This window comes from Nocardia sp. NBC_01730 (assembly GCF_035920445.1).
GTDB lineage: Bacteria > Actinomycetota > Actinomycetes > Mycobacteriales > Mycobacteriaceae > Nocardia.
The window spans coordinates 4,772,846-5,686,168 of sequence record NZ_CP109162.1 but is presented as its reverse complement, the minus strand read 5'-3'; the positions used below and the strand labels follow the sequence as shown (position 1 = coordinate 5,686,168).

General features: G+C 66.8%; 866 protein-coding genes, 8 tRNA genes, 19 pseudogenes and 2 riboswitches (1 of these 895 running past the window's edge). Of the genes and pseudogenes, 483 read left to right on the top strand and 410 right to left on the bottom strand.

What is annotated here, in order from left to right; translation table 11 throughout:
- Positions 1–57: 57 nt before the first annotated feature.
- The 3 genes from OHB12_RS23740 to OHB12_RS23730 all read right to left on the bottom strand — a co-directional run bounded on the left by OHB12_RS23740 (position 58) and on the right by OHB12_RS23730 (position 3,363).
- Positions 58–732: a class I SAM-dependent methyltransferase gene (locus OHB12_RS23740; RefSeq protein WP_327110788.1), complete on the bottom strand. Its 675-nt coding sequence runs from the start codon at positions 730–732 to the stop codon at positions 58–60.
- A gap of 213 nt (positions 733–945) precedes the next feature.
- Positions 946–2,157, bottom strand: coding sequence for an erythromycin esterase family protein (locus tag OHB12_RS23735; protein WP_327110787.1), 1,212 nt, complete (start codon positions 2,155–2,157; stop codon positions 946–948).
- A gap of 99 nt (positions 2,158–2,256) precedes the next feature.
- Positions 2,257–3,363, bottom strand: coding sequence for a DUF4185 domain-containing protein (locus tag OHB12_RS23730; protein WP_442799835.1), 1,107 nt, complete (start codon positions 3,361–3,363; stop codon positions 2,257–2,259).
- Positions 3,364–3,789: 426 nt separating this feature from the next.
- On the opposite strand from OHB12_RS23730, the gene OHB12_RS23725 reads away from it, so the two are divergent.
- From OHB12_RS23725 to OHB12_RS23715, 3 genes are read left to right on the top strand one after another with little or no spacing between them, the layout of a single operon-like run.
- A complete protein-coding gene (locus OHB12_RS23725; RefSeq protein ID WP_327110786.1) occupies positions 3,790–5,322 on the top strand; it encodes an acetyl-CoA acetyltransferase in 1,533 nt (510 codons plus the stop codon).
- On the top strand, positions 5,319–5,756 hold the full coding sequence (locus OHB12_RS23720; RefSeq protein WP_442799834.1) for an enoyl-CoA hydratase-related protein: 438 nt from the start codon (positions 5,319–5,321) through the stop codon (positions 5,754–5,756). The genes OHB12_RS23725 and OHB12_RS23720 overlap by 4 nt, the downstream gene beginning before the upstream one ends.
- Positions 5,757–5,761: 5 nt before the next feature.
- A complete protein-coding gene (locus OHB12_RS23715; protein WP_327110785.1) occupies positions 5,762–6,403 on the top strand; it encodes a TetR/AcrR family transcriptional regulator in 642 nt (213 codons plus the stop codon).
- A 7-nt stretch (positions 6,404–6,410) separates the two neighbouring features.
- On the opposite strand, the gene OHB12_RS23710 is transcribed toward OHB12_RS23715, so the two are convergent.
- Positions 6,411–7,208: an alpha/beta fold hydrolase gene (locus OHB12_RS23710; protein ID WP_327110784.1), complete on the bottom strand. Its 798-nt coding sequence runs from the start codon at positions 7,206–7,208 to the stop codon at positions 6,411–6,413.
- 142 nt (positions 7,209–7,350) lie between these two features.
- Here OHB12_RS23710 and OHB12_RS23705 point away from each other — a divergent pair, with 142 nt between their 5' ends.
- The 4 genes from OHB12_RS23705 (at position 7,351) to OHB12_RS23690 (ending at position 8,690) form a co-directional block, all read left to right on the top strand.
- Positions 7,351–7,575, top strand: a complete 225-nt coding sequence (locus OHB12_RS23705) for a hypothetical protein (RefSeq protein ID WP_327110783.1) — start codon at positions 7,351–7,353, stop codon at positions 7,573–7,575.
- Complete coding sequence (locus OHB12_RS23700; RefSeq protein WP_327110782.1) at positions 7,562–7,858, top strand: hypothetical protein; 297 nt, start codon at positions 7,562–7,564, stop codon at positions 7,856–7,858. Before OHB12_RS23705 ends, OHB12_RS23700 begins: the two co-directional genes overlap by 14 nt.
- Before the next feature lie 147 nt (positions 7,859–8,005).
- Positions 8,006–8,335, top strand: a complete 330-nt coding sequence (locus tag OHB12_RS23695) for a hypothetical protein (RefSeq protein ID WP_327110781.1) — start codon at positions 8,006–8,008, stop codon at positions 8,333–8,335.
- A 187-nt stretch (positions 8,336–8,522) separates the two neighbouring features.
- Entirely contained in the window at positions 8,523–8,690 is a 168-nt protein-coding gene (locus OHB12_RS23690) for a hypothetical protein (RefSeq protein ID WP_327110780.1), read from the top strand.
- A 117-nt stretch (positions 8,691–8,807) separates the two neighbouring features.
- Here OHB12_RS23690 and OHB12_RS23685 read toward each other — a convergent pair whose 3' ends face one another.
- Positions 8,808–9,110, bottom strand: a complete 303-nt coding sequence (locus OHB12_RS23685) for a DUF1905 domain-containing protein (protein WP_327110779.1) — start codon at positions 9,108–9,110, stop codon at positions 8,808–8,810.
- A 194-nt stretch (positions 9,111–9,304) separates the two neighbouring features.
- On the opposite strand from OHB12_RS23685, the pseudogene OHB12_RS23680 reads away from it, so the two are divergent.
- The 7 genes and pseudogenes from OHB12_RS23680 to OHB12_RS23650 all read left to right on the top strand — a co-directional run.
- Positions 9,305–9,667 (top strand): annotated as a pseudogene (locus OHB12_RS23680) (acyl-CoA dehydrogenase family protein); the annotation flags it as partial.
- Between the two features lie 35 nt (positions 9,668–9,702).
- Positions 9,703–10,217 (top strand): annotated as a pseudogene (locus OHB12_RS23675) (NADPH-dependent FMN reductase).
- Positions 10,210–10,725 carry a flavin reductase family protein gene (locus tag OHB12_RS23670; RefSeq protein ID WP_327110778.1) on the top strand — a complete coding sequence of 172 codons (516 nt, stop codon included), beginning with the start codon at positions 10,210–10,212 and terminating at the stop codon, positions 10,723–10,725. Before OHB12_RS23675 ends, OHB12_RS23670 begins: the two are co-directional and overlap by 8 nt.
- Before the next feature lie 266 nt (positions 10,726–10,991).
- Positions 10,992–12,101 carry a class I SAM-dependent methyltransferase gene (locus OHB12_RS23665; RefSeq protein ID WP_327110777.1) on the top strand — a complete coding sequence of 370 codons (1,110 nt, stop codon included), beginning with the start codon at positions 10,992–10,994 and terminating at the stop codon, positions 12,099–12,101.
- 710 nt (positions 12,102–12,811) lie between these two features.
- Positions 12,812–13,237: a hypothetical protein gene (locus OHB12_RS23660; RefSeq protein WP_327110776.1), complete on the top strand. Its 426-nt coding sequence runs from the start codon at positions 12,812–12,814 to the stop codon at positions 13,235–13,237.
- Between the two features lie 55 nt (positions 13,238–13,292).
- Positions 13,293–13,655, top strand: a complete 363-nt coding sequence (locus OHB12_RS23655; RefSeq protein ID WP_327110775.1) for a hypothetical protein — start codon at positions 13,293–13,295, stop codon at positions 13,653–13,655.
- A 497-nt stretch (positions 13,656–14,152) separates the two neighbouring features.
- Positions 14,153–14,794 (top strand): hypothetical protein, encoded by a 642-nt coding sequence (locus OHB12_RS23650; protein WP_327110774.1) that lies wholly within the window; start codon positions 14,153–14,155, stop codon positions 14,792–14,794.
- Positions 14,795–14,970: 176 nt separating this feature from the next.
- Here OHB12_RS23650 and OHB12_RS23645 read toward each other — a convergent pair whose 3' ends face one another.
- From OHB12_RS23645 to OHB12_RS23635, 3 genes are all read right to left on the bottom strand, one after another.
- Entirely contained in the window at positions 14,971–15,366 is a 396-nt protein-coding gene (locus tag OHB12_RS23645; protein ID WP_327110773.1) for a hypothetical protein, read from the bottom strand.
- Positions 15,367–16,122: 756 nt separating this feature from the next.
- Positions 16,123–16,407: a hypothetical protein gene (locus OHB12_RS23640; RefSeq protein WP_327110772.1), complete on the bottom strand. Its 285-nt coding sequence runs from the start codon at positions 16,405–16,407 to the stop codon at positions 16,123–16,125.
- 10 nt (positions 16,408–16,417) lie between these two features.
- Positions 16,418–16,672 (bottom strand): hypothetical protein, encoded by a 255-nt coding sequence (locus OHB12_RS23635; RefSeq protein WP_327110771.1) that lies wholly within the window; start codon positions 16,670–16,672, stop codon positions 16,418–16,420.
- A gap of 170 nt (positions 16,673–16,842) precedes the next feature.
- Between OHB12_RS23635 and OHB12_RS23630 the strand changes: the two genes are divergently transcribed.
- From OHB12_RS23630 to OHB12_RS23600, 7 genes are all read left to right on the top strand, one after another.
- Entirely contained in the window at positions 16,843–17,154 is a 312-nt protein-coding gene (locus OHB12_RS23630) for a hypothetical protein (RefSeq protein WP_327110770.1), read from the top strand.
- Entirely contained in the window at positions 17,151–17,462 is a 312-nt protein-coding gene (locus OHB12_RS23625) for a hypothetical protein (RefSeq protein WP_327110769.1), read from the top strand. The genes OHB12_RS23630 and OHB12_RS23625 overlap by 4 nt, the downstream gene beginning before the upstream one ends.
- A gap of 222 nt (positions 17,463–17,684) precedes the next feature.
- Complete coding sequence (locus OHB12_RS23620; protein WP_327110768.1) at positions 17,685–17,972, top strand: hypothetical protein; 288 nt, start codon at positions 17,685–17,687, stop codon at positions 17,970–17,972.
- Entirely contained in the window at positions 17,969–18,217 is a 249-nt protein-coding gene (locus OHB12_RS23615; RefSeq protein ID WP_327110767.1) for a hypothetical protein, read from the top strand. Before OHB12_RS23620 ends, OHB12_RS23615 begins: the two co-directional genes overlap by 4 nt.
- Positions 18,217–19,104 carry a hypothetical protein gene (locus OHB12_RS23610; RefSeq protein ID WP_327110766.1) on the top strand — a complete coding sequence of 296 codons (888 nt, stop codon included), beginning with the start codon at positions 18,217–18,219 and terminating at the stop codon, positions 19,102–19,104. Before OHB12_RS23615 ends, OHB12_RS23610 begins: the two co-directional genes overlap by 1 nt.
- Positions 19,101–19,568 (top strand): hypothetical protein, encoded by a 468-nt coding sequence (locus OHB12_RS23605; protein WP_327110765.1) that lies wholly within the window; start codon positions 19,101–19,103, stop codon positions 19,566–19,568. The genes OHB12_RS23610 and OHB12_RS23605 overlap by 4 nt, the downstream gene beginning before the upstream one ends.
- Before the next feature lie 139 nt (positions 19,569–19,707).
- Positions 19,708–20,496, top strand: coding sequence for an oxidoreductase (locus OHB12_RS23600; RefSeq protein WP_327110764.1), 789 nt, complete (start codon positions 19,708–19,710; stop codon positions 20,494–20,496).
- A 155-nt stretch (positions 20,497–20,651) separates the two neighbouring features.
- On the opposite strand, the gene OHB12_RS23595 is transcribed toward OHB12_RS23600, so the two are convergent.
- From OHB12_RS23595 to OHB12_RS23585, 3 genes are read right to left on the bottom strand one after another with little or no spacing between them, the layout of a single operon-like run.
- On the bottom strand, positions 20,652–21,641 hold the full coding sequence (locus OHB12_RS23595) for a terpene synthase family protein (protein WP_327110763.1): 990 nt from the start codon (positions 21,639–21,641) through the stop codon (positions 20,652–20,654).
- A gap of 49 nt (positions 21,642–21,690) precedes the next feature.
- Complete coding sequence (gene uppS, locus OHB12_RS23590) at positions 21,691–22,410, bottom strand: polyprenyl diphosphate synthase (RefSeq protein WP_327110762.1); 720 nt, start codon at positions 22,408–22,410, stop codon at positions 21,691–21,693.
- A 22-nt stretch (positions 22,411–22,432) separates the two neighbouring features.
- Positions 22,433–22,852, bottom strand: coding sequence for an ATP-binding cassette domain-containing protein (locus OHB12_RS23585; RefSeq protein ID WP_327110761.1), 420 nt, complete (start codon positions 22,850–22,852; stop codon positions 22,433–22,435).
- Between the two features lie 592 nt (positions 22,853–23,444).
- Here OHB12_RS23585 and OHB12_RS23580 point away from each other — a divergent pair.
- A complete protein-coding gene (locus tag OHB12_RS23580) occupies positions 23,445–23,621 on the top strand; it encodes a DUF6374 family protein (RefSeq protein ID WP_327110760.1) in 177 nt (58 codons plus the stop codon).
- Between the two features lie 295 nt (positions 23,622–23,916).
- Positions 23,917–24,918: a hypothetical protein gene (locus tag OHB12_RS23575; protein ID WP_327110759.1), complete on the top strand. Its 1,002-nt coding sequence runs from the start codon at positions 23,917–23,919 to the stop codon at positions 24,916–24,918.
- Between the two features lie 64 nt (positions 24,919–24,982).
- Here OHB12_RS23575 and OHB12_RS23570 read toward each other — a convergent pair whose 3' ends face one another.
- Complete coding sequence (locus OHB12_RS23570) at positions 24,983–25,624, bottom strand: DUF5753 domain-containing protein (RefSeq protein WP_327110758.1); 642 nt, start codon at positions 25,622–25,624, stop codon at positions 24,983–24,985.
- Between the two features lie 8 nt (positions 25,625–25,632).
- Here OHB12_RS23570 and OHB12_RS23565 point away from each other — a divergent pair.
- Positions 25,633–26,777 (top strand): IS3 family transposase gene (locus tag OHB12_RS23565; RefSeq protein WP_327109662.1). Its coding sequence is split into 2 segments (ribosomal slippage): positions 25,633–25,909 and positions 25,909–26,777, totalling 1,146 coding nucleotides; the frame shifts between segments, so codons are not numbered across the junction.
- Here the strand turns inward: OHB12_RS23565 and OHB12_RS23560 are convergent.
- The 3 genes from OHB12_RS23560 to OHB12_RS23550 are packed head-to-tail and all read right to left on the bottom strand — an operon-like array spanning position 26,770 to position 27,912.
- Entirely contained in the window at positions 26,770–27,120 is a 351-nt protein-coding gene (locus tag OHB12_RS23560) for a helix-turn-helix domain-containing protein (protein WP_327110757.1), read from the bottom strand. The two genes, OHB12_RS23565 and OHB12_RS23560, sit on opposite strands and share 8 nt — an antisense overlap.
- Positions 27,117–27,665, bottom strand: coding sequence for a DUF6879 family protein (locus OHB12_RS23555; RefSeq protein ID WP_327110756.1), 549 nt, complete (start codon positions 27,663–27,665; stop codon positions 27,117–27,119). The genes OHB12_RS23560 and OHB12_RS23555 overlap by 4 nt, the downstream gene beginning before the upstream one ends.
- 4 nt (positions 27,666–27,669) lie before the next feature.
- Complete coding sequence (locus OHB12_RS23550; protein WP_327110755.1) at positions 27,670–27,912, bottom strand: hypothetical protein; 243 nt, start codon at positions 27,910–27,912, stop codon at positions 27,670–27,672.
- A gap of 474 nt (positions 27,913–28,386) precedes the next feature.
- Here OHB12_RS23550 and OHB12_RS23545 point away from each other — a divergent pair, with 474 nt between their 5' ends.
- From OHB12_RS23545 to OHB12_RS23520, 6 genes are all read left to right on the top strand, one after another.
- Positions 28,387–28,668, top strand: coding sequence for a DUF6879 family protein (locus OHB12_RS23545; RefSeq protein ID WP_327110754.1), 282 nt, complete (start codon positions 28,387–28,389; stop codon positions 28,666–28,668).
- Positions 28,649–29,497 (top strand): helix-turn-helix domain-containing protein, encoded by an 849-nt coding sequence (locus OHB12_RS23540; RefSeq protein WP_327110753.1) that lies wholly within the window; start codon positions 28,649–28,651, stop codon positions 29,495–29,497. Before OHB12_RS23545 ends, OHB12_RS23540 begins: the two co-directional genes overlap by 20 nt.
- A gap of 134 nt (positions 29,498–29,631) precedes the next feature.
- Positions 29,632–30,009, top strand: coding sequence for an ArsR/SmtB family transcription factor (locus OHB12_RS23535; RefSeq protein ID WP_327110752.1), 378 nt, complete (start codon positions 29,632–29,634; stop codon positions 30,007–30,009).
- On the top strand, positions 30,006–31,112 hold the full coding sequence (gene arsB / locus OHB12_RS23530; RefSeq protein ID WP_327110751.1) for an ACR3 family arsenite efflux transporter: 1,107 nt from the start codon (positions 30,006–30,008) through the stop codon (positions 31,110–31,112). Before OHB12_RS23535 ends, arsB begins: the two co-directional genes overlap by 4 nt.
- On the top strand, positions 31,109–31,549 hold the full coding sequence (locus tag OHB12_RS23525) for an arsenate-mycothiol transferase ArsC (protein WP_327110750.1): 441 nt from the start codon (positions 31,109–31,111) through the stop codon (positions 31,547–31,549). Before arsB ends, OHB12_RS23525 begins: the two co-directional genes overlap by 4 nt.
- A complete protein-coding gene (locus tag OHB12_RS23520; RefSeq protein ID WP_327110749.1) occupies positions 31,539–31,949 on the top strand; it encodes an arsenate reductase ArsC in 411 nt (136 codons plus the stop codon). Before OHB12_RS23525 ends, OHB12_RS23520 begins: the two co-directional genes overlap by 11 nt.
- Positions 31,950–32,008: 59 nt before the next feature.
- Here the strand turns inward: OHB12_RS23520 and OHB12_RS23515 are convergent, their stop codons facing one another.
- The 4 genes from OHB12_RS23515 to OHB12_RS23500 are packed head-to-tail and all read right to left on the bottom strand — an operon-like array spanning position 32,009 to position 35,633.
- On the bottom strand, positions 32,009–32,824 hold the full coding sequence (locus tag OHB12_RS23515) for an alpha/beta fold hydrolase (RefSeq protein WP_327110748.1): 816 nt from the start codon (positions 32,822–32,824) through the stop codon (positions 32,009–32,011).
- The gene (locus tag OHB12_RS23510; RefSeq protein WP_327110747.1) at positions 32,821–33,897 is read right to left on the bottom strand and encodes a flavin-containing monooxygenase; all 1,077 of its coding nucleotides are present in this window, start codon (positions 33,895–33,897) and stop codon (positions 32,821–32,823) included. The genes OHB12_RS23515 and OHB12_RS23510 overlap by 4 nt, the downstream gene beginning before the upstream one ends.
- Positions 33,894–35,114 carry an MFS transporter gene (locus OHB12_RS23505; protein ID WP_327110746.1) on the bottom strand — a complete coding sequence of 407 codons (1,221 nt, stop codon included), beginning with the start codon at positions 35,112–35,114 and terminating at the stop codon, positions 33,894–33,896. Before OHB12_RS23505 ends, OHB12_RS23510 begins: the two co-directional genes overlap by 4 nt.
- A gap of 15 nt (positions 35,115–35,129) precedes the next feature.
- Positions 35,130–35,633: an ArsI/CadI family heavy metal resistance metalloenzyme gene (locus OHB12_RS23500; RefSeq protein WP_327121365.1), complete on the bottom strand. Its 504-nt coding sequence runs from the start codon at positions 35,631–35,633 to the stop codon at positions 35,130–35,132.
- 96 nt (positions 35,634–35,729) lie between these two features.
- Between OHB12_RS23500 and OHB12_RS23495 the strand changes: the two genes are divergently transcribed.
- Positions 35,730–36,089, top strand: a complete 360-nt coding sequence (locus OHB12_RS23495; protein WP_327110745.1) for an Rv2640c family ArsR-like transcriptional regulator — start codon at positions 35,730–35,732, stop codon at positions 36,087–36,089.
- Between the two features lie 437 nt (positions 36,090–36,526).
- On the opposite strand, the gene OHB12_RS23490 is transcribed toward OHB12_RS23495, so the two are convergent.
- Positions 36,527–36,600: transfer RNA gene (locus OHB12_RS23490), tRNA-Gly, on the bottom strand.
- Between the two features lie 371 nt (positions 36,601–36,971).
- Here OHB12_RS23490 and OHB12_RS23485 point away from each other — a divergent pair.
- From OHB12_RS23485 to OHB12_RS23470, 4 genes are all read left to right on the top strand, one after another.
- Positions 36,972–37,481, top strand: coding sequence for a hypothetical protein (locus tag OHB12_RS23485; RefSeq protein ID WP_327110744.1), 510 nt, complete (start codon positions 36,972–36,974; stop codon positions 37,479–37,481).
- 194 nt (positions 37,482–37,675) lie between these two features.
- Positions 37,676–38,353: a TetR/AcrR family transcriptional regulator gene (locus tag OHB12_RS23480; protein WP_327110743.1), complete on the top strand. Its 678-nt coding sequence runs from the start codon at positions 37,676–37,678 to the stop codon at positions 38,351–38,353.
- Complete coding sequence (locus OHB12_RS23475; RefSeq protein WP_327110742.1) at positions 38,350–39,261, top strand: ABC transporter ATP-binding protein; 912 nt, start codon at positions 38,350–38,352, stop codon at positions 39,259–39,261. The genes OHB12_RS23480 and OHB12_RS23475 overlap by 4 nt, the downstream gene beginning before the upstream one ends.
- On the top strand, positions 39,258–40,895 hold the full coding sequence (locus OHB12_RS23470) for an ABC transporter permease (protein ID WP_327110741.1): 1,638 nt from the start codon (positions 39,258–39,260) through the stop codon (positions 40,893–40,895). The genes OHB12_RS23475 and OHB12_RS23470 overlap by 4 nt, the downstream gene beginning before the upstream one ends.
- 247 nt (positions 40,896–41,142) lie before the next feature.
- Here OHB12_RS23470 and OHB12_RS23465 read toward each other — a convergent pair whose 3' ends face one another.
- The gene (locus OHB12_RS23465; protein ID WP_327110740.1) at positions 41,143–41,826 is read right to left on the bottom strand and encodes a phosphatase PAP2 family protein; all 684 of its coding nucleotides are present in this window, start codon (positions 41,824–41,826) and stop codon (positions 41,143–41,145) included.
- Between the two features lie 129 nt (positions 41,827–41,955).
- Here OHB12_RS23465 and dcd point away from each other — a divergent pair, with 129 nt between their 5' ends.
- On the top strand, positions 41,956–42,555 hold the full coding sequence (gene dcd / locus OHB12_RS23460; protein ID WP_327110739.1) for a dCTP deaminase: 600 nt from the start codon (positions 41,956–41,958) through the stop codon (positions 42,553–42,555).
- A gap of 116 nt (positions 42,556–42,671) precedes the next feature.
- Here dcd and OHB12_RS23455 read toward each other — a convergent pair whose 3' ends face one another.
- On the bottom strand, positions 42,672–43,121 hold the full coding sequence (locus tag OHB12_RS23455) for a hypothetical protein (RefSeq protein WP_327110738.1): 450 nt from the start codon (positions 43,119–43,121) through the stop codon (positions 42,672–42,674).
- Positions 43,122–43,354: 233 nt separating this feature from the next.
- On the opposite strand from OHB12_RS23455, the gene OHB12_RS23450 reads away from it, so the two are divergent.
- From OHB12_RS23450 to OHB12_RS23440, 3 genes are all read left to right on the top strand, one after another.
- Entirely contained in the window at positions 43,355–44,695 is a 1,341-nt protein-coding gene (locus OHB12_RS23450) for an XRE family transcriptional regulator (RefSeq protein ID WP_327110737.1), read from the top strand.
- A gap of 89 nt (positions 44,696–44,784) precedes the next feature.
- Positions 44,785–46,041: a pyridoxal phosphate-dependent aminotransferase gene (locus tag OHB12_RS23445; protein ID WP_327110736.1), complete on the top strand. Its 1,257-nt coding sequence runs from the start codon at positions 44,785–44,787 to the stop codon at positions 46,039–46,041.
- 372 nt (positions 46,042–46,413) lie between these two features.
- On the top strand, positions 46,414–47,685 hold the full coding sequence (locus OHB12_RS23440) for a YibE/F family protein (protein ID WP_327110735.1): 1,272 nt from the start codon (positions 46,414–46,416) through the stop codon (positions 47,683–47,685).
- A 79-nt stretch (positions 47,686–47,764) separates the two neighbouring features.
- On the opposite strand, the gene OHB12_RS23435 is transcribed toward OHB12_RS23440, so the two are convergent.
- Together OHB12_RS23435 and OHB12_RS23430 are read right to left on the bottom strand one after the other, a co-directional pair.
- Positions 47,765–49,075, bottom strand: a complete 1,311-nt coding sequence (locus OHB12_RS23435) for an Hsp70 family protein (RefSeq protein ID WP_327110734.1) — start codon at positions 49,073–49,075, stop codon at positions 47,765–47,767.
- Positions 49,076–49,225: 150 nt separating this feature from the next.
- Positions 49,226–49,797: pseudogene (locus OHB12_RS23430) on the bottom strand (UDP binding domain-containing protein); the annotation flags it as partial.
- A 188-nt stretch (positions 49,798–49,985) separates the two neighbouring features.
- On the opposite strand from OHB12_RS23430, the gene OHB12_RS23425 reads away from it, so the two are divergent.
- A complete protein-coding gene (locus OHB12_RS23425) occupies positions 49,986–50,525 on the top strand; it encodes a YdcF family protein (RefSeq protein ID WP_327110733.1) in 540 nt (179 codons plus the stop codon).
- Positions 50,526–50,611: 86 nt separating this feature from the next.
- Here OHB12_RS23425 and OHB12_RS23420 read toward each other — a convergent pair whose 3' ends face one another.
- Positions 50,612–53,707, bottom strand: coding sequence for a (Fe-S)-binding protein (locus OHB12_RS23420; RefSeq protein ID WP_327110732.1), 3,096 nt, complete (start codon positions 53,705–53,707; stop codon positions 50,612–50,614).
- 453 nt (positions 53,708–54,160) lie between these two features.
- Here OHB12_RS23420 and OHB12_RS23415 point away from each other — a divergent pair, with 453 nt between their 5' ends.
- Complete coding sequence (locus OHB12_RS23415) at positions 54,161–54,895, top strand: hypothetical protein (protein ID WP_327110731.1); 735 nt, start codon at positions 54,161–54,163, stop codon at positions 54,893–54,895.
- A gap of 67 nt (positions 54,896–54,962) precedes the next feature.
- On the opposite strand, the gene OHB12_RS23410 is transcribed toward OHB12_RS23415, so the two are convergent.
- The 6 genes from OHB12_RS23410 to OHB12_RS23385 form a co-directional block, all read right to left on the bottom strand.
- Positions 54,963–55,850 carry an NRDE family protein gene (locus tag OHB12_RS23410; protein ID WP_327110730.1) on the bottom strand — a complete coding sequence of 296 codons (888 nt, stop codon included), beginning with the start codon at positions 55,848–55,850 and terminating at the stop codon, positions 54,963–54,965.
- A gap of 139 nt (positions 55,851–55,989) precedes the next feature.
- A complete protein-coding gene (locus OHB12_RS23405; protein WP_327110729.1) occupies positions 55,990–57,255 on the bottom strand; it encodes a S1 family peptidase in 1,266 nt (421 codons plus the stop codon).
- A gap of 174 nt (positions 57,256–57,429) precedes the next feature.
- Positions 57,430–58,788, bottom strand: coding sequence for a S1 family peptidase (locus OHB12_RS23400; RefSeq protein WP_327110728.1), 1,359 nt, complete (start codon positions 58,786–58,788; stop codon positions 57,430–57,432).
- 163 nt (positions 58,789–58,951) lie between these two features.
- Positions 58,952–60,046 (bottom strand): hypothetical protein, encoded by a 1,095-nt coding sequence (locus OHB12_RS23395; RefSeq protein WP_327110727.1) that lies wholly within the window; start codon positions 60,044–60,046, stop codon positions 58,952–58,954.
- A gap of 47 nt (positions 60,047–60,093) precedes the next feature.
- Positions 60,094–62,688, bottom strand: coding sequence for a LuxR C-terminal-related transcriptional regulator (locus OHB12_RS23390; RefSeq protein WP_327110726.1), 2,595 nt, complete (start codon positions 62,686–62,688; stop codon positions 60,094–60,096).
- Positions 62,681–64,459: an Hsp70 family protein gene (locus tag OHB12_RS23385; RefSeq protein ID WP_327110725.1), complete on the bottom strand. Its 1,779-nt coding sequence runs from the start codon at positions 64,457–64,459 to the stop codon at positions 62,681–62,683. The genes OHB12_RS23390 and OHB12_RS23385 overlap by 8 nt, the downstream gene beginning before the upstream one ends.
- Before the next feature lie 295 nt (positions 64,460–64,754).
- On the opposite strand from OHB12_RS23385, the gene OHB12_RS23380 reads away from it, so the two are divergent.
- From OHB12_RS23380 to OHB12_RS23360, 5 genes are all read left to right on the top strand, one after another.
- The gene (locus tag OHB12_RS23380; RefSeq protein ID WP_327110724.1) at positions 64,755–67,001 is read left to right on the top strand and encodes an IniB N-terminal domain-containing protein; all 2,247 of its coding nucleotides are present in this window, start codon (positions 64,755–64,757) and stop codon (positions 66,999–67,001) included.
- Between the two features lie 37 nt (positions 67,002–67,038).
- Entirely contained in the window at positions 67,039–68,901 is a 1,863-nt protein-coding gene (locus OHB12_RS23375) for a dynamin family protein (protein WP_327110723.1), read from the top strand.
- Complete coding sequence (locus OHB12_RS23370) at positions 68,898–70,445, top strand: dynamin family protein (RefSeq protein ID WP_327110722.1); 1,548 nt, start codon at positions 68,898–68,900, stop codon at positions 70,443–70,445. Before OHB12_RS23375 ends, OHB12_RS23370 begins: the two co-directional genes overlap by 4 nt.
- Positions 70,446–71,330: 885 nt before the next feature.
- Positions 71,331–72,602: a DUF4135 domain-containing protein gene (locus OHB12_RS23365; protein ID WP_327110721.1), complete on the top strand. Its 1,272-nt coding sequence runs from the start codon at positions 71,331–71,333 to the stop codon at positions 72,600–72,602.
- 2 nt (positions 72,603–72,604) lie between these two features.
- On the top strand, positions 72,605–73,873 hold the full coding sequence (locus OHB12_RS23360; protein ID WP_327110720.1) for an MFS transporter: 1,269 nt from the start codon (positions 72,605–72,607) through the stop codon (positions 73,871–73,873).
- A gap of 352 nt (positions 73,874–74,225) precedes the next feature.
- Here the strand turns inward: OHB12_RS23360 and OHB12_RS23355 are convergent, their stop codons facing one another.
- Entirely contained in the window at positions 74,226–75,389 is a 1,164-nt protein-coding gene (locus tag OHB12_RS23355) for a zinc-binding dehydrogenase (protein ID WP_327110719.1), read from the bottom strand.
- 476 nt (positions 75,390–75,865) lie between these two features.
- Here OHB12_RS23355 and dnaK point away from each other — a divergent pair, with 476 nt between their 5' ends.
- The 5 genes from dnaK (at position 75,866) to OHB12_RS23330 (ending at position 81,659) form a co-directional block, all read left to right on the top strand.
- Entirely contained in the window at positions 75,866–77,713 is a 1,848-nt protein-coding gene (gene dnaK, locus OHB12_RS23350) for a molecular chaperone DnaK (RefSeq protein ID WP_327110718.1), read from the top strand.
- On the top strand, positions 77,710–78,363 hold the full coding sequence (grpE, locus tag OHB12_RS23345) for a nucleotide exchange factor GrpE (RefSeq protein WP_327110717.1): 654 nt from the start codon (positions 77,710–77,712) through the stop codon (positions 78,361–78,363). The genes dnaK and grpE overlap by 4 nt, the downstream gene beginning before the upstream one ends.
- A gap of 24 nt (positions 78,364–78,387) precedes the next feature.
- On the top strand, positions 78,388–79,545 hold the full coding sequence (gene dnaJ / locus OHB12_RS23340) for a molecular chaperone DnaJ (protein WP_327110716.1): 1,158 nt from the start codon (positions 78,388–78,390) through the stop codon (positions 79,543–79,545).
- Positions 79,545–79,943, top strand: a complete 399-nt coding sequence (locus OHB12_RS23335; protein ID WP_327110715.1) for a heat shock protein transcriptional repressor HspR — start codon at positions 79,545–79,547, stop codon at positions 79,941–79,943. Before dnaJ ends, OHB12_RS23335 begins: the two co-directional genes overlap by 1 nt.
- 546 nt (positions 79,944–80,489) lie before the next feature.
- Positions 80,490–81,659, top strand: coding sequence for an FAD-binding oxidoreductase (locus OHB12_RS23330; RefSeq protein WP_327110714.1), 1,170 nt, complete (start codon positions 80,490–80,492; stop codon positions 81,657–81,659).
- 241 nt (positions 81,660–81,900) lie between these two features.
- Here OHB12_RS23330 and OHB12_RS23325 read toward each other — a convergent pair whose 3' ends face one another.
- The 4 genes from OHB12_RS23325 to OHB12_RS23310 all read right to left on the bottom strand — a co-directional run bounded on the left by OHB12_RS23325 (position 81,901) and on the right by OHB12_RS23310 (position 85,961).
- Positions 81,901–82,671 carry an FAD-binding oxidoreductase gene (locus OHB12_RS23325; RefSeq protein ID WP_327121363.1) on the bottom strand — a complete coding sequence of 257 codons (771 nt, stop codon included), beginning with the start codon at positions 82,669–82,671 and terminating at the stop codon, positions 81,901–81,903.
- A gap of 30 nt (positions 82,672–82,701) precedes the next feature.
- The gene (locus tag OHB12_RS23320) at positions 82,702–83,859 is read right to left on the bottom strand and encodes an FAD-binding oxidoreductase (RefSeq protein ID WP_327110713.1); all 1,158 of its coding nucleotides are present in this window, start codon (positions 83,857–83,859) and stop codon (positions 82,702–82,704) included.
- Between the two features lie 219 nt (positions 83,860–84,078).
- On the bottom strand, positions 84,079–84,963 hold the full coding sequence (locus tag OHB12_RS23315; RefSeq protein ID WP_327110712.1) for an LLM class flavin-dependent oxidoreductase: 885 nt from the start codon (positions 84,961–84,963) through the stop codon (positions 84,079–84,081).
- A gap of 62 nt (positions 84,964–85,025) precedes the next feature.
- Complete coding sequence (locus tag OHB12_RS23310; protein WP_327110711.1) at positions 85,026–85,961, bottom strand: NADP-dependent oxidoreductase; 936 nt, start codon at positions 85,959–85,961, stop codon at positions 85,026–85,028.
- Between the two features lie 311 nt (positions 85,962–86,272).
- Here OHB12_RS23310 and clpB point away from each other — a divergent pair, with 311 nt between their 5' ends.
- The 7 genes from clpB to OHB12_RS23275 all read left to right on the top strand — a co-directional run bounded on the left by clpB (position 86,273) and on the right by OHB12_RS23275 (position 94,412).
- Positions 86,273–88,828 (top strand): ATP-dependent chaperone ClpB, encoded by a 2,556-nt coding sequence (clpB, locus tag OHB12_RS23305; protein ID WP_327110709.1) that lies wholly within the window; start codon positions 86,273–86,275, stop codon positions 88,826–88,828.
- Between the two features lie 344 nt (positions 88,829–89,172).
- Positions 89,173–89,964 (top strand): DUF5666 domain-containing protein, encoded by a 792-nt coding sequence (locus tag OHB12_RS23300; RefSeq protein WP_327110708.1) that lies wholly within the window; start codon positions 89,173–89,175, stop codon positions 89,962–89,964.
- A 110-nt stretch (positions 89,965–90,074) separates the two neighbouring features.
- Complete coding sequence (locus OHB12_RS23295; RefSeq protein WP_327110707.1) at positions 90,075–91,157, top strand: hypothetical protein; 1,083 nt, start codon at positions 90,075–90,077, stop codon at positions 91,155–91,157.
- 55 nt (positions 91,158–91,212) lie between these two features.
- The gene (locus OHB12_RS23290) at positions 91,213–92,022 is read left to right on the top strand and encodes an SDR family NAD(P)-dependent oxidoreductase (RefSeq protein ID WP_327110706.1); all 810 of its coding nucleotides are present in this window, start codon (positions 91,213–91,215) and stop codon (positions 92,020–92,022) included.
- Positions 92,023–92,025: 3 nt separating this feature from the next.
- Entirely contained in the window at positions 92,026–92,577 is a 552-nt protein-coding gene (pyrE, locus tag OHB12_RS23285) for an orotate phosphoribosyltransferase (RefSeq protein ID WP_327110705.1), read from the top strand.
- Between the two features lie 53 nt (positions 92,578–92,630).
- Positions 92,631–93,689, top strand: coding sequence for a beta-ketoacyl-ACP synthase 3 (locus OHB12_RS23280; RefSeq protein WP_327110704.1), 1,059 nt, complete (start codon positions 92,631–92,633; stop codon positions 93,687–93,689).
- Between the two features lie 3 nt (positions 93,690–93,692).
- On the top strand, positions 93,693–94,412 hold the full coding sequence (locus OHB12_RS23275) for a lysoplasmalogenase (protein ID WP_327110703.1): 720 nt from the start codon (positions 93,693–93,695) through the stop codon (positions 94,410–94,412).
- On the opposite strand, the gene OHB12_RS23270 is transcribed toward OHB12_RS23275, so the two are convergent.
- Both OHB12_RS23270 and OHB12_RS23265 read right to left on the bottom strand, forming a co-directional pair.
- Positions 94,396–94,842, bottom strand: a complete 447-nt coding sequence (locus OHB12_RS23270; RefSeq protein ID WP_327110702.1) for a hypothetical protein — start codon at positions 94,840–94,842, stop codon at positions 94,396–94,398. The genes OHB12_RS23275 and OHB12_RS23270 overlap by 17 nt on opposite strands.
- A 62-nt stretch (positions 94,843–94,904) precedes the next feature.
- Complete coding sequence (locus tag OHB12_RS23265; RefSeq protein WP_327110701.1) at positions 94,905–95,483, bottom strand: Uma2 family endonuclease; 579 nt, start codon at positions 95,481–95,483, stop codon at positions 94,905–94,907.
- A 153-nt stretch (positions 95,484–95,636) separates the two neighbouring features.
- Here OHB12_RS23265 and OHB12_RS23260 point away from each other — a divergent pair, with 153 nt between their 5' ends.
- Both OHB12_RS23260 and OHB12_RS23255 read left to right on the top strand, forming a co-directional pair.
- Positions 95,637–95,978, top strand: a complete 342-nt coding sequence (locus tag OHB12_RS23260) for a DUF4190 domain-containing protein (RefSeq protein ID WP_327110700.1) — start codon at positions 95,637–95,639, stop codon at positions 95,976–95,978.
- A 44-nt stretch (positions 95,979–96,022) separates the two neighbouring features.
- The gene (locus tag OHB12_RS23255; RefSeq protein WP_327110699.1) at positions 96,023–96,709 is read left to right on the top strand and encodes a TrmH family RNA methyltransferase; all 687 of its coding nucleotides are present in this window, start codon (positions 96,023–96,025) and stop codon (positions 96,707–96,709) included.
- A 53-nt stretch (positions 96,710–96,762) separates the two neighbouring features.
- Here the strand turns inward: OHB12_RS23255 and OHB12_RS23250 are convergent, their stop codons facing one another.
- The gene (locus OHB12_RS23250) at positions 96,763–97,080 is read right to left on the bottom strand and encodes a hypothetical protein (RefSeq protein WP_327110698.1); all 318 of its coding nucleotides are present in this window, start codon (positions 97,078–97,080) and stop codon (positions 96,763–96,765) included.
- Between the two features lie 94 nt (positions 97,081–97,174).
- On the opposite strand from OHB12_RS23250, the gene OHB12_RS23245 reads away from it, so the two are divergent.
- From OHB12_RS23245 to OHB12_RS23235, 3 genes and pseudogenes are all read left to right on the top strand, one after another.
- The gene (locus OHB12_RS23245) at positions 97,175–98,263 is read left to right on the top strand and encodes a GlxA family transcriptional regulator (RefSeq protein WP_327110697.1); all 1,089 of its coding nucleotides are present in this window, start codon (positions 97,175–97,177) and stop codon (positions 98,261–98,263) included.
- A gap of 9 nt (positions 98,264–98,272) precedes the next feature.
- A pseudogene (locus OHB12_RS23240) lies at positions 98,273–98,485 on the top strand (TrmH family RNA methyltransferase); the annotation flags it as partial.
- Positions 98,486–98,753: 268 nt separating this feature from the next.
- Positions 98,754–99,842 (top strand): glycoside hydrolase family 76 protein, encoded by a 1,089-nt coding sequence (locus OHB12_RS23235; RefSeq protein WP_327121361.1) that lies wholly within the window; start codon positions 98,754–98,756, stop codon positions 99,840–99,842.
- An 11-nt stretch (positions 99,843–99,853) separates the two neighbouring features.
- Here OHB12_RS23235 and OHB12_RS23230 read toward each other — a convergent pair whose 3' ends face one another.
- Entirely contained in the window at positions 99,854–100,546 is a 693-nt protein-coding gene (locus tag OHB12_RS23230; RefSeq protein WP_327110696.1) for a DedA family protein, read from the bottom strand.
- Between the two features lie 10 nt (positions 100,547–100,556).
- On the bottom strand, positions 100,557–101,213 hold the full coding sequence (locus tag OHB12_RS23225; RefSeq protein WP_327121359.1) for a DedA family protein: 657 nt from the start codon (positions 101,211–101,213) through the stop codon (positions 100,557–100,559).
- A 299-nt stretch (positions 101,214–101,512) separates the two neighbouring features.
- Here OHB12_RS23225 and fbaA point away from each other — a divergent pair, with 299 nt between their 5' ends.
- Together fbaA and OHB12_RS23215 are read left to right on the top strand one after the other, a co-directional pair.
- On the top strand, positions 101,513–102,547 hold the full coding sequence (fbaA, locus tag OHB12_RS23220; protein ID WP_327110695.1) for a class II fructose-bisphosphate aldolase: 1,035 nt from the start codon (positions 101,513–101,515) through the stop codon (positions 102,545–102,547).
- A 32-nt stretch (positions 102,548–102,579) separates the two neighbouring features.
- Positions 102,580–103,698 (top strand): BTAD domain-containing putative transcriptional regulator, encoded by a 1,119-nt coding sequence (locus OHB12_RS23215; protein WP_327110694.1) that lies wholly within the window; start codon positions 102,580–102,582, stop codon positions 103,696–103,698.
- A gap of 17 nt (positions 103,699–103,715) precedes the next feature.
- Here the strand turns inward: OHB12_RS23215 and OHB12_RS36440 are convergent.
- Positions 103,716–103,970: pseudogene (locus OHB12_RS36440) on the bottom strand (excalibur calcium-binding domain-containing protein); the annotation flags it as partial.
- Here OHB12_RS36440 and OHB12_RS23210 point away from each other — a divergent pair.
- Positions 103,963–105,444: a DUF4185 domain-containing protein gene (locus OHB12_RS23210; protein ID WP_327110693.1), complete on the top strand. Its 1,482-nt coding sequence runs from the start codon at positions 103,963–103,965 to the stop codon at positions 105,442–105,444. The pseudogene OHB12_RS36440 and the gene OHB12_RS23210 overlap by 8 nt on opposite strands.
- A gap of 2 nt (positions 105,445–105,446) precedes the next feature.
- Here OHB12_RS23210 and OHB12_RS23205 read toward each other — a convergent pair whose 3' ends face one another.
- Both OHB12_RS23205 and OHB12_RS23200 read right to left on the bottom strand, forming a co-directional pair.
- Entirely contained in the window at positions 105,447–106,499 is a 1,053-nt protein-coding gene (locus OHB12_RS23205) for a fused (3R)-hydroxyacyl-ACP dehydratase subunits HadA/HadB (RefSeq protein WP_327110692.1), read from the bottom strand.
- A 117-nt stretch (positions 106,500–106,616) separates the two neighbouring features.
- Entirely contained in the window at positions 106,617–107,585 is a 969-nt protein-coding gene (locus OHB12_RS23200) for an Rv0361 family membrane protein (protein WP_327110691.1), read from the bottom strand.
- A gap of 1,123 nt (positions 107,586–108,708) precedes the next feature.
- Here OHB12_RS23200 and OHB12_RS23195 point away from each other — a divergent pair.
- The 3 genes from OHB12_RS23195 to OHB12_RS23185 all read left to right on the top strand — a co-directional run bounded on the left by OHB12_RS23195 (position 108,709) and on the right by OHB12_RS23185 (position 111,427).
- Positions 108,709–109,245 (top strand): hypothetical protein, encoded by a 537-nt coding sequence (locus tag OHB12_RS23195; protein WP_327110690.1) that lies wholly within the window; start codon positions 108,709–108,711, stop codon positions 109,243–109,245.
- Positions 109,246–109,774: 529 nt separating this feature from the next.
- On the top strand, positions 109,775–110,218 hold the full coding sequence (locus OHB12_RS23190; protein WP_327110689.1) for a DUF3151 domain-containing protein: 444 nt from the start codon (positions 109,775–109,777) through the stop codon (positions 110,216–110,218).
- Between the two features lie 105 nt (positions 110,219–110,323).
- Positions 110,324–111,427 carry an FUSC family protein gene (locus tag OHB12_RS23185; protein ID WP_327121358.1) on the top strand — a complete coding sequence of 368 codons (1,104 nt, stop codon included), beginning with the start codon at positions 110,324–110,326 and terminating at the stop codon, positions 111,425–111,427.
- Between the two features lie 356 nt (positions 111,428–111,783).
- Here OHB12_RS23185 and OHB12_RS23180 read toward each other — a convergent pair whose 3' ends face one another.
- Positions 111,784–112,566 (bottom strand): site-2 protease family protein, encoded by a 783-nt coding sequence (locus OHB12_RS23180; protein WP_327110688.1) that lies wholly within the window; start codon positions 112,564–112,566, stop codon positions 111,784–111,786.
- Positions 112,563–113,225, bottom strand: a complete 663-nt coding sequence (locus OHB12_RS23175; RefSeq protein ID WP_327110687.1) for a hypothetical protein — start codon at positions 113,223–113,225, stop codon at positions 112,563–112,565. Before OHB12_RS23175 ends, OHB12_RS23180 begins: the two co-directional genes overlap by 4 nt.
- 277 nt (positions 113,226–113,502) lie before the next feature.
- Here OHB12_RS23175 and OHB12_RS23170 point away from each other — a divergent pair, with 277 nt between their 5' ends.
- The 4 genes from OHB12_RS23170 to OHB12_RS23155 all read left to right on the top strand — a co-directional run bounded on the left by OHB12_RS23170 (position 113,503) and on the right by OHB12_RS23155 (position 119,190).
- Complete coding sequence (locus tag OHB12_RS23170) at positions 113,503–114,792, top strand: adenylosuccinate synthase (RefSeq protein WP_327110686.1); 1,290 nt, start codon at positions 113,503–113,505, stop codon at positions 114,790–114,792.
- Positions 114,793–114,909: 117 nt separating this feature from the next.
- Complete coding sequence (locus OHB12_RS23165) at positions 114,910–117,513, top strand: helix-turn-helix transcriptional regulator (protein WP_327110685.1); 2,604 nt, start codon at positions 114,910–114,912, stop codon at positions 117,511–117,513.
- A 158-nt stretch (positions 117,514–117,671) separates the two neighbouring features.
- The gene (locus OHB12_RS23160; protein WP_327110684.1) at positions 117,672–117,959 is read left to right on the top strand and encodes a hypothetical protein; all 288 of its coding nucleotides are present in this window, start codon (positions 117,672–117,674) and stop codon (positions 117,957–117,959) included.
- A 118-nt stretch (positions 117,960–118,077) separates the two neighbouring features.
- Complete coding sequence (locus tag OHB12_RS23155; RefSeq protein WP_327110683.1) at positions 118,078–119,190, top strand: CaiB/BaiF CoA transferase family protein; 1,113 nt, start codon at positions 118,078–118,080, stop codon at positions 119,188–119,190.
- A gap of 279 nt (positions 119,191–119,469) precedes the next feature.
- Here the strand turns inward: OHB12_RS23155 and yczR are convergent, their stop codons facing one another.
- Positions 119,470–120,975 (bottom strand): MocR-like transcription factor YczR, encoded by a 1,506-nt coding sequence (yczR, locus tag OHB12_RS23150; RefSeq protein WP_327110682.1) that lies wholly within the window; start codon positions 120,973–120,975, stop codon positions 119,470–119,472.
- Between the two features lie 63 nt (positions 120,976–121,038).
- Here yczR and OHB12_RS23145 point away from each other — a divergent pair, with 63 nt between their 5' ends.
- Together OHB12_RS23145 and OHB12_RS23140 are read left to right on the top strand one after the other, a co-directional pair.
- Positions 121,039–121,473: a hypothetical protein gene (locus tag OHB12_RS23145; protein ID WP_327110681.1), complete on the top strand. Its 435-nt coding sequence runs from the start codon at positions 121,039–121,041 to the stop codon at positions 121,471–121,473.
- Between the two features lie 247 nt (positions 121,474–121,720).
- The gene (locus OHB12_RS23140) at positions 121,721–122,302 is read left to right on the top strand and encodes a methylated-DNA--[protein]-cysteine S-methyltransferase (RefSeq protein WP_327121356.1); all 582 of its coding nucleotides are present in this window, start codon (positions 121,721–121,723) and stop codon (positions 122,300–122,302) included.
- A gap of 221 nt (positions 122,303–122,523) precedes the next feature.
- On the opposite strand, the gene OHB12_RS23135 is transcribed toward OHB12_RS23140, so the two are convergent.
- A complete protein-coding gene (locus OHB12_RS23135) occupies positions 122,524–123,114 on the bottom strand; it encodes a TetR/AcrR family transcriptional regulator (RefSeq protein WP_327110680.1) in 591 nt (196 codons plus the stop codon).
- A complete protein-coding gene (locus OHB12_RS23130) occupies positions 123,015–123,464 on the bottom strand; it encodes a hypothetical protein (protein WP_327110679.1) in 450 nt (149 codons plus the stop codon). The genes OHB12_RS23135 and OHB12_RS23130 overlap by 100 nt, the downstream gene beginning before the upstream one ends.
- Positions 123,465–123,923: 459 nt before the next feature.
- On the opposite strand from OHB12_RS23130, the gene OHB12_RS23125 reads away from it, so the two are divergent.
- Together OHB12_RS23125 and OHB12_RS23120 are read left to right on the top strand one after the other, a co-directional pair.
- Positions 123,924–125,411 carry an aminotransferase class V-fold PLP-dependent enzyme gene (locus OHB12_RS23125; RefSeq protein ID WP_327110678.1) on the top strand — a complete coding sequence of 496 codons (1,488 nt, stop codon included), beginning with the start codon at positions 123,924–123,926 and terminating at the stop codon, positions 125,409–125,411.
- Positions 125,412–125,464: 53 nt separating this feature from the next.
- Positions 125,465–125,962 carry a DUF456 domain-containing protein gene (locus tag OHB12_RS23120; protein ID WP_327110677.1) on the top strand — a complete coding sequence of 166 codons (498 nt, stop codon included), beginning with the start codon at positions 125,465–125,467 and terminating at the stop codon, positions 125,960–125,962.
- Positions 125,963–126,215: 253 nt separating this feature from the next.
- Here OHB12_RS23120 and OHB12_RS23115 read toward each other — a convergent pair whose 3' ends face one another.
- Both OHB12_RS23115 and OHB12_RS23110 read right to left on the bottom strand, forming a co-directional pair.
- On the bottom strand, positions 126,216–127,091 hold the full coding sequence (locus OHB12_RS23115; RefSeq protein WP_327110676.1) for an amidohydrolase family protein: 876 nt from the start codon (positions 127,089–127,091) through the stop codon (positions 126,216–126,218).
- An 84-nt stretch (positions 127,092–127,175) separates the two neighbouring features.
- On the bottom strand, positions 127,176–128,588 hold the full coding sequence (locus OHB12_RS23110) for an FAD-dependent oxidoreductase (protein WP_327121354.1): 1,413 nt from the start codon (positions 128,586–128,588) through the stop codon (positions 127,176–127,178).
- A gap of 430 nt (positions 128,589–129,018) precedes the next feature.
- Between OHB12_RS23110 and OHB12_RS23105 the strand changes: the two genes are divergently transcribed.
- The 3 genes from OHB12_RS23105 to OHB12_RS23095 all read left to right on the top strand — a co-directional run bounded on the left by OHB12_RS23105 (position 129,019) and on the right by OHB12_RS23095 (position 131,290).
- The gene (locus OHB12_RS23105; RefSeq protein ID WP_327110675.1) at positions 129,019–129,468 is read left to right on the top strand and encodes an Rv0361 family membrane protein; all 450 of its coding nucleotides are present in this window, start codon (positions 129,019–129,021) and stop codon (positions 129,466–129,468) included.
- Between the two features lie 63 nt (positions 129,469–129,531).
- Positions 129,532–129,648, top strand: a riboswitch (SAM riboswitch).
- 14 nt (positions 129,649–129,662) lie between these two features.
- Positions 129,663–130,079 carry a rhodanese-like domain-containing protein gene (locus OHB12_RS23100; RefSeq protein WP_327110674.1) on the top strand — a complete coding sequence of 139 codons (417 nt, stop codon included), beginning with the start codon at positions 129,663–129,665 and terminating at the stop codon, positions 130,077–130,079.
- Positions 130,076–131,290, top strand: coding sequence for an O-succinylhomoserine sulfhydrylase (locus OHB12_RS23095; RefSeq protein ID WP_327110673.1), 1,215 nt, complete (start codon positions 130,076–130,078; stop codon positions 131,288–131,290). Before OHB12_RS23100 ends, OHB12_RS23095 begins: the two co-directional genes overlap by 4 nt.
- Positions 131,291–131,330: 40 nt before the next feature.
- Here OHB12_RS23095 and OHB12_RS23090 read toward each other — a convergent pair whose 3' ends face one another.
- Entirely contained in the window at positions 131,331–131,783 is a 453-nt protein-coding gene (locus OHB12_RS23090; RefSeq protein WP_327110672.1) for an RpiB/LacA/LacB family sugar-phosphate isomerase, read from the bottom strand.
- Positions 131,784–132,147: 364 nt separating this feature from the next.
- Here OHB12_RS23090 and OHB12_RS23085 point away from each other — a divergent pair, with 364 nt between their 5' ends.
- On the top strand, positions 132,148–132,789 hold the full coding sequence (locus OHB12_RS23085) for a type 1 glutamine amidotransferase family protein (protein ID WP_327110671.1): 642 nt from the start codon (positions 132,148–132,150) through the stop codon (positions 132,787–132,789).
- Positions 132,790–132,856: 67 nt separating this feature from the next.
- Positions 132,857–133,300 carry a MarR family winged helix-turn-helix transcriptional regulator gene (locus OHB12_RS23080; protein ID WP_327110670.1) on the top strand — a complete coding sequence of 148 codons (444 nt, stop codon included), beginning with the start codon at positions 132,857–132,859 and terminating at the stop codon, positions 133,298–133,300.
- A 31-nt stretch (positions 133,301–133,331) separates the two neighbouring features.
- Here the strand turns inward: OHB12_RS23080 and OHB12_RS23075 are convergent, their stop codons facing one another.
- A complete protein-coding gene (locus tag OHB12_RS23075; protein WP_327121352.1) occupies positions 133,332–134,090 on the bottom strand; it encodes an HAD-IIA family hydrolase in 759 nt (252 codons plus the stop codon).
- A gap of 346 nt (positions 134,091–134,436) precedes the next feature.
- On the opposite strand from OHB12_RS23075, the gene fgd reads away from it, so the two are divergent.
- The gene (gene fgd, locus OHB12_RS23070; RefSeq protein ID WP_327110669.1) at positions 134,437–135,447 is read left to right on the top strand and encodes a glucose-6-phosphate dehydrogenase (coenzyme-F420); all 1,011 of its coding nucleotides are present in this window, start codon (positions 134,437–134,439) and stop codon (positions 135,445–135,447) included.
- Positions 135,448–135,520: 73 nt separating this feature from the next.
- On the opposite strand, the gene OHB12_RS23065 is transcribed toward fgd, so the two are convergent.
- Positions 135,521–136,027, bottom strand: coding sequence for a nitroreductase/quinone reductase family protein (locus OHB12_RS23065; protein WP_327110668.1), 507 nt, complete (start codon positions 136,025–136,027; stop codon positions 135,521–135,523).
- Positions 136,028–136,214: 187 nt separating this feature from the next.
- On the opposite strand from OHB12_RS23065, the gene pta reads away from it, so the two are divergent.
- Positions 136,215–138,287, top strand: a complete 2,073-nt coding sequence (pta, locus tag OHB12_RS23060) for a phosphate acetyltransferase (protein WP_327110667.1) — start codon at positions 136,215–136,217, stop codon at positions 138,285–138,287.
- A gap of 108 nt (positions 138,288–138,395) precedes the next feature.
- A complete protein-coding gene (locus tag OHB12_RS23055; RefSeq protein WP_327110666.1) occupies positions 138,396–139,607 on the top strand; it encodes an acetate kinase in 1,212 nt (403 codons plus the stop codon).
- Positions 139,608–139,634: 27 nt separating this feature from the next.
- On the opposite strand, the gene OHB12_RS23050 is transcribed toward OHB12_RS23055, so the two are convergent.
- Entirely contained in the window at positions 139,635–141,959 is a 2,325-nt protein-coding gene (locus OHB12_RS23050; RefSeq protein ID WP_327110665.1) for a serine/threonine-protein kinase, read from the bottom strand.
- 619 nt (positions 141,960–142,578) lie between these two features.
- On the opposite strand from OHB12_RS23050, the gene OHB12_RS23045 reads away from it, so the two are divergent.
- Positions 142,579–142,899, top strand: coding sequence for a transposase (locus tag OHB12_RS23045; RefSeq protein ID WP_327121350.1), 321 nt, complete (start codon positions 142,579–142,581; stop codon positions 142,897–142,899).
- Positions 142,900–142,943: 44 nt separating this feature from the next.
- Here OHB12_RS23045 and OHB12_RS23040 read toward each other — a convergent pair whose 3' ends face one another.
- Both OHB12_RS23040 and OHB12_RS23035 read right to left on the bottom strand, forming a co-directional pair.
- Positions 142,944–143,927: a glutamate ABC transporter substrate-binding protein gene (locus OHB12_RS23040; protein ID WP_327110664.1), complete on the bottom strand. Its 984-nt coding sequence runs from the start codon at positions 143,925–143,927 to the stop codon at positions 142,944–142,946.
- Positions 143,924–145,306, bottom strand: coding sequence for a hypothetical protein (locus OHB12_RS23035; RefSeq protein ID WP_442800124.1), 1,383 nt, complete (start codon positions 145,304–145,306; stop codon positions 143,924–143,926). Before OHB12_RS23035 ends, OHB12_RS23040 begins: the two co-directional genes overlap by 4 nt.
- A 187-nt stretch (positions 145,307–145,493) precedes the next feature.
- Here OHB12_RS23035 and OHB12_RS23030 point away from each other — a divergent pair, with 187 nt between their 5' ends.
- Positions 145,494–146,189, top strand: a complete 696-nt coding sequence (locus OHB12_RS23030) for an NUDIX hydrolase (RefSeq protein ID WP_327110662.1) — start codon at positions 145,494–145,496, stop codon at positions 146,187–146,189.
- A 78-nt stretch (positions 146,190–146,267) separates the two neighbouring features.
- Here the strand turns inward: OHB12_RS23030 and thiE are convergent, their stop codons facing one another.
- Positions 146,268–146,966 carry a thiamine phosphate synthase gene (gene thiE / locus OHB12_RS23025; protein ID WP_327110661.1) on the bottom strand — a complete coding sequence of 233 codons (699 nt, stop codon included), beginning with the start codon at positions 146,964–146,966 and terminating at the stop codon, positions 146,268–146,270.
- Positions 146,967–147,022: 56 nt separating this feature from the next.
- Between thiE and thiO the strand changes: the two genes are divergently transcribed.
- The 3 genes from thiO to OHB12_RS23010 are packed head-to-tail and all read left to right on the top strand — an operon-like array spanning position 147,023 to position 149,080.
- Positions 147,023–148,096 carry a glycine oxidase ThiO gene (thiO, locus tag OHB12_RS23020; RefSeq protein WP_327110660.1) on the top strand — a complete coding sequence of 358 codons (1,074 nt, stop codon included), beginning with the start codon at positions 147,023–147,025 and terminating at the stop codon, positions 148,094–148,096.
- Entirely contained in the window at positions 148,093–148,311 is a 219-nt protein-coding gene (gene thiS / locus OHB12_RS23015) for a sulfur carrier protein ThiS (RefSeq protein ID WP_327110659.1), read from the top strand. Before thiO ends, thiS begins: the two co-directional genes overlap by 4 nt.
- Entirely contained in the window at positions 148,304–149,080 is a 777-nt protein-coding gene (locus tag OHB12_RS23010; protein WP_327110658.1) for a thiazole synthase, read from the top strand. The genes thiS and OHB12_RS23010 overlap by 8 nt, the downstream gene beginning before the upstream one ends.
- 189 nt (positions 149,081–149,269) lie before the next feature.
- On the opposite strand, the gene OHB12_RS23005 is transcribed toward OHB12_RS23010, so the two are convergent.
- On the bottom strand, positions 149,270–149,515 hold the full coding sequence (locus OHB12_RS23005; protein ID WP_327110657.1) for a Smr/MutS family protein: 246 nt from the start codon (positions 149,513–149,515) through the stop codon (positions 149,270–149,272).
- Between the two features lie 419 nt (positions 149,516–149,934).
- On the opposite strand from OHB12_RS23005, the gene OHB12_RS23000 reads away from it, so the two are divergent.
- A complete protein-coding gene (locus OHB12_RS23000; protein ID WP_327110656.1) occupies positions 149,935–151,218 on the top strand; it encodes a cytochrome P450 in 1,284 nt (427 codons plus the stop codon).
- Between the two features lie 271 nt (positions 151,219–151,489).
- A complete protein-coding gene (locus tag OHB12_RS22995; RefSeq protein WP_327110655.1) occupies positions 151,490–152,494 on the top strand; it encodes a hypothetical protein in 1,005 nt (334 codons plus the stop codon).
- Here OHB12_RS22995 and OHB12_RS22990 read toward each other — a convergent pair.
- Entirely contained in the window at positions 152,491–152,973 is a 483-nt protein-coding gene (locus tag OHB12_RS22990; protein WP_327110654.1) for a DUF6194 family protein, read from the bottom strand. The genes OHB12_RS22995 and OHB12_RS22990 overlap by 4 nt on opposite strands.
- A gap of 63 nt (positions 152,974–153,036) precedes the next feature.
- Here OHB12_RS22990 and OHB12_RS22985 point away from each other — a divergent pair, with 63 nt between their 5' ends.
- Entirely contained in the window at positions 153,037–153,762 is a 726-nt protein-coding gene (locus OHB12_RS22985) for a MerR family transcriptional regulator (RefSeq protein WP_327110653.1), read from the top strand.
- A 278-nt stretch (positions 153,763–154,040) separates the two neighbouring features.
- On the opposite strand, the gene OHB12_RS22980 is transcribed toward OHB12_RS22985, so the two are convergent.
- Positions 154,041–154,802: an alpha/beta fold hydrolase gene (locus OHB12_RS22980; protein ID WP_327110652.1), complete on the bottom strand. Its 762-nt coding sequence runs from the start codon at positions 154,800–154,802 to the stop codon at positions 154,041–154,043.
- A gap of 33 nt (positions 154,803–154,835) precedes the next feature.
- Between OHB12_RS22980 and OHB12_RS36435 the strand changes: the two genes are divergently transcribed.
- From OHB12_RS36435 to OHB12_RS22960, 5 genes are all read left to right on the top strand, one after another.
- On the top strand, positions 154,836–155,297 hold the full coding sequence (locus OHB12_RS36435) for an SRPBCC family protein (protein WP_442799833.1): 462 nt from the start codon (positions 154,836–154,838) through the stop codon (positions 155,295–155,297).
- A gap of 362 nt (positions 155,298–155,659) precedes the next feature.
- Positions 155,660–156,562: a hypothetical protein gene (locus OHB12_RS22975; protein WP_327110651.1), complete on the top strand. Its 903-nt coding sequence runs from the start codon at positions 155,660–155,662 to the stop codon at positions 156,560–156,562.
- A gap of 18 nt (positions 156,563–156,580) precedes the next feature.
- Complete coding sequence (locus tag OHB12_RS22970) at positions 156,581–157,870, top strand: glycosyltransferase (protein ID WP_327110650.1); 1,290 nt, start codon at positions 156,581–156,583, stop codon at positions 157,868–157,870.
- 73 nt (positions 157,871–157,943) lie between these two features.
- Positions 157,944–158,696: an HAD family hydrolase gene (locus OHB12_RS22965; protein ID WP_327110649.1), complete on the top strand. Its 753-nt coding sequence runs from the start codon at positions 157,944–157,946 to the stop codon at positions 158,694–158,696.
- A gap of 119 nt (positions 158,697–158,815) precedes the next feature.
- Positions 158,816–160,090, top strand: a complete 1,275-nt coding sequence (locus tag OHB12_RS22960) for a hypothetical protein (protein WP_327110648.1) — start codon at positions 158,816–158,818, stop codon at positions 160,088–160,090.
- 129 nt (positions 160,091–160,219) lie between these two features.
- Here the strand turns inward: OHB12_RS22960 and OHB12_RS22955 are convergent, their stop codons facing one another.
- The 3 genes from OHB12_RS22955 to OHB12_RS22945 all read right to left on the bottom strand — a co-directional run bounded on the left by OHB12_RS22955 (position 160,220) and on the right by OHB12_RS22945 (position 161,085).
- Complete coding sequence (locus OHB12_RS22955) at positions 160,220–160,486, bottom strand: hypothetical protein (protein ID WP_327110647.1); 267 nt, start codon at positions 160,484–160,486, stop codon at positions 160,220–160,222.
- A gap of 153 nt (positions 160,487–160,639) precedes the next feature.
- Positions 160,640–160,837, bottom strand: a complete 198-nt coding sequence (locus OHB12_RS22950; RefSeq protein WP_327110646.1) for a hypothetical protein — start codon at positions 160,835–160,837, stop codon at positions 160,640–160,642.
- Positions 160,834–161,085, bottom strand: coding sequence for a hypothetical protein (locus tag OHB12_RS22945; protein ID WP_327110645.1), 252 nt, complete (start codon positions 161,083–161,085; stop codon positions 160,834–160,836). Before OHB12_RS22945 ends, OHB12_RS22950 begins: the two co-directional genes overlap by 4 nt.
- Before the next feature lie 193 nt (positions 161,086–161,278).
- Between OHB12_RS22945 and OHB12_RS22940 the strand changes: the two genes are divergently transcribed.
- From OHB12_RS22940 to OHB12_RS22925, 4 genes are all read left to right on the top strand, one after another.
- The gene (locus OHB12_RS22940; protein ID WP_327110644.1) at positions 161,279–162,025 is read left to right on the top strand and encodes a helix-turn-helix transcriptional regulator; all 747 of its coding nucleotides are present in this window, start codon (positions 161,279–161,281) and stop codon (positions 162,023–162,025) included.
- A 352-nt stretch (positions 162,026–162,377) separates the two neighbouring features.
- Entirely contained in the window at positions 162,378–163,394 is a 1,017-nt protein-coding gene (locus OHB12_RS22935) for an ABC transporter ATP-binding protein (RefSeq protein ID WP_327110643.1), read from the top strand.
- A complete protein-coding gene (locus OHB12_RS22930) occupies positions 163,394–164,155 on the top strand; it encodes an ABC transporter permease (protein ID WP_327110642.1) in 762 nt (253 codons plus the stop codon). The genes OHB12_RS22935 and OHB12_RS22930 overlap by 1 nt, the downstream gene beginning before the upstream one ends.
- Positions 164,156–164,640: 485 nt before the next feature.
- On the top strand, positions 164,641–165,405 hold the full coding sequence (locus tag OHB12_RS22925) for an adenylate/guanylate cyclase domain-containing protein (RefSeq protein WP_327121348.1): 765 nt from the start codon (positions 164,641–164,643) through the stop codon (positions 165,403–165,405).
- Here OHB12_RS22925 and OHB12_RS22920 read toward each other — a convergent pair.
- A complete protein-coding gene (locus tag OHB12_RS22920) occupies positions 165,402–165,569 on the bottom strand; it encodes a hypothetical protein (RefSeq protein ID WP_327110641.1) in 168 nt (55 codons plus the stop codon). The genes OHB12_RS22925 and OHB12_RS22920 overlap by 4 nt on opposite strands.
- Positions 165,570–165,903: 334 nt before the next feature.
- Here OHB12_RS22920 and OHB12_RS22915 point away from each other — a divergent pair, with 334 nt between their 5' ends.
- The 7 genes from OHB12_RS22915 to OHB12_RS22885 all read left to right on the top strand — a co-directional run bounded on the left by OHB12_RS22915 (position 165,904) and on the right by OHB12_RS22885 (position 175,331).
- Entirely contained in the window at positions 165,904–167,619 is a 1,716-nt protein-coding gene (locus tag OHB12_RS22915; protein ID WP_327110640.1) for an acyclic terpene utilization AtuA family protein, read from the top strand.
- Positions 167,620–167,763: 144 nt separating this feature from the next.
- Positions 167,764–168,915, top strand: a complete 1,152-nt coding sequence (locus OHB12_RS22910) for an acyl-CoA dehydrogenase family protein (protein ID WP_327110639.1) — start codon at positions 167,764–167,766, stop codon at positions 168,913–168,915.
- Positions 168,916–169,059: 144 nt separating this feature from the next.
- Positions 169,060–170,658 carry an acyl-CoA carboxylase subunit beta gene (locus OHB12_RS22905; RefSeq protein WP_327110638.1) on the top strand — a complete coding sequence of 533 codons (1,599 nt, stop codon included), beginning with the start codon at positions 169,060–169,062 and terminating at the stop codon, positions 170,656–170,658.
- 8 nt (positions 170,659–170,666) lie between these two features.
- Positions 170,667–172,694, top strand: coding sequence for an ATP-binding protein (locus OHB12_RS22900; protein WP_327110637.1), 2,028 nt, complete (start codon positions 170,667–170,669; stop codon positions 172,692–172,694).
- Positions 172,695–172,761: 67 nt separating this feature from the next.
- A complete protein-coding gene (locus OHB12_RS22895) occupies positions 172,762–173,922 on the top strand; it encodes an acyl-CoA dehydrogenase family protein (RefSeq protein WP_327110636.1) in 1,161 nt (386 codons plus the stop codon).
- Between the two features lie 12 nt (positions 173,923–173,934).
- Entirely contained in the window at positions 173,935–174,711 is a 777-nt protein-coding gene (locus OHB12_RS22890) for an enoyl-CoA hydratase family protein (RefSeq protein ID WP_327110635.1), read from the top strand.
- A gap of 5 nt (positions 174,712–174,716) precedes the next feature.
- Positions 174,717–175,331 (top strand): TetR/AcrR family transcriptional regulator, encoded by a 615-nt coding sequence (locus tag OHB12_RS22885; protein ID WP_327110634.1) that lies wholly within the window; start codon positions 174,717–174,719, stop codon positions 175,329–175,331.
- A gap of 6 nt (positions 175,332–175,337) precedes the next feature.
- Here OHB12_RS22885 and OHB12_RS22880 read toward each other — a convergent pair whose 3' ends face one another.
- The 3 genes from OHB12_RS22880 to OHB12_RS22870 all read right to left on the bottom strand — a co-directional run bounded on the left by OHB12_RS22880 (position 175,338) and on the right by OHB12_RS22870 (position 177,357).
- A complete protein-coding gene (locus OHB12_RS22880) occupies positions 175,338–175,691 on the bottom strand; it encodes a hypothetical protein (RefSeq protein WP_327110633.1) in 354 nt (117 codons plus the stop codon).
- Positions 175,692–175,951: 260 nt separating this feature from the next.
- Positions 175,952–176,197: a hypothetical protein gene (locus tag OHB12_RS22875; protein ID WP_327110632.1), complete on the bottom strand. Its 246-nt coding sequence runs from the start codon at positions 176,195–176,197 to the stop codon at positions 175,952–175,954.
- Complete coding sequence (locus tag OHB12_RS22870) at positions 176,197–177,357, bottom strand: helix-turn-helix domain-containing protein (RefSeq protein WP_327110631.1); 1,161 nt, start codon at positions 177,355–177,357, stop codon at positions 176,197–176,199. Before OHB12_RS22870 ends, OHB12_RS22875 begins: the two co-directional genes overlap by 1 nt.
- A 384-nt stretch (positions 177,358–177,741) precedes the next feature.
- Between OHB12_RS22870 and OHB12_RS22865 the strand changes: the two genes are divergently transcribed.
- From OHB12_RS22865 to OHB12_RS22850, 4 genes are read left to right on the top strand one after another with little or no spacing between them, the layout of a single operon-like run.
- Complete coding sequence (locus tag OHB12_RS22865) at positions 177,742–177,993, top strand: hypothetical protein (RefSeq protein ID WP_327110630.1); 252 nt, start codon at positions 177,742–177,744, stop codon at positions 177,991–177,993.
- Positions 177,990–178,178 (top strand): hypothetical protein, encoded by a 189-nt coding sequence (locus tag OHB12_RS22860; protein WP_327110629.1) that lies wholly within the window; start codon positions 177,990–177,992, stop codon positions 178,176–178,178. The genes OHB12_RS22865 and OHB12_RS22860 overlap by 4 nt, the downstream gene beginning before the upstream one ends.
- Positions 178,168–178,314 carry a hypothetical protein gene (locus tag OHB12_RS22855; RefSeq protein ID WP_327110628.1) on the top strand — a complete coding sequence of 49 codons (147 nt, stop codon included), beginning with the start codon at positions 178,168–178,170 and terminating at the stop codon, positions 178,312–178,314. The genes OHB12_RS22860 and OHB12_RS22855 overlap by 11 nt, the downstream gene beginning before the upstream one ends.
- Positions 178,311–178,697, top strand: a complete 387-nt coding sequence (locus tag OHB12_RS22850; protein ID WP_327110627.1) for a hypothetical protein — start codon at positions 178,311–178,313, stop codon at positions 178,695–178,697. The genes OHB12_RS22855 and OHB12_RS22850 overlap by 4 nt, the downstream gene beginning before the upstream one ends.
- A gap of 221 nt (positions 178,698–178,918) precedes the next feature.
- Here the strand turns inward: OHB12_RS22850 and OHB12_RS22845 are convergent, their stop codons facing one another.
- Both OHB12_RS22845 and OHB12_RS22840 read right to left on the bottom strand, forming a co-directional pair.
- Complete coding sequence (locus OHB12_RS22845; RefSeq protein WP_327110626.1) at positions 178,919–181,093, bottom strand: glycosyltransferase family 39 protein; 2,175 nt, start codon at positions 181,091–181,093, stop codon at positions 178,919–178,921.
- A complete protein-coding gene (locus OHB12_RS22840; protein WP_327110625.1) occupies positions 181,093–182,430 on the bottom strand; it encodes a bifunctional glycosyltransferase family 2/GtrA family protein in 1,338 nt (445 codons plus the stop codon). The genes OHB12_RS22845 and OHB12_RS22840 overlap by 1 nt, the downstream gene beginning before the upstream one ends.
- A 157-nt stretch (positions 182,431–182,587) precedes the next feature.
- Between OHB12_RS22840 and OHB12_RS22835 the strand changes: the two genes are divergently transcribed.
- Positions 182,588–182,710: a hypothetical protein gene (locus tag OHB12_RS22835; RefSeq protein WP_327110624.1), complete on the top strand. Its 123-nt coding sequence runs from the start codon at positions 182,588–182,590 to the stop codon at positions 182,708–182,710.
- Between the two features lie 21 nt (positions 182,711–182,731).
- Here OHB12_RS22835 and fxsT read toward each other — a convergent pair whose 3' ends face one another.
- From fxsT to thiD, 3 genes are all read right to left on the bottom strand, one after another.
- On the bottom strand, positions 182,732–185,623 hold the full coding sequence (fxsT, locus tag OHB12_RS22830) for an FxSxx-COOH system tetratricopeptide repeat protein (RefSeq protein ID WP_327110623.1): 2,892 nt from the start codon (positions 185,621–185,623) through the stop codon (positions 182,732–182,734).
- A 137-nt stretch (positions 185,624–185,760) separates the two neighbouring features.
- The gene (locus OHB12_RS22825; RefSeq protein WP_327110622.1) at positions 185,761–186,501 is read right to left on the bottom strand and encodes a hypothetical protein; all 741 of its coding nucleotides are present in this window, start codon (positions 186,499–186,501) and stop codon (positions 185,761–185,763) included.
- Positions 186,480–187,325 (bottom strand): bifunctional hydroxymethylpyrimidine kinase/phosphomethylpyrimidine kinase, encoded by an 846-nt coding sequence (thiD, locus tag OHB12_RS22820; protein ID WP_327110621.1) that lies wholly within the window; start codon positions 187,323–187,325, stop codon positions 186,480–186,482. The genes OHB12_RS22825 and thiD overlap by 22 nt, the downstream gene beginning before the upstream one ends.
- A gap of 90 nt (positions 187,326–187,415) precedes the next feature.
- On the opposite strand from thiD, the gene OHB12_RS22815 reads away from it, so the two are divergent.
- Entirely contained in the window at positions 187,416–188,555 is a 1,140-nt protein-coding gene (locus OHB12_RS22815; RefSeq protein ID WP_327110620.1) for a GTP-binding protein, read from the top strand.
- Positions 188,556–188,637: 82 nt separating this feature from the next.
- On the opposite strand, the gene OHB12_RS22810 is transcribed toward OHB12_RS22815, so the two are convergent.
- Entirely contained in the window at positions 188,638–189,261 is a 624-nt protein-coding gene (locus OHB12_RS22810; protein ID WP_327110619.1) for an NAD(P)-dependent oxidoreductase, read from the bottom strand.
- 177 nt (positions 189,262–189,438) lie between these two features.
- Positions 189,439–190,596: an epoxide hydrolase family protein gene (locus tag OHB12_RS22805; RefSeq protein WP_327110618.1), complete on the bottom strand. Its 1,158-nt coding sequence runs from the start codon at positions 190,594–190,596 to the stop codon at positions 189,439–189,441.
- Positions 190,597–190,683: 87 nt separating this feature from the next.
- Between OHB12_RS22805 and OHB12_RS22800 the strand changes: the two genes are divergently transcribed.
- On the top strand, positions 190,684–191,331 hold the full coding sequence (locus OHB12_RS22800; RefSeq protein WP_327110617.1) for a TetR/AcrR family transcriptional regulator: 648 nt from the start codon (positions 190,684–190,686) through the stop codon (positions 191,329–191,331).
- Between the two features lie 20 nt (positions 191,332–191,351).
- On the opposite strand, the gene OHB12_RS22795 is transcribed toward OHB12_RS22800, so the two are convergent.
- Positions 191,352–192,143: a thioesterase family protein gene (locus OHB12_RS22795; protein WP_327110616.1), complete on the bottom strand. Its 792-nt coding sequence runs from the start codon at positions 192,141–192,143 to the stop codon at positions 191,352–191,354.
- A 95-nt stretch (positions 192,144–192,238) separates the two neighbouring features.
- Positions 192,239–193,483: a KasA/KasB family beta-ketoacyl-ACP synthase gene (locus OHB12_RS22790; RefSeq protein WP_327110615.1), complete on the bottom strand. Its 1,245-nt coding sequence runs from the start codon at positions 193,481–193,483 to the stop codon at positions 192,239–192,241.
- Between the two features lie 39 nt (positions 193,484–193,522).
- Between OHB12_RS22790 and OHB12_RS22785 the strand changes: the two genes are divergently transcribed.
- Complete coding sequence (locus OHB12_RS22785; RefSeq protein ID WP_327110614.1) at positions 193,523–194,080, top strand: TetR/AcrR family transcriptional regulator; 558 nt, start codon at positions 193,523–193,525, stop codon at positions 194,078–194,080.
- Positions 194,081–194,176: 96 nt separating this feature from the next.
- On the opposite strand, the gene OHB12_RS22780 is transcribed toward OHB12_RS22785, so the two are convergent.
- Positions 194,177–194,926, bottom strand: a complete 750-nt coding sequence (locus OHB12_RS22780; protein WP_327110613.1) for a polysaccharide lyase family 7 protein — start codon at positions 194,924–194,926, stop codon at positions 194,177–194,179.
- Between the two features lie 70 nt (positions 194,927–194,996).
- Positions 194,997–195,503 (bottom strand): MarR family winged helix-turn-helix transcriptional regulator, encoded by a 507-nt coding sequence (locus OHB12_RS22775; protein WP_327110612.1) that lies wholly within the window; start codon positions 195,501–195,503, stop codon positions 194,997–194,999.
- Between the two features lie 57 nt (positions 195,504–195,560).
- Between OHB12_RS22775 and OHB12_RS22770 the strand changes: the two genes are divergently transcribed.
- Positions 195,561–195,968, top strand: a complete 408-nt coding sequence (locus OHB12_RS22770) for a VOC family protein (protein WP_327110611.1) — start codon at positions 195,561–195,563, stop codon at positions 195,966–195,968.
- Here OHB12_RS22770 and OHB12_RS36430 read toward each other — a convergent pair.
- Both OHB12_RS36430 and OHB12_RS22765 read right to left on the bottom strand, forming a co-directional pair.
- Positions 195,962–196,027, bottom strand: a pseudogene (locus tag OHB12_RS36430) (phosphomethylpyrimidine synthase ThiC); the annotation flags it as partial. The gene OHB12_RS22770 and the pseudogene OHB12_RS36430 overlap by 7 nt on opposite strands.
- A gap of 6 nt (positions 196,028–196,033) precedes the next feature.
- Positions 196,034–197,020 (bottom strand): AraC family transcriptional regulator ligand-binding domain-containing protein, encoded by a 987-nt coding sequence (locus tag OHB12_RS22765; protein ID WP_327110610.1) that lies wholly within the window; start codon positions 197,018–197,020, stop codon positions 196,034–196,036.
- A gap of 734 nt (positions 197,021–197,754) precedes the next feature.
- On the opposite strand from OHB12_RS22765, the gene OHB12_RS22760 reads away from it, so the two are divergent.
- From OHB12_RS22760 to OHB12_RS22735, 6 genes are all read left to right on the top strand, one after another.
- Positions 197,755–198,000 carry a hypothetical protein gene (locus OHB12_RS22760; RefSeq protein WP_327121801.1) on the top strand — a complete coding sequence of 82 codons (246 nt, stop codon included), beginning with the start codon at positions 197,755–197,757 and terminating at the stop codon, positions 197,998–198,000.
- Positions 197,927–199,150 carry an FxsB family cyclophane-forming radical SAM/SPASM peptide maturase gene (locus tag OHB12_RS22755; protein ID WP_442799832.1) on the top strand — a complete coding sequence of 408 codons (1,224 nt, stop codon included), beginning with the start codon at positions 197,927–197,929 and terminating at the stop codon, positions 199,148–199,150. The genes OHB12_RS22760 and OHB12_RS22755 overlap by 74 nt, the downstream gene beginning before the upstream one ends.
- 14 nt (positions 199,151–199,164) lie before the next feature.
- Positions 199,165–200,955 (top strand): HEXXH motif domain-containing protein, encoded by a 1,791-nt coding sequence (locus OHB12_RS22750; RefSeq protein WP_327110609.1) that lies wholly within the window; start codon positions 199,165–199,167, stop codon positions 200,953–200,955.
- Positions 200,952–202,193, top strand: coding sequence for an MFS transporter (locus OHB12_RS22745; protein WP_327110608.1), 1,242 nt, complete (start codon positions 200,952–200,954; stop codon positions 202,191–202,193). Before OHB12_RS22750 ends, OHB12_RS22745 begins: the two co-directional genes overlap by 4 nt.
- A gap of 216 nt (positions 202,194–202,409) precedes the next feature.
- On the top strand, positions 202,410–202,565 hold the full coding sequence (locus OHB12_RS22740) for a hypothetical protein (RefSeq protein WP_327110607.1): 156 nt from the start codon (positions 202,410–202,412) through the stop codon (positions 202,563–202,565).
- Between the two features lie 75 nt (positions 202,566–202,640).
- Positions 202,641–203,879 (top strand): FxsB family cyclophane-forming radical SAM/SPASM peptide maturase, encoded by a 1,239-nt coding sequence (locus tag OHB12_RS22735; protein ID WP_327110606.1) that lies wholly within the window; start codon positions 202,641–202,643, stop codon positions 203,877–203,879.
- 72 nt (positions 203,880–203,951) lie between these two features.
- Here the strand turns inward: OHB12_RS22735 and thiC are convergent, their stop codons facing one another.
- From thiC to OHB12_RS22695, 8 genes are all read right to left on the bottom strand, one after another.
- Positions 203,952–205,667, bottom strand: a complete 1,716-nt coding sequence (thiC, locus tag OHB12_RS22730; RefSeq protein ID WP_327110605.1) for a phosphomethylpyrimidine synthase ThiC — start codon at positions 205,665–205,667, stop codon at positions 203,952–203,954.
- Positions 205,658–205,781, bottom strand: a riboswitch (TPP riboswitch). Its footprint overlaps the gene before it by 10 nt.
- A 98-nt stretch (positions 205,782–205,879) precedes the next feature.
- Entirely contained in the window at positions 205,880–206,461 is a 582-nt protein-coding gene (locus OHB12_RS22725; RefSeq protein WP_327110604.1) for a TerD family protein, read from the bottom strand.
- Positions 206,462–206,617: 156 nt separating this feature from the next.
- A complete protein-coding gene (fahA, locus tag OHB12_RS22720) occupies positions 206,618–207,796 on the bottom strand; it encodes a fumarylacetoacetase (RefSeq protein ID WP_327110603.1) in 1,179 nt (392 codons plus the stop codon).
- Complete coding sequence (locus OHB12_RS22715) at positions 207,793–208,989, bottom strand: homogentisate 1,2-dioxygenase (protein WP_327110602.1); 1,197 nt, start codon at positions 208,987–208,989, stop codon at positions 207,793–207,795. The genes fahA and OHB12_RS22715 overlap by 4 nt, the downstream gene beginning before the upstream one ends.
- A 171-nt stretch (positions 208,990–209,160) precedes the next feature.
- On the bottom strand, positions 209,161–209,787 hold the full coding sequence (locus OHB12_RS22710) for a TetR/AcrR family transcriptional regulator (protein WP_327110601.1): 627 nt from the start codon (positions 209,785–209,787) through the stop codon (positions 209,161–209,163).
- 153 nt (positions 209,788–209,940) lie between these two features.
- Positions 209,941–210,756: an exodeoxyribonuclease III gene (locus OHB12_RS22705; protein WP_327110600.1), complete on the bottom strand. Its 816-nt coding sequence runs from the start codon at positions 210,754–210,756 to the stop codon at positions 209,941–209,943.
- A gap of 35 nt (positions 210,757–210,791) precedes the next feature.
- A complete protein-coding gene (locus tag OHB12_RS22700) occupies positions 210,792–211,784 on the bottom strand; it encodes an N-acetylglutamate synthase, CG3035 family (RefSeq protein ID WP_327110599.1) in 993 nt (330 codons plus the stop codon).
- Positions 211,774–212,364 carry a peptide deformylase gene (locus tag OHB12_RS22695; RefSeq protein WP_327110598.1) on the bottom strand — a complete coding sequence of 197 codons (591 nt, stop codon included), beginning with the start codon at positions 212,362–212,364 and terminating at the stop codon, positions 211,774–211,776. Before OHB12_RS22695 ends, OHB12_RS22700 begins: the two co-directional genes overlap by 11 nt.
- A gap of 185 nt (positions 212,365–212,549) precedes the next feature.
- Between OHB12_RS22695 and OHB12_RS22690 the strand changes: the two genes are divergently transcribed.
- From OHB12_RS22690 to OHB12_RS22670, 5 genes are all read left to right on the top strand, one after another.
- Positions 212,550–212,885, top strand: a complete 336-nt coding sequence (locus OHB12_RS22690; protein WP_327110597.1) for a DUF3263 domain-containing protein — start codon at positions 212,550–212,552, stop codon at positions 212,883–212,885.
- 48 nt (positions 212,886–212,933) lie between these two features.
- On the top strand, positions 212,934–213,479 hold the full coding sequence (locus OHB12_RS22685; RefSeq protein ID WP_327110596.1) for a LytR C-terminal domain-containing protein: 546 nt from the start codon (positions 212,934–212,936) through the stop codon (positions 213,477–213,479).
- A gap of 160 nt (positions 213,480–213,639) precedes the next feature.
- Complete coding sequence (sodC, locus tag OHB12_RS22680) at positions 213,640–214,323, top strand: superoxide dismutase[Cu-Zn] (RefSeq protein WP_327110595.1); 684 nt, start codon at positions 213,640–213,642, stop codon at positions 214,321–214,323.
- Positions 214,324–214,334: 11 nt separating this feature from the next.
- Positions 214,335–215,480 carry a glutamate--cysteine ligase gene (locus tag OHB12_RS22675; protein ID WP_327110594.1) on the top strand — a complete coding sequence of 382 codons (1,146 nt, stop codon included), beginning with the start codon at positions 214,335–214,337 and terminating at the stop codon, positions 215,478–215,480.
- A gap of 76 nt (positions 215,481–215,556) precedes the next feature.
- Positions 215,557–216,915, top strand: coding sequence for a phosphatase PAP2 family protein (locus tag OHB12_RS22670; RefSeq protein WP_327110593.1), 1,359 nt, complete (start codon positions 215,557–215,559; stop codon positions 216,913–216,915).
- 6 nt (positions 216,916–216,921) lie between these two features.
- Here the strand turns inward: OHB12_RS22670 and mnhG are convergent, their stop codons facing one another.
- The 9 genes from mnhG to OHB12_RS36425 form a co-directional block, all read right to left on the bottom strand.
- Entirely contained in the window at positions 216,922–217,257 is a 336-nt protein-coding gene (gene mnhG / locus OHB12_RS22665) for a monovalent cation/H(+) antiporter subunit G (RefSeq protein ID WP_327110592.1), read from the bottom strand.
- Positions 217,254–217,514, bottom strand: a complete 261-nt coding sequence (locus OHB12_RS22660) for a monovalent cation/H+ antiporter complex subunit F (protein ID WP_327110591.1) — start codon at positions 217,512–217,514, stop codon at positions 217,254–217,256. The genes mnhG and OHB12_RS22660 overlap by 4 nt, the downstream gene beginning before the upstream one ends.
- A 3-nt stretch (positions 217,515–217,517) precedes the next feature.
- Entirely contained in the window at positions 217,518–218,054 is a 537-nt protein-coding gene (locus tag OHB12_RS22655; RefSeq protein WP_442800123.1) for a Na+/H+ antiporter subunit E, read from the bottom strand.
- Between the two features lie 20 nt (positions 218,055–218,074).
- Positions 218,075–219,688 (bottom strand): Na+/H+ antiporter subunit D, encoded by a 1,614-nt coding sequence (locus tag OHB12_RS22650; protein ID WP_327110589.1) that lies wholly within the window; start codon positions 219,686–219,688, stop codon positions 218,075–218,077.
- Positions 219,685–220,068 (bottom strand): Na(+)/H(+) antiporter subunit C, encoded by a 384-nt coding sequence (locus OHB12_RS22645; RefSeq protein WP_327110588.1) that lies wholly within the window; start codon positions 220,066–220,068, stop codon positions 219,685–219,687. Before OHB12_RS22645 ends, OHB12_RS22650 begins: the two co-directional genes overlap by 4 nt.
- Positions 220,065–222,968 (bottom strand): Na+/H+ antiporter subunit A, encoded by a 2,904-nt coding sequence (locus OHB12_RS22640; RefSeq protein WP_327110587.1) that lies wholly within the window; start codon positions 222,966–222,968, stop codon positions 220,065–220,067. The genes OHB12_RS22645 and OHB12_RS22640 overlap by 4 nt, the downstream gene beginning before the upstream one ends.
- 111 nt (positions 222,969–223,079) lie before the next feature.
- A complete protein-coding gene (locus OHB12_RS22635; RefSeq protein ID WP_327110586.1) occupies positions 223,080–224,372 on the bottom strand; it encodes a hypothetical protein in 1,293 nt (430 codons plus the stop codon).
- A 122-nt stretch (positions 224,373–224,494) separates the two neighbouring features.
- Positions 224,495–226,795 (bottom strand): AAA family ATPase, encoded by a 2,301-nt coding sequence (locus tag OHB12_RS22630; RefSeq protein WP_327110585.1) that lies wholly within the window; start codon positions 226,793–226,795, stop codon positions 224,495–224,497.
- A gap of 79 nt (positions 226,796–226,874) precedes the next feature.
- Complete coding sequence (locus OHB12_RS36425; RefSeq protein ID WP_442799831.1) at positions 226,875–227,156, bottom strand: Scr1 family TA system antitoxin-like transcriptional regulator; 282 nt, start codon at positions 227,154–227,156, stop codon at positions 226,875–226,877.
- 12 nt (positions 227,157–227,168) lie between these two features.
- Between OHB12_RS36425 and OHB12_RS22625 the strand changes: the two genes are divergently transcribed.
- Complete coding sequence (locus OHB12_RS22625; RefSeq protein ID WP_327110584.1) at positions 227,169–227,324, top strand: hypothetical protein; 156 nt, start codon at positions 227,169–227,171, stop codon at positions 227,322–227,324.
- 139 nt (positions 227,325–227,463) lie between these two features.
- On the opposite strand, the gene OHB12_RS22620 is transcribed toward OHB12_RS22625, so the two are convergent.
- From OHB12_RS22620 to OHB12_RS22600, 5 genes are all read right to left on the bottom strand, one after another.
- Positions 227,464–227,901 carry a hypothetical protein gene (locus OHB12_RS22620; protein WP_327110583.1) on the bottom strand — a complete coding sequence of 146 codons (438 nt, stop codon included), beginning with the start codon at positions 227,899–227,901 and terminating at the stop codon, positions 227,464–227,466.
- A gap of 74 nt (positions 227,902–227,975) precedes the next feature.
- The gene (locus tag OHB12_RS22615) at positions 227,976–228,329 is read right to left on the bottom strand and encodes a UBP-type zinc finger domain-containing protein (RefSeq protein ID WP_327110582.1); all 354 of its coding nucleotides are present in this window, start codon (positions 228,327–228,329) and stop codon (positions 227,976–227,978) included.
- Positions 228,329–229,822, bottom strand: coding sequence for an ATP-binding protein (locus OHB12_RS22610; RefSeq protein WP_327110581.1), 1,494 nt, complete (start codon positions 229,820–229,822; stop codon positions 228,329–228,331). The genes OHB12_RS22615 and OHB12_RS22610 overlap by 1 nt, the downstream gene beginning before the upstream one ends.
- 14 nt (positions 229,823–229,836) lie before the next feature.
- Positions 229,837–231,504: an FAD-dependent oxidoreductase gene (locus tag OHB12_RS22605; protein WP_327110580.1), complete on the bottom strand. Its 1,668-nt coding sequence runs from the start codon at positions 231,502–231,504 to the stop codon at positions 229,837–229,839.
- Between the two features lie 53 nt (positions 231,505–231,557).
- Complete coding sequence (locus OHB12_RS22600; protein WP_327110579.1) at positions 231,558–231,755, bottom strand: hypothetical protein; 198 nt, start codon at positions 231,753–231,755, stop codon at positions 231,558–231,560.
- 229 nt (positions 231,756–231,984) lie between these two features.
- Between OHB12_RS22600 and OHB12_RS22595 the strand changes: the two genes are divergently transcribed.
- Complete coding sequence (locus tag OHB12_RS22595) at positions 231,985–232,440, top strand: SRPBCC family protein (protein WP_327110578.1); 456 nt, start codon at positions 231,985–231,987, stop codon at positions 232,438–232,440.
- An 84-nt stretch (positions 232,441–232,524) separates the two neighbouring features.
- Here the strand turns inward: OHB12_RS22595 and OHB12_RS22590 are convergent, their stop codons facing one another.
- Positions 232,525–233,553 carry a beta-ketoacyl-ACP synthase III gene (locus tag OHB12_RS22590; RefSeq protein ID WP_327110577.1) on the bottom strand — a complete coding sequence of 343 codons (1,029 nt, stop codon included), beginning with the start codon at positions 233,551–233,553 and terminating at the stop codon, positions 232,525–232,527.
- A 221-nt stretch (positions 233,554–233,774) separates the two neighbouring features.
- On the opposite strand from OHB12_RS22590, the gene OHB12_RS22585 reads away from it, so the two are divergent.
- From OHB12_RS22585 to OHB12_RS22560, 6 genes are all read left to right on the top strand, one after another.
- On the top strand, positions 233,775–234,047 hold the full coding sequence (locus tag OHB12_RS22585; protein ID WP_327110576.1) for a GlsB/YeaQ/YmgE family stress response membrane protein: 273 nt from the start codon (positions 233,775–233,777) through the stop codon (positions 234,045–234,047).
- A 101-nt stretch (positions 234,048–234,148) separates the two neighbouring features.
- On the top strand, positions 234,149–234,874 hold the full coding sequence (locus tag OHB12_RS22580) for a phosphatidylserine decarboxylase (protein WP_327110575.1): 726 nt from the start codon (positions 234,149–234,151) through the stop codon (positions 234,872–234,874).
- A complete protein-coding gene (locus OHB12_RS22575; protein WP_327110574.1) occupies positions 234,874–235,755 on the top strand; it encodes a CDP-alcohol phosphatidyltransferase family protein in 882 nt (293 codons plus the stop codon). Before OHB12_RS22580 ends, OHB12_RS22575 begins: the two co-directional genes overlap by 1 nt.
- Before the next feature lie 347 nt (positions 235,756–236,102).
- Positions 236,103–237,032, top strand: coding sequence for an RNA polymerase sigma-70 factor (locus OHB12_RS22570; protein ID WP_327110573.1), 930 nt, complete (start codon positions 236,103–236,105; stop codon positions 237,030–237,032).
- 81 nt (positions 237,033–237,113) lie between these two features.
- Positions 237,114–238,202, top strand: a complete 1,089-nt coding sequence (locus OHB12_RS22565; RefSeq protein WP_327110572.1) for an NAD(P)/FAD-dependent oxidoreductase — start codon at positions 237,114–237,116, stop codon at positions 238,200–238,202.
- Between the two features lie 54 nt (positions 238,203–238,256).
- On the top strand, positions 238,257–238,982 hold the full coding sequence (locus OHB12_RS22560) for a Clp protease N-terminal domain-containing protein (RefSeq protein ID WP_327110571.1): 726 nt from the start codon (positions 238,257–238,259) through the stop codon (positions 238,980–238,982).
- A 53-nt stretch (positions 238,983–239,035) separates the two neighbouring features.
- Here the strand turns inward: OHB12_RS22560 and OHB12_RS22555 are convergent, their stop codons facing one another.
- Together OHB12_RS22555 and OHB12_RS22550 are read right to left on the bottom strand one after the other, a co-directional pair.
- Positions 239,036–239,710 carry a suppressor of fused domain protein gene (locus OHB12_RS22555; RefSeq protein WP_327110570.1) on the bottom strand — a complete coding sequence of 225 codons (675 nt, stop codon included), beginning with the start codon at positions 239,708–239,710 and terminating at the stop codon, positions 239,036–239,038.
- Positions 239,711–239,770: 60 nt separating this feature from the next.
- Entirely contained in the window at positions 239,771–241,828 is a 2,058-nt protein-coding gene (locus tag OHB12_RS22550) for an NAD(+) synthase (RefSeq protein WP_327110569.1), read from the bottom strand.
- Positions 241,829–242,034: 206 nt separating this feature from the next.
- On the opposite strand from OHB12_RS22550, the gene OHB12_RS22545 reads away from it, so the two are divergent.
- Together OHB12_RS22545 and groL are read left to right on the top strand one after the other, a co-directional pair.
- Positions 242,035–242,328: a hypothetical protein gene (locus OHB12_RS22545; RefSeq protein WP_327110568.1), complete on the top strand. Its 294-nt coding sequence runs from the start codon at positions 242,035–242,037 to the stop codon at positions 242,326–242,328.
- A gap of 226 nt (positions 242,329–242,554) precedes the next feature.
- Complete coding sequence (gene groL / locus OHB12_RS22540) at positions 242,555–244,180, top strand: chaperonin GroEL (RefSeq protein WP_327110567.1); 1,626 nt, start codon at positions 242,555–242,557, stop codon at positions 244,178–244,180.
- A gap of 88 nt (positions 244,181–244,268) precedes the next feature.
- On the opposite strand, the gene OHB12_RS22535 is transcribed toward groL, so the two are convergent.
- Positions 244,269–245,264 carry an SMP-30/gluconolactonase/LRE family protein gene (locus OHB12_RS22535; RefSeq protein WP_327110566.1) on the bottom strand — a complete coding sequence of 332 codons (996 nt, stop codon included), beginning with the start codon at positions 245,262–245,264 and terminating at the stop codon, positions 244,269–244,271.
- 123 nt (positions 245,265–245,387) lie between these two features.
- Here OHB12_RS22535 and OHB12_RS22530 point away from each other — a divergent pair, with 123 nt between their 5' ends.
- Positions 245,388–245,840, top strand: a complete 453-nt coding sequence (locus tag OHB12_RS22530; protein WP_327110565.1) for a MarR family winged helix-turn-helix transcriptional regulator — start codon at positions 245,388–245,390, stop codon at positions 245,838–245,840.
- A gap of 200 nt (positions 245,841–246,040) precedes the next feature.
- Here OHB12_RS22530 and OHB12_RS22525 read toward each other — a convergent pair.
- Positions 246,041–246,202: pseudogene (locus OHB12_RS22525) on the bottom strand (ZIP family metal transporter); the annotation flags it as partial.
- Positions 246,203–246,364: 162 nt separating this feature from the next.
- Here OHB12_RS22525 and OHB12_RS22520 point away from each other — a divergent pair.
- The 3 genes from OHB12_RS22520 to OHB12_RS22510 all read left to right on the top strand — a co-directional run bounded on the left by OHB12_RS22520 (position 246,365) and on the right by OHB12_RS22510 (position 249,008).
- Positions 246,365–247,162, top strand: a complete 798-nt coding sequence (locus tag OHB12_RS22520; protein ID WP_327110564.1) for an HAD-IIA family hydrolase — start codon at positions 246,365–246,367, stop codon at positions 247,160–247,162.
- A 334-nt stretch (positions 247,163–247,496) separates the two neighbouring features.
- On the top strand, positions 247,497–248,102 hold the full coding sequence (locus tag OHB12_RS22515; RefSeq protein ID WP_327110563.1) for a TetR/AcrR family transcriptional regulator: 606 nt from the start codon (positions 247,497–247,499) through the stop codon (positions 248,100–248,102).
- Positions 248,103–248,150: 48 nt separating this feature from the next.
- Entirely contained in the window at positions 248,151–249,008 is an 858-nt protein-coding gene (locus tag OHB12_RS22510) for an alpha/beta hydrolase family protein (RefSeq protein ID WP_327110562.1), read from the top strand.
- Between the two features lie 71 nt (positions 249,009–249,079).
- On the opposite strand, the gene OHB12_RS22505 is transcribed toward OHB12_RS22510, so the two are convergent.
- Together OHB12_RS22505 and OHB12_RS22500 are read right to left on the bottom strand one after the other, a co-directional pair.
- A complete protein-coding gene (locus OHB12_RS22505; protein WP_327110561.1) occupies positions 249,080–251,137 on the bottom strand; it encodes a prolyl oligopeptidase family serine peptidase in 2,058 nt (685 codons plus the stop codon).
- A 33-nt stretch (positions 251,138–251,170) separates the two neighbouring features.
- Entirely contained in the window at positions 251,171–251,713 is a 543-nt protein-coding gene (locus OHB12_RS22500; RefSeq protein ID WP_327110560.1) for an AMIN-like domain-containing (lipo)protein, read from the bottom strand.
- Positions 251,714–251,931: 218 nt separating this feature from the next.
- On the opposite strand from OHB12_RS22500, the gene OHB12_RS22495 reads away from it, so the two are divergent.
- Positions 251,932–252,903 carry a dipeptidase gene (locus OHB12_RS22495; RefSeq protein WP_327110559.1) on the top strand — a complete coding sequence of 324 codons (972 nt, stop codon included), beginning with the start codon at positions 251,932–251,934 and terminating at the stop codon, positions 252,901–252,903.
- A gap of 6 nt (positions 252,904–252,909) precedes the next feature.
- Here OHB12_RS22495 and OHB12_RS22490 read toward each other — a convergent pair whose 3' ends face one another.
- Positions 252,910–253,101, bottom strand: a complete 192-nt coding sequence (locus OHB12_RS22490) for a hypothetical protein (protein WP_327110558.1) — start codon at positions 253,099–253,101, stop codon at positions 252,910–252,912.
- 226 nt (positions 253,102–253,327) lie between these two features.
- Between OHB12_RS22490 and lpdA the strand changes: the two genes are divergently transcribed.
- The 3 genes from lpdA to OHB12_RS22475 all read left to right on the top strand — a co-directional run bounded on the left by lpdA (position 253,328) and on the right by OHB12_RS22475 (position 255,989).
- Positions 253,328–254,728 carry a dihydrolipoyl dehydrogenase gene (gene lpdA / locus OHB12_RS22485; protein ID WP_327110557.1) on the top strand — a complete coding sequence of 467 codons (1,401 nt, stop codon included), beginning with the start codon at positions 253,328–253,330 and terminating at the stop codon, positions 254,726–254,728.
- A 40-nt stretch (positions 254,729–254,768) separates the two neighbouring features.
- Positions 254,769–255,167: a hypothetical protein gene (locus tag OHB12_RS22480; RefSeq protein WP_327110556.1), complete on the top strand. Its 399-nt coding sequence runs from the start codon at positions 254,769–254,771 to the stop codon at positions 255,165–255,167.
- 120 nt (positions 255,168–255,287) lie between these two features.
- Positions 255,288–255,989 carry a polysaccharide deacetylase family protein gene (locus tag OHB12_RS22475; RefSeq protein WP_327110555.1) on the top strand — a complete coding sequence of 234 codons (702 nt, stop codon included), beginning with the start codon at positions 255,288–255,290 and terminating at the stop codon, positions 255,987–255,989.
- A gap of 54 nt (positions 255,990–256,043) precedes the next feature.
- On the opposite strand, the gene OHB12_RS22470 is transcribed toward OHB12_RS22475, so the two are convergent.
- Together OHB12_RS22470 and OHB12_RS22465 are read right to left on the bottom strand one after the other, a co-directional pair.
- Complete coding sequence (locus OHB12_RS22470) at positions 256,044–256,460, bottom strand: PPOX class F420-dependent oxidoreductase (RefSeq protein ID WP_327121344.1); 417 nt, start codon at positions 256,458–256,460, stop codon at positions 256,044–256,046.
- Between the two features lie 53 nt (positions 256,461–256,513).
- On the bottom strand, positions 256,514–256,912 hold the full coding sequence (locus OHB12_RS22465) for a winged helix-turn-helix transcriptional regulator (protein WP_327110554.1): 399 nt from the start codon (positions 256,910–256,912) through the stop codon (positions 256,514–256,516).
- 99 nt (positions 256,913–257,011) lie between these two features.
- Here OHB12_RS22465 and OHB12_RS22460 point away from each other — a divergent pair, with 99 nt between their 5' ends.
- The gene (locus tag OHB12_RS22460; protein ID WP_327110553.1) at positions 257,012–257,863 is read left to right on the top strand and encodes an SDR family oxidoreductase; all 852 of its coding nucleotides are present in this window, start codon (positions 257,012–257,014) and stop codon (positions 257,861–257,863) included.
- Positions 257,864–258,283: 420 nt separating this feature from the next.
- On the opposite strand, the gene OHB12_RS22455 is transcribed toward OHB12_RS22460, so the two are convergent.
- Positions 258,284–258,670, bottom strand: a complete 387-nt coding sequence (locus OHB12_RS22455) for a VOC family protein (RefSeq protein ID WP_327110552.1) — start codon at positions 258,668–258,670, stop codon at positions 258,284–258,286.
- A 130-nt stretch (positions 258,671–258,800) separates the two neighbouring features.
- Between OHB12_RS22455 and OHB12_RS22450 the strand changes: the two genes are divergently transcribed.
- Complete coding sequence (locus OHB12_RS22450; RefSeq protein ID WP_327110551.1) at positions 258,801–259,574, top strand: TetR/AcrR family transcriptional regulator C-terminal domain-containing protein; 774 nt, start codon at positions 258,801–258,803, stop codon at positions 259,572–259,574.
- Between the two features lie 8 nt (positions 259,575–259,582).
- Here the strand turns inward: OHB12_RS22450 and OHB12_RS22445 are convergent, their stop codons facing one another.
- A complete protein-coding gene (locus OHB12_RS22445) occupies positions 259,583–260,116 on the bottom strand; it encodes a carboxymuconolactone decarboxylase family protein (protein ID WP_327121342.1) in 534 nt (177 codons plus the stop codon).
- 228 nt (positions 260,117–260,344) lie between these two features.
- On the opposite strand from OHB12_RS22445, the gene OHB12_RS22440 reads away from it, so the two are divergent.
- The gene (locus OHB12_RS22440; RefSeq protein ID WP_327110550.1) at positions 260,345–261,223 is read left to right on the top strand and encodes an NERD domain-containing protein; all 879 of its coding nucleotides are present in this window, start codon (positions 260,345–260,347) and stop codon (positions 261,221–261,223) included.
- Positions 261,224–261,226: 3 nt separating this feature from the next.
- Here OHB12_RS22440 and OHB12_RS22435 read toward each other — a convergent pair whose 3' ends face one another.
- From OHB12_RS22435 to urtA, 6 genes are all read right to left on the bottom strand, one after another.
- Positions 261,227–261,934, bottom strand: a complete 708-nt coding sequence (locus OHB12_RS22435; protein ID WP_327110549.1) for a GntR family transcriptional regulator — start codon at positions 261,932–261,934, stop codon at positions 261,227–261,229.
- 8 nt (positions 261,935–261,942) lie between these two features.
- Positions 261,943–262,635: an urea ABC transporter ATP-binding subunit UrtE gene (urtE, locus tag OHB12_RS22430; RefSeq protein WP_327110548.1), complete on the bottom strand. Its 693-nt coding sequence runs from the start codon at positions 262,633–262,635 to the stop codon at positions 261,943–261,945.
- On the bottom strand, positions 262,623–263,465 hold the full coding sequence (urtD, locus tag OHB12_RS22425) for an urea ABC transporter ATP-binding protein UrtD (protein WP_327110547.1): 843 nt from the start codon (positions 263,463–263,465) through the stop codon (positions 262,623–262,625). The genes urtE and urtD overlap by 13 nt, the downstream gene beginning before the upstream one ends.
- Entirely contained in the window at positions 263,462–264,604 is a 1,143-nt protein-coding gene (gene urtC / locus OHB12_RS22420; RefSeq protein WP_327110546.1) for an urea ABC transporter permease subunit UrtC, read from the bottom strand. Before urtC ends, urtD begins: the two co-directional genes overlap by 4 nt.
- Positions 264,601–265,485: an urea ABC transporter permease subunit UrtB gene (gene urtB, locus OHB12_RS22415; protein WP_327110545.1), complete on the bottom strand. Its 885-nt coding sequence runs from the start codon at positions 265,483–265,485 to the stop codon at positions 264,601–264,603. Before urtB ends, urtC begins: the two co-directional genes overlap by 4 nt.
- Before the next feature lie 363 nt (positions 265,486–265,848).
- A complete protein-coding gene (urtA, locus tag OHB12_RS22410; RefSeq protein ID WP_442800122.1) occupies positions 265,849–267,087 on the bottom strand; it encodes an urea ABC transporter substrate-binding protein in 1,239 nt (412 codons plus the stop codon).
- A 420-nt stretch (positions 267,088–267,507) separates the two neighbouring features.
- On the opposite strand from urtA, the gene OHB12_RS22405 reads away from it, so the two are divergent.
- Positions 267,508–269,337 (top strand): acyl-CoA dehydrogenase, encoded by a 1,830-nt coding sequence (locus tag OHB12_RS22405; protein ID WP_327110543.1) that lies wholly within the window; start codon positions 267,508–267,510, stop codon positions 269,335–269,337.
- 46 nt (positions 269,338–269,383) lie between these two features.
- Here OHB12_RS22405 and OHB12_RS22400 read toward each other — a convergent pair whose 3' ends face one another.
- A complete protein-coding gene (locus tag OHB12_RS22400) occupies positions 269,384–270,226 on the bottom strand; it encodes a TetR/AcrR family transcriptional regulator (RefSeq protein WP_327110542.1) in 843 nt (280 codons plus the stop codon).
- 73 nt (positions 270,227–270,299) lie between these two features.
- On the opposite strand from OHB12_RS22400, the gene OHB12_RS22395 reads away from it, so the two are divergent.
- Positions 270,300–271,523, top strand: a complete 1,224-nt coding sequence (locus OHB12_RS22395) for an MFS transporter (protein WP_327110541.1) — start codon at positions 270,300–270,302, stop codon at positions 271,521–271,523.
- Positions 271,524–271,639: 116 nt separating this feature from the next.
- Here OHB12_RS22395 and OHB12_RS22390 read toward each other — a convergent pair whose 3' ends face one another.
- The 4 genes from OHB12_RS22390 to ramB all read right to left on the bottom strand — a co-directional run bounded on the left by OHB12_RS22390 (position 271,640) and on the right by ramB (position 276,527).
- A complete protein-coding gene (locus tag OHB12_RS22390; protein WP_327110540.1) occupies positions 271,640–273,904 on the bottom strand; it encodes an N-6 DNA methylase in 2,265 nt (754 codons plus the stop codon).
- On the bottom strand, positions 273,897–274,175 hold the full coding sequence (locus OHB12_RS22385) for a hypothetical protein (RefSeq protein WP_327110539.1): 279 nt from the start codon (positions 274,173–274,175) through the stop codon (positions 273,897–273,899). Before OHB12_RS22385 ends, OHB12_RS22390 begins: the two co-directional genes overlap by 8 nt.
- A 58-nt stretch (positions 274,176–274,233) precedes the next feature.
- The gene (locus OHB12_RS22380; RefSeq protein WP_327110538.1) at positions 274,234–274,560 is read right to left on the bottom strand and encodes a hypothetical protein; all 327 of its coding nucleotides are present in this window, start codon (positions 274,558–274,560) and stop codon (positions 274,234–274,236) included.
- A gap of 560 nt (positions 274,561–275,120) precedes the next feature.
- A complete protein-coding gene (ramB, locus tag OHB12_RS22375) occupies positions 275,121–276,527 on the bottom strand; it encodes an acetate metabolism transcriptional regulator RamB (RefSeq protein ID WP_327110537.1) in 1,407 nt (468 codons plus the stop codon).
- Positions 276,528–276,620: 93 nt separating this feature from the next.
- Between ramB and OHB12_RS22370 the strand changes: the two genes are divergently transcribed.
- The 6 genes from OHB12_RS22370 (at position 276,621) to OHB12_RS22345 (ending at position 281,819) form a co-directional block, all read left to right on the top strand.
- Entirely contained in the window at positions 276,621–278,132 is a 1,512-nt protein-coding gene (locus OHB12_RS22370; RefSeq protein ID WP_327110536.1) for an ATP-dependent DNA ligase, read from the top strand.
- 151 nt (positions 278,133–278,283) lie between these two features.
- Positions 278,284–279,543, top strand: a complete 1,260-nt coding sequence (locus tag OHB12_RS22365; protein WP_327110535.1) for a lipase family protein — start codon at positions 278,284–278,286, stop codon at positions 279,541–279,543.
- Between the two features lie 92 nt (positions 279,544–279,635).
- Positions 279,636–280,871, top strand: coding sequence for an inorganic phosphate transporter (locus OHB12_RS22360; RefSeq protein WP_327110534.1), 1,236 nt, complete (start codon positions 279,636–279,638; stop codon positions 280,869–280,871).
- An 11-nt stretch (positions 280,872–280,882) separates the two neighbouring features.
- Complete coding sequence (locus OHB12_RS22355) at positions 280,883–281,164, top strand: hypothetical protein (protein WP_327110533.1); 282 nt, start codon at positions 280,883–280,885, stop codon at positions 281,162–281,164.
- Between the two features lie 11 nt (positions 281,165–281,175).
- On the top strand, positions 281,176–281,511 hold the full coding sequence (locus OHB12_RS22350; protein WP_327110532.1) for a DUF3349 domain-containing protein: 336 nt from the start codon (positions 281,176–281,178) through the stop codon (positions 281,509–281,511).
- 17 nt (positions 281,512–281,528) lie between these two features.
- Positions 281,529–281,819, top strand: coding sequence for a DUF3349 domain-containing protein (locus OHB12_RS22345; RefSeq protein WP_327110531.1), 291 nt, complete (start codon positions 281,529–281,531; stop codon positions 281,817–281,819).
- Positions 281,820–281,880: 61 nt separating this feature from the next.
- Here OHB12_RS22345 and OHB12_RS22340 read toward each other — a convergent pair whose 3' ends face one another.
- Together OHB12_RS22340 and OHB12_RS22335 are read right to left on the bottom strand one after the other, a co-directional pair.
- Positions 281,881–282,273, bottom strand: a complete 393-nt coding sequence (locus OHB12_RS22340; protein ID WP_327110530.1) for a DUF4254 domain-containing protein — start codon at positions 282,271–282,273, stop codon at positions 281,881–281,883.
- Between the two features lie 98 nt (positions 282,274–282,371).
- Positions 282,372–282,674, bottom strand: a complete 303-nt coding sequence (locus OHB12_RS22335; RefSeq protein ID WP_327110529.1) for a hypothetical protein — start codon at positions 282,672–282,674, stop codon at positions 282,372–282,374.
- A 187-nt stretch (positions 282,675–282,861) separates the two neighbouring features.
- Here OHB12_RS22335 and OHB12_RS22330 point away from each other — a divergent pair, with 187 nt between their 5' ends.
- Positions 282,862–283,722: a DUF5753 domain-containing protein gene (locus OHB12_RS22330; protein WP_327110528.1), complete on the top strand. Its 861-nt coding sequence runs from the start codon at positions 282,862–282,864 to the stop codon at positions 283,720–283,722.
- Between the two features lie 10 nt (positions 283,723–283,732).
- The gene (locus OHB12_RS22325) at positions 283,733–283,933 is read left to right on the top strand and encodes a DUF397 domain-containing protein (RefSeq protein ID WP_327110527.1); all 201 of its coding nucleotides are present in this window, start codon (positions 283,733–283,735) and stop codon (positions 283,931–283,933) included.
- A 601-nt stretch (positions 283,934–284,534) separates the two neighbouring features.
- On the opposite strand, the gene OHB12_RS22320 is transcribed toward OHB12_RS22325, so the two are convergent.
- From OHB12_RS22320 to OHB12_RS22300, 5 genes are read right to left on the bottom strand one after another with little or no spacing between them, the layout of a single operon-like run.
- Entirely contained in the window at positions 284,535–285,359 is an 825-nt protein-coding gene (locus tag OHB12_RS22320; protein WP_327110526.1) for a class II fructose-bisphosphate aldolase, read from the bottom strand.
- Positions 285,360–285,372: 13 nt separating this feature from the next.
- Entirely contained in the window at positions 285,373–286,329 is a 957-nt protein-coding gene (locus OHB12_RS22315; RefSeq protein ID WP_327110525.1) for a 1-phosphofructokinase, read from the bottom strand.
- Complete coding sequence (locus tag OHB12_RS22310) at positions 286,317–287,468, bottom strand: N-acetylglucosamine-6-phosphate deacetylase (protein ID WP_327110524.1); 1,152 nt, start codon at positions 287,466–287,468, stop codon at positions 286,317–286,319. Before OHB12_RS22310 ends, OHB12_RS22315 begins: the two co-directional genes overlap by 13 nt.
- Positions 287,465–288,451, bottom strand: coding sequence for an ROK family protein (locus OHB12_RS22305; protein WP_327110523.1), 987 nt, complete (start codon positions 288,449–288,451; stop codon positions 287,465–287,467). Before OHB12_RS22305 ends, OHB12_RS22310 begins: the two co-directional genes overlap by 4 nt.
- Before the next feature lie 13 nt (positions 288,452–288,464).
- Complete coding sequence (locus OHB12_RS22300; protein ID WP_327110522.1) at positions 288,465–289,349, bottom strand: SIS domain-containing protein; 885 nt, start codon at positions 289,347–289,349, stop codon at positions 288,465–288,467.
- A gap of 187 nt (positions 289,350–289,536) precedes the next feature.
- Here OHB12_RS22300 and OHB12_RS22295 point away from each other — a divergent pair, with 187 nt between their 5' ends.
- The 4 genes from OHB12_RS22295 to OHB12_RS22280 all read left to right on the top strand — a co-directional run bounded on the left by OHB12_RS22295 (position 289,537) and on the right by OHB12_RS22280 (position 293,621).
- Entirely contained in the window at positions 289,537–290,787 is a 1,251-nt protein-coding gene (locus OHB12_RS22295) for an extracellular solute-binding protein (RefSeq protein ID WP_327110521.1), read from the top strand.
- A 28-nt stretch (positions 290,788–290,815) separates the two neighbouring features.
- Positions 290,816–291,670 (top strand): carbohydrate ABC transporter permease, encoded by an 855-nt coding sequence (locus tag OHB12_RS22290; protein WP_327110520.1) that lies wholly within the window; start codon positions 290,816–290,818, stop codon positions 291,668–291,670.
- Positions 291,667–292,560 (top strand): carbohydrate ABC transporter permease, encoded by an 894-nt coding sequence (locus tag OHB12_RS22285; protein ID WP_327110519.1) that lies wholly within the window; start codon positions 291,667–291,669, stop codon positions 292,558–292,560. Before OHB12_RS22290 ends, OHB12_RS22285 begins: the two co-directional genes overlap by 4 nt.
- Before the next feature lie 269 nt (positions 292,561–292,829).
- The gene (locus tag OHB12_RS22280) at positions 292,830–293,621 is read left to right on the top strand and encodes a DeoR/GlpR family DNA-binding transcription regulator (protein ID WP_327110518.1); all 792 of its coding nucleotides are present in this window, start codon (positions 292,830–292,832) and stop codon (positions 293,619–293,621) included.
- 60 nt (positions 293,622–293,681) lie between these two features.
- Here the strand turns inward: OHB12_RS22280 and pnuC are convergent, their stop codons facing one another.
- Complete coding sequence (gene pnuC / locus OHB12_RS22275) at positions 293,682–294,374, bottom strand: nicotinamide riboside transporter PnuC (RefSeq protein WP_327110517.1); 693 nt, start codon at positions 294,372–294,374, stop codon at positions 293,682–293,684.
- Between the two features lie 150 nt (positions 294,375–294,524).
- Between pnuC and OHB12_RS22270 the strand changes: the two genes are divergently transcribed.
- The 4 genes from OHB12_RS22270 (at position 294,525) to OHB12_RS22255 (ending at position 298,376) form a co-directional block, all read left to right on the top strand.
- Positions 294,525–295,328 carry an ABC transporter ATP-binding protein gene (locus OHB12_RS22270; RefSeq protein ID WP_327110516.1) on the top strand — a complete coding sequence of 268 codons (804 nt, stop codon included), beginning with the start codon at positions 294,525–294,527 and terminating at the stop codon, positions 295,326–295,328.
- Positions 295,329–295,440: 112 nt separating this feature from the next.
- Positions 295,441–296,187: an ABC transporter permease gene (locus tag OHB12_RS22265; RefSeq protein ID WP_327110515.1), complete on the top strand. Its 747-nt coding sequence runs from the start codon at positions 295,441–295,443 to the stop codon at positions 296,185–296,187.
- 209 nt (positions 296,188–296,396) lie between these two features.
- Positions 296,397–297,194: an ABC transporter permease gene (locus tag OHB12_RS22260; RefSeq protein ID WP_327110514.1), complete on the top strand. Its 798-nt coding sequence runs from the start codon at positions 296,397–296,399 to the stop codon at positions 297,192–297,194.
- Between the two features lie 90 nt (positions 297,195–297,284).
- Entirely contained in the window at positions 297,285–298,376 is a 1,092-nt protein-coding gene (locus OHB12_RS22255) for an ABC transporter substrate-binding protein (protein WP_327110513.1), read from the top strand.
- Between the two features lie 57 nt (positions 298,377–298,433).
- Here OHB12_RS22255 and OHB12_RS22250 read toward each other — a convergent pair whose 3' ends face one another.
- The 3 genes from OHB12_RS22250 to OHB12_RS22240 are packed head-to-tail and all read right to left on the bottom strand — an operon-like array spanning position 298,434 to position 300,505.
- Complete coding sequence (locus tag OHB12_RS22250) at positions 298,434–299,354, bottom strand: NAD-dependent epimerase (protein WP_327110512.1); 921 nt, start codon at positions 299,352–299,354, stop codon at positions 298,434–298,436.
- 47 nt (positions 299,355–299,401) lie between these two features.
- Positions 299,402–299,773, bottom strand: coding sequence for a DoxX family protein (locus OHB12_RS22245; RefSeq protein ID WP_327110511.1), 372 nt, complete (start codon positions 299,771–299,773; stop codon positions 299,402–299,404).
- Positions 299,774–299,824: 51 nt separating this feature from the next.
- On the bottom strand, positions 299,825–300,505 hold the full coding sequence (locus OHB12_RS22240; protein ID WP_327110510.1) for an SDR family NAD(P)-dependent oxidoreductase: 681 nt from the start codon (positions 300,503–300,505) through the stop codon (positions 299,825–299,827).
- Between the two features lie 173 nt (positions 300,506–300,678).
- On the opposite strand from OHB12_RS22240, the gene OHB12_RS22235 reads away from it, so the two are divergent.
- A complete protein-coding gene (locus OHB12_RS22235; protein WP_327110509.1) occupies positions 300,679–301,374 on the top strand; it encodes a TetR/AcrR family transcriptional regulator in 696 nt (231 codons plus the stop codon).
- Positions 301,375–301,541: 167 nt separating this feature from the next.
- Here the strand turns inward: OHB12_RS22235 and OHB12_RS22230 are convergent, their stop codons facing one another.
- Together OHB12_RS22230 and OHB12_RS22225 are read right to left on the bottom strand one after the other, a co-directional pair.
- Complete coding sequence (locus tag OHB12_RS22230; protein ID WP_327110508.1) at positions 301,542–302,579, bottom strand: XdhC family protein; 1,038 nt, start codon at positions 302,577–302,579, stop codon at positions 301,542–301,544.
- Between the two features lie 13 nt (positions 302,580–302,592).
- Positions 302,593–303,180, bottom strand: a complete 588-nt coding sequence (locus OHB12_RS22225) for a nucleotidyltransferase family protein (protein ID WP_327110507.1) — start codon at positions 303,178–303,180, stop codon at positions 302,593–302,595.
- A gap of 122 nt (positions 303,181–303,302) precedes the next feature.
- Here OHB12_RS22225 and argS point away from each other — a divergent pair, with 122 nt between their 5' ends.
- From argS to OHB12_RS22200, 5 genes are all read left to right on the top strand, one after another.
- Positions 303,303–305,027 carry an arginine--tRNA ligase gene (gene argS / locus OHB12_RS22220; RefSeq protein WP_327110506.1) on the top strand — a complete coding sequence of 575 codons (1,725 nt, stop codon included), beginning with the start codon at positions 303,303–303,305 and terminating at the stop codon, positions 305,025–305,027.
- 402 nt (positions 305,028–305,429) lie between these two features.
- Positions 305,430–305,933 carry a 2-oxo-4-hydroxy-4-carboxy-5-ureidoimidazoline decarboxylase gene (uraD, locus tag OHB12_RS22215; RefSeq protein ID WP_327110505.1) on the top strand — a complete coding sequence of 168 codons (504 nt, stop codon included), beginning with the start codon at positions 305,430–305,432 and terminating at the stop codon, positions 305,931–305,933.
- Positions 305,930–306,247, top strand: a complete 318-nt coding sequence (gene uraH, locus OHB12_RS22210) for a hydroxyisourate hydrolase (protein ID WP_327110504.1) — start codon at positions 305,930–305,932, stop codon at positions 306,245–306,247. The genes uraD and uraH overlap by 4 nt, the downstream gene beginning before the upstream one ends.
- Before the next feature lie 6 nt (positions 306,248–306,253).
- The gene (gene pucL, locus OHB12_RS22205; protein ID WP_327110503.1) at positions 306,254–307,159 is read left to right on the top strand and encodes a factor-independent urate hydroxylase; all 906 of its coding nucleotides are present in this window, start codon (positions 306,254–306,256) and stop codon (positions 307,157–307,159) included.
- Positions 307,147–308,508 (top strand): 8-oxoguanine deaminase, encoded by a 1,362-nt coding sequence (locus OHB12_RS22200; RefSeq protein WP_327110502.1) that lies wholly within the window; start codon positions 307,147–307,149, stop codon positions 308,506–308,508. Before pucL ends, OHB12_RS22200 begins: the two co-directional genes overlap by 13 nt.
- Positions 308,509–309,050: 542 nt before the next feature.
- Here the strand turns inward: OHB12_RS22200 and OHB12_RS22195 are convergent.
- The 7 genes and pseudogenes from OHB12_RS22195 to OHB12_RS22170 form a co-directional block, all read right to left on the bottom strand.
- A complete protein-coding gene (locus OHB12_RS22195; protein WP_327110501.1) occupies positions 309,051–310,217 on the bottom strand; it encodes a hypothetical protein in 1,167 nt (388 codons plus the stop codon).
- Positions 310,214–311,200, bottom strand: a complete 987-nt coding sequence (locus OHB12_RS22190) for a helix-turn-helix domain-containing protein (RefSeq protein WP_327110500.1) — start codon at positions 311,198–311,200, stop codon at positions 310,214–310,216. The genes OHB12_RS22195 and OHB12_RS22190 overlap by 4 nt, the downstream gene beginning before the upstream one ends.
- Positions 311,201–311,270: 70 nt before the next feature.
- Positions 311,271–312,692 carry a tyrosine--tRNA ligase gene (tyrS, locus tag OHB12_RS22185; protein WP_327110499.1) on the bottom strand — a complete coding sequence of 474 codons (1,422 nt, stop codon included), beginning with the start codon at positions 312,690–312,692 and terminating at the stop codon, positions 311,271–311,273.
- Between the two features lie 29 nt (positions 312,693–312,721).
- Entirely contained in the window at positions 312,722–313,321 is a 600-nt protein-coding gene (locus tag OHB12_RS22180) for a zinc-binding dehydrogenase (protein WP_327110498.1), read from the bottom strand.
- Between the two features lie 30 nt (positions 313,322–313,351).
- Positions 313,352–313,633: pseudogene (locus tag OHB12_RS36420) on the bottom strand (alcohol dehydrogenase catalytic domain-containing protein); the annotation flags it as partial.
- Complete coding sequence (locus OHB12_RS22175; protein WP_327110497.1) at positions 313,630–314,760, bottom strand: hypothetical protein; 1,131 nt, start codon at positions 314,758–314,760, stop codon at positions 313,630–313,632. The pseudogene OHB12_RS36420 and the gene OHB12_RS22175, both read right to left, overlap by 4 nt.
- An 11-nt stretch (positions 314,761–314,771) precedes the next feature.
- A complete protein-coding gene (locus OHB12_RS22170; RefSeq protein ID WP_327110496.1) occupies positions 314,772–315,848 on the bottom strand; it encodes a hypothetical protein in 1,077 nt (358 codons plus the stop codon).
- 232 nt (positions 315,849–316,080) lie between these two features.
- Here OHB12_RS22170 and OHB12_RS22165 point away from each other — a divergent pair, with 232 nt between their 5' ends.
- The 4 genes from OHB12_RS22165 (at position 316,081) to OHB12_RS22150 (ending at position 318,492) form a co-directional block, all read left to right on the top strand.
- Positions 316,081–316,503: a phosphatase domain-containing protein gene (locus OHB12_RS22165; RefSeq protein WP_327110495.1), complete on the top strand. Its 423-nt coding sequence runs from the start codon at positions 316,081–316,083 to the stop codon at positions 316,501–316,503.
- Positions 316,500–317,567 carry a hypothetical protein gene (locus tag OHB12_RS22160; RefSeq protein ID WP_327110494.1) on the top strand — a complete coding sequence of 356 codons (1,068 nt, stop codon included), beginning with the start codon at positions 316,500–316,502 and terminating at the stop codon, positions 317,565–317,567. Before OHB12_RS22165 ends, OHB12_RS22160 begins: the two co-directional genes overlap by 4 nt.
- Positions 317,568–317,938: 371 nt before the next feature.
- Complete coding sequence (locus OHB12_RS22155) at positions 317,939–318,190, top strand: hypothetical protein (protein WP_327110493.1); 252 nt, start codon at positions 317,939–317,941, stop codon at positions 318,188–318,190.
- On the top strand, positions 318,187–318,492 hold the full coding sequence (locus OHB12_RS22150; protein WP_327110492.1) for a hypothetical protein: 306 nt from the start codon (positions 318,187–318,189) through the stop codon (positions 318,490–318,492). The genes OHB12_RS22155 and OHB12_RS22150 overlap by 4 nt, the downstream gene beginning before the upstream one ends.
- A gap of 124 nt (positions 318,493–318,616) precedes the next feature.
- Here the strand turns inward: OHB12_RS22150 and OHB12_RS22145 are convergent, their stop codons facing one another.
- Both OHB12_RS22145 and OHB12_RS22140 read right to left on the bottom strand, forming a co-directional pair.
- Entirely contained in the window at positions 318,617–319,681 is a 1,065-nt protein-coding gene (locus OHB12_RS22145; RefSeq protein WP_327110491.1) for a DUF2332 domain-containing protein, read from the bottom strand.
- The gene (locus tag OHB12_RS22140; RefSeq protein ID WP_327110490.1) at positions 319,674–319,910 is read right to left on the bottom strand and encodes a hypothetical protein; all 237 of its coding nucleotides are present in this window, start codon (positions 319,908–319,910) and stop codon (positions 319,674–319,676) included. The genes OHB12_RS22145 and OHB12_RS22140 overlap by 8 nt, the downstream gene beginning before the upstream one ends.
- Before the next feature lie 473 nt (positions 319,911–320,383).
- Here OHB12_RS22140 and OHB12_RS22135 point away from each other — a divergent pair, with 473 nt between their 5' ends.
- The 5 genes from OHB12_RS22135 to puuE all read left to right on the top strand — a co-directional run bounded on the left by OHB12_RS22135 (position 320,384) and on the right by puuE (position 327,787).
- Positions 320,384–321,232 carry an FAD binding domain-containing protein gene (locus tag OHB12_RS22135; protein ID WP_327110489.1) on the top strand — a complete coding sequence of 283 codons (849 nt, stop codon included), beginning with the start codon at positions 320,384–320,386 and terminating at the stop codon, positions 321,230–321,232.
- On the top strand, positions 321,232–324,036 hold the full coding sequence (locus OHB12_RS22130) for a molybdopterin-dependent oxidoreductase (protein WP_327110488.1): 2,805 nt from the start codon (positions 321,232–321,234) through the stop codon (positions 324,034–324,036). The genes OHB12_RS22135 and OHB12_RS22130 overlap by 1 nt, the downstream gene beginning before the upstream one ends.
- On the top strand, positions 324,033–325,262 hold the full coding sequence (locus tag OHB12_RS22125; RefSeq protein WP_327110487.1) for a DUF6986 family protein: 1,230 nt from the start codon (positions 324,033–324,035) through the stop codon (positions 325,260–325,262). The genes OHB12_RS22130 and OHB12_RS22125 overlap by 4 nt, the downstream gene beginning before the upstream one ends.
- A gap of 257 nt (positions 325,263–325,519) precedes the next feature.
- Complete coding sequence (alc, locus tag OHB12_RS22120) at positions 325,520–326,497, top strand: allantoicase (RefSeq protein ID WP_327110486.1); 978 nt, start codon at positions 325,520–325,522, stop codon at positions 326,495–326,497.
- A gap of 381 nt (positions 326,498–326,878) precedes the next feature.
- Positions 326,879–327,787 (top strand): allantoinase PuuE, encoded by a 909-nt coding sequence (gene puuE / locus OHB12_RS22115; protein ID WP_327110485.1) that lies wholly within the window; start codon positions 326,879–326,881, stop codon positions 327,785–327,787.
- Positions 327,788–327,820: 33 nt separating this feature from the next.
- On the opposite strand, the gene OHB12_RS22110 is transcribed toward puuE, so the two are convergent.
- The 3 genes and pseudogenes from OHB12_RS22110 to OHB12_RS36415 all read right to left on the bottom strand — a co-directional run.
- Positions 327,821–328,198 (bottom strand): MarR family transcriptional regulator, encoded by a 378-nt coding sequence (locus tag OHB12_RS22110; RefSeq protein ID WP_327110484.1) that lies wholly within the window; start codon positions 328,196–328,198, stop codon positions 327,821–327,823.
- Between the two features lie 285 nt (positions 328,199–328,483).
- Positions 328,484–329,743, bottom strand: coding sequence for a cytochrome P450 (locus tag OHB12_RS22105; protein ID WP_327110483.1), 1,260 nt, complete (start codon positions 329,741–329,743; stop codon positions 328,484–328,486).
- Between the two features lie 134 nt (positions 329,744–329,877).
- A pseudogene (locus tag OHB12_RS36415) lies at positions 329,878–330,243 on the bottom strand (transposase); the annotation flags it as partial.
- Between the two features lie 283 nt (positions 330,244–330,526).
- Here OHB12_RS36415 and OHB12_RS22100 point away from each other — a divergent pair.
- The 6 genes from OHB12_RS22100 (at position 330,527) to OHB12_RS22075 (ending at position 338,371) form a co-directional block, all read left to right on the top strand.
- Complete coding sequence (locus OHB12_RS22100; RefSeq protein ID WP_327110482.1) at positions 330,527–331,366, top strand: hypothetical protein; 840 nt, start codon at positions 330,527–330,529, stop codon at positions 331,364–331,366.
- Positions 331,367–332,093: 727 nt separating this feature from the next.
- Positions 332,094–333,377, top strand: coding sequence for an isocitrate lyase (gene aceA, locus OHB12_RS22095; protein ID WP_327110481.1), 1,284 nt, complete (start codon positions 332,094–332,096; stop codon positions 333,375–333,377).
- Positions 333,378–333,759: 382 nt separating this feature from the next.
- Positions 333,760–334,629 carry a 3-hydroxybutyryl-CoA dehydrogenase gene (locus tag OHB12_RS22090; protein WP_327110480.1) on the top strand — a complete coding sequence of 290 codons (870 nt, stop codon included), beginning with the start codon at positions 333,760–333,762 and terminating at the stop codon, positions 334,627–334,629.
- A gap of 329 nt (positions 334,630–334,958) precedes the next feature.
- Positions 334,959–337,262: a 5-methyltetrahydropteroyltriglutamate--homocysteine S-methyltransferase gene (metE, locus tag OHB12_RS22085; RefSeq protein ID WP_327110479.1), complete on the top strand. Its 2,304-nt coding sequence runs from the start codon at positions 334,959–334,961 to the stop codon at positions 337,260–337,262.
- A 123-nt stretch (positions 337,263–337,385) separates the two neighbouring features.
- A complete protein-coding gene (locus OHB12_RS22080) occupies positions 337,386–337,805 on the top strand; it encodes a VOC family protein (RefSeq protein WP_327110478.1) in 420 nt (139 codons plus the stop codon).
- On the top strand, positions 337,805–338,371 hold the full coding sequence (locus tag OHB12_RS22075) for a TetR/AcrR family transcriptional regulator (RefSeq protein WP_327110477.1): 567 nt from the start codon (positions 337,805–337,807) through the stop codon (positions 338,369–338,371). The genes OHB12_RS22080 and OHB12_RS22075 overlap by 1 nt, the downstream gene beginning before the upstream one ends.
- Here OHB12_RS22075 and OHB12_RS22070 read toward each other — a convergent pair.
- The 3 genes from OHB12_RS22070 to OHB12_RS22060 form a co-directional block, all read right to left on the bottom strand.
- The gene (locus OHB12_RS22070) at positions 338,361–339,692 is read right to left on the bottom strand and encodes a tetratricopeptide repeat protein (RefSeq protein WP_327110476.1); all 1,332 of its coding nucleotides are present in this window, start codon (positions 339,690–339,692) and stop codon (positions 338,361–338,363) included. The genes OHB12_RS22075 and OHB12_RS22070 overlap by 11 nt on opposite strands.
- A 136-nt stretch (positions 339,693–339,828) precedes the next feature.
- The gene (locus tag OHB12_RS22065; protein WP_327110475.1) at positions 339,829–341,049 is read right to left on the bottom strand and encodes an AI-2E family transporter; all 1,221 of its coding nucleotides are present in this window, start codon (positions 341,047–341,049) and stop codon (positions 339,829–339,831) included.
- A gap of 72 nt (positions 341,050–341,121) precedes the next feature.
- The gene (locus tag OHB12_RS22060) at positions 341,122–342,174 is read right to left on the bottom strand and encodes an NAD(P)-dependent alcohol dehydrogenase (protein ID WP_327110474.1); all 1,053 of its coding nucleotides are present in this window, start codon (positions 342,172–342,174) and stop codon (positions 341,122–341,124) included.
- A gap of 265 nt (positions 342,175–342,439) precedes the next feature.
- On the opposite strand from OHB12_RS22060, the gene OHB12_RS22055 reads away from it, so the two are divergent.
- A complete protein-coding gene (locus tag OHB12_RS22055) occupies positions 342,440–343,558 on the top strand; it encodes a S1C family serine protease (protein WP_327110473.1) in 1,119 nt (372 codons plus the stop codon).
- A gap of 10 nt (positions 343,559–343,568) precedes the next feature.
- On the opposite strand, the gene OHB12_RS22050 is transcribed toward OHB12_RS22055, so the two are convergent.
- The 3 genes from OHB12_RS22050 to OHB12_RS22040 form a co-directional block, all read right to left on the bottom strand.
- Positions 343,569–344,135 (bottom strand): vitamin K epoxide reductase family protein, encoded by a 567-nt coding sequence (locus OHB12_RS22050; RefSeq protein ID WP_327110472.1) that lies wholly within the window; start codon positions 344,133–344,135, stop codon positions 343,569–343,571.
- On the bottom strand, positions 344,132–344,908 hold the full coding sequence (locus OHB12_RS22045) for a DsbA family protein (protein WP_327110471.1): 777 nt from the start codon (positions 344,906–344,908) through the stop codon (positions 344,132–344,134). The genes OHB12_RS22050 and OHB12_RS22045 overlap by 4 nt, the downstream gene beginning before the upstream one ends.
- Positions 344,909–345,140: 232 nt before the next feature.
- Entirely contained in the window at positions 345,141–345,716 is a 576-nt protein-coding gene (locus OHB12_RS22040; protein WP_327110470.1) for a TetR-like C-terminal domain-containing protein, read from the bottom strand.
- Positions 345,717–345,807: 91 nt separating this feature from the next.
- Here OHB12_RS22040 and OHB12_RS22035 point away from each other — a divergent pair, with 91 nt between their 5' ends.
- Positions 345,808–347,145: a carboxylesterase family protein gene (locus tag OHB12_RS22035; protein ID WP_327110469.1), complete on the top strand. Its 1,338-nt coding sequence runs from the start codon at positions 345,808–345,810 to the stop codon at positions 347,143–347,145.
- A 551-nt stretch (positions 347,146–347,696) separates the two neighbouring features.
- On the opposite strand, the gene OHB12_RS22030 is transcribed toward OHB12_RS22035, so the two are convergent.
- The 4 genes from OHB12_RS22030 to OHB12_RS22015 form a co-directional block, all read right to left on the bottom strand.
- Entirely contained in the window at positions 347,697–348,542 is an 846-nt protein-coding gene (locus OHB12_RS22030) for a polyphosphate kinase 2 family protein (protein WP_327110468.1), read from the bottom strand.
- Positions 348,543–348,701: 159 nt separating this feature from the next.
- Entirely contained in the window at positions 348,702–349,427 is a 726-nt protein-coding gene (locus OHB12_RS22025) for an ESX secretion-associated protein EspG (protein ID WP_327110467.1), read from the bottom strand.
- Positions 349,424–350,077 carry a hypothetical protein gene (locus OHB12_RS22020; protein ID WP_327110466.1) on the bottom strand — a complete coding sequence of 218 codons (654 nt, stop codon included), beginning with the start codon at positions 350,075–350,077 and terminating at the stop codon, positions 349,424–349,426. Before OHB12_RS22020 ends, OHB12_RS22025 begins: the two co-directional genes overlap by 4 nt.
- Before the next feature lie 39 nt (positions 350,078–350,116).
- Complete coding sequence (locus tag OHB12_RS22015; protein WP_327110465.1) at positions 350,117–350,509, bottom strand: hypothetical protein; 393 nt, start codon at positions 350,507–350,509, stop codon at positions 350,117–350,119.
- A 183-nt stretch (positions 350,510–350,692) separates the two neighbouring features.
- Between OHB12_RS22015 and OHB12_RS22010 the strand changes: the two genes are divergently transcribed.
- Together OHB12_RS22010 and OHB12_RS22005 are read left to right on the top strand one after the other, a co-directional pair.
- Entirely contained in the window at positions 350,693–351,421 is a 729-nt protein-coding gene (locus tag OHB12_RS22010) for a GntR family transcriptional regulator (protein WP_327110464.1), read from the top strand.
- Between the two features lie 80 nt (positions 351,422–351,501).
- Positions 351,502–351,693, top strand: a complete 192-nt coding sequence (locus OHB12_RS22005) for a hypothetical protein (protein ID WP_327110463.1) — start codon at positions 351,502–351,504, stop codon at positions 351,691–351,693.
- A 76-nt stretch (positions 351,694–351,769) separates the two neighbouring features.
- Here OHB12_RS22005 and deoC read toward each other — a convergent pair whose 3' ends face one another.
- Positions 351,770–352,438 carry a deoxyribose-phosphate aldolase gene (deoC, locus tag OHB12_RS22000; RefSeq protein ID WP_327110462.1) on the bottom strand — a complete coding sequence of 223 codons (669 nt, stop codon included), beginning with the start codon at positions 352,436–352,438 and terminating at the stop codon, positions 351,770–351,772.
- Positions 352,439–352,593: 155 nt separating this feature from the next.
- Here deoC and OHB12_RS21995 point away from each other — a divergent pair, with 155 nt between their 5' ends.
- On the top strand, positions 352,594–353,157 hold the full coding sequence (locus OHB12_RS21995; RefSeq protein WP_327110461.1) for a GNAT family N-acetyltransferase: 564 nt from the start codon (positions 352,594–352,596) through the stop codon (positions 353,155–353,157).
- Between the two features lie 474 nt (positions 353,158–353,631).
- Positions 353,632–354,522, top strand: coding sequence for a formyltetrahydrofolate deformylase (gene purU / locus OHB12_RS21990; protein ID WP_327110460.1), 891 nt, complete (start codon positions 353,632–353,634; stop codon positions 354,520–354,522).
- A gap of 33 nt (positions 354,523–354,555) precedes the next feature.
- Here the strand turns inward: purU and OHB12_RS21985 are convergent, their stop codons facing one another.
- From OHB12_RS21985 to OHB12_RS21965, 5 genes are all read right to left on the bottom strand, one after another.
- Complete coding sequence (locus OHB12_RS21985; protein ID WP_327110459.1) at positions 354,556–355,599, bottom strand: alpha/beta fold hydrolase; 1,044 nt, start codon at positions 355,597–355,599, stop codon at positions 354,556–354,558.
- 93 nt (positions 355,600–355,692) lie between these two features.
- Positions 355,693–355,983 (bottom strand): DUF2516 family protein, encoded by a 291-nt coding sequence (locus OHB12_RS21980; protein WP_327110458.1) that lies wholly within the window; start codon positions 355,981–355,983, stop codon positions 355,693–355,695.
- A gap of 81 nt (positions 355,984–356,064) precedes the next feature.
- Positions 356,065–356,724 (bottom strand): heparin-binding hemagglutinin, encoded by a 660-nt coding sequence (locus tag OHB12_RS21975; protein WP_327110457.1) that lies wholly within the window; start codon positions 356,722–356,724, stop codon positions 356,065–356,067.
- Positions 356,721–357,227: a helix-turn-helix domain-containing protein gene (locus OHB12_RS21970; protein WP_327110456.1), complete on the bottom strand. Its 507-nt coding sequence runs from the start codon at positions 357,225–357,227 to the stop codon at positions 356,721–356,723. The genes OHB12_RS21975 and OHB12_RS21970 overlap by 4 nt, the downstream gene beginning before the upstream one ends.
- A gap of 104 nt (positions 357,228–357,331) precedes the next feature.
- Complete coding sequence (locus tag OHB12_RS21965) at positions 357,332–358,666, bottom strand: DUF445 domain-containing protein (RefSeq protein WP_327110455.1); 1,335 nt, start codon at positions 358,664–358,666, stop codon at positions 357,332–357,334.
- A gap of 234 nt (positions 358,667–358,900) precedes the next feature.
- On the opposite strand from OHB12_RS21965, the gene OHB12_RS21960 reads away from it, so the two are divergent.
- The 3 genes from OHB12_RS21960 (at position 358,901) to OHB12_RS21950 (ending at position 362,572) form a co-directional block, all read left to right on the top strand.
- Positions 358,901–359,584: a TetR/AcrR family transcriptional regulator gene (locus OHB12_RS21960; protein WP_327110454.1), complete on the top strand. Its 684-nt coding sequence runs from the start codon at positions 358,901–358,903 to the stop codon at positions 359,582–359,584.
- Between the two features lie 282 nt (positions 359,585–359,866).
- Positions 359,867–361,285 carry an ABC1 kinase family protein gene (locus tag OHB12_RS21955; protein ID WP_327110453.1) on the top strand — a complete coding sequence of 473 codons (1,419 nt, stop codon included), beginning with the start codon at positions 359,867–359,869 and terminating at the stop codon, positions 361,283–361,285.
- Positions 361,286–361,321: 36 nt separating this feature from the next.
- On the top strand, positions 361,322–362,572 hold the full coding sequence (locus OHB12_RS21950; RefSeq protein ID WP_327110452.1) for a saccharopine dehydrogenase family protein: 1,251 nt from the start codon (positions 361,322–361,324) through the stop codon (positions 362,570–362,572).
- A 93-nt stretch (positions 362,573–362,665) separates the two neighbouring features.
- Here OHB12_RS21950 and OHB12_RS21945 read toward each other — a convergent pair whose 3' ends face one another.
- Positions 362,666–363,388: an LmeA family phospholipid-binding protein gene (locus OHB12_RS21945; RefSeq protein ID WP_327110451.1), complete on the bottom strand. Its 723-nt coding sequence runs from the start codon at positions 363,386–363,388 to the stop codon at positions 362,666–362,668.
- A gap of 99 nt (positions 363,389–363,487) precedes the next feature.
- Here OHB12_RS21945 and OHB12_RS21940 point away from each other — a divergent pair, with 99 nt between their 5' ends.
- On the top strand, positions 363,488–364,096 hold the full coding sequence (locus tag OHB12_RS21940; RefSeq protein ID WP_327110450.1) for a hypothetical protein: 609 nt from the start codon (positions 363,488–363,490) through the stop codon (positions 364,094–364,096).
- A 12-nt stretch (positions 364,097–364,108) separates the two neighbouring features.
- Here OHB12_RS21940 and OHB12_RS21935 read toward each other — a convergent pair whose 3' ends face one another.
- The 3 genes from OHB12_RS21935 to OHB12_RS21925 form a co-directional block, all read right to left on the bottom strand.
- Complete coding sequence (locus OHB12_RS21935; protein WP_327110449.1) at positions 364,109–364,915, bottom strand: class I SAM-dependent methyltransferase; 807 nt, start codon at positions 364,913–364,915, stop codon at positions 364,109–364,111.
- A complete protein-coding gene (locus OHB12_RS21930) occupies positions 364,885–365,406 on the bottom strand; it encodes a DUF2505 domain-containing protein (protein WP_327110448.1) in 522 nt (173 codons plus the stop codon). Before OHB12_RS21930 ends, OHB12_RS21935 begins: the two co-directional genes overlap by 31 nt.
- A gap of 142 nt (positions 365,407–365,548) precedes the next feature.
- The gene (locus tag OHB12_RS21925; RefSeq protein WP_327110447.1) at positions 365,549–366,034 is read right to left on the bottom strand and encodes a DUF2505 domain-containing protein; all 486 of its coding nucleotides are present in this window, start codon (positions 366,032–366,034) and stop codon (positions 365,549–365,551) included.
- 39 nt (positions 366,035–366,073) lie between these two features.
- Here OHB12_RS21925 and OHB12_RS21920 point away from each other — a divergent pair, with 39 nt between their 5' ends.
- Positions 366,074–367,153 (top strand): UDP-N-acetylmuramate dehydrogenase, encoded by a 1,080-nt coding sequence (locus tag OHB12_RS21920; protein WP_442800121.1) that lies wholly within the window; start codon positions 366,074–366,076, stop codon positions 367,151–367,153.
- 84 nt (positions 367,154–367,237) lie between these two features.
- Positions 367,238–368,458 (top strand): L,D-transpeptidase, encoded by a 1,221-nt coding sequence (locus OHB12_RS21915; RefSeq protein ID WP_327121340.1) that lies wholly within the window; start codon positions 367,238–367,240, stop codon positions 368,456–368,458.
- 68 nt (positions 368,459–368,526) lie between these two features.
- Here the strand turns inward: OHB12_RS21915 and mscL (OHB12_RS21910) are convergent, their stop codons facing one another.
- Complete coding sequence (gene mscL / locus OHB12_RS21910; RefSeq protein ID WP_327110445.1) at positions 368,527–368,970, bottom strand: large conductance mechanosensitive channel protein MscL; 444 nt, start codon at positions 368,968–368,970, stop codon at positions 368,527–368,529.
- 137 nt (positions 368,971–369,107) lie between these two features.
- Positions 369,108–369,842 (bottom strand): SDR family NAD(P)-dependent oxidoreductase, encoded by a 735-nt coding sequence (locus OHB12_RS21905; RefSeq protein WP_327110444.1) that lies wholly within the window; start codon positions 369,840–369,842, stop codon positions 369,108–369,110.
- Between the two features lie 72 nt (positions 369,843–369,914).
- On the opposite strand from OHB12_RS21905, the gene OHB12_RS21900 reads away from it, so the two are divergent.
- The 8 genes from OHB12_RS21900 (at position 369,915) to OHB12_RS21865 (ending at position 379,039) form a co-directional block, all read left to right on the top strand.
- Complete coding sequence (locus tag OHB12_RS21900; RefSeq protein ID WP_327110443.1) at positions 369,915–370,736, top strand: alpha/beta fold hydrolase; 822 nt, start codon at positions 369,915–369,917, stop codon at positions 370,734–370,736.
- A 76-nt stretch (positions 370,737–370,812) separates the two neighbouring features.
- On the top strand, positions 370,813–372,255 hold the full coding sequence (gene mshA / locus OHB12_RS21895; RefSeq protein ID WP_327110442.1) for a D-inositol-3-phosphate glycosyltransferase: 1,443 nt from the start codon (positions 370,813–370,815) through the stop codon (positions 372,253–372,255).
- Positions 372,256–372,260: 5 nt separating this feature from the next.
- Positions 372,261–372,755 (top strand): YbjN domain-containing protein, encoded by a 495-nt coding sequence (locus OHB12_RS21890; RefSeq protein WP_327121338.1) that lies wholly within the window; start codon positions 372,261–372,263, stop codon positions 372,753–372,755.
- Between the two features lie 80 nt (positions 372,756–372,835).
- Entirely contained in the window at positions 372,836–373,741 is a 906-nt protein-coding gene (locus OHB12_RS21885; protein WP_327110441.1) for an ROK family protein, read from the top strand.
- A 165-nt stretch (positions 373,742–373,906) separates the two neighbouring features.
- Positions 373,907–374,644 (top strand): phosphoglyceromutase, encoded by a 738-nt coding sequence (locus tag OHB12_RS21880; protein ID WP_327110440.1) that lies wholly within the window; start codon positions 373,907–373,909, stop codon positions 374,642–374,644.
- Positions 374,645–374,869: 225 nt separating this feature from the next.
- Positions 374,870–376,927: a CocE/NonD family hydrolase gene (locus OHB12_RS21875; RefSeq protein ID WP_327110439.1), complete on the top strand. Its 2,058-nt coding sequence runs from the start codon at positions 374,870–374,872 to the stop codon at positions 376,925–376,927.
- A 190-nt stretch (positions 376,928–377,117) separates the two neighbouring features.
- Positions 377,118–378,353, top strand: a complete 1,236-nt coding sequence (locus OHB12_RS21870) for a sensor histidine kinase (protein ID WP_327110438.1) — start codon at positions 377,118–377,120, stop codon at positions 378,351–378,353.
- On the top strand, positions 378,350–379,039 hold the full coding sequence (locus tag OHB12_RS21865; protein WP_327110437.1) for a response regulator transcription factor: 690 nt from the start codon (positions 378,350–378,352) through the stop codon (positions 379,037–379,039). The genes OHB12_RS21870 and OHB12_RS21865 overlap by 4 nt, the downstream gene beginning before the upstream one ends.
- Positions 379,040–379,237: 198 nt before the next feature.
- Here the strand turns inward: OHB12_RS21865 and OHB12_RS21860 are convergent, their stop codons facing one another.
- Together OHB12_RS21860 and OHB12_RS21855 are read right to left on the bottom strand one after the other, a co-directional pair.
- Positions 379,238–379,567: a hypothetical protein gene (locus OHB12_RS21860; protein WP_327110436.1), complete on the bottom strand. Its 330-nt coding sequence runs from the start codon at positions 379,565–379,567 to the stop codon at positions 379,238–379,240.
- Positions 379,568–379,676: 109 nt separating this feature from the next.
- Positions 379,677–380,549: a hypothetical protein gene (locus OHB12_RS21855; RefSeq protein ID WP_442799830.1), complete on the bottom strand. Its 873-nt coding sequence runs from the start codon at positions 380,547–380,549 to the stop codon at positions 379,677–379,679.
- Positions 380,550–380,614: 65 nt separating this feature from the next.
- On the opposite strand from OHB12_RS21855, the gene OHB12_RS21850 reads away from it, so the two are divergent.
- From OHB12_RS21850 to OHB12_RS21810, 9 genes are all read left to right on the top strand, one after another.
- A complete protein-coding gene (locus OHB12_RS21850) occupies positions 380,615–381,649 on the top strand; it encodes a Ppx/GppA phosphatase family protein (RefSeq protein ID WP_327110435.1) in 1,035 nt (344 codons plus the stop codon).
- Positions 381,650–381,728: 79 nt separating this feature from the next.
- Complete coding sequence (locus OHB12_RS21845; RefSeq protein ID WP_327110434.1) at positions 381,729–383,354, top strand: hypothetical protein; 1,626 nt, start codon at positions 381,729–381,731, stop codon at positions 383,352–383,354.
- Positions 383,355–383,478: 124 nt separating this feature from the next.
- Entirely contained in the window at positions 383,479–384,372 is an 894-nt protein-coding gene (locus OHB12_RS21840) for a sugar phosphate isomerase/epimerase family protein (RefSeq protein WP_327121334.1), read from the top strand.
- 146 nt (positions 384,373–384,518) lie between these two features.
- Entirely contained in the window at positions 384,519–385,406 is an 888-nt protein-coding gene (locus OHB12_RS21835) for a thioesterase family protein (protein WP_327110433.1), read from the top strand.
- Between the two features lie 213 nt (positions 385,407–385,619).
- Positions 385,620–386,438 carry a pyrroline-5-carboxylate reductase gene (gene proC, locus OHB12_RS21830; RefSeq protein WP_327110432.1) on the top strand — a complete coding sequence of 273 codons (819 nt, stop codon included), beginning with the start codon at positions 385,620–385,622 and terminating at the stop codon, positions 386,436–386,438.
- 147 nt (positions 386,439–386,585) lie between these two features.
- Entirely contained in the window at positions 386,586–386,888 is a 303-nt protein-coding gene (locus OHB12_RS36410; protein ID WP_406282343.1) for a helix-turn-helix domain-containing protein, read from the top strand.
- A 232-nt stretch (positions 386,889–387,120) separates the two neighbouring features.
- The gene (locus OHB12_RS21820; protein ID WP_003402602.1) at positions 387,121–387,222 is read left to right on the top strand and encodes a 30S ribosomal protein bS22; all 102 of its coding nucleotides are present in this window, start codon (positions 387,121–387,123) and stop codon (positions 387,220–387,222) included.
- Between the two features lie 212 nt (positions 387,223–387,434).
- On the top strand, positions 387,435–388,508 hold the full coding sequence (locus tag OHB12_RS21815; RefSeq protein ID WP_327121332.1) for an NAD-dependent epimerase/dehydratase family protein: 1,074 nt from the start codon (positions 387,435–387,437) through the stop codon (positions 388,506–388,508).
- Entirely contained in the window at positions 388,505–389,533 is a 1,029-nt protein-coding gene (locus OHB12_RS21810) for a lysophospholipid acyltransferase family protein (protein WP_327110431.1), read from the top strand. The genes OHB12_RS21815 and OHB12_RS21810 overlap by 4 nt, the downstream gene beginning before the upstream one ends.
- A gap of 32 nt (positions 389,534–389,565) precedes the next feature.
- On the opposite strand, the gene OHB12_RS21805 is transcribed toward OHB12_RS21810, so the two are convergent.
- Positions 389,566–390,579, bottom strand: a complete 1,014-nt coding sequence (locus tag OHB12_RS21805) for an HAD family hydrolase (RefSeq protein ID WP_442799829.1) — start codon at positions 390,577–390,579, stop codon at positions 389,566–389,568.
- Between the two features lie 370 nt (positions 390,580–390,949).
- On the opposite strand from OHB12_RS21805, the gene OHB12_RS21800 reads away from it, so the two are divergent.
- The 5 genes from OHB12_RS21800 to OHB12_RS21780 all read left to right on the top strand — a co-directional run bounded on the left by OHB12_RS21800 (position 390,950) and on the right by OHB12_RS21780 (position 396,542).
- Positions 390,950–391,210, top strand: a complete 261-nt coding sequence (locus OHB12_RS21800) for a glutaredoxin family protein (RefSeq protein WP_327110430.1) — start codon at positions 390,950–390,952, stop codon at positions 391,208–391,210.
- 237 nt (positions 391,211–391,447) lie between these two features.
- Positions 391,448–392,278, top strand: a complete 831-nt coding sequence (locus tag OHB12_RS21795) for a redox-sensing transcriptional repressor Rex (protein WP_327110429.1) — start codon at positions 391,448–391,450, stop codon at positions 392,276–392,278.
- Positions 392,279–392,423: 145 nt separating this feature from the next.
- Positions 392,424–393,866, top strand: a complete 1,443-nt coding sequence (locus OHB12_RS21790) for a glutamyl-tRNA reductase (protein WP_327110428.1) — start codon at positions 392,424–392,426, stop codon at positions 393,864–393,866.
- On the top strand, positions 393,863–394,915 hold the full coding sequence (hemC, locus tag OHB12_RS21785) for a hydroxymethylbilane synthase (RefSeq protein ID WP_327110427.1): 1,053 nt from the start codon (positions 393,863–393,865) through the stop codon (positions 394,913–394,915). The genes OHB12_RS21790 and hemC overlap by 4 nt, the downstream gene beginning before the upstream one ends.
- A gap of 64 nt (positions 394,916–394,979) precedes the next feature.
- Entirely contained in the window at positions 394,980–396,542 is a 1,563-nt protein-coding gene (locus tag OHB12_RS21780) for a bifunctional uroporphyrinogen-III C-methyltransferase/uroporphyrinogen-III synthase (RefSeq protein ID WP_327110426.1), read from the top strand.
- A 172-nt stretch (positions 396,543–396,714) separates the two neighbouring features.
- Here the strand turns inward: OHB12_RS21780 and OHB12_RS21775 are convergent, their stop codons facing one another.
- From OHB12_RS21775 to OHB12_RS21765, 3 genes are all read right to left on the bottom strand, one after another.
- Positions 396,715–397,032 carry a hypothetical protein gene (locus OHB12_RS21775; RefSeq protein ID WP_327110425.1) on the bottom strand — a complete coding sequence of 106 codons (318 nt, stop codon included), beginning with the start codon at positions 397,030–397,032 and terminating at the stop codon, positions 396,715–396,717.
- 74 nt (positions 397,033–397,106) lie between these two features.
- A complete protein-coding gene (locus OHB12_RS21770) occupies positions 397,107–397,925 on the bottom strand; it encodes a tetratricopeptide repeat protein (protein WP_327110424.1) in 819 nt (272 codons plus the stop codon).
- A gap of 44 nt (positions 397,926–397,969) precedes the next feature.
- Complete coding sequence (locus tag OHB12_RS21765) at positions 397,970–398,755, bottom strand: hypothetical protein (protein ID WP_327110423.1); 786 nt, start codon at positions 398,753–398,755, stop codon at positions 397,970–397,972.
- A 218-nt stretch (positions 398,756–398,973) separates the two neighbouring features.
- Between OHB12_RS21765 and hemB the strand changes: the two genes are divergently transcribed.
- The 5 genes from hemB (at position 398,974) to OHB12_RS21740 (ending at position 402,096) form a co-directional block, all read left to right on the top strand.
- Entirely contained in the window at positions 398,974–399,951 is a 978-nt protein-coding gene (hemB, locus tag OHB12_RS21760) for a porphobilinogen synthase (protein ID WP_327110422.1), read from the top strand.
- A gap of 44 nt (positions 399,952–399,995) precedes the next feature.
- Complete coding sequence (locus tag OHB12_RS21755) at positions 399,996–400,472, top strand: hypothetical protein (RefSeq protein WP_327110421.1); 477 nt, start codon at positions 399,996–399,998, stop codon at positions 400,470–400,472.
- Between the two features lie 322 nt (positions 400,473–400,794).
- Positions 400,795–401,286, top strand: coding sequence for a hypothetical protein (locus tag OHB12_RS21750; RefSeq protein WP_327110420.1), 492 nt, complete (start codon positions 400,795–400,797; stop codon positions 401,284–401,286).
- A gap of 17 nt (positions 401,287–401,303) precedes the next feature.
- Complete coding sequence (locus OHB12_RS21745; protein ID WP_327110419.1) at positions 401,304–401,546, top strand: hypothetical protein; 243 nt, start codon at positions 401,304–401,306, stop codon at positions 401,544–401,546.
- A gap of 328 nt (positions 401,547–401,874) precedes the next feature.
- Positions 401,875–402,096 (top strand): hypothetical protein, encoded by a 222-nt coding sequence (locus OHB12_RS21740; RefSeq protein WP_327110418.1) that lies wholly within the window; start codon positions 401,875–401,877, stop codon positions 402,094–402,096.
- Between the two features lie 23 nt (positions 402,097–402,119).
- On the opposite strand, the gene OHB12_RS21735 is transcribed toward OHB12_RS21740, so the two are convergent.
- Positions 402,120–402,518: a hypothetical protein gene (locus OHB12_RS21735; protein WP_327110417.1), complete on the bottom strand. Its 399-nt coding sequence runs from the start codon at positions 402,516–402,518 to the stop codon at positions 402,120–402,122.
- 173 nt (positions 402,519–402,691) lie between these two features.
- Between OHB12_RS21735 and hemL the strand changes: the two genes are divergently transcribed.
- The 8 genes from hemL to OHB12_RS21695 all read left to right on the top strand — a co-directional run bounded on the left by hemL (position 402,692) and on the right by OHB12_RS21695 (position 410,972).
- Positions 402,692–404,029: a glutamate-1-semialdehyde 2,1-aminomutase gene (gene hemL / locus OHB12_RS21730; RefSeq protein ID WP_327110416.1), complete on the top strand. Its 1,338-nt coding sequence runs from the start codon at positions 402,692–402,694 to the stop codon at positions 404,027–404,029.
- A 209-nt stretch (positions 404,030–404,238) separates the two neighbouring features.
- Entirely contained in the window at positions 404,239–404,889 is a 651-nt protein-coding gene (locus OHB12_RS21725; protein ID WP_327121328.1) for a histidine phosphatase family protein, read from the top strand.
- Positions 404,886–405,533 (top strand): TlpA disulfide reductase family protein, encoded by a 648-nt coding sequence (locus tag OHB12_RS21720; protein ID WP_327110415.1) that lies wholly within the window; start codon positions 404,886–404,888, stop codon positions 405,531–405,533. Before OHB12_RS21725 ends, OHB12_RS21720 begins: the two co-directional genes overlap by 4 nt.
- The gene (locus OHB12_RS21715) at positions 405,530–405,781 is read left to right on the top strand and encodes a hypothetical protein (RefSeq protein WP_327110414.1); all 252 of its coding nucleotides are present in this window, start codon (positions 405,530–405,532) and stop codon (positions 405,779–405,781) included. The genes OHB12_RS21720 and OHB12_RS21715 overlap by 4 nt, the downstream gene beginning before the upstream one ends.
- A 43-nt stretch (positions 405,782–405,824) precedes the next feature.
- Positions 405,825–406,664 (top strand): cytochrome c biogenesis CcdA family protein, encoded by an 840-nt coding sequence (locus OHB12_RS21710; RefSeq protein WP_327110413.1) that lies wholly within the window; start codon positions 405,825–405,827, stop codon positions 406,662–406,664.
- Complete coding sequence (gene resB / locus OHB12_RS21705; protein WP_327110412.1) at positions 406,661–408,343, top strand: cytochrome c biogenesis protein ResB; 1,683 nt, start codon at positions 406,661–406,663, stop codon at positions 408,341–408,343. Before OHB12_RS21710 ends, resB begins: the two co-directional genes overlap by 4 nt.
- A gap of 2 nt (positions 408,344–408,345) precedes the next feature.
- A complete protein-coding gene (ccsB, locus tag OHB12_RS21700; protein WP_327110411.1) occupies positions 408,346–409,305 on the top strand; it encodes a c-type cytochrome biogenesis protein CcsB in 960 nt (319 codons plus the stop codon).
- Positions 409,306–409,844: 539 nt separating this feature from the next.
- Positions 409,845–410,972 carry an alpha/beta hydrolase gene (locus OHB12_RS21695; protein WP_327110410.1) on the top strand — a complete coding sequence of 376 codons (1,128 nt, stop codon included), beginning with the start codon at positions 409,845–409,847 and terminating at the stop codon, positions 410,970–410,972.
- A 237-nt stretch (positions 410,973–411,209) separates the two neighbouring features.
- Here OHB12_RS21695 and lppU read toward each other — a convergent pair whose 3' ends face one another.
- Positions 411,210–411,866, bottom strand: a complete 657-nt coding sequence (gene lppU / locus OHB12_RS21690) for an LppU family putative lipoprotein (RefSeq protein WP_327110409.1) — start codon at positions 411,864–411,866, stop codon at positions 411,210–411,212.
- A 308-nt stretch (positions 411,867–412,174) separates the two neighbouring features.
- Between lppU and OHB12_RS21685 the strand changes: the two genes are divergently transcribed.
- Entirely contained in the window at positions 412,175–412,783 is a 609-nt protein-coding gene (locus OHB12_RS21685) for a hypothetical protein (protein ID WP_327110408.1), read from the top strand.
- A 327-nt stretch (positions 412,784–413,110) separates the two neighbouring features.
- Here OHB12_RS21685 and OHB12_RS21680 read toward each other — a convergent pair whose 3' ends face one another.
- Both OHB12_RS21680 and OHB12_RS21675 read right to left on the bottom strand, forming a co-directional pair.
- Positions 413,111–413,317, bottom strand: coding sequence for a hypothetical protein (locus OHB12_RS21680; protein ID WP_327110407.1), 207 nt, complete (start codon positions 413,315–413,317; stop codon positions 413,111–413,113).
- Between the two features lie 118 nt (positions 413,318–413,435).
- Positions 413,436–413,645 (bottom strand): BldC family transcriptional regulator, encoded by a 210-nt coding sequence (locus OHB12_RS21675; RefSeq protein ID WP_327110406.1) that lies wholly within the window; start codon positions 413,643–413,645, stop codon positions 413,436–413,438.
- Positions 413,646–413,829: 184 nt separating this feature from the next.
- Between OHB12_RS21675 and OHB12_RS21670 the strand changes: the two genes are divergently transcribed.
- The 5 genes from OHB12_RS21670 (at position 413,830) to OHB12_RS21650 (ending at position 416,707) form a co-directional block, all read left to right on the top strand.
- Positions 413,830–414,183, top strand: a complete 354-nt coding sequence (locus OHB12_RS21670) for a DUF4229 domain-containing protein (RefSeq protein ID WP_327110405.1) — start codon at positions 413,830–413,832, stop codon at positions 414,181–414,183.
- Positions 414,180–415,265 carry a PLP-dependent cysteine synthase family protein gene (locus tag OHB12_RS21665; RefSeq protein WP_327110404.1) on the top strand — a complete coding sequence of 362 codons (1,086 nt, stop codon included), beginning with the start codon at positions 414,180–414,182 and terminating at the stop codon, positions 415,263–415,265. The genes OHB12_RS21670 and OHB12_RS21665 overlap by 4 nt, the downstream gene beginning before the upstream one ends.
- Positions 415,266–415,437: 172 nt before the next feature.
- Positions 415,438–415,659, top strand: a complete 222-nt coding sequence (locus OHB12_RS21660; RefSeq protein WP_327110403.1) for a helix-turn-helix domain-containing protein — start codon at positions 415,438–415,440, stop codon at positions 415,657–415,659.
- The gene (locus OHB12_RS21655; protein WP_327110402.1) at positions 415,659–416,243 is read left to right on the top strand and encodes a Clp protease N-terminal domain-containing protein; all 585 of its coding nucleotides are present in this window, start codon (positions 415,659–415,661) and stop codon (positions 416,241–416,243) included. Before OHB12_RS21660 ends, OHB12_RS21655 begins: the two co-directional genes overlap by 1 nt.
- Before the next feature lie 74 nt (positions 416,244–416,317).
- Positions 416,318–416,707: a phage holin family protein gene (locus tag OHB12_RS21650; RefSeq protein ID WP_327110401.1), complete on the top strand. Its 390-nt coding sequence runs from the start codon at positions 416,318–416,320 to the stop codon at positions 416,705–416,707.
- 35 nt (positions 416,708–416,742) lie between these two features.
- Here the strand turns inward: OHB12_RS21650 and OHB12_RS21645 are convergent, their stop codons facing one another.
- On the bottom strand, positions 416,743–417,612 hold the full coding sequence (locus tag OHB12_RS21645) for a 1,4-dihydroxy-2-naphthoate polyprenyltransferase (RefSeq protein ID WP_327110400.1): 870 nt from the start codon (positions 417,610–417,612) through the stop codon (positions 416,743–416,745).
- 131 nt (positions 417,613–417,743) lie between these two features.
- Positions 417,744–417,878: a hypothetical protein gene (locus tag OHB12_RS21640; RefSeq protein ID WP_327110399.1), complete on the bottom strand. Its 135-nt coding sequence runs from the start codon at positions 417,876–417,878 to the stop codon at positions 417,744–417,746.
- Between the two features lie 89 nt (positions 417,879–417,967).
- Here OHB12_RS21640 and OHB12_RS21635 point away from each other — a divergent pair, with 89 nt between their 5' ends.
- Positions 417,968–421,348, top strand: coding sequence for an AfsR/SARP family transcriptional regulator (locus OHB12_RS21635; protein ID WP_327110398.1), 3,381 nt, complete (start codon positions 417,968–417,970; stop codon positions 421,346–421,348).
- A gap of 146 nt (positions 421,349–421,494) precedes the next feature.
- Here the strand turns inward: OHB12_RS21635 and OHB12_RS21630 are convergent, their stop codons facing one another.
- From OHB12_RS21630 to OHB12_RS21610, 5 genes are all read right to left on the bottom strand, one after another.
- Positions 421,495–422,334: an ABC transporter permease gene (locus OHB12_RS21630; protein ID WP_327110397.1), complete on the bottom strand. Its 840-nt coding sequence runs from the start codon at positions 422,332–422,334 to the stop codon at positions 421,495–421,497.
- Positions 422,331–423,326, bottom strand: coding sequence for an ATP-binding cassette domain-containing protein (locus OHB12_RS21625; RefSeq protein WP_327110396.1), 996 nt, complete (start codon positions 423,324–423,326; stop codon positions 422,331–422,333). Before OHB12_RS21625 ends, OHB12_RS21630 begins: the two co-directional genes overlap by 4 nt.
- A gap of 737 nt (positions 423,327–424,063) precedes the next feature.
- Positions 424,064–425,197 (bottom strand): o-succinylbenzoate--CoA ligase, encoded by a 1,134-nt coding sequence (gene menE / locus OHB12_RS21620; RefSeq protein ID WP_327121326.1) that lies wholly within the window; start codon positions 425,195–425,197, stop codon positions 424,064–424,066.
- A 686-nt stretch (positions 425,198–425,883) separates the two neighbouring features.
- Positions 425,884–426,276, bottom strand: a complete 393-nt coding sequence (locus OHB12_RS21615) for a VOC family protein (protein ID WP_327110395.1) — start codon at positions 426,274–426,276, stop codon at positions 425,884–425,886.
- A gap of 1 nt (position 426,277) precedes the next feature.
- Positions 426,278–427,171: a 1,4-dihydroxy-2-naphthoyl-CoA synthase gene (locus OHB12_RS21610; protein ID WP_327110394.1), complete on the bottom strand. Its 894-nt coding sequence runs from the start codon at positions 427,169–427,171 to the stop codon at positions 426,278–426,280.
- 364 nt (positions 427,172–427,535) lie between these two features.
- Here OHB12_RS21610 and OHB12_RS21605 point away from each other — a divergent pair, with 364 nt between their 5' ends.
- From OHB12_RS21605 to menD, 3 genes are all read left to right on the top strand, one after another.
- Positions 427,536–428,192, top strand: a complete 657-nt coding sequence (locus OHB12_RS21605; protein ID WP_327110393.1) for a PaaI family thioesterase — start codon at positions 427,536–427,538, stop codon at positions 428,190–428,192.
- Between the two features lie 74 nt (positions 428,193–428,266).
- On the top strand, positions 428,267–428,710 hold the full coding sequence (locus tag OHB12_RS21600) for a DUF6918 family protein (protein ID WP_327110392.1): 444 nt from the start codon (positions 428,267–428,269) through the stop codon (positions 428,708–428,710).
- A gap of 215 nt (positions 428,711–428,925) precedes the next feature.
- Entirely contained in the window at positions 428,926–430,569 is a 1,644-nt protein-coding gene (menD, locus tag OHB12_RS21595; protein WP_327110391.1) for a 2-succinyl-5-enolpyruvyl-6-hydroxy-3-cyclohexene-1-carboxylic-acid synthase, read from the top strand.
- Positions 430,570–430,574: 5 nt separating this feature from the next.
- Here the strand turns inward: menD and OHB12_RS21590 are convergent, their stop codons facing one another.
- A complete protein-coding gene (locus OHB12_RS21590; RefSeq protein ID WP_327110390.1) occupies positions 430,575–430,805 on the bottom strand; it encodes a hypothetical protein in 231 nt (76 codons plus the stop codon).
- 176 nt (positions 430,806–430,981) lie between these two features.
- Complete coding sequence (locus OHB12_RS21585) at positions 430,982–431,617, bottom strand: TetR/AcrR family transcriptional regulator (protein ID WP_327110389.1); 636 nt, start codon at positions 431,615–431,617, stop codon at positions 430,982–430,984.
- Positions 431,618–431,730: 113 nt separating this feature from the next.
- On the opposite strand from OHB12_RS21585, the gene OHB12_RS21580 reads away from it, so the two are divergent.
- Positions 431,731–432,765, top strand: a complete 1,035-nt coding sequence (locus OHB12_RS21580) for an aldo/keto reductase (protein ID WP_327121324.1) — start codon at positions 431,731–431,733, stop codon at positions 432,763–432,765.
- Positions 432,766–432,792: 27 nt separating this feature from the next.
- On the opposite strand, the gene OHB12_RS21575 is transcribed toward OHB12_RS21580, so the two are convergent.
- From OHB12_RS21575 to OHB12_RS21560, 4 genes are all read right to left on the bottom strand, one after another.
- Positions 432,793–436,962, bottom strand: a complete 4,170-nt coding sequence (locus OHB12_RS21575; RefSeq protein WP_327110388.1) for a bifunctional nitrate reductase/sulfite reductase flavoprotein subunit alpha — start codon at positions 436,960–436,962, stop codon at positions 432,793–432,795.
- A 114-nt stretch (positions 436,963–437,076) separates the two neighbouring features.
- Positions 437,077–437,787 carry a demethylmenaquinone methyltransferase gene (locus OHB12_RS21570; RefSeq protein WP_327110387.1) on the bottom strand — a complete coding sequence of 237 codons (711 nt, stop codon included), beginning with the start codon at positions 437,785–437,787 and terminating at the stop codon, positions 437,077–437,079.
- Positions 437,788–437,871: 84 nt separating this feature from the next.
- The gene (locus OHB12_RS21565) at positions 437,872–439,014 is read right to left on the bottom strand and encodes a glycosyltransferase family 4 protein (protein WP_327110386.1); all 1,143 of its coding nucleotides are present in this window, start codon (positions 439,012–439,014) and stop codon (positions 437,872–437,874) included.
- A gap of 83 nt (positions 439,015–439,097) precedes the next feature.
- On the bottom strand, positions 439,098–439,553 hold the full coding sequence (locus OHB12_RS21560) for a DUF3592 domain-containing protein (protein WP_327110385.1): 456 nt from the start codon (positions 439,551–439,553) through the stop codon (positions 439,098–439,100).
- Positions 439,554–439,592: 39 nt separating this feature from the next.
- On the opposite strand from OHB12_RS21560, the gene OHB12_RS21555 reads away from it, so the two are divergent.
- A complete protein-coding gene (locus OHB12_RS21555; protein ID WP_327110384.1) occupies positions 439,593–440,099 on the top strand; it encodes a DUF2505 domain-containing protein in 507 nt (168 codons plus the stop codon).
- A 114-nt stretch (positions 440,100–440,213) separates the two neighbouring features.
- Here OHB12_RS21555 and OHB12_RS21550 read toward each other — a convergent pair whose 3' ends face one another.
- Positions 440,214–441,485, bottom strand: a complete 1,272-nt coding sequence (locus tag OHB12_RS21550; protein ID WP_327110383.1) for a geranylgeranyl reductase family protein — start codon at positions 441,483–441,485, stop codon at positions 440,214–440,216.
- A gap of 183 nt (positions 441,486–441,668) precedes the next feature.
- Here OHB12_RS21550 and OHB12_RS21545 point away from each other — a divergent pair, with 183 nt between their 5' ends.
- Positions 441,669–442,769: a polyprenyl synthetase family protein gene (locus OHB12_RS21545; RefSeq protein WP_442799828.1), complete on the top strand. Its 1,101-nt coding sequence runs from the start codon at positions 441,669–441,671 to the stop codon at positions 442,767–442,769.
- Between the two features lie 525 nt (positions 442,770–443,294).
- The gene (gene htpX, locus OHB12_RS21540; RefSeq protein ID WP_327110382.1) at positions 443,295–444,176 is read left to right on the top strand and encodes a zinc metalloprotease HtpX; all 882 of its coding nucleotides are present in this window, start codon (positions 443,295–443,297) and stop codon (positions 444,174–444,176) included.
- 10 nt (positions 444,177–444,186) lie between these two features.
- Here the strand turns inward: htpX and OHB12_RS21535 are convergent, their stop codons facing one another.
- Positions 444,187–444,651, bottom strand: a complete 465-nt coding sequence (locus OHB12_RS21535) for a MarR family winged helix-turn-helix transcriptional regulator (protein ID WP_327110381.1) — start codon at positions 444,649–444,651, stop codon at positions 444,187–444,189.
- Positions 444,652–444,776: 125 nt separating this feature from the next.
- Here OHB12_RS21535 and OHB12_RS21530 point away from each other — a divergent pair, with 125 nt between their 5' ends.
- The gene (locus OHB12_RS21530) at positions 444,777–445,808 is read left to right on the top strand and encodes a nitroreductase/quinone reductase family protein (RefSeq protein ID WP_327110380.1); all 1,032 of its coding nucleotides are present in this window, start codon (positions 444,777–444,779) and stop codon (positions 445,806–445,808) included.
- On the opposite strand, the gene OHB12_RS21525 is transcribed toward OHB12_RS21530, so the two are convergent.
- Complete coding sequence (locus tag OHB12_RS21525) at positions 445,799–446,290, bottom strand: YajQ family cyclic di-GMP-binding protein (RefSeq protein ID WP_327110379.1); 492 nt, start codon at positions 446,288–446,290, stop codon at positions 445,799–445,801. The two genes, OHB12_RS21530 and OHB12_RS21525, sit on opposite strands and share 10 nt — an antisense overlap.
- Positions 446,291–446,462: 172 nt before the next feature.
- On the opposite strand from OHB12_RS21525, the gene OHB12_RS21520 reads away from it, so the two are divergent.
- The 27 genes from OHB12_RS21520 to OHB12_RS21390 all read left to right on the top strand — a co-directional run bounded on the left by OHB12_RS21520 (position 446,463) and on the right by OHB12_RS21390 (position 474,029).
- Positions 446,463–446,545, top strand: a tRNA-Tyr gene (locus tag OHB12_RS21520).
- Between the two features lie 745 nt (positions 446,546–447,290).
- Positions 447,291–447,363, top strand: a tRNA-Thr gene (locus OHB12_RS21515).
- An 84-nt stretch (positions 447,364–447,447) separates the two neighbouring features.
- Positions 447,448–447,523: transfer RNA gene (locus tag OHB12_RS21510), tRNA-Met, on the top strand.
- Between the two features lie 41 nt (positions 447,524–447,564).
- A complete protein-coding gene (gene rpmG / locus OHB12_RS21505; RefSeq protein WP_011211653.1) occupies positions 447,565–447,735 on the top strand; it encodes a 50S ribosomal protein L33 in 171 nt (56 codons plus the stop codon).
- 183 nt (positions 447,736–447,918) lie between these two features.
- Positions 447,919–448,977: a fused (3R)-hydroxyacyl-ACP dehydratase subunits HadA/HadB gene (locus OHB12_RS21500; RefSeq protein WP_327121319.1), complete on the top strand. Its 1,059-nt coding sequence runs from the start codon at positions 447,919–447,921 to the stop codon at positions 448,975–448,977.
- A gap of 222 nt (positions 448,978–449,199) precedes the next feature.
- Positions 449,200–449,272 (top strand) — tRNA-Trp (locus tag OHB12_RS21495).
- A 190-nt stretch (positions 449,273–449,462) separates the two neighbouring features.
- Entirely contained in the window at positions 449,463–449,864 is a 402-nt protein-coding gene (gene secE / locus OHB12_RS21490) for a preprotein translocase subunit SecE (protein ID WP_327110378.1), read from the top strand.
- 119 nt (positions 449,865–449,983) lie between these two features.
- Positions 449,984–450,769 (top strand): transcription termination/antitermination protein NusG, encoded by a 786-nt coding sequence (gene nusG / locus OHB12_RS21485; protein ID WP_327121317.1) that lies wholly within the window; start codon positions 449,984–449,986, stop codon positions 450,767–450,769.
- 96 nt (positions 450,770–450,865) lie between these two features.
- Positions 450,866–451,300 (top strand): 50S ribosomal protein L11, encoded by a 435-nt coding sequence (gene rplK / locus OHB12_RS21480; RefSeq protein WP_327110377.1) that lies wholly within the window; start codon positions 450,866–450,868, stop codon positions 451,298–451,300.
- Between the two features lie 121 nt (positions 451,301–451,421).
- Entirely contained in the window at positions 451,422–452,135 is a 714-nt protein-coding gene (gene rplA / locus OHB12_RS21475; protein WP_327110376.1) for a 50S ribosomal protein L1, read from the top strand.
- Positions 452,136–452,290: 155 nt separating this feature from the next.
- On the top strand, positions 452,291–452,497 hold the full coding sequence (locus OHB12_RS21470; RefSeq protein ID WP_327110375.1) for a hypothetical protein: 207 nt from the start codon (positions 452,291–452,293) through the stop codon (positions 452,495–452,497).
- Positions 452,488–452,907 (top strand): PIN domain nuclease, encoded by a 420-nt coding sequence (locus OHB12_RS21465; protein WP_327110374.1) that lies wholly within the window; start codon positions 452,488–452,490, stop codon positions 452,905–452,907. The genes OHB12_RS21470 and OHB12_RS21465 overlap by 10 nt, the downstream gene beginning before the upstream one ends.
- Positions 452,908–453,286: 379 nt before the next feature.
- Positions 453,287–453,820 (top strand): 50S ribosomal protein L10, encoded by a 534-nt coding sequence (gene rplJ / locus OHB12_RS21460; protein WP_327110373.1) that lies wholly within the window; start codon positions 453,287–453,289, stop codon positions 453,818–453,820.
- A 57-nt stretch (positions 453,821–453,877) separates the two neighbouring features.
- The gene (rplL, locus tag OHB12_RS21455) at positions 453,878–454,255 is read left to right on the top strand and encodes a 50S ribosomal protein L7/L12 (protein ID WP_327110372.1); all 378 of its coding nucleotides are present in this window, start codon (positions 453,878–453,880) and stop codon (positions 454,253–454,255) included.
- Positions 454,256–454,503: 248 nt separating this feature from the next.
- The gene (locus OHB12_RS21450) at positions 454,504–455,547 is read left to right on the top strand and encodes an ABC transporter ATP-binding protein (protein WP_327110371.1); all 1,044 of its coding nucleotides are present in this window, start codon (positions 454,504–454,506) and stop codon (positions 455,545–455,547) included.
- An 18-nt stretch (positions 455,548–455,565) separates the two neighbouring features.
- Positions 455,566–456,360, top strand: a complete 795-nt coding sequence (locus OHB12_RS21445) for an MlaE family ABC transporter permease (RefSeq protein WP_327110370.1) — start codon at positions 455,566–455,568, stop codon at positions 456,358–456,360.
- Positions 456,361–456,466: 106 nt separating this feature from the next.
- On the top strand, positions 456,467–457,231 hold the full coding sequence (locus OHB12_RS21440) for an ABC transporter permease (protein WP_327121315.1): 765 nt from the start codon (positions 456,467–456,469) through the stop codon (positions 457,229–457,231).
- Entirely contained in the window at positions 457,228–458,580 is a 1,353-nt protein-coding gene (locus tag OHB12_RS21435; RefSeq protein ID WP_327110369.1) for an MCE family protein, read from the top strand. The genes OHB12_RS21440 and OHB12_RS21435 overlap by 4 nt, the downstream gene beginning before the upstream one ends.
- Positions 458,577–459,653, top strand: a complete 1,077-nt coding sequence (locus OHB12_RS21430; protein WP_327110368.1) for an MCE family protein — start codon at positions 458,577–458,579, stop codon at positions 459,651–459,653. Before OHB12_RS21435 ends, OHB12_RS21430 begins: the two co-directional genes overlap by 4 nt.
- On the top strand, positions 459,653–460,663 hold the full coding sequence (locus OHB12_RS21425) for an MCE family protein (protein ID WP_327110367.1): 1,011 nt from the start codon (positions 459,653–459,655) through the stop codon (positions 460,661–460,663). Before OHB12_RS21430 ends, OHB12_RS21425 begins: the two co-directional genes overlap by 1 nt.
- A gap of 1 nt (position 460,664) precedes the next feature.
- Positions 460,665–461,933, top strand: coding sequence for an MCE family protein (locus OHB12_RS21420; protein WP_327110366.1), 1,269 nt, complete (start codon positions 460,665–460,667; stop codon positions 461,931–461,933).
- The gene (locus OHB12_RS21415) at positions 461,930–463,195 is read left to right on the top strand and encodes an MCE family protein (RefSeq protein ID WP_327110365.1); all 1,266 of its coding nucleotides are present in this window, start codon (positions 461,930–461,932) and stop codon (positions 463,193–463,195) included. The genes OHB12_RS21420 and OHB12_RS21415 overlap by 4 nt, the downstream gene beginning before the upstream one ends.
- On the top strand, positions 463,192–464,433 hold the full coding sequence (locus OHB12_RS21410) for an MCE family protein (protein ID WP_327110364.1): 1,242 nt from the start codon (positions 463,192–463,194) through the stop codon (positions 464,431–464,433). Before OHB12_RS21415 ends, OHB12_RS21410 begins: the two co-directional genes overlap by 4 nt.
- A gap of 29 nt (positions 464,434–464,462) precedes the next feature.
- The gene (locus OHB12_RS21405; protein ID WP_327110363.1) at positions 464,463–465,266 is read left to right on the top strand and encodes a hypothetical protein; all 804 of its coding nucleotides are present in this window, start codon (positions 464,463–464,465) and stop codon (positions 465,264–465,266) included.
- A gap of 11 nt (positions 465,267–465,277) precedes the next feature.
- On the top strand, positions 465,278–466,021 hold the full coding sequence (locus OHB12_RS21400) for a hypothetical protein (protein ID WP_327110362.1): 744 nt from the start codon (positions 465,278–465,280) through the stop codon (positions 466,019–466,021).
- Between the two features lie 409 nt (positions 466,022–466,430).
- The gene (gene rpoB / locus OHB12_RS21395) at positions 466,431–469,934 is read left to right on the top strand and encodes a DNA-directed RNA polymerase subunit beta (RefSeq protein WP_327110361.1); all 3,504 of its coding nucleotides are present in this window, start codon (positions 466,431–466,433) and stop codon (positions 469,932–469,934) included.
- Positions 469,935–470,075: 141 nt separating this feature from the next.
- Entirely contained in the window at positions 470,076–474,029 is a 3,954-nt protein-coding gene (locus OHB12_RS21390; RefSeq protein WP_327110360.1) for a DNA-directed RNA polymerase subunit beta', read from the top strand.
- Between the two features lie 675 nt (positions 474,030–474,704).
- On the opposite strand, the gene OHB12_RS21385 is transcribed toward OHB12_RS21390, so the two are convergent.
- A complete protein-coding gene (locus OHB12_RS21385) occupies positions 474,705–475,223 on the bottom strand; it encodes a GNAT family N-acetyltransferase (RefSeq protein WP_442800120.1) in 519 nt (172 codons plus the stop codon).
- Between the two features lie 307 nt (positions 475,224–475,530).
- Positions 475,531–476,541, bottom strand: a complete 1,011-nt coding sequence (locus OHB12_RS21380) for an aldo/keto reductase (protein WP_327110359.1) — start codon at positions 476,539–476,541, stop codon at positions 475,531–475,533.
- Positions 476,542–476,641: 100 nt separating this feature from the next.
- On the opposite strand from OHB12_RS21380, the gene OHB12_RS21375 reads away from it, so the two are divergent.
- Positions 476,642–477,511: a helix-turn-helix transcriptional regulator gene (locus tag OHB12_RS21375; RefSeq protein WP_327110358.1), complete on the top strand. Its 870-nt coding sequence runs from the start codon at positions 476,642–476,644 to the stop codon at positions 477,509–477,511.
- Here the strand turns inward: OHB12_RS21375 and OHB12_RS21370 are convergent.
- Positions 477,508–477,630, bottom strand: coding sequence for a hypothetical protein (locus OHB12_RS21370; protein WP_327110357.1), 123 nt, complete (start codon positions 477,628–477,630; stop codon positions 477,508–477,510). The two genes, OHB12_RS21375 and OHB12_RS21370, sit on opposite strands and share 4 nt — an antisense overlap.
- A 101-nt stretch (positions 477,631–477,731) precedes the next feature.
- Here OHB12_RS21370 and OHB12_RS21365 point away from each other — a divergent pair, with 101 nt between their 5' ends.
- Both OHB12_RS21365 and OHB12_RS21360 read left to right on the top strand, forming a co-directional pair.
- Positions 477,732–478,061, top strand: coding sequence for an ArsR/SmtB family transcription factor (locus OHB12_RS21365; protein WP_327110356.1), 330 nt, complete (start codon positions 477,732–477,734; stop codon positions 478,059–478,061).
- Positions 478,061–478,543 (top strand): SRPBCC family protein, encoded by a 483-nt coding sequence (locus OHB12_RS21360; RefSeq protein ID WP_327110355.1) that lies wholly within the window; start codon positions 478,061–478,063, stop codon positions 478,541–478,543. The genes OHB12_RS21365 and OHB12_RS21360 overlap by 1 nt, the downstream gene beginning before the upstream one ends.
- Before the next feature lie 51 nt (positions 478,544–478,594).
- Here OHB12_RS21360 and OHB12_RS21355 read toward each other — a convergent pair whose 3' ends face one another.
- The 7 genes from OHB12_RS21355 to OHB12_RS21325 all read right to left on the bottom strand — a co-directional run bounded on the left by OHB12_RS21355 (position 478,595) and on the right by OHB12_RS21325 (position 483,230).
- The gene (locus tag OHB12_RS21355) at positions 478,595–479,584 is read right to left on the bottom strand and encodes a pirin family protein (RefSeq protein ID WP_327110354.1); all 990 of its coding nucleotides are present in this window, start codon (positions 479,582–479,584) and stop codon (positions 478,595–478,597) included.
- On the bottom strand, positions 479,577–479,891 hold the full coding sequence (locus OHB12_RS21350) for a GNAT family N-acetyltransferase (protein ID WP_327110353.1): 315 nt from the start codon (positions 479,889–479,891) through the stop codon (positions 479,577–479,579). Before OHB12_RS21350 ends, OHB12_RS21355 begins: the two co-directional genes overlap by 8 nt.
- Positions 479,888–480,373 carry a carboxymuconolactone decarboxylase family protein gene (locus OHB12_RS21345; protein WP_327110352.1) on the bottom strand — a complete coding sequence of 162 codons (486 nt, stop codon included), beginning with the start codon at positions 480,371–480,373 and terminating at the stop codon, positions 479,888–479,890. Before OHB12_RS21345 ends, OHB12_RS21350 begins: the two co-directional genes overlap by 4 nt.
- 254 nt (positions 480,374–480,627) lie before the next feature.
- Entirely contained in the window at positions 480,628–480,921 is a 294-nt protein-coding gene (locus tag OHB12_RS21340) for a putative quinol monooxygenase (RefSeq protein ID WP_327110351.1), read from the bottom strand.
- Positions 480,922–480,950: 29 nt separating this feature from the next.
- Positions 480,951–482,018, bottom strand: a complete 1,068-nt coding sequence (locus tag OHB12_RS21335; protein WP_327110350.1) for an aldo/keto reductase — start codon at positions 482,016–482,018, stop codon at positions 480,951–480,953.
- Positions 482,015–482,470 carry a MerR family transcriptional regulator gene (locus tag OHB12_RS21330; RefSeq protein ID WP_327110349.1) on the bottom strand — a complete coding sequence of 152 codons (456 nt, stop codon included), beginning with the start codon at positions 482,468–482,470 and terminating at the stop codon, positions 482,015–482,017. Before OHB12_RS21330 ends, OHB12_RS21335 begins: the two co-directional genes overlap by 4 nt.
- Positions 482,471–482,858: 388 nt before the next feature.
- On the bottom strand, positions 482,859–483,230 hold the full coding sequence (locus tag OHB12_RS21325) for a VOC family protein (RefSeq protein WP_327110348.1): 372 nt from the start codon (positions 483,228–483,230) through the stop codon (positions 482,859–482,861).
- Positions 483,231–483,288: 58 nt separating this feature from the next.
- Between OHB12_RS21325 and OHB12_RS21320 the strand changes: the two genes are divergently transcribed.
- A complete protein-coding gene (locus OHB12_RS21320; RefSeq protein WP_327110347.1) occupies positions 483,289–483,492 on the top strand; it encodes a hypothetical protein in 204 nt (67 codons plus the stop codon).
- A gap of 22 nt (positions 483,493–483,514) precedes the next feature.
- Here the strand turns inward: OHB12_RS21320 and OHB12_RS21315 are convergent, their stop codons facing one another.
- Positions 483,515–484,006, bottom strand: a complete 492-nt coding sequence (locus OHB12_RS21315; protein ID WP_327110346.1) for a SixA phosphatase family protein — start codon at positions 484,004–484,006, stop codon at positions 483,515–483,517.
- 178 nt (positions 484,007–484,184) lie between these two features.
- Here OHB12_RS21315 and OHB12_RS21310 point away from each other — a divergent pair, with 178 nt between their 5' ends.
- Complete coding sequence (locus OHB12_RS21310) at positions 484,185–485,855, top strand: FAD-dependent oxidoreductase (RefSeq protein ID WP_327110345.1); 1,671 nt, start codon at positions 484,185–484,187, stop codon at positions 485,853–485,855.
- 174 nt (positions 485,856–486,029) lie between these two features.
- On the opposite strand, the gene OHB12_RS21305 is transcribed toward OHB12_RS21310, so the two are convergent.
- Positions 486,030–486,833: an acyl-[acyl-carrier-protein] thioesterase gene (locus tag OHB12_RS21305; protein ID WP_327110344.1), complete on the bottom strand. Its 804-nt coding sequence runs from the start codon at positions 486,831–486,833 to the stop codon at positions 486,030–486,032.
- A gap of 360 nt (positions 486,834–487,193) precedes the next feature.
- Between OHB12_RS21305 and OHB12_RS21300 the strand changes: the two genes are divergently transcribed.
- Together OHB12_RS21300 and OHB12_RS21295 are read left to right on the top strand one after the other, a co-directional pair.
- Positions 487,194–488,168: an NADPH:quinone oxidoreductase family protein gene (locus OHB12_RS21300; RefSeq protein ID WP_327110343.1), complete on the top strand. Its 975-nt coding sequence runs from the start codon at positions 487,194–487,196 to the stop codon at positions 488,166–488,168.
- A 34-nt stretch (positions 488,169–488,202) separates the two neighbouring features.
- Positions 488,203–489,315, top strand: coding sequence for a winged helix DNA-binding domain-containing protein (locus OHB12_RS21295; RefSeq protein WP_327110342.1), 1,113 nt, complete (start codon positions 488,203–488,205; stop codon positions 489,313–489,315).
- Positions 489,316–489,337: 22 nt separating this feature from the next.
- Here OHB12_RS21295 and OHB12_RS21290 read toward each other — a convergent pair whose 3' ends face one another.
- Positions 489,338–489,862, bottom strand: a complete 525-nt coding sequence (locus OHB12_RS21290) for an Lrp/AsnC family transcriptional regulator (RefSeq protein ID WP_327110341.1) — start codon at positions 489,860–489,862, stop codon at positions 489,338–489,340.
- A gap of 161 nt (positions 489,863–490,023) precedes the next feature.
- Here OHB12_RS21290 and hppD point away from each other — a divergent pair, with 161 nt between their 5' ends.
- The 10 genes from hppD (at position 490,024) to OHB12_RS21240 (ending at position 498,103) form a co-directional block, all read left to right on the top strand.
- Positions 490,024–491,226, top strand: a complete 1,203-nt coding sequence (gene hppD, locus OHB12_RS21285) for a 4-hydroxyphenylpyruvate dioxygenase (RefSeq protein ID WP_327110340.1) — start codon at positions 490,024–490,026, stop codon at positions 491,224–491,226.
- A gap of 73 nt (positions 491,227–491,299) precedes the next feature.
- A complete protein-coding gene (locus tag OHB12_RS21280) occupies positions 491,300–491,506 on the top strand; it encodes a hypothetical protein (RefSeq protein WP_327110339.1) in 207 nt (68 codons plus the stop codon).
- Positions 491,507–491,562: 56 nt separating this feature from the next.
- Positions 491,563–492,090, top strand: a complete 528-nt coding sequence (locus OHB12_RS21275) for a DUF3558 domain-containing protein (protein WP_327110338.1) — start codon at positions 491,563–491,565, stop codon at positions 492,088–492,090.
- 10 nt (positions 492,091–492,100) lie between these two features.
- The gene (locus OHB12_RS21270) at positions 492,101–492,664 is read left to right on the top strand and encodes a DUF3558 domain-containing protein (protein WP_327110337.1); all 564 of its coding nucleotides are present in this window, start codon (positions 492,101–492,103) and stop codon (positions 492,662–492,664) included.
- 342 nt (positions 492,665–493,006) lie between these two features.
- The gene (gene rpsL, locus OHB12_RS21265; RefSeq protein WP_019049359.1) at positions 493,007–493,381 is read left to right on the top strand and encodes a 30S ribosomal protein S12; all 375 of its coding nucleotides are present in this window, start codon (positions 493,007–493,009) and stop codon (positions 493,379–493,381) included.
- Between the two features lies 1 nt (position 493,382).
- Positions 493,383–493,853 carry a 30S ribosomal protein S7 gene (gene rpsG, locus OHB12_RS21260; RefSeq protein WP_040739280.1) on the top strand — a complete coding sequence of 157 codons (471 nt, stop codon included), beginning with the start codon at positions 493,383–493,385 and terminating at the stop codon, positions 493,851–493,853.
- Between the two features lie 137 nt (positions 493,854–493,990).
- Positions 493,991–496,093 (top strand): elongation factor G, encoded by a 2,103-nt coding sequence (gene fusA / locus OHB12_RS21255; protein WP_327110336.1) that lies wholly within the window; start codon positions 493,991–493,993, stop codon positions 496,091–496,093.
- Positions 496,094–496,206: 113 nt separating this feature from the next.
- Positions 496,207–497,397, top strand: coding sequence for an elongation factor Tu (tuf, locus tag OHB12_RS21250; RefSeq protein ID WP_327110335.1), 1,191 nt, complete (start codon positions 496,207–496,209; stop codon positions 497,395–497,397).
- Between the two features lie 92 nt (positions 497,398–497,489).
- Entirely contained in the window at positions 497,490–497,771 is a 282-nt protein-coding gene (locus OHB12_RS21245) for a DUF433 domain-containing protein (protein WP_327110334.1), read from the top strand.
- A complete protein-coding gene (locus OHB12_RS21240; protein ID WP_327110333.1) occupies positions 497,768–498,103 on the top strand; it encodes a DUF5615 family PIN-like protein in 336 nt (111 codons plus the stop codon). Before OHB12_RS21245 ends, OHB12_RS21240 begins: the two co-directional genes overlap by 4 nt.
- A gap of 35 nt (positions 498,104–498,138) precedes the next feature.
- Here OHB12_RS21240 and OHB12_RS21235 read toward each other — a convergent pair whose 3' ends face one another.
- The 5 genes from OHB12_RS21235 to OHB12_RS21215 all read right to left on the bottom strand — a co-directional run bounded on the left by OHB12_RS21235 (position 498,139) and on the right by OHB12_RS21215 (position 503,001).
- On the bottom strand, positions 498,139–498,888 hold the full coding sequence (locus OHB12_RS21235; RefSeq protein WP_327110332.1) for a hypothetical protein: 750 nt from the start codon (positions 498,886–498,888) through the stop codon (positions 498,139–498,141).
- Positions 498,889–499,177: 289 nt separating this feature from the next.
- Positions 499,178–500,458 (bottom strand): RNA-guided endonuclease InsQ/TnpB family protein, encoded by a 1,281-nt coding sequence (locus OHB12_RS21230; protein WP_327110331.1) that lies wholly within the window; start codon positions 500,456–500,458, stop codon positions 499,178–499,180.
- A gap of 225 nt (positions 500,459–500,683) precedes the next feature.
- Entirely contained in the window at positions 500,684–501,640 is a 957-nt protein-coding gene (locus OHB12_RS21225; RefSeq protein WP_327110330.1) for a type IV toxin-antitoxin system AbiEi family antitoxin domain-containing protein, read from the bottom strand.
- 375 nt (positions 501,641–502,015) lie between these two features.
- The gene (locus OHB12_RS21220; protein ID WP_327110329.1) at positions 502,016–502,639 is read right to left on the bottom strand and encodes a TetR/AcrR family transcriptional regulator; all 624 of its coding nucleotides are present in this window, start codon (positions 502,637–502,639) and stop codon (positions 502,016–502,018) included.
- Positions 502,640–502,644: 5 nt separating this feature from the next.
- A complete protein-coding gene (locus OHB12_RS21215) occupies positions 502,645–503,001 on the bottom strand; it encodes an SPW repeat domain-containing protein (RefSeq protein ID WP_327110328.1) in 357 nt (118 codons plus the stop codon).
- 210 nt (positions 503,002–503,211) lie between these two features.
- Here OHB12_RS21215 and OHB12_RS21210 point away from each other — a divergent pair, with 210 nt between their 5' ends.
- The 3 genes from OHB12_RS21210 to OHB12_RS21200 all read left to right on the top strand — a co-directional run bounded on the left by OHB12_RS21210 (position 503,212) and on the right by OHB12_RS21200 (position 506,082).
- A complete protein-coding gene (locus OHB12_RS21210) occupies positions 503,212–504,408 on the top strand; it encodes an NAD(P)/FAD-dependent oxidoreductase (protein WP_327110327.1) in 1,197 nt (398 codons plus the stop codon).
- 169 nt (positions 504,409–504,577) lie between these two features.
- Positions 504,578–505,339, top strand: coding sequence for a glutamate racemase (locus tag OHB12_RS21205; RefSeq protein ID WP_327110326.1), 762 nt, complete (start codon positions 504,578–504,580; stop codon positions 505,337–505,339).
- Positions 505,336–506,082, top strand: a complete 747-nt coding sequence (locus tag OHB12_RS21200) for a DNA alkylation repair protein (RefSeq protein WP_327110325.1) — start codon at positions 505,336–505,338, stop codon at positions 506,080–506,082. The genes OHB12_RS21205 and OHB12_RS21200 overlap by 4 nt, the downstream gene beginning before the upstream one ends.
- A gap of 156 nt (positions 506,083–506,238) precedes the next feature.
- On the opposite strand, the gene OHB12_RS21195 is transcribed toward OHB12_RS21200, so the two are convergent.
- Both OHB12_RS21195 and mftR2 read right to left on the bottom strand, forming a co-directional pair.
- A complete protein-coding gene (locus OHB12_RS21195; protein ID WP_327110324.1) occupies positions 506,239–507,294 on the bottom strand; it encodes a ferredoxin--NADP reductase in 1,056 nt (351 codons plus the stop codon).
- Positions 507,295–507,354: 60 nt separating this feature from the next.
- On the bottom strand, positions 507,355–507,978 hold the full coding sequence (gene mftR2 / locus OHB12_RS21190; RefSeq protein ID WP_327110323.1) for a mycofactocin system transcriptional regulator MftR2: 624 nt from the start codon (positions 507,976–507,978) through the stop codon (positions 507,355–507,357).
- Between the two features lie 343 nt (positions 507,979–508,321).
- On the opposite strand from mftR2, the gene mftA reads away from it, so the two are divergent.
- The 7 genes and pseudogenes from mftA (at position 508,322) to OHB12_RS21155 (ending at position 515,453) form a co-directional block, all read left to right on the top strand.
- A complete protein-coding gene (mftA, locus tag OHB12_RS21185) occupies positions 508,322–508,420 on the top strand; it encodes a mycofactocin precursor MftA (protein WP_327121311.1) in 99 nt (32 codons plus the stop codon).
- A gap of 17 nt (positions 508,421–508,437) precedes the next feature.
- Positions 508,438–508,680: pseudogene (gene mftB / locus OHB12_RS21180) on the top strand (mycofactocin biosynthesis chaperone MftB); the annotation flags it as partial.
- Between the two features lie 243 nt (positions 508,681–508,923).
- Entirely contained in the window at positions 508,924–510,153 is a 1,230-nt protein-coding gene (mftC, locus tag OHB12_RS21175; RefSeq protein ID WP_327121309.1) for a mycofactocin radical SAM maturase, read from the top strand.
- Between the two features lie 230 nt (positions 510,154–510,383).
- Positions 510,384–511,784, top strand: coding sequence for a mycofactocin biosynthesis glycosyltransferase MftF (gene mftF / locus OHB12_RS21170; protein WP_327110322.1), 1,401 nt, complete (start codon positions 510,384–510,386; stop codon positions 511,782–511,784).
- A gap of 103 nt (positions 511,785–511,887) precedes the next feature.
- On the top strand, positions 511,888–513,345 hold the full coding sequence (gene mftG / locus OHB12_RS21165; RefSeq protein WP_327110321.1) for a mycofactocin dehydrogenase MftG: 1,458 nt from the start codon (positions 511,888–511,890) through the stop codon (positions 513,343–513,345).
- A 502-nt stretch (positions 513,346–513,847) separates the two neighbouring features.
- A complete protein-coding gene (locus OHB12_RS21160; RefSeq protein WP_327110320.1) occupies positions 513,848–515,287 on the top strand; it encodes an AMP-binding protein in 1,440 nt (479 codons plus the stop codon).
- Positions 515,235–515,453 (top strand): MbtH family protein, encoded by a 219-nt coding sequence (locus tag OHB12_RS21155; protein WP_327110319.1) that lies wholly within the window; start codon positions 515,235–515,237, stop codon positions 515,451–515,453. Before OHB12_RS21160 ends, OHB12_RS21155 begins: the two co-directional genes overlap by 53 nt.
- Before the next feature lie 74 nt (positions 515,454–515,527).
- Here the strand turns inward: OHB12_RS21155 and OHB12_RS21150 are convergent, their stop codons facing one another.
- A complete protein-coding gene (locus OHB12_RS21150; protein ID WP_327110318.1) occupies positions 515,528–516,823 on the bottom strand; it encodes a helix-turn-helix domain-containing protein in 1,296 nt (431 codons plus the stop codon).
- Between the two features lie 306 nt (positions 516,824–517,129).
- Between OHB12_RS21150 and OHB12_RS21145 the strand changes: the two genes are divergently transcribed.
- A complete protein-coding gene (locus OHB12_RS21145) occupies positions 517,130–517,318 on the top strand; it encodes a hypothetical protein (protein WP_327110317.1) in 189 nt (62 codons plus the stop codon).
- 6 nt (positions 517,319–517,324) lie between these two features.
- The gene (locus tag OHB12_RS21140) at positions 517,325–517,591 is read left to right on the top strand and encodes a hypothetical protein (RefSeq protein ID WP_327110316.1); all 267 of its coding nucleotides are present in this window, start codon (positions 517,325–517,327) and stop codon (positions 517,589–517,591) included.
- Here the strand turns inward: OHB12_RS21140 and OHB12_RS21135 are convergent, their stop codons facing one another.
- The 6 genes and pseudogenes from OHB12_RS21135 to OHB12_RS21110 all read right to left on the bottom strand — a co-directional run.
- Positions 517,592–518,464: an aldo/keto reductase gene (locus OHB12_RS21135; protein WP_327110315.1), complete on the bottom strand. Its 873-nt coding sequence runs from the start codon at positions 518,462–518,464 to the stop codon at positions 517,592–517,594.
- 112 nt (positions 518,465–518,576) lie between these two features.
- Positions 518,577–518,819, bottom strand: a complete 243-nt coding sequence (locus tag OHB12_RS21130; RefSeq protein ID WP_327110314.1) for a hypothetical protein — start codon at positions 518,817–518,819, stop codon at positions 518,577–518,579.
- Positions 518,820–519,419: 600 nt separating this feature from the next.
- The gene (locus OHB12_RS21125; RefSeq protein WP_327110313.1) at positions 519,420–520,664 is read right to left on the bottom strand and encodes a TetR/AcrR family transcriptional regulator; all 1,245 of its coding nucleotides are present in this window, start codon (positions 520,662–520,664) and stop codon (positions 519,420–519,422) included.
- 182 nt (positions 520,665–520,846) lie between these two features.
- Entirely contained in the window at positions 520,847–521,287 is a 441-nt protein-coding gene (locus OHB12_RS21120; RefSeq protein WP_327110312.1) for a type II toxin-antitoxin system VapC family toxin, read from the bottom strand.
- Complete coding sequence (locus OHB12_RS21115; RefSeq protein ID WP_327110311.1) at positions 521,284–521,538, bottom strand: type II toxin-antitoxin system Phd/YefM family antitoxin; 255 nt, start codon at positions 521,536–521,538, stop codon at positions 521,284–521,286. The genes OHB12_RS21120 and OHB12_RS21115 overlap by 4 nt, the downstream gene beginning before the upstream one ends.
- Positions 521,539–521,592: 54 nt before the next feature.
- Positions 521,593–522,111 (bottom strand): annotated as a pseudogene (locus OHB12_RS21110) (AMP-binding enzyme); the annotation flags it as partial.
- A 149-nt stretch (positions 522,112–522,260) separates the two neighbouring features.
- On the opposite strand from OHB12_RS21110, the gene OHB12_RS21105 reads away from it, so the two are divergent.
- Positions 522,261–523,133 carry a glycosyltransferase family 2 protein gene (locus OHB12_RS21105; RefSeq protein ID WP_327110310.1) on the top strand — a complete coding sequence of 291 codons (873 nt, stop codon included), beginning with the start codon at positions 522,261–522,263 and terminating at the stop codon, positions 523,131–523,133.
- On the opposite strand, the gene OHB12_RS21100 is transcribed toward OHB12_RS21105, so the two are convergent.
- The 4 genes from OHB12_RS21100 to OHB12_RS21085 form a co-directional block, all read right to left on the bottom strand.
- Entirely contained in the window at positions 523,092–524,468 is a 1,377-nt protein-coding gene (locus tag OHB12_RS21100) for a radical SAM protein (protein ID WP_327110309.1), read from the bottom strand. The two genes, OHB12_RS21105 and OHB12_RS21100, sit on opposite strands and share 42 nt — an antisense overlap.
- A gap of 32 nt (positions 524,469–524,500) precedes the next feature.
- Positions 524,501–525,718 (bottom strand): radical SAM protein, encoded by a 1,218-nt coding sequence (locus OHB12_RS21095; protein WP_327110308.1) that lies wholly within the window; start codon positions 525,716–525,718, stop codon positions 524,501–524,503.
- A gap of 328 nt (positions 525,719–526,046) precedes the next feature.
- Positions 526,047–526,274 carry a hypothetical protein gene (locus OHB12_RS21090; RefSeq protein ID WP_327110307.1) on the bottom strand — a complete coding sequence of 76 codons (228 nt, stop codon included), beginning with the start codon at positions 526,272–526,274 and terminating at the stop codon, positions 526,047–526,049.
- 4 nt (positions 526,275–526,278) lie between these two features.
- Positions 526,279–526,647 (bottom strand): hypothetical protein, encoded by a 369-nt coding sequence (locus OHB12_RS21085; RefSeq protein WP_327110306.1) that lies wholly within the window; start codon positions 526,645–526,647, stop codon positions 526,279–526,281.
- A 529-nt stretch (positions 526,648–527,176) separates the two neighbouring features.
- On the opposite strand from OHB12_RS21085, the gene OHB12_RS21080 reads away from it, so the two are divergent.
- Together OHB12_RS21080 and OHB12_RS21075 are read left to right on the top strand one after the other, a co-directional pair.
- Positions 527,177–528,592 (top strand): helix-turn-helix domain-containing protein, encoded by a 1,416-nt coding sequence (locus OHB12_RS21080; protein WP_327110305.1) that lies wholly within the window; start codon positions 527,177–527,179, stop codon positions 528,590–528,592.
- The gene (locus tag OHB12_RS21075; RefSeq protein ID WP_327110304.1) at positions 528,589–529,485 is read left to right on the top strand and encodes a phosphotransferase; all 897 of its coding nucleotides are present in this window, start codon (positions 528,589–528,591) and stop codon (positions 529,483–529,485) included. The genes OHB12_RS21080 and OHB12_RS21075 overlap by 4 nt, the downstream gene beginning before the upstream one ends.
- A 206-nt stretch (positions 529,486–529,691) precedes the next feature.
- Here OHB12_RS21075 and OHB12_RS21070 read toward each other — a convergent pair whose 3' ends face one another.
- From OHB12_RS21070 to OHB12_RS21045, 6 genes and pseudogenes are all read right to left on the bottom strand, one after another.
- The gene (locus OHB12_RS21070) at positions 529,692–531,641 is read right to left on the bottom strand and encodes an acetoacetate--CoA ligase (RefSeq protein ID WP_327110303.1); all 1,950 of its coding nucleotides are present in this window, start codon (positions 531,639–531,641) and stop codon (positions 529,692–529,694) included.
- A gap of 31 nt (positions 531,642–531,672) precedes the next feature.
- A complete protein-coding gene (locus OHB12_RS21065) occupies positions 531,673–532,485 on the bottom strand; it encodes an HpcH/HpaI aldolase/citrate lyase family protein (protein ID WP_327110302.1) in 813 nt (270 codons plus the stop codon).
- On the bottom strand, positions 532,482–533,039 hold the full coding sequence (locus OHB12_RS21060) for a MaoC family dehydratase (protein WP_327110301.1): 558 nt from the start codon (positions 533,037–533,039) through the stop codon (positions 532,482–532,484). The genes OHB12_RS21065 and OHB12_RS21060 overlap by 4 nt, the downstream gene beginning before the upstream one ends.
- 74 nt (positions 533,040–533,113) lie before the next feature.
- Positions 533,114–534,271 (bottom strand): annotated as a pseudogene (locus OHB12_RS21055) (acyl-CoA dehydrogenase family protein); the annotation flags it as partial.
- Positions 534,268–536,319, bottom strand: coding sequence for an acetyl/propionyl/methylcrotonyl-CoA carboxylase subunit alpha (locus OHB12_RS21050; RefSeq protein ID WP_327110300.1), 2,052 nt, complete (start codon positions 536,317–536,319; stop codon positions 534,268–534,270). The pseudogene OHB12_RS21055 and the gene OHB12_RS21050, both read right to left, overlap by 4 nt.
- A gap of 5 nt (positions 536,320–536,324) precedes the next feature.
- Complete coding sequence (locus tag OHB12_RS21045) at positions 536,325–537,950, bottom strand: carboxyl transferase domain-containing protein (protein ID WP_327110299.1); 1,626 nt, start codon at positions 537,948–537,950, stop codon at positions 536,325–536,327.
- Between the two features lie 93 nt (positions 537,951–538,043).
- Here OHB12_RS21045 and OHB12_RS21040 point away from each other — a divergent pair, with 93 nt between their 5' ends.
- Positions 538,044–538,637 carry an SACE_7040 family transcriptional regulator gene (locus tag OHB12_RS21040; RefSeq protein WP_327110298.1) on the top strand — a complete coding sequence of 198 codons (594 nt, stop codon included), beginning with the start codon at positions 538,044–538,046 and terminating at the stop codon, positions 538,635–538,637.
- An 8-nt stretch (positions 538,638–538,645) separates the two neighbouring features.
- Here OHB12_RS21040 and OHB12_RS21035 read toward each other — a convergent pair whose 3' ends face one another.
- Both OHB12_RS21035 and OHB12_RS21030 read right to left on the bottom strand, forming a co-directional pair.
- Positions 538,646–539,392, bottom strand: coding sequence for a 3-hydroxybutyrate dehydrogenase (locus OHB12_RS21035; protein WP_327110297.1), 747 nt, complete (start codon positions 539,390–539,392; stop codon positions 538,646–538,648).
- Complete coding sequence (locus tag OHB12_RS21030; protein WP_327110296.1) at positions 539,389–540,792, bottom strand: MFS transporter; 1,404 nt, start codon at positions 540,790–540,792, stop codon at positions 539,389–539,391. Before OHB12_RS21030 ends, OHB12_RS21035 begins: the two co-directional genes overlap by 4 nt.
- Positions 540,793–540,893: 101 nt before the next feature.
- On the opposite strand from OHB12_RS21030, the gene OHB12_RS21025 reads away from it, so the two are divergent.
- The 6 genes from OHB12_RS21025 (at position 540,894) to OHB12_RS21000 (ending at position 546,942) form a co-directional block, all read left to right on the top strand.
- Positions 540,894–541,850, top strand: coding sequence for a LysR family transcriptional regulator (locus OHB12_RS21025; protein WP_442799827.1), 957 nt, complete (start codon positions 540,894–540,896; stop codon positions 541,848–541,850).
- Positions 541,851–542,325: 475 nt separating this feature from the next.
- On the top strand, positions 542,326–543,018 hold the full coding sequence (locus OHB12_RS21020; RefSeq protein WP_327110294.1) for a hypothetical protein: 693 nt from the start codon (positions 542,326–542,328) through the stop codon (positions 543,016–543,018).
- Positions 543,019–543,036: 18 nt separating this feature from the next.
- Positions 543,037–543,642 (top strand): hypothetical protein, encoded by a 606-nt coding sequence (locus OHB12_RS21015; protein ID WP_327110293.1) that lies wholly within the window; start codon positions 543,037–543,039, stop codon positions 543,640–543,642.
- On the top strand, positions 543,609–544,583 hold the full coding sequence (gene egtD / locus OHB12_RS21010) for an L-histidine N(alpha)-methyltransferase (RefSeq protein ID WP_327121307.1): 975 nt from the start codon (positions 543,609–543,611) through the stop codon (positions 544,581–544,583). The genes OHB12_RS21015 and egtD (OHB12_RS21010) overlap by 34 nt, the downstream gene beginning before the upstream one ends.
- A 67-nt stretch (positions 544,584–544,650) precedes the next feature.
- On the top strand, positions 544,651–546,099 hold the full coding sequence (locus OHB12_RS21005; RefSeq protein WP_327110292.1) for an MFS transporter: 1,449 nt from the start codon (positions 544,651–544,653) through the stop codon (positions 546,097–546,099).
- Between the two features lie 417 nt (positions 546,100–546,516).
- A complete protein-coding gene (locus tag OHB12_RS21000; protein ID WP_327110291.1) occupies positions 546,517–546,942 on the top strand; it encodes a PPOX class F420-dependent oxidoreductase in 426 nt (141 codons plus the stop codon).
- Between the two features lie 16 nt (positions 546,943–546,958).
- Here the strand turns inward: OHB12_RS21000 and OHB12_RS20995 are convergent, their stop codons facing one another.
- The 10 genes from OHB12_RS20995 to OHB12_RS20950 are packed head-to-tail and all read right to left on the bottom strand — an operon-like array spanning position 546,959 to position 552,283.
- Positions 546,959–547,252 (bottom strand): gas vesicle protein K, encoded by a 294-nt coding sequence (locus OHB12_RS20995; protein WP_327110290.1) that lies wholly within the window; start codon positions 547,250–547,252, stop codon positions 546,959–546,961.
- Entirely contained in the window at positions 547,245–547,469 is a 225-nt protein-coding gene (locus OHB12_RS20990; RefSeq protein WP_327110289.1) for a gas vesicle protein, read from the bottom strand. The genes OHB12_RS20995 and OHB12_RS20990 overlap by 8 nt, the downstream gene beginning before the upstream one ends.
- Entirely contained in the window at positions 547,466–548,254 is a 789-nt protein-coding gene (locus OHB12_RS20985) for a GvpL/GvpF family gas vesicle protein (protein WP_327110288.1), read from the bottom strand. The genes OHB12_RS20990 and OHB12_RS20985 overlap by 4 nt, the downstream gene beginning before the upstream one ends.
- Entirely contained in the window at positions 548,247–548,639 is a 393-nt protein-coding gene (locus OHB12_RS20980; RefSeq protein ID WP_327110287.1) for a gas vesicle protein, read from the bottom strand. The genes OHB12_RS20985 and OHB12_RS20980 overlap by 8 nt, the downstream gene beginning before the upstream one ends.
- Positions 548,636–548,944, bottom strand: a complete 309-nt coding sequence (locus OHB12_RS20975) for a gas vesicle protein GvpO (RefSeq protein WP_327110286.1) — start codon at positions 548,942–548,944, stop codon at positions 548,636–548,638. The genes OHB12_RS20980 and OHB12_RS20975 overlap by 4 nt, the downstream gene beginning before the upstream one ends.
- Positions 548,945–548,950: 6 nt before the next feature.
- The gene (locus tag OHB12_RS20970) at positions 548,951–549,208 is read right to left on the bottom strand and encodes a gas vesicle protein GvpG (protein WP_327110285.1); all 258 of its coding nucleotides are present in this window, start codon (positions 549,206–549,208) and stop codon (positions 548,951–548,953) included.
- 3 nt (positions 549,209–549,211) lie between these two features.
- Complete coding sequence (locus OHB12_RS20965) at positions 549,212–550,006, bottom strand: GvpL/GvpF family gas vesicle protein (protein ID WP_327121305.1); 795 nt, start codon at positions 550,004–550,006, stop codon at positions 549,212–549,214.
- Complete coding sequence (gene gvpJ / locus OHB12_RS20960) at positions 550,006–550,413, bottom strand: gas vesicle protein GvpJ (RefSeq protein ID WP_327110284.1); 408 nt, start codon at positions 550,411–550,413, stop codon at positions 550,006–550,008. The genes OHB12_RS20965 and gvpJ overlap by 1 nt, the downstream gene beginning before the upstream one ends.
- Entirely contained in the window at positions 550,410–551,555 is a 1,146-nt protein-coding gene (locus OHB12_RS20955) for an SRPBCC family protein (protein ID WP_327121303.1), read from the bottom strand. Before OHB12_RS20955 ends, gvpJ begins: the two co-directional genes overlap by 4 nt.
- A gap of 8 nt (positions 551,556–551,563) precedes the next feature.
- Positions 551,564–552,283, bottom strand: a complete 720-nt coding sequence (locus OHB12_RS20950; RefSeq protein ID WP_327110283.1) for a hypothetical protein — start codon at positions 552,281–552,283, stop codon at positions 551,564–551,566.
- Positions 552,284–552,625: 342 nt separating this feature from the next.
- Between OHB12_RS20950 and cobM the strand changes: the two genes are divergently transcribed.
- From cobM to OHB12_RS20935, 3 genes are all read left to right on the top strand, one after another.
- Positions 552,626–553,375 carry a precorrin-4 C(11)-methyltransferase gene (cobM, locus tag OHB12_RS20945; RefSeq protein WP_327110282.1) on the top strand — a complete coding sequence of 250 codons (750 nt, stop codon included), beginning with the start codon at positions 552,626–552,628 and terminating at the stop codon, positions 553,373–553,375.
- 374 nt (positions 553,376–553,749) lie between these two features.
- The gene (locus tag OHB12_RS20940; protein ID WP_327110281.1) at positions 553,750–591,669 is read left to right on the top strand and encodes a non-ribosomal peptide synthase/polyketide synthase; all 37,920 of its coding nucleotides are present in this window, start codon (positions 553,750–553,752) and stop codon (positions 591,667–591,669) included.
- Positions 591,670–591,685: 16 nt separating this feature from the next.
- Positions 591,686–593,302 carry an AAA family ATPase gene (locus OHB12_RS20935; protein WP_327110280.1) on the top strand — a complete coding sequence of 539 codons (1,617 nt, stop codon included), beginning with the start codon at positions 591,686–591,688 and terminating at the stop codon, positions 593,300–593,302.
- An 81-nt stretch (positions 593,303–593,383) separates the two neighbouring features.
- Here OHB12_RS20935 and OHB12_RS20930 read toward each other — a convergent pair whose 3' ends face one another.
- From OHB12_RS20930 to OHB12_RS20920, 3 genes are read right to left on the bottom strand one after another with little or no spacing between them, the layout of a single operon-like run.
- A complete protein-coding gene (locus OHB12_RS20930) occupies positions 593,384–593,986 on the bottom strand; it encodes an ATPase (RefSeq protein WP_327110279.1) in 603 nt (200 codons plus the stop codon).
- Positions 593,986–594,468 (bottom strand): DUF1772 domain-containing protein, encoded by a 483-nt coding sequence (locus OHB12_RS20925; protein WP_327110278.1) that lies wholly within the window; start codon positions 594,466–594,468, stop codon positions 593,986–593,988. The genes OHB12_RS20930 and OHB12_RS20925 overlap by 1 nt, the downstream gene beginning before the upstream one ends.
- Positions 594,465–595,022: a peroxiredoxin-like family protein gene (locus tag OHB12_RS20920; RefSeq protein WP_327110277.1), complete on the bottom strand. Its 558-nt coding sequence runs from the start codon at positions 595,020–595,022 to the stop codon at positions 594,465–594,467. Before OHB12_RS20920 ends, OHB12_RS20925 begins: the two co-directional genes overlap by 4 nt.
- Positions 595,023–595,093: 71 nt before the next feature.
- On the opposite strand from OHB12_RS20920, the gene OHB12_RS20915 reads away from it, so the two are divergent.
- Positions 595,094–595,705 carry a TetR/AcrR family transcriptional regulator gene (locus OHB12_RS20915; RefSeq protein WP_327110276.1) on the top strand — a complete coding sequence of 204 codons (612 nt, stop codon included), beginning with the start codon at positions 595,094–595,096 and terminating at the stop codon, positions 595,703–595,705.
- A 395-nt stretch (positions 595,706–596,100) separates the two neighbouring features.
- Here the strand turns inward: OHB12_RS20915 and OHB12_RS20910 are convergent, their stop codons facing one another.
- The 4 genes from OHB12_RS20910 to OHB12_RS20895 all read right to left on the bottom strand — a co-directional run bounded on the left by OHB12_RS20910 (position 596,101) and on the right by OHB12_RS20895 (position 598,910).
- Complete coding sequence (locus tag OHB12_RS20910) at positions 596,101–596,928, bottom strand: isopentenyl transferase family protein (RefSeq protein ID WP_327110275.1); 828 nt, start codon at positions 596,926–596,928, stop codon at positions 596,101–596,103.
- A gap of 304 nt (positions 596,929–597,232) precedes the next feature.
- The gene (locus tag OHB12_RS20905; protein ID WP_327110274.1) at positions 597,233–598,000 is read right to left on the bottom strand and encodes an SDR family oxidoreductase; all 768 of its coding nucleotides are present in this window, start codon (positions 597,998–598,000) and stop codon (positions 597,233–597,235) included.
- Positions 598,001–598,092: 92 nt separating this feature from the next.
- Positions 598,093–598,233, bottom strand: coding sequence for a CGNR zinc finger domain-containing protein (locus OHB12_RS20900; RefSeq protein ID WP_327121301.1), 141 nt, complete (start codon positions 598,231–598,233; stop codon positions 598,093–598,095).
- A 140-nt stretch (positions 598,234–598,373) separates the two neighbouring features.
- Positions 598,374–598,910 (bottom strand): helix-turn-helix transcriptional regulator, encoded by a 537-nt coding sequence (locus OHB12_RS20895; RefSeq protein WP_327110273.1) that lies wholly within the window; start codon positions 598,908–598,910, stop codon positions 598,374–598,376.
- 420 nt (positions 598,911–599,330) lie between these two features.
- Here OHB12_RS20895 and OHB12_RS20890 point away from each other — a divergent pair, with 420 nt between their 5' ends.
- On the top strand, positions 599,331–599,996 hold the full coding sequence (locus OHB12_RS20890; protein WP_327110272.1) for an alpha/beta fold hydrolase: 666 nt from the start codon (positions 599,331–599,333) through the stop codon (positions 599,994–599,996).
- A gap of 885 nt (positions 599,997–600,881) precedes the next feature.
- Here OHB12_RS20890 and OHB12_RS20885 read toward each other — a convergent pair.
- The 3 genes and pseudogenes from OHB12_RS20885 to OHB12_RS20875 form a co-directional block, all read right to left on the bottom strand.
- On the bottom strand, positions 600,882–601,583 hold the full coding sequence (locus tag OHB12_RS20885) for a hypothetical protein (RefSeq protein WP_327110271.1): 702 nt from the start codon (positions 601,581–601,583) through the stop codon (positions 600,882–600,884).
- 382 nt (positions 601,584–601,965) lie between these two features.
- Positions 601,966–602,172 (bottom strand): hypothetical protein, encoded by a 207-nt coding sequence (locus OHB12_RS20880; RefSeq protein ID WP_442799826.1) that lies wholly within the window; start codon positions 602,170–602,172, stop codon positions 601,966–601,968.
- A 110-nt stretch (positions 602,173–602,282) separates the two neighbouring features.
- Positions 602,283–602,516, bottom strand: a pseudogene (locus OHB12_RS20875) (helix-turn-helix transcriptional regulator); the annotation flags it as partial.
- A gap of 319 nt (positions 602,517–602,835) precedes the next feature.
- Between OHB12_RS20875 and OHB12_RS20870 the strand changes: the two are divergent.
- The 3 genes from OHB12_RS20870 to OHB12_RS20860 are packed head-to-tail and all read left to right on the top strand — an operon-like array spanning position 602,836 to position 604,759.
- Positions 602,836–604,221 carry an aspartate aminotransferase family protein gene (locus OHB12_RS20870; protein WP_442799825.1) on the top strand — a complete coding sequence of 462 codons (1,386 nt, stop codon included), beginning with the start codon at positions 602,836–602,838 and terminating at the stop codon, positions 604,219–604,221.
- Positions 604,218–604,352 (top strand): hypothetical protein, encoded by a 135-nt coding sequence (locus OHB12_RS20865; protein WP_327110269.1) that lies wholly within the window; start codon positions 604,218–604,220, stop codon positions 604,350–604,352. Before OHB12_RS20870 ends, OHB12_RS20865 begins: the two co-directional genes overlap by 4 nt.
- Entirely contained in the window at positions 604,349–604,759 is a 411-nt protein-coding gene (locus OHB12_RS20860) for a hypothetical protein (RefSeq protein WP_442799824.1), read from the top strand. Before OHB12_RS20865 ends, OHB12_RS20860 begins: the two co-directional genes overlap by 4 nt.
- 57 nt (positions 604,760–604,816) lie before the next feature.
- Here OHB12_RS20860 and OHB12_RS20855 read toward each other — a convergent pair whose 3' ends face one another.
- The 6 genes from OHB12_RS20855 to OHB12_RS20830 all read right to left on the bottom strand — a co-directional run bounded on the left by OHB12_RS20855 (position 604,817) and on the right by OHB12_RS20830 (position 609,221).
- Positions 604,817–605,347: a hypothetical protein gene (locus OHB12_RS20855; RefSeq protein ID WP_327110268.1), complete on the bottom strand. Its 531-nt coding sequence runs from the start codon at positions 605,345–605,347 to the stop codon at positions 604,817–604,819.
- Between the two features lie 120 nt (positions 605,348–605,467).
- Positions 605,468–606,268 carry a family 1 encapsulin nanocompartment shell protein gene (locus OHB12_RS20850; protein WP_327110267.1) on the bottom strand — a complete coding sequence of 267 codons (801 nt, stop codon included), beginning with the start codon at positions 606,266–606,268 and terminating at the stop codon, positions 605,468–605,470.
- Positions 606,265–607,314 (bottom strand): Dyp-type peroxidase, encoded by a 1,050-nt coding sequence (locus OHB12_RS20845; protein WP_327110266.1) that lies wholly within the window; start codon positions 607,312–607,314, stop codon positions 606,265–606,267. Before OHB12_RS20845 ends, OHB12_RS20850 begins: the two co-directional genes overlap by 4 nt.
- Before the next feature lie 59 nt (positions 607,315–607,373).
- Positions 607,374–607,700, bottom strand: coding sequence for a cupin domain-containing protein (locus OHB12_RS20840; protein ID WP_327110265.1), 327 nt, complete (start codon positions 607,698–607,700; stop codon positions 607,374–607,376).
- 205 nt (positions 607,701–607,905) lie between these two features.
- The gene (locus OHB12_RS20835; protein ID WP_327110264.1) at positions 607,906–608,397 is read right to left on the bottom strand and encodes a dihydrofolate reductase; all 492 of its coding nucleotides are present in this window, start codon (positions 608,395–608,397) and stop codon (positions 607,906–607,908) included.
- A complete protein-coding gene (locus OHB12_RS20830; RefSeq protein ID WP_327110263.1) occupies positions 608,394–609,221 on the bottom strand; it encodes a thymidylate synthase in 828 nt (275 codons plus the stop codon). The genes OHB12_RS20835 and OHB12_RS20830 overlap by 4 nt, the downstream gene beginning before the upstream one ends.
- A 44-nt stretch (positions 609,222–609,265) precedes the next feature.
- On the opposite strand from OHB12_RS20830, the gene cobF reads away from it, so the two are divergent.
- Both cobF and OHB12_RS20820 read left to right on the top strand, forming a co-directional pair.
- Positions 609,266–610,009: a precorrin-6A synthase (deacetylating) gene (cobF, locus tag OHB12_RS20825; RefSeq protein WP_327110262.1), complete on the top strand. Its 744-nt coding sequence runs from the start codon at positions 609,266–609,268 to the stop codon at positions 610,007–610,009.
- 66 nt (positions 610,010–610,075) lie between these two features.
- On the top strand, positions 610,076–610,945 hold the full coding sequence (locus OHB12_RS20820) for an Fpg/Nei family DNA glycosylase (RefSeq protein ID WP_327110261.1): 870 nt from the start codon (positions 610,076–610,078) through the stop codon (positions 610,943–610,945).
- Between the two features lie 13 nt (positions 610,946–610,958).
- Here OHB12_RS20820 and OHB12_RS20815 read toward each other — a convergent pair whose 3' ends face one another.
- Genes OHB12_RS20815 through pdxR form a run of 4 tightly spaced genes read right to left on the bottom strand, consistent with a single transcriptional unit; the run spans position 610,959 to position 615,562 of the window.
- Positions 610,959–612,461, bottom strand: coding sequence for a carboxylesterase/lipase family protein (locus tag OHB12_RS20815; RefSeq protein WP_327110260.1), 1,503 nt, complete (start codon positions 612,459–612,461; stop codon positions 610,959–610,961).
- Positions 612,462–612,474: 13 nt separating this feature from the next.
- Positions 612,475–613,911: a dihydrolipoyl dehydrogenase family protein gene (locus OHB12_RS20810; RefSeq protein WP_327110259.1), complete on the bottom strand. Its 1,437-nt coding sequence runs from the start codon at positions 613,909–613,911 to the stop codon at positions 612,475–612,477.
- 8 nt (positions 613,912–613,919) lie between these two features.
- Positions 613,920–614,165 (bottom strand): DUF2630 family protein, encoded by a 246-nt coding sequence (locus tag OHB12_RS20805; protein WP_327110258.1) that lies wholly within the window; start codon positions 614,163–614,165, stop codon positions 613,920–613,922.
- A complete protein-coding gene (pdxR, locus tag OHB12_RS20800) occupies positions 614,162–615,562 on the bottom strand; it encodes a MocR-like pyridoxine biosynthesis transcription factor PdxR (RefSeq protein ID WP_327110257.1) in 1,401 nt (466 codons plus the stop codon). The genes OHB12_RS20805 and pdxR overlap by 4 nt, the downstream gene beginning before the upstream one ends.
- Positions 615,563–615,629: 67 nt before the next feature.
- Between pdxR and OHB12_RS20795 the strand changes: the two genes are divergently transcribed.
- Positions 615,630–616,322 carry a pyridoxamine 5'-phosphate oxidase family protein gene (locus OHB12_RS20795; RefSeq protein WP_327110256.1) on the top strand — a complete coding sequence of 231 codons (693 nt, stop codon included), beginning with the start codon at positions 615,630–615,632 and terminating at the stop codon, positions 616,320–616,322.
- Between the two features lie 216 nt (positions 616,323–616,538).
- On the opposite strand, the gene OHB12_RS20790 is transcribed toward OHB12_RS20795, so the two are convergent.
- The 3 genes from OHB12_RS20790 to OHB12_RS20780 all read right to left on the bottom strand — a co-directional run bounded on the left by OHB12_RS20790 (position 616,539) and on the right by OHB12_RS20780 (position 619,500).
- Positions 616,539–617,243, bottom strand: a complete 705-nt coding sequence (locus OHB12_RS20790) for an MspA family porin (protein WP_327110255.1) — start codon at positions 617,241–617,243, stop codon at positions 616,539–616,541.
- Positions 617,244–617,488: 245 nt separating this feature from the next.
- Positions 617,489–618,733 carry a hypothetical protein gene (locus tag OHB12_RS20785; RefSeq protein WP_327110254.1) on the bottom strand — a complete coding sequence of 415 codons (1,245 nt, stop codon included), beginning with the start codon at positions 618,731–618,733 and terminating at the stop codon, positions 617,489–617,491.
- A gap of 5 nt (positions 618,734–618,738) precedes the next feature.
- Positions 618,739–619,500, bottom strand: coding sequence for a crotonase/enoyl-CoA hydratase family protein (locus OHB12_RS20780; protein WP_327110253.1), 762 nt, complete (start codon positions 619,498–619,500; stop codon positions 618,739–618,741).
- 65 nt (positions 619,501–619,565) lie between these two features.
- Here OHB12_RS20780 and OHB12_RS20775 point away from each other — a divergent pair, with 65 nt between their 5' ends.
- Positions 619,566–620,216 (top strand): TetR/AcrR family transcriptional regulator, encoded by a 651-nt coding sequence (locus tag OHB12_RS20775; protein ID WP_327110252.1) that lies wholly within the window; start codon positions 619,566–619,568, stop codon positions 620,214–620,216.
- A complete protein-coding gene (locus OHB12_RS20770; protein ID WP_327110251.1) occupies positions 620,203–621,822 on the top strand; it encodes an acyl-CoA dehydrogenase family protein in 1,620 nt (539 codons plus the stop codon). The genes OHB12_RS20775 and OHB12_RS20770 overlap by 14 nt, the downstream gene beginning before the upstream one ends.
- Before the next feature lie 184 nt (positions 621,823–622,006).
- Here OHB12_RS20770 and OHB12_RS20765 read toward each other — a convergent pair whose 3' ends face one another.
- The 6 genes from OHB12_RS20765 to OHB12_RS20740 all read right to left on the bottom strand — a co-directional run bounded on the left by OHB12_RS20765 (position 622,007) and on the right by OHB12_RS20740 (position 627,553).
- On the bottom strand, positions 622,007–622,411 hold the full coding sequence (locus OHB12_RS20765; RefSeq protein ID WP_327110250.1) for a nuclear transport factor 2 family protein: 405 nt from the start codon (positions 622,409–622,411) through the stop codon (positions 622,007–622,009).
- 137 nt (positions 622,412–622,548) lie between these two features.
- Positions 622,549–623,736: an aminoglycoside phosphotransferase family protein gene (locus OHB12_RS20760; protein WP_327110249.1), complete on the bottom strand. Its 1,188-nt coding sequence runs from the start codon at positions 623,734–623,736 to the stop codon at positions 622,549–622,551.
- Between the two features lie 8 nt (positions 623,737–623,744).
- Positions 623,745–624,353: a GTP-binding protein gene (locus OHB12_RS20755; RefSeq protein WP_442799823.1), complete on the bottom strand. Its 609-nt coding sequence runs from the start codon at positions 624,351–624,353 to the stop codon at positions 623,745–623,747.
- Positions 624,334–624,708, bottom strand: a complete 375-nt coding sequence (locus OHB12_RS20750) for a DUF742 domain-containing protein (protein WP_327110247.1) — start codon at positions 624,706–624,708, stop codon at positions 624,334–624,336. The genes OHB12_RS20755 and OHB12_RS20750 overlap by 20 nt, the downstream gene beginning before the upstream one ends.
- 6 nt (positions 624,709–624,714) lie before the next feature.
- Positions 624,715–625,146, bottom strand: a complete 432-nt coding sequence (locus tag OHB12_RS20745) for a roadblock/LC7 domain-containing protein (protein WP_327110246.1) — start codon at positions 625,144–625,146, stop codon at positions 624,715–624,717.
- Positions 625,139–627,553 carry a sensor histidine kinase gene (locus OHB12_RS20740; protein ID WP_327110245.1) on the bottom strand — a complete coding sequence of 805 codons (2,415 nt, stop codon included), beginning with the start codon at positions 627,551–627,553 and terminating at the stop codon, positions 625,139–625,141. The genes OHB12_RS20745 and OHB12_RS20740 overlap by 8 nt, the downstream gene beginning before the upstream one ends.
- 535 nt (positions 627,554–628,088) lie before the next feature.
- Here OHB12_RS20740 and OHB12_RS36405 point away from each other — a divergent pair.
- The 4 genes and pseudogenes from OHB12_RS36405 to OHB12_RS20725 form a co-directional block, all read left to right on the top strand.
- Positions 628,089–628,199, top strand: a pseudogene (locus OHB12_RS36405) (helix-turn-helix domain-containing protein); the annotation flags it as partial.
- Positions 628,200–628,307: 108 nt separating this feature from the next.
- Positions 628,308–628,523, top strand: a complete 216-nt coding sequence (locus OHB12_RS20735; protein ID WP_327110244.1) for a hypothetical protein — start codon at positions 628,308–628,310, stop codon at positions 628,521–628,523.
- Positions 628,524–628,636: 113 nt separating this feature from the next.
- The gene (locus OHB12_RS20730; protein WP_327110243.1) at positions 628,637–628,768 is read left to right on the top strand and encodes a hypothetical protein; all 132 of its coding nucleotides are present in this window, start codon (positions 628,637–628,639) and stop codon (positions 628,766–628,768) included.
- Positions 628,769–628,869: 101 nt separating this feature from the next.
- Positions 628,870–629,553 (top strand): nucleoside/nucleotide kinase family protein, encoded by a 684-nt coding sequence (locus OHB12_RS20725; RefSeq protein WP_442799822.1) that lies wholly within the window; start codon positions 628,870–628,872, stop codon positions 629,551–629,553.
- A gap of 60 nt (positions 629,554–629,613) precedes the next feature.
- Here OHB12_RS20725 and pgi read toward each other — a convergent pair whose 3' ends face one another.
- Complete coding sequence (gene pgi / locus OHB12_RS20720; RefSeq protein WP_327110241.1) at positions 629,614–631,251, bottom strand: glucose-6-phosphate isomerase; 1,638 nt, start codon at positions 631,249–631,251, stop codon at positions 629,614–629,616.
- Between the two features lie 208 nt (positions 631,252–631,459).
- Between pgi and OHB12_RS20715 the strand changes: the two genes are divergently transcribed.
- The gene (locus tag OHB12_RS20715; protein ID WP_327110240.1) at positions 631,460–632,914 is read left to right on the top strand and encodes an NAD-dependent succinate-semialdehyde dehydrogenase; all 1,455 of its coding nucleotides are present in this window, start codon (positions 631,460–631,462) and stop codon (positions 632,912–632,914) included.
- Positions 632,915–633,195: 281 nt separating this feature from the next.
- On the opposite strand, the gene OHB12_RS20710 is transcribed toward OHB12_RS20715, so the two are convergent.
- The gene (locus OHB12_RS20710; protein ID WP_327121297.1) at positions 633,196–633,489 is read right to left on the bottom strand and encodes a chorismate mutase; all 294 of its coding nucleotides are present in this window, start codon (positions 633,487–633,489) and stop codon (positions 633,196–633,198) included.
- Positions 633,490–633,867: 378 nt separating this feature from the next.
- Between OHB12_RS20710 and pcrA the strand changes: the two genes are divergently transcribed.
- Together pcrA and OHB12_RS20700 are read left to right on the top strand one after the other, a co-directional pair.
- A complete protein-coding gene (pcrA, locus tag OHB12_RS20705) occupies positions 633,868–636,456 on the top strand; it encodes a DNA helicase PcrA (RefSeq protein WP_327110239.1) in 2,589 nt (862 codons plus the stop codon).
- 103 nt (positions 636,457–636,559) lie between these two features.
- Positions 636,560–636,943, top strand: a complete 384-nt coding sequence (locus OHB12_RS20700; RefSeq protein WP_327110238.1) for a hypothetical protein — start codon at positions 636,560–636,562, stop codon at positions 636,941–636,943.
- A 41-nt stretch (positions 636,944–636,984) separates the two neighbouring features.
- On the opposite strand, the gene OHB12_RS20695 is transcribed toward OHB12_RS20700, so the two are convergent.
- Positions 636,985–637,509 carry a MarR family transcriptional regulator gene (locus tag OHB12_RS20695; RefSeq protein WP_327110237.1) on the bottom strand — a complete coding sequence of 175 codons (525 nt, stop codon included), beginning with the start codon at positions 637,507–637,509 and terminating at the stop codon, positions 636,985–636,987.
- Positions 637,510–637,590: 81 nt separating this feature from the next.
- Between OHB12_RS20695 and OHB12_RS20690 the strand changes: the two genes are divergently transcribed.
- Positions 637,591–638,004, top strand: a complete 414-nt coding sequence (locus OHB12_RS20690) for a MarR family winged helix-turn-helix transcriptional regulator (RefSeq protein WP_327110236.1) — start codon at positions 637,591–637,593, stop codon at positions 638,002–638,004.
- 174 nt (positions 638,005–638,178) lie between these two features.
- Here OHB12_RS20690 and OHB12_RS20685 read toward each other — a convergent pair whose 3' ends face one another.
- Entirely contained in the window at positions 638,179–639,312 is a 1,134-nt protein-coding gene (locus tag OHB12_RS20685; protein ID WP_327110235.1) for a M23 family metallopeptidase, read from the bottom strand.
- 645 nt (positions 639,313–639,957) lie between these two features.
- Here OHB12_RS20685 and sucC point away from each other — a divergent pair.
- The 7 genes from sucC (at position 639,958) to purH (ending at position 647,632) form a co-directional block, all read left to right on the top strand.
- Positions 639,958–641,124, top strand: coding sequence for an ADP-forming succinate--CoA ligase subunit beta (gene sucC, locus OHB12_RS20680; RefSeq protein ID WP_327110234.1), 1,167 nt, complete (start codon positions 639,958–639,960; stop codon positions 641,122–641,124).
- A gap of 25 nt (positions 641,125–641,149) precedes the next feature.
- Positions 641,150–642,064 (top strand): succinate--CoA ligase subunit alpha, encoded by a 915-nt coding sequence (gene sucD / locus OHB12_RS20675; RefSeq protein WP_327110233.1) that lies wholly within the window; start codon positions 641,150–641,152, stop codon positions 642,062–642,064.
- Between the two features lie 219 nt (positions 642,065–642,283).
- Positions 642,284–642,637 (top strand): hypothetical protein, encoded by a 354-nt coding sequence (locus tag OHB12_RS20670; RefSeq protein WP_327110232.1) that lies wholly within the window; start codon positions 642,284–642,286, stop codon positions 642,635–642,637.
- A gap of 78 nt (positions 642,638–642,715) precedes the next feature.
- Positions 642,716–643,753, top strand: a complete 1,038-nt coding sequence (locus tag OHB12_RS20665; protein WP_327110231.1) for a DUF5336 domain-containing protein — start codon at positions 642,716–642,718, stop codon at positions 643,751–643,753.
- A gap of 84 nt (positions 643,754–643,837) precedes the next feature.
- Positions 643,838–645,355 (top strand): cell division protein PerM, encoded by a 1,518-nt coding sequence (locus OHB12_RS20660; RefSeq protein WP_327110230.1) that lies wholly within the window; start codon positions 643,838–643,840, stop codon positions 645,353–645,355.
- Positions 645,356–645,437: 82 nt separating this feature from the next.
- On the top strand, positions 645,438–646,070 hold the full coding sequence (purN, locus tag OHB12_RS20655) for a phosphoribosylglycinamide formyltransferase (protein WP_327110229.1): 633 nt from the start codon (positions 645,438–645,440) through the stop codon (positions 646,068–646,070).
- Complete coding sequence (gene purH, locus OHB12_RS20650) at positions 646,067–647,632, top strand: bifunctional phosphoribosylaminoimidazolecarboxamide formyltransferase/IMP cyclohydrolase (protein WP_327110228.1); 1,566 nt, start codon at positions 646,067–646,069, stop codon at positions 647,630–647,632. The genes purN and purH overlap by 4 nt, the downstream gene beginning before the upstream one ends.
- A 214-nt stretch (positions 647,633–647,846) precedes the next feature.
- Here purH and OHB12_RS20645 read toward each other — a convergent pair whose 3' ends face one another.
- The 5 genes from OHB12_RS20645 to rpmB form a co-directional block, all read right to left on the bottom strand.
- On the bottom strand, positions 647,847–648,308 hold the full coding sequence (locus OHB12_RS20645; RefSeq protein ID WP_327110227.1) for a hypothetical protein: 462 nt from the start codon (positions 648,306–648,308) through the stop codon (positions 647,847–647,849).
- A gap of 144 nt (positions 648,309–648,452) precedes the next feature.
- Positions 648,453–648,707, bottom strand: coding sequence for a 30S ribosomal protein S18 (gene rpsR / locus OHB12_RS20640; protein ID WP_024802192.1), 255 nt, complete (start codon positions 648,705–648,707; stop codon positions 648,453–648,455).
- A gap of 35 nt (positions 648,708–648,742) precedes the next feature.
- Positions 648,743–649,048 (bottom strand): 30S ribosomal protein S14, encoded by a 306-nt coding sequence (rpsN, locus tag OHB12_RS20635; protein WP_327110226.1) that lies wholly within the window; start codon positions 649,046–649,048, stop codon positions 648,743–648,745.
- 1 nt (position 649,049) lies between these two features.
- Complete coding sequence (gene rpmG, locus OHB12_RS20630) at positions 649,050–649,220, bottom strand: 50S ribosomal protein L33 (RefSeq protein ID WP_327110225.1); 171 nt, start codon at positions 649,218–649,220, stop codon at positions 649,050–649,052.
- Positions 649,221–649,231: 11 nt separating this feature from the next.
- On the bottom strand, positions 649,232–649,468 hold the full coding sequence (gene rpmB, locus OHB12_RS20625; protein ID WP_067474136.1) for a 50S ribosomal protein L28: 237 nt from the start codon (positions 649,466–649,468) through the stop codon (positions 649,232–649,234).
- A gap of 101 nt (positions 649,469–649,569) precedes the next feature.
- Here rpmB and mrf point away from each other — a divergent pair, with 101 nt between their 5' ends.
- From mrf to rpmF, 3 genes are read left to right on the top strand one after another with little or no spacing between them, the layout of a single operon-like run.
- Positions 649,570–650,901, top strand: coding sequence for a ribosome hibernation factor-recruiting GTPase MRF (gene mrf, locus OHB12_RS20620; protein WP_327110224.1), 1,332 nt, complete (start codon positions 649,570–649,572; stop codon positions 650,899–650,901).
- Positions 650,898–651,164: a type B 50S ribosomal protein L31 gene (locus OHB12_RS20615; protein ID WP_327110223.1), complete on the top strand. Its 267-nt coding sequence runs from the start codon at positions 650,898–650,900 to the stop codon at positions 651,162–651,164. The genes mrf and OHB12_RS20615 overlap by 4 nt, the downstream gene beginning before the upstream one ends.
- Before the next feature lies 1 nt (position 651,165).
- Entirely contained in the window at positions 651,166–651,324 is a 159-nt protein-coding gene (gene rpmF / locus OHB12_RS20610) for a 50S ribosomal protein L32 (protein WP_327110222.1), read from the top strand.
- An 890-nt stretch (positions 651,325–652,214) separates the two neighbouring features.
- On the opposite strand, the gene OHB12_RS20605 is transcribed toward rpmF, so the two are convergent.
- From OHB12_RS20605 to OHB12_RS20580, 6 genes are all read right to left on the bottom strand, one after another.
- Complete coding sequence (locus OHB12_RS20605; RefSeq protein WP_327110221.1) at positions 652,215–652,775, bottom strand: hypothetical protein; 561 nt, start codon at positions 652,773–652,775, stop codon at positions 652,215–652,217.
- A 266-nt stretch (positions 652,776–653,041) separates the two neighbouring features.
- Positions 653,042–653,851, bottom strand: coding sequence for an MHYT domain-containing protein (locus OHB12_RS20600; protein ID WP_327110220.1), 810 nt, complete (start codon positions 653,849–653,851; stop codon positions 653,042–653,044).
- Complete coding sequence (locus tag OHB12_RS20595) at positions 653,844–654,401, bottom strand: GTP-binding protein (protein ID WP_327121295.1); 558 nt, start codon at positions 654,399–654,401, stop codon at positions 653,844–653,846. The genes OHB12_RS20600 and OHB12_RS20595 overlap by 8 nt, the downstream gene beginning before the upstream one ends.
- A 100-nt stretch (positions 654,402–654,501) precedes the next feature.
- Positions 654,502–654,873, bottom strand: a complete 372-nt coding sequence (locus OHB12_RS20590; protein ID WP_327110219.1) for a DUF742 domain-containing protein — start codon at positions 654,871–654,873, stop codon at positions 654,502–654,504.
- Between the two features lie 7 nt (positions 654,874–654,880).
- Positions 654,881–655,291 carry a roadblock/LC7 domain-containing protein gene (locus OHB12_RS20585; protein ID WP_327110218.1) on the bottom strand — a complete coding sequence of 137 codons (411 nt, stop codon included), beginning with the start codon at positions 655,289–655,291 and terminating at the stop codon, positions 654,881–654,883.
- Positions 655,288–658,044 (bottom strand): sensor histidine kinase, encoded by a 2,757-nt coding sequence (locus OHB12_RS20580; protein ID WP_327110217.1) that lies wholly within the window; start codon positions 658,042–658,044, stop codon positions 655,288–655,290. Before OHB12_RS20580 ends, OHB12_RS20585 begins: the two co-directional genes overlap by 4 nt.
- Before the next feature lie 358 nt (positions 658,045–658,402).
- On the opposite strand from OHB12_RS20580, the gene OHB12_RS20575 reads away from it, so the two are divergent.
- The 7 genes from OHB12_RS20575 to OHB12_RS20540 all read left to right on the top strand — a co-directional run bounded on the left by OHB12_RS20575 (position 658,403) and on the right by OHB12_RS20540 (position 666,347).
- Entirely contained in the window at positions 658,403–659,089 is a 687-nt protein-coding gene (locus OHB12_RS20575; RefSeq protein WP_327110216.1) for a response regulator transcription factor, read from the top strand.
- Between the two features lie 10 nt (positions 659,090–659,099).
- Positions 659,100–660,554, top strand: coding sequence for a HAMP domain-containing sensor histidine kinase (locus OHB12_RS20570; RefSeq protein ID WP_327110215.1), 1,455 nt, complete (start codon positions 659,100–659,102; stop codon positions 660,552–660,554).
- 378 nt (positions 660,555–660,932) lie between these two features.
- Positions 660,933–662,354, top strand: coding sequence for a S1C family serine protease (locus OHB12_RS20565; protein WP_327110214.1), 1,422 nt, complete (start codon positions 660,933–660,935; stop codon positions 662,352–662,354).
- A 101-nt stretch (positions 662,355–662,455) separates the two neighbouring features.
- Entirely contained in the window at positions 662,456–662,950 is a 495-nt protein-coding gene (locus tag OHB12_RS20560) for a MogA/MoaB family molybdenum cofactor biosynthesis protein (protein ID WP_195044576.1), read from the top strand.
- Between the two features lie 682 nt (positions 662,951–663,632).
- Positions 663,633–664,307 carry an MspA family porin gene (locus tag OHB12_RS20555; RefSeq protein ID WP_327110213.1) on the top strand — a complete coding sequence of 225 codons (675 nt, stop codon included), beginning with the start codon at positions 663,633–663,635 and terminating at the stop codon, positions 664,305–664,307.
- A gap of 66 nt (positions 664,308–664,373) precedes the next feature.
- Positions 664,374–665,045 carry an MspA family porin gene (locus tag OHB12_RS20550; RefSeq protein WP_327110212.1) on the top strand — a complete coding sequence of 224 codons (672 nt, stop codon included), beginning with the start codon at positions 664,374–664,376 and terminating at the stop codon, positions 665,043–665,045.
- Between the two features lie 630 nt (positions 665,046–665,675).
- Complete coding sequence (locus OHB12_RS20540; protein WP_327110211.1) at positions 665,676–666,347, top strand: MspA family porin; 672 nt, start codon at positions 665,676–665,678, stop codon at positions 666,345–666,347.
- Between the two features lie 71 nt (positions 666,348–666,418).
- Here OHB12_RS20540 and mscL (OHB12_RS20535) read toward each other — a convergent pair whose 3' ends face one another.
- The 4 genes from mscL (OHB12_RS20535) to OHB12_RS20520 form a co-directional block, all read right to left on the bottom strand.
- Entirely contained in the window at positions 666,419–666,823 is a 405-nt protein-coding gene (mscL, locus tag OHB12_RS20535) for a large conductance mechanosensitive channel protein MscL (RefSeq protein ID WP_327110210.1), read from the bottom strand.
- A 128-nt stretch (positions 666,824–666,951) separates the two neighbouring features.
- The gene (locus tag OHB12_RS20530) at positions 666,952–667,614 is read right to left on the bottom strand and encodes an SAF domain-containing protein (RefSeq protein ID WP_327110209.1); all 663 of its coding nucleotides are present in this window, start codon (positions 667,612–667,614) and stop codon (positions 666,952–666,954) included.
- Between the two features lie 87 nt (positions 667,615–667,701).
- Entirely contained in the window at positions 667,702–668,013 is a 312-nt protein-coding gene (locus OHB12_RS20525) for an FmdB family zinc ribbon protein (protein ID WP_327121291.1), read from the bottom strand.
- 69 nt (positions 668,014–668,082) lie between these two features.
- A complete protein-coding gene (locus OHB12_RS20520) occupies positions 668,083–668,691 on the bottom strand; it encodes a 5-formyltetrahydrofolate cyclo-ligase (protein ID WP_327110208.1) in 609 nt (202 codons plus the stop codon).
- A gap of 67 nt (positions 668,692–668,758) precedes the next feature.
- On the opposite strand from OHB12_RS20520, the gene OHB12_RS20515 reads away from it, so the two are divergent.
- From OHB12_RS20515 to OHB12_RS20495, 5 genes are all read left to right on the top strand, one after another.
- Positions 668,759–669,715 (top strand): UTP--glucose-1-phosphate uridylyltransferase, encoded by a 957-nt coding sequence (locus OHB12_RS20515; RefSeq protein ID WP_327110207.1) that lies wholly within the window; start codon positions 668,759–668,761, stop codon positions 669,713–669,715.
- Between the two features lie 142 nt (positions 669,716–669,857).
- On the top strand, positions 669,858–671,114 hold the full coding sequence (glp, locus tag OHB12_RS20510; RefSeq protein WP_327110206.1) for a molybdotransferase-like divisome protein Glp: 1,257 nt from the start codon (positions 669,858–669,860) through the stop codon (positions 671,112–671,114).
- A 12-nt stretch (positions 671,115–671,126) separates the two neighbouring features.
- Positions 671,127–671,777: a GNAT family N-acetyltransferase gene (locus tag OHB12_RS20505; protein ID WP_327110205.1), complete on the top strand. Its 651-nt coding sequence runs from the start codon at positions 671,127–671,129 to the stop codon at positions 671,775–671,777.
- Between the two features lie 273 nt (positions 671,778–672,050).
- Positions 672,051–673,175, top strand: a complete 1,125-nt coding sequence (gene sepX, locus OHB12_RS20500; RefSeq protein WP_327110204.1) for a divisome protein SepX/GlpR — start codon at positions 672,051–672,053, stop codon at positions 673,173–673,175.
- Between the two features lie 89 nt (positions 673,176–673,264).
- Positions 673,265–673,340, top strand: a tRNA-Ala gene (locus OHB12_RS20495).
- A gap of 667 nt (positions 673,341–674,007) precedes the next feature.
- Here the strand turns inward: OHB12_RS20495 and OHB12_RS20490 are convergent.
- Entirely contained in the window at positions 674,008–675,348 is a 1,341-nt protein-coding gene (locus OHB12_RS20490) for an ice-binding family protein (protein WP_327110203.1), read from the bottom strand.
- A 2,363-nt stretch (positions 675,349–677,711) separates the two neighbouring features.
- On the opposite strand from OHB12_RS20490, the gene OHB12_RS20485 reads away from it, so the two are divergent.
- Both OHB12_RS20485 and OHB12_RS20480 read left to right on the top strand, forming a co-directional pair.
- Entirely contained in the window at positions 677,712–679,076 is a 1,365-nt protein-coding gene (locus OHB12_RS20485) for an ice-binding family protein (RefSeq protein ID WP_327110202.1), read from the top strand.
- Positions 679,077–679,105: 29 nt separating this feature from the next.
- Entirely contained in the window at positions 679,106–679,726 is a 621-nt protein-coding gene (locus OHB12_RS20480; RefSeq protein ID WP_327110201.1) for a class F sortase, read from the top strand.
- Between the two features lie 414 nt (positions 679,727–680,140).
- On the opposite strand, the gene OHB12_RS20475 is transcribed toward OHB12_RS20480, so the two are convergent.
- Together OHB12_RS20475 and OHB12_RS20470 are read right to left on the bottom strand one after the other, a co-directional pair.
- Positions 680,141–680,335, bottom strand: a complete 195-nt coding sequence (locus tag OHB12_RS20475) for a hypothetical protein (protein WP_327110200.1) — start codon at positions 680,333–680,335, stop codon at positions 680,141–680,143.
- Between the two features lie 84 nt (positions 680,336–680,419).
- The gene (locus OHB12_RS20470; protein WP_327110199.1) at positions 680,420–681,667 is read right to left on the bottom strand and encodes a GAF domain-containing protein; all 1,248 of its coding nucleotides are present in this window, start codon (positions 681,665–681,667) and stop codon (positions 680,420–680,422) included.
- Between the two features lie 582 nt (positions 681,668–682,249).
- On the opposite strand from OHB12_RS20470, the gene OHB12_RS20465 reads away from it, so the two are divergent.
- Together OHB12_RS20465 and OHB12_RS20460 are read left to right on the top strand one after the other, a co-directional pair.
- Positions 682,250–683,053 carry an alpha/beta fold hydrolase gene (locus OHB12_RS20465; protein ID WP_327110198.1) on the top strand — a complete coding sequence of 268 codons (804 nt, stop codon included), beginning with the start codon at positions 682,250–682,252 and terminating at the stop codon, positions 683,051–683,053.
- Between the two features lie 224 nt (positions 683,054–683,277).
- On the top strand, positions 683,278–683,727 hold the full coding sequence (locus OHB12_RS20460; protein WP_327121289.1) for a DUF4254 domain-containing protein: 450 nt from the start codon (positions 683,278–683,280) through the stop codon (positions 683,725–683,727).
- A 55-nt stretch (positions 683,728–683,782) separates the two neighbouring features.
- Here OHB12_RS20460 and OHB12_RS20455 read toward each other — a convergent pair whose 3' ends face one another.
- The gene (locus OHB12_RS20455; RefSeq protein WP_327110197.1) at positions 683,783–684,979 is read right to left on the bottom strand and encodes a cytochrome P450; all 1,197 of its coding nucleotides are present in this window, start codon (positions 684,977–684,979) and stop codon (positions 683,783–683,785) included.
- A gap of 430 nt (positions 684,980–685,409) precedes the next feature.
- Between OHB12_RS20455 and OHB12_RS20450 the strand changes: the two genes are divergently transcribed.
- Positions 685,410–686,879, top strand: a complete 1,470-nt coding sequence (locus OHB12_RS20450) for a cytochrome P450 (RefSeq protein ID WP_327110196.1) — start codon at positions 685,410–685,412, stop codon at positions 686,877–686,879.
- Positions 686,876–687,064 (top strand): ferredoxin, encoded by a 189-nt coding sequence (locus OHB12_RS20445; protein ID WP_327110195.1) that lies wholly within the window; start codon positions 686,876–686,878, stop codon positions 687,062–687,064. Before OHB12_RS20450 ends, OHB12_RS20445 begins: the two co-directional genes overlap by 4 nt.
- A 56-nt stretch (positions 687,065–687,120) precedes the next feature.
- Here the strand turns inward: OHB12_RS20445 and OHB12_RS20440 are convergent, their stop codons facing one another.
- Complete coding sequence (locus OHB12_RS20440; RefSeq protein WP_327110194.1) at positions 687,121–687,297, bottom strand: hypothetical protein; 177 nt, start codon at positions 687,295–687,297, stop codon at positions 687,121–687,123.
- Between the two features lie 207 nt (positions 687,298–687,504).
- Here OHB12_RS20440 and OHB12_RS20435 point away from each other — a divergent pair, with 207 nt between their 5' ends.
- Complete coding sequence (locus OHB12_RS20435) at positions 687,505–687,738, top strand: hypothetical protein (protein ID WP_327110193.1); 234 nt, start codon at positions 687,505–687,507, stop codon at positions 687,736–687,738.
- A 31-nt stretch (positions 687,739–687,769) separates the two neighbouring features.
- Here OHB12_RS20435 and OHB12_RS20430 read toward each other — a convergent pair whose 3' ends face one another.
- On the bottom strand, positions 687,770–688,507 hold the full coding sequence (locus OHB12_RS20430) for a uracil-DNA glycosylase (RefSeq protein WP_327110192.1): 738 nt from the start codon (positions 688,505–688,507) through the stop codon (positions 687,770–687,772).
- 358 nt (positions 688,508–688,865) lie between these two features.
- Between OHB12_RS20430 and OHB12_RS20425 the strand changes: the two genes are divergently transcribed.
- From OHB12_RS20425 to OHB12_RS20395, 7 genes are all read left to right on the top strand, one after another.
- The gene (locus OHB12_RS20425; protein ID WP_327110191.1) at positions 688,866–689,309 is read left to right on the top strand and encodes a GyrI-like domain-containing protein; all 444 of its coding nucleotides are present in this window, start codon (positions 688,866–688,868) and stop codon (positions 689,307–689,309) included.
- A complete protein-coding gene (locus OHB12_RS20420; protein ID WP_327110190.1) occupies positions 689,306–689,740 on the top strand; it encodes an effector binding domain-containing protein in 435 nt (144 codons plus the stop codon). The genes OHB12_RS20425 and OHB12_RS20420 overlap by 4 nt, the downstream gene beginning before the upstream one ends.
- 250 nt (positions 689,741–689,990) lie before the next feature.
- Complete coding sequence (locus OHB12_RS20415; protein WP_327110189.1) at positions 689,991–690,764, top strand: hypothetical protein; 774 nt, start codon at positions 689,991–689,993, stop codon at positions 690,762–690,764.
- Positions 690,754–692,889 carry an Rv1355c family protein gene (locus tag OHB12_RS20410; RefSeq protein ID WP_327110188.1) on the top strand — a complete coding sequence of 712 codons (2,136 nt, stop codon included), beginning with the start codon at positions 690,754–690,756 and terminating at the stop codon, positions 692,887–692,889. The genes OHB12_RS20415 and OHB12_RS20410 overlap by 11 nt, the downstream gene beginning before the upstream one ends.
- A 67-nt stretch (positions 692,890–692,956) precedes the next feature.
- Positions 692,957–694,774: a putative bifunctional diguanylate cyclase/phosphodiesterase gene (locus tag OHB12_RS20405; protein WP_327121287.1), complete on the top strand. Its 1,818-nt coding sequence runs from the start codon at positions 692,957–692,959 to the stop codon at positions 694,772–694,774.
- Between the two features lie 200 nt (positions 694,775–694,974).
- Entirely contained in the window at positions 694,975–696,102 is a 1,128-nt protein-coding gene (locus OHB12_RS20400; protein WP_327110187.1) for a glycosyltransferase, read from the top strand.
- 64 nt (positions 696,103–696,166) lie between these two features.
- Complete coding sequence (locus OHB12_RS20395; RefSeq protein ID WP_327110186.1) at positions 696,167–697,057, top strand: SDR family oxidoreductase; 891 nt, start codon at positions 696,167–696,169, stop codon at positions 697,055–697,057.
- Here OHB12_RS20395 and soxR read toward each other — a convergent pair.
- Positions 697,026–697,511, bottom strand: a complete 486-nt coding sequence (gene soxR, locus OHB12_RS20390; protein WP_327110185.1) for a redox-sensitive transcriptional activator SoxR — start codon at positions 697,509–697,511, stop codon at positions 697,026–697,028. The two genes, OHB12_RS20395 and soxR, sit on opposite strands and share 32 nt — an antisense overlap.
- Before the next feature lie 135 nt (positions 697,512–697,646).
- Here soxR and arcA point away from each other — a divergent pair, with 135 nt between their 5' ends.
- The gene (gene arcA, locus OHB12_RS20385; RefSeq protein WP_327110184.1) at positions 697,647–698,945 is read left to right on the top strand and encodes an arginine deiminase; all 1,299 of its coding nucleotides are present in this window, start codon (positions 697,647–697,649) and stop codon (positions 698,943–698,945) included.
- A 6-nt stretch (positions 698,946–698,951) separates the two neighbouring features.
- The gene (locus tag OHB12_RS20380) at positions 698,952–699,311 is read left to right on the top strand and encodes a GntR family transcriptional regulator (protein WP_327110183.1); all 360 of its coding nucleotides are present in this window, start codon (positions 698,952–698,954) and stop codon (positions 699,309–699,311) included.
- Between the two features lie 238 nt (positions 699,312–699,549).
- Here OHB12_RS20380 and OHB12_RS20375 read toward each other — a convergent pair whose 3' ends face one another.
- On the bottom strand, positions 699,550–701,154 hold the full coding sequence (locus OHB12_RS20375; protein ID WP_327110182.1) for a dolichyl-phosphate-mannose--protein mannosyltransferase: 1,605 nt from the start codon (positions 701,152–701,154) through the stop codon (positions 699,550–699,552).
- Between the two features lie 309 nt (positions 701,155–701,463).
- Between OHB12_RS20375 and rsmI the strand changes: the two genes are divergently transcribed.
- From rsmI to OHB12_RS20360, 3 genes are all read left to right on the top strand, one after another.
- Entirely contained in the window at positions 701,464–702,318 is an 855-nt protein-coding gene (gene rsmI / locus OHB12_RS20370) for a 16S rRNA (cytidine(1402)-2'-O)-methyltransferase (protein WP_327110181.1), read from the top strand.
- Positions 702,319–702,432: 114 nt separating this feature from the next.
- The gene (locus OHB12_RS20365; RefSeq protein ID WP_327110180.1) at positions 702,433–703,185 is read left to right on the top strand and encodes an isocitrate lyase/PEP mutase family protein; all 753 of its coding nucleotides are present in this window, start codon (positions 702,433–702,435) and stop codon (positions 703,183–703,185) included.
- Between the two features lie 80 nt (positions 703,186–703,265).
- The gene (locus OHB12_RS20360) at positions 703,266–703,850 is read left to right on the top strand and encodes a short chain dehydrogenase (RefSeq protein ID WP_327110179.1); all 585 of its coding nucleotides are present in this window, start codon (positions 703,266–703,268) and stop codon (positions 703,848–703,850) included.
- Positions 703,851–703,873: 23 nt separating this feature from the next.
- Here OHB12_RS20360 and OHB12_RS20355 read toward each other — a convergent pair whose 3' ends face one another.
- A complete protein-coding gene (locus OHB12_RS20355) occupies positions 703,874–704,542 on the bottom strand; it encodes a TetR/AcrR family transcriptional regulator (RefSeq protein ID WP_327110178.1) in 669 nt (222 codons plus the stop codon).
- 213 nt (positions 704,543–704,755) lie between these two features.
- Here OHB12_RS20355 and OHB12_RS20350 point away from each other — a divergent pair, with 213 nt between their 5' ends.
- On the top strand, positions 704,756–704,968 hold the full coding sequence (locus OHB12_RS20350) for a hypothetical protein (RefSeq protein WP_327110177.1): 213 nt from the start codon (positions 704,756–704,758) through the stop codon (positions 704,966–704,968).
- 1 nt (position 704,969) lies between these two features.
- On the opposite strand, the gene metG is transcribed toward OHB12_RS20350, so the two are convergent.
- The gene (metG, locus tag OHB12_RS20345) at positions 704,970–706,589 is read right to left on the bottom strand and encodes a methionine--tRNA ligase (protein ID WP_327110176.1); all 1,620 of its coding nucleotides are present in this window, start codon (positions 706,587–706,589) and stop codon (positions 704,970–704,972) included.
- 59 nt (positions 706,590–706,648) lie between these two features.
- On the opposite strand from metG, the gene OHB12_RS20340 reads away from it, so the two are divergent.
- The 3 genes from OHB12_RS20340 (at position 706,649) to rsmA (ending at position 709,922) form a co-directional block, all read left to right on the top strand.
- A complete protein-coding gene (locus OHB12_RS20340) occupies positions 706,649–707,476 on the top strand; it encodes a TatD family hydrolase (protein ID WP_327110175.1) in 828 nt (275 codons plus the stop codon).
- A gap of 218 nt (positions 707,477–707,694) precedes the next feature.
- Positions 707,695–708,825 carry a transglycosylase family protein gene (locus OHB12_RS20335; protein ID WP_327110174.1) on the top strand — a complete coding sequence of 377 codons (1,131 nt, stop codon included), beginning with the start codon at positions 707,695–707,697 and terminating at the stop codon, positions 708,823–708,825.
- 215 nt (positions 708,826–709,040) lie between these two features.
- Complete coding sequence (gene rsmA, locus OHB12_RS20330) at positions 709,041–709,922, top strand: 16S rRNA (adenine(1518)-N(6)/adenine(1519)-N(6))-dimethyltransferase RsmA (protein ID WP_327110173.1); 882 nt, start codon at positions 709,041–709,043, stop codon at positions 709,920–709,922.
- A gap of 76 nt (positions 709,923–709,998) precedes the next feature.
- On the opposite strand, the gene OHB12_RS20325 is transcribed toward rsmA, so the two are convergent.
- Together OHB12_RS20325 and OHB12_RS20320 are read right to left on the bottom strand one after the other, a co-directional pair.
- Entirely contained in the window at positions 709,999–710,205 is a 207-nt protein-coding gene (locus OHB12_RS20325) for a heavy-metal-associated domain-containing protein (protein ID WP_327110172.1), read from the bottom strand.
- 120 nt (positions 710,206–710,325) lie between these two features.
- Positions 710,326–710,592 carry a hypothetical protein gene (locus OHB12_RS20320; RefSeq protein WP_327110171.1) on the bottom strand — a complete coding sequence of 89 codons (267 nt, stop codon included), beginning with the start codon at positions 710,590–710,592 and terminating at the stop codon, positions 710,326–710,328.
- 14 nt (positions 710,593–710,606) lie between these two features.
- On the opposite strand from OHB12_RS20320, the gene OHB12_RS20315 reads away from it, so the two are divergent.
- Positions 710,607–711,542, top strand: a complete 936-nt coding sequence (locus OHB12_RS20315; protein ID WP_327110170.1) for a 4-(cytidine 5'-diphospho)-2-C-methyl-D-erythritol kinase — start codon at positions 710,607–710,609, stop codon at positions 711,540–711,542.
- A 108-nt stretch (positions 711,543–711,650) separates the two neighbouring features.
- Here the strand turns inward: OHB12_RS20315 and OHB12_RS20310 are convergent, their stop codons facing one another.
- Positions 711,651–712,499 carry an LLM class flavin-dependent oxidoreductase gene (locus OHB12_RS20310; protein WP_327110169.1) on the bottom strand — a complete coding sequence of 283 codons (849 nt, stop codon included), beginning with the start codon at positions 712,497–712,499 and terminating at the stop codon, positions 711,651–711,653.
- 390 nt (positions 712,500–712,889) lie between these two features.
- Here OHB12_RS20310 and OHB12_RS20305 point away from each other — a divergent pair, with 390 nt between their 5' ends.
- Positions 712,890–714,701, top strand: coding sequence for an ABC-F family ATP-binding cassette domain-containing protein (locus tag OHB12_RS20305; RefSeq protein WP_327110168.1), 1,812 nt, complete (start codon positions 712,890–712,892; stop codon positions 714,699–714,701).
- Positions 714,702–714,710: 9 nt separating this feature from the next.
- On the opposite strand, the gene OHB12_RS20300 is transcribed toward OHB12_RS20305, so the two are convergent.
- Both OHB12_RS20300 and OHB12_RS20295 read right to left on the bottom strand, forming a co-directional pair.
- Positions 714,711–715,604 (bottom strand): Abi-alpha family protein, encoded by an 894-nt coding sequence (locus tag OHB12_RS20300; RefSeq protein ID WP_327110167.1) that lies wholly within the window; start codon positions 715,602–715,604, stop codon positions 714,711–714,713.
- Positions 715,595–716,917: a DUF445 domain-containing protein gene (locus OHB12_RS20295; protein WP_327110166.1), complete on the bottom strand. Its 1,323-nt coding sequence runs from the start codon at positions 716,915–716,917 to the stop codon at positions 715,595–715,597. The genes OHB12_RS20300 and OHB12_RS20295 overlap by 10 nt, the downstream gene beginning before the upstream one ends.
- A gap of 261 nt (positions 716,918–717,178) precedes the next feature.
- Between OHB12_RS20295 and OHB12_RS20290 the strand changes: the two genes are divergently transcribed.
- A complete protein-coding gene (locus OHB12_RS20290) occupies positions 717,179–718,057 on the top strand; it encodes an Abi-alpha family protein (RefSeq protein WP_327110165.1) in 879 nt (292 codons plus the stop codon).
- A gap of 454 nt (positions 718,058–718,511) precedes the next feature.
- The gene (locus tag OHB12_RS20285) at positions 718,512–719,039 is read left to right on the top strand and encodes a nuclear transport factor 2 family protein (RefSeq protein WP_327121285.1); all 528 of its coding nucleotides are present in this window, start codon (positions 718,512–718,514) and stop codon (positions 719,037–719,039) included.
- A 1-nt stretch (position 719,040) separates the two neighbouring features.
- On the opposite strand, the gene OHB12_RS20280 is transcribed toward OHB12_RS20285, so the two are convergent.
- A complete protein-coding gene (locus tag OHB12_RS20280) occupies positions 719,041–720,684 on the bottom strand; it encodes a peptide chain release factor 3 (RefSeq protein WP_327110164.1) in 1,644 nt (547 codons plus the stop codon).
- 304 nt (positions 720,685–720,988) lie between these two features.
- On the opposite strand from OHB12_RS20280, the gene OHB12_RS20275 reads away from it, so the two are divergent.
- Both OHB12_RS20275 and pth read left to right on the top strand, forming a co-directional pair.
- Positions 720,989–721,585 carry a 50S ribosomal protein L25/general stress protein Ctc gene (locus tag OHB12_RS20275; RefSeq protein WP_327110163.1) on the top strand — a complete coding sequence of 199 codons (597 nt, stop codon included), beginning with the start codon at positions 720,989–720,991 and terminating at the stop codon, positions 721,583–721,585.
- Positions 721,515–722,165, top strand: a complete 651-nt coding sequence (pth, locus tag OHB12_RS20270) for an aminoacyl-tRNA hydrolase (protein ID WP_327110162.1) — start codon at positions 721,515–721,517, stop codon at positions 722,163–722,165. The genes OHB12_RS20275 and pth overlap by 71 nt, the downstream gene beginning before the upstream one ends.
- Before the next feature lie 16 nt (positions 722,166–722,181).
- Here the strand turns inward: pth and OHB12_RS20265 are convergent, their stop codons facing one another.
- The 3 genes from OHB12_RS20265 to OHB12_RS20255 form a co-directional block, all read right to left on the bottom strand.
- Entirely contained in the window at positions 722,182–722,346 is a 165-nt protein-coding gene (locus OHB12_RS20265) for a DivIVA domain-containing protein (protein WP_327110161.1), read from the bottom strand.
- A gap of 36 nt (positions 722,347–722,382) precedes the next feature.
- On the bottom strand, positions 722,383–724,041 hold the full coding sequence (locus OHB12_RS20260; RefSeq protein WP_327110160.1) for a fatty acyl-AMP ligase: 1,659 nt from the start codon (positions 724,039–724,041) through the stop codon (positions 722,383–722,385).
- A 322-nt stretch (positions 724,042–724,363) separates the two neighbouring features.
- Positions 724,364–725,548 carry an aminotransferase class V-fold PLP-dependent enzyme gene (locus OHB12_RS20255; RefSeq protein ID WP_327110159.1) on the bottom strand — a complete coding sequence of 395 codons (1,185 nt, stop codon included), beginning with the start codon at positions 725,546–725,548 and terminating at the stop codon, positions 724,364–724,366.
- Positions 725,549–725,744: 196 nt separating this feature from the next.
- Between OHB12_RS20255 and egtA the strand changes: the two genes are divergently transcribed.
- The 4 genes from egtA (at position 725,745) to egtD (OHB12_RS20235) (ending at position 730,436) form a co-directional block, all read left to right on the top strand.
- Positions 725,745–727,082, top strand: a complete 1,338-nt coding sequence (gene egtA / locus OHB12_RS20250; RefSeq protein ID WP_327110158.1) for an ergothioneine biosynthesis glutamate--cysteine ligase EgtA — start codon at positions 725,745–725,747, stop codon at positions 727,080–727,082.
- 129 nt (positions 727,083–727,211) lie between these two features.
- Positions 727,212–728,558, top strand: coding sequence for an ergothioneine biosynthesis protein EgtB (gene egtB, locus OHB12_RS20245; protein WP_327110157.1), 1,347 nt, complete (start codon positions 727,212–727,214; stop codon positions 728,556–728,558).
- 78 nt (positions 728,559–728,636) lie between these two features.
- Positions 728,637–729,446: an ergothioneine biosynthesis protein EgtC gene (egtC, locus tag OHB12_RS20240; protein ID WP_327110156.1), complete on the top strand. Its 810-nt coding sequence runs from the start codon at positions 728,637–728,639 to the stop codon at positions 729,444–729,446.
- Positions 729,447–729,464: 18 nt separating this feature from the next.
- Positions 729,465–730,436 (top strand): L-histidine N(alpha)-methyltransferase, encoded by a 972-nt coding sequence (gene egtD / locus OHB12_RS20235; protein ID WP_327110155.1) that lies wholly within the window; start codon positions 729,465–729,467, stop codon positions 730,434–730,436.
- A gap of 36 nt (positions 730,437–730,472) precedes the next feature.
- On the opposite strand, the gene OHB12_RS20230 is transcribed toward egtD (OHB12_RS20235), so the two are convergent.
- From OHB12_RS20230 to OHB12_RS20205, 6 genes are all read right to left on the bottom strand, one after another.
- On the bottom strand, positions 730,473–731,120 hold the full coding sequence (locus OHB12_RS20230; RefSeq protein WP_327110154.1) for a DUF2461 domain-containing protein: 648 nt from the start codon (positions 731,118–731,120) through the stop codon (positions 730,473–730,475).
- A gap of 65 nt (positions 731,121–731,185) precedes the next feature.
- Entirely contained in the window at positions 731,186–732,067 is an 882-nt protein-coding gene (locus tag OHB12_RS20225; protein WP_327110153.1) for a hypothetical protein, read from the bottom strand.
- 96 nt (positions 732,068–732,163) lie between these two features.
- Positions 732,164–732,424 carry a hypothetical protein gene (locus OHB12_RS20220; protein ID WP_327110152.1) on the bottom strand — a complete coding sequence of 87 codons (261 nt, stop codon included), beginning with the start codon at positions 732,422–732,424 and terminating at the stop codon, positions 732,164–732,166.
- Between the two features lie 275 nt (positions 732,425–732,699).
- A complete protein-coding gene (locus OHB12_RS20215) occupies positions 732,700–733,680 on the bottom strand; it encodes a ribose-phosphate diphosphokinase (protein WP_327110151.1) in 981 nt (326 codons plus the stop codon).
- Positions 733,677–735,167, bottom strand: coding sequence for a bifunctional UDP-N-acetylglucosamine diphosphorylase/glucosamine-1-phosphate N-acetyltransferase GlmU (gene glmU, locus OHB12_RS20210; RefSeq protein ID WP_327110150.1), 1,491 nt, complete (start codon positions 735,165–735,167; stop codon positions 733,677–733,679). Before glmU ends, OHB12_RS20215 begins: the two co-directional genes overlap by 4 nt.
- An 89-nt stretch (positions 735,168–735,256) precedes the next feature.
- Positions 735,257–735,327, bottom strand: a tRNA-Gln gene (locus OHB12_RS20205).
- A 650-nt stretch (positions 735,328–735,977) separates the two neighbouring features.
- Here OHB12_RS20205 and OHB12_RS20200 point away from each other — a divergent pair.
- The 5 genes from OHB12_RS20200 to OHB12_RS20180 all read left to right on the top strand — a co-directional run bounded on the left by OHB12_RS20200 (position 735,978) and on the right by OHB12_RS20180 (position 743,255).
- The gene (locus tag OHB12_RS20200) at positions 735,978–736,592 is read left to right on the top strand and encodes a TetR/AcrR family transcriptional regulator (RefSeq protein WP_327121283.1); all 615 of its coding nucleotides are present in this window, start codon (positions 735,978–735,980) and stop codon (positions 736,590–736,592) included.
- 180 nt (positions 736,593–736,772) lie between these two features.
- The gene (locus OHB12_RS20195; protein WP_327110149.1) at positions 736,773–737,420 is read left to right on the top strand and encodes a TetR/AcrR family transcriptional regulator; all 648 of its coding nucleotides are present in this window, start codon (positions 736,773–736,775) and stop codon (positions 737,418–737,420) included.
- 478 nt (positions 737,421–737,898) lie between these two features.
- Positions 737,899–741,510 (top strand): transcription-repair coupling factor, encoded by a 3,612-nt coding sequence (gene mfd, locus OHB12_RS20190; RefSeq protein ID WP_327110148.1) that lies wholly within the window; start codon positions 737,899–737,901, stop codon positions 741,508–741,510.
- A gap of 134 nt (positions 741,511–741,644) precedes the next feature.
- Positions 741,645–742,328: a MazG family protein gene (locus OHB12_RS20185; protein WP_327121281.1), complete on the top strand. Its 684-nt coding sequence runs from the start codon at positions 741,645–741,647 to the stop codon at positions 742,326–742,328.
- A 42-nt stretch (positions 742,329–742,370) separates the two neighbouring features.
- Positions 742,371–743,255, top strand: a complete 885-nt coding sequence (locus OHB12_RS20180) for a serine hydrolase (RefSeq protein ID WP_327110147.1) — start codon at positions 742,371–742,373, stop codon at positions 743,253–743,255.
- 173 nt (positions 743,256–743,428) lie between these two features.
- Here OHB12_RS20180 and OHB12_RS20175 read toward each other — a convergent pair whose 3' ends face one another.
- From OHB12_RS20175 to OHB12_RS20165, 3 genes are all read right to left on the bottom strand, one after another.
- Positions 743,429–744,004, bottom strand: coding sequence for a TerD family protein (locus tag OHB12_RS20175; RefSeq protein WP_327110146.1), 576 nt, complete (start codon positions 744,002–744,004; stop codon positions 743,429–743,431).
- Between the two features lie 66 nt (positions 744,005–744,070).
- Complete coding sequence (locus OHB12_RS20170; protein WP_327110145.1) at positions 744,071–744,556, bottom strand: hypothetical protein; 486 nt, start codon at positions 744,554–744,556, stop codon at positions 744,071–744,073.
- Positions 744,557–744,821: 265 nt separating this feature from the next.
- Positions 744,822–747,632 (bottom strand): ATP-binding protein, encoded by a 2,811-nt coding sequence (locus OHB12_RS20165; RefSeq protein WP_327110144.1) that lies wholly within the window; start codon positions 747,630–747,632, stop codon positions 744,822–744,824.
- A gap of 195 nt (positions 747,633–747,827) precedes the next feature.
- Between OHB12_RS20165 and OHB12_RS20160 the strand changes: the two genes are divergently transcribed.
- On the top strand, positions 747,828–749,033 hold the full coding sequence (locus OHB12_RS20160) for a phosphotransferase (RefSeq protein ID WP_327110143.1): 1,206 nt from the start codon (positions 747,828–747,830) through the stop codon (positions 749,031–749,033).
- Positions 749,034–749,153: 120 nt separating this feature from the next.
- On the opposite strand, the gene OHB12_RS20155 is transcribed toward OHB12_RS20160, so the two are convergent.
- Positions 749,154–749,507, bottom strand: a complete 354-nt coding sequence (locus tag OHB12_RS20155; RefSeq protein WP_327110142.1) for a hypothetical protein — start codon at positions 749,505–749,507, stop codon at positions 749,154–749,156.
- Between the two features lie 146 nt (positions 749,508–749,653).
- On the opposite strand from OHB12_RS20155, the pseudogene OHB12_RS20150 reads away from it, so the two are divergent.
- Positions 749,654–750,097 (top strand): annotated as a pseudogene (locus tag OHB12_RS20150) (L-histidine N(alpha)-methyltransferase).
- 3 nt (positions 750,098–750,100) lie between these two features.
- On the opposite strand, the gene OHB12_RS20145 reads toward OHB12_RS20150, so the two are convergent.
- On the bottom strand, positions 750,101–750,556 hold the full coding sequence (locus tag OHB12_RS20145; RefSeq protein ID WP_327110141.1) for a flavodoxin domain-containing protein: 456 nt from the start codon (positions 750,554–750,556) through the stop codon (positions 750,101–750,103).
- A gap of 521 nt (positions 750,557–751,077) precedes the next feature.
- On the opposite strand from OHB12_RS20145, the gene OHB12_RS20140 reads away from it, so the two are divergent.
- Positions 751,078–752,541: a stealth family protein gene (locus tag OHB12_RS20140; RefSeq protein WP_442799821.1), complete on the top strand. Its 1,464-nt coding sequence runs from the start codon at positions 751,078–751,080 to the stop codon at positions 752,539–752,541.
- Here the strand turns inward: OHB12_RS20140 and OHB12_RS20135 are convergent.
- The 7 genes from OHB12_RS20135 to OHB12_RS20105 form a co-directional block, all read right to left on the bottom strand.
- Positions 752,489–753,442 (bottom strand): phosphodiesterase, encoded by a 954-nt coding sequence (locus OHB12_RS20135; RefSeq protein ID WP_327110140.1) that lies wholly within the window; start codon positions 753,440–753,442, stop codon positions 752,489–752,491. The genes OHB12_RS20140 and OHB12_RS20135 overlap by 53 nt on opposite strands.
- A 168-nt stretch (positions 753,443–753,610) precedes the next feature.
- A complete protein-coding gene (locus OHB12_RS20130; RefSeq protein WP_327110139.1) occupies positions 753,611–754,228 on the bottom strand; it encodes an iron-containing alcohol dehydrogenase in 618 nt (205 codons plus the stop codon).
- A 28-nt stretch (positions 754,229–754,256) separates the two neighbouring features.
- The gene (locus OHB12_RS20125; protein ID WP_327110138.1) at positions 754,257–755,660 is read right to left on the bottom strand and encodes an MATE family efflux transporter; all 1,404 of its coding nucleotides are present in this window, start codon (positions 755,658–755,660) and stop codon (positions 754,257–754,259) included.
- Between the two features lie 241 nt (positions 755,661–755,901).
- Positions 755,902–756,936 carry a PLP-dependent cysteine synthase family protein gene (locus OHB12_RS20120; protein ID WP_327110137.1) on the bottom strand — a complete coding sequence of 345 codons (1,035 nt, stop codon included), beginning with the start codon at positions 756,934–756,936 and terminating at the stop codon, positions 755,902–755,904.
- A gap of 33 nt (positions 756,937–756,969) precedes the next feature.
- Positions 756,970–758,310, bottom strand: a complete 1,341-nt coding sequence (locus OHB12_RS20115) for an alanine racemase (RefSeq protein ID WP_442800119.1) — start codon at positions 758,308–758,310, stop codon at positions 756,970–756,972.
- Between the two features lie 122 nt (positions 758,311–758,432).
- Positions 758,433–759,443 (bottom strand): ornithine cyclodeaminase family protein, encoded by a 1,011-nt coding sequence (locus tag OHB12_RS20110; RefSeq protein ID WP_327110135.1) that lies wholly within the window; start codon positions 759,441–759,443, stop codon positions 758,433–758,435.
- Positions 759,415–760,557, bottom strand: coding sequence for a TauD/TfdA family dioxygenase (locus OHB12_RS20105; protein WP_327110134.1), 1,143 nt, complete (start codon positions 760,555–760,557; stop codon positions 759,415–759,417). Before OHB12_RS20105 ends, OHB12_RS20110 begins: the two co-directional genes overlap by 29 nt.
- Positions 760,558–760,879: 322 nt before the next feature.
- Between OHB12_RS20105 and OHB12_RS20100 the strand changes: the two genes are divergently transcribed.
- The 9 genes from OHB12_RS20100 (at position 760,880) to OHB12_RS20060 (ending at position 770,533) form a co-directional block, all read left to right on the top strand.
- Entirely contained in the window at positions 760,880–762,397 is a 1,518-nt protein-coding gene (locus OHB12_RS20100; RefSeq protein ID WP_327110133.1) for an ABC transporter substrate-binding protein, read from the top strand.
- Positions 762,394–763,323: an ABC transporter permease gene (locus OHB12_RS20095; protein ID WP_327110132.1), complete on the top strand. Its 930-nt coding sequence runs from the start codon at positions 762,394–762,396 to the stop codon at positions 763,321–763,323. The genes OHB12_RS20100 and OHB12_RS20095 overlap by 4 nt, the downstream gene beginning before the upstream one ends.
- The gene (locus tag OHB12_RS20090) at positions 763,320–764,159 is read left to right on the top strand and encodes an ABC transporter permease (protein ID WP_327110131.1); all 840 of its coding nucleotides are present in this window, start codon (positions 763,320–763,322) and stop codon (positions 764,157–764,159) included. The genes OHB12_RS20095 and OHB12_RS20090 overlap by 4 nt, the downstream gene beginning before the upstream one ends.
- 78 nt (positions 764,160–764,237) lie before the next feature.
- Entirely contained in the window at positions 764,238–766,034 is a 1,797-nt protein-coding gene (locus OHB12_RS20085) for an ABC transporter ATP-binding protein (protein WP_327110130.1), read from the top strand.
- 131 nt (positions 766,035–766,165) lie between these two features.
- Positions 766,166–766,903, top strand: a complete 738-nt coding sequence (locus OHB12_RS20080) for a lytic transglycosylase domain-containing protein (protein ID WP_327110129.1) — start codon at positions 766,166–766,168, stop codon at positions 766,901–766,903.
- Positions 766,904–767,017: 114 nt separating this feature from the next.
- A complete protein-coding gene (gene eno / locus OHB12_RS20075; RefSeq protein ID WP_327110128.1) occupies positions 767,018–768,304 on the top strand; it encodes a phosphopyruvate hydratase in 1,287 nt (428 codons plus the stop codon).
- A 152-nt stretch (positions 768,305–768,456) separates the two neighbouring features.
- On the top strand, positions 768,457–769,056 hold the full coding sequence (locus OHB12_RS20070; RefSeq protein ID WP_327110127.1) for an FtsB family cell division protein: 600 nt from the start codon (positions 768,457–768,459) through the stop codon (positions 769,054–769,056).
- Complete coding sequence (locus OHB12_RS20065; RefSeq protein ID WP_327110126.1) at positions 769,053–769,589, top strand: DUF501 domain-containing protein; 537 nt, start codon at positions 769,053–769,055, stop codon at positions 769,587–769,589. Before OHB12_RS20070 ends, OHB12_RS20065 begins: the two co-directional genes overlap by 4 nt.
- Positions 769,586–770,533, top strand: a complete 948-nt coding sequence (locus OHB12_RS20060) for a Ppx/GppA phosphatase family protein (RefSeq protein WP_327110125.1) — start codon at positions 769,586–769,588, stop codon at positions 770,531–770,533. The genes OHB12_RS20065 and OHB12_RS20060 overlap by 4 nt, the downstream gene beginning before the upstream one ends.
- A gap of 27 nt (positions 770,534–770,560) precedes the next feature.
- On the opposite strand, the gene OHB12_RS20055 is transcribed toward OHB12_RS20060, so the two are convergent.
- Complete coding sequence (locus OHB12_RS20055; protein ID WP_327110124.1) at positions 770,561–771,037, bottom strand: SRPBCC family protein; 477 nt, start codon at positions 771,035–771,037, stop codon at positions 770,561–770,563.
- Between the two features lie 169 nt (positions 771,038–771,206).
- On the opposite strand from OHB12_RS20055, the gene OHB12_RS20050 reads away from it, so the two are divergent.
- The 4 genes from OHB12_RS20050 (at position 771,207) to OHB12_RS20035 (ending at position 775,488) form a co-directional block, all read left to right on the top strand.
- Entirely contained in the window at positions 771,207–772,643 is a 1,437-nt protein-coding gene (locus OHB12_RS20050; protein WP_327110123.1) for a peptide MFS transporter, read from the top strand.
- 50 nt (positions 772,644–772,693) lie between these two features.
- The gene (locus OHB12_RS20045) at positions 772,694–774,196 is read left to right on the top strand and encodes an amino acid permease (protein ID WP_327110122.1); all 1,503 of its coding nucleotides are present in this window, start codon (positions 772,694–772,696) and stop codon (positions 774,194–774,196) included.
- An 85-nt stretch (positions 774,197–774,281) separates the two neighbouring features.
- Positions 774,282–775,199, top strand: coding sequence for a ribonuclease Z (locus OHB12_RS20040; protein WP_327110121.1), 918 nt, complete (start codon positions 774,282–774,284; stop codon positions 775,197–775,199).
- 215 nt (positions 775,200–775,414) lie between these two features.
- Positions 775,415–775,488, top strand: a tRNA-Leu gene (locus OHB12_RS20035).
- Here the strand turns inward: OHB12_RS20035 and OHB12_RS20030 are convergent.
- A complete protein-coding gene (locus OHB12_RS20030) occupies positions 775,489–775,716 on the bottom strand; it encodes a hypothetical protein (RefSeq protein ID WP_327110120.1) in 228 nt (75 codons plus the stop codon).
- Between the two features lie 1,479 nt (positions 775,717–777,195).
- Between OHB12_RS20030 and OHB12_RS20020 the strand changes: the two genes are divergently transcribed.
- A complete protein-coding gene (locus OHB12_RS20020; RefSeq protein ID WP_327110119.1) occupies positions 777,196–777,447 on the top strand; it encodes a CopG family transcriptional regulator in 252 nt (83 codons plus the stop codon).
- Complete coding sequence (locus tag OHB12_RS20015; protein ID WP_327110118.1) at positions 777,444–777,878, top strand: PIN domain-containing protein; 435 nt, start codon at positions 777,444–777,446, stop codon at positions 777,876–777,878. The genes OHB12_RS20020 and OHB12_RS20015 overlap by 4 nt, the downstream gene beginning before the upstream one ends.
- A 619-nt stretch (positions 777,879–778,497) precedes the next feature.
- Here the strand turns inward: OHB12_RS20015 and OHB12_RS20010 are convergent.
- The 5 genes from OHB12_RS20010 to OHB12_RS19990 form a co-directional block, all read right to left on the bottom strand.
- The gene (locus OHB12_RS20010) at positions 778,498–778,851 is read right to left on the bottom strand and encodes a MerR family transcriptional regulator (protein WP_327110117.1); all 354 of its coding nucleotides are present in this window, start codon (positions 778,849–778,851) and stop codon (positions 778,498–778,500) included.
- Between the two features lie 759 nt (positions 778,852–779,610).
- Positions 779,611–780,000: a cold-shock protein gene (locus OHB12_RS36400; RefSeq protein WP_442799820.1), complete on the bottom strand. Its 390-nt coding sequence runs from the start codon at positions 779,998–780,000 to the stop codon at positions 779,611–779,613.
- Positions 779,966–780,175 carry a hypothetical protein gene (locus OHB12_RS20000; protein WP_327110116.1) on the bottom strand — a complete coding sequence of 70 codons (210 nt, stop codon included), beginning with the start codon at positions 780,173–780,175 and terminating at the stop codon, positions 779,966–779,968. Before OHB12_RS20000 ends, OHB12_RS36400 begins: the two co-directional genes overlap by 35 nt.
- A 176-nt stretch (positions 780,176–780,351) precedes the next feature.
- A complete protein-coding gene (locus OHB12_RS19995; RefSeq protein WP_327110115.1) occupies positions 780,352–780,612 on the bottom strand; it encodes a hypothetical protein in 261 nt (86 codons plus the stop codon).
- A gap of 20 nt (positions 780,613–780,632) precedes the next feature.
- Positions 780,633–781,058 carry an Hsp20/alpha crystallin family protein gene (locus OHB12_RS19990; protein ID WP_327110114.1) on the bottom strand — a complete coding sequence of 142 codons (426 nt, stop codon included), beginning with the start codon at positions 781,056–781,058 and terminating at the stop codon, positions 780,633–780,635.
- A 157-nt stretch (positions 781,059–781,215) separates the two neighbouring features.
- On the opposite strand from OHB12_RS19990, the gene OHB12_RS19985 reads away from it, so the two are divergent.
- Positions 781,216–781,524 carry a MerR family transcriptional regulator gene (locus OHB12_RS19985; protein ID WP_327110113.1) on the top strand — a complete coding sequence of 103 codons (309 nt, stop codon included), beginning with the start codon at positions 781,216–781,218 and terminating at the stop codon, positions 781,522–781,524.
- Positions 781,525–781,867: 343 nt separating this feature from the next.
- Here OHB12_RS19985 and OHB12_RS36395 read toward each other — a convergent pair whose 3' ends face one another.
- Entirely contained in the window at positions 781,868–782,632 is a 765-nt protein-coding gene (locus tag OHB12_RS36395; protein WP_442799819.1) for a TetR family transcriptional regulator, read from the bottom strand.
- Between the two features lie 138 nt (positions 782,633–782,770).
- On the opposite strand from OHB12_RS36395, the gene OHB12_RS19975 reads away from it, so the two are divergent.
- Together OHB12_RS19975 and OHB12_RS19970 are read left to right on the top strand one after the other, a co-directional pair.
- Positions 782,771–783,604, top strand: a complete 834-nt coding sequence (locus OHB12_RS19975) for an alpha/beta fold hydrolase (RefSeq protein ID WP_327121277.1) — start codon at positions 782,771–782,773, stop codon at positions 783,602–783,604.
- Between the two features lie 59 nt (positions 783,605–783,663).
- Positions 783,664–784,527 (top strand): alpha/beta fold hydrolase, encoded by an 864-nt coding sequence (locus tag OHB12_RS19970; RefSeq protein ID WP_327110112.1) that lies wholly within the window; start codon positions 783,664–783,666, stop codon positions 784,525–784,527.
- A 195-nt stretch (positions 784,528–784,722) separates the two neighbouring features.
- On the opposite strand, the gene OHB12_RS19965 is transcribed toward OHB12_RS19970, so the two are convergent.
- On the bottom strand, positions 784,723–785,859 hold the full coding sequence (locus OHB12_RS19965; RefSeq protein WP_327110111.1) for an alpha/beta hydrolase: 1,137 nt from the start codon (positions 785,857–785,859) through the stop codon (positions 784,723–784,725).
- Positions 785,860–785,930: 71 nt separating this feature from the next.
- A complete protein-coding gene (locus OHB12_RS19960) occupies positions 785,931–787,169 on the bottom strand; it encodes an MFS transporter (RefSeq protein WP_327110110.1) in 1,239 nt (412 codons plus the stop codon).
- Positions 787,170–787,317: 148 nt separating this feature from the next.
- Between OHB12_RS19960 and OHB12_RS19955 the strand changes: the two genes are divergently transcribed.
- From OHB12_RS19955 to OHB12_RS19945, 3 genes are all read left to right on the top strand, one after another.
- Positions 787,318–788,232: a helix-turn-helix transcriptional regulator gene (locus tag OHB12_RS19955; protein ID WP_327110109.1), complete on the top strand. Its 915-nt coding sequence runs from the start codon at positions 787,318–787,320 to the stop codon at positions 788,230–788,232.
- A 46-nt stretch (positions 788,233–788,278) separates the two neighbouring features.
- Positions 788,279–788,773, top strand: a complete 495-nt coding sequence (locus OHB12_RS19950) for a cyclophilin-like fold protein (RefSeq protein WP_327110108.1) — start codon at positions 788,279–788,281, stop codon at positions 788,771–788,773.
- Positions 788,774–788,857: 84 nt separating this feature from the next.
- A complete protein-coding gene (locus OHB12_RS19945) occupies positions 788,858–789,463 on the top strand; it encodes an SDR family NAD(P)-dependent oxidoreductase (RefSeq protein WP_442799818.1) in 606 nt (201 codons plus the stop codon).
- A 321-nt stretch (positions 789,464–789,784) separates the two neighbouring features.
- On the opposite strand, the gene OHB12_RS19940 is transcribed toward OHB12_RS19945, so the two are convergent.
- Positions 789,785–790,135: a MerR family transcriptional regulator gene (locus tag OHB12_RS19940; protein WP_327110107.1), complete on the bottom strand. Its 351-nt coding sequence runs from the start codon at positions 790,133–790,135 to the stop codon at positions 789,785–789,787.
- Positions 790,136–790,196: 61 nt separating this feature from the next.
- Here OHB12_RS19940 and OHB12_RS19935 point away from each other — a divergent pair, with 61 nt between their 5' ends.
- On the top strand, positions 790,197–790,763 hold the full coding sequence (locus OHB12_RS19935; protein WP_327110106.1) for an RBBP9/YdeN family alpha/beta hydrolase: 567 nt from the start codon (positions 790,197–790,199) through the stop codon (positions 790,761–790,763).
- A gap of 516 nt (positions 790,764–791,279) precedes the next feature.
- Here OHB12_RS19935 and OHB12_RS19930 read toward each other — a convergent pair.
- Genes OHB12_RS19930 through OHB12_RS19920 form a run of 3 tightly spaced genes read right to left on the bottom strand, consistent with a single transcriptional unit; the run spans position 791,280 to position 791,846 of the window.
- Complete coding sequence (locus OHB12_RS19930) at positions 791,280–791,486, bottom strand: hypothetical protein (protein ID WP_327110105.1); 207 nt, start codon at positions 791,484–791,486, stop codon at positions 791,280–791,282.
- A complete protein-coding gene (locus tag OHB12_RS19925; protein WP_327110104.1) occupies positions 791,476–791,688 on the bottom strand; it encodes a hypothetical protein in 213 nt (70 codons plus the stop codon). The genes OHB12_RS19930 and OHB12_RS19925 overlap by 11 nt, the downstream gene beginning before the upstream one ends.
- Positions 791,670–791,846, bottom strand: a complete 177-nt coding sequence (locus OHB12_RS19920) for a hypothetical protein (RefSeq protein ID WP_327110103.1) — start codon at positions 791,844–791,846, stop codon at positions 791,670–791,672. The genes OHB12_RS19925 and OHB12_RS19920 overlap by 19 nt, the downstream gene beginning before the upstream one ends.
- 77 nt (positions 791,847–791,923) lie before the next feature.
- Between OHB12_RS19920 and OHB12_RS19915 the strand changes: the two genes are divergently transcribed.
- Positions 791,924–792,145, top strand: coding sequence for a hypothetical protein (locus OHB12_RS19915; RefSeq protein WP_327110102.1), 222 nt, complete (start codon positions 791,924–791,926; stop codon positions 792,143–792,145).
- A gap of 466 nt (positions 792,146–792,611) precedes the next feature.
- Here OHB12_RS19915 and OHB12_RS19910 read toward each other — a convergent pair whose 3' ends face one another.
- The 5 genes from OHB12_RS19910 to OHB12_RS19895 are packed head-to-tail and all read right to left on the bottom strand — an operon-like array spanning position 792,612 to position 795,110.
- Positions 792,612–792,986, bottom strand: coding sequence for a YbaB/EbfC family nucleoid-associated protein (locus OHB12_RS19910; protein WP_327110101.1), 375 nt, complete (start codon positions 792,984–792,986; stop codon positions 792,612–792,614).
- 58 nt (positions 792,987–793,044) lie between these two features.
- Positions 793,045–793,302 (bottom strand): DUF7683 domain-containing protein, encoded by a 258-nt coding sequence (locus OHB12_RS36390; protein ID WP_442799817.1) that lies wholly within the window; start codon positions 793,300–793,302, stop codon positions 793,045–793,047.
- 1 nt (position 793,303) lies between these two features.
- Positions 793,304–794,515, bottom strand: a complete 1,212-nt coding sequence (locus OHB12_RS19905) for a colicin E3/pyocin S6 family cytotoxin (RefSeq protein WP_327110100.1) — start codon at positions 794,513–794,515, stop codon at positions 793,304–793,306.
- On the bottom strand, positions 794,515–794,802 hold the full coding sequence (locus OHB12_RS19900) for a WXG100 family type VII secretion target (protein WP_327110099.1): 288 nt from the start codon (positions 794,800–794,802) through the stop codon (positions 794,515–794,517). The genes OHB12_RS19905 and OHB12_RS19900 overlap by 1 nt, the downstream gene beginning before the upstream one ends.
- The gene (locus tag OHB12_RS19895) at positions 794,802–795,110 is read right to left on the bottom strand and encodes a WXG100 family type VII secretion target (RefSeq protein WP_327110098.1); all 309 of its coding nucleotides are present in this window, start codon (positions 795,108–795,110) and stop codon (positions 794,802–794,804) included. The genes OHB12_RS19900 and OHB12_RS19895 overlap by 1 nt, the downstream gene beginning before the upstream one ends.
- 293 nt (positions 795,111–795,403) lie before the next feature.
- Here OHB12_RS19895 and OHB12_RS19890 point away from each other — a divergent pair, with 293 nt between their 5' ends.
- The 4 genes from OHB12_RS19890 to OHB12_RS19875 all read left to right on the top strand — a co-directional run bounded on the left by OHB12_RS19890 (position 795,404) and on the right by OHB12_RS19875 (position 799,201).
- Positions 795,404–795,961: a hypothetical protein gene (locus tag OHB12_RS19890; RefSeq protein ID WP_327110097.1), complete on the top strand. Its 558-nt coding sequence runs from the start codon at positions 795,404–795,406 to the stop codon at positions 795,959–795,961.
- 69 nt (positions 795,962–796,030) lie between these two features.
- Positions 796,031–796,201 (top strand): hypothetical protein, encoded by a 171-nt coding sequence (locus OHB12_RS19885; protein ID WP_327110096.1) that lies wholly within the window; start codon positions 796,031–796,033, stop codon positions 796,199–796,201.
- 293 nt (positions 796,202–796,494) lie between these two features.
- The gene (locus tag OHB12_RS19880; protein WP_327110095.1) at positions 796,495–797,433 is read left to right on the top strand and encodes an LLM class F420-dependent oxidoreductase; all 939 of its coding nucleotides are present in this window, start codon (positions 796,495–796,497) and stop codon (positions 797,431–797,433) included.
- Positions 797,434–797,551: 118 nt separating this feature from the next.
- Positions 797,552–799,201, top strand: a complete 1,650-nt coding sequence (locus tag OHB12_RS19875; RefSeq protein ID WP_442800118.1) for an IS1182 family transposase — start codon at positions 797,552–797,554, stop codon at positions 799,199–799,201.
- A gap of 427 nt (positions 799,202–799,628) precedes the next feature.
- Here OHB12_RS19875 and OHB12_RS19870 read toward each other — a convergent pair whose 3' ends face one another.
- On the bottom strand, positions 799,629–800,828 hold the full coding sequence (locus OHB12_RS19870; protein ID WP_327110094.1) for a 2-deoxy-scyllo-inosose synthase: 1,200 nt from the start codon (positions 800,826–800,828) through the stop codon (positions 799,629–799,631).
- A 1,666-nt stretch (positions 800,829–802,494) separates the two neighbouring features.
- Here OHB12_RS19870 and OHB12_RS19865 point away from each other — a divergent pair.
- Positions 802,495–803,430, top strand: coding sequence for a helix-turn-helix domain-containing protein (locus tag OHB12_RS19865; RefSeq protein WP_327110093.1), 936 nt, complete (start codon positions 802,495–802,497; stop codon positions 803,428–803,430).
- 31 nt (positions 803,431–803,461) lie between these two features.
- Here the strand turns inward: OHB12_RS19865 and OHB12_RS19860 are convergent, their stop codons facing one another.
- Genes OHB12_RS19860 through OHB12_RS19840 form a run of 5 tightly spaced genes read right to left on the bottom strand, consistent with a single transcriptional unit; the run spans position 803,462 to position 808,682 of the window.
- The gene (locus OHB12_RS19860) at positions 803,462–804,370 is read right to left on the bottom strand and encodes an STM4011 family radical SAM protein (protein ID WP_327110092.1); all 909 of its coding nucleotides are present in this window, start codon (positions 804,368–804,370) and stop codon (positions 803,462–803,464) included.
- 6 nt (positions 804,371–804,376) lie between these two features.
- Positions 804,377–805,717, bottom strand: coding sequence for an STM4012 family radical SAM protein (locus OHB12_RS19855; protein ID WP_327110091.1), 1,341 nt, complete (start codon positions 805,715–805,717; stop codon positions 804,377–804,379).
- The gene (locus tag OHB12_RS19850) at positions 805,714–806,556 is read right to left on the bottom strand and encodes an STM4013/SEN3800 family hydrolase (protein ID WP_327110090.1); all 843 of its coding nucleotides are present in this window, start codon (positions 806,554–806,556) and stop codon (positions 805,714–805,716) included. The genes OHB12_RS19855 and OHB12_RS19850 overlap by 4 nt, the downstream gene beginning before the upstream one ends.
- The gene (locus tag OHB12_RS19845) at positions 806,553–807,707 is read right to left on the bottom strand and encodes an STM4014 family protein (RefSeq protein ID WP_327110089.1); all 1,155 of its coding nucleotides are present in this window, start codon (positions 807,705–807,707) and stop codon (positions 806,553–806,555) included. The genes OHB12_RS19850 and OHB12_RS19845 overlap by 4 nt, the downstream gene beginning before the upstream one ends.
- A gap of 3 nt (positions 807,708–807,710) precedes the next feature.
- The gene (locus OHB12_RS19840) at positions 807,711–808,682 is read right to left on the bottom strand and encodes an STM4015 family protein (protein WP_327110088.1); all 972 of its coding nucleotides are present in this window, start codon (positions 808,680–808,682) and stop codon (positions 807,711–807,713) included.
- 152 nt (positions 808,683–808,834) lie between these two features.
- On the opposite strand from OHB12_RS19840, the gene OHB12_RS19835 reads away from it, so the two are divergent.
- Both OHB12_RS19835 and OHB12_RS19830 read left to right on the top strand, forming a co-directional pair.
- Complete coding sequence (locus OHB12_RS19835; RefSeq protein ID WP_327110087.1) at positions 808,835–809,161, top strand: hypothetical protein; 327 nt, start codon at positions 808,835–808,837, stop codon at positions 809,159–809,161.
- A gap of 23 nt (positions 809,162–809,184) precedes the next feature.
- Positions 809,185–810,222, top strand: a complete 1,038-nt coding sequence (locus OHB12_RS19830; RefSeq protein WP_327110086.1) for a DUF6745 domain-containing protein — start codon at positions 809,185–809,187, stop codon at positions 810,220–810,222.
- 191 nt (positions 810,223–810,413) lie between these two features.
- Here OHB12_RS19830 and OHB12_RS19825 read toward each other — a convergent pair whose 3' ends face one another.
- From OHB12_RS19825 to OHB12_RS19805, 5 genes are all read right to left on the bottom strand, one after another.
- Positions 810,414–816,578 (bottom strand): non-ribosomal peptide synthetase, encoded by a 6,165-nt coding sequence (locus OHB12_RS19825; protein WP_327110085.1) that lies wholly within the window; start codon positions 816,576–816,578, stop codon positions 810,414–810,416.
- A 138-nt stretch (positions 816,579–816,716) separates the two neighbouring features.
- The gene (locus OHB12_RS19820) at positions 816,717–817,232 is read right to left on the bottom strand and encodes a hypothetical protein (protein WP_327110084.1); all 516 of its coding nucleotides are present in this window, start codon (positions 817,230–817,232) and stop codon (positions 816,717–816,719) included.
- 138 nt (positions 817,233–817,370) lie between these two features.
- Entirely contained in the window at positions 817,371–817,985 is a 615-nt protein-coding gene (locus tag OHB12_RS19815; RefSeq protein WP_327110083.1) for a DUF305 domain-containing protein, read from the bottom strand.
- 87 nt (positions 817,986–818,072) lie between these two features.
- Positions 818,073–818,801, bottom strand: a complete 729-nt coding sequence (locus OHB12_RS19810) for a hypothetical protein (RefSeq protein ID WP_327110082.1) — start codon at positions 818,799–818,801, stop codon at positions 818,073–818,075.
- Positions 818,802–818,861: 60 nt separating this feature from the next.
- Positions 818,862–819,434: an AMIN-like domain-containing (lipo)protein gene (locus OHB12_RS19805; protein ID WP_327110081.1), complete on the bottom strand. Its 573-nt coding sequence runs from the start codon at positions 819,432–819,434 to the stop codon at positions 818,862–818,864.
- 738 nt (positions 819,435–820,172) lie between these two features.
- Between OHB12_RS19805 and OHB12_RS19800 the strand changes: the two genes are divergently transcribed.
- Together OHB12_RS19800 and OHB12_RS19795 are read left to right on the top strand one after the other, a co-directional pair.
- Entirely contained in the window at positions 820,173–821,318 is a 1,146-nt protein-coding gene (locus OHB12_RS19800; RefSeq protein ID WP_327110080.1) for a class I SAM-dependent methyltransferase, read from the top strand.
- Between the two features lie 135 nt (positions 821,319–821,453).
- Positions 821,454–822,308 carry a Bax inhibitor-1/YccA family protein gene (locus OHB12_RS19795; protein WP_327110079.1) on the top strand — a complete coding sequence of 285 codons (855 nt, stop codon included), beginning with the start codon at positions 821,454–821,456 and terminating at the stop codon, positions 822,306–822,308.
- 54 nt (positions 822,309–822,362) lie between these two features.
- On the opposite strand, the gene OHB12_RS19790 is transcribed toward OHB12_RS19795, so the two are convergent.
- Together OHB12_RS19790 and OHB12_RS19785 are read right to left on the bottom strand one after the other, a co-directional pair.
- Positions 822,363–823,583: an acetyl-CoA C-acetyltransferase gene (locus tag OHB12_RS19790; protein WP_327110078.1), complete on the bottom strand. Its 1,221-nt coding sequence runs from the start codon at positions 823,581–823,583 to the stop codon at positions 822,363–822,365.
- A 334-nt stretch (positions 823,584–823,917) separates the two neighbouring features.
- Positions 823,918–824,379, bottom strand: a complete 462-nt coding sequence (locus tag OHB12_RS19785) for a hypothetical protein (protein WP_327110077.1) — start codon at positions 824,377–824,379, stop codon at positions 823,918–823,920.
- Between the two features lie 102 nt (positions 824,380–824,481).
- Here OHB12_RS19785 and OHB12_RS19780 point away from each other — a divergent pair, with 102 nt between their 5' ends.
- Entirely contained in the window at positions 824,482–825,870 is a 1,389-nt protein-coding gene (locus OHB12_RS19780; protein ID WP_327110076.1) for a cystathionine beta-synthase, read from the top strand.
- A gap of 514 nt (positions 825,871–826,384) precedes the next feature.
- Entirely contained in the window at positions 826,385–827,245 is an 861-nt protein-coding gene (locus OHB12_RS19775) for a mechanosensitive ion channel family protein (protein ID WP_327110075.1), read from the top strand.
- 101 nt (positions 827,246–827,346) lie between these two features.
- Here OHB12_RS19775 and OHB12_RS19770 read toward each other — a convergent pair whose 3' ends face one another.
- Both OHB12_RS19770 and OHB12_RS19765 read right to left on the bottom strand, forming a co-directional pair.
- Positions 827,347–827,745: a DUF6401 family natural product biosynthesis protein gene (locus OHB12_RS19770; RefSeq protein ID WP_327110074.1), complete on the bottom strand. Its 399-nt coding sequence runs from the start codon at positions 827,743–827,745 to the stop codon at positions 827,347–827,349.
- A 106-nt stretch (positions 827,746–827,851) separates the two neighbouring features.
- Positions 827,852–829,027, bottom strand: coding sequence for an acyl-CoA dehydrogenase family protein (locus OHB12_RS19765; protein ID WP_327110073.1), 1,176 nt, complete (start codon positions 829,025–829,027; stop codon positions 827,852–827,854).
- A gap of 296 nt (positions 829,028–829,323) precedes the next feature.
- Here OHB12_RS19765 and OHB12_RS19760 point away from each other — a divergent pair, with 296 nt between their 5' ends.
- Positions 829,324–830,466: a cystathionine gamma-synthase gene (locus tag OHB12_RS19760; RefSeq protein WP_327110072.1), complete on the top strand. Its 1,143-nt coding sequence runs from the start codon at positions 829,324–829,326 to the stop codon at positions 830,464–830,466.
- A gap of 96 nt (positions 830,467–830,562) precedes the next feature.
- Here OHB12_RS19760 and greA read toward each other — a convergent pair whose 3' ends face one another.
- Both greA and OHB12_RS19750 read right to left on the bottom strand, forming a co-directional pair.
- Positions 830,563–831,057, bottom strand: coding sequence for a transcription elongation factor GreA (greA, locus tag OHB12_RS19755; protein WP_327110071.1), 495 nt, complete (start codon positions 831,055–831,057; stop codon positions 830,563–830,565).
- A gap of 296 nt (positions 831,058–831,353) precedes the next feature.
- Positions 831,354–831,824, bottom strand: coding sequence for a DUF4307 domain-containing protein (locus tag OHB12_RS19750; RefSeq protein ID WP_327110070.1), 471 nt, complete (start codon positions 831,822–831,824; stop codon positions 831,354–831,356).
- A gap of 124 nt (positions 831,825–831,948) precedes the next feature.
- Between OHB12_RS19750 and mca the strand changes: the two genes are divergently transcribed.
- The 3 genes from mca to OHB12_RS19735 all read left to right on the top strand — a co-directional run bounded on the left by mca (position 831,949) and on the right by OHB12_RS19735 (position 833,842).
- Positions 831,949–832,815, top strand: coding sequence for a mycothiol conjugate amidase Mca (gene mca, locus OHB12_RS19745; RefSeq protein ID WP_327121273.1), 867 nt, complete (start codon positions 831,949–831,951; stop codon positions 832,813–832,815).
- Complete coding sequence (locus OHB12_RS19740) at positions 832,812–833,093, top strand: hypothetical protein (protein ID WP_327110069.1); 282 nt, start codon at positions 832,812–832,814, stop codon at positions 833,091–833,093. Before mca ends, OHB12_RS19740 begins: the two co-directional genes overlap by 4 nt.
- Before the next feature lie 185 nt (positions 833,094–833,278).
- Entirely contained in the window at positions 833,279–833,842 is a 564-nt protein-coding gene (locus tag OHB12_RS19735) for a TIGR03086 family metal-binding protein (protein WP_327110068.1), read from the top strand.
- 149 nt (positions 833,843–833,991) lie between these two features.
- On the opposite strand, the gene OHB12_RS19730 is transcribed toward OHB12_RS19735, so the two are convergent.
- Positions 833,992–834,555 (bottom strand): GyrI-like domain-containing protein, encoded by a 564-nt coding sequence (locus OHB12_RS19730; RefSeq protein WP_327110067.1) that lies wholly within the window; start codon positions 834,553–834,555, stop codon positions 833,992–833,994.
- Between the two features lie 102 nt (positions 834,556–834,657).
- Between OHB12_RS19730 and OHB12_RS19725 the strand changes: the two genes are divergently transcribed.
- Entirely contained in the window at positions 834,658–836,712 is a 2,055-nt protein-coding gene (locus tag OHB12_RS19725) for a thioredoxin domain-containing protein (protein ID WP_327110066.1), read from the top strand.
- 11 nt (positions 836,713–836,723) lie between these two features.
- Here the strand turns inward: OHB12_RS19725 and trhA are convergent, their stop codons facing one another.
- Positions 836,724–837,347 (bottom strand): PAQR family membrane homeostasis protein TrhA, encoded by a 624-nt coding sequence (gene trhA, locus OHB12_RS19720; protein ID WP_327121271.1) that lies wholly within the window; start codon positions 837,345–837,347, stop codon positions 836,724–836,726.
- 215 nt (positions 837,348–837,562) lie between these two features.
- On the opposite strand from trhA, the gene OHB12_RS19715 reads away from it, so the two are divergent.
- Positions 837,563–838,342 (top strand): isoprenyl transferase, encoded by a 780-nt coding sequence (locus OHB12_RS19715; RefSeq protein ID WP_327110065.1) that lies wholly within the window; start codon positions 837,563–837,565, stop codon positions 838,340–838,342.
- A 144-nt stretch (positions 838,343–838,486) separates the two neighbouring features.
- Entirely contained in the window at positions 838,487–839,098 is a 612-nt protein-coding gene (locus OHB12_RS19710) for a hypothetical protein (RefSeq protein ID WP_327110064.1), read from the top strand.
- 6 nt (positions 839,099–839,104) lie between these two features.
- On the opposite strand, the gene coaA is transcribed toward OHB12_RS19710, so the two are convergent.
- On the bottom strand, positions 839,105–840,037 hold the full coding sequence (gene coaA, locus OHB12_RS19705) for a type I pantothenate kinase (protein ID WP_327110063.1): 933 nt from the start codon (positions 840,035–840,037) through the stop codon (positions 839,105–839,107).
- A 181-nt stretch (positions 840,038–840,218) separates the two neighbouring features.
- Here coaA and OHB12_RS19700 point away from each other — a divergent pair, with 181 nt between their 5' ends.
- The gene (locus OHB12_RS19700) at positions 840,219–841,415 is read left to right on the top strand and encodes a DUF885 domain-containing protein (RefSeq protein WP_327110062.1); all 1,197 of its coding nucleotides are present in this window, start codon (positions 840,219–840,221) and stop codon (positions 841,413–841,415) included.
- Positions 841,416–841,855: 440 nt separating this feature from the next.
- Here the strand turns inward: OHB12_RS19700 and OHB12_RS19695 are convergent.
- Positions 841,856–841,984: pseudogene (locus tag OHB12_RS19695) on the bottom strand (thioesterase); the annotation flags it as partial.
- A 182-nt stretch (positions 841,985–842,166) separates the two neighbouring features.
- On the opposite strand from OHB12_RS19695, the gene glyA reads away from it, so the two are divergent.
- Positions 842,167–843,462, top strand: coding sequence for a serine hydroxymethyltransferase (gene glyA / locus OHB12_RS19690; protein WP_327110061.1), 1,296 nt, complete (start codon positions 842,167–842,169; stop codon positions 843,460–843,462).
- Positions 843,463–843,743: 281 nt separating this feature from the next.
- Here glyA and OHB12_RS19685 read toward each other — a convergent pair whose 3' ends face one another.
- On the bottom strand, positions 843,744–844,940 hold the full coding sequence (locus tag OHB12_RS19685) for an FAD-dependent monooxygenase (protein ID WP_327110060.1): 1,197 nt from the start codon (positions 844,938–844,940) through the stop codon (positions 843,744–843,746).
- Between the two features lie 114 nt (positions 844,941–845,054).
- Between OHB12_RS19685 and OHB12_RS19680 the strand changes: the two genes are divergently transcribed.
- Positions 845,055–845,801: a TetR/AcrR family transcriptional regulator gene (locus OHB12_RS19680; RefSeq protein WP_327110059.1), complete on the top strand. Its 747-nt coding sequence runs from the start codon at positions 845,055–845,057 to the stop codon at positions 845,799–845,801.
- Complete coding sequence (locus tag OHB12_RS19675) at positions 845,798–846,217, top strand: limonene-1,2-epoxide hydrolase family protein (protein ID WP_327110058.1); 420 nt, start codon at positions 845,798–845,800, stop codon at positions 846,215–846,217. The genes OHB12_RS19680 and OHB12_RS19675 overlap by 4 nt, the downstream gene beginning before the upstream one ends.
- A gap of 6 nt (positions 846,218–846,223) precedes the next feature.
- On the opposite strand, the gene OHB12_RS19670 is transcribed toward OHB12_RS19675, so the two are convergent.
- Positions 846,224–846,496, bottom strand: coding sequence for a hypothetical protein (locus OHB12_RS19670; protein ID WP_327110057.1), 273 nt, complete (start codon positions 846,494–846,496; stop codon positions 846,224–846,226).
- An 86-nt stretch (positions 846,497–846,582) separates the two neighbouring features.
- Here OHB12_RS19670 and OHB12_RS19665 point away from each other — a divergent pair.
- From OHB12_RS19665 to OHB12_RS19650, 4 genes and pseudogenes are all read left to right on the top strand, one after another.
- Positions 846,583–846,950 (top strand): annotated as a pseudogene (locus OHB12_RS19665) (DUF488 domain-containing protein).
- Between the two features lie 267 nt (positions 846,951–847,217).
- Positions 847,218–848,603: a PhoH family protein gene (locus OHB12_RS19660; RefSeq protein WP_327110056.1), complete on the top strand. Its 1,386-nt coding sequence runs from the start codon at positions 847,218–847,220 to the stop codon at positions 848,601–848,603.
- Between the two features lie 179 nt (positions 848,604–848,782).
- Complete coding sequence (locus tag OHB12_RS19655; RefSeq protein ID WP_327110055.1) at positions 848,783–849,340, top strand: LGFP repeat-containing protein; 558 nt, start codon at positions 848,783–848,785, stop codon at positions 849,338–849,340.
- A 99-nt stretch (positions 849,341–849,439) separates the two neighbouring features.
- Positions 849,440–850,297 (top strand): acyl-ACP desaturase, encoded by an 858-nt coding sequence (locus OHB12_RS19650; protein ID WP_327110054.1) that lies wholly within the window; start codon positions 849,440–849,442, stop codon positions 850,295–850,297.
- A 281-nt stretch (positions 850,298–850,578) separates the two neighbouring features.
- On the opposite strand, the gene OHB12_RS19645 is transcribed toward OHB12_RS19650, so the two are convergent.
- The gene (locus tag OHB12_RS19645) at positions 850,579–851,982 is read right to left on the bottom strand and encodes a class II fumarate hydratase (protein WP_327110053.1); all 1,404 of its coding nucleotides are present in this window, start codon (positions 851,980–851,982) and stop codon (positions 850,579–850,581) included.
- 524 nt (positions 851,983–852,506) lie between these two features.
- Positions 852,507–853,550, bottom strand: a complete 1,044-nt coding sequence (gene glpX / locus OHB12_RS19640; protein ID WP_327110052.1) for a class II fructose-bisphosphatase — start codon at positions 853,548–853,550, stop codon at positions 852,507–852,509.
- A gap of 127 nt (positions 853,551–853,677) precedes the next feature.
- Between glpX and OHB12_RS19635 the strand changes: the two genes are divergently transcribed.
- On the top strand, positions 853,678–854,244 hold the full coding sequence (locus tag OHB12_RS19635) for a DUF4245 domain-containing protein (RefSeq protein WP_327110051.1): 567 nt from the start codon (positions 853,678–853,680) through the stop codon (positions 854,242–854,244).
- Here OHB12_RS19635 and OHB12_RS19630 read toward each other — a convergent pair whose 3' ends face one another.
- Positions 854,245–854,634, bottom strand: coding sequence for a PIN domain-containing protein (locus OHB12_RS19630; protein ID WP_327110050.1), 390 nt, complete (start codon positions 854,632–854,634; stop codon positions 854,245–854,247).
- 137 nt (positions 854,635–854,771) lie between these two features.
- Between OHB12_RS19630 and OHB12_RS19625 the strand changes: the two genes are divergently transcribed.
- The gene (locus tag OHB12_RS19625; RefSeq protein ID WP_327110049.1) at positions 854,772–855,269 is read left to right on the top strand and encodes a GNAT family N-acetyltransferase; all 498 of its coding nucleotides are present in this window, start codon (positions 854,772–854,774) and stop codon (positions 855,267–855,269) included.
- A gap of 22 nt (positions 855,270–855,291) precedes the next feature.
- Here OHB12_RS19625 and OHB12_RS19620 read toward each other — a convergent pair whose 3' ends face one another.
- From OHB12_RS19620 to OHB12_RS19605, 4 genes are all read right to left on the bottom strand, one after another.
- Positions 855,292–855,636: a VOC family protein gene (locus tag OHB12_RS19620; protein WP_327110048.1), complete on the bottom strand. Its 345-nt coding sequence runs from the start codon at positions 855,634–855,636 to the stop codon at positions 855,292–855,294.
- Positions 855,633–855,839 (bottom strand): exodeoxyribonuclease VII small subunit, encoded by a 207-nt coding sequence (locus OHB12_RS19615; RefSeq protein WP_327121269.1) that lies wholly within the window; start codon positions 855,837–855,839, stop codon positions 855,633–855,635. Before OHB12_RS19615 ends, OHB12_RS19620 begins: the two co-directional genes overlap by 4 nt.
- Positions 855,840–855,910: 71 nt before the next feature.
- Positions 855,911–857,200 carry an exodeoxyribonuclease VII large subunit gene (gene xseA, locus OHB12_RS19610; protein ID WP_327121267.1) on the bottom strand — a complete coding sequence of 430 codons (1,290 nt, stop codon included), beginning with the start codon at positions 857,198–857,200 and terminating at the stop codon, positions 855,911–855,913.
- A 14-nt stretch (positions 857,201–857,214) separates the two neighbouring features.
- Positions 857,215–857,946, bottom strand: coding sequence for a lipid droplet-associated protein (locus OHB12_RS19605; protein WP_327110047.1), 732 nt, complete (start codon positions 857,944–857,946; stop codon positions 857,215–857,217).
- Positions 857,947–858,212: 266 nt separating this feature from the next.
- Between OHB12_RS19605 and OHB12_RS19600 the strand changes: the two genes are divergently transcribed.
- Complete coding sequence (locus OHB12_RS19600) at positions 858,213–859,223, top strand: 4-hydroxy-3-methylbut-2-enyl diphosphate reductase (RefSeq protein WP_327110046.1); 1,011 nt, start codon at positions 858,213–858,215, stop codon at positions 859,221–859,223.
- A 135-nt stretch (positions 859,224–859,358) separates the two neighbouring features.
- Here OHB12_RS19600 and OHB12_RS19595 read toward each other — a convergent pair whose 3' ends face one another.
- Together OHB12_RS19595 and rmuC are read right to left on the bottom strand one after the other, a co-directional pair.
- Positions 859,359–860,216, bottom strand: a complete 858-nt coding sequence (locus tag OHB12_RS19595) for a DUF6542 domain-containing protein (protein WP_327110045.1) — start codon at positions 860,214–860,216, stop codon at positions 859,359–859,361.
- 93 nt (positions 860,217–860,309) lie between these two features.
- Positions 860,310–860,578: pseudogene (gene rmuC / locus OHB12_RS19590) on the bottom strand (DNA recombination protein RmuC); the annotation flags it as partial.
- 134 nt (positions 860,579–860,712) lie between these two features.
- On the opposite strand from rmuC, the gene OHB12_RS19585 reads away from it, so the two are divergent.
- The gene (locus tag OHB12_RS19585) at positions 860,713–861,891 is read left to right on the top strand and encodes an exonuclease SbcCD subunit D (RefSeq protein ID WP_327110044.1); all 1,179 of its coding nucleotides are present in this window, start codon (positions 860,713–860,715) and stop codon (positions 861,889–861,891) included.
- Positions 861,892–861,928: 37 nt separating this feature from the next.
- Positions 861,929–865,351, top strand: coding sequence for an AAA family ATPase (locus OHB12_RS19580; RefSeq protein WP_327110043.1), 3,423 nt, complete (start codon positions 861,929–861,931; stop codon positions 865,349–865,351).
- 98 nt (positions 865,352–865,449) lie between these two features.
- On the opposite strand, the gene OHB12_RS19575 is transcribed toward OHB12_RS19580, so the two are convergent.
- From OHB12_RS19575 to OHB12_RS19560, 4 genes are all read right to left on the bottom strand, one after another.
- The gene (locus OHB12_RS19575) at positions 865,450–865,953 is read right to left on the bottom strand and encodes a methylated-DNA--[protein]-cysteine S-methyltransferase (RefSeq protein ID WP_327121265.1); all 504 of its coding nucleotides are present in this window, start codon (positions 865,951–865,953) and stop codon (positions 865,450–865,452) included.
- A 35-nt stretch (positions 865,954–865,988) separates the two neighbouring features.
- Positions 865,989–867,611 carry a DNA-3-methyladenine glycosylase 2 family protein gene (locus OHB12_RS19570; RefSeq protein WP_442800116.1) on the bottom strand — a complete coding sequence of 541 codons (1,623 nt, stop codon included), beginning with the start codon at positions 867,609–867,611 and terminating at the stop codon, positions 865,989–865,991.
- 183 nt (positions 867,612–867,794) lie between these two features.
- Positions 867,795–867,998, bottom strand: coding sequence for a YbdD/YjiX family protein (locus tag OHB12_RS19565; RefSeq protein WP_327121263.1), 204 nt, complete (start codon positions 867,996–867,998; stop codon positions 867,795–867,797).
- Positions 867,999–868,051: 53 nt separating this feature from the next.
- Positions 868,052–870,310, bottom strand: coding sequence for a carbon starvation CstA family protein (locus OHB12_RS19560; protein ID WP_327110041.1), 2,259 nt, complete (start codon positions 870,308–870,310; stop codon positions 868,052–868,054).
- A gap of 199 nt (positions 870,311–870,509) precedes the next feature.
- Between OHB12_RS19560 and OHB12_RS19555 the strand changes: the two genes are divergently transcribed.
- The 3 genes from OHB12_RS19555 (at position 870,510) to OHB12_RS19545 (ending at position 873,675) form a co-directional block, all read left to right on the top strand.
- The gene (locus OHB12_RS19555; RefSeq protein ID WP_327110040.1) at positions 870,510–871,826 is read left to right on the top strand and encodes an ABC transporter substrate-binding protein; all 1,317 of its coding nucleotides are present in this window, start codon (positions 870,510–870,512) and stop codon (positions 871,824–871,826) included.
- Positions 871,827–871,894: 68 nt separating this feature from the next.
- Complete coding sequence (locus tag OHB12_RS19550) at positions 871,895–872,770, top strand: carbohydrate ABC transporter permease (RefSeq protein WP_327121261.1); 876 nt, start codon at positions 871,895–871,897, stop codon at positions 872,768–872,770.
- A gap of 92 nt (positions 872,771–872,862) precedes the next feature.
- Positions 872,863–873,675: a carbohydrate ABC transporter permease gene (locus OHB12_RS19545; RefSeq protein WP_327121259.1), complete on the top strand. Its 813-nt coding sequence runs from the start codon at positions 872,863–872,865 to the stop codon at positions 873,673–873,675.
- Here OHB12_RS19545 and OHB12_RS19540 read toward each other — a convergent pair.
- The 3 genes from OHB12_RS19540 to OHB12_RS19530 form a co-directional block, all read right to left on the bottom strand.
- On the bottom strand, positions 873,672–874,082 hold the full coding sequence (locus OHB12_RS19540; protein WP_327110039.1) for a VOC family protein: 411 nt from the start codon (positions 874,080–874,082) through the stop codon (positions 873,672–873,674). The two genes, OHB12_RS19545 and OHB12_RS19540, sit on opposite strands and share 4 nt — an antisense overlap.
- A gap of 11 nt (positions 874,083–874,093) precedes the next feature.
- Entirely contained in the window at positions 874,094–874,930 is an 837-nt protein-coding gene (locus OHB12_RS19535; RefSeq protein WP_327110038.1) for a helix-turn-helix domain-containing protein, read from the bottom strand.
- 71 nt (positions 874,931–875,001) lie between these two features.
- Positions 875,002–875,634, bottom strand: coding sequence for an NAD(P)-dependent oxidoreductase (locus OHB12_RS19530; RefSeq protein ID WP_327110037.1), 633 nt, complete (start codon positions 875,632–875,634; stop codon positions 875,002–875,004).
- Positions 875,635–875,713: 79 nt separating this feature from the next.
- On the opposite strand from OHB12_RS19530, the gene OHB12_RS19525 reads away from it, so the two are divergent.
- The 3 genes from OHB12_RS19525 (at position 875,714) to ychF (ending at position 877,830) form a co-directional block, all read left to right on the top strand.
- On the top strand, positions 875,714–876,295 hold the full coding sequence (locus OHB12_RS19525) for a TetR/AcrR family transcriptional regulator (RefSeq protein WP_327110036.1): 582 nt from the start codon (positions 875,714–875,716) through the stop codon (positions 876,293–876,295).
- Positions 876,296–876,307: 12 nt separating this feature from the next.
- The gene (locus tag OHB12_RS19520) at positions 876,308–876,604 is read left to right on the top strand and encodes a zinc-binding dehydrogenase (RefSeq protein WP_327121257.1); all 297 of its coding nucleotides are present in this window, start codon (positions 876,308–876,310) and stop codon (positions 876,602–876,604) included.
- A 146-nt stretch (positions 876,605–876,750) separates the two neighbouring features.
- On the top strand, positions 876,751–877,830 hold the full coding sequence (gene ychF, locus OHB12_RS19515) for a redox-regulated ATPase YchF (protein WP_327110035.1): 1,080 nt from the start codon (positions 876,751–876,753) through the stop codon (positions 877,828–877,830).
- A gap of 57 nt (positions 877,831–877,887) precedes the next feature.
- Here the strand turns inward: ychF and OHB12_RS19510 are convergent, their stop codons facing one another.
- Entirely contained in the window at positions 877,888–878,439 is a 552-nt protein-coding gene (locus OHB12_RS19510; RefSeq protein ID WP_327110034.1) for a winged helix-turn-helix transcriptional regulator, read from the bottom strand.
- A gap of 86 nt (positions 878,440–878,525) precedes the next feature.
- Between OHB12_RS19510 and OHB12_RS19505 the strand changes: the two genes are divergently transcribed.
- From OHB12_RS19505 to OHB12_RS19495, 3 genes are all read left to right on the top strand, one after another.
- A complete protein-coding gene (locus tag OHB12_RS19505) occupies positions 878,526–879,170 on the top strand; it encodes a dihydrofolate reductase family protein (protein ID WP_327121255.1) in 645 nt (214 codons plus the stop codon).
- Between the two features lie 124 nt (positions 879,171–879,294).
- Positions 879,295–879,513, top strand: coding sequence for a type II toxin-antitoxin system VapB family antitoxin (locus OHB12_RS19500; RefSeq protein WP_327110033.1), 219 nt, complete (start codon positions 879,295–879,297; stop codon positions 879,511–879,513).
- A complete protein-coding gene (locus OHB12_RS19495; RefSeq protein ID WP_327110032.1) occupies positions 879,510–879,923 on the top strand; it encodes a PIN domain-containing protein in 414 nt (137 codons plus the stop codon). The genes OHB12_RS19500 and OHB12_RS19495 overlap by 4 nt, the downstream gene beginning before the upstream one ends.
- A 160-nt stretch (positions 879,924–880,083) precedes the next feature.
- Here OHB12_RS19495 and drt4 read toward each other — a convergent pair whose 3' ends face one another.
- The 4 genes from drt4 to OHB12_RS19475 all read right to left on the bottom strand — a co-directional run bounded on the left by drt4 (position 880,084) and on the right by OHB12_RS19475 (position 884,181).
- Positions 880,084–881,610 carry an antiviral reverse transcriptase Drt4 gene (gene drt4, locus OHB12_RS19490; protein ID WP_327110031.1) on the bottom strand — a complete coding sequence of 509 codons (1,527 nt, stop codon included), beginning with the start codon at positions 881,608–881,610 and terminating at the stop codon, positions 880,084–880,086.
- An 81-nt stretch (positions 881,611–881,691) separates the two neighbouring features.
- The gene (locus OHB12_RS19485) at positions 881,692–882,948 is read right to left on the bottom strand and encodes a helix-turn-helix domain-containing protein (RefSeq protein ID WP_327110030.1); all 1,257 of its coding nucleotides are present in this window, start codon (positions 882,946–882,948) and stop codon (positions 881,692–881,694) included.
- A gap of 289 nt (positions 882,949–883,237) precedes the next feature.
- Positions 883,238–883,567 (bottom strand): divalent-cation tolerance protein CutA, encoded by a 330-nt coding sequence (gene cutA, locus OHB12_RS19480; RefSeq protein WP_327110029.1) that lies wholly within the window; start codon positions 883,565–883,567, stop codon positions 883,238–883,240.
- Positions 883,543–884,181, bottom strand: a complete 639-nt coding sequence (locus OHB12_RS19475) for a helix-turn-helix transcriptional regulator (protein WP_327110028.1) — start codon at positions 884,179–884,181, stop codon at positions 883,543–883,545. Before OHB12_RS19475 ends, cutA begins: the two co-directional genes overlap by 25 nt.
- A 95-nt stretch (positions 884,182–884,276) precedes the next feature.
- Here OHB12_RS19475 and OHB12_RS19470 point away from each other — a divergent pair, with 95 nt between their 5' ends.
- Positions 884,277–884,474 carry a hypothetical protein gene (locus OHB12_RS19470; protein WP_327110027.1) on the top strand — a complete coding sequence of 66 codons (198 nt, stop codon included), beginning with the start codon at positions 884,277–884,279 and terminating at the stop codon, positions 884,472–884,474.
- 41 nt (positions 884,475–884,515) lie between these two features.
- Complete coding sequence (locus tag OHB12_RS19465; RefSeq protein WP_327110026.1) at positions 884,516–884,950, top strand: hypothetical protein; 435 nt, start codon at positions 884,516–884,518, stop codon at positions 884,948–884,950.
- 179 nt (positions 884,951–885,129) lie between these two features.
- On the opposite strand, the gene OHB12_RS19460 is transcribed toward OHB12_RS19465, so the two are convergent.
- Positions 885,130–885,621: a nuclear transport factor 2 family protein gene (locus tag OHB12_RS19460; protein WP_327110025.1), complete on the bottom strand. Its 492-nt coding sequence runs from the start codon at positions 885,619–885,621 to the stop codon at positions 885,130–885,132.
- Between the two features lie 10 nt (positions 885,622–885,631).
- Positions 885,632–886,219: an NADPH-dependent FMN reductase gene (locus tag OHB12_RS19455; protein WP_327110024.1), complete on the bottom strand. Its 588-nt coding sequence runs from the start codon at positions 886,217–886,219 to the stop codon at positions 885,632–885,634.
- 134 nt (positions 886,220–886,353) lie between these two features.
- Here OHB12_RS19455 and sigJ point away from each other — a divergent pair, with 134 nt between their 5' ends.
- Positions 886,354–887,244: an RNA polymerase sigma factor SigJ gene (gene sigJ, locus OHB12_RS19450; RefSeq protein ID WP_327110023.1), complete on the top strand. Its 891-nt coding sequence runs from the start codon at positions 886,354–886,356 to the stop codon at positions 887,242–887,244.
- A gap of 340 nt (positions 887,245–887,584) precedes the next feature.
- On the opposite strand, the gene OHB12_RS19445 is transcribed toward sigJ, so the two are convergent.
- Entirely contained in the window at positions 887,585–887,989 is a 405-nt protein-coding gene (locus tag OHB12_RS19445) for a hypothetical protein (protein ID WP_327110022.1), read from the bottom strand.
- A 384-nt stretch (positions 887,990–888,373) separates the two neighbouring features.
- Between OHB12_RS19445 and OHB12_RS19440 the strand changes: the two are divergent.
- The 6 genes and pseudogenes from OHB12_RS19440 to OHB12_RS19415 form a co-directional block, all read left to right on the top strand.
- Positions 888,374–888,499, top strand: a pseudogene (locus OHB12_RS19440) (redox-regulated ATPase YchF); the annotation flags it as partial.
- Positions 888,500–888,711: 212 nt separating this feature from the next.
- Positions 888,712–888,900 (top strand): hypothetical protein, encoded by a 189-nt coding sequence (locus OHB12_RS19435; protein WP_327110021.1) that lies wholly within the window; start codon positions 888,712–888,714, stop codon positions 888,898–888,900.
- A gap of 81 nt (positions 888,901–888,981) precedes the next feature.
- Positions 888,982–889,260 carry a hypothetical protein gene (locus OHB12_RS19430; RefSeq protein WP_327110020.1) on the top strand — a complete coding sequence of 93 codons (279 nt, stop codon included), beginning with the start codon at positions 888,982–888,984 and terminating at the stop codon, positions 889,258–889,260.
- A gap of 81 nt (positions 889,261–889,341) precedes the next feature.
- On the top strand, positions 889,342–890,298 hold the full coding sequence (locus tag OHB12_RS19425; RefSeq protein ID WP_327110019.1) for an alpha/beta fold hydrolase: 957 nt from the start codon (positions 889,342–889,344) through the stop codon (positions 890,296–890,298).
- A 274-nt stretch (positions 890,299–890,572) separates the two neighbouring features.
- Complete coding sequence (locus tag OHB12_RS19420; protein WP_327110018.1) at positions 890,573–892,390, top strand: hypothetical protein; 1,818 nt, start codon at positions 890,573–890,575, stop codon at positions 892,388–892,390.
- Positions 892,391–892,600: 210 nt separating this feature from the next.
- Complete coding sequence (locus OHB12_RS19415) at positions 892,601–893,743, top strand: N(5)-(carboxyethyl)ornithine synthase (RefSeq protein WP_327110017.1); 1,143 nt, start codon at positions 892,601–892,603, stop codon at positions 893,741–893,743.
- 115 nt (positions 893,744–893,858) lie between these two features.
- Here OHB12_RS19415 and OHB12_RS19410 read toward each other — a convergent pair whose 3' ends face one another.
- Positions 893,859–894,482 carry a TetR/AcrR family transcriptional regulator gene (locus OHB12_RS19410; protein WP_327110016.1) on the bottom strand — a complete coding sequence of 208 codons (624 nt, stop codon included), beginning with the start codon at positions 894,480–894,482 and terminating at the stop codon, positions 893,859–893,861.
- Between the two features lie 135 nt (positions 894,483–894,617).
- Here OHB12_RS19410 and OHB12_RS19405 point away from each other — a divergent pair, with 135 nt between their 5' ends.
- From OHB12_RS19405 to OHB12_RS19395, 3 genes are all read left to right on the top strand, one after another.
- Entirely contained in the window at positions 894,618–895,997 is a 1,380-nt protein-coding gene (locus OHB12_RS19405; protein WP_327110015.1) for a flavin-containing monooxygenase, read from the top strand.
- Positions 895,994–896,953, top strand: coding sequence for an alpha/beta hydrolase (locus OHB12_RS19400; RefSeq protein WP_327110014.1), 960 nt, complete (start codon positions 895,994–895,996; stop codon positions 896,951–896,953). Before OHB12_RS19405 ends, OHB12_RS19400 begins: the two co-directional genes overlap by 4 nt.
- A gap of 140 nt (positions 896,954–897,093) precedes the next feature.
- The gene (locus tag OHB12_RS19395) at positions 897,094–897,648 is read left to right on the top strand and encodes a hypothetical protein (protein ID WP_327110013.1); all 555 of its coding nucleotides are present in this window, start codon (positions 897,094–897,096) and stop codon (positions 897,646–897,648) included.
- Between the two features lie 155 nt (positions 897,649–897,803).
- Here OHB12_RS19395 and OHB12_RS19390 read toward each other — a convergent pair whose 3' ends face one another.
- A complete protein-coding gene (locus tag OHB12_RS19390; RefSeq protein ID WP_327110012.1) occupies positions 897,804–898,286 on the bottom strand; it encodes a MarR family winged helix-turn-helix transcriptional regulator in 483 nt (160 codons plus the stop codon).
- A 72-nt stretch (positions 898,287–898,358) separates the two neighbouring features.
- On the opposite strand from OHB12_RS19390, the gene OHB12_RS19385 reads away from it, so the two are divergent.
- The gene (locus OHB12_RS19385; protein WP_327110011.1) at positions 898,359–899,816 is read left to right on the top strand and encodes an MFS transporter; all 1,458 of its coding nucleotides are present in this window, start codon (positions 898,359–898,361) and stop codon (positions 899,814–899,816) included.
- Between the two features lie 139 nt (positions 899,817–899,955).
- Here OHB12_RS19385 and OHB12_RS19380 read toward each other — a convergent pair whose 3' ends face one another.
- Positions 899,956–900,933, bottom strand: a complete 978-nt coding sequence (locus tag OHB12_RS19380) for a helix-turn-helix transcriptional regulator (protein ID WP_327110010.1) — start codon at positions 900,931–900,933, stop codon at positions 899,956–899,958.
- A gap of 90 nt (positions 900,934–901,023) precedes the next feature.
- Here OHB12_RS19380 and OHB12_RS19375 point away from each other — a divergent pair, with 90 nt between their 5' ends.
- Entirely contained in the window at positions 901,024–901,668 is a 645-nt protein-coding gene (locus tag OHB12_RS19375) for a TIGR03086 family metal-binding protein (protein ID WP_327110009.1), read from the top strand.
- Positions 901,669–901,950: 282 nt separating this feature from the next.
- On the opposite strand, the gene OHB12_RS19370 is transcribed toward OHB12_RS19375, so the two are convergent.
- Genes OHB12_RS19370 through OHB12_RS19355 form a run of 4 tightly spaced genes read right to left on the bottom strand, consistent with a single transcriptional unit; the run spans position 901,951 to position 905,531 of the window.
- Positions 901,951–902,925 (bottom strand): glycine betaine ABC transporter substrate-binding protein, encoded by a 975-nt coding sequence (locus OHB12_RS19370; RefSeq protein ID WP_327110008.1) that lies wholly within the window; start codon positions 902,923–902,925, stop codon positions 901,951–901,953.
- On the bottom strand, positions 902,922–903,692 hold the full coding sequence (locus OHB12_RS19365; RefSeq protein ID WP_327110007.1) for an ABC transporter permease: 771 nt from the start codon (positions 903,690–903,692) through the stop codon (positions 902,922–902,924). The genes OHB12_RS19370 and OHB12_RS19365 overlap by 4 nt, the downstream gene beginning before the upstream one ends.
- The gene (locus OHB12_RS19360; RefSeq protein WP_327110006.1) at positions 903,689–904,888 is read right to left on the bottom strand and encodes an ABC transporter ATP-binding protein; all 1,200 of its coding nucleotides are present in this window, start codon (positions 904,886–904,888) and stop codon (positions 903,689–903,691) included. Before OHB12_RS19360 ends, OHB12_RS19365 begins: the two co-directional genes overlap by 4 nt.
- Positions 904,881–905,531: an ABC transporter permease gene (locus OHB12_RS19355; RefSeq protein WP_327121253.1), complete on the bottom strand. Its 651-nt coding sequence runs from the start codon at positions 905,529–905,531 to the stop codon at positions 904,881–904,883. Before OHB12_RS19355 ends, OHB12_RS19360 begins: the two co-directional genes overlap by 8 nt.
- A 198-nt stretch (positions 905,532–905,729) precedes the next feature.
- Between OHB12_RS19355 and OHB12_RS19350 the strand changes: the two genes are divergently transcribed.
- The 3 genes from OHB12_RS19350 to OHB12_RS19340 all read left to right on the top strand — a co-directional run bounded on the left by OHB12_RS19350 (position 905,730) and on the right by OHB12_RS19340 (position 908,775).
- The gene (locus OHB12_RS19350; RefSeq protein WP_327110005.1) at positions 905,730–906,335 is read left to right on the top strand and encodes a CHAP domain-containing protein; all 606 of its coding nucleotides are present in this window, start codon (positions 905,730–905,732) and stop codon (positions 906,333–906,335) included.
- Positions 906,336–906,771: 436 nt separating this feature from the next.
- Positions 906,772–907,899: a hypothetical protein gene (locus OHB12_RS19345; protein WP_327110004.1), complete on the top strand. Its 1,128-nt coding sequence runs from the start codon at positions 906,772–906,774 to the stop codon at positions 907,897–907,899.
- A 159-nt stretch (positions 907,900–908,058) separates the two neighbouring features.
- Positions 908,059–908,775: a DUF1906 domain-containing protein gene (locus OHB12_RS19340; protein ID WP_327110003.1), complete on the top strand. Its 717-nt coding sequence runs from the start codon at positions 908,059–908,061 to the stop codon at positions 908,773–908,775.
- Positions 908,776–908,817: 42 nt separating this feature from the next.
- On the opposite strand, the gene OHB12_RS19335 is transcribed toward OHB12_RS19340, so the two are convergent.
- Together OHB12_RS19335 and OHB12_RS19330 are read right to left on the bottom strand one after the other, a co-directional pair.
- A complete protein-coding gene (locus tag OHB12_RS19335; RefSeq protein WP_327110002.1) occupies positions 908,818–909,177 on the bottom strand; it encodes a hypothetical protein in 360 nt (119 codons plus the stop codon).
- A gap of 385 nt (positions 909,178–909,562) precedes the next feature.
- The gene (locus tag OHB12_RS19330; RefSeq protein WP_327110001.1) at positions 909,563–910,342 is read right to left on the bottom strand and encodes an Rv1157c family protein; all 780 of its coding nucleotides are present in this window, start codon (positions 910,340–910,342) and stop codon (positions 909,563–909,565) included.
- Positions 910,343–910,658: 316 nt separating this feature from the next.
- On the opposite strand from OHB12_RS19330, the gene OHB12_RS19325 reads away from it, so the two are divergent.
- Positions 910,659–911,882 carry a mannosyltransferase gene (locus OHB12_RS19325; protein WP_327110000.1) on the top strand — a complete coding sequence of 408 codons (1,224 nt, stop codon included), beginning with the start codon at positions 910,659–910,661 and terminating at the stop codon, positions 911,880–911,882.
- A gap of 266 nt (positions 911,883–912,148) precedes the next feature.
- On the opposite strand, the gene OHB12_RS19320 is transcribed toward OHB12_RS19325, so the two are convergent.
- The gene (locus tag OHB12_RS19320; protein ID WP_327109999.1) at positions 912,149–912,448 is read right to left on the bottom strand and encodes a 4a-hydroxytetrahydrobiopterin dehydratase; all 300 of its coding nucleotides are present in this window, start codon (positions 912,446–912,448) and stop codon (positions 912,149–912,151) included.
- 51 nt (positions 912,449–912,499) lie between these two features.
- A complete protein-coding gene (locus OHB12_RS19315) occupies positions 912,500–912,676 on the bottom strand; it encodes a hypothetical protein (RefSeq protein ID WP_169811008.1) in 177 nt (58 codons plus the stop codon).
- Between the two features lie 154 nt (positions 912,677–912,830).
- Here OHB12_RS19315 and typA point away from each other — a divergent pair, with 154 nt between their 5' ends.
- Positions 912,831–913,323, top strand: the 5' portion of a protein-coding gene (gene typA, locus OHB12_RS19310) for a translational GTPase TypA (RefSeq protein WP_327109998.1). It continues 1,406 nt past the right edge of the window; the window shows 493 of its 1,899 coding nt (coding positions 1–493); the start codon lies at positions 912,831–912,833; its stop codon lies off the right edge, out of view.

The window sequence follows — 913,323 nt, the reverse complement described above, 5'->3', positions numbered from 1 at the left end:
GGCGCATGGCCGCGGCATCGTGGAAGAAAGAGGTCTCCACAACCGCTCGTCGCAGGATCAGTCGGTGGGGCGCGTGGCGATGACGAGGGCGTCGATGGCGTCGCGTGTTTCGGTCGGGCGGAAGACTCGGTCGGCGATGCGGATTCGGATGCGGTGGGCGGCGGCCGCGGGGCCGAGGTCGGCGACGATATCGTCAGGGGTGAAGAGGATGGCCGGGTCCTGTGGGCCGCCGAAACCATCGGTCCGGTTCGTGGTGTCGTGGCCGAGGACGAGCAGAGTGCCTTCCGGAGCGAGCAGGTCGGCTGCCCGGCGAACCACCATGCGGCGCTGCTCGGCGGGTAGATGCAGGAAAACCATGAGGACCAGCTCGAACGGGCCCGTGATGTCCGCCGCGCCCAGGTTGGTGACATCGGTGCACTGCCAGGTGATGCGGCCGCGAACCGAGCGGGACAGCCGCGACGCCACAGTGCGGCCCTTGTCGATCCCGACCTGGGAATAGTCGACGGCGTGCACCTGCCAGCCGTGCGTCGCGAGCCACAGGGTGTTGCGGCCTTCGCCGCAGGCGAGGTCGAGTGCGCGCGGGAGTTCCGGTGGTTCGCTTTCGGGGTCGGCGGGTTGTAGCGGCGTCCGCCGCTCCAACCCGTAGACGTGCTCGACCACGGTGCTGTTCGGCGGTGCGCCCCAGATCAATTCCGCTTGCGCGTAACGCTCGTCCCAATCGGCCGCATCCATGATCCCGAGTCTATTGGCCCCTGACCCGCGTCCGGCCCGCTCAGAAGGATGGCCTGCGTATCCTCCCGCCGATGGCCGTGCGGCGGGCGGCGCAGGTGGATGCCTGCGGGGCCGCTGCGTCGCCCGCCTGATGACTTCGTTCGTGCGACGGTTCAGGTGGATGCTCGTAACACTCAGCGCATCGCCTGGCCGCGATCGCGTTCGTGTAGCTGTTCAGTCGGATGCAGGCAGCCAGTGCACCGGCGTGGTCTCCCGCACGTGGAGCAGCACATCGAACGCGGCGGCGAGCGATTCCACCCGGATGTTCGCGTCGGCATCCTTCGCCGGGTCGTACACGCCGCTGATGGTGCGCGCTTTCGCGGGTCGGTTCAGCCAGCCGCGCACCGATTCGGGCGCGTCGGCGTGCAGGTCCACGTAGTACGCGGGCAGGTCGAGCGCGCCGAGCATGGCGTCGACCAGGTCGGGCAGCGGATCGGGCGCTACGGCCATTCCCAGGTCCCCGTGGTGGAAGCCGATGGCCACCGAGATATATCCAGCACCGAAGTGTTCGCGCAAATGACTTCCCGCGCCGCGGAATTCGGCCGAACCCATGGCGAGGAGGGGGACGTTGGTCGTGTGGGCGAGCCCGTCCCAGTAGGCGATCTTGGCGCCCGTCGTGCGCTGCCACTCGATCAGCGTTTCGGCGGAGGGCCGCTCGTCGCGGGCGAAACCGCCCTGGCCCGCGACGCTCTGCTCATGGAAGTCATGGATCAGGCGCGCGTGGGTGAGCGCGGTGGCGCGTTCCTGCGTGTCCGGCAGTGCTTCGAGCAGCGCGATCGCGGCCCGCGCGTGTTCGACGAAGGGACGGCCCGGGTGGATGCCTTGGTGTTGCTGGACATGCTCGTCGACCTGGTGCGCGGTGCGGATCAGCGCGAGGTGTGCATCGATCGGGGCCAACTGCTCCGGTGCGGTTTCGCGCACGTAGGCGAGCACCGCGTCGTAGTCGCTCGGCTCGGCCAGTGGCGGTTCGACACCGAAGATCCGCACCGGATCGGCCGGATGGGCGAGGTTGTACGCACGAATCCACCGCAGTGCCGCGACTGTTTCCCCGGTTCGCCACGGCCGCCACGCGCCGGCGAGCACAGTTTCGGGATCGCTCGCTCCCGTGGTGACGAACCGATCCCAGCGTGCGCCGGAGCGCGCGGTGTCCTGGATCGCCAGTGCGCGGAACCCGTGCCGCTCGACCAGGGCGCGGAACACCCGCTCCCGCACCCCGAAGGTCTGCCGGGAGAACCGTGTCGACTCGCCTAGCCCGACGACCGTGGCGGGGCCGAGCAGTGCGAGCAGCGCGTCGAGGTCCGGTCCGGTGAAGGCGGGATCGGTGCTGTCGACCGCATGGGCGTTGGCACCGAGCCATGCGTGGACGTCGGTGGTGGTGGTGACCATTGTTCCTCCCGAAAACGAAAACGATGCAACGCGGCTCAGCCTCATACATGAACCATGATTGAGGTCAAGAACCGTGTTGAACCGGGAGGGCTCCGAGTACTACAGCGTCGTGCGCATCAAGACGACGTTGTATTGGCTGTGCACGGTGGTAAGGAAGTACAGATCGCGCCCGGTTTGGTACGGGAAAATCGATGGCGCGTACGCGGTCGGCAATTCCCTGGTATCGATCAGCACCTCGGGATCACTCCACGGACCCGCGGGCGAGGACGCTCGGCGCATGACCACGGAATTGAAGGGATCGGTGGTGAGCGAGATGAATTGTCCGAGATAGGAGTTGTATCTCACCGAAAGTTCACCGACGCCCCACATGATCGGCACTGCGGCATTCACATCGTTCTTGCGCCAGCCCCGGCCGTCCCAGTATTCGTATTCGCGGAGATTCTCGATGTCGGTCTCGCGGACGCGGGCGATGTAGGCAGCGTGGTTGCGCCCGGGGCTGGTGCCGTATTCGTAGACGTATCCGCCATCCTTCATGAAGGCGTTCATCTGGAAATTTGCGTCCGCGCCCTCGTTCGGTCGCCGCGTGGCCGACAGGTCGGCCCAGGTCTCGCCGTTGTCACCGGAGGCGGCCAGGCCGGAGAAGTTGGTGCTCCACTGGCCGACGTCGTCCCAGCTCTTCACCGACATCATGCTCATGTACTGCACGCCGTTGACCGAGATTCCCGCGGTGGGGATCCGGCTGATCTCCAGGAACGGAATCTTCGGGCTGGGAATCAGGTCGCGAGCCTGGCCGAACACATCCCGGACCACACTGTCGAAAAAGATGCCATTGGCCGGATCCTGGGTGTGGCTGCGGACGAGGATATTGCTGCGCCAGGCCCATGCGCTGCCCGCGAGCAGGTTCGGGAGACCGATGCCCGCGCTGTCACCGAAAGCGGTGAGCATTTCGCCATGCCCGTTGTCCCACATAATGCCGAGATCGGTGCCGAGCACATTGTAGTCCTGGGTGTTGTTCGGACTGGCCATGCCGGTCACCTGGAAGACCGCCCTGCTGCGGCCGACCAGATTCGGCAATCCATTGGTGCCGTTGAGCACCGGAATCGGATTGATCGCGTTCGGATTGGCGATGGCGGGGGTGCCTGCCGTGAAAAGCAAGGCCGAGACACCGGTCAGCGCCGAAATCAGTATGGATACGGTCTTGGTCAATGTCTGTGAGCCCTCCGGTTCTTGCCGAGAGCAGTGCGAAACGCAGACGTCCCGCGATACACAGACCCTTCGCAGTGTGCCACGCACCACTTTTCGACTGGCTGGCGAATCGTCAGAATGCTAACAGCGAAATTTGTCTCGGACCGGCGGATCGCCAGCTGACTTCGCTGAATATTTGCTGACAGCCTTCTGGGGATCCGGTGGCGGGTCGCGCACTCGAGGGCGCCGTGCGCGGTCGAGGTGTTCCGGCCGGTGCGGGTGACGTAGGCACGGTCGCTGTCGAGCCACAGCGCGATGTTGGTGTTCATTCTCAGAAATCGCTCGTGAGACGGTAGTCCTTCCGGACCTGTTGCCCCAGCCTCGGGCCCTCTGTTCTAATCGGACTCGAGTTACCGTCAATACTGACGGTTCTGGAGCGGAGGAATAATGCTGCCAGCCGGAATGGACCCGAGGACGCCGGTGCTTGTCGGTGCCGGGCAGGTCGTGCACCGGCCTGGCGAGCCGGGCTTGCCCGGGCCGGTCGAACTCGCCGCCGAATCCCTGCGCCGTGCGGCCGCCGACAGCGGCGTCGGCGCCCGGCTGCTGCGCTCCGCGGACCTGATCGCGGCCGTTGCTCCGGTCAGCCGTCCGTACGGCGACCTCGGCGCGCTGGTCGCCGCCGACCTCGGCGCCACTCCGAAACGGACGGTGCAATCGGTGCGCTTCGGCGGCGACGCACCGCAGCGGTTGCTCAATACCGTCGCGCAGGACATCGCCGACGGACGATCGGACGTCGCGCTGATCACCGGCGCAGAAGCGGTGGCCTCCTGGAATGCCGCCGCTCGCACCGGCGCGGTGCTGGACTGGCCCGAACAGCCGGAGGGCACGCGGCCCGGCGCGACCGTCGGCTCGAACCGCGCACCCAACTCGGACATGGAGACCGCCGCGGGCCTGTGGGGCCCGGTCTACTTCTACGCCCTGATGGAGACGGCGCTGCGCCACCGGCTCGGGCTGAGCGAAGCCGCGCACCGGGAGCGAATCGGCGGGCTGTGGTCGCGGCTGTCCGAGGTCGCCGCGCGCAATCCCTACGCGTGGCAGCCCGCCGTGCGCTCGGTCGCCGACCTCGTGACGCCGACGCACGCCAATCGGACGGTATCGACGCCGTACCCGAAGCTGCTGGTCGCGAACCTGTCGGTGGACTTGGGCGCCGGACTGATCCTGTGCAGCGCGGCCGCCGCCGACGCGGCAGGCGTGCCGAGGGACCGTTGGGTCTTCCCGCACGGTGGCGCGACCGCGACCGACGAGTGGTTCGTCTCCGAGCGTGCGGACATGGCTGCCTCACCCGCCATCGCGGTAGCGGGCGGCGCGGTGCTCGGCGCGGCGGGCATCGGCATCGACGAGATCGCGCATATCGATCTCTACTCGTGTTTCCCGGTGGCTGTGCAGGTCGGCGCGGAGGCGCTCGGCCTGTCGATCGATGACCCGGCGCGGCCGCTGTCGGTCACCGGCGGGCTCACCTTCGCGGGCGGCCCGGGCAACAACTACACCACCCACTCGATTGCGACGCTGTCCGGCTTGCTGCGCGACGACCCGCACGCCTACGGCCTGACGACCGCGCTGGGCTGGTACAGCACCAAGCACGGTGTCGGCGTGTATTCGGCCGAGCCGCCCGCCCGGCTGTTCCGTGCGGTCGAAGTGGACGTCCCCGCGGCGCGACGCGATCCGGAGCCCGGGTATACCGGTCCCGCGACGGTCGAGTCCTATACCGTCGCCTACCGCAAGGGCCCGGCGCCGGACCACGCCGACGAGCCGGAAGCCGTTGTGGTGAGCGCGCTGACGCCTGCGGGCACCCGCATACTGGTTCGGGCGTCCGATGCCGACACGATCGCGGCGTGCACCGACGGCGACCCGCTCGGCGCGGCCGTCGACATCGCCACCGCGGACACGTTCACCTTGCTCACCGAGACGAGCGTCCAATGAATTCAGCGTCGCAGCGCGACTCGATGAGGGGTGGTGGCCGGGAGGCGGGTGGGCTCGACCCGGTACTCGTAGAACGGCGTGACGCGATCACCGTGCTGACCGTCAACCGGCCCGAGGCGCGCAACGCCATCGATCTCGCTACCGCGCAGGCCATCGAGGCCGCCGTCGACGAGTTCGGGGCGGACGACGCCGCGCGCGTGCTCGTGCTCACCGGTGCGGGTGGAACCTTCAGCGCCGGAATGGATCTCGTCGCCGCCTCGAAGGGTGAGATGCCGATGAGCAAGCGGATCATCGACGAGTCGCCGGACTGGTCGGTCGAGGAGGGTTTCGCGAAGCAGGGCGAGATCGCCTTGCCCGCGCTGTTCTCCAAGGATGCCGCCGAGGGTGCGCTCGCGTTCGCGCAGAAGCGCGACCCGCAGTGGCAGGGACGCTGAGGGCCGTGTCGGATCGCGTCCGGGATACGCAGGCACAGCGCACGGCGCGTATGCGCACCCGACTCCTGGACGCGGTGGTGGAGAGCCTGGTCGAGGTCGGCTACGCGGGCACGACCACGCTCGCGGTGCAGAAGCGGGCCGGGGTGCCGCGCGGGACCCTGCAGCATCACTTCCCGACCAAGGCCGATCTGCTCGCCGGTGCTGTCGAGCACGTCGCTGCTCGCCGATTCGCCCAGCTGACCAGCGAATTCGGGGCGATCCCTCCGGATGCGGACCGGCTGGCGACGGCGGTCGAGCTGACCATCCGAATGCTCAGCGGCCCCTCGTTCTGGGCTGCGCTGGAGATGCGGGTCGGCGCGCGGACCGACCCGGAACTGCTCGCGGCGTTCCTGCCGCTGGAGTCCCGGTTGTTCGAGTTGATGCACAACAGCATTCGCGACATTTTCCGCCATGAGTTCCCCGACGATCCACGCGTGCCGACGATCACCGAGTTCACCATCGAGATCATGACCGGGCTCGCTCTGCGCGTGCTGCTCACCGGTGAACAGGACCGGAACCGAATTCTCCAGCATCGGTGGGGAAACGCGGTGCGCGTGTTGCTGGGCGCGGCTGACGCGGACACCCTGCTCGACCCGCCCGCTCGATGAACTGACGCTACCGCTCGCGCTCGATCGTCTCGCGCAGGACCTGCGCGCAGCTGGAGGGGTCGTCGGAAAACGGGGAGTGCCCGCTCCCGTGCAGCGTGACGTGCCTTGCGTTCGGCAGCACGCCGCGAGCCCTGCGGCTCTGCGTCGCATAGGTGAGCAGGATGTCGCGGGTGCCCCACGCGACGGTGACCGGAATGTCGGCCAGCGCACCGATTTCATGCAGTTCGGCGTCGGCGAACGAGGCGAGCGCCGCATCGAACCCGGTGGCGTCCGCGGCGCCGATCGCGGTGCCCACCGCCACCTGGGCGTCCAGTGCCCAAGGTTTACCGAAGATCAGCGCCAGGAAGGCGGTCCGGCCCACCGCCGTGCCGAGGACGGACGGCAGTGCGGGCCGCATCATGCGCGCGAGCGCCCGTGACTTGCCCAGTGACTGCTGGCACCAGACACGACCCGCGGTGTGCCAGAAGCCGATCGGCGAGTACGCGGTGACCGAGCGCGCCAGACCGCGCGCCCCCAGATTCAGCGTGATCAGCCCGCCCATCGAGTTGCCTGCCAGGTGCGGGTGATCGACACCTTGCGCGGCGAGGAATTCGGCGAGCGCGTCGGTGAGGGTGTCGACGGTGGTGTGCGCGAGCGCGGCCGACCCGCCGAACCCGGGCAGGTCGACCGCGATGACCTCGTGTGACGTGGCGAGGGTGTCGATGATCGGCTCCCATATCTGCCACCGGCTACCGACTCCGTGCACCAAGACGAGTGGGTCCCCCGCGCCGACCCGGTGATGGTGCAACGTCGTCATGGTGGTCATCCCCACTCGTCGTCGTCCGAATGGACCCACCCTAACAGCAGTCACCAGCCATCAGTTCGGATCCGCGGGGCTCCTCGGAACGCCTGCCACATCAGCAGAAACCGTGCGCTGAGATGCCCCGAGTAGCGGTACGATAATTGGTATGGCAACGCGTAAGGTCACCCTTTCGCTGGACGCGGCCGCCTGGTCCTACGCCGAGCAGGCCGCGGCCCGCGCGGGTATGTCGCCCTCGGCATGGATATCGAAGGCCGCGCGCCGCGAGGCGGTGCGCGCGGGCGTCGGTCCGGTGTCGGATGTGAGCTCCGAGGCCGCCGCGGACGCGGCCGAGCTGGCGGCCGCCGAGGAGGCGATGCGTGCGTCGGGGTGAACTGTGGATCTACAACCCGCATGGTTCGCCGCGTCGCCGTACGGTCGTGCTCATCAGCAGTGACGGAATCAACGAATCTCCCCGCCCGTGGTTGATCGCCGCCGAGGTGGTCGACGAGGACCCGCAGGACATTCTCGCAGTTCCGGTGCAGGAGCACGGCTGGGTGCACGCGGGAAACATCGGGCGCATCTTCCGCGGTTGGCTGGCCGAGCGGGTCGACGTGGTGGACAGCGACACTGTGGAGCGGCTCGACACCGCGCTGCGGGCTGCGATGGATCTGTGAGACCCGATAGGCCGGTGCAACGCGTTGTGCGAGAACGTAACCGGCATCGATCGCCGCGAACGGCTACCGTCTAGCACGGCACGGCATTATGGTGGCCACGCCCCCCGAGTGGGAATTCGACGGAAGAGGAGTCAGGTGCGGATCTGCATGATCGCCGCTGCGCTGATCGCGCTGCCGGTGCTCGCGGCATGCGGCAGCGACAAGGACACGGCAGCGCCTACGGTGACGCAGGCCGAGCTCGCCAAGTCACTGCACGACAAGGGCCTCAAGAACCAGCAGCTCGCCGACTGCGCCGCGAAGGTGTTCGTGGATCAAGGGATTTCGCAGGCCGGTTTGCGGGTCATGATCAGCGACAAGTACGACGCGAAGGCCGCCGACCAGGAGACGCTGGGAATGAGCAAGGAGGACGCGGACAAGGCGCGTGCCGCCAGCGGTCGGATCGCCAGCGAGTGCATGTCGGCGGCGCAGCCGCGCTGAGCGAACTGCCGGTACGGTATCGGTCGAGCGGCGTCGATCAGCTTCCGCGACGGCGCCGATCAGCCTTTCCGAGGGGTGCTCGGGCAACCTCTCCAAGGGCGCTGACCAGCGGACTCGATCCACCGGACCGACAATCCGCGATCCGCGTAGCGAACCGTACCGGGTGACCACGGCGGGCGCCTCAGAGGTGACCGCCGCGATCGGCCAAGGGTTCGTCGGCGTCCTGCTCGGCGCGCTCGGCCTCGGCTTCGGCGGCGTGATCATCGGTGTACTGGTGATCGTTGTGGTGGCGGTCAAGCGGCGCGGGAGCAAGCGCAGAGGCTGGTGCCCGCCATCAGGACGCCCGGTCGAATAGTGAGCATATGAGACATACGCAGGGCAGTCGCCGTCGTATGGATGGCGCGAGCGTGTGCCGAACTCGTCGGCAGGCTCGCAGGATGACTGCTCGGCCAGGGACCGCCGTGCCGGCGCCTCACAACGCGACGGTGAGTTCGATCCGCGCAGCCGAACCCGTCGCCAACCCCTCGGCGGCGCGCACCGCCTTCTTCACCGGCAGCACATAGGTCGCGCGTGACTTGTCGGGAAACAGCGATGTCGACCAGCGGCTCTTCCCGATGACCACGTGCACGCGCACCGCGCCGAAGCCACCCGCGCGATGCGCGTACCGTTCCTCGATCTCGTCGGCAATATCCTCGGGCAGCGATACGAAGTGCCACGCGGCGTCTCCTTGGTGTTCCCACACCTCCGCCGTGAACGAATACCGCGATCCAGCCACGCGGCAACTCTAACGAGGCGCACCGACACCAACCGCCGCACGGCATTTCGATCGCGCTGCGTGCAACCCGTGAGCGTGTCGCAGGGGTGCGCGATCGTGGGGTGATGACATCCATCGAGGCGAAATCCACCACAGACTCCGAACTGGATGCGATCTTCGGGCCGCTCTTCGACCGGATCGCCCAAGGCGCGGTCCCGCTGCTGATCCAACGCTTCGGTGAGCTGTCCGTCGCGGTGACCGCCGCTGAGGCGACGTTGTCCGCCGCGGGGTGGTCGGTCGGCGCGGCCACCCGCACCGAACCCGGCGCGGATCGCGCAGCACAGGCATCGCTGGCCGTCGCGACCGCCAAGGTGCTCGCCGACCGCGCGGCCAACGACGTGTCCGCCGCGCTGTTCGAGGTCGGCGGCACGCGCAGCGCCGCGGCGGATCTGAACTTGCACCACTTCTGGCGCAACGCGCGCGCACATACCCTGCACGACCCCGTGCGCTGGAAGTACCAGCACATCGGCCGTGCCCTGCTGAACGGCACGGCGCCGCCGTTGCACGGCGTGCTCTGACCGCCGAGCAGCATGTGAGCGAAAAGGATACGAAAGTGACAGTGACCGTTGTCGTCGGGAATCCGAAGCCCGCCTCTCGCACCCTGACCGCGGCCACACTGGTCGCGAAGGGGCTCCGCCCGGACGTGGACGCCACCGTCATCGATCTCGTCACGTTGGGTCCGGGTCTGCTCGCTGGGGTGACCCAGCGGTGGCCGAGGCGGTGCGCACCGTGGCGGACTCGGAACTCGTGGTGTTCGCCAGCCCCACCTTCAAGGCGACCTACACCGGGCTACTGAAGTTGTTCCTCGAGCAGTTCTACGGCGGCACCGGGCTCGCGGACGTGCTCGCGGTGCCTGTGATGCTCGGCGCGGGACCAGGCCACGCCCTGGCTCCCGACCTGCTGCTCAGACCCGTGCTGGTCGAGATCGGTGCCACGGCCGCCCTTCCTGGGCTCTACCTGTCCGACCGCACATTCCATGAGGACGGCGAAATCGACCGGTACAGTGATCGGTGGCGCCCCGTCGCCCAGGCACTGACCACCAGCTCGAAGGCTGCGAATCATGCATGACCAGTTCGAATTTCCTGCCAACGGAGCAGGTCTCCGTCGCGCGTTCGCCAATTTCCCCAGCGGTGTCGTCGCCGTATGCGCCGAAATCAACGGGACCCCATATGGTCTCGCTGTCAGCACCTTCGTCCCCGTTTCGCTCGACCCGCCGCTGGTCTCGTTCTGCGTGCAGAACTCCTCGGCGACCTGGCCCAAGCTCGCGGCCGCGAGCCACCTCGGTCTGAGCCTGCTCGGCATCGACCAGCAGGCCGCTGCCCGCTCGCTCGGCGCTTGCGACGGCGACCGCTTCCGCGACATCGATCTGCACCGCGGCTCCGGCGACGCCGTCTTCATCGATGGCGCCTCCGCCTGGATCGAGGGCGTCCCCGAAGCCAACGTTCCCGCGGGCGACCACGCCGTCGTCATCCTCCGCATCCACCGCATCGCCACCCGCACCGACGTAGACCCCCTCGTCTTCCACGGCAGCCGCTTCCGCCGCCTCCACGCGGAACCCGCGAACGGCGCAGCCTGATCACCCGCGAGCGGACCCGATCCGGCTCCCGTGCACCCGGGGCGGGTCGGCTGTGCCGCAGTGCTCACGCTGTGGGAGACTCACATGTCTCTCTGAAAGGCCCGATCATGACCCTCGGCATGGTTCTCGGCGACTCCCCGCGCACTTCGGCGTGGGTGTAGAACAGCTTTGAGCTGATTCCTGTGCGTACCGCACAGGTCTTTTTCGTGACTCCTCGTCGAAGTGCTTTTCGCACCTTTGCACGTTCGATCACGAGGAGTACACCAATGTCCACCGCTTCCTGGACCGAAGACAACACGTTCCGATCCGCTCGTTGGCATTCCGAAAGTGTCACGCCGCCACCGAATTCGGTGGTCGTCGCCGATGACCGGATGACCGCCGACGCCGCCTGTCGCCTGGCTCGTGCCGGGACCGGCCTGCTGTGGCGGGGTGACTTCCACAATGCCAAGCAGCTGTTGCAGGCGATGGGGAGGCGGGTCGATCGCAACATCGTGCTCGGTGCCGATCCGGCCGAAGCGTTCCGCCGGCATCGTGCGGCGCGCCACCGCCGTGCGCGGGTGCTCGGCAAGCTGCTCGTTCTACTCGAGGACGATCATTCGCTGGAGTTGCGCCGCGCTCCAGACGTGCGGCGGGCATGCCGGGAGGCGTACGGCGTGCCGCACGAGCGCACGGTAGTCGCGCTCACCGAGTTGCTCGGTGTCCTGGGTGCAGCGCAGTGGCGAGAAAAGGGCGTGCACGTGCCCGCCCTCGACGCCTGTATCCATCCGCACTACGGCGTGTTCTCCCCGGTCCGCGGCGAGTACGTCGATCTCGTCGCGCAGGCGCCACTGCCCGAAGAGGTCCACACCGCGTTCGATCTCGGAACCGGGACGGGCGTGCTCGCCGCCGTGCTGGCTCGTCGAGGATTCGCCCGAACCGTGGCCACCGACAGCAGTACCCGCGCCCTGTCCTGTGCCCGCGCCAATCTCGATCGGTTGGGCTTGACATCGGTCGACGTCGAGGGCCCGACACTGTTTCCCGAAGGCAAGGCCGATCTCATCGTCTGCAATCCGCCCTGGATCCCGGCCACGCCGACCTCAGCGCTGGAAAGCGGCGTCTACGACGAGAACTCGTCCATGCTCCACGACTTCCTTTCCTGCCTCCGTGCACACCTTCGCCCGGGTGGCGAAGGCTGGCTGATCCTCTCCGACCTCCCCGAACACCTCGGTCTCCGAACCCGCCGCGAACTGCTCGACCGCATCGCCACCGCAGGCCTACACCTAGCCGCCCAACTCGACACTCGCCCCACCCACCCCCGGGCCCACAACCCAACCTCCCCCCTCCACACCGCCCGCGCCGCCGAAAAAACCTCTCTCTACCGTCTGCTACCCCGTTGAGTGGCACATCAGGGAGGCGCCTCGCGCGATTCGCCTCGTCCATGTGCCGCTCGTCGGTCGGATCAACTATCGAACTGTTCGGATGAGGTCAAGCCCTCGACGAATGACGCGAAATCAGGGGCGAGGAAGAGGACATCGCCATCCTGGGATTCGATCTCCACGACCGATGGCTCACCCGTTCTGCCGCAGGCACGGTAGTCGAGCGCGATCCATCAGTGCCCGTCGCCGTTCAGGAGCACGACCGGGGCGGGAAGTTCCCACTCTTCCACCAGATCCGGCGTCTCCAGGATCGAGAGGCAGTGATCGCTGTCGCGGATCCCTCAGGCCCCCGCCGCCGCCCGTCTGCTTGATGCCGATAACCACCGCGCGCTCGTCACACCTACCCGAGGCTCCGCTCGCAGTGATCGCCGCTGGTCAGGGCCTGTTGTGAACGGCCAGCCGCTCGAGCGCGACTCGACGACCGCTGTCCAACGCCACCATGCGTGAGACCGGCGGCGCCTAGCCGCAGCGCTCGCTGGAGCGGCTGCGAGGCCGGCTCCAGCGCAGGTACGCGATGTCGGTGAGATCCATCGTCGGATGAGGCGGCCCGCTCATTGTGGTAGTGCGGTGAAGCACTCGTACATATGGCCGTTTTCGGAGGGACCCCTCCAGTTCGGCAGGTGAATCGACGGGCCCGTTCGGACAGGCATGCGGGTGGCATGATGCGCGGTATGACCTGCCTCACCCGAGCGGCGCTTCTCGCCGCCATCGTTGCCGCTGCGCTTGCCGGATGCTCGACCGACAAGGAGCCCGCCGCGGCGCCCGCGAGCAGCACACCCTCGGTGCGCGCGAGCAGCGTGGCGGTTTCGGAGCCGCCGCCCTACACGCACGAGATCGTCGGGAAGGAGATCCGCGTATCGACCGCGAGCGCGGACCCGAAGGACCTGCTCGACACGTATTACAAGGTCGCTCGCACGTTGCGAGGTACGTTGCCGGAGGGCGGTTACTGGGTGCGGATCTACTGCAACACCGGCGGTATCGAGGAGGCCGACCACCGGCTTGCGAACGGGAGCATCGGCGTCGGCGAGCTCGGTGTCGCGCAGGTGGGTGGTCTTGGTGGTTTCGACGGCGTTGTGCCGGGCGCGCACTGCCCGTGATGCGCCCGCTGCGCCCTTGTCCAGAGACGCGGGGTTGTCCATTGCCCCCGAATAGTTGGCGACTCCATCTCTGCAACCCGCTGAAACCAGCCATACCGTTGCCGCGTGCCCCGATACACCTTCACCCGGCCTCAGCGACGACGTCACCGCCGTCGACACCGCAGACGGCTTCGAGGTGCGGCACGAGGAGTTCGACGCCTACAACGGCGCGCGCTTCCACATCGTTTCCCTCTCCCAGGGAGAGCTGCGTGTCCGCCTCGAACTCGACGCCGACACCGGCTGCTGGAACACCGCCGTCGGCCCCACCAGCGAAGCACGCACTATGCCCGCCTGGCTGGTCAGCATCGGCCCCAGCGGCAGCGAATACTCCGCACAGCTCATCGTTCACGCGCCACGTGGGCGCAGCTCGTTGAGGTGAACGTCTGATGCCGATCCTTCGCGCGAAGCCCGTTGAGATCACAGGCATTCAGTACACCGGCGACAACGTCCACGAGATCAACCGAGCATTGATCTTTGAGGCGGTGAATCTGTACCGGCTCCGGCTCGTCGAACACTGAGCGGGAGATCAAGAACTGGGCCATAGAGTGGAGATTGATCCCCGAACCGGGAACGTGCTGGTTGCTGCCATTTTCTTGTGGAGCCGATGACGGGAATCGAACCCGCGCTGTCTGCTTGGGAAACAGCTATGGCACGGATTCAGGGGTACCCGGCCGGTCGATGGAGTCTCGTGTCTTGGTGGTTCAGTACATGTCTGTCCGACTGCGTACGGGGTACTTGTGACACGGTGGTGACACCGGAGATGCCCGGATCACCCTTTGCGTCCATGTCCGACCGCTGATGCTTCGGCAAGTAGCGGACCGCAGTCGCTGGCGATGGAAGCCATGATCGTCGATACTTCTGATTGTGGGTGCAGCGGTGATCAGTCTTGTGGTAGCGCTCGTCGGAGTCGCCGGAACACTCAGCGCCACATTCGTTTCGCAGCGTGCAGCATTGAAGTCCAAGCAGCTTGACAGTGCCGACCGAGGTCGTGAGCGCGCGGAGGAGAGAGCCGAGGCTGAACGACGCTTGACGTTGGAGGAGAAGCGAGTCGTCTACGTCGAACTCAACGCTTCTGCGCATCAGCTATGGATGGTGGCCCATGACTGTCTGGTCGATAGACATCGTGGTCTCGACGTCGACGTAGCCGAGTTGGATTCGGCGAGAACGAAATTTCTTGAGCTCCGTGCGCGAACGCAGATGATCTTGCCCAATCGTGCACTCGAAGTGGCTGATGAGGTCTACGACGGCTTCGGCCCGGCTTACCGTGTTGCTCAACGCCGTTGGGTCGAATTGAATGAAAACGCCGAAGCCTTCGAGAAGTTTCATAGCTGGTTCGATGGCCCGCTGAGGGAAGCGGTCACCTTGCTGCAGGACGTTCTTCGTGACGATCTCGGGGTGGTGCCGTACACGGGCGATGTAGACAACGAGTGTCAACGACTCGCCACGGAGCGGCTTGCAGCGTATTACCAATCGGGCTACGTAGTCGTGGGTGCACATCCCGGTGACAGCAGCAACTAGAACAAGCGGTCATGGCGACTTCTCTTCCCCTGCTTCCTACTACTGGCCATCCTGAACTGAGGGAGGTCGTGTCAAAGGCGCTCTTTCCCTTGACCCGGCCGAGTGAGGTCAGACAATCGGGCCATGAGGAGGCAGGGGTTTCCGCAACCACCACCGGATTCTCTGTTGGCGGTGGTTCAAAGCTGCGGGCGGCCTTCAGCGCCGTAGGTTCCGATGTCGTCGTCTTGGAGGTAGGCCGCGTGTTGTGTGTCGGCGCGGGCGGCGATCTCGGATGCGATCCTGCTATGTTCGAGCCACCGAATGACTGCCACCACAGCTACCACCACTACGGCCAGGATGACGCCACCCACGATGTTCTGGGGTTGACCGTTGATCGCGTTGCCGATCGCAACAGCGGCACCAGCCACGACACCAGCAGCCGCTATCCATTTCGGGTACCTGTAGATGCGGTCGGCCACCGATCGGTAGGCCTGCTTGGTCTCCTCGGGGTGCGCCAGACACCACCGGATACCCCAATACATGAGCGCGTACGGCCAGAACAAGATGAACAGAAGTATCTTGACGGTCTTCAATTGTTGTCTACTCCGGATTCTCGGCGTCGAAATAGGTGACGCTATTCAGGTCCGAGTCCGAGATGATCTCGTACACGACGGTTTTGCCTCGCCTGTGGGCGGTTTCGCTGTCAGTGGCGGGATCGGTGCGGCCGGCGAGTCCGCTGCGGACTGAATCGACGTCGCCGCCGCGTCAAGGGCCTGGGCCGCTTCCTTCCCTGCGGTGCCGACTATGGCCAGACATCCACCGGGCAGGAGCACGATGGTAGCGAGTAGGACCCACATACCTTCCGCTTCTTCGCCGGCTGCGGGTACGGCTGCCCGTGCGTCGGCTGCTGCGGGTAGGGCTGGTTCGGTCCAGTCATGTTGATTCCCCTTGGGTTCGGGCAGGGCATATTCCCCCCTGCGATGGACAGCCCCGTAGCGGGCTGTCGGCTGCACATCTGCGCGCAGCAAAACTCTGTTACTCGAGTCATAGCGTGTTTGAACCGGACACGCCGGGGTTATCGGTCCGGCCCAGTCGAGCGCGCCTCAATCACGCGTGGCCCACAGGGCGGGATCCACGGCGGGACAATGACGGTCACGGTGTGCGCGTGGATACCTGTGGACCAGGCTCATCGATGCCACCGTTCGACGAGGTGATACCGATGTTGGAAGGTGACCCGCGGGCGCAGGCGTCGACGCCGTGACCTGCGTCGGTCAGCCTGTCCGACGAATCCCGCCCCGCCTCCGTTGATTCGTAGGCGGGGCGGGATTCGCTGTATCCGGTCTACCGGTCTACATCTCCAGCTTCTCCAACATCCAAGTGCCGACGGCGTACGTGTCGTCAGCGGGGATGGCGCGCGTGTAGTGCAGGGGTGGGGTTATCCAGCGGATCCGACGCCACCCGCTGCAAGGTCGGATGACCCAGCCGCCGTATTCGCGGCGAGGAACCCACTGGTTCTCCCCGGTATAGCCGGGCTCGCGGGAGGCACGCCGAAATCGGTAGTAGAGGGTGAAGCGCAGCCGCCACCATCGGCTCGACCATGTGGTAGGGCCGCTACTGATAAAGACCACATCCATCGGAGTCAACTTAGCACTGGATGATGGCAGCCACAGTCTCCTTGCGGACCTCATCTGTCCCGGTGTCCCAAGTGGCCCGCATGACGATCTTGCCCTGCCACATGCCGGGTACGCAGTCCAGCGCCATCGTGGCGACGTGGACGCTCGGGTTGGGGATCTGCGTGACGATGGCGGTGTCACCCTTCGGCCTTGGGTTGCTGGTGCCCGATCGATGCCATAGCTGCAACTCGATGCGGAACTGAAGAGGGGCGGACGTGCATGTCACTGTTCCGCCTACGACGACGGCCTTGTGCAGCAGGTATGGCTCCTTGTTGAAGCCGAAGGTGCAACCCCGGATACCGGCGTCCCGGCAGAGACAAGCCGAAACCCGCACCGGACTTCACCCTGGCATGGCTGATCTTCGACGTGCTCAAGTGCGATCCGAAGACTGCGAAAGTGCGGGAACTGCGCACACTCGATACCGCGCCCGACGTCATGCCAGAGCCTGAGGAGCCGCAGACCTGGACGAACGGGCAGTCGGTCGCTGACCGTGCCTACGCGGCAGTCGGCAGCAAGCGCGCTCCGGCCAGGACACAGGCCGACATCGACTCCGCCGCCGAGAAGCTGCGCGCCGCAATCGCCTCGGCAGGCACCCGCGAGGAGCTGCAAGGCATCTGGAGGGAAGCGGCCGACCTGGGGGACGACTGGTGCGCCGTAATCCGCGCAGAGGCCGAAACCAAGGTCAGCATGTTAGGAGTCGCTGCGTGACCCGGATCGACCTACACGTCGGCTGCGGCAGCGACGCCGGATATCACCGCCACCGCCACCGCCACCGCCACCGCCGCCGTGGCGAGCAGCCATGCGAACACTGCCGAGCCGCGCACACCGTCGCGGCTCGGCGCCGCCGCAACCGCAACGGCCTGCACGGGCGGGGCCGCCATGTGGTCGTCGACGCCGCCCTATTCGCCGCTGTGTATCTCGAAACATCCGTGGCCCGACAGCTCGACGTAGAGAAGGCGATGGGTCGCACGGTGATCGACAAGCTCGTCGCACGGTTCGATCGGCGGGCATCGTGACGCGCGGCGAGTGGCAGGACTGGACGTTCTGCCATGAGTGCGGGAAGCGTCGATACCGGTCGAAACGGGCTGCACGGCAAGCGATCCGGATCACACCCGGCAACCGCATGTCCGCCTACCAGTGCAAAGTCATTCTCGACGGCTACCACGTCGGGCACCTGCCGCGCCGAATAGTCCGCGGTGAGTCACACGCGGCGAGCACTACGCCGACAAGTTCGCGGCGTGACCATACCGGCCATAGCCGTCGACCTCGCAGCATGGATCATCACCCGCTGCGAGGTCGGCCGCACCATGTGGCGACAGCGACCCGCCTGCGACCGTGCACCGGACTACGAGATCACACGGCACGACTGCGACGCACCACCGCCGTTCGGCGCCGACTCCTACATCTGCGCGCCACATCTCGCTGAGATGGCCGCATTGCCGTACCCGCTCGTCTGCTGCGGTGTGTGCGGCCAGACGTTCCAAACCTTCCGGCACGCCGTGCACGACGTCCGGCCCGCACGGTGAGCATCCCGACCGAATACCGGCCCGACCAACTCCGCACCTACAACCGAGCGCTGGCTGGGAAGCTCCCCGCCGAAGTGCTCACCCCCAAGGACCGTCGGCTACTTGTCCGCCAGCTGGTAGCCGACGGAATGACCAACCGCGAGATCGCCGAGCACACGCGATGGACCACCTACACCACTGTGCGCGTTCGCGAGTCGATCCCACTATCTCCCAACCAGCCCCGTACAGAGAGCAAGGCCGCCTGATGACCTGGTTCAAGATCGACGACAAGTTCTGGAGTTCCCCGCAACGACTCGGTGCCAGCTTCGCCGCTGTCGGCGCGTGGGCCACCGCCGGAAGCTACTGCTCCGATCAGCTCACCGACGGCATCGTGTCGAAAAACGCGCAGAAAATGCTCGGAATCCGCCCGAAACTCGCGAAAGAGCTGGTCGAAATCGGGCTCTGGATCGCGCACGAAAACGGCGATTTCGAGTTCAAAAACTACCTCGAATTCAACCCATCCAAGGCCGAAGTGGAAGAACGACGCGAACGCCTCCGCGAGGCAGGACGCGCAGGTGGGAAGCGGTCCGGACAGTCCAGGCGAGGCGAACCCGGCTGCCCGAACACCGAAGCGAACACGAAGCACCATGCTTCGCCATCGCTAAGCATCGTGCCAAGCGAAACCGAAGCATCGCCCGTTGAACTCCCGACCCGACCCGTACCAACTACTTCTAACGAAGTAGTTCAGAGAGAGCCGCGCAAAAGACGCGCGGTCACGCTCCCAGACGGCTGGATGCCGCCTCACGACGTCATCGACGCCATGCGCGCCGAATGCCCCACCGTCGACCTCCAGGCCGAACACCGAAAGTTTTGCGACTACTGGCTGTCCAAGGGCGAACGTCGCGTTGACTGGACAGCCACGTGGCGTAACTGGATTCGCCGGGCGGCCGAGAGCCCGCGCACTGTCGCCAGGCCCGCCAGTTGCCCGCCTAGCGCCACGCTGACCCCGGCAGAAATCAAGTTCGCGAAAGCCGAAGCGCTCAAGGAGAATCCGGACCCGCGCATCCTCGCCGCCGCGGGCATTTCCATGCCGGAACGCTCCGCGTCGCAGCTCGATGTGTGGAGCCAGACCGCCATCGAGGCCGCGGGATGACCCCCGATGAGATCCCGGTGCTGCTCCAGGTCGCCCAGTCCTACGACAGCCGCAACATCGAACGATTGATGCAATCCGCGTGGCTCGACGCCGCGCAACGCGCCAACTGGAACCGCGAGGAGGCATTGATCGCCGTCCGCGCCCACTACGCCGAATCGACCGAGCGGATCATGCCCGGCCACGTGACTGCGAGGATCCGCGCCGCGCGTCCGGCACCGGGCTACGCGCCTATGTACCAGCCCGCGATTGCAGCGGCGCCACCGGCGACGGAGGATCAGCGCGCCGCCGCGCGTGCGTTGTTCGAGTCGAATGACCGAACGCACGAACCCCGGAAGCCCGCAACTCGCCGCAGGCGTGGCGTGGAGCCGTCGACCATGCGGGAGACTGCGGCCGAGTCTGTTCGCGCGTTCACGGCCGACCTGGGCCGGATTCTGGACGGGCTACGGTCGAACGGGGACGCGTAGCTGTCAGTTGTGGGAGGATCGACGCCGTGATCGACTGGCTAGCAACGGATTTCACACTGTTGAAAGACTACTTCGTGCTCGCTCAGCGGCCCATTTTGCACCCCAATTATTGATCTGAAGGTCGAGAAAGGAAAACCTCATGGACCTCGGACTTGCCGGGAAAACCGCCGTTGTCACTGGAGCGAGCCGCGGAATCGGTCTAGCTGTCGCTGCAGCCCTGTCGGCGGAAGGGGCACGGGTGCTGGGCGCGGCCCGGAATATCTCTCCGGAGCTGGAAAAGGTCAGTGTGGCAGCCGTTTCCGCTGATCTGTCGACGCCCGAGGGTGCGACCGCAGTGGTGGACGCGGCGCTTTCGGAACTCGGTGGAATCGACATCCTCATCAACAACGTCGGTGGCGGCGACGCCCAGGAACTCGGCTTGGGTGGCTTCCTCGACATCGACGACCGGCAGTGGCGAAACCTCTTCGACCTCAACTTCTTCAGCGCCATCTGGGCCACGCGGGCCGCGTTGCCCAGCATTCTCGAGCGACGAGGCGCGATCGTCAACGTGTCCTCGATCTTCGCACAAGTACCAGCGATGGGACCGGTTGGTTACAGCGAAGCGAAGGCCGCGCTCACCAGCTTCGGCAAACGGCTCAGCGAGGAATTCGGCCCGCAGGGTGTGCGTGTGAACACCGTTTCCCCCGGCGTGGTCGGCACCCCACTGTGGCGTGGCGCCGACAGCTTCGGTGCGAGGGTCGCGGCGGCCAATGATGCAAAGCACGACGAGTTCCTCGCCGCCATTCCCGAGCTGTTCTCCATCGCATCGCTCCGGATCTCCGAGCCCGAAGAAGTTGCCGCGCTGATAACGTTTCTGGTGTCGGACAAGGCCGCCAACATCATCGGCGCCGACTATGTCATCGACGGCGGCACCCTGAAGAACGGGTAGACCCCGGCCGCGTGGGCGGCAGCTCGTGGCTGGTCTGCTCGGCCTTTCCGTTGTTGTTGAACCGAAACGGTGTCGTTGCCGCCGGTGCGAGGACGTTACTGCTGGTCATCGACTTTCGGGTAGGCAACTCGACCGTTTCGGGCCAATGGAATAATTTATACCTCGCTGTCCTGGCTGGCATATCTCGGCGATTCTCGGTGATGTCGCACGTACATTCCCATTGTGTTCCGGCATGTTTGTACCATGATGTCGACCGCGTCGCGCTCGCTGGCGGTGCTATTTATATATAAGGCACTGTCTTTCAATGAGCGTTCGGCTTCAATAAAATCGGTGGCGCGAGATTCGATCATATCAGCCACTTCATCGAATGCTGCTTCGACTGACAGATTTTTCTCTGCTCGAACGACGTGTATCAAGTTCACTTCACCGGCTGCGTCTTCCTTGTGATACGACGCCATGTCGTTCACCCAGGCTGCAATATCGCCCCAACTTTCGCGAAGATCACACATTTCGACGCTATCGTAAAGCGTATCTGATAATTCGATCCGGAGCATGAATTCGGCTAGATCCAAACATAGGTACATGGCGACCGAATTTCGACGCATCGAAATATACTCCCGGCGGCCCGGGACGTGCCCCTCTCGCCGGTTGTCGAGTTCGATCCCCATGGCCAGAATGCAGTCGAGAAAGTTTTGCCGTATTCGTCTCCGCCAGCTGTGTGATTGCCTGGGGTAAATCCGCTGCAGACATTTGGCCATAGTGTTTTCGAGTCCAGGGTCGATTGTTTCAGCCTGCCCTGTTTCGAGTATTCTATCGCAGCGAGAAATATCGCTTTGGAGGTCCTCCAGTGAGTCGTATTCATCGAATCCAATTCTATCGTCGAACAGGAAGCTCAATTCGCAAATTATCGTAAATACGACCAAGTCATCGGGATCGGAGTCCGGAAATGCCTGACACGCGACTCTTGCGCAATCTATTCCGCGCAACCGTTCCTTTTCGATAGCTGTGAGCGGCCCCAACCATTCCGTGCGCAATGACCGCGATTTCTCGTCGACCTGCTCCCAGAAGGGACTGATGCGAGCACCCTCGATATAGGTATCCTCGAACGGTAGGTTCGGGACTTTAGCTGCCCAATCCGTGTTCATAAATATCTCCAACTGATCATTTCAGGGTGGTGAGATGTCTATCCGGGGCCTATTGTAGCTGCGTATCCAATTTTTTATTGCCGTCGTCGACGGTTCCGAATCTTCGCACTCGTCGCTGATACTCGTGGATTGCATCCAACAGGTGATCAACGGTGAAATCCGGCCAGAGAGCAGGTGTGAACACCAGTTCGCTGTAAGCGAGCTGCCAGAGTAGGAAGTTCGAGATCCTGTTCTCTCCTGATGTCCGGATAACGAGATCTGGATCGGGCATATCCGGCGCGTACAGGTATCGACTCACCAGCTCGCTATTCAGATCCGCGGCATCCACGCCGTCCTCGATTATTTTGCGGATCGCATCGACGATTTCATCGCGGCCACCGTAATTATATGCGACGGTCAATGTCATTCCGGTATTGTTCTTCGTCGTCGATGTCGCATAGTCGATCGCCCTGCGTAGAGCGCGCGGTATGCGCATTTCCGCGCGCCCGATCCATCGGATCCGTATGTTATATCGACTGCAATCGTCGAGCCACCGGTAGATGGTTCGTTCGATCGTACTTGCAATGAATCTGACCTCGATTTCGGGACGCTGCCAGTTCTCCGCGGAAAACGCGTATACCGTGAACCATTCGATTCCCAGTTCGCATGCGCTTGTTATGAGATCATGAAATACTTGTGCGCCCTGGTTGTGCCCGGCGATCCGGGAGCCGTTGCGCAGCTGTGACCACCTTCCATTTCCATCCGGAATACAGGCGACATGCCGGGGCATATTAGCGGGGTCGAGAGGTGATCTACTCTGCATTGTGAACTCCGTGTCGAATCGGGGTGTCGATGCGAATGCGCCGCGACACGGGTACCGCCGCTGAGGACACCAGCTCGCTGGCGTACTTGCTGAACCCCAGGATCTCCATGATCTGTTCGGCGTAGCCCGTGTCGGTGGGACTGTAAGCGGTCTTGAAGAAGTCCAGGTGCTGGCGGACGGTGAGGGCGTCGTTGAGGACGACCTCCTGCGGGCAGTACCCGAAGCGGCCTCGATGCAGCACAGTGCCGTGATCCGGACGGAGTTCGCCGGAGAGGATCTTCAACGGGGTCGATCTGCCCGTGCTGTTTGCGCCCACGATTCCGGTCAGCATGCCGGGCTGCAGGTCGAGGTCCATGCCGCAGAGAACTTTTCGGCCACCGTAAGAGTGATGCAAGCCACGGATTTCCACTGTGCCTCCTTGGCGTGGGTTGCGTCGGGTTACGGAAGAATGCCCACGGCAGCGGGCGGGAGGTCGGCGTCCGAGCCGGTGGGCCATCCCAGGGGCTACCGGGCCGGGCGGGGAGAGCTGTTCCAGGCACTACGGGGAGATTGGTGCCGACTCACCACCGGTGGTCGCCGAGTGCGCGTCGCCCCGGTCGCGCTGACGCGTATCCCACACCTCGTCCCGGATTCGGGTTGGGCCGGGTGACGATCGCCCGGTATACCGGGCACATCCCGTATTCGACAGTGCCACAGCACGAGAATACGAGATGCAAGGGGGCTGCTGGTGCGCACGGCGGCTTGCCAGCGGTGCCAAGGGAATTGCCGGAGCCGTCGGGTAGGCGACGTGCTCGTCGACAGTCGTCGGCATGGCATCGCTCTCCGGGATGCCAGTCAGCGGCAGGATTTGTCGACTCGTCTGTGTCCGGAGAGCGCCGCGAGCCCGTACGGTCCGGCGGTTACCGTGGCGATCGCTGGCGCCTTCTACGACAAGGCGGGCGGGTCGGCGGAATCCGCCAGCTAATATAGAACGCATGTTCGAATAACGGTAGGGTCGGGTCATGCCCGAACTCACCCGACTCGACTTCGCCAAGATGCAGGTAGACGACGTGCGCCGCCAACTGCTCGATGCCGCCGCCTTCGGCAAGTTCCTCCCACCCGAACCACTTGAGATCATGGCGCGGAAGCTCGCCGAGGCGCTGCGTATCTACACCGAGGCCACTCAAGGTACGGAATGACGAACGCGGCCGACGACGCCCTGATAACCGCCGATCGGAAGGCCCTATGGCATTGCTGTCGTTGATGCGATCAACGTAGCAACCCGCGAAGTCATCACCACCGAGTTCGCCCGGTACCTGGCAGGCATCTGCCAGTGAGTTGGACTTTTGCCAGCGAAGTCGGCCCATCGTGAAGTCTCTGCCATGACAGCTTGCCCGTTCTGATCGAGTTCCATTGATGGGGGCGGGATTTGGCTGCCCCCAGCGAGGCCTCGGCCGGTCGATGGTGCCGGAGGGATAGTTATGATTGACCGCTGTGACCTCTGACCCTCAGCTCGCATCAGCCGGTGGGCAGTTCGGCGTCGTGTTGAACGATCTTGCGCATGAAGCCGACTTTCCGTTTGATCTCGGTGGATGGACTGTTGATCGGGCAACGACATCGGAGATCAACATATTCAGGCACCAGCTGGTGGCATTGAACGAGATCGCGTCCTATCATCATGGTTTGCCCCATGAGGCCACCATTGAGGTTGACCCGGGAGGGCGTGCAGCCTCCTATTCGTGGGACCTACCACCCGATAAGTGGCGTTATACGGTCGTTCGTCTGGACGGCGGGGACCCTGATGAACGTCACAAGTTGGACCAGGCGTTGCGCGTGTCACCCGCGGACCTCCGAATCACTGGGTGGGTTGAGTGGCAGAGCGCAGCGGCGGAGAAGAGCATCGGACTCAACGCCCCGGAGTGGGTTCACTGGCTCCGGCGGATGTTTGGTGAGCGTGCACCTCAATCACTGGATTTCGTTCGGGTGAAGGAGATTTTTGATGTCCGGCAGGCTCTGGACGAAGACCGTTATCCCAATATCGTGCGGGCACTGCAACTCTTCGTTCAGTACGACGAGCTCCGCGAGACGTCGGGCGCAAAGTTTCTCGGCCACTTCGCAGTCCTGGAGAGTCTGCTCAGCCACAACCCCGACAAGCATGATCCCGTGGACTCGATCACCCGCCAACTCAAACGGAATCTCGTTCTGCTAGATCACCGGATGCCGCCATCGGAAAATCTGGGTCTCACCGAGTTCGGCAAGAAGGGCCAGCAGGTGACGGCGGAGCAGGTGATAGGCAAGCTGTACTCAATACGCAGTTCCGTAGCCCATGGTGGCGATCCTTCGGGCGACCTGGCGTGGTTGAACGACCGTCGACCGAGCAGCTGGACGCCGCTGTCTGATCACGAGTACGGCTACCTGCGAAGAGTCACCCAACGGGTCCTGGTGGCCGCTCTCCGAGAGCCACAGCTGGTCACTGATCTCCGAGGTGTTGCCTAACCGAAGGACGCGACAGGATCCGCCCGGTTCGACGCACCTTAGGTGCGTGGTCACGGCGACCTCATCAGAGACGCGGAATGCCGCGTTGCTCCAGCGCGGCAGTGATCAGCGCACGCGCTTGGCCGCCGTAGCTGGCTTGCTGGTGTAACCGACTCCAGGTTTTCTCGTAGTAGGCGAGTTCCCGTGGCTGGGTGATGGTGAGACCGGCCGATATGGTCTCGACCTCGGCCATACGGGTATCGAGCAACACGAAACACGTTGTCGTGTAGATGAACGGAGCCGTTCTCGGGATGATGCCGAGACTCAGCCGCGGCAACGCCATCACATCAAGCAGGTGTTCAAGCTGGGTTCGCATTATCTCGTCGTCGCCGACAGTTGTATACAGGGCTTGCTCGCCGAGAAGGATAGCGACACGATGGATTCCATGGCGAAGGATCTGTTGCCGTTCGAGTCTGGCCTCGACAGCCCGGTCAACGTCATCGACGCCGCCGACGAAATCAATACACGTCTCCAAGATCGTGCGGGCATAGGGCTCGGTCTGCAGCAGGCCGGGAATCGCGGTGGGCTCGAAATTCCGGATCGTCTTCGCGCGTGCCTCAAGCTCGATACGGCGGCGTTGCTGGTGCGCGTGCCTGGCCCGTTCCCAATGAATGAGACCACTCGGTATTAGAGTCCCGTTGGCCCTGGTGAGGGCTGGAAGGGACACTGAGGGACATGGCAGGACGTAAGCGGCATTCCGCGGAGGACATCGTGCGGAAGCTGCGCCGTGCCGACGAGCTCGCTGCCGCTGGGCAGACGGGTGAGCAGATCGCTGCTGATCTGGGAGTGTCGGCGGCGACGTTGTATAACTGGCGCCGCCAGTACGGCGGGGTGGACACCGATGCCGCGAAGGAGCTCAAGGAACTGCGTGAGCAGAACGCGAGGTTGAAGCGGCTGCTGGCGGACGCGGAGCTGGAGAAGGACGCGCTGCGGGAGATCGCGAGGGGAAAATTTTAGGCCCGGCCAGCAAGCGGCGGGCTGTTGACATGCTCAAACAGGTGATGGGCATGTCGGAACGGTTCGCGTGCAAGGTGGTTGGGCTGCATCGGTCCACGTATCGGCAGCTGCCAGCTGCGCAGACCCCCGCCGATCCGGATGTCGGGTTGCGGGTCTGGCTGCGTTCCTATGCCACGAAACATCAAGGGCACGGGTTCCGGCGTGCGTGGGCGGCGCTGCGGTTCGATGAGGGCTCGCAGGTGAACAAGAAGAGGGTGCACCGGCTCTGGCGGGAGGAAGGCTTGCAGGTGCGGGCGCACTCGCCACGCAAGCGGGCGGGGTGCTCGACTACGCCGCTGGTTGATGCGGATGCACCGAAGGTGGTGTGGGCGTTGGACTTTCAGTTCGACTCCACCACGGATGGGCGCGCGGTGAAGATCGCTTCGATGATCGACGAGCACACCCGTGAATCGCTGCTTCACCTGGTGGAGCGCTCGATCACCGCCGAGCGGCTGGTGGCCGAGTTGCAGGAGGTGTTCACCGCGCGCGCTGGGCCACCGAAGGTGCTGCGTATGGACAACGGTCCTGAAATGATTTCCCATGCGCTGCAACAGTTCTGCGCCGACCGGGTAGGGATCGTCTATATCCCGCCCGGCACGCCGTGGAACAACGGCCATATCGAATCGTTCAACCGGCGGTTACGCAGCGAGTGCCTCAACCGCAACCACTGGACGAGCCTGCTCGAGGCCCGCGTCGTGATCGGCGACTTCAAGGACGAACACAACCGACGGCATCGGCATTCGGCGCTGGGCTATCTGACCCCTGCCGAGTACGCTGCCCGCTGCAGCCACACCCACCACCCCGTGGCCTGCAGCATCAACTGAATCCGGACGAAACAACCCGGACTCCAATGCCGGGTGGTCGCCTTATCGGGGACTGGTCATGCCCAGCAGCAGCGATTCGGCGCCATTCCTGCCAGAGTGCCTCGATGTTCGCAAGCGCGGCGCGCAGATCGGGCAGCAGGAGTTCGGCGTCGCATAGTTGGCACCAGGTCGCGATGTCACTTTCGGATGGGGTCTGTTTACCGTGCTCAATGCGTGAGACCTTCGCCGAATGCCAACCGGCCTCGGCGGCGAGCTGCACGCCGCTGAGGTGGGCAGCCTTGCGGACCTCGCGCAGGCGCGCGCCGAATGCGGCACGTGCCTGCTCGACACCGCTACTGCTCATCCACTCCACCCGCTGGGAGAGTAGACGGCGTGTGGAGTGGCCTTACTCCACAGTGCGTCCCGGACCCTGACGCAGCGGTCAACGATGGTCGGATCCTCGGTGAGCGCGGCGCCGACGAAGTCGCCGTCGGTGCCGAAGATGGTGAACGCGACCTCGGCGTTGTCGATCAACCACCATTCGTCGGTGGTGTAGTCGGCTTGGTCGACAAGGTGCCGCGGCAGCCACCGGATGTCTTCGCCGAGGCGCGCGTTGCGGTCGGTGAGCCCGTGCAGGAACCGCAGATAGTCGGTCAGGGGCTCCGACACAACCCGCACGCGGCGCATCGTCACGCCGCGGTTCGTGAGTTCGCTGACGAGTTCGTCCCACTCGCGCCAGCTGTCGGGGTAGGCGCCGGCCTCGAACGGCGGTAGCCCGGCGAGCACGCGGCGCATTGGCTCGGTTTCGTCGGCTACTGCTGAATGGTCGTCGGACACCTCCAGGTGGAACGCGTCGGTTCGCGCTTCCCGGATCAAGGTGTTGGTCTCGTCGATGGTCAGATACAGCACGCGATCACCACTCCCACGGGCTCTCGGCAACGGGAACTTCGACGGCGGTCTCGTGCTCGGGAATCGCCATCTGCGCAAGGATTTCGGGGTTCTGGATGGGCTGCCCTGCGACGGTGAACGAGCCTCGGCCGGAGTCATGGAGGTGTCCGCCTGTGTAGGTGCCTGGCTGCAGCCATCGCAGCAGCATGTGGGGGATCTCGACTTGGTTGGCATGGTCGGGCACTTCGTAGCCCTGCGCGAGGTACACCTCGCGGGCGTCGCCGAGCCAAAGCCGCGGCGATCCGGTGTTCGAGGTGGGTCCGCCGAGAAGTCGTAATGCTATGGGTTTGCCTGTCTCGCGTGAGGGTTTTGCGCTTTGACTCTTCTATCGTGGCTGGCCGAGTCGATCTTCGGCAATGGTTGACGCAAAGTGCCGCAAATTTATAGCGGATCTCCTTGCCTGGTTCGTAGCGTTCTTCGCAGCGCTCGTCGCGGACTCCGCTTGAGAGGGTCAAGCCGAAGAACCCGGCGGCGAGCGCCCAACAGCACCCGGCGCCGGGTGAAGCCCTTCCCTCATCAGGGCACACCATCAGCGTCTGTCACTCAACTCTGGTGATGTTTCTTCCCGATGCCGGGTGCCCTTTCAAGTCATGCGAGCAGGTGGGATCAGACGAGGAAGGACGGGGACGCCGGGACACCGCAGCAGGTGTGCGGAGGCGCAGGCCGCGGAGCAGCGGCACGGATGGACGCAACAATGGCCGATACCCCGGCGTCCCGATGCCAGTTCGACGCCGGCGAAGATATCCGATGGGTGCCACGTCGCCTGATGTCATCTGTCGCGATCCCTGGCAACGACTTCTATCTGCTCGATGATCGCCTCGTCGTGTTCCTTCACTACGCAGGCAGTGGGCTCGGGGTCGAAAAGGTGACTTCGACCGACGCGCACGATATCCAGCTGTGCCGCACGGCGTTCGAGGCGGTGTGGCAGGTGGCGATACCACACCGTGAGTACAAGCCCGTCTAGTTCCGCGCAGGAAGCGCGGCGTGCGCTAGGTGGTCGGCTCCGCGACCTCCGCAAGGACGCGGAGCTGACCATCCGTCAACTCGGCGACGCGACAGGGCAGCATTACACCCGGGTGTCAAAGATCGAGAACGGGGTTCAGCAACCCACCGATCACGACATCCGCGAATGGTGCCGCATCTGCAACGCCACCGGCGAAGTCCCCGATCTGATCGCCAGTCTCCGCGCGGTGGACTCGGCGTATCTGGAGTTCCGACGCCAGTCTCGCGCTGGCATGAAACGGGTTCTGGGGGCGCACACTCAGAAGCGGTACGAGCAGACGAAGGTGTTCCGGATCTACGAACACAACGTGATCCCTGGTCTTTTCCAGACCGCTGAGTACTGCGCGGCCATGCTGTCGTTTTGGATCGAGTTTTTCGGCACGCCGAACGATGTTGGCGATGCCGTCGCGGTGCGGATGGAACGGCAGCGGATTCTTCAGCGCGGCGGCAAACGGTTCGTCACGGTGATTGAAGGGCAGGCGCTACGAACCTGGTTCGGTACCGCGGAGACACAGGCCGGACAGTTGGGTCGCCTTCTGGAGCTGATGGCCTTGCCGAACATCTCGCTGGGCATCATTCCGCTGATGACGGAGCGTCAGGCCGTCGCGTCTGCCGGTTTCTGGATTTTCGATGATGATTTGGTCGCGTTGGAGACCCCGACAGCAAGCATTCAGGTGACACAACCAGCGGAATGTCACATGTATGCGCGCATGTTCGAAGTTCTGAAAGGCGCCGCGGTGTATGGGCGCGACGCACGAGGGTTGATCATCAAGGCACTCGACGAGTTGTGACCTGTCTCGAAACGTTTTACGCCAGCGCCTGGACGGCGGGGTGCCTGCGCTGCGCGGCGGCGCGGGCATGCGGTGTGGGGTTGTTCACCGGGTGTTTGTTTGCCTTATGTATAGATGATTGTCAATATTGATGTATGTCTAAGTCGCAGTTGCCGGTGACCCCGGTCGAGGCATGCAGCCCAGGACCATGGGTGCGTGAGCCCCTGTCGGGCGAAGCCGCAGTGGAGTTGGCGGCGGTATTCAAGGCTTTGTCGGACCCGGTGCGGTTGCGGTTGCTGAGCTCTATCGCATCCCGGGCCGGGCAGGAAGCATGCGTGTGTGACCTGTCCGAGGGCATCGACCTGACCCAGCCGACGATCTCCCACCACCTGAAGGTGCTACGTGAGGCCGGGCTGCTGACCAGCGAACGCCGCGCTTCCTGGGTGTACTACCGGGTCGTCCCGCAGGCACTGCAGCGCCTCTCTGACGCGCTACTGACGGAAAGCGGCGCGGGCGCCGGGGTGAACGCGTGAGCACCACCGAGACCGCTACCGCTGGTGGTGGCGAGCAGGGTGTGGTGGCGAAGCTGTCGACGCTGGACCGGTTCCTACCTGTGTGGATCGGTGTCGCCATGGCCGCTGGGCTGCTGCTGGGCCGGCTGGTCCCCGGGCTCGGGGACACCCTCGCCGCGATCGAGATCGACGGAATCTCGTTGCCGATCGCGATCGGGCTGCTGATCATGATGTACCCGGTTCTGGCGAAGGTCCGCTACGACCGACTCGACACCGTCACCGGCGACCGGCGACTACTGGTCGGGTCGCTGGTGCTGAACTGGCTGTTGGGTCCGGCGTTGATGTTCGCGCTGGCGTGGCTGCTGCTGGCGGACCTGCCTGAATATCGAACCGGGTTGATCATCGTCGGACTGGCCCGCTGTATCGCGATGGTGATCATCTGGAACGACCTGGCCTGTGGTGATCGTGAAGCCGCCGCGGTGTTGGTGGCGTTGAATTCGATCTTCCAGGTGATCATGTTCGCCGTCCTGGGCTGGTTCTACCTGTCGGTGCTGCCCGGCTGGTTGGGGCTGGAGCAGACCACGATCGACACCTCGCCCTGGCAGATCGCGAAATCCGTACTGATCTTCCTCGGCATCCCACTGCTGACCGGGTTCCTGACGCGCCGCTTCGGTGAACGCGCGAAGGGACGCGACTGGTACGAGTCGACCCTGCTGCCGCGGATCGGGCCGTGGGCGTTGTACGGGCTGCTGTTCACGATCGTGATCCTGTTCGCGTTGCAGGGCGACCGGATCACCTCCCAGCCGGTGGATGTGGTGCGCATTGCCGTGCCGTTGCTGGCCTACTTCGCGATCATGTGGGGCGGCGGCTATTTATTGGGCGCCGTCATGGGTCTGAGCTACGAGCGCACGACCACGCTGGCGTTCACCGCGGCGGGCAACAACTTCGAACTGGCCATCGCGGTCGCGATCGCCACCTATGGCGCGACCTCCGGACAGGCACTCGCCGGGGTCGTCGGGCCGCTGATCGAGGTCCCGGTCCTGGTGGCGCTGGTGTATGTCTCTCTCGCCCTGCGCAACCGGTTCCGTGACGAGGCTGCCTCGGGCGGGGCCTCGCTGCGATGAGCACGCCGACGGTGCTGCTCGTGTGCGTGCGCAACAGCGGCAAGTCGCAGATGGCGGCCGCGTTGATGCGCCAGGCCGCCGGCGAGCGCATCGAGGTGCATTCGGCCGGCACCGACCCGGGTGCGGCGCTGAATCCGCTGTCGCTGCAGGTGCTCGACGAAGTCGGCGCCCCCACCGCGGGTGAGGTGCCCAAGCCGATCGATGCTGCGCTGCTCGCACGCACCGATCTGGTTGTCGTGCTGGGGCGTGAAGCCCGACCCCACGTTCCCGGGGGAGTGCGGGTGCAGCACTGGGACACCGTGGAGCCTTCGGAGTGGGGTGTCGAGGGCATCGAGCGCATGCGCCTGATCCGCGACGACATCACCGCCCGTGTCCAAGCCCTGCTCGCCGAACTCGACATCCCTCTGCTTGAAAGGCTGTCCCCGTATGACCATTAAGCCCAGTGTGTTGTTCGTCTGCGTCCACAACGCCGGCCGCTCCCAGATGGCCGCGGCATTCCTGGCCCACCTCGCCCGAGGCGCGATCGAAGTTCGCTCCGCCGGCAGCGCTCCGGCCGAATCGATCAATCCGGCAGCGGTGGCGGCGATGGGTGAGGTCGGGATCGATATCGCCGACCAGTCGCCGAAGGTGCTGACGTTCGACGCCGTGGAGTCCTCGGATGTGGTCATCACCATGGGATGCGGCGACACCTGCCCGGTGTTCCCCGGTGTCAGCTACCGCGACTGGGACCTCCCGGACCCGGCCGGCAAGGGTGTCGAGGCCGTGCGCCCGATCCGTGACGAGATCCGGGCCCGGGTCGAGGCGCTTATCGCCGAGCTGCTGCCCGCCCACGCCTGAACCGGCTGGCCTCGACGCGGTGGCCGAGGCATCCCCGACAACCCTGCCGGCCACACCGCTCAGCCGGGAGGTAGTGAGGAGGTCAGCGCCTCGGCCAGCACGGCGGGGTCGACGTGATGGCCTTGCCCCGGCAACGCTTTACGCGTCAGTTCCGGTATCACGGCGGTGAGCAGGTCCGCGGCCTGCAGGATGTAGTCGGCGCTGGTGGTGCCGGTGATCACCGTGGTTGGTGCGGTGATCACGGCGTAGCGGTCTACGGCCGGGTCCAGACCGGCAAGCACCCGCAGCGTCGCAGCGAGGGTCGGGGCCTGAGTGACCTTGAACCACCACAATGGATCCGCTCGCAGTGCGGCCAGCTCTGCCGATGAAAACCCTCCAGCGGCGGCCGAGGCCTGCAGGATCAGGTGCTCGTACTCGCCTGCCGCCAAAGCCGCGTCGACCGCGGCGATGTCGGGTACCGGGTAGGTGATGGGCAGGGGTGGTTCGTAGACGGCGAGTGCTGGGATGCGCGCGGGGGCGGTGAGTGCGGTTTCCAGGGCCAGGACTGCGCCGTAGGAGTAGCCGAACAACACCTCGATTGGACCGACCGCGTCGATGACGGCGAGGATGTCGGCGACCTCGTGTGTGATGTCGGGTGCCGACTGTGGGGGCCCGGAGGTGCCGTGTCCGCGGCAGTTCATGGCCACGACCGTGTAGCTCTCTGCGAGGTGGCCGGCCAGCGGCAGCATGCCCACCGCGCTGCCCAAACCGCCATGCACAGTGAGGATCACCGGACCAGTGCCCCGGCTCAGGTAGGTGATCTGGGTGCCGTCATCGGAGACCACCCGCCCACCACGCACCAACGAATCCGAGCCCGCGCCCAGGAACGTCGTCATCGTGCTTGTTCCGGGAGGCGAGCCGCAGCGGGCTGGAGATGGCGGACGAGGTAGGCCGCGTCGCGGCCGACGCCGCGCAGCGAGTTCGACGACGGAGTGCGCTGCCACTCCAGACCCAGGTATCCCAGACCCGGGTGGGTGGTGGACACCCCGTGGCGGTGGCGGGGCGCACCGGCATCGGTGAGCGCGCCGATCCCGGCCAGATACGGCAGGTGCGGCCTGTAGCCCGTGGCGAGGATGATCGCGTCCACCCGGGTGCGGGTGCCGTCCAGCCACACCACACTGTCGTGATCGAGAAGGGTGAACATCGGTTTACGCGGGGGTTCTCCGGCAGCCATGCTGGTGCGGTAGCGGCCGCCGTCGAGCACCGGCTGGGTCGGCGCCTGCTTCACCAACCGGCCGAGTGGTGTGGCATCGAACCCGGTGATCGTGAACCAGAAGTGCACGTCACGCCCGAGTGGGCGCTGCGGCACGAACTTCACCGGCATCCGGCTGGCCAGGACCACCTCGCTGTGGGCTGCCAGCTCGGCGGCGATCTGCACCGCGGAGTTCCCCGCGCCGACCACGATCACCCGCCGCCCGGCGAACTCGGCTGGGTTGCGGTAGTCGCTGGCGTGCAGGATCTGCCCACCGAATTCGTTCTGGCCCGGCAGGACCGGCAGATACGGGGATCTGAAGGACCCGGTCGCGGCGATCACCCGCGGCGCGGTGAACACCGCACCGGTTCCGGCGGTGACCGCGAATCTACCGTTGTGGGTGACGGTCTCGACGAGGGTGTGGGTGTGGATATCGGTGTCCAGGCCGGCGGCGTAGGAGCGCAGGTAGTCGATGACCTCGTCGCGGTGCGGATACCGGTCTGGATCACCAGGGAACCGCCGCCCGGGCAGAGCGCTGTAGCGGGCGGGTGAGAACAGGGTGAGGCTGTCGTAGTAGCGCGGCCACGACCCGGCCGCCTCACCCGCGGCTTCCAGGATCGCGGTTCGGTGCCCGCGGCGGGTCAGGTGGTGGGCGGCGGCGAGGCCGGACTGCCCGCCGCCGATGACCACGGAGTCGTATTCGTATTCGTGTGTCACAGTGGGACTTTCTTCGATGAAATGACGGTTTGCGTGGCGAACACCGCCGCCACAGTGCCGAGGACGGCCAGGATGAGATAGGCGTGGGCGTAGCTGCCGGACCACGCCGACAACACGGTGCCCGCCCACGGAGCGAGCGCGGAGACGATGACCACCGGCGCGGACAGCAGCCCGTTGAGGCGCCCGTAATGGGTCGCGCCCCACCGATCGGTGATCGCGGTGGCCTGAATCAACGTGAAGATTCCCCGCACCAGCCCGGCACCGATCGACACCGCGATCAACACCACGACACCGGTGACAACGCCCAGCAGCGCGGTGGTGACCGCGAGCGCGACCAAAACCACGATCGTGCGGACGGTGAGGCCGGTATACCGCGCCAACGGCAGGTACCCGATGCGGCCCAGCACCTGACCGGCCCCACCCAACCCCAACGCGAGTGCGGCCAGACTCGGGGAAAAGCCGCGTTCCTGCATCAGCGCCACCAGGTTGAACACGCCCGCGAAACTGACGAACGCAGCCAGGCACAGCGTCACCACCAACGCGGCGAACCCGGGGCTGCGCGCGATACCTATGTGATCGGCATGGGCGGGCTCGGCCGGAGCCGGAGCAGGCGGCCACGGCCCACGCAACCCGGCACAGTGCGCCGGGACGGTCAGCACAGCCAGCGCCACCCCCAGCACCAGATATGTTCCGCGCCAACCGGTGCGTTCATCGAGCGCAGCAGTGACCGGGGCGAACACGGTGCTGGCCAGCCCACCGGCAAGGGTGAGGATCATCAGCGCGGTCACCCGGTCGGTACCCCACCAGCGGGTCAACGCCGCGAACGCCGGCGGATACAACACCGCCCCCATCCCGGCGCCGGCCGCCACCCAGCCGCCGTAGAACACCCACAGATTCGGTGCGACCGCGACCACCAGCAGCGCTACCACCGCGACGACCGAACCAGCGGTCATCACTAGCCGCGGCCCGATCCGGTCCAGTACCCGCCCGACCGGGATACCGGTGAGCGCGGTCGCGAGCTGGCCGAGCGAGAACGCCGCGGTGATCACCGGCGCCGACCATCCGGTGTCGCGGGTGATCGACACCGACAACACCGGAAACGCGTAATACAAGATCCCCCAACTAGAGATTTGCGTCAGGCACAGCACCGCCAGCACCCGGCGGCGCCCCGCCCGCGGCAATCCGATTGCCGCGGGCGCGGTATCGACATCACTCACTCCAGAGTCCGAGCCCTACCGGGCAGCCGGCGCGCAGCACGCGACCCCGGTCCCTGACTCGGGCTCGGTTTCGCCGCGACCGTCGGTGCCGCAGCAGGCCTGCACCGCCTCCCCGTCACTCATCCCGGTCAGTTCCGGGGCGGTGCCGAAGTGCTCGGTATCGCCCAGCACCGTGTAAACCTCCCACCGCTCCGCGTTCGGGCCGGTGACCCACACCTTGTCCTGGGTCGCGAAGCAACACGTCGTCGCGATCTGCTCCTCGGTGAACAAACCGGCCTGCGACAACCGCGCGATCTCGGCATGCACCTTCTCCGACGAATCCACCTCCACCCCCAGGTGATTCACGCTGCCGCCGTGGCCCGGGTTCTCGATGAGCACCAGCTTCAACGGCGGCTCGGCTACCGCGAAATTCGCATATCCCGGCTTGCGTTTGGCCGGCTCCACACCGAACAAGGTCGAGTAGAACCCGATCGCCTGCTCCAGATCATCCACATTGAGAGCGAGCTGAACACGAGACATCATGACCTCCACTTGTGTTACATATATCGAAGAGCTGACAGCGACGAGTCTGCCACCTTTTCGACATAAGTCAATTCCCTAGGTAGGATCGGGGCCATGCCCAAAGCGCTGCCCGTCATCGATATGTCCGCCCCCGTCTGCTGCGCGCCGGTAGCCGCCGGACCGATCGACGACGACGCGGCACTGCACGTCGCGCTGCGCCTGAAAGCGCTCGCCGACCCCGTCCGGGTGAAGCTGATGTCGCTGCTACTGGCCAGTCCCGGCAGCGGCGAAAACGGAGGTGATCTCGCCGCCGCGGTCGGACTGTCCGAATCCACGGTCAGCCACCACCTCACCCAACTGCGCAAAGCAGGCCTGGTCAGCTCCGAACGTCACGGCATGAACGTCATCCACCGTGCCCACCGCGACGCACTCGCGGCACTATGCGTCGTGCTCGACCCCAACTGCTGCCGCTGAACCCCTGCATCGCAACATCTTCCGTCTTGCCGCCGGGCGTGGTCCGCACCTCGACTCCCGCTTGCGCAGTGTCCCTCCTGCTGATGTCGCGCGGCCACGCTCTGTTGGGTGCCGGCGAGTTCTAGAGCGGAGGGCTGGAACATATGTGGAGTGCCGCGGCAGTCTTGACGGCCCGGCCAAGCTCGTATCGCAGCCGGGCGGCGAGGTAGTTCAGATCGCTGGCCTCCTCGGCTTGCGCGTGTGGAATCCGGCCGGTGTCTTGCGCTGCCATTGCCATCGGGGGAGTTCAGGCAACGGCTCCGCACCCTCTGAACTGGGGTGATTCGCCCCATTCGGCTGTGCGCCTTCGGAATGCGCATTGGGTACAGCTTTGGGTACAGTACTGTTCGTGCTGTGATTCTAAAAAAGAACCCGCCCTGGTCAGGGCGGGTTTCTGGTGGAGCCGATGACGGGAATCGAACCCGCGCTGTCTGCTTGGGAAGCAGAAGTTCTGCCATTGAACTACATCGGCGTGACGATGCGTCGTCAAACGAGACTGTAGCAGAGTCCGCGTGTAGCCGGGAAAAGTCCAGGTAGATGGTCCTGACCTGCGCCGATGTCACTACGCATCGCCGCTGGACCGGCTGGTCCTGCGATCGGCGGCGGAGCGATGTCGGCTGCGGTGGAGCGACTTCCGCGATTCCGGTTGTCCTGCGGTAGGTGTGCGGAGTCCATCAGGAGGTCGGCCAGGTCGATGCGGTCGCGGGCGTCGTGGCGCCAACGCCGACACCCCTCGAGCGGACTTTTATCGGAGTGGCCGCTGCCCGGCCGGACAGCGGGTCGGCGGTCTGACCATTCTCAGCCACGCGGAGCGTCCCTGAGAACCAGGTATGAAGGAGAACTGTGGCAACAGAGCTGACCGTGTTCTCCGACTACCAGCAAATCCACCTCCTCGATAGCGGCTCCTCGACCGAGCTGGCAGACCAATGGTCAGATTCCGCGCTGCTCGACTACTTGGCGATGGCGGATGACGCGATCGGCATCTGCACAGGGGTCAACGGCTATGTCGCTGTCACGATCGACGTGACCGACGCCCCGCCGGCCGATGACAAGGATGCCTTCGGCACGGTGACGGAGTGCAGCCTCCGAGCCGACTCCGGCACGTTGAGGCTTACTTGTCCGACCTACGGCGAGGACGACGGTGATCTGGTGACGGTTCCGAAGGGGTGGCTGCGGTTGCGCGTGTCTTTGGCGCGGTCGGTCGATAACGAGGAATACGACGAGGATTCGGATGACCCTGCCGGTCGGCAGCACATCCGGATTCAGTGCTGGCCTGCTGAACCTGCCGACGCCGTCGTGGTCAAGGGATGGAATCCCGACACAGGCTCATTCCACCCGGTACCGGCGAACTGAGCTTCGTCGCGTCGCTTCGAAATGGCCGGCCGACCGGTCTGAAGGTCACCGCCGGTAATGATGTACTTCTGGCGGGCGCACCTTTGTCTACCTGCGGGAATGCGTAACCCCCTGCGCGGCCTGTCTTTCCGGTACGGGGTCCGCATGGGCCAACTGCTTGCGGCGCGACTGAACGTCTGTTTAGTATATTGAACATGCGTTTAGCACCAGCATCTGATGCCGACCTGACCGCACGAGCCCGGATCCGGGACACGGCGATCGTGATATTCGGTGAGCAAGGGTTTTTCATCGGGGTTCGCGCTATCGCAGCTGCCGCCGGGGTGTCGCCTGCCCTGGTGAACCACCATTTCGGGTCCAAGAAGAGCTTGCGCGCGGAGTGCGACGCGTACGTGCTCGAAGTCGTCCGCAAAGCGAAGTCGGAGTACATGCGCGACCCCACTCCGGCGGGACTGCTCACCTCGCTCGCCGAGATCGAGGAGTTCGCACCGCTGATTGCCTACATTGCACGCAGTTATCAAACCGGGGGCGAGCTTGCCACATCGTTGTTCGAGCGTTCGGTCTCCGACGCCGAGCAGTATCTGGCCGAGGGCGTGACGGCAGGCACGATACGGCCCAGCCGGGATCCGAAAGCAAGGGCTCGCTACCTGGCGATGGTCGGCGGCGGCAGCATGATGCTGTTCTTGCAGCTGCGCCAGGATGCCGACGGCAAGATCGACTATCGCGAAGCATTGCGTGACTATGCCGATGAGATGCTGCTGCCCGCGGTGGAGCTCTACACCGAGAGTCTGTTGACCGACCGGATGGCCTTGGACACCTTGCTCGCCGAGCGCGAGCGAATCGCATCCCCCGATTCACCTGAGGAGAATCAATGAGCAACGTGATCGAAGTGCGCGACCTTCGCAAGCAGTTCGGCCAGGTACATGCGCTGGATGGGCTGAATCTCGAAGTCGCCCAAGGGGAAATTCACGGCTTCCTAGGTCCGAACGGCGCGGGCAAGTCCACAACCATCCGGGTGCTGCTCGGCATTCTACGGAAAACGTCGGGGACGGCTACGCTGCTGGGCCGTGACCCGTGGACCGATGCCGTCGAACTGCATCGCGACATCGCTTATGTGCCGGGAGATGTGACGTTGTGGCCTTCGCTGACCGGCGGGGAAACCATTGATCTGCTGGCGCGGATGCGCGGCGGTATCGACGAGACACGCCGCATCGAGCTGATCGAACGCTTCGATCTCGATCCGCGGAAGAAGGCGCGCACCTACTCCAAGGGAAATCGGCAGAAGGTGGCGTTGGTTTCCGCGTTCTCGTCCTATGCCGACCTGCTCCTGCTGGATGAGCCGACATCCGGACTGGATCCGCTGATGGAACAGGTATTCCGGGAATGCGTCGCCGAAGCACGCGACCGCGGCGCCACGGTGCTGCTGTCGAGTCACATCCTGGCGGAAGTGGAACAGCTGTGCGAGCGCGTCACGATCATTCGAGCGGGTAGGACCGTCGAGAGCGGCACCCTGGAGTCGATGCGCCATCTGAGCCGCACCTCGATCAAAGCGGAACTCACCCGCGATCCTGGCGATCTCGGCAAGATCCCCGGTGTGCAGGATGTCTCGATCGTGGGCAATGTGCTGCACGCTCAGGTGGAAAGTGAAAGCCTGGGCGAGTTGATCCAGGTGTTGGGTGCGGCCGGAGTGCGCAGCCTGGTGAGTCAGCCGCCCACGCTCGAAGAGCTCTTCCTGCGACACTACGAGGCCGATGGACGCGAGCCGCAGCGGGTGACGGCATGACGACCGCAGTGCTCGCGGGTCCTGGGCACTCTGCTGCGTTGGCGAGTTCATCCGAACTCTCCGGGACCGGACAGTTGCTGCGGCTGTATCTACGGCGCGACCGGATCATCCTGCCGCTGTGGGTGCTGTTGCTGTCTGTGCCACTGGCATCGGTCTATGTGGGCAGCATCGAAAGCGTCTACCCCACCGCGGCCGATCGCGCCTCGTTCCTCGACTCGATCATGGGCAGTCCCGCCCAGCGAGCGATGTACGGGGTCATCTACAACGACAGTCTCGGCGCGGTAAGCATCTGGAAAGCCGGGATGTTCCACACGCTGATCGCTGTCGCGGTGATACTCACCGTTATTCGGCATACCCGTGCGGAGGAGGAGACCGGCCGGGCCGAGTTGCTCGAATCCACCTCCGTCGGACGCTACGCAAGCCTGACGGCGACGTTGGTACTGGGCTTCGGCGCTTCCTTGGCCACCGGATTGATCGGCACGGCGGGGCTGCTCACCACCGACGTGCCCAAGGCCGGTTCGGTGGCATTCGGACTCGCATTGGCAGGCTCGGGCATCGTGTTCGCCGCGGTCGCCGCGGTCGCCGCACAACTCAGCGCTGGTGCGCGCATCGCCCGCATCATCGCCTTCGGCGCGCTGGGCGCCACGTTCGCGCTGCGTGCGGTCGGTGACGCCGGAAACGGAGTGCTGACCTGGCTCGCGCCGCAAGGATGGTCGCTGCAGGTGCGCCCATACGCCGGGGAACGCTGGTGGGTGCTGCTGCTGCACCTGGCGACGGCGGTCGCGTTCACGATTGTCGCCTACCTGCTGCTGCACCGCCGCGATGTAGGTGCGGGGCTCATCGCCGAACGTCCAGGAAAGCCGACGGCCGCAGCCACACTCCGCGGAGTATTCGGGCTGGGGTGGCGATTGCACCGCGGCGTGCTGATCGCGGCGACGATCGGGTTGTGCCTATACGCGCTGCTCATCGGCAGTGTCGTCAACGGCATCGGCGACGAGCTCGGCGACAGCGACGCCATCGAGGACATGCTCAACCGAATGGGCGGCGCACAGGCGCTGGAGGACTCGTTCATCACGATCGCGTTCACGATGCTCGCGGTCGGCACTGCCGCGCTGGCCATCTCGGCGGCACTGCGGCTCTACCACGAGGAGAGCGCGCTTCGTTGTGAGTCGGTGCTGACCGGTGCGGTCGGCCGGATCCGCTGGGCCGCAAGTCATATCGTGTTCGCTCTGGTCGGTCCCACGGTGGCGATCACTGCCGCCGGGCTTGTCGCCGGACTCGTCTACGGCCTCGCCGCCGACGACATCGGCGCGAAGCTGCCCGGCGTGCTCGGTGCCGCGCTGGTGCAACTGCCTGCCATCTGGATGCTTGCCGCGATCACGGTCCTGCTGTTCGGCCTCGTCCCGCGATTCACCCCGGTGGCCTGGGGCGTGCTGGTCGGGTTCATCGCGCTGTTCCTGCTCGGTTCGATCTCCGGGTTCCCCCAGTGGCTGCTCGACCTCGAACCGTTCACCCACACACCTCGGGTCCCCGGTCAGGAATTCCAGGCCGAACCGGTGGCCTGGCTACTGCTCATCGACGTGGCACTCCTCACGGTCGGTCTGTACGCCTTCCACCGCCGCGACCTGCGCTGAACATCGACCGGCCAGGTCCGCTCGCTCCGGAGGCTCACAGGCTCCCGGAGCGAGCGACCAGTCTTGGGTATTCGCCTCGCAGCGCTGGAGCGGAGTCCGCGCAGCATGTGGTCCAGGCGTACGCGCCCGATCGATCAGATGCCGCATCAACGCGTCGGTGACCCAGTGCGAGCCCGACGGCGTCTGCATCGGCTCCGCGTCACTGGTGCCGGGCTCAGATTTTGTGTGGCGAACCTGTCCGCCCAGGTCAGGTCAGTGGTGCGTTGTCGACGAGCCCGGTGGCGGGCGCGCGGGTTTTGCGGCGGATGAGGTAGCGGTAGACGGTCAGGCATGCGAGGAGCCAGAGCGCGCCGAGGCACCAGCCGCCGAGCACGTCGGTGATCCAGTGGACGCCCAGGTAGATCCGGGAGAGGCCCACCGCGGCAACGAATATCGCGGCGAAAGTCGCGGCGAGAGCGCGGAGGACCATGCGGCGCAGGTGCGGGATCAGGACCACGGCGACAATGCCGACCACGACGAACGAGCCGAGGCTGTGCCCGGATGGATAAGACGGGTTCGCCACGGTCATGAGGTGCTCCTCGACGGGCGGACGGGCCCGGCCGATCACGCTCTTGCCGCCGCGGACCAGAAGCCAGGCCCCGAGCCCGGCGATCGCGACCAGCGCTGCCTCGGACCAGCGGCGGCGCCAGGACAGTCCCAGGCACACCAGGGTGGCGAGCGCCGTCATGGCGAGGGCGCCGCCGAGCGCGCTGACCGTCACCGCAGTCGGCGTCAGCACACCGTCGCGGTGCGCGATGGCCCAGTCCGTGACACCGCGATCGAGCCAGGTGCGGCCGTTGTCGTCGAGCGCATGGCGGGTGAGACCGGCGGTGAGCACCACAAGAAGCGCGGCGAACACCGCGATCGCGGTCCGAATCCGATGCGGCGTCACCCCTCCACCGTTCCATCCCGGAATGTCGGCCGTGAGCCGAGGTGCCCAGAGCACGCGGCACCCGCTGTCGACGCGCAGGGTGTCTGTGCGCGTGTGGAGCCGCGGCGAGCAGGCGCTACGCTCGTCGGCGTGCTGCTTTCCGATCGTGACATCCGTGCGGAGATCGCCGCTGGGCGTCTCGGCGTCGAGCCGCTCCTGGAGAACCTGATCCAGCCATCGAGTATCGATGTGCGCCTGGATCGAATGTTCCGCGTGTTCAACAACACCCGCTACACCCACATCGACCCCGCACAGCGGCAGGACGAGCTGACCAGCCCGGTCGAGCCCGCGGAGGGTGAGCCGTTCGTGCTGCACCCCGGCGAGTTCGTGCTCGGCTCCACGCTCGAGGTGTGCACGCTGCCGGACGATCTGGCCGGGCGGCTGGAGGGCAAGTCGAGCCTCGGCAGGCTCGGCCTGCTGACCCACTCGACTGCGGGCTTCATCGATCCCGGCTTCAGCGGCCACATCACGTTGGAGCTGTCCAACGTGGCGAATCTGCCGATCACCCTGTGGCCCGGTATGAAGATCGGCCAGCTCTGTCTGATCAAGCTGACCAGTCCCGCCGAGCACCCGTACGGCAGTGCCGTCGCGGGTTCCAAGTACCAGGGCCAGCGCGGACCGACCCCGTCACGGTCCTATCTCAACTTCCCGCTCTCCACCGCGGCGATCGACGCCGCCGAATCGCGCTGAGCCGAGAATTCCCTATGCCGCATACGTATAGCGGCACCGGACCGAATCCGCCACGTCGACTGTGGGAAGGGGGCGGACCCGGCCCGGGCGGCAGCGGGAACCGATCGCGGAGGTGATCAGTCCCCGCCGCCCGCTCCCACCGCCAGTGCCGTAGTGAGGATGACGGACAATGGTGGGAGCGCGTCACCGCGGTTCGGCGGGTTGACCCAGAAGCACCCTTCCCGGGTCCAGCGGCCGAGACCGGTCGGCAACATCACGGCACTGCCGATGGTGGGAAGGCCGATATCCAAACGGTTGAGCACTTCCAGTACCTGCGTTCCCGGCCTGCTGTCCGGCTCGGCGAGGAAGCTCCACCGGATCTGTCTGGCCAACATGGGACCCCTCGACCCTTGTTGCTCCAGTGCGGTCCTTACCTTTTCGGCGCGTGCGGTCGGCAGGTGGACGACACAGACCCGGCCGGTGATCGGCAGCATGGCGAAACCGCCACGTTCGATGACCGGTAGCCCGAACTCGTGCTGGTAGAACGCGACCCAATCGTCCACGGTCCTGAGTTTCTCCACATTCACGGTGAACTCCTTGCCTTCCGTCTCAAGGGTCCTCGGTCCGCCCGGCGATTCGGTATTGCCCGCACGCCCGCTTTCCGCTGCCCTTCCGCTGCCTTTGATACAAGCCATGTTTCACATGTGGCTCTGCTCACAATCCACTCGTACTCTGGACAAGAAGTTCGTTCGGAAGGGGTGACATCTTGGTCAGGCAATGGTCAGGGAGAGAGGCTCGAGCCCTTCGCGATGCCAAGCGGATGAGCATCAGAGAGTTCGCGGCTCACCTGGGTGTGCACGAAAGGCTGGTGTCCAAGTGGGAGGCCGGGGGCGTCCGGGTCCATCCACGGCCGATCAACCAAGCCGCTCTGGATACCTCCCTGGCCAGGTCCGACGATGTGGTGCGGGCGCGGTTCGCGGCAATGGTCGACGAGCTGGTGGTCGATCGACCCGTCCCACCGGGATTCGATGCGCGTGCCGACTCCTCGGCGCGCACTCGGTATTCGAGCGACGCGGACCTTTTGGCTCTCATAGACGCCGGTGCGATGAGAGGCGATGCGTTAGTAGCGATTTCGGAGAGGGATCTGATCATGGCGGCTGCCCACGAGGCCAGCGAACACGCCGGCAAAGCCGAGAGCACCAATGTGGGTGCGACTACGCTGGAACAACTCGACGCCGATGTGGCGCGCATCGCGAACGACTACGTACACATTCCGCCGGTACCGATGATGGTGGAGATGCTGCGGGTGCGTCGGCGGGTTTACCGCCTGTTGGAGGGGCATCAGCGGCCCGCGGACACCAGCCACCTGTACCTGCTCGCCGGCACCCTCTCGGGTTTGCTCGCCAACGTGAGTACCGATCTGGGCTATTACGACGCGGCAGGCGAGCAGGCCAGAGCAGCCTGGGCCTACGCGGAACTGTGCGGGCACAACGGACTTCGCGCCTGGACCCGTGGCATGCACGCGCTGATCGAGTACTGGTCGAATCGACCACGCCGAGCCGTGCTGCTGGCGCGGAGCGGGCAGCAGTTCGCCGAGTCCGCAACGGCGCAGGTGCGACTGCTCAACATCGAAGCAAGGATCTGGTCCGCGCTGGGCAGCGCCGCCGACGCCGAACGGTGCATCCGGGCCGCCGACGCCGTCCGCGAACTCGCCGGAACCGACACCCTGCACGACGAGGTGGGCGGCGTCTTCGGGTTCAACGACGCCAAGGCGCAGTACTACGCGGGTGCCACCTACATCCACCTCGGACAGGCCGAGCCGGCGCTCAGCGCCACCCAGCGGGCCATCGAACTGTATTCGAAGGGTCCGTCCGAGCAGCGGTCCTACGGCGCCGAGGCACTGGCCCGGGTGGACTGCGCGGCCGCGCACCTGATCAACGGCAGCCTCGACGGCGCGGCCGAGGCGCTGCATCCGGTACTCGGGCTCGACGAGGACAAGCGCATCGCGCAACTCGAGGAGCGGCTCACCGGCGTGCGCAGGCGGATCGCCACCCCGGCCTTCCGCGATGCGGTCGAGGCGCGGTTCCTGGACGAGCGGATCGAGGAGTTCTGCGGCTCCACCGCGGCGCGGAGCATCCCGCCGGGAAGCCCGGCTTGCTGAGGGACTCGTCACACCGCCGGCGGTGCCTGCTCCGACGACGGCCGATCGAACCTCGGACCGGCATTTATCCGCTTGCGACGGATGGCACCATGGGACAGGTGAGTCCGAGTCAGCTACCGCACCGCCCGCCGCGCGTCCTCGAGCAGTCCACGAAGCTGCAGGATGTCGTCTACGAAATCCGTGGACCGGTATACGCGCATGCGGCACGGCTGGAGGCCGAGGGCCATCGGATTCTCAAGCTCAATATCGGCAACCCCGCTCCGTTCGGGTTCGAGGCGCCGGATGTGATCATGCGCGACATCATCGCCGCGCTCCCATACGCCCAGGGCTACTCCGAATCCAAGGGCATTCTGTCCGCGCGGCGCGCGATCGTGACCCGCTACGAGCTCGTGCCGGGCTTCCCCGAACTCGACGTGAACGACGTCTACTTGGGTAACGGCGTTTCCGAGCTGATCACCATCACGATGCAGGCGTTGTTGGACAACGGCGACGAGGTGCTGATCCCGGCGCCGGACTACCCGCTGTGGACCGCCATGACCAGCCTGGGTGGCGGCACCCCGGTGCACTACCTTTGCGACGAAGCCAACGGCTGGCAGCCCGACGTCGCCGATATCGAATCGAAGATCACCGACAAGACCAAGGCATTGCTGGTGATCAACCCGAATAACCCGACCGGTGCGGTGTACTCGGCCGAGGTCCTCCAGCAGTTGGTCGACGTCGCGCGCAAGCATCAGCTGTTGCTGCTCGCCGACGAGATCTACGACAAGATCCTCTACGACGACGCCAAGCACATCTCCCTTGCGACGATGGCGCCCGATCTGCTCTGTCTGACCTTCAACGGGCTGTCCAAGGCGTACCGGGTCGCGGGCTACCGGTCAGGCTGGCTGGCGATCACCGGTCCGAAGGAGCACGCGGCCGGTTTCCTGGAGGGCATCGACCTGCTTGCCTCGTCCAGGTTGTGTCCGAATGTGCCTGCGCAGCATGCGATTCAGGTGGCGCTCGGCGGACATCAGAGCATCGAGGATCTGATCCTGCCCGGCGGCCGACTACTCGAACAGCGCGATGTCGCCTGGGAGCGGTTGAACATGATTCCTGGTGTGACCTGTGTGAAGCCGAAGGGCGCGCTCTACACGTTCCCCAGGCTGGATCCGAACGTGCACGAGATCTACGACGACTCGAAGCTGATCCTCGATCTGCTGCTGCAGGAGAAGATCCTGATGGTGCAGGGCACCGGCTTCAACTGGCCCGATCACGATCATCTGCGGATCGTGACGCTGCCCTGGGCGAGGGATCTAGCGGTCGCGATCGAGCGCTTCGGCAACTTCTTGTCCAGCTATCGCCAGTAGCGGAAGAGTCGGCCCTCGGCCATAGTCGCCCCGCTTCCGGCCCTGAAACAAACTCGATGTTTGGATATTCGCCAGATTTGAATACCAGCTAGCGCAAAAGAAGTACTTTTGTGTACAGTAGTCCTCGGCACCTAGAGTGCCTGGTCGGATGGCCTACCCCCCTGGGCGCATCCGACCTCGGGTTCGGCCGCCTACCCCCCTGGGCGCCTACCCGCGGGCGGCGGAGACATCCCCCTGCTCTCCGCCGCCCCCTCAAAAACCCTCTTCTCCTCACCAACGGTGTATCCGCTGTGTCCTGCCGCGCCGCGCCAATCTTGAAAATGAAATCCTTTAAGCTCGCTCCGGGTAGACACTCTGACAAGTAGGAGCGCGGTGAGCGACCACCACCATCACCACGATCACTCGGAACCGATCGCGATCGGCGCGACGGCGGCTCGCGTGGTCGTCGGGTTACTCACCGCCGTCGGCATTCTCGTCGTGATCGGCGCGATCATGCTGTGGCCGAGCAAGCAGCACGTGGACATCCCCTTGCCGATGCAGAACGCGGGCGGCGGGGCGGTGCAGACCGAAGCGGGCACCGTGATGATGCAGGACATCGGGCCGTGCGGCAGTTCGTCGCTGGGCAAGGTCTTCGTCGACAAGCCGGAGGCGCCGCGCAGCAACGCCTACACCTGCCAGCGCAGCCTGATCGCGATCGAGTCCGGTCCGCACAAGGGCAACCACACGCTGTTCGAAATCGCACCCGGCCCAGGGCAACCCGATCTGCGCGCGGGTGACAGGATCCGGCTGGTCCGCCAGACCGATCCGAGCGGGACGCCGCTGTACTCGTTCGAGGACTACGCGCGCGGGCTGCCACTGACGCTGATCGTGCTGGTGTTCGTGGTAGTGATCATCGTGGTGGCGCGCTGGCGTGGTCTGCGCGCGCTGCTCGGCCTGGTGTTCGCGTTCGCGGTGCTCGTGCTGTTCCTGCTGCCCGCCCTGTTGGACGGCAAACCGGCGATCCCGGTCGCGTTGGTCGCGGGCTCGCTGATCCTGTACGCGGTGCTCTATCTGGCGCACGGGGTGAATCTGCGCACCAGTTCGGCGCTGCTCGGCACACTGACCTCGATGCTGGTCGCGGCGGCGCTGTCCTGGGGAACGATCGAGCTGACCCACCTGACCGGGCTGTCCGAAGAGCAGAACACCAACGTCGCCACCTACCTTCAGCACGTCAGCATTACCGGACTGCTGCTCGCCGGTTTCATCATCGGTTCGCTCGGCGTGCTCAACGACGTCACGATCACCCAGGCGTCGGCCGCGTTCGAGCTGGCGGCCATCGATCAGTCGGCCTCGCGGCGCGAGGTTTTCACCGCCGCCATGCGGGTAGGACGCGACCACATCGCCAGCACCGTGTACACCCTGGTGCTCGCCTACGCCGGTGGTGCGCTACCACTCTTGCTGCTGTTCAGTGTGGCGGGGCGGTCCATTCGCGACGTACTGACCGGTGACGCGGTCGCGATCGAGATCGCGCGCTCCGCGGTCGGCGGTATCGCGCTCGCGATGTCGGTTCCGCTGACCACCGGCATCGCGGTCCTGCTCGCCCGTCCGTTCGGCGGCAAGGAGACCACTCCACCGCCGCGCCACGCCAGGCACGCGCGGACCTGAGTCCAGGGGCGTTCGGAGCTGGGCCTCGGCACTTCCACGTGGTGGGGGTCCACCGCGAATCGCGGAGGCGCGCGGGCGATCAGCGCGGAGGCGGCGGCGGGAAGGGGAAGATCTCCGGTGGAATCGTGGGGACAACGATCGGCGGAAGACCGGGTACCACGATGGTGTTCGGGCCGGGCGTCGGTGGCGCTTCGGTGGTGGTCTGGCGCCGGTTCGGTGGGGGTGCGGCGACCGATTCGTGCGCTGGCTCCGCCGTCGTGCCGGGCGCGACCGCGATCTCTGGATCGAGCACGGTGGTGCGCGGCGCGGTGGTCGGTGACACCGAGGGCGACCCCTCGCTGCTGTGCGAATCACGTTCCAGCACCTGCGGACCGTAGCCGAGACCGAGACCGATCGCGGCGATCACGGCGAGTGCGCTCACCGTCAGCACGGCGCCGCTGATCTCGCGTTTGCCGGTCGCGGCAGGTGCGGACAACCAGGCGGGCGACAGTTCGTCGTCGCCGAGCGCCGGGTTCGCGGCCGGGGTCTCCGTGCGAACCGGCCGGGCCAGCAGCGCGGCGCCGCGGGCCATCACGGTCTCGGGGCTGTCCGGGACGACGACCGGCACGCCCATCCACCGTTCGAGAACCTTGGCGACCAGCGGGATTCGCGCGCAGCCGCCGATGGCGAGCACCCCGTGCACGGGGCGGTCCGAGCGCACGATCACATCCCGGGTCATCCGCGCCGATGATTCGATCGCCAGCATGATCAGCGACTCGAAGTTCTCCTGCGCCAGCAGCACCAAGCCCTGCTCACTGGGCAGCGCGACCGCGGTGTTGGAGGTCAGCTGCTCCTTGGCCTCCCGGCACAGCGCATCCAGCGCGGCGAGACCTGCGGCGTTCGGCGGGTGCGCGATCCGGCCCGATGCGATCTGCTGTTCCCTGATCAGCGAATCGAGGTAGTCGCCGCTGATGTCGCTGGTGCGTTCGCTGTGGCGGACCTCGCGGGTCTGGGTGTCGACCACGCTCACCGACAAGCCCGAGCTGCCGAGGTCGTAGACCACCAGCGACGAGATGCCGCGGATGTCGCCGGTGGACTGCGCGAACTCCAATGCCGCGACGATCTCCGGAACGAGCTCGTAGTTGGTCAGCTGCTGGCGCGCCATCGCCGCGCGGATCGCGCGGGCATGCTGCTCACTGCGATAGGCGATCGCGGTGGCGCCGATACTCGGGGTGGCTTCCAGCGTGACCCCGATGGCCTCGGCCGCCAGCCCTTCCACGCTCTGGTCGAGCACCGGAATGCTCTGCAGGTCGAACGAATGCGGTGTGACATGCCCGTGGGGGTTCCCAGCGTGTGGCCGCGCCATACGGACAGCGCCGGCCCCCACCGAAACTCCCAGTACCGAACTCATCCAGCTGCCCATCTCGTTCATGCGTCACGACATGCGAGCCTGCGCCGTCCGTTCGGCGGAGGTCCGCTGGACGGACCCTACCGTCGACGATCAGTTGTGCTTGAGGCAGGACTGGTCATCCGGCCAGTAGTCCCGCCTTGCCTCGCAACTCTACGGCGTGCCGAGTCCCGCGTACACCCATCGGCGGCTCTCCAGGTGGCACGATTGAGACAGTTCCGGCCGTCGATGATGCTGCGGGCTCGCACTACTCGGTCCAGGTCCTCCGGACGCAGCGCCGTGAACTCGTTCCATTCGGTGAGGACGAGCACCACGTCGGCGCGTTGGCACGCCTCGGTGATCGAGGTCGCGTAGTTCAGGGTCGGGAACACCCGGCGCGAATTCTCCAGTGCCTCAGGGTCATAGACGGTCACCACCGCGCCGTGCAGCTGGATCATGCCTGCCACGTTCAGCGCGGGCGAGTCGCGGACGTCGTCGGATTCCGGCTCGAGCGCCGCGCCGAGCACCGCGACGTTGGCGCCGAGCAGCGATCTGCCGCAGGCGCGGGCGGCCATGTCCACCGCCTTGGTGCGGCGGCGCATGTTGATGTTGTCCACCTCGCGCAGAAGGGCCACCGCGTGGTCGGCGCCCAGTTCGCGGGAGCGGGCCATGAACGCGCGAATGTCCTTCAGTAGGCAGCCGCCGCCGAATCCCAAGCCTGCGTTGAGGAATCGGCGGCCGAAGCGTGCGTGGCCCCGAGATACCCGGTTCCGAAGACTGTGCATCGCATGATCGATTGGTAAACCCTGCCGGTGGCCGCGCGACGTCACCGGGGCAAGGGTCCGGGCAACAGCAGATGTACATGCGGTGACTTCGGTCGGCGAAACGCCCTGACCTGCGGGATCCTTCCCGCCGCCCAGCTAGCATCGGCGTGGTGCGACGACATCATCGGTGGACCTGGACCCTGCTCGGCGTGGTCCTCGTGGTCGCCGTTGCCGTGGTGGCGCTGTGGCCGGTCTATGTGCGCCCGCGCACCGACATACCCGCCCCGGCGGACGCCATTCTCGTCCTGGGCGGCGCGCACGACGGGCGCGAACAACTCGGCCTCCGCCTGGCGCGCGAGGGGTACGCACCGCGGGTGCTGTTCTCCGATCCCTACGAGAACAGCGGGCTGGTGAACCGGATCTGTCACGGCGGCTACAGCTTCGAGGTCACCTGCTTCGACCCCTCCCCGCGCACCACCCGCGGCGAGGGACGCGAACTCGCCCGCCTCGCCCGTGCCGACAACTGGCGCCGCGTCATCGTCGTCACTTTCACCCCGCACATTTCCCGAGCTCGCTACATCCTCGAAAAGTGCTGGGACGGAGAACTTCTCTTCACCGACCCCGAACCAGACCTCTCGGTGCTCCGCTGGGGATACGACTACGTCTACCAGTCGGTGGGGTACATCAAAGCCTTCTTCGAGGACTGTTAGTGGCGGTAGAAGGAAGTGAGTTTCACAGTCCAACTTCTGGGGAGCACTTCAAGGACCCGGGCTCTTCCGTTCTTCGGAGGCTGGGCTCAGTTCTTCCGGCCGGGCGCCTTGGCGCCGGACTTGAAACCGAGGCCACCCGGCTTGGCGGCGGGCGGCGTGACCTCGGGTGCTCCGTTACCGCCGGTGCCGTTGGTGGTCTGCTCGGGCTCGGAGGCGGATTCGGCCGGGACCGCGGTGGTTTCCGTGGCGGGCGCTTCCTCCGTCGCGGCTGACGCGGCTGCCGGAGCTTTTGCGCCCGGTGCCTTGGCACCGGGGCGCTTGAAGCCGGACTTCATGGCCAGACCCTTGGCGGGCACCGTCGGCTTCGCTTCCGTCGGACTGGTTTCTGTCGGAGCCGAGTCGGCCGGAGCAGCCGCGTCGGTGGCTGTCTCGGCCGGAGCGGCGGCGGCAGGAGTCGCGGCCGCCTTCGCGCCGGGCGCCTTGGCCGCACCCTTGATGGCGAGTCCGGGCGCCTTGGCGCCGCCCTTGATCCCCAAGCCCTTGACCGGCGGGGCAGCGGGAGCCTCGGCCGCGGGCGTGGATTCGGCCGACTCGGCGGCAGGAGCAGGCGAAGCCTTGGTGCCGGGTGCCCTCGCTCCGCCTTTCATGCCCAGACCACCAGGGGCCTTCGCAGGGCCCTTCATGGCCAGGCCTTTGACTGGCGCGGCGGGCGCCGATGTGGCCTCGGCCGCCGCGGGTTCGGCAGCGGGTGCCTTGGTGCCGGGTGCCTTGGCCGGGCCTTTCATCGCGAGTCCGCCGCCACCGGGTGCTTTCGCCGGGCCCTTCATCGCCAGACCGCCACCGGTCGGCGCGGCCTTGGCAGGCTCGGGAGTTGCGGCGGCCGGGGCGGGCTCCGGCTCGGGCTCGGGTGCCTTCGGCTCTTGGATGACGGTGAGGTTCCCGGTCAGCTTTCCGGGCTCGACGCGCTCGATGGCGTCCAGCATCAGCTGGGCGACGTCGACGACCTCGACGCCTTCGCCCTCGCCCTTCTCCTGGCGCGCGGTGACGCCGTCGGTGAGCATTACGCGGCAGAACGGGCAGCCGGTCGCGATCTTCGACGCCGCGGAGCTTCCGGAGCGGCCATCAGACGCAGTGAGCGTGTCCAATGCCTCGTCCACTCGATCGATGTTGATGCGCTTGCCGAGTTGCTCTTCCATCCACATCCGCGCGCCACCGGCGCCACAGCACATGGACCGTTCGCCGTGCCGAGGCATCTCGACCAGGTTCGAGCCGGACGCGGCCATCAGTTCACGGGGCGCGTTATAGATCTTGTTGTGCCTGCCCAGGTAGCAGGGGTCGTGATAGGTGACGTTCTGCGACATCGACGCCACCGGGATCAGCTGCTTCTGGCGCACGAGGCGGTTGAGCAGCTGGGTGTGGTGCACGACCTCGTAGCTGCCGCCGACCTGCGGGTACTCGTTGTTGAGCGCGTTGAAGCAGTGTGCACAGGTGACGACGATCTTCTTCTTGCGATCCTCGACGCCCTCGAACACCGAGTCGAGCAGTTCGATATTCTGCTGCGCCAGCTGCTGGAACAGGAACTCGTTGCCCGCGCGGCGCGCCGAGTCGCCCGTGCAGGTCTCGTCGGCGCCGAGCACCATGAACTTCACACCGGCGGTGGCGAGCAGCTCGGCGACCGCTTTGGTGGTCTTCTTGGCGCGGTCTTCGTAGGCGCCCGCGCAGCCGACCCAGAACAGGTAGTCGTAGCCGTCGAAGCTGTCGGCATCCTGACCGAAGACCGGGATCTGGAAGTCCAGCTCGTTGATCCAGTTGAGCCGGTCCTTGGCGTTCTGACCCCAAGGGTTGCCTTTGTTCTCCAGGTTCTTGAACAGACCCGCGAGCTCGGACGGGAACTCCGACTCGATCAGCACCTGGTAGCGGCGCATGTCGATGATGTGGTCGACGTGCTCGATGTCCACCGGGCATTGCTCGACGCACGCGCCACAGGTGGTGCAGCTCCACAGCACCTCGGGATCGATGATGCCGTTCACGTCCTCGCCGCCGACCAGCGGACGCTCGGCCTCGGCCTTCGCGGCCTCGGGGATTCGGGCCAGTTTCGCCTCGTTCGGGTTGCCCTCGGCGTCGACCAGGCCGGCCTCGTCGCCAGACCCAGCCTTGCGGCCGCCGGCCAGCAGGTAGGGCGCCTTGGCGTAGCCGTGATCACGCAGCGACATGATCAACAGTTTGGGCGAGAGCGGCTTGCCGGTGTTCCAGGCCGGGCACTGCGACTGGCAGCGACCGCACTCGGTGCAAGTGGTGAAGTCCAGCCAGCCCTTCCAGGAGAAGTCCTCGATCCGGCCGGCACCGAAGGTGTCGGTGTCCGGATCGGCCGTCTCCATGTCGACCGGCTTGCCCTTCGACATCATCGGCTTGGCCGCACCCAAGGCGACGCCGCCGTCGTCCGCACGCTTGAAGTAGATGTTCGGGAACGCGGAGAACCGGTGCCAGGCCACCCCCCAGGTGACGTTGCGACCGACAAGCAGCAGGAACAGCATGCCGGACATCAGCTTGACGAACGCGAACAGCGCAACCAGGGTGGGGCTTGCGGGCAGCAGTTCGGCCACCCGAATGGTGAAGAAGTCGGTGGCCGCGTTGGAGTGGCCGTAGGCCGCGATCTTGCCCGCCTTCACGAAGATCATGCCGAGGCCCTCGATCAGCACGATCGCCTCGATCACGTAGGCGGGGCCGAACTTCGAGCCGCTGAACCGGGACAGCCGCTCGGGCAGTCGCGGGTGGTTCAGCTGACGCAGGATGATCAGGGTGGTGATGCCGAGCACCGTGCCGATGCCGAGGATCTCGTCCCACAGATGGTAGATCGCCCAGTTGCCGATGATCGGCCAGTGGAATTCGGGGTCGAACGTCTGCCCGTATGCCTCGAACCACAGGATGGCGCCGCCGATGAAGCCGATCATCACGAGCCAGTGCGCCCAGCCGACGGTGCGGAATTTATTCATGCGCGTATGCGCGAGGAACTCCACGATCATCTGCTTGAACCGCGGGAAGAACGGCCGCCAGCGATCCGGCGCGGGCTGTCCGACCATGATGGCCCGCGCGATGTTGCGGACGCCGCCGATGAACGACGCCCAACACAGGAGGCTGAGCGTCGCCCCAATCGTGCCCAGCGTCACTGTCAGGGCATTCATGTCGCGACCTTTCTTTAGAGGCAACACGAGCGAGGGCGGTTCTGGCACCACCCTGTTGGCTCGTATCCTAACTGGCGGTAAGTTACCCGCCAGTAATAACTGGTGTCCATCGTAGTATCGGCCTTTGGGCTGTAGCCCGCGGGGCGGGGCTCGACTCACCATTTATCTGTGATCAACATCACGGTTTGCCTATTTGGGCGGGCTTGCGGGTGATAACTACCGTAAACGCCGAGGGATTAGGGGCCAATCGGTGCGGATTGGCTTGGTCCCCATGCCTGATAAGGGATCTCGCTTAAAGCGTGACGTTCTATTAGGCTCACCACGTTCTGTTTGCTGTGCCTGTCTGCATGCTGCTCGGGGAGGATCCGGATTTGCCACCGGATTTGATGAGAAAGAGCTCGCGCGTGCAGATCCGCTGGTGGACGACGACCTGATGCATGGATTGGAAACTGAATGAAACTCCGCAGAACCACCGCGGCTGCCGCGATGGTCATCGGCGCGATGACCATCGGCCTGGGGACCGCACATGCCGACGAGCCGGCGGCTACACCTGACCAGCCGATCCGGTACTCGGTCAAGCTGGTGGACAAGACCGTCGTGACGACGCTCAAGGGAGGCACGTTCGAACTCGCGAAGTCCTCCGAGGACGTCAAGGAAGACGACGTCTACAAGATCAAGGACGGTCAGGGCAACGCGGTTCTGACGCTCCCGATCGCCTTCAAGGTCGCCGAGACCCTCGTCCCGGTGAAGCCGGTCGTCAAGGACGACGCCACGGTGCTCGAGCTGACCCCTGAACAGGGTGTCACCGTCCCCAAGGACAAGCCGGTCAATGCCGTCAACATCGTCGCGCAGCCGATCGCCTCGCCGCTGGAGAACTCGCGTGCGCAGAACGAGTTCGCCAGCCAGTTCGGCATCGCCACCGCCGTGGGCGGCTTCCTCGGCACCGCCGTCGGTGTCGTCTTGGGCGGCGTGATCGGTTGTATCCTCGGCCTGCCGCTCCTCGGTATCGGCTGCATCCCCGCCGCCATCGCGGGTGCGGGCATCGGTGGCATCCTCGGCACCGTGGCCGTCGGTGGACCCGCGCTGGCCATTGCGGGCATGGACTTGATCAACACGCTGCAGGCGCCGGACGGCACCACGAAGTGGGCGGAAGGGAACTATTCGGCGACGGCGGTCGCTCCGAAGTAATTCGCTCGAACGCCTCTCGCTCGATCAGCACGCGGCCCGCTCTCTTCGGAGGGCGGGCCGCGTGTCGTTATCCGGGTAGGGCAAGCGTGCCACGGAAGGACACCTCGCCGATCTCGCGGCCGAGCCTGCCGAAGGAGCGTTCGGCCATCGAGAACGTTCCATCCTCACGCACGAGCAGCACCGTGCTTGCCCTGGTGCCGTGCAAGGTGTGCCCGATGAACCTGGCCGACAGCGTCCGCTCCATCTCCTGGGGAACCCCGGTGTGCGGTAGGTGGTCGTCCGGGGCCTCGGTGCGGTCGGCGAGCACTGCGAAATAGCGCTCCACCGCGTCGGGATCGGACTGCGCGAGCTGTCGCAGTTCGATCAGGCCCGCGTGCACTTTGGGCCAGATGAGTTGGGGCGCGGTCGGATCCGGGGCATCCTCGGTCAGACCCGCGGAGCTGACGAACGTGCCGTTGGAGAGCCCGTGGAAGCCGGGAACGAGTTCCCTGGGCTGGGCGGGGCTGCGGTTGGAGTGCCACCACAGCGTCTCCAAGTCGGAGACCACCAGGTTGTAGCCGTTGTAGTCGTCAGGCGCGGCCGCGACGTCGAGCACATACTTCTCTGGGCCGGGGAAGGCTCCGGCCGAATGACGGTCGGACGCGCTGCGCAAGAAGTCCATCAGCAGCGCGCCACGGGAGCGGGCGTAGGCGCGTTCGTCGTTCGGATCGCGTACGTTCGTCACCGTGGCGAATCGGCTGCGGCCATGTGGTCGCGTGGTGAGCCCGAGCCAGGTGCCGGGAGGATCGCCCTCGACCCTGCTCTCGGCGCCGGTGTCGCGCCCGGCGAGCAGCCCGGGCACCTCCGGCCACCACCGCATGGACTCGGCAGGCCGGGTGTAGTACTCGTCCCGGTTAGCGGCCACGATCAACCGGTAGTCCGGATGCGCGCGCCAGCCGATCAACACCAAACACATGCAGTCAGAATGCCGGAACAGTGCGGGGGCACGCGACGGGTTCCCCGCCGTAGGCCGCGCAAGGGCAGAGGAAAAAGGGGCCGGATACGGCGAAAAGGCCGACAGCGCAATGCTGTCGGCCTTTTTCGGGTCCTGCTGGTCAGTTGGTGCGGACGCGAAGCCCCGGGTTGTCGGAGAGCACCACGTGCACCGGCTGCGCGAAAAGCTGCGGCACGTTGCCGGTGAGGGCGCCGATCAGGTTCGGGATCTCGCACACGGGGTAGTCGGCCACCGAGGAGGCGCTGGAGATGCCGAGCGCCAGCCGGCCGGTCACGATCGGGCCGCCACTGTCGCCGGGCAGCGCGCAGATGTTGGCCGAGAAGCTCTGGGTGAGCTCACGCTCGCCGACCTGCACGGTCTGGTCGACCGCGTTGACAACGCCGCAGCTGAAGCCGGTGCGCGCACCGGACTTGCAGACCGGAGCGCCGACGACCGGGGTCGCCACGCCGTCGACCGCGATCGGGGCCGCGCCGGGCGCCCGAACGCCGTTGTTGGCGAAGCGATCCTTGGCCTGGTCGTTGATCCGCACGATCGAGTAGTCCTGCTCGCCGAGCACCGACTTCTGGAACACACCGAGCTGCGCGCCGAGCCGGTCGCCGTTCAGCTCGTAGACACCCGCGGCGTTGCCGCTGCCCGCCGACGCGATGTCCGGGTTGCAGTGGCCTGCGGTGATGTTCACCGTGTTGCCGTTGCGGTCGATGCCGTTGAAGCCGAGCGAGCAGCGCAGCGAGCTGCGTCCTGCGACCGACGCGAAGGCGTCGCCGGCCGCGAGGGCGCCGCGCTGCGTCTCACCAGCGATGTCGCCTGCCTGCAGAGTGCTTTCCTCACCCGCCACCGGCGGGGCCATCACGATGATCCGCGCCGGATCGATGAAGTTCGGCATCGGCAAGCCCGCCTGGTCGACGCGCACCGCGATGGAGTTGTTGACGGTGTCGATCACCGCACCACGCACCAGCGACCGCACCACATCCGGTTGGCCCTCCAGCCACCGCTCGAACGCGCTCTTCTCGCCACGCAGCGAGGCCTCGCTCTTGGCGACGTTGCGCACCTCGAAACCGGCCGACTCCGCGGCCTTCTTGGCCTCGTCGGCGCCGGGCCCCTGGGCCAGCGCTACGACCGCTTTGCCTGCCTCGTCGAGCCAGGAGCCTGCGAAAACGGCCGGGTACTGCCGCTGCGCGTTGGTGGCGAACGCGGCAACCTGTTGCGCGACATCCGCACGGTGCAGGTACTCGTCGGGCGAGATCTTCAGATCGCGGGTCACCGCGGCCACCAGTTCGGCGGGCAGGTTCGGTGCCTGGTCGGGTTCAGCCGTCGCTACTGCCGCCGTGGGGCCGAACAGCAGGATTGCCGCCGAGGCGGCGATCACTGTTTTTCGGATTCCGGTCTGTCGCGCGGCTGATCTGAGAGGACCTATACGTGGCAGGAGCATGTGCAGACTATATGGGCTCGAGCGCGGTATGCCTACTCATCGAGGAAAGCCGGTCGGTTCGATAGCCGATAAACCGGTCGTATGTCGGTCGCCACAGTCTCTTCGGGCAGGTCACCCTGCGTTCGGGCGCGTGCGCACTGTGATGCCGCTGCCGAGCCCGCCGCCGGAAGAGGCGTCGATATCGGCCAGAATCGGCCGGATCGGAATGCCCAGCGTGGCCGTGCCGCCGTACTGCGCGAGCGCGGCGTTGGCCTCGTTGCAATTCGGCGCGTCCGCGGCGTTGGAACCACTGGTGATACCGAGCGCCAGCGTGCCGGACACGATCGCGCCCCCGCTGTCGCCGCCGAGCGTGCACGCCGAGTTGGCGAAGCCGCGCACGATCTTGCTCTCGCCCTCCGCGGTGTACAGCTGGGTCTCCACCCGGTCGGCCACGACGAAGCCACAGGTGAAGGTGGACGACTGGCCCGACTTGCAGACCGGGGCGCCGGTGATCGGTTCGGCGGTACCTGTGATGGACAGCGTGGTGCCGTTGGCGGCGCGTACCGAGGGCTGGTCCATGCCCGCTCGCACCGCGCGGTCATTCAGCTTGATCACCGAGTAGTCCAGCGCGGTCTGGCCACCGAGGGTTGCTCGCACGAAAGTGCCCAGTTCGGGGCTGGACGGTATGTCTCGGACATCCGGCAGGTAGACCGTGGCCTCCTGGTTGCCCTTACTCAGATTCGGATCACAGTGGCCCGCACTGATATTCAGCGCGTTGCCCGCCGCGTCGACGCTGTTGAAACCGAACGAGCAGACGTCGACGCCCTTCAGCGAGGTGTCCTTCAGTGAAATCGGAGCGCTGATGTAGGTGTCGCCGCCCATCGGACGCCGCTCGACCGGACCTCCGCCGTTCGGCGACAGGATGACCTTGATGTTGGCGAGCAGGGTCGGCAGGTTGAGCATGTGGCCTGCGGCTGTGTTGGCGACGCTGAGCACCAGCTGGCTGTTCAGGAAGTCGATGGCAACGGAGTTGATCCCCTGCGAAATCTCCCGCGGCAGGCCGGTGATCCACTGGTTCAGCTGGATCAGCGAGCCTTCCAGACTGTCCGCGGAAACCGGGGCCAGCCTGGTCTGGTAGCCATCGGCGGCGGCGACATGGGCGGCGTCCAGCGAGGTGACCGCGACGACGGGCTTGCCGTCGGCGCCGATCCAGGCGCCCGCGTAGACATCGGGTCGCTCCGAGCGGAAGTCGCGCGCGTAGTCGCGCAGCTGCTGGGCACGCGCCGCGCGGTCCAGGTACTCCGTCGGGGTCATCTTCAGATCGCGCGCGATGGCCTGCACCAGCTCCGGTGGCAGAGTGTCCGCTTCGAGCTGCGCGGGAGCCTCGGGCGCAGCCGAGGCGGTTACCGTGCCGAACAAGGGAGCCAGGAGAACGGTCGAGGCGATGGCGACAGCTTTGACCGCGGCGCGACGCGCCACCAACTTGCGCATGAAGTCCCTTCGTCGGCACGCACGTGCCAGCTAAATCCGTGGCCACAGGCGGAATCCGTTGGCACACAGCCGTCGTCCAGCAACAGACCGTTGTCCGCAATTCATCCGACAACACCGGTCAGCGGATCACTCTAGGGCACAAACCCGGGAAGGACGCTACTAATCACCGACTACCGGGTATCCAGCCGGGGAAGGTCGGAATCGGCTGTATCGGTCCGTAGAAGGGGTTTGTCGTGGTCGTCGGCGTCCGCGTGGGACGTGTAGTGGTAGTCGGCGCCGTGGTCGGCGGCTCGGTGGTCTCCGGCGGCGGCGTCGTGGTCTCCGGCGTCGTGGTCTCCGGCGTGATCACCGGAGGCTCCGGCGACGGAGTGGTGACGGGCACCGTGGGGAACTCGACCGGCGGCGCGGGCGGAGTGAGGCTCACCGACGACTGCTCGGACTTGGCGTCGGGTAGCGGCGGCACCGGCGTGTCGCCGTCGTTGCGGAACAGCGCGGTCACTGCGATACCGCCGAGTATCAGCCCGATCAGGGCGGCCACGGCGATCAGTACCGGTGCTCGTTCGCGGTCCTTCGCGGGAGTGGTTGCCGGTATGGGCTTTTCGGGTGCGGCCGGTTCGCTCGTCGCGACCGGCGTGGCGACCGGAATGGCGGCGGAGTATGCCTGCGGCTGGGCGGCGGGAACCGCAGGCATGACGATAGTGTCCAACAACGAGTTCTCGGCGGTGGACGGGTCCGGCGGGGTGGCGCCCGCCGGCGTCGCCAGCACCGCCGCCAGCGCCGCGCGCGCCGCGTCGTAGGCGAACACGCCGCCGTTCGCGCCGGTTCCGGCGCTGGGCAGGTCGCCCTCGCTGACCAGCAGCACCGAGCGGAGACCGAGGTAGTCCAGTGCCTCGCGCAGCGAGCGCACGTGCTCGGCGGGCCAGTCCCCAGGATGCGTCGCGTAGAACTCCGCCGGACCGTTGAGATGCTCGGCGGTCAGATTGATCAGGCAGAACAACGCGGTGGCCATCAGATCTTCGGCGCGATAGGCCTCACCGTCGTCGACCGAGATGCCCGCGGGATCGCCGACGGCAGGGACGAAGCCGGTGATCGAGTGGGAACGTCCCGCAGGTACCGGTCCGCCGAGCACGGCGTCACCGTCGTCGGACATATGCAAGGCCGACTCGCGGACGATGTACTGCGGCTCCTCGTCGCCGTCGGTGACGATTACCGCGGTGCACTCATCCTCGGCGATGCGCAGGCCCACCCCAGTGGCCATTCTCAGTACCTCGCTTCGGCATTCCCGCTGACACGGAACCGCAAAGGTTACACCAGCAGCGAGCCGTGTCCCATGGCGCGCAGCATCGACAACAATTCCGATCGCGAGCCGGCACCGATTCGGCGTCGGATGCGGGCGATGTGGTGCTCGACCGTCTTGGCCGAAATGTACAGCCGCGCCCCGATCTCCCGGTAGGTCAGCCCGAGCAGCACCAGTTCGGCCACTTCGCGTTCGCGTTCGCTGAGGATCGCGGCCGGTGCCTGCGCAGGAGTCGCCGGCGTTGCCTGACCCCCTTCGCGCGCGGCAGGTGCGTGCGGCCGGGCCTGCGGTTCCTGTGGACGGGCGTCGGCGCGGACCGTGCGTGCCAGTTTGAGCAGTGCGGTCGCTGTCGCGGAGTCCGGCGCGGCGAGTGCCGCCTCGCTGGCCAGCCGAGCACCGTCCCAGGTCATGCCGATCTCGGTCAGCGCGGCGACGGCGGCATGAACCGGTGCGGTGGCGACTTGACCGCGCAGCACCAGCACCCAGGTGCGGCCCGCGTCCGCGAGCACCGCGGCGTGCCGGTCGCCCGCCTCGGCCGCGGCCTTCAGCGCGTGTGCGTGCGGCAGCAGCTCCTCAGGGCTCTCATGGGCGATCGCGGCCTGCACGCCGTACCAGTGGAAGGCGTTGGACCAGGCCGGAGGCTCGTCCAGGCGACGAAGTAGTGCCAGCGTGGCGTCCACCAGCGGCGCGATGCGGCGCTCGTCGCGCAGGCGGATGCCTGCCAGCCACAGTTCGCCGATCGGCAGCACCGACAGGAGATCTGCCTGCACGTCGTCGAACAAGGGAGCGGCCGCCTGCCACGCGCGGGTCAGCGCGGTGTGGTCGCCGCTACGTCGGGCGAGGCCCACCGCGACGCCGTGTGCGAGCAGCCGGTCGCGGACGTCGAGCGAGTCGTGGTCCAGCGCGGCCACGATGGCCGCGGCGGCGCCCTCGTCGCCGCCGAGCATCGCGGTCCATGCCGAAAGTACGTCGAGCTGATGGCAGCGCAATCCGCTGGCCGCGGCACGCCGCAACGCGTCTCCGGCGCGGCGCGGCGCACCGGTGCCCAGCGAGAGCAGCGTGGCGATCGACACCGCCGTGCACGGCAGGAAGCGGTCGAGGCCCGCGTCGGCGTGCGCGGCCTGCACCAGTGCGGATACCGCCGCGGCCGTGCCGTTCGCACGCTCGGCGATGGAGTCCGCGAGCCCGGTCGCGATCAGCCTGGCGTGCGCGTCGGCCTCGGTGGGCGGCCACTGCGTCGACGACGCGGACAGCTCCGCGGCGCCCGCCACATCACCCGCCAGATACAGCACGGTGGCGCCGACCGCCCAGTCCCGGCCCACCCGGTGCGCGCCGAGCCAGGAGTACAACTGCGCCGCGCGGCCGACCATGCCGCGACGGGTCAGTACCGCCGCACAGATCCGCACGGCGGTGGCGAGTTCCGCGCCGGTGCTGCCCGGCCGTGCGAGCATCGGCTCCGCCAGGCGTATGGCCGTCGCACCGTCGCCGGTGCGCGCGGCCGCCTCGGCCCAGCGCAGCGCGATCGAATCGAGGTCGGCGCCGCCGGCCGCCGCGGCGGCGTAGTAGCGGACCGCCTCGCGACCGGCCTTCTCCGCCGCGGCGATCAGGAATTCGGCGAGGCGCGGGTCGCGGACGCCGGATTCGGCGAGCTGCAGGGCGGTGTGGTCGCGCAACAGGCCTGCGTCGAGCCGGGCGTCGAGCAGCCTGCGCTGGACCGCGACGAACCTGCGGTCGCCGAGCAGCGTGCGCAGCGGGCTGACAGCGGGTTCGAGCAGCAGGTCGGCATCGGTCACCAGCGCGCACGCTCTGGCCCGGTCGATGAGATCTTGGGCGGCCGCGGGCTCCACACCGAGTACTTCGGCGAGCTCGCTGGAGTCGAGTCCGGTCCCGGTGGTGGCGACAACGAGAGTCTCCAGCAGGTCGGGCTCGAGGTTGTCCAGCAGTGCACGCGCCCATGCGGTGACGGCGGTATCGACGACGCCGATCCCCGCGTCCAGCCGAGCCGAGCAGGCAGCGGTCAACGCGGCGACCACGCCGCCGCGGATACCCGCGGTCTGCAGGTGGATGTGCTTGGCGACCTGGCGCGGAACCATCATGCCGAGTTCCCTGGCGAACGGTGCCATGTCGGCGCCGCCGAGCGGGCGCAGATCGACGACGCGACCGCGTCGGGCGACCGTGTCGGCGAGCATCCGCAACCGCGGGTCGTGCGGGCGCGGCTGTGCCGCCACGACAACCGTGTAGCGGCCGGATTCGATGACGGCGCAGAGATATTCGAGGTCGAAGCGGCCAAGGGTATGTGCGTTGTCGATGATCAGGGCTGGTCGCGTGGCGGCGTCGGTCGCCGCGCCCGCTCCGGTCCCGCTGTGCGTCTGCGCCATCGCGGACGAACCGTTGCGCGCGTGCGTGTGCTGGAGTGTGGCGGCGTCGTCCCGCAGCGGGACGCCATCGGCGCGCAGGCGGGCCCGGATCTCTGTGAGCAGTGTGGACTTACCGGTTTGCGAGCGGCCGCGGATGAGATAGACCAGCGGCTGCTGGTCGGTGGAGTCCAGTTCCCGGAAGATCTCCCGCGCGCACGGCAGGGTGTCGAGGGCAGTATCAGCCACCTGAGCCTCCGAGAATCTGGCCGGGAGCGCGTAGCACGGTGCCGACGGTGTCGCCGACGCCGTCGATGGTGTCGTTCAGCACCCCGGTCGGCAGGCTCGGCGCCGGACGCTGCGGCTGCGGCGCGGGCTGGGTGGTGCCGGGTGCCGGAGCCGGGGACGGGGAGGGGGACGGCTGTGGTTGCGGAGCCGGTTGCGACGCACCAGGCTCCGCGGGCGCAGGCCGGCCAGGGGCCTGCTCGCTGTTCACTACGGCGACGGTGGTGCCCTGTGTCGCGGACGAGGGGGAGTCGGCCTCGCTCGCCTCGGCTTTCGGTCGACCCGCGGAGGTGGTCGAGTCCGGTGCCGCGACGCCCGCAACGGGTACGGACAGTTCGCCCGGCCGCACGACGGTTGTCGCGGCGATCTCCGCCGCACTACCGGCCGTGGGCTGATCGGTCGAGGCGGGATGGTTCGAGCTGGACTGGATGCCGGTGCCGACGGCGACCGTGCCGCTGGCCAGCAGGCCGATAGCGACCGCCGCGCCGGCGACGATGGCGGCGCGCTGCTTGACGGTGAGCGCACGGCGGCGGGACGGGCGTTCGTCGGGCAGGGGCGGAAGGCTCAGCGCGGGAAGCGCTGTGGTCGATGGCGCCGTCGCGGTCTCGGCGACCGGGGCGGCCACGGGTAGGTATTTCGCCTCGGCGGCAAGCAGGTCGGTGGCCAGCAACGCGGCGCCGCGGGCGCCGGTGTGCTCCGGCTCGGGGGCGGCCACCACGGGCAGACCGAACTCGGACGAGATCAGCTCAGCGACCAAGGGGATTGCGCCGCCGCCACCGGTGAGCAGGACGCGGCCGATGTCGCCGATGTCGAGCCCGGCCCGGTGCACCGCGTCGCGGATCAGGTCGATCGAGCTCAAGAGCGGCCCGCGCAGCAGGTCCTCCAGCTCACCGCGCACCAGCCGCACGTTGCCCCCGCGCGGTGCGGCCGGATCCAGCCGCACCGGAACGACCGTCGCCGTATTGATGGAAAGCTCTTCTTTCGCATTCCTGCAGCGCTCGCGCAAAGCCGATAACTCGCGTTCCACCAGAGGGTCGAACGGATCGAAATCATTCGCGAGCGCGGCGTTTGCCAGGACATAGCGCATGGTCAGCAGATCGAATTCCGCCCCGGCGATGTCGGTGCTTCGCAGCGGTGTACCGAGCAGGCTCGCGTGGTCCCCGGTGCGCACCACCGAGACGGTCAGCCCGGATCCACCGAGGTCATAGACCACCACCGCGCCGTCCGTGAGCGGACCGTGTGCGGCGTCGAGCCAGCGGACCGCGGCGGTCGGCTCGGGGACGAGCGTCACCTCACCAAGTCCGGCCTGGTCGAGGGCGGCGCGCTGGATGTCGACGGTGTGCCGCGACCATGAGGCCGGGTGGCAGGCGACCACCGTCTCGTCGACGTAGCGGCCTGCTTCCCAGGTGATCTCGTCGAGCAGGCATCCGATCGCGGTGGCGACCAGGTCGGCCGCCGAATGCGCCGAACCGTCCTCGGCGAGCATGGCCACCGGGTCGCCGACCCTGGCGAGGAACCCCTCCAGCAGCACGTCGCTGGAATGACGACCGGTGGCGCGTGCGCCCGCACCGAAAGTGGGCGCCGCGTCGGGGGACAGCCGCAACACGCTCGGGTGGGTGAGTACCGCACCGCCGCCCGAGAGAATGATGTTGTCGTCGCTGCCATCCTCCGCTGCCGCCATGGCGACCGAATTCGACGCGCCGACCGTGATGCCGAGCGCCAGGCGCTGTGTCATTCGAGAACCCCGTTCGAAAACTGTCTGGTCCGGTGTCACTGCTGTCCAGTCCGATAGTGCGCAGGTCAGTGTGGTCACGCCGACGCAACAGATCTGTCGGTTGCTGGCACTCCGCCGTTACCGGGCGGGGAAGGATTCGGGAAAAGCCCCTATTCGTGCGGCCGCCCCTATCGGTGCGGAGGGACCGGGTGCAGGGGTTTGCCCCGTTCCGGAGTAACGCGCCGTGTCCCTACCGTGAAATTCATTCCAACGACTGCGGATCATGAGGTCCGCCGGATCTCAGGAGATGTTTCTGATGACACCCAACGCGATTCTGGAGTTCATCCTCGATCTGCTGCGGAACCACGAGGCCGCAGTCGGCTACTGCGCGAACCCGACCCAGGCGCTGGCCGCGGCAGGCCTTTCCGCGGTGACCCCGGAGGACATCGCGGCCTGTGCCCCGATGGTCGCCGAGTCGGCACTGGTAGCGGGCGGCTCCCAGCTGCAGGCGATCGTGGCGGCAGGTGCGCAGACGGGTGCGGTTGCCGCGGTGAACGCAGCAGGCACCGTGGGCGCGGCCGCCGCGGCGGACGCCGGGCTCGACCTCGGCGTCGATCTCGGCGTCGATCTCGGCGTGGACGCGGGCACCGGTCTCGGGCTCGACCTCGGCGCCGGTCTGAACACAGCGATCGACACCGGCCTGCAGGTCGGCGCCGATCTGGGCGCCGGGCTGACAGCGGGTCTCGACACCGTCGTGAACGCCGGAGCGGATCTGTCCGCCGCGGTGGGGGGCCTGCTCGGAGCGGGCGCCCAGTTGATCACCGGCATCGGGGCTGATGTCGACCTCGGTGCCGAGCTGTCCACCGGCCTGCAGGGCGTGGCGAACGTCGGAACCGGACTCGAGACCGGCCTGTCCACCGGCATCGACGCGGTACTGGACGCGGGCGCGGATCTCGGTGCCGGATTGTCCACCGGCGTCGACGGGGCCGTGGGGTTGACGACGGGTCTCGGCGCGGGTCTGCAGGGTGCCGTGGACGCGGCGACAGGTTTGACCGCGGGTCTGGGCACAGTGCTCGGATCCGGTGCGCAGGCCGGAACTGACCTGGGCGCGGGTCTGCAGGGCGCTGTGGATGCGGCGGCTGGTTTGACGACGGGTCTCGACGGGGCTTTGGGCGCGCAGGCGGGTGCGGGTCTGGAAGGTGTTTTAGACGCGGCGACCGGTTTGACGACTGGTTTGGATGCCACGCTGGGTGCTGGTGCGCAGGTCGGCGCCGAGCTGGGTGCCGGTCTGGAGGGTGCTGTGGAGGCAACGGGCGGCTTGACCTCAGGTCTCGACGCAGCGCTCGGTGCGGGCGGTGGCCTCGGTGCCGGGCTGTCGACCGGATTGCAGGGATTGGGCGAAGCCGGAGCACAGGTGGGTACCGGACTCGAGACCGGCCTGTCGACCGGTCTCGGCAGTGCGCTCCACGCCACCGGCCAGGCCGCGACCGGGCTGACCGGCGGAATCGACGGTGCGGCACAGGGTGCGGGCGATCTGGCCACCGGACTCGGTGGCGGTATTTCCTCGGCCCTCGGTGGGGCCGCGAATATCGGAACACAGGCGACGGCGGGCCTGGAGACCGGTCTCGCGACGGGGCTCGGTGCGGCCCTCGGCACGGGCGCTGATCTCGGCGCCGGTCTGTCCACGGGCTTGGACGGCACACTGGGCACCGGAGCGCAGATCGGCTCGGGTCTGGAAACGGGAGTCGGTGCGGTGCTCAGCGGCGCCGCCGACGCAACGACCGGTCTGGAAACAGGGGTGTCCAGCGGGCTCGGGGTGGGACTGTCCACAGGTGTGGACGGCGCGGTGCAGGCCGGTGTCGGCCTCGGGACCGGTGCTGCCGGTGCGATCGACGCGGGCGCGCAGGCTGCGGCCGGACTCGGCTCGGGCCTGCCGACCGGAATCGAGGCAGGTGCCGGGCTCGGAACCAGCCTGACCACGGGGATCGACGGTGCGATCGGTGCGGGTGCGCACGCTGGCGCCGGTCTGGAGACCGGCTTGTCGTCGACCGTGGGTGGAGCCTTCGGTGCGGGCGCTGACGCGACGACCGGTTTGGAAACCGGTCTCGGTGCTGCGGGCAATGCCGGTGCGGGACTGTCGAGCGGTTTCGATGGCGCCGCAAGCGCGGGGGCACAGCTGGGATCGAGCCCGGACAGTGGCATCGGTGCGCATGGGACGACCGGCCTGGAGAGCGGCCTGTCCACGGGCCTGGGCGCCACGGCAGATCTCGGCGGTGGGCTGACTTCGACCGTTGGTGGCGCGGTGGACACCGCCGCCGGTCTCGGCGGATCGGTGGGCGGCACCACACCGGGCGCGGTGGATACCGGGGCGGGTCTCGGCGGCAGCGTCGGATCGACCGCGCACACTTGGTCCTCGCTGGACGTGTCGAGCGCCTTCGGTTCGGGTCTGGACAGCACGACAGGTGCGCAGACCGACACGGGTCTTTTCACGGACACGCATGCGGGTGCCGATCTCACCGGTTCGGCAGGCGCCGACTTGACCGGCGACGCCTTCCTGCACTGACAGTTGCCCTGCGCTACGGAAAGAGGTCGATGCCGCGATGGGGACGCCCGCGCCGAACACCACGCCACCGGCGGTACCGCTGCTTTCGGCACTCGATGAAACCATCGCGGCGGCGCGTGCCGCGGGCCGCAACGATCTGGTCGGCCGCCTGGAGGTGGCGGCCGACCGGGTCCGCGACCCACGCAGGCGCATCGTCGTCGCCGGGCTTCTGGACCAGGGCAAGAGTCGCTTCGTCAACGCGCTGCTGAACCTCGACATCTGCCCGGTCGGCGACGACGCGACCACCACGGTGCCGATGTCGCTGTCGCACGGCTCCGAGCCGATGGCGGCGTTGGTGCTCGCGGCACACGGCGACTCCAGCGGCGCGGAGACCAGGGTCGCGGTGCCGATCGAGGAGATCGGCAGGATCGATGCGCGCTCCCCGCACGCCCAAGGGCGGCGCATCGTGCGTATGGAGGTCCAGGTGCCCAATGCGCTGCTGGCCGACGGGATCGTGCTGATCGACACTCCGGGTGTCGGCGCGCACGGGAGTTCTTATGCCGCAAACGTGCTCGGCCTGGTGCCCGCGGCCGACGCGGTGCTGGTGCTCTCGGACGCGTCCACCGAACTCACCGAGCCGGAACTCGCCTTTCTCCGGCAGGTGCGGGAGCTGTGCCCGACGGTCGCGTTGCTGCTCACAAAGACCGACCTGTACCCGCACTGGCGTCAGGTGCGCGAGGCCGACCGGAGTCATCTCGAGCGGGCCGGTCTCGACGTGCTGATGATCGCCGTCTCGTCGCTGCTGCGCAGCCACGCGCTGCGTTTGCAGGACCCGCAGCTGGGTATGGAATCCGGTTTCGGCGTGCTCTATCAATTCCTGCGCGACCAGGTTGTTGCCCGCGATCAGCTCGCGACGCGTGCTGCCGTGGCTCGCGACATCCGTTCCGCGGCGGAACATCTGGCGCTTGCGCTGGGCAGCGAGCTGGTCGCGGTGCGTGATCCGGAGCAGGGCGCGGCGGCCGTTCGCGAATTGCAGTCCGCCCGAGCGGCGGCCGAGGAACTGCACCGCCGCACCGCGGCGTGGCAGCAGACCCTCGCCGACGGCATCACCGACCTGGCCGGCGACGTCGACCACGACCTGCGGGACCGGCTGCGCACCATCGCACGGACCACCGAGGAGTGGATCGACGAGCACGATCCCGGCCGGCACTGGGACCGCATCGCCGAACACCTCACCGGAACCATCGACACCGCGATCGGCGACAACCTGTTGTGGACCCATGCGCGGGCGTTCTACCTCGCCGAGCGGGTCGCGGAGCATTTCTCTGAGATCGGCGCCGTCGACCTGCCGGAGGTGCGGCCCGGACTGCAGGCCGATACCGGCCACACCAGTTCCGGCACACTCGCCGACCTGGAGCCCGACATCGGCTTCGGCAGCAAGCTGCTCGTCGGCATGCGCGGCTCCTACGGCGGTGTGCTCATGGTCGGGCTGGCCAGCACGTTCGCCGGGCTCGCGCTGCTCAACCCGATCTCGATTGGCGCGGGAGTCCTGGTGGGCGGCAAGGCATTCCGTGACGACAAGCAGGCCAGACTGGCCAAGCGCCGCAACGAGGCGAAGGCGGCGGTGCGCAGGTTCGTCGACGACGTGGCATTCCAGGCGGGCAAGGAGTCGAAGGACCGGTTGCACCGCATCCACCGCGCGCTGCGCGACCATTACGCTGGTGTCGCCCAGCGGAGCCTGCGCTCGCTGGACGACTCGCTGCGTGCGGCGCAGGAGGCGGCGACGATGGCCACCTCCCGGCGTGCCGAGCGTGGCGCGCTGCTCGAACAGCAACTGCGCGTGGTCGCCGAGCTGCGCCGATATGCCGATGCCATGCAGGCCGCACTACCGAGCGGACCCGCCGGTACGGTAGCCCCGTGACAGATGAAGGTGGCGCGGCGCCGGGGATCGTTGCCGAGGCGCGTCGACTGGTCGGCGAGGCGCGGGCGGTGCTGGCGAGCGAACCGCGACCTCGGGCGCTGCTGGCCGACTGCGCCCGCAGATTGGACCAGCCCCTGCGCGTCGCACTGGCCGGTTCGCTCAAGGCGGGCAAGTCGACCCTGCTGAATTCCCTTGTCGGGCAGGACATCGCCCCGACCGATGCGACCGAGTGCACCAGGGTGGTCACCTGGTACCGGTACGGTTCGACGCCGAGCGTGACGGCGCACGCCTACGACGGCGCTCGTGCGAACGTGGTGGTCCGGCGCGGCGGCGGAGCGCACGGTCTGACCTTCGACCTGGACCGGCTGCACTGGGACGCGCCGGCACCGCGCGACGTCGACCACCTGGAGGTCGAGTGGCCCGCGGCGGCGCTCGCGCACACGACGATCATCGACACACCGGGTACGTCGTCGCTGTCACGCGAGGTGTCGCGGCGCACCGCGCAGCTGTTGACGCCGGAGGAGGACGAGCAGCGGGTGCAGGAGAACCTCGCTGTTCCCGGCGCGGACGCGATCGTGTACCTGCTGCGCAGACTCGACGCCGCGGACGTGCGCTTCCTGGAGCGAGTCGGCGCCGGAAACGCCGAGGAGACATCGGGATTGCCGGGCCCGCTCGGCGTCGTCGGTGTGGTGTCACGGGCGGACGAAATCGGCGCAGGACGGATCGACGCGCTGCACTCCGCGCGCGATGTGGCGGTGCGTTTCGCCGGGGAACTCGAGCGAACCGGGCTGTGCCAGGCCGTGATTCCGGTTGCCGGGCTGCTCGCGTTCGCCGCCGCCACGCTGCGCCAGCAGGAATTCGCGGCATTCGAGGCGCTGGCGTGCATTCCCGTCGACGACCTGAGCGCGGCGCTGCTGTCGGCGGATCGGTTCGCACGCGCCGACATTCCGCTTCCGGTGCCGCCGGAGCTGCGCGCGCAGCTCGCCGAGCGATTCGGCATGTTCGGTATTCGCATGGCGATCACGTTGATCCGACTCGGCGTGCGTGATTCGGTCCGGCTCGCCGCCGAATTGACCATCCGCAGTGGTGTCGACGAGTTGCGCTCGGTACTCGACGTGCAGTTCGGCCAACGCGCCGACCAGCTCAAGGCGCATTCCGCGCTCACGGCGCTGGCCAGGGTGCTCACGGCCTACCCTGGCACCCGGGCCGATAGTCTGCTTCCTCAGGTGCGCACCCTGCTCGCCGACGTCCACGGCTTCGCCGAGCTGCGTCTGCTCGGCCGGTTGCGCACCGACGAATTGACGCTGCCCGCAACCGATCTCGCTGAACTGCACCGCATCATCGGCGGTTCCGGTATCGCCCCTCATCTACGCCTCGGCCTGCCGGTCGACGCGGCGCCCTCGGTGCAGCGCGCCCAGGCGGTCGCGGCGGTCCGGAAGTGGCGCGCCCGCGCCCGCCACCCCCTCGCCGACCAGTTCACCGCCACCGCCTGCCTCACCGCCGCCCGCAGCGCGGAGGGCACCCTGAGCCTGCTACCCGAGTAGGTATTTCGCGCGGGCATCGGGCTACGACGGGGCAATCGGATCCGCGCCGGTGTTCCCGATGCGCGATGTTCGTCAGGGGCTGCGTGGTATCGCCCGGTGACATGCTTCGAATCCGCATGGCCGCGCTGCGGCCGTTGCTCGAGGCACTCGCCGAGCGCGGGTTCGACGGCTTCTCCAGATGTCGCCGACCTACGCTGAGCAGGATGCGAGCGGCACTGCCCCCGTGTTCCGCATCAGCATCGGGATGCCGAGATCAGCGAACGAATCGGGAACTCGGCTCTCCGGACTCGGCCGGAAGCTGCCCCGCTCGGCGAGTCGTGCTTTCCCGATCCAGCTGTATGTGGTATTTCCCGATGATTGCCATCTATTAGCGAATGGTCTCCGCGTCCGAGTCCGGTTAACTGACGGAAGGTGAGAAGTCCATATCTGGTGACATGAATCACATCTGTGTGTATTTCTGATTGCCAAAGTTGCGGCTCCGCGTTTATGTTCTAGGTGGGGGAGCTCCTCTTCTTCCATTTATGTAAGACATGATGAAAGAGGCTGATGAAATGACTATCGAATTCGCGGACATCGCACGTGACACTAATCTGTCAAACGTTCTCGGCACAGTCGACGACGCCAGTGGAACGTGTGACTGATGGTCTGATCGAGTAGTGGTCTCGGGTAGGTCGGTTCGTTTCACTCTATCCGGGTCCCTACCCGCGATTCTGTGCAGAAAACTTCGAGCGAAGCGGCGGGACGACCATATATTCTGAGTTCGATAATACGGTTTTCGGAGTACTAGATGAATGGTTGAGTAAACACTACCCTACTCCGGGATATGTCGATCTTCGGAGATCCGCACGTGACTGGATGCGGTATCTTATTCCGCAGGTCGCGGTCATGTCGGCAGAACTCGGCGAGCGAATTACGAAGTTGAACAGTGATTCCCTTCTGCCGGACATCGCGTCCCGGGTGTTGTCCGGGAAGAGTGCTGTCTGGTCCCGGATCGTCGAGCCGCGGATCGGGGCTGTCATTCAGGGGGCAATAGACCTGCATGCTCAGGTTCGAGACGAGGGTATGCAGGTAGAATACGTAGTTCCGGGGGTTGGAGACCCGCACTGCGGTGGTCGCTCGGCGACGCAGGTCGTCCTGGCTGACGCTGTCTACTATTTCAAGCCGGGCAGAACTTCGAAGCGCCGGTTCATGCAATCCTGTTTACAGGCTGTCGGTATGGAGGATTGCATGTACCTTCCGCCGGAAATCCCTTTGCTCGACGGCTACCTCCAAGAATCTGTTGATCGCGCCGGGGTGGCGGTGTCGGATGTGGATTTCTGGCACAAAGCGGGGCAGTTCGCCGCGATTGCCGACTGCCTATCTGTTACAGACATTCACTATGAAAACGTCTCCACCGCTCGCGGTGCGGTCGCGCTGATCGATGACGAGACCATCTTGACGGCGAGTCCGGCACCGCGGATTCGAGGCATTCTCACGACGCTACTTCTACAAGATCCATCGAATGCTGCCCACGGTGTAGTCGCTGGGTTCATGGCCTCGCGAACCACGGGTAGGTCGAGGAATTTTCCGACCATTCAAGAGAGCCGATCGCGTGCGGAGTTGACCGTCCGATTCACCGCGTTCGGGCAGCGACAGCAAACCTCGATCAGCCGCGACTACGGATCGATCTACGATTCTCTGGACAGCTTTCTCAGGGGACTCAGGTCCGGATATAGGCGGATCCGGGCCAGCCGATCACTTCTCGAAGAGGTGATTGTTTCGCACGCACCCGAACTCAGATCGCGAGTGATCGTCGACGCCACCGCGAGCTATCGCCGATTGTCGGCGATGGTCTCGACGGCGCCACTCGACAGCTCGGTTCAAGACCTCGAAGACACACTGGTCGACGAGCTGGTAGCGGTTCAGCGCCCCTTCGTGCCAGCTGGGTTCATCCGATCCGAGGCCAACCAGCTTGCGCTCGGTGATGTCCCGTTCTTTGTGATCGACACCACGTCCCAAACTGTGTTCGACCAGTGGGGTCCGGTCGGCAAAGTAGTGCGAAGTCCCGCCGCGCGGTCGGCTGTGAGCATCGCCGGCGTCGATGAGGACTACATCGAGCAGCAATGCTCGGTCGTCAGCGAGCACGTCCATTCGCTCAGGTCGAACGAACAGGAGTAGCAGTGATCGATGTGCATGCGCAGGCGATCGGTGCGGTAGGCCGCTTGCGGGTCGCCGGCTTCACGTCGGCTTTCGGCAACGGCGCTACCGGGGTCGCGTTGCCGATTGTGCTGGCTTCCTCGTTCAGCGGATGGCAGGTCGGGGCGGTGCTCGCCGCGTTGGGGCTCGGTATGTCGTATTCGTTCGCCCGCGGTGGTGTCGAAGCCGACCGAGCCCACCGCATCCGCCAGATGATCTTTTTCGACTGCGTCCGCGCCACCGCGACGGCCGGAATCGCCGTAGCCACGCTGGTTCCCACGTCGAGCGGGTGGTTACTCGCCGCTGCATGTTCACTGGTGAACGGGATCAGCGTCGGTTTCTATCGTCCGGCGCTCGCCGCGTACTGGACCGACATCCTTGACCAGGACACCCGCCGATCCGGGTTGGCTTCCAATGCGCTGATCAACCGGACCGGATTGGCTGTCGGCGCGGCCACCGCGGGTGTCCTTGTCGCCGCTCAGGTTCCGATCTGGGTTCTGGTGGTCGACGCTGTCACCTTTGTCGTCGGCGCGGCTATCTGCGTCGGACTTCCCGAGATCGAGGGACGAGCGGACAAGAAGATCGTCTCTCCGGGGCAGCTGCGGATCCGGCGAGTGAAAGAGTTCGACCTCGTCGCGAACTGGAAACTCATCTACGCCACATTGGCCACATTGCCATGGCTTCGTTCGGTGATCTCGACCAGCATCGTATCGTCGCTGTTCCTGGCCATGTGCCAGGTCGCGGCCCCGCTCGCGCTCGTGAAGCTCTACAGCCCCGGCCAGATCGGACTGATCCAGTCGCTCCCGGTGCTGTTTCTGTTCGCCGGAAATCTCTTGGCTCGCTTCATCGATCCCCCCGTACCCGGCGCCTGGCTGACTACGAGCCTGGTCACCAAGCCACTGTCCTACGCTGCGATCGGATGCCATCTCCCTGCACTGGTTCCTTCAGCTCTGGCCTGCGGCTCCTCGTTCTCGGATTCCGTCAACGGTCCACGGTTGGCGAACACCATCGCAGAGGGCTTTCGCTCCGCGGATCGCGGCAAGGTCTTTGCCGCGCAGCAAGGTTCCGGGTCGCTGCTTTCGCCGGTCGGGCTGATCCTGGCTGGGTTGCTGACGACTGCTGTCACGCCGGAGATCATGCTGATGCTCTGCGCCGGGGCACTTGCCGCGCTGGCCATCATTCCGTGCATGAAATCCGGATTCTGGAACTTCCGCACCAGCGGAGCCGCGCAACCTGCGAACTCGTTTGCGTAGGGGGAGTGTCGTGTTTCTACAAGACGGCTTCCCGTGCGGGCGGACAGCATGGCCACATGATGTCGCTGTTGAGGAGCTCTGCGAGGCAACTCAGGGACAACAGCCAAGTAGGGTCCAGCCCCGAATCTCCATCAACCAGAGGGTGGAGTCTGAGCAGGGGCGGCGGACCTACCAGGTGCGAGTCCGCGACCTCCTGGGTACGCGGCCGGTACACGAGATCCCGATCGGCTGGCGGATCTCGCGCGCGACCACACCGCGGATCTCGCCGCGGCGCTGGTGCGGGTGACCCTGGACGAGAAGATCGCCGACGACGTACTCGCCACCGAGCAGTGACGGCGACCCCGGTAGCCGGTCAGACCGGCGTGACAGCGGAACTGCTCGGATCGACCAGGATCTTCGCGTGCTGCTCCGGATTGCCGAGGGCGGTGAAGGCGTTCTCCACACCGGACAGCCCGACGGTGCCGGTGATCAGCGGCATCGGATCGACCTTTCCCTCGGCGAGCATGTGTAGGGTGTCGCGGAACTCGCCGGGGTCGTAGCCGAGCACGAACCGCAGTTCGATTTCCTTGTTGATCGCCATCGCGGGCTGGAAACGGTCGATTTGCATGCACACGCCGACCACGACCACCCGCGACAGCGGCGGCGCCGCAGTGAGTATCTGGTCGATGATCCCTGGTACGCCCACGCATTCGAAGATCACCGGTCCGGCCGGTCCCGCGTTCAGCGTGTGCGCCAGCCGAAAGACATACCACCACGGCAGGTTCGGGACGCGCCGCAGCCGTTCCATGGTGTCGAAGCCGAGGCCGAGGATATCGGTGACACCGTTGATCCGGCTCTTCTTCGGTGCGGCCGTCCACGGTGACTCGGTGGCCGGGTCGACCACGACGTCGGCGCCGCACGCGGTCGCGAGTTCCCTTCGGCGCGGCGAGAAGTCGCTGGCCACCACGGTACGTACGCCCGCGGCCTTCAGCATGCTGATCACCGCGAGGCCGATGGGGCCGCAGCCGATGACGAACGCGGTCTGTCCCTTCCCGACCTTGCCTCTGCGCACGGCGTGCCAGGCGACCGCCATCGGCTCGGTGAGTGCGGCGTGTTCGGCGGATAGTCCGTTCGGCACCGGCATGGTCATCGATTCCTGAACCACCACCTGCTCGGCGTAGCCGCCGGGTGCAGCGGTCGACAGGCCGACCAGGTGCGGCTGCTTGCCGTGCCGCACGATCGGCAGGGCTACCACCGGGGTGCCCGCCTTCCATCGTCTGCGACAGCCCGGCCCGTAATCGACTACCGCTCCGCTGAACTCGTGTCCGAGCACCACACTCTGACCCGACCGCATGAAGTGGTCGTACCCGGTGGCAACGGCCAGATCCGCTATCTCGTCGGCATGTGTCCTTGCGTGCAGGTCGGAACCGCAGATGCCGCAGCGTGACACGCTGATCAACACCTGACCACGGCCGGGGCTCGGCGTCGGCAGGTCGGCGACCTCGAACTTCGTGTCGGTGACGACGGCGGCCCTCATGGCGACTCCTCGGATCGGCGGTGCACGGCGGGCGCCTGGTCCGGTCGCCCGGTCGCCACCCTACTGCGCGGTAATGGGCATGAAGGCGAAACAAAACGGGGGCGCCGACGGCTCCGCAGGCGCGTCCACGGTCCCGCTCCTGAAGCTCGCGACGGCCAGTGGGCTCGAGCCGGGCTTCCATCCCGGTCTCACTCGCTGAAGTCCCTCCCGTTCGCGTAGCCGTGATTTTCGGATCGCGGGAATCAATCGCGTCGGTCGCTCGTTGAGCTGATTAGCAACGTTGAGTGTGCACGGCTCAAGTTTAGGTTGACTCCGGTGTCCGAGAGGTGCAGGATTGAGCCGACCACGCTCAGTGTTGCTGGGGCCGTGCTCCGCGAGGTGCTCGGGGCGAGGTCTCGCGGCACCACCAGGCGCCGTTGGGCGGCTCTTCGCCCGGCACCGATTACAAATAAGTACGTCAACTAGGAGGAATCACCATGGCTCGTGCGGTCGGAATCGACCTCGGGACCACGAACTCGGTCGTCGCCGTTCTCGAAGGCGGCGAGCCGGTCGTCGTCGCCAACTCGGAAGGATCGCGGACCACCCCGTCGGTCGTCGCGTTCGCGAAGAACGGCGAGGTACTGGTCGGCCAGCCGGCCAAGAACCAGGCCGTCACCAACGTCGACCGCACCATCCGCTCGGTCAAGCGGCACATCGGCACCGACTGGTCCGTGGCCATCGACGATAAGAAGTACACCGCGCAGGAGATCAGCGCCCGCGTGCTGATGAAGCTGAAGCGCGACGCCGAGGCCTACCTCGGTGAGGAGATCACCGACGCAGTCATCACCGTCCCCGCGTACTTCGAGGACTCCCAGCGGCAGGCCACCAAGGAAGCCGGCCAGATCGCGGGCATGAACGTGCTGCGCATCGTCAACGAGCCCACCGCGGCCGCGCTCGCGTACGGCCTGGACAAGGGTGACAAGGAACAGACCATCCTGGTCTTCGACCTCGGTGGCGGCACCTTCGACGTCTCGCTGCTGGAAATCGGCGAGGGCGTGGTCGAGGTCCGCGCCACCTCCGGCGACAACCACCTCGGTGGTGACGACTGGGACGAGCGGGTCGTGCAGTGGCTGGTCGACAAGTTCAAGGGCAGCTCGGGCATCGACCTGACCAAGGACAAGATGGCGATGCAGCGGCTGCGTGAGGCCGCCGAGAAGGCCAAGATCGAGCTGAGCTCCTCGCAGAGCACCTCGATCAACCTGCCCTACATCACCGTCGACGCGGACAAGAACCCCCTGTTCCTCGACGAGCAGCTGACCCGCGCCGAGTTCCAGAAGATCACCTCGGACCTGCTCGACCGCACCCGTGCGCCGTTCCAGTCCGTGATCAAGGACGCGGGCATCAAGGTGTCCGACATCGACCACGTCGTGCTCGTCGGTGGTTCCACCCGGATGCCCGCCGTTTCCGATCTGGTCAAGGAACTGACCGGCGGCAAGGAGCCCAACAAGGGCGTGAACCCGGACGAGGTCGTCGCCGTCGGCGCCGTCCTGCAGGCCGGTGTGCTCAAGGGTGAGGTCAAGGACGTCCTGCTGCTCGATGTGACCCCGCTGTCGCTGGGTATCGAGACCAAGGGCGGCGTGATGACCAAGCTCATCGAGCGCAACACCACCATTCCAACCAAGCGTTCGGAGACCTTCACCACGGCCGACGACAACCAGCCGTCGGTGCAGATCCAGGTGTTCCAGGGTGAGCGCGAGATCGCCTCGCACAACAAGCTGCTCGGCTCCTTCGAGCTGACCGGCATCCCGCCGGCCCCGCGCGGCGTGCCGCAGATCGAGGTCACCTTCGACATCGACGCCAACGGCATCGTGCACGTGACCGCGAAGGACAAGGGCACCGGCAAGGAGAACAGGATCAAGATCCAGGACGGCTCCGGTCTGTCCAAGGAGGAGATCGACCGGATGGTCAAGGACGCCGAGGCGCACGCCGCCGAGGACAAGGCCCGCCGCGAGGAGGCCGAGACCCGCAACCAGGCCGAGTCGCTGGTACACCAGACCGAGAAGTTCATCAAGGACAACGAGGACAAGGTCCCCGCGGACGTCAAGTCCAAGGTCGAGGCGGCCATCGCGGAGGCGAGCGAGGCGCTGAAGGGCACCGACATCGCCGCGGTCAAGGCGGCCGTCGAGAAGCTGGCGACCGAGTCGCAGGCGCTCGGTCAGGCGATCTACGAGGCGTCCGCCGCGGACGCCGCCGCGTCCGGCAACGGTGCGTCGAGTTCCGCGGACGACGACCAGGTCGTGGACGCCGAGGTCGTGGACGAGCCGGTCGACACGGAGAAGAAGTGACACAGGGCAACTCCGAACAGGAGCCGATCACCTTCGTCGACAACCGGAAGATCGACCCGGAGACCGGTGAGATCAGGGAGCAGGCCGCGGACAACGGCGCCGCGGCCGAGCCCGCCCCGCCCGCGGGCAACGGTGCGCAGCAGACCGAGACGCTCGCCGACACCATCGGCGGCGAGCTCGCCGAGCGCACCGCCGATCTGCAGCGGCTGACCGCGGAGTATGCCAACTACCGGCGCCGCGTCGAGCGCGACCGCAAGGCTGCCGTCGACGCCGCCAAGGCGTCGGTGGTCACCGAACTGCTCGGCGTGCTCGACGATCTCGACCGGGCGCGGGCGCACGGGGACCTGGAGTCCGGGCCGCTGAGGTCGGTGGCCGACAAGCTGGTGGCCGCGCTGCAGAAGCAGGGCCTCGAGGAGTTCGGTTCGGAGGGTGAGCCTTTCGACCCGACCCTGCACGAGGCCGTGCAGCACGAGGGCTCCGGACACGACCCGGTGATCGGCATAGTTATGCGCAAGGGCTATCGGTTCGGCGATAGGGTGCTTCGGCATGCGCTCGTCGGGGTAACCGATGGCGTAGCCGATCTGGCGGAGACCGCCGATCGGCCGACGGAAGAGGCATCGGACGTTGATGCCGACACGAACGACCGATAAGAACGCGAGAGGAGGAGATGCTCGGTGAGCCAACGGGAGTGGATCGAAAAGGACTTCTACAAGGAGCTGGGTGTTTCCTCCGCCGCCTCGCAGGATGAGATCAAGAAGGCGTACCGCAAACTCGCGCGCGACTTGCACCCGGACGCCAATCCCGGCGACACCAAGGCCGAGGAGCGGTTCAAGACCGTCAGCGAGGCGCATGCCGTGCTGTCGGATCCGGCCAAGCGCAAGGAGTACGACGACACCCGCAAGCTCTTCGCGGGCGGTGGTTACGGTCGCGGTGGGTTCAATCCCGGTGCCGGCGGGGGCTTCTCGCAGGAATTCAACATCGGGGACATCTTCGGCGGCGCGAACGCGAGCGACGGAGGACTCGGCGACCTGTTCGGTGGTCTGTTCAACCGGGGCGGCACGCGGACCGCGAGCCGCCCGCGGCGCGGCGCCGACGTGGAGACCGAGACGACGCTCGGTTTCCGCGAAGCGGCACAGGGCGTCACGGTTCCGCTGCGGATGACGAGCCCGTCGCCGTGCACTACCTGCCACGGCAGCGGCGCCAAGCCGGGGACAAGTCCACGGGTCTGCCCCATCTGCAACGGAACCGGCGTTGTCAGCCGCAACCAGGGTGCGTTCGGCTTCAGCGAGCCGTGCGACGATTGCCGCGGGACCGGCTCGATCATCGACGACCCCTGCGCCGACTGCCGCGGCAACGGGATCCAGAACCGTACACGCACCATTACGGTGCGGATTCCCCCGGGAGTCAGCGACGGGCAGCGGATCCGGTTGGCCGGCCAAGGTGAGGCGGGACTACGCGGTGCGCCGTCGGGTGATCTGTATGTCACCGTGCACGTCAGCCAGGACAAGGTCTTCGGCCGCAACGGCGACGACCTGACCCTGGTTCTTCCGGTCAGTTACAGTGAATTGGTATTGGGGACAACAGTTTCCGTGCCCACACTGGAGGGCAGGGTCGGCGTGAAGGTGCCTCCGGGTACTGTCGACGGTCGCATCCTGCGGGTGCGTGGTCGTGGCGTGCCCAAGCGTGGCGGCGGCGCAGGTGACCTCTTGGTCACCGTCAAGGTCGCAGTGCCGCAGAAGCTGGACAGCGATGCCATCGACGCGCTGAAGCGCTACCAGGAGGCGGAGAAGGCCAGCGGATTCGATCCACGTGCGGGATGGGCAGGTGCGTGATGTCGTCAGATCCGAAGAAGGCGTCCGCTGGTTCGCGTGCCGAGTTCTTCATGATCTCGGTGGCGGCTCAGCTCGCGGGCATGCACGCGCAGACACTGCGCACGTATGACCGGCTGGGACTGGTGACGCCGCAACGCACTTCGGGCGGTGGACGCCGCTACTCGGCGCGGGACGTGGAGCTGCTGCGCGAGGTGCAGCGGCTGTCCCAGGACGAGGGCGTCAACCTGGCGGGCATCAAACGCATCATCGAACTGACCAATCAGGTGGAGGAACTGCGCCAGCACGTCGCTGAACTGTCGGCCGAGCTGGAGCGGCTGCGGGCAGGCTACCGCCCGGATCTCTCGCCGCCGCAACGCAGCACGGCGTTGGTCGTCTGGAAGCCGCGCAACCGGCGCTGACGACAGCGGCATACCGTCGGGCCCCCAGCCACGAGTCGCGAACCGCGATTCATGGCCGGGGGCTCTGTCGTTTCCGGACGCCGGTGCTCGCTTCAGCGTTAGCCGACAGTAAACCAGAACATGTTCCGCGGGAGTCGTTCGAGTCAAGCCATTTCGATGTCGAGCCAACCGGCCGACTCGGCCATTGATCGGTCGGCGGCGTCCGTGTCGTTTGCTCGTTCTGAACTTCGCTCACCCACCGCGCATGTTGCCCCGAAATCGCTTACAACAGACCGATCGGAATGAATTTTCCAAGCCTGCCTTGCTGATTCGGTGAGTACGCGACTGATTTCTCGCCAGATCAACCGTCTTCCAGTCGGTTTCTCTGGCGTGTCTTGTTTCCTATCCTCGTTTCGGCGGAATTGCATGCGAGATATTCGAGCGGATGACTCCGTTGCTGGCGAACCTCGCCTACACTTCGTTACCATCGACTGCTGTCGAGTGTCCCGCAGCACCGCACTCGTCGGCACGGATTTTGTTCGAGTGCGAAATGGGGTTGTGAAACAAATGGATTCACGCACTGTCGCTTTGATTAGAACAACTTTCAAGGCGGTTGCTGCGGAGGAGGGGGGGTCGGAGAAACTGGCGAGATCGTTTTACGCGATCTTGTTCACGGACTACCCGCAGGTCCGCGATTTCTTTCCGGCCGCCATGGACGCACAGCGCGATCGCCTCCTCAAGGCGATCGTCTACGCCCTTGACCGGCTGGAGGAGCCGAACAAGCTGCTCCCCTTCCTCGCCCAATTGGGCAGAGACCACCGCAAATACGGCGTACAAGCCGAGCACTACCTCGCGGTGGCCACCTCGCTGAAGACCGCCGTGCAAGTATTCGCGGGCACCGAGATGTGGACCGACGAGGTCGACCGGGCGTGGGACGAAGGCCTGAAGATCATCGCCGACACCATGATCGGCGCGGCGGAGAAGGAGACCACCCCGCACGTCTGGACCGGCACCGTGATCGAGCGCCGCGAGGTGCTACGCGACCTGACCATCGTCCGGCTGCAACTGGACCAGCCCATGGAATACGCCGCAGGCCAATACGTGAGCGTGCAGATTCCGTCGCGGCCGCGCATGTGGCGCTATCTCTCGCCCGCCGTGCCCGCCGACACCGACGGCGAGATCGAATTCCACGTGCGCGGCGTGCTCGGTGGCTGGGTCAGTTCGGCCATCGTCGGTCAGACCGCCGTCGGCGACCAGTGGCTACTCGGCTCGCCGCTCGGTGGCCTCGGCGTCCCGCGCAACATCAAGCGCAAGATGCTGATGATCGGCTGCGGCACCGGCATCGCGCCGCTACGCGCACAGCTCATGGCGATGGCGCAGCGGCGCGCCAACCCGAAGGTTCACCTGTTCGTAGGCGGTCACAACCCGTGCGACCTCTACGACCTGGAGACGCTGAGCGACCTGGCGGTGGCCAACCGCTGGCTCACCGTCACGCCCGTCACCGAACACGACGAAAACCCTTGGTGGCATGTCGAACCCGAGGGGCCGCACGCGCCGATGCCCGTCCTCGAACCGCGAATCACCGGCCAGATCGGGAAGGTTGTCGCGAGCTTCGGAGCCTGGGCCGACCGGGACGTGCAGATCGCCGGTTCGCCGTCGATGGTGCAGACTACGAAGTTTCGTCTGATGGCGGCAGGAACGCTCGCGAAGAACATTCGCCACGACCCGCTGTTCTGAGCTGTGTTTTTGGCCGCGCGAACGCGCTCGTAAGACTCGCGCTGTGCGTGGTTGCGTGTTGGTCTGACGTTCGGGTTTCAATCCGTGCGAGTTTGGTGCGTCCGGCCCGGGGCTGTGTCGAAGGTTCCTGCCTGAATCAGCCGGACGGCTGCCCTTGGAGGCGCGAGGCTTTCGGGCCGCGAACACGCCGCGCCCGCACGGCCAAAACACAGTGAACACGCAGCGCCGCAGGCGCTGCCAATCAAACAGAGCTTCCCTCGAATTGGATTCGCTCAGCGGGAGTTCCGGTTTCGAGCAGTCGGTCGAGGGTGGTCTGGACCATGGCGGGAGAGCCGCAGACCAGCACCTGATGGTGCAGGAACGCGCCGTGCGACCCGACCACGTCCGCGATCGTGCCGTAGAGCAGGTCGTCCGGTGGGAAGCCGATGTCGACGCGGGACTGCTCGTACCACTCGTCCACCCAGCCTGGGTCCTCCGGACTCTCCACCACGGGAATCACGGTGAGCCAGGGCAATTCACCGGCCAGCAGGAACAGCATGTCCGCGGCGTAGAGGTCGCGTGGCGACCGTCCACCGATGAACAGGTAGGTGGGCGGCGGGTCCGGCCTGCGGGCCAGGTCGAGGATCTGCGCGCGCATCGGCGCCAATCCCGTGCCGCCCGCGATCATCACCACCTCGTCGCCGTCCGGGTCGACCGCGAACGCGCCGAGCGGAGCGCCGATCCGCCACTCGTCGCCCGGCTTGGTGTCGGCCACGATCGCGCCGCTGCACCACCCGCCCGGCACGGTGCGTACGTGGAACTCCAGCTTGCCGTCCAGCGAAGGCGGCAATGCGGGCGAGAGCCTGCGCCGGACGCCGGACTGCTGCGGCACCTGCACCTCGACGGACTGGCCCGCGGCGAACGGCACGAACTCGCCGATCAAGCGGATCACCGCGAGGTCGTGGCGCAGCCGATGATGGCCGACGACGGTCGAGGTCCATTCGGGCGCCTGATGCGCACCGTTACCGAGCATGCCCGGGTCCCCCAACGGGGCCTCCTTCACTCACACAGGGTCGCAGCTGATGATCTGCTCCGGCGTACCGACCGCGATCAGCGCGCGCTGGGTGTCCGCGATCATCCGCGCCGATCCGGCGATCTGGATCTGCCGATCCGCCCACGCGCCGAAGCTCGCGACTACGGCGCCAAGGTTACCGATCAGGCGCCGGTGCATGCCGTACGGTGCGTCCTGGGGCGGGTGCGGGTACCACCACGGGTTGGTCTTCTGCTCGCACACGGGCACGATGGTGAGCCACGGGTTGCTCTGCGAGAGCTGCCACATGTTCTCCACGTCGTACAGGTCGCAGGGGTAGCGGCCGCCGATGAAGAAGTGCACCCGAGGGTTGATGCCACGCTGGCCCATCTCGATCAGCTGGGCCCGCAACGGGGCGATGCCGGTGCCCGCGCCGATCATCAGCACGTCACGGCCGCTGTCCCGCTCGACGTGCAGGCCGCCGAGCGGGCCCGCGATCCGCCACCGGTCGCCCACCCTGGTCTCGTTGACGATCGCCGGGCTCACCCACCCGCCGCGGATCTTGCGCACGTGGAACTCGATCTCGCCGTAGGGGTTGGCCGGGATCGCCGGCGAGAAGTAGCGCCACATCTTCGGGCGCTGCGGCACGGTGACCGGCAGGTACTGTCCGGCCAGGTAGGGAATCGGCCCGTCGGACTGCAGGCGCACGATGGCCAGGTCCTCCAGCACGCGGCGGTGACCGACCACGGTCGCCGCCCAGTACGGTTGGGACTTGTCGGAATTGGCGCCGATGGCCATGGACGCGGAGATCAGGATGGTGATGTCACGCCAGCCCTCCTCCAGGCCGCGGTGCCAGGCGGGGCCGTTGTACGCGCGGAACGCGGCGAGCAGCGCGCGGCCCGCCACGTCGTAGTGTTCCGCCTGGACGCCGTACTTGCGGTGATCACGGGCGAGCTGCTCCAGGAAACTCTGTGCCCGGTCCCAGTCCTCCAGGTGATCGAGCACGTACAGGATGGCGGTGACGAGCCGCTTGGCCTGCATTTCCATGGCGGGCGGGAACAGTTCGCGCAGCCGGGGGGCCTCGGCGAACAGATGACCGTAGAACGCACTGACCAACCGCTCGGGTCCATTCGGCGACTCGATCACCGAACGGAAATTGGCGCGGACCAGCGCAGCCGAACGCGCATCCACGACGTCGAGCTTCCTTTCCCTCAGTTCTGCCCGAGGACTTTATCCGTTACCGGCGGTCCTCCGCTGGACAAGTATCCCCGAAAATCCCGTGGTCGTGTCCGTATGGCCGGCAAGACCCGGCCAAACGGTAATCGGTGGGTAGATAGCGAGTTGCTGACCCGTGATGCACTGTGCCGCCGTCCGGCCGTGGCCGATCGCCGCACGGCATCGTGCGGGCAGTCAACCTTCGGTGCCGACACGGACCGCGGGCACGACCTGCTCGGTATAACGACGGATCTGCTCCACCGGTTCCCCCTCGGTCGGCCAGAAGACGAATCCGTCGATGCGCTGGTCGCGATGCAGCGCGAGCAGGTCATCGACCCAGCGCTGCGGCGGGCCCTCCAGAAAGCCCTGATCGGAACCGTCCGCGGTGATGGTCCCGGACACGTTGTAGATCCGGCGCACCGACAGTGGGTCTCGGTCTGCCGCCGCGGCAGCGTCGTCGATCCGCCTGCCTGCCTCGGTGAGGAACTCCGGTGGCGCCCAGGCGGCCGAGGGCAGCCAGCCGTCGGCGCGCCGGCCAGTCAGCTCCAGCATGCGCGGGCCCTTCGCGCCGAGCCAGATGCCAGGGTGGTGCCGCGGGCGGGGGCCGGGGTGCGCGCCTGCGAGCGAGTAGAAGGCGCCCGGCACGCGGACCGATCGTTCTTCGCTCCACATCGCGCGGATCACCGCGATCGCCTCGGCCAGGGCTCGGACCGATTCGCCGCGGGTCCGGCGAGGTCCGCCCATGCCGGCGATGGCATCCCAGAACGCACCGGCGCCCAACCCGAGCTGGATTCGACCGTTGCTGATGAGGTCAAGTGAGGCGACGGATTTCGCGAGCATCGCCGGATCGCGCAGCGGGAGGTTCGCGACGTCTGGGAACAGGCTCACTCGCGTGGTCTGTGCCGCAAGAGCGGTGATCAGCGTCCAGGTGTCCAGGAAACGGCGCTGGTAGGGATGGTCCTGGATGCCGATCAGGTCGAGTCCGGTCGCGTCGGCGTACGCGGTCAGTTCGGCGATCTGTCGATAGTTGTCGGCCTCCGGGATCAGGAACAGGCCGAATTCGGCGGGGCGGGTGCTCATCACACACCTCCGGGCGTTTGCGCGAGAAGTTGCCTTTCCCGACGCGGGCTGGTCCGGATTTCTCAGATGGCGAGCACGGTCTTGCCGCGCGCGCCGTGCGCGCCGATCACCGCGGGGCCGTCCGCGAGCGGGACGGTCGCGTCGATCGGCACCACCACGTCGCCGTCGGCGACGCGCTGTATGAGCCGGGACAATTCCAGTGCGCGGCCCTTGGACTCCATGTTGCCGCCCGTGATGTCCCTGGCGCGCAACGCGTGCTCGGAGGCGGACCCGATGGTGGAGTAGACGGTCCCGCCGTCGCGGACCAGCGTGGTCAGCTCGGTCAGGGCCTCGGGCGGGCTCACCAGATCGAACAGGATGTCTATGCCGCCGGGATGTGTGGCGGCGACCTGGTCGCGGACCGGCCCCACGGTGTAGTCGACGGTCTCGGCCGCGCCGAGCCGGGTCATCTGGTCGGCGGCCGGACCGCGCGCGGTCGCGATGACGTGCGCGCCCGCGATATTGGCCAGTTGCACGAGGAACGAGCCGACGCCGCCGGTGGCGCCGACGATCAGCACGGTCTGGCCGGGTTCGATCCGGGTGGCGTCCACGAGGTCCTGCGCGGTGACGCCCGCGGTCGGCAGCGCGGCTGCCGTGACCGTCGGGACGCCGTTCGGGATCGAGACGAGAGTGGCGCCTTCGGGAAGCACCGCGTACTCGGCGAAGCTGCCGTGGCCCGCGGGCGGCGTGAGGAACTTTCCGACCACCCGGTCACCGACCGTGAACCGGCTGACGCCGCGGCCGAGCGAGGCGATGGTGCCCGCGCCGTCCACCCCGAGAATCATCGGAAAGTCGTGCGGCAGTTTGCCGTCCAGGTATCCGGTGGCCATGCGCTGGTCGAACGGATTGACCCCCGCCGCCTCGAGCTGGACCCGCACGCTTCCCGGCCCGGGTTCGGGCATCGGCATGTCGGCCACCTCTGGCGTGGCTCCGAATTTCCGTACCACGATCGCGCGCATCCATTCGCTCCTTGATTCGGGCTGAAGAGTGATGCAACAACTGACGGCCGTGGTCATCGTAGGCACCCCGAGGGCGCCGACGCGGTGATTCGTCGCATTCGGCCATGTCGCGGCGTAGCGTTCGACCTGATCCGGCGGTGTGGCATCGCCGCGGGAGCGGCTCGACCGAGAAGATCAAAACTTGAGCGGAACAGACTCAACCTTTCCAACGTTGGACGGTAGGACCGGCGCGGGGCTGCGACGACTTCGATCGGTGATCGCACCCGGAATCCGCTCCGCACCGTGGGAATCGACTAGTAGGAAGGTGACTTGTGGACTCGTTCAATCCCACCACCAAGACCCAGGCGGCCCTGACCGCCGCACTGCAGGCGGCCTCCGCCGCGGGCAACCCGGAGATTCGTCCGGCGCACTTGCTGGTGGCGTTGCTGGATCAGACCGACGGCATAGCCGCACCCTTGTTGAAGGCCGTCGGAACCGATCCGGCGACCGTGCGGCTCGAGGCACAGGACATCGTGGACCGGCTGCCGAGGGCGACGGGCGCCACCACCACCCCCCAACTCGGCCGCGAGGCCCTCGCCGCGATCACCGCCGCCCAGCGTTTGGCCACCGAGCTGGGGGACGAGTACGTCTCCACCGAGCACGTCATGGTCGGCCTCGCCGAGGGCGACTCGGACGTGACGATGCTGCTCACCAAGTACGGCGCCACCGCGGACGCGCTGCGCCAGGCGTTCACCGCCGTGCGCGGCAGCGCCCGGGTGACCAGCCCCGATCCGGAGGGCAGCTACCAGGCACTGGAGAAGTACTCCACCGACCTCACCGAGGCCGCTCGCTCCGGCAAGCTCGACCCGGTGATCGGCCGGGACACCGAGATCCGCCGTGTGGTCCAGGTTTTGAGCCGTCGCACCAAGAACAATCCGGTGCTGATCGGCGAGCCGGGCGTCGGCAAGACCGCGATCGTCGAGGGCCTCGCCCAGCGCATCGTGGCAGGCGACGTCCCGGAGTCGTTGCGCGGCAAGTCCGTCGTCTCACTCGACCTCGGCGCGATGGTCGCGGGCGCGAAGTACCGGGGTGAATTCGAAGAGCGGCTCAAGGCTGTGCTGGAAGACATCAAGAACAGCGCGGGCCAGATCATCACGTTCATCGACGAGCTGCACACCATCGTCGGCGCGGGAGCCACCGGTGAATCGGCGATGGACGCGGGCAACATGATCAAGCCCATGCTTGCGCGCGGTGAGCTGCGCATGGTCGGCGCGACCACGCTGGAGGAGTACCGCAAGCACATCGAGAAGGACGCCGCCCTGGAGCGGCGCTTCCAGCAGGTGCTGGTAGGGGAGCCGTCGGTGGAGGACACCATCGGCATACTGCGCGGCATCAAGGAGCGCTACGAGGTGCACCACGGCGTGCGGATCACCGATTCCGCGCTGGTGGCCGCGGCTACGCTGTCCGACCGCTACATCACCTCCCGTTTCCTGCCGGACAAGGCGATCGACCTGGTCGACGAGTCGGCCTCGCGGCTGCGCATGGAGATCGACTCGCGCCCGGTGGAGATCGACGAGGTCGAGCGCGCGGTGCGCCGCCTGGAAATCGAAGAGGTCGCGCTGAGCAAGGAGACCGACGAGGCCTCCAAGCAGCGTCTGGAAAAGCTGCGCCAGGAGCTCGCCGACGACCGCGAGAAGCTGAACCAGCTGATGACCCGCTGGCAGAACGAGAAGAGCGCGATCGATCAGGTCCGCGTGTTGAAAGAGGAACTGGAATCGCTGCGCGGTGCGTCCGAGCGGGCCGAGCGCGACGGCGATCTGGGCAAAGCGGCCGAGCTGCGGTACGGCCGGATCCCCGCGCTGGAGAAGCAGCTCGCCGAGGCCGAAAAGGTTTCCGCGACAGCAGGAGACGGCGAGTTGATGCTCAAGGAGGAGGTCGGCCCGGACGACATCGCCGAGGTGGTGTCCTCGTGGACCGGCATCCCGGTGGGCCGGATGATGGAAGGCGAGACGCAGAAGCTGCTGCGGATGGAGCAGGAGCTGGGCCGACGTGTGGTCGGGCAGTCCGAGGCGGTGCAGGCGGTGTCCGACGCGGTGCGCAGGGCGCGCGCCGGTGTCGCCGACCCGAACCGGCCGACCGGCTCGTTCATGTTCCTCGGCCCGACCGGCGTCGGCAAGACCGAGCTGGCCAAGGCGTTGGCGGACTTCCTGTTCGACGACGAACGCGCCATGGTCCGGATCGACATGAGCGAGTACAGCGAGAAGCACTCGGTCGCAAGGCTGGTCGGTGCCCCGCCTGGCTACATCGGCTATGACCAAGGCGGTCAGCTCACCGAGGCGGTCCGCCGCAGGCCGTACACGGTGGTGCTGTTCGACGAGATCGAGAAGGCGCACCCGGATGTGTTCGACATCCTGCTGCAGGTGCTCGACGAGGGCAGGCTCACCGATGGACAGGGCCGCACGGTCGACTTCCGCAACACCATCCTGATCCTCACCTCCAACCTGGGCGCGGGTGGTGATCGTGAGCAGGTCATGAACGCGGTGCGTTCGGCATTCAAGCCGGAGTTCCTCAACCGCCTCGACGACGTGGTCATGTTCCACGCGCTCGGCGAGGAACAGCTGGAGAGCATCGTCGACATCCAGCTCGACCAGCTGCAGAAGCGGCTCGCACAGCGCAGGCTGCGGCTGGACGTCAGCGATTCGGCCAGGTTCTGGCTCGCCGTGCGCGGCTACGACCCGGTCTACGGCGCGCGTCCGCTGCGCAGGCTCATCCAGCAGGCCATCGGTGACACCCTGGCCAAGGAGCTGTTGGCGGGCGAAATCGCCGACGGCGACGCGGTCCAGGTGACCGTCGGCCCCGATGGCGATGGCCTGATCGTCGGCAGGTGACGGAACGGGATCGGCCCCGAGGAATGTCCGGGCCGCATCGGCCGGAGCGAACTCGCCAGCGGCGGTCGCTCGGACACCAACCCAACAGGGCCGCGAACATGTAGCACCGTAGACGCAGCCAAGCGACACCTCGATCGCCACTCACCGCGTCCACATCGGCTCAACCCCTGCTTCCGAGCGGAGCGAGACCGAGCTTTGTCTGTTCGCGGCCCGGCTCGTGTCCGAGCGGCCGACCCGTCCGCGACGAAGTCGCCAGCGGCGGTCGCTCTGACACGAGCCATGGGGGGCCGCGAACACGCCGCGCCGCAGGCGCGGCAAATTGAACACAGCCTACCCTGGACTCCATGACCAACCCGAACGATCCGTGGGGACAGCGGCCGGAGGATGCGCCGACCGAGCACCTGGGTCCGCCGGGTAAGCCCGGGTACGGCGAGCCGCTGCCCACCACGGAGTACACCGATGCGTACGGCACCGGAGCGCCCTCGGAATATCCCGCGACCGAGCAGTACGGGTCGTGGGCGGCGCCGACGCCGAACGCCACGCGTGAGTTCCCGCCCTACGACCCCCAGCGGGCCGCTTATCCGGGCAGCTACGGTGACCGGATGGCGGGCTCCGCGATCCCGCCCGGTTCCGGGCAGTCGCCGGAGCAACCACAACCGCCCCGGCGGAACACCGGACTGTGGATCGCGCTCGTCATCGGCGTCGTGTTGCTGATCGGCGCGGTCGGTGTGGTCGCCGGGGTTCTGCTCGGCGGCAGGGATTCGTCCTCGACGGACAGTGCGGGCGCCTCGTCGGTGCTCACCACGAGCAGGTCGGCCCCCGGCACCCGTACCGCTCGGCCGACCCCGCCCAGCGGGATCCCGGGCGTGCCCGGCCTCGGCGACGTCGAGGGCCTCGGAGCGACCATGGGCACCATCACCGCCAACAACGGAGGCACGCTGACCGTCAGCACGCTGCTCGGCGACACGGTCACCGTGCGTACCGACGCGAACACCCAGGTGATCTCGCTGTCCGGCACCAAGGTCTCCGATCTGCCCAACGGTGAGATCGTGTTGATCCAGGGCGACAAGGCCCCGGACGGATCGATTCAGGCGAAGATCATCGTCAGCACCTCGCTGCCGGGAGGCGGACGATGATGACGGACTACGTCCGGCCGCGCCCATCAGGCGGCTGCCTCGCCTTCGCCCGGCCCGGCGCGGGGCCAATGGCGGACCATGCCCGGCCGCGCCCATTAGGCTAGGCGGCGATGACGGCAATATGGTTCGGGTTGGCGGCGATCGCGCTCGTGGGCGCGATCGTGTTGCTGTATTTCGATCGGATCCAGCGGCAGCGGACCGGTCACGCGCGGCAGGTCTGGGCGAAGTCCCAGGGCAATACCTACGTCTCGGTGGAGCCCGCACTGGCATCCACGTGGCGGCGTGGCGCGCTGGCAAAGCTGGGCTATCTCTCCGCGGTCGACGTGGTCTCCGGCATTCGCAAGGGCGAGAAGTTCGTGCTGTTCGACCTGGAGGATTCCGCGACGCTGGTCGCGGTTCGCCGCCAGATCGGCTCGGACATCGACGTCGACATGCGGCTGAAGACCGCCTCACCGCCCAAAGATCACGATCTGGAACTGCTCGGCGCCATCGGCGACCGGGTGGTCTTCGCGACCAATCCCGAGATCGCAAGGCACGCGGTCGATCAACGGATGGTCGCCTTCATCGAGGCGCTGCCCGACACCGTGCAGATGCTCTGGAGTGAGGGCAACTGGACGTTGGGAATGCTGTCGGTCGGTACCTCCTCGCGGGACTGGGAGACCGCGATCGACGCGGTGCTCCGTCTGTCCGGCCTACTGCATGTTCTGCCTCCGGTCAGCGAGCCGCGTTTCGATGGCGGCGGACACGACCCGGGCCGTCCGCGTCCGCGCGGTCGGCAGCAGGAGGACGAGCCCGACGCCAACGGGGACGACGCTTCGGTCGGTTCCGCCAGGCCGCAACCGCCACGGGTACGCAACGACGAATACGACGAGCAGCCGTTTGCGCAGGACTCCTATGCGGCCGATCGCGACGACCGCGCGCCACTCGCGGACGAGGCCGCGCCGCGTCGCCCCTCGCTCGCGGTGGTGCCGAACGCGCGAGCCCGCGACGACCGCAGGGCCGCCGACGAGAATTGGCGCGAAGCCGACGGCTGGCCGCCGCGCGAGGACCGCGACGAACGCCCGGCGGTGGACGACTGGACCGGCGAGGAGCCCGAGCCTCGCGAGCCACCGCGCGCGGAGCGCCCGGCCGAGCCGCCCGGCGGACCGTTCCATCCCGGATTCCGTCCCTACCAGGGACCTGTGCCGAAGTGACCGGCTGGGCTCCTGCCGTAGCCGTTTCCGCACGCTTCCGACCGATCGAGCGGTCATGACCGAGCAGGCGCATCCCCGGCTGCCCGGCGCCATCCGTCCGGTCGCCGTGATCACCGGACCCACCTCGGGCATCGGTCAGGGTTACGCGACACGTCTCGCTTCGCTCGGCTACGACTTGGTGCTGGTCGCGAGGGACGAGCCGCGCCTCGAAGCGCTCGCGACCGACCTCGAGCAGCGGTTCGCTACCCGCTCGCAGGTGCTCGTCGCGGATCTCGCGCGGGAGCCCGACCGTGAGCGGGTCGCGGCGCGACTGGGTGAGGGCGTCGAATTCCTGGTCAACAATGCGGGATTCGCGCACTCGGGGGAGTTCTGGACGCTGTCCGCCGAGCAGTTGCAGGCGCAGCTGGACGTCAACGTGGCGTCGGTGGTGCAGTTCACCAGGGCCGCGCTGCCGTCGATGATCACCGCGGCCAAAGGCAGCATTGTCAATGTGGGCAGCGTCGCGGGCCTGATCCCCGGGCGCGGCTCGACATATTCGGCGTCCAAGGCGTACGTCGTATCCTTCACGGAAGGGTTGGCGGGCGGATTGGCCGGTACCGGAGTGCGGGTCCAGGCCCTGTGTCCGGGATTCGTGCACACGGAGTTTCATGAGCGAGCCGGTATCGAGATGTCGTCGCTGCCGAAAGCGTTGTGGCTGAGTGTCGACCAGGTGGTCGCCGGCTCCCTGACCGATCTGGAGAAGGGCCGGGTGCTCAGTGTGCCCGGCATGCAGTACAAAGCGCTCACCACCGTCGCCGGAATGATCCCGCGAACCCTGGCGGCCCGACTGAATCGCGGCCTGTTCGCCGCACGCGGAAGGACTTAGACCATGATCAACCAGGTGATTACCAATGATCGGGACAGATTGGCCGCGCTGGTGCGGGAGCTTGCCGTGGTACACGGCAGGGTCACCCTGTCCTCGGGCAAGGAGGCCGACTACTACGTCGACCTGCGCCGCGCCACTCTGCATCACAGCGCGGGCCCGCTGATCGGAAAGCTGCTGCGCGAGCTGGTCGCGGACTGGGAGTTCGATGCCGTCGGCGGCCTGACCATGGGCGCCGACCCGGTCGCACTGGCTGTGATGCACGCTCCCGGCCGCCCCATCGACGCCTTCGTGGTGCGTAAAGCGGCGAAGACACATGGCATGCAGCGCCAGATCGAGGGCCCCGACATCATCGGCAAGCGGGTCTTGGTCGTCGAGGACACCACCACCACCGGAAATTCGCCGCTGACCGCGGTGCGCGCGCTGCGTGCCGCGGGCGCCACCGTCGTCGGCGTCGCCACCGTTGTCGATCGGGAAACCGGCGCCGACCAGGTGATCGCGGCCGAGGGATTGGAGTACCGGTCGATCCTCGGACTCGAGGATCTTGCCCTGGGATAACCTGGATGATGGTCTAGTTTTTTGGAAAAGGTGGAGGGTCGTGTGAGTCACCAGTGGTGAGCATTGCAGTCAAAAGGAGCCGCGAAAACGTCGCGATGCTCGGGATCGGCGCTTATCGACCCAGGCGCCTGGTCAGCAATGTAGAAGTGTGCGAAGTGCTGGACTCCACCGACGAGTGGATCTACGAGCGCACCGGTGTCCGTAACCGCCGGTGGATCAGCGGTGACGAGACGCTGCGGTCGATCGCGGTGGCGGCGGGTGAGCGCGCGATCGCCAACAGCGGCATCGACCGGTCGAAGATCGGCGCGTTGATCCTGGCCACGTCGACTTGGCTCAAGCTCACCCCGCACGGCGCGCCATCGGTCGCCTACGACATCGGTATCAACGGGATCGCCGCCTTCGACCTGACCTCCGGGTGTGGCGGTTTCGGATACGGTCTCGGCGTGGCCGCCGACATGATCCGGTCAGGTTCCGCCGAATACGTCCTGCTCATCGGCGCCGAGACGATGACCGTCGGACTCGATCCCACCGACCGCGGCACCGCGATGATCTTCGGTGACGGCGCGGGCGCCGTAGTGGTCGGGCCGAGCGAGGAGAACGGCATCTCCCCGACGGTGTGGGGCAGCGACGGCGAGAACGCGGCCGCCATCACACAGGACATCGACTTCCTCGAATACATGCACCGGGCGCAGTCCATGCAGGGTCTCGACCCGGAGGTCGAGCCGGTCGGCCGGATGTCGCTGCGCATGGAGGGCTCGCGGGTGTTCCGCTGGGCTGCGGTCACCCTGCCGCGGGCGCTGTCCACCGCGCTCGAGGTGTCCGGCGTGGCCAAGGAGGACATCGAGGTGTTCGTCCCGCACCAGGCCAACGCCCGGATCAACGAGCTGATGAAGAAGAACCTCGGCCTCGCCGAAGACATCCCGATGGCCAACGACATCGAGAACTCCGGCAACACCTCGGCCGCCTCGATCCCGCTCGCGGTCGAGGAGATGCTGGTGACCGGCAAGGCCAAGGGCGGCCAGACCGCGCTGCTGCTCGGTTTCGGTGCAGGCCTGAGCTACGCGGGTCAGGTCGTCACGCTGCCGCCCGCCCCGGTCGAGTCGAGTTTCTAGCCGATGCGGCCGTTCCGAGCCGGATTTCTCGCCGCGGCGGCGGTCACGGTCTACGGTGCCGTCACCGGGAGGAAGCAGGCGCAGTGGATCGCGAAACCGCTGCTGATGCCCCTGCTCGCGGCCGATGTCGCGACCGAGGGGACCGAATTGGTGCCCGCCGATCGCACCGTGCTGATCGGGTCGCTCGGCGCGGCGGCGGTCGGTGACATCCTGCTCATCGACCCGGACAACGATCGTCGGCTGATCGCGGGCGCGTCGAGTTTCGCGGTGATGCAGGCTGGCTACTCGACGCTGTGGTGGCGGATGGGCGGCCGACCCACCGCCGGAGTCGTGGCGCCGCGTGTGGCCGCATGGGTGTGGGCCGCCGGGTTGCTACGGGCGAAGGCGCCGTCGGTGGCGGTGCCGCTCACGGCGTACGGCGCCACCCTGGGGATCGCCGCAGTGCTGGCCTCGGACCGCACACTGGCACCCGCGGCGAAAAACGTTGCGGGCGTGAATGTTGCCGGTGCGGATCCGCGCAGCCGCCTAGGGCTGGGCGCGCTGCTGTTCACCGTCTCCGACGGGCTCATCGTGATACGGAGGTTGTTCACGCGCGGCGAGCGGGCCCGCCGGGTCACCGAGGGCGTCATCCTGGCGACCTACGCGGCCGCACAGTATCTGCTCGCCGATCCGAAGGTGCATGTGAAGGTCGCCGTTCCGGAGACGATCACAGCACCAGAATGATGCGGTCCCGGTTCACGGGATCGACGCGGATCGAGATGGTCTCGCCGACAACCAGCCGGGGTTTGTCGGCCGGGGCTACATCGAAAACGACTGTCCCCCGGTAACTTTCGGAGCCAGGTACGGTCAGCTCCAGATCGAGCTCGGTGAGTTCGGTGTGATGGTCGGTCAGCTCCAGCGGATGCACGCGCTCGACGGTCGCCCAGCCCTCCAGCCCGTGCCGCCACAGCTGCCGGTCCTCCTTCGACGGCCGCGCCGCCAGCATCATCCCGATCCCGACACACGAGCCGAACATCCCGACCAACGCCACGATTTGGTATGGCACGGTCCCCGGGGGCGTCCGGTGCACCACCCAGCCCAGCCAGAACGCGAGCAACACCAGATACACGGCCGTTACGCCGAGCACCGTCCGCAGTATCCGCCCGTGATCCATACCAGCCTTCACCCAGACTGCCAGACCTCCAGGATAGGCGCGCGCCACCCCGCGCCGCGGCGCTACCGGCCTGGGCGATTGCTGGTCAGCGCGGTGATATCGATCGTGATCGGAGTCCCGGCGAGATCCAGCGTCGCCCGGCCGGACTGCTCGGCGACCAGCTCGTACTCGCCGTCGATCAGACGGTGGGCAGTCAGGCTGGCCGGCTCGTCGAGGTCGATCAGCCAGTAATACTCGATGCCGGCCTCGGCGTACTCGAAGAACTTGGTGACACGGTCGGTGCGCTTCGAGCCGACGGACAGGATTTCGACGGCCAACAGGACATCAGCGGCGTCCCAACGAGGCAGGTTGGCGTCGATGCCCGCCGTGGGCACCGCGAGCACGTCGGGAACCCGAATAGTCGGGTATGGGCCGGGCTCGATCACCACTTCCGACTCGGTGAGTACGCCGTGGGTCGGAGGCAGCTGCGGTTCCAGTTGCGCGGCAAGCCGCCAGATCGCGCGCTGATGTTGCGACACCGGCCTCGGTGACACGACCAGAACCCCCTCGACGAGCTCATAACTACGACTGCTGTCCTCTGGCAGCGCGATCCAGTCCTCCAGGGTCAGCAGATGATCAGGCCAGTGCACTTCGACGGTCATCGCTTCCTCCCTCCCCGCACGGATACCAAGTCTTGCACAGGCCGCCGACGCAACGGCGCGTTGTCACCCTCTGAGTCGCAATACCGCCAGCACGCGGCGGTGGTGGGTGTAGTTGGTGTGGTGTAGCCAGCCACACCAACTACCATCCTGCTGATGAGCTACCCCCCGCAGCCGCCGCCGTACGGCTATCAAGCCTACGGTGCCTACGGACCGCCCCCGGATCATCCACAGGCCACCACGATTCTGATTCTCGGGATCCTGGGCCTCGCGCTCTGTCAGCTGATGGGGCCATTCGCCTGGGTGATGGGCAAGCGGGCGCTCAACGAGATCGACGCGTCGGGCGGCGCCATCGGGGGCCGGGGGAACGTCAACGCAGGCTACATCTGCGGCATCATTGCGTCGGTGCTGCTCATCCTCAGCCTGCTGGTCGTCGGGCTGGTCGTGGTACTCGGTGTGCTGGGTGTCCTCGAAGGGAGCTCGAGCTCCAGCTACTGAACCGGGACGTCGTCGGCGTGGTGGCCGGAATTAGCATCGTCAGGGTGAATCACCCAGTGCCGGATGCGGCGGAGCAGGACCTGGCCGGGCCGACGGAATGGGGCGCGCATCCGCACGGCGTCGGTCCGTGGGAAAGCGAGCACGCCGAGCCGCCGCCGGAGGACCCGCGTCTGGACCCCGAGCTGCTGACCGGCGGCGACCGCCGCAATGTGGTCGACGCCTACCGGTATTGGACCCGCGAGGCGATCGTCGCCGACATCGATCGTCGTAGGCACCCGTTCCACATCGCCATCGAGAACTTCGGGCACGATGCGAACATCGGCACGGTGGTCCGCACGGCGAACGCCTTCGCCGCCGCGGCCGTGCACATCGTGGGCAGGCGGCGGTGGAATCGCCGCGGCGCCATGGTGACGGACCGCTATCAGCACATCGAGCACCACACCGACGTCGGCGAACTGCTGGCCTTCGCGGAACGTGCGGGGCTGACGGTGGTGGCGGTGGACAACGTGCCCGGCTCGGTCCCCCTGGAGACGGTTGCGTTGCCGCGGGCCTGCCTGCTGCTGTTCGGTCAGGAAGGCCCAGGTGTCACCGAGCACGCCAAAGAAGCGGCGGCGATGACGGTGTCGATCGCGCAGTTCGGTTCCACTCGCAGCATCAACGCGGGTGTGGCCGCCGGGATCGCGATGCACGCGTGGATCCGTCAGCACGCCGACCCCACGACGGCGTGGTGATCGGGAGGCACGACGGCTCGCTGCCGCGAACAGGTCGACTGCCCCATCGTTGTTCATACCTCGACTTCGTGTACCGTGGCGCCGGCTCGCACGTCGAGGACTGTCAGCAGCACCATCCGGCACACGGCCATATCCGACATGTGTCCACGCAGGGTTATCACCACGTGCGCTGCAGCTCGTCGGCATTCCTGGACGAGATCGACGAATGCCGGCGGCAGCATCGCGTTCTGTGGTGCGGGTTCACGGAACACCGCACCCAGCTCGTATCCGAGCGACCTGGCGGTGTTCCGCAGTCGGTCTTCACTGGAATCCGAGTCGCAATCACCGAGTAAATCGTCGCGCAAGTATCCGTAGGCAAGTGGCAATACCATGCGCCAGCGGGCATCCTGCCAGCTCCTCGAACGTACATCTCACGACGCTCGAGTACGTTTCGAGGCAGTCGTCGGGGGAGTAGGCTGGTAAAGCATGAGCGGTACGAACCGCACATCAGGTGCCATTTCCCACATGGATGTCGTGATCCTCGTTGTGGACGGAGTGGCTGACTTCAGTTTGGCTGCTCTCCTCGATGTCTTGGGTGTTGCGAACGTGCTGCGTGAGGAGCTCGATCCCCCGCCCATGGCGTGGCATGTCGGGACCGTGTCACTTGGCGACAGTGTCCGCACCGGCCAGGGGCATATAGTACCGACACTTCCTTTCCCCGATGCGCCGGCGAAACTCAGCAGAATAATCGTGCCTGCGGTGAGTGTGATGAGCCCGGAAGGGCTTATCGAACTGGTATCGTCGCCGCCGATGCAGCCGGTCCTGGACCGACTCAGGCGCGCTTACGATAATGGAGCCCACCTTGCCGCGGCGTGCACGGGGACTTTTTTTCTGGCCGAAGCGGGAGTGCTGGACGGATCGACGGCAACAACCAGTTGGTGGCTCGGCCCGAGCTTCCGTCATCGATATCCGCAGGTCAGTCTCGACGAGAAACAGCCGCTGTGCCACGGCGATCGTGTCACCACAGCGGCGGCTTCGCTGTTCCAGTTGGATCTGGCGTTGTCACTGTTGAATGACAGGAGTCCCGCGCTTGCCCAACTGGTCGCGCGGTACTTGACGATCGGAAACCGGCAGACACAGGCGAACTTCCTCCTGCCCGAGGTAGTGGCCAGGAGTAATCCCGTGATCGTAGAGTTCGAGCGATGGGTCCGTGATCATCTCTCCGAACAATTCCGGATCTCTTCCACAGCAGGCGAACTGGGTGTAACGGAACGCACTCTGCAGCGAGTCATCCAGGCCGAACTCGGTATGTCGCCCAAAGAATTCGTGGACGACATCCGATTGGAACATGCCGCGCAGCTGCTACGGACAACGTCGCTGACTGTCGACGCGGTGGCGAACAGGGTGGGCTATCTCAGCACAAACCCTCTGCGTGAACTCGCTCGCCGCCGCCGGGGCATGTCGATCGCGGAGATGCGCGTCACCGGTCTCCCTGTGCTGACGTCATGGACTGAGAGGTCGCGCAAATTGGGTTCCGAGTCGACCCGGAATGTGGTGCAGGCACGGGCTCGGTGATTATTCTTCGTCTCCCTGGAGGTGGTTGTGCTGCCGCGGGCCTGCCTGCTGCTGTTCGGTCAGGAGGGCCCGGGCCTCACCGAGCACGCCGGAGCCGCGGCGGCGATGATGGTGTCGATCGCGCAGTTCGGTTCCGCCCGCAGCATCGACGCGGGCGTGGCCGCCGGGATCGCGATGCACGCGTGGATCCGTCGACACGCCGACCGCGCGACGGCGTGGTGAGCGGGCGACACGCCGCGAACAGGAGATCTTCCTGCGTCGAGCCGCACCGGCACGATTTCACATCACTTCTGTAACAAATCGGGCGCGTAAATCCGTTCTCGGCTGGCACTATTGACCCATGACCTCGCGGAGCGACGATATCGATGTGCCGCGCGCGCAGAACGGGGATCAGGCCCCGCAGCCCGCAGCACCGCGTCCGCCGATCAGTCGTTCCCAGGCGGTCGGAGACGCGGCGGTGTCCCCGACCCGGTGGTCCGAACGGGCGGATATGGCCGAATCCGCGATCGTCTCGCGCCACCTGCGTGCGCTGTGGGCGCTGCCCGGCACGGAACTGGGGGTCGTCGGGTGGCCCGCCACCAAGCGGGAGCGGTTTTTCGGCTCGTGGCACTACTGGTGGCAGGCACATCTGATCGACTGCGTGACCGACGCTGCGAACAGAGTGCCGACTCTGGTGCGCCGCAAGCGGATTGCCGCCCTCGCGCGCTCGCATCGGATCCGCAACATCACCGGCTGGACCAACAGCTACTACGACGACATGGCCTGGCTGGCGATCGCGCTCGAACGCGCCGAGCGCATCCTGGGCATCAGTGTGGCGCGCAGCGCACTGGTCGCGTTGGAGAAAGCGCTCCACGCGGGCTGGAAGCCGGAGATCGGTGGCGGCCTGCCTTGGCGCATCGGATCGGACTATTTCAACGCGCCCGCCAACGGGCCCGCCGCTATCGCGCTACTGCGACTCGGACGGATCGAGCGCGCCCAGGAGATGGCCGACTGGCTGGACGAGACGCTGCATGACGTGGGGACCGGGCTGATCCTCGACGGCATTCATCTGCCTTCCGGCGAGATCGAACGTCCCGTTTTCACCTACTGCCAGGGTGTGGTGCTCGGACTGGAGACCGAGCTGGCCGTGCAGACCGGCGAGCCTCGCCACACCGAGCGCGTGCACCGGCTGCTCGCCGCTGTCGAGGAACACATGACCACCGGCGGCGTCGTGAACGGCGGCGGTGGCGGCGACGGCGGATTATTCAATGGCATCCTGGTCCGCTATCTGGCGCTGGTCGCGGTGATGCTGCCGGGCGAGGACCGTCAGCAGGTCGCCGATCGCCGTGCGGCGGCCGCGATGGTGCGCGCGTCCGCCATGGCGGCCTGGGCGAATCGGCTCGATGTCGAGGGCGAGCCGCTGTTCGGGCACGACTGGAGCAGGCCCGCGAAACTTCCCGGCGGCAGTGCGGGTGCCGGATATTTCACCTCCGGTGGTTCGGTGACCTCATCCAAGGTCCCCGAACGCGACCTGTCCGTGCAGCTGTCCGGTTGGCTGCTCATGGAGGCGGCATACCTGGTCAGCGCAGCGGGCCTCTGACCACCTCGCGGTCACCCCTCGGTCTCCAGCAGAGCGCTCGGCGCGCCCTCCATCGCGAAATCCTCCACGGGCCGCGACATTTCCTGCCGGTAGTGCCGCACACCGAGCACTGTCCCGATGACAAGGCCGACCACCAGCGTGCCGATCACGATCGGCATCAGCCACGGGATCCCTTCCAGGAAGCTTCCCGCGTAGTAGCCGATCAGCAGCAGGACCGGCGCCCAGATGATCGCGCCGACGGTACTGGCCACGGTGAACTTGCGGTGGTCCATCCGTGCCGCGCCCGCGACCGAAGGGCACAGCGTGCGCACCCACGGAATCCACCTGGCGATCAGCACCGCGACGAACCCGTGCCGGTGCAACAACTCCGCCACCCGTTGCAGGTTGCGGACGTTGATGTATCTGCCGTCCTTGCGGGCGACCAGATGCTGACCGGTCCGGTGGCCGATCACGTATCCGACCTGGTTGCCCGCGATGGCCGCGACCATCGCACCCAGCGACAGCGCCCACACGTGCGCTTCGTTGGAGGCGTTGGACGCCATCACGATGCCAGCGGTGATCAGCATGGAGTCGCCAGGCAGAAATAGCCCGAGGATTACAGCGCATTCCAGGAAGACAAAGGTCAACACCACTGTCCAGACGAGCACGGGGCCCGCCGACATCAGCGGATCGAAACTGCCCACAGCTAGGGGCGACGACGCCATGGACACCTGCTCAGCGGGTCGGCTCGTTCGTCGAGGCGGCCAGCTCGGCCTCGGCCGCTTCCGCCTCGGGTCCGCCGCGGTCGAGCAGTTTCCGCCCTATCGCCATGACGCCCGGCAGAATCGACACGAACACGATGAGCAGGAAGATCGCCTCGACGTGGTCCCGGATGAAGGCGACGTTGCCCAGGAAGTAACCGAGCACCGTGACGCCGCCACCCCACAGGATCGCGCCGACGATGTCGAAGGCGACGAACTTGCGGTAGTCCATCTTGGACACACCGGCCAGCACCGGCATGAAGGTCCGCACGATCGGCACGAACCGGGCCAGGATGATCGTCTTGGGACCGTGCTTCTCGAAGAACGCGTGCGTCTCCGTCACGTAGTGCTTCTTGAAGAAGCGGGTGTCCTCCTTGTGGAAGAGGGCGGGCCCGATCGCCCGGCCGATCCAATACCCACATTGGTCACCGGCGAAGGCGATCAGCGCGACGGCGGGCACCAGTACCCAGATCGAGACCGGAGGATGCGGCTGCGCCGCCAGCAGGCCGCCGGTGAACAGCAGCGAGTCGCCGGGCAGGATCGGGAAGAGCAGACCGGTCTCGATGAAGACGATCACCAGGATCGCCGGGAGCACCGCGTTCTTCAGCCACGTCTCCGTGAGCAGGTGCATCGGGTCGAGCAACTCGGTAAGCGCGAGGTTGCTCGTCACCGATTCCGTCGCTGCCTGCAGAATCACGTGGCCTCCTGTCCCGAAACGGCTGGCCTGCCTTGCTTACCACCGCGTCGGAAGCTGCCAGCGCAATTACCGGCCCCACAGTACCGGCTCCACCTGAGAAACCTCTCGCTGTGCGCGAAAATACCCGCCGGTCAACTCCGCACTCCCTCCCTGCATACCAGGACGAACACTGCTGCCTTAGGGTGATGGCAGACAAAATAGGTCTATTGCCGCAACAACACGGAGGTCTTACTGTGCCCATCGCGAGTCCGGAGGTCTACGCCGAGATGCTCGGTCGGGCCAAAGCCAATTCCTTCGCTTTCCCGGCCATCAACTGCACGTCGTCGGAGACGATCAACGCGGCCATCAAGGGTTTCGCGGATGCGGGCAGTGACGGCATCATCCAGTTCTCCACCGGCGGTGCGGAGTTCGGTTCCGGCCAGGGTGTGAAGGACATGGTGACCGGCGCGGTCGCGTTGGCCGAGTTCGCGCACGTGATCGCCGCGAAGTACGACGTGACCATCGCGCTGCACACCGACCACTGCCCGAAGGACAAGCTCGACAGCTTCGTGCGGCCGCTGATCGCCATCTCCCAGGAGCGGGTGAACGCCGGTCGGAACCCGCTGTTCCAATCGCACATGTGGGATGGCTCCGCGATCCCGATCGACGAGAACCTGGAGATCGCGAAGGAACTGCTGAAGGCGACGCACGCCGCCAACATCATCCTCGAGGTCGAGATCGGCGTCGTCGGTGGTGAAGAGGACGGCGTCGAGGCCGAGATCAACGAGAAGCTCTACACCTCACCTGAGGACTTCGAGAAGACCATCGACGCGCTCGGCGCGGGCGAGAACGGCAAGTACCTGCTCGCCGCCACCTTCGGCAACGTGCACGGTGTGTACAAGCCGGGCAACGTGGTGCTCAAGCCCGAGGTGCTGGCCGAGGGCCAGCGCGTTGCCACGGCCAAGCTGGGCCTCGACGCCGACGCGCAGCCATTCGACTTCGTCTTCCACGGCGGTTCGGGCTCGCTGAAGTCCGAGATCGAGGACTCGCTGCGCTTCGGTGTGGTGAAGATGAACGTCGACACCGACACTCAGTACGCGTTCACCCGCCCCGTCGCCGGGCACATGTTCACCAATTACGACGGCGTGCTCAAGATCGACGGTGAGGTCGGCAACAAGAAGGCATACGACCCGCGCGGTTACCTGAAGAAGGCCGAGTCGGCGATGGCGGCGCGAGTCCTCGAGGCGTGCAATGATCTGAAGTCCGCAGGACGTTCGATCAGCGCCTGACCCGATTAGACCCTTCGGGGGGCTTGAAGCACATGAGTTTGGATGTGCGCGTGCTCGGGCCCGTGCGACTGCTCGTCGGCGATGAGCCGGTGGCGGTCGGCGGGCCCAAACCGCGAGCTCTGCTTGCCGCGCTCGCCGTGAATCGGCGGCGTGCGGTGTCGTCGGCCGCGCTGGCCGACATGGTGTGGAACGAGGATCCGCCCGAATCCTACGCCGCCAGCCTGCAGGTGTTCGTCTCGAATATCCGCAAGGCGCTGCGAAATTCGGGTGTGGACCCGGCGCAGGTGCTGCGTACCGAGTCCGCCGGCTACCGGCTGGAGATCGCTGATACCGCCTGCGATCTGGGGCGTTTCGAGGCGGCACGGGAGGCGGGCACCCGCGCCGCCGAGATCGGCGATCACGCGGGCGCCGCGCGACTGTTCGGCTCGGCGTTGCACGAGTGGAGCGGCCGGGCGCTGGCCGATTTGGCCGGTCTGCAGTTCGCCGACGGTTTCGCCACCGCCATGGACGAGGAGCGGCTGCTCGCCGCCTCGGCCCGAATCGACGCCGAAATCGCCTGTGGGCGTGCTTCTTCGGTGATCGGTGAGCTGGTCGCGATGACGACCGAGCATCCGCTGCGCGAACCGCTGTGGGGTCAGCTGATCAGCGCGCTGTACTTGTCCGGACGCCAGGCCGACGCGCTGGACGCGTGCAGGCGGGTGCGTACGGTGCTGGCCGACGAGCTGGGCATCGATCCCGGGCCCGCACTGGTCGATCTGGAACAGCGGGTGTTGCGGCAGGAGCCGCTGAACACGGTCGAACTACGCCAGGTCGAACGAATGGCCGCGGCGATGACCGAGACCGTCACCGAGCTGCCGCGCGCCGTGCGCAGCGGGCGGTTACGGATGGCCGACGGCCGCGTGGTGGCGATCGCGCGGGGCGGTATCCGTATCGGCCGGATGACCGACAACGACCTCGTCCTGGAGGATCCCAAGGTCAGCCGCTACCACGCGCACATCATGCCGAGCCGGGCCGGGCTGCTCATCAAGGATCTGCTTTCGGCCAATGGCGTGTACGTCAACGACAACTCCGTCGACACCGGCGCGCTGCTGGCCGACGGCGACCTGATCCGCATCGGCGCGACGATCCTGACCTTCGAGGCCGTGCACTGATCGCGGGCGATCCCGTCGCCGTCCAGATCCAGTCGCGCGTCGAAGCCGGACTGTCCGCGCTGCAGCGGCCCGACGCCCGCCGCGCGGACCTGGCCGCAGTCGGTGCAGATCTTCTGTGACCGCTTCTCGGATTCCTCTGGCGGTGAGATCGTTGTCTTCGGGTCCTCGGTCCCAGCGCCGGACGTGTCGGTAGGCCGGTTTCGGTAGCCGAACAGGGTAGGGTCGGTCCGCTGGTACGTGTCCGACGGACTTCGAGGGGTACCTATGGCCATGCGATGGATGGCCGCGGTAGGCGTGGTTGTGGTCGGGGCGGGGGCGTTGTTGTACGCCGACCGACCTGCCGCCGCGGCGCCGCAGGCGCCTGGCTCCGACCGTGAGGTCGGAGTGCCGGGGACCGGACCGTGCGCGACCGACCCGGTGACAGCCCATGAGCCGTTGGTGCCCAAGACGCTCGAGGTGCCGATTCCGTATCCGGTGATCACTGTGCTCCCGCCGCAGCCGCCGGACGCCACACCGACGCGGACGCGGACGGAGCTGCCGCCGGACCCGTGCGCCAATCCGTGCCCCGATCTCACCGACCTGCCCGATGCGCCACCCGGACTCGGCGCGCTGGTCGGAATTCCGGAGATTCTGTTGAATCTCAAGCCTTTCCACTTCGCGATTCCCGGTCCCGGCCCGGATCCCGGCCTGGTGCCTCCGCCGCCTGCGCCGGTGCAGCCACCGGTCGAGACCGCGGCACAGTCGCCTGCCCGGCCCGCGCCGCGGATCGCGGCGGTGCGCGAGGTGGCCAAACTGACCGGCGCGAACTCGGTGAACCGCACGGACAAGCGCTGGCAGGTGGACGGCACCGATCTCGGCATCATGTGGGAGAGCGCGCCGGGTGAGATCGCGACCGCGTTTGGTGACACGGTCGGGCGCGGCTTCCATCCGCCGGGCGGCATGGGAATGGATTGGCGTAGCAACGTGCTCGCCTTCAGCACCGACCGCGACTTGGCCGACGGGATGACCTACGACCGCATGGTCACCGACGGCCGGTGCCACGCGGCCGAGGTGCTCTCCAGCCGCAAGCTCGACAACGTCGAGGTCACCACGATCCCCACCTCCGGTTTCGCGGTGGGCGACCGACAATACCTGAGCTACATGTCCATTCGGACCTGGAACAGCGTCCCCGGCACGTTCTTCACCAACTACGGCGGCATCGCCTATTCCGACGACCACGGCCAGACGTGGACCAAGGACCCGCACGCCCGCTGGGACAACATCTTCGGTCTCGCGAATTTCCAAGTGAGCGCGATGGTTCCGCACGGCGATCACGTGTACATGTTCGGCACGCCAAACACTCGCCTCGGCGCGGTCGGCCTGGCCAGGGTGCTCAAGGACCAGATCCTCAACACCACTGCCTACCAGTACTGGCGCGACGGCGGCTGGACGCCGGTCGGCGGATTCGACTCGGCCACATCGATTGTGAACGGTCCGGTCGGTGAACTCTCGGTCCGCTTCGACGCCGCCCGCAACGTCTGGCAGATGAGCTATCTGGATACGGCCAAGGCCGCCATCGTCGTCCGCGAGGCGAATTCACCGCAGGGCGTATGGTCGGAGAGCACGCCGACGGTGACCGTGCTGGACTACCCGGAGCTGTACGGCGGATTCATCCACCCGTGGTCGTCCGGCTCGGACTTCTACTTCACCATCTCGACCTGGAGCGACTACAACGTCTACCTGATGCACGCCGTGCTGGGCGAGTGATCCTAGGTGAACCGCACCTCGGCGAGCGCGCGGCCGAATAGCTTGCGGCCCTCGGAGGTGCCGCCGAGCAGGATGGTCGCGGTTCGCGTGTGCGGGTCGAGCGATTTGACCCGGCCGGTGAAGTCCACCGTGCTCGCCGTGTTCGCGGCGACCGGGACGAAGCCGGAGAAGCGCACGCTGAACTTCCGGATGGCGATCGGATCGCCCAGCCAGGAGGTCAGATAGCCGCCCGCGAGGCCCATCGTCAGCATGCCGTGCGCGACGACGGTCGGCAGACCCGCAAGGTGCGCGGCGTGATCGCTGAAGTGGATCGGGTTGGCGTCGCCGGAGACGCCAGCGTAGTTGGCCAAGTCGCCGCGGGTCAGCCGGAATGTGCCGCCGGGCAGCTGGTCGCCGACGGTGAGTTCGTCGAAGGCGGGCACCGTCCGCACCGGCGCGATCGCATGATCGGTCGGTTCGGTCAGCGGGCTGACACCGAGCGGGACCAGCACATCGTTGTGGGCCAGATCTGGTGCGGCCATGTCGGGTTCGTTCGAATGCCCGTGCATCATGATGTTCTCGGCCACGTGGTCGAGGTTCGCGTCGACCTGCGCGCCGCGGCGCGCGACGATCGTCGTCGATCCGACGATGGTGACCTCGCCGTGCTGATTGGTCAGCGCGAACCGCACCACGATGAAGTCGTTGTCGCCGAACTTCCGGATCGACTCGATCACGATCTCGCAGCCGAGCCGGTCCCCGGCCAGGATCGGCCGGTAGGTCTCGAAGACCTGGTCGGTCTGCAGGATCTGGGACAGATCGTAGTCGGTGAGCACCGAGACGAGCAGCGCCCTCGTCCGGCTCATGCCGACTACCGACGCGAAGGTCGGCGGCGCGATGATCCCCTCGTAGCCGAGCGCGCGGGCGTCCGCTTCCCGCTGATGCGCCCCGTGGTGGTTCTGCACCGCGCGGGCGAACTCGCGGACCTTCTCCCGGCCGACCTCGTAATGATCGCGTGCCCGGAACCGCTGTCCTTCCGGCTCCAGCATCACAACGTCATCGAAGTCTGTCCGCGTCATCGTTTGTTCCCTGCCCATGATCCGGGCCATGCTACTGGCGAACCGGACCATTGACCAGGTAAGTGTGACGTGCGCGACCAGACATCGATGCGTGTTTGCTATCGAGTTCCCAGGTCTTTACTGGGTGCTGGAGGGCGGGTCGCAGACCTTCCATCCGTCGTCGGTTCGCTGCAGGTCGAAAGTGCGGGCCGACCGCTTCGTCGGGTCGGCTTCGGTGTACACCGTGGCCTGCGCGATGGCGGTGTCGTCGGTGATGCGGATGGTATCGATACTGTCCACCACCGGGATGCTTCTGCGCTCCACCGACAGTGTGTGCACGCCGGCGAACTGGTCATTGGGGATGCCCTGATAGAAGTCGTGCAGCGGACCGCAGGTGGTCTCGCGCAGGGTGACCAGATTGCCGGTCTTCAGTGCTTGGGCGTAGTCGGTGATGGCGGCGCGGACCTGCGCCTCTGGCGAGTTGTCGGAGTTCGTGACAAGCGCCACGATCACCGCGACCAGCGCGATCACCAGCACGGCCGCCGCGCCCGCGGCGATCAGCCACCGATTGGATCGTGCGGTCGACGTGGGGGTGTCGGAGGGGGTCCGCGGTGGCGGGGTGATGCGCTGGGGCTGGGCGATCTGCCGAGGCTGTGGCGGGCGGGGGCCCGCGAGTGACTGCGCGGGCACGGTCTGCTGGACGTCTGCCGGCGAGGGGGCTGTCGACCCCTGCCGCGCCTTGCCCGGTGGGCGTTGCGGAGTCTCTCCGACCGGCCCCGGTGCATGCTGCGGGTGTGCCGACGGACCCTGCGGTCCGGGCTGCTTCGGCCCGGACGCCGGACGCGGCGTGCTCGGCGGCTTGGTGATCGGCACCGGCCCCGCCGCCGGCGCGACCACGCGATCGGTACCTGCTTTGCCACCACCGTCGGCGGGCCGCTGGATCGGCAGCGCGACGGTCTGCGCGTCGTCCAGGTTGACCACGGGCATCGCCATGGTCACCGCGTCCGAACCAGGCGGGTTCTGATCATCCTCCGCCGCGGGCGTCTCGGCCTGCGCCTTGTCTGCCTCCGGGCCACCGGGCTCACTCGGCGTTTGCGGCCTGCGCATCACCACCGTCGCGGCATCCCCGCCGCCCGCCTGCCCCGAATCGTTCTGCGGGATCGCCGCTGTCTCCGCCTCTGCGCCCGCAGTCCCGGAGGCGCCTGCCGCCGCGCCGCTTCGAGCGGCTGAACTGCTCGTAGATGCGGGACTACCCGGCGACCGGGAACCGCTCGGGGATGCGGCTTTGCCGGTCGCCGCGGCTTTGTCGGCTGCGGTCCCGGGCGCCGCACCGCTTGCTGTGGGGGGACCACCGGCTGGTGCCGGACTCCCCGCGGACTCGGCGCCATCCGTCGACGCGGGACCGCTCGGGGACGTGGACCTGCCCGCCGCACCGGCAGCCGTGGAGCCGGCTGACGTGGAACCGCGCGGTGTCGCGTCAGCGCTTGTCGACGCGGTCTCAGTAGCCGAGGTGTCGCCGGCCGAGGAATCAGCCGTCATGGCGGCTGCTCCCGCGGCACCGGCGGTTGCCGCGCCGGACTGTCCGGCGTTTCCGCCCGATCCGGACGGCACCGCACCGCCCTTGGTGGGCTTGTTCGATTGCGCCGCAGCACCTTTCGAAGCAGGCCTGCCCGATGGCGTCGAGCCGGGCGTGGCATCTTGTGGTGCCTCGGAGCTCGCTTGGTCTCGCTTGATGACCTCGGTTGGCGCCTCGGCTCCTGGTCGGCTCGGCGTGGACCCGGCCCGCGATGCTGCTGCGGTGGACCTGGACGTGCCGCCGCCCGTTGCCTCCTGCTTCGCTGTGCCGGTCGCTGGGAAAGTCGGCTCGGTTGCCGCGGGTTTCGCGTCCGCACTCTGGTCGGCGGCACGCCCCGTCGGGGCTCCGGTCGGTGCTGAGGCGGTAGCTCCGCTTGATGCGGAGCGTTGTCCCGCGCCTGTCGCCGCGTCCGGGGTACCGCCCGGCGAGTCCTCCTTGCCGGTACCGCCTGATTCGGAGGTGGGTGTGCCTGTTCCGGTCGTTTCTGGTGCGGCCGTGTTTGGCTTGCCTGCTGGTCCGGGGGTGGGTGTGCCTGTTTTAGTTGTTCTTGGTGCGGCCGTGTTTGCCTTACCCGCTGGTCCAGGGGTGGGTGCGTTCGGGCCTGTCGATCGGGGCTCGACTTGATTCGCCCCGCCTGCCGCTCCGGCGGCAGGTGTGCGCGTCGAGCTTGTCGATCCGCGGGTGGTTGCGTTGGTCTGGCTTGCCGGTCCTGAGGCGGGTGGGTTCGAGCTCGTTGTCGCGGCAGTCGGGGTGCTCTTGCTGTCCGGGGGGCCGGAGGCAGGTGTGCGTGTGCCCGCCGATTCGGTTGCGGCGGCGCTCGCCCCACCTTTTGGTCCGGAGGCGGGCGTATTCGGGCCTGTCGATCCGGGGCGGGCTGCGTTTGCCGCACTCGGCGTGGGTGAGTTCGTGCTGTCCGCGGATCCCGGTTCCGGCGAGGTCGTGCTGGCCGCCGGTCCTGATGACGGCGAGTTCGTGGCGCCCGCGGGTCCGGAGGCGGTCGTGCCGGAGGTTGAACCGGAAGCGGGGTCGTTCGGGGTAGATGCGGGATCCGAGGCCGGTGGGTTGGTGGAGCTCGCGGCGCCGGTCGCCTTTTTCGCGGACGCCGATCCGGAGGTCGTCGAGTTCGCACCCTTCCGGGCGCCAGCCGACCAAGTCCCGAGCGCACCGGTCCGATCCGAGGTGCTGACCTGAGGCACGGCGGGCGTCGGCGCACTCCCGGTGCCTGCTCCGGATTCGTCCGCACCACCAGGTTTCGCACCGCGCCCGGCGGTTTCGCTGCCTGACTGCGCGGTGCCGGTCGATCCCCGCGCCGATCTACCTGGCCGCTTCCCTGCAGGCGTTTGCGCGATCGGCTCGGTGGGCGGGGCCGGAGCAGCCCGGTCGCCCGCCCCGGCGATCGGGGCACGTTCGGTGACGGCATCGGGGCGTGCGTCGGCCCCAGCCGCGTCGGCCGGTCGGGCGCCATCCCGCGCCGGGTTCTTCTGGTCGTTCGCGTCGGACACGCACACCCCTCGCTCAGGCGGAACAGTGGAACTCGACGGCTAGCCTAATGGGCGCAGCCGGACGAGGTCCGTCATCAGCCCGCGCCGGGCCGAGCGAAGGTGCGGCGGCCGCATTTTGGGCATGGTCGGGCGAGGTCCGTCGTCAGCCCGCGCCGGGTCGAGCGAAGGCGAGGCAGCCGCCCATCGAGCAAATCGATCAGCGGTGCACAATGAAGCGCATGACCTCGTTCGGTGACCTACTCGGACCGCAACCGGTACTGCTACCCGAAATCTCCGATGCCGAGGATGCGCTCCTCGACAACGTCGATCCGGTGCGGGTCGCGGCCGACCATCCCGCCGCCTCGATCGCCTGGGCCCACCTCGCGGAGGCGGCGCTGACCCGAGGCGAAAGCCTGGACGAGGCGGTCAACCACGACATCGTCGCCGCGTACGCCTTCGCGCGCACCGGGTACCACCGCGGCCTCGACCTCCTGCGCCGCAACGGCTGGAAGGGCTTCGGTCCGGTGCCGTGGAGCCACGAGCCCAATCGCGGGTTCCTACGCAGCGTCGGCGCGCTGGCCCGCGCGGCGAAGGTGATCGGCGAGACCGAAGAGTACGCGCGCTGCCTGGACCTGTTGGAAGACTGCGACCCTCGTGCGGCCGCAGAGCTCGGCCTCGACTGAGCCGTAGTGATCGCAGCATCGCGCAGCGATTCAATGAGGGGTGGCGGTCGGGTGACGGGTGTGCTCGACCCGAATTCTCGCCTCGGTGCCGCCAAGGCGAGCAGCATGGTTCGGCTGCGCTCCTCATGGGCGCGGCTGCGGCGGTCTGGGCTGCCGATCATCCAGTGTGCCGTCGGCGCTGCGCTGGCCTGGTTCCTCGCGCATCACGTGATCGGTCACGCGCTGCCGTTCTTCGCGCCGACCGCGGCGGTGGTGTCGATCGGGATCTCCTTCGGTGCCCGGCTGCGGCGCTCGGTGGAGTTGGTGGTCGGCGTTGCCGTCGGCATCGGCATCGGTGACCTGTTCATCTCCCGCGTCGGCACCGGCTGGTGGCAGATCGCGCTTGTGGTCGCGGTCGCCATGGCCGTGGTGGTGTTCCTCGACGGCGGCTCGATCATCACGATGCAGGCGGCCGGTTCCGCGGTGTTGGTCGCGACGTTGCTGCCGCCCTCGGCGGGCGGCGGTTTCTCCCGCATGATCGACGCGCTGGTCGGCGGCCTGGTCGGCGTGGTGGTGGTCGCCGCGATCCCACTGCACCCGGTGCGCCGCGCCAGGACGTTGGCCGCGGAAATCCTCGGCGTGATGGGCAAGTCGATCACCGAGTGCGCCGACGGACTGCTCGAGCAGGACCAGGAGAAGGTGCGCCGCGCGCTCACCGCCGTTCGAGCGACTCAGCCACAGATCGACTCGTTGCGCGCCACGCTGGAGGGCGGACGCGAGATCAGCCGGATCTCCCCGCTGTACTGGAACTCCCGCGACCGCCTCGAACGCATCAGGGCCACAGCGGATCCGCTGGACAACGCCGTCCGCAACACCCGAGTCCTGTTGCGGCGCTCGCTGACTCTGGTCCGCGACGACGAAATCCTCCATCCCGGACTGATCGACGAGGTGGAGCGCCTCGGCCAAGCCGTAGACGTGGTGCGCCGGATGATGCTCGCCGACCCCGGTGAGCAACCCGACCGGGCCGAAGCTGCCCGCGTGCTGCGCTCGGTCGCGAAGGGGGCGCGCCCGGAATTGGTGGCGGGCGCCGGACTTTCGGCGCACGTCGTGTTCGCGCAGGTGCGTTCGACGCTGGTCGACCTGATGCAGGTGTGCGGCGTGCAGCGCGTTTCCGCGATGGCCCTGCTGCCCCCGACAGTCAAGAACCCCTACGTGCCGCCCCAGTCCTGAGCCGGACTACTCAGCGAGATTCGGACATTCCATGCGGGGCGTGGAGGTTGCTCGCGGCCGGAGGCGAGCGCCGGTTCGATCGTTGGGTAGTGCAGTACTCGTGTCTCGCCGGCGTCCGCGCCGTAACTTTTTGGGTGACCGCGAGACGAGGGGTGTCGCGGTCGACCACTTCGCACCCGGGCACAACGCTCCACCGGCCATATCCGTACGGCGGGTTGGGGCGGATCGCCGGGAGTGCGGAGCAGGGCCGCCCGGTTGCGTCGATCGGGCGGCCCGTGCGTTTCCGGTCCGGCCCCCATAAGCGGGAACTGCGGGACGGACCGGAGCTTGAATCCCCGGCCTCCGGGACACCGGGTTCAGGTCCAGAAGCGGGTCAGGTAGCTCCCGTATCGCGACCAATTCGATGGAACGCCGGACAGTTCGAAGAGGGCGTACACCGCGTCGAAGAACACCTGGTTGATGGCCGGGGTGAACAGCAGCGCAAACAGGATCAGCATGCCGAACGGCTTGAACTGATCGAGCGAGCGCCGTGTCCGGTAGCTCAGCGACGGCTCGACGATGCCGTAGCCGTCGAGCCCGGGCAGCGGGATCAGGTTCAGGAGAGTTGCCGTGACCTGAAGGAACGCAAGGAAACTCACGCCGAACCAGAACGCGGGATGCGCACTCGCGCTGCCCGCGAACCGGACGACCGCGAGCAGCAGCACCGCGCACAGCGCGTTCACGAAAGGCCCGGCGCCGCTGATGATCCGTTGTGTGCGCGGCGCGACATTGTGGGTGTGCACGTAGACCGCTCCGCCCGGCAGGCCGATCCCGCCGAGCGCGATGAACACCATCGGCAACACGATCGACAGCAGCGGATGGCTGTACTTCAACGGGTTCAGCGTCAGGTATCCGCGCAGCTCCACTTCACGGTCTCCGGCCCGCCACGCCGTGAACGCGTGCGCGAACTCGTGCAGGCACAACGTGACGATCCAGCCGAACACCACGAGTACGAACACCCCGACCTTGGCCTTGGTCGAGTCGACCGGGGCGTCCCAGGCCAACACGCCGCCGACCACCGTGAGGATGATCACGAGCAGGAACACCGGGCTCGGCCGGATCGCGCGCGACCTTCGGTCGATTGGGAACGGGGAAGTCATCGGACCAGCAGCCAGGACTCGTGGTGGCGATAGAAGCTCGAGCGCGGCACGGGCCGGTCGGTGCGGATACCGTCCCTGGTGACGATCGCGCCCGGGGTGCCGAGTTGTGCCGCCCGGCCCTCGAGCCAGTGGCGCCTGCGGAAGATGCCCTTCTGCACGGCCGCATGTATGCCGGGCAGCTCCAAGGTCGGCGAGACCAGCATGGCAGGCACTGTGCCGGAGAACAGCTGGGTGTCGTCGACGTAGGCCTCGCCCTCCAGCTTTTTCCCGCCGACGCCGGTGACGACCGCGCGACCGACCAGAACCGTGCCGGTGTCGTCCCTGATCAGCGGCGTCTCGGTGGCGCGGCCCTCGAGAGCGCGCTTGGCGGCGGCGTTACCGGTGCCGGTCTGGTAAACGCGTGCACCGTGGGTCTTGTCGACCGGCACATAGCCGATCTCCACGTGCAGCCGCTCGGTGCGCATCAGGTGGGTGAGCACCGCGGCCAGCGCGGCGTCCTCACCGAGCACGATCAGGCGCGGCAGGCTGTCGGCCGCCAGCACGGGAAGGAGTTCGTCGATCGCGGAGGTGTCGGGGATCGCGCCCGTTTGAGTGGTCGGCAGCGCCGCGAGCGCAATGGGTACGGGTGCGCCGTCGCAGCGGAGAACATGGGTACTCAAGCTGCCGTACACCCTCCTCGGTTCGAGCCGACACCGTCGGGCCTCGCAGGGCGAACCCCCTGTGGTTCGCTCCGGTTGACGCCGCGCTGTGCCGCTCGGCGTGCCGTGCAACCATAGCCCTGCCCGGCTCTGACCACACCGTTGTCGAGACTACGGCGAGATCCGACGCGACGCTGCTTCGGACGGGTCGGCTAGACTGTGCTTCCGGCCACCGCCTCAGTACGGCAGGTAGCTGCAACACACCAGTGTTGCCTGTCGAACCGTAGGAGACACGACAATGCCGGCAATCGTCCTCATCGGCGCCCAATGGGGTGACGAAGGTAAGGGCAAAGCAACCGATCTGCTCGGTGGCCGGGTGCAGTGGGTGGTTCGCTACCAAGGCGGCAACAACGCCGGACACACCGTGGTACTGCCCAACGGGGACAATTTCGCCCTGCACCTGATCCCCTCCGGCATTCTCACCCCCGGCGTGACGAACGTCATCGGCAACGGCGTCGTCATCGACCCTGGTGTGCTGCTCGCGGAGCTGGCCGGGCTGGAAGAGCGCGGCGTGGACACCTCCGGCCTGCTGCTCTCCGCCGACGCACACCTGATCATGCCGTACCACGTGGCCATCGATAAGGTCACCGAACGCTTCCTCGGCAACAAGAAGATCGGCACCACGGGCCGCGGCATCGGCCCCTGCTACCAGGACAAGGTCGCCCGCGTCGGCGTGCGCGTCGCAGACGTGCTCGACGAGAAGATCCTCACCCAGAAGGTCGAGGCCGCGCTGGAGTTCAAGAACCAGGTGCTGGTCAAGATCTACAACCGCCGTGCGCTCGACCCGCAGCAGGTGGTCGACGAGGTGCTCGCACAGGCCGACAGCTTCAAGCACCGGATCGCCGACACCCGGCTACAGCTGAACCTGGCGCTGGAGCGCGGGGAGACGGTGCTGCTGGAGGGTTCACAGGGCACCCTGCTGGACGTGGACCACGGCACCTACCCGTACGTCACCTCGTCGAACCCGACTTCCGGCGGTGCGGCGGTCGGCGCGGGCGTCGGGCCCAATCGGATCAATACGGTGCTCGGCATCCTGAAGTGCTACACCACCCGGGTCGGCTCCGGTCCGTTCCCGACGGAGCTGTTCGACGAGTTCGGCACGTACCTGGCCAAGACCGGCGGCGAAGTCGGCGTAACCACCGGCCGCGCGCGACGCTGCGGCTGGTTCGACGCGGTGATCGCCCGCTACGCCACCCGGGTCAACGGCATCACCGACTACTTCCTCACCAAGCTGGACGTTCTGTCCAGCCTGGAGACGGTGCCGATCTGCGTCGCCTATGACGTCGACGGCGAGCGGGTCGAGCAGATGCCGACCACCCAGACCGGATTCCACCACGCGAAGCCGATTTTCGAGGAGATGCCCGGCTGGTGGGAGGACATCTCCGGCGCGCGTACCTTCGAGGAGCTGCCGGCGAACGCACAGGCGTACGTGTTGCGTCTGGAGGAGCTGTCCGGCGCCCGGATTTCTTGTGTCGGTGTCGGTCCCGGCCGGGATCAGACGATCGTCCGGCACGACGTCCTCGGCTAGAACCTGTTCGAATTCGCTGCGGTCCAGCGGAATTTCGGCCCCGATCACAAGAAATCCCCGTGCCCGTTCATGGTTCGTCGACTTCGATCATGATCGGCGAAGAACTACAGTAAGAGCATGGCTCGGAACTGGCCGATGATCGAGCGCGAAAGCGAATTCGAGGCGATCCGCGCGGCGCTGACCGGGCCGGAACATGTCGGGGTGGTGCTCACCGGCGATGCCGGGGTGGGCAAGACCACGCTGGCCCGGCATGCCACCTCCGCGATCGGCGGCAATATTCGCTGGGTGGCGGGCACGGAGTCGGCACGCAGCATTCCACTGGGGGTGTTCGCGCACATGGTCGGCGTCTATACGGCGCACGATCCGGTGACGTTCATGTCCGCCGCGCGCGAGGCACTACTCGCCGACGGGCACACGGTGATCGGGGTGGACGACGCGCACCTGCTCGACCAGCTCTCGGCAACCCTGCTGTTGCAGCTGGCCATCGACAAGGCCGCGCACATCGTGGTCACCGTCCGCAGCGGAGTGCCGGTGCCCGACGCGGTCACCTCGCTGTGGAAAGACGGGCATCTGATGCGCATCGATCTGCGCCCGTTCAGCCAGCGCCAGAGCGTGGAGCTGGTGGAGTCGATGCTCGGCGGGCAGCTGGAGGGGTTCACCGCCAACCTGATGTGGGAGTCCTCGGCCGGAAACGCCCTGTTCCTCAAGCATTTGGTCGAGGGAGCGCTGGAGGCGGGCACGCTGCGCCAGGTGAACGGTGTGTGGCAGCTGCGCGGCCGGGCCGCGGTGACCTCGGAACTGGCCGCGCTGCTGGAGGATCGGGTCGAGCAGCTGCCCGATCCGGTGCTGCGGGTGCTGGAACTGCTGACCTTCTGCGAGCCGATCGATCTCGACGTACTCGCCGAATTGGCTGGTGAGGATGCGGTGGAAGCCGCCGAGAACCGCGGCGTGATCCGGGTTGTGGAGAGTTCGCATCAGCTCACCGTGCGATACAACCACCCGCTGTTCGGCGAGGTGATCCGGCGCAGGCTCGGCATCGCCTCGGCACGACGATTGCGTGGTCGTCTGTATTCCTCGCTCAAAGAACGTCCGATCAACTCCGCCGCTGACCGTATCCGGCTGGCCGAATTGGCCTTGGACAGTGATAAATCCGCGGATCTGGAATTGTTCGAAGCCGCCGCCGCCGACGCGATCGGTTTGGCGAATCTGCCACTGGGCGAACGTTTCGCGCGGGCCGCGGTGGAGCGGCGCGGCGGCGTGGAGGCCGCCGACCTGCTGGCCCGCGCCCTGTTGTGGCAGGGGCATCGGATCGAGGCCGAACGCACGTTGGCCAGCTTCGACCCGGACCAGCTCGACGAGGTGCAGCTTGCGCGCTGGGGTAGCACCCGGGTGGCGAATCTGTTGTGGGCGATGGGCGATGCCGACCGCGCCGACGAAGTGCTGACACTGTTGCGCGGCAAGGTGAAGCATCCGAAGATCGCCGCGATCTTCACCGGTCTCGGCTCGGCGTCGGCCGTCAACGAGAACCGGATCGACCACGCGTTCACCGAGGCCGAAACGGTCATGACCACGGAGGGCGCGCCGCCGTGGGCGGTGTGGTGGGCCGCGTTCGGCGGCGGCCTCGCACTGGCGTTGATGGGCAAGGGCGAGGCCGCAAGGGAGTACGCGGCACGCGGTCACGAGGTGGAAGAGCACATCGACGGGCTCAACCGCTTCATGTCCACGCACGCGGAGGTGCTCGCGCTCACCTTCACCGGCGATCTCGAGGCAGCACGGCATTGCGCCGGAGCGTATTTCGGCTACTCCGCGCCGGGGCAATACCTGGCCTGGGGCATGTCGAAGATTCTGCAGGGCACCGTCGACGTGGCGCAGGGCCGGTTCCTGGTCGGCATCGAGCATCTGGAACAGGCGCTGGCCGCGCTGTCGGCCGAAGGCGCGGCCGCCTGGATGTTTCCGGCGAGAATTCGCCTGGCCGAGGCGTATTCGGCGCTCGGCCGCGCCGTCGAAGCGGCCGAGTCGATCGCGGACGCCACCGCGCGTGGGGGACGGCACAGTGCGGTCTACGAACCACAGCTCGAAATCGCCCGTGCCTGGCAGGCTGCCGCCGAGGGCACCGTCACCCCGGCCGTCCGGATCGCCATCGGCGCGGCCGACGCGGCAGCCCGCGCGCATCAGCATGCGATCGAGGCCATGGCGCTGCACACCGCGGCCCGATTCGGTGATCACTCCGCGGCAGGACGGCTGGCCGACCTGGCGTCCCGGGTGGAGGGACGGCTCGTGCAGGCGCAGGCACGACACGCGGTAGCCCTCGCCGCACACGACGGTCCCGGACTCGACGCCGCCGCGGCGGAATTCGAGCGCATCGGTGCGATGCTGTCGGCGGCTGACGCCGCTGCCCAGGCCGCGTCGGCACATGAGCGGGCCGGGAACCGGCGCAGGCTGCTGGAGTCCGCCGCCGCGGCGAACCGCCTTGCCGCCGCCTGTGGCGGAGCGAGCACGCCCGCCCTGCGGCACGCCGCGCAGCCGTTGCCGTTGACCGCGCGGGAACGCGAGATCGCGAATCTCGTCGCCGCGGGGCTGTCCAATCGGCAGATCGCGGACCGCCTCACCGTCTCGGTGCGCACGGTGGAGGGGCATCTCTACCGTGCCTGCATCAAGATGGACGTCACCGATCGCGAATCCCTCGGCGCCCTGATGCGCGGCGAATCCGGAGCCAGGTGAGGTTCCGGCCGCAGGCCGAGCATGCCCCGTGACACGATGCGGCCGGAGGATCGACACGGTGCACGCACTCGTGCTTGTCTAGGCTCGATGTCGCTCGCTGGGGCGAACTGGTTGTTAGGCTGACGTGACCAGGGTTTTCTTCGGTGTGGTTGGGACGGATGGTGCGGGTTTTCATCGTCGTGTGTTCGGTTGCGGCCGGGATGGCGCTCACGCTCGGCTGCTCGAGCGGGCAGCAGGCGCCGATCCCCGGTTCGCTGTCGGCGACCAGCCGGGTGTCGGCGACACCGAGGTCGGAGACTCCGCAGGAGCGCAGTTCGCGGATCAGGCAGAAGCTGATCGAAATCGGGTGCTCGTCGAACGCCTGCATACAGACGTACTTCGGTTGCGAGGACGGCTACATCACCGGGGCCGCCTGCGATTTCTATCGCGAACACCGGATCGATTGATGGCCGTGCTGCTCGGCGCCGGTGGGGCCGGGCGGCGATCGTTATTGTCATACTGTCAATACACGCTTCCCGGTCGCGTCCGGCGGCGTGCTGGATCAACGACGAACCGAGGTAGGGCGTGGGCACTTCATCCACCGCCGGGCATGGCCCGCTCGCTGGCATCAAGGTCATCGAACTGGCCGGTATCGGCCCCGGTCCGCACGCCGCACTGCTGCTCGCCGATCTCGGCGCCGACGTAGTGCGAGTGCAGCGCGCCGGCCAGCTGCCCGGCGGTTTCGACCGGCCGCAGCTGCGCGGAAGGACCGTCGTCGAGGCCAACCTCAAGGACCCCGCCGATCTCGAGAAGGTGCTCGGCCTGGTCGAGAAGGCGGACGTGCTGATCGAAGGCTTCCGTCCCGGCGTCACCGAGCGGATGGGCATCGGCCCGGACGATGCGCTCGCTCGCAACCCCCGCCTGGTCTACGGCCGGATGACCGGCTGGGGTCAGGAGGGTCCACTGGCCGACCGCGCCGGACACGACATCAATTACATCTCCATCACCGGCGTGCTGCACGCGATCGGGCGTAAGGGGGAGCGCCCGGTCCCGCCGCTGAACATGGTGGGCGACTTCGGAGGCGGCTCGATGTTCCTGGTGTTCGGCATCCTCGCCGCACTGGTCGAGCGACAGACTTCGGGCAAGGGGCAGGTGATCGACGCGGCGATGGTCGATGGCGCCCTTGCCCTTTCGCACATGATCTGGGGGATGCGCGGAGCGGGCGCCTGGTCCGACGAGCGCGGCGTGAACCTGCTCGACACCGGAATGTCGTTCTACGACACTTACGAAACCTCCGACGGCAAGTACATGGCGGTCGGCGCGATCGAGCCGCAGTTCTACGCGCAGCTGCTCGCCGGGCTCGAGATCGATCCGGAAGGACTGCCCTTCCAGCTCGACCCGGCGGGCCAGGAGACGTTGAAAAAGCTGTTCGCCGAACGCTTCCGGGCCAAGACCCGCGACGAGTGGACCGAGATCTTCGTCGGGACCGACGCTTGCGTCTCGCCGGTCCTCACTTTTGCGGAGGCGACGAAGAACGAGCACATCGCGGCCCGCGGCTCGCTGCTGGAGCTGGACGACATCACCCAGCATGCCCCGGCGCCTCGGTTCTCCCGCACCCCGAACGGCATCCCCACCCCACCGCCGACCACGGCCACGCCCATCGAGTCGGTGTGGGCCGACCGAGCATCGAGCGAGTAATTCAACGTTGCAACAAACCAACTGGTTCGACAGTTGGCGGTTCGACTGCCATACTGTCCGCGAGCAGGCGACTCTCGAGTTCGGCTGGTCCGGACAAGCACTCGTCCGGTCCGCTGCTTGACCGCCTTGCTTGCTGGAGGCCTCGGCGCCGTGCAGCCTTCTGCACGCCGTCCGCGCACGACGAGGGCCAGCCCCGAGGGGTGGCGGGCCGGGTCGTGCCCGGCGGCGCTCGGAGGGGAAGTGCCGCCGGCCAAGGTCCTCCGCAGGCCTCCCGCGGTATCAGTAGCAGGTCAACGGCGTCAACGGATCGGCGGCACGTGGCGTCAGCGCCTCATAGGCGGAGGCAATTGCCTTGACCGCCAATCGTAATTCGGGTTCCTGGTGCGTGAACGGCAGCCGTAGGAACCGTTCGAACGCGCCCTGCACGCCGAATCTCGGCCCCGCGGCAAGCAATACGCCGTGATTGGGCGCTGTCGCGGCCAGTGCGGTCGACACCGAACTCGGCAGCTGCGCCCACACCGACATGCCGCCCGCACCGACGGTCACGCGCCAGTCCGGCAGCTCCTCGGCGAGGGAATCGAGCAGAGCGACACGCTGCGAACGCAATTGGCCGCGGCGGCGGTCGAGGATGACGTCCGCGTGCTCGAGCAGGTGGACGGTGGCCAACTGGTCCATGACAGGGGTGCCGAGATCGACCGTGGAACGGATGCCGAGCAGTTTGGTGATCAGCGACTGGTTGGTGCGAATCCAGCCGACGCGCAGACCACCCCAGAACGATTTCGACGCCGAGCCGATCGTGACGATCTCGGCGCCCTTGGCGAACGCCGCGACCGGAGGTGGCGGGACTTCGTTGCCGAGCCCGAGATCCGCCATGGACTCGTCGATCACGACGGTCATCCTGGTCTCCCTGGCGATGACAGCCAGCTCGGCACGGCCGTCGGCGTCCAGCAGCAGGCCGGTCGGATTGTTGTAATCCGGCACGAGGTAGGCAAGCGTGGCCGCGGTTTGCCGTGCGGCGCTGCGGATTCCGTCGAGATCCCAGCGGGCCACCGGGTCTTCCGGGCGCAGCGGCACCGGCACCGGGCGGGCACCGACGTCGCGAATCGCCTCGATGGCGTTCGGATAGGTCGGGTGGTCGATGAGCACGCGGGCGGCGGGTGCGGTGAGCACGTTCAGCAGTAGGCGCAGGCCGTGCTGTGCGCCGAGGGTGACCAGGATCTGGTCCGGGTCGGTCGGCAGGCCGCGCGCGGTGTAGCGGCGGGCGATCGCCTCGCGTAGCGCGAGCACACCGACCGGGTCCATGCCGTGCGTGCCGAGATACGTCGGAAGCCCTTGCAGAGCAGTCGAATACGCTTCTTGCATCTCGATCGGTGCGGCCATGGCGGCGTAGGTCATGTCGATGGTGGGCAGCTCGGGCGGCGCCATTGTGGCGAGGATGCTCCTGGCCGGCTTGATGCCGTCGTGCTGCACGTCGCGTGGCAGCGCCACGGTGCTGCGCGAGCCCTGCCTGCTGATCAGGTAGCCGTGCTCCCGCAACAGTGAGTAGGTGGACGTGATGGTCGTGCGACTGACCCCCAGGGTGGCGGCGAGATCGCGTTCGCTGGGCAGCGCGACACCCAAGGGTGCGCGCCCGTCGTGGATCAGCAGCCGAATGCCTTCGGCGAGCGCCAGGTACGCCGGACGCGCGGACCGCCGCCCGGCCGAATTGCCCTCGCCGTCGTCCATGTTCCGCCACCGACCCAGGTCGCGAGCCAAGCTGCCCGCGCCGATCACTCTCGTCGCCATACAGGCCAGTATTGACTGATTGGATATTTATTGGCAAGGCCAGTCGAGCGCACGCTGTGCGACATGACCGTCCTTACCACCGTGCTGATCCTCGCCTTCTCCGGATTTCTGATCTACCACTTCGCGCCGAGACGCGACGAGCGAGCCTTTCGTCTCGAGCGCTTCCACCCGCGCACGCCGATGTCCGACCAGACCTGTTCGTACTATGACGTGCAGCGGCGATACTCGGATCTCGCGGCGATCTACGGGCGCGGCGACATTCTGGATAAGGACCTTCCTGGCATAGCGGAGGCCGATCGAGCCGTCGGCGTGCGCCCCGTCCCCGCGCCGATCACGTCGGCCAGGCCCACACGGAAAACCGGTGTGCCCGCAGGGGGCCAGTGTGGTGGCAGCACACGCAAGGCCACGTCACCGCTGCTGGTCAACTGCGACGAAACCGAGCCGGAGCCGCTGACGGCCGGGTCACCCGCAGGCGCGTCCAAGACCAGTTTCGGATAACTGGCCTGACCTTTCCGAACTTGTCGGTCGCCCGGTGCAGACTTGGGGCATGAGTGACTCCACTCGCCTTGCTGCCGAGGCCGCTCGGACCACCGAGGCCACTCGCTTCGCCACCCAGGCCGCACCCGCTGCAATCGGAGCCGCACCCTCGACCACCGCAGCGACGTCCTCGGTAACCGAGGTCACACGTTGCACCGGCGCGGCCACCGGCCCCACCACTTCGGCTGATCACTCTGCCGCCGAGCCCATGGTGCCCGGCCGTGCCGGCGCTACCAGCGTCCCCGCCGCGGCGGCGCTGTTCGACACCGTCATCGGCTACTGCGCGATCGGGTGGCGTGGCACGGCGGTGATCCGATTCCAGCTTCCCGAGGTCAGCCCGGCAGCGACCCTGGCACGTATCACCTGCCGTCGCACCGGACGCCCGGACGAGGAGGTTCGCGAAGAAGCGGCCACCGGCGTGGTAGCCGAGGCCATCACGGCCATCCGTGCCCACCTCGCAGGCGAGCTCGATGACTTGCGCTGGATTCCGTTGGATACCAGTGAAATTCCGCAGTTCCACCGCGCCGTCTACGACGTGACACGCGCCATCGATCCCGGCCACACCCTCAGCTACGGACAGGTCGCCAACCGCGTCGGCGCACCAGGCGCCGCCCAGGCGGTCGGACAAGCGCTGGGCCGCAACCCGATTCCGCTCATCATCCCGTGCCACCGCGTGCTCGCCGCCGACCACGCGCTGCATGGATTCTCCGCACCAGGCGGTATCGACACCAAACAACAGCTTCTGGCAATCGAGCGCACCTCTGGGTTCGGCGAGCCGACGCTGTTCTGAGTTGCCTCCAGATCATCTTCGAAGGCAGCCTGCCTCTGCGACAACCCACTGCCGATGGGCGCGTTGTCTGGCTGCGCGCCGACCGATCGGATTCGACAGCCATTTACTCGGCTTCGCCAGGCGCTCGCGTTCCACCCCGGCATTCTCGCCATTGCCACGTTCGATCGAGAGATTTTCGATGCCGGACGTGAGCCGGCCGCCGCAGGAGGGCAGGGACGGGCTCAGGACGGGTTGAACGCAGCCACTGCGCGCGCCCACACCGCGTCCAGGTCCGCGTCGGCTGGGAAGCGGTCTGCCAGTTCGAGATCCACCAGCCCATGCGCTATTCCCCACAACGCCCGGGCACCGACCTGGTCGCCACCTGTCATCCGCAGCAACGGGGCGGCAGCGGCGACTTCGAGCCCTGGTTCGATCCGATCCCGGGTCAGCGGCGTCCGGGCGGCGAACTCGTACAGCCTGGGGTGTTCCAGCGCCCACCGGCGATATGCTGCCGCGAGGGCCTGCAGGTCTTCGGCTGGTTGCAGTGCCGCGGTGAGGCGTTGTAGCGCCCGCTGCTGCAACGCCACCTCGATGTCGGCCTTGCCTGACACGTGCTTGTACAGCGATGGTGCCTGGATGCCCAACTGCTCGGCCACCTGGCGCATGGTGACGCCGTTCGGGCCATTCCGCTCGAGCAACCGCTCGGCCACGTCGACGATCTCCTCGCGCCGGTTCACCCGCGCCCACCAGGCGTCCAGGCCGGTGTCGGCGACGCCCAGCCGCGGCAGAGCAGGTAGGCGACGAGCAGGACGACGGACAGCCCGCCATCCCATGCGAGGATCGTGCCGGTGCCCTCGATAGCGTCGTTCCGGCTGTAGACGAGGGCGGTCACGGTGAGCGCCACCTTGTGGAGGATGACGAGTTCCCAGACGCCCCGGTAGTTGTTCGGCCGCAGGGCGAGGAGCGCGAACAGGCCGGCGAAGACCACGTAGCCGTACGCCCGCCAGGTCTCGACCACCTTCACCGCCGACTCCGCGTCGGCAACCCCGCCGATCGCGTTCGCCGCGGACGCTGCCGCACCGGCCGCCGCCAGACAGAGCAGCGTACGTCCGAGCCGACTCCGGGTACGCCCGGTTGTGCCGTCTTGCTGCCCGGCCAGGTTCTCGGTGGCCATCGTTGACATGACCATCCCTCCTTCAAGTTAGCTAACGTTGTTAGCCAATTATGGCTAACAACGTTAGCTGAGTCAAGGCCGCCGACCTGGACCGCCGGAGTGGCCCTGATTACGGGGTCCCTACAAGTGCCGGGAAACTCACGCTCCTAGAGCAACCTCGCTACGAGGTCGGCCCGGCCGTTCCCACCCTTGGCGACCTGGCCTGACAACTCGCTCCGTGTTCGGGGTAACGTCCATCTACGTGCCTGAAATGCAGTACTGAACAGGGGTTTCGACGTCTCGATCAGAGGAGCCGGATGAATGTTCAAAGGCGACATCGCGGCACCCGTAGACGTGTTCTCGGGCGCTCGATTCACCTCGCGTGTGGTTCGAGCTACTCGGACATCTGTGCCCCCGGCAGCTGCCTCAGGAGGAACCGCTGTCGGTATGACACGGCCCGGCTGACGTTCCGACCGAGGGGAAACAGTAATGAACAAGCCCAGTGCGCAGTCAGCTGACGCCCCGGCGGAATTCCTTGCCGCATATCCCGACTACGAGTCCACAAGTTCGCTCGATCACATACGTAAGGAGCAGTACTCGTACCTGGACCAGAACGGTCTGGTGTACCTCGACTTCGCGGGAGCCGGGCTCGCCGCGACAGCACAATACCGATCGCACCAGGACCGGCTTTCCGAGAACTGTTTCGGTAACCCGCATTCGGAGAATCCGACCTCGCGGGCAGCGACCGAATTGGTAGACCAGGCACGTCGTGCGGTGCTCGCGCACCTGAATGCCGCACCTGACGAATACTGCGCGATCTTCACTGCCAATGCGAGTTCGGCCTGCCGGATCGTCGGCGAGGCCTATCCGTTCGCGCGTGGTTCGCGCTTCGTCATGACCTCGGACAACCACAACTCGATTATCGGAATGCGAGAATTCGCCAGGGCGAAACGAGCCGAGGTGGCGCATGTTCCGATCAGCACGCCCGATCTGCGAACGACGGATGAGGCCGTGCACGCCGCATTGAGCAACCGCCCGCGGTTACAGTTCCCCGGCGTCTCCAGGAAAAGCAAGCCGGATAGGCGCGGTTTGTTCGCCTTTCCGGCGCAGAGCAATTTCACCGGAGTCCAACATCCGCTCGACTGGGTAGAGCTGGCGCACCGGCACGGCTACGACGTACTGCTGGACGCGGCCGCATATCTCCCCACCAACGAACTGGACCTGAGTGTCGTACGAGCCGATTTCGTGCCGATCAGCTGGTACAAGCTCTTCGGCTACCCGACCGGGGTCGGATGCCTGGTCGCACGCCGGGAGGCGCTGGCCAGGCTGCGCAGGCCGTGGTTCGCGGGCGGCACTATCGCGGCCGTGAGCGTCCAGGGCGACTGGCATATGCTGACCGACGACGAAAGCGCCTACGAAGACGGGACGCTGAATTTCCTGTCCATTCCGGATGTCACCTTCGGGATCGACTGGTTGCGGGAAGTCGGCGTCGACCTGGTGCACCGCCGGGTCGTGTGTCTGGCCGGATGGTTTCTCGACCGGCTGCGGTCGCTGACACACGACAACGGTGCGTCGATGATCCGTATCTACGGACCGCAGGACACGGTCCGTCGCGGGGGCACGGTCACGTTCAATTTCCTCGACCCGGACGGTATCGTCGTCGACGAGCGCTTGGTCGCCACCGAGTCCGCGGCAGCGGGCTTCTCCATCCGCACGGGTTGTTTCTGCAACCCAGGTGCGGGCGAAGGGGCCTTCGATATCCAGTTGCCCATATTGCGGCGCCTGTTCGGAGCACACCTCCCGACCATCGAGGAATACGTCACCGTGCTGGGTCTACCGAGCGGCGGTGCCATCCGGGTGTCGTTCGGGACACCGTCGAATATTCAGGACGTCGAGCGATTCCTCGGCTTCGCTGAAGACACGTACCGGAACCGGCCTGCGACGGTGGACGGCCTGCGACCTCGGGAACGATGCTGACCGGACTCCTTCGCGGTCGATCAGGCCAAGCAAGTAGGACATAGGCTCAATCCGTGCAAACATTCTCAGATCAGGGTTGGTACACCCTACTCGTCGGCCTCGCCATTCTGGTCGGCCTCGTCGGGATCATCGTCCCGATCCTGCCGGGCGTCATCCTGATCTTCGGTGCTATCGCCGTGTGGGCCTTTCTGACCGGCGGCGCTACGGCGTGGATCGTCTTCGCGATCTGTACGGCGCTGCTCGTGATTTCCGGGGTCGTCAAGTACACCTGGCCGGGACGCAAGATGAAGGACGCGGGTGTGTCCAACCGTGCGGTCTTCCTCGGCGCGATCCTCGGCATCGTCGGGTTCTTCGTGATCCCGGTGGTCGGCCTGTTCGTCGGTTTCGTTCTCGGCGTGTACCTTTCGGAACTCCATCGCCTGCGTGCCGGCCAACAGGCCTGGCAGGCAACGGTTCACGCGCTGAAGGGCGTCGGCCTGTCCATGCTCATCGAACTCTTCGGTGCGCTGCTGGCCACCGGCGTCTGGGTCGTCGGCATCATCGTCGCCTGAGCGAGCGCAGCGAGTGAACGACAGACACAGCCGAGCATCGCTCGGTCATGGCGGAGCCGAGCGTCAGCGAGGTGGAGTCATGAGCGAGCGCAGCGAGTGAGCGATAGGCACAGCCGAGCATCGCTCGGTCATGGCGGAGCCGAGCGTCAGCGAGGTGGAGTCATGAGCGAGCGCAGCGAGTGAGCGATAGGTACGGTCGAGCACCGTTCGGTCGTGACGGTGACGATCGCCGGCGAGGTGGAAGTCGTGACCGCTACCGTTCGATAGCGGGGAACGGAATTGTGTCTCCCGCTTGGGCTTCGGGGAGTTCGTCGCGGTGCAGCCGGAGGGTCGGCGGTTCGGGACGGTACAGCGGCAGCGTCGGGGCCGGGTCGGTGGGGGCGGTGCGCTCGCGGGCCGGGAGCCGGTAGAAGGCGCGCGCGTTGTCTTCCAGTACCGGGTACATGTCGGTGCCGACTACATCGCAGAGGAGGTCGACGTCCGAGTCCTTGAATGGGCGCCCCGCGCGGGTGCCGGGGAGATCGCTGCCGAACATGAGGGCTTCGGGATTCACCGCGTGGATGCGGCGCAGCGTGTCGGCGACGTTCATCGCGACTCGACCGAAACCGGTGGCCTTGACCCGCGCCCCTCGATCGACGAGATCCAGCAGGAACGGCAGACCCTCTTCCGACATGCCGAGATGGTCGACCGACAGCGCGGGGAGCTTGGAAATGACCGGTTGCAGCGAGCCGAGCATGGTGCCGTCGATATAGACCTCGACGTGCCAACCGACGAGTTCGTAGGCCCGCAACGCCTGGAGCGTCATCCCGGTGATGTCGGCGGCGGCGCGTTTGAGGTTGAACCGCAGCGCGCGCACACCGATGCGGTCCAGCTCGATGATCTCCTCGTCGGTGGCGTCCAGGTCCAGGCGGGTGACGCCGACCCAGCCATCGCCCAGTTCGGCGAGGGCGGCCTTCAGGTAGCTCTGATCCGTGCCCTGGAACGAGCCGCTGACCACGGCGCCGCCGCCGACGTCGAAGCGCGCCATGCGCTTTCGGTAGTCGGCGATGGTGAACGGGTCGGGCAGGTAGCCCTCGTTCTCGGCCAGCGGGAACCGCGGGTCGAAGATGTGCAGGTGGGCATCGAACACTTGTACAGAATGCCTCAGTGTCGGGTTTTCCGCTGCCGCAGCAGGGTGGTTGCCGCGGCAGCGGAGCTGGTCCCGCCGGGGTGATCAGACCTTGTGTGGCTCGCTGGCACGGAGCATGTCCTCGCGCTCGACGACTTTGACCCGCTCCCGGCCCTCCGGCTCGCCGAGCGCGCGCTCGTGGGCATCCAGGCGGTACCAGCCTTGCCAGGTGGTGAACGGGATGCCCTTGCCCTCGAGGAACTCGGTGACGGCGTCAAGCTCCGGTGCGGCGGCCGGGGTGAAGCTCGTGCTGTCGTCGAGCAGGCAGGCCACGGTCTCGTTGGCGTCGCCCTTGGTGTGGCCGATCAGGCCGACGGGACCACGCTTGATCCAGCCGGTGACGTAGGTGCCAGGCAGGTAGCGGTCGGCGCCGTCGGCGTTCTCGTCGGCGATCACGCGACCGGCCTCGTTCGGCACGGTGCCGGCCTGGTCGTCGAAGGGCAGGTTGGTCAGGTTCTGCGACAGATAGCCGACGGCGCGGTAGACCGCCTGGATGTCCCAGTCCTTGAAGACGCCGGTGCCTTTGACGTTGCCGGTGCCGTCGAGCTGGGTGCGCTCGGTGCGCAGGCCCACGACCTTGCCGTCTTCGCCGAGCACCTCGGACGGGGACTCGAAGAAGTGCAGGAACAGCTTGTGCGGTCGGTCGCCGACGTCGCGGATGGCCCACTGCTCGAGGGTGTTGGCGACCATGTCGACCTGCTTGGAGTGGCGGCGCGCGGCTTCGGAGCCTTCGTCGTAGTCGATGTCTTCGGGGTCGACGATGACCTCGATGGTCGGCGAGTGGTCGAGCTCGCGCAGCTCGAGCGGGGTGAACTTGGCCTGGGCGGGTCCACGGCGGCCGAAGACGTGGACCTCGACGGCCTTGTTGTTCTTCAACCCCTTGTAGACGTTCGGCGGGATCTCGGTGGGCAGCAGTTCGTCGCCGGTCTTGGCCAGCACACGCGCCACGTCGAGTGCGACGTTGCCGACGCCGAGGACCGCGACTTTCTCCGCGTCCAGTGGCCAGGTGCGCGGTACGTCGGGGTGCCCGTCGTACCAGGACACGAAGTCCGCCGCGCCGAACGAACCGTCCAGGCCGATGCCGGGGACGTCCAGGGCACGGTCGGCATTGGCTCCGGTGGAGAAGATCACCGCGTCGTAGAAGGTGCGCAGGTCGTCGAGGGTGATGTCGGTGCCGTAGTCGATGTTGCCCAGCAGTCGCACCTGCGGCTTGTCGAGCACCTTGTGCAGGGCGGTGATGATGCCCTTGATCCGCGGATGGTCCGGCGCGACGCCGTACCGGATCAGCCCGAACGGCGCAGGCATGCGTTCGAACAGGTCGATGCTCACCTCTGCGTCGGATTTCATCAACGCGTCGGCGGCGTAGATCCCGGCCGGTCCTGCGCCCACGATCGCGATGCGGAGCGGGCGGGTCCCTGCGGTGTGCGCGTCCGGCCCGGAGGAGGCAGCTTGCGTCATCACGGAGGGCCCGTGTACACCGCTTGTCGATCCTGCACTCTGTTCGGTCATCTCTTACGCGCACCCTTATTGGTCGAATAACAATTAACGTCGGTCTTAGCTTAGGCTAAGTTGACGCACTGGCTTGGTTGCACCCTGTCGGTGCCGACACCGGCGATGCTGGCTCGGGTCTGCACGGTGCCCGGTTCACTGCGGCGACGAGCTGCCGATTGGCTATGACAGCCGACCGCAGTCCCGCGATTCTATCGGGGTGGCCGATGCCGCACCGCGCCGGTGCGTGAACTGGATGGATGCCATCGAACGTCACAATTTCCGGTTACCCGTTCCCGCGCTCGCTATAGCGACCGCCCGGTCTCCGTCGAGTGATTAAGCGTGTCCCGAATCGGGGCCTGGTCGCTCGATACCCGCGGCGACCAGGGATCATCGAGTCATGACCGAGCAGCAGCCGACCGCGGGCGAGGACGAAATCATCCGGGTCGATCAGACCGACAAGCGTTCCGCGGTCCCTTTCGTCGCGGCGGCGGCGGTCGCGGTGATCGTGTTGGTCGGAATCGTGCTCGGCGGGATGCTGTCGCCGACTGAGAAGAATGTCACAGATTCCGACCGCATTGTCGCGGCGGTCCGCAAGTTCGTCGATGGCTCCAACAACACCGCCACGGTGCCGCCGCCCGGCACCGCATGCCATGGCTTCGACGCCGCACGTTCGCCGCTGGCCGGACAGGCGGGGCCCGGAAAGTCCGTCGAAATCACGAAACTCGACAATCCGATGAGGGACGGCGACAAGGGCAGGGTGACCGTGACCACGAAGGTCGACGGCGAGGAGAAGACGGCGACCTGGAATCTGACCAGATCCGGTGCGAAGTGGCTGGTCTGTCACTGAATGTTCCCGCAGTGCGGCCAACCGTTTGACACGGTGACCCGCATCGGTGCAATCTCAGTCGAAGGTCATGAGAACCAGTGTCAAGCCCCGGCATTACTGGTCGGCAACCCTCCTCCGCGGTGGGGTGCTCCGGGTGACGACCTGGCCGTGGCTCGAGCCTGAGCGCGGCAAGTGCGGATTCGCAGGAGGTGCACATGAGTTATGCCGGTGACATCACACCCCAGCAGGCGTGGGAAGTGTTGCGGGACCAACCCGAAGCCGTCTTGGTCGACGTGCGGACGGAAGCCGAATGGAAATTTGTCGGTGTCCCCGATACGAGCTCGATCGATCGGCCGACCGTGCTGATCGAGTGGGTCGACTCCACCGGCGCGCGCAACAAAGCGTTTGTCGAGCAGCTGAAGCAGGCCCTGGTGGACCACGCCCCGGACGCCCCGGTCGTGTTCCTGTGTCGTTCCGGGCAGCGTTCGATCGGCGCGGCTGTCGCCGCGACCACCGCGGGCTACCACACTTCCTACAACGTGCTCGAAGGCTTCGAAGGTCCCCTCGACGAATTCGGGCATCGCGGCGGCTCCGGCTGGCGTGCGCTCGGACTACCCTGGCGGCAGTCGTGATCACCGGTGGTGCGATCGACCGGCCGCTGCCGGAGGGTGTCGGTCCCGCGACGCTCGGTGTGCGGGGTGGACTGCGGCGCTCAGGTTTCGAGGAAACCGCCGAGGCGCTCTACCTGACCTCTGGCTTCGTCTACGAGAGCGCCGAGGCCGCCGAGGCTGCCTTCACCGGCGACGTCGAGCATTTCGTCTACTCCCGTTACGGCAACCCGACCGTCGCCATGTTCGAGGAGCGGATGCGGCTGATCGACGGCGCCGAAGCGTGTTTCGCGACCGCGAGCGGAATGTCCGCGGTGTTCACCGCTCTCGGTGCGCTGCTCGGCGCAGGCGATCGACTCGTCGCCGCGCGCAGTCTGTTCGGCTCCTGCTTCGTGGTGTGCAACGAGATCCTGCCGCGCTGGGGCGTGGAGACCGTCTTCGTCGACGGCGAGGATCTGGACCAGTGGGAACAGGCGCTGTCGGTGCCCACCCAGGCGGTGTTCTTCGAGACGCCCGCCAACCCGATGCAGACGCTGGTCGATGTGCGCCGGGTGACCGAGCTGGCGCATGCGGCGGGCGCGAAAGTGGTGCTGGACAACGTCTTCGCCACACCACTGCTGCAACGCGGTTTCGAACTGGGTGCCGACGTGGTGGTCTACTCCGGCACCAAGCACATCGACGGGCAGGGGCGGGTGCTCGGCGGTGCCATTCTCGGTGCCGCGGACTACATCGACGGTCCGGTGAAAATGCTGATGCGTCATACCGGTCCGGCGCTGAGCCCGTTCAATGCGTGGACGCTGCTCAAGGGGCTGGAGACGATGCCGCTGCGGGTGCGCCATTCGGCGGAGTCGGCGCTGCGGATCGCCCGCTTCCTGGCGGACAACACGGCCGTCAGCTGGGTGCGGTACCCGTTCCTGGAATCGCATCCGCAGCACGCTCTGGCCACCACTCAGATGAGTGCGGGCGGCACCGTGGTCACCTTCGAGCTGAAGGCACCTGAGAACGAGGCGAAGAAGCGCGCTTTCGAGGTGCTGAACCGGTTGCGGATCGTGGACATCTCCAACAACCTCGGCGACGCCAAATCCCTGATCACCCATCCCGCCACCACAACCCACCGCGCGATGGGTCCCGAGGGTCGAGCCACCATCGGCCTCTCCGACGGTGTCGTCCGCATCTCGGTAGGGCTCGAAGACGTCGAAGACCTCCTCGGCGATCTCGACCAAGCCCTGGGCTGACCCGCACGCACCTCGTCTCGCCGGCCGGCTCCTGGCGGGGTCAGACGTTGGCGGTGTGCTCGATCTTGGTGAGATGGGCGATGTTTGCCTGGTCCTCGGGGGTATTGCTCGGTTCGGTGCTGAACCAGGCGTCGAGGATTTCGCGGAGTTCGGCGCTGGAGGTCGAACGCAGGCTCAGAGCGAGGACGTTCGCGTCGTTCCAGGTGCGGGCGCCTGCCGCGGTCGCGGCATCGGTGCAGAGTGCCGCGCGGATGCCCGCGACCTTGTTGGCGGCCATCGAGGCGCCGGTGCCGGTCCAGCAGCAGATGACGGCCTGGTGGGTGCGGCGTGCCGCGACGTCGCGTGCGGCCGCTTCGCTCGCCCAGGCCCAGTCGTCGCGTTCCGCGTCGGACAGTGCGCCGTGCAGTACGGTTTCGTGTCCGCGCCTGTGCAACTCGCCGACCAATTCCTCGGCCACTCCTACCCGCTCGTCCGCCGCCACCGAAATCCGCATGCTCCCAGCGTAGTGGGCCTTCTCGCCAGGTGGGCGGCCTTCCTGAGCGAATCGGCGCGCATAGGTTGTGCCGTCGGTGGGCGCCGGCTGGTTGCGTAGCGCCCGGGCTCTGCTCTGGCAACCGAGCGGGCGGTGTCCGACTGGCTCGCTGCGGCCGAGCGCTCGGGAGCGGCCTGCGCAACCAGGTGCGCGGTGTCTGCCCTGGATGTCCGAGTGCAAGAGTGGTCACCTTTGCCGGCGAGTCTGCGTGGTGGGGTGTCTGGCTGGATGTGCCTCGGGAGCGCGTCTGCGGGCTCGGCCACGGCAGCGCTCGGAGGCAGTCGCGACATTGACAGCATGCTGTCAAATATGCCAACATGCTGTCATGCGAACCAAGACAGTTCACCTGGCCGTTTACGACACCCTGGCCGACTGGGAGGTCGGGGCGGCCACTGCGCACATCAACAAGTCGAGCTGGCATCGGGAGCCGGGGACGTGGCAGGTCACGACGGTCGGCCTGACCGCGGAGCCGATCACGACGATGGGTGGGATGCGCATCGTGCCGGACGTCGTGCTCGCCGACCTCGCGCCCGCCGACAGCGCGATGCTGATCCTGCCCGGTGCGGAGACCTGGGAGGGCGAGGAGCTGGTGCCGTTCGCGCGCAAGGCGCGTGAACTCGTAGCGGCGGGTGTTCCGGTCGCCGCCATCTGTGGCGCCACCTTCGGCCTGGCCAAGGAAGGTCTGCTCGATACCCGCAGACACACGAGCAACGTCGCGGAATACCTGCTCTACAGCGGCTATTCGGGCGGTGATCACTATGTGAGCGAGCCCGCCGTCACCGACGGTGACGTGATCACGGCCAGCGCGAGCGCGCCGTTCGAGTTCGCGCGCGAGGTGCTCGGAAGGCTCGGCATATACGAACCGCACGTTCTCGACGGCTGGTATCGACTGTTCGCGCATGCCGATCCGGCAGGCTACGCGGTGCTCGCGGAGTACGAGGCGCAGCGGGCGGCGCAGGTCGGATGAGGAAGAATCGCACGGCGATCCGGTTGATCGGCCGGATCGCCGTGCGGCACGCAGCGGGAGGTGAATCATGACCGGTGAGCAGGAGCTGTTCAGCACGGCGGCGATCACGTCGTTCCGTGTGAATGGCCAATTCCTTGCGGTCGCTGAGGAACTGGCCCGACCTGCGGGTCTGACCGCGGCCTGGTGGCAGGTGCTTGGCGCGGTACTGCGCACACCGCTGTCGGTCGCGGGTATCGCACGCGAGATGGGCATCACGCGCCAGAGCGTGCAGCGTATCGCGGACCTGTTGGTGGACAAGGGACTTGCCGAATACCGTCCCAACCCTGCCCACCGCCGCGCGAAACTTGTCGCCGCTACCGAGGCAGGTCTGGCCACCGTCCACCGCATCGACCCGCAACACGCGGTGATGTCGAAACGTCTTGCGGCCGAACTCGGTCCGGAACAGCTCGCGCTGACCGTCGAAGTGCTCGCGAAGCTCTCCGCCGCGCTGGACGCGATCACGGAGGACTAGGGCCTGCTTCGCGCCCTCGTACCGATCCGAATCAGGTGGCGAACGGGGACTTGGTTCGGCCGACGAGGTCGGCGACGGAATCCAGCACCATGGTCGGCCGGTAGGGGTACGCCTCGAAGGACGCGCGGGTGGAGATGCCTGTGGTGACCAGGATGGTACGCATGCCGGCTTCCAGGCCGGAGATGACGTCGGTGTCCATGCGGTCGCCGATCATCACGGTGGACTGGGAGTGGGCGCCGATGCGGCGAAGCGCGGAACGCATCATCAGAGGGTTCGGCTTGCCGACGTAATACGGGTCGCGACCGGTGGCGCGGGTGATCAGCGCGGCCACCGAACCGGTCGCGGGCAGTGAGCCCTCACGGGAAGGGCCGGTGGGGTCCGGGTTGGTCGCGATGAAGCGGGCGCCGCGTTCGACCAGCCGGATCGCCGTGGTGATCGCCTCGAAGGAGTAGGTCCGGGTTTCGCCGAGGACCACGTAGTCCGGAGCGCTGTCGGTGAGCACGTAGCCGATCTCGTGTAGCGCGGTGGTCAGCCCGGATTCACCCACCACGTAGGCGGTTCCGTTGGGGCGCTGCTCGTTCAGAAAGGTGGCGGTGGCCAGCGCGGAGGTCCAGATCGCCTCCTCCGGGATGTCGAGGCCGGAGTGGCGCAGCCGTGCCTGCATGTCCCTCGGCGTGCGGATCGAATTGTTGGTCAACACCAGGAACGGCGTCTCGTTGGCACGCAGCTCGGCGAGGAACTCGTCGGCGCCGGGCACCAGATGGTCCTCGTGCACCAGCACCCCGTCCATATCGGTCAGGTAGGACAGGATCGGTTCGTCATCTGCGCTCACAGAGTCGATTATCCGCTATCCGCTCCGCGACCCGGTCGGAACAACGAGCACAGGTCGGAAACCCGACCGCCGCGCCCTGCCTCGAATCCGGCGCATGCGTCGGACTCGGCGCCTGCCCGCTTGCCCAGCGTGCGTTGAGCTGGTCGGACCCGGCGCCCTTCGGCTCGGGGCCGTCGAGGCGAGTAGGACGGCCGCGGCGATCTCGATCATCCGCGCCAGGCCATCGGCACCCGGCACAAAGGAGTTGGCTAGTGTCGAAGACGGATCGCGACGGCGGCGAAACGAAACGCGAGGAGCGTGGCATATGAGCGGACTCAAGCTCGGTTACAAGGCATCGGCGGAGCAGTTCGGCCCCCGTGAACTCGTCGAGATCGCGGTGCTGGCCGAGGAACACGGCCTGGACAGCGCCACGGTGAGCGACCACTTCCAGCCGTGGCGGCACAAGGGCGGGCATGCGCCGTTCTCGTTGGCCTGGATGGCCGCGGTCGGCGAGCGCACCCAGCGCATCCAGCTCGGCACCTCGGTGCTCACCCCCACCTTCCGCTACAACCCGGCGGTGATCGCGCAGGCCTTCGCCACCATGGGTTGCCTGTACCCGGATCGGATCATGCTCGGGGTCGGCACCGGTGAGGCGCTCAACGAGATCGCCACCGGATACACCGGCGAATGGCCGGAGTTCAAGGAGCGCTTCGCCCGTTTGCGCGAGTCGGTCGATCTGATGCGTGCGCTGTGGACCGGCGATCGCGTCGACTTCGACGGCGAGTACTACCGCACCGTCGGCGCCTCCATCTACGACGTGCCGAAGGGTGGCATCCCGATCTACATCGCGGCGGGCGGCCCGCTGGTCGCTCGGTACGCGGGACGCGCGGGCGACGGCTTCATCTGCACCTCGGGCAAGGGCATGGACCTCTACACCGAGAAGCTGATGCCCGCGGTCGCCGAGGGCGCGGGGAAGGTCGACCGCACCATCGATGACATCGACCGGATGATCGAGATCAAGATCTCCTACGACACCGATCCAGAACTTGCCCTGGAGAACACCCGCTTCTGGGCCCCGCTCTCCCTGTCCGCGGAGCAGAAGCACAGCATCACCGACCCGATCGAGATGGAAGCCGCCGCCGACGCGCTGCCGATCGAACAGATCGCCAAGCGCTGGATCGTCGCAAGCGACCCCGACCAGGCCGTCGAACAAATCAAGCCCTACCTCGACGCCGGCCTCAACCACCTGGTCTTCCACGCCCCCGGTCACGACCAGCGCCGCTTCCTCGACCTCTTCCAGCGCGACCTCGCCCCCCGCCTGCGCGCACTCGCCTAACCACCCGACGAGTGGCACACCCCGGAGAGGTCTTCTCGGGCGATGCCAGAGCCAGGTGCCACTCGTCGGGCGGTTATGCCCGGCGGAGGGCGAAGATGCGGAGGTCGCGGGCGGTGCGGGAGCGGTAGACGGCGTAGGCGCCTGCGATGTCGACGAAGCGGGTGAAGATGGCTTCCTTGTCCGGACCCTCGACCAGGGTGGCAGTGACGTCGATGCGTTCGCCCGCGATGGCGACCGTGGCCGTGGGATTCGCCAGGAGGTTGGCGGTCCACCCGGGGTGGTGTCCCTGGCCGAAATTGCTGCCGATCACGTAGAGCGTGTCGCCGTCGTGCACGTACAGCAGTGGCTGGGTGCGGGGCTGCCCGGACTTGCGACCGACGGTGGTGAGCAGGATGACCGGTGCGCCGATCGGGCCGAGCAAGGTGTACTTGGCGTGGGTGCGTTCCAGGACGGCCCGGTCCAGCGGAGTGACGAGGCGGATGAACCAGGAGCCGGGCTTCGTTGACGCGAATCTATTTGCCGCGCGGGCCAATACATTCGTGCGCGAACCCCACTGCCGATCTGGAAACTGCTCAGCCATGCCCGGACTATAGCGGGCCTTCTGCACCCGCGACGGAGAGTCGGCGGGACCGCTCGAGCAGACCCTCTCTTCGTACCGGCGGTCGGTGCTGGTCTCCGGCACAGAGTCGACGCACCGAGTGATCGCTACCGGTGAGCACGCTCTCGCGGCCGGGTCCGATTGCCGCTCGTTCACTAAGCTCTCGGGCATGGCCGACAATGCTCCATCAGCCGTGTACATCGCCTCGCCGGAGGGCGACACCGGAAAGTCGACGGTGGCTCTCGGGGTACTCCAGATGTTGTGCGCGACGACCGCGCGGGTCGGGGTTTTCCGGCCGATTACGCGCTCGACCGCCGAGCCCGATTACATCCTGGAGCTGCTGCTCGAGCACAGCACGGCGGACATCGACTACGCACAGGCCATCGGCACGACCTATGAACAGGTGCACGCCGACCCGGACGCGGCGATCAGCGAGATCGTCCTGCGCTTCTATCAGGTCTCGAAGGCATGTGACGCGGTGGTGGTGGTCGGCAGCGATTACACCGATGTGGCCAGCCCCAGCGAGTTGCGCTTCAACGCCAGGATCGCGGTCAACCTGGGCGCGCCGGTGTTGCTGGTGGTGCGCGGCGCGGGCCGCACGCCGGACGAGGTGAAGCACCTGGCAGAACTGTGCGCCACCGAGTTGTCGCATGAGCACGCGCAGCTGGTCGCCATCATCGCCAACCGCTGCGACCCGAAGCAACTGGACGAGGTGCGTTCGGCGCTGCGTGGCTTCGATGTCCCCTCCTGGACGCTGCCTGAGGTCCCGTTGCTGATCGCCCCGACCATGGCCGAGCTGTGCTCGGCCATCGACGGCGAAATGTACAGCGGCGACCCGGAATTGCTGCAGCGCGAGGCGCTGAAGATCATGGTCGGCGGCATGACGGCCGAACACATCCTGGAGCGCCTTGTCGAGGGCGTCGTGGTGATCGCGCCGGGCGACCGGTCGGACGTGCTGCTCAGCGTGGTGAACGCCCATGAGGCGGAAGGCTTTCCCTCGCTGTCGGGCATCATCATGAACGGCGGCATGCTGCCGCACCCTGCGGTGGCGCGGCTGATGACCGGCCTCAAACCGAAGCTGCCGATCCTCACTACCGAACTGGGCACCTACGACACCGCGGGCGCCGCCTACCGCACCCGCGGCCGCATGTCCGCGGGCAGCCCGAGCAAAGTGGACACCGCGCTCGCCCTGATGGAAGAGCACGTCGACGCTGCGGAGTTGTTGCGGCGCGTCGAGGTTCCGCTCATGTCGGTGGTCACACCGCAGATGTTCGAATACCAGCTCATCGAGCGCGCGCGGGCCGACCTCGAACGGATCGTCCTGCCCGAGGGCGACGACGACCGCATCCTGCGCGCGGCGGGCCGGGTGTTGCAGCGCAAGATCGCCGACCTGGTCATCCTCGGCGATGAGACGGCCGTGCGCGCCCGCGCCGCCGAACTCGGCGTCGACATCTCCGCCGCGCAGGTGCTCGACCCGCGCGGTTCCGACCACCTCGACGATTTCGCGGCCGAGTACGCCGAGTTGCGCAAGCACAAGGGCGTCACGCTGGAGCAGGCCCGCGAAACCATGACCGACATCTCGTATTTCGGCACCATGATGGTCTACAAGGGGATCGCCGACGGAATGGTCTCCGGCGCCGCGCACACCACCGCGCACACCATCCGGCCGTCGCTCGAAATCATCAAGACGGTGCCCGGCGTCTCCACCGTCTCCAGCGTGTTCCTCATGTGCCTGGCCGACCGGGTGCTCGCCTACGGCGACTGCGCAGTCGTCCCGGATCCCACCTCACAGCAGTTGGCGGACATCGCCATCTCCTCCGCGGCGACCGCTGCCCGGTTCGGCATCGAACCGCGGGTGGCGATGCTGTCCTACTCCACCGGGGAGTCGGGGAGCGGCGCAGACGTGGACAAGGTGCGTGTCGCGACCGAGCTGGTGCGCGAGCGGGCGCCGGAACTGCTGGTGGAGGGCCCTATCCAGTACGACGCGGCGATCGAGCCGACCGTCGCCGACACCAAGCTGCCGGGTTCCGAGGTCGCCGGGCATGCCACGGTGTTCGTGTTTCCCGACCTCAATACCGGCAACAACACCTACAAGGCGGTGCAGCGCAGCGCCGGTGCGGTCGCGATCGGCCCGGTGTTGCAGGGTCTGCGCAAACCCGTCAACGACCTGTCTCGCGGTGCGCTGGTCGCCGACATTGTCAACACCGTGGCGATCACTGCCATCCAGGCGCAGGACAACTGAGGTGGGCGGCACTGTCTGCCTCGGAACAATCGCGCACGTGGTGGTGGTTGCTGAGCGAGTGCGGGAAACCCGCACGGTGCGGGTGTCCCGCAAGATACTGGAGGTGTGATGAGCAGGGCTGCCGAAGGCATGGTGCTGGTGATCAATTCCGGCTCGTCGTCGATTAAATACCAGCTTCTGGACCCGGAGTCGAGCGTGGTGGCCGCTTCCGGGACGGTCGAGCGGATCGGCGAGGACAACGGGGGGATCGAGCATCACGCCGACGGCGAGACCACCGTGCGACGCGGGCTGATCGCCGACCACACCGCGGGGTTGCTCCTGGTCTTCGACATGTTCTCCGCGACGGGACGCGATCTGGTGCGGGAGGGCGTGCACGCGGTCGGCCACCGGGTCGTGCACGGCGGCGAGGTGTTCTACCGGCCGACGCTGATCGACGACTCCGTGGTCGCCACGATCTCCGAGTTGTCCGTACTCGCGCCGCTGCACAACCCGGCCAACGTGGCCGGCATCGAGAGCGCGCGCGAGCTGTTGCCGGGCGTGCCGCAGGTCGCCGTGTTCGACACCGCCTTCTTCCACAGCCTGCCCGACGCCGCGAAGACCTATGCGATCGATGCCAAAATTGCTGCGGCACACGGTATCAGGAAGTATGGATTCCACGGCACGTCGCACGAGTACGTGTCCGGTCGGGCTGCCGCGCTGCTCGGGCGTGACCTCGCCGAACTGAACCAGATCGTCTTCCACCTGGGCAATGGCGCATCCGCCTCCGCCATCCGCGGCGGGCGCCCGATCGATACAAGCATGGGCCTCACCCCGCTCGAGGGACTGGTGATGGGCACCAGGTCAGGCGACCTCGATCCGGGGATAGTGCCGCATCTGGTTCGCTCCGCGCACCTGGACATCGACCAGATCGATGCCCTGCTCAACCGGGACTCCGGTATCAAGGGTCTGTCCGGCGTGAACGATTTCCGCGAGCTGCAGCGCCTCATCGACAGCGGAGACGGGACCGCCAGGCTCGCCTATGACGTGTACATCCACCGGTTGCGGCGCTACCTCGGCGCGTACCTGGTGGAGCTCGGCGGTGTCGACGCGATCATCTTCACCGCAGGTGTCGGCGAGAACAGCCCGCAGGTGCGCGCTGATGCCCTCGCCGACCTCTCCGTATTCGGCATCGAGGTGGATCCGGCCGCGAATATGGCGAAAGACCGCGGTGCCCGGCATATTTCGCCACCCGGCGCACCGGTCGCGGTGCTGGTGGTGCCCACCAACGAGGAGTTGGCGATCGCCAGGGCCGCGCATCGCGTGGTCGCCGAGACCGTCTGAGGCAGGTGCGCCGCGCCGATCCCGATGCTAGAGCCAGGTTTTCGCGCGGATCCAGTTGGCCAGATCGACCAGCGCGTAGCGGTGGTTGCGGTCCGTCGCCCCGCGGGCAAGGGACCGGAGACCGGTTTCGATGCCTGCCCGCAGTTCGCGTTCGGTGAAGGGAACATCGAACAGGGTCGCGTCCGGGCGATTCGGCGTATTGCCCGCCTGCAGCCAGGCCAAAGCGGTACCGCGGACGAGTACCCGCATCTGCACCGCACGACCCTCGGCTACCGGCAGGCTGAGCACCCGCGACGCCGCGATGTGCAGGGTCGCCTCGTCGAGTTCGGCCACCGGTTCGGCGGTGAGCATGAGCAGAACGGCGGTCATCCGCGCCGTGGTGAAATGCCGTGACGCGGCGGGCACTTCGTCTAGCGCCTGCACGGCATCGGTAACCCGGTTCACCGCGGCCAGCTGCCTGGCCAGCCCGAAGGCGGCGCTCACCACGGCGCGGTCGGTGCGCCAAACGGTCTCGTAGGACTTCTGCGCGTAGGAGCGCCACTGTTCGGGGTCCGGCGAATCCCAGTGCTGGAGGATGAGTTCGGCGGTGGCGGCGAGTGCCAGCTTCGGGGCGATCTCGCCAGGCAGTATCCGAAGGACGTCATCGAAGGTCGCGAAAGCCCGCTCGTATTCCCGGTCGAGCAATTCGGCGAGGCCGCGATACCAGCTGACCCGCCAGTCGCTGTCGGGCAGGGGAGCGAGCAGATGTAGCACGGCGGACGATTCGCGCAGGTCGATCCGTATCCGCGCCTCGGCCAAGGTGAACTCCGGATCCGATGCCTGCACAGCAATCTCGGGATCGGCCTCGGCGCGCACACGCGCGTCCCGCAGCGCATCGAGGGCCTGTGCGGGTTCGGGATGCACCGTAGCGGCGAGCATGGATGTGGACGGCTCGGCCGGGTCGAGCAGCGGAATAGGCAGCGCCGCGACCACTTCGCGGGCATCGAGCTCGGTGCTGCGGGCGCGACCGTCTGCGTAGGCGTCGGTCTGGCCGATCAACTCCTCGGTGCCGAAGCTGCCGCGCGGCGGACTGAAGACAGTCGACAACCGCGGGTGCTCGGTATCGTTTTCCAACGCAAGGATTTCGCGCAGCACGCCCCACATCTGGGCGGACATCGCCTTGGCCGAGGGAAAACGGCGGTCCGGGTCCGGGTCGGTGGCGCAGAGCAGCAGGCGATGGAAGAACTCGAAGCGCGCCAATACCGGCTCGTCGGCGACATCCGGTAACCCATCGAGGTAGCGCCCATGCTTCATCGGCATGTTCAGGGTGAGCACCGCGAGTGTGCGGCCGACGGTGTAGATGTCCGAGGCCACGGTGGGACCGGTCCTCGCGATCTCGGGCGCCTGGAATCCCCTGGTGCCGTAGAGGTTTCCGTACGCCTCGATGGTGGTGACGGCGCCGAGGTCGATCAGCTTCACCTGGTCCTCGGTGACCATGACGTTGTCCGGCTTCAGGTCGTTGTAGGTCAGACCCGTCGAGTGCAGGTATTCCAGCGCGGGCAGGATCTCCAGCAGGTAGGCGATCGCCTCGGTGACCGGCATGCGCTGCGGGCGCGGGTAGGTGTCCAGAATGTCGCGCAGCGAGCGGCCGCCCACGTACTCCATGACGATGTAGCCGACGGGCGCGCCGTCGGGGCCGGGGTGCTCGACGAAATTGTAGATCTTGACGATGCTGGGATGCGCCACCTCGGCGAGAAATTGGCGCTCGGCCACCGCCACCGCCTGGGCTTCGGCATCGCCGGCGTGCAGTAGGCCCTTGAGCACCACCCAGCGGTCGCTGACGTTGCGGTCGATCGCGAGGTAGACCCAGCCGATTCCGCCGTGGGCCAGACAGCCCTGGACCTCGTACTGTCCCGACACCATATCGCCCGCGTGCAGCGAGGGCCGGAAATCATAGGGCGCCTCGCACGTTCGGCACACGCCCGCCGTCGTCGTTGGCCGGGTTGCCGTCGCCCTGCCGACCGGATCGCCGCACCGCCAGCAGAATCGCTTGCCCTCGGACACCATGGGATCGGCGAGCACGGCGTCGCGCGGATCGGCGGGCGTCACCGTCGGAATCTGCACGAGCCCCGCGCCGAGCCGTCGCACCGCCGGATGTGACCGCGCGGTCCGCACGTTGCGCCCCGAGGTGCGCGCCGTTGCCGCCGAGTTCGGCTCCGAATCCGTACGCCGTGCACCGATATTGCCTGCCGCGACGGTGCCCATTGCCGTGCTCGGCGGCGCGGTCCTCGGCGCGTCGCGCGCCATCTCGGTGCTCTGCCCGCCTCGTTCGGCGGCGGCGGTTGCCTCGGCCTGGGACGCTTGTGTTTTCACGGGGTCCTGATCGGCGTCTCCCGCACCCGACTCCGCTTCGGCAGAACCCGAACCAACTTGGGTAGAACTGGAACGCGCTTCCTCAGCTCCCTGGTCACCCTCTGACTCGCCATGCACGGGCGGACCGACCGAACCCGCATTCTGATACCTGCCGAGCAATCCGGTGTACCCGCCCGCTGTCCCCGCTCCGGACAGTTCAGGAGAACCCGGCCCTCCGGCCGCGGTTTCGTCCGCGTCGGAATCGGGGTCGGGCCGGGTGTTCATTAGATGTTCAGCGCGGATTCTTCCTCGTTCACGAGGGAGAGGAAGCGCTTTCCTCCTTTTGGTGTCGGTGGTGGCGGCTAGGTTGTGGGGTGTGGATGAGGTGGTGCGGTACAGCTATCGGCTGCGGCCGGGCCGTGCTGCGGAGTGTGCTTTGCTGGCGGAGTGGCATCGCTGCCGGTTTTTGTGGAATGAGGCCGTCAATCAGCAGAAATCGGGGAGAGCACCGACGTTCGGTACATTGAGCAAGCTCCTGACCGATGCCCGCTCGCGGAGCGCGTGGTTGCGGGAGGGGTCGCAAGTCGCGCAACAGATAGCGGTGGAGGACTTCGAACCGAAGTTTCTGGCGAAGTCCACGATGGCGCGAAAGGCCGCTGACGCGGCGATCGACGCGGCGAAGCGGGAATTGATCGGCCGTGGCACGCGGGCTGGCCGGAAGGTGGTGTTGGTGCAGCCCGCCCACACGACAATGACGTGTTCGAGTTGCTTCGCGAGAGCCAAGCAGCGACTCGGGCTCGCGGAGAGAATTTTCCGGTGCCACGGCTGCGGGTATACCGATGGCAGGGACCGGAACGCCGCCAGCGTGATTCTGGCTGTGGCAGAGCGCGGCCACACTCGTGCCGACGACGTAAGACAATCGGATCACCTCCTTCGGGCGGCTGGTTCGGTTGCGGTCTGAGCGAGCAATCCCCCGCCTTCAAACAGGGGAAGCGTTAATGCTCGTCAGTCTTGATAGGTGGGTGGGGGAGGGGCGGGGACGGGGCCGAGCACGGTGAGGTACTGCTGGTAGATCCGGCTCCAGGTGCCGTCGCTGCGGATGCGGTCCAGCGTGCCGTTGACGAAGCGGACGAGATCGTCGGAGCCCTTGGGGATTCCGATGCCGTACGGCTCGACGCTGATGCTGTTGCCGACCAACTCGGTGTACGGGTCCTGGGAGGCAAGCCCGGCGAGGATGGCGTCATCGGTGCTCACCGCGTCGACCTGGCGCTGCTGCAGAACCACCAGACAGTCGGCCCAGGTGGGCACGGTGAGTATGGTCGCGGTGGGCTGTTCGCGACGGACGTGGTCCAGCGAAGTGGTGCCGGGCACGATGCAGACCCGTCGGCCCGCCAGGTCGGCGAGACCGTGGATCCCGGAGTTCTTCATCGCGAGCACACGCTGATTGGCCTGAAGGTAGACGGTGGAGAAGGAGACCTTCTCGCGCCGCTCACAGTTGATCGTCATGGTCTTGGCGACCAGGTCGACGGTGTGGTTCTGCAGCGCGGTCTCACGTTCGGCCGAGCCGAGGCTACGGAATTCGATCAGGTCCGGGCTGCCGAGCAGGTCGCGGGCGACCTCCCTGGCGATGTCGGCGTCGAAACCGACGACGGCGCCGGAGACCGGGTCGCGGTAGCTGAACAGATTGCTTCCGGTGTCCAACCCGACGAGCAGCCTGCCGCGCGCCCGAATCGCATCGATCACCGGTCCACGCGCGGCGCCGCCTGCTCCGGTGGGGCGCAGACTGGCGGTCGCGTCCCCGCACTGCGGCGTTTTCTGAGGCGGCGGCACCGGCGAATCCGTCAGCACCGGAATCGCTTTGGCGGGCAGCGGGGGAGCGGTGTACTCGGGTGTCTTGGTCGGCAGCGGCGCGCTGGAGTCGCTCGCGCAGCCGCTCGTCAGCGCCGTCACGACGAGGACGACCATAAGGGTGCCGCGCGCGGATCTCATCGGTACTCCCGAAGCCGGGGCCAAATGCCGAGTCCGACATAGCCTGCCGCCAGAATGCCAAGCACCATCGCACCCGCCCCGAGGAAGTCCAGCACGCGGGCCGCTTGGGCGATCTTGCCGCGCAAGGTGTCCCGCGTCTCGGTGATGCCCTGCTCCAGCGAGTGGTCAAGAGCGCTCACCTGCGCGGTGGCGTCCTCGGAGCCCGCGCCGGTCGCGACGGAGGCCGCGCTGTTGAAGTCGCCGCGGGCCAGCGCATCGTTCATGTGCTGATGCGCGACCCGCCAACGAGCGAGCGCCGGAACCGCATTGCGCACCTCGGCGGCCGCGGGCGCGGAGCCGGGGTAGCCGCCGAGCAGGTCGGCCAGCCGCTCGATGTCCACGTCGTAGGTGCGGTCGTAGTCGCCGGTGGCGTCCCTGCGCACCAGCTTCAGCGTTTCCGCCGCACGCGCCTGCTGCGCCAGAATCCGGCTCTCGGTCAGCCGCGAGGAGGGCACCGCGCCATCGTCTCGGGCACGGATCATCGACGTCGCCGACACCGAACCCGCGATCACCGTCCACGCCAGCAGAATCAGCATCCCGACGGATGCGAGCAGGAGTCCGGGATTGACCACCCGCCGCCAGCGCCGCGCAAGATCCCGCTGCACCCAGACCAGCGCCCCGAGCGTGAGGATCAGCAGCACGATCGCAGGCCACGGCGGGCGCACGTGGTTGCGCTGCGCGTCGGTCACCGCTGCCGAGCGGTGGTTCTGCAGCTCCTCGGCCATGGGCAGCAGCGTCGTCTGCATCTGGTTCGATGCCTCGCTCAGATACGCGGCCCCGACCGGATATCCGCTGCGATTATTCGTCCGTGCCGTCTCCACCAGACCCGAGTACACCGGAAGGCCGGTGATTATGCCGGTACGCAGCCTGGCATCCGGGTCGGCCGCCGCGTCCGGGCCGACGCCGCGGTCCGATTGGGTCACCAGCTCCGCCGCTGCCTCGCCCATGGCCTGGGTGTAGCGGTCGCGCACCGCCTGCGGCTCCAGTCCGCCCGCGATGAAAGCGGTACTGGCCGCGGCGTCGGCGATGGACAACGAGGTGTAGAGCCGGTGCGCGGAGTACGCGTCCGGTTCGGTGTCGTAGAGCAGCACGTGAAGGCCCTGCTGGCGGTCGCTGACCGTCGCCGCGGTCACCGAGCCCGCGGCCAGGCACAGTGCGATGAGCAGAAGGCCGACCGCGATCAGTCGTCCCGGTGACGATCTGGCGAAGGACCGCAGGTTGGCCGGGTCGAGGTGCTCGCGCATGAACGCGACCCGCAGCCCGCTCGGATTGTCCCGATCGCCAGGCTCGGCAGCGGACGAAGGCCGGAGTTCGGCTGTCGTCTGCTCGGTGCGAGTCATGTCCACCTCCCCAGTCTGGGCCGCGTGCGCGGATTTCTCGAACGGCCGATCGGACATTTGATCGCTCCGTGCGTGTTGGTGCGGAGTTTATTGTGGTCATACGCCCGCCGCGGCGTGTGAAACACCCCCGATTGGGAGCAATGCGGAGGGTGAAGCACTGTCGTAGCTGGATGAGGATAGGTACGAGATGCGTGGTGACGGTGACGGTTGGTCACATGGTCCGGACGGATTGCGGCACTGGGGCCGCTTCGGTGCGGCCGGTCTTCTGTTGCGCGCTCCGCTCGCCGGTGGGGGTTCGGCGGTGCTGCTGCAGCACCGCGCGCCGTGGAGTCATCAGGGCGGCACCTGGGCGTTGCCCGGCGGAGCCCGCGACAGCCACGAGACCACCGTGCATGCCGCGGTCCGCGAGGCATGGGAGGAGGCGGGCATCGATCCCGCCGACGTCCGGGTGCGCGGCGAGCGGGTGACCGCGTCGGCCTCGAGCGGCTGGACCTACACCACGGTGGTCGCCGACGCCCTCATGACCTTGCCGACCAGCCGCAACCGGGAGAGCACCGAGCTGGCCTGGGTCCCCGAGGAGGAGGTGCACGTCCGTGCGCTGCATCCCGGGTTCGCCGTCGCCTGGCCTACTCTGCGCGCCGCGCCTGCCTGGGTGCGCCTCGCGGAGATCGAGGACGACGGTGCGGTGGCTGCCGTGCTTCCGCGCACACTCGATCTAGCCGGCCAGGGCTTCATCTGGCTGCATTCCGATCCGGACGGACCAGGTGACTACGCCAGGATCGTGCCTACGGCGGACCAGTCGCCGGCCGCCGAGCCGACAACGGACGGGAACACCGCGCTGGACACCGTGCTCTCGCTCACGCGCAGTCAGCTGCTTTCCTGATACGCAGTGTCTCCGCGTTCACATATGTCTCCGCGTTCGCACATGTTTACGCGTTCGCGGTTTACGCGTTCGCGAGGTTTACGTGTTCGCGAGCAGTGCCGCCTTCAGTTCGCGCGCCGCGGCCTCCGGATCAGGCGCCTCGGTGATCGCCCGCACCACGACGATCCGTGTCGCTCCCGCCGCCAGCAATTGCGGGAGGTTCTCCGCGTCGATCCCGCCGATCGCGAACCACGGCCTGGTCGGATGGGCGTCGCCGGTCGAACGCACCAGCTCGAGTCCGGCCGCCTGCCTGCCCGGCTTGGTCGGCGTAGCCCACACCGGCCCGGTGCAGAAGTAATCGATGTGTTCATCGATCGCGGCGAGTCCCGCCTGGGCGCGGTTGTGGGTGGACCGCCCGATCGCCACGTCCGGTCCGAGAATCCGGCGCGCGTACCAGGGCGGGAGATCGCCCTGCCCGAGATGCAATACGTCGGCGCTCGCGGCCAGCGCGAGGTCGGCGCGATCGTTGACCGCCACCAGCGCGCGGTGCCTGCGCGCGGCCGCCTTCAATTCGGCGAGCGCACCGAGCTCGGCCCTGGCTTCCAACGGACCGAACTTCGCCTCGCCGGGCGATCCCTTATCCCTGAGCTGGATGATGTCGACTCCGCCTGCGAGCGCCGCCTCGGCGAATTTGGCCAGATCGCCCCGCTCCCTTCTGGCGTCGGTGCAGAGATACAGCCGCGCGTTTGCCAGACGCTCCCGGGGCGATGCGGGTCGATACGGGTGGGAGGGTTGCACGCCTTCGACCGTAGCCGCGCTACCGTGGGGAAGCGAATAGGAGGCAGGTGGATCGGATGCGGACTTTGGCCGTCGTCGGTGGCGGCGCCATCGGACTCGCCGTGGCCTGGCGGGCCGCGGAGGCGGGTTGGTCGGTCACCCTGTTGGATCCCGCCCTCGGCGCCGGAGCCTCCTGGGTCGCAGGGGGGATGCTCGCACCGCTGTCCGAGGGCTGGCCGGGGGAGGAGCGGGTGCTGGAGTTCGGTGCCGCCTCGCTGGCGCGCTGGCCCGAATTCGCCGCCCGGCTGGACGCCGCGACCGGGGTCTCGGTCTTCGTCGCCGACGAGACCATGACCGTCGCGCTGGACGCGGCCGATGCCGCCGACCTGCGCACCGTGGCCGACTGGGTCGGTGGTCGCGGCCACGAGCTGCGGATGCTGGATCGCGCGGAAGTTAGGGCGCTGGAACCATCCCTGGCGCGCACGGTGCGCGCCGCCCTGCTCGCGCCCACCGAACCCGCCGTCGACAACCGTGGGCTGGTGACGGCCCTGCATCAGGCGGCCGACGCGGCGGGCGTGCTGGTTCGCGACGAGTCCGTCGATTCGCTGGCGCACCTTCCGCACGACCAGATCGTGCTCGCCGCGGGCGCAGCCTCGGCCAGATTGTGGCCCGAGCTGCCGGTGCGTCCGGTGAAGGGCGAGATCTTGCGTCTGCGCCACCGCCCGGGCGTCGCTCCCGCGCCGCAGCGGGTGATTCGGGCCAGGGTGCACGGCAGGGCGGTATACCTGGTTCCGCGCGCCGACGGGCTCGTCGTCGGCGCCACGCAGTACGAGGCGGGTTTCGACACCGCGGTCACCGTCGCGGGCGTGCGCGATCTGATGGCCGACGCGGAGGCGGTGTTCCCCGGCATCGGCGAATACGAGCTGGCCGAGGTGGGCGCGGGCTCCCGGCCCGGCAGCCCGGACAACCTGCCGCTGATCGGCAGGCTCACCGACCGGATCGTCGCGGCCACCGGGCACGGCCGCAACGGCATGCTGACCATGCCGCTCACCGTGGACGCGGTGCTGAGCCTGCTCGGCGGGGCAACGCTGCCCGAAGCGGAAGTCGCTGACCCGCAACGCTTTTCGACGACTGTAGGAGGAATTCGATGACGCTGTCATCTGTCCCCATCGGTGTCACGGTGAACGGCGACGACCACGAGTTCGCCGAACCGCTCACCGTACGAGAGCTTTTGGCGCGCCTCGACTTGCCATCCCAGGGTGTCGCGCTCGCGGTGGACGGCGCAGTGTTCCCGAAGTCGCGGTGGGACGAACCGGTCGGCCGCGGCTGGCAGATCGAGGTGCTGACGGCGGTCCAGGGTGGCTGAGAAATCCGGTGTCGCCGATGCCCCGCTGCGGATCGCGGACCGCGAGTTCGGCTCCCGCCTGATTATGGGCACCGGCGGCGCGGAGAGTCTCGCCGTGCTCGAGGAGGCGCTGATCGCCTCGGGTACTGAGCTGACCACCGTCGCCATGCGGCGGATCGATGCCGCGGGCGGCACCGGCGTGCTCGACCTGCTGAAACGCCTGCGGATCGCGCCGCTGCCGAACACGGCGGGCTGTCGCACGGCGGCCGAAGCGGTGCTTACCGCACAGCTTGCCCGCGAGGCGCTGGACACCAACTGGGTGAAGTTGGAGGTGGTCGCCGACGAGCGCACCCTGCTGCCCGACCCGATCGAATTGGTCACCGCCGCAGAGCAACTCGTCGATGACGGTTTCGTCGTTCTGCCCTACACCACCGATGATCCGATCCTGGCTCGCCGCCTGGAGGACGCGGGCTGTGTAGCGGTGATGCCGCTCGGTTCGCCGATCGGTACCGGCCTCGGCATCGGCAACCCGCACAACATCGAGATGATCGTCGCCGAAGCGAAGGTCCCGGTCATTCTGGACGCGGGCATCGGCACCGCGAGCGACGCCGCCCTCGCCATGGAGCTCGGCTGCTCCGCCGTGCTGCTGGCGACCGCGGTGACCAGGGCCCGTCGACCCGAGCTGATGGCCGCCGCCATGGCGGACGCGGTGCGCGCCGGATACCTGGCCCGGCACGCAGGACGTATCCCCAAGCGGTTCTGGGCTCAGGCATCGTCTCCCGCGCTCTGACAGGTACGGACTGCTCGGGCAATCAGCGGGCAGCCGACCGGGATCGATGACCGCAGGAAGGTCCCGGGATTACAGCTCGAGGTAGCGGCGTTCGTACGGCAAGCGCGGACATCCGCTGGCGTCACCGGGGACTATGCACGCCGCGTGGACGTGGTGGCGGGCCTGATGTTCTCGAACGAACACCAACGCCTACGTGAAGTACACGAGGACACGGCCGGAGTTGTTCGGGTCGGGCTCCCTGCGCGTGTACAGCTTCTTGATGTGCTTCTGGTCGAGGAAAGCCAGGACGCGGCCTTGGAGCTGCCCTGAGCCCTTACCTGGGATGATTTCGGCGACGGGTGTCCCGGACTGGGCGGCCCTGATGAGGAACTGCCGCATGGCGACATCGATGTCGCGGTTGCTCCGAAAGATTGGATGCAGATCCAAACTGAGCACAGATCGACCCCTTCCACGTTGGGTAAGCGTTCAGCCAGCGTAGGTGCAGCCTCGGCCACCGCCAAGGGATCGCCCACTCCGCCGATGGTGGCAAGCCGGTTGATCGATGGTCCGCCGGGCTGGATTCACCACCGCGAGTCGGCCGACGAGCGGGGTCATCTCGGTAGGTCAAGTCGGCGGTCACCGATCTCGCGACCACACTCGGCGCTGCTCCAGCGGCGTGGCCGTGTTCGGCTCGGTTTACGTGCCTCTGACGCTGGGTAAGCCGTTGCGGGAGTCCGCCTTCGGTTACATTTGCCCCCAAAATGCGGCATGTATCGACACAGTCGGTTTTACTTGCTGTTGTGTCCTCCAATTCCGCCGCTGTCACCGGGCTGCCCCCGGTAGTCACAGGCCGCCTCCGTAATACCAAGCGCTTCGTGACCGACCCGATTTCGTTCCTCTCGGACTCTATGACTCAGCACGGCAACGTGTTTCAGTTCCAGTTGGTCAACGGGAGCATGGTCGGGATCACCCATCCGCACCACATCAAGTACATCTTGCAGGAACGCATGGCGAACTTCACCCGCGAGACCCAGATGTACGACATCATCGAACCATTCATAGGGCGTGGGCTGGCGTCCATTGCCGACCACAACCAGTGGCGACGTAACCGGCGCCTCGTCCAGCCCGCCTTTCACCACAAGAAGATCGATGCGCTCAGCGAGATCATGGTGGCCGAGATCGACTCCATGTGTGACAAATGGGCCGAACATGCGCGAGCCGGCCGGACGATCAATGTCGGCGAGCAGATGAGCCATCTCACCTTGCGGATCGTGGTGCGGGCGCTGTTCGGATTGGATCCCCAAGGTCCGGAGGTCACCGGCTTTTCCAACGCGACGCAGCGGTTGAATGCCGAATTGGGAAAGTTCGTGCGGATGCCGTTGGTCCCCTTGAAGTTTCCGACGCCGAGTCATCGCCGCTTCTGGCGGGCGATCGACGATATGGATGCCATCGTCTACACGGTGATCAACAAGTTGCGCGACACCGACAGCAGCGGCTTGCTGGCCATGCTCATGGCCGCCACGGACGCTGATACCAACGAGAATCTCAACGACAGGGAGCTGCGCGACGAGGTCGTCACCATGCTCTTCGCCGGTCACGAGACCAGCTCCTCGGCCCTGACGTCCGCCATTCTGCAGCTGGAATTGCATCCGGAGGTGCGTCAGCGGCTGCGTGATGACGTCGACACCGCACTGCCCGGCGGGCACGCCACCATGACCGACCTGCCCGCGCTGCCGTTCAGTAAGCAGGTGATGGAGGAGGTGTTGCGGCTCAAACCGCCGGCATGGATGGGACAACGTCGCGCCGACGAGGACGACGAGATCGGGGGCTACCGCATCCCGGCAGGCACTACGGTGATGTTCAGCTATTACCACGCACATCGGAACCCCGAGTGTTGGGACCAGCCGGACACCTTCGACCCGGACCGTTTCACCGCCGACGCGGTCGCCGCCCGTGACCGGAACGTATACCTGCCCTTCGGTGCGGGCGGACACCTGTGCATCGGCAACGCGTTCGCGATGATGGAGATGCAGCTCGCACTCTCGACCATTATGCGCCGGTTCGAGCTGACCATCGAGAACCCGGACCCCACCCCGGTTTCCGCACTGACCCTCAACACCAAGTATCCGGTCATCGCGACGCTGACCGAACGGCAATAGCACTGCGAACAGCGCCCTTTGAACCGCCCTGGCGACTTTGACGAACTCGCCGGGGCGGTTCGATGCTGTTGCCGGGTTCGACCTTGATCTCCACACCGACCATCGGCGCGTTCGGGTCGGTGGCTGACCGATCACGCTGTACGCCAGCAGCGGATTCACCGAAATTACGGAGATGAATTGCGGCGCAACGAGTCCGGTGTGCTCTAATCGCACTGCTCGATGAGCAGGATCTCCGCAGTGCACAATCCACCTCCGACTCCCAGAGGGGCATATGGTTTTCCGCGCCGAGACGGCACATCCCCGCCGACGCATAGCGCCCCGGCTCGCCATGGCGTTCGCCGGTGCAACGGCCTTGACGGCTGTCGGCGCGGCTCCCGCTCTCGCCGACCCGATCACGGATGCGATGCCGACCGGGGTGGAGGCGAGTTTCGTGATCTTCGATCGCGCGACGGGCGCCTCGAGCGTGCAGTTCGACGCGCACAAGCAGTACCGGGCCGCATCGGTGGTCAAACTGCTCATCGCGCTCGACTACCTGGAATCACATGACCCGCAGACTATCTCGTCCGAGGATTCGGCCCGGTTGCAGGCGATGCTGCGCTCCAGCGACGACGACGCCGCCAGCTACCTGTGGATCGAGAACGGGTGGGACAAGATCGTCGAACGGATGGTCGCCAAACTCGGCCTGACCGACACCATGCCACCCGCAGACCGCGGGATGTGGGGCTACACCGCGATCAGCGCCGCCGACGTAGTGACGACCTATCGCTATATCCTCGACACTGCGAGCCCGGCCGTCCGCGACTTCATCATGAGCAATCTGCACGAATCGACGAAATGCGGTCAGGACGGATTCGACCAATCCTTCGGCATAGCCCGCGCCCTCGCCAGGCCCACCGGTGTCAAACAGGGCTGGTCCGGCTTCGGTGACGCGCCCGAGCCCGACGACGTATGCGCACCCGAGAACCCGGAACCGCCGATTCCGCCAGGAGCTCTCGACGCCGTCGCCGATAGCTCGGTCGTTCTCGGCCGCGACGGCGTCGGTGAGAACTGGACCTTCACCGAGGAAGTCCCGCGCAGCGCACCCGCGATCAACCTCAGCAAGCGAGCAATGCACACAACCGGCACCGTCGGCGAACACGACGAGAAAATCATCGTTCTGCTGACCCTCGAACCAACCGGGACCCCATGGGATGTCTCATCCCAGCGCATCACACTGCTCACCAAGGCCATCGACCTCGCGAACTGGAGCGAGGCAACCGGACTGGGCTCGTACTAACGCGTCAGCTGCTCGTCGCCCCCCGCACGTCGCTCATAGCGCGAGCGTGCGAGGTCATAGGCCTTGTGGAGCAGTTCGAGGGTTGCCTTATCGGCCCGCCGGCCCGGATTCACCACTGCCAGCCAGCCGACGGAACCGTAGACGGGGTGTGCGATCACGGCATCGGTCACGCTGGGGTCGATGTCGATGGCTGTTTCGCGCGGCGCGTGGCCCGTCCATTGGATGAAGGATTCCTTCCCGGCGGCGAAGTTGACCCTGAACGCATCCGGGCGGTCCAGGCGCGACTTCTCGTCGCCCGGGTAATTCTTCGTCACGATCGTCGCGAAGGGCTGAGTCGCTTTCGGCGCGACACCATTCGGTGAGTAGTAGAAGAACGTATCGCCCCAGCTGATCTCGGGTGATCCGTCGCCGGGTCCAGGCTTGAGAGCCAGGACTCCATCGAGGTTCGTTATGAAGCGGATGATCTCGTCGATAGTCATGTTCTCCAGCGTTTCATTAAGGTGCTTGTGGAGACTTCGAGCCACATTGCCAGGAAGGGCAGGGTGTCAACCCTCAACTCGCTCATACGCACGGTCGACATCGCGCGACGTGCCGGATACTCGGTGCAACAGGTACGCAATCTCGAGCGCGACGGGGTGCTGCCGACCGCGATGCGGACAGCCGCGGGCTACCGCAGGTACGGCGAGATTCACCTGTGTTCCGCGCTGGCTTACCGAGCGCTGGCGTCCGGTGTCGGTCCGGTCGAGGCCAAGCGGATTATTCGTGCTGTACACCAGGGCCCGACCTCGCAAGTGCTTGCCCTCCTCGACGCGGCACACGCCCGGCTCGACCGCGAGCGTACGGACCTCGAGCTCGCCAAGGCAGCGGCCGAGGCGATCTCCGCTGAGCCGATCGAGGACGTACGCGCATCGGACTCGATGAGCGTGTCCGAAGTCGCGGCCGCACTGGGAGTGCGCCCCTCGGCCTTGCGGCACTGGGACGCCGAGGGGCTTGTCGTTCCTGACCGCGTCTCCCCTCGAGGAACGCGTCGGTACTCGCCGGCCCAAGTTCGGGATGCTCGGATCGTCCACCAACTACGCAGCGCCGGATACCGCATCGACATGCTCCGGGCCCTGATGCCGAACCTGCCGCGCGGACACCGATCCGAAGACGTCGCGGCCGCGCTGGCGGCGCGGGACACGAGTATCGCGGCTCGCTCCCACGCCCTGCTCGAGGCCGCCGCCGGGCTCAGTGCCGTGATCTCGCTGGCCGCTGACTCGCCTCTGTGACCGAGCCTCGAGTCAATCCTGCTCGGGCGATCTTCTCTCATACATCAGCTCGACCACTGTATCCCTGGTGGGCCCGGTGTCTCAGCGGGGTGTTCACCGAATCGCGGCGGCAGCGATCCGCGCCGCGGTCACCGCTGACTCACGCAGGCGCTGAAACCGATCAGGGCGATGGGTCTTGCAGGACTCGCAGTACCTCGCCCTGCGGTGGTGACGCCGGGGGGTCCTGGCCGAGCCGGGACCGCTCGCGCTGAGCCGCCAGGACGAGGCGTCGGAATTCTTCAGCGTCCTGCGTGGACGGCCTCTTGGTGATCGACACGCTCGGTCAGGAATCTCGCCACAGCGACGGAGTAGGTGCCGGGGTGGGAGAAGCGGAACATGTGACCGGTCCGTGCCAGCACGACCTCGGTCGCATCAGGAATCCCATCGAGCATCACTTTGGCGGGGGCCTCACCGACGATGACGTCGTGTTCGGGGGTCAGGATCAGGGTCGGGACCGTGACCTGGTCGAGTTTGTCGACGTAGTAAGCCGACAGGGCCGCGGTGATGCGGGCACCATAGGACTCCGCAGGGGTGTTCTCCCGGAACACGCGGCGGCTTTCGGCCTTGTTCCAGGGAACCTGGCCCTCACCATCGAACGGGGAGGCCAGGCGGTGCGCGTGAGCGCGCAGGACGATGTGCTGGTAGGCGCCACCGCGCATCTTGCCCATGGTTCGCATCGCGGTGTTCCAGAACGGGGAGGTGACCGGGTTGGCCGCGAATCCCCCCGACATCACCAACCCGCGCAAACCATTCGGCTGCCGAACCGCTGACGCCAGCCCTATCTGAGCGCCGAAGGAGTCTCCGATCAGAACGTAGTCGTCGAGGTCGGCGACCGCGTCAGCGACGAAGTTGGCATAGACCTCCATGTCGTCGACGGCCTCTGGCAACGTCAGTAGACGAGCGGGACGCTCGCTCAGTGAGTCGAACCTGCTGATGTCCCACGGAGCACCGGACATGCAGGGGATGAAAACAAGGGTGGGGCTCTTCGATGCGTTCGTCATGACACATACATTACACGACATATATGTCGTGTAATGTATGATCTGGATCACGTCAATGAACATGATCGCCACCGGAATATGTGCCGCCTCCGCACGCTTCAGGACGGCATGGCAACCTTCGAGAACACGCTGACCGTCGACCGCCCGATCGCCGACGTCTTCGCGTACCTTGCGCATTTCGAGAACGTTCCGCGCTGGAACTACGCCATCACCGAGACCCGCAGAACCTCCGCAGGACCGGTCGGGGGTGGGTTCGACCTACCGGCAGACCCGATCGATTCCCGAACCAGCTGTGGAAGCGTTCGAGGTCGCCGAGTTCCAGCCCACGCAACGGTTGCAGATCCGTGGCCAGTTGGGCCCGTTCCCGGCTGCAGCCAACCTCGAAGCCCTCCGACGACTACTCGAGACACGCTGATGCGCTACCCCGGAGCTTGTGCCGCCCACGGTTCGACCACTTCTGCGCCGAACCGCGGCTCCGGATTCCGAACGCAATGACCACCAGTTCGTCGCCCCTGTGGAGTTCGCGGGTAGCGATCGGTTCCCCGAGTTCCCAGGTCGGAAAGATCCGGGCCGGGGGAATGTGCCGGTGGGTCAACCCGGGTTCCGGAATCTTCTTTTACCGATGAGAGCGAGAAACATGTGCGTGATACGCACTTTACTGGTGGCAAAGATGCCGGACCGGACAAGAGTTTGTTCGACCCAGGAGTGGTTCTCGATGCTTTGGTAGGGGAGTCCGAGAAGGTGACACCCACCGACCCGAACCGATACGGAAACTATGGGCTTATCGTGGATGGGAAAGAGTGGTATGAGGTGCTACGATGGCCGAAAGTTTTGAATGCTCGAGATGAGGAAATGGCATGACTACAATGTTGCGCCCACAGGAAGACGTAGATCCGGAATATCATATCGATCGAACATGGTTCGACACCGACCGGCCCGACGGTATTTCTGTCATGATCAGGACCCGAAACGAAGGGCACCTGATAGGCGAGGCGATGGATTCGCTGAGCGACCTCCGGATCCCCTATGAGATCAACGTCGTCATGAATCTGTGCACCGACGACACCGAGAAACGTTCCCGGATTCGTAGAGACAGTGGTCGGCCGATCAATCTTTTCGAGTATCCCTTTCAATCGGCCAAACCGGGCTTGGAAAACTACTGCACTCCGGTGGATTCGATTCACTCGTCGATTTGGTATTATAATTGGTCGTTGTCGAAATCAAAATATCGGTACACCATGAAATGGGACTCCGATCTCGTGGCATCGTACGAATTCCTGAGAGAACTGGAGTCGAAGTACGACAAAGCCCGGACGACCAACTTCAGCACGCTGTTCTTCGACACCAAGATACGCAATCACGAATCGTGGCTCAATCTCAATACCGAAGGATTTCAGTACTTCAAGTGGAAGTGCTATGAGTGCCCCCGCCATTGGGAGGACGACCAGCAGGATCTGACCGCGACCGTGCTCCATGTGCAGAGCAACACTGCCGACAAGGAGTGGAGGAGAACGGCTCCCTGGTGGGTCGATGACTCGAATTCACCGGCGGCTGACAGTACTCGAATCGCATTCGAGAAGTGGCTCGACAAATTTCCCGACAGCGCCGAGGCGCTCCGCGCCAGTCATCCGGAATCACATGCGATCATGGCACGCCTCCCTCTCCTCGAGGAGTATATCGAACCCATTGCGTCACAGAGTATGTGCCGCGACCCCTTCGCATGCCCTGCCGACAGAATTCTTCAGCCAACTACAGCTTGACATCATTGGGATCTCTCCATGGGCGTACCGTTAGTCGTCAATTTTCATCTGCAGGAGATCTGGGGTGGTCAGCCAAAATATGCCGATATGCTGTCGCGGGAACTCGTCGAACGAGGTGTTTCGACACTGTGTATCACGGGCCGGCCGATGCCGGAATGGGGGCCGGCGCCCTACCCGGTAATTTCGGTTCCGACCGTCCCGGATCGTGAACAGCAACCGTACGAAGTACTTCCGAAAGAGTTGCTGTGGGATCACGCCGACTATTGCGCGATGCAAGCGTGGCCACACGTTCGTGGCGCGGTCGCGGCTCACATCGGCAGCGCCGATGGTGTCATTCTGCACGGCCACAGCCTGGATGGTGCACTTGTTGCCGCTCGGATCGAACGCAGACTGCAGAGCGCCGGGGTACCGATGCAGGTCAGGCTGGCCGCCACGGTGCATTCTCTCGGCATCGAGAAGATCCGTGCCATGTCGGTCAGGAGTTCTCCGCCATTGGTAAACCAGCTGCGACGGAGACTGTTGTTGGAAGCGCAACACTATACCCGTGCTGGTTGCTCAGGCGGGGTTGTCGTGGCGACAAACTTTGCTCGGGATCTCCTTGCGAAGGAGACCGATCTTCCCTTGCCTTCGATCACCGTTTGTCCTCCGGGTGTTGATCATCAGCTTTTCCATCCGCGCCGTGCACCGGATGAACTCGAACAATTCCGGAACGATTTTTCTGTTCCGGCCCATGCGCAAGTCATTCTTTCGTCGGGTCGTATGGATTCTACGAAGAATCATGAAACAGCTCTGCGCGCATTCGCTCGAATTCGGAAGGATTGCCCGTCCGCATATTTGCTGATCCTCGGGGGAGGCTCCAATGGAGAGGACCATGCTTATCGCCGTGGACTGGAATCACTAGCGGCTATGCTGTGCGTCGGCGATCATGTACGGATCAGGTCAGGCATCCCCCATGAGGCTATGCCTGCGGTCTACAGGTCGGTCGACGTCCTCGTCGTGCCGGAATGGTTCGGTCACTGGAACATGACGGTAAGCGAAGCGCTGGCATGCGGGACATCCGTGGTGGCGAGTTGTCATACCGGAGCTGCACGCGATGGCGCTCGAATGCAGGCAGTCGTCATCGTGGATCCGGAAGACGTGGATGATGTCGCCAACGCGATGAAACACGTACTATGCGACGACACCGTGCGCGACCGGCTCGCACGGCAGGCAATAGCCTATGCAAGAAAGTTGACGTGGTCGAGGGCGGTGGATGTATTACTTGGACAGCTTCGCGAGGCTGGTTCAGCACCACCGGCAGGAGGTTAGCCCGTGACATCATCCCAAATTCTCCGCGCCTCGTACCGCATCATTCGATGTTCCACGCACAGGTGTTCCGACAATGCATGAGTTTCCGTCTCACATCGTCGTATCCGGCATACAACTTGCAATTCTCGACGTGGATGATACGCTCGCCCACCCGACAGCGTCGTTCGAGCGGTACTATCAGACGCTGTACCAGACGGAGCTGGCTCGCCGTCTGCACTGCAGCCTCGAGGGCACGGAACGTTTGGCATCGTATGTCGGCGGCCGCACGGAGGATTTATTCGAAGCGGACGACTTGCGTGAAATAGTCGGAAATGTATTGCCTGATCTACCTTTTCCGGACGATGTTGTAACTCCCTTGGGTCGTGCCGCGCTGTACGATGTTTTCGCTACAATGGATCCGGCTCGTTACTACCGGCCGGATGCGGAGTTGGTGGCCAGGTTGACCGCTTGGCGGACTCGGGGGATCAAACTGGTGGTCGTCACCAACACCGTGCGCTACAACTCCGAGATCACTTTGAGGAAGATCGGCTTCGATCCGGGCCGGGATTTCGATGGTTACTATCCGTGGGAACGGCATCATCGCGTTCTACCGAAGATTGCGGATCCGCACGGACTCTACCGGGAAATTCTCCACGAGTTCGGTGTTGCCCCGGGGCATGCAATTTCGATCGGGGATGGTGTGAACGACGTGCTTCCTGCGCTGGACCTCGGCATGTACGCCGGCTATGTGGGTAACGATGCCGATCTTCGTTCTCGAACTCATCCTCGTTTTTATCCGACGGGGCACATCAGGTATATCGATTTGTTTCCGACCGCAGATTCCTGATTCCGGTCGCTGTGCGGGTGGCGCCTCGATATTCTGCTCCGCTCAGCGGTCCGCAACGGTCGGCGAGGACCGGTCGAGTCAGGCCATTGTTACCGCGGCGTGGCCGCAAAGGAAGTCTCTTGTCACTACATCAATGGATCAGCGATACAGTACGGCATGGCCGCTTCGAACACAGCCGTTTGTCTCGTGTGGGCTCGGCGGGCCGTTCCCTCATAATTTCCTACATCATGCTCAATATTGCGGAGCCGTTACTGGGAATATTTTCCCATGCGTACCTGTGGCAGCGTTCGAACGGTCTATCCCTGATCGTAGTATACGATTCATCATCGTTTCTAGGTCTGGTAGCCGGATTCTATGTCGGCGCATTTCTTGTTGGCCGGTACAATGTCGAGTTCGTGTATATCTCCGGCTGCTCCAGCATGGGTTTCAGCATTCTTGCATTGACCTTGATCGGTGACACCAATATTGTTGTGCTGGCGATTCTGGGGATGTGTTTCGGCCTATCCTCAACTCTGTTCTGGGCAAGTCGGAGATTCCTTGTGATCTCACATGTAGCGCCTACCCATCGGTTCTACTTCACGCACTGTGAGGGCATTGTAGGTGTCGTACTCGCTGTGATAGTTCCGCCTGTGATCGGCTGGTGCGTCGTAGTATCAAGAGCGTTCTTTCCTCTGTATACGGTATACGTGGTAATCGGTCTTCTGGCATTTACGGTGCTCGGTGCCGCCGGATATTCGGTGCGGCGTCTCCGGACCCCCATTCAGCCGATAGTCTCGCTGCGGATAAGAACGCCTTCGGCGAGATGGTGGTCCTGCCGTTGGGTCTCCCTGTGGATGGGCGTCAGCATGGGTATCACCTTATTCGTTCCTGTTGTCCTGACGCTGACACTCGTTGGAAACGAAGGCGCACTCGGTACCATACAGGCGGGCATTGCAGTAGTCTCGGCAGCCGTGTTGTACTGGATCGGCCGCCAGGTGAAAAAAGATATTCGGAAACATGTATTCTCGATTTCGGCGATACTATCCGTATCGGCTGCACTCGTTCTCTTACTCGACTACGATATATGTGGAGCCATCGGCTATCTGGGCCTCAGTGGGCTGGCGTTCGCATGCACGTTGGCAACCTATAATCATATTCAATACGAGAATATAGAGTTCGAAGAGGGACGCTCGGGGATGCATCGTTACGCTTACCTTCTCGATCAGGAGATCTTCCTCGTAATCGGCAGATTCTCGGGCCTTGCCCCCATATGTATTGCCTATGCGCTCGGTGGTCTAGGCGGAATGCTCCGGACGGCGGCGATCGTTTGCGCTGCGGCCAGCGTCGCCCTCTGGTCGACGTACCGACGATTGTCTGCGCCACAGCAGTCGCTGAAGATGTCGAGCCGAAACTAACACGAAAGTTGTATTTATTGAGTCGAAACAATGTCGTTTCCTCCAGGGTCGTGTAGCGGACGTGCGGTGCGTGGAAGTAGCGGCGCACGATGTCGGGCTGCGGGCTGCGGGCTGATTGCTGGGAAGCTTTTATGCGGGGTCGTCGCCCTCGTCTTCGGTGGGCTCGGCGTCAACGACCGTGCCGTCTGCGCACACCTGCGCGATGGACCCGTCTGCATGCTCGAGCCAGCCCTGCGGTTTGCCCCGCCTCCCGTCCGGGTCCCACGGAATCCGCCAATTCACCGCATCCACCGGGGATCCATACGGCAGGGTCTCCAGCGCGGCCAACTTCCGCGGGCACGGCGGCTCGCACGTCTCATGCAGGTGAAGAATGCCGCAGGCGCGCTGCTCCGACATGGGTGTCGGGGGCCGCTTCTCGCAGTGGTCGCCTACCCAGTTCACGCTGTGGCCTCCGCTGGCGTCTCGCGAAGTGCCTCGGCGAGACGCTCGAGAACCTCGAGGCCGGTTCGGAACTCGCCGTCGGAGCCGACAACGGACCATGCGGGTTCGTCACTCGCCATGGTCCGCTCCGTCCCCGGAGCCGAAGCTGTAGGCGGACGCCGATAGGTACTGCAGGCAGGTCTCGCCGTGGCCGGAGTGGACATTGAGGACGAACCTTGCCTGTTCCGGCGACCGGAATGCGCCCTCGGCATAGCAGTTCCGGTGGAAGTGCCGCCACTGTTCGGCGTCGGCGAGCGTGATGGTCATCGGGCGGGCCGCCATGGTTTGACGATCTTGGCTTCAATGAGGACATCGAGCGCGGCGGCCTTGTCGGCGCACGTTTCGGTGTCGCAGCCGATCCGCGCCTGCCACACCAGGTGTGCATCGTGCGTGGTGTACGGGACATCAGGTGCCGGGTGGCACGTCTCAGCGCTTCTCACGGGGCGATCGAAGAAACAGATCGTGCCGTAGATGAGAGCGGCCACCGTAAAGGCGATCAGTAGAGCGATGGGCATCGTGTCTATACCCCCAGGCGCGTTGTGTGTGTTCTGTTGGTGGGCACCCGACGCTGGGGAGTTCGGCGCTCAGCCCGGCGTCGGGGCCACATTCAGAGTCAGCCGACAGGACGTGTCCGTGCGATGACGGAAGTGGTGTCAATCCGCCTCTATTCAAGGCGACATTTAGGCGTCAAAGGGCTACCGTGGCGGCATGGCATCCGCACCGAACACGGCTCTCCGCGCGGCCCGGAACGCGCGTCTGATGAGCCAGGACGACCTCGCGCGGGCACTCCGGGAAGCGGGATGCGCGAGCGCCACCAAACGCCTTGTACAGCGCTGGGAATCAGGGCTCACCGCCAACCCGCGGCCATCGCACGCGCGAGCACTGGAGAAGGTCATGCGGCTACCGATCGAGTCTCTGGGATTCGGTGCCGTGATGGCCGGCCGAAGCCTTTCCGGCGGCGAGGACGGGACCGTGGTCGACTCGGCTATCGGCGAAGTCGCGCCAGAGCAGTTCGCCGCCGCGCGGCGTCCGAGGACACCGGGTAACTACTCGGGGATTTGGCTGTCGCGGTATGAGTACTACTCGAGCGGCAGGGATGCGACGTTCACGGCCGTGCATCACGTCGTGGTGTTGCAGCACGACAACCGGCTGACGGTTCGCAGCCTGCCGAACTCGGCGCAGTCGTCCCTCGAGATGGACTTCACGGTGGACGGGCACGTCGCTACTGGGACATGGAGCGAGCACACCGCCCAGGACGGCTACTACCGCGGCGCTTACTACCACGGGGCTGTTCAACTGCTGATCGAGCTGACCGTCGCTCGGATGGCAGGGAAGTGGGTCGGGTTCGGCAAGAGTTTCGAGATCAACTCGGGTCCGTGGGAGCTGGTGCTGCAGGACTCCTCGACGTCCAAGGCCGCTATCGACGCCTACGACCGACCACCCGAGGCGGTCTGAGCAGCGACGTACTCTGCAGGCGGCCAACCGTAGGTCCCGAGCCTACGGTTGGCCGCTTGTTTGATTCAGACGAGCACTCGAGTGCCGGCAGCACTGGAGGCCCGCAACCAGTCGAATCGGTTGCGGGTCAGCGCTGTCCCGGCCGGGACAACCTGAGTGTGTGTCACTTACTTGCCGCAATTCCGGTCGTACATGGGAGTTCAGGTGAGTGCGCCAAAGTCCACAAACCCAGCGCACTGCCCCCTCCTGTACGGGCTTGCCCCACCTGGACCCTCTTCGTCATCCTCGAGGATGACCGAACCCGCCACTTTGTGGTGACGCGCGCAGCCGCGTTTTGCGGAATGCTGGGCACATGATCGAGCTGAAAGGCCTGACCAAACACTACGGGCAGACCGTCGCGGTGCAGGATCTGACGTTCACCGTTCGACCAGGGCAGGTGACAGGGTTCCTGGGACCGAACGGCGCCGGTAAGTCGACCACTATGCGGATGATCCTAGGATTGGACAAGCCCACCGCGGGCACCGCGCTGATCCAGGGCAGGCCGTACCACGAGCTGGACCATCCACTGCGGATCGTCGGTGCGCTGCTGGATGCCAAGTGGGTGCACCCGAACCGGTCGGCGCGCGCCCACCTGGAGTGGATGGCCGCATCCAACGACATCGCCAAGTCCCGGGTGGACGAGGTGCTGCGACTCGTCGGCCTGTCGGAGGTGGCGGGCAAGACCGCGGGCGGTTTCTCCCTCGGCATGTCGCAGCGGCTCGGCCTGGCCGGTGCGCTGCTCGGCGACCCGCAGGTGCTGCTGTTCGACGAGCCGGTCAACGGTCTCGACCCGGAGGGCATCCTGTGGATCCGCAGGTTCATGCAGCGACTGGCCGCCGAGGGCCGCACGGTGCTGGTCTCCAGCCACCTTCTTTCGGAGATGGCGCAGACCGCCGAGCACCTGGTGGTGATCGGCCGCGGCAAGCTCATCTCGGACTCGACCACGCAGGAGTTCATCGAGCGCGCCTCGGAGCAGTCGGTGCGGGTGCGCAGCCCGCAGCTCGACGAGCTGCGCAGCGTGCTCACCTCGAACGGCATGACGGTCCGTGAGGACGGCGCCGGCGCCGATGGCCCCGCGCTCGTCGTCGCCAACGTGTCCAGCGACGCGGTCGGCAAGCTGGCGGGCGCGAACGACATCACGCTGTTCGAGCTGGCTCCCCAGCGCGCTTCGCTGGAGGAAGCGTTCATGCGGATGACCGGCGGTGCCGTGCAGTACCACGGCGAAGGCTTCGATCCGGCGGGAGCGACGGACCCGGGGGTGGCAGCTCGCGTAACCACGCAGGGCACCGCGGACCCCGCGTCCTATACAGCGATGGGAGGTGCGCTCTGATGGGCGTGCTGGCAGCAGAACGAATCAAACTCACCTCGACCAGGTCGCCTTGGTGGTGCTCGGCGATAGTCGTCGCACTCGCGCTCGGCATGGCCGCCCTGCTCGCCTGGGTGGCGCGGGCGTCCTACGGCAAAGAAGGTTCGATCGACCTGACGGTCTCCACCGCGGTGGCCGGGATCAGCGGATTCGGTGTGATGGTCCTGATGATCATGGCGACGCTTACCGTGACGAGCGAATACCGCTTCGGCATCATCCGGACGACGTTCCAGGCCACTCCGCATCGGGCCAAGGTCATTCTCACCAAGGCCGTGCTGGTCGGCGGGTACGGCGCGCTGCTGACGATTGTGCTGGTGTTCCTCTCCTACCTGGTCGCCAAGGTGCTCGGTGGGGCCGATGCGGGCGCGACCCTGACCCTGTCGACCGGGGACGACTGGCGCGAGGTCTACGGCATCCCCATCTACACCTTCCTGTGCGTCGTCCTCGCGGTCGGCATCGGCGTGCTGGTGCGACAGTCCGCTGCCGCGATCTCGCTGATCGTGTTGTGGCCGTTGCTCATCGAGGGCCTGCTCGGGGCATTCGGTAGTTTCGGCCGCAATGTCACCCCGTTTCTGCCGTTCGCGAACGCGAGCCACTTCTACAGTGCTGCCGCTACCACCGCCAACTGGCACTGGGGACCCGGGGGCAGCCTGCTCTACTTCACCGCGTTCGTCGCGATCGTGTTCGGCGCGGCCCTGGTCATGGCGAATCAGCGCGACGCCTAGCGCACAGCTACCCGAGTCGCTTCCCTCGCCACTCGGGTTGTGGGGCGCGGACTTTGTCGGGAGGTCCGCGCGTCCTGTCCACCGCCTTCCACTGCCCGGTGGGCGGTGCGGCCATCGGCCCGGTGCGATACGTCGCGCCGGGCCGATCGTGCTTTCCCTGAGGATTTCGTGCTTGTGCGATACATAGCTTTCGCCGGTGGTGCCCGCTCGCTGACATCAAGTCAGCAACTCTCTCGTTATCCATCGTCGACCCCTGGATGGTGCGCTGGTGCGGGAGCGGGTGGCGTAGACGTAACCCGCCTGCGCACGGTTGGCTGAGATACGCTCGGGGCGTGAGCGAAACACCTTCCGGCGGTGCTGAGCCCGGGGCGGAGGGCGACGGCGGCGTACCGCCCGAGGTCGTCATACCGTTGGCACCGTCCGAAGCGTCCGGTTCTTCCCGCCGTTCCGCCGCAGGACTACGTCGGGGCCAGCTGTCCGCGCTGATGAACGCGGCCAATCAGCGCCCGGATCTGATCGGGGCATTACGCAAGGCCAGGGAGCAGCTGCCCGGTGACCCGTCTTTCGGTGACCCGCTGTCTGTTTCCGGCCCCGGTGGCGCGCGGGCGGTGGCGCGGGCCGCGGACAAACTGGTGGGTGGCACACCGAGCGCGGCGCGCGAGATCGGCTTCGGCGCCCTGCAGGTCTGGCAGGCCATGCTGGAGCGCACCGGCCGCGGACAGGGTAGCCAAGAGATAACTGTTATGTTCACCGATCTGGTGGCCTTCTCCAGTTGGTCCCTGTCGGCGGGCGACGAGGTCACCCTCGAACTGCTGCGCGGCGTAGCCAAGGCCATCGAGCCGCCGATCGCCGAGCGCGGCGGGCAGGTTGTCAAGCGCATGGGTGACGGCCTGATGGCGGTCTTCCCGTCCGCGGATCGGGCGGTGCGCGCCGCGGTGACCGCAAGAAGCAACCTGGCCGATGTGCGGGTACGCGGCTATCGCCCGACGATGCGTATCGGCCTGCACACCGGCTCGCCACGCGAGATCGGCGGCGACTGGCTCGGAGTGGACGTGACCATCGCGGCCCGGGTCATGGAGGCGGGCGGCAGTGGCAACACCATGCTGTCCGAGGCGACGCTGCAGGCGCTGCGGCCGGAGACACTGGCGGATCTGGGCTTCGCGGTCAAGCCGTACCGGCGCGGCTTGTTCACCGCACCGCTCAGCGGAGTCCCGCAGGACCTCCGTATCTTCCGCCTCTCGCGGCGCTAGCCGAGCCACCAAGCGAGGGCGCCTGCCGCCGCGAGGGCGGCGCAGACCGAGAGTGCGATGGACAGCAGCCGAGCCGTCTTCCATGTGGTGTAAGCGCCGCCGAGGAGGAAGCCGGCCAGGGCGAACAAAATGATCACGGCGACGTCGGTGGGCACGGTGCTCATCTTGCTCCCTCCGGCCTCCCTTGCCGTGCTGCGGGTGTTGCGGACCGCGCGATCGGCGGAATATGCGCCCGCAACTAACAAGCACGCACGCTTGCTTTTTTTCTGGCCGGGTGTGATGCTGGTCGTGGAACCGAACTTCACGGGTGCGGCACATCGGCGCGCCCGCACGGTACGGCGCAAGGACCGCCCCGAGTGCCGTCCGGCTACCGCACAGAACGCTCGGACCAGCGCCCGGTCGCCGCACGGAGCGCTCGGACGGACGTCCGGTCGCCGCAGGGAGCGCTCGGACGGACGAACGTCCGGTCGCCGCACAGGAGGGAGGCAATCCCCGCTGATGAATATGTTGGCCGCAGACCCGGAGGTACTCCGGATCGGCAACTGTTCCGGCTTCTACGGTGATCGGCTCGCCGCCATGCGCGAGATGCTCGATGGCGGGCAGCTCGACGTGCTCACCGGTGACTATCTCGCCGAGCTGACCATGTTGATCCTCGGCCGGGACCGGATGAAGGATCCGAGCCTCGGCTACGCCAAGACCTTCGTCAAGCAGGTCGAGGAGTGTCTCGGGCTCGCCTTGGAACGCAATGTGCGGATCGTCGCGAACGCGGGCGGCCTCAATCCCGCCGGGCTCGCGGAGAAACTGCGGAAGGTCGTCGTCGACCTCGGGTTGGACGCGAAGATCGCACACGTCGAGGGCGACGACCTGGGCGCGCGCGCCGGTGAACTCGGCCTCGGGGCGCCGCTGACCGCCAACGCCTACCTCGGCGCCTGGGGCATCGTCGAATGCCTGAACGCCGGCGCGGACATCGTGGTCACCGGCCGGGTCACCGACGCGTCGGTGGTCCTCGGCCCGGCCGCCGCGCACTTCGGTTGGGGCCGAACCGATTACGACCGGCTGGCGGGCGCAGTGGTGACGGGACACGTCATCGAGTGCGGCACCCAGGCCACCGGAGGCAACTACGCCTTCTTCACCGAACTCGCCGACCTCGGCAGGCCGGGCTTCCCGCTCGCCGAAATCCGCAGGGACGGCAGCAGCGTCATCACCAAGCATGAAGGCACCGGCGGCGCGGTCACCGTCGACACCGTCGAGGCCCAGCTGATGTACGAGATCCAGGGCGCCCGCTACGCGGGCCCCGACGTGACCTCCCGGCTGGATACCATCCGGCTCGACCAGGCGGGCCAGGACCGGGTGCTGATCAGCGGCGTCACCGGTGAGGCCCCGCCACCGAGGCTCAAGGTCTCGCTGAACACGCTCGGCGGGTTCCGCAACGAGATGGAGTTCGTCCTCACCGGCTTGGACATCGAGGCGAAAGCCGCACTGGCGCGACGACAGCTGGAGTCCTGGCTGCCGACGAAGCCCGCGGAGCTGACCTGGACCCTTGCCCGGCTGGATCGACCGGACGCCGACACCGAGGAACAGGCCAGCGCGCTACTGCGCTGCGTGGTTCGCGACCCTGACCCGAACACGGTCGGCCGCGCGTTCTCCAATGTCGCGGTGGAGCTGGCACTGGCCAGTTACCCGGGGTGCAGCTTCACTACCTTGCCCGGCAACGGATCTCCGTACGGCGTGTACACGCCAGGGTTCGTCGATGCCTCCGAGGTGCCGCACACGGCGGTGCTGCCGGACGGCACCCGCGTGGCCATCGCGCCGTCTACCGATACGGCGGTCCTGGCTGAAGTGGCCGAGCCGCCTGCTCCGGAACCTTTGCCCACCACCGAAACCTGCCGTGCGCCGTTGGGCACGATCGCGCTCGCCCGCAGCGGCGACAAGGGCGGCAACGCCAACATCGGAGTGTGGGTGCGCACCGACGAGCAGTGGCGCTGGCTGGCGCACACGCTGACGGTGGAGCGCGTCAAAGAGTTGCTCCCGGAGGCGGCGTCGCTCACCGTCACCCGGCACGTCCTGCCCAATCTGCGGGCGCTGAACTTCATCATCGAAGGTCTGCTCGGCCAGGGCGTGGCCTACCAGGCTCGATTCGATCCCCAGGCCAAGGGGCTCAGCGAATGGCTGCGGTCTCGTCACCTCGACATTCCAGTGGAGCTGTTGTCATGACCGGTCAGGCCCGGAGGCGGCAGCTCGCGTCACCACGCAGGGCCCCCGGTCATGCGAGAAAGGACACCGCATGACTGGTCAGGCCCGGAGGCGGCAGCTCGCGTCACCACGCAGGGCCCCCGGTCATGCGAGAAAGGACACCGCATGACCACACTGTGGGAAACGCCGGAGCGGCGCGAATTGCGTTCCACCGTAAGAAGTTTCGTGGAGCGCGAGGTCCTGCCGTACCTGGACGGCTGGGAGCGCGAGGGTGAGATCCCGCGCGAGCTGCACAAGAAGGCGGGCGCCCTCGGCCTGCTCGGTGTGCAGTTTCCGGAGTCCGTGGGCGGTTGCGGCGGTGACGGCATGGACGCCATGATCGTCTGCGAGGAGATGCACCAGGCCGGCGCGTCCGGCGGACTGTTCGCTTCGCTGTTCACCTGCGGCATCTCGGTGCCGCACCTCATCGCCTCGGGCAATGCCGAACAGATCGAGCGCTGGGTGCGGCCGACGCTCGCGGGCGAGAAGATCGGCTCGCTGGCGATCACCGAGCCGGGCGGCGGCTCCGACGTCGGGCACCTCACCACCACTGCCCGCCGCGACGGCGATCATTACATCGTCAACGGCGCCAAGACCTACATCACCTCCGGCGTGCGCGCCGACTTCGTGGTCACGGCGGTGCGCACCGGAGGACCCGGCTCCGGGGGCATCTCGTTGCTCGTCGTCGACAAGGGCACCCCTGGCTTCATGGTCAGCCGCAAGCTGGACAAGATGGGCTGGCTCGCCTCCGACACCGCCGAGCTTTCTTACGTGGATGTCCGTGTGCCGGTGGAGAACCTGGTCGGCCAGGTGAACTCCGGTTTCTACCAGATCGCGGGCGCGTTCGTCAGCGAGCGCGTCGCCCTTGCGGTGCAGGCGTATTCGAGCGCGCAGCGCTGCTTGGACCTGACCCTGAAATGGGTACGCGACCGGGAAACCTTCGGCCGTCCGCTGATCAGCAGGCAGGCGGTGCAGAACACGGTCACCGAGATGGCGAGGCGCATCGATGTCGCCCGCGTCTATACCCGCGATGTGGCACGGCGCAGCGCCGAAGGTGAGACCGACCTGATCGCCGAGGTGTGCTTCGCCAAGAACACCGCCGTCGAGGCGGGCGAGTGGGTGGCCAACCAGGCCGTGCAGCTGTTCGGCGGCCTCGGCTACATGCGCGAATCCGAGATCGAGCGGCAGTACCGGGACATGCGCATCCTCGGCATCGGCGGTGGGACGACGGAAATTCTCACCGGACTGGCGGCAAAGCGATTGGGGTACCAGGCATGACCGGTCAGGCCCGGAGGCGGCAGCCCGCGTCACCACGCAGGGCCCCGGTCATGCCAGAAAAGGACACAGCATGACCGGTCAGGCCCGGAGGCGGCAGCCCGCGTCACCACGCAGGGCCCCGGTCATGCCAGAAAAGGACACAGCATGACCGTACTGCGCAGCACCCTGGACACCGCGTCGCCGGAGTACACCGCGGCCGCGGACGCCATGAGCGCCACGCTCACCGAGGTCGAGGCCGAGTTCTCCAAGGCCATCGCGGGCGGCGGCCCGGACAAGCTGGCCCGGCATCGCAAGCGCGGCAAGCTGACCGCGCGCGAGCGCATCGAGCTGCTCGTCGACGAGGACTCGCCGTTCCTGGAACTGTGCCCGCTGGCGGGCTGGGGCAGCGAATTCCACGTCGGCGCGAGCACCGTCGCTGGCATCGGCATCGTGGAAGGCGTCGAGTGCATGATCGTCGCGCCCGACCCCACCGTGCGCGGCGGCACCTCGAACCCATGGACACTACGAAAGACGTTGCGCATCAACGACATCGTGCGGGAGAACCGGCTGCCGGTGATCTCGCTGGTCGAGTCCGGTGGCGCGGACCTGCCGACGCAGAAAGAGGTCTTCGTCCCCGGCGGCCGGATGTTCCGCGATCTCACCCGGGCTTCAGCGGCGGGTATTCCGACCATCGCGCTGGTATTCGGCAACTCCACCGCGGGTGGCGCCTACATTCCGGGCATGTCCGACCACGTGGTGATGATCAAGGAACGTTCCAAGGTGTTCCTCGGCGGCCCGCCGCTGGTGAAGATGGCCACCGGTGAGGAGTCCGACGACGAATCCCTCGGCGGCGCCGACATGCACGCGCGGGTCTCCGGCCTGGCCGACTACTACGCGCTCGACGAGCAGGACGCGATCCGCATCGGCCGCTCCATCGTCAAGCGGCTGAACTGGCGTAAGCAGGGGCTCGCCCCGCGTGCCGAGGTGATCGAGCCGCTCTACGACCCGGAGGATCTGCTCGGCATAGTCCCCCCGGATCTGAAGATCCCGTTCGACCCGCGCGAGGTGATCGCACGCATCGTCGACGCCTCGGATTTCGACGAGTTCAAACCGCTCTACGGCAGCAGTCTGGTAACCGGATGGGCGGAGCTGCACGGATATCCGATCGGCATCCTGGCGAACGCGCGCGGCGTCCTGTTCTCCGAGGAGTCGCAGAAGGCCACCCAGTTCATCCAGCTGGCCAACAAGACCGACACGCCACTGCTATTCCTGCACAACACGACCGGCTACATGGTCGGTAAGGAATACGAGCAGAAGGGCATCATCAAGCACGGTGCGATGATGATCAACGCGGTCTCCAACTCGAAGGTGCCGCACATCTCGGTGCTGATGGGCGCGTCTTACGGCGCGGGCCACTACGGCATGTGCGGAAGGGCCTTCGACCCGCGTTTCGTCTTCGCCTGGCCCAGCGCGAAATCCGCCGTCATGGGCGGCGCACAGCTGGCCGGTGTCATCTCGATCGTGGGCAGGGCCGCCGCCGAGGCGAAGGGCCTGCCGTTCGACGAGGACGCCGACGCCGGAATGCGCGCCATGGTCGAGGCGCAGATCGAAGCCGAGTCGCTTGCCATGTTCATGTCCGGGCGGTTGTACGACGATGGTGTCATCGATCCGCGCGATACCCGCACCGTGTTGGGAATGTCCTTGTCGGCCATTCACAATGCCCCGATCAAGGGCGCCGACGGCTTCGGCGTCTTCCGAATGTGAGGCGCGCCGTGTCCGACTACCCTCTCAATCCGGCGATCACGAACGTCCTTGTCGCCAACCGTGGCGAGATCGCCCGCCGAGTGTTCGCCACCTGCCGCCGGATGGGCCTCGACACCGTCGCGGTGTACTCCGACGCGGACGCCGCCGCGCCGCATGTGTCCGAAGCCGACACCGCCGTCCGGCTGCCCGGCAACACGCCGGCCGAGACCTATCTGCGCAGTGCGCTGATCATCGATGCCGCGCTGGCGACCGGCGCCGACGCCATCCACCCCGGATACGGATTTCTTTCCGAGAACGCCGAATTCGCCAGGGCGGTGCTCGATGCCGGGCTGGCTTGGATCGGCCCTCCGGTCGAGGCGATCGAGCAGATGGGCTCGAAGGTCGCCTCGAAGAAGCTGATGGATGTCGCCGGCGTCCCGGTGCTTGCCGAACTGGATCCGGACGAGGTCACCGCGGCGCATCTGCCGGTCCTGATCAAAGCCTCCGCGGGCGGCGGCGGGCGCGGCATGCGGGTGGTGCGCGACCTCGCCGACCTGACGTCGCAGATCGACGCCGCCCGGCGCGAAGCGGAATCCGCGTTCGGCGATCCGACGGTGTTCTGCGAGCGCTACCTCGAGACGGGCAGACACATCGAGGTCCAGGTGATGGCCGATGCCCACGGCACGATCTGGGCGGTCGGCGAACGTGAGTGCTCTATCCAGCGCCGCCATCAGAAGGTGATCGAGGAGGCTCCCTCGCCGCTGGTCGAGCGCACCGAGGGCATGCGCGCGCGACTGTTCGAGGCTGCGCGGCTCGCGGCGGGCGCGATCGGCTACACCGGTGCGGGCACCGTGGAGTTCCTCGCCGACGAACAGGGGGAGTTCTTCTTCCTGGAGATGAACACGCGCCTACAGGTAGAGCATCCGGTCACGGAGTGCACCACCGGACTGGATCTGGTTCGGCTGCAGCTGGATGTCGCCGCGGGCGGAACGTTGCCCGCCGAGCCGCCCGCGATGCACGGGTATTCGATCGAGGCGCGGCTCTATGCCGAGGACCCGGCGCACGAATGGCAGCCGCAGAGCGGAACTGTGCATCGGATCGATATCCCTTTGGTGGCAGCCGAATTCGATCTACTCGACCGGCCGGGCGTGCGCTTGGACACCGGCGTTGTGACCGGTTCGGTCGTCGGCGTGCACTACGACCCGATGCTGGCCAAGGTCATCTCCTACGCCGAAACCCGCGGCGAGGCGGCACGATTGCTGGCCGCCGCGCTGCACCGAGCGAAGATCCACGGCCTGGTCACCAACCGGGACCTGCTGGTGCGGGTACTGCGTCACCCGGCCTTCCTCGCCGGTGCCACCGATACCGCGTTCTTCGCCACGCACGGCTTGGAGGCCCTCGCCGCGCCGCTGGCATCCGAATCAGACGAGGCGCTGTCGATCGTCGCCGCCGCCCTCGCCGACGCGGCCGCGAACCGCAGCAGCGCCGGAGTGGGTGGTGGATTGCCCAGCGGCTGGCGGAATCTGCCCGCGCAATCGCAGCACAAGTCCTACGAGAGCCGCGCCAGTGGGATGCACGAGATCGGCTACCGGTTCGGTAGGACCGGCGTCACGGTGGACGGCCACGAAGGGCTCGGACTCGTCGAGTCCGCTCCCGATCACGTGGTCCTCTCCGTGCCCGGTCCGAGCGGCCCCGTGCGTAGGCATTTCGACGTCGCGCGCTACGGCGAGCAGGTCTACGTCGATTCGCCTTTCGGCCCCGTCGCCGTACGCAGGCTGCCGCGTTTCAGCGATCCCGCCGATCAGGTCGCCACCGGTTCGCTGCTCGCGCCCATGCCCGGCAGCGTGATCCGGGTCGGCGCGGCGGTGGGCAGCCACGTCGAACTGGGTCAGCCCATTCTGTGGCTGGAGGCGATGAAGATGGAGCACACCATCACCGCGCCCGCCGCCGGTGTGCTCAGCGCCGTCAATGTCACCGTCGGCCAGCAGGTCGACGTCGGTGCGGTGCTGGCGGTCGTCGAACCCGCCGCGGACAACGAAGACCAGGAGGAGCGATGAGGGACCATTGCGCAGCGCCTGATCGATCCGACCGAGTGCGGGTGTCCCGCATGACACAGGAGAACTGATGAGCTTCATCGAAACCGACGAACAGAAGGCGCTGCGTGCCGCCGTGGCCGCACTGGCCGGGAAGTACAACTACCGCGACTATGTTCTGCCTAAGGCGCGCAAGAACGAGCCGCTCAGCGAATTGTGGGATGAGGCAGGAAAACTCGGCTTCCTCGGCGTGAACCTGCCCGAGGAGTACGGCGGTGGTGGCGCGGGCATGTACGAGCTGGCGCTGGTGATGGAGGAACTCTCCGCGCAGGGCGCCGGTCTGCTGCTCATGGTGGTCTCCCCGGCTATCTGCGGCACCATCATCACCAAGTACGGCACCGACGCGCAGAAGCAGGAATGGCTGCCCAAGCTCGCCGACGGCTCCCGCACGATGGTCTTCGGCATCACCGAGCCGGACGCGGGATCCAACTCGCATCAGATCACCACGACCGCGCGCCGCGACGGCGAGGATTGGATCCTCAACGGCCGCAAGATCTTCATCTCCGGCGTCGACCAGGCCGAAGCCGTGCTGATCGTGTCAAGGACAGCGGACCACAAGACCGGCAAGCTGAAGCCCGCCCTGTTCATCGTGCCGACCGACGCCGAAGGCTTCACCAAGACGGCGCAGGAGATGGACATCATCGAGCCGGACCACCAGTACAACCTGTTCCTCGACGACGTCCGGCTGCCGGCCAGCGCGCTGGTCGGCAAGGAGGACGCGGCGCTGATGCAGCTGTTCGCGGGTCTGAACCCGGAGCGCATCATGGGTGCCGCGATGGCCGTGGGTCTCGGCCGCTACGCCATCGACCGTGCCGTGGAATACGCCAAGGAGCGCACGGTGTGGAAGACGCCGATCGGTGCGCACCAAGGCATTTCGCATCCGCTCGCGCAGGTGAAGGTCGAGCTGGAGCTGGCCAAGCTGATGATGCAGAAGGCCGCGACCCTCTATGACGCGGGCGACGAAATGGGGGCCGCCGAGGCCGCCAACATGGCGAAGTACGCCGCGGCGGAGGCCAGTATCAGGGCGCTCGACCAGGCCATCCAGACCCACGGCGGTTCCGGTCTCACCCGTGACGTCGGACTGGCCGCCATGCTCGCCGCTTCGCGCATCGGCCGCATCGCCCCGGTCAGCCGGGAAATGGTCCTGAACTTCGTCGCCCAGTATTCGCTGGGCCTGCCGAAGTCGTACTGAGAAAGGCCGCCGATGACCGAGACGGATCCGTTCGTCCGCTACGCGGTGGCGAATGGTGTCGCGACGCTCACGCTCGACTCGCCGCACAACCGCAACGCGCTGTCGTCCAAGCTGGTCGCCGAGCTGCTGCGCGGGCTCGACGACGCGAGCGGCGACGACAATGTGCGCGCGATCGTGCTCGCGCACACCGGAAGCACCTTCTGCGCGGGCGCGGATCTGAGTGAGGCGAGCGACGGCGATCCCGCAGTGGCCGCCGACGAGCGCACCCGGGTCATGATCGAGGTGCTGCGCAGGCTCGTGGAGATCCCGAAACCGGTGATCGCGCAGATCGACGGCAATGTCCGTGCGGGCGGCATGGGCATCGTCGCCGCCTGCGATCTCGTGGTGGCCGGGCCGGACAGCAGTTTCGCGCTCACCGAGGTGCGAATCGGGTTGGCGCCGTTCATGATCTCGCTGACTCTGCTGCCCAGGCTCAGCCCGCGCGCGGCCAGCAGGTACTACCTGACCGGCGAGAAGTTCGGCGCCGCCGTTGCCGCGGAAATCGGCCTGGTCACGGTCACCGCCGACGACCCGGCGGCCGAGGTGGCACGGCTGTGCGCGGAGTTGCGCAAGGGCTCCCCGCAGGGGCTGGCCGAGTCCAAGCGGTTGGTCAACGCGAGCATCCTCGCCGAGTTCGACGCGTCGGCCGATGAGCTCGCGGGACGCTCGGCGGGCTTCTTCGGCACCGCTGAGGTGCAGGAGGGCATGCTCGCCTTCTTGCAGCGTCGCCCACCGGTCTGGGCAGGATGACCGCCATGGCGACACCGCACGAACCCAAGCAGGACCGCAGCCGAGCCACCCGGCAGCGCCTGCTCGTCGCGACCATCGACTGCCTGGCCGAAATGGGCTGGGCGGCAGCGACGGTCGCCGTCGTCGCCGAACGCGCGGGGGTGTCGCGCGGCGCGGCGCAGCATCACTTCCCGACCAGGGAGGACCTGATCACTGCCGCGCTGGAGTACATGTTCGACACCCGCAGCGGGCAGGCCATCGTGGAGGCGGCGACGCTGCCGGAACCGGTCTGCGGCGTCGCCCGCACGCAGGCGGTGGTTGCGGGGCTGGTCGAGTCCTACACCAGCCCCTTGTTCAAGGCGGCCCTCCAGGTCTGGACCCACGCGGCCGCCGATCCGGCCCTGCGCGAACGCATCGTCCCGCTCGAGGCACGCTTCGGGCGGGCCTCACACCGCCGCGCGGTCAAGGCCCTCGGCGCCGACGACTCCGACCCCGCCGCCCACCACCTGGTCCAAGCGACCCTCGACATGGCCCGCGGGCTCGGACTCGCCGACGTCCTCACCGACGACTCGGCCCGCCGAAAACGAATCGTGGAGCAGTGGGCGGTGACCCTGCACGCCGCCTTGCACCCACCGCCCTGAGCGGAGCTAGCAGAATCCCTGCTGCTCGAGCCGACCGGAATCGATTGCGTAAGACGACGCTCCGATGGCGGCGCCGATCAGTCCGACGATGATCGCTCCGGGAATCGCGCCCACAAAGAAGACGGGCAGGCCGATGAGCGCACCTACGGCAGCCCCGACCGCCGCTCCCAACCCTGTCCTCAGTTCGATGGTGTCACCGGGCGGCAGACACACCTTGATGTACGACACCTGCGGCGTTTCCCCCGATGACGCGGTGACCTGCTCGGACTGTTCCACTGGTGCGGCCGACGCCGTGGACGCGAATCCGACGGTGAGCGCGGTAGCGACCAGTGCGCTGATGACCGTCACGGCCAGCTTCATGATGGCATTCAACTGTTTCCCTGTTTGTTTCGTGGTGGACGCGTGACCTGACGGTGGCTGAGGCCCCGGCTCCCAGCGGGGAGCCGTCACACACCCGATCATCATCGCTGGAGTTTTGCGAGATGCCAACAGTTAACCGAATGGACGCGACCACCGAGCCTTTCGCGACGATGTCACTGCATCTGCGCCTCGACTTACCGTGACGGCGTGACATCGCCTCGCAATGCCTCTCATCGGCGCCGTCGCTTCTGACGTGACCATCAGTTGCGGAACCAGACCTCGTTCATTTCGCCTACCTTGACGCGCTGGAGTGGTAGCACCTCCGCGCCAGGCACACGACCCAACGCAGCGAGCGCCTCCGCGTCCATTCCCGGATGATCGGCCACCGGCCACATCCGGCCGTCAGTCATCCGCCGGGCCGTCCACTGCCAACTTCGATCCTCGTGCAGCACCCACTCGTCGCCCCGAACATCCCGGTATACACCGGGCTCATTCGGCAACGCCATCAGTCCGAGATCCCCGCGTAACGCGCCAACGCACGCAGACTGCCGCTCGCGCGTCGCTGCTGACTTGCTGTCGTCCGAATGGCAGTCTTGACCGCACGAGACTTCTGGAAGTACTCCGGCGCCGCTTCCTTCGCGTTCGCCAAAGCCTCGATCGCGCGATCAGGGTCGCCCGCGCTCAGGTGTGCGCGCGCCCTGTCCAGCCAGAAATGTGCCTGCCGTTCCCGTGGGTAGCCCGTCGGCAGTTCCGTCTCATCCGCCAGCTCCAGCGCTTTGGGTACCCGACCCAAGTCGACCGCGGAGGACAGTTCGAACAGGCGCACGTTGGTCGGACCGACCACCGTACCCAGCACCTGCCGGTCGCCCACCCGTTCGCCGAGAATATGCGCTTCTGCGAAGTGAGTGTCGGTGGTGTCTGCATCGAACGCGGTAGATGCCAGTCCTGCGCGGCGCATGTGAAGCGCACACAGCACCGCCGCGGCGGTCTCGTCATCCGCGAGCGGTTCGACCTCGCTGATCGTGCGGTCCGTCAAGCGCACAGCTTGTTCGGTCGCGCCGACCCGGGCTAGAGCAGCCGATTTCACGTACTGGGTGGTGGCCAGCAACAGCGGGTCGTCTGCTTGGGATGCCGCGCTGACCATGTAGTTGGTTGCCAACAGGGATAGATCGTAGTGGCCGGTCTTGTGCCCCAACGTGTTCGCGGCCCGGAGCGCTGACGTGAGCAATGCATAGGCCGGTGCTCCGTCGCGGAGTCCTGCAACGAGCAGCTGATCCACAAGGTCCGGGAGGACGTCGACGATCTTGGCGTAGGCAGCGGCGTGACGCCACTTGCCGACCTGCTCGACCTGCGGGCGCAGAACTTCCAACGGTTCCGCATCGATATCGGGCGGGAATTCCACCGCGGCCAGAACCCGCCGAACGGTCGGTGCGATGCGGTCGATCTGCTCGGCCTCGCTTTCGGCGCCGTACAGGATGCACGCATCCACGCCGAGAGCGGCGGCAACGACGCCCACCCACACCGCGGTCGGGGCCTTCTTGCCCCTCTCGACGTGCGCGAGGTAGTCGCGTCCAACATTCGCCAGTGCGGCCAACTGGTGCTGAGTCATGCCGCGGATGTTGCGGATGCGGGCGATATTCGTGCCGACCTCGTCACTCTCTTTCACCCGGTCAACGGTAGCACCGACAGAAAGCACAATCAGAGCACATTCAGGTCTTCACCAGCTCTTAACGTGAGTGTCAGCTCCCGATGACGGGTGGCCGACTACCGGAAGTGGCGGCCAAGGTGACGGTTCGTAGGCACACGCGAACCAACGATCCCCGGCGTCGGGCGCATCCAACTCCACAACATCACACCTGCCCCGGGGGTATAGCTCAAATGCCCAAATCAGGACCACCGCAGCTAATTCCGTTCGACCACGGTGAACCAGTTGCCGCTGACTACAGCCCGCCATCGTTCGAGGTGGCAGCGTGCTTCGGAGACGCCATCCGTGAGTGGGCGGACCAGCCCGACGTGCATGCGCAACGCGTCCAAGAGGGGGTATAGCCCAGTGCCCACAGCTCTCTTGATCGCCTTCGCCGTAGCCGGCCTCGTCTACGGCACGATCTGCTTCTTCGATCGGCCCGTGGAAGGCGTCGAAGCGTGCCATCCCGCACCGGATACCCCGTACACCCCGGAGGACGCACACCTGGTGTGGCAGGCGCGGATCAGCTGCGACACCGAAATATGCGCCGACAAGGACGCAGCGCTCGATGTCCTCGTCGCTGCCAAACTCGTCAAGCCATCGCGAGCCCTCCGGTGAGCACCTACCTCGCGCAGATCGACCGGTGGCGTGCCCAGCACCTCGACTGCACCGCCGACATTCCGCCGACCTCACTCCAGCAGGCCAGGTTCGTCCTCGAAGACCACAGCGGCCACGGCCCCAGTTGCCTGCAGTACCTCACCGCATCCGCCTATTACAGCTTCGGAGCCGACGATGACGAGTAACTGGCGAATTCTGTGGGACCCGGATCGGAAACTGGACGAACCGCAGGCCATGTTGCAGCGCGACGACGGACTGTGGGCGCGTATCGGTTACGACGGCCGGGCCATCGACCTTGACGACACGGATCTCGACCGATGAGGACGCGTACCACCCATCGGCTGACCGCTGAACGCCACTCGACGGCTCCCCGTTACATCGGGTTGACGGAGTTCGCGATCCGCGCCGGCGTCGACCACCGCTCCCTGACCCGGTGGCGGCAGCACGGTCCCGTGTGGGTGCCGTCCCCGGACATCATCCTCGGTGAGCAACAGCGGCCGGGCTGGACGGTCGAATGCGCCGAGGACTGGTCGCCGTCGATACGGCCCTACGCCCGCGCCGAGGCAGGCGTCTACCTCGACACCGCGCAGATGAAGGCCCGCCACCACCTCTCCTACGAAGTGTTGTGGATCTGCATCGTGGTCGACAAATCACTACCGATGCCCGCCATATGGGTAGACGACAAACCCGGATGGCACCCATAGGTCTTCCCGGCGTCAGCCGGGTAGCAGGAAGAACCGAGCAAGGAAAGAGGCACACTGAGGCCCCCATGTAGTGGACACTTCTGCCCTCGCCCCTAACGCGATCCGCACCGACGCCGAAGTGGGGCGTCGGTGCGGATGCGGTGTTCAGCGGGATCAGGGTTTGCGCTGAACACTCGGGTCGCGATGCGCGCCCAAGGGCGGAGCGGGGCGCATCGCGAGGTTCAGTGGGTGGCGGTCAGGTCGTACAGGGTGGTGCCGTCCACCTCTGTGGCGGTGAAGTTCTCCTGCACCCATTGCGCGATCTGAGCACTGGTGGACGTGCTGGAGGAACCGGGTCCGCCGCGGTTGCCGCCGATGAAGTAGTGGATCTTTCCTTCGGCGACATACTGCTTGAACTGCTCCAGTGTCGGCGACGGGTCGCTGCCGTTGAAGCCGCCGATCGGCATCACGGGCAGCTCGGTGGCCAACTGGAAGCCTGCGGCGCTGTTCGAGCCGACCGACGCGGCCACCCACGTGTAGTCGCCGCCGTTCTGCTCGAGCAGTGACACCACTTGCGTGCTGGGCTTGCTGGCTCCGAGGATGCCACCGAATCCGCCACCACCCGGGCCCTGGCCGCCGACTCCCGTTGTGCCACCGGGCATGTCCTGAGTCCCGGTGGTACCCGGCGTCTGCCCGGCACCCTGCGGTCCGCCGGGCGTCGTGCCCTGTGCTCCCGTACCGGGCGGGAGTGCACCCGGCATCGAACCTGCGCCGCGCGGCGTCTGCCCACCGGGCGGCACGGACCCCGGCGAGCGTCCACCCGGCACCTGTCCGGCACCGTCGGACATCCGACCGGCACGGCCGTTCGTTCCCTGCCCGTCGCCCTGCGGTCGCCCATCCATACCGTTCATCCCCTCGCCCCACGGCGGTCGGTTCCCGTGCATCGCGACATTCGGACCGGCCGAGGGCATCGGGCCCACGTGCGGGGTGGCGATGGTGTCGACGGCATAGGCAATCGGACCGGCCAGGCCGGTGAACGCGACCGCCAGCGCCGAAACAACGGCCAGTTTCCGGGGCGTGGGGAAGACGACCGAGATCGTCGCGAGCACGCCGACGACCAGCACGGTCCAGCGCAACCATGATTGCCATTCGGCGCTGCGGGACAACAGCATCCACGCGGTTGCCGTGGTGAGACCAACCGCGAGCGCCATGGCAAGCCGCACCCAGAGCCGGTGCCGTTCTCGCCACAGCAGTACCGCACCCGCACCGACGAGCGCGGCGATTGCCGGAGCGAGGGCCACCGTGTAGTACTGGTGGAAGATGCCCGCCATGAAGCTGAACACCAGCCCGGTCACCAGCAGCCAGCCACCCCACAGGATAAGCGATGCCCGCTGCCGATCGGTTCTTGCGGCCTTGCCGCGCAACAGAATTCCGATGACGAGCGCGACAAGCGCTGCCGGAATCAGCCAAGCGATCTGACCGCCCTGCGCGGGCTCGAACATGCGGGTGAAACCGGTGCTGCCCCACATTCCATTGCCGCCGGGCGGAAGTTCGCCGCCGGGTCCGACGCTGCCGCGCTCATTGCCGTTGAGGCGACCGAGGCCGTTGTAACCGAGCGTCAGCTCCAGGATGGAATTCTCATGTGAGCCACCGATCCACGGCCGCGAGGACGCGGGCCACAGTTCCACGGCCAACAGCCACCAGCCCGCGGCTACCACCATCGCGGCGCCCGCTGCGAACAGCTGCACGATCCGCTTGCCGAGCTTCGGAGGACCCGCGATCAGATAGGTCAGCGCCAGCGCCGGAACCACCAGCAGCACTTGCAATTGCTTGGTGAGGAAGCCGAATCCGATCAGCGCACCGGTTGTCACCAGCCAGCGCCAGCGGCCGTCCTCCACCGCTCGCGTCATTGCCCAGGCCGCGGCAACCATCAGGAACACCAACAGCGCATCGGGGTTATTGAACCGGAACATCAGCGCCGCGACTGGAGTCACCGCGAGTACCAACCCGGCGAGCAAACCGGCGGCGGGCCCGAACGGCCTGCGCACCGTCGCCCACACCAGCGCTACGCTGCCCACGCCGAGCAGCACTTCCGGCACCAGGATGCTCCAGCTATTGAGCCCGAACGCGCGTACCGACAGCTCCATCAGCCATAGCGATGCGGGTGGTTTGTCGACGGTGATCGAGTTCGCCGCATCCGACGATCCGAAGAAGAACGCCTTCCACGACACCGAACCCGCCTGCACGGCAGCGGAATAGAACGAGTTGGCCCACCCGTTGGCGCTCAGGTTGCACAGGTAGGCGACCGCGGTGCCGATCAGCAGTGTCGCCAGCGCCGGGTATTCCCACCGGACATCGCGTTTCGGGGCCGGTTGCGGTTGGGCCGCGACCGGCGGCGGAGCGAGCGTCGCCGTCATCAACGGTCTCCTTCGGTGTCGAGTGCGCTGCGAACGGGCTTCTGAGCGGTCCATACCGGAGCCGGTGCGGCGAACGCAAGCGGGCCGTCGGCGCGCAGATCGGCAGCGATCGCGCGATCCGCGCCTGCACTGTTGCGGAACACCCATCTCAGTCCGACGAACCGCAACAGCGTGGCCACCAGATTGGCCAGTACCAGTGTGAAAAGTTCCACATGCACCGAAGCTCCCGGTGCCCAGCGATGCAGCGTGAACAGCGACCCGCTGGTCAGCGCCAACCCGATCCCGAAGATCACCAGCCCTTGGAACTGGTGCGAGACCGCGCCGGCCGAGCCGCGCACGCCGAAGGTGAACGCCCGATTGGCCGCGGTATTCGCCACTGCCGTGAGCAGCAGCGCCACGAAGTTCGCCACCTGTCCGCCGGTAAACGATTGCAACACAACATAAAGCAGCAAGTAGGCCAGCGTGCTCAGCACGCCCACAATCGCGAAGCGCACCAGCTGTCCGACCATGCCCAGCGGCACACCGGGAACCAGCGGTTCCCGGCCCACGGCCCTGCGCAGTTCCTCCAGCGGCAGTGCCCCGGTGGCCAGCGCCCGACCGAGCCGCCCGATCCCCAGCAGGTCCTTGCGTGCGGTGTCGACGATGTCGACCCGGCTATCCGGGTCGTCGATCCAGTCCACCGGCACCTCGTGGATGCGCAGCCCGGCCCGTTCGGCGAGCACGAGCAGTTCGGTGTCGAAGAACCACTCCCCGTCGCGAACCAGCGGCAGCAGACGCCGCGCGACGGCGGTGCGCATCGCTTTGAATCCGCACTGCGCGTCCGAGAAATGCGCTCGCAGTGAGGCTTTCAGCAGCAGGTTGTAGCAGCGGGAGATGATCTCGCGCTTCGGCCCGCGCACTACCCGCGACGAGGAGCTGAGCCGGGTGCCGATGGCTAGGTCGGAATGCCCGGTGATCAGCGGCGCGACCAGGGGAAGCAGCGCGTTCAGGTCGGTGGACAGGTCGACGTCCATGTAGGCGACCACCTGTGCGTCGGAGCGTTCCCACACCGCACGCAGCGCCCGTCCTCGGCCCTTGGCGTCCAAGTGCACGACGCGGACATCGTCCAACTCTTCGGCGAGCAGTTGGGCGACCTGGAGTGTGTCGTCGGTACTCGCGTTGTCGGCTACCGTGATTCGCGCCGGGAATGGGAACCCATCGCGCAGATAGGCGTGCAGCCTGCGTACGCACACGCCGAGGTCGGCCTCCTCGTTGTAGACGGGTATCACCACGTCCAGCACAGGCGCACCCGTGGTATCGGTTCGTTCCGCCGCCGCGACGGTCACAGTCTCGGTCATGGGAACTACCCTCGGCTCTCACACTCCCATGGAGCTGGGCCCCAGCTGTGAGGTTCCTGGGGGCAGGGCACCCGATACGATCGCACCCCTGGCAGGTCGGCGTAGCGTACGGTCGACGGCACCGGGACCATTCAGGTCTCCGAGCGAAGGACTACGATTGTCCGACAAATCTCCGCGCAGCTCGATGTCCAAGAAGTCCGGGAAGTCTCTCAAGGAAAAGCGAGCGGAGAAGAAGGCCAAGCCCGCGGGCGAGATCACCACTGATCCCAAGAAGCGCTGACCACAGCGCGGGGCCGCATGCTCACTCGATTCGACGGCGGATGGCCTGGTGAGCGACGGCGAGGCTTTCGCGCACTTTGTCGGTCACCGGATGGTCAGTACCGAAAACGCGCGCGCTCTGGGTGAGCATCGCCTCGCAGAGGGCGACGGCCTCGGCTGATCGACCCGCCGCTAGATAGGCAGCCGCGAGTTCGTCGCGGGAGATGAGGGTGAAGAGGTGGTCGTGCCCGCGGGCCTGCTCCCAGCTGGTGACGTTCTTTTCGTACAGGGCAATGGCTTCTTCGAATCGGCCCGCCGATCGAAAGGTGATTGCGAGGGCGCGGCGCGAGGTGCGGACGTCGGGGTGATTGTCACCGAGCACCCGTTCATAAGCGGCGAGGTTCGCCTCGTGCAGCGTGATGCCATCGTCGACCCGGCCCACCGCCCTGTATGTGTCGGCAAGGTTGTGGCGGGAGTTGAGGGTTCTGGGGTGGTCGGGGCCCAGAACGCGTTGACAGTCGGCGAGATTTGTCTGATTCAGCGCGAGGGCTTCGTCGAAGAGGCCCGCCGCATGGTAGGCGCCGCCGAGGTTGTTGCTGATATTGAGGGTGTCGGGGTGGTCGAGTCCGAGGACTCGCTCGCTATCGGCGAGATTCGCCACATACAAGGGAATGGCCCGCTTGTATTGTCCCGCCGCGCGGAGGGCCTCGGCGAGGTTGTTGCGGGAATGGAGGGTGTAGGGGTGGTCGGGTCCGAGGACCCGCAGTCGATCGCGAAGGTTCGTCTCGTGCAACGCGATCGCTTTGTCCAGTTGTCTCGCTGAGAGATAGGCGTAGGCGAGGCCGCCATGCGTGAGGAGAGTCTGCGGGTGGTCGGGTCCGAGCACTCGCCTGCTGTCCACGAGGTTCGCCTCGTAGAGCGCGATGGCCTCCGCTGGTCGTTCTGCCGTTTGGTACGCGTAGGCGAGGTTGTGGCGGGCGGCGAGGATATCCGGGTGGTCGGGTCCGAAGACCCGCAGACGCTCGACGAGATTCGCCTCGTACAAGGCGATCGCGTCGTCGAGTCGGCCCGCCATCTGGTATGCCTCCGCAAGGTTGTTGCGGGCGGTGAGGGTGTTCGGGTGGTCGGGTCCGAGGACTCGACCGCGTTCGGCGAAGTTTGTTTCGTGCAGCGGAATGGCGCGGTCGAGTCGGCCTACCGAACCGTAGGCGTGGGCGAGGTTGTGCAGGGAGTTGAGGGTCTCGGGGTGGTCTTTGCCGAGCAGGCGCGCCATGTCGGCGAGGGTTGCCTCGTACAAGGCGATGGCGTCGTCGAGTCGGCCCGCCGCTTGGTAGGCCATGGCGAGATTGTTGCGGATGTTGAGGGTGTCGGGGTTATGTGCCCCGAAGAGTCGCGACGCCTCGGCGACGTTTGCCTGATGTAGGTGGATGGCGTCGTCGACTCGGCCCGCTACCTGGTATGCCTGGGCCAGATTGTTGCGGGACTGGATCGCGCCGGGGTGGTCGGGTCCGAGGATTCGACGGTTGTCGGTCAGATTCTCCTGATACAGCGCGATGGCGTTGTCGAGCCGCCCAGCCGCCTGGTATGCCTCCGCGAGGTTGTGGCGGGAGAGGAGGGTGTCCGGGTGGTCGGGTCCGAGGACTCGCGCACTATGGATGACGACGTCTTGTGCGAGCGTGATGGCTCGGGCCGTGTCCGCAGCCGAGATCAGCTGGGTAACGGCCCATCTCCGGGCCGCCAACATCGCCACTGCGTAGCTTCTGGGGCTGGTGTCGGTCATTTCGGTGTCCCATAGCGCGTCGATCTGATCGACGAGATGGGCTCCCTCGTCCCGGCGCGCCCATGCCTCGGATGGGTCGAACAAGTTCGGCAGTATCACCGCGAATGCGTAACGGACGAGTTGGACGCGATCGCGCCCGCCTCGACCACGATATGCCCTGACCATCCGTCCGAATCTTCCTACGACAGGAAGAGACTGAGCGCGCTCGCGCAAGACGCGGGCGACGAGCCGGTGCATGATGACGGTGTCGCCGGCGGTCGACCAGGACAGCAGCGAGCCGGCCACGCAGCGATCCAATGCCTCATCGATTCGCCCGAACGTGTCGGGCAGCAGCGTGCGGCGCACGCCACCGGAGGAGAGCATCGCCATCGCACCCAACAGCCACACGACCCGCTGATCCAGTAAGTGATCGTTCGTACCAGCCTCGGTGGTGTCGATCGACAGCAGGATCGCCTGGACGACCGATCGGGGATAGTCGTGGCCTGCGCTGCGCTGCAGCGCTTTCGGCAGCGGGTGGTCGTGCAGCAACTGCCGGTAGCCTGCGTAGTCGAGACGTCGGCCAACGATGGTCGCTGCCGCCGCGGACAGGGCCAGCGGTAGATTTCCCAAGTCTTCCGCGATCTGCTCGGCGCCGCCGTCGTCGCCGAGTCCGGTGGAGTTGCCGAGATACCGCACCGATTCCGGGCGCGCGAAACCCGTGAGGTCGATGGGTTCGCCCAGGGCGCTGAAGGATCGGTCGGCAGTGGTGATCAGTACGCGAGTGCTGCCGCCGGTCGGGAGAAGGTCCCGGAGCCGATCCGGGTCGGCGGCGTTGTCCAACACCAGCAACCCGGGGTCGGTGCTGCCGGACAGATGATCTCGCAACCGCTGGGACGAGACGACGGAGTCGCCTTCCGCATCGGCGAGACCGAGGCGCTCGGCGATCTCGGCCAGCCCGGACAGCGTGGTCTCGGGTGTTTCGGCATTGACCCATCCCACCAGTCCACGGCCGGAATCGAAATCGGCGCGCGCACAGGCGGCCGCCAGCTGGGTCTTTCCCGCCCCGCGCATCCCAGTAACCACCACCGCCACTCGGGACCGCTCGAGCGCCCGGCGCAGCCGCGTCAACTCGTCACGGATGACGAAATGCGGTGGCTCTTGCGGGATCTTGCCCACGACGACCAAGCTCGTGGACGGCGACGGGTGAACTCGGTTGGTGATGTAGATGTCTCGGGCGTGGACATCGGAGAGTTCGGTGGAAATGTATGTGGTGTGGGTGATCGGCGCGGTGGCGTCGGCTGGGGCCGCCGCGCTCAGGCGGGGTGTGGTGGCTCACCCGGCCCTGCGACGATGTTGTGGATGTCTATGTCACCGCTGAAGTGCCCCCCTCGCACCCTGACACCGATCCCCTGCGACGAGACGCCGCTGATGCGCAGCGCCGCGGCTTCCACCATCTCCAGATCGACGCCGACCACCGCGCCCGCTCCTTCCGAGCCGGTCCGCACTGCGGTGATCAGATCCCTTGCCGCGGCGACCAACTCGTGGTCATCGGCAGCGCCACGTTCGCTCAGGGCCTGTGCGAGCGATTCCCGCTCGGCGGTCGACTCCGGCATGTTCTCAACCTGCCGCAGATCCACACCGCGATAGCGGCGCGTGATGAGACTTTTCAACGCCGAATAGGCGTCGGCCACAGATTGTTTGGCGGTATCGGTCACACCGGCGGCAGTACCGACCGCGACGGCTGTGGTGATGATGGTGACTGGATCCATCCGTGGAATTCCTCCCCGCGCGCCCGAATTCTCGGCCCTCAGTAGTAGATCAATTACCAGTGGTGGTGGCAAGACGTCTGAACCGACTCGATCGGCTGGCCGGGAATCGTCGAGCAGCGCGACGCGGTTCACCTCGGGATCGAAGTCGAGGTCGATCTGCTCGGCGGGGTACGGGCGGATGCGCGTCAGGTTGCGCGCAGACCGCACCGAATAGCGCCGTGCGGGAATGCGGAAGGTGGATGGCTCGCTGACCGGTTGCCGAATCAGCTCTGGTGCAGTCGCCATAGCGGCGATACCGGGCCGTGACCCGCGCCGAGATCGTAGGACGCGGCGAGGCAGCGGTAGGTCCATTCCTTGGCGAACTCCACCGCTTCGGGAACCGGGTAGCCATGGGCGAGCGCGCAGGCGAGCGCGGCGGCCAGTGTGTCGCCGCCGCCATGGTCGTTGCCGGTCACGATCCGCGGGGCGGTGAACTCCAGGAACTGTTCGCCGTCGAACAGCAGATCGGTGCTGTACTCCGACGAGCGTAGGTGCCCGCCCTTGACGATCGCCCAGGCCGGCCCGAGCTTGTGCAGCGCCTGGGCCGCGCGCCGCGCCGAATCCTCGTCGTCGACGTCGATGCCGGTGATCAGCCTGACCTCGTCCAGGTTCGGCGTCACCACCGTCGCGAGCGGTATCAGCGTGTGGCGGACCGCGTCGAGCGCTTCCGCGTGCAGCAGCGGATCCCCGTGCATCGACGCCGCGACCGGGTCGACGACCAGCGGAATCCGGCCGTCGCGGCCGATGCCGACCTCCTGGCAGACCGCCGCGACCGCCTCGATGATCGCGGTGGAGGCCAGCATGCCGGTCTTGGCGGCGCCTACGCCGATATCGCCCGTGACGGCACGCACCTGATCGGCCACGACCTCCGGCGGGATTTCATGAAAGCCGCTGACACCCACCGAGTTCTGCACGGTCACCGCCGCCACAGCCACCAGCGCATGGACGCCGCACAGTGCCATGGTGCGGGTGTCGGCCTGGATTCCGGCGCCTCCGCCGGAATCGGTACCGGCAATGGTGAGCGCCCGGACGGGGGTTTGCCCGTCGGCGGGCAATGGCAGCAGTTTCACGGGACAAACCCTACGGCGGCGCGGACGTGATGCCACGGGCAACCGGGACCCCGGCGGCGACAGTAAATGAAAATCGTTATCATTAAAGCCATGAGATCGGACCTGCTTCCCGTCACCGTACTGTCCGGCTTTCTCGGTGCGGGCAAAACGACGCTGCTCAACCACATCCTCGCCAACCGAGAAGGTCGTCGGGTGGCGGTCATCGTCAACGACATGAGTGAGGTCAATATCGACGCCGCGCTGGTCGCGGGGCAGGGCCACCTCGATCGCACCCAGGAAAAGCTGGTCGAGCTGACCAACGGCTGCATCTGCTGCACGCTGCGCGAGGATCTGATCGAGGCTGTCGCCAGGCTCGCCAGGGAGGGCCGGTTCGACCAGTTGGTGATCGAGTCGACCGGCATTTCCGAGCCGATGCCGGTGGCCGCGACTTTCGACTGGGAGTTCGAGGACGGGTTCTCGCTCGGTGACATCGCGCGCCTGGACACCATGGTGACCGTGGTCGACGCCTCGACGTTCCTCGCCGAGGTGGCGCGCGGACAAGCGCTGGCCGAGCGGAATCTGCAAGCTGGCGAGGGAGATGCGCGCACCATCGCCGACCTGCTCGTGGATCAGGTGGAGTTCGCCGACGTGCTGCTGGTCAACAAGACCGACCTGGTGAGCGAGGCGGCCGCGGGCGCAGTGGAGGCCACGGTGCGCGCACTCAATCCGCGCGCCCACCTGCTGCGTACCAGCAACGGCGTCGTCGATCTGGCCGAGGTGCTCGACACCGGCCGCTACAACCCGGTGGTAGCCGCCGAGACGGAGGGGTGGGCGGAGGAGCTGGCGGGCGGGCACACGCCGGAGACCGAGGAGTACGGCATCCGCAGCCTCACTTACACCGCCGACCGGCCGTTCCATCCGCTGCGCTTGTCCGAAGCATTGGAACAGCTGCGAGGTCTATTGCGCAGCAAGGGATTCTGCTGGATCGCGAGCCGGTCGTCGCTGGCCGCGGTCTGGTCGCAGGCCGGGCCCAACCTGGTCTTCGAACCCGCCGCTTGGTGGTCGTCGCTGGAGGTGCGGCCGGGGCAGGAGATCGTCTTCATCGGGATAAGGCTGGACCGCGACAGGGTGTGTGCGCTGCTCGACGACGCCCTGCTCACCGACGCCGAGTTCGCCGAGGGACCGGCCGAATGGGCCGCGTATCCCGACCCCTTCCCAGCCTGGGGCGAGCTGCACGAGCACGCGCTGTAACGACCGCGACCCACGCTCCCGGATTCCGGTGCGTGGGTCGCGTGGGAAGCGGCGGAGAAGGCCGCGGCATGGTGGGCCTTCCTCAGTTCGAGATGCCCGGTGCCTGGCGGAGGTAGGTCGGGTCGGACAACTGCTCGACCATGAAGTCCGCGATGTCGGCCCTGGCGATCTTCAGGGCGAGGCCCTGCTCGCCCGCGGGGAATGCGCGGCGGTAGCTGCCGGTGCGCGGTCCGTCGGTGAAGGCGCTCGGCCGCACGATCGTCCAGTCCAGGTCACTGGCACGGACGTACTCCTCCTGCTCGACATGGTCGGCGTAGGCCTGGCGCAGCAGCAGCCCGAACATCACGTACTTCCACAGGAAGTTCAGGTTGCCCCTGCTGTCGCCGACGCCGAGCGTGGTCTGGCAGATCAGCCGCTTCACCCCGGTCCGGCTCATCGCCTCGATGACCGCCTTCGTGCCCTCCGCCCGGACAACGCCCTTGCGGCCGTTGCCGAGCGAGATCAGCACCGCGTCCTGACCGCGCACCGCGCGTTCTACCGAATTCGTGTCCAGCACGTCGCCTTCCACGATATTCAGCCGCTCGTGCTGCTGCCCCACGCTCGCCGCGCTCCGGGTGAACGCGGTCACCTCGTGCCCTTCCCGCACGGCCTGCTCGACGACCAGACGACCGACGGTGCTGGTGGCTCCGAAGACTGCGATTCTCATGATGTGTCTCTCCTTGGCTGAAAGCTGTTGAGCTGTTGGCAAACCCAGTACATCAGCGGGAAGCGAGACGAACCATGGCCGTGAGTCTCGATGACATAAGGGAGTGTCTCGAGCGGCACAGGCGAACGGCCCGCCACCGGAAACGTGGGAGGCGGGCCGTGCGAGGAGTGGGAATGCTCAGTCGAGACCCGCGAAAAACTGCCGGATGTCGTCAACCAGCAACTCCGGGGCCTCATGTGCGGCGTAGTGGCCCGCCGCGTCGTTGGCGCTGCTCTCGACAGGTTCGGGGTCGTAGGAGTTCCAGCGGACGATGTTCTCGTGGTCACGCTCGGCGAACCGGCGGATCGACTGGAAGTCACCTTTGAACATGGCCAATCCGGTCGGCACCGTGGTCGGACCCTGCGGCTGCTCGGTGGCGTTGGCGTCCTCGTAGTAGAAGCGGATGGACGAGGCGGCGGTGCCGGTCAGCCAGTAGATCGCCACGTTGCCGATCACGAACTCCTCGTCCAGGCTCTCGCCCATCAGCTGCGCGTTCCAGCCGAGCAGCCCCACCGGCGAATCGGCAAGTGCGTACGCCAGCGTCTGCGGCTGCTGGCTGTGCAGGATGTTGAACGCCATCTTGTTGTCGTGGAACCACTGCAGATGCTGCAGCGCGGCCATGTCCTCCTGTGACATCCCCTCGAACTCGGCCGGGTCGCCGGACGGGAACGAGTACAGCTGCGTCACGTGCACCCCGATCATCCGGTCGGCCGCGATCTTGGCCATCTCGGGCGCGACCATCGAGCCCGCGTCGTTCCCGATCGCGCCGTAGCGCTGGTAACCGAGCCGGTCCATCAGCTCCACCCACGCCTTGGCGGTGCGGTAGCGGTTCCAGCCCGTGCTTCGGGTGGGGCCGGAGAAACCGAAGCCGGGCAGCGAGGGGATGACCAGGTGGAAAGCGGGCACGTCGGCCGAATCCGGCGCGGTCAGCGGCGCGATGACGTCCAGGAATTCCAGGACGGTGCCCGGCCAGCCGTGGGTGAGGATCACCGGGACGGCGTCGGGCCGCGCGGACTCGATATGCAAGAAGTGGATGTCTTCGCCGTCGATTTCGGTGGTGAACTGCGGGTAGGCGTTGAGCTTCGCTTCGAGCGCCCGCCAGTCGAACCGCTCCACCCAGTACTCGGCGAGGGCCCGAACGCGATCTCCAGGAACACCGTAGGAATCGCCGACACCGGGCAGCTCGCTCGGCCACAGGGCGCGGCGGAGGCGGTCGGTCAGATCGTCGAGCTGGGCCTGCGGGACGTCGATCCGAAAGGGCTTGATGGCGATGCGGGAGGGGGTGATCGCGGTCATGTTTCGCTCCTTTTGAAACGGAATGCTTCGTTCTGTTTGAACCATAGCAGAACGGATCATTCCGTTTCAAGTGCTAACCTGGACCGCATGCCGAAATCATCCGACGCCCCAGCTCAGAAGGCATTGCCCGGCCGCAAAGCACAGGCGGCCCGCAACGACGGGTTGATCCTGGAGGCCGCTCGCGCCGTATTCCTTGCTGATGCCAATGCCCCCATCGCCGCCGTCGCGGAACACGCGGGCGTCGGGATCAGCGCGTTGTATCGCCGCTATCCGAGCAAGGAAGTGCTGCTGCGCACCCTCTGCCACGAGGGCCTGCGCCGCTATAACACGGAAGCCGATGCGGCGCTGGAGGATTCGGACGGCTGGCGCGGCCTGGTTGGGTTCCTGGAGCGGGTGGTCGACGCGGACGTGCACTCGCTGACCGTCCACCTCGCGGGCACCTTCACTCCCGACGAATCGATCCTGTCCGACGTCATGCACTCAGGTGAGGTGACCGAGGAGATCGTGCGCCGCGCGCATGCCACCGGCAAGCTGCGCGGGGGCGTGAACCCGCAGGATCTCGGGTTGATTCTGGAGTCGTGCTCGGCCGTCGTGCTCCCGGGCCGGGAGCGCACCGCGCAGCTGCGCCGTCGGGTGCTCACCATGCTGGTGGCGGGCCTGGCCGCGGATGGTGATCTGCCCGGCCCTCCGCCGGAGGCGGGTGAGTTCGCCTGGCGCTGGGAACGGCGGCAGTGAACACGCCAGCGGGGCAGCGACTATCGGGTACCGAGGAACAGGGTCTGAGTGCTGCGGCCCAGGGGACCCTTTTCGTCGTAGAGGGCGGATTCGGCCAGACCTATGCCGTGCGGCTGGGGATGGGTGACGGCGTCGAGGCAGACCCATTCGCCCGCGGGCTGGCGATGCAGGGTGACTGTCAGGTCCGTATTGATGAACAGAAAGCGGGACCAGTCGAGGACCGCGCTGACGCCGTTCCCGGAGTCGGCTGCGGCGAGGGTGCGCTCGAGCGGGCTCGGGGTGGTGCCCGCCACGATGGGATATTTGAGCCGGATCCAGCAGATCGCCGGGCCCGGTTCGGTGAAAGAGCCGGTGACGAATCGGTAGTCGATGGCGGTGTGGAAGCCGACCGGCTGGGTGGACGGGAATCGCGCGGGCGCCGCCTGCTCGGGTCCGGGGCGGGCGCCGGTCGGCAGGAAGCGTTCGGGTAGTGCCAATTCCGGCTCGGCCAGCTTGAACCGCCAGGCATTCGCCCGCAGCACCGGCCCGCGATCCGTTGACAGCGCCGCCTCGATCATCTCGACGCTGCGGCCGGGACGCACGACGCGGGCCTTCGCCGTGAGCGGCTCCAGCGGCACCGGGCCGAGGATCTCGACGGCGACGCGCCCGACCTGGAACCCTGTACGCGGCTCGCACCGCTCGATCACGTGACCGAGCAGCGCCGAAGGTGGCCCCGCGTGCTGGGCGTCCGGCGACCAGGGACCGCGGGTGAGCTCGGTCGAGACGAATCGCTGCGGATTCGCCGGATCGGGCAGGTAGAAGGCGTCGCTCACATCGTTGTCCGTCCTTCGGACCGGCCGCGGTGCCGGGTCGGCGAGTTGTTCGGGCTGTGTTACGACGGTATCTCTGTGCCGGTCCGAGGTCGCGGTCAGACCCGGCCGAACGCGAGGGCGACGTTGTGACCGCCGAATCCGAACGAGTTGTTCAGCGCGAAGTCGATGCGCTGGGTGCGCGGGCCGCCCGCGACGATGTCCAGATCGATCGCCGGATCGCGGTTGTCGAGATTCAATGTGGGCGGGACGGTCTGGTCGCGCAGGGTCAGCATGGTAATCAACGATTCGAGGGCGCCGACTGCCCCGATCGAGTGTCCCAGCGCGGATTTCGGGGCATAGACCGAGGCGTCGGGGACGACCGCCGCGATCGCATTCGCCTCCGAGGCATCGCCGATGGATGTGGACGTGGCGTGCGCGTTCACATGGTGGATATCCGAAACCTGAAGTCCGGCAGTGTGCATGGCCTTGCGCATGGCGCGGGCGGCGCCGACGCCCTCCGGCTCGGAGGCGACGATGTGGTAGGCGTCGGAGGTGATGCCCGCGCCGAGCACCCTACCGTGGACGGTGGCGCCGCGGGCTCGCGCGTGCCGCTCCGACTCGAGCACCAGGAGTGCGCCCGCCTCGCCGAACACGAACCCGTCGCGGTCCCGGTCGAACGGGCGGGAAGCGTGCTCCGGCTCGTTGTTGCGGGTGCTCATCGCGCGCATCATCGCGAAGCTCGCGATGGGTACGGCGTGGATGTGCCCTTCGACACCGCCCGCCACCACGACGTCCGCCTCTCCGGTGGTGATCAGCCGCCAGGCGTGCGCGATGGCCTCCGAACCGGACGAGCAGGCCGAGACCGGCGCGAAGACCCCGGCCTTCGCGCCGATTTCCAGGCCGACTGTTGCGGCGGGCCCATTCGGCATCACCATCGGCACCGACATCGGCGAGACCTTGCGGTACCCGCCGTCGCGCATCGCGTCGACCGCGCTGATCAGCGCGTCGCCACCGCCGAGCCCGGTGCCGATGGCGACAGCCAGCCGCTCGCCGTCCAGCTCGGGAGTGCCCGCGGCGCGCCAGACCCGGCGTCCGAGCACCAGCGCCATCTGCTCGACATAGGAGTGCCTGCGCTGCTCGACACGGGTCAGCTGGTCGCCGGGCTGTGACCTCAGCTTGCCGCCGATCCGGACCGGCAGATCGTACTCGGCCACGAAGTCGTCGTCGAGCACGCCGATGCCGCTATGGCCCGCCAGCAATTCGGACCAGGTCGCGTCCATGTCGTCGGCGAGCGACGTAGTAGCCGCGTAACCGGTGACGACGACCGAATCCCGAGTTTCTGAAGCGATTGTTACAGTCACGATGTCATCAATACCTGTACCAGTCGCTACAGTCAACTCATGGCTCGCCCCCTCGACCACGCCAAACGCGCCGAACTGCTCGCCGCCGTCGTGCGCTACATCGCCGGCCACGGCCTCGTGGACCTGTCTCTGCGCCCGCTCGCCGCCGAACTCGGCACCAGCTCGCGCATGCTGATCTACTACTTCACGACCAAGGAAGAGCTGCTGGTTCAGGCGCTGGCGACGCAGCGGCCCGACATCGCGGCCCTGTTCGCCGACATCGAGGACGCCTCCGCGCTGCGCGACCGGCTCTGGGATTTCTGGACCACCAACACCTCGGGCGAAGGCAGCACGAGCGTCAAGGTGATGCTCCAGGTGCTCGGCGCGGCGTGTGCTCCGCACAGTCCGTATATTCGCTACGCCACTTCCGCCATCGCCGTCTTCGTGTCGGCGCTCGTCGAAGGCCTGCGTGGCCTCGATTCCATCGATGACCCGGAAGTCGTTGCCACTCTGCTGGTTTCGGGGCTGCGCGGCATCCTCCAGGACCGCCTGATCACGGGCGAGGTCGAACGCACCGACCGCGCGGCCCGGCGCCTTATCGAGCAGATGGTGCGTTAGCCGATCATCGGCAACTGTGTAGTCGGCTCGGGATAGCTGGGAATTTCGTGGGATGGCTCGAGGTGTATCGCAAACTGGTCCGGCACGAACTTCGGTTCAGTCGGCTGACAGGGCAGTGAAGACAACCCGACCGCTGTCGGAGGGGTCCTCATCGACGTCGTCCTGCTGATAATCACCTGCCTGGAACCGGACGGCAGCATCGGAAAACGATGCGGGCAGTGCGACCTTTCTCATGTTCGTAGTCGAGCCATATGTCGCGGTGAACCTCAAGCTGCCATCACCATTGTCAGTGATCTTGTAGTCGAACGTGGCGCCGAGCGGAACATTCGACAAGAGCGAATCGCGGTTTCCCTCGGATCCGGATTGCTTCTGCTTGACGACGACGTCGAGCGCTCCCGAGTCGTAGACGACCATCACGAATGGCACCGAGGAAATACTTCCCGCACCGTGCATCTGGCCGACGATGATCTTCTTGCTCTTGTCGGGGAGCTGGGTTACCGACAGGCTCGCCCGCAGGTTGTGAATGCTCGAACCCGCTCTGAATTCGGTGCGGCTGTCCAATTCGGTACGAGGGTGATCGGAATGGAAAGTTGTCACACCACGGGCCGGCGCCCAGAAAGCCAGATTGCCGGCACCGTCGCGAGCCAACCATGGGGCTGTGACGGCAGCTGGATCGATAATCTTCGCCTTGCGGCCCGAATCCGCCACGGGCAATGTGAGCTTCCAACCGCTCAGCGGTACCCCTCCGAGCGGTGCTGTCGATCGCCCGTTTGCCGAGTCGACTGGCGCGGACGGAGTCGAGGAACAAGCTCCGGTGACCATGATCTCGGCCGCGCCCAGCAGCACGGACAACACCTTCAGCGTACTAACGACGCGGGCTGCGAGGGCAGTTCGTGAATTTGTTCCGGTAGAACGCTCAACCAAGGTCTTCGCTTTCGAGTAGACGCACGAACCGCTGTGCCGGAGCGGCAACGGAATCCGGATACGCGTGCGCGAAAAGGCGTTGCAACATCACGGTCAAGTGGGTGCGCTCGGCAGGGGTGAGCGGGGCGAGGATCTCGTCGCTGATCTCGTGGGCTTCGTGGTCGAGTGCCTTCAGCGCCGTGCGACCGGTTCGCGTCAGGCGGACGGTGATTCGGCGGCGGTCGCTGTCGTCGCGCGCGCGTTCGACCTGTCCGGCGGCTTCCAGCTCGTCGACGATCTTGGCGACGTCGCTCGGGTGGATGGACAGCCGCTCGGCCAGATCGCGTTGGGCATGCGGGCCGAAATCGGCCAGTGCGGCGAGGATCGCCATGTGCCACAGTCGCAGTCCACGGGTCGACAGGCGATCCGCGAATCGGCCGCGTGCGGCCTTGCCGACCCGCGACAGCAGGTAGATGTCCAGGTCGAGCAGGCTCGGTGGCAGCGCGCGTCCGGATTCCATCCTCCTATTATAGGGCCCAACCTACAATAGGTGTGAACCTACTAATTGGAGGACGTCGTGGACGCGCTACATCCGAGACTGCTGGTCACCCGTTTCGCCGAGTGCTTCGAGTTCTACGCGGCTGTGCTGCCGGAGTTGGTCGGTGCCACGCTGATCAAAGGCACTGCGGCGGGCCCGTACGCGAACTGGGATGTGGGCGACGAAGCCGTGCTGGTGCTGTTCGATCGCGCGGCGATGGCCGAGGTCACGGGCGCGGCCGGACTCCACGTCCTGGCCGCACCCGCCCAGGACACGGTGATGTTCGTCTGCCGGGTGCAGGATGTCGACGCTGGTACCGAAGTGTGCGTCCGACACGGCGCGTCCGTGATCACACCGCCGGCCGACCGGCCGGAGTGGGGTCCGGGCCTGCGCACGGCGCACCTGCGTGACCCCGAGGGAACTCTGATGGAACTCCAGTCCTATTGAGCTGGGCTGCCGAGGTGCTCCTTCGGCGTGACGTAGCAGAGCATGGCCGTGCCCGCCTGCGCGAGTCAATTCCGACCGCTTTCGGCTGACCACCGCTGCCGCGCACGACGGAACGCCCTTGCATCGGAATAACCGAGTTGACGGGCGACATCGTCCTGGGACATGCCGGGACGCGGCTTCTGGTTTTCCAACCAGGCAAGGCGAGCACGGTCGAGTTCGCGGCGCCACGTGGTGCCTTCTCCTGCAAGTCGCCGCTGCAGACTGCGGCCACTCGTTGCCATTCCGCATGCCGCGCGGTCCACAGTGATCGGACCGGTACCTAGCAACGCGAGCAGTACGTGGTGCAGTTGCTCAGAGCACGTCACAGCGGGTGGCCGCACCGCTGCGGTTTCGGCATGCTGGAGCAGAATCCCGGCCAGCATGGGGTCGGCAGTCGCGAGCGGCCGTGCCATATCGGCGACACGGAACATCAGCTGATCTGTCGGAGCGCCGAACTCGATCCGAGTTGTGCCGAAAGTCTCGACGAATTGATCGTGCCGTCGAGGCGCGGCCTGCCGGAAGCTGACCCGCACCGGCTTCACCACCCCACCGGTTCCCTGCTGGGTCCGTGCGACCATGGTGGCGAGCGCGACCTGCGTCGCCAGCTCTCTGCCTCGTCCGTCACCGCAGGCCGTGTCCTGATCGAAGCCGATCTCCTCGGGCCCATCGACCACCGACAGGATGCAATGGGTGGAGAGAACGTTGACGTAGGCAACTGTTCGGGTCATTCCCGCTGCTATGGTCGGTGCCGTCATGAACAGATAGTCGATCAATCCGAAGCTCCCCGGAACGCACGATCGCCCGGCACGCAGTGCCACGTGCGGATCAGCGAGTTCGTGCTCGACCAACTCCCACAACCGGATTTTTCGGTCGCTGGGTACGGCCACCCGCGTGCTGTCCAACATCCATTCAGGTATGCCCGCCTCGCGGGCCAGTTGCCGCCGAACCGGACCGGACAGGCCGGTGTAGTCGAGGGCGAGTTTGGGTAAAAGGATGAGATCTGCCGAATCCATCAGATGATTCTCGAGCGGGCCATTGGCGGGCCTCGATCATACATCGACGCGGCCCGTCTTGCCCTGTGCTGACGATCATCGGCCGCGCTGCGCGCCGGCGGCGGTGGCATATCTCGCGTGTGGAGCGGATGCCGGTGCAACACTGGCGCATTCGGTCCGCTTCCTCGGCGCGTTCGGTCCTTCCTCGGTACTGCGGCAGCCGGTCATCATCTACTCATCCGCGAAGTGTCAGACGCGGTGGCCGAGAACGAAAATGAGGTATGTCATGGGAAACCTTGTCGAACTTGCGGAGCGGATCCCGAGGTACTGATGGCCACTTCGAGCCCTGCTCCGCGCGCAGTACTCGAGCAGCACTCGAGCGACGCGGACCGACGCGGCGGTTTCAATTCCTTCATCAGCCCCGCCGAGTAGACCACGTCGATCGGAAGGACTTGCGGGTGGCTCGATACGAATGGTCATTCGCAGTTCTTCGCGGGCGGAAGAGGAGTCGATACCGGTGTCGACTGCGTATTCCGTGCTGAATCGCTATGGCCGGTATCGGGATTGAACATGGCTGAGCTGTGCCGCAGCGGTTGAGATCCGATGGCGTTCATGGAATTCGTCGTGAAAATCCATAGCCGGTGTAATCCGGCCTGCGATTATTGCTACGTCTACGATATGGCCGATCAGAGTTGGCGTGAGCTACTCCTGGTCGGGTATCAGGGCCTGGACTACTTTGCTCGGACAACGCGGAGATGCTGAAGCCGATCGCCGAGGTGCGGTCGGGGATTCAGACCGATGGTGTGCTGAGCGACGAAGATTCCTATCTCGAAAGTAACGTCACTCAAACAGGTACGAGTTCCTTCGGCCGACCGCTCCATGGAGCGGACCCGATCGCGGATGCAATTCGAGAAGGAGTGATCGCCGGTGGCGACGGAACAAACTACGGCGCAATTGCCCTGGCCTGCTGCCGGATTGGACGTCGCCGCATTGATCCGTGACGGCTGGGAGCCGATGGCGTTCACGGAGTACGTGGTAAAGATTCATAGTCGCTGCAATCTTGCCTGTGATTACTGCTACATGTACGAAATGGCTGATCAGAGCTGGTCGAAGCAGCCGAAAGTCATGAGCCGGAGGGTTTTCGACGATACCTGTCGAATGATTCGTGAACACGCACAGCGGCATTCGCTTCCGGCGGTGGATATCGTGTTCCATGGTGGTGAACCGTTGCTTGCCGGGAAACGGAATCTCGAGTACTTCGCGCGGACGGCGCGAGCCGCGTTGGAACCGGATACACACGTGCGGTTCGGTATTCAGACCAACGGCGTGCTGATCGACGAAGAGTTCCTCCGCATCTGTGATCAGTGGGGTATCCGAATCGGCGTCAGCCTGGACGGGAGCGTGCGCGGACACGACCGGCATCGGCTGGACCGCCGCGGAGAGGGCAGCTACCGGCAGGTCGTCGCCGGGCTGACGCAACTACTGGCCCCCGAGTGGCGGCACCTGTTCTCCGGCCTGTTGTGCACGATCGACCTCCAGAACGAACCGGTGGAGACTTACGAGGCCCTGACAAGGTTCGAGCCGCCGGCCGTAGATTTCATGCTGCCGCACAGCAATTGGGAGACGCCACCACCGGGAAAGACCGCCGACGAGTCGGTCACGCCCTACGCCGATTGGCTCATCGCGATCTTCGAGCGCTGGTACGGCGCACCGGAATTAGAGACCACGGTCCGACTGTTCGGCAATATCATCGAGCTGCTGCTTGGCGGCCGAATGTCCTCGGAAGCCGTTGGGCTCGACGCCGTTCGGTTGGTGGTCATCGAAACCGATGGCAGCCTGGAGCAGGTCGACGAATTGAAATCGGCGTTCGATGGCGCCACCAAGCTATCGATCCGCGGCCCGGGTAACCCGCTCGACCTCGCGCTACAGGAACCGTCCATCGTGGCTCGGCAGATCGGCCTTGCCGCCCTCGCCGACAGCTGCCTGGCATGCCCGGTCCACACCGTGTGCGGCGGTGGGCATTATGTGCACCGGTATCGCGCGGATACCGGCTTCCGAAACCCGTCGGTGTACTGCGCCGACCTCAGAAAGCTCATTCAAAACATCGAATCGCGCGTGCGGGCCGATGTCGGGTCCGTTCTCGAGCGCTAGCGGCAGGGGACGAAATGGCTGCAACGGCCGACCGGATCGACGGCATCATCATCGATCCGAGCTTCGGTACCAGCACCGGGGGCAATATTTCGGCGCTGATGGACGGCATGTCGACCGGACGTGTGATCCTGCTGCGTACCCTTGTCGCAGAGGTCACCGCGGCGGCACCCGAAATCGCCGATGAAGCAGGACTTCTCGACGCGTACCGGTTCCTGGCGAATTCGCAGAACTCATATCCCGCCGAGGTGGCCGCCGCATTGTCCTACCCACATGGCGGGATTTGGCTCGGCCGTGTACTACGGCGAATCCGTACGTCCACCGACGATGCCGCGGTTCCGCTGTGGGCGGACTGCGGATATCTGGGTTGGCTTGCCGCGGCGGTCGGCATCAGATGTCGGTCGGAGGGTTCCATGAGGCTGGTGGTGCGCAACGGTTCCGTGATGCTGCCGGGTATCGGCATGGCGCTGCTCGGCCCGTCGGATCACTGCGGACATTGCACACTGCACTGGTCCGGCAACGGCTCGCTGCATTTCACCGGCGAAACGGCCGCTATTCGGATCCCGTCCGTGCAGCACGACTCCGATCCGGCATGGCTGCCGTTGCGCCGCGTATGGGGAGCCGACCACACGGTCGAGGTTGTTCTGGACGACCTCGACCCCTTCCGCGAGCTGCCGCCTGGCCACCTGGAGCCGCTGCGGCTCACCGCGGCGCAAACTGAGCGGTGGCAAGCAGACTTCGCGGCGGCGTGGGAACTGCTACATCACGATTTCGACCGGTATCTGGCGCCGATGCGCGAGTGCCTGAAAATGGTGGTTCCGCTCAGTACCCAGCCCCTCGTGGCCAGCACGAGCCACACCGCGTACGGCGGAGTCGGCTGCGTGTACACCACAGCCCCCGCCGATCCGTGCCAGCTGGCGCTTACGCTGATTCATGAGATCCAGCACACGAAGTTCACCCTGCTGACCGATCAGGTTCTCCTGCTGACAGAGCCGGATCCATTCTTTCGATGCTATGCGCCCTGGCGTGAGGACCCACGCCCGATCTTCGGTCTGCTGCACGGGATCTATGCGTTCACCGGCGTCATCGATTTCTGGCGAGTGCACCGCCATACGAGTTGCCACGGGTCCAGGCAGGCGCACGTGGACTTCGAGCTCGGACGTGTGCAGCTGGAAACGGCGGTGGCACAGGTGATCACGTCCGGCCTGCTCACCACAGAGGGTGAGCGTTTCCTCGATGCGCTCGCAGCGGCCATCCGGCCGTGGGCCGACGAGAACATTCCAGCGGATGTCCGCCTGGCGGTATCGGAGGTGACGATCGCCCATCGGACATTCTGGCAGGTGCGGAACCGGCGGCCGGCGGCGGACGATCTCGCCTGGCTCTCCACGCGGTGGGCCTCGGGGCGACCCGGCCCTCGGATTCTGCCCCCCGAAACCTGGACCGATCAGCACTGCATTCCCGATCGCTATCGTAGCCTTCGTCTTTCGGCTCAGTTGAAGTCGCTCGACAGCGCCGACATCGAGGAGCTGTCGAGCCCGGACCAGCCCGAAGGTGACCGGCTGTACCTGTCCGGCGACATCTCCGCGGCGTTCACGAGCTACACCCAGGAACTGCGGCAAGACCCGCTCCGGCCGCAGTTGTGGGCCGGGCTGGCGCTGGTGCTTCCCACGTTGTTCCCGGACAGCGACTTCGGAATCCTCACCGACCGTGCCGAGATGGCGGCCCATCTGTATCACGCGGTTGATCGCGATACCGACGTCGTGGATCTGCTGCGATGGTTGTCGAATCCCGAATCGTCCGATGAATGATGATTGATGAATCACAGCTGTCCCGCAACCGGAGCTTCTTTCTGCTGTGGTCCGGCAATGCGATGTCGCTGGTGGGATTTCACGGAGCGCGAATCGCCTATCCGCTGCTCGTGCTTGCCACGACGGATTCGCCCGCCGCGGCGGGATGGGTCGGGTTCGCGCTCGGTGCGCCGATTCTGATCTTCCAGATTCCGTCGGGTATTGCCGCGGACCGTTTCGATCGGCTGCGTATCCTGATGATCTGCCAGGTCGTCGGGCTGCTGGCAGTCTGCTTGGTGGCCACTTCGGTGCTTGTCGAGGCGCGGCATCTCGGCACGCTGGTCGCGGTAGCGGCTTTCGTCGAGGGGACGGTGTACGTCTTCGTCGAGGTCTGTGAACTCGGTGCAATACAGGATGTCTTGTCCGCCGAGCAACGTCCCGCGGCGTTCGCCTTCCTCGAGGCCGAACAGCCCATTGCTTTGCTGCTCGGGCGGGCTGCCGGCGGCACGATCTACGGTCTGGCGCGCTGGCTTCCGTTCATCGTCGACGCAGCCACATACTTGTACTGTCTGGTCGCCCTGGCGCTGATTCGTCCGAACCGGACCCGCTCGGCGCCCGCCGACCTGGCATCTCGATCTGAGCTGCGCGACATCGGCGCCGGCATGCGTGTCGTGTGGCACGAGCCGTTACTGCGGGCATCAACCGCGACGATCGGCATGTCGAATCTGATCATCCAGATCGTTCTCCTGCTGCTTCTGTTCGAGTTGCAGACGACCGGGTACCCAGCGTGGACCATCGGCGTCGTGCTCTCGGCCGCAGGCATCGGAGGAATCCTGGGTGCGGTCGGCGCCCCCTGGTTTACCGCCCGATTGTCGGCACGGCTGGTCTATCGCGCCAGCCTGTGGGTGTGGACGGTGCTGCTCGTGCCGATAGCGGTGAGCGACAACCCGATTGTGCTTGCGGTGTGCTGGGGCGGAGTCGGCGGAGTCGGCGTCGTATCGAATGTCGCGTTGACCCTGTACCGGGTCGCCATCATTCCGAAACATACACTCGGCCGCGCACTTGCCGCCATGCGTCTGGTCAGCAACAGTGCGGTTGCGTTGGGTGCGCTCGCCGCCGGCTATCTGCTCGCCACGTTCGGGTCCGGAGTGGTGCGGTGGGTGACCCTGGCAGCAATGTTCATCCTCGCGGTCGGCGCCAGCCGTGCATCCCAGCGTCCGAGAACCTCCTTGGTGGCGGCATCGGGGCCGTCGCCGTAAATCCCGATGGGTTCCGGTTCGAATTCCCGCAACGTGAACAGGAGGCTATGAAAATTTCGAAATCGCAGGGAGGCTCCGAGTAGCTCATGCGCGACGTCGGACCGTATCTGCGCTCCGCGTCGAAGCGACACCTGATATCAGACCCGACCGTCTTCTACAACGGCTTCAAGTCGTTGATCAACGGTCACAAGTAGTCCTAATCCAAGGAGTTATTTGATGCTCAATCTTTCGGAAATCACCGAAGTCGAGCCCGAGCAGTTGATGGATAACGTCAGCCCGGCTCTGCGTTTCGCACTGGAACGCCAGATGGAGTCTCGATCCGAAACACGCGGTAGCTTCAAGTCGTTCATCAACGGCCCGAAGCAGCTCTAACCGTGTAGGGGCGGTCACGGGCCAGTGGCCAGGCCACCCGTGACCGTTCTTCCCCACCAGTCGAGGGAACACAGCATGAAACCGACATCGGTGGCGCTGGGACTGCCTGTAGTGCGGAAGCCCTGGCCCGAAAACGGATTGGATGTTGCCGAGTTGCTCGGCAACGGATGGAAAACCCTTCCGTTCCTGGATTACATCATCAAGCTGCACAGTCGATGCAATCTGGCTTGCGACTACTGCTATCTCTATGAGATGGCCGATCAGAGTTGGCGTGACCAGCCGATGACGATGAGCCGCAAGACCTTCGACGACACCTGCCTGATGATCGCTGATCATGCTCGGCGGTTCGAGGTCCCGGTGTTGAACCTGAATTTTTTCGGCGGCGAACCGCTTTTGGCAGGCCACCGTAACTTCGAATACTTCGCATCGCGTGCCCGGGCGATACTGGATCCGATCAGCACTGTCCGGATCGTCCTGCAGACCAACGGCGTGCTGCTCGATGACGAGTTCCTGCGTATCTGCGATGAGTGGGACATCTGTGTCACGGTCAGTCTCGACGGCGATGAGCACGGCCATGATCGCCACCGCCGGGATCGACGCGGCGCCGGGACCTACGCCCGGGTCGCAGCTGGCGTCGAAAAGCTGATGGTCGGCGATCGGCGCCACCTGTTCGCGGGTCTGCTCTGCGTCATCGACCTCGCAAATGACCCGCTGCAAACGTACCGAGGCATGCTCGCCTTTCAGCCGCTGGCAATCAATTTCGAAATACCGCATGGCAATTGGACGACGCCTCCGCCCGGTTTTTCCGACGATCCGGACAGCACTCCCTACGCGGACTGGCTGATCACGATCTTCGATCATTGGTACGGTGCGCCGCAGTTGGAAACTCGGATCAGAATGTTCGAGAACATCATCGACCTACTCCTCGGCGGGACCGTGGCATCGGAAGTATTCGGGCTGGGGCCGATCCGGATCGCGGTGATCGAAACCGACGGTACCGTGGAGCAGATCGACGATTTGAAGTCGGCTTTCTCCGGGGCCACCAAACTGCACGCGACCGGTCACGGTAATCCGCTCGATCAGGCGATGGTGGAGCCGGCCATGGTTGCCCGCCAGATCGGGGTCGACGCGCTGAGCGACACCTGCCGGTCCTGCCCGATCCACACCGTATGCGGCGGCGGCCATTACGTCACCCGGTACCGGGAAGGCGACGGGTTCCGCAACCCCTCGGTGTACTGCGCGGACCTGACCAAACTGATTCGGCACATCGAATCCCGAATCCGAGCCGACGCCACCGCGGCGATCGGGAGATAGGGGAGGAACCCACCGGAAGCGCGGCGTGAGCCACCCAGACCGGAATCCCCCGCCTTCAGGCGGGGGAGGACGTCAAGAGACGACGGGCAGATAGACGGCGTTGCCGCTGTCGGCGAACTCGGCGGACTTCTCCGCCATGCCTGCCTCGAGCGCTTCGGCGTCGGTCAGGCCCTGGCGCGCCGCGTACTCGCGGACATCTGCCGAGATGCGCATCGAACAGAATTTCGGGCCGCACATCGAGCAGAAGTGCGCGGTCTTGGCGGGCTCGGCGGGCAGCGTCTCGTCGTGGTAGTCGCGTGCGGTATCCGGGTCGAGGGACAGCGCGAACTGGTCGCGCCAGCGGAATTCGAAACGCGCCTTGGACAATTCGTTGTCCCGGTCCTGCGCGTGCGGATGTCCCTTTGCCAGATCGGCCGCGTGGGCGGCGATCTTGTAGGTGATCACGCCCACCTTCACGTCGTCGCGGTTGGGCAGGCCGAGGTGCTCCTTCGGCGTGACGTAGCAGAGCATGGCCGTGCCTGCCTGCGCGATGATCGCTGCGCCGATCGCCGAGGTGATGTGGTCGTAGGCGGGCGCGATGTCGGTGGCGAGCGGGCCGAGGGTGTAGAACGGCGCCTCCTCGCACAGCTCCTCTTCGAGCCGCACGTTCTCTACGATCTTGTGCATCGGCACGTGCCCGGGGCCCTCGATCATCACCTGTACGCCATGGGATTTCGCGATCTTCGTCAGCTCGCCCAGCGTGCGCAGCTCGGCGAATTGCGCCTCGTCATTGGCGTCCGCGATCGAGCCGGGACGCAGTCCGTCGCCGAGGGAAAACGTGACATCGTAGCGCGCGAGGATCTCGCATAGTTCCTCGAAGTGCGTGTACAGGAACGATTCTCGGTGGTGGGCCAGGCACCACGCCGCCATGATCGACCCGCCGCGCGAGACGATACCGGTGACTCGCTTGGCGGTCAGCGGCACGTAGCGCAGCAGCACGCCGGCGTGCACGGTCATGTAGTCGACGCCCTGCTCACACTGCTCGATTACGGTGTCGCGGTAGATCTCCCAGGTGAGCGCGGTCGGATCACCGTTCACCTTTTCCAGCGCCTGATAGATCGGCACGGTGCCCACCGGGACCGGGGAGTTGCGCAGGATCCACTCGCGCGTCTCGTGGATGTTCTTGCCGGTGGACAGGTCCATGATGGTGTCGGCGCCCCAGCGGGTGGCCCACACCATCTTCTCCACCTCCTCGGCGATCGAGGAGGAGACGGCCGAGTTGCCGATATTCGCGTTGATCTTGACCAGGAACTTCTTACCGATGATGGTCGGCTCGAGCTCGGGGTGCTTGTGGTTGGCCGGGATCACCGCGCGGCCCGCGGCCACCTCGTCGCGCACCAGCTCCGGCGAAACCCCTTCGCGCGCCGCGATGAACCGCATCTCGGGCGTGATGATGCCCTGCCGCGCCCAGGCGAGCTGGGTGCGCTGGCCACCGGCGGGCCCGGAGGCGGCAGTGCGCGTAACCACGGAGGGGCCCGCGGATGCCGCTTTGGACACAGCCTCGGGCTCGGTCCACGTATCGCGCAGCTTCGGTAGACCGGTTTCGAGGTCGATCGTTGCTGTGTCGTCGGTGTACGGGCCCGAGGTGTCGTAGACGTCGAAGTGCTCGCCGTTGGTCAGGTTGATCCGGCGCACCGGGATGCGCAGGTCGTCGACCTCGAGGTAGTGCTTGACGCTGCCCTCGATCGGGCCGGTGGTGACGCTGTCGACGGTCGCGGAGCCACCGTCGGACGCAGCACTGGATGCCATCTTTTCCTCCCTACGCCGGCATTACCCGGTCAGGTTCATACGGTCGACGGCCCTGACGCCTGTTCGGCTAGCCGTCCTCTCAGCCCGCTGGTGCGAGCCCCCGTTGGCTTGTGAAATTTCCCGCCCGACCATACCCGCTCACGCCGAGCGCGCGCCGGGCGATCGACACGATCCACTCCGGCGCCGTCGGCGGCGGGTTCGGACAGGTGCCTTTACTGCATGGCGAACTGGAGCAGGGCTTGCTTGTCGCCCTGCTTGATCTTGCCTTTGCGGTTCAGCACCTCCAGCTGCCAGGCGTTGCCGTTGCGGAAGGCGCGGGCGACGGCGTTGGCGTTGTCGTTGCCGAGCAGTGACGGCCAGATGTCGGCGACCTGCTGGGTGCTGCCGCCGGTCGCGTCGTAGACCTTGAACGAAATGTTGTTCGCCTTTTCGAAGGAGCTGCCCTTCTTGAACGCGGCGGCGACGAAGACGATGGCGTCGATGCCGCCCGGCACGTCCGCGAAGGTGACGGTGACGGTCTCGTCGTCACCGGTGGCCGCACCGGTCTGTTCGTCGCCGGAGTGCAGGACCGAGCTATTGCCCAGCGGGTCGAGGGAATCCAGTCCGGCGAACCGGACCGGCTCGCTGCCCTGCATGAGAATGGCGATCAAATCCAGGTCGACACCGCGCTTGCGGCGTGCCCAGCCGAGTGCTCCGCCGCTGGTACCCGCCGACGGATCCCAACTCACCCCGACACTCAGTTTGGTGATGCCGGCGAGATCCGCAGCGCCGTCTTCCTTTTTTAGCGTGATCATGGCCTCAGATTACCGGCGATTCGAGATCATCATGGGGAGCCGCGTTGTCCCTGGTTGCGGGGCGCCGCAGGACGTCAGGCAGCGCCAAGTGGAGCCTCGGCAACTGCTTCCTTCCGGACACGGACGCCGTGCTGCGAAGCCCTCGATTGTGGGATGTCAGCGCGGGCGGGAGGGCAGGATGCGGCCCTTTACCTCGCCCAATCCGATCCGGGCCGTGTCCGGGCCCGGGGCCGACGCGGTGATGGTCACCTCGTCCCCATCCTCGAGGAAGGTGCGTTTCTGGCCATTCACAATGACCAATTCTGCACCGCCCCAGGACAATTCGATGAACGAGCCGCGCTCACTCGGCTCCGGGCCGGAGATGGTGCCGGAGGCGTACAGGTCGCCGGTGCGGGTGGACGCGCCGTTCGCCGTGAGATGTGCCAGCATTTGCGCCGGCGACCAATACATCCGGGCGTAGGGCGGGTACGAGACGGCCTGGCCGTTCCAGGCGACGGTGAGATCGATGTCGAGGCCCCACCTTTTCGTCTCCCGGAGATAAGGGAGCGGTTCGGGTGACTGTTCGGGCAGCGGTATTCGGGCGGTCTCCAGCGCGGCCAGCGGCGTCACCCAGGCCGAGATCGAGGTCGCGAACGACTTGCCGAGGAACGGTCCCAGCGGCTGATACTCCCACGCCTGGATATCCCGGGCCGACCAGTCGTTGACCAGCGTGACGCCGAATACCCGGTCACCGAACTCGCCGATGTCGACCGGTGCGCCGAGCCGGGAGCCGACGCCGATCAGGAAGCCCAGTTCCGCCTCGATATCCAGCCGTCGGGAAGGGCCGAAATGCGGGCTTCCCGATTCGGTTCCGCGCTGGCCGCATGGACGAACCACCTCGGTGCCGGAAACCACCACGGTGCCTGCCCTGCCGTGGTAGCCGACCGGTAGGTGGCGCCAGTTGGGCAGTAGCGGTTCGCCGTCCGGCCGGAACAGGCGGCCGAGGTTGGTGGCGTGATCGATGCTCGCGTAGAAGTCCACGTAGTCGCCGATGTGCACGGGCAGGCGAAGCTTCACGTCGGTCAGCGAATATATTGCGGCACTGTCGATCTCGTCGTCGACCAGTTCGCGTATCCGCTCGCGCACCTCGTTCCACCGCTCGAGGCCTTGCCCGAGGAAGGCATTCAGGCCGGGCGAGGCGAACACCGAATCATCCAGTGTCGCAGCGAGATCGATAACCTGGTCGCCGAGCCGCACGCCCACTCGGAAATCCTGGCCCTCCGGCGCGAACACGCCGTAGGGCAGGTTGTCCGGCCCGAACAAGGATTCCGCGGGTACCTCGACCCTGGTCCTCATGCGGGTCCCCGTCCCGACCAGGTCCAGGCGTAGGTCGGGTCCTCGCAGGCGAGTGCGGCCGCACCGAGTTCCAGCGGGCGGAAGGTGTCGACCATGACCGCCAGTTCGTCGAAGAACTCGAGTCCGATGCTGTTCTCATAGGCACCGGGCTGTGGTCCGTGGGCGTAGCCGCCCGGGTGCACCGACACCGAGCCCTGCTCGATGCCGGATCCCTTGCGCGCCTCATAGTTTCCCCCGCAGTAGAACATGATCTCGTCCGAGTCCACGTTGGAGTGGTAGTACGGGACCGGAATCGACAGCGGGTGGTAGTCCACCTTGCGCGGCACGAAATTACAGATGACGAAGTTGCCGCCTTCGAACGCCTGATGGGCGGGCGGAGGCTGATGGATGCGGCCGGTGATCGGCTCGAAATCGCCGATATTGAAGGTGAACGGGTACAGGCAGCCGTCCCAGCCGACCACGTCGAACGGATGGGTCGCGTAGACCAATCGGGTGCCGACCACCTTTCCACCGGGCCGGTGCTTCACCAGCACCTCCACGTCGGTACCGGTGGCGGTAATCGTCTCGGTCGGTCCGTGTAGGTCGCGCTCGCAGTAGGGGGCGTGTTCGAGCAACTGCCCGAACTTGGACAGGTAGCGCTTCGGTGGTGTGATGTGACTTGCCGCCTCGATCACATAGGCACGCAATGGTTCCTGTCCGGTGGGCAGCCAGCGATGGGTGGTAGCGCGCGGGATGAGCACCTGGTCACCCTGGCGTGCGGGCAGCGTGCCGAAGACCGTTTCGACCATCGCGGCTCCGGACTCCACATACACCAGCTCGTCGCCGATCGCGTTGCGGTACAGCGGCGAGCCGCCCTTGGCGACTACGTAGGAGATCCGCACGTCCGCGTTGCCGAGCAGCAGGCGCCGCCCGGTGACCGGATCGGTCTCGGCCGGGACATCGCCGGGAAACAGAGTGTGCAGACGGAGGTGTCGATGGCGCAGTGGATGATTCGGCGTGGTGGTCTGATCGGGCAGCTCCCACACCGCCGAATCGACGATCGCGGGCGGCAGTCCTCGGTGATAGAGCAGTGCGGAGTCGCCGGAGAACCCCTCCTCGCCCATCAGCTCCTCGTAGTAGAGCCGACCCAGCTCGTCGCGATGCTGGGTGTGCCGCTTCGGCGGCACCGCACCCACATGCCGATAGAACGCCATAACCGTTCCTCCGCCGAGCCGGTGGTCGGATAGTTGAGCACTATCGTAGTGATCAGGGTGGAGGGAGGAGCGGAAACGCGAGCTGGTTGCACTAATTTTGCCGGATCACAGCTATGTCACATGGCAAAATGACGATCAAACTTTATTGTGAGCGAATAATAGTCATTTCGCTCAAGCCTGGCGTAGGGCGCGGTAGACGGCGGCGCCGACGAAAGCTCCTAGCTCCTGTGGTGTCCAGTTGCCCTCATCGGCGAGCAGTGCCCGCACCGCGCCCTCTCCCGTGGACACCCACTGCTCGACCAGCACCGGCAGCTTGCGGTCGGCGTCCTCGGTGCCCCAGGCGCGCAGCGTGGGACGCAGCAGTTCGGTGCACCGCTCGACGACGAGTGCGCGACCGCGCCCGAACGAATCCGCCACGGCGGGATCGGGATTGCCGTACACCAGCCGCCAGGCATCGGGCCGTCCCGCCGCCTTCGCCAACAATGCGCGGAAACCCTCGACGAACACCGTCTCACCCGCGTCTACATCGCGCGGCGTCACCACCTCGAGCACGCCGCTGACCAGATAGCCCTCCTCGCGCTGGATCAGCGCGTCGATCAGCTCGACGCGATCGGCGAAGCAGGCGTACACCACCGGCCGCGTCACCCTCATCCGCTCGGCGATCGCGGCCATGGTGACCGCGGCGATGCCGTTCTCCACAGCGATGGCCATCGCGGTGTCGAGGACCTGTGGGCGGCGTCGTTCGGGGCCGAGATGCTGCGCCCGCTGCCGTGGCTTGACGGCCGAATCGCTACCCATGCCGACCAACATATCAGCGTCGGTTGCCCGGTTATCGCTGGTCCGGCGGGTGAATGGTAATTCCTACATCAACGAATGATACCGGATCGGCTGTGAGCGCCGCGGGTTCGGCGCCCAGAGCTATCTGGACCTGGTCATACCCGAATGTCGGTATCACGCAGTGAATTCGGCGATCACGGGGGCGTGATCGCTGGCGCCCTTGCCCTTTCGCTCCTCGCGGTCGATCATCGCGTCCGTCGCGGTGGCGGCCAGCGCGGGGGAAGCGAGAATGAAATCGATGCGCATGCCCTCTTTGCGCGGAAAACGCAGCTGGGTGTAGTCCCAGTAGGTGTAGATGCCCGGACCAGGGGCGAAGGGGCGCAAGACGTCCGCGTACCCGGCGTCGATGACGGCATGGAACGCATCCCGCTCCGGCTGCGAGGTGTGGGTCTTGTCGGCGAAGTACTCGACCGACCACACATCGTCGTCGGTCGGCGCGATGTTCCAGTCACCCACCAGCGCGATCTTCGCCTGAGGGTCCTCTGCCAGCCAGCGCGCGCCGTTGTCCCGCAGCGCGGCAAGCCATTCCAGCTTGTAGGCGTAGTGCGGGTCGTCCAGCGTTCGTCCGTTGGGGACGTACAGGCTCCACACCCGCACGCCACCGCAGGTCGCCCCGATCGCACGTGACTCGACCACCGGCGCGCTGATCAGCGATTCGCCTGCGTTCTTGTCGAACCCCGGTTGGTCGGGAAAGGCGAGTTGGACGTCGGTGAGGCCGACCCTGGAGACGATCGCCACCCCGTTCCACTGGTTGATGCCGAGATGGGCCACTTCGTAACCGAGCTCATCGAACCGTTCGAACGGGAACTGGTCGTCGCGGCACTTGGTCTCCTGGATAGCCAGCACGTCGATGTCCTGGCGGTCGAGCCAGTCCGCGACGCGGTCGAGCCGGGAGCGGATCGAATTGACGTTCCAGGTGGCGAGACGCACTGGGGCCTTCCTTCGTAAGCGGTGACAGGTCCGTTCTACCGCAGGCCGCCGGGTTCGGCGAGAGCCGTCGGAGCTGCGTAGCGGTAGGAGTGGTGTTCGATGAAGCCCAGGTCGCGGTACATCGCGCGGGCGGCCGCGTTCGTCGCCTCCACCTGGAGATAGGCATGCGTCGCGCCGCGGTTGCTGCCCCAGCGGACCAGTTCGGCGCAGACCAGCGAGCCGAGGCCGTGCCTGCGATGCGCGGCGGCCACGGCGACGCAGGTCAGCCCGACCCAGGGGCGTCCGTCCGGTGCGGTGGTGAGCGCGCCACGGCCGATCGCGATGGGCCGCGGCAAGCCGAGCGAGGCGAAGCCGAGTTCGCCGCTGTGGACGGCGGTGAGCACCTCGGGTACCGGCGCCGAAATCGCTTGCGTCCCAGGTATCTCACCGCTGTAGCGATGCATCTCCAGCCAGTCGGCATTGGGTTCGGCCGCGAAGCGCACCATCGAAGGTCCCTGTGGCAGCACGAAGTTGTCGATATCGACGGCCAGTATCAGGGTCTCCCGCCAGCTGGGCCAGCCGGCCGGAATCGGGGCAAGGCGGTCGGGTAACGCGAACTGCATGGGCAGTCCGCGCGCGGTGTACCACTCGCCGATCCGGTGCAGCGTTTCCGCGCCGAGGCTCGCGGGTTCCGCGGAGCTACCCAGCGGCACAGCGGAATTGGCCCGATCGGTGTAGCCGTGGCCGGCGCGGACCAGCCAGCCGTCGATCCAGGCGTGCTCGACTCCCGGCCAGCCGTAGGCGGCCGCGGTTTCCAGTGCGCGGATCTCCTTGGTGCGAATCGGCCTCGGGCCGATAGCTTTCAGCGCGATCACCCGGTCCGGCGCTACCGAGACGACCCGTCCGTCCGCGGCGCGCACGGTCGGCGGGTCCGAAGAGACGAGTTCGCCGATCACGTCGGTCAGCGGTTGCGGATAGCCCGCGGGCAGCCGGTAGCGCAGCACCACGCGGCGGCCGAGCGGAATATCCGGAAGCTCGTCAGTCGTCATGTCCGAACGGGTCCGGAACCGTGCCGGGCAGCCAGCACAGTCCCGGTGTACCCCATCCGTTCCGCTTGATCGCCTTCTTCGCCGCGCGCGCGTTGCGGCCGACCAGCACGTCCACGTAAAGGAAGCCGTCGAGGTGTCCGACCTCGTGCTGGAGCATGCGGGCGAAGAAGCCCTTGCCCTCCAGCTCCACCGGATCGCCGTGCTCGTCGATGCCGGTCACCTTGGCCCAGTCGGCGCGGCCGGTGGGGTACTGCTCGCCTGGCACCGAGAGACAGCCCTCCTCGTCCTCGTCCGGGTCGGGCATGGTCTCCGGGATCTCGGAGGTCTTCAGCACCGGGTTGATCACCGCGCCGCGGCGGCGGGTCGCGGTGCCGTCGGCGGCGACGTCCGGGCAATCGTAGACGAACAGACGCAGCGCGACGCCGACCTGATTGGCCGCGAGGCCGACACCGTTGGCCGCGTCGAGTGTCTCGTACATGTCCGCGATGAGCGGAGCCAATTCCTCCGGCGATTGGGTGACCTGCTCGGTCGGGTTGTGCAGAACCGGGTCGCCGACGATCACGATCGGGAGGATTGCCATGGGGCAATTATGGCCGTGACGTCGATGCCCCGGCTGCTCGGGTGCCGGACCGGCGGGAGAGTGCCTACCGGCAGGTAGCGAACACGCCGCGTCCTGGACCGGGCGATCCCCGGCTCTCGTGGTTGTATGATCCGCGACGGACAAGCACCATTTTTCGTCAGGTGGTTACTCGGCGAGGGAGCGAGATGGACGGCGCAGCGGCTCGGGATCTTTCCGTGAGCGAAGATGTCACCGTGGGGCTCTCGGCTCAGCCCGAGGAGGGCGATGGCGACGGTCTGAGTCGTCGCGAACACGACATCCTCGCTTTCGAGCGACAGTGGTGGAAGTACGCGGGGGCCAAGGAAGAAGCCATCCGGGAACTGTTCGGCATGTCGCCGACCCGGTACTACCAGGTGCTCAACGCGATGGTCGACCGGCAGGAAGCACTGGCCGTCGACCCGATGCTGGTGAAGCGGTTGCGCAGGCTGCGCGCGAGCAGGCAGAAGGCGCGGGCGGCGCGCCGGCTCGGTTTCCAGGTGTAACCCTGCGATGCGGACCTGGACCCCTGCCGTGCGACTAGGCTCGAGCGGGTGAGCTACCCGAACCCCACCTCCGGTGGGCCACCGTTGCGTGCGCTGGCGATGGTGCTGATCGCGTTGGCCATCGTGTTCGCGGGCCTCGGCGCTATGTCGTTGTCGAATTCCGAAACCGGCGACACCGACGCGTCGGCAACCAGTCCGTCGGCGACCTCGAGCGCGGCGGCGGCACCGCAGGTTCCTGCCGGCACGACCACGCCGAAGACGAATGCGGCGCCGACCTCGGCCGGCGCCACGACCACACCCTCGTCCACTGCGGCAGGCCATTCGGTGCCGGTGCGCGTGCTGAACAACAGCATGGTCGCCGGGCTCGCGGCCAAGACAGCGAGCCAGCTCTCGGCGAACGGGTGGACGATCGCGGAAACCGGGAACTATCCCGGTACGAACATCGCGAAAACCACGGTGTACTACGGGACTTCGCCCGGTGACCGGGAGGCGGCGCGGGCCATCGCGGACGAGATCGGCGCCGACGTAGCGCCGAAGTCGAGCGGGATCGGTGATTCCGCGCCGGGTGTAACTGTGATCGTCACGGGTAACTGACCGGTGGGACCGCCGCTCGCGCACCGGGCGGATCGAGGTCCCGCGACGGCATGCGGCCCTGTCCGGGAGTGACACGTCGGGCGTGGCATCATCTTGTCCGGTAACGAACCTGTCCACACAGCTTTACTCGTAAACTCGGCACTCGTAAAGGAGTTCCCCGATGGCCCCGTACACAACTCGTCGCCCGTCCTGGTGGACTGTGACCCCGGTGCTTGCGGTCGCGGTCTTCGGCCTCGCTGCCTGTTCGAACAGCCAAGAGTCGAGCGACGTCCAGGGAACGACGCCGCCGGTGTTCACCCCCTCGCCCGGCCCTGCGGGCCAGTCGGGGACCGAGCACGGCGGCGCGAATACCGAATCCGGAGTGAAGGTCGAGCTGAAGGATGCCGGGGGCGTTTCGGTCGGCACCGCGAACTTCGCCAAGGACGGCAACCACCTGCAGGTCACCGTCGATGCGCACGGGCTGCGTCCCGGCTTCCACGGCCTGCACGTGCACCAGGTGGGCAAGTGCGAGGCGAACTCGGTCGCGCCGACCGGAGGTCCGGCGGGCGACTTCCTCTCGGCAGGGGGGCATCTGCAGGTCGGCGGTGGCAACACACACCCGGCCAGCGGTGATCTGACCTCGCTCGAGGTGCGCGGGGACGGCGTGGGCAAGCTGATCACCACCACCGACTCGGTCACGCTGGACGACATCAAGGGCAAGGCCCTGATCATCCACGCCGACGCCGACAACTTCGGCAACATCCCCAGCCGTTATGTCCGCGCGGACGGCGTCGCGGGCCCCGACAGCACGACGCTGGCGACCGGCGACGCGGGTGGCCGCATCGCCTGTGGCGTCATCCAGTAGCGCGGTGCCACATGGCCGGGGCAGGAATCGAACATGTTCCCTTCCATGGCTCGCCCCGGCCCACTATCGGCGTGGAATGGGAAATCGCGCTCGTCGACAAGGTGAGCCGCGATCTGTCGAATACGGCTGCGGCGGTCTTCGATTCGGTCGGTGATCTGCGCGCCCACGATGGCACGCCGCAGGTCACCAAGGAGCTGCTGCGCAACACCGTCGAGCTGGTCACCGGCGTGCACGACACCGTCGGCGCGGCGGTGGACGATCTGACCGGCACGATGAACGCCGTCCGCCGTGTCGCCGACCCGCTCGGCGTCGACCTGTTCTGCGCGGGCACCCATCCGTTCGCGCAGTGGTCGTCCCAGCAGCTGACCCGCTCGCAGCACTACGACGAGCTGATCGAGCGCACCCAGTGGTGGGGCCGCCAGATGATGATCTGGGGCGTGCACGTGCATGTCGGAGTCTCCCACCGTGAGAAGGTCTTTCCGATCCTGAACTCGATGCTGCTGTCGTATCCGCATCTGCTCGCGCTGTCGGCGTCCTCGCCGATGTGGTCGGGATCGGACACCGGCTACGCCAGCAACCGGACGCTGATGTTCCAGCAGCTGCCCACCGCGGGACTGCCGTTCCAGTTCGAAAACTGGACGCAGTTCGAGCAGTTCGTGCACGATCAGTTCAAGACCGGCGTGTTCGAGCAGCTGGGCGGCATGCACTGGGACATCAGGCCGGCGCCGAAGTGGGGCACGATCGAGGTGCGGGTGTGCGACGGGATCTCTACCCGCGCCGAGCTGGCCGCCATGGCTTCGCTCATCCATTGTTTGGTCGTCGACCTGGATCGCCGCGTCGAGAACGGCGAGACGCTGCCCGTCCTCCCGCCCTGGCACGCGCAGGAGAACAAGTGGCGGGCCGCCCGCTACGGCTTGGACGCGATCATCATCACCGACGCCGACAGCAACGAGCGGCTGGTCACCGACGACCTCGACGATCTGCTGAACCGTCTGGAGCCGACGGCGAATCGGCTCGGGTGCGCGAACGAGCTGGCGCTCGTCGCCGAGATCCCCAAGCGGGGGGCGTCCTACCAGCGGCAGCGCCGGGTGGCCGCGGCACATCAGGGCGATCTGGTCGCTGTGGTGGACGCGCTGGTCGAGGAGCTGAACGAGTAGCGCCACGCCGCGCCTAGGTCGACTGCCGTTCAGCTGGTCAGGGGGATGGCGTTCACCCCCTGTTTACTATGGTCGAGTGCTAGTCGAAGACCCGGGTTCCAGAGTAGGAAGCGCGGCGCCGCCGAGGCGCGCGCCACAGACCCGGGCGTGGGTCCCGGCAGCGATCGCCGCGGTGCCGATTCTGCTGGTCGCCTTGCAGGTCTTCGCGGTGCTCCACGGGGTCGAAGGCCCACTGGACAGTCTCTGGCGGGACTACGTCGGTACGCCCAAATCCATGTCGGTGCCGTGGGCCGGATTGCTTCTTGCGCTGGTGGGCATTTCGACCCGGCGCCGGATGGTGGCGCTGGGCGCCGCGGTGACCATCGACGTGGTGTGGGCGGGCATCCGGTTACTGGCCGGGGAGCCGTTCGCGATCGGAAACGGCCCGGTGATCGTGCTGACCGCACTGGCTGTGGTGGCCTCGCTGCGTTGGGCGGGCGCCGAACGGCGCGACGCGCTGCACGCCGCCGCGCTCGGCGCACTGCTCGTCCTGGCCACCAAGGTCGGCGATGTATGGCTGCACATCACGGTGATCGGCAGGCCGACGGTGCTCGACGAGTACGTGATCTTGGCCGACCACGCGCTCGGCGACCCGTCCTGGGTACTCGGCAGGGCGCTCGACGCACTCGGTCCGGTCGTCTACGCGGTGCTGCACTGGGTCTACATCGAGCTGCCAGTGGCGGCGATCGTCGTCGCGGTGTGGCAGTTGCGCCGAGTCGTCTCGTCGGGGCGGTGGCCATCGCACTATCTGGTGCGCACCTTCCTGGTACTCGGCCTGCTCGGTCCGATCGGCTATGTGCTGTTCCCGGTCGTGGGGCCGATGTTCGCATACGGACCGGACGGCCACGGATTGCAGCTGGGCAACTACTGGCCGGGTGTGGTGCCGCCGATCGACCGGAGTCCGATGCCGATGCCATTCGATGCGGCGACGCCGCGCAACTGCATGCCCTCCATGCACACGGCCTGGGCGCTGTCGGTCTTTCTGCACACCCGCCGCGACACCGACGGCGGCGCCGCGCCGCGCTGGATTCGCTGGGGCGGCGCGTTCTGGCTGCTGGCGACACTGGCCGCGACCCTGGGTTTCGGCTACCACTACGGCGTCGACCTCGTCGCGGGCGCGGTGCTGTGCCTGACCGTCGAGTCGGCGCTGCGTGCGCCGGAGCGAGGCTGGGGATGGTTCCGGATCCAGCTGGTCGCGGGCGGCGTCGCGGTGCTGGCCGCCCTGCTGCTGTCCTACCGCTACCTCGCCGTGCCGATGGCCGAATACCCGGTGTTGGCGGGCACGGTCGTGCTCGGGCTGCTCGCCGGACTGGCTGCGGTGTTCCACGCGACGTGGTTCGCGGGCGCGAGGATGCCGGAGCGGGCCGAGCGGGAAGTCCAGCCCGCCGCGCGCTGAGTGCCGTCAGTCGATGTCGTCGTCCCGCAGTTCGTTGACGCGCAGCAGCCCGTCACGGTCGCGCTGTTCGCGATAGGCGGTGCGGCCGATGAGATGGGCGATCACCGGGGCGGTGAGCAGGGTGAACACGCCGACCAGCGTCAGCGTCCAGACGTTGGCGTGTCCACGCAGCTGGATCGAGGCACCGGCAAGCACCAGAATCAGCCCGATCACCTGGGGTTTGGTGGCGGCATGCATGCGGGTCAGCGTGTCGGGGAAGCGCACGATCCCGATCGCGGCGGTCAGCGCGAGCGTCGAGCCGGACAGGATCAGGATGCCTGCGAGCACGTGCCAGAGGTTCATGTGTCGTCACGCACCCGGAAGCGGGAAACGGCGGCCGAGCCGAGGAACCCGACCAGTGCCAGCGCGACGATCGCGGGAACCACGGTGGTGTCGGTGCTGTAGGCCGCCCACACGGCCAGTCCGGAGGCCGCGGTGGCTATCAGCGAGTCGATGCCGACTACCCGGTCCAGAGTGCTCGGCCCTGCCACGACGCGGTAGGTCGTGATCACGGCGGCCGCCGCCAGCAGGACGGCGGAGACGATGGCGACGATGGTCAAGGGTCACCTCCGGAGGTGATATCGGTGGGGCGGCCTGCCTGCCGGGCGTTCGAGAGCGTCGACCAGCAGTCGTTCCAGGCGGCGGGTGGTGCGGTAGAACTTGTCCACGGCGGCGTCGCTGCCGACGTCGAGGACATGGACGTAGACGACACAGCGCCTGCGATCGATTTCCAGCACCATCGTGCCGGGGATCAGATTGAGCACGTCGGTGCAGAGCACGAGCACGAGATCCGATCTCGTGCTCAGATACACCCGCAGCACCCCCGACACCGGCGGCGGGGCCGGGCGGATCGCGAACCAGGCCACCTGGAGACTCGACTCCAGTGCGTAGTACGCGCTGAGCACGACCACTTCGACGAGCGGAAGCGGATTCAGCCGCCCGGACACCGGCACCCTCGGAAGTGACAGCGCCACCATGATCAGCCCACCGACCAGCACTCCGGCCAACAGATTCGCCACACTGAGATCGCCCCACAGCGCCAGGTAGACCACGGTGAGCCAGGCCAGGATCCCGATCCGCACGATGGTGTCGCGCCGCACACCGCGCGGCTGCCCGCTACTCATCGCCACGCTCCCAGGCCGTCCGGCGAATCACCGAGCACCGCGCCGATGTATACGCCGGGGTCGCGCAGATCGACCGCGGCTCGGTCGGCGATATTCAGGATCGGACCGGCCAGCACCGTGAGGCTCAGACCGACCGCGACCAACGCCGCGGTGGACACCACCATCAGCAGCGGCATCCGGCCGGGGTCGGTGCGTTCGTCGTACCGCACGTCGGTCGAATCCTCGATCAGCGTGGGCGGTTTCGCCGCGGTGAGGTGTCCTTCGGGTGCCTCCGAGCGCGGGCGCCAGAACGCCTTGCTCCACACCCGTGCGACGGCATAGAGCGTGAGCAGGCTGGTGAGCACGGAACCGCCGACCAGTACCCAGGCCAGCGCGCTGCCCTGCTCGGCGCCCGCCTGTAGCAGCGCGACCTTGCCGATGAACCCCGAGAACGGCGGAATACCACCGAGATTCAGTGCGGGAACCAGGAACAGCACGGCCAGCAGCGGGCTCGCCGCCGCGAGCCCGCCGAGTCTGCGCAGCGAGGTTGATCCGGCCTGCCGCTCGATCAGACCGACCACCAGGAACAGTGATGTCTGCACCAGAATGTGATGCGCCACATAGAACACCGCCCCCGACAGCCCGGCCGTATTCGCGAGCCCGACCCCGAACACCATGTATCCGATGTGGCTGACCAGCGTGAACGACAGCAGACGGCGGATGTCGCTCTGCGCGATCGCACCGAAGATGCCGACCAGCATGGTGAGCAGGCCGCACACCAGCAGCACCGAGTCGAAGCCGCCGTCGGGAAACAGCAGCGAGTGCGTCCGGATGATCGCGTACACACCGACTTTGGTGAGCAGGCCTGCGAACACCGCGGTTACCGGAGCGGGGGCGGTCGGATAGGAGTCGGGCAGCCAGTTCGACAGTGGGAACACCGCCGCCTTGATGCCGAACGCCACCAGCAGCACCGCGTAGATCGCAGTTCGCGTGCCGTCGGGGACCGCGCCGATCCGGACGGCGAGCTGGGCGAGGTTCAGCGTTCCAGTGGCCGCGTAGGCCAGTCCGATACCGGTCAGGAAGATCAGCGACGAGACCGTCGAGACCATCACGTACGACACGCCCGCGCGGATGCGTTCCGCCGTCGCACCGACGGTGAGCAGCACGAACGACGCGGCGAGCAGAATCTCGAAGCCGACGAACAGGTTGAAGAGGTCGCCGGCCAGGAAAGCCATCGAAACGCCCGCCGTCAGCACGAGATATGTGGGCCGGTAGATGGAGGTCGGCTGCCGAACGCCGCCGTCGCGGATGTTCTGGCCCGCGCCGTACAGCGAGACCGACAGCAGCACGATGGACGAGACGAGCAGCATCGCGGCGGAGAGCCGGTCCACCACCAGCGTGATGCCGATCGGAGTCTCCCAGTCGCCGACCTGCAGCGCGGCGGTGCCGTCCCGGTCGACGAGAAACAGCAGCAGACCGCAGATCACGACGACGCAGGCGAGCGCGCCGAGACTGATCGCGCTCTGGGTGCGTGGCCTGCGCCCGAAGACGAGCGTGGCCGCGGCGCCGAGCAGCGGGACGAGTACTGGAAGCGGTGCGAGGATCGGCAGCAGATCGGGGGAGAGGTTCACGTTTCCGGGTCCTCTGCGTCGCGTCGTCGGGCGACGTCCACGTCCTCCTGGTCGTTGGCCACGTCTTCGGTGGTGGTGAGTATGTAGTAGCGGTAGGCCAGCGCGAGCACGAACGCCGCGATGCCCATGGTGATCACGATCGCGGTGAGCACCATGGCCTGGGCGAGCGGATCGGCCATCTCCTGGTGCGCGGTGTCGGCCTCGTCCTGGATGGGTGGCTTGCCGTCGGCGCCGCCCGCGGTGAGGATCAGCAGGTTCACCGCGTTGCCGAACAGGATCAACCCGAGCAGCATCTTCGACACGGCGCGTTCGAGGATCAGATAGACCCCGCAGGCGACCAGGATGCCGATCACCACCAGCAGCGTCAGATTCGCACTCACTTGCCGGAACCCCCCTGCACCGAGGTCGGTTCGGTCTCGTCCAGCTCGCTGTCCAGCCGCGCACCGAGGCTGCGCAGCACGTCGAGGACCAGGCCGACGACGATGAGATAAACGCCGAGGTCGAAGAACAGGGCGGTGACCAGCTTGACGTGACCGAGCACCGGCAGCGTCACCTCGACGATCGCCGAGGACAGCGGCGGTGCTCCCAGCAGCAACGACGAGACGGCGGTTCCTGCGGCCAGGGACAGGCCAGCGCCCAGGATGTGCCCGGCGTCGACGGGTAGCGCCTCGCCCAGTTCGTAGCGCCCACCCGCGAGATACCGCAGTGTCAGCGCCAGGCCTGCGGTGAGCCCGCCCGCGAAACCGCCGCCGGGCGCGTTGTGGCCGGAGAAGAAGAAGTAGACCGACAGGACCATGATGGTCGGGAAGACCAGCCGGGTGGTGATCTGCAGGACCATCGAGCGTTCGGCCCGGTCGACCAGCCGCCCCGCGGGCAGCCAGCTCACCAGATCGGGGTCGTAGTCGGGGGAATCCGTCGCGCGCGGCGCGCTGCCGAATCGCCTGCTGCGGAACACCAGCGATGCCACGCCGGTCGCGGCGACGACCAGCACCGAGATCTCGCCGAGCGTGTCCCAGGCACGAAGGTCGACCAGCAGCACGTTGACCGCGTTCTTGCCGCCCCCGAATCGGTATGCGGCATCGGGGATCCGGTGCCAGATGGGTTCGGCGGTGCGCGCGGCGACGGCGAACGCGGCGAGCACCGCGACCACTGTGCCGACCACTGCGGCCAGAATGGCCCGGTGCACCTTGAATGCCGCCGTCCTGCTCTGTTCGATCGTCGCGGGGAAGGCGCGAAGCACCAGCACGAAGATCACCAGAGTCAGCGTCTCCACGAGGAACTGGGTCAGCGCCAGGTCGGGTGCGCCGTGTAGTGCGAAGATCACGCCGCACCCGTAACCGGTGACCCCGACGACCAGCACGCTCGCCAGCCGATTGCGGAACACCGTCGCGGCGAGCGCCGTCGCCGCCATGATCGCGCCGATAACCACCTGCAGCGGTGAATCCCACGGGCGCAGTACGACTCCGGTGCGGCCGCCGAGCGCGAGCAGCACGCTCGGCAGGATGATCAGGGTGACGAGAATCGTCGCCTGGCTCAGCGGCAGCGAGCCGCGCTGCACGGCGCCGGTCATCCGCAGCGACAGCCGGTCCATCGCGCGCAGCGTGGCGTCGTAGGCTCGGTCGGCGTTGCCGAGGCGCGGGTGCGCCGATTCCACGAGACGGTCGCGCAGCCGGTACAGCAGAATGCCCACGGCGATGATCAGGACCGTCAGCGTCAGCGGAGCGGTCAACCCGTGCCACAGTGCCAGATGCGAAACCGGCTGTCCAGCAAGCGTTTCGGCGTACGGTGCGAGCGCTCCGTCCAGCCGCGATGCCATGAGTCCCGCCGCGAGACTCGCCACGGCCAGGATCGCGGGCGGCCCGAGAAGCAGGGCGCCCGGCGGGTGCCAGCCGAGGCGTCCGTCGGCGGTGGTGCTCGTGGCGTCCGGCTGCCCGCTCGGGTGGTTGGCGACCGGAGTGGTGCCCGGTGCGGGCTCTTCCGCGACCTGCTTGTCCGCAAAGGCGCCCCACACGAACCGAATGCTGTAGCCGACCGTCAGCATCGAACCGAGCACCACGCCGAGGGCTACCACGACACGGGCCGCTCCGGTGAGCACGTCCGCGTCCAGGACGGCGCTCAGCGCGCTCTCCTTGCCGACGAAGCCGAGCAGCGGCGGAATACCGGCCATGCTGAGCGTGGCGAGGATCGCGGTGCCGCACAACACAGGGGCCCGCCGCCCCAGTCCGGACAGCCGCCGCAGATCGCGGGTGCCCGCACCGTGATCGATGATCCCGACCACCATGAACAGACACCCCTTGAACAGCGCGTGCGCGACGATCATCGTCACCCCGGCCAGCGCCGCGCCCGGCGTGCCGATCCCGACCAGCACGATCAGAAACCCGAGCTGGCTCACCGTGCCGAACGCCAGAACCAGCTTCAGATCGACGACCTGTAGTGACCGCAGACCGGCCAGCAGCATCGACACCAGGCCGAGGACGAGCACCAGCGGATGCCACACCGGGTTCGCTGCGAACACCGGCGCGAGCCGGGCAACCAGGTAAACACCGGCCTTCACCATCGCCGCGGCATGCAGGTACGCGCTCACCGGCGTCGGCGCGGCCATCGCGCCCGGCAACCAGAAATGCAGCGGCACCACGGCGGATTTGCTCAGCGCGCCGACCAGCAGCAGCGCCACCGCGACGTTCACAGCGACACCGCTCGGCGGGTGTGCCCCGGCCAGCAGATCCGACAGCAGGTAGCTGTCGTTCGCCTCGCCCAGAATGACGATGCCGACCAGCATCGCCAGCCCGCCCGCGGCGGTCACCAGCAACGCCTGGATCGCGGCCCTGCGGCTGGCCGCCTGTTCGGCGTTGTGGCCGACCAGCAGGAACGACAGCACCGTCGTCGCTTCCCAGAAGACGAAGAGCAGCAGCATGTTGTCGCTGGTGACCAGCCCGAACATGGCGCAGGCGAAGCCGACCAGCTCGGCGGCGAACAGCCCGAGTCGTGGTTCGTCGTCCTCGAAGTACCCGGCGCAGTAAACCAGGATCAGCGTGCCGATGCCGAGTATCAGCGCGCACATCACGGCGGCGAGCGAGTCGAAGCGCAGATCGATGTTCATCGCGATGCTCGGCGCCCACGCGAGCCGAACGCGCTGTGGGTCAAGCCAATTCGCGATCACCCAGCCCAGACAGCCGAGCAGGACCAATGCGAGCAGGTAGAAAGCATTGCGCCCCAGTGCCCGTACCCACAGCGGCGCCACCACGGCGGTCGCGGCAAGAGCGAGCAAAATAGCGAGCAAACTGCACTCCGTCGAGTAGAGGCGGCGGGGTGTTCGGCACAATCCTACGTGGAGGCTGGGTCTTTTCGCGGGGCGGGTGAGTATGGCGTAGGCCATCCGCTTCCATCGAAGCTATATGTCCGCTACCGATTCGCTCTTGGGTTGCCCCTTCTCGAGCCGCAGGGTTTGCGGTCTCAGTCGGAGCAGCGTGGCGAGTCCGACCGCGCAACCAATGACGATGGCGAGTGCGGCCCACCCCGGTGTCGCGTCATGGACCGGCACGTCGTTCTCGACCTTGTTCGGCAGCACCGAGGTGACCGAAGGGAGGTACAGCGCGGCGATCGCCAGCACGCCGCTCGGCCCATAGTGCGGGCGCGCGGTGCCGCAGCAGTAGCCCGCCGTCAATGCGATGACCGCGCTGATCGTCGCGGAGCCGACTCGGCTCATCGCCGTCGACGTGACCACCGCGAACACCGCGATGCCCGCGACGAGCAGGATGGCGATGGCCGTCGAGGGCAGCCGAGCTCCGCCGGCGACGCCGAGAGCGGTCAGCGCGATGAGGATGCACACAACCCAACCCGGCCGGACCGTGTAGCCGACCGCGTCGACGGTGGTGATGAGGCTCACGGCCAGATACACGGCGATGCCGTCCCGGCCGGGCAGCAGCATGGCGGCGGCGGTCGCGGCGACGAGTATCGCGGCCACTGTGATCCCGATCTCGACCACGTGGCCCTCGTCGGGCATCTTGCTGAACTGGCGGCCCAGCCATTCGGTGCCCGCCAGCACGACCGGTGCAAGCACCATGGCCGCGAGGATCGGGGTCACCGGCAGCGCGATCGCCATCCGCGGCGTCTTCTGCTCCTCCGTCCGCGACCAGTTGCGCAAAGTGCTGAAAATCAGCAGCGCGACGGTCACTCCGATCAACCAGCGCGGTGGGGTCTCCAGCACCACGGACGGGTCCGTGTCGGTGTCGAGCAGCTCCGCGAGATCGCCGAAGACGAAGAATGCGACGCCGCCCACCGCGAAGGCCGCGGCGGGCAGCGGCCTGCGCAGCACCACCGCGCCCAACGCGCCGAGCAGTATCGCGCCACACACCGAGTCGATGTAATTCTCCGTGGTCAGCATGTCGGCGGAGGAAGCGTGGCGTCCGGCGAAGTGATTGATCAGCTGCCCGACCGCGCCCGCCAGTGCTGTCGCCCACCCCGTCACCGGCCGGGTCGTGGTGGTGATCAGCACGGCCACGGTGACGGCGATGATCACGGCCAGCGCGGCGGCGCGCGCCCCGCTGTTCATCAGGCTGGAAATCCGCTGATCCGTCGTCGGAGTCGCGACGGTGAAGGCGACGGGCAGGAACAACGTGATCCCCGCGACCGCGGCTCCGATGAAGGCCGTTGTCGCGTCGACCGCCTCGCCGATCCTGCGCACGGTTGTCGAAGATACCTGCGTTCATCGCGCGAAACTGGCGATTGCCATCTATTCGCTGACGCATATCGATGGCGCGAAAATGCCGGGAAATTCTGGTTTACCAGAAGTTGCCCGAAGGTCGGCTAGAGGTAGCGGCCTTCGCTGCCTGCCGCCTGACCGCGCGTCTCCGCATAGCGGCGCAGCGAATCGATCTGGAGCGGGTCGAGCGAGGGCCGTACCGCCGCCTTGGCGGCTGCCACGTCGGCCGCGGTGACGTCGGCGGCGTCCATGTCCCGCCGCATCGCGGCGAGCGCGGCCTCGCGCAGTACGGCGGTGCAGTCGGCGGCCGAATAGCCGTCCAGTTCGCGCGCGAGCGCGGCGAGGTCGACGTCGTCGGCCAGCGGCACCGCGCGGCCCGACGTGCACAGGATCTCGTGCCGCGCGGCCGCGTCCGGCGGTGGCACGAAGACCAGCCGTTCCAGCCTGCCCGGCCGCAGCAGCGCCTGGTCGATCAGCTCCGGCCGGTTGGTCGCGCCGAGCACCACCACGTCGCGCAGCGGCTCCACACCGTCGAGTTCGGTGAGCAGTGCGGCGACCACCCGGTCGCCGACCCCGGAGTCGGCGCTCTGGCCGCGGCGCGGAGCCAGCGCGTCCACCTCGTCCAGGAAGATCAGTGACGGCGCGGAATCGCGGGCGCGCTGGAACAATTCGCGCACCGCCCGCTCCGACGAGCCGACCCACTTGTCCAGCAGCTCGGCGCCCTTCACCGCATGCACGCTGAGCTGCCCGCTGCCCGCCAGCGCGCGCACCAGGAAGGTTTTGCCGCAGCCGGGCGGGCCATAGAGCAGCACACCGCGCGGCGGGTCGATGCCGAGGCGAGCGAACGAGTCCGGGTGGCGCAGCGGCCACAACACCGATTCGGTGAGCGCCTGCTTGGTCTCCACCATGTCGCCGACGTCGTCGAGCGCGAGACTGCCGATGGCGAGTTCCTCCATGCCCGAACGCGACAGCGGCCGGATCACCTCGAGCGCGCCGAAGAGATCCGGCTGGGTGAGTTGCGGGTCACCGTGGTTCTTGCTGGCCCGCGACGCCGCGCGCAGCGCCGCCTCACGGCACAGCGCGGCAAGATCGGACGCCACGAATCCTGGTGTGCGCGCCACGATCTCATCGAGTTTCAGCTCCCCGGTCGGCACCCGGCGCAGCAGCTGTTCGAGTAATGCCTTGCGCACGGCGGCGGTGGGCAGCGGCAGTGTGAGTTCGCGGTCGCACAGGTCGGGTGCCCGCAGCCGCGCGTCGATGCCGGCCGGATGCGCGGTGGTCGCCAGGAACGCGACGGACGGCTCGCTGACCGCGGCGCGCAGCTGGTCGAGGATGAGGGTGGCCACCGGATCGGCGTCCGCGGGTAGCAACGCGTCGATGTCGGTGATGAGCAGGATGCCGCCCTGGCCGGAGCTGACGTCGGCCACCCCCTGGGCGACTTCGCGCAGACGCGCGCCGCTCTCGGCCGCGCCGATGGTGGGGCCGTCCAGCTCGACGATGCGGCGCGGCGCTGTGACGGCGCGCGCCAGTGTGGCTTTGCCGACGCCCGCGGGTCCGGTGATCAGCACGCCGAGATGCGGTGTCGCACCCAGTGTTCGCAACAGTTCGGGTTCGTCCAACGCGAGGCTGAGCCATTCGCCGAGCTTCGCGGCATGCCCGCGCACACCCGCCAAATCCTCGACCGTGACGCTCGGCGTGTCTGTGGTCGGCGCGTGTCTGCCCGCCGGTGCGCCATTCGTTCCCGCGGCCGTCTCGAACGCGGCGGCCTCGGTGGCGCCGCGCGAGGACTCACCCGCTGGAATCGGCGTTCCGGCCAGGGCCAGATCGGCGGCGGTCCTGGCGGCGACAACGCCCGCGCCCCAGACGGCCGCGGTGTTCGGCTGCACGCTCACCGGTCCGCGCGGATCGGTGGCGGTGACGGTGAGCAACTCGGTGGTCCACGCGATGCCGAAGGTGCGCGAGAGCGCCTGGGTGGCCGCCGAGGAGCTGATGTCGGGGCCGAGGTCGCGTGGAAGCAGGGAGACCGCGTCGCCCACCGTGACGACCTTGCCCAGCAGCGCCTGACGCAGTGTCGCGGCCGGAATGGTGCGGGTGGCGTGCACCGAACCGCTCAGCGAGATCTGTCTGGCGCCGCACACCGTCGCCGGGGCGACCACCACCGTCGCGTCCTCACGCAGCCCGGCGTTCGACAGCGTCACGTCGTCGAGCAGAGCGATCCCGGCGGGCGTTCCCTTGGGTGCGACACCGGCCACCGCGGCCGTGCGCCGCGACCCCACTAGCGCGATCCCGTCCCACTCCCGTAGCCCGAGCGCGGTCAGCGCCTCCGGATGCAGCCGCACCACACCACGCCGGGCGTCGGCCGCGGAGGGATTCAGTCGGGCGGTGAGCTCGAGTTCTGCCACCATGCCATTCTGCCGCGCGATACTGCGGTCGGTAAGCGGGCCGTGGAATCCATCTGAGACCGGAAGCTGCTCCAGACATCGATCAGGCCCGATCCGAGGGACGCGGACCGGGCCTGACGAATCCGTTGAGGGCAGATTCATGCAGTAGGACATCAACTGTGAGTTCCGGATCTTCGAGGCGGGCCTGTCTACGGGTGGCCAGTTCGATACGTCCTTCGACTGCCTCGGGGGACAATTTCGGTATTTCCGACCAGGCTAGCGCGCAGCGATACGTGGGGGTCTGAAGTAGACCGGGGAGGATTGTCACCTTCCACGCGGTCGACACAGTATGGAGCGAGATGGCGGCATGTTTCTCGTGCAGCATGAAATCGCTTCCGTGCCAAGGACTGTAGCGTCGTGCACCGACAGGCCCGCCCGGCTCGGGATGCGGCAAGCATTGGAACCAGAGGGCGTGAACCTGCTCCTGTACGCCGAGGACGCCGAGGACGCCGAGGACGCCGAATTCTCGCGCTACGTAGCGGTCTGTGAGTGAGCGCCTTGTCCGCGGCCGTATTTCACAACACGCGCGACAGCCCATACCGGTGGGTAGTCGTCGGCAATGGCGAGGATCGACGGGTACGGCTGTTCATCCAGGGCGGTGTGCGACCGTGCGAGCGTGATCTACCGCTCGGCTATTTCTTCACAATTCCGGCGGCTACCGCGACCGACGTGTCCGCCACGCTCGGCGACAAGCAGACCAGCTTGGCGGTGCCGAGGGCGACATTCGGGCTGCCCTCGAACGGGCTGCCCGGGTTCTCCGCGAGGATCTGCTCGATCAGCGTTTTCTCACCCTCGCTGTCCAGCTTCTTGAACTCGCCGCAGGTGGTGCTCGACGCGGGGCCGAGGGAGGAATCGTTCTGCTTCGTCGTGGTGGTCGGACTGTCCGCGTCGGTGCTCGGCGCCGTGGTCCCAGGAGCGCCGGTCGTGTGCGTGGCGGGGGTAGTAGTGGTGCTGGTGCTCGACGAGTCGTCGCGCAATCCGTTCGCGGTGGACTCGTCCTGCCCGCCGCAACCTACCAGCAGGAAACCGACCGTCCCGACGGCCAGGACGATGGCGGAAGTTCGCTTCATACCGTGCTTTCCCGGGTGGATCGATGTGCCGGAGCCTCCGGCGCGTTCGGTGCAGCGTACCGGGTCGGCCCGGATCAGTGGATGCGTGCCTGCCAGTCCGCGGGAACCCGGTCATGGGGGCCGGGCACGCCTTGATCCGCCGGGTGGCTGTGCGGTGGGGCCAATTCCGGCCCGCCACCGTACATTTCTTCGGTGTGGAAGTTGTAGTACCAGTTCTCGCCCGGCTCGAAGCTCTGGATGAACGGGTGCCCGGTGTCTTTCGCGTGCTTGGTGGCATGCTGCGCGGGCGAGGTGTCGCAGCAGCCGACGTGGCCGCACTGGGCGCAGCGACGCAGGTGGACCCACCAGCCGCGGTTCGCTTCGCATTCCAGGCAACCGGGCCCGCTGGGTTGTGCCGCGAGATCGATGCCCTCGAGCTGCTCTGTCATCAGTGCCCTCCTGCGTTCGATTCCAGTTCGGCCTGATCGTCCTCGGGCCGGTGCAGCGGCAGCCAGACGGTGAACCTGGTGTCGCCTGGCTCGGAGTCCACCTGGATGTCGCCGCTGTGCTTGTTCACCACGATCCGGAACGAGATGTCCAGGCCGAGCCCGGTGCCCTCGCCCATCGGCTTGGTCGTGAAGAACGGTTCGAAGATCCGGCTGCGGTCCTCCGGCGGGATGCCGGGCCCGGTGTCGCCGATCTCCACGACGGCGCAGTCTTTCTCGTGCCTGGTGCGGATGGTCAACGTGCCGTTTCCATTCATCGCGTACACCGCGTTGTCGATCAGATTGGTCCACACCTGGTTCAGTTCCGCCGCGAAGCAGGGCACTTGCGGCAGCGTCCGGTCGTACTCCTTGACCACCTGCAGCTCGTCGCCGATCTTGCGGCTGAGCATGACCAGCGTGCTGTCCAGCAGCTCGTGGATGTCGACCACCTGGAACGGCGCCCTGTCCATCTGCGAGTACTGCTTCGCCGCGTCGACCAGCGAGGAGATGCGCGTGGTCGAGTCGGCGATCTCGTTCATCAGCAACTCGGTCTCGATGGTGTAGTTCAGCCAGCGGATCGCGCCCTGGAAGACCTGCTCCGGAGCGCCCTCCAGAGTGGCCCCCACGCGCTCGAGCCAGTCCGCGTCGAACCCGGCCTGCACGAAGTTCGGCGCGAGATTCCAGCCATCGAGGATGCCGTGGCCCTCGAGCCATTCGCCGAGTACGTCCTCTCGGTCGGCGGCCTCCATCGGCGTGAGCTCCGGCGCTTTCGCGACCTGGTCGGCGGCTTCCTCCTGCAGACGCACGAGGGCGCCGAGGGATTCCGGATCGAACTTGCCATCGGCCATCATCGCCAGCTTGTGCCGCATCCCCGCGACCCGCTCGCGCAGACCCGCGGTGGCGCGCACCGCGGCGGCGGCCGGGTTGTTCAGCTCGTGGGTGAGGCCCGCCGAGAGTGAACCCAGTGCGAGCAGCCGTTCGCGCTCGCCGATCCGCGCGTTGGTGTTCCGGCTACCGAAGAACACGCCCTCCAGCAGGTGCACCGCCATCGGAAACCACTCTTGCATCATCCGGGCGAAGATGTTCGCGTCGAGCACAAAGAATCGTGACGGCCTCGTCACAGACATCGAGCCGTTGTAGGTCTGTTCGACCCTGTCTCCGATGTAGGACATCCAGGCGCCGGAGTAGGCGCCGTGGTGCTCGGTGCGGACCAGCTCGATCTCGGTGCCGCCGGACTGCTTGGTGAGCACCAGCTCGCCGTCCATCAGCACGTAGAAGCAGGTGGCTGGTTCGCCCTCACGGAAGACGAGTCCCGGCTCGATGGTCTCGATCCGGCCGTCGGCGCACAGCCATTCCAGCTGCTCGTCGGACAGCTTCTCGAACAGGAACAGGGCGCGCAGTTCGGCGGGGTCGCAAACAACTCGGCTGCTGCGATCCGCGGTCTGATTCGAAGTCATTGCGAGCCTCCTGATCACGCGAGGTACCGGTGCACGAGCATGACGGCCATCGCGCCCTCACCGACCGCGGAGGCGACGCGTTTGGCCGATTCGGCGTGCACGTCGCCTGCCACGAACACGCCGGGCACGCTCGTTTCCAGATGGTGGGGCGGGCGGGGCAATTCCCAGCCCGCCGGGCGCCCGCCGTCGACGAGCAGGTCCGGGCCCGCGAGCACGTAGCCCGCGTTGTCGCGCGTGACCACGCCCTCGAGCCAATCGGTCTGCGGCGCGGCACCGATGAACAGGAACAGCCGCTCCGCCTCGGCCTTCTCCTCAGCGCTGGTCTTCTTGTTACGCAGCACGATCAGCTGTAGATGGTCGTCTCCGTCGGCGGCGGTCACTTCGGTGTCGGTGTGCACCGCGATATTCGGTATCTGCGCGATCTGCTGGACCAGGTAATGCGACATGGACTGCTCCAGCGAGTCGGCCCGGACCACCAAGTGCACGGTGCGCGCTTTGCGGGAAAGGAACACCGCTGCCTGGCCGGCCGAGTTCGCGCCGCCCACGATGTAGACGTCGTGGCCTGCGCACTCGGAGGCCTCGGTCATGGCCGAGCCGTAGTAGACGCCGCGTCCGGTGAAGTCGTCGACGCCCGGCGCCGGGTGGCGGCGGTAGTCGACGCCGGTAGCGATGATCACGGTGTGCGCGCACAGCCTGCCGCCGTCGGCGAACCGCACGGTGCGCGCGGACCCGTTCACTTCCAGCCCGACCACCTCGCGGGTGGTGATCACCTCGGCACCGAACTTCGCGGCCTGGCGACGCGCCCGGTCGGCCAGCTGCGCGCCGGATAGACCGTCGGGGAAGCCGAGGTAGTTCTCGATGCGCGAGCTCTGTCCGGCCTGTCCGCCGGTCGCGGTCCGCTCGACCAACACGGTGCGCAGCCCCTCGGACGCGCCGTATACCGCAGCGCCCAGACCGGCGGGGCCGCCGCCGACCACGATCAGGTCGTAGAACTCGCCCGCGGGATTGACGGTGAGGCCGACGTTCTCGGCCAGCTCGCCATCGGTGGGTTGCACCAGCGTCGCGCCCGCAGCGGTGATCACCACCGGACAGCGCTCGGGATCGGCCCCCGCCGCCTCGAGCAGCCGCGCGCCCTCGGGCTCGTCGGCCAGGTACCAGCGGTAGGGCAGCTGGTTGCGGGCCAGGAACTCGCGCACCTGCGACGAGCGTGGCGACCAGCGGTTGCCGACCACCTTGGTCTCGGTCACCGGCCGGTGCTCGCTGCTGCGCCATGCGTCCAGCAGGCCGTCCAGCACCGGGTAGAGCTTCTCCTCCGGCGGGTCCCACGGCTTGAGCAGGTAATGGTCCAGGTCGATCACGTTGATCGCGTCGATCGCCGCGTTGGTGTCGGCGTAGGCGGTCAGCAGTACGCGGCGCGCGTACGGGTGCAGGTCCATCGCCTGCTCCAGGAATTCGATGCCGTCCATGCCCGGCATCCGATAGTCGGCGATCAATACCGCGACCGGCTGGCCGCGCAGTTTCATCTCCCGAAGCGCGTCAAGCGCCTGCGCGCCGGATTCCGCGCGCAGAATCCGGTAATCGGCGCCGTAACGGCGGCGCAGATCGCGAACGACCGCCCGGGAAACGCCCGGATCGTCATCGACGCTCAGGATGGCCGGTTTCGGAGCAGCGGGAGAAGTCACCTAACGAGTATGGAGCCTCGGCGCACGGTCTGTCGTGGTCGATCGCCGAGGGCTCAGAATCGGTGGTGCAGGACGAGATCGAGTTCGGTCGGAGTGAGTAGTCGCTCCAGTAGTTCTTCCTGGGCGGCGGTACGGGTGCTGCGCAGCGAAGACGACGTGCCTCGGGCGGTTTGCCCGTCCACGGGTTCGATAGCGGGAAGCAGCGGAACCGGGTCCGCGTGCCGACGATGTAAGAGGGAGCGCAGTTTCACGGCCGATCACCTCACGTTGGTACGCCGAAAGTTGGAGGCAGTGTCTGATGCTTCATCTATCCGCAATTGTGCGCCGACCATTACACCGCCAGTGCGCAACGAGCAGAAATGTGATGCAACTGTCTTCGCGATCAAGAAGCAACTGTCTCTCCGATTAAAATGTGTGTGACTCGTCGAACGCGCTCGGACGGACATCCGTCGGTCCGTCGCATGTATTCCGGAGGCAGCGTTGCCGAAAAATCTCGAAGCTACCATTGATATCTCCGCGCCGCCGGAGCGAGTGTGGGCGGTGGTCTCCGATCTCGAACGGATGCCCGAGTTCAGCCCGCAGTGCGTCCGCATGGTGGCGCTCGGCGCACCCAAGGCGGGCACCTGGACGATCAATCTGAATCGCGACGGCAAGAAGTACTGGCCGACCACCGCCCGCATCGTGCGCTATGAGCCGAACCAGGCGTTCGCCTTCCGGATCAACGAGAACCGCAGCATCTGGAGCTACACACTGGAGCCGACCGAGACCGGCACCCGGCTGATCGAACGGCGGGACGTGCCCAACGGCACCACCTGGTTCTCCCGCAGGGCGATCAACGCGGCGCTCGGTGGCGAGCATCCGTTCGAGGAGGCGCTGGTGCGCGGCATGAACGAGACGCTCGGCAAGATCAAGAACGCCGTCGAGGCGAGCGCGTAGCCGCACCCGTGACGACTGGCCATGCCATGGCACGTGCCTTCGTCGACGCGAAGGCGAGTGCCGCAAGGTACGCGGTGCTGAACCCTACCGCCAGGTCGGCAGGATCACGACCTGCGCCGCGTAGGACAGACCCGCGCCGAACGCGATGAGCAGCGCCCGGTCGCCCGGCTTCGACTCGCCCTTGCGCAGCAGCGCCTCCATGGCAAGCGGAATCGAGGCGGCCGAGGTGTTTCCTGCCTCCTCGATGTCGTTGGCCAGTGCGCAGTCCTTGGGCAGTTTCAGCACCCTTGCCATGATCTCGATGATGCGGCCGTTGGCCTGGTGCGGAATCATCGCGTTCAGGTCTTCGGTGGACAGTCCGGCGCGGTCGACGGCGTCGCGGCACACCTTCTCCAATGAGTGCGCGGCCCAACGGAACACCGCCGTGCCCTCCATGGTCAGGTAAGGCCGCACCGCGTCGAGGCCCTTTTCATCGATCTCGTGGAAGTACTCCATCCAGTCCTTGTCCTGGCGGATTGCGTGGTGCTGGGTGCCGTCCGAGCCCCACACCGTCGGGCCGATGCCCTGCTCGTCGGAGGGGCCGACGATCACCGCGCCCGCGCCGTCGGCGAAGAGGAAGGCGGTGGAGCGGTCGGCTGGGTTGATCGTGTTGGTCAGCTTCTCGACGCCGACCACCAGCACATGCGCGGCGGTACCGGCCCGGACCAGATCCGAGGCCAGTGCGAGCGAGTGGCAGAAGCCCGCGCACCCCGCCGAGATGTCGAAGGCCGCGGCGCCGTTCATGCCGAGCTCGGTGGCGATCTGCGGGGCCGCGGCCGGCGTCAGCAAGAGATGCGTTGACGTAGCAACGATCACGCAATCGACTTGGTCGACCGCGATGCCCGACGATTCGAGCGCTCCGCGGGCGGCCGCGACGCTCATACTGTGCAGCGTCTCCGATTCGTCGGCGAAGCGCCGGGTCCTGATCCCCGACCTGGTCCGAATCCACTCGTCGCTCGAGTTGATCGGACCAGCCACCTCGTCGTTGGTGACCACTCGAGCAGGGCGGTATACGCCGAGCCCGAGGATCGCCGTGTGCGCTGCCCCGGTGGTCTGGGCGATTCGAGCAGCCATCTGCGTCTCCTATGTACCTGCGGCGCCGCCGCCGGGTTGTCCCCGAAGCATTGAAATCGGTCCCTCGTCAGCCATGGCCTGCGACGGCGTAGACATGAGGGCTCCTCATATTAGCCCGATAGTCGCTCATGTGGCGCGCGTATTCTCACAATCGGCGGGTATCCCCTCGAAGCACGCCGATGCACTTGCGGCGTGGACCCAACTAGTGATTCGAGGACACCATGCTCGGACTCGGGATTATCGGATGGATCATCATCGGCGGTCTTGCTGGATGGATAGCCAGCAAGATCATGAAGACGGACGCCCAGCAGGGCATCCTCCTCAATATCCTTGTCGGCATCGTCGGTGGCCTACTCGGCGGGTTCCTCTTGAAGGTGCTGGGCGTCGATGTCGAGGGCGGCGGCCTCTGGTTCAGCTTCTTCACCTGCCTCGGCGGTGCGGCGATTCTGTTGTTCCTGGTGAAGCTGGTGACCGGGCGTAGAGTCAGGTCCTGAGGGCCGGTGCCACAGGTTCCTTTCCCGTAAGGTGTGAACGCTTGCGCCAGTCCTATCGTCGAGGGCGCAACCTGTCTGCATCGAGCACGAAAGAGGAACCTGTGGCCCGCCGTCCCACCCCGCCCGGCACGCCTGAACGCACCGGGGTCGGCCATGTCGCCGACCTGGTCCGCAACGCGATTCCCCCCTTGCATCCCGCCGGGCTTCCGTTCGTCGCCGTACCGCTAGCGGTCGCCGTGGCCGGCGGCAGACGCAAGTGGGTGCGCCGGACGGGTCTGCTGGCCGCGGCGGCCTGTGCGACGTTCTTCCGGCACCCGAACCGGGTGCCGCCGAATCGCATCGGCGCCGTGGTCGCCCCCGCCGACGGCGAGATCGCCCTCGTCGACACCGCCGCTCCGCCCGCGGAGTTGGGCCTCGGCGACCAGCCGCTGCCCAGAGTCAGCATCTTCCTGTCCGTGCTGGACGTGCACGTGCAGCGCACGCCGGTCTCCGGCGTCGTGCGCACGGTGCTGCATCAGCCCGGCCAGTTCCGCTCGGCAGACCTGCCCGAGGCCAGCTCGGTGAATGAGCGCAACAGCATGGTGCTGGAAACGTCCAACGGACAGCAGGTCGTCGTCGTGCAGATAGCCGGGCTGCTCGCCCGCCGGATCGTCTGCGACGCGCAGGTCGGCGACGTGCTCACGATCGGCGACACCTACGGCCTGATCCGCTTCGGCTCCCGGGTCGACACATACTTCCCGCCGGGCACCGAGCTGCTCGTCGAGCCAGGCCAGCGCACCATCGGCGGCGAGACCGTACTCGCCGTGCTCGCGTCAACCGAGTCGTGATGGAAGCCGCGGCACCCACACGGCGGCGGCGGCGGACGATCCGGCTGCTGCCGAGCATCGTGACAATCCTCGCGCTGTGTGCGGGACTGTCGGCGGTGAAGTTCGGCCTCGACGGCAAGCTCGACATCGCGCTGGCGATGATCGGCGCCGCGGCCGTGCTGGACACCCTCGACGGCCGCCTGGCCAGGATGCTCGACGCCACCACCAAGATGGGCGCCGAGCTGGATTCGCTGTCGGATGCCATTTCCTTCGGCGTCGCCCCAGCCCTCGTGCTGTACGTGACGCTGCTCAGCAGCAACAGCGCGGGGTGGATCGTCTCGCTGCTGTTCGCGGTCAGCATCGTGCTGCGTCTGGCCCGGTTCAACACTCTGATGGACGACGACACCAGGCCGGAGTGGGCGCGGGAGTACTTCGTCGGTGTGCCCGCTCCGGCGGGCGCGCTCATCGCCATGGTGCCGGTGGCGCTGTTCGTGCAGTTCGGCGACGGCTGGTGGGTCGGCTACTACGAGGTCGCGGCGTGGACGGTTTTCGCGGCGGCGTTGTGCGTCTGCACGATTCCGACGCTGGCCATGAAGTCGGTGTCGGTGGCGCCACAGGCTGCGGCCGGGTTGCTGGTGCTGGTCGCGCTGGCCGCGGCGGCACTGATCACCTACCCGATCGTGCTGCTGCTGGTCCTGGTCGCGTTGTATCTGGGTCACATTCCGTTCGCCTGGCATTCCCAGCGGTGGGTGGCCGCGCGCCCGGAGACCTGGCAGCACAAGCCCGCGGAGCGGCGCGCACAGCGCCGCGCGAACCGGCGGCTGCCCGCGATCCGGCGTCCGGCGATCCGCGGTTCGTCTGCTCGCCTGCGGTTGCGCCGTCCTGGCGGCAAGCAGCGCTAAGAGGAAAATCCGCCGCCGGGCGGTGGAATCTCCTAGGCGGCTGCCTCGCCTTCGCTCGGCCCGGCGCATAAGCGGCTGCCTCGCCTTCGCTCGGCCCGGCGCATAAGCGGCTGCCTCGCCTTCGCTCGGCCCGGCGCATAAGCGGCTGCCTCGAGTTTTCGCTCGGCCCGGCAGCGCCCATTACGTCCCGGTGCGACACCCGGTCGTGCAGAAGGTCGATTCTTCGTAGCTCTCGGGACGGTGCGTGTTTCGCCGTGTCCGGAGATCGGAGCGGGTCGAGCGCGCGCCCACGCGGCCGGGTGGAGCGGTACGGTCGTATCCGGCGGTCGGGGCGGAAGAAGGTGACGATGGAGTCGGATGGGCTGCGTGAATTCGTAGAGCATCGCCCTCGGCTGTTCGCGCTCGCCTACCGGATGCTCGGCTCGGCGAGCGAAGCCGAAGACGCGGTGCAGGAAACCTATCTGCGCTGGGATGCCACCGACCGCGCCCTGATCCGTTCCGCCGAAGCGTGGTTGACCACCGCGCTGGTGAATCTCTGTCGTAGCTGGCTGGTTTCGGCGCGGGCGCGGCGGGAGAGCTATGTGGGCCCCTGGCTACCGGAGCCGGTGTCCACCGCGCGCGGTGAGCTCGGTCCGTTGGAGACCATCGAAGAGCGCGAACTGGTTTCGCTCGCGCTGCTGACCGCGTTGGAACGGCTGACCCCGGCCGAGCGCGCCGTCTTCGTGCTGCGTGAGGCGTTCGGGTACGCGCACCGCGAGATCGCCGACATGCTCGACGTAACCGAGGCCAACTCGCAGCAGATCTTCCGTCGAGCCGGGCAGCATGTGCGAGAAGACCGGGCCCGCTTCGGCATTCCGGCCGAACATGCCCGGGAACTGATCGAACGATTCCTGAAGGCGGCGCGCAACGGCGACATCGAGTCGCTGGAACAGTTGCTCGCCGCCGACGTGAGCGCGACGGCCGACGGCGGCGGTGTGGTCAGGGCCGCCCGGCGGCAGGTGCACGGCGCGAAGCATGTGGCGCGCTACCTTGCGGGGTTGCTGCGTCTGGAGGTACCTGGCCTGGAGTTGCTTCTCGAGGAGGTCAACGGCGCGCCCGCCGTCGTCGCAAGGGGGAACGGCGCACCGCTGCTCGTCGTCGGGATCGACGTCGCCGACGGTGGGATTGCCGCGCTGCGGTTGATCGCCAATCCTGCGAAGCTGGCCTACTTTGCCAGGTCGAACGGTTCGTACGGGGCGATCGGCGCGTTGCCGGACCGCCGTCGCCGCTCGCTGTGATGCGCTTCACGGCCGTGGTCTGTCAGGAATCGGGGGTCTGTCCGGTCTGAAGGATGTCGGCCGTTCGAAAGGAGCCACATCATGACCGGACAGCATCGGATCGTCGTTCTTGGCGCGGGGTACGCGGGACTGGCGGCGGCCCGCAGGCTCGCGGGCACGGCGCGGGACGCGCAGATCACCGTGGTGGACGCCCGCGCGGTATTCGTCGAGCGGGTACGCCTGCACCAGCAGGCGGCCGGGCAGCGCATTCCGGCGTGGGATATTCGGGAATTGCTGGAACGCAAGAAGATTCGCTTCGTACATGCCTGCGCGACGGAGATCGACACGGCGGGAAGGCGGGTGTTTTTCGACGCGCAGCATGCTCTCGACTACGACATCCTGGTGTACGCCCTCGGCAGCATCGCAGGCCCGGAAAGCGTGCCCGGCGTGGCCGAACACGCCTATTCCGTTGCGACACTGGAGGATACGCGGCGGCTCGCTCTTAGTCGCGGTCCGGTCGCGGTGGTCGGGTCGGGGGCGACCGGAATCGAGCTCGCCGCGGAACTCGGGGAATCCCATCCGGGCCTGCCGGTCCTGTTGCTCGGGTCGGAGGAGCCTGGCGCATGGCTGTCGCCGCGAGCGCGAACACACATCCGACGGACGCTCGAGCGTCTCGGGGTGCGGATTCGTTCGGACGCCGAGGTGATCGAGGTGACGGCCGATGGGGTGCGGCTGGCCGACGGCTCGCTGGTCGAATCCGCCGCGACCGTGTGGACCACCGGTTTTCGGGTACCCGACCTGGCCGCGCGGTCGGGTCTTGCGGTGGATGCCGAGGGTCGGGTGCGGACCGACGGAACCCTGCGCTCGGTGTCGCATCCGGAGGTCTACGCCGCGGGCGACGCCGCCGTGGTCGCCGGTCCTGGCGGGCACGAGTTGCGCATGGCCTGTGCCACCGCGCTGCCGACCGGCAAGTACGCGGCCGACGCCGCCGTCGCGCGGCTGCGCGGGGTCGAGCCGCGGCCACTGCGCTTCCGGTACCTGGTGCAGTGCCTGAGCCTGGGGCGTCGGGACGCGCTGCTCCAGTTCGTGCACGCGGACGATTCGCCGCGCCGAACCGTGCTGACCGGGCGGACCGCGGCCTGGGTGAAGGAGGGGATCGTGCGCGGCGCCGCGCGAGCCGTGCGGCCATGAGTCGGTCGTCAACTCAAGGTTGACGAGACGAGGTCGTCAACTTATGGTTGACGTATGACATCTCAGTTCCGCCTCGACGATCTGATCGAAGGCATCAAGAAAGCCCGTCCCGACAACGCGCTCGAGCAGCTTTCCGACGCGGTGGTCGCGGCGAATCACCTCGGCGAAGTGGCCGATCACCTGATCGGCCACTTCGTGGACCAAGCTCGTCGCTCCGGGGCCTCGTGGACCGATATCGGCGTCAGCATGGGGGTCAGCAAGCAGGCCGCGCAGAAGCGATTCGTGCCCAAGGCGCCCGACCCGGCCGACGCCTCGGCGATGGACCCGAACGCGGGCTTCGCCCGGTTCACCCCCCGGGCACGCGCGGTCGTGATGGCCGCGCAGGAGGCCGCGCGCGCCGCGGGCAACCCGCAGATCGCCGTCGGGCACCTGGTGCTCGGACTGCTCACCGAACCGGACAGTCTCGCGGTGCACGAGATCATCGCCAACGGCGTCGAGCTGGACGCGGTCGCCGCCGCCGCCGCCGCGTCCCTGCCGGCGAGCGAAGGCACGGTCCCTGCCCTGATTCCGTTCGGCCCGGAGGCCAAGAAGGTGCTCGAGCTCACCTTCCGCGAGGCGCTTCGTCTGGTGCACAACTACATCGGCACCGAGCACATCCTGCTCGCCCTGCTCGAACAGGAGAACGGCTCCGGTCTGCTGACCGATCTCGGCATCGAGAAGGCGAAGACCGAAGCGCACCTGGTCGAATTGATCGCGTCGATCGTGCCTGGGAAATCCTGATTCCGCGATGGACGCAGGGAAGGTCGGGGCGGCGGCCGCCTGATCGCCGCGCGCTAAACCCGACCGCGCAGACCTCCGCCCCACCGCGGCCAGCGGGCCTGCGGTTTCGGCTCGGAGACCAGCGGGTCTCGGTGGATGTCGGTGACGTACAGGGGGAGGTGGGGGTCGAGCCGGGTGAGTAGTTCGAGGGCGTGTCCGCCCTGTGCCGCATGGTATTCCGGCATGGTCAGGCCGACGATCTGGAGGAATCGGACGCGGCCGTGCGGGGTATCGATGCCGCCGAGTTCCGGGTCGACCGCGAAGCAGACGGCGTGGATCGTGCACTCCGCGCGGCCGGTCGCGATCGGCCCGTTCGCCTTGATCGTGTGTCCCGGCTCGAACCACTTGCCGGACTGGAACACGTAGCGGGCCAGGTTCTGCAGGAAGTTCGTCGGCCACACCGGCGGCTCGGTCTCGTCGGCCTTCCGGACCAGGCGAAAGGTGAACTCGAAGCCCCAGCCGGACTCCTCGGGGTCGTCCCACTCTTTCTCGTACAGTTCGGTCATTCCGTAGCAGACGTAGTGCCAGTGCGGCACCGGCTCGGTGCGGGAGTATGCGCTGATCCCGTCGAGCGGGTCGGGTCCGCCGAGGGACCACGGGTGGTCGGGCGCCCAGTGGAAAGGCTCGATATCGCCGTACAGCGGCCGCAACGCGCCGTCGATGGCATCCCAGCCGGGTTGTTCACTCACCCCGCCACCATAGGCATGCACCGCCTGCCCGCATCCGGGGCATCGGAATGCGTTGCCGGGTCAGGACTCCGGAACATTGCGGGCCAGCTCGTCCAGCCAGGCCGCCGCCGACGCGTCGCTCGGAGCGCGCCAGTCGCCACGCGGCGAGAGTGATCCGCCGGAGCCGACCTTCGGCGCGTTCGGCAGCGTCGAGCGCTTGAACTGGCTGGTCTGCACGAAGCGGCGCAGGAACTCGGCCAGCCATTGCTTGATCGCGGCCAGGTCGTAGGCGTTGCGCTGGTCGGCGGGCACCAGGTCGGGCCAGCGTCCGCGGTGCGGGTCGGACCAGGCGTGCCTGGCCAGGTAGGCGATGCGGCTCGGCAGGTAGCCGAAGCGCAGCAGGTAGTACAGGTGGAAGTCCTGCAACTCGTACGGGCCGACGGTGGCCTCCGAACTCTGGCTCGGTGCCGAGGAATCGGTGTGCGGAATCAGCTCGGGCGAGATCTCCGTCCGCAGAATCGATGAGAGCACCTCGCCTGCTTCCGGTCCTAACTGCGCGGTGTCCACCGTCCAGGCGATCAGGTATTTGATCAGTGTCTTCGGCACCGAGGCGTTCACGCTGTAGTGCGCCATGTGGTCACCGACGCCGAACGTGCACCAGCCCAGCGCCAGTTCGCTCAGGTCGCCGGTGCCGACCACCAGCGCACCGTGCTGGTTGGCCAGCCGGAACAGGTGCGAAGTCCGCTCGCCGGCCTGCACGTTCTCGTAGGTGATGTCGTACTGCGCGGCGCCGTCGGCCGCCGGGTGGCCCAGGTCGCGGAGCATCACGGTGGCCGAAGGGCGAATATCGATCTCCCGCGCCGTCACGCCGAGCGCGTCCATGAGCCGGTGCGCATCGGTTTTGGTCCTGGTGCTTGTCGCGAATCCAGGCATGGTGTAGGCGAGCACGTTCGCCCGCGGCAGGCCGAGCCGGTCCATCGTCTTGGCTGCCACGATCAGCGCCTGGGTGGAATCCAACCCGCCCGACACCCCGATCACCACGCGCTGTAATCCGGTGGCGCGCAAACGCGTGCTCAAGCCCTCCACCTGGATGTGGTGCACCTCGGCGCAGCGCTCGTTGCGCAAGGCCGGATCGGCGGGGACGTAGGGGAAGCGCTCGATGTCGCGTTCCAGCGCGACCGGTCCGTCTGGGACCGGCAACTCCACCTCGACGCGTCGCAGCGCGACCAGCTGTTCCCGATGGTCGTGCACGTTGTCGGCGAAGCTGGTGGTGCGCAGCCGATCCGCTGTGAGGCGTTGGAGATCGAGGTCGGCGGTGACCAGTTGCGGGTGATCGGAGAACCGCTCGCCCTCGGCGAGCAGGTCGCCGTTCTCGCAGACCAGCGCCTGTCCGTCCCAGGCGAGGTCTGTGGTCGACTCGCCGTGTCCGGCCGCCGAGTACAGGTACGCCGCGAGATAGCGCGCCGAATGCGACGTGCACAGCGCCCGCCGGTAGTCCGCCTTTCCGATCACGATATTGCTCGCGGACAGGTTGACCAGCACCGTCGCGCCCGCCAGCGCGGCGAACCCACTGGGCGGCAGCGGAACCCAACCGTCCTCGCAGATCTCCAGGTGGAACACGAACCCGTCCAGATTGCTCGCGCGGAACAGCAGATCGGACCCGAACGGCGCCCGCTGTCCGGCGATCGTGATGTGGTCCTCCAACGTCTCCCGCGCCGCCGCGAACTGCCGCTTCTCGTAGAACTCCCGATAGTTCGGCAGGTAGCTCTTCGGGGCCACCCCGAGCACGACGCCGCGGCAGATCGCGATCGCGCAGTTGAACAACCGGCCCTGCGCCCGCACCGGCGCTCCGACCACGAGCACCGTGTCGATCTCCGCACTCGCCGCGACGACCCGCGCGAGCGCCGCCTCGACGGCCGCGTTCAGCGCGTCCTGATGGAATAGGTCATCGGCGGTATACGAGGACAAGCCCAGTTCAGGAAACACCGTCAGCACCACGCCGGCCGCCGCCGCCCGCACCGCCAGCTCCAGCGTCTGCTCGGCGTTGTAGCTCGGATCCGCCACCCGGACCCGGGGCACGGCCACCGCCACCCGCGTGAACCCGTGTCGGTACAGCGAATCGAAGGGCACCTCGGCCACCACATCCCCCTTCGGGATCGACGCGAATCTGATCGTGGTCCATCCGGAATCTACGCCGGGTCGCATACGCCGGTGCGGTACCGTGTGCGCCTCTCTCGCCTCGACGGCACTATGACCTGTGTCTTTGTCGAAGTGCCCGGCTCGGGTGCGAGAGGGTCGGATGGTTCGAACCGGGCAGGGGGACCACTGGTGGTTAAGCTATAGCAATGGCGGATGACACCGATTCCGACCTGATAGCGGGGGAGCGGCGCGCTGATCTCCTGCATGCGCTGTCTTATGTGTCCACCGAGTCCCAGCCGGACGGCAGTTACATCGTGAACGGGGACCTTCCTCCGGACGTGGCGCCGCCATTTATTCGCGCCATCATGCGGGTGGAGGCGGAGCTGCTGCTGCACGACGCCGAACTCGTCACCGTGGAGGGCGGCGAGCCCCGCACCCCGGAGGAACGGCGCACCGACGCGTTCGTCGCCTTGGTACTCCGTGTCGACGACCGTCCTTAGACCGCTGCCGCGGCGGCGGGTGACCTTGCACTCGCCACCCCTGAGTGCTAAAAAGGGCTTTGGCACTCTCGACCTGTGAGTGCCAGGTCGGGACGGTGAGACCGGGTTCCATCGACACCCTCGGTCGTCCGTCGCGGGCACCGAACCTGGCCAGCGTAAATGGGGCGATCCAACCTGCGGTCGCTCTGTGTGTCAGCCCCATATACATGTGGAGGATCTCAACGCAATGGCCAAGACAATTGCGTACGACGAAGAGGCCCGTCGCGGCCTCGAGCGGGGTCTGAACGCCCTCGCCGACGCGGTCAAGGTGACGCTGGGGCCGAAGGGTCGCAACGTTGTCCTGGAGAAGAAGTGGGGCGCCCCCACGATCACCAACGATGGTGTGTCCATCGCCAAGGAGATCGAGCTGGAGGACCCGTACGAGAAGATCGGCGCCGAGCTGGTCAAGGAAGTCGCCAAGAAGACGGATGACGTCGCGGGCGACGGCACCACCACCGCTACCGTGCTCGCCCAGGCGCTGGTGCGCGAGGGCCTGCGCAACGTCGCGGCCGGCGCCAACCCTCTCGGCCTGAAGCGCGGCATCGAGAAGGCCGTCGAGGCCGTCACCGCCAAGCTGCTCGACACCGCCAAGGAGATCGACACCAAGGAGCAGATCGCTGCTACCGCGGGCATCTCGGCGGGCGACTCGTCCATCGGTGAGCTGATCGCCGAGGCCATGGACAAGGTCGGCAAGGAAGGCGTCATCACCGTCGAGGAGAGCAACACCTTCGGCCTCCAGCTGGAGCTGACCGAGGGTATGCGCTTCGACAAGGGCTACATCTCGGGCTACTTCGTCACCGACCCGGAGCGTCAGGAAGCGGTCCTCGAGGACCCGTACATCCTGCTGGTCGGCTCGAAGGTCTCGACCGTCAAGGACCTGCTGCCGCTGCTGGAGAAGGTCATCCAGGCGGGCAAGCCGCTGCTGATCATCGCCGAGGATGTCGAGGGCGAGGCCCTGTCCACCCTGGTGGTCAACAAGATCCGTGGCACCTTCAAGTCTGTCGCCGTCAAGGCGCCCGGCTTCGGTGACCGCCGCAAGGCCCAGCTCGCCGACATCGCCATCCTGACCGGTGGTGAGGTCATCAGCGAAGAGGTCGGCCTCTCGCTGGAGACCGCTGGCGTCGAGCTGCTCGGCCAGGCGCGCAAGGTCGTCGTCACCAAGGACGAGACCACCATCGTCGAAGGCGCGGGCGACGCGGAGGCCATCAAGGGCCGGGTCGCGCAGATCCGTTCCGAGATCGAGAACTCGGACTCGGACTACGACCGGGAGAAGCTGCAGGAGCGTCTGGCCAAGCTGGCCGGCGGTGTCGCGGTGATCAAGGCGGGCGCGGCCACCGAGGTGGAGCTCAAGGAGCGCAAGCACCGTATCGAGGACGCCGTCCGCAACGCGAAGGCTGCCGTCGAGGAGGGCATCGTCGCCGGTGGTGGCGTGGCTCTGCTGCAGTCGGCTCCGGCGCTGGACGAGCTGAAGCTCACCGGTGACGAGGCCACCGGCGCCAACATCGTGCGTGTCGCGCTGTCGGCTCCGCTGAAGCAGATCGCCTTCAACGCGGGCCTGGAGCCCGGCGTCGTCGCCGAGAAGGTCTCGAACCTCCCGGCGGGCCACGGCCTGAACGCCGACTCGGGTGAGTACGAGGACCTGCTGGCCGCCGGCGTTGCCGACCCGGTCAAGGTCACCCGCTCGGCCCTGCAGAACGCGGCCTCCATCGCGGCCCTGTTCCTGACCACCGAGGCCGTTGTCGCCGACAAGCCGGAGAAGGCCGCCGCCCCCGCGGCCGACCCGACCGGCGGCATGGGCGGCATGGACTTCTGAGTCCCGCCACCCGGCAACACCTTTCGAACCGGAAGCCGGTCCACCTTCGGGTGGGCCGGCTTCCGGCATTTCGGAGATGCCGGTTCGGTCAGATTCCGTCGATGGTGACGACCGCGAAGGGAGTCGTCGGGATGCCAGGACCCATCGGACCGCCCTTGTCGAACTGGGAGGAGACGATGAGCGTTCGGTCGCCGTTCCTGGCCAATGTGGTGGGGACGTCGAGGGATTCGTCGGTGAGTCGGCGATCCTGAGTGGCGGTGGCGCCATCGTCGGAGATGGTCCATCGGGCGATGGTGTCGATCGTGTTCTGGGCGACCCACAGCGTGTCGTCCCGTAGTTCCAGTCCGTCGCCCTCGGCGAAATCTCCGCCGTGCGCGGTCACTTCGGTGATCGGATTCGCCGCCGGGGTCAGGGCGATGCGGTACAGATCGCCGCCTGCCATATCGACCGTCAGCAGGTACCGGCCGGCCGGGTCGGCGACGATGCCGTTCAGTGTGAAGCCGCCCGGCTCGCTCGGCTCGAGGACGGTGCGCAGGTCGAATTGTGGTGTCAGCTCGCCGTGTCCGCCCGGTGTGGCGGCGGTCAGCTGGTCGGGAGTGACGCGATAGACGACCGCCCGTGCGCTGTCGGTCAGGTACGCCGTGCCGTCCGGTGTGATGGCGAGGTCGTTCACGAAGCGCGGGTCCGTGCCGGGCACGGAGAAGTCGGCGAGCAGCGCACGGGTCGCGATGTCGTACACCGCGACTCCGGCGGTCGAGTCGGTCACCCACAGTCTGCCCTGTCGGTCGACCTTCAAGCCGTTGGCGGTTCTGTGGCCGTTAGCGCCTTCCGGCAGGAAGACCTCGGCCTGGCGAGCATCCCGCGTGGCTCGATAGACGGCGCCGGTGGTGTAGGAGCCCACATAGGTGTCTCCCGTGCGTGAATCCACTGCGATGCCTTCCGGGTAGGCGCGGTCGCCGGGAAGTTCGTAGGCGGTGTGGACGTGGGTGGCGGGTGCGTCGGTCGAGCCGCAGGCGGCGAGCGCTGTGCAGGCGAGCGCTGCGGCCAGGGTCGACATGAGGTGGTGTGGCAGTGCGAGAGACATCGGTCTACCTCTTCGAGATCATGCAGTCGAATGTGGTCACATTGAAATGTGTGTTCGAAGATAGATTAGAACTCTAATTATCGTCAAGAATCTAATGATAGGACGTGCAGATACCATGCGGATATGACGTCCATGCCCGCCGCCGAACGCATCGGCTCGTACCTCAAGCGCGCCGAGCAATCCCTGAACACGGCCAAGAACGCCGCGTTGAAACCGGCGGGCGTCACTGTCTCGCAGTACGCCGCCCTGCTGTTCCTCAGCGAGAACCCCGGCATCTCGGCTGCCGCCCTCGCACGGCTCTGCGGGGTGACCCCACCCACCATGAACACAGTCCTGGGCAATCTGCAGGACCGCGGCCTCATCGAACGCACCCCGCACGCATGGCACAAGAACATCCTGGAGACCGCTCTGACCGAGAAGGGGGCGGCCGCCATGCGAGACGCGGACGCCCGCGCCATCCGCGTCGAACGTGCCCTGGCCACGGAGTTCACCACAGCCGAACAGGCAACCCTGCAAGACCTACTCACCCGCTGCGCTGACAAACTCGACTCCATCCGCCCCGACCCACTCGCATAGCGGGCGCAGCCGGACGAAGTCTGCCCGCAGCCCGTGCCGGGCCGAGTGAAGGCCCGGGGCAACTGGAAGGTGCTGCGCGCCGCGGGGCGACGACGCATTTCGTCTCGGGCCGCAACCATCTGGTCGAGCTGCGTCAAGACGACCTGGATCAGCGTTTTCCGGTCTCCTGGACGCGGTTGTCACCGGCACACGCTGACCGCTCAGCCTCCGAGCACGAAGGCAACGAGAACGCCTGCCGCCGTGGCCATCCCGACCCACCAGCCGCCTTAGCAGTAGGCCTCGGGCATCAGCGAGTCGGCGAGTACGGCGATCGTCGCGCCGCCCGCGAATGCCTGCACGATGCTGATGTGCGTCAGGGAAAGAGCAGTTGGCCGAAGCGCCGCGACAGGTCTCGGTGTGGGCCGGTAGGGCGCTGTCTGCCGACGAGTGCAACCGCCGTGACCGGACCCGCGGCATCCGGGTACCGCGGAACATGCGGGCGTCGTCGCGGGGTGCTCGAGCGCAGTCGGTCGTACGCTGAAACCATGTCTGACCGCGGTCTGGTCCGAGGCGTGCTCTACGACATCGATGGCGTGCTGGTGACCTCCTGGCAGGAGATCGACGGCGCCGCCGCCGCGGTCGGTCGGGTCCACGAAAGCGGTTTGCGCCGGGCGTTTCTCACCAACACCACGTCGCGGACCTGCGCCGAGATCGCGGAACGCCTGTCCGCCGTCGGAATCGGGGTAGACCCCGCCGAGATCGTCACCGCGGCGCGGCTCACCGCCGAGTTCGTGCGCCGCCGCTACCCCGGCGCGGCCGTCTGGGTGCTGAACCACGGCGACATCGGGGCCGACCTCGCCGGTCTGACGCTCGACGACGACCACCCGGACGTAGTGGTAATCGGCGGCGCGGGAGCGGAATTCACGCACCGTGCGCTGAGCCGAGTGGCTGAGCTGATGCTGGACGGCATTCCCGTCGTGGCCATGCACAGCGGGCTCACCTGGGTGACAACCGAGGGGCTGTGCATCGACGCGGGCGTCTACTTGCCCGGCCTGGAGGCGGCGGGCAACGCGCGCATCGAAGTGGTCGGCAAGCCAGCTGCCCCCGGCTTCCGCACCTGTGCGGAACTGATGCGGCTCGACCCGTCCGAGGTGTTGATGATCGGTGACGACCTGTATTCGGATGTGCTTGCGGCACAGTCGGTCGGGTTGACCGGCGTACTGGTGCGCACCGGAAAGTTCCGGGCCGAGGTACTCGACGCTTCGGCCCGCACACCCGACCACGTCATCGACTCGGTTGCCGCGCTGCCCGCCCTGCTTGCCGACCTGGCGAACCGACCGTAACCGACGAACAGGACTGTGTGCCAAAAAATTCTATATTCTCCCTCTAAAATCAGTCGCAGTCGTATAGGGTCTGAATATCGCCAGTTTTGGCAAACAGCCAGTCACACGGTCGGATTGGAGCAGTCGAAGGTCTATTTCCGTCGAGCGCGGTTGTTCGCGCGCTACTGCATGGGCAGAACCATGCGACTGATTCGGCGAGTGGGTAACCGATTGGCCAACTTTCGGCTAACTCGAATTCGGCCGAACGTTGTAACGAAGAGCCCGATCCATGACGATAGGATCGGGCGCTTCTGTATTGTCTGGCCCAATGTCACAGGATGCGAATACGGGTCGAATGTATGCCGGGCAACCCGTAGAGGACCGGCAACGTCAGAGGCGTGCGCGTTTTCTGGAGTCAGGCCTGACGGTCTTCGCGCGCGACGGCTACGCCAATAGTTCGGTCGGTGCCATCTGCAAGGACGCCGCGCTCTCCTCTCGGCAGTTCTACGAGGAGTTCACCGGCCGCGAGTCCTTACTCCTAGAGCTCTACGAGCAGATCGACCGGGAGTCGCGCGACGCCGTGACGAAGGCGTTGGACGCGAAGTCCGACGCGAGCGCGCTCGACATCATCGACGCCTCCGTTCGCTCGTATGTCGAATCCATCGGATCCGATCCGCGCAAGGCGCGCGTCGCGCTGGTCGAGGTCGTCGGTGCAGGCCCGAAGGTGGAGAAGTACCGCCTCGAGCTGCGCCGGGTGTGGGGCTCGCTGCTGGCGAGCGCAGCCGAGGACGCGGCTCTGCACGGCGAGATCCCGACCGGCGACTACGAGATGCGGGTGCTCGCGATCATCGGGGCGGTCAACTACGTGGTGGACTCGTGGAGCGGTGCGGACCCGCGTCCACCGCTCGATGACGTGATCCGGGTGTTGAGCAGGGTGATCATCGGAGCGGTCGGCGCGTAGCGCGCGAGTGTGCGCGACCGGGCACAGTGGGCGCGGTAGCGTGCGCACATGCAGACAGTTCCGATCCAGATGCCGGACGGCAGCACAGTGCCGGTTCGGCTGATCCCGGCCGAGGGCGTGCACCGCCATCCGGTCAGGCCGGACGCGCCGCGCCCGGTCCTGGTGATCGTGCCTGGGCTCGGTGTTCCGGCGGGGTACTACGAACCATTCGGGTCGGGTCTGGCCGAGCGTGGGTTCGATGTGGCCATCGGCGAGCTGCGCGGCAACGGTGACAGCAAGCCGAAGCCGAGCTCCGCCAGCACCTTCGGCTACCACGAGCTGGTCTCGGTCGATTTCCCCGCGATCTTCGAGGTGGTCCGCGACCAATTCCCGGACAGCACGCCATATCTGCTCGGCCACAGTATGGGCGGACAGCTCGCCGTCATGTACGCCGCGCGCATCCGTAGCAGGCTCGGCGGGCTGATCCTGATCGCATCGGGAACTCCGTATTACCGTGGCTACCCGGGACTTTCGGGGCCTGGCATGCTGTTCGGGACGGCGGCGGTCTCGCTGACCGCGAACCTGGCGGGCTTCTGGCCCGGCGACCGGATCTCGATGGGTTTCGGCCGCCAGTCCAAGGTGCTGATCTCGGACTGGGCGAGGCTGGCCCGCACCGGCCGGTTCGTTCCGGTGGGCGCGGACATCGACTACGAGGAGCGGATCGCGCGGCTGAAGCTGCCCGTCCTGTCCATCACGATGACCGGCGACGATCTCACACCACCCAGCTCCGCCGATCATCTGTTGGAGAAGCTGCCGAACGCCGAGGTGACGCGGTGGCGGCAGCCGGAAGAGCTGGGCCACAACGGTTGGATCCGGCAGTGCGGCAGCACCGTAGACCAGATCGAGAAGTGGTTGCGCGATCGTTAGCTGACGCCGTGTCGAATGAACAACGGCAGCACCTGCATCGGGAGATCACCGCGGGGTTTCCGGCCGGACGGTTACCCGCGTCGTTCGATCAGCATCTGGGTGAAGAACTCGTAGATCAGCGCGGCTTGGAAGGCGGACTGTTTGTTGTCCGCGGCGCCGCCGTGGCCGCCCTCGATGTTCTCGTGGTACCAGAACTCATGGCCCTGCTCCTCCAGCAGCGCGGCCATCTTGCGGGCGTGACCGGGGTGCACGCGGTCGTCCCTGGTCGAGGTGGTGAGCAGAATCGGAGGGTAGGCGAGGTCGGCGCGCGCATTCTGGTACGGCGAGTACTTGCCGATGTACTCCCACTCCTCCGGCTTCTCCGGGTCGCCGTACTCGGCCATCCACGAGGCGCCCGCGAGCAGCAGATGGTAGCGCTTCATATCGAGCAACGGCACCTGGCAGACGATCGCGCCGAACAACTCGGGGTAGCGGGTGAGCATTACGCCCATCAGCAATCCGCCGTTGCTGCCGCCCACCGCGCCGAGCTGTTCCGGGGTGGTGATGCCGCGTGTGACGAGGTCTTTCGCGATCGAGGAGAAGTCCTCGTACACCTTGTGCCGGCTGGCCTTCTGCACCGAGGTGTGCCACTGCGGCCCGTACTCGCCGCCGCCGCGGATATTGGTCATCACCCAGGTGCCGCCGCGCTCCAGCCAGCCCATGCCGGACGCGCCGCTGTAACCGGGGGTGCGCGACACCTCGAAGCCGCCGTAGCCGGACATCACCGTCGGGCCGGGCGCGCCCTCGTGGTCGCGATGACGGAGCACGAAGTACGGCACCATGGTTCCGTCGTCGGACTCGGCAAAGAACTGCTCGGTCTCGACACCGTCGGCGTCGAAGAAGCCCGGCTCCTGCTTGAGCTGCTCGGTGTGCCCGCCGACAGCGCTGGCCAGTAGCGTGGCGGGCGTGGTGAACCCGCTGGTGGTCAGCATGAATTCGTCGCCGCCCTCCAGCGGGTCGAGGTTCAGCACGCTGGTGGTCGCCATCGGCGGGGTGTCGGCCAGCGGCTCCCGCCGCCAGCCGTCGGCGCCCGGGGTCAGCACGTAGAGCTTGGTCTGCACGTCTTCGAGCGTGATCAGCAGCAGGTGGTTCTCGGTCCAGCCGTAGCCGTGCAGCGAGGTGTGCGTGTCGGGAGTGAAGATCACCTCGAATTCCCGTGCGCCGGCGAGGAACTTCTCGAAGTCGATGGCCAGCAGCGCACCGGCGGGATAGCCGGCGCCCCCCACCTCCCACGGCGACTTCAGCCGGATCAGCAGCCAGTCCTTGTACCAGGATTCGCTCGCGTCGGTGGGGATGTCGAGATGGCGCAGCGTGCCGTCGTCCTCGAGCAGGTAGACCTCTTCGTTGAAGAAGTCGGTGGCGCGGCCGACGAAGTGCCGTTCGTAGCCCGGTGTCCGGTCATACCCGGCCGACACCGCGACATCACCGGCTTCGCCCTCGAAAACCGTTTTCGCGTCGGCTAATTCGGTGCCGCGCCGCCACCGTTTCGCGATGCGCGGATACCCCGAATCGGTCAGCGAGCCGGGACCGAAATCGGTGCCGACGTACACCGAATCGATGTCGATCCAGTGAATCTCCGACTTCGCCTCCGGCAGGAAGTACCCCCCGTCGGCGGGATCGACGAACGCCATGCGCTCGATATCGAACTCGCGCACCACCTTGGCGTCCGCACCGCCACGGGACAGGCTGATCAGAGCGCGGGACTGTTCCGGACGCAGCACCGCGGGCCCGCCCCACACCCAGTTCTCGTTCTCGGCGGTGGCCAGCGCGTCCAGATCGATCAGCACGTCCCAGTCCGGGTCGGCCTTCCCGTACTCGGCGAACGTGGTGCGCCGCCAGAGGCCGCGCGGGTGCTCGGCGTCGCGCCAGAAGTTGTAGAGCCAGCGTCCGCGCCGCCCTGGATAGGCGATCTTGGTGTCCGTGTCGAGCATGTCGAGGATGCGGCGCTCGAGCCCGCGGAACCGTTCCGACTCGGCGAAACGCTCGACCACGACGGCGTTGTGCGCGCGGGCCCAGTCCAGGGCGCGCTCGTCGGTCACTTCTTCGAGCCAGAGATAGGGGTCAGTCACATTCTGCTCAACACCGCTCATGCCCACATTGTTGCCGAGCGGCACAACCCGGCGTCACCAGGAGTGCGCTACGTCGACCACGACGTGTGATCCGCTGCCCGTTCCGTCCAGCCTGTGCACCTGAAACGGCAACCGAGCGCGCACGCCGAGTCCGACCGTGGTCTGCCCCTCGAACGATCCGGCCCAGGCCACCTGGCGGAAGGTCTGGTATTCACCGACGTCGGCCAGCTCGGCCCGGTTCTCGGGCCGGTAGGTGGCGTTGCCCGCATCGTCGTGGGCGGGGGCGTAGACGACGATGTTGAGCCACGCCCCGCCGCGCAGCGGGACGACCGCACCGGAGCCGTCGATGACGACCTGATCGACATAGCCGACGTGATACCCGGTCGCCGATCCGGCAATGTCGAACACCAGTCGATCGAAGCATTCGTGCCGACCGGACCGCACACCGGTGATCGGCGCGAGCGATTGGTCGGGACTCGCCTTGTCGAGCGAACCCCACGCCGATCCGCAGTCCGGGGCAGCGGCCGCCGGTACGGGAGCGATCCAGAGGCCGACGAATGTCACGAGGGAGATGAACAGGAGAACCAAGCGACGCATGGTCGCACCGCCTTCGGGACGAAGGGAATGACGTATTGGTGAATCGGTTGTCGCGGACCCCCCGTTACGAGTCGCGAAATGCCGAAATGCGTTGGTGACGTTGGCCGATCGCCCGCCGTCGTCAGCGTGGCGATTCGATATTTGCTGGGTGCTGCCGCATGGTGCCCGCGGCCAGTAGGATCGCTGCTTCGAGGCCGATCCGACCAGGAGGTTCGAGGTTGCCACCGTTTCTCTGGGAGCAGCACTGCTGTCTGCCGCTGTCGCCAACGGCACGGATCTCCGACCTCGCGCGGTATCCGGCCGGGTCATATCTGTCGGTGAACGTCGGATACTCCCGCCAGTCGACCGCCGACTCGCTGGCTCTGCTGCACCGGTTTCGCCGGGATGCGCAGGCGGACGGACGGTTTCGGCTGGTACGCGGTGTCGACGACATCGGCGGCGAGACCATCGCGCTGGCGTTCGACCTGGAGGACTCCGGACCGCTCGGCGGAGTTCTGGACAATGTCGAGCGGTTCTACGAGCTCGGCGTTCGCTCGCTGCTTCCCACCTACAACTATGCCAACGCCGCTGGTTGCGGCTGCCTGGACGCCGACGACACCGGGCTCACCGCCTATGGGCGCGATCTGGTGCGCAAGCTCAACGAGGTCGGGATGTTCGCCGACGGGTCGCACTGCTCGCGGCGCACCGGCCTGGAACTGTCCGAGCTGAGCGCGGCGCCGATGATCTACAGCCACTCGAATTTCGCCGCGCTGTGGGATCATCCGCGCAACATCACCGACGAGCAGGCCCGCGCGTGTGCCGCGACCGGCGGCGTGATCGGGATCAACGGGGTAGGGATCTTCCTGGGACACAACGCGGTCGACGAGCGGGCCGAGCGGGTGGAGGCGATGGCGGCACAGGTCGAGTACGGTGCCGGGCTGGTCGGGATCGAGCACATCGGGGTCGGGTCGGACTATTCGTTCGATGGCGAGGACTTCAATGCCGAGCTGAGGCAGAATCCGGACGCCTTCTCGGCGATGTACACCGCATGGGGTCCGCTGCAATGGGTTCCGCCGGAGGACCTGCTCGGCGCCGGCGAGGTGCCCGGTCTGGACGCGGCGCTGGCCGGACGCGGGTTCAGCGAGGCGGACCGGGCGGCGGTGTTCGGCGGCAACTTCGCACGGATCGCCGGGCAGGTCTGGCGAGCTTGACCGGGGTTATCCCAGCCGAACCGGCATCTTGCCGGTGTCGGCGCCCGGCAGCACACCGAGGAACGCGGCGGGAGCCTGCTCGAGTCCGTCGTAGACGGTCTCGTTGGTGCGCAGGGTGCCGTCCGCGCGTTGGGCAGCCAGGTGGTCAAGCCCGATATCCCTGGCCTGCGGGAGTTCGGTTTCGACAGCGACACCCACGTTGTGCCGAGGCCACCTCGGGGAGGCGGTCCGTCCAGCGAATCCAGCGGCGTTCCGGAGGCGCCGGACGGGGTGCGGCGACCGGACTGCGCATACACCACGGAAACCGCCCAGGTCTACCCTTTTGGTCTCTCCGGTGGGAAGGTTTCGGTCAGGTGTGGCGCAGGCCTCATTGTTGCGGGGGACCAGTGGGTGAACTTCACCCGGCGGAGTTAGGCTCGGAGTCGTGACTTCCCATTACGACGTTGTCGTTCTCGGTGCCGGCCCAGGCGGTTACGTCGCCGCCATCCGTGCGGCACAGTTAGGCCTGCGTACTGCGATCGTCGAGCAGAAGTATTGGGGTGGGGTGTGCCTCAATGTCGGCTGCATCCCGTCCAAGGCGCTGCTCCGGAATGCGGAACTGGCACACATCTTCACCAAGGAAGCGAAGACCTTCGGCATCTCCGGCGAGGTGAACTTCGACTTCGGCGTCGCATTCGACCGCAGCCGTAAGGTCGCGGACGGCCGGGTCAAGGGCGTCCACTTCCTGATGAAGAAGAACAAGATCGACGAGTTCGACGGCAAGGGCACCTTCACCGGCCCCAATTCGCTATCGGTCGAGCTCAGCAAGGGCGGCACCGAGACGCTCACGTTCGACAACGTGATCATCGCGGCGGGCACCGTCACCAAGCTGCTGCCCGGCACCCAGCTGAGCGCGAACGTGGTCACCTACGAGGAGCAGATCCTCACCCGCGACCTGCCCGGCTCGATTCTCATCGTCGGCGCAGGCGCGATCGGCATGGAGTTCGGCTACGTCCTGAAGAACTACGGCGTGGACGTGCGCATCGTCGAGTTCCTCGACCGCGCCCTGCCGAACGAGGACGTGGACGTCTCCAAGGAGATCACCAAGCAGTACAAGAAGCTCGGCATCACCATCACCACCGGTGCCGCCGTGCAGTCCATCGACGACGACGGCGCCAAGGTGACCGTCTCGATCAAGGACAACAAGACCGGCTCGATCGAGACCGTCACCGTCGACAAGGTGCTGCAGGCCGTCGGCTTCGCGCCGCGGGTCGAGGGCTACGGCCTCGAAACCACCGGTGTGCAACTCGAGCGTGGCGCCATCGTCATCGACGACTACATGCGCACCAACGTGCCGCACATCTACGCCATCGGTGACGTCACCGCGAAGCTCCAGCTCGCGCACGTCGCGGAGGCGCAGGGTGTGGTCGCTGCCGAGACCATCGCCGGCGCGGAGACCGTCACCCTCGGTGACTACCGGATGATGCCGCGCGCCACCTTCTGCCAGCCACAGGTCGCCAGCTTCGGTTTGACCGAGCAGCAGGCACGTGACGAGGGCTACGACGTGAAGGTCGCGACTTTCCCGTTCACCGCCAACGGCAAGGCGCACGGCCTCGGCGACCCGACCGGTTTCGTCAAACTCGTCGCGGACGCCGAGTACGGCGAGCTGCTCGGCGGGCACCTCATCGGACCGGATGTCTCGGAGCTGCTGCCCGAGCTCACGCTGGCGCAGAAGTGGGACCTGACGGTCAACGAGCTGACCCGCAACGTGCACACCCACCCGACCCTCAGCGAGGCCCTGCAGGAAGCCTTCCACGGCCTGGCTGGGCACATGATCAACTTCTGATCCGCGTGTCTCGTCCTCGAACAACCCGGCCCGGGCGGTCATGCCCCGGGCCGGGCCGTTCGCGCGGTTGCTGCTCGGCGCCGTGCTCGGCGTTTGTGCCACGCTGGCGATCGTCCTCGCCGACACCAGCCTCCACCGGTTCGAAGCGGTGCAGCGCATGACGCAGCCGGAGCACGTCGAGTATCCCGAGGACACGGCGACCCATTACGTGGGCATAGTGCGGAAACGCAGCTGGCTGCTCGGCCGTCCCCAGACCTACGAGGTGTACACCGGCCGGTTCCCCGATCTGATCTACGGACATTTCGTCGAGATCGCCATCACCAACGTCGAGCGTCCAGTCCTGCGGGAGGTGGACTGGCGGCTGGAAGGCGTGCACATCCGATTCGATTCGGGCCACGAGTTGTTCGTTCCCGCGAAGGCAGTCCTCGGCGGACGCTGAGCGAGACCGTCCGTGCGGTCTCTCGAGCGGCGAGCATCTTGGCTTCTCTGGCAAGGGTTTCCGCGCCGATAGGGACTTCGGAAGTCGGCGTCGGCGCCGGTGGTCTGCTATACAGCGAGCATGCTTCGCAGATTGCTGTTCGGAAGTGTGCCGGTGCTCGTCGTCGTGATGCTGCTCGGGGTGGGCACCTACTACCTGATGAACGCCCGCACGTTCCAGCTGGGCGGTCACGTGGTGAGCCGGGTGCACACCGACGAGAAGGTTGTCGCGCTGACCTTGGACGACGGGCCGACGGACCGGGCCCCCGAGGTGTTGAAAGTCCTCGCCGATGCCCAGGTTTCTGCCACGTTCTACCTGAACGGCCGCGATCTCGCGGCGCATCCCGAGTACGGGCAGGCTATCGCCGCGGCTGGCCATGAGATCGGCAACCACACCTATTCGCATCGGCGGATGGTCTTCGTCACCCCCGGCACCGTCCGTGACGAAGTGGAGCGCACCGACGCCGAGATCATGAAAACCGGTTACGTCGGCCCGATCACCTTCCGCCCGCCCTACGGCAAGAAGCTCGTGATGCTGCCGCACTACCTCGGCGAGCACGACCGCGTCACGGTGATGTGGGACGTCGAACCCGATTCCGGCAAGGACGCCACCGCGGACGGCGTTGTCGCCGGGACGCTCGACAAAGTGCGGCCCGGCTCGATCATCTTGCTGCACGTCATGCACGGAAGCACCGCCGCGCTGGCTGCCATCCCGCGTATCATCGCCGAATTACGCTCCGCGGGATACCGTTTCGTCACGGTCTCCGACTTGATGTCCCGCTGAGCTGCGCGCCGGGCTCACCCGGCGGTTTGCTGCGACGTCGGGCTCCCCGGCGGCTCAGAGCATGCCGTAGGCGTGGGTAGGGGTGAAAAGGACCAGGGCGCGGCGGTCATCGACCATCGCGGTGCGGTATTCGGACCAGTTCGGGTGTTCGCCGGAGGCGGTGCGGTAGTAGTCGACGAGCGCGTCGACCGTGGTGTCATCGGGGGAGGCGGCGACGGGCGTGACTTCCGCGGTGCCTTCGAGGACCGCGTAGGCGAAGAAGTCGTCACGCGTGACGTGAATCGCGGCCCACGGGTCGCGGACCAGGTTGTGGTACTTCGCCCGGTTGGCGGTGATGGAGATGCGAATGCGGCCGTCGTCGCCGACGATATGCAGCACGTTGGACAGTTGCGGGCGTCCGTTGCGGCGGATCGTGGTGAGCACGGACCTGCGGTGGTCGCGGGCGAAATCGACTGCGGCGGCGAGTTCCATGCCCGTGTAACCGCCGGTGCTGCCGGTCTCTTCCCGCACGAGCAGCGGTCCGCTCAGTCGCGGTGATAGGCCGCCTGCGCCGCATAGACGCGCGGCATGTTCGTTTCGACCAAGCGGATGAGCGCTTCGAGGTGCGCGGCGACCTCGGTCCCCAGCTTGGTAAGGGTGTACTCGACGCGAGGAGGGATGGTCTCGTGTACCTCGCGGTGCACCATGCCATCGCGCTCGAGTGCCTGCAGGGTCTGTGACAGCATGCGCTCGCTCACGCCGTCGACTCGTCTACGCAGGGCGCTGAATCGATACGGCCCCTCGCGGAGCGCGACAAGCGCCAGCGTGCCCCAGCGGCTGGCCACATTCTGCAAAACCGGTCGTGATGTGCAGTTCCTGGCGAAAACGTCGGCTTCCAGCGTGGGATCGTCGGCGTCCGCCGACGCGGTTCGCTGGGTGCTCATGATTCAGATAGTACCCAGCTCGACCAAAGTAGTGTAGAAATGCTTAGTACTTACTAATAGTTAGTGCTAGCAGAACCGTACATACCTTGGGAGGTAGTCATGACCGTCGCGGTAACCGGGGCCAGTGGACAGCTGGGCCGACTCGTGGTGGAGGCGCTGTTGCGCGAGGGATCGACGTCGGTCGTCGCGATTGTGCGCGATCCGCGGAAGGTCGCCGACCTGGCCGAGCGCGGCGTCGATGTCCGGCAGGCCGACTATGGCGACGTGGCGACGCTGGACAAGGCGCTCGACGGCGTCGACCGGGTGCTGCTGGTCTCCGGCAACGAATTCGGCGCGCGGGTAGCCCAGCACACCAACGTCATTCGCGCCGCCGAACGTGCAGGCGTCGAGCTGTTCGCCTACACCAGCATTCCGAACGCGACCGACAATCCGCTGATTCTCGCGCAGGAGCACAAGGGGACCGAGGCGGCGCTCGCCGAATCGACTGTGCCGCACGCCATTCTGCGCAACGGCTGGTACTGGGAGAATTACCTCGGCGGCCTCGCGCACGCGGTGGAGTCGGGCGTGCTGCACGGCGCCGCGGGCGAGGGTCGGGTGGCGGGCGCGGCGCGCGCCGACTACGCCGAGGCGGCCGCCAGGGTGCTCACCACGTACGGTCACGCGGGACAGGTTTATGAACTCGGTGGCGACGAACGGCTCACCTATGCCGAACTGGCACAGGTGATCTCGCAGGCAGCGGGCAAGCCGGTGCGCTACGAGAACCTGCCGGAGGCGGATTATGCCGCAGGACTCGTGCGGGCGGGGCTGCCCGCCGCCTATGCCAACGGGCTCGCCGACGCCGACACCGGCATCTCCCGAGGCATTCTCGATGTGCAGTCCGGCGACCTGCAGAAGCTGCTCGGCCGCCCCGCCACCCCGGCGGTAGAGGTATTCCGCGCGGCGCTCAGTTGAGGCGAGCGGCCACCTCCGGGACGACGTCACGGTCGCAAGGAACCAGGTGCCGCTGCGGTCAACTCCCTACGTCACCACGTCGGCACAACCCCGATTTCCGAGCGGAGCGAGACCGGGCATTGCTCGTTCGCGGCCCGGCTCGCGTCCGAGTGGCCGCCGCGTTCGCGATGAAGTCGCAATGACGTCACGGCCGCAAGGGAGAGTGGCGAATGCTCGGTGCCGCTGCGGTCAACTCCCTACGTCGCCACATCGGCACAACCCCGATTTCCGAGCGGAGCGAGACCGGGCATTGCTCGTTCGCGGCCCGGCTCGCGTCCGAGTGGCCGCCGCGTTCGCGACGAAGTCGCCAGCGGCGGCCACTCGGACGCGAGCCAAGAGGGGGCCGCGAACACGCCGCGCCCGCGCGGCCAAAAACACCGCTTACACCTCCCGCACCCACTGCACCAGCTGGATGATGATCCCGTTCGGATCGCTCATCTGGAAGTATCGTTCGCCCCACTCCTCGGTCTCGACGGGCGTCACGATCGACACCCCCTCGCCGCGCAGCCTGGCGTATTCGGCATCGATGTCGTCCACGATGAACACCACGAGCAGTCCTTCACCCGCGCTGCCCGCCGCGCTCTTCGGCTTGAATGTCGCCAGCCCGGTGCGCAGGTAGATCACGTTCAGCCCGGCGTCGGGCCGGTCCAGGGAAACGAAACCGTCGGCCGACATCTTCTCCTCGAATCCGAGGTGGTCGACGAGGAACTTCGCCGAGGCCTGCGGGTCGGGGACGTTGAGCGAGATGGCGGAAGCGGTGATGTTCATAGGTCCTCCTCGGTTGCCGACATTAACTATGTACTAAGTATAGTATACTTTGTAGAGAAATCTCCCCAGTCTTCGTGCCATGAGCTGGATCACGTCGATACGATCGGGGTTCGACCGAATTGGAGGCAGCGTGGGACAGCCGAAGGAGCGCAGCAGCGCGGGCGACCCCGTGCGCACCCTGGAGTTGCTGTGGCGGGTTCCGGCGAGCCCCGGCCGCGGACCGAAGCAGCGCAGCAGCGTCGAGGCGGTGGTCGCGGCGGCGATCGAGATCGCAGACTCGGCGGGCATCGGTGCACTCACCATGCGCGCGGTCGCCACCGAGCTGGGCCTGACCCCGATGGCCACCTACACCTATGTGCCGGGCAAGGCCGAATTGGTCGACCTCATGCTGGACACGGTGTACGCGGAGATGGAGCGCGCCGATCTGACCGGCCTGTCCTGGCGTGAACGGGTCGCCTTGGTCGCCGCGGAGAACCGCGCCATGTTGGCCCGCCATCCGTGGGTCGCCTACCTGCCGACTACCCGTCCGCCGCTCGGCCCCGGCCTAGCCGCGAAATATGACCACGAGCTGCGGGCGTTCGACGGTCTCGGCCTCGATGATGTCACGATGGACGCCGCCCTGACGTTCGTACTCGGTTTCGTTACGTCCGTCGCCCGGATCGCCATCGACACCGAGCGCGCTGCCGCGGACAGTGCGATGTCCGACCGGCAGTGGTGGGAACGCGCCGCCCCGCTGCTGGAGCAGGTCTTCGACGTGCGGCGCTATCCGCTGGCCGCACGTGTCGGCGCGGCCGCGGGCCGAGTCCACGACGCCGCCTACAGTACTGACCACGCCTATGAGTTCGGGCTGGCCCGGGTCCTGGATGGGCTGGCCCGCCACATCGAGGGGACGCGCGCCTCCTGATGCCGAACCTAGACGCCGTCGCGCTGGATGCGCAGTGCGGTGATAGTGGCTGCGAGACCCTCGTATTGGTTGACCAGCAAAATGATTTCGATCAGGCGGCGTTCGTCGTAGTGTTCCGCCAGCGCGGCCCACGTGTCGTCGTCGAGGTCGCGCGTTTCCACCAGTTGGTCCACTGCGGTGAGCAGCGCTCGGTGCTTGTCCGACCAACCCTCCGCGCCCGGTCCCCCGCGCAGCCGATCGAGGACCTCTGCGGTTATCCCGGCTCGCCTGCCGAGCCGGATGTGATGGTCCATCTCGTAGTCGCACCGGCGCAGGTGCGCGACGCGAATGATGACCAGCTCCGACTCGTGGCGTGGCAGCCGCCCGCCCGGCATGAGCTTGCCCGAGTAATGCAGCCAGCCGCGGAACAGGCCCCGCGTGCGACCGAGCGTGCTGAACAAGTGCGCGTCGTCGGTACCCGCGGCGCGGGAAAGTATCTGCCAGGCAACCCAGTTGATCGGGCCGAGTTCCCGGAGTCGTCCGGGCGAGATGCGTGGTCGCAGCGCTGAAACCATGCTTGGTCGCCACCTCCGCGTGGTGTGTGCGGCCGGCGCCGGTGCCGGCCGAGTTGTGAGCCTACCTTGCGGTAGGCCGCGAATCGCGGAAGCATTCTTTTGCTTTCCAGTGGTTTTCGGCGGGTTACCCCGTCATCATCAGTACCGGTGCGAGTCGCCGCGGCCACAAAGGGATGCCCGCACCCAGGTGTACGCAACAGGTCGGCAGGGGAACAGATGCTGGTGAGGATCAGGCCCGGAGCGCAGCTTTCCGGCGCCGAGCAGGAATTCGTCGCGTGCCTGCGGTCGTATCCGACGACCGGCCTCGCCATGATCGATCTGGAGGCGGACAACCGGCGGATCGACGCGGTGGTCTGCACGCCGCGGGGGCTCACCGTGCTCGAGGTGCACGGTTTCGAACGCAGGCAGAGCGGCGTCCTGAGCATTCCCGCCGACGGGCCGTGGAAGATCAGCGATGCCCCGGTGGAGCTGGATCACCTCGATTCCGGAAGTCCGTCCGATCGAGTGGAACACGGCATCTACGCCGTGAAGCACATGCTCGAGCGGTCGCTACAGGACCCGGGCCACATCTGTGGAGCCGTCGTGCTCATTCCGTTTCGCGGTGCGGTGGTGCGCCCTTCGCGCACCAACCTGCGGCCAGGCCTGGACGTCGTCGTCGGCAATGTCGCGGACGCGACCGAGCTGCGCATCTATCTGGAGGGGTTCTCCGCAGGCCCGCGCAATTGGACCGCGGACCGGGTGATCGGCGCGTGCAACGCGCTCGGCCTCGCCGGCCTCGCACCGGCCCGCACCGAGTTGATCGACGCGGGATTCGAGGAGAACGCGCCGACGCCGACGACAACCATTGCGCGCCAACCGAAACCGCGAGTCGAGCCGACGCCGGGCGTCGCGACCAAACGGCAGGCGTACGCGGGCTGGACCGTGGTAGCCGTCGCGGTTGTCGGCATGGTGCTCGTGCTGGGAGTGATCGTCACCGCGCTTGCCCACGATTCGGCGCAGCCGGCCCCGGCGGCCGACACCACCACGACCAGCCCGACACCGTCGCCGCCGCCGTACCGTCCGGCCGAGTGCTGGCCGTTCCAGTCGAACTGCTGAGCATCAATCTCGCACGGCCCTGCCCAGTTTGGTGAGCCGCAGCGCATGCTGCGCGCGGGCGAGCACATGTGCCCGCGAGGTGTCGATATGGGTGGTGAGGGTCTCCAGCGCGGCGTCGACCGCCCCGATCAGCAACTGCTCCGCGATCGCGATGTGCTCGGCGGTCATCGTGGCGATCCGGTCCGGGGTGGGCAGGTCCAGCGTGCGTACCGGCCGTACTCGGACATGCACCGCGGTGAGCGCGTCGGCAAGGGCGGCGTTGCCCGCCGCGGCAAGCAGCGTGGTGTGGAACCGTTCGTCGGCGGCCACCAGCCCGGGACCCGGATCGGGCGGATCGTCGCGCAACGCACGCCAGGTTTTGAGTTCCGCGCGCACCAGATCCAGGTCGTGTGCTGGCGTCGACGCGGGTCCGCCGGTCCGCCCCCGTTGAATCCCACTGGCCTCCAGCACAATCCGCAACTCATAGAGGTGATCGAGTTCGTCGATCCGAGGCCGGTACGGGTACAGGCCGTCGGAGAGCCGCTCGACCAGCCCCTCGGCTTGCAACCGAGCAAGAGCCTCGCGCACCGGGGTGCGCGACACCTGGTAGATCTCGGCGAGACGTTCTTCGCCGAGCCGTTCGGTCGGCACAATCGCTCCGGTGGCCAGATCCCGGCGCAGCGAGTCGTACACGCGCTCGCTCAACGGGATCCGACCACTGTGGCGGGTCATGGCGGCGCTCAGATCGCCATCGCCGAGCGGACCGCGGTCTCCGCGCCCGCGCCGCCGGCCCCGGTGGAGGTGATCCGGCCGGATCGCAGGACGTAGTAGCGCTGCGCGGCCTGCAGCGCGAAGCCGATGTGCTGCTCGACCAGCAGCACGCTCAGCCCGCCGCGCCGGGTGAGATCGATGATGGTGCTCTCGATCTCGGCGACCACCGACGGCTGGATGCCCTCGGTCGGCTCGTCGAGGATGAGCAGCTTCGGCTCGGTGATCAATGCCCGCGCGATCGCGAGTTGCTGGCGCTGGCCCCCGGAAAGCAGACCCGCTTTGCGGGTGAGCAGGTCACGCAGTGCGGGGAACAGGTCGAGCGACTCGTCGATCAGTGCCTTGCCTCGCTTGCGTCCGTCCGCGACGACCTGCAGGTTCTCGGCGGTGGTCAGCTGTGGAAAACTCTGCTGTCCCTGCGGTACGTAGGCGATACCGCGGCGCACCCGCCGAGACGGGGACAGCTTGGTGACGGTCTCTCCGTCGAATTCGATCCGCCCCGACTTCGCGCCGATCAGGCCGACGGCGGTGCGCAGCAGCGTGGTCTTCCCCGCCCCATTGTGTCCCATGACGGCGACCACGCTGTCGTCCGGAACCGTCACCGAGACGCCGTGGATCACCTCGGTACGGCCATAGCCGGAGTGGATATCGATCAGCTCGAGCATTCAGCGGACTCCTTGCCCTGCATGGTCGTTTCGTCTTCCAGCTCCGTCCCGACGGCCGCGGCGGTACCCAGGTACACCTCCTGCACCCTCGGGTCCGCCTGCACCTTCTCGACAGTGCCCTCGCTGAGCACTGCGCCGCCCGCCAGCACGGTCACCGACGTGGCGAAGGCGCGCATGAAGTCCATGTCGTGCTCGACCACCACGACGACGCGTTCGGCGCCGATCCGGCGCAACAGGTTCCCGGTCTCCTCGCGCTCTTCGGCACTCATGCCCGCGACCGGTTCGTCCAGCAGCAGCACCGAGGCGTTCTGCACCAGCAGCATGCCGATCTCCAGCCACTGCTTCTGCCCGTGTGCCAGCACCCCCGCGGGTTGGTCGCGCAGGTCGCCGAGGCCGATGGTCTCGAGCGCCTCCTCGATGCCGGGCAGTACCGACTTGCGCCGCCGCAGCATGGTGAGCGCCGAGCGGCCCGCGCCCGCCGCGATATCGAGATTCTGTAGCACGCTGAGCTGCTCGAACACACTCGCGGTCTGAAACGTCCGCCCGATGCCGAGTCTGGCGATCTGGTGCACCTTCTTACCGAGCAGTTCGACGCCGGTCTTCTGCGCTGATCCGGTCGCGGGGACCAGTCCGGTGATCGCGTCGATGAGCGTGGTCTTGCCCGCCCCGTTGGGGCCGATGAGAAAGCGCAGGTCGCCCTGCAACACCGTCAGGTCCACGTCGGTGACGGCCTTGAAGCCGTCGAAACTCACGGACAAGCCGCGGATTTCGAGGTACTCGCTGGACATGCCGGCATTGCTGCCGAGTTCGGGTCGCTTCGTCTCGGTCATCGGGATTTCACCTTCTCCGCCTCGGGTTCGGTCTCGGGTAGCGCTTCGGTCACCACGATCGGCGCCGAACGCCGAAACCGGCTGTTCGGCAGGCTCTTCAGCATCGGCCACAGTCCGGCGAGTCCGGCCGGGACGAAGCCGACCACCACGATAAACAGCACGCCTTGCAGGTAAGTCCAGCCGGAGGGGAACTCCTCGGAGAACGCCGTCTGAGCCCACGCCACGCCGATCGCGCCCAGCGCCGGCCCGAGCAGGGTGGTGCGGCCGCCGATCGCGACGCCGATGAGGAACGCGATGGACGGAACGACGCCGATGTCGGCGGGCGAGATGATGCCGACGATCGGAGTGAACAGCGCACCGGCGATGCCCGCGAAGAACGCGGCGACCACGTAGGCGACGATCTTCACGTTCGCCGGGTCGTAACCCAGGAAGCGCACCCGCTCCTCCTGGTCGCGCACGGCGACGAGCAGTTCGCCATACCTGCTGTGCATCAGCTGCCGCACCAGCGCGACCACCACCAGCAGAGTGCCCGCCGCGATGAAGAACAGCATCTGCCGATTCGCCGGGTCGGACAGCTTGAAGCCGAAGAAGGCGCGGAAATCCGACAGGCCAGTGAAGCCGCCGATGGTTTGCTGGCCGGTGAGCAGGATGGCAAGTGCGGCGGCAAGCGCCTGGCTGAGGATGGCGAAGTAAGCGCCCTTGACCCGGCGCTTGAACACGCCGTAGCCGAGCACCGCGGCGATCAGCGCGGGCAGCACGAGAATGCCGAGCAGCGCCACCGGAGCGGACGCGAACGGCTGCCAGAACGAGGGCAATTCGCGGATACCTGCGATCTCCATGAACTCCGGCACGTCGTTGCCGAGCCGGGCCGCGTCGGCCATCTGCAGATGCATCGCCATGACGTAGGCGCCGATGCCGAAGAACACACCCTGACCGAGAGTCAGCATTCCGCCACGGCCCCAGGCCAATCCGATGCCGACCGCGACGATCGCGAAGCAGAGGAACTTCGCGAGCAAGTTGAGCCGGAAGTCGCTGAGCACCGCGGGGGCGACCGCGAACAGCAGCAGAGCGGCGACCGCGAAACCGGCCGGCGCGGTGAGCGAGGAGTGCGCGCGCCACCGTTGTACGAGCGAAGTCAAGCCAGGCTCCTTGTGCGGACGGTGAACAAACCCTGTGGACGGACCTGCAAGAAGATGACGATGATGACGAAGACGATGACCTTCGCGATGGACGCGGTGGTCGAATATTCGATATAGGAATTGAGCAGGCCTAGGGCGAACGCCGCGATCACCGTGCCCTTGATCTGGCCGAGCCCGCCGATGACCACGACGAGGAACGCGTCGATCAGGTAGCTCTGGCCGATGGTCGGGCTCGTGGAACCGATCAGCGTGAGCGCGACACCTGCGACGCCGGCCAACCCGGACCCGATGAAGAAGGTGCTGATATCGGTGAAACGACTGGAGACGCCGGAGGTCTCGGCCAGACCCCGATTCTGCACCACCGCGCGGATGCGCCGTCCCAGCGGCGTCGTTTTGAGCACCGCGGCAAGCGCGGTCACCGCGACGACCGCGAGGACGAGAATGAAGATGCGGGTCTTCGGCACCACCGCCCCCACAATCGTGACGCCGCCGCTGAGCCATCCGGGTGCGACGACGTTCTTGGCTGGCGCGCCGAAGATGTCACGGGCAAGCTGCTGCAACACCAACCCGACACCGAAGGTGACCAGCAAGGTGTCCAGCGGTCGGTCGTACATCCAGCGAATCAGGCCCATCTCCAACGCCGCGCCGAGCAGCCCGCCGACGAGAAAGCCGATGAGCAGCGAGACGACGAGCGAGACACCCGCCGACGAGATGACCTTCTGCACCACGTAAGTCGTGTAGCACCCGGCCATGATGAACTCGCCGTGCGCCATGTTGATCACGCCCATCTGACCGAAGGTCAGCGAAAGCCCGAGCGCGGCAAGTAAGAGAATCGATCCCAGGCTCAGCCCCGTGAAGAGCTGGCCGATCACAACGTCCATAAGGAACTCCGGTGTTTTTGGCCGCGCGGGCGCGGCGTGTTCGCGGCCCCCTTTGGCTCGCGTCCGAGCGACCGCCGCTGGCGACTTCGTCGCGGACGCGTCGGCCGCTCGGACGCGAGCCGGGCCGCGAACGGGGCAATGCTCGGTCTCGCTGCGCTCGGAAGCGGGAGTGGGGCCGATGTGGTCGTGTCGGGTGGATGTGCGGCGGTGCATGTTTGCGGCTTCTTCGGTGGCTCGCGTATGAGCCGGCGGGACTCGTGACCGCGTCGGTCGCTCGGATGCGAGCCGGTCGCGGGCGGGTAGTGCTTGGCTTCACGGACCGCGAACACACAGCTCCGCAGGTGCTGCGAATTCAACACAGATCTACTTCAGGTTCTCGGCCCAGTCGTAGGACTTCAGGTACGGGTCCGGTGTGACTGCCTTGCCCGAGTCCCACACGGTGTAGATGAGTCCGTCCGGACGGATCTCGCCGATGCGGGCGGTCTTGGTGATGTGGTGGTTGGAGCCATCGATGGTGACCAGGCCCTCCGGCGCCTCGAAGGTCACGCCGTCGGCGGCGGCCTGGATGTCCGCCACCTTGAACGACTTCGCCTTCTCGACGGTGTTCTTCCACAGATAGACCGACGCGTAGGCGGCTTCCATCGGGTCCGAGGTCGGCTTGTCGGCGCCATACGCGGCCTTGTAGTCCGCGACGAACTTCTTGTTCACGGGGGTGTCGACGGTCTGGTAGTAGTTCCAGGCGGTCAGCTGTCCTGCGACGTTCTGCGCGCCGATGCCCGCGACTTCCTCTTCGGCGATGGATACCGAAACCACCGGCATGTCAGCGGCTTTCAGGCCCGCGTTGGTGTACTCGCGGAAGAAGGCGACGTTGGAGTCGCCGTTGAGGGTGTTGAACACCGCGCCGGCCTTCGCGGCGCGGACCTTGTTCACGATGGTGGAGAAGTCGGTCGAACCCAGCGGGGTGTAGTCCTCGCCCTTGATCTCGATGCCGTTGGCAGCGGCGTAAGCCTTGATCTCGCGATTGGCGGTCTGCGGGAAGACGTAGTCGCTGCCGACCAGGTAGAGGGAGGTGATGCCCTTCTGCTTCAGGTAGTCGAGCGCCGGGATGATCTGCTGGTTGGTGGTCGCGCCGGTGTAGAAGATGTTCTTGCTGTCCTCCAGGCCCTCGTATTGGACCGGGTAGTAGAGCAGCGAGTTCAGGCTCTCGAACTTCGGCTTCATGGCTTTACGGCTCGACGAGGTCCACCCGCCGAACACCGCCGCGACGCAGTCGGAGCTGATCAGCTTCTCCGCCTTCTCCGCGAAGGTTTTCGGGTCCGAGGCGCCGTCCTCGAGCACCAGTTCGACCTTCTTGCCCAGCACGCCGCCCGCGGCGTTGATCTGGTCCACGGCCAGCTTGGTCGAGTTGGCGACGGTGACCTCGGAAATGGCCATGGTGCCGGACAGCGAGTGCAGCGAACCGACCTTGATCGTGTCCTTCGACGTGTCGACGCAGGACACGGCGTTCGAGCCGGTAGTCGAGGCGTCGTCTTTGGCGCCACAGGCAGTCAGCAACAGGCCGGCGAGCGCGATCGCGGTCGGCACCGCCAAGGCCTTGATCATGCGCGTGGAGCGGTGTCGATGGCTGGCACGGGAATCTGGCATGGGGCGGAACCCTTCTCCTCATCAGGTAGTGCGGCGGCGCTGGGTTCGCGCCGCATCGAATACGCCGCCTTTCGCGCCGGTCATGGCTGTAGACCGCGCCGTATACAGCGGCTGTATTCGTGATGCGAACGGTAGAGAGGAGTTGTTGCACCGGAATATCTCCCGGTCACGAGTCGGTTTCGTCTGTTTCGCCGATGTGAACGTTTTGCGGTCGACAGTGGGTGAACTGGTGCGAGGTCGGGCAGAACCCCACGCTGCCTGGGGGTGGTGTGTCTACGGTTGCGTAGCGTCACCGACGTGCGGCACGCTTCGATTTGTACGACGTCAGAACCCGCGATCCGCACAACGGCAGTGCGGTCTCGAGTCGAGGAGGACAAGGTGGGGCACTACAAGGCGAACCTGAGAGACATCGAGTTCAACCTGTTCGAAGTGCTCGAGCTGGACAAGCTCCTGGATACCGGCGCCTATGGTGACCTCGACTCCGACACGGCCCGCGAGATCCTGTCCGAGGTGCGGCGGCTGGCCGAGGGGCCCGTCGCGGAATCCTTCGCGGCGGCCGACCGCGAGCCGGTGGTCTACGACGCGAACACCTTCTCCCTCTCCGTTCCTGAGCCGCTTCGTAAGACGGTCGCCGCCGTGCGGGACGCGGGCTGGAGCCGTTTGGGTATGCCGGAGGGCATGGGTGGCATCCCCGCGCCCGCGGCGTTGGTATGGGCGGTCGCGGAGATGATCACCTCCGCCAACCCCTCGGCCTCCTTCTTCAACATGGGTCCGGTGATGGGCTCCGTGCTGTACAACGTCGGCACCGAGCAGCAGAAGCACTGGGCCACTCTCGGCCTCGAGAAGGGCTGGCAGGGCACCATGGTGTTGACCGAGCCGGACGCGGGCTCGGACGTCGGCGCAGGCCGCACCAAAGCCATCCGGCAGGAGGACGGGTCCTGGCACATCGAAGGCGTGAAACGCTTCATCTCGGGTGCCGAGGTCGGCGACACCGCCGAGAATGTCTTCCACCTGGTGCTGGCCCGGCCGGAGGGGGCGGGCCCTGGCACCAAGGGCCTCTCGTTGTTCTACGTGCCGAAGTTCCTGTTCGACCCTGAGACGCTGGCACTCGGCGACCGCAACGGTGTGTATGTCACCGGGGTCGAGCACAAGATGGGCCTGAAGTCCTCGCCCACCTGCGAGCTGACTTTCGGTGGCGCCGACGTGCCTGCCAAGGGCTGGCTGGTCGGCGAGGTGCACAACGGCATCGCGCAGATGTTTCAGGTGATCGAGAACGCGCGCATGATGGTCGGCATCAAGTCCTCGGGAACGCTCTCGACTGGCTACCTGAACGCCCTCGACTACGCCAAGGAGCGGGTGCAGGGCGCAGATCTGACCCAGATGACCGACAAGGCCGCGCCCCGGGTCGCCATCAGTCAGCATCCGGACGTGCGTCGTTCGCTGGCGACCCAGAAGGCGTACGCCGAGGGGCTGCGCGCGGTGTACCTGTACACCGCCGCCCACCAGAACGCCGATGTGGCGCAGCTGGTTTCGGGCGCCGACGCCGACGTCGCGCACCGGGTGAACGACCTGCTGCTGCCGATCGTCAAGGGCGTCGGTTCCGAGCGGGCCTATCAGTACCTGACCGAGTCGCTGCAGACCTTCGGCGGCTCGGGTTATCTGCAGGATTACCCGGTCGAGCAGTACATCCGGGACGCGAAGATCGACTCGCTGTACGAGGGCACCACCGCCATCCAGGCACAGGACTTCTTCTTCCGCAAGATCGTCCGCGACAAGGGCGCGGCGCTCGGCCACCTCAACCGCCGGATCGCGGCCTTCCTCGATGCGAAGACCGGCCGGTTCGAGGCCGAGCGGCAGTTGCTGCACACGGCCTCGGCCGACGTGCAGGCGATGACCGCCACGCTCACCGGCTTTCTGATGGCCGGGCAACAGTCGCCGACCGAACTGTACAAAATCGGCCTCGGCTCGGTGCGCTTCCTGCTCGCGGTCGGTGACCTGCTCATCGGCTGGCGACTGCTGGTCCAAGCGGAGATCGCGGCCGCGGCCCTCGCGGCCGACGCACCGGCGAAGGACCGTGCCTTCTACACCGGAAAGGTTGCTGTAGCAAGCTTCTTCGCCAAGAACGTGCTACCGCAGCTAACGGCGGTAAAGGAAGTCGTCACCACCCTCGACAACGACATCATGAACCTGGACGAGGCAGCCTTCTGATCCGCGAACAACAGACCATAGCGAGACATTCTCGCGTGTACCGCGGTCAGGTGCTGGGTGTGGACAGGAGTCTCAGTACGACTGGGCGGGAGAGGGTGCCGGAGACCTGTCTGGCCAGTTGGTTGGCGCTCGCGCCCTCGGCGTGGGCGGTGCGCAAGGCGGCGGCGAGGTCGTCGCGGGCGGCTTCAGTGGCCGCTCGAGCGTCGCGCAGGCGGCGTGCCGCCAGGTCCACCTCGGACGTCTCGCCAGCGGTCAAGGTGTTGACCAATTCGACTTCCGGGAGGGACGCTTCGTCGGCGTCCGCGGCTGGGTCGCGCCGCATAGCCGCCCTGGCGAACTCCATCATGAACTCACGGGTCGCGTCCTTGTCCTCCGCGGCGGCCTCGCCGAGCAGTAGCCGGGTGGTCTGCGGCACCGCGTGCGACCAGTTGGCCAGGCCGCACAGTGCGAGCAGCAGGCGGCCCGCGCGACTGGAGTCCACGTCGAATTGCTCTTGGGCGCGGTCGAATTTGCGCACATAATGCTCGGCGCGCCAGCCATCGATGTCATGCGCGTCAGCGCCGCGGTGCAGCGCCTCCCAGAGCAGCAGCCGCAGCAGCTGTGGGTTGTGCCGGTGGTAGTCGAACAGCTTGCCGACGTAGGCGCCCGGTTCGGTGTCGGCCAACGGTTTGACCACGTCCAGGAACTCGCGCATGGTCTCGATGAGGATGACGTCGAACAGCTTGTCCTTGCTGCCGAACAGGCCGTAGATGCGTTCCTTGTTCACGCCCGCCGCCTCCGCGATGCGGTCGACCCGGGCGCCGGCCAAGCCGTACTGCGCGAATTCGTCGCGCGCGGCGCGCAGGAGGGCCTGCTTGGTCGCGTCGCTTCGTTTCATCGTGGCAGTCATGGGCACACTTTACCATTTCATTAAACCAACTATTTGGTTGACAGCGCGAGTGCGGCAGACTTACTGTCATGAGATGGCTACGCCCACCTATCAGCTTCCGGCCGACACCCCGGCCATGACGCGTCACCGCTACGCGTCGCCACGCGCCCACACCGGGCGCACGCTGCCCGTCTTTGTGCTGTCCGCCCTGATGGCCACCGGCCAGATGTACGTCCCGATCCCCCTTTTCAACGCCATGAAAGCCGACTGGAGCGTCGGGTCCGGCGTGATGACCTGGATCATCAGCGCGTTCGCGTTCGGCTACGCGGGCGGCTTCGTGTTGTTCGGCCCGTTGTCCGACCGCTACAGCCACCGCCGGGTACTGGTCACCGGCATGCTGGCCGCCTCGGTGGTCACTCTATTGACCGGACTGGCGTTCAGTGCGCCACTGGCCGTCGGCCTGCGAGTGGCGCAGGGGCTGGTCGTCGGCTCGATTCCGCCCGCGATCATGGCCTACGTGGCCACACGCATCGCCCCCGCGCACCGCGCGGTGGCCACCATGTCGGTGGCGACATCGTTCCTCGCGGCGACTGTGGTCGCGCAGATCGTCTCGCAGGCGGTAGTCGGCTCTTTCCCGTGGCACGCCGTATTCATCGGCGCCGCTGTTGTTTTCGCCGTGCTGGCGCTGGTGTTGCGCAGCGTGATGCTCGGCGACGTGCCAACCGGCCGACACCTTCCGCTGCGGCACAGCTATGCCGCGATCCCCGCGGTGCTGCGCATCAAGCCGCTGCTTCCGCTGCTCGTGGCCGGTGCGATGAGCATGGCGGTGATGGTCGGGATCTACACCGGCCTCGAACTCACCGGCATCGTCAAGGGATCGGGTGACCTGCTCGCCCTGCGTGCGGGAGCGCTCCCGGTGATGGTGGCACTGCCGCTGCTGGCCATCCCGCTGGCCCGGCTGTCGAAGCACGGTCAGATCGTGCTCGGCGTCCTGATCGCGGCCTCGGCGATGGTGGCGGCAACGTTCGAGGGGACACACCTCGCGGTGCTCACCGTGCTGCTCGCGATCCTGGTCGGCGGCCTCGGCATCATCGCCCCCGCGGTCCTGCAGAGCGCGGGCGAATTGGGTGGCGAGTCGCGTGCCGCCGCCATGTCGGTCGCCATGTTCAGCTTTTACGTGGGTGCCACCGTGGGCCCGCTGGTCGCCGCGGCCGCTGCGCCACACGGCTTTTCGGCCCTCGCCTGGACCCTCGCCCTGCTCCTGGTCGGCGCCTTCGGGATGACCTTGGTCGGCCTGCGTATCCATTGGGTTGTGTAATTTTGCAGCGCCTGCGGCGCTGCGTATGGCACCTGCCGCGAGTCCAACAAACCAGTGTGGTGTTCGGTTGAAGGGCTGAGGAGGTGACTGCGGACACGGCTCCTTCCTGGGCCCGGTTACTCGATCTCGGGTGCTGTGGCTGGCGACATCAGCATTGCTAGGAGTGTGTTGTGAAGTTTCCTTGTGTTCGTGCTGATCTGGTTGTGAGTCGATGCTGCCCTGTGGAATGGGTCCAGAACTTCGATGATTGTGCGCTGCGTCGTCAGAGACGGAAGCCAGATCGGCATCTCTCGCATAGTCGCCGCGTTGACGTGCTGGATGGCTGAGCCGGTCGCATGCTCCATGAGCCAGTCGAGGGCGATGGGGCTGCTCAAGTAGTAGGTCAGATAGTCGGCGTCTGCGTTGCCCTTCGGGCGTAGTCGAACGCACCCAGGCCCAAGCAGCCATCCGGTCTGTTCTTCCAGTACCCGGCCGTACCGCCCAAGTGTGCCCGCACGTGCGGTAACGATGTCTCCGCTGACCAGTCGGTATCTGGCCATTCGCTCGGCCACAGCCGGTGGCACCACGTCTAGATTTTCATACCCGATCCGATTGTTGTTGATGTTGCGTGGCAGTACCAACGGTATCCAGCACTGTTCGTGACCGCTTCTCGACACAGTGCCCGGACCTGGAAGTACGTCGCATAGAGTTTCGAGCCGGACAGACTGCCCCTCCCTGCTCGAGTGATGTCCAGCTACGACTGCAGCTAGGCGAGCCTCCAGAGTCGTGCGCAACGTATCGGCGCGTTTGCTGAGATCATCGAACTCGTTCCGCAGGGCTCCTAGTTCTGTGATCAGCTGTGCTGTATCCGGCCTCTGGCTGGGCGTACTGACATAGTGGGCCGGCTCCAAGTTGTAATTGTTCTCGCTAATCTCTTCGTGATCAACGGCTCGCGAGAAGCCATCGTTTCCGGTGAATTTTCTGGACTCGCCGCTGCCTCGCCACGTGTTGTACTCGTCGACAATTCGCTTGATGTCATCCGCGCTGAGCCGCCGTTCCGTACGGTCGACCATTTCGCCAAGGTCCCGAGCATCGATGAACAACATCTCCGAGAACTCTGCGGTGGTTTCAAGCCCACGCAGGATCCACACCATGGTCGCAATGCTGGTGAATCTGAATAGCTGACGCGGCAACGCGATGACACACTCAATCACGCCGGCCGCGACCATGCGCCCGCGGATAGCGCTTCGTGCGAAGGCCGCGCCTGCAGGCATCAGCACTGCTGCTCGCCCCATCGGCTCCAGCTTGGTGACCACATGCTGCAGCCAGGCGAAGTTGGCGTTGTGCGAGGGCGGATCTCCGAACGGCCACGTCCGGTTTTGCGGCAGGTCCACACGCAGGTTGAATGGTGGGTTCGCGATAATCCGGCTGAACCGGCGCTCCGGGAACCGGTCCTCGATCAGCGCGTTACTCGGCATGCTCAGGTCAGCCTCGATGCCATGAAGCGCGAGGTTCATCCTGCTGGTCAGCCACGACCACTCGAGTGGTGTCTGGCCGTAAACCTGCCAACCATCTAGCGAACCGCTCAGACGGTTGGCATGTATGGCCGCAGCACTCAGCAATTCGCCGGACCCGCAGGCCGGGTCGTATACATGATCAGAAGAACTTGGATCGATTAGTTCAACCAGGCACCGGGCGACATCTGGGGGTGTGAAATAGCCGCCGCTGCGACCCATGTCGCGTTCCAGGTTGGCAAGTATGGCTTCCCCGATGCGCCCCGGAGTCGATTCAGGACCACCTTCGCTGAAATCGATTTGGTCGATGAGGTGCGCGGCTTCGATCAGGGACGGGTCGGGCGTGTGCTTCATCGTCCGGAACACCGGAACGGACTGGGTGTCCGCTCCCAAGGGTATCGACACTTCTTCGAGCAGACTGCGGAACTCGAGCCAGTCCGAGGACTCGATCAGCGATCGCCAGATGTCGGTATGGCAGGTCTTGACGTATACCAAGCCGAGCAACAATTCGAGGGACGAAGCTGTGTCATGCGTACCGCGCATTTTGTTGGCTGCTGCCCACAGCAGAGCCGGGCTGTCTGATTTTGGGTGTTCCGCCTCCCGAGGCGCCGGGCTCGTGCCTGTCATCTCGGAGGTCTCCGCGTTGCGTAAGACGCGGTCGGCGTAGCTGGTATCCGCTCGCTCGTCGGGTTTGAGCCTGTTGCGCGGAACCTTTCTTCTTTGTAGCCAACGCGCGACGTCGCCTATCTCGAACACTTCACGTCCAGAAACGGTGTGTCCCTTTGGGAAATCAGCGTGCCGCGTGCGCCAGTTGCTGACGGCGCTGAGCCGGACTTCGGCCCGATCGGCTATGTCTTTCAGAGTGACGTAGCCACTTTCGTCACTCATCTCTCGCTCCTCGTGTGAGCAGCGTCGTGCGATCGGGCCGTCGGCCGAGCGTAGGCACGACCTGATCGTACGACTCCAACTGGTCGATCAAGCTGGGCGACAGGTAGCCCAACAGGCGAAGGATCGTTTGATGATCGGCTTCCAGATGACGGTGATGGATCGGTTCGTGGTGCATGATCCGGTTTCGGAACAGCCGCATCGTTTGCAGGTCGTAGTGCAAGCGCCCGCGCGGACCGCGATACAAGGGAAAAGCCCTGTGCAGGTACGGCACCCACAAACTACGGTCATACGTCTTGCTGGTGAGTGAAACCCAGAACCCGAAGGACAGTTCAGCCACGATGTCGTCGGCTGTGTATTTGCCCCCCACGCCCAGTGCGCTTACTTCGAGCGCTGGTCACCATCTGCAGTCCGGGCTCGCGCAGTTGAGCGACTCCCCACCAGTCTTGGCGTTTGAACTCATCGGTCAGCCGTTGGTGCACCGCGTTGCGCAGGGCCAATTCGAGGCAGTGAAGAGGGGTATAGAACGCCGCCGAGATATCGATATTCCACCAGTACAACCGGATCGCAGTGTCGATGTCACCACCAGTCTTAGCCAGGTATGGCGCGAACCTCGCCTGCGACAGGGCGTCGCGGATCCAGTCGGGTTCGGTCACCATCTTGCTTGCCTCGCATCCGGTTCAGGGCACCGCAAAGTTGCGCTACAATACAGGAGTACGCCCCGGGTTCGCCTCTGCTCCGGCATGCCACCCGGGGCATCGCTTTGCCTTGGTCAGTTCTCGAGTGACTGCGTCGAAGCGTTCCATCTCGATTGTCGAACTGGCGTGGTTCATAGCGTAGCGGCAACCGAATCGCTTAACAAGTACTCGGTATACGCACAATTTGTGAACAGCTGCTGTGGCAGGCGGATACACGACCGGGAACGGCTCTTGGAAACGCATCTGCGCATTTCAAGTACCTGCTTAGCTCAGGGGCGCTTGATCTCACAAGGATGCACGCTCATTGGGCGACCCTTGCTGAGTTCACAGATCAAGCTGACTGGGGCCCTCTGAGTATCACAGATCCAAGTCCGGTCGGTTGACGCCAAGGACCCACCAGTCGCGCGGCTGGTGGGTCCTTACGTTTTCGGGGGAAGGGTGTCGCCGGGTCTATTCACTCCTCGCGCCAAGGCGACGTCCTGCCAGGCATTCGAAGTTCGCGGTGACCGGTGAGGGGGCGACTACTTCAGCACGTAGGGGGAGACCGAGCTGCGGTGTTCGCTGATGTCGAGGACCTTGCCGAGGGGTGGGAAGGCGCGTTGGGGGCAGTTGGCGCGTTCACAGACGCGGCAGCCCGCGCCGATCGGGGTGGCTTGGACTTCGTCCAGATCGATACCGTCGGCGTAGATCACGCGGCCTGCGTGTCGCAGTTCGCAACCGAGGCCGATCGCGAAGGTCTTGCTCGGCTGCCCGTAGCGGGTGGCGCGGCGCTCCACCGTGCGGGCCACCCAAAGGTATTTGCGGCCGTCGGGCATCTGGGCGATCTGCGTCATGATCTTGCCGGGATAGGCGAAGGTCTCGTAGACGTTCCACAGCGGGCAGGTGCCGCCGCTGGCGGAGAAGTGGAAGCCGGTGGCGGACTGGCGTTTCGACATATTTCCCGCCCGGTCGACCCGGACGAAGGAGAACGGGACGCCGCGCAGTGCCGGCCGTTGCAGAGTGGACAGCCGGTGGCAGATGGTCTCGTAGCTCTGGGTGAAGAACGCCGACAGCCGCTCGATGTCGTAGCGGAAATCCTCGGCGACCTCGTGGAAATGCTTGTACGGCAGGACCATTGCCGCAGCGAAGTAGTTGGCAAGGCCGAGCATGGCCAGCTTGCGGGCGTCCTCGGACGCGAAATTACCCTCGTCGACCAGCTTTTCGAGCAGCTCCCCGCACTCGAAGTAGGCCAGCTCGGCGGCCAGCTTGAAAGTGCGTTGCCCGCCGGAGAGGTGAGGCGCGATCTCCAGGTGCTGGGTCTGTGGGTCGTAGTGGTGCAGCACGCCCTCGCCGAGGTCGATGCGTTCGAGGATCCGCACGCCGTGCGCCCGCAGCATCCTGGCGACCTCGCTGTTCACGTCACCACCGTGGAAGCGGATGCGGGCGGTGAGTTCCTCCGCGGCCGTGTCCAATGCGTGGATGTAGTTCTGCCGCTGGTAGAAGTAGTCGCGCACTTCCTCGTGCGGCTTGCTGATCGCCGCGCTGCCCGCTCCGTCGGCGAACCGGTCCTCGGTGGCGGCCGCCAGCTGGGCGGAGGTGTTGCGGTAGCGGTTGTGCATGTTCACCAGCGCGCGGGCCATACTCGGGTGCGCCGAGATCATGTCCGCGATCTCCTGGGTGTCGGCCTCGATGCCCAGCTCCTGGTCCATCACGACCTCCTGGAGTTCGGCGATGAGCCGGGTGTCGTCCTGGGAGGAGAAAAACGTCGCGTCGACGCCGAATACCTCGCTGATCTTCAGCAACACCGGTACGGTCAGCGGGCGCACGTCATGTTCGATCTGGTTGAGATAGCTCGCCGAGATCTCCAGCTTCTGGGCGAGTGAGACCTGGCTCAGCTCTCGTTCGGTCCGCAGCTGGCGCAGCCGCGTTCCGACGTAAGTCTTGGCCATATGTCCAGTTTATGGGTGCTTTCGCATGCCTGCCAAGGAAAAATTAGCAGTCGGCCGGAGCGATGTGTCACACCCGCGGGTTACCGTCGGGAGGTGATGTTCTCGGATGTCGTGCAGGCCTCGGGGACCGTTCGCGCGACCAGGTCACGAAAGACGAAGATCGCCACGTTGGCACAGCTGCTGGCGGCGGCCGCGCCGCAGGAGTTGGCGGCGGTGGTCGCCTGGGTGTCCGGCGAACTGCCGCAGGGTCGGATCGGGACGGGCTGGCGGACGCTCACTGCGATGGATGGCACACCGGCAATCGTTGCGACGCTGACGGTTTCGGCGGTGAACTCCGCGCTGAGCGATTTGGCCGAGACCGCGGGCCCCGGCTCGACGGCCCGCCGCAAAGAACTGCTTGCGGCGCTGTGGTCCGCCGCGACTCACGACGAACAGGACTTTCTCCTGAGACTGCTGACCGGCGAGTTGCGCCAGGGCGCGCTCACGGCGGTCGTCAGCGAGGCGGTGGCCGAGGCCGCGGACGTGCCGCCGGATTTGGTGCGCAGGGCGTACATGCTTTCCGGTCAGCTGCCGGTCACCGCCGCGGCCGCGCTCACCGGCGGAGCCGAGGCGCTTGCCGAGTTCCGTCTGGAGGTCGGTCGTCCGATCCAGCCGATGCTCGCCTCGCCGGGTGCGACGCTCGATGAGGCGCTTGCCGAATTCGACGGCGAGGTGAGTGTCGAGCACAAAATGGACGGCGCCCGCATCCAGGTGCACCGGGAGGGCGATCAGGTCCGGGTGTTCACCAGGACGCTGCGCGAGATCACCGCGGGGGTGCCGGAGCTGGTGGAGCTGGTCGCGGGGCTGGCGTGTACGAGCGTCGTGCTGGACGGGGAGACGCTCGCGCTCACCGACTCCGGGCGGCCGCGTCCATTCCAGGAGACCATGAGCCGCTTCGCCGAGGTGAGTTCCACCCGGGAGTTGCTGCTGCACCCGTACTTCTTCGACTGTCTGCACCTGGACGGCAGGGACCTGCTCGATGCTCCGCTGTCCGAACGGCGCGCCGCGCTCACGAAGGTGGCCGGGGCGTACAGCATTCCCGCGCTGATCCGGCCCGATGCCGAAGCGGCCGCCGAATACTTCGACGGTGTGCTCGCGGCCGGCCACGAGGGGGTCATGATCAAGTCGTTGACCGCACCGTACGCGGCGGGCAGGCGCGGGCGGGCCTGGCAGAAGATCAAGCCGACGCACACCCTGGACCTGATCGTGCTCGGCGCGGAGTGGGGCTACGGTCGCCGCACCGGCTACCTGTCGAATCTGCACCTTGGCGCGCGCGATCCGGAAACCGGCGATCCGGTGATGGTCGGCAAGACATTCAAGGGACTGACCGACGCGCTACTGCACTGGCAGACAGCCGAATTCCCGCGGCACGAGCGGGCACGTGACCGGTCAACCGTGTACCTGTGGCCCCAACTCGTCGTCGAGATCGCCCTGGACGGTGTCCAGATCAGCCCGCGCTATCCCGGCGGCGTCGCCCTGCGCTTCGCCCGGGTGGTGCGCTATCGCCCAGACAAGGATCCCGTCGAGGCCGACACCATCGGCACGGTGCGCGCACTGCTGCCTTGATCAGACCGTGATCTGACACCGTCGGCGTGTGACGCTGCGATGATGGCTGTGCCGCTGTCAGTATGGGCTCATCAGGGTGGCGGATGCTCGACACACCGCAGTGGTTCGGCAGGGTTTCTTGCTTCGGGACAGGGGTCGGCAGGTGGGTGCGATGGTGCGATGGCGGCTGCGTGGGCGGTACGCCGGAACGGTGTTGGCGCTGGTCGGCGCACTGGCCGTGAGTGCGGTGGCCGGGACGTCCGCGCGCGCTGATCCGATCGAGCAATTCGTCACACCGTCGGGTGAGTACTCCGGAGTCCTACCGACGCCGCTGGGCGATCCGTTCTACACGCCGCCGCCGGACTTCGAGAGCCAGCCGCCGGGAACGATTCTCACGACCCGCCCGAGCGGCACGGGCCTGACCTTCTTTCCGCTGAACTCGACCGAACTGCTGATTCGATCCACCGATGCCAAGGGTCGGCCGGTGCCGGTGGTCGCGACGCTGCTCGTGCCGACCGCGCCGTGGACCGGCCCCGGGCCGCGCCCGCTGCTGTCGTTCAACGCCGCGATCGACTCGCTCGGGCACAAATGCGCGCCGTCCTACGAGTTGAAGTCCGCGCTGGAGGGCAAGCTGTGGGCCGCGCAGATTCCGTTGTCCAAGGGCTACGCCGTGATCGTCCCCGACCACCAGGGCCCGCGGCAGGCTTACGGGGCCGGTCGGATGGCCGGTCACGCGGTGCTCGACGCGATCAGGGCCGTGGTCCATACACCGGACTTCGGGTTGCCGCCGGACACGCCCACCGTGGTCACGGGATACTCCGGCGGTGCGATCGCGACCGGATGGGCCGCGCAGTTGGCACCCGACTACGCGCCGGAGGTGAACCTCGTCGGCGCGGCGTTCGGGGGCGTGCCCGCCGACTTCGGCATGTTGCTGGCCGGCATGGACGGCCGCAACGCCGCCTCCGGAGTGTTTCTTGCCGCGACACTCGGGCTGGCCAGGGAGTATCCGGAAATGCTCGGTCTGATGAACGACAATGGCTGGCGCTTGGCCCAGATCGGCAAGGACATGTGCATGTCGTCGGCGGGGTTCGCCGGTGTCGTCGCGCCGATTCCGGTGCAGGCGCTCACCAATGTCGCCGCGCCCACCGAGCTGCCGATGATCAAGGAGATCCTGGCCGACAATCGCATGGGCGCGACCGCGCCGAAGGTGCCGGTGTTCCTCTATCACGGCACGCACGATCCGTGGGTGCCATTGGCCGGGGCCGAAAATCTCTACGCGGACTGGTGCCGTGGTGGGGCGGAGGTGGACTTCGAGGTGCATCTCGGGGAGCACTTCATCGTCGGCCTCAGCGGGATCCCCGGTGCGAATGCGTGGATAGACGATCGGTTCGCAGGTCGTCCGGTCACACCGGGATGCACGCGGCTCGGCTGAGAGAGAGCACAATCCACGTTATCCCGTCCTGGACGTCCGACTGACGGCAACCACTTTGGCGATGACGTTGGCGGGTGCCGCACACTAGAAGCGTGACCGTCGAATTCCTGGTTCTCCTGATCGTCGTCGTGACGGCACTCGCATTCGATTTCACCAACGGCTTCCATGACACCGCCAACGCCATGGCGACGTCGATCGCGACCGGTGCGCTCAAGCCTCGCGTCGCGGTCGCGCTGTCGGCGGTGCTGAACCTGCTCGGCGCCTTCCTGTCGGTTGCCGTCGCCGCCACGGTGGCCAAGGGCATCGTTCGTCTCGATGCCGTGTCGGGTCACGACCTGCTCATCATCGTGTTCGCCGGTCTGGTCGGCGGTATCTTGTGGAACCTGCTCACCTGGCTGTTCGGCCTGCCGTCCAGTTCGTCGCACGCCCTGTTCGGCGGTCTGATCGGCGCGACGCTCGCCTCGTTGGGCTGGAGCGGTGTGATCTGGGCGTCCGGTTCGGACGGGGTGGTCACCAAGATCATTCTTCCCGCGGTGCTCGCCCCGGTCGTCGCCGCGCTGGTCTCGGCGATCGGAACCTGGCTGGTCTACCGGATCGCCAGGTCCTCCACCGAGGACAAAGTTACCGAAGGTTTCCGTTGGGGCCAGATCGGTTCCGCCTCGCTGGTCTCGCTGGCGCACGGCACCAACGACGCGCAGAAGACGATGGGCGTGATATTCCTTGCCCTCGTCGCGCATGGGACGCTCACCAAGAACGACGAGCTGCCGCTGTGGGTGATGGCCGCGTGTGCCGTCGCCATCGCGGCAGGCACGTATCTCGGTGGCTGGCGGATCATCCGGACACTGGGCAAGGGGCTTGTCGAGATCGACTCGCCGCAGGGGCTCGCGGCCGAATCCGCTTCCGCTGCGATCATTCTCACCTCCGCCCACTTCGGGCTGCCGCTGTCCACCACACAGACCGCGACCGGCTCGATCCTGGGTACCGGGCTCGGCAAGGGTGCCGAGGTGCGGTGGGGCGTGATGGGGCGGATGGTGGTCGCATGGTTGCTCACGCTGCCGCTGGCCGGTGTGGCCGGTGCGATCTGCTGGGCTGTCGCGCATTTCGTCGGCGGGCTGGCCGGCGTGCTGGTGGTGTTCGGCATTCTGATCGCGCTGTCGACGCTGATGTATCTGCGTTCCCGGCGAAATCCGGTGCACACCGACAACGTCAACGAGTGGCCGGGCGAGACGCCTGGCGCCGCCACCGATGCGCCGGGAGTTACCCAGGACTCGGCGGCCGGCGGGCAGGCGACGGAATTCGGCTCGACGTCCCATTCGGCGCAGGTCTAGGAGGTCCAGGCGTGCACACTCTCGTCACGAATCTGAATTCGCTGTGGAAGGTGATGTCGGCCGGGCTGCTGCTCGGGGCGGGGCTGCCGATGGTCTTCGCGATCGGAGTGCGGTTCTGGTCGGCGTCGGAAATCGTCGAAGAGGGAGGCACGGTGCGGCGCAACTACCCGGCGCTCGCGGTCGCGATGGTGTGCCTCGTGTTGGTGGTGGTGGCAATCATCACCGGAATCCTCTACACCGCGAAAGCGTTCATCGCGGCAAGGTTCGGCATTCATCTGTTCGAACAGGCATGAGGGGCGTCAGAGTGACCGATCAAGCGAAACCTGCACAGCTACGGCCGCACCTGCTCGGCAAGATCGTGGGCTGGCTGCGCGCCGGCTATCCACAGGGGGTCCCGCGCTCGGACTATGTCGCCCTGTTCGCGGTGCTGCACCGCCACCTCACCGACTACGAGGTGGTCGTGATTGCCGAGGAGTTGGCGGCTTCGAACCCGGACCGCGAGATCACCCACGCCGAGATCGAGGAAGCGATCGCCCGGGTTGCGAAGGAGCAACCGGACGACCGCGACATCGCCCGCGTCGCCTCCCACCTGGCGGCGGGCGGCTGGCCACTGGCCGAACCCCCCGCCGATTCCGACTGAACGAAAAGCGTTCGCCGATGCCACCTTTCCTGAACGCCATCATCGACTGGCTGCGGGCCGGATATCCGGACGGTGTCCCGGAATCCGACTACATCCCGCTACTCGCCTTGCTTCGCCGCCGACTCTCGGATGAGGAGGTGGCTCAGATCACGGCAGAGCTGGCCGGCTCCGGCGAACTGCCCATCGACAAGACCGACATCCAGGTGATGATCACCAAGCTGACCAACGACATGCCTTCGGAGGCGGATGTGACCCGCGTGCGCACTCGGCTGGAAACCCACGCCTGGCCGGACCCGTCCGAGGATTAGCTCGGGCGCAGACTTTTCCGAAATGTCGGTGGCGATGCTCTCGGCACGTTTCGGTCGCGGTTCATCGTCGGTCGCGCGGGCCGCTGAGGTATGGGAGGCGGCGCAGTCCCGCCGAGACCTCGTAGGCGAGATCTTCATAGCCGACCGCGAGTTCGGCGAGACGCTCCCAGGCGTTGTGGACGGCCCACTCCGGTGCGATGGGCAGGACTTCGTCGGCGCACGCGGCGAACTGGGCGAGGCGGTCGATCACCATGCCGACGGTTTCGGTGTGCATGTGGGCGCCGCCGTGTGGAGGGGGCACCTCGGTGGCGACCCAGCGGTCGATGGCGAGAACGAGCCGGGCGCGGTGCTGATCGATGTCGTTCGCCTCGCCCAGCTCGGTATGCAGCCGTTGCCGGTGTAATCCGGCGAGTAGATGTGCGGACTCGAGGATCGGCTGGTCGACTCGGGGCACGACACGGCAGGCATGTAAAACGAGTTCTTTGGTCGGCAGCGGTTCCACTGCGATAACCCCCTGGGTCGAATGGTATTGCGGTATGCGAGATGTGAAAATCAGCGGCGATGCCGCCCGCCCGGACGCGGCAACCGGAGCCGACGTCGCGGCGGCCCGGTATCCCACGGCGTTTCGATAACGACCAGACCGAGGGCTTCCAGCGCGGTGAGCCCCATCCGGCTCGCCAGCTCCTCCATCAGCGAAACCGTTTCCGCCGCTTGGATCGCCGCCGTCGCCTGCTCGGTCGTCAACATCCGACCGCGCAGATACGACACCACCCACGCATCCTCACTGACCCGACGCGCCTGGTGCGGCGTGCGATCACTCACGATCCACGCCCGGTCGATGACATGCACAGACATCAGAACCCCCTCGTTCCCGCGCATGCGGGCCCGGAAAGCCCCCGCCTGCGATGCGCGACACAAAAAGATTAGGGCGCAGAACACTGATAGGTCAAGTTGACCTGTCTATTGACAAAATTCGGTCGAGTATGAATGCGGGTACGGTCGTCTCCACGAATTGCCGGAGCTGGAAGGACACGATCGGACGATGGCACCACTCTCGCCTACGGTCGCGCGCTGGGAGCTCATGCGGCGTATTCGACGACGCCGCAACGAGTTCGATGTCAGCGCGTCGGTGGTCGCGAAGGAACTCGGCTTCACGCTGTCGTATTGGTCGAAGGTGGAGAAGGAACGCGTCCTGGCCGAAGACAAATTGAAGAAGCTGATGAGGTTGCTCGAATTCGACCCAGCCGAGCGCGAGGAGATGCTGCGGCTGCGGGATATCGCGAAGCAGCGCGGGTGGTGGTCGGGGTATGCGGGGTTGTTGTCGGATGAGGTGACACGCCTGTATGGATTGGAGTACGGAGCGCAGCGCATTCACACTTACGAAAGTGTGCTGGTCCCTGGGTTGCTGCAAACGCGCGACTACGCACGGGCGCTATTCACCAACGACCTCGCTCGTGTTCGGAGGGTGGAGATCGACCGGTGGGTCGAGGTGCGCATGCGCCGCCAGGAAAGATTGACCGGACCCGATCCGCTGCGCCTGGTGGCGGTGGTGAGTGAAGCCGCGCTTACCCAGCGCACCGGCGGTGCCGATGTGCTGCGAGGGCAGCTGCACCATCTGGCATCGCTGATCGAGCAGTCTCCCGACACCCTGGATATCAGGGTCATACCGTTCGATGCACCGGGCGGAGTTCTGCTCGGCGGAGCCACCTTTCACGTGCTCGGCTTCGAGAGCGCACTGCTACCGGACATCGCCTGGAGCGAGACTCTCATCCACCTCCGGCTGATCGAGGACACCGAGCCGGTACGGCATCTCCGCACCATGTTCGACAGTGCGCTCGCCGATCACGCCATGTCCCGTGCCGATTCGCTCGCGTTGATCGAGACAAGAGCTGACAGCTTGTAAACTCGAGGATATGGATAGCCCGAATTTTCCTATGGAGGGCTGGTTCAAGTCGTCCTATTCCAGTGACAGTCAGGCGTGCGTCGAGGTTTGCTTCGACGGTGAGCGAGTCCTCGTCCGCGACAGCAAGTTTCCGGGGCATGTCCGACCTGTTCTCGCGTTCACGCCGGCGCAGTGGTCCGCATTCACGACGACCATTCGGGCGGCTGGGTAGTCTCGGGCGACACGGATGCGCGATGGCCGGCTCCGGTCGTCGCCCTCCAGTGACGCGGTAGCTCGAAATTCGACGATGCCCGGGTTCCCATCCGCGAGTATTCAGGCTCGGAGCCGATCCTCGTTCGACCGGGCCGACTGGTGGACCTTCACCTCCACCATCCGCTCCCGACCTGATTCGACCGGCCCACACCACTCCGGTTCCCAGCTGACTCTCAGCTCCATTGCAACGAGCACTCAGCTACGCGCGCGAGAGTAACCCCGTCGGTGCGACGCGATCGGCCCGACAGCTCTAACCGGTGGACAACTGCCCTGTCCCACCACCTAGCCGGGCCGGCGGCGCCGAACCCCCTCGCTCGCGCCGCCGGCCTTGCTCGTTGAGTGGCACATGGTTGCGGCAAAACGCGGTGATCCGGCCTTCGAAAAGTGATAGTCGACGCTCTTCGACGCCGGTTTCCACCTTGCGGTACGGCTGGAGTCCCGCAGGCGGCGCGTGGCTGCGGAAAAGCGTGAGAGGCCTCGCCGTGGTGTGCCACTCGCGGACTGTCTCCGGCTGGAGCCCGCGTATGTGGGGCGGGAAAGGGTGGGAAGCCTCTCCGCTGTCAGGTGAGGAGGTGGAGGAAGTGTTCGACTTCGGACTGGATGGCGGAGCGGGCGGGGATGAGGTACTTGCGGGGGTCGGCGAGGGTGGGGTCGGCGGTGAGGGCGGCGCGGATAACGGCGGTCATCTGGACGTTGAGGCGGGTGGCGATGTTGATCTTCGTCATGCCGTGATCGATGGCGGAGCGCAGGCCATCGTCGGGGACGCCGGATGAGCCGTGCAGGACCAGGGGAACCGGGACTTTCGTGGCAAGGCGGGCGATCAGGTCGGTGTCGAGTTGTGCGGTGCGGCTGTGCATGGCGTGGGAGGATCCGACAGCTACCGCCAACGCGTCGACTCCGGTGGCCGTGACGAATTCGACCGCCTCGTTGGGATCGGTGCGGACGCCGGGGGCGTGGGCGCCGTCCTTGCCGCCGACTTCGCCGAGTTCGGCCTCGACGTGGACGCCGCGCTCGTGGCACCAGCGGGTGATGGCGATGGTGGCGGCGACGTTGTCCGCGTAGTCGAGGGTGGAGCCGTCGAACATGATCGAGCGGATACCGAGATCGACCGCGGCGCGGACCAGTTCGGGGTCGGTGGCGTGGTCGAGGTGCACGGCGATGACGGCGCTGCTGTCGGCGGCGATCCGCAGACAAGCGAGTGCGATCGGGGCGAGACTGCGGTGATAGCGCACCGTATTCTCCGAAAGCTGCAATACCACTGGCCTTTTCGCCGATTCCGCGGCGGCTGCGATGGCCTCGGCATGCTCCAGGGTGATCACGTTGAACGCGCCGAGACCGCCGGGGCGGACGACGGTGATCAGGTCGGAAACCGAAGTCAGCGGCATTGCGGGCGTCTCCTCATGGCTGAGCGCGCGTCGGCAGGTCCAGGTGTTCGACGCGGACGGTCGGGGCGATTCTGGCGCGCAGACCGCGGTCGATTTCGCCGGCTACCGGGATGACGATCGAGGATGCGGAGGTGGCTACCGCGTCGGTGAGGATGGCGGGCCAGTCCGGGGCGGTCTCGGTCGAGAGTGCGGCGATCACGGCGGCCGTCGCGGAATCGCCTGCGCCGATCGGGTTTCCGGCGAGTGGTTCAGGGAGCACTGCCGACCACGCGCCGTCGGCGGTGACCGTGACAACCCCTTGGGCACCACGCGTGGCGATGACCGCGCGCACGCCCCAATCGATGAGCGGATAGGCGGCGGTCACGACGTCGGCGGCGGTTTTCGGTTCGGCACCGGTTAATCGATGCAACTCCGCACTGTTCGGCATGAGCACGATCCCGGGCACCTGGGCGGCCAAGCGCAATGCCTCGCCGTCGACATCGCAGATGGTCGGCACGTCGGCCGCGATCGCGGTCCGCGCGATCTCGGCGGGAAGTGCGGGGTCGATGCCGGCAGGCAGTGATCCGGAGATGACCAGCCCATCGATATCGGGTAGCAGACCCGCCACCCGGACGGCTAATTGTTCGGCGGCATGCGGGTTGGAGACACGGGCGCCCGGCTCCCACAGCGCGGTGGCGGTGCCGTCCTCGGACTCGCTGATCACCACGGTGCGGCGTACCCAGGGCAGCGCGTGCACGAAGTCGACCGGCATCTCCAGCTCGGCGACCGCCGCGAAGGCGTGGTCGGAGAACCCGGTCGCCCTCGAGTATTTGCCGAGTTGATTCAGTACCCGGGTCACGTTGATGCCCTTGCCGCCGATGCGCTGCTCGACCGAGCGGACCCGGTGGGCCTGCCCGCGTTCGAAGCGCTCGACCCGGTAGGTCATGTCGTACGCCGGATTCATTGTCACGGTGAGGATCACGACAACCACTGTCCTCGTCTGAGCACCCGGCGCAACTGGAGACTGTCATCGACTGTCAATATGTCGGCGAACTGCCCGGCCCGCAGGTCACCGACGTCGGTCAGCCCGAGCGCGGCGGCCGGGGTCGAGGTGGCAGCCAGCACCGCATCCCGCAGCGGAACACCGGATTCGCGCACCGCCCTCGCCACGCACTGCAGCAGCGTGCTGACCCCGCCCGCGATCGAACCGTTGGCGATTCGCGCGACCCCGTCGCGCACCGTGACGGGCTGCGGGCCGAGCCGGTACTCGCCGTCCGGGAGCCCCGCCGCCTGCATGGCGTCGGTGACGAGCGCGACCCGTCCCGGTGCGGTCGCGAACACCAGCGCGGCGAATCCGGGATCGACGTGCACGCCGTCGCCGATCAGCTCTACGGTCGCGTGCCCGGCCGCCGCGGCCACCAGAGCCGCGGCGACCGGGCCGGGATCGCGGTGGTGCAGCGGTGGCATCCCGTTCGCCAGGTGTGTTACGAGACCACCGAAGCCGTTGGGGCGCAATGCCTCTAGGAACGAAGTGAAGTCGGTTTCGCTGTGGCCCAGCGCGACCACGACGCCGTTGTCGACCAGCCGCCGCGCGACGGCCGCGTAGCCGGGCAACTCCGGTGCGATCGTCAGCACGCGCAGATGCGCGCCACCGGCGGCGAGGAGCTGGTCGGTCAGCTCGGGATCGGGGTCGCGCAGAAATCGCGGATCCTGTGCCCCGCATCGGGCCTCGGACAAAAAGGGACCCTCGAGGTGAATGCCGCCGAGCACTCCTTCCTCGGCCAGCTTCCGCAGCACGGCGGTCTGCGCCACCATGTCGGCGCCGACCCCGGTGACCACGCTCGCCACCACCGTGGTCGATCCGCGCGCGTGATGGGACTCCGCCGCCGCCCGCGCGTCCGCGCCATCCACGGTGTCGAACCGGTACCCGAATCCGCCGTGGTTGTGCATGTCCACCAGCCCGGGCAACACGATTCCCGAAATCGGCGGTTCGGGTGAATCCAGGTGCCCGGCGCGCCACTGCGCGAACGACTGCACGGCAGCGATCCGCGCTCCGGAAACCGAAACCACCCCGTCGTCCATGGTCGCGCTCGCCGATACGATGCGCCCCCGGATCGTCAGGTCACTCATTCCAGGGCCCCCTGTCGGGCGAACAGCGCGGCGCCCGCCAGACCGGCGCGGGCACCGTACTCGCCGAGTACGACTCGTGGTGCGGGGACCAGGCGCAGTCGGTCGACCAGTGCCCGGTGCAGCGGGTCGGTGAGGGCGGCGCCCGCGCCGGCGAGACCGCCACCGAGGACGATCAGTTCGGGGCAGGTCGCGTGCACCAAGCCGACCAGTCCGTCGGCGAGCGCGTCGACCGCGTCCTCGACTACCGCCGCCGCGTCGGGGTCGGTGGAATATAGCGCGAAAACCTCTGCGGCGCCGTCGATTTCGCGACCGGTGCGACGAGTATAGGCGCGCGCCATGGCCGCTCCGGAGGCCACGGTCTCCACGCAGCCGATATTGCCGCAGGGGCATGGCAATCCGCCCTCGCGCCGAACCGGCACATGGCCGTATTCGCCGACCTGTCCGTAACTGCTGCGTACGAGTCGCCCACCTGCGGAAAGTGTGCCGGAGATGCCGGTGCCGAGGATGATCACGCACACGTTGTCGTGCCCGCGTCCCGCGCCGAACCGCCATTCGGCCCAACCCGCCACGGCGACATCGTGCTCGACGAGGACCGGGATCTTCCAGCGTCGGATGAAGCGGTCGCCGATGCGCACGTCCCGCCATCCGACATTGCTGCTGAACACGGCGATCGAGTTCGCGGTGTCGACGATGCCAGGCAGCACCACCGCCGCCCGGCCGACCCGGTGGCGCTGCTCGTCGGACAGTTCGGCGAGTAATCGGTCGCCGAGCGCGCCCATCGCGTCGAACGCGGCCTCGCCCTGCGGCGTGGCAAGGGTGCCCGTCGCGAGCACCGTGCCCGCGACGTCGGTGATCTCGCCTTTGATGGTGGTCCCGCCGACGTCCAATCCGAGCACGAGCGCGTCGTCGGACAACGTGACGGCCGACCGCGGAGCTGCCACCGCGGTTCGGCGTCGAGACGCTGCGCCCGGTACGGAGTTCACCACAGGACCCTGGTCACCGCTCGAGAACCACGGAGCGGTTCAGGTTGCGCGGGTGGTCGGGATCGAGTTCGAGATCTGCGGAGCGCAGCACGCAGAGCTGATGGACGCGCATCAGGTCGGCCATCGGGTCGACGTCGCGATGTTCCAGGTGTGCGCCGGTGACGGCGACATCGTCGGCGAAGTTCGGCTCCAGCGGTCCGAAGGCCCAGACCGCGCGGCCCGGCGCGGAGATGCTGATCGGGCCGTGGCGGTATTCGGTCGCCAGGTACGCCTCGGTCCAGGACTGGCAGGATTCGCGGAGCTTGAGCGCCGCCTCGTCGGCGATGGCTGCTGCGAACCCCATACCGACGAAGCTGATCTGCTCGGCCCCACGTACCTCGGCGAGCGACACCGTGGGGTCCTCCGCGAGCACCGCGCGGGCCTGCGCGATCACCGGATCCAGGTCGTGGCCCAGGTGTGAGCGCAGGATCGCCAGTGCGGTGGTCGCGAAGCGGGTCTGTACCACCGACTGTTCGTCGACCTCGTCGATCAGGATCGGATCGCCCAGTTCCAGCACGGGGGTGCCGGGGCTGGAGCAGATGACGGCACGGGGGATCTGCGCCGGAATATCCCGCATGGCACGCACCACTTCGGTGGTGGTGCCGGAGCGGCAGATCACGAGGTAGCGGTCGTAGTCGCGATCGCGCACCTCGCTCGCCGGCCAGGCGTCGGTGCGCCCGTGGCCCACGCCTTCGCGCAGCGCGGAGATCGCGCGGGACATGAACAGTGAGGTTCCGCAGCCGATCACGGCCACGCGCTCACCCGGTTGGGGCAGCACGGCTCGGTGGTCGGCCGCGACGGTCGTGGCCCGTGCCCAGTCGTCCGGCTGGGTGGCGACCTCGGTGGCCAGATGGGTCATCGGTGTGGATTCGGCAGAGAGCGGCACATCAACAGGATCACCTCATGTGATCGTTCATGTCAAATTTACAGGCAAATCAGTCACATATGATCACGGTTAGGGCTAGATTGATGCGCACGGCCGGTAGGTCCTCCCCATCATCGGCGGTCCCCTGGCGCCGGGTGTGCAAATCTGAAAGGTTCTGCTCGTGAAAAGACCACTCCACCGCGTACTTGCCGGAGTCGCGATGGTCACCGGCCTTGCGCTGGCGCTGTCGTCCTGCGGTTTCGGTTCGAAAGATGCCGCGGACTCCGACACCACGATCAACTTCCTCGCGCCCGCCTACAGCGACGGCGCCACGGGTACCAAGGCCCTGTGGGACGGCATCATCGCCGACTTCCAGAAGCAGAACCCGGGCATCACCGTGAATCTGCAGATGGAGTCGTGGAACTCCATCAACGACGTGGTGCGCACCAAACTGCAGTCGAAGTCCACCACACCCGACATCCTCAATATCGACGCTTATGCCAGCTTCGCGGGCGACGGCATGCTTTATCCGGCCGCCGACATCGTGTCGGCACCGGTGCTGGCCGATATCCAGCCCGGCTTCGCCAACAACGCCTCGCTGAACGGAACGCAGTACGCGCTTCCGCTGTTCGCCTCGACTCGCACGCTGTTCTACAACACCGACCTGTTCGCCAAGGCTGGCGTCGTCGCGCCGCCGAAGACCTGGGCCGAGCTGACCGACGTGGCGAAGAAGATCCAGGCGCTCGGCGGCGGCGTGTCCGGCTACGGGCTGCCGCTCGGCAGCGAGGAGGCCCAGGGCGAGACTTCCATCTGGACCTTCGGTGCGGGCGGCTCCTGGGCCGATGGCGACCGGATCACCGTGGACACCCCGCAGAACCTGGAGGGCGTGCAGGCGATGCGGGATCTGATCGATGCAGGCGCGACCCAGCCGAATCCAGGCGCGACCGACCGCAAGGACGTGATCAACGCCTTCATCCAGGGCAAGATCGGCATGATCGAGGGCCTGCCGCCGACCATCGGCCAGATCGCCGCGAAGAATCCGGGCCTGCAGTACGCGACCGCACCCTCGCCGACGAAGACGGGTGAGCCGGTCACTCTCGGCGTCGCCGACCACCTGATGGCCTTCCAGAAGGACGGCAAGAAGACCGAGACGATCAAGAAGTTCCTCGACTACTTCTATTCCGCCGACGTGTACTCGAACTTCGTGCGGCACGAGGGCTTCATCCCGATCACCGAGAGCGCCGCCGTCAAGCTCGCGGACGACCCGGTCACCAAGGCGTTCGCCGGGACGCTGCCGGTGGCGCGGTTCTACCCGAGCAACAACGCGAAATGGGGCGCCGCCCAGGGGGCCATCCGTCAGCAGATGGGCACCATCGGCCAGGGCGCGGACCCGGCCCAGGTGTTGCAGCGGATCCAGGAAGCCGTGAAGTAGCGTGCGGCGCAGAGGAATACTGGCGGCGATGCCGTGGATCGGACCGTCGCTGGTCTTGATCGCGGCGATCGTCGCCTTCCCCGCCTGTTACATGGTGTGGACCAGCACCAGGGACCTGAGCGCTTACGGCCAGGACCGGGGCAACGCCGGCCTGGCCAACTACCGGACCCTGTTCGGGATCTCGGAGCTGGGCTCGGTCCTGGTCCACACGGTGATCTGGGTGGTCGGTGTCGTGTTGATCACGCTGCTGCTCTCCGCGGCGTTGGCCCAGTTCTTGAACAAGGACTTTCCCGGCCGCACCGCGGTACGGATGGCGATCCTGGTGCCGTGGGCGGCGTCGGTGGTGATGACGACGTCGATCTTCTACTACATGCTCGATCCGGACGTCGGCATCGCGAACCGATTTCTCGTCGACATCGGGGTGCTCGACCGGGGTTATGGCTTCACCAAGCAGCCGACGCAGGCGTTCCTCGTGGCGATGGGCGTCGCGGTGTTCGTGTCTGTGCCATTCACCACCTACACCATTCTGGCCGGGCTGCAATCGATTCCGGCCGAGACCGACGAAGCGGGCCGGGTCGACGGCGCCGGCGCATGGCAGCGCTACCGCTATCTCACGCTGCCGCAGTTGCGTCCGGCGATCGCGGTGGCGACCATCATCAACATCATCAACGTGTTCAACTCGCTGCCGATTCTGCAGGTGATCACCGGAAGCATCGCGGGGTTCTCCGCGGACACCACGACGACGTTGACCTTCAAACTGATTCGGCAGAACCAGCAGATCGACACCGCCGCCGCGATGAGCGTGCTGAACTTCGTATTGATCCTTGTCATCATCGCGATCTACGTGAAGGTGATCCGGCCGACCCAGGAGGTCGACCGATGACCATCCAGGCGGACGTGGCGGGGGTCGACGGTGCGGCCGACCCTGGCGCGCGCACAGGCCCGCGGACCAAGCGGCGTCGCTGGGAACTCACCGTGGTCGGTGTGGTGCTTTCCGCGATGTTCCTGCTGCCGTTCCTCGTGATGGTTCTCGGTTCGCTGAAGAGCAGGGCCGAAATCCTGAGCATCCCGCCGACGTACCTGCCGCAGGAGTGGCACCCGGACAACTACGCCACGATGTGGAATACCCCGGAGACGCCGCTGCCGTTCAACCTGGTCAGCACGATCATCATCTCGCTCTGCGCGACCGCGCTTGTGCTTGTCGTCGCGATTCCGGCGGGATATTACACAGCGCGCCATCGTTTTCCGGGCCGCGTGGTGTTTCTCGGCCTGGTGCTGGTGACCCAGATGCTGCAGCCGACCGTCCTGGTGACCGGGTTGATCCGGGAGTTCTTCGCGCTTGGCATCAACGACACCTGGCTGGCGATGATCCTGGTGAACGCCGCGTTCAACCTGTCGTTCGCGGTGTGGATCCTGCACAGCTTCTTCGCCGCCATCCCGGTGGAGATCGAGGAAGCGGCGCTGCTCGACGGGTTGAACCGCTGGCAGACGCTGATCCGGGTCAGTCTGCCGCTGGTCTGGCCTGGCATCGTTACCGCGACGATCTTCGTCGTGGTCTCGTGCTGGAACGAGTTCGCTGCGAGCCTGGTCGTGCTGACCACACCGGAGAACCAGCCGCTGTCGGTGGCGTTGACCAAGTTCGTCGGGCAGTACGACACGGCGTGGCAATATGTGTTTGCCATTTCCACTGTCGGCATCATTCCGGTGGTGTTGCTGTTCGCGCTCATCGAGAAGCGTCTGGTGGCAGGTCTGACCGCCGGTGGCGTCAAGTAGATGACCCGGTCTGATCGGTTACCGGTCGAGGTGAGCCATGCGGTGAATGATTGGCGCAGGCAACAACTCCGACTGGTGTCGATGCTGTCGGGCGGCGGGTACGACGTCCGGCACACCGAACTCACCGTGCCACGTGTTTCCCAGGCGAAGCGCAGGCCCGGCTCGGCATCGCCGCCCGAGAATCTTGACGGTCGGCACCGTGCCTGTGGTCATATTGTTCGCGTGCTTGGAGAAACAGCAGGTCGTCCACACGGCCCTGGCGGTGTGAGATGACCGGATCGACGGACCGGCCACAGCGGTGGAACCGGTTGCTGGAACTGCTCGCCGAATCCGGGCGGCTCTCGGTGGACGAGGCCGCAGAGCGGCTGGGCGTGTCCCCCGCGACGGTGCGCCGCGATTTCACCGCGCTGGCGCAGCAGCAGCTGGCGACCAGGACGCACGGCGGCGTCGTGGCGACCTCGGTCGCCTACGACCTGCCCGCCCGCTACCGTCAGACCGGGGGTGAAGCCAAGCAGCGGATCGCGGAACACGCTGCGTCCCTTGTCGATCCGTCCGCAGTGGTGGCGATGAACGGTGGCACCACCACCACGGCGGTGGCCAGGGCGCTGGCCGTGCGCACCGATCTCGGGATGTCCGGCGACGATCAGCTGACCATCGTCACCAACGCGCTCAACATCGCGGGTGAGATGGTGCTGCGGCCGCACATGCGCACGATCGTCCTCGGTGGCGTGGCGCGGCGGGAGTCCTACGAGCTGCACGGGCCGCTGGCCGAACGGGCGCTGGCCGAATTGCGCCTCGACGAACTCATCCTCGGCGTGAACGCGATCTCCGCCCAGGGGGGCGCGCAGTGCAGGCACATCGATGAGGCCGGGGTCACCACCGAGATGGTGCGGCGCTCGGGACACGTGATGGTGGTCGCCACCGCCGACAAGCTGGAACGCACGGCGCTGGCCCGGATCTGCGGCATCGAGCAGGTGCAGGTCCTGGTTACCGACAGTGACGCCGACCCCGCGGCGGTGGCGGCGATCCGCGCGGCGGGAGTGCGGGTCGACCTGGTGTAGGCGCCGACAGACGGCACGGGGTCGAAAGCGAAGCAACGCAATAGGTCCCGGATCGGTCGACTAGTCCAGAGCTGGTACCGGCGCCAGCGGCCGAGCCGTTTCGGCGGACGGCCGCATGCTGCGCTTCCAGACCAGGAAGCCCCAGGCCACGAAGCCCGCGTAGACCAGATACATGGTGGCCGAGGGGTAGTAACCGGCCCGAACCAGCAGCGGAATGCCGACGACGTCGACTGCGATCCACATCAACCAGAATTCGGCGAGCCCGCGCGCCATGCCATATGTGGCCAGGACCGAACCGGTGAAGATCCAGGCTTCGGCCCATGGACCGTAGGAGTGCAGCCGCTCGAAGAGCTGGGCGAAGACGGCTGTGCCGGCGAGCATCGCGAGGACGAGGACGAGGCGTTCGCGCGCAGTCGCCCAGCGCGGGTCGACACCGCGATGCTCCAGCCCGGCACCCCTGGACGCGTGCCGGTACCAACTCCACCAGCCATAGACGCTGACGGCGATGAACATCAACTGGCGTCCGGCCTGGCCCGCCATGTTCAGCTGCTGCGGCGTGTGGAATACGCCGCCGACGAACACCGTGAACAGCAGGGCGTTCCCCGTGATGCCGATCGGCCAGGCCCAGACCCGGCGGCGCATGCCGCCGATCGCGGAGGCGAGGCCGAAGCCGTTGCCGATCACCTCGCGCCAGAGGATCTCCGAGCCTGCGATGTGCAGCTCGGCATCGAGCAACGTGATGATCGGGTTCACCTGCTGTGTAACCCGTGGCGGGCCGTGTCCCATCCGGATCGGCTCGCTTCGATTCGAAATACCCGCTCGACGCCCGGCATGTAACGATTGCGCAATATGGCGATGCGATTCGCAATATCCGCGCAACCAGGTGCTCTTAGGGTGGCCGTCATGAGCACGGACAGCAGCACTGCCGGGGGGACCGGAATTCACATCAGCGGGTTGACCAAGACCTTCCGGGTCGGGCGGAAAACGGTGCAGGCGCTGGACTCCGTGGATCTGCATACCGAGCAGGGCGCGTTTCTCGCGCTGCTCGGTCCGTCCGGTTGCGGCAAGTCCACGGTGCTGCGCATTCTCGCCGGGCTGGAGACGCCGACCGCGGGCAAGGCGCTGATCGACGGCGAGACCCCCGCTGAACTGCGCGGTCGCCACGAATTGGGCATCGCGTTCCAGGATTCGGCGCTGCTGCCCTGGCGTTCGGTGGAGTCGAATATCAAGCTGCCGCTTCAGGTCGCCGGAATGACGCCCGATCCGGCGCAGATCGCCGACCTGATCCGGCTGGTGGGACTGGACGGATTCGAGAAGGCCAAACCCGCGCAGCTTTCCGGCGGCATGCGTCAGCGTGTCTCGATCGCGCGGGCGCTGGTGGTGAAGCCGACTGTATTGCTGCTGGACGAACCGTTCGGCGCACTCGACGACATGACCAGGCAGCGGCTCAATCTGGAGCTGCTGCGGATCTGGACCGAGAAGCCCGCGACCACGCTGATGGTCACGCACGGCATCGCCGAGGCGGTCTTCCTGTCGGATGTGGTCGCCGTGATGAGCCCGCGGCCGGGTCGGGTGCTGGAGCTGGTCGAGATCGATCTGCCGCGTCCGCGGCTGCCCGAGATGATGCGAACGCCGGAGTTCCACAAGCTGCACGACTACCTGTCGGAGCTGCTGTTCGGAAAGTCCGGGAAGGGAGGTGTGGCATGAACGCCCACGATCCGGCGCGCTGTCTGCGCTACGGTAAGCCCAGCCGGCAGCGGGTGAGCACGCACCCGCACCCGCTCGCGCGGTGCATCCGACGCGGCGAGGGAGGCGCACAATGAAGCGCCTCGGCGGTGTGCTCGGCGTACTCGGGCTGGTCGTGGTGTGGTGGATACTCGCGGCGCTCGGCGTCGCAGGCGGAACCATACCCAGCCCGTGGCAGGTGCTGCACACGATGGTCACCGACGGGTGGGGGCTGTATGGGCCGAACTTCCGGATCACCGCGCTCGGCGCGCTGAAGGGGTTCGTCTGGGGCAACGGGCTGGCCATCGCATTGGCCATCCTGATCGTGCTGGTCCCGCCGATCGAGTCGCTGGCCACCCAGCTGGCGATCCTGAGCTACTGCACGCCGCTGCTCGCGCTCGGCCCGATCATCCTTGTCGTGTTCGGCGGACGAACTCCGACGGTGTTCCTCGCCGCGATGTATTGCTTCTTCACGACGATGGTCGGCACCGTCACCGGGTTGCGATCGGCCGACCGGACCAGCCTCGACCTGGTGCGCGCCTACGGTGGTGGGCGCTGGCAGCAGTTGTACCGGGTGCAGGTGATATCGGCGCTGCCGAACACTTTCGCGGCGTTGAAGATCGCCGCGCCGTCCGCCGTGCTCGGCGCGATCATCGGCGAATACCTCGGCGGCGTGGACAGCGGAATCGGGGTGGCGCTGACCGCAGCGCAGACCGCCTACAACGTGCCGCGCACCTGGGGGATGGCGCTGGCCGCGGCGGCGCTGGCCGGACTCGGGTACGTGGTGGTGGCGCTGGCCGCACGGCTGGTCGCTCCGTGGACTGCCCAGGAGGAGCGATGAGGAACCATTGCGCAGCGCCTGATCGCTCCGACCGGGTGCGGGTGTCCCGCGAAATACAGGAGGAGCGGTGAGGAACCATTGCGCAGCGCCTGATCGCTCCGACCGGGTGCGGGTGTCCCGCGAAATACAGGAGGAGCGATGAGGAACCATTGCGCAGCGCCTGATCGCTCCGACCGGGTGCGGGTGTCCCGCAAAATACAGGAGGAGCGATGAAACTGCTGCGACGGATCGGACGATTCCTGTTCCCGCTGTTGACCTCGCTGCTGTTGATGCTGGTGATCTGGTACGTCTTCCTGAAGGCTTTCCCGCAGGTCGGGCCGCGGGTCGGTAAGTCGCCGGGTGACATCTGGACCTATCTGGTGACCGCCCCCAATGCGAGCACCGCACGGCAGGCGATCATCGACGATCTGCAGATCACGCTGCGAGACGCGGCGATCGGGTTCGGTGCGGGCATGCTCGCCGCGTTGGTGGTCGCGGCGCTGTTCGTGTCGTTCGCCGCCGTCGAGCAGACGTTCCTGCCGGTGGCGATGCTGTTGCGTTCGGTGCCGCTGGTCGCGCTGACCCCGATCATCGTGCTGGTGTTCGGCCGCGGGCTGGCCGGGGTGACGGTGATGGCCGCGATCGTCGTGTTCTTCCCGGCCCTGGTCATGATCATGGCGGGCCTGCGCAACGCGCCGCGCCAGGCCTTGGATCTGGTGGCCGCGTACGGCGGATCGCGGTGGACCGGGCTACGGATGGTGGCCGTCCCCGCCGCGCTGCCCTCGGTGTTCGCCGCCGCGCGAATCTCGGTGCCCGGCGCGCTGATCGGCGCGCTGCTCGGAGAATGGCTCGGCAGCGGAACCGGGCTCGGCGCCAGCCTGATCCGGGCCATCCCGACCTTCCAATACAGCAAGCTGTGGGCGTCGATCGTCATCGTGACGCTGGTTTCGGTGGTGCTCTACGCGATCGTCGGTGTGGTCGAGAACCTGGTGCTCGCGCGCTTCGGGACGGAGGCAGGACGGTACTGACCGGCCGATTCGGTCGGCAGAATTCGCGCGAATCCACGCTCGGAACGTCAAAGTAAAGAAATTGAAACGCGGTAGACCTAGATTCGGCCCATGACACCCGCGCAACGCTCTTCGTTCGGGCACCTGAACCGACGCTCGTTTCTCCGTTACTCCGCACTGACCGGCGCCGTGCTCGGCGGTACCGGAGCGCTGGCCGCCTGCGGCAGCGATTCCAGCGACTCGTCGGGCGGGTCGACCCCGGACGGTTCCAGATACGGCAGGGTCGCGGTGCAGCTGTCCTGGCTGAAGAACATCGAGTTCGCCGGAGAGTACTTCGCGGACGCGAAGGGCTATTTCAAAGAAGCAGGCTTCGGTTCGGTCGATCTGGTCGCGGGCGGTGCCGCGAGCACCTCGGTGGAAGCAGGCTTGGACACCGGAAAGATGTGGCTGGGACTTTCCGCTCCGCAGACCACCGCGCCCGCGGTGTTGGAGGGCCTGCCCGCGAAGATCGTCGGCACCACGTACCAGAAGAACCCGTTCGCGATCGTCAGTTCCGCGGGCAAGCCGATCAGGACCCCCGAGGACATGAAGGGTCGCAAGATCGGCGTGCAGGACACGAACCAGCTGATCTTCAACGCACTGCTCGCCGCCAACGGGCTGAAGCCGAGCGATGTCACCATCGTGCCCGCCCAGTTCGATCCGACCCCGCTGGCCAGCGGCGAGGTCGACGGATGGGTCAGTTACGTGACCAACGAGCCGATCACCTTGGCGGCCAAGGGGTTCCAGAACGCGCATTTCCTGTTCGCCGACTTCAACTTGCCGTTGGTTGCTGAGACGCTGACGGTGACACAGTCCACGATCGACAAGGAGCGCGACAAGCTGAAGGCATTTCTGGTCGCCGAGATCAAGGGCTGGAAGGACGCGGTGGCCGACCCCGCCGAGTCAGCCAGGCTGGCGGTCGAGGTGTACGGCAAGGACCAGAAGCTCGATCTCGACGAGCAGACGAAAGAGGCCGCCGCCCAGAACGAACTGGTGGTCTCGCCGGACACGGCCGCGAACGGCCTGCTCACGATGACCGACATGCTGATCGAGCAGAACATCGCAGCGCTACGCACCGCCAAGATCGACATCAAGGCCGAGCAGCTTTTCGACCTGTCCGTATTGCGCGAGGTGTACGCCGAGAACCCCGGACTGAAATACTAGGTCCAACTTCGGTGCCTCGCTGCTGATCGGACTCGTGCCTGTCGAACGGCGAGGCTCTCACCCGTGTACGAGTTGTGCTGTCTCACGTAGCGCGTCGTCAATGGGTTGGTGCTCGAGGCCGAAGGTCACGGTCGCGGCTGTGGAGTCCATGACGAACGGGCGGTTCCACTGGTAGTGGGTGATGCGCAACTCGCGCACGATCGGGACGATGATCCCGGCGGTCCACAGCAGGGGGTAGGGGATCTGGGTGAGTTTGGGCGCCGGGGCACCGGCGACCTGGCTGAGCCGGGTGGCTAGCTGGCGCAGGGTCATGGGTGGGTTGGACGGTACGTGCCAGGGCTTGCCCCAGGCACGCTCGTCACCCGCGACGGTGACCAGCAGCGCGGCCACGTCGTTGACCGAGGTCCAGGTGTGGGGTTGGTCGAGCGGCTCGGGCGCGAAGGCCAGTTTGCCGGTGACTACAGGCTTGGCCACGGTCTGGCTGAGCAGTCCGGTGCCCTGGAGAAGGTCGCTGCTGCGCACCTCGGTGGCCCGGACCCGACCGGCCTGGTGGGCGGCGAGGGCGGTGCGCCACATGTCGGCGCGCAGGCGCAGTTTGGGATGGTCCGCGTTCAGCGGGGTGTTCTCGGTCATCGGTCCTGCCACGGGTCCGTAGCCGTACAGGGTCGCCATTGAGGCGAGTACGGCGCCGGTGCGTTCGGCGGCGGTGAGCAGCGAGGCGGCCAACGGTGGCCACTCGGTCAGCCAGCGGTCGTATGGCGGGTTGGCGCAGTTGTACAGGGCCGCGGCACCCTCGGTCAGCGTGGTGAGCTGGTCGGCGTCGGCGTCGGCGGCGTTCGCGGCGACCCGCTCGATCGCCGGGTGCTGGGGACCAGCGCCCCGGCGGGACACGATCCGCACCCGGTCACCACGATCGGCCAATAGTCTCGCCGTGGCGACACCACTGGCACTGGCACCGACAATCACGTGCAAAGACATGGTCGGACTCCCTTCTCAGAGTTCAAGGAGAGCGACTGCTCTCAGTACTAAAAGGCGTAAGGGCCGAAGCGGCCCCAGGCGACCACGGCGGCTAGGACCAGCAGGACGGCGTTGAAGGCGATCGCGGAGGGTTCCTTGCGGCTGGCGTGGATGATCGCGGCGAGGATCATGGTGATGACTAGTCCGGTCGCGGCCAGCGGTGTGAGGACGGGGGCTATACCGGTGACCGCGGGCAGGATCAGGCCCAGTGCGGCGGCGAACTCCACGAAGCCGATGAAGCGGACCGTCGCGGGTGAGAAGTCGGTGACCCACGGCAGCTTTTCGGCGAGCTTGTCCTTGGGCTGGGTGGCTTTCATGACACCGGCGATGGCGAACATGGCGGCGAGCACGGCCTGCGCGATCCACAGGAAGACGTTCATGAGCAGCGGAGATCTTTCGAGTCGGTACTGGGAGGATGGAAGTGCCGGGGGTCAGCCGTTGAAGACCACTTCGGCTTTGTCGCGGCGCTCGTACAGGTCCCAGTACCGGGCGGCGATCGTGTCGGGCTCGGCGGACGGGAAGCCTTCGGGACCGCCCCCGCCGATCCAGACGTTGATCGCGACATGTCCCGCGAACAAGCCCTTGTCCGCCAGGACGTTGTTGAGGTTGAGGACCCAGTTGCGCAGGGCGGCTGCGGCGGCGTTGACGTTGCCGAACATCGGGTTGGGGGTGACGGAGCCTCCGCCGGTGGTGAACAGCAAGGCTCCTGCCCCGGCGTCCAGCATGGCGGGCAGCACCGCGCCGGCGGCGGTCACGGCGCCGTAGAGGTTGTACTCGATCTGCGGCTGAAGGTTCTCCGGCGTGACCTCCAACGCCCCGGCGATCTCGACGCCGGGAGTTGCGGTGTGCGGGGCGGGCGAGTATTCGAGGACGTCGATGCCACCGAAGTGCCGCGCGGCGGCGTCCAGGGCGGTAGTGAGCGCGGGACGGTTCATGACGTCGGCGGTGAACGCCGCCGAGGTGATGTTCTGCTCGGCGAGGCGGGCGACCAGGCCGTCCAGCTTCTCTTTGTCGCGGGCGATCAGGGCGACGTCGAAGCCGCGGTCGCCGAAGACCTTGGCGATGGACAGGCCCATGCCAGGGCCTGCGCCGACGATGGCGATAGTGGGCATCAGGAGTTTCCTTTCTCGGTAGTTGCAGGGTGTTCGTGCGGTAGTCAGTCGGTGGTCGGGGCGAGGAGCTGTCTTTTACTGGCTTCACAAGAAATGGAACGGCCTTCCCGTTTCTGATGCCGCCAGCGTATCAGAACATTCGGGAAGGGTGTTCCAGTTAGTAGAATGTGGACATGACACCAACCGCGAACTCGTCCGAAGCACCAGGTCAGCAGCCCGAACCCGCCCTGCGTGCCGACGCCGAGCGCAACCGCGAGCGCATCACGAAGGCCGCCCGCCACCTGTACGGCAGTGAAGGTATTGGTGTCTCAATGGCCTCGGTCGCCCGCGAGGCCGGCGTTGGCAAAGCCACCCTCTCCCGCCACTTCGCCACCCGCGAAGACCTCATCAACGCCGTATTCGCCGACCGCATGGACGCCTACGCCACCGCCACCACCGAGGCGCTCGCCGACCCCGACCCCTGGCACGGCTTCACCCGATACATCCAAGCCGTCTGCGCCATGCAAGCTGCCGACCGCGGCTTCGCCGACGTCCTGACCATGACCTTCCCCGCCGCCAAAGCCCTCGAAGCCCGGCGTGCCGACGCCTACAACGGCTTTCTCGAACTAATCGCCCGCGCCCAGGCAACCGGTCACCTACGGGCCGACTTCACCCCGGAAGACCTCGTCATCCTGCTCATGGCCAACGCGGGCGTCATCGCCGCGACCGGCAACGCCGCGCCCGACAGTTGGCGCCGCCTCGTCGGACAGATGCTCCGCGCCCTCGCCGCTCCCGGCGCCCCGATCCCGCCACTGCCCCAATCACCCACCCCCGCCGCCCTCTACCGCGCCATGATCCGCTTCGCGCGCTCCTCCTCGAACCAGCTCTGAAGCACGCCCGGTTGACAACCGGTGTCGGGTGAAGGAACCGGCAGGCGGCTTTCTTGGCAGATAACCTCTCTACCAGCAGTTCCGCTGTCCCATTTCACGACACACCAACCACCACAACAACACCCACTTGCGCCTGGCCCCTCCGCGCCAACTGCGCGGCATTGGTACTAGATCCCGAGCCGCACAACGGTTTTCGGCGTAACCGGGATCTCTCCGCTGTACGGGTCGGACGGTCGCGCCGGCTGGGCGGCGCGCGCGGCGAGCAGTTCGGCCGCGATTGCGACCGCCACCTCCGGCGCGGTGCGGGCGCCGATGTCCACACCCACCGGGGAACGCAGCCGGGCCAGTGTCTCGTCGCTGAAACCACCTGCCCGCAGGTCCTCCATGCGCCGGAAGTGCATCTGACGCGACCCCATCGCACCGAGATACCCGAGCTCGGGTAATCGCAGCGCGACGGTGAGCAGTGGAATCTCGAACATGGGGTCGTGCGAGAGGACGACGATGCCGGTGCTGCTGTCGATTTCCCCGGCCGAGGACAGGGTGTTGAGATACCGGTGCGGCCAGTCGACGACGACCTCCGCGCCCGGAAACGATTCCGGCGTCGCGAAATTGGGCCGCGAGTCGCAGATCGTCACCCGGTATCCGAGCAGCCCGGCCTGCACCGTGAGCGCTGCGGCGAAGGAGTTGGCGCCGAAGATGATCAGCCGAGGCGGCGGGGCGAACGAGGCGACGAACACATCCGAATCCGGCAGCGCGACCAGCTCGGTGGCGTGTTTCTTGTCGGTGATCAGATGCTGGCCGATCAGGTCCTGGTCGGAATTCCACACCACCGTGAAAACGGTGACCCTGCGATGCGCGGCGATCTCGGCCGCCACATCGGGAAACTCGGGAAAGTGGCGGCGGGAGAACGGCTCGGTGAAGACATCCATCATGCTCTCGCCGTTCGCGCCCGTCTCCATACCGGTAGCGACGCCGTAGCGGTGTAAAGCGCGGCGGCCTGTACGCGCGGCTTGGAGTACCGCCTCGTAGGCGATCTCCTCCAGCCCACCCGCACCGACCGCGCCGTACACGCCGCCATCCTGGTCGACAAGCATTGCCGAGCCCATCGGTAGCGGGGCGGAACCCACCGTGCGCACGATGGTGGCAAGCCCACCCGTCCGGCCCGAATGCCACACCCGCAACAGATCGTCGACGATGTCCCGCATCAGCTAGCTCCGATCACCGTGCGGTCGTGGCCGGGAAGTCACGATCGACCCCCGTCGCCAAATCGTCGCACGTGACGCACACCATATCGTCCCTGCCTGACAAATAGGTGCGAGCTCCGGAATCTCCTACGGCGGCCGCGCAAACCGCGTTCCAATGCTTGTGCGCGATCACAACGGGATGGCCCGGTGTGTTGTGGAACACAGCTCGCGCGAGACCGCTCGGAGCCGCGAACGCGGCGACGGTCACTCGAGCGACAACCTCGGCCCCGACATCCGGGGTGTCGACCGGCATGATCGCGGCGAACTGCGCGGGCGTGCGCGCCGCCGCGATCAGACCTGCCCGCAGCGAGGCGCCGAGTCCGGTGGCCCAGTCCGCCGCCCACACATGCTGGGTGCCCTGCGGCAGATCGACGATCCGCGGCGAAGGGCCGGTCGCACCGAGGACCACGATCACCGGATCGCAGCCTCCACCGGTCAGCGCGGCCACCGCGGCACGCAGCCATGCGCCACCTTCGGCGATAGCCTTCGGCCGCCCGTAGCGTGTTCCGGCGCCCGCGGCGAGCACGATGCCCGCACATACCGGGGTTATGGGGACCATCATGGGTATGAAGGTAATACCGCGTCGTTTCCTCCGCACGGGGTAAAACCGGTGCTCAGGCGGCATGCCCGGCCGTGTCTGTCTACCAGCGCGGATAGCCCCGACGTTCGCTAGGGTTGTCGTCCGTGGGAACTCCCAAGCAGCTACTGCGTGATCGCCTTGCGCAGGCCTTCGAGATCGTGGCCGGTGAACCGGTCGACCCGGTTGTCCAGCGGTCGCAGTACGCCGACTACCAGTCGAACGCGGCGTTGGGGTTGGCCAAGCGAATGAGCGCGAACCCGCGGGAGGTTGCGGCCAAGGTGCTGGCGGCGGCGGATCTCGATGATCTCGTGGAGCGCACCGAGATCTCCGGGCCGGGATTCATCAATCTCACTGTCCGATCAGAGGTGTTGGGCCGGCTCGTCGGGACGGTCGGCGCCGACGGTCGGCTCGGCGTGCCGACCGCAGCGCATCCCGAGACCGTGGTGATCGATTACTCGGCGCCGAACACGGCGAAGGAGATGCATGTCGGTCACCTCAGGAGCACGATCATCGGTGATGCCGCGGTACGGGTCACGGAGTGGTTGGGGCATCAGGCCATCAAGCGAAACCACCTAGGAGACTGGGGTACTCCGTTCGGCATGCTCATCGAGCATCTGCTCGATGTCGGCGAGGCGGAGGCGGCCGCCGAACTCTCGGTCGGCGACCTGAGCGACTTCTACACGTCGGCTCGGCGAAAGTTCGACGCGTCGGATGAATTCAAGGAGCGGTCCCGGCGGCGGGTCGTCCTACTGCAGGGTGGCGACGAGGCCACCTCGCGACTGTGGCGGTTGCTGGTCGCCGAATCCAAGCGATACTTCATGCGGGTGTACGACAGCCTCGATGTTCGCCTGGTCGAATCGGACTTCGTCGGCGAGAGCGCCTACAACGACAACCTCGCTTCAGTGGTGGAAGACCTCGATCGGCTCGGATTGCTTCAGGTTAGCGACGGCGCCGAGTGCGTGTTCCCCGAGGGGTTCGTCGGCCGTGACGGCCGGCCGGTCCCTCTGATCGCTCGTAAGAGCGACGGCGGCTATGGTTACGCCACAACCGATCTGGCGGCGATCCGGAACCGGCTCACCGAACTGGGGGCTACCCGACTCCTCTATGTCGTCGGAATTCCGCAGCAGCAGCATTTCGCGATGGTATTCGCGACCGCGAGGGCGGCCGGGTGGCTCGCGCCGCCCTCGCGCGCCACGCACGTCGGCTTCGGGTCCGTACTGGGATCCGACGGCAAGACGCTGCGCAGCCGCGTCGGCGGCACCATCAAGCTCGTCGACCTGCTCAACGAGGCTGTCGAACGTGCGACGGCGGCGATCGCGGAGAAGAACCCCGACCTCGATGCCGAAGCCCGTGCGGAAGTCGCCCGCGCCGTGGGAATCGGTGCGGTCAAGTACGCAGACCTGTCGACCGACCGGGCACGCGACTACACCTTCGACTTCGATCGCATGCTGTCCTTCGACGGCAACACCGCCCCCTACCTCCAGTACGCGCATGCTCGGATTCGGTCGATCTTTCGCCGCGGCAACGTCATCCCCGCTCGCGACGGCGAACCCGTGCACATCGTCGAGCTGGCAGAGCGCACGCTGGCAATCGAACTGCTGGCCTTTCCGGACATCATCGCCGAAGTGGCGGACACCGTGGAGTTTCACCGACTCGCGAACTACCTCTACACACTGTCGACCGCGTTCACCGCATTCTACGAGCGATGCCCCGTGCTCAAAACCGAGGAACCCAGCCGCAGCAGCCGCCTGGCCCTGTGTGATCTCACCGCCCAAGTCCTGGCCACCGGATTGGACCTGCTCGGCATCGCGGCACCCGACCGGATGTAGTGCGTCGACCTGCGGGAGGAACCGGACACATGGGCGACATCGTGGCGTGATGTCCAGGAACGCGTCTGCGGAAAGCTGGAGGAAGACCCCGTCCCGGCCAGAATCCTCGGATCGGCTGATGCTGCCGAGGCAGGTGAACGCGCATTCAAAATACGATGTTGACCGATTCGGCGGTCCAAAAGGACGGCCGCTAGCGGGGCAGGTGTAGTGCGTCGCGATACTCCCGAGATGGGTGCAACGCAGCCCGAATGTCGAACTCTGCACGGCAACCCGGCACCATCAGACAACCCCACACCGACGGACGCTACGAAGCACGCCTGCCGTGTCGCCCGGTGCGACACGCCGAAGGTGATCTCGCGCTTCTGGGTGGCGGCCGGGCGGGTCGTGGTCAATGCTGGTCCGATGGCAGACCAGGGACCAGGCCTCGCGGGGTTCGACGCGATGTCCGACGACGCGGCCCATCAGGCGTTGCTCGCCTGTTGCTCGTCGCCGGGTCTTGCTCGTTCGCTGGTCGTGGGCCGTCCGTATCCGAGTGTCGAGGCGCTCTTGGACGCCGCTGACGCGGCGGTGGCGCGGCTGCCCGAGTCCGAGATCGATCTGGCCCTCGCGGGGCATTTCCGGATAGGGGAGCGGCCGCGTTCGGCAGACTCGGCGCGTGAGCAGGCCGGGGTCGCGGCGGCCGCGGACGAGGTTCGTGAGGCGCTGGCCGAGGGCAACCGAACCTACGAGGAGCGGTTCGGGCACATCTACCTGGTATGCGCGACCGGTAAGTCTGCCGAGGAGGTGCTCGCGCTGCTCACGGCCCGGCTACGCAACGATCCCGAGACCGAAAGGCGAGTTGTGCGAACTGAACTGGCGAAGATCAACCGGATCCGGCTGCGCGGGCTGCTGGAGGACCGGCGGTGAGCACATTGAGCACCCATGTGCTCGACGCGGTGCGTGGCATGCCTGCCGCCGGGGTCACTGTGACGCTGTATCAGCATGCGCGGCAGCTCGATTCGAGCGCGACCGACGACGACGGCCGGATCGGGGCGTTCGGCGCGGAGCTCGAACCGGATACCTATCGTCTGGTGTTCGACACCGGCGCCTATTTCGCTCACCACGAGGTCGAAACCTTCTACCCGGAGGTCGCCATCGCGTTCGCCGTCACCGAAGAGCGGCACTACCACGTCCCGTTGTTGCTGTCGCCTTTCGCCTATTCCACCTACCGAGGGAGCTGAGCCGAGATGGAACTGACCGGGCCGATCGTGCTGTCGGATCATCGATACGGCAAGGCGGAGAACCGGATCGTCCGGATATACCGGGAGACCGCGCGGCACGAGATCCGCGACGTGAACGTCTCCACGGTGCTGCGCGGCGATTTCGCCGACGCGTACGTCGCAGGTAGCCAGGCGAAGGTGCTGCCGACCGATACCCAGAAGCAGACCGCGTACGCCTACGCGAAGCAACCGGGACTGCGGGCGATCGAGGACTACGCGCTGGCGTTGGCCGGTCATTTCGTCGCCGAGATCGAGCCGGTGACCAGCGCGCGCGTCGACGTCGACGAATACGCCTGGCAGCGGGTGCCGGTCGGCGGCGTCGAGCACGATCACACCTGGGTGCGCCGAGGCCCGGAGGTGCGCACGGCGGCGGTCACCGTGGCGGGCAAGGGCGAGGACCGGCAGGCGTGGGTCGTCGGCGGAGTGAAGGACCTGACCATCCTGAAGTCGACCGGCTCCGAGTTCGCTGACTTCCTGACCGACGAATTCACTGTGCTCGCGCCGACCCACGATCGGATGCTGGCCACCTCGCTGATCGCCGAGTGGCGATTCGCGGCCACCGACGAAGTCGCCTGGGACGAGGTCTACGCCGGGGTGCGGGCGCGGCTGGTGGAGACCTACGCGACGAAGCACTCGAAGGCGCTACAGCAGACGCTGTTCGAGATGGGCAAGGCCGCGCTGGAGACGTACCCGGTGCTGGCCGAGATCCGGCTCGCCGCGCCGAACAAACACCACTTCGACTACGACCTTGCCCGATTCGGCATCGAGAACCGCGGCGAGGTCTACCACGCCGCCGACCGTCCCTACGGCCTGATCCACGCCACCGTGGCGCGTGCCGACGCACCAGAAGCCGGGCTCGCATGGACCAGGTGACCGTCATCGAGGGCTGTGCGATCGCGACGGTCGACGCGCAGCGCACCGAATACCGGCGCGGTCACGTCGTTGTACGCGGCAATCGAATTGCGGCGGTCGGTGCGGGGCAGGCGCCCGAACCCGAACCGGGCGCGCGGCGCTTCGACGGCCGAGGCTGCCTGCTGACCCCGGGGCTGGTGAATACCCACCACCACCTCTACCAGTGGATCACCCGCGGCCTCGCGGTGGACAGCTCACTGTTCGAGTGGCTTACCACGCTGTACCCGATCTGGGCGGGTATCGATGAGGACGCGGTGCGGGTCGCCGCCACCGGTGCGCTCGCCGCGCTCGCCCGAACGGGATGCACCACCACGACCGATCACCACTATCTCTTCCCGCGCGAGGGCGGTGACCTGCTCGGCGCCGAGATCGCCGCGGCGGAGGAGGTGGGTCTGCGCTTTCATCCGTGCCGTGGCTCGATGGATCTGGGTGCGAGCGCGGGTGGGCTGCCACCCGATCACGTGGTGGAGAGCCTGGACGACATTCTCGCTGCCAGCGCGGAAGCCGTTGCCCGCTGGCATGATCCGTCGTTCGACTCGATGCTGCGGATCGCGCTGGCTCCGTGTTCGCCGTTCTCGGTCACGCCGGACCTGCTGTGCGAGTCGGCGGTGCTGGCCCGCTCGTCCGGGGTGCGGCTGCACACCCACCTCGCGGAGACCATCGATGAACAGGACTACTGCGAGCAGACTTTCGGCTGCACGCCCGCGCAGTACCTGGAGCGGCTCGGCTGGCTCGGCCCCGACGTCTGGTACGCGCACGCCATCCACCTCGACGACGCCGCCATCGCCACCATGGCGAAAACCCATACCGGCGTGGCACATTGCCCGACCTCGAACGCACGGATCGGCGCCGGTGTCGCCCGCACCGCCGACCTGGTGCACGCGGGCGTCCCGGTGGGACTGGGCGTCGACGGCGCCGCGAGCAACGAAGCAGGCTCGATGATCGAGGAACCGCGCAACGCGCTGCTGTATGCCCGCAACAAGGGTGGCCCCGGTGCGATGACCGCCCGCACCGCGCTGGAACTGGCCACCATCGGCGGTGCCAGAGTGCTCGGACGAGACAACGAGATCGGCTCCATCGAGGTAGGCAAGCTGGCGGACCTGGCGCTGTGGCGCCTGGACACGGCCGCTCACGCCGGGATAGACGACCCGGTGACCGCGCTCGTCCTCGGCTCCGCCCCACCCCTGGCCGCGCTGATCGTCAACGGGCGTGCGGTGGTGCGCGATAGTGAAGTGCGCACCGTCGCGATGGACGCGGTGGCCGCGCAGGTGGCGCGCGCGCAGGCAGCCTTGATCGCGAAGGCCGGGTGATCCGTCTGGTGCTTCAGCGCTGGAACTGGTGTGGCTCCGCGCGCACCTTGCCGGTCAGCTGCTTGCCGAGGCTCTCGTAGAGCGCGAGCCCCTCGGCCAGGAAGACCTGCGCCCCTTCGTGCACGCAAGGTAGCAGGCGTCGTCGCTCGTCTCGGTCAGGTCGGGAATACGGAAGTCGTTGCAGATCTATTTCGCGGCAGCTGGTTTCGACGACAACGTCGGCGCCCGGTCCGCGACCAGCCCGAACAGCACCCGCTCGGTCACCGTCGCATCTCGGGGCCGCCCGCGCTGGCGCTTCCCCAGCCAGGCCACGTACGGAGGGTCTCGGACAGCAGCGCAGATTTCGCCTGCCGTTGGTGGTCGGTGCTTCCACGAGCATCCTCGTGTCCGGGGTGTTCATCGGCCCGCCCGGTGGCGTGCCCGGTCGAGCCGTTTTATTGTTGCCGGTTGTCGCACCCAGAAAAACCTCCCATCCGTGCGGTGCATCTTGCACATGTGCGGCTGGGAAACCCGGGCGTTCGCTGCGCCAACACTGCGCCCGACTATCCGAGTTGCGATCTCGATCCAGGCCCGCCGACAGCTGGCCCCTCGGGCCAAAGTTTTTCAAGGTCGGCCGGCACCAGCGGGGCTCGATAAGCCGATTTGAGTACCTTTCGAATTGTCGGCCCTCCTGCCTCAGCGAGGGCGGTGAACCAGTCGATACCGGCTACGTATGACCACATATACGTTCTCAGCAGCGCATCAGCACTACGGTCGGTCAGGAGGCCAGCAATCTGACTTTCTGTCCACCACGGAACTCGCGATCGAGCGTGATCGGCGCATTCTTCGATGGGCTTTCCGGAATTCAACGCGATATGGATTTCGCTGCGCACGAGTTGGGTGTAGTGGTCGATCCGGACTCGCGTGACCAACGGTTCATCGTCGCAGGCGACGAATAGCGGCATGGCTTGCGCCAGGCCCTCCAGCAGTACTTGCTGGGGTCCGTGGACGGACGACAATCGCACCCAGGGAACGTCTTCCGTGGCGCAACGTGCAGCGATGCTGGCGCTTTGCAATCCGTGACCGAGTACCTCGTGCAGTGCGAACTGCCGGGCTTGCACCTTCGTGTAGCTGGCGTTGCGCATGTTCAGCCGCAGGCGGACTTGCGAACCGGCGCCGTCAAGCCAGTATGCCCAGTATGCATCGGCATCGGTGGACTCGATCGTCAGGTCGTAGACCGCTGTGCTGCCGGTTGCAAGCCGTACGGATTGCTCGTGCTCGAGCGCGGCTTGGCGGATGGCATCCGGTGCGTCGGCGGCGTCGATCGGTCCTTCTGCGGCGGCAAGGTCGGCCGTAGTGTGCTTGCCCCAGCGGATGCCGAGGCTTTCGACGCAGTGACGGGCGACTTCGCCTTTGGCTGTGACGTAGTCGGGTGGCCAACCCGCAGCAGGGCATCCTTGGGTTGCGCGGATGTAGTCGTCCAGAGGTGGGCGTTCGCCCATGAGTGCGCGGAGGTAGGCCAGATCGGCAGTGATTCTCTGCACGACTGATGGATGGTCCGCATCCTGCAGCATTTCGTTCAATCGTCGAAACGTCGTGAGCCGGTCGACCGGATCCGGTTGCTGTTTTACGGGGACGAAGTCGAAGTCGATCACTGCTGGAGCTCCGCGGATGATCTCATGGTGGTTCCACGACCGGAGGGTGTGTTCGACCTCATCACGGATACTCATGCGTTGATCCCCCAGGAGACGGTAACCGATTGGTTGGGGGTGAGGTTTTCGCGGGTGAGGGAAATGATCATGCCGTCTTCCATTCGGTCCCAGACCAGATTCTCAGTGACTGATCGTTCAGATCCGTTCGGGTATTCTTCGATGGCCGAACAATCGGCTAGCTCTTCAACCCATTGATGCCAAATAGATATCGCAAATTTGCACGTATGGCGATAAATTGACTGACGCCAGTACAGGGCATCGACAAAACGTCCGCCACGGCAGGTGTAGCCGATCGTCGCGGACTCGCCTGGCTGGATGGCCGGCGACAGTTTGCAGGAGAATTTGGCCAGGTTCAGGGTATCGTGCACTCGCTGGATTACGACGCGGCGACTGCAGTCCGGCGCGGGTGCGATTTCCAATCCTCCGTCGGTGTATTTGAACCACAGGTCCCGGGCGAGGCGTGTCAACGGACGGTCGGTCAAGTTGAATATTTCGTACCGATATGCAACGCAGGCTGCTCCATCGCTGCCGATTCGAATCTCGATTCGATTGTCGAGGTAGATGGTGTTCCCAGCCATGTGCCCGAGATCGCTTCTTTTCTGGTCGTCAAGGTGAGTTATCGGGTCGGGCCCGTTCGGATACTGCGGTATGGGTGTATATCGGTCCGCGTCCGACACCGCGGCGTGCGCGAGTTCCGTCGCTGGTTGATGGTCAGGCTTTTGTAATCCCAGGCCGAGATAAGACTTGGGGATTTCGAGGCCGGCGGCGATACGAAGGAACACGTCGTAGTTCTCGACTTTGCGTCTGCCGCTGGCGATTTCGCGGACTCGCTGATCACCGAGGTCGGTTGCGCGGGCGATCGCCGCCCAGCTCCATCCACGGCTGTGCAGGAATCCGAATACCGCTCCGATGTCCCGGGCCGCCAGGATCTGCCGCATGTGCACGCCGCCGTGGAATTGCGTGTCCCACCAGGTCGGTTCGATTGGATTACGTGGCACCATGTGAACCCACCCCCGCTGCCGTGCACGTCGCTGGACGGCGTTGAGTGTAGCGGCGGGGGTGGGCGCCGTGTCACCGCAGTTCGAAGAGGGCGCGCCCGCATTTGACGAATCGCCGCGCCTGCGGCTGATCCGTCAAGGGTGCGTATGTGTTGGTCAGGACAATAACGGTCGCCTTGACTTCGTCTGCGCTCAGGACCACCGAATCTTGCTGATCGGCATCGGTTTCTACGACGAGCCGGAGCCCACCGCCTTTGGCGATGCGCCGGACCTGGCCGACGCTGGGAACGAGGGCGGTGATGTTCACGAGCAGCTCGGCCACGGTGGCGTCCGAGTGTTCTTCGACGTTGATGACCGGCAGGTCCGGAGTGTCGGAGAATCGCTTTCGTGAGAACTGGGCGGCAAATCTGGCGCGGCTGGCTTCCGCTGGTACGCGGCCGTGGATCGCGCCGGTGACGTCCGAAGCGAGCAGGGTCTTCACACCCATGGGGTGGATTCGTTTGTCCTGCATCATGTCCCGAAGAAGATTGATCTCGGGATCGAGCAGTTCGGTGAGGGCAGCGAGGTAGCCGGGCAGGAGCCGGTCGGCGGCGGACATGAGCTTGCCGAATACGTCTTTGGGCTCGAAGGCCAGCCCGACGTAGTTGCCCTTGCTCTTGCTCATCTTCGCGCCGGATCCGTCGGTGCCTTCGATCAGCCTGGTCGCGAGGATCACTTCCGGTGTCTGTCCGCGGTTTTCCATGACGCGGCGGCACATCTGCATGTTCAGCAGCTGGTCGAGGCCACCGAGTTCGATGTCGGCGTTGATCTCGACCGAGTCCAGCGCCATGACGACTGAGTACACCAGCTCGGCCATGGATAGTCCGCTGCCGGTTTCGAGGCGGTTGCGGAAGTCCTCCCGCTGCAGCGATATCGAGAGGGGGAGCCCTTCGAGGACACCGATGAACTGGGGAAGGGTGAACGGGGCAAGCCATTCGCTGTTGAACCGAAAGTCGGCGTGTTCGAAGTCGAAGAAGGGGGTGACCTGGTCACGGTAGGACTGCATGTTGGCGCGGATGTCGTCGTCAGTGAGTGGGGGCCGGTCGGCGACCCGGCCGGTGGGATCGCCGATCTTGGCGGTGATATCGCCGACGATAAACACGACGCGATGGCCCATGCGCTGGAAGCGGCTGGCGAGGATCATCGGGACGGCATGGCCCACGTGCACGTCAGCGGCGGTCGGGTCGATGCCGAATTTCACGATCAGCTGCCGGTCCTTCGCGGAGGTCAGTAGTTCGTCGAGATGGCCGACCGACGGCAGGAGTGCTTGGGTGCGTGCGGAGACCAGTTGCGCTTGATCGGCGGGCGGCAGGTCCGACAGGTCCATGGTCCGGCGCTGTGCCAAAAGCTCGAGGATCGTGTCGAGCTGCGGGCCTTCCCTCAGGTCGGGAGCGGTTTCCAGGACGGCTGAGAGTTCTCGGTGCGAGGCGCCGAGACCGGTGTGGGGATCCAACATGAGGTTTCCTGTTCACGAGTCGGATGCGATCAACGAGTGGTCGTCTCGCGGGTGTAGACGACCTTGAGCGTGTGTGCGCGTTCGCTGGCAAACGACTGCGGAACCTCGGTCGGCAGAGTTTCGACCTCGGTGATGACTGGCAGGAAATCACCGGGATGATGGGCAAGGAGATCGAGAGCATCGGCGAAGTCGTCGATCTCTTCGGTGATCCGGTATGCCTTGCTGCCGTGGAGTGTTGCTTCTTTCTCCAGAAAGCGTCGAACCGATAGATCAGCAGTCGCTTGCGCGTGATAGACCCCGAGTGCCACCACCTGTCCCAGGGGTGCCACCGCGGTCACTGCTGTCAATATCGGTTCACTGCTGATGCCTCCTACGGTTTCGACCACAACATCGTAGCGGTCCGCCGCCAAATCTGCGGACGCAACTACCTCGTCAGCGAACCCTGCGAGCTTGCCGATCCGGTCGGGGTGTTTCACCGCTACTGTCACCCGCTGGGCATCTACCTGCCGGGAGCGCACGGCGGCTAGAGCCGCCATTGGTCCGTCGCCGATGATCAGTACCTCACCGTCGAGGTTCACCGGTCGCAGCGCGTGCAAGACGCAGGCCAACGGATCGGCCAGAGTTGCCACCACAGCTCCTACACCTGATTGCAGAGGGTAGAGCTGTTCCTCAGTGACGTCGGCTGACCCGCTGAATCCACCTCGGCTGTTGTCTCGGCGACCGATGCTTTCGTCGTACGGACATTGCTCTGTCCAACCTCGATGGCATGCCGGGCAGTTTCGACACGGACGCAGAGGCCGGATGGCGACCAGCGCTCGGTCGCTGGGGCGATGCCCGACAAGTTCATGGCCGAGGGACGCCCAGGATTGGCCATCACGGAGACGCTGGAGATCGGATCCACACAACCCAGCCGCGACGACGGGAACAGGTATCGTCGTCACCGCCACTCCCGAAGACTCGAAGCCGTTCCGGTGGTGGCACGGACAAGCTCCCGAAGCTTGTCGAATGCGGCACGGCTGTACAGTATTTCGCGAGCGAGACCGAATGCTTCGGCTAGCGTTGCGCGAACCTCACCGAGAAAGATCAGCGTTGCAGCATTGGCGGCCACGAGATCGGTGAGGCTTGCATTCGCCCGGCCTGTCAAGACCTCGACCACGATGCGGGCTTGCTCGGTCACTGTCGAGCCCGGGGTGAGGCCGTCGAGCGAGTAGGGCCCGATGCCGAGTTGATCGGCCACGTTCAGCCGAAGCATTCTTCCGCGCACTCCACGGTGGATGCCGACCATCGATGTTTCGCCGACGATGCCTACTTCGTCGAGCCAGCGCACGTTGTCTGGTGTGGAAGCCACGACGAACAGATCTCCGTCGTGGTAGCGGCCCAGCACCTCCAACGACAGGCTCACGTCAGGGTGCGCTATGCCGTACAGGAGCGTGTCGGTCCGGATCGGCAGGAGCAATGCCGGCAGGGCCAGCGACAGGACATGCGGGGCGTAGAACAGGCCACCGTATGCGGCGTCGAATCGGGGAATGATCTGCTCGATCTCGAACACCCCCAGACCGCACTTCGCCATCACATCCAACGTCTGCGGAGCGCTCGCTGTCAGATGCACGCCGAGCCGTTTGAGTGTGTCGGCGGAGCCGGCCACGGAAGAAGTTGCCGCCGAAGCACATTTTGCGACCTTGACCCCTGCCGCGGCTGCCACCAGCGCAGCCGAGGTCGAAACGTTCGGTGTCTTGAATCCTTTCTTGCCGCTACCCGCGACCCCGACCACCCGCTCGCCAGTGAACGGGTGTAACGGACGCGTCGTCGGAGAGTGGGAATCTAATTCCAATGCCGCATCGATGATTCCGCTGGCTTCCTCGACAGTTGGGTGTTTGGCCATGAACCCGTTGAGCAGGACACCAAGTTGCGCGCTACGTGTCCGCGGGTCATCGATGGCCAGCACGAGCCGCATGTAATGCGCGGCCTCGTGATAGGTCAACCTGAGTCCCGAGTTCAGGCGGCTCAGGTAGGGCCCGAAATGCGTAGCAAACGGTGTCTCGGGGAAACCGATCAGGTTGGTCCGCATATCCGCTCCGTTCACCACAATTCCGTGATCGCGACAAGGGAATCGACCAATTCGGCCTTTGTTTCCATCCAAGCCGGTGAGGCGTCAGCGCATTCACGGCGAAGTTGGCGGCAATCTTCGGCCGGACGGAGAAACAGCTGATTGATCAGTTGGAACGTCGGCGACTGCTCCGCTGCGCGCACGTCGTCGCAGTTGATCCGCCGCTTGATCTCGTCAGGCGAGGAGGTCACGTCGATAGACGAGCCGGGGATGCTCTTGGACATCTTCGGATGACCGCCAAATCCACTGGCCAGCCTCGTATAGATCGAGGCAAGGACGAATGTGCCACGGAGACTTGTGTTGCCGCTCAAACGGCTTGCGATCTCCGCAGCGAATCTGACGTACTTGTGCTCATCGATACCCAACAGGACCAGAACCGCATCGGCATGCTGGCCCAGCGTAAGGAAGTCGGCCGCCATCAGCGCCAGAGAAGTCTTGCGCCGAAACGTCATTCGATCGTCGACGACCCCGAGCGAGGCGTAATAGCGGTGATTGTCTTCCTCAGCTCGCTCGAAATCGGCATCGTCGGCGTAATGACTGAGCAGATAAAGATTCCGAAGGCTCTCCGCATCATCGAACTGATTCCGTAGGCCACCAACCGTGTCGTCGTAGCCAAGCCGACGGCAGAATATCGCGAACCGGTCCGCCAGCTCCTGCGCGCCACCCAACGGACGACCCTTGCCATTGTGCGCGTCCAGATCCCCGAGTACTACCTGCGTTCTTTCACCACTCTGCTGCATCCGGGTAATGCCTATGATCTGGGCGACCGTCCCCATATGCGGCAGACCCGACATTCCGAACCCGGTGGTCACCACCCTCCTCGTTCGCTCAGTGGCGAGGAACTGATCAGCGCGATGGTGGCAGAGCCACCGCATGTTCAACTCGTCCGACCGCATGCCGGCGAAATTGAATGCGAACCTGGTTAGCTCGAAATCGTCATAGCCGAATCGGTCGATGATCTGCCGGTAATAACCTTCGGTGAAGGTAAGCGGGCCTTGGCCCGCATCACCCGGCGCCGGCTCTTTGCGGCTGTTCAGCGCTGACGTCATGCTGCGCTCCCATCTGACATCACAACTTGGGTCCTTGCTCAGCAAGAATCCGTGAGCCCCGCGTCTGGCGGACAGACCAGGCAGCCCCCTCACCGTGAGGGACCAACGTGATCTATCGTTCCCGTCGATAGTGAGCGACGCTCGGCATATGAGATTCGCGGAGAAGCTTTGGACAGCAACACGTTCCCCAAACGATCAAGGTCTGCAGACCAAGGGGGTTCGCGCGCCGGCTGTGGTCGCCGACATCGACGGCACCGTGTCGGACTGCCGTCACCGCATGCACTACGTGACCTCCGCCAATCCTGACTGGGATGCGTTCTTCGCCGAGGCAACCAACGACCCGCCGTTGAGACGGGGAATGGAACTGGTATTTGAAGCAGCACCCGGCAACCGCACAGTCTGGCTCACCGGCCGACCGGAAAGGTTCCGCGTCATCACCGTCGCCTGGCTGGCTCAACACGGCCTGCCGGTCGACATGCTGTACATGCGTCCTAACCACGACCGCCGACCGGTCGCAGAGTTCAAAGTCGCTCGGATACTTGACATCGCGGCACACTTCGATATCCGCCTCATAGTCGATGACGATGACACCGTAGTGACCGCGCTACGTGACAGGGGCTGGCCGGTCCAGCAAGCGACATGGATGCCGCGATGAGCAGGCCGATACGGGTGGTGCACCTGCCTGCCCGGACCCCTTATGTTCGAAAAATCCTCTCGGCCGACATTCACCAGCTCAACGGCACTAACACCCGGCATGGGATCGTGCCCGCCAGCGTGAGCGCCACCTGGCTATTACGGCACCGACCACTCGACTGGCTTGACGTACTGCACCTGCATCACATCGAGTTTGAGGACATCGAAGCACTCGAACGACTCCTGTCGGCATGCGCCGACCATTCGATCAGGGTTGTATACACCGCCCATGATGTCGAGCCTATGTTCCTCACCCCCAGCGACTTCCATGCGCGCATGAATCTGATCGCACAGGCAGCAGATCGCTGGGTCGGCCTCACCGAATCATCCGTTGCTGAACTACGCAGGGCTGTCCCGCACCTACCGCCCATCGATGTGATCCCGCACGGATTCGTCGTGCCACCCGACCAACTGTATGGCCGTCGGCGCGACGACGATGCTGAGACGATCAGTAGCCTCATGTACGGTGCGCTGCGTCCCAATCGCGATCTACTTGCAGCAGTATCGAACTGGACCCTGAGCGAACCGAATCCCAATGCGAAATTGGACCTACTGCTACGCCCATTCAGTCCGGCAGACTTCGCCCGGCACGACATCCCTGCGCTGCTATCGGTACTCCAGGTCGACCAACGCATTCGCGCCAGTATTCAGTCGTACCGATCTGACTCCGTCATTGCCGAAGCAGGTCTGGACGCCGACGTCCTTCTACTCCCATACCTGTACGGCAGCCACTCCGGTCAGCTCGAGTTCGCATTCGATCTCAACCTGATTCCGATGTGCGCGAACGTCGGACACCTCAAACAGCAGTACTCCATCCACTCTGAGCGTGTCGATGAACCTGTCTGGTTCGATTGGGGCGACGGCCGAACATTTCAATACGGGGAGCGGTTCGTTCGTGCACTAGAGGAAGTTCGGGAGCGGCTCGCCGATACCCGCATGCCGGGGCCAGATCGCACGTTTCTTGACTATAGGCGTGACGAGCACAGCCTGTTCCTCGAGCGGCACCGCGCCATTTATGCCGAATGATCAATACGAGTGTCGGCGCTGATCATTCGGTCGAGTATGCGGCCCTGCCGCAACGGGTCCCAGGCGCGTCCTGCTCCGGCTGATGACTGCGTCTTGCCACCAGCCGATCTGCTGGCAGCTAACAAAACACAACGCACCCAGGGGTATATTCCAGTGTCCAAAGTGAAACTGCCGCAACGAACTCCGCACGACAGCGGCCCCACAACTGTGGTCGACTTCGATCCGTCGACGCTCCAACTTTTGGAGCGCGTCGCCGACGCCATCCGCGAGTGGGCAGCCCAGCCTCGCCTCGAATCGTCCCAGTGCCTGGGTGCAGCGACCCCCGGCATCGGGCGTATCACCTACATACAGCGACCAGAGGGCATCGGCCGATGTCGATAGCTCTGGTGATCGCCTTCATCGTCGCCGCAGTCATCTACGGCACGATCTGGTTCTTCGATCGGCCCGTGAGAAGCACGGAGACGTGCCACCCCGCACCTGATGTCCCCTACACACGGGAAGATGCACACCTGGTGTGGCAGGCGCGGATCGGCTGCGACACCGAAACGTGCGCCGATAAGGCCGCTGCGCTCGATGTCCTCATCGAAGCCAAGATCGTCAAGCCATGGCGGCCCGTCCGATGATCGCCGTCGCGCCCACTTACCAGCTGAACCGGTGGCGCATGCAGCCGTGCAACGACACCTACATAAGCGGCCTCGATCACGCCAAATTCGCTGCGACCGCGCACGGCGGATGCAACCTGTTCATCGCCGCAGCACCGACTGGCGGCGGTGCCCGTATGAGTTGGCGAATCACGCGGGACCCCGACCGCGACATGGACAAGCCGCAGGGAATCCTGCTGCGCAACGACGGCACGTGGGCGGTGGTGTTTGCAGACGGCCGGGTCGTCGACGTCAGCGACAACCCGCGCGAGGACAAGCAGTGAGGGCCATCGCCTTCGTGCGCCGCGACATTTTCGGCTCCCAAACTGCCGACGATATACACGCCGCTATGCCCGCTCCCACGGGTACACCATCGAAGCCCTGCTGAGCGTCCGGCCCGGCGGCGCCCTAGGAGTCTGTCAGCCAAGCCAGCAAGCGGCCCCGCGACCAGCAGCGGCCAATGGCCTCGGCGCGCAGAGTCGACTGGCCGAACACCGCCAGGCCGATGATGCTGTGGCCGGAAGCGCGGCGATCGCCAAATGTCGGTATTGTCGGCGCGACTCCGACGCCCTCCGCTGACACCCACGCCACCGGCCGACCGGTAGCCGCTTCGCCGAGGCGATGCAGGAAGCGTAGGCGGCTCTCGAGGGGGAAGCGCGACAGCGCCCACGTCGTGGTGACGACAGGCAGGGCGTCCGCGGGCACCCGGGCGAAGGCGTCGGGCATCACCTCGACGATGTCACCTTGCAGCAGCAGTGGAGGGTCCGTCGCGGCCAACGCCATCTCCGCTTCGAGCCTCGCGATCCGCTCCGGTTGATCCGGCCGCAGGCAGGCGCGTAACCAGCGGGCGTCCTCCGCGTCGGTCACGTCGACCGGATCGAGGTCGACGCCGACCCGGGCGACGACCTCGGGTATCGCCCGCGTCGGGATGGCTCGGTCGCCCACGATCGAAGACGAAAGCTGCACTGGAGATGACGGGTCGCCCAGCGATTGTCCGTTGCTGTACGTGATGCCGACGCGATCGACATTGAGATTGAGCCCAGCCGAACAGCCCACGTCGATCAGCCCCACCGCATTCGCGCCTACCCGGCGCGCCGCCTCGGCAATGGCTGGATACAGCACGGCGCAGCGTTCGGTCTCGTCTGTCCGCGGCTTCCGACGCGCGGCGACGGCCACGACCGAGTCGGTCATTCGCACCAGCGTGTCGATCGCCGCGCCGGCGGCAGCGTCGCCGTCCCTAGCGGTATAGGCCGCGGCAAGCGCCGGGGCGCGTCCGGCGAGGGCGAGGTCGTGCAACGCGGCGAGGATGACCGTGGGGTGCCGCTTGCGCGCCGGCGCCGCCTCGATGGCGCGCAGCGCCTCGTCGGACTCACTCAGGGCGACGGCGACGCGCTCGTACAGCGGCGATGTTTCGGCGGCGTCGACCGCACCGAAGTGCCGGTACACCTGAGCGAGTGTGCGAGCCCTACCCATGGGTACGGCGCTTCCTGCGGTCGTCGAGGGTTCCTGTTCCGTCCTGGACAAAGCCTTTGACCGCGAGCGCCGACATTCGATCTGTCTTCAGGGTGATGGACCGGAAGCCCTGGTTCGCAAGCGATGCGAACAGTTCGTTACGGATGTACCCGGAGGCCGGTTCCGTCGGCTCACCGAGTGCCAACAGATCACACGGCGGGGGTGCGAAGTCTCGAATGTCTTGGCTCACGTGTCTAAATCGTATCGTTGAATCAACTATTGAGACTTCGACCGATGTCACCAGGCACCAATGCCGTCAAGTATCAAACTAGTGAAAACCTCGCGACCGTCCGATCTTGGCCGCTCTCGTTTCCGGCCTGCTGCTGGACGCCGTTATCTCGCATGGATCGATCAAGCAACGATCCGAGCCGTCCTCGATCGCGGGGTGCTGCTTCCGTCGGGTGACGTCGTCGAGCGCAGTGCCTGGCCCTCCCGGTGTCGTGCCTGGTCAGGACATAAGCGAGATACTGGAACAGTGTCGGCTCGGACAGTCGGTAGACCCGGGGCCGGTGCAGCTGTGGCGGCGACGCTCGGCTGGGCCGGGGCTCGGCCGGGACGGTCGCTGCGACCAGGTAACGGCCGCGAAATCTGCGGTGGGTGTTGCGCAACATCGCGGCAACCGACTGGCTCTACCTTGGGCGAGAGGCAGGAACGAGGTGAGACGTGGACCTGGACACGATCCGGGAGGTAGTGGTCGCGCGCGAACGGGCGGATCTGGGGGCGCTCGGGGCGTCGACCGCGGTTCTCGCCGGAGGGACGTTTCTGTTTTCCGAGCCGCAGGATCGGTTGGAGCGGCTGGTGGACATCACGACCATGGGGTGGCCCGCCTTGGAGGTGGTGGCGGACGGACTGGAGATCGCCGCGACTTGCACCCTGGCCGAATTCGCTGGGGCCGCGCCGGGGCGCGAGCTGGGGACACCCGTGCTGCGCGAAGGATGGCCGGGAACCGTGCTGTTCGCGCAGTCCTGCCGGGCCCTGCTTGCGTCACACAAGATATGGCGTACTGCCACGGTGGGCGGCAACGTCTGTCTCGCGCTGCCCGCCGGTGCGGTGCTCGGGGCGCTGACCGCACTCGACGGTGTCGCGCTGGTGTGGGCGTCGGATGGTTCGGATCGAGGTATTCCCTTGCGGGACTTCGTCTTCGAACCGGGACGCACCGTGCTGGGGCAGGGTGACGTACTGCGGTCGATCACCGTTCCACTGTCGAGTCTGTTGGCGCGGACCAGCTTTCGGAAGATCGCGCTCGCGCCGCTCGGGCGGTCCGGTGCCGTGGTGATGGGTCGGCGGGACCCGGACGGTCGGAGCGTTGTCACCCTCACCGCCGCGACGATCCGGCCCGTCGTCCTGGATTTCGCTGGGCCGCCGAGCGAGACCGAGATCGCGGGCGCGGTCGGCGCGATCGATTCCGCCTTGTGGTTCGACGACCCGCACGGTTCGCCGGACTGGCGTCGGCACGTCGCAGGCCTGCTAGCCCGCGAGGTCGCCGAGGAACTGCGGGAGCGTGCATTGTGATGAGGTTCGAGGTAGACGGCAGGCCCGTGGAGATCGAGGTGCGGCCGGGGCAATGCCTGCGGACCGCGCTGCGCGACAGTGGTCACCTGGCGGTGAAAAAGGGTTGTGACGCGGGCGATTGCGGCGCGTGCTCGGTCCTGGTCGACGGCGCGACGGTGCACTCGTGCGTGTTTCCGGCCTACCGCGCCGCGGGACGTGCCGTCACCACGGCGGCCGGGCTCGGGACGCCGGACGACCCGCACCCGGTGCAGCGCAGGTTCCTCGACAACGCCGGATTCCAATGTGGTTTCTGCACCGCGGGCATGGTCGTCACAGCCGCCGGTCTCGGCTGCGGGAGCGAAGGACTGGTCGGCGGATCCGAGACGGAACACGCCGAATTGATGAAGGGAAACCTGTGTCGATGCACGGGTTACCGGGCGATCGGAGCGGCGCTGGGCACACCGACCACTGACGACCTCGCCGCCGACGCGACTCCCGCACAACGGGTCGAGGTGACGGGGCGAGTCGGCAGCGGCGTCAGGGCTCCGGCCGGACCCCGCATCGTCACCGGCACCGAGCCCTTCACCTTCGACGTGCTGCCCCGCGTCATCGCGGACGGCGGGCGACCGGGTGATCCCGCCACGGCGCCTCCGACGCCCCCGCTGCATATCGCGGTGCTGCCGAGCCCGCACGCGCACGCGGTGATCCGATCGATCGACACCGTGGCAGCCGAAGCGCTGCCCGGCGTGCATGCGGTACTCACCCACGCCGACTCGCCACCCGTCGCGTTCTCGACCGCGCGGCACCAGCTGCGGGCGGACGATCCCGATGACACCTATCTGCTCGACCGCACCGTCCGCTTCGTCGGACAGCGTGTGGCGGCGGTCGTGGCGGAGAGCGTCGCGGTCGCCCGTGCGGCGTGCGCGCTGCTGCGGGTGGACTACGAGATTCTGCCCGCGGTGTTCGACCCGGAGGAGGCGCTGCTCCCGGGTGCGCCGAAACTGCATGGAGACAAAGCGGACGCCGCGCGAATCGCGGACGCCGACCGCAATCTGGTCGCCGAAGTGCACGGCGCCGTCGGCGACGTGGTGGCGGGTCTGGCCGCCGCGGCGCACGTGGTGCGGGGTGTGTGGCATTCGCCGCGCGGGCAGCACGTGCATATGGAGACGCACGGCGGGATCGGGTGGCTGGACGCGGACGGCAGGCTCGTCATCCGGTGCAGCACCCAGGTTCCGTTCCTGGTGCGCGACGAGCTGTGCCACCTTTTCGGGCTGTCGCGCGCGCAGGTGCGGGTGTTCGCCGCGCGGGTCGGCGGCGGGTTCGGCGCCAAGCAGGAGATGCTGGCCGAAGACCTGATCGCGCTGGCCGTGCTGCGCACCGGCAGGCCGGTGCAGTACGAGTTCACCCGCTCCGACGAGTTCACCGCCGCGACCTGCCGCCATCCGATGCGGGTCGCGGTGTCGGCGGGCGCCGACGCGAACGGCGTGCTGACCGCGCTGGCCGTCGACGTTCTAGCCGATGCCGGTGCGTACGGCAACCACAGTGCGGGAGTGATGTTCCACGGTGTCGGTGAGTCGGTGGAGATCTACCGCTGCGCCAACAAGCGGGTCGACGCCCAGGTGGTGTACACCAACAACCTTCCTTCCGGCGCATTCCGCGGCTACGGCCTCGGCCAGGTGATCTTCGGGGTGGAGTCGGCGTTGGACGATCTTGCCAGCATGCTCGGCATCGACCCGTTCGAGTTCCGGCGGCGCAACGTGGTGGTGCCCGGCGACCCGTTCGTCGGCGCCGCGGTGAACGAGGGCGACCTGGTGTTCGGCAGCTACGGCCTGGATCAGTGTCTCGACCTCGCCGAGCGAGCTCTGCTGCGAGGCAACGATGTTCGTGCGCCCGGCCCGGAATGGCGGGTCGGCACGGGTATGGCCACCGCGATGATCGCGACGATTCCGCCGCGCGGTCACCATTCGGACGCGACGGTGAGCCTGCTGCCGGACGGACGCTACGAGATCCGGGTCGGCACGGCGGAATTCGGCAACGGCACGACGACGGTGCACGCGCAGCTGGCAGCCACCGCGCTGGACACCGACGCGTCCCGCATCGTGATCCGGCAGTCCGACACCGACCTGGTCGGTCACGACACCGGCGCGTTCGGCTCCACCGGCATCGTGGTCGCCGGTAACGCCTGCTATGCGGCGGCGCGGGAGCTGCGCGCTCTCATACTGGCCAGGGCGGCGAAGCTCGCGGGAATTCCCGAGCACGACTGCGTGCTGGAGGCCGGCGGCGTCCGTTGCGGCAACCGGCTGCTCCGCGCGGACGAGCTGCTGGTCGACGGTGAGTTGACCGCGCACGGCGAGCACGCGGGCAGCCCCAGGTCGGTGAGCTTCAACGTGCACGCCGTCCGCGTCGCCGTGCACCCCGACACCGGCTCGGTCCGCATTCTCCAGTCGGTTCATGCCGCCGACGCGGGCACGGTGCTCAACCCGGTGCAGTGCCGCGGGCAGGTGGAGGGCGGTGTCGCCCAGGCCGTCGGTTCGGCGTTGTATGAGGACATGCGCAGTGATCATGGTGTGGTGACCACACGGACCTTGCGGCACTACCACGTCCCGCAGTTCGCCGACGTGCCACGCACCGAGGTGTACTTCGCCGACACGGCCGACGAGCTGGGACCGCTCGGCGCCAAGTCGATGAGCGAATCACCGTACAACCCGGTCGCGCCCGCCCTGGCCAACGCGATCCGCGATGCCGTGGGAGTGCGCGTGGCCCGGCTGCCGATGACGGCGGACCGGATCTGGCGTGCGATCCGAGAGGAGGGCGGCCGACGGTGACCAAAGTGCCCGCGAATATCCACGCCAGGATCGAGGCGCTGCTCGACGGGGTCGACGCCGACCTGCGGCGCAGGTATCCAGGCTCGAACAGCAGGCCGCCGCACGGCAGAACACAGCCGATCCACACCGTGTACGTCCCCGCCGATCGGGTCACCGAGGCGACCCCGCGGGAATGGGGCGCGGCCGCGATCGAGCTACTCGACCGTTATTTCGACCTGCTGGCGCCCCTCGACGGAACCGCGTCGCTGCCGGACGTTCGGAAACGGCTGGAGCGGGATCCGGTCCAGGACCTGCGGATCGACTTCGAGGACGGCTACGGCTTCCGCGCCGACGTCGAGGAGGACCGCGCCGCCGTGTCGGCGGGCGCCGTGCTCGCGGCCTGGGCGCGACGGCCCGGAAGCCCGACCGGTGGCATTCGGATGAAGGGCCTGGCAGGCGGCGAGCGGCACCGTGCCCTGCGAACGCTCGAATTGGTGCTCGACAGCGCGGGCGGGGTACCGGACGGGTTCATCTTCACTGTGCCGAAAATTCGTGCTGTGCAACAGGTTACGGCGCTGAGGCAGCTATGCGCCGGCCTCGAACGTGGCTACGGCATCGCGGAGGGCGCGCTGCGTTTCGAACTGCAGATCGAGAGTCCGCAGGCGATCATCGCCGCGGACGGCACCACGCCGGTAGCCGAGATGATCGGACAGGCCGAGGGGCGGTGCAGCGGACTGCATTTCGGCACCTACGACTACACCGCCGCCTGCGGTGTCGCCGCGCCGGACCAGGCGCTCGACCACCCGGCCGCCGACTACGCCAAGGCAGTCATGCAGGTGGCGGCCGCGCAGACCGGGGTGTGGGTGTGCGACGGCTCCACCCAGATCGTGCCCGACGCCGAGCCCGAAGCGGCACTGCACAACCATCACCGCCTGGTCGCCCGCTCGCTGCGACGCGGTTACTACCAGGGTTGGGACATGCATCCCGGCCATCTGGTCACCCGCTGGCTGGCTACCTACGACTTCTTCCGCACGGCGATCGACGTGGCGGTGCCGCGTCTGCGGGCCTACCTGGACCGGCGCGGCGGCGGCGTGCTGGACGAGCCGGCCACCGCGGAAGCGCTGGCCGCCACCGTGCTGCGCGGGATCGACTGCGGCGCCCGCGACGACTCGGGCGCCCCGGAGTTGACCGAAGCGGTCCTGCGCGCCTTGGTGGCCCGTGCACCGATTCCGCCGGAGCCACGATGAACGGCCACTCGAACGGTGCGGTCCCGTACGGCACAGGAGGTGTGATGAGACACAATCGCGCAGCGCTCATCGGCGCCGACCGGGTGCGGGTGTCCCGCAGAACACAGGAGGTGTGATGAGACACAATCGCGCAGCGCTCATCGGCGCCGACCGGGTGCGGGTGTCCCGCAGAACACAGGAGGTGTGATGAGACACAATCGCGCAGCGCTCATCGGCGCCGACCGGGTGCGGGTGTCCCGCAGAACACAGGAGGTGTGATGCGCGATCTCGTAGAGAACGAAGAGTTCACGCTGCTGCCGGATCTGGCGGTTCGTCCGCTCGGCGGCGCGGTGATCTGGGCCGATGACGAATTCTTCGCGGAGAAGGAGAATTTGATCAACCCGGGCCCGGCCGATTACCGGCCGTCCACCTTCGGGCACAAGGGGCAGATCTACGACGGCTGGGAGACTCGCAGACATCGCGGACGGCCCGGTGACGACTCGGCGATCGTGCGGCTCGGCGTGCCAGGCGTGATCCGCGGGATCGTGGTCGACACCGCTTGGTTCACGGGCAACTACCCGCCTGCGGTCTCGGTCTCCGCGCTGGAGATCGATGACTATCTGCCTGCGGATTCCATTGCCGCGCACGATGATTGGGTCGTGCTGATCGACCGTTCCCCGGTCGTGGGAGACAGCCGCAACCTTTTCACCGTCGAGAGTGAGAAGCGCTGGACGCATGTGAAACTCACCATGCACCCCGACGGCGGCGTGGCCAGGCTGCGGGTGCACGGCGAGGGCAGGCCCGACCGGAGACTGCTCGGCATCGGCCCGCTGGATCTGGCCGCGCTGGAGAACGGCGCGCTGGTGCTGGACTGCTCCAATCGCTTCTACAGCTCGCCCAATCAGTTGCTCTATCCGGGACTGGCCAGGCGCATGGGCGACGGCTGGGAGACCGCCCGTCGCAGGGATGACGGCAACGACTGGGTGCACATCCGGCTGGCCGGGCCCGGAATGATCCGGCTCGCCGAGCTCGACACCTCCTACTTCCTCGGCAACAGTCCGGGCGCGGCCCGGCTCACCGGCCGCACCAGCGACGGCACCGAGCTGGAGTTGTTGCCGCGTACCGCGCTGCTGCCCGACACCAGGCACCGTTTTCCGATCGCGCCGATGGCCGCGTCGGTGGAGGAGGTTCGCCTGGACATCTATCCCGACGGCGGGCTCGCGCGGCTACGGCTGTACGGGGAGCTCGGCGCATGAGCGGGTCAAGGCCCGGAGGAGGCAGCCTGCGTAACCACGGAGGGCCTCCCGCTCATGCCAGAGAGGACACGGCATGAGCGGGTCAAGGCCCGGAGGAGGCAGCCTGCGTAACCACGGAGGGCCTCCCGCTCATGCCAGAGAGGACACGGCATGAGCGGGTCAAGGCCCGGAGGAGGCAGCCTGCGTAACCACGGAGGGCCTCCCGCTCATGCCAGAGAGGACACGGCATGAGCGGGTCAAGGCCCGGAGGAGGCAGCCTGCGTAACCACGGAGGGCCTCCCGCTCATGCCAGAGAGGACACGGCATGAGCGGGTCAAGGCCCGGAGGAGGCAGCCTGCGTAACCACGGAGGGCCTCCCGCTCATGCCAGAGAGGACACCGAATGAACGAACGGGATTTCGTCGGCTACGGCCCGAGGCCACCCGACCCGAAATGGCCGGGTGACGCGCGGATCGCGGTCCAGTTCGTGCTCAACTACGAGGAAGGTGGCGAGAACAGCGTCCTCGACGGTGACGCGCACTCCGAGACATTTCTTTCGGAAATGACTCCGGCGGAAGCGTTTCCGAACCGCCATATGAGCATGGAATCGCTCTACGAATACGGCTCCCGTGCTGGGCTGTGGCGGGTGCTTCGCGTCTTCGATCGGCGCGAGCTGCCCTTGACCATATTCGCCGTTGCCCGTGCTATGCAGCGAAACCCCGAGGCGGTGGCCGCCTTTCGCGATCTCGGCCACGAGATCGCCTGCCACGGCCTGCGCTGGAAGTCCTACCAGCTGGCCGACCGCGGCACCGAACGCGCGCACATGGCGGAGGCGGTCCGCATCCTGACCGAACTGACCGGCGCCGCGCCGCTCGGCTGGTACACCGGCCGCGACTCGCCGCACACCCGTGAGCTGGTGGTGGAGCACGGCGGGTTCGTCTACGACTCGGACTCCTACGCCGACGACCTGCCGTACTGGGTGCGGGTGCACGACCGGGACCATCTGGTGGTGCCCTACACCCTGGACACCAACGACATGCGTTTCGCCTCGCCCGCCGGATTCCCCACCGGCGAGCAGTTCTTCGCGCATCTGCGCGACGCCTTCGACGTGCTGTATCGCGAAGGTGCGGAGGGCAGTCCGAAGATGCTGTCGATCGGGCTGCACTGCAGGCTGGTCGGTCGTCCCGCTCGCACCGCCGCGCTGGAGCGGTTGCTCGACCATGTGCAATCGCACGACCAGGTCTGGATCACCCGCCGCATCGATATCGCCGAACACTGGCAGAAGGAGCATCCGGCACGACTCTCGGCCTGAGCCTGGACGGGCGCGGCGGTGAGAGCCGTTGGATCAGCGCGCGACGCGCGGAGTTCGATTGCTGCGGGGGGAGTTTCGATCGGTGACCCGCGGTTCACGCGGACGCAGGTGGCGAGTCAACGTGCCGAGCGCGTCGAGCACCTCGCGCACGGCAGCCGGGTTGGTGTCGGCCAGTGCCGCCGCCACCGCGTCATCCACCGGTGTCGCCCGCACCTGGGCTACGCGCCGCGAAGCGTGCTCGGCCCTGCGCACGAGTGAGCGCCGCCGGTCGCGCGGGTCGACCGTCGTGATGATCGCCCCTGCCTCCTTCAGCCGGGCCACCGCCGTGGACACCGCACTCTGCGGAAGACCGGTGCGCGCGGCGATTTCACCCACCGTGCTGTCCGGGTGCTCGAGGATGTCGCTGGTCACGACGAGTACCGATCGATGCTAGAGGAGCTTGGCGATACTTCCCCGGACAAGCAGGGTGCCGATCCGACGAATAGCACCAGGAAGCCGTCCGTTACTGCTGCCAGACCTATCCTGTATTCGCCCGCTTCCTCCGGCACCCGCACCTGCGGCTGCCGGTGTGGCTGCGACTGTGCCTGCGAACTGAAAGTCATTGGGAGAATTCCTGATTCAATGCTGATCGACGAAACGGTCGATTGCAGTCGGTGGGAAGTCCGGTTCTCCTGGTGGCCGTCGACCGTGGCGCGTTCACGCCAGAGGCAGCGGCGGCGATTCCGGGAAGACGACGGGCAGGGACGTCATTGCTCGGTGGAACGGGCCAGGCCGCCAGGTCAGCTCACCAGGTGGTAGTGCCAGACGCATCTCGGGCAACGCGTCGAGCAGCTGGTCGATGGCGTCCTGGGCGATCAGGTAAGCCAGCGAACTGGCGGGGCACCTGTGTGGCCCTCCACCGAAAGCCAGATGGGCGCGATTCCCCGCGTACTGGTCCGAGCCGATCGCTGGGTCGGTATTGCAGGCGGTCATGCTGATCAGGACAGGTTGGTGGGCGGGCAGCCAGAAGTCGTCGATCAGGATCGGCTGCTTCGGGAAGCTGATACAGAAGTTCGCCATCGGCGGATCGTTGAACAGCACCTCGTCGAGAGCATCCCGGGTCGACAGGCTCCCACCGAGCACACTGCCGCCGAATCGCTCGTCGGTCAGGATCAGCAGCAGGGTGTTGACGATCAGATTCTGCTGCGGTTCGATGCCCGCGCCGTACAGTGTGCTCAGCTGATACACCATTTCCGTATTGCTCAGCTCGGCCGGGTGCTGCATTATCCGCGTCGTCACGTCGTCGCCGGGTTCGGCTCGCTTGAGCAGGATCAACTTCGTCAGCGCGTCGGCGAGGGTCTTGTTCCCGTCCTCCGCGCCCGCGCCGCCCTCGACAATAGCCCTCAAACTGGTTGCGGCCTGCTGTGCGAGCTCGGCGGGACAACCAAGCATGGCGTTCAGCACTCTGAAGGCCAGCGGAAGCGCATACTGGCGAACCAGATCCGCGGACCCGTCCGCGCAGAACGAGTTGATCAGCGGGATCGCGATCTGCGCCACGATGTCATGTAGGCCGTACTGATCGACACCGTCGAGACCCGTGATATTGGCTTGCCGATAACGGACATGCTCGGCGCCCGAGTTACGCAGCGCGTTCGGCCGCCACTGCATCATCGGTAACAACGGGCATTCGGCGGGAATGTCCTGCTCCCAGGTGCGCGGATCGGCCGGAAAATGGTCCGGGTCGTTGAGGATCCGAACCGCGGCGTAATACCCGATCACCAAGGTGGCCGGCACACCAGGCGCCAACTCCACCGGCACCAACGACCCGTACCGTTCACGCATCTTGCGATAGGTGCCGTGCGGATCCGAAGAGAATTCCGGTGAGTGCAGCGGAATTCGCGGGCCGTCGGTGTCGATCGGCGAGCCGTGTGGCGTGCGGCCGGGTCGGCTGTGCGCTGGAGACGGGGGCATCGTCATCGGCGAAACTCCAAGCGGTCGAACAACAAGGGCCGTGAGCCTAACCTGGATCTTTCGTGCCGTTGATGTGCTTGCCTGATTTGGTTCGGATCGGGTTTTGCGGCCGCGTCGGCCGCGGTACGGCGTGGTTCGTCGGCGGGGCCGCGCTGCGACGCATACCCCAGGCGGACCCCGATCCGCGGATTCTCGATCCGCCGACGGCGCCAGAGTGCTGTCGTTGCGCCCCAACGCCTTTCACGTCCTTCACCAGGAATACGGTCTCGTCACCGATCGGCACGCCGTCGGAAGCACCTAGCTGCTCGAGCACGTAAGCGCGCACATCGTCACGCACGCGATCGACATCCCGGTCCGCTTTGCGTAGCAGCCGCTGCATCCCGTCCGGGGACACCTCACCGGCACACACCGACAGCGTTCAGCAGTCTTGCGTTCCAGGTCCAATACGTACTCCGCGCCCGGGAGCTCGGCTGGCTCCGGGCGGATCGGTCCCGGATCCGAGACATTAGCGAATCAAGTTCGGCTGCAACATGATCCAAGCCGAAGCATGAGATCTACGAGCACCGAGTCAGCCACTGCGGATCGCGCGCCCGCGGCCTGACACTGCTCAGGGTTGGGCCCGGGGTCCGGCAAAGTCGTAGTACCGGCCTCGAAGCGGGAGAAGGTTCATCGTGGTGCCGGCTGCCTTCTCGCCCGGTCGTCGGGGCTCAGGGGTTCGATCACGGGTGCGCGGCGTCTGCCGCGTAAATGCCGTGGCTTCGGGGCAGGTGTCAACGCCAAACTATGGGCGTGGCGAACATTTTGACGTACTTCGCGCGGGTCTATGCGCAGCCCGATCACCGGATCGACCGGAACGAAGCGGACCGGATGATCGACTACATGATCAATGCCGACGGCCTGAGAATCGGTCGGCGCGGCTCGTACCACGTTCCGGTGCATGTCAGGATCGGATCGGAGGGCCGCTACCTCGACGTGCAACACGGCAACGGAGTCGGACTGATCGAATTCATAGACCACTACTTCGACCCCGCCCGCTATCTCGCCACCTGGGAGAGAGTCAATCCCGGCAATGGCGATCCGGATCGGATCGTGCGACTCGACCTCGAAACCGAAGACGACGGGGAGTGCCGCTACGGGTTCGACGAGGTTCGGATAACGACCGCAGGCGAGCAGCCACCCCGCTGCGGCCCGGACGGGCTGTGGCGTCCGCACGACCGACATACCTGGATCGCCTCGATCACCGGCGGCTACCTGGCCTCCAACGAGCGCGGCGCTGAGGGCGGCCACAGCGCCACGGTTACCACGCCGCACCGGCCACCAGGCCCGTTCGACCTGATCACACCCACCACACCTTGTTACCAAAGCGACCTGTTGACCGCGATCGACCCGCCCTGGTTGCAAACCGCCGCCTGCGGCGAGGACCCCGACGTGGTCCGCATCCAGTTCCGCTGGCGCGGACGATTGGTCCACCAAGCTCAACCCGAGTGGGCAGAGTACTTCGGCCTCCAATGGGAGGCGCATGCCGCCGACTACTGGGACAACTGCCGCCACCCCCAGTTCCTCCACTTCGCCGACAGCATCGGACTCCCGACCTCCGACGAGGCCTATCACACCGACCACCGACACTGACCGGCGGCAGCCAACGGGAGTGTTCTGCTCCCAGGTGCGCGGATCGGCCGGGAAATGGTCCGGGTCCAGCGGAGTTCACGCCCTAGCGGATAGCGCACCGTATTGAATCACCGCCCAACCACTTCGGAAGCGATCTGTCAGGTCGGGCTGGGCAGGAGGTGGTGGCGGCCGTCCACTCGTCCCACCCTTACCCCGCCCGCGCGACCGAGAGCATCCAAGGGTGGTGCTACAGATCCGCACGCGTCCAAAGCTCACCGCTCGCGCGCGTGCGGGTTGCCTACCGGTAGGTGGGATGTTCTCGCTCCTGCTCGGCATGGGCCAGTGTGGGGGTTCGGAAATCGGCGATCCGGTCCCCAGCCTTCGGGTGGCGCGGGACACAGCGGACTTGTGAATGTGCTCACAGGAGGGAATTGCCGGGTGCGCCGCGGGCGGACCGGCGGTCGATCACTAACAGTACGAGCGTTACGCTAAAACCGCATGTCAGAGCTACTGGCCGGTAGGTTACGCGCTTGCAATCCGGTGGCAAATTTTGCAGAGTTGGCAAACGTTGCTCGAAACCTAGCTGAGATTCGCAGTAGCAACAGGTAGACGGCCATTTCTCGTTGTGCAATCGTGTGGAAGTACATCCGATAGGCCTAGCAAGCCTGCAAATTGCCGCTCCAGCAGTCTGAGTTGTCTCAACGCTCGACCCCTGCGGCATCGAACGAACGAGGAAGTGGAGTCAGAGATGTCGACCACCGGCACCCCGAAGACCGCTGCGGAAATCCAGAAGGATTGGGACACCAACCCCCGCTGGAAGGGCGTCACCCGGAACTACACCGCGGAGCAGGTGTCGAAGCTCCAGGGCACCGTCGTCGAGGAGTCCACCCTCGCGCGGCGCGGTTCGGAGATCCTCTGGGATCTCGTCAACAACGAGGACTACATCAACTCGCTCGGCGCCCTCACCGGCAACATGGCGGTCCAGCAGGTCCGCGCCGGCCTGAAGGCCATCTACCTGTCGGGTTGGCAGGTCGCCGGTGACGCGAACCTGTCCGGCCACACCTACCCGGACCAGAGCCTCTACCCGGCCAACTCGGTGCCCGCCGTGGTCCGCCGCATCAACAACGCGCTGTTGCGCGCCGACGAGATCGCCAAAGTCGAGAGCGACACCTCCGTCTCCAACTGGCTCGCCCCGATCGTCGCAGACGCCGAAGCCGGCTTCGGTGGCGCGCTGAACGCCTACGAGCTGCAGAAGGCCATGATCCAGGCCGGTGCCGCCGGCGTGCACTGGGAAGACCAGCTCGCCTCCGAGAAGAAGTGCGGCCACCTGGGCGGCAAGGTCCTCATCCCGACCCAGCAGCACATCCGCACCCTGACCTCCGCGCGTTTGGCGTCCGACGTCGCCGACGTCCCCTCGGTGATCATCGCCCGCACCGACGCCGAGGCCGCCACCTTGATCACCTCGGACGTGGACGAGCGCGACCGGCCGTTCCTGGACGGCACCCGCACCTCCGAAGGCTTCTACGGCGTGCGGAACGGCATCGAGCCCTGCATCGCGCGTGCCAAGGCCTACGCCCCCTACGCCGACCTGATCTGGATGGAGACCGGCAAGCCCGACCTCGAGCTGGCCAAGCAGTTCTCCGAGGCCGTGCGCAGCGAGTTCCCGGACCAGCTGCTCGCCTACAACTGCTCCCCGTCCTTCAACTGGAAGGCGCACCTGGACGACGCGACCATCGCGAAGTTCCAGAAGGAGCTCGGCGCGATGGGCTTCAAATTCCAGTTCATCACGCTGGCCGGCTTCCACTCGCTCAACTACGGCATGTTCGACCTGGCCTACGGCTACGCCCGCGAAGGCATGACCGCCTACGTCGACCTGCAGGAACGCGAATTCGCCGCCGAGGAGCGCGGGTACACCGCCACCAAGCACCAGCGTGAGGTCGGCGCAGGCTACTTCGACCTGATCGCGACCACGGTCGACCCGAACACCTCGACGGCGGCGCTGAAGGGCTCCACCGAAGAAGGGCAGTTCTGAGTCGAATGGCCGCGCCTCCGCGCGGCGTGTTCGCGGCCCGTCTCGCGTCCGAGCGACCGCTGCTCGCGCCTGCGGCGCATGCGCAACGGTCACTCGGACGCGAGACGGGCCGCGAACGGCGCTCGATGGCCTCGCGCGTTGTGGTTGCGTACGCAGTGACCTAACGATTTGGGGCTCGGCTGGGGCTCGCCCAGGGAAGTGAGGTTCCTGACGTGAATACCGACAATCCTGTACTCCGGTAGGGGTGTCCGCCCTCCCCGCTGAACAGCCCCGGCGGGGAGGGCATCCCTATACCTTGGACCATCGAAGGCTTCGCTCACACCCGAGCGGCACCTTCGCCACAAAGCCACCCGACAGCCAGACAAACCAGCAGGAGCGGGACGTGAGCAGCGAAAAGATCCAACGCGTCGGTGTTATCGGCGCCGGCCAGATGGGCGCCGGAATCGCGGAGGTGTGTGCCAGAGCGCACATCGACGTGCTGGTGTACGAGCAGACCCGGGAACTGGCTGCCGCGGGCCGCGCCCGCATCCTCCGGTCGCTCGACCGTGGCGTGAGCAGCGGCAAGATCACCGAGCGCGAGCGCGAACAGGCCGCGTGGCGCCTGCGCTTCACCTCCGACATCGGCGACTTCGCCGACCGCCAGCTGGTGGTCGAGGCGGTACTCGAGGACGAGAAGGTGAAGACCAGCATCTTCGCCGAGCTGGACAAGGTCGTCACCGACCCGTCCGCCGTGCTTGCCTCCAACACATCCTCCATCCCGATCATGAAGATCGCGGTCGCCACGGCGAACCCCGAGCGTGTGGTCGGCATGCACTTCTTCAATCCAGTCCCGGTGCTGCCGCTGGTCGAGCTGGTCACCACGCTCAAAACCAGCGAGTCGGTCGCCGCGCGGGCCGAGGCCTTCGCGGGCGACGTACTCGACAAGCAGGTCGTGCGCTCCGCCGATCGCTCCGGTTTCGTGGTCAACGCCCTGCTGGTGCCGTACCTGCTCTCGGCCATCCGCATGGTCGAGTCCGGCTTCGCCACCAAGGAGGACGTCGACAAGGCGATGGTGCTCGGCTGCGCCCACCCGATGGGTCCGCTGGCGCTGACCGACCTGGTCGGCCTCGACACCGTGAAGTCCATCGCCGACTCGATGTACTCGGAGTTCAAAGAGCCGCTGTACTCGGCTCCGCCCCTGCTCATGCGCATGGTGGAGGCGGGACTACTGGGTAAAAAGACAGGAGCTGGCTTCTATCAGTACAACCGGTAGGCGTCCGCTACAACGGGTAGGTGTTCGGCGAACCCCGGACACCTACCGCCTGATCCGCACCCTCCCGGCCCCTTCGGGTGCGAGTCTTACGAGCACCGTTCGCGATCCGGTTCGTGTCCGAGTGGGTGAGGCGAAGGGGCGAACCTCGCTCGCTCGTACGCGAGCCGTACAGGGTCCGTGAACACGCGCGTCGCAGGCGCGGCAAAAACCAACACAGTTGCCAGTCTCACCCGCTCGAAAGCAATCCGTCGAGTGGCCGTGAACACACAGCGCCGCAGGCGCTGAAAATCGAACACAGCGTTGCCAAACAAACACAGGAGTACCCGCTCATGGTGAACGTGACTGACGGCTATGGGTCGAGCGTCCTGGGCTATCCCAGGATCGGACCGCACCGGGAGCTCAAGCGGGCACTGGAGGCCTACTGGCGCGGTGCGATCGGGCGCGACGAACTGCTCGCGGTCGGCCGCGATATCCAGGAGCAGCAGTTCAGCGAGCTGGCCGCCACCGGGCTGACTCAGGTTCCTGGCAATACCTTTTCGCTCTACGACCACGTGCTGGACAACGCGCTGTTGTTCGGTGCGGTCCCCAAGCGGTTCGAGCCGTACCGGGACGGGTTGGACCCGCTGGACTTCTACTTCCTGATGGCGCGTGGCCGGCCCGACCTGCCGCCGCTGGAGCTGGTCCGTTTCTTCGGCACCAACTACCACTACCGCCAGCCGGAACTGGACGCCGACACCGAATTCTCGCTGCACCCCGAGGCCCTGCTCGACGAATTCGACCGCGCGAAGGAGCGCGACATCGAGCTGCGGCCGGTGGTCATCGGCCCGGTGTCGCTGCTGCTGCTGTCCAAGGCCGGGCACATTCCGGGTGAGCCGGATTTCGACACCCTGAGTCTGCTGGACAAGCTGCTCCCGGTATATGAGGAGCTGTTCGAGATCCTCGCCAAGCGCGGCTCCACCTGCGTGCAGTTGGACGAACCCGCGTTCACCAGCGAGCGCACGCCCGCCGAACTGGCCGCGTTCGAGGTCGCCTACCACCGTCTTTCGAAGGCGCCGTTGCGCCCACGGATCCTGGTCACCGGCCAGTACGGCGATTTCGGCGAGGCATTGACCATCCTGGCCGGCACCGGCGTCGAGGCGATCGGCCTCGACCTGGCCAGCTACCGGATCCGTCCGGATGATCTGGCCAAGGTGCCTGGCATTCGGCGCAAGCGTTTGTATGCGGGTGTGATCAGCGGTCGCAACGTGTGGCGTGCCGACCGCTACGTGACGCTGGAATACCTCAACGAGCTCGCTCAGGTGTGCCCGGACCTGGTTGTCTCGACCGGGACCACGCTGCTGCATGTGCCATACGACCTGCTGGCCGAATACGATATCGAGGGCCATGTCGCCGACCGCCTCGCCTTTGCGAAACAGAAGGTGGGGGAGGTTGTTTCGCTCGCGAAGGCGCTCACCGAGGGTGCGTCGGACAAGTGGCGCAAACGTCCGACCGAGGTGCATTTCAAGCAGAAGCACGCGGTGCGGCAGCGGGTCTACGCGGTGACGCCGGACATGCGTTCGCGCGAGCCCTACGAGGTGCGCAGGGAAGCGCAGCAGCGCAAGCTGAATCTGCCGCCGGTGCCCGCGACCACGCTCGGGTCGTTCCCGCAGACCGGTCGCATCCGCCAGGCGCGTTATGAACTCGGTGAGGGTCGGCTGTCCTACGAGGACTACCGCAAGCGAATCGAGGCCGAGATCGAGGCGACGATCCGGCTGCAGGAGGACATCGGTCTCGACGTGCTCGTGCACGGCGAGCACGAGCGCAACGACATGATCCAGTACTTCGCCGAGCTACTCGACGGATTCGCGACCACGCACTTCGGCTGGGTGCAGGTGTACGGATCCCGGTGTGTGCGGCCGCCGATCCTCTACGGCGACGTGGCGCGGCCCGCGCCGATGTCGGTGGAGTGGATCGGCTACGCGCAGTCGCTCACCGACAAACCGGTCAAGGGCATGGTGACCGGACCCGTCACCATGATCGCGCGCTCGTTCGTCCGTCAGGACCAGCCGTTGCACGAGACCGCCGACCAGGTGGCGCTGGTGATTCGGGACGAGGTGGTCGACCTGGAAAAGGCGGGTATCTCGATCATTCAGGTCGACGAGCCCGCGATCCGCGAGATGCTGCCATTGCGTCCGGAGGGCAGGGCGGAGTACCTGCGCTGGGCGGTGGGCGCGTTCCGGCTGGCCACCTCCGGTGTCCAGGCGGAGACCCAGATCCACACGCATATCGGCTATTCCGGCCGCGCCGAGGTCGTCGAGGCGATCGAGGAACTCGACGCCGACGTCACGGCGATCGTGGCGACACGCTCCATCGAGTGGGTGCTGCGGGCGCTGAGAGAGGACTTCCGCTCGGGGCACGGGCTCAGCCACGGCGTCGGCCCCGGCGTGTACGAGAGTCGTTCCGCGCGCATCCCGGACATCGACGAGCTCGACGAATTGCTCACGGCGGCAGCGGAAGCGGTGACGCCGGAGCGGTTGTGGGCGAATCCGGACGGTGGCTTGAAGACGCGCCACTACTGGCAGCTCGAGCCGTCATTGCGCAATCTGGTTGCCGCGGCGCGCCGTGTCCGCAGGCGTGTCGAGGCCGCCGAGTGAGGCGGCGCTGACCAGCGAAGAAGCCCAGGCCGCCGTCGCGTTCGACAGAATCGAAGGCGGCCCGGGGTCTGCGTGGAGTACGACTGTCTTAATTCGATTCGGTTCGTACCGTATTATCCAGGTATGGAAACCGACAGCTGGCCGGACTTACTGCGCGTCGCGCAGGTCCGTATCGCCCGGCCGACCGACCGGCTCGACGAGGTGGTGCGCTTCTATGTCGAGGGTCTCGGCCTGCGCGAGCTCTACCGATTCGAGAACCACGCGGGCTACGACGGGGTGATGCTCGGACTGCCCGGGGCCGGGTATCACCTGGAATTCACCACACATGAGAACGGCAGCCCCGGCGATGCGCCGAGTGCGGAGAATCTGTTGGTCTTCTACTTCGACGGCGAGACCCACATGTACGACGTGGCGCAACGGCTCGGCGAATTCGGTGTCGAACCGGTGCCAGCGGAAAACCCGTTCTGGGCAGCCAACGGCGGCTTGACCTTTCCTGATCCGGACGGCTGGCGCGTCGTGCTGATGCCACGCCCGGTCTTCTGATGGCGGGCCGGACCCGCGACGACCGGATCGACGCCGCGGTGCTGATCGCCGCACGCGAGGTGCTCGACGAGGTCGGCTATGCCGACCTGTCCATCGGTCGGGTCGCCGCTCGCGCGGGCCTGCACCGCCCGGCGATCTACCGCAGGTGGCCGTCGAAGCGCCACCTGGTGGTCGACGTGGTCGCCGACCTGCTCGGCCTGCAACCGACCCCTGACACCGGTGACCTGCGCGCCGACCTCACCCACGCCATGCGCACTCTCATTGCCGCGCTGCGTGATACCTCGCTGCACCGGGTGCTGCCCGCACTGGTCGCGGACTTGGCGGGCGACGCGCCGCTGCGCGCCCACTTCCTGGCCACCGTATTCGACCCGCGCAGGCAGACCACCGCGATCGCGCTGCGGTCGGCCATCGAGCGGGGTGAGGTCGATCCGGGGATCGATCTGGACTTCGTGCTGGACGCGGTCGCCGCGCCGATCTATTACCGCGCGCTGTTCGGGCACCTGCCGCTGTCGGATGAACTCGCCGGGCAGTCGGTCGAGGCGGTGCTGCGCGCGATCACTCGCTGAGGGCGGTCAGCGAGGTGAGCGTCGCGAGCACGTCGGTGGCAGCTTTGGCGACCGCGTCGGGCCCAGCCGAGGCCAGCGCTGCCGCGGCGGCAGCACGGAAGTCGGTGAACAGCGCGACGCAGGCCGCCGCGGCGGCGCGGTCGGCCGGGGTGAGATCAGCGTCGACCTCGGCGTCGGACTGCCATGCGGCGGTGGCGATCACCTCATGCAGCCAGTTGAGTAAGCCGAGCCGCAACGGCTGCGGTCCGGTGAGCCAGCGGAATGTGCTGGCGTGCATCACGTCGGTGCGCTCGTGCAGCATGGCGCCGAGCACGACGACGGCGGCGGGCGCGGTGACGGAGTAGATCGAACCCTGGTGCAGAACAGTGGAATACAGAAAATCTATGCCGCGCGACTGATCATCGGTTTCGGCGCTGATCAAATCGGCGAGCAATGCGGGCGCGTCGGATGCGGAACCGTAGGCGTGTTCCAGCCCAGCCCAGTCGGTCTCGCGCAGCACGGTCGCGGCGCGCTCCCAGTAGATCGGCGCGATGGCCGCCGCCGCCTGTCCTCGGGTTTCGGCATCGGTCGAATCCAGTGCGTGCTGGAAGGCGGCCAGCGCCGCGGCGGTGTCGCCGAGCATGTTGCTGAGCAGCCCGACGCCGAAGCTGGCGCGTGCGGAGACAGCGGGATCGCCCGAGTCGACAAAGTGGCGGCTGACGTCCCTGGCTCCGGCCAGATCGCCGGCCTCGCTCAAGTGCTGGACGAGATCGCGCGCCACCACGACGGCCTGCTCAGCGGGCCACCGATCGATGGCGGTGCGGTAGGCGATCTTCACACCGTCCAGGTCGTCCTCGTTGCGCAACAGGTAGGCCAGGTTGGACAGGGCGAGCCGGGCGATCTCGCCGGGGCCGGAGGCGATCGCATGCCCGTAGGCCGCTCGCGCCGCACCGGAATCTCCGCGCAGGGCCAGCGAATAGCCGAGATTGATCCATGCGCGGGGCGCCGCGTCCGGATGCCCGGACTCAGCGGCGAGCTGGTACGCCGCCTCCGCGGCGGCGATATCGCCGCGCTCGGCAAGCAACACGGCGAGGTTGTACGCCGCGCGCGGCGCCGCCTCGGCATGACCGGAATCGACGGCCACCCGGTAGGCCGCCTCAGCCTCCGGTTTGTCGCCCGCCGCGCTGAGTACGTCACCCAACTCCACCGCGGCCAGCGGCGCCCAGTTCGGGTGCTCGGACGCGACAGCGGCTTGGAACGCCTCGCGCGCGGCCGCCACGTCGTTGCGCCTGCGGTGCATCTTGCCGAGGTCGAAGGCAAGGTCCGGCGGCCGCTTCAGCATTGTCCCCATCCAGCCTCGGCACCGTGCGGTGCGAATCGTCTCCGAAGAAGTTCTACCCGGGAGGCGAGCCGATGGCCAGCCGTGGCGACATACCGGACGCCACGTTATGTTCGCACGCGGTGATTCGCCCGCAGCCTCACCGTGCGGGCGGTTTGCCGCTGCCGGAGAAGCGAATACTCAACTTTCTGGTCCACTTTCGGCGTGGCTGCTTGGGTTCCGGCGCATTGATGTCGAGGCCCGGATGAACGTCGTAGCGGCGGATGTACGCGCTGGAGAACGCCTGGACCGTCGCGGTCACCGGAATGGCGAGCAGCGCGCCGGTCGGGCCGAGTAGCGCCGCGCCCGCCAGCACCGCGCCGAACGTGACGGCCGGGTGCATATCCAGCGTGGTCGCGGTGATGCGCGGTTGCAGCACATAGTTTTCGAACTGCTGATAGAGCACGATGAAGCCGAGAATCCACAGCGCGGTGCTCGGACCGTGTACCAGCGCGACGATCACCGGAAGCGCACCCGCGAGATAGGTGCCGACCGTGGGGATGAGCTGCGAGACCACACCGACCCAGAGCGCGAGCGCGAACGCGGAGGGCATGTCCAAGACGCGCAGCGCGGCGTAGTGCGCGAGCGTCGAGATGAGCGCGAGCAGACCGCGCGAGAAGATGTAGCCGCCGGTCTTCGCCACCGCGATGTCCCAGGCGCGCAACACATGTCGCTGTCGCCGCGGCGGCAGCAGCGAGCAGACGGCGTGGCGGAAGCGCGGGCCGTCGGCGGCGAAATAGTAGGTGAACAGCAGGATGCCGAGGCCCTGGAAGACGGCGCCGATCGCGGCGGTGCCGATGCCCCATACGTTGCCTGCCAACCCGGTCAGGTAGCCCTCCAGGTTAGAGCTCCAGTCGGTGGCGTACTTCTGGATATCAGTACTGGACATGTCGGTCTTGAACGTGTGGTTTATCCAGTCCACGGCCCGGTCGGCATAGTCGGGCGCATTTCGCACCAGCATGGTGGCCTGGTCGATCAGCAGGTTACCCAGTGTCCACCCGAAGGCGACGACGAGGGCGGTCACGGCGAGGAACACCAATCCGGTGGCGGGACCTCGGCGCATTCCACGCTGGGCCAGCCAGTTCACCGCCGGCTCGATAGCGAAGGCGAGGAACAGCGAGACGAGCAGAACCGTCAGCAGGCCCTGCAATTTCTGGAGCACCCAGAATCCCGCCACCAGCCCGGCGACGGTCGCCGCGCCGAGCAGGAACGCACGCAGCAACCACGGCGGTGGACTCGAGACCGCCTCGGCGGCAACCACCGCCTTGTCGGCGGATGCGCCGTCGGGTTGTGTCGTTTCGTCCTTTTCCTCCGCAGACACAAGGCCAAGGTACCCATGCCGGGACCGGTTCGTCGGCCGACACCGCCTTTCCGCGCCGGTCCGCGACGCGGGTCACATGGTCGCGGCGTCGATGACGAACCGGTAGCGCACGTCGCTGGCCACGACGCGGTCGTAGGCGCCGTCGATCTCGTCGGCGGAGATCAGTTCGATTTCGGCGCCGATGCCGTGCTCGGCGCAGAAGTTCAGCATCTCCTGGGTCTGCGCGATGCCGCCGATCGTCGAGCCCGACAGTGAGCGCCGATATCCGGCGAGGGTGAACGGCTTGACGGTCAACGGGTGTTCGGGGAGGCCGAGGATCACCAGGGTGCCGTCCAGGTTCAGCAGCCGCAGGTAGTTGTCCAGCGGGAGGTTCGCCGAGACGGTGTTCAGGATGAGGTCGAACCGTCCGCGCAGGTCGCGGAAGGTTTGCTTGTCGCTGGTCGCGTAGTACCCGCTCGCGCCGAAAAGCTTGCCGTCGTCCTGCTTGCTCAGCGAATGGCTGAGCACGGTGACCTCGGCGCCCAGCGCTGCCGCCATCTTCACGCCGACGTGTCCGAGCCCGCCCATGCCGATGATGGCGACCTTTTTGCCCGGCCCGGCGCCCCAGTGCCGCAGTGGCGAGTACAGCGTGACGCCGGCGCACAGCAGCGGGGCCGCGACATCGAGCTCGATGCCCTCCGGGATCTGGACGACGAAGTTCTCGGTCACCACGACCTGCGTCGAGTAACCACCGAGGGTGTACCCGCCGGGCTGTACCGCCGAATCGACCGTGGTGTTGTAGGTCATCGTCGCGCCCGCGGTGCAGTACTGCTCCTCGTCGGCGAGGCAGGGCGCGCAGACCCCGCACGAGTCGACCATGCACCCGACGCCGACGCGGTCGCCGACCTGGTGTTTGGTCACCGCGGACCCGACCGCCGCGACCAGGCCCGCGATTTCGTGTCCCGGCACGCAGGGGTATCTGGCTCCGCCCCATTCGTCGCGCGCCGTGTGGATGTCGGAGTGACAGATGCCCGCGAACTTGATGTCGATCAGCACATCGTGTGGACCCAGATCCCTGCGCTCGATCGTGACCTTCGCGAACAAGCCATCGGGTGCGGACAGGGCGTAGGCGGCAGCTGTTCTCATGCCTCCACCTTGCTGGCGCTCGGCTCCGCCATGACCACCGGGGTGGCTGTGCTGATTGTTCGCTCGCTGCGCTCGCTCATGAATACATGCCTACCGTCGCATGCGTGCGGTTGCCAACCTGCGGACACGGAAGGGGCAGCGGCGGGGCCGGTGGAGGCCGTCTTCGGGCGGTGCGGACCGGACCTACCCTTACGTTTCCTGATCTTCGGCGAAGATTTGCGGCCACAATGGAATTGGTCAGCGGTTCAGCCGAGGCGGGAGAACCATGGACGAGGAACGGCAGCACATGACCCGGCGCCCGTCGGGTCTCGGACGCGCAATGGTGATGATCGTCACCATCGTGCTCGCCGTGACCGCTTTCGTCGGGTATCGGGGCGAACTGCCGACCCGTACCTGGTCCCACCCGTCCGAGATCGCGACCCCGATCACCCTGGCGCCGCCCGCGCCGCCCGATCCGATGTCCGTCGAGGCGGCCGTGGAGTCGGCGCTGGTCAACATCAACGCGTCCACCAAGACATCCGGGCTCGACGCGGCCGGGTCCGGCATCGTGCTCACCGCCGACGGAGAGGTGCTCACCAGCCACCACGTGATCAAGGGCGCGGAAAACGTGACTGTCACCGATGTCGGCAACGGAACGGTCTACGACGCCACGGTGCTCGGATACGACTCCGGTGCCGACATCGCACTGCTGGGCCTCTCCGCCGCGTCGGCACTGAGGATCGCCACCATCGGCAGCTCGGCCGACCTGCGTGTGCGGGACGAGGTGATAGCGATCGGCAACGCAGGAGGGGCGGGCGGCACCCCGACCGCGGTCCAGGGCCACATCACCGACCTGGACAGTGCCATCGTGGCGGTCAACTCCGCCGACCTGTCGCGCAAATCGCTCAGCGGCATGCTCGAGGTCGCCGCGGCGGTCACCTCGGGCCAGTCCGGCGGGGCATTGGTCGACCGGCAGGGGGGTGTGGTCGGGGTCATCGCCGCGGCAACAGGTGCGTCTGCTCTCCCGGACGCCCGATCGCCGACCGGCTACGCGGTGCCGATCGATACGGCCATGCGAGTGGTCCGCCAGATCCGTTCCGGCACCGCGACTGACACCGTGCACATCGGTCCGACGGCCACCCTCGGCGTGATCACCTCGAACGCACTGCCCATCGGCACCGGCGCCCGTGTGGACGCCGCGATCTACGGCATGCCTGCCCATGCGGCGGGACTGGGCACGGGCGATGTGATCACCTCGGTCGACGACCGCGTGATCACCAGCGCGAAATCACTGCACGCGGCGCTGAACACGCGCAGACCGAACGACACCGTGCGGCTGTCCGTCACCGCCCCGCGCGGACAGCGCACGGTGACGGTGGTGCTGACCGTGGGCCCGCCGAACTGATCCGGCCGGATCAGACCAGCGACAGCCAGTAGTCCTGGAAGCGCAGGAACACCAGCAGCAGGACCACCGCGTAGAACAGCGCGACGATGGTCCAGCGCCACTCGACGAGTACGCCGAGCGGGCCGGGTGAACGCCCCCACAGCTGGTCGGTGATTACGGCGAGCAGCGGCGTGATGATCGCCCACACCACCAGGCAGTACGGGCAGAGCGCGTTGATCCGATAGAGGCTTTCGAAGATCAGCCAGCAGATGAAGCCGACGCCGAACGCGGTCCCCAGCCAGAGCCCGCCCCAGATCCAGCGCGGGAAGCCCACCCCGGCCACTGCGAGCACGCCGAGGGTGACCACGACGGAGAAACCGACGACGCCGATGAGCGGGTTGGGGAACACGAACACGGCCGCCTGGTCGGTCACCATCACCGACCCACAGGACAGGATCGGGTTGATGCTGCACGACGGGGTGTAGCCGGGGTCAGTGAACAGCTTGAACCGTTCGACCGTGAGCGCCACCGCGGCCAGCCAGCCCGCGAGTCCGCCGATCAGCAGGATCCACGCGGCCCGTGGTCGAGCGGTGATCACTGGGCTGCGGCGGCAATCGTGGGCGCGAGGCCGCCGGGGCCGAAGATCTCCTGGCTCGACTGGATCTGCTTGCCGTTGACGAAGATCGACGGGGTCGACTGGATGCCGCTTTCCAGCACGTCCTTGGTGCGGGCCTGGATGTACTTGTCGTACTTGCGTTCGGTGATGCACTGGGCGACCGCGTCGTCGGTGTAGCCGGTGTCCTTGGCGATCTGGATCAGCTTGTCGTCGGGCAGACCGCTGCCGCCCTCCGCGGGCTGCTGGGCGAACATCGCGGCCAGCCATGCCTGGTACTTGGCGGGGTCGGACTCGGCGACGCAGTAGGAGGCGTTCGCCGCGCGCGAGGAGTACTGAGTGGTGGAGGCCTTGTCCAGGAACGCGATCACGTTGTACTCGACCTTGGCTGTGCCTTTGTCGACCGCGTCCGCGAGCACCTGGGTGTTGGCCGCCTCGAAGGCTTTGCAGGCGGGGCACTGCAGGTCGGCGATGACGCGAACGGTCACCTTCGCGTCCGGCTTGCCGATCCGGACGGCGCCGTTGTCGGTGATCGAGCCGGGGGTGCCCCCGGTATTCATGTTCCCGGTCGCGGCGATGGACGGTGTGGGGCCGGGGTCGTCCTTGCGGGCCTTCTTCACGGCGATGCCGATGCCGATCGCCGCGACGAGCCCGACGAGCACGGCGGCGACGGCCACCTGGATGAAGATCTTGCGATTGCGGTCGGCGCGTTCCGCCGCCAGCAGCGGGTTCGACTTCCCACCCGGGTTCTTGCTCACCGTGCGCTCACCACGCCTTTCGCTCGCCTGCCGGTTCCTGCCGCCACGATGGTAGATCCTCCGAACACGTCCCCGAGTGATCGGGCCACGGTCCACATCATCGCGGGTGAACCTGAGAGATTCCGAAATGCCTGGCGCGGATACGCGCGTCGGTGTCGGTCGGTGCGGAAGATGTCGGTCGACCCGCCGCGTTTTCGGTTACCGGCGCGATGCCGGCCATCAGTGCTGCCGGTCAGCGCGGGGTGATCCCGGCGAGGACGAGATCGACGGCAGTGTGCGCGAGATCGGTGGGCAGTGGACCGCCCAACTGTGTGACGTGCAGATGCACCAGCCCACCGAGCGCGAGCATGGTCAGTCGCGGGTCAACGGTCGGAGCCAGCTCGCCGCGGGCGATGCCGCGCCGGACGATCTCCTCGGACGCCGCCAGCCGCCGCGCCCAGAATTCGCGCCGCGCCGTTTCGGCGTCCGGGTCGGTGTCGGCGACCACCGTGCCGCGGATCAGGGCAAAGCCCGATGGCGTCTGGGCGAAGCGGATCAGGTCGGTCATGAAGGTCTCCAGGTCGCCGCGCACCGCACCGGTGTCGGGCAGGGGGATCTCTTCGCCCACCCGGGACAGCAGCGCGTCGAGCAGCAGTCGGGGCAGGGTCTTCCAGCGTCGGTAGATCGAGGTCTCGTGGACACCGGCGGCCGCGGCGACGTCGGCGACCCGCACGTTGCCGATGCCGACGGACTCGATGTGCGTGAGCGTCGCGTCGAGCACGGCTTTCCGCAGCCGCGCCCCGCGGATCTGCGGCGAGGATTCGATCATGCGTGCAATTATCGCAAGCCCTCTTGCGTTGTGCGGGCCTGACTCGTAGCGTTCTATCGCAGGTCAACTTGCGATAGAAGGCGAGAGTGGCATGCATGATGTGGTCGCGCCCTCCGGGCACTGGCTGGGCGAAGTGGTAGGCGACGTCGCGGTGTTCCGCAGCATGGCCTACGCGCGGGCCGAGCGATTCGGTGTGCCGGAGCCGCTCGCACCGCACGACGGGGTATTCGAGGCGATCCGGCGGCATGCCATCGCGCCGCAATTGCCCGGTCGGCTCGAGGGGGTGATGGGGCGGGCGGAACCGCTGGACCAGTCGGAAGACTGTTTGGCGCTGACTGTGACCACCCCGGCGCGCGCCGAGCCCGGCAGCTGCCCGGTGCTGGTGTGGCTGCACGGCGGCGCCTATCTCGCCGGTAGTGGGCAGTGGAATCTGTACGACGCCGACCGGCTCGTGCGCGAGACCGGCATCGTGGTGGTCTCGGTGAGCTACCGCCTGGGTGCGCTCGGGTACCTTCGGGCGCCGGGTGTTTCGGCGGGAAACCTCGGTCTACTGGATCAAATCGCGGCATTGCGCTGGGTGCGGGAGAACATTCGCGCGTTCGGCGGGGACACCGAGCGGATCACGTTGTCGGGGCAATCAGCGGGCGCGCAGTCGGTGGTGGCGCTGCTCGGTATCGAGCAGGCCAGGCCGCTGTTCGCGCGCGCGATCGTGCAGAGCGCACCGTTCGGCGTCGGGTTCCAGAGCCATCGGCGGGCCGAGCGGGTGGGTGCGGTGTTCCTGGCCGAACTCGACGCCGACCCGCTCGCGGCATCGGTGCCCGATCTGCTTGCCGCGCAGGGTCGTACCGTCCGTCGGATGGCGGGGCCGGGCGCGCTGAAATCGGCGCCGCCCTTCCTGCCGGTCGCCGACGCGGGTCCGTTGCCCGACGAGCACCCGTGGCGGAAGAATGTGCGCAGCGCCGCCGCCGGTCTCCATGTGGTGATCGGGTGCACGGCGGAGGAGGCGCGGGCGTTCTACGGGGGACCGCACCCGGTGTTCGCCCCGGTGCGGCAGGTGCCGATGATCGGGGCAAGGCTCAGCTCCGCCGCACAGCGGGTCATCGGTCGAAAGGTGTTCGAGGACGGCATGTTCCGGTTCGCCGATCAGCTGGCCGACGCCGGTGCCGACGTCTTCTGCTACCGCGTCGGGCAGCTGCATCCGGCGAACCCGTACGGCGCCTGCCACTGCATCGAACTGCCGCTGCTGTTCGGGGACGGCATCGCCTGGCGCGACGCGGAGATGCTGAAACCACTCGCCCCCGCGGAGGTCGAGGCGCTCGGCGTTCGAATCCGCCGATACTGGGGCGAATTCGTGCACACCGGACGGGTCGGCGCCGCGAACTGGCTGCCGCACCGGCCCGGCTCACGCTTCATCCAGCAGTTGCCCTGAGCCGAGCCGATCGCGGGGCGACCACGCGGAGCTTCCCGCGACCCGCACGCTTCGGCTGGCCGGTGTGGCTGCCTGAGCAGTCGGTGCCAAGGCGGGCAGGAGCGGGAGGAGGTCTGTGTGCGACGTAGCGGCCCGCGAACGAGCACGCTGGGCCGGAAGTCCGCGGCGCACGGGCGCGTCGAACAATGCGTGCGGTGGCCGTCCGTGCCGGGTAGGAATGGTCCGCGCCGCGCGCACGCTGATCGACGAGGGTCGCGCCGCGGCGGGCCGCACCGACCGCCACTACGTGGTGGCGAATCTGCTCGCCGTCACCGGCCCGGACGCCGCGGCCCGCCTTACCGCCGAACGCACCCCCGACCACGCCCCCGACGCCGGTGTCGCGGGTGATGCACGCGCAGTCGCCACGGCCGTCCGTCGGCTGGCGGAGGCGGGCGCCGACACCGTTGTCCTCCAAACCACCGCCGACGACCCCGATCCCGCCGCCTACATCCGCTTTGTCACAGAGGAAGTCCGGCCCTTGGTCTCCTTGACGAGAGGCGGCGCGTCGCGACTCAGGCCTGCGCGAGGCGCCGCTTCTGCTCCTCGACGTCGAATTTCGCTGGGGGCCAATCGAGTTGCAGCCGCTCGAATGCGTCGATGAGCAGTTCGGTGACCGCGAGCCGGGAGTACCACTTGTGGTCGGCGGGCAGGACGTACCAAGGCGCGAGCTCGGTGGACGTGCGGTCCACTATCGCCTGGTAGGCCTCCTGGTAGTCGGGCCAGAACGCGCGCTCGTCGATATCGGCCGCGCTGAACTTCCAGTACTTGTCCGGGCGATTCAGGCGCTCGGAAAGCCGCTTCTTCTGTTCGTCGAGCGAGATGAACAACGCGACCTTCACCAGCGTGATGCCCTCGCCCACCAGTTCGCGCTCGAAGGCGTTGATCTCGTCGTAGCGCGGCTCCCACACCGTGGGCGGCACCAGGTTGTGTACCCGCACCACCAGCACGTCCTCGTAGTGCGAGCGGTCGAACACCCCGAGCTGGCCGGCACGCGGGAGCGCCTTGCGGATGCGCCACAGAAAGTGGTGGCGCTTCTCCTCCGGCGTCGGCACACCGAACGCGGCGTGGTCGACGCCCTGCGGGTCGACCGAGCCGATGACGTGCCGGACGATGCCGCCCTTGCCTGCGGTGTCCATGCCCTGCAACACCAGCAGCACGCCGCGTTTATCTCCGGAGCGGCCGTTGGCGTAGAGCTTCTCCTGCAGATCCGACAGCACCAGGGCGCGCTCCGCGAGCAGCTCGGTGCCCGCCTTCTTGTCACCCGTGAACCCCGGCCGCCCTGACGTGTCCAGCTCGCCGATCCGCAACCCGTCGGCTTTCAGTGCATCGGTAGCCGCAACAGCCCAACGCTTCGCCATGCGATATACCTAACCACCGATTCCGACCGCGGTGCGCCAGAACAACCGCCCCGCTCACGGCGCTTCCGCCCCAGCGGGTACGAGCGTCGTTCGGAGCCACGAGCCACAAGGGGGCCGCGAACACGCAGCGCCGCAGGCGCTGCAAAACAAGCAGAGCAATCAGATACAAGCCAAGCGTTGCAACTGAGTGGCGAAATCCGCATCGGAGACCGGGGCGAGGATGAGGTCGTGTGCCGTGGTCAGCATGTAGCGCCCATCCCCGGTGATATCCAGCCAGGTGCGGTGGCGGGTCGGTGGCGACATGGGGTTGTCCGGTTCCACGGTGACGGTGATGAAGCCGCGGCCGTCGACTGGTTTACGTAGGGTCTGGCGGAATCGGACTGCGCCGCAGTGACCGTTGGTGGCGAATGATTCCCTGTGGTCCGGGCCGAGCACCGCGTCCTGTGGCTCGCGCATCGGTTCGAGCCTGCCCGGCTGGGCTGACCCGATGATCTGCACCAGGCGTTCGCCGAGGGCGCGCGCATGGCACATCAGCACGGTCACCTTGTCCGGGGTGGCGACCAGGATGCCGGCGTGGTTGTGCACCACCGCGGCGAAGGCGAGGATCCGTTCGGGGTCGGCGTCGTCTCCATTGCGCGGGAGGGTGGAGCGCTCGCCAGAGATGGTGATGGTGGTCGCGTCGGTGCGGGCGCAGACCATCAGCGCGGCGGCCAGGTCGGGGTCGGCTTGGCGGGCGAACCGCTGCGGCAGGCGTAGTGCGCGATATTCCGATGCGGTGCGCACGATGGCCGACGGGACCATGTTGATCGGATAGGGCCTCCGGTCCAGGCTTGTTTCGTTTGCCCAGACATGCGTGAACTCGTCCGGGGTGAGCACCCATTTCACCGTGCGCCGCCTCCGCGGACAGAGCCGGGATCGGGCGAGGTGCCTGCAGGCCCTTGCGGCCGGGGGAATTGCGGAACGCGGTCGCCGGAGGCGGGCATGGTCGGGGCGTAGACGTAGGTCATCGTGTCCCGGACATCCGCCTCGATGTCGGCCGCCGCACTGTCGTGATCCATCCTACGTTTTCCGCCGTACACCGCCTCGGCGGCTGGATCCTCCAGCGGCCGATACCGCTGCTGCGGCGGGATCGCACCCCGGACCGTTTGCGCGGCATCGCCATTCAACTCCATAAGGCGCGCTATTGCGCGACATACATCGTGCGCCTCGGTGCCCGCACGGACGAATTCCCTTGTCGCGCGCACCGCGGCGTCGGCCGCGCGGCCCGACCAGTGCGCGAATTCTCGGTTGGTTGCGTCGGAGAACGCCTGGAACGCTTCGGCGACCGCGCGGGCGTTCGCCTGCCATGCGTCGGCAGTCCGGTTGAGCGCGGCCGGGTCGAGCGCCTCGTGCACCAGCTCCCAGATCTGCTGGTGGGTGTAGGCGCCGAACAGTTCCCGATCCGGTGCGTACGGGGGATCGGTTGCTCCTTCGGTGAATCCGGCCAGTTCCTGCCGGATGCCGTCGGCGGCGGCGCGAGCCACGGAGTCGGCCAATTCGTTCCCCTCAGTCGATCCCGGCGCGGAAGTGCGTACTCACCTGGGCTCCAGGTACTCGGTGATCAATCGCAGGGCCGCCTGGTTCGCGGCCTCGGCTTCGGCGAGACGGTTGGCGGCCGCCAGGTACGCGGCTTTGAACAGCAGCGCCGTCTCCTGGAACGCCGCGAGCGTGTCCAGGTACTGCCTGCCTTTGTCTGCGAATCCGCGTGTGAGGCCATGTCCTGTCGGCAGATTCGGGAAGCCGGTTACATCGGTGACGAGATACCGGTCGGACATGGCCCGGTGCAGGTCGTCGACTAGTTTGTCGCATGCCGTGGCGAGGTTCTCGGCGACCGCGGTGTCCAGTGCGAAGGGCTCGTCGCCGCCTTCGCCGATGGCCGCCGCGTACAGCTTTCGAGCCGTCCCCTGCCCGGTATCGGGTACCGCCATCTGGAAGCCCCCTTCCGTTCGGTCCTGTCCGTACCGCGCTGTACTGGTCCGGCAACTCTATCGGTCGGTAGTGCCCCGCGGGACCGGCTCGGGGCGGGCTGGTGCGAGCTCTCGGTGCGCGGGCGTGCCGTTGTTACACTGGCCAGTGGTCCGAGGGGCGGTGTCCGCGGCGGAAGGCGACCGGTGTCCGAAATCGATGAAGGGCTCCCGAAATATCTCCGGATCTCGGGGTATCTCCGTGAGCAGATCGAGCGCGGCGAGCTGGCTCCCGGCGCCGAAGTCCCCTCCGAGCGCGAGCTCGCCGCGCGCTGGAAGGTCGCCCGGCCCACTGCGGCCAAGGCGCTGAATGCCTTGCGGCAGCAGGGGATCGTGGAATCACACCGTGGGTCGGGGACCTACGTGGTCGATCGGCCCGCGCTGGTGCGGGAGCGGGCGCCGCGGTACGGACCGTCCTTTGCCGAGGACCAGTCGGTGACCGTGCTGGAAGCGGCGGTCGTCGCAGGGCCGAGCGAGGTCAACGATGTGCTCGGCCTGCCGCGGGGTAGTGCGGTGGTTACGCGAAAGCGGCTGAGCGCCGACGATTTCGGTGCGATGGAGCTGGTGGTCTCGTGGTTCCCCGGCGGGTTCGCCGAGTCCGCCGCTCTGCTGCTCGACGCGAAGCGGCTACCCGGCGGAACGCTGCGGTATCTGGAATCCGCGGTCGGTCGGAGCGTCGCGTTCGTGTGTGACCGTGTGGGTGCGCGACTGGCCACGGCGGAAGAGCGGCGTCATCTCGGGCTGTCGCGGCCCGCAGCGGTGCTGGTCCGGCACCGCACCGCGCACGACGTCGATGGTGTGGTGATCGAGTTCGACGAAGTGGTCCACCCGCCCGGACGCTGGGCACTCCAGCGGGAGTATTCCACCAGGTCATAGGCTAATTTCCGCCGTTGACACCCTCGAATCACAAGTGGCATAGTCCACTTGTCGGAAGTATCGAAGGGTGGGAGAGCGCGATGTCCGATCAGTTGACCATCGGTGGCTGGGTAATCGTAGGGGAGCACTGCACGGTCCGACTGGCGCCATTACCTCGGGACAACTACCTGGCTTTCGTCTTCGAAAGCGGCGGAAACGAATTCGAACTCGCGTTGTCGCCGGCCATTCTCCACCGCATGGTCGCCCTCGGTGCCATGCCCTCCACTCCCTGACCATGGCCCACGAGTGGTGCATGGTTGCGGCGACCTGCGTGCAGCCCCGCCGTGGCGTGCCACTCGATGCGTGAATTCAGGCTGGAAAGCCGTCGAGGATCTCGCGAGACTTCGACAATCCAAGCCGGGTCGCGCCTGCGGCGATCATTTCGGCCGCCGTCTCGGCGGTGCGGATGCCGCCGCTGGCCTTGACGCCGAGCCGCCCGCCGACTGTCTCCGCCATCAACCGCACCGCGTGTGCGCTGGCGCCGCCCGCGGGGTGAAATCCCGTGGAGGTCTTCACGAAATCAGCTCCTGCGCGCTCGGCGACCCGGCACACCTCGACGATCACCTGGTCCTGCAGTGCCGCGGATTCGATGATCACCTTGAGCAGCGCCCGATCGCCCACCGCCTCGCGCACCGTGACGATATCGGCGAGCACCGCCGTGTAGTCACCGGCGCGCGCCGCGCCGATGTCGATCACCATGTCGACCTCGTCCGCGCCCTGGTCCACCGCGAGCCGCGCCTCGGCGCCCTTCACCAGCGAATGATGCTTACCCGATGGGAATCCGGCGACCGCCGCGACCGCCAGACCCGGCGCGCGCACCGGAAGCATGGACGGCGACACGCAGATCGCGAACACGCCGAGCACACGCGCGTCCTCGACCAACGCGGCGACATCGGCGATCGACGCCTCCGGAGCCAGCAGCGTGTGGTCGATCAGGCCGGCGACTTCGGCCCTGGTCAGCGACGCGGAACTTGCCATGGGATGAGAGTCTGGCATACCGAGGCGAATTCCATTGCGCGCCTCCGCCGCTTCCCGCACACTCGTAACTGGTTGGCGATTCGACGATAGTGACGCCCCGGTCGAGGCGACTAACGTGTGCGGATGAGCCCAACTTCGTTCGGGAGGAGACGACCGTGCTGATCCGTCGCGAACGCGCCGACGACGCTACTGCGATCGCGGCAGTGCACCGCAGCGCGTTCGCACCGCGATACGCCCACCGCGTCGATGTCGGCGAGTCGCCGCCCGCGCTCGGCGACAACCGCGGCGCGGACCCGCCCGAGGTGGACCTGATCGCCCGTCTGCGCAGCGACGAGGGCTGGATCCCCACTCTCTCGATGGTGGCGATCGAGCATGACGGCGTGATCGGTCACCTGTGCCTGACCAGGGCAGCGGTCGGCCCGTTTCCGGTGTTGGCGCTCGGCCCGCTCGGGGTGCTCGCCGATCATCAGCGCAGCGGGGTCGGTTCGGCGCTCATGCATGCGGCCCTCGGCGCCGCCGACGCACTCGACGAGCCGCTGATCGGCGTGCTCGGCAGCCCGGAGTTCTACCCGCGCTTCGGCTTCGTCCCCGCGGCCCGGGTCGGTATCGCCCCTGACGAGCCCGCTTGGATCACCCACTTCCAGGTACGAGCGCTGTCCGCCTACGACGCGCAGATCGTCGGCGAATTCCGTTATACCGAACCGTTTTACGAGCTCTGACCTTCGGCATCCGCCGGACATCTGGACGGCGTGCACCGTTCGTGCCCCGAGTCCGGCGGAGGTAGCCAGCGGAGGACAGCCATCAAGGCCGTTGCCGCCGCTCGCGCGGGGTGTTGAACAGCCGACTCGACCCCGCAGACTCGATTCTTACGAAACGCCTGTTCCACATCGACCCCACTCCGGCTTCCGAGCGCAGCGAGACCGGGCATTGTCCGTTCGTGGCCGGGCTCGTGTTCGAGTGGCCGATGTGTCCGCGATGTAGTGGTGTGTGGCGGTCGCTTTGGGTTCGTGCGATGAGGGGGTGGGTATGCGGTGCCGCAGGCGGGGCCGATTGACACCTGTCCTCTCGCCTGCTGATGTGACCGTAACGGCCCCGGCTTCCGAGCGCAGCGAGACCGAGCATTTCCCGTTCGCGCCATAAGGGGGCCACGAACCCGCCGCGCCCGCGCGGCCAAAGACAGAGAGGATGAACCCATGAGTTCAGCTCCACCCGTCCAGGACGACCGCCGCTACGTGCTGACCCTGGGCTGCCCGGACCGTCCCGGGATCATCGCGGGGATCACCTCGTTCATCGCCGAGTTCGGCGGGTCGATCGTGGAGGCGGGCTACCACTCCGACCCCGACACAGGCTGGTTCTTCACCCGGCAGGCGATCAGGGCCGCGACGGTGTCGTTCGGTCTCGCGGAACTGCGCGACCGGTTCGCCGGGGTGGCTGCCGGTCTCGGTCCGGAGACCGAATGGCAGCTGCTCGACTCCGGCGAGCGGCGTCGCGCCGTCCTGCTGGTCAGCAAGGATGGACACTGCCTGCACGACCTGCTCGGACGCGCCGCGAGCGGCGAGCTGCCCGCCGCCATCGAGGCGGTGATCGGCAACCATCCGGATCTGGCGGCAATGGCCGAGGCGCACGGCGTGAAATTCCATCATGTGCCGTTCCCCAGGGACCCGGCTGAGCGCGGGCCCGCGTTCGAGGAGGTGCGCGCGCTGGTGGACGCGCACGACCCGCACGCGGTGGTGCTCGCCCGCTTCATGCAGGTGCTGCCCGCCGAGTTGTGCGAGCACTGGGCGGGCAAGGCGATCAACATCCACCACAGCTTCCTTCCCTCGTTCGTCGGCGCCCGCCCGTATCACCAGGCGTTCGCCCGCGGTGTGAAGCTGATCGGTGCGACCTGCCACTATGTGACCGCCGAACTGGATGCGGGCCCGATCATCGAGCAGGACGTCATCCGCATCGATCACGCCGACGAGGTCCGCGACATGGTCCGTCAGGGTCGAGATATCGAGCGCGTCGTGCTGGCCCGTGGACTGCGCTGGCATCTGGAGGGGCGCGTACTGGTCCATGGCCGCCGGACGGTCGTCTTTTCCTGAACGTCGAACACCGAAGTTCGGGGCCGGTCGCGGTCAGCCTGCGATGTCGGCCTGTGTGGGCTTACGCACCGCCGTGAGCAGCCGCGCGAGTTCCTCGTTGAACTGTTCATAGGCCTCGACATTGCTGAGGTGGCCGGTCGGTAGCACCTCGTAGCGCACGGAACTGCCGGTCTCTTCGAGCATCTCGACGATCCGCAGGGAGTGGACCGGCGGCGTCATGTCGTCGAACTCGCCTGCGAGCACGGTAGTGGGCACCACCAGGAGGCGCGCCGACTCGCCCACGTCCAATGTGGCTAGCAGGAAGCCGAACTTCGAGCGCACCCACACGCGACATGAACGCACGATGGACATGCTGAACTCCAGCTCGTCGCCCTTCGCCGCGATGCTCATGATCTGGCGCGCGAACAGCCAGCGCATCGGCGCGATGGGCGGGAAGAGCATCGGGGCGCCGAGGCCGAATCTGCCGAACAGAAACGGCAGCGGCACCTTCAACTGCAGCAGTCGCAGCGGCCGGTTCAGCAGCGGAACGACGGTGGTCTCGACGATCAGCCGGTCCGGCGCGGTGTTGGTCAAGAGCGCCGCGAGTGCTTGTTTCGCGACCCGGTCGGGGTAGCGCGCCGCCCACGCTTGCAAGGTCATGCCGCCGAGGCTGTGTCCGACCAGCACGGCTCGCTGTCCGGGCGCGAGCGCGGCATCGAGCACCGCGGCCAGATCGTCGGCCAATAGGTCTGTGCTCAGCTTGCTGGAGCCGTACTCGCTCTCGCCGTGGCCGCGCTGGTCGTAGGCGATCACGCGGTATTCGCCCGCGAAGGCGTTGATCTGCGGATTCCAGTATTCGAGGCAGCAGGTCCAGCCGTGGATCAGCACGATGACGGTACGGTCCGCCGGACCGTAGGCGTGCGCGCGCAGCAGGGCGCCGTCTCGGGTGCGAATGGGGATCACTTCGTGCGCGACCGCAGGCGGGTTCAGCGCCGCGGTCTGGTACGTGCGGGAACGCAGGTCGGCACGGCGTGCGTCGTGTAGGTCCCGGAGCTGGCCCGGGAGGTTCGCCAACGCGGTCGGCAACATGGCACGCATCGGACACTCCTTTGTGTTACTGCTAGATACAGTAAGCCCGATTCGCGCCGCTTGCCAGTGCGAGCACCGGAGGAGTTCTCCGGATCTACCGTTTTACCAGCGCGGACCCCGCTGAACCTCGTCCACTCTCGGTCGCACGTCGGCCAGGTAGACCCCGGTAGCGATGATCGCGGCGAAGGAAAGCAGGCCGAGACCCGCGGGCGAGAGGAGTAGCACGAGCATGGCCACCCCCAGAATCGCCAGCCAGATCGGCTTGGTCAGTTTGTCCACCGCGGTAAATGCGTCCGGACGCTGACGCACGGCGTGGATCAGCGCGAAAATCGTCGCACCGAGCGCGGCCAGCCACAGCGCCAGCAGGATCATCCCGGTCAGTCCGTGCACCATGTTCACCCCCTCATGATAGAAGCAACGCCCCCGCACATCAGGGTGTGCGAGGGCGTTGGAACGGGGTTATCCGCGTGGAATTCAGTCGTTCTTCGGCGCGGCCTTCTTCGGTGGAGCCTTCTTGGCCGCGGGGGCCTTCTTGGCCGGAGTCTTCTTCGGCGCGCCGTTGGCGGCGGGGCCCGGGGTGGACTCGGTGGTCACCTCGACGACCTCGGCCTCGACGACCGAGTCCTCCTCGGTGTCGGCCGCGGCCCTGCCCGGGCGGCCGAGCAGTCCGTTCACGCGCTCGAGCACGTCCTCGGCGCGGCTCACCGCGTCGCCGTAAAGGGTCTCGACCTTGCCGATCCGGTCCTCCACCAGGTGGCTGGCGCGCACCCGCTCGACTGTCTCCTCGCCGCGCACGGCGAGGTCGGAGTAGATGTCGAGCGCCTGGCGGTAGTACTTCTCGGCCAGCGCGCGCAGTTCCTCGGCGGTGAACTTCTCGCGCAGCTCGGCGAGGTCCTCCGGCAGCTCGGAAGGCAGGCCGGCGAGCCGCTCGCGCAGCGACTCGAACTGAGCCTGCACGTCGGCGGGCACGGTGGAGAAGCGCTCGCGCGCCTCCTCTACCCGAGCCTGCACCTCGCCTGCGGCCGCACGCTCGCGCACCTGCGCGACGACGTCGTTGACCGCGGTGTAGAGGGCGTCACCCGCGCCGACGGTGGCGAGGAGTGGCTTGGTTACGGTGGCGTTCTTCTCGGTCATAGTGTTTCGTTCTCCTGGCGTGGCGGAGTGTCGGTTGTCGTGAGCGGAACGTCGCTGTCCCATTCATCCCCCCCTGCCTCGTTTCCTCCGTTTTCCCGGCGAAACGATTCGTAGATTTCCAGCAGCACCTGCTTCTGCCGCTCACTGATCGACGTGTCGGCAAGCAGGGCATCCCGGACCGGACTGTGCGGCCGCTGCTCGAGATAGCCAGCCCGTACGTACAAGACTTCCGAGGACACCCGCAGCGCCTTGGCGATCTGCGTGAGTACTTCGGCGGACGGATTGCGCAATCCGCGCTCGATCTGACTGAGGTACGGATTGCTCACCCCCGCCAGCTGGGCGAGTTGGCGTAGCGAAACTTGCGCGGCTTCTCGCTGCGCCCTGATGAAGCCTCCGATGTCATGCGCCGCGCTGGCCACGCGACCCCCTCGTTCTCCGGCGCCGGACGATCGCTCGTCCGAACTGCCGGTGTACTCGGCGGAAACCTCGGGCTGGTCTGCCATCACTCACCTTCTGGCGGTTGTACGGGTTCGATTCTAGGACAGCGTGCTAGCTATTGCAAGCACTCTGTTAGCACTGCATCGGCAAACGTCCGGCCGCTACAGGGTCAGCCGCCGAACATCAGATGGGAAATCGTGTAGATCACCAGTCCGGCAAGCGAGCCGACCACTGTGCCGTTGATCCGGATGAATTGCAGATCCCGGCCGACCTGCAGTTCGATCTTCTTGCTTGCTTCCTCGGCATCCCACCTGGCAACCGTGTCGGTGACCAAGGTGCTGATTTCACCCGCATAGTTTTCCACCAAGTAGCGAGCGCCGCGGTCGATCCAGCCGTCCACCTTCGCGCGCATATCGGCATCGTCGCGCAGCCGCTCGCCGAGCTGTTGGACGTTCTCGGCGACCTTGCGGCGCAGCGTGCTGTTCGGGTCGTCGGCCGACTCCAGGATGAGGCGCTTGGCCGCACGCCAGGTGGCCTTGGCCATCCCCGTGATTTCCTCGCGGCCCATGATCTGCGCCTTGATCCGCTCCGCCTTCTTGATCATGGCGTCGTCGTGTTGCAGGTCGTCGGCGAACTCCTCGAGGAACCGATTCGCCGCGAGGCGAACCTCATGCTCCGGGTTGGCGCGGATCTTCCAGGTGAACTCGACCAGTTCCCGGTAGATCCGTTCGGAAAGCAGGATGTTGACGAATTTCGGTGCCCATTGCGGCGCATCCCGCAAAACGATCCGGTCGATTGTCTCCTGCGAGCCGAGCGCCCACTGGTGCGCGCGCTCGGCAAGCATATCCAGCAGCGGCAGCTGGCGGTTGTCGGCGAGCAGCTCGGCGAGCACCCGCCCGATCGGCGGACCCCACAGCGGCTCGGCGATCCGCTTGACGATGGTGCTGTCGATGACCTGCTCCACGTCCTCGTCGCGCAGCACCCCGACCACCGCGCGCAGAATTGTGGAGCTCTCCTGCGCCACCCGGGCGGCGTGGTCGGGATCGGCCATCCAGCGCCCGACCCGCCAGGAGACCCGCGCGGAGTTCACCTTGGCCGAAACCACCTCCGGCGCAAGGAAATTCGTGCCGACGAAGGTGCCGAGGCTGGCACCGAGCTGGTCTTTCTTCTTCCGGATTATCGCGGTGTGCGGAATGGGCAGGCCGAGCGGGTGCCGGAACAGTGCGGTCACCGCGAACCAGTCCGCCAGCGCGCCGACCATGCCCGCCTCCGAGGCGGCTCGCAGGTAGCCGACCCAGTCACCGCCCGCGCCACGCGATTCCGTCCACCGGCAGAACAGGTAGATTGCCGTGGCCAGCGCGAGCATGCCGGTGGCGAGTGCCTTCATCCGCCACAGGTCGCGACGTTTGGCCGCCTCGTCGAGCACGGCGGCGAAGCCGAGGGGTGCGGCGGCAGGCGCGGCGGGGGTGTTCAGAACCGCAGTGTCGCCGGGAGCTTTCTGCATGCCTTCCATTCTGCTGCGCCGCGCGTGGCGGCGAGTTCACGCGCAAATATCGCGCGGCGAGTTCGGATCGCCGACCCGGACGTGTGGTTCCTGCCGCATCCGGCTCCAAACACGCATATCACCGGTTGTCGGGACCTAAGCTGGTAGCGGTCGGACCAGTTACGAACGAGGGAGCCTGCGCTGTCCACCGAAGACCTTGTCGACATCGGCGACCACGCCGAGCTACCGTCGGCGGTGCGCGGCGGCCGGGTGGACGGCCGCAAGCGCCGGTGGCGGCAACACAAGATCGATCGTCGCGAGGAACTCGTAGACGGCACGCTGGCCGCGGTCCGTGTCCGCGGCAGCAATGCGGGCATGGACGAGATCGCCGCCGAGATCGGCGTCTCCAAGACCGTGCTCTACCGCTACTTCTCCGATAAGAACGACCTGGTCCACGCGACCATGCAGCGGTTCATCGAGACCACGCTGATGCCGAAGGTGTACGGCGCGATCAGCCTGGAAGCCGACGAGTACCAGCTGGTCCGCTCGGCATTGGCCGAGTACGTCGGCACCGTCGACGAGGATCCCGAGGTCTACCGCTTCATCATGGGCAACGGTTCGGCCGATCAGTCCTCGCTCGCGGAGTTCGAGAAGCTGTTCGCCGAGGTGGTGTGCACGGTCATCACCGATCGCGCGCGGGAACGCGGCATCGGGACCGAGGGCGCGGCGCTGGCGTCGTACGTGCTGGTCGGCGGCATCCAGCTGGCGACGCATTGGTGGACGACGAACAAGTCGCTGGCTCGCGAGGACGTGATCGACTACCTGACCATGCTGGCATGGAGCGCCATCGAGGGCATGGCACGCGCGGGCGGCTCGCCCGCGGTGTTCAATGCGCGGCCGCACGTGCTGCCGACCCCGGATTCGACCACAGGGACCTGATCTCACCCGCCTCCGGGCTGTTCGCCCAGGTGCTAGCTGGACTGCTTGCTGAAGTTCACAGGTGCGTTCTACTTTGCTGAAACGTTGGCTAGTCTGAATCCCGAGCGGTGCGCCGAGTGCGCTGCGTCACGGCCCGCGCGGTATCCGATGGCAGTCTGCGCGGGACGCTATGTGGCTACGCAAGCTACCGCCTGCGCGTCCGTCGCTCCGAGCAGTATTTGATGGCGGTCTGCGCGGGGACGCGTCCGTCGCTCTGACCGCGGCACCAACGGAGGTACCTCGATGGCGAAGCAACTACCGACCTCTCGCCTTGCTCGTGGCACCAAGCTGGGTGCGGTCGCAGCTGGTTCGGTGCTTCGCACGCAACGAGCGCGGCTGACTATGCGGGGCAGGTCCGAGGCCGTCCGGGCGAAAATGGCCGAGGAATCCATGCTTCGCACCACCGAGCAGGTGGTCATGGTGCTGGGCACCATGAAGGGCGTGGCGATGAAGCTCGGGCAGATGATGTCGGTGCTCGATCTCGATCTGGTTCCCGAGGATCACCGGGAGCGGTTCCAGAAGCGGCTGGCCGTGCTGCGCAATGCGGCGCCGACAGTCTCATTCGAAGCCATGCGCCAGGTGATCGAGGACGACTTCGGCAGACCGCTGGAGGCGGTGTTCACCGAGTTCGAATCCGAACCGGTCGCTGCCGCCTCGATCGGTCAGGTGTATCGGGCGCGGCTGTACGACGGCAGACAGGTCGCGGTGAAGGTGCAGTACCCGGGCATCGACGTCGCGGTGCGCGCGGATCTGAAGAACCTCGCTATGTTTCGACGCGTGTTGCAGTCCGCGATGCCGTGGGTGACGCCCGCCGTGCTGGAGGAACTACGGCTGAACATGGAGAGTGAGCTCGACTACCGGGCCGAGGCCGCCACCCAGCTGCAGATCGCCGAGCTCTACGCCGGGCATCCGTTCATCGTGGTGCCGCGCTCGCTGACGGAACTCAGCACCACACGGGTACTGGTCACCGAGTATGTGGAGGGCAAGGGCTTCGAGGAGATCCGGCAGCTGCCCGCTGCCGAACGTGACCGGATCGGCGAGATCATCTACCGGTTCTACGTCGGTTCGCTGTTCACGTTCAACGAGTTCTGCGGCGATCCGCACCCGGGCAACGTCCTGCTCGCCGCCGACGGCCGGGTCGGCTTCCTGGATTTCGGGTTGTTCAACCGAATGGATCCCGAGCACGTGCGGTTCGAGCTGATCTGCCTGCGCGCCGCGGCCGAGGACCGCGCCGAAGATCTGCGGCGGTTGATGATCGAACGCGGCGTGATCGATTCTCCGCAGGAGATCACCGCCGAGGAGTGCCTGGAGTATGTGCTCGCCGCCTCGGAGTGGTGTCTGATCGACGAGGAGCTGATGATCACGCCGGAGCTGGCCAGCGGCGCGTTCCTGCTCGCGGTCGACCCGAGGGCCGGCGAGTTCGCCGGCATGAAACAGCAGAACTTGCCGCCGGAGCATTTGTTCTCCCGCCGTGCCGACTTCCTGACCTTCGGCATGCTCGGTCAGCTCGGGTGCACAGCGAACTGGCATCGCATCTCCAGGGAATGGCTCTACGACGAGCCGCCGGTCACCGAGCTCGGCGTTGCGCACCACGCCTGGCTGGCCGACCATCCGCCGGTCGCGCCGAAACGGCCGCGGGCGCGAAAGAAGACCACCAAGTAGCCGCCGCCAGGCGACATGACCGCAGAACGGAAGACCATGGCAGACACTCGGGAATTCGACCTCGTCCTGTTCGGCGCGACCGGTTTCGTCGGCGCGCTCACCGCCGAGTACCTCACCGGCGCCGCGCCGGAATCCGCGCGCATCGCGCTGGCGGGCCGGTCGCTGGACAAGCTCACCACGGTCCGAACCGAACTCGGCCCGAAGGCCGCCGACTGGGGTTTGGTGGTGGCCGACTCGACGGACCGAACCGCGCTCGACGAGCTGGCCGCACGCACCAAGGTCGTCGTCACCACCGTCGGCCCGTACCTGCGCTACGGGATCCCGCTGGTGGCGGCGTGCGCCGAGGCCGGGACTCATTACGCCGACCTCACCGGTGAGCCGCTGTTCATCCGTGACGCCATCGACGGCTATCACGAGCAGGCCGGCGAGACCGGCGCGAAGATCGTGAATTCCTGTGGTTACGACTCGATTCCGTCCGACCTCAGCGTCTACCAGCTCTACCGCCGCTCCGTCGAGGACAACACCGGCGAGCTCACCGACACCACGCTGGTGGCCTCGCTCAAGGGCGGGGTCAGCGGCGGCACCATCGATTCCGGTCGGGCCATGATGGAGGCCATCGCCGCCGACCCGGCCAAGGGTTCGGTGCTGTCGCACCCGTATTCGCTGAGCCCGGACAAGTCGATGGATCCGGATGTGGGCCGCCAGTCCGATCAGGCGCTCTCGCGGGCGAATGCCATCGACCCGAGCCTCGACGGCTGGGTGAGCACCTTCGTCATGGCCGCGCACAACACCAAGATCGTGCGCCGCACCAACGGGCTCCTCGGGTGGGTATACGGCAAGAACTTCCGCTACCGCGAGGTGATGAGCGCGGGGAAGTCGCGGATGGCGCCGCTGGTGGCGGCGGGTATGGCGGGCGGCATTGTGGCGACGATGACGGCGGGCGCACTGCTCTCGCGGGCCTCCGCCGGCCGCAAGCTGCTCGACCGGGTGCTGCCCAAGCCGGGCACCGGTCCGAGCGAAGCGGAACGCAACAGCGGCTGGTTCAGCATGAAGACGTTCGCGCACACCACCTCGGGTGCCAAGTACGTGGCGACCTTCTCCGGCAGTGGCGACCCGGGATACCAGGCCACCGCGGTGCTGCTCGGCGAGAGCGGTCTGTGCCTGGCATTCGACACCGACAACCAACCAGCCCTCGCGGGCATCCTCACCCCGGCCGCCGCGATGGGTGACGCACTTACCGATCGGCTCCGTGCGGCAGGCATGACCATCACCGTCGAACGCGCCTGAGGGGCGCCCCGCGCCACTGAGCGGCGAAACCTAAGTCGGTCTGCCGCAGTCATGTGCACTCCTCGGACGCGCGATATGTTCGCGGGAGAGGGTTCAGCAGCGCACGTTGTTGGTGTTGTTGTCGGCGGACGGCAGCTCGGTGCGCCCGCCCGCGAGCTCGACGGCGATGCCGGAGTCGGTGACCTTTATCTCGGTCGGTTGCATGCCGAGCGGGTAGCTCTGCAGGCTCTGGGTGAACACGTCGACGATGCCCTGGACCAGATCGGCGGGCAGACCCATGCCGAGCAGCTCCGCCGACATCGTCTCCACTTGCACCACCCCGTTCTGGATCTGCGGCTTCACATGGAGTTCGGCAAGTCCGCCGAGCACCTTCAGGCTGATCAGGCCCGTGCTCGCCGAGGAACTCACGCCACTGACCAGGCCGCCGAGCGTCTCCTGGATGCCCTCGTTGCTCCAGGTGACATCGGCGGAGGAACTGTTGATCACGCCGCCGCCGTGGTCGGAGACATCGATGTCGCGGAAGACGGCGTGGACCACCATCCCGACGGCAGGGCCGAATTTGCTGTCGTCGCTGGTCACCCGCACCGAGGGCACCTTGCCGTCGATCCATGTGATCAGCATCGGCTTGGGACCGAAGCGCACGTCGATCTTCGACCCCAGTTCCTTCTCGAATTGTGTGCTGATGCACCGCGAGACCATGTGCCTGGCGTATACCTCGCCGCCGACCAGCACCGTGGCGAGCAGAGTCGCTACCACGATCAGCGCGATCAGCAGGGCCCGCCGGTTGATCGTCATTTTGGACGGAGAGTTCGTCATGGCACCGATTCTTCCCGACCTTTCTGTGCCGCCTCTGTGGACGCATTGAGGGGTTCGAATGTGACATATGACACAAGCATCGGGCGTAGCCTGATGCGCATGGCTGGCGATGCGGCGGCCCGCGCGATCGAATCCGCGGAGCAGGGATGGCGGGTTCTGCGGCGCTGGGCGGGTCTGCACGCCGGCTTCTTCACCACCAGGCAGGTGCTGCGCACCGGGTGTGCGGCGCGGGTACGGGCTGGGCTTGGCGACGGGTCGGTGACCAGGGCTGGGGTGGGGCTGCTGCGGCTGGCCGGATGGCCCGAGGGCCCGCTCGACGAATACGCGATGTGGGCGGCCTGGTTCGATGGGGCCGCGGCTGTCTCCCATCAGAGTGCGGCGGAACTGCACGGCCTCGGGCGCCTGTGCCCGAGGTTCTTGCACTTGTCGGTACGAGCGGGTCGCCCGCCCGTGGCGCCCCGGCTGGTGGTCCTGCGCCGTTCGCTGGTCGCCGCCGACGTGGAATCGGCGGGACCGTTCCTGGTGACAACCCCCGTGCGCACGGTGCTCGACCTGGCGGAAGCCGATATCGCGCAGGCCGCGTTGGACGAGGTGGTCGCCGACGCGGTCGCCATCCACCGTTGTGCCGGCGAGGAGATCCGGGAGGCCGGGACGCGATTGCCGCCACGCGCGGCGACGAGGGTGTACCGGGCGCTCGCGGTGGCGTGAAGGTCTGTCGGGTCAGCTGGTGGCGGTGGGTTCCACGGCCCACCACGGCACCGAGAGCACGTTGTCACGCAGGCGGCGGCGGTAGCGGCGGACCGGAAAACCCTCCTCGCGCAGGAGCTCCGCGGCCGCGCGCCAGCGGACCCGAGGACCGAAGGGCGCCAGCGTCGCGGCCCGAGCCCACGCGCGGTCCGCGGCGGCAAGCAGGGCGTGCACCGGCTCGCCAGGGATGTTGCGGTGGATCAACACCTTCGGAAGACGTTCGGCGATGTCGGAGGGCCGATCGACCGTGAAGGGGTCCCAGGCCAACGTGAGCGAGCGCGGGCCCGCACGGTCCAGCAGGACCCACGCGCAGCGGCGACCGAGTTCGTCACAGGTGCCGTCGACCAGCAGGCCGTCGGGTGCCAGCCCGGAACGGATAGTCGACCAGGCATCCGGAACGGCCGCTTCCGGATACTGCCGCAGCACGTTGAACGCACGCACCAAAACCGGTCGCAGACCGGCCAATTCGAATCCGCCGCGTGCGAAGGCGACGCCGTCACGGCCGGGCACCACCCGCTGCGGGTCGATCTCGAGTCCGACCACCCGCACGTCGGCACGGACCCTCTGCAGCCGCGCCGCCAGCTCGAACGTGGTCCACGGGCTCGCACCGTAACCGAGGTCGACCACCAGCGGATCTGCGGTGTCGCGAAGCCGGGTGGCGACCAGCTCGTCGTGGATCAGCCAGCGGTCGCTGCGGCGCAGCCGGTTGACGCCGGTAGTGCCGCGGGTGATGGTGCCGACCGGTTTGGTCAGCTGGTGGGGTGGCGTTCTTCCAGCCACTGAACGGTGAACTCGGCCTCGGCGCGGAACAGGTCGACCAGGTTGACCAGGATCAGCTGCTCCAAACGCGGGCCGACCATCGGGATGAACACCTTCGCCTCCGAGGAGAAACGCATGGTGCAGCCGGTTTCGGTGGGGAAAAGACGGATCGTGCCGGTGAGGCTGCCCGGCCCTGCTGGAATGGACGCCGAGTACTTGCCGGTGATCTCGTCCGGTCCGTAGGGACCGTAGGTCTCCTTGCGGGTGATCACCATGTCCTTGCGCATGACCGTCTGCGCGATCTCCGGCAGCATGTCGCGGGGCAGGATGTGATGCAGTTCGAGTTCGATGCCGCCGTCGCCGGCCTCCAGCCTGGCGACCTCGTTGCCGGGCGAGTATTTCCGCATCTCTATCATCCGCGCGCCCCAGTAGTCGCGGTTCGACAGCGCCGCGTACAGCTCTTTTGTGGTGTGCAGCGGGTAGCGGGCTGAATAGTCCAGTCGGCGTGCCATGGGCTCACACGTTACTGGGTGTGGTAGCGGATACCGCTACGCGCGGGTGCTCGCTGCGCTCGCTTATGACTTCACCCGGCCGGGCCGCGGGAAACAACGGCGGACGAGCCCGCCGCCGGGCAGGCTCGTTCATCGGCGGCAATCAGTGCGACGCGAGCCAATTGCCGGTGAACTCTTCCTCGTTCTTCAGCAGCTCGGTGAGGTGCTCGGCGATCGCGTTCTCGATCTTTCCGCCGAACAGCGGGATCTTCACCTCGATGGTGCCGTCGGTCGTTGCGGTGGCGCCGGAGCCGTCGGCGGCCAGCGTGATGGTGCCGCGCACCTCGGCGGGCGCGCCCTCGACGCGGGCCTCGAAGGTGGCCGAGTCGCCGGTCCAGTGCTCGACGCGCGGAATGATCAGGTCGCCTGGGCGCACCGCTGTGATCGCGGCGGGCAGCAGCTCGGCGGCGATGGCCTGCACCAGCTCGGCGCGCACCTGGTCACCGCTGACCGTGATCGACTCCAGCCGGGCGTTGGGCCCGCCGACCTCCGCGACGCGGTCCTTCCAGTACTGGTCGCTTGTTAAGGCCGCGCGCACGGCGGCGAGGGAATGTGAGTAATGGGCCGTGTACGCGAGCGGTGTAGCCATGGTCGGACACGCTACCGTCTGGCTGTGCGAACTTCACGGGTGGTGCTGTCGGATCTACTCGCCGACACCGGTGCGCGGCTGCGCGTCTCGGTGCGGCTCGCGGAGCTGACCACGCTGCGGGTGGGCGGGCCCGCGACCATTGCCGAATGCGTGACGACCGAAGCGCTGATCGCGACGGTGCGCGCCCTCGACGCGGCGGGTGTCCCCGTGTTGCTGCTCGCCGGTGGCTCCAATCTCCTCATCGGCGACGACGGCTTCGACGGCGTGGTGGTCCGGGTGGCGACGACCAGGGTCGAGATCGGCGCAGACGGTGTGCTCGCCGAGGCGGGTGCGAACTGGGACGAGGTGGTGCGCGCGACGGTCGCCGCGGGATTCGGCGGGCTGGAGTGCCTGTCCGGCATCCCCGGTTCGGCGGGCGCGACGCCGGTGCAGAATGTGGGCGCCTACGGGGCCGAGGTTGCGCACCTGCTGCGCCGGGTGCGCCTACTGGACCGGGCCAGCGGCGAGATCCGCTGGGTCGCTCCGGAAGAGCTCGGGTTCGGCTACCGCACCAGCGTGCTGAAGCACCGCGACGACGCCGTGGTGCTCGCGGTCGATTTCGCGCTGCGCACCGACGGATCGAGTGTGCCGCTGCGTTACGGCGAACTCGCCACCACCCTCGGCGCCGCCGACGGCGAGTCCATGCCTTCGGCGCAGGTGCGGGACGCGGTGCTGGGACTGCGCGCGGGCAAGGGCATGGTGCTCGACCCCGTCGACCACGACACCTGGAGTGCGGGCTCGTTCTTCACCAACCCGGTGGTCGCCGCGGACCGGGTGGCGCAGGTGCGGGCCGCGATCGCCGCCCATGTGGGCGACATCACGGTGCCGACTTATCCGGCGCAGAACGGGGTCAAGTTCTCCGCGGGCTGGCTGATCGAGCGGGCGGGTTTCGCGAAGGGCTTCCCCGGTGCCGAGGCACCCGCTCGGCTGTCGACAAAACACACGCTGGCACTGACCAATCGCGGCGGCGCCAGTGCCGCTGATCTGGTGGCGCTGGCGAGGACCGTGCGCGACGGTGTCGCCGAGCGGTTCGGTATCCGGCTGGAGCCGGAACCGGTCACGGTCGGCGTCACGCTGTAGCCCCCGGGTGCCCGACGCCACATGCTTCGGTAACCGGGCCGGCCGTGCGCCACGCGTAGATTCGAAGAAGTGAGCAACCGTTCCATGATTCTCCGACCGGTTGTCGCGGTGTCGGTTGTGCTGCTCGTGGTTGTCGCCTTGGTAGCCGGATGCGCGACCGACCGCGGCGGCGAGTCCGACCGCGGCGCCGGTCCGATCGCCAAGACGACATTGGCACCCGCCGACGACACCGAGAACGTCAACCCGACCGTGCCGGTCTCGGTGACGGTCAGTGACGGCACGATCGACCAGATCGCGCTGACCAATGCCGCGGGCAAACAGGTCAGTGGCCAGCTCGCGGCGGACCGGCGCAGCTACACGATCACCGAGCCGCTCGGCTACGACGCCACCTACACCTGGTCGGGCACCGCTGTCGGGACCGATGGCAAGCCGATCCCGATCGACGGCTCGTTCCGTACGCTCGCGCCGAAGAACACGGTTCCCGCGACCGTCAACATCGGCGACAACCAAGAGGTCGGCATCGCGGCGCCGATCATCCTGCAGTTCAAGACGTCGGTGCAGAACAAGGCCGCCGTCGAAAAGGCGCTGACCATCACCACCGACCCGCCTACCGAGGGCGCGTGGGCCTGGTTCCCGGACGACAACGGCTCGCGGCTGCATTGGCGTCCGAAGGACTATTGGGTGCCGGGCACCACGGTGCATGTCTCGGCGAAGCTCTACGGGCTCGACCTGGGCAACGGCAATTACGGGTACTCCGATCTGACCTCGGACTTCCGCATCGGGCGCAGCCAGATCGTGAAGGCGAACGCCCCGAGTCATCGCATGCAGGTGGTCCGCGACGGGCAGACGGTGCTCGATTTCGCGGTCAGTTACGGCGAGGGCAACGAGCCGCGTAATGTCACCAGGTCCGGCGTCCACGTGGTCACCGAGAAATACGAAGACTTCATAATGTCGAATCCGCCGTTTTACACCAACGTGCGCGAACGCTGGGCCGTCCGTATTTCCAACAACGGCGAATTCATTCACGCCAATCCGGAATCGCTGTCGGCGCAGGGTTCGGCGAACGTGACCAACGGCTGTATCAATCTATCGCCCGGTGATGCCCAGGCCTTTTTCCCGACGGCACTCTACGGTGACCCGGTCGAGGTGACCGGCACCTCGATCCCGCTTTCGGCCGCCGACGGCGACCTCTACGACTGGACCATTGACTGGAACACCTGGAAGAGCATGTCGGCCCTGCAGGGCCAGCCGTCGGCCGTCGTGTCGGCGACTCCGGTGCCGCCCCAGCCCGCGGGCGGTCGCTGACGGTCCGACCTGGCGCGGGTGCTGGGGCGTCGACCGGCCACCGCGCGGCGGTGAATCCGGCTGACGTGCTAGTGGACTTTCGAGTCCTGCGCTTCGATCCTGCGGTCCGCTGCCTGCTCGGCGCGCACTGCTTCGTGGCGCTCGGCGAGCAGGTCGCGGATCTCGATCAGCAGCTCGGTCTCGGTCGGCTCGGCCGCCTTGGTGGTGCCGAAGCGGTTCTTGATCGTCTTCATCGGCAGGATCAGCACGAAATACAGCACGGCGGCGACCATGACGAAGTCGATGGCTGCCGTGATGATCGGGCCGATGGCGATGAAAGTGGCCGGTTTGTCGGAGATCAGCTGAACGCCCAAGCCGAGTTCGTTCGTGCTGCCGAACACCGCGAGCAGGGGATTGACGATCCCTTTCGTCACCGAGGTGACGATTGCGGTGAACGCGGTGCCCATAACGACAGCGACCGCGAGATCGATGACGTTCCCGCGCATCAGGAACTCTTTGAACCCCTTGAGCATAAGCCGAACAACTCCCATCCGATGTACTTCGCCTGTCCATCGGATGCTAATGGTTGGGGCCGCTCAGCGAAGCCTCGGCAACTGGAGGCCGGATGCCGCACCGCAACGTGGTAATTCCTTTTGGCCATAACTCCTGGCTAGTCGCGGCGAGCGAATCGGCCCGCGTCCGCTTGGTCGCGCGGCTTGATGATGATCTGGTCCAGATTGACGTGCGGAGGCCGCGACGCGACGAACCCGATGACCTCCGCGATGTCCTGCGCGACCAGCGGGTCGATACCTTCGTACACCTTCGCCGCGCGCTCGCCATCACCACCGAAGCGGACCAGCGAGAACTCGGTTTCCACTGCGCCGGGGGCGATTTCGGTGAGACGCACCGGCCGGCCGAGCAGCTCGCCGCGCAGCGTGCGGTGCAGCACGGCTTGGGCGTGCTTCGCCGAAGTGTAGCCGGAGCCGTTGTCGTAAGCGGTGAACGCGGCCACCGACGTGACGGTGACGATCAGCCCATCACCGGAGGCGATCAGCTTGGGCAGCAGGGCTTTCGTGACGCGCAGCGTGCCGAGCACGTTGGTCTCCCACATCCAGCGCCAGTCGTCCAGGTCGGCCTCGGCGACCGTGGCGAGGCCCTTGGCGCCGCCCGCATTGTTGACCAGCACGTCGGCGCGCTCGACCGCCTCGGTGAACGCCCGCACCGACTCGTCCGAGGTGACATCGAGTTCCAGTGCGGTGCCACCGATTTCGTCGGCGAGGCGCTGCAGGCGGTCGAGCCTGCGCGCGCCGACATAGACGTGGTAGCCCTGTTCGGCCAGCTCTCGGGCAGTGGCCTCGCCGATACCCGAGCTGGCCCCGGTGACGACGGCGGTGCGAGTACTCATAGCCCCGATCCTAGGTGCCGGGTGTTTGCCGGGCCCGACGCTGTCGCCGGGATCACCGCTAGCCTCAGTGCCATGGCTATTCGGGACGCGCTCAGTGCGGACGGAACGAACATCGTCTACCGGGTGAGCGGCCTGGCCGACGCCCGGCCGCTGGTGCTGTTGCACGGCTGGTCGGCGAATCTGCGCTGCTGGGGCTCCGCCGCCGACGACCTCGCCGCGCGGTTCCGGGTGATTGCCGTCGATCTGCGCGGCCACGGCTACTCCGACGTGCCCGCTGCGGGATATGACGATCCGAAGAACTGGGCCGGCGACGTCGCCGCGGTGCTGGCGGCCGAGGGCATCGAGTCGGGAGCGGTGTTGCTCGGCTGGTCCTATGGCGGCATCGTGCTGTCGGACTACCTGACCGCCTATGGAACCGGGGCCGTCGCGGGCGTCGTCTACTCCGGCTCGATGGCGAATATCGGTCGCGATGTGCCCGGCGCGGCGACCGGCAGCGCCATGCAGCAGGCGATTCCCGGCGTCTTCGAGGAGAGCGCCGGCCGCGCAGTGCGCGCGTTCGGGACGTTCGGCAATGCGAACACCGGGCCGGCCGCGGACAAGGGCGTCGACGCGCAGCGACTGTTCGGCGCCAGCCTTGCCACGCCGCCCGCGGTGCGCAAGGCACTGTTCTATCGGACGGTCGACAACACCGAAACGCTCCGCACCTTGGATATCCCGGTGCTGGTCCTGCACGGCACCGCGGACCCGGTTGTCCCGATCGAGAACGGCCGCTACATCTCCGAGGCGGTCCCGGACGCGCGCACGTCGTTCTGGGAAGACGCGCAGCATGGGCTGTTCATCGAAGACCGGTCGCGGTTCGTCGCCGAGGTGAGCGAGTTCGCCGAGAGTTTGTGATCGGGTGGACGGACCTCTGTGATAGCTCTCACTCGGTGCGGTCCGGGTCTCTGAGTCCGGCAATCCAACGTGCACTATGGACAGTGTGAGTCAGCGCCTGGACCTACGGCCGAACCGTATCGCCGTGCTATCGGTGCACACCTCACCACTCGCCCAGCCGGGGACCGGCGACGCGGGCGGCATGAACGTCTACGTGCTGCAAACCGCGCTTCAGCTGGCCCGACGCGGCACCGAGGTCGAGATCTTCACCCGGGCCACCACCTCGAACGTCCCGCCCGTCCAGGAAGCGGCGCCCGGTGTGCTCGTTCGCAATGTGGTGGCAGGCCCGTTCGAGGGGCTGGACAAACACGACCTCCCCACTCAGCTGTGCCCGTTCACCGCGGAGGTGCTGCGTCAGGAGGCCGGGCACCTGCCCGGGTACTACGACCTCGTGCACTCGCATTACTGGTTGTCCGGCCAGGTCGGCTGGCTGGCCAGGGACCGCTGGCGGGTGCCGCTGGTGCACACCGCGCACACGCTGGCAGCGGTGAAGAACGCCGCGCTCGCCGAGGGCGACTGTCCGGAACCCGCGACCCGCGAGATCGGCGAGAAGCAGGTGATCGCGGAGGCCGATCGTCTGGTCGCCAACACCGCCGAGGAAGCTCGGCAGCTGATCGAGCTCTACGGCGCCGCCGCCGACCGGATCGATGTCGTGCCGCCCGGCGCGGACCTGACGCGCTACCGCCCAGGTGACAAGGCCGCCGCCCGCGCGGCGCTCGGGCTGGCCGTCGACGAGCGGATTGTCGCGTTCGTCGGCCGGATCCAACCGCTGAAGGCTCCCGATGTGCTGGTGCGCGCCGCCGCCGAGGTGCTGCGTGTCGACCAGGAACGGAAGCTGCGTGTCGTCATCGTCGGCGGTCCGTCCGGCACCGGGCTCGAGCGGCCCGACGCGCTGATCGAGCTGGCCTCCGACCTGGGCATCGCCGAGCGGGTCACCTTCCTGCCGCCGCAGCCGCCGGACCGGCTGGTGCTGGTCTACCGTGCCGCCGACTTGGTCGCGGTTCCCAGCTACAACGAATCCTTCGGCCTGGTCGCGATCGAGGCGCAGGCCAGCGGTACCCCGGTTCTCGCAGCCGACGTCGGGGGCCTCGGCACTGCCGTGCGACACGAGGAGTCCGGGCTGCTCGTCCCTGGACATCGCACACCGGACTGGGCGAACGCCCTCGGTTATCTGCTCGACGACCCCGATCGGCTGCACCGGATGGGCGTGCGTGCCGTCGAGCACGCCGCTAACTTCTCCTGGGCGCACACCGCCGACGGACTGCTCGCCAGCTATTCCGCGGCACTGTCCGGGCTCCGCGACGATCGCGCCGTACTCGGCAGCGGCTTCGCACACAGTGTTCTGCGTGCCGACGGGGAAGATCGCCTGCCCGGCGAACGCGCTAGCCTCGGCGGAGAACGGATGGCCGCCCTCATCGGCGAGAGCAGTCAGGCCAGATCTCGGGCGCTGTGGCGGCGCCGGACGGGAGTACGCCGGTGAACGAGGTGCAGGCTACCGCGCAGCTCATCGACGAGACGTTGCGCGACAGGGAAATCGAATACACCCGGCCCGGCGAGGAGACCTTCGTCGTCACCCTGCCCGGCGAGCGCAAACTCGCGACGACGGTGCTGCTCACGGTCGGCAAGCACGGGGTTCGCGTCGAGTCGTTCGTCTGCCGCAAGCCGGACGAGAACTTCGAAGGCGTCTACAAATTCCTGCTGCGCCGCAATCGCAGGCTGTATGCCGTCGCCTACACCCTGGACCGGGTCGGCGATATCTACCTCGTCGGCCGCCTCGCCACGCACGCCGTCACCTCCGACGAACTCGACCGGGTGTTCGGCCAGATCCTCGAGGCCGTCGACGCCGACTTCAACACGCTGCTGGAACTGGGCTTCGCGGAATCCATTCGCAAGGAATGGAAGTGGCGCGTCTCGCGCGGCGAACCGCTGAACAACTTGCGCGCCTTCGAACATCTGGTGGACTCCGCGGACAAGCCGTAACGGCCCGAGCCGGATCCGGCGCGCCGAACGCCTGCCCGGGTGACAATCGCAGGTGGCTCGAATCCCGAAGGTGGCATGTGATGACTGTTCTTGCTCTGGATATCGGCGCGACGAAGTTCGCGGCTGGTGTGGTGTACACCGGTCATGAGGTCCGCGACGTACAACGGGTGGACGTGCCGCGCGACGGTGTGTGGGACGCCTGCCGCGGCTTGCTGCGCGAGGTAGCGGGCGCGGAGCGGGTCACCGCCGTCGGCATCGGCTCGGCGGGGCCGGTGGATGTGCGGACCGGTGTCACCCGGCCGTTGAACATTCCCGAGTGGAAAGTCGGATTCCCGATCGTCGCCTCCGTGCGAGAGCTGTTTCCCTCCGCCGCGATCCGATTCGCGATCGACGGCGCCTGCCTCGCGCTGGCCGAACATCACGTCGGCGCGCTGCGCGGGGTGCCCGATGCCCTTGCTATGACTGTGTCGTCGGGGATCGGCGGCGGACTCATCGCCGACGGCAAGGTGCTGCTGGGGCGCACCGGCAATGCCGGACACGTCGGGCACATCATCGTGCCGGGCTGGGATACGCCCTGCGGCTGCGGTGGCGTCGGCTGCGTCGAGGCGGTCGCCAGTGGCATGTCCTCGGTGCGCTGGGCGCGCGAGCAGGGCTGGCCGGGCACGACCGGCGTGCAGCTGGCCGAGGCCGCACACGCCGGTGACGAGATCGCCGTCGCCGCGCTGCATCGGGCGGGCACGGCGCTCGGCGAGGCGATCGCCTCCGCCGCCGCGTTGTTGGATATCGACCGGGTGGTGATCGGCGGGGGTTTCGCCCAATCCGGTGAGCCGCTGTGGCATCCGCTGCGCGCGGCGCTCGCCAAGCACGCCCGGCTGGGCTACTTGCGGGAACTGCGCGTGGTGCCGTCGCAAATCACGCACGGCGCGACGCTCGTCGGTGCGGGCGTGCTCGCCGCAGGCTACGCCACGGTGGACGAAACCGTTTGAGTGTCCCGCTGTGCGGTTCACCGTGGGATGCCTGAGCGGAGAGCACGATCATCCGCTTGCGCTGACCGCGACTGCCGTGGAACCGCTGGTACGGATCAGACCGAGCGGACGCGGCGCCTGGGGAACCGATGCGACCGGGCCGAGCGCGCATGGGAGGATGGCGGCATGACGTACACCCTCGTGCTGCTGCGCCACGGCGAAAGCGAATGGAATGCCCTGAACCTGTTCACCGGCTGGGTGGACGTGCACCTGACGGACAAGGGTATCGCCGAGGGCAAGCGCGCCGGGGAACTGCTCGCCGAGCACGGCATCCTGCCCGACATCGTCTACACCTCGCTGCTGCGCCGCGCGATCTCCACCGCGAACATCGCGCTGGACGCCGCCGACCGGCACTGGATTCCGGCGGTCCGCGACTGGCGGCTCAATGAGCGTCACTACGGCGAACTGCAAGGCAAGAACAAGGCGCAGATCCGGGAAAAGTACGGCGACGAGCAGTTCATGCTGTGGCGCCGCAGTTACGACACCCCGCCGCCGCCGATCGATCCGGCCAACGAGTACAGCCAGGAGGGCGACCCGCGCTACGCGGGCATCGACGTCCCGAAGACCGAGTGCCTGCTCGACGTGGTGAACCGGATGGTCCCGTACTGGGAGTCGACCATCTCCAAGGACCTGCTTTCCGGCAAGACCGTCCTGGTCGCCGCGCACGGCAATTCCTTGCGCGCGCTGGTCAAGCACCTCGACCGGATCTCCGACGACGAGATCGCCGGCCTGAACATCCCCACCGGCATCCCGCTGCGCTACGAACTGGACGAGAGCCTGCGTCCGGTCCGCCCGCGTGAATACCTGGACCCGGAAGCGGCCGCCGCGGGCGCCGCCGCCGTCGCCGGCCAGGGCGTCAAATAATCCGACCCGCATTCCCAGCGCGCTGCGACCCACTCGGTCGCAGCGCGTTTGTCGTTCCCGGCACGGGAGGTGCGCTCGACCGCGAACACGCTGCGTCCGCGCGGCCGAAAATGCTACTTATGTGAACTGAAATTCTTGCCTCTGTTACTGTTACCCCTTGTCCTTACCGGCGAGTAGGTACGCACAGTTTCGCCGTTCGAGCAGCCGAGAGGTGGATCACGTCCGATGCAGCACGCGTTGCGGGTCACAGTGGCGGCGGTTACCGCCGCGGTGCTCATCCCCTTCCTTGTGAGCGGTGCCGCCGCCGCGCCGACGTCGACCGGTCCGGACGGCGGGACAGCGGGCGCCGCATGGGCGGCCACCCAGGACGCGCCTCAGCAGTACCCGAACATTCACATCACCTGGGACGTCCCGATCACGATGAGTGACGGCACCGTTCTGAAGGGCAATGTCTATCGCCCCGCGGACGTCTCCGGCCGCCCGATCGACACCCCGACGCCGACGGTCGTCAACCTGACGCCCTACACCAAGCTGGTGTCGAACCTGGCCGACCACGCGCAGTCGATCCCCGGCCTGTCCGACGCGGTGATCGAACTCTTCCGTCAGATCGACATGAGCGGCACCCCGCTGTCCGGCCTCACCGACCTGACCAAGGCGTTCGGCGGCGGCGAGCTGCGCAACTTCACCGTCGACCGACAGCTGATCAAGAGCGGCTACACCCAGGTGGTGGTCGACGTGCGCGGCACCGGATTCTCCCAGGGGGTCTGGGACATGCTGCGTGAGCGCGAGCAGCAGGACACCGTGGAGGTGATCGACTGGACATCGCGGCAGCCGTGGTCCAACGGCCGCATCGGCATGAATGGCATCTCCTACTCCGGGATCAACCAGGTGCAGGCCGCCGAAAAGCACCCGCCCGCCCTGCAGGCCATCTTCCCGGTCGTGCCGGGCAGCGACCTGGTGAACGATGTACTCGCACCAGGCGGCGGCTTCGGCTTCACCTTCATCCCGCTGTGGCTGACCGCGATCAACGGCCTCAAGCTGATTCCTGACCTGGCCTCGGTGGTCAACGGGCAGTTCGATACCACGTGGCTGGCCGACCGCGCCCGAGATCCGTTGACCTTCATGGACGTTCTGCTCAACGTCTACACCACCGCGCGCATCGAGGATCTCGACCCACGCGCCAAGGAATTGCTGACTGCCGACTCCGCACCGCGCCGCGACTGGCTGGGCGATCCGAGTACGATCCAGGTGCCGACCTTCGTCACCGGCGGCTGGCACGACCTGTTCACCTACTCGGAATCCAATATCTACCACCAGATTCCGCTGCCCGCCGGCCAGAAGCAGCTGCTGATGGGCAACACCTACCACCTCAACTCGGGCAGCGAGTACGGCAAGCCGGGCCTGCCGCCGCGGCTGGACGTGCTGCAGCGCGCGTGGTTCGACAAGTGGCTCAAGGACATCGACAACGGCATCGATCAGTACGGCCCGATCACGCTGCGCCAGCAGGGCGGCGGCTGGATCACCACCGACTCGTTCGCCGCGCCGGTCGACGGAGCAGGTCAGCAGGCGGCGGTGCACCGCAGGATGTATCTGTCCGCCGCTCCCAGCGGCACCGCGAACAGCGGCTACGACGGTTCGCTCACCGGAGACGCCAACGGCGACACCGCACGGCTGACCATCGCTCCCGGCCTGACCAGCCTGTGCTCCAACGATGCGGCGCAGGGCACAGCGGGCGTGCTGTCGGTCATCGATGGCTGTGCCAAGGACTCCCGTATCGAGGAACTGAACGGGCTGACCTTCACCAGCGCCCCGGTCGCTGAGGCGACCTCTCTCTCAGGACGGATCGCTGTGCGGCTCAACACTATTCAGGACGCCGCCGACGGGCACTGGGTGGTCACCGTGAACGACGTCGCGCCGGACGGTCGATCGAGCGTACTGTCCTCCGGGCAGCTCATGGCCTCGTTACGCGCGATCGACGACGCGAACAGCAGCAAGTCGGCCAACGGCGACTACACCGACCCGCGCCCGTTCACTTCGTTGGACCGGCGTCAGCCGACCGTTCCCGGTGAGGTGACTACGCTGGACATCGCGCTGCCCGCCACCGAGGCGATTCTGCAGCCGGGTCACCGCCTGCGCGTCGACGTGTACGCGGGAAACTTCCCCAAGGGCCTGCCGATCCTGCCGATGTTGATCGATACCGGCCTGAGGCCGCAGCATGTGCAGCTGGATCCGGAGCTGCCGAGTTTCGTGAGTGTCCCGGTGCGGGGCAATCCGGGCTGGTGATCGCGGTCTGATGACGCTCGGCGTGCCGATCATGTTCTGGCACACCATGTGTCCGCTCGGTCCGTGACGGCGAACGCGACATCGAACGGCGCGTAAACGCACGGCTAACGGGGTCGGAAGGTGCTATGACCTGCGCGAAACATCGCACACCCGGAGTTTGTCGGACGGTCGGCGACCGTACGATTCAAGTGTGAGTGTTCCCCAGGCCGTCCTGCTGGCAGTCCTCGCGGCTGTCGTCGGCCTGGCAGTCGGCGGGCTGCTGATCCCGTACATGAATGCCAGGCAGGCCGCCCGCAGGCAGGCCGATTCCGGGCTCACCATGTCGCAGGTCCTCGACCTGATCGTGCTCGCGTCCGAGAGTGGCATCGCGGTGGTCGACGAGTACCGGGACGTGGTGCTGGTGAATCCGCGCGCCGAGGAACTCGGCCTAGTCCGCCACCGCCTGCTCGACGAGCGCGCCTGGGTCGCGGTGGAGAAAGTACTCGCGACCGGCGAGTCCACCGAGTTCGATCTCACCGCGAAGAATCCGGTGCCCGGCCGCGGCCGCATCGCGGTGCGCGGCGTCGCCAGGCAGTTGTCCCGGGAAGAGACCACTTTCACCGTGCTGTTCGCCGACGACGATTCCGAGCAGGCCCGTATGGAGGCCACTCGCCGCGATTTCGTCGCCAACGTCAGCCACGAGCTAAAGACCCCGGTCGGCGCCATGAGTCTGCTCGCCGAGGCCCTACTGGAATCTGCCGAAGACCCGGAGGCCGTGCGCCACTTCGGTCAGCGGGTGCTCGGCGAATCGCGCCGCCTCGGCAAGATGGTCACCGAACTCATCGCGCTCTCGCGCCTGCAGGGCGCGGAGAAGCTGCCCGAGCTCGAGGTGGTCGACGTGGATACCGTGGTGATGCACGCGGTCGACCGTTCGCGCACCGCCGCCGAGGCCGCGGGGATCACGGTCAGCACCGACCGTCCGAGCGGGCTCGAGGTGCTCGGCGACGAGACCCTGCTGGTCACCGCCCTGTCCAACCTGGTGGAGAACGCGATCGCCTATTCACCCGCAGGCTCGCACGTGTCGGTCAGCCGCTCGCTGCGCGGCGACCACGTCGCCATGGCCGTCACCGACCGCGGGATCGGCATCGCCAAGGAAGATCAGGAGCGGGTGTTCGAACGGTTCTTCCGGTCCGACAAGGCACGCTCTCGCGCGACCGGCGGCACCGGGCTCGGACTGGCTATCGTCAAGCATGTGGCCGCCAACCACAATGGTGAGATCACCCTGTGGAGCAAGTTGGGCACGGGATCGACGTTCACCCTGCGCATCCCCGCTCACCACGAAGCAAGCGGGGACGAAGACCCCGACGGCTCCGTGGTGAGCACGAAAGAAACAAGCCCGCCCCTCTTGGTGCCGGGCCGACCGAATGGTGTGGAGGCACGCAGATGACGAGTGTGTTGATCGTCGAGGATGAGGAGTCGCTGGCCGATCCGCTCGCGTTCCTGCTGCGCAAGGAGGGCTTCGAGGTCACCGTGGTCGGTGACGGACCGTCCGCGCTCGCCGAGTTCGACCGGTCCGGCGCGGACATCGTGTTGCTCGACCTCATGCTGCCCGGCATGAGCGGCACCGATGTGTGCAAGCAGCTGCGGACCCGCAGCGGTGTGCCGGTGATCATGGTCACTGCGCGCGACAGCGAGATCGACAAGGTGGTCGGCCTGGAACTAGGCGCCGACGACTACGTCACCAAGCCGTATTCCGCGCGCGAGCTGATCGCGCGCATCCGTGCGGTATTGCGCCGGGGCGCGGGCGACGAGCTGGACGGCTCGAACGAGAGCGGTGTGCTCGAGGCCGGTCCGGTCCGGATGGATGTCGACCGGCACACCGTACTGGTGAACGGCACGCCGGTCACGTTGCCGCTCAAGGAGTTCGACCTGCTCGAATACCTGCTGCGCAACTCGGGACGAGTGCTCACCCGCGGTCAGCTGATCGATCGCGTCTGGGGTGCCGACTACGTCGGTGACACCAAGACGTTGGACGTGCACGTCAAGCGTCTGCGCTCCAAGATCGAAGCCGACCCCGCGAAGCCGGAGCACTTGGTCACCGTCCGCGGCCTCGGCTACAAACTCGAAGCATAAGCCGTTCCGCCTAGCCGATTCTGATACCTGTCCGCAGCGCCCATGTACTCACGAAACGGGTCAACTGATTTCGTGAGCACATGGGTAACTCGCCGGGTACGCCCAGAACACGAGTGGCACTCAACGCAGGACCTGAACGCAAATCCTGCACCTCCCCACTAGTACGGCCGGAAGACCCGGAGAGGCGGGGGAGCCCTGTCAGGGGAAGTAGATCCAGGTGGTGCCGAGGGGGGTTTCGGTCTTCTGCAGGGTGATCCAGCCGAGATCGTCTTCCTGCATGCAGTCGTAGATGTCCGCGGTGTTGGTGCCGCGGCAGGCGATCGTGTGCGAGGTGCCGTACGGGCTCGCGATCAGGAGCTTGCCCTCGGCTTTGGCGTTGATCGCCGCCGGATCGGTGGCCGCGACGAACTCCGTGGTGAAGTCGGCGAACCTGGCGGGATCGCCGTTGGGCTCCGCGTGGGCTACTCCGGTCAGCGGGAGGGCGGCGCCGATCGCGATGGTCGCCACTGTGAGAACTTTCTTCGACATAACGGCACATCAAACCCCATCTGGGTGAAGCTCGCATGGCGACCGGATGAACCCGATGCGATATCGCGCAGCGAGTGAATCGGCTAGCAGGCGTGCGGTCGGCAAACTATCAGGCCGGCCGATCGGCGGAATCGCGCATGCGGTCGGCGTGCACGGTCGCCGGGTGGATGGCGATCAGGCCGAGGCCCTCCCGGCGTTTGCAATGCCTGGCCAGCTCCTCGTAGGCGGGTGCGCCGAGCAGCTCGATCAGCTCAGGTCCGTAGGACTGCCAGACCGGCTTGCTGCCGACGTGCGCGTCCGGGGACCCGGAGCAGTACCAGTCCAGGTCGGCTCCGCCCGGCCCCCAGCCGCGGCGGTCGTACTCGGTGACGACGGTGCGGAGGATCTGTACGCCGTCGGGCCGGTCCACCCAATCCTGGGTGCGCCGGATCGGCAGCTGCCAGCACACGTCCGGCTTCACCTCCAGCGGCTCGATGCCACGGCGCAGAGCCATGGTGTGCAGCGCGCAGCCGACGCCACCCGCGAAGCCGGGACGGTTGAGGAAGATGCACGCGCCGTCGAACCGGCGAGTGCGTAGCGCGGGCTCGTCCTCCAGTTCGTCGAGTTCCAGATAGCCCTTCTTGGTGATCGCGCCCTCGGCGTCGGTTGCCTCGCCCATCAGCTGCCAGTCCTGCGGTGTGAGCATTGTCACAGCTCGCTGCAGTCGCTTGCGGTCGTCCTTGTCGGAGAGGAACGCGCCATGCGAGCAGCAGCCGTCGTCGGGCCGGTCCGCCAAGATGCCCTGACAGGCCGGTGTGCCGAAGACGCATGTCCATCGCGACAGCAGCCAGGTCAGATCGGCGACGATCAGATGCTCGTCGTTTGCCGGATCGATGAACTCGATCCATTCGCGGGGGAAGTCCGGATCGACTTCGGGAGCCGGATCGATCTTCCCCGCTGGTCGGGCCCCGGTGGGGCTGCTCGCGGATGCGTCTACCGTCACACTCGAGGACGCTAACAGTTCAGTCGCCTGGTCTAAAGTGCCGTGCCACCCAGTACCGTGTTCATGTGCGGCTTGGGGTACTCGATGTCGGAAGCAATACCGTTCACCTGCTCGTGGTGGACGCACATCGCGGTGGTCATCCCATGCCGATGAGCTCGACGAAAGCCACGTTGCGCCTGGCGGAGAACATCGACGCCGCAGGCCGCATCACCGAGTCGGGCGAACAGCGGCTGATCGCCACCGTCGCTGAGTTCGCCAGCATCGCCGAGACTTCCAAGTGTGTCGAGCTGATGCCGTTCGCCACCTCGGCACTGCGTGAGGCGACCAACTCCGACGAGGTGCTCGCCGGAGTACGCGCGGCGACCGGTGTCGATCTGCAGGTACTGTCCGGTGTCGACGAGGCGAGGCTGACCTTTCTCGCGGTGCGCCGCTGGTACGGCTGGAGCGCGGGCCGCATCCTCAATCTGGACATCGGCGGCGGATCGTTGGAGATCACCAACGGCGGGGACGAGGAACCCGACGTCGCGCTGTCGCTGCGACTCGGTGCCGGCCGGTTGACCAGGGAGTGGCTGCTCGAGGATCCGCCGGGCAAGCGCCGCGTCGCCGTGCTGCGCGACTGGCTCGACGCCGAGCTGGTTGTCCCGGCGAAGCAGCTGGTCGAGGCTGGGCGGCCCGACCTGGCGGTCGGCACGTCGAAGACGTTTCGTTCGCTCGCGCGACTGACCGGAGCGGCACCCTCGGCGGCGGGTCCTCGTGTGCGCCGTACACTCACCAGCTCAGGTCTACGTCAACTGATTGCGTTCATCTCGCGGATGACGGCGTCGGACCGGGCAGAATTGGAAGGCGTGAGTTCCGATCGGTCACAGCAATTGGTGGCTGGCGCACTGGTCGCGGAGGCGAGTATGCGGGCACTATCGCTGGATAGTCTGGAGATTTGTCCGTGGGCGCTGCGGGAGGGGCTGATCCTGCGCAAACTGGATACCGACATGAATGGTGGACCGAGAGCGACGTACATACCGGGCCCGGCAGCCGAGGACGGCAGGCCGACCCCCGGCGGTGGCGTGACGCTATCGGGACCGATCGGGACGGTGTCGTCATGAGCGAGCGCAGCGCGCGAACAACAGGCACGGCCGAGCATCGCTCGGTCATGGCGGAGCCGAGCGCTAGTGAGGCGCAGTCATGAGTGAAGATTCCAAACAGTTGTCGGTCGCGGAACTGCTGGCCCGCAACGGCCAGCAGGGCTCCGCCTCGTCCGGCGGGAGGCGCCGCCGCAGCGGCCGCGGCATCTCCGTCGCCGAACTCACCGGTGACCTGCCAGTCATTCGCGAGGGCGGTCACTCCGCACACTCCGCGCCCGACTCCGGCGCGTCCGAGGAGCCCGCCTACGAGCGGCCCTCGTTCGATCCGCCCGCGCCGGAACCTGTGTCGTACGCCCCGCCGGAGCCCGCGCCCGACCCATCGTCGTATTCGCCCATGTCCGGGCCGATTTCGATGTACGACCCCCTTGCGGCCTACGGTCAGTCGGAGCCGCGGAGGGCCGACCCGGAGCCAGGGCGGTCGAACCGGGTGATGCCGGGCCGGGAGATGCCGTCCTCGCGGCACGCCACGCCCGTCGACCCGCTCTCGCCGCACACCCCGGTGTCCGACCTGTACCCGGTCGCGCCCGACCCGTACGTCACCGACGCGGTGCCGGGCGGTTCCCTGCCCGAGGCGCCGCCGCGTGCGTCCGGACGCCGACGCAGACACGCCGAACCGGAGGAGGGCGCCACCGAGGTACGTCCTCCGCTGCGCGAATTGCCGCCGGAGTCGGGTGGGCGCCGATGGGCCGACCATGGCGCGGCGAGTGGCGCTCTGCCGGAGTTCGGTCCCGGCGACGGTCGTCCAGGACCGGACCGCGAAGGTCACGCGGAGTTCGGTGAATCGGGCTTGGGACGAGCCGATCGCGGCCGGTCGAGTCTGCCCGAGCGCAACGGGGCCATGGGCGGCCGGGCAGCCCGGCGTCGTGCGAAGGAGGCCGAGGAGGCCGGATCCGCTCCCGCCGCCTGGTCGCCGTCCACAAACGGTTTCGCTCCAGAGTCGGATCCGCTGCCGCTGCCCGAGACGAGACCGAAGTTGCCCGACCGGCCGCCGGAGTCGCAGCCGAGATCGTCCCGCCGCAACGGCGCGGGCGACGGTGACTTGCCTGCCTGGTCGGCCCGACGACGCGCGAGTTCGCCGCCGCGCGACTCAGCGCCCGAGTCCGGCGGCATCCCGACCGCCGCGTGGTCGCTGGCCAGCCAGGATCAGCAGCTCGTTTCCGGCCAGACGGTCGCGGGAGACCTGCTGCGCGACGGCGTCGAGCGGGCCGAGCGCGGCAAACGCGGACGAGGCGAGCGCGAAACCGGTCGTTCGCGGGTCGAGGTCTACGAGGGCGCGACCGACGTGTACGCACCCATCCTTGATGTCGACGACGAGGACGACGAGGACGAAGTCGCCGAGCAGCCTCGCACCCGGGCTATGTCCGCACGCCGGTCGCGGATGGCCGAGAAGGCGACGTACGACGCCAACCGGCGTCAGTGGATGATCCTCGGCGGTCAGAGCACCGGTGCGGCGGTCGCGGGCATGCTGCTGTTCAAAGGCTTCGAGCGCATGTGGGAGATGCTCCCCTGGGTGGCGCTGGCGCTTGCAATGATCGTGATCCTCGGCCTTGTCGCCCTCGTGCGGATCCTGCGCAGGACCGACGACATCCTCAGCACCGTAATCGCCGTCGTCGTGGGCAGCTTCGTCACGTTGGGGCCGCTGGCCTTTCTCCTCAGTACGAACTGAGTAGGGAGCTGCTGTGGGGAACATCGGGCAGGCGGACGAGGCCGGGACGCGGCACGTCGCTGAGGCGGGTGCGGAAGAAGCCGTCTCGCCCGGCGGACTCCGCTGCGCCCCCCAGCCGCAGCAGATCCAGGTCGGCTTGTCGACGGCCTCGGTATACCCGCAGAACGCCGAAGCGGCGTTCCGCTATGCGGCCGAACTCGGTTACGACGGCATCGAACTGATGGTGTGGGCCGAACCGGCCAGCCAGAGCATCGCCACCGTGCAGGGGTATTCCCGCAAGTACGGCGTCCCGGTGCTGGCCGTGCATGCGCCGTGCCTCCTGATCTCGCAGCGGGTATGGGGCTCGGATCCGATCGCCAAGCTGGAGCGCAGCGTCCGCACCGCCGAGGCGCTCGGCGCGCGCACCGTGGTGGTACACCCGCCGTTCCGCTGGCAGCGTCGTTACGCCGCCGGTTTCGCCGCGCAGGTGGCCGAGCTGGAAGAGGTCAGTCCGGTGATCGTCGCGGTGGAGAACATGTTTCCGATGCGCGCGGACACACTGTTCGGCCGGGGTGAGCGCGGGGTGAAGCGGCTCGAGCGGCGGGGTGGTCCCGGACCCGCGCTCACTGCCTTCAGCCCGTCCTACGACCCGACCGACACCGGGTTCCGGCACTACACACTCGACCTGTCGCACACCGCGACCGCGGGCGCCGACCCGCTGGCTTTGGCCGCGCGCATGGGGGAGGGCCTCGCGCACCTGCACCTGGCCGACGGCCGTGGTGCCGCCCACGACGAGCATCTGGTTCCTGGTGAGGGCAGTCAGCCGTGCGTGGAGGTGTGTGCGACCCTGGTCGGCACTGGCTTCTCCGGCCAAGCAGTGGCCGAGATCAACACGCAGAACGCGCGCACCGCCCAGGATCGGGCAGCCATGCTGCATCGCACGCTGGCCTTCGCCCGCCAGCACCTGAACGGTCTCGCGCCCGCCTCCGCGCCCGCGCCGACCGGCGCGGACCGGGCCTGGCCCGCGCCGCCGGTGTGACGGGCGCCATTTTCCGGCACCAGGGAATTCGGCCGCCCAATCCCTGAGCTGTACGCTGTACGAACGCTGTCGGGCCACGGTGTCCGCGGTGCCCGGGTGACGCCGACAAGCTCTATCGGTGCGGCCGATGGATGACAGGAGTGAGGATGACGACGGAGCTGACGGCCGATCTCGACCCGGCCCCCGCGATCGACGCACCGTTCAGCCGGGTGTGTGCCCTGACCGAACTGCCCGCAAGCACGCCGAACACGGGCCGCTACCTGGGTGTCATCGACAAGATCTGGACCATCGGCAAGAAGGTGCACGGCGGAACGATGGTTGCCGCCAGCGCCGCGGCGGCGACCACCTGGCTGCGCGCCTCCGACCCCGCCCTGGTCGGCATGGCCCCGATCGCCGCGAGTTCCGACTTCCTCGGCGCGCCGAACCCGGGCGAGGTCGAGTACGAGGTACGAGTCCGGAAGGTCGGTCGTCAGATCTGCCTGGCCGACGCCGACCTGATCCAGGACGGCCGCACTCTGGTCCGCACGGCGCTCACCTTCAGCCGTCTGGACGACGTCGAGCCGATCTATGCCCCGAAGCATGGTGACATGCCCGTGCAGCCACCCGCCGACGCCGTCGGCTACGAGCCTGGCTCGCCGATGGGTGGCATGGTGCACGTGGGCCAGGGCGCCGAGCTGTACCTCGATCGCGAGTGGGCCCGTTTCCTCGATGGCGAAAAAGGGGAACCGCGCCTGCGGATGTGGATGCGGCCCCGTCCCGCCGACGGGCAGGACCCCGACGTCGCCATGTTCTTCGCGATGATGAGCGCCGACATGAGCCCGCCGGTGCCGATGAACCTCGGCCACTTCGGCTGGGCACCCACCGTGCAGATGACCACCTACCTGCGCCGCAGTCCCGCACCGGGCTGGCTGCGGATCATCGCGACCACGCACGAGGTCGGCGGGCGCATGTTCGACGAAGATCAACTGGTTCTCGACTCCACCGGAGCGGTCGTCGCGCAGAGCCGTCAACTGGCTCTCATTCCCCAGCGCTGAGCGCGGCCGCGCTCAGCGCTGGGAAGGCATCCCTCGCAGCGCTCACCCGAAGTCGCGAAACGTAACATCTGATCTCGTGAGCACATGGGTAACTCATCGGGTACGTCCAGAACCTGGCAGCGCACTCAACGCAGGACCTGAATGCGACGTGCGCGGCTGTCACTTGTACGGCCTGAATCCGCGGAGAAGCGGATCGGAGAGGCGGACCAGCCCATGACGAGAATTGCTGTGATCGGTGGCGGGCGCATCGGGGAGGCGTTGATCGCCGGGGTGCTGGAATCCGGACGACTGGCCAAGGACCTGGTCGTCGTGGAGACCCACCGGGAACGGGCCCATCAGATCGCCGATCGCTTCAATGTGCGGGTCACCGACGACGTGGCCGATGCCGCGGTGGGCGCGGACCTGCTGGTGATCGCCGTGAAGCCCGCCGATGTCGACGCCGTGCTCGCCCCGCTTGCCAAGGCGGAGCTCGGCAGCGACCGCGACCAGGTGCTCCTCTCGCTGGCGGCAGGGGTGCCGACGGTGCGTCTGGAAGGCAAGTTGCCCGCAGGTTTCCCGGTGGTACGGGTGATGCCGAATACGCCGATGCTGGTGGGGCAGGGCATGAGCGTGATCGCGCCGGGACGCTACGCCCGGCCACAGCATCTGGAGCTGGTGACCGAGGTGCTCGCCGCGGTCGGCAAGGTCGTCACCGTCGCGGAGACGCAGATGGACGCGGTTACCGCGGTGTCCGGCTCCGGCCCCGCCTACTTCTTCCTTGTCGTCGAGGCCATGGTGGACGCGGGCGTCGGACTCGGGCTCACCAGGGACGTGGCCACCGAGCTCGTGGTGCAGACCATGGTCGGCTCGGCGGCGCTGCTGGACGGATCCGGCCAGACGGCCGCCGAACTGCGCGCAGCGGTCACATCGCCCGCGGGCACCACTGCGGCCGCAGTACGTGAGCTGGAGCGCGGCGGACTGCGCTCGGCGTTTCTGGAGGCGCTCGATGCGGCGAAGCAACGGTCAGCGGAACAGGGCGCTTCAGCGGAATGACCGATCGGTTTCCGATCGGAAAACCGATTTCTCACTCCCGTCGCAGTAACACCACTGGTCCCGCTAAGCTTCAAGGAGCACGTGCGTGTCTGTTCCGCCGGTGGGGAAGCCGGCGGCGCGGACGTGCCGGAGGTCAATGGTGCAATGATGTCTTCGAACAAGATGTCTGCAAATAGTTCAGGAGCGTCCGGTGGCTCCGGTCCCTCGAGCGGCCGGGGCACCTCCCGATCGCAAAGTGGGTCCGCGTCCCAGGGACAATCCGTGCTCGGTGGTGGCACCCAGTTCCTCACCGTCGCCGAAGTAGCGAATCTGATGCGGGTGTCCAAGATGACGGTCTATCGGCTGGTGCATTCCGGCGAGTTGCCTGCCGTGCGGGTCGGTCGATCGTTCCGTGTGCATGCCAAGGCGGTACACGACTACCTGGAAACGTCCTACTTCGACGCCGGATGAGTCGGTTTCACTACCGGCCGGACGTGCCGGTACGATAGCTCCTCGGTTCGTGTTCGCCCGCCGGCGGTACCGCTGTTGGGTGCCCCGTGGTGCCCGGCGGCGCGGACACAGGGCGTTGGGCTTGCCGAGCGACCTCGGTCAGTTGGCAGGGGCGCCTTGGCGGACGGACGTCCGGCAATCGCGCACGTCGAGAGCGTGCGCGCCGAGTAGAGAGAACGCGAGGAACAACCCTATGGGTTCTGTGATCAAGAAGCGCCGCAAGCGCATGTCGAAGAAGAAGCACCGCAAGCTGCTTCGCCGCACGCGTGTCCAGCGGCGCAAACTCGGCAAGTAAGGCGTCGCTGCGCGATAGCTGCGGGGGCCCGTCACCAATAGGTGACGGGTCTTTTCGTTTTGAAATTCAAAATTTTGAAACTGTCGAATGTATCACGTGACTGAAGTCATCGTTAGATCCTGGTTAATACTCTCGGCCGATGGGAAGGCACCCGCTACTCTAGGAGCGGGAATAACACCAGTGGGGGCTGCCAAAGGTGGGAAGCGGTGCCGGTGGGTTCTGACGTGCGGGACGGACAGACGCCGAAGGTCGTGCTGGTCACCGGGGCCAGCCGGTTCTTCGGCGGTAACGTCGTCGCCCGGCTAGCCCAGGATCCCGGCATCGAGCGCATCCTCGCCGTCGACACGATGACCCCCGGCCGTGAGCTCCAGCGCCGCATGGGCCGCGCGGAATTCGTCCGCGCGGACATTCGAAATCCCTTGATCCGTAAGGTGATCGATGGTGGTGCGGTGGATACCGTAGTGCACGCCGCGGTGCTGGCGCGGCCACCGGGGGGCGGCAGCCGCGCGGTGATGAAGGATCTCAATGTCCTCGGCGCCATGCAGCTGTTCGCGGTGTGCCAGAAGGCGCCGTCGGTGCGCAGGGTTGTGCTGCGCTCCTCGTCGGCGGTGTACGGTTGCAGCGCGAAGGATCCCGCGAAATTCAGCGAGGAAATGAGCGCGCGGACGCCGCCGCGCGGCGGGTTCGCGCGCGACATGATCGAAATCGAAGGTTTCGTCCGCGGGCTGGCCCGGCGCCGCCCGGATATCGCCACGACTATTCTGCGATTGGCGCCGATCGTCGGTCCGCGGCTGGCCGGTCGTGGGGTGCAATATCTGCGTTCACCGGTCACGCCGACCGTTTTCGGCCGGGATGCCAGGATGCAGCTGTTGCACGAGGAGGACGCGGTCGCCGCGCTGACTCTCGCGGCGCGCACCATGCCGAGCGGCACCTACAACATCGCAGGCGACGGTGCGCTGTCGCTGTCGCAGGCGGTCCGGCGGGCGGGCCGGGTCGAGCTGCCCGTGCCGTTCACCGTGTTCCGCACCGCGGGGCGGCTGCTGATGGGCCCTGTGATGCGCGAGTTCTCCGGCGAGCAGCTCGACTATTTCCATTTCGGTTGTGGTCTGGACACCACGCGCATGCGCGCCGAACTCGGGTTCGTGCCGCGCTGGACGACGGTCCAGGCGTTCGATGACTTCATCGGGGGCGCAGCGTTGCGGCCCGTGGTCGATCCGGCATGGATCGACGCCGCAGAACACAAACTGCTCGGCCTTCTCGGGGCCGGTACGGGAGCACAGCAATGAACGACGTAGCGAAGGTCATTCCACTGCACGACCTCCAGATCGAGCCGCGCCAGCGGCCGATCCCGCGACGCTGGCCCGAGACCTCGGCAGGCGTGCCCGCGCCGAGCCCGGTGACGTCGCTGACGGAGCGTCTCGCCGCCGTCTCGCCGCCCCCGCCGCAGTCGCTGTCGGGGCTGGTGCGCGGCGCGCTCGGCAGGCAGATCGGCAAGACCGCCGAATACGCGCGCCGCAGGCTCGCAGGTGACTACCAGGTCGACGAGTTCGGCTTCGACGAGCACCTACTCGAATCGGTCGTTCTGCCCGCACTGCGCCCGATGTCGGAACTGTGGTTTCGAGCGGAGGTCAGCGGGATGGAGAACATCCCGGAGGCGGGCGGCGCGCTGATCGTGGCCAACCACGCGGGCACCGTGCCGCTGGACGGCCTGATGCTGCAGCTGGCCGTACACGACCGGCACCCGAAACAGCGCGCGCTACGCTTGCTCGCCGCCGACTTGATCTTCGAGATGCCGGTGCTCGGCGCGCTCGCCCGCAAGGCTGGACACACGCTGGCCTGCCGCGAGGATGCCGAGCGGCTCCTGCGCTCCGGCGAGCTGACCGGCGTGTTCCCGGAGGGCTTCAAGGGCGTCGGCAAGCAGTTCGCCGACCGCTACAAACTGCAGCGCTTCGGCCGCGGCGGTTTCGTCGCCGCGGCAGTGCGCACCGGCGTGCCGATCATCCCGTGCTCCATCGTCGGTTCCGAGGAGATCTACCCGAAGCTGGCCGATCTCAAGCCGCTGGCCAGGCTGCTCGGCCTGCCGTACTTCCCGGTGACCCCGCTGTTCCCGCACTTCGGCCTGCTCGGCGCAGTGCCGCTGCCTTCGAAGTGGTACATCGAGTTCGGCGCCCCGATCCCGACCACCGGCTACGAGCCCGAAGCGGCCGACGACCCGATGACCATGTTCGAGGTCACCGACCAGGTGCGCGAGACCATCCAGCAGACGCTGTACAAGCTGCTCACCAAGCGCCGCAACATATTCATGGGGTGAGTTTTCGTTCGCGCTGGAGACGCTGATGTCGGCTAGTGGCTGTCGCGGTGGCGGGTCACCGCCGCGGCGACGGCGCCGCCGGCAGCGCCGAGGGCGAGGGCAGTCGGTACACCGATCTTGGCGGCCTTGCGCCCGGTGCGGAAGTCGCGGATCTCCCAGCCCCGGTTCTTGGCCACCTCGCGCAGATCGGAATCTGGGTTGATCGCCACCGCGGTACCGACCAGCGAGAGCATCGGCACGTCGTTGTGGCTGTCGGAGTAGGCGGTGCACCGCTTGAGGTTCAGGCCCTCTCGAATCGCCAGGGTGCGCACCGCATGCGCCTTGCCGAGGCCGTGCAAGATGTCGCCGACCAGGCGCCCGGTGAACTTCCCGTCCACGCTTTCGGCGACCGTGCCCAGCGCGCCGGTGAGCCCGAGCCGCTTCGCGATCACCTGCGCCAGCTCGACCGGCGTCGCGGTCACCAGCCACACCTGCTGACCCGCGTCCAGATGCATCTGCGCGAGCGCGCGGGTGCCGGGCCAGATCTTGTCGGCGATGATCTCGTCGTAGATCTCCTCGCCGAGTGCGGCCAGTTCGGCAGTCGGACGCCCGGCGATGAACGCCAACGCTTTCTCCTTGCCGCTGACCATGTCGGTGCTGCTTTCCTTGCCGGTGATCCGGAACTTCACCTGTTTCCAGGCGACATCCACCAGGTCGGAGGTCTTGAAGTACTTGCGTGCGGCGAGGCCGCGGGCGAAATGCACGATGGACGCGCCCTGCACCATGGTGTTGTCGACATCGAAGAACGCCGCCGCGGTCAGATCGCGTGGCACCTCGAGGCCGACCATCTCCGCCTCGCCGGCGGCCAGTTCCGCGTCGTGCAGTGTCAGTGCGGCGTCCGCGCTCGCCTCACCGGCCAGGTTCGCGCGCAATTCCTCTTCGCTCGGGCCGAAAGGGCTACGCGAGATACGGGCGAGCTGATCTTGCAGACCCTGGCCCACCTGACTCAGATTCCACCGTGCCGGAAACTCACCGAACCGCCCCGCGATGAATCCGGCTTTTGCCACCCTCGATCGTTCCGGCACCAGTACCTCCGCCCGTCGCGCGAATCACGTCAACAGTAACCGGATCGGCCGACAGTCACGGCAGAAGGCAGCGTGCGACACAATCGCGAAGCGCGTACGTTGCCTTCGGGGTGCGGGAGCTCCCGCATTGCACCGCAGGCAGCGTGCGACACAATCGCGAAGCGCGTACGTTGCCTTCGGGGTGCGGGAGCTCCCGCATTGCACCGCAGGCAGCGTGCGACACAATCGCGAAGCGCGTACGTTGCCTTCGGGGTGCGGGAGCTCCCGCATTGCACCGCAGGCAGCGTGCGACACAATCGCGAAGCGCGTACGTCGCCTTCGGGGTGTGGGGGCGCCCGATTTAATACTCCTCATGACCAATCCCACACATTCGGTGACGTTGCTGACCAGAGTGGGCTGCGGCCTGTGCGTGCTCGCACTGGAACAGCTGCGTGCGATCTGCGCCGAATTCGACATCGAACCGCGGACCGTGGACGTCGACGAAGCCGCCGTAACCGACCCTGGCCTGCGCGCGGAGTATGGCGACCGGCTTCCTGTCGTACTGCTGGACGGCCGTGAGCACAGCTATTTCGATGTAGACGAGGCCCGATTGCGCGCGGACCTGAAGCGCTGAGCGGCCCCGTTCGCGGCCCGTTCCGGCCGTTGTGCTGGTCGCGGCGGAAAATGAGGTCAATTTCACCGACTTTGTGCAGGGCTTCACAAGCAGTTACGGTGGTGGCACGCGACCCGCATGCCGAGGCTGCGGAGCCGCCCTGAAATCCGAAAAATTAGACCGTGGCACCGGACCGTCCTGGGCCAGAGGTCGAGCGACGAACCGGCGCCCGATGGGCCGGAACGAGGAGCCGACGACGTGACAGAGCAGCATGAGGCGCCAGGCGGCGTCTCCGGCAGGGCTCTGCAGAAGGACATCCCGCAGGCCACCGTCGCGCGGCTGGCCACCTATCTTCGGGTCCTCGCCGTATTGGCCGATGACGGTGTGGCCATCGTATCGAGTGAGGAACTGGCTGTCGCGGCGGGTGTCAATTCGGCCAAGTTGCGCAAGGATCTGTCGTTCCTCGGGCCCAACGGCGTGCGTGGTGTCGGCTATGACGTGGCCAAGCTGCGGTCGAGGATCGAGGACGTGCTCGGCCTGTCGCAGGGCCACCGTGTCGTGCTCGTCGGCGCGGGGAACCTGGGGCGTGCCCTGGTCGGCTACCGCGGGTTCCAGCGGCGCGGGTTCACCGTGGTCGGCATGTTCGACAACCACCCCGACGTGATCGGTATGTCGGTCGCGGGTCTGGTGGTGGGCGATGTCGCCGCGCTGGCCGAGGCCGTCTCCGCGCTGGAACCGACCATCGCGGTCATCACCGTCCCCGACGACGCGGCTCAGGATGTGTGCGACCGGCTGGTGGCCTCCGGATTGCAGTCGATTTTGAGCTTCGCCCCCTGCGAGTTGGTCGCGCCGGCGACGGTCGAGGTCCGCCGGGTGGATCTGGCCGTCGAGATGCAGATGCTGTCGTTCGAACGGGTGCGCAATGCCGAGCCCGCCCCGTTCCCCGAGATCGCGCATGCCGGGTCCGGACGCATTGCGCACCGCCTCCCGGCGACGCATTCGACGGCGACGCACCCGGGACTCAAGCACTCGGCAACCTCGCATACGGCAACGGAGCCAAGCAGCAAGGGATCGGTGGTCACACCATGAGTGAGCGCAGCGAGCGAATCAACCAGCACGGAATGCCGCCGCGCAGGGCTCTGCCAGGCGAGAGCGAGGCGCGGGCCACGAGCGAGCGAATCATGTCACAGCGCGCATCGCGCATGCCGGAGCCGAGTGTCAGCGAGGCGCAGGCATGAGCGTTCTGCTCGTCGGCATCTCGCATCGCAGCGCGCCGGTGGCGGTGCTGGAGAAGGTCGCGATCACCGATGCGGACCGGCCGAAGCTCATCGACCGCATGCTCGCCTCCAGCCACATCTCCGAGGCGATGATCGTCTCCACCTGCAACCGGGTCGAGGTCTACGCGGTGGTCGATGCCTTTCACGGCGGCCTCGCCGACGTCGGCGACCTGCTGACCAAGCACTCCGGACTGCCGCTGCCCGATCTGACCAAGCACGCCTACGTCCGCTACTCCGAGGCTGCCGCCGAGCATCTGTTCGCCGTGGCCAGCGGCCTGGACTCGATGGTGGTCGGCGAGCAGCAGGTGCTCAGCCAGATCCGCGGCGCCTACGCCTCCGCCGACGCCCAGCAGGCGGTCGGGCGGACCCTGCACGAGCTGTCCCAGCATGCGCTGCGGGTCGGCAAGCGGGTGCACTCCGAGACCGGGATCGACCGTGCCGGCGCGTCCGTGGTGTCGGTGGCGCTGGATCGCGCGCAGCACGTGCTCGGCCCGCTGGCCGGACGGACCGCCGTGGTCGTCGGCGCCGGCGCGATGGGCGGTCTCGCGGTGGCGCATCTTTCGCGCGCCGGGATCGGCCGGATCATCGTGGTGAACCGCACCATCCAGCGGGCGCGCAGGCTCGCCGAGATCGCGGCCACGCACGGCGTCGAGGCCGACGCGCGGGAGCTGTCCCGGCTCACCGAGGCGATGGCCGCGGCCGACGTGGCAGTCACCTGTACCGGCGCGGTCGGCGCGGTCGTGACGTTGGCCGACACCCACCGTGCGCTCACCGACCGGGAGCGCGGCGGCGAATTCGCGACAGTTGAGCGGCCTTTGGTGTTCTGCGATCTCGGCCTGCCCCGCGACGTCGAGCACGCCGTGGCCGGGCTGCCCGGTGTCACAGTCATCGACATCGAGACGTTGCAGCGCGATCCCGCGGCGGGCGCGGCTGCCGACGACACCGCGGCCGCGCGCTCGATCGTCGCCGACGAGCTCGCCAAATACCTTGCCGGACAGCGGATGGCGGAGGTCACCCCGACCGTAGCCGCGCTGCGCCAGCGCGCCGCGGAGGTGGTCGAGGCCGAACTGCTCCGACTGGGTTCGCGGCTGCCCGGTCTCGCGGATCCGGAGCGTGACGAGGTCGCGCGCACCGTGCGCCGCGTGGTCGACAAGCTATTGCACGCGCCAACGGTGCGGGTCAAGCAACTGGCGTCCACGCCGGGCGGTGACAGTTATGCCGAGGCGCTGCGTGAACTGTTCGAACTGAAACCCGGTGCCGCGCAGGCGGTCGCCGCACCGATGGAGATCACCGCGCTCCCCGGCGAGGGCGCCGAACTCACACTGGCCGACGGCGAGATCGCCTTGGCCGACGACTTCACCGCCGGGCATCGCGGAGAGGAACAGGGGCAGACGGCATGACCATGGTGCAGGAGGGCAACGTGACCGCAGGCAGCACACGTGCGCCGTGGCGGATCGGCACCCGAGGAAGCCTGCTCGCTCTCACCCAGGCGGGCACGGTGCGCGACGCACTGATCGCCGCGGGGCAACCGGCCGAGCTAGTCGTGATCAAGACCGCCGGTGACCTGTCGGCGGACCCGGTGCAGAAGATCGGTGTCGGCGTGTTCACCTCCGCGCTGCGCGACGAGCTGGCCGCCGGTGCCATCGATATCGCGGTGCACTCCTATAAGGATCTGCCGACCGCGCAGGATTCGCGCTTCACCATCGCCGCGATCCCGCCCCGCGAGGACCCGCGCGACGCCCTGGTGGCGCGCGACGGACTGGTGCTCGGCGAGCTGCCCGCGGGCGCCAAGATCGGCACCTCCGCGCCGCGGCGCGCGGCGCAGCTGCGGGCACTCGGCCTCGGCCTGGACGTCGTCCCGCTGCGTGGCAACCTGGACACCCGGCTGCGCAAGGTCATCGAGGGCGAGCTGGACGCTGTCGTGGTGGCCAGGGCCGGACTGGCCCGCATCGATCGGCTGGACGCGGTCACGGAGGCACTCGAGCCGGTGCAGATGCTTTCCGCCCCTGCCCAGGGCGCCCTTGCGGTCGAATGCCGCAGCGAAGACGACGCGCTCATCGAGATTCTCACCGGCTTGGACGACGCGGCCACCCGCTCGTCGGTACTCGCCGAACGGGCGCTGCTAGCGGAGCTGGAGGCCGGTTGCACCGCGCCGATCGGCGCGCTCGCCGAGGTCGTCGAGTCGCTCGACGACGAAGGACGGATCGTGGACGAGCTTTCGCTGCGCGCGTGCGCGGCGGCCGTCGACGGGTCCGATGTGTTGCGGGCGTCGATGGTCGGCGCCCCCACGGAGGCGGCGGAGCTCGGCCGTGCGCTGGCCCGCGAGCTGCTCGACATGGGCGCGCGCGAGCTTCTCGCGGCCGAACCGGACGACGGTTCCCGCGCCCAGGCGGTGAGTTCGCCCGACACAGACTTGCCCAATCCCAGCCCAATGGAGAACAGCCAATGAGCGAGCGAATCAAAGGCACCGTGCCTTCGGGCATGCCGGAGCCGAGCGTAAGCGAGGTGCAGGCATGAGCCGAGCTACCAAGAAGCACCCCGGTCGGATTCTCTTCGTCGGATCGGGTCCCGGTGACCCGGCGCTGCTCACCGTGCGGGCCCGTGAAGTGATCGGGCGGGCGACGCTGGCGTTCACCGACCCCGACGTCGACAAGGGCGTGCTCGCCCTGATCGGCACTTCGGTCGAGCCAGGCCCCGACGGCGAGCGCCCGGTGGACGTGCGGCCCGCGCTCGGCGAGCCCGCCGAAGTGGCCAAGACACTGATCGCCGAGGCGCGCAGCGGGCATGACGTGGTCCGCGTGGTCGCGGGCGACCCGCTGACCGCCGATTCGGTGATCGCCGAGGTCAATGCCGTCACCCGTTCGCACATGGTCTTCGAGGTGCTGCCCGGCCTGCCCAACGGCTCGGCGGTGCCCAGCTACGCGGGCATCGCGCTCGGCTCCGGGCACACCGAGGCCGACGTGCGCGGCGAGGTCGACTGGGCCGCACTCGCGACCGCGCCCGGTCCGCTCGTGCTGCACGCGACTTCCGGGCACCTGGCCGAAACCGCGAGCGCACTGGTCGAGCACGGCATGGCGCCGCAGACCCCGGTCGCGGTGACGGTGCGGGGCACTACCCGCCAGCAGCGCACCATCGAGGCCACCTTGGCCACGCTGAACAGCGCGGCCTCCGAGCTGGTTGGTCCGCTGGTGGTGACCATCGGCAAGGTGGTCGCCCAGCGTTCGAAGATGTCGTGGTGGGAGTCGCGCGCACTGTACGGCTGGACCGTGCTGGTGCCGCGTACCAAGGACCAGGCCGCCGAGATGAGCGAGCGGTTGGTCACGCACGGCGCCATCCCGATGGAGGTGCCGACGATCGCGGTCGAGCCACCGCGCAGCCCGGCGCAGATGGAACGCGCGGTCAAGGGTTTGGTCGACGGGCGCTACCAGTGGGTGGTGTTCACCTCCACCAACGCGGTGCGCGCGGTGTGGGAGAAGTTCGCGGAGTTCGGTCTGGACGCACGGGCGTTCTCCGGCGTGAAGATCGCTTGCGTCGGTGAGGCCACCGCGGAGAAGGTGCGTTCGTTCGGTATCAACCCCGAGCTGGTGCCCAGCGGTGAGCAGTCCTCCGAGGGCCTGCTCGCCGACTTCCCGCCTTACGACGATATTTTCGACCCGGTGAACCGGGTGCTGCTGCCGCGTGCGGACATCGCCACCGAGACGCTGGCCGAGGGGCTGCGCGATCGCGGCTGGGAGATCGACGACGTCACGGCCTACCGCACGGTGCGCGCATCGCCGCCGCCTGCGGAGACCCGCGAGATGATCAAGACCGGCGGCTTCGACGCGGTCCTGTTCACCTCGTCCTCCACGGTGCGCAACCTGGTCGGTATCGCGGGCAAGCCGCATGCTCGCACCATCGTGGCGTGTATCGGCCCCAAGACCGCCGAAACCGCCATCGAGTTCGGCCTGCGCGTCGACGTGCAGCCCGAGGTGGCTCAGGTCGGTCCCCTGGTCGAGGCGCTGGCCGAGCACGCCGCCCGGCTCCGCGCCGAAGGCCTTCTGCCGCCGCCCCGCAAGAAGAGCCGCCGCAGCCGCTGATCCGCGGTTTCGGCCACATCGCCCCGCCCGCGGGCGGGGAACGATTCGGGCGCAGGTCGAATCTTGCGATCAGGCAGTGTTCGGGGCCGCGCGTTCGGCTCGAGAGCCGCCGACTGTAGGTCGGCGGCTCTTTCCCGATAGGTGGCACGCGCCGTTGAGCGTCACCCGAACATCAGTGCCGCTTGCGCATCAGGGTGCGAACCATATTGCAGGTGGCTTCCGACGGCGGACGGATGCCGACCACCTCGGCGGTGTGCCGGATCCGCTTGTTGGTGGCGTAACTCGGGGCGTAGACGCCCGAGTCGAGCAGGGCGATCGCGAGACGCATTGCCTTCAGACGCCGGTTGTGTATGACATACCACGCGCGGGGGCGACCCGCGGGCAGCGGACGCTTCTCCAGCGGGGTATAGGGGCGGTCGATGAGAACGGTTTTCGGCGTGCGCACTGGCATCACTCCCGTGGGGATCGGGGCGGCGAGCCCCTCGAACATATCTTCGATTCTACCGTGTGGTACCGACAAACTTTGGGGTCCCACAATGGTTTTCACGCACGACGACGCACGGCTCACAGGTCGTGCAGCAGCCGCAACGACGGGGGATGGCCGAGCGCGGCGGCGCGTTCGAGCCACTGCCTCGCCTCCTGTTGCGCCGGTGTACGGCCGGTGGCGATCGCGGCGGCGGCGCGAAGCACCTCGGGATCGGCGAGGTCGCCCGCGAGGTAGGTGGTGTTCTGTTCGCGCAGGAACAGCGCGAGGTGGAACATCGAGTCCGGGTCGCCCGCGTCGGCGCCTTTGCGCAGCCATCGTTCACCCGCGAGCCGATCACCCTGGTCGAGGTGCAGAGCGCCGAGCACTGCCATCGCATCGGCCCTTCCCCGGCGCGCGGCCTCGGTGAGCAGCTCGATCGCGCGGTCGAATGCGCCGCGGCGCGCAAGGTGCAGCCCGAGACTGCGCATGGCTGTGGGATTTCCGGCGCGCACGGCCCGTTCATACCAACGTTCGGCCTCGTCGTTACGGCCGCGGCGATTGGCGAGCACCCCCATGTTGCACAGTGCTTCGGGCAGTCCGTGCTCGGCCGCGGGTCGCAACCACCGCTCGGCCTCGTCGAGATCCCCACGCTCCAGATGCAGCAGGCCCAGTTGCTGGCCTGCCATCCGGTTGCCGCGCGCGGCGGCGGTCTCCAGCCAGTCGATCCCCTCGCTGATCCGCCCGTCGGCGCTCAACAGTGTGCCCAGCTTCGCCATGGCGTCCGCGCTGCCGCCCGTCGCGGCCCGGCGCAGCCAGAGTTCGGCACCCGCCGCATCGCACGCATCCCACAGTGCCTCGGCGCGCCGCTCCATGGCGACGAGTTCGACATCGGTGGGTGGCTCGGTTGGTTCGGACATGTCATCCCCCTTGGTTGCGGCGCCGTCGGAACTCCCGCGCCCGGTCATCTCGGATGTCGAACGTTGTCCGGGTAACCACGGTCGCGAGCGTAAGCGGTCAGCTGTGCGCTGTAGCTGTTCAGGCTGTTCAACAGCCAGGTGTGCCCGGAGTCCTTGACGACCACGATTGGCCCTCGACTGCCCGGCGGAAGCGCGGGCGCCGCGCCGTCGGTATACCAGGAGGTGGTGGACCAGGGAAAAATGAAGGCCCAGCCCAGGTCGGCGACCTGCGCCGGCAGACCGAGTTGAAAAGGGTCCGCCGGGGTGGCGTACCGCGCGCTGTGCCCAGCGAGCAGGTGCCTCGCGCTGTTGCGGGCCACTCGCACGTCCAGCGGACCGGTGCTGGTGTGGGGGAACGGCAGGTGCGCCTCGGCCATGGCCAGCAGTCGGAGGCCGGCCTCCGGCGCCACCTGGTACGGCCTGCTCTGCAGGCGCACGAAAACGGTGTGCGTGGTGTCGGAGAACCGCAGTTGCACGACGGCGTCCTCGGTGTTGCCCACCAGGTGACTGCCCCGGCTACGCGCCCACTCGTATTCGTCGGGGACCATGCCGAGCGTGCCGAAGGCGGTGTGCGCGGCGGGCATCAGCTGAGGATCGGCCAGTTGCCGGGCGACGAACTCGACCCGGAACACCTGCGCGGTCCCATCGGCGGCCCGCCAAGCCCGCAGTGTGGTGGTGGGCGGGGGCAGGCCGCCGGTCAGCACCGGCCACCAGTCCGACAGCAGCACCGCCGCCCACGACTCGAAGTCGGCGGCTCTGGCCAGCGAGATATCGATGTGCGGATAGGTCATGCTGTCCCCCATGGGGTCTCGCCCTCAGTCGGAGTATGCGCCTTCGGGTGCCGCCACAGGTGTGATTTCACGCACCGCTTCATGCGCCTCGATGACCGCCTTCCCCGCGGCCGATGTCGGCGCCGCCGGACCACGGGTTCGGGCCGCCCCGCGCGCGGCCGCACGGCAGGCAAAGGGTGCACGCGACAGCCGATCCGACCGGGCGTATCGTGCGATTCATGACCGGAATGGACCGCCCGCGGCGGTTGCGCCGTACCCCTGCGTTGCGTCGTCTCGTGGCCGAAACAACACTTGAACCACGGCAATTGGTGTTGCCGATGTTCGTGGCCGACGGCCTGGCGGAACCGCGGGCGATCGGCTCTATGCCGGGGGTCGTGCAGCATTCGCTGGATTCGCTGCGCAAAGCCGCTGTCGAGGCGGTCACGGCAGGCGTCGGCGGTCTCATGCTGTTCGGGGTGCCGCGCCCGGAGGACAAGGACGCCACCGGTAGCCAGGCCAGTGCTCCACACGGCATCCTCAACCGCGGCCTGCGCGCGCTCGCCGACGAGGTCGGTGCTGCGACCGTGGTGATGGCCGACACCTGTCTGGACGAGTTCACCGACCACGGCCACTGTGGCGTGCTTGCCGCCGACGGCACCGTGGACAACGACGCGACGCTGCACCGCTACGTCGACATGGCCATCGCCCAGGCCGACGCCGGCGCCGACCTGCTCGGCACCAGCGGCATGATGGACGGCCAGGTCGGCGCGATCCGGCGTGGACTGGACGCCGTCGGGCGCACCGACACCGGCGTCCTGGCCTACGCCGCGAAGTACGCCTCAGCCTTCTACGGCCCGTTCCGGGAGGCTGTCGCCTCGTCGCTGGAAGGCGACCGGCGCACCTACCAGCAGGACCCGGCCAATCGCCGCGAGTCGATCCGTGAGCTGGAACTGGATCTGGCCGAGGGTGCGGACATCGTCATGGTGAAGCCGGCCATGTCGTATCTGGACATCCTGCGGGACGTGGCCGACCGCTCGACGGTCCCGGTCGCCGCCTACCAGATCTCCGGCGAGTACGCGATGATCACGGCGGCCGCCGAGCGAGGCTGGATCGATCGCCGCGGCGCCGTCCTGGAGTCGCTGATGGGTATCCGCAGGGCGGGCGCGGACATTGTGCTCACCTACTGGGCGACCGAGGCAGCGCACTGGTTGTCGTGACGAACATGCCGGGACCGCCCGGTGCTCGACCCACCAGGGCCCCGATGCCAGTGGATGTCGGTACTGCGCGGCAATTGTGGTGGGGTGTAGTCGGATTCGGCGTCGTGCAGCTGATCGCGTCGATCGTCGGCGCACTGTCCCAGCGGCACGCCTTCGCCAAGGAGGTCTTCGACCAGGCCAGGGAGAAGGACCCACAGGTCACGCTGGCCGCCGCCGAGCTGATGGTGGCGATGGTGTACGTAGTCGTTGTGCTGATCGGGCTCGGCGTCGCCGCGCTGGCGCTGGTGATCGTGCATCAGTTCGCGCGCGGCAAGCTCTGGGCGCGGACCGTGCTGACAGTCCTCGGCGTGTGGGTCGTGGTGGTCGGCATCGGTGCGCTGTTCGCGATCGACGCGGTGAACGGAAGGGCCTCGCTGGTGGCCGGTGGCGCCTCGATCGTGCAGAGTGTGCTCGGCGTCGGCGCGATCTATCTCTCCCACCGTCCCGAATCCACCGCGTATTTCCAGATGAGCCAACGGTGAACCGGTGTTGCAACAGGTTCTCAATTTGTCAAGGACTGGTCGGCATGTATCGTGAGGGTTGTCACAGTGGACACGGGAACCGGTAGTCGCCTGTCATACGTTTTATTTCGCTTGTGTGCGGGATCGGCGGCCGGCCCCGGAGAATCGGAGGCATCGATGCGAGTCGTGATCCATCAGCCGCACAGCATTCGGCGGGATCTAGCCGTGTTGAGCTTGCTGATCCTGTTCGGTGTGCTCACCGTCGCCGTGCTGCTGCTGCCCGGTCTGACTCGCTGATTCCGCTTCCCGCCGTGTCGTTTTGCGCCGCTGTGGTGGGCTCGGCGTGACCGATACGACCGTCTTGTTCGCCGAACCGGGCGCCCGCTGGCGCGCGGTGTCCTATGGGCCGGTCCTGTGCCTGGCCATTCTTGTCCTCGAACTTGTCACGGGTAGTTCTGTGCACTGGTTCGCGCTCGTCTTCTGTGCCGCGTTGATCGCCGGGTTTGTTGTGCTGCAAGTGATCGCGGGCAAACGGCACGTCGGCGTGGAACTCACCGGAACGACACTGCGTGAGGGCACCGAATCGCTGCCGCTGGGCTCGATCGCCGAGGTCTTCCCCGAGCGTGACGAGGAGTCCTGGCGCGACGTGGGCGAGACCGAGTGGGAATCGGCCAGGGCGCTCGGTGAGTTGACCGGCGTGCCGCGCCGCCGCACCGGCATCGGGCTGCGGCTGGCCGACGGCACGATGGTGCAGGCGTGGGCCAAGGATCACAAAGCGTTGCGAGCGGCGTTGACCGAGGTCGTGGATCGGAGCGAGGACGGAGCGGACCATTGAGGCGTTGGATCATCGCGGTGATCGTCGAAGTAGTCCTGATCGTGGTCGCACTGGTGGGGGCGGTGCTGAGCTGGCACAACGGCCTTCTTACCGCTGATTTCGCGCCGTCCGGCGACTCGCCGGGTTTCGCCGCGACCCGCTATGCCGGGCCTTGGCTGCTGCTGGCCGCGGTGCTTGTAGCGGTAGCCGGGGTGCTCGCGGTCGACACGACCGCCCGGCTCGTCCGTGACATCCGTGGACCTGTCGGAACGGGACGCTGACCGGCGATTGTGCTCGCCATGGCTGTTTGGTTCCGGTGACGCCTGCCTTCGCGGCCACATTTCCGCCCGCGTCGCTGCTGCGCGGGCTGCCCGAGCCTTTGTCCTGCCTGGTGACCACCGGACTCGCTCTGTTCTGCGTCGGCATCGCCTAGACGAGGCCTGTCGTCGTCGAATCGCCTCCGGCCATACGTCTGGGTTACCGTGCAGCTGCACCGCGCGTGGTGGTCGGGTGCGGCAAGCTCGCCGACCGCGCGTTTTCAAGGAATCCCCCTGCAGTCGTAAGCATTTCGGCCGTGGTTGGAACGCGTATCGATAAGGAATGTGTTTGATGAACCGGTTCGCCGTGAAGATCTGTGCCGCGTTTGCCGTGGCCGCCGCCCTCGGGATCGGGGCAGCGCCTGCGGGCGCGAGTTCGGGTCTGCCGCTGGAGGACGCGACCGCCGTCGACGCGCCGATCTTCGTGCCGGAATCGGGGTCCGCGGGCCCCTACAACTCGTTCATGTGTTTCCTGCACACCATCTCGGCGCAGGCGCCCTGCATGTACACCTGACGGACTGCCCCCGTGGCATCCGCTCAGCTCCAGTTCTGGTAGATGTCCAGTACGCGGCCGTTGCGGGTGCCCGGGGCATTCAGATAGAAGGTGACCGTCCCGTCCGGGTGGCTCGCCGCCTCCACCACCACTTGGCGCAGTGAGGCGTGCACCCCGCCGTTCCCGTCGCGGTAGATACCGGTGTCGGTCTTCAGGCCCGCGCCGATCCGATTGAGCGGGACGAGCATGGTGACTATCGCGGGAATCGGCCCGTCGGCCAGCGCGGTGGTCTCTTCGTGGTTCAGGTGTAGGCCGATCCGCCCTTGGTCGATTTGCTCGATCGGTTCCGCCGCGGCGGCCGAGCCGACGCCTAGCGTCGCGGTCGCGCCGACGGCCGCGGTGAAAACGGTGAGCACAGTCGCGCTGACGATGGCAATCCGCATGCAGACCTTCCCAGCCGGTAGACGATGGTCCCCGACACTACGCATCGGCAATCGCGCAGCGATCAATATCCGCGCAAACAACGCATCGGCGTGTTGCCGACCGGCTGCGGCCTGAGTCACTCCACTACACCCTGTCGTCGGACCGATTCATGCGTGCTGAGAGACTGGAATACGTGAGTTCTTCTCCGCGCGTGACCAGCGCATCGGTGCCGGTTTCCGCTCAGCTCTTCGACCGGGCCGGTTCGGTGATTCCGGGTGGCGTCAACTCCCCGGTGCGGGCATTCCGATCCGTCGGCGGCACACCGCGATTCATCGCCTCCGCCAACGGTTCCACACTTGTCGATGCCGATGGAAACGAGTACGTCGACCTGGTCTGCTCATGGGGGCCGATGATCCTCGGACACGCGCACCCCGCGGTCGTCGAAGCGGTACGCCGCGCGGCGGTCGACGGACTGTCCTTCGGCGCGCCGACCGAGGCGGAGATCGAGCTCGCCGAGGCCATCGTAGAGCGGGTCGCGCCCGTGGAACGGGTGCGCCTGGTGAACTCCGGCACCGAGGCCACCATGAGCGCCGTCCGGCTCGCCCGCGGCTATACCGGCCGCACCAAGATCATCAAGTTCGCCGGCTGCTACCACGGTCACGTCGACGCACTGCTTGCCGACGCGGGCTCCGGCGTCGCCACGCTCGGCCTGCCCACTTCGCCCGGCGTCACGGGCGCGCAGGCCGCCGACACCATCGTGCTGCCCTATAACGACCTCGACGCCGTAGCGGCCGCGTTCGCCGCGAATCCCGGCGAGATCGCGTGCGTGATCACCGAGGCCGCGGCGGGCAACATGGGCGCAGTCGCGCCGCTGCCCGGTTTCAACGCGGGCTTGCGGGCGCTCACCGCGGAGCGCGGTGCGCTGCTCGTGATGGACGAGGTGATGACCGGTTTCCGGGTCGGCCGCGCGGGCTGGTTCGGCCGCGAGGGCGTCGCGGGCGATCTCTACACCTTCGGCAAGGTGATGAGCGGTGGTCTGCCCGCCGCGGCGTTCGGCGGGCGCGCGGAGATCATGAATCACCTCGCCCCGCTCGGCCCGGTCTACCAGGCGGGCACACTGTCCGGTAACCCCGTCGCGGTGGCCGCGGGCCTCGCCACGCTGCGCGCGGCCGACGACGACGTCTACGCCGCGCTCGACCGCAACGCCGAGCGGCTCGGCGGTCTGTTCCGTGCCGCGTTGACCGGCGCGGGAGTCGGGCATCAGGTCCAGTTCGCGGGCAATATGGTGAGCGTGTTCTTCGACGAACGCCCGGTCACCGACTATGCCGCCGCCAAGGCGAGCCAGACTTGGCGCTACCCAGCGTTCTTCCACGCTCTGCTCGACGGCGGCGTGTACGCGCCGCCGAGCGCGTTCGAGGCATGGTTCGTCTCCGCGGCGCTCGACGAAAACGCATTCGACCGTATCGCCGCCGCCTTGCCCGCCGCCGCACATGCGGCGGCGGCCGCCACCCCCGAAGGATCCCGCGCGTGACCTCCGATCGCGATCAGCCCGATGCCGAACATCGCGGGCTGACCAACCCCATCACCGACGTCGCAGAGCCGGGCACCGCCGACGCGGGTATCGAGTCCACCGCAGCGCCCTTGGGCGGGCTGCCCGCCGATTCGAATGCCGTCGGTGCGGTCGGCGAGTCCACGGAGGCCGGTTCGGCCGCCGACGAACCGGCCCTGGTCGGCGAGCGCGTGCACGACGGCGGCACCGCGCAGGTCGAAACGATCGTGCACGTGCTGCGACACGGCGAGGTGCACAACCCGAACGCCATCCTGTACGGGCGGCTGTCCGGTTTCAGCCTCTCGGTGGCCGGCCGGGCGCAGGCCGGTGCGGTCGCGCGAGCGCTGGCCGATCACGACATCGCGCTGGTGATCGCCTCTCCGCTGCAGCGGGCGCAGGAGACCGCCGAACCGATCGCCGCGCAGCACCGCCTGGTCGTGCGGACCGACGAGAACCTCGTCGAGGCGGGCAACACCTTCGAGGGGCTGCGCGTCTCGGTGGGCGACGGCGCGTTGCGCAAGCCTCGGCACTGGTGGAAGCTGCGCGACCCGTTCACCCCGTCCTGGGGAGAGCCGTACCTGCAGATCGCGCACCGCATGCTGGCCGCGGTGAACAAGGCGCGGGTCGAGGCGGCCGGACGCGAGGCAGTGCTGGTGTCGCACCAATTGCCGGTGTGGACGCTGCGGCGGTTCCTGCAGGGGCAGCGGCTGTGGCACGACCCCCGGTACCGGCAGTGTTCGCTCGCCTCGCTGACCTCGCTGGTTTACCAGGGTGACACGCTCGTGGACATCGTCTACTCCGAGCCCGCGGGCGGCTCGGACCCCTCGGTGCACGGCGCATGACGCGGTCCACCTCGTCCGTCACCCCGCCCGCGGCCACGACGCCGACCCGGCGGGTGATACCGGTTCTGCTCGCGTGCGTTGCGCTGATCGCCGCGCTCGCGGGCTGTTCGACCGGTTCGGACGCGGTGGCTTCCGGCGGTACCTTCGAGTTCGTCTCGCCGGGCGGCAAGACCGACATCTTCTACGACCCGCCCGGTGCGCGCGGCACCGTCAGCCGGCTGGCCGGCCCCGACCTGATGACCGCGGGCAAAACCACGTCGGTCGAGGACTACGCGGGCAAGGTTGTGGTGCTCAATCTGTGGGGCCAGTGGTGCGGTCCGTGCCGCGCCGAGGCGCCCGCCCTGGAAAAGGTCTATGAGGCGACCAAGGACAAGGGTGTCGCGTATCTCGGCATCAATGTCCGTGACCCGCAACAGGACAAGGCCCAGGACTTCGTCGTCGACAACAAGGTCGGCTATCCGTCCATCTATGACCCGTCTATGCGCACGCTGCTCGCGCTCGGCGGTAATTTCCCTACCAGTGTCATCCCCACCACCCTCGTACTCGATCGGCAACACCGGGTAGCCGCGGTCTTCCTGCGGTCTCTGCTCGCCGACGATCTGCAGCCGGTGGTCGAACGTCTCGCCGCGGAGGAATCACAATGAATCGCGACCGCCGTACCCGCAAGCCGCGTGCCTGTCGGCCACGGCAGGGCCCCCGACGCATCGGCGGCGGATGGGCCGTCGACGACCGGTGGGCGGGTATCGCCACCGTGCCGCGCAGCGTCGCCGCCGACTCGCTGCTGGAGTTCGGCGTGCTCGACGTGACAGAGGAGCCCGCAGGCACCGAGCGGAGGGTGCCGCTGCGCCATGGCGCGGGGCTCGAGGAGGCGCCCGAGGGGGAGTCGGTGTGAGACCCGCGCCCGCAGCGTCGCCGCGGACCGGGGAGACCACCTGATGGTGCTTGCCGGAGCTGGGGAGTCGTTCCAGCAGACGGCGGCCTCAGGGCCGCTGCTGCTGGCGCTCGGCGCGTGCCTGCTGGCGGGCCTTGTGTCCTTCGCCTCGCCGTGCGTCGTGCCGCTCGTGCCGGGGTATCTGTCGTATCTGGCCGGGCTGGTCGGCGCCGAGGCGCCGCCCGCGACAGTCGCCGAGGCCGCGAAGGGCCGGCCGGGTTCGGTCGACATCGCGGATTCGGCAGAAAGGCGCTCGGCGCGGATGCGGGTTGCCGGTGCGGCCGGACTCTTCGTCGCCGGGTTCACCGTGGTCTTCGTGCTCGCCACGGCCACCGTGTTCGGGGTAATCCAGACGCTCAATGTGAATCGTGAACTGCTGCAACGGATCGGCGGCGTGGTCACGATCCTGATGGGCCTGGTGTTCATCGGCCTCGTGCCCGCGTTGCAGCGCGACACCAGGATGGAGCCGCGCAGGCTCACCAGCATCATGGGCGCGCCGCTGCTCGGCGGGGTGTTCGCGCTCGGGTGGACGCCCTGCCTCGGCCCGACGCTGTCGGGTGTGATGGCGGTGGCCGCGGGCACCGACGGGACGACGGCCGTGCGCGGGGTCGCGCTGATCGTCGCCTACTGCCTCGGCCTCGGCCTGCCGTTCGTTGTCCTCGCGTTCGGGTCGGCCAGTGCGCTGCGCGGTGTCGGCTGGCTGCGCCGTAATTCGCGCACCATCCAGGTCATCGGTGGCATCCTGCTGGTCGCGGTCGGCGCCGCTCTGGTCACCGGGGCGTGGGACCAGTTCGTCGCCTGGGTGCGCGACGCGTTCGTTTCCGAGGTGACCTTGCCGATATGACCGTGACCGACCAGCAGGCAACCGAAACTCCCACGCCGCCGCGCCAACCCGTGCTCGGCCGCGCCTTGGCGTTCGTGCGCAACACCTGGCGCGGGCTCACCAGCATGCGCACCGCGCTGGTGCTGCTGTTCCTGCTCGCACTGGCCGCGATTCCCGGCGCGCTGCTGCCGCAGCGCAATCTCAATGAGCAGAAGGTCGCCCAGTACATCGCCGATCGGCCGGCGCTCGGTCCGTGGATGGACCGGTTCGAGCTGTTCGACGTGTTTTCCAGCTTCTGGTTCACGGCCGTCTATGTGCTGCTGTTCATTTCGCTGGTCGGCTGCATCCTGCCGCGCACCATCGACCACTACCGCGCGCTGCGCACGCCGCCGGTGCGCGCGCCGCGCAACCTGACCCGGCTGCCGCACCACTACTCCGGCAGCGTCGCGCAGACGCCCGACGAGGTGATCGCACGCGCGCGTACCCAGTTGCGCGGCTGGCGCACCGAGGTTCGGCCGGGTACGCGCGACGGCGAGGTGACGTTGTCGGCGGAGAAGGGGTACACCCGCGAACTCGGCAACCTTATGTTCCATCTCGCGCTGGTCGGGCTGCTGATCGCGATCGCGGCGGGCAAGCTCTTCGGCTACGAGGGCAGTGTCATTGTGCTGGCGAACAAAGGCCCCGGCTTCTGCACCACCTCGCCCGCGGTGTTCGACTCGTTCAAGGCGGGCAACGTCAACGACGGCACCGGTATGACCCCGATCTGCGTTCGGGTCGAGGACTTCAAGGCCGACTACCTGACGAACGGCCAGGCCGAGATGTTCACCGCGGGCATTTCCTACCAGGTGGGCGACGACCTGCGGACGAACACTTGGCGCGACACCCAGGTGCAGGTGAACCACCCGCTCCGGGTCGCAGGCGATCGGCTCTACCTGCAGGGGCACGGCTACGCGCCGACCTTCACGGTCACCTTCCCCAACGGACAGACCCGCACCGAGTCCATCCAGTGGCGACCCGACGACGCGTCGACGTTCCTGTCCAGTGGCGTACTGCGGATCGACCCGCCCGGCGGCATGTACGCCACCGACGAGGAACGCCGCAAGAACCAGATCGCGATCGAGGGCCTTTTCGCGCCGACCGCCATGTTCCACGGCACGCTGATGAGTTCGGCGTTCCCCGCGATGAACGACCCGGCCGTCGCGGTCGATATCTACCGCGGCGACACCGGTCTCGACACGGGCAAGCCGCAATCGCTGTTCGCGCTGGACCCCGAACAGGTCAAGCAGGGTCGACTGGCCAAGGAGGCCAGGGTGAACCTGCGCCCCGGCGAGTCGACGACGCTGCCCAACGGCACCAAGGTCGCCTTCGACGGCGCCCAGGAATTCGTGAACCTGCAGGTGTCGCACGATCCCGCTCAGCAGTGGGTGCTGGTGAGCGCATTGCTGATGATGGCGGGTCTGCTGGTCTCGCTGCTGGTCAAGCGCAGGCGGATCTGGGTGCGGGTCTACCCGGCCGAGGCAGCACCCGGTACCGTTGATCAACGACGCACTGTAGTAGAGATGGGTGGGCTCGCGAGAACCGACCAGGCCGGCTGGGGCGGCGAGTTCGACCGGCTGCGCGCACGCCTGCTCGACGAACAACCGGACGGCCGTGGCGCTGAAACCATCTCGGCGCGCGGCGCCGAAACCACGGGAGAGTAACCATGCCGATCGACGAGACCATCGCCAGGTACAGCGATTTCGCGTTCAAGACGGCGATAGTGGTGTATGCGTTGGTCATGGTGCTGCTGATCTGGCAGTACGCCACGGCGCGCAGCCGTCAAGTCGCCGAGCGTGAGCTGGTGCCGGTGGGGGCGACTCCGTCGGGACCGGGCCGCGTCGTCGAGCCCGCACAGCGGCCGCTGTCGGAGCGGCTGGGCAATATGGCGTTCTCGGTGCTGATGGTCGCCATCGTCCTGCACGTGGGCGCGATCGTGTTGCGCGGCTTCGCGACCCATCGCTTCCCGCTCGGCAATATGTACGAGTTCGTCACCATGGCGACGGCCGCCGCCGTGCTGGTCGGAGTGTCGCTCCTGCGCGAACAGCGCTACCGCTCGATGTGGGTCTTCCTGCTGGTGCCGGTGTTGATCCTGATGTTCCTCGCGGGCACGGTGCTCTACGCCGACGCGGCGCCCGTCGTTCCCGCGCTGAAGTCGTTCTGGCTGCCGGTGCACGTCACGATCGTCAGCGTCGGCAGTGGGGTCTTCATGTTCGCGGGCGTCGCGAGCCTGCTTTTCCTCTACCGCCTGCGCCAGCCCGAAGGCGAGGAGTCGGCCAACGTCCTCGGTACGATCGCCCGCCGCCTGCCCGATGCCCGCACCCTGGACCGCCTCGCCTACAAAGCCAGCATCATCGGCTTCCCGCTCTTTGGTGCGGGCGTCATCCTCGGCGCGATCTGGGCCGAAGCCGCCTGGGGCCGTTTCTGGGGCTGGGACCCGAAGGAGACCTGCTCCTTCATCGCCTGGGTCCTCTACGCCGCCTATTTGCACGCCCGCGCCACCTCCGGCTGGCGTGACACCAAGGCGGCATGGATCAATATCGCGGGGTTCGTCGCGATGCTGTTCAACCTGTTCATCATCAACATGGTGATCTCGGGGTTGCACTCGTACGCCGGGCTGAACTGATAGCTCTGACCTGCGCACTCGTGTCCAAGAGGGCTACTCGCTCGTGTCGCTCGGCTCGTCGGTACGGCAGCAGTGCCGTGCAACGACGAACCCGCTCCGCGATCTCTGGATGGCTGACCGACGAACGACCGGGTGGATTCATCGTGTCCTTGACAGTCCCCGATGTCGCGCCGAATACCACCGACTCAACTGCGAGGGAGCACCCATCGCGTTGGCCTTGCACGAACAACCCTGGGGCGACCGACTTTTCCAGCTCATCGATCCGAACGGCCTCGTGGTCGAACTCGTGCAGTGGATTCCACCCGCCGGCGTCTGAGCCGACACGTCCGGGCCCGCGCCGCGGGCCATGACATCACCCGATCCGACACAACTCTGGAGCTGCTGCCATGAACACCGAAATATATTGCACGCCTGTACAGTCCGAATTGAGCGAAAGCAAGCCCTCGAAGCGACCCCGTCGGATCAGGTCCGTCGGGGTACAGATTCTCCGATTCGTGCGACTATTCGCAGCCTGGACGGTCTGTCTCGCGACAATCGCTGTGGGCCTTGTTTTCTTCGCGCCACGGATGCCCGGGCGCGCGCTGCCGAACACGGTCGGCCTCGCCGCGCTGGTTGTCCCGTGGATGACCGCACCGCTGCTGGTCACAGTGCTGCTCACGTTCGTGATCGTGGCTATGGCATGGCATTCCGGCCGCCGCGCGCTCTTGACCGCGGGAGCGCTGGCCAGCGTGTTGGGGCTATTCGTGATCGTCACCCCCTGGTGGTCGGCGCGGACAACGGCGCAGGAGCACGGCGCATCACTGTCATGGTCGGAGTTCTTCCGCACACCGGCCCAACCGTCACCCACCGCAACCCGCATATACCAGCGGATCGAAAACCAGGACTTGCACGCGGATATCTACCGCCCCCAGCGGCCGGCCCCGAGCCGAGCCGCACTGCTTTATGTGCACGGCGGTGGTTGGAACTCGGGCACCCGGTCCGACAGCGCGTCGTGGTTCGAATGGGTAGCCCGACAAGGAATCACCGTGTTCTCGATCGACTACCGACTCGCCCCACCGCCAAGGTGGCAGGACGCGGTCGGCGACGTCAAGTGCGCGCTCGGCTGGATTCGTGCACAGGCAGCCGATTACGACATCGCACCATCCAACGTGTCCGTCGCCGGTGACTCCGCCGGTGGCCAACTGGCTCTGATGGCCGCATATACCGTTGACGATCGACAGTTTCCGCCATCGTGCGCGGTGTCCGAGGCACCCGTCCGATCCGTCATGGGCTGGTATGCACCGACCGACCTGCCCAGCCTGATCACCCACACCCGCCTGCCCATCAGCTTGCAACGGTATCTCCGCGACTACCTCGGCCCCGACTACGAGACACAGCACGCCCGAATCGAACAGGTATCGCCGATCAACCACGTCCGCGTGGGCCTACCGCCGACACTGCTCGTCCAAGGCGGTATCGACCGCATGATTCCCAGTACACAAGCTCCCGCACTCGCGGACCGGCTGCACGCAGCGAACGTGCCCGCCGAGGCTGTTGTTATCCCCTGGGGCGATCACAACTTCACCGGGCAATGGGGCAGCTGGGGATCCCAGATCCTGCGACCCGTCGCGCAGGACTTCCTGCAGAAATACGCGCTCGATGAGGACTGGGACGGGAAGCATCCGTAGAAACTTTCCTGCAGCAGAACGTGAACGACACATCGCAACCGCCATCGCGATGATCCGAACCTTCGCCACGCGGCCGCTGCGTGATGAGGGGCGCCGCGCTCAGTAACTCGCGCGCCCCTCGCTCGGCGTGCGGCCGAAGGCCCTTATGGCGTTCGCCTGGCAGGCTTGATGGGTGTGCGAAGACGCGACGCCGAGACCGAGGCTCGGCACATATGCGCCGAGCGGTCCGCGCACCCCTCAGAGCCGGGCTACGCAGACGACGAAATGGCGCTGTCGGTAGACGATTCCGCTGTCGGCCGAGCCGCAGGCGTTGACGTCGATGGTGTTCTGTTTGATGTCGATCACCCGCACCCCGTTCGGGGTGCCGAGGGCCGCGCAGTCCAGGCGCTTCGGATCGCCCGTGATCAGCTCCATACAGCCGCCGACGACCCAGTCGATGTCCAGGCACAGCGCGGCCTGTGCGGCGCCCTGCAAGGTGTCGGTGTAGGTGCGGTCGGCATCAGTGGGGCACGGGCTGTTCGCGGGTGCCTTCTCGCTGATCTTGTAAATGGCGCCGGAGCTGCCGCAGGCCGCCTTCTCGATCCCGCCGGAGCCGCCGAGGCGCACGCACTCGCCGACGTTCACCTGGAGATTGGTGGCGCTCTTGTTCGACGCGCCGCGCATCGCCGAGGTGGTGGGCGGCGGAGGCTCGGTGGTCGTCACCGGCTCCTCGGTGGTGGTGGTCGGCGGTGGCGTCGAAGTGGTTGCCGCGCTGTCGTTCTGGGCGGCCTTCGCCGGTTCCTCGGTAGGTCCGGACATCGACATGGCGGCAAAGGCGACGAGAGTCGCCGCCAGTGCGGTCGCAACCACGAAGCCCGTCAGAGTGATTCCGGCACGAATACGTTGGCGCGACACGTCACGTCCTCCACAGCTGTAAACCCTTCGAACTCGCTCCCGATGAGATCCGAAGTTGTGAATCTTGCGGATTGAAGATCACGCCATGCATACACCATGCGGCGCATCCGCGTCGAGCCGTTGCTCCCAACGGCATTCGTTGTTGGCGAGTATTCCTCTTTTCGTCCCCCTAGTTGGTCACAATCGAATAACGAACCTTGGTGCGGCTGTGTGTCGATTGCCATGTCTGCCAACAAGCTACGGGCGTTGTACAGTCACACGCCATCCGGCCTCCGGCGCCGGAGGTCTCTGTGAGAAGGAATTCCATAATGAAGTTCGGCACTATTGCCGCCATCACGCTCAGTGCGGTCGCCGCGGTGGGCATTGCGGCGGGAACCGCGAATGCGCAGCCCGTGGAGGCGAATCGGGAGGTAACGACATCCGGCGTCGAGCAAGGCGTCGACTACAAGACCACAGTCTCCGACAAGACCGGTGCGATCACCACCGCGGTCGAGCACGGCAAGTTCGCCCTCGTCGACAACGGCGCCAAGATCGCGCTGACGTCCGACACCGGCGCCGTCGTCGCCGAAGTGCCGTTGACCTTCCAGGTCTCCGGAGGCCGACTGTCGGTCGCGCAGGAGATCAGCGACAACGGCACGCGCCTCGCGCTCACGCCGGTGGCGGACGCGAAGGAGATCGGTGAGATGCAGCCGATCAGCTCGATGAACCGTCTCATCGCCGAACTGAACCAGAACGTCGTCGGCGTGGTCGGCGGGGCTCTGCTCGGTGGTCTGCTCGGGGCCCTGATCGGCCTCGGCTTCTTCAGTATCATCACCGGACCGATCGGCTTGGTCGTCGGTGCGATCGCTGGAGGTGCCATTCAGGGCGGGCAGCCGTTCACGGACGCTCTGATGGCGGTCGTCAACGGCGAACCGTGATCGGAACTCGCGGGTGAAGGGGCAGGCGCACCGCAGCGCGCCTGCCCCTCCGTACCCGAAGTGTTTTGTGACAAATATCACACTGCCGTCCCGGTGGGACGTCGTGCTTTTGCGGCGATGCGACCTGATGTACGCCGTCGGTCAGCGCCAGTCGGCCGGTATCGGCACATCCTGGCAAACAAGTTGCTGGTCTGAATTTCGATGATCGCGCTCGGCACCTACGCCGAACACGGCGCACCGAGTGAGTGCCGACGGGACGTCACTCGGCGCTTGCTTTCGATGGCACTGCTCAGGGCACGCCCGTCCGTCGAGGTGTGAAGGGCCTCGTCAGCGATCGGTCGGGCCGGACTCACCGTCGCGGTGCTGGCGGGACAGGCGCCAGAGGAACTCTGGATCGTCGTCGGGTCCGATGATGCGCTTTCGCCGCGGCGAAAGCGCTTGCGGGGCGGTTGGTCCGGCCTTCTCGGGGCCGAACGCCTTCCAGCACAACACCGCGACTGCAGCCATTGCGATGAGTGCCAACAGGTACGTCACGTCGCTCACCTCCTGGTTACGAGGGTAGTCGCGTACGGGACTCCCGCCCACCGCAGGCGTGAAATCGGTCCTGCGGGTAGGCGCGGGCCCTGGAACAACGGGCCCGCGCGCCCTGCGATCAGTGTGCCGTCGCCTCGGTAGTGAGCGACTGCAGCAGCTGGAGTACTTCTGATTCGCGGAACCGGCGATGACCGCCCGGTGTGCGCAACGACCCCAGTCGCCCGGCATGAGCCCAGCGCGTCACGGTCTTGGGATCGACATGGAACAGGGCAGCAACCTGCCCCGGCGTCAGCAGGGTGTCCTGGCCGCCGACGGTGATCGCAGTCATAGCAAACCTCTCCGTTCTCGACAGTTCCCTCATCAGATGGCGCCATCGTCGCACCGAAACCCCTAGGTACTCGAACCACCTACTGTTGGTAAAGGGGAGGTAATAGACAAATCGGATGTGCGCCCCACCCCCGGCAACAGGCGCGCGCCGAGGCTGGGCAACAGCTTCGCATAGGCTGACCGATGTGCGTGACGAAATTCCACCGGAAGGTGTTCGCGGACAGCAAACTGCTGGCGCAGGTCGTCGGCTGGCCCGCAATCTGGCGCTCTACAGCCTCGCGAGGCTGGCTCTGGTCGTGGTGCTCACGGCGGTCATCCTGCTGGCCGCACGGCTGGTCTCGGTGGACATTCCGCTGCTGGTCGCCGCCCTGTTCGCGCTGATCATCGCGATGCCGCTGTCGTTGACCCTGTTCAAACGGCTCCGCGCCAAGGTCAACGAGGACATCGCCCTGGTCGATGAGCGCCGTCGCCGCGACAAGGCTCAGTTGCGTGCGCGGCTGCGCGGAGAGAATCCGGAGGACACCGGGGCGTCCTCATGAAGTCCTGTGATCGCAGAACGCCGCGTGACTGGGTCGACAACGCGGTCCGGCTGATCGATGCCGACACCCAGCGCAGCGCCGACACTCATCTGCTGCGCTATCCGCTGCCTGTCCAGTGGAATGTCCAGTTGTATCTGAAGGACGAGTCCACGCATATCAGTGGCAGCCTCAAGCACCGGCTGGCGCGCTCGCTGTTCCTGTACGCGATCTGTAACGGCTGGGTCACCGAAGGCACCACGGTGGTGGAGGCGTCCTCCGGCTCGACCGCGGTCAGCGAGGCCTACTTCGCGAAGCTGCTCGGCCTGGACTTCGTCGCGGTGATGCCTGCGAGCACGTCCCCGCAGAAGGTCGCGCTGATCGAAGCCCAGGGCGGCCGTTGCCATTTCGTGCAGCGCCCGCCGGATATGTACGCCGAGGCGGCGCGGCTGGCCGCCGAGTGCGGCGGCCACTACATGGACCAGTTCACGCACGCGGAGCGCGCCACCGACTGGCGCGGCAACAACAACATCGCAGAGTCGATTTTCCAGCAGATGGCGTTGGAGACCCATCCGGTGCCGGAGTGGATCGTAGTCGGCGCGGGCACCGGGGGCACCAGCGCCACGATCGGCCGCTACATCCGCTACCGCAGGTACGCAACGAAATTGGCCGTAGTCGATCCGGAGAACTCCGCGTTCTTCGGCGGCTACGAGACCGGCGATCCCACCTACCAGACCGGTATGTCCTCGCGTATCGAGGGGATCGGCCGTCCCCGGGTGGAACCGTCGTTCGTCGGGCCGGTGGTGGATCGCATGTTCGAGGTGCCGGACGCGGCCTCCATCGCGGCCGCCCGGCACGCCAGTGTGCGGCTCGGTCGGCGGGTCGGCGGGTCGACCGGCACCAACCTGTGGGGTGTGTTCGCGCTTGTCGCCGAGATGATCGCCGAGAACTGCCGCGGCAGCGTGGTCACGCTGCTATGTGACGGCGGAGATCGCTACGCGGGAACGTATTTCGACGACGCCTGGGTCGCGTCGCAGGGGATTGTCCTCGCCGAGCCCGCCGCGATCCTGGACACGTTCATGGCGACCGGAGTCTGGGAGGCCTGAACGATCTGCGAGTGGTCGCGGCTGCGTGGAACCTGGCGATCTGCCGCTGCGCGAGCGAATCTGTTCCGCGGACCCGTTCATTCGTTCACCGATAGCTGAATCGGGCTGCCGCGTCTCCTCTGTCGTCAATTTTTATTGACATCCTGCGGTGCCGTCAATAAAAATTGACGGCATGACTGAAGCAACCACCCTGGCGGCCGCCGCAGGCAGCCCCGACCCCAAGGTCGGGCTGCGCGCGGTGCTCGCGCTGCGTCGGCTGCTCGAACGTCTCGAGGCGATCCAGGTGACCAATGCTCGCGAACAGGGTTGGTCATGGCAGGCGATCGCTGAGGCGCTCGAGGTCAGCAAGCAGGCGGTCCACCAGAAGTACAACCGGAGAGGCAGGAGCCGCTGATGTTCGAACGGTTCAGCAGGTCGGCGCGAACGGCCATCGTCATCGCTCAGGAGGACGCACGGGAGTTGTGCGCGCCGAACATCGAGGTGGAGCACGTGCTGCTCGGGCTGCTCGCACACGGCGACCCGGAGCTGAAGGCCCTGCTCGCCGAGGCCGGGCTCACCCACGAGGGCGTGCTGAGCAGGCTGGCCGACAACGGCACGGAGGAACCGCTCGGCGCGGAAGACGCCGAAGCCCTGCGCTCCATCGGCATCGATCTCGACGCCGTGCGCGAATCGCTGGAGGCCAACTTCGGTGAGGACGCGCTCGATCGCGCGGTGCCCGAACCGCGGCGCGGTCCGTTGGGCTGGGGTCGCGGCAGCGGCAACGTCGGGCACATCCCGTTCGCCAAGGACGCGAAAAAGGTTCTGGAGCTCGCGCTGCGCGAGGCGCTCGGCCGCAAGGACAAGACCATCGAATCCGGGCACGTCCTGCTGGGGATCCTGCGGGCGCCCAATCAGACCACCATGCGCCTGTTCGGCGGCTCCGTCCAGATCCACGACTTGCGTCCCAAGGTGCACGCCCTGCTAGACCGTGCCGCCTGAGCGCGGGAGCGTGTGCTGCCACGATATTTGTTTTGCGGCAGCACATGTCCGCCCCGCGGGCCTAGCATTGGCCCATGCAGCTTCTGATTCGGTTGATCATCAACGGCGTGGCAATCTGGCTGGCCGCGGCCTGGGTCGACAAGATCGACATCATCAGCCCCTCCGACCAGGGCACCGGCGCAAAAGTTGTCGTTGTGCTCGTCGTCGCCGCGGTCTTCACGGTGGTGAACGCGTTGGTCAAGCCGATCGTCAAACTGCTGTCGCTGCCATTGGTGATCGTGACGGTCGGCCTGTTCCTGCTCGTGATCAACGCGCTCATGCTGTGGCTGACCGCGGAGATCACCAAGGCATTCAGCGACTACGGCCTGCGGGTAGAGGGCTTCTGGGCCGCGGTACTCGGCGGCATCATCGTCTCGATCGTCAACTGGGTGCTCGGCATCCTGGTCCCGGACGGCGACGACTAGGCGAGGTGTTTGTTGCCCGCGCGCGGGCTCCGCGGCTAACCGAGCCCGACCGCGAGTGCGGTGGCCGCCGACCAGACCAGCAAGGCGAGGCCGGAATCCCGCAGGGCGGGAATCAGTTCGAGTCCGCCCTTGCCGCCGCGCACCGGCGCATTGGCGCGCACGGCCAGCGGCATTGCGACCAGACCGACCAGTGCCCACGGCGTGCGGGCGACGAGGAACAGCGTCGCGATGAACGGCACCGCGAGCAGCGCGAGATGCAGCGTGCGGGTACGCAGATCGCCGAGCTTCACCGCGAGCGTGACCTTTCCGGATTCGGTGTCGGTCGGGATGTCGCGCAGGTTGTTCGCGACGAGCACCGCGCTGGAGAACGCGCCCACCGAGACCGCGAGCAGCGCGCCCACCCAATCGATCTCCTTCGCCTGCACGAACTGGGTGCCGAGCACACCGATCAGGCCGAAGAAGACGAACACCGCGAGCTCGCCGAATCCGCTGTAGCCGTAGGGCTTGCTGCCACCGGTGTAGTACCAGGCGCCGACCAGGCAGGCGGCGCCGATGAGCAGCAGCCACCACGCGCTGGTGACGACGAGGACAAGGCCGAAGACCCCGCCGAGGGCGAGGCTGACAATCGCGGCATTCCGCACCGCGGCGGGCGACGCGAGCTTCTGCCCGACCAGCCGCAGCGGGCCGACCCGGACGTCGTCGGTGCCGCGGATGCCATCGGAGTAGTCGTTGGCGTAGTTCACGCCGATGATCAGTGCCAGCGAAACGAGCAGCGCCAGAATCGCTTTCCACCACACCGCACCGCCGACAGACGCGGCCGCGCCGGTCCCGGCGAGCACAGGAGCGATCGCGTTCGGCAGGGTACGCGGTCGAGCGCCCTCGATCCATTGCGCTGCAGTAGCCATATCCGCAGCCTAATGCGCGCGGGGTGTTCAGTCCGTCTGGGCCGTCGCCGCCTGCTGCAGCCCGGCGAGTCCCTTCTCGAAGTTCCTGCCCACCAGTTTGTCCATCGGTATCAGCTTCCCGACCACGCCCATCAGGCGGACTGCCGCCCGGTCATCCGCCAGGTCACCTCGGTGCCGGCCTCGACCGGATCCAGGGTGAAGGTCACGCGGTTGGTAGATTTCATCGGCTTCAGGAATTCCAGGCGGACCACTTCGAACTCAGCCATGCGGTCAGCGTAAGCGACCGACCGTCCGGAATGGGGGCAAAGAAATCATAGCGGCCCGACCAGTCCAGCTCGCATACGATGACCGCGGGATGTTTCCGGATCAGAGCGGCCTGAACGGCCACAGTCACCCCTTGACGGCGCCCGCAGGCGAATCGGTCGTGGTGGCCCTGCTGGGTGAGATCGCGCTGCGCCGTGACGGCGCGCTGACACCTCTGCCGGGCGCGCGCTCCCGGCTGCTGCTCGCGGCGCTCGCCTTGCGGACGGGCCGCAGCCGCAGCGCACAGGCCCTGATCGATGACGTGTGGGGTGAGCAGCCGCCGAGGGCGCCGATGAATGCGCTACACACCCAGGTCTCCCGGCTCCGCTCTGCTCTGCCCGACGGAACGTTGGAGATCGGGCCGGCGGGTTACCGGTTGAGCATGGGCACCGATCAGGTCGATCTGACCCTGGTCGGCGAGCTCGTGCAGCGGGCGCGCGGCTGCCGGACAGCGGGCGACCCGACCGGGTGCCTGGACGCGGTGTGGCAGGCGCGAGGGCTGTGGCGCGGAGAACCAGGCGCCGACCTGCCCGCTGGTGGCCTCGCCGACGAGCTGCGCACTGCCGCCGCGCACCGGCACGCCGAGTTGGACGCGCTCGAGCTGGCCGCGCGCGAGTCCGTCGGCGACATCGACGGCGCACTGCGCCTGGCCCGCCGACGCAACGCCACCGACCCGTTCGACGAACCCGCACAGCAGACCCTGATGCGCCTGCTCGCCGCGGCGGGCCGCGCCAACGAGGCGCTGGAATCCTTCGCGGCTTTCCGTTCCCGGTTGGCCGAGCACCTCGGTACGGACCCTGGTCCCGCGCTCGTAGCGTTGAACACCGCGATACTGCGCGGCGAGCCGGTCCGCGCCGCCGACCTCGCGCCGCGGTACGCCTCCGGTGGGACGCCGATCTCGGCCGCTGCCGGCGCGCTGTCCGCCGGCGAAAACACCGCCGCCTCGGCACAATTCCAGCAACCCGGCGCGGTCGGGCTGCGTGCCGCGCCCAACATGCTGCTCGGCCGCACGGACGATCTGACCGCGCTCGAAGAACTACTGCGCGATTCCCGCGTGATCACCGTCCTCGGCCCGGGCGGCTCGGGAAAGACCAGGGTCGCCAACGAGATCGGTGCGCGCGTGGCGGCCTCCCGCCCGGTGGTGCTGGTCGAACTGGCCTCGGTGCGTGCGGAGGGCGACGACGCCGGGGTCGAGATCGAGGCCGCGATCGCCGCGGTGCTCGGCCTGAGCGACGTCACCTTCGACTCCGCCACCTTGCGCACCAGGCAGGCGCTCGATGCACGTCAGCGTCTGCGCGACGCGGTATCGGCCCGCTCGATGCTGCTCATTTTGGATAACTGCGAGCACCTGATCGATGCTGTCGCCGTGGTGGTCGCCGATCTGATCGGCATCGCCAACCGGCTGACCGTGCTCACCACCAGCCGCGCGCCGCTGATGATCACCGCCGAGACCGTGTATCCGCTGCCGCCCTTGACGATCGACCCCGCCGGTTCGCCCGCGACCGAGCTGTTCGCGGCGCGCGCCAGGGCGGTGCGCCCCGGCGTCCGGCTGGACCCGGACGTCGTCGCCCAGCTCTGCCACACCCTCGACGGGCTGCCGCTGGCCATCGAGCTAGCCGCCGCACGCGTGCGCGTGATGAGCGTCGAGGAGATCAACGAGCGGCTGTCCGATCGGTTCGCCCTGCTGCGCCACGGCGACCGCAGCTCGCCCGAACGACATCGCACGCTGCACGCCGTGATCGACTGGAGCTGGAACCTGCTCGACACCGCGCAGCAGGTGACACTGCGCCGATTATGCCGATTCCCGGCCGGTTTCACGCTCTCGGCCGCCGAGGCGGTGGCGTGCGGAGCTGCGGTGGACGACGTCGCCGCCGCCGTCGACGGCCTGGTGAATCAGTCGCTGCTCGCGGTGCTGGACGACGAGGCGCTCGGCACCCGCTATCGGATGCTGGAAACCGTGCGGGAGTACGGCGAGGAGCAGCTGACCCGCATCGCGGGGGATGCCGAATCGGTCGACATCGCGATAATGCGGTGGGCAAAGGACTATTCCGACGACGTGGCGCGCCGGTATCTGACCGGCGACCAGATCGAGCTGGCGCTTTCGGTCGCGATGGAGTTGGACAACCTGCTCGCGGCGTTGCGCTGTGCGCTCGAACGGCGGGACGCCGCAACGGCGTACACAGTCTTCCCCGTCATCGCCACGCTATGGGTGATTCGCGGCTCGCACACCGAGGTGGTCAGCTGGGCTGCGCGGGTCATCGACCTGGAGCCGGCCGTATTCGGCCCCGACGCGCCGCGGTCGGATCTCGTGCTCACCACGTACCAGATGATGTTCCTGCATCTCGCCTACACCGGTGGTGGTGCCCGCGCGCTCGCCCAGCTGCGCCTGCGCGTGCGCCGATTGCTGTGCAACCGCACCGATCTCACCGAGAACAACCGGTTCATCGGCCGAGTCGTGCTCGTCCGGCCCGACGGCGCTGGCCTCGGCAGGCTGATCGCCCACGCACTTCGATCGACAGATCAGGAGACAAGGGCCACCGCACTGCTGCTGCGCGCCAACATCAGGGAGAACCTCGGCGACGTACACGGCTCGACCGTAGACGCGACCCGGGCGCTGGAGATCTTCGGGCACAACAACGTCTGGAGCGTGGCCATGGTGTGCAGGCACCTCGGCCAGGTCTGCGGTCAGACCGCGCAGTACGCGGAATCGGTAACGTACTATCGCCGTTCGCTGGACATGCTGGCGCGGCTCGGCGCCTACGAGGACACGGTCGAGACCCGCAGCATGCTGGTGGCGTCGCTGGTCGGTATCGGCGAGCTGGAGCAGGCTGCGCACGAACTCGACCTCGCGCTCGGCACGTCGGATGTCGACAACTCGACCGGCGGGCAGAATCGGCTGCTGGCAACGGTCGTGCAGAGTTCGGCCGAGGTGGCGTTCGCGGAGGGCGATATCGAGGGAGGGCTGTATCGCTACGAACGTGCGCTCGACCTGTACGGCTGGCCGGACAGCGCGCTCGGGCCCGGGCCGGGCGCCTTGATGCTCGCCGCGGCGGCGCTCGACGCGAAGGTGCTCTACGGCGCCGCCGGCTCCGGCGCGACCCTGGCCGCGGATCTGGTCGAACTCACCCTGCCGAGCATGACGCAGTATCAGGACCTGCCGCAGATCGGCGGCGTCGCCTGCGCGGTCGGCTCGTATCTCATCGCCGTCGATCGGTCTGTGGCGCGCGGTCTCGAGCTGCTCGCGTTGGCGCCGAATGTTTTCTGCCGCCAAGACTTTCCTTCGATGCGCTGGGCCGGACACGCGGACGCGGCCGGCGCGGCGCTCGGCGCCGACCGGGTCGCCGAGGCGCGCGACCGGGTCGGCCACCTGCGCCGCAGGGACTCCGCAGACCGCATCATGCGGATACTTCACGAGCTGAACGAGGCCCGCTGAGGCGCTACCGCGGCACACTCGGCTGACATCCGGTGACATTCGGCCGCGACGCCCGTCGAGGGCGCGACCGAGCCGCCGCGCATAACGGACCGACGACGGTACGCCGGGTGACTGGTTCGTCACCCGGCGTGCGCATCGTGTGTGCCTCACGCCCGGCGCATGTACGCCTTGACGGTCAGCGGGGCGAAGATCGCGATGACGACCACGGCGCCGATCAGCGACCAGGCCAGGTCGGTGCCGTAAGCGCCGCCGTTCATCAGCGCACGGCACGCGTTCACCATGTAATACACCGGGTTCGCGTGATTGATCGCCTGCATCCAGCCCGGCATCGTGCCCACCAGCGCGAAGGCGCCGGACATGAAAGTCAGCGGGAACATGATCATCATCGAGATGCCCTGCACACCGGCCGCGCTCTTACCGGTGACGCCGACCAACGCCCAGATCCAGCTGATCGCGAACGAGCAGGCCACGATCACCAGGCCCGCCGCGATCACGCCCACCACGCCGCCGCCCGGACGGTATCCGATGCACAGTCCGACGAGGATGGTCAGCACTGTCGCGATCACGTAGCGCGCCATATCCGCGATCAGCGCCCCGGCCAATGCCGAAATACGGGCGATCGGGAGGGATTTGAACCGGTCGAAGACGCACTTGTCCATGTCCTCGCGCAACTGGGTGCCGGTGACGACCGAGGTGAGTACCACGGTCTGCACCAGGATGCCGGGAATCAGGATCGGCAGGTAGTCCTGCACGCTGCCGCCGATCGCGCCGCCGAAGATGTAGGCGAACAACGCGGTGAACAGGATCGGCTGTACGGTGACGTCGAACAGCTGCTCGGGGTTGTGCTTGATCTTCAGCAGACCGCGGTAGGCCATGGTGAACGAGTTCGCCACCGCCTGCCCGAGCGGAATACGGTTGCTCACGTCGGGAATCGGTGCGGGCGCCGCATGGCGCGCCGTGGTTTCGGTCGCGGTGAGGGTGGTCATGCCGCGCTCCTTTCGGATTCGTCGTCGGTGTTGTCTTCGGCCGGGTGACCGGTGATGGTGAGGAAGACCTCGTCCAGGCTCGGTTTGCTCACGGTGATTTCGTCGACCCCGATCTCCCACTCGCGCAGGCGGATCAGCAGATCGGCGGTGACGCCCGCGTCGGGCAGCGGCGCGGTGAGCCTGCCCGCCTCCGGCGAGATCTGCGCCTCGGTGCCGAGGAAATCGGCGACGATGCGGTGCGCTTCGTCGAGCCGGCCGCGGTCGACCAGGGTCAGGTGCAGCGAGGAACCACCCACCGAGGCCTTGAGCTCGTCGGCGGTGCCGTCGGCGATCACCTTGCCGCGGTCGATCACCGCGATCCGGTCGGCCAGCTGGTCGGCCTCATCCAGGTACTGCGTGGTGAGCAACACCGTGGCGCCCTCGCGGACCAAGCGGCGGATGGTCTCCCACATCTGAGCGCGGGTGCGCGGGTCCAGCCCGGTGGTCGGCTCGTCCAGGAACAGCAACGGCGGGGTCGCGATCAAGCTGGCCGCCAAGTCGAGCCTGCGCCGCATGCCGCCGGAGAAATTCTTCAGCGGCTTGCTCGCCGCCTCGATGAGGTCGAATTCCTCCAGCAGCTCGACCGCCTTACGCCGAGCGTCGATCCGGCTCAGGCCGAGCAGGCGGGCGAAGACGACCAGATTCTCGGTGGCGCTCAGGTCCTCATCGACAGAGGCGTACTGTCCGGTGACGCCGATCAGGGATCGGACGGCGGTCGGTTCCCTGACCACATCGTGGCCGAAGATGCGGCCGCTGCCGCCATCCGGCCGCAACAGGGTCGCGAGCATACGGATCGTCGTGGTCTTGCCAGCGCCGTTCGGTCCGAGCACGCCGTACACGGAGCCCTGTGGCACGGCCAGGCTCACTCCGTCGACGGCGCGCTGTTCCCCGAACACCTTGACCAGGCCGTCCGCCTCGACGGCGAGCGCTGCATTCGGTGCGAAAGAAGTCATGCCTACGACTGTGGCGGCCTCGACTTGCACCGCCCTTGCACGGCTCTGTCTTTGGCCGCGCGGGCGCGGCGGGTTCGCGGCCCCTTGATGGCTCGCGTCCGAGCGGCCGACGCTGGCGACTTCGTCGCGGACGCGTCGGCCGCTCGGACGCGAGCCGGGCCGCGAACAGGGGAATGCTCGGTCTCGCTTCGCTCGGAACCGGGGGTTTGGCCGGTGTGGTTGCGGTAGGAGGCGAGTGTTGGGCTGTGGGGCTGCGGGTTTGCGGCCCGCTTGTGGCTGGCGTCTGGGTGGCCGCTGGGGGGCTTCGTCGCGGACGCGTCGGCCGCTCGGACGCGAGCCGGGCCGCGAACAGGGGAATGCTCGGTCTCGCTTCGCTCGGAACCGGGGGTTTGGCCGGTGTGGTTGCGGTAGGAGGCGAGTGTTGGGCTGTGGGGCTGTGGGGCTGCGGGGCTGCGGCCCGCTTGTGGCTGGCGTCTGGGTGGCCGCTGCGGGGGGCTTCGTCGCGGACGCGTCGGCCGCTCGGACGCGAGCCGGGCCGCGAACAGGGGAATGCTCGGTCTCGCTTCGCTCGGAACCGGGAGTCGAGCTCTTCCGTTACCGAGCGCCGGACCACGAGCTGCGGTCGGGACAGTGGGCTGAGTGCGTCGTGCCCGGCGCCAGGATCGCACGCCGGAACTTGTACTCTGGCCTGAACTCGCGCGTCCGATCAGAAGCGCAGGGCTCGACTCGACCCGGACCTAAGGCGTCGAGCCTGCGAGTAGGTATTCGCGTAGCTTGACGCGGTCGGGCTTGCCCGGCCCCCGCAGCGGGATCTCGTCGAGCAATACCAGTTCGCGTGGCGCGGCGATGGAATCCAGTTCCGCCATCACGTGGTCGCGCAGCTCGGCGAGGCTCGGCGTCGCGCCCGCGGCGGGCACCACCGCGGCGGCGACCCGCTGCCCGAGTCGTTCATCCGGCAGCCCGAGTACCACGACCTCGCTGATCGCCGGGTGGGTGATCAGCACCGCCTCGACCAACTGCGGGAGCACCAGCAAGCCGCCGGTCGTGATCGCCTCGTCGAGCCGTCCGGTGATGCGCAGCACGCCGTCTTCGAGCGTGCCCGCGTCTTCGGTGCGGAACCAGCCGGGTTCGGCGAAGGCGGGATGATCGGGCTGGTTGCGGTAGCCCGAGGCGATCATCGCACCGCCGAGAACCACCCGCCCGTCCTCGATGCGCACCTTCGTGCCGTTCAACGGGACGCCGTCGTACACGCAGCCGCCGCAGGTCTCGCTCATGCCGTAGGTGCGAACCACGGTGATACCGGCGTCCCTCGCGCGCTCGTAGACCGGAAGCGGGGTTGCCGCGCCACCGACGAGCACGCCGTCGAGCTGGGCAAGCGCCGCGGCCGCGTCCGGCGCGTCCAAAACCTTGATCAACTGCGTCGGGACCAGCGCCGTGTACCGGCGTTCACCGCACATGCCGGAGATGGCGCCCGCCAGCGCCTCGGGCAGGAATCCGCCGGACACATCGAGCACCGTGGGTTCCGTGCCTGCCAGAATGCTGCGCAACAGCACCTGGATGCCCGCGATGTGGTGGGTCGGCAGGGCGAGCAGCCAGCTGCCGGGACCGCCGAGGCGGTCGTGCGTCGCGGTGCCGCTGGCACGCAGCGCGGACGCGCTCAGCATCGCGCCTTTCGGCACGCCCGTGGTACCGGACGTGGTTACCACGAGGGCCACCTCGTCGTCGATCGGCTCGGCCGGCGACAGCGCATCGCTCAGACGGCGTGCCTCGCGGCGGTCGGTGGTGGGAATCGGTAACCACGCGGACCCGCTGCCCTCCAGCGCCTCCCGCAGATGCGGCATGACGTCGCGGACGCCGGATCCGGTGGGCATCGGCAGGGTTCGCAGTGTCCTGCTCACGACTTCGCCTCGCAGGTGCTCGGCTCCGTCATGCGCGACTGCCCGCTGCGCCGATGGTTCGCTCGCTGACGCTCGCTCATGACTACACCTCGCTGACGCTCGGCTCCGTCATGACCGAGCGATGCTCGGCTGCGCCGATGGTTCGCTCGCTGACGCTCGCTCATGACTACACCTCGCTGACGCTCGGCTCCGTCATGACCGAGCGATGCTCGGCTGCGCCGATGGTTCGCTCGCTGACGCTCGCTCATGACTACACCTCGCTGACGCTCGGCTCCGTCATGACCGAGCGATGCTCGGCATGTGCCCATGCTGTGCTCGCTCACAACTCGCCTCGCCGTTCGCCCGGCTCCGCCGTGCCCGGAGGCGCTGTGGTCATGGCTCGCTCGCTGCGCTCCCTCACGGTAGGGATCGTGTCATGCCCGCGTCGCCGCATGCGGAACGGGTGGGTTTGCCGGGGTGGCGCGTGACAATCGCGGCCATCCGGACGGATCGGGACTTCGGTTCGCCAGGCATCGAGACTGCGATTCACTCGTCGGACGGAACGCGGACACAGCCCACTCGGACGTCGGCGGTCGGGTGGCCATCGAGCGTTATGGTCCTCGCGGGCTGCCGCATTGGCAACTCGGCGGTGCGCGCCGAGTTATCGAGTAGAACCGTTCTCACTCCGCGGACCAGCGCGAATCCCGTCGAATCGGATGCGAGGGCGGGACCTCGACGAAGACGATCGGCACCCCGTCCGGATCGCGTACCCACATCTCGATCAGACCCCACGCCTCCTGCACCGGCGGCCGGTCGATCACGATCCCCTTCAGCGCGAGTTCCGCGGCGGCGTCGGACACATCGCGGACCTGGAGCCAGATGGCGCCGTGGAACGACGAGGATTCTCCCGATCCGGCGTGGGCGGCTACCTCGATCAGCGACTGGCCCGCGAAGAAGACTGTGCCGCCGGGGTATTCCCGCGCGATGGCCAGCTCCAGCCCGTCGCGGTAGAACGCGAGAGTCGACGCGTAGTCGGCGGGCCGCAAGATGATCCGGCTGCTCAGGACGTCCATGTCAGAAACGCCATGGGTAAGGGGTCCAGTCCGGTGCGCGCTTCTCCAGGAACGCGTCGCGGCCCTCGACGGCCTCGTCGGTCATGTAGGCCATCCTGGTCGCTTCGCCGGCGAACAGCTGCTGGCCGACCAGCCCGTCGTCGAGCAGGTTGAACGCGTACTTCAGCATCCGTTGCGCCTGCGGGGATTTGCCGTTGATGTCGGCGGTCCATTCCAGCGCGACATCTTCCAGTTCGGCATGGTCGACCACCTTGTTGACCGCGCCCATCTGGTGCATCTCGTCCGCTGTGTACGGGCGGCCGAGGAAGAAGATCTCGCGCGCGAACTTCTGGCCGACCATCTTGGCCAGGTACGCGCTGCCGTAGCCGCCGTCGAAGCTGCCGACGTCGGCGTCGGTCTGCTTGAAGCGGGCGTGCTCGCGGCTGGCCAGGGTGAGGTCGCACACGACATGCAGGCTGTGCCCTCCGCCCGCGGCCCAGCCGTTCACCAGCGCGATGACCACCTTCGGCATGAAACGGATCAGCCGCTGCACCTCCAGGATGTGCAACCGGCCTGCGCGGGCCTGGTCGACCGTGTCCGCGGTGTCGCCGCTCGCGTACTGGTAGCCGCTGCGTCCGCGGATACGCTGATCGCCACCTGAGCAGAAGGCCCAGCCGCCGTCCTTCGAGCTGGGGCCGTTGCCGGTGATCAGCACCGCGCCGACGTCCGGGGTCATCCTGGCGTGGTCGAGGGCCCGGTAGAGTTCGTCGACGGTGTGCGGGCGGAACGCATTGCGCACCTCCGGCCGGTCGAACGCGACGCGTACGGTGCCCTGTTCGATGTGCCGGTGGTAGGTGATGTCGGTCAGATTCTCGAACCCTGGAACGGGTCGCCACAGCTTGGGGGTGAACGTCACGCCTGTGATTATCGCGCGGTGTTCGATTTGCAGCGCCTGCGGCGCCGCGAACTGGAATGCTCGGTCTCGCTGCGCTCGGAAACGGGAGTGGGGCCGATGGGGTTGGCGGTGAGTGGCAATCATCGGCTCTTTCGGCAGCACTTCGGGCGTAGGGTGCTCGCGGCTGTGCTCCGCTCCATTGCGGGGCCTGCGGTTCTCCACATTTTGCCGTACCTGCATGTTTTGCCGTACCTGCGACAGCCTCGATTTGACGGTGTAAAACGACGCGTTACCGTGCAGGTATGAGCGAGCGTAGCGAGCGAACAGCAGGTACGGCCGAGCGTCGCTCGGTCATGACGGAGCCGAGCGCTGGCGAGGTGGAGTCATGAGCGAGCGAGTGAAACCGGTTATCGACCGGAGCGCGGTGGACGAGTCCCGCTACGAGCGGCACGGGGGATTTCCCAAGGTCTCCCGCGCGCAGGCCGCGCCGAACTTCGGCCCGTTCGTCGAGGCCATGCGGACGTTGCAGGATCTCGCGGTGTCGGTGGACGCGCCGGACGAGGTGTTCGGCGACGCGCTCGCCAAAGCCCGCGAACTCACCGATCTGCTGGAGCCCTACCGCGCGCCGGAGTTGCAGGGCCCGGCGGGTCGCGTCGTCGAATTGCCCGGGCGCGGCAGCCTTCTGCTGCTGCCGTGGCAGGTCGTCGAGGCAGGACCGGAGGGCATCCGGATGACAGGGGAATTCCGCCGCTTCCATCTGGGCGGCAATGGGGCTGCGCACGGTGGCGTGCTCCCGCTGCTGTTCGACGATCTGCTCGGCATGATCGTGCACTACGCGGGAAGGCCGATCAGCCGCACCGCGTATCTGCACGTGAACTACCGGAAGATCACGCCGCTGGAAACGCCGCTCACCGTTCGCGGGCGCGTCGACCGGATCGAAGGGCGCAAGACTTTCATCACCGCCGAATTGCTCGATGAGCAGGGCGATCTGCTCGCGGACTGCGAAGGTCTGATGGTGCAGTTGCTGCCCTGGCAGCCGTAGCCGGGAGAATGCCGGCGCAGGTGCGTATAGTTTCCCTCGCTCGTTCATCTACACCGATCCGGAGGAACCTGAAAGTGGTTGCAGCACTGTCTGAATCCCTGCTCGACGACGCCAAGCGCCCGGCGTTTCTCGCCGATGCCGTCGAGGTTCTTGATGCCGAGGTCTCGGACAAGGGTGGTGCGTCCGGCCTGGCTGTGAAGGGTGGCTACGCGGCGGTCAAGAAGATCAGCCCGTCCATCGTGCCTGATGCACTGGAGTCGTTGGCGCCCAAACTCGTCGCACAGCTGGACCCGTTCTGGCAGGAATACGCGGCGTCCGGCTCCGGCACGTTCGCCGATCTGCTCGTCGCAAAGTCCGACGAGGTCGCCGAGGCGCTGCTCGCGGTAACCGACGCGCGTGCCGATGCCTCGACCCGTCCCGCGCTGAAGAAGGTCTACTCCTCGATGCGTTCCTCGGCGAAGAAGAACGTCATCGAGGCACTGCCCAGGGTCGGCGACCTGGTCCAGAAGCACGCCTGAGTCTATGGCTCGCATCCGAGCGACCGCTGCTTGCGACTTCGTCGCGAACGCATCGGCCGCTCGGACGCGAGCCAGGCCGCCAACGGGTAATGCTCGGTCTCGCTTCGCTCGGGCCCATGACCGCTATGGGTTTGCGATGGCTGTGGGTGACGACACAATGTGATGGAAAGCCTCCCGGGGGCGACCGCGGCAGGACTGTCTGGGAGGCTGAAGGCGTGAATCCGTCAACAGCACAAGCGCAGGTCGTCGTCGACGAACTCGCGCGTGGGGGCGTACGGGATGTCGTCCTGTGCCCCGGCTCCCGGAACGCTCCGCTGGCCTTCGCTCTGCAGGCCGCCGATGCGGCCGGGCGGTTGCGGCTGCACATGCGGATCGATGAACGGACGGCGGGCTTCCTCGCCGTCGGGCTCGCCATCGCGAGCCGCCTCCCGGTTCCGGTTGTGATGACTTCGGGGACCGCGGTGGCCAATCTCGGGCCCGCCGTACTCGAGGCGAATTACGCCAGGGTCCCGCTGGTGGTGCTCAGCGCCAATCGGCCCTACGAGATGCTCGGCTCCGGCGCCAACCAGACCGTCGAACAGTTCGGGTTGTTCGGCAGCCAGGTCCGCGCGGCCATCGCGCTCGGTCTCGCCGAGGAGGAGGCGGGCGACGCCGACTACGGACCCTACGGACACCAGAACAGCCAGTGGCGCTCGGCCGTCTGCCGCGTGCTTGCGGCGGCCCGCGGCACCCGCTCCGGCAACGCGGGCCCGGTGCACTTCGACATTCCGCTGCGTGAGCCGCTGGTCCCCGACCTCGCGCCGAACGAGTGTGCTCCTACGGGTCGCGCGGGCGGACGTGCCTGGACCGAGACCCAGTACGCGACGCTGGATGTGCCGCTCGAGCTCGACCTCACCCCGGACACCGTCGTGATCTCCGGCCATGGCGCCGGACCGCGGCCGGAACTGGCTAACCTGCCGACCGTTGCCGAGCCCACCGCTCCCATGCACGGCCCGGCGCTGCACCCGCTCGCGCTGCCGTTGCTGAAGCCGCGTCAGGCGATCATCACCGGTCGACCCACCCTGCACCGGCAGGTCTCGAAGGTGCTCGCCGATCCGGACGTCATGGTGTACGCGCTCACCACCGGCCCGCGCTGGCCAGATGTGTCCGGCAACGTGCTCGGCACCGGGACGCGCGCGGTCACCAGCGGCACACCCAGCGCGCGCTGGCTGGAGCACTGCCGCGAACTGGACGCGAAGGCCGACTCGGTGGTGCGCTCCGAACTCGCGCGGCACCCGAAGCCGACGGGACTGCATGTCGCCGCGGTCGTGATGGACGCACTGCGCGACGGCGACCAACTGCTGCTCGGCGCGTCGAACCCGGTGCGTGACGCCGCGCTGGTCTCGCATCCACGGCGGGGCGTCAAGGTGCTGTCGAATCGCGGCGTCGCGGGTATCGATGGCACGGTGTCCACCGCAGTCGGCGCTGCCTTGCACCACGAGGGCCGGACCATCGCGCTGATCGGCGATCTCACCTTCTTGCATGACGCGTCCGGCCTGCTCCTCGGGCCTGGGGAGCCGCGCCCGAGCGAACTGACCATTGTGGTCGCCAATGACGACGGAGGGGGCATCTTCGAGCTGCTCGAGCAGGGCGACCCGCAGTACGCCGGCGTCTTCGAGCGGGTTTTCGGCACCCCGCACGGGATGGATCTTGCCGCGCTGTGCGCCGCGTACCGCATCCCGCACCGCCAGGTCGATCCTGAGCAGCTGGCCGTCGAGTTGTCCGGGGACGCGCACGGAACGCGGGTGCTGGAGGTGGCGACCGAGCGGTCCAGCCTGCGCGAGCTGCACGCCACGGTACGGGCGAAGATCCTTGCCTGACCGGGTCAGTAGCCGAGGTCGTCTTCGACGTCGTCATCCAGAGGGACCGGGATCGCCTGTTCGGCCACGTCCGCAGGGTCGGCGCTCCACTCGTCGCGCTCGGTGACCGCGCGCTCCACGCTGTCGTCCGGTTCGAGTGCATCGTCGGGGTACTCCGGTTCGTCCGGGTACGCCGGAATGGACTGCTCGGCGAGATCGGCCTCCGGGACCGCGTCCGTACTGCGATCGATCATCATGCGCTCCTCTCCGCGTAAGCCTCTCGATCGGGCCATACCCGCTGTGGCGCGCCGCAATCGAGTTGTACCACCAGAGTTCAGCTTCGAGAATGCCCGCGGACTGCCTCTGCCGCAACCATCGGGTTACTCGCCCTCACCGGCCGCAGTGCCTCCTGGACCGCCTGACCGCAACGGGCTCAGCGCCGCGGTTCGCCGACTGCTCTCGTCACAAATGCGCCCGCGGTGACGGCATGCATGGCGGCTTCGGCGGCCATGGTCGCCGCGGCGTCGTCTACGGGGTCGCCGCTGGCGAGCAGGCGGTAGTAGAGCGGGCCGGACACCGCGGACAGCACCGCACGCGGGTCGGTGCCCTCGGGCGCCTCGCCGCGGGCTATGGCCGCCTCGACGCAGGCCGACCACTCGGTGAGCCGCACATCGTAGAAGCGGCGCAGGGCGGTGGCGGCGGACTCGTCCCAGGTGGCGGCGACGATGACGGCCTGGAAGAGCTTGCCCTGGCGTGGGTCGGCCAGAGTCTTCACGACCAGGCGGGCGTTGACGGTGAGATCGCCGAGCAGTGAGCCGGTATCGGCGTGCGGCAAGGACTGCTCGGCCATGTCTACCAGCAGGTCGGTGACCAGGCCGGTCGGTGTGCGCCAGCGACGGTAGACGGTGGTTTTGCCGACCTCGGCCCGCGCTGCGACCTCGTTGAGGTCCAAGTGGGCGAAGCCGCGGTCGGCGAGCAGGTCGCCGGTGACGCGCAGCACCGCCTCGCGGACTCGGGCGGTTCGTCCACCGGGGCGAACCGAGCCAGGTGCGAGTTCGTCGTGCTCCATAACGGAACTCCAGTTTCATTTACTGTGGGACGGGTGTACTGTTCGAGCCATTAACGGAACTATAGACCCCTTAGGAGGACTGTCTCATGAACCTTCGGACGGTAGACGCGCAGATGGAGTACCGGCGGCTCGGCGCCTCAGGTCTGCTCGTCCCGGCCCTGAGCTTCGGCGCGGGGACCTTCGGTGGGCGCGGCGAGTTGTTCAGCGCCTGGGGCGACACTGATGCCGAGCAGGCGCGGCGGCTGGTCGACATCAGCCTCGAAGCGGGCGTCACCATGTTCGACACGGCCGACGTCTACTCCGACGGCGCCTCCGAAGAGGTGCTCGGGGCCGCCGTCAAGGGCAGGCGCGATCGGGTGCTGCTGTCCACCAAGGCCACGCTGCCGACCGGACCGGGCCCGCTGGACGCCGGTTCCGGCCGGGCCAGACTGATCGGCGCGGTGGAGGCCTCGCTGCGCAGGCTCGGCACCGACTACATCGACCTGTTCCAGCTGCACGCGTTCGACGCGGGCACTCCGGTGGAGGAAGTCGTTGCCGTGCTGGACGATCTGGTGCGCTCAGGCAAGATCCGCTACGTCGGCGCCTCCAATTTCGCTGGCTGGCAGCTGATGAAATCCCTAGCCGCCGCCGACCGGAACGGGTTGACCAGGTACGTCGCGCACCAGGTCTACTACTCGCTGGTCGGACGCGACTACGAGTGGGAGCTCATGCCACTCGGGCAGGACCAGGGCGTCGGCGCGGTTGTGTGGAGTCCGCTCGGGTGGGGCAGGCTCACCGGCAGAATCCGCCGCGGGCAACCGCTTCCGGAAGGAAGCCGGCTGCACCAGACCGCCGCGGCCGGTCCACCCGTGGATGACGAAAAGCTCTACGACGTGGTCGACGTGCTCGACGAGCTCGCCGCCGAGACGGGCAAGACCGTTCCGCAGATCGCCCTCAACTGGCTATTGCGCCGCCCGACCGTCTCGACCGTCATCGTCGGCGCCCGCAACGAGGAACAGCTGCGCCAGAACCTCGGCGCCGTCGGCTGGGAACTCGACGCCGACCAGATCGCTCGCCTGGACAGCGCAGGCGCCACCACTCCGCCCTACCCCTACTACCCGTACTACCGCCTCCCCGGCTTCACCCGCCTGAACCCGCCCGCGGTGTAGGCCTCCTGGTTCGTACGCGCGCAGAACTCAGTAGACGTCGCGAACGTAGCGCTTTTCGGCGACCAGCTGCTTTCTGAAGGCGAGAGCGCTGTCCTCATCGAGTTTGCCGTGGATGCGGGCGATCCTCAGCAGGGCTCCGTCGACGTCCTCGGCCATGCGGCCGGCGTCGCCGCAGACGTAGAAGTGGGCGCCGTCGCGCAGCCAGGACCACAGTTCGGCGCCGTGTTCGATCATGCGGTGCTGCACGTAGATCCGCTCCCGCTGGTCGCGGGAGAAGGCGAGGTCGAGCCGGGTCAGGAAGCCGGAGCGGAACATGTCCTCCAGCTCGGCGCGGTAATAGAAGTTCTGTGCCGCGTGCTGATCGCCGAAGAACAGCCAGTTGCGCCCGGTGCAGCCCAGCGCCATGCGCTCCTGAAGGAAGCCGCGGAACGGCGCGATGCCGGTGCCGGGGCCCACCATGATCATCGGCGCTGTCGGGTCGGCGGGCGGACGGAAGTGCGGCGCTCGTTGCAGGAAGATCGGCACTGCCGCGTCCACGAGTTCGGCGCCCGCCCGATCGGCGAGGAACGTCGAGCACACCCCGCCGCGCCGGGCCGCTGAACCGGTAGCCGCCGGATCTCCGTAGCGCACAATGCCGACAGTCAGCTGCACCTCGTCCGGGCTGACCAGCGGGCTCGACGAGATCGAATACTGGCGCGGTTGCAGCTTCTTCAGCGTGCCGAGCCACTCCACCAGGTCCGCCCGCACCGGGAAATCACGCAGCACGTCCACGGCTTGGCGGTCCCACAGGTAGTTCTCCAGCTCGTTCCGGTTGTCTCTGCGCAGCAGTTTGGCGAGCTGGTTGCTGTGGTTGCGGTCGGCGAGGAACCCGAGCAGATCCTGGCTCACCTTGGTGATGTCGTAGTGTGTGCGCAGCGCCTCGGCGAGCGGCAGTTCGCGGTCGTCGACGTCGATGACGCGGCTGCCGTCCAGCCCGGTGGCCGAGAGCCATTCCGCGACGAGCGACGAACAATTCACCGGCCGGACGCCAAGCGAATCACCCACCTCGTATCCGGCGTCGAGCCCGTTCACATCGAACCCGAACTGTCGCACTTCTTTCGATGAACCGCTCCCGGACAGCAGGTGATTGCGCACCAGCGGCGCGCGTAATGGAGCAGCGCGGGTGAACGGCGCGGGCTCGGTGCGGGTGCGGCCGAGTACCGGGGCGGCGGTCGGCAACTCCATGGTGGCTACCCCGCCGGCGCGACCCGTCGTGCGCCCGGTCCGCGCCTGCGGATCGGTGGGGGAGCTGGGTGGCCCGCCGCCGAACGCAGCGAGCACGTCATCGAGCCAGTTCGCCGCCGCGTCCTCGTAGTCGGGTTCGCTGTCGACGCGTGCAAGCAGCCGTGTCGCACCGAGTTCGGCGAACTTCTCGTCGAGTTTGCGGCCGTACCCGCAGAAGTCGCGGTAGGAGGAGTCGCCGAGGGCGAACACCGCATACCGCACGTCGGTCAGCCGAATCGCGCTCTCGGTCAGCCGATCCCAGAAATAGGTGCCGTTGTCCGGCGGACCGCCGTCGCCGAAGGTGCTGCTGATCACCAGCACGTCGCCGCTCACCGCGCTCGGTTCGCAAGAGTCCAGGTCGAGCAGCCGCGGTCGGAAACCGTCCTCGGCCAGGCGTGCAGCGGCGTGCGCGGCGAATTCTTCCGCGGTGCCGGTCTGTGACGCCCACAGTACGGTGATCGCGCTGCCGTCCGGGTCGCTCGTCTGGTGCGCCGAGCCTGCCGCGCCGCGCGAGTACATTCCGGCCAGCAATCCGTCGATCCAGAGCCTGCTGTGCGCCGACATCGGGGCTGACTCCGGAAGGACCGGCTGACCGCTTACCGGAATTGATTGCAGCGCAGCGAGATACCCGCTCAGGTAGATGCGTTCGGTTTCGCTGAGCGTGGGCGGGGTGGCGCTGTCGAGGCCGAGCACGGCCGCCAGCGGGTGCGCCGATGCTGACCCGGGCAGCGCGGCCGGAGCCTGCGGCACGGTCGCGACCAGCCGCAGGGCCACCGCACACGCCTTGAACTCCGGCTGTAGCGACACCGGGTCGACCGCGTCGTTGGTGACCGCGTTGATGGTCAGGTATTCGCCGTGCTCGTCGTTCCAATGGAACGGAACGAAGCAATCGCCCTGCCGAACCCGGTCGCTGACCTGCACCGGCAGGACGGCTCTTCCTCGGCGCGAGGCGATCTCGAGCTGGTCGCCCGCGCGCAGACCGAGTCGCTCGGCGTCGGCGGGGTGCACCTCGACGAACGGCGTGCCGGTCAGCTTGGTCAGCTTGTCGATCTTGCCGGTCTTGGTCATCGTGTGCCACTGGTGTTGCAGTCGGCCGGTGTTGAGCAGGAACGGGTAGTCGTCGTCCGGCATCTCCTCCGGCAACATGTGCGGGCGCGGCCAGAACACCGCGCGGCGGCTGGGCGTGGCGAAGGCAAGCCGGGGCCGATGCCCGTTCTCGTCGACGAAAAGATCCTGGCTGACACCGTCGTTCAGGTATCGGATCGGGTTTCGCCTACGTTCCGGCTCCGCGCAGGGCCACTGCATCGGCCCATCGCGCAGCGCCGCGTAGCTCACGCCGCGCAGGTCGTAGCCGGTGGCCGGGTTGGCGAACTGGCTGATCTCCGCGAAAACATCGGCACCGGAGGCGAAGTCGAAGCCGGGGAAGCCCATGGCGGTGGCAACGTCGGCGATGAGCCGCCAATCGGGCCGGGCGTCGCCGGTCGGTGGGACCGACTGCTGCAGCAGGGTGAGGTTGCGTTCCGAATTCACCATCACGGAATCGGCTTCTGCCCACAGTGTGGCGGGCAGCAGCAGGTCGGCGTAGGCGTTGGTCGCGGTCTCGGTGTAGGCGTCCTGGGCGATCACTAGCTCGGCGGCTTCCAATCCCGCGATCACCGTCTTCCGATTCGACACGGTGGCGACGGGGTTGGTGCAGATGATCCACGCTGCCCGGATCTTCCCCTCGGCCAGCCCGCGGAACATCTCGATCGTGCCAGGTCCGGCCTCGGTGCGCAGCGCGCCGGGTTCGAGGCCCCACACGGTCTCCACGAACGAGCGGTCGGCGGGAGAGACCACGCTGCGCTGGCCGGGTAGTCCCGGCCCCATGTAGCCCATTTCGCGTCCGCCCATGGCGTTCGGCTGACCGGTGAGCGAGAACGGACCGCTGCCAGGACGGCAGACGGCGCCGGTGGCCAGGTGAAGGTTGCACAGCGCGTTGGTGTTCCAGGTGCCGTGCGTGGACTGGTTGAGCCCCATCGTCCAGAGTGACATCCATTCGCCCGCCTCGCCGATCCACCGCGCGGCGGTACGGATGTCGGCTTCGGCGAGTCCGGTGATCTCGGCGACCCGCTGCGGCGGATAGTCGGCGAGGAACTCCGGCATCGCGTCCCAGCCTTCGGTCTGCTCGGCGATGAACTCCACATCAATGTCGCCGTTGTCGACCAGCAGATGCAGCAGTCCGTTCAGCAGCGCGAGATCCGTGCCCGGCGCGATCTGCAGGAAGAGGTCGGCCCGCACGGCGGTGTCGGTGCGGCGTGGGTCGACCACGATCAGCTTCGCACCCGCCTCGAGCCGCTCGGCCATGCGCAGGAACAGGATCGGATGACAGTCGGCCATGTTCGCGCCGATCACGAAGAACAGGTTGGCGTGCTCGAAGTCGTCATAGGAGCCGGGCGGCCCGTCCGCGCCGAGCGATTGCTTGTACCCGGTCCCCGCGCTGGCCATACACAGCCGCGAGTTCGCCTCGATGTGCACGGTGCGCAGGTAGCCCTTGGCGAGTTTGGTGGCGAGGTACTGCGCCTCGAGCGACATCTGCCCCGAGACATACAGCGCGATGGCGTCCGGACCGTGCTCGTCCAGGATGGCCCGCAGCCGGGTCGCCGCCTCGTGCACGGCCTCGTCGACCGGGAACGGCACCGGGACCTGGCCGCGCTCGGAACGTCGGTAGGCGGTCTCCATGCGTCCGGTGGTGCGCATCAACTCGGCGTGCGTCGCCCCCTTGGTGCACAGCCTTCCCGCGTTGGCCGGGTGCAGTTTGTCCCCGCTGACCTTGGCGATCACCGGATTGCCCGCGTCGCCGGGCGCGGTCCGCACCGTGATTCCGCAGCCGACGCCGCAGTACGAGCACGCCGTTCGGGCGGTGCCGCCGCTGCGGCTCGTCACTGCGTCAGACATGCCTCCGATCATGCTGACCGCCGATTGCGCCGGATTTACCCCGCGTTATCGGCAGGTGACATTCCTCCTCACCGCGAAACAACGCGCTGGTGAGGTGTGATCGAGGTCTCCGGCTCAGCCGAGTTTGTAGGCCCGGTGCATGGCAACGACGCCGCCGGTGAGGTTACGCCATTTCACCGACGACCAGCCAGTGGCGGCGATCCGCATCGCGAGCTGGCGCTGATTCGGCCATGCCCGGATGGATTCGGCGAGGTAGACGTACGCGTCGGGATTGCTGCTGACGGTGCGCGCCACCTTGGGCAGCGTCTTCATCAGGTACTCCATGTACACCGTGCGGAACATCGGGGCCACCGGTGTGGAGAACTCGCACACCACCAGCCGGCCGCCTGGCTTGGTCACCCGCAGCATCTCGCGCAGCGCGAGATCGCTGTCGACGATGTTGCGCAGCCCGAACGAGATGGTCACCGCGTCGAACGAATCGTCGGCGAACGGCAGCGCCGTCGCATCGGCCGCCACCATCGGCACCCGGCGGAACCGGCCGGCTGTGAGCATGCCCTGTGAGAAGTCGGCGGCGAGGCACCACGCGCCGGATTTCCGCAGCTCCAGCGTGGACACACCGGTCCCGGCCGCGAGATCGAGCAGCCGCTCGCCCGGCCGTGGCGCGAGTGCCTTGCGGGTCGCCCAGCGCCAGTAGCGATCCTGACCCGCGGAGATCACCGTGTTGGTCAGGTCGTACCGCCGCGCGACACCGTCGAACATCGACGCGACCTCATGCGGCTGCTTGTCGAGCGAGGCCCGATTCGATTGCGTTTTCGCCACGCCCATGACACTAACTTGCCCTCAGAGACGCACCCAGCCTGGCATGACGAGTGATCAATCACGTCGCGCGCCTGTGGTGACAAGTGCTGTTCAGGCCGTATGCGGCAACCGAATTCGCGTCCCGGTCACCTCGGCGTAGTGCCCCATCAGCTCCGTACAGACGGCGGGCCAGGTGCGAGGCAGCACCGACTTCCTGGCGGCCCCGGCGAATCTGCTGCGCAGCGCGGGATCGCGCAGCGCAGCGACGGCGCTCGGTAGCAGCTCGCAGAGCCGGTCCACCGGGAGGAGATAGCCGTTGCGGCAGTGCGCGATCAGGTCGCGCGGACCGCCCGCGTCGGGGCCGATTACCGGGACGCCAGAGGCCAGCGCCTCCTGCACACCCTGGCAGAACGTCTCATGCTCGCCCGCGTGCACCATCACGTCCAGGCTCGCGTACGCCCGCGCCAGGTCGTCGCCGCCGAGCTCCCCGGTGAACACGGCGCTCGGCATCATGCGGGCCAGCCGCCGACGTTCCGGTCCGTCACCGACGATCACCAGCTGGATGCCGGGATCGGCTCCGAGCACCGTGAGCCGTTCGACGTGCTTCTCGGGCGCGAGCCGCCCCACGAAGCCGACCAGCAGCTTTTTCCGTTCACGGTGCCAGGTGTCGCGTAGTCGTTCGGACCGTGCCGTTGGCGTGAAGCGGGTGGTATCCACGCCGCGACCCCACCGGTGCACGCGCGGGATGCCCTGCCTGGCCAGGTCCTCGGCGGCGGCCTGAGAGGGGGCGAGCGTGCGTGTGGCGCCCTCGTGGATGCGTCGCGTCCAGCCCCACGCCGCCCGGCTCGCCAGTCCCAGGCCATAGCTTTTGGAGAACCCGGCGACATCGGTCTGATAGACCGCCACCGTCGGCAGGTCCAGGCGCAGCGCCGCGCCGAGACCGCCGGCGCCGAGCAGGAACGGTGAGGCCAGGTGCACCACATCGGCGTCGAAGTCGGCGATGGCCGAGACGATGCCCGGCTGCGGCAGGCCGACCGGTAGGGAGCTGACCTTGGGTACCATCAACGCGGGCACCCGGTGCACCGGGAAGCGCTCATGCCTGCGCGGGGCGGGCGGGAGACCACGCGGGGTGTCCGGTGCGATGACCAGCGCGTCGTGGCCGTTCCGGTCCAGGTGCTCGAGCACCCGCAGCACGGAGTTGACGACGCCGTTCATATTCGGCAGAAACGACTCCGCGACGATGGCTACACGCACCCTCCCAGCCTGACCGCCACACCACGCCGCGCCGTCACACCAGCGTGAAGGACACGGAAAGTTCCGGAGAACTGTCGGGGCCGTCAGCCCACCGGCGCGGGTCTGTGTCGGGCCGCGCGGATGAGCAGCCACAGTGCGGGAAGCGCGAGCAACCAGACCACGACAAGGACCGACAGGGCTGGTGGGATGGCGACGCGCACATCGCGGCCCTCCACGCGCACCAGGTCGGGGTCGCTGCGGCTGTACTCCACGCGGATGCGCTCACCCGCGGTGAGGTTGGTCGGATAAAGGACGCCGACCTTCGGATTGTGCGTCTCGCCGTCCGGTGTGACGTACATGACCGCCGACCGCAGCCGCCCCGCCGAGAGCACCTCGGCAGTGGTGCTGCCTTTGTCTGAGCTGATCAGATAGTCGTTGCGCCACGCGGCGAGCACCAGCAGCGCGACGAGCACGCTGACCACCGTCGTGGCGGTCAGCACCCCGATCCTGGCTCGCCGCAGGCGGATCGACCGGCCTGCGGACTGGCTGGTTTCCGACACCGCCACAGGCTACCGACCGGCTCGGCTACGGTGGCGGCCATGTCCCGAAAATTCAGCTTCACCGTGCGTTACACCATCCCGGTCGAAGATCTCCACCGGGCACTCACCGCCGATGACGTCTGGCGGGCACGCTTCGCCGAATCCGAGACCGCGACCGTAGACCTGTCGCACCCCGACGGCGCGGGCACCATCCGCATCCATATGACCGAAAAGGCCACAGGCGACAAAATTCCCAGCCTCGTACGCAAAGTGCTCAAGAGCGAGCTGACCTTCTCCCGCACCGACAACTGGCGGCCACTCGACGGCGAGGTGGCCAAGGGCACGTTCGAGGCCACTACCGGCGGGATCAACACCGAGATGTCCGGGACCTACGAAATGCATTCCACCGCAGAGGGTTCCGAGATCGAGGTGATCGGCACCGTGCGGGTCAAAGTGCCCGTGGTCGGCGGAGCCATCGAGCCGCTCGCCGAGCAGTTGCAGCACAGGGTGCTCGAGGGCGAGCGCAGGTTCATCGAACAATGGTTCGCCGCTCCGCCGACCGGCTGAACGGCTCGGAAAACTTCGCCCGGTGCCCCCGGGGCCTCGGTTCGGACCCGTGCTGGGGCGCCGGGCGCGCAAGTCCCCGCGCCGGTTGGTCGCCCATCGTGTCCGCCCCGCGTCCTATGTGAACGGTTGCAGTTCGTCGAAGCGCAGGGAGGTCCGGCCCGCGGCGCGCCAGGCCCGCGCGGTCAGGTCCAGGTCCTCGTCGGTCACCAAGTTGCCCATTACTCGAACGGCCGTGCGCTGCAAGTACTTCGAGCGCATCACCGGAGGCCCACCCAGCGGAACCATGCGGGGATGGGTCGCCAGCCCCGCGATGCGGCGCGCGACCGAGAAGGTGCGGCCGTAGTGGGTCCGCAGCAGCTGCGGCCAGATCGCCGTGAAGTCCGGCTCGTCCAGCAGCCCGGCCAGCATATGACCGCCCTCCAGGCCGTAGTCGATCCCTTCACCGTTGAGCGGGTTCACACAGCCCGCGGCATCGCCGACCAGCACCCAATTGCGTCCGGCGACGTGCGAGACCGCGCCGCCCATGGGCAACAGCGCCGAGGCCACCGCGCGCAACGAACCCTCCAACTGCCATTCCTCGCTGCGCAGCGCCGTGTAGTGCGCCAGAAGTGGCTTGAGCGCGATATGCGAGGGCCGCTGCTGGGTTGCCAGCGACCCGACGCCGATATTGACTTCGCCGTTGCCGAGCGGGAAGACCCAGCCGTAGCCGGGGACCAAGTCACCGGAGGCATCGCGCAACTCCAGATGCGAAGTGATCCACTGGTCGTCGCTGCGATCGGACTTGATGTAAGCACGGGCCGCGGTGCCGTAGGCATACTGCCGGTGCCAGGTGCGCCCGAGCAGCCGCCCTACCGGCGAGCGCACGCCGTCGGCGACCACCAACGTCCGGCACGCGATCGTGCGGATGCCGTCGGCGGTGTGCACCGTCACCCCGGCGACCCGGTCGCCGTCGCAGGTGACATCGACCACTTTCGTGCCGTCGAGCATCCGCGCACCGGACTTCACCGCGGTCTCACGCAGCTTGTCGTCGAGTTCGGTGCGCGGAACGGCACTTCCGTACGTCGGGAAGGACCCGCCCGGCCAAGTCAGGAGGGCCTCGCGTCCGAAGCCGGTCATGCGGAGACCATGGTTGACGGTGTGCGCGCGCACCCAGTCGCCGAGGCCGAGATGTTCCAGCTCGGCAGTCGCGCGCGGGGTCAGGCCATCACCGCAGGTCTTGTCCCGGGGAAAGACGGCGGAGTCGACCAGCAGCACGTCCCGGCCCGCCCGCGCGGCCCAGGCAGCCGAAGCCGATCCGGCCGGGCCTGCGCCGACGACCAGCACCTCGGCCCCGATCGGCAACGCGTCTCGGTCGCCGCCTGCGGGAGTGACTTCCGGTGAACCCATGGGCTCAATACTCGCAGGGCAGTCTCCAGCACGTCGACGCGGTCACGGCGCGTCCGATCGATGACCACGGACAAAGGTGTGCGACAGTGTCTGATCCCCGCAGAGTGACGGTGTTCATGGGCCATCCGCAGGGGACACGCTAGGTTCTCTACCGTGGGGTCGGACGCATCGCTGGGAGAAGAAATGAGCACATCAGCCATGAGCGAGCGCAGCGAGCGAAAAATGGGCACAGCGCGCGGCGCGCACGACGGAGGCGAGCGTCGGCGAGCCGAAGTCGTGAGCGAACTGAGCACGGTGGTGGCCGGTGTCGATCTCGTCGACATCGACCTCGCCGCGACCGTGCGTGACGGCCTGGACAAGGTCGAGAAGCTCCTGGTCGACGAGTTGTCCGACGGCGAGGACTTCCTGCTGGAAGCCGCGCTGCATCTGGCCAAGGCGGGTGGCAAGCGATTCCGGCCACTGTTCACCATCCTCACCGGGCAGCTCGGCCCGCGCCCGAACGATCCCGCGTTGATCACCGCGGGCACCGTTGTCGAGCTGGTGCACCTCGCCACGCTGTACCACGACGACGTGATGGACGAGGCGCCGATGCGCCGCGGCGCATCGAGCGTGAACGCGCGCTGGGGCAACAGCATCGCCATCCTCGCGGGGGATTACCTGTTCGCGCACGCCTCGCGGCTCACATCAACACTCGGGCCCGACGCGGTGCGCATCATCGCCGAGACCTTCGCCGAACTGGTCACCGGTCAGATGCGCGAGACCATGGGCGCCCGCGCATCCCAGGATCCGGTCGAGCACTACCTGCGTGTGGTATGGGAGAAGACCGGTTCGCTGATCGCCGCCTCCGGGCGATTCGGCGGCACCTTCTCCGGGGCCGACGCCGAGAATGTCGAGCGGCTGGCCCGCCTCGGCGACGCCGTGGGCACCGCCTTCCAGATCTCGGACGACATCATCGACATCTCCTCGGCCTCCGAGCAGTCCGGCAAGACCCCCGGCACCGATCTTCGCGAGGGCGTGCACACCCTGCCGGTGCTGTACGCGCTGCGCGACGAGGGAGCCGAAGGCGACCGCTTACGCAAGCTGCTCGCCCGCCCACTGGAGACCGACGACGAGGTCGAGGAGGCGCTCGCGCTGCTCGCCCACTCCCGCGGCATGGTGCTGGCCAAGGCGAAGCTGCAAAATTACGCCGACATCGCACACACCGAGCTGTCCGCGCTGCCAGGTGGCCCGGCCAACGACGCACTCGAGCGGCTGGTCCGCTACACCATCGACCGCGTGGGCTGAATTCTTGGCCGCGCGGGCGCGGCGGGTTCGCGGCCCCCTGTTGGCTTGCGGGCCGCGAACGCGCTCGTAAGACTCGCGCTCTGTGGGTTGGGAGGGTGCGGTGCTGGGTTTTGGCTGGTGGGTGGCCAGTGCGATTCGCGCTTTGTGGTCGGGGGCTGTGCTGGTGGGTGGTGTGGGGCGCGGCTGTGTCGTTAGGGGAGTTGTGTCGTAGTGGCTTGACGCGGGCCGGGGCCGCGAAGGTGGTGGTAAGACTCGCGCGGGAGGTTGCGGTGTTTGGATTCGGCTGTCTGGGAGTGCCGATGAGGCTCGCGTTGTGCGAGGGCGAGGGCGCTGTGCTGGTAGGCGACGCGGGAATCGGCAGTGTGGTTGGGGGAGTTGTGTCGCGGTGGGCTCGGACGTGTTTCGAACCGCGAATGTGATGTGTGGCAGGGGTGGGGCGGGTGCGCCGGAACTCAGTCCGGGGCTTCTGTCGTTGAGCTGCTGTAAGGGCAACTCGGTGAACGGGGGAGTTGGCAAGGGAGACTTATGCACGGGCACGGGTATGCGAACGGACTGAAGACCTTCGGGCTGATGGTCGGCCTCTCGGCGTTGATCGTGTTCGCGGGTGCGCTGTTCCGCAGCCCGACCATCCTGGTCCTGGCGATTCTGCTGGCGTTGGGTGTGAACGCGTACGCGTACTTCAACAGCGACAAGATCGCATTGAAGGCGATGCATGCGCAGCCTGTCAGCGAGCTGGAGGCGCCGGTCATCTATCGGATAGTGCGCGAGCTGGCTACCGCCGCGCGCCAGCCGATGCCGCGGCTGTACATCAGTCCGACCAACGCGCCCAACGCCTTCGCCACCGGTCGGAGTCCCCGGCATGCTGCGGTCTGCTGCACCAGCGGCATCCTGCAGATCCTCGATGAGCGAGAGTTGCGCGCCGTGCTCGGTCATGAGCTCTCGCACGTCTACAACCGCGACATTCTCATCTCCTCGATCGCAGGCGCGCTTGCGGCCGTCATCTCCGGCCTGGCCAACCTGGCCTTCTTCGCGTCCATGTTCGGCGGTAACCGCAACGGTGAAAGCCCGAACATCCTGGGCGTGCTGCTGATATCGCTGCTCGGCCCGATCGCCGCGACCCTGATCAAACTGGCCGTCTCCCGCTCGCGTGAGTACCAGGCCGACCAGTCCGGCGCCGAGCTCACGGGCGACCCGCTGGCTCTCGCGTCAGCTCTGCGCAAGCTGGAGCGCGGCGTCCGAGCTGCCCCGCTGCCGCCGGAGCCACAGCTGACGGCGCAATCGCATCTGATGATCGCCAACCCGTTCCGCGCGGGCGAGCGGGCGGCGCGCTGGTTCTCCACACACCCGCCCATGGCCGACCGCATCGCCCGCCTCGAGGAAATGGCGGGCGGCCCGCGCCGCTACTGAGACCCCCTCGTCATTCGTCCGCGGCCAGCTCTTCTTCGTAGGCGCGGAACGTCTCGACGAACAGCCGCCGCTGTTCCGGTGTCAGCGGTTCCAGCACCGCGCGCCAGGCCCGTGCGCTGCGGCCGAGCCACTTGTGCACCGATTCCGCGTGTGCGGGTGCGATGCTGACGATGGTGCGCCTGCGATCGTCAGGATCCGCACCGCGCTCGAGCACGCCCTGTTTGCTCAGTTCGCCGACCATCAGGCTCACCGTCGTCGGCGCCACCTCCAGGCGTGCGGCGAGATCGGTCACCGTGGTCGGACCATCAAACACCAGGTTGGCCAGCAGCGACAGGTGCCGCGGTGCCAGCGAGAACGATTCCAGCTCCTCCGGGACGCCCAGCTTCTTCGCTCGTCCGACCACCCTCGGCATGAGCAGCAGCAGGGTGCGGATGCCCTCGTCGACACCAAGTCCCCCCCGCTCATCGGTTGACATACCGCACACCTCTCAATAGTCTTTGCTTACAAAATATTTTTGCTTGCAAAGCAAAACTGCCTTAACTCTCAGGCTATAACCAGCGGTCGCGGCGTGCGCGCGGCACCACGAAAGGGGCGTCGGACATGACCGATCCGGAGCAGATCCGGCCAGGCGACTTCAACCGGGCGATCATCGCGGAGTTCCGCGCGAACGGGGGGAAGGTCGGCGGGATGTTCGAGGGAGCGCCGCTCGTGCTGCTCACCACCATCGGCGCCCGCAGCGGTCGCCGGCACACCGTGCCCGTCGTCTACCGCCGCGACACAGATCGCCTTCTGGTGTTCGGTTCCAACGCCGGCGCCGACACTCATCCCGCCTGGTTCTACAACGTGCGGGTGCATTCGCAGGTCACCGTCGAGATCGGTGCGGAGAAGGGGATCGAGACCTACGCCGCGAGCGCCTCGATCCTGGAGGGTGCGGAACGGGATCGCCACTATGCCGCGCAGGCGAGCGACGACCCTGCGTTCGACGCCTATCAGGCGGCGACCGACCGGGTCATCCCGGTGGTCGCGCTGCGTCCCACCGCTCGCCCCGGACTGGGCAGGCGTCGCTTCCTGGCGGGCGCCGGCGCGACCGCGACCGTCGTGGCGGGTGTCGCAGGCACGCTCGCGGTATCCGGCTCGCCCGAAGCGGCCACGCCCACCCGGCAGCGCGCCGCCGCGATCGGCGACCATCTGCGGCAGGTGCACGCACAGCTGCGCCGCGATCTCGCCACCGTCCGAGCGGGTCTAGACGGACATTCGAACGCGCCGGACGTCATCGCGAAACCGACTCTGCCGCAGGAACTGCGCACGCACTGCGTCGCGTTCTGTAGTGCGCTGCACGAGCACCACACCAGCGAGGACGGCATTTTTCCCGCGCTGGTCCGCCTGCAGCCCGAGCTGGCGCCCGTGGTGGACCGGTTGCAGCGCGAACACGGTGTAGTAGCCGCGGCGCTGACTGAACTACGTGAGCTGCTCGACTCCGAAGAGTCTGGTGACGTGGCTCGGTTGCGCACCGAATTCGACCGCCTCGCAACAGAATTGGAAAACCACTTCAGCTACGAGGAAGACACGCTCGTCGAAACGCTGAACGCGGCCGACCCGGCCGCGCTACGACCCGAAGGCGGTCAGCGGTAGTTGACGAACTGGAGCGCGATGCCGAAATCCTCGCTCTTCAACAGGGAGATGACGGCCTGCAAGTCGTCGCGCTTCTTGCTACTCACCCGCAGCTCCTCGCCCTGGATCTGCGCCTTCACGCCCTTCGGCCCCTCGTCGCGGATCTTCTTGGAGATCTTCTTCGCATGCTCGGCATCGATGCCCTGCACCAGCGAGCCGGTGATCCGGTACACCTTGCCGGAGGCGGCGGGCTCACCCGCGTCGAACGCCTTCAGTGAGATGTCGCGGCGGATCAGCTTCTCCTTGAACACCTCCAGCGCGGCCTTGACACGCTCCTCCGCCTCGGCGGTGAGCACGATCTTGTCCTCGCCGGACCATTCGATCGACGCGCCGGTTCCGCGGAAGTCGTAGCGGGTGTTGAGCTCCTTCTCCGCCTGATGCAGGGCGTTGTCGACCTCCTGTCGATCGACCTTGCTCACAACATCGAAAGACGAATCAGCCACGCTGCGCTCCTGTCCTGACGGTCCGACGGGTCACCACAACCGGATGTTCCGGCCATCGTCAGTTCTACCCGGAGACCCGAGGTTAGTCGCCCGGCATGGCCAATAGCCAGCCGGTTTGCATTAGGGGTGCGGGTTCGATGTATTCTGCTCAGCGCGCAGAACAAGCGCGAAAGGCAGGTTGCCCGAGCGGCCAATGGGAGCAGACTGTAAATCTGTCGGTGAAAGCCTACGTAGGTTCGAATCCTACACCTGCCACTTCGTTCGCTAGGTGAGCCCTGTACGCAGAATGCGCGTACAGGGCTCACTTCGTCTGTTTTGTGGGGGTGCAACCCCCACGCCCCGCCCGGTGGGGCTTTGCCCCCCGGACCCCCTTTCCGTGGTTGCGTTGATCACGTCGGTGTGGGTTGCGGCTTACGTCGGTGCGGGTTAACTCTTGGGTGCTGGTGCTGGTGCTGGTGCTGGTGCTGGTGCGCTCGCTTTGGCTGACTGTTCTATCTGTGGGGCAGTTCCGCGTGCCGTCGGCGTGGCGTCCCCCCGTTGGTTGCGTTGTTCGTGTCGGCGTTCGGTTTTTGTGGGCGCACGCAGGCTGTGCTGCCGCGGGACCGGACTCCCTCGTTGCGCGGCCATGCTCGAGCTGGCGCGCCCTCGCGACCATGTACAGCGCGAACCGAACGGACCTGCCGCACCCAATCGACAGAACCCGCCACACCAACACGACAGAAGTCGAGCCCCCCGCACTCCCAACCCGCACAGCGCGAGTCTTACGAGCGCCGTTCGCGGCCCGGCTTGCGTCCGAGCGGCCGCTGCGCATGCGCCGCAGTCGCGAGCAGCGGCCGCTCGGATGCAAGCCAACAGGGGGCCGCGAACCCGCCGCGCCCGCGCGGCCAAAAACACAGCTTTGACCACGCGGTTTGGTGGTGAGACCGGTGAGTGTGTAACCTCGTTCAAGACTTCGCCGCGCTGAGGTCGAGCTTTTGGAGCTCGGTGCGGCAGCAGTCATGCCCCCTTAGCTCAGTCGGCAGAGCGTTTCCATGGTAAGGAAAAGGTCAACGGTTCGATTCCGTTAGGGGGCTCGCCGGATTGCCGGTGGTGACCGACTCGGCATCGCTCCTGTAGTTGCGGGAGTTGGGCGCGGCACCACGGTAATGCGACGCCGTGGCGGTGTAGCTCAGTCGGTAGAGCAAACGACTCATAATCGTTGTGTCGCCGGTTCAAGTCCGGCCATCGCTACCACAACCGATTAAGCCCATCAGGTACCGGAAAGAAGGCATATCGTGGCCGCGAAGTCCACCGATGTCCGGCCAAAGATCACCTTGGCCTGCGAGCAGTGCAAGCACCGCAACTACATCACCAAGAAGAACCGGCGTAATGACCCGGACCGGCTGGAGCTGAAGAAGTTCTGCCCGAACTGCGGCACGCACCGGGCGCACCGCGAATCCCGCTAGTCCTCCGCGCGTGAACTACCGCGTGGTGTAGGCCGGGAGTCGCATCCTGGTTATCTCGGGCCGTGGCACCGCGAGGGCCGGACATAAGTCCGGCCCTGACGCATTTTCACGGTGTGGGTGCGGTGGTGAGCGCTCCGCAGACTCCGGGTGACGGGGTCAGATAGGTACAGTCCTCCCGTGACAATCAACACCGGTACAGACGAAGCGGTCCAGACGGGCGAGGTATTCGATCCCGCGGCACATGCCGCGGCGATGGTTGGTCACCACTACCGCGTCGACGACTACTACGAGGTCGGCCGTGAGAAGGCGCGCGAATACGCGCGCGCCGTGCAGGACTACCACCCGGTGCACTGGGACGAGGACGCCGCGCAGGAGTACGGCTACGACAATCTGCTCGCGCCGCTCACCTTCATCTCCTTGGTCGGGATTCTGGCCCAACGCAAGCTGTTCGAAGAGGTCGTCACCGGTTACGACCTCAGCCAGATCATGCAGACCGACCAGATCCTCGACTTCCACCGCCCGATCAAGGTCGGCGACCAGCTCACCTGTGACGTCCATCTGCACTCGTTCCGGCAGGCATTCGGTGGCGACATCATCGTCACCAAGAACATCGTCACCGCGCAGAACGACGAGTTGGTGCTCACCACCTACACCACGCTCGTCGGCCGCAGCGGTGCCGACATCGACCCCAACCTCAACACCGCCGTCCGCAACGTGCTCATGCATGGCATCGGCGAAGAGGCGCCGGGCCACTACCCGCGCAGCACTCCGGCTGTCGCCGCGCCCGCCCCCGTGGTCCCCGCGCTGGTGCCCACCAAGCACGCGATTCGGTTCGAGGACGTGTTGGTCGGCGACGAGTTGCCCCCGCGCACGGTCCGGCTCACCCGCGGCGATCTGGTGAACTACGCGGGCGTCTCGGGTGATGCCAACCCGATCCATTGGAGCGACGAGGTCGTCAAGCTGGTCGGCCTGGACAACGTGGTCGCGCACGGCATGCTCACGATGGGCCTCGGCGGCGGTTTCATCACCTCGTGGCTCGGCGATCCCGGCGCGGTCAAGGAATACAACGTGCGCTTCACCAGTCCGGTTTACGTGGGTACCGACGAGGCCGCCGAGGTCGAGTACACAGGTAAGGTGAAGTCGGTCGATCCGGAGACCAAGACCGCGGTCGTCGCGATCGTGGCGAAGTCGGCGGGAAGGAAGATCTTCGGCCGCGCGACCGCGACCGTGCAGCTGGCCTGACCTGGTCCGGCGACCCTGATTGGCTAATGTCGCGTACGGTGACGTAGACTCAGGTTTCTGGGGTCACCAGCCGCTGCGCGCTGCTCTGTAGGGCTGGTTCCAGGCGGTCCGCGAGGATCGCCGACGGGGCCGGCAACTGCCGGAGTGGCGCGCGTGTTGTGTGACACCAGTGCACAACTGAATATCGAACAGAGGTTGGGGCAGACGACACCGTCCAACCGAAGGGGCGTAGCTCAACTGGCAGAGCAGCGGTCTCCAAAACCGCAGGTTGCAGGTTCAAGTCCTGTCGCCCCTGCCCTGGATGCCAGCGACGAGAAAGGATCGACCCGTGAGCGAGCGCAGCGAGCGAACAATGGACGCAGTCGAGCGTTCGCTCGTGCCGGAGCCGAGCGCCAGCGAGGCGCAGGCATGAGCGAGCGTAGCGAGCGAGCCATTGGCACAGCGCGCATCGCGCACGCCGACGACGAGCGCAGCGAGGAGAAGGCGTGAGCGACGAGCGGGACACTCGCCACGGCCCGCATGCGGCCGACGAAGGCGATGACACCGCCGCAGCGACTCGGCCGAGCGGCAAGCGGTCCGCCCGGCGGACTCGCAGCGCGTCGCCCTCGCAGATCGACAATGGTGGGGTCGCCACACTCGACCGACCGTCGCGGAAGGCAGCCAAGACAACCGATCGGGCCGAACGCAAGAAGTCGGGTAATCCGTTCAAGCGTTTGATCAGGTTTCTGCGTGAGGTCATCGCGGAACTGCGCAAGGTGATCTGGCCCAATCGGAAGCAGATGGTCACCTATACGAGCGTTGTTCTGGTGTTCGTGATTTTTATGGTCGCGTTCATCAGCGGGTTGGATCTGGCGTTCATCAAGGGTGTCAACTGGCTGTTCGGCTAGCTGAACGACGCCGACGCCGGTAGCCGATCCCGGGGCGGACACGGGCGGAAGCAATTTCGCCGCGCGCCCGGCCCGGCACGCAGAGGATGTACGTGACGACACAGGAAGCGAGTGCCTCAGTGAGCACCCCGGAGAACGACACACACAACGAGTTCCCGGTCGACGACGCGGTGGCCGAGCCCACCGACTCCGTCGAGGAGTTCGCGACCGATGAGACCGTGGTCGAGGAATCGGAGCCCGCTGAATCCGCCTCCGCCGCTCCTGCCGATGCCGAGCCCGCCGATCCCGTTGCCGAGATGAAGGCCGCGCTGCGGCGTGCCCCCGGTGACTGGTATGTCATCCACTCCTACGCGGGCTACGAGAACAAGGTGAAGGCCAACCTCGAGACTCGTGTGCAGAACCTGGACCTCGAGGACTACATCTTCCAGGTCGAGGTGCCGACCGAAGAAGTCACCGAGATCAAGAACGGCCAGCGCAAACACGTCAATCGCAAGGTGCTCCCCGGCTACATCCTGGTCCGGATGGAGCTCAACGACGAGTCGTGGGGCGCGGTGCGCAACACCCCCGGTGTCACCGGATTCGTTGGCGCCACCTCCCGCCCGTCGCCGCTTTCCATCGACGACGTGGTGAAGTTCCTGGTCCCGGCCGCGCAGCAGAAGAAGCCCGCCACGGCCGCCGCTGCGGCGAGCGCCGACACCACCGGCGGCGACGTCGCGCCGAAGCCGATCATCGAGGTCGACTTCGAGGTCGGCGAATCGGTGACCGTGATGGACGGCCCGTTCGCGACGCTGCCTGCCAGCATCTCCGAGGTCAACGCCGAACAGCAGAAGCTCAAGGTGCTCGTGTCGATCTTCGGCCGCGAGACCCCGGTCGAGCTGGCGTTCACCCAGGTCGCGAAGATCTAGACCAGTTCCGTCGGCTGCGGGGTGAATCTGCCCGGTCGAAGATCGCAACACCACGACTTGCAAAGAGCAAGGACAACAAACACCTAGGAAAGAAAGATGCCCCCCAAGAAGAAGAAGCTCGCCGGGATCATCAAGCTTCAGATCCAGGCCGGCCAGGCGAACCCGGCCCCTCCGGTCGGCCCTGCGCTCGGTCAGCACGGCGTCAACATCATGGAGTTCTGCAAGGCGTACAACGCCGCGACCGAGTCGCAGCGTGGCACCGTCATCCCGGTCGAGATCTCGGTGTACGAGGACCGGTCCTTCGACTTCAAGCTGAAGACTCCGCCTGCCGCCAAGCTGCTACTCAAGGCCGCGGGTGTGCAGAAGGGTTCAGCCGAACCGCACCGCCTCAAGGTGGCCAAGGTGACCATGGACCAGGTCCGTGAGATCGCCAAGACCAAGCAGGAAGATCTGAACGCCAACGACGTCGAGCAGGCGGCCAAGATCATCGCGGGCACCGCGCGTTCGATGGGCATCACCGTCGAAGGCTGAGTTCCCGTCATCCCGGATTCGATCGGGGATCCCGGCACTGGTCGGGAGATGAGATCGCACACGTGGGAGGGCCGGCCAGGCCCGACAACCACATCTGAACACCGACAAGGACACAGACAAAATGGCAAAACGAAGCAAGGCGTATCTCGCCGCGGCCGAGAAGGTCGATCGCGACAAGCTGTACTCTCCGCTCTCCGCTGCGCGGCTGGCCAAGGAGACCGCCACCACCAAGACCGACGCGACCGTTGAGGTTGCCGTGCGTCTCGGTGTGGATCCCCGCAAGGCAGACCAGATGGTCCGTGGCACCGTAAACCTGCCGCATGGCACCGGTAAGACCGCCCGCGTCATCGTGTTCGCGGCGGGCGAGAAGGCCGCCGAGGCCGAGGCCGCCGGTGCGGACGCCGTCGGCGCCGAGGACCTGATCGAGCGGATCCAGGGCGGCTGGTTGGACTTCGACGCCGCGATCGCCACCCCGGACCAGATGGCCAAGGTCGGCCGCATCGCGCGTGTCCTCGGCCCGCGCGGTCTGATGCCGAACCCGAAGACTGGCACGGTCACCAACGACGTGACCAAGGCCGTCAACGAGATCAAGGGCGGCAAGATCAACTTCCGTGTCGACAAGCAGGCCAACCTGCACTTCGTCATCGGCAAGGCGTCCTTCGGCGACGCCCAGCTCGTGGAGAATTACGGCGCCGCGCTGGATGAGATCCTGCGTGTCAAGCCGTCGACCGCCAAGGGCCGCTACGTCAAGAAGGTGACGGTCTCGACGAACACCGGACCGGGCATCCCGGTGGACCCGAACCGCACCCGCAACCTCCTCGACGAGGACGCGTAGACAGCACCTGAGGAACACCGCAACGGCGGGAACGCGATCGCGTTCCCGCCGTTGCGGTGTTTCCAGGATGATTCTTACATAGGGGGCAATCGGACATCGAATTGGAACGATCGTAGATATCCATGTATCCTTGTATGAGATATAGGGAGGCTGCTGTGGCGAAGACCAGTGTTGACGTAGATATGGCGAAGTTGGATCGCGCAAAGGAGATCCTCGGTACCGATACGCTCCGTGACACGATCGATGCCGCATTCCGTGAGGTGATCAGGATCGACTCCGTACGCAGATTGGTGGATTTGGCCGAGCAAGGGGCCTTTTCGATCCTGCTGGAACCTGACGTCGAGGAACGTCTGTGGGGGTGACTCGCTATCTCGTCGATAAGAGTGCGCTTGCGCGGCTCCATCTGATACCAGTGCGAGACGTGCTCGTCCCTCTGATGGACCGCGCGCTGGTCTGCATGTGCGGGGTCACCGAGCTGGAAATGCTCTACTCGGCCCGTAACGGCGATGACCGAGCGCGTATCAGGACGACACTGCATGAATCACTCGAGTGGGTGGACACTCCTGATGATCTCTGGGTACAAGCGTCCGACCTTCAGGCACTGCTCACCGCCAAGGCACAACATCGATCCGCATCGATCGCCGACCTGGTTGTCGCGGTCACGGCCCAGGCGCATGGATTGGCAGTTTTGCACTACGACAACGACTTCGACACCATTGCGGCGCATACCGGGCAGTCGACAACATGGGTTGTGCCAGCTGGCGCAGTCTGAGCGATCGGCGCGGAGTTCCGCACCGCGCCCACTGCGCAGGTGGCGCGCAAGGGCCTCGGCCGACGGTTGTGGGACCCGTTTTGGCAGATGGCAGCACGGCCAGGTATTCTCAGCCATAGTTATCGACGAGTTCGATCGCTACCCAATCCGTTCTACCGAAGACCGTTGGTCGCCGTTCCCATATGGGTTCGGTCGAAGGTCCGGCGACATTGCCGGCGGCCCACGCAGGGAGAGCCGAGGCTGGGAATTGGTCCGGGCAAGCCCGGGATCGGTTTTCTATTGCGCCCCGGAACGCTCTGCGTTCGGGGCGTTTGTTTTGTCGTCGGCCCCTGATCGGTAGTTCGCGTATACGAACCGACCATCAGAGAGGAGGCGAAGTATGGCAAAACCCGAGAAGGTCACCGCGGTCGAGGAGATCGCGGAGCAGTTCAAGAGCTCGACGGCCACCGTCGTCACGGAATACCGTGGCCTGTCGGTCGGCAAGCTCACCGAGCTGCGGCGCGCGCTCGGCGCCGAAGCCACGTACTCCGTCGCCAAGAACACCCTGGTCAAGCGCGCCGCCGCCGAGGCGGGCGTGGAAGGCCTCGACGATTTGTTCGTCGGACCGACCGCGATCACCTTCATCACGGGTGAGCCGGTCAACGCGGCCAAGGCCCTGAAGACCTTCGCGAAGGACAACAAGGCGCTGGTCATCAAGGGCGGCTACATGGACGGCGCTCCGCTGTCCGTGTCCGAGGTCGAGCGCATCGCCGATCTGGAAACCCGCGAGGTGTTGCTGGCCAAGTTGGCCGGCGCGCTGAAGGGCAACCTCGCGAAGGCTGCCGGTCTGTTCAACGCTCCCGCCTCGCAGGTGGCCCGCTTGGCCGCCGCGCTGCAGGAGAAGAAGCAGGCCGAAGGCGAAGCTGCCGAGTAACTCCCGTGCGGCACGATTCGCCCCGCATAGACATCAACTACCGAAAGGAAAACAACAATGGCCAACGTTGACGAACTGCTCGAGACCTTCGGCAACATGACCCTGCTCGAGCTGTCGGACTTCGTGAAGAAGTTCGAGGAGAAGTTCGAGGTCACCGCGGCTGCTCCGGTCGCCGTCGCCGCCGTCGGTGCCGCCGCTCCGGCCGAGGCCGTCGAGGAGCAGGACGAGTTCGACGTCGTCCTCGAGGGTGCCGGCGACAAGAAGATCCAGGTCATCAAGGTGGTCCGCGAGATCGTCTCCGGCCTGGGTCTGAAGGAAGCCAAGGACCTGGTCGAGAGCGCCCCGAAGTCGATCCTGGAGAAGGTCGCCAAGGATGCCGCCGAGGCTGCCAAGGCGAAGCTGGAAGAGGCCGGCGCCAAGGTCTCGGTCAAGTAATTCCGACCGAAATACGCCGAACGGGCGGTTCCCCATTGCGGGGAGCCGCCCGTTCGGCTCTTTTCGGCAACGTGGGCGGAAATTGTGAATATCGCGAGCTTTGGGGGGTTACTCTTCGGTCAGGTTAGGGGTGTGCCCCATCTGGTGCATGGGATACAGTGGCCGCACCCCACTGTGACGTGACACACCGCGATGACCGAGCGCGCGGTTCGCCGGTGGGCAGCTCGTTGAGAATTGTGGAGGTTGGCGTGGGCGTCGAGGTCAGGACCGAAAGTGTTACCAAATCCTTTGGTTCCCAGCGCATTTGGCAGGACGTTTCGCTGACGTTGCCATCCGGCGAGGTCAGCGCTCTGCTGGGCCCGTCCGGTACCGGTAAGTCGGTGTTCCTGAAGTCGCTCATCGGTCTGCTTCGTCCGGAGCGCGGTTCGATCTACATCAACGGCACAGACATCACGACCTGCTCCAACAAGGAGCTCTACGAGATCCGCAAGCTGTTCGGTGTGCTGTTCCAGGATGGTGCGCTGTTCGGGTCGATGAATCTGTTCGACAACGTGGCCTTCCCGCTTCGTGAGCACACGAAGAAGAGGGAGGACGAGATCCGCAAGATCGTGATGGAGAAGCTGGAGCTCACCGGTCTGCTCGGCGCCGAGGGCAAGCTGCCCGGCGAGATCTCCGGCGGTATGCGCAAGCGCGCTGGTCTGGCCCGCGCTCTGGTACTGGATCCGCAGATAATCCTGGTCGACGAGCCGGACTCGGGTCTGGACCCGGTCCGCACCTCGTACTTGAGTCAGCTGCTGATCGATATCAACGCACAGATCGACGCCACGATCCTGATCGTCACGCACAACATCAACCTGGCCCGCACCGTGCCGGACAACATCGGCATGCTCTTCCGACGCCAGCTGGTCATGTTCGGACCACGCGAGGTGCTGCTCACATCGGAGGAGCCGGTGGTCAAGCAGTTCCTCAACGGCCGCATGATCGGTCCGATCGGTATGTCGGAGGAGAAGGACGAGGCGCAGATGGCGCGCGAGCAGGCGCTCGTGGACGCCGGTCATCACCATGGTGGCGCCGAGGAAGTCGAGGGGATCATCCCGCAGATGCGCGCGACACCCGGTATGCCGGTGCGGCAGGGGGTGTTGCGGCGTAAGGAGCGCGTCCGCGAGATCATGCACACGCTCCCGCACGCAGCCCAGGTCGCGATCCGCGAGTCACTTGCGGAGAACGACGATACGCAGGTGATGGCGTACAACAGCGGCGACCTACACAACCGTGCGACACAACACAACTAACGGGTAACATCTGCGATCGTGACTTCCTCCCTGGCGCGATTGCGGACTCCACTGGAGTCGGGGTTTGCCCAGGCTGGCAATATTTTCGCGCTGTTCATCGACGTCCTGCGCAAGACGTTCCGCCGCCCGTTCGAATGGCGGGAGTTCATCGAGCAGTCGTGGTTCATCGCGAGTGTCTCGATCCTGCCCAGCGCACTGGTCGCGATCCCGTTCGGCGCGGTCGTCGCACTGCAGACCGGCTCGCTGATCAAGCAGTTGGGTGCGGAGTCCTTCACCGGTGCGACCAGTGTGCTTGCCACCGTCCAGCAGGCGGCCCCGGTCGTCACGGCGCTGATCATCGCGGGCGCGGCCGGGTCTGCGGTGGCCGCCGACCTCGGCTCGCGCACCATCCGCGAGGAGATCGACGCGCTGGAGGTGCTCGGTGTCGACCCGGTGCGAAAGCTGGTCGTACCGCGTGTGATCGGCATGGTGCTGGTGGCACTGCTGCTCAACGGCCTGGTGTCGGTAGTCGGTATCGCGGGCGGGTACTTCTTCAACGTGCTGCTGCAGGGCGGAACGCCGGGTGCCTACCTGGCCTCGTTCTCGGCGCTCGCTCAGCTACCGGACCTGTGGATCGGTGAGGTCAAGGCAGCGGTCTTCGGCCTGCTCGCCGGCGTGATCGCCGCATACAAGGGGTTGCATCCCAAAGGGGGTCCGAAAGGAGTCGGTGACGCGGTGAACCAATCCGTGGTGATCACATTCATGGTGCTGTTCTTCGTGAATCTCGTCCTGACCCTGGTGTATCTGCAAGTCGTCCCGGCAAAGGGTGCCTGATCCGATGGCCAGCCCGTATCGAACTCCGGTCTTCGCCAAGTCGCTGCGCCGGGCGGGAGACTTCGTCCGCTCCCCGCTGAACGTCATCGATCGCGCGGGCGATCAGATGTCGTTCTATTCACGCGCCATCGCCTGGATCCCGCGCACCGCCGTGCACTACCGCAAGGAGGTCATGCGGCTGCTCGCCGAGGTCACCTTCGGTACCGGCGCGCTCGCGGTGATCGGCGGCACCATCGGCGTCATCGTGTTCATGTCCGGCTCGGTCGGCGTCGTGGTCGGCCTGCAAGGCTTCAAGGCCCTCGACGCCCTCGGCAGCTCGGCGCTCACCGGCTTTCTCACCGCCTACATCAACACCCGTGAGATCGCGCCGCTGGTCGCCGCGCTCGCACTCTCGGCGACGGTCGGATGTGGTTTCACCGCCCAGTTGGGTGCCATGCGCATCTCCGAGGAGATCGATGCACTCGAGGTGATGGCGGTGCCCGGCGTGCCGTTCCTGGTCACCACCCGCGTGATCGCCGGATTCGTTGCGGTGATCCCGCTGTACGTCGTCGGCCTGCTCGGCACGTTCCTGGCGTCTCGAATGGTCAGCATCTGGTTCAACGGCCAATCCAGCGGGTCCTATGACCACTACTTCAGCCTGTTCCTGCCACCGGAGGACGTGCTCTATTCGTTCCTCAAGGTGCTGGTCTTCGCCTTCGTGATCATCTTGGTGCACTGCTACTACGGCTTCCACGCCACCGGCGGCCCCGCAGGCGTCGGCGTCGCGGTGGGCCGCGCGGTCCGCGCCGCGATCGTGCTGGTGAACGTGCTCGACTTCTTCCTCAGCCTCGCGATCTGGGGTACTACGACCACGGTGCGAGTGGCCGGATGAGCCGGGGGGTGCAGGCCTGGCGCTCGACCGAGACACTGCGTGTTCGTGTGCTGGGCATCACGTTCTTCCTCGTGGTCGGCCTGTTCCTGTGGACGACCATCGCGGTGTACAACAAGCAATTCGTCAAGACCGTCGACGTCGACCTGGTGACCGACAGCGTCGGCAACGCGCTGACCCGCAACGCGGACGTCAAGGTGCGCGGCATCAGCGTCGGAGAGGTGCGCTCCAGCCGCTCCGACGGCGGGAAGGTGACGCTGAACCTGGCCATCGAACCGGACAAGGCGCAACAGATTCCGGCCAACGCGACCGCGCGCTTGCTGCCCAAGACGCTGTTCGGCGAGCGCTATGTGGACCTGATCATTCCGGAGGACCGAAGCGCACAGCACCTGACGAATGGTGTGACACTGCACCAGGACGTCAGTGGCAACGCCATCGAGCTGAGCAAGCTGCTCGACGATCTGCTCCCGCTGCTGCAAGCCATTCCGCCGCAGGACCTCGCCGCCACCCTGGGTGCGCTGTCCCAGGCCCTGGCCGGTCGAGGTTTCGCGCTCGGCGAGAGCGTGGACAAGCTGGACAACATCTTCCGCCAGGTCAACGGCGTGCTGCCGGATCTGCAGGAGGACCTGCGCAGCTTCGCCCAGGTGGCCGCCGCCTACTCCGACGCGGCGCCGCAGCTGATCGAGGCGCTGGACAACCTGAGAACCACCAACGCGACGATCGTGCAGCGACGTACCGACATCGACGCGCTCTACGCAACGTTGACGCCGACTTCGTCGAGCACCGCCGACTTCCTGATCGCCAACCGCGACAACATTATCGACCTGGCCGCCGACTCCCGGCCCGCGCTGGAACTGTTGGCCTACTACTCGCCGAACTATGCCTGCTCGCTGGCGAACTTCGCGAAGATGAAGCCGCGCATCGACCAGATCTTGGGCAAGGGCACCGACCGGCCCGGCTCCCGGGTGAGCATCGAGCTGACCAATACCCGCGGCAAATACCTGCCAAACCAGGACGAGCCGCGCTGGCTGGACCCCCGCGGTCCGTGGTGCATCCCCGAGTTGCCCGCTGGCGTCGACCCCGGCCAGTACACGGGAGGACCGAGCAACGACGGCTCCTACGCGGTACCCAGCCGTAACCCGGGTGACCAGGAGAGCGGCAAGCTGGAGCCGCCGCAGTTCGGCGTCTACCCAGGGAGCAAGGTGCCGACGACAGCCGGTTCGCCGATGGAGCAGCAGTCCCTCGGCGCGATCTACGGTGCGGCCAACGGGGTCGCGCCGGATCAGGTGCCGGGCTGGGTGACCAGGGCAGGTGCGCCCGCGTTCCGCGGAAGCGAGGTGAGTATTCGATGAAGCAGAAGCTGCGCGGCCTGGGTGGGCCGCTGACCAAGCTGATCGTCTTCATCGTCGTGACCCTGTTCGCGACCACGATGCTCGGTTTGTCCATCGCCAACTACAGCAGCGGCGGAACGGGTTTCAAAGCCCGGTTCACCGATGTCACCTCGCTCAATCCCGGTGACGAGGTGCGCATCGCCGGCGTGCGGGTCGGCAAGGTCACCGACGTCTCGATCGTGGACAAGCGCTTGGCCGAGGTGAAGTTCGATCTCACCGACCGGAGTTGGCTGCCCGCCACGACCACGGCCACCATCAAGTACCGCAACCTGGTCGGCCAGCGCTACATCGCGCTGGAGCAGGGCACCGGCGAGCCGGGCCGCAAGCTGAACAAAGGCGGGACCATCCCGGTGGAGCGCACCAGGCCTGCGCTGAACCTCACCACGCTGTTCAACGGCTTCCGCCCGCTGTTCCGCACGCTGACCGCCGACGACGTGAACAAGCTGTCCTTCGAGATCATCCAGGTCTTCCAGGGCGAGCAGGGCACGATCCACGACCTCGTCGCGACCACCGCGAACCTGACCAACAAGATCGCGGACAAGGATGCGGTGATCGGTGAGTTGACCCGCAATCTGACCGCCGTCCTGGACACCGTCAACAAGCGCGACGACCAGTTCGACCAGCTGATCGTGAACACCGAGGCGCTGATCAGCGGCCTCGCCGCGGAACGCGACACGATCGGACGCTCGGTGACTTCACTCGCCGACCTGACCTCGGCCACCGCCGACCTGCTCGTGCCGGTCCGTCCGACGCTGCAGGGGTCGATCGCCGGCCTGAGCCAGCTGACCGGCACCCTCGACGACCGCAGCGACGACGTGAACGACACGCTGCGGAATCTGCCGCTCAAGATGGAGAAGCTGGGCCGCGCCGCCAGCTACGGCTCTTGGTTCCAGTTCTATCTGTGCGGCATCGACATCGTCGTCGGTCCGGGCGCGGTCGACGCGCCTCAGCTCAACCTGCCCGCCGGGCTGCCGACGATCAATCAGCCGCTGTACACCAACGCCGCGCCACGCTGCCATGGGAAGGCTCGCTGATGGACGATCGGATCCTGCTCGGCAAGCGCAGCCCCGCGTTCATGGGTGTGCTCGGGCTCGCCATCGTGCTGCTGGTAACGGTGTCGGCGTTCTTCTTCGACCGGCTGCCGATTATCGGCGCGGGCACCAAGTACACCGCCGAGTTCAGCGAGGCGGCAGGCATCAAGAAGGGCAACGAGGTCCGCATCGCGGGCGTCAAGGTCGGCTCGGTCGCCGATGTCCGGCTCGCCGGTGACCGGGTACTCGTGGACTTCCGCACCAAGGACGCCTGGATCGGTAATGAGACCACCGCGTCCATCCAGATCAAGACCCTGCTGGGGCAGAAGTACCTGGCGCTGGATCCGAGGGGCTCCGCGCCCGCCGATCCGAGCAAGCGGATTCCTTTGTCGCGCACGGTATCTCCGTATGACGTGGTGGACGCGTTTACCGACGCGGCGAGGAACATCGACCAGATCGACACCGCGCAGCTGGCCACCAGCATGCGGGTGCTGTCCGACGCGTTCGACACCACGCCGCCGGAGATCCGCGGCTCCATCGACGGCGTCGCCCGGTTGTCGGAGACGCTGGCCAAGCGCGACCAGGAGCTGAAGAAGCTGTTCGCCGCGACCAGACAGACCACCCAGGTGCTCGCCGACCGCAATGCCGAGTTCGAGCGGCTGCTCGCCTCGGGCGGTCAACTGCTCGCCGAGCTCAATATCCGGCAGCAGTCCATCGCGCAGCTGCTGTCCGGCGCCAGGGTCGTCTCGGCGGAGCTGAGCGCGCTGGTGCACGACAACGAAGCGCAGATCGGTCCCGCACTGAAGAACTTGCGCGCCTCGATCGACTTGCTCAACGACAACCAGCAGAACATTTCCAAGACCCTGGAGCTCGCAGCGCCCTTCTACGGTCTCTACGCCAACGTGCTCGGCACCGGCCGCTGGTTCGACGCGGTGATCGTCAACCTGGTGCCGCCGGCGCTGCCCGAGATCCCCGGCGACCGTCCGCCGGTCCGCGCCCTGGGAGGTAACTGACATGGCGGGCAACTGGAGCAGCGATCCGGTCGGCGCGGTCAAGCATTCCAGCCGCGGCGCCAAGGTGGGCATCGCACTGGTAGTGGTCGTGGCGGTGCTGCTGGCCGGGGTGCTGTGGTGGCTGTTCGACCGGCTCACCACCACCAAGATCGCCGCCTACTTCGATCGTTCGGTCGGCATCTACGAGGGCTCGGACGTGCGCATCCTCGGTGTGCCCGTGGGTTCGGTGGATTCGGTGGAGCCGCAGGGCGATCAGGTCAAGATCGTCATGAGCGTGGACCGCAAATTCGACGTGCCCGCGGACGCGCGGGCCGCGCAGATCACGCCCTCGATCGTGTCGGATCGCTACATCCAGCTGACCCCGGTCTACACCGGGGGCCCGAAGATGGACCGCAACGCGACCATCCCGCGCGACCGCACGGTCACGCCGGTCGAGGTCGACCAGCTGTACAAGAGCATCACCGAGCTGTCGGATGCGTTGGGCCCCAACGGGGCCAACGCCGAGGGCGCGGTGAACGAACTGGTGCGCACCGGCGCGGCGAACCTCGCAGGCAACGGCGAAGCGCTGGCCAACAGCCTCACCCAGCTGTCCCGGGCGGCGCGCTACCTTTCCGACGCGCGCGGGGACATATTCGACACGGTCAAAAACCTGCAGTCCTTCGTCACCATGCTGGCCCAGAACGACCAGCAGGTGCGGCAGTTCAACGTCCAGCTCGCCGACCTGTCGACCTTCCTGGCCGGCGAACGCGAAAACCTCGGCGCCGCACTGCACCTGCTGTCGATCGCGCTCGGCGACGTGGCCAGGTTCATCGACGACAACCGGGATCTGGTGGCCGAGAACGCCGAAGGACTGACCACGCTGACCAAGACGCTGGCCGATCAGCGCGACGACCTGGCCGCCTTGCTGCCGGTGCTGCCGCTGGCGCTGAGCAACCTGATCAACGTGCACAACGCGGAATCGGGCACCCTCGACATGCGCGCCGACTTCACCGATCTGCAGGACCCGTTCGGTGTGATGTGCAAGATGCTGGACCTGTCCAAGTTGATGCCGGGAGATCCGAAGTTCGAGGCGCTCGGCAGGCAGATGCGGCCGATCCTGGACCACTGCAAGGCGATCACCGACCAGATCACCGCCGGGGTGAAGACCCCGACGCTGATCCTGCCGTTCGGCATCCTCAGCGGCGAGAACCAGCAGCGTGCCCCGGTGCCTGGCACGGTGCCCGGCACGCCGTCGGATCAGCTTCCGCCGTCGCAGGGAGGCGTCCGATGACCACCCGAATCCGTTCCGCCGCTCGCGGTCTCGGCGCCGTGCTGGCGGTCGGCCTGTCCGCGACACTGGTCACTTCGTGCGCCGCCGACGGCATCTACAGCGTTCCGCTGCCCGGCGGCGCCGACGTCGGCGACCGTCCGATCCACATCGACATCCAGTTCGACGACGTGCTCGACCTGGTGCCGCAGTCCGCGGTCAAGGTCGAAGGCGTGCCGGTCGGCCGGGTCGAGGAGATCACCATCGGCGAGGACCAGTGGACCGCCACGGTGCGCACCGTGGTGAACGCGTCGGTGGACCTGCCCGCGAACGCGCACGCCGAGGTCCGGCAGTCGAATCTGCTCGGCGAGAAGTTCATCGAGCTGTCCAAGCCCGCCGCGGACCCGGATCCGAAGAAGCTCGGCAACGGCTCGGTGATCCCGGTCGACCGCACCAGGCACGCCACCGAGATCGAGCAGGTGCTCGGCGCGCTGTCGTTGCTCCTCAACGGCGGCGGAGTCGCGCAGCTGCAGCCGATCGTCACCGAGTTGAACAAGACCCTCGGTGGCAGGGAGAGCCGGGTGCGCTCGCTGATCGAGCAGGCGAACATCCTGATCGACGGCCTGAACAAGCAGGTCGACGACATCACGAGGGCGCTGGACGGCCTCGATCTGCTCAGCAGCAGGGTCAGCAGGCAGACCGTGCAGATCGGCAAGATTCTCGACGAGCTGCCGCAAGGCATCAAGATCCTGGAGGAGCAGCGACCACAGCTGGTCGGACTGCTCGCGCAGCTGGACCGGCTCGGCGAGGTCGGCTTCGACGTGCTGAACACCTCGAAGGACGACCTGATTCGCGACCTCAGCTCGCTGCGACCGACGCTGCAGGAACTCGGCCGTTCGGCTCCGGATCTGGTGACCGCGTTGCCGCTGGTGCCGACCTACCCGTTCCCTGACTCCTCGCTGGAAGCCACCTTCGGCGGAAGTGTCAACACCTGGCTTTCGGTGGATCAGCAGATCGGCGTCACGTTGAGCAATCTCGGTGTGGGCAAACCGGATCCGGTGTACATCCCGCCGGTCGGCCCCTCGGTGCCGGTGAACCCGACCAACCCGTACTACAACGGCAACGGCCCGCGGCCGGGCTGGCCGACGGTGTCGATCCTGCCGCTGCCGCCGAACATGGCGCAGCTGCCCGCGCAGGGCGTGCCGCCCAACCCCATCGGGGCGATCCTCGAGCAACTCGGGGTCGGCGGCGGGACCGGTCAGGGAACGGAGGGTGGTCCGCGATGACACGTCTGGTCCGGTGGCAGCTGATCGCGTTCGCGGTGGTCGCGGTGGTCGGCGTGGTGTTCGTCGGCGGCAAGTACATCCGGCTCGACCACATGCTCGGCTTCGGTCAGTACACGGTGCAGGTGCGGGCGGCGCAGACCGGCGGCGTCTACAAGGGCGCCGAGGTGACCTACCGCGGCGTTCCGGTCGGCCGGGTCGGCGAACTAGAACTCACCGACGACGGCGTGGTGATGAATCTCGTCATCGATACGAGCTCGCCGAAAATCCCCGCCTCGGCGAAAGCCGTGGTGGCCAATCGGTCTGCGATCGGTGAGCAGTACGTCGACCTGCAACCCGACTCCAATGCGGGCCCGTACCTGCGGGACAACTCTGTGATCGCCTCGGCGACCACTCCCGTGCCGGTCGAGCAGTTGGTCGCCAGCGTGGACGGGTTCACCCGCTCGGTGGACCTGAACGCACTCAACACCACCGTCCGCGAACTGGGCAAGGCGTTCGACGGCAAGGGCGACGATCTGCAAGTGCTGATCGATTCGCTGAACAAGTTCACCGAGACGTTCAACGAGACGCTGCCGCAGACGATCCAGCTGATCCGGGACGGCAGGATCGCGCTGGGCACCCAGGCCGAGCAGTCCGATGCCATCCGCCAGTTCAGCGACGGCCTGGACAAACTCACTGCCCAGCTTCGCTCCAGCGACCCTGACGTGCGCAGGCTGATCGGCACCGGAACCGACGCGGGCGAGCAGATCGGCGCGCTGATCGACGAGAGCGGCGGCACGCTCACCGAGGACCTGGCCAATCTGCGGCTGCTGCTGCGGACCATCTCACCGAAGTTCTACGCGCTGCGGCCGTTGCTGCAGATGCTTCCGCAACTGTCCATCGGCGCTTCCTCTACCGCACCCGGCGACGGCACCAGCCACTTCGGCTTGGTGCTCGAGACCAACAACCCGCCCGCCTGTACGGTGGGCTACGAGGGTACGCAGCGGATTCTCGAGCAGATGAAGGCACAGAACCCGGATTTCGACGACACACGCGACGAATTCCCGTTCAACAAGGACGCGAAATGTCTTGTGCCGTTCGGTAATCCGACTGCCGTCCGCGGTGGTGAGCGAGCCGCGTTCGCCGATCCGAGCATCGTGCAGCCGTGGGACTCCAATCCCAAAACCGATCCGGAAAAGCTGAACCTGAATCCGATCGCCGTGCAGATGGCCACCCTGCTGGGGGTCACGCCGAAGCGGTGACCAGGACCGACGACGTTAGGGTGTCTCGCGTGAGTGAGCGTAGCGAGCGAACAACAGGCGTGACCGCGGATCTATCCAAGCAGGCCGATGCGACGGAGCCAGAAGCGCTGGACGTCGTGGTGGCGTCCGTGGCTGCGCCCGACGCCGACGCGGCCGTGGCTGCGGATTCGCCGGTCGAGGAAGTCGCCGACGGAGCGAAGATCACTTCCGGCGGGTCGGAAAGTGTGTCGAAGCGCTCCGTCCGCCCGGCGGCGCTCGGTAGATTCGCGCTCGTCGGCTCGGCCGCGCTCCTGGTGGTCGCCCTGATCGCTGCCTCCTGGTTCGGCACGGGCTGGGTGCGCGCCGCGTTGACCGACGGCCCGCGCGCCGACGCCCGCGACACCGCGCTGGACGCTGCCCGTCAGGCCGCGCTGAACATGACCTCGATGAACCTCGACGACGTGCCGGGCTCGCTCGCACTGGCCAGGTCCTCGATGACCGGCGCGCTGCTCGACTCGGCCACCAAGAACAAGGACCAGGCCGAGAAGCTGGCCCAGCAAACCGGTGTAGGGATGTCGTCGAAGGTGCTCGGCGCCGCACTCACCACGCTCAACAGCGAGCAGGACAAGGCATCGGCGCTGGTCGTCCTGCAGGTGACGGAGACGGGCAAGGACAAGCCGCCCGCGGAGTACCGCTACACCTGGAGTGTCGACGTGGCCAAGAACGGCGAAATCTGGAAGGCCGAGCAGATCTCCTCGCTCAGCCAGCCGGTGCTGTTGAACGGTGGACCCGGCCGGCAGTCGCCCGCGCCGCCCGCGGACCAGCCGCCCGCCGCGCCTAAGCCGGGATCGTAGGAGGACAACCCATGACGTCTCGCCGACCGGTCAACCGGGTGACCTCCAAGCGCCGCACCGGCGCCGAGCAACCGTCGCGTGCCGCCACCCCACGTACTGAGCGCCCCACGCCGAGTGGTAGGTCGCGGGTGGCGGGTGCCTCCCGCCCCGCCATCGCGCGCGGGAAGTCGGGTGCCGAGCAGCGCCCAGAGCAGGATCGTGCCCCGTCGCGGTTCCGCAAGGTCGTCGCGCAGATCGCGGCTCGATCGCAGGGCAGCGGCGCGGGACGCCCGCGCTGGCCGCTCGTCGCGGGGTTGTTGATCGCCGCGGTGTTGCTCGGCGCCTTCGCGGTGGTCGCCGCGAAGCGGCCCGGCGTGGACACCTCGAACCAGGCGTTCGTGAACAACGAGGCCACCCAGGAGGTGCGGGCGGCCGCGGACCACGCGTTGCAGACCGTCTACGCCTATGACGTCAAGAGCATCGACGGCTACCGCGGCACGGCCGAGCAGGTGCTCACCGGAAAGATGCGGGCCGACCTGGGCAAGTACGCCGACACCACCATCTCTGCGGTCAAGCAGGCGCAGACCAGCGCCGACGCCAAAGCGGATCCGATCGCGGTGTCGTTGCTCACAGCAGACCGCGCGGAGCTGCTTGTCAACCTGGTGGTGAGCGCCACCAAGGACGGCGTCGCTCAGCAGAGTGTCGCAGGCCCGGTCGTCCTGCATATGCAGAAGGTGGACGGTCGCTGGCTGGCCAGCGACATCGTCGACCAGTGAGTGTCAGGGCATACACCGGGATAGCGCAGCGCGCCAGGCGATCTCGCAGGCGCCTCGGCCGGTCCTGCCACTTGACGAGTTTCGCCCGACCCGTCACGCTATTCACAACAGCGGCAGCTGTCACGGTGGCTTCAGCGCACCACGGGCTCAGGACGCAGCCAGCGTATTCGGCCCGGCGCGCCAGCCACGCGGGCGTTCACACGGGTGGTACTTTGACACCTCCGTGTACATGGGTGTAGGTTTGGACGTTGCGCTGGCTGCCTCCTGTCCATACCTCGATTAGCACACGTAAGTTCCACCCTTCCGGTGTTACTTTCGTTGGTGCCTGTTCGAGTTTCGTTCGGGTTGTAACCAGCGGAATTCGTAGCAGACAAGCGACGGTCGCGGACCACCACGCGACGCGCGTGAGGTGCTGGAAGGACGCATCTTGGCAGTCTCCACCCAGACCAAGGCAGTTGCCGGAATCCCCGGAGCCCCGTTGCGGGTGTCTTTCGCGAAGATCCGTGAACCCTTGGAGGTGCCCGGACTTCTCGATCTACAAACGGAATCATTCGCCTGGTTGATCGGTTCGCCGGATTGGCGCGAGCGTGCCGCCGCTCGTGGTGATGTCGGCCTAGTCGGCGGACTCGAGGAGGTACTCGAGGAGCTCTCTCCGATCGAGGACTTCTCCGGCTCCATGTCCCTGTCCTTCTCCGACCCACGCTTCGAAGAGGTCAAGGCCTCGATCGACGAGTGCAAAGACAAGGACATGACCTACGCGGCGCCGCTGTTCGTCACCGCGGAGTTCATCAACAACAACACCGGTGAGATCAAGAGCCAGACGGTCTTCATGGGTGACTTCCCGATGATGACCGACAAGGGCACGTTCATCATCAACGGCACCGAGCGCGTCGTCGTCTCACAGCTGGTGCGCTCGCCGGGTGTCTACTTCGACCACTCCGTCGACAAGGGCACGGAGAAGGACCTGCACAGCGTGCGCGTCATCCCGAGCCGTGGCGCGTGGCTGGAGTTCGACGTCGACAAGCGGGACACCGTGGGTGTGCGCATCGACCGCAAGCGCCGCCAGCCGGTCACCGTGCTGCTGAAGGCGCTCGGCTGGACCACCGAGGAGATCGTCGAGCGTTTCGGCTTCTCCGAGATCATGATGTCGACCCTGGAGAAGGACAACACCGCCGGTCAGGACGAGGCGCTGCTGGACATCTACCGCAAGCTGCGTCCGGGCGAGCCGCCGACCAAGGAGTCCGCGCAGACCCTGCTGGAGAACCTGTTCTTCAAGGAGAAGCGCTACGACCTGGCTCGCGTCGGTCGATACAAGATCAACAAGAAGCTCGGCATCCACCTCGGTGAGCAGGTCATCGGCTCGGTGCTGACCAGGGAAGACATCGTCACCACGATCGAGTACCTGGTGCGTCTGCACTCGGGTGACCGTGCCATGACCGCCCCCGGCGGCCAGGAAGTCCCGGTCGAGGTCGACGACATCGACCACTTCGGCAACCGTCGCCTGCGCACCGTCGGCGAGCTGATCCAGAACCAGATCCGGGTCGGCCTGTCCCGCATGGAGCGCGTGGTCCGCGAGCGGATGACGACTCAGGATGTCGAGGCGATCACGCCGCAGACCCTGATCAACATTCGTCCGGTCGTGGCCGCGATCAAGGAGTTCTTCGGAACCTCCCAGCTGTCGCAGTTCATGGACCAGAACAACCCGCTGTCGGGTCTGACCCACAAGCGCCGCCTGTCGGCGCTGGGCCCGGGTGGTCTGTCCCGTGAGCGCGCCGGTCTGGAAGTCCGTGACGTCCACCCGTCGCACTACGGCCGTATGTGCCCGATCGAGACCCCGGAAGGCCCGAACATCGGCCTGATCGGTTCGCTGTCGGTGTACGCACGGGTCAACCCGTTCGGTTTCATCGAGACCCCCTACCGCAAGGTCGTCGACGGCCGGGTGACCGATGAGGTCCGCTACCTGACCGCCGACGAGGAGGACCGGCACGTTCGTGCCCAGGCCAACTCGCCGGTCGATGTGGAGGGCCACTTCCTCGAGGACCGCGTGCTGTGTCGCCGAGGCAACGAAGAGAACGAGCTCGTCGCGGCGTCCGAGGTCGACTACATGGATGTGTCGCCGCGTCAGATGGTGTCGGTCGCGACGGCGATGATTCCGTTCCTCGAGCACGATGATGCCAACCGTGCCTTGATGGGTGCGAATATGCAGCGTCAGGCCGTTCCGCTGATCCGTTCCGAGGCGCCGATCGTCGGCACGGGTATGGAGTTGCGTGCGGCGGTGGACGCGGGTGATGTCGTGGTGAACGAGAAGGCTGGTGTGGTCGAGGAGGTTTCGGCCGACTATGTCACCGTGATGGCCGATGACGGTACTCGCAAGTCCTATCGGATGCGGAAGTTCAACCGCTCCAACCAGGGCACCTGCTCCAACCAGCGTCCGATCGTGGACGAGGGTCAGCGGGTCGAGCATGGTCAGGTTCTGGCTGATGGTCCGTGCACCGAGAACGGTGAGATGGCTCTGGGTAAGAACCTGCTCGTGGCGATCATGCCGTGGGAGGGCCACAACTACGAGGACGCGATTATCCTGTCGCAGCGCCTGGTGGAAGAGGATGTTCTCACCTCGATCCACATCGAAGAGCACGAGATCGATGCTCGTGACACCAAGCTGGGTGCCGAGGAGATCACGCGGGATATCCCGAATGTGTCCGATGAGGTGCTGGCCGATCTGGACGAGCGTGGCATCGTGCGTATCGGTGCGGAGGTTCGGGATGGTGACATCCTGGTCGGCAAGGTCACGCCGAAGGGTGAGACCGAGCTGACTCCGGAGGAGCGGTTGTTGCGGGCGATCTTCGGTGAGAAGGCGCGCGAGGTGCGGGACACTTCGTTGAAGGTGCCGCATGGTGAGTCCGGCAAGGTTATCGGTATCCGCGTGTTCTCGCGTGAGGACGATGACGATCTGCCTCCGGGTGTCAATGAGCTGGTGCGTGTGTATGTGGCGCAGAAGCGCAAGATCCAGGATGGTGACAAGCTGGCGGGTCGGCACGGTAACAAGGGTGTGATCGGCAAGATCCTGCCTACCGAGGACATGCCGTTCATGCCTGATGGCACCCCGGTCGACATCATCCTGAACACGCACGGTGTGCCGCGTCGTATGAATATCGGTCAGATCTTGGAGACCCATCTGGGCTGGATCGGTAAGGCGGGTTGGCAGGTCGACATCGCCGACGGCAGCCGCCCGGACTGGGCGCAGGCGCTGCCGGACGAGATGCTGGGTGCTCCGGCCGACTCCAACATCGCTACGCCCGTTTTCGACGGCGCGCGCGAGGAGGAGCTGACCGGTCTGCTGGCCTCGACGCTGCCGAACCGCGATGGCGAGCGCATGGTCGACGACGACGGCAAGGCCACGCTGTTCGACGGACGTTCGGGCGAGCCGTTCCCGTACCCGGTGGCCGTCGGTTACATGTACATCCTCAAGCTGCACCACTTGGTCGACGACAAGATCCACGCCCGTTCGACCGGCCCGTACTCGATGATCACCCAGCAGCCGCTGGGTGGTAAGGCGCAGTTCGGTGGCCAGCGGTTCGGTGAGATGGAGTGCTGGGCCATGCAGGCCTACGGTGCGGCGTACACGCTGCAGGAGTTGCTGACCATCAAGTCCGACGACGTGGTCGGCCGTGTGAAGGTCTACGAGGCGATCGTCAAGGGCGAGAACATTCCGGAGCCGGGCATTCCGGAATCGTTCAAGGTTCTGCTCAAGGAACTCCAATCGCTGTGCCTCAACGTCGAGGTGCTGTCGTCCGACGGCGCCGCGATCGAGATGCGCGACGGCGACGACGAGGATCTGGAGCGCGCGGCGGCCAACCTGGGCATCAACCTGTCGAGGAATGAAGCGGCCACCGTCGACGATCTGGCGAACTAGGCGGTCGGCCGGATGCCGCTCCCCGCGAACGGCGTCCGGCCTCCCGCGCTCTGCAAGAGTGCTCGGCCGAGCGAACGCTCGGAAGACACCAACTAGTGAACTTTTGCTCGAATTCGACCCGCATAGGGGAAAGGAAGTTACGTGCTAGACGTCAACTTCTTCGATGAACTCCGGATCGGCCTTGCCACCGCCGACGACATCCGCCAGTGGTCCTACGGTGAGGTGAAGAAGCCGGAGACCATCAACTACCGCACGCTCAAGCCGGAGAAGGATGGCTTGTTCTGCGAGAAGATTTTCGGTCCCACCCGGGACTGGGAGTGCTACTGCGGTAAGTACAAGCGTGTCCGCTTCAAGGGCATCATCTGTGAGCGCTGTGGCGTCGAGGTGACTCGCGCCAAGGTGCGCCGTGAGCGGATGGGCCACATCGAGCTGGCCGCGCCGGTCACCCACATCTGGTACTTCAAGGGCGTGCCCTCGCGTCTGGGCTACCTGCTCGACCTGGCGCCGAAGGATCTGGAAAAGATCATCTACTTCGCCGCCTACGTCATCGTGGCCGTCGACGACGAGCTGCGGCACAACGAGGTGTCCACCCTCGAGGCCGAGATGGAGGTCGAGAAGAAGGCGGTCGCCGACCAACGCGACGCCGACCTCGAGGCCCGCGCACAGAAGCTCGAGGCCGACCTGGCCGAGCTGGAGGCCGAGGGCGCGAAGTCCGACGTGCGCCGCAAGGTGAAGGACGGCGGCGAGCGCGAGATGCGCCAGCTCCGCGACCGTGCTCAGCGCGAGCTGGACCGGCTGGAGGAGATCTGGAACACCTTCACCAAGCTGGCTCCCAAGCAGCTGATCGTGGACGAGGTGCTCTACCGCGAGCTGATCGACCGCTACGGCGAGTACTTCACCGGCGCCATGGGTGCGGAGTCCATCCAGAAGCTGATGGAGAACTTCGACATCGACGCCGAGGCCGAGTTGCTGCGCGAGACGATCCGCAGCGGCAAGGGCCAGAAGAAGCTGCGCGCGCTCAAGCGGCTCAAGGTCGTCGCGGCCTTCCAATCCAACGGCAACTCGCCGATGGGTATGGTGCTCGACGCTGTTCCGGTGATCCCGCCGGAGCTGCGCCCGATGGTTCAGCTGGATGGTGGCCGCTTCGCCACCTCCGACCTGAACGACCTGTACCGCCGCGTGATCAACCGCAACAACCGCCTCAAGCGACTGATCGACCTCGGCGCGCCCGAGATCATCGTCAACAACGAGAAGCGGATGCTGCAGGAGTCCGTCGACGCGCTGTTCGACAACGGCCGCCGCGGTCGCCCGGTCACCGGGCCGGGCAATCGTCCGCTCAAGTCGCTGTCCGATCTGCTCAAGGGCAAGCAGGGCCGGTTCAGGCAGAACCTGCTCGGTAAGCGTGTGGATTACTCCGGTCGCTCTGTCATTGTTGTAGGCCCGCAGCTGAAACTGCACCAGTGCGGTCTGCCCAAGCTGATGGCGCTGGAGCTGTTCAAGCCGTTCGTGATGAAGCGCTTGGTCGACCTGAACCACGCACAGAACATCAAGTCGGCCAAGCGGATGGTGGAGCGGCAGCGGCCGCAGGTGTGGGACGTCCTCGAAGAGGTCATCGCCGAACACCCCGTGCTGCTCAACCGTGCGCCCACCCTGCACCGCCTCGGCATTCAGGCCTTCGAGCCGCAGCTGGTGGAAGGCAAGGCCATCCAGCTGCACCCGCTGGTCTGTGAGGCGTTCAACGCCGACTTCGACGGTGACCAGATGGCCGTGCACCTGCCGCTGTCGGCGGAGGCGCAGGCCGAGGCCCGCATCCTGATGCTGTCCTCGAACAACATCCTGTCGCCGGCCTCGGGTCGTCCGCTGGCCATGCCGCGCCTGGACATGGTGACCGGCCTGTACTACCTGACCCGCTTGGAAGAGGGCGCGAAGGGTTCGTACCGTCCGGCCACCAAGGACGCGCCGGAACACGGCGTGTACTCCTCGCCAGCCGAGGCACAGATGGCGGTGGACCGCGGTGAGCTCACCGTGCGTTCGCTGATCAAGGTCCGGCTGACCGACCAGCGTCCGCCGAAGGACGTCGAGGCGGAGCGGTTCCCGGAGGGCTGGCGGCGCGGTGACGCGTGGATCACCGAGACCACGCTGGGCCGGGTGCTGTTCAACGAGTTGCTGCCCGTGGACTACGCGTTCATCAACGAGCAGATGCCGAAGAAGCGTCAGGCGACGATCATCAACGATCTCGCCGAGCGCTACCCGATGATCGTGGTCGCGCAGACCGTCGACAAGCTCAAGGACGCGGGCTTCTACTGGGCCACGCGTTCCGGCGTGACGGTCTCCATGTCCGATGTGCTCGTGCCGCCGGAGAAGGCCGAGATCATGGAGCGCTACGAGGCGCAGTCGGATCAGATCGAGAAGAAGTACCAGCGTGGTGCGCTCGATCACCAGGAGCGCAACAACGCCCTGGTCAAGATCTGGCAGGAGGCGACCGAAGAGGTCGGTAAGGCGCTGCGCACGCACTACCCGGCCGACAACCCGATCATCACGATCGTCGACTCGGGCGCCACGGGTAACTTCACCCAGACCCGTACCCTCGCCGGTATGAAGGGCCTGGTGACGAACCCGAAGGGTGAGTTCATCCCGCGACCGATCAAGTCCTCCTTCCGTGAGGGCCTGACGGTTCTGGAGTACTTCATCAACACCCACGGTGCCCGAAAGGGTCTGGCCGACACCGCGCTTCGTACCGCCGACTCGGGTTACCTGACCCGTCGTCTGGTGGACGTCTCGCAGGACGTCATTGTGCGCGAGCACGACTGTGGCACCGAGCGCGGCATCGTGGTGCCGATCGCGGAGAAGCTGCTCGACGGCTCGATCATCCGCGACGCGCACGTGGAGACCTCCACTTACGCGCGCACCCTCGCCGCCGACGCGGTGGACGCCGCGGGCAACGTGGTGGTGGGCAAGGGCGCCGACCTGGGCGACCCGGCGCTGGAGGCGCTGCTGGATGCGGGCATCACGGAGGTGAAGGTCCGCTCGGTGCTGACCTGCACCACCGGCACCGGCGTGTGCGCGACCTGCTACGGCCGCTCCATGGCGACCGGCAAGCTGGTCGACATCGGTGAGGCCGTCGGTATCGTCGCCGCGCAGTCCATCGGTGAGCCCGGTACCCAGCTGACCATGCGTACCTTCCACCAGGGTGGTGTCGCGGGCGACGACATCACCGGTGGTCTGCCGCGTGTTCAGGAGCTCTTCGAGGCTCGCGTGCCGAAGGGCAAGGCGCCCATCGCCGAGGTCTCCGGTCGCGTGCGGCTGGAGGACGACGATCGCTTCTACAAGATCACCATCATCCCGGATGACGGTGGCGAAGAGGTTGTCTACGACAAGCTCTCGAAGCGGCAGCGTCTGCGTGTGTTCAAGCACGACGACGGCACCGAGCGTCTGCTCTCGGACGGTGACCACGTCGAGGTCGGCCAGCAGCTGCTGGAAGGCGCGGCGGATCCGCATGAGGTGCTGCGCATCATGGGCCCCCGGCAGGTTCAGGTCCACCTGGTCCACGAGGTCCAGGAGGTTTACCGCTCGCAGGGTGTGTCGATCCACGACAAGCACATCGAGGTGATCGTTCGCCAGATGCTGCGTCGCGTGACCATCATCGACTCGGGTGCGACGGAGTTCCTGCCCGGCTCGCTCACCGAGCGTGCCGAGTTCGAGGCATCCAACCGCCGCGTCGTCGCCGAGGGCAACGAGCCTGCGGCGGGTCGCCCGGTGCTGATGGGTATCACCAAGGCGTCGCTGGCCACCGACTCGTGGCTGTCGGCGGCGTCCTTCCAGGAGACCACTCGAGTGCTGACGGACGCGGCGATCAACTGCCGCTCCGACAAGCTCATCGGCCTCAAGGAGAACGTGATCATCGGCAAGCTGATCCCGGCCGGTACCGGTATCAACCGCTACCGCAACATCCAGGTGCAGCCGACCGAAGAAGCCCGCGCCGCCGCGTACGCGGTGCCGTCCTACGACGACACCTACTACACCCCGGAAAGCTTCGGCCAGACCACGGGTGCCGCGGTCCCGCTGGACGACTACGGGTTCAGCGACTACCGGTAGTTCGGCAGAGCACGACAGTATTCGGCCCCCGCTTCATTCCGGAGCGGGGGCCGAGTGCGTCGCGGGCTGGTGCGGACTGGATCACCTAACCAACCCAGAGGCTTTTCGTACTTTGACTCGTGAAGACCTGCAGAGGGAAGACATCTTTGACCGGCCGTAAGGTTCTCATCGAGGTCAATCCACAGGCAGAACAGCAATCTACGAACTCCCGGAGTTGTTTTGGTCAAAGTACGTTTGGCTCTACTCGACCTACTCGACGATCCATTGTCTCTTGCCAAGAGCGCTATACCTTTTCGCGCTGGCGGGGATGAGATACCGGATTGGTGAGCCTACTGGGACGCGGACAGGCGCAGCCCCCGTCAGCGGCGGTGCAGCGAGACCTAGACGGCGAGGCTCCGCGCGTCGAACGTGGCGATAGTTACGGCCAAGACCGGGGGCGGGAAATGGGACGCGACCGGTAAAGACTGCTCAAGGGCTCGTAGGGAAAGGCGGCGCTACCAGCACATTCGACGTGAGCCCTGCCAACAAGAAAGCCGTAAAACGTAAAAATTTCCCATCGAGCGGGGCAATCGCCGTTTCACGGATGGTTGAGGCATGAGGGTGACTTCCGAGGGTGGGACGACCTGAGTCGTCCCACCGTCGGCGCTGTCAGCCTATGTGTGCCAGCGGTTCTCGCTAGTCGATACCGAATGGCTCGGCGTAGTGAACCGTGCCGCGCGGTAGTGGTTGAGCAGGGTCGAGCGTCAGAGCCATCAATGCCTCATCCGGCACCTCTATGCTGAGGCCGATGCCGTGCTCGGATGCTCTCCCGAAGCCGAAGCGCGGGTAGTACGTCGGATGGCCGAGCACAATGACGAAAAGCTCGCCCATTCGCGCCGCAGCCGCGAGCCCGGCCCGGATCACAGCACTACCGGCGCCGGTTTTCTGGTATTCGGGCAGCACGGCGCACGGGCCGAGGCACAGCGCCGGCGTGGTGTCGACGTGGCAGCGGGTCAGCAACGCATAGCCGACCGGTGTGTCGTCCGGCAGTGTGCTGACGATGGACAGTCCGTTGATCCAAGCGGGGTCATCGCGCAGTGCGACGACCAGATCGGCCTCCTCCGGCCGGTCGAAGGCCGCGTGGTTGATCGCGTGGATCGCGGGAATATCGGCATCGTTTTCGGCGCGCGTGCGCCAGTCGATGGGGAAATTCAACTCGGATTCTCCGTATTCGTGATGGTCGGGCCCGGTCGCGGACACGGCACCACCGTCACGCGAGCTGGATAGCTCGCAGCACGAACGCCGGACGAAGCGAGATCAGACCGGGACCAGGGATGAGTGGACAGTCCGGGCGTCGTGTGTGACGGCGGTCTTCGGCGCGGTCATCCCGCCCCACCTCCTCAGGTTGTTCACCAGGTCGAATACGAACAAGCGATGCTAGCGCGCCTCGGCAGCAGGGGGCTACCGAATTAGATCCGAGTGCTGGACAGAGTCGATACTCTGCCCGACTCCGGCTGCGACCTCAGCGCTCGCTGTCGAGCAACGCCATCTGCGTGCTCGCGTAACGCTCGCCCGCGACCTGATCGGCGGGCACTGCCGCCTCGATGGTGGACAGCTCGTCCGCGTTGAGCGCGATATCCAGGGCACCAAGGGTTTCGGTCAAGCGTTCCCGCCGCCGCGCGCCGATCACAGGCACAATGTCATCGCCCCTGGTGAGCGCCCACGCGATGGCCAGTTGTGCCACCGAGACGCCCTTGTCCGCCGCGATCGTGCCGAGCGCGCGCACCAGCTCGAGGTTTCGGTCCAGGTTCTCGCCCTGGAAGCGCGGACTGTGTGCCCGGAAATCATTGGCGGCGAAGCCGGTTCCAGCCTGGATCGAGTCGCTGAGCAGGCCGCGCGACAGCACGCCGTATGCGGTGACGCCGATGCCGAGTTCACGGCAGACGGGCAGGATCTGCGCTTCTATGCCACGCGAGATCAGCGAGTACTCGATCTGCAGGTCCGCGATCGGATGTACCGCAGCGGCACGGCGAATGGTCTCGGCGCCGACTTCCGAGAGGCCGACGTGACGGACGTATCCGGCCTCGATCAGTTCGGCGATGGCGCCGACGGTGTCCTCGATCGGCACGTTCGGATCGAGCCGGGCGGGCCGGTAGACGTCGATGTAGTCGACGCCGAGCCGCTGCAGGCTGTAGGTGAGGAAGTTGCGCAGCGCGACGGGCCGGTTGTCCACGCCGCCCCAACTGCCGCCGGGCCCGCGCAGGCCGCCGAACTTCACGCTCAGCACCACGTCCGCGCGCGGACGCTCGGCGATGGCCCTGCCGATCAGCAGCTCGTTGTGCCCGGCGCCGTAGAAGTCGCCGGTATCGACGAGGTTTACGCCGGAGTCCAGTGCGGCGTGGATGGTGGCGGTCGACTCGGCGTCGTCGGAGGTGCCGTACATACCGGACATTCCCATCGCGCCGAGCCCGATGCGGCTCACCGCCGGCCCGTTCTTGCCGAGGTGCACTGTTTCGATCTTCGATGTCGTCATGCGACCAGCGTGACCTGCGCGGACCAGTTCCGGGAGAGATCGTCTATCGGGGGAGCGGGGATCCCTGGCTGAGCGCTTCTTTTCGGGGGAGAGTGGTGGCATGGATCGTGCCGAGCTCGCCGACTTCCTGCGCCGCCGCCGCGAGCAGCTGACGCCCTCGGACGTCGGGCTGCCGCCTGGTATTCGGCGCCGCACGCCGGGCCTGCGCCGGGACGAGGTCGCCATGCTGGCCGGGATGTCGACCGATTACTACACTAGGCTCGAGCAGTCGCGTGGCCCGCGCCCGTCCATGCAGGTGCTTGCCTCCCTCGCGCGGGCGCTGCGCTTCAGCAGCGACGAACGCGATCACCTCTACCACCTGTGCGATCACGCGGCGCCGGGGCGCGAGCTGTCCGACAAACACGTCGGCCCCGGTCTGATGCACCTGCTCGCGAAGCTGGACGACACAGCGGCCACCGTCGTCACCGATCTCGGTGAAGTGCTCGTGCAGAACCGGATGCACAGCCTGCTCGTCGGCGATCACGGCGAGCGACGTGGCTGGGAACGCTACTACGCCTACCGCTGGTTCACCGATGTTTCGGCGCGCGCCATCTTCCCGGAGGAGGACTGGGATCGGCTGGGCCGCAGGCACGTCGCCGATCTGCGCGCCACCGCCGCCCGCCGCGCTGGTGACGCCGATGTCGCCGAGTTCATCACGAAGTTGCGTTCGTCGAGTGCGGAATTCGCTCGACTATGGGACGAACACGAAGTGGCGGTACGTCTTTCGGATACCAAGCGCATCCTGCATCCGCGAGTCGGCCTGATCAACATCGTCTGCGAAACGTTGCTCACGCCCAACGCCGCGCAGCGCCTCTTGGTCTACCTGCCGCGTCCGGGCACGGACGCGGCCGAGAAGCTGGACTTGCTGCGCGTGATCGGCAACCAGACGTTGGCACCCGACGTCGACGCAATGGCCGACCCTTTCGGCTAGAGCATGCTGTTCACGTAATCCGACGCCGTATCGAGAGCGGGCTGCCCGCCGCCGACGCACCCGGCCCACGCGCCGATCGCGGCGCACGCGATCGCGGCCACCGTGATGGAGTCGGGCACGAACGGCTCGAGCCTGCGCAGCTTGTTCGGCGAAGGTGCTGTCCGGAGGAAGAGCTGACGACCTCTTGACGAGCTCGCTCATGCGCGCAATTCTGAACTAGATGGTTCAGTATGACTTCTTGGATGCCTCGTTCGGGGCGCTCGCGGATCCCACCCGGCGTGGAATCCTGGAGCGCCTCGGCCGTGGGCCCGCGACCGTCAGCGAGCTGGCCGAGCGCTTCGAGATGACCTTGACCGGCGTGAAGAAGCACATCCAGCTGCTGGAGGCGGCGGGCATGATCCGCACGGAGAAGCGTGGCCGGGTGCGGTACTGCCGACTCGGCGAGAACGTCTTCGACCGCGAAGTGGCTTGGATGCAGAGCCATCGGCGCATGGTGGAAGCCCGGATGGACCGTCTCGGTGAATTCCTCGAGCGAACGGAGCAGGACTGATGAGTACAACCACGAACGACGACGCCGTCGTCACCGCCGACACCGACCGCGAGATCCGCATCGAGCGGATCTTCGCCGCCCCGCGCGAGCGCTTGTGGGCCGCCTACAGCCGGATCGAGCTGCTCACCCAATGGTGGGGGCGCGGTAATCGGCTCGACGTCGAGCGGTGGGAGTTCCGCCAGGGTGGGCACTGGCGCTTCGTCGAACACTCCGACGGCGAAACCGACGGCTTCGAGGGCAGATTCCGCGAGATCACACCACAGGAGCGGATCGTGTTCTCCTTCGAGTGGGACGGTATGCCAGCGTATGTCGCGATCGACAACGTCAGCTTCGTCGACCTGGGTGACGGCCGGACGAAGGTGGTCACCGACAGTCGGTTCCACACGTCGCAGGAGCGCGACGGAATGCTGCAGTCGGGCATGGAGACCGGGCTCAACGAGAGCTACCGGGCGCTGGACGCCCTGTTGGCCGCTGGATCTTGACCGGGAACATGCTCGGTCCCGAGTGAACGGGGTCGAATCACGTTGTGCCACTTAGTCCCTGGCCGAACCGATTCGGCGTTTGCGCGGCTTCAGATGTAGGCCTGGCAGTGGCGGTGCGGGAATGCGCTGCTCAGGCGGGTGCCCCGCGATATCGGCGAAACGGTCGAGTTCGCGGTTCTCCCAGTCGTTTCGGGCGGCGATGATCTCCTCATGGCTGCGGCCGACGAAGTTCCACCACATCACCAGCTCCTCGCCGAACGGCACGCCGCCGATCAGCGCGAAGTGGGCGCCGTCCGCGCTGGCAAGCCGGAGCTCGTCGCGATCGGTGCCCAGGTACAGCAGGGGCCCCGGCGCCAGCTCGGTCTCGGCGACCGTCACTTTGCCCTCGATCACCAGCACCGCGTGTTCGAAATGAGGGTTCAGCGGAATGGTGGCGTCGGTGCCCGGCTCCACCCGCACATCGGCACCGACGAGGGGCGTGTACGCGATCGCGGGCGAGTCGACCCCGGCCAGCGAGCCGATCAGAACGATCGCCCGTAGGCCGGGAGCTTCGAGAACGGGCAGCTCGCGATGCTGCTCGAAGTGCGGGTCGATCCCGGCCTGATCGCCGGGCAACGCGATCCACAGTTGCAGACCGTGTCCGGCCGGCGCGCCCGGGACGGCATACTCGGAATGCGCGATGCCGCGTCCCGAGGTCATCAGGTTCAGCTGGCCCGGCTCGATCTCCACATCCGAGCCGACCGAGTCGCGGTGCCGGATGCGGCCTTCGAACGGCCAGGTCACTGTCTGCAGGCCGATGTGCGGGTGCGGATCGATGTCCGGCGGCGCACCGGTCTTGGTGACCGTCGGTGAGCCGAAGTGATCGAGGAAGCACCACGCGCCGACCGTCGGCAGGTCCCGTTGCGGTAGGACGCGTTCCACGAAGACTCCGCGGACACCGCCGAGCGGCACCTCGCGCGCCGGATACAGCTCCACGGCAGGACCGGGGCCGGGTGCCGGCTCGCAGAGCGTCTCCGCGGGCCGCGGGTCGAGGTCACTCACGAGTGACGCCCTTGCCGATGACGTGGGCGTCGAATTCCGCGTGCTTCTCCAGGTATGCCTTGATGAACGGGCACAGCGGCCGGATCACGCGCCCGCGCCCGATGGCGTCCTCGATCGCGCTCTCGGCCAGGGCGGTGCCGAGGCCCTTGCCGGAGAACGCGCCGTCGATCTCGGTGTGGATGAACACGGTCTCGTCGTCGCGCTCCTCGTATTCGGCGAAGCCGGCCAGTTTCCCGCCGTAGAACACCTCGTAGCGATGCTTTTCGTCGTTGCGGACCACTTTGGACTCCGGAGTCGATACGGTCATGGTCGCTTCTCCTTCCGTGCGTGGACCGGGTGCCTGCTGAGGATCGATACGCGGTTGAACGCGCCGATCGTGGTCGCCACCCAGGCGACGGCAGACAGCTGATCATCCGTCAGGTACTTGCGAGCGAAAGCGTACTCACGCTCCAGGGTGTCTTCGTCCGGAAGCGTCGCCGTGATCTCCGCGATCGCGAGCACGGCCTGCTCGAACGGGGTGTATGTCCCGCCGCGCCGCCACCCCGGCAGCGCCGCGATCTCCTGCTCGGTGGCTCCGGCCCCGAGCGCGGCCCGGTAGTGCACGTCCAGGCAGTACGCGCCGCCGTTGATCTGGGAGACGCGCAGGTTGATCAGTTCGATGATCCTGCGATCGAGTCCGACCGCGGCGCCCGCCGCCCGCACCTCGCTCGCGACGCTGTTGAGCGCGCGGAAAGCGGTCGGCGTCTGTTTGTCGATCCAGACGCGGTCGGGGGGTGCATCAGGCTTCATATTCGTCGGATGTTAGCCGCCACTGGTAAACACGCGGACAATGACCACCGAATAAGCGGACTTCGGTCCGTGTGCTGGTGCATTGTCCGCAATGCTCCTGGGCTCGCCACGATCTGAACCGACAGAGCACGTGCCGACCGAGTGGAACGCCGAACGCCCGCCCGCAGTGCTCAGCGGGCGGGCGGTTCACGGACCAGGCACTGGTCGCGCAACCCTCCGGTGCTCCGAGGAACGCCGGAGGTTGCGGCCGCGGATCACGCGATCTCGGCGAACCGTCTCAGCTGGAACGGCTCGACCAGGATGTCCTCCAGCGCCGCTGCGCACGCCTTCAGGTGCGGCGTCCGGAAATGCGTCGCCATGGCGTCCGCATCGACCCACTCCTCCAGCAGCGCCACCCGTCTCGGATCGGTGGGATGCAGGTAGAGCTCGTAGCCGAGACAGCCCTCCTCCGCCAGGGTCGGTTCGATCATGCTCTGCAGCAGATCCTTCAGATCCGCCTCGCGGCCAGGCTTGGCGGTGAAGCGGACGTTGACCGTCAACGTGGACACAGCTGTCTCCTGAGCTCTCGTGCTGTTGGCTATTCCCGGCCCGCCGAGGTGAAGGACATATCCGCGTACCGGTTCCCGGCCACCTTGCCCGCGATCGGCTCCAGCGTCGCCAGTTCGTCGGCCGTCAGCGCGACGGTCGCGGCGGCCACGTTGTCGGCGAGCCTGCTCCGGCTGCGTGTGCCGGGAATCGGGACCACCGCGAGGTCGTGCACCCCGGCCTGCGCGTGCACCCAGGCCAGCGCGACCTGCGCGAGCGTGCTGCCGCGCGCGTCCGCGATCGCCCGCAGCGGTGCGAGCAGTTCGGCGTTGTGCGCCGCGTTGTCGCCGGAGAAGCGCGGCATCGAGGCGCGGAAGTCCTTCCCGTCCGCCGATCCGCTTGCGCCGGTGAACGATCCGGCGAGGAAGCCACGGCCGAGCGGCGAGTATGGCACGAACGTCACGCCCAGTTCCGCGGCGGCGGGCACCACGGTCCGCTCGACATCGCGGGAGAACAGCGACCACTCCGACTGCACCGCGGCGATCGGATGCACTGCGTGTGCGGCACGCAGTTCGGCTCCGGTCACCTCGGACAGGCCCAGTGCGCGGACCTTGCCTTCCCGTACCAGTTCCGCCATGGTGCCCACGGTGTCCTCGATCGGCACGGTGGGGCTCTTGCGGTGCAAGTAGTACAGGTCGATGGTGTCGATCCCGAGCCTGCGCAGGCTGGCCTCCACCGAACCGCGGATGTAGGCGGGGGAGTTGTCGAAGCCACGGTAGGTCGGGTCGTCGGCCTTGCGGACGATGCCGAACTTGGTGGCCAGCACCACCCGGTCGCGATGGGCGCCGACGAAATCGCTGAGCAATTCCTCGTTGTGGCCGGAGCCGTAGATGTCGGCGGTGTCGAAGAGCGTGATACCCAGTTCCAGGGCCTGCTCCAGCGTCGCCCGCGATTCGGTTAGGTCGCTGGGGCCGTAGAACTCGCTCATCCCCATGCAGCCAAGCCCCTGCGTCCCTACCCGGATGCCGCTGGTGCCCAGCGGGCTGGTGGGAAGCGTGTCCGACCCACCCGTCGCCCGGGCGCCACCCCTGATCGATTCGCTCCGCGATACCGTGTTCATACCTTGATTCCTTCGCTGTCGTGCGCGATGACCACGGCCGGTCGGCCCGCCTGGGCTCTGCCCTCGTAGACGGCGATCTTGTAGTCCAGCACGGCCAGGGTCTGACGAAGTTCATCGATCTTGGCGAGTACCTCGGAGCGCGTGTTCCGGAACATTTCCAGCCGCTCGGGGAACGTGGACTCCCCTGCCCGCACCAGCTCCGCGTAGCGGACCATGTCCGCCACCGACATGCCGGTGGTGCGCAAGCGACCGATCAGCGTCAGCCATTCCAGATCGCGATCACTGAACCGGCGCTTGCCTGCGTGGTCCCTGCCGATGTAATCCATCAGCCCGATCCGCTCGTACCAGCGCAGCGTATCCCGGCTCAGCCCCGACCGCTCGGCCGCGGCGCCGATCGAATACCGGGGTTGCTCCCAGTCGCTCACACTCTCCTGAGGTGCGATGTCTCTCATGCACTCGCCCTTCTCGTTGAACATCGACGACGCTAGTCACCTGGAGTGCACTCCAAGCAAGTCCATTCTGCCGAACTCCGATCCCGATTCCGAAGATCCGGTGCGCACAGGAAGGCGGGCAGGCACCATCTGCCCGATAAGGCCTGCCTTTTGCCGGTGCCGAGGCCTCGGGCCGAGTCGGCTCCGCACCCGGTCGAGACGGTGGGCGGGCCGGCGGTCAACCGACATGAGGGTATGTCGACGCCGTGGGATGTCGGCCCGCGCGGCGCCATTCGAAGTGCACCGACGGCGAACCCGTCGACCACACGAGGGGCGAATCATGCGACCTCGTGTGGCAGCGGGTTGCCGCCCCGCGCCGGCGTACTGCCGGGTGCCCCGACCCAGCCGGTCAGCTGCTGTAGTCGGGCAGTTGCTGGACGGCCCATTTGTTGCCGTCCGGATCGGAGAAGAACGTGAACAGGCCCCAGCCGAGGTCCTGCACCGGAGTGGCCTCCACACCGGCGGCGACCAGCTGCCGGTAGGCGTCCTCAGCGCTGGCCACCACCATCTGCATGCCCTCGACGCTGCCGGGCGCCGCCTTCGTGATGCCCTCGCCCAGACAGATGGAACAGCCGGAACCGGGTGGGGTCAGCTGAACGAAGCGCAGGTTCTCGTTGACCCGGTGGTCGTGGTCGGCGTTGAAGCCGATCTTGGTGTAGAAGTCCTTGGCGCGGTCTACGTCGGTCACCGGAATGGCGACGAGCTCGATTTTCCAGTCCATCCGCCGAGCATTTCACCAGCCACCGACAAAGTCCCCGCTTCCGGCCTACTCTGGGGACATGCCTGGAAAGGACATCGACCGGATCAGGGCTCGTTCGGCTTGGGCGACGGTCAGGGAAAGCCCGGTGATCACCGCCATCGCGGTGGCGCCCTTCGTGCTTGCGCTCGGCGTCGTGTGGTGGCTGTTCGGCGGTTTCGCCGCGTTCGTGCTGCTGGTGATCCTCGGTGCGGTCGTTGTGGTCGGCGGCAAGTTACTGCGCTGACCGCGCGCCGAGCCGCGTGTGGTCAGCGCGGAATATGGAAGTAAGTCAGCTCCCCGGTCCCGGGGTCGATATCGGCCCAGGGCCGGTCGAATTGCAGCACGGCGAGCGCCGAGGTGGGGAACTTCCTGCTGAGTTCGACGGCCGGTGCCGAATCGCGGTTGCTCGCCAATTCCCATGCCGTCCACGGCAGGCCGGGCGCGTGTCCGATCACCAGCAGCGTCGCCACGTCGTCGTCGCTGAGCCGGATCAGCTCGATGAGCGAAGGCGGTGCGGCCTCGTAGATCCCGGCTTCGAAGACGACCGGCGCCGTGATCTCGGTGGCGATGAGCGTCTGCCTGGTGCGAATGGCGGTGGAGCAGCGTACGGCGTCGATCGGTGGCTGGGTCTCGCGTAACCAGCGGCCCGCCAGTCCGGCTTCGCGTCGACCCCGCGGCGCCAGCGGTCGTTCGTGATCGTCGATGTCGTCCGGGTACGCCGACTTGCCGTGCCGCATGAGGATCAGAGTCCGCACCATGGGGATACCGTAAGGCCTCCGGACGCGAGGTCTCGACCATACTCGAGGCAAACTGAAAGCGGCATCACATCACGACTGCCGCAGGAGATCCCCGCGACGGAAGTGACGGACGCCGCTTCTGCCCACCGCAACCCCTTGAGTGGCCACACCCACATATATCTTCGAGGATCAGCACAATATGGCCTACGTAATCACGCAGCGCTGTTGCAACGACGCCAGCTGCGTTTCCGAGTGCCCGGTCGATTGCATCCGTCCCACCCCGGACCAGCCGGAGTTCGCGACTACCGAGATGCTCTACATCGACCCCGACACCTGTATCGACTGCGGTGCCTGCGTCGACGCGTGCCCGGTGGAGGCCATCTTCCCCGAGGACGACCTCGCCGCCTCGCTGGCGCGATACCGGGATATCAATGCCGACTACTTCCAACGGCATCCGCTCGAGTCGAACTTCGATCCGATCGTCACTCCCGCACGTCCGCCGAAGGAGCTGGGTACCCTACGCGTCGCGATCGTCGGAGCCGGGCCCGCGGCCTGCTACGCCGCCGACGAACTGCTGCGCAGAGCAGACGTCGAAATCGAGATGTTCGACCGGCTGCCCACCCCGTGGGGCCTGGTCCGGGCGGGCGTCGCTCCGGACCACCCCGGCACCAAGACGGTCTCGAGTATGTTCGAGTCCGCGTTCCGCCGCGAGACACTGCAGTACTACCTCAACGTCGAGGTCGGCACGGACATCTCGCATGACGAACTGCTGCGGCACCACCACGCCGTGATCTACGCGGTCGGCGCCTCGACCGACCGCCACCTCGGCGTGCCGGGCGAGGATCTTCCTGGCAGTCACTCGGCCACCGAGTTCGTCGCCTGGTACAACGGTCACCCGGACTACGCCGACCGGACCTTCGACCTGTCCGGCGAGCGGGCCGTGATCGTCGGCAACGGCAATGTCGCCTTGGACGTGGCGCGAGTGCTGACCGTCGACCCCGACGAACTCGCCAAGACCGACATCGCGGATTACGCGCTGGATGCGTTGCGCCAGAGCAATATTCGCGAGATTATCGTGCTCGGCAGGCGCGGCCCGCTGCAGGCGGCCTACACCTCGTCGGAGTTCCTCGCCCTTGCTCACCTGAAGGGCGTCGACGTTGTCGTCGAGGAGGCCGATCTGGAACTCGACCAGGCGAGCCGAGCAATTTTGGACGATCCGAAGGTCGAACCGTCGCTGACGCTGAAGTACACCCTGGCCGAGGAGTACGTCGCCGGTCGGCGCGCGGAGGGCAACAAGCGGATCGTCTTCCGCTACCTCGCCTCGCCGACCGCGCTGATCGGCGCCGACCGGGTCGAGTCGGTCGAGTTCGTGCACAACGAGCTGGTCAGCGAGGGCGGTCAGCTGGTGGCCGTGGCGACCGATCGGACCGAGAGCATCGACGCCGCGCTGGTGCTGCGTTCCATCGGCTACCGCGGAGAGCCGGTCGGCGACCTGCCGTTCGACGAGCGGCGCGGCGTCGTGCCCAACGAGCACGGCCGGGTGATCGGCGCCGACGGCATACCGATTTCCGGCGTGTATGTCAGCGGCTGGATCAAGCGCGGTCCGCGCGGTGTGATCGGATCGAACCGGGTCGACTCCGAGGAGACGGTGGAACAGCTCCTCTCCGACTTCACCACGGGCAAATTCGGTGTGCCGCAGGGCAATCGGGCCGCGCTGAAGACTCTGCTGGCCCAGCGGCAGGCCGACCTGGTGGACCGGGCGGGCTGGCGGGCGATCGATCAGGCGGAGAAGGCCGCGGGCAAGTCCGCGGGTCGTCCGCGGGTCAAGTTCACCACCCGCGAGGATCTGCTGAAGGCTGCGCGCGGCTGACAGTTGCGGTCGCCGGTCGGATCATCCGAGATCCGACCGGCCTCCGGCTATGGCGCCTTCGACCAGCCAACTGGTTTCGCAAGAACATGGGTAACTCATCGGGAACGCCCAGAACTCGAGTGGCACTCACCGCGGGACCTGAACGCAAATCCTGTGTCACCCGACTGGTACGGCCTAAAAACTCGGAGAGGCGGGCAGCGAGGCGGGGGAGGGCAGCGGCATGATGCGGACCACCGTGGTGGTCGTACTGCCGACAACGAACCACAGCCGCAGCACCGGCTGTCCTGACCGGTCGCTGGGCTCGTATCGGCTGCGTATGGTCACATGCTGGCGTGCGAGGACCGGCGCCACGTATTCGATCACCGCGCGGTGTGGGCCTGCGAGCAGCTTGGGGTAGTCGACCAGGAACTGTTCCACCGCCTGCCAGTAACAGGCGTTGTTGACGTGGTTGTACTGGTCGATATCCGTGGCGCGCACCGGGAACGGCATGTCGGTGTCCGATTCCGGCGGTGTCGCGTCCGCCAGGTACGGCCGCCAGCGCAGCCGATGCTCGTCGGTCGTGCGGGCCAGGTAGGCCAGGCCCTCGTCGCTGATTCGGGCGGGCATCCCGGTCGACTCGCTGATGTTGATCCAGAAGCCCTCTGTCTCGATCAGGCCACCGTTTCCGCTGGTGATCCGCACGCGCATATTGGTCCACCTGGTGGACAACGCCGAACACCAGCGCAACAGTCGCACCTCGTCCGGCCAGAGGATCGGTCGGACGACGTCGATGACCGTCCGTCGGACGATCCAATTCGGGTCGGTCCGGTGAAAGAAGGTTGTCTGCAGATTTTCCCAGGCAATATCCTGCAGGTAGCGGGCGACGGCATCGAACCGCAACCGGTCGTAGGGATCCACATCGCCAGCCCGGACGGGCCACGTCGAAGCAAAGCCCATGCCCTCCTGGGGAAGCGGGGCGAGTGGCTGATCGAGTGACACTGGTGCTCCTCGCGCTGCACGGTGTGCTGCGTTTCTTCATGCGGTGCTGTTGTGACACGACTTTACGGGGCGTACGTCACACCCTCGCGTCGAGCCGCCTGTACTCCCGCATAATCCGCCAAAAAACCTTTGGACCAGGCAGGATAGTGTGGAGGACCGAGCCGGTCCCGGCCGAGAAGCTTCGATCGATAGCACATCCAGCAGTGCGGCGCTCACCGCGGCGGCGCGGGTCTTCTCGATCTCCATGCACTTCGACAGCAAAATCGGGTCGTCTGGAGACTGGTCCGCGGCGGCCGGTTAGGTTGGTCCTGGCGGCGTCGGCGAGGACACGCGCCGTCGCGAGGACAGAGAGGTCAGCACATGCGCGCAGCCCAGGTCAGCAAGCTGGAAGGACCGGAAGCGATCCAGGTCGTCGACATCCCGGAGCCCGCTTCCTACCGGGGTGGTGTCGTGATCGACGTGCACGCGGCAGGTGTCGCCTTCCCGGACCTACTGATGACCCGCGGCCTGTACCAGATGAAACCCGAGCTGCCGTTCGTCGTCGGCGGCGAGGTTGCGGGCATCGTGCGCGAGGCGCCCGAGAACGCGCACGTCGTGGCCGGTGACCGGGTGGTCGCACTGACCCTGCTCGGCAACGCCATGGCCGAGGTGGCCGTCGCGCCCGCGCCGATGGTGTTCCGGCTGCCGGACAACGTCTCGCTCGAGGCGGGCGCAGGCGTCCTGTTCAACGATCTGACCGTCCACTTCTGCCTGCGCAACCGCGGCAGGCTGGCCGAGGGCGAGACCGTGCTGGTGCACGGCGCCGCGGGCGGCATCGGCACCTCGACGCTGCGGATGGCGGCCGCGCTCGGCGCCGGCCGGGTGATTGCCGTGGTGAGCACGGAGGCGAAGGCCGAGGTGGCCCGCGCCAACGGCGCCAGCGACGTAGTGCTCGCCGACGGCTGGCTCGCGGCGGTGCAGGAATTGACCGGCGGCCGCGGCGTCGACATCGTGCTCGACCCGGTCGGGGGCGACCGCTTCACCGACAGCATTCGTTCGCTCGCCTCGGCGGGCCGGTTGCTGGTAGTCGGCTTCACCGCCGGCGAGATCCCCACCGTGAAGGTGAACCGGCTGCTGCTGAAGAACGTCGAGGTGCTCGGCGCACTGTGGGGCGAATGGGTGATGTCGCACCCGGGGTATCTGGCCGAGCAGTGGGCCGAGGTTGAGCCGCTGCTCGCCGCAGGCAAGATCGCGCCGCCGGAGCCGGTGCTGTACCCGCTGGACAAGGCCGCCGAGGCGGTCGCCTCGCTGGACAACCGCACCGCCACCGGCAAGATCGTGGTCACGCTGCGCTGACGCGCAGTGTGACCACCCGTCTACGGAGCGCGCTGTGAAGCTGTCCACCCGGGTGCTGAATCGCACCCTGCTCGCCCGCCAGCACCTGCTGGAGCGCTCCCCGCGCACCGTGCCCGAGATATGCGACCATCTCGTCGGGTTGCAGGCGCAGGATTCGCCGCCGCCGTTCGTCGGATTGTGGAGCCGCATCGCGGATTTCGATCCGACGACGGTGTCGGACGCGCTGGAGGACCGCTCGCTGGTCCGAATCACCTTGATGCGCGGCACGATTCACCTGGTCACCCCGCCCGACGCGCTGCGCATCGCGCCGCACGTGCAACCAGAACTGGAGAAGGTGCCGTTCCGCAAGGGGTTCAACTACGGCGCGATGGTCGGGCTCGACCCGGAGGAGGTGCGCGGGCACGGCGAGGCGGTACTCGGTGACGAGCCGATGTCCGCTGCGGAGCTGCGCGCCCGCGCTGCCGAGCTCTATCCGGATCGCAACCCGGGCGCGGTGGTGCAGACCTGGCTCTATCAGCTCCCGGTGTTGCAGACCCCGCCGCGAGGCAAGTGGAAAGACAACAGCAGGCCGATCTGGTCCCGGGTCGAGCCGTGGCTCGACGCTCCGCTCGACCCGAGCTACCCGCTCGCGGAGTTGCTCGTCCGCTATCTGCGCGCCTTCGGCCCGGCCAGCACCATGGACATGCAGACCTGGTCGAAGCTGCTCGGCATGAAGCAGGCGATCGACGAACTCGGCGACCGCGTGCGCACCTACACCGACGAGCGCGGACGGACCCTCTACGACGTAGCCGACGGCGAGCTCGCCGACCCTGACGTACCCGCTCCCGTGCGTCTGCTCGGGTGGTACGACAATGTCGTTCTCTCCCACCAGGATCGGACCAGGATCGTGCCGGACGGTGCGGCCCCTCCGCTGCGCGCCTTCGCGGCGCAGGTGTCTCCAGTGCTGGTCGACGGGTTCCTCGCGGGTCTGTACAAGGTCTTCGTCACCGCCGAGACCGCTCGGCTCCGGATCAGCCCGACCAGGACGTGGACCAAGACGGAAAGCGCTGCCGTGGCGGCCGAAGCGCACGCTCTGCTCGGCTTCCTGGAGGCGGGCAGGCGGGCCTGCGTGGAAATCCTCGACGTGGACGCCGACCTGCGTCCCTGATTCGTCCGAACGGTTGCCGCCGCTACGGTTCGTTGGTCGAGCGGTAGGCGGGCGCCTTGGTGGTACCGGCCGGACTCATCGTGCGTAGCAGTGGCAGCGAGCGGCGCGCCACCACCGTCGACAGCACGATGACGCTGTGCGAGCGCACCACCGACGAGGTCCGGTCGATGCTCAGCAACGCGGCCTGGAGTCCAGCGTGCGAGTCGGCGCCGATCCGGCAGAGCACGTCGCCGGAGCCGGTGGTCGCGTAGGCCTCCAGCACGCCGGGGATGGTGTCGAGTTCGGCCGCGACGGTGTCGAGCGCGCCCTGCGCGATCTCCAGCGTGACGAACGCCTGCACGTCGAACCCGGCCGCGGTGACGTCGATTTGCGGGTCGTAAGAGGCGATCACGCCGGATTCCTCCATGCGCCCGATCCGGGATTGCACCGTGGCCCTGGCGACCCGGGTGCGGCGGGACAGCTCGAGGATGCCCGCCTTCTGGTACTCGTGCATCGCGGTGAGGATTGCGAGGTCGAGTTCGTCGAGTTTCGCGGGCGTTCGCGACATGACGGCCTCCGTTCGGGGCATGGGCCAGGCGTGCTGCCTGCCCTGCAGATGCTATTCAAATTGTCCAGCATTCCGAGGCGTTTCCTAGCCGAATTCGCCACACTGTCTATCGATAGTTGGTGCTGTTGCCTATCGTGTAGACCCGGCGATTTCCTTGGAGCATGACCATCGATCACCTGCCCAACGCCCGGCGCGGCACCGCCCCCAGCGACCGCGAGCTGCGCACGCTCGTCGGGCTGGTCGACCACGACAACAGCGGCGATCCTTTCCCCGTGATCGGCTGGGACGCGCTGGTCTGGGTGGTCGGCAATGCCACACAGACCGCGCACTTCCTGGAATCCGCTTTCGGGATGCGGTTGGAGGCGTACTCCGGTCCCGAGACCGGAAACCGTGACCACAAAGCGTTCGTCTTGCGCAGTGGCGCGGCGCGTTTCGTGGTCACCGGTGCAGTCGACCCGAACAGTACGTTGGTCGCCCATCATGATCGGCACGGCGATGGTGTGATCGATATCGCGCTAGAGGTGCCCGACGTGGATCGCTGTGTGGCATGGGCGCGGACGCAAGGCGCCACCATCCTGGTCGAACCGTACGACGACACCGACGACTTCGGCACCGTCCGCTCGGCCGCACTGGCCACTTACGGCGAGACCCGCCACACGCTGGTCGACCGCTCCCGTTACTACGGCCCCTATCTGCCCGGCTATATCGGCCGGCGCTCGAACTATCAGCAGCGGGCGGGCTCGCCCACTCGGCTGTTCCAGGCGATCGACCACGTCGTAGGCAATGTGGAACTCGGGCAGATGGACCAGTGGGTCGAGTTCTACCGACGCGTCATGGGTTTCACCAACATGGCCGAGTTCGTCGGCGACGACATCGCCACCGAGTATTCGGCGCTGATGAGCAAGGTGGTCGCCAATGGAAACCACCGGGTGAAGTTCCCGCTCAACGAACCCGCCGCTGGCAAGAAGCGCTCGCAGATCGATGAATACCTCGAGTTCTACCGTGGCCCCGGCGTGCAGCACATCGCGCTCGCCACCGGCGATATCCTCGCCTGCGTCGACGCGCTGCGCCGCGAGGGCGTCGAATTCCTCGACACGCCCGCCGCCTACTACGAGGACCCCGAACTGCGCGCCCGCATCGGCCGGGTCCGTGTGCCGGTCGAGGAATTACAACACCGCGGCATCCTGGTAGATCGCGACGAGGACGGCTATCTGCTACAAATCTTCACCAGACCGCTCACCGACCGTCCCACCGTCTTCTTCGAGCTCATCGAGCGGCACGGCTCCCTCGGCTTCGGCAAGGGCAATTTCAAGGCGCTGTTCCAGGCGATCGAACGCGAACAGGAGGCCCGCGGCAATTTGTGATCGGTTGTCGCACTGCGTATTTGGCAGTACTCTCCTGGTCGGATCATTCGCCGGACACGGGGGGAGGGTCGCGGTGGCCGGGAAAACCGCCGCGGTGGCTTCGCTCGTCATCGCGCTCTGCGGTGGCGCGGGTCCGGTCGCGCGGGCGGGGCCGCCCTCCAGCTATCACCCGAATCTGGACGCGTGCCTGACGGCGATGTCGAAATACAAGACCGGGCGGGCGGAGTGCGTGTATATCGCGCCCATAGACACTTACGTGCTGCGCGTCGAGGGCGGATAACCGTTGCCGCCCGCGCGATCCGGACCCGACCGCGATGCCGTGGGTAGAGTGCAGCTATGCGGATAGGGGCGTTGGTCGGCTGCGCGGCGGTGCTGTCGTTGATGCTGACGGCGTGCGGTTCGGGAGGCAACGCGGACGACACCCAGACCTCGCTGCGCCCACCGCCGAAGGTGGCCACGCTAGGTCCGTTCGTCGGTGAATGCGGGCACGTGACCGACGACGAGGTGCGCGATCTCGCGGGTCTCGGCCAGATCTCCCAGGTGCTGAAAAACTCGGTGGGCTGCAACTGGCAGTCCGCGGGGACCGGTTCGTCCAGCGTCACCTTCGCCTCGTACCGGGGCAGCCCGATCGAGCGGGAGAAGGCATGGGTCTCCACTCAGGGCCGTAATCCGCAGACGATCGAAGTCGGAGGGCGTACCGGTTTTCAGGCGCTCGAGCCGAGCGGGCAGGTCTGCGACCTCGCGGTGCGGCTCGACGACGACTTCTTCGAATGGTCTATGTCCTTCGGCCTGTTCGGTGCCGACGGCAATCCGTGCGACCGCATGCACAAGCTGGCGGAACTGACCGTGCAACGGCTGGGGTAGGGAAGGACCGATGACACTTCGGCGCGGCTACACCCGTGGAATATTCGCCGCGGTCGCCCTGTTGGCTCTTGCGTCCGGCGCCTCTGGTTGCGGGCGAACGGTCAGTGGGTCCGCCTACCCGGCCGGATCCGGTACGGGGGACACCGTCAACACCAATTTCGACAAGCTGCTGCGTGAATGCGAGGTCGTCACGAGCGAGGACATCGCCAAGGCGGTGGGTGCGGACTCCTTCGTTCAGCCGTCCTTCTACGGCGCGGTCTGCATGTGGGACCTGCAGGGCGCCCCCGGTGGTGACGCCATGGTGACGCTCAATTGGTACGAGATCGGTGCGCTGAACAACGAGAAGGCCAACAACGACAGGCTCGGCTACATCACCAACAACATCACCGTCGAGGGCAGGCGCGCGCTGGAGACGCGCCGCCCCAACGATCCGGACTCCTGCGGCGTCAGTGCGGGTGCGGCGGATCAGGGCGTCATCGGTTTCTGGGTCAACTACCACCCGGGCTCGAGTCATCCGGACCCGTGCGGGGCAGCGAAGAAGCTGGTCGAGTTGACCTTGAATTTGGCGCGGTAGCGGGGGTCGATACCACCCGCTTTGACCCTGTGTCCCGGCCGCGGGTATCGTGGATCGCTGTGCCCGGAAGCATGCGGGCAAGTTCGTGCGTGATCGTAGGCCAGCGAAAGCGGCTGACCACTCCAGCGTGCCCGAATTTCGGGCTCTGCGCCGCGTGCGACACGCCCGACCTCGGGACGCGAGAAACGCGGCCGGACGTGCGAGTGAAAGCTCGATGACAGCGATGTGAACGATGGGCCCGGAGGCGGAAGCTTGCGTGACCACGAAAGGCCCCGGGAGCGTCGCCAACTAAACAGACATGAAGTTCCAGACACCGCGTTAACTAATAAGGAAAGCCGGTCTATGCCAACCATCAACCAGCTGGTCCGCAAGGGTCGTCGCGACAAGGTCTCCAAGACCAAGACCGCGGCCCTCAAGGGGAGCCCGCAGCGCCGTGGCGTGTGCACCCGCGTGTACACCACGACCCCGAAGAAGCCGAACTCCGCGCTGCGTAAGGTCGCGCGTGTTCGCCTGACCAGCGCGGTCGAGGTCACGGCCTACATCCCGGGTGAGGGCCACAACCTGCAGGAGCATTCGATGGTGCTCGTGCGTGGCGGTCGTGTGAAGGACCTCCCCGGTGTCCGCTACAAGATCATCCGTGGCTCGCTCGACACCCAGGGTGTGAAGAACCGCAAGCAGGCCCGCAGCCGTTACGGCGCCAAGAAGGAGAAGAGCTGATATGCCACGCAAGGGCCCCGCACCCAAGCGTCCGCTGATCAACGACCCGGTCTACGGTTCGCCGCTGGTCACTCAGCTGGTCAACAAGATCCTGCTGGACGGCAAGAAGTCCACTGCCGAGCGCATCGTCTACGGCGCGCTGGAGCAGGCGCGCGAGAAGACCGGCACCGATCCGGTCGTCACCCTCAAGCGCGCGCTGGACAACGTCAAGCCCGCACTCGAGGTCAAGCCGCGCCGCGTCGGTGGCGCCACCTACCAGGTGCCGGTCGAGGTCCGTCCGGGCCGCTCCAACACCCTGGCGCTGCGCTGGCTGGTCAACTACTCGCGGGCCCGCCGTGAGAAGACCATGGTCGAGCGTCTGGCCAACGAGCTGCTCGACGCCAGCAACGGCCTCGGTGCCTCCGTCAAGCGTCGTGAGGACACCCACAAGATGGCCGAGTCCAACCGGGCCTTCGCGCACTACCGCTGGTGACGTCTGCCCGGCCCGTCGTCTGGGTCGGGAGGCACAGCCGGAACGCGGCACTTACCTGTCGCGTCCGGCGTTGACATAGAGACGACCACAGGGTCGTCCCCGATAATCCCAACTAGCTACGAGCGGGGAAGATTTCCGTGGCACAGGACGTGCTCACCGACCTGAACAAGGTCCGCAATATCGGCATCATGGCCCACATCGACGCGGGCAAGACGACCACAACTGAACGCATCCTCTTCTACACCGGTATCACCTACAAGATCGGTGAGGTCCACGACGGCGCCGCCACGATGGACTGGATGGAGCAGGAGCAGGAGCGTGGTATCACCATCACCTCCGCGGCTACCACGTGCTTCTGGAACGACAACCAGATCAACATCATCGACACCCCCGGGCACGTCGACTTCACCGTCGAGGTGGAGCGGTCGCTGCGCGTGCTCGACGGCGCCGTCGCGGTGTTCGACGGCAAAGAGGGCGTCGAGCCGCAGTCCGAGCAGGTGTGGCGTCAGGCCGATAAGTACGACGTGCCGCGGATCTGCTTCGTCAACAAGATGGACAAGCTCGGTGCGGATTTCTACTTCACCGTGCAGACCATCAAAGACCGCCTCGGCGCCAAGCCGCTGGTCCTCCAGCTGCCGATCGGGGCGGAGGACACCTTCGAGGGCATCGTCGACCTGGTCGAGTACAACGCCAAGGTCTGGCGGGGCGAGACCAAGCTCGGCGAGCAGTACGAGGTCGTCGAGATCCCCGAGGACCTGAAGGAGAAGGCCGAGCAGTACCGCCAGGAACTGCTCGAGACCGTCGCCGAATCCGACGAGGCGCTGCTGGAGAAGTTCTTCGGTGGCGAGGAGCTCTCGATCGACGAGATCAAGGGCGCCATCCGCAAGCTGACGGTCAACTCCGAGCTGTACCCGGTGCTGTGTGGCTCTGCGTTCAAGAACAAGGGTGTGCAGCCCATGCTCGACGCGGTCATCGACTACTTGCCCTCGCCGCTGGACGTGGAGGCCACCACCGGCCATGCGCCCGGCAAGGAAGAGGAACTGCTTACCCGCAAGCCGAGCGCCGACGAGCCGTTCGCGGCCCTGGCGTTCAAGATCGCGGTGCACCCGTTCTTCGGCAAGCTGACCTACGTCCGCGTGTACTCCGGCAAGGTCGACTCCGGCGCCCAGGTCATCAACTCGACCAAGGGCAAGAAGGAGCGTCTGGGCAAGCTGTTCCAGATGCACTCCAACAAGGAGAACCCGGTCGGCGCCGCCTCGGCGGGGCACATCTACGCGGTCATCGGCCTCAAGGACACCACCACCGGTGACACCCTGTGCGATCCGCAGAACCAGATCGTGCTCGAGTCCATGACCTTCCCGGACCCGGTCATCGAGGTCTCCATCGAGCCGAAGACCAAGTCCGACCAGGAGAAGCTGGGCACCGCGATCCAGCGTCTCTCGGAAGAGGACCCGACCTTCTCGGTCAAGCTGGACCAGGAGACCGGTCAGACCGTCATCGGCGGTATGGGCGAGCTCCACCTCGACATTCTGGTCGACCGAATGAGGCGCGAGTTCAAGGTCGAGGCGAACGTCGGCAAGCCGCAGGTGGCCTACCGCGAGACGATCACCAAGCGGGTCGAGAAGCTCGAGTACACCCACAAGAAGCAGACGGGTGGCTCCGGCCAGTTCGCGAAGGTGGTCATCGCCATCGAGCCGTTCGTCGGCGAGGACGGCGCGCACTACGAGTTCGAGAACAAGGTCACCGGTGGCCGCGTGCCGAGGGAGTACATCCCTTCGGTGGACGCCGGTGCGCAGGACGCCATGCAGTACGGTGTGCTCGCGGGCTACCCCCTGGTGAACCTGAAGGTCACGCTGCTCGACGGCGCGTACCACGACGTCGACTCGTCAGAAATGGCGTTCAAGATCGCCGGCGTGCAGGCGCTCAAGGAAGCGGCTCGCAAGGCCGGTCCGGTGATCCTCGAGCCGCTGATGGCGGTCGAGGTCATCACGCCCGAGGACTACATGGGCGATGTGATCGGCGACCTGAACTCCCGCCGTGGTCAGATCCAGGCCATGGAGGAACGCAGTGGTGCCCGTGTCGTCAAGGCGCTGGTTCCGCTCTCGGAGATGTTCGGTTACATCGGTGACCTGCGGTCGAAGACCCAGGGCCGGGCGAACTACTCCATGGTGTTCGACTCGTACGCGGAGGTTCCGGCCAACGTGTCGAAGGAGATCATCGCCAAGGCGACCGGCGAGTAACACCGTTCGGGGCAAGTGGGACACTTGCCCCGACAGCCGGGCGTCAGCACGACCCCATTCAATAACCGCACTGCTGCAACTGCACGCACCAACAAGTCCAGGAGGACAAAGAAGTGGCGAAGGCGAAGTTCGAGCGGACGAAGCCGCACGTCAACATCGGCACCATCGGTCACGTCGACCACGGCAAGACCACGCTGACCGCAGCGATCACCAAGGTGCTGGCTGACAAGTTTCCGGATCTGAACGAGAGCTTCGCGTTCGATCAGATCGACAAGGCGCCGGAGGAGAAGGCTCGTGGTATCACGATCAACATCTCCCACGTCGAATACCAGACGGAGAAGCGCCACTACGCGCATGTCGACGCGCCGGGTCACGCCGACTACATCAAGAACATGATCACCGGTGCGGCGCAGATGGACGGCGCCATCCTCGTGGTCGCCGCGACCGACGGCCCGATGCCGCAGACCCGTGAGCACGTGCTGCTCGCGCGTCAGGTCGGCGTGCCCTACATCCTGGTCGCGCTGAACAAGGCCGACATGGTCGACGACGAGGAGATCCTCGAGCTCGTCGAGATGGAGGTCCGCGAGCTGCTGGGTTCGCAGGAGTTCGACGAGGACGCGCCGGTCGTGCGGGTCTCCGGTCTGAAGGCGCTCGAGGGCGACCCGAAGTGGACCGAGTCGGTTCTCGAGCTGATGGCCGCGGTCGACGAGTCCATCCCGGACCCGGTGCGCGAGACCGACAAGCCGTTCCTGATGCCGGTCGAGGACGTGTTCACCATCACCGGTCGTGGCACCGTCGTCACCGGTCGCGTCGAGCGTGGCGTGATCAACGTGAACGAGGAAGTCGAGATCGTCGGCATCCGTCCGGAGAAGACCAAGACCACGGTCACCGGCATCGAGATGTTCCGCAAGCTGCTCGACCAGGGCCAGGCCGGCGACAACGTCGGTCTGCTGGTTCGTGGTATCAAGCGCGAGGACGTGGAGCGCGGCCAGGTCGTCGTGAAGCCGGGCACCACCACCCCGCACACCGAGTTCGAGGGCCAGGCGTACATCCTGTCGAAGGACGAGGGCGGCCGCCACACCCCGTTCTTCAACAACTACCGTCCGCAGTTCTACTTCCGTACGACTGACGTGACGGGCGTTGTGACCCTGCCCGAGGGCACCGAGATGGTTATGCCCGGTGACAACACCGAGATGGTCGTCAAGCTGATCCAGCCGGTTGCCATGGACGAGGGTCTGCGCTTCGCGATCCGCGAGGGTGGCCGCACCGTCGGCGCCGGTCGCGTCACGAAGATCATCAAGTGATTCACTGAATCGCTGACCTGAACGGCGTCGCTCCGAATGGAGCGGCGCCGTTCGGTATTTCAGCGCGGCTTCGAGGTCGGGAGCCCGCCCGGATGAGGCCGGTTCCTGGTTCGCGACGTGCACTTGGGCTGGGCGCGGGAGGTTATGCTTCGGGGGTGTCCAGGATTACGTTCGACCCGAACCAGTGTGGGGGGCGGCCTTGTGTCCGCGGTATGCGGATCAGAGTGAAGGACGTACTCGAGCTCTTGGCCGCAGGTGAAACGGAGGAGTCCATCCTCGCCGATTTCCCCTATCTCGAACTGGAAGACATCCGCGCCTGCCTAGCATTCGCGGCCGCTGAGATCGATCATCCGATCCTGCGGACAGCCTGTTGAGGTTTCTTGTCGATGCCCAGTTGCCACCTGCACTAGCACGCGTGTTGACGGACGAGGGGCACGACGCCGTGCATGTCTGTGATATCGACTTGACGTCTGCCGCGGATTCGGAAGTGTGGAATGAGGCCCTTCGGCGCGACGCTGTCATCATTTCGAAGGACGAGGACTTCATTTTGATCGGTAGGAGCCGTCCCGACGCAGCTGCGCCCGCCCTCGTTTGGATCCGAATGGGCAATTGCTCGCGGAAAGCGCTTCTCGCTGCTTTCCTGCCCGTCCTGCCGACCGTGTTGGAGCTTCTCGAGGCTGGCGAGAAGATCGTCGAAATACGCTGATAACTCTGTGGACAGCGGTTCCCGGTGTGATCGGATCAGCAGCTGTAGGCGCGGCCGACGGAGGATTCGCGTTGGGACGCGGGGGCTTCTTGTAGGCAGCCGAGCGGGACGACGCCGTCGTCGCTCATTTGCACGCCGGTGCGCTCGGTGGGGTTCACACAGGTGAGGCCGGTAGTCGCGAGGCGGCAGGTGTAGTTCCCGAAGGTCAAGGTGCTGTCGTATGGCAGCGTCTGCCCTTTGCCATTGATGAAAAGCCCCGGGTCGCCGCGGAATTGGCCGACTGTCAACCGCTGCCCGGAGTAGGAGACAAAGCCGCCGAACCAGTTCCCGTAGCCTTCCCCGGGCTGGGGCATCGGCGTCTTCAGCTCAACTTCGCAGTCGAATCCCTCGATGCTGTAGGCGACACCGGTGATACAGCTGATCTTGCCGGTCGGGCTGACGAACGCGATGTCGGCCTTCAGATCGGTTGTCGGTCCGTTTTCGATCCTGGCCGAGTGAAAGCCCCCGAGATCGATCGGTGTCCCCTGCTGAACCCACGAGATCCGATCCTGCAAACTACTTTCCCGGCTGGGCGCGGCCGTCGAAGAAGTGTTTGCCTGCGACGAACTGCCCGCCACCCCCTGTGGTTTTCCTGCCTTGGTCTGGGAGCAGGCGCTCAGCACCAGGGCAATGGCTACAAGTGCCGCAATCCGCATGCGGTAACAGTAGCCGTTGCGTCGCACCCATTTCCGGCCCTGGTGACCCGGCCAAGCCGTCACCGCCGCAGGCGTATCTGTGTCCGGCATAGGTGCGAATATGCGATGCACCAACCGAGCGCGCAAGACCTCGAGACTGCCGGACCGCGGCGCCATGACCTGGGAGGTCATCGCGGAGGGATGGTGGGCTCCGTTAGCGTCAGGGCGACAGATGACGACCGCCCTACCCGCGTCGTCGGCGGCGAGCGAGACGCCGTATACAGCACGCCAACTTCCGTCACACCGCCGACGGAATCCGTTGCGTGAGTCTCAGCGCTTGTCAGAGTTGAGGCTCTTCCTGCGTCATCGACTGCTGCCCGGCCCGGAAAAGGCCGTGGTCTTACGCGGTCTCGGCGAGGCGTTTCACCTCTCCGGGGAACTTCCCGGCGAGGACCACATGTTCGGGTTCGGTGTCGGCGAGCATCGCGGCCAGCAGGTTCCCGGCCGCGTTGTGGTCACGGTCATGCACCACACCGCAGCCGCGACATTCCCAGGTCCGGTCGGCCAGGGTTAAGCCGTGTTCGACTCGCCGGCAGGCACCGCAGGTCTTCGACGAGGCGAACCAGCGGTCGGCCTTCCACACCCTGGACCCGTACCAGCGGGCCTTGTACTCCAGTAGACGCACGAACTCGGCGAACCCGGCATCGCAAATCGCGCGCGCCAGTCTCCGGTTGGCGGCCATACCTTTGACATTCAATGTCTCCACCGCGATGGCCGTCTTGGTTCTCGCCAACCTCGTAGTGGTCTTGTGCAGAAAATCCTTCCGCTGGTCGGCGACCCGCAGATGCCGCCGCGCCACCCGTACCCGGGTCTTGTTCCAGTTGTTCGACTTCGGTCGGCAGCGCGCGAGTTTCCGGTTCGTGCGGCGTAACGCCCGCTGCGCTCGGGCCAGGGGTTTGGGCGCGTGGATCTCCTCGCGGCCTCCGTCGTCGTCGGCAATCACCGCGAAGGTCTTCAACCCCAGATCGATCCCGGATTTCGGGGCGCCGCCGGGCACCCGGCGGCGGGTGTTGAGCTTGTCGCGGTCGACCTCGATCTGGAACGAGATCCACCACCGCCCGGTCTGTTCACGCACCGTGGCCCCGAGAATCCGGGCACGCCCGTCGGACACTCTGTGCGTGAGCCAGGACATGTCCTCCCGTGTGGCCACCTGTCCGATCCCGGGCAGCCACACACTGCGGGGGCCGAGGGGTTTGGCGCGGTCGGCATCGTAGCGAAATCGGCTGCTGTCCTTGCGTTTACGCCAGATCGGGAACCCGACTCGCACACCCTTGCGTTTGCCGGTCTTGGATTGCAGGTAGTTGGCGAACCCGGCCGCCCGCACCCGACACGCCTCCTTGGGCACCCGCGACGACAGCATATTCTCGGTGAACCACGGGAACCGGGACCGATGCGTCGCGCGCCATTCCTTCTCCAGCGCGGGCGCGGTCCACGGCATCCTGGTCAACTGCTCACCGGTGAAACCGTAGGACTCCTCGGCCTTGCGCTGCGCCCACTTCTTGACCACCGTCTCCAAACAGAAGTTCTCCACCACCCGCGACAACCCGGCATGCCGACCCATCACCACGGCGTGCTCCGGATCGGGAGCGAGCTCGAAACGCACCCCCTGCTTGTGACTCACCCACACCCCGCGATCCCCCAGGCCCGCACCGAATCGAACATACAGACGATAACCGAGAAACATAGACAAACACAGAAGAACAAGCGAGCGGCTTCGAACCCGACATCTCATTGGACTTCGCACCTCCGCCTGGCTCCTCGAGCTGCTGCACGCCCGACTGTTCGGCATTGCCGGCGTGCGTGACTTCCACGCTTCGGCCGCCGGACCACGTGGTAGAGAAGAAGGTCAATGTTTGGGTGTGGCGGTCCAGTAGCCGCGCCGTTGGGACCCGCCAGCTGTCCGTGCTGCCGTATGGATGTGGTCGGTGAGGAGAGCCGGGGCGTCGAGATCGTCCCAAGTCCAGCGGATCACTATCCACCCCAGGGCGCGGAGGCGGTCTTCACACTTCTTCTCGGCGACCACCATCTGTTCCGGGGAGTGTGGGCCGCGTAGCGCGCTCTGGTATTCGATCTTTCCGTCGAAATCTCCCACCACGCCGAGTTCTGGGAACAGGAAGTCGAAACGGCCGACGCAGATGTCGTCGTCGGAGAAGACGCGTGCTTGGAGTTCGGGGGCGGGGAGTCCGCATCGGTGCAGCACGATTCTGCTGAGCGATTCACCTGTGCTCTCGCTGCGTCCGTCCAGGAACCCGACGACCTGTGCGGCCTTGCGGCATCCAGGGCGATGCCGTGCCTGTCGCACGTGCTCTTGTAGCTCGGCGATGGTCGTCAGTCCTTGGCGCAGAGCGGAATCGCCGAGGGCGACGGACTGCTCGAAGCCTTCCGAGCGGGCGATATCGATGATCGTCCGGGCAGGGGTGGTCACCTGGATTCCGTTGACGAGGGTGATCTCGTCGGGCTGCAACCGTGCCGAGTGCACGACGACGCGCCTGCCCATGCGGCCGCCGTTGATGCGATCCCTGGTCAGGTGTACGCGGTCGAGCGGAATGTCCCAGGTCGACATTCCGTGCAGCACCGCTGCGGAACAGTGGCTGGTGATCGCCGAATCGCATGTGGTCTCCGCGGTTGCGAGCGCCATCAGCAGATGCCGACCCGTCACGCTGACGTCGCATCCCGGCGAGTTCAGGTAGTGCCCGGCTCGCAGCCGCTGCCACCTTCCGGTTCGGCAGAGCCGACGCAGGTCCTTATCGGACAGTCCGGACGCCAGCGCCTGCCGACGCGAGATCAGTTGCGGTGCTTCCATATGGCGATCGTGCTCGACGGCCGGGCATGAAACACCCACCTCACCATCGAATGTGGATAACACGCCCGCTGTGGACAACTTCGATGCGTACGTTTGGGCGGTACAGACGGCCGCGGGCCGTTCGAACCGCCTGCTCGAAGGCATCCACGGCACGGGCCAGTCGACTGCCGATCGCATCGACCTGATGGGCAGGCGCGTCTCGGGCCTTCGTCGGCAGCCGTCGAAACTCGACGTGACACCCGCGCGCCCCATATCGGCCGACATCACTCGGCGCCTTGTCGTTCCCGATGGTCTGCCACGGCCACCGGCTCACCATGCCAGCGGCGTCGAGATCGGATCGGATCCCGGCCCGCACGTGTACGAGGATGCGCGAGGTCAGCCGAGCTGTGCCATTCCCGCCGCGACTACCTGGGCGACATTGAGCACCTCGTCCCCGGTGGGCAGGGGGATGCCGTCGAGTGCGTGCAGCCGGTCCGTGCTGGCGATGGCGAACATCGCCGAGACCCACGCGGCAGCGCACGCGCGGAGCGTGCCGGGGCGGACCGGACCCGGCGCGCTCGCCTGCAGCACTTTGGCGGTCACGTCCAGCATTTGATCGCGCAGGTGGCGGAGCTGGCGGCGCACGTCCGGGTGGGTGTCGGCTTCGCGCCACATGATCACCCGAAGCACCGACGAGTGGTGGTCGCGCAGGTTCAGGGCGGTGTCGAGATTGACCAGGCTCGCCGCCGGATCGCCAGGCGCCACCAGGGTGCCGATGTCGTCGATCGGCCGCGGGGGTATCCGCTCGGCCATCAGTGCGGTGAGTATCGAGTCCTTGGTCGGAAAGTAGTAGAAGACGAGTCCTTTGGGGACGCCGGCCGCGGCGGCGATGGATGCCGTCGCGGTGGCGTCGAATCCCTGTGCCGCGAAGAGCTTTTCAGCGGCATCCAGGATGAGCAGCCGGGCGTCGCCGTCGACTTTCGCGCTACGGCGACGCCCGGCGCGCCGGGGTTTCGGCATCTGCATCAGTGATGCGGAACCATGTCGTGCAGGCGCCCCGACACGGTCGGCAGTGCCGCTACCGCGACCACCGCCGTCACTACCCCGACTATCCATGCGGTCCAGGATGCGCCGCGGTACTCGGTGAAGTCCATGACCCAGGGGGAAAGGAACAACAGCACGCCGAACAGGCCCATCGCGTAGTCCGCTGCCGCCATGGCGGGTCGGGACATCTGCGCGAGGCCGGTGAGGGCGATGAGTACGCCGAGCACGATCAGCGACCACATGGCCTTGTCGGTCGTCTCTACCCAGATGGGTGACAGTGCGGCGAAGATCCCGAGCACGACAGCCAGTAAATCTTGCGCGCGGCTCTCGGTGAACATGTGTGCCTCCTCGGGCTGTGAGTATGTCCTCCTCTCGGTATAGCTCTGATTGACCGCCCGATCAATATCCAGCGAGACACGATTGTGCCGCTATTGCCTGGATGGATCGGATGTGACGGGCTTCGCCGCGGCAAGAAACAAGCAGACGTTAGGGTGAGCTTCGCATGTCGACCAGAACCGGCTGTCCGGTTTCAGTGAAAGGATGGCCGCATGACTGCGCCGATCGTGATCATCGGGGCCGGCCTCGCGGGCCTGCGCACCGCGGAGGAGCTGCGTCGCGCCGGCTACGAGGGCGAGCTGGTCCTCGTCGGCGACGAGGCGCGGCTGCCGTACGACCGTCCGCCGCTGTCCAAGCAGTTCGTGCGCGGCGAAACCGATGACACCACGCTGCGGCCGCGTGAGTTCTTCGCCGAGAAAAACATCGACTTGCGGCTGAACACCGAGGCCGTCGGCGTCGACACCGAAGCGAGTCGGCTCCGGCTGGCCGACGACAGCACGTTGGCCTACGACCAGCTGATCATCGCCACCGGCCTGCGCCCGCGCCGCTTGCCCGGCCTGCCCGACTTGACGGGCGTTCACGTGCTGCGCGGCCATGCCCACGCCGCCGCGCTGCGCGCCGAATTGGCCGATGCCGCGACGGCGCTCGTGGTGGGTGCGGGATTTATCGGCTGCGAGCTGGCGGCGAGTTTCCGTGCCTGCGGTGTCGCCGTCGTGCTGGTCGAACCGCAGCCGACGCCGCTGGCCTCCGTGCTCGGCGCAGAGGTGGGTGCCCTGGTCGCCAGGATGCATCGCGCCGAAGGCGTCGACTTGCGCTGCGGCACCGGCCTCGACACACTTCTCGCTGATGATGCGGGCCGGGTGCGCGGCGCGAAGCTTTCCGATGGCACCGAGATCGCCGCCGACCTGGTCGTGATCGGGGTCGGCTCCCGGCCTGCGACCGAATGGCTGACCGATTCCGGCATCGCGCTGGCCGAACCGTCGGCGGGCGGCGGGGTTCTCGCCGACGAGGTCGGGCGCACCTCCGCCGAGGGTGTCTGGGCGGTCGGCGATGTGGCGGCCTGGTTGCACGGGATGGGACTGCGCAAGCGGGTCGAGCACTGGACCAACGCGGGCGAACAGGCCAAGCTGCTGGCCTGCGCGCTGCTCGGGGCCGAGCCGCCGACCGCCGCCCGGGTCCCGTACTTCTGGAGCGACCAGTACGACGTCAAGATCCAGGCCCTCGGCACCACGAACGCCACCGACGACGTCCAGGTCGTCTCCGACGACGGCCGCAAGTTCCTCGCTTACTACTCCCGGGGCGGCAGCCTGACCGGCGTGGTCGGCGCGGGCATGACCGCTCAGGTCATGAAGGCCCGCGCGAAGATCGCCGCCAGTGCGCCGGTGGCCGACCTGCTCACACCCAGCTGAGCCCGCACCCCGAGCCGCGCCAGGACTGAAGCCGACAGTTCGCACACCCCTTCACTGGCGCAGTGGCGACACGAGGAGTCGATCCGGTGCTTCGAGGAGGACGGCGACGGGCTGGGGATTGCCGGAGGCGCGGGCCTGGCTCGGCGCGCCGCTGTAATACGGTGGTCGAGTGATCGTCGCGCTCATCGACTCGGGTCTCGGGTTGCTGCCTACCTCCGCTTGGTTGCGCAAGTTGCGGCCGGATGTGGATCTGTTGCTGCAGTTGGACCCGGAGGGTGCGCCTTGGGGTCCGAAGCCGGAGAACTGGGTGGTCGAACGGGTGGTGGACGCCGCGCGGACCTCGGTCCGGTCGGGTGCGGACGTGATAGTTCTGCCATGCAACACCGCCAGCGTCACGGCGCTGGAGCATGTTCGCGTCGAGGTCGGCCCTGGTGTGCCGGTGATCGGCACCGTTCCCGCGATCAAGCCCGCGGCGGCGGTGTGCCGCTCGGTAGCGGTGTGGGCCACCGCGGCGACAACGGCAAGCCGGTATCAAGCCGATCTGATCGCGGAATTCGGCGGCGACGCGAACGTGGTCGGCGTCGCCTGTCACGGTCTGGCGGACGCGATCGATCGCGGTGATCTGGTGGCTGCCCGCGCCGCGATCACCATCGCCGCCGAGCAGACTCCGCGGGACGTGCACGGCGTGGTGCTCGGCTGTACGCACTACCCGTTGGTGATCGATTCGATCATGGCCGCGCTGCCCGACGGCGTCCGTCTTTTCGACAGCGCGCAAGCCGTTGCCGCACAGACCATCCGGCGCATGGATGCCCTCGGCCGCCCGAGTACCGGCAACGGCGAGGTCCGGGTGCTCAACAGTGGCAGGCCCGGTGAACTGCCTGCCAGTGCGGCCGCGTTCGAGTCGGGACGCATCCTGGGCGCGCAGGGGTGAACGCCGACGCCGCGGGGCCGTCCGCCGTGGCGGTCCAGGAAGCGCTGCGGGCGATCGCGGACCCGGCCGATGCGATTCATCTGCAGCGGTTCTTCAAGACCGGTCCCGGTGAGTACGGCGATGGCGACGTATTCATCGGAGTCCGAGTGCCCGCGACCAGGGGCGTTGCGAAACGTTTCGCGGCGCTTCCGCTCGACGAGATCGATCGGTTGCTCGACAGCACTGTGCACGAGGACCGGTTCGCCGGGCTGGTCATCCTCAACGCGAGGTTCGCCGCCGTGTCCAAGCCGCGCACCTTCGACGACGCGGCCCGCGCGACCGTGGTCGATCTGTACCTGGCGGCGGTGCGTCGTGGCCGGGTGAACAATTGGGATCTGGTCGACGTGTCGGCGGAGAATATCATCGGCCCGTGGCTGCTCGATAGACCGCGCGAGCTGCTTTTCCATCTGGCGCAGGCGGATTCGATGTGGGAGCGGCGGGTGGCCCTGCTGTCCAGCTTCGCGTTCATCAAGGCGGGCGATGCCTCGACCACGCTCGCGCTGTGTGCAGGGCTGCTCGACGACGGGCGCGATCTGATCCAGAAAGCGCTGGGCTGGATGCTGCGCGAAGTCGGCAAGCGTATCGATCGAGCGCTGCTGACCGGATTCCTCGACCAGCACGCCGCGGTCATGGGCCGGACCGCACTGAGCTACGCGACCGAACATCTGGAGCCCGCCGTTCGCGCCTGCTATCGCGCGCGATAGCCCGGCTCGTCCTTATTCACCGCAAGTTCAGGGTGATCGAGGAATCCGCACCGCCCGACACGGCGAGTGGAAAATTGAATCTGCTTGCGGCACAAGCGATTTTGGCTGCCATTCGGACGGCGGTGAGAATGCCTTCCTGCGACGCCCGGTGCCCGATCAGAACTGAATCTTCAGGTGATCGGTGACCGGATGCGCCTGGCATCCGAGGATGTAGCCGTTCTCGATATCCTCCGGATCCAGGATCTCGGCGTTGTCCATGTCGACCTTGCCCTCCAGTACCGTGCACGCGCAGGAGCCGCACTCCCCTTCCTGGCAGGAGTAGGGCACGTCCAATCCCTTGGCCAGCATGATGTCCACCAGAGTCTGCTTGCGCGGCCACGTCAGCTCGTGCACCTCGCCGTCGAGTTCGACCTCGACGGTCGCCGCGTCGGCCGCCTCCTCGTCGGACACCTCGGCCGGTGCCTGGTCGGCGAACGGGTCTCCGGCGAGGGAATTGAAGATCTCGGCGTGCGTGCGTGCGCGGGGCACGCCCAGCTGCGCGAGTGCGTCGTGCACCCGGTCCATGAACGGCTTCGGCCCACACATGAACGCGTCATAGCCCCGGTAGGGCGCGACCAGGGTGGCCAGCGCGTCGGCGGTCGGCAACCCCTGCAGGTATTCCAGCCAGTGGACCACCGTGAGCCGCTGCGGATGCTTCTCCATGAGATCGCGCAGCTCGCCGGCGAAGATCACCGACTCGTGGTCACGGTTGGCGTACACCAGCACGATGCGGCCGTTGCCGCGCGCGAGCGCCGACTTCAGGATGGACATCACGGGTGTGATGCCGCTGCCAGCGCCGAACAGCAGCAAGTCTTCGTCCAGGTCCTTCGGGGTGAAGACACCCGACGGTGGTAGCACTTCGAGCTGGTCGCCCGCTTTCACGTTGTCGCACACCCAGTTCGATCCGTAGCCGCCCTCGGTCCGCTTGATGGTGACCTTCGGCCGATCGTCGGTGTAAGGCGAGCTGGCCAGGGAGTAGCACCGGGCCACCGAGCCGGTCCGGTCGCTGGGGATCCGCAGTGTGAGGAACTGGCCGGGCTGGTAGCGGAACTTTTCGGCCAGTTCCTCGGGGACGTCGAAGACCAGCGAACACGTGTCGGCCGTTTCGGTGATGACGGTGGATACCCGCAGCACGACCGAGCGCGAGCCGTGTGGAACCTCGACAGTGGTCATTTCGTCCTCTCGAACCTGACGTGGGCGCCGCGGGGCGCAAAACTAGAACGTGTTTCAGTTTCATCGTACGTCGGTCGTCGCCTGCCTCACAAGCTGGGCCTCGAGACCGGCGATCAACACCTCCATGCCGAAGTCGTACGAATACCGCCCGCGCAGGTCCGCGATATGCCGGGTGGCTCGCTCGACAACGGCGGGCAGCGTCACGTCGGCGGGTGCGGACCGGTCTCTCGGGTTCACCCGGCTGCGGCCGAACAGATATGTGTGGATGGTCGCGTAGCCGGCGAGCACGTTGCGGTCGTCGAAACCCGCGTCGGCCAGGATGTCCATCACCGCGGCGATCAGGTCCAGCTGTTTGCCGAGCATCTGTTCGATCAAGATGTCGCCGAGGCCGGGGTGTTTGCGGAGTTTCTCGTCGATCTGGTCGACGAGGTCGCGTAGCCGGTGCTGCCACGGTCCGGACTCGGGCGGTGGTGTGCGAACCCCGGTCAGCGCCGCGGTCGCGACCAGGTCGAGTAACTCCCGCTTGTCGGCGACGTAGTAGTACGGAGCCATGGGGGAGACGCCGAGTTCGCGCGAGAGTCGCCGCATGGAGAGTTTTTCCACGCCGTCCGCGCGGACCACCCGCAGTGCCGCCTCGACGATCTCGGACTCCGACAGTGTGTTGCCGCCTCCGTTCGCCTGCATTCGTCCGACTCCCATGCCACCTCTACCGCTGTGGGCGCGCGTCGCCCGCCACGTGCTGTTCAGCTGATTTCCACCCGAATTCTAGAGGGCCGCGCCGCTGCCCTGTCGGCGCGCGCGTTCGACTCGGCGCGCGGAGGGATCGGCCTGGTCATCCGGCCCGGCGAACGGGGATCGGTCCTGGCTGTCATCCCACTGTGTGAGAGGTGTTCCATTTTGTCAGCCTATGACGTTATGGTGTGACCGCGGCTACATTCGGTAGCCGGGCACACGGATCGTCCTCTCGGAGGTAGGCATGCCGGAATACGGATCCATCGGACAGACCGACACCGACAACATCGGACGGGTGGAGACAGTCGCCGCGCGGTCGGCCGACGAGACGCCCCTGGTCGAGGAGAGCCTCATCGAAGAGGTGTCCATCGACGGTATGTGCGGCGTCTACTAGACGGGCGGTCGACGACGATGCTCGATCTCGATACCCGCTGGCAGCTGCACCCGCGAGTGGCGCTGCGCCCGGAACCGTTCGGCGCGCTGCTCTACCACTTCGGTACGCGCAAACTCTCGTTCCTGAAGAATCCGCGGATCGTCGAGATCGTGCGGTCGCTGCCGGAGCACGCCTCTGCCCGCGCCGCCATCCGCGCGGCGGGCGTGCCGGACGACGGTGTCTCGTCGTACGTGAAAGCGCTGACACAGCTGGTCGATTCGGAGATGATCATCGGAGCGCCGGTCTGCGCACCGGCGGCGCCCGTCGCTGTGAGCGAGCGTCAGCGAGTGAACCAAGGGCACAGTGCGCCACTCGCGCACGACGGAGCCGAGCGCCAGCGAGGTGTAGTCGTAAGCGAGCGTCAGCGAGTGAACCGAGGACACAGTGCGCCACTCGCGCACGACGGAGCCGAGCGCCAGCGAGGCGTAGTCGTGAGTGCGGCTTCGGCACCGTCGACGGCGGGGGTGGTCTCGTCGTCGGACGGGGCCGTGCGGCTGGTGGACCGCTTCGAATCCGGTCTGGCCGCGCCGATCTGCCTCACCTGGGAGCTCACTTACGCCTGCAATCTGTCCTGCGTGCACTGTCTGTCTTCCTCTGGCCGCAGGGACCCGCGCGAACTGAGCACCGAGCAGTGCAAGGCGCTGATCGACGAGTTCGAGCGGATGCAGGTGTTCTACGTCAACATCGGCGGCGGCGAACCCACGGTGCGCCCGGATTTCTGGGAGCTGGTCGACTACGCGACCGCGCACCATGTGGGAGTGAAGTTCTCCACCAACGGCGTGCGGATCACGCCCGAGGTCGCGGCCCGCCTCGCGGCCAGTGATTATGTCGACGTGCAGGTCTCGCTCGACGGCGCCGATGCCGCGGTCAACGACGCCGTGCGGGGGCCGGGCTCCTATGACATGGCCATCCGTGCGCTGGAAAACCTTGCGGCGGCCGGCTTCCGGGACGCGAAGCTGTCGGTGGTGGCGACCAGACACAACATCGGTCAGCTCGACGAGTTCCGCGCCATCGCGGAAAGATACGGCGCCACATTGCGTTTGACCAGGCTGCGGCCGTCGGGACGCGGTGCGGACGTGTGGGACGAACTGCATCCCACCCCTGAACAGCAGCGCGTGCTATACGACTGGTTGCTGCGTAGCGGCGCGGGCGTGCTCACCGGCGACTCGTTCTTCCATCTGTCCGCGTTCGGCCAGGCGCTGCCGGGCCTGAACATGTGCGGCGCTGGACGGGTGGTCTGCCTGGTCGACCCGGTCGGCGACGTCTACGCCTGCCCATTCGCCATTCACGATCGGTTTCACGCGGGCAATGTGGTGGCGGACGGCGGTTTCGGTGCTGTGTGGCGGTCGTCGGAGCTGTTCGCCGAGTTGCGTGAGCCCAGCGGCGGCGGCGCCTGCGCGTCGTGCAGCCACTACGACGCGTGCCGCGGCGGCTGCATGGCGGCGAAGTTCTTCACCGGGCTCCCCGCTGACGGCCCGGACCCCGAATGCGTGCAGGGCTACGGGGAGGCGGCGCTGGCCGACACCGGGCGGATGATCCCGCGCTCGTCGGTCGACCACTCCCGCCGGACGGCGCCGCGCGCCGGTGCGCGCGGGACCGGCCCGATCCCGCTGACGCTGAGCGCGACGCGCCCGGCCGGATTTTCGCCTGAGCGCCGACCTGTCCGAGCCTGTGACGAGAGTCCGCTGGCGTGATGCCATGCCTGTAACCAATGGTTTGCTAGGGGTGTGGCAACGGCGGTCGTCCGGTTACGACCGGGCGATTGCCCTTGTGTTGCCAGATGCTCGAACGAGATCGCAAGCGGGGCGCCTGCGCGGGTCACGGCGAGTGCTGCGGCCCGCAGCGGGCCCGTTTCGTCCGGAAATCCGTGCTTTTTTCCGGACTGTTGATGCTCCCGCGCGAAACTCCGCCTAGCATGCCAGGAATGCGCCATGATCGCCTGCCCGATGGATTCGGGGTGCGGATCGATCCTCGGGTGCGCGCATACTCGGGTGGGCGGGTCCTGATCGGCGGATCGCCCGCTCGGTTGCTGCGGCTTGCCCCGGAGGCTGCCGAGATGATCGGCGACGGGTATCTCGAGGTGAACGGTCCGAAATCTGCGGTTGTTGCCCGACGGCTGCTCGACTCCGGGGTGGCCAATCCCCGTCCCCGGCTGCTGCCCTCGCCGGACGATGTCACCATTATCGTGCCGCTGCACAACAACAGCGAGGGGTTGGTCAGGCTGCTGGCCGCGCTGCGCGGGCACAACGTCGTCGTGGTCGACGACGGTTCAGACCGGCCGGTCCGTATCCCGTCCAACCGTGGCACCCGCTGCCGGGTGACGGTGCTGCGGCACGACCGCAGGCAGGGCCCCGCCGCCGCGCGCAACGCCGGGTTGCGAGCGGCGACAACCGACTTCGTCGCGTTCTTGGACTCCGACGTGGTGCCGCGCAGCGGCTGGCTCGAGGTGATGCTCGGCCACTTCAGCGACCCCGAGGTGGCGCTGGTCGCCCCGCGGATCGTCGCGCTGGACCCGGAGTCCAACGCGCTGGCGCGCTATGAGCACACCCGTTCCTCGCTCGACCTCGGCAGGCGGGAGGCGGCCGTGCAGTCGCGCGGGCTGGTGTCCTACGTGCCGAGCGCGGCGCTGCTGGTGCGCCGCAGGGCGCTGCTGGCCCAGGGCGGCTTCGACGAGTCGATGCACGTCGCCGAGGACGTGGACCTGTGCTGGCGGCTGGAGCGGGCGGGCTGCCGGCTGCGCTACGAACCCGCCGCACACGTGGCGCACGATCACCGGGTCTCCTTCCGTGCCTGGTTCGGTCGAAAGATGTTCTATGGCACCGGCGCCGCGCCGCTGGGCGAGCGGCACGCAGGAACGATCTCACCACTGTCGGTGCCGTCCTGGACGGTGCTCGCCGCGCTCCTGTTCGCCACGCTGACGAAGTGGGGACTGTTCGGTGGGATCATCACCCTGATCACCGCGCTGGCTCGACTGCGCCGCGTCTTCACCGAGTTGGACAACCCGACCCGGATCGCCGCGATCTATCTGTCCCGCGGCTTCTTCGCCGGTATCTGGCGGCTCGCCTCGGCCATGTGCCGCCACTATTGGCCGGTCACGCTGCTGGCCATGCTCATGTCGCGGCGGGTTCGGCGTATCGCGCTGACCATGGCTGTCGCGGATGGCCTCGCCGACTGGTTCACCCATCGCGACGCCGGTGGCCTCGACCCCGTGCGGTATATCGCCTACAAGCGGCTCGACGACATCGCCTACGGCGCCGGGTTGTGGCTCGGCGCCTTCCGTGCGCGCAGTATCGAAGCGCTGAAACCCACGACGCCGCCGCGCTGATCGACCCGAACGACCCGAGATGACCCGCCTTCTGCCCGCTGCACCGCATCGTCGTCGCACGGCGACGCGCCCGGCGCCGAGATACTGAACGGGGCGGGTCCGGATGGCCGACACACTCATCGTCGGGGGTGGTACCGCCGGGTGCGTGCTGGCGGCGCGGCTGAGTGCGGACCCGGGCCACACGGTGCGACTGCTCGAGGCGGGCCGGCTGTGGACCACCCCCGGTGACATTCCCGACGAGCTGCTCGACGCGACCACCATGCCGATCGGCCCGCACTCGCCGTGGCTGTGGCGCTACGAGGTCACGCTCGCCGCCGACCCGCCGGTGGTCGGAAACATCGTGCGCGGCCGGGTGATCGGCGGCTCGGGATCGATCAACGGCGGCTACTTCGTCCGTGCCACCGTGGCGGATTTCGATGCGTGGACCCGTGCGGTGGGTGCGTCGGCGGCGTGGTCGTTCGACGATGTGCTGCCGATGTACCGCCGCACCGAGCACGATCTGGACTTCGGCGATCAGCCGTGGCACGGCCGCTCCGGTCCGATTCCGGTGCGCCGCACGGCGAATCCCGCCGCCCTCAGCGAAGCGTTCGTGACGGCGTGCCTGGCCGCCGGATTCGCGGGGGTCCCTGATCTCAACGCACCGGAGGGTGGCGAAGGTGTCGGCGCGGTGCCGTGCAGTGTCGCCCAGGGGAGGCGGATCGGCGCGGCACCGGGCTATCTGCTTCCCGCGTTGGCCTGCCCCAACTTGACGGTCAGCGGGGGAACGCATGTCACCCGCATCCGTTTCGACGGGACGCGCGCGATCGGCGTGGACTGCCTGCGTGCGGGCCGGACCTACACCGAATGGGCGGACCGCATTGTGGTCAGCGCCGGGGCGATCGAGTCGGCCGCGTTGTTGCTGCGCTCCGGCATCGGTGACCCTGGCCTGCTTCGCGCACTGGGTATTCCGGTGGTGCACCCCAGCCAGGTCGGCGCCTGGTTCAGTGATCATCCGGAGATCGGGATCGACTATCTGCTTGAGTCGGACGAACAGGCCACCATCCCGTTGGAATTCGTGCTCGAGCTCGACGACGTCGAAATCCGGCCCTACGCCGTGTCGTTCACGCCGGGTGTGCGCCGGCTCGGCGTCGCGCTGATGCGTCCTCGCTCGACCGGCGTGCTCCGGCTGCGCTCGGCCGACCCCGCTGTCGCTCCGCTGATCGACCATCGGTATCTCGCCGCGGAACACGATCGGGCCCGGTTGGGTGCCGCGGTGTCGACCGCCGCCGAACTGCTGCGGTGGATGAACGCGCACCCGCTCGTCGAGCCGATTCCGGCGCGTGCTGATCTCGCCACCGCCTGGCTACGCGCAAATCTGGCAACGTCGCAACACTTGTCCGGGACCTGTCGAATGGGACGTGAAAACGACGAAGCAGCGGTGGTGGACGCGGCGTGCCGAGTGCACGGGGTGACCGGATTGTTCGTTGTGGATCTCTCCGTCGTGCCCGTACCGCTGAGTCGTGGACCGCAGGCTACGACGATGATGATCGCGGAAAAGGCCGCTGCGTACCTCACCTTGTGAAGTGAGAGAGGTTTCGGCTCCCGGTCTGTCGATCGATGGTGCGGTAGTTCGACCCCGGGCGGCCGGGAATGTGGTCGCGCCCACAGTTCCGTCCTCGCCTTCCGGCGCTGGTAGTGACCGCGGGCGCTCGTGTAAAAGTTTTTAGAGGAATTTGTTCCTTTTTGTTAAGGAAGCGCCTAGCATTCGCCATGCACGGAGCACCCCGCTGCCGTGGAGCTGACAGCGGCGCGGCGCGCGCTCCACGAGGCAATGACGTTGGAGGAACCATCAAACGCTAGGAAGACCGTCGGTGGGCGCGACGCTCGCCACGCCGGTGACCGTGGGTCATCGATCTCGTTCACGCATATTCGGATTCCGCGCGCGTGCGGTGTGCACCACCCTTCGCCGAATCGCACGTGGTGCCAGCCGTCATGCGCCAAAGCTGACCAGCCATGGCGCAGGCCTTGTTCTTGCTGCCCCAAAGCGCTCGGCCGGCTGTGGTTTCGCCATCTAGGAGGCTCTGGTGCACGGTACGGACTCGGCTGGCATCCGTGCGCTGCCGGAGCCGACCGGCGCCTACGCGGATCGGCCGGCCGGCCGGGACGAGGCGGTACCGAGCCTGCTGGTGGCCGCGCGTGCCACCGCCACGCCGCGGGTGCTGACCGACGCCCGTTCGCACAATCTGTATGGTCCAACGGAGGCGGCGGTCGACGTCACCTTTCACGAAATGACCGATACCGATACCCTCTCGGTGCCGATCGGCACGCCGGTGTTCAACACCAGGCTTTACGTGCTCGATTCGTGGCTTCGGTCGTTACCGATCGCGGGTGAGCTGTATCTGTCGGGGGTACAGCTCGCCCGGCGCTACCTCGGGCGCGCGGGAACGACTCCGGCACGCTTCGTGGCCGACTCGTTCGCAGGCAACACAGTGCGCCGGACCACACACTGCGCGCTTGAATGCCTCGGGCGCAGCAGCTTCCAGGTGAAGCCGCGTGCGTGGCGGATCGAGCTGGGCGAGATCGAGTCCGTGCTCGGTGCGGTCGATTCGGTGGTCCGCGTAGTGGTCGTGGTGCGTGACCAACCCGGAATCGGCGAGCGGCCGGTCACCGACGGCGTCGAATCCGAACCAGGCACCGGGCGACTCGCGCAGTTGCCCGCGGCGGCGACGCGGGTGGCGGCAGAGGTCGTCGCCCGGCTCGGTGCCGAACCGAACTGCCTGCTCGGAGTCCGCGAGCTGCGCACCGCTACCGCGGTGACCGAACTCGCCGAACTCATCGAGCAGGCGGGTGGATCCGGCGGCGCGTCCCTGGTCGCGCTGCTGCGGGCGCGGCCACGGCCGCCGCTGGTTCCACTCGATGCCGTGCGGCGGCACAGCATGGCGGTGCTGCTCGCCTTCGGCGATGCCGAGGCAATCGCCGTCGAACTGCTCGAACTGTCGGTGGCCCCCAGTACCCTGGACACCGGAGTGACCGAGTTCGATCTCCAGCTCACGGTCACCGAGTACTCTGCCGGTGCCGGACTCGGGGAAGGTCCGGCATCGGCGGGGACTCCGGGGGAATTCACCCGCGCCACGGATCTCTTCGACGAGGCGCGCGGCGCCGACTACGCGCGATGGCAGGCCGCTTCCTCGGCGAGGTCACCGACGAGTCGTGCCAGCGCGGCCCCACCGTGGCGCGCGGATTACCGTGCGCGGCCCGGACCTCCGGTCGAGCGCTTCGTCGCCGACCCCTTTGATCCCGCGGGTGGACGGCTCTACCCGACCGGAGATCTGGCGTGGTGGCCCCGATCCGTCGCGAAACGATTCAGCGGACGGACCGATCATCAGGTGAGGGTGCGCGGACTGCGCTCGAAGCTGACGGGCCCACCGCGCTTGGACCCTGAACCCGGACTCGACCAGGAAGAAGGAAAGAATGACCAACCCGTTCGACGACGATGCCGCCAAGTTCTACGTCCTGATCAATGAGGAGGGCGAACACTCCCTGTGGCCGGTCGTCGCGGCCGCTCCCGGCGGCTGGACCATCGCCTATGGCGCCGCCGACCGAAAGTCCTGTCTGCGGTATGTGGAAACCCACTGGGTGGACATGCGCCCCAAGTCGCTTATCGAGGCCATGTCCAACGAGGCGAACTGACCGAGACCACCTGAATACGCGGGGCGCGCTGGTCATCCCGCTGACGACCGGCGCGCCCCGCCCAATGCTCGCGATCACACCTCGGTGCGGGCGGATTCGATCACCGTCCGGGCCTGCTGCCGCCATTCGGCCACGGCCCTGGTGCGCAGGTTCCCGAGTGTCGAGTCGAACTGTTTGGCGCGCTTGGTGACCGTGAGGCCGATGTAGGTGCGCGAGTTCGTGATGGCCTGCGTTGCCATGGAACAGGCCCCGTCGACCTCGCCGGAGGCGAGCAGCGCCGCGGCGTGCTCGAAGCGGACCAGGGCGGGCTCCATGGTCTCCGAGGGGTCGTACAACGCGATCGCACGGCTGGCCGCCTCGGCGGTTTCCTCGGCACGTCCCAGCCGGGAATAACCGATCGCCTGATAAAAAGCGAGTTTCTCCGGGCGAAAGGAAAAGATTCCGACAGCAAGGTCCTCCGGCCCGACATTTTCCAATGCCGCGGCGGATCGTGCGATACAGCGTGCGAATTCGTCGGCATGTCCGAGGCTGGCGTGCGCGCGTGCCGCCATTCCCCACAGCCAGGCTGCGGCCGGACCGTGAGATGGATTTTCTGTGAGGCGCCCGTCCAGTAGTTGTAAAACTTCCTTCGGTTCGTCGCTATATGTCGGCAGATATGCGAGACCGGCCAAGGCGATATCTTCTGAAAAGCGGTCGCCGATGTCCTGCGCGGCATGGATCGCGGTGTTGTACCACATCTGCGCCTGGCCGAAATGTCCCTCGTTGAACAGGATCTCGCCGACGACGTTGGCCAGCCTGCCCGCGGTGCGCACCAGTCGAACCTGCTGGTGGGTGGCCTGCCGTTCGCCGAGACAGCCACGGACCATGCGGAATTGCTCGAGGCCGGCATGGAGCAGCTCATGCGGCGGCACCTGGACCACCCGCTTGCCGAGTACCTCGACCGACTGCTCGAGGAACCCGAGTCGCCGTTCGCTGATCGACCCCGCGTCCAGGGCCGCCAGCATCTTCTCGGGTTCGCTCGTCACCAGGTCCGCCGCCTGGCCCGCCATTCCCGCGCCGATGCAGGCCAGCAGTTCTCGCCTTCTCACGTCGTCTTCCTCGACTTCCTTGTCGAGCCCGATTTCCGTACCGAGCTGGGTGTGCGTATCGGGCGCCGCGTCGGCGCTCTCGCTGACGACGACCGACCCTCGGCCCGCTGTGACCGCCCGCTCGAATCGCGCGACGACAACTGAATCGGCTTGCGACAGAACCCTGTCGAGGAGACGCTGGCTCGCAGCGTGCATCCGGTTTGTCCGGCCGTTCTCCCACAGAATCACGGTGCGCGGGGTGACGCCGACCAGGCGCGCGAATTCATACCGGCTTCGCCTCATTGCCGTGCGAAGCGCTTGTACGGCTTCGCCCGTCCAGTCGACCTCAACCATAGGTCTCGCTTCCCCGCACCGGACCGATACAAACGAAAAGTACTCGCAATTACTGTATTTGGGGCTGTTATCTACCGAATCGCAACGCGCACGCTGAATTCGCACCCGGCATCGGGGGTTCTGCCCAAACCCTGTCGAGGGCGCCCGTTCTCGGTACCTGACGCACGTTCCCGGCACGGTCCGATCCATCCGTGTCGAGCGCGGTCCCGGCGGTGTCTTCTCGGTGCCGGGTGCACTGCCGAGTGGAGGTGGAAGGTGGACGTTTTGTATTCGGATGTCCGGGAGTTATGGCTGGTGCAGAGCCGCGACTGCACTCAGGAACCGCTCGGCCTGAACTATGACCGCGCCCGGTTCATCCGCACCGTGCACGCCGGGCACGGCGCGAGCTGCCGCCAGTACCTGGCCGCTTCGGCGTACTACTTCCGGCGGGCCACCGACGAGTGAGCGGCTGTGGAACCGCTGCTGGCCGTGCTCAGCGCTTCGGTCCTGCTGGTGGCCGCGATTGCCGCGGTCGGCTCTTTGTTGCCGAGCTGCGCCACCGAGGACACGCACCGCCCACCCGACGAGCCGTTCACGATCGAACAAGCTCATCGGGTGATGCAGCGGCACCGTCCCTGCCGCGCCGTCGCCTGCCCGCGCAAGCAAGCGGCGTTCCGGACGCTGGTCGCGTCCGGGCGGGTCGTGCCCGACAGCAGGGCCGACGGCTACTGCCGCTGATCAGGCGGCGGCGGCGAGCGTGTCGAACTCCTTGTCGGTCAGGGTGATCCCTGCCGCCGCGGTGTTCTCCTCGACGTGCGCGACGCTGGATGTGCCCGGGATCGGCAGCACCACCGGCGAGCGGCGCAGCAGCCAGGCCAGCGCCAGCTGCGCGGGCGTAGCGCCGTGGTCGGCGGAGATCGCGTCGAGCGGGCCGCCCGGCTTGGCGAGTTCGCCGGTGGCGATGGGGAACCACGGGATGAAGGCGATATTCTCCTGCTCGGCGTAGTCCAGCACGTCCTCGTCGGTGCGGTTGGCCAGGTTGTACAGGTTCTGCACCGACACGATGGTGGCGATCTCGCGTGCCTGGCGCAGCTGCTCGACGCTCACCTGTGAGACGCCGATATGGCGAATCTTGCCTTCCTGTTGGAGCAGAACGAGCTCACCGAGCTGGTCGGCCAGCGGCACCTGGGGGTCGATGCGGTGCAGCTGGTAGAGGTCGATCCGGTCGACGCCGAGATGACGCAGGCTGAGTTCGGCCTGCTGGCGCAGATACTCGGGCCTGCCGACCGGACGCCAATCGTCGGGTCCGCCCCGGGTCAGTCCGCCTTTGGTGGCGATGACCAGCTCGTCGGCGTAGGGGTGCAGAGCCTTCCTGATCAGCTGCTCGCTGACGAACGGGCCGTAGGAGTCCGCGGTGTCGATGAAGTCGACGCCGAGTTCGACGGCGCGGCGCAGCACACGCACCGCCTCGTCGGGATCCTTCGGATCGCCCCAGACGCCGTGCCCGGTCAGCTGCATCGCGCCGTAGCCGAGCCGGTGCACCGGAAGGTCGCCGCCGAGGGCGAAGGTTCCGGAAGCTTCGGCCGGGCGTGCGTGGAGGTCTGTGCTCATGGGATTCGGTTCCTTCCGAAGTGATGGAGCTGCGCGAAAATGCTGGCGAGCGTCGCGCCCACGCGGACAGATTGTCGCGGCGCGGGCGGCCGGCTCTCTTGCGGAAACGTCATCACCGTTGCGTCGATTCCATCGGGTAGTCCGTGTTCGCCGTAGGCGGAATGGTCAGGGGAACTTCCGCGTGGTCTCGGCCGACGAGGCCGGATTCGACGCGGTGTATTCGCCGCCCCGCGGCCGAAAACAGGATGGCTCGGATGAGGTGGATGACCCGCAGCCGCGAGCACACCGGGACATCCGAGCCGAAGCGCCGGCCCAGATCGATACCAACGTCGGTGCGGCGTGCGCGACCGGGCATGATCGGAGCTGATCCGAACCGGGCCCTCGCCGAGCGAATCAGGCGCTGGACCACATTCGTCGAGATGCGGAGGAGGTCTTCGATCGAGACATCACGTGTGCATGGTGCGCAGGCCGAGCGCGGACAAGACGCCGCCACTGCGCCAGGTTTCGCGGTCTTGACGACCGCAGTCCTTGGTGTGGCCGTTCTATTGTGCGTGCATTTCGACTGGGCCCCGTTCATCGGGGACTTGACCGGTCCCGATCAGCTCATCGGCCTGGTGAGCGGCGGGATTTTGTTGGGCGCTTCCTTGCTTGTGTGGGCGATCAAGTCGCTGTATCTGCTCGGCAGGGAGCACCGGTGGTCCTGGAAGGTCGCCGCGGTACCGGTGGTGGTGCTCGCGGGGCTGGTGGCCGGGTCGGTCTTTCGGCTCGACAGCTTCGACTCTGCGCATCCGGAAATGGAAGAGATCGCGGTCGAGATGCTGCGCGAGGGTGGGCCGGCTACCCGTCGAGACGTGAGGTCGAGGTACTGGACGCGTTCGCCGCGCGGGCGGAGACCTTCATCGGCAGCGAACACGGATGAACGGGCTGTGCACAAGTCGGCCCGCCGTGGCGGTGCCTATGATCGCGCGGGGCTGCCGAAGAGAACCAGCCGCATCAGTAGGCGCACCCGGTCCTGCGCGGCCATCGGTGCGTTGCCGAAGGTGCGGCCCAGATCGACGACCACCGTGAAGGCCGCGTGGATGAGGAACCGCGCCTCGGCGGGAGTGAGTTCGGGACGCACCTCGCGCAGCAGCCGGGCCCACTCCTCGACGCTGAGCCGCTGGATATTGCGCAGCACAGTACGTTCCTCGGCCGGAACATGTTGGAATTCCGTGTAATACACGAAGGTCAGGGCGCGTTCGGCGAACGATCCCGCGACATACTTGGCGATCAGCGCGGTGAGCGCGTCCTCGGAGTCGACGGCTGCCGCGACCGCGGGCCCGATGGCGCCGGAAACCCGTTCCGCGGCACGGCGGAACGCGGCGGCGAGCAGGTCGCTCTTGCCGCGGTAGAACCGATACACCGCCGACGCGGCCGACAAACCCGCTGCGGTGGCGATGTCCTCCACACTGACGTTCGGGTATCCGCGCTCGTGGAACAGCTCCACCGCTTTGCGCAGCAGGAGTTCGTGTTTGAACGAGTCCGGGATCTCCACCACCGCGACCGGCTCCACTTCCCGCTCCTTCGGCAGGTCGGCGTGCACGATCGACCAGCACGCCGAACTCAACAGACGGGCAAGCGATTTCACGGGCAGGTTGGCGTGGTGGTCGGCGATGCTGGTGATCGTGCTGAACAGTGCGGTGCGCAGCACTCGATGATCGTCGTCGGTCAGCTCCGGGCGCAGCATGGCCAGCTGCGCGCCGAGCGCGCCGAGTACCGTCGCCTGCTGCTCGTTGAGCGTGGTCTGGTCGTCGGGTTCGAGGTATCGGCCTTCCCAGCGCACCAGGGTGACCGTGGGGCGATTCTCGATCGTGATCGCGATGAGCGCGTCGAGTACGTGTCGCAGCCGCTGCTCGGTCGGCCAGGCGGCCGCCTCTTCCGGCAGCTGGACCGATGCGGTCATGGCCCGGCCAACGCGCAGCAGTTCCTCTCGGAACAGCGCGTACTTGCTCGGATAGTGGCGGTAGAGCGCCGCCGAGCTGATGCCGAGCCCGGACGCGATGTCCTCCATGCTCACACCGTGGTAGCCGAGAGCGCCGAACGCCGCGGCCGACGCCGCCGCGATCTGGGCCCGACGATTCTTCGGCCTGCGCCGGATCTCCCGAGGTGCCGAGTTGCCGCTGCTCGCTCTCCGCGCCGTACGGCGATTGTCGACACTCATGCGGCCATGGTAACGACCCTTTACCAGGCAGGAAGCGGCACTGGCTCATTCGTGGTCGGGGATGCGTGCCGGTGGCGACGGTCGCGCGACCAGCGGGCGGCAGGCAATGCGACTCCTACCCTGTGCGCGAGCTCTGGAAGCCGCGCGTGCTTCCGTCAGCGATCATACGGGCCGCTGCGCGGTCAGACCGCATCCTCTGGATTGTTCGTGTCGAACGTTGCCACTCCTAGCGTCCGCCACGCATCCAGTAGACGCTTGTCACCCGACGCTGCGACGAGATCCGGGTCGTCGAGTTGTACAGCGGAGGAGCAATGGATGGCGTCATATCCCTGCAGTGCACAACGATCGGCCAGCTCGGCCGCGCGCAGCATCAATGCCTCGTCGATCTCGATTACCTCGACCTGCGGCCAGAGCCGGTCCAATAGGCGTCGGCAGCCTGAATAGGGTCCGTCATCGAGCCGTCTCATCCGATGAGCCTGCGCGAGCGCTGCTGTGGTCTCCACGTAGAGGAGCCTGTTCGACACCACCGCGTCGGCATCATCCCAGAAGCGGCGGCAGGCCCGGCTGGTCGGCTCGTCGACCAGTAGCGGAACAAAAGCAGAGGTATCGAGATACCCGATCACCGGCGCTGTTCCTCGATGAGCTCACTGACGACGCCGTTCCCGTGGATCGGTTCAGGCGCTGGCTGCTTATTCTCGCGCGCAGGTTGAATGCGTCCTTCGCTACGGAGCTGTTCCAGCCGTGTCAGGCGGCCGACCGGAACGATGCGGGCGATCGGCTGCCCGTGATCGGTAACCGTCACCGTGTGTCCTGATCGAACCTCTGCCAGGTGTCGACTGAGGCTATCTCGCAGTTCTCGAATTCCGACGTCCATGGCAACAGCCTCCTCTTGTGGCCATATATTTGTATGAAATTATAGCCACAATTTTCACCCCGCAGGGCGTGGCTGCTGGGTCGCGTACCAGTCGAGCAGGTCGGGGTTGTCGACTGCGCTGCGTTCGACGACGCGGGCCGGATCGGCGCCCTGGAATAGTTTCTTGATGGGCACTTCCAGTTTCTTGCCGGTGCGGGTGTGTGGGATGCCGGGGGCGAGGATGATCTCGTCCGGGACGTGGCGTGGGGACACTTCGGTTCGGATGGTGGTGTTGATCCGTGATTTCAGTTCGTCGGTGAGTTCGGTGCCGGGTGTGAGGACTACGAACAGTGGCATCCAGTATCCGCCGTCGGGTTGTTCGGCGCCGATCACCAGGGCTTCGGCGATTTCGGGTAGGCGTTCGACGGACTGGTAGATGTCGGCGCTGCCCATCCGGATGCCGTGCCGGTTGAGTGTGGAGTCGGAGCGGCCGTGCACGATCACGCTGTGCCGGTCGGTGATGGTGATCCAGTCGCCGTGCCGCCATATGCCGGGGTAGGTGTCGAAATATGCGTCGTGATAGCGCTTTCCGTTCACTACGTCGGTGCCACGCCTGATCGAGGACATCTGGACGTGGTCGCCGAACAAGTCTGTAGTTGCTGGTCGGGGCGGTCGAGATGTCGGAGAAGCTGTGTCCAGCATCGGGGCAGCGCCACGGTTTCGTACCTGCTAGGTTCGCGGGCATGCCCGCTCGTGATGAGAAGACTGTCGGTCTTGTCCTGGTGACCTATCAAAGTGCCGAGGACCTGCCGCCGTTCTTGGAATCGCTACCGGCGGCGGTCGAGCCGTTGGCACTCGAGGTGATCGGTGTCGATAACACCTCGACCGATCGCAGCGCCGATATCGTCGACGAGTTCGGCGGGAAGGTCATCCGTAACAGCAAGAACGTCGGATTGGCCGCTGCAATCAACCAAGGCGCAGCGGCAACGAATGCCGAATGGATTCTGGTCGCCAACCCTGATACGCACCTCGCCCCGGATTCGATAGCCGCGCTTGTGGAGACCGCCCTAACCGACGAGGCAATCGGGATGATCGGTCCGCGAGTGGCCCGGTTGGATGGATCGCCCTACCCGACCGGGCGTCGGTTCCCGTCGCTCGCAGTGGGTATAGCGCACGCGTTGCTCGGCGGTGTGTGGCCCAGCAATCCCGCGACGCGCGCGTATTTCGGCGATCCCGTCACCACGGTCAGCGACGTCGACTGGATCTCCGGCTGCTGCATGCTGTTTCGGCGCAGTGCGTTCGACGCAGTAGGCGGGTTCGACACCCGATATTTCCTCTACTTCGAAGAAACCAAGATGGCACTCGATATGCACCGCGGCGGCTGGAAGGTTGTGCTGGACCCCGGCGTCGAGATCCGTCACCGCGAAGGCGGCAGCATGCGCTCGGCCCCGTTTCGCAAGATCCGCAGCCACCACCGCAGCGCACTGCGGTTCTACTGCGACTACCACCAAGGCTCGCCGTGGCTGCTGTTCGCGCCGCTAGTCGCGGCGGGCCTGGTGGTGCGGGGCGCAGCGTCAGTCCTGCGAACCGCGATCACACAACGCCTGCGACGCTAGGAACGGCTGGTCGTCCAGGCCGATCCCGGCCGCGAGATCATCGAGCAGCTTGTGCACTATCAAGTTGCCGGTCCGCGAACTCGGCATGCACTGGGCGCAGTCGTCCGGGATTCGGCGGACGGACGACACCGCAACCACATCGAGGATGCGCGAGTGTTTCACTGAGCCGAGGTCATGGCCGGTGCGCGCGAATCGCGGTTCGGCCTTGAGGTCGCAGGGTGTGAGGTGCCCGTACGCGCCGATGGTCGGCCGGAAGTAGCGGCCGAGACATTCAGAGGTGCGCGAACGATCCGGGATCTGGCCGTTGGCGATCGCGACCAGTTCGTCCCCGAGGTCGATCCGGATACCTCTGGGGCGACGCCGGACGGCGCGCAGCTGGCTGCGTACGAGCTCGAGCTGATCGGCCGTCAGACCGGCGGTTACGTCGACCTCATCTTTCCGCAGGTCGAGCCAGTCGGCGCCGGTGTCTGCCGCGAAATCGACCATGGCTTCGATCTGGCTGTGATTGAACGGTTGGATCACGAAACCGATTCCAACATTGGGAAATACATTGCGGTCCGCCAGTAGCGCGCCGAGGTTGCGCACCACCCTGTCGAGTGCGTGTTGGCGTGGCTGGGTGCCGGCGATGCGGTCATAGTTGGCGGGCTCAGGTGAGTGGATGCTGAACCGAATGCGGTGGCAACGCAGCAGCGCATCGAACAACGGGCCGCCTGGGCGGATGCTGAATCCCGTTGTATACACATGGATCTCGAATCCCAGGTCGGCCGCGCTGGTCAGGATGGCAGGCAGATCCGGGTTGATCAGTGCTTCACCGCCCCCGGAGACGGCAAGGCGGCAAACACCGTTCGCGCGAAGCTCGCTCAGCACGCGAACCCACTCGTCGCCGGTCATCAGGCCGCTGGTGTCGAGCTGCTTGGTGGCGTAGGTGAGTTGGTCCTGATCCGACCAAAGACACATCGCGCAGCGATAGTTGCAGGTGCCGCGAGTCGGGTGGATTTCCACCGTCTCCGATAGCACCGGTTCGTGCGCCCGAATCCGCTCGGGGCGTTCTGGAACTCGCTGCCATTCCTGCACCGTCGCAGTCGCGAACGACCACCGCATGCGGTGGGGGTAGTACAGCGAATTCACTAGCCGAGCCACAGCCGCGCTGCCCTGACATGCGCGGTACCCGGCGCGCACCGTGTCGAGGCTGACACCAAGGTCTTCGGCCAGCCGCGTCGCCGGGGTGGACGGCTCGGCCAGGTGACACAGCAGCACGGCCCGGACCAGCTCATCGGCAGGTGCACCGCGCACAGCCTCGGCATAGATGTGCGCCAGTGTCTCATCTGCGTGCATTATCCGATACGCCGTTTGGACTACTGCGGCGGTCATGACAGCACAGATTCGGTTGCCGCGCCCGCCAGCTCATCGAGAACTATCGGCCATTCCTCCGTACGGAGCAGCGTGACCAACGATCGCGGCCGGTCGAACACCAGAACCTGCCCGGTCGGATGCCGTGTGATCCGATGGTCGGTCGGTGCAGCCCGCAGCCGGGCCGCGACGGCAGCCGGATCGAGGCTGTTGCTCATCAGCCAATGTCCGTCAACGCTGGTGATCGGGATCATGTCCACCGCAGGCGGCGGTCCGTCGACACGGCCGATCAGATGTTGCGTGGCCTCCCGGTCCGCATCGTCGCCGACTTGGAACTTATGGCGCGCTTCGGTCTCGCGCGGCAGCTGCAGCGCCGAACCCGTCGCCAGGAGCGACTCGGCCGACATCAACAGATCCGAAACATTCTGCGTGTGAACAGATCCGACGACAGCGTTTCCGACCATTTCGCGGCCCCACGTGCTTGCCTGAAGCCGGAACTCGCCGTTGGGTCGAATATTGCACAACGTGTCCTTGACCTGCTCGGACAGTTGCTGCAGGGTGATGGATCGCCCCGGATTCGTGATGTCGCTGGACAGACCGGTAGCGGGCCAGAACGAATTGAACGTCAGATACACGCCCCGGTTGAGCATCTGCCGATGGTGCTGATCGACCAGAGACTGCACGCGATAAAAGTCTCTTTCACGCAACGCAAGTCCTGGGTAGTGTTCGCGCGCTTGACCCGAAAAGCTCGGTGCGCACAGGTGATGCTGTCCGGCCAGCTGATGAGCGGCCAAATACGCGGTCAGCTCGATCACGCGTTCCCAATTACCCTGGTGCACAACGGTGACGACCGTGATCGGTTTTCCGGTGTCATGCAGCCGCCGCAGCCCTTCGAGTACCTTCGGCAGATTCTTGCCGCGGGCTGAGCCGTGCAACTCGTTCGTCACTCCGTCGACGCTGGTACAGATGCGCGCGAGGTTAGAAGCTTCAAGGCGTGCCTGTGTCGTGGGGGTGATCGTTGTTGCGTTTGTGATCAGCGTCGATGCGCAGCGTTCGAGTCCGTGGGTGGCTTCCAGAATCCCTTGCAAGTCGTTGTGCATGGTGATTTCGCCGCCGGTCAGAACGACTTCCAGGATTCCGGACTGCTCGGCGGCGTCAAGTGCCTGCCGAACTTCGGCCACCGGCAACTGCTGCTGCAACCACACCTCACCGGGGTGGCAGTACTTGCACCGCAAGTTGCATTCGTTGACAGCATCGATGACTAGGCGCAGTAGCCGCCCGGTCGGCTCGATAGGTGAATCGCTTCCCTCGGCCGATCGGCTCGCATTGTATGGATACATCGTTATTCCCTTGTTTGCGTGGATAATTCCGACTACCTGGGGTCGGTCTCCGCCAGCAGCAGCGCCGCTGCCAGGCGCACCAGGCAGTCGTCGGGTGCGTGGTTTCGATGGATGTTGCGCGTAGCTGGGCGGCGCGCTCGATGGTCAAGCCCATGACGTGCGCCTAGCACCAGCGCTCGGCTAGCTGGCTGTCTGCCGCGACGTAGACGCCCGCCCACGCTGGCTACCGGCTGGAGCGCGGCACGGTCCCGCCTGGAGTCACCAGTTCGCACGCCAGACTGACTGCCCGTGCGGCCCCACCGAAATGCGCAAGATCCGGTGTGACGATCGCAGCCGCCTCGACCCTGTGCACCGTGTGAACCACCAGCGTTGTCGGCATGTAGGTGTCCGGCTGGATGGTGAGCAACCCCGCGAAGGCGTAGCCGCCCCGACGGACAAGGTCGCCGATCACTTGCTCATCGCGCCTTCTGTCGTCGGTGACGTCCAGGCGCAGCAGTCCGATTGCCTTTGGCTGCAAGGGTTTTCCTTTCATCGGAGGGTTTCGGGCGGCGGCGGGTGCGCGCCGCCGGGTGGTGGTCGCCGCTGAGTTCTCGATCCAGGCGTGCTTGGAGCACCGCGAACGGCTGGACCGGTGGCTTGTCGTCGTCGGTCTGCGCCGAGTCCAGGTCGTCATCCCCGAGTGGGAGGAGGTAGGCCGCGGCGGTGATCCCGGCGGCGCACAGCAGCATTGCGAACAGGGCGCCGAATATTTCCGCACCCATGGTCATCGCCTCGATGTCGGAAACACCAGGTACCCAGCTTGCGCGGCCGTCATCGTGGATCAATCGAGGATCGAGGACACAAGGCCGAGCGCGGCGACGTACTGCTTGCATGTCGGCCCGTGTCCTGCATGTTTTGAGAGCACGAACCGCGCTCGCACGGGGTCCGTCAGGACGGGCTGTACGCCGCAGTCGCGGTGCTCTATCTCCCACCGGTCATAGGCGCTCATCAACGTCGGCATGTCATGTCTCCCAAGGGTTGGGTTCGGGAGCACACCGGGCTGGGGCCAAACGAGTTCGGACCAAGGATGGCCTCGTTCAGCAGGCTTCCGCGGATCCGAGAAGGAGGATCGGAGCCTTGGCGCTGGGTGTGCTGGCTCCAGATTCCGTTCTGCGACTCGCGATCCCAACGCCCAATAGGGCTAGCCCCAGTGGAGCTTGTGGTCCGGCAAGAACAAACGCTTCTGGGCCAAGGATCGAGAGTTTCAGCACGTGGGAAGGTTTCGGCGCATAGGCTGATGACAACAGCGGTTGATCCGGCTGAAGGGGACACATGGGTGTTGGGGGACGCATTTGCCGCGCATGCAGCGCGGCATTGCCGGTAGTAGACACCGGCAGCATCTGTGCGTCCTGTGCTCGCGCCGCTGGATTCAAGAAGTTACTGCCCGCCGACTTCTTCGACGTACCCGCGATCCGCAAAGCATTGGCCGACCATGACTTCGGCGTTGTGTTCGCTGCCGTCCGCGAGCAGACCGGCCTCTCACAACTGCAGTTGGGTGCGTTGCTCGACCTCACCCAGTCCCGGGTCTCTGCGGTAGAGCGGGGTGAACGTCGTCTGATCAGCGCCAAGCTGGTTGCCCGGATCTCCGATGCTCTCGGCATCCCGGCTTCGCTCCTCGGGTTCTACTCCGAGTCTCCGAGTAGCCTGGCCAGCGAGGAGGTGACGTGGATGGAACGTAGGGACTTCATCACCTTGGTAACCGCAGCAGCGCTCGGTTCCCACCTTCACCCGGAACTCGAACGGCTGGGCGGACTGCTTCCCGGACGGCTCGAGCCAGTTACCCGGCCGCACATCGGGTCCGGAGACGTCGATGCCATCGAGGCCATCACCGATGGCTTCCGGCGATGGGATCTGGCGCACGGTGGGGGGCTGTGCCGCACAGCGGCACTCACCCAGTTGCACCAGGTCCGCGCGCTCGAGGGCGCGGTATGCGCCTTCGACGTCCGCACGCGACTGTGGATCGCCACCGCCGAGCTGGCGAGTATGGCTGGATGGCTCGCCTACGACATCGAAGAACACGACTCGGCCCGCAAGCTGTGGACTTACGCTCTGCAGACGGCGTACTGCGGTGAAGACCACCCGCGTAGCACAGATCTGACGGTCAGCATTCTGCTGGACATCGCGCACCAGTCACTGCACTTGCGGCGGCCGCGGGAAGCACTGAAGTTCGCACAGCTGGCCTCGTCGACGGCGGTCAACCGAAAGCATTCGGTCAGTACGATCACCGCCGGATATATTGCGGCCGTGATGGGCTGGTGCTGGGCGTCGCTGAGCGAGATCGCAGCGACCGAGCGGGCGATCGGACAGTCGGAAGATCACTACACGTCCGCAGACCCTGACACGCTGCCGCCATGGGCATGGTTCGTGACATCCGCCGAAATCGCTGCACAACAAGGGCATTCGATGTATCTGCTATCGCTCTCGGAACCAGATTTCGCACCGACGGCGATCGAACGGCTGTCGATCGCGGTTAACGGCCATGCGATAGAACATGCGCGCAGCCGTGCTGTCGTCCTGCCCACCCTTGCCGGTGCGTGTCTACAGGCTGGTGATTTCAAATCAGCGGCCAGCTATGGCCGTGACGCGATCACGGCGATCACCGAACTGTCGTCTCAGCGTTGCTATGTACGGCTGCGCGACCTGGACGCCATCGCGGCACACCACGACAGCGACGCGTATGTCGCCGAGCTGCGTGACGGAATTCGGGCGGCCCTCGCGGCCACCTCGTGACACCGGACAGCGAGCTGCCGGGGCGCGAGGCGCTGCGGGCAGCGTGCAAGAAGTTCGGTGTCAACGACGAAGGCGCGCGGCTGCTGCACCACCGATCGAACGCGGTGTGGCTACTCCCTGAGCAAAACCTGGTCGCGCGTTTGGCACCCGACACCGCCTATCGGCGGGAACGTGCCGACACAGCGATCGCCGTCACGCGCTGGCTCGGGGATGCCGAGAAGCCGATTGCCCTGACTCCGCTCACCGGGCAGCAACCCGTGGTAACCAGCGACGCGATCGCGACGTTCTGGCCATATCGTCCTTCGAACGACCAACCCAGTCCAGCAGACCTCGGCGCGCTGGTACAGCGGCTACACGCCGTCACCGCGCCAGCGTTTTCGGTTCCGCATTATCAGCCGCTCCGGCGACTCTTCGAGGCTTTAGCGCTTGACGACGAACGAGCGGCGCCAGCACTTGCGGGTCCAGATCGGGCCTGGCTGCGGGAACGTGCCGACACAGTGGTTTCCGAGTTTTGCCGTACCCGATTCCCTTTGGGAGAAGGTCTGATTCACGTCGACGTCCACAGTGAGAACGCAGTCCAGGACCGCGGACAGTGGGTACTGATTGACTGGGACCAATGCTGCATTGGTCCCCGTGAGCTCGACCTGGTCAACGGCCTACCTGACCACTTCCACCAACCTGCGGGTGATCGTGAGCTGTTCGCAGCCGCCTATGGTTACGACCTACTCGGCTGGTCCGGCTGGACATTGCTACGCGACATCACTGAACTCCACTCCATGGCTTCCTATATCCGGCTCGCGCCGAGCAAGCCCGCCGCGGCGGTCGAGCTCCACCGTCGCTTCCATTCGCTGAAGACGGGTAATACCGCAACCATCTGGCACGCAATCTCATAGATTTCGGTCCCAAGAGCGCTCGCTCCGCTACGACATAGGCGCGCACGACGTGCTCGAACAACGAACTGAATCCAACTTGATCGGTGGTTTGGGTCGCTTGGATCAGCGCACCCGGCACCTCGATCGAGGGCAGGCTCACTGCCGGAAGTTCGCATACTTGAAACCCTTTGTGCTGCAGTGAAACCCATGAAGGATTGGTCGGGCTGTCAGTTGGTTCCGCCCGGACGAATCGCGCTGTACCAGTCGAGCAGGTCTGGGTTGTCGACTGCGCTGCGTTCGACGACGCGGGCCGGATCGGCGCCCTGGAATAGTTTCTTGATGGGCACTTCCAGTTTCTTGCCGGTGCGGGTGTGTGGGATGCCGGGGGCGAGGATGATCTCGTCCGGGACGTGGCGTGGGGACACTTCGGTTCGGATGGTGGTGTTGATCCGTGATTTCAGTTCGTCGGTGAGTTCGGTGCCGGGTGCGAGGACTACGAACAGTGGCATCCAGTATCCGCCGTCGGGTTGTTCGGCGCCGATCACCAGGGCTTCGGCGATTTCGGGTAGGCGTTCGACGGACTGGTAGATGTCGGCGCTGCCCATCCGGATGCCGTGCCGGTTGAGTGTGGAGTCGGAGCGGCCGTGCACGATCACGCTGTGCCGGTCGGTGATGGTGATCCAGTCGCCGTGCCGCCATATGCCGGGGTAGGTGTCGAAATATGCGTCGTGATAGCGCTTTCCGTCGTCGTCGCGCCAGAAGTGCACCGGCATGGATGGCATCGGTGCGGTGACGACGAGTTCGCCGACCTCGCCGCGGACCGGCTGCCCTGCGTCGTCGAAGGCGTCCAGTGCGACGCCGAGGTATGGTGCCGACAGTTCACCGGGCCATACCGGCACGGTGCGCACGCCACCGATGAAGGCGGACACCACGTCGGTGCCGCCGCTGATCGAGGACACCTGGACGTGGTCGCCGACGTTGGTGCCGAGCCACAGCGCCGAGGAGGTAGGCAGTGACGCACCGGTGATGCCGACCGTGCGCAGTGTGGACAGGTCGTGGTCGGCGCGCGGTACGGAGCCCGCCTTGATGCAGGCGAGCACGTAGCCGGGGCTGGTGCCGAGCACAGTGGCGCCGACCTCGGAGGCGATGCGCCACAACGCGTCCGGCGTCGGATAGGTGGGGCTGCCGTCGTAGCAGACGATGGTCGCGCCGACCAGCAGGCCCGCGATCTGGAAGTTCCACATCATCCAGCTCGGGCTGGTGTACCAGAAGAACGTGTCGTCCTGGCCGATATCCGATTGCAGGGCAACGGCTTTGAGGTGTTCGAGTACCACGCCGCCGTGCCCGTGCACGATTCCCTTGGGCAGTCCGGTGGTGCCGGAGGAGAACACGATCCACAGCGGGTGGTCGAAATCGACCGACTCCGTCGTGATCACCGCGGGTATCGCCTCGGCGTTGTCGACCGCCTCGTGCCACGGCATCGCCTCCGGCACGTCCAGCCCCAGCTGGGTGACCGCGACAGTGGCCTGTAGCGTGCCGAGCCCGGCCTGTAGCGCGGCGATGTCGGCACGCTTGTCGTGCGCCTTCCCGCCGAAGCGATAGCCGTCGGCGGTGATTAGGACGGTCGGTTCGAGCTGACCGAGCCGGTCCAGCGCCGCCTTCGGCGAATAGTCCTGCCCACAGGCGCTCCAGACGGCGCCGATGCTCGCGGTGGCCAGAAACGCGATGACCGCCTCGGGGATATTCGGCAGATATCCGGCCACCCGGTCGCCGGGTCGCACGCCGAGGGAGCGCAGGGTGCGGGCGAAGGTGGCGGTGCTGTCGATCAATTCGGCCCAGGACACTTCGCGAATCGGACCGCCCTCGCTGACCGCCTTGATCGCGGGTCGGTCGCTGTGCGCCTGACGGATCACCTGGTCCACGTAGTTCAGCCGGGTGTAGGGGAACCATCGCGCGCCGGGCATTTCGGCGTTCGCCAGCACCTCGCCCGCAACGTCGCCGAGCTCGAAATAGTCCCACAGTGCACGCCAGAACCCGGCGAGGTCTTCGACCGACCACTGCCACAGCGCGTGGTAGTCCGGCACCCGCACCCCGGTGCGCTTCGCGACGAACGCCGCGAAGTCGGTGATACGCGCCTGCGCGATATCTGCTTCGCTCGGCACCCATTGTGGTTGCATCGCAGTCCTCCTGGCTGTGCGAATTCGGTGATCAGGTGCGGTCGGCGCGCCGCGCGATCTGCTCGGCATGCCGCAGTACGGGGGCATCGACCATCCTGCCCTCGAAGGCGAAGACCCCGCGATGCTTCGGCACCTCGTCGAGTACCCGCCGAGCCCAGGCGATCTCGTCCTCGGACGGCGCGTATGCCGCTCGCAGCACCGGAACCTGGCTCGGATGGATCGCGACCTTGCCGTCGAAGCCGATCGCGACCGCGTCCAGCGCCTCGGACCGCAGGCCGTCCAGATCGCCGATATCCAGATATACCGAGTCCAGCGCGAACTTTCCGTACGCCTTGGCGGCGAGCAACGTCGCGGACCGGACGTGGCGGGCCACGTCCCGGTAGCTGCCATCCGCGTGCCTGCTGGTGTTGCCGCCGAGTCCGGCGATCAGATCCTCGGCGCCCCACATCACGCCGATCGCGTTGCGGGCCGTCACGGCCTGTCCGACCGAGAGCGCGCCGAGCGGCGACTCGATCAGCGCGATCACCTCGTGGCCGGGCAGCGCCGTAATCTGTTCGGCGGATTCAGATTTCGGCAGCATGATCCGGCGGTAGCCGGTCTCGGCCAGTGCCGCGAGATCGAGCGCGTGCTCCGCGGTGGCCGCGGCGTTGACGCGCACCACCGTGGTCTCGGGGTCCAGCGGCGTACCGATCAGTGCCTTGCGCGCCGCGACCTTGTCACCGGCGGCGACGCCGTCTTCCAGGTCGAGGATCACCATGTCGGCCGCCGCGGCGGCCTTCGCATACCGCTCCGGGCGATCGGCCGGGCAAAACAACCAGGCCGGACCGGCCATCTGCCAGCTCATGCTGAATCTTCTTCGGAATGCGCGGGCCCTGCGTGGTTGCGCGGGCTGCCGCCTCCGGGCCCGACGCTCCTGCCGGGCTCGGGGGCCTTGCGGACCAGCGTTTTGCGGACCGCGGTGGCCACGATGTCGCCGTGCTGGTTGCGTGCCGTGTGCGCGAACGTGACGATGCCTTCGCCGGGGCGGCTCTTCGATTCGCGTTTGTCGGTGACCACGGTTTCGGCGTACATGGTGTCGCCGTGGAACAGCGGCTTGGGGAACGCGATCTCGGAGAAGCCGAGGTTGGCGACGATGGTGCCCTGGGTGAGCTGCGCGACCGACAGCCCGATCAGGGTGGACAGCGTGAACATCGAGTTCACCAGCCGCTGGTTGAACGGGGGTAGCTGCTCACTGAACGCCGCGTCCAGGTGCAGCGCCTGCGTGTTCATGGTCAGCGTGGTGAACAGGACGTTGTCCGCCTCGGTGATGGTACGGCCGGGCCGGTGCTCGTAGACGACCTCCGTGTCGAACTCCTCGAACCACAGCCCACGCTGCACCACCGCGCGCCGCTGCGTCACAGGCTGCATCCTTTCGGCCTGGGCGGGCGCCCTGCGTGGTTACGCTCCGCTACCTCCTCCGGGCGCTGGCCGCTCAGGCCGAGCTCCCGCCCGATCAGCATCAACTGCACCTCCGTTGTGCCCTCGCCGATTTCCAGGATCTTGCTGTCCCGATAGTGCCTTGCGACCGCGTATTCATTCATGAAGCCGTACCCGCCGAAGATCTGCGTCGCGTCGCGGGAGTTGTCCATCGCGGCCTCGCTGGCCACCAGTTTGGCGATGGACGCCTGCTTCTTGAACGGCTTGCCTGCCAGCATCAGCGCCGACGCGTCATAGTAGGCAGTGCGGGCGGCGTGGGCCCGCGCCTCCATCCTGGCGATCGTGAAGGCAATAGCCTGATTGCGGCCGATCACCTGGCCGAACGCCTCGCGCTCCTTGGCATAGCGCACGCTCTCGTCCACGCAGCCCTGTGCGGCGCCTACCGCGAGCGCGGCGATGGCGATGCGGCCCTCGTCCAGGATGCGCAGGAAGTTGGCGTAGCCGCGGCCGCGCTCGCCGAGCAGATTCTCCTCGGGCACGCGCACGTCGGTGAAGCTGAGCGGATGGGTGTCCGATGCGTTCCATCCGACCTTGTTGTACGCGGGCTCGGCGACGAAACCGGGCGTGTCGGTGGGCACCAGGATGGTGGAGATCTCCTTCTTGCCGCCGGACTGCCCGGTCACCGCGGTCACCGTGACGAGCTCGGTGATGTCGGTGCCGGAATTGGTGATGAACTGCTTGCTGCCGTTGATGATCCACTCGCCGCTGTCGGCGACCGCCGTGGTCCTGGTGCCGCCCGCGTCGCTGCCCGCGCCCGGCTCGGTGAGCCCGAACGCGGCAAGGGTGCGGCCGCTGGTCAGCCGCGGCAGCCATTCCTGCTTCTGCTTGTCATTGCCGAACCGGTAGATCGGCATGGCGCCGAGGGAGACGCCCGCCTCCAGGGTGATGGCAACGCTCTGGTCGATCTTGCCGAGTTCCTCGAGTGCGAGGCACAGCGCGAAGTAGTCGCCGCCCATGCCGCCGTACTCCTCGGGGAACGGCAGGCCGAACAGCCCCATCTCGGCCATCTTGGCGACCACCTCGTAGGGAAAGGTGTGGTTCGCGTCGTGCTCGGCGGCCACGGGAGCGACCACTGACCGTGCGAAGTCGCGCACTGTCAGTGCGAGATCGCGGTACTCCTCCGGCAGCGTGCCGGTGGACAGGAAGTCGGTCATCGGGGGATTCCTTCGTGCTCGGCGGATTGCGGTTCGGGGTACGCGCCGACGACCCGCGCCAGCACTTGGTCGAGGCGCACCTGAGCGCCGGGCTCGACCAGCAGTTCGACGGTTCCGGCGACCGGCGCGGTGAGCGAGTGCTCCATCTTCATCGCCTCCACGATGACCACAGGCGCGCCTGCGGCCACCGTGGCGCCCGCGGCGACCGGTACCGCGATCACCGAACCGGGCATCGGGCTGCGGATCTCGGCGTCGCCGACGTGTTCGTCGCCGCCGCGCACGTCGACCTCGGCGACCTCGCGCAGCACGGCGACGCCGGACGGTCCGGCCACCCACAGGTGGCCGTCCTGCTCAGCGACGCGGTATTCGCGCCGGAGGCCATGCCTGGTGAGCGTGAGCACACCGGTGTACGACTCGGCGCGGCCGGTGAATGTCGCTGTGAGCGAGGATATTTCGCCGTCACCGATGCGCACCGTTCCGTCGTCGGGTGTGCCGGACAGGTAGACGTGCTCGACCCGATCGCCACCCGCGAGCCGGATCGGCGTTGGCGCGGCGGCCCCGATCCGCCACCCGGAGGGGACGTCCCATGGGCTGCCCTGCGTCTTGGGCCAGCGCCGCAGCCAGTGGCAGCTGGCGGCGGCGACGAACTCGTCGTCGCCGACGGTGGCGGGATGGAAGTCGGCAACCCGCCGGTCCAGCAGGCCGGTGTCCAGCCGTCCTTCGGCGACGTCGGGGTCGGCCAGCAGGAAGCGCAGGAACTCGATGTTGCTGGTCACGCCGAGCAACACTGTGTCGGCCAGCGCCCGATCGAGTGTCGCGAGCGCGGCGGTCCGGTCTTCGGCGTGCGCGATCACCTTGGACAGCATCGGGTCGTAGTCGCTGCCGACCAGTGTGCCGACCCGCAAGCCCGAATCGACCCGCACCCCTCGGCCTTCCGGCTCGGCCAGGTCGAGCACCGTGCCGCCGGTGGGCAGGAATCCGCGTCCTGGATCCTCGGCGTAGACCCTGGCCTCGATCGCGTGGCCGACCATGCGAATGTCGTCCTGCGCCACCGCGAGCTTCTGCCCTGACGCGACGCGGACCTGGCATTCCACCAGATCGACGCCGGTGACCAGCTCGGTCACCGGGTGCTCGACCTGCAGGCGGGTGTTCATCTCCATGAAGAAGAACTCGTCGGGCCGTTCGGCGGAGACGATGAACTCCACGGTGCCCGCGCCGACGTAGTCCACGCTGCGCGCGGTGTTGCAGGCGGCGGCGCCGATCCTGGCTCTGGTGTCCGCGTCGAGCAGTGTCGAGGGGGCCTCCTCGATCACCTTCTGGTGGCGGCGCTGCAGGCTGCATTCGCGCTCGCCCAGGTGCACTACGTTGCCGAACTGGTCGGCGAGGATCTGCACCTCGATATGCCGGGGCCGACTGACGAAGCGCTCCAGAAACAGCGTGTCGTCACCGAACGCTGCCGCGGCCTCGCGCCGTGCGCTGACCAGCGCGTCCGGCAGCCGGTCCGGGTCGTCCACCCGGCGCATTCCTTTGCCGCCGCCGCCGGCGGAGGGCTTGACCAGCACCGGATACCCGACCTCGGCGGCCGCGGCGATCAGCTCGTCGTCGGTCAGCCCTGGCTTCGCGATGCCGGGCACCACGGGGACGCCGAACGAGGCGACAGTGTTCTTCGCGGCGATCTTGTCGCCCATCACCTCGATCGCCCGCGTGGGCGGGCCGAGGAAGACGATGCCCGCCTCGGCCAGCGCGGCGGCGAAAGCGGCGTTCTCGGAAAGGAATCCGTAGCCGGGATGTACCGCCTGCGCACCGGTCCGCACGGCGGCCGCAACCACCTTGTCGATGGCGAGGTAGCTCGCCCTCGCCGGCGCAGGGCCCAAGCGCACCGCGGTGTCGGCCTCGTGGACGTGCCTGGCGTCGGCGTCGGCGTCGCTGTAGACGGCTACCGACCGGATACCCATGGCACGCAGCGTGCGGATCACGCGCACCGCGATCTCGCCGCGGTTGGCGACGAGCACGGTGTCGAATTCGACCGGAACGGATTTGTTCAGCATCGCGATCACATCCGGAAGACGCCGTAGGAAACGGGTTCGAGCGGTGCCTGCGCACACACCGAAAGGGCAAGTCCGAGCACGGTTCTGGTGTCGGCGGGGTCGATCACACCGTCGTCCCAGAGGCGGGCGGTCGAGTAGTAGGGGTTGCCCTGATTCTCGTACTGCTCCCGGATCGGGGCCTTGAACGCTTCCTCGGCTGCGCCTGATCCCTCCCTACTTCCACCCGGGCGGGACCAGGGCTGTCCGCTGCTGTCGAGCTGATCACCGCGCACTGTCGACAGGACAGAGGCGGCCTGCTCGCCGCCCATCACCGAGATCCTGGCGTTGGGCCACATCCACAGGAAACGTGGCGAATACGCGCGCCCGCACATCGAGTAATTGCCCGCGCCGTAGGAACCGCCGATCACCACGGTCAGCTTCGGTACCCGCGCGCAGGCCACGGCGGTGACCATCTTGGCGCCGTGCTTCGCGATGCCGCCCGCTTCGTAGTCGCGGCCGACCATGAACCCGGTGATGTTCTGTAGGAACAGCAGCGGGATCTTTCGCTTGTCGCACAGCTCGATGAAATGCGCGCCTTTCATAGCGGATTCGCTGAACAGCACGCCGTTGTTGGCGACGATGCCCACTGGATGGCCGTGGATGCGCGCGAAGCCGGTGACCAGGGTCTTGCCGTATTCGGCCTTGAACTCGTGGAAACCGCTCTCGTCGTGGCCACTTCCGTCGACCAAGCGGAGGATGACCTCGCGCACGTCATAGGGCGTGCGAAGGTCGACCGGAACCACGTCGTACAGCTCGGATTCCGGCGCGGCGGCCGCTGCGGTGGGCAGCACCTCCCACGGACTCGGCGGTCGCGGCCCGAGCGTGGCCACGATACGGCGCACGATGCGCAGCGCATCCTGATCGTTCTCGGCCAGATGGTCGGTGACACCCGATGTGCGCGAGTGCAATTCGCCGCCGCCCAGCTCCTCGGCGGTGACCACCTCGCCGGTCGCCGCCTTCACCAGCGGCGGGCCGCCGAGGAAGATGGTGCCCTGATTGCGCACGATCACGGCCTCGTCGCTCATCGCGGGTACGTAGGCGCCACCGGCGGTGCACGAGCCGAGCACCGCGGCGATCTGCGGAATACCGGCGGCGCTCATGGTCGCCTGGTTGAAGAAGATGCGCCCGAAATGCTCCCGATCGGGAAACACCTCGTCTTGGTGCGGCAGGTACGCGCCCCCGGAATCGACCAGGTACAGGCAGGGTAGCTGGTTCTGTAGCGCGATCTCCTGCGCGCGCAGATGCTTCTTCACCGTCATGGGGTAGTAGGTGCCGCCCTTGACCGTGGCGTCGTTGGCCACGATCACGCATTCGCGGCCGGACACTCGCCCGATCCCCGTGATGATCCCGGCGCCAGGGGACTCGTCGCCGTACATCCCGGTCGCGGCCAGCGGGGAGAGTTCGAGGAACGGGCTGCCCGGGTCGAGCAGTTGGTCCACTCGCTGCCTTGGCAGCAGCTTGCCCCGCGCGACGTGGCGATCGCGCGCCTTCGCGGGCCCGCCGAGCGCCGCGGCGGCCAGCCGGGCGCGCAGGTCGTCGACCAGCGTCGCGTGCGCGGCGCGGAGCTCGGCGGCCTCTTCGGTAACGGTCATCACGCCATCCTGTCGTCCAGTTAGTCGCCGATAACTGGAATTCAGGTTAGTCTTGGTTAACCGAGATGTCCAGATCGGGCGAAAGGAGTGCGTGTGACCAGCGCCGACCCCGTCGCGCTCACTCGTCGCGAGCAGTTGAAAGCGCAGCGCCGTGTGCAATTGCTCGAGGCAGGAGCCCGGCTCATCGCCGACCGCGGCTTCCTCGGCATGCGCCTCGACGACCTCGGCGCCGCCGTCGGAATCAGCGGCCCGGCCGTCTATCGGCACTTCCCGAACAAGGAGGCGCTGCTGGTCGAATTGCTCGTCGGAGTCAGTCAGCGGCTGCTCGCAGGCGGCAAGGCGGTGGTCGCGGCGACCACTGCCGCGGCGGACGCGCTGGCCGGGCTGGTCGACCACCACCTGGACTTCGCGCTCGGCGAGCCGGAGCTGATCCGCATCCAGGACCGTGACCTGGACAACGTGCCGGCGGCCGCCCGCCGCGAGATCCGCCGCACCCAGCGTCAGTACGTGGAGATCTGGGTCGCGGTGCTGCGCGAGCTGCACCAAGACCTACCCGAGGAGACGGCGCGGGTGCAGGCCCACGCCGCGTTCGGCTTGATCAACTCCACCCCGCACAGCGCGACCATGGCGACCGCCGTCCGTGCCCGCCCGGTGCTGCGCAGCATGGCGCTGGCCGCACTCGGTTGAGCGCACCCTCATCGCGCGCTCCAACCGCCGTCCATCGTGTAGGAGGCGCCGGTGACCATGCCCGCGCGCGGCGACGCGAGCCAGCCAACCAGTGCCGCGACCTCCTCCGGATCGACGAGGCGCTTGATCGCGCTCTCGGTGAGCAGGATCTTCTCCAGCACCTCCTGCTCGGCGATGCCGTGCGCTGCGGCCTGGTCGGCGATCTGCTTGTCCACCAACGGCGTTCGGACGTAGCCGGGATTGACGCAGTTGCTCGTCACGCCGTGGTGTCCACCTTCCAGCGCGGTCACTTTCGACAGCCCCTCGAGCCCGTGCTTGGCCGTCACGTAGGCGACCTTGTACTCCGAGGCCCGCAGGCCGTGCACCGAGGAGATGTTGACGATCCGGCCGAAGCCCTGCCGATACATGTGCGGCAGGGCCGCGCGTACCAGCAGGAACGGCGCCTCGACCATCAGCGCGAGCAATTCGCGGAACCGGCGCGGCGCGAAGTCCTGGATCGGGCTGATGTGCTGCACCCCGGCGTTGTTCACCAGGATGTCGGTCTCCAGCTCCAGCGATTCCAGCGCATCGACGTCGAGAAGGTCCACCGCCCAGGATTTTCCGCCCAGCTCGCGGGCCACGGCTTCGGCGCCGCCATCGTCGATGTCGGCGACGGTGACGTGGGCGCCGCGTGCCGCCAGCTCCCGTGCGCATGCTGCGCCTATGCCGCTCGCGCCGCCGGTGACCAGGGCCGAACGCCCGTCGAGGTCGCTCATCGCATCGGCACCGTTGCGGGGTGCGCGCCGAGGCTTTCGGCGTCCGCGAGGTCGACGCTTTCCAAGGTCAGTCCTTTCGTTTCCTTGGCCACGAGCACCGCTATCGCGGTGATCGCGGCCGCGCCCGCCAGGTACCAGGCGATCGGCACCGCGGAGTGGTAGGTGTTGAGCAGCCGGACAGCGATGATCGGGGCCAGCGACCCGGCCACGATCGAGGTGACCTGATAGCCCAAGGACACGCCGGAATAGCGCATCCGCGTGGGGAACATCTCCGCCATGATCGCGGGCTGCCCCGCGTACATCAGGGCGTGGAAGACCAGGCCGATGATGATCGCGGACAGGATGATCACGTTGTGGCCGCTGTCCATCATCGGAAAGGCGAAGAAGCCCCAGGTGCCCGCGGTCAGCGCCCCGACGAAGTAGACCGGTCGTCTGCCGAAGCGGTCGGACATCTTGCCCGCGAGCGGGACCATCGCGAAGTGCACCGCGTGCGCGGCGAGCAGCCACCACAGGATCACCTTGGTATCGACGTGCACCTGCACCTTCAGGTAGGTGATGGTGAAGGTGACCACCAGGTAGTACATGACGTTCTCGCCGAAACGCAGCCCCATGGCTGTGAGCACGCCGCGCGGATAGCGGCGCAGTACCTCGACGACGCTGAGCGAGGTCGCCTTGATCTGCTCGGCTTCCCGCTGTGCGGCGACGAAAATGGGCGCGTCGGTGATCTTCGTGCGGATGTAGTAGCCGACCAGCACCACCACCGCGGACAGCCAGAACGCCACCCGCCAGCCCCAGCTGAGGAACGCGGCGTCCGAGAGCGTCGAAGTGAGCACGAGCAGAACCATCGTCGCCAGCAGGTTGCCTGCGGGCACGCCCGCCTGCGGCCAGCTCGCCCAGAAGCCCCGGCTTCGGCTCGGACTGTGTTCGGCGACCAACAGGACCGCGCCGCCCCATTCCCCGCCGACCGCGAAACCCTGGATGAAGCGCAGCAAGACCAGCAGCGCGGGCGCCCAGTAACCGATCTGCGCGTAGGTCGGCAGACAGCCCATCAGAAACGTCGCCGCGCCCACCAGCACCAGGCTGAACTGCAGCAGCTTCTTGCGGCCGTACTTGTCGCCGAAGTGCCCGAAGACGACGCCGCCCAGTGGGCGCGCGGCGAAACCGACGGCGTAGGTCACGAAGGCGGCCAGGATGGCGTCCAGATCGCTGGTGTCCTTCGCGAAGAACACCTTGCTGAACACGAGCGTGGCGGCGGTGCCGTAGAGAAAGAACTCATACCATTCGACGACCGTGCCCGCCATCGACGCGGCCACCACCCGCTTCAGGCCGTTCGTCGTCCCGCCGGGGTCCTCGCCCCTCGGAAATCCCGCGTTCTGCCCGCGGCCTTCGGCGCTCCTCATCGAACTCTCCTTCGTGCCGGGGGCCACACATCGGGTCGTGATGTGACGGCCCCCACAATCTCTGGCTGAACAGAGTATTCGTGCAGATGAATTACGCCGCAATGACCAGTAATGCAGTGCGCATCTGCAAAGATGCAGGTATGCGTCCGGTCTCCGCTGGCCGTCCCAGCGCGGATGACCTTCTCGTACTCCTGGCGGTCGGGCGTTCCGGCCGATTCGTCACCGCCGCAGAAGAACTCGGCATCAACCACACGACGATCTCGCGGCGCATAGCGGCGCTGGAGCAGACCCTCGGTGGCCGGGTGCTCACCCGGGTAACCGGTGGCTGGGAACTGACCGATCTCGGCAAGGAGGCGCTGGCCGCGGCCGAAGCGGTGGAGTCGGCCGTGAAGTCCCTTGCCGCCGACGCGGGTGGCAACCGGCTGCTGGAGGGGGTGGTCCGGATCTCGGCGACCGACGGCTTCAGTGCCTACATCGCCGCGCCCGCTGCCGCCGAGGTGCAGCGGCGGCATCCGAAGATCGCGGTCGAGATCGTGGCGACGACCAGGCGCGCGTCGCAACAGCGGTCGGGGCTGGACCTCGAGGTGGTGGTCGGTGAGCCGCAGGTGCATCGCGCCACCGCCGCGCGACTGGCCGACTACTCCCTCGGCCTCTACGGCTCGCGCGAATACCTGCGCGAACACGGCATCCCGGCAACGATCGACAACCTGGCCGAGCACCCGCTGGTGTACTTCATCGATTCCATGCTCCAGGTCGACGACCTCGACCTCGCCTCCAGCTTCGTACCCGCGATGCGCGGATCCGTCACCTCCACCAATGTTTTCGTGCACGTGGAGGCGACCCGCGCGTCCGCCGGACTCGGCCTGCTGCCTTGCTTCATGGCCGACAGGCACCCGGACCTCGTCCGTGTACTCGCCGACTCGGTAACGGTCACCCTCGGATACTGGCTGGTCGCGCGGGAGGAAACCCTCCGCCGCCCCGAGGTATCCGCCGTCGTGAACGCCATCCGCGCCGTGGTCACGGACCTACGCCCCGCCCTCCTCGGCCGCAACGGCTGACGCGGATTCGAGACCTGCGCCGCCTCGCTCGGCCGGTGCCGCATGACGTCACGGGAGGCCCGATTGCTGCATCGATTGTGATCAAGGACACATCATGCGGAGCGGCGGGCGCGTGCAGCTGCCGCACAGCAATCTCGCAGGAAATGTGCAGCAACGTTCCGAGTGTGAGGTTCTCGAGGTTTGCCAGTACCGCTCTGCCGGAGTCGAAATCTCAAAGCATACAACCCGACTGACTTATCCGCATTTCTCATGGTGGGGAACATTTGCCAGGTGTGGGAAGTCGCATACTTATCTGCATGAGGTACGAACCGAGGCTCGTGGGCCACTGTAACTAGTCGATCGAACAGATTCTTCTCCGCCGTGCTGCCGGGTGTTGGCGGGACGTAACTCTGTCTTAATTTCCGGCGTCATATTCGAGTTCGGTGATCCGACTTCAGTGATCCGATTTCAGGCGGAGGTGCCTGTGCAGCCACACGTGACCGTGATCGATCGAGTACGCGGCGTCGGCGTTCCGTATGCCGAGTGTATCGACCACGATACCACTCTTACTACCTACCTATGCCCGATCGGTGCACTCGGCATACCTACTCGCGTGACGTCCGCGGTCACGGTCCTCGGGGACATGAATCTCGTGCACGCTGCGGTGCGCGATCCGGCAGCCCGATTCGGCGCACCGCAGCGCATTGTCCCAGTTCACGAGCTTATGCCGGCCGCCGGGATGCGCGTCGAGTTCGACATCCCTTGTGCTCGACCAGAGTATTTCATGTGGTTTCGAGATAAATCATCGATGGCCGACGCAATCGCTGCACAGAATGTTTCCTCACCCGAATTTCGTGATGCTCCCGATAAACGATCGGTCACGGAATTCGCCGCGAATCACAGGTTCCCGATAATCGTCGAACCGAGACTCGGCGGCGGTAGTCGAGACGTCGTGAACCCGGATTCCGCAGCAGTGGATGTCCGGCACGCTCACGCCCCGTACCGCTATTCTATCCCGCAAGTCGGGTCGGTGATCACCGAGAAATTCGGCTATGCCGAAATCCGTGCGGCATTCCGTTTCCGAGGAAGCTCGAGTGTGCAAGTGCTGGAATTTATACAGCGCACCGTGGAAAGGTTCCGGATGGTCTGCGCAGCGCTCGATTCGCCCGCCGGCGTGGCCGGCGCCTGATCTGGTCGGACTTCTCTCGTGTCTCGTTTTTTTCCCGCCCCGCCGTCGCCCGCCCCGCAGCGCATATCGACGCTGATCACAGTGGCGGCCGCGGTGTGCAGCGGAATCTATTCAGCCACTGTGGTCCTCTACTTCACCAGGATTGTGCGAATTTCGCCGATGCGCATAGGTGTGGGACTCGGCGTCGCGGTCGCCGCCTCCGTTATTGCCGGCGTGCTGATCGGCAAACTATCGGATCGGCGCGGTCCGCTGCGCGGCAGCGTGCTCGTCGTGACCGTCGGATTTCTCGTGGTCGACGGATTTCCGATGTACCTCGTCGTCTCGGCCGTGGCCGCCGCGCAGTTGTCGACCACGGCGATCATCCCGCAGGTCGTCTCCAGCCGGGTCGGTGAGTTCCGGGCATATATCCGTTCGGTGCTGAATGTCGATATCGCCGTCGGTATCGGTATTGCCGCGGCGCCTGGGCCGAATCGACCCGTCATAAGTATGTGTTCGCCCCGGCGCAGTGAAGCCGGGAAGCGAATTCCACTGCGAAGAATCCCACCTCGCAGCGGGATTCGCTTCGGATACTTGCACGAAAGGAAACCACGATCCACATGGAACCAACGATCGATGTTCGCCTGACCGAAGCGGACCTGCGAGACGCGCTGTGCACGGACGTCCTGCTCGGGTTGTCGGGGCGACGGAAATGGCTGCCCTCCAAGTGGTTCTACGATGCGCAGGGCAGCAAACTGTTCGAGGCGATCACCGAACTGCCCGAGTACTACCCGACACGGACCGAGCGTGCGCTGCTGCGCGCCAGCGCGGACGAAATCGCGATCGCGGCGTCCGGTGCCGTGGAGCTGGTCGAACTCGGCTCCGGTTCGTCGGAGAAGACCCGTCTGCTGCTGAGTTCGCTGAGCGAGCGCGGATCGTTGCGATCATATGTCCCACTGGATGTCTCCGAATCCGCCTTGCGGGCCGCAGTGGGATGGATCAACGAAGAATTCCCGCGGTTGGAGATCCACGGAGTCGTCGGTGATTTCACGAGCGGACTGGATTCCCTCCCGCGTCGTGGCGGACGGATCATCGTGCTGCTCGGCGGCACTCTCGGCAATCTGAGACCGGCGGAGCGGGCCGAGTTCTTCGGGGGCATGTACGACGTCCTCGAGCCAGGGGAACAGCTGATGCTGGGCGTGGGGCTGGTGACCGATCCGGCCGTCATGGTGCCCGCCTACGACGATGCGGCCGGCGTGACCGCCGAGTTCAACCGAAACATCCTGCAGGTGGTGAACAACCGTCTCGGTGCGGACTTCGAACCCGACCGGTTCGCGCACGTTGCGGTGTGGGACGCCGACAACGAGTGGATCGAGATGCGGCTGGAGGCGACGGCCGACATGACGGTCACCGTCGCAGACCTGGATCTCGTGATCGAATTCGCCGCCGGTGAGCAGCTGCGCACCGAGATCTCGGCGAAGTTCCGGTTGACGCCGTTCCACGACGAACTCGCGGCGGCCGGTTTCCAGGCGCAGCGATCTTGGACGGATCCCGCCGATCGTTTCGCTGTGGTGCTCGCAAGAAGATGAACGAGCGAACAAAAGTCACAGGCGAGCAGTTGCTCGTGCCGGTGACGAGCCGTAGCGGAGTACCGGTATGAGTGACGTCATTGCGGCGACCGGGGCGGTGCCTGCCGAGCGGCCCCGGTTGCGGTCGAGCGCAGGGCGGCGGATCGTCGCGGCGACCGTGCTCGGTTCGGCGGTGGTGTCGTTCGATGCCACGGTGGTCAATATCGCGGCGCCACACATCGGTTCGGATCTCGGCGCCGATATGGTGGACCTGCAGTGGGTGGTGAGCGGCTATACCCTCGCCTTGGCGTCACTGATCCTGGTGGGTGGGGCGTTGGGCGACCGGTTCGGTCGTCGCGCAGTGTTCATCTGGGGCAGTGTGGGCTTTGCGCTGGCGTCGGCCTGGTGCGGTGCCGCGTCCGATGTTGCGATGCTGGTGACGGCGCGGGTGGTGCAGGGGGTCGCGGGTGCGCTGATCACCCCCGGCAGTCTGGCGCTGATCTCGGCGTCGATAGATCCGCGCGATCAGGGTGCGGCGATCGGAATGTGGTCGGGTCTGGGGGGAGTGGCGGGCGCGATCGGGCCGATCGCCGGCGGGTGGCTGGTGGAGCTGGCGGGGTGGCGCTCGGTGTTCCTGATCAATGTTCCGCTGGCGGTAGCAGTGGCGGTGATCTCGGTGCGATGTGTTCCGGAATCCCGGGATCCGCATGCGCCCCCGCGGCCGGATGTGCTCGGAACCGCGGCAATCGTCACCGGTTTGGGGATGCTGACCTACGGGTTGATCGCGGCGCGGGTATGGATGGAGCTGGTCGGTGTGGCACTGCTGGCCGTGTTCGTGCTCGTGCAGATCCGCAGCCGTCATCCGCTGGTGCCGCCTGCGCTGTTCGGTTCGCGCGTATTCACCACGGTCAATCTGGTGACGTTTCCGGTGTATGCCGCCCTGGGGTGCGTGTTGTTCCTGCTGCTGCTCCAGTTGCAGGTCGTCGCGGGGTATTCACCCCTCGCGGCAGGGGCGGCGACGATGCCGATCACCGCGATCATGTTGGTGTCGTCGACCTGGGTGGGACAGTGGGCGCAGCGGCACGGCGCGCGCGTGCCGATGACGATCGGGCTGCTGCTGGCCGCCGCGGGATCGGTCCTGCTGGCCCAGATCGGTACGCACGCTTCCTATTCGACCGCGGTGCTGCCCGGTGTCGTGCTATTCGGTGCGGGTATGGCCGTGTTCGTGGCTCCGCTGACCGAATCCGTATTCGCCGCGGTGCCAACCGAAGAAGCCGGGATCGCCTCCGGCGTCAACAACGCGGTCGCCCGCATAGCCCAGTTGCTCGCCATAGCCGCCATCCCCAGCCTGGTGGGAATCTCCCGCGCGCCCCTCACCGACGCCATAGCCTTCGGTGCCGGCTACCGCGCGGCCATGTGGATCTGTATCGGCATGTTCGCTGCGGGCGCGGTCCTCGCCGCAGTACTGATGCCGCGGCCGCGGAACATCGGCGGTCAAAACATCATGGCCGCGATCGCGCGTCGCGCGACCCGGTAACCGAACCCGCGTGCACACTCGCCGAGCAACAATCCGGACGGAGTGGCACCTGACCTGAGGCAACGTTCGACCGAGAACAGCCTCGATGATGTGCCACTCGTCGGGATCCATCGCGAGCCTCGTACTACGGGGCGATGGTTTTGCGGGCGGGTTCTTTGTGAGCCTGACGGTAGCGGTGACCGACGAAGCCCATGCAACGGCGGCGAAGGCAGCGTGTGCGTCGATCGAGTTGTCTGGTGGGTGGTCGGCTCGGCGATTGGGTGTTCGCATAGGGGGTACGGCTAGTGCAGGAGCCAACGGCGGGTGGGAAGTCCAGTGGTGGTGTGGCAGGCGATGGCTGCCAGCAGCGGTTGGGTGATCCGCGACATGCACAGTTGGTGTGCAGGCGGACTGCCGGGGGCGACCTAGGGTGAACGGATGGTCTCTCTCTCGGATCCCGAAGTGCGCGAGTTCCTCACCCATGGCACTCGAACGGGCAAGGTGGCGTTCGTGGCGGCCGACGGTAGGCCGATGGTCACGCCGGTCTGGTTCATCCTCGACGGTGACGCGGTGGTCTTCAATACCGGCAAGTCGACCGTCAAGGGCAAGGCGTTCGCTCGCGACGCGCGCATCGCGGTGTGCGTCGACCTGGACGAGCCGCCGTACTCATCGATCCAGTTGCAAGGGACCGTGACGCTCTCCGAGGACCCGGACGAACTGGTGCGCACCGCCACCGAGATCGGCGGACGCTACATGGGCGCGGACCGGGCGGAGGAGTTCGGCAAACGAAACGGCGTGCCAGGCGAACTCGTCGTCCGGCTCAGGCCCTCGAAGGTGATCGCACACTTCGACGCGACGGCCTGACTTCTCGGTTCGGGCGTCACTCCCGGGGGAGCAGCGTACCCAGCGGTCCGAGGTCGATATTGAGATCCTCGGGGGTCAGCCCGAAGTGGTTCCGCAACTCCTCCATTCGCTCCTCGAGCAGCATCAGGGTGGTGCCGATCCGCTCGATCTGCGCGTCGCTCAGGTCGCCCTCATCCACCCGCCGCAAGGCCTGCCGCTCCATCAGCTGCCGGAGCAACTCCACCAGGGTGAGCACGAGCGTCACGAGCCCGCGCTCGACGGATTCCGGATTCGAGTCGATATGTGGGGGGATGCCGTCGAATTCAGTCATCTCTGCGCGGCTCCAGGGCAACGCGCGGTGCGGCGGACTCGAGTGGCTCGGCGGAAAGGGGGGTGATGGAGGAGATGAGGGCCCGCAGCGAGATCTGCACCATGTCGACATCCGCGACGGAGAGCCTGATGTCGCCCGAGATGACGACCCCGCCCGCCAGCACCCGGTCCAGTAGGTCGATGAGGGCGATCCGGCGCTCCCCGTCGGCTTGCCTCATAGGGGCTCCTGTTCCACGCCCGCGAACGAATACGGCGGCCACGGACCGGTGAGCTCGAGCCGGATACCGGGGTATTCCTTCCCGAGTTCCCCGACTGTCGAGACGAACTCGTCGGTGCGCTCGTCGTCCACGAGGTATGTGCCGTTGAGCACCATCCAGTCCTGCCTGCCGCTCAACGCGGGATCCGTCGCGGCCTGACGCCGGCCGGCGGCGGCATGCCGTACCAGGTGCTCATGGATCTCGTCGGCGCGCGTCGCGGCGTCGCGTTCGACGGTCTCCTGCGCGGACAGCTGGGCTTTGCGACGGAGCAGATACGCCGTTCCTGCGCCCCTGTTACTGCTCGTCGACTTGGCCTCGGCCACCACGGCGGTGAGGGCGGCGCGGTCGCCGTAGGCTTTGACGCCCCACTCCGTGCGGTCGGTCACCAGGGTGAGCGCCGACTCGAAGTCCGCCCGCCGCTCGTCGAGCAGACCCCGGACTCTGTCGTCGTCGAGATAGACGGTGGCCAGGCGCAGCGGGACAGCCGGGCCCCGTCGCGCGACAGCGGAGACGACGGTGTCATGCGCCCGGGCAGTCGCCTCCAGCCAGGTCAGATCTTCCAGATTGCGTCGCAGTGGTTCCTTCCCGAAAACCTCGAGCGGGACCGTGCCGACGACCGCCGCCAGGCTGTTCGAGACCACAACGCGCACCGCCTCACCCGCCACCCCGGTCACGTTGCCCAGCTCGTCCGCGGCGCCGCCGTCGACCGTCACCGCGTACAGCCAGATCCCGACACCATCAGTCACGGTCCTCCTCTTCCACCGGTTGGCGGGCGCGTTCGATGGGTGTGTGGCGGGCGCGTCCGGCTTCGAGTTCGGCGATCCGGTCGCGGAGTTCGCGGTTCTCGACTTCGAGGTCCCGACCCTGCCGCTCGAGCGTGCGGGCCTTGCTGTTGAGCCAGGGATCGGTTTCCCACCAGTCGATGCCCACCGCCTTCGCCGTCTCCAGCGAGGCGATCACCAACCGCAGTTTGATGGTGAGCAGTTCGATGTCGAGCAGGTTCACCTGGATGTCGCCGGCGATCACCAAGCCCTTGTCGAGAACCCGTTCGAGGATGTCGCCCAGGTTCGTCGACTGGTGCCCGCCCCCGTAGGGCTGCGGCACCGACGATCCGCCCCCGACCACGGTCATGTCTGATTCCTTCCGCCGATGTCACTGCTGCCGCGGTTGTAGCGCTTGGTTCTGCGGTAGGCCAACAGGTTCCCGTCCAGGTCGATCTCCACCTCGTAGAGCGCCATCATGTCCGCCGACGAGGGGATGCGGCGGTCCTCGAGTACTTCGACTTCCACCGCCCACCCCTGGTCCGTCGGCTCCACGGAGGTAGCCCCCTGAGCTTCCTTCGAGGTCAGCTCGATGAGGTGGTCGATCGCCGCGATGCCGGCCTGCGCCGCGGTCAGGGGAGCAGGTTCGGGCTCGTGCGTGGTTTTGCCGCTCACGCGGGATCACTCCTTCCCTTCGGGCGGTACCGTGCCGGCGGACGGCCGGACCATCCGGTCGAGGACCGCCTGCTGCGCAGCCCTGTGTTCCTCCTCCGACAGGTGCCCCGCTGCCAATGCCTCGTCGATCTCCTCCAGGTCCCGCCGAGCGATCGCCGGATCGTGGAGTTGCTGCTCGACCTGGTCCTGGATCACTTCACCCAGCCAGATCACGCCACGGACCGGGGCGAACGGCAATGAGAGAATCGATGAAAGCAGGCCCATCCGTCAGCCCGCCGGTTCCCGCTTCATCACGAAGTCGTAGGCCGCCATCGGGCCTAGCAGACTTATTTCCACGCGGCCGTCCCATTCCTCGGCGAGGCGTCCCAAAGCCTCCTCGAGTTCGCCCTGCCGAGACATTTCGATGAGGACCGCGACGTGGACGGCGTCTTCCTCGTGGGTGGGGTTCCGCTCGCTGACAAGGGGTTCGAGTGCGTCGAGCGCGGCGGTGACCCGGCGGGTGTCCTCGGCTCGCTTGGCCTCGATCGCCTGGTTGATGATCTCGCCCAGCGCCATGCGGGCATCACGGGTGGCGTCTTCCGGTTTGTCGCGGATTTCCTCCCGCAGCCGGGCGGCCTCGGAGTTCTCGTCCACCAGCTCACGCAGGATCGCCTTCTCGACGTAGCGTCCCTTGATCACGAACTGCGCGTGGCCCTCGAGTTCCTCCAACGCGGCACGGAACTCGTCGAGGTGAGCTTCGAGCAGCTCTTTCTCGACCGAGTCCGTATCGGACATCACCGCTCCGAACCGCAGCGGCAGTACCGGCGTGACAGCCGCGGAACCGTCCAATAATCTCGCGTGCGCCGTGAGGTCGTCGGGCGTGCCGAGTGGCCGATCGACCGAAATCTCGCTGACCAGCGCGGCGATCTCGCCATGGCGCACCGTCGAGACGTCGCTCGGCGGATCTCCGACACCGGATGCGTGCTCTTCGGGCTGCACATCGGCCGGCACGATGCCGTACACGTACACTGCGTTGCTCTGACCGCGTTCGCGGTGCGGTGCGGTGGCTTGCTCGGTGGGCATCATCTCTCCCTTCGTTTCGATGACCGACTCGCCGTCTGGCGCTTGTCCTCCACGTCGTCGAGGAAGTTCATGACCTTCTCGCCCGCGGCCTCGATAGCGCCTTTGGTCTTGTGCTTCGCGCCGCCCTCGGTGATGTCGCCGACCAGGTCAGGTAGGCCCTTCGGTTCGGTGTCGGAAATCTCCAGCCGGTTGACTGCCTCGGCGAACCGCAGATAGGTGTCGACGCTGGCCACTACGACCCGGGCGTCGATGGTCAACAATTCGATGCCGACCAGAGACACTCGCGCGAACGCGTCGATGACCAATCCCTTGTCGAGAATCGTGTCGATGACTTCGGCCAGGCCCGAGGAGTTCGGGCGGGCCACAGTGCCGGCGCCTCCTCCTCGGCCTGCGGGTTCGATGGTCATGTTCGTCCTCCTCGCTCGTCCCCCGATCGGGGTGTGGTGGTGTGCCGGGCCGCGGGTCGACGACGGGGCGATTCGGCCTCCTCCTCGGCCGATTCCTCCTCTTCGGGGGCTTCGTCCTCGAGTTCTCGGTCTTCGTCCTCCGGCTCCTCATCTTCGGCACGGTCCTGCTCTTCGCGACGGGCGGTCTCGTCGTCCTTGACGACTTGCTTGTCGCGGATCTCGCCGTGCCAGCCCTCGATGTCGTCCGGGTGCAGCAGGCTCTCGGTCATGACGTGCCGCTGGAAATGCTTCAATTCCAGGCGGGCTCGGCGGCCGACCGCACGCCAGAGGTTGGCGGTCTTTTCGAAGAATCCGCCAGGGTGGTATTCGAGCACCATGATGACGCGGGTCAGATCGGGGGTGAGTTCGTGAAAGGTCACCGCGCCGTCGATATAGCCCTTTGCGCCCTTCGAGCGCCACACGATGCGCTCGAACGGCACCTGCTCGAGGACCGTGGACTCCCAGGTCCGTCGAGACCAGAACACCTTGCCGGTCCACGCGAGCTTCTCGTCGGTGGCCTGTTCGACCTGCTCGACCTTCTTCATGAACTTCGGGAAGTCGGCGAACTGGGTCCACTGGTCGTAGGTGAGCCGGATCGGTGCGCCGACGTCGATCTGCTCGACGATATTCGTCAGCTTGAGCTTCTTGCCGCCGGAGCCCTTACCCTTCCCGCCGACAAGGGATTCCTTTACGCCTTGGAACGTTTTCTTGGCTGTGTGCTTGATCCCAGCCATTCCAGCGCTCATGGCCGCCTGCATCGGCGATTTCCCCTCGGCGAGCTTCTCGACTCCGGTCACCGCCGACAGTAGATTCCCACCATCGCCTTCCGCGTACTGGTTCAGGCGCTCGGCCGTCCCGGACATGGTGTCCGAGAATCCGGCTAGCGCACGCCCGGCCAGGGTTCCGGCCAGGTCCTGTAGCGATTGCTGCAGGTGCCCGGTGGGGCTGACATCCTGGACCTTCCGCTGAGCGGTTCCGGCCGCGCCGGTAGCCGTCTTGCCGACCCGGCTCGCGGTGCCGGTAGCGGTCTTGCCCACCTGGCTCGCGGTGCCGGTAGCGGTCTTGCCCACCTTGCCGGGGATGTCTTCGAGAGATTTCCGCACCATCGGATTCACCTCCACGTACGTCGCACCGGCGCGTGCTCGGCGGCGTCGGCGTCGGCGCGTACCCGACGCCGTCCGGGAGTAGCCGATTTCTGGGTCCCGGAGCTGGACGCCTTGTCCGGTCGCCGGGGTCGGGTCGCACCGGTTCGGGTCCGCCCGGAGCGCGCCGCCGGTCGTGCGCGGGCGGGCTCCCTGGTTTCCTGGTCGCCCTCGTCTTCGTCGCTCTTCTCGGCTTCGAAGTCCTCGGCTTCGGTGTCCTCTTCCGGTGCGCCCTCTTCGTCCGGGTACTCGTCCTCCAGATCCTCGCCGGATTCGCGTTCGTAGTCGTCGCCGGCGTACTCGTTCTCGGAGGTCTCGTCGTACTCTTCCGCACCCTGGCCGGTGAGCTCTCGAGACTCTTCGGCTTCCTCGTCCGCTCCGGTTCCTGCCGCCTGTTGCTGGAGGCGGGAATTCAACGAATCGATCCGGTGGCTCGCGGCGGTGACCGCCGCGGCCCGCGCCGCACCCAGCAACTCCCCGCGAACCGTATCGGTGATCTTGGCCAGCTCCGGTGAGGAGCTGATCAACGAGGTCCCTCGCTGCAGCAGCTCCTGCGGCCCTCCCGAAGACCGCCTGGCCATTACCGCGCCTGCCAGCGACAACGCCAGTCGCATCTTGCGTGTGCGGCCCAGGACATAGCCGACTCCCACCCCCACCGCTATTCGTGCTCCGGCCTTCACGATGATCACTCCTTGCTTGTTTCGACTGCGACTCGCCGAACAGCGGGTTCATCAGTGGCACCACGTGCTGATAAATGTCGGGTAGACCACACTCGCTTCGGCAAACCTCTCGCGTCCTTATCGAGTCGAGGTATTTCCGCCGGTCGGCATCCCGATTCATAGGCCACGTACGGCGGTCCGCGGCAAACCGCGAACCAGCTGGTGACGTCACCGAGATTGTCGGCCGATCCACGAGTGCGGATCGGGCCGAGGAGCCTGGGAGTGCGACGCAGTGCCGGGTGCGTCGGTGCTGCCGGTGCCCGCTCGACGTCATCGCACACTGCGACGTGACGGCCTGAATACACTCACCGCATGACCGTGCACTTCATCGGGGCGGGGCCGGGCGCCGCGGACCTGCTGACCGTGCGAGCGGTCACTCTGCTGCGAAGTTCTCCGGTGTGCCTCTACGCGGGCACTTACCTCGACCCCGAGGTCCTGGCGCACTGCGCCCCCGACGCGGAGCTGATCGATAGTCAGTATTTGGACCTCGACCAGATCACCGAGCATCTGGTGCGCGCCACCCGATCGGGTAAGGACGTGGCCCGGTTGTGCTCGGGCGACCCATCGCTCTACTCGGCGCTCACCGAACAGACCCGCAGGCTCGACGCGCAGGACGTCCCGTGGGACGTCACGCCGGGCGTGCCCGCCTATGCCGCTGCGGCGGCGCTGCTCGGCGCCGAGCTGACGGTGCCCGAACTCGTGCAGTCGGTCGTGCTCACCCGTACCCAGGCCCGCTCGACCGCGATGCCCGAGTCGGAGGCCCTGGCGAATTTCGCCGCGACCGGCGCCACGCTCGTGCTGCACCTGGCCGTTACCCGCGTCCGTGCGCTGGCCGCCGAGCTCGCCGCCGACTACGGCCCGGACTGCCCGGTCGCCGTCGTGTACCGCGCCAGCCAGCCGGAACAGCGGATCCTGCGCGGCACCCTCGCCGATATCGCCGACCGAGTCGAGGGCGCCGGATTGCGGCAAGCCGCGGTGATCTTGGTCGGACGTGCGCTGAGGTCCAGTGCGCCCTGCGCCGAATCCCATCTCTACGACCCGGCCCGACCGCGCCACTCCTGACCCGGTGGTGCCCAGATGTCACACCGGGGAATGGTGTGAGAACGGCAACAAGCCATCGCCGGACTGACTGAAACCCCTCTGCCTGCGTTGATGTCGGTCAGCTATAACGATTGGTTGGTCGGGTGCGCACGGCGACGGTAGATTGATCCGGTGATCCGCAGTGACAGTCCCGGCAGAGCCGGTCAGTGGCCGTTGGGCACGGTTGAGCCCATGTAACAAGGCCTGCCTCTTGAACAGATAGTTCAGACGAACATTTGCCTGATTGATATGAGAACAGAACACCGGAGACGCAGGCGCCACGCTTGGCTGGGTGGGCGTCCCGTCCGGGTGTTGGCGGGGAGCGCTTGCGTGGTGTTCCGGAAGCGAGGTTACGGTTGAACCGGCTGGATTTCGGCGGAAACGGTGAAACTGGTGGCGAACGGGCACCTGCGGGTTCTGGGGCAGAACCCGGCCTGCTGCCGCCCGGTGCCTTTCCATTGTCTCCTGCCCAGCTGGGCATCTGGTACGCGCAACATGTCGACCCGCAGGTGCCGATCAACATCGCGCAGTATGTCGACCTGCATGGTGAGTTCGACCTGGAAATGTTCGAGCGCGCCGTTTGCGACGTGTCCACCGAGCTCGGTTCGGGCTTCCTGCGCATCATCGAGCACGACGGTGAGCCGCTGCAGTGGGTCGACCACAGCATCGCCGACGGCGGGATGGTCGAGTACGTCGATCTGCGCGGCGAGGACGACCCCGAGGCCGCTGCGCTCGCGTGGATGCGCGCCGACTACAGCCGACCCCTCGACCTGACCACCGACCGGCTGGTCGGTCTCGCCGCCCTGCAGCTGGCGGAGAACCACTGGTATTGGTACTCGCGGGCGCATCACATCGCGCTCGACGGCTTCGGCGCCATGACCAACATGAACCGGATCGCCGAGCTGTACACGGCGTACGTCAACGGCGCCGAGCCGGCAGCCACCAAAGCGACTGACCTGTACACGCTCTACGAGCAGGAGATCGCCTATCGCACCAGTACCCGCTTCGCCTCCGACAAGGAGTACTGGGCCGAGCGTGTCGCTGGGCTGGAGGAAGGCACCAGCCTGACCGGCCGTTCCGCGCCGCCCGCGGCGATCAACGGCATCGCGAGCGCCGCGCTGTCCGACGAGCAGAACACGCTGCTGGAGGCAGCTGTCGCGCGGCACGATTCGTCGCCCGCGGGATTGCTGATCGCGGGATTCGCCGCGTATCTGGCGCAGTGGAACGGTGTCGAGGACGTCATCCTCAGCCTGCCGGTGACCGCGCGTACCACCGCGGCGATGCGCCGCTCCGGCGGTGTGTCGTCGAATATCGTGCCGCTGCGGCTGCACGTCGGCCACGACACCACGGTGGCCGCGCTGCTCAAGCAGGTCCAGATCGAGGTGTCCGGCGCACTGCGCCACCAGCGCTACCGGCACGAGGACATCCGCCGCGACACGGCGGGCGACCGCGTGGTGACCACCGAGTTCTTCGGGCCGTGGGTCAACATCATGCTGTTCCATGACCAATTGACTCTTGGGCCGATGGTCGGCCAGTACAGCGTGCTGTCCACCGGCAGCATCGAGGACCTCGGCGTCAACTTCTACCAGTCGGTCGCGGGCACCCGTTCGCACATCGACTTCGAGACCAACCCGAACCTCTACACCGAGGACGAGGCGCACCGGCAGCACGGTCGCTTCCTCGAGTTCTTCGATCGCTTCCTCGCCGCCGACGCGGACGCGGCGGTGTGGGGCCTCGAGGTCACCACCTCGGGTGAGCGCGAGCGGACGCTGCTGGAGTGGAACGACTCCGAGCAGGAGGTTCCGGAGACGACGCTCGCGGCGCTGCTCGACGCGCAGATGCCGCTGACTCCGGACAACATCGCGCTCGACTTCGAAGGTACGACGCTGACCTACGCGGAGTTCGACGCGCGGGTCAACCGGCTGGCCCGGTTCCTGATCGCCGACGGCGTCGGCCCGGAATCACTGGTCGCACTGGGGATGCGCCGCTCGCTGGAGCTGGTGATCGGCATGCATGCCGTGCTGAAGGCCGGTGGCGCGTATGTGCCGATCGATCCGGATCATCCGGCCGACCGCACCGCCTACATCCTCGACAGCGCCGCGCCGGTGTGCGTGCTGACGCTGTCCTCCGACGAGCTGGAACTGCCCGAGTCGGTACGCCGGGTGGAGATCGACACCCTCGACGTGTCGGAGCACTCCGCCGCCACGGTCACCGAGGCTGAGCGGCTCGCGCCATTGCGCCCGGACAACACCGCCTACGTCATCTACACCTCGGGCTCGACCGGCCGCCCCAAGGGCGTCGCGGTCACCCACCACGCGATCGTCAACCAGCAGCTGTGGATGCTCGACGAGTACCGGCTGACCGCCGAGGACGTGTACCTGCAGAAGACCGCGACCACGTTCGACGTGTCGCTGTGGGGCTACTTCCTTCCGCTGATGGTGGGCGCCAAGCTGGTCATCGCGTCGCCGGATGGGCACCGCGACCCGTTGTACGTCGCGGACACGATCGAACGGCACGGGGTCACCGTGACCGACTTCGTCCCTTCCATGCTCACGGTGTTCGTCGCGCACGCCACCCAGGCCCAATGCGCCACGCTGCGTGCGGTTTTCGTGATCGGTGAGGCGCTGCCGCCGGAGACGGCGGCGAGATTCAGAGAGATCACCGCTGGGCCTGATGGTCGCTCCGCAGGCTCCGCTGCTGGGCCTGATGGTCGCTCCGCAGGCTCCGCTGCTGGGCCTGATGGTCGCTCCGCAGGCTCCGCTGCTGGGCCTGATGGTCGCTCCGCAGGCTCCGCTGCTGGGCCTGATGGTCGCTCCGCAGGCTCCGCTCCGGCCGGGCTGCACAATCTGTACGGCCCCACCGAGGCCGCGGTCTCGGTGACCTACTGGGAGGCGACGGCCGCCGACACGGTGACCGTGCCGATCGGCATCCCGGAGTGGAATGTCCAGCTCTATGTGCTGGATTCGCGGCTGCGTCCGGCCGCGATCGGCGCACCGGGTGAGCTGTACCTCGGCGGGCGCCAGCTGGCCCGCGGCTACCGCGGCCGACCGGATCTGACCTCGGATCGGTTCGTTGCGAACCCGCTGTCGCCGAACGGCGAGCGGATGTATCGCACCGGTGACCTGGTGCGCTGGAACGACACGGGAACGCTGGAATACATCGGCCGCACCGACTTCCAGGTGAAGTTCCGCGGCCAGCGCATCGAGCTCGGCGAGATCGAGACCGATCTGCTCGCCCATCCCGCGGTCGGTCAAGCGGTCGTGTTGGTCGTGGACACGGCCACCGGCCAGCAGCTGGTCGCCTACGTCGTCGCGGCGCCCGCCAGGACCGCGGACCCGGCGGAGCTGACCAGGTTCGCGGCGGAGAAGCTACCGAGCTACATGGTGCCCGCGTCGATCATGGTGCTGGACGCCTTTCCGCTCAACACCAGTGGCAAGCTGGATCGCAAGGCACTGCCCGAGCCGGTGTTCACCACGGACGCGTCCGGATTCCGTGCGCCGCGCACCCAGGCCGAACAGATCGTGGCCGGCGTCTTCGCCGATGTGCTGAGCCAGGACCGGATCGGGATCGACGACAACTTCTTCGATCTCGGCGGCAACTCGCTGGTCGCGACGCAGGTGGTGGCGCGGATCGGCGCGGCCTTCGGCACCCAGATCGGGGTGCGCGCGCTATTCGAGACGCCGACCGTCGCGGGGATCGCCGTGCGCGCCGAGAATACCGCCGCGGCGGAGGGCAACGATGCCGTCGAGCCCCGGCCGCCGCTGGTCGCCCAGCAGCTCCCGGAGCGGGTGCCGCTGTCGCTTGCTCAGCAGCGGATGTGGTTCATCAACCAGTTCGATCCGACTGCGCCGACCTACAACCTGCCGTTCGTGGTGCGGTTGCGCGGCCAAGTCGACCTGGACGCATTGCAGGCCGCGCTGTTCGACGTGGTGGCGCGGCAGGAATCGCTGCGCACGATCTTCCCCGAGTCCGGCGACGGCGGGTACCAGCAGGTGCTGCCGGCCGATCAGGCCGACCTCGGCATCACGGTGCGGGCAATCGATACATCCGAATTGCACGGTGTGCTGGCCGAATTCGCGTCCACTGGGTTCGATGTGTCCTGGGAACTGCCGATCCGGGTGCGGATCTTCGCGGTCACCGGTGGACTCGGGAACGGCTCCGCCGACTATGCGGTCGCCTTCGTGGTGCATCACATTGCGGCGGACGGCTTCTCGTTCGGCCCGCTGGCCCGCGACGTCGCCACCGCCTACCTGGCCCGCACCGCGGGCGAGGAGCCGAGTTGGGCGCCGCTGCCGGTGCAGTACCAGGACTTCAGCGTCTGGCAGCGCGAGCTGCTCGGGGCCGAATCCGACCCCGCCTCCATGGCCGCCCGCGAAATCGCGTACTGGCGGAGAGCTTTGGCGGGTCTGCCAGATCAGCTGGACCTGCCCGCGGACCGTCCTCGTCCGCCGGTGCAGAGCTTCCACGGCAGCCGGGTGGGCTTCGAGATCGACGTCGAGCTGCACCAGCGCCTGGTGGCGCTGGCCCGCGCGCAGGGCGTCAGCCTGTTCATGGTCATGCACGCCTCGCTGGCCGTGCTGCTGGCCCGGCTGTCGGGCACCACCGATATCGCGATCGGCACGCCGGTCGCGGGCCGCGGTGAGCAAGCTCTCGATGATCTGATCGGCATGTTCGTCAACACGCTGGTGCTGCGCTCGGATGTGGATGGCGACCAACCGTTCACCGAGCTGCTGGCCCGCACCCGGGAGACCGACCTGGCGGCCTTCGCCTACGCCGATGTGCCGTTCGAGCGGCTGGTCGACGTGATCAACCCGACTCGCTCGCAGGCGCGGCATCCGCTGTTCCAGGTCATGCTGTCGTTCCAGGAGATGTCGCACGCGACCCTGGAGCTGCCGGGTCTGTCGGTGACCGCCGACGAACTCGATGTCGATATCGCAAAATTCGATCTGCAGTGGACGGTCACCGAGGAACGCGGTGCGCACGGTGAGCCCGCGGGCATGGCGGCCGTGGTGTCCTTTGCCACCGACCTGTTCGATGCCGAGACCGTGACCGAATTCGGGCGTCGCTACCTGCGGGTGCTCGAATCGGCTGTCACCGCACCGGAATCCGCGGTGCACGACATCGACATCCTCGATGATTCGGAGCGCGCCCAGGTCCTCACCGGGTGGAACCAGACCGCCCGCGAGGTGCCCGCGGCCACGCTGGTGTCGATGTTCGAGGCGCAGGCCGCCCGGACCCCCGACGTGATCGCGCTGACGTTCGAGGGGACAGGTCTGGCCCACCCGTCGCCCGACCACCACCCCTCATCGAGTCGCTACGCGACGCTGACGTATGCCGAATTCAGCACCCGGGTGAATCGCCTTTCGCGTCATCTGATCTCGCTCGGCGTCGGGCCGGAGTCGATGGTTGCGCTGGGCATGAGCCGATCCCTCGAGCTGGTGATCGGCATGTACGCGGTGAGCGTGGCCGGTGGTGCGTATGTGCCGTTGGATCCGGATCATCCGGCCGACCGCATTCGCTATGTGCTGGACACGGCTGACCCGGTGTGTGTGCTCACCACCTCTCGCGACGGCTTCGATGCGGGCGCGCTCACCACGATCGACATCGACGAACTCGATCTGAGCGAATACGCCGAGGCCGTGGTCACCGACGCGGAACGTATTGCGCCGCTGCGGCCGTCGAATACCGCGTACGTAATCTTTACCTCCGGTTCGACCGGGCGCCCCAAGGGCGTCGCTGTCTCGCACGCCGCGATCGTGAACCGCCTGGTGTGGATGCAGGCCGAATACGGCCTGAGCGCGGATGATGTGGTGCTGCAGAAGACCCCGGCGACCTTCGACGTGTCGGTGTGGGAGTTCTTCTGGCCCTTGCAGATCGGTGCCCGTCTGGTCATCGCTCGGCCGGACGGGCACCGCGACCCGGGCTACCTGGTCGATGTCATTACCGAAGAACGGGTTACCACGGCGCATTTCGTGCCGTCGATGATGTCGGTCTTCGTGGCCGAGGGTGGCGCGAACGAGTGCCGCGGCCTGCGCAATGTCTTCGCCTCGGGTGAGGCGCTGCCCGCCGCGACCGCACAGCGGTTGCGGAAGCTGACCGGTGCGCGCCTGCACAACCTGTACGGCCCGACCGAGGTAGCGGTCGACGTGACGTATCACGAGGTCGTCGACACCGACACCGCGTCGGTGCCGATCGGCGCACCGGTATTCAACACCCAGGTGTATGTGCTGGATTCGCGTCTGCACCCGGTGCCGATGGGTGTCGCGGGTGAGCTGTATCTGGCGGGCGCGCAATTGGCTCGCGGTTACGTCGCGCGCCCGGACTTGACCAGCGACCGTTTCGTCGCGAACCCGTTCGACCCGGACGGCTCCCGCATGTACCGCACCGGTGACTTGGTCACCTGGACCACCGGCGCGAGCGCCGAATCAGGCACAGCCGGTGAACTTGTGTACCTGGGCCGCACCGACTTCCAGGTCAAGCTGCGCGGTCTGCGCATCGAACTCGGCGAGATCGAGGCGGCCTTGACCGGCCTCCAGTCCATCGCCCAGGCAGTCGTGTTGGTGCGCTCGGACGACCGCCTCGGCGATCAGCTGGTCGCGTACATTATTCCGGCCTGGCGCCATTCGATCGATATCGAAAACATCCGCGCCGAACTCACCGGCGAACTGCCCGCCTATATGGTCCCGAGCGCCTTCGTCGTGCTCGACGAGTTTCCGCTCAACGCCTCCGGCAAGCTCGACCGCAAGGCCCTGCCCGCACCGATCTTCGAGGTCAAGACCTTCCGCGCGCCGTCGACCCCGATCGAGGAGATCGTCGCGCAGATCTTCGGCGAGGTCCTCGGAATCACCCGCATCGGCGTCGACGACGACTTCTTCGAACTCGGTGGCAACTCCCTCAGTGCCACCCAGGTCGCTTCCCGGCTCGGCATCGCACTCGATACCCGGGTGCCGGTCCGCATGCTCTTCGACGCTTCCACCGTCGGAGCGCTGGCCGCTCGCGTGGAATCGCATGCAGGCGATGGTGCGCGCAAGGCGCTGGTGGCGCGCGAACGCCCGGAGGAGGTGCCGCTGTCGCTGGCCCAGCAGCGCATGTGGTTCCTCAACCGCTTCGACACCGGTTCCGCGCTGTACAACATCCCGATCGGCATCCGCCTTTCCGGTCATCTGGACGTGGCCGCGCTCCAGGTCGCCATTATCGACGTGATCGACCGGCACGAGTCGCTGCGTACCGTCTTCCCGGAGACCAACAGCGGCCCGGTGCAGGTGGTGCTGGACGCCGCGCAGATCGTGCCGGACCTGACGCCCGTGCCGGTGACCGAGCACAACCTGATCGACCATGTGGTCGAACTCGCCTCCATGGCGTTCGACGTGACCAGCGAAGTGCCGCTGCACGCACGGCTTTTCGAGATCAGCGAGACCGAGTACGTGCTCGGCATGGTGGTGCACCACATCTCGGCCGACGGCTGGTCGATGGGTCCGCTGGCCCGCGACGTCATGGTGGCCTACGCCGCCCGCACGTCGTGGGAGGCGCCCGCCTGGTCGGAGCTGCCGGTGCAGTACGCCGACTACGCGCTGTGGCAGCGCGAGGTGCTCGGCTCCGAGGACGATCCGAGTTCGCTGATCTCCAACCAGATCCGGTACTGGACGCGCGAACTTGCCGATCTGCCGGACGAGTTGGTGCTGCCGTCGGATCGGCCGCGCCCCGCTACCGCCTCGTACCGCGGCGGCACCTACCCGTTCGTGATCTCCGGCGAGACCCAGCGCGCACTGGTCGAGCTGGGGCGCGGGTACAACGCATCGCTGTTCATGGTGCTGCACAGCGCGCTCGCTGTGCTGCTGGCCAGGGCCAGCGGGACCAGTGACATCGCCATCGGCACTCCTGTCGCGGGCCGCGGCGAGGCCGCGCTGGACGACCTGATCGGCATGTTCGTCAACACCCTTGTGCTGCGCACCGAGGTGGACGGCGCGGCGAGTTTCGCCGACTTGCTGGCCCGTGCGCGCGAGACCGACCTGCACTCCTTCGCGCAGGCGGACGTGCCGTTCGAGCGGCTGGTCGAGGTGCTCAGCCCGGCCCGTTCGCAGGCGCGCCACCCATTGTTCCAGGTGATGCTGACCTTCCAGAACACCAGGCAGGCCAGCTTGGAGCTGCCCGGTCTCTCGGTCAACGGCATCGAGTACGACGCCCGGCTGGCCAAGTTCGACCTGCAGCTGACGCTCTCGGAGACCCAGGACGAACATGGCGATGCGGCAGGTATGTCGGCCGAGTTCTCCTACGCCGTCGACCTGTTCGACGAGGCGACGGTCGCCGCGTTCGCCTGGCGCCTGGACCGCATTCTCGCGGCGGTGACTGCTGACCCGACCATACCGGTCGGTGACATCGATCTGCTCGTGCCGGAGGAGCGTGCGCGGGTGCTGGTCGAGTGGAACGATACTGCGCGTTCGTTGCCGGTTGGGACGTTGGTTTCGTTGTTCGACGCGCAGGTCGCGGTGTCGCCGGATGCGGTGGCGTTGGTGTTCGAGGACGAGCGGTTGACTTACCGTGCGTTGCAGGAACGCGTCAACCGGGTTGCCAGGCACCTGATCGGTGTGGGTGTCGGGCCGGGAGCGGTGGTCGCGTTGGCGATCAGGCGTTCGACGGAATTGGTCGTCGCGATGTATGCGGTGGTGCAGGCCGGTGCGGCGTATGTGCCGTTGGATCCAGACCAGCCCGCCGAGCGGATCAACTACATCGTCGAGACCGCACGACCGCGGATGGTTCTGCACAGGTCCGTAGACGAGTTCGGTTTCGATCCGCTACCGGGAGTGGCGGTGTTGTCGGTCGAGGACATCGAAGCCGCGCCGGGGTTCGCTACCGGCAGTGGTGCACCGATCACCGACAGCGAGCGCACGCGACCATTGCTGCCCGAGCACACCGCGTATGTGATCTTCACGTCGGGCTCGACCGGTCGTCCGAAGGGTGTGGCGGTCAGTCATGCCGCGATCGTGAACCGTTTGTTGTGGATGCAGCACGAGTATCCGATCGGCCCCCAGGACGCGGTGCTGCAGAAGACACCGGCCACGTTCGATGTGTCGGTGTGGGAGTTCTTCTGGCCGTTGCAGACCGGTGCCCGGCTGGTGGTCGCGCGTCCTGACGGGCACCGTGACCCGGTGTATCTGCTCCGGGTCATCGCGGAGCAGCGTATTACCACCGCGCATTTCGTGCCGTCGATGCTTTCGGTGTTCGTTTCTACCCTGGGCAATGAGAAAGGCGTCGGTGTACCCGCGCCGGGTCTGCGCCAGGTGTTCGCTTCCGGTGAGGCGTTGCCGGCGGTGACCGCGCAACGGTTGCGTGAGTTGACCGGTGCGCGTCTGCACAATCTGTACGGCCCGACCGAGGCCGCGGTCGATGTGACTTTCCACGAGGTGACCGAAGCCGATACCGCGTCGGTACCGATCGGTGCCGGGGTGTTCAACACGCGGGTGTTCGTGCTGGATTCACGGTTGCATCCGGTGCCGGTAGGTGTCGCGGGTGAACTGTATCTGGCGGGTACGCAGTTGGCGCAGGGCTATGTGGCTCGCCCGGATCTGACGGGTGAGCGTTTCGTGGCGAACCCGTTCGGTGACGGCGAACGTATGTACCGCACCGGTGATCTGGTGGCCTGGACCGGCAACGGTGAGCTGGAGTATTTGGGCCGCACCGATTTCCAGGTGAAGTTGCGTGGTCTGCGTATCGAGCTCGGTGAGATCGAGTCGGCGTTGACGGCGTCGGACTCCGTGGCGCAGGCGGTTGTGGTGGTGCGTCCGGATGATCGTCTCGGCGATCAGCTGGTCGCCTACCTGGTCGCGGACCCGGGCCGCGTGGTCGATATCGAGTCGGTGAAGGCCGCGCTGGGCGGACAACTACCCGCGTATATGGTGCCGTCGGCCTATCTGGTGCTCGATGAGTTCCCGCTCAATGTATCGGGCAAGTTGGACCGTAAAGCGTTGCCTGCCCCGAGTTTCGAGGCCAGAGTATTTCGTGCGCCGGTCACACCGGTACAGGAGATCGTCGCCGAAACCTTCGCCGAGGTACTCGGTGTCGAACGAGTCGGCTTGGATGACGACTTCTTCGAACTCGGCGGCAACTCCTTGGTCGCTACCCAGGTGGCGGCCAGGCTCGGCGAGGCGCTGGACACCCAGGTGCCGGTGCGCGCGCTGTTCGAGGCCGCCACCGTCGTCGCGCTGGCGGCGAAGGTGGAATCGGCCGTGGGACAGGGCGGCCGAGCGCCGCTGGTTCCGCAGGAGCGCCCCGAGCTGGTTCCGCTGTCGCTCGCCCAGCAGCGGATGTGGTTCCTCAACCGGTTCGACAACCGCACCGCGGTGAACAACATCCCGATCGCCATCCGGCTGACCGGTGACCTCGACGTGGCCGCGCTCAGCGCGGCGATCGGCGACGTGCTCGCGCGACACGAAGCGCTGCGCAGCGTCTACCCCGAGGTGGAGGGCACCGGCTACCAGCGCGTTCTGCCCGCCGCGGCGGCGGCGGTCGAGCTGGTCACCGAACCCGTCGCCGCCGACGAGCTGCCCGCGCGGATCGTCGAACTCGCGAGCGTCCACTTCGACGTGACCAGCGAGATCCCGTTCCGGGCGAGCCTGCTCGCGGTGTCGCAGACCGACCACGTCGTGGTGCTGGTCATGCACCACATCAGCGCGGACGGCTTCTCGCTGCGCCCGCTGCTGCGCGATGTGGTGCTCGCCTACACCGAGCGCACCCGCGGCGAGGTTCCCTCGTGGACCCCGCTCGAGGTGCAGTACGCCGACTACGCGCTGTGGCAGCGTGACGTGCTCGGCGCCGAGGACGACGCGGAATCGGTCGCGGCACAGCAGATCGGGTACTGGACCGAGCAGCTGCGCGACCTGCCCGACCAGATCGAGCTGCCCGCCGACCGCCCCCGCCCGATGGTCGCCTCCAATGCCGGTGGCACGCACAACTTCTCGGTCGACGCCGCATTGCACGGCGCGCTGGCCGAGCTCGCCCGCGCGCGCGGTGTGACGCTGTTCATGGTGGTGCACGCCGCGCTCGCCGCCTGGGCGGGAAGGCTGTCCAACAGCACCGACATCGCGATCGGCACGCCGATCGCCGGCCGTGGCGAACGTGCGCTCGACGACGTCGTCGGCATGTTCGTCAACACACTGGTGCTGCGCAGCGAGGTCGATCCTGCGGCCCCCTTCGGCGCGCTGCTGGACCAGGTGCGCCGCACCGACCTCGCCGCTTTCGCCAACGCCGACGTGCCGTTCGAGCGGCTGATGGACGTGCTCAGCCCGACGCGCTCGCAGGCACATCATCCGCTGTTCCAGGTCGCGCTGACCTTCGAGGCCGCCTCGGCGTCCGACATCGGCACCGTCGCGATGCCCGGTCTGGACCTCGAAGTCGTCGAATTCGACCCGGGCACAGCCAAATTCGACGTTCAGCTCACCGTCGGCGAGGCCACCGACGGTGGTCTTTCGCTGTCGTGGAACTACGCCACCGAACTGTTCGATCCGGAAACGGTTGCCTGCTTCGCCGACCGTTTCGTGCGCATCCTGCGCGGCGTCGCCGACGATCCGGAGATCGCCATCGGCGACATCGATCTGCTCGGCGAGACCGAGCGCCTTGACGTCTCGCAGCGCTGGGTGTCCTCCGGCGCCGTCGAGGTTCGTACGGGTATGTTCGCCGATCGGGACACCACGCTGGTGTCGCTGTTCGACGCGGCGGCCGTCGCGCACCCGGACCGTATCGCGGCCCGCTTCGGTGTGGAGGAACTGACCTACGCCGAGCTGGACCAGCGCGCGAATGTCCTGGCGCGCAGGCTGATCAAGGACGGTGCGGGACCGGAGTCGCTGGTCGCGGTGATCCTGCCGCGCTCGCTGGACCTGGTGGTCGCGCTGCTGGCCGTGGTGAAGACCGGCGCCGGGTACGTGCCGGTCGATCCGACCTACCCGGCCGACCGCATTGCCTATGTGCTCGCGGATTCCCAGCCGACCAGCGTGATCCTCGATTCCACGGTCCAGGTGACCGTGACCGTTCCGGCGCACCTGCCCACCGTCGTGCTGGATGGCTTCGCCGTGGAAACCGGCAACGTCGAGGATGCCGAGGACGCGCCGATCACGGACGCCGACCGGCGCGCCGCGCTCATGCCGGACCATGTCGCGTACGTGATCTACACCTCCGGCTCGACCGGCCGCCCGAAGGGCGTCGCCGTCGCGCACCGGAACGTGGTACGGCTGTTCGCGAACACCGACCGCGACTTCGGATTCGGACCCGACGATGTGTGGACGCTGTTCCACAGCTACGCCTTCGACTTCTCGGTGTGGGAGCTGTGGGGTCCGCTGTTGTTCGGCGGCACCCTGGTGGTGGTCGACTACTACACTTCGCGCTCGCCTGAGCATTTTTTGGAACTGCTGCGCGCTGAACAGGTCACGGTGCTCAACCAGACCCCGTCCGCGTTCTACCAGCTGGCGGAGGCGGACCGGAATGCCGCGCCCGATGCCGCGCCGCTGGCGCTGCGCTACGTGGTGTTCGGCGGCGAGGCGCTGGAGCTGCGCAGGCTGTCGGATTGGGTCGCGCGCCACGGCGCCGGATCCGTCGGCCGCTCCGCGGGCTCAGCGGCCGAGGCGCCGGTGCTGGTCAATATGTACGGCATCACGGAGACCACGGTGCACGTGTCCTATCGCGCGCTGGACGCCGCGACCATCGCGGCCGCCTCCGGCAGCGTGGTCGGCCGCGCCATCGCCGGTCTGCGGGTGTACGTGCTGGACAGCAGGCTGCGGCCGGTCCCAGTCGGCGTTGCGGGCGAAATATACGTGGCGGGACCGCAATTGGCCCGCGGCTACCTCGGCCGCCCCGATCTGTCGGCCACCCGCTTCGTGGCCGACCCGATGACGGACGTGGCGGGCTCGCGGCTCTACCGCTCCGGCGACCTCGCGCGCTGGAACCGTTTCGGCGAACTGGAGTACCTGGGTCGGGCCGACGACCAGGTGAAGGTGCGCGGTTTCCGCATCGAGCTCGGCGAGATCGAGTCGGCGATCCTCGCTCAACCCGGCGTCGCCCAGGCGGCGGTCATCGTGCGTGAGGACCAACCCGGTGTTCAGCGGATCGTGGCCTACGTGGTCGCCGAACCCGGCGTGGAGCCGGTGCTCGACGAGGTCCGCGACGGCGCCGCCGAGGAGCTGCCGTCCTACATGGTGCCCTCGGCCATGGTGCGGCTGGAATGGATTCCGCTGACCGTCAACGGAAAGCTGGACCGCCGTGCGCTGCCCGCGCCCGCGGCACAGACTCGTTCCTTCCGCGCACCGGTCAACCCGGTGCAGGAGACCATAGCGGCGGTGTTCGCCGAAGTGCTCGGCCTGGAGCGGGTCGGCCTCGACGACTCGTTCTTCGCGCTCGGCGGCGACAGCATCGTCTCTATCCAGCTCGTCTCGCGGGCCAAGGCGCGCGGTGTGGTGTTCACGCCGCGCGACGTCTTCGAGCAGCGCACGGTCGCGGGCCTGGCCGCCGTCGCCGAAACCGTCGAGACGGCCGAGGCTTCGGCCGCGACGCTCGCCGAGCTGCCCGGCGGCGGTGTCGGCACGATGCCGTTGACGCCGATCGTGCGGTTCATGGCGGAGCGGCGCGGTGCGTTCGGTCGGTTCAACCAGACCTTCGCGCTGGAACTACCGGTCGGCATCGACCGCGCGGGCATCGCCGCGACGGTCGGCGCAGTCATCGACCGGCACGACATGCTGCGGGCGAGCCTGTACCGCGACGGCGGCGACTGGATCGTCGAAACCGCCGCACCGGGCAGCGTCGAGGTGGACGCGCTGATCGACCGTACCGAGTTCGACGCGGGCGTCGCGGACGCCGAGCTGGTCGAGATCGCTTCAGCCGCACTGGATGCGTCATTGGACCGGCTCGACCCGGCTGCGGGTGTGGTGATCCGGTTCGTCTGGCTCGACCCCTCGTCCGCCGACCGTGCCGGACGACTGATCGTCCTCGCGCACCATCTCGTGGTGGACGGCGTCTCGTGGCGCATCCTGGTGCCGGACTTCGTCATGGCCTGGGGCCAGCGCACCGCGGGCCAGACGCTCGAGTTGGTCGCACCGGCCACGTCGATGCGCGCATGGGCGCACGCGCTGGAGCGCGCGGCGTACAGCACGGAGCGGGTGGCCGAACTCGACTACTGGCGTTCGGTGGTCGCCGCGGCGGATCCGCTGCTGACCGAGCGTCCGATGGACCCGGCGATCGACACCTCCGGCGTCGTCGAGAAGCTTCGGGTCGAGGTGTCCCCCGAGGTCACGAAGGCCCTGCTCACCACGGTTCCGGCGCTGTTCCACGGCGGCGTGAACGACGGCCTGCTCACCGCGCTCGCGCTGGCGACCGCGAAGTGGCGGGCGCGCCGGGCGGGCACCCGCGGCGACGATTCGCTGCTGATCCGCCTGGAGGGCCACGGCCGCGAAGAGGGCATTGTGCCCGGTGCGGACCTGTCGCGCACCGTCGGCTGGTTCACCTCGATCTTCCCGGTCCGCTTCGACTTGTCCGGCATCGACATCGATGCCGCGTCGGGGGGCGGCCCCGCGCTGGGCACGGCGGTCAAGGCAATCAAGGAGCAGCTGCTCGCGGTGCCGGACAAGGGTCTCGGCTATGGTCTGCTGCGCTACTCGAACGCCGAGACCGCGCCCGAGCTGCCGCTCGAACTGCCCGGCCAGGTGAGCTTCAACTACCTCGGCCGCGTCTCGGAGGGCGACGTGCCGAAGTCGCTGCGCGGCTTCGGCTGGATTCCCGCGCTGGAACTCGGCGATCTGGGCAGCGGCTACGACGCGGACATGCCCGCGATGGCGGTGCTGGACGTGAACGCGGTCGTGGTCGGCGACAAGCTGACCGCGAACATCGGCTACCCGTCGACTCTGCTGACCGCCGCGGACGTGCGCGAATTCGGTGAGCTGTGGACCGCCGCGTTGGAAGCGGTTGCCCGACATGCCAATTCGACCGGTGCGGGTGGGCACACCCCGTCGGACTTCGCGCTCGTACGCAGTGGATCGGGGCGGGGGATAACGCAGCGCGACGTCGACGGCTGGGAAGAGCGTTTCCCCGCGCTGGCCGACGTATGGCCGCTCTCGGCGCTGCAGGCGGGTCTGCTCTTCCATGCTCGCCTCGCCGCGAGCTCGGTGGACGTGTACACCGCCCAGGCGGTGCTGACGCTCACCGGACGAGTGGACGCCGCCCGGTTGCGTTCGGCCGCACAGGCGTTGGTGGACCGCTACGAGAACTTGCGCACCGCGTTCGTCACCGACAACGACGGCAACCCGGTGCAGATCGTGCTCGACAGCGTTCGCGTCGAGTGGGCCGAGCATGACCGGATCGCCCACGGCGACGGCGACGACCTGATCGCCGCCGACCGTATGCGGCGTTTCGACCTGACCGCGCCGCCGCTGATCCGCTTCACGTTGATCCAGGTGGCAGACTCTTCGGCAAAAGAAGGGGCCCGCTGGCAGTTCGTGGTGTCCAACCACCACATCCTGCTCGACGGTTGGTCCATGCCGCTGCTCATGCGGGACCTGCTGGTGCTCTACGCGGTGCACTCGGACTCGTCGGCGCTGCCCGCGGTCCGTTCCTACCGGCACTTCCTGGAATGGACTCGGCAGCAAGATCATTCGGTATCGCTGGCCGCGTGGGCGAACGCGCTGCGCGGTGTCGGTGAGCCGACGCTGCTGGCCCGTCCGGATGCCGGTCGCGAGATCACCTCGTTGTCCGGCGAGTACTTCTTCGACCTGGGCGAGAGCGCGACCGCGCGGCTGACCGCGCTGGCCGGATCGCTCGGCGTCACGCCGAACACCGTGCTGCAGACGGCATGGGGCATCCTGCTCGGCCGAATGACCAGCCGTGACGACGTGCTGTTCGGCGCCACCGTCTCCGGGCGTCCCGCGCAGCTGTCCGGCGTGGAAGCGATGGTCGGTCTGTTCATCAACACCGTCCCGGTGCGGGTGCGTTTCGATCCGTCGGAATCCGTGCGGGAGCTGCTGACCAGGACCCAGGGCGAGCAGGCCGACCTGCTCGACCACCACTACGTCGGCCTCGCGGACATCCAGGCGGGCGCAGGCATCGGCGGCCTGTTCGACACGCTCGTGGTGTTCGAGTCCTACCCGGTCGATGCCGAGGGCCTGCAGGCGCAGGCCGCGGATATCGACGGCATGGCGGTGGTCGGTCTGGAGGCGGCCGACGCCACGCACTACCCGCTGACGCTGATCGCGCAGCTGGATTCACGCCTGCGGGTACGTGCGGCCTACCTGCGCGACCTGTTCGACGAGCAGACGGTGCGCCGCATCGCCGACCGCCTGATCCGGGTGCTCACCGCGATCACCACCGAACCCGACGTTGCCGTCGGCGACATCGAGCTGCTCGACACCGCCGAACGCGAGCTCGTGGTGTCCGGCTGGAACGACACGGGATATGAGGTCGATCCGGCTGAATTGCTGGGCCGTTCCTCGAGCTCCACGGCGTTGACCCTGGTCTCGATGTTCTATGCCCAGGTCGCGCGCACACCCGAAGCGACCGCGGTCACGTTCGAGGGGACGAGTCTGTCCCACCCGTCACCCGACCACCACCCCTCATCGAGTCGCTACGAGACGCTGACGTATTCCGAATTCGCCGGCCGGGTGAACCAGCTCGCGCGCTGGCTGATCGCGCGCGGAGTCGGCGCGGAATCGTATGTGGCGCTGGGCATGCGGCGGTCGATCGATCTGGTCGTCGGCATGTACGCCGTCGCCGTCGCGGGCGGCGCGTACGTACCGCTCGATCCAGATCATCCGGCCGAGCGCACGGAATACATTCTCAGTACGGCCGATCCGGTGTGCGTGCTGACTTCCGGCAGCGATCTGGAGAGCGACACCGCGCAGGTACGGATCGACCTGCTCGATCTGAGCGGGCTGTCCGAGGCGACGGTCACCGACGCTGAGCGCCGTGCGCCACTGCGTCCGTCGAACACCGCGTACGTGATCTTCACGTCGGGTTCGACCGGTCGCCCGAAGGGCGTTGCGGTCTCGCACGCGGCCATCGTCAACCGCCTGGTCTGGATGCAGACCGCCTACCAGCTGTCCGCGGACGACGTGGTGTTGCAGAAGACACCATCGACGTTCGACGTGTCGGTGTGGGAGTTCTTCTGGCCCTTGCAGATCGGTGCGCGGCTGGTGGTCGCGAAGCCGGACGGGCATCGCGACCCGGCCTATCTCGCCGAGATCATCAGCGCGGAGCGGGTGAGCGTCACGCACTTCGTGCCATCCATGCTCGCGGTGTTCGTGAGTTCGATCGCGGCGTCCGAAGGGCCCTCCGTGGTTACGGAGGCCGGGCCCGACGCGGCCGACGCGGCTGCGGCGCGGTATGACGCGCTGCGGCTGGTGTTCGCCTCCGGCGAGGCCCTGCCGCCGAAGCCCGCGCACCGTCTGCGCGAGCTGACCGGTGCGGCGTTGCACAATCTGTACGGTCCGACCGAGGCGGCCGTCGACGTCACGTTCCACGAGGTGGTGGACGCGGACGTCGAGACGGTGCCCATCGGAGCTCCGGTGTTCAACACGCAGGTGTATGTGCTGGATTCGCGGTTGCGCCCGGTGCCGGTGGGTGTCGCGGGTGAGCTGTATCTGGCGGGCGTCCAGCTTGCGCGCGGTTACGTCGCGAGGCCGGACCTGACCGGTGACCGGTTCGTCGCCAACCCGTACGGGGAGGCTGGTGCGCGGATGTACCGTACCGGCGATCTGGTGGCCTGGACCACCGGCGCGAGCGCCGAATCAGGCACAGCCGGTGAACTTGTGTATCTGGGCCGCACGGACTTCCAGGTGAAGCTGCGTGGTCTGCGCATCGAGCTCGGCGAGATCGAGTCGGCGCTGGCCGGACTGGACGAGATCGCGCAGGCGGTCGTGGTGGCACGCTCCGACGCGCACACCGGTGACCAGCTCGTCGCGTACGTCGTCGCGGCGCAGGACGCCCCGCTGGACACCGATCTGGTCCGTGCGGACCTGGCGCTTCAGCTGCCGGCGTACATGGTGCCATCGCTGGTGATCGTGCTCGACGAATTCCCGCTCAACGCCTCCGGCAAGCTGGACCGTAAGGCGCTGCCTGCTCCGGTGTTCGAGGCGGCGACATTCCGCGCCCCGACCACGCCGGTCGAGGAGATCGTCGCCACCACCTTCGCCGACGTGCTCGGCCTGGAGCGGGTCGGCCTGGACGACGACTTCTTCGCGCTCGGCGGCAACTCGCTCAGCGCCACCCAGGTCTCGGCCCGGCTCGCCGCCGCGCTGGACACCGATCTCGGCGTCCGTGAGCTTTTCGAGGCCTCCACTGTGGTCGCGCTCGCGGCACGCGCGGAGACCAGGGCGGGTATGGGCGCGCGGGTGGCGCTGACGCCGCAGCCGCGGCCCGAGCTGGTCCCGCTGTCGCTGGCCCAGCAGCGCATGTGGTTCCTCAACCGCTTCGACCCGGAGTCGGCCGTCGACAATATCCCGGCCGCGGTGCGGCTGTCCGGTCTACTCGACCGGCAGGCGCTGCAGATCGCGGTCGCCGACGTGCTGGCCAGGCATGAGTCGCTGCGCACGTTCTACCCGGATGCGGACGGCACTGCCCACCAGCAGACCGTGCCCACCGGCAAGGTCATTCCGGACCTCACACCGATCGACGTCACCGAAGCCGCACTGGCCGAGCGGCTTTCGGAGTTCGTGCTGACCGCGTTCGACGTGACCGTCGAGGTGCCGTTCCGTGCACGGCTGTTCGAGATCAGCCCGACCGAGCATGTGCTCGCGCTGGTGGTGCACCATATCTCGGCCGACGGATTCTCCATGGGCCCTCTCACCCGCGACGTGATGACCGCCTATGGCGCCCGCGTCGACGGCGGCGAGCCCGCGTGGCGGCCGTTGGAGGTCCAGTACGCGGACTTCGCGCTATGGCAGCGCAAGGTGCTCGGCGCCGAGAGCGACCCGAATTCGGTGATATCCGAGCAGATCTCGTTCTGGTCGGACGCGCTGCGTGGGCTGCCCGACCAGCTGGACTTGCCCGCTGACCGCCCACGTCCCGCAGTGGCCTCTGGTCGCGGTGCTACGCACACCTTCGAGATCGACGCCGAAACCCATGGCAGGCTCACTGAACTCGCGCGCACCAGGGGTGTGACGCTGTTCATGGTCGCGCACACCGCGCTTGCTGTCCTACTTTCTCGTTTGTCCGGCGAGGACGACATCGCCATCGGTACCCCGGTCGCAGGCCGTGGCGAGCGCGCCCTCGACGACCTGATCGGCATGTTCGTCAATACCCTCGTGCTGCGGACGCCGATCGAGGGCGCCGCGACGTTCGCCGATCTGCTGCGCGCGGTGCGCGTCAGCGACATCGCGGCGTTCGGGCACGCGGACCTGCCGTTCGAGCGGCTGGTGGAGATCCTCAATCCGCCCCGTTCGCAGGCGCGGCATCCGCTGTTCCAGGTGATGCTGTCGTTCCAGAACACCGGCCGCAATATCCTCGAGCTGCCCGGTCTGACGGTCAGCGCGGTCGACCTGCCCACCGACGTCGCCAAGTTCGACCTGCAGCTGGTGCTCTCGGAGCGCGCAGGCGCGACCAACGGCACCGGTGCGGCCCGGACCGGTATCACCGCCGAGCTGATCTACGCCACCGACCTGTTCGACCGGGCCACCATGGCGGCGTTCGGTCGCCGGTTCGACCGGTTGCTGAAGGCCGTTGCCGCCGAACCGGATCGGGCCGTCGGCGACATCGCGCTGCTGGATGAACGGGAGACCGAGCAGACGCTGCGCGGATGGAACGACACCGCGCAGATCGTGGACACCGACGCGACGCTCGCGTCGATGTTCGCCGAGCAGGTCGCGAGCACGCCGGAAGTGGCGGCGCTGACGTTCGAGGGGACGAGTCTGTCCCACCGGTCGCCCGACCACCACCCCTCATCGAGTCGCTACGAGACGCTGACGTATTCCGAGTTCGCCGCGCGGGTGCGGCGGCTGGCCCGGCACCTGATCGCGCTGGGCGTCGGCCCGGAGACGATGGTCGCTCTGGGGATGCGCCGGTCGGTCGATCTGGTGGTCGGCATCTACGCGGTGGTCGAGGCGGGCGCCGCCTATGTACCCCTCGATCCCGATCATCCGGCCGAACGCGTGCGGCACGTGCTCGACACCGCTGACCCGGTGTGTGTGCTCACCACCTCGCGCGACGGTTTCGACATCGACACGGACACCACCGCGATCGAGATAGATCAGTTGGATCTGTCCGCGTATTCGGATGATCCGGTGACCGATGCCGAGCGGATCATGCCGCTGCGGCCGTCGAATACCGCGTACGTGATCTTCACGTCGGGTTCGACAGGACGGCCGAAGGGTGTGGCCGTCAGCCATGCCGCGATCGTGAACCGCCTGGTCTGGATGCAAACCGAATACGGTCTCGGCCCCTTCGATGTGGTGCTGCAGAAGACCCCGGCGACGTTCGACGTGTCGGTGTGGGAGTTCTTCTGGGCGATGCAGGTCGGCGCGCGGCTGGTGGTGGCGAAGCCGGACGGGCATCGCGATCCGGCCTACCTCGCGCAGGTGATCGCCGAAGAGCAGGTCACAACGGTGCATTTCGTGCCGTCGATGCTGTCGGTATTCGTGGCGGACGATCGGGCGCGCGAGTGCACCAGCCTGCGCAATGTCTTCGCCTCGGGTGAGGCGCTGCCCGCGGTCGCCGCACAGCGGCTGCTGGCGCTGACCCCGGCGTGGTTGCACAACCTGTACGGCCCGACCGAGGCGGCGGTCGACGTCACCTATCACGAGGTGACAGAGGCCGACACGGTATCGGTGCCGATCGGTTCTCCGGTGTTCAACACGCAGGTGTACGTGTTGGATGCGCGGTTGCGTCCGGTTCCGGTGGGTGTCGCGGGTGAGCTCTATCTGGCGGGCGCGCAGTTGGCGCGCGGCTATGTGGCGCGCGCTGACCTGACGGCGGATCGGTTCGTGGCGAACCCGTTCGCGGGGGGTGGGTCCGGGGGCCAAGGCGGAGCGCGGATGTATCGCACGGGTGACCTGGTCACCTGGACGGCGAATGGTGAGCTGGAGTACTTGGGCCGCACCGACTTCCAGGTGAAGCTGCGCGGCCTGCGCATCGAGCTCGGCGACATCGAAACCGCGCTCACCGCACACGATGCGGTCGCGCAGGCGGTCGCCCTGGTGCGCTCCCATGCGCGCACCGGCGACCAGCTGGTCGGCTACGTGGTGCCGACGGCCGGCGCGACAGTGGACATCGAGCAACTGCGGGCGTACCTGTCCGCGCAGCTGCCGTCGTACATGGTGCCCGCCGCGATCATGGTGATCGACGCCATGCCGCTGAACCCCAACGGCAAGCTGGATCGGCGCGCGCTGCCCGAACACACCTACCAGGCACGGGAATTCCGCGCACCGTCCACGACGATCGAGGAGATTGTCGCGAACACCTTCGCCGAGGTGCTCGGCATGGCGGCCGCCGACGGCGAGCGCGCCGTCGGCATCGACGACGACTTCTTCGACCTGGGCGGCAACTCGCTGATCGCCACCCGGGTGGTCGCCCGCCTCGGGGCCGCATTGGACACCACGATCCCGGTGCGGATGCTGTTCGAGGCGCCGACCGTCGCCGCGTTGGCCGCGCGGGTGGAGCCGAACCAAGGTGCCGGACGCCACCGCGAGCTGGTGGCTGGTCCGCGCCCGGAGCGGATTCCGTTGTCGTTGGCTCAGCAGCGGATGTGGTTCCTCAACCGGTTCGATACGGCCTCGTCGGTCAACAACATTCCAGCTGCGATTCGTTTGTCCGGTGATCTGGATGTTGCCGCGCTGCAGCAGGCGGTGGGTGATGTGGTCGCCAGGCATGAGATCTTGCGGACTGTCTATCCGGAGCAGGGCCGGGCGGCGTATCAGGTGATCCTGCCTGTCGAGCAGGCGGTTCCGGACCTGACGCCGGAAACGGTGGCGGCTGGGGATGTCGGTCAGCGGATCGTCGAGGTGGTTTCGGCTGGATTCGACGTGACCACCGAGGTTCCGTTGCGGGCCGAACTGTTCCGCGTCACAGCCGGGGACGCTGTGGTGGGAGCCGACGCTGCCGCTGTGGTGGGAGTCGAGTCCGAGTATGTTCTCGTGTTCGTCGCGCACCATATCAGCGCGGATGGCTGGTCGATGGGGCCGTTGACTCGTGATGTGATGCTGGCTTACGCGGCCCGCTCGGCTGGTGTGGAGCCGGGGTGGGCGCCGCTGGCGGTGCAGTACGCGGACTTCAGTCTCTGGCAGCGTGACGTGCTCGGTTCCGAGGCCGACCCCGACAGCCTGTTCACGCAGCAGGCCGAGTATTGGCGTGCCGCGTTGGCGGGGTTGCCGGATGAGCTCAATCTGCCTGCCGATCGGGCGCGTCCGACGACGCAGTCGTTCGCGGGTGGGCGTGTGGCGTTCCCGATCGATGGTGAGTTGCATCGCCTGTTGACCGAGGTCGCCAGGGAGCAGAACACGACGCTGTTCATGGTCGTGCATGCCGCGTTGGCGTTGTTCCTGGCTCGTATGTCTGGTACCGACGACATCGCTGTCGGTACTCCGGTGGCCGGACGCGGTGAAGCCGAGCTCGATGATGTGATCGGCATGTTCGTCAACACGTTGGTGTTGCGTTCGCATGTGGATGGCGATCTGAGTTTCGGTGAGTTCTTGGCCAGGACGAAGGACGCCGATCTGCAGGCTTTCGCGCATGCGGATCTGCCTTTCGAGCGGTTGGTGGAGTTGCTCAACCCGGAGCGTTCCACGGCGCGGCACCCGCTGTTCCAGGTGGCGTTGTCGTTCGAGAATCTTCCGGAGAGCAGCTTCGAGTTGCCTGGGTTGCGGGTCGATGCGGTCGATTTCGATGTCGATACCGCGAAGTTCGATCTGTCGCTGACCATCAGGGAAGCGGGACCGAACCCGGACGACGCGGGTATGCACGCGGAGTTCTCTTTCGCGCGTGACCTGTTCGACGAAGACACGGTGCGGGTGTTCGCCGAACGGTTCACCAGACTGCTACACGCGATCACCACCCGACCGGAGCAGCCGATCGGCGACCTGCAGCTGCTGGACACGGACGAGTACCAGCTGCTCACGCACATGCACGGCGAGGACGTGATGGCCACCGGTCTGCTGCCGGACCTGCTCGCGCGCGGCGCGCGGCTGGACCCGGAGCAGATCGCGGTCCGCTACCAGGGCAGGTCGATCACCTACCGGGAGCTCGACGAGTACTCCTCGCGCCTGGCGCGGGTGCTCATCGCGCGCGGCGTCGGACCGGAAGGCATAGTGGCGCTGTCGTTCCCGCGCTCTTACGAGATGGTCGCCGCGTTCTGGGCGGTGGCGAAGGCGGGCGGCGCGCATGTGCCGATAGACCCGACCTATCCCGAAGACCGTAAGCGGCACATGGTCAACGACTCCGGCGCGGTCATCGGCATTACCGCGAGCGAGAGCGTGGACCGGCTGCCGCGCAACGTCGAGTGGCTACGGATGGACGATCCGGAGTTCGGCGAGCTGGTCGAGCGCCAGTCCGCCGAGCCTGTGACGGACGCGGACCGGATTTCCGCGCTGTCCATGCGGCACCCGGTGTATGTCATCTACACCTCGGGTTCGACGGGTATGCCCAAGGGCGTCACCGTGACCCACGCGGGTATGGGCGGTCTGGCCGGCGTCGCGACCGGCCTGTACCAGCTCGAGTCGCACCACCGGTTCCTGCACATCTGCTCGCCGAGCTTCGACCCGTCGGTGCTCGAATGGCTGTGTGCCGCCTACATCGGTGCCACGCTGGTGATCGTGCCGTCGACCATCATCGGCGGCTCGGAGCTGGCCGAGCTGCTGCGCACCGAGCGGGTGACGCACACGATCATCACTCCCGCGGTGCTCGGCACGGTCGATCCCGCAGGCATGGAGGCGCTCGAGGTCGCTTCCGTCGGCGGCGACGTCACTACGCCGGAACTGTTGGCCAAGTGGGGGCCGGGCCGTAAGTACTTCAACGCCTACGGCCCGACCGAGACGACGATCATCTCGTCGTACGCCAGCCTCACCCCAGGCAGGCACATCACCATCGGACGTCCGGTGCTCGGCATGTCGGCCCTGGTGCTTGACAACCGGCTGAACCCGGTGCCGCCGGGCGTCGCGGGCGAGCTGTACCTGGCCGGTGGCGCGCTGGCGCGCGGCTACCACAACCGCCCCGACCTCACCGCGGAACGGTTCGTCGCCAACCCGTGGAGCAACGAGGGCGCGCGGATGTACCGCACTGGTGACGTCGTGCGCTGGTTTGCCGAACCCGGTGAGCGGGAGGGCAACGCCGCGGTGCCGTCGGTGCGGTGGGAGCTGGACTACGTCGGCCGCTCGGACTTCCAGGTGAAGATCCGCGGCTTCCGCATCGAGCTCGGCGAAATCGACGCCGTGCTCGGCAAGCACGAGGACGTCGAGTACGCGATCACGCTCGGTCGCCAGACCGCTGCGGGCGCGACGATTCTCGTCTCCTACGTGCTGGCGACGCTCGGCCGCGAGATCGACACGGCGCGGCTGACGGAGTACGCGTCGCGCAGCCTGCCGCCGCACATGGTGCCCACGGCAATCGTGGTGATCGACGAGATCCCGCTGACTCCGGTCGGCAAGCTGGACCGTGAGGCGCTGCCGTCGCCGGTGTTCGAGGCGAAGGTGTTTCGCGCGCCGTCCACGCCGATCGAGGAGATCGTCGCAGGCATCTTCATGGACGTGCTCGGCGTCACCCGGCTCGGCTTGGACGACAACTTCTTCGAACTCGGCGGCAACTCCTTGCTGGCGACCCAGGTGACCGCGCGCCTCAGTGCGGCGCTGGACACCCAGCTGGCGGTCCGTGATCTGTTCGATGCCTCGACGGTGTTCGAACTGGCCGCTCGCGTCGAACGCAACGCCGGATCTGGCAGGGTCCGGCCGCGGCTCGTCGCGGAAGAACGACCGGAACGCGTTCCGCTCTCGTTGGCCCAGCAGCGGTACTGGTTCCTCAACCAGTTCGACACCAGCACTTCCGCGGTGGACAACATTCCGCTCGCGGTGCGTTTGTCGGGTGCACTCGATGTGGCCGCGCTCGGCCAGGCGATCGGTGATGTCTTCGCTCGCCACGAGTTGCTGCGCACCACCTACCCGCGCTCGGTCGATGGTCCGCACCAGGTGATTCACCCGGCGGCCGAGACCGTGCCCGTGCTCGTCCCGGTCGAGGTGGCCGAGGCGGATCTGCTGCAGACGCTGATCGAGTTCGCCCGCATCTCCTTCGATGTCACCGTCGAGGTGCCGCTGTCGGTGGCGCTGTTCCGCATCATCCCGGATGGGCATGGGACGGAGTCCGAAACCGTCGAGCATGTGGTCGCCTTCTCCGTGTACCACATCGCCAGCGACGGGGCGTCCACCGGTCCGCTGGCCCGCGATGTGATGGCGGCCTACTTGGCCCGGGTGAACGGCGAGGTTCCGCAGTGGGAGCCGCTGCCGGTGCAGTACGCCGATTTCGCGGTGTGGCAGCGTACGGTGCTCGGTTCCGAAGAAGACCCGGAGTCGTTGGCCGCCCAGCAGGTCGCCTACTGGAAGTCCACGCTGGCCGGTCTGCCGGAGCAGCTGGAGCTTCCTACAGACCGACCGCGTCCGCCCGCGCAGTCATTCCAGGGCAAGGCGATTCGCTTCGAGATCTCGCCGGACCGGCATCGGCGCCTGCAGGAATTGGCGCGGGCCAACAACGCGTCATTGTTCATGGTGGTGCACGCGGCGTTGGCGGTGCTGCTCGCCCGGTTGTCCGGGACAGACGACATTGCGGTGGGTACACCGATCGCCGGTCGTGGTGAGCGCGAACTCGATGATCTGATCGGTATGTTCGTCAATACTTTGGTGTTCCGCACCGAGGTTGATGGTGGTATGCGATTCAGTGAGCTGCTCGCGGGTGTGCGGGAGCGGGATCTGGAGGGGTTCGCGCACGCGGATGTGCCGTTCGAGCGGCTTGTCGAGGTGCTCAATCCGGTGCGCTCGACCGCGCGCAACCCGCTGTTCCAGGTGAGTCTGTTGTTCCAGAACTTCACCAAGACGACGTTCGAGCTGCCCGGATTGACCGCCAGTCCAGTCGATTTCGATATGCAACTGGCTAAGACCGATCTGGAAGTGACCCTGTACGACCGGTATGCCGAAGACGGCACACCCGCGGAGATCCTCACCGAGTTCGCCTACGCCATTGATTTGTTCGACGAGGCGACTGTGCAGGGGTTCGCGGACCGGTTCGTCATGGTGCTGGATGCGGTCATTGCCGACGTCTCGGTGCCGGTGGGTGAGATCGATCTGCTGGCGCCTGCTGAGCAGGGTCGGATCCTGCACGAATGGAACGATACGAAGCATCCGGTCCACTCCGGGTTGCTGCTGGATGGGTATCGGCGTGCGGTGGCTGCCGATCCGGGCGCGGTAGCGGTGGTGTTCGAGGGTGTCGAACTGACTTATGGTGAGTTCGACGCACGAGTGAACAGGCTTGCGCGGTTGCTGATCTCGCAGGGTGTGGGCGCGGAATCGTTGGTGGGGTTGGCCCTGCGGCGTTCACCCGACCTCGTGGTCGGCATGTATGCGATCGCCGCGGCGGGTGGGGCGTGGGTGCCGCTGGACCCCGACCACCCGGCCGAACGCATCGCACACATCCTGGACACCGCTCAACCGGCCTGTGTCGTGACAACCAGTACGGACGCGGTCACCGTGCCCGGCGATATCACCGTCCTCACGATGGACACACTGGACCTCGACCGATTCGACTCTTCCCCGGTGCGTGCTGGGGAACTACTGCGTCCGGTATCGCCGCAGCATCCGGCGTATGTGATTTTCACGTCGGGGTCGACAGGTCGGCCGAAGGGTGTGGCGGTATCGCATGCGGCGATCAACAACCAGATCGAGTGGATGTTGGCGCAATACCCACTCGGTCGGGGTGATGTGTATCTGCAGAAGACAGCGACAACGTTCGATGTGTCGTTGTGGGGTTATTTCATGCCGTTGCGGGCAGGCGCGAAACTGGTCGTCGCTACGCATGACGGGCACCGCGACCCTGCCTACGTCGCGGACACGATCACCGCGCAACGGGTCACGGTCACCGATTTCGTGCCCTCGATGCTGGCGGTATTCGCCACACAGTTGACCCCGGGGTCGGTTCCGACGCTGCGGGATGTTTTCGTGATCGGTGAAGCGCTGCCACCGGAAACAGTGACAGCCTGGCAGACCGTATCCGGTGCGGTACTGCACAACCTCTACGGTCCGACCGAGGCCGCGGTATCGGTCACCTACTGGCCCGCCGACGGGCGTGACGAGCGGACCGTGCCGATCGGGCGCCCGCAATGGAACACCCAGGTGTATGTGCTGGACTCACGCCTGCGCCCGGTCCCGGCCGGGGTGCCCGGTGAGTTGTATCTGGCCGGTGACCAGCTGGCACGCGGTTATGTGACTCGACCGGATTTGACCGCGGACCGGTTCATCGCCAGCCCGTTCACGGCCGGTGAGCGGATGTACCGCACCGGTGACCTCGTGGTATGGCGCGCACCAGCAGGGGATCTCGCGCACCGGCTGGAATACATCGGGCGCACCGATTTCCAGGTGAAGTTCCGTGGACAACGCATCGAACTCGGCGAGATCGAAACCGCGTTGCTGACACAACCCGGCGTGAGCCAAGCAGTAGCAGTAGTCACCGGATCGAGCCTGGGCGACCAACTGGTGGCTTATGTGGTCGCCGCAGCGGGAGATCGGATCGATCCGGTCGCGCTACGGTCGAGGATCAGCGACATCCTTCCCACCTACATGGTTCCCGCGGCGGTCGTGGAGTTGGACGCGTTCCCGCTGAACACCAGCGGCAAACTCGACCGCAAAGCACTACCCGAGCCGGAGTTCGAAGCGAAGGTGTTCCGTGCACCCTCGACACCGGTCGAAGAGATCGTGGCGGGGGTGTTCGCTGACGTGCTCGGTATCGAGCGGGTCGGCGCGGATGATGACTTCTTCGCTTTGGGTGGCAACTCACTGATCGCTACCCAGGTCACCGCACGCCTTGGTGAGGCGTTGAGCACGCGTGTTCCGGTGCGGTTGCTGTTCGAAGCGGCGACTGTCGCGGCGTTGGCGGTTCGGGTCGAGCGGCAGGCAGGCACCCTCGGGCGGGTGGCGTTGGTCGCTGGTCGCCGCCCGGAGCAGGTCCCGTTGTCGCTGGCTCAGCAGCGGATGTGGTTTCTGAATCAGTTCGATACCCAGTCCACGGCCTACAATCTGCCGATCGCGGTCCGGTTGACCGGCTCGTTGGATGTGTCGGCGCTGCGTGCGGCGATCACGGACCTGGTAGGCAGACACGAGGTTCTGCGTACGGTGTATCCGGCCCTCGACGGGGACCCGATACAGCTGATTTTGTCGCCGGCTCAGGCGGCGTTGCCGTTGACGGTGCGGTCGATCCCCGCGGTGGATGTCGAATCCGCTGTCGTGGGATTGGTTTCGACGCAGTTCGATGTCACCGGTGAGGTGCCGGTACGGGTCGCGCTGTTCGAGATCCAGGACGCCGGGGCAGTCCCGGAATATGTGATCGCGATGGTGGTCCACCACATCGCCGGCGATGGTTGGTCGGTCGGCCCGCTGGTGCGGGATCTGATGACCGCGTATGTCGCACGCTCCTCAGGCGAGTCACCGAACTGGGCTCCGCTACAGGTGCAGTACGCCGACTACAGCATGTGGCAGCGTGAGCTACTGGGCAGCGAGGACGACCCGGGTTCGCTGATGTCGGATCAGGTCACCTACTGGCGGAGGGCACTGGCAGATCTACCCGAACAGCTCGACCTGCCCGCGGATCGGCCACGTCCGGCGACGCAATCCTTCACCGGTGCCACCGTGGAAGTGGATATCGATGCCGAGGCCCACCGTGGGCTGATCGAGGTCGCGCAGTCCCAGAGCGCGACACTGTTCATGGTCGTGCACACCGCGTTGGCGGTGTTGCTGGCCCGGTTGTCGGGCACCACCGATATCGCGATCGGCACACCGATGGCCGGCCGGGGTGAAGCCGCGCTCAACGATCTGATCGGGACATTCATCAACACACTGGTATTCCGCAGCCACATAGATACCGGTGAAGCGTTCACCGATCTGCTCGCACGTCAACGCGAAACCGACATCCAAGCATTCGCGCACGCGGATGTGCCGTTCGAACGACTGGTCGAGGTACTCAACCCGGCACGTTCCACAGCACGCCATCCACTGTTCCAGGTCGGTTTATCGTTCCAGAACCTGGCCGTCACCACACTCGAACTGCCAGGGCTGACAGTGTCGGGAGTGGACTTCGACACCGCGATCTCACAGTTCGACCTGCACCTGGTCCTCGCCGACCGATACGACCAGTCAGGGACACCGACCGGCCTCACCGGCATGTTCACCTACGCCACCGACCTATTCGACCAGACGACTGTGCAAGGGTTCGCGCAGCGGTTCACTCGTTTGCTGGGGGAGATCCTCACCGCGCCACACACTCCGGTAGGTGATCTGGAACTGCTGGCGCCTGCTGAGCAGGGTCGGATCCTGCACGAATGGAACGATACGAAGCATCCGGTCCACTCCGGGTTGCTGCTGGATGGGTATCGGCGTGCGGTGGCTGCCGATCCGGGCGCGGTAGCGGTGGTGTTCGAGGGTGTCGAACTGACTTATGGTGAGTTCGACGCACGAGTGAACAGGCTTGCGCGGTTGCTGATCTCGCAGGGTGTGGGCGCGGAATCGTTGGTGGGGTTGGCCCTGCGGCGTTCACCCGACCTCGTGGTCGGCATGTATGCGATCGCCGCGGCGGGTGGGGCGTGGGTGCCGCTGGACCCCGACCACCCAGCCGAACGCATCGCACACATCCTGGACACCGCTCAACCGGCCTGTGTCGTGACGACCAGTACGGACGCGGTCACCGTGCCCGGCGATATCACCGTCCTCACGATGGACACACTGGACCTCGACCGATTCGACTCTTCCCCGGTGCGTGCTGGGGAACTACTGCGTCCGGTATCGCCGCAGCATCCGGCGTATGTGATTTTCACGTCGGGGTCGACAGGTCGGCCGAAGGGTGTGGCGGTATCGCATGCGGCGATCAACAACCAGATCGAGTGGATGTTGGCGCAATACCCACTCGGTCGGGGTGATGTGTATCTGCAGAAGACAGCGACAACGTTCGATGTGTCGTTGTGGGGTTATTTCATGCCGTTGCGGGCAGGCGCGAAACTGGTCGTCGCTACGCATGACGGGCACCGCGACCCTGCCTACGTCGCGGACACGATCACCGCGCAACGGGTCACGGTCACCGATTTCGTGCCCTCGATGCTGGCGGTATTCGCCACACAGTTGACCCCGGGGTCGGTTCCGACGCTGCGGGATGTTTTCGTGATCGGTGAAGCGCTGCCACCGGAAACAGTGACAGCCTGGCAGACCGTATCCGGTGCGGTACTGCACAACCTCTACGGTCCGACCGAGGCCGCGGTATCGGTCACCTACTGGCCCGCCGACGGGCGTGACGAGCGGACCGTACCGATCGGGCGCCCGCAATGGAACACCCAGGTGTATGTGCTGGACTCACGCCTGCGCCCGGTCCCGGCCGGGGTGCCCGGTGAGTTGTATCTGGCCGGTGACCAGCTGGCACGCGGTTATGTGACTCGACCGGATTTGACCGCGGACCGGTTCATCGCCAGCCCGTTCACGGCCGGTGAGCGGATGTACCGCACCGGTGACCTCGTGGTATGGCGCGCACCAGCAGGGGATCTCGCGCACCGGCTGGAATACATCGGGCGCACCGATTTCCAGGTGAAGTTCCGTGGACAACGCATCGAACTCGGCGAGATCGAAACCGCGTTGCTGACACAACCCGGCGTGAGCCAAGCAGTAGCAGTAGTCACCGGATCGAGCCTGGGCGACCAACTCGTGGCCTACATCGTGCCCAGGTCAGGACACACCGCCGAGCAGACCGAACTGATTACCGCGATCAGCGAACGTCTACCCGCCTACATGGTGCCCGCGGCAGTCGTGGAGTTGGACGCATTCCCGCTGAACACCAGCGGCAAACTCGACCGCAAAGCACTGCCCGCACCAGAATTCGAGACCAAACTATTCCGTGCCCCCTCCACACCGACCGAGGAAATCATCGCGAACGTATTCGCCGACGTACTCGGCATCGAGCAGATCGGCGCCGACGACGACTTCTTCGCCCTGGGCGGCAACTCACTAGCCGCCACACAAGTCGTAGCACGCATCGGCGCCGCACTCGACTCACGAGTCCCAGTACGAACACTCTTCGAAACATCCACCGTCGCCGGACTCGCGGCGACGGTCGAGCAGCAGGCGGGCACTGGTGGCCGCAAGGCACTAGTGGCTGGTCCGCGCCCGGAGCGGAATCCGTTGTCGCTGGCCCAGCAGCGGATGTGGTTCCTCAACCAGTTCGATACCGCCTCATCGGTTTACAACATTCCAGCTGCGATTCGTTTGTCCGGTGATCTGGATGTTGCCGCGCTGCAGCAGGCGGTGGGTGATGTGGTCGCCAGGCATGAGATCTTGCGGACTGTCTATCCGGAGCAGGGCCGGGCGGCGTATCAGGTGATCCTGCCTGTCGAGCAGGCGGTTCCGGACCTGACGCCGGAAACGGTGGCGGCTGGGGATGTCGGTCAGCGGATCGTCGAGGTGGTTTCGGCTGGATTCGACGTGACCACCGAGGTTCCGTTGCGGGCCGAACTGTTCCGCGTCACAGCCGGGGACGCTGTGGTGGGAGCCGACGCTGCCGCTGTGGTGGGAGTCGAGTCCGAGTATGTTCTCGTGTTCGTCGCGCACCATATCAGCGCGGATGGCTGGTCGATGGGGCCGTTGACTCGTGATGTGATGCTGGCTTACGCGGCCCGCTCGGCTGGTGTGGAGCCGGGGTGGGCGCCGCTGGCGGTGCAGTACGCGGACTTCAGTCTCTGGCAGCGTGACGTGCTCGGTTCCGAGGCCGACCCCGACAGCCTGATCGCGCAGCAGGCCGAGTATTGGCGTGCCGCGTTGGCGGGGTTGCCGGATGAGCTCAATCTGCCTGCCGATCGGGCGCGTCCGACGACGCAGTCGTTCGCGGGTGGGCGTGTGGCGTTCCCGATCGATGGTGAGTTGCATCGCCTGTTGACCGAGGTCGCCAGGGAGCAGAACACGACGCTGTTCATGGTCGTGCATGCCGCGTTGGCGTTGTTCCTGGCTCGTATGTCTGGTACCGACGACATCGCTGTCGGTACTCCGGTGGCCGGACGCGGTGAAGCCGAGCTCGATGATGTGATCGGCATGTTCGTCAACACGTTGGTGTTGCGTTCGCATGTGGATGGCGATCTGAGTTTCGGTGAGTTCTTGGCCAGGACGAAGGACGCCGATCTGCAGGCTTTCGCGCATGCGGATCTGCCTTTCGAGCGGTTGGTGGAGTTGCTCAACCCGGAGCGTTCCACGGCGCGGCACCCGCTGTTCCAGGTGGCGTTGTCGTTCGAGAATCTTCCGGAGAGCAGCTTCGAGTTGCCTGGGTTGCGGGTCGATGCGGTCGATTTCGATGTCGATACCGCGAAGTTCGATCTGTCGCTGACCATCAGGGAAGCGGGACCGAACCCGGACGACGCGGGTATGCACGCGGAGTTCTCTTTCGCGCGTGACCTGTTCGACGAAGACACGGTGCGGGTGTTCGCCGAACGGTTCACCAGACTGCTACACGCGATCACCACCCGACCGGAGCAGCCGATCGGCGACCTGGAGATCCTGGAGGAGTCCGAGCGTACGGACCTGCTCACTCGGGTTGGTGGCCCAGCAGTGCGGCCGCGCACCCTTCCGGAGCTCATGACGGCGGCGGCGGCCGCGAATCCGCACGGTCCGGCAGTTGTTTTCGAGGGCCACTCGTTGACCTACGCCGAACTCGATGCCGCCTCCACACGATTGGCGCGAGTCCTGATCGATCGTGGCGCGCGTCCGGAGGTGCTGGTCGCCGTGGCGATTCCGCGGTCGATCCAGTCGGTCCTCGCGGTGTGGGCGGTGGCCAAGTCGGGCGCCGCATTCGTGCCGGTCGACCCGGCCTACCCGGCCGACCGCATTGCGCACATGGTCTCCGACTCGGGTGCGCGGCTCGGCCTCACGATCGCCGCGGAAGCCGCTGCGCTGCCGACGATCACGAGCGGTGCCGGCTGGCTGGTCTTGGACGATCCGCAGTTCGAGGCCGAAGTGCAGGCGCAGTCGGATCCTCCGATCGCCGAATCCGAGCGGCGCGGTGTGATCCGGGCGGAAAACACCGCGTACGTGATCTACACGTCCGGTTCCACCGGTCTGCCCAAGGGTGTCGTGGTCACCCATGCCGGCCTGGCCAACTTCAGCGCTGAGCAGGTGGAGCGGTATCGCCTGGATAGGGATTCGCGGGCGCTGGCATTCGCGTCTCCGTCTTTCGACGCGTCGATGCTGGAGCTGTTGCTCGCGCTCGGCTCGGCGGGCGGGCTCGTGGTCGCGCCGCCGCTGACGTTCGGCGGCGAGGCGCTGGCCGACCTGATCCGTGCCGAGGGTGTCACGCATGCCTTCCTGACTCCGTCGGTGCTGGCGTCGCTGGACTCGGATGCGTTGTCGGGTATGCGGGCGATCGTCGCGGGCGGCGAAGCGGTGCCTGCTGATCTGGCGGCCAAATGGGTGGAGGTGTCCGAGCGGGCGTTCCACAACGGGTACGGGCCCACGGAGACGACGATCATGACCAACATCAGTGACGCGTTGCGGCCTGGTGACCTGGTCACCATCGGTGGTCCGATCCGCGGCATGCGGTCGCTGGTGCTCGACAGCAGGCTGCGTCCGGTGCCCGAAGGTGTCGCGGGCGAACTGTATGTGGGTGGTATCCAGTTGACGCGCGGCTACCACGCGCGACCGGGACTTTCGGCGGCGCGGTTCGTCGCCGACCCGTACGGTGCGCCTGGTGATCGTCTCTACCGCACTGGCGATCTGGTGCGTTGGGGCAGTGTCGGGGGCGTCCCGGTCGTGGAGTATGTGGGCCGCAACGATTTCCAGGTGAAGGTGCGTGGTTTCCGCATCGAGCTCGGTGAGATCGATGCCGCGCTCGCGGCCGAGCCGGGTGTGGACTTCGCGGTCACGATCGGTCGCGAGTCAGGTTCTGGTGCGACGATGCTGGTTTCCTACGTGCTGCCTGCCAAGGGCGCGACGCTGGAGCCTGCTGTGCTGACCGAACGGATCGGGCGGACGCTGCCGGAGTACATGGTTCCGACGGCGATCGTCGTGCTCGATGAGATTCCGCTTACGCCGGTCGGGAAGCTCGACCGTAGGGCACTGCCTGAACCGGTTGTGGATACCCGCGCCTATCGCGCCCCGCAGAACTCCACCGAACGGGTGATCGCTGAAGTGGTCGGTGACGTGCTCGGCATCGACCGGGTCGGTCTCGATGACGACTTCTTCGCGCTCGGTGGTGACAGCATTGTTTCCATCCAGTTGGTGTCGCGGGCCAAGACGCGTGGGGTGAGCTTCACCCCGCGTGACGTCTTCGAGCAGCGCACCGTTGCCGCGCTGGCCGAGATCGCGACGCTCGGCGGTCTTGAACAGGCGAAGCTGGAGGAACTGCCCGGCGGCGGTGTCGGCGAGATCCCGCTGACGCCGATCATGACGCAGTTCCTCGCGAGCGGCTCGTCCTACCAGCGGTTTTCGCAAACCATGGCGCTGCGACTGCCCGAGGGCATCGATCGGGAGACCCTGGTCGGCACCATCGCGGCGGTGTTCGACCACCACGACGTGCTGCGGTCGCGCCTGCGCCGCACCGGCGCGGACTGGACGTTCGAGGCGCTGCCGCACGGTGCCGTAGACATCGACGCGCTGGTGCATCGGGTCGACCTGGCCGCCGACACCGATGACGCAGAGCTGGCGCGGGTCGGCGCCGAGGCGTTGGACGCGGCGCTGGGCCGGCTCGATCCGGCGAATGCGGCGATGGCGCAGTTCGTTTGGTTCGCCTTCGACGGCGAGCGGCGCGACGTGTTGCTGATCGCCGCGCACCACTTCGTGATCGACGGCGTGTCGTGGCGCATCCTGATCCCGGACTTCGCGGTCGCCTGGTCGCAGCTGGTCGCGGGTCAGCCGGTGGCGCTGCCTGCCAACGGCACCTCGATGCGGCGCTGGGCGCACAGCCTCCTCGACGCGGCGCGTGCGCCGGAACGGGTCGCGGAACTGCCATTCTGGCAGCAGGTTTCGGCCACGCCGGACCCACTGCTCGGCGCGCGCGCGTTCGACCCGGCGATCGACACGAACGCGACCGTCGAGCGAGTCGAAATCACGCTGTCCGCCGAGATCACCGACGCGGTGCTCGCCGCGATCCCCGGTCTCTTCCGCGGCGGCGTGAACGACGGTTTGCTGTCGGCGCTGGCCATGGCGGTCGTCCGCTGGCGTGGCGAGCGCTCGGCGGGAGCGACAGGCCCGGAGGCGGCAGCTCGCGTAACCGCGGACGCCGCCATCGGACACCACACGGCGCTGATCAAGCTGGAAGGCCACGGTCGCGAAGAGGACGTCGTCGCCGGCGCGGACCTCTCGCGCACCGTCGGCTGGTTCACCACCGCCTACCCGGTCCGGCTCGACCTGGCCGGCGCGGACCTCACAGACGCCTTCGCCGGTGGCGCCGCGCTGGGCGATATCGTGAAGTCGATCAAGGAGCAGTTGCTCGTGGTGCCCGACAAGGGCATCGGCTATGGCCTACTGCGGCATCTGAACCCGGAGACCGCGCCGAGTCTCGATAGCGCGGGTGGGAGCAGGGTGGGATCTGACGCGGGTGGGAGCAGGGTGGGATCTGACACAGCCCAGATCAGCTTCAACTACCTGGGCCGGATGTCGGCCGGAGCGAACCACGAGCAGCTTGCCGAGATCGGCTGGGTGCCGGTGGCCGACCTCGGTCAGCTGGATGTCGACATGGATCTCGACATGCCCGCCAACGCGACGATCGACATCAACGCGATTGTCACAGACGGCGCGGACGGCCCGCAGCTGGGTGCGTCGTTCGCCTTCCCGACCGGGCTGCTCGGCAAGGAACAGGTGCAGGAGTTCGCCGGCCTCTGGGTCGAGGCGCTCACCGCGCTGGCCACGCACGCTCAGCGGCCGGGCGCGGGCGGCTTCACGCCGTCGGACATGCCGCTGGTCCGGGTCGGCCAGACCGACATCGAGCTGTGGGAACGGAACTACCCGGCGCTGGTCGAGGTATGGCCGCTCTCGCCGCTGCAGTCCGGTCTGCTGTTCCACGCGCTGATGACCCAGTCCACCGTGGACGTGTACACCGTTCAGTCCGTGGTGGATCTGGGCGGCGTGCTGGACGTCGCACGGCTGCACGCCGCTGCGCAGGGCATCATCGACCGGTACCCGAACCTGCGCAGCGCGTTCGTCACCGACTCCGACGGACAGGCCGTGCAAGTGGTGCTGGATCGGGTCGAGGCGCCGTGGCGCGAGGTGGATCTCACCGGGTTGCCCGCCGAGCAGCGGACCGCTGAACTGGGCAGGCAGGTCGCGGCCGACCAGGCGACGCGCTTCGACATGTCCACCCCGCCGCTGCTGCGGTTCACGCTGTTCCGCAGCGACGAGGCACAGTGGCACCTGGCCATCACCACGCACCACATCCTGGTGGACGGTTGGTCGATGCCGCTGCTCTTGCGGGATCTGCTGGTGCTGTACGCGGTCCGCGGCGACCAGACGGCGATGCCGCGGGTGGCCTCTTACCGCAACTTCCTCGGCTGGCTGGCCGGGCGCGACCGGGACGCCTCGCTGCGCGCCTGGGCGTCGGCGCTGGACGGCATCACCGAGCCGACGCAGCTCGCGCCGCAGCCGCGCGCCGAGGAGAACTACGAGATCGGCAAGCTGACCACCCAGATCGACGCCGACCGCACCCGCCGGATCACCAAGCACGCAGCCGAACTCGGCGTCACGGTGAACACACTGGTGCAGGCGGCGTGGGGCATTCTGCTCGGGCGGCTCACCGGTCGCGGCGACGTGGTGTTCGGCGCGACGGTGTCCGGCCGTCCGGCGGAGCTGTCCGGCGTGGAGTCGATGGTGGGTCTGTTCATCAACACGCTGCCGGTGCGGCTGCGGATCGATGACCGCGAGACCGTCGGCAAGCTGCTGGAGCGGTTGCAGCACGATCAGGCCGACCTGCTCGAGCACCACTACGTGGGGCTCACCGACATCCAGCGGGTGGCGGGCGCCGGGTCGTTGTTCGACACACTGGTGGTGTTCGAGTCGTATCCGATCGACAAGGAAGCGATCGCGGCGGCCAGCTCGATCGACGGCATGTCGGTCACCGGTGTCGGCCTCAACGACGCGACACACTATCCGATGACGCTGATGGTGATCGCGGAGTCCACCATCGACCTGGTCCTGAAGTACCTCGGCAGCCGGTTCACCGCGGAAGAGGTGGAAATCCTCTCCGCGCGCCTGGTCCGGGTGCTGGAGGCGCTGGTCGGCGATCCAGATTCCCTGATCGGCGACATCGATATTCTGGATGCGGGTGAACGGGCCAAGCTGCTGGTCGAATCCGGTATCACGGCAACGGCTTCCGCGCCGGAGCCGGTCGGCCGGGTCGGTGCGCGCACGGTGGCCAAGGTCCTCGGCGAGGTCGTCGAGGAGGACCCGGAGGCACCCGCGCTGCTTGCCGACGGCGACGAGGTCGCCTACCACGTGCTGGATCGGCGCTCCTCACAGCTGGCCAGGGTGCTGATCGATCGCGGTGCGGGACCGGGCGACGTCGTCGCGGTGGCGCTGCCGCGCTCGGTGGATGCCGTGGTCGCGGTGTGGGCGGTGCAGAAGGCCGGTGCGGCCTGCCTGTTCGCGGTCGATCTGTCGGCGGCGGAGCTGGTCGCGGCGGGCGCCGGGTTCGGGATCGCCCTGGAACCGGTGCCCGACAGTGAGATTCGCTGGCTGGTACCCGACGACCCGCAGACGCGGGAGGAACTCGCCGCGGCTGCCTCGCATCCGGTGTCCTACACGGATCGGGCGCGCCCGCTCGGCGAGGATCACCCGGCGTTCGTCGTTCCCACGGCGGGCGGGGTCGTCGCGGTCACCCAGACCGAGGCGCTCGCCCAGGCCGAACGGGTGCGCGAGGAGTACGAGATCGACTACGAGTCGACCACGTTCACCGCCGCCTCATCCGGCCGCGCGGCCCTGCTGGAATTCCTGGCCGCCAGCACCGCGGGCGCCCTCTCGGCCCTCCCGAGCGGTGACCTCGACGGCGAGGTGACCCACTGGTTCGTGGCCCCCGGCGAGCCGGCCGATGCGGCTGACGCCGAAGTGCGGATCGTGATCGCCGAGTAACGACTGAGATCTGCTGGTGAGGAGTACCGAAGGGTGTTCCTCACCAGCAGGTACCGCCGGATCGGTCGGGCGGCGCGCCGAGAGTAGAAGTGTACTTCTTAGAAGTATAGTTCTATGCATGAAGCCTGTTTCGAAGCCCGATGCCGTCTTCGACCGAGACCGCGAGTGGGCTGGGCTGGTTCGTTTCGCGGCGTCGCCGAGTCCGGATGTACGGTTGGGCATTGTCAGTGGCCGGCGGCGTCAGGGCAAAACCTTCCTGCTCGACGCGCTCGTTGATGCAGTCGGCGGGTTTTTCTACACGGCGACCGATGCGACAGAGATTGAGGCTTTGGCGGGGTTTGGTGAGGCTGTCGCGGCGTATGCGGGCGGCGGGCGGTACACCTTTCGTGATTGGGACGAGGCGCTCGAGCGCCTGTTCGCCGTTGTCGGTGGCGGGCTTGTTGTCATCGACGAGTTCCCGTATCTGACCAAGGCCAGTCCTTCATTGCCGTCGTTGCTGCAGCGTGCGTTGGATCCTCGCGGTTCTGCCCGCCGAGCGAAATCGCGACTGTTGTTGTGTGGTTCGGCGATGTCGGTGATGGGACGTTTGCTCTCTGGCAGTGCGCCGCTGCGGGGTCGGGCCAGTATGGAGTTGGTTGTCCGCCCTCTGGGCTACCGAGAGGCTGCGCGGTTCTGGGGTATCGATGATCCGCGGTTGGCAGTGCTGGTGCATTCGATCGTTGGAGGCACGCCCGCGTACCGGCGAGAATTTGTCGCCGGCGATGCACCGGATTCATTGGCGGACTTCGATTCGTGGGTGTTGCGGACGGTGCTCAACCCACAGGTTCCACTCTTCCGGGAGGCCCGATATCTGTTGGCGGAGGAGACGGAGATTCGAGATGTTGCGTTGTATCATGCTGTCTTGGGTGCTATTTCGGGTGGTCACACGACGCGTGGGAGCATCGCGAACATGATCGGGCGCGGTTCAACCGATATCGGGCATCCTTTGTCCGTGCTCGAGGATTCCCAGCTGATCACGCGGGAAGCCGATCCGTTCAATCGAGGTAAGTCCGTGTATCGGGTCGCTGAGCCGCTGATCGTGTTCTACGAAGCCGTGATGCGCCGGGAGTGGACACGGCTGGAACGCGGGAACCAGGAAGCGGCATGGCGCAATTCGCAGGCAACATTCCTGTCTCAGGTGGTCGGTCCGCACTTCGAAGGGATCTGCCGGGACTGGGCGATGTCTGTCGGCCCCGAGGTGTTCGGCGAACTTCCCGGGCAGGTGGCCGCCGCGACGATCAATGATCCACGGGACAAACGGCAGATCCAGGTCGATGTCGCGGTGCTGGCTCCTGAGCAGCCCGGACAGCCGCGCTGTGTTCTTTCGTTGGGCGAGGTCACGTGGGACCGCACGATGACTGTCGGTCACTTGGACCGGCTTCGCCGCGCGCGGGAGTTGTTGTCGGCCAAGGGATACGACACGAGCCGGGTCGTCCTCGCTTGCTACAGCGGAGCGGGATTCGATGAGAATCTGCGAGCCCTCGGTACCGATCCCGCGCAGCGAACCGGTGGCGCCGATGACATCCTGTTGATCGATCTGAACACGGTCTACAGCGACTTCGAGGGTCTCCCCGAACGGTGGACACCGAGTTAGCGGCATTGCGGATGGAAGCCGCGGCCCGGGTGCTGCTGTTCTGATCGCCCGCCGTTGCCGGGCGGGCGATCGTCGAATGCCCTAGCCGGGGACCACGTGTTCCTCGGCGAAGACTTTGCGGCAGACCGGGGCGCAGAAGGCATAGTCGGTGCCGTCGTGGGTGAGGGTGAACCGGGCCGTCGACAGCTCGACGGTCATGCCGCAGACCGGGTCGACGGCGTAACCCTCGGGAGCTTCGGCGTGGTCGCCGGATTCTCGGTATTCCTGGGTCATTATTTTGGTGATCTCGGTGGTGGTGAGCTTTCGGCCCAAGGCGCCGAGATTGTGTTCACGCAGGCCGACGATCTGGATCACGCAGTGTGGGTCGCGGGTCAGCCGGTCCTGATCGGTCTCCGACTCGGCGATCGCCTTGGTGATCAGGGGGATTACGTGATCGCCGAATTCACTGTTGTTGCTCCATGATCCGGGGACGGTGAGCCGCACCAGGTAGCGCGGTGCGGCGGCCCCGCCGGTCGCCCACACCTCGGGGGTGCGTACCAGCACATGAGTCAGTTCACGGGCTTTCGCCAGAACCGACTGCGGCGAGGCAGGTTCGGTGGTCAGCTTGCGCAGGATGTGTTCGGCGAGTGCGCGTTTGCGGTCGGCGATCAGCGACTCGTCGGAGACGAACAATTCGACGGTCATCACGGGCGTGCCTCTTTCGCGGGGAGTAGGGTGAGCATGACGACGAGCAGGAACGCCACTACAGCGCAGGCGGTGCGCGCGAAGTGGAATGCTTCCCATCGGGCCAGGATCGTGGCGTAGTCGGCCGGGGGGCCGCTGACCGCCCACACCTTGATCTGCTGGTTGATCGGGACGTTGCCGAGCCGGGTGATCACGAACGACGCGACGGCAAGCACGGCCGCGCCACCCGCGAACCAGCGATGCCGAGCGGTGGAGCGCACGGCGAGCACCAGTGTGGAGAGGATGGTCAGGCCCATCAGCGATTGCATGACAAAGCCGTTCACGCTCATCAGGGTGGTGTGGAAGGTGAAGCGGACATCCAGCGGCACCCTGCGGAAGGCGTACAGCACGTTGACCGCCCCGTAGCCGAACGCGCCCGCGAGCAGTCCGCTGAACAGCAACGCGAATGCCCGCGTCAGCAGAGGTCTTTCGATTGTCGTCACGGGCGACGCTCAACGGCCGGTGCGAGCGCGAGCAATTCGTCGACCGACCACTGGTCGTAGACGTGTTTACCGTGTTTCGCGGCGAGCACGCGGCCGTCGGGGGCGATCAGGAAATCGGCGGGCAGCCCGAGACTGCCGCCTTCGGGTTTCGCGGGCGGTGCGGCCTGCTTTCCACGCAGCGTGGCGCGCACGTCGTGGGCGACGCCGCGAAGGATGGCGGGCCAGCCGCGCGGGTCGAGCAGCGCGCGTGGCGATTTCTCGACGCCGAACTCGCGGTAGAGCTTCCGAGTCGGGTCGGCGATGACCGCCAGCGGCAGTTCTGCGGTGTACTTGCGCAATTCCTCCGCACTGGAATGGAATACGACCACTTCACGGATGTTCGCCGCAATGATCTCGTCCTGGCGGGTGACGATCGAACGCAGGTGCAGATTGCATACCGGGCATCCGGCGAACCGGCGGAACTGCAGATGGATCAGGCAATCCGGGTCCGGCACCTGGATCTGCGCGCCGGAGACGGCGACCAGTGTCCGGTCGGAGACGGCAGTCGGGGGCATGGGTACTCCTCTCGTAGGTGTACGTCGTACGCCTACAATCAGTATGCGCGTACCTTGTACGCTGTCAACCCGTGCCCCGTCCTCGCTCGCTGACCACCGCCGATCTGACCTCGGCGGCTCTCGCCGTGCTCGATCGCGACGGTCTTTCCGGGCTCACCATGCGCGCGGTGGCCAAGGAACTCGGCGTGGCCACCATGGCGCTGTACCGGTACGTCCGCGACCGTGACGAACTCGAGGTGCTGATCGTGGACCAGATGTTCGCCTCGATCGACACGACGCGGCCCGTCGGGATCGACTGGAAGGCGGGCGCGACGCTACTGCTCGAACACATCCGCGCCGGGTTTTCGGCCCATCCGGCCGCTGTGCCGCTGGTGCTGCGGCATCGACAGTCCTCGGTCGAATCACTGCGCGTGATGGAGGCCATGCTCGCCGTGCTCACCGAAGGCGGTTTCACCGGACGCGCACGAGTGATCGCCCAGCGTACGCTGATCGCCTTCCTGATCGGCTTTCTCCAGAACATGCACTACGCGCCGCTGTCAGGTCGGGGTACGGTCGCGATGGCGAAATTGTCCCCCGAGGACTATCCGCATCTGGCGCAGACGGCCGACCAAGCCAAGAACATGTCGGTCGACGACGAATTCCGGAATGGCGTTCAGATCGTGCTACGCGGCCTGAAGCTCTGACCGACACTGGCGGAAGGCGCTCTGATCTGCTGGGTCATGTCTCCCAATGGATTTCGGGACGGGGCTTCTGTTTACGTGGTTGTCTCATCGGCAAGGCGTTGCAGGTAGACGGCGAATTGGCGACGGTCGTGCTCGGGCCAGGAGGCGGTGAGCCGCTCGAAGCACTGCCGCTGCCAGTCTTGGGATGCGGTGAGCAGGTGCTGTCCGCTGTCGGTGAGCCGTAGGAGGCATTATGCCTTCCTCGTCGATGACGACACGTTCGACGAGGTGCTGCACCGGTTGTCGAAGTGGCCGGCCGTGGACCACGGCTCGGGTCCGGAGAACGGCTGGGACCGGGAGATCAATCTCCTCGCCGGAGGGCGGGGAGATTACGTTCGAGATCCCAATGGCCACAGCTACGAACTGTTCACAGCCGTCCCCTGAACCTCGGCTCGCCGTCCGGCCGATGCCGGGCCGGCGGCCTGCTCTGATGGAAGCATGTTGTCCCGGAATGTCAGCGCTGGTGTGCGAGCGAGTATTACGTCGAAGCTGCGCTGCTGTTGTGTCCCGTAGTGAGCGTGCTCGCGGGCGACCGCAGCTGCGAGATCGGCGATCTCGGCCGAGTCGACGGGGAGGTCGAGGAGCGTGTCGGGGTGGACGTCGCGGTGGAGGCACCAGCGAATCAGGCTGCCGAATCCGACGATGGACGTGACAAATTCGCGTTGTTCGGTGTGGCGCCACGCGACCGACAGCTCGTGCAGCATTCCTGGCTCGGGATGTGGTGGGGCGAGCATGCGGTGTGCTCTGGATAGGAGTCGTTCTGTGTAGGTAACCGGGTCGGGAGTCGGCAACAGCTCGGCCGTGAACCGGAACGGCAAGGCGTCGATGCTGTCGAAGAACGCGGTGAGTAGGGAGATCGACCCGCCTTCCACGATGATAGAGCGGTTTTCTCGGGAGAGGGCGGCCAAGGTGCGACGTAGGGCGTGGTGGGCGTCGATGGTCGGAAAGTCGCCTTGATCGATGGTTCGCTCATCGAGGAAGTGCCGTCGCGGCTGACCATCGAGATCGATCGCACCGCGCGCGCTGGTGGTGGCGAGGTCGGCGAAGCATTGGATCCGATCGGCGACGACGATCGGTGCCCGCGAGGTGTGCGCCTGACTGGCGGCACGTGCGCTCTTACCGACCCCGGTAGCGCCGATGATGAGGTGGACATGTGTTCCGGGCGCAGCTGTTCTGAAAGACACGGCTAAGCCTCGTTCACAACGATGCCGTAGTGGTCGTGGGTATCTTCAACGGGAAATGCGCAGCCATGCCACAATCCATCACATCGTTTTTCCGAATCTGTGCGTAGCCGCTCGCGTCGAGTAATTCGAGCTCGAAGCGTGCGGCGTCCTGCAGATACTACAGAGGTATGTCCAGTCTTCGGCTGTTTCGTCGAGCGAATCACAGTGAGCACGGAAACAATCCGGTCGGTCACCACATGGCGGTGCGCACAATCCGGTTGCAGTGCTTGGGGATAGACGCACCGACTTTCGAACGGGCCGGGGATTATGGCCGACCGACGCGCTCGGCCAGGTAGTCCTCCCAGGGCAGCTTGCCGACATCGGCGCCGTCGAGCACCAGGTTCCCGCCCGCGCGGTAGACCCGGCCCGCCTTGCCAGGTACCCGGACCGTCAGCAGCGCGCGGCGCTTGCCGAGCGCCTTCAGGTAGTCCCGGACCAGCTCGCGCATGCCGATCACGGTCGGCCCGACCAGGTCTGGCACCCGTCCGGCGGGCGCGCCGAGCACCAATTCCACCAGCCGGGCCGCCACCTCTCGTGCGTCGACCGGCTGGACGCGCACGCCGCCCAGGATCGGCAGCACCGGCGACTTCAGCATCGCGTCCACCAGATTCGGCACGAAGTCGTGGAACTGCGCTGCGCGCAACGTGGTCCACGGGACGCCCGATTCGGTGACCACCTGCTCGGCGGCGAACTTCGCTCGGAAGTAGGTCAGCGGAAGCAGTTCGGCGGCGGTCACCGAGATGTACACGACGTGCCCGACTCCTGCGGCGGCCGCGGCGCGCATCAGGTTTTCGGTGACCACCTCGTCGCTCTTGGCGTCGCCCGCCAGGTGCGAGATGGTGTCGACGCCCGCAACGGCGGCATCGATTCCCTTGTCGTGCAGCAGATCTCCAGCTACGAACTCGACACCGTCGACCGGTTCGCGGGCGCTGCGGCTGAGCACGCGGACGTCGGCACCGGTGTTCCGCAGCAGGGGAACGACCTGGCGGCCAAGGGTGCCGGTGCCGCCGGTGACCAGAATCTTCGTGGCCATCACTGTCTCCGATCTCGGCTCCGATGGGTGGTTCCCATCGCCTCACTAGGGCGACGACGCAGGGGCGCGGACTGTGACAGGGGTGGCGTGGATCACTCACTTCGGTCCTGACCGCGGTAGCGACGGACCTTGCCGAGGTTGCCGCACCGGTCCATCGAGCACCAGCGTCGACGGTCCGGACGTGAGGCGTCGACGAACAGCAGGCAGCAGTCGTCGGCGGCGCAGAAGCGGATACGGGACCCTTGGACCGCTCAGGGATTGGATCATGCCGAAGCAGCAGCGCTGCGTCTCTTCCCGACGATGGAATCGGTCGATCTGGCCGAAAACCGTGCAGGCGGAGCTGCATCGTGAGTGCACCGTGCGAGTGTCGGAATCACCCGAGGACTTGACCATCGTCGGGAGTTGAGACACGCGGGCGGTGGTCTGGCGACTTGGTTCGGTAGCGGCCCGGGGTCGTTCCGAGGATGTTGGTGAACGCTGCGATGAAGCTGCTGGGGTTGGCCCATCCGCAGGCGTAGGCGGTCTGGGTGGTGTCGCGGCCATCGGCGAGAAGGACGAGCGCGTGGTAGATGCGTAGCTGCGTGCGCCACTCATAGAAGGTCATGCCGAGTTCGTTGCGGAACAGTCGGCTGAGTGTGCGGGTGCTGGCTCCGATTCTTTTCCCGAGTTCGGCCAGTGAGGTGCTGTCTGCGGGGTTCTCGTACAGCATCCGAGCAATCGCTTGCAGTCGGTCGTCTTGTGGTTCGGGCAGTTGCAGTGGCTGTTCGTGTGCTTCGTGGAGTTCGTCGACGAGGACTCGAAGGAGGCGAGAGCGAGCGGAGCGGCTGTAGTCAGGTGCGGTGTCGTCGTAGTTACGGGGGCCGGTCAGGGCGAGGAGGACCTCGCGGGCGAGGTCGGAAGCCAGAAACACCGCGGGATGGTCCGGTACCAGCCGAGCGAGGGACGGAGGGAGAAAGACGATGCGCATGTCGGTGTCGCCGTGGGCTCGGTGGTAGTGCGTGAATCCAGAGGGAGTCCACGCGATGCGGTCGGCGGGAGCGATTGAAGTTCCGCGCCCGGTGTGAACTGCCAGGACGCCGCTCGCGGCGTACACCAAGTGTCCTCGTGCGTGCGACTGCAGTGGACTTGTTTCCCCGGATGGCCAGAGGTGTCGCCCGCCGGACGCCCACATGTGTGATGTAGCACCGGTCTGGCGAGATTGGCGGCGAACAGGCATCAGGTGGCATCCTACCGGTTGCCAGCCACATCCGGGCCAGGTGACATTGATTCGAGCGGAGTGGTCTTCGATTCACGCAGAGCTGGAAACCTCGGTTCGAAAGGAAGCAAGCGCATGGCGACGTTCGTTCTCGTGCCCGGCGGTTGGCACGGCGCCTGGTCGTTCGAGGCGGTGGTTCCGCTTCTGGAGTGCGCCGGTCACACCGTTCATGCCCTGACCTTGACCGGTCTGCGGCCAGACGACGACAACGCGACAGTTGCGACCGCCAACCTCGACACCCACGCTGACGATGTGTTGCAGCTCCTCGATCGCGCTCATATCACCAGCGCGACGCTGGTCGGCCACAGCTACGGCGGGATGGTGATCGCGGCTGCCGCCGATAGTGCCCGCGGCCGGGTCTCACGACTGGTTCATCTCGATGCCTACGTCCCGCGCGACGGCGAGTCGTGCTGGTCTTCAACGACCGAGCGCTATCGACAGAGGTTCGCCACCGGTGCTGCGGCCAACGGCTACGCCGTCAACCCGCCCGATCACCTCGATCCCCGTACCCGTCCCCATCCCCTTGCGTCGTTCCTACAAGCGATCCGACTCACTGGCGCCCTGTCCCAGGTCCCTCGGCGCGAGTTCATCTACTGCTCCGGATGGGACGGCACACCTTTCGCTGAGCTGCGCACCCGACTTGAACCTGATCCCGAGTGGCACGTCCACGACCTCCCCACCGGCCACGATGCAATGCATGAGGCGCCGGATGCGGTCGCTGCACTGCTGCTCGGCGAATGAATCGCGGACGCATCGACGCCCGGACGGCAGGCCTGCCCTGAGGGCCACGCCTGCCCAGAGTGCCGAACTCCACTCAGGCATGGCGGCGTCGCCGGGGCCTATGCGCATGCCGACGCGCTCGATTCAGCAGCCCGAGCGGTAGCCGATAACGGCTGGAAAGCCGGTAGACAGCGGTTGTTCACCTCATAACCCAGAGGTCGCAGGTGTCGACTGATCTTCTGGCGCAGAAACGACATCCGCCCGACACGAGACGGTCGGACGGACGGATGTGCTGTGTGACCTCGATCAGCTGCTGCCGAACACGCCACCCGGTATGAGATTGTGGAACAGACGCCACAATGGATCATTGCCGCGACCGCGGTCGTGATCCCCCCACCAATCTTTGCCGGGGCCGTTGCCCTGGAAGCCAGGACGGTCGTCCCAACGGTCATGCCTGATTTCGGTGCCGACCGCGACGGACGTCGCCGGATCGGCCGAGGCCGGAATCGTCGATATTGTCAGGGACACAGCAGCAATTGCGCCAGCGACAGCTGCGCGGGCCAATGTCCGACGCGAAGTAGTGCATGTGGTTGCCATGAACACGGCAGCTCCTTTCTAGCGACAGCGAACGTGTTCGCCATCCCCGATCTGCCTGAAGGAGACCGGGGCAGGTTGGAGATCGACAGTGCCGACGTACGGGAGTCCTGTCCCCAACCCATTATCGGCCGCAGGTCCCACGCTAGTCCGATGACAACGCTGACGACAGTCGCAAATCGGTATCCCCACAGCTCCATCGGGAACGGCATCCGATCTGCCCCTGATCGTCGACCGTGCCCACGCCTGGCAGTGTGGGGACCAGTTGGGGACGCCCGGAGAAGCGATCAGAGCGCGTTGGCACAGGTCGGTTCATTTACTCGGGAACGGGGAGTTGATCGTGGTGAAGTATTGGGCGAGGGCGGCGATGGCGACGGGTGCCGTAACGAAGAGTTGACCAGCGAGGGTGCCGAGTGCGCCTACGGCCATGACACCACCAAGGCAGCCGACGGCAGCGGCCGGGATGAACGGCCCGAACATGCCGACGATGGTCGCGGCGGCGATGGTGGCGCCTGCGATGCCGCCGAGTACGCAGCCGACGATGCCGCCACCGATGCCGCCGACAGTCGTCCCGATCGCTGCCCCCGATGCGATGGTGTCTTTGAGCCGAGTGAATGCCGCGACTTCACGGTCGTACGGCGACTTCCACTGAGCCTGATCTTCGAAGGGGAGGGCAACCGGACGGTACTCGGCATGCTCGACGTCGAATTGCGGTGCGAGGGTGGCGGTCCGGCCTTTGATATCGGCGGCGATGGGGAAGACGAAATCATCGACTCGGAATTCCAGCGGGGTGCCGGCGAGTACGGTGCCGTTGGCTGCTTTGACTTCGAATATTCCGTTCTCGACGTCCATGGAGCCCGAATCGATCTGAATGACAGCGCTCTCTTCGGATGTGGTGGCGGTGTAGCCGACCATGCCATTCTCGGTCTGCGGAGCAGCACTGACATTTCCGGCCGTGATGCCGGTAACCGCGATGGCAAGCGTCGACACCGTGGCGATTTTGCGCAGGAACATGTTCTCGGAACCTTAACCAGTTGACTTCGGGTGGCGGGATTACGTGACGATCGAGCTAAGGGAGAGCGCGTGAACCGACGGTCGCGGATCTCTCCTGATGCCTCGGTTTCTATCGATGCTGTTGTTCGACCTTACGGACAGCGGTTTTCTGGTCGGCATCGAATTCGGCGCCGACGAGCAGCCAGCGCAGGCCTCCGAGTGTGTGGCGAAGAATGGAATCCATGGTGAAACCTCCTGCGGGAGTTGTTGTATCGAAATCTGGTCACCACCATCGCAGGGTGTGGCTGAAGGCAGCCTGAAGATAGCTGAAATCCGTTTAAGGAACGGTCTGGGTTCGTGGTCTGATACCGCGGCCGACCCGCCGTGCAGGTGCGAACTCCGGCTAGTCGACCGCCGCGGTGAGGCGGGTGGTGAGTGCGCGGATGTGTGCGATGAGTTCGGGCGGCTCATGGACGCGGAACGGAAAGCCGAAGGTGGCTACGTAGATGGCGAGTTCGTCGAGTGAGTTGGTTCCGGTTCGGAGCACGCAGTGTTCGGCGTCCACCGCCTCGATGACCCCGACGGTAGGGGTGATGGGCTCGGCGGCCACCTCGGCGGGGACGCCGAGGGTGATGCGGGCGGTGTGGCGGTACGGCGCATTCGTGACGGCGAGGGAGAGGTAGCCGGTCAGGTCGGCGTCGGGTGACTCGCGTGTGGTGAAGCCTCGTCGTCGTCCAGCAGCAGCGGAGGTAGCTCGGCCCCGGCGCCGAGCCGGTAGCCGGCCACGCCGGGCGTGGCGTCCAGCGGGTAGCCCAAGGTTCGCAGCTTGTCGATGTCCCTGCGCACGGTGCGCACATCCACCTTGAGCCGTTCGGCCAGTTCAGCGCCTGTCCATTCGCGCGGTGTCTGGAGCAGAGACAGCAGGCGCAACAGTCTGGCCGAGGTTTCCGACATGAAGAAGGTCTGCCAGCGTCCCGACGGCGGCACTGGTTTTCGCCCATGACATCGGCATCCGTCGCTACGCCGAGACCGAGAACACCATTACTCGATGGAATGACGTAGACCGAGGTGGACATTTCGCGGCCCTGGAAGAACCTGTGCTGCTCACCGCGGACATCCGGGAGTTCTTCCGTGACCTGCGGTGCGAACCGGAGTTGATCACCCTGTGAATTCGCCTGCCGATGTGGGGATTTCCCGACTTCTCCGGTCCACGTATCGGGGACAGACTCGGGTGACTCGACTCAACAAACGGGCACCGGTCCTCCGGTCCCAGATGCAGGCAGAAACTGTGACTCTTCACGACTCCGGCGCGGGCAGCGCCGCCACAGATCACCTGTGGATGCACTTCACCCGGCATTCCACTCAGGACACTTCGCCCGCGTCCGTCATTGTGCGCGGTGACGGGCCGTACATCTACGATGCGGCAGGCCGCCGCTACCTCGACGGACTTTCCGGCCTGTTCGTGGTGCAGGTCGGCCATGGGCGACAAGAACTTGCCCAGGCCGCCGCCAAACAAGCCGGTGAACTGGCCTACTTCCCGCTCTGGTCCTATGCCCACCCGCCTGCGATCGAATTGGCCGCACGGTTGGCCGACCTCGCTCCCGGCGATCTCAACCGAGTCTTCTTCACCACGGGCGGTTCCGAAGCGGTCGAGACAGCGTGGAAGCTCGCCCGCGCCTACTTCCGTCGCACCGGCCGTCCGCTCAAGCACAAGGCGATCTCTCGGGTCATGTCCTACCACGGCACTTCCATGGGTGCCCTGTCGATCACCGGAATGCCCTCTGTTCGAAACGATTTCGAGCCGCTCGTGCCGTCGGTCATCCGCGTGCCCAATACGAATTACTACCGGCGGCACGATCGGTCGTCGAATCTGTTCGAATTCGGCCAGTGGGCCGCCGATCAGATCGCCGAAGCGATCGAACAGGAGGGGCCCGACACGGTCGCGGCCGTCTTCATCGAACCTGTACAAAACGCGGGCGGCTGCATACCGCCGCCCCCGGGTTATCTTCTGCGCGTTCGAGAAATCTGCGACCGTTACGACGTACTGCTCGTCGCTGACGAAGTGATCTGCGGATTCGGCAGGCTCGGCGAGTATTTCGGCTCGCAGCGCTACGACTTCCAACCCGACATCATCACCTGCGCGAAAGGCTTGACCTCCGGCTATGCCCAGCTCGGGGCGATGATCGCCGACGAACGCCTGGCCGAACCGTTCCTGGCCGATCGGGACTGGTTCGCCCACGGCTTCACCTACGGTGGGCATCCCGTCGCGACCGCGGTCGCCCTCGCCAACCTCGACATCATCGAGGGCGAACAGCTCAACGATTACGTCCGCGCCAACACCCCCGTCTTCCGCTCCTACCTCGAGCGTCTTTATGACCTTCCTCTCGTCGGAGATATCCGTGGTGACGGATTCTTCTTCGGTATCGAGTTGGTCAAGGACAAAGCGACTCGCGCAACGTTCACCACCGAGGAAAAGGAGGTACTGCTGCGGGATTATGTGTCGAAGGCGCTTTTCGAAGCCGGCCTGTATTGCCGAGCCGACGATCGCGGCGACCCGATCATCCAGTTGGCCCCGCCGCTGATCTGCGACGAAACACATTTCGCCGAGATAGAGCAAATACTGCGCGCCGTCCTGAGTGATGCTTGGCGGCGGCTGTGACCGGAGTGCACGAAGAATTGACCGCAGTCGGAGCGTTCACCGGGCGGCACGCGATCGCGGAATTCGAGGGCATCGATCCCGCGCTGCTGGACGACGAGGAGCTGCTGCGCGACATCCTCGGGGCGAGGTGACGGAGCCGATCCAGGTCCGGCTTTACGCGCTCACACTGTTCGATGTGCGGCAGCTGTGCGCCGCCCGCTGGAACCTCGGCGCGCTGTACCTGTTGCCGGAACTGCGCACCGAGCGGTTCGCCGAGTTCCGGCTTCGTCGCGACGAATTGCGCGGGCACTACGAGACATTGGCCGCCGAGGTGCTCGCCGAAGCAGGAGCGGCGGGCACACCCGGTGCGGAGGTGTTGCCGTTTCGCCTGGTGGAGACCGTGATCAGCATCCGCTCCGATGAGGGCGCTGCGCCCGCCTACGCGGAGCAGACCATCCCGGGGGCGGTGTTGCGCACGCTCGGCTGGCTCGGCGATCTCGACGCGATCAGGGCCGAGGCGACCGTGCTACTCGATCGGCTGGCGCTGCCCGCCGATTGACGGTATCGGAATCCGGCGCACCCTCCCACGCGATTCCACCGCAGCGCCGCCGGACGATCAGTGGGTCGGCGGTGCGATCTGCCAGTGTTCCCGCAGCGCGCCCGCGATCTGCGGCAGCACCGTCACCGGAATCCGCTTGCGGCGCAGGACCGCCCGGATCTCGGTGACCTGGTCGCGCTTGCGCAGGTCGTAGGCGCCCGTGACCGGGCGGATCACCGGCGGTATGGACAGCAGGACCAACTCGCCATGGGGTTCGTCGCCGCCGGACAGGTCCAGCGCCAGCGACCAGCGGGACCGTTCGTCGAGGGTGAACCGTCCGGCCACCACCCGATCCCACGCGATGCTGGACACCGTCCACGGCGTGCGCCGGTAGATGGCGTGGTCGGTGAGCACGACGGCGTCCCTGGTGAACAACGCCGATAACGCGGCGACGCCCGCGACGGCACCGGCCAGCAGGCCGGTGAACACCCGGTTGGTGCCGAACGCGGCCACAAACGCGCCGCAGATCGTCACGGTCACCAGGATACCGAGCACGCTGTAGAGCGCCGCGCGCTGCGTCGGGACGACACCCGCCCGCACCGTTGTCATTTCACCTACTTGCCTCGGGTGCATTGCCGGCATTACGGTACCGGCTGCTCGCGCGCCGACGCACACCTCACGAATTCCCAACCGTGGCCGATGGACGCGTGCGTCGAATCGGCCAGGGTCTCAGGCCGTCAGCGCGACCGCTGCCTCGGCGGTGTACACCAGGAAGGTCAGGCTCTGCTGGAAGTACAACTGGACGGTCTCGGCGTCGTGCGACAGATAGCCGATGGAGAGGTCTTGGCCGATGCGTAGATCGAAGTCGCCGCCGCGGGTGGTGAGCACGACCGCGCCGCTGATGGCGGGCGCCCAGATGATCTCGCCCTCCGGGATCAGGCGTTCGACGTGGGTGCGAATCATGTGCCCGTGGTCGGAGGTCTCGCTGACCTCGGTGTACAGGTCGGCGCTCAGCAGCACCGAGTACGGTCCGTCGACACCGGCCAGCCGCAGGGCGCTCAGCGCCTGCGCGACCGCCTCCGGTACCAGCCGGGTGTCGCTGGGCAGCGTGATCGGCTGGTTGGACGAACTCGCCCGGACACCGCTGATGGTCGCGGCCGGATAGCCCTCGAAGATCGCGCGATCCTCGGCGAACGCGATCTTCTTCGCGGCGTCCTTCACCGGGTCCAGATCGGTGTCCCTGGCGCCGCGCTCGACGTTGTCGAGTTCCGCACGGGAGAGCGTGAACGGCACCCGCAGTTCCACCAGAGGCGCGACCACGCGCCTACGGGCCAGCACACCTTCGTCGGGCGCCGCGATCGGCGTGCTGTGGCCGGTACCGACAGCGGAGTAGTCGGTGCCGTGCGGGCCGGACAGGTCGACGACGCGGCGGCCCGCGATGTGCCGCTTGAAGGTGCGCGTCGCCTCCTCCTCGATGGCCGCCCATGCCTCGGATGTGATCGGCGCCAGTTCGCGATGGAGGTTGTTCATGACCGAGTGCTCCTTTTCAACGTCCCGATACCGAGGGCGCCGTCGCCGGAAACCGTGGCGACGCCGGACAGATCTGCCCCATCGACGCCGATGGATTCCCCGGATTTCTCCGTTTCCCACGGTGCGGGCGGAAGATCGTCGAGGAAATCGATGGTCGGGGTGAAGAACGAGGTGCCGGTGGCGGCGATGGAGAAGTCGAGGATCCGGTCGTAGGCGGCGTCTTCGGTGCCGAGGAACATGCGGGTGAGCATGCGTTCGGTGACGCTCGGGGTGGCCGCGTAGGCGATGTAGTAGGTGCCGAACTCGCCGTCGCGCACACTGCCGAAGGGCATGTTGCCGCGCACGATCTGGCGCTCGGTGCCGTCCGGATCGACGAGCGTATTCACCGCGACGTGCGAGTCGGCGGGTTTGTCCTCATCGGAGAGCTCGAAGTCGTCCAGCTTGGTCCGGCCGATCACGCGCTCCTGCTCCTCGACCGACAGCGCGCGCCAGTCCGCGAGCGGGTGCGTGTACTTCTGCACGATGACGTAGCTGCTGCCCGCGAACTCCGGGTCCTCGTCGCCGACCAGCGCGGCGGAGACGGCCGCGCGGCCCTCCGGGTTCTCGGTGCCGTCGACGAAGCCGAGCAGGTCGCGCTGCTCGAAGTAGCGGAAGCCCACTGTCTCGTCGACGATTGTCGCCGCGCCGGCGAGCCGGTCGCCGATCGCCATGGCCAGCTCGAAGCAGGCGTCCTGTGCCTCGCCTTTGATGTGGAACAGCAGGTCGCCCGGTGTTGCGGGCGCGGTGTGGTGCTTGCCTACGAAGCCGGGGAACTCGTGCAGCTGAGCGGGTTTCGCCCCCGCGAAGAGCCGGTCCCATGCGGCGGAGCCGATGGAGGTGATGCACGCGAGCCCGGCGCCCGCCAGCCGGAATCCCACCGAGCGGCGCAGGCCGGTGATGTCGGCGAGCAGATCGCGCACCGCCGCTTCGCCGCCTCCGTCGATGGTCGCGACAAGGAAGATCGCGGCCGGTGTGAGCGGTTCGAGGATCGGCTGCGGCGCACCCATGATCGACACACTAATCCCCGGCCCGTCCGACCGGCGGGCAGGGACGCGCGGCGTAGCTGCTACTTCGCCACCGTCAGCAGGAAGGCGACGTCGTCGACGGCCTTCACGCTGTGGCGTGCCTTGGGCACCACGAGCAGGTCGCCCGCCGAGCCCTTCCATTCGTCGGTGCCGCTGATCAGGGTCAGCGTGCCGCTGAGTACCAGCAGGGTGGCGTCGCCGGCGTTGTCGTGCTCGGCCAGGCTCTGCCCGGCCGACAGGCCGACCACCGTTTGCCGCAGGGAATGCGTGTGACCGCCATAGATGGTTTGTGAACTACGTCCGCTCGTAGCGGTGGCAGCCAACTTCAGTTGTTGGCGCGCGACCGCAGTCAGCGATTTCTTGTCCATGGACCGCCTTTCGCAGATCACCGGCCGATACCGGGCTGGTGGCAACGGCTCGAGGCGGGCGGTCGGACGGAGGTCCGGCCACCACATATCGAGGAGTATGCCCGAGACCACCGCCGCGCGGGTCGTGTTTGACCGCCTGGGCCGCTGTCCGGCGTGTTCCGCCATGGTCGCCGCCGCCCGCGATGTGGCTGTCCGATCAGCCGGATCACCCGCGGATGTAGTGGCGGATGCGGAAGCGGAGGCCGGTCTTCGACGTGCGCCAGGGTTCCGGTTCATCCGATTCCCACTCCGGTCCGATCGGCGGCGCGTAGGCGTCGCCCTCGACGGTGGTGTCGATCTCGGTGACGCGCAGATCGGTCGCGAAGTGCATGGCGGCGCGGTAGATCTCGCCGCCACCGGCGACCCACACGGTGTCGGGGGCACACCGCGTGAGCGCCTCTGGCACCGACGCGGCGCGCTCGGCGCCCTCGGCGGCCCAGTCGGACTGCCTGGTAACCACGATGTTGCGGCGACCGGTCAGCGGCCGGAATCTCGGCGGAAGCGAATCCCAGGTCCGCCGGCCCATCACCACGGGGTGCCCCCAGGTGACGTCCTTGAAGTTCGCCATGTCCTCGGGCACCCGCCAGGGGATGGCGTTCCGGAAGCCGATCACCCCGTCACGGGTCTGCGCCCAGATCAGTCCGATCGTGCGGGTCACACTGCCACCGGGGCCTTGATGGCCGGATGATGCTGGTAGCCGACCACTTCCACGTCCTCGTAGCGGTAGTCGAACAGCGTCGGGGCGGGCCGCAGTCGCAGCGTCGGGAACGGGTAGGGGTCGCGGCCGAGCTGCTCGGTGACCTGCTCGACGTGGTTGTCATAGATGTGGCAGTCGCCGCCGGTCCAGATGAAGTCGCCGGGTTCCAGCTCGGTCTGCTGGGCGACCATGTGGGTGAGCAGCGCGTAGCTGGCGATATTGAACGGGACGCCGAGGAAGAGGTCGGCGCTGCGCTGGTAGAGCTGGCAGGACAGCTTGCCGTCGGCCACATGGAACTGGAAGAACGCGTGGCAGGGAGCAAGCGCCATCTTGTCCAGCTCGGCCACGTTCCACGCGGAGACGAGAATGCGCCGGGAGTCCGGGTTGGTGCGCAGAGTGTGCAGCACCTGGGCGATCTGATCGATATGGGTGCCGTCCGGCGTCGGCCACGATCGCCACTGCACGCCGTAGACCGGGCCGAGCTCGCCGTGCGTGTCGGCCCATTCGTCCCAGATGGTGACGCCGTGCCGGTGCAGCCAGTCGACGTTGGAGTCGCCGCGCAGGAACCACAGCAACTCGTAGACGATCGACTTCAGGTGGACTTTCTTCGTGGTGATCAGCGGGAACCCCGCGGCGAGGTCATAGCGCAGCTGGTGGCCGAAGATGCTCCGGGTTCCGGTCCCCGTGCGGTCCGCCTTCTTGGTGCCGGAGGTCAGCACCAGCCGGAGCAGGTCCTCGTACTGGCTGTCGGGGGCGGAAGCCGGGTGAAGCGAGTCAGGGGCCACGCCTGGCAACTCTAGTCTTCGGCCGACCTGGCAAGCTCGCCCGCATGCGCAAGCTCTACGTGATCGGCATCGGCGCCGGTGATCCCGACCACGTCACCATGCAGGCCGTCAAGGCGATGCGGCAGGTCGAGGCATTCTTCGTCATCGGCAAGGGCGAGGCCAAGCAGGAGCTGATCGATGTGCGGACCGCGATCCTGGACGAGCACATGGACCGTCCGTACCGGATCGTGCCGATCGCCGACCCGCCGCGCGATCGCACACCCATCGACTACCAGGGCGTCGTCGAGGATTGGCACGACCGGAGGTCCGCGCTGCTGGAGACGGCTTTCGCCGAGGTCGATGGCGTCGGAGGCATCCTGGTGTGGGGTGATCCCGCCCTGTACGACAGCACGCTGCGGATGGTCGAGCGGGTGCTCGCGCGCGGCGCGGTGACCTTCGACTATGCGGTGATACCCGGAATCACCAGCGCGCAGGCGCTTGCCGCGCGTCATCGCATGGTGCTCCACGGTATCGGTGAACCGGTGCACATCACCACCGGGCGTCGGCTGCGCGAGGACGGGCTCGGCGCCGAGGGCGCGCTGGTGATGTTGGACGGCGACTGTTCGTTCACCGCGATACCTGGCGGCGACGTGCACATCTGGTGGGGCGCCTACCTCGGCATGCCCGACGAGACGCTGATCGAGGGCTCGCTGTCCGAGGTGCGGGACGAGATCGTCCGCCGCCGCACCGAACTGCGCGACCGCAAGGGCTGGATCATGGACATCTATCTGCTGCGCCGCCGCGGGTAGACGCCTGCCTCTCGGCTGTGGTCGAGAACCGGCAGGTTGTCGGTAAGCCTGGGTAATCTGGGACGCGTGCCCGAGCTACCGGAAGTGGAGGCGTTGGCGCAGTTCCTGCGGGAACACGCGGTCGGCGCCGTGGTGGGGCGTGTCGATGTGGCCGCGCTGAGCGCGGTCAAGACGTTCGAGCCTCCCGTGACGGCGCTCTCCGGCCGGGATGTCACCGGGGCGGGCCGGTGGGGCAAGTTTCTCGGCATGGAATGCGATGGGTTGTGGCTCGTCACGCACCTGTCGCGCGGCGGGTGGCTGCGCTGGATCGACGAGCCCAGCCAGACGCCGCCGAAGCCAGGTGGCAAGAGCCCGCTCGCTCTTCGGGTGCACTTCTTCACACCGGAGGGCGCGACGCCGGCCTTCGACCTGACCGAGGCGGGCACGAAGAAGCGCTTGGCGGCGTATGTCGTCGAGGATCCCAAGGTGGTGCCCGGTATAGCCCGGCTCGGCCCCGACGCGCTCGAGGTGACCGAGGCGCAGTTCGCCGAGATCCTGCGCGGCACCTCGCAGCGGATCAAGACCGCGATCGTCGACCAGTCGTTACTGGCGGGAATCGGCAACGCCTACTCCGACGAGGTCTTGCACACCGCGCGGATCTCACCGTTCGCGAACACGAAGACGCTGGGCGCCGACAAGGTCGCCGAGCTCTACTCGGCCATGCGTGACGTGCTCACCGACGCGGTGCGGCGGTCGGTCGGCCAGGACGCCGCCCGGCTCAAGGGCGAGAAGCGTTCCGGTATGCGGGTCCACGCCCGCACCGGGCAGCCGTGTCCGGTCTGTGGCGGCAACGTCCGCGAGGTCTCGTACGCCGAACGGTCTTTCCAGTACTGCCCGACCTGCCAGACCGGCGGCAAGGTGCTCGCCGACCGGCGGATGTCGCGGCTGCTGAAGTAGCGGACCGTGTTCGTCAGATCAGGGTTGGTACCCGAACACCGTGCCAGGCAAGACGTTTGGCCTTGTCGGGGTCGTGTTCCAGCCGAGAGGGATAATCGATGACCAGGGTGGATCTGCGGGCCTCGGTATAGGCGGGCCAAGAGGGCAGCGGTGCGCCGGTGCGGGCGAACGTCAGCCAGTTGTCCTGGAACTGGTCGGTGACAGTGAGCAGTCCGCGCCGACCCCCCGCGGCGGTGAGGGCGCGGCCGAAGGGAGTGGCGCCGCCGCCGAAGACCGGGATGAGCTCGGTCGCGTGGGTGGCGCCGAGCCCGGCGAGATGTAGTGCACGCGGGGCGAAGTCGTAGCGGTAGGCGTAGGTTGGGGCGTGTCGGCTATGGCCCTCCATGACGGTCACCGAGGGACGCCAGAAGGTGAAGTCGCCGCCGGCTCGCACCGCCGCCTTCGGCCGGGGATAGCCGGAATACGCTGCCGCGATACGGGATTCGACGTCGTCGCCGGAGCGGGCGAGCGCGGCGCGCAGCCGATCCGGCGTGGTCGGGAGCTCGTCGATGAACCTCGCGAACAGGGTGCCCTCGTCCCGGTTCGTCCCGATGATCAGCGGCACACGGTGGGCCGTGCCCTCGGCGATCGCGTCGATCGGCGCGCGTGGAAGGAAGTCGCCGTCCACGACCGGACAGACGGGGAACAGGCCTGGCTGTTCCTGCAGCAGCCGGTTGAGGGTGCGGTCGACCGCGCGGCGGATGTCGTTTGCGCTCGCGGTGCGCAGCGCCGTGGTCGCGGTGTCCGGTGTAACGCCGAGCGCATCGACGCAGCGTCGGGCGAAGGCGCGGGCTTCGGCGACGGTCATCGCCCAGTCTGCCGGCGGGCTCTGCGAGATGGCCTGATGGAACAGACCTTTCGCCGCGGGTGTGGCCAGGAGGCTGAGCACGGCGTGCGCACCCGCCGACTCACCGAAGATCGTCACGTTGTCCGGGTCGCCGCCGAAGGCCGCGATGTTGGTGCGCACCCACTCCAGCGCGGCGACCTGGTCGCGCAGTCCGAGATTGGTGTCGAACGGGTGTTCCGGCGTGCCGAATTCGCCGAAGTCGATGTAGCCGAACGCGCCGAGCCGGTAGTTCAGCGACACCACGACCACGTCGCCGCGCACCGCCAGCCGCGCCCCGGAGTACAGCGCAAGCGCGGAGGTGCCGGTGAGGTAGCCGCCGCCGTGGATGAAGACCAGCACCGGGCGCGGGGTCGCGGCGGGGGTCGCGGGCGCGGTGACATTGAGTGTCAGCGCGTCCTCGCTGGTCGGCTGGTAGGTCCGCGGTCCGGTCCGCGATCCGGATCGGTGCTGCATCGCGGCTGAGGTGAACTCGGTGGCTTGGCGAATACCGGACCACGGCTCGACCGGCTGGGGCGCGCGAAACCGCAGGCCCCCAATCGGAGGAGCCGCGTAGGGAATGGAGCGCCAGCGCGATACGCGGCGGCCACGGCGACCACGGACTACTCCGTCGGCGGTCGAGATGTCGGTCATCGACCGATGGTAGCTACCCGCGCCGCGCTTCCAAAAGGTGCAACCAGAACTCGCTCACGGCGGGGAAGGCCGGCACCGCGTGCCAGAGCGTCGCCAGCGGCACCCGGCCCACCACCGCAATGGTCGCCGCGTGCAGCTGCTCGCCCACGTCGGGGCCGACGAAGGTGGCACCGAGCAAGGTGTCGGTGGCGCTGTCGAGCACCAGCTTCGCGTGGCCAGCATAGTCGTCGCGCGCCAGGGACGATCCGGCCACCGCGATGTCGAGGTCCACCGTCGCCACCGCATGGCCCGCGTCCCTGGCCGCGGCCTCGGTCAGACCGATAGAGGCGACCTCGGGTGCCGTGAACACCACCTGTGGCACTCGGCCGTGGTCGGAACTCGCGACGAACCTCGCGTCCTCCAGCGGTTTGCCCTCGGCCCGCGCACCGATCACGTCGCCGCACACCCTGGCCTGGTATTTGCCCATATGTGTGAGTGCCGCGCGATGGTTCACGTCGCCGATCGCATACAGCCAGTCGCCCTCGACGCCGCGCACGGTGAGATGGTCGTCCACCGCGACGTAACCGTCGGGCAGGCCGACTGCGGCAAGGCCCAGCCGCTCGGTCGCGGGTGCACGTCCGGCCGCCACCACGATCTCGTCCACGTCGATCTCCGACTCGCCCTCCTGGCCACGCAACCGGACCGTGGCAGGACCGCCGTGGATCCACCCCTCTCCGGTGTCCTCGGCCGCAGGGCGCTCGACGGCGCTCGGCTCGGTCCCGAACCGCACCCGCACGCCCGCCTCGGTCAGCGCCGCCGCCACCCGTTCGCCCGCGAACGGCTCGGCCGCGGCCAGCAGGGCAGAGCCGCGCACGAGCAGCGTGACCTCGGCTCCGAGCGCGGCCAGCCAGGTCGCTGCCTCGGAGGCCACCACGCCGCCGCCGACGACGGCGACCCGGCGCGGGACCTCGTGCAGGTTGGTGACGTCGCGGGAGATCCACGGCAGCGCGGCGCGCAGGCCGGGCACGTCGGGGACATTGGCGGTGGTGCCGGTGGCCAGCACCACGGCATGCCTGGCGCGCAGCTGCCGCCCGTCGACCTCGACGAGGCGCTCCCCGGTCAGGCGGCCGGTGCCGCGCACCACCTCGATGCGGTTGTGCTTCGCCCAGTCGACCTGGGCGGAATCGTCATGGTCGTGGACGAACGCGTCGCGTCTGCGCAGCACGGCCGTGACATCGAGTCCGGCGGCGGAGACGCCAGGCATCGACCGTGCGCTCGCCAGCACGTGGCCCGGCCGCAGGAGCGCCTTGCTCGGAATGCAGGCCCAGTAGGAACATTCGCCGCCGACGAGTTGGCGTTCGACGATGGCCGCCGTGCGGTCGCTTCCCGCGATGGCGTACGTGGCGGCGTTCTCACCCGCGGGCCCGCCACCGATCACGATGACGTCGTATTCGATGGGTGTGCTCGACATGGCGGCCGCTACTGCAGGTAGCCCTCGACCTGCGAGACGGAATTGGCTTGCACGCCGTCCGCGGACTCGCCCAGGTCGACCCGGGCCCTGCGATGCCGCAGCAGGTCCCATGCCTGATCCAGCAGCACCTCGAGCTCGGCTAGACGCTGCCGTTCGGTCTTCGGATCCAGCTGACCGCGAGTGGCCTGCGAGCGCAGCTGGTGTTCCTGGTCGACCAGTTCCTTGATGCGCGCCAAGATGTCCTGTTCGCTCATGCGGACCATGCTACGGGCCGAGCGAGGCACTCGGCGGCGATCGGGACGGCGGCAACCAGGTCCGACCAGGACAGTGCGGTGTAGCCGAGCGCGACGCCGAAGTGGTCGCGGTGTGGCCCCAGGTGATGCCTGGCCAAGCCGTCGAGCGCGACGCCGCGCGCCTGTCCCGCCGCGACGGCGCGCTCCTCGGTCTCCGCTGAATCCACCGGGACGACGACGTGGGAACCGGCGTCGTCGCCGACGACGCCGAGCCCGCGGCGGCGCAGCTCGGTCACGATGAGTGCGCGGCGCGGCGGCAGCGCGCGGCGCAATCTGCGCAGGTGCCTGGCCAGATCGCCATGCGCGGCGAAGGCAGCGAGCACGCGCTGGCCCGCGGGGCTCGGGCCGGTGCCGGTGCGCTCCCGGTAGTCGAGCACCGCCGCCGCGATCTCCGGTGCGGCCAGCAGCCACCCGACGCCGAGGCTCGGGGACAGGATCTTGCTCGTCGTGCCGAGGTGGACGGCGACATCCGGAGCCATGGCGGCGAGCAGCGGCAGCGGCGCGGTGTCATAGCGCAATTCGCCGTCGTAGTCGTCTTCGATGACGAAGATCCCGGATCGTCTGGCGTGCTCGACCAGATCGACCCGGCGAGCCGCCGGCATCCGCGCGCCGAGCGGAAACTGGTGTGCCGGTGTGCAATACACGGCCTCAGCCTCCGCGGGCAGCAGGTCGACCCGTAGGCCGTGCGCATCCACCGGAACCGGGAGGACGCGAACTCCTGCCGCGGCGAACGCTCCCGCCGCTCGCTGGTAGCCGGGGTCCTCCATGGCGACGGCAGCACCGGGACGCAGCAGGGCGGCGGCCAATTCGCCGACGGCGGAACTGGTTCCGGCGGTGGCGAGCAGCACCGTGTCGCTGCCCGCGCCGAGACCGCGGTGGCGCAGCAGGTGTGCGGTGACCGCCGTGCGGAATTCCGGTTCGCCCGCGCGGTCCTTGCGCACCAGCGGGGAATGGTCGGCGGCGGCGCGCCAGGCACGGCGCCACGCGGCCGGATCGATGGTCTCGGTGCACGGGGCGCCGGGGCCGAGGTCGAACAGATGCCGCTCGGCGTCCGTCCCGCCGGGTTCGGCGGCGCGCACGGGCACGGCGGCCGGTGCGGTGGTCAGGTAGGTACCGGAGCCGAGTTTGCCGCTGATCCAGCCCTCCGCGTGCAGCTGGTCGTAGGCGGCAGCCACTACGGTGCGGCTCACGCCGAGCCGACCGGCCAGCGCGCGGGACGACGGCAGCCGGTCGCCACTGTGCAGCAGGCCGGTGGTCGCCGCATGCCGCAGCCCGGCGGCGACCTGCACGGACAGTGGTTCCGGCCGATCGCGATCCAGGTCGAGGGGCAGTTCGTCCAGCACCGTGCACCTCCGCAAAGTGGACTCTTACAATTTCGCTGAATTGGCACTTCAATAATGCCACTTGTGAACCCATGCTGGGCATATGACTGAACCAGCCGGCTCCCGGACTCCGCTCTCTCCGACACCGCGCAGCACACCGACCCGGTTGACCGATCGCGCACGGACCGAGCGGGCCGACCTGGACGCCGTGCTCGACGCCGGGCTGATCTGCCACCTCGGTGTGCTGCTCGGTGGCACGCCGGTGGTGCTGCCGACCGCCTACGGACGCGACGGCGACACGCTCTACCTGCACGGTTCGACCGGCGCAGGGAACCTGCGCGCGGCGGTCGCGAACGACATCTCGGTGGCGGTGACCCTGGTCGACGGCGTCATCTACGCGCGGTCGGCCATGCACTTCTCGATGAACTACCGCTCCGCGGTGGTGCTCGGCCGCGCCGTCGAAGTGACCGATCCCGCCGAGCGGCTGCACGGGCTGCGGAGGGTTGTCGAACACGCCGCGCCGGGCGCCTGGTCGCGGGTCCGGCCACCGAACAAGAAAGAACTCGCCGCGACGATGGTTCTCGCCCTAGATCTCACCGAGGCGTCGGTGAAGATCCGCACTGGCGGCCCCAAGGACGACGCGGCCGATATCGAGGTGGGCGGGGTCTGGGCCGGTGTGCTTCCGGTGCGCCGAGTGTGGGACGCGCCGATCGACTCCGACGATCTCGCGCCCGGCGTCGCCGTCCCGGATGACGTCCGCCAGCGCGCCGCACCTGGCTTGGTCCCGGTGCACTGACCGGCGGGCTCGGGCGTGGTGAGCAAGCTTCGGCTCGTCAGCGACCAACGACTGCTGCGTGGCGCACAGATATGGAGCCGGGCGGAAGATTCAGGGGAGGATCGAGTTCTCTTCGCATTTCATCATCGTGACGCACCGTGCGGACGTACTCTTTCCGCCACGCCGCCCCCATGGCACGCTGCCGCAGGGCGCCCGAGAACCCTGTTCGGGGTCGCTTCAGAACCCGAATGAGGTCCCGTAGCCCGTCGTTTGGACGGTGCTGCTGGTGCTGTCGGCGCGGACGGTGACGAACGGCATGGCCGAGGCCGGTGAAAGGCATCCATTGATACTCAGCGGCGTATTGGTGTGCGCGAAGGTGTATGGGAATGTCGCGGTTTCGTCCAGCAGCGCTGTGCCGATCACCGCCGCGGTCACCGAGCCCGGGGCCAGATTCACCGCGAGCTCACCGGTGAGGCCCGCTTCGACACCGACGCTGGGTGACACGGCGACGGCGGCACCGAGGCTGATGCTGGGCGGAGCGTCTATCGCCAGATTGAGGTTGAAGCTGGTGCCGAAGGTGGGCGAGATCGAGGCGCCGACGGCGACGCTCGGGGCGATACCTATCGAGATACCGTTGGCGACGTCCACGGCGCAGCCGATCAGGTACCCGGCGACGATCTGCCCGAAGCGTACTGGTGAAGCTCCTTCGAGGGCGACCGAGAAGTCTCCGGACACCTTCACCGCATGCACGAATGGGATGCCGAGTGCGATATCACCTGCGGGGACGACATTATTGGAATCCACCGACGCGATCAGGTGCAGTCCACCAGATTTGACCTCACCCGGCGCCGCTCCGGCTGCGGTATCGGCGACGGCGCCGGTGGCGGCCACCACCACCGCGGTGATCGCGGCCAAAGTACGCGAATGCCTGCGGTTCATCATGCTCCAGTCGAGTAGCGATCGAAACCGAATTTCATGCGCAAACGGACCCGCGCACCAACGATCGTCGAGGATTCTCTCGGCGTTTCGGCTCCGAACTCTACCGTCCGGTGCAGCTCAGAGCGGTGATCGGGCAGGCGCGGCGAGTCGGCCGACGTAACCGGCTTGCGGTCGTCGTAGGCGTCGCGTCGATTTTCGCGAATGGCGGGCAAACCGTCTGACTTCATACCAGATCGGAGTCGACGAACTCACCACGCACGAGTCCGCAGCCCGGTCGCCGCCGCCGTCCGCACCGCCAGCTCGCCCAGCGCGGCAGCGGATTCGATGCGCGCCGGGTCGATGCTCACCAGGCTCAGCACGTAGTCGTCGCCGATGCGGCACAGGTAACCGGAGAGGCGAGTGCGCGGCAGCTGCGCGGTGGTCAGGCCGGGGTGGATGGCGCGGGCGGCAACCCCGGTGCAGCGGTGCGGGCCGAGCGTGCGTAAGGAGGCGGGCAGCGTTCCGATGTTGGAGCACAGGATGTCTCGTTCGCCCGCGCCTTCGGACAGTGCGTAGGCCAAGCGGTCGGGGACCACTTGGAGCAGTTCCTCGGGCATGTCGCCCGGCGCGGACATGCGGCGCTCGTAGGCCGAACGAGCCGATGTGCGGATCGTCGCGGGGGTGTCGGCTCGGCCGATCTCGATCTGCGTCATGGCGAGATCGTTGTCGACGCGTGGCTCGTCGCGGGTGTCGACGGGCAGGCTGGCTTCGATCGTCTCGTTCGGAAACCCGCTGTCCCAGAGCATGGTCGCGACAAGATGGATGAACAGGCTGTTGGCCGTGCCGCCGCTCGTCGCGGCGGCGCGATCCCACTCGGCGGCGGAGCATTGCAGGATCGCACTGTGCGTCGTCGACCCGCCGATGGTGCACGGCTCCTCGGGCCGGTTCCTGGCGGCGGGCCTGCGCGGTATCCCGCGACGCAGCGCCGCGGCGGTGCCGCGCAGAACGATTGACCATTGGCGCTGTGCGTCGGACCAATCCGAGTCCAGCACAGCGGGGTTCGGTGGCTGAGCACGGGCGCCGCCCAGCGCGTCGTCCACGGCGAGCGCGAGTGCCCGTCCGTCGGCCAGCGCATGGGAGCACGCAAGGGAGACGACCGAACCGCCGTCGTCCAATGTGGCCGTCGAAAGCCGCCATCCGGGACCGTATTCCGGATCGAGCTGGTCGCCCTGCGAGTCGGCCCAGTCGAGTAGTTCCGCGACCGGGAGGACGCCATCGGCGCGAGCGATCGGATGCGCGCGGACGTTCGGTCGCCAGGATCGGCGAGCCCCTGCCACGCGCGGCCGGACCACCCTGCGTCCCAACGGCCCCGAGCGCAAGGCATCGTGGACCCGTGCCAGCAGTGCCGGGTCCACGACGTCGGCCGTGCGCCACAGGCCCTGCAGGGCGACCGGGGTGCCCAGCCCGCGGTGGGTGCGGAGAAATATCTCGTCGACGACGCTCAGGCGGCCCATCGGGCTCAGTCGCGACCGCCGTGCCGGCCCGCACCGTTCGCGAACCGCTGTGCACCCTCCAGCGCGCCGTCGGCCAGCGCCGTCAGGCCGTGCCGGAACTCGTTGCGCAGCGCTGTCTCCTCGCCCATCCCGTCCTGCTCGAGCAGCGACATGCGGTCCGAGCGCAGGCAGGCTTGCGGTAGCGCGGCCAGTTCCGCGGCGATTTCTTCCGCGGCACTGCGGGCTTCGCCGGTGGGCACCACGCGGTTCACCAGTCCCATCCGCAGCGCCTCGTCGGCACCGACGGGACGTCCGGTGAGCACCATGTCCATCGCGCGGCCGGTGCCGACGATGCGCGGCAGCCGGACGGTGCCACCGTCGATCAGCGGGACGCCCCAGCGGCGGCAGAATACGCCGAAGGTGCTGTCCTGCTCGGCGACGCGCAGGTCGCACCACAGCGCGAGCTCGAGCCCGCCCGCCACCGCGAACCCGGAGACCGCTGCGATCACCGGTTTGGACAGTCGCATGCGGGTCGGTCCCATCGGGCCGTCGCCGTCCTCGGTGACCTGGTTGGAGCGCTCGGTGCCCAGTCCCTTCAAGTCGGCGCCCGCGCAGAAGGTGCCGCCGTCGCCCCACAGCACGGCTACGGCCGCGTCTGGGTCGGCGTCGAACGCGCGGAAGGCGTCGGCCAGCGCGGCGGCGGTCGGTCCGTCGACCGCGTTGCGTGCCTCGGGACGGTGCAGGATCACGGTGGTCACGGGCCCGTTGCGTTGGATCAGTACGGTCACGTGCTCGACCATACGTCGTAAAAGCGCCCTTGTGTGAAGAAATGAATCCATGGTTCACTTCTTGTGTGGCCTACCGCAGAACCCCCGCCGTGCAGGCCCGCTTGGACGCGCAGGCGGGGCTGATCGTGCACGCCGCGACCAGGGTGCTGTCCCGCGGTGGGTACGCCGCGCTCTCCATGGCGGCGGTCGCGGCCGAGGCCGGAGTGGCCACCGGGACCGTCTACAAGAATTTCGACGGCAAGGCCGATCTGGTGAGCGCGGTCTTCCGCAAGGTTGTCCGCCGCGAGGTAGCCGCGGTGGCCGAGGCGGGCGCGCACGGAACCGCCGTCGAGCGGGTGACCGCGGCGGTCGAGACCTTCGCCGGTCGTGCGTTGAAGAATCCGAAACTGGCCTACGTGCTGCTGGCCGAACCGGTCGACACCGTCGTCGACAGCGAACGGCTGACCTTCCGGCACGCATTCGCCGAAGTGTTCGAATCCGCTGTGGCCGAGGGGGTTTCGCGAGGCGAACTGCCGCCCCAGGACCCGAGGATCAGCGCGGCGGCCCTGGTCGGCGCGATCGGCGAGGTGCTGGTCGGCCCGCTCGCGGACGCACCGCACGGGGAATCCGTCGTCCCCGAACTCATCGCTTTCGCGATACGCGCGCTGGGTGTGCGCGCCGACCAGGGCGTCGACGGCGCTCAGCTGGAATCAGGAGTGGCAGATGCAGACGCATGAAGTCTTCAACCAGGTGCCCGACATCGTTCCCTTCGACGTCTCGCGGAACCCGTCGCTGATCGAGGGATTGCACCGGGAAGGTGCGGGCTGGGCCGAACCGGAGGTCCGAGAACTCGGCGCGCTCGCGGGTGGCGCCGAGGCGCAGGAGTGGGGCAGGCTGGCCAACGAGTACCCGCCGGTGCTGCGCACCCATGATCGCTACGGCAACCGGATCGACGAGGTCGAGTTCCATCCGCACTGGCACAACCTGATGCGAGTCGCCGTCGAACACGGCCTGCACGGCTCACCCTGGCTGGACGACCGGCCGGGCACGCATGTCGCGCGCGCGGCGAAGTTCTACACCTGGGGCGTCGCCGACGCGGGCCACATGTGCCCGATCTCGATGACCTATGCGGTGGTGCCCGCGCTGCGGCACAACCCGGACCTCGCGGCGAAATACGAACCGCTGCTCGGCTCCCGGATCTACGAGTTCGGCCTGCGTGAGCCGTCCACCAAAGCCGGGCTCATCGCGGGCATGTCGATGACCGAGAAGCAGGGCGGCTCGGACGTCCGTGCCAACACCACCACCGCGACCCCGCGGCCGGACGGCACGTACCGCATCGTCGGGCACAAGTGGTTCACCTCCGCGCCCATGTCGGACCTGTTCCTCACGCTGGCGCAGGCGCCCGGCGGCCTGTCCTGTTTCCTGCTGCCCCGGGTGCTGCCGGACGGCACTCGCAATCCCCTCCGGATCCAGCGGCTCAAGGACAAGCTCGGCAACAAGTCCAACGCCTCCGCGGAGATCGAGTACGAGAACGCCACCGGCTGGTTGGTCGGCGCGGAGGGCGCCGGTGTCAAGACCATCATCGAGATGGTGAACATGACCAGGCTGGACTGCGTGATCGGCTCGGCAACCGGCATGCGGGTCGGCGCGGTGTACGCCGTCCACCATGCCAGGCACCGGGAAGCGTTCGGCGCCGAGCTGATCGACCAGCCCGCCATGCGTAACGTGCTGGCCGACCTGGTGATCGAATCGGACGCCGCGACCACCGTGATGATGCGGCTGGCCGGTGCCACCGACCGGGCCACGCAGGACCCGGCCGAGGCGGCGCTGCGGCGAATCGCGTTGGCGGTCACCAAATACTGGGTGTGCAAGCGAGCGCCCGCGCACGCCGCCGAGGCGCTGGAATGCTTCGGCGGCAACGGATATGCCGAGGATTCCGGGATGCCGCGGCTGTACCGTGAGGCGCCGGTGATGTCCATCTGGGAAGGTTCCGGTAACGTCGCGGCGCTGGATGCCTTGCGTGCCATGGGTCGTCAGCCCGAGACCGTCGAGGCGTACTTCAACGAGGTGTCGCTCGCGAAGGGTGCGCACCCGCGCCTGGACGATGCGATCGCCCGGATCGGCAAGGAACTGTCCGACCTGAGCGACATCCAATACCGCGCGCGGCGCATCGTCGAGTTGATGGCGCTGGTGCTGCAGGGCGCGCAACTGGTCCGGCACGGCCACCCGGCCGTCGCCGACGCCTTCTGCGCCACTCGGCTCGGCGACGATTGGGGCATCGCGTTCGGCACGCTGCCCACCGGGGTGGACACCGGCGCCATCATCGAGCGAGCATTCGTCTGATCCGACCGGCCGCTCGAGCGGGCCTACCGGGTGTGCGCCGTCGAGTGTTTGTCTGATGCGGCAGCCGCTCGGGTGGCCGTGGCGTACTCGTGCGGTCTCGGTTTTGTCTGATGCGGCAGGTCGGTGGGGTTGGTCGTCCGCGAACTCGTGCGGTGTCGAGCGTTCGTTCGACCGGGGCGGTCGCTCAGGCGGTCGGCGGGTCGAGCACTCGTTCGACCAGCGCGGTGTCGCAGTGCTCGACCACTTCTTTCAGCTGGCCGTCGGCGACCCGAAAGACGAAACAGTAGGTCTGGTCATAGGTTTCGCCGCGGGTGGTGACGCCGTAGCCGCGCGCCTGCACAACCACCCGGTCACCCTCCGCGACGATCACGTCGGCCGCACAGCGGTATTCGGTGAACTGCGCCATGAGTGGGCGCAGGAGTTGCTGTAGCACAACGGATTTCGGCTCCCATATGCCGGTCCACGACCAGTCGCCGGGGAACACCCAGCGGAAGTCGTCGGCCATCGCGTCGCCCATGGCGCGGGTATTGCCGTGGGACATCTGCTCGAAGATGCCTTCGAGCAGCTTCTTGTTCTCGATCACACTCACGTCGACGACCCTAGCGCCGCGCCACCCATGCGAGAAGCGAAAGTCTCGCATGGGTGGTATGAGTAGCTCGCATGAGTGACTTCACCGTCGTCGGCCTGCGCGTGGTCCTGGAGGCGGCCGCCAGACGAAGTCGGCCGTCAGGACAGACTGTCGAGTGACTCGAGATCTATCACCGCATGCGTCATGCGCTCGAGATTCGCCCGTGATACCGCCTCGGGCTGCATGGCCGGCTCCAGCGCGCCGACACCGAGCGTCAACAGCCAGAAGAACAGCCCGTGGAACAACTGCTGCCGATATCCGAGCCACACCTCGTCCAGTGACAGTGCCGGGCCGCCCGACGTGGCCAGCTGATCGGCATAGATCCCCAGCAGGTCCTTCTCCCACGCCCGGCGATCCTCGACGGTGAGTGCCGAGGTCAGCGCATAGGCGACATCGAGACCCCAGTGGCCCTTGGTGATGCACTGCCAGTCGTACAGGCCCATCCGCCCGTCGCCGTTGATGTACCAGTTCCGTGAGTGCACGTCCGAATGCAGCAGCGTGGCCGGACCGTGGTTGTGCAACTCGAGTGAGCGGAGAAACGCAGGCCACAGCTCGTTTCGCCGCGCGAGAAATTCCGGCGGACTGACATCGGCGGCACGGTTGACGCCCACCACGCTGCGGGTGCGGAAGCGAATCAGCCGATTCACGTCCAGCTGCCACGTTTCGGCGTCTTTGATTTCCCTGAGGTCGGAATCGAATCGTGGGCTCTGCCAGAACGTTCCGTGCACCGTACCGAGCAGCCGGACGATATCCTCCGCCTTCGCGCGATCGATAGACATCGTTGTCGGATCTCCGAACGTGCACCCGCGGGTTTTCGACACATCCTCCAGCAGGAACATAGACCTGCCGGACCTGGTGTCGACACCGGCGAAATATCCTGACGGCGCCTCGATGTCCAAGTCGGGACGGATCACGTTGTAGAACAATGCCTCCGAGGCTGCCGCCCCGGTCGGACCCGTCACCAGGCGAGACCGGAAAGTCGGTGTGGACTTCGTGAACACATCGACAGGGAGTCCGGCGGCGGATCCGGCGGCGTTGTACTCGATCGTTACGGCGCGACGGCTGGTGGAGCCATCACTTCCGCTGCCAAGCGTAAAACTCGATACTTCGGCGCCCGGCACAGCACTGCACAATGCATGGGTGAGCCACTCGGTGGTGAGGAACTCGGGCGATCGGGGAACCTCTGTCAACGCGGTCGGCCGAGTCGGCAGCAATCGCTCCCGGATGGCATGCGTCGCGATTCGCCCGGCGATCCCGAGCACACGTGTCTTGGTCAATTTACTCATGGCGAGTCTCAGTTCCTTTGGTCGACGTCGGCCGTCGCGAGAGCCATCAGATGCTCGACCAGACGGACCAGGACGAGCTTGGCCGAATCCCGGTCTCGGACATCGCATAGTTGCACCGGGACATGAGGGGCGATGTCCAGGGCACCGCGGACCTCGTCTTCGTCGTAGATGTCTGCCCCGTCGAAGCAGTTCACCCCGACGATGAAGGGGATGTCACGGGACTCGAAGAAGTCCACCGCGGCGAAGCTGTCCTGCATCCGCCGTGTGTCTGCCAGGACAACCGCGCCGAGCACGCCGACCGACAGCTCTTGCCACATGAACCAGAACCGGTCCTGCCCCGGCGTGCCGAACAGGTACAGCACCACGCGCGGGTTGAGTGTGATCCTGCCGAAGTCGAGTGCGACCGTGGTTGTCGTCTTGGATTCGACACCGGTCAGATCGTCCACCACAGCGCCGATGTCCGACAGTCGCTCTTCGGTGCGCAGCGGCGGAATTTCGCTGACCGAGCCAACCATCGTCGTCTTTCCGACACCGAACCCTCCGGCGACCAGGAGCTTGACTGCCTGTACCTCGTGAATCTCGGGCACGCCGAGACTGTCAGATGTTGCGAACACCATCGAGCACCGCCTGCAGCAGCTGGACGTCGGGACGATCGACGGACTTGGTCGGGGATCTGAAGATCAGGTGCCCCGAGCTGATCAGATCGCTGACAAGCACCTTGACCGCCGCCAGCAGGAGGTTCAGTCCGGCGGCGATCTCGGCGATCGTCAAGGGCCGTCCCTGGCACATCCGCAAAATGTCTCCGTATTCCCGATCCAATGTCGCTGCCTCGGTCTCCGGCCGGATCGCGACGACCAGCGTGATGATGTCGAGGTTGTGCATATCCCGCCCGGCGCGCCCCCGTGTCACCGCGAAAGGGCGAACCAAGGGGCCGGGGTCTTCGTCGAACCACGAGCCGTCGTCGTATGTCATGGTGCGTCAGCGCGCCGCCGAAGCGTCCGTCGCTGCCCTCGGAGTCGCGGATAAGCTGGCACCGACCTGCTGCACGATCACGTTCATCTCGTAGGCCACCATTCCGAGATCGGCATGCTCCGAGGCCAGCAACGCCAGGCAGGCACCCTCGCCGGCTTCGGTCACCACCAGATAGCCGTACTCGAGTTCCACGACAGTCTGTTGCACAAGTCCTTTGCCGAACTGTTTGCCGACACCGCGAGACAGGCTGCCGAAGGCGGACGCCATCGCGGCGAGATGCTCGGCGTCCTCCCTCGTCAGATCTTTCGAACGCGCGACCACCAGTCCGTCGGCGGACAGTACGACTGCCTTTTCGGCCCCCGCCAATCGGTTCACCAGCTCGTCGAGCAGCCAATCCAGCCCGCGCCCAGTGATGCCGGGGCCTGTGTGATCATTCATTTCTCGACCATCCGTTTCCATCTATGGGACTGACATCCGAGTTTCGCCCCTCACGTGTTCCCCGCTGGAACGAAGCCATCGCATTGCGCGCTTCGTCCGGACTTCGCCGCCGCGGCGTCCGGGTAGACGACACCGAGTTCGGCGGTTCGGCGTTCTCCACCCGCAGTTGCGGTGCGAGGTGGCTCTGACGCTGCCGCCGCGGCAGCGGCGCCTTCGTGCGCCGGGTTGTCGACGACGGACGATCCACCGCCCCAACCGATTCGGGTCCGCCGCTACCAGCAGGAAGCGGGGTCGACGGCAATGCCGCGACGATGGCGGGCTCCGCAGGCCAGGGCGGCAGTTGGCGGAAATCGTTCCCCGCCATCCTCGGCACCGGGTCTGCGACGGATTGCGGAGTGAACGGCGGGCGATGGTGTCTGCCACCGGACCGGACGTCGACCGGGCTGCTTTCGGCAGTCCGCGGACCAGTTCCCTCGGCGCTATCGAGCAGCTTGGCGGGTATCAGCGCGATCGCCTTGATCCCGCCGTACGCCGACTCCAGGAGATTCACCGCGATGCCGTGCCGCTGGGCCAGCTGCCCGATGACGAACAAACCCAGATGGCGGTGCCCTGCCAAGGCCATTTCCTGGAAGTCGGGTGACTCGCGCAGGAGTTCGTTGAGGCGCTCCCGCTCCTCGAAATGGATGCCGAGTCCTTGATCCTCGACTTCGACCACCACCCCTTTACCGACGAGGTTTCCCCGGACCGACACCGGTGAATCCGGCGGTGAGAACGCGGCCGCGTTGTCGATCAGTTCGGCCAGCAGGTGGACCACGTCGGCGACCGCGGCGCCCACCACTCGGACCTCAGGCAGCCGCACCGCGCTGACCCTGGTGAAGTCTCGGGTTTCGGAGATCGCGCTCCGGACGATCTCCTCGAGCGTCACCGGCTTGCGCCACTTGCGGCCTGGTTGGCCGCCGCCGAGGATCAACAGATTCTCAGCGTTGCGGCGAGCGCGGGTGGCCAGGTGATCGAGCTGAAACAACAGCTCGAGATGTTCGGGATCGTTCTGCTTTGCCTCCGCCGTATCGAGGACGCCGAGTTGCTGATGGACCACGACCTGGCTGCGGCGGGCGATGTCCATGAAGACCCGGTTGATTCCGCCCCGGGTCCGCGCCTCGGCCGCGGCCGCGGCGACCGCGGTCCGCTGTGCCGTGTTGAACGCCTCCGCGACCTGCCCGATCTCGTCGACGCCGTCGTCGACGATCACCAATTCGGCGTCGACATCGACCTGATGCCCCTCGCTCAGTCGCTGCACCATCGAGGGCAGCGCCTGGTCGGCCAACTCCAAGGTCTTGGCACGCAGCGAACGCAACCGCCGGACCAGCGTACGGGCCAACTGAATGGCGATGACGAACGAGACGACAGCGACCACCAGCATGGCGATACCGGCCGCGATCCCTTGCGCGAGCTGTGCTTCGGCGGATTCCACCGTCCCGTGCTCGGCGTAGCGAAAGTGATCACCTGCCAAACCCCGCAGCTCGGCACTGACTTTGCCCTGCGCGGCAAGCCACTCGTCCACCGGCATCGGAAGTCTGCCGGTCTGCGCCAGAACGTCCTCGGCGGACACCGTCGAACGCCATTCGCTACTTGCGATGAGCTTCTCGTATCTTGCCTTTTCAGCGGCGGTCAGCTGCTGCACCGCCGCGTCGAGCTGGCTGTGCAGAGCACCGACCGACCGGGCATAGATCAGCCGGTCGGGCGGGCTGAGAACGCTTCCGCCCACCAATATTCCCGCGGCGCGTCCGACCCCGCGAGTGTGCACATCGGTTATCCGCATCAAGTCGGCCGCCGCGATCTCCTCGGCGACCGTGTCAGGATTCGGGGAGGTACGGGCAGTGCTCTCGAGTCCGATCGCGACGACACCGGCGAGCTGGGTGTAGAAGTCGTCGATCTCGGCGGCGGTAGCCTGCCGGGTATCAACCGCGTTGCGGACCGCTGATTGCTGTGCGGCCATTGCCCGGAAGATAGGGGAGGACTTTGCTGTCGCCTCGGGATTGAGCTTCTCCAGCACGGGAGCGATATCAGCGATTTTCTTCAGGGCGGCGTCGGTTTCATTCCGCTTCGTCGGCAGGTCTGCCGATGCCTGCGGGTCATCGCCGATAGTCAGGAGACTATATGTTCGCTCGTTCTGCGCCGCGGTAACGAGCCCGACCGCAGGATCGACCTGGACGCTCAAGTTCTTGGACCAGTCCCGCGCCGAGACACCCTCACTGATTTGCAAGCCGGCGAACGTCGTGCCGGTGATGACGAGGGCAAGGCTGGGGATGAGCACGATGGCGAGAACGCGCGCGCGAATCGATCTGGGCCGTGGCATGATTCGGCGGAAGCCGAGCCGCTGAGCGCCCGCGTGGAATCCGACTTTCACAGCACCCCGCAGCCCTGCGTGAGCGCTCGGCTCGTATGCGCTGCACCGAGTTCAGCCACGTGGAGCCGGCCACGATCACTGTGCAGTGGCGGGTCTGCTCGGCGTACAACCGGCCGCGCCTGGAGAATCAATGCTGTTCCTCGATCCGCTGTGTTACTTGCTTGTTCACGATCGCCCACTGCTGGGTAACAGATGCCCCTTCGGCGGACCGGGTACCCTCGTCGCGCCGGGCCGGCAATCGGCGGGCGAGGATAGTGCCTGCGTGCTGGTGCCGGATTGCCGTGGATGCCTTTCTCGGCGTTCGGCACTGATGGCTCGCAGACTGTTCGAAGAGCGGTGGCCATGAGGTGACGAAGGCCCACCGCTGGGTAGTTGAGACTGTCACAAACTACTGAGTGCGACGGAGCGTAGTCAAGACAACTGCCAGCGGTCATTGTCAGCCGCATCTCGAAAAGTGTCGACGTACGAGATCTGCTTGACTGGAGATGTGAGTGCCACCATCCAGCGCCACCCGTGAGGCGAAGCTCGCGGCGCGATAGTTCGCAGTGCTCGAAAACTTTTCGGCAGCAAGGGATACCACGGCACAAGCCTGCGCGAGATCGCACACCTCGCCGGGGTCAGCGAGGCACTTCTCTATCGCTATTTCGGAGGCAAAGAGGTTCGGAGGCAAAGAGGTTCGGAGGCAAAGAGGTTCGGAGGCAAAGAGGTTCGGAGGCAAAGAGGTTCGGAGGCAAAGAGGTTCGGAGGCAAAGAGGTGCTGTTCGAGGAGGTGCGCGAGCCGTACCGCGGCCTCATCGAAGACTTTCTCAACGACTGGAAACACCCCGACGCGCGACTGTCCAATGCGGAGGTGGGCGCGCGATTCGTCAGCGGTCTCTACGATTTCGTGCTGGCGAACCGTGATCTCCTCTTCGCACTCGCGGCCGCGAACCGGTTCGGAATTCGGAGATCGGCGAGGCGGGCCTACTGAGCGACGGTATCCGGAGTCTGGTCGAATTCGCCGCGACGGAAGCCGATGCGCGCGGCCTCGGACACATCGACCTCGAAATGGCAGGCTCCTGCACCATTGCGCTGGTTATGGCCATGGGAATTCTCGATGACCTGTTGTTCCCCAGCGGTGTCGGACGCCCGAGCAAGACACGTCTGGTGCGCGAGATGACCAAGTACGTAGAGGCAGGGGTCCAGCAGGCAGAAGAGATTACGCCGCCCGGCTGATATCACGACCCTGCTCGGGGCCCCTACCCGGCCGAAGCCCACGGCGTGGTGCATGAAACGGCTTGTCCCTGTGCCGCTCACCGGGCGGTAGGGTGATGGTGGTGGCCGGGGAGTTTGTGGAGCGATCGTTGGACTGGTTGGTGCGGCGAGTATCGGGCCGGGCTGGGAGCGGACGGTATCTGGTCGGGATCGCGGGTCCACCAGGGGCGGGCAAGTCGACGCTGGCCGGTTTACTGCGGAACGCGATCGACGCCGAGGTGGGGGCGGCCGTCGCCGAGATAGCGCCCATGGACGGCTACCACTTGCCCAACGCCATGTTGCGCGCGGCGGGAAGTCTTGCGCGCAAAGGGGAACCGGATACCTTCGACGTCGCGGGGTATCTCGCGGGCCTGCGCCGTTTGCGGACCACGCCGCTCGGCGAGCCGGTCGCCTGGCCGACGTTCGACCGGAGGATCGATGCGCCGGTACCCGGCGGTGTGGTGTTCGACCGGCAGTCCATCGTGCTCACCGAAGGCAACTACCTGCTGCTGGACGACTTCGAGGGCCGGAGGTGGTCGGCGGTACGGACATTGCTCGACGAATGTTGGTACCTGGACGCGCCGCGGCCACTGATCGAGGATCGCCTGCTCAGCAGGCACATTCGTGGTGGCCGCACGCGTGCGGCGGCGATAACGAAGGTGCACGAGAGCGATCTGCGCAACGCGGACCTGATCGCGACCACAATGGCACGCGCCGATCTGGTGCTGCGCGAGCACGCGGGGTGCTACACGGTCGCCGAGCGCTGACCGCTCTACACACCCCGCGCAGCCGCGGATCGCGGGTGCGCCACTCCGCGCGATCCGTTGTCAGCGGTGTGCGCGGTACCAGCGGATGAGTGCGTCGGTAGACGAGTCGCCCTGCGACGCCGGGTCTTCCGCCGCGGTAAGCAGCGGAGCGAGGGCAAGCGCCTGCTGCTTGCCGAGTTCCACGCCCCACTGGTCGAAGCTGTCGATGCCCCAGATCGCGCCTTCGACGAAGACCTGGTGCTCGTAGAGGGCGATGAGCTGCCCTACGACCGACGGCGTGAGCCGCGGCGCGAGAATGGTGGTCGTCGGACGATTGCCCGGCATCACCTTGTGCGGCACCACCTTCGGGTCGGTGCCTTCCGCGGCGATTTCCTCGGCGGTCTTGCCGAACGCGAGCACCTTGGTCTGCGCGAACAGGTTGCTCATCAGGATGTCGTGCATGCTGCCGGTGCCGTCGCGGGTAGCCAGATCGTCGGTGGGACGGGCGAACCCGATGAAGTCGGCCGGGATGAGGCGGGTGCCCTGGTGCAACAGCTGGTAGAAGGCGTGCTGGCCGTTGGTTCCCGATTCGCCCCAGAAGATCTCGCCGGTCGAGGTGGTGACCGGGGTGCCATCGGCGCGCACCGACTTGCCGTTGGACTCCATGGTCAGCTGTTGCAGGTAGGCGGAAAAGCGGGCCAGATCGTTCGAATACGGCAGCACAGCACGGGATTCCGCGCCGAAGAAGTTCGAGTACCAGACACCGAGCAGGCCGAGCAGCACCGGCGCGTTCGCCTCCAGCGGCGCCGACGCGAAATGCCGGTCCACGGTGTGCATTCCGGCGAGAAACTCCGCGAAGCGCTCCTTGCCGATGGTCGCCATCACCGAAAGGCCGATAGCCGAGTCCACCGAGTAGCGGCCGCCGACCCAGTCCCAGAAGCCGAACATGTTCGCGGTGTCGATGCCGAACTCCACCACCCGCTCGGCGTTGGTGGAGACCGCGACGAAGTGTTTGGGGACGGCGTCCTCGCCGAGTGCCGCGACCAGCCAGCGCCGGGCCGCGGTCGCGTTGGTCAGCGTCTCCAGTGTGGAGAAGGTCTTGGAGGCCACGATGAACAGCGTTGTCGCCTGGTCGAGCCCGTCGAGTTTCGCGACCAGGTCGGCGGGGTCGACGTTCGAGACGAACCGTGCGTCGATGCCTGCGTCGGCGTAGTGCCGCAGCGCCTGGTGCACCATCACCGGCCCCAGATCCGAACCGCCGATGCCGATGTTGACCACCGTCGCGATGCGCTCGCCGGTCGCGCCCCGCCACTCGCCGGAGCGCAGCGCGTCGGTGAAATCGCCCATTCGCCGCAGCACGTCGTGCACCTCGGCGCCCGCGTCGGCGCCGTCTATGGTCACGGTCTCGCCTTCCGGCAGCCGCAGCGCGACGTGGCCGACCGCTCGGTCCTCGGAGGTGTTGATGTGGTCGCCGCGGTACATCGCGTCCCTGCGCTCGGGCACGCCCGCCTCGCGCGCCAATTCGACGAGCAGGTGCAGGGTCTCCCTGGTCACCCTGTGCTTGCTGTAGTCGATGTGCAGGTCCCCCACCTGGACGGTCAGCTCGCTTCCACGGGCGGGATCGTCGGCGAAGAACTCCCTGAGGTGTCGTCCGGCGACGGCGCCGTGGTGATCGTGCAGTTTCCGCCATGCCGCCGTCGCGGTGATGTCGCTGCTCACGTCCGCCGAGGTTACAAGCAGGCTCCGCTGTGCGCACGGAAATGTTCGCTGAGCGGGTGGCGATGGAGCGCGATGCCCTGTGCTGCCCTGCTGTTCGGCGGCCGTGCCGTGCGAAGCCGAACAGGTGACGAATCCCGGGCGCGCCGAGGTTCGGGCGTCGGCTGTGCGATCAACGGTGTGCGCCGGAGGAGCGGCATAGTCTGGCCCCATGGTGTCCGAACGTGAAGTTCTCGAATCTGTACCAACGCAACTGTGGATCGGCGGACCCGTCGACGCCACCGGCGCAGTCACGTTTCCGGTGCACAATCCGGCGACCGGGGAGGTGCTGACGCAGGTCGCGGACGCGACACCGGAAGACGCCGTGCGTGCTCTTGACGCGGCCGTCGCGGTGCAGGCCGAGTGGGCGGCCACGCCCGCGCGGGAGCGGGCGGAGATCCTGCGGAAGGTGTTCGAGCAGATCACCGCGCGCGCGGAGGAGTTCGCACTGCTGATGACCCTGGAGATGGGCAAGGCGCTGCCGGAGAGCCGCAATGAGGTGCGCTACGGCGCCGAGTTCTTCCGGTGGTTCAGCGAGGAGGCCGTGCGCGTGCACGGGCGCTACCTGCACGCGCCGTCCGGAAGTGGCCGCATCGTGGTGCACAAGCAGCCGGTGGGCCCGTGCCTGGCGATCACACCGTGGAACTTCCCGCTGGCCATGGGGACGCGCAAGATCGGCCCCGCACTGGCCGCGGGCTGCACGATGATCGTGAAGCCCGCGTCGGCCACGCCGCTGACCATGCTGCTGCTGGCGAAGCTGTGCGGCGAGGCCGGTCTGCCTGACGGCGTGCTGTCGGTGATCACATCCAGCCGATCGAGCGCGGTGACCCAGCCGCTGCTGGACGATCCCCGGCTGCGCAAACTGACCTTCACCGGCTCCACCGATGTCGGCAAGAAGCTGGTGGAGAAGTCGGCGAACGGACTGCTGCGCACCTCGATGGAGCTCGGCGGCAACGCTCCGTTCGTGGTGTTCGACGACGCCGACGTCGATGCCGCCGTGCAGGGCGCGATGCTGGCGAAGCTGCGCAACGGCGGCGAGGCGTGTACCGCGGCCAACCGCTTCCATGTGCAGAACGGTGTCCTCGAGGAGTTCACCACCAAGTTCGTCGAGGCGATGTCCAGCAGCGTGACCCTCGGGCCTGGCTCCGACCCGGACACGACGCTCGGCCCGCTGATCAACGAGGACCAGCTCAATACGGTCAGCGAGTTGGTCGACGACGCCGTCGCGGCGGGCGCACGGGTGCGCATCGGCGGCAAGGCACCCGGCGGGCCCGGCTGGTTCTACCCGGCCACCATCCTCAGCGAGGTCCCGGCGCAGGCCAGGATCCTGCGCGAGGAGGTATTCGGCCCGGTCGCCCCGATCATCGGCTTCGAGACCGAGGAGGAGGGTCTCGCCGCCGCGAACGACACCGAATTCGGCCTGGTCAGCTACGTCTACACCCGCGACCTCGACCGCGCTCTCCGGATCGCCGAGGGCCTGGAATCCGGCATGGTAGGCGTCAACCGCGGTGTCATCTCCGACACCGCCGCGCCCTTCGGCGGTGTCAAGGAGTCCGGTTTCGGCCGGGAGGGCGGAACCGAGGGCATCGAGGAGTATCTGTCCACCAAGTACATCGCCCTCACCTGAGCGCGCTACCGCCCGGGTGGTGCTGCGCACGGGGCGCGACCACCCGGGCGGTAGCTCGGCTCTGGTCCTGTCGGTCCTGTCGGTCCTGTCGGTCTCAGCCTGCGCCGCCCTGCTCACCGCGAGCCTGTCAGCACCGACTGACACGCCCGATCACAGGCTGCGGACATGAAACGACCGCCCCGAGGTCTGCGCATTCGGGGCGGTCTTGGGGATGCGACGGTCCTGCGATCGCCGCGTGGGTCTGTGTGCCGTGTTCGACGGCTGAGAACAGGTGCCCGCGATCAGTGGCCGAGGCGGCCGCGTCCGAGACGAAGCAGCAACATCGCGAGGGTGTGGCCTTCCTGGCCGAGTTCACTGAAGCGCTCCAGGACCTTCATTTCCCGGCTGTGCACGAGGCGCGTCCCGCCGGACGCCATCCGAGTCCGGCCGATGATCCGGGAGATCTCCGTGCGGCGCTTGATGGCGGCGAGGATCTCGGCATCGAGGCGGTCGATCTCCTTGCGGAGTTTGTCGATCTCAGCCTCGGTCCGAGGCAGCGCGGAATCCGACCCGGTCGTCGTGGCGGGGGTGCTCATCATTCATCTCCTCGTGTCAGAACATCGATCGGTGCGTGCGCTCGGCGCGTTACCGATCAGTTCTTTCACCGTGAAACAGACCTGGTGGGACCTTGTATTGTCCCCCCACCAAGGTGCTCTCAGGTACCGGCCCCGCGATCACGATTCTCCGGCGGGTGGCCGGATGGGATGCATCGCGAGAGGGCATAACATTCGGTCAGTCTGCCACGGGGTGGAAGGTCTGCAAAACGATTGCGTTTGTGAGCTTCCTGATAAGCCCTGGTCGGTTCACTCATGCTTCCCAGTGATGGGAGCTCACACTGTTCGGTGCCTGATCCCGGACGACATCGAACCCGGGGCTTCATGTCTGTCGGTGCTCGCCGGTAGCGTGGATGGACGATGGACATCACGGTGGCTCCCACAACGCATGCCGGTCGGGTCGGGTACCCGGATCCGACTTCGAATCCGCAGATCGTCGGCGGAAACGCCGAGGAGGAGGGGGTGTGGCGTGCCGCTGTCCCCGAGCCGCCGCCGTCGGACTCCGAGCGCGAACAGCAGCGCATCGAGCGAGAGCGGCGCCGCGCGGAGGAGGTCGAACGACTGCTCGACGGACTCAACCCGCAGCAACGCGCGGCAGTCGTGCACACCGGATCGCCCCTGCTGATCGTGGCGGGCGCGGGATCGGGCAAGACGGCCGTGCTCACCCGTCGCATCGCCCACCTGCTCGCCGCCCGGGGGGTGACCCCTGGACAGGTGCTCGCCATCACCTTCACCAACAAGGCTGCCGCGGAGATGCGGGAGCGCGTGATCGGACTGGTCGGTCCGCGCGCGAACAACATGTGGGTATCGACCTTCCACTCCAGTTGTGTTCGCATCCTGCGTATGCAGGCCGCGCTCCTGCCCGGCCTGAATTCGAATTTCTCCATCTACGATGCCGACGATTCGCGGCGGCTGCTCACCATGATCAGCCGCGACCTGGACATCGACACCAAGAAATATTCGGCGCGGCTATTGGCGACCGCGATCTCGAATCTGAAGAACGAGCTCATCGACCCGGTCCAGGCCGTGACGGACGCCGAGTCGGACGATGCCGAACTGCCCGGCTTGGTGGCCAGGGTCTATACCGAGTATCAGCGTCGGCTGCGCACGGCGAACGCGATGGACTTCGACGACCTGATCGGCGAGACGGTGGCGCTGCTGCAGAACCATCCGCAGGTCGCCGAGCACTACCGCCGCCGGTTCCGGCACGTGCTGGTGGACGAGTATCAGGACACCAACCACGCGCAGTACGTCCTGGTGCGCGAGCTGGTGGGGCACCATCTGGTGGATGAGGCCGAGGACCGGGTGCCGCCCGGCGAGCTGTGCGTTGTCGGCGACGCGGACCAGTCCATCTATGCCTTCCGCGGGGCGACCATCCGCAACATCGAGGAGTTCGAGCGCGACTTCCCCGACGCGGAAACCATTCTGCTGGAGCAGAACTACCGCTCCACCCAGCACATTCTGTCCGCCGCCAACGCGGTGATCTCGCGCAACGAGAATCGGCGCGACAAGAAGCTGTGGACCGATTCCGGCGAGGGTGACCTGATCACCGGCTACGTCGCCGACAACGAGCACGACGAGGCATCGTTCGTGGCGCGCGAGATCGACCGGCTGGTCGACCAGAGCGACGCCAACTACGGCGACGTCGCGGTGTTCTATCGCACCAACAACAACTCCCGTGCGCTGGAAGAGATCTTCATCCGGATGGGGCTGCCGTACAAAGTGGTCGGCGGCGTCCGCTTCTACGAGCGCAAGGAGGTGCGCGACATCGTCGCCTACCTGCGGGTGCTGGGGAACCCGGACGACGCGGTGAGCATGCGCCGCATCCTGAACACCCCCCGCCGCGGCATCGGTGATCGGGCCGAAGCCTGCGTCGCGGTGCACGCCGAACAGCGCGGGATCGGTTTCGCAGCCGCCCTGCGCGATGCCGCCGACGGCAAGGTGGCCCTGCTGAACACGCGTGCGCAGCGCGCCATCATGGGCTTCCTCGACCTGCTCGACGAGATCCGGGCGGCGGGCGAACGCGCGGAATCCGACTTCCCGGACGTGGGCAATGCCGTCGAGGCGGTGCTGGAGCGCACCGGCTACCGTGCCGAGCTGGAGGCATCGGACGACCCGCAGGACGGTGCCCGTCTGGACAACCTCAACGAATTGGTCAGCGTCGCAAGGGAATTCAGTTCCGAGGCATACAACAACGCGGAGGCTGCGCGGCAGGAGGGCCTGCTTCCGGAGGTGGGCGAGGGTGAGCCGGACCCTGGTTCGCTCGCCGCGTTCCTGGAACGGGTGTCGCTGGTTGCCGACACTGACCAGATTCCGGACGAGGGCTCCGGCGTCGTCACGATGATGACGCTGCACACGGCCAAGGGGCTGGAGTTCCCGGTGGTTTTCGTGACCGGGTGGGAGGACGGGCAGTTCCCGCACATGCGTGCGTTGGGCGACCCGACCGAGCTGGCCGAGGAACGCCGCCTCGCCTACGTCGGCATCACCAGGGCGAGGCAGCGCCTGTATCTCACCCGCGCGGTGGTCCGTTCCGGCTGGGGACAGCCGGTCTCCAATCCGGAATCGCGCTTCCTGCAAGAAATTCCGGGACATCTCGTCGACTGGCGGCGGCTGGAGCCCACCGGGTCGCCCGCGTCCAGGGGTATTCGGCGGCGCGGCGGTGACGACGACGGGGTGGAGCGGGACTGGACTCGTGGAGACGGCTGGTCGGAGCCGCGTCCCGGGGTGCGCGACCGCGGTCCGCGCAGGCCAGCACCCGGCGGCTCGACGCGAAACAACACCACTCTGGTGCTCGCGGTAGGCGATCGGGTCAGCGACGACAAGTACGGGCTCGGCCGCGTGATTGCCGCCGAGGGCTTCGGGCCGTTGGCCACCGTGACCATAGACTTCGGCACCGCGGGCAAGATCCGGTTGATCCCGCAGTACAGCAGGACGCTGATCAAGCTCTGAGTGTTCGGCCCGGTCCGGGTTGGTAGCCGAGCCGTGTTCGGTCGGTACGCGGAGGGTATTTGGGCCCTGCCCGCCGTCGCGGTGCCTCGGTAGGGTCCGCGGCATGGATACGGTCGCGCAGCACATCCTGTGGTTCCTGCCCATGCTGTGGCTCGGCATGGTGCTGGCCATCTCGTTCCTGGGAGCGCCGCTCAAATTCCGCGCTCCCGGGATCACCCTTCCCTCGGTCCCGGTTATCGGCCGCTTGGTGTTCCGCGCGCTGAACGTCGCCGAAACCGTGCCGGCCGTGCTACTGGTGGTCGCGGCGCTGGTGATGGAACCCGGCGCGACCCCGTGGCTGTGGCTCGCCGCTTCCGTCGCTTTGCTAGCCGTCCAGGTCTTGGTGGTGCGCCCACCCCTGACCCGCCGCACCGATCGCGTCCTTGCGGGCGAGGGCCTACCGCGCTCACCCGCACACTTCTGGTCCATTGGATTTCAGGCGAGTTGAGGACGTACTCCGAAGCGTGCGGTCAGGCATCAGGCCGCCACCTACTCCAGATTAGCGATGATGCGCCGCATGACATCCATCATCTGGGCGAACTCCTGATCGCTGATGCCAGCGGCGGACAGCTCTCGGATGCGCCCCACGGTCTCGGCGGCGGCTGCGTGGGCCGTGCGGCCAGCGGCGGTCAGGGCGTACTTGCCGTCGGGGCCGCGTTCGACCCAGCCGCGAACGGCCAGGTCTGCCACCACCTCGTCGACGTTCTCTTTGTTCGCTTCCCAGAACGGGCGCAGTGCATCGACGAGTTGTGCGTCGTCGACGGCTCCGCGGCCGATCGTATTGAGTGTTTGCCACTGACGCCTGGTCAGCCCGGTCTCGGAGATGAGGCGGTCGAATGTCAGCTCGATGAGCTGGTCGAGGCGTTTGACCTGGTAGCCGATCAACCGGTTGTCCGCGGCATCGGCCCCGGTCGCGGCCTTCGGCTGCGCGGACTCGTTCGATTGCCCGCCGCATGCGGCGAGCGGCATCGTGATCATGATCGCGACACCGAGGAGGAGGGTGCGCAAATTCATCGGGTACTCCTTCGCGGAATATATGCGCCTAGGAATATACATATCGTATTACATGTATATGCCTAGTTATAACATGGTCGGATGGACGATGTCGAGCAGGTCGAGCGAGCGATGATCGCGATTCGGCGCAGGCAGACAAGGCGTGCACTCGGCACTGATGCCGCACCCACCGGACAAGCCTTCGATGTCCTCGACGTGATCGAAGCTTCGTTGGAACCGACGGTGTCCGTGGTGGCGACCGCGTTAGCGGTTGACCAGCCGAGGGCAAGCAAACTCGTCGGTGCTGCGGTATCGTCCGGCCTGGTTCGCCGGGTAGCTGATCAGGCCGACGGCAGGCGGTCCGTCCTGATGCTCACTGAGCAAGGTGAACAGATGCTCGCCGAGTCACATCGGCGACGCAGAGCCGCCTTCGACGCGGCTATGGGCGACTGGACAGCACGTGATCGCGCCGATTTCGCCAGGCTGCTAACCCGATTCGTCGACGCTATGCCATAAGTCGGACTTGCAGCCTCGGTGGGGGCGCGATGGAACGGCAAACTCGCGTACGAGACCCTCATGCCGATGGGACTCGACTCGCTACCAGCTGAACGGTCGCCACCAATGATCTGGCGGCACCACCGAGGTCGGCGGGGCTGTCAACCTTCCAGCCCCTCGCCTGCGGAGGGGTGATCAGTCGCGCTGGGGGCCGAGGCTGATGCCGCGGCTCGCCAACCAGGGGAGCGGATCGACCTTGTCGACGCCATTCAACCAGACCTCGAAGTGGCAGTGCGGGCCGGTGGAGAAGCCGCGGTTGCCGATCGTGGCGATCTGGTCGCCTGCCATTACGCGCTGGCCCTGCGACACGGTGGCGGTGTCGATGTGGCCGTAGATGGTGATGGTGCCGTCGTCGTGGAGCAGGCGGACCCACATGCCGAACCCGGCAGCGGGCCCTGCCTCGACCACGGTGCCGTCGGCGACGGCGACGATCGGGGTGCCGATCGGGCCCGCGATATCGATACCGAGATGCTGCACGCCCCAGCGGGCGCCGAATCCGGAGGTGAAGGTGCCCGCGGCGAACTTGGTGAAGAGCGGGCGGAGCTTCGCGGCCTCTTGGGCGGCGAGGTCCTCGGCGTACTTCTGGCCCTTGTGCAGGATGTCGTTGAACTGGCCGAGATCGGCCGGTGCCGAAACGTTCAACACCTGCGGCGATTCCGGCGAGGCGCCGGGGTCGGCCACGTTCATCGACTGCGCGGCGATCTCGTGGATCTGGCCTGCGGCCTCGTAGTCGACCGCCTGTGACGGCTGCTCCGGCGAAGCGAACGCGGCCTGCCCTGCGGCGACGACCGCACCGGCGGCGACCGCGGCGACCGCGGCGCGCCCCTTGAGGGCGGCGGGCGGTGCGGGCAGACGGTGCGCGCCACCACGCTTGTTCGCGGCGCGACGGGCGGGGATTACCGTGGGCTCGGCCGGGGTGTCCGACTCGGGTTCGGTGACCTCGGGCGCCCAGCTCTCCTCCGGAGCCCAGCTGCTGTCTTCGGACGCCCACGAGTTTTCCTCGGACGCCCACGAGCTCTCTTCGGCCCATGCATCGCCGGAGTTCCATGCGCCACCGTCGGACCAGGAGTTTTCCTGCGACCACTCTTGCTGGGCGGACCCGTTGTCCGCAGCCCAGGAGTTGTCGTAGCCCGCGTTCTGGTAGGCCGCGCTGTGGTAGTGCGAGTCGTCGACAGAAGTGTCGCCCTCGCCCGCTGCCTCGTAGCCGTATTCGGCCTGCGATACCGGGGCGGGGGTCGCGTTGTACAGCGAGTTTCGATGCCGATCCATCGAGGGACCCCCGTGCCTACCGGCCGCGCCGAAGGATTCGCTGTCGAGGCGGTAACGATGTGCGGACAGCGCGCGATCATCCGGAGCGAAGGTGGAGCGATGATTCATCGGCGGTGCCACATCGTGAAGCGGAAGATACTCGAATATCCGCTGGTCAGCGGCGTCGGTCGGTCATATGCGGAGCGGCTCTCCCTCTGCGGAGCGCTGTGCTGCGTCAAGGCTTGCCGTCCTCCTCGTCGTGACCGTGTTGTGACATCGACCGCAATGACGGTAACGAAACGATTGCGTGCCCACAAGCGCTGCGCGACCTCCTATCCGAACATGTGATATTCATCACGCTCGTCGCGCGGAATATCTCACTGCGCTATGGGCACTCGCGAGAGGTCGTCCGACGACGAGTTGTAGTAGGCCGATGCCTCCCCTGGGTTCGGCGGCTCTACCTGCCGCGGCGTCGGCAACCTACTCATCGGTAGCGTTGGCCAGCGGTTTTGCCTCTGTGGGCAGCGCTCCGTGACCTGCGCCACTTAGGATGTACGTGGCCGATTGGCCGTCCATGTGACTGGTTAGAGTCCGACCCGACCCGCTTCCGACGTCGGGCCGCCAACAAAGACGTTGTCATCGCAACGCAGACGAGACGGTGAATACATGGATCTCTTCGAATATCAGGCGAAGGAGCTCTTCGTTAAGCACGGAGTGCCTTCGTCCGAGGGCCGCGTCACGGACACGGTCGACGAAGCCCGCGCCATCGCGGAGGAAATCGGCAAACCGGTGATGATCAAGGCCCAGGTCAAGACCGGTGGCCGCGGCAAGGCGGGTGGCGTCAAGTACGCCGCCACCCCCGACGACGCGCTCACGCATGCGCAGAACATTCTCGGCCTGGACATCAAGGGCCACATCGTCAAGAAGCTGCTGGTCGCCGAGGCCAAGGACATCGCGGAGGAGTACTACATCTCCTTCCTGCTCGACCGTGCGAACCGGACTTACCTGGCCATGTGCTCGGTCGAGGGTGGCATGGAAATCGAAGAGGTCGCCGCGACCAAGCCGGAGCGGCTGGCCAAGGTTCCGGTCGACGCGGTCAAGGGCGTCGACCTGGCGTTCGCGCGGTCGATCGCCGAGCAGGGTCACCTGCCCGCCGACGTGCTGGACGCCGCCGCCGTGACCATCCAGAAGCTGTGGGAGGTGTTCGTCAAGGAGGACGCCACCCTGGTCGAGGTCAACCCGCTGGTGCGCACCCCACAGAACGAGATCCTCGCGCTGGACGGCAAGGTCACCCTGGACGAGAACGCCGAATTCCGCCACGAGGACCACGAGGCGTTCGCGGACAAGGACGCGACCGACCCGCTGGAGCTCAAGGCCAAGGAGAACGACCTCAACTACGTCAAGCTCGACGGTGAGGTCGGCATCATCGGCAACGGCGCAGGTCTGGTCATGTCGACCCTGGACGTCGTCGCTTACGCGGGCGAGGGTCACGGCGGCGTGAAGCCTGCCAACTTCCTGGACATCGGTGGTGGCGCCTCGGCAGCGGTGATGGCCGCCGGCCTCGATGTCATCCTGAACGACGAGCAGGTCAAGAGCGTGTTCGTCAACGTGTTCGGCGGCATCACCGCCTGTGACGCGGTCGCCAACGGCATCGTCAAGGCGCTGGAGATCCTGGGCGACAACGCGAACAAGCCGCTGGTGGTCCGGCTGGATGGCAACCGAGTGGACGAGGGCCGCAAGATCCTCGTCGACGCCGCGCACCCGCTGGTGACGCTGGCGCAGACAATGGACGAAGGCGCCGACAAGGCCGCCGAACTGGCAGCCGCCCGCTAACGACGGCCGAGTAAGGACGAAAAGAATGTCTATCTTCCTGAACAAGGATTCCAAGGTCATCGTCCAGGGCATCACGGGCGGCGAGGGCACCAAGCACACCGCGCTGATGCTGAAGGCGGGCACCCAGGTCGTCGGCGGTGTGAACGCGCGCAAGGCGGGCACCACCGTCGCGCACACCGACAAGGACGGCAACGCGGTCGAGCTGCCGGTGTTCGGCACCGTCGCGGAGGCCATCGAGAAGACCGGCGCCGACGTGTCCATCGCGTTCGTGCCGCCGAAGTTCGCCAAGGACGCCATCATCGAGGCCATCGACGCGGAGATCCCGCTCCTCGTGGTCATCACCGAAGGCATCCCGGTGCAGGACACGGCGTACGCGTGGGCCTACAACGTGGAGAAGGGCGCCAAGACCCGGATCATCGGCCCGAACTGTCCCGGCATCATCACCCCCGGCGAGTCGCTGGTCGGCATCACCCCGGCCAACATCACCGGAAAAGGTCCGATCGGCCTGGTCTCGAAGTCGGGCACGCTGACTTACCAGATGATGTACGAGCTGCGCGACTTCGGCTTCTCCACCTCGATCGGCATCGGCGGCGACCCGGTCATCGGCACCACCCACATCGACGCCATCGAGGCGTTCGAGAAGGACCCGGAGACCAAGCTGATCGTGATGATCGGCGAGATCGGCGGCGACGCCGAGGAGCGGGCCGCGGCCTACATCAAGGCCAACGTCACCAAGCCGGTCGTCGGCTACGTGGCGGGCTTCACCGCCCCCGAAGGCAAGACGATGGGCCACGCGGGCGCCATCGTGTCCGGGTCGTCGGGCACCGCCCAGGCGAAGAAGGACGCGTTGGAGGCCGCGGGCGTGAAGGTCGGCAAGACGCCGTCCGAGACCGCCGCGCTGGCTCGCGAGATCTTGGAGAAGGCCAGCATCAGCGCCTGATCCGCCAGACGACCGAAGGCCGCCTCCGAATTCGGGAGGCGGCCTTCGTCATCGATACGAAGCAGGAACGCGGGAGGTTCATCTCCGCGGGCCCGCCGAGCGGAGTCGAAGGGCGGCAGGACTGAAGGAAGGTCACCGCCGCCGTTCCACCAGCCGCGATTCATCCACGCTCAACCGGCGCCTTGCAGCTCGATCCCCGGTACTGAGAAATCCGGCAGTGTGAAACGAGCCACCACGACCGGCCTGCGGATCATCGCTATCGTCGCGCTCACCGCCACCCGTTCACTCGGCGTGGGGCCGGGCTCCTGCCGCGCCGGACTCGGTCGTCTGTCCCGTTGGGAGCTCGGTGAGTGTCTGCACGAGGGCGATGTCGGCACGGACCGGGGCGAATCGGCCGATTACGACGGCGTCGGCGGGGAATGCGCCGATACGCCCAGCAGCACCATGAGCGAAAACTCGCCACGGAGCGCCGCGACTCCTGCCGCGTGCTCCGGCGTCCACCCGCAAACGGCTCGCGACCAGCCGGGTATGGGCAGATCCGGCCGTCCGGCCAGTCTGTCGAGGGTGACCTGAGCAAGGGAGTGCAGTAGCGTCAGAACAGAGAGATCCAGCCGTGAAGACCCTGTACGACTCGACCTAGGAGACGACGACATGTCATACCCGACCGGGGGCTCCGGGTACAACCAACCCGCGCCCTCAGCACCATCCAGCCAAGGCCCCTCGGCGGGTGGTGCGAGTTCAGGTTCGAGCGCTACCGGTTCCGATGCCAAAGGTCTGCCGTTCTTCCTGGCGGTCGGCGTAGCGGCGCTCGGCGTGATCAACTTCCTGCTCGGCTTTCTCCCGTTCCTCGGCAGCAAGCCGGTCGATTTCGGCGGCAGCCGCGTGAGCGGTGCGGAGTCGGCGAAGCTGTTCGAGGTGGCGTCCGGCTCGCCACTGCTCGGACTGCTGCTGCTCGGTGGCCTGCTCGCGGGTGTGTCCCTGCTGCCGAAGCAGAACTGGATCGGTGCGGCCGCCGCGGCATCGACCGCGGGCTTTTTCGCGCTGCTGTTCCAGTCGCTCAACTTCGGTGAGGGTACCGAGCTGAAGTGGGGCGCGTACGTCCTGCTCGTGCTCGCCTTCGTGCAGGCCGCGATCGCGATCGGCGCGCTGCTGTTCGAGGCGGGCATTCTGAAGGCGCCCGCGCCGCGCCCGGCCACCCCGAGCGGTTTCGGTCAGGTCGGCTACGGCCAGCAGCAGCAGCCGTTCGGTCAGGGCCAACCGTCCTTCGGGCAGGGCCAGCCCGGCTACGGACAGAGCAGCCCCTACGGGCAGCCCGGCTTCGGCGGCCCGGCCGGCACGCCGCAGTTCCCGTCGCAGCCTTCGCCCTACGGGCAGAACCAGCCGGCGCAGCCGACCTACGGCCAGGGCCAGCCGGGCCAGTCCTACGGTCAGCCGCAGTCGCCTTACGGGCAGAGCCAGCCGACCCCTGCCTACGGCGCCTCCCAGCCGGGCTCGCCCTACGGCGCGCAGTCGCGCCCGGACGAGAGCGCGACCCAGCAGTTCGGTGGACAGCAGCCCGGCCAGCAGTCGCCGTATGGTTCGCCGAGCTTCGGCCAGCAACCGAGCCAGCCGTTCGGCGGCGAGCAGGGTAGCGATCCGTCCTCCGACGCCACGCAGGCATTCCGTCCCTCAGACGACAACAACAAGTAAGACAGCGGCACCTTCCCCGGTGCGGCGGCCGCACGCGGCGCGCCTGACCCGGTCGCGCCGGGGAAGCTGCCACGCTGAAAAGCCATGAGCTACCCCAGAAACTTCCCTGCGCGCCGGACAGGCGGGTCGCGGGTGCCGCGACCACGCCCTGACGCGGACGAGACCGGGTTTCTGTCGCTTACTCCCGAACGAGCCAGGGTGCTCGTCTTGGTCGCCGGACGCCCCGCGACGTTCGCACTGATCACCATGATCATTCTCGCGCTCGGCGTACTGCTGTTCGCGGGAAGCGATCTGGCGGGCACTTCGGGTGCGATCGCCGCCGGATGGCTGGGCATGCATCAGGTTCCGCTGGTGATCGGTAAGACCCCACTCGGCCTGCTCCCGCTGCTACCCACCGTGCTGCTGGTCGGGCTTGCCGGCCGCGAATGTGCACGCGCCGTGGAATCGAACAGCACCAGGGCCGATCTCGGCTGGATCGTCGGCGCCGCGCTGGCCGGGCCGCTGCTGGTCACCGCGATCTGTCTGGCGGTCGCCGAGGACGCTTCCGGTGTCATCGCGCTGCAACCGCCGAACACCCTTGCCGCGTTCGCTTGGGTGGGTGGGTTGTATCTGCTCGCTGCTGTCGCAGGTATCGCGACCCGCATCCGGCGCCGGCTTTTCGTGCTGATGAGCTTGCCCGACTGGGTCGTTTCGGGACTCTACGGCGCGGGCCGGTCCGTCTTTCGCCTGCTGACCTGCGCCACCGCGGTCGTAGTTGTGTCGTTCCTCGCCCATGTCTCTCGGCTGGGCGACACCTATCAGTCGGCGGGAAACGCCGCCGGAGTGATCGGGCTGACCCTGCTCTCGCTGGCCTATCTGCCGAACCTCGCGGTCCAGACTGTCGGTGTGCTGGTCGGATCCAGCGCGCAGTTCGGCGTCGCCTCGTTCGGGGTGTTCTCCGTTGTGGGCGGCCCCATTCCGGCTGTGCCGCTGCTGGCTTCGGTGCCCACCGGCCCCGCGGCGGGGTGGTGGGCAGTGCTGTTGCTCGTCCCTGCGGCGATCGGGGTGCTCGGTGGGTTGGACTGTGCCCGCACCTCGACCGACCGGATCATCGCGCCCTGGGCCACGCTGACCTCGGCCGGGTTGGCCACCCTCGCCTCGACGGTGCTCGGCGCCGTCGCGGGCGGTGAGCTCGGCACGTTCGGTCGGGTCGGGCTCGACCTGCCGATCTTCGCGTTGATCACTTTCGCGTGGCTCGCCATCCCCGGATATGTGGCTTTGACGTTCGCCCGCTGGTACATCGACCCGGTCGGTGCGCCGCCCGCCGACTACACCGATCCGTACGACGACTACTACGACGAGGACTCGGACTACTACGCGGACGAGGAATACCACGACGACTACAACGCCGATGTGGACCATCACGACGACTACTACGCGGACGATGACTACTACGACGACGAGTACGGCCACGACGGGGCGGAGCTGGAAGGTGAACTCGTGGACGAACAGCCCGCGATCGCAGCCACTCGCGGGTACCACGCCGAAAACACACCCGACATCGTCGACGCCGAGGTGGTCGAGGCGGACCTGCCGGACAGCGACCGGGTAGACGGTCGTTAGGCTCTAACCCGGCGGTGCCGCATCCGTCCGCCATCCGATCGACCGCAGGAGTAGAGCGCTGACGTCTCCGCATGCCCCGTGGATGCCCGCAGCGGCCCCGGCGACCGTTGTCGTGCTCGCGTCGGGTACCGGCTCGCTGCTGCGCGCGCTCCTGGATGCCGCCTCCGCGGTCGACTACCCGGCAAAGGTTGTCGCGGTCGGCGTCGACCGCAGCTGTCCCGCCACCGGGCACGCCGATGCTGCGGGCGTGCCGCACTTCCGGGTGGCGTCGAAGGACTTTCCGGACCGCGCCGTGTGGGATGTCGCGCTCACCGAAGCGGTCGCCGCCTATGACCCCGACCTCGTGGTGTCGGCAGGTTTCATGAAACTTCTCGGTCCCGCTTTCCTGGACCGGTTCGGCGGCCGGATCATCAACACCCACCCCGCGCTGCTGCCCGCGTTCCCTGGCGCGCACGGGGTGCGCGACGCACTGGCCTACGGGGTGCGGGTCACCGGCTCCACCGTCCATCTGGTCGACGCGGGTGTGGACACGGGGCCGATCCTCGCGCAGGAGGCGGTCGCGGTGCTGCCTGGGGACGATGAGGCCACCCTGCACGAACGCATCAAGGTTGTCGAGCGACGGTTGCTGGCGGAGGTTGTCGCCGCCGTCGCGACGCGAGGCATTGTCTCCGACGGACGAAAGGCAGTTATCCCAGATGAGCGAGTTCTCCGGTGAGTGAACGCAAGCCGATCGGCAGGGCGCTGGTGAGCGTCTACGACAAGACGGGTCTCATCGAGCTCGCGACCGGTCTGCACGCCGCGGGCATCGAGCTGGTCTCGACCGGGTCCACCGCGGGCAGGATCGCCGACGCGGGTATTCCGGTGACCAAGGTCGAGGACCTGACCGGATTCCCGGAGACCCTGGACGGCCGGGTCAAGACGTTGCACCCGCGGGTGCACGCGGGCATTCTGGCCGACTCACGCAAGCAGGAGCACGTCGACCAGCTGGTCGAACTCGGAGTCGAGGCATTCCAGCTGGTGGTGGTGAACCTCTACCCGTTCAGCCAGACCGTGGCCAGCGGGGCGAGCCAGGACGAGTGCGTCGAGCAGATCGATATCGGCGGTCCGTCCATGGTGCGCGCCGCTGCGAAGAACCATCCCTCGGTCGCCGTGGTCGTCGACAGCGGCGACTACGACGATGTGCTGGCCGCGGTGCACGCCGGCGGCTTCACGCTGGCCGAGCGAACGGCACTGGCAGCAAAGGCTTTCCAGCACACCGCGAGCTATGACGTGGCGGTTGCCAGTTGGATGACCAACGTGCTCGCCGTCGACGGCGAGCACGCTGACGCGGCCATCCGGTTCCCCGAATGGCTCGGCGGCACCTGGGAGCAGTCGGCGGTGCTGCGCTACGGCGAGAATCCGCACCAGGCCGCCGCGCTGTATACCGACGGCAGCCTCGGGCTGGCGCAGGCACAGCAGTTGCACGGCAAGGAGATGTCGTACAACAACTATGTCGACGCCGACGCCGCCTGGCGTGCCGCGTTCGACCACGAGGCTCCCGCCGTCGCGATCATCAAGCACGCCAACCCCTGTGGGATCGCGCTCGGCGCCGATATCGCCGAGGCGCACCGCAAGGCCCACGCCTGCGATCCGGTCAGCGCGTTCGGTGGTGTGATCGCCGCGAACCGCGAGGTCACCGTGGAGATGGCCGAGCAGGTCGCCGAGATTTTCACCGAGGTGATCGTCGCCACGTCCTATGCCGACGGCGCCGTGGAAGTGTTGCAGCGCAAGAAGAACGTGCGCATCCTGGTCGCGCGGCCGCCGCGTCGCACGGGCGCCGAGCTGCGCCCGATCAGCGGAGGCGTCCTGCTGCAGCAGCGCGACGTGCTCGACGCCACCGGCGACAACCCGGCCAACTGGACTCTGGCCGCGGGCGAGCCCGCCGACCCGGAGACCATGGCCGATCTCGAATTCGCCTGGCGCGCCTGCCGCGCAGTGAAGTCCAACGCGATCCTGCTCGCCCACGACGGCGCGTCCGTTGGCGTCGGCATGGGTCAGGTCAATCGGGTGGACGCGGTCGGCCTCGCGGTCCAGCGGGCCGGAGATCGCGCCAAGGGCTCGGTGGCTGCCTCCGACGCCTACTTTCCGTTCCCCGACGGCCCGCAAACCCTGATTCAGGTCGGCGTCCGCGCGATCGTCCAACCCGGCGGCTCCGTCCGCGACCAGGAGACGATCGACCTCGCCCGCGAAGCGGGCGTAACCCTCTACCTCACCGGCGCCCGCCACTTCGCCCACTGAGGTCGGCAGTACCAGGAGCGCCGTGTCGGACTACCGATCCGACACGGCGTTCGGTTCTCGTAGAGCGACCACTACGGCGAAAACCCGCGCGCGCCGCCGCGCGTGCCCGGCGGCAGAGTTGGGGTCAAGGGGGGCCGCTACCTCGATTTCGCCGCGCTGTCCGACGCGTTGGGGGAAAGCGCGCGGTGACAGCCCCTGCGCCTGGACCGTCCTACTAGACCGCGCTGAGTACTGTCCGGTTGCCGAGCGGCGCTTTCAGCTGCACCTCCAAAGTGCCGAAAACCGCTATCATCGTGCACATTCGGCCCACTGCGTCTGCACGGGTGCCCGAGCGCAGTTCGATGGTCACTGTCGCATCGGTCTCGGTGACCGATGCGTCCACGCCATAACACTCCGGCGCTCCGGTCTCGAAATTCACCGCAATCCGGTTGTCCGCCGACCTCGTCCACGATCTGAACGGGATCGGGTGCGGGCTGACGATGGTCGGGTCGGCGGTGAACTCGTTGCCCTGGTTCCCTTTCGGGTCTTCCGTCGGCGTACTCGGCGCCGAGACACTCGTGGTACTCGTGTTCTGCTGTGCTCCGTCGTCGTTCGAGCCACCACAGCCCGCGGCGGTGAGACAGGCGAGCACTACGGCGACAGCTGTGACGGCGCGTCCGGCCGGGATCCGATCCATGCCCTCAACCCTAGTTGGCGTGGCTGTCCGTTCGGCGCGAGCTGCTGCCCAGCCGTGAGTCGGCTTCCTCGGCAGCAACGACAAGCCCCCCGGTGCTCAGGGGCATCGGGGGGCTTGCGTTTCTGTCTGTGTCGGAGTTCGCGCCTACCGGCTGGTGAACGGCAGCAGCGCCATCTCACGGGCGTTCTTCACCGCGATAGCGACCTGGCGCTGCTGCTGCGGGGTGAGTCCGGTGACTCGGCGGCTGCGGATCTTGCCGCGGTCGGAGATGAACGTACGCAACAGGTTCACGTCTTTGTAGTCGACCGTCTCGATACCCGCGGCGATGAGCGGGTTCTTCTTCGGACGGCGGGCCTGCTCGGCGCGAACCTTCTTAGACGGTGCTCGCTTGACTGCCATATGACGGGTTCCTTCTCACGAGATCAGTGGTTTGTTTACCAGCTCGATTTGTGCACACCGGGCAACTCGCCCCGGTGGGCCATCTCGCGCACACGCACACGGGAGAGTCCGAACTTCCGGAGGTGACCGCGCGGTCGTCCGTCGGCGGCGTCCCGATTGCGCAATCTTACCGGACTGGCATTTCGCGGCTGTCGTCGTAGTTCGGCCTGGGCGGCCGCGCGGTCGCTGTCCGATGTGTCCGGCTTTCGGATGCGCTCCTTCAGTTCGGCGCGCCGTTCGGCGTAGCGTGCCACGATCGCCCTGCGCTGTTGGTCGCGCGCGATCTTCGACTTCTTGGCCATCTCAGCGCTCCTCGCGGAAGTCGACGTGCCTGCGCACGACCGGGTCGTACTTGCGCAGCACCAGGCGGTCCGGGTCGTTGCGGCGGTTCTTGCGGGTCACGTAGGTGTACCCGGTGCCCGCCGTCGACTTCAGCTTGACGATCGGGCGGATGTCGGTCGATTTCGACGCCATCGGAATGCTCCTCAGATCTTGTCGCCGCGCGCCCGGATACGGGCCACCACGGCCTCGATTCCGTCCCGGTCGATGGTCTTGATGCCTTTGGCGGAGACCGTCAGCGTGATGCGACGGCCCTCGCTGGGCAGGTAGTAGGTCTTGCGCTGGACGTTCGGGTTCCAGCGCCGGCTGGTCCGCTTGTGTGAGTGCGACACGGACTTGCCGAATCCGGGTTTGCGCCCGGTGACCTGGCAGTGGGCCGACATGCGGACTCCCTCCAGTAGATGACAATCATTTTCGACAACGGCTGTTCGACAATGTACCGTTGCTCGACAGCAAATGAAAATCGTTACCGAAAGGGGTTTCGGTGGATTCCGCCCTGTTCCCACCCGAGTCCGACCGGAGGACGCCCGTGGTGGTGCTCGCCGGCTTCGCGGGACTCGCCGCGGACGGCGTGGATCATGCGGCCGCCGCGCTGCGCGAGACGGCGGGCACTGTCGTCGTCCGGCATGATCTCGCCCAGCTGCGGGAAGGTGTCGTGCACCGCACGGTGCGCACGGCGACGCAGGAGACCTCGGCCGTGCTCGAGCTCGCGCACGGGTGCGTCTCCTGCACGCTGCGCATGGACCTGCTCCCACTGTTGTGCACGCTCGGAGGGCGCGACTCGGTCGACCGCATCGTGCTCGCGCTGGACCCCGCCTTCGAGGCGGAAGCCGTATGCCAGGCCATCGAGCAGGTTGTGGTCACCGGCGTGATCGGTCGTCTCGACGGTCCGGCCGGGCGCGACGTGCGCGTTCAGGCAGTACTCACCTGCCTGGACTCCGCAGGCTGGCTCGCTGATGCCATCGGTGACGAGACCCTTGCCGAGCGCGGTCTGGCCTGCGCCGACGACGACCGCACGGTCGCGCAGCTGGCCGTCGGGCAGGTCGAATTCGCGGATGTCGTGGTCGCTGTGGGAGCCGCGGACGCGGCGGGTAGCGCACAGGCGGATCGGGGCAAGCTCGCCGCGGTACTGGCCCGCCTGGTGCCCGGTGCGCCGGTCGCCTGGGTGGACGACCCGAGCGAACTCACGCCCGCTTGCGTCGAGACGCTGCTCGAGCGCGTCCCCGCCGACTCGCGGCGCGGCCGGGTCTTCGACGCGCATGCACCGCTTCTGCGCGGCCGACCGCCGTTGACCAGCGGCTACGGCGTCGTCCTCATGGAATTCGCCGCCGGAAGGCCGTTTCACCCCGCCCGCCTGCACGAGGCACTGGACGTGCTGTTCGACGGCGTGGTGACCGCGCGCGGGCGGATCTGGCTGGCCACCCAGCCCGACGAGGTGGTGTGGCTGGAGTCCGCTGGTGGCGGCCTGCGGGTTGGCGGCGCGGGCCGCTGGCTGGCGGCCATGTCCGAGGACGAATTGGCCGAGGCGGATCCGGAGCGGAGGGCGATGGCCGCGATGCGCTGGGACGAGCGTTTCGGCGACCGGGACATCTCGCTGGCGATCCTGGTACACGACGCCGATCCCGCCGAAATCCGCGCGGCGCTGCACTGGGCGCTGGTGGAGGACGAGGAACTGCGGCTGGTCGAGCGGGCGCCGGATCGGGTTGCCGAATGGGAGGACCCGTTCGGAGAGTGGCACGCCGACCCATGCGAGAGCGGCGAGACGGCGGTCGTGCCTGTGGAAGACGGGAAGAGCTCGAGAGGAGAGGCGAAATGAAGAAGGGGATCCATCCGGACTATCACCCGGTGGTCTTCGAGGACGCGAGCACCGGAAAGCGGTTCCGCACTCGATCCACCGCCACCAGCGCACGCGCCGTGCAGTGGACCGACGGCAACACCTACCCACTGCTGACGGTGGATGTGACCGCCGACTCGCACCCGTTCTGGACCGGCGCGCACCGCGTGCTGGACGCCCAGGGCCGGGTGGAGAAGTTCGAGCGCAAGTACGGCAAGCGCGTCGCGCGCAAGAAGGAGGCCTGACATGGCAGTTCCGAAGCGGAAGATGTCGCGGTCGAACACCCGCAGCCGCCGGGCGAACTGGAAGGCGACGGCCCCGGATCTGGTACCGGTGACTGTCGGGGGCGTCGTGCGCCAGGTGCCGCGCAGGCTGGTCGCGGCCGTGCGGCGCGGCCTGATCTGACTGTGTTTGTTTGGCAGCGCCTTCGGCGCTGCGTGTTCGCGGCCCCTTGATGGCTCGCGTCCGAGCGGCCGCCGCTGGCGACTTCGTCGCGGACGCGGCGGCCGCTCGGACGCGAGCCGGGCCGCGAACAGGCAATGCTCGGTCTCGCTGCGCTCGGAAGCGGGGGTGAGGCCGAGTGGTTGTGTCAGCGGCAAAACGCGGTATTGATTGGTCGCCCGTCGCCCGTCGCTCTGGGCCTGCCGGCCGCGGTACTTGTTGCCGGGCGGATCGCCGATCGTCTTGATCTGCAGGGCGTCCAGCAGCTGCTTGTCGTGCGCTTCGGTGTGACCGGTCAGGGCCGAGGACGGGGCGGAGGGGATTTCCTCGAGTGACTTGTTCTCGTATTCCTTATCGAGCACCACGTTGACGGCCGTGCGAACTCCTTCGGATGAACCTCGATGTGGCGCCGTGTGAGCGCCTCGTGCCAGGCGCGCGAGAACTCGCCAGGTGATGCCGTGGGTGCCGAACGCGCGGGACGATGGTCGATCGACCGAGCCGGTGACAGCCCGAATCGGAGAAAAATTTTGTGGCGCCGACCCGCCGAAGTAGCAATCTATCGGCTATCAATGTGGCGTAGGCCACATGGCAACATGGCGTACGAAGTGTTTGCGGCAGGATAGCTGAAGGATGGAATACCTACTGAGAGTTCGTTTTCGTACGCGGAAAAGTCCTGCGGAAGTGATGCATTCGTGGCCTGACACCGGTACCCTCGTGCGGGAGGGCGGGTTCTCCTGGCCCCCAGGAGAACCCGCTCATCGCCAAACTTTCCGGCATTTCCGCCGATTGTGATCTTCCGATTCCTTTCTCCCACAGTCGGTTGCGTGTTCACCGCGGTTCTGTCTGTGTGGCGGTCAGTTCTTCGAGGTCAGCTTCGCGGGCCCGCCGCTGTCGCTTGGTGCGCATCCGGCGCCGTCACCGTGACCCGGGAAACCGGGCAAGTCCGGCAACAAGGCCTCCAGTCGGGCCAACTGCTCACCGACCAGCGCCGCGGGCCCTTCGATCAGAGACAGCGGCCACGGCCAATGCGGCCCGCTGCACCGCTCCACCTGGGCGGCGAGTTCTGCCGTCGTAGCCTCCAGTTCGCTGATCTCGGTGCGCAATTCGCCGATCTGCGTTCGCATTTCGGCGGACTCGCTCTCCAACTGCTCGATCCGGATCAGCGCCGCGGCCAGCCCGTCCACCAGCGTGCGATGGCGGCCGTCGGATTCGGTGCCCAGCTGAGGCCAGCCGGACAGGTCGGGCCCGCGCAGCTGAATCTGGATGTCGCGCAGCACTGCCTCTTGTTCCGGCGTCACGTCCGGGTCCTCCTGTCCACCGAATCCTCGAAATGCCGTGCGCCCGCGGTAGTCCGCCGCGGCCGCGGTCAGCGGCTTGCCGGGCAGGTCGGGGCCGCCGTCGGGCAGGTTCCGCACCACGAGATCGAACCCGCCGCGGCCCCTGGACGTTCGGCGGCGTGGCCGAGGCCGAAACGTATGACTCCCACTGTAAGTCGGCCGACCGGAGAATTCCGCGGCATCATGGAACCGGAGCCGACCGGACTGCCTCCGACGTGGAAGCCAGGCTTCGTTCAGCGGGAATCGGCCCCCGGGCCGACCGCAGTCGCGGAATCAGGTCGGCTTCAGTGCGATTCGCCCGCTCGAGCACTTCCGCATCAGCGCGCGCGGCGCGCACCTTCGCGTCAGCGCACGGGCTCCAGCCTCGGCCGCGGGGACTTCGCCGCGGTCGCGAACTCGCGGCGGTCCGGAGCGATCAGTACCGCGGAGATCGGCACCGCCAGCGCCAGCAAGCCGATGACGAACATCGGGAATACGAAGTCGAACAACTCCACACCCGAAGGCACCTTCGCCGACCGGTCCACATCGAAATGCAGTGCGGCAAGCGCGGTGTAGTATGTCGCGGCCACGCCGACGCTGAACAGAAGCAATGTGATGGTCCGGGCCATTGGGAGGCGCAGCGCCTGGAACGACCACAGCGTCGCCGTCGCCGTGATCACCGCGATCACGGCTGAGATGGTGGCCAGCCACACCGTCACGCCGACCGAACCCTGGATGTCGATCGAGCCGATGCCGAGGTAGTGTGTCAGGCCGATGCCGAGGCCGAGCACCAGGCCGCCGAGAAACAGCAGCGGAAGGCGCAGGCTGCGCCCGATGATCAGCAGTGTCGCGAAGACCGCCACTATCGAGACCACCATGGCCGCGACCAATCTGCCCGAGTCGTAACGAATCGCGCTACCAGGCACTTTCAGGCCGAGCATGGCTACCGACGTGGCGAGCCACACCCCGACGCCGCCGAGTGACACCGCCGCGGAGGCCAGCCACACCAGCCGGAACTGCGCCGAGCGCGCCGCGTGCACAACGCACGCCAGCCCGACCAACGCGCCGAGCAGCGAGATTCCCAACGACAGCACGACCAGCCAGTAGCCCATGGCGAACTGGTCGACGGCCGGGCTCGTGTCGTTGGCTGCGGCCAGCACCGCGACCTCATGCATGCCGGGCGGTTCCTTCCAGTTCGCCCGATTTCAACTGGGCGATCGCGTACTCGGTGACCGCGGCCAGCGACTGGCGCACCTCGAGCGCGTTGCGTGCGTCGATGTCCACGATCGGCACGCCCTCACGCACCGAAAGCGCTTCGCGCAGTTCGGCGATGGGAAAGCGCGGTGCGTTGGGGAACCGGTTCACCGCGATCAGGAACGGCAGCTTGCGGGCTTCGAAGAAGTCGACCGCGGCGAAGCTGTCCTCCAGCCGCCGGGTGTCGATCAGCACCACGGCGCCGATCGCGCCGCGGATCAGGTCGTCCCACATAAACCAGAAACGCCGCTGACCGGGGGTGCCGAACAGATAGAGCACCAGGTTGCCGGGCAGGATGATCCGGCCGAAATCCATCGCGACCGTGGTGGTTTCCTTCTCCGGCGTGTCGGCGAGATCGTCGATACCGTCGGAGAAGCGAGTCACCATCGCCTCGGTGCGCAGCGGAACTATCTCCGATACGGCACCGACGAATGTGGTCTTCCCCGCGCCGAAGCCGCCCGCGACGACGATCTTCGTCGAAGCGACCCGGTTTTCGGCGCCGTCCGGCCCCGAGGTGCCGCCCGGTCCGGAATTCCCACTGGGCCCGGGATTTCCACTGGGCCCCGGATTCTTATAGGGCGCGGAGTCCACGCAATGTCCTCTCCATTAGGGAACGACGCTCGTCATAGCTCGCCTCGTCGGTCAGGGTCGAATGCACACGCACGGTGCCGTCGACGACGAGATCGCCGATCACCACCCGAACCATGCCGAGCGGCCGGTCGAGATGCGCTGCGATCTCCGCGACCGACAGCTGGTGCGCGCCGAGCCGCAGTATCTCGGTACGGATGTCGCCGGTCGGCCAGTCGAGATGTGCAGTGTACGACAGGGTTTCGATCACCGCCTCGAGCGGCAGGTTGACCGCCGGTTCGGTACGCCCTGAGGTCAGGGCATAGGGCCGGACGCGCGTGGCTGGTCGTGGTCCGGGGCCGTATGGGTTGGACATCTCACACTCAGACAGCGGTACGGGCGGTGGCGGTGACCACCGAGCCCACCCGATCGACCAACAGTGCCATCTCGTAGCCGATGCGGCCGATGTCGTGTGACTTGTTCGCCAGCACGGCCAGGTGCGAGCCGTTGCCGACGCTCATCACCAGCAGGTAGCCGCGCTGCATCTCCACGATCGACTGCATCACCTTGCCGCCGTCGAACAAGGAGGCCGCGCCCATGGAGAGGCTGGCGAGTCCGGCGGTGACGGCGGCGAGCTGCTCGGCCCGGTCACTGGGTAAATTCGGGCTGGTGGCCTGCAATAAGCCGTCCGCTGACACCAGCACCGCGTGGGACACACCGGGCACGTCCCGGGTGAAGCGGGCGACCAGCCAATTCAGATTCTCGTCTGTGGTGCTGTTGTTCGCGTTGGTCATGCGAGCCCTCCGTCGTTGTACTGCGCATTGGCCCGCCCGCTGCGGACCCCACTGAGATGCCTGGTCAAGTTGTTGCGAATTTCTTCGGGATCGCGAGGCGCGGCTTCGTCCGTCGGGGCCAGGCCACCGGGCACCAACTGGGCGCCCGGCCTGCGAATCGGCAGGCCGCCGACGGTGCGCGCGGACGTCGTCGGGTGGCTGGCATCCTCGGCGGCCAGCCAGCCCGCGTCACCAGGCGAGGACCACGTGCTGTCCGACGATTGCGAGGTAGAGGGCTCGACCAGCCATTCCGAGACCATGCGCTGGTAGATCGGGGTGGGTGACGCGCCGGCGACCGGCTGCAGCCGACTGGCGGTGACCGTCGCGGGTTCTGGTGTGCCGTCTTGCGGTGCGTCGTCGGGTGGGGTGGTCGGCTTCCGGATCGGAAGGCCGGACCGGGCGGTGGTCTTGGGTGCGGCGCTTTCCCTCGGCACGGTCGGGTTCGGACCCGTGATCTCGTCGTTGTCGTCGGCCTCGGACCACAGATCTGTGCGCGTGGATTGCTGCTCGCCGTCGCCGGACTGCTCATTCGCGGCGGGGGTCGGCGGACCGATCTGCGCGCGGTCGGCCTCCGCGCGAGGCGTGATCACCGGCCACGGCTGGGTGGAAGGTTGATCCGCCGGGTCTTCGCTGCGGCCGACCGGAGTGGAGACCGCGGGCTGGTCGGGTGCGTCTGCGACGCGAATGGCCGGTCGGCGCTGTGGCAAGCCGGAACTCGTCACACCGAACCGCGCTGTGTCACGCTGCGGCAGACTCGGTACCGGCACCAGGTTCCGTTGCACCGCGGGGGACGGGGCGAGCGGGGGCAGCTGATGCTCGACGGTGAGGTCGAGCGGCTTGCCTGCCGGGTCGGTGGCGTCCATCGGCGGCGCGACCAGAGCGCCGGGCAGATGGACGCTGGCGGTGATGCCGGGCTGCTGCGCCATCGTCGAGGTGCGCCGCAGGCTGACCGTGATGGTGTGCCGCTTGGCCAGTCGGCCGACGACGAAGAGACCCATGCGGCGCGCGGTCTCGACGGTGACCTCACCACCGGAGGCGAGCCGGTCATTGGTCGTCTGCAGGTCCTCCGGGGACATGCCGAGGCCGCGGTCGGTGATCTCGATCAGGTAGCCGCCGTCCACCGCGCGTGACACGGTGACCGTGACCGGCGTGGTCGGCGGGGAGTAGCGCAGCGCGTTGTCGATCAGCTCGGCGAGCAGGTGCTCGATGTCCACCGCGGGCTCGCCCGCGACGATACCGTCGGGCACCGTGCCGATCTCGGCTCGCTGGTAGTCCTCGACCTGGGAGACCGCGCTCCACAGCATGTCCGACAGCGGCACCGGGTGCAGCAACCCCCGGCGCAGCGCGGTTCCCGCCAGCACGAGCAGGTTGTCGCCGTTGCGGCGCATGCGGGTGGCCAGGTGGTCGAGGCGGAACAGGCTCTGCAGCCGGTCGGTGTTGTCCTCGTCGTGCTCGAGGTCCTCGATCAGGGCCAACTGCTGCTCGACGAGCGATTGGCTGCGGCGGGAGAGGGTTTCGAACATGTTCCCGATCTGCAGGCGCATGCGGGCCTGGTCGGCGGCGAGGTTGAGGGCCTGCTCGTGGATCTCGTCGACGGCGCGGGCCAGCTGGCCGATCTCGTCGGTCGTGTGCACCGCGACCGGGGTGATCTCTGGGGTGGTGCCGCCCGCGCGCACCACGGCGAGCTCGTCGGGCAGCTTGATATGCGCGACCTCGAGCGCATCGCGGCGCAGGCGGCGGACCGGGACGACCAGGGTTCGCGCTACGGAGAGGGCCAACGCAAGGCCCGCGAGGAGCATGCCGATGACGATCGTCGTCTCGCGCAGCGCGCCGGTCTGCGCCCCGATAGTGCGGGCGGCCAGTGCCTTGTCGATGGTGTCGATCAGCTGCGCCGTGGTCTTCTCGTAGGTGTCCGAACTGACCAGAAGCGAGTCGAGCACGGCGGGGTTGGTCGCAGGGTCGGCGACGTTCTGGCTGAACGTGCCGAGACGGGTCTGCACCGCGTCGAGCAGCGGGCGCATGTTGCCCGCATAGTCCGGCAGGATCTGTGCGTACTGGTAGATCATGGTGATCTCGGCACCCGCGGCGACCAGCACGCGCGGCCGCACGCTCGGGTTACGGCCCGCGTCCGGCGAGCCGATCAGCATGCGCTGCTGGGTGAGCACGCGGCGCGCGGTCTGCACCGACGCCAACTGCTGGAAGTATCGCTGGATGACCAGGTCGTCCACGGATGGGGACAGTGCGAGCGCGTTGCCGATCCGCACCATGATCTCGTCGGCCTGCTCGCCGACCATCGCGGGTGAGCCGTTGCGCAGACTGTTGCGCATGGTCGTGCCGGTCGCGACAGCCGAGGCGAGTTCCGAGGTGACCCGGCCGGTGGCCTTGGTGGTGTGCAGCGCGGACTCCAGATCGGTCAGCGCCTGGTCGAACTTCGTCAGCGCGGCGTCGGTCTGCGGGTCGGCGGTGTTGCCCCACGTGGCGGTCGCGATGACGCCGAGTTGTTCGGTGGCCGAACCGAACTTGACGATCGGACGGATGATGATGGCTTGTTCGGTGGCCGCGTCCAGCTGCGCCATGGTACGCAGTTCGTTGTTGATTCGGAGAACGGCGAAGACGGTGGCCAAGAGCACGGGAAGCACCAGCACCACGCCGACCTTGCGGGTTACCGACCAGTTCGACAGGCTGAATTGCCAGGACCCCGGTGCAGCTTCCATCCGCTTCCGTCGCCTCCGCTTCGCGAGTGACCTCGGTTGCGCGTGGCTGTTCAGTATTGATTCAACCCGCAAAGAACCAACTAGAGGTCTTCTTTTTACCGCACGGAACATACCGTGCACAGTGATCATCGGCAATCCGGGGGATCCGGTCCGGAAATTACCGAATATGGCTATAGAGAACACGATTCGCATCGGAATGCGTTAGGGGCGCGTCAACATCTCGGTGCCGCGTTGGAAGCCGCTGGTCACCGAGGTCGGCCGGCGTGACGCGCCGAAGGCAGCTTGCCGAGGACGCGCCGCGGCGTGTCATCGATGACCCTCTCAGTTACCTCTCAGTCGGTGCGGTCAAACTGGTGGCATGCGCATTCTGGTAGTCGACGACGATCGCGCGGTTCGGGAATCGCTGCGCCGGTCGCTCACCTTCAACGGCTACTCCGTCGATCTCGCGGTGGATGGCGTGGACGCGCTGGAGAAGGCGACCGTCCAGCGACCAGATGCGCTCGTGTTGGACGTGATGATGCCTCGGCTCGACGGGCTCGAAGTTTGCCGGCGCTTGCGCAGCACGGGTGATGATCTCCCGATTCTGGTTCTGACGGCGCGTGATTCGGTGTCCGAACGGGTTGCCGGACTCGATGCCGGGGCCGACGACTATTTGCCGAAGCCATTCGCGCTGGAGGAATTGCTGGCGCGTCTGCGTGCTTTGCTGCGACGTACGGCCGTTGATCCGGGTGATGTCTCGGAGGCAATGAAGTTCGCCGATCTGTCGCTGGATCCGGTGACACGCGAGGTGTCCCGCGGCGCCCGCCAGATTAGCCTCACCCGTACCGAGTTCTCGCTGCTGGAAATGCTGATGGCGAACCCGCGCCGGGTACTCACCCGCAGCCGCATCCTCGAGGAAGTGTGGGGCTACGACTTCCCGACCTCAGGAAACGCCCTCGAGGTGTACATCGGCTACCTGCGCAGGAAGACCGAGTCCGAGGGCGAGTCGCGGCTTATCCACACCGTGCGCGGCGTCGGCTACGTGCTACGGGAAACACCCCCGTAGGCCGCCGGTCATGGCACGAACAGCTCCTAAACGCCCTGTGGTCGCCGCGCTCGGCCAGCGACCGCCCGAGTCCGCCGACATGCGGCCGCCGATGCCGCTGACCCGCTCGGTCTCGCTGCGCTGGCGGGTGACCCTGCTCGCTGCCTCCGTCGTGGCGATCGCGGTGGCGGTGACCTCGATCGCGGCCTATGCCCTGGTGGCGCGAGCGTTGTACGCCGACGTGGACGCCCAGCTGCGTAACCGGGCCAGCGCCGTGATCGCCAGCAACCCGTACGGATTCAATATCCAGAATCTGATGGTCGCCACCGCCTTCTACAACGACACCGGCATCGCACTGATTTTTCCCGACCTCAAGCCGTATTCGCCGCCGCAATCGACCGATCCGCCGGTCGGCTCGCAGGAACTCGCAGTGGCCCACGGTGAGGCGAGTTCGTCGCTGCGAACGGTCGGCAACCAGCGCGTGCTGGCCGTCCGGACCAACCTCGGTGCGACGCTGGTCATCTCCCAGCGGCTGGATCCGACCCGCGAGGTGCTCGACCGGCTCGCCTGGTTGCTGTTCGTGGTCGGCGGTTGCGGTGTCGTATTGGCCGCCGCGGCAGGCACTGCCGTCGGACGCACCGGATTGCGCCCGATCGGACGGTTGACCGCGGCGACCGAGCGGATCGCGCGAACTGACGACCTCACGCCGATCCCGGTGACCGGAGACGACGAACTCGCCCGACTCACCGAGAGTTTCAACACCATGCTGCGTGCCTTGACCGAGTCGCGCGATCGGCAGCGCAGGCTGGTCGCCGATGCCGGGCACGAATTGCGTACGCCGCTCACGTCATTGCGTACGAATATGGAGCTGCTCATCGCATCCGGTCGTCCGGGCGCGCCTCGAATACCGGATGAGGATATGGCCGGATTGCGCTCGGATGTCATCGCCCAGATCGAAGAGTTGTCGACGCTGGTGGGCGACCTGGTCGACCTGGCTCGCGAAGACGCACCGGAAACCGTCTACGAGCGCGTGGATCTCGGGGAGGTGGTGGAACGCGCGCTGGAGCGCGCACGGCGCCGTCGGGCCGGAATCGAATTCGTCGCGGAACTGCGCCCATGGTTCGTCTATGGGCACGAGGCCGGTCTGGAGCGCGCGGTGCTCAACGTCCTCGACAACGCGGCGAAGTGGAACCCCACCGGCGCGCCGGTCCACCTCGGTATGCGTGAGACCGGGCCAGGTCTGCTCGAGTTGTCCATCGACGACGCCGGTCCCGGAATTCCCTCGGGGGAGCGTGAGCTGGTGTTCGAGCGTTTCTATCGGACCACGTCGTCTCGGTCGCTGCCGGGTTCCGGTCTCGGCTTGGCGATCGTGAAGCAGGTGGTGACAAAACACGGCGGCACCATCGCCATCGATACTTCGGATCGCGGTGGCACATTGGTTCGCATCGTGCTGCCGGGCGAAGCCGGGGCACCCGCGTCCGAGTGACGAAGGTGAATCGCGTCAGTGGCCGGCGCGGGCCCGCCGCGACGGAACGGGAGTGGCAAGGCGGCCAATTTCTACAGCAATGATCGGGTCGGTACTCAATATTTACCGAAAGTAAGGTATTTCGGGGGTCGGCTCGAGATTTGCTTTCGCCACGCGGTGTGGCGTATCGCCGAGACGGGGAACGCGATCGGGGCTGTGGCTCCAGATCTGCGTATCGTACTTTCCGACGGGATGAGAGGTTGCCGATGGTTCTGTCGTCGTCCGGTGGGCCACCGGGACGCAAGGACAGATCTCGGAAAACTGAAAGCGCGGTCTCAGTCCGTTCTCAGTCGTCGTAGCCAAGCTGGTTGGGCAGACGTGAGCAGAAACGAGGAGTCCATGACCGAGGATTCGAAGGATCGCCGGGAGGAGCCGGGGACGGCGAACGCCGGATCGGACCACCAGCCGACCGAGCAGATCCACGGCGCATCGACAGACGCCCCGTCCGGTGGCGCGGCCGGATACGCGCCGCACGGCGGAGTATTCCAGCCGCAGGAGGCGTACGGCCACGGTTATGGCCCGCAGGCGCACTATCCGCCGCAGCATGATCCGACTCAGCAGTTCCCACGCCCGCAGTACGCCGCGCCCTTCGACCCATCGCAGGGTGCCGCCTATCGTGCCCATCCTGGCGTTCCGCATCGCCCGTTCCGCACCGGCTTCGTCGTCGGCGCGGTAGCGCTCGCTCTGGTCAGCGGTGGTCTCGGCGGTGCGGTCGGCGCGCTGAGCACCCGCGGTGATGACGGCCGCGCACCGGTCACCAACGCGTTGGACGCGCCAAAGCCGAACATCGGCAATGTCTCCAACGCACCGGCCGGATCCACCCAGGCGGTAGCGCAGAAGGTAGTGCCGAGCGTGGTCATGATCAAGGTGGCGAGCAATAGGGCGGAAGGTGAGGGTTCCGGGGTGGTGCTGTCCTCCGACGGCCTTATCCTGACGAACAATCACGTGGCCGCGGGTGGCGGCCCGAACGCCAAGATGGAGGTCAGGTTCTCCGACGGCAGCACCGCGCCCGCGACGCTTGTCGGCGCCGATCCGGTCTCCGACCTGGCGGTCGTCAAGGTATCGGGCAAGTCCGGTCTGACCCCGATCGAATTGGGCACATCGGCGAACCTGCAGGTCGGCCAGCCGGTTGTCGCGATCGGCTCGCCGCTCGGCCTGGCGGGCACGGTCACCACCGGGATCGTGTCGGCGCTGAACCGCCCGGTCTCGACCATGGGCGCCGGCGACCAGAACCCGACGGCGGTGCAGCCGGTGATCGACGCCGTCCAGACCGACGCCGCGATCAACCCGGGCAACTCCGGCGGTGCCCTCGTCGATGGCAACGGCAAGCTGATCGGCATCAACACCGCCATCGCCAGCCTGGGTGCCGACGAGACGAGCGGACAGCAGAGCGGCTCCATCGGCCTCGGCTTCGCCATCCCGGTGGACCAGGCCCGGCGGGTCGCCGACGAGCTGATCAAGACCGGCCACGCCACCTATGCGCAGATCGGCATCAAGATCCGGCCGCAGGACACCGTCACCGGTGCCAGGGTGCTGGAGCCCACACCCGACGGCCCGGCCGCCAAGGCCGGTATCCCCGCGGGCTCGATCGTCACGAAGATCGACGACCGGCCGATCGATTCCGGGAACGCGCTCGTCGCCGCGGTCCGCTCCCACCAACCAGGAGACAAGGTGAAGATCACCTACACCGACGAACAAGGCAACAACCCCAAGACGGTCGAGGTCGCCCTCACCGGCGCGCCCGCGGACGGTGGCCGATGATGCGAGTGCTGCCCGGCGGACGGGCCCAGCTGGTCGAGGTCGACGCCGATGTTCTCGGCGCGGCCGCCGAACTGCTCGACGCAGGCGCTACGGTGAGCAGCATGGAAATCGATGCTCCTGTGGCGGGGCGTGCTCTGGTGGTGGTCGTCGACGATCGAACGGCGCATGGAGGTGTTGACTCGCTCGGCCCGCTGGTCACCGAGCTGCTCACCGAGGCGGGTTTCCTCGTGGACGCGTCGGTGTCGGTGCAGGCCGATGAGGTGGAGATCCGCAACGCGCTCAACACCGCGGTGATCGGCGGTGTCGACCTGGTGATCTCGGTCGGTGGCACAGGCATGTCCCCGCGCGACGTCACGCCGGAAGCCACTTCGCAAGTGCTCGACCGTGAGCTGCCGGGAATCAGTGAGGCGCTGCGCTCCTCCGGCCGGGTAGCGGGTTCGCTGGACGCGGGTTTGTCCCGTGGGGTGGCAGGCGTCTCCGGAAGCACGCTGGTGGTCAATCTGCCTGGCACTCGGTCCGCGATTCGCGACGGTATGGCCACGCTCGGGCCGCTCGCCAGCAGGGTGATCGGTGAGCTTTCCGGATTGGTCGAATAATCACGGCCGCCACCCCCTCCGACGTCCCTCGCCCGGCGGCCCGCCGGGCGAGGGACGCTGCGCGTCTCGCGAAGATCTTCGGTGACGCTCTCCCCGAGACCACCAGCGACGACCGCGACGACGGCCGGTCCTCCGACGACTGGCTGCGCGCTCAAGTTCCTCCGCATCACGGGTAAGCCCAGCTATCTACGTAATAGCTACGTATTTGCGGGCCTTGGTGTTGTGATCCACCCGTGATTACTTCCGAATCAAAGTTATTGCCGCGAAATCCGTACGGCCGTGTCCCGTATTCGATCACTGGCGCCGCTATGTCGCTTCTCGAGCGGGTGCGTTGGCCTCGGAGGTTGCGGACTTGCATTCATGCACGTCACGGCATATTCATATGTACGCAACTGTGATCTACGTCACGTTGAACTTTATGAAAGCTCACATTGCAGTGCGGTTATCGAGCGTTTAATGTCGCCATCGAGTCACCACCATTGGACCCCGAAGGCCCGGGTACTGCGCGCGCCGCGGCCTGGCGGAACCCGGCTCGGTTCCACTGCCAGCTGGACCGTTGCGCCGAAATAACAGCCGGTTACATGTCGGCAACAAGGGAGCGACACACTGAGCTGGGCCTGAGAGGACCACTGTCCAGCCTCGATGGTCGAGGTTGACTGTTTTTAACCTGATGAGGGGAAGTATGAGCGAGAATCGCACCATTGGTGTGCGCCGCGGTGCCCGCGTCGCGGGTATCGGCGCTGCCGCGGCCGTTGCCATGGGCCTGCTTTCGACCGGTGCTGCCAATGCCGATACCTTCGTGCCGTTGCCGGACGGCCAGAAGGCGGGGCCTGGCGTGACGATCACCAGGACGGGAGAGCGGGCCTTGATTTCGCCCTCTATGGCCGCGAACGGCGCTGGTCGCGTCGTCTGGGTGTCGGGCAACGCCGCTGCCGATGTCTCCGTCACGCCGGAAGGCACCGTCGGCCCCAATAACGGTCCGGCCGGAGGCCCCGGTACCAACAACTCCTCGACTCACGGCGCGTCTCAGCTGAGCACCGGCTACGTCGTCGGCTGCCAGGTCAGCATCGCCGACGACGCGATCTCCGCGGGCATGTCCGGGAGCGTCAACCTCAGCGGTGCCAGCGCCGGTGGCTCGATCGGCCTCAACCTCGGCCCCGGTGAAGTCAAGTTCGTTCAGATCGACTACAAGGACATCCTCAAGCCGGGTGTCTACTCCGTCGAGTACCAGGACGCCGAGATCCAGATCCAGGGTTGCGCGGGCTACGCGCAGGCGCGCGCCTACACGGTTGTCGAGATCATCGGCGACCACTACTCGAAGACCACCCTCTATGGGATGCCCTTCAGCATCGGCTGACGTCTGTCGAATCCAAACGAACAATCTTCCCGCTGAAGCGGACTCAACCCTCGAGGGGTACCAACCATGATCAACCGTAAGAAGTTGGCACGGATGGCCGGTGTCGGCGCCGCTGCCACCATCGCCATGGGCCTGTTCTCCACCGGTGCGGCCAATGCCGACACCTTCGTCCCGCTGCCGGGCGGTGAGCTCACCAAGACGCTGTCCGACGGCACCGTGGTGACGATTCGTCTCGTCGGCGAGTCGGCCAACATCAACCCGTCCCTTGGCTCCACCCCGGTGCACCGCAACGCGTGGGTGTCCGGTAGCGCCCAGGTCGAGCTCTCCGGCACGGCCGGCGGCAAGATCTTCCCCGGCTACACCGTGGGCTGCCAGGTCAACATCGCCGGGGGCGGCGCCACCGGTGGGATGGACGGCAATATGGACTGGAGCGACGGCCAGAGTGTCACCGGTGGCGTCGGCGCCAACTCTGGCGGCAACCTGACGCTCGGACCCGGCCAGGCGAAGTCCTTCTACGTCCTCGATCTCGAGCAGCCCGACGACTACGGCAACGAGTCGCACAAGACCCGCAACGCCTTCAAGGGCACCAGTGGCTCGGTCACCTGGTCCGACGAGACTATCGGCCTGTCCGGCTGCGGCGGCTACGCGCAGGCGCGCGCGTTCGTCAGCGTCGAGGTCGAGACCGATAACGTCATCACCTGGGTGACGCTGTGGGGTCAGCCCTTCAGCCTCGGCTGAGTGAACGCGGGTGAAAGACCCGCGGGTATCAAGGAAATGGGCCCGTCGCTGCTGCGACGGGCCCATTTCCATGTGAAAACGATTGCCACAGAACATCACCCGCGATGCTAACCGCATCGCCCACGTTTCGGCGCAAGTTGCTGGAATTTCCTGAAAAGTCCGGTTGACACCGAATGGCATTGTTTGTCCGTGTTTGTCCGTGTTTGTCCGTGTTTGTCCTTGTTTGTCCGAATCGCACGATGCGGCAACGGTCGGCAGATCACTTGGTGGACAGAACATTCCATGGAGTGCTGTCGGCTCTGACGAGGCATGTCCGCCTCGATACCCCGGGGCGGGCAGCCGCGATGATGAGCAGAACCGCGATGATGAGCAGAACTCTGGCAAGTACCGCATATCGGGGTCCGTCTCGAGGCGTCCGCATCGCCGGCGCCGTTGCTGTGGCGGCCGTTGCCACCGGTCTGTTCTCGACCGGTGCCGCGAATGCCGATGTCTTCGTGCCGTTGCCGGACGGCCGGAAGTTCGGCCATGGTGTGACTCCCACGGGGTGCCGTTCGGCACCGGCGACGTCGGTAGTATCTGTGAAATCTCTTTTCGCTGAAGCGAACTCAATCCTCGAAGGGTAACGACGTCATGATCGATCGTACGAAGCTGGCGCGCGCGGCCGGGCTGTGCGCGTCTGCGGTCATCACCATGGGGCTGCTGTCGACCGGCGCGGCCAACGCCGACACCTTGGTCCCCCTGCCGGGCGGCGAGCTCACCAAAACGCTGTCCGACGGCACCGTGGTCACGATTCGTCTGGTCGGCGAGTCCGCCACCATCAGCCCGTCTCTCGGCGCGACGCCGGTGCACCGCAACGCGTGGGTGTCCGGCAGCGCTCAGGTCGAGTTGTCCGGCGCGGCAGGCGGATCCATCTTTCCCGGCTACACCGTGGGTTGTCAGGTCAATATCGCGGGCGGCGGCGCCACCGGCGGCGCCACCGGCGGTGCCAACTGGAGCGATGGGCAGAACGTGCGGCCGACTGCCGGGGCGAACACGGGCGGCAATCTGACGCTCGGTCCGGGGCAGGCCAGGTCGTTCTATGTGCTCGATCTCGAGCAGTCGGATGACTTCGGCAACGAGTCGCACAAGAAGCGCGTCCGGTTCAGGGGCGACAGTGGCTCGGTCACCTGGGCGGACGAGACCATCGGTCTGTCCGGCTGCGGCGGCTATGCGCAAGCGCGCGCGTTCGTCAGCGTCGAAGTGGAGACCGAAAACGTCATCACCTGGGTGACGCTGTGGGGAGCGCCGTTCAGCCTCGGCTGAGCGCCCACCCACACAACGCGAACGGGCCCGTCGTCACGACGGGCCCGTTTCATCCCGCGGTGCGGGAAATTTCAGAACTCGTGCCGTCCGCCCCCGCTGGTCTGGCTCTCGGTGAGCAGGTCGCGGATCTGAATCAGCACCTCCGAATCGGTGAGTGTGGAGTCGTCGGGCCGGAACCGCTTCTTCAGGTGCGTCGCGGGAAGCACGAGCACGAGGTACAGCACTGCGGCGATGATGAGGAAGTTGAGCACAGCCGTGATGATCGGACCGACCTGAACGAACGTCTCCGGATTGTCGGCAATCAGCCAGAAACCGATATGTTTCTCGTCATTGCCGTAGAAGGCGGCGAGGATCGGATTGATGACGGCATTTGTGAACGCAGTGATGATCGCGACGAACGCGATGCCGATGACCACGGAAACCGCAAGGTCGATGACATTTCCGCGGGACAGAAACTCCTTGAAACCCTTGAGCATTGCCGATGTCTCCTCTTTGTGTGGAGCTGACCAGTCGTGCTCGGCGGCCCAAGCCTGCCGGTATTCCAGATGCTAGATGATCCAAATAGCAAATCACGGGTTAACTCAATTGATCGGTATGTCCTCGGTCAATGGAAGACGACGGTGAGTGCCGTGCGCAGCGAGGCGACGGCCACGGCGGTCGCGTGTTCGGCGTCCATCGCGACAAGTACCACGCGTTCAGCGGCGCCACGTCCGTCGCCAGGGCCGGAGACCAGGATGACGGAGGCGTCGGTAGCCAGAGTTCTGGCCGGTCGGGTGCCGGGTCCATTCGATTCCTCGGCGCCGACCACGTCGACGCGGTCGCCCGCGCGCAGGATTTCGGCGACCGCGGTATCGGCCAGGCGGATCGGTACGATCCTGGCGTCCCGCGCGCCGGTGGCCGCCGCGGCCAGCCGTGGGCCGACGACGCGCAGGTCGGTGAAGACTTCGCCCTGATGCATGGCGCCGGTCAGTGCCGCACCGATCAGCACGGTCGGATCGGCCACCGCGCCTGCGGGCAGTGTGCTCGCTTCGCGCGGCGCCGAGCGCAGGTCGCCCGCCTCCAGAAGGCGTCCCGGCGCCAGATCCCGGCCTGCGACAACGACTGTCGTTCTTTCTGCGCCAGGGCTGCCGCGGAAGAAGAGGAACACTGCGAGTACGGCGAAAGCGGCGGCAAGCAGCCGTCGGGCAAGTAGAGCGTCAGCCCAGGGTGGGCGCCGCCATGCCGGGTTCCAGCCGCCCCGGCCGAGGTCGGCGAGTGCGCGAGTCATGGCCGGATCCTATGGCCGGGCGCAGGCCGAACCGGCCCGGAGAACGGCGGGCTGTGGATAGTGGAGCGGCTGTGGAAAACCGTCGAATCAGCTGGCTACGGCGGTGCTGGTCGACGCGGAGGAGCCGCTCGACGAGCTGGAATCGGAGGAAGAGGTGGAATCGGAGGACGAGCTGCTCGAGCCGCTGTCGGACTTGGCCGGCTCGCTCGCGGTGGAGGCGCCTGCGCGGCTGTCGGTGCGGTAGAAGCCGCTGCCCTTGAAGACGATGCCGACTGAGTTGAACAGCTTGCGCAGCTTCCCCGAGCACTCCGAGCACACGCTCAGGGCCTCGTCGGAGAAGGACTGAACGATGTCGAAGCGGTTATCACACTGGGTGCACGCATACGAGTAAGTTGGCACAGGATCCTCCCGCGGGTTCGTCAATCTGGCACTCTACAGCCGACAGTGCCAACACCGCCAATCGGTGTTTCATTCCGCGGCCACATCGCCGCCCAGCCGTTGCAGTCCGTGGTGCGGAGTGAGGGCCCAGCCCATGCGCAGATCATGCGGTTCCTCCGGTAGCCGGTCGACGAGTTCGTCGTCCCTTACTACCGCGACCAGCCGGGCGTCCGGGCGTGCGGCCGCCAACGTGCGGTCGTAGTAGCCCGCGCCGCGTCCGAGGCGGACGCCGCGCCGGTCGACCGCGAGAGCGGGGACCAGGATCAGCTCGGCGCGGCCGACAGCGGCAGGCGGCAGCACCGCGCCGGCCGGTTCCAGCAGTCCATAGCGCGCTCGGCGCAACGTCTCCGCCCCGGTGTACTCGGCCCAGCTCAGCGGTCCGGGCGGCCCCGTGACCGGCAGCATTACCTGCGCGCCACCCGCACGCAACGCGTCCAGCATTGCCGTCGACCCCGGCTCGCCCCCGACCGGCACGTACGCACAGACCCACTCGCGCGCGCCGAGAGCGCCGACCGCCGCGGCCAATTCGAGGGCCTCGTGCTCCCGTTCCGTGGCGCTCACCACAGCCCGCCGGGCGACCAGTTCGGCGCGCCACGCATGTTTGTCGCGCTCGACGGGCATCTCCACAGTGATCACCATAGGCTCACTCCGGTACCTGGTCGGCGCGTGCCGATCCGGCGGCGTGATGGACGGATAGGGTATGCGCATGACAGCAAAGGCCGGACAGTCCGGTGACACCGCGGTGGTGTCGTGCTTCCGCACGGCCGTGGTGCCCGCGGCCGGGCTCGGAACACGGTTCCTGCCCGCGACCAAGACGGTGCCCAAGGAACTCCTTCCGGTGGTGGACACCCCCGGTATCGAACTGGTCGCCACCGAGGCCGCGAGTTCGGGCGCCGAGCGGCTGGTCCTCGTCACCTCCCCGGGCAAGGACGGCGTGGTCGCGCACTTCGTCGAAGACCTGGTTCTGGAGAGCACGCTCGCCGAGCGTGGCAAGTTCCACCTGCTGGAGAAGGTACGCAAGGCGCCGGGACTGCTCGATGTCACCTCCGTCGTGCAGGAGGAGCCGCTCGGACTCGGCCACGCGGTCGCCCAGGCGGAGAAGGTCCTCGACGACGACGAGGACGCCATCGCGGTACTGCTGCCGGACGACCTCGTGCTGCCCTCCGGTGTGCTCGACGTGATGAGCCGGGTACGCCGCAAGCGCGGCGGAACGGTGCTGTGCGCCATCGACGTTCCGAAGAACGAGGTCAGCGCCTACGGTGTGTTCGACGTGGCGACGGTGCCTGATGCCGTGAACCCGAATGTGCTGCGCGTCAACGGAATGGTGGAGAAGCCTGCACTCGCCGACGCGCCCTCGACCTTCGCCGCCGCGGGCCGATACCTCTTGGACCGGGCCATCTTCGATGCGCTGCGCCGCATCGAGCCCGGCGCCGGCGGCGAGCTACAACTCACCGACGCCGTCGCACTGCTCATCTCCGAGGGGCATCCGGTTCACGTCGTAGTGCACCGTGGGTCGCGCCACGATTTGGGCAACCCGGGCGGTTATCTTCGTGCTGCGGTCGATTTCGCATTGGAACGCGAGGAATACGGCCCGGCCCTGCGGGAATGGCTGCAGCACCGTCTCGGTCCGGACTGGGATCCGCAGCTGACAACCTACGACTGACGGGTCCGGTCGGGTTTCGCCGAGCGTGGACCGTCGGGTACGAATGAGGGTTCACCGTGGTGCGCGCGCGAACGCGGCTGCGCCGCGCGATCACTGATGCGGCGGAGTCGGATGGAGTGCGGAGAGGATCAGGAAGGGCTGGATGCGCTCGGTTGAGGATCAGCAGATCAAAGTGACCGCAGCGGCGGTCGCACCTCGGCCGGTCCGGGTCGCGATTTCTGAGGCCCAGGGCCTGCTGTGCGCCGAGGACGTCGTTACCGAGCGGCCGCTGCCCGGCTTCGATCAGGCCGCGATCGATGGTTACGCGGTGCGCAGCGTCGACGTCGCCTCCGCGGGCGCCGACATCCGCAACGAGGACGGCGATCTCGTCGACCTGACGCTCCCCGTCGTCGGCGAGGTGGTGGCCGGATCGCGTCAGCCGATTCGGCTGCAGCCGCGTCAGACCGTTCGGGTGGACACCGGCGCACCGATGCCGACCCTCGCCGACGCCGTGCTCCCGCTGGACTTCACCGACGGCGGGCGGGCCAGGATCAAGGTGTACGAGCCGGTGCGCTCCGGCGATTACGTGCGACGCGTCGGCGACGACGTGCAGCCGGGCGACGTCGCGGTGCGTGCGGGAACCATCATCGGTGCGGCCCAGGTAGGTCTGCTCGCCGCGGTCGGGCAGGACAAGGTGCTGGTGCACCCGCGTCCGCGGCTGTCGGTGATCTCGGTGGGCGGCGAGCTGATCGACATCGATCGCACGCCCGGCCCTGGACAGGTCTACGACGTGAACTCCTACGCGCTGGCCGCGGCCGCGCGGGACGCGGGCGCGGACGTGAACCGCGTCGGCATCGTGAGTTCCGATCCGCGCCGACTGCGCGACGTCGTCGAGGGGCAATTGGTGCGCTCCGAGGTCGTCGTCATCGCGGGCGCGGTCGGCGGCTGGGCCTCCGAGCAGGTCTGTGAGGCGTTAGAAGGGCTGGGTGAACTCGAAATCACCCGCGTGGCCATGCATCCTGGATCGGTGCAAGGTTTCGGCAAACTCGGTCGCGACGAGGTGCCGACCTTTCTGCTGCCATCCAATCCGGTCGGCGCGCTGGTGGTCTTCGAGGTGATGGTGCGACCGCTGATCCGAATCGCATTGGGGCGCAGGCATCCCATGCGCCGGATCATCCGCGCCAGGACCATCACGCCGATCAGTTCCATGGCCGGGCGCAAAGGGTATCTGCGCGCACAACTGATGCGCGACGAGGCGACCGGCGATTACCTGGTGCAGCCCCTGGGCGCCACGAACTCGTCCTCGCACCTGCTCGCGACGCTCGCCGAGGCGAACAGCCTGATCGTGATAGACCCGGACGACCTCGAGATCCGCACCGGTGACGAGGTCCAGGTCGCCTTTCTCGCACAGCGCGGCTGAGAAATGGAAGCGATGAACGTCTTCCGGGCCACGCAGCATCCAGGGTGGCCCGCGCGACTCGGCCCGGTCCGTGTCGCGGCGGGACAGGTGACCTTACGTCCGGTGCGGCTGCGCGACGCGGCGGCGTGGAGCCGAATTCGTTTGCGTGACAGGGCACATCTCGAGCCGTGGGAGCCGACCGGCCGCGGTGCATGGGAGGCGCGCAACCACGCGTCCAACTGGCCCTCGCTGTGGTCGAGCCTGAAGGCGGAGGCGCGGCGTGGCGCGATGATCCCGTTGGTGATCGAAGTCGACGGCGCGTTCAGCGGGCAGCTGACCATAGGGAATATCGTGCGCGGCGCGCTGCGCTCGGCCTGGATCGGCTACTGGGTCGCCAAGGACCTCAGCGGACAGGGTGTCGCGACCGCGGCGCTGGCGCTCGGCCTCGACCATTGCTTCGGACCGGTCGGCCTGCACCGGGTCGAGGCGACCGTGCGACCGGAGAATATGGCCAGCCAGGCGGTGCTGCGCAATGTCGGGTTCCGGGAGGAGGGGCTGCTGCGGCGCTACCTCGACGTCGACGGTGCGTGGCGGGATCACCTGCTGGTCGGCCTGACCGTCGAGGAGGTGGTCGGAACAGTCCTGGACCGGCTGGTTCGGGAGGGGCGCGCCACCCTGCGGTGAACCCGGCGCGCCGATGTCACCGAGGCGCGATGAGAGTGGTGGGAATGTGACGGGTGTGGCGGATGTGCACGGCGCGCCTGCCGGATCTTGCCGCTACCCGGAATTAGCCTACGGACGTCGATGGTGCGTCTTGCGTCATCGGTAGGGAGCCTGCGAGGCGACCGGCGTCCACGCTGCTGCGTCGGATGGAGACCGGACGGACGCGGGGCGTGTTACGCACCGCTCGCGGGCCGAGCCGGACTAATCCAGGCGGGGACGGAGGTGCTGACCGAGATGCCGAATTCGATCCTGTGGATCGGTCTCGTCGTGCTCTGGGTCTTCGTCCTGTTCCCGATTCTCGCCGACCGCCACCCGAGAATCCGCCGGACCACCGACGCCGCGCTGGCGACCAGGGTCCTGCACCGTGGCGGAGGCAAACGACGTCTCAGGAAAGGCCCGGCTGCCGGGCATGAAACCGATCCGAATTGGCGGCCCCGCCGCGTACCGAGAAAGTATTCCCACAGCGATGATGCGGAGGACCGGATGACAACACCGGCCGACGAGCCCCTCACCGAGACTGACGAGGAAGACACCACCGCGGCCGCCGAGGCCGCGGAATTCGACATCGCTGACGCCGAATCGGACGACATCGAGGCCGCGGACGCCGACGTCGAGGCCGCCGAACCGGACGACGACGGGTCGGAGGATTACGGGTCGGAGGAATACGGGTCGGAGTATTACGAGTCGGAGGACGACGAAGCTGCCGAAGTCGCTGCGCGGAACGACGCGGCGACCGATGATGGCGGCGTGGGCGAATACCACCCCGAACCGACCGCTGCCAGGATCCCGCCCGCGCGCTCCGCCGCGCCCGCCCGCCTGACCCACGACGAAGACGACGAAACCTATTCGGACGACCCCGAATTCGTCCCAACACGCCGCGGCCGCGGCGGCTTCGACCCGGAGGCCGACGCCATCGCCCGCGCGGCGCGCTACACCTTCCGTCAACGTGCCGTGCTCGGCTTGGTGCTCACGGCCATCCTGTGCGGCGCCCTCACGGTCGTGTTCACCCCGCTGCTGTGGTGGGGCTCCGGGCTCGCCATGGTCGTGCTGATTGGCTACCTCGGTTACCTGCGCAAGCAGGTGCGAATGGAAGAGGAGATTCGCCGCAGGCGGGCCGCCCGCCTCACTCGCAGCCAACAGCTCGGTGACGCAGGCCACCGCACGCACCGAGCCGGCGCCCGCGCGCCGCACGGCAGCATGGACCGCGATACCGCACGCGCTCTCCGCCGCCGCTCCGCACTCGTGGAGCCCGATGACGAAGACCCCACGTTCGACCACCTCGACCCCTTCGACCCCGCTACCGCCCGCGCCCTGCGCACCCGCACCGGCGGCGACATCCGCCGCGCCGCTGGCGAGTAGCATCACCATCCGGGCAGGTCAGCCTGCCGATTCGGAGACTGCACCGGCGGCCTGATACAGTGTCACAGCGCGGTTCCCCGGAGCCGCACGGGGCTATAGCGCAGTTGGTAGCGCGTCTCGTTCGCATCGAGAAGGTCAGGGGTTCGATTCCCCTTAGCTCCACCAAGAGTGTCTTATTCAAGCCTCCGCCTGAAGAGAACCACAGGTCAGGGCTTCATTCAACTCCAGCGACTCGCCACCCGATCGGGTGGCGAGTCCAGTTTCGTGAGCGCCCCGCTGCCGAGCCTCAGTGAGCTGCAGACGGTGATCGCTAGGCGCGCAGCCTAGGATCCATCCGGCTAGCGAATTTGTTCTGGCGAGTGGCCGCACTCGCCGGTCAACTGGAAGTCGTCGCATTGCTGGTGGCACGAGTAATGCCGATCGACTCGTGGTGGCTCGGATGATCCCCAGCTCTCCGTGGGCTTGTCCACGTAGCTGATCGGACCCTTACAGTGAAACAATCACTCGAACCGCGCTGTGCCTAGAGGGCAGGCGTCAAAGTCTCGTTGAACGCTCTCTCCCTCTTCTTCCATGCGCCTCCGCGTATCCCAGATCCGTAACCCGCGCTCGTCGAGCCGGTTCCATACCGGCCCCATGACCCCAAGCGTGTCGGCGATCCACACCAGCGACCATCCCTCGCTATCGCCGCGCGTTGCTCGGTCTCGGTGCCGAGTGTCGGCAAACGATCTTGCCGACACTCGACCTCTTCAGCCGTCCTTGGCGCCAGATCGAAACGCCCTTGTCCGCGCGCCGGCGGCGCGCGGACAAGTTCAAAACCCGAGTAGATCGAGGCTTAGGGCACGGTGATGGTGTTGGTGTCCAGGGTGACTGCACCGTTGCGGGCCAGTACGCGTCCGGACACGGTGGTTCCGGTCTGTACCGTGATCGAGGTCAGCGCCACGATTGTCCCGGCGAAGGTGGTGTTGGTGCCCAGGGTCGCTGAGCTGCCCACCTGCCAGAAGACATTGGAAGCCGAGGCTCCGTTGACGAGGCTGACCGTGCTGTTCGACGCGGTGATCAGTGTCGATCCGGCCTGGAAGATGAACACCGCGTTGGGATTACCCTGCGCATCGAGGGTGACGGTGCCGGTCAGACCCATTGCGGCGGCCGTGTTGTACACCCCCGAAACCAGGGTCAGCCCGCCGATGTCCGCCGGCACCCCGATGGCTGGTGTCCGGCCGGCGGCATCGTTGTAGGCGGTCGTGAGATCAGTTTGGGCCTGGACCGCGACTGCGTCCGCGACATGCTGTGTTCCATTGATCACTGTTCCCGGTGGAAAACCGGTCACTGCGCTGCCGGGGCTGAGCCCCAGATCACCGGAGACGACCGAAGCGCCGGTGTTGGTGACTGTGGCACCTGACAATACAGCGAACGACGAGGCCGTCCCCAAATTGACCGGAGCCAGACCCGAAACGTAGGTGTAGGAGATCCCGTTGCTGGTGCCACCGACGGTGGTGACGGTGACCTGTACCGTGCCGGTCCCAGCGGGGGCGACAGCGGTGATCTGCGTGCTGGAGTTTGCGGTGAAGGATGTCGCCGCAGTGGCGCCGAAGGAGACCGCGGTGGCCCCTGTGAAGCCCGTGCCGGTGAGGATGACCGCGGTGCCTCCGGCCTCCGGACCTGTAGTCGGACTGATCGAGGCCAGGGTGGGTGCCGCGACGTAGGTGTAGACAAGGCCGTTGCCGGTACCGCCCGCGGTGGTGACACTGACACCCACCGGTCCCTCCGCTGCGCCCGCCGGCACGACGACGGTCAGCACGCCGTCGTTGACCACAGTCGGGGTAGCGGAGTTGGCACCGAAGCTCACCGCGGTGGCGGTGGACAGGCCGGTTCCGGTGAGGGTGACCGTGTTGCCGCCGGCGGTGACGCCCGAGGCCGGGGACAGGCCGCCCTTGAACGGTGGGCCAATGTAGAAGAACGACCGTGGGTTGCTGGTCCCACCCAAGGTGGTCACGGTCACACCGACTACGCCCGTCCCGGACGGGGAGATGACCGTGACCGACGTAGGCGTGTTGGCCGTGATGGTGGCCAGCTTGGAGCCGAAGTGAACGGCGGTGGCGCCGCTGAGGTTCGTGCCGGTGATCGTGACGATGGTCCCGCCTCCGGTCGACCCCTGGTTGGGAGAGATAGGCATGAGGTGCCTTCCTTGTTAGTGTGGTGCGTGAAGACCAACCGAGGCCAGGCTGGCCGCGTTCGCCGCCGAGCGTGACGGTGGTTGTCAGATGGAGTCCTCGGGCCGATACGTCTGCTGGTGGCGGCCGGGGCCGTCAGTCAATGCAGCCGACGACGCCGCCTTTGGCAGGGGTGTCGCCGGCCGGCAGTGCAGGCATGGATGATCACGCCAGCTGAATTCGACGTGGATGCCGCTACCAATGGCGGTGTTGACGATGACGATGCCAGCGGTCGACAATGCGATCACTGTTGCCGGTGACCGAGTCGTATTTCGAGTAGTGGCGTCGCCGGTCTCGCGCTGCCACCTACCTCATTATTTGAATCGTCTACATTTTGCCTCACAGAATTGAATCAGAAATCAACTCATCTCCAAAGATACGTCGCCAAAAACCCGAGCGCCATGCCGAATTCAAATTGCAACCGCGAGTCACGGCGGAACAAACACACAGATCAGATGGCTTTTCACGAATTTAGACGGCATTCTTCCGTGAATTTGGACGGCGTTTTATCGCGAACTCTGACGGCATTTTCTCGCGAATTTCGACAGTCTTTCGGGTCGAATTGTTCGCGGATTTCTACGGCCTCAGCGAAGGTGAACCGGCTCTGAATTCTGGACGTTTTGTTTCAGTCGCACACGGTCCAGGTCATCCGATGGATCCGCAGGAGGCTTCGGCGAGCCGGTTGTTGAGCAATTGCAGTTCGGCGGCATCGTCGGCGGCGAGTCGGACCTCCGAGGCAGGTCAGCGGGGATTTTCGGTGGGTGAGTCCGTCTTGGTGTGGGCACGGCGATAATCGACTCCGCAACGCGCCCGTCGAGATTCGTGAGCAACTGCCGTCACGGTTGATGAACAGGGAACCAGCCCAAGGCGGACCCCAACACCGACGCGGCTCCGCCAATGTCCCAATTACCGAACACCCGGTCGCCCGGGGAACTGCCCACCATCGCCGTCCTGCTACGCGCCCCGTAACCGGGAACGGCAAACCCCGGCACCGGTCCATTCCAGGAACGGTGCGGCAACTCCGCGCCGCGCTGGGCGCCCCGTCCTCACTCCACTACAGGCGGGCCGCTGCTGGCGCGCAACCGGGGTGGGACACGACCGGCCACAACCTGTCCAGTCCGATTGGGTCCAATATTCAACCGGACCAGGCACCAAGATCGAAGGAACCGAGACACCGCCGGGACAGCCGCTGCCCTCATGTGGATGAGGCGCCAGTCGCCGATCGCATCACTGTGCCGGAGTTGCTCGCCGGACATCTCGGTCCGGCAGAGGCAGGATCGAGCCTGCGGTTCCAAGACCTCAGGATCGTCGGCCTCGAAGTCCAGCCGGCCGAACCGAGGACAGCACCGTGATCATCGAATATCCGCCTTTTACTATGACAGTCGACGCTCGCCAGTGCCCGCGCTGAATGTAAAGCACCGACTGGTGTAACTCTCGCCCGCAGGCGAACCAGGCACAATCGCGTGACGACCGATCCGGCATCTACCGGGTGCCTGTGGACCCTACCCGCCGATACGGGCCACAGCGTGAGGAACTCTCGTGCTACACAACCAAAGAACCGGCTTCCCGCTATCATGCACCTTCGATCATTCCCTCCAATCCCCAAATCCTCTGCGTGGCAACACTTCGGTCTCAAAAACGTGTGGAATCGCAGGCGAATCCGCAAAGTAACGCTTCTTGCGTCAAACATCTAATCGACCCAAAACCGCAGGTGGAGAATCATCATCGAGTCGCAAGTAGACGCTGTCGGCATCGGCTTTGCTCTGCCCCGGAAATATAAGGGATGCAGTAGCAGCAATGCAGATCTTCATCACCTTTTCGGCCTCGTCGCTACCGAACGCAACGAGCCCGGTGCCCGCAGCATCAGAGCCGCATGTATCCGGGCTCGCACCAGGATCCAGGGCTACACGATCACGTCAGCCGCTAAAGCAGCCAGCTCCCGTACCACATTCGATCGTGCCCACCAATCAAGGGTGCCGAGTGTGTCCATGTACACCTCTCACGACACGTGGGGACGTGTCTGTCTTCGACAGCTCGAGAGCGCGGCCCGCAGTCTGGCACGCACGGTCGAGGTCTTCGCGCGCAGTCGGTTTCGTCAGATGCAGCAATGCCGAATGGCCGGTCCCGAACGTCCGTCTCCGGAATGCGATCGATCGATGCTTCGATGGTTTCTGCCGCCGCGCGCCCGCCGCCCGCCATTTCCAGGCGTTTACGACACGCCGACCACGCTGTGCTACACGATAAATTGCCGACCTCATGTGATTCTTGACGCCAAGTTATCACAGGGGTCCGTCCAGTCGGGATGTTTGATGTGAGGGGAAGTTTCGTGCCATCGCTGATTCATTTCGTTCGTGGGGGTCTATTACGCCGTTGGCTTCTGGTGGTAATGGCTGCCGGGATCGTCACCGGACTGGTGGTTTGGGGTGGGGTCGCCTCGGCCGCACAGCCCCCAGTCGGGTTGGGGACTGCGACGCCCTTCGCGGTGTTGGCGGGCACCACGGTCACCAACACCGGTCCTTCGGTCATCTCCGGGGACCTCGGGGTCAGCCCGGGGAGCGCGGTGACCGGCTTTCCGCCAGGAGTGGTGATCAATGGAACGCAGCATGTCGCCGATGCCGTTGCGCTGCAGGCTCAAAACGATCTGACGACCGCGTATAACGATGCGGCGGGCCGGACGCCGGCCATCGGGGTGCCGGCGGATCTCGGCGGGCTAACCCTGGTCGCGGGAGTATACAACACGGCGGGCCCGATGGGTCTGACCGGCACGGTCACCCTGGACGCGCAGGGCGATCCCAACGCCGTGTGGATCTTCCAGGCCGGGTCGACGTTGATCACCGCGTCGAGCAGCACGGTCGCCCTCATCAACGGAGCCTCGCCGTGCAACGTGTTTTGGCAGGTGGGTAGCTCAGCGACCTTGGGTACCAACACCACCTTCGTCGGAACGATCATGGCGTTGACTTCGATATCAGTGCAGACCAGCAGCACCGTGAACGGGCGCGTGTTGGCCCGCAACGGACAGGTCAGCCTGGATGACAACATCATTACGCGGCCGAACTGCGCCATCCCGCCGACCTCGACGACTACTCCGCCGCCGACCTCGACCACGACAGGCCCGCCGCCGACCTCGACCACGACAGGCCTCCCCACGACGACCGTCGTTTCGCCGCCGGTTGGGGTCCCCGTTCTTCCTCTCCCGATTCCTATCCCGATTCCGATTCCGATTCCCGGTGGGCTTGGTGGGCCCGGTGTCCCGGGTGTCCCGGGTGTCCCGGGTGTCCCCGGTGGGCCCGGTGGGGGTGGTGGGGGTGGGCCTGGTGGGCCGGGTGGGGGTGGCCCCGGTGAGGGTGGCCCTGGTGGGCCGGGTGAGGGTGGCCCCGGTGAGGGCGGCCCTGGTGGCCCCGGTGAGGGTGGCCCCGGTGAGGGCGGCCCTGGTGGGCCTGGTGAGGGTGGCCCAGGTGAAGGCCAAGGTGGCCCTGGTGGGGAGGGCTACATTATTCCGAAGGGGCATCCGGAAACCGGTGGGGGCGGAACTGCTCCCCACCCCAATGGCAGCGCGGTTCTCCTGCCCCTCGCAGGTCTGCCCCTGGCCGGGTCCGGTGTTGCGGTTGGTAAGGTCGCCCGGCTGCGCAGGCGGCCGCGATGGGTGACCTCGGCTCCGAGACAAGCGAATTCGAATCCGGAGGCACCGTGAAAAGAGGGAAGAGGGGGAAAACGGGGTGGGTGCTCGCCGCTGTAATGTTGCTCATCGCCATGGGACTGTTCGTGCTGACCTCACGTGGCCAGCACGACCCGGGCCCGTCGGAACTCGCATCGCCGCCGGTCTCCGGATCCGCTGAACCGTCTGGTGCCGCGGGTCCGGAGGCGGACTCCCCGGTGCCGGTGGCGCTGCGCATCCCTTCCATCGGTGTCGACACGTCACTCGTCACACTCGGACTCAATCCCGACGAAACCGTCGAGGTACCCAACGATTTCCAGAAGCCGGGGTGGTACAAGTTCGGGCCATCGCCCGGCCAGAAGGGTTCGGCGGTGATCCTGGGCCACGCGGATTCCTTCGACGGTCCGGCGGTGTTCTACCGGCTCCCGTCCCTGCAAGCAGGCGATGAGGTCGAGGTGAGTTTGAGTGATGGCCGGACAGCGCGTTTCGCCGTTACCAAGGTCGAGGCGTATCCGAAGATGGAGTTCCCGGCCGAAGAAGTGTATGGATCGCATGGCCACGGCGCATTGCAGCTGGTCACCTGCGGAGGCGAATTCGACCGCGAGACTCGAAGCTACCAGTCCAACATCGTCGCCTACACCTCGCTGACCGCAACCACCCCAGCCGCCGCCGTCGGCGCCCGATAAGGCTTGACGCGGCGCACACCCTCAGACACAGCCGCATCCACAGCCAGCGACCTCGGCACGGCCACCCTCCGGGTTCCTTGAATGGGTCAAACCATCACATCGGCTGCGCACGCGTGCAGTTTCCGCACAGCACTAGTGTCCGGGGTTGAGTCAGCCGGCAATCCTTTGACCGTGCGCGGCAGTGCTTCGGTTGAGGGGCGTTCCCGCGCCAGTGCCGTGCGGCCTGATCGCCAAGGGGAATTGGGCCGTATGCTCGGAAGGTCCGGATACGCAAGGGGATTCGCCGTTGTGAGGTATCGAGACCGGGGTGGGCTCGGCGGATGGACGTAAGGGAGCGGTCGCGCTGACCGCCGCACCGGACCCGTGACCGTCTGATCAACTCACGCGATCACGACGTTCGACCGGCCGGGCTGATCAGCGGTCGAACTCCAATCGTTTCCACTGCAGCGCAACTCGCCAGCGCTCTCGTTGGAAAGCCCAATCTTGGACCACCTCCACCACGGCGTCGAACGCGGGTGAGAAGGCGCTGTCCCACGGGGCGTCATCGCTGACCACGGTGCGGAAATGCGCATCCGGCCCGCCGCCGCCATACTCCGCGCGGTGTCGCATCCGAGCGTGATATCGGGACTGGCGGTCTGCGCCGCACCGGCATTTCGGGACCATGCCTGTCAGCGATGGTCGGCCCGGAAGCGACTACTCCGCCGAGCCGCTGGACGTCGGCTGGTTACGAAGTCGCTCCCGCAACCGCCGAATGCCAGGGGCCTGTGATGCCGGTAGCAATTGCGGGTATCTGTCCGGAAGATAGCCCACGGAGCCCTTCGTGACTTCTGCTTCCAACTGCTGGAAATCGGTGCCGATCCGGCTGTCGAGGCGGTAGGGATCCGAGGACAGGCGATACCCGACAATTCGTCGAAGCCGTGTGAGTTCCGCTCGGACCGTCACTTCTTTTCCGGTGCTGCCGTACAGCTCTCGGGCCAAGGTTGCCGCGGTCAGCCCATCCGGGTTGGCCAGCAGGAGAACTACCAGCTCGCTGTGCCGGAGACTGAGTTCGTGGGCGGTCCCGTCCATCCACAGCACGGCGCGATCACGACCCAGCGCGCTCACTCGTGGGGCTAGTTCGCCCGAAACGTCGTTCGGCAGTGCGTAGACGGAGAACGGGCCGCCCGGCGACAGTCGTTCGACAACGACCCGACGTCCATCGGGCAGTCTGGTTACCCCCTCGATCACCGGTGCGGGCCACCTGGCGGGGAGCCATCCCGACGGCGCCGCATGCAGCAATCGCCCCTCTTCCGTCACCAGCGCACAGTGGTCGCCGACACGGTTGAGGACGCGGTCGAGGTAACGAATGCGCAATTCCGCGTCCCGCTGCCGGAGGAGGTCGCGCAGGTGCGCCTCGGCGAGGCGGGCTGCCGTCGTAACCAGCGGCAGCGCAAGCGAACTCGTGTTGCGGAGCTTGCTGGTGATGTCGACGACTCCGATCACCGCACCGCTGGCCGGATCCCTGATGGGGGCCGCCGTGCAGGTGAAGTCCGCGGCAACGGACAGGTAGTGTTCGGTGCCGCGGACTTGGAAGGGTCTGCCGAGGGCCAGGGCTGTGCCGACACCATTGGTACCCGCTTCGGTTTCGTGCCAGCGTGCCCCCGGGACGAGGTTCGCCCGTTCCGCCACATGCCGGGCATCGGAATCGCCATGGACCCAGAGGAGGTGGCCGTCGGCGTCGGCACCGAACAACACGTGGCCCGGCATCGACGCCGCAGTCTCCAGGCTCGCGAACAGCGTCGGCCAGATGCTGGCCATCTGATGTTCGCGGCGCCAGGTGCGGACCTCGTCTTCAGCCAAACCCACTTCGGGGAGATGCCGGTCGGGATGCAGACCCCAGCGTTGCGCACGATCCCATGAGGCGCGTACGTCTGCACGCACCAACTGCGTCTGCCTCGTCACCAACCGCGTCTGCCTCGTGTCATGCCAGTCGGCTCGGGATCGTCCACCCCGCTGAATCGTTCATGGCGTCGAAAAGAGCCTAACCCTGTTGCAATCTCGCTGCAATGCCGACATTATTGCTGCAACGTTTATGCAACCCCGCTTGTCCATCTTGCATTGCGACGGCAGGCGTGCCATAGGCGCGAAGGCGCTGCTTATGATTCACGGCTGGACGATGAACGCCAAATTCTGAGCTTCTCGGCACCCGCCGGCCGCACTGTCGAGTAATCGGGTGATCGCCGTAGACATTTCCTCTCGCCGGCAATATGAGTAAGCCGGTCGGTTCGCACGTCACACCCGAACAATTGGAATCCGGCGCCGGCATCCATGCGCTCGGGTAGCCTCTCCGATCCGGCAGTCGTGAGTAGTTGTCTATTCAACTTGATCCTGTGTGCGGCCGCTTGGCGGCTACCTCATTGCTATCTCTCCGCAACCATTTGGCTCTCGTGCAACGTGTACGCAACCCCTTCCGGTCGCCTTGGCCGGTGACGGCGGGCGCGCCATGGTACGAGAAGACAATTTTCCACGAGCTGGAGGTCATTGATGCCCTATCTGGAACTGCCGGATGGCGTGCCGATGTACTACGAGGATCACGGAGCCGGTCGTCCCGTCGTGCTTATTCACGGGTGGACGATGAACACCACCTTCTGGGCACAGAACGTCCCTGCGCTGTCAGAGGGCAATCGAGTGATCACGGTGGACCTTCGGGGGCACGGTGCCTCCGGTAAGACCGACGGCGGCCATACCCTGGCGCAGTACGCGCGTGACATCCGGAGCCTGCTGCGGCATCTCGCGCTCGATGACGTGTGCCTGGTGGGCTGGTCGATGGGCACCGCGGTGATACTCGCGTACGTGCGGCAGTTCGGATGCGAGCAGTTGCGATCGGTGGCCTTCGTCGATCAGTCACCGCGTTTCCTCAGCGCGCAGGAGTGGGACTTTCCGCTCCAAGGGGGCTACACCGAGAGTGACCTCGCGGTGTTCGTTCAGGCGGTGAAGCACGCCCGCCCTTCGGTGATCAAGCCGTTCATCGCCGCTTGCTTCGCCGAAACACCGCCTGGCGAGGTGATCGACGCCGTGTATGCGGAGACGACGAAGATGTCGACTTCGGCGGCATGCGCCATTTGGTACGACATGGCCTTCGCCGATTTCCGGCCGGTCCTGTCCGAGGTTACTGTGCCGGCGCTGCTGATCTATGGCGCGCACAGCAAGATATTCCCGGGCCCACTCGCAGAATGGCTTGCCGCGCAGCTTCCGAATGCGGAGGCGGTGCGGTTCGAGCAGAGTGGTCACGCGCCGTTCTCCGAGGAACCGGAGCGCTTCAACAAGGCCCTCGCCGCGTTCCTGTGAAATATGTCATGAAAGCCGTTTCCTGACATTCCGACGTCACAGAAACGGCTTTCACGGCCTCGCTGCTTCCATTCAGCTGGAAAGTGGCACCAAGGAGGTCGATGCTCAGTGCCGTACCCGAGATCATCAATGAGGAACCATGGCCACGGCGCTGTTGAAACAGCGGCAGGGGAATTTGGGAAATGAAGGCCGAATATCCGACGCAACGAGCGATAGTGGACCGGATGGAACCGTTGTTGTCCGGCGAGGAGCTGCTGCGCGCCATCCGCGGTGATCGCGCCGGTGGCCATCCGTTGGCGCGGTGGGCGTACCTGCTCGCCGGCCTGCACCGCGCAGCCATGCGCGCCCGCGAAGAAGCGGTTGTGGCGCCCGAGAATGGTGATGAGCGTGGCTATCTCGTGCATGCGATCGACGTGTGGACCGAGCAGCAGGTGCCGCAGCATCACCAGGGTGTCGCACTGCACACCGAGACGCTCGGATCGGTGATCGATCGCATCGCCGACGCCCATGTTCGTGCCGATGCCGTGCTCACGACCTGCGCGACCGCCGGAGATCCTCGTGTGCACGCCGCCTGGTTCCGGCTGGCGGAACTGGTCGACGGATACAACGATCTGGCCGCGCAGGTGGTCGATGGGGTGCGGCGGCTGCCGGTGCCTGCGGGGGAGGGCTGGTGACCGCGCGGCGTCAGCCGATAGTCGCTTCCGACGTGCGCGGGAGATCGCGAGATTCTCAGTACCCGTTCAGCGGAGCGGAGGGGGGAAAGGCGACCGGCAGATCCACCAAGGACCGGTGGAAGGGACCAGGCCGCCAGGTCGGTGCGTCGACCGGTATGGCCAGCCGGATCTCGGGCAGCGCATCGAGAAGCTGATCGATGGCATCCTGAGCGATCAGGTAGGCCAGCGACTGCGCGGGGCAGGCGTGTGGGCCGATGCCCCACGCCAGATGCGAGCGATTGCCTGTGTGATTCTCGGTCCGGATCGCGGGGTCGTTGTTACAGCCGGCCATGCTGATGACGATCGGCTGATGCGCGGGTAGCCAGACGTCGTCGATGAGGATCGGCTGACGGGGGTAGGTGGTGAGGAGGTTCGCCAGCGGCGGGTTGTTGAACAAGACCTCGTCCAGGGCGTCGCGGGTGGACAGGGTCCCGCCGAGGACACTTCCGCCGAAGCGTTCGTCGGTGAGGATCAGCAGCAGGGTGTTGCCGATCAGATTCTGTTGCATTTCGATCCCGGCGCCGTAGAAGCTTGTCAGCTGGTGGATCATCTCCAGTTCATCGAGTTCGGCCGGATGCCGTAGTAGTACCGAAGTGATGTCGTTGCCGGGTTCGGTCCGTTTGAGGGCCACCAATTCCAGCATCGCCTCGGCGATCATCTTGTTGCCGTCCTCGGCATCGATCCCCTCGAACATCGCGGCCATGCCTGCCGCGACCCGCTGTCCGATCTTCGGCGGGCAGCCGAGCAGGGAATCGACGACCGCGAATGCGAGCGGGAACGCGTACTGACTGATCAGATCGGCCGTGCCGGCCTGGCAGAAGGCGTTGACCAGCGGGATGGCGATCTTCTCCACGGTGGCATCGAGAGCGTACAGATCTACCTTGTTGACGCTCGCGGTGATGGCCTGCCGGTACCGATGGAGGGCCGCTCCGTCGTTTCGGCTCCCGGTGGGACGCCACTCCATAAGCGGCAGGACGGGGCAGTCGGCCGGGATGTTCTGCTGCCAGGTGCGCGGATCGGCAGGGAAGCGTTCGGGATCGTTGAGGATCCGCAGCGCGGTGTCGTACCCGACCACCAACGTGGCAGGCACGCCCGGTGCCAGCTCGACTGGAGCCAAAGAGCCGTACTGCTTTCGCATTTCGTCGTACGCACGGTGCGGATCCGAGGCGAATTCCGACGAGTACAGCGGCACCCTCGGGCCTTCGGAAGCCATTGGCGAGCTGTGAACGACCGGACAGGTCGGCGTGTCCGGCCGGGACTGTGGCGTACTCAAGGATGGAACTCCAGATGTTCGTGTGTTCTGGCGACGCGGTCATCCGCGCAGCCCCCCGTTTTCCGCCGAACAACTGCTGTTTACTTCGAGAAGCCTACTGTCCAAAGGTATTTCGTGCCAATCCGTTCCGCGCGGCCGCCGATTCGAAATATCGCGCGTCGAACCGGTTGGTGAAGGTCTGATGGTGCACGGACTGCGAATGCGGGGGTGTACTCGACGAAGCTGATTCCGAAGCGGGCGCATGCGGTGGCGATGATCGGGGGAGTTGCCCGCCGTCCCGCGATCGCGGGCAGTCGATCGATCATCGCCACGGTGAGGATAGCTTCCGATATGGTCGAGGGGTTCGCAGTATCGCGAAGGGATGACGGCCATGAATCTTCTTGTGCCCCAGACGATCAACGAGGTTGCCGGCACTATCCGCCAGGCGCGGGCCAGGTTGGCCTGGCGCGCGCAGCGGGCGGGCGCCCGGCTGGCCGAGCGCTACCCCGTCTCGGCGCGGCCGCTGGCCGAGCCGCCGTCGGGTAGCGGACTGAAACCGGTGTCGGGAGACTTCGGTCTTCCCGGAATCGGGTACACCCTGCATGCGTTGGCCGATCCGATTCAGTTCTCGCGCAAGAGATTCGATCAGTGGGGGCCGATCCAGTGGTTCGGGCTGCTCGGTCGCCGCGTGGTCGGCATCGGCAGTCCGGAGGGGCTGGAGGCGGTCATGATGGACCGGAACAAGGCATTGTCGGCGCAGCGCGGTTGGGAATTCCTGATCGGCCCGTTCTTCCGCGGTGGGCTCCTGCTCCGCGATTTCGACGAGCACCTGTTCCATCGGCGTATCATGCAGCAGGCTTTCACCAGGCCACGGTTGATCGGCTACCTGGATCTGACCACCCCGCGGATCACCAGCGGGATCGCGGGCTGGCGGCCCGGTAGCGACTTCCGCGTGTACAGCGCGATCAAGAAACTGCTGCTCCAGCAGGCCACGGAGGTGTTCGCGGGCGCGGAACTCGGCAGGGAGGCGGCTCGGTTGGAGCGTGCCTTCGAGGACGCGGTGCGCGGTGGAGCGGCGCTGATCCGGACGAACATGCCGGGTGGGGTGTGGGCCCGCGGGTTGCGCGGGCGGCGGACGCTCGAGAGATATCTACGCCGCGAGCTACCGAACAAACGCGCGGGCAACGGCAACGATCTGTTCAGCGTGCTGTGCCGTGCGACCACGGAGGAGGGGCATACCTTCACCGACGCCGAGGTGGTCGAGCACATGATCTTCGTGATGATGGCCGCGCACGACACCAGCACCATCGCCGCGTCCATGCTGGTCTACGAACTCGCCAGGCACCCCGAATGGCAGGATCGGCTGCGGGCCGAATCCGTCGCGCTGGGGAAGCCTTCGCTCGACTACGACGATCTCGATCGCCTGCCCTCGCTGGACCTCGCGTTCAAGGAGGCACTGCGGATCTATTCGCCGGTGGCCCAGCAGGTGCGTGAAACCCTCAGGGATACCGATATTCTCGGCTATTACCTGCCGAAAGGAACGCTCGTCCTCAGCGGCACGTACGCCATCATGCGCACCGACGAGTACTGGCACGATGCGGATGTCTTCGACCCGGACCGTTTCGCCGACCACCGCCGTGAGGACAAATCCCACCGCTTCGCATGGGCTCCCTTCGGTGGTGGCGCGCACAAGTGCATCGGCCTCTACTTCGGCGCGATGACCGTGAAAGCTCTCGTGCACCAGATGCTGTTGAGCTATCGCTGGAGCATTTCCGACGGCTACCGGGTGCCCTTGGTCGCGGGAACCGGCCCTACGCCCGCTGACGGACTGCCGATTCATCTGGAACGGATCGCCCGATGAAGATCTTCGCCGACCGCGCGGTCTGCGAGGGGCACGGCATGTGTGAAGCCTTGGCGCCCGATGTATTTCGCGTCGGCGACGACGGGATCGTCGTTCCGCTTGCCGATCCGGTTTCCGCGTCGGGTCGCGCGCTGATCGAACTCGCCGTCGACAGTTGCCCGGTTCAGGCGCTGCGGCTGGGCTGAGAACGACGCTGCCGCGGTGCGCGAGGGGCGTAGGCTCGGTCGGAACTCGACGGCGCCTACCGCGCCGCCGATCCGGCATCGCCATCCAGGCACGCGGACCCTTCGGTGGGGCCGTGCCGCAGCGCGACGACCACTGCCGTTGCCGACACGATCACCACGACAGGCGCGATCCCGGTCAAGACCGTGGTTCGACGCACCACGTGTCGCCGGAACACGGCAACCGAAGTCCCCATCGCACCTCCATGTCGAACATGAGCGAACGTGCCGGGCGGCGAAGTGTGTGACCGGCGGTCGGACCGCGGGTGTGTGGCCTGCCGGTCCCATCGCGGCATCGGAACCAGCACCCGCATTCGTCTTCCGCGTCCGTTTCGCACCGGCGCCTGTGGGTACCGCGAAGCGGGACCGGCTGTGAATCGATTCGAGAGGAGAGGTGATGCCCCATGGCTACCTGCGACACCTGCGGAAACGAGTACGACAAGACGTTCACGATCACCCGTAACGGCCAATCAGCCATCTTCGACAGCTTCGAATGCGCGATCACCGCGCTCGCGCCGGTGTGCACACACTGTTCCTGCCGGATCGTCGGGCACGGCGTCGAGGCGAGTGGAGACTATTTCTGCTGCGCGCACTGCGCTCATGAGGCGGGACACCCGGCCTTGGTCGACCATGTCTAGGCCGAAGGAGTGGCATCGGTCTTGAAACGATTCACCGGCGAGGTGCGGGCGCGGAATGTCCGCCGATTCCCGCGGCCGCTGCCGCATCGCTGAGCACTGCCTCGAGCATGGCCGGTGTGAGCCGCCCGGTGAAGGTGTTTTGCTGGCTCACGTGATAGCAGCCGAACAGGTGCAGCGGCGCCCGGTCGACGTCGACCGGGGCCAATGCCACATGCGCTCCGTGGCCGAACTTCGGTCGCGGTCGCGGCACGACCCAGCCCGCGTCGGCCAGCACCGGAAGCAGTGCCTGCCAGCCGAACGCCCCGAGCACCACCACCGAGCGCAATGTCGGCGTCAGCAACGACAGTTCGGTGTCCAACCAGTGACGGCAGCGGTCCCGCTCGTCGGGGTTCGGCTTGTTGCCCGGTGGGGCGCAGTGCACCGGGGCGGTGACCCGCACGCCGGACAGCCGCAGCCCGTCGTCGATGCTGGTTGCGGTCGGCTGGTTGGCCAGACCCGCGGCGTACAGCGCGGCGAAGAGCACGTCTCCGCTGCGGTCTCCGGTGAACATGCGCCCGGTCCGGTTGCCGCCGTGCGCGGCGGGCGCCAGCCCGACGATCAGCATCCGCGCGTCTGCCGGGCCGAATCCGGGAACCGCACGACCCCAATAAGTCTGGTCACGGAAGGCGGCGCGCTTCTCGCGGGCGGCGAACTCGCGCCATGCGACCAGACGCGGGCAGGCGAAGCAGTCCGCAACCGCGGTGTCGAGTTCGGCGATGGTGCGGCACATGTCAGCTCGGGGTGCGGGCAGGGTGGTTGTACGCCGTGTGCGGTCGCACTCCGGTGATCAGGGTGGTGCAGCTCAGGATGTCGTGCATAAGACTCCGTTCGGTGGCAGCTGTGCTGCCACATGATCGGCGAGTCGGACCATCATGCTCACTATGCATCACCGAGTGCGGCTCGATCGGCCTTTTCCGCTCGGGCCGGATCGCATCCACCGGTCATCTGTCCAGTTCAGCGGGGGTGGTGGCGGCGGGTGACGAGCCGGACATGTGATCGGTACCACTCGGTCCGTGTTGGTAGCATGGCCTTCCTAACCGACCGGATGCGGGTTCTCGCCCCCGGATTCACCTCGAAAGAGTCCTTCCATGCAGTTTGAAGTCGTCGAGCGGGACGAGACGTGGGTTGCCGGGCTGCCGGTACGCAGCCCGAAGCGCGCGCTCGGAGAACTGCGTGACCGTGATCTGGAGGCTGCGTGGGCGGCCGTTTTGCACCAGGAGCTCGGCGGGCCGTTGGCCAGCGCTTACACCGACTACTCCGGCGAGCTCGGCACGTACAACACGCAGATCGTCGGCTACCAGTGCGCGTCGTTCGACAAGGTCACCCGCGGTCACCTTGTCGCCCGGATGCCGCGTGGCCGCTACGCTCGGTTCTCCTCGGTCGGTAACTTTCCGCAGGTGATGACCGACCTGTGGACGCAGATTGCCTACGCCGAGGAGCACAAACAGATCAAACGGACGTATACCGGCGATTTCGAGTGCTATCCGCACGCGTACAAGATCGATCTCTACCTGGCGGTCGAGGCGCGATGACCTATGCGATCGTGGTGCGTGCCGAGGCGATCTACGGCGGGCTGATCGTTCCGCGGGTGCGTCCGAGTTTCAAGGTCAGCAACAGCGACCTGATCGAGTTTCTCAAGGACCGGCTGCGCGACCGGGTGGGCGCGGATCACGCGATGTACACGGTGTACGTGCCCGATCCGGCCGGGAACTACAACGCGGTGGTCTGCTTCGAATACCCGGCGGCGGAGGCCGTTCCGGTGGGTGACGTCCTGGTGCGTGTGCCGAAAGGCGTCTACGCCCGTTTTGCGCCGAACGGTGACTATCACGATCCGGTGGAGGACGTGTGGGCGCAGGTCGACGACGCGACGGCGTCGGCCGAAATTACCCGTGCCTACCGTGAAGAGATCGAGATCTGGCGGGGACCGGAGTCGGTCGAGCTGTTCATCTCCATCCTCGTCTAGATTGCCAGTCGGTAGCTGCTCAAGTACCGACTGGTCTTCATGTTCCTATCGGTCTCGACCTCGGCCGTTCTGACCTGCCAAAAGATCCCCGCACGCCGAGAGTTTCCGGAAGATTAGCCGGACGGCTGGTCAATTCCTGTCGGATGACGGATACTGCCCTGGGCAACGTCATCTCGGCTCATGGGCCGTGGGGTGCTGCATGAGGCTGGATTATCGCGCAATGCGGCGCGGCGATGGAGTAGGGAACAACATGGCTGTGGAAGTGATTGCAGTCGTGCCGCAGGACTCCCTTGGGCGGGGAGTCTTGCGGTATTACGATAGGCAATCCGAGTGCGCGTTCTTTGTCTCCCAACCGGATGTCCGGCCGGTGCTGTGGAACGGATATCTGGACGGAGCGCTGGAGGTTTACCGGCGTTTCGGAGTGGAACACGCACTCGAAATCGACGCGGTCGCCGATGGTCGGTCGACTTCGCTGTTCTTCGTCGCAGTCGACTCCGCAGGGGAGGTGGTCGCCGGCGTGCGGCTGCAAGGGCCCTACGCGGATGCCGGGCAGGCGCACGCGTTGGTCGAGTGGCGAGGCCATGCCGGCGAGGACGATCTGCGCACGATGATTGCCGATCGGATGTCGGAGGGCGTGGTCGAGGCCAAGGGCGCATGGGTCGCTCGCGATGCGGCGCACCGCTCCGAGTTGAGCGCTGCCATCTCGCGCACGGTGCTGCACGGCGCGCGCTTGCTCGGGGCGCGTTACGGTTTCGCCACGGTGGCCTCCTTCACCGTGGCGAGACATCGGGCATGCGGAGCGGTACCTGCCGAGCGAATCTCCGCGGTGCCGTATCCGGACGAGCGCTACCAGACCGTCCCGCTCTGGTGGGACACCCGGACGTATCAGGCGTTTGCCCAGGAGTCGCAGCGGTCGTTGACCGAGCTCGAGCAGGATGCGCTCGGCCTACTGGCTGCCTGTCCGACAGAGGTGTGGCGAGAGGTCGGAAGGGGAAGCGAGGCTCGGCACCGACATGGGCGATGACCGGAGCCGGATGGCGCAACATCGGCCACTTATTCTCGACCGGAACGATCCGGAAGACGCTCGGACACTTGCCGCGCTGCGCGCGTATCCGCACCTCGAATTCACCGACCTTCGAGGGTTGCTGCGTGCTGAAATCGGCAAAATGGTTGCCGCGCCGAATGTTTTGGAGGGCCCCGAGGCGGACCGGTGGATCTACTATCCGTGGCGCGCCGCGGTGATCGCATTGCCGGGCCCGCTAACTTTCCGAATGATTCGGCTGGACCGAAACCGGAACAAGCTGACCAGATCCGAGCAGGAGCGCCTGGCAGATCTCGCGATCGGAATTATCGGACAAAGTGCCGGACATGCCATAGCGCACCTCCTCGCACTCGAAGGTGTCTGCGGAAGTCTGCGATTGGCCGACCTGGACGATATCGAGTTGTCCAATCTCAACCGAGTTCCGGGAACGCTGTTCGACATCGGCGTCAATAAAGCTGTCGTTACGGCACGACGGATTGCCGAACTGGATCCCTATCTGCCGGTGGAGATCTTCGGCGCTGGCATCGACGATAATTCGGTGGACGAGTTCGTGGACGGCCTCTCGATCGTCGTCGAGGAATGTGATTCCCTCGATATGAAGCTCGTGATACGCGAGGCGGCAGCGAGACACGGAATTCCGCTACTGATGGAGACCAGTGACCGAGGTTTGCTGGATGTCGAGCGTTTCGATATCGAGCCACAGCGCCCCGCGTTCCACGGTTTGCTCGGCGATATCCACGCGGCCGACCTGCGCGGGCTGACTGCCAGGGAAAAGGCGCCGTTCGTGGTGAAGCTGCTCGGTGCCGCAGGGCTGTCGCCGCGGCTCGGCGCGAGCCTGGTCGAAGTCGGTGAGACGGTGACCAGCTGGCCGCAGCTGGCCGGCGACGTCACTATGGGCGCCGCGAGTGTCGCCGCCGCGGTCCGCCGTATCGGACTCGGGATGACGCTGAACTCCGGTCGCGTCCGCGTGGATCTGGAACGGCATCTGGACGAGTTGGCCGACCCGTCGCCGACCGGCGAACAGGTCTGGACGGAGGCCGCGGACGAATCCGCCGATGGCCCGATCGACAGCGTGCTCGCGTGTGCGCAGCGCGCCCCGTCCGGGGGAAACATGCAGCCCTGGTCACTGCGGGCCGGGTCAGGTGACATTCGCATCGAGCTGGCGCCTGAATACACGTCGGCGATGGATATCGGCTATCGCGGCAGCGCCGTCGCGCTCGGCGCTGCTGTGTACAACGCGCGTGTCGCGGCCGCCGCGCACGGCATTCTCGGCCCGCACGAGTTCGTCGAGGGGGCGCCGGGGTCCGGTGAGCTCGTCGCGAATCTTCGGCTGGGCAGTGACCGGAATCCGGCGCTCGCCGCCGACTATCCCGCGGTGTTGCGCCGCGCGACCAACCGCAGGGTCGGTACCGGTGCCCGACTGGCCGACGGCGTGCTCGATTCGCTTGTCGCGGCCGCCGAATCGGCTGGTGCGCATCTTCGCGCCGTGGTCGATCGACCGGGAATTGAACAAGCTGCACGTTTGCTGGGAGAATCTGATCGAATCCGCTATCTCACGCCGCGGTTATACGAGGAAATGCTCGCCGAAGTCCGTTGGCCCGACGACGACCCGGAAACCGGGATCGACGCGCGCAGCCTCGAACTCACCGATGACGAGTGGGCGGCATTCGAGATCATCACGCGCGCCGATGTCATGGCGCAGTTGCGATCCTGGTCGGGAGGTGCGGCTCTCGGGAAATACACCTGCGACCGCGTGCTGTCCAGCTCCGCCATTGTGGCAGTGACATTCGATGGAACGAACCCGCGGTTGACCGAGTATGCCGAGGCAGGTGCCGCGGCTGCCTCGGTTTGGGTGCAGGCCGAGCGGCTCGGATTGTGCGTGCAACCGATTTCGCCCGTATACCTCTATGCCCGACGCCCTGGCGAACTTACCGCGATTTCCCCCGACTTCGTGGATACACTAGCGTCACTTCAGGGTCGTTTCCTGAACCTGCTGGAAGTGCCTGAGCATGAGATCATGGCGTTGGTGCTTCGCCTGAGCTACGCCTCCGCCGCCACGGTTCGCAGCAGGCGGCGTCCGGTGCTCGGTGTGGACACCAGTAGCTAGCGCGATCGGAGACAATGTGCCACGGCGGACACTCGACTCGTTGGTGACCCAGGTCGCCTCGGAGCTGATGGGTGTGGACGCCACGACGATGGTGGCTGCGACCGAACGTGTGCTCGCTCAATTGGTCGAATACTTCGACGTGGATTTCAGCTATGTGCGACACACTGACCGCGAACGTCGAGCAACCGTTCTCATCGCGGAGTGGCCGCACCGGCAGAACGTGCCCGATCCGGACCCGCTGGGCGTGATCTATTTCGACACTGCCGACCCGGTATTCCGCGCGCTGGAGAACGCGACCGAGCCGATGGTCGCACGTCCGACCCCGGAGTTCGCCGATTACCAGGAGACGGTCCGGCGGGCGTCCGGCATTGCGGCGGTGACCTCGGCCGCCGTGCCGCTGCTGTCCAGAGGTGAGTCGACCGGTGCTCTCGGATTCGTGAAGGAGGGTGATCGGGAGTGGAGCACTCGCGAACTCAATGTCCTCAAGGCGATCGCGGCGCTTTTTGCTCAGTTGCAGGCGCGGGTGGTCGCCGAGGAACGGCTCCGATATATCGCGCTGCACGACGACCTGACCGGGCTGGCCAATCGGCGCGCGCTGCTCGAGCATATGGAAGAAAGATTACGTACCGGTAGCCCCGGCCCAGTGGCGGCCTTCTTTCTCGACCTCGATCGTCTGAAGGCACTCAACGATTTCCTCGGTCACACCGCGGGGGACAACTTCATCCGCACGTTGTCGACGCGGCTGCGGGAGAACCTGGACCCGAACGACATGATCGCCCGACTGGGTGGCGACGAATTCGTCATCGTTCCCGCCAAACCCATGGACGCGGTGGCCGCCGAGTACGAGGCGAACCGCATCCAGCAGTTGATCGCCCGGCGCGTCACCGTCGGCGGCGAGTCCGTCAGTCGCGCTGCCAGCGTCGGTGTTGCGCTCGGAAATCCGGGCGAGACCACCGTTGCCGACGTGCTCCGCCGCGCCGACCACGCGCTGCTCTCGGCGAAGTCCGGCGGCGGCAACGGCGTCGCGGTGTTCACCGACACCATGCGTGCGCAGTTCGAACTACAAGACGACGTCGAACTCAACCTGCGCGGCGCGGTCTCGGACGGCTCGCTGCTGCTGCACTACCAACCCGAGGTAGACCTGCGCACCGGCCGCATCGTCGCGTTGGAGGCGCTGGTTCGCTGGTTGCATCCGACCAGGGGACTGTTGCCGCCCGGCGCGTTCGTCACTGTCGCCGAGGCCACCAATCTGGCAGGTGAGCTGGGGCGCTGGGTGATCCGGTCGGCGTGTGCGCAGTTCGCCGAATGGCGGCGCCGCGGCTTGGCGGCCAATGTCGTGATGCGGATCAACGTGTCACCGGTGCAGCTGGTCAGCCTCGATTTCGTCGAGCGGATCGAAGACATCCTGCGGCTGTTCGGCATCGACGGAAGTTCGGTGTGTCTCGAGATCACCGAGCACGTTGTGGTGCAGGATCTGGCCAGAACCCAGGTCACGCTGCGCGGACTGAAGCGAATGGGTGTGCAGATCGCCATCGACGACTTCGGCACCGGATACAGCTCGCTGTCGCACCTCAAAGCACTGCCCGTAGACGCGGTGAAGATCGATCGGGGCTTCGTGCAGCGCCTCGGCGCGAGCACGGACGATCTGGCCATCGTGAAATCCATTATCGGCCTTGCCGGTTCGTTCGGCCTCGGCGTGGTCGGCGAAGGCGTGGAGACCGCGGTCGCCGCCAGGACCCTGGTCGGCCTCGGATGCTATCGGGCGCAGGGTTTCCTGATCGCGCGGCCGATGCCCGCCGAGCAGGTCGAAGCCCATCTGTCCGTCGGCAAGATCGCGCTCGACCTCGATTTGCCCCGCGCCGGTCGCGGCTTGCCTACGCACTGAATCGCGGCCCGCGCGCCCGGCGATCCGTGCCTGCTTGTCGAAACGCTCAGGAAATCCGAGGTACGACAACCCTTGTCGCCGACGGCGCCGTGCCCATAGCTCGGGTCGATCCGCTGGTTAGCCGGTTCTTTCATGGTTGTTCACGCGCCGTTGGGCGCATCGGTCCCTGCGGTAACCCGCTCCGCTGCACGATCGGTGAAGTGCGCATTGTTCAGCTCGCGAACTTCTACGGCCCGCGGTCGGGTGGGTTGCGCACCGCGTTGCACCACCTCGGCGATGGCTATGTCGCCGCCGGACACGAGGTGGTGCTGATCGTGCCGGGTTCGCGGCGATCCGAGGAGGTGCTGCCCACGGGGGTCGTTCGGATCACGTTGCCCGCGGCGGCCATTCCCTGGACAGGTGGTTACCGGGCCGCGGACTCGTGGCGGGTAGCCGATGTGCTAACCGGGCTGCGTGCCGACGTGCTCGAGGTGTCCGACCGGCTGACACTGCGCGGATTCGGCCGCTGGGCGCGGCGGCGCGACGTCGCGGGGGTGATGATCTCGCATGAGCGACTCGATCGGCTGCTCGGCCAGGTGCTACCCGGTCCTGCGGCGCGGCGCTGCGCCGACGTGGCCAACCGGCGCACCGCCGCCGATTACGACATCGTCGTCTGCACCACCGCATTCGCTCGCCAGGAGTTCCTGCGGATCGGCGCGCGGAACGTCGAGCTGGTGCCGCTCGGAGTGGATCTGGAGCTGTTCAGCCCGAGCAGGCGCGACCGCGGACTGCGCGCGGATCTCGGTGTGGCCGGGCATCCGCTGCTGGTCCACTGCGGCAGGTTGTCGGTGGAGAAGCGGGTGGATCGCAGCATCGAGGCGGTCGGCGCGCTACGCAAAGCAGGCATCGAGGCCCGGCTGGTGGTCGCCGGGGACGGGCCGCGGCGCGAGGCGCTGGAGCGGCGAGCGCGGACGATGCCTCTGCTGCCGGGCGGGCTGCCCGCCGTGCATTTCACGGGGTTCATCGCCGAGCGTGCGATGGTCGCGAAACTGCTTGCCACCGCGGATGTCTCGCTGGCGCCAGGTCCGCACGAGACGTTCGGGCTCGCCGCGCTGGAGGCGCTCGCGGCGGGCACGCCGGTGGTGGCGAGCCAGTCCTCGGCGCTGGCCGACATCGTCACCTCCGACTGCGGTGCCGTCGCCGCCGACCATCCGTCGGCGTTCGCGCGGGCGGTGACCGATGTGCTGGCCATGCCGCAAGCCGGGCGGCGCGAGGCGGCGCGCAGTCGCGCGGAACAGTTCACCTGGCCGCGGGCTGTCGCGGGCATGCTCGCAGTACTCGGCCGTTAGCGGCGGTAGTCGTCCCGACCTGGATGCTCGACTACCCTGCGGGAAACCGATTCGGCGATTCGAGATGGGATGCGCAGTGCTTGGTATTGGTCGCGGGCGAGCGGGCCGCAAGTCGGTGCGCGGCGCAAAGGTTCTGGTCACGGGCGCGGCCAGCGGGATAGGCAGGGCGACGGCGCAGGCGGCCGCCGGGGCCGGGGCCGAGCTGGTGCTCACCGATCTCGACGCGGCCGGCCTGGAGGAGACGGTCGCCGACATCCGTAAGTCCGGTGGTGTCGTCGCTGTGGCCGAGGCGCTCGACATCACCGACTACGACGCGGTCACCGCCTTCGCCGAGCAGGTGCACGCCGAACTCGGCAGCCTCGACGTGGTCATGAATGTCGCGGGCACCTCCGCGTGGGGGACGGTGGAGAACCTGGAGCACCGGCACTGGCGGCGCATGGTCGAGGTCAACCTGATGGGTCCGATCCACGTGATCGAGAACTTCGTGCCGCCGATGGTGCGCGCAGGCCGGGGCGGCGCGCTGGTGAACGTGTCGTCGGCGGCGGGCCTGCTCGCCCTGCCCTGGCACGCGGCATACAGCGCGAGCAAGTACGGCATCCGTGGGGTGTCCGAGGTGCTGCGCTTCGATCTCGCGCAGCACGGCATCACGGTGCACCTGGTGGTGCCCGGCGCGGTGAACACACCGCTGGTGCGCAGCGTCGAGCTGGTCGGGGTGAACAGGGAGGACCCGAAGATCAAGCGGCTCACGGCGACCTTCGCCGGGCACGCGGTGGCGCCGGAGCGGGTGGCGACGGCGATTCTGCGCGGGATCGAGCGCAACCGGTTTCTGGTCTACACCTCGTTCGACATCCGGTTCGGCTATTGGTGGGCGCGCAAGTTCGCCTTCCCGTACGAGTTCGTCATGCGGCGGGCCAGTGCGCGGTTCAGCAGGTTGCTGGCTTCGTCGGGCAGTTGAGGTGCACGTCGAGTACGCGGGCGCCGGGGCCATCGGCGCCGAGCCGGTCGTGCTCGTTGACCAGGCGGCAGCTGCCCAGCGACAGGCAGCCGCAGCCGATGCAGCCGGTGAGGTTGTCGCGCAGGCGGGTCAGCTGGGTGATCCGGTCGTCGAGGTCCGCACGCCAGGTGGTGGAGAGCGTCTCCCAGTCGCGCCGGGTGGGGTTGCGGCCCTCGGGGAGCTGATCGAGGGCGTCCCGGATTTCGCTCAGCGGGATGCCGACTCGCTGGGAAATGCGGATGAAAGCCACTCGGCGCAGCGTCTCGCGTGCGTACCTGCGCTGGTTTCCGCTGGTGCGTCTGCTCGTGATCAGCCCTTCGCGTTCGTAGAAGTGCAACGCGGAGACCGCGACTCCACTACGCTCGGAGAGCTGCCCGGGGGTCAGCTCCTTCGCTCGCCAATCGGCTGTCGACATGCACTCTCCTCTATTCACCTGAACAATACTTCAGGTTAGGGTGGGCTGGGGTCGGAATCCGGCAGCGCGGGCCGATCGGCACCTGAAGGACAAGAATTCCGTGCTCTCGAGGCCGCGGCGAACTACGGTCTGATCATGGGAGCAGACGCTGTGCCCGCGCGGCACGGAGAGGATCCGAACGGGGCGGGGCCCGATCCCCAGCCGGTCGGCCCGCGACTCGCGGTGACGTCCGAAGTGGGCACCCTGCACACGGTGCTGCTGCACCGTCCAGGCGACGAGCTGCGCAGGCTGACGCCGCGCAACAACGATCAGCTGTTGTTCGACGGCATCCCGTGGGTGGAGCGCGCACAGCAGGAACACGACACGTTTGCGGGCGTCCTGCGCGAACGCGGCACCGAGGTGCTGTTGTTGTCGGACCTGCTCGCGGAGACGCTCGCGGTCAGCGGCGCCGCCCGTATCCAGGGCATCTCGGCCGCGGTGGACGCGCGCAGGCTCGGGCACGCGCTCGCCGACGAGCTGGCCGCCTTCCTGCGCGGCGTGCGGGCCAGGGAATTGGCCGGCATTTTGATGGCGGGGATGACCTTCGATGAGTTGCCGTTCGGGCCCGACGCCACCTCACTGGTCCGCCGCATGCACCACGGCGCGGACTTCGTCATCGATCCGCTGCCCAATCTGCTGTTCACCAGGGACTCCTCATTCTGGGTCGGCCCGCGCGTCGCGATCACCTCGCTCGCGCTGCCCGCCAGAAGCAGAGAGACCTCGCTGACCGACCTCATCTACGCCTTCCACCCCCGCTTTCTCGGCGTGCGCCGCGCCTACGAATCGCACACCGCGCCGATCGAGGGCGGAGACGTGCTGCTGCTCTCCGACGGCGTCGTCGCGGTCGGCGTCGGCGAACGCACCTCGCCCGCAGGCGCGGAAGCGCTGGCGCGCAGCCTGTTCGACGACGACCTCGCACACACCGTACTCGTGGTCCCGATCGCGCAGAGTCGCGCGACCATGCACCTGGACACCGTGTGCACGATGGTCGACGCCGATGCCGTGGTGATGTATCCGGCCGTGCGAGAGACGTTGTGCGCGTTCACAATTCACAAGGAAGACGACTACGGTGGCCGCAATGGCGACGGCCGGGTCAGCATGCGCGGCCCCGACCCGTTTCTGCCCGCCGCCGCCACCGCGATGGGCATCGACAAGCTGCGGGTGATCGACACCGGGCTGGACGGCGTCACCGCTGAACGCGAGCAATGGGACGACGGCAACAACACGCTCGCCCTCGCTCCCGGCGTGGTGGTCGCCTACGAGCGCAACGAGATGACCAACGCCAGACTGGAGGAGGCGGGCATCGAGGTGCTGCGCATCCCCGGTTCCGAGCTGGGATCCGGCCGAGGCGGACCCCGCTGCCTGTCCTGTCCGCTGTCCCGGAATGACAGGTGAGGCCGCATGTTCACCATCACGGTGTCGCACGATTCGGCCGTGCCGCCCTACGAACAGCTTCGCCTCGGCATCATCGCCCAGGTACGTTCCGGCGAGCTGACCGCAGGAACCAAGATCCCCACCGTCCGCGCGCTGGCCGCCAGACTCGGTCTGGCCCCGAACACGGTGGCGCGGGCATACCGCGAGCTGGAGGCCGAAGGGGTGATCGAAACCCGGGGCAGACAGGGCTCTTTCATCGCGTCATCGGGTGACCCGACGCGGGACGTAGCCGGTCGGGCGGCTACCGCGTACGTCGCGACAGTGCGCAGGTTGGGGTTGGACGACGAGGCCGCCCTGCGGTACATACAGGCGGCGCTGGAAGGCTGACAGATAGCTCGGACACGGGCCGGAATGCGGCACACCGGATGCCGCAGACGTCGCTCGAGCAACTACTCGGCCCAACCCGCATTTTCGAGCGTAGCGAGATCGAGCCTTGCCTGTTCGCGGCCCGGCTCGCGTCCGAGCGGCCGCCGCGTCCGCGACGAAGTCGCCAGCGGCGGCCGCTCGGACGCGAGCCACAAGGGGGCCGCGAACACGCCGCGCCCGCGCGGCCAAAAACACAGCATTACCGCCAGCTGGGCAGCCAGAGGTGGTCGTGCCAATTGCCCGGCGTGATGGGTAGCCCGGTGAGGATCGGCCACAACCAGATGAAATTGGTGATCACCAGGCCGAGGTAGAGACAGACCGCGAGCAGGCCGAGGGCGTGCCGTTCGTCCGGGGCCACCGGCAGATAGGTGCCGACGGAACTGCGCGGCACAGTTGTTCGCCGGGTCGACCCGAGCGCGTCACCGAGCGCCAGTGCGACACCCATCGCCAGAAACGGCGCAAGGGCGACGGCGTAGAAGTAGTACATCTGTCGGTCCAGGGTGAAGAACCAGGGCAGCAGGGCGGCGCCGTAACCGGTGAGCACCGTGGCGTAGCGCCAGTCGTGGCGCACCGCTGTGCGCCACAGTGCCCAGGCGAGCATCGGCAACGCGATCCACCAGATGGCGGGCGTGCCGATCAGCATCACCGCTTTCACGCACTGTGTCTGGCTGCATCCGGTGACGTTGGTGTCGGCGTAGTAGTAGAGCATCGGCCGCAGCCCCATCGGCCAGGTCCACGGTTTGGACTCCCAGGGGTGGTGGTTGCCCGCCGAGTTGGTCAGGCTGTCGTGGAACTGCAGCACCTCGCCGCTGTAGAACCACAGCGACCGCAGCGCGTTCGGTATCCACGCGAACGGCCCCCCGGTGCCGACCTGGTTGCCCACCGAGTATCGGTAGACGCCGGTCTCGCTGGCGAACCAGGCCCAGTAGGTGGACAGGTACACGCCGAGCGGCACGAGCACCAGCGCGTACAGGGCAGGCCCCACATCGCGAACAGCCGTACCGAACCAAGGGCTGCGCACTCCGTACGCCCGCCTGGTCGCCAGATCGAAGCAGACGCTCAGGAGGCCGAAGGCGACGATGAAGTAGATCCCGGACCATTTCGTGCCGCATGCCAATCCGAGCAGTACCCCGGCGCCGAATCGCCACCAGCGCACGCCCAACCGCGGGCCCCACGGGGTTTCACCGATTCGGCCTTCGGCGTCGGCCCTGGCGATCCTCGCCCGCACTTCGTCGCGGTCGACGATCAGACAGCCAAAGGCCGCGGTCACGAACAGCGCGAGGAATATGTCGAGCATGCCGATGCGGGACGAGACGAAGGTGAGTCCGTCCGCGATCAGCAGGATGCCCGCGATGGCGCCGATCAGCGTGGAGCGCGCCATCCGCCGCACGATCCGGATCACCAACAGCACGAGCACGGTTCCGGCGACCGCGGAGGCGAAGCGCCAGCCCCAGCCGTTGTAGCCGAACATCGCCTCGCCGATCGCGATGAGCTGTTTGCCGACCGGGGGGTGCACCACCAGTCCATAGCCGGGGTTGTCCTCGACCCAGCCGCCCTCGAGCATCTGCCAGCCCTGTGGGGCGTAATGCTTCTCGTCGAACACCGGGGTGCCCGCGTCGGTCGGATAGTTGAGCATCGTAAACCGGGTCACCGCCGCGATCGTGGTGAGGAACGCCGTGACCAGCCAGCCGCGCAGGCGGTCGGTCGGCCCGAAGTCGGGTGACGGCCGCAGCGGTCCGGGGCTCGACCAGGAGGGCACGGGCCCGAACGGTGCGGTCGTGCGCTGGTCGGTCACCTGGGTCACGCCCCGATCGTATGCTGTCCCGCCTCTCCGGGTCTTTAGGCCGTACTAGTCGCGCGACGAGGGATTTGCGTTCAGGTCTTGCGTCGAGTGCCTGGCCGGGTTCTGGCCGTTCCCGGTGAGTTACCCATGTGCTCACGAGATCAGTTGTTGCGTATTCCAGTGTCGTTCCGTGCAGACTCTGGGGTCTGCTGCGTGGGGCCAGTGAGATTTGTTTCGGACACATGCCGGGGGAAGGCGGTGTGCCGGTCGATCGCTGGAGCTGAGTGGATACGCTGCTCGGTGAGATGCGCGAAGTAGACGGGAGTGTGGGTGACGGAGGTGGCAGCGGGGCGGCTGGTGCTCGCGGCGACACCGATGGGCGAAATCGGCGATGCCTCACAACGGCTGCGCGACGCCCTGACCAGTGCAGACATCGTCGCCGCCGAGGATACTCGGCGGACGAGGTCGCTGGCCAAGGCGCTCGACGTGGAGATCACCGGCCGGGTGGTGAGCTTCTACGACCACGTCGAGACCGCGCGGATCCCGATGCTGCTCGGCGAGATCGAGGACGGGCGCACAGTGCTGCTGGTGACCGACGCGGGCATGCCGTCGGTCAGCGATCCCGGCTATCGGATGGTCGCGGCGTGCGTCGCACGCGACCTGCCGGTGACCTGCCTGCCAGGCCCTTCGGCGGTGACCACGGCACTGGCGCTGTCGGCCCTGCCCGTGGAACGGTTCTGCTTCGACGGATTCCCGCCGCGCAAATCCGGCCAGCGCCGGGAGTGGTTGCGTACTTTGGCCACCGAGCCGCGGGCCTGCGTCTTCTTCGAGGCACCGCACCGCCTTGCCGGCTGCCTTGCCGACGCGGTCGAGGTACTCGGTGCCGACCGTCGCGCCGCCGTCTGCCGTGAGCTGACCAAGACCTACGAGGAGGTCGTCCGCGGCACCCTTGCCGAACTCGCCGTCTGGGCGGTCGAGGGCGCGCGCGGTGAAATCACGGTGGTCCTGGAGGGCGCCCACCCGAAATCGGCTGACCCCGCCGACCTGGTCGACCAGGTCGAAGCCCGCACCGTCGCCGGTATCCGCCTCAAAGACGCGTGTGCGGAAATCGCCGCTGCCCACGCCGTCTCCCGCCGCGAACTGTACGACGCCGTCCTCGCCGCTCGCCGCGCCGCGGACACCTGACCCCGGCCGAGCGACCGACGGCGCGCAGACGGGTGCATGTGGGAAGTGCTGCACCTTTGTGCGAAGTGGGGCCAGTAGCGGCGGGGTATGGAGAGGGCGGGCATGATCGTTTGTATGACTTCTCTGGAGAGCAAGGCGAAGGCGTTTCTCGAGTTGCATCGGCCGGGGGATCCCGGGGTTTTTCCGACGGTGTGGGATGCCTGGTCCGCGAAAGTCGCTGTGGCGGCAGGGTTCTCGGCGTTGACCGTGGGTAGTCATCCGGTTGCCGATTCGATCGGCCGCCCGGACGGGGAGGGGATGACGTTCGCCGAGTCCTTGACTCGGGTTCGGCAGATCACCGCGGCGGTGGATGTTCCGGTGTCGGTCGACATCGAGTCGGGGTACGGGCTCGAGCCCGCGCAGCTGATCGAGGGCCTGCTCGCGGCGGGCGCGATCGGACTGAACATCGAGGACTCCGTGCACAGCGAGGGCGGGCGGCTGCGCACCGCGCAGGAGCACGCCGACCTGGTACACGGATTGCGGCAGTTCGCCGACGCGTCTGGCGTGCACGTGGTGGTCAACGCCAGAACCGATCTGTTCCTGCGCAAGGACGGTGCCGAGGTCGACCGTGTCGATCGCGCCATCGAGCGCCTGAGACTGGCTGCCGATGCGGGCGCGGACGTGTTGTTCCCGGCGGGGCGCCACGCCGACGCCGACATGCGCCGCCTGACCGCAGAACTGCCGCTGCCGATCAGCGCCACCGTTCTCCCGGACCAAGCCGACAAGGCCACTCTCGCCGACCAAGGCGTCGCCCGCATCAGCTTCGGCCCGTTCCTGCAGTTCGCGCTGACCGCGGAGATCGACCGACTGCTCGACCGCTGGAGGTAAGCACGCACCGGCCACACTCCTCCGTCTTCGCGCGGGAGGCGGATGGGTGTGACCTGCGAAGCATTTGGCAGGATCGAACCGTGCAGGTGCTTGTGATCGGAGCGAGCGGGACGCTCGGCAGTGCGGTGGCCACGGCGCTGGAAGGGGCCCATCAGGTAATTCGAGCCTCGCGCAACGGACCGGTTCAGGTCGACGTGTCGGATCCGTCGTCGATGGACACACTTTTCGCCGAACTGCCGGATCTCGACGCCGTCGTGTGCTGCGCCGCGAGTGGGCCGCTCGTCGACCTCGCCACGGTGACGGACGACGAGATCGTCGCCGGTATCCAGGGAAAGCTGCTCGGTCAGGTCGCGCTGGCGCGCCGCGCGCTGCGGCACCTGCGCGACGGCGGTTCGATCACCTTGACCGGCGGGACGTTCGTCGCGCCGTTTCCGGGTGCTTCGCTGGGCGCGCTCATCAATTCCGGTCTGGAAGGTTTCGTTCGCAATGCCTCGGCCGAACTTCCCCGCGGGCTGCGCATCAACCTGATCAGCCCGGGATGGATTCGCGAGACCCTGGTCCGACTCGGTATGGACACGACACAGGGCACACCCGTCGCCGAGGTGGCCGATGCCTACGTGAAAGCCGTCGAGGGTGTGGCGCGGGGCGAGCTCATCCGGCTATGAATTACCAAGCAGCGAAACGGATTTCAGGCTCGAACGGGTAGGCCGAGCACCGTTGTGACCAGCTGGATGAACAGTGGTGCCAGCTCCGGCACCCGCGCGGGCCCGTCGGACACGATGACCCGGCGCGTCCGCTCGCCGATCGCGTCCGGGATCAGCGCGATCAGCTCGTCCGAGATCTCCGGCAGCGTCGGATCCGCCGAGCGAGCCTCGTCGTAGAACACCCGATACAGCTGGGCGAACCGGTCGACGGCCAGGTCGCGGTAGCCGACGGCGGCCTCGTTCACCTTGAAGGACTCCACAAGCACCAGCCGCGCGAAATCCGGCTCGGTGGCGACGGTCCGGCAGAACGTCAGGACGATCGATTCGATCTTGGCGCACGCATCGGCGTTCGGTGGGAGCTGCCCGAGTTCCTCTGCGATCCGGGTTGCGACGATGTCGACCCCGGTGTGCACCGCCTCGGCGAAACATTCCTCTTTGTTGGCGAAGTGATCGTAGAAGGTGGTGCGCGAAACCCGCGCCCTGGCGACGATGTCGGTGAGCGTGGTCGCGGAGTAGCCTTTGTGGTCCACGCATTCGACCATCGCCTCCACCAACCTGCCGCGCTGCGAGGTGAGCACGGCTTCGCGCGCCGCGCGATGCCGCTCGGCGAAGCTCGTCCGCTGGATGGATGCCGTCGCATGCTCCTGGCGCATGTATGCCCTCTCTGTACCGGAACCGATACCGAACGGGACGTCGTTGTACCGATCGCACACGGTCCGGGCGCCGTGCGGCCGCGAACCGGTGTTTCATTATCCGACAACACGTTCCGTGGCGGACGAAGTGGTCGAACCGGCCCGAGCTCCCCGCGTGGAGGGTACCGTCGGACCTGCTCGAAGTACTGTCCGGTACAAGCCTGGGAGAGTGCGGTGAAGAAGCTACTGGAGAACGCGGCAGCGACGTTGGGTGCGTTGCTGTTCGGCGTATTCCGCCTCTACAGCGACCGACGGGTCCAGCATGCCGCAGAGACGTTTCCGGCGCGGCTCGTCGGTCGGCCACTGCCGCGCCCCGTAGTGGTCCGACAGTGCGTGCCGACGCGGCACACCTTGGTCCGGCGTCGCCGCGGCGCCGGACCAGCGTGAGTCAGTCCTTCGGCTCGATGTACTTGGGGTACACCGGTTCCGGCGCGGGCAGCGCCACATCGGGCTCGATCGGCGTCGCGATGTCGGCGAAGGTCCGGTTCTGCTGGCCCAGCTGATCGAGGATCCGGCTCGCCGAACCCGGCATCACCGGCTGCACCAGGATCGCGACGATCCGCAGCACCTCCAGTGTCACGTACAGCACGGTGGCCTCGCGGGCGAGATCCTCCGGCGTGCCGGACTTCGCGAGCGCCCACGGTGCCTGCGCGGAGAAGTACTTGTTCGTCTCGCCGAGCGTCAGCCAGATCGCCTCCAGCGCGAGATGCATCTGCTGGGCGTCGAATTCGGCGCGGCAGCGCTCCAACAGGCCGCCCGCCAGGTCGAGCAGGGCACGGTCGGCATCGGTGAACTCGCCCGGCTTCGGCACCACGCCACCGCAGTCGCGTGCGACCAGTTTGGTGCTGCGTTGCACCAGATTGCCGAACTCGTTGGCCAAATCGCTGTTGATTCGGCCGACGATGGCCTCGTGGCTGTAGCTGCCGTCCTGACCGTAGGAGATCTCGCGCAGCAGGAAGAAGCGCACCGCGTCCAAGCCGTAGTTCTCGACGAGCTCCAGCGGGTCGACGACGTTGCCGACCGACTTGGACATCTTCTCGCCCTTGTTGTACAGGAACCCGTGCACGAAGACCCGTTTCGGCAGCTCCAGACCGGACGACAGCAGGAACGCCGGCCAGTACACGGTGTGGAACCGAGTGATGTCCTTGCCGATGATGTGCACGTCGGCGGGCCAGAACTGCTGGAAGGCCGCGGATTCGGTGTTCGGGAAGCCGACGCCGGTGACGTAGTTGGTCAGCGCGTCCACCCACACGTACATGACGTGATCCGGGTGGTCGGGCACCGGCACACCCCAGTCGAAGGTGGTGCGTGAGATGGACAGATCCTTCAGGCCCGCCTTGACGTAGCTGACGATCTCGTTGCGACGCGTTGCGGGCGCGATGAACTCGGGATGCTCGTCGTAGAGCGCGAGCAGCTTGTCCTGGTACGCCGAGAGCCGGAAGAAGTAGTTCGACTCCTCGGTCCAGGTGACCGGTGTCTTGGACTCGGTGGAGATGCGGGTGCCGTCCGCGAGCACCGTCGTCTCCTCTTCGGTGTAAAACGCCTCGTCGCGCACCGAGTACCAGCCCGAGTAGTTGCCGAGGTAGATGTCGCCGTTGGCGAGCATCCGCTCCCAGATCGCGACGCTGGCGGCCTGGTGGTCCTCGTCGGTCGTGCGGATGAACCGATCGAAGGAGATCTCGAGCGTCTTGTCCAGCGCCTCGAACACGTCGGAGTTGCGCGCCGCGAGCTCCTCCACCGGGATGCCCTCGGCGAGCGCGGCCTGCTGCATCTTCTGGCCGTGCTCGTCGGTGCCGGTCATGAAGAAGACGTCGTACCCGTCGAGCCGTTTGAAGCGGGCTATGGCGTCGGCCGAGATGTACTCGTACGCATGCCCGATGTGCGGCGCACCGTTCGGGTACGCGATGGCCGTGGTGATATAGAAGGCGGGGCGGTCGGCTTCGCTCATGGTGTGTCTACTGTAATGTGCGTGCTTTCCTTCGCTCGCGTGAGCATCCCCGGCCTCCATGCGCAGAGCGCCGCGCCCGGATCCGGCACCAGGTCCGCGGTTCTCGGCGGCGGTCGCCGATGAGAGCCGAACGCCCCGCGCCGGCATTGCCCGAGCCGCTCGCGCCGCTCGTAGACGCACACACTCATCTGGACGCCTGCGGCGCCACCGACGCGGCCTCCACCGCGGTGATCGTGGACCGTGCCGCGTCGGTCGGCGTCGGCCAGGTGGTCACCGTTGCCGATGACCTGGCCGCCGCGCAGTGGGCGGTGCGGGCCGCGCACTGGGACGATCGCGTGTTCGCCGCCGTCGCACTGCATCCGACCAGGGCGAACGCCCTCGACGACGCCGCGAAGACGGAGCTGGAGCGGCTGGCCGCCGACCCGCGTGTGGTCGCGGTCGGCGAGACCGGGCTCGATTACTACTGGCCGGGCAAGCTGGACGGTTGCGCCGATATCGAGACGCAGATCGAGGGCTTCCGCTGGCACATCGATCTGGCCAAGCGAATCCGCAAACCCCTGATGATTCACAACCGCGAGGCCGACCACGACCTGCTCACGGTGCTGCTGGACGAGGGCCCGCCGGACACCGTGATCTTCCACTGCTTTTCCTCGGACACGAATATGGCGCTGTCCTGTGTCGCCGAGGGCTACATCCTGAGTTTTTCCGGGTCGGTCAGTTTCAAGAACGCGCACGAGCTGCGCGAAGCGGCCGAAGTTGTGCCCGACGATCAGATTCTGGTCGAGACGGACGCGCCGTATCTGACCCCGCATCCGTTCCGCGGCGCGCCGAACGAGCCGTACTGCCTGCCGTACACGATGCGAGCGCTGGCCGAACTGCGAGGACAGGATCCCGTGGAATTGGCGAAGATCGCCACCGCCAACGCACGTCGCGTCTATCGCATCTGACGCCGACCGGTTCCGGTCGAGATCTCCGCGCGTACATATCCGGATCGCACGCACGAACGCCCCAAAAGGCGCGGTATGCGCGATGTGTTCCATGTCACTTCGGATGCTCCGATTTGTGATTTACCTGCGGCGTCTATATCTGTTCGTGATATTGAAAAGGCGCTGCTCCACAGCTTGCGGTTGTCGGGGCCCGACCTGTTCGTTATCGTACTGTGACCATGTCTCCCTTTGCGCGGATCAACCAGTCGCGTTCCCCGCTGCTATATGCGGCGGTCGGTGCGCTGCTGCTGACACTGATCGTCGGCGCCGGACTCGCGATCGTGAATCGTAAGACGGTGACCGTCGTCGTGGACGGCGAAAAGCTGTTTCAGACCACCATGTCGCGCGACGTGCGCGGTGTCCTGAAGGCCGCGGGCTTCGCGGTGACCGACCGGGACAAGGTGGCTCCCGCGCTCGCCGCGCACATCGGGAACGGCGCGACCATCACACTGAACCGCGCCCGTGAGATCGACCTGTGGGTCGACGGGATGACCCAGAAGGTGTGGACCACCGGACTGACCGCCGGGGAAGCGCTCGAGCAGCTGAAGATTTCCTCGGAGGTGTTCGTCGCACCCGCGCGCACCGAGAAACTGCCGTTGGCGGGCGCGGCGCTGCGCATCGCGACACCGCACACGGTCGCGCTGACGGACGGCATCGGCAATCCTGTGGACGTGCGCTTGGCCGCCCCCACCGTCGGCGAATTCCTGACCGTCGCGGGTGTCCCGCTGATCGAACAGGACTCCGTCGAGCCCGCTGAGTCCACCCCGCTGACCGACGGTCTGCGAATCAAAGTGACGCGCAAGCGGGTCGAGAATCGCACCGAGACGGTGCCGCTCGACCCGTCGGAAAACATCATCGAGGACCCGACCATGAATATGAGCCGCACGGTGGTGGAAACCTCCGGCGCGCCCGGCGTCCAGGACGTCACGTTCGCGGTCACCATGGTCAACGGCAAGGAAGTGAACCGCGAGCCGATCGGATCGACGGTGAAGGTGACCGCGCAGCCGAAAACCGTCCGCAAGGGCGCCAAGCCGGGCACCGAGGTGCCGCCGGTGCGCGACGGCACGATCTGGGACGCGCTCGCGCGCTGTGAGTCGACCGGCAACTGGGGAATCAATACCGGAAACGGCTACTACGGCGGCGTGCAGTTCGACCAGGGCACCTGGGAGCGGCAGGGCGGCCTGAAGTACGCGCCGCGCGCCGACCTGGCCACCAGGGAAGAGCAGATCGCCATCGCGGAGGTCACCCGCGCCAGGCAGGGCTGGGGCGCCTGGCCCGCGTGCACCAGCAGGCTCGGCATCAACGACTGACCGACCGATCGGCGTGGGCCGGAACCTGACGCGCGCGTCCGGGCGGCTCTCGGAAGCGAATGGTGCGCAGCGTCTCGATGCAGAGGGGCCACGTGTCAGGGCTCCAGGAGTTTCACCGGCGGCGCGACAGCCGCGAGCCGATCGGTACGCACGTGCCGACCGCAGCGGTCGGAGACGTCGCAGCCACCCCGCCGCCCGGTTGATAGATTTCCGACGTGTCCGAATCTGAAATTGCCGCTCGTGGAAGTGCCGCGTTACTCGGGCCCGCCGAGGTGCGGGCGCTGGCTGAGCGGCTCGGGGTGCGGCCGACCAAGCAGCTCGGACAGAACTTCGTGCACGACGCGAACACGGTGCGGCGGATCGTCGCGGCCGCGAGGGTGGGCCGAGCGGACGTGGTACTCGAGGTCGGGCCCGGCCTCGGCTCGCTGACCCTCGCGCTGCTGGACGTGGTGGATTCGGTGGTCGCGGTCGAGATCGATCCCGTGCTCGCGCGGCATCTGCCGGTAACCGTCGCGGACCGGGCGCCGCAGCTGGCCGAGCGGCTGTCGGTGGTCGAGGCGGACGCGTTGCGGGTCGCCGCCGCCGATCTGCCCGTCGCGCCGACCGCACTCGTCGCCAACCTGCCCTACAACGTCGCGGTGCCGGTACTGCTGCATCTGCTTGCCGAATTGCCCAGCATCGCAGTCGCTTTGGTGATGGTGCAGGCCGAGGTGGCCGATCGGCTCGCCGCCGAGCCCGGCAACCGGACCTACGGCGTGCCCAGCGTCAAAGCGGGTTTCTTCGGCACGGTCCGGCGTGCGGGCGCGGTCGGTACCCAGGTGTTCTGGCCGGTCCCGCGCGTCGACTCGGGTCTGGTCCGGATCGAGCGCTACGCCGAGCCGCCTTGGCCGACGGACGCCGACCACCGCCGCCGGGTCTTCGAGGTCGTCGACGCCGCCTTCGCGCAGCGTCGCAAGACCCTTCGCGCCGCACTCGCCACCTGGGCGGGCTCACCAGCCGAAGCCGAACGCCGTCTGCTCGCGGCCGGCATCGCCCCCACCGCCCGCGGCGAAACATTGGACACCGCGGCCTTCGTTCGCCTCGCGGCCCAGACGTAGCGCTACGCAAAACCCTGCGGCTCCGCACACAGCGGTTCCAGGTGTGTGCGGAGCCGCGCCCCGGTGCGAGGGGGTATCAGACGGCGAGTTGGTAGCCGGCTTCGTCTACAGCGGCGGTGATCGTGCCGGTGGGGATCGGGGTGGTGCTGTCGACTCGGACCGCGCCGCTGGCGAGGTCGACGTCGACGCCGGTGACGCCGTCGATCTTCCCGATCTCGGTCTTGACGGAGCTGACGCAGTGCCCGCAGGTCATCCCCGTGACGGTATAGGTGGTGGTGGGCATGGCCGACTCCTTCGCTCGATGGTGATAATACGGCCGGGGGGTATACCCGACCGCAACGAACATACCCCCCATGGGTATAGCATCGCAAGGGGTTCCTCCCCCGGCTGCCGCGACGTGCGGCTATCCGCCCCAACCCCGCATCGCCAGCTCGGCCACCTTCTCCAGTTCGGCCCAGCTCGCGGCGTCTCCGGCCGCCTGGGACATGCCCTGCATGACGGTACCCACATAGCGGGCCGGCATGTGCGCGTCGAAGTGTTCGGGCAGGATGCCCGCGTCGATGTCGGGTGCGCCGCGGTAAAACGAGCCGATTGGTCGGATGGTGCAGCGGTTATGCGGCTGCCTCGCCTTTGCTCGGCCTTCGGACAGGCTTCGTCCGGCTGCGCCCATTAGGCTTGTGCACCGTGCTGTCAGTAGTGCCGAGTCCCGTCTCCGTGCGCGCGCCGTCGAAGGTGAACCTCCATCTCGGAGTCGGCGACCTACGTGCCGATGGCTATCACGACCTGACCACGGTGTTCCAGGCGCTGTCCCTCAGCGATGATCTGCGGATCGCTCCGTCGGCTTCGCTGGCCGTGCGGGTCACGGGTGAAGGCGCCGCGGACGTGCCGACCGACCGTAAGAACCTGGTGTGGAAGGCGGCCGTCCGGCTCGCGCACATCGGCGGCCGGGCCCCGCTGGTGGAAATCGCCATCGCCAAAGGCATTCCGGTGGCGGGCGGCATGGCGGGCGGCAGCGCAGACGCCGCCGCCGCGCTGGTCGGGCTGAACGAGCTGTGGGATCTCGGCCTGTCCAGGGACGAGCTGGTCGCGCTGGCGGCCGAACTCGGCAGTGACGTGCCGTTCGCGTTGCACGGCGGTACCGCGCTGGGCACCGGCCGCGGCGAACGGCTGCTTCCCGTGCTCTCGCGCAACACGTTTCACTGGGTGCTCGCCCTCGCCAAGGGTGGCCTGCCGACCCCGGCCGTGTTCACCGAGCTCGACCGCTTGCGTGAGCTCGGTGAACCGCCCCGGCTCGGCGAACCACAGCAGCTGATGCAGGCGCTGGCCTCCGGAGATCCGAAACAGCTCGCGCCCCTGCTCGGTAATGATTTGCAGGCGGCGGCGCTGTCGCTGAAGCCGGAACTGCGCCGCACCCTGCGCGCTGGTCTGTCCGCGGGCGCGCTGGCCGGACTAGTGTCCGGCTCCGGGCCCACCTGCGCGTTCCTCTGCGAGAGCGAGGAATCCTCGGTGTCGGTGGCGGCCGAACTCGCGGGCGCGGGCGTGTGCCGCAGTGTCCGGACGGCCAGCGGCCCGGTACCGGGTGCGCGCATTCTCGGCGACGGGCCGTCGGGGAAGCACTGATCCTGCATTACACCCGGGCGGCGGCGTCCACGGATATCGATGCGGCGGAACGCGCAGAGCTGGGCGCGACCCCTTCGACGCCCGGGTGTCGGTGTCCCCGGGTGGATTTCAGGAGACGACGTCGGCCAGACGATCGACCTGATCGGCATCGCGCCCGTAGCAGTAGAACATCACCTCGTCGGCGCCGAGACCGTCGAATTCGGCGAGGGCCGTGCGGATTTCCGTCGGCGTGGTGAGCATCCCGGCGAGCATGACATCGGCTCGGCCGCTGAACTCGTAGTAGGCGCCCATCGCGGCGCGGGCGTCATCGCTGACCTCCTCCGGGCCGAGCGCGACATTGATCTGGGCGACGATACGCGGCTCACCGGCCCTGCCGTTGTCCTTCCACGAGCGGCGCACCGCATCGAACAGGCTGCCCGCCCAGGAGGGCGCCGCGGCGGCGAGGAACCCACCGCCCCAACGGCCGACGCGGTCGAGCGCGGCGGGCTGAAACCCGCCGAACAGGATCTCCGGGCCTTCGGGTCGCAGCGGCGCGGGGCCGATCGGCCCGCACTCGGCGCTGTAGGGCTCACCCGCCCACAGGCGGCGCATGATCGCGAGCTGTTCGTCCATGCGGCGACCGCGGGTGCGCAGGTCGGTGCCGGAGGCGAGGTGGTCGTCCGCGCGACCGCCGACGCCGAGGCCGAGCACCAGGCGTCCGCCGGACATGCGATCAAGTGTCGCAGCCTGTTTCGCGAGTAACGCCGGATCGCGCAGCGGCGCGAGCAGCACTTCGGTCTGTACGTGGACGCGGCTGGTCGCACCGGCGACCATGGCCAGTGCGACGAGCGGTTCGGGGTTGTCGTAGACCAGCCGGTCGAGCAGGCCGAGCGTGCGGAACGGGCCCGCGTCGGCTCGCCGGGCCCAGTCGAGCAGGGCGGCGGGATCGGAAATGGGCAGGCCGAGGCCGACGTGCATGGAGAACCTCTGTGTTTGTTTGGCAGCGCCTGCGGCGCTGCGTGTTCGCGGCCCCCTCTTGGCTCGCGTCCGAGCGATCGAGACTCGCGACTGCGTCGCATGCGCTTCGATCGCTCGGACGCGAGCCGGGCCGCGAACGGTGCTCGTAAGACTCGCACCTCGACGGGGTCGGCAGTGCGGTGAGCGGGGGTTTGCGTTTGGGGTGGAGGGCGGTTCGCGAGGGGGTGGAACGAACGGTGTTCGTCGCGATCAATTTAAACGAACAATGTTCGTTGCGCAAGGGTCGCCTTCGCGTTCCCCGCCGTTCGCCGGGCGGAGGCCCGGTCGGCCCGGTCGGTACGCTGGCTCCGGGCACGTATCAGCCCGCCGCCGCAAGACACGGAAGGATCCATGTCCAACCTGATCAATCTCGAACAGGTCCACAAGAGCTTCGGGATCGCCCCGCTCCTGGACAATGTGTCGCTCGGCGTGCACGCGGGCGAACGGATCGGCGTCGTCGGCCTCAACGGTGGCGGAAAGACCACCCTGCTCGAGGTGCTCACCGGAATCGAGGAGCCCGACAGCGGCCGGGTCAGCAGGGTCGGCGGCCTGCGCTCGGCGGTGGTGACGCAGCGCGGCGTGCTGCCCGAGGGCTCGACCGTCGGCTCTGTGGTGCTGGCCGGCCTGGCCGACGACGCCATGACCGACGATGTGGCCGAACACGAATGGGCCGCCAACCCCCGCATCCGCTCGGTGCTGGACGGCATCGGCATCGCCGATCTCGGCATGGACGCCCCGGTCGACAATCTTTCCGGCGGCGAGCGCCGCCGGGTCGCGCTCGCTGCCGCGCTGGTGCGCGAACTCGACCTGCTCGTGCTGGACGAGCCGACCAACCACCTCGACGTGGAAGGCGTGCAGTGGCTGGCCGAGCATCTGCTGAGCCGCCGCAGCGCGCTGGTCGTGGTGACCCACGACCGCTGGTTCCTCGACACCGTCGCCACCAACACCTGGGAGGTGGTCGGCGGCAAGGTGGAAAGCTACGAGGGCGGTTACGGAGACTGGATCTTCGCCCGCGCCGAGCGTGCCCGCCAGTCGGACGCCTCCGAGGCGCGGCGGCGCAACCTCGCCCGTAAGGAGCTGGCATGGCTGCGGCGCGGCCCGCAGGCGCGCACATCCAAGCCGCGCTATCGGGTAGAGGCCGCGGAGGCGCTGATCGCCGACGTCCCTCCGCCGCGCGACAGCGTCTCGCTGGCCGCCTTCGCGCGAAAGCGCCTCGGTCGCGTGGTGATCGAACTGGAGGACGCCACCCTCGCCACCCCGGACGGCAGGGAACTGGTGCGCGACCTGACGTGGCGGTTGGCGCCGGGGGAGCGGGTCGGTCTGGTCGGCGTCAACGGGTCCGGCAAGACGACGCTGCTGCGCGCGCTGGCCGGAGACGACGGCGCGAACGGCACCGTGCTCGCCGAGGGCAAACGGATCCAGGGCCAGACCGTGCAGATCGGTTGGCTGCGCCAGGAACTCGACGACCTGCCGACGAACCTGCGCGTGTTGGAGGCGGTGCAGCAGGTCGCGCAGCGAATCATGCTCGGCGACAAGGAGGTTTCGGCGGGCCAGCTGGCTGAGCGGCTCGGTTTCAGCCCCGCTCGCCAGCGCACTCCGGTCGGCGACCTGTCCGGTGGCGAGCGCAGGCGCCTGCAGCTGACTCGCATCCTCATGTCCGAGCCGAACGTCCTGCTGCTCGACGAGCCGACCAACGACCTGGATATCGACACTCTGCAACAGCTGGAGGATCTGCTCGATAACTGGGCGGGCACCCTGGTGGTGATCAGCCACGACCGCTATCTGATCGAGCGCATCTGCGACTCGACCTGGGCGCTGTTCGGCGACGGCAAGCTCACCAATCTGCCCGGCGGCATCGAGGAGTATCTGAACAAGCGCGCGGCCCTCAGCGCGGGCCCAGTCCGCGCCACCGCGCCGGAGGCCAAGCCTGTCGACGCCTCTGCCACCGATTCCGCGACTTATCGTGCGGCCCGCAAGGAGCTGACCCGCCTGGAACGCGCGATCGACAAGCTGTCGGACCGGGAACAGCGTCTGCATGCCGCGCTGGCCGACGCCGCCACCGATCGAAACCGGCTGGTCACCTTGGGCGCGGAGCTCGAGCAGGTGCTCGCGGAGAAGGAGACGGTCGAGGAGCGCTGGCTGGAACTGGCCGACAGTGTGTAGTCCGCGCGCCTAATGCCCGGAGGCGCGTCCGTCCTGCACGGCCACCGGCAGGCAGGTCCGCACGAAGTCCTTGCCGAAGTCGGTGAGCACCACGCTGCGGTAGATCACCTTGGTACCGAACCCGGAGCGCTTCAGCATCTCCCGCACCAGCGACTGCGCCTCCAACAGCTGGTAGCGGTTCGGATTGCCGATCGGCTCGCGCGCGTGCTCGACCAGGCCGAGCCTGCGCAAGTTGGTCAGGTACTGCTGGATCCGGTTCGGGAAGCGCAGGCCCGCCTGCTCGCCGATCAGCGTGAGCATCGAGCCGATGCGTTCCCCGCCGAGCGCACGGGGACGCCCGGTGCGGACGTCGATCGAGGGCTGCGGTCCGTCCAGATGCAAGAAACGCAGAATGCGCGCCTCGTCCGGGGTCAGTTCGGCGAGCATGCCCGCGAAGGCCGGGTGGTTCTCGTCCTCGTCGTGCGTGCTCGCCGACAAACGCAGCAGCGCGGCGCCCTGCTCGCGCAGCGTCGGCACACCGTCCTGCACCGGCGTTTCCGGGGTTGTGGGCAGCCCGAGCGCCTTGCGCATCGCGTCGCGCACCTCGGCCTCGGCCTCGGTGAATACTTCTCGGGGCGGCGCGCCCTCGATGCTGCGCCGCACGACGGTCGAGGCGACGCCGACCACGGTGCCGACACCCCAGGCGGTGGCCTCGGCGACGGCGGTCCATGCGACCAGGGCGACACCGGTCGCCGCACGCACGGTGGCCACGGGAACCGATATCCGCGTGGGTAATTCGCTGGCGTGCATGACGTCCGAGGCGGGCCGCCGCGCGATCTCCCGGGATGGCCCGGCGTTCGTCTCCGTCGCGTCGGGGTGCTCGACGGCTTCGATGTCGCCGCCGTCCGGACCCGCTACAGCCATGATGTCGCCACTCCTGTTCCGAAGATCAGGATATGAGCGTATCCGGCGAACAGCCCGAGCACGCCACCATGCACGAAAAGCAACCATTCATCCTGTTTGATGGCGGCTCTCAGCATGTCCACGAAGTCCGGGGGCGACAACGCCGACATCTGTTTGGCGATGTACTCGTTGATCTGCCTACCTTGGCGGATGTTGAACTCGGGGTCGGCGAACGCGATCGGCGCGATAGCCATGGCCTCGGTGGTGAGCGTCGATTGCAGCGAGTCGTATTCGCGGCTGCCGAGCACGAACTTGACCGCGGTGCGGGCAGGCCCGAGCGCGCGATCGGCGGCGGGGCGCAAAGTGTCCTCGAGCATCTGCATGGTGCGATCGGAGCGCGGGCCGTTGAGCAACTCGTCGCCGATATTCGCCACGGTGATCACCTGGCTGGACACCAATTCCGCATAGCCGTCGGTGATTTCGGATTTGCGTTTGATCAGTAGACCCTGCCGCCACGGGCACCACCACTTCGGATAGGCGGGCGCGAAGATCATGTTGATCCCGATCCAGTTGACCACCCAGCCGATGATCACGCCGCCGATCGGCAGTACGACGAGGCTGGACCATCCGGTCAGATGCAGCACGGCCACCAACACCGCGCCCATGGGCGCGCCGAAGTAGAAACCGAAGTCCTGCATGAATCGCAGTTCTTTGGCGCCGAGCACCTGGAACAGTGTGTTGAGCAGGTGCGGGCGGGCCTGGAAGTAGCGGATCACCATCTGCTTCACATCGAGCAGCTGATCGATATTCGCGCCCAATTCCTCGGTGAGCTCGCGCAGGATCTCCGGCAGCTGCTGGCGCACCCTGGCATGCACCATGTCGCGGACCTGATTCGGCAGGTTATACCAGAGCTGGGGATGTTCGCGCCGCAGGATTTCCTCGACGATGTCCTTGATCTGCGCGTCGGCGATGCCGGCTAGATGCTCGGCCAGCTTGTCCGGTTCCAGCTCGCGGTAGAAGTCGGCGACGCTGCCGAGTTTGGCAAGGCCCTTGTCGACCGCGATGCTGGCCATCTTGTCCGCGCGCGACGGGACGATGCCCTGCCAACCGAATCTGCCGTCATAGCTCAGCAGCGGCAAAACTTGAATTCGTTTGGGGAGGAACGGATATAGCGCGCGCAGGCCAGGAACGTGAATGCCGTGGAAGGCGACCGGCTTGAAGAGCATGAGCACGCCGGTCCAGTTGGTGATGTAGCCGATGATCCCCGTGAAAAGCGGGATTGTCACAAGCTCGAGGAGGACCGTGGGGTGGATTCCGAAAACACTCTCTAACACGACACCCTCCTGCCGATACACCGGTGACCGCCGCCTCACCGGCACCATAAACTAGCACTCTCCCGGCAAAGGAACGCGATTGCCAGCGGAGGGCCTGCTTACACCGCGAGTGCGCCTCCCATAGAGGTGGTTGTCGAGATATCGGTCACAGTGTTTGTCCGGAATGCCACGCTGGCGGAGTCAGGCGGCGACAATGACCGGCGGCACAGGGGGAAGTAATCTGTGGGGCGGATTCGTTCACCTGGCGATATCGGAGAAAATGTGGCAGACGACAGGACCGGACAGGACGTGGCCCGGGCCGGTTCCCGTGCCGTCGAGCGCGGCTCGGATGTCGAACAGCGGCAGATCAGCAACGAGGCGCGACTGATCCGCGGCGTGTTCCGTGCGGCAGGACTGGCCGCGGGCACGGTCGTGCGCGGTGGTCAGTGGGCCGTCGGCACCACCGTCGACGTGACCAAGGAGATCACCCAGGCAGCGCTGGACGGCGAGTCGTCGGCAGAGATCGCCGAACGGACCGGAAACGCGTTGCGCTCCATAGCCCGCAGTGCGCTCGGCGTCACCGAGGGGTCGGTGCGCGAGGTCGTCAGCTATGTGCCGACGTCCAACGGTCCAGGCTCCCAGCAGGCGCTGGGAGTCGGCTCGCACCTCCGCTCGGCGAGCACGGAGGAACTGCGCCGCCGCGGCGACGCACTGCTGGCCAGGTCCGCGGATGTGTACTTCACCGAGGACGTGCACCCGGCCTACGACCGCATCCTCGACCAGCTCGCTCCTGACGAGGCGCGCATGCTGCGCTTCATGGCGCTCAACGGTCCGCAACCGTCGGTCGACGTGCGCACCAACCGCCCGCTCGGCATCGGCTCGGAGCTGGTGCAGGGCGATCTCACCTCCGTGCCCGAGCAGGCGGGCGTGCGGTACCCGGATCGCGCACGTTCTTATCTGATCAACCTCAACCGCCTCGGACTGACGCTGACCTCCGACGATCCGGTGGTATTGAGCCGGTACATGGTGCTCGAGGTGCAGCCTATGGTGGAGGCGGCGCTGAAAAAGGCGGGCCGGGCGCCCAAAATAGTGCGCAAGAGTCTGCGGCTCACCGAGTTCGGCGAGGACTTCTGCCACACATGCTTCACCATCGGAAGTTGACTGTCTAGTTGATCTTCAGGGGATATTCCCCGACTGTGATAGCAATCTGATACAAATCTCCCAATTCGTGAAGTGGCGTGGCTTCGGATGGGATTGTGGAGGTATGGATCAGGGAACCGGCGGGCAGGAGCGCGGCGACCCAGGCGTAGGGGTCGGCGCGCAGGTGCGTGGGGACCGGGGTGCAGGCACCGGTGGGCAGGAGCGCGGCGACCAGCGAATGCGCACTGGTGCGTCGGGACGCGGCGACCGAGCAATGCGCGCCGGTGCGCCGGAAGGCGGTGACCAGGCAGTACGAACCAGCGCGCCGGAAAGCGGTGACCAAGCAGTAGGCACCAGCGCGCCGGAAGGCGGGAGCCTCGACACCGGGGGGCAGCTGCGTTTCGACGCGGGGCCGATCGATTTCGGGCAGGTGCGCGACGATCCGAGGGTCAGGCGTGGCCGCGACGAGCGGCAAATGGATGATGTCGCCGCGATCAGTCGGCTGAAGTATCGCTATCTGCGCAGCCTCGACACCAAATCGTGGGACGAGTTCGTGGACACCATGGTTCCCGAGGCCACCGCCACCTACAGCGAATATCTCCAGTTCGAATCACGTGACGCGTTTCTCGCGTTCATGCGCAACACCCTCGGCCCGCATGTGATCACCGAACACCGATGCGACCATCCCGAGATCGACGTCGACGGCGACTCGGCGACCGGCACCTGGTACCTCGCCGACACCGTCCTGATTCCCAGCCACAACATGCTGCTGCGCGGCGCGGCCTTCTATTCCGACCGTTACGTCCGCTGCGACGACGGCTGCTGGCGGATTTCGCACACCGGTTACGAGCGCACCTACGAGGTGGTGCTCTCGCTGAGCGACCTGCCGAGCCTGCGGCTGACCTCCAGCAGGTGGGGCCTGATCGCGCGGGATGACGGCATCGCCGCGGTCCAGCGCGAGCCGGGAGCCGTGCCGCAGCCACCCGAGCCCGAAGCCGAGTGACTCAGTCCGCGGTGGCGACCAGCGGTTCCAATGTCAGCGTCGGATGTTCCTTCTCGATGTATTGCAGCCGCCACTTGTCGCTGAACAGCGCGAGCAGCGCGCCGTCGCTGCGGGTGAACACCTCGACCCCGCGCTGACGCCCGAGATCCTCCGCCGAGGCGGCGTCGGTACGCCGAGCCAGCGAGTAGCCGAGATGCTCCATCGTGGTCTCGACAGTGAACTCCGCGAGCATGCGCGCGGTGACCACCTCGAACTGCATCGGGCCGACGGCCGCGAGAACCGGAGAGGCGTCACCGCGGAGATCGTTGCGTAGCACTTGGACGACACCCTCGGAGTCGAGTTGATCGATGGCCTTGCGGAACTGCTTGTACTTGCCCGCGCTCTGCGCGCGCAACACCGCGAAATGCTCCGGCGCGAAGGACGGGATCGGCGGGAACTCCACCTTCTTGTCCACGAACAGGGTGTGGCCCGGTGCCAGCGCCGTCGCGTTCACCAGGCCGACCACGTCGCCGGGGTAGGCGGTGTCGACGGTGGCGCGCTCGCGGCCGAACACGGTCAGCGCGTACTTGGTCGCGAACGGCCGTCCGGTCTGCGCGTGGGTGACCACCATGCCGCGCTCGAACTCACCGGACACGATCCGCATGAAGGCGAGTCGGTCGCGGTGCGCGGCGTCCATACCCGCCTGCACCTTGAACACGACCGCGCTGAACGGGTCGGAGGTGTCGCGCGGGTTGCCGCCGACATCCCGGCGCGGGCCCGGCGCAGGCGCCAGCGCGACCAGGGTCTCCAGCAACTGCCGCACGCCGAAGTTCAGCATCGCGGAGGCGTAGATCACCGGCGAGGTCTGTCCGGCGAGGAACAGCTCCTGGTCGTGGTCCTGCCCGATGGCGGAGAGCAGCTCGCTCTCCTCGACGGCGGTGGTCCACGGCTCGCCCTCACGCGCCTCCGCGGACTCCGGGGTCAGCGACTCCTCCGGTGCGATGGTCGCACCGCCGGCGGTGCGGGTGAAGTGGATGTATTCGAGGGGTGACCCGTCGGGACCGCGGCGCAACAGGCCGCGGAAGTCGCCCGCGATGCCGACCGGGAGGAACAGCGGGGTCGGGGTGAGGCCGATCCGCTCGTTGATCTCGTCGAGCAGTTCCAGCGGCGCCTGTCCGGGACGGTCCCACTTGTTGATCACCGTGATCACCGGTATGCCGCGGTGGCGGCAGACCTGGAACAGCTTCAGCGTCTGCGGCTCCAGGCCCTTGGCGGCGTCGATCAGCATCACCGCGGCGTCGACGGCGGTGAGCACCCGGTAGGTGTCCTCGGAGAAATCGGAGTGGCCGGGGGTGTCGACCAGGTTGATCACGCTGTCGACGTCGGAGCCCGCGGCGCGATAGTTGAACTGCAGCGCCGTCGAGCTGACCGAGATGCCGCGCGCCTTCTCCATCTCCATCCAGTCCGAGACCGTGGACTTGCGTCCGGCCTTGCCGTGGATCGCGCCCGCCTCGGAGATCATCCTGGCGTGCAGGGCGAGTGCCTCGGTGAGCGTCGACTTGCCCGCGTCAGGATGGGAGATGACCGCGAACGTGCGTCGCCGGGCGACCTCGGCAGGTAATCCGCGGGGGGCGGGCGCGACGACACCCTCAGGGGAGGCGCTCAACGGAAACAACCTTTCACAGACAACCGATCGGCAACCACGCCAGCGTACGCGACTGGCATGATGGCGACCCCGACGCGCTGGTGACCACCCGATTCCAGGCACGGCCGCGCGCTGCGGTATGGTGTTCGGGTTGTCTCGGCGAGGGTGACCGCAGACCTGTTTGCGCACCGTGATCGACGCGGCTCGGCTTCCGGCCGTCCTCGTTCGGTCTTCGCCCGACGAGTAGACCAACCCGGTCAGGTGTGAGCAGCCCCTGACGTGTAACCGTTGACAGTCCGGAAGAGCCGTAGGAGTAGATCCAGTCATGTCCGACGCCAACCTTCTCGAAGCCGCCGTACGCACCGAGTTCGGCAAGGGCGCCGCCCGCCGCACCCGCCGCGCGGGCAACGTCCCGGCAGTGCTCTACGGCCATCAGGCCGACCCGCAGCACCTGTCGGTCAACGCCCAGGCTTTCGCCGCCATCCTGCGCGAGCACGGCACCAACGCGGTGCTGAACCTGGTCATCGACGGCAAGAAGCAGCTTGCGCTGACCAAATCCGTTGTGGTGCACCCGATTCGCCGCTACATCGAGCACGCCGACCTGCTGATCATCAAGCGTGGCGAGAAGGTCACCGCCGACGTGATCGTCGCCGTCGTCGGTGATGCCGTCCCGGGCACCCTGGTCACCCAGGAGGCCACCACCGTGTCCATCGAGGCCGACGCGATGAAGCTTCCCGAGACCATTGAGGTCTCCGTCGAAGGCGTCGAGCCGGGTACCCAGATCACCGCGGGCGCACTGGAGCTGCCTGCCGGCGTCAGCCTGGCCGTCGATCCGGAGACGCTGATCGTCAATGTCATCGCTGCCCCTGCCGCCGCGGCCGAAACCGAGGGTGCGGCAGGCGAGGCCGAGAGCGCTGAATAACACCGAATCGTCGACCGGGCCCGCGCTCGTCGTCGGACTGGGTAACCCAGGTCCCGAATACGAGCGCACCCGGCACAATCTCGGTTTTCTGGTCGCCGACGTGCTCGCGGAGCGCGTCGGCGGCCGTTTTGGTGTGCACAAGAAATCCGGCGCGGACCTGCTGCAAGCCCGGCTGGACGGCCGCCAGGTGTTGATCGCCAAGCCGAGGTCGTTCATGAACCTATCCGGACGGGCGGTGGCCGCGCTGGCCAGATTCTTCTCCGTGTCGCCCACCGAGGTGATCGTCGTGCACGACGAACTCGACCTTCCGTTCGGCGCGATCCGGCTCAAGCGGGGCGGCGGCGAGGGCGGCCACAACGGGCTCCGCTCTGTCTCCAGCGCCTTGACCACCAAGGACTACCTGCGCACCCGCATCGGCATCGGCCGTCCGCCGGGGCGGCAGGATCCGGCCGACTATGTGCTGAAGCCGTTTTCGGCGCCGGAACGCAAAGAGGTCCCGGTGATCGTCGAGCAGGCCGCCGACGCGGTGGAGCTGCTGCTGCGGGTCGGTCTGGAGACCGCGCAGAACCAACTGCACTGAGCCCGCGCCGCAACGCTCAGCGCGTGGTTCTCTCCAATTGGGCGATTCGTGCGTAGAGCGTGCGCAACGTGCTCTCGACATCGTCGAGGAGCCGATCCACGTCCTCGGGGTCATAGCCGCGCTGGCCGAACCGAGGCTTCCCGAACTGGACATTCCGGATGTCGTCAGGCGTCAGTGGCACGTCTACTCCTTCTTGGGTGGGCCTTGCGCGGATCGTTCAGTGCACGTGGATGGCGGTGGCGGCACGGCGAAGTTTGCCCGACGAGGTCTTCGGCAGTGCGCCGGGGCCCAGCACCGCCACGGTGCGCGGCCGCACACCCACCTCGGAGAACACCTCGTGCACGATCTCGTGCTCGATCCGTTTGACCTCGTCGGGGTTCTGGTGGTTGTTGCTCTCCACCACCACGGCGAAGCTCTCCCGCTTCTGGCCCGCGTCCAGGCGTACCGCGACCGCGTTGCCGGGTCGGACACCGCTCACCCTGGTGGCGGCGCGTTCGATATCGGTGGGATAGATATTGCGGCCGGCCATGATGATGACGTCCTTGATCCGGCCGCACACCACGATCAGACCCTCCTCGGTGAAGTAGCCGATGTCGCCGGTGTCCAACCAGCCGTCGGCGTCCTGGGCGGGGCGGAATCCGTCCATCGTCACGTAGCCGGGTGTGACCGCGGGGCCGCGCAATTCGATCACACCCACCGAGCGGACCGGCAGCGGCTGACGGTCGCTGTCGACGATTCGGCCTTCCAGATTGTCGACCAGGTAGCCAAGGGTCGCCAGCCTGCGGATGGTGCCGGTGTGCCCGTGCCCGTGCCTGTGCTCGTCCGGTACCGGCACCGCCTTGCCGATCGCTTCGAGCAGGTCGGCGTCGATCACGTCCACCACTTGGCCGAGGCCGGGATCGGGGACCGAGACGGCGAGCGTGGTCTCGGCCATGCCGTAGACCGGGGTGAGCGCCATCGGGTTGAGCCCGAACCGTCTTCCGGCCGTGGCCAGCGCGTCCATGGTGTCCGGGTCGACCGGTTCCGCGCCATTCCACATGTAACGCACGCTGCTGAGGTCGAACGCGTCGTCGTCGGCCTGTCGCAGCCGTCGGGCCAATAGTGAGTACGCGAAATTCGGTGCGGCGGTGACGGTGCCGCGGTATTTGTGGATCAGCTCGGCCCACAGCAGCGGGCGGGTCAGGAAGTCCAGCGGCGTCACACAGACCACTTCCGCACCGAATTGCATAGGGACGCTGAGGAATCCGACCATGCCCATGTCGTGGAACAGTGGCAGCCAGCTGATCATCACGTCGTCGTCGAGCTGGAACTTCACCCGGTCGAACATGGCATAGGCGTTGACGAAGAAGTTTCCGTGCGTGATCCGCACCGCCTTCGGCGAGCCAGTCGAGCCGGAGGTCAACTGCTGCAACGCGATATCGTCCTCGTCGGTGGACACCGGGTCGATGTCGGGACCGTCGGGCAACTGGTCGATGCGCACCACGGTGATGCCGCGCTCGCGCAACAGCGGCTCGGCAGCCTCGAACGGCGCGCCGAGGACGACGGCGCGCGCCTCGATCATGGTCAGCACGGTCTCGGTGTCGCGTGCCCAGAGAACGAGATCGGTGCGCGGTGTCGGCTGATGCAGCATCGTGATCGACGCTCCGCGCATCCAGATGGCCTGGCAGGCCGGGGCGATATCGACCGGCATCCCGGCCAGCACGCCGACCGCGTCACCGTGTCCGATTCCCGCCGCGGCCAAGCCGCCCGCCATACGGCGGGCGATCTGATGGATCTCCGCCCAGGTGCGGCGCTGCGGGACGGTCGGCTCGCCGGTCACCAAGCCCCGCTCGGAGGTCTGCGCCGTGGCGTACATCTCGTCGGTGAACCTGCTCAAAACCTCAACTCCTCAGCACCAACCGTCGGCCGAGACCCGGCCTCCACCAACTATCCCGCTATCGCAGCGCTGCGTTAACCCCCCTTCTGAAGATCCCAGGTCAGGACCGTAACGCCGGGGCATCGAAGGTGGCCGCGTAGCGGTCGACGTAGCACCGGCCGGACTGTGCTGCCAGTTCACGGTATCGCCGCTTTGCAGGCCAACCGCAGCCTGCGCCTGGTCGGCCAGGGCGCCGACGTCGCCGCACTGGTGGCCAGGGCGCTTGACGTGCATTTGGTCTGAAAGGGGCTACTTCGCGGTGCTTTCGGGGCGCATCGGAGTCCTAGAGCGCCGCGACCGCGGCGACGAACCGGTCCAGTTCGTCGAAGCTGACGTAACAGTGCGGAGAGGCGCGGACCACCGATGCCAGGCCGCGGCCCGTCATGTCCAGCAGGGTCGAGCCGGCGTGGCTGACCGTGACGGTGATGTCCTGCGCCAGCAGCTGGTCGCGCACCTCGGTGGATTCGATGTCGTCGACGGTGAACGACACAATGCCGCTGTGCCGGACGCCGATGTCGTGCACCGTGACGCCGGGGATCTCCGGCAGTGTCTTGCGCAGGTGCTCGGCGCGAGCCGCGACCGCGGCGTACACGTTGTCCGGACCCAGGTCGAGCAGGTACCGCACCGCGGCGCCCAGACCGAGTCGTCCTGCGACGTCGCACTCCCAGAACTCGAAACGGCTGGCATCCGGCGCTAGGCGGTAGTCGTCCGGGCCGGTCCACTTCGCGCCGTGCAGGTCGAGCCGCTCGGGCTCCATGGACTGTGCCAACTCGGGCCGCAGGTACAGGAATCCGGTTCCGCGGGGGCCGCGCAGCCACTTGCGACCGGTCGCCGACAACGCGTCGACACCGAGGTCGGCCACGTCCAGTGGCAGCTGTCCTGCGGACTGGCAGGCGTCCAGCAGCACGAGCGCGCCGACCGAATGCGCGATTCTCGTCGCCTCGGCGGCCGGGTTCACCAGGCCGCCGTTCGTCGGCGCGTGCAGTACCGAGACCAACTTGACCCGTTCGTCGACCATGGCGGCCAGTGCGTCGAGGTCGATCTGCCCGCTGCCGTCGCTCGGAATCTTCTGCACCGTCGCACCGGTGGCGCGGGCGCGCTGCAGGGCGGCGATGGCATTGCTCGCGTAGTCGGCCTCGGAGACCAGGATGCGATCGCCGGGCGCCAGCGGAACCGAGTAGAAGAAATCCGCCCAGGAGCGGGTGGCGCTGTCGCTGAGCGCGATGCTCGTCGGCGCGGCGTTGATCAGCGTGCCGATCGCGGTCTTCACCGCGGCGAGATCACCCAGCCTCTCGTTAGCGGCACGGTAGCCACCGATCTCCGCCTCGCGTAGCAGGTGACCGATGACAGTGTCGGTGACGACCCGCGGCGGCAGCGAGGACCCGGCGCTGTCGAGGAACACCGGACCGAGTTCGGATCCGGACGCGCATCCGGGAGTGTCGGCTCGTACACGATCGTCATCCAGCATGCCGCCGACCTTATCCGGTGTGAAGTTCGGCTTCTCGTCGATTTCTTGTCAGCTGCCGTGGCTACCCTGGATGGATCGCCGCGCTCGGAATCCGGCATCGGAGTGGAATAGGACCGAGCGGTATGGGGATAACTGAATAACAGCGGACTCGAAACCACTACACCACTACAACTCGGAACGCACAGTGGAGGTTGCCATGGCGGTCACGCTCGATACACCTGAGTCGGCCCATTGTGCCCCGGAGCAGGGAGAACTATCTTCCCGCGCGGCGGCGGAGGCCTATGTCGGCGGCGTCTGCTTCAAGCTCGGACCGCCCCGTCTGATCGGTGCCGAACTCGAGTGGCTTACCGTGCAGGGTGAGTGTTCGGCGTCAGGCCCCGCGTCCGCCCCGCGTCCGCCGCTGGCTGCTCTGGCGGATGCTCTCGGACCGTACGCACCACGATCCATCGCCCCCGATTCTCCGGCGCTCGCACTGCCGGGGGGCAGCCGGGTCACCCTGGAACCCGGTGGTCAAATAGAACTCTCCAGCGCTCCTTACGCTGATGCCGCGCGGCTGTGCGACCGACTGCGCGACGATGCCCGCTTGTTGCGGAAACTCCTCGAAACCCGGTCCATCCGTACCGTTTCCCTTGCCGCCGACGCGGACCGCCGCCCCAAACGAATCCTGCGGCTGCCGCGCTACCGCGCCATGGAGCATGCCTTCGGTGGTGTCGGCCCGTTCGGTAAGTTGATGATGTGCAATACCGCGGCCGCCCAGGTCAGTGTCGACGCGGGCGCCCACCGCGCGGAGGTGACCGCGCGGTGGACGGCACTGTATGCCGTCGGTCCGGCTTTGCTGGCTGCTTTCGCCTGCTCGCCTGCCCTGCGCGGGGCTCCGTCCGGCGCCTGGGCTTCGCAGCGCATGCGAGCCTGGCTGCGGCTGGACAACGTGCGCACCCGCCCGCCCGTGATGGACTGGACCGACCCGGTGGCCGGGTACAGCAAATGGGCGCTGGACGTCCCGCTGCTGTGCGTGCGAAGTCCCGACGGAAGTAGGGACGGCCGCGAGACCGGGTGGTTGGCTCCGCCCGGCGCGACGTTCGCCGACTGGCTGTCGGGCGGACTGGACGATGAGGTGGGGCGCCGCCCCGACGTCAGCGACCTGGACTACCACCTGACCACGATGTTCCCGCCGGTGCGCGCGTCGGGGCATCTGGAGGTCCGCTACATAGACGCCCAGCCCGGCGACACCTGGACCACGCCGGTCCAGGTGATCGAAGCGCTCATGTCGAGCCCGTCCGTGGTCGCCGAGGCGACAACGGTCGCCGCGCCGCTCGCGGGCCACTGGCTCGACGCCGCCCGCTATGGCCTGGCCGACCGGGACATCCGTTCCGCCGCGGTCGACCTGCTGCGGCTCGCCGCCGCCCACGCGGCCACCGCGGCCTGCGCCACGGAGATCGAATCCGCCGCCGAACGATGTCGCAGCGGCCGCACCCCGACCGAAGACCGCGCCGGGAACGGCACAGGGCCGGATCGACCGGAAGCCGGCGCGTGACGGCGTACCTGCCGCGCATCGTCGACTGCGCGCCGGTCGACCTGGCCGACAAGGGCCGAATCGTCGCGCCCGCGGACTCGTTCGCGAGCGTGACGACGCCGATCAGAACCGATCTCGGAGACGTTTATCGTGACCACTCAGTACCCCACCCCGACCGACAGTTCCGGCACCGAACAGCTACGGGACCGGATCGCCGACGTACTCGCCCGCGCGCGACAGCGCACCCTGACTCTCACCGGCTGTGTCGACGAAGCCGAGCTGGTGGCCCAGCATTCGCGTCTGATGAGCCCGCTGGTCTGGGATCTCGCGCACATCGGCAACCAGGAAGAACTGTGGCTCGTCCGCGATGTTGGCGGTCGCGAACCTGTGCGCGCCGACCTCGACGAACTCTACGACGCCTTCAAAAACGCCCGCGCGAGCCGTCCCGCGCTGCCCCTGCTCGATCCCACCCAGGCCCGCGACTACGTCGGCGTGGTTCGTGACAGGGTATGGGATGTGCTGGAGCGCAACGAGTTACAGGGCAGGCCGTTGGTCGACGGTGGTTTCGCGTTCGGAATGATCGCCCAGCACGAGCAGCAGCACGACGAGACCATGCTGGCCACCCACCAGCTGCGCACCGGTGCCGCCGTGCTCTCCGGAGCGGCCGTGCCGACCACATCGGCTCCGGTCGCCGGTGAAATCGTCATTCCCGCAGGCAAATTCACGATGGGCACCTCGACCGACGCGTGGGCGCTCGACAATGAGCGCCCCGCCCACCGGGTGTCGGTGCCCGGCTTCGCGATCGATGCCGCGCCCGTGACCAACGAGCAATATCTGGCCTTCATAGACGACGGCGGCTACGACCGTCCCGAACTGTGGTCCGTGCGCGGCTGGGCGCACCGCACGGAAGCGGGTCTGGTCGCGCCACAGTTCTGGGAGCGCGACCCGGCCGGGCACTGGTGGCGCCGGGTGTTCGGCGTGATGACCCCGCTACGCCGACACCAGCCGGTGGTGCATGTGTGCTGGTTCGAGGCCGAGGCGTACGCGAACTGGGCGGGCAAGCGACTACCCACGGAAGCCGAATGGGAGAAGGCGGCCAGGTTCGACCCGGCGACGGGCGCGTCCCGTCGATTCCCCTGGGGCGACACCGATCCCGATGTCGGCACCGCTAATCTCGGTCAACGTCATCTGGAACCCGCGGAGGTCGGCGCCTATCCGGCCGGTGCGTCCCCGGCAGGTGTGCACCAGTTGATCGGCGACGTCTGGGAGTGGACCGCGTCGAGCTTCGAGCCTTACCCGGGTTTCCGCGCCTTCCCGTACAAGGAGTACTCCGCGGTCTTCTTCGGCGGTGACTATCGCGTCCTGCGCGGGGGTTCTTTCGGCACCGACCCGGTCGCCTGTCGCGGCACTTTTCGCAATTGGGACCACCCGATCCGCCGCCAGATCTTCGCCGGTTTCCGCTTGGCGCGGGATCTGCGACCGGGGGAAGGCGAGTGAGCGACGTTCGTCCTGGCGGGGCACGGATCTGGGGGCCGTGCGACGTGGCGATCCGTCCGGGAACGAGAGTGGGTGCCCATGTGTAGACATCTGGGCTATATCGGCCCGCCGGTCCGGGTCGGCGACATGTTGACCCTCGGAGCGCATTCCCTGCGCGCTCAGGCATGGGCTCCCCGAGACATGCGCCGCGGCGGCACCATCAACGCCGACGGTTTCGGTGTCGCGTGGTGGCGCGAGACCGAGGACGACTCGGTCGCCGTCAGCCGCTACCGCAATGCGGCGCCGATCTGGACCGATCCGGCCGTGGACGAGGTATTGCCACAACTCGAATCCTGGGCGGTGCTCGGCGCGGTGCGTTCGGCGACCGTCGGGATGCCGGTGGAGCGGTCCGCGTGCGCGCCGTTCACCCGCGGGCGCTGGGCCTTCAGCCACAACGGCGTCGTGCCGGACTGGCGCGACACGCTGAGCGCGGTGGCCTCGGAGTTCGCGCACACCGCAGTCGAACTCGGCGCCGAGGGACTGTTCGCCCCGAGCCGGTTGCTCGAGGCAGAATCCGCCACCGACACCGCCACGCTCTGGGTGATCCTGTGCGACCTGCTGGCGACCGGATCGCCGGACGGTGCGTGGTCGGCCGCCCCGGCGGCACTGAAGCTGCTCGCCGGCGCGGTGCTCGACCGAGTACCGGACGCGCGCCTGAATTTCCTGCTGTGCGACGGTGCGCAGCTGTGGGCGACCACCTGCCACCACTCGTTGTCCGTGCTGGTCACCGACACTTTCGCGATTCTGTCGTCCGAACCGTTCGACGACGACCCCCGATGGCGGTCGATCCCGGACCGCAGCCTGGTCACCGCAAGGCCCGGCGCGCTATCCGTCGACGCCCTCCTCTGACACCGAAAGGCCCGTGCTATGACCGCACCGACGCTGGAGATCCACCTATCCGACGACGACCTGACCGCGGCGTTGCGCTCGGACGCCCGGCTCGGCCTCACCGCGAACCCGAAGTGGCTACCGCCCAAGTGGTTCTACGACGCCAGGGGTAGCGAGCTGTTCGAGCGGATCACCGAACTGCCCGAGTACTACCCGACACGCACCGAGCGCGCGCTGCTGGAGCGCGTGGTCGGCGAGATCGCGCGCGCTGCGCAGGCCGAGGTGCTGGTCGAGCTCGGCGCCGGTTCTGCGGCAAAGACCAGGCTGCTGCTCACCGCCCTTACCGCGCGTGCCCCACTGAAAACCTATGTTCCGCAGGATGTTTCGGCGGCAGCGCTGCGCGCGGCGGCGGATGCCGTCGCGGCCGAGTTCCCCGGGTTGGCCGTGCACGGTGTGGTCAGCGATTTCACCGACACCCTGCACAACCTGCCGCGCGGAGGCCGCAGGATGATCGCTTTCCTTGGGGGCACCATCGGCAATCTGGTCCCCGGAGAGCGGGCCGAATTCCTGGCGGCCATCCGCGACGTGCTGGAGCCGGGCGAACAGTTGCTGCTCGGTGCGGGTCTGGTCATCGACTCCGCGGTGCTCGTCCCCGCCTACGACGACGCGGCGGGCGTCACCGCCGAGTTCAACCGCAACGTGCTGCATGTGCTGAACTCCCGGCTCGACGCCGATTTCCCCCCGGAGAAGTTCCGGCATATCGCGATCTGGGATTCGGCGCACGAGTGGATCGAGATGCGCCTGGAGGCCACCGAGGATATGACGGTCACGGTCCGCGCGCTCGACCTCACCGTGCGGTTTGCCCGCGGCGACCAGATGCGCACCGAGATCTCGGCGAAGTTCCGGGTCGATGGCCTGAGCACCGAACTCACGGCCGCCGGTTTCGGCACCGAACACGTCTGGACCGACCCGGACGATCGCTTCGCGCTGGTGCTCGCCCGACGGCGCTGACGGCGCACATCCTCGACGGGGCGAGCCGACGCTGTGTCACCACGACGGCGGGCTGCCGACCACCGCCGCCAGCCATTCGATCAGCGGCCGTGTCGTCTCCCACGCGGCGCGGACCTCTTCGGCCGCGCGCGGCGTGTCCAGCCAGGCCGGTGCGCCGAATTCCTTGCCGCACGTGAGGGATTTGTGCCGCAGCAGGTCGATGCGCGGATGGTCGGCGGCGTAGCCCTTCGGCTTGGTCTTCAGCTTCTCGCCGCTGGCGGTGAAGCCTGCCTTGGTGAGTTTCGCGAGAATCGCCGCGAGCTCGGGCCCGCGCACGTCGTCGTCGATGGTGGCGCGCAACAGCGCGATCTGGGCGGGGGAGCCCTGGTAGAAACCGCCGCCGACGTACAGCCCGGCGGCGCCGATCTGGACGTACCAGCCGACGCTCTGCGCGGCGCCGACCACCGCGCCCTGGGCAGTCTTGTATGGCGACTTGTCGTTGGAAAATCTGACATCGCGGTATGGGCGGAAGATCTTGGCCGCTCCGAAATCCGACTCCAGCCCGGCGAGCAGTGCGGTCATCGGCTCTTTCACCGCTCGCGCGTAGATGTCCTTGTGCGCGGTCCAGAATGCCTTCGAGTTGTCGGCCTCGAGGTCCTCGTAGAAGTCCAGGCCCGCCAGTGGAAAGCCCGCGAATCCGGTCATGACCGGCCCCCAGCCACGTTGGCAGCGGCCCGTGAGAATCCACCGAATCGACGCATACCGAGAATCTACGTCGTCAAGTCTCCGGAGAATACGACGAACCCGACGATGAAGCCGATCACCGTGCCGATGGCCGCCGCGATGGCCGCCCATTTGCCGAGCGATTCGCCCTTGTTGTGCCCGACCACGCCGAGGACGATCCCGGCAGGCCCGAACAGGATCGGGCAGAACAGTACCGCGATCGCCGCGCAGGCGAATCCGATGATCGAGTACACCTGACTGCCCGGCTGCCGCGGCGGCTCGCCGTACGGCTGATACTCCTGCTGTGGATAGGACGGATAGCCGCCGGACTGCGAATTTTGCGGTCCTGTGGTCGGCGGGTAGTTGTAGACGCCGCCCGCGGGGTACTGCGGTTGACCGCTGGGCGGGTACTGCTGCTGGGCATCCTGCGGTGGCTGCCCGACCGGGGGATACTGCGGTTGACCAGCCGACCCGTACTGCGCATGGTCGCCGGGTGTGAACGGCCGGGTGGATTCGCCGGGCGGCATCTGCGGTGCCGAGCTGCCCGACGCGGCGGCGCCCCACGGCTGGCCGGGTGCGGCGGGTTCCGCGCCCCACGACTGCTGCCCGCTGTCGGCTCCCCATGCTCGAGGTTCGGCCTGCTGCCCGCTCGGTTCCGCGCCCCACTGCCCACCCAGCGGTCCCCCGGGCGGAGTATCGGCGGGCTGCCACCATTGCTCGACGGGCTGACCTGCCGCGGAGCCGGGTGCTTGCTCGGTGGGTGGCGGCGGCGCGCCGGATTCGTCGTCGGGAGCGGCCGACGCGTCATCGGAGGTCGGCGGTGCGGGCTCCTCGCCGGGTGCGTTCCCGGCGTTCTTCGACAGCGACGGTGACGCAGCCTCCTGCTCCGGCGCGTTGTTCGTGGGTTCCGGATCCTTCGGCGTGCTCATCGCACCCTCCTCGTATCGTCCCGGTCACGCCACCTATGCGTACCACGGCAAACTCTTCGCCATCGCCGATTGCGGCAGCGTGGCGCACATCGGGTCTCAGAGATCCTCGTCGTGCACGATCTCGATGGCGGCCACCTCGGCGGGCCGGTCGTCTTCCTCGGCGGCTTCGGCACGTTGCCCGCGCCGCGTCCACTCCTGATCGAGCTCGTCTTCGATGCCGAGCCTGCCGTCGTCGTCGTTCTCGCGATAGGGGATGAGCAGGTCGTCGGGCGGATCCTCGACGTTGCGCTCGTACTCGCGGATCTCGTCCGCCTGGTCGTCGTCCCCCATGTCGGTATCCAACGGGTCACGGTCCATACCCCTAGTATCCCCACCGATCGCAGGGACTAACGGGTGCAGAACGCAAACAACCCAACACTTCCAACGCAACAGCTGATCTCGTGCGGACATGGGTAACTCACCGGGTACGTCCAGAACCCGACCAGCACCCAACGCAGGACCTGAACGCAAATCACGCGGCAGCCGACTAGTACGGCCTGAAACCCAGGAGAGGCGGGAGAGCACCCAACGCAGGACCTGAACGCAAACCCCGTCTCACCCGACCAGTACGGCCTGAATACTCGGAGAGGCGGTCAAGCGTTGCCGTTGAAAAGGCCGGTGACCGAGCCGTTTTCGAAGACCTCACGGATGGTGCGGGCCAGCAGCGGCGCGATGGAGAGCACGGTCAGCTGCGGGAACTTCTTCTCCTCGCTGATCGGCAGGGTGTTGGTCACCACGACCTCCTTGGCGCCGCAGGAGGCGAGGCGCTCGGCGGCGGGCGGGCTCAGCACGCCGTGGGTCGCGGCGATCACCACGTCACCGGCGCCTGCCTCCTTCAGCACATTGACCGCGCCTGCGATGGTGCCACCGGTGTCGATCATGTCGTCGATCAGGATGCAGGTGCGTCCCTCGACTTCACCCACCACGCGGTTGGACTTCACCTGGTTCGGCACCAGCGGGTCGCGCGTCTTGTGGATGAACGCCAGCGGCGAGCCACCCAGCGAGTCTGCCCACTTCTCGGCGACGCGCACACGTCCCGAGTCCGGGGAGACGACGGTGATGTGCTCCAGGCTGTAGTTGTTGCGCACGTACTCCGCCAGCTGCAGCTGGGCGTGCATGTGATCGACCGGGCCGTCGAAGAAGCCCTGGATTTGATCGGTGTGCAGGTCGACGGTGATGATCCGGTCCGCGCCTGCGGTCTTCAGCAGGTCGGCGACCAGGCGGGCCGAGATCGGTTCGCGGCCGCGGTGCTTCTTGTCCTGGCGGGCGTAGGGGTAGAAGGGCAGCACCGCGGTGATCCGCTTGGCGGAGCCGCGCTTGAGCGCGTCGATCATGATGAGCTGCTCCATCAGCCACTGGTTCAGCGGCGCGGGGAAGCTCTGCAGGAGGAAGGCGTCGGATCCGCGTACCGACTCCTCGAATCGGACGAAGATCTCGCCATTGGCGAAGTCGCGGGCGGTCTGCGGCGTGACGTGCACGTCGAGTTCCTTGGCGACCTGCTCGGCCAGCTCAGGATGGGCGCGTCCCGAGAAGAGCATCAGGTTCTTCTGGTTGTCGATCCATGACGCGGTCACTGCTGTTTGCCATCCTTTTGCTCGATTGCCTGACCCGACATCTCTTTGGCCGCGATGGATTCCGCCGCCGCGAGCGCCGCGTCCGTCCCTGGACGGTGTTGCTGCACCCAGCCCTCGATGTTCTTCTGCGGTCCGCCGGACACCGCGAGAGCCCCGGGCGGAACACTTCTGCGCAGTACAGTACCCGCCGCCGTGTACGCGCCGTCACCCACCGTCACCGGCGCGACGAACATGGTGTCGCTGCCGGTGCGCACGTGCGAGCCAACTGTCGTGTGGTGCTTGGTCACGCCGTCGTAATTGACGAAAACGCTGGAAGCACCGATGTTGCTGTGCTCACCGATGGTGGCATCGCCGACGTAGGTCAGATGCGGCACCTTGGAATGCGCGCCGATCGAGGCGTTCTTGGTCTCCACGAAGGCGCCCAGCTTGCCCGAATCGCCGACCACGGTGCCGGGACGCAGATAGCTGAACGGGCCGATGTTGGCGTGCGGCCCGACGGTCGCGCCCTCACCGTGGGTGCGGACCACCTTGGCGCCGTCGCCCACGATGACGTCGGTGAGCGTGCTGTCCGGGCCCACCTCGACGTCCTCGCCGATCACGGTGGTGCCGAGCAACTGCACGCCAGGGCGCAGCACCGCGTCCCTTCCGATCCGCACGCTGGCATCCACCCAGGTGGAGGCCGGGTCCATGATGGTGACGCCGGCGCGCATGTGCCGTTCCAGGATGTAGCGGTTGAGCCTGCTCGCCGCCGAAGCCAGCTGCACGCGGTCGTTGACGCCGGTGACCTTGGCCGCGTCGAGCAGGCGCGCTCCGTGCACGGGGTGGCCTGCCTCGTGTGCCAGTCGCAGCACGTCGGTCAGATACAGCTCGTGCTGGGCGTTGGCGGTGGAGAGCCTGCTGATCATGGTCCGCAGTATCGCGGCGTCGAACGCGTAGACGCCGGAGTTCACCTCGGGGATCGCGGCCTGCTTCGGAGAGGCGTCGGCATGCTCGACGATCTCGACCAGCTGGCCGTTCGCGTCACGCACGATGCGGCCGTACCCGTTCGGGTCGTCGGGCACGAAGGTCAGCACGGTGACCGCCGAGCGTTCGGCGTAGCTGCGGTGCTCGTCGAGCAGAGCCGAGAGCGTGTGCCCGTCCAGCAGCGGCACGTCGGCGGAGGTGACCAGGACATCGCCGGTGAAACCGACCGGCAGCGCGGCCAGAGCGCACTGCACCGCGTGCCCCGTGCCGAGCTGCTTCTCCTGGATGGCAGTCGTGATGCCCCGGCCCAGGTCGTCGGCGATCGCGGACACCGCCGCGCCGACTTGGCCACGGTCGTGCCCCACCACAGTGATGAGGTACGCGGGGTCGATCTCGTTCGCCGCATGCAGCGCGTGCGCGAGCATGCTCCGACCGGCCAGCGAATGCAGCACCTTGGGGGTCTTCGACCGCATTCGCGTCCCGGCACCGGCTGCGAGAACGACGACGGCGGTCTGCTGTGGCATGGATCTCCCTCGGCTGCCTGTCCTCGTGCGGGGCTGTCGTCGTGCATGGTCAGCGATGTGCGGCCAACGATAGTCATCGTGCTGTCGAGCTCCGCCGCCAGGACTCGAACCTGAACTCTCTGAACCAAAATCAGATGTGCTGCCATTACACCACGGCGGATTACCACATCGGCGGTTCGGGAAACCCCCGCCGCTGTGCCACGGCACGGGAAAGATCCTCGCATACTCCCCCGCTTCCTCGCGAATGCTCCCCCGCTCCCCCGCCTCTCCGGGTCTTTAGGCCGTACTGGTCGGGTGCCGCGAGATTCGCGTTCGGGTCCTGCGTTGGGTGTTGCTCGAGTTCTGGGCGTGCCCGGTGAGTTACCCATGTACGTGCGAGATCAGTCGTCGCGTTGGGGAGATCTGTGCACACCGCCTGGGTTGGTGATCTCGGATCTCGTCGTTCGGACCGGACGTGCCCGAGGTGTCCTGCCGGCCTCGTGGTCACCGGGGTCCAGAGTGGGCTCGGTATCCGCCGCGTTGCCAGGCGGGTGGCGGGGGCTGTGGAGCAGTTGTCGCCGGACGGCTGTGGAGCAGTTGTCGCCGGACGGTAATGTCATGCGTGCGGGAGGGCAGCCAGGTACGCGAGCTTCCTGAACGTGACGGCTGATTTCGCACGCACATGGGTAACTCGTCGGGTACGCCCAAAACCCAGCCGGGCAGGTGACCGTCGGCCCGGTGCGAAATCGTCGAGGCACCCACGACCGGCAAAAAACGCGGAGAGGCGGAATTGTGTCTTCGGGTGAGTCGCATCGGGTGTCCCGGCCGCGGATGACCGGTACCCAGCGGCGTCAGCAGTTGATCGAGATCGGTCGCGCGCTGTTCGCCGAACGCGGATACGACGCGACCTCGATCGAGGAGATCGCGCAACGTGCCCAGGTCTCGAAACCTGTCGTGTACGAACACTTCGGCGGCAAAGAGGGGTTGTACGCGGTCGTCGTCGATCGCGAGATGTCGATGCTGCTCGACATGATCACGTCCTCGCTCACCCAGAATCGGTCCCGAATTCGGCTGGAACAGGTCGCGCTAGCACTGCTGACCTATATCGAAGAACGGACCGACGGGTTTCGAATTCTGGTGCGCGATCAGCCCGCCGCCGCTGCCGAAGGCCGGTATTCCAGCCTCCTCAACGAGGCGACCAACCAAGTGGCGCACATACTGGCGGACGATTTCGAGCGCCGCGGTTTCGACACCAGCCTGTCTACGCTCTATGCGCAGGCACTGGTCGGTCAGGTCGCCACCGCCGCCACCTGGTGGCTCGACGAGCGCACACCGTCGAAAGAGGTTGTCGCGGCACATCTGGTGAACCTCTGCTGGAACGGACTCAGCCATCTGGAAGCCCATCCGCGACTCAGCTCGGAATGGCGCGCGAGCACCGGGGAGTGACTCGGATGTTAACCAGCAAATTGCGCTGTAGGTCTGATCGAATGCTCGAATCCGCTGCCGGGCGGGCAGCTGATGGTACGGTTCACCCATCCTCTGGGTGCTGTTCGAGCGGTAAGTCGGTCTACTTCGGGATTTCGGTCTACTTCAGGATGGCTGGTTTTGGGATGACAGGCGGATCTGATGGCTAGGCAAGCGCGCGCGGAGATCACGCGCGATTCCGTCCTTGCTGGCGCTGCCGATGTCTTTCTGCGCTTGGGATATGCGAATGCGAGCCTGAGCGAGATCATCGCGCAGTCCAACGTAACCAAGGGCGCCTTGTACTTTCACTTCGGCTCGAAGGAAGAGCTGGCGCGCGCCGTGGTCGACCAGGGCAACGAGCGACTGATCAGCTCGTGCCAGGGCTTCTTCGATCCCAGAGTGCCCGCGCTGGAAGCGTGCATCGGCATCACCTACGTCGTTGCCGACCTATCGATGAACGACCCGATGGTCGGCGCCATGCTGAAGCTGACCCACCAGATCGGCGACTACCGCGGCGCGCAGGGCGACAACATCGCCAAAACCTGGGGCGACACCTACCGCCTGCTCTCCGAGCGGGCCGTCGCCCAGGGCGATCTGGAGTCCCACCTCGACCCTGAGGTCATCGGCCTACTGCTGCAAGAAGTGACCGCGGGCGTGCACATCACCGCAGTCGGCACCGAGACGATCGACCAGATGGCGATCAGGATGGAACGCGCCTGGTTCTTCCTGCTGCCGTCGCTCGTCCCCGCGGAGAAGCTGTCGTACTTCCGTGAGTTCGCCGCCCGCAGACTCCGCCGCTACGTGCCGTAATTTTGGCCGCGCGGGCGCGGCGGGTTCGCGGCCCCCTTTTGGCTCGCGTCCGAGCGACCGACGCTGGCGACTTCGTCGCGGACGCGTCGGCCGCTCGGACGCGAGCCGGGCCGCGAACAGGGGAATGCTCGGTCTCGCTGCGCTCGGAAATGGGGGTTCGGCCGGTGTGGTTGTGTGAGGCGGTATCGGCGGCACTGGGGTGCGCCACCCTTGGATGGCTCGCATTGGGTGGCTCGTGGCTGGGTACTGCCACTGGTGACTTCGTCGCGGAGGCGGCTGGACCAAGCGGCGAACCACCCCGATCAGCGCTCGCTCTCGCCAGGCCAAACCACAAAACGCCTGGTCGACCCTCTTCCCGCTCTGCCGGGGGTGAGTCTCGGACGCTCGGATGCGAGCCATCCAGGGGCCGCGAACCCGCAGCGCCGCAGGCGCTGCAAAAATCAACACCATAACGCCCGCCTGCGCTCAGGAGTTGTCGATGTCCACCCACCGCCCGCCGTTGGCGGGACTGGCCGCCGCGGCCGGTGCCGATACCTCGCTACGGACTGTCGCGGAGCTGATCGGCACTGCGTCGGTCGAGTTGGTCGCGCCGTCCGCGGTGCGGCCGTTCGTGGCGGCGACCGTCGCGGCCGAGCGGCCGTTGGTGGTGGTCACCGCGACCGGGCGCGAGGCCGACGATCTGACCGTCGAGCTCGAGGAGATGCTCGGCGCCGCCGTGGCGCAGTTCCCATCTTGGGAGACGCTGCCGCATGAGCGACTCTCGCCAGGCGCCGACACGGTGGGGCGCAGGCTCGAGGTGCTTCGCCGGATCGCACACCCCGACGATTCGACCTTCCCGGGGCCGTTGCGCGTGGTGGTGACCACGGTGCGGTCGCTCATGCAGCCGATGGCGGGCGGGCTCGGCGACATCGAGCCGATCGTGCTGCGCGTCGGTGTCGAATTCGACTTCGACGAGTTGCTCACACGCCTGGTCGAATTCGCCTACACCCGGGTCGACATGGTGGGCAAGCGCGGCGAGTTCGCGGTGCGCGGTGGCATCCTGGACGTCTTCCCGCCGACCGCCGATCATCCGGTGCGCGTGGAGTTCTGGGGCGACGAGATCGCCGAGCTGCGGCCGTTCGCGGTCGCCGACCAGCGCTCGCTGCCGGACGTCGCGGCGAATGTCGTCGTCGCGCCGCCGTGCCGGGAATTGCTGCTCACCACGGCGGTGCGCGAGCGCGCCGCCGAGGTCGCCGTCGCCAACGCGGCGGACGCGGCGCTGGTCGAGATGCTGGAGAAGCTGGCGCAGGGCATCCCGGTCGACGGCATGGAGGCGCTGCTGCCGGTACTGCAACCCGGGCAGCTGCGCCTGCTCACCGAGGTGCTGCCCGAGGGAACCCACGTGCTGCTGTGCGATCCGGAGAAGATCCGCACCCGCGCGGCCGATCTGGTGCGCACCGGCGAGGAGTTCCTGGAGGCATCCTGGACGGCGGCCTCGTTCGGCGGCGCCGCTCCGCTCGGTGGGCACGGGCTCGACCTTGCGGCCTCGGCCTACCGTCCGCTGCCTGAGATCCACGCCAGCGCCGACCGGCATGGCCTGCCCTGGTGGACGCTGAGCCCCCTCACCTCCGGTGACCCGGCGGAGGTCGTCCTCCCGGTGCTGACCGGTCCCGCTGCGCGCGGTTCCGACGAGCTGGTGGCGACTATCTTCGCCTCGCTGCGCGCGCACGTATCCACTGGTGGCATGGCGGTCGTGGTCGTCGCGGGACAGGGTACGGCGCAGCGCGTTCTGGAACGGCTCGCCGATGCCGACGTGCCCGCGGCGGCGCTGGAATCGGGCGCTGAGCCGAGCGCGGGCGTCGTCGGCGTGCTGTGCGGCTCGCTGCACGACGGTCTGGTGTTCGACGACGCCGGGCTCGTGGTCGTCGCTGAATCCGATCTCACCGGCAACCGGGTCACCGCCCCTGCCGAGGGCAAGCGGATGCCCGCCAAGCGGCGCAACCAGGTCGATCCGCTGGCGCTCAACGCGGGCGACATGGTGGTGCACGATCAGCACGGCATCGGCAAGTTCGTCGAGATGATCGAGCGCACCGTCGGCGGCGCGCGTCGCGAATACCTGGTTATCGAATACGCGCCGGGCAAGCGCGGTCAGCCCGGCGACCGCTTGTTCGTGCCGATGGAGTCGCTCGATCAGCTCTCCCGCTACGTCGGCGGTGAGATGCCGAGCCTGTCCAAGCTCGGAGGCTCGGACTGGGCCAATACGAAACGCAAGGCGCGCAAGGCCGTTCGCGAGATCGCGGGCGAGCTCGTGCAGCTGTATGCCGCCCGCCAGGCGGCGCCGGGACACGCGTTCGGGCTGGACACGCCATGGCAGCAGGAGATGGAGGATGCGTTCGCGTTCACCGAGACCGTCGATCAGATGACCGCCATCGCCGAGGTGAAGGCGGACATGGAGAAGCCGGTCCCGATGGACCGAGTGGTGTGCGGCGACGTCGGCTACGGCAAGACCGAGATCGCCGTGCGCGCCGCCTTCAAGGCAGTGCAGGACGGCAAGCAGGTCGTCGTGCTCGTGCCGACCACACTGCTCGCGCAACAGCATCTGCAGACCTTCACCGAGCGCGTCTCCGGCTTCCCGATCACCGTGCGGGGGCTTTCCCGCTTCACCGATCCGCCCGATGCCCGCGTCGTGCTGGAGGGCATGGCCGACGGCAGCGTCGACATCGTGGTCGGTACCCACCGGCTGCTGCAGACGGGCGTGCGCTGGAAGGACCTCGGCTTGGTGGTGGTCGACGAGGAGCAGCGGTTCGGCGTCGAGCACAAGGAACACATCAAGGCGCTGCGCACCCATGTCGATGTGCTCACCATGTCCGCGACGCCGATTCCGCGCACCCTGGAAATGAGCCTGGCCGGCATCCGCGAGATGTCCACGATCCTCACGCCGCCCGAGGAGCGCCACCCGGTGCTCACTTACGTCGGCGGGTACAACGACAAGCAGGTCACCGCCGCCATTCGGCGCGAGCTGCTGCGCGACGGCCAGGTGTTCTACGTGCACAACCGCGTGTCGTCGATCGACAAGGCGGCCAAGCGGATTCGCGATCTCGTGCCGGAGGCGCGGGTCGCGGTCGCGCACGGGCAGATGAACGAGGACGCGCTGGAGTCCACCGTGCAGGGCTTCTGGCAGCGGGAGTTCGACGTGCTGGTCTGCACCACGATCATCGAGACCGGACTGGACATCTCCAACGCCAACACACTGATCGTGGAACGCGCCGACGCCCTCGGCCTCTCGCAGCTGCACCAGCTGCGCGGCCGGGTCGGGCGCAGCAGGGAGCGCGGCTACGCCTACTTCTTGTACCCGCCGGAGAAGCCGCTCACCGAGACGGCCTACGACCGCCTGGCCACGATTTCGCAGAATTCGGATCTGGGTGCGGGCATGGCCGTCGCGATGAAGGATCTCGAGATCCGCGGTGCGGGCAACGTGCTCGGCGCCGAACAGTCCGGCCATGTCGCGGGCGTCGGCTTCGATCTCTACGTCCGTCTGGTCGGCGAGGCGGTCGAGGCCTATCGCGCCGCCGCCGACGGCAAGCCGATCACCACCGAGGAGATCAAAGAGGTGCGCATCGACTTGCCCGTCGACGCGCACATCCCGCCCGATTACGTCGCCAGCGACCGCCTCCGCCTGGAGGCGTATCGGAAACTGGCCGCCGCGCAGGATGATGCGGCGCTCGCGCTGGTCGTCGAGGAACTCGTCGACCGGTACGGTCCGCTGCCGGTCGAGGTCGGACGCCTCGTTTCGGTGGCCAAGCTGCGACTGCTCGCCCGTGCGTACGAGGTCGCCGAAATCGCCGTCACCGGAACGACGTTGAAGATCTCACCGCTTCATCTGCCGGATTCCAAACAACTGCGCCTCAAGCGGATCTACCCGAGCGCGGGATACCGCGCCGTCTCCGGCGTGGTGCAACTTCCGTTGCCGCGGGTGGAGGACAGCGTCGGGGCCGAGCGGGTCCGCGACGTGGTGCTGCTCCAATTCGTGGCCGACCTGCTGCTCGCCCTGGACGGAAAGGCCCAGGGCGCGGTCGATCTCACCGTCGCCACCGAGATGTCGGTCCGATGAGTTCGACTCGCGACGAATCCGTCTTGCGTGCCGCACGGCACGCCGCCTCCGGCCGCACGCCGCCCAACGGTGATCGGCATCTGCCGAGCGACACGGCGGTTGTCGCGGCCGGTCTCGCCGGAGCTGTCGAAGTCATGGACCGCCTGTGGAATTTCGGTGGTTGGGAGGTCACCCAGACGCACGACTCCTTGCGCCCATACCTGCTCGAGGAAACCTACGAACTCCTCGACGCCATCCAGCACGAGGACGCCGAGACCATCAAGGAAGAACTCGGTGACCTGCTCCTCCAAGTCCTTTTCCACTCTCGAATAGCCCAAGCCGCAGGCGAATTCACTGTCAACGACGTAGCCGCCGCCCTGGTCGCCAAACTCGTCAACCGCAGCCCCCATTTGAGCGACGCCGATTTCGCCCCCGACGCGACCGTCGAGGAGAAGATCGCCGCCCAGGAACGCGCCTGGGAGGAACGCAAATCCGCCGAGAAGTCCCGCGGCTCTTGCCTGGACGGCATCGCCATGGCCCAACCCGCCTTGGCTCTGGCGGAAAAGATCATCTCCCGCAGCACCAAAGCGGGCCTCCCACCCGACCTCATCCCGGAAGGGCTGCGCGTAGTTCATCTCGGCGGCCTGGACAGCGCCGAGGAACGCCTCCGCAAAGCAACCCTCACCTTCGCCTCCGTCATCCGCGCGGCCGAGGACGCGGCCGAAAATGTACGTGGCGAACGTCTTCCGCTCACTTTCGATGACTGGCGTGCGTTCTGGATGGTCGCACACCGAAACGTTCATGACAATGCGATCTGGCGGATGGGGACCGGCAGCTGACAGCCCTCTCGGTTCGCTAGATCAGGGACGGAAGGAAAGCCTGTGCGTTCTATTGCGATCTTCGGGCACCGAGGGAGAAGACCATTCCTCGTGGTGCTGTCCGGTGTGTTGTCGGCAGTGCTGCTGACCGTGACCGCGGTGACGATCGGGGCTCACTCCGCAACCGACGACGCGCAGTTCTCCCAGAACGGCACGGGGTTCGATCCAGCGCTGCTGGTCCGCATCGAGCAGGCCGAAGCGTACGCAAGGACTCGTCCCGGGTTCGCGGGAATCGTGGTCCGCGACCGTATGACCGGTGCCGTATGGCGCAGCGCGGAAGCGGGCGCGCTCGTCTGGGCGTGTTCCACGCCCAAGTTGGCCATGGTGGTGGATTTGCTGCTACGCAACGACTCGGGCGCGATCACGCTGACCGCGGAGGACCGTGAGCTGATGCGCAGGATGCTGAACTCCAGCGACGACCAGGCGGCCACGACGATGTGGGACCGCTATGGCGGTGAGGCGGAGTACCCGACGCGGTTTCCGTCCTACGGCATGACGGACATGAAGTTCACCGACCAACACAAGCATTACTGGGGCTGGATCCTGACCACGGCGAACGATCTCGACCGTCTGATCAACTACGTGCTGGAGCAGCTGCCTGCGCGGCATCGGGACTACATCGTCGATGAGATGCGTTCGGTCGATGTCAACCAGCAGTGGGGGGTCTGGGGCGCGGGCGCGAAGGCGCGGCCGGGGAACAAGAACGGTTGGTCCGACGACAACGACGACGGTTCCTGGCTGATGAATTCAGTGGGGTTTGTCGGCCAGGACGAGCGGTACACGTTGGCGATCATGGACAACACTCGGGTGATCGAGGGCGGTGACAAGGTCGGCATGGAGACCACAACCAGGATCAGTGAAATCCTGTTCGACGGCTACTTCGGCTGACCGCGAGTGCGACCCCGCACAGCACACGTCCGGCCGGCATCAGTGGCGCCGCGAGCACCACTACTCGGACCTGCCCGATGTGCTCGGCCGCGCTGGGCGGATCTTCCGGAACTCGATGCGTCGCACTCCATCAAGCGGAAGATCCGCGCCGCGATCGCGGAATTCGAGAGCCGTCAGACGTTCACGCCGTAGTCGCGGGCGATACCCCCGAGACCCGACGCATACCCCTGGCCGATGGCGCGGAATTTCCACTCGTTGCCGTGCCGGTACAACTCGCCGAACACCATCGCGGTCTCGACGGAGGCGTCCTCGGTCAGGTCGTAGCGGGCCAACTCGACGCCGGTGGCGGCGTCGACCACCCGGATGAACGCGTTGCGGATCTGGCCGAACGACTGTCCCCGCGCATCGGCGTCGTGGATGGACACCGGGAAGAAGATGTTGGTGATGGTCGGCGGGGTCGCCATGAGGTCGACATTGATCATCTCGTCATCGCCTTCGCCCGCGCCGGTGAGATTGTCGCCGGTGTGCTCGATCGATCCTTCGGGCGAACGCAGGTTGTTGTAGAAGATGAAGTGCTGGTCGGACAGCACTTTCAGATTCGGTCCGCACGCGAGCGCGCTCGCATCGAGGTCGTAGTCGGTGCCGGTGGTGGTGCGCACGTCCCAACCGAGACCCACCGACACCTTGGTGAGATTCGCCGCCTGCTTGGACAGCGAAACGTTGCCGCCTTTGGCCAAAGTGACGCTCATGATCCCCTTCCGCGCGGCACACCGGTGCCGCCTGTCTCCGTTGCTATCGGGAACTGTTGTACCGGTTCAGTTCTGGTTGTCTATCCAGGATTGCAGCGTGGCCACACGCCCTTTCAGTGCACGCAGCTCGCTCTCGTCGTCGAGCACCGTACGCTGAATGCCCTGCGCCACGGCGAAGGCCGACTGGCGGTGGTCGTCGATCACCTCGACGTCGATCCGGACCGCCACGTAATCGGTGGCGTCCGGCATCTCCTCGGCGACGACGTGCGCGGTGCCCCGCGCGCACATCGCCACGTTGCCCGCACCGAGGATCAGTAGTGCGACCTCGGGCCGCTCCTGGAGCCGGGCCAGCGAGCCGCGGTCGAACTTGAGGCTGATCAAGATCTGCCGATCGCCCGCACGCACCGGCCAGGACACCGGGATCGCGTGTGGCGCGGGATCGGTCGTGACCAGCACGCCGATTGTCTCCAAGGGCCATTCCGGGAGCACGTCCAGCTCGGGATGATCTAACAAGGGGTCTTGACGTTGAACGGGGCTCGCTCCGGATGCCATCTGCGTCACCTCATGGATCGTCGCGCGCGGCGGGCTGTGCCGCGCTTCATAGCAGTCTAGTACTGCGACGGCGCCTGCCTGAGTTAGTCCTGGTCGGTCTGACATATGGTGCTGGATCGTATTGTGGCCGAGCTGGTTACCCGCTCAGCATTGCTCATGTCCTTCGGCCATGACTTTCGCGCGCGGCGCTCTGGTGTGCTCCGGAGAAGGTTCGTGGAGGTCTGCTGTTCGGCCGGACCGCGCCGTACCCGGGCGGGCCACGGAATCATCGAGTACGTGGCATGGCCGCAGCGATCTCGCGCCGTGACCGTAGGTCGAGTTTCGCCAGGATATTCGACACGTGTGACTGAATCGTGCGACGCGACAGGAACATCTGCGCCGCGACGTCGGAATTGGAGCAGCCTTCGGTCACCAGCGCGGCGACCTTGCGCTCGGTATCCGTCAGGGCGGCCCACCCGGACTTCGGGCGGTTGCGCGGACCGCGGACACCCAGCCGAATTCCATATGGCCGCACGCGTGCGACCGCGCGGCCGGTATCCCACGATGCGCCCAGCCGGCTGTAGAGCCCTATCGCGGCTTCCAGCGCGCTACGGGCGTCGGCATCTCGTCCCGCGGCAGCGAGCAGCACGGCGGCGTTCTCGTGGGCCTGCGCTTCGTAGAGCGGCCACCCGGACTGTTGGAATGCGTTGACGGCCATGAAGAGGGCGTCGGGATCGTGGTCGGCCAGACCTCGGCAGAGCAGGGCCGTTCCCTTTCTGCCTGCGGTCGCCCGTCGCGCCAGGAGCTCGTCCGCGGCGGCTACCACCGACTGGGCCGCATCCTTGTCACCGACATCCGCGGCCAGCCGGGCGATGTCCGGGAAGATGTAGTGCAGCGTGGACGCGGTCATGCCATCGGCCAGCCGCTGATGGGTGCCGGCGAGCAGTTTCAGCGCTACGTCCGGGTGACCGCGGGCCTCGTGCGTCAAGGCCTTGACCCAGGGGTGGACCTGCGCATAGCCGGTGCTGCCCAAGCGGTCGTCCGGCGCGGGAATACCGTCCGGGTCGGGCAGGAAGGTGCCGCGGTGAATTCCGATGAGTGCCGCCAGGCTGTGCGCGACCGGCGCGTATCCGAGCGCGTCGGGCCCCTCCATGCTCGCCGTGCATTCGGCCAGCGCATCGTCCCAGCGGCCGTCCAGTAGGTACAGTCGCGCCTTGGCAAGCAGGTTCGGGGACAGGTACACCCCGTGCATCCGGCGGTTGTGCCCGATGGCCTTCTTCAGTGTCTCTTCGGCGTCGGTGAGCCGATCGAGCTCGATCAGGCAGTGTGCGTACAGCACATAGGGATCGAACTGGTCCGATCCGGTCCCGTCCTCGAAGATGGTGAGGATCCGAGTGCTCAGATCCATCGCCTCGTCGAGGTGGCCCTGGGTGTAGCGCACCGCACCCACCGCCATGAGACCGTATCCGGTGGCGAGCGGGTTCCCACTGTTCTGCCCCATCGACATCGCCCGTCGGCCTGCTTGCTCCGCCGCCTCGAACCGCTCGAGGAAGAAATTGTCCAGTCCGCACATTCCCAAAAATCGGCCCGCGTCTTCGGCACCGAGATCCATGGTGGACAGCGCTGTTTCGGCGACGACGACAGCGTCTGCCAACCGGCCCTGCGCTTGGCAGACTTGGACGAGCAACCACCGCAGTTCGACGTCGTGGCTGTGTTCCGGTCGCGTGTGCAGCGCGGCGCGCACGACGGACTCGGCCTCCGCGGCGCGGCCGTTCCACAGCAATGCCCGGGTCTGCCAGCGGATCAGCACCGAGCGCATGGCGCCGTCGAGGTCCGTCGCGGTCGCCACGCGGTTCAGCAGCTGCACGGCCAGCTCGGGCGCTCGCACGATCAGTTTGTCGGCCACGGCCACCAGCCAGTCGAGACTTGTCTTGTCGAGCTCGTGGCCGCCGGTCGACAGATAGTAGGCGACTCGCTCGATCGGCGCATCGGTTGCCTGCAGGACCTGCCCCGCCCGCCTGAGCAGATCCGAGCGCAGCGAAGCAGGTACCTGATCGGACAGTACATCGCGTATCAGATCGTGCCGGAACACCAGTTCGGAATTCACCCGAGTAAGCAGCCCGCCATCCATCGCCTCGGTGACGGCGCTCCAGACATCCAGGAGGGGGCTGTTCAGCACTGCCGCCAGTTCCGCGACATTGATGGCCGGTCCCAGGGCGGCCGCCATCGGCAGCACGTCTCGCGTCGGGCGGGACAGGAATTCCAGCCGCTGTGCGATCGCGCCCGCCAGCGAGGCGGTCGGACCGTCGTCGGCAGCCGTTTCCATCGCGGCGGCGGTTTCGGCGATCACCGTGATCGCCTCATCGCGCAACAACGCGGCCACCAATTCGGTGATGTGGAGCGGATTGCCGCCCGCACCAGCCACCCTTCGCAGCAAGCCAGGGCCGGGGGCGGCACCGACCATGTGTCGCACCAGTGTCGCCGCAGCCGAGTCGGGGAGTGCGTCCAGTCGGATCATCGGGGCGCGACGTTCGACCAGTTCCGCCGACAGCGCGGTGAATGCCTGGTCTCGAGGCCGTGGGCGGGCCGCGAGCAGTAGCAGGAGCGGCAGCGGTGTGATGAGGGCGCAGAGCCGACGCAACACCAACAGGCTCGACGTGTCTGCCCAGTGGACGTCGTCCATGATCAGTGCGACCGGAGTAGCGACACACCAGGTATCGATGTGATCCAGAATCGCCTCGGTGATGGTGAACTCGTGGGTCGCCGCCGCGTCGCCCGCCCGATCCCCGCTGTGCAGCAGCGCGCGAATCGGATCCGACCCCGAGCCGGATGGGGTGCCGTCGACATCCAGCCAGGAGTGCACCGCGGCGAACGGCACGTCCCGCTGCAGTTCCATGGCGGCGCCGATGCGCACATGCAGGCCCGCCGCGGCAAACCGGATCCTGGCTGCCTCGAGTAGCGAGGTCTTGCCGATACCGGGTTCGCCTTCCACGAGCACCACGGCGCCCTGCCCCGCGGCGACTCGGCCCGCGAGGGCCGCCAGGTTCTCGATCTCGGCGTCACGACCGACGAAGACTGTCGCGAAGGGCTCCTGCATGCAGGTGAGCTTAAACATCTCGAGCGAAGGCGGCCGGTCGAACTGTCCTCTGGCGGGCCTGACCGTACGGATATTTCTTTCCGGTGCGACGGATGTTCCGCTCCCGCACGTGCCATAGCGTGCCTGAAAGCGGCCCGATACCCAGAACTCCGTCGGGCACAGCAATCGAAAACCACCGAGTCGAGGAGATATTCGTTGGCGTCCAGTGCTGCCACCCGTAACCCCGTACTAGAGGTGATGCGGGGGATCATCCGCATAGGTGGTCATGTCGCCAAGGAATCGCTCACCGGGCCTCGGGCCCGTGCCGCGACCGACGTCCCGGTGACCGGCCGTGAGGTGACAGCGGAATGGCTGACGGCGGTGCTGTGTGCCGGGCATCCCGGCGCCGATGTCGAAGCGTTCGATACGCAAGACGTGAGCGCCGGCACGTCCACCCGCTGGAAGCTCAGCGTGAGCTACAACGACGCCGGACGGGCAGCAGGCCTGCCGGAGCAACTGTTCGCGAAGACCACCGCGGGCTTCAAACAGCGCCTCACCTTGGAGCTGGCCGGAATCCTCGGCGGTGAGCCAGGTTTCTTCAGCCACGTGCGGCCGGCGCTGGACATCGAAGCGCCGCGCGGTTACCACAGCGCGATCGACTATCGGTCGGGCCGGACGATCTCGTTGCTCGAGGACATCGTCAGCACCAAGGGCGCCACCTTCAGCACGCCGCAGACCCCGATCGACCGCACGCAGATGGAGGATCTGCTGCGCACCATGGCGACCTGGCATGCCCAGCACTGGAACGATGCCGAGCTCGAGCAGCATCGGTGGCTCAAGCCGCCGCGGGCGCACTTCGCCAATCTCGACCGGTTGATCGGTATGTCGAAACGAGCACGGGTGGGAGCCCGGCGGGCAGCCGCGGTGCTACCGGAAACGCTGCTGGCCGACCATGATCGGCTGTATCGGGCGCTGCAACGATCCTTGGAGATCGCCAGCACCGGTGCACAGACCTTCTTGCATGGCGACAGTCACATCGGCAACACCTACATGACCTCCCACGGTCGCATGGGGTTCACCGACTGGCAAGTCGTGCTGCGCGGCAGTTGGGCGTATGACTTCGCCTATGTGGTGGGCTCCGGCCTCAGCGTGCACGACCGGCGGGACTGGGAGCGTGACCTGCTGGCCGTCTATCTCGAGCGTTTGGCGGCCTGCGGTGCTCCGGCACCCGATTTCGACACGGCGTGGCTATCCTACCGACAGCAGGCGTTGTATCCGTATTTCATCTGGTTGGCGACCATTGGCCACAGCGCCATTCAGCCGAAATACCAACCGGACGAGATCTGCCTCGGCATCATCGAGCGCACCGCCGGCGCGGTGCTCGACCTCGATGCCGTGAAAGCGATCGAGGAAGCGGGGTAATCCGTGCAGATCATCAGTAATCGCTGCCACACGTTCGAATACATGGTGACGGAGCCGAGCCCGTGCGCGGTCGACCTGGAGCCGTCGGCCGTCTGGGTGCGCAGGTATTTCCACGATTGCCTACTCGTGACCGTCGGCGTCGGCCACGGTGATCTCACCTTGGCGGGCGCGGCGGTACAGGTAGTTCGGCACATCGTCGACGAGACCGATGCGTGGCAGGTTGTCGTCGACGGCGTAGCCCACCTGCCGGTATCCGGTGACATCGCGAATGCCCCTGCGGAAGTGGATGTGCTTTCGGAGCTCGCCGACACCCTCGACGTCTTGGCGGAATTCGCCGAACGCCTGGAAGAACGCGGCGAACGAGTCCATCTGATGCCTTTCGGTTGGCACAAGACCTGCCGCGTCGATGCCATCGCGGGACCGCGAGCACGGCAGGTCCTCCAGCTGTCCGCCGACGGCACCGGCTCCGGTCATGTTCCCGCGAATCCGGTGTGTCTCGGCGCGCACACCTTGTCCATGCGGCCACACGGCGGACGCCGTTCGTCCAGATTCTGGTAATTCGAGCGCTTCTCCACCGGAATAGCGGTCGAGTATCCGCACGAAAGGAATTCACGGTCGACATGGGATCCACGATCGATATTCAGCTCACCGCCGCCGATTTCCGCGGCCAGCTGTCCGAGGACGTTCTGCCGGGGTTGGCCACGCGTTGGAAATGGTTGCCGTCCAAGTGGTTCTACGATGCGCAGGGCAGCAAGCTGTTCGAGGCGATCACGGAGCTCCCCGAGTATTATCCGACCCGTATCGAGCGTGCGCTGCTGTAAGACAACGCGGACGAGATCGCGGTCGCAGTGGGCGGCGCCACCGAGCTGGTGGAGCTCGGGTCGGGTTCGCGGGAGACGACGCGCCTGCTGCTGAATGCGTTGAGCGGTTGTGGGTCTGTGCGATCGTTCGTGCCCCAGGATGTCTCCGAATTTGCCCTGCGTGCTGCGATCGAGTGGATCGGCGAGGAATTCCCGCGATTGGAGATCCACGGAATCGTCAGTGACCGTGGACTGTTCTCGTGATTTTCAGGCCGAGACGAGTGCGGGGATGTCGAGCGTCGCGGCCCACTCTCGGGCCATGTCCTCGGCGCGGACCTCGGTCGAGGCGTCGTGCCGCCCGTGCTCGCCGACCTGGGCGGCCCCGCATGCGATGAGCTTCTGGGCGATGATTTCGCTGCCGCGGTTGAAGGTGTCGCCGTACACGGTGTCGCCGAGCCCGAACACGGCGAACCGCAGCCCGGTCAGCTGCGGTGGGCGCCGGTCGAGCGCGTCGGAGAACGGTTCGGCGCCGGTCGGCAGATCGCCGTCGCCGTAGGTCGAGCAGACCACGATGTAGAAGTCGTGCACGTCGAGGTCGTCGACGTCGAAGTCGGTCATGTCGCAGACCGAGACCTCGTGCGCCGACGAGAGCTCGTCGGCGATGCTGTCCGCGGCGGTCTCCGCGGTCCCCATCTCGGTTCCGAACAAAACGACGACGCGCACCAGCGCCACCCCTTCCAGGCCTATATGGTGAGGCTATCCTAACTGCGCGGCCTCCGGTGTGTCACGGCCAGGGGTTCGCCGGTCGGAGCGGAGGGGCAGCGGAAGGGCAGGTGGAAACCGAGCGTTCCGATTGACGTAATGCCGCCCGCGTTGCATCATTCGTAACGGGTCCCGTTTTTCTCGGGGCCGTCCACTATTTTGCTGCCGGCCGATGACCGTCCGGCTCGGCGTGCTGCGGCTCGCGCCCTCGTCGGCGTCGCCGCGCACGAGTGCAGCGCTTCCATCTATGACGCTTCGGCGTCCGGCCGTGAGTGAGGTGAAAACGAAATGGTTTACCAGTCGTCTGGATATCAGGTGAGCAATTCGTTCCTGCGCTTCGGCACCCTTCCCCACTTCTGAATGTCGCGCCGAGCGCGGCCACCTCGAGTCGATGTCGCGGCATCGACTCCAGGCGCCGCCCGACCTCGGCGCGGACCCGGATAAGAACGAAAACCGGTGTATGGACAGATGTGGAGACAGCCATGATGGACAAGGGAGCAGTGAATTCGGGGGCGGTAGAAATGGTGGCGCGGCCGACGGCGGCCAATCTCGCCGCATCGACCGCGATGATCGAGGATCTCGGCTATCTGCGCGCGGAATTGGCGGCGGCGGAGGTGCCGTTCCTGCTCGTGCGCGACAGTCGAGACCGGTTTGTGCTCGCGGCCGACGCGGCGCACCATCTCATGGTGCGCCGGGTGGCGGCGGCGGCGATGTCCGCGGGATTCTCGTGTATGGAACTGGGGCACAACGTCTTCCGGCTCGGTCGCGACCTCGACCCGGCCCACCACGTCGATCTGGAACTGTGGGAATACCACGGTGACACGGTGACCTGTCCGCGCCCGAACGCGTTGACGCGCCCCGTCTTCGACCTCGCCGACGTCCAGGTCACACAGGTGCGGTTGTTCGACCGCGCCTGGCCGACCTTGGTGGATATGTTCGCGCCCCAGCCGACCGACGTCGACTTCGACATCGACCTGGTGTTCTCCTGGGTGGACGGCTCTGATCCCGAGTTCCGCGCCCGTCGAGCCGGAATGCTCGCCCAGGTCGTGGTGGGGGAAGGTGACGACGCGGACGCCAGGATCCGGCAGATCGACGAGCTGAAGTACGCGCTGCGGTCGGTGCACAAGAACGCGCCGTGGATCCGGCGGATCTTCATCGCGACCGATTCCACGGCGCCGGATTGGCTGACCGCGCATCCGAAGGTGACAGTGGTGCGCGCGGTCGACCATTTCCGTGACACCGCGGTCTTGCCTACCTTCAATTCGCACGCGGTGGAATGCCAGTTGCAGCACATCGAAGGACTCAGCGAGCACTTCCTGTACGCCAACGACGACATGTTCTTCGCGCGCCCGGTTCGTCCGTTCATGTTCTTCACTCCGGCCGGGGTGAGCCGATTCATCGAGGCGGACACCAGGATCGGCCCTGGACCGAACGACGAGCGGCGCAGCGGATTCGAGAACGCCGCACGGGTGAATCGCAGACTGCTCGCAGAACATTTCGGGCATGTCATCACCCGGCATCTGGAACATACGCCGGTTCCACTGTGCCGCAGCGTACTGCTGGAGATGGAAGGGGAATTCGCGGCCGATTTCGCGCGAACCAGCGCGAGCCGATTCCGCTCGGCGACCGACATTTCGGTAACCAATTCCCTGTACCACTACTACGCGCTGCTGACTGGTCGCGCGGTGCCACAGGAGGCGGCGAAGGTCCGCTACGTCGACACGACGAGCTACCGGGGCCTTGCCCTGTTGGCGGGGTTGGCGCGCCGCCGGGAGGTCGACTTCTTCTGCCTGAACGACGGCAGCTTTCCCGAGATCGCGGAGGCGGAGCGGGTCCAGGCGGTGTCGGAGTTCCTCGCCGAGTACTACCCGGACACCGCGCCGTGGGAGCGGCTCACCGCACCGCCTCGTCATCCGATTCCGGAGTCGACGCCCGGCGCCGCATAACCTGCGGGATGCCCGCGGCGGGCGGTATCACGATGCCCTCCTCCACCAGTTTCCGGTTCGCTTCCTCCGGCGTCGCGGGGGTGCCGACCGTAGGACCACGGTCGATGGGGACCACGGAGTGCACCACGGTGTCCGGGTAGACGTGCACGTAGTTGAAGGCCTGTGCGCCGTCCCGGCCACGCGTGCCGCCCTGCGCGACGCCGAGGTCCTGGCTGTAGCAGGTCGCCGACGCCACCGAGACCGGGATGCCCGCGAAGGTGGCGCTGGTGGAGTAGTGCAGGTGGCCCGCGAGGATGGCGCGCACGTCGCTGCCGTCGAGCACGTCGGCCAGCCTGCGCTGGTCGCGCAGCTCGACGGTGACGGCGAGATCGAGCACACAGGGGACGGGCGGGTGGTGCATGGCCAGGATGGTGCCGAACGGGGCGGGCCCGGCCAGCACCGAGCGCAGCCAGGCCAGCTGGTCGTCGGTGATCTCGCCGTAGTGGTGTCCGGGGACCGAGGTGTCCAAGGCGATGACGCGCAGGCCGTCGATCAGGTGGACGCGATCCAGCGGGGATGTCGAGGCATGCTCACCGAGCAGCTGGGTGCGCAGCGCGGCGCGGTCGTCGTGGTTGCCGGTGACCCACACGATCGGCGTTCGCAAACTTCTAGCGAATGGTTCGACGATCGCTTTGAGCTTGTCGTATGCGGCGGGCTCACCCTGGTCGGTGAGGTCGCCGGTGAACACGATCGCGGTCGGTCGGATCCGGCTGGACGCGGCCTGCTCCAGCAATTGCCGTAACCGCAGGTCGGCATCGACATCGCCGTACAGCGCGTCGTCACCGGCGAGGAGATGAGTGTCACTGAAGTGGAACAACACGTGATCCGGTCGCGGGTGCTCCGCGACTCTGGTGATGGGCACCGGGCCGACGTCCCTCCCGGCGGTTTGCCCGCCATTGGCTTCGATTCCGTCGCCAGGATAGCGAGGACTATGGACAGGATTCCCGCTGCCTGGTGACGACAAGCTTGCGGGACGGTGAGAGTTCGGTGTCGAACAGTGCGAAATCAGCCTCTGAACGAACGGGCGGCGTCACCGCCTGCCGAGCGCGTCGGCGGTGCGCAGCGCGTCGACCACCATCGGAACGTCCACGGTGAACGGCTCGTTGTGGATCGTTTCACCAGGGGCGGTCGCGCGGGCTGCGATCGTGGTGACCGTTTCCTGGTCGGGATCGTCCAAGCCGAGCGCGGCAAAGGTGGTCGGCAGTCCGACCTCGGCGCAGAAATCGAGCACCGTGTCGAACTCGGCCGCGGGCGCCCCTTCCAGCACCAGCTGGGTGAGGACGCCGAAGGCGACCTTCTCGCCGTGCAGGCGTGTGCGCGTGCACGCGGCGGCGGTGAGGCCGTTGTGCACGGCATGCGCGGCGGCCAGACCCGACGATTCGAACCCGAGTCCCGACAGCAGTGTGTTGGCCTCGACGATGCGTTCCAGCGCCGGAGTGACGGTGTGGTTGCGTACCGCGGTCAGCGCCTGCGGCCCGTCGGCGAGCAGCGTGTGGTAGCAGAGTTCGGCGAGTGCGCCTGCGCCGCGCGTCGTCGCGCCGCCACGCATATTGCGCACCTGCGCCACGCTGCACGTGCGTGCCTCGAACCAGGTGGCAAGCGCGTCGCCCATGCCGGCGACGAGCAGCCGGGCGGGCGCCTGTGCCACGACCGCAGATGCCGCGGCAGGTACCCGATCAGCTCGGGGCGGCGAGGGTTTCCGGGAGCAGGCGCGGCCGGTCGCGCTCCTTGCTGTCGAGCAGCGCGAAGTAGCGGCGGAGCATCAGGATCGCAGTGGTGGCCAGGCCCGCGGTGAGCCCCCACCACACGCCCGCGGCGCCGAGACCGACCGGGAAGGCGAGCAGCAGGGCGACAGGCAGACCGACACCCCAGTAGCCGATCAGCGAGAGCCGGAAGCCCGCGTTGGTCGCTTTGAGCCCACGCAGCAGACCGGTGCCGATGTTCTGGGCGGCGTCGAAAAACTGCAGCACGATCCCGATCAGCAGCAGGGTATGCGCGATTCGGATGGTGTCGGTGTCGGACGAATCCAGGAAGGGGCGCAGCACCAGATCCGGGGCGATCACATACACAGCGCCGGTCACGGCCGCGACCACCGCTGTATGCCGCAGCGCGAGCCGGGCAAGTGCGCGGGCTTGCCCGAATTCGTCGCGGGCGACGGCGTGGCTGACCAGGATCGACGCACCGTGCGAGAGGCCGATCGCGACCTGGAAGACGATGTAGATGATCTGGTACACGACGTTGTGCGCGGCCAGCGCGGCAGGTCCGATGCTGCCCATCACGAGGGCCAGCGCCGAGAACATCCCCGCCTCGGAGCCGTAGGTGAGCGCGATCGGCGCGCCCAGCTTCAGTTCGGCGCGGACCGTGGCCGGTCGCACCGGCAGCGGACGTATCGGGAGGGTGCGGCCGAGTTGGTCGTCGCGCCACACCATCGCCCAGAACACACCGAAGGTGATCAGGAAGACCAGCGAGGTCGAGACACCGATGCCGGTGAGTCCCAGCGCGGGCAGCCCGGCCTTGCCGTGGATGAAGCCGAGCGCGAGCAGCAGATTCAACACGACCGACCCGAGCGTCACCAGCAGCAGTGCCTGCGGGCGCTGCATGCCGACGGTGTATTGGCGCAACACCTGGAACCACAGGCAGGGCAACAGACCCGGCGCGAGCGCCGTCATCAGCGGTCGCGCGTCGGCGAGTACGCCGGGGTCCTGCCCGAGCAGGCGCAGCGCCCAGCCGAGCCCGATCAGCACCACTCCACCGGCGATTCCGGCGAGCGTGGCGATCAGGAAGCTCGACCGCAACAGGTCCCGGATCTCTCGATCCGGCGCCTCGCCGCGCTTTCCCGCGGCGCTCACCGCGGTGGCGATCTGGTTGCCGCTCGCGGTGATCAGCCCGACGCACATGGTGCGGATCTGGTTGAACAGCACGATCGCCAAACCGCCCGCGGCCACCTGCCGCACGCCGAGCGTGCCCATCAGTGCGATGTTGGTCGTAGAGACCGCGATCTGCGCGAGCTGGGTGAGGGCGATCGGGGTCGCGAGCGCGGTCAGTTGCCGTCCGTCGGCGCGGAAGCTCGACAGGTTCACCAGCTCTCCTCGGCGGGCGATGGGCTCATCGTCGAGCCCGGTGTCACAGGAATTACCAGCGCGCGCGAGATCACACAGACCGAGGGCGCCACACGATGGTGACTCATCGCACCCTGTGTTCTGCGGGGGTTCCCGCACCCCGTCGGCTCGATGAGCGCTGCGCGATTATGTCTCATCGAGCCCTGTGTTCTGCGGGGGTTCCCGCACCCCGTCGGCTCGATGAGCGCTGCGCGATTATGTCTCATCGAGCCTCCACGAGCCCGCCACGTCGGGTGGTGGGGGTGTAGCGCTCCAGCATGTCCAGCACTTCGTGTTCGGCGTCGGCGTCGAGCAGGTCGCGGGCGCTCATCCAGTCGTCGTCGAAGACGGTGTCCAGATACTTCTCCCCGCCGTCGCAGACGATAGTGACCACGGTGGAACCGGGCGGGAACTTCTCGAGCCTGGCGAGCGCGGCATGCACCGAACCCCCCGCAGACCCGCCGATCATCAGGCCGAGCTTGTTCGCCACCGCGCGCGCGGTCGCGAATGCCGCCACGTCGGAGACCTTCACACCCTCGTCGAGCAGCGCGTAGTCCACGGCGGTACCGATGGTGGCGCCCGGCGGCGTGCCGGTGCCGGACTGCCAGTACGGCCCGCCGGGTCCACCGAACGCGATCGAACCGATCGGCTCGACACCGATCACATGGGGCGTGCAGCCGAGCTGGCGCAGCCGGGTCGCGGTGCCGAACAGGGAACCGCCGGTGCCCACCGCCGACAGCAGGATATCGACCCGCTCGACGTCCTCCAGCAATTCCTCGGCCACCGCGTAGTAGCCCACCGCGTTGGCGTCGTTGTTGTGCTGCTCGGTGAAATACGCATCGTCCCGCTCGGCCGCCATCGCCTCGGCCAGATCCTCCCGCGCCGAAGTGGCCAGGGTGTCGTCGTCCGCATCGGCGACGAACACCAGTTCCGCGCCCATTGCTCGCATCGCGCGCAGTTTGTCCTTACATGCGTGGTGGTCGACCACCGCGGTGAAGCGATACCCACGTTCGGCAGCCACCACAGCCAGGCCGAGCCCGGTGTTCCCGGATGTGGATTCGATGATATGCCCGCCACTGGCCAGCAAACCGCGGCGCTCGGCATCGAGCACCATTTCGCGCGCCATCCTGATCTTGGCCGCGCCGGTCGGGTTGAACTGCTCCAGCTTGAGCAGTAGCCGGGTACCGGTCGAGGTGGCCGCGAGCTCGAACAGTGGCGTGCGGCCGATCAGATCCGTCACACGCGTGACGAGCGGCATGGGTAGAACTCCTCGTTCGTGTCGGTCATGGGACTAGCTGCCGTCGCGGGTCCAGCGGAAGTGATCGCCGGACGCGTCGTGCAGCACCACCTTGGGTGGGATCGGCAGTTGGTGAAAGGCGGACTCGTTGGAATCCATCTGGTAGCCGGCGGTGTTCGGGTAGATCAGCAGATCGCCGATCGCCGCGGCACGTGGCAGCGGCACGCGACGCCAGCTGAGCATGTCGGAATCCAGGCAGGTGGCCGCCCCGACGCTGGTCGGTGTCGGTGTCGGTGTCGGTGTCGGTGTCGGTGTCGGCGTCGGCGTGCCGGGTCGCGTCGGCCACAGCATCGGATCGGGCAGGTATTCGCTCTCGAACCACTGCTCCGAGAGGCTCAGACTGCTGCCGTCGACCGTGAGCAGCCGGTACGGCTGCCCGTGCGCGTGTCTGGTCTTGCTGCCCTGCACACGGAAGACGGTGCAGCCGGCGTGTGCGAGCAGGGCGCGTCCGGGCTCGATCGCGAGCCGGATGGCGTTGTCGCGTAGCCGACCGGCGAGATCGTCGTGGTGCAGGATCTGGGCCAGCATGGCCGGTCCGGGAGTGGGAAAGTGGTACGGATAGTACGAATCGAACGACTTGCCCGAGTGGAACCACTGCCTGCCGACCCGCTCGGTGAACTCAGCGGCCGCGTCGGCCGGAACATAGTCGACACCGAACCCGCCGCCGATCGACACGGTCGTGGCCGGATGCCCGTGCGTGCGTGCGTGCAGACACCGGGCGATCAGCTCGCCCGCCAGTTCGGCCCGCGCCACCGCGTCATACCCCGATAGGTGGAAGCTGAAGCCCTCCAGACGGATCGACTCGTTCTCGCCGAGCAGCGCGAGTGCGCTGTCGATCTCGTCGGAGGTCATGCCGAACCGGCTCGCCGAGGCGGCAGGTAGCACCCGGAGGAGCACGCGCGTTGGCGCGGCGGGAGAACCCAGCGCGGTGAGCCGGTCGAGTTCCCCGAGATCGTCCACGGCGATCAGCGCGCCGTGCCGGGTGGCCAGCCAGAGCAATTCGTCGCACTTGGCCGGACCGGTCACCATCAGTTCGTCGCCGCGGACGCCATGGGCGAGCGCCGCCGTCAGCTCGCCGACACTGGAGACGTCCACACCCGCACCGTTTTCCGCGCAGGCTCGGGTGACGCAGGCGGCCTTGTTCGCCTTCTTGCCGTAGTAGACGAAGCCGTGCACCCCGGCCTGCTCGAAGGCGGCGCGGAATTCCTGGATGTTGTGCGCCACACGCGGCGGGTACATGACGTGGAACGGCCCACCGATCGTGAAGGCGATGTCGCCGAGCAGGTTCGGGTCGTCGAGCAGGCGGCGCTCCCACGGATCGAGATGCGCGGGCATCGGCGCCGCGCTGATCGTGTCGTGCGCGGCGCTGCCTGCGTTGTTCGTACCGCCGCGCGCCGCCTCCTCTGCGCAGACCACCGGGTCGCAGGCCGCGGGTGTCTCGCTGCCGAGGCCCGCCTTCAATCCCACAGGGGCACCTCCGTGCCACGGCCCTCCGCGATGGCCCGCTCCGCCAGGGCATGGGCTACGGCGATGTCGGTGAGCACCAGCCCGCTGTTGTAGACGAAGATGCGCTCGTCGTCCGTGCGCCGCGCGACCGCGCGCCTGCTCAGGATCCGCGGCAGCTCCGCGTCCACTGAGCGCAGCGTCCCGTCCGGACCCACCATGTCGGTGCCGGTCAGTGCCATCTGCTCGGCGCTGGTCGCGATCACACGATCGGCGTGGACCAGTGTCGAGGGCGCGAGTCCGTAGCCGACCAGCACCGCCACCGAACCCGGTGCGAGATCATCGGATTCGAGCGCGACCTCGGTACCTGGGCCCGCGGTGGCCAGCACGACGTCGGCGGTCGCCGCCGCGGCGCGCGGATCCTGCACCGTCTCGAGCAAGGCGTGCGGGTAATGCTCGGCGAGCTGGCGGCCAACGGCTTCCAGTCCCTCCGGGTGCGTTCCGTACAGCATCAGTTTGCGCAGCTGCGGATTCGCGGCGAGCAGGTGCGGAAGGGCGTTGCGGCCCTGCGTTCCGGTGCCGATCAGCAGCACGCTCTCGGCTCCGCGGCGCGCGGTCTCGCGCACCAGCAGCGCCGACACCGCGGGCGTTCGCAGCGCGCCGACCCTGGCGCAGTCCATCATCGCGATCGGCGCACCGGTGGTGTCGTCGTAGAGCGTGATGGTCGTGTAGTACCGCTTGGTGCTGCGGTCGTGGCCGGGGTCGAACTTGTAGGAGGTCTTCATCGCCACCACCCGCCTACGGCCGTCCCGGCCGAGCATGGCGTAAGCGACCGACCAGCCGTCTGGGTTCGCGACGCTGAGCTTGCGCGGATTGTCCGAATCACCCGCGGCGAACGCCAGATACGCCTCTTCTACGGCGCGCACGACATCGGCGGGCGTGATGGGCACGTCGGCCAGGTCGCTGCGGCTCAACACCCGCAGGGGTGTGCTTCGGTCACGAGTGCTCAAGGGTTCCTCGATCATTCGGTACTGCATCCCACTCATGAGTGCCACGCTCGAGCGGCAGGGTGCCTGCCGCTCGGAACGGGGCGACGATCCGTTGCCCGTAACCATTCTCGTCGGCTTCCGCGGCCCGGCGCTGTCGTTCCGGGAGACGGATGTTCACCCGCTTCAGCCACCGATCGGTGCCGTCGTAGCGTGCGGTGAACGGCACGCGTCCGTGCACGGCAACGTCGTTGTCCACCAGCAGCACCTCGCCGGGGGCGAGCGCGGCGGTCACGCAGACGCGCTCCAGCTCCGCGGTGAGTCGTGCGTAGGCCGAACGGAACTCGGGCGCGGCGTCGTCGAGCGGGGTGTATGCCGGGTCGTAGCGGAGGGTCTGCTCGTCCGGGCCCGCCGCACTCCAGAGGGTGGGTAGCGGTGTGGCCGAATACTTTTCGTGCCCGTCACCGTACGAGACGTCGGGCAGGATCGGCAGGATGGGTGTGCTCAGCAGCCCGCGCTGTTCGGCGGAGAGCTCGACCCGGCGCACCGACGACACCGTGGTACCGACCAGATCCGGGTTGCGCAGACAGCCGAGCATCAGCAGGTGCGCCCGCTCCGGATGGAACGCGTCCTCGGTGTGCGGGCTCAGCAGCGTCTTGCTGCTGGCGCCGGACTGCTCGTGCTCGTGCCCCGCCGCCGGGACGATGTTGTTGACCAGCCGTCCGTCCTGCTGGCCTCGCCAGCCGAACGGCTCACCCGCGCTGCGTGCGAGCAGCAGCATGACGAGGTCGAACTGGAACGAGTTCGCGCGAGTCACCGACTCGCCGCTCCATCGCGCGGCCTCGCGCCAGCTCGGCGGGGTAGGGCCGAATTCCTTGTCGGTCAAGGGAAGGCAGCTGACGATGGTCGCGCCGTGCGCGGTGGCGGGCGGGCGCACGGCATGGCGCACCTCGGGGGGCAGCTCCGCGACCCTGGCATCGATCTGCTCGATCAGCGCCGGATGGGTGAGCGTTCGCGCGGCGTCGGTCTCGTCGAGTGTGGTGGATATTTCTCTGGCGAGTTCGCGCACCGCCTGGCCTGCGGCCGCGGGGAGCTCGCGTCGTTCGATATCTTGTGGGTGAAGCGTCTTACGTTCGGAGAGAACGCTTTTCACCGGGGATTCCCTTCTTCGCATAGGTTCGAAAAGCAGGGTGACGATTCGATCTGCGAAGTTAGCTGTTCTCGCAGAGCCAAGCAAGGCTTACCTAAGCGCGCCCGTAAATATAGCCGAATTGCATAACTGCGATGCGACCGAGGTTAGGCCGCCGATGGTCTCGGTGGAGCTGTTTTGTGGCTTTGCGGGCGGGTCTGCCCTGTCGCTGCCGTTTCATGGCGGTATCGGCGAGTCTTCCGCCTCATTAGGCTAGCCTGTCCTGATCCGTACCCGAAAATTATGCCGGTAGGGTACGGAATTCGTCCAGAAAGAGGGCAACGCAATGGGTTTGAATCGACGGCAACTTTTGCAGTCGAGTCTCGGGGTCGGAGCGGTACTACTGGTCGCGGCGTGTTCCGACGGCGCGGAGGCGTCCGGACCGGCCCGGCGCGGCGGCACGCTGCGGGTCGGTGCGCTCGGCACCTCGGCGCGCATCGAACGTGATCCGCACGCCAACCTCAGCAACGACAGCGACTTCCTGATCACCTCGCTGGTCTACGACGCCTTGACCGTGCCGGGAGCCGACCCGAATGTCGCACCGCGCCTCGCCACCCGGTGGGAGCCGGACGCCGATCGGCGCCGCTGGAGCTTCACCCTGGCCGACGGCGCGACCTTCCACGACGGGACGCCGGTCACCTCGGAGGACGTGGCGTGGTCGCTGCGCCGACTGCGGACGGTCGGCGGGGCATCGAAAATGCCGGTGGCTGTGGAGGGTATCACCACCGACGGGCCGGATCGGGTGGTGCTCGCGGTGCCCGAGCCGAACACCCAGCTTCCGCTACTGGTCCGACTGATGACCTTCACCGTCAAGAAGGACACCGCGGACTTCACGACGGCCGTCGGCACCGGACCGTTCCGCCTGGAGTCCTATCAGGGCGGCAACGCGCGGCTGGTGCGCAACGACCAGTGGCACGGCACACCACCGCTGCTGGACGCGATCGAGGTCACCATGTTCGAAAGCGTGACCGCGCTGGGCAACGCCGTGCTCGGCGGACAGATCGACCTCGCCTCCAATGTCGGCGCCATCGCGGGCCGCGCCGCGGAGGGGCGCGGCGATCTGGCGGTGGTGCGTCGCGCGAACGACACCATGGTCGGGGTAGCCATGCGCACTTCTGACGGGCCCTTCGCCGATGTGCGGGTTCGTACCGCGCTGCGGCTCGGCGTCGACCGCAAGGCCCTGGTCACCCAGGTGCATTCCGGGTACGGCAAGGTCGCCAACGACATTCTGGGCACCGGCGACCCGGATTACGACACCTCGATCGCCCAGCGCACCCAGGATGTCGATCGCGCGAAAGCCCTGCTACGCGACGCGAATTTCGACACTGGACGCAGCTATCCGCTGCTCACCAAGGCTGAAGCGCCCGGCGAGGTCGAATCGGCGAAGGTCATCGCCACCCAACTCGCCGAGATCGGCGTGCGGCTCGGTGTCGTCCCCCAGGAGCCCAACACCTTCTACGACCAGACCTGGCTGAAAGCCCCGCTCTACACGGTCTCCTGGGGCACCAACGACTCCATGTTGTTCTTCGCGAGCAAGCTGATGGCCAACGGATCCAACCGCAACGAAACCGATTTCAAAGACGCCGCATTCGATGCCGCGACGGTCAAAGCGCTTGGCGCGCACACAGACTCGGAGTACGTGGCGGCCAGTCATGACGTGCAGCGCATCCAATACGACCGCGGCGGGTACCTGGTGTGGGGGATGGCCGACGGCATCGACATCGCCACCACCCGGGTGCGTGACCTGCCCACGCTCGGCGGGTTCGCCAGGGTCCAGCTGGAACGGACCTGGCTGGCGGAGTGATCTCCTTCGCGCGACTCCTAGTCCGGCGCATCGTCCTCCTGGTGACGCTGCTGGCGGCTGTGTTCGTGGCCGTGGACATGCTGCCGGGCAACACCGCCCGCGCCGTCCTCGGTCGCGAGGCCACGCCGGAACAGATCGCGGCCAAGGAGCACGAACTCGGTGTGGACCGACCGCTGGCGGTGCGCTTCTGGAACTGGATATCCGGCGTCGCGGCCGGTGATTTCGGCCGTACCGCACGGGGGCGTTCGGTCAACGAATTGCTGGTCGACAAGTTCCCGCCGACGCTGCTGCTCGGCGGAACGGCCCTCGCGGTGACCGTGCTGGCGTCGCTGGCGCTCGGCGCGTGGTGGGCGGTGCGGCAGGGCAGCGCCTCGACGCGGCTGTTGCAACCCGTGACGACGATGGCGGTGGCGGTTCCCGAGTTCGTCGTCGCGACCTTGCTGATTCTGGTGTTCGCGCTGGCGCTCGGCTGGCTACCCGCGGTCACCATCACCGGCCGTTCCGGGTTCCCGTCCCGTCCCGACATGCTGGTGCTGCCGGTGCTCGCGCTGGCGGTGCCGCAGATCGGCTGGAACACCCGGGTCGTGCGCGCCGCGCTGGCCGACGCGGCACAGGCGCCGCACGTGGAAAGCGTGGTGCTGGACGGGCTTTCGACCCGCACGGTTCTCGCGCGGCATGTCCTGCCGTTCGCACTGCCGACGATCGTCGCCAGTTTCGCCACCACGGTCGGGATGCTGCTCGGTGGCTCCCTGGTGGTGGAGACCATCTTCAACTACCCGGGCCTCGGGGCGGTGCTGGCCGGTTCGGTCGGCGACCGCGACACCGCGGTGGTCGCCGCGGTGGTCGCGCTGTCCGGTGTGGTCATCATGGGCATGCTCGCTATCGCCGACGGTATTCGGGCCTGGTCATTGCGGGGAAGCCGATGACCGGTCTGCGTTCGATCGACATTGCCGGTCTGCCGAAGCGACGGCGCGGCATGGTGAGTATCGCGCCCGCCGTGCTGGTCATTGTGCTCGCGGTACTCGGGCCGACGCTGGCGCCGCGCCCGGCCGAGGAGCCAGTGGGTATTCCGTTCGGCGATCCCGGCGACGGCGCGTGGCTCGGCACCGATCGGCTCGGCAGGGATGTGGTCAGCCAGCTGCTGTACGGCGGTTGGGGATTGCTGCTGCTGTCGGCGGTCATCGCGGTGCTGGTGACCGGGTTGTCGTGCGTGCTCGGCGCGGTCGTCGCGCTGCGCCCGCGGATCGGGGCCGTGATCGAACTGGGCACCGACTTCATCATCCTGCTGCCCGCGGTGCTCGGCATCCTGCTGGTGCTGACTTCCTGGCCGGACGCGGGCGCCTATGGGCTGATCGTCGTGGCGCTGCTGTTCGGGGTCCCTTACTGTGGGCGGGTTTTCGCGGCTGCGGCCGCCGGGGTAGCGGCATCGGGGTATGTGGAAAGCGCGGAGGCCGGCGGTGAGTCGCTGCCCTATCTGGTTTTCCGGGAAGTGATTCCGAATCTGCGTGCCGTGCTGGCGACCCAGCTCGGCCTGCGTTTCGTCGCGGCGGTCTACCTGGTGAGCACCGCGTCCTTTCTGCAGTTGCCCACCACGCTGGGGGCGAGCAACTGGGCGGTCATGGTGCGCGACAACGCCTCCGGGTTGCTGCTCAACCCCTGGGCGGTGCTGGCACCGAGTCTGGTGATCGCGATCGTCGCGGTGAGTGTGAACCTGGCGGTGTCCGCGTTCGGGCGAGAGGAGCGGACATCGACATTGTCATGAACCTCGTCCTCGCCGTTGCGTCAAGGGTTGATTCATACCGGTCCGGCGGTCGTCGGCCGCCTCGGCGGGGTGCGGAGAATGAGTGATCTCGTCCTGGTCGACGGGCTGACGGTGCTTGGTTCGAACGGGGAGGAGTTGGCCGGCCCAGCGACCTTCCGGATACCTGCGGGCACGATCACCGCGCTCACCGGGCCGTCCGGGTCGGGCAAGACCACGCTGATGCGCGCACTGCTCGGCCGGCTGCCGTCCGCCACATCCCGGGCTACGGGGTCGGTATCGGTCGCCGGAAACGACGTGTTCGCACTGAATCGCGAGGCACTACAGCGGTTCCGGCGTCGACACATCGCCTATGTCGGGCAGGACCCCGGGTCCGCGCTGAACCCGCTGCTGCGGGTGCGCGTCCTCCTGCGCGAGGTCGCGCCGGACGCCGCCACGGCCACCCTGGTCGACACGCTGGCGCTGGTCGGCCTTTCGCCGGAATACCTGCGCCGCCGCCCTGGCGAGCTCTCCGGGGGACAGCAGCGTCGAGTCGCCCTCGCCAGGGCGCTGATCCGCGACACCGGTGTATTGGTGCTGGATGAACCACTCGCCGGGCTACACGGCGCGCTGCGTACCGACATCGCGGGACAGCTGGTCGACATCGCGCGACGACGTTCGGCGGCGATCCTGCTGTCCGGCCACGACACCACCCTCGTGCACTCGATCGCCGACCAGGTCGTCGAACTCGGCGCCGTCGCCGACCTACCGACGGCCCCTGCTACCTGGCCGCCACTGGCACAAGCACCCTCGAACGACCTGTCCGCCGAGGGCCGGGCGGCGAAGCTGCGAACCGAAATCGGCATGCCGACCATGGCCTCGGGTGACTCCGACGAATTCGCACCTGGTTCACCGACCATCGCGCCGCCCGAGCGCGCTTCCGAGGCGGCAGTATTACTCGACGCCGATTCGGAAACGGGCGATCATGGGCGGATCGGCGCCGACGTGCAGTCGGTGGTGAGCGGCGGTCGAATGCGGGCTGATGTGGCGTACCCGGTGGAACCTGGTTCGATCGAATTCGACCGAGAACGGGCCGCTGAGCCCGCGTGGAACGGTCACCGCGACTCGTCCGACGCCGTGCTGGAGGACGGACCCGCCCGGGACGAATTCGTCTTGCGTGCACGGGGAATCAGCGCGTCGGTCGATGGTCATCAGGTGCTCGCCGACATCGACTTCGAGCTGTTCGGGGGTGCGGCCCTTGCGGTGGTCGGCGCGTCCGGCGCGGGCAAGACCACCTTGGCCCGCGTTGTCGCGGGTCTGCACCGCTGCGCGACCGGATATCTCTACCTGCGAGACGCGCCGATTTCGGTGGGACGGGGACGACGAATCCCCTATGGCGCAGGCGGTATTCAGCTGGTCACCCAGAATCCGAGGTCGGCTCTCAACCCGCGCCGGACGGTGGCGCAAACCCTCGGCCGTCCACTGCGCCGCATCGGACGCGTCCCGAAACACCAACTGCCCCGGCGTATCACCGAACTCCTGGCCTCGGTGGAACTCTCCGCGGACCTAAGCGCCCGCTACCCACACGAACTCTCCGGTGGACAACGCCAACGGATCGCGGTGGCCAGGGCCCTCGCCGCCGAACCCGCGGTGCTGCTGTGCGACGAGATCACCTCCGCCCTCGACCACGCCACCGCCACCTCGATCATGGCCCTGCTCGACCGCATCCGCGCCGAAAGCGACACTGCCCTGCTGGTTATCACCCACGACATGGCCCTGGTCGCCGAGCGCTGCTCCCGGCTCCTCGTCCTGGACCATGGTCGCATCGTCGAGTCGGGCAAGGCCGGAACCGTTCTCGCCGCACCGATCCACACCGCCACCCGCGAGTTGCTCGGCTGAGCCCCGCCACGCGGAAGTGGGATATTCGGACAGCGCCGTCGACAACGCGGTCGCCGTCGAACATCGCCGCCACGGCGGTCGCAACCAGTGGTCTCGGCCGCCCGGAAACCACGATCACCCGCACTGTCTGGATGATGGAAGAGGTGTTCCTGAAGAAGACCGGCGCCACGGCCGCCGCCATGGTGATCCTCGTGCTCACCGGTTGTGGGATCGATCGCGACCGTACCCCGATCCCGGAGGGCATTCCGCCCGGCCCTGGCACCCCGGTGCCCGTCATCGATCTGGACGCGCCCGGGCGCACTGCCGTCCAGCTGCGCGGATGGGCCGACGATCAGGCGGATCGGCTCGGCATTCCGGCCGTCGCGCTGGAGGCATACGGCTACGCGGCGGCGGTGCTGGCCAGGGCACGTCCCGACTGCGGCATCGCCTGGACGACGCTCGCGGGCATCGCCAGCGTGGAGAGCAAGCACGGCGCCCATCGCGGGGCGGAGTTGGGCGCCGACGGCACGGTCCGCCCGCCGATCATCGGGGTCGCGCTGGACGGCTCGCCCGGCGTCGCGCTGGTCCAGGACACCGACGTGGGTGCGCTCGACGGCGATCCGGTCTTCGACCGGGCCGCCGGTCCATTGCAGTTCATTCCGGAAACCTGGAAGCGCTGGGGCGTCGACGCCAACGGCGACGGGGTCGCCGACCCACAGAGCATCGACGACGCGGCGCTCACCGCGGCCCGCTACTTGTGCACCAGCGGCGGCGATCTCACCTCTGAGCACGGCTGGCAGCAGGCGTTGCTCACCTACAACCAGTCGCACAGCTACCTGCGCACGGTGCGCGATCGCGCGGCCGTCTACAGCGTCGGGCGCAGAGCGTGATCCGCCGCTCGCCGGAGTGCCGGTTACCGACCCGGCCGCGAGGACGATAGGCTCGCAGCGCACGGCCAATCCCGTAAGACCTACCGTGTCCGCAGCCTAAGGAGTGTCGTTTTCGTGGCCATCATCGAACAGGTCGGAGCTCGCGAGATCCTTGATTCGCGCGGAAACCCCACCGTCGAGGTCGAGATCGCCCTCGACGACGGCACCCTGACCAGGGCTGCCGTGCCGTCCGGGGCATCCACCGGCGAGCACGAGGCCGTCGAGCTGCGCGACGGTGACGAGCGGTACGGCGGCAAGGGTGTGCGGAAGGCCGTCGAGGGTGTGCTCGACGAGGTCGCTCCGGCCGTTATCGGTCTGGACGCGGTCGAGCAGCGCACCGTCGACCAGGTACTGCTCGACTTGGACGGCACGCCCGACAAGTCCCGCCTCGGCGCCAATGCCCTGCTGGGCGTTTCGCTGGCGGTGGCCCGCGCGGCCGCCGAGTCCTCCGGCCTCGAGCTGTTCCGTTACCTCGGTGGCCCGAACGCCCACGTGCTGCCGGTACCGATGATGAACATCCTCAACGGCGGCGCGCACGCCGACACCGGCGTCGACGTCCAGGAGTTCATGGTCGCCCCGATCGGTGCGCCGACCTTCAAGGAGTCGCTGCGCTGGGGTACCGAGGTTTACCACGCGCTCAAGTCGGTGCTGAAGTCCAAGGGCCTGGCCACCGGCCTCGGCGACGAGGGCGGCTTCGCCCCCGACGTGGCGGGCACCCGGGAGGCGCTGGATCTGATCAGCTCGGCCATCGCGAAGACCGGCCTGAAGCTGGGCAGCGACGTGGCGCTCGCGCTCGACGTCGCGGCCACCGAGTTCTACACGGCGGGCAGCGGCTACAAGTTCGAGGGCAGCCTGCGTTCGGCCGAGGAGATGGCGCGGTTCTACGCGGAGCTGCTCACCGGCTACCCGCTGGTCTCCATCGAGGACCCGCTGTCGGAGGACGACTGGGACGGCTGGGTGGCGCTGACCGATGAGATCGGCGACAAGATCCAGCTCGTCGGTGACGACCTGTTCGTCACCAACCCGGAGCGCCTGGAAGAGGGCATCGCCAAGGGCGCGGCCAACGCGCTGCTGGTCAAGGTGAACCAGATCGGCACGCTCACCGAGACTTTGGACGCCGTCGAGCTGGCCCACCGCAACGGCTACAAGACGATGATGTCGCACCGATCCGGCGAGACCGAGGACACCACCATCGCCGACCTCGCCGTCGCGGTCGGCAGCGGTCAGATCAAGACCGGTGCTCCCGCGCGCAGCGAGCGTGTGGCCAAGTACAACCAGCTGCTGCGCATCGAAGACGCACTCGGGGATTCGGCGCGCTACGCGGGCGATGTCGCGTTCCCCCGATTCGCGTTCGAGGGCTGACCCCTGCGGTGCGAGCGACGGGCCCGGAGGCGGTAGCTTGCGTGGCCATGGAGGGCCCCGTGAGCGCCGCAGATCAGATACAGCGGTGCGAGCGGTAGCTTGCATGGCCATGGAGGGCCCCGTGAGCGCTGCGGAATAGACAGAGGCGTGACATGACGGAGCGACGTGCGCGTGGTACCAGTCCAGCCGGACGCGGAGACCGCCGCACGTCGCATGCCGCCAGATCGCGCCCGGCCGACGCCGCGGCCAAGCGCAGCCGAAGGCGGGCCGAGTCCGCGGAGAAGAAGCCGGGGGCGCGCAAGAGCGAACGTGGTTCCGCGGCAGACAAGCACGACCACACCATCCTCGGTCTGTCCACGGGCAAGGCCGTGATCCTCGCGATCGTGGTGTGCGCGCTCGCCCTGACCCTCGCCGTGCCGATGCGCACCTACTTCACCCAGCGTGCCGAGGCGACCCAGCTGGCGCAGCAGCGCGACGAGCTGGAAGCCGATCTCGCCCGGTTGCGCGATCGCCGTGCAGAGCAACAGGATCCCGCCTATATCCGCTCGGAGGCGCGGGACCGGCTTCGTCTGGTGCTGCCCGGCGAGACGCCGTACATCGTGCAGGTCCCCGGCATCGAGGCACCCGCGCCGCCCGCGGCGCCCACCAAGTTCAGGGAGCCCGATCCCTGGTACACCCAGCTGTGGCGCAGCATCTCCGAGCCACAGCCGACGCCAGCGGCCGCGCCGCCAGGACGGGAAGGACCCAGATGACCGCACCGAACGACCAGGATCTCGTGATCATCGCCGAGCAGCTGGGCCGTGCACCGCGCGGTGTGCTTGCCATCGCTTACCGCACGCCGGACGGGATCCCGGCCGTGGTGCAGACCGCGCCTCGGCTGCCGGACGGTACCCCTTTCCCGACCCTCTACTATCTGACCGATCCCCGGCTCACCGCGGAGGCGAGCAGACAGGAATCCGCCGGTGTGATGCGCGAGATGACCGAACGGCTCGGCGCCGACCCGGAATTGGCCGCCGGCTATCGGGCCGCGCACGAGAGCTATTTGGCCGAGCGCGACGCGATCGACTCGCTCGGCACCGATTTCACCGGTGGCGGGATGCCGGAGCGGGTCAAGTGCCTGCATGTCCTGATCGCGCACTCGCTGGCCAAGGGGCCGGGAGTGAATCCGCTCGGCGACGAGGCGGTGGCGCTGGCCGCCGACCATGGCTTGCGCGGCACCGCGATTCCGGCAGACTGGCCGAAGTACGAGCCGAGCGGCCCACGAGACAAGGAAGTGCGGTCATGAGTAACCGGGTAGCCGCCGTCGACTGTGGCACGAACTCCATCCGACTGCTGATCGCCGACGTGCTCGGCGACGGCCGCTTGGCCGACGTGCACCGCGAGATGAGGATCGTCCGCCTCGGCCAGGGTGTCGACGCGACCGGCTCGCTCGCGCCGGAGGCGATCGAACGCACCCGCGTCGCCTTGGCCGACTACGCGGCGCAGATGCGCGCGGCAGGTGCCAGCAGGGTAAGGATGGTCGCTACCTCCGCGACCCGGGACGCCGCCAACCGCGAAGATTTCTTCGCCATGGCGCGTGCCGAACTCGCCACAGTTGTGCAGGGCGCCGAAGCCGAGGTGATCACCGGTGACGAAGAGGCGCGGCTGTCGTTTGCCGGCGCGGTCGGCGAATTGTCGAGCGAGGCAGCACCTTTCGTGGTCGTAGACCTGGGCGGCGGCTCGACCGAGCTGGTCTTCGGCGACGGCGCGGGTGTGCAGGCCGCCTATTCCGCCGACATCGGCTGTGTCCGGATCACCGAGCGCTGCCTCACCGGCAACCCGCCGACGGCTGAGCAGATCGCCGCGGCTCGCGCATTCGCCTCCGAGCGGCTGGCGGAAGCGTTCGCGCATGTTCCCGTGGAGGGGGCACATACTTGGGTCGGTGTGGCGGGCACGATGACCACCCTCGCCGCGGTCGCGCTCGACCTCCCCGAATACGACGCGGAGAAGGTTCATCTCACGCGGCTGACACTGGACCAGGTCCACGCCGTCTGCGACCGGCTGGTCGCCATGAACCACGACCAGCGCGCCGACCTCGGCCCGATGCACCCGGGCCGGGTCGACGTGATCGGCGGCGGTGCGGTCATCACCGAGGTGCTCGCGGAGGAATTGTCCCGTCGCGCCGGAATTTCCGAGCTGGTCGTCAGCGAGCACGACATTCTCGACGGCATCGCGCTGTCCATCGCCTGAGCCGCCTCCGAACAGCGGTTGCGGCGCTCAGATGTGGGAGATGTCCTGGCCGCCGTCGGCTGCGTCGTGTGATCTGCCGACCACGATATCGGCGAGCCTGGACAGGGATTCCCGGTTGCGTGGCATCAGCAGCAGTTCCTGGAGAACGTCGGGCACCCACGTGCCCGGGCCGCGCTTGGTGTGCTCGTACATACGGATTCGGGTCCGGCCGGGTGCCGTCTCGGTCAGTTCCAACCGGATCCACGCCGAGCCGAACGGCCGAAGCCTGGCCTCCAATTCCAGCAGTCGCGGCGCATCGACCGCGCTGACCTGCGTGATGTCGTCCATAGTGAATGGCCACACGCCGACGCGGTAGTGCAGCTGGGTGCCCTCCGCGGGCCAGCTCGGGTCGACGTCACGAATGTGGGTGGCGCCCACCACCCAGGACGCGAACGACCAGCCGTCGGCAAGGACGGCGAAGGTGTCCTCCGCCGATGCCTGCACCATGATTTCGACGTGGGCCATAAGCGCAACGCTTTCCGGGCGCGATCGCGGTGGGTTTGCCTGCTGCCTCCAGGATGCCCGGCCGCGGAAGGGACAAACGTTCAATACGTTCAGTGTCAGATGCCTGCGGAATCGATGGACCGCGTGCGATGGTTCGGGGATGGTTGAAGCGGCAACATCGCAAAAATCAGTGGAGACCCTGACCCTGTTCGGCCACCCGATCGGGCTGGTCAACCTCTTCGGAGTCGAGTTGTGGGAGCGTTTTTCGTTCTACGGAATGGTCACCATCCTCGGGTACTACCTGTACTATTCGGCGACCGACGGCGGTCTGGGTCTGGCCAAGGACACCGCGGTCGGCCTGGTTGGCGCCTACGGTGGTCTGGTCTACCTGTCCACGGTGCTCGGCGGCTGGATCGCCGACCGGTTGCTCGGCATGGAGCGCACCCTGCTCTACGGCGGCGTCGTTGTGATGGCCGGGCACATCGCGCTGGCCGTGCTGCCCGGACTGGCCGGCGTCGGGGTCGGCCTTGTGCTGGTCGCGCTCGGTAGCGGTGGGCTGAAGGCGAACGCGTCCTCGCTGCTCGGCACCCTCTATTCGAAGGGGGACGCACGCGCCGACGGCGGATTCACGCTGTTCTATCTGGGCATCAATCTCGGCGCGTTCTCCGGCCCGCTGCTCACCGGGCTGCTGCAGACCAACCTCGGCTTCCACTTCGGCTTCGGCGCGGCGGCGATCGGTATGGCGCTCGGCCTCACCCAGTACCTGGTGTTCCGCCGCAACCTCGGCACGCACGGCCGCGCGGTGCCGAATCCGCTCTCGCGCAACGCCGTCGGGCCGCTGGTGGCCGCACTGGCCGGGGCCGCGGTGCTCGTCGTGGTGGTGTGGGTGACCGGCCTGGTCACGCTGGACAACCTGCCCGAGGTGACGACCGGCGTCATTGTCGCGGCTTCGGCCGGGTACTTCGCTGTGCTGCTCACCAGCGCCAAGGTCACCCAGCTCGAGCGCAGCCGGGTGCGCGCGTTCCTTCCGCTGTTTCTCGCCAATGCGGTGTTCTGGTCGCTGTTCAAGCAGATCTTCACGGTGCTGGCGGTCTACTCCGACGAACGGATGGACTGGACCATCTTCGGTTGGACCGCGCCCTCGAGCTGGATCGGTTCGGTTCAGCCGGTATGGGTCCTCCTGCTGTCGCCGCTGTTCGCGCTCCTCTGGACCAAGCTGGGGCAGCGCGCCCCGAGCACGCCGCGGAAATTCGCGCTCGGCGTGATCGGCATGGGTGTCGCGTTCTGGTTGTTCGTGCCGATGTCCGGCAGCACAGGACGCGCCGTGCCCGCACTGCTCGTGCTGGCGATCATGGCGGCGTTCGCGATCTCCGAACTGCTGCTTTCGCCTGTCGGTCTCGCGGCTACGACCCGGCTGGCGCCGGAAGCTTTTCGGGCTCAGATGATGGCGTTGTATTTTTTCTCCGTTGGCCTCGGAACATCGATGTCGGGTACTTTGGCTCGGTTCTATGACCCAGGCCACGAATTCGCCTACTTCGGTATCACAGGGACGGTCGTGGTGTGTGCGGGGTTGATCGTCGCCGCGATGGCGCCGTGGATCAGCAGGTCCATGGCGGGCGTGCATTAGCGCCGCCGAGGCAGAGAACAGATGCTCAACAGCAGTATGAAGGAGGACGCATGACGAACCCTAGGCCTCGAGCAGGCACGACGGGTGATGTCTCGTCTCGATGGGGCGGCCTGTTCCGCACCAAATCCGTCGAACAGTCGATACGCGACACCGACGAACCCGACTCGAAACTACGCAAAGACCTGACCGCCTGGGATCTCACCGTCTTCGGCGTCGCCGTAGTGGTCGGCGCGGGCATCTTCACCCTCACCGCCCGCACCGCCGGCGACGTCGCGGGCCCCTCCGTCTCGATCGCCTTCGTCTTCGCCGCGATCGCCTGCGGGTTGACCGCGCTCTGCTATGCCGAGTTCGCCTCCACCGTCCCCGTGGCGGGGAGTGCGTACACGTTCTCCTACGCCACCTTCGGCGAGATCGTCGCCTGGATCATCGGCTGGGACCTGATCCTGGAGTTCGCGCTCGCCGTGGCGGTGGTGGCCAAGGGCTGGTCGCAGTACCTCGGTGAGGTGCTCGGCACCACCTCGCCGGTCGCGCACTTCGGCCCGGTGTCCTTCGACTGGGGCGCGGTGCTGCTGATCGCGGTGCTCGGTGTGCTGCTCGCGACGGGCACCAAGGTGTCCTCGCGGGTGTCGGCGGTGGCGGTGGCCATCAAACTCGCTGTGATCGCGCTCGTGCTGATCGTCGGCTGCACCTACTTCAAGGCCTCGAACCTCACGCCGTATATCCCGCCATCCCAGGACGGAAAGGAAGGCGAGGGCCTGCGGCAGTCGCTGTTCTCCTATCTGACCGGCGCCGGGCACAGCAACTTCGGCTGGTACGGCCTGCTCGCCGCGGCCAGCCTGGTGTTCTTCGCGTTCATCGGTTTCGACGTCGTCGCCACCACCGCGGAGGAGACCAAGAACCCGCAGCGCGCGGTCCCGCGCGGCATCCTCGGCTCGCTGGTGATCGTCACCGTCCTGTACGTTGCGGTGTCGCTCGTGCTCACCGGCATGGTGCCCTACACCGAGCTGACCGGCAAGAACGCCACGTTGGCCACGGCGTTCGCCATCCATGGCGCGACCTGGGTGAAGAACATCATCTCGATCGGCGCACTCGCTGGGCTCACCACCGTCGTGATGGTGATGTTCCTCGGGCAGACCCGCGTGCTCTTCGCGATGGCGCGCGACGGCCTTGTGCCGCGCAAACTCGCCCACACCGGCAAGAACGGCACGCCGGTGCGCATCACCGCCCTCGTCGGCGTGGCGTGCGCGCTGCTGGCTGGGTTCGTAGACTTCGGCACCCTGGAAGAGATGGTCAACATCGGAACCCTCTTCGCCTTCGTGCTGGTCTCCATCGGGGTGCTCATCCTGCGTCGCACGCGCCCCGACCTGCCGCGCGGCTTCCGGGTCCCGCTCGTCCCGCTGATCCCGGTCCTCGCGGTGCTGGCCTGTCTGTGGCTGATGCTGAACCTGTCGGTGGAGACCTGGCTGCGCTTCCTGGTCTGGATGGCCATCGGTTTCGTCATCTACTTCACCTACTCCCGCCGCCACTCCCTGCTGCGGCAAACCGTCGAGTAGCCCGCGACCGGGACATGGCGATGGTGAACCACGACAAAGCCCCACCACCATGTCCCGGTCCGGGAGCGAGGGATAGCCTGGCGCGGTGTCACAGCGTGAGTTGGTTGTTCTCGGGACCGCTAGTCAGGTCCCGACGAAACAGCGGAACCACAACGGTTACCTGCTTCGGTGGGATGACGAGTCGGTCCTGTTCGACCCCGGGGAGGGAACGCAGCGGCAGATGACGTATGCCGGTGTCACCGTCACCGGTCTCACCCGCATCGGTATCACCCATTTCCACGGCGATCACAGTCTCGGGCTGGCCGGAGTGGTGCAGCGGATCAATCTCGACCGAGTGCCGCATCCGGTCGACGTGTGGTTCCCGGCCTCGGGCGCCGAGTACTACGACCGGCTCGTCAACGCGACCTCCTACTATCACCGCGCCGAGCTGCGGCCCCGACCGATCACCGGCCCTGGCGTGGTGGACCTGCCCGGGGCGCCTTTCACGGTTACCGCAGTCCGACTCTCCCATCCGGTCGACACCTTCGGCTACCGGCTCAGCGAGCCACCCGGCCGCCACATCCTGCCGGACCGGCTCCGCGCCCTCGGCCTGCGTGGTCCGATCATCTCCGAACTGCAACAGCAGGGCAGCGTCGAGTTCGCCGGTCGCACAATCACTCTGGACGAGATCAGCGAGCCGCGCCCCGGCCAGAACTTCGCCTTCGTCATGGACACCCGACTCTGCGCCGGCGTCCAGGAACTCGCCGCCGACGCCGACATGCTCGTCATCGAGGCCACCTTCCTGGACGCCGACGCCCACCTTGCCACGGAATACGGCCACCTCACCGCGGGCCAGGCCGCCAAGGCCGCCGCCGACGCAGGCGTCCGCACCCTCGTTCTCACCCACTTCTCCCAGCGCTACCGCGACCTCGATGAGCACCTGACCGAAGCAGCGAAGTACTTTCCCGGCGAAATCCACATCGCCGCCGACCTCGCGCGAATCCCGCTGCCACCCCGCCGCTGAACTTCCCCCACCCAATTCGGCCGCCGACGCTAACGCTTGGCCGCCGCCAGCGATCTAGTTCTCTGGGACGCCCGCCAACACCGAGCCGAAACGACCACAGTCCACACCGATCTCACCACCGAACCGACCACCCCTCGGCAACGGCCCCGCCCCGCCACCCGACGAACACTCGGGATTCCGGTACACCCGTACGACTCGGTACGCTGTCCCGGACGGCCCCTATAGCCCAATTGGCAGAGGCAGCGGACTTAAAATCCGCACAGTGTCGGTTCGAGTCCGACTGGGGGCACTACGACGCCGCAGGTAGATGGCCCTCCGTCGCATCCTTGTCAGCCCGCACGGCCCCCTCAGTCCGCAGTGAGTCCGCAGCAGCCATCGCGCCCCGGTCCATCGCGTCGGCGACTGGGTCCACGTCGTCATCGAACAAATGTCCGTACAGGTCCAGGGTCAGCGTCGCCATTTTGTGGCCCAGCATCTTCTGCACGACCTTGATGTTCGCGCCCGCACTGATCGCCAACGATGCCGCAGTGTGGTGTTAGGCCATGCTGAACAACACCGTCAAGGCGCAACGGCGGCGTTACGCGCCAGACGTTGCGCTACGACGCGCAGCGCGGCTCCCTGGACGGCGGTCACCGCAGCGCGTCAAGCGCGTCGGCAGCGCGACGGCTGTCCGTGGCCGCATTTTGGTTCTGATCGCGTGTTCTGGCATCCACTTTGGCGACGTGGCGGCACGCGGACTCTTCGGCTCTGGCCGCTATTTCATTCACCGGGCCAGTGCTGCGTGTGGAGCCCGAACGGCTCACCGGCACCCGATACCGCGACCTCATCGAGGAGGGCGGCCCGTTGGAAGGGTTGTCTGAGCTGCGTCGCTGGGGGTGCGTATGTGCGCGCGGTTGAGCCGCCATCGCTCGCCGAGTTGTCTGCGGAAATGGCTGCTGGCGTACCGAAACTACAACACGAAGGTATTTGGGTATATCGCAGCCACGATGAAGACGAACGCCAGTTTTGTGCCGAGCGAGCGCAGCGGGAGGCCGAGGAAGCCGCCGAAAGTCAGCGGCGAGTAGACGACCTCCTGCGCCGGACTTCACCGCACCTAATTCGAAATGAGACCAGTCCTCCTGCAGAAGTGACGGATTCGTCCGCTACCCCGCCGATCGGCGACGAAACGGAACCACATTCGACAGCTCATCCGGAGTCGGAACCACCTGCACCGCGGCCAGATTAGCCGATGGTGGTTCGGGGAGGTTGTTGCCTGCCTCACCTTCGTCTTCGCGGATCCAATCGCCGTACGTGTTCAGCGTTAGCGTGAAAGTGCTGTGCCCCAACCACTTTGACACCTGCATGTAGTGCGTACCGGCCGTCAACTGCGTGTCCGGCGGCGCGACACTCCCGCGCTCACTGCCCTCCGGACTGTGTGACAGATTGATTCCGCAATCGGCCTGTTGGACACCCGCGCGCCGGTGTGCGCCATCGAACCGTCAACCCATGGCCAGCGACTACCTATCGGCATCGGCAGCGCCGTAGCGGCGCTGACCGAGACGACCGGCATACCACTTCAAAGCCATCGGGATGGTTTACACCGCGATGCGCGCCGACGCCACAAGAGTGGAACTGCTGGTCCGCTGGCTAGTCGGTCGCAGCTGTGTGACGTGCCCTCGGCGGGGCACGCAAACATGGGCAACCGGAAAACGGCTGGTCATCGTGGGTGCGTACCCGGTTTGAGTACCGCGCCGCCCTGCGTCGATTATGCAGCCGGATCCATCCCTTTAGAGTCCCAGGCAGGGCTCTATAAGGATGGGACCCGTCCTGACCGGCGATTCTTCTGGTGAACGCTGACAGTTGAAGTGGGATTCGACCATCTGAGTCCGGTCGGTGAGTCCCAGTTTCGAGCTGCCACCAAGGCTTGCTGCCCAGCCGATGTGGGGGATTCTGGTCTATCGTGAACGGCCGTGCGTATGGGTCGGCCAGAATGTTATGGTGCGGGTACCATAACCCTATGGGCCTGAAGAAGACGACGGTCATGGTCGACGAGGCCGACCTCGAGTTGGTGAAGATGGCCGCGGCCCGCGAAGGGCGGCCGGAGTCCGAGTATTTTCGTGAAGCTTTTCATCTGGCCGCGATACGCACTCGTCGATGGGATGAGGCATGGGATATCCCCGTTCTCGACTACGGGCATGCGGTGACGGCCGATGAGATCGATAGCGCTGTGCGAGAAGCGATCACCAACACCGAAGCCGATGCTGGATGATCGTGATCGGCGACACCTCAGGTCTGGTCGCCGCTTTCAACTCCGCAGATCCCGAGCACGTCGGCGCGCGCGCAGCGCTCCAGCAGGCGGCGCTTACCATCGTTTCTCCACTCGTCTTGCTCGAAGTCGAACACATCACCACCCGAAATCTCAATCATCAAGCCGCTTATGCGGTTAATGATTGGTTGTTGGCACAAGAGCACACCGGACGCATCGAAGTGCCCACGATCTCGGCGGACCTGTTGCGGGTCGCGCGCAAGGTGCAGAACAGATACATTGCCATGCGCCTGGATCTCACCGACGCCACCAATGTTTCATTAGCCGAGCGATACGAAACTGTGGAGGTGTTGACACTCGACCGACGTGATTTCCGCGCAGTTACCCCCCTCACTGGTCATGCCGCGTTCCGCCTGCTGCCTGACGATCTCTAGCCGATCTGTCGGTGCTCACATCGAACCCTCTTTGTCGCCCCTTGCCACCAGCATCGTAGGATTCGTCACCGAAGTTGTTGCTTCTGCTCCATGATCCAGCTCGGCACCTGTGGGGTATGTGCCCATGGTCGCTCAGTCTGGCGTGGACGGCGATTGGCCGGTACTGGCCCTGCTCCTCCAGGAACTCCGCGACCAGAGACGCGGGTCCGGGCTCCATGTGGATCCGCGCGAGCCGCTCGAGTTCCGCGTCGATGTCGTCTCGGCGGCCCAGCGCGACCAACGCGTCCAGCCGGTCCGCGGCGGCATACTTCATTCTCACCTGATCGCTCAGCTGCTCAGTCCTGGCTTCTCTGCAGTCCGGGACAGAGCGTCCGGTACGGGATGGTCGGTGAAATCGAACGTGCCCAGCTCTTCTCGCACATGTTTGCCGCAAGTTTTTCGCAAAGGAAGGACCGCTCACCGGCGGCAGTCGACCAGATTCGGATGGTGTTGTCGCCGCTGGCGGCGGATCGTCGAGCGGGCGAACGCAGCGGACTGCGGCCCGGGCGAAGGTGGTGGCGGTATTGTCCGGCTGACCTGACCGGGGCGCGAACCTCGCGATGGGTCGCATTCCGGACGGTCAATCGTCGCCGCGGTTGTCGAGTTCGCGCTGCAGGTCGGTGTTGATCCGCTGGGCCTCGGCGAGTTGATCCTCGAGGATCACGATCCGGCACGACGCTTCCAGAGCGTTGCCGGCGTCGACGAGTTCGCGCACGCGCGCGGCGATGCGCAGTTGGTAGCGTGAGTAGCGGCGGTGCCCGCCCGCCGAGCGTTGCGGGGTCAGTAGCTGGGCGGCGTCGAGGCCGCGCAGGAACGCCTGGGTGACGCCGAGGATCTCCGCGGCGCGGCCCATGCTGTAGGCGGGGTAGGTGTCGTCGTCGAGTTTGTCCGCGGCGCTGGGGCCGTCGGCGGGATCGATGTTCGGGTGCTGCACGAGGCCTCTCGGGTTCAACGCCGGAAGGCCCCGGCGCGCTGGGCGCCGGGGCCTTGGTCTACCACTGAGGGATTGGTTTCACTTGCGTTCACCGGCCGTGGAGGCCGATCTGAGACACCGCATCCGAGTTTTCCTGGGATGCGGGACTGGTAAATGACTGCTCAGTGGCCACCACCTCCAAGATTGTCGGTTCTACCTGCGGTACTGCATGGGGTTCGCGGTCTTCGCCCCCTCCAGCGGTCCGGCCGAGTGCACCGGATTCTCTTCTCCGCCGGAGGGGACGGTCGAACTGTCGTCCCGGGCAGTTCACCTGCCCGGCCATCTGATCTCTCAACCGGAACGACAGCGACTGTATACCCCTACATCTAGAATGTCTACACCCGACACAATAGATTTACTCCACTGCTGGGAGTCGTTGCCGAACGGTCGAGGTGACGTCGCAGGTCAACGCCAGACGCCGCCCGTGCTCTTCCGGCGGGAACGGCCACCGATCACCGGCCCCCAGGGAGACTCGGCACGCTCTGTCAGCCGACTGGCATGGATGGCCATTGCGCCGCCACGGTCGGATGCGGTCACCGGCGAGGGCGCGGTTGGTGCGGCGGGGGCACCCCGTCCATGATCTCGGTCCACCACGCGTCCAGAGGGCTGGGTTCGGGCCAGCAGACCACGCTCGGCTCGACAGCCGCGGCCGTGTCTTTTCGGGCGGTGGCGTATTCGGTGGGCATGGATCTACCTCGCAACAGTCGATCAGGAAGCGGGTCAGGCGGCCTGGGCGCGCCGGCAGCGGGTCCGGCGCGACCACGACAGCGACCGTTCGCCGCCCCACGGCAGGCGGGTCGGTGCAGCGGTGTCGGTGGCGGGCTCGTCGTAGGTCAGGATCCGGACGGCTTCGGGCCCGCGGCCGGGGTTGGTCACGGTGAAGACCACGCGTTGTCCGGCGTGGAGGGTCTTGTAGCCGGGCGCGTCGATGGCGGTGTAGCCGCAGAACACCGCGGGCCCGCCGCAGTCGGGGGTCAGGAACCCGAACCCCTTCTCGGCGTCGAACCAGGCGACACGGCCGGGCTGCCAGGACCGGGATTCTCCTGCATGGTGCGGGTCCGGATGGGTGTGCGGGTCAGTAGGCGAGGCAGGAGAAGTCGTCGTCGGCACAGGGAACACTCCATGCTTGGTCGATGCGGTCGGGCAGATCAGTGGTGTCGATGCTGTGCGCGGACTCGCCGGCGTGCACCGCGGTGACATCGAGGCCCAGGTCGCGGTCGGCGTCGAAGACGAAGGTCTCCTGGTCTGCGCGATCGGCCTGCGAGGCGGTCGGTAAGACGGTCATCGGGTCCTCCTCGAAATCTCTGTCGGACGGTCCGGAAGCGGTGGCCGAGCCCCCGAGGGCTCGGCCACCGGACCGAAGGGAGTCGGATCGAGCTCACTGGAAGAGTTCTTCGGGGATCGGTCGATACCCATCACCTCACTTTCGATACCGGATCGGTCGAAACCAGCGGGCGCCTGCTACCTGCGAGGCGGAGGGCTGCGCTGGGTTGCCGCTACCCGCTGCGCCGGCCACCTTCGTGTTCGCCGCTCCGGCGCCGAGGGTGGTGTCGTGCGGTGCCGCGGCGGCTCGCGCAGGCAGGGCGGGCACCATCGCACCCGGGCGCCGATGGCGTCGATCAAGGCCGCGTAGTCGGGATCGAGCGCCACGAGCTCGGTGTCGTACCACCACGCTCGCCCGAGGCCGGTGTCGTTGTCGCTGTTGATGATCGAGGCTGACATCGTCGACCTCCATCGTGGGCTCAGGCGTTGATGGCCACCGGTTCGCGGTCGTGGTCGCGGGCGATTTCGATCTTGCGGGGCTTGGCCTTCTCCGCGACCGGGATCGACAGGCGCAGTACCCCGTTGCGGTAGTCGGCGCGGATCTGGTCGGTATCGAGGCTCTCGCCGAGGAACAGCTGACGGCTGAACACCCCGCGCGGGCGTTCCGCGGCGATCATCGAACGATTCGCGTCCAGGCCCGGCCTGGAGGCTCGCACGGTCACCACATTGCGTTCGACGTCGAGGTCGAGAGAGTCCGGGTCGATCCCCGGCAGGTCGAACTCGACGACGAACTCGTCGCCGTCGCGCCAGGCGTCCATCGGCATCGCCGCCGGCTGTGCTGCTGTGCCGAACACCTGCTGGGTCCACCGGTCCAGATCACGGAAAGGATCGGTGCGCATCAACATGGTCGCCACCTCCAACTCACTCCATTCTCGGTAGGATTGACATCAGATAACCTCTGTCACCTGACAGAGATATTATTTAGCACTCAACACAGATGAGTGCAAGTACTGGAACCAGGTAATCTGATCAGGAATCGAACGAATCGAGGAGAGGACGCAGATGGTGTCCCCGCACGACGGCGTGCCGTCGCCCGCGCAGGCGGTGTATGCGATCTCCGTGGCGGCCGAGCTGGCCGGTATCGGGGTCCAGACCTTGCGCCTCTACGAGCAGCATGGGCTGCTCGCACCCGAACGCAGCGCCGGCGGCACCCGCCGCTACAGCGGCGAGGACCTCACGCGGCTGCACCGCATCACCACCCTCACCGGCGAGGGTGTCAACCTGACCGCAGTGGCCCGGATTCTCGAACTCGAGGACACCGTGGCCCGCCTGCGCGTGGAACGAGATCGACTACGCGCCAAGCCGAGGTAGCGCGAGCTCTATCCGGATACGCCGCCGCCAGGTGCTCTTCGAGAGCCGAGTACCAGTCCCGTCGAGGGACGCGCAGGCGGCGCCGGGAATCGCTCCCGGCAGTTGGGCGTCGCGTCAGAGTCGTTCGAGGTGCTGCCCCGTGTCCTTGGGACATCATGGGGTCCCATATCGACGTCTGATCTCAGGTGCGTGGCGCGTACATGATGATCGCGACACCGATGCCCGACCCGCAGCACGGCCGAGAGATACGTGCACAGCAGCGTCTGCTTGGAATCAGCCACCGCCGACGCGGATCCGAGCTCACGCCCTGCCCGGCGCTGAGCGGCCGAGAGCACCGGCATGATCACCAGACTGGTTGCCGCCAAGACGATTCCGACTGTCGAGCGCGGGAGACGCCGAGCCTGTCGGCCAGATCTGCCGGATAGGCGGGTTTGTCTCGTAGTTCGAGCGGGACCCGGGCGCGGGTGGTGTCGGACAAGGCGTGCCCGAAATCAGCTCGGTGAGACCAGATGGAAGACGTTAGGCTGAAGCGTTGTCGCGTCCAATAGTGGCCATTGTGAATTCCGGCGTCGAGTACCTGGTCCGACCGCGCGGGATCGCTGATGGCTCGGGCGAGTTGCAGGGACGTGACCAGGATGCTGAACAGGCCCAACGCCGTCTGGAGTCGGCTCGTGTCCGATCGTCCGGGTGGCAGGTGCGCGGTGATCTCCTCGACGATCGACTGTGCGCCCTCGGAATAGGCGTCCCTGACGGTGGCGTCGCACCGGCCGATTTCACTGAGCAGCGCCGCGGTCGGGCAGCTGCCGGTGTGGTCGTCTCGGTGTTCGGTAGACAGATAGCCGCGGATGTAGTCTTCCAGCGAGTCCCGACCGGCCGGTAACGCGCCGATACCGGCGCGCTGCCGTTCGAGTTGATCGGTGACGACCTTCGCGACGAGGTCGCTCTTGGAGCCGAAGTGCGCGTAGAACGCGCCATTGGTGAGGTTCGCATCTGACATCACCGCGGCGATTCCCGAGCCGTCGATGCCGTCCTTCTTGAGTCGCCGACCGGCCGCCTCGATAATGCGCCGGCGCGTCGCAGCCTTGTGCTCCACACCGTATCTCGCCATGGCGCTCACCTCCACCTCGCTCGGGGGTCATCCTTGACCATGGTAGTACAGTCATAATAGTATGATCGTAATTTCAATGAGGGTCGAGTGCGGAATCCGATGAACCCGGAACCACATGCCAGCGCGGAAAGGACCGCCATGCTTACCTGGAAAGACACGCCGACCAAGACGATCGACGTCGACTCGGTGCCGTTCGCGTGTCGAGAACTCGGTGTCGAGTCCGACGTGCCCGTCGTTTTCCTGCACCACCTCACAGCCGTGCTCGACGACTGGGATCCGAGGGTGATCGACGGTATCGCGGCACACCACCGCGTGATCACCTTCGACAACCGTGGCGTCGGAGCCTCCGGATCTGTCGTCCCGAATACCATCGAACAGATGGCCGCCGACGCGATCGCGTTCATCCGCGCGCTCGGGTTGGAGAAGGTGGACCTGGTCGGATTTTCCCTCGGCGGCGGCGTCGCCCAGTTGATCGCGCTCGAGTCGCCGGATTTGGTCCGGCGAATGATCCTGGCCGGTACCGGACCACGAGGTGGCGGCGGTATCGCTACGATGCGCAAGATCGTCGCCATCGCTTATATCAAGGCGTTCCTGGCGCGCAAGGACCCACGAGAGTTTCTGTTCTTCCCCCGCACCACCGAAGGCAAGCAAGCCGCATCCGCCTATCTCGCCCGACTCCAGGAGCGAGCCTTCGATCGCGACAAGAAGATCTCGACGCAGGCCCGGCTCGCCCAGCTCGAGGCGATCGTCAACGGTGGCAACGCCGCACCCGACGATCTGTCACAGATCACGGTGCCCGTCCTGGTCGCCAACGGCGACGACGACCTCATGGTGGCGAGCAGCCTTTCGGCGGACATGGTGCGCCGGCTACCCAACGCGGAACTGAAGATCTACCCGCGCTCCGGACACGGCGGGATATTTCAGCATCATTCGACTTTTGTTCCCGACGCGCTTCGGTTCCTCGCCGACTGAGCTACTGCCCGGCGGTATCGAATCTTTCCCCGTACCCACTTCGAAGAAACGAGGACCTCATGAGCAGTACCAGCGACAACTCCATCATCTCGTCCTACGCTGAGGCGCCGACTCGTACCGTGACCGCTGATGGCACCACGTTTGCCTATCGTGAGCTGGGCCCCAAAGGCGGTATCCCGGTGGTGTTCTTCGTGCACCTCGCGGCGACCCTGGACAATTGGGATCCGCGAATCATCGACCCGATCGCCAAGACTCGCCATGTGATCACCTTCGACAACAAGGGTGTGGGAGCGTCCACCGGCAAGGTGCCCGCCACCATCGAGGAGGCCGCCGATGATGCCTACACGTTCATCACGGCGTTGGGGTTCGACAAGATCGATGTGTTCGCGTTCTCGATGGGCGCCATGATCGCCCAGGACCTGGTGCTCGAGCATCCGGAGCTGGTACGCAAGCTCGTCCTGACGGGGACCGGTCCGCGTGGCGGCAAGGACATGGACAAGGTCGTCGGCGTCACCTACTGGGACATGTTGCGGGCCACGGTGACCCGTTCGGACCCCAAGGAGTTCCTGTTCTTCAACCGCGACGCAGTGGGTAAGCGTGCCGGTAAGGAGTTCGTGCACCGCCTCGAGGAACGCACCACCGACCGCGACAAGGATATCAAGATCAGTGCCTTCCGATCCCAACTCGCGGCGATCAAGGCCTTCGGTCGGTCAACGCCATCGGATCTTTCGAAGATCACCCAACCTACGCTGATCGCCAACGGCGACCACGACCGGATGGTGCCCTCTGTGCTGTCCGAAGACTTGCATCGGCGCATCGCGGGATCGGAACTGATCATCTACCCCAACTCCGGCCACGGCGGCATCTTCCAATACCACGAGCAATTCGCACCGATTGCCGCGGAATTCCTCGCGGCGAGCTAGGCACACCGCAGCGCTGACGGGTTGAGGTCGACGGCGATCTGACGCTGCAGTCGGGCCCTGGTGGAGGCGTTCGCATCAAGTCGCGCGGTGTTGTCTGCCCGGTCCTGCGCATCCGCGGCATAATCACCAGCCGAGATGCCGTCTTCGGCCAGTTCCGCGACGAGGCGGTCCAGTTTGTCCCTGGGGTAACGGGGGTTACCCCAGGTTGGTCTGGAAGAACGTGGTCAGCTTGTCGAAGGGGATGAGGTCGGTGCGGTCGTAGAGGTCGACGTGACCGGCACCGGGCACGACGACGAGTTCCCTGGCCGCGCCTGCACGCTGGAAGGCGTCTTCGCTGAATTCGCGCGAGTGGGCCTTCTCGCCGGTGATGAACAGCATCGGGCGCGGGGAGATGGTCTCGATGTCGTTGAAGGGGTAGAAGTTGAGGAACTTCACGTTGCTCGACAGCGTCGGGTGGGTCGTCGTCTCCGGTGTCGCGCCGTCGGGGGTGACTGCTCCGCGCTGGGTGCGGTAGAAGTCGTAGAACTCGCGCTCGATGGGGGTGGAGTTCGCGGTCAGTTCGTGGACGGTGCCGCTGGTGTATTCGGTTGGCCCGCCGCTGAATTCGACGTCGCGCTGGGTGGCGGCCGCATCAATCATGGCTTTGCGCTGGTCGAGGGTCACCGAGTGGTTGAGTCCGTTGCGGGCGGCGGCGCCCATGTCGTACATGCTGACCGTGGCCACGGCCTTGATCCGGGGGTCGATCTTGGCGGCGCTGATGACGAAGCTGCCGCTACCGCAGATTCCGAGCGAGCCGATTCGCTCGGCATCGACGAAGGACTGGGTGCGCAAGAAGTCGACACCCGCGCTGAACCCTTCGGAGTAGATATCGGGCGCCACGGCGTTGCGCGGTTCGCCCTCGCTGCCGCCCCAGAACGGCAGGTCCAGCGAGAGGGTGACGAAGCCCTGCTCGGCCATCTTCGTGGCGTAGAGGTTGGCGCTTTGTTCCTTGACCGCGCCCATCGGGTGGCCGACGACCATGGCGGCGGCCTTGGTGTTGGGATCGAGGTTCTTGGGGACGAACAGGTTGCCCGCGATTTCCATCTGATACTGGTTTTTGAACGTCACCGGTTGCATGGTGACTCGGTCGCTGGTGTAGAAGTTGTCGGCTCCGCGGGAGGTGTCGCCGGGTTCGAGGTTGGCAACCGGCCGCACTGCTGGCGCCGAGTTCGTGCCGGTTGGCTCGCTCGTGGTGCAGGCGGTGGCGGCGAGAAGCGCCAGGGTGGCGACACCGGCGCCGGTCAGGTTCCGCAGGTGGTGACGGCCGGATACGGGGGAGAGGTTCGTTCGCATAGTGATACTCCTTGATGACGTGTGGAAGTGCGTGGAGAGGAAGAGGTTCGATTCGGTTGCCGTGAACGGGGCTACCGGGCGAGGGCGAGCTCATCGGTTCGCGATTGGGCGTGCAACTGACCGGGTCGGGTAGTGGCTGCGAGCACGGCGAGCGGGATCAGCGCCGAAGCGGTCAGCCCCGCCCCGAGCACCGCAGGACTGACCACCCCGAGTGCAGTGGTCAGGGTGGTCGCGGCAAGTGCCGAGCCTGCGGCGGTGCCGAGGTTGAACGCGGCGGTGGCCAGCGACGACGCCAATGTCGAGCCGGACGCGGCGTGACGCATGGTCTGCGCGATGAGCACCGGATTGGCGCCCAGTCCGGTGGCGCCCAGCAACACGACCACCACGACGACGATCAGCGAATGCGACGCGGTGACGGCCAGGACCAGCAGCAGTGCGGCAGTAGCGGTGATCGCGGCAGCGATGACGGGCAGCGGGAACCGATCGCCGAGACGGCCACCCAGCGCCGTGCCGCCCAGCGCTCCGATCCCGAATCCGACCAGCACCAGCGGCACCAGCGCGGAAGCGATGCCTGCACGATCGGTGAGCAGCGGGCTGATGTAGCTGTAGGCGCCGAGGAACCCGGCCTGGGCCAGCGCGATCACACCGAGCACGACCCACATCCGCCATGGCCGCACCGCCGCCACCTCGCTCGACAACTCCGCCCGCAACGAGGCCCGAGCGCCGAGCTTGCCGTCTTCGGCGGGGGCGGACTTGGCCACCGCCACGATCGCCACGGCGGCCAGGACCGCGAGCATCCAGAACGACCCGCGCCAGCCCGTGACCTGCCCGGCGAAGGTCCCCAGGGGGACACCGGCGACCACGGCCAGGCTCAACCCGCCCGACATCACCGCCAGCGCCCGCGCGCTCGCACCTGGCCCGGCGACCCGGGTCGCCATCACCGCCCCGACGGCCCAGAACGTGCCGGTCGCCAGCGCGGTGACCACTCGCGAGGCCGTCACCACGGTGAATGAATCGCTCACCGCGCCCACGACATGCCCGAGTGCGAACACCGCCAGCACCCCGATCAACGTGGCTCGGGCGGGCATCCGGACGGTGGCCAGGGCCATCACCGGTGGTCCGATGATCATCCCGACCGCGAACGCGGTGACCAACAGCCCGGCCCGCCCGATGTCGACGTCGAGATCGCCGGCGACCTCGGGCAGCAGGCCCGCGATCATGAACTCGGTGGTGCTCATGAGAAAGATCCCGCCCCCGAGCACGTACACCACGCTGGGCAGTCGAGTCGCCGAGGTTGCCCGCACCGTCACTGTCGCCTCTTTCGTCGCTGGATCGCTGTTCGGTATCCATGCAAAGCGGCAGTCGCCGACCGTGGGAGGCGAGGCTTAGAGGGGTGCTGGCAGCACCCCTCTCGCAACACCTGGCACACGTCCCGACCTGGGCCGTAGCCTCGCAGGTATGGACAGCCGACAACGCGCGGCCGAGATCGGGGAGTTCCTCGCGTCACGGCGCGCCAAGATCACTCCCGAACAGGTCGGGTTGCCGGTCTACGACGCCGCCAAGCGCCGCGTGAAGGGTTTGCGCCGTCAAGAAGTCGCCACCTTGGCCGGGCTCTCGGTCGACTACTACACCCAGATCGAACGCGGCAAGGTCACCGGTGTGTCCGAGCCGGTACTCGACGCGATCGCCCGGGCTCTGGAACTTGACGAAGCCGAACGTTCCCACCTGTTCGATCTGCACCGGGCGATTACAACCGGCCCGCACCGCGCACGTCCGCGCCGCACCAAGACCACCCGGCCGATGGTGCAGCGGTTGCTCGACGCCTCGACCGTGCCCGCGTTCGTGCGCAACGCACGCCAAGACCTCGTCTGCGCCAACCAGCTCGCCTACGCCTTCTACTCGCCGATGTATCCCGACCCGCTGCAACCCGACATCAGCACACCGGTCAACTTCGTCAGGTTCTGCTTTCTGGACCCGAAAGCCCGCGACTTCTACCCGCAGTGGGACCAGATGGCCGACAATGCCGTCAACCTGCTGCGCACCGACGCCGGACGTGATCCGTATGACCGCACCATCTCCGACCTCGTCGGCGAATTGTCCACCCGCAGTGACGAATTCCGGGTTCGGTGGGCCAAACACAATGTGCGCCTGCATTACACCGGCACCAAGAGCTTCCATCACCCGGTGGTCGGCGATATCGAGGTCGCCTACGAAACGATGCCGTTGCCCGCAGAGCCGGGTTTGGTTCTGACCTTCTACAGTCCCGAGCCCGCCAGCCCCTCCGCCGACGCACTGTCGCTGCTCGCCAGCTGGACCGCGACCAACCTCGCCGCACCGGCCCCGCAACCACCATCGCGAACCGACTCCCGCTGAAATCCGGCCGAGGTGTCCTACGACCCAGCCGGAACAGGAGAACACCATGCGTTCCACGATGATTCGACTCGCTGTCTTCGCGGCCACCGTCACAGCCGCTGCCGCGCTCACTGCCTGCGGGAACACCTCGGACTCGGCATCGACCACCGCAGCGGTCTCACCCGCAACCTCACAACCAGGCCAGGAGGAATCGTTCATGTGGATTCGGCTCAGCATCGGCGAGGCGGAAGCGACCGCCCGTCTCTACGACAACGCCACCGCCCGCGACTTCGCCTCGCTCCTACCGGTCACGATCGCCACCCACGACCTCGGCGGGCGCGAAAAGGCTGGCCCCTTGCCACGTGCGCTCGCCGGCGGCGAAGGCCAGAGCGGGTACCGCGCCGGGCAACTCGGTTACTGGCCGCCGAACAACGACCTGGCCATCTACTACCACGCGGACGGCTTCCGCATCCCGAGCCCAGGGATCGTGATGATCGGCGAGATCGAGACCGGCCTCGACGCCGTCACCGCCGACGACAACGCGACCATCACCGCTGGCTGACAGCCCGTCGAAAGGACAACCTGCGTAAACCCGACTTACGACTTCTCCGGCAGAGTCGCCTTCGTCACCGGTGCAGGCTCGGGCATGGGCCTGGCCACGGCACGGGCTTTCACCGAATCGGGGGCCGCGGTCACCCTCGCCGATGTCGATGACGACGCACTGAACGCCGCCACGGACCGACTGCGCGAGGCCGGTCATCAGGTGCTGGCCGTGCATTGTGATGTGTCCGACGAGGATCAGGTCGCCGCCGCCGTTCGCGCGACCGTCGAGGAGTTCGGTCGCCTGGACTTCGCCTACAACAACGCCGGAATCCAGTCGCCGACCGTCGATGCCGCCGACGAGCCCGCCGAGGCCTTCGACCGTGTCATCGGGATCAACCTGCGCGGGGTATGGGCGTGCATGAAACACGAACTCGCCCAGATGCGTACCCAAGGGTCGGGCGCGATCGTGAACTGCTCCTCGCTCGGCGGCCTCGTCGGACTGCCGGGGCGAGCCGCCTACCATGCCGCTAAGCACGGAGTCATCGGGCTGACCCGTTCGGCCGACTGGGCACCGCCGAGGAAATGGCCGCCGCCGTGCTGTGGCTGTGCAGCCCCGGCGCGAGCTTCGTCGTCGGCGTGGCCTTGCCCGTCGACGGCGGCTACACCGCCCGCTGACCGACCACCCAGACAAGGAGACGCACACGTCTGACGAAGGATCCGACGAGAACCTCCGTGCGGTCGTGCCGGGCTTCCCCACTGCGCCGACACCACATTGCTGGGCCGATCCCCTGGTCTCATGCTTGCTCGAGGTTCATGCCAGAGCAGTCGTTTGATCTGCATATTTCGGTGTGCGCGAAATCGCGGACCATTTTCACACCTCTAGCTTCCGCAGTTGCAGGCGTTATTTTCCGCAACTGCACGCTAGCGTCTTCCGCATCTGCCGGAACGGAGGCCGCGAAAGGCGCACCTTATGAGGTGTAGCGGGTCGGCGGTTGTCCAGCTGTTGTGGGTCATGACGTGGTGGCGTGCGTCAGCCAACTGACGCGAGCCCGGTCAGTCGTCGCCGGGTCTCGCGGAGTTCGGCTTGTCTGGTATCGAGGCGTTTGGCTAAGGCGTCCAGCTCAGCCCGCAGGTCGGGGCACATCTCGAGGGATATGCCGTGATCGCCGGTGCGAGCGCAATCGAGGTACCGCTGGATGATCGAGGTTCCCAAACCAGCGGAGATCATCGTCCTGATCTGGGCTACGCGGGTGACGTCGGACTCGGAGTAGTCCCGGTATCCGTTGCTGTTGCGAGCCGGGATCAGTAGCCCCCGGTCCTCGTAGTGACGTAACGCTCGCGCGCTCACGCCGGTCAGCTCGGCGAGTTCGCTGATCAGCACTCTCGGTTCCTCCTCATCGGCTTGACCTTCACACTGACGTGAACCCATACCGTCCTGCGGCATGACAACTGGAACAACCCAGCGGCGCGCCTCGATCATCCATGGTTACGCCGCTTCCCCCGAAGATCACTGGTTCAGCTGGCTTGCCGAGCAACTCAACGCGTACAACATCCCGACCACGATCCCGGCTCTTCCGAACCCACAGAACCCAGACTCCGCGCAGTGGATGGAAGTTGTACGCGCCGACATGGGAGCCCTTGACGAGAACTCGATAGTCGTCGCGCACAGCCTGGGTTGTCTGACTGTGCTGCGCAATCTGCGCTCATTGGCGGACCCCTGGCACCTCGGCGTCCTCGTGTTGGTCTCCGGATTCATCGACCAACTACCCGCGCTCCCGGACCTGAATTCCTACATCGGAGACGGCTGCGACGTAGCGGGGCTCGGCAACCATATCGGTCGACTCACGATCGTCCGGTCAGATGCTGACCCGTACGTACCGCCTGATCACACCGACCGTCTTGCCAGCCTACTCGGAGTCTCCGCGAAGGTGGTTCCCGGAGCCGGTCATTTCCTCGCTTCCGACGGCATCACTTCGCTCCCCGAAGTTCTCGAAGCCATCGAGTCGTGATGGATCGACGTGGACTGCAGTGGTCCGGATGGGCGCGCGGCTGACTGGTGAGTGGCGATCTGAATACACCTACCAAGGACTGCCATATCTGGATGAGGAGAAGGCTAAAATTTTGTCGGATACTGTTGCTCGACGACGGTCCGAGTTCTCCGAATTCTTGGCGGCCGGAAAGACGATGGTTATTCACTTTCCACCGAGAGAAGCGGATGCATAGCACGCCGACCCATCCGACCGGCAGCGAACAGCAATGGCCACTGACAAGCTGAATGCGTTGCGGCTCGGCCAGCGATTGGTCGCGGAGGTTCCAGCCTCACGGCTCGGCCGGCGAGCGTTCATCGACATCACTCCGAGCACCACTCCGGCCGACACTCGAGCCCGACGGCGAAGCTGGAAACGAGCTGATCGCGCCCGCACGTTCCGCCTACGACCGTTGGCGCGAGACCCGTCCGGGTGCTCAGTTCCTGTGTTGTCAGCGGCTGGCCCTGGGCTAGCACACCGAGCACCATTGCCTGCGATCTACTGAGCGCCATCTGCTTTGCTCGTCAGCGCGCGCAGGGCGTCGGAGACTCGTTGGAGCAGCTCCAGTGATTGACCGTCGCTGGTGTCCCTGAGGAGATCGGCGGTTTCCTCGGGGCTGTAGGGCCAGCCATCGGCGCCGATGATCGACAATGTGCCATCGATGTGGCTGTGTCTGATGCCGGTGGGCTCGTTGTCATTCGGCATGGTCGGCCCCGTCGCCGGAGCCGATGATGTAGGCCGATGCCGACAGGTATTGCAGGCAGCCTGGGCCGTGGCCGCTGTGGACGTTGGTGACGAACTGGGCCTGCTCCAGTGAACGGAATGCGCCGTCCTGCCAGCAGTTACGGTGGAAGTGGCGCCACATCTCGGCGTCGGCGAGGGTGATCGTCATCGGGCTGCCCGCCATGTTTTGACGATCTTGGCTTCGATGAGGACATCGAGTGTGGCGGCTTTGTCGGCGCACGTTTCGGTGTCGCAGCCGATCCGCGCCTGCCACACCAGATGTGCGTCCTCCGTGGTGTACGGGACATCGGGTGCGGAGTGGCACGTTTCGACGCGCCTCACTGGTCGATCAAAGAAACAGGGAGGCATCGCGCCGGGCGGTCGCCGCGATCGAACCGACCCGAACCCGCGATCTGGCGATGACACTCCTCGAATTGGAGAGGGCACTAATCCAGCTGGGTGACATCGACGAGGCTGCTGCGGCGGTTGCACAGGCCGCGGACTTGACTGACCGTAACCGGTCACCGCGCCTGTCGAACGCGATCAAGGATGGACGGGCGGCGCTGGCGCCGTGGTCGGGGGCTCAGGCGGTGCGGGACCTCGACGTCCGCCTGGCGGCCCGGGATATCGTGGTCGTGTGAGTGAGGACCGCGTGACCGAAGCGATGGCGCGCATTGAGCGGGCCCGCGCCGCGATCATCGCGACCGGTGAGGAACATCTGCGCAGCGAGGGCGGTCGTGCGCCCGCACGGTCGAAGGTATCGACGAGCTCAGCACGCCCTGCACACAGCGGAGCAGGCACGTAACCGGCTGCTGGTGGATCTCGTCGGCGATGCGGAGACGGTGCCGGTGGAACTGGCGCAGCGCCTCGGTTTGACGAGGAGGGAGGCAGTGCACATCGTGAACACAGCGCGCACCGGTTCGAGGTGGGTCCGCGAGCACGTGCTGGGTCGGCTGTCGACTGTAGACGGATCAGAACAAAAGACCGCCCCCGACTTGTAACGACAGCATGCAGCTCTGACTCGGCGCACCGAAAGGGACTCGACCACTTTGGAATTCGCGTGTTGCCACGTCGGCTGACATCCACTGCCCATCTATTGGTGGCAGCTCAAGGCCTATCTGTGGTCGGCGCGTTGTCGGGGTCGAGGAGGTTCTGAATGAACTTCATCGCAGCAGCAGACTCCGGATTTTCGGTATAGGATCGTGCAGTGGCTTCTGCCCGTTGGTGAGCCTCCGACTGGGCACGCTGAATCGTCTCGAGCAGTACGCGGCCGAGCTGTGCGTCGCCGAGGCGCAACGCCTGCGGCGTAAGCCGCAAATCGGTTACATTGCCTTGCGCGTCCACGGTCACGCCCAACTCGCCACCGCGGGAACTGGCGCGAATGGCGATCTGTGCCAGCCCGTGTCGCAAAGTCTGGTACTTGCTCTTCCATTCCGCGACGAGCCGGCGCTGGTCCTCATTCCACTGGTCCAAATAATCCATGACAGCACACCTCGGGCTTTCGACAGAAGACGTCAGAACATGGGCTGCGGCCCCGCGATTATTCCCGGTAGTAAGCAACCTGGTAATCGCATGATTCGTCGATAACGAAATCGGGTGGCAGATACTGAGCGAGCTCCGGTAGCTTCGATGGCGGGACATCGTACCCCCCGGCCTCCGGGGGGTAATTGACACCGTCGATCTCGCAGCTATCGTCGAAGTGAAGTATGCCTTGCAAAGTCGGCGTGTCGAGGCCCCGCAGAGGATGGTCCCGCACCAGAAATTCGGTCTTCTTATCGAACGCTTCCAAGTACCACATATCACTTCTTCCACTGCGGCTTGCGCGTCGAGTCGCCAGGCTTGGTTTGAGCGCCGGTCTCGGCATCGTATTCGCCGAGATGTTTGCCGTTCTTGTTGTACTTCTCTACCGCGCCGTGTTGATAGTCCCACTCGTATGTATTCCCCTCATCATCCTTCCAGGACTTCCTTCTTCCCATCCGCTTTGTCGGCTTGGCGTTAGGGAAGCCCTTCAGATCCTTGGGTGGTGTGACGTAGTGTTGTTGGTTTCCGCCACCTTTGGTATCGGCGTTGAACTGGGTAGGGCTGGCCTCGAGTAGGGGTTGCAGTTCGGTGGCGACGCCAATAGCGGCGGTCCCTACGGCCACCGTGACTCCTGTGAGTGCGGCAGCGGTCGCCTCGAAACCAACGAGCACGGTGATGGCGAGGCTCGCTGCGCCGCTGGCGCTGGCTCCCGTAGTGACAGTTGCCCCGGTGCCACCTGTGAAGAAGCCGACGACAACGCCCGCAATGATCGCTACGCCGAGAGCGCCGGCGAGGATTGCGAGAAGCTTGCGGTGGGCCTCCTCGATCTGGTCTGCCCAGTCATCACAGGCTCTGCCGAGATTTTCGTATTGGGTCGCGACGTCTTCGACACCTGTGAAGACTATGTCCATCTGGGCGAGCGCCTGGGGTAGCTCGTCCGACTCGAGTTCTTCGAGATCGATCCATCCCTGATCGGTCCCGCTGCTGGCCCGCCGTAGGCCGGTGGCGGCCGTCCGCCAGGCGGTGCCCAGCTTTCTCAACTTATCCGGGTCGCCGTTCGGCCAAGTGTGGCCTTCCAGCCAGCTGCTGATCATCTCCCAGCCGAAGGGAGGATCGGTCGCGCCGCCGAAAGCGCCCTTGAAGGTCGGTGCTGTAGTAGCGGGCAGAACAGTGGGGTCTGGGTCAGGGGTCTCGGGGGGTTGCTTGTTCTGTTTCTCGACGTTGGAGTGGTTGACAGCGGTGAATGCCAGGAGGTCGTGAAGTTTGCCGAATGCGTTGACGATGTCGGTCCCGGCCGCCACTGCTTCGAAGGCGGCCGGGTCGTAACTGCTGGCCCACGTGCGCGCGGCACTATCGCTGCCTGCGCATCCCCAGTCCGCGTCGAGGGCCGCTGCTAGCGTCTTGACTTCGGTTTCAGCACTGTCGTACGCCGTCTTATATAGTCCCGCAGCGTTGCTGACGAGGGCCGTATTCATGGTGATGGGCGCCATCAGGGCCACATTCCCTTGTTGTGTTCGACGTTGGCGAGGTAGCGCTCGCGAGCTGCTTGGGCGGCCGCTTCGAGCTCAGCGAGCGCTATTTTCATATCCTGCATTTCGCGCTGCCGGGTGTCGTGCTTGCTCTTATGCGCGTCGGCGGCTTCGCCGCTCCACTCGATGTGCAGCGCGGCGACTTCGCGCTCGACATCGGCGATGCGTTGTTCGATTTGTTGTCCGACTGTCTTGGCTTTCGCCACGAGTTCGAGGATTTGGTCGGTGTCGGCTGTGTAGGACGCCATCACAAATTATCCAGGTTGAATGGCATATCAGTGAGAGAGTTCGCATTGTTGACGTCGGTATTGGTGTAGGCGTTTGCCGCCTGATGCACGAGCACAGCATCCTCGCGCAGCGTAGTCGCCACCTTTCGAGCGGACTCGACCCACTCGGTCCACAAAGCGGCGTGCGTGCCCGCGGCCTCGCCGACCCAGCCGGATGACATCAGCGTCTCGGCTTCTTTGCGCAACGCCTCGATGTCGTCCCAAAATTCGTCGGCTCTCGCTGACATACGGTCCGCCGTGGCGTGCATCTCTTGCGGGTTTGCATGCACTCGCGCGACGGTAGCACAGGTGAGGGCCGGCGAATTCGGGCAGCTAATGGACCCTTCCGTGAGGTGCGTGCATGGGTGAAAGATGTTGGGATGCAAGGATAGGGCAGTCTCGGCTACAACGCTGTGGCCGCTGGGACATCCAAACCACGCGCAACCTCAGCGATCGTGCGACCGGTATCGATCATCCGATGCGCCGCCTCGACCGGGTGCTCGGCCATGAATGACCGACGCTTCCTCCGAGACGATGACATACTGGACATCCTTCCAGCAGGACCCATTGTCCCACTAAATCGGTGTCTACTGGATCGGGGGAACCTCAGGATCAGCTTGCGCCCTACCTCGGCAGGGATGAGACGCCGGACGATTGGCGGGGTATCGCGGGCGCGCTCGAGGCTGAGGTGGCGTATGTGCATGCTCGCCGTGGTCGTTATGGCGAGGCGTGGGAGCACTGGGAGGCCGCCGATGGGACGGCGCGGCAGTTGGGTCCGGGGTATCGGCATGTGCAGACGTCGTTCTCGGTGCCGGTGATGGCGGCCCATGCGACGACCTTGGGTGTGGAGTTGCGGGGATCGGCTGAGGCGCTGCGTGCCGCGAGGGAGTTGGACGCGGAGACGATCGTGTCGGTGCCGCGCCGCAGTCGGCATTACATCGAGGTTGCCCGTGCGTATTCGCAGCGGCGGGAGGCGGCTGCGGCGTTCGCGATGTTGGAGAAGGTGCAGCAGACGGCACCAGAGACGATCCGGTACAACGGGTTCGCGCGCGAGATGCTGCATGGGCTGGTGAAGTCTCCGCCTACGGGGATGAGCCGCGATGTTCGGGAGCTGAGTCGACAGGTTGGCATACCAGTCTAGGTCCAGCAGAGACGAAAGAGCCGCCCGGGATATCGTGGTGGTGTGAGCGCGGACCGTGAGGCGATTGCGATGGCCCGTATCGAGCGCGCCCGCGCCGCGATGATCGCGACCGGCGAGGAACATCTGCGCAGCGAGGGCGGTCGTGCGCCCGCAGGGTCGAAGGTGTATCGACGGACTCAGCACGCGCTGCACACGGCGGAGCAGGCACGTAACCGGCTGTTGGTGGAGTCTCGTCGGTGATGCGGAGACCGTGCTGGTGGAGCTGGCGCAGCGCCTCGGGTTGACGGGGCGGGGAGGCAGTGCACATCGTGAACACAGCGCGCACCGGTTCGAAGCGGGTCCGCGAGCACGTGCTGGGTCGGCTGTCGGAACAAAAGAGCCGCCCTGGCCTCCCATAGAACCGGTTACGTCACATGACAGCCGAGTGGGGTACTCGCAACGGAGAACCCCTCGTCGTTTCCAGGTCGCCAGCTTCGGCAAACTGAATCCGTGCTATCTCGGGTCGCTTCGCGAGCACGACTACGGTGGAGCGGGTGGACCTACGGATCTTTACCGAACCCCAGCAGGGGGCCAGCTACGATCAATTGCTTCGCGTCGCGATGGCGACCGAGGACGCCGGATTCGACGCGTTCTTCCGGTCGGATCACTATCTGAAAATGGGTGTGGCGTCCGGGCTGCCTGGGCCGACCGATGCCTGGATCACGCTCGCCGGTCTGGCGCGTGAAACGTCCCGGATCCGGCTCGGCACCCTGGTCACCTCCGCCACCTTCCGGCAACCGTCGGTGCTGGCTATCTCGGTGGCACAGGTAGACCAGATGTCCGGCGGCCGCATCGAATTCGGCCTCGGCTCGGGCTGGTTCGATGCCGAGCACACCGCCTACGGCATCGAACTGCCCGATTTCGGCGAGCGTTTCGACCGCTATGCCGAACAATTGGAAATCGTGACCGGTCTGTGGGAGACGCCGGACGGTTCGACCTTCAGCTTCCTCGGCAAACACTATCGGTTGGAAGACGCTCCGGCCCTCCCGAAGCCGGCGCAGCGCCCACGCCCGCCGGTGATCGTAGGCGGTGTCGGCAAGAAGCGCACCCCGGCGCTGGCCGCCCGATTTGCCGACGAGTTCAATCTACCGTTCGTCGACTCCGCCACGGCCGCAAAGCAATTCGAGCGGGTGGATGCGGCGGCCCGTGCGATCGGGCGCGATCCGAAGGAGATCACTCGGTCGGTTGCGCTGACGCTGTGCGTCGGCCGCGACGACGCCGAGGTCGCCCGCCGTGCCGACACCATAGGCCGTGCGGTCACCGATCTGAAGCGGCAGAGCGAGCTGGTCGGTACCCCCGCCGAGGTGGTCGACAAGATCGGCCGCTATCGCGAGGCGACCGGTATCACCCGTCTGTACCTGCAGTACCTGGACCTCTCGGACCTCGACCACCTTGACCTGGTGGCCGCCGAGATCGCACCGCACCTGGACTGATTCGCGACGGACTCGGCCTCCGACCCGGATTGGACACCGTTGGCGAATTCGGTTGGGGCAGCGTTCATCCGGCAAGATCGACACGGGTATTTCGGGTCCGGGGTTGATGGAGGTCGTGGTGTCGTTGCGTCCGTGTAGGTGCGATGTGGTTCCGGTGGAGACGGCCCGGGTTGCCCGGGCTGTCTTCCCGGAGGGCTGTCTGGCGATGCGGATGCGCGACGTTCTGGGGCCTGTGTTCTCCGATGACGAGTTCACGCAGGTGTTCTCGCGTCGCGGTCAGCCCGCGATCTCGCCGGCGTTGCTGGCGTTGGTGTCGGTGCTGCAGTTCGCCGAAGGGTTCTCCGATCGTCAAGCCGCGCAAGCGGTTCGGTCCCGGATCGACTGGAAGTACGCGCTGGGATTGGAGCTGAGCGATCCCGGTTTCGATTACTCGGTGCTCAGTGAGTTCCGGTCCCGGCTGATCGTCGGCGGGCTGGAGCAGCGGGTACTCGATGCGGTGCTGGAGGCGGCGCGTCGAGCCGGGCTGTTGAAGGCGGGTGGCCGGCAGCGATCCGACTCCACGCATGTGCTGGCCGCGGTGCGTGACCTCAATCGGCTGCAGTTCGTGACCGAGACGCTGCGTGCCGCGCTCAACGCGCTCGCCGCCGCGGCACCGGATTGGCTGGCCGGCATCGCCGAACCCGACTGGTTCGACCGCTACAGCGCGCGCTGCGAAGACACCCGGTTCCCGAGCCGCTGGGCCGCACGGGCGGCCCACGCGAACCAGGTCGGATCCGACGGCATGACTGTGCTGTGCGCGGTCACGGCCGGCAAGGCACCCGCCTGGCTGCGGCAGCTTCCGGCGGTGGAGTTGCTGCGTCGGGTCTGGGTGCAGCAGTACTACGTCATCGACGACGGGACGGTGGCCTGGCGGGACAAGAAGGATCTGCCCCCGGCGGCGATCCGCTACTGCTCGCCGTATGACGAGCAGGCTCGCACCGGCACCAAACGCGACGCGTCCTGGAACGGCTACAAGGTCCACCTCACCGAGACCTGCGAGCCCGACGCACCGCACTTGATCACTCACGTCGCCACCACCGCAGCCCCGGTTCCGGACATGGCGATGACCGCAGCGATCCACGCCGGCCTCGCCGAGCGGGATCTGCTGCCCGACGTGCATCTGGTTGATGCCGGATACGTCGATGCCGACCTGCTCATCACCGCGCAGCAAGACCACGGCGTCGAACTTCTCGGCCCGGCGAAGGCGCCGACCGGCTGGCAAGCCACAGCCGACGGCGGTTACACCCTGCCCGATTTCACGATCGACTGGGAGAACGAGAAGGTCACCTGCCCGCAAGGCGCCGTTTCCAACTCCTGGAAAGCAGACCGCTCCCAGGACGGGACACCCGTGATCAGGGTGCGTTTCCCCAGCGCAGAGTGCCGTCAGTGCCCGGCACGCGAACACTGCACCCGCTCCAGCACAGGTCGGCGCCTGACTCTTCGGCATCGTGCCCAGCACCAGGCCCTGCAGCTGGCTCGCGCCGAACAGCAGACCGACCAGTGGCAACAGCGCTACCAGCATCGCGCGGGCGTGGAAGGCACCATTGCCCAAGGCATCCGATCCTGCGGTCTGCGCCGATCCCGCTACCGCGGCCTGACCAAGACCAGTCTTCAACACCTACTGACTGCAGCAGGACTCAACCTCAACCGACTCAACACCTGGTGGGAGACAACGCCGTTCGCTCCAACCCGAACGTCACATTTCGCAGCCCTCCGGCCCGCCGCCTGACAGCGGGCCGGAATTCGCCAACGGTGTCCGGATTGGGGCGGGGGCCGGGCGGAAAGTGCCGGTGCGCACCGGCACCGGCGCACCCACGAGTTCGTCACGCGCTTGCTGTGACGACACACCGGATGCGCCAAAGACACCGGTCCCGAGAGCCTGCCGCCGTATGGCACCCGGGTAGCTTGCGCGCCGGGTTCATGAGCTCGGTCTGGATGAGTTGACGATCGGTGGACTCTCGTCGGTGACGAGCCGAACCGGATGGCGGGAGCGGGAGCCGGTGCCGGTCGGCTGATCCATCACGACCATTCGGTCCCTCACCCGAATTCCGGTGAGGGGCCGAATGCGTTGTAGTGCAGTCGATGCCCTGGATCGACCACGTAAGCATGCAGGATGGAACGCTGTTACCCACCCCATCCGAATCTGCTCCGAGTAGTCATCGGACCGAATCTGCCGCGGCAAAGGGCAGGATATCGCGCCCTGCTGCGTCCAATGCGTCCTGCACCTCTTGGAAGCCGACCGAAACCAGCGGCAGCTCACCCGATCTCGCAGGTACGCCGAGCTGCTCGAGGAGCACGAAAGCCGCGGCATCGTCCGGCAGCGGCAAGTATCCCCGTTTGTTGTCGTCTCGAATTGTGTCGATGATGCGGTCTGCTGTGACTCCCGCAGGGATACTCGTCGTTACGCCGAGGCTTGCCACGAGTTCGTCGTGGATGCGGACATCTGCTTCCGTCAGCCATCCGCGCGCGCACGATATTCGCGCGGCAACCAACATGCCGAGTGCAATGGATTCCCCATGTGAAAGCCCGTTGGAATCGCGTTGCCGGTGGTCGAGCAACTCGATGGCGTGTCCGACTGTATGGCCGTATTCGAGAACGAGACCTTCTTTTCGCTCGTATGTGTCGTTCTTCGTTACCTGCCCTTTCGCACTGATACTGGCATCCAATAGCCACAGGAGCGACTCGGGCGCAGCCAGATTGCCCGTGGTCAAGATTTCTCGTAGTTCCGAAATGATCTCAGGCCTGATGGCCAAACAATTCTTGGCCATCTCGCAGAGTCCTGAGCGAAGTTCTCGAGGAGACAGGGTGCCGAAGAGCTCTACGTCGGTGAGTACTGCAATTGGCGTGTAGTAGCTACCGACATGATTCTTGCCGACCCTACTATTTATGGCCTGTTTGAGCGACAGTACCGAATCCATCGCGCTGACGGTTGTGGTCGGGATATGAACCAGTCGTACCCCGCGGAACAACAGACTTGCCATCAACCCCGCCAGATTTCCCGGCACGCCTCCACCGAAGGAGACGACGACTGATCTCCGTGTGGCGCCATCCCCCAAAGCGTGCTCGATATGCTCAGCAAGACACGGAAGTGTCTTCATCGCCTCACCGGGCTCATGGCGAAGAATCGTGACAGGCGTCCCGGTTCCCAGAGCACGAATCAATGCTTGTCCGTGAAGGTCGAAGACGCGATCGTCGGTAACGACTACGAATCTGTCCGCGTCGAGCGTGTGCAGGGTTTCTGCGATGGCTTCGAGACAGTCGCTGCCGAAGAGATATGGAAACGAAGACTCGCCGATCTGAATTCGGCGCTGTTGCATGTGCGGGTGCGATATGAGTTCTTGCGCGGTCGAGGCCATTGATTCTGCTCCCCAGTCGTAACTCTACAAAGGACGGCCGGGTCGATAATCATATACGACCCCGGTCCTGTGATTTCTGAACTTTATAATCGTACCTATGTTACGAGAGCGACCAACCGGTTCTCAATGGAGAGAATAGCGCCCTTGGTCGAGTTATTGTCATAATGCATAATTCTGCGCATTCCACTCGGGGCGGCCCTGAAAAGAATAAAGCCCAGGTCGCCGACGTCTTCGATGGAATCGCTGTCCGCTACGTCCGCCGTGGTCCGGAGTAATCACTGGCACGGTCTTCGTTTCTTCCGGAGCATTCCTACGATGCTGTGCGGTCATTCGTGAATGCAATCGTGACGTATAGGTTTCCGTATGGTCCGATGGTGAGGTCGTCGGGGGTCTGTATCTGATCAGCGGCGCTGTTGGTGTCTTCAGCGATGCGGGTGAGCTGGCGTGAAGCCACGTCGACGTGTGGCACGGTTGAAGAATGCTTCCGCGACGAACAATCGGCATTCCTGTCTACGGCCGAACCGTTTGTCGCGGGATTGGATTCGGGGCTACGAGCCCGCGCTCCTGATATCCGGGCTGCTTCGAGCTCGCGGCTGCGTATGCTGCTATTCCCCTGGTGGATTCCGCAGCCGCCGGTGCGCTGCTGCAGGTCATCCGATTGCCAACGAGGGCAAGAACTATGGGTCTTGCGAATCCGTACACGCACCTTGTCGAAATCCACACCGTTCTCGGCGTCGCAGAGAAAGAAAATGTATACGGATAGAATTTAGGACCACAGCTCAAGTCCTTACTGTCACCGGGTAGCCGACTTGAGGAGGAAATGTTGTTTCAATGACTCGACGGCACCCGCCATCATAAACTGAAGGCCAACCCGGCACAGCGTCGGCCTCTCCGCGATCTTCGACCGAGGAGGTATTTAATTTGCAAGATACTCACCTTTCGACTTCCTGTACTGCGACATCGGCTCGCACATCGAGGATGGCGAGCATGGCGATCCGGCACACCGGCATGCCGGACAGGTTTCCGTGCATTGTCAGTACCGTGTGTGTTTCGGCTTGTCGGCATTCTCGGACGACATCGACGAACGTCGGGGGGCAGTGCCCCGCTCTGTGGTTCCGGCTCGTGGAATACGGTGTCCAGCGCGCACCCGAGTGACTTGGCGGCGGTCCGCAGTCTGTTTTCGCTCGAATTCGAGTCGCGGAGTAAACCGTCCCGCAGGTATCCGTAGGCGAGAGGTAGGAGAGCAGTCATCGGATCTATCCAGTCTTCCGGTCGGCTGGCTACGAGAGGTACCTCTGGCAGCCGGACGGGTCTGTCATCGTAGGGCGGCAAGTGCGCACCTATGTGCCGTCGACTGCGGCGTGCAGTCGTGTCGCATTTCCGCTTATCGAATTTCCGAGCATGACGTCGATTCGAGGTATTTGTCATGTGGTCAACTATCGGTCAGTGCGATTGCGGCCCCACCGAGCGCCGTTGCTCAATTCGGCTGCACTCCGTTGTGCACCGCAGGGGCCGTAATCGGTCTCACCTACTGGTCTTCGTGGTGTCTTCCTTGTTGTGATCGGTGTCAGTAGACTGACTCAAACGTTATGAGGGCACCTGTGCTCGTTCGACCTTTTCCGCGCATGTGACGCACGGAAACGCGCAAGCCACTGGAGGGTTGCTCATGGCACTTTCTGAGCAGTACCTCGTGCAGGAGGCCGACACCGCCATGGTCTCGGCCCGCGAGTCCACCGACTTCTGGGTCGAGCACATCCTGCGTAAACAGGGCACCCTGCAGTTCCGTTTCGGCAGTGCGTCGACATTCCACGGCAGTACGAGGGCCCAACACTACGCGGACTACCAGTTGATCGGCTTTCGGTCCGCCAGCATCACCTACTCACGAACGCGCACAGATATACGCCGGGATGACGATGCGAGCCTGCGCATAATCGTTCCGACCCGGGGCGCAATGAATTTGCGACAAGACGACAGCACTGTTCAGGTCGTGCCCGGACAGGGCGCACTGGTCACGAAAGCACGTCCGGTCGATGTCGCACAGCCGCAGAACGCACAAGGGTGGGTGATGAACATCCCCGCCGGCGCGCTGCCCCTCGATGCCGGCACCGGACCTGCGGTGATCGACCTGAGACAGGGCCTGGGATCGGTCGCCTTCGGCATGATCGGCGAGCTCAGCAAGCAGCGCAACGTCGTTGATGGGCTCGGCTTTGCCACGACGTGCGATGCGATGATCGATCTGTTCAGACTGTGCCTGCGCCCCGATGGAAAGTTCCCCACCACTCTGGCAGCAGTCGACGCCGCAGTCCGTGACTACATCCGCCGACACGCCACAGACCCCGAACTCACCCCGACACTGATCGCGCACAACCTCGGTTGGTCTCTGCGACAAGTCCAGCTGGCACTGCACAGCACCGGTACGACACCGAGTCAACTGATCCGCACTGAGCGGCTGGACCGGGCACGCCGCTATCTTCGCGAGGCTTCTGCCGACCGGACAATAGCCGAGATCGCCTACGCCAGCGGCTTCAGCTCGCTCAGTGCCTTCGGCGCCTCCTTCAAGGAGCGGTTCGGATCGACACCGCAAGAAGCACGCCGCCGCTGAAACAGTGGGGTCGTGTTCGGATCCGCGGAGTTCAGCTGTGAGCCGGGCTGATCGGGAGGCTCAGCGAGGGGTGGGCGACCGCGGGGATGGCGCGGTGGAGAGGGGGCGGGATGCGCTCCAGGACTCCGCCCGCGAAGACGTCGTAGAGCGGGAGGGTTTCCAGGTGGACGTAGCCGATGTGGCAGTCGCATTCGGTGCGGGGGCAGGGGCGGGGGGTGAGGGCTCGGCGGTAGGTGTTGTCGTAGAGGTTGCCCAGGGGGGTGGGGACGAAGTGGCAGCGGCGGACAGTGCCTTCACCGTCTACCGAGATCACCGAGGAACCAGTGCGGCAAGGCAGGCCTGCGGAGCGGTGGGGGTGGCGGCTGAAGGGAAAGAGCGGGTCGACGGTGGTCCAGGTGGATGCGGCTTCGTCGGTGTAGGTGTGGCCTTCGGCGGCGTTGACCCACAGGTAGATGTGGTCGGGCAGGTCGGCGCGCAGGCTACGGGCATGGTCGAGATGGTCGGGTAGGCCGACGATTCCGACGCTGAAGCGTACGCCGGTGCGGGCGAGGTGGGTGGTCTTGTCGAGGAAGCGGTCGTAAGGGGTCTGGTCGGGGTGGTAGGTGCACCAGAGGGCGACGGTGTCGAGGTCGGCGTCGGCGAGCCACTCGGTGCGGCAGCTCAGGTTGGTCTGGATGGCGACGCGGTCGATGTGCGGCTGCCGGGACAACTCGACCAGGGCGTGGCGGTACCAGGACCGCGCGAGTCCTTCCCCCCACGGGGTGAATAGGATCGAGAGGCGATCCTCGGTCTGCGCGCACGCCCACCGGGTGAATCGTTCGAGGGCGGCGCGGTCGGCGCGGAGCTGAGCGGTCGAGTCGCGGCGCTTGGCGAAGGGGCAGTACGGGCAGTCGTAATCGCAGGAGGCCAGGGGGCCGCGGTAGAGAATGGTGAGATCCATTACCGGTCACCGATGTTCGTATGCTGCCATGGCGGCGCGGACCGCGGGGGAGAAGAATTCGGGGCCGATGGCGTCGGAGTAGGTCAGGCCCTCGGGGGTCAGACGCAGGTGGCCTGTTTCCGGGTCGGCGAGCCAGCCGCGCTCGGCGAGGGCGTCCAACTCGGCGGGGAAGCTGTCGCGCGGTTCGTGACCGAAGCGCTGCCGGAAGTCCGCCACCGCGAAACCCTCGGCTTGGAGCAAGGATTGCAGCAGGTAGCGCCGCTCGGCCTCGTCGCCGTCGATCGTCCGTCCGTAGACGGCTCGGGTGAAATCCTCAGTGGCCGTGTAGGTGTCGATGATCGCACGCACCTCGCGTGGGGCGACGGCGTAGTCGAAGGAGTAATGCGTTCCTGATGTGTAGGAGCGGGCTCCGCAGCCGAGACCGATCATGCCGTCGGTCTGGCAGGCGTAGTCGTCCAGCCCTTGGGGTGGCGCGTCGGTCCGACGGAACATGCGCATCGAGATCTGCGTGTAGCCTTCCGCGAGCAGATGATCACGACCCTCGGCGTAGCGACGCAGCCGTTGTTCGTCCCAATCGCGTTCGGCTGCGCCAGGATCGGCGTGCCGGTCGAGTCCGGTGAGTGGACGGACGTAGAGCGGGTAGAGGTAGATTTCCTCGGGCCGCCACGCCAGCGCGGCGTCGAGGGACTCTCGCCACGTCGCCGCGGTCTGACCGTCGATGCCGTAGATGAGGTCGATGTTCAGGACGGGTATGGCGACGTCGCGGATGCGGTCCAGCGCAGCCTCGACGTCCGCGCGTCGCTGCGGTCGCACAGCGGCGCGCGCCTCCTGTTCGATGAAACTCTGCACGCCCAGACTCAGCCGTGTCGTCCCGCGTTCGGCCAGCACGGCGAGACGATCCGCGGTGGCGGTGGTGGGGGACGCCTCGACCGAGAGCGGGATGGCACGCAGATCCGCGCCCATGGTGTCCTCGGCGGTATCGCACAGTCGGGTCAGTTCATCGGCTTCGAGGAAAGTGGGGGTGCCTCCGCCGAAGGCGGCGGTGGCGAAGTGCGGTGTTTCGGCGTCGCCCAGTGCCGCGCGGACGGCCTCGGCCTGGCGGGTCAGCGCGTCCAGATAGCGCCCGGTGAGGCCGTCGGGCGCGCCGACCCGGGTGAACAGATTGCAGAATCCGCAGCGCACCTCGCAGAACGGGATGTGCAGATACAGCGACAGTGCTCGTCGCGATTCACCGGACCAGAGCTCGGCGAGCGCGGGCCGCGGTGTGAGCGGGCGGTAGGCGGTCTTGTGCGGATAGGCGTAGACGTAGTTCTGATACGGCCGGGGCAGGGTGATGGTGCGGCTCATGCGGGTGGCTCCAGGAAGAAATGTCCGTAGGGAACCGTCCAGACGGATTCGTGTCCGATCCGGTGGCCGGTGTAACCGGCATCGCCGTACGCCGTGCCGTGATCGGAGCAGACGATGGCGAAACAGCGCCGCCGCGAACGCATCACGTCGAACAGTCGGTCAACGTGCCGGTCGACGTACTCCAGGGCGGCGGCGTGGGTGCTCATATTGTCGCCGGTGTCGCGGGTCGCGCCGGGCAGGTGGAACCAGTTGGGCTGATGGAGGGCCGAGACGTTGACGAACAGGAAGAGCGGCCGCTCGGCGGGCAAGGCGGCTACCACCCGTTCGGCACACGCCACCTGGGCTTCGAACGAGGTGGGTGATGCCACGGAGAACTCCGATTCCCAATGGCTTTCGGCGAACAGGCCGGGCAGGACATTGCCCAGCGCGCCCTGCTTGTTGAAGAAGCCGACGCCGCCGACGCAGGCCGTGTGATACCCGCGCGCGGCGAGTGCGGTCACCAGATCGGGTTCGTCGAAGACGAAGGTGCGCTCGGCGGTGGTCTCGCTGCCCGCGAAGCGCGCGGCGAACAACCGTGGGTGCGGGCCCTGCGTCGCGGGCGTCGGAAGGAATCCGGCGAAGATGGCGTGATGCGCGGCATAGGTGAAATTGCCTGGGGCATGGCGCTTCTGCCAGACGCTGCCGGGGAGATGGGCCGTCAGATTCGGCAGACGCCCCGCCGCCGCCGACTCGACCGCGACGTCGTAGCGCAGGGTGTCGAGGGTGAGCAGCAGTAGGTCGTCCCGGCCGACGACGGTGTTCATATCCGGCTGGGACAGCAGGGGTTCCGAGATCGTCACAGCGGGGCACCCCTGAGCGCGCCGACCAGCTCGCGCGAACTGGTCTGTCGTGCAATGTGATAGCGGCTGGTCGCGGCGATGACCTGCGCCGTGTAGGTGTCGAGTCCGGCTGCCGGTTTCTCCGGCAGCCCGGTGAGCCGGGGGAGCAGATCGCCGAACGCGTTGACCTCACCCACTGCGAAGTGCCGCCAACCGACCGCGGGCAGCAGATCCACGCCGACGCACAGTGTGGCGGGGAAACAGGCTGCGGCCTGTTCGCAGATCGACAATGCCTTCGCCCAGTTGTCGCCCGCGGCGGCGCGGAAGGCCGCGAGATCACCGCGCACACCGCCGAGATGCAGGTTGGTCAGCGGCGCGCGGCTCGTCCTGACGACGACGTGGGTGGCGCGCCCGCCGATCACCACGACGCGTAGATCGGCGGACCGGCCGTCTTGGGAAACCTTGGGAATCCAGCGTTCCAGGTGCAGTCCGTCCGGGGCCAACCGGTCGACGATGGACGCGATCTCCCGTTCGGAGGTGTAGCGCCGGATGCGCAGCGAGTTGTGCAGATGACCTTCCGCCGTGATCTCCACCGAGGTGGTCGCGCGCAGCCGTCCGCCACGGGTGGATTCGATGGCGAGGACACCCGAGGCCGACGATCCGTGCGCGAGTTTGACGAAAATACGCGGCATCTCGGCGTCGCGCATATGGCCGCGCACATCCGCCCACCCGCGCACGGGAGCGCGTCCGCCCGAGGTGGGCGAGGCCGGTACCGGTACACCCGCGCGTGACAGCCGGGCATGGCACAGCCGCTTGTCGAACAACACGGCCAGGTCTTCGGTGTCGTCGAGCCGGAATCCGCCGCGCAACGAGCGCACCGCGTCGAGGAACCGCGTGTACCAGCGGGCCGAACCCTCGACCCGCGTTGGTTCGTTAGTCGCACGCAACAGGCGATCCACCTCGGCGTTCTCACCAGGGGAATCCAGGCGCACGATCTCGTCGTCGGCGAAATCATGGCAGCCTTCGCGCAGCACGTCGCGCCATTCGACCACCCGGATGGACGCCGCCCCTGCGGCGCGGGCGGCCTCGGTGAACATCCCGACGCGCCGGTTCTCGCCGTTGCCGACGATCACCCAGCGCGGTGGGAGCGGCGGTGTCGCGGACGCGTACACGTCTCACTCACCGACGGAGACGAACCGCCACACGGTGCCGTCTTCCTCGTCGCTGTCCTCTTCGGCGTCGTCGGAGTCGAGTTCGAGGCGCACGCCCGCGGGTTCCAGTGTCTCGCGCAGCCTGGTGCGCATCGCGTCGGACAGGTAGTTGTAGTGCATGTCGAGCACGCTCAGATGGCTCAGCGGCTGACCGGAGAGCAGCGCGGCGACACCGTCGTCGGTGAGCACGCCCATCGAGACGTCCAGGCTGTCCAGCCGGGCCACCACGGGCGCCGCCGCGAGTGCGGTGCAGATGTCGTCCTGGGTCTCGCTGTTGCGCAGGGCGAGATGCTTCAGTGCGGGCAGCCGGTCACCCGACAGGATCGGCGCGAGATCGGCCACCTCGCTGTTGCCGCCGTACTCCGAGGTGCCGAGCCACAGGTCGAGGTGCGTCAGCGCGGGCAGGTCGCTGGCCGCGATGCCGCGCACGACCGCGGCGGGCAGGCCGCCCGCCTCGACGACGAGGGTGTGCAGCCGCTCGTGCCGCACGGCGGGGAACTCCAGGTTCTGACTGCCGCGCACACCGAAGACTTCCAGTTCGGGGAAGTTCTCGAGCAGCGGGGTCACCAAACCCTGGTTGATCCAGGAGATCTCGCATTCCTCCATGACGATGTCGCCGAGGAATAGTGCGCGCAGCGCGGGCAGGCGGTCCTTTGCCGCGCACAGTGCCTCGATGACCTCGTCGGGACCGGTGTCGTACACGTCCTGCCACGTCCCGACGATCAGGGCGGTCACCTTCGCCGTGTCGACGGCGTACAGGAAGCGGGTGAAGCATTCCCCCCACGCCTCCTCGGCGTCGTAGGTGTCGACGCTCAACCGCCACGCGACCGAGTCCGGCTCCGGCAGGACGACCGCCTTCTTCTCGTCGGTCTCGGCATCGGGAAAGGTGAAGGCGGGTAAGCCGCCGAACTCCGGTAGATGGTCGCCGATGGTCATGTGATGTGCCCGCCCCTTCCGGCAGTGCCCTTGATCGTCAGGAGGTTTCTACCAAGAGGCACCGACACCGGGCGACTCGGGCGGTCTGTCGGTGCCGGGCGCTACGGTCTCGGGCAACGGCGGCGAACTCGCGCCGTGACGGGAGGAAATTCATGTATCGGCAAGGCGATGTCCTGATCGCGCCTGTGGCGGAAAACGCTGTACCGCAGGCGCTGCTGTACGCGCCCTCGGTGGCGCGGGATCCGCGCGGCCGGTTGGTGCTCGCGCTGGGTGAGGTCACCGGCCACCCGCACGCGGTGCAGGGTCCGGGCAGGCTGATCCGCGAATCCGGGGCGACCGGGCCGATGCTGTTGCATCTGCCCGAGGGCGGACGCGTCGTCCACGAGGAACACGCGGCGATCACGTTGCCGAAGGGGTGGTTCCGGGTGGTGCGGCAGCGGGAATACGTGCCCGGCTCGGTCCGCATCGTCGCGGACTGACGCACGCGAACGAAAGAGATTCGGTGAGTACAGAATCGAGCGAGAACGTGACGAAGCGGGATGAATGGCGGTCGGTGTCGATGGCGACCGGGCCCGGGGACAGGGCGGCGGCCGAGGACGCGGTGCGGGCGGCCTACCGGCAGGCCGGGTTCCCCGAGCCCGAATCCGTCGTGTGGGCGCGGTCGCCCCTCGAGGCGGTACGGATACTGCAGGGCGCGGAGTTCGGTTCGGATACCGGCGCGTGTGTGCGGGAGGCGCTGCGCAACGCTCCGCTCGCGGCCGAACGCCAACGCGTACACACCGAACTCGGCCCCAGGGGATTCAGCGAGCACTGGCGTGCGACCGGCGCGGACCTGTGGGAGCTGACCGGGACCGTCGTCGACCGGATCACGGCAGGCGTCGTCGACGCGGTGGCGCGTAACCGCAAGGAGCGGACCGCGATTCGCCTGCTGCTGCTCGATGCCGTCCTCGGTCAGCATGACGCCGCGTGGCTGTCGGCGTTCGGCACCGAGCCGGGCGAACCGCTGCACGCGCTGGCGCGCGTCGCCCGCGAGGCGGGCTGGTGGTGGCCCTTCGAGAAGGTCGCGGTGATCAGCGAGCGGCCGACCGAACTGCACCGAGACGAGGCGGGTCGGCTCGACAGCGGTGCGGGTCCCGCCCTCGCCTACGCCGACGGATTCGAACTCTTCGCCTGGCGCGGTATGCCCGTTCCCGCCGAATTCCTCGACATCCTGCGCACTCTCACGGCCGAACACATCCGCACCGAGGAGAACGCCGAACTGCGCCGGGTGATGCTCGAGTACTACGGCTACGACCGCTATCTCGACGAATCCGGTGCGCGTCCGATCCATCGTGACGAGACCGGCGTGCTCTGGCGCATCGAACTCGACGGAGACGAGGACGTGGTGATGGTCGAGGTGATCAACTCGACGCCCGAACCCGACGGCACCAGCCGCACCTACTGGCTGCGGGTGCCGCCCGATACACGCACCGCCCGCGCCGGCGTGGCATGGACCTTCGGGCTCAGCGCCGAGGAGTACGGACCCGTCGCGCAGACGTAGGCGCTCAGCCCGCGGGAGTGGTCGTTCGGCACCTGTACGCACAAAGAGGGGCTGCTCGGCGTCGATCGCGACTACGACGGTCAACCGTTCCGCGGAAGTACCTTCGCCGAAGAGAAGAGTCACCAGCGGGCCAGGAGACCGCGCCCGCATGGCGGACCATCGTTCCGCCGGAAGGCTGACGACCGCGCCGATCAGTCCCGTGGCAGGAAGCCGGATTCGATGAACTCGCTGACGTACATGTCGACCGCCTGACGATTCACGGGCGGGCAGTCCACGCCGGTGCCCGCCAACGCGGCGCGACTGTGCGCGTCTGCGCAATCGAGGTGCCCGGCGAGGTCGGCCAGGTTCGGAGAGAGTAGCGCGGCACGCACGAGCGAATCGTCCCCGACCGCGTTGCGTCGGTGGGATTCCCGAAGCAGGCTCTTCCGCATCGCTTCCAGCGGGGTCGTCGCCATCGGCAGCCCGTGCGCACGCAGGCTGGCCAGGATTTCGCTCACCGGCACCGGCGTCTGATTGACCAGGTGATACACGACTTCGGTGCGTGGCTGGGCGGAGATCTCCACGATCGCGCGGGCTACGTAGCTCACCGGGACCAGCGAGACCTTCGCGTCGGTCACGTCGGGCGCCATGCCGAGGATCGCGGCGGCGCGGATCATATTCCAGAACGCGTCGTCGGTGCTGTTCACGCCGACGCACGGGTCACCGCAGATCGTGCCAGGCCGAAAGATGGCGATGGGTACGCCGCGCTCACCGGCCTGGCGGACCAGCTCTTCGCCCACCCACTTGGAGGCGAGGTAGCCGTTTCCGGACAGCTGGTCCGGGCGCAGCCGGACATCTTCGGCGACGACACCTGACGGGGTGGCCGCGACCGCGGCGCCGATCGCGGAGATGAAGTGCACCGGCTTGATCCGCCGAGTGGTGGCCAGCCGCAGCAACTCCCGTGTTCCCTCCACGTTGGCAGGCCGCAGCCGCGCGTACGGCTCGATGTGGTTGACGCGCGCCCCATTGTGATAGATCGCGTCGACGCCATCGGCGAGGCAGTCGTAGTCGGTGGTGTCGAGACCGAGCCGCGGGGCGGTCAGATCGCCCGCGACGACGACGATCCGCTCCGCGGCGGTTTCGCCGGACAGGCGATAGCAGCGTTGCGCCCGCAGGATTCGATCGATGCCTTCCTCGGCGCTGTCCGCGCGGACCACACACCAGACCCGGGCGTCGGTGCGTTCCAGCAGTTCGTGCAGAAGATGCGCGCCGAGGAAGCCGGTGGCACCGGTCAGCAGGACTTCCTGCGGCGGCCCTGTGGGCGCGGGTGCGCATCCGCTGACATCGAATTCGGGCTCCAGCACGGCATCGGCGTCCGGCGTCGGCGGGATATCCGGCTCACTCGTCCCGGTCAGCCGCGCGGCCAGGCCGGTGACTGTGGGGGTGGTGAGGATCGCCGACATCGGCACATCCCGCGCGAGCCGGGACGACAGCCGTTGGTGCAGGGTGAACGCGAGTAGCGACGACCCACCGAGTTCGAAGAAGTCATCGGCGACCCCGATCGGGGAGACCGACAGCACGTCGGCGAACACCTCGGCAATCGCCTGTTCGAGCGGTGTGCCCGGCACGGCGTCGGTGCGCGTCGAGAACGGCGGTAGCGGTAAGGCGGCGCGGTCGATTTTGCCGCTTGTTCTGACTGGGAACGCGTCGAGCACCACCAGCGCGGAGGGCACCAAGTATGCGGGCATCGACCGAGATACCATGTGCCACAACATATTCTGATCCACCACCGCGCCTTGCGAGGCCGCGACGTAACCGACGAGCCGATCCCCCAGAGCCGAAGCCTTGACCGCGACCGCCGCCTGGCCGACAGCGGGATCGGCGAGCAGCGCCGCCTCGATCTCACCGAGCTCGATGCGGTGGCCGCGGATCTTCACCTGAAAGTCCATGCGCCCCAGATGGTCCAGCGTCCCCATGCGGTTCCAGCGCACCAGGTCCCCGGTCCGGTACATCCGCTCGCCCGAGCCGCCGAGCGGATTCGCGACGAACCGGCCCGCGGTGAGCCCCGGCGCGCCGTGGTAGCAGCGGGCGAGTTGTACTCCGGCCACATAGAGTTCGCCCGCCACACCCACCGGAACCGGCCGCAGCCGCTCGTCGAGGACCAGGCACTGGGAATTCCATTCCGGCACGCCGATCGGCATATCGGTGGCCTCCAGATCCGCGGCGGAGACCAAGTGCTTGGTGATGCTCACCGCGGCTTCCGCCGGACCGTACAGGTTGTGCACATCGGCCGGACTGACCAGCGCGAAGCTTCGAGCCGTCTCCGGGTGCAGCGCTTCTCCGATGACGAAGATCGCTCGCAGCGACGCCAATTCGGCCGCCGTCGCGTGCTCGGCGAAGACTGTGAGCATGGCGGGAACGAAATCGGTGAGCGTCACCCGATGTTCGGTGATGAGCCGGCACAGGGTGCGGGGATCGCAGTGCCCGGCGGGGTCGGCGAGCACGAGGCGTGCGCCCGCGCGCAGCGGAAGAAAGTACCCCCACAGCGACACATCGAAGATCGCCGACGTCTTCTGTAGGTACACATCCCCGGCGTCGACACCGTACTCGTGTTGCATCCAGGCGAGCTGGTGCACGATCGCCCGGTGGCTGACCACAACACCTTTCGGGCGCCCGGTGGTCCCGGAGGTGTACATCACGTAGGCGGGGTGATCGTCGTGCAATCGCGCGAGGCGTTCGTCGTCGGTGACGGGCGCGGAATCGATACCGTCCAGGTCCAGGGTGTCGACGGCGTGCGCCGCAGCTGCCGTGAAGGCGTCCGCGCTGGTGGTCAGCACACATCGGGGCGCCGCGGATTCGAGCACGTGCCGACTGCGTTCGGCCGGATGATCCGGATCGATCGGCACCCAAGCGCCTCCCGCCTCGCCGATCGCGTACAGCGCGACAACCTGCTCCACCGACCGGCGCATCGCCACCGCGACGACCGTGTCCGGACCGACCCCCTGCCCGATCAGCCACCGGGCCAGTCGCGTGGATCGATCGCGCAGCTGCCCGTAGGTGATCGTCTCCGGCCCACACACCACAGCAATCGCGTCCGGGGTTGCGGCGGCATGCCGCCCCAGCGCCGCGGTGAGCCGTTCGGGCGACAGGTCGTGCTCGGGCCCGGTGCCCCAGGACCGAATTCGCTTGTGCTCGACCGGGTCCATGATGTCGAGGTCACCGATCGCGGCGGCGGGGTCGGCCGCGATCTGCACGAGGACGCGGATGTAGCCATCGAGGAATCGCTGCACGGTGTGCTCGTCGAAAAGATCGGTGCTGTAACCGAACCGGATGATGATCTCGCCCGGGGCGCCGTCGGTGTCGTGGGCATCCACCACACCGATGTGCAGGTCGGTCTTCGCCGTGTCGGCGTCCACGTCGAGGAACGAGAAGCCCGGACCGGACAGCTCGAGCGTGGCCTGCGCGAAGTTCTGGAACGCGAAGCCGACCTGGTACAGCGTGTGCCGCCCGGGCGAGCGTGTCGGGTCGACCGCGTCCACGACATGCTCGAACGGAACCTCGGAGTGCGCGAAGTTCGTCAGGTCCCGTTCCCTGGTCCGGTCGAGCAGTGCCGTGAAGCTCTCACCCGGGTCGATGTTGGTCCGCGCGACGGTGGTGTTGACGAACAGGCCGACGACGTCCGCGAGTGCGGGCTCGGCACGGTTGGTCATCGGCACACCGATGGCGATGTCGGTGCTGCCGGAAAGCCGGGCGAGCAGCACGGCCAGCGCCGCCCGCATCACCATGAACAGCGTCGCGCGATGCGCGCCCGCGACGGCGAGCAGGTCGCGGTGCAGTGCCGCGGGCACCGACCGCTGGATCGCCGAGCCACGCAGTGACGCGACAGCGCGGCGCGGCCGGTCGGCGGGCAAGTCGAGTTCGTCGGGCAGGCCGGCCAGCTCCTGTGTCCAATACGCGAGTTGCCGGGAGAGCATCGAATCCGGGTCGTCCCTGGCGCCGAGCAGGTCCTGCTGCCACAGCGCGTAGTCGGCGTACTGCAGGTCCGGCGGCTGCCAGGCGGGGGCGGTGCCCTTGCTTCGTGCGGCGTAGGCGAGGGCGACGTCGCGGGCCAGCGGCGCCAGCGAGGAACCGTCGGCGCAGATGTGGTGCAAGGCGCACACCAGGATGTACTCCTGAGGCGTGCGCAGCAGCCGAACCCGCAGCGGCACTTCGGCGGATACGTCGAAACCACGGCGCAGGGTGGCGTGCACCCGGCCAGGCACCGCGTCGTCGGGGAGTTCCTCCACCGCGAAATCGCCGACCACGCGCTCGGTTTCGAGGATCAGCTGGCGCGGACCAGTCTCGTCGGCGGGGTACATCGTGCGCAGCGACTCGTGCCGTTCGACGGTGTCGGTGAACGCCGCGCACAACGCGGGGACATCCAGGTCCGACAGCCGTAGCGCGAAGCCGATGTTGTCCACCGACGACGCCGTATCGAACTGATTGCGCAGCCAGAACCGAAGCTGGGCGGGCGAGAGCGGGATTCGCTCCGGCCGCGACCGCGCCAGGAGAGCCGGGCGGGCCGCGTCGAACTGCTGCGAGCGGATGGCCTTGGCGAGCCCGGCGACGGTCGGATGGTCGAACACCAGCCGCGGGGGTATCCGCACACGCCATGTCTCGCTCAGCCGTGCGGCGACCTGGGTGGACAGCAGCGAATTGCCGCCCGCCGCAAAGAAATCGGCGTCGGCCCCGAAGCGTTCCCGACCGAGGACACGGGCGAACACCTCGGCGACCAGTTCCTCGCCGAGGTCGGACACCGGTCGATAGCCGGGCTGGTCGAGCGCGCGGGCGCGTAGCGCCGATCGATCGGCCTTGCCCGTCGGGGTCCGTGGGATCAGGTCCATGAGGGTGATCGTGTTCGGCTGCAGATAGTTCGGCAGCAGCGCGGCGAGTGCGTCCGCCAGTGCGGCGGGGTCCGGAGCATATCCGGGTTCGGGCTGGACGAATGCGGCCAGGCTCGTCTCGCCCGTGCTGCTTTTGCGATCGACGGTCACGGCCAGCCGCACACCAGGCTGCGTGGACAAGATCGCGTCTATTTCGCCGAGTTCGACCCGGAAACCCCGCACCTTGATCTGGTCGTCGCCGCGGCCGAGATAGTCCAATTCGCTCGGGGTGTTCCTGCGGACGAGATCACCGGTGCGATACATCCTGGAGCCAGGAGGTCCGAACGGATCGGCGAGGAAGCGTTGCGCGGTCAGATCGGGCCGCCCGTGGTATCCCCTGGCCACACCGGGTCCGGAGACGTACAACTCGCCGACCACGCCGACACCGACCGGGCGTAATCGCTGGTCGAGCACGTGGCAGCGCATGCCACGCACCGCCGATCCGATGGTGACCGGTGCGTCGGGGGACAACGCGGAGCTGAGTGTAGCCAAGATCGTGGATTCGGTCGGACCGTAGGCATTGTGGAACAGGCGGCCATCGGCCCAGTGCCGCACCAGCATCGGAGGGCACGCCTCACCGCCGACCATGACCGAGCGCAGCGCGGCGAGTCCGCTCGGCTCGAGCGAGGCCAGCGCGGACGGCGTGAGAAAGGCATGGGTGATCGCGTGCCGCGCGAGCAGGTCCGCCAGGGCGCTGCCGCCGTAGACGGTCGACGGGGCGATCACCATCGTGGCGGCGGAGCAGACCGCGAGCAGCAGCTCCAGCACCGAGGCATCGAAGCTCGGCGACGCGAAGTGCAGGACCCGCGCGTCCTTGTCGAGCGAGTGCCGTGCGGCCAGCTCGGCACCGAGCGGAGCCAGCCCGGCGTGGGGGACGGCAACACCTTTCGGTCGCCCGGTCGAACCCGATGTGTAGATCACGTAGGCGATATTCGAGGCGCGCAGTCGCGTGGGCCGATCGAAGTACGCGATCGGGTCCGCGGGATGCGCCGACACCCGCGCCGACACCTCGGGGTCGTCCAACGCGAGCCATCGCGCGCCCGCGGGCAGCGTCGTCGCGTGTGCGCGCCGGGTCAGGCCGAGCGTGGCGCCGCAGTCGGTGACCTGGAACTCGATGCGTGCGCGCGGAAATCCAGGATCGATCGGCACGAACGCGGCGCCGGTCTTCGCGACCGCCCACACGGCGAGCACCGAGTCGAGCGAGCGCGGCAGAGCCACCGCCACCGTGGTTTCGGGGCCGGCGCCCATTCCCAGCAGGGTCCGCGCCAGCTGGGACGAGCGGGCATCGAGGTCTCGGTAGGTGATCTCGGTCTCCCCGCACACCACGGCGATGCCGTCGGGATTGTGCGTCGCCGCCGTCGCGAGCAAGGCGCCGAGCGTTGGCGTGGCCGGCTCGGCCGACCGGCGATGCCCGGTACGGACGGGTGGACGCGGGTCCCCGCTACCGCTCGTCATGTCATCATCCGTTCCGAGTGCCTGTAACTCGGTGATGCTATAACCAGCAGGTGTCGCTCGCCATGGATGAGAAGGGCGACGGGGAGGTTCCGGAGCGGGCGGGACGCCCCGGATTCGGCGCGGACGCGGCCAGTTGCCTCAGTGCGTCGAGCACGCCGTCAGCGCGTCGTCCTTGGCGGCGTTGAATTCGGCGATCACAGCGTTCAAGGTGTCGGTGTCCGGTTCACGGGCCAGCGTGTCGGCGAGGGCGTTGGTGTCGTCGCGGTAGGCGCCCAGCGGGTAGGCGATCGCGGACGGCACGCTCCCGGTCACGCTCTGGTCGACCGAGTGCGCGTTGTCGCGCAACGTGGTGACGGCGGAGTCGGCCTTGCGCTTCGTTTCCGGGTCGTCGACGCCTTTGCTGTTGCTCGCGTCGATGTAGACGTGGAACGCCCGAACCGAGCTGCCGTTCGCGGTGCGGAAGGCGTCGCATGCCGAGTCGGTCGCGCGACCCGCAGCCGCGGACGAGGTGACCGCCGAGGCGTACGCGGACAGTTCGGTCCGGTCGGCCAGGGCGGTGCCGGGCACCTGCTGTGCACAGGCGCCGATGACCAGCACGCCCGCGGTGGTGGCCGCCGCGGCGACGGCCATGCCGACACGTTCCAGTCGTCGCATGGTCAGTCCTTCTTTCCCCTCGAAAGGTCCGGCCGGACAGGCGCAACAAAGCCGGACATTCCGACGGTACGTCCTGCCGCGGACGCCGGTCGGCGATCCGCGCCGATATCGATGGTCGATATCGGCGCGGTCGCGCGCTCAGCTGTTGCCGAGCATGGTGCGCATCTGCTCGATCTCCGCCTGTTGATTCGCGACGATCGCGCGGGCGAGCGCCTGCGCGTCGGTATTCGTGCCGCCGGTCGACTCGGTCTCGGCCATGGCGATGGCGCCGGAGTGGTGTTCGATCATCATGGTCAGCCATTGGCGGTCGAAGTCCGGACCGGTCGCGCCTTGCAAAGCGGACATCTGCTCGGCGGACATCATGCCGGGCATGCTGTGGCCCATGTGCCCGTCACCTGCGGTGGGGGCGGGCTTGCCGAAGCTCTGCAGCAGGGTGGTGATCCGCTGCATCTCCGGCGCCTGTGCCTGCTCGATGGCTGCGGCGAGCGCGAGCAGCTGTTGATTCCGGCTCCGGCTCGGCGCCAGCTTCGCCATGTCGACAGCCTGCGCGTGATGCGGATACATCATCTGGAGAAATGACACATCGGTGTCGTTGAAATCGATGCGGGCCTGTGTACTCGAGGTCGCCGCCATACTCGACGTGCCGTGCTCCATGCCAGGCATGGCATCGCCATTGTCGCCGCCACATCCGGCGAGGGCCACTGTGGCTACCGCGGTGACGGCGAGGGTTACGCGGGTACGGGTGATGAACATGGGGGTGCTCCTTGCGAACTGGGAATTCTGACAGCGGAGGGGGCAACGCCGCGACCGTGGTTCGGACACACGGACGCGGCGGAGCTGTCAGATCCGCAGAATCGCCAGTTCGGCCAGGGTGGGCACGGTCCAGGGCGGCGGTCGGCTCCGCCGCGGGCGCCAGTGCCGCGGCAGCGCGACACCGCTGCCCGGCCGGTCGACCGCCATCCGACAGAGCAGGACCAGCGCGAACAGCACAGCGCCCGCGGCAAGGATGAATACGCAGCCGTGCATCCCGCCGTGCGTGCCGCCGCATTCCTTGCCCGCGCAGTCCGGGTCCGGTGCGGCGCCGCCGGTGGCGAGCACCGCCGCGTCGACGGGCCGGGTCGGGGGAGCGGGCGGTGGTGCCGGAATAGCGCTCTGCCCGGTGGCGTGGCGAGTTCGGGGAGCGCTCTGCGCATTGTGGATGTGATCTTGCACGACCATCGAGCCTGAGGAGTCGCCGTCGCCACGTGGCTGCGGTCTGTCCTGACCTGGCTGAACCCCGTTGTGACCGCGCTGAGTTCGGGCCGAAAAGGCGTCATCGAATCTGACGGCCACGGTGCCGTGGCCGGTGGTCGCATGGGCATGGCCGGAGATCGCGAAGACGGCCGAATGCATAGCGACGATCCCAGCGAGTAACGCCAGCACACCGAGCAGCCGGGTCCGCCGGGGCGCACGGAGGACCCGGCGACAGCTGACGCCGACCAACCCGGTCGCGACCGGGTTGACCGTGAGCACCACCAGGTCGGTGGAGTGCGGCACGGTGTGCGGCAGCTGGAACGTGTGGTTGACCACGAGGAGTGAGTCTAGTGCCCGCCGATCCACCACTCGAATATACCCCCGGGTCGTATATTCCTAGGGCGTGGCGATGTCGATGACCAGCCGGGTCGGGTCGGACAGGGGGCTCACGGCGAAGGCGGGCCGATCGGTCTGCACGCCGATGAACGACTGTGTGGTGCCTTCGAACACCACTGTCCGGTAGACGCCCGCGATTCCGGGCGCAGACGCGTCGACCGCGGGGTCGGGGCCGGAGTACGGCGTCACCCCACTGTCGAAGGGGTAAGCCGAGCCGAGGATCCGTACTTCGAGGATCGACCGGCCCGCCACCTCGACGGGGTTGCCGCTGCCGTCCTGCACCGCGTGGTCGGTGTACTGGACGAGCCAGCCGGGCGTGCCTTTGCCGCCGAGCTCGTAGACCACGCGATCGAAGCCGGGCTGGTGGCCGAGTCGGATGTTCGTGACCGTGAGCCCGGCGTCTTCGGAGGCCGGGCCCCGCTTGGGCAGGGCGTCCTCCGGCATGGCCTGCGTCGCTTCGGCCGACGGGCCGGGGATCGGGGCGAGCGGTACGCCAGGGGTGGTCCCGCCGTTGCCGCAGCCCCCCAGCACTACCGCCGCGGTCGCGATAGCGAACACCATCCTGTTGCGCATGGGGCTGATGTTACGCAAGAGAGGTGTCGAATGGTACAACTACCGTCGCATCGAGTCCGTCGCCTTTCGGAGCCGGGGTTGCCGACGAAGGTGTTGCGCTCTTGCGGATGGATCGCGACCGATCGCGGTTGCTGTCTAATTGCCATCTCGCGAATTCGGCGAGATGTCCGATGTCGGTGTCGTACCCGGGACGGCGACGCGGCGTGCTTCTGCGGCACCGGGATCGGCGATCATTCGCCATTGCTCGAGCCCTGACACCGCAAATTCCGTGCTGTGCATCCCTTCCCATAAACCCTTTATCGGGCAGCGTATTTCGAGGGGGATGGCAGACCGCTCGCGCGATTGTCGCGGACGCGGCGGCGGTGCGTGGTATCGAATGTGTGCCAAAAAGTGGCCGGGCCGGACTCGCTGCTCAGGTCGAGTGGCGCAGGGGATCTCGTGCACGGCCCGCCGTGCCCAGGGGAATCGCTGTGCCGAAGGTTCATGCCGGGTCGCCTGACACACACGCTCGACCAGTCCGCGCCTCCGGCCGCAAGCGGGGGCGCGGACCGCTCGGCTATGGGACTCACCTCGGCCTCGGAGTCGTCGACGGGCGGTGTACTGCGTCTCTTTCGGTCTGCGTCGAATTCGCCTGTATCAGTGCAGCTATGCCGCACCCCCCGGTCGCCCCGAGCCTTCGACGCATCGATTCGCCGGGGTGGGCGCGACGATGCGGCAACGATCTAGCACACTTGAGGTGTGGGACATGTCGAGGACGTACTGAGCCGGCTGCGGCGGTATCCGGATGTGGAGGCGCTGAATCTCTACGCCGTGGATGCCGCCGATCGGTTGATCCTCGACGTCGCCGCCGACGCGCTCGCGACCGCCGATAGCGGAAGCGTAGCCATCATCGGTGACGCCTACGGTGCGCTGACCCTCGGCGCCGTCGCGGGCCACGATCTGCGTGAAGTCCGGGTGCACCAGGATTTGCTGACCGGTGAGCTCGCCCTCGCCAACAACGCCCGCACCGCCGGGCTGTCGGATCGCTACACCGCGCACCCGCTAGGCAGCCATTTGCTGGGCGATGTCCGGGTGGTGTTGCTTCGCCTACCGCGTGTGCTTTCGGGGCTTGCCGAGGTCGCCGACGCCATCGCCCGCTACGCCGACCCCGAAGTCGAGGTGTTCGCGGGTGGTCGGGACAAGCATCTGACCAAGTCGATGAACGACGTTCTCGCCCAGTCGTTCTCCGAGGTGCGCGCCAGCCGCGGCAGGCAGAAGTCGCGCACCCTGCTGGTCGGCGGGCCCAAACCGGTCGGCCACCCGCGGTTTCCGGTGCGCGCTCGCCTCGACGAGCTGGATATCGACGTGGTCGCGCACGGCGCAGCCTTCTCCGGCGCTCGGCTCGACATCGGAACCAGGTTCCTGCTCCAGCACCTGAAGTGGATGAAGCCGGATGCCCGCGACGCCATCGACCTCGGCTGCGGCACCGGCATCCTGGCCGTCGCGCTGGCCAAGGCACGGCCGGGCATCAAGGTGGTCGGTACCGATCAGTCCGCCGCGGCGGTGGCGTCGGCACGGGAGACCGCCGAAGCGAACCAGGTCGCCGATCGGGTGACCGTCATGCGCGACGACGCGATGTCCTCGGCCGCGGACAACAGCGCCGACCTGGTGCTGTGCAATCCGCCGTTCCACGTCGGCGCTGCCGTGCACACCGGATCGGCGATCAAGATGTTCGCCGAGACCGGCCGGGTGCTGCGTCCCGGCGGGGAGCTGTGGACCGTCTACAACTCGCATCTGAACTATCGGGGCGTGGTCGAACGGATGGTGGGCCGGACCGAAGTGGTCGGCCGCAACCGGAAATTCACGGTGACTCGGTCCGTGCGTGGTCTGCACGACCCCCGGTAGCGGTAGAGTCCGAATTGTCTGGCTCGGCGAGTCTCCGGGGAACTCGCCTCCGATGACAAACGTTGGACAGTGCAGTTGGATGTCGAGTGCACATACTCGATGAACAGCGGCAACGACTCCAGAAAGGGACGTGCTTTGCGTACCACGAGCAATCCGGTCTTCAGGAACCTGCCGAGGCAGGAGGGCGGTGGATACGCCAGCTTCGGTTCCGGCGTAACCACCGCGGGACAGTTCGGCAACCAGTACGGCCAGCAGCCATACGGCCAGTACCCGCAGCCTTATCAGCAGGCCCCTGCCACCAGGGCGATGACCATCGACGACGTGGTGACAAAAACCGCGGTCACGCTCGGCGTGCTCGCCCTGTCCGCGATAATCTCCTACGGCCTCACCAACGCGAACACTTCGCTCGCGCCGCTGTTTGTGATCGTCGGCGGCCTGGTCGGCCTGGTGCTTGTGCTGATCGCGACCTTCGCGAACAAGATGGACAACCCGGTGCTGGTGCTGTCCTACGCGGTGGCCGAGGGTCTGTTCCTCGGTGCGCTGTCGTTCATGTTCACCGACATCGAGTTCGGTGGGGTCGGCGGCAGTGCGCTGATCGGTCAGGCGGTGCTCGGCACGTTCGGTGTGTTCGCGGGCATGCTGGTGGTCTACAAGACCGGCGCCATCCGGGTGACGCCGCGGTTCACCAGGATCATCGTCGGCGCCATGATCGGAATCTTGGTGCTCGTGCTGGGCAATCTGATTGCCGGCTTCTTCATCTCCGGCGGTCTCGGCCTGCGTGACGGAGGCCCGCTGGCGATCGTCTTCAGCCTGGTGTGCATCGCCATCGCCGCGTTCAGCTTCCTGCTCGACTTCGACGCCGCCGATCAGCTGATCCGCGCGCAGGCGCCGGAGCGGGCGGCCTGGGGCGTCGCCCTCGGCCTGACCGTCACCCTGGTGTGGCTCTACGTCGAGATTTTGCGACTGCTGAGCTACTTCCAGAACGACTAGCGAACTACGAGAAAGGGCGGTCGCCGGAGTCCCGGCGACCGCCCTTTCTTCGTCTCAGCTCAGGCGCTCGATGACCATCGCCATGCCTTGGCCGCCGCCGACGCACATGGTCTCCAGACCGAACTGCTTGTCGTAGGTCTGCAGGTTGTTGATCAGCGTGGTGGTGATCCTGGCGCCGGTCATGCCGAACGGGTGGCCGAGCGCGATAGCGCCGCCGGACACATTCAGCTTGTCCTCGTCGATCTTCAGCTCGCGGGCCGAGCCGAGCACTTGCACCGCGAACGCCTCGTTGATCTCGACCAGGTCGATGTCATCGATGGTCTTGCCGGCCAGCGCCAGCGCGCGCTTGCACGCCTCGATCGGGCCGAGGCCCATGATCTCCGGCGACAAGCCGGAGACACCGGTGGACACGATGCGGGCCAGCGGGGTCAGGCCCAGCTCCTCGGCTTTGGTGTCGCTCATGACGACCAGCGCGGCGGCGCCATCGTTGAGCGGGCAGCAGTTGCCTGCGGTGATGGTGCCGTCCGGGCGGAACACCGGCTTCAGCCCGGAGACCGCCTCGTAGGTGACGCCGGCGCGCGGACCGTCGTCCGTGCTGACCACGGTGCCGTTCGGCAGCGTCACCGGGGTGATCTCGCGCTCGAAGAAGCCGTTCCCGATCGCCTCCTCGGCCCGGTTCTGCGAGCGGACGCCCCAGCGGTCCTGCTCCTCGCGGGTGATGCCGGTGCGGGTCGCGACGTTCTCGGCGGTCTGGCCCATCGCGATGTAGGCGTCGGGGACCAGTGTGTCCTCCCGTGGGTCGTGCCAGATGCCCGCGCCGCCCTCGGCGGTCTTCGCCGTGCGCGCCTGCGCCGCTTCGAACACCGGGTTCTGGGTGTTCGGCCAGCTGTCGGCGGAACCGTTCACGTAGCGGGACACCGTCTCCACGCCGGCGGAGATGAACACGTCGCCCTCGCCCGCCTTGATCGCGTGGAACGCCATCCGGGTGGACTGCAGCGACGAGGCGCAGTAGCGGTGCACGGTGGTGCCGGGCACGAAGTCGTAGCCGAGTTGCACCGCGACGATGCGGGCGATGTTGAAGCCCTGCTCGCCGCCAGGGGAACCGCAGCCGAGGATCAGGTCGTCGATCTGGGCCGGGTCCAGGGCGGGCACCTTGTCGAGCGCTGCCCGCACGATCTGCGTGGTCAGATCGTCGGGCCGCAGGTCGACCAGCGAGCCCTTGCGGGCCCGGCCGATCGGGGAGCGTGCGGTCGAAACGATGACGGCCTCAGGCATGAGGACTCCTTTGTAGGACGGTCTCTGCGAACCGTGTTGTTACTCGCGAGTTCGTATCGAATCTACGTCTCGTCGCGGTGTGCGGGAAGCAGGGGTCGCCGCGCGCAGCGCCTCGATCAGTACCGGAAGAAGTTGTGCGGCGAGGTCCGCGGCGGGGCCGTCCGCCAGTGGAACCGAGGTGCGCTCACACCAGAGAATTTTACGGAATCGGACCCCAGCGCCCAGCCCGGGAACTGTGGAATGAGCCGCGGCTCCCGTTCGCTGCCGACGGGATCGGTCGGACTGCGTATTCGGCTGTCGTGGGCCGTGGCCGGTGCGCGACCGTCGGCTCGGGTCAGCCCGGTACGACGAACGTGCCGCGTGCCGGGATGCTGGCGGAGTCGGTGGAGACGGTGACCTCGACGAGGCCGGGGCCGGTGTCCTGGAACAGCGCGTACTGGATGCTGCCGTAGATGCCGGTGACCACGATGTTGTCGTAGCTGCCCGTCGCGCCGGTGGTGGTGTTGCGCCAGGCGACGGTCGTGCGAACCTCGCACAGCGGGGCCAGCGGGTAGGCACCGGGTCCGAGACCGGAGACCGGTAGCGCGCGCATGTTGAGGATGGCGCGGCCCGGCCATTCGGGGCTGGTGTCGGCCCAGGTGCGGATATTCGTCCAGCACAGACCACCGCGCGCGAGCGTGGGCACCTGCGGGAACTCGACGCTCGTCGCGTCCGCCTGCGCGCCGGATCCGACCACCAGGGCCACCGCCGATCCGGCCAGAATGGTGGCGGCACGGGCGATGTTCGGCTGCCTCATGGCTGCGATCCTAAAGGCGGCGGTGCCGATTCATCGGTAGCCGCGACGAGTAGCGTGCGGCGTGCGCGAACTCACAGTTAGCGCGTCTGCAACTATGGGGGCATGCGCATCGCGGATCATGTCGTGGATCTCATCGGTAATACGCCGTTGGTCCGGTTGAACTCGGTGGTGGGATCGAACGCCGGCCTGGTAGCGGCCAAGATCGAATACCTCAACCCCGGCGGCAGCTCCAAGGACCGGATCGCGGTGAAGATGATCGACGCCGCCGAGAAGTCCGGGGAGCTAGGCCCCGGCGGCACCATCGTCGAACCCACCTCCGGCAACACGGGCGTCGGCCTGGCGCTCGTCGCGCAGCAGCGCGGCTACAACTGCGTGTTCGTCTGCCCGGACAAGGTCAGTGAGGACAAGCGCAATGTGCTGCGCGCCTACGGCGCCGAGGTCGTGGTGTGCCCGACCGCCGTGCCGCCGGACCACCCGGACAGCTACTACAGCGTTTCCGACCGTCTGGTCCGGGAGATCGCCGGTGCGTGGAAACCGAACCAGTACGCCAACCCGGGCGGACCGGACAGCCATTACGAGACCACTGGCCCGGAGATCTGGCGGGACACCGACGGCAAGGTGACCCATTTCGTGGCGGGTGTCGGCACCGGCGGCACCATCACCGGCGCCGGTCGCTACCTCAAGGAGGTCTCCGGCGGGAAGGTGAAGATCATCGGCGCCGATCCGGAGGGGTCGGTGTACTCCGGCGGTACCGGACGGCCCTATCTGGTTGAGGGCGTCGGCGAGGACTTCTGGCCGTCGGCCTACGACCCCGCCGTGCCGAACGAGATCATCGCGGTGTCCGACGCCGACTCCTTCGACATGACCCGGCGGCTGGCCCGCGAAGAGGGCCTGCTGGTCGGCGGCTCGTGTGGTATGGCGGTGGTGGCCGCCATCGAGGTGGCGCGCCGCGATCCGGACGCCGTAGTCGTGGTGCTGCTGCCCGACGGCGGACGCGGTTACCTGTCGAAGATCTTCAACGACCGGTGGATGAGCTCCTACGGCTTCCTCCGTGAGCGGTTGGACGGCGTCGCCGAGCCGCTGGTCGGCGACGTGCTGCGCGGAAAGTCGGGCGAGCTGCCCGACCTGGTGCACACCCATCCTTCGGAGACGCTGCGCGACGCGATCGAGATCCTGCGCGAGTACGGGGTGTCGCAGATGCCCGTCGTCGGCGCCGAGCCACCGGTGATGGCGGGCGAGGTCGCGGGCAGCGTGTCCGAGCGCGATCTGCTGTCGGCGGTGTTCGAAGGCCGTGCACACCTCACGGATTCGGTGGCCGAGCACATGAGCCCGTCGTTCCCGCTGATCGGTTCCGGCGAACCGCTCTCGGCCGCGACGAAGGCGCTGTCGGACACCGACGCCCTGATGGTGGTCGAGGACGGCAAGCCCGTCGGCGTCATCACCCGCCACGATCTGCTCGGATTCCTCAGCACTGGAACCATCGGGAAGTAACCGGGCTCGCTTGATCAGCCGATCGCGTCGGCCTGCGGGCCCGCTCGCCGCGCGGCGAGCGGGCCCGGCGCGTTCGTGGACGCGAAGAACCCGTCCCGCGCCGCTCCTGAGAGCACGGCAGCCCGCCCGCAGTGCAGGCGCGCGGCGTATCCCTGGGCGCGGGCTATCGTGTCGGTTTCTCCTGAGTCCGATGCTGGGCGAAGCGATAGCGTCTTACGCGGGCCGCCCGCGGCGTGCTCTCTCGTGCACACCGCCGGTGATCAGGTCGGCCCATTCGTCGGCCAGCAGTGCCAGGCTGCGTGCGCTCCAGTAGCGGGCCGGGATCGGCGTCCGGTCGCGTCCGGTGCGGGTTATCCGCCGCCTTCGGCGACGAATTTATCTCGATTATGTCGAATCCGGCGGAGAGGCAATTTGTCCGCAAATGGCAGATTCGAGTGCAGCCGCAGGGGTATAGCCGGGCTTGACCCAGCCGTGGCAAATTGCCACGGCGTCATCGGTGAGCGAAGGGATGGGCATGCAGACCTCTAGTTTGGCTATTGATTTCCAGCAGGGGTTCTCCGATGCGTGGAGTTCCGTCGCCACGTTCGTCCCCAAGCTGGTCGGTTTTCTCGTCATCCTGCTCATCGGTTGGATCGTCGCGAAGGTGGTGGCGACGATCGTCGACAAGGTGCTCGAGCGCGTCGGGTTCGACCGGCTCGTCGAACGCGGCGGGATCCAGCGGATGCTGTCGCGCAGTCGCTACGACGCCTCCGACCTGCTGGCGAAGCTGGCGTACTACGCGATCCTGCTGATCGCGCTGCAGCTCGGTTTCGGTGTTTTCGGGCCGAATCCGGTGAGCGACATGCTCAGCGGCATCGTCTCCTGGCTGCCAAGGGCGGCGGTCGCGATCATCATCGTGGTGATCACCGGCGCCATCGCCCACGCGGTCCGCGAGATGGTCGGCACGATGCTCGGCGGCCTGTCCTACGGCGCTATGGTCGGCCGGATCGCCGGGGTGTTCGTCTGGGGCATCGGCATCGTTGCCGCGCTGAACCAGATCGGGGTGGCCACCTCGGTCACCGTGCCGATCCTGATCACGGTTCTGGCCACCCTCGGCGGCATCCTGGTGGTCGGGGTCGGCGGCGGCATGATCCGCCCGATGCAGCAGCGCTGGGAGAACTGGCTCAGCGGCTTGGAGGAGGAGATACCTGCGGTGAAGGGCCAGGCCGAGGCCTACCAGCGCGGTCGTGAGGACGCCGCCCGCGAGCAGTTGTTGATAGACCAGCAGGCCGCTCGCGGCCAGGGGCAGCAATGGACCCAAGACTCGACGCCGGCCGGCGGTTACGCACAGCCCGGCGAGTCCCCGGGTTATCGCGACCAGGGCGACGTGCGCTGAACCGTTGAGACAAGTGCGGCCGCCGCAGGTATTCCTGCGGCGGCCGCACTCCTGTGGCCGGGCTCCGGCAACCCGGAATACACAGGTCTATGGGGGCTGCCTCAGGCCGGTTGACGCATGGCGTGCAGGCATACCCCGGCAAGGCGCAGCTGGGCCCAGTCGGCCTCGGCCCAGCCGAAGAGATTTCTCGGTGCGTTCCCGCGCATCGTCGGCGCGCCGCTCGGGTCGTCGATGTCGCGCTCGGCGGCATTCGTCTCGCGTACCTGATCGAGCAGTCCACGCGCATAACCTGCGAGGAGTACGGCCGAGGGAACTTTCGACGCTCCCGGCACGCCGTGCCTGAGAATGTCGCGCACCGCCGCGGCGTGCTGGTCCAGCGCCGCCGAGAGCACAGGAATCTCCGCGGCCGCGGCGAGTGCGGGCGCCCCGTGGGTCTCGTGTAGCCGGTGCAAAATCCTGTGCGCCGACACTTCGAGCAGCGCGGGGCCGATCAGAAACATCTTCGTATCCTAGCAATTATTCAATATTTATAGAACTGTGACTTTTGCCGCAGTGGTGATCGCCGGAAATGTCGTGCTCAGCAAATCTGCCTTGCGAAAAGACTTGTCAGCGAAAAGCATTCGCGTCGGTCAGTGCCCGGCCGAGCACCAGCTGATGCACCTCCGCCGTGCCCTCATAGGTGAGCACCGACTCCAGATTGTTCGCATGACGAAGCACCGGGTAGTCGAGCGTGATGCCGTTGGCGCCGAGGATGGTGCGGCATTCACGGGCGATCGCGATGGCCTCGCGTGTGCTGTTCAGTTTCCCCGCGCTCACCTGCTCCGGGGTGACCTCGCCGCGGTCCTTCAGACGCCCGATATGCAGCGCGAGCAACTGGCCTTTGCCGAACTCCAGCGCCATGTCGGCCAGCTTCGCCTGGGTCAGCTGGTAGGCGGCCAGCGGCTTGTCGAACACTTCGCGCGTCCTGGTGTACTCGATGGTCGCCGCGAGGCAGTCGCGGGCCGCGCCGAGCGCACCGAAGACGATGCCGAAACGCGCTTCGCTCAGGCATGCGAGCGGCGAGGCGAGGCCGCGCGACTGCGGCAGCACCGCGTCCGCGGGCAGCCGGACATCGTCGAAGTCCAGCTCCGCGGTGACCGACGCGCGCAGGGACAGCTTGCGATGCATCTCCCGCGCGGTGAAGCCAGGCGCACCGGCCGGAACCAGGAACCCGCGGATCACCTGTTTGCCCTCGTCTTCGGTCTGCGCCCAGACCACCGCGATATCGGCCACCGAGCCGTTGGTGATCCACATCTTCGATCCGTTCAGCACCCAGTCGGCGCCGTCGCGCTTCGCCCTGGTCCGCATGCCGCCGGGGTTGGAGCCGAAGTCCGGTTCGGTGAGCCCGAAACAGCCGAGCGCACGGCCCGCGGCCAGCTCCGGCAGCCACTGCTTTTTCTGTTCCTCGGTGCCGTACTTGTGGATCGCGGTCATCGCCAGCGAGCCCTGCACCGAGACCATGCTGCGCACGCCCGAGTCGACCGCCTCCAATTCCTGGCAGGCCAGGCCGTAGGCGGTCGCCGACATTCCGGCGCAGCCGTAGCCCTCCAGGTGCATGCCGAGCAGCCCGAGCTTGCCGAGTTCGGGCGCGATTTCCCCGGCCGGAAAAGTGCCTGCCTCGAACCAGTCCGCGATGTGCGGTCGCAGCCGTTGGGCCGCGAATGCCGCGACGGTGTCGCGGATCTCACGCTCGTCCTCGGACAGCAGTGCGTCGGTTGCGAACAGCTCTTCGACAGTGACCATCAGCTCAGCCTAAACGCGGCCGGATCGATGAGACCGAGCTCACGTCGTCCGCTCAGCGCAAGATTTTCGGTGTGGCCGCCGTCGTCGGGTAGCACAACCGGAGCAAGCGGCGAGATTTCACTCTGCGCCACCGATCCAGCGGTCCGGCCGAGCTCATCGCGGCGGTCGCCTTCCCCGGGAAGTTGCCCGAGAATCGCCCCGATTAGGCTGAGGTGTATGAGCGAGCGCAGCGAGCGATCAAACAGGCACAGCCGAGCGCTCGCTCGTGCCGACGCCGAGCGCAGCGAGGTGTCGGCATGAGCGAGCTGGGATTCTCCACACGAGCTGTGCACGCCGGGTACGATCCCGATCCCCAGACCGGCGCGGTCAACGTGCCCATCTACGCGAGTTCGACGTTCGCCCAGGACGGCGTGGGTGGGTTGCGCGGCGGTTTCGAGTACGGCCGCACCGGCAACCCGACGCGCACGGCGCTGGAGGTGAACCTCGCCGCGCTCGAATCGGGCCGCTACGGACGAGCTTTCGCCTCGGGCATGGCCGCCACCGACTGTGCGCTGCGCGCCACGCTGCGTCCGGGCGACCACATCGTGATCCCCGACGACGCCTACGGCGGCACCTTCCGGCTGATCGACAAGGTGTTCAGCCAGTGGGGTATCGAGCATTCGCCCGCGCACGTGTTCAACGTGGACGAGATGCGCGCCGCAATCCGGCCGAACACCAAACTGGTGTGGATCGAGACCCCGACCAACCCGCTGCTGAGCATCGGTGACATCCCCGCGCTGGCCGACGTGGCGCACGCCGCGGGCGCGAAGCTGGTGGTGGACAACACCTTCGCGACCCCTTACCTGCAGCAGCCGCTACTGCTCGGCGCGGACATCGTGCTGCACTCCACCACCAAGTACCTTGGTGGCCACTCGGACGTGATCGGTGGCGCGCTGATCACCAACGATCCGGAACTCGACGCGGCTTTCGCGTTCCTGCAGAACGGCGCGGGCGCGGTCCCCGGCCCGTTCGACGCCTTCCTCACCCTGCGCGGCACCAAGACGCTCGCGGTGCGGATGGACCGGCACTGCGACAACGCCGAAACCCTCGCGGAATTCCTGTCCGGGCATCCCGCGATCTCCCAGGTGATCTACCCGGGCCTGCCGGAGCACCCCGGCCACAGCATCGCCGAGAAGCAGATGCGGCGGTTCGGCGGGATGATCTCGGTACGTCTGCACGGCGACGTCGAGGCGGCCCGCAAGTTCTGCTCACGAACCGAGGTGTTCACCCTGGCCGAATCGCTGGGCGGCGTGGAATCGCTGATCGAGCACCCGGCCGCGATGACACACGCGTCCACCGAGGGGTCCGTGCTGGAGGTGCCTGCGGATCTGGTGCGGTTGTCGGTCGGTATCGAGGATGTCAGCGACCTGCTCTCGGATGTCGAGCAGGCATTGAGTTAGGTTCACGACATGATGAAGCGGCCGCACCCGGTGATCGGGCGCGGCCGCTCGTGTCCGCGGGGGAAGTATCGGCCGGGGGCGCCACGGCCGCGAGCGTCAGCTGTGGTAGGGCTCGGCGCTGAGCAGCGTGACTTTCATGATGTTGCCGTTGGGCAGCGTGTATTCCCTGGTCTCGCCCACCTTGGCGTTGATAAGCGCGCCGCCGAGCGGGGAGCTCGGCGAGTAGGTCTCGAGCTTGGAGTCGCTGAGACCCTCTTCGCGGGTGGCGATCAGGAAGGTTTCGGTGTCGGACTCGTCACCGTCGTAGTAGACCTTGACGACCGAACCGGGGAGCGCGACGCCGGACTTGGTGGGTGCGACGCCGACCTTGGCGTTGTTCAGCAGCTCCTGCAGCTGGCGGATCCGCGCCTCCTGCTGGCCTTGCTCCTCGCGCGCGGCGTGGTAACCGCCGTTCTCCTTGAGGTCACCCTCTTCGCGGCGTTCGTTGATCTCGGCGGCGATGACCGGACGATTGGCGATGAGCGCGTCGAGTTCGCCCTTGAGCCTGTCGTGCGACTCCGGGGTCAGCCAGGTCACTTGCGTCTCAGTCATCTCGATCACTCCCTAGTAGTTGTTCCCGGCAGGCCGGGATTCCCTGAGCACCGGTGCGTGCCCACCCGTAGGTGGGCACGCACCAGTCGACGGCAGGAGCAATCCTGGGAAGTTCATCGAACCCCTACAGGCCCAGGTTTCGGGCGAACTCGCAAGCCCGAACCGACAGCGCCGGCCGCCAATGCAGCAAACACGGCTCCGAGCCCCGGAACCGTGTATCACACCATTTTAGCATGAATCACAAAAGTGCAGGTCGGAGTTAATTTCGAGGACTGCTCGCGCGAAAAAGCGGCGGATCAGCCTGCCCGAAGATAGCCGGGTACCTGACCGCTGCACGCGTAAATGCTGCCCGACACGGGGCGAGCGGACGAGCGCACGGTGGTGGTCAGCTCGACCGTGCCGCTGGTCGATGGTTCGACCAGCACCTCGCGGCGGCCGAGCTCGGAGCCGTCGCGCGCCATCGCACGGACGAAACACACCACCGGCTGCGCGGGGTCCTTGCGGGTGACCTTGAGCCGGACCGTCATGGTCGAGTCGTCGACAACGGTGTACCCGAGTTGCTCGGCGTCGATGTCCTCCGGACCGTACTTCTGGTAGCCCAGGTAGGCGACACCGAGCCCGGCCAGCACCACCAGCATGCCCAAGACCAGCGGAATCCACCAGCGGCGCACCGGTGGTTTCGTGCCGTACCGGTCGGCGGGCCGTCGGGTCGGCGCCGGAGCCGCGGCCGTCGTGTCACCGCCGGTTTCCGGCGCGGGCTCGGTCATCTGTAGTCGCTCCCGGGGGGTAAGTCGGAACAAATGTCGATCGAATGGAACTATAGGGAACGAAGACCAGACGCCCGCGACCGAGAGCGATGAGGTGAACAAAAACGTGAGTGGCCTTCGCCTCATGGCGGTGCATGCCCACCCCGACGACGAATCCAGCAAGGGTGCGGCGACGACCGCCCGCTATGCCGACGAAGGACACGACGTCCTCGTCGTCACGCTGACCGGCGGAGAACGCGGAAGCATCCTCAACCCGGCCATGGACACGCCGGGCGTCTTGGAGCGGATCAACGAGATCCGCCGTGAGGAGATGGCGGCCGCGGCCCACGCGCTCGGCGTGCGCCAGCAGTGGCTCGGTTTCGTCGACTCGGGCCTGCCGGAGGGCGACCCGCCGCCACCGGTGCCCGACGGCAGCTTCGCGTTGGTTCCGCTGGAGGAGGCCACCGAGGCGTTGGTGCGGGTGGTGCGGGAGTTCAAGCCGCATGTGATCACGACCTACGACGAGACCGGCGGCTACCCGCATCCGGACCACATCCGCTGCCATGAGGTGTCGGTCGCCGCGTTCGAGGCCGCCGGCGATCCGGAGCGCTTCCCCGACGCGGGCGAGCCGTGGACGCCGTTGAAGCTCTATTACGACCACGGGTTCAGCATGCGGCGGATGGAGGTGTTCGCCGACGAGTTCGACCGCGTCGGCGAGCCGTTCCCGCTGCAGGAGTGGCTGGATCGGATGCGCAAGTTCGCCGCGGAGCGCGGTGACATACTTTCGCGGGTCACCACGCAGATCGAGTGCGCCAAGTACTTCCCACAGCGCGACGACGCCTTGCGCGCCCATGCGACGCAGATCGACCCGAACGGCGCGTTCTTCGCCATTCCGATAGAGATGCAGCAGCGCCTGTGGCCGACCGAGGAATTCGAGCTGGCCCAAACCCGGGTGCGCACCGCGCTGCCCGAGACCGACCTGTTCGCGGGCATCGAGGACGAGCGGCTGTGACGCTGGTTCTGCTCGCCCAGACGCCAGGCACACCGACCGGGCCCGAGTTCGGCAAGGCATCGCCGCTCGGGCTGGTCATCATCCTGATTCTGCTCGCGGGCACCTTCTTGCTGGTCCGATCGATGAACCGGCACATCAAGGGCCTGCCCGCGACCTTCGAGCCCGAGCACCCCGAACCGGACCAGGAGGCCGACGAGGGGACCGAGCACGGTATCACGCGCCGGCCGGGCGAGGAATCGAACGACGCGGACTCCGAGGGGCGCACCGAGTCCAGCTGACCGGCGCAACCGCTGCTGAGCTGCCCGGCGGGCCGGGTGGCTCCCGCGCAGCCCACTACTTTCCGCGGTCGTTCGGAAGCACACCACTGGCAACCATTTGGGCGCAAAGTGGTGTTCGCAATATCGCGCGCCGGTCGGTGTCCTGTGTTACCAATTCAGCGATACCGCTCGACCGAAGGAAGCTCATGGACAACGTGATCGGACAGATCGACCGCGCACTGGACGCGACCGGAGCGATCGTCGCCGCCGTGGGAGACGCGGGCCTGGCCGCGCCGACGCCGTGCCCGGATTGGGATGTGCGGACCGTCCTCAACCACACCGTGGGTGGCATGCATCTGTTCGCGGCCGCGTTGAGCGGCACGGATGCGGGCGCCGACCACGAATCCGACTGGCTCGGCGGCGATCCGCAGGGCGCGTTCGCCGCGGCGGCGGAGGTGGACCGCGCCGCGTGGCATCGGCCGGACGCGCTGGACGCCACGGTGGGCATTTCGCTGGGCGAACTGCCAGGGCCCGCGGCGGCGCTGGTGCATCTCACCGAGGTTCTCGTCCACGGCGTCGATATCGCGGTGGCCATCGACCGGCCGGATCTGGCCGACGACGGGTTGTGCGGCGAATTGCTCGCCACCATGCAGGCGATGGGCGGCATCGATTCCTTCCGCGCGCCTGGCATTTTCGGGCCGGAAATCGTCGTCGCCGGGGATGAACCGGCGCACCGTCGACTCTTGGCCTACGTCGGGCGCGAGTATTGACCCGGACTCCGTAGTCGGCACCGACGAATCACGGGGTAATGCGTAGCAGGAGTTCGCATTGCCTCGCGCGTTTGCGTACCTCTCCCGAGATTCGGTCGATGAATACCGACGCAGAGCAGAGATGATCGGTCTATCGGTTCGGCCTTCCATCATCGGGTGGTCGGCCGGCGCACCGGGTGGCGCAGGATCGTCTTCGTCGTCGCGCCGGGGGATCTGCGCGGGTCGGACAGGTAGATCTCGTGGTGGCGTCCGTTCATCGCCCATCCCTCGGCCGCCATGAGCGCGTCCATCCGCGCCAGCGTCTGCGGCTCGGTCGCGTACGGGCCGACATGCAGTGCCTGGATTGCCTCGCCCTCGGTGATCCGCTCGAACAACGCCCCGGCCACCATGTCGGCGGTGACCACCTCAGGCATGCGAATCATCAGCTTCCAGTGCCACTGCTCGCGCGGCACCGACAGCGGTGGCACATCGGACTCGACCCACCACAGCCCCTCCAGCTTCGGCACGACGAAGTCGCGTCCCGCGGTTCTCGCGGCTTTCTTGGCCCCGTACGCGGCACGGTAGAGCGTTTCCACGGCCGCGGAGTAGACCGGTCCGCCGGGCGACCCCGATCCGTCGACGGTCACGTAGTCGTACGCCGCGAAGGTCCGCAGCACCGGCTCCGCGCCCGCACCGTAGTAGTACTTGTCCTCTCGTGCCAGATCGATCTTCATCACCCGACCTTCTTCCCTCCCGCCACCGGAGAGTCAAGCGAGACATGGTGGCCGCGCCGCCCGTGCCCGCTCAGCCTGGCCGAGAGGCCGTACGGTGGAGCTATGAACCGGCTCGGCAACGCGACGTCTCCGTATCTGCGCCAACATGCGGACAATCCGGTGCACTGGCGGGAGTGGGACGCCGAGGCGCTGGCCGAGGCGCGGGAACGGGACGTGCCGATCCTGCTCTCGGTCGGGTACGCGTCCTGCCACTGGTGTCATGTGATGGCGCACGAGTCGTTCGAGGACGCGGCGACCGCCGAGCAGATGAACGAGAACTTCGTCTGCGTGAAGGTCGACCGGGAGGAGCGGCCCGATCTCGACGCGGTCTACATGAACGCCACCGTCGCGATGACCGGGCAGGGCGGCTGGCCGATGACCTGCTTCCTCACACCCGGCGGTGAACCGTTCTACTGCGGCACCTACTACCCGAAGTTCCCGCGCGGCGGGATGCCGTCGTTCACCCAGCTGCTCACCGCGATCGCCGACACCTGGCACACCCGCCGCGACGAGGTGCGCCAAGCGTCCACACAGGCGGCCGAGGTTCTGCGCGCGCAGACGGCGGTGCTGCCCGACGCGGATCTGACGATTACGGCCGAGCTGCTGGACCACGCCGTCGCCGCCGTGCTGCGCGACGAGGACGACAAGCACGGCGGGTTCGGCGGTGCGCCGAAGTTCCCGCCGTCGGCGCTGCTGGAGGGGCTGCTTCGGCACTGGGAGCGGACCGGCAGCCGCACGGTGTTCGATGTGGTCTCCCGCACGGCCGAGGCGATGGCGCGCGGCGGGATCTACGACCAGCTGTGCGGTGGTTTCGCCAGGTACTCGGTCGACTCCGCGTGGGTGGTGCCGCACTTCGAGAAGATGCTCTACGACAACGCCCAGTTGCTGCGCGCCTACGCCCATCTGGCGCGGCGCAGTATGTCGGTGCTGCCGGAATCGTTGTCGCACCGGGTGGCCAGGGAGACTGTGCGGTTCATCGTCGAAGACCTGGGTACCGAACAGGGTGGCTTCGCCTCCGCCTTGGATGCCGATACCCATCTGGAGCCGGGCGGCCCAGGCGTCGAAGGCGCGACCTACGTATGGACGCCCGCCGAACTGACCGGCGCGCTCGGGCCGATCGACGGGGCGTGGGCCGCCGAATTCTTCGGCGTCACCACCGCGGGGAACTTCGAACCGGGCACGTCGGTGCTGACCAGGTACTCCGAGCCGGTCACCGAGAAGGACGACGCTCGCCTGCAGCGCATCGGGGTGGCGCTACGCGCGGCCCGTTCCCGCCGTCCCCAACCGGACCGCGACGACAAGGTGGTGACCGCGTGGAACGGGATGGCCGTCACCGCGCTCGCCGAGGCCGGGTCGGCGCTGGGCGAGCCGGACTGGATCGCCGCCGCCGTACGCTGCGCGCGCTTCCTGCTGGCCGAGCACGTTGTGGGCGGACGCCTGCGCCGCGCCTCGCTCCGCGGTGTGGTCGGCTCCGCGCCCGGCATCCTGGAGGACTACGCGTGGCTGGTCACCGGTCTGCTCGCTCTGCACCAAGCCACCGGCGAGCTCGGCTGGCTCGAGGACGCACAACGGTTGCTGGACAAGGCGATCGAGCATTTCGCCGACCCGGACGCGCCGGGCAGCTGGTTCGACACCGCTGACGACGCCGAGACACTCGTCGCTCGGCCACGCGACCCGATCGACGGCGCCACCCCCGCCGGCGCCTCCTCGCTCGCCGAAGCCCTGCTCACTGCCGCGGCCGCGAGCGACCCGGAGCGCGAGATCCGCTACCGCGATCTCGCCGACCGCACACTCGACCGCGGGGCGATCGTCTTGGCGCGCGCGCCACGGTCGGCAGGTCAGTGGCTCGCCGTCGCTGAGGCGGCCCTGCGCGGGCCGTTGCAGGTCGCCATCGCCATCGCCGAATCCCTCGACCGCCCAACCGAACTGCTCACGACAGCCCGCGTCGCGGCGCCCGGCGGCTCCGTGGTCCTCGCCGCCGCCCCGAACGCGGTCCCACTCCTGGCCAACCGTCCATTGATCCGGGACACCGACGCCGCCTACGTCTGCCGCGGCTCGGTCTGCGACCGCCCGGTCTCCACCCCGGAGGACCTTCGCTCTGCGCTGCAGCGGATCTGAAGACCCGCAGTTCAGCGCAGGACCACGAGCCAGACCGCCGCGTAGTGGGTGAGCGCGGCGAGCACCGTGGCCGCGTGGAAGAACTCGTGGTGTCCGAATACGGTCGGCCAAGGGTTCGGCCACTTGGTGGCGTAGAGGATCGCGCCTCCGCTGTAGATCAACCCTCCGATCAGCAGCAGCATCAGTGGCGCGATGCCGATCTCGTTATTGAGTTGGCCGGCGACCGGGACGATGGCCCAGCCGAGCAGCAGGTACAGCGGAACACCGACCCAGCGGGGCGCGGTCGGCCAGAGCAGCTTCAGCGCGACTCCGGCCAGCGCACCGGCCCAGACCACGATCAGCAGCGTCTGTCCGGTGCGTCCGGGGAGGCCGAGCAGGGCGAACGGTGTGTAGCTGCCCGCGATGAACAGGAAGATCATCGAATGGTCCGCCCGCTTCATCCGGATGCGGGCGCGCGCGCTCGGCCAGGTCACCCGGTGGTAGATCGCGCTGATGCCGAACAGCGCGCACACGGTGACGCCGTAGACCAGTGTCGACCATCCCGCGGTCGCCGAGACCGTGGCCGCCTCGGTGACCAGCACGACGGCCGCGACGGCGGCGATGCCGACCGCCCAGGTGTGGATCCAGCCACGCATGCGCGGTTTGCCGAGTGCCGCCACGAGTGATTCGCCCGCCGAGGTGGGTGCCGCGACCAGTGCCGCGTCAGGGGTGCCGACCGGTTCGGACACGAGGTACCTCCTAGGTATACCAGCCAGTAACCTACGCAGCCGTAAGTTTGAGTTCATCGCCACTGTACCGGGGTCGCGCGGTCGGTGCCGAGATCGCGCCGGTGAGGCGTAGGGTTGCCCGGGTGGAACTTCCGAGTCAGGTGCGGGGTCTGCCGTATCGCGTCTACGAGGCCCGGCTGTCCAAGCAGCTGGCGGGCAAGCGGCATCCCCGGCACGTCGCGGTGATGTGTGACGGCAATCGCCGGTGGGCTCGGGAGAACGGTTTCACCGATGTCAGTCACGGTCATCGGGTCGGCGCGCTGAAGATCGCGGAGCTGGTCGGCTGGTGCGAAGCCGAAGGCATCGAGATGGTGACCGTCTACCTGCTCTCCACCGAAAACCTGCAGCGTGATCCGGACGAGCTGGAGACGTTGTTCGAGGTGATCACCGACGTGGTCGAGGAATTGTCGGCGCCGGAACGGAACTCGAGTGTCCGCATCGTCGGCTCGCTGGACGGCTTTCCCGAGCTGATCGCCAAGCGGTTGCGTACCGCGGCCGAGTGCACCGAGGAGCGCGGCGGCGTGCACGTCAACGTCGCGGTCGGCTACGGAGGCAGGCAGGAGATTGCCGACGCGGTGCGCTCGCTGGTCCGCCAGGAGATCGCCGCGGGCGAGACCGGCGAGGATCTGGTTCAGTCGATCACCGTGAACGCCATCGGCCAGCACCTCTACACCTCCGGCCAGCCGGACCCCGACCTGGTCATCCGCACCTCCGGCGAGCAGCGACTGTCCGGCTTTCTGCTGTGGCAGAGCGCCTACTCGGAAATATGGTTCACCGAGGCGTACTGGCCGGAGTTCCGGCGGGTGGATTTTCTGCGGGCGCTGCGCGAATACGCCGCGCGCCATCGCCGCTTCGGGGTCTGATTCGATCTTGGTGCCGTGAATTCGGCGCCGACTCCGCCCTTCTCGCGTACCGTGCGGTCTCATGAGTGAGTGTAGCGAGCGGGTAGTGGGTACAGCCGAGCATCGCTCGGTCATGACGGAGCCGAGCGTCAGCGAGGCGTAGGGATGGGCGCGTACGACACTCGGCCCGGCGGGCCGCCCGAGATCGCGCACCAGGGGTCGGGCGACGGCTACATCAGCTACGAGGAGTTCGGCAGGCGTTTCCTGGAGTACGCGGCCTCGCCGGAGCGTATCGCCGGAGCATTCGGCCAGCTGACCGGCACCGCATTCGATTTCGGACCGATCGGGATGGGGCCGGGACGACTGGCGAAGGTGTCCGCCCAGGTTCAGCTGGGTGAGCCACGGGTGCGCCGCCACGTCGAGGAGGCCATCTCGTTCGAGTTGGTCATTCCGCTGGATGTCGACCTGCTTCTCGATCTGGCCGTCGATCGGCATCGCTTCCATGTCGAGGGGACCATCCACCTGCATCTGACGGTGCGCACCGCCGCGCCGTTGCGCGTGCTGATCGACATCGCCGAGCCGCGTCCCGGAGACGTGCACGTCAACGTCGCCAGCGCGACCAGGCGTGGACAGTTGCTGCGCATCCTCGCCAGCGTGGACCACGAGATCAGGCGGTTCGTCGCCCGCTATATCTCCACCGAGATCCGCAGGCCGCACATTGCCGCGGCTCGCGATATCGATGTCGCGCGACGCCTCGACGACGCGTGGAAATTGTAAGCGGAATCACAATTTCCGTAGACGCAGCCGATTGATACTGTGGTCGGCATCCTTGCGCAACACCAAGGTGGCGCGCGGTCGGGTGGGCAGAATATTCTCCACCAGATTCGGGCGGTTGGTGTTGTTCCAGATCTCTTGCGCGGCGGAGGTCGCCTGCTCGTCGGTGAATCCGGAGTAGTGGTGGAAATGTGCGTTCGGGTTGGCGAAAGCGGTCTTGCGCAGCGTGAGAAACCGTTGCACGTACCACTTCTCGATGTCCTCGATGCGCGCGTCGACATAGATCGAGAAGTCGAACAAGTCCGAGACCATCAGCCGCGGACCGGTCTGCAGGACGTTCAGGCCCTCCACGATCAGAATGTCGGGCTGGCGTACGCAGTGCAGCTTGTCCGGCACGATGTCGTAGGAGATGTGTGAATACACCGGCGCGCACACCTCCGCCGCCCCGGATTTCACCTCTGTGACGAATCGCAGCAGCTTGCGGCGGTCGTAGCTCTCCGGAAAACCCTTGCGGTGCATGATGCCGCGGCGGGTGAGTTCCGCGGTGGGATAGAGAAATCCGTCGGTGGTGACCAGGTCGACGCGCGGGTGATGATCCCACCGGGCCAGCAGTGCCTGCAGCACGCGGGCGGTGGTCGACTTGCCGACCGCGACGCTGCCCGCGACGCCGATCACGAACGGTACCTGCTCGTCCGGGTGGGTTTCGCCGAGAAAGGTCGCGGTGGCGGCGAACAGGCGCTGGCGCGCGGCCACCTGCAGGTGGATGAGACGAGCGAGCGGGAGATAGACCTCGGCGACTTCCTCGAGATCGATCTGTTCCCCGAGGCCGCGCAGGCCGATCAGTTCTTCTTCGGTGAGCACAAGGGGAGTCGATTTACGCAGGGTTCGCCACTGTTTCCGGTCGAATTCCACGTATGGACTCGGCTCGCTCATCCGTGCCATTTACCCGACGCTCCACTTCGGCAAACACGCACACTTACCGTGCGGTTCTGGTGAGATTCGGTCTAGCTGTCGCCGCATAGCCGAATTCTGCTCTGCGTCAACATCGTGGGATAAGTGGGGTACCACTAGTAGTTGGTTACCGGGTCGATGGCGCGGTGGTGAGCGGCTAATGTCGGCTGGCATGGAAGCGCATCCGCTCGTGTCCGAATACCTGCGGCTCGGCCTCGCCTTCGACCAGCTCGAGGAAGGGTTCGTCGACGCCTATACCGGTGATCCCGCGCTGCGCCGAGAGGTAGCGAACGCGCCGGCGCCGCAGCCGCGTGCGCTGGCCCGACGCGCCGCCGAGTTGCGCGCCGAAGTGCCCGAAGCCGGGCTGCCGCCGGAGCGCGCCGAATTTCTCGACGCGCATCTGCGCGCGTTGGAATGTTCCGGTCGGAAGTTCGCCGGAGACGAGATCGGATTCGTCGACGAGGTGCGGGCGTATTTCGACGTCGACATCGCACCCGGCGAAGTGGACGACTACCGCGAGGCGCACCGGCAGATGAACGAGGTGCTCGCGGGAGAGGGGCCGCTGGCGGAGCGGGTGGCCGCGCACCGCAAGGCCGACGAGATTCCGCCCGAGCGCTTGTCCGCCTGCGTCGAGGCGTTCTCCGGCGCGTTGCGCGAACTGGTCCGCGCCAGGTATCCGCTGCCCGACCACGAGCACGTCACCTACGAGGTCGTCGGGGACAAGCCCTGGTCCGGGTTCAACTACTACCTGGGCAACTACCACTCCCGGGTCGCGATCAACTCCGACCTCAAACAGCACATGGCGCACCTGCCACACCTGATCGCCCACGAGTCGTACCCGGGACACCACACCGAGCACTGCCGCAAGGAGGCCGGGCTGGTCGCGGACGGGCAGGCCGAGCAGACGCTGTTCCTGGTGAACACGCCACAGTGCCTGATGGCCGAGGGTCTCGCCGATCTGGCGCTGCGCTCCATCGTCGGCCCCGGTTGGGGCGTCTGGGCGCAGGAGATCTACGCCGACCTCGGCCTGCGCTTCGACGGCGAACGGGCCGAACGACTCTCGAACGCTTCGGCCGAGTTGCTCGGCGTGCGACAGGACGCCGCGCTGCTGCTGCACGACCGCCGGCGCACCCACGACGAGGTGGCGGAGTTCTTGCAGACCTGGAGCCTGGTGACGCCGGATCGGGCGCGGCAGTCGCTGCGGTTCCTGTCCTCGCCGCTGTGGCGGGCCTACATCTCCACCTACGTGGAGGGGTATCGGCTGCTGGGCGGATGGCTCGATCGCGCGGTCGACGCCGACGACCGGGCCGACCGGTTCCGCAGGCTCCTCGACGAACCGCTCACGCCCGGCGCTGTGCGCGCCCTGTGACCGGCGCGGTGACTTCGCGCGGACCGTCTCGAGGTGGCCCCGGCTACCGGCGTGCGAGGTGCCGGGTCGGGTTCTGTCGGCACCTCGCACCGGCACCTGACCGGGCGCGGTTGTCGGGCCTGGCGTCGTTCGGCTGCGGAACCGGCGTCGGTACGGGCCGCGACGGTGTCTGCCCGCCCGAGGATGTCACGCGGGCGGGCGCACTACAGGATGACCGCGCACCCTTGTCCACCGGCGGAGATGGTGCACAGCAGTTGCGAAAGGGTGCGCAGCAGCGCCTCGACCGGGGAGTTGGGCACCGAAATCACTGTGATCATGTCTGTTCCTTCGCAAGATGATCGCGAGTAGATGTCACCTGGTAAACCGGTTGGGCCGCACCCTCTCGTTACGGCTCGTCGGGCCCCGTAAACCTGTGTCCCGAATGTTCGGGGCCCGCGGCATCAGCGGTTTCCGCGGAAGATGACGCACGTGGTCGTGGCGTGCGCGACCAGCCGCCCCTGTTCGTCGACCACACGTCCCTCGGCGGTCGCGGTGGTGCGGCCGACGTGGATCGCGGTGTCGGTGGCGACGAAATCCACCCGCCCGCTCGAAGACGCGCACAAGCACCTCACAGTGCTGTTGGAGAACTCCTGCCCGTGGGTGAGCGCGACGAAGCGCCGGGGTGAGTTCCTGATCACAGCCCGCGGGCTGATTCCGGACGGCGGATGAACCCCCTGCTCGGGAGCGGGCATCCGGCCCATAGACTGAGCCGGTGACGCAGACGACCGCCTCTGTCAATTCCCAGTCCCTCGGTGAGCTCGATCCGGAGCTCGCCGCCGCGATGGCAGGCGAACTCGCCCGCGAACGCGACACCCTCGAGATGATCGCCTCCGAGAACTTTGTGCCGCGCGCGGTGCTACAGGCGCAGGGCAGCGTGCTCACCAACAAGTACGCCGAGGGCTATCCGGGGCGGCGGTACTACGGCGGCTGCGAGCACGTCGACGTCGTCGAGACGCTGGCGCGTAACCGCGCCAAGGAGCTGTTCGCCGCCGACTTCGCCAATGTGCAGCCGCATTCCGGTGCGCAGGCGAACGCCGCGGTGCTGATGGCGCTGATGGAGCCGGGCGACAAACTGCTCGGTCTCGATCTCGCGCACGGTGGTCACCTCACCCACGGCATGCGCCTCAACTTCTCCGGCAAGCTCTACGAGGTGCACTCCTACGGGGTGAGCAAGGAAGACCACCGCGTCGACATGGACTCGGTGCGCACCATCGCCCTCGACGCGCGCCCGAAGGTGATCGTGGCGGGCTGGTCGGCCTACCCGCGTCATCAGGACTTCGCGGCGTTCCGCTCGATCGCCGACGAGGTCGGCGCCTACCTGTGGGTGGACATGGCGCACTTCGCCGGTCTGGTCGCGGCCGGGCTGCACCCCTCGCCGGTGCCCTACGCCGACGTGGTGTCCTCCACCGTGCACAAGACGCTCGGCGGTCCGCGCTCCGGCCTGATCCTGGCCAAGCAGGAGTACGCCAAGAAGCTGAACAGCTCGGTGTTCCCCGGCCAGCAGGGCGGGCCGCTCATGCACGCGATCGCCGCCAAGGCGGTCGCCTTCAAGATCGCCGCGACCGAGGAGTTCAAGAACCGCCAGGAGCGCACCCTCTCCGGCGCGAAGATCCTCGCCGAGCGCCTCACCGCCGCCGACGTCAAGGACAAGGGCATCAGCGTGCTCACCGGCGGCACCGACGTGCATCTGGTGCTCGTCGACCTGCGTAACTCCGAGCTCGACGGCCAGCAGGGCGAAGACCTGCTGCACGAGATCGGAATCACGGTGAACCGCAACGCCGTTCCGTTCGACCCGCGTCCGCCGATGGTCACCTCCGGCCTGCGCATCGGCACCGCGGCCCTGGCCACCCGTGGGTTCGGCGACACCGAGTTCACCGAGGTCGCCGACATCATCGCGACCGCACTGGCGGGCGGCTCCGACGTGGACGCGCTGCGCGCCAGGGTGAGCAAGCTGGCCAACGACGTTCCCCTGTACGACGGCCTGGAGGACTGGCACCTCCTCGGCTGATCTGTCACACCGTCACCCGGTATGCGAGTGTTCGTGTGACGACTCGATTTCAGGCTGCTGTTCCTAGCGGAGCGGCGGTCCCCGGCTGGGCGGGGTTGACGTTTCATCGCCACCCGCCTTCCCCATCCCGGTGGTGGGGCGGGTCTTGCGGTCGGCTCCGCGTCCTTGTCCAACCGTGACGTCGGCGGCCGGGATACGGGCCGTCCACCATCGCCGCCCGGGAAGCCGGCGGCGGGGTGTTGTGCGCCGAAGCGGCCGCGGTGGCCCTTCGGTCGACGGTCTCAGCTGATGTCCGTCGCGCCGACCAGCGCCGGGTAGTCCCGCAGGTCGATGGCGTTGGCGGCGTTGTCGCTGTACTTCAGCATCAACGTGAACATCCGGGAACCGAAGAACCAGTTGCGCAGCTTGATGCCGCGCGCGGTCTTCGGTGCGAGGAAGCGGCCCGCGTTGCTGTTGCCCGTGATCTTGGCATAGCGCTTCATGATCTCGTTGTAGCGGGCGAAGGCGATCGTGTGATCGCCATCGGCGGTGGCCAATTCGCCCGCGATGACGTACGCGCCGACCACGGCGAGCCCGGTGCCGAAGCCGCCCAGCGTGTTTCCGTACGCGGAGTCGCCGACCAATGCGACGCGCCCTTTGGTGTAGTCACCCTTCATCCGGACCTGGCTGATCGAATCCAGGTAGCAGTCGTCGAAGTCGGCCACCTCGTCGAGCATTCGCGGCACCTCCCATGCGACATCCGCGTAGACCTGCTCGATGATGCGCCGCTGGGCGGCGCTGTCGTCGCGGGAGTAGTCGAGCTCGGGCGAGGTGAACATGTACAGCTGCTGTGCCTTCGAGCCGCCGCTGATCGCGAGCTTGCCGGGAGCGTTGTGGCCGTAGGCGATCGCCCGTTCGCGTGGACCCGTCGCGTCCTGGCTCCATGGGCTGGCGCCCGCGACACAGTAGTAGTAACCCAGGTACTTCACGAAGTCCTTCTCCGGGCCGAAAGCCAGCCTACGTACCCGGGAGTGGATGCCGTCGGCGCCGAAAACGAGGTCGAAGGTGCGCGCGGGCCCGTGCTCGAACTCGACGTGCACGCCGTCGGCGGTCTCGGTGAGCGCGCTGATCGAGTCGCCGAACAGGTACTCGCAGTGTTCGGCGGTCCGCTTGTACATGATCTCGGCCAGGTCGCCGCGCAGGATCTCTACGTCGCCGCCGGTGAAGTCACCGGACATGACAGCGAGCTGCTTGCCGTTCTCGTCGACGAAGACGGTGTCGGTGGCGCCGGTCCTGCGCTCCTCGATCTCGGCCAGGATGCCCATCCGCTCCAGGACGGTGAAGTGTGTGTGGCCCTTGAAGTCGATGGCCTGGCCGCCGGGGCGCAGCGCGGGGGCGCGCTCGACGACGGTGACGGCGACACCGTAACGGTGCAGCCAGTAGGCCAGGGCGGGCCCGGCGATGCTGGCGCCGGAAATGAGGACGGTCGAGTTGCGCACGGTGACTCCCTTACGGTCAAAATCAGTGTCCGTCAGATTCTGTTTCCACCGGACATGAATCAGAGTATGATAGACACAGTTTCTCGTCAAGTCGTTATCCGGAAGGATTCGGGCATGCCGACACCTACCGCAGTCGAACTGCTCTGGGGCACTCAGCAGCGCCCCAAGCGCGGGCCCAAGCCCGCACTGTCCCTGGAGGGGATCGTCGCCGAGGCGATCACGCTCGCCGATGCCGAAGGGCTGGTCAATCTGTCCATGCAGCGGCTGGCGGAGCGTCTCGGCTTCACGAAGATGTCGCTGTACCGCTACGTACCGGGCAAAGCCGAGTTGATCGCGCTGATGCTGGACACCGCGCTCGGCGTGCCGCCGGAGCTGCCCTCCGTCGACGACGCTTCGACCGAAGAGGCATGGCGTGGACAGCTTGGCCGGTGGTGCGAGACGCTCTACGAACGTTTCCACGCCCACCCGTGGTCGCTGGAGGTGTCGGTAGGGGTGCGGCCATTCGGTCCGAACGAGATGGCCTGGATGGAGTCCGCGCTGGGCGCACTCGCGTCGACCGGGCTCACGAACGCCGAACGCCTCGACACCATCGTCCTGCTGACCGGACACGCGCGCAGCCTGGTGCAGGTGGTCCGAGTGATCGATGCCGAGGCGTTCGAGAAGCAGATCGCGGCACAGCTCGCCGACATGGTGGCCGCCGCGACCGAGCGTTACCCCACGGCGGCGGCGGCGTTCGCCGAGGAAGGAGCGGTCGTGGGTGGCGAGGGCGCTCTGAAGTTCGGCATCGGACGCATCCTCGACGGGTTGGGCGTGCTCATCGCACGCCGCACCGCAGCGCCCCGGCCTACGCTCGGATCATGACCGGAGAACTCGTGAAACAGGACTCGATCACCACGGTGCGGGAGTTCTTCGCCGCGCTGGAGATGAACGCATCCGGGGAGGCGCTCGACCTGCTGCACCCGGACATCGTCTGGAAGAACACTTCGCTGCCCGACGTGCGGGGCATCAGCCGGGTCGGCGGCGTGTTGCGCGGGCTTGGCCGGGGCTGGATCGGGTTCGCTGTCGACATGCACCACATCGCCGCCGACGGCGACATCGTGCTCACCGACCGCACCGACTACTTGCGCGTTGGCCCGGTGCGCGTCGGGTTCTGGGTGACCGGCACGTTCGAGCTGCGGGACGGCCGAATCATCCTGTGGCACGACCATTTCAGCTGGGAGAATTTCCTGCGCGGCACCGTCGTCGGCCTCTGGCGCGCGGCACTGACCCGCGGCTGAGCGACCTCAGGAGTGCTGGGTCAGGTACTCCAGGTAGAACGGCCGCAGTACCTCGGCGATCGCACCGTCGCCCGCGTGGATGTAGTCGTCGATCATCGGCAGGACGTACTTGATGTCCGCCTCGCTCTCGCCGAGGTTGCCCGCGGCGGCCTCCGCGGCGGGGATCGAGGTGAGCAGCCGCCACAGGAACTTCACATCCCCGTGGCGCACGGCCACCTTCACCGCGCGGTCGTGCAACTCCTTCGACGACAGCTTCTCCAGCTCCTCGTTACCCGCCATACCAGCGACTCTAACCTCCTTGCCTCGCGGCAGCGACTGTGTGGCGTAACCCACCAGCCCGGCAATGCTGTGCTGCGATTACCGCCATGACACTCGAACCACCGCCCGGTTTTCGGGTGAAACGCGTCTACGAAACCCCGGACCCGGATGACGGCATCCGGGTGCTGATCGATCGGCTCTGGCCACGGGGATCACCAAAGAACAAGCGCGCGTCGACCGCTGGCCCAAGGCACTCACCCCGTCGAACAACCTGCGGCGGTGGTTTCATGCCGACCGCGACGCGCGTGGCGTCGAGTTCGTGCGCCGCTACCGCGCTGAACTCGCGGCTTCGGAGGTTCAGCAAGATTTGCGGGAACTGTGTGCGCTGGCCGCGGAAGGTCCGGTCACCTTGCTCACGGCCGTACAAGATCCGGTGCACAGCCATGTTCCTGTGCTGCTCGACCAGCTGCGCTGAGTCCTCGCAAAGCCCTGGTTTACGACAAGTTCACGGACACGTGTATCTGTCCCCGAGCGCGGAAGCGGGGTTCGCAGGTAGCGTCGTGTATGCGGGCCGCGGCGGTGTGGCTCGTACGGGAGGTCCTGACCGTGACTGAGCTACTCAGTACGAGGGGGCCGGCACCCGGCCCTCGTGGCGCCTGACGGCAACGTCGGGGTCCATCAGGACGGACCGGTCCAGCGAGATCGTTCGTGCGAGTGCCGCACGAACACATAGGAGCCCACCGTGACTGCTACACGCTCCGTTTCCGCTCCCTCGGCGCAATCCCGCTCCGCGAAAGGCGGAGCCGCCGCGAAGGGGGCCCGCCCCTCGCAATTACCCGGCGATACCTTTGTCATCGACACCTCCGTTCTGCTGTCGGATCCCTGGGCGTTCACCAGGTTCGGCGAACACGACGTGGTGCTACCGCTGGTGGTCATCAGCGAACTCGAAGGCAAACGGCACCACCACGAATTGGGCTGGTTCGCGCGGGAGGCCCTGCGCAACCTGGACGATTTGCGCCTGCAGTACGGCAGGCTGGATCAGCAGGTGCCGATCGGCACCGAGGGCGGAACGTTGCAGGTGGAACTGAACCACACCGATCCCGCGGTCCTTCCGGTCGGGTTCCGCACCGACACCAACGACTCCAGAATCCTGGCCTGTGCGCTCAACCTCGCGGCCGAGGGCCGCGATGTGGTGCTGGTGTCCAAGGACATTCCGCTTCGGGTCAAGGCCAGTGCGGTGGGTTTGCACGCCGACGAGTACCACGCGCAGGACGTCGTCACCTCCGGTTGGTCCGGCATGGTGGAGTTGGACGTCAGCTCCGCGCAGGTCGATCAGCTCTACTCCGAGTCGGTGATCGACCTCGATACCGCGCGAGAACTGCCCTGCCACACCGGCATCCGGTTGCTCGGCACCAGCTCCAGTGCCTTGGGCCGGGTCACCTCGGACAAACGCGTGCAGCTGGTGCGCGAGCGCGAGGCGTTCGGGCTGCACGGTCGCTCCGCCGAGCAGCGCATAGCTCTGGATCTGCTGCTGGACGAGAGCGTCGGCATCGTGTCGCTCGGCGGCCGGGCGGGCACGGGCAAGTCCGCGCTCGCGCTTACCGCGGGCCTGGAGGCGGTGCTGGAACGGCGGACGCAGCGCAAGGTGGTGGTCTTCCGTCCGCTGTATGCCGTCGGTGGCCAGGAGCTGGGTTACCTACCCGGCACCGAGAGCGAGAAGATGGGCCCCTGGGCGCAGGCGGTCTTCGACACGCTCGACGGGTTGGCCAGCCGCGAGGTGATGGAGGAGGTGCTCAGCCGCGACATGCTGGAAGTGTTGCCGCTGACCCACATTCGTGGACGGTCGCTACACGATTCCTTCGTGATCGTGGACGAGGCCCAGTCGCTGGAGCGCAATGTGCTACTCACGGTGCTCAGCCGCCTCGGTACCGGGTCGCGGGTGGTGCTCACCCACGACGTGGCTCAGCGCGACAACCTGCGCGTCGGCAGGCACGACGGTGTGGCGGCGGTGGTCGAGAAGCTGAAGGGCCACCCGCTGTTCGCCCATGTCACGCTGACCCGCAGCGAGCGCTCGCCGATCGCGGCGTTGGTTACCGAGATGCTGGAGGAGTACGGTCCCAACGCCTGAACGGGCGGCAGGCACTGCGGTGTGTTTCACCTCATATCCGGCGGGTAATATCCGCCGCGATAGCTGTTCGGTATGACCCGGTGAGTTGCTAGCCGGGTCATTGCCGAACATCGGCCTGGGTCGCGCGGAGCGCCACGGAGTCCGTGGCACTCCGCGCGACCGATTTCGAGAGGATGGAAATGCACCACTTCGCTCGACGAACGGCTGGTTTCACCGCATTGATCGCCGCGGCGGGTTTCGTCGTCGCCAGCTGTAGCGACGACACAGACAAGGAGAGCGGCGCCGCCTCGATCACCCCAATCGCTTCGAGCCCGATGACCACCTCGGTCGCCGCGACCCACACCGGCGAGGCCATTCCGCAGGGCGCCGCGGAGGAGACGAAGCTTCCGACCCAAGGTGGCGAGTCGGTCACCGTCTCCGGCGACATCTACGAGAAGTACATGGCGAGCGGCGGCCCCACCGGCCCGCTCGGCCCGCCGTTGGAAGGCAAAACGGACGGGCCCGACGACGGCGAGTTCCAGGACTTCGTCGGCGGCACGATCTACGAGCCGAAGGAGGGCGAACCGCATATCGTGTGGGGTGAGATCCGCGCAGCATGGGAAGCCGACGGCGGCGCCAACGGCAAGCTCGGTTACCCGATCAGCGACGAGAAGAACATCCCGGGCGGCAAGCAGAGCGATTTCAGTGGCGGAACCATCACCTGGGTAGACGGTAATATCACCGTCACACCGAAGTGATTCGGTTTCCGGTCTCCGCCGCCGCCCGGCGGTCCCGGAACGCCTGTCCGGTCCATTCCCAGATCCCCGCTTCGCGGGCCCAGCCGCTAGGTTGTCTTGGTGCAAACTCTCTTGACCGATCGCGAACTGCTCGAATCCCTCGCGGTGGACGTAGAACTGAATCTGCGCAAACACATCGATCTCGCCGACGGGTGGCAGCCACACGATTTCGTGCCGTGGGACGACGGGCGCAACTTCGCCTTTCTCGGCGGCGTCGATTGGGAGCCGGAACAATCCGAGCTCAGCGATGTCACGAAGTTGGCGTTGACCGTCTCCGTGCTGATCGCCGACAACCTGCCCTCGTTTCACCGGGAGGTCGGCAAGTACCTGCGGACCGGCGCCTGGTGGCGCTGGGTCGGTCGCTGGACGGCTGAGGAGAACCGGCACGAGATCATGATCCGCAACTACCTCATGGTCACCAGGTCGGTCGACCCGGTCCAACTGGAGCGGCGGCGGATGGACCACATGACCAAGGGCTTCCGCCGCCCGGCGATGCACCTGCTCGAGGTGCTGGCCACCTGTGCGTTCGAGGAGGCGGCCAGCGCGATCCGGCATCGTAATATCGCGTCGCTCGGCGAGAACCCGATGGTCACCGCCATCGCCGAGCGCATCGCGCTGGACGACGAACTGCAGTCGGTCTTCTTCGCGGACCTGGTCGCGGCCGGTCTCGACCTGGCGCCGGACCAGACCGTGCGCGCCATCGCCGACCGGGTCGCGGATTTCCACGTCCCCACGGTGACGCTGGCGGACGGCCGCACAAGCGACGAGGTCCTCGCCGAGGCGGGTATCTACGACCCAGCCAAGGAAGGCGAACTCGTCTTCGCTCCGCTGTTGAAGCGCTGGAATGTATTCAGCCGCACCGACTTCGGCCCCGAAGGGGAAAAGGCGCGCGACGAACTCGCGCACCTGCGCGGCTGATCGGATCACGAGCGTTTCGACAGTGCCTTTCCGTAGCTGAATCCCGGCGAAGCCTTCCTGTAGCGGAGGGTTCGCCGGGATTCGGTCGGAGCAGATCGAGCGTTCGGTGTTCCGGCACCCCAAGCCTGTGGTCGGCGACAACAGTGGTCACGGCTGTAACACCTTCGGATAGCAAACGGATCAACTGAGCATCCGCATCATGCGGAGGCCGCAAGGGCCGAATGCCACGTTGGAGCAGACGAGGGTGTCCAACGTGGCGTTTGTGCCGGTGCTGTGCGCGGTTACTCTCCGTCTTTGACCTTCGCCATGGAGAGCACGTCGAGGCGACGGTCGAGTTCCTCCTCCGTCAGCTTCTCATCGAGCAGGCCGCGATCGATGACGGTCTGGCGGATGGTTTTCTTCTGCTTCAGTGCTTCCTTGGCGACCGCGGCCGCCTCCTCATAGCCGATCGCCGAATTCAGTGGCGTGACGATCGAGGGCGAGGACTCGGCAAGGGTGCGCAGGTGCTCGACGTTGGCGACCAAGTCGCGCACGCACTTGTCCGCGAACAGTCGAGAGACGTTGGCCAGCAGTCGAATCGACTCCAGCAGATTGCGCGCCATCACGGGGATGTAGACGTTCAGCTCGAAGGCGCCGTTCGCGCCGCCGAAGGCGACCGCCGCGTCATTGCCGATCACCTGTGCGGCGACTTGGGTAACCGCCTCGGGCAGAACGGGATTCACCTTGCCGGGCATGATCGAGCTGCCCGGCTGCAGGTCGGGCAGCTGAAGTTCGGCCAGTCCGGTCAGCGGTCCCGAGCCCATCCAGCGGATGTCGTTGGCGATCTTGGTGAGGCTCACCGCGATCGTGCGCAGCGCGCCGGACGCCTCGACCAGACCGTCCCGCGCGGCCTGCGCCTCGAAGTGGTCCTCGGCCTCGCGCAGCGCGTCGATGTCGGTGGCGCGCACCAGTTCCGCGACGACCTTCGCGCCGAAGCCCTCTGGTGCGTTCAAGCCGGTGCCGACCGCGGTACCGCCGATCGGCAGCTCGCCCAGCCGCGGCAGCGTCGCCATGATGCGGTCGATACTCGCCGCGACCTGCCGGGTGTAGCCGCCGAACTCCTGACCGAGAGTCACCGGCACCGCGTCCATCAGGTGGGTGCGTCCGGACTTCACCACGGTCCGCCACTCGGTGGCCTTGTCGAGCAGCGCGAGCCGCAGATGTTCGAGCGCGGGGACCAGCTCGGTGATGACTCCTTCGGTGGCGGCGAGATGTGTTGCGGTGGGGAAGGTGTCGTTGGACGACTGCGACATGTTGACGTCGTCGTTCGGGTGCACGGTGACGCCGTTCGCCTTGGCGAGCGAGGCGATCACCTCGTTGGCGTTCATATTCGAGCTGGTGCCCGAACCGGTTTGGAAGACATCGATCGGGAACTGGTCGTCGTGCTTGCCCCCCGCGATCTCGTTCGCCGCGGCGATGATGGCGTCGGCCTTCACCGGATCGAGCAGACCCAGGTCGCGGTTCACCGTGGCGCACGCGGCCTTCAGCAGGCCGAGCGCGCGGATCTGCGCGCGCTCCAGGCCGTGTCCGCTGATCGGGAAGTTCTCAACGGCCCGCTGGGTCTGCGCCCGCCACAAAGCGTTCACCGGAACTCGAACTTCGCCCATGGTGTCGTGCTCGATGCGGTACTGCGTCTCCTCGGCCATATGCTCAGTCTATTTGCTGTGTTTTTTTGCCAGCGCCCTGCGGCGCTGGGTGTTCGCGGCTGTGTTTTCGGCCGCGCGGGCGCGGCGTGTTCGCGGCCCCTTGATGGCTCGCGTCCGAGCGACCGCCGCTGGCGACTTCGTCGCGGACGCGGCGGCCGCTCGGACGCGAGCCGGGCCGCGAACGGGCAATGGACGGTCTCGCTTCGCTCGGAACCGGGAGTGCGGCCGGTTTTGTTGCGTCAGGGTGGGCATACGATTGGGTTGCGTCCGGAAAGCCGCTCACGGACGATTGCTGCCGCCACAGCTACGAAGATTTAGCGAACCCTGAGGTGCCGCGAGTGCGGCCCTGCGTGACCACTTGGCCCGACTCCCGCTTCCGAGCGAAGCGAGACCGAGCATTGCCCGTTCCCGGCCCGGCTCGCGTTTGCGCGGCCGCCGCGTCGCGACGAAGTCGCCAGCGGCGGTCGCGCAAACGCGAGCCAATAGGGGGCCGGGAACACGCCGCGCCGCAGGCGCGGCCAATGTCACGGCAGCGGCGGTACTGCGTCCTCGTCACCGATGAAGTCGACCGACGAGTACTCGTGCAGTTTGGTCAGCCGGTGGTAGGCGTCGATCATGCGAACCGTGCCGGACTTGGAGCGCATGACGATCGACTGGGTCGACGCGCCGCCTCCGTAGTAGCGCACGCCGCGCAGCAGATCGCCGTCGGTGACGCCGGTGGCGCAGAAGAAGACATTGTCGCCGGAGACCAGGTCTTCGGTGCTGAGCACGCGGTCGAGGTCGTGGCCTGCATCGACGGCCTTCTGTCGTTCCTCATCGTCTTTCGGGGCGAGCATGCCCTGCAGTTCGCCGCCCATGCAGCGCATCGCGGCGGCGGCGATGATGCCCTCGGGCGTGCCGCCGATGCCGACCAGGATGTCGGTGCCGGAGTCCGGGCGGGCCGCGGCGATCGCGCCCGCGACGTCGCCGTCGGAGATCAGGCGGATGCGGGCGCCCGCGTCACGCACCTGCTGGATCAGTTCGGCGTGCCGGGGACGGTCCAGGATGCAGACGGTCAGGTCGGATTTCAAGGAGTTCTTGGCCTTGGCGACTCGCCTGATGTTCTCGCGGATCGGGACCGAGATATCGACCACGTGGGCGGCGTCCGGGCCGACGGCGATCTTGTGCATGTAGAACACCGCCGAAGGGTCGAACATCGCACCGCGCTCGGCGACCGCGAGCACGGCGATCGCGCCGGGCGAGCCCTTGGACATCAGCGTGGTGCCGTCGATCGGGTCCACCGCGAAGTCCACTTCGGGGCCGGTGCCGTCGCCGACGGCCTCGCCGTTGTAGAGCATGGGCGCTTCGTCCTTCTCGCCCTCGCCGATGACGACGACGCCGCGCATGGACACCGAGCTGACCAGCTGCCGCATGGCATCGACGGCGGCGCCGTCGCCTCCCTCCTTGTCGCCGCGTCCGACCCAGCGGCCCGCGGCCATCGCTCCGGCTTCGGTCACACGGACCAGTTCGAGCGCGAGGTTGCGGTCGGGCGCCTCGCGGCGGCTCGGTTTCGGGGAAGATGCCGTCATTGCGAGGTGCCTCCTGTGCGTCGGTACGTACCGGTCAATTGTCTCATTCGATGTGGCACGGTCGTGCACCTGTTCCAGGGATCGGGGTGCGCGGGGGAGCGCCGCCCCGCAAGTGGATACTGGGAGCGTGTCGTACCAAAAGCCACGCATTCTGAACGACTATCGGGATCTGTTCTGGTCGCTGATTCCGTTGGTGTTGATCGCCGTGGTTTTCGCGGGTCTTGCCAGTCAATGCAGTTTCGCCGCCAACGGTCCGACACAGGGGCAGATTCCGCATTTCGATGTGCAGGCCGCTCTCACCGCAGACGCGCGCACGCTGCCGTTCCCGATCCGCAACCCGGACCTGCCCGCCGACTGGACGCCGAACTCCGGTAGCCGCGAATCCATCGGCAGTACCGGCGGCGGACCGGTCAGCACCGTCGGCTATATCACACCGCAGGGCACCTATATGAGGTTCAGCCAGAGTAACGCGACCGAGGAGGCGCTGGGGAGGTTTGTGCTCGGGTCCCGATACGCGAGCGGCACCGAGCAGATCGGCGAGCAGAAGTGGATCGTGTACGCCGAGCAGGGCTCGGAGACCGCGTGGATCGCGGATCTCGGTCAGTCCAGGGTGCTGATCACCGGCGCGGGCAACCACGCGGCGTTCGCGACGCTCGCCAAGGCGATCGCCGGCGTCCCACCGCTGACGCGCTGATCAACTGGGCGCGACCCAGGTCAATCCAGCGGCCTCCGCCGCATCGCCGAACCGTTTGTCGTAAGTCACGACGGCGGTCAGATCATCGGCCAGTTCCAACGCGGTGGTCAGATGCAGGGCATCGAGACTTCGCACCGCGGCCGGAGAAATCGCCGCAGCGTTCGCGTGCATGATCCCGTCCATCTCCAACCTGTCGACCCGCCCCAGGACGGACGGCACGTGAACCAGATCAGCTGGTTCGACGACGCAGATCGCGCGTACCAACTCGACCTCGACCAGAGCCGACGAAACCCAGAGCACGTCGGCCCGGTCGTCGAGCCACCTGGTGAGCGCTGACCGCGCTTGTCTTCTCGCGCTCCCGCCGTTACCGTTGCCGCGGGTGCGAGACACGTGCCGAACTGAGTCGGAGGTCGATGAATATGGCTGTCCTCAGCCGTTCTTCGCATGCCTTCCTCCGGTTCGTGCACCTCTGATTCCACAGACGCTTCGACGCGGACCGGGTCTTTTTCGATGACCAGGAGTGTCACGTGTCTTTTTCTCTTTCCGCCGATTTGACCACCGAGCGCTTGGTGCTGCGGTCGTGGACCGCAGACGAGGCGGCCGCCGTGGTAGGCGACCGACGCGGCGCAGCGTGGGCCGCCGACTTCCCTGCCGAGGGCGACCGGGTCATCGCGGGCCTGCTCGCCGAGCACCCGGATTGGCTCGGTCCATTCGGGCATCGACTGATCCTCGAGCGCGCGAGTGGACTCGTCGTCGGGTCGATCGGGCTGTTCTGGCCTGCGGTCGACGGGGAACTGGAGATCGGGTACGGCGTCGTCGCATCGCGGCGGGGTCGTGGTTACGCCGCCGAGGCGACCAGGGCGCTTGCGGCCCATGCGCTGACCGCGCCCGAGGTTCACACGGTTTGCGCCGAGGTGGAGTTGTCCAACCCGCCCTCGGTCCGTGTACTGGAGAAAGCGGGGTTCGTGCGGCTCGGCGTGCATGACGGCATCGCACGCTACAGCGCTGCGGCGACACCCCGATAGTGGTGACCTGGCGGCGCCATCGTCAGCGGTGGCTCACCACGTTGACGATGGCTCCGCTGGGGTCGCGGACGAAGAAGCGGCGTACGCCCCATGGCTCGTCGCGTAGGGGGTAGACGATGTCGGCGCCCGCGGCGGTCATCGCCTGGTGCACGGCGTCGACGTCGTCGACCTCCACGCTCATGGTCGGCTGGAGCTGCTCCGCGTCCGGACCCACCAGTAGGACCTGGGCAGTCGGGTTGGACGGCGACACCATCGTCACGACCCAGCCCAGGTCCATCGCTTCGTGGAAGCCCAGCAGACGGTAGAAGTCGCGGCTGGCTTCCATATCGGTGGTGTGGATGTCGGGGGTGGCGCGGCGGATGCTCATTGCCGCTCCTCCAGATCGGTGCGGTGCAGCGCTTCCTCCACACGCTTGCGCGCACCGGCCAGGTGTTCTTCGCAGCGGTTGGCCAGCGCCTCGCCGCGTTCCCACAGAGCGAGGGACTCGTCCAGGTCGAGGCCGCCCTGTTCGAGGATCTTCACGACGTTGACCAGTTCGTCGCGGGCGCGTTCGTAGCCGAAGCCCGCGATCTCGGCCTGCTCGGCGGCCGGGTCGGCTCCTTTTCCATTCCCACCCGTGGACTTGCCGGGCTCGGCCAAGGTCAGTTCCTCCCTGTCTCGGTGTGCTCGGCGCCAAGGGCCTGGGTGCCGAGCGCGGCGGCCGTGACGGCGCCGTCGGCGACCCTGATGCGCAATTGGCTGCCCGCGGGCGCGTCCTCGATCGTGCGCACCACATGCCGGTCCTGACCGGTGACGCGCTGTACGACAGCGTAGCCACGGGACAGCGTCGCGGCCGGGCCCACGGCGGTGAGTTTCTCGCGCAGATGCCTGGCCGCCGTGGATTCGGTGCGGATGAGTTGCTCGGCGCAGCGGCGCGCCGCCGTCCGCAGGCGCTCGGCCTCCTGGTGGCGGAGGTCGAGTTCGCGCAGCGGGTCGGCCAGTACCGGCCGGGACCGCAGTTGGGCCAGCGCCTTTGTCTCGCGGTCGACCCACCCGCGCAGCGCGGCGGCGGTGCGAGCGCGCAGCTCACGGACGCCGGCCAGCTCGGCGGCGGCGTCGGGGACGACGCGCTTGGCGGCATCGGTCGGAGTGGCCGCGCGGAGATCGGCCACGAAGTCGCTGAGCGGGTTGTCGGGTTCATGGCCGATCGCGCTCACGATCGGGGTGGTCGCGGACACGATGGCGCGGCACAGTGCCTCGTCGGAGAACGGCAGCAGGTCCTCGACGCTGCCGCCGCCGCGCGCGAGCACGATCACGTCGACGGCCGGATCGCGATCGAGCTCGGCTAGTGCGGCGAGCATCTGCGGTACCGCGGTCGGACCCTGCACCGCGGTATTGCGAATCTCGAAACGCACTGCGGGCCAACGATTTCGGGCGACGGTCAGGACATCGCGCTCTGCGGCGCTCGCACGGCCGGTGATCAGGCCGACCGTCGTGGGCAGGAACGGAATCGGGCGCTTGAGCCGGGGATCGAACAGGCCCTCGGCGGCCAGCAGCGCCTTGAGCCGCTCGACGCGGGCCAGCAGCTCGCCGATGCCGACGGGCCGAATCTCGATGACGCGCAACGAGATCGTGCCGCGACCGGTGAAGAAGGAGAGCTTGCCGTAGACCACCACCCTGCTGCCCTCCTGCAGCGGGACGGCGGAATTGCGGATGAGATCCGGATCGCAGGTTACCGACAGGGACATGTCGGCGGACGGGTCGCGCAGCACCAAGAACGCGGTGCGCGTGCCGGGGCGCACATTGATCTGGGTGATCTGCCCCTCGACCCAGATGCTGCCGAGCCGGTCGATCCATTGGGCGACCTTGATAGCCACCGAACGCACCGGCCACGGTTGCTCGGCGGAATTGGCCCGCGCCCCTGCCCCAGCGGGAGAGCCGTCCTGTTTTATGTGGTTCGGTTCGGTCACTGGGACCGCACGGTGGCGATCCGATTCGTCAGCATGGTCACGAATGGTGCCCTGGCGCTGGTGCGCTGCTCGTACTCCAGCAACGCGGTGAGGTCCTCGAGCGTCAGCATGCGCAGGCGGGCGCGCAACTGGGCCAGGGTCATAGTGGCGTAGTCGTAGCGGATGGCGACATCCGGCTCGGCGATCTCGGCCGCGACAGGCTCTGGGCCCGACTCGGCGGCTTCCGGCACAACGGTCTCCGGTTCCCGGGTTTCCGGCTCAGTGATCCCCGGCTCAGTGATCCCCGGCTCAGTGCTGTCCGGCTCAGTGCTGTCCGGCTCGGAGATCGACGCCGAGGAGGCGTGGCCGTTGGTCTCGGTGGCGCGGGCGGCGGTTTCCGCGGGGAACGGTTCGGGCGCGCCGAGCGGGGACGGTGTGGGCTCGTCGGCGGTGTACAAGTCGAAACGGCTGTTGCGAGTGGACCCTGGGTTCGGGTCATCGGTCAGGTCCTCGTCGAAAGTGGCCCACTCCGGCTGCTCCACCGGGCTGTTGGACAACCGGTCGAAAACCGCGTCGCCCTTCAGCGCCAGGCTGGTCACGAACTGCTGGACGTGCATCGTCGTCTGCAGCATCTGACTGATTGCCGTGATGGGGAAATTCATTGCCGCCGTGGGTAGCCTGCGGGATTCCTCGAGGGCGTATACGGCGGCACCGGCGGCGACCCGGGCCAGAAACGGTGGTCGGAACATGGTCCTAGCCTGCCCGAAATGGTGTGTTATGCAAAGGAGGGGCGCGCGCGGTTCGCATATTCGTCTATCCGGGCGCGCGACGGATCGGTCGACACCGCGAGGGGGCGGCACGAGTCGCCATCGGGTCCCGCGCCGCCGGACTCGCTCGCGACCGCCTTCTGCCCCAGTTCGCAGCCCTTGACCGGTCGATACCGCGCGACGAGCGGTGATTGTGACGGACAACTCCCGGACGTGGCGGGGAGGGGGGCCGCACGTATCCTGTGGGCATGTCCTCGGCCATTTCCTTGAACGTCGGAATCGCCCGCTCGGCAGGCGCCCGAAACGCCGATGCCGACGGCGGTAAGCGAGTGCTGCTCGCCGAACCACGCGGGTACTGCGCCGGCGTCGATCGTGCGGTCGAAACCGTCGAGAAGACGCTGGAGAAGCACGGCGCGCCGATCTATGTGCGCAAGGAGATCGTGCACAACCGGCACGTGGTGGAAACGCTGCGCGAGCGCGGCGTCGTCTTCGTCGACGAGACCGACGAGGTGCCCGAGGGCGCGGTGGTCGTGTTCTCCGCGCACGGTGTCTCGCCCGCAGTGCACGAATCGGCCGCCGCGCGCAATCTGCACACCATCGACGCGACCTGCCCGCTGGTGACGAAGGTGCACCAGGAGGCGAAGCGGTTCGCCCGCGACGACTACGACATCCTGCTGATCGGCCACGAGGGCCACGAGGAGGTCGAGGGCACCGCCGGTGAGGCACCCGAGCACGTACAGCTGGTCGATGGCCCCGACGCGGTCGACCGGGTCAGCGTGCGCGACGAGTCGAAAGTGATCTGGCTCTCGCAGACCACGCTGAGCGTGGACGAGACGATGGAGACGGTGCAGCGGCTGCGGAACCGGTTCCCCGGCCTGCAGGACCCGCCGAGCGACGACATCTGCTACGCCACACAGAACCGTCAGGTCGCGGTGAAGGCGATGGCGCCGGAATGCGATCTCGTGATCGTGGTCGGCTCCCGCAACTCGTCGAACTCGGTGCGGCTGGTCGAAGTCGCGCTCGGTGCCGGCGCCAAGGCGGCCCACCTGGTGGACTTCGCCCGCGAGGTCGACGAGGCTTGGCTCGACGGCGTGCGCACGATCGGCATCACCTCGGGCGCGTCGGTCCCGGAAATCCTGGTCCGCGGCGTCCTGGACATGCTGGCCGAGCACGGCTACGGCGATGTCCAGCCGGTCACCACCGCGAACGAGACCCTCGTCTTCGCACTGCCCCGAGAATTGCGCAGCACGCGCCACTGAGCGGATCGTGTCCGCCGACGCTGCGGAAGGATCCGATGACGAGCTTCGCGAGCGTCTGGGGCAAGCTGGCTGAGTGTCCTGCCCCAGACGCGACGGCGAGGCATCCGCCGCTATAGGTTCTCCGGGCATCCGCCGCTATAGGTTCTCCGGCCTGCGTCGCTCGGTGCGGCTCGAATCGCGTTCGCGGTAGCGCACATTGGGCTGGGGATGCGGCGGCACATCGCGGCGGCGGGCGGCGGCTCGCGGCGGCTCGCCCTCAGCGCGGGGCATGTCCGCCGTCGGGCGGGAGACGCCGCGGGCGGGGGCGCGGCCCTCGCGCGGACGGGCCGGTGCGACCCGGGGCGGGGCGTCGGCGACCTGCGTCGCGGGGCGGCGGGCCGGACGGGGGGTTTCCTCGTCCAAGTCGGGCGCATCGACATCATCGTTCGGGCGGCGCGTTCTGCGGCGTGCCGAATCCCCGAGCGAGCCGGAGGGGCGGCCGGACCGTGGCCGCTTGGCGGCCGGCCTGCCCCGGCTCTCGCCACGACGCGACGCCGGTGACCGGCCCTCCGCCTCCTCTCGGCGGTGCATCATGATCCGGCCGCCGCCGATCAGCAGAACGATGACGGTGGCCAGCACCATGGTCGGGAACCGGTTCACCAGCGGTATCGCCAAGTTCAGCAGGATGTCCTTCAGAGAGGTCGAGCCGCGCCCGGAGAGTTGCTGGTAGGCCATCGGCACCGCGATGAACAGCAGCAGCGGCGGCAACACCATCGTGCTGAACAACCCGCGGTAGCGCACGGCAGCGACGGCCGCCACACACCCGACGATGTACAGCGCAGTGAACGAGCCGGTCAACTCGCCGCCGTCGCCGCCAGCATCGATCAGAAATCCCACAAACGTGCAGGCAACCGCGATCAGGACCGCCGCGCCGACCGGGAGACCCGGCACCGACGGCAGGATCGAACGTTGCGGCGCGGGCACCGGGGATCGCACACGTTGGGAAGCAGCCACGATATGCACACTAACCGCCGCCGCGATCGGCGGCGTGACGGCAGGGCCGTTGCCCGGCTACTCGCCGGCGTCGGCGAAGCCCACCGGACGTGGTCAGGAATCCACCCGTGGGATCGCGGACACCTCCTGTTCCGCTATTTCCAGGTCGTGGAGTTTGCGTGCGGTGACCATTACCCGCGACTCCACGGAAGAAACGGTGTAGTTGAAAGCACAGCCTTGCCCAGCTGCGCGCCGAGCCGGTCCAGGTGCCTTCCGGTGATGGCGAGTCGTTGGTAGAGCTCGCGACCGCGGTGCTGCACCACCTTCATGTCCCTGGACAACACCTCCTGCCGCCAGCCGAACACGACCGTGCGCAGCAACGCGCAACTGTTCCTGAAGCGGGTTGTCGAACTCGCTGACCTGGATACCCGTAACGCGCCGTGCGGCGGCACGGCAAATCCGATGAGCCGGCGCGGCAATTGGAGTCTGTCGGTGGGTTGGCCTACGGTTTCGCGGCATGCGGATGCTGCACACCTCGGACTGGCATATCGGGCGCACGTTCCACGGCGTGGATCTGCTTGCCGACCAGGCCCGTTCACTGGCCGCGATCGCGGAGCTGGTGGCTGAGGAGTCGGTCGATGTCGTCGTGCTGCCGGGGGACGTGTACGACCGGTCCATTCCCAGCGCCGACGCGATCGCGGTGTGCAACCGGGGATTCGAGGCCATCCGCGCGGCCGGGGCGCATATCGTCGCGACGTCGGGCAACCACGATTCGCCCGCGCGGCTCGGGGCGGGCGCGAGTTTCGCCGCGGCGGGCGGGCTGCATCTGCGCACCACCGTTGCCGATGCCGACCGGCCGGTTCTGCTCGAGGACGAGCACGGGCCCGTGGCGTTCTACGGCATCCCCTACCTGGAGCCGGAGATCACCCGCGCCGAACTCGATGTGCCGCAGGCGCGTTCGCATGCGGAGATCCTCGACGCCGCGATGAGCCGGATCCGCGCAGACATCGCCGGACGCGACAATGTGCGGACGGTCGTGCTTGCGCACGCCTTCGTCGTCGGCGGGGAGGCCACGGGATCGGAACGGTCGATCTCGGTCGGCGGAGTGGAAACGGTGCCGCTTGCCGCCTTCGAGGGCATCGACTACGTGGCGCTGGGCCACCTGCATTCTCCGCAGACGCTGTCGGAGTCGGTGCGCTACTCCGGCTCGCCGCTGCCGTATTCGTTCGCGGAGAACTCACACAGCAAGGCGGTGTGGATCGCCGAACTGGACGAGACCGGATTGCACTCGGTCCGGCGCCGGGATCTGCCGGTGGTACGGGGATTGAGCAAAATCACCGGCACCCTCGACGATTTGCTGACCGACGCGGACTACACCGGGGCCGAGCAGCACTACGTCTCGGCGGTGCTCACCGACATCGCCCGCCCCGTCGACGCCATGCGCAAGCTGCGGGAACGGTTCCCGTTCGCAGTGCACGTGGAATGGATGCGGCCCGATGGCAACCCGGAATTGCGCTACCGTGAGCGGGTGCACGGCCGCCGCGACACCGAAGTCGCCCACAGCTTCCTCACAGACGTCCGTAGTGTGCCGAGCGGTGGCGAAATGGCATGGCTGGAACGCGCGCTCGCCGCCGCCGTCGCGGATCGGGAGCCGGAAGCGGCGGTCGCCGCCATGAGTGGGGAATTGTCCGCATGACCGTGCCGTATCCGGGTGTCGGCATGGGCGCGGCGGCATGAGGTTGCACAAGCTGGAGATGACCGCGTTCGGCCCGTTCGCCGAGGCCACTGTCGTCGACTTCGACGTGCTCGGCGCCGACGGTCTGTTTTTGCTGCACGGCCAGACCGGCGCGGGCAAGACGACCGTGCTGGACGCGATCGCCTTCGCGCTCTACGGCCGGGTTCCGGGCGCGCGCGGCGAGAGCAAGCGACTGCACTCCGATCACGCGTCGGAGCAGACGCCGCCGCAGGTTGTGCTCGAGGCGACCCTCGGCGGGCGGCGGCTGCGCGTGACCCGCACCCCCGAATTCGAGCGGCCCAAACGGCGCGGCACCGGCATGCGCACCGAACCCGCCAAGGCGACGCTGACCTGGTTGGACGGCCGTGGCGAACACCTCTCCCGGATCGGCGATATCGGTGACGAGATTCTTCGCCTGCTCGGTATGAGCGCCGACCAGTTCTTCCAGGTGGTGCTGTTGCCGCAGGGCGATTTCGCCCGATTTCTGCGGGCGGAGAACGAAGATCGGGAGAAATTGCTCGAAAAGCTCTTCGACACACGGCGTTTCGGTACCGCCGAGCAGTGGCTGGCGGACAAGCGCCGCGCCGCGGAAGCCGACTTGGAAGCGCGCAAGCAGGGCATCGATCGGCTGATCACCCAGGTCGGCATGGCGGCCGGGGTCGGAGTGGCGGAGTCGGTCGGCCCGCTGGAGGCCGTCGCGTGGTCGCAGGATCTGCTGTCCACCGCGCGCGTCGACCTGACCACGTCCGCCAGGGAAACCGAACACTGCCAGCAGGACTCGGCACAGACGCGCGCGAAAGCCGAGGAGCAGCGTCGGCTGCACGAGCTGCACCGCCGCATGGCCGCGGCCCGTCGGCAGCTTGATGACTACGCTGCGAGCGCCGACCGGCGCGCCGCCTCGCAGGCAGAACTCGAACTCGCACGCCGCGCCGAACCGGTCGCCGCCGCGATCGGCGAGGCGCGCTCGTCCGTGCTGGCCTTGCGTCGCAAGGATGTCGAAAACCGTAGCGCGGCGCAGCAATTGGCGGTCCGACTGCTCGATCCGGCGGGCGCCGATCTCGGTGGCACCGAACTGGTCCGATTGGAGGGTGCCACGAGGGAGGGGGTGCCGGAGGTATGGGAGGACGCCGACCTCGACGTGGCCATCCGGCGTTGGAGCGGGCAGATCGGCGCGCTGGACGAAGTGCGCGCCGATGCCGCCACCGCCACCCGTCTCAGCGGCGAGCTGAACGCGCTGCGCGACGAGGACACGGCGCTGGCCACGCGGATCACGAAGCTCACCGACCTGCGCGACGAGCTTCCCGGCGCGCTCGCCACCGCTGAGGCCAGGCTGCGCGAGGCGGCCGAAGCAGTCGCGGCGCTGCCGGGGCTCACCGCGGAAAGCGAACGACTGCGGACCGCCGCGACGGCAGCCGTCGAACTGGCCACGCGACGAACGGCACTCGACCACGCCAGGGTCGAGTTCGAGACCGCCCGCACGGCGCACCTCGATGCCAAGGAGCTCGTGCTCGACCTGCGCGAGCGCAGGCTGACCGGCATGGCCGCCGAACTCGCCGGCGAGTTGGTCGACGGCCGACCGTGCGCGGTCTGCGGGTCCGCCGACCATCCCGTCCCCGCCCAGCCCACCGTCCCCGCGGTGTCCAAGGCCGAAGAGGACGCCGCCGTGGCGGCCGAGCGCGCGGCGGAGGACACCCGCGACCGGGTGCTTGCCCGCATCACCGGGCTCGAACGGGAGATCGAAGCGCTCATCGCGCGTGGCGGCGACACCGACCGCGTCGAGCTCGCCGCCGCGCTGCGCGCCGCCACCGACCGCTACGAGGACACCGCCGAGCTGGCGGCGCGGGCCGACGGCCGCACCGCCGAACTGACCAGGCTGCGCGGCGACGAGACCCGCCTGCACAACGAGCTGCGCGAGTCCACCGCCCGCCGCAGCGCCGTCGCCGCCACCATCGCCTCCGTCGGCACGCGCGTCGCCGACCTCACCGACCGCCTGCGCACAGCGGCGGGCGCCGACGAGACCATCGACCGCCGTCGGGCCAGGCTCGTTGCCCTCGTCGCGGACGCCACCGCTCTCCGCGATGCCCGGGTAGCGGCGGCGGCCGCCCTGGATCAGGTGTCGGTGATCGCCGACCGGGTCGAAAAAATCGCCTGCGCAGCGGGTTTCGTACCGGAAGTGCCGGTCGGCGATCCGGGGCCTGGCATCGGCGGCTCCGCGGCACCGGCACATCATGCGGCCGCGGCGGCGGGCAGCGTGGTCCGGTCCGGCGAAACCTTTGCCGTGCCCGCGGAATCATCCGCCGCCGACTCTTCCGCTGCTGACGGCGATGCCGCGGCTGCCGACGTCGGCACTGCTTCCGCCGCCGCCACCATCGCCGCCGCCGCTGCTCCCGCTGACGCCGCTGCTCCCGCTGACGCCGCTGCTCCCGCTGACGCCGCTGCTCCCGCTGACGCCGTTGCTCCCGCTGACGCCGTTGCCGACGTCGACTCGGTGGGCGATATTCGCAAGGTTGCGGTCCGCGCCGCGACCAGTGCTCCGCGCGATGACGTCGCGGTGCTGACCGCCTACGCGAAGGTCGTCACCGCTGCCTCCCGTACCCCGGAGCGGCAGGCCGAGCTCGACGCGGAACTCGTGGCAGCCGACCGGGCCCGCGCCCACGCGGAAGCGGTGCTGGCGGAACCGGAGATCCAGGCGGCGGTGGCGCTGGAGCCTGGCGACCTTGCCGAACTCGACTCGCAGGTCGCCGCCGCGCAGGACAGGTTGAACGCCGCGGTCGCCACCCACGCCGAGGCGAGCAAGCGGGTGAGTCTGCTCGAGGATCTCGGCGGCCAGCTCTGGGCCGCCGTCGACCGAATCGCGCCTGCGCAGCAGGCCTATGCGGAACTGGCCGGTCTCGCGGAGGTCGTCGCGGGGCGGGGGGAGAACAATCGGCGCATGTCGCTGCGCTCCTACGTCGTTGCCGCCCGACTGGAAGAGGTGGCGCAGGCCGGGTCGTTGCGGCTGCGCAGGATGTCCGGTGGCCGTTACGAATTCGTCCACTCCGACAAGGCTGGGCCGCGGGGTCGCCGAGGCGGGCTCGGGCTCGACATTCGCGACGACTACACCGGCGTCGTCCGACCGGCCAAGACACTGTCCGGCGGTGAAACATTCATGGCCTCGCTGTCGTTGGCGCTCGGCCTGGCCGACACCGTCGCAGCCGAATCCGGCGGCTTGGTGCTGGACACCCTCTTCATCGACGAGGGTTTCGGCGGTCTCGACGCGGACACCCTTGACGCAGTGATGGGTGTGCTCGACGAACTACGGGCCGGTGGCCGCGTGGTCGGCGTCGTCAGCCACGTAGACGAGATGCGCCAGCGCATCCCGAGCCGCCTACACGTCCTGCGCGGCCGCACCGGCTCCCACCTGGAAGCCACCCTTTCCTGACGCTGCGAGCGGCCTGCTACTACTACAGGTGCCCGGCGCCATCTGCTCGCGGATCGGCGGCGCCCGACAGTGGCTGCGCACTGGCGGATCGTGCATCCTTACGCCTCGTGGTCCAGCAGCCAGCGCTTCACGTCGAGGCCCCAGCGGAAGCCGCCGAGCGCTCCGCCGATGCGGAGGACCCGGTGGCAGGGCACGAACAGCGCGGCGGCGTTGCGGGCACACGCATTGGCCGCGGCGCGGGTGGCCTCCGGGCGGCCGGCGCGGGCGGCGAATTCGGTATAGGTGAGCGGGCTACCCGCCTGGGCCGTGCGCAGCACGGCCCAGGCGTGCACCAGGAACTGCCCGGACTGCTGGCGAACGGGAATCGGATCGATCGCTGTGAGGTCACCTTCGTGGTATGCGGTGACCGCGCTGGTTACCTCGCCCAGTGAGTCCCGTTGCCGCAGCGCGGCCGGGCGCAGCGCAGGATGGATCAGGCCGCGTAGGTTCTCCGCGTCGGCGGTCCATCCGGAAGCGAGAACGGCTCCGTCCGCGTCGACGAGTGCGGTGAACGGTCCGATCGGGGTGGTGCTGACGGCGAAGTCCGCTGTGAGGTTGCGCATTTCGCCAATGCTGGAGCGGGTTGCGGTGGTGGCGTTCATGTTTCGACACTGCCTTTCGTCGTGGCGCCGGTGGAAGTTCTCGATTGCGTGGCACGTTCCGCCAATGCCGCCTTCCACAGGTGCATTGATAGATACGACCTCCACGGCGCCCAGCGCGCGGTGTCCTTCAGATCGATGCCGAGCAGGTTCGCGCCCTGGCGGACGACCAGGTCGGTGCCGAGGAGGACGTCCGGCTCGGCGAGCAGGCGCATGGTCACGTAGTCGGCCGTCCACGGCCCGACCCCGTCCAGCGCGAGCAGTTCGCGGCGCAGATCGACGGCGGTGCGACCCTGGTGCAGCACCAGCTCACCTGAGGCGAGCGCCGCCGCCGCGGCGACGATCGAGCGGACCCGCCGCGCAGGGCCGGTCAAGACTTCGGCGCCGCGTTCGGCGATCACATCCGGGGCGGGAAACAGCAAGGGGAGCGGCCCGTCCACTCGCTCGCCGAGCGTTTCGGCCAGCCGGGCGGTGTGCGTGGCGGCGGCGGACACCGAGATCTGCTGTCCGATCATGGTGCGTAACAACAGCTCGGCTGCGTCGAGGCAGCCGGGTACCCGAATACCCGGCGTGAACGAGGGCCGCCGCGCGCCGGACCGGCTGACCTCGGGCATCGCCTCGGCGTCCGGTGGCGAGCCGGCGCCCGCGTCCGGCAATTGCTCGGTGTGGTTGTCCGACAGCCGTTCGGCGGTCGGCCCGGGCTGTGCGGGGCCGACGCCGAGCGCCTCGTCGATGCCGATCGGATCGGCGTCGAGATCCAGCAGATGCCGCAACCGCGCCACCGTTGGTGCCAAATCACGCATGTCGTGTAGGGACAACTCGGCCCGTACGTGGTCGCGCTGGAAGCTCAGCCGCGTCGTGGCATGCCCGTGTGGGGTGCGCAGGTTCCTGGTGTAGGCGCGGTTCTCCCACAGTTCCACGCCGGGGGCGACGTGCGCGGAGAAAAACCACTCCAGCCAGGCGCGGTCCAGCGGCTCCCGGTAGGGCAGCCGCAGGGTGAGCGAACCGTTGGTGGCGGGCGCCGGGAGTGCCGCGGACCCGCTTCTCGCGCGTTGCGCCTCGGTCCGCATGGTAGTCGGGCTGACCGCGAACACCTCGCGCACCGTGTCGTTGAACTGGCGGATGGAGGCGAACCCGGCAGCGAACGCGATGTCCGACATGGGCATCGCCGTGGTCTGGATCAGCAGCCGCGCGGTGTGCGCGCGGTGCGCGCGGGCCAGCGCCAACGGTCCGGCGCCCAACTCGGTGGTCAGCACGCGGGTGAGCTGCCGCTGCGAATAGCCCAGCGTGGCGGCCAGCGCGGGTACCCCGCCGCGCTCGATGACGCCGTCGCCGATCAGCCGCATCGCCCGCGCGGCCAGATCCGCCCTGGTGTTCCACAACGGCGAGCCGGGCGCCGCGTCCGGCAGACAGCGGCGGCAAGCGCGGTAGCCCGCCTGCTGCGCCGCGGCGGCCGTCGGCAGGAACGACACGTTGGCACGCTTCGGCGTGATAGCCGGACACGAAGGGCGGCAATAGATTCCGGTGGTGCGCACCGCGGTGAAGAATTGCCCGTCGAATCGGGAGTCTCGGGTCGACACCGCCCGATAGCAGCGCTCGAAATCCAATGCCGTGATCGTCACGTCAACCACAATGTCAGCTACGGCCGACCTGTGCTAGCGGAAATCAGCCACCACCCCGCGCTTGGGTCCGCGCTTCGCACAGCCACCGTGACACCGCATAACGATCAAGCGGCCAAATGTTGCGTGAAGTACCAACTCGACGTGCGGCGGCGCGCACCGAAAAATCGGTGCCCGCGGCTGGCCTCAGCAGCAGCGGTTGGTGGGATTGCGGTCCGCGTCGGCATGGCGCTGCCGCCAGTACTCCCGTTCGGTCGGAATCTCGCAGCCCGGATGATTGCGCCGCAGGTGATCGACATACCGCTGGTAGTCCTGCCCGCCCAGGATCGAGTTGAACCACCAGACGCCGGCGCGAGCGCCGTCGACGCAGGCATGTGCCGCGGCGCGCAGCCGTGTGCCGACCGGTCGCGAGGACCGGCCGGCACGCGTCGCCGTGGCGTCGCTCATCGCGCGTGCGCGTGCGCCGCGCCGGGCGCGCGAACCTTTCCGGCTGCGATCAGCTCGTCCCACTGCTTCTGGACTTCCTTCTCCGCCGAGGTGGCGACGAAACCGCTGGGCGCGAAGATCTTCGACGGCTCCTCCGGGGTTTCGGTGGTAGTGGTCCGGCCGGAGCGCCAGGCACGAAGCGCCACCACCGCGCCGACGACCGTGACGATCAGCACCAGCGCCGCGAACAGGATCGACAGCGTGCCTTGGATGAAGGTGTTGCGCACGATCGCGTTCATATCGTCCTGGGTCTTCGCCGTCAGACATAGCTTCCCGGCGTCCTGCGCCGCCTGGCAGATGCTGTGCTGCTTCCAGTATCCGAGCTTCGGATCGTCGGAGAAAATCTTCTGCCAGGACGCGCTCATGGTCACCGCGAGGTCCCAGACCAGCGGAATCGCCGGAATCCATGCCCACTTGGCCAGGCCCTTCTTCACCACGATCACCAGAACCACGGTCAGCGCCATCGCCGCGAGCAGCTGGTTGGCGATGCCGAACAGCGGGAACAGTGTGTTGATGCCGCCCAGCGGGTCGGTGACGCCCATCAGCAGGATCGAACCCCACGCTGCGACTACGACGCCCGAGCACAGCCACGCGCCGATCCGCCAGGACGGGTCACGGAACTTCTTCGCGGCACCGCCGAAGTTGCCAAGCGCGTCCGACAGCATGAAACGCGCGACGCGGGTTCCCGCGTCGATCGTGGTGAGGATGAACAGCGCCTCGAACATGATCGCGAAGTGGTACCAGAACGACTTCATGCTCGCGCCACCGAGAAACTGGTGAAACACCTCGGAGATGCCGACGGCCAGCGTCGGCGCACCGCCGGTGCGGGAGATGATGCTGGTCTCGCCGACATCGCTCGCGGCTCGGCTCAGTTCGGCCGGGGTCGCGGGCGGACCGCTCAGCCCGAGACTGTTGGTGTAGGCCGCGGCCTTCTCCGCCGTGCCGCCGGTGAGCCCGAGCGGTGCGTTCATCGCGAAATACAGGTGCTGGTCGATGATCGAGGCGGTGATAATGGCCATGACCGCGACGAACGACTCCATCAGCATGCCGCCGTAGCCGATCATCTTCGCGTGCGATTCCTTCTCCAGCAGCTTCGGTGTGGTGCCGGAGGAGACCAGCGCGTGGAAACCGCTCAGCGCGCCGCAAGCGATGGTGATGAACAGGAACGGGAACAGCGAGCCTGCGAAGGCGGGGCCGGTGCCGGAGGTCGCGAAATCCGAGACGGCGGGCGCCTTCAGCACCGGAAGCGTGACCAGGATGCCGACCGCGAGCAGGATAATGGTGCCCACCTTCATGAAGGTGGACAGGTAGTCACGCGGCGCGAGCAGCAGCCACACCGGAAGCACCGAGGCGACGAAGCCGTAGGCGATCAGCAGCCAGGAGATGGTCACCGGCGAGAGCGTGAACCAGTCGGTGCCCCACTCCGTTTCCGACACCCAGCCGCCGCCGAGGATGGCCAGGATCAGCAGCGCGAACCCGATGGCGGACACCTCGCCGACCTTGCCGGGCCGCAGGAAGCGCAGGTACACGCCCATGAACAGCGCGATCGGAATGGTCATGCCGATCGAGAAGACGCCCCACGGGCTGTGGGCGAGCGCGTTGACCACCACCAGCGCGAGCACCGCGAGCAGGATCATCATGATCACGAGTACGCCGACGATGGCCGACCAGCCGCCGATCACGCCGAGCTCGTCGCGGGCCATCTGCCCGAGACTGCGCCCGCGCCGCTTCATCGAGACCCACAGCACCAGGTAGTCCTGCACCGCACCGGCCAGCACGACGCCGACCACGATCCAGATCGTGCCCGGCAGGTAGCCCATCTGCGCGGCGAGTACCGGACCGACCAGCGGGCCTGCGCCCGCGATGGCGGCGAAGTGGTGCCCGTAGAGCACCCGCCGGTCCATCGGCATGTAATCCTTGCCGTTCTCCAGGATCTCGGCGGGCGTGGCCAGGTCGTCGCGCGGTTTGGTGATCTTGCGTTCGATGAACCTGGCGTAGAACCGGTACGCGATGATGTAGGTGCTGACCGCGGCGATCACGATCCACACGGCATTGACCGATTCGCCACGCGAGATGGCGAGCACCGCCCATGCGATGGCGCCGAGTACGGCGATCCCGGCGAAGATCGCCTTCTTGGCCGGAGTGATCGGTGACTTGTCGACCACACCGACCGGCGGCAGATCGGGATCGGTCCGCAGATATTCGATTGTCGCCATCTATTTACTCTCCTGTAAAACACGCAGGATCCTGCCGAAACATGTGACAACGTATCCGATCGGTGCCCGCCGTGTGCCGATTCCGCATTCAGGGCAAGCGTCGTGAAATATTGTTCATGTGTCGGCCGTCACGCCGATGTAGCCGGAAGTATGCTGCCATGCGGTTCGAGAAGCTCCGCATCCGCCCCCGAGGAGCGCTGTGTCGCGTCCCACCCCCGTCGCGCCAGTCCGTCGTCGGACGCTGCTCGGGTCGGCGCTGGCCGCGCCGCTGCTCGCGGGCGCCGGGTGCGGATCTCCCGACGACGCGCTGACTTTCTTCTTCCAGGCAAGGCCGGAGGAGGCGCGGGTGCGGCTGAAGATCATCGACGAATTCCGGAAACGGCACCCGGACATCAGGATTCGCGCCATCATGTCCGGCCCGGACCCATTGCAGCAGATGCTCACCTACTGCGCGGGCGGCAAGTGCCCGGACGTGATGATGGCGTGGGAGCTGCTGTATTCCGGCTTGGCCGAGCGTGGCGTACTGCTGGATCTGAACACGCTGCTCGACCGCGATCCGGCCTACGCCGCCGCCCTGCGGGCCGACAGCTACCCGGCGCTGTACAACACCTTCACCTACGCGGGCGGGCAGTACGCCTTGCCCGAACAGTGGTCGGGGGTGTTCCTCTATTACAACCGCGAGCTGCTCGCCGACGCCGGGGTCACCCCGCCCGCCCGCTGGTGCGACGCCTGGTCGTTCGACGAATTCCTCGCCGCCGCACGCGCGTTGACCGGTCGCGAGTCCTCCGGGCGGACCGGGTGGGGCTTCGCCGACGCCTGGGTGCCGTACTTCTCGGCAGCCTGCTTCGGCAGGAACAACGGTGCCGAGTGGTTCACTCCGTCGGTGCGCCCGACCAGGACGAATCTCGGTGATCCGAAGTTCGCCGAAGGTTTCCAGTTCTACGCCGACCTTGCGGTGCGCCACCGCGTGGCACCGAAAGTTGCTGATACACAGTCTGTTTCGGCACCGGACCTGTTCCGGCGCGGCCGGGCGGCGATGGTCATGGGCGGGCACTGGCTGTACTCCGAGTTCGCCGGGCACGACGATCTCGCCATCGACGTCACGGTGCTGCCGGTCGGCCCGCACGGCGGCCCCGGCGCCATCACCGACGTCGGCAGTACGGGCCTGTCCATCGCGGCAGGCAGTCCGCGTATCGAACAGGCCTGGGAGTTCGTCAAATTCGCGACCGGGCCGGTGGGGCAGGCGATTATCGCCGCGTCCGGCCTGTTCGTGCCGGTGTTGAAATCCGCCATGGGCGCATCAGGGTTCGCCGCCGCACACCGGGAGATCCGCAACCTCGAGGTGTTCACCGATGGCCCGGCCAACTCCCGCCCACTGCCGGTGACCCCGGCGTGGGGCAAGGTCTCGGCGCTGCTGGAGCGCGGCTCGAACCGGGTCCTGCGCGGCGCCGCCACCGCCGCCTCCCTGAGCGGCCGATTCGCCTCCGACGTCGACGCACTCCTGGATATGTCATGACGAGAGCGCAGTGGTCGCAAACCACCGGCAATGCCCTCCGTCATGCCCCGGCCGGCGCGCGATCCCGTTTGGCCAGGCGGCGCGAACGGGCTGGTTGGGCATTCATCGCGCCCAATATGGGGGCCGTCGCCGCCTTCTTGTTGTTTCCGTTGGGGTTCTCGCTCTATCTGAGTTTTCATTCGTGGGACTTGTTCAGCCCCATGCGGTTTGTCGGTGTGGACAACTATCACCGGTTGTTCGGTTCGGACCCGCTGTTTCTCATCGCGTTGCGCAACACAGCCGTTTTCACCGTGCTGACATTGGTGCCCACGGTGGCGATCGGGCTCGGGGTCGCCGCGGTTCTGAATCGAAAATCGCGCGGTATCGGGATATTTCGGACGATCGCGTTCCTGCCGTTGGTCGCCTCCACGGTCGCGATGGCGGTGGTGTGGCGGTTCATCTTCACCGAGGACGGGCTGCTGAACCTCGCGCTCGGCTGGGTCGGGATCGACGCGGTGCCGTGGCTGATCGATCCGGACTGGGCGCTGGTCTCGCTCAGCCTCGTCACCGTGTGGAAGAGCGTGCCGTTCGCGACGGTCATCCTGCTCGCCGCCATGCAGGGCGTGCCCGAGACGCTCTACGAGGCGGCGCAGATCGACGGCGCCGGAACGCTGCGGCGGTTCACCTCGATCACCCTGCCGCTGATCCGGGGGCCGCTGTCGTTCGTCTTCATCATCACGATCATCAACTCGGTGCAGGCATTCGACCAGGCCTATGCGCTGACCGGCGGCAACGGCGGGCCGGAGACGGGCACCTACCTGCTCGGGATCATGCTGTTCCAGAACGCCTTCGGCTTCTACGAGGTCGGCTACTCGTCCGCGCTGGCCTGGGTGATCTTCGCGATCCTGTTCCTGCTGACGCTGCTTCAGCTGCGGATGGCCCGGCGGGCGGAGGTCGAACAGTGAGTGCCTACGAGGGGGTGCGGCGCGCGCTGCCGGTCCGGCGCGATAGCGCAGTGCTCGCTCGCAGCCGGGTAGAGCGGGCGATCGTGCGGCGGATGGTGCGCGGCGCCGCGGTGTACGCCGCGCTCGTCGGCGTCGCGTGGTGTGCGCTCGCACCGATTCTGTGGGCGGTGTCCGGGTCGCTGAAGCAAGACGGCGAGATCGCCGACGCCGCGCTGCTTCCGGAGCATCCGCGGTGGTCGAACTACGGCAAGGTTTTCGACCTGCTGCCGCTGGGCCGGATGCTGCTCAACACCACGGTCTACGCGTTGTGTGTCACAGCGGGACAGGTCTTCTTCTGCTCGCTGGCCGGGTACGCGTTCGCGCGCTTGCATTTTCGCGGACGTGACGTGTTGTTCCTCGCTTACCTCGCCACGCTGATGGTGCCACTGACCGTGACGGTGATTCCGCAGTTCCTGCTGATGCGCGCATTCGGCTGGGTGGACACGCCGTGGGCGATGATCGTGCCCGGCCTGTTCGGCAGCGCCTTCGGCACCTACCTGATGCGCCAGTTCTTCCGCACGCTGCCGACGGAACTGGAGGAGGCGGCCATCCTCGACGGCTGCTCCACCTGGCAGGTCTACTGGCGGGTCCTGCTACCGCACACCCGTCCCGCCCTCATGGTGCTCGCCGTGCTCACCTGGATCACCGTGTGGAACGACTTCCTCTGGCCGCTGGTCATGATCCAGCGCAACGAGATCGCCACCGCCACACTGGGTCTGGTCCGGCTGCAAGGCCAGTACCACACCCAGTGGCCCATTCTCATGGCCGCCGCGGTCGTCATCCTGCTTCCGCTGCTGGTGATCTATGCGATCGCCCAGCGCGCGTTCATCCGCGGCATCGCCATGTCGGGACTCGGCGGTCGCTAGGAACCCGAGTAGGTGCCGAAGCTCCAGAGGTTGCCCTCCGGGTCACGGACGGTGAAGCCGCGCGAGCCGTAGTCCTCGTCGCGCAGGTCGCGGACCAGCTCGGCGCCCGCGGCGGTGGCGCGGGTGAACAGGGCGTCGGGGTCCTCGCAGACGATGTAGACGGAGTCGTGACCGGTCGGGCGGGTGCTGAACGGGCCGTCGTCCTTGCCCGCCGAGCCGAACATGATGCCGCCACCCAGCGGCCAGCGCAGTTCACCGTGTTCGACGATCGACGGGTCATCCGCGCGGGCGTAGAGCGCGGTCTGCTGGAAGCCGAATGCCTCCACAAGGAAGGTGGCCATGGCACGGGCGTCACGGAAGGCCAGGGTTGGCCATACGGCGGTTCGGGTGCTTGTTTCGGTAGTCATGTCGTTCATCGTCATCCCGCGAACCCGTCGGAGTCTTGGACGGATGGAATCTCCTCGGCCAGCCATTTCGTCGGGCTGGTCCCGGCAAATTCGGCGAAGTCGCGATCGAGATGAGCCTGGTCGTAGTAGCCGCAGGCGGCGGCAACCTGTGCGATCGTGACGAACGACGGAGCATGTTCCAGCATCCGGCGCGCCCGCTCGAACCGAGTGATCCTGGCCGCCAGTTTCGGGCTCACGCCGAATTCCTGGTTGAACCGGCGGGTGAGATGCTGCCTGCTCCACCCGATCTCCTCGGCCAGCGGGCCGACCGAGATGCCGCCGCCGGAACGGACCATGGTGCGCCATGCCCAGGTCAGCTCGGGGCCGACGATGCGGTTCTGGTCGGCGCGTGCCGAGAGCACCCGATCGCACGCAGCGAAGCGTTCCGGCCAGGTCGGCGCGTGCTGCACACGCTCCCATAGTTCCAGGCCAGCGGGTCCGTCCACGTCGGCGAATTCGACCGACGTGTCCCACAACGCCGCAGCGGGCATGCCGAACAGGGTGCGACAGCCCAGCGGTGTCAGCTCAACGGCCACACCTTCCTGATGTCCGTCGTGCGCGATGAGTGCAGTGCTCGCTTGGAGACCGCTCACAACGCAGCGGTAGTTCCGCGGGGACTGACGCGGATCGGTCTGCACGACGACATCGATGGTGGGACCGACCGCGACGATGAAAGTCATGTGCCGCGAGGGCAACCCGCGATGCACCGCCGCGGCGAACCCGGACATGCGATAGCCGACGTAGCGGTCGATGAACGCCGCGAGCATGGGTGCCGGACGTGCCGTCACCACCTCGGTGGTCGGCTCCATACCGGCCCACGCTACGCCGCACCTCGGCTACCGCAAGATGAACTCACCGAGGTCCTCCGACGCGACGGCGATCAGTTCGCGACGTTGACGTGCTTGCGGATCGCCGGTTCGTCGGAGGCCAGGTCGAGCAGGCAGGTGGCCAGGTCGTCGCGGGTGATGCGAATGCCGAACAGCACGTTGCGCTCGATCGCGGTGCGGTAGGAGCCCTTGGCCGGATTGTCGGTGAGCTGTGGCGCGCGGACGATTGTCCAGTCGAGCGCCGAATCGCGGACCGCCTGTTCGGCAGCGGCCATATCCGCCAGGCCGTGGCGCAGGAGCGGATGCAGGATCAGCGGTTTCACCACGAAGCGGGTGAACCAGTCATCGCCCCGTCCTGCGACTCCGGCGCTGTTGCTGATCAGGACGAGTCGCTGGGCGCCCGCTGTTTCCATCGCCTTCGTGATGGACAGTGCGGCGTCGGTGCAGACCGAAGTGGGTCCCTTCGCCCTCGATCCGATGGTGTCGAGCACGGCATTCGCACCGCGCAGCGCCTCGACGATGTCGGCCGGATTCATCACGTCGGCTGTGATCACGCGCAGCGCGGAATGGTCCCGCATCGTGTGCGTGCCGCGCACCACCGCCGTGACTTCGTGTCCGGCCGCCAGTGCCTGCCGAACGAGGCGGGTACCCGTATTACCGGTCGCTCCGAAGATTGTGAGTCGCATGGTCGGCCCTTCTGGTTGGTGAGTGTTTACTAACCTAGGATGGGTGAGTACTTACTAACCTGTCAACCAGGAGTTCGACATGGGAACACGCGATCGGATCCTCGACGCGGCGGCGGAGATCATGCGCAACCGTGGTGTGGTCCAAGCCACGACGAAGGAGATCGCCAAGGCCGCCGGGTTTTCCGAGGCGGCGCTGTACAAGCACTTCAGTGATAAGGAGGACATCATCCTCAACGTCCTCCGGCATCGGATGCCCAGTCCGGCGGGCGCCCCGCCCCGGCCAGGGGCGTCCACCGTGGAGGGAAATCTCGCGGCCATGGCCCGCGACGCGCTGAGCTTTTACCAGCAGTCGCTCCCGTTGCTCGGTGGCCTGCTCGCGCAGCCGCAACGTATGGCAGCCCACCGTGATTCGATGCGCCGCCACGGGGCGGGACCCGGTCACGCCATCGCGGGTATCGCCGAATACCTGCGTGCCGAGCGGGAACTCGGCCGCATCGCTTCCGACGTCGACGTAACCGCGGCGGCGTCCTTGCTCGACGGGACCTGCTTCCATCAAGCGTTTCTGCGGTACTACCAGTCCGGTCCGGACGCGACACCGGCATCGGATGAGCTCGCTCGCAGTTTGACGAGGACTCTGGTTCGTGGTCTCGGTTCGAGCTGACGCACGCCGGCGATCGCGGCCCTGGCTCCCGGTGGACGTCTCGTCGCCTACAGCTCCGGCGGTGGAACCATCCAGGCATACGACCTGCTTGTCGGCGCCAAATCGGTGATCGGCTTCCAGATGGCCCGCATCGCGCAGGGACGGCCCGCCGTGTACGAGCAGTGGCGTCAGGAGCTGTGGCAGTACTTCGCGTCGGGCCAGTTGCGCCCTGTCGTGCACGCGGAGTTCGCGTTGGAAGACGCGGCGGAGGCACACGCTGTTATCGAGGGCCGGGGCAACCTCGGCAAAGTCGTTCTGATCCCTGGATAGGGCCGTTTGTTTGCGGCTCCGGAACGGCGATCCGCGTGTGGGCGCGTGCGTCGGGTTGATACCGCGGTCGCTTCGCATCGGTACAGCGGTCGCTTCGGGCGGGCGCAGGGTGGAGCGGCCCGCATGCCGCGTAGACTCTCTTCCTCGTGAGTCTCACCCTCGGAATCGTCGGCCTGCCCAACGTCGGAAAGTCGACGCTGTTCAACGCGTTGACCAAGAACGACGTGCTCGCCGCGAACTACCCGTTCGCGACTATCGAGCCGAACGTCGGCGTGGTCCCGCTGCCTGATCCGCGGCTGAACCAGCTGGCCGAGATCTTCGGTTCCGAGCGCATCGTGCCCGCGACCGTGTCGTTCGTCGACATCGCCGGCATCGTGAAGGGCGCCTCGGAGGGTGCCGGCCTTGGCAACAAGTTCCTCGCCAACATTCGTGAGGCCGACGCCATCTGCCAGGTGGTGCGTGTGTTCGCCGACGATGACGTGGTGCACGTCGACGGCCGTGTGGACCCCTCCGCCGACATCGAGGTGATCGAGACCGAGCTCATTCTCGCCGATCTGCAGACCCTGGAGAAGGCGGTCGTGCGGCTGGAGAAGGAAGCCAAGGTCAAGAAGGACCGCAAGCCCGTCGCCGACGCCGCCAAGGCGGCGCAGGAGATCCTCGACAGCGGCACCACCTTGTTCGCCGCGGCCGACAAGGTGGATACCGAACTGTTGAAAGAACTTTCGCTGCTCACCACCAAGCCCTTCCTTTATGTCTTCAACGCCGACGAGTCGGTGCTTACCGACGAGGTGAAGGTTGCGCAGCTGAAAGCGTCTGTGGCTCCGGCTGATTCGGTGTTCCTCGATGCCAAGGTGGAAGCCGAGCTGCTCGAACTGGATGAGGAGTCGGCCATCGAACTGCTGGAATCCATCGGTCAAGCGGAGCCGGGCCTGCATGCCCTGGCCCGCGCGGGTTTCCACACCCTGGGCTTGCAGACCTACCTCACCGCGGGCCCGAAAGAGTCGCGCGCCTGGACCATTCACCAGGGCGACACCGCACCCAAGGCTGCCGGGGTCATCCACACCGACTTCGAACGGGGATTCATCAAGGCGGAGGTCGTGGCCTTCGACGACTTGGTTGCGGCGGGATCGATGGCCGCTGCCAAGGCAGCGGGCAAGGTCCGGATGGAGGGCAAGGACTACGTCATGCACGACGGCGACGTCGTCGAATTCCGCTTCAACGTGTAGTCGCGTTTCGGTTCGACCTCAGGGCCTTCTTACGAAGGCGTCGGGACGCCCGAACGTTCAGACGTCGGCGTTCGAGGTTGCTGGTTCGGGCGCGTCGCTGCCACTGGACCATGCCCCCGCTCTCTCTGTGGCGGCCTCGAACGCGTGCTGCAGTCGTTCGGACGCAAGGGGGCGTTCGGGGGCGGGTCGCGGAATGCCGAGGTGAATCTCGCGGAGGTCGTCGATGAGGTCGTCGACGAGGTCGGGGGACTCGGCCAGGATGCGAGCGCGCACGCTCAATGCGTGTGACGTGGCTCGATGATGCATGCCCCAGGTCCCGAGGGCCACCATCACCGGAACCGTCTGAATCCCTGCCTCGGTGAGTGAATACGCCGCCCGCTGCCCCCGCGTCGCATCGTCACGAGACAGCAGGCCATCCTCGACCAGATTTCGGAGGCGGTTGGCGAGGATGTTCGACGCGATGCCTTCGTCGTTGCGCGTCAGGAGCTCGCGGAAGTGTCGGCGACCGCCGAAAACGATGTCGCGAAGCACGATGAGGCTCCAGGCGTCGCCCAGCACCTCGACCGCCGCATTGATCGCGCACCCTGATCGGGGCTGTTCTCTCGCCATCCGACCTCCAAAGTGATTGCAGATAGAAATCACTCTACGCTAGGATGCGAGTGATTTCATTTTGCAACCACCTGTTTGGAGCCATTATGTCGCGTACGCGAGTCCACAACCTCTTCGTCTCCTCGGACGGGTATGCCGCCGGTGATCACGTGACGCTCGAAGCGCCGATCGGCGGAGCGGGGGCGCTCTTCGGCAAGTTCGACGGACGTGTCATCCACGGCATTCACGGAATCGACGAACCGGTGACCGTGGACCGCGCCATGTTCAGTATGTGGGGCCAGGGTGTCGGGGCGGAGATCATGGGTCGTCGCAAGTTCGGCCCGCAGGCGGGCGAATGGCCGGACGACGGCTGGACGGGATGGTGGGGAGATGCGCCGCCCTTCCGCACCCCGGTCTTTGTTCTGACCCATTTCCCGCACGAAGCACTCGAGTTCGGCAACGGCACCAGTTTCCACTTCGTGGATGCCTCGCCACAGGAGGCGCTTCGCTTGGCGCAAGATGCAGCCGCGGGGTTGGACGTCCGGATCGGCGGCGGGCCGTCCACCGTGCGTGAGTTCCTCCAGGCCGATCTCATTGATTTTCTGCACGTGTCGATCATTCCGATCGTGCTCGGTGCTGGTGTTCGGATCTGGGATCACCTCACTGGCTTGGAAGAGCGATTCAGTGTTGAGTCCATCAGCACATCCAGCGGTCTGACGCATCAGCTGTGGAACAGGAACCGCAGCGAGTGAGAGCGCGGTGGCTCGGGTCGGTGGCTTGGTCCCCATGCTCGAGCCGGAGTCCCGGTACGGCTGGGGTGGCCCCGTGACGCCGCCCGATATATAATCAGACATATAACAAACGGGAGGGGTAGTCATGGCAGTCACCAGCGTCGACCTGGATCCGCAGCTCATCGAGCGTGCCCGAGCGCTCACGGGCGAGCGATCGAACCGAGCCGTCCTCGACCTCGCGTTGCGCCGGCTTATCGCCTCGAAGCAGAAGGGCGCGATGATCGACGGTATCGCGGGACTGACCGACCTCGACAACGAGCTAGGCGCGCCAGTGGTCTCTCCGGGCGAGTCCCAGTCCTCGTGACCGACTACCTGGTCGACAACTCGGTCTGGGCGAGGCTGGCCACTGGGGACCCGGGTATCACTGCGCGCCTGCGGCGTATCGAGCGAGCACCGGCCGACCTGTTCGTCACCTGCCCGCCGCAGGTGCTCGAGTTCTGCCACAGTGCCTGGACGCCCGTAGAGCACGCGAACTACCGAGAGCAGATCTCCCTCGGATTCCCGCTCGAGCACGCACCCGACGAATCGCTTGTGCTCGATATCCAGGCAGCACTCTGGAACGAGGGGCTCGTCAGGGCGGCTGGCTCGCACGACATCCTCATCGCCGGGTATGCCATCGTGAACGATGCGACCGTGCTTGCCGCGGACCACGACTTCGAGCACATCGCGAGGGTGTCCGACCTGCAGTGCGAATACATCGCGCCTTCGCCGTGACGTTGGTTCGCGGCGGAACGCGGTCGAGTTCCGTTTTAATGTATAGCCCTTTTCCATTCCAGCCTGTGGTCCTTCATGAATCAAAGGATGCGTTGGCGACTCCCTTGTGTAGTGTATCGAAAAATACTTTTGCAACCCGCATTTGGCATGTGGGCGGCAACTATTTCACAAACGACACGCTGCGTTCTTTCAGACATTCAAATGCCTCTTGAGCTGCCCGATTTTCTGCAATTTGGCTATATGGATTTGAAATTGTCCCCTGTAGAAATAGTTCGTAATACAAGAGCCAGTCTTGATCTAGGTCATAGCTGACGGGTGAGGTCGCAAGCTTTGTGTTGACGTGGTTCGTCACAGCGTCAGCTGCTTCGGTTTGTCCAGTCTTGTGTAGAAGGACGAGGGGAATACAGTCGCCGGTTTCCATTACGCTATCTATCGAGCTATCTTTCAGGGGGACGCTCTCCTCGCGCATGATGTGAAGAACCCAAGACATTCCGTCGGAACGTCGGAAGCGGGCGTGGCGCCGCAGTAGGGAGTTCAATTCATCTGTATACTGGACACCAGTTGTGTTGCTTTCCCTTATGATATGACTTATCTCAGGTAGCAATCCGGGAGTATGAAACGCGATAGTAAATAGGCAAGGCAGAATTTCGTCCGCTCTACTCTCAAGGTCCTTTGTCCGCAGGACAGCGTCGACTGCGAATTTCAAAACGCTTCCGTCTGGCGTAACTTTTGCCAGTTCCATTGCTTCTTCTAGATATGGCTCCAGTCGAGAAAAATGTGTAGACTGTGGTATTTGAGGGAGCAGTGCACGCATCCAGCCTGGCCGATCAGGAATTGGAAGTTCTTCTACTTTAGTTTTTCCGCCGTTCAGCTTCAAGCCAAAGGATGATAGTGCCTCGGATAGATCCAGTATAAAGTTCTCTGCATCGCGCCGGTCCACCGCATAGAATTTGTAGTCATCGACAAATCGCGTATAATTATAGCCCTTTGTCTCTAAAATTTTGTCGACTGCCGTAAGAACGATGTCGGAGCCTATGGCTGATGTACCAGGCCCTACGTGAAGCCCTACAGTCTCGCCTCGATTGCAGTCGCGAAACCGCATATCCAATTCATTGTACCAAGTGCTGGGTGACCGGTTCTTTTTGGCAATGGAATGTCCTGCGATGGCCCAAGGTATGGAATGTGTATAGAATCCGGGATAGAAATTCGCAACGTCTGCGGATACGCGGTATTCTGCTCCGAATCGTGCCCACTTCATTCCGATTTTATTGTGAGCCCACTGTCTGCCGTAGTTCATAGCGATCAATCGACCATCGCCGTGGTAGGCGGGTCGAAACTGGCTCTTCTGATTGGTGGCCACGTATCGCAGGTTTGTCCAGTTGTCTGCGATAGTATTGACAAGCCGTGCATATGGTAGCGGGTGTGGTATAGAAAGCCTCCTGGCTACAAGATTGAATCTAGTGGCTTCGTAACTGACTGCATCGTAATCTTTTCTGATGCCTTTTGAAGTCGAACACTGCTGGATCAGTTCATTTGCTACATCGGCCGTGAAATCGGTAGAAACAATCGACGGCGGTAATTCATCGCGGCGTTTTGCGATCGAAGGAAAGTAGTTATGCTTCAGGAGGCCATCGCGAACCTGTGGTGCATTAGGTACATTGAACAACAGGTTGCCGAGTTTCACCATTAAAAATTCACAGTTCCTTTGGTAAATTTTGAGGATTAGGCATCTATTGCTTCAAAAATATGTGGTCGACCCCAGAATCCTTTACAGCTTGGGAACCGTCGACGGGTCGGTGTCGGCGAAGAGTTCTGGTGCCGTAGCCCGAATCTTACTGAATGACTTGGTTGTTCGTGCCGAGTCGACGCGATGGAGGATCGGGAGCGCAGACCGCCAGATCGCGACTGCGGCGTCGTGGTTGCCCATTCTCCAGCGGATGAGACCGGTCTCGGCTGCGGTTAGCGCGAACACCCGCGCATGAGTGTGGGGGTCCCAGATGGAAGTTCCAAGCTGGTAGTGGTTCTCGGCATCCCGGAGTTCGCTGAGGGCCTGAAACGTCTTGGCTGTCTGGTCGATTACGGTGGCCTTGTTCGGGCACCACATCGCCACCCACCGCGGTGGTGGCTCGTCCATCTCCGCGTGGATGTGTGGCTCGGCGCGGCGTAATGCTGCGTGAGCGGCGCGCGCGTCGCCGTTCTCCGCATGACATCGCGCCACGGCAACGGTGAACAGTGCCATCACGTCCGGGCCGATTTTGCTGCGTGCGCGACGCTCGGCCTGTTCGGCCAGCGCCACGCTGAATTTGTTCTGCTGGATGTCCGTGCCTTGCAGGGCAAGGATCCGGAACACGAACGCGTCGTGACCGGGCATCCCGCTGTCCTCGGCCAACCGCAGCGCCGCGAGAAAATATCGCTGCGCGATCCCGTCCTGGCCTGCGTCATGGGCTTTGAAGCCAGCGAGATAGGCGAGTTCTGCCGCAGCGCTGAAGGCGTGCATACGCGTGTTGCTGTCGGGGAACCGAGCGTTCAGCAAGGCAGCCACGTCCGTTCCCAGGAACTCGGCAACCGCGGTCCGGCCGATACCTCCCCCTCGCGACTCGTCGAGCTTAACGAACGCATCTGTCACTGCTTGGACGGCGCGAACCTCACGCATGTCGGCGCGGCGACCGGATTCGACACTGGCCAGTCGGGCGAGCTCACCGGCGCCGAGAAGACCGGTCGCGCTCAACGCCGCAGAGTAGGTGGCGTTGCGTAAGAAGCTGCGACGGTCCACGTCGGCTCTCCCGAGGATCGATATCGCGGTCACGGAATCAGCGAACTTTCCACACTCACGTTCGTACCACTCGATCACATCGGCTGGCGGAGTTCTCGCACCAGTTTCGTAGTGGCCCAGCGCGGCACGACTGTAGGGAACCTTGCTGGCGAGGCCGGACAGGGACAAGCCCGCGGCTTCCCGCGCTTCCCTCAGACGTGCGCCGAGTACCGCCGGTTGGTCGATCGAGTGGACGCCCCCGCTTCCCGTCATGGCGTCATCGTAGGCGGATGTAGACAGCTGTAGACGGAAAATCATGACTAAAAAGTCATGAACAAGACCAGGCTATGAATCGTCAACGCTCGACGCTGGCGCTGCGGTGCCCAAGCAGTTTTCTCCGGAGGTATAGATGGACATAGCCATATGGTCAAGTGCGGTAATCGCCGCGTGCGGGTTGGTTGTCGCGGCGCTAGGAACATGTAGATCTGTGCCTGCACGAGGGCCTAGCGTCTACGACATCAAGCGCAGGCTCGCGGACGAGTCCCGAACTGTGCGAGGTAGGTCAGCCAGCCGTTTCGGTCAGCACCCAATCTCGGTAGCCGGGATGGGCGACCACGATCGGAACAGCGAGAACCTGCGGGGTGTCGTAGGGGTGCTCGACATCGGCGCGAGCGATGATCTCCCGGACGTGCGAGCGCCGCGTATGCAGTGTGACCAGGGCTTCGGTGTCGTCCTCGATTGCATTGTCCCATCGGTAAATAGACCTGATCGATGGGTGGATGTTTCCGCACGCCGCGAGCCGATCGGTGACCAGCTTGCGTGTGAACTCCGCCAGCCATTCGGCATCGGCGGCGGTGATGCTGACGCTTACGAGTTCGTCGTCGACGGCCATGACTTCAACGCTCCCTCTATTCGTATCAACTCCGAGATCAGTTGCTCCACTTGGGATTTCTCCCGCGCGATCGCGCCCCAACCACGGACCACAATCCCCTCGTACGACAGCCCGGTCCACGAGCCGAGGGCGTGCGTGCCGTGAGGATGCAACGCGAAATAGATCGTGCCCTTCGATCGAGTCGCGCCCTCGGTGGCGGAGTACCAACCCATCAGCGATTCGTTGTCCCACAACCGCAGCTCGCCCCGCCACTCGTAGCTGCCATCCGCGACCGGCCGGGCTCGGGAGCCGTCGAGAAGCAGGTAGTCGCCCTCGTGTCGAACGGTCAGAGGGTGGACGTCGATGCGCTCCACACCGTCTTTCCAGGTTTGCCAGGCTGCCCACCAGTCACCGGCCAGATCCAGGGAGGTTTCCGCGACACCGGCCAACGCGGCAAGAGAGATTTGCAGTGCTGCGGCCAAACGTATCGCCACCGGCAGCGTCGGCGATTGCTCGTCAGCTTCATAACGCGCGATCTGGCGGACGCTCACCTCGGCGGCCTCAGCGAGATCGGGCTGCGACAACCCGAGGAGCTCGCGTCGCTGCTGGATGACCTTTCCGGTGCTGGCACTCATCTACTCGCCTCCATATCGAGCCCATGGTATCCAGTTGCGCCCAATCAGTCCGTGGGAAGACCTTTGGGTCGTGTGAGCGCTGTACGGGGGGTGGTATGAATTTTCCGAGGTCCGCCGGTGTGCCTTCCTTCGCCGACGAATGGCGCACTATGCACGCCGACTGCGCCGCTGAGACGCCACCCACTTCCCTCGAGGAAGCCCGCTTCGTACTCGACCTCCACGCTAGCGACGGCCCTCGATGTCTCCAGTACCTGGTCGCCGCGGCCTACAGCTTCGGCTACGACGACGAGTAGGTGCGGTGATTCCCCGATTCTCCTCCGTTGAAGGTGCCATTGTGCGCGCGAGTGTGCCAGGTTGGCGCGAAGTCATTGCCGCGTTCCGCGGGGAAAATGGTTATCGGCCCGGTGATCACTTGATTGCGCGCTGGGCGAAGGACCTTGCGCACCTACATCGTGTACGGCATATCGACATCGCGAGAACCGGCGACATCGACCGTCGCAGAGGCGAGCTCGTCACCCTGATCGACAATTGGGTGACCAGCCACGTCGCGTCGTCGGATGCTTTCGGTCGTGCCGTGGATGAGCTGGCGGCGGCGCATGTCGCTGCTGAAATCCTCATCCACACCCGTGACGCCGTGCCGCAGAACGTCATGCACGACGCATGGTTCACGGTCGGCATGCTCGCTGTCGCGTGGGTGGATCTGGTCGCTGAAGTAGTCGACGGTCAGCCGCCTGTCCCGTGGACTTTGAACCCCAACGCGTCGACCTGAGCTGTCGGAATCCGGGGCGGAGCGGTCGCTGCGAACCTGGCTTATCTCCCACAGTCGAACACGAATGCGCCTGCTGGTGAATTCCGATGTCGGGACCTTGTTCACGCTGACGAGACCGCGGGACTCGATGCCGCCCACGGGGCTGCTTGGGTTACGGCGGCCCAGTGGGCAGCGCATGGTCACCCGGGTAGCTGCACAGCGGATACGTGCACACCCAGTCCGTTCTCTCCCGGCGGCGAGCCCGGTAGCGGCGAGCTGTCGAGGTATCGGATCTCGTAGACCCGTTCGGTGAACTTCCAGCCGTCGGCTGTTCGTCGGTAGCGATCGTGGTAGATCGCATAGTTCAAATGCGAACTTCCGCTTTTCAACCGGCCGAGTTCACAGATGTGGGCGCGGCCGGTGGCGGTGTCGCCGTCGATTTCGATCGCGCCGGGATGGGTGTGCTGAACGAAATAGTCCCAGGCGTCTTGCATCAGCCGCATTTTGGTCTGGAGTTCGGTGCGGCCGGCGAGTTCGATACCTGCGTCGGGGATGCGTAGTACCGCGTCGTCGGTGAACAGTGATGCCAGGCGGTCGAAGTCGCGCATCATCACCGCGTCGGTGAATTCGCCGCGTAGCGCTTCGATCTCGACACGGTCGGCAAGTGACCGAAAGTCGTGTGGTGTCAGCATGATCGGCTCCTCAGGAATTGATGAGAGTGGTTTCGGCGGCGGCCTGCCGTAGCGGCGCGAGTGCGGCGCTCCACGCGACGACCTGATCCAGCAACGTGTTCAGGGCTGTGGCGTGGCGGTCGCCCGGTTGGAAGGCGGTGTAGTTCTCGAAATCGGTGAGCACCGAGATGACGACCTGGGCGCTCACATCGGCCATGCACAGGGCACTGCAAACCAGCCGCAGATGCTCCACCGCGCGGACGCCGCCACCCGCGCCGTAGGAGACGAATCCGACCGCCTTGTCGGCCCACTGCGCGAACAGGTGGTCGATGGCGTTCTTCAACACTCCGGGGGCCGAGTGGTTGTACTCAGGGGTCACCATCACAAACCCGTCGAACGGGGCGATCCGCTCGGCCCAGGCGCGGGTGTGCTCATGTACGGAAGGGCCGAACATCGGCGCCACCGGCTCGTCGAAGTGCGGTAGCGGGTGGTCGCGCAGGTCGATCAGTTCGAACTCGGCGTCGCCGCGCCGCGATGCCGTATCCAGAACCCACCGGGCGACCTGCTGACCGTTGCGGTTGGGCCGGGTACTGCCGAGAATGATGCCGATTCTGATCATGTCCGGAACTCCTGCTCTGCTGAAAGTGTCACGACCTTCCGACGACGCAGCCGGCCGGAATGTCAGGCCGTCTCACAGTTCGGGTCGCTGTTTCGTCAATTAGGTGAGGGCCGCATCGACCGAAGGAGCCGACCATGACCGAACCGCACCTGCGCTCGGTGATCAGCGAACGCCGTCAGCTGATCAATCTCGCCTACCGGCTGCTCGGCTCGCTGGCCGAAGCCGAGGATGCGGTGCAGGAGACCTACGCACGCTGGTACGCCTTATCCGAGCGGCAGCGGCAGGATGTGGCAGCGCCCGGCGCTTGGCTGACGACCGTCGCCGGCCGCATCTGCCTCGATCTGCTCGGGTCGGCGCGAGCCAGGCGGGAACGGTACGTCGGCGAATGGATACCGGAGCCGGTACCCGACCGTTCCGAATGGCTCGGTGGTCCCGCCCCCGCCGATCCCGCCGACCGGGTCACCCTCGACGAGTCGATCAGTATGGCCTTCCTCGTCGTGCTTGATTCCATGACGCCGGCCGAGCGGGTGGCGTTTGTCCTGCACGACGTCTTCCGCTACTCCTTCGCCGAGGTCGCCGACATCGTCGGGCGCACCCCCGCGGCCTGCCGCCAGCTCGCTTCCTGTGCCCGCCGCCGCATCGCTACATCGCAGCACCCGCCGAGCACCCAGCGCGCCGAGGTGGTGAGGGACTTCAAACGGGCCTGGGAGACGCGGGATATCGAGGCACTGATCGGTTTGCTCGATCCGCGGGCGACCGCGACCGCCGACAGCGGCGGTCTGGCTCCGGCTTTCCGCCGCCCGATCACCGGCGGCGAGCAGATCGCCCGCGCCTGGATCGAAATCGCCGCCCGAGCCCCCGAGGTGACGCTGCTCGAGCGCACGGTAAACGGCCAACCCGGCCTGGTGGCGCAGCTCGCCGACACCATCGTGTCGGTCTACGCCTTCGACATCGCCGACGGCCGGATCACTCGCATCTGGGCGATCCGCAATCCGGAGAAACTACGGCCATGGAAAGCCAACTGATCTGCGGTGATCACCCGACGGCGAGGAACGACGATGTTTGGTCGGACCGCCTTTTCTTTATGTCTTCGACGCCGATGAGTCGGCGCTCGAACAGCCATCCTGCGATCAACAGCGAGGATGCCGCACGATCACCCCAATGCTCGGGAAGAGCTGCGGCATACACATGGAATACTCACCCTTGCGCCTTTCGGTGGGAGCAGGGGTGAGTATTCCACTGGGCGAACGAGTGAGCATCGGAATCCGCTCGCGAGGCGTGGGCGTCAGGCCACGGCGTTGCGAAATAGACGGGACCAGCTGCCCACGTCGAGATCAGCCCCGATCCATCGGGTGGGTATGTCATTCAGCCGCAGTGCACTCGGAATACCTGCGACTGGTCGTCACCGATGAGGCCGCCCCAGTCGATGCATTCGCCCTTTGCGTCGACCTTCACCGGACCCGCGAACTCGGTGTATTTGGCGTCGTCGACGACTACGTCGGTACTAACCCCTGACCGCCGCAGCCCGGCGCCCATCCGCACGGGTTTCCCTGGCTGGTCTCGGACGGTGACAACGCAGTTCGTCTTACCGTTGTAGGTGAGGAAGGCGGTGGCGCCGTCGAGGTCGCGCGAGTCGATCACGGCATATCCCTTGCCGCACTGCCCACCGTAGGTTGCCGCGGACGCGGTCGCGGGCAGGAATACCGCCATCCCGGCAGTGATTCCGATTACGCTCGCACACACGGCAACTGTCTTCTTGGCGTTGATCATGTAGAAACCTCTTCTTCTTGACGTGCAGTCTTGCGTTACGCGGGTAGCGCAAGATCTTCGAACGACGCTCGACGCTATTGACACAACGTCTATGCCGTATCCCTACTGCTGAGGGCTTATCAGGAGACACGTGACGCACCGCAAGATGGTTCACGCTGTTTTGAGATTCCCTCGTTTCCCCTGGCCGTACGTGGAAGTCGCAGACGACCGCAACCGACTCGCACCGCCCGGAAGTGATTCCATCTGCGTCAGAATCCAGTCATGTGAGCGGTCGCAACTGTCGGGCGAGGGGACTCGAACGTGTCATTCCAGCAGCACGCGTGGATGAGTCGGCGGCTGGAGAAGCAAGCCGAGGTCAAGAAGGACCGCAAGTCCGTCGCCGACGACGAGTCGGTGCTCACCGACGAGGCGGAGGTCGCGGCACTGAAAGCCTCCATAGCACCGGCCGATTCGGTGTTCCTGGATGCCGAGGTGGAAGCCGAGCTGCTCGAACTGGACGAGGAGTCGGCCATATGGCGGGGACCGGTACGTTTCGGGCTTCCCGATGTCGCGCCGTTCGTGCTACCGCTGCTCTGGATGGTGGTCGAACAACTTTCGGACCACGCGACCGGCAACGCGGTCGACGCCGCCACGACCGGGATCGGTACTCGTGTGCGCGCCATGATCGGCAGGCGGCGACCGGCGGATCCGACTGTGTCCCCGGTGGATTCGGAGACGCTGCGGTGCGGTCGGCGCTGTGGTGGACCGCCGCGGTCCTGATCGTGGCGTTGGTCATCTACTGGATCGGGCCGCTGTGGGCTCGACGTACGGTGCTGGGGACGATGCCCGCCCAGATGCGGGCCACGGTCGATGGCCTCGTGGAGATCGCCGGACTCACCTCGGACCCACCGAAGTTCGTTGTCGCGATCTGAGATCTCAGCAGGGATGCTGTCACCATCCGCCGTGCGGGCCGACCGATAATCTGCCTCGGCGCGGGTCTGATCAGGGAGGCATTGGGCAGGGCTGGACAGAGCAGGCAGGAGCGGAAGCCCAACACTTTTCTGGCGGTGGTGCACATCACCGTGACCGCCGGAGTGGCCGAGACCGGACCCGAGCTGCCCCGCAGGGCGGTGTCCGCCGGCGTCGAGCGCATCACCATCCTCGCGTGGATGTCCGCACTGTTGGAGCAGGATCAGCGCCGTGCGTTGAATCGGGTCCATTTCCCGGTCGTGTACGCCATCGGCGAACAGGCCTCACCCTTGGTGGTGTTTTGCTCCCCCTTGGGGGACTGACCCCAGCACTCGGGGGCCTGATACCGGCGACAAATGCGGCGAACAGTTGGACAAGTCACCGCCAGCGAACCGGAGCCTCCGATGTCGATCTCCCGCACAATCGTTACCTTGGCAGAACGTCGTGCCACGGTCTCGACCGAAGACGGTGTCGCACTTGCGGTTCGCGAATACGGCCCACGAAATGCGGACCTCACAGTCGTGCTCTTGCACGGACATTGCCTGCGCACCGAGTCCTGGACTTACGTCCGCGACGCGCTGCTGCGCCGATACGGTGGCGCCAGGGTCGTCTGCTACGACCACCGCGGCCACGGCGACTCCTCCACGGCATCCCGGCAAACCTACAACCTCGAGCAGCTCGGTTACGATCTGCGGGTTGTTGTCGACGCTGTCGCCCCTACCGGGCCGGTCGTCCTCGTCGGCCACTCGATGGGCGGCATGGCCGTGCTGACCTACGCCAGCCAGAACCCGCACGAGATCGGCACTCGCGTCGTCGGCGTCGCACTCATCGCGACCGCTGCGAGCGGGCTTGCCGACGCCGGCTTCGGCCGCCTCCTGCGCAACCCGGTCGTTTCGGTATTCCAGGCGGCTGTCCGATGCGCCCCGGGTGTGATGCACCACATAAAGCTCATGGGCTGCAAGGTCTTCGCCCCGATCATCCGTACCGCCGAATTCGGCGATCGCAAGGTCAGCGCTCGCGTGCTCACCCTTGCCAATGCGATGCACAACGAGACGCCGATCGTGACGATGGCGAGCTTCTTAAGCGCCTTCATGGTCTATGACCAAACAGACGCGCTTGCTGTTCTCTCGAAGATCCCGACGTTGGTGCTGTGCGGCTCCGCCGACCTGATGACGCCGCCGTCGCATTCCGTCGCGATGGCCGCCGCCGTCGAGTACTCGGATTTCGTGATGGTCGAAGGCGCCGGTCACTCGGTGATACTCGAGCAGCCGAGCCGGGTTGCCGAGGCCATCGCTCGCCTGATGACACGAGCAGGCGGTACCGGCAGGGGCAAGGACGCTCACCGCGCACTCATCGCGTAGTCCGCTCGCACTGTCGCGCAGAGGTCTTGGCGGCTGCCGGAACCGGGGCGAGTTCCGCTTCAACGTCTGAGACGCCAACCGTCGCCGACGACTTCTGTTGTCATCGCCGGTTTCGCGGTCGGCGTGCTCTTCTCCGGCGCCGCTGTTCTAATTGAGCGGCATCCTCGGTCGCGGCTGAGGTGGGTTGTTGCGCTCGATGGATAGATGTCGACGGCCGGATGTCGTTCTGGCCCGCTGAGTCTGGAACACTCCTTCGTCGGAAAGGTTCTTGCTGATGATCCGTCGTTTCACGACCCTCGCGTCCGCCGCGGCGCCGCCGGTGGACGATTTGGTGGCCGGTGCGCTGCCGGACCGGGTGCAGATTGCGCATGAGCGGTTGGCGCACCAGGACGATCCAGCGCTGCTGGAAGCGTTGTCGGAGCGTGAGCTCGCCGCCTCCCGCCAGTTGGCCGAGCTCGTGCGTGACCACGAACGTTACGAACACCGGGCACGTATCCAGGCGGCCGCTGATGCCGCGGAACGGGTGCGCCGCACGGCGGCCGCGTTGGCCGAACGCGAAGCCGCGGACCTACTGCGAGCCGCGGAGGCGATCGGGGAGCAGCGACGCAGCAGCAGCCCGCACGCGAAAGTGGCTCGTCTGCACCAGCGCAAACCTCGTGTGCTGGGGCTACTCGCCGGTGTCGTCGCGTTCTCGATGCTGTTCTCCGCGGTCACCGTGCAGCAGAACATCGCGCCGACCGGCGGCGTGACCAACCCGATGTGGTGGTTGTCCTACGGCCTGGAAGCCTTGATCAGCGCGGTACTTGTCGCGCTGATGCTGTCCACCGGCGATACCGCCGAGTGGGGTGTGATCGACAGACTGTGGCAGATCTACACCGTCGAGGGCGTTCTGCTGACAGCGAGCATCGCGCTGAATACCTTCCCCTACTTCAAGGTAGGCGACGCGACCGGTATCGGGATCCACGCGATCGCGCCGATCATGATCGGCGTCGCGCTCGTCACTCACCGGCTCGTCGCCGAGCGATACGGACGCGCGATCGAGCAGGCGACCGCTGCCGTGCCCGACCATGAAGACCTCCAAGCCAGGCTCGCGGCGCTCACACAGGTCGGCGGCGCCGGGAACCAGATCTTGCCGAGCATCCTCACCGCGCAGCCCACGACCGCTCACCGCGTTACGGAGCACCCCGCTGGTGCTACCGAGCACCAGGCCGACGCTACGGAGGTCGCCGCGGATAAGGCTTTCCCGGTGCGGCATTCCGTCGACAATGTGGAGCGCGAACGGCGCGCTCCAGCTGCCACCGCGGAACACCGCACCGCCGAGATCGCGGCGTCCACCGCTGACCCCGCTGCCGCGATGTCCGAGCAGATGATCACCGAGCTGGTGCTGGCCACAACGCCGACCTCAGCGGCCGAGCCGAGCGGCCGGGAAGCGTCTGCAGAGGTTGATGCGGGTGAGGCTCATCTGGATGCGCGGTTGGAGGCGGCGTTGCGGCAGACGCTCGCCCATATACAGATCAGCGGGCAGGCGGCGCCTGCGCCCATCGTGCACTCGGAGCGCTCCGATTCTGTAGAGCGCGAACGCAGTGCGCCTGCTTCCTCAGCGGAGGAAGACGAGCATGTCGTGCCCGCGGAGACAGCAGGGGCGTACCACGAGTCGGTCGCGCGTGGCGTGCTGGAGCCGATCCCCGCGCGCGCGGCCGACGACCGTGCACTGACCGAGCTCGCGACCGATCGCGCACTGATCGCGCGCGAAGCCGATCGCGTGCCACGTTTGGAGCAGGACGCACCGATCGCGGCCGAAGACACGTCACCGATCGCGCGCGAAACCGGAGACTCCACCCGCACCGCGACGGCACCGCACGCGGCCGACCGGCCGGAATCCGCGCACGCGTCCGCGCATCCGATCGTCGATCACGAACCGTCCGAGTGGGGAATCGATCGCGCGCGGATCGTTGCGCACGACTTGGACTACGCCGGCGAGAGTCATGTACCGATCACGGACGACGAGCCTGCCGCGCCCGCCACGGTCTCTCCCGTCTGGCTCACCAACCGCTCGGCGATCGCGCGCGGAAGCACAGCGCGCCGCATGTGAACGAGGAAGCCGTGACCAGTTCGTTCGCGCGGCGGAACCTTCACCGCGTGCCGTGGTACTCGGCAGCCGAGTACCAGTGCCGGGGGCTCGTCGGCCCGTGAATACGGATGTCGATTCGCCACCCCGCCCCGAACACGAATGTCACGCGGATGTTGTACGTGCCCCGGTTGGACTCGCCCGAACACGTTCAGCGATGCGTAGGCTCATTTGGTGAAACAACTAACGATCGGCGTCATCGCAACCTCTCGCAAGGAGGACGAGCATCGGCTGGCGATCCACCCGGCGCACTTCGACCGGATCGACTCGGGTCTTCGCGGCCGTGTTTACCTCGAGCGTGGCTACGGCGACCGATTCGGCTACTCCGATGAGCGGCTGGCGCCGTTGGTCGCCGGGCACCGTACACGCGAGGAGTTGTTCACCGAGTGCGACGTGCTGCTGTTGCCGAAGCCGCTGGCGGAGGACCTCGAGAACCTGCGCCCCGGGCAGGTCGTGTGGGGGTGGCCGCACTGCGTACAGGACGCGCGGGTGACCCAGCTTGCAGTCGATCGCGGCCTGACCCTGATTGCATGGGAGGCGATGAACCACTGGACGAAGGAAGGGAACTTCAGTCTCCACGTCTTCCACAAGAACAACGAGCTGGCCGGCTACTGCTCGGTCCTGCACGCGCTACAGCTGCGGGGTTCCACCGGGGATTATGGCCGGCGGTTGCGGGCGGCCGTTATCAGTTTCGGTGCCACTGCCCGCGGCGCCGTGCGCGCGCTCTCGGCGCTCGGGATCAGTGACGTGACGGTGCTGACACAGCGCAGCGTCTCGGCGGTTGCCTCGCCGTTCGCGTCGGTGCGGATGCGGCAGTTCGAGCGCGACCCGGGAAACCCGAGCCGAACCCTCGCCCTGAAGGCGCCGGAACCGGGACCACTGGCGGAGATGCTGGCCCAATACGACGTGGTCGTCAACTGTATTCTGCAGGACACCGAGGAGCCGCTGCTGTTCGTAATGGACGAGGATCTACACCTGTTCCCACGCGGAACGCTGTTCGTCGACGTCTCCTGTGACGAGGGAATGGGCTTCGAGTGGGCTCGTCCGACGTCGTTCGCGGACCCGATGTTCACTGTCGGCGACGACCTGTACCACTACGGCGTCGACCACAGCCCTTCATACCTGTGGAACTCCGCCACCTGGGAGAATTCTGAGGCGCTGCTGGAGTACCTGCCGATCGTGATGGCCGGCCCCGACGCCTGGGACGGCAGTGCGACGGTTCGGCGCGCGATCGAGATCCGCGAGGGCCGCGTCCAGAACCCGCGGATCCTGTCGTTCCAGGGCCGCGCCGCGGCCTACCCGTACGCCGTCGTCTGATCGGACGTGTAGGACTGCGGTCGCCCGGCCGACCGTGATCAGAGCGTGCTCGTACGTAGCGCCGCGCTCTCCGTCCACAATGCGATAGGACCTGTCCGCGAGCCTAGGTGGCTGGTCAGTCGGTTGACCGATTGCCGTGCAGCGTCGGGTTTGCCTGCAGCGCAGGCAGAACGTAAAGACGCACGTAGCGCAGGACTGCCGCGGTGTCGTCGGGGTCGATCGTCTCGCCCGGCACCGTGCCGAGGCTGATCAGGAACCGAGCCACCCACTCGGAGACCTCGGCGAGGTCATGGCCGGGGTGGATCTCGCCGCGGGCCGCCGCGCCGTCGACGTAGGGTCGCCAGAAGGCGGCGAGATCGGGCACGAGGCCGGAGACGCCGGCGCCCGCGCACGCCGCGAACTCGTCCGGTTCGGAGATGCGGAGTCGCATGAGCAGCGCACCGGGGTCGTCGTATGCGCCGCGCCCGATGCGGACACCTGCGGCGACTTGCTCGGCGAACGTGCCGATGGTGTCGAGTTCGGCCCTCGCGTCGCTCCAGAACGTGTCGGTCAGCCGCACGATCGCCGCACCCAGCAGTGCCACCTTGTCCGGGAAATGCCGGTACAGCCATGCGCGCGAGACGCCGGCCTCCTCGGCGACCTCGATGACAGTGGTGGCGCGGATCCCCTTGCCGGCCAGTAGCTTCTGGGCGGCGTCGAGTAGTCGATCCACCACTGTGGCCGTCGGTGCCTCGGTCACGCGCCTCGCTTTCGGTAGAGCGTCAGAACCGCCGGGTTTCGCGAAAACCCTAGCAAGGAGTGGACAGATCTGAGAATCTGACTACCTGTAGACAGAATATGTGATCTGTCTACATCTGGCGTGAAGGGATCGAGGATGTATCAACCGCGGACCGCGGTCATCGGGGCCGGCATCAGCGGTTTGACCGCGGGCAAGATGCTCAACGACTACGGCGTGGCATACGTGTGCTTCGAATCGTCCGACCGGGTCGGCGGCAACTGGGCGTTCGGAAATCCGAATGGGCGCAGCAGCGCCTACCGCTCGCTGCACATCGACACCTCCAAGCATCAGTTATCGTTCCGGGACTTCCCGATGCCGGAGGACTATCCGGACTTCCCGCACCATACGCAGATAAAGCAGTACCTCGACGACTACTGCGCGGCGTTCGATCTCACCAGGGCAATCGAATTCGAGAACAGTGTCGAGCACGCCCGCCGCCTTCCCGACGGCGGTTGGGAACTGGAGACCGAGCAGGGTGAGGTCCGGCGCTTCGATTTGCTGGTGGTTGCCAACGGCCACCACTGGGACCCGCGCTATCCCGACTTCCCGGGCGAGTTCACCGGCGAGACACTCCACGCGCACCACTACATCGATCCGCGAACCCCGCTGGACTTCACCAACCAGCGAATCCTCGTCGTGGGGCTCGGTAACAGCGCCGCCGATATCGCGGTCGAGCTGTCGTCGAAGGCGCTCGGTACCAAGCTGACGCTATCCACCCGGTCCGGCGCCTGGATCGTGCCGAAGTACATCGCAGGTCGCCCGGCCGACAAGTACTACCGCACCAGCCCCTACATTCCGTTCTCATGGCAGCGCAAGATCGCGCAATGGGGTCAACCACTCACCGCGGGCCGGCCGGAGATGTACGGGCTGCCCACGCCCAATCACAAGTTCTTCGAGGCGCATCCGACGCAATCGGTGGAACTGCCACTACGGCTGGGCTCGGGCGACGTGATCCCCAAGCCCGATATCGCCCGGCTGGACGGGGAAACCGTGCGCTTCGCGGACGGGACCTCCGACGACTTCGACGTCATCATCTACGCCACCGGATACAACATCAGCTTCCCGTTCTTCGACTCCGATTTCGTCAGCGCCCCGAACAATCGGATCGACCTGTACAAGCGGATGTTCGTGCCCGGTATCGACGATCTGGTCTTCGCGGGCTTCGCTCAGGCGACGCCGACCCTGTTTCCGTTCGTGGAATGTCAGGCTCGCCTCATCGGCGCCTACGCCGTCGGCCGGTACCGGTTGCCGTCACCGCACGAGATGCACCGTGTCATAGCCGCCGACCAGCAGCGATACACCGGGCACATGCTGGATCGGCCCCGGCACACCCAACAAGTCGACTACTTTCTCTATGAACACGACATGCGGGTCCGTGAGATACCGGCCGGGGCGCACCGTGCTCGCACCCAAGGTCCACCGCGGTGGGCGCGGGTGACTGAAGCGCTCGACGTGCAGACGGGGGGCGGGCAGTGAACACGAGTTATCGGCAGGTGGGCTTCGATTCAACCGGAATCATTTGTGACGCATGGTATTTCATCGATGACGCGGTAAGCCCCTTCGATCGGTCGGCGGGTCGGCCGGTGGTGGTCATGGCCCACGGTTTCGGCGGCACGAAAGATTCCGGCCTCGAGCCCTTTGCCCGGCGCTTCTCCGATGCCGGTCTGGCCGTCTTCGCCTTCGACTACCGCGGATTCGGCACCTCGGCGGGGGAGCCGCGGCAGAAGGTGTCGATGTCCGCCCAGGTCGAGGACTATCGAGCTGCTGTGGCAGCGGCCGCACGGCAGCCGGGAGCCGACCCGAATCGCATTGTGCTGTGGGGTATCTCGCAATCCGGCGGGCACGCCATGATGGTCGCCGCCGACCGCGTGGATGTGTGCGCGGTCATCGCCGTTGTCCCGCTGGTCAACGGCTTGGCGGCTGGGCGATACGCGCTGACGCAGGTCGGTGCGGGTGCGGTCGCGAGGTCGACGGTCGCGAGTGTGCGTAGTGCGCTGGCCGGTCGTGTGGGCCGACCCTCGACCATGATGCCGCTGGTCGGTCGCCCGGGTGAACAGGCCGCGCTGACGGCAGACGGCTACTACGAGAGCTACCTCTCGCTGGCCGGTCCGTCCTGGCGCAACGAGGTCGATGCTTCCGTCGGCGTCGAACTCGGCAGTTATCGCGCCGACCGGCGGGCGGACCGCATCGGCGCACCGGTGCTGGTCCAGATCGCCGACTTCGATCGCGCGGCGCCACCGCATGCGGCGGCGAAGGCGGCGTTCAAGGCGCGTGCCGAGGTCCGTCACTATCCCTGCGACCATTTCGATGTCTTCGCCGGAAAAGAATTCTTCGAACCGGCCGTCGAGCACCAACTGCATTTTTTGCGGCGGAAACTGCTCGACGGCGCGGCGGCGGAGGATGCGGTTCGAGTAGTCGGGGGGTCGGCATGACCACCGCAAACCAGGTGCGAATCGGTCCGTCGGCACATCGTCAGTTGTGCCACACAGTGTGGCGAAAAGGCCTGATTCGTCCGTCGCGCAACGATTTTCGATACTCTGACTGCACCGGTTCCTGGGACGAGAGGGAGCTCATGACGATTCCCGTTGGTGCACCCGGCTGGTACGAGGCGTGGTCACCCGAACAACGTCGAGCGACCCTCTCCCTCGCGCAGTCCAAGCTGCGCTGGCTGGTGTTCTGGCTCGGGGCGGCGTTGGTCGGGGTGGTGCTGGCCGTCGGCTCGGCCACGACCGGCAACCAGGTGATGCCCGACCCGTCGTTGCTCGCTCCGCCCGCGCCGATGGTGATCGCGCTTGTCTCGTTGGCTTTCGACATCGTCGCGCTGCTGCTGAATTGGTCGGGCTGGCGTCGGGTGCGCGCGGTGTTCGCGGGTAGCGCGTCGGCGGCCACACTGCAGGGAATGCGAGCACGGACGGCGGTGCCCATTCTGCTCGCACAACTGGTTGGTATGTTCGCGATGGTCTGGGTGGCCATGTACCCCTGGGTGACGTTCACCGAGGAAGGGATCGAGGCGATTGCACCCGTGACGGTGGCAACCGCCGCTGTGGTGGCTGTTCTCCTTCTGGCCTGTGGCTTGGCGCCGTCATGGTTGCGGGTCAAGCTGTACCGAGTACGGTTGACCGCCTGAGTCGGCAAATCGCGGACATCTCGTGACCGAGCCGGGTTCCGCAGATGCATGGAAGCAGATGTATGGAACTCACACTCGCGGTTGGGTGTTCGCATGGGCGGCGTGCGGTAGGACTCACGGGGCATGCGGGGTGTGTGGAGCCAACGGCCGAAGTGTCAGCGCAGGTCCGGCGGGCGCGGCCAGGGGTTTTCTTCGATGTGCTCGACTGATTGGTTGAATCGCGCGACGAGCCTGCTCAATTGATCGACGTCCGCGTCGGCCCAGTCGGCCACCACCGAGCCGATGCCCTGGCGGCTCTGTACTCGATCGGCGGCCAGCAGTTCCAGACCCTTGACGCTGGCGCGGAGCTTGCGGGCGATGCCGCCGTCGGGGTCGGGCACTCGGTCGACCAGTCCTTGTTTGAGCATTGCTCCGACCTGGCGGTTGATCGTGGAGATGTCAAGCTGAAACGCCTCGGAGAGCTCGCGGAGGCTCAGCGGGGCGTCGAGCTCGAGCCGGGTCAGGATCAGATAGGCCGAGCGGTCCAGCTGGAAGCCGGGGCGGCGCAGAAGGGCGGCGGGGAAGTGCCTGGCCAACAGTGACAGCTCGAAGGTGAGGCGAGTGAGCGCTGTGCTGTCGGCGGGACCGCAATCGGGCATGGCGACACTATGTCGCGTGCATCACGTCGATACCAAATTGTGCACGATACACGCCATATGTACCGTACACATGTGACTGTTGCTGTCGACGCGTCTTCGACCGTCTCCGGTTCCGACGACCGGCGTCGTCCCACGCCGGCTCTTCTCATTGCGACGCTCGGCATGGTCGGTGTCGTGGTCTCGCTCATGCAGACGCTGGTCATTCCGATCATTCCGTCGTTGCCCACGCTGCTGAGCACTTCGGCGTCCAATGCGTCTTGGGTCGTGACGGCCACGCTGCTGGCTGGTGCGGTGTCGACTCCGATCAGCGGCCGTCTCGGCGACATGTTCGGCAAGCGCCGGATTCTGTTCGCGAATCTGGTGTTGTTGATCGTCGGTTCGGTGGTCTGTGCGTCGTTCTCCGAGCTGGTGCCCGAGATCATCGGTCGCTCGCTACAGGGCGCGGCGGTCGGGGCGATCCCGTTGGGGATCAGCATCATGCGCGACGAGCTGCCTGCTGAGCGTGTGGGTTCGGCGATGGCGATCATGAGCGCGACGCTCGGCGTCGGCGGTGTGATCGGTCTGCCGGTCGCGGCGGCGATCGCGCAGAACGCGGACTGGCACGTGCTGTTCTGGACCTCGGCCGGTCTCGGTGTCGTCTGCGCCGCATTGGTTTTCGTGTTCGTCCCGGAATCGCCGGTGCGCACGCCCGCGCGGTTCGACTTCGGTGGCGCGGTCGGCCTGTCGGTGGCGCTGCTCGCATTGCTCATCGCGATCACCAAGGGCGCGGACTGGGGCTGGGCCAGCGCGCGGATCCTGATCCTGTTCGCGGTGTCGGTGGTGGTGTTCCTCGGCTGGGGCGCTTACGAACTGCGGCAACGCTCGCCGCTGGTGGACCTGCGGGTCTCGGCACGGCCGAGGGTGCTGTTCACCAACCTGGCCTCGATAGCCGTCGGGTTCTCGCTCTACGGCATGTCGCTGACCTTCCCGCAGCTGCTGATGGCGCCGGAGAAGACCGGGTACGGCTTCGGGCTGTCCATGGTCAGCGCCGGATTGGCACTCGCACCAACAGGTTTCGTGATGATGCTGCTCTCGCCGGTGTCGGCGCGACTGTCGGCGAGCCGAGGCCCGAAGACAACCCTCGCGCTCGGCTCCACGGTGATCGCCATCGGCTACCTGTGCGCGGTGGTGCTGATGAACAGCGTCTGGGAAATCATGCTCGCGGCGATGATCGTGGCAGGTGGCGTCGGTCTGGCATATGCGGCGATGCCGGCGCTGATCATGGACGCGGTACCGATCACAGAGACCGCTGCGGCCAATGGTTTGAACTCACTGATGCGCTCGATCGGCACCTCGACCTCATCGGCGGTGATGAGTGTGGTGCTCGCACACATGACGATATCGCTGGGCGGACACGTGTTGCCGTCCCGCGACGGGTTCCACACCACGTTCCTCATCGCGATGACAGCGGCATTGACCGCGATCGGTCTGACGACGCTGATCCCGATGCGCAAGGCGGCTGACGCGGCGTCGACTGTCGGGCACGCCTGATCGAGCCGTTACGAAAGCCCGATCCGGATTCGCTCGGGTCGACATTGGGCTTTTGCGGACTCGGCGGTTTTACGCCGAGCGTTCCACTACATGGCCCCGGAGGGTGTGGTGGCCCCCACTGCGGCTGGTGCTGCTTCGGCTACGGCGCGTCGGCGACCGCTTCGGTGTAGCGGTGGGCGAGGGTGCGGATGTGGGCGACGAGTTCTGGCGGACTGTCCACGCGGAAGTCCATCATCAGCATGGATAGGTAGATGGCGACGGTTTCCAGCGCGTCCGCGCCGGTGTAGAGGATGCAGGTGTCAGCATCCACGGCTTCGACAACACCGACGGCGGGATTGATACGGGCGATCACGGTCTCGGCCGGGGCCAGCACGGTGACCCGAGCCTGCACCCGCCAGCCTGCGGTGGCGATGTGGCGCATGACGAAGGCGACCAGATCGTCGTCCGGAAGCGAGCGTGCGGCGAAGCGACGGGAGCCCGGCGCGGCATGGGGGATCCGAGCGACGGGAATCGCACGCCAGGAATGGTTTTCGAGGCTGTAGGCAACCAGGTACCAGCGGCGCTGCCAGTTGATCAGGCGATAAGGCTCGACCTCCGTCACGGGCTCGCTCGCGGCGGCCTCCTCGATTCGGACTGTCGCGCTGTCGCGGATGGCGCCCGCCAGGGTCGTGAGCACCCCGGCGGGGACCGGGGCGTCGGGTTCGCGGGAACCGGTGGTCGCCGGGCCGATCGCGGTGGCGTCGCGTAGCGCGGTCACCTTGCGCTGCAAGCGTTTCGGCAGAATCTGGTCCAGTTTGGCCAGTGCTCTGGTGACGTGGTCCGCAATGTCCGCGATGCCGGTGGAACCATCCTCGGCCAACCCGACGGCCACCGCGACGGCCACCGCTTCGTCGTCGTCCAGCAGCAGCGGCGGCATGGTCGTGCCGCGGCCGAGCCGGTAGCCGCCGATCGCGCCGCGCTCTGCGTGCACGGGGTAGCCGAGCTCGCGCAGCCGCTGGATGTCGTAGCGCAGTGTGCGGTCGGTGACGCCGAGTCGCGCGGCGAGGTCGCGTCCGGTGTGCGCGCGATCCTGAAGCAGTGCGAGCAAACGAAGGACACGTGTGGTGGACGCTGCCACTTTCACCTCTTCCCAAATTAGGAACGAAAATAGCCTAATTGCCCAATAGGCTCGTGTCAGCAGCAAGGAAACAACCCGAAAGGCTCTGACATGAACGCCACCACCGCCGCCACCACCCTGCGGCCCGTCTGGCGGGACGTGCTCGCCTCCTCCTACCGTGCGCTCGAAACAGTCGTCGCGAGCGTTGAAGACGATCAGTGGCAGCTGCCCACCCCGTGCTCGGAATGGGATGTGACGCAGGTCGTTCAGCACGCCGCGGGCGATCAGCTCGCGTACGCGGCATGCCTCGGCATCGGCGATGGTCCGGCCGACAACCCGTTCGCGCCGTCGGGCGCCGTCGACGGTTCTCCGTCGGACCTGGTGCACGAAGCGATCGAACAGACCTCCGCCGCCTGGGCAACGGTCGCCGACGACTCCGAAACTGTGCCGACTCCGCTGCCGCACGGCGCGCTCGCCACGCCGGTCGCCGCCGTCATGTGTGCGCTGGATGCCGCCGTGCACGCCTGGGATATCGCGATCGCCACGCGCCAGCCCTCGCCCCTGACCGACGACCTCGCCGCCCACTTGCTCACCGCCGCCCGCACCGTCCACCCGGCCCCCGGCAGCGGTGAGCAAGCCGAAATTGTCGAGCCCCTGCGCCAGTGGGGCGCCTACGCCCCGATCGTCGAAGGTGCGGCCGACGACACAGCCATCGCCGCGCTCCTGCGTTACCTGGGCCGCGACCCGCGCGCCTGATCGTGACGCTGGGCCGCGACCCGGGCGCTGCGTTGTCTGGATTGCGACTGAGTGTTCGACCGTGCTGCACGAGTTGCGATTCGCGCGTTTGGACCGTGCTCCCTCTTGGTCTCGATTCGCACGCCTTACCGCGCTGCTGAGCTGGGAACCCGCGCCTGACAGTGTTGCTTGGTCGCGATTTACGCGTCTGTGCGCACTGCCCGGGTCGCGAATCCGCGTGGGGTCCACGTCCCATGGGCGGCGATTTCGCGCGCTTGCCGCGGTACCTGAGGACGTGTCGACTCAGCGCGCGGTGACGAATCCTTGGGTGACCATCCAGTCCCGCGCCACCTCGGCGGGCTCGCGTCCGTCGACGTCCACCTGCCGGTTGAGTTCGGTGATGGCTTCGTTGGTGAGGCGCTGGGAGATCGGCGCCATAACGGTGGCTACCCGGGGATGTGCGTCGGCGAACTCCTTGCGTATCACCAGCGCCGCGTTGTATTTCGGGAAGAAGCCGCGATCATCGTGCAGCAGAATAAGATTCAGGGCGAGGATGCGGCCGTCGGTGGCGGCGACGGAACCGAAGCGGCACTGCTTGCCGTCGGCGGTGGCCTGGTACACCACAGCGTCCTGGACGATCTGCTTGCGCACCTCGTCGGGGTCGATCTCGTACTTGCGGGCCAGGCCGGGGAAACCGTCCTGCCGGACGTTGAATTCGGTGCCCACGCAGATGGCGGCCGCGGCGGGGTCGGAGTCGACCAGCCCGGCGTAGTCCGACAGCGTGCGCACCCCGGTCTCCTGCGCGGTCCGGGAACTCATGACCAGCGCGTAGGTGTTGTTCATCGGCGCCATGTCCGCCCACACCATGCCGTGCGCGGCGAGGTCGGCGTCACGGACCGCCTCGAACTGGCCGACTTCGTCCGGTACCGGCGTCTCGTTGCCGAGATAGTTGACCCAGCCGGTGCCGGTGTAGTCGTAGGCGACGTCGATCTGCCCGTGCAGCTGGGCGTCCCGCATGCTGTTGGAACCTTGGATGTTCGTCAGGTCGCGCACGTCCGCGCCGGCCGCCGACATGGCGAACTCGATGAGATACCCGAGGATGTTCTGCTCGGTGAAGTCCTTGGAACCGACGATGACGCGCACGCCCTCGAGTTCGGGCACCGGCTGGATGCTGCCCGGGCCGACCCGCAGCGGCACCGCACCGCCGGATTGCAGCCCGCAGGCGCCGACCAATGCCAGGCCGAGCGCGAGCGCGAAGGTGCGCCAGACCCGGCTCATCTCAGTCCCCTCGGCCCGAGAAACTCTTCGGCGAGCGCGCCGAGCCAGTCGACAAGCAGCGCCAGCGATACCGCGAGCACGGCACCGACCACCAGCGTGACATTGTCGCGCAGCTTGTAGCCGGTGTCGATCAGTATGCCGAGACCACCAGCGCTCACCAGGAACGATAGCGTCGCAGTGCCGACCGCGAGCACGAGCGAGGTGCGCAATCCGGCCAGGATGTAGGGCACGGCGAGCGGGAATTCGATGCGGCGCAGCACCGTGGCCGCCGACATCCCCTGCCCGCGCCCCGCATCGATCAGGGTCCGGTCCACCTGCTGGTAGCCCAGGATCGTGTTGCGCAGCACCGGAAGCAGTGCATAGAACGCGATCGGCGCGACGCCGATCCAGAAGCCGGTCGTGCCGGTGGCGAGGTAGCACAGCACGATCAGTCCGATGGCGGGCGCGGCCGCGCCGATATTGGCGATGCCGACGAAAAGCGGTCCGAGACGGCGAAATCCGGGCCTCGTGAGCAGCGTGCCGAGCGGGACCGCCACCGCGATGACGAGCAGCGCCACCGTCGCGGTGATCAACACGTGCTGCCACGTGACGGTCGCGATATCGGCGGCGTTGAGACTGGCCTGCTGCGTCGTGGTGAGGTCGCGGGCGAACGCCCACACCAGCACGCCCGCGGTGAGCACGAGAACGAGCACGGGTTGGACGAACAACCGGATACGCTCGGCCCGGCGCTGGGTGGCGGGTGACGTCGTGGCGGCGGTGGCCGTCATGATGCGCCGTTCGTTGCGACGCGGTCCGCTCCGTGTTCCGCGCGCAGGGCCGACAGGTGTGCGACGAGTGTGTCGATCGTGATCAGCCCGACGTACTCGCCGCGCGTTCCGGTGACCACCGCGGTCGCGGTCTGTTCGGCGAGCAGCGCTTCGAGAGCGTCCTGCAGGGTCGACTTCAGCGACAACGTCGCGCCGATAGGTGATCCGATGTCGCGCAACGAGTTCGCGTGTGCCAGCTGCTCGGACGACACCCAGCGCCGCGGGCGGTGGTGGCCGTCGAGCATCAGTGCCCATGGCCAGTCCTGGTTGGCGAGCGCGTTACGCAGATCCTCGACCGGGTCTTGCTCGGCGGCGGTAGGGCACCGGCCGAGTTCGACATCCCGGACGCGGGTCAACGTGAGCTGCTTGAGCGAGGCGTCCGCGCCGACGAAACCGGCGACTGTCTCGTCGGCGGGATCGGCCAGGATCGCGGCAGGCGTGTCGTACTGCAGAATCCGGGACTGGTTGCCCAGCACCGCGATTCGATCGCCGAGCTTGACCGCCTCGGTGAAATCGTGGGTCACGAACACGATGGTCTTGCCCAGTTCGCCTTGGAGGCGCAGCAACTCGTCCTGCAGCAGACCCCGGGTGATCGGGTCGACAGCGCCGAACGGCTCGTCCATCAGCAGCACCGGCGGATCGGCCGCCAGCGCCCGCGCTACCCCGACGCGCTGCTGTTGGCCCCCGGACAGCTGGCGCGGGTACCGGCCGCGGTAGGTGTCCGGGTCGAGGCTGACCAGCTCGAGCATTTCGTCGACCCGTGCCTCGATCCGCTTGCGGTCCCAGCCGATCAGGCCGGGAACGGTCGCCACGTTCTTCGCCACGGTCAGGTGCGGGAAGAGCCCGGCTTGCTGGATCGAATAGCCGATGCCACGCCGCAGCCGGTCGGGATTCATCGAGGACGCGTCGCGTCCGCCGATCGTGATGGTGCCCGATGTGGGCTCGATCAGCCGGTTGATCATCCGCATGGTGGTCGTCTTGCCGCAGCCAGACGGCCCGACCAGGACCACGATCTCACCCGCCGGGATGGTCAGCGAGACGCTGTCCACGGCTGGATCTCGTTGGCCAGGATAGTGTTTGGTGACCGAGTCGAGCACGATCTCGACACCGGACACAGCCGATGCGGCGGCGCCGGTGTCGGTTTCGGTGTCAGTCACGAATTCCCCTCGAGGTGGTGAGCCGCCCGACCAGGACGTAGATCCCGTCGAGTACGAGTGCGAGCACGACGATGAGGATCGTGCCGACCAGGGCCTGCGGCACCGCGTTCGGGCTCCCGAGCCGTGCGAGTCCGGAGAAGATCAGGTTGCCGAGACCGGGGCCCTTGGCGTACGCGGCGATCGCGAGGATGCCCATGATCATCTGCGTGCTCACTCGCATTCCGGCCAGGATCGCCGGCCAGGCGAGCGGAAGCTCGATGCTGATGATTATGCGGAGCCGATTCATCCCGACGCCGCGTGCCGCGTCGGTGACGGCGGGGTCCACCGAGGCCAGCCCGAGGATGGTGTTGCGCATGATCGGAAGCAATGCGTAGACCACGAGTGCGGTGATGGTCGGCGCGACGCCCAGGCCGAGGAACGGGATCAGCAGGCCGAGCAGCGCGAACGATGGAACGGTGAGAACCGCGCTGGCCACCGCGGTCGCTACCGAGGAACCGAGCGGGCTGCGGTAGACCAGAATTCCGATCAGCACCGACACAGCCGTGGCCAGCAGGACCGATTGCACCACCGCCGAGACGTGCAGATAGGAGTCGACCAGCAGCTGGTGTCGTCGGTGCACGACGAATGTCCACAGCGTGTCCAGGGCCGAACCTCCCGATCGCCTGGTTTCCTCGGAGACTATCGCGGTTTTCGCGCGGCCGGACGGGATTCCGGCTCGTAGTGGTTGCCCCGCGGGACGGGGATCGAAACCATTCGGTCTGGCGCGGAACCATTGACTCCGTTCTATCGTCGAACCTCTATGGCCCGAAGTCGGCACCGCGAGAACGAATTCGAGGAAGCGATGATCCGAGAGCAGCTCAGCCTGCGTCGAACAGGTCGGTGGGTCGTGCTCGGCCTCGCGCTGTTCGTCATCGCCTCCGTGATCGCGGGCGTCCGCTGGTGGGAGGACCGATCGAATGGCCAGGCCATTGCCGGCGAGCGTCGCACCGAGTTCCCGGCCCTCGATCCGGCGGCGCTCGATCCGAAACAGGTCAGGATCGTAGCGGTGGCCGAGCGTGAGTTCGGTAGTCCGGGTGCTGGCACGAAATACGCCGAGGGGATCGACGAGGCGTGGTGCGCCGACTTCGTCAGCTGGGTGCTGCGTGAGGCGGGCATTCCGCTGGTCAATCCCAACTCGGGCTCATGGCGGATCCCCGGCGTGTACACGCTGCAGGAGTACTACGAGAGCACGGGCCGGTTCACCCCGATCGGGTCCGGCTACCGGCCGCGCACCGGTGACGTACTGCTGTACCGGGAATCCAGTCCGTTCGGCCAGCACACGAACATCGTGCTGCGGGCTGACGGCGGCGAAGTGACCACGATCGGTGGCAACGAATTCGGCGACGTCCGTATCCACCGATTCACCCTGGCCGACGTGCCCGGTGTGGTGGGGTTCGGGCGACTGTGACAACCGCTGTTGCTCAGGGGTGGATCACCCCGATCTGCGCGTGAAACCGCCTGGCGAATAGTCCTACGATGTAATCGGCGGCGCCCGGCAGCGCCGTCGACGGTCCCCGCCCTGCTTCCCCCTCATCGGCAGGACGGGGACCTCGGGCTTGGGCGTGTCCGGATTCGACGCCGTATCAGGCGCGGCCGGACTGCGTCCGTCCGCTGCCTGCGCCGGGCCGAGTGGAGGGTGAGGTGGCCGCATGGCGGGCGCAGTCGGACGAAGTCCGTCCGCAGCCTGCGCCGGGCCGAGTGGAGGGTGAGGTGGCCGCATGGCGGGCGCAGTCGGACGAAGTCCGTCCGCAGCCTGCGCCGGGCCGAGCGAAGGCGAGGCAGCCGCATATCTGTCGCGTACCGTGTCGGTTGTCCATCGAGAGGTGAGGGTTTCGGAACTACTGATGCAGCCGACCGACGAATCGAGTAGTGAGCCGGCCTGGATCGACTATGCCGAGTTCGGCGAGCGTTTCGTCAGGCATGCCGTGACCGCTGCCCGAATCGAGGCCGCGGTGTCCGGCATGACCGGCCGTGGCATGACGATCGGTCCGGTCTCGATCGGTCCGGCCGGACTCGCCGGATTCGTCGCCGAGGGCAAGGTGGGCACACCGGTCGTCCTGCACAGCGGACCGCACCTGACGTTCGAGGTCACCATTCCGGTTTCGCTCGTGGTGAAGGTGCTGATCGGCGGCAAGAAGCTGCGGCTGGAGGCCAGGGTCGAGATCGATCTGACGCTGCACGCCCACACCGCCGATCCGCTGCTCATCGTCATCGACATTCCGCCGATCACCCAGCGCGATATCAGCTTCGTGCTGCGCGCCCAGGCGGTGGAGTCGGCCTGGGAGTGGCTGCTCGACCCGATCGCGGGCGTGGTGCAGCGCGAGGTCGCGTCCAGGGTGAACGCCATGCTCGCCGATCCGCAGACGCGTCGCGGCCTGGTGTTCGACGTCGAAGCCATGGTCGGCGGAACCCGGTCGCGGCATCGGGACAAGGCCGAGTTCGACTGGATCGGCTATGACGAGTTCGGCGACCGGTTCTTCTCGCGCGTCGTGACGCGGGACCGCGTGTTCGAGGTGGTGGAGCGGCTGGCGGGGCGACCCATCGAGGTCGGGCCACTGTCGACCGGGCCGCGCAACGCCGCCACGGTGACGGTCAACGGATCCGTCCGGGTGCCGCGGCTGGTGGACCGACCGGCGGAACCGGTGGCATTCGACGTGACGCTTCCGGTGAGTCTGGACATCACCGTCGACGTGCTGAAGGCCAACCGCTACCGCGCCGACGTCGAGGTGCCGCTGGTGCTGACCGCACGGGCCGCCGACCCGCTGCTGCTCGTGATCGACGTACCGCCGCCGGACCTCGGCGACATCCGGATGGAGTTCACGGCGCACGGCATGCGCGCGGCGGCCCTCGGTGCGCTCGCGGGTATCAAGAAGCAAGTCGTGGCGCAGGTGGCCAGGGTGGTCGGCAAGGAACTCACCGATCCTGCGAGCCGGACCATCGATGTCGCCGCGCGCATCGACGGTGTGGCCTAGCTGTTGTGGCGAATGTGAACTGTGTGTCCTGTGGGTCTAGCGGTTCCAATGTGAATATGGTGAAATAAGTTTACGTTCGAGGCTCCCGGCGCACATCGGATAGGGGAAGGTGCGCCGGGCACGCTGCCATCCATGTCGGGTCGCGCGAAGGAGTCCACGATGCGTTCCAATTCGGTGTCCCGGCGTGAGCTTTTCGCTTACGCGGCCGCGGCGGCCGCGGTCGGCGTGACCGCGGCGGCAACCCCGGCTTCCGCCACCAGAACCTCGCTCGGCACCCTGATCGATTACGCAGGCGGTGTTCCCTCCGCCGCGGCGATCAGGGACGCCGGCCATCTCGGCGTGATCCGCTACGTCTCCGATCGCAGGCCTGGTGCCGAGTGGATGGCGGGCAAGCCGCTGCACGCCAGCGAGGTCGAGCAGCTGAACGCGGCGGGCCTGAAGATCGTCTCCTGTTACCAGTTCGGCAAGGGGCCGACCGCGGACTGGCGCGGCGGACTGGAGGCGGGGAAGAGGCACGCGGAGCGCGGGCTCGAGCTGCACCGTGCGGCGGGCGGCCCGGACGACGTGCCGATCTACGCGTCCATCGATGACAACCCGTCGGCGGTCGACTTCGCCACCATGATCGCGCCATACCTACTGGGCTGGCAGTCCGTGCTCGGCCCGGAGAACACCGGCGTCTACGCGAACGCGCCGACCATCGAGCTTGCCACCGCGGCGGGGCTGTGTTCCTGGTACTGGCAGCATGACTGGGGCACGCCGACGGGTTTCGTGCACCCTGCGGCGCACCTGCACCAGTTCGAAATCGACGAGCGGTCCATCGACGGGGTAGCCATCGACCTGAACAACGTGCTCGCCACCGAATACGGACAGTGGTGAGCGGCCCGGCCGACTGATCGGCTGGGCCTGGTGGTCGATCCGTCAGGTCTGGCAGTGGCTCGCCGGTGCCACGCGCAGGTCGGGCTCGTCGTCCGGGACAACCCGCAGCGTCGGACGGCTGTCCGGCGCCTCGCGGTCACCGAGCCAGGAGAACAGCGACCACCGGGACAGGCCGGAGAACGCCGAACCGAGACTGGCGAACGAGAACGACGAGATCGCCGACCCGAACGACCCGACAGAGCCGATCGACAAAATCGAGCCGACGCTGCCGATGGACAGAATCGAGTAGGCAGAGCCGATCGAGAGGATCGAACCCTCCGAGCGGATCGACAGTATCGAGCGGTGCGAACGCCTGCTCCGAATCGAGTGACCTGGCCGTGTCGAACGATCGATGGTCGCCATAGTCAGGGGTCTACCACAGTGTCGAAGACTCATGCGACATCGCGGCAGACCTTTGAGTGTCGCGGAGCCGCAAGCCACAGAAGATACGGGGCACGGATGCCCCAGTTGCCGCCACTCGGCAAACCTTGTTTTCGTGAGAGACAAGCGAGGCCAGGCATTCCCTTGTTCGCCGCGCCACAGGCTCGTCCGACAAAGCGCTTACCTGCTAGCCACAACCACTCGGCTGACTTCCGGTTCCGAGCGCAGCGAGACCTAGCATTCCCCTGTTCGCGGCCCGGCTCGCGTCCGAGCGGCCGACGCGTCCGCGACGAAGTCGCCAGCGTCGGCCGCTCGGACGCGAGCCGGGCCGCGAACACGCCGCGCCCGCGCGGCCAAAAACACAGCTTTACACGACGAAGAAGCCGAGCGTCGGCAGGAACGAGCAGGTCCGCGGGTCGGCGTCGTCGGCCTTGGTGGTCAGTGAGCCGCCGATGACCGCGACGACGCGGCCCGCGCCGGTGTCGGCGATCGCGGACAACGTGGCCGGGCCGCCCGGGTTGATCTTGGCCTCGTCGGTCAGCGGCAGGGTGCCGCCCTGACGGGTGTCGAGGTTCAGCCACTGCACCGTCATGGGCGGGTTCTGTACCGGCGTCGGCGACTTGGTGCCGAGCGCGGTGAACACGAATCCGGTCTGACCGGCCTTCGGTCCCGGTGGCGGCAGGGTGGCCGGGCCGGGCACGGCCAGCGCGGTGCCGACCGAGTCGGCGGCCGGGCCGATGCAGCCCTTGCCGATGGTGGGGTACAGGAACTGCGCGATCGTCGGGCCGTCCTGCGGCACCTCGGGGCCACCGCCGCCGCTGCCGTCCAGGAAGGTGATGATCCGCTCAAGCGTCGACTTGATCTGCGGCGGCAGATTCAGCGTGGCGAGCAGCCTGCGCGCCTGGTCCAGAATCGCCGACTGCGGGCCCGCGATATCGGCGGGACCGGCGATGGACCCCACGATGGCGGGGGCGAGCGCGGCCAGCACGTCCACCGGAACGCCCTCGGGGACCATCGGGACGCTATTCGTAGTCGCCGCGGATGCGGGCGCGGGCGCCGCGACTGCGGTCATCGGCGCGGCGAGCGTGGCACTCGCCGCGATGGCGAGTGCGGACAATGCGATCCGCGATCCTCGGGTGCGAAGCACTGGTCTAGCCGTCCTTACCTCGGGTACATCTGGGTCCGATTGCTAAAAGCCATCGTTTCGGGGTCACTCTAGGGACATCACGGCTGTGTGTACAGCTGGGTGCCCGAAAGGCGCTGTGGACGATCAGTGTTATCAGAATGTAGCGCGCCGAGGTGTTGCTGGTGTGAAAGTTGATGCAAATGTTATCAATGATTCGGGGGTGGAACGGACGATATGCGCTGCGGTTAATCTAATCGTGCCGTCCGCCCCGTCGCCGGACCCCGGAACTCCGGGCGTGCCGAACCGACGTACCGCACCCTAGCCGAAAGCCAGCGCTTTGAATCGTCACCTTCGATGGGCTGTGTCGGTGCTCGGACTTTCCGTGCTGGCGCGGTTGCTCTGGATGCTGCTGTCCGAGAACGGAATGAACCTCGTCGACCTGCACGTCTACGTCGGCGGATCGGCCGCGCTGCTGACTGATCACCTCTACGACTTCACCTACGCGGAGAAGACCCCGGACTTCCCGCTGCCGTTCACCTACCCGCCGTTCGCGGCGCTGGTGTTCTTTCCGCTGCACTATCTGCCGTTCACCGCGGTCGCGGTGGCGTGGCTGCTGGCCATCGCCGCGGCGCTGTATGCGGTGGTGCACATCAGTTTCGAGCTCATGCTCGGCACGGAGACGCTGCACACGCCGCAGTGGCGGGCGGCGACGGTCGCCTGGACCGCGGTGGGCATGTGGCTGGAACCGGTGCGGACCACGATCGACTACGGCCAGGTCAACGTGTTCCTGGTGCTCGGAGGAATGCTCGCGGTGCGCAGTTCGCGGTGGTGGGTCTCCGGCGGGCTGGTCGGCATCGTCGCCGGGATCAAGCTGACACCCGCGATCACCGGGCTGTATTTCGTCGCGCGGCGGCGCTGGACGACCGTGCTCTCGTCGGCGCTGGTTTTCGGTGCGACGGTGGGCCTGAGCTTCTTGATCGCGCCCAACGAAGCGCGGCAGTACTTCGGCACGCTGCTCGGGGACGCCGATCGGATCGGGCCGGTGGGCTCGGTGTGGAACCAGTCACTGCGTGGCGCGCTGAGCCGGATCCTCGGCGACGACGTGGAATCCGGACCGTGGTGGATCGCGGCGGTGCTGGTGGTCGCGGTGCTGGCGTTTCTGGCATGGCGCGCGCTCGGACCTGACGATCGGCTCGGCACGCTGATCGTGGTGCAGCTGTTCGGGCTGATGGTCTCGCCCATCTCGTGGTCGCACCACTGGGTGTGGCTGCTGCCGACGGTGCTGTGGCTGGTCTACGGGCCGCTGCGTTCCGCGCCCGGCGCGCGGATCATGGCGGGGTACTGGTTGGTGACCATGCTCGTCGGCGTGCCGTGGGTGCTGTCGTTCTTCCAGGATTCGATCTGGACCATCTCGCGTCCCGGCGTGCTCGCTTGGCTCGGCGCCGTCGACGTGCTCGGCGTGGTGGTGTTCTATCTGTGGGTGATTCGGTCGGGGCGCCGGCGGTCAGGCAAGGAGGACGGGGCGCGCGTGACCGCGGAGGGCGCCGCACACGGCGCATAGACCACGCGGCGCATAGACGTAGCCGAATGCGGTCAGCCGGTATGAGCTTCAGGGGCCGCGAAAACATCCGGGTTCGCAGCTTGAACGCAACATCCCCGGCTCAACTCCCGTTTCCGAGCGTAGCGAGACCGAGCATTGCCCGTTCGCGGCCCGGCTCGTGTCCGAGCGGCCGACACGTCCGCGACGAAGTCGCCAGCGGCGGCCGCTCGGACACGAGCCACCAGGGGGCCGCGAACCCGCCGCGCCCGCGCGGCCGAAAACACAGCTCAGCCGGATCGTGGCGCAAGACGATCTATCTCGCGAGCCAGCGCGACGTCCAGGGCGGTGAGCCCGCCTGCCGAGTGGGTGGACAGTGTGAAGGTGACCTTGCGCCAACGAATATCGATGTCCGGGTGATGGTTCGCCTCCTCGGCGACCTCGGCGACCTGCCGCACCAGCTCGATGCCCGCCGGAAAAGTGGGCGCCTTGACGGTGCGGGTCAGGCTGTCTCCCGATCGAGCCCAGCCCGTCAGTTCGGTGAGCGCGTCGGCGATTTCGATGTCGGAGAGCAGTGTCTGCTGCGCCATATCTCCTTACTACCCGCTTCCGGCCGCATCGAAAAGGGCGACCGGATCCGGTCAGGCGGCGCGGGCCTGCTTGAGTGCCTTCTTCAGATCTTTACCGCAGATACCAGCGGCTTCGCACTTCTTCATACGCATGATGACGACGGGGCACTTCAAGCAGCGCGTCTTCTTGCGACAGCACTTCTTCTTCGGTTTCAGACTCGAAACCTTCTTGGCTTTGACCTTGCCCACGGAGGTTAGCTTACCCTAAGTACAAAGCCTGAAACGTAGGGGGAACCGGGCTGCCGGTAGGGTAGAGCTGGCCGCAATGCCCGGTGAGTTTCGATTCTCCACCTGTTTGCAGGGGTCGGCCGGCACCAACACCTAACAGCAGGAGGATTCAGGCGTGTCGTCTGCACGCGATTTTCGCAACGTCGCCATCGTGGCCCACGTCGACCACGGCAAGACGACCCTGGTCGACGCCATGCTGCGCCAGTCCGGCGCCTTCGCCGAGCGGGCCGAGCCCGTCGATCGTGTGATGGACTCCGGCGACCTGGAACGCGAGAAGGGCATCACCATTCTCGCCAAGAACACGGCGGTGCACCGCCACCACCCGGACGGGTCGGTCACCGTGATCAACGTGATCGACACCCCGGGCCACGCCGACTTCGGTGGTGAGGTGGAGCGCGGCTTGTCCATGGTCGACGGCGTCGTGCTCTTGGTCGACGCGTCCGAAGGGCCACTGCCGCAGACCCGGTTCGTGTTGCGCAAGGCGCTGGCCGCGTCGTTACCGGTGATCTTGGTCGTGAACAAGACCGACCGTCCCGATGCCCGCATCGAGGAGGTCGTCGAAGAGAGTCACGACCTGCTGCTCGACCTGGCCTCCGATCTGGACGACG

Coding starts and splice junctions, on each gene's coding strand:
- OHB12_RS23740 (WP_327110788.1), bottom strand. CDS start 732: ATGGATGCGGCCGATTGGGACGAGCGTTACGCGCAAGCGGAATTGATC.
- OHB12_RS23735 (WP_327110787.1), bottom strand. CDS start 2,157: ATGGTCACCACCACCACCGACGTCCACGCATGGCTCGGTGCCAACGCC.
- OHB12_RS23725 (WP_327110786.1), top strand. CDS start 3,790: ATGCTGCCAGCCGGAATGGACCCGAGGACGCCGGTGCTTGTCGGTGCC.
- OHB12_RS23720 (WP_442799834.1), top strand. CDS start 5,319: ATGAATTCAGCGTCGCAGCGCGACTCGATGAGGGGTGGTGGCCGGGAG.
- OHB12_RS23710 (WP_327110784.1), bottom strand. CDS start 7,208: ATGACCACCATGACGACGTTGCACCATCACCGGGTCGGCGCGGGGGAC.
- OHB12_RS23705 (WP_327110783.1), top strand. CDS start 7,351: ATGGCAACGCGTAAGGTCACCCTTTCGCTGGACGCGGCCGCCTGGTCC.
- OHB12_RS23695 (WP_327110781.1), top strand. CDS start 8,006: ATGATCGCCGCTGCGCTGATCGCGCTGCCGGTGCTCGCGGCATGCGGC.
- OHB12_RS23670 (WP_327110778.1), top strand. CDS start 10,210: ATGCATGACCAGTTCGAATTTCCTGCCAACGGAGCAGGTCTCCGTCGC.
- OHB12_RS23665 (WP_327110777.1), top strand. CDS start 10,992: ATGTCCACCGCTTCCTGGACCGAAGACAACACGTTCCGATCCGCTCGT.
- OHB12_RS23660 (WP_327110776.1), top strand. CDS start 12,812: ATGACCTGCCTCACCCGAGCGGCGCTTCTCGCCGCCATCGTTGCCGCT.
- OHB12_RS23640 (WP_327110772.1), bottom strand. CDS start 16,407: ATGGATGTGGTCTTTATCAGTAGCGGCCCTACCACATGGTCGAGCCGA.
- OHB12_RS23610 (WP_327110766.1), top strand. CDS start 18,217: ATGACCTGGTTCAAGATCGACGACAAGTTCTGGAGTTCCCCGCAACGA.
- OHB12_RS23605 (WP_327110765.1), top strand. CDS start 19,101: ATGACCCCCGATGAGATCCCGGTGCTGCTCCAGGTCGCCCAGTCCTAC.
- OHB12_RS23600 (WP_327110764.1), top strand. CDS start 19,708: ATGGACCTCGGACTTGCCGGGAAAACCGCCGTTGTCACTGGAGCGAGC.
- OHB12_RS23595 (WP_327110763.1), bottom strand. CDS start 21,641: ATGAACACGGATTGGGCAGCTAAAGTCCCGAACCTACCGTTCGAGGAT.
- uppS (WP_327110762.1), bottom strand. CDS start 22,410: ATGCCCCGGCATGTCGCCTGTATTCCGGATGGAAATGGAAGGTGGTCA.
- OHB12_RS23580 (WP_327110760.1), top strand. CDS start 23,445: ATGCCCGAACTCACCCGACTCGACTTCGCCAAGATGCAGGTAGACGAC.
- OHB12_RS23560 (WP_327110757.1), bottom strand. CDS start 27,120: ATGAGCAGTAGCGGTGTCGAGCAGGCACGTGCCGCATTCGGCGCGCGC.
- OHB12_RS23545 (WP_327110754.1), top strand. CDS start 28,387: ATGGACGCAACAATGGCCGATACCCCGGCGTCCCGATGCCAGTTCGAC.
- OHB12_RS23535 (WP_327110752.1), top strand. CDS start 29,632: ATGTCTAAGTCGCAGTTGCCGGTGACCCCGGTCGAGGCATGCAGCCCA.
- OHB12_RS23525 (WP_327110750.1), top strand. CDS start 31,109: ATGAGCACGCCGACGGTGCTGCTCGTGTGCGTGCGCAACAGCGGCAAG.
- OHB12_RS23520 (WP_327110749.1), top strand. CDS start 31,539: ATGACCATTAAGCCCAGTGTGTTGTTCGTCTGCGTCCACAACGCCGGC.
- OHB12_RS23515 (WP_327110748.1), bottom strand. CDS start 32,824: ATGACGACGTTCCTGGGCGCGGGCTCGGATTCGTTGGTGCGTGGTGGG.
- OHB12_RS23500 (WP_327121365.1), bottom strand. CDS start 35,633: ATGTCTCGTGTTCAGCTCGCTCTCAATGTGGATGATCTGGAGCAGGCG.
- OHB12_RS23495 (WP_327110745.1), top strand. CDS start 35,730: ATGCCCAAAGCGCTGCCCGTCATCGATATGTCCGCCCCCGTCTGCTGC.
- OHB12_RS23480 (WP_327110743.1), top strand. CDS start 37,676: ATGCGTTTAGCACCAGCATCTGATGCCGACCTGACCGCACGAGCCCGG.
- OHB12_RS23475 (WP_327110742.1), top strand. CDS start 38,350: ATGAGCAACGTGATCGAAGTGCGCGACCTTCGCAAGCAGTTCGGCCAG.
- OHB12_RS23470 (WP_327110741.1), top strand. CDS start 39,258: ATGACGACCGCAGTGCTCGCGGGTCCTGGGCACTCTGCTGCGTTGGCG.
- OHB12_RS23450 (WP_327110737.1), top strand. CDS start 43,355: ATGAGCATCAGAGAGTTCGCGGCTCACCTGGGTGTGCACGAAAGGCTG.
- OHB12_RS23445 (WP_327110736.1), top strand. CDS start 44,785: ATGGGACAGGTGAGTCCGAGTCAGCTACCGCACCGCCCGCCGCGCGTC.
- OHB12_RS23435 (WP_327110734.1), bottom strand. CDS start 49,075: ATGAGTTCGGTACTGGGAGTTTCGGTGGGGGCCGGCGCTGTCCGTATG.
- OHB12_RS23420 (WP_327110732.1), bottom strand. CDS start 53,707: ATGAATGCCCTGACAGTGACGCTGGGCACGATTGGGGCGACGCTCAGC.
- OHB12_RS23415 (WP_327110731.1), top strand. CDS start 54,161: ATGAAACTCCGCAGAACCACCGCGGCTGCCGCGATGGTCATCGGCGCG.
- OHB12_RS23410 (WP_327110730.1), bottom strand. CDS start 55,850: ATGTGTTTGGTGTTGATCGGCTGGCGCGCGCATCCGGACTACCGGTTG.
- OHB12_RS23400 (WP_327110728.1), bottom strand. CDS start 58,788: ATGCGCAAGTTGGTGGCGCGTCGCGCCGCGGTCAAAGCTGTCGCCATC.
- OHB12_RS23395 (WP_327110727.1), bottom strand. CDS start 60,046: ATGGCCACTGGGGTGGGCCTGCGCATCGCCGAGGATGAGTGCACCGCG.
- OHB12_RS23385 (WP_327110725.1), bottom strand. CDS start 64,459: ATGACACAGCGCCTGGCGCTCGGCATCACGGTCGGCGCGTCGAATTCG.
- OHB12_RS23380 (WP_327110724.1), top strand. CDS start 64,755: ATGACACCCAACGCGATTCTGGAGTTCATCCTCGATCTGCTGCGGAAC.
- OHB12_RS23375 (WP_327110723.1), top strand. CDS start 67,039: ATGGGGACGCCCGCGCCGAACACCACGCCACCGGCGGTACCGCTGCTT.
- OHB12_RS23365 (WP_327110721.1), top strand. CDS start 71,331: ATGTCGGCAGAACTCGGCGAGCGAATTACGAAGTTGAACAGTGATTCC.
- OHB12_RS23355 (WP_327110719.1), bottom strand. CDS start 75,389: ATGAGGGCCGCCGTCGTCACCGACACGAAGTTCGAGGTCGCCGACCTG.
- dnaK (WP_327110718.1), top strand. CDS start 75,866: ATGGCTCGTGCGGTCGGAATCGACCTCGGGACCACGAACTCGGTCGTC.
- OHB12_RS23335 (WP_327110715.1), top strand. CDS start 79,545: ATGTCGTCAGATCCGAAGAAGGCGTCCGCTGGTTCGCGTGCCGAGTTC.
- OHB12_RS23330 (WP_327110714.1), top strand. CDS start 80,490: ATGGATTCACGCACTGTCGCTTTGATTAGAACAACTTTCAAGGCGGTT.
- OHB12_RS23325 (WP_327121363.1), bottom strand. CDS start 82,671: ATGCTCGGTAACGGTGCGCATCAGGCGCCCGAATGGACCTCGACCGTC.
- OHB12_RS23315 (WP_327110712.1), bottom strand. CDS start 84,963: ATGAGCACCCGCCCCGCCGAATTCGGCCTGTTCCTGATCCCGGAGGCC.
- OHB12_RS23310 (WP_327110711.1), bottom strand. CDS start 85,961: ATGCGCGCGATCGTGGTACGGAAATTCGGAGCCACGCCAGAGGTGGCC.
- OHB12_RS23300 (WP_327110708.1), top strand. CDS start 89,173: ATGACCAACCCGAACGATCCGTGGGGACAGCGGCCGGAGGATGCGCCG.
- OHB12_RS23295 (WP_327110707.1), top strand. CDS start 90,075: ATGACGGCAATATGGTTCGGGTTGGCGGCGATCGCGCTCGTGGGCGCG.
- OHB12_RS23290 (WP_327110706.1), top strand. CDS start 91,213: ATGACCGAGCAGGCGCATCCCCGGCTGCCCGGCGCCATCCGTCCGGTC.
- pyrE (WP_327110705.1), top strand. CDS start 92,026: ATGATCAACCAGGTGATTACCAATGATCGGGACAGATTGGCCGCGCTG.
- OHB12_RS23275 (WP_327110703.1), top strand. CDS start 93,693: ATGCGGCCGTTCCGAGCCGGATTTCTCGCCGCGGCGGCGGTCACGGTC.
- OHB12_RS23270 (WP_327110702.1), bottom strand. CDS start 94,842: ATGGATCACGGGCGGATACTGCGGACGGTGCTCGGCGTAACGGCCGTG.
- OHB12_RS23265 (WP_327110701.1), bottom strand. CDS start 95,483: ATGACCGTCGAAGTGCACTGGCCTGATCATCTGCTGACCCTGGAGGAC.
- OHB12_RS23260 (WP_327110700.1), top strand. CDS start 95,637: ATGAGCTACCCCCCGCAGCCGCCGCCGTACGGCTATCAAGCCTACGGT.
- OHB12_RS23250 (WP_327110698.1), bottom strand. CDS start 97,080: ATGGTATTGCCACTTGCCTACGGATACTTGCGCGACGATTTACTCGGT.
- OHB12_RS23245 (WP_327110697.1), top strand. CDS start 97,175: ATGAGCGGTACGAACCGCACATCAGGTGCCATTTCCCACATGGATGTC.
- OHB12_RS23235 (WP_327121361.1), top strand. CDS start 98,754: ATGGCCGAATCCGCGATCGTCTCGCGCCACCTGCGTGCGCTGTGGGCG.
- OHB12_RS23230 (WP_327110696.1), bottom strand. CDS start 100,546: ATGGCGTCGTCGCCCCTAGCTGTGGGCAGTTTCGATCCGCTGATGTCG.
- OHB12_RS23225 (WP_327121359.1), bottom strand. CDS start 101,213: ATGCACCTGCTCACGGAGACGTGGCTGAAGAACGCGGTGCTCCCGGCG.
- OHB12_RS23215 (WP_327110694.1), top strand. CDS start 102,580: ATGAGTTTGGATGTGCGCGTGCTCGGGCCCGTGCGACTGCTCGTCGGC.
- OHB12_RS23210 (WP_327110693.1), top strand. CDS start 103,963: ATGGCCATGCGATGGATGGCCGCGGTAGGCGTGGTTGTGGTCGGGGCG.
- OHB12_RS23205 (WP_327110692.1), bottom strand. CDS start 106,499: ATGACGCGGACAGACTTCGATGACGTTGTGATGCTGGAGCCGGAAGGA.
- OHB12_RS23200 (WP_327110691.1), bottom strand. CDS start 107,585: ATGCGCAGGCCGCAAACGCCGAGTGAGCCCGGTGGCCCGGAGGCAGAC.
- OHB12_RS23190 (WP_327110689.1), top strand. CDS start 109,775: ATGACCTCGTTCGGTGACCTACTCGGACCGCAACCGGTACTGCTACCC.
- OHB12_RS23185 (WP_327121358.1), top strand. CDS start 110,324: ATGGTTCGGCTGCGCTCCTCATGGGCGCGGCTGCGGCGGTCTGGGCTG.
- OHB12_RS23180 (WP_327110688.1), bottom strand. CDS start 112,566: ATGACTTCCCCGTTCCCAATCGACCGAAGGTCGCGCGCGATCCGGCCG.
- OHB12_RS23170 (WP_327110686.1), top strand. CDS start 113,503: ATGCCGGCAATCGTCCTCATCGGCGCCCAATGGGGTGACGAAGGTAAG.
- OHB12_RS23165 (WP_327110685.1), top strand. CDS start 114,910: ATGGCTCGGAACTGGCCGATGATCGAGCGCGAAAGCGAATTCGAGGCG.
- OHB12_RS23160 (WP_327110684.1), top strand. CDS start 117,672: ATGGTGCGGGTTTTCATCGTCGTGTGTTCGGTTGCGGCCGGGATGGCG.
- yczR (WP_327110682.1), bottom strand. CDS start 120,975: ATGGCGACGAGAGTGATCGGCGCGGGCAGCTTGGCTCGCGACCTGGGT.
- OHB12_RS23145 (WP_327110681.1), top strand. CDS start 121,039: ATGACCGTCCTTACCACCGTGCTGATCCTCGCCTTCTCCGGATTTCTG.
- OHB12_RS23140 (WP_327121356.1), top strand. CDS start 121,721: ATGGTGCCCGGCCGTGCCGGCGCTACCAGCGTCCCCGCCGCGGCGGCG.
- OHB12_RS23135 (WP_327110680.1), bottom strand. CDS start 123,114: ATGGGATGGCGGGCTGTCCGTCGTCCTGCTCGTCGCCTACCTGCTCTG.
- OHB12_RS23130 (WP_327110679.1), bottom strand. CDS start 123,464: ATGTCAACGATGGCCACCGAGAACCTGGCCGGGCAGCAAGACGGCACA.
- OHB12_RS23125 (WP_327110678.1), top strand. CDS start 123,924: ATGAACAAGCCCAGTGCGCAGTCAGCTGACGCCCCGGCGGAATTCCTT.
- OHB12_RS23110 (WP_327121354.1), bottom strand. CDS start 128,588: ATGACGCAAGCTGCCTCCTCCGGGCCGGACGCGCACACCGCAGGGACC.
- OHB12_RS23105 (WP_327110675.1), top strand. CDS start 129,019: ATGACCGAGCAGCAGCCGACCGCGGGCGAGGACGAAATCATCCGGGTC.
- OHB12_RS23100 (WP_327110674.1), top strand. CDS start 129,663: ATGAGTTATGCCGGTGACATCACACCCCAGCAGGCGTGGGAAGTGTTG.
- OHB12_RS23090 (WP_327110672.1), bottom strand. CDS start 131,783: ATGCGGATTTCGGTGGCGGCGGACGAGCGGGTAGGAGTGGCCGAGGAA.
- OHB12_RS23085 (WP_327110671.1), top strand. CDS start 132,148: ATGCGAACCAAGACAGTTCACCTGGCCGTTTACGACACCCTGGCCGAC.
- OHB12_RS23080 (WP_327110670.1), top strand. CDS start 132,857: ATGACCGGTGAGCAGGAGCTGTTCAGCACGGCGGCGATCACGTCGTTC.
- OHB12_RS23075 (WP_327121352.1), bottom strand. CDS start 134,090: ATGGACGGGGTGCTGGTGCACGAGGACCATCTGGTGCCCGGCGCCGAC.
- fgd (WP_327110669.1), top strand. CDS start 134,437: ATGAGCGGACTCAAGCTCGGTTACAAGGCATCGGCGGAGCAGTTCGGC.
- OHB12_RS23065 (WP_327110668.1), bottom strand. CDS start 136,027: ATGGCTGAGCAGTTTCCAGATCGGCAGTGGGGTTCGCGCACGAATGTA.
- pta (WP_327110667.1), top strand. CDS start 136,215: ATGGCCGACAATGCTCCATCAGCCGTGTACATCGCCTCGCCGGAGGGC.
- OHB12_RS23055 (WP_327110666.1), top strand. CDS start 138,396: ATGAGCAGGGCTGCCGAAGGCATGGTGCTGGTGATCAATTCCGGCTCG.
- OHB12_RS23045 (WP_327121350.1), top strand. CDS start 142,579: ATGGCGCGAAAGGCCGCTGACGCGGCGATCGACGCGGCGAAGCGGGAA.
- OHB12_RS23040 (WP_327110664.1), bottom strand. CDS start 143,927: ATGAGATCCGCGCGCGGCACCCTTATGGTCGTCCTCGTCGTGACGGCG.
- OHB12_RS23035 (WP_442800124.1), bottom strand. CDS start 145,306: ATGACTCGCACCGAGCAGACGACAGCCGAACTCCGGCCTTCGTCCGCT.
- OHB12_RS23030 (WP_327110662.1), top strand. CDS start 145,494: ATGCGTGGTGACGGTGACGGTTGGTCACATGGTCCGGACGGATTGCGG.
- thiO (WP_327110660.1), top strand. CDS start 147,023: ATGCGGACTTTGGCCGTCGTCGGTGGCGGCGCCATCGGACTCGCCGTG.
- thiS (WP_327110659.1), top strand. CDS start 148,093: ATGACGCTGTCATCTGTCCCCATCGGTGTCACGGTGAACGGCGACGAC.
- OHB12_RS22995 (WP_327110655.1), top strand. CDS start 151,490: ATGGTTTTCCGCGCCGAGACGGCACATCCCCGCCGACGCATAGCGCCC.
- OHB12_RS22990 (WP_327110654.1), bottom strand. CDS start 152,973: ATGACTATCGACGAGATCATCCGCTTCATAACGAACCTCGATGGAGTC.
- OHB12_RS22980 (WP_327110652.1), bottom strand. CDS start 154,802: ATGACGAACGCATCGAAGAGCCCCACCCTTGTTTTCATCCCCTGCATG.
- OHB12_RS36435 (WP_442799833.1), top strand. CDS start 154,836: ATGTATGATCTGGATCACGTCAATGAACATGATCGCCACCGGAATATG.
- OHB12_RS22975 (WP_327110651.1), top strand. CDS start 155,660: ATGACTACAATGTTGCGCCCACAGGAAGACGTAGATCCGGAATATCAT.
- OHB12_RS22970 (WP_327110650.1), top strand. CDS start 156,581: ATGGGCGTACCGTTAGTCGTCAATTTTCATCTGCAGGAGATCTGGGGT.
- OHB12_RS22965 (WP_327110649.1), top strand. CDS start 157,944: ATGCATGAGTTTCCGTCTCACATCGTCGTATCCGGCATACAACTTGCA.
- OHB12_RS22955 (WP_327110647.1), bottom strand. CDS start 160,486: ATGTCGGAGCAGCGCGCCTGCGGCATTCTTCACCTGCATGAGACGTGC.
- OHB12_RS22950 (WP_327110646.1), bottom strand. CDS start 160,837: ATGACCATCACGCTCGCCGACGCCGAACAGTGGCGGCACTTCCACCGG.
- OHB12_RS22945 (WP_327110645.1), bottom strand. CDS start 161,085: ATGCCCATCGCTCTACTGATCGCCTTTACGGTGGCCGCTCTCATCTAC.
- OHB12_RS22940 (WP_327110644.1), top strand. CDS start 161,279: ATGGCATCCGCACCGAACACGGCTCTCCGCGCGGCCCGGAACGCGCGT.
- OHB12_RS22935 (WP_327110643.1), top strand. CDS start 162,378: ATGATCGAGCTGAAAGGCCTGACCAAACACTACGGGCAGACCGTCGCG.
- OHB12_RS22930 (WP_327110642.1), top strand. CDS start 163,394: ATGGGCGTGCTGGCAGCAGAACGAATCAAACTCACCTCGACCAGGTCG.
- OHB12_RS22925 (WP_327121348.1), top strand. CDS start 164,641: ATGAACGCGGCCAATCAGCGCCCGGATCTGATCGGGGCATTACGCAAG.
- OHB12_RS22920 (WP_327110641.1), bottom strand. CDS start 165,569: ATGAGCACCGTGCCCACCGACGTCGCCGTGATCATTTTGTTCGCCCTG.
- OHB12_RS22915 (WP_327110640.1), top strand. CDS start 165,904: ATGAATATGTTGGCCGCAGACCCGGAGGTACTCCGGATCGGCAACTGT.
- OHB12_RS22910 (WP_327110639.1), top strand. CDS start 167,764: ATGACCACACTGTGGGAAACGCCGGAGCGGCGCGAATTGCGTTCCACC.
- OHB12_RS22905 (WP_327110638.1), top strand. CDS start 169,060: ATGACCGTACTGCGCAGCACCCTGGACACCGCGTCGCCGGAGTACACC.
- OHB12_RS22895 (WP_327110636.1), top strand. CDS start 172,762: ATGAGCTTCATCGAAACCGACGAACAGAAGGCGCTGCGTGCCGCCGTG.
- OHB12_RS22890 (WP_327110635.1), top strand. CDS start 173,935: ATGACCGAGACGGATCCGTTCGTCCGCTACGCGGTGGCGAATGGTGTC.
- OHB12_RS22885 (WP_327110634.1), top strand. CDS start 174,717: ATGGCGACACCGCACGAACCCAAGCAGGACCGCAGCCGAGCCACCCGG.
- OHB12_RS22880 (WP_327110633.1), bottom strand. CDS start 175,691: ATGAAGCTGGCCGTGACGGTCATCAGCGCACTGGTCGCTACCGCGCTC.
- OHB12_RS22875 (WP_327110632.1), bottom strand. CDS start 176,197: ATGGCGTTGCCGAATGAGCCCGGTGTATACCGGGATGTTCGGGGCGAC.
- OHB12_RS22855 (WP_327110628.1), top strand. CDS start 178,168: ATGACGAGTAACTGGCGAATTCTGTGGGACCCGGATCGGAAACTGGAC.
- OHB12_RS22850 (WP_327110627.1), top strand. CDS start 178,311: ATGAGGACGCGTACCACCCATCGGCTGACCGCTGAACGCCACTCGACG.
- OHB12_RS22845 (WP_327110626.1), bottom strand. CDS start 181,093: ATGACGGCGACGCTCGCTCCGCCGCCGGTCGCGGCCCAACCGCAACCG.
- OHB12_RS22840 (WP_327110625.1), bottom strand. CDS start 182,430: ATGACCGAGACTGTGACCGTCGCGGCGGCGGAACGAACCGATACCACG.
- OHB12_RS22825 (WP_327110622.1), bottom strand. CDS start 186,501: ATGGCGACTGCACCAGAGCTGATTCGGCAACCGGTCAGCGAGCCATCC.
- OHB12_RS22815 (WP_327110620.1), top strand. CDS start 187,416: ATGAGATCGGACCTGCTTCCCGTCACCGTACTGTCCGGCTTTCTCGGT.
- OHB12_RS22810 (WP_327110619.1), bottom strand. CDS start 189,261: ATGAGAATCGCAGTCTTCGGAGCCACCAGCACCGTCGGTCGTCTGGTC.
- OHB12_RS22805 (WP_327110618.1), bottom strand. CDS start 190,596: ATGACCGCGATCACCCCCTCCCGCATCGCCATCAAGCCCTTTCGGATC.
- OHB12_RS22800 (WP_327110617.1), top strand. CDS start 190,684: ATGCCGAAATCATCCGACGCCCCAGCTCAGAAGGCATTGCCCGGCCGC.
- OHB12_RS22785 (WP_327110614.1), top strand. CDS start 193,523: ATGGCTCGCCCCCTCGACCACGCCAAACGCGCCGAACTGCTCGCCGCC.
- OHB12_RS22775 (WP_327110612.1), bottom strand. CDS start 195,503: ATGGAATCCGGACGCGCGCTGCCACCGAGCCTGCTCGACCTGGACATC.
- OHB12_RS22765 (WP_327110610.1), bottom strand. CDS start 197,020: ATGGATTCGGCAGATCTCATCCTTTTACCCAAACTCGCCCTCGACTAC.
- OHB12_RS22760 (WP_327121801.1), top strand. CDS start 197,755: ATGCTGAAGCCGATCGCCGAGGTGCGGTCGGGGATTCAGACCGATGGT.
- OHB12_RS22750 (WP_327110609.1), top strand. CDS start 199,165: ATGGCTGCAACGGCCGACCGGATCGACGGCATCATCATCGATCCGAGC.
- OHB12_RS22745 (WP_327110608.1), top strand. CDS start 200,952: ATGATGATTGATGAATCACAGCTGTCCCGCAACCGGAGCTTCTTTCTG.
- OHB12_RS22740 (WP_327110607.1), top strand. CDS start 202,410: ATGCTCAATCTTTCGGAAATCACCGAAGTCGAGCCCGAGCAGTTGATG.
- OHB12_RS22735 (WP_327110606.1), top strand. CDS start 202,641: ATGAAACCGACATCGGTGGCGCTGGGACTGCCTGTAGTGCGGAAGCCC.
- thiC (WP_327110605.1), bottom strand. CDS start 205,667: ATGGCATCCAGTGCTGCGTCCGACGGTGGCTCCGCGACCGTCGACAGC.
- OHB12_RS22725 (WP_327110604.1), bottom strand. CDS start 206,461: ATGATCACGCTAAAAAAGGAAGACGGCGCTGCGGATCTCGCCGGCATC.
- fahA (WP_327110603.1), bottom strand. CDS start 207,796: ATGAGGACCAGGGTCGAGGTACCCGCGGAATCCTTGTTCGGGCCGGAC.
- OHB12_RS22715 (WP_327110602.1), bottom strand. CDS start 208,989: ATGGCGTTCTATCGGCATGTGGGTGCGGTGCCGCCGAAGCGGCACACC.
- OHB12_RS22710 (WP_327110601.1), bottom strand. CDS start 209,787: ATGGGTAGCGATTCGGCCGTCAAGCCACGGCAGCGGGCGCAGCATCTC.
- OHB12_RS22700 (WP_327110599.1), bottom strand. CDS start 211,784: ATGACGACTGACGAGCTTCCGGATATTCCGCTCGGCCGCCGCGTGGTG.
- OHB12_RS22695 (WP_327110598.1), bottom strand. CDS start 212,364: ATGGCAATCCTCCCGATCGTGATCGTCGGCGACCCGGTTCTGCACAAC.
- OHB12_RS22690 (WP_327110597.1), top strand. CDS start 212,550: ATGGACGGCGCAGCGGCTCGGGATCTTTCCGTGAGCGAAGATGTCACC.
- sodC (WP_327110595.1), top strand. CDS start 213,640: ATGGCCCCGTACACAACTCGTCGCCCGTCCTGGTGGACTGTGACCCCG.
- OHB12_RS22675 (WP_327110594.1), top strand. CDS start 214,335: ATGGCCGGGGCAGGAATCGAACATGTTCCCTTCCATGGCTCGCCCCGG.
- mnhG (WP_327110592.1), bottom strand. CDS start 217,257: ATGAACCTCTGGCACGTGCTCGCAGGCATCCTGATCCTGTCCGGCTCG.
- OHB12_RS22630 (WP_327110585.1), bottom strand. CDS start 226,795: ATGGTGGCAGAACTCGAGCTCACCGCCCGACTGAATCCCTCCGCGGCC.
- OHB12_RS36425 (WP_442799831.1), bottom strand. CDS start 227,156: ATGCTGCACGAGAAACATGCCGCCATCTCGCTCCATACTGTGTCGACC.
- OHB12_RS22620 (WP_327110583.1), bottom strand. CDS start 227,901: ATGAAGCGAACTTCCGCCATCGTCCTGGCCGTCGGGACGGTCGGTTTC.
- OHB12_RS22615 (WP_327110582.1), bottom strand. CDS start 228,329: ATGACAGAGCAGCTCGAGGGCATCGATCTCGCGGCACAACCCAGCGGG.
- OHB12_RS22610 (WP_327110581.1), bottom strand. CDS start 229,822: ATGACTTCGAATCAGACCGCGGATCGCAGCAGCCGAGTTGTTTGCGAC.
- OHB12_RS22590 (WP_327110577.1), bottom strand. CDS start 233,553: ATGGCTGCTCGAATCGCCCAGACCACCGGGGCAGCGCACACGGCGATC.
- OHB12_RS22585 (WP_327110576.1), top strand. CDS start 233,775: ATGCTCGGACTCGGGATTATCGGATGGATCATCATCGGCGGTCTTGCT.
- OHB12_RS22575 (WP_327110574.1), top strand. CDS start 234,874: ATGGAAGCCGCGGCACCCACACGGCGGCGGCGGCGGACGATCCGGCTG.
- OHB12_RS22570 (WP_327110573.1), top strand. CDS start 236,103: ATGGAGTCGGATGGGCTGCGTGAATTCGTAGAGCATCGCCCTCGGCTG.
- OHB12_RS22565 (WP_327110572.1), top strand. CDS start 237,114: ATGACCGGACAGCATCGGATCGTCGTTCTTGGCGCGGGGTACGCGGGA.
- OHB12_RS22560 (WP_327110571.1), top strand. CDS start 238,257: ATGACATCTCAGTTCCGCCTCGACGATCTGATCGAAGGCATCAAGAAA.
- OHB12_RS22545 (WP_327110568.1), top strand. CDS start 242,035: ATGGCGGATGACACCGATTCCGACCTGATAGCGGGGGAGCGGCGCGCT.
- groL (WP_327110567.1), top strand. CDS start 242,555: ATGGCCAAGACAATTGCGTACGACGAAGAGGCCCGTCGCGGCCTCGAG.
- OHB12_RS22535 (WP_327110566.1), bottom strand. CDS start 245,264: ATGTCTCTCGCACTGCCACACCACCTCATGTCGACCCTGGCCGCAGCG.
- OHB12_RS22530 (WP_327110565.1), top strand. CDS start 245,388: ATGACGTCCATGCCCGCCGCCGAACGCATCGGCTCGTACCTCAAGCGC.
- OHB12_RS22520 (WP_327110564.1), top strand. CDS start 246,365: ATGTCTGACCGCGGTCTGGTCCGAGGCGTGCTCTACGACATCGATGGC.
- OHB12_RS22515 (WP_327110563.1), top strand. CDS start 247,497: ATGTATGCCGGGCAACCCGTAGAGGACCGGCAACGTCAGAGGCGTGCG.
- OHB12_RS22510 (WP_327110562.1), top strand. CDS start 248,151: ATGCAGACAGTTCCGATCCAGATGCCGGACGGCAGCACAGTGCCGGTT.
- OHB12_RS22505 (WP_327110561.1), bottom strand. CDS start 251,137: ATGAGCGGTGTTGAGCAGAATGTGACTGACCCCTATCTCTGGCTCGAA.
- OHB12_RS22500 (WP_327110560.1), bottom strand. CDS start 251,713: ATGCGTCGCTTGGTTCTCCTGTTCATCTCCCTCGTGACATTCGTCGGC.
- OHB12_RS22480 (WP_327110556.1), top strand. CDS start 254,769: ATGCCCCGGGCCGGGCCGTTCGCGCGGTTGCTGCTCGGCGCCGTGCTC.
- OHB12_RS22475 (WP_327110555.1), top strand. CDS start 255,288: ATGCTTCGCAGATTGCTGTTCGGAAGTGTGCCGGTGCTCGTCGTCGTG.
- OHB12_RS22470 (WP_327121344.1), bottom strand. CDS start 256,460: ATGGAACTCGCCGCCGCAGTCGATTTCGCCCGCGACCACCGCAGGTCC.
- OHB12_RS22465 (WP_327110554.1), bottom strand. CDS start 256,912: ATGAGCACCCAGCGAACCGCGTCGGCGGACGCCGACGATCCCACGCTG.
- OHB12_RS22460 (WP_327110553.1), top strand. CDS start 257,012: ATGACCGTCGCGGTAACCGGGGCCAGTGGACAGCTGGGCCGACTCGTG.
- OHB12_RS22455 (WP_327110552.1), bottom strand. CDS start 258,670: ATGAACATCACCGCTTCCGCCATCTCGCTCAACGTCCCCGACCCGCAG.
- OHB12_RS22440 (WP_327110550.1), top strand. CDS start 260,345: ATGCTGGTGAGGATCAGGCCCGGAGCGCAGCTTTCCGGCGCCGAGCAG.
- OHB12_RS22435 (WP_327110549.1), bottom strand. CDS start 261,934: ATGACCCGCCACAGTGGTCGGATCCCGTTGAGCGAGCGCGTGTACGAC.
- urtE (WP_327110548.1), bottom strand. CDS start 262,635: ATGCTCGAGCTGATCGATATCCACTCCGGCTATGGCCGTACCGAGGTG.
- urtD (WP_327110547.1), bottom strand. CDS start 263,465: ATGACCGAGACGAAGCGACCCGAACTCGGCAGCAATGCCGGCATGTCC.
- urtB (WP_327110545.1), bottom strand. CDS start 265,485: ATGGACGTTGTGATCGGCCAGCTCTTCACGGGGCTGAGCCTGGGATCG.
- urtA (WP_442800122.1), bottom strand. CDS start 267,087: ATGATCAAGGCCTTGGCGGTGCCGACCGCGATCGCGCTCGCCGGCCTG.
- OHB12_RS22400 (WP_327110542.1), bottom strand. CDS start 270,226: ATGACTGCCACGATGAAACGAAGCGACGCGACCAAGCAGGCCCTCCTG.
- OHB12_RS22395 (WP_327110541.1), top strand. CDS start 270,300: ATGGCTACGCCCACCTATCAGCTTCCGGCCGACACCCCGGCCATGACG.
- OHB12_RS22390 (WP_327110540.1), bottom strand. CDS start 273,904: ATGAGTGACGAAAGTGGCTACGTCACTCTGAAAGACATAGCCGATCGG.
- OHB12_RS22380 (WP_327110538.1), bottom strand. CDS start 274,560: ATGGTGACCGAACCCGACTGGATCCGCGACGCCCTGTCGCAGGCGAGG.
- ramB (WP_327110537.1), bottom strand. CDS start 276,527: ATGGCCAAGACTTACGTCGGAACGCGGCTGCGCCAGCTGCGGACCGAA.
- OHB12_RS22365 (WP_327110535.1), top strand. CDS start 278,284: ATGGTGCGATGGCGGCTGCGTGGGCGGTACGCCGGAACGGTGTTGGCG.
- OHB12_RS22345 (WP_327110531.1), top strand. CDS start 281,529: ATGCCACCTTTCCTGAACGCCATCATCGACTGGCTGCGGGCCGGATAT.
- OHB12_RS22335 (WP_327110529.1), bottom strand. CDS start 282,674: ATGTCTGTGCATGTCATCGACCGGGCGTGGATCGTGAGTGATCGCACG.
- OHB12_RS22330 (WP_327110528.1), top strand. CDS start 282,862: ATGGCACCACTCTCGCCTACGGTCGCGCGCTGGGAGCTCATGCGGCGT.
- OHB12_RS22325 (WP_327110527.1), top strand. CDS start 283,733: ATGGATAGCCCGAATTTTCCTATGGAGGGCTGGTTCAAGTCGTCCTAT.
- OHB12_RS22320 (WP_327110526.1), bottom strand. CDS start 285,359: ATGCCGCTGACTTCGGTTTCCGACCTGATCACCGTCGTCCGCCCCGGC.
- OHB12_RS22310 (WP_327110524.1), bottom strand. CDS start 287,468: ATGAGTGACCTGACGATCCGGGGGCGCATCGTATCGGCGAGCGCGACC.
- OHB12_RS22300 (WP_327110522.1), bottom strand. CDS start 289,349: ATGACCCATCTGGCCACCGAGGTCGCCACCCAGCCGGACGACTGGGCA.
- OHB12_RS22290 (WP_327110520.1), top strand. CDS start 290,816: ATGCCGTGGATCGGACCGTCGCTGGTCTTGATCGCGGCGATCGTCGCC.
- OHB12_RS22285 (WP_327110519.1), top strand. CDS start 291,667: ATGACCATCCAGGCGGACGTGGCGGGGGTCGACGGTGCGGCCGACCCT.
- OHB12_RS22280 (WP_327110518.1), top strand. CDS start 292,830: ATGACCGGATCGACGGACCGGCCACAGCGGTGGAACCGGTTGCTGGAA.
- OHB12_RS22270 (WP_327110516.1), top strand. CDS start 294,525: ATGAGCACGGACAGCAGCACTGCCGGGGGGACCGGAATTCACATCAGC.
- OHB12_RS22265 (WP_327110515.1), top strand. CDS start 295,441: ATGAAGCGCCTCGGCGGTGTGCTCGGCGTACTCGGGCTGGTCGTGGTG.
- OHB12_RS22260 (WP_327110514.1), top strand. CDS start 296,397: ATGAAACTGCTGCGACGGATCGGACGATTCCTGTTCCCGCTGTTGACC.
- OHB12_RS22255 (WP_327110513.1), top strand. CDS start 297,285: ATGACACCCGCGCAACGCTCTTCGTTCGGGCACCTGAACCGACGCTCG.
- OHB12_RS22250 (WP_327110512.1), bottom strand. CDS start 299,354: ATGTCTTTGCACGTGATTGTCGGTGCCAGTGCCAGTGGTGTCGCCACG.
- OHB12_RS22245 (WP_327110511.1), bottom strand. CDS start 299,773: ATGAACGTCTTCCTGTGGATCGCGCAGGCCGTGCTCGCCGCCATGTTC.
- OHB12_RS22240 (WP_327110510.1), bottom strand. CDS start 300,505: ATGCCCACTATCGCCATCGTCGGCGCAGGCCCTGGCATGGGCCTGTCC.
- OHB12_RS22235 (WP_327110509.1), top strand. CDS start 300,679: ATGACACCAACCGCGAACTCGTCCGAAGCACCAGGTCAGCAGCCCGAA.
- OHB12_RS22230 (WP_327110508.1), bottom strand. CDS start 302,579: ATGCGGGACATCGTCGACGATCTGTTGCGGGTGTGGCATTCGGGCCGG.
- OHB12_RS22225 (WP_327110507.1), bottom strand. CDS start 303,180: ATGATGGTCCCCATAACCCCGGTATGTGCGGGCATCGTGCTCGCCGCG.
- uraD (WP_327110505.1), top strand. CDS start 305,430: ATGGCAGACCAGGGACCAGGCCTCGCGGGGTTCGACGCGATGTCCGAC.
- pucL (WP_327110503.1), top strand. CDS start 306,254: ATGGAACTGACCGGGCCGATCGTGCTGTCGGATCATCGATACGGCAAG.
- OHB12_RS22200 (WP_327110502.1), top strand. CDS start 307,147: ATGGACCAGGTGACCGTCATCGAGGGCTGTGCGATCGCGACGGTCGAC.
- OHB12_RS22195 (WP_327110501.1), bottom strand. CDS start 310,217: ATGAGTATCCGTGATGAGGTCGAACACACCCTCCGGTCGTGGAACCAC.
- OHB12_RS22190 (WP_327110500.1), bottom strand. CDS start 311,200: ATGGTGCCACGTAATCCAATCGAACCGACCTGGTGGGACACGCAATTC.
- tyrS (WP_327110499.1), bottom strand. CDS start 312,692: ATGTTGGATCCCCACACCGGTCTCGGCGCCTCGCACCGAGAACTCTCA.
- OHB12_RS22175 (WP_327110497.1), bottom strand. CDS start 314,760: ATGCGGACCAACCTGATCGGTTTCCCCGAGACACCGTTTGCTACGCAT.
- OHB12_RS22170 (WP_327110496.1), bottom strand. CDS start 315,848: ATGACGTCAGCGCTGAACAGCCGCAAAGAGCCGGCGCCGGGTGATGCG.
- OHB12_RS22160 (WP_327110494.1), top strand. CDS start 316,500: ATGAGCAGGCCGATACGGGTGGTGCACCTGCCTGCCCGGACCCCTTAT.
- OHB12_RS22155 (WP_327110493.1), top strand. CDS start 317,939: ATGTCGATAGCTCTGGTGATCGCCTTCATCGTCGCCGCAGTCATCTAC.
- OHB12_RS22150 (WP_327110492.1), top strand. CDS start 318,187: ATGATCGCCGTCGCGCCCACTTACCAGCTGAACCGGTGGCGCATGCAG.
- OHB12_RS22145 (WP_327110491.1), bottom strand. CDS start 319,681: ATGGGTAGGGCTCGCACACTCGCTCAGGTGTACCGGCACTTCGGTGCG.
- OHB12_RS22130 (WP_327110488.1), top strand. CDS start 321,232: ATGAGGTTCGAGGTAGACGGCAGGCCCGTGGAGATCGAGGTGCGGCCG.
- alc (WP_327110486.1), top strand. CDS start 325,520: ATGCGCGATCTCGTAGAGAACGAAGAGTTCACGCTGCTGCCGGATCTG.
- puuE (WP_327110485.1), top strand. CDS start 326,879: ATGAACGAACGGGATTTCGTCGGCTACGGCCCGAGGCCACCCGACCCG.
- OHB12_RS22105 (WP_327110483.1), bottom strand. CDS start 329,743: ATGACGATGCCCCCGTCTCCAGCGCACAGCCGACCCGGCCGCACGCCA.
- aceA (WP_327110481.1), top strand. CDS start 332,094: ATGTCGACCACCGGCACCCCGAAGACCGCTGCGGAAATCCAGAAGGAT.
- metE (WP_327110479.1), top strand. CDS start 334,959: ATGGTGAACGTGACTGACGGCTATGGGTCGAGCGTCCTGGGCTATCCC.
- OHB12_RS22080 (WP_327110478.1), top strand. CDS start 337,386: ATGGAAACCGACAGCTGGCCGGACTTACTGCGCGTCGCGCAGGTCCGT.
- OHB12_RS22075 (WP_327110477.1), top strand. CDS start 337,805: ATGGCGGGCCGGACCCGCGACGACCGGATCGACGCCGCGGTGCTGATC.
- OHB12_RS22070 (WP_327110476.1), bottom strand. CDS start 339,692: ATGCTGAAGCGGCCGCCGGACCTTGCCTTCGACCTCGGCAAGATGCAC.
- OHB12_RS22060 (WP_327110474.1), bottom strand. CDS start 342,174: ATGAGAACAGCTGCCGCCTACGCCCTGTCCGCACCCGATGGCTTGTTC.
- OHB12_RS22055 (WP_327110473.1), top strand. CDS start 342,440: ATGGACGAGGAACGGCAGCACATGACCCGGCGCCCGTCGGGTCTCGGA.
- OHB12_RS22040 (WP_327110470.1), bottom strand. CDS start 345,716: ATGATCGAATCCTCGCCGCAGATCCGCGGGGCGCGGCTGCGGAAAGCC.
- OHB12_RS22035 (WP_327110469.1), top strand. CDS start 345,808: ATGCATGATGTGGTCGCGCCCTCCGGGCACTGGCTGGGCGAAGTGGTA.
- OHB12_RS22030 (WP_327110468.1), bottom strand. CDS start 348,542: ATGGCGAAGCGTTGGGCTGTTGCGGCTACCGATGCACTGAAAGCCGAC.
- OHB12_RS22015 (WP_327110465.1), bottom strand. CDS start 350,509: ATGGCGGTACCCGATACCGGGCAGGGGACGGCTCGAAAGCTGTACGCG.
- OHB12_RS22005 (WP_327110463.1), top strand. CDS start 351,502: ATGTCCGATCAGTTGACCATCGGTGGCTGGGTAATCGTAGGGGAGCAC.
- deoC (WP_327110462.1), bottom strand. CDS start 352,438: ATGGCAAGTTCCGCGTCGCTGACCAGGGCCGAAGTCGCCGGCCTGATC.
- purU (WP_327110460.1), top strand. CDS start 353,632: ATGAGTTCAGCTCCACCCGTCCAGGACGACCGCCGCTACGTGCTGACC.
- OHB12_RS21985 (WP_327110459.1), bottom strand. CDS start 355,599: ATGCGTGCCATGTTGCCGACCGCGTTGGCGAACCTCCCGGGCCAGCTC.
- OHB12_RS21980 (WP_327110458.1), bottom strand. CDS start 355,983: ATGGTGCACGGACTGACCGGGATGATCCTGCTGGCGCTGTGGCTGGCC.
- OHB12_RS21975 (WP_327110457.1), bottom strand. CDS start 356,724: ATGACCGAGAAGAACGCCACCGTAACCAAGCCACTCCTCGCCACCGTC.
- OHB12_RS21970 (WP_327110456.1), bottom strand. CDS start 357,227: ATGGCAGACCAGCCCGAGGTTTCCGCCGAGTACACCGGCAGTTCGGAC.
- OHB12_RS21965 (WP_327110455.1), bottom strand. CDS start 358,666: ATGCAGAAAGCTCCCGGCGACACTGCGGTTCTGAACACCCCCGCCGCG.
- OHB12_RS21955 (WP_327110453.1), top strand. CDS start 359,867: ATGGCGAAGCAACTACCGACCTCTCGCCTTGCTCGTGGCACCAAGCTG.
- OHB12_RS21950 (WP_327110452.1), top strand. CDS start 361,322: ATGGCAGACACTCGGGAATTCGACCTCGTCCTGTTCGGCGCGACCGGT.
- OHB12_RS21945 (WP_327110451.1), bottom strand. CDS start 363,388: ATGACGAACTCTCCGTCCAAAATGACGATCAACCGGCGGGCCCTGCTG.
- OHB12_RS21940 (WP_327110450.1), top strand. CDS start 363,488: ATGGCTGGCGATGCGGCGGCCCGCGCGATCGAATCCGCGGAGCAGGGA.
- OHB12_RS21930 (WP_327110448.1), bottom strand. CDS start 365,406: ATGGCACGCCGACTGGACTATTCAGCCCGCTACCCGCTGCACACCACA.
- OHB12_RS21925 (WP_327110447.1), bottom strand. CDS start 366,034: ATGGCTACACCGCTCGCGTACACGGCCCATTACTCACATTCCCTCGCC.
- OHB12_RS21915 (WP_327121340.1), top strand. CDS start 367,238: ATGATTCTCCGACCGGTTGTCGCGGTGTCGGTTGTGCTGCTCGTGGTT.
- mscL (WP_327110445.1), bottom strand. CDS start 368,970: ATGCTCAAGGGGTTCAAAGAGTTCCTGATGCGCGGGAACGTCATCGAT.
- OHB12_RS21905 (WP_327110444.1), bottom strand. CDS start 369,842: ATGAGTACTCGCACCGCCGTCGTCACCGGGGCCAGCTCGGGTATCGGC.
- OHB12_RS21900 (WP_327110443.1), top strand. CDS start 369,915: ATGGCTATTCGGGACGCGCTCAGTGCGGACGGAACGAACATCGTCTAC.
- mshA (WP_327110442.1), top strand. CDS start 370,813: ATGGACAGTGTGAGTCAGCGCCTGGACCTACGGCCGAACCGTATCGCC.
- OHB12_RS21885 (WP_327110441.1), top strand. CDS start 372,836: ATGACTGTTCTTGCTCTGGATATCGGCGCGACGAAGTTCGCGGCTGGT.
- OHB12_RS21880 (WP_327110440.1), top strand. CDS start 373,907: ATGACGTACACCCTCGTGCTGCTGCGCCACGGCGAAAGCGAATGGAAT.
- OHB12_RS21875 (WP_327110439.1), top strand. CDS start 374,870: ATGCAGCACGCGTTGCGGGTCACAGTGGCGGCGGTTACCGCCGCGGTG.
- OHB12_RS21865 (WP_327110437.1), top strand. CDS start 378,350: ATGACGAGTGTGTTGATCGTCGAGGATGAGGAGTCGCTGGCCGATCCG.
- OHB12_RS21860 (WP_327110436.1), bottom strand. CDS start 379,567: ATGTCGAAGAAAGTTCTCACAGTGGCGACCATCGCGATCGGCGCCGCC.
- OHB12_RS21845 (WP_327110434.1), top strand. CDS start 381,729: ATGAGTGAAGATTCCAAACAGTTGTCGGTCGCGGAACTGCTGGCCCGC.
- OHB12_RS21835 (WP_327110433.1), top strand. CDS start 384,519: ATGACGACGGAGCTGACGGCCGATCTCGACCCGGCCCCCGCGATCGAC.
- proC (WP_327110432.1), top strand. CDS start 385,620: ATGACGAGAATTGCTGTGATCGGTGGCGGGCGCATCGGGGAGGCGTTG.
- OHB12_RS36410 (WP_406282343.1), top strand. CDS start 386,586: ATGTCTTCGAACAAGATGTCTGCAAATAGTTCAGGAGCGTCCGGTGGC.
- OHB12_RS21820 (WP_003402602.1), top strand. CDS start 387,121: ATGGGTTCTGTGATCAAGAAGCGCCGCAAGCGCATGTCGAAGAAGAAG.
- OHB12_RS21810 (WP_327110431.1), top strand. CDS start 388,505: ATGAACGACGTAGCGAAGGTCATTCCACTGCACGACCTCCAGATCGAG.
- OHB12_RS21800 (WP_327110430.1), top strand. CDS start 390,950: ATGACCAATCCCACACATTCGGTGACGTTGCTGACCAGAGTGGGCTGC.
- OHB12_RS21790 (WP_327110428.1), top strand. CDS start 392,424: ATGAGCGTTCTGCTCGTCGGCATCTCGCATCGCAGCGCGCCGGTGGCG.
- hemC (WP_327110427.1), top strand. CDS start 393,863: ATGACCATGGTGCAGGAGGGCAACGTGACCGCAGGCAGCACACGTGCG.
- OHB12_RS21780 (WP_327110426.1), top strand. CDS start 394,980: ATGAGCCGAGCTACCAAGAAGCACCCCGGTCGGATTCTCTTCGTCGGA.
- OHB12_RS21775 (WP_327110425.1), bottom strand. CDS start 397,032: ATGTTCGAGGGGCTCGCCGCCCCGATCCCCACGGGAGTGATGCCAGTG.
- OHB12_RS21770 (WP_327110424.1), bottom strand. CDS start 397,925: ATGTCCGAACCAACCGAGCCACCCACCGATGTCGAACTCGTCGCCATG.
- OHB12_RS21765 (WP_327110423.1), bottom strand. CDS start 398,755: ATGACCTATCCGCACATCGATATCTCGCTGGCCAGAGCCGCCGACTTC.
- hemB (WP_327110422.1), top strand. CDS start 398,974: ATGACCGGAATGGACCGCCCGCGGCGGTTGCGCCGTACCCCTGCGTTG.
- OHB12_RS21755 (WP_327110421.1), top strand. CDS start 399,996: ATGCCAGTGGATGTCGGTACTGCGCGGCAATTGTGGTGGGGTGTAGTC.
- OHB12_RS21740 (WP_327110418.1), top strand. CDS start 401,875: ATGAACCGGTTCGCCGTGAAGATCTGTGCCGCGTTTGCCGTGGCCGCC.
- OHB12_RS21735 (WP_327110417.1), bottom strand. CDS start 402,518: ATGCGGATTGCCATCGTCAGCGCGACTGTGCTCACCGTTTTCACCGCG.
- OHB12_RS21720 (WP_327110415.1), top strand. CDS start 404,886: ATGACGCGGTCCACCTCGTCCGTCACCCCGCCCGCGGCCACGACGCCG.
- OHB12_RS21715 (WP_327110414.1), top strand. CDS start 405,530: ATGAATCGCGACCGCCGTACCCGCAAGCCGCGTGCCTGTCGGCCACGG.
- OHB12_RS21710 (WP_327110413.1), top strand. CDS start 405,825: ATGGTGCTTGCCGGAGCTGGGGAGTCGTTCCAGCAGACGGCGGCCTCA.
- resB (WP_327110412.1), top strand. CDS start 406,661: ATGACCGTGACCGACCAGCAGGCAACCGAAACTCCCACGCCGCCGCGC.
- ccsB (WP_327110411.1), top strand. CDS start 408,346: ATGCCGATCGACGAGACCATCGCCAGGTACAGCGATTTCGCGTTCAAG.
- OHB12_RS21685 (WP_327110408.1), top strand. CDS start 412,175: ATGAAGTTCGGCACTATTGCCGCCATCACGCTCAGTGCGGTCGCCGCG.
- OHB12_RS21675 (WP_327110406.1), bottom strand. CDS start 413,645: ATGACTGCGATCACCGTCGGCGGCCAGGACACCCTGCTGACGCCGGGG.
- OHB12_RS21665 (WP_327110404.1), top strand. CDS start 414,180: ATGAAGTCCTGTGATCGCAGAACGCCGCGTGACTGGGTCGACAACGCG.
- OHB12_RS21660 (WP_327110403.1), top strand. CDS start 415,438: ATGACTGAAGCAACCACCCTGGCGGCCGCCGCAGGCAGCCCCGACCCC.
- OHB12_RS21655 (WP_327110402.1), top strand. CDS start 415,659: ATGTTCGAACGGTTCAGCAGGTCGGCGCGAACGGCCATCGTCATCGCT.
- OHB12_RS21650 (WP_327110401.1), top strand. CDS start 416,318: ATGCAGCTTCTGATTCGGTTGATCATCAACGGCGTGGCAATCTGGCTG.
- OHB12_RS21645 (WP_327110400.1), bottom strand. CDS start 417,612: ATGGCTACTGCAGCGCAATGGATCGAGGGCGCTCGACCGCGTACCCTG.
- OHB12_RS21640 (WP_327110399.1), bottom strand. CDS start 417,878: ATGGCTGAGTTCGAAGTGGTCCGCCTGGAATTCCTGAAGCCGATGAAA.
- OHB12_RS21635 (WP_327110398.1), top strand. CDS start 417,968: ATGTTTCCGGATCAGAGCGGCCTGAACGGCCACAGTCACCCCTTGACG.
- OHB12_RS21630 (WP_327110397.1), bottom strand. CDS start 422,334: ATGACCACCCTCACCGCGACCGAAACCACGGCGCGCCATGCGGCGCCC.
- OHB12_RS21625 (WP_327110396.1), bottom strand. CDS start 423,326: ATGACTTCTTTCGCACCGAATGCAGCGCTCGCCGTCGAGGCGGACGGC.
- menE (WP_327121326.1), bottom strand. CDS start 425,197: ATGCCCACCGGATCCGGCGTCCGCGACGTCATGCCGCATCTGCGGGAG.
- OHB12_RS21615 (WP_327110395.1), bottom strand. CDS start 426,276: ATGGACGTCCTGAGCAGCCGGATCATCTTGCGGCCCGCCGACTACGCG.
- OHB12_RS21605 (WP_327110393.1), top strand. CDS start 427,536: ATGAGCGAGCGAGTGAAACCGGTTATCGACCGGAGCGCGGTGGACGAG.
- OHB12_RS21590 (WP_327110390.1), bottom strand. CDS start 430,805: ATGATGATCGATCGCAGTACGGACGCGGTCCCGGAGGCCGATCTCGCC.
- OHB12_RS21585 (WP_327110389.1), bottom strand. CDS start 431,617: ATGGAGCACGACGAACTCGCACCTGGCTCGGTTCGCCCCGGTGGACGA.
- OHB12_RS21580 (WP_327121324.1), top strand. CDS start 431,731: ATGGAGTACCGGCGGCTCGGCGCCTCAGGTCTGCTCGTCCCGGCCCTG.
- OHB12_RS21575 (WP_327110388.1), bottom strand. CDS start 436,962: ATGTCTGACGCAGTGACGAGCCGCAGCGGCGGCACCGCCCGAACGGCG.
- OHB12_RS21570 (WP_327110387.1), bottom strand. CDS start 437,787: ATGGGCGTGGCGAAAACGCAATCGAATCGGGCCTCGCTCGACAAGCAG.
- OHB12_RS21555 (WP_327110384.1), top strand. CDS start 439,593: ATGTCCCGAAAATTCAGCTTCACCGTGCGTTACACCATCCCGGTCGAA.
- OHB12_RS21550 (WP_327110383.1), bottom strand. CDS start 441,485: ATGGGTTCACCGGAAGTCACTCCCGCAGGCGGCGACCGAGACGCGTTG.
- OHB12_RS21545 (WP_442799828.1), top strand. CDS start 441,669: ATGAGCACATCAGCCATGAGCGAGCGCAGCGAGCGAAAAATGGGCACA.
- htpX (WP_327110382.1), top strand. CDS start 443,295: ATGCACGGGCACGGGTATGCGAACGGACTGAAGACCTTCGGGCTGATG.
- OHB12_RS21535 (WP_327110381.1), bottom strand. CDS start 444,651: ATGTCAACCGATGAGCGGGGGGGACTTGGTGTCGACGAGGGCATCCGC.
- OHB12_RS21530 (WP_327110380.1), top strand. CDS start 444,777: ATGACCGATCCGGAGCAGATCCGGCCAGGCGACTTCAACCGGGCGATC.
- rplK (WP_327110377.1), top strand. CDS start 450,866: ATGCCCCCCAAGAAGAAGAAGCTCGCCGGGATCATCAAGCTTCAGATC.
- rplA (WP_327110376.1), top strand. CDS start 451,422: ATGGCAAAACGAAGCAAGGCGTATCTCGCCGCGGCCGAGAAGGTCGAT.
- rplJ (WP_327110373.1), top strand. CDS start 453,287: ATGGCAAAACCCGAGAAGGTCACCGCGGTCGAGGAGATCGCGGAGCAG.
- rplL (WP_327110372.1), top strand. CDS start 453,878: ATGGCCAACGTTGACGAACTGCTCGAGACCTTCGGCAACATGACCCTG.
- OHB12_RS21440 (WP_327121315.1), top strand. CDS start 456,467: ATGTCGTTCTATTCACGCGCCATCGCCTGGATCCCGCGCACCGCCGTG.
- OHB12_RS21435 (WP_327110369.1), top strand. CDS start 457,228: ATGAGCCGGGGGGTGCAGGCCTGGCGCTCGACCGAGACACTGCGTGTT.
- OHB12_RS21430 (WP_327110368.1), top strand. CDS start 458,577: ATGAAGCAGAAGCTGCGCGGCCTGGGTGGGCCGCTGACCAAGCTGATC.
- OHB12_RS21425 (WP_327110367.1), top strand. CDS start 459,653: ATGGACGATCGGATCCTGCTCGGCAAGCGCAGCCCCGCGTTCATGGGT.
- OHB12_RS21420 (WP_327110366.1), top strand. CDS start 460,665: ATGGCGGGCAACTGGAGCAGCGATCCGGTCGGCGCGGTCAAGCATTCC.
- OHB12_RS21415 (WP_327110365.1), top strand. CDS start 461,930: ATGACCACCCGAATCCGTTCCGCCGCTCGCGGTCTCGGCGCCGTGCTG.
- OHB12_RS21410 (WP_327110364.1), top strand. CDS start 463,192: ATGACACGTCTGGTCCGGTGGCAGCTGATCGCGTTCGCGGTGGTCGCG.
- OHB12_RS21400 (WP_327110362.1), top strand. CDS start 465,278: ATGACGTCTCGCCGACCGGTCAACCGGGTGACCTCCAAGCGCCGCACC.
- OHB12_RS21380 (WP_327110359.1), bottom strand. CDS start 476,541: ATGACGACATCGAAGATCGAAACAGTGCACCTCGGCAAGAACGGGCCG.
- OHB12_RS21375 (WP_327110358.1), top strand. CDS start 476,642: ATGGATCGTGCCGAGCTCGCCGACTTCCTGCGCCGCCGCCGCGAGCAG.
- OHB12_RS21365 (WP_327110356.1), top strand. CDS start 477,732: ATGGTTCAGTATGACTTCTTGGATGCCTCGTTCGGGGCGCTCGCGGAT.
- OHB12_RS21360 (WP_327110355.1), top strand. CDS start 478,061: ATGAGTACAACCACGAACGACGACGCCGTCGTCACCGCCGACACCGAC.
- OHB12_RS21350 (WP_327110353.1), bottom strand. CDS start 479,891: ATGACCGTATCGACTCCGGAGTCCAAAGTGGTCCGCAACGACGAAAAG.
- OHB12_RS21345 (WP_327110352.1), bottom strand. CDS start 480,373: ATGAAGCCTGATGCACCCCCCGACCGCGTCTGGATCGACAAACAGACG.
- OHB12_RS21335 (WP_327110350.1), bottom strand. CDS start 482,018: ATGAACACGGTATCGCGGAGCGAATCGATCAGGGGTGGCGCCCGGGCG.
- OHB12_RS21330 (WP_327110349.1), bottom strand. CDS start 482,470: ATGAGAGACATCGCACCTCAGGAGAGTGTGAGCGACTGGGAGCAACCC.
- OHB12_RS21325 (WP_327110348.1), bottom strand. CDS start 483,230: ATGGACTGGAAAATCGAGCTCGTCGCCATTCCGGTGACCGACGTAGAC.
- OHB12_RS21320 (WP_327110347.1), top strand. CDS start 483,289: ATGCCTGGAAAGGACATCGACCGGATCAGGGCTCGTTCGGCTTGGGCG.
- OHB12_RS21315 (WP_327110346.1), bottom strand. CDS start 484,006: ATGGTGCGGACTCTGATCCTCATGCGGCACGGCAAGTCGGCGTACCCG.
- OHB12_RS21310 (WP_327110345.1), top strand. CDS start 484,185: ATGGCCTACGTAATCACGCAGCGCTGTTGCAACGACGCCAGCTGCGTT.
- OHB12_RS21300 (WP_327110343.1), top strand. CDS start 487,194: ATGCGCGCAGCCCAGGTCAGCAAGCTGGAAGGACCGGAAGCGATCCAG.
- OHB12_RS21290 (WP_327110341.1), bottom strand. CDS start 489,862: ATGTCGCGAACGCCCGCGAAACTCGACGAACTCGACCTCGCAATCCTC.
- hppD (WP_327110340.1), top strand. CDS start 490,024: ATGACCATCGATCACCTGCCCAACGCCCGGCGCGGCACCGCCCCCAGC.
- OHB12_RS21275 (WP_327110338.1), top strand. CDS start 491,563: ATGCGGATAGGGGCGTTGGTCGGCTGCGCGGCGGTGCTGTCGTTGATG.
- OHB12_RS21270 (WP_327110337.1), top strand. CDS start 492,101: ATGACACTTCGGCGCGGCTACACCCGTGGAATATTCGCCGCGGTCGCC.
- rpsL (WP_019049359.1), top strand. CDS start 493,007: ATGCCAACCATCAACCAGCTGGTCCGCAAGGGTCGTCGCGACAAGGTC.
- rpsG (WP_040739280.1), top strand. CDS start 493,383: ATGCCACGCAAGGGCCCCGCACCCAAGCGTCCGCTGATCAACGACCCG.
- OHB12_RS21245 (WP_327110334.1), top strand. CDS start 497,490: ATGAGGCCGGTTCCTGGTTCGCGACGTGCACTTGGGCTGGGCGCGGGA.
- OHB12_RS21235 (WP_327110332.1), bottom strand. CDS start 498,888: ATGCCGGACACAGATACGCCTGCGGCGGTGACGGCTTGGCCGGGTCAC.
- OHB12_RS21225 (WP_327110330.1), bottom strand. CDS start 501,640: ATGGAAGCACCGCAACTGATCTCGCGTCGGCAGGCGCTGGCGTCCGGA.
- OHB12_RS21220 (WP_327110329.1), bottom strand. CDS start 502,639: ATGCCGAAACCCCGGCGCGCCGGGCGTCGCCGTAGCGCGAAAGTCGAC.
- OHB12_RS21215 (WP_327110328.1), bottom strand. CDS start 503,001: ATGTTCACCGAGAGCCGCGCGCAAGATTTACTGGCTGTCGTGCTCGGG.
- OHB12_RS21210 (WP_327110327.1), top strand. CDS start 503,212: ATGACTGCGCCGATCGTGATCATCGGGGCCGGCCTCGCGGGCCTGCGC.
- OHB12_RS21195 (WP_327110324.1), bottom strand. CDS start 507,294: ATGACCACTGTCGAGGTTCCACACGGCTCGCGCTCGGTCGTGCTGCGG.
- mftR2 (WP_327110323.1), bottom strand. CDS start 507,978: ATGCAGGCGAACGGAGGCGGCAACACACTGTCGGAGTCCGAGATCGTC.
- mftF (WP_327110322.1), top strand. CDS start 510,384: ATGCGCCATGATCGCCTGCCCGATGGATTCGGGGTGCGGATCGATCCT.
- mftG (WP_327110321.1), top strand. CDS start 511,888: ATGGCCGACACACTCATCGTCGGGGGTGGTACCGCCGGGTGCGTGCTG.
- OHB12_RS21155 (WP_327110319.1), top strand. CDS start 515,235: ATGACCAACCCGTTCGACGACGATGCCGCCAAGTTCTACGTCCTGATC.
- OHB12_RS21150 (WP_327110318.1), bottom strand. CDS start 516,823: ATGAGGCGAAGCCGGTATGAATTCGCGCGCCTGGTCGGCGTCACCCCG.
- OHB12_RS21135 (WP_327110315.1), bottom strand. CDS start 518,464: ATGAGCACAGACCTCCACGCACGCCCGGCCGAAGCTTCCGGAACCTTC.
- OHB12_RS21130 (WP_327110314.1), bottom strand. CDS start 518,819: ATGCCCGGTCGCGCACGCCGCACCGACGTTGGTATCGATCTGGGCCGG.
- OHB12_RS21125 (WP_327110313.1), bottom strand. CDS start 520,664: ATGAGTGTCGACAATCGCCGTACGGCGCGGAGAGCGAGCAGCGGCAAC.
- OHB12_RS21115 (WP_327110311.1), bottom strand. CDS start 521,538: ATGGACGTCGGAATTCGAGAACTGCGAGATAGCCTCAGTCGACACCTG.
- OHB12_RS21105 (WP_327110310.1), top strand. CDS start 522,261: ATGCCCGCTCGTGATGAGAAGACTGTCGGTCTTGTCCTGGTGACCTAT.
- OHB12_RS21100 (WP_327110309.1), bottom strand. CDS start 524,468: ATGCACGCAGATGAGACACTGGCGCACATCTATGCCGAGGCTGTGCGC.
- OHB12_RS21070 (WP_327110303.1), bottom strand. CDS start 531,641: ATGCAACCACAATGGGTGCCGAGCGAAGCAGATATCGCGCAGGCGCGT.
- OHB12_RS21065 (WP_327110302.1), bottom strand. CDS start 532,485: ATGAGCTGGCAGATGGCCGGTCCGGCCTGGTTGTTTTGCCCGGCCGAT.
- OHB12_RS21050 (WP_327110300.1), bottom strand. CDS start 536,319: ATGCTGAACAAATCCGTTCCGGTCGAATTCGACACCGTGCTCGTCGCC.
- OHB12_RS21045 (WP_327110299.1), bottom strand. CDS start 537,950: ATGACCGTTACCGAAGAGGCCGCCGAGCTCCGCGCCGCGCACGCGACG.
- OHB12_RS21035 (WP_327110297.1), bottom strand. CDS start 539,392: ATGAGCGACCTCGACGGGCGTTCGGCCCTGGTCACCGGCGGCGCGAGC.
- OHB12_RS21030 (WP_327110296.1), bottom strand. CDS start 540,792: ATGAGGAGCGCCGAAGGCCGCGGGCAGAACGCGGGATTTCCGAGGGGC.
- OHB12_RS21025 (WP_442799827.1), top strand. CDS start 540,894: ATGACCAGTAATGCAGTGCGCATCTGCAAAGATGCAGGTATGCGTCCG.
- OHB12_RS21005 (WP_327110292.1), top strand. CDS start 544,651: ATGAGTGACGTCATTGCGGCGACCGGGGCGGTGCCTGCCGAGCGGCCC.
- OHB12_RS21000 (WP_327110291.1), top strand. CDS start 546,517: ATGGTCTCTCTCTCGGATCCCGAAGTGCGCGAGTTCCTCACCCATGGC.
- OHB12_RS20995 (WP_327110290.1), bottom strand. CDS start 547,252: ATGACTGAATTCGACGGCATCCCCCCACATATCGACTCGAATCCGGAA.
- OHB12_RS20990 (WP_327110289.1), bottom strand. CDS start 547,469: ATGAGGCAAGCCGACGGGGAGCGCCGGATCGCCCTCATCGACCTACTG.
- OHB12_RS20980 (WP_327110287.1), bottom strand. CDS start 548,639: ATGACCGTGGTCGGGGGCGGATCGTCGGTGCCGCAGCCCTACGGGGGC.
- OHB12_RS20970 (WP_327110285.1), bottom strand. CDS start 549,208: ATGGGCCTGCTTTCATCGATTCTCTCATTGCCGTTCGCCCCGGTCCGT.
- OHB12_RS20965 (WP_327121305.1), bottom strand. CDS start 550,006: ATGCCCACCGAGCAAGCCACCGCACCGCACCGCGAACGCGGTCAGAGC.
- gvpJ (WP_327110284.1), bottom strand. CDS start 550,413: ATGACCATCGAACCCGCAGGCCGAGGAGGAGGCGCCGGCACTGTGGCC.
- cobM (WP_327110282.1), top strand. CDS start 552,626: ATGACCGTGCACTTCATCGGGGCGGGGCCGGGCGCCGCGGACCTGCTG.
- OHB12_RS20930 (WP_327110279.1), bottom strand. CDS start 593,986: ATGACCGTCGAATTGTTCGTCTCCGACGAGTCGCTGATCGCCGACCGC.
- OHB12_RS20920 (WP_327110277.1), bottom strand. CDS start 595,022: ATGCCCCCGACTGCCGTCTCCGACCGGACACTGGTCGCCGTCTCCGGC.
- OHB12_RS20905 (WP_327110274.1), bottom strand. CDS start 598,000: ATGGCCACGAAGATTCTGGTCACCGGCGGCACCGGCACCCTTGGCCGC.
- OHB12_RS20890 (WP_327110272.1), top strand. CDS start 599,331: ATGGCGACGTTCGTTCTCGTGCCCGGCGGTTGGCACGGCGCCTGGTCG.
- OHB12_RS20885 (WP_327110271.1), bottom strand. CDS start 601,583: ATGTTCCTGCGCAAAATCGCCACGGTGTCGACGCTTGCCATCGCGGTT.
- OHB12_RS20870 (WP_442799825.1), top strand. CDS start 602,836: ATGCAGGCAGAAACTGTGACTCTTCACGACTCCGGCGCGGGCAGCGCC.
- OHB12_RS20855 (WP_327110268.1), bottom strand. CDS start 605,347: ATGACAACGGTGCGGGCGGGTGTCGTCCCGACGCAGCGCGCGGCGCTC.
- OHB12_RS20850 (WP_327110267.1), bottom strand. CDS start 606,268: ATGAACAACCTCCATCGCGAACTGGCGCCGATCACATCCGAGGCATGG.
- OHB12_RS20845 (WP_327110266.1), bottom strand. CDS start 607,314: ATGGGTGCGCCGCAGCCGATCCTCGAACCGCTCACACCGGCCGCGATC.
- OHB12_RS20840 (WP_327110265.1), bottom strand. CDS start 607,700: ATGGACAAGAAATCGCTGACTGCGGTCGCGCGCCAACAACTGAAGTTG.
- cobF (WP_327110262.1), top strand. CDS start 609,266: ATGCGCAAGCTCTACGTGATCGGCATCGGCGCCGGTGATCCCGACCAC.
- OHB12_RS20815 (WP_327110260.1), bottom strand. CDS start 612,461: ATGACCGACATCTCGACCGCCGACGGAGTAGTCCGTGGTCGCCGTGGC.
- OHB12_RS20810 (WP_327110259.1), bottom strand. CDS start 613,911: ATGTCGAGCACACCCATCGAATACGACGTCATCGTGATCGGTGGCGGG.
- OHB12_RS20805 (WP_327110258.1), bottom strand. CDS start 614,165: ATGAGCGAACAGGACATCTTGGCGCGCATCAAGGAACTGGTCGACCAG.
- OHB12_RS20795 (WP_327110256.1), top strand. CDS start 615,630: ATGACTGAACCAGCCGGCTCCCGGACTCCGCTCTCTCCGACACCGCGC.
- OHB12_RS20790 (WP_327110255.1), bottom strand. CDS start 617,243: ATGATGAACCGCAGGCATTCGCGTACTTTGGCCGCGATCACCGCGGTG.
- OHB12_RS20785 (WP_327110254.1), bottom strand. CDS start 618,733: ATGGGCCGCCTGAGCGTCGTCGACGAGATATTTCTCCGCACCCACCGC.
- OHB12_RS20770 (WP_327110251.1), top strand. CDS start 620,203: ATGCAGACGCATGAAGTCTTCAACCAGGTGCCCGACATCGTTCCCTTC.
- OHB12_RS20760 (WP_327110249.1), bottom strand. CDS start 623,736: ATGAGTAAATTGACCAAGACACGTGTGCTCGGGATCGCCGGGCGAATC.
- OHB12_RS20755 (WP_442799823.1), bottom strand. CDS start 624,353: ATGGTGTTCGCAACATCTGACAGTCTCGGCGTGCCCGAGATTCACGAG.
- OHB12_RS20750 (WP_327110247.1), bottom strand. CDS start 624,708: ATGACATACGACGACGGCTCGTGGTTCGACGAAGACCCCGGCCCCTTG.
- OHB12_RS20745 (WP_327110246.1), bottom strand. CDS start 625,146: ATGAATGATCACACAGGCCCCGGCATCACTGGGCGCGGGCTGGATTGG.
- OHB12_RS20730 (WP_327110243.1), top strand. CDS start 628,637: ATGGGAATTCTCGATGACCTGTTGTTCCCCAGCGGTGTCGGACGCCCG.
- OHB12_RS20715 (WP_327110240.1), top strand. CDS start 631,460: ATGGTGTCCGAACGTGAAGTTCTCGAATCTGTACCAACGCAACTGTGG.
- OHB12_RS20710 (WP_327121297.1), bottom strand. CDS start 633,489: ATGAGCACCCCCGCCACGACGACCGGGTCGGATTCCGCGCTGCCTCGG.
- pcrA (WP_327110239.1), top strand. CDS start 633,868: ATGGACATCACGGTGGCTCCCACAACGCATGCCGGTCGGGTCGGGTAC.
- OHB12_RS20700 (WP_327110238.1), top strand. CDS start 636,560: ATGGATACGGTCGCGCAGCACATCCTGTGGTTCCTGCCCATGCTGTGG.
- OHB12_RS20695 (WP_327110237.1), bottom strand. CDS start 637,509: ATGAATTTGCGCACCCTCCTCCTCGGTGTCGCGATCATGATCACGATG.
- OHB12_RS20690 (WP_327110236.1), top strand. CDS start 637,591: ATGGACGATGTCGAGCAGGTCGAGCGAGCGATGATCGCGATTCGGCGC.
- OHB12_RS20685 (WP_327110235.1), bottom strand. CDS start 639,312: ATGGATCGGCATCGAAACTCGCTGTACAACGCGACCCCCGCCCCGGTA.
- sucC (WP_327110234.1), top strand. CDS start 639,958: ATGGATCTCTTCGAATATCAGGCGAAGGAGCTCTTCGTTAAGCACGGA.
- sucD (WP_327110233.1), top strand. CDS start 641,150: ATGTCTATCTTCCTGAACAAGGATTCCAAGGTCATCGTCCAGGGCATC.
- OHB12_RS20665 (WP_327110231.1), top strand. CDS start 642,716: ATGTCATACCCGACCGGGGGCTCCGGGTACAACCAACCCGCGCCCTCA.
- OHB12_RS20660 (WP_327110230.1), top strand. CDS start 643,838: ATGAGCTACCCCAGAAACTTCCCTGCGCGCCGGACAGGCGGGTCGCGG.
- purN (WP_327110229.1), top strand. CDS start 645,438: ATGCCCGCAGCGGCCCCGGCGACCGTTGTCGTGCTCGCGTCGGGTACC.
- OHB12_RS20645 (WP_327110227.1), bottom strand. CDS start 648,308: ATGGATCGGATCCCGGCCGGACGCGCCGTCACAGCTGTCGCCGTAGTG.
- rpsR (WP_024802192.1), bottom strand. CDS start 648,707: ATGGCAGTCAAGCGAGCACCGTCTAAGAAGGTTCGCGCCGAGCAGGCC.
- rpsN (WP_327110226.1), bottom strand. CDS start 649,048: ATGGCCAAGAAGTCGAAGATCGCGCGCGACCAACAGCGCAGGGCGATC.
- rpmG (WP_327110225.1), bottom strand. CDS start 649,220: ATGGCGTCGAAATCGACCGACATCCGCCCGATCGTCAAGCTGAAGTCG.
- rpmB (WP_067474136.1), bottom strand. CDS start 649,468: ATGTCGGCCCACTGCCAGGTCACCGGGCGCAAACCCGGATTCGGCAAG.
- OHB12_RS20615 (WP_327110223.1), top strand. CDS start 650,898: ATGAAGAAGGGGATCCATCCGGACTATCACCCGGTGGTCTTCGAGGAC.
- rpmF (WP_327110222.1), top strand. CDS start 651,166: ATGGCAGTTCCGAAGCGGAAGATGTCGCGGTCGAACACCCGCAGCCGC.
- OHB12_RS20600 (WP_327110220.1), bottom strand. CDS start 653,851: ATGCATGAGGTCGCGGTGCTGGCCGCAGCCAACGACACGAGCCCGGCC.
- OHB12_RS20590 (WP_327110219.1), bottom strand. CDS start 654,873: ATGTCCAACCCATACGGCCCCGGACCACGACCAGCCACGCGCGTCCGG.
- OHB12_RS20585 (WP_327110218.1), bottom strand. CDS start 655,291: ATGACCAACGCGAACAACAGCACCACAGACGAGAATCTGAATTGGCTG.
- OHB12_RS20580 (WP_327110217.1), bottom strand. CDS start 658,044: ATGGAAGCTGCACCGGGGTCCTGGCAATTCAGCCTGTCGAACTGGTCG.
- OHB12_RS20575 (WP_327110216.1), top strand. CDS start 658,403: ATGCGCATTCTGGTAGTCGACGACGATCGCGCGGTTCGGGAATCGCTG.
- OHB12_RS20570 (WP_327110215.1), top strand. CDS start 659,100: ATGGCACGAACAGCTCCTAAACGCCCTGTGGTCGCCGCGCTCGGCCAG.
- OHB12_RS20565 (WP_327110214.1), top strand. CDS start 660,933: ATGACCGAGGATTCGAAGGATCGCCGGGAGGAGCCGGGGACGGCGAAC.
- OHB12_RS20560 (WP_195044576.1), top strand. CDS start 662,456: ATGGAAATCGATGCTCCTGTGGCGGGGCGTGCTCTGGTGGTGGTCGTC.
- OHB12_RS20555 (WP_327110213.1), top strand. CDS start 663,633: ATGAGCGAGAATCGCACCATTGGTGTGCGCCGCGGTGCCCGCGTCGCG.
- OHB12_RS20550 (WP_327110212.1), top strand. CDS start 664,374: ATGATCAACCGTAAGAAGTTGGCACGGATGGCCGGTGTCGGCGCCGCT.
- OHB12_RS20540 (WP_327110211.1), top strand. CDS start 665,676: ATGATCGATCGTACGAAGCTGGCGCGCGCGGCCGGGCTGTGCGCGTCT.
- mscL (WP_327110210.1), bottom strand. CDS start 666,823: ATGCTCAAGGGTTTCAAGGAGTTTCTGTCCCGCGGAAATGTCATCGAC.
- OHB12_RS20530 (WP_327110209.1), bottom strand. CDS start 667,614: ATGACTCGCGCACTCGCCGACCTCGGCCGGGGCGGCTGGAACCCGGCA.
- OHB12_RS20520 (WP_327110208.1), bottom strand. CDS start 668,691: ATGGTGATCACTGTGGAGATGCCCGTCGAGCGCGACAAACATGCGTGG.
- OHB12_RS20515 (WP_327110207.1), top strand. CDS start 668,759: ATGACAGCAAAGGCCGGACAGTCCGGTGACACCGCGGTGGTGTCGTGC.
- glp (WP_327110206.1), top strand. CDS start 669,858: ATGCGCTCGGTTGAGGATCAGCAGATCAAAGTGACCGCAGCGGCGGTC.
- OHB12_RS20505 (WP_327110205.1), top strand. CDS start 671,127: ATGAACGTCTTCCGGGCCACGCAGCATCCAGGGTGGCCCGCGCGACTC.
- sepX (WP_327110204.1), top strand. CDS start 672,051: ATGCCGAATTCGATCCTGTGGATCGGTCTCGTCGTGCTCTGGGTCTTC.
- OHB12_RS20490 (WP_327110203.1), bottom strand. CDS start 675,348: ATGCCTATCTCTCCCAACCAGGGGTCGACCGGAGGCGGGACCATCGTC.
- OHB12_RS20475 (WP_327110200.1), bottom strand. CDS start 680,335: ATGCGACACCGCGCGGAGTATGGCGGCGGCGGGCCGGATGCGCATTTC.
- OHB12_RS20465 (WP_327110198.1), top strand. CDS start 682,250: ATGCCCTATCTGGAACTGCCGGATGGCGTGCCGATGTACTACGAGGAT.
- OHB12_RS20460 (WP_327121289.1), top strand. CDS start 683,278: ATGGAACCGTTGTTGTCCGGCGAGGAGCTGCTGCGCGCCATCCGCGGT.
- OHB12_RS20455 (WP_327110197.1), bottom strand. CDS start 684,979: ATGGCTTCCGAAGGCCCGAGGGTGCCGCTGTACTCGTCGGAATTCGCC.
- OHB12_RS20450 (WP_327110196.1), top strand. CDS start 685,410: ATGAATCTTCTTGTGCCCCAGACGATCAACGAGGTTGCCGGCACTATC.
- OHB12_RS20445 (WP_327110195.1), top strand. CDS start 686,876: ATGAAGATCTTCGCCGACCGCGCGGTCTGCGAGGGGCACGGCATGTGT.
- OHB12_RS20440 (WP_327110194.1), bottom strand. CDS start 687,297: ATGGGGACTTCGGTTGCCGTGTTCCGGCGACACGTGGTGCGTCGAACC.
- OHB12_RS20435 (WP_327110193.1), top strand. CDS start 687,505: ATGGCTACCTGCGACACCTGCGGAAACGAGTACGACAAGACGTTCACG.
- OHB12_RS20430 (WP_327110192.1), bottom strand. CDS start 688,507: ATGTGCCGCACCATCGCCGAACTCGACACCGCGGTTGCGGACTGCTTC.
- OHB12_RS20425 (WP_327110191.1), top strand. CDS start 688,866: ATGCAGTTTGAAGTCGTCGAGCGGGACGAGACGTGGGTTGCCGGGCTG.
- OHB12_RS20420 (WP_327110190.1), top strand. CDS start 689,306: ATGACCTATGCGATCGTGGTGCGTGCCGAGGCGATCTACGGCGGGCTG.
- OHB12_RS20415 (WP_327110189.1), top strand. CDS start 689,991: ATGGCTGTGGAAGTGATTGCAGTCGTGCCGCAGGACTCCCTTGGGCGG.
- OHB12_RS20410 (WP_327110188.1), top strand. CDS start 690,754: ATGGGCGATGACCGGAGCCGGATGGCGCAACATCGGCCACTTATTCTC.
- OHB12_RS20405 (WP_327121287.1), top strand. CDS start 692,957: ATGGGTGTGGACGCCACGACGATGGTGGCTGCGACCGAACGTGTGCTC.
- OHB12_RS20395 (WP_327110186.1), top strand. CDS start 696,167: ATGGGATGCGCAGTGCTTGGTATTGGTCGCGGGCGAGCGGGCCGCAAG.
- soxR (WP_327110185.1), bottom strand. CDS start 697,511: ATGTCGACAGCCGATTGGCGAGCGAAGGAGCTGACCCCCGGGCAGCTC.
- arcA (WP_327110184.1), top strand. CDS start 697,647: ATGGGAGCAGACGCTGTGCCCGCGCGGCACGGAGAGGATCCGAACGGG.
- OHB12_RS20380 (WP_327110183.1), top strand. CDS start 698,952: ATGTTCACCATCACGGTGTCGCACGATTCGGCCGTGCCGCCCTACGAA.
- OHB12_RS20365 (WP_327110180.1), top strand. CDS start 702,433: ATGACTTCTCTGGAGAGCAAGGCGAAGGCGTTTCTCGAGTTGCATCGG.
- OHB12_RS20355 (WP_327110178.1), bottom strand. CDS start 704,542: ATGCGCCAGGAGCATGCGACGGCATCCATCCAGCGGACGAGCTTCGCC.
- metG (WP_327110176.1), bottom strand. CDS start 706,589: ATGGAGGCCGGGGATGCTCACGCGAGCGAAGGAAAGCACGCACATTAC.
- OHB12_RS20340 (WP_327110175.1), top strand. CDS start 706,649: ATGAGAGCCGAACGCCCCGCGCCGGCATTGCCCGAGCCGCTCGCGCCG.
- OHB12_RS20335 (WP_327110174.1), top strand. CDS start 707,695: ATGTCTCCCTTTGCGCGGATCAACCAGTCGCGTTCCCCGCTGCTATAT.
- OHB12_RS20325 (WP_327110172.1), bottom strand. CDS start 710,205: ATGCCCACCACCACCTATACCGTCACGGGGATGACCTGCGGGCACTGC.
- OHB12_RS20320 (WP_327110171.1), bottom strand. CDS start 710,592: ATGGGCGCAGCCGGACGAAGCCTGTCCGAAGGCCGAGCAAAGGCGAGG.
- OHB12_RS20310 (WP_327110169.1), bottom strand. CDS start 712,499: ATGCACGTCGGCCTCGGCCTGCCCATTTCCGATCCCGCCGCCCTGCTC.
- OHB12_RS20305 (WP_327110168.1), top strand. CDS start 712,890: ATGTCCAACCTGATCAATCTCGAACAGGTCCACAAGAGCTTCGGGATC.
- OHB12_RS20300 (WP_327110167.1), bottom strand. CDS start 715,604: ATGGCTGTAGCGGGTCCGGACGGCGGCGACATCGAAGCCGTCGAGCAC.
- OHB12_RS20285 (WP_327121285.1), top strand. CDS start 718,512: ATGGATGATGTCGCCGCGATCAGTCGGCTGAAGTATCGCTATCTGCGC.
- OHB12_RS20275 (WP_327110163.1), top strand. CDS start 720,989: ATGTCCGACGCCAACCTTCTCGAAGCCGCCGTACGCACCGAGTTCGGC.
- pth (WP_327110162.1), top strand. CDS start 721,515: ATGTCATCGCTGCCCCTGCCGCCGCGGCCGAAACCGAGGGTGCGGCAG.
- OHB12_RS20255 (WP_327110159.1), bottom strand. CDS start 725,548: ATGCTGGATGACGATCGTGTACGAGCCGACACTCCCGGATGCGCGTCC.
- egtA (WP_327110158.1), top strand. CDS start 725,745: ATGGCGGTCACGCTCGATACACCTGAGTCGGCCCATTGTGCCCCGGAG.
- egtC (WP_327110156.1), top strand. CDS start 728,637: ATGTGTAGACATCTGGGCTATATCGGCCCGCCGGTCCGGGTCGGCGAC.
- egtD (WP_327110155.1), top strand. CDS start 729,465: ATGACCGCACCGACGCTGGAGATCCACCTATCCGACGACGACCTGACC.
- OHB12_RS20230 (WP_327110154.1), bottom strand. CDS start 731,120: ATGACCGGATTCGCGGGCTTTCCACTGGCGGGCCTGGACTTCTACGAG.
- OHB12_RS20225 (WP_327110153.1), bottom strand. CDS start 732,067: ATGAGCACGCCGAAGGATCCGGAACCCACGAACAACGCGCCGGAGCAG.
- OHB12_RS20220 (WP_327110152.1), bottom strand. CDS start 732,424: ATGGACCGTGACCCGTTGGATACCGACATGGGGGACGACGACCAGGCG.
- glmU (WP_327110150.1), bottom strand. CDS start 735,167: ATGCCACAGCAGACCGCCGTCGTCGTTCTCGCAGCCGGTGCCGGGACG.
- OHB12_RS20200 (WP_327121283.1), top strand. CDS start 735,978: ATGACCGGTACCCAGCGGCGTCAGCAGTTGATCGAGATCGGTCGCGCG.
- OHB12_RS20195 (WP_327110149.1), top strand. CDS start 736,773: ATGGCTAGGCAAGCGCGCGCGGAGATCACGCGCGATTCCGTCCTTGCT.
- mfd (WP_327110148.1), top strand. CDS start 737,899: ATGTCCACCCACCGCCCGCCGTTGGCGGGACTGGCCGCCGCGGCCGGT.
- OHB12_RS20185 (WP_327121281.1), top strand. CDS start 741,645: ATGGACCGCCTGTGGAATTTCGGTGGTTGGGAGGTCACCCAGACGCAC.
- OHB12_RS20175 (WP_327110146.1), bottom strand. CDS start 744,004: ATGAGCGTCACTTTGGCCAAAGGCGGCAACGTTTCGCTGTCCAAGCAG.
- OHB12_RS20170 (WP_327110145.1), bottom strand. CDS start 744,556: ATGGCATCCGGAGCGAGCCCCGTTCAACGTCAAGACCCCTTGTTAGAT.
- OHB12_RS20165 (WP_327110144.1), bottom strand. CDS start 747,632: ATGCAGGAGCCCTTCGCGACAGTCTTCGTCGGTCGTGACGCCGAGATC.
- OHB12_RS20155 (WP_327110142.1), bottom strand. CDS start 749,507: ATGACCGGAGCCGGTGCCGTCGGCGGACAGCTGGAGGACCTGCCGTGC.
- OHB12_RS20140 (WP_442799821.1), top strand. CDS start 751,078: ATGATGGACAAGGGAGCAGTGAATTCGGGGGCGGTAGAAATGGTGGCG.
- OHB12_RS20120 (WP_327110137.1), bottom strand. CDS start 756,936: ATGCCGCTCGTCACGCGTGTGACGGATCTGATCGGCCGCACGCCACTG.
- OHB12_RS20115 (WP_442800119.1), bottom strand. CDS start 758,310: ATGCCCGCGCATCTCGATCCGTGGGAGCGCCGCCTGCTCGACGACCCG.
- OHB12_RS20110 (WP_327110135.1), bottom strand. CDS start 759,443: ATGATCGAGGAACCCTTGAGCACTCGTGACCGAAGCACACCCCTGCGG.
- OHB12_RS20100 (WP_327110133.1), top strand. CDS start 760,880: ATGGGTTTGAATCGACGGCAACTTTTGCAGTCGAGTCTCGGGGTCGGA.
- OHB12_RS20090 (WP_327110131.1), top strand. CDS start 763,320: ATGACCGGTCTGCGTTCGATCGACATTGCCGGTCTGCCGAAGCGACGG.
- OHB12_RS20085 (WP_327110130.1), top strand. CDS start 764,238: ATGAGTGATCTCGTCCTGGTCGACGGGCTGACGGTGCTTGGTTCGAAC.
- OHB12_RS20080 (WP_327110129.1), top strand. CDS start 766,166: ATGATGGAAGAGGTGTTCCTGAAGAAGACCGGCGCCACGGCCGCCGCC.
- OHB12_RS20070 (WP_327110127.1), top strand. CDS start 768,457: ATGACGGAGCGACGTGCGCGTGGTACCAGTCCAGCCGGACGCGGAGAC.
- OHB12_RS20065 (WP_327110126.1), top strand. CDS start 769,053: ATGACCGCACCGAACGACCAGGATCTCGTGATCATCGCCGAGCAGCTG.
- OHB12_RS20060 (WP_327110125.1), top strand. CDS start 769,586: ATGAGTAACCGGGTAGCCGCCGTCGACTGTGGCACGAACTCCATCCGA.
- OHB12_RS20055 (WP_327110124.1), bottom strand. CDS start 771,037: ATGGCCCACGTCGAAATCATGGTGCAGGCATCGGCGGAGGACACCTTC.
- OHB12_RS20045 (WP_327110122.1), top strand. CDS start 772,694: ATGACGAACCCTAGGCCTCGAGCAGGCACGACGGGTGATGTCTCGTCT.
- OHB12_RS20020 (WP_327110119.1), top strand. CDS start 777,196: ATGGGCCTGAAGAAGACGACGGTCATGGTCGACGAGGCCGACCTCGAG.
- OHB12_RS20015 (WP_327110118.1), top strand. CDS start 777,444: ATGATCGTGATCGGCGACACCTCAGGTCTGGTCGCCGCTTTCAACTCC.
- OHB12_RS20000 (WP_327110116.1), bottom strand. CDS start 780,175: ATGACCGTCTTACCGACCGCCTCGCAGGCCGATCGCGCAGACCAGGAG.
- OHB12_RS19995 (WP_327110115.1), bottom strand. CDS start 780,612: ATGTCAGCCTCGATCATCAACAGCGACAACGACACCGGCCTCGGGCGA.
- OHB12_RS19990 (WP_327110114.1), bottom strand. CDS start 781,058: ATGTTGATGCGCACCGATCCTTTCCGTGATCTGGACCGGTGGACCCAG.
- OHB12_RS19985 (WP_327110113.1), top strand. CDS start 781,216: ATGGTGTCCCCGCACGACGGCGTGCCGTCGCCCGCGCAGGCGGTGTAT.
- OHB12_RS36395 (WP_442799819.1), bottom strand. CDS start 782,632: ATGGCGAGATACGGTGTGGAGCACAAGGCTGCGACGCGCCGGCGCATT.
- OHB12_RS19975 (WP_327121277.1), top strand. CDS start 782,771: ATGCTTACCTGGAAAGACACGCCGACCAAGACGATCGACGTCGACTCG.
- OHB12_RS19970 (WP_327110112.1), top strand. CDS start 783,664: ATGAGCAGTACCAGCGACAACTCCATCATCTCGTCCTACGCTGAGGCG.
- OHB12_RS19965 (WP_327110111.1), bottom strand. CDS start 785,859: ATGCGAACGAACCTCTCCCCCGTATCCGGCCGTCACCACCTGCGGAAC.
- OHB12_RS19955 (WP_327110109.1), top strand. CDS start 787,318: ATGGACAGCCGACAACGCGCGGCCGAGATCGGGGAGTTCCTCGCGTCA.
- OHB12_RS19950 (WP_327110108.1), top strand. CDS start 788,279: ATGCGTTCCACGATGATTCGACTCGCTGTCTTCGCGGCCACCGTCACA.
- OHB12_RS19945 (WP_442799818.1), top strand. CDS start 788,858: ATGGGCCTGGCCACGGCACGGGCTTTCACCGAATCGGGGGCCGCGGTC.
- OHB12_RS19935 (WP_327110106.1), top strand. CDS start 790,197: ATGACAACTGGAACAACCCAGCGGCGCGCCTCGATCATCCATGGTTAC.
- OHB12_RS19930 (WP_327110105.1), bottom strand. CDS start 791,486: ATGCCGAATGACAACGAGCCCACCGGCATCAGACACAGCCACATCGAT.
- OHB12_RS19925 (WP_327110104.1), bottom strand. CDS start 791,688: ATGGCGGGCAGCCCGATGACGATCACCCTCGCCGACGCCGAGATGTGG.
- OHB12_RS19915 (WP_327110102.1), top strand. CDS start 791,924: ATGACACTCCTCGAATTGGAGAGGGCACTAATCCAGCTGGGTGACATC.
- OHB12_RS19910 (WP_327110101.1), bottom strand. CDS start 792,986: ATGGATTATTTGGACCAGTGGAATGAGGACCAGCGCCGGCTCGTCGCG.
- OHB12_RS36390 (WP_442799817.1), bottom strand. CDS start 793,302: ATGTGGTACTTGGAAGCGTTCGATAAGAAGACCGAATTTCTGGTGCGG.
- OHB12_RS19905 (WP_327110100.1), bottom strand. CDS start 794,515: ATGGCGCCCATCACCATGAATACGGCCCTCGTCAGCAACGCTGCGGGA.
- OHB12_RS19900 (WP_327110099.1), bottom strand. CDS start 794,802: ATGGCGTCCTACACAGCCGACACCGACCAAATCCTCGAACTCGTGGCG.
- OHB12_RS19885 (WP_327110096.1), top strand. CDS start 796,031: ATGGCCCGTATCGAGCGCGCCCGCGCCGCGATGATCGCGACCGGCGAG.
- OHB12_RS19870 (WP_327110094.1), bottom strand. CDS start 800,828: ATGGCCTCGACCGCGCAAGAACTCATATCGCACCCGCACATGCAACAG.
- OHB12_RS19865 (WP_327110093.1), top strand. CDS start 802,495: ATGGCACTTTCTGAGCAGTACCTCGTGCAGGAGGCCGACACCGCCATG.
- OHB12_RS19860 (WP_327110092.1), bottom strand. CDS start 804,370: ATGGATCTCACCATTCTCTACCGCGGCCCCCTGGCCTCCTGCGATTAC.
- OHB12_RS19855 (WP_327110091.1), bottom strand. CDS start 805,717: ATGAGCCGCACCATCACCCTGCCCCGGCCGTATCAGAACTACGTCTAC.
- OHB12_RS19840 (WP_327110088.1), bottom strand. CDS start 808,682: ATGACCATCGGCGACCATCTACCGGAGTTCGGCGGCTTACCCGCCTTC.
- OHB12_RS19835 (WP_327110087.1), top strand. CDS start 808,835: ATGTATCGGCAAGGCGATGTCCTGATCGCGCCTGTGGCGGAAAACGCT.
- OHB12_RS19825 (WP_327110085.1), bottom strand. CDS start 816,578: ATGACGAGCGGTAGCGGGGACCCGCGTCCACCCGTCCGTACCGGGCAT.
- OHB12_RS19820 (WP_327110084.1), bottom strand. CDS start 817,232: ATGCGACGACTGGAACGTGTCGGCATGGCCGTCGCCGCGGCGGCCACC.
- OHB12_RS19815 (WP_327110083.1), bottom strand. CDS start 817,985: ATGTTCATCACCCGTACCCGCGTAACCCTCGCCGTCACCGCGGTAGCC.
- OHB12_RS19805 (WP_327110081.1), bottom strand. CDS start 819,434: ATGCGCAACAGGATGGTGTTCGCTATCGCGACCGCGGCGGTAGTGCTG.
- OHB12_RS19790 (WP_327110078.1), bottom strand. CDS start 823,583: ATGCCTGAGGCCGTCATCGTTTCGACCGCACGCTCCCCGATCGGCCGG.
- OHB12_RS19785 (WP_327110077.1), bottom strand. CDS start 824,379: ATGAGGCAGCCGAACATCGCCCGTGCCGCCACCATTCTGGCCGGATCG.
- OHB12_RS19780 (WP_327110076.1), top strand. CDS start 824,482: ATGCGCATCGCGGATCATGTCGTGGATCTCATCGGTAATACGCCGTTG.
- OHB12_RS19775 (WP_327110075.1), top strand. CDS start 826,385: ATGCAGACCTCTAGTTTGGCTATTGATTTCCAGCAGGGGTTCTCCGAT.
- OHB12_RS19770 (WP_327110074.1), bottom strand. CDS start 827,745: ATGTTTCTGATCGGCCCCGCGCTGCTCGAAGTGTCGGCGCACAGGATT.
- OHB12_RS19765 (WP_327110073.1), bottom strand. CDS start 829,027: ATGGTCACTGTCGAAGAGCTGTTCGCAACCGACGCACTGCTGTCCGAG.
- OHB12_RS19760 (WP_327110072.1), top strand. CDS start 829,324: ATGAGCGAGCTGGGATTCTCCACACGAGCTGTGCACGCCGGGTACGAT.
- greA (WP_327110071.1), bottom strand. CDS start 831,057: ATGACTGAGACGCAAGTGACCTGGCTGACCCCGGAGTCGCACGACAGG.
- OHB12_RS19750 (WP_327110070.1), bottom strand. CDS start 831,824: ATGACCGAGCCCGCGCCGGAAACCGGCGGTGACACGACGGCCGCGGCT.
- mca (WP_327121273.1), top strand. CDS start 831,949: ATGGCGGTGCATGCCCACCCCGACGACGAATCCAGCAAGGGTGCGGCG.
- OHB12_RS19735 (WP_327110068.1), top strand. CDS start 833,279: ATGGACAACGTGATCGGACAGATCGACCGCGCACTGGACGCGACCGGA.
- OHB12_RS19730 (WP_327110067.1), bottom strand. CDS start 834,555: ATGAAGATCGATCTGGCACGAGAGGACAAGTACTACTACGGTGCGGGC.
- OHB12_RS19725 (WP_327110066.1), top strand. CDS start 834,658: ATGAACCGGCTCGGCAACGCGACGTCTCCGTATCTGCGCCAACATGCG.
- trhA (WP_327121271.1), bottom strand. CDS start 837,347: ATGCGTGGCTGGATCCACACCTGGGCGGTCGGCATCGCCGCCGTCGCG.
- OHB12_RS19710 (WP_327110064.1), top strand. CDS start 838,487: ATGGGCGCGTACGACACTCGGCCCGGCGGGCCGCCCGAGATCGCGCAC.
- coaA (WP_327110063.1), bottom strand. CDS start 840,037: ATGGCACGGATGAGCGAGCCGAGTCCATACGTGGAATTCGACCGGAAA.
- OHB12_RS19700 (WP_327110062.1), top strand. CDS start 840,219: ATGGAAGCGCATCCGCTCGTGTCCGAATACCTGCGGCTCGGCCTCGCC.
- OHB12_RS19680 (WP_327110059.1), top strand. CDS start 845,055: ATGCCGACACCTACCGCAGTCGAACTGCTCTGGGGCACTCAGCAGCGC.
- OHB12_RS19675 (WP_327110058.1), top strand. CDS start 845,798: ATGACCGGAGAACTCGTGAAACAGGACTCGATCACCACGGTGCGGGAG.
- OHB12_RS19670 (WP_327110057.1), bottom strand. CDS start 846,496: ATGGCGGGTAACGAGGAGCTGGAGAAGCTGTCGTCGAAGGAGTTGCAC.
- OHB12_RS19655 (WP_327110055.1), top strand. CDS start 848,783: ATGCACCACTTCGCTCGACGAACGGCTGGTTTCACCGCATTGATCGCC.
- OHB12_RS19645 (WP_327110053.1), bottom strand. CDS start 851,982: ATGGCCGAGGAGACGCAGTACCGCATCGAGCACGACACCATGGGCGAA.
- glpX (WP_327110052.1), bottom strand. CDS start 853,550: ATGACGGCATCTTCCCCGAAACCGAGCCGCCGCGAGGCGCCCGACCGC.
- OHB12_RS19620 (WP_327110048.1), bottom strand. CDS start 855,636: ATGAGCATCCGCCGCGCCACCCCCGACATCCACACCACCGATATGGAA.
- OHB12_RS19605 (WP_327110047.1), bottom strand. CDS start 857,946: ATGTTCCGACCACCGTTTCTGGCCCGGGTCGCCGCCGGTGCCGCCGTA.
- OHB12_RS19600 (WP_327110046.1), top strand. CDS start 858,213: ATGTCCTCGGCCATTTCCTTGAACGTCGGAATCGCCCGCTCGGCAGGC.
- OHB12_RS19585 (WP_327110044.1), top strand. CDS start 860,713: ATGCGGATGCTGCACACCTCGGACTGGCATATCGGGCGCACGTTCCAC.
- OHB12_RS19580 (WP_327110043.1), top strand. CDS start 861,929: ATGAGGTTGCACAAGCTGGAGATGACCGCGTTCGGCCCGTTCGCCGAG.
- OHB12_RS19575 (WP_327121265.1), bottom strand. CDS start 865,953: ATGCGCAACCTCACAGCGGACTTCGCCGTCAGCACCACCCCGATCGGA.
- OHB12_RS19560 (WP_327110041.1), bottom strand. CDS start 870,310: ATGGCGACAATCGAATATCTGCGGACCGATCCCGATCTGCCGCCGGTC.
- OHB12_RS19545 (WP_327121259.1), top strand. CDS start 872,863: ATGGTGCGCGGCGCCGCGGTGTACGCCGCGCTCGTCGGCGTCGCGTGG.
- OHB12_RS19540 (WP_327110039.1), bottom strand. CDS start 874,082: ATGACTACCGAAACAAGCACCCGAACCGCCGTATGGCCAACCCTGGCC.
- OHB12_RS19535 (WP_327110038.1), bottom strand. CDS start 874,930: ATGGAGCCGACCACCGAGGTGGTGACGGCACGTCCGGCACCCATGCTC.
- OHB12_RS19530 (WP_327110037.1), bottom strand. CDS start 875,634: ATGCGACTCACAATCTTCGGAGCGACCGGTAATACGGGTACCCGCCTC.
- OHB12_RS19525 (WP_327110036.1), top strand. CDS start 875,714: ATGGGAACACGCGATCGGATCCTCGACGCGGCGGCGGAGATCATGCGC.
- OHB12_RS19510 (WP_327110034.1), bottom strand. CDS start 878,439: ATGGCGAGAGAACAGCCCCGATCAGGGTGCGCGATCAATGCGGCGGTC.
- OHB12_RS19505 (WP_327121255.1), top strand. CDS start 878,526: ATGTCGCGTACGCGAGTCCACAACCTCTTCGTCTCCTCGGACGGGTAT.
- OHB12_RS19500 (WP_327110033.1), top strand. CDS start 879,295: ATGGCAGTCACCAGCGTCGACCTGGATCCGCAGCTCATCGAGCGTGCC.
- drt4 (WP_327110031.1), bottom strand. CDS start 881,610: ATGGTGAAACTCGGCAACCTGTTGTTCAATGTACCTAATGCACCACAG.
- OHB12_RS19485 (WP_327110030.1), bottom strand. CDS start 882,948: ATGACGGGAAGCGGGGGCGTCCACTCGATCGACCAACCGGCGGTACTC.
- cutA (WP_327110029.1), bottom strand. CDS start 883,567: ATGGCCGTCGACGACGAACTCGTAAGCGTCAGCATCACCGCCGCCGAT.
- OHB12_RS19475 (WP_327110028.1), bottom strand. CDS start 884,181: ATGAGTGCCAGCACCGGAAAGGTCATCCAGCAGCGACGCGAGCTCCTC.
- OHB12_RS19470 (WP_327110027.1), top strand. CDS start 884,277: ATGAATTTTCCGAGGTCCGCCGGTGTGCCTTCCTTCGCCGACGAATGG.
- OHB12_RS19460 (WP_327110025.1), bottom strand. CDS start 885,621: ATGCTGACACCACACGACTTTCGGTCACTTGCCGACCGTGTCGAGATC.
- OHB12_RS19455 (WP_327110024.1), bottom strand. CDS start 886,219: ATGATCAGAATCGGCATCATTCTCGGCAGTACCCGGCCCAACCGCAAC.
- sigJ (WP_327110023.1), top strand. CDS start 886,354: ATGACCGAACCGCACCTGCGCTCGGTGATCAGCGAACGCCGTCAGCTG.
- OHB12_RS19445 (WP_327110022.1), bottom strand. CDS start 887,989: ATGATCAACGCCAAGAAGACAGTTGCCGTGTGTGCGAGCGTAATCGGA.
- OHB12_RS19425 (WP_327110019.1), top strand. CDS start 889,342: ATGTCGATCTCCCGCACAATCGTTACCTTGGCAGAACGTCGTGCCACG.
- OHB12_RS19420 (WP_327110018.1), top strand. CDS start 890,573: ATGATCCGTCGTTTCACGACCCTCGCGTCCGCCGCGGCGCCGCCGGTG.
- OHB12_RS19405 (WP_327110015.1), top strand. CDS start 894,618: ATGTATCAACCGCGGACCGCGGTCATCGGGGCCGGCATCAGCGGTTTG.
- OHB12_RS19395 (WP_327110013.1), top strand. CDS start 897,094: ATGACGATTCCCGTTGGTGCACCCGGCTGGTACGAGGCGTGGTCACCC.
- OHB12_RS19390 (WP_327110012.1), bottom strand. CDS start 898,286: ATGCCCGATTGCGGTCCCGCCGACAGCACAGCGCTCACTCGCCTCACC.
- OHB12_RS19375 (WP_327110009.1), top strand. CDS start 901,024: ATGAACGCCACCACCGCCGCCACCACCCTGCGGCCCGTCTGGCGGGAC.
- OHB12_RS19370 (WP_327110008.1), bottom strand. CDS start 902,925: ATGAGCCGGGTCTGGCGCACCTTCGCGCTCGCGCTCGGCCTGGCATTG.
- OHB12_RS19365 (WP_327110007.1), bottom strand. CDS start 903,692: ATGACGGCCACCGCCGCCACGACGTCACCCGCCACCCAGCGCCGGGCC.
- OHB12_RS19350 (WP_327110005.1), top strand. CDS start 905,730: ATGATCCGAGAGCAGCTCAGCCTGCGTCGAACAGGTCGGTGGGTCGTG.
- OHB12_RS19345 (WP_327110004.1), top strand. CDS start 906,772: ATGCAGCCGACCGACGAATCGAGTAGTGAGCCGGCCTGGATCGACTAT.
- OHB12_RS19340 (WP_327110003.1), top strand. CDS start 908,059: ATGCGTTCCAATTCGGTGTCCCGGCGTGAGCTTTTCGCTTACGCGGCC.
- OHB12_RS19335 (WP_327110002.1), bottom strand. CDS start 909,177: ATGGCGACCATCGATCGTTCGACACGGCCAGGTCACTCGATTCGGAGC.
- OHB12_RS19320 (WP_327109999.1), bottom strand. CDS start 912,448: ATGGCGCAGCAGACACTGCTCTCCGACATCGAAATCGCCGACGCGCTC.